Origin of the sequence: Candidatus Erwinia haradaeae, from assembly GCF_900698985.1 — a bacterium.
GTDB lineage: Bacteria > Pseudomonadota > Gammaproteobacteria > Enterobacterales > Enterobacteriaceae > Erwinia_E > Erwinia_E haradaeae_B.
Genome location: NZ_LR217730.1, coordinates 1 through 922,746 on the forward strand (window position 1 = coordinate 1; position 922,746 = coordinate 922,746).

The following is a 922,746-nucleotide window of genomic DNA, read 5'->3' on the forward strand; positions in this document are numbered from 1 at the left end:
TTATATACAAAAATAGAATTATATTCTAAATAAATTTTTATTTTATTAATATAAAGGCTACTAGTCATTTAATAAAGTTAGTAATGTTATTAACATACTAAATTTAATCATAATATTGGTAACTATTTAGCATGAATATATAAGTAATGTACTGATAACCTATCATTACAATATAAAGACCAGAGCATATAATTCTAAAGAAATCAGATTAAGTTTTTATGAACCATTTACCTTTTAGATAAATATTTTACTATATGGGATACAAGGATGCATATACATGCAAAACTGATAAAACCTATCTATATGTTCGCTATAAACTACGAGATATAATATTATGTTTTATCCAGATCTTTTTGACATTATCGTTATTGGTGGAGGCCATGCCGGAACTGAAGCTTCTATGGCTGCTGCTCGTATAGGAAAACGAACATTATTGCTCACTCATAATATCGAGACATTAGGTCAATTATCATGTAATCCTGCAATTGGCGGAATTGGAAAAGGTCATTTAGTAAAAGAGATAGATGCATTAGGAGGTCTAATGGCGAAAGCTATTGACAGAGCCGGCATTCAATTTAGAATTCTAAATGCTAGCAAAGGGCCTGCAGTGCGCGCCACTCGAGCTCAGGCTGATCGCCTATTATATCGTCAGGTCATTCATTCTGCATTAAAAAATCAACCTAATTTATTGGTTCTACAACAAGCTGTAGAAAATTTATTAATTAAAAATAATCACGTGATTGGTGTACTGACAGAAATAGGAATGAAATTTCGAGCTAAAGCTGTAGTTCTAACTACTGGTACCTTTTTAGATGCTAAGATACACATAGGTAAAAAAAGTTATAAAGGAGGGCGCGCAGGAGACCCCTCTTCTAACGCATTAGCATGTCATTTGCGAGAATTGGCACTACGTATTAGTCGCCTTAAAACAGGAACACCGCCTCGTATTGATGCAAAAAGTATCAACGTTAATATCATGCAACCGCAATACGGTCATGTTCCTTTACCTGTTTTTTCATTTTTAGGAAAAATATCTCAACATCCTCAACAAATCCCTTGTTATATTACGCATACTAATGAGAAAACTCACGACATTATTCGCCGTAATCTTCATCGCAGCCCGATATATAATGGCTCTATTGAAAGCATTGGACCACGCTACTGCCCCTCCATAGAAGATAAAATTATACGTTTTTCTGATCGTCATTCACATCAGATCTTTTTAGAACCAGAAGGTTTAAACAGTAATGAAATTTATCCCAATGGTATTTCTACTAGTCTACCCTTTGATGTTCAAATTGATATGATTCGCTCTATAGAGGGCATGGATAATGCAGTAATCACCCGACCTGGTTATGCTGTTGAGTATGATTTTTTCAATCCATGTGATCTTAAAAAAACTCTAGAAAGTAAATATATTCACGGACTATTTTTAGCTGGTCAAATTAATGGCACAACTGGTTATGAAGAGGCCGCAGCACAAGGACTTCTCGCTGGTCTCAATGCAGGACAGTTTTTAGACGGTCGCAATGGTTGGGCACCAAGGCGTGATCAAGCTTATTTAGGAGTTCTAGTAGATGACTTATGCACTAGAGGAACTACTGAACCTTATCGTATGTTTACAGCCCGCGCCGAATATCGCCTGATGTTACGAGAAGATAATGCTGATTTAAGACTAACCGCCATTGGGCGTAAACTTGGTTTAGTTGACGATATTCGTTGGTCGCATTTAAATAAAAAAATAGAAAACATTGAAAAAGAACGCCAGAGACTAAGAGAAACACGAGTATTTCCTAACGCAAAAGATATATCTCAAATTAATGCTATCATGAACGGAGATCTCATAAAAGAAACTAATTGCGAGGAATTATTACGACGTCCAGAAGTTACATATCAAAAACTTATGCAATTAAATAAACTTGGTCCTTTTTTATCCGACACTCAGGCTACTGAACAAATAGAAATTCAAATAAAATATGAAGGCTATATCTTTCGTCAACAACAAGAAATCAATAAGCACATAAAAAACGAAAATACCCCAATTCCAATTCATATAGATTATAATCAAATAAAGGGATTATCTAACGAAGCGCTAGTGAAACTTACATACCACAGACCAGAATCAATTGGTCAAGCGTCACGTATATCTGGGATTACTCCAGCCATCATTTCTATTTTGCTTATTTTTTTGAAAAAAAAAGGTCTATTGAAGCCTATTGAATAAAAAAAAACTTTTAAGAAATCTGTAATTAAAACAAACTAATTACCGAAAGAAGACAATGATTAATAATTACTTGCAGCGATATCAAAGATGTCTATTATACTTCTTATTTTAAATAAACTGTTTCTTTTATTGATATTTATAACATAAGTGATTAAAAAAAAATCAATCAAAAAATTTTTAAATATCATAAGTGCAAAACTTAAATAATACAATAATACAATTTAGATTCAAACACGTGTATTACTTAGAGTATATATATAATAATTTTATATATTTTTTATTTATTTTGCAAAATTACTATTTTTAATAACCTTCTAGTAAGATTTATAAAAATAAATTAATCATATTAAAAAAATTGCGATATAATTTAATAATTTTATATTGAAATACTAATTATAAAATTATTTTATATCTGTCTAAAATCTTACATAATTCATCAAGGATATATTTCTTATATACTAAAGTAGTATATTCACATACTAATTTAATACTTTAGTATTTTTACTATAAATATCTTCATAATTTTATTAATAAAGCTAATGCTTTACTCAAGACATAATTACTTCTAAAGTAGATACTATAAAAACACATTCTTTAAAAAAATAAAATCTATTACATAATTCACTTTATCTGTATAAAACTCAGCTGTGCTCTCAAATATCATTCATGCATTGTATATACTCATTTTATAAAGTGTTTCTATAGAACAATTGTACATGTTATATCCTTACAAATTATAGAAACATTTTTCTTATGTAATTATTCTAAGAATACACAACGATCATTGCGTGCCATCATATACGATAAAAACATTTCAATCCCAAAACTACATACTATATTATAGTAACATATAAATTAGATGTATCATAATAATATATCAGTAACATAAATATGTTACAAGAAGGATAAAAAAATCTAAGTATTCATCAGATGAATCTTTAATGATTGATGTAATAACTAAGTATGAGCTTCTATTTATATTACTAGCACATGCGATAGTGTGATACACTAATATACATTATATGATATAAATCATCTGCAGAATCTTATGTATTTTTTATCTTCCACCAACCATAATTATTACCATAATGGCAGTATTTAAGTAGTATCGTTATTAGCAATAATGATTTTACGTAGATTGTATTAACTATACATTGTCTTATTTTCACATTAAAAGACTTGATATACAATAACGCCAAACCTAGAAAGCAATTCTAAGAATGCCAATAGTTTTATAAGTACTTTTAATCTTGTCTAGATATAAATCTTATTATGATTCTCAGGTTAAGGTTAAGCATGACAACAAATTATATATTTATCACTGGCGGAGTAGTTTCTTCTCTAGGTAAAGGTATTGTCGCAGGTTCTTTAGCTTCTATTTTAGAAGCACGTGGTTTACCCGTAACCATTATAAAGCTAGATCCATATATTAACGTTGATCCAGGAACAATAAGCCCAACGCAGCATGGCGAAGTATTTGTAACTGGTGATGGCGCTGAAACTGATCTAGATCTTGGGCACTACGAGCGTTTTATTAGAACCCGCATGGGTCGTCGAAATAACTGCACTACTGGTCGCATTTATGCAGATGTTCTACATAAAGAACGACGTGGAGATTATCAAGGAGCTACTGTTCAAGTAATCCCGCATATTACTAATGCCATTAAAGAAAAGATCATTCAAGGAGGCCTTGGTTATGGTGTGGTCTTGGTAGAAATTGGAGGCACTGTTGGTGATATTGAATCATTACCATTCTTAGAAGCGATTCGCCAAATGGCAGTTGATGTTGACCGCATACATACTATGTATATCCACCTAACACTAGTTCCATATTTAGCAGTAGCAGGTGAGGTAAAGACTAAACCAACACAACATTCAGTCAAAGAGCTACTATCAATTGGTATTCAGCCAGATGTACTTATTTGTAGATCTACTTTTAGTGTACCAATAAATGAATGCAAAAAGATTGCAAGATTTTGTAATGTCTCTGAAAAAGCAGTTATATCTCTTAAAGATGTTGATTCCATTTATAAGATCCCGGGCATGTTAAAATCACAAGGACTAGATGATTACATCTGTAAGCGTTTTAATCTAAATGTGCCAGAAGCGGATTTGGAAGAGTGGGAAAAAGTTGTGTATCAAGAGGCCAACCCTTGTGGTGAACTACATATAGGAATGGTAGGAAAATATGTAGCACTTCCAGATGCGTACAAATCAGTTATTGAAGCTCTAAAGCATGCTGGATTAAAAAGTCGCGTAACAGTAAATATTGATCTCATTGATTCACAAGATATTGAATCTCGTGGCATGGGTCGCTTAAAAAATGCAGACGCTATCTTAATTCCTGGTGGTTTTGGTTGTCGAGGCATAGATGGTAAACTACTCACAGTGCAGTATGCTCGTGAAAATAAAATACCTTATCTAGGAATCTGCCTAGGGATGCAAGTAGCAGTAATTGAATTTGCTCGGAATGTAATACACATGGCAGATGCAAACTCAACGGAATTTGCACCGGAGTGTCAACATCCAGTAATTGCCTTGATCACCGAATGGCGCAACTCACAAGGAAATATCACGCAGCACACCGAAAAAAGCAACCTAGGTGGTACTATGAGACTAGGCAGTCAACAATGCCAATTAACCTATAATAGTTTAGCGCATAGCTTGTACGGCTCTGAAATTATTATTGAACGTCATCGTCATCGCTATGAGGTAAATAAGATTTTTTTAAAACAACTTGAAAACGCCGGTTTACATATAACTGGTCATTCCGGAGATAACGAATTAGTTGAAATTATTGAAATTCCAAGCCATCCCTGGTTTTTAGCATGTCAATTCCACCCAGAATTTACCTCTACACCAAGAGATGGTCATCCATTATTTATAGGTTTTATACAAGCTGCTATTCGATATAAAAAAAATTTTAAAAAATAAAACTAATGAAAAGCAAACTTACGCTTAGTTTACTATACTATAAATGTAATCCATAGAGATCATATAAATAATTAGCATGTTGTTCATATTTAAAATCATAACCACACTAATTCTTTATTTATAATCAATTATTTATCACAGCAATACTAAATATTAATAAGGAACTCCAGCATGTCTAAGATTATTAAATTACTAGCTAGAGAAATTATTGACTCTCGCGGAAACCCAACAGTAGAAGTAGAAGCTCACCTAGCAGGAGGCTTCGTTGGTCTCGCAGCTGTACCCTCTGGAGCCTCTACTGGTTCTCATGAAGCACTAGAGCTACGTGATGGTGATCCATTACGTTTTGCTGGAAAAGGTGTAAGAAAAGCTGTAAATGCGATTAATGGTGTAATTGCTGCAGCTACCAAAGGTCAAGATGCTAAAGATCAGGCTAATATAGATCAGATAATGATTAATCTAGATGGCACAGAGAATAAATCTCAGTTTGGCGCTAACGCAATTTTAGCTGTTTCCTTGGCTACTGCCAAAGCCGCAGCTGCCTCTAAGGGGATCCCTTTATATGAACATATATCAGATCTGAATGGTACTTTAGGAAAATTCTCTATGCCTTTACCCATGATAAATATCATTAATGGCGGTAAACATGCTAATAATAATTTAGACATACAGGAATTTATGATTCAACCCGTTCGTGCAAAAACATTAAAAGAAGCGGTTCGTATCGGCTCTGAAATTTTTCACACACTTGGAGACATATTGTGTTCAAAAAATATGAGCACCACAGTTGGCGATGAAGGTGGCTATGCTCCTAATATCCAAACTACATTGGATGCATTAAATTTGATCACTGAAGCGGTTCAAAAAGCAGGTTATAAATTAGGTCAAGACATCACTTTAGCGTTAGATTGTGCTGCTTCTGAGTTATATCAGGATGGTAAATATATCTTAGCTGGAGAAAATAATTCAATGTTTTCTGCAGCAGAATTTACACACTTTTTAACTGACCTTACTAGACAATATCCTATTCTTTCTATTGAAGACGGTCTAGATGAATCGGATTGGTCTGGATTTATCTATCAGACACAAGTATTGGGCGATAAAATTCAACTCGTAGGTGATGACTTATTTGCGACTAATACTACAAGATTAAAAAAAGGTATTAACCAAGGAATTGCAAACTCGATCCTTATAAAATTAAATCAGATTGGTTCATTAACCGAAACGTTATCAGCTATCAAGATGGCTCAAGATGCAGGATATAGTACAATCATTTCTCATCGGTCTGGTGAAACTGAAGATGTAACTATTGCAGATCTTGCAGTTGGTACTTCTGCAGGTCAAATTAAAACTGGTTCCATGAGTCGATCCGATCGTGTGGCTAAATATAATCAACTCATCCGCATTGAAGAAGCCTTAGGTAATCGTGCGCCATTTTATGGCCTAAAAGAAATAAAAAATCAATAATAATTAGCCCTATATTTTATATAAAATCTATTTACCTATAGGTAATATCAACTAAATATTAAAATAATATTCATTTATTACCTTACTTTACAAGACAAATTTTATTTAAAGAGATAGTTTACACTATATGACTTTTATAGATATTATATCTATGTCATAAATGTTTAATAACATAAAATGTTTACTGATTTTTGTTAAATTTGTCATAAAATATATTTTTATAGTGTATTGTGATATAAAAAAATAAAGCACACTTACTATAAAGATGTTTATTATTACTAGGTTATGTAACTTACACTATCATACATAATATGCATCATATCTAATGTTACTTATGTATTATAATTGAGTAAAATATTTTTAAAACTTACAGGATAGCTAAAATGATTCATTTAACTGATGAAAATTTTGACAGTATTATTTTAAATACAGAGGGTTTAATATTAGTTGACTTCTGGGCAGAATGGTGCGGTCCCTGTAAAATGATTGCACCTATACTGGATGAAATAGATGTAGAATATAAAGAAAAACTAATAGTTGCAAAATTTAATGTTGATCAGAACTCTAACACTACACCAAAATACGGTATTCGCAGCATTCCAACTTTATTGCTTTTTAAAAATGGTCTTTTACTTGATACTAAAGTAGGGGTATTGTCTAAGAGTAACCTTAGCGAATTTTTAAATCAACACTGTGGCTAAAATGTAAATTTTTCTCTTACCGCTAGACGGTCAGAGCGAAGCGTGGTATGGTTAATCATGTAATTTAATTATACTCTTATCCTTATTCCACGTATAGGATACGCTTCAGTTTTAGCAAACATCCATCTAAGTTTTCACTAACATTCAGAAGATTGTCAGTTAGGGTTTATTAGGTTTTTGTTTTCTGACCGTTGCCTCATTTTATATATGTACTTTTCTACATTCCATCTTTGGGCGAACTTTAAATCTAGGCACTCATATAATACAGGAATAGATTTTTAATCCTTATGTTGCTTTATTATTAATTATTCGATATCTACCCCAAGATTAAGAACTAAGAACCAACAATTATGAATCTTACCAACTTAAAGAACACTCTGGTTTCCGATCTCATCATTCTCGGTGAGAATATAGGTCTTGAAAACCTAGCCCGCATGCGTAAACAAGATATTATTTTTTCTATACTTAAGCAACATGCAAAAAGTGGCGAAGATATCTTCGGAAACGGAGTCCTTGAAATATTGCAGGATGGATTCGGTTTTTTACGTTCTAGCGACAGCTCTTATCTTGCTGGTCCCGATGATATCTATGTTTCCCCTAGTCAAATTAGACGTTTTAATCTTCGCACTGGTGATACAATTTCTGGCAAGATTCGACCACCAAAAGAAGGAGAACGCTACTTTGCGTTATTAAAAGTAAATGAAGTGAATTATGAAAAACCAGAAAATGCACGTAATAAAATTTTATTTGAGAATTTAACGCCATTACATGCCAATTCTCGTTTGCGAATGGAGCGAGGCAATGGATCTACTGAAGACTTAACTGCTCGTGTACTAGACTTAGCTGCTCCCATCGGTCGCGGACAGCGTGGTCTAATTGTTGCTCCACCTAAAGCTGGTAAAACAATATTGCTCCAAAATATTGCACAAAGTATTGCTTATAATCACCCTGAATGTGTTCTGATGGTTCTACTCATTGATGAACGCCCAGAAGAAGTAACTGAAATGCAACGCTTAGTAAAAGGTGAAGTGATAGCATCTACTTTTGATGAGCCTGCATCACGTCATGTGCAAGTGTCAGAAATGGTCACTGAAAAAGCAAAACGTTTAGTAGAACACAAAAAAGATGTTATAATTTTACTTGATTCGATTACACGACTAGCGCGTGCTTATAATACTATAGTTCCTGCCTCGGGTAAAGTTTTAACTGGAGGTGTAGATGCTAATGCCCTGCATCGACCAAAACGTTTTTTTGGCGCTGCGCGTAATGTAGAAGAAGGTGGAAGTCTGACTATTATTGCAACCGCTTTAGTAGATACTGGTTCTAAAATGGATGAAGTTATCTATGAAGAATTTAAAGGTACTGGTAATATGGAATTACATTTAGCACGTAAGATTGCCGAAAAACGTGTCTTTCCAGCTATTGATTATAATCGCTCCGGAACAAGAAAGGAAGAATTACTCACGGTTGCGGAAGAGTTACAGAAAATGTGGATATTACGTAAAATTATTCACCCGATGGGTGAAATTGATGCTATGGAGTTTCTTATGAATAAACTGGCCATGAGTAAAACTAATGATGAATTTTTTGATATGATGAAGCGTTCATAATATATCGATACTTTAAATTCTACACAATAATATATAAAATATATATTTTACTCGATATACTTTACAGGTTAAACAGCTATCTCTAGCATTTATTCATAAAAAAACACTGTATAATAAGTAAGATAATACATGATCAATCATTATTCTTCTTAATTGGTCATGTATTTGTTATAATAAAAAAGATTTTTAATAAAAAAATATCACATTATAAATGTGTCACTCTATAAAATAATATCCATTTATCTTTAATAAATATTAGATTTAACTTTAAATTATATCATATATACAATAATAAAGATTATAAATTCTTCTTGTATTAAATGGTGAAATTATTTGCAGTGTGACTAAATAAAAAATATATAAATTATATAAATTAATGTAATTAGACCTTTCTCTCACTGATTTTTGTTTCCTTATTCAAGGCCATGAAATACTCTATATATAAATCATATTAAAATAAAACCCTCAACCTATTTAATAGTATAGATTATAATATACAAAAATTATTATCATCACTAAAAACAATACAATATTTTAGTTCTATAAAAATTATAATACTTAAAAAGATTTTTTAATTATATCATTTTCTAGGCACGTCTGTTGAAATATAATCAACAGTTTTAATTAGTTCTATTGAACCATGCCCTATATATACACTATCTTAGATTAGTTATCTTAAAAAATTAATTAAAATTATTTTATATATACAATGTTATATGATATATAAAAAAACTCGCTTTAATTCCGTTATAGAAATATCTCCTTGCCTATAAAGGCATAATGCTTTATCTGATTATCTTCAATAAGCAGATCTTATTATATGAACAAGAGATACCTGTAAAAACTCTTCTAAAATTAAAGGTCTAATTATTTAAAGCCAAGAGCGGGTTGTACGAATATCTTTTTATCCTCCCAACGCAACATCGTTAGACATCCCCCCCAACAACAGCCAGTATCTAATGCAATAATACCTTTAGGTACCCATTTACCCGCTAATGCTGCCCAGTGTCCAAATATAATAGTATATTCACTTGAAATATTTCTTGGAATTCTAAACCATGGCTGTAAAGAAGGAGTTACCTGGTCAGGTAATTCTTTTGAAGTCATATCTAATTCACCACTAGGTAAGCAATATCTCATGCGTGTTAAGGCATTAGTGCTAAAACGTAAGCGCGCAAGTCCAGTTAACTGTGGTGACCAATAACTTGGAAAATCCCCGTACATTGCATCAAGAAATAGCTGGTAACTATTAGAACTAAGCATTAATTCAATTTCATTTGCACACATTCTAACTGTTTGAATATCCCACTGAGGCGTAATGCCTGCGTGAGACATTATAATCTTACGTACCTCATCAATCTGAACTAAAGGCTGACATCGTAACCAATCAATAAGTGATTGAATCTTATTCGATGCTAGCAATTTATTAAGAAGATCCTTTGGTTTATTACGACGTTTTCCCGCATAAATCGCTAAAAGATGTAAATCATGGTTTCCTAACACTAGTTTGACGCATTTTCCTAATTTTTGTAAAAAACACAACACTTCAAGAGAGCAAGGACCGCGAGCAACTAAATCGCCAGTTAACCATAACTGATCGGTATTAGGATTGAATTTTACTTGAGATAGCAATAGCTGTAATTCATTATAACAGCCATGAATATCACCAATGAAGTAAGTGCTCATACATGAACCAGAAGAGTAAAGACGTATGTAAACGAAGAGATTATGAATTTTATATTAACATAATACATGAAAAATATTACTAGAGGTTATATTAATATCAACTTATTCCTCTAATTTTATACCATAAACATAATATGTTTGAATTTTATCGTCCATAAAAACTTTAAAAAACACTCCATTATTGTTATATTAAAATATTTTTTTTAAAAGACTTACTATAATAGTATATTTTTAATTTTTAAAAATAAAAAATTTTAGTATTATATCTAGAGTTGTAGTGATTTATGACTTCCCCTAAAAAAATAATATCTACAATCTCTCCTTTTCTTAAAGAGAGTCAAGCTATTTAAAACTACTCATGCATTGATTAATGAATAACATTAATGTATATTTTACGATAAATAATAGCTAATAATATTATTATACTACAATAAAACTATTAGTATTTAAAAAACACATTCTTAAGTAAGACATTTAACTTTAACAATATCAGATAGCACTACATATTGATGTATCTATAATACAGATATCATCAAAAAAACAATAGCCAATTATTCTTTATATAAAAAACACTACTTGCCGATAATTACATGCAATTCTTATTAGCATGGTTTTGCTCTAATAAAGACAACAACTTATATTGTATATTATCTAAATATTAAGTCTTGATACTAGCCAAAGTGATAGAAAAAGCATCATAATTATCTTTTAGATCTGTTATTCATCATTTATTTCTAGATTTTTAATTCTAAAATATATCAGATTATAGCGCTTTTAAGTAATACAAAGCACACAAATATATTCAAGATCTGATAATACAAAATCCTTCTTATCTCTAAGAAAAAGAATTTCTAATTAAACGTTTATTGCACTTAAATTTTATTTTACAAATCACATAAAATCAATAAATCTTATGCACATACTTCATACTAATAAACTAAAATCAAAAAAATAACAATTTTTATTAATTAACTCAAACGTTCCTTAATTCGTGCCGCCTTGCCAGTACGATTACGAAGATAATATAATTTGGCCTTACGCACAGAACCACGACGTTTAATGATAATGCTATCAATCATAGAAGAATGAGTTTGAAAAACCCGCTCTACACCTTCTCCATGAGCTATCTTACGTACTGTAAATGCAGAATTCAGTCCACGATTACGAATAGCAATTACGACGCCTTCAAAAGCTTGTAAGCGTTTTTTTATGCCCTCAAACACCCATACCATTACTTCAACAGAATCACCAGAACGGAAGGAAGGTATATTTTTTTTAAGTTGTTCTTTTTCAATCTGCTCAAGAATATTACTCATTATGTCACCATAATTATATGTTAGTTAATAGTTTTAAAACAGTAAGTTTTTATACTATATTTTTGATTTTAAATACTCATCCTGGAACTCAGTAAGCAAAAACGCTTGCTCTTGAGTCAATTCTAAATTGACCAGCAACTCAGGTCTTCGAAGCCAAGTCCGAGCTATTGACTGTTTCATCCGCCAGCGCTTAATAGTAGCATGATCTCCTGATAATAAAACAGACGGGACTTGCATCCCTTCTGATATTTTTGGTCTAGTATAATGTGGGTAGTCTAATAGACCATTAACAAAAGAATCCTGTGTAACTGAAGATTTGCTACCTAATACACCAGGTAATAAGCGAGAAATTGCATCAATAAGTATCATAGCTGGCAGCTCTCCTCCGCTAAGAACGTAATCTCCAATCGACCATTCCTCATCAATATCACTTTGAATAACACGCTCATCAATCCCTTCATATCGACCACAAACTAAAATTAATTTTTGATATTTTGCTAATTTCAAAACCCCTTGCTGGTCCAGCTTTCGCCCCTGAGGTGATAAATAAATTACCTGTGCGCCCGAACCTGCTGCTATTTTAGCAGTGCGAATAGCATCTCTTAATGGCTGTACTATCATTAACATGCCTGGACCACCACCATAAACACGTTTATCTACAGTACAACGCCTGTCACATGTAAAATCACGTGGATTCCAGCTGCAAAATCTAATAATACCATTTTTAATTGCTCGTCCAGTTACCCCATGATCGGTGATAGCTCGAAACATTGCAGGAAAAAGACTAATCACACTAATCCACATATTCTTCTCTAGAGCTCAATCTTGTATAAAAGGACACGAATCATATTATTAAAACTCTGTACTCCAATCTACAAAAATTATACGAGCGATAATATTAACACTCTTAATTACTATTTTCTCAATAAATGGAATCAATATTTCTCTTGTATGGTTTTTATCTTCTAAATTTGGATGAACAATAAGTACATCATTTGCACCAGTTGCAATAATCTGTACAACCTTACCTAAAATACAATGTGCTATATTGATTACTTGACAACCTACAAGATCTTTCCAATAAAAATCACCATTCTCAAGTACTGGTAAATGTTTTGAATCTACAATCACCTCATAGTCAGTCAGGTTCTCTTTTACATTATTACGACTATCAATCCCTTTTATTTTAATAATTAATTGGTTTTTATATCTCTTCCATTTTTCTAGCTCTAGAAGATACCATTGATCTCCTTTCTGAATAAACCAGGGCTGATAATAAATAATATTTGTAACTTCTTCAGCATAGGAAAAAACTTTTAACCAGCCATAAATACCATAAGCAGAGCCCATGAGCCCCATACTTAATGGGTCCACAGGATACTTGGCACTTATAAGTACTCTCATTTTGTATGCTCTGCGAGATCATTCTGTTTTTTTATTTTTTTTATTAGTTTATGCACCCTATTAGATAATGATGCACCTTGATTAACCCAGAGATTAATACGCTCTAAATTTAAATTTAAAGACTGAGCATGACCTGATGCAATAGGATTAAAAAAACCAACACGCTCAATAAAGCGACCATCACGTGCATTACGATTATCCGTAACAATAACTTGATAAAATGGACGCTTCTTGGCCCCATGACGTGCTAAACGAATTGTTACCATAAAATTCTCCATACTGAAACAACAAAGCTGCGTATTATTATAATACATAGAACTATATGCTACTCATGTAAATTTTTATATAATTGGTGCACTATATTTCATCTGATCTTACAAAAAATCCCTATTTATTTTTCATGAAAAGCAGTATTATTTAGTCGTCATACAAGACTAGACAATACTTGTATATACAAGATATATTTCATAAAATCTATTATTCTACAATTCATCGAAAGAAATATTTCACATATGTAATTTACTCAACCTAACTGTTTTCGAGCATTACGGAAAACTCGCATCCAAGGTCCATCAACCCCCCATTCTTTTGGGTACCAAGAATGAGTAATGCTACGGTACACACGCTCTGGATGTGGCATCATAATCGTAACGCAACCACTTTCATTAGTTACCGCAGTGATTCCGTTTGGTGAACCATTTGGATTAGCTGGATATTTCTCTGTTATATTACCAAAATTATCAATAAAACGCAGCGTCACCAACCTTTTGTTTTCTAAATTTTTTAGATGCATAGCATCGCGCATCTCTGCATAACCTTCAGCATGCGCTACTACAATTGGAATGCGCGAACCAATCATGCCATCTAATATAAGTGATGCAGTGCTCATAACCTCTACTAAACTTAATCGACTTTCAAAGCGTTCTGATTGATTACGCACAAAACGAGGCCAGTCTGCACTACCAGGTATAAGCTCACGAAGATTAGAAAGCATTTGGCAACCATTACATACACCTAGCGTTAATGTTTGTTTACGCTGAAAGAATTCCGTAAATTCATCTCTCAAACAATTATTAAATAAAATAGACTTAGCCCATCCTTCACCTGCACCTAACACATCGCCATATGAAAAACCTCCACACGCGACTAAAACATGAAAATCCTTTAAACTATAATGACCTGATAAAAGATCACTCATATGGACATCAATTGCTTCAAAACCAGCTTCATAAAAAGCAGCAGCCATCTCAACATGAGCATTAACACCTTGCTCACGTAAAACTGCTACTTTCGGTTTAACCCCAATAATAATAAACGGAGAAATAATATCTTCTTGTGGATCAAAAGTAAGTAAAACATTTAATCCTGGGTCGTGACTATTAAGTTTACTTAAATGTTCCTCATCAGCACAGCTTGGGTTATCACGAAGTCGCTGAATTTTCCAAGTAGTTTCTGCCCACCAGGCGCGTAAAATAGTACGGCTATAATCATAAAGTATTGATGAACCTCGAGAAATTCTAAAACAATCACCACTTATGGCCTTACCTAGTAAATGCACGGAAGAGCTCAACTGATACTCATCTAAAATTTTTCTCACAGAACATATATCAGCAGCAGCGATCTGAATTACCGCACCAAGCTCTTCATTAAATAAAACTGCTAAATCATCATGACTGAAGCTTACAAGATCAACTTCGACCCCACAGTGTCCAGCAAAAGTCATTTCTGCAAGCGTAATTAACAGCCCACCGTCTGATCGGTCATGATAGGCAAGAAGATACCCTTTAAGAAGAAGCATCTGGATAGCAGACCAAAAATTCGCTAATTGTGCTACATTTCGTATATCTGCAGTTTGATCTCCTAACTGACGGTAAACTTGTGATAAAGCTGTAGCGCCCAGGGCATTATGACCATTTCCTAGATCAATGAATAATAGCATGTTATCACAAGTCTTTAATTCTGGTGTTACCGTTTTTCGTATATCCTCTACACGAGCAAAAGCAGTAATGACCAAGGATAAAGGAGCAGTAACCTCATATTCTATACTATCTTGATTCCAGTGAGTCTTCATAAACATTGAATCTTTACCTACTGGAATAGTAATTCCCAACTCTGGACATAATTTTTCACTAATTTCTTGTACTGCAGAGTAAAGACCCGATTCTTCACCTGGATGACCGGCCGCAACCATCCAGTTCGCTGATAGTTTTATACGAGCCATAGAGCCAATGCATGTTGTCACAATATTAGTGAGCGCTTCACCCACGGCTAACCTAGCAGAGGCTAAAAAGTTCAATAAAGCAACTGGGGCGCGTTCACCAATTGCCATTGCTTCGCCATAATAACAATCTCGTGACAAGCTAGCGCTCGTTACCGCACAATTGGCCACTGGAATCTGCCATGGCCCAATCATTTGATCACGAACCACCATACCACCAATAGAACGATCACAAATTGTAATCAAAAAAGTCTTTTCTGCTACTGCAGGTAGATGCAATATACGATATACTGCGTCGGGAATAGATATATGATCTCGAATGAGTTTTTTTCCTATTGGTTGCAAACTACACACACTACGCATCATCGTTGGTGTATGACCTAATAAAAGATCAAGAGGCATATCAATAACAGTAGCACCAAAATGACTGTCAAACAGTGATATATGCTTATCCTTTATTGTCTCCCCAATCACTGCATATGGTGCACGTTCACGCTGACATATGGCGTCAAAAAATGAGATGCTTTTAGCATCAATAGCTATCAGATAACGTTCTTGTGACTCATTGCACCAGATTTCTAATGGACTCATACCTGGTTCATTATTCAAGATTGCGCGTAAATTAAATTTTCCGCCACATCGACCATCACGCATCATTTCTGGCACAGCATTAGAGAGGCCGCCAGCTCCTACATCATGAATAGATAAAATTGGATTTTGTAATCCTAACTGCCAGCAACGATCAATAACTTCTTGACATCGACGCCCCATTTCAGGATTTGCACGCTGCACAGAGGAAAAGTCATGATCTGCATTAGATTGTCCAGCGGTCACTGAAGAAGTTGTACCGCCACCTAATCCAATATTCATCGCTGGCCCACCCAAAACGATAATCTTAGCACCCGTCTTGATTGTATATTTTTTGACATGATCTTCACGAATATTTCCCATGCCCCCTGCCAACATAATTGGCTTGTGATAACCACGTACCTCATTGCCATTATGGCTATCAACCCTTTCCTCATAAGTTCGAAAGTAACCATTAAGCACAGGTCGACCAAATTCATTATTAAAACCTGCTCCGCCCAATGGAGCTTCAATCATAATATCTAGTGCACTAGAAATAGTATTTGGTTTACCAAAATTTTCCTCCCATGGCTGCTCAAACCCTGGAATTCTTAAATTAGATACTGAAAACCCTAAAAGTCCAGATTTAGGTTTTGCCCCGCGCCCAGTAGCACCTTCATCACGAATCTCACCACCGGATCCAGTTGCAGCACCTGACCATGGAGAAATTGCCGTAGGATGATTATGTGTTTCTACTTTTATTACAATATGTGTGCATTCGTGATGAAAACGATATATACCCTCTAGATCAGCATAAAATTGAGTAATATTATATCCCTGCATAACTGCTGCATTATCGTTATAAGCAGATATAACATAATCTGGAGTTTTCTTAAAAGTATGTTTTATCATTTGAAATAATGATTTAGCCTGTTTTTTACCATTAATAATCCAGTCTGCATTAAAGATCTTATGACGACAGTGCTCAGAATTAGCTTGTGAAAACATATATAGCTCAATATCTGTTGGGTTTCTCCCAAGTTTAGAAAACGAAGCCATTAAATAATTAATTTCACTGTTTGATAAAGCCAAACCAAGCTCAGTGTTAATCTTAACTAATTCATCTCTCCCTGCATTAAGTATGTCGATAATTTGCACAGAGGTTTCAGTAGGTTGTGAAAATAAAACTTCAGCTTGATTAAGATCATTCAAAACAGTTTCTGTCATGCGATCATGCAATAATATTTTTAGCTCTTCCTTCTGATATTTTGCCAATTCAGGAGAATTTATATAAAAAACCTTACCGCGCTCTAAACGTATAATCTGAGTTAACGAGCAATTTTTAATAAGATCAGTAGCTTTTGAAGACCACGCTGAGATAGTTCCTAAGCGCGGAGTAACTACAAACATATATCCTTCTGGAGTGCCCTGAGTTACAGAAGGTCCATAACATAAAAGACGCTGAAGAAGTTTTTTTTGATCTATAGTAAGTAACTCGCGTATATAGATAAAATGAATATATTCAACATGAATTTCTTTAATCGGGAAGTTAGCTTTTTGACAGTCCCGGAGTAATTTCTTGGCCTCGCTTACCGATAGAGCCGGAGGACCACGTAGAATTTCCATCATAGTAAACGCTCTCTTTTATCACAGATCTGTTTAGTGTCTATTTGGCTGTTATAGAGCAAAAAAAAACATGCGATATTATAGATTTTTTAGCTAATTTTAAAGGTATTTTTTGCTACTGCATGCATCCCTAAGACTATATATATGAAAACTATAAAAATATTTTTAATTATCTTTTACCGCATAATTTTCAGTAGTGATAAGTTGAATTAACTTTTTAAGATTTTTTATTCTCTAATATTTTTCTATTGTATAAAATTATATATATCATATTAATGATATTGTTATGATGGTTTGCAATAATTTAAGAGTAGCATAATCTAATCAATTATTGTACAATTCTTGTAACGTCAAATACATTAATCTTCTAATGAATATTAGTAACTAAATAATATTAATAATGTCAAAATCTTTATCATAAAGCCTATATTGGAATGCGTCACAAGATAACTATGACTAAATTTTTATTAAATTAATATGAAAATATTATCTCAGAAAAACATATCACATCAATCAAGATAAAATTGTTATCCTATCCTGAAGGTTTTAACTTTATGATATGCCAAATAATCATCACCTACTACCTTCTGGTAATTTTATAAATTTTTTAAAATAATTACCACTTAATATAGTAATTATAGATATAACGGAGGGAATAATTGGGTATGGTATAAGTATGCAAGATCGCATAATATTTGAATTAAAAAAGAAAATAACAGTAATATTCTTATATAATTTTACCGTATAACTTTTATTACATTATTAATGAAAACAATAAAACCCCTAAATATTTTTCATCTATAATACAAATTATATCTATATATATAGATTATTTTTTAGTATTAATGTAGTCACGATCTGTAAAAATTTTTATAGTTAATATAAAAAATTTTTAGTATATCATTATGAATGATGCACTAAAACACTAAAAAACAACCTCAGATTAAAAATCCACGAATACTCTTTTAATGAACATTTTTCACACAATATGTTTTATTTAAAGTCATTAAAAATGACAACTGAAAACACACATATCTATAAATTAAATATATGAATTAATATTATGATAATTAAATAAATACTCACCTCTCATACTCGTAAAAATACTTTATTAGATATACTATTATAGTATAGTAAAAATTACACTTAAAATATTGTTCTTTTATAATATCTTAATGAAAAAATTAAATTAATACTGGTGAATGTCTTCATGTAAGCTCTCTATAGAAAAATAATTAATATATCCTAATATTTAGATCAATGCATTATATTGTCATACTATCTTAACAATTAGAACACCGATCCTCTAGAAAATATTCTTTATTATTCTATGTATTTTACCTATCTATTAAAATCTAAAGAGTTTTTAAAACTACTTAGTATTTTTATTTCTTAAATTTTTTCCTACTCTTTTTGTATGAAAAAAATCATTCAGAATACTTGAACATTGCTCTGATAATATGCCAGAAGTAATTTGAAAATAATGATTAACTCCAGGATATGAAAAAAAATTCAGACAAAAACCAGATGAGCCCATTTTTGTATCATAAGCTCCATATACTAATCGGCTAATTCGACTACAAGCTATCGCACCAAGACACATAAGACAGGGCTCAAGAGTGACATATAGGGTTGATTTTAAAAGTCGATAGTTTTGTAAGGTTTGACCTCCGTGTCGTAATGCAATTATTTCAGCATGCGCGGTAGGATCATTACATCCAATAGATTGATTATACCCCTCACCTATCACCCGATCATAGAAAACTAGTACAGCACCAACTGGAACTTCACCTTGACACTTAGCTTCAGTCGCCAGAAAAATAGCACGTTTCATCCAATACTCATCAGGATAATTAGTCAACTCTAATTCTCCAAAAATTTCTATATAATCTAATGAATAAATACCTATTATCTAAATAAAGAACTTGTAATACAACTGCATTCAATGTGTGTATTCTTTTTTTTGACATTGCACTCCTAAATTTTAACAATTCTACGTAACTATACATAACAGAATATACACTATTTTATTTTATCATATTAGTTCTATAAAAATGTTGAATACACCTAAATAATTCTATCATTTTTATAAACAATAAAAGTATCTATACAACCATAAAATAATGCCATGAAAGTAATTCATAGCAAATAAAAACTCCTTAGTGCATACTTAGTAAGATTATAAAATATAAAGTTAACCAAAAATAATTTTTTCACCAGGAATCTTATATAGAAATTATATAATAGTTAAGCGATCTCTATTATAAACGCATCAAAAATAAAATTAATAACAGTGAACTATTATCTCAGATAATAACTATATACAAAAACTAAATAATAAATAAAACCACTTAGAAATAATCAATACTTCTTTAATATTATAAAATAATATACCATAAATTCTCTAAAATTATCTGTATCTACACAAATAACTGAATATACAAAAAAGTGGTGATTTCATAAAAATATTCTCATATTTATTTATCATAAAAAATAAAACATTTAATTTAACCATATAGTACATCACTTAATAGATATATAATAATTTCTCTTATTATCATCAGGGATGATCATAAATTATTAGAAACAAATAAAAACCGAAACGATTTTTTTATATCATTCATCAACCCATATGACATTATATATTCCACCTCATTAGTGAGTGTTTTTTCTAGTTTTCTATCGTATTATATACTTTTCTGTCCTTTCATATTTTTAAAAAAAATACAACACTCATCTTTTAAAGTTTTAAAGATATTTTTTACACTAGAACCTTTAACCTTCATGGATCATACTTAATATGCAATATATAGTGATAAATTCAAATATAATTAGATTAAAATATCTCAGATTCAACCCTATAAAATATGTATAGAAAAATCTATAAATGTAATACCAATGTGGGATATATATGACACATATCTAACTTACGTTAAAAATATAGTGTTATCTTCTCTGATCTATATAGTTACATACTGTAATTATATAGCATATTAGTTAATTTCTATTGGCAACACTTTAAATTGTACAACGTTCCTTTCATTAAAACAAAAAAACAATACACACGTGTAGCAGCAGAAATGAGACATCTATACCATGGTGCATGATGAACTAAAAAAAACTGCTAGCTGGGCTGCGCTAAAATACATTAGGTCCGGAACTATTATTGGTGTAGGCACTGGCTCAACGACTTCATATTTTATTGATGCTTTAGCATCTATCAAAAATCAGATTGCTGGTACAGTATCTAGTTCAGAAACTTCAAGCGCTAAACTCAAAGCATACGGCATCCCTGTTTTTGATCTTAATGATGTTAGTCTACTACCCCTATATGTTGATGGTGCAGATGAAATTAATGATCAGTTACAAATGATTAAAGGAGGTGGAGCGGCATTAACACGAGAGAAGATTATTGCAGCTGTTGCTGACTGTTTTATTTGTGTTGTAGATTCTTCGAAAAAAGTGGAGATACTTGGTCACGCTCCTCTTCCAATAGAAGTAATTCCAATGGCACGCTCTTATGTATCCCGTCAATTAATCAAACTTGGGGGGTGGCCAAAGCACCGACAGAACGTCATAACTGATAATGGTAATATCATTCTTGATGTATATCATTTAAACATGAGAAACCCAATTCAGTTAGAAGAAATAATCAATTCCTTAACGGGTGTAGTTACAGTCGGATTATTTGCTAAACGTGGAGCTGATATAGCCATCATCGGTACTAAACACGGAGCACGAATACTCCAAAAAGATTATCGTACGGAATTCTAAAAACTTATGTAATTTTACAATGAGATCAAAAAACACAATCCTACAAGTTTAAATACGACCTTTTAAGCATCTATAGTTAAATATAAATATATATACTAAATAATATTTTAGTTTATCATTAATAATTATTCAAAGTATTCTATATTCTTATAATAATAAATTATTAAAAATAATGCATGGTTGGTAGTATAAAAGAAGTAAAAAGTTATAAAACAAATTTATAAAACAACTATTTTAGTAATTAAAAATGAATCACTCTTATTTTATTTTTCCTAATATCGATCCAATTATTGTTTCACTTGGACCAGTGTCACTTCACTGGTATGGACTTATGTATTTAATAAGTTTTATATTAATTCGGTGGATAGCAGTACATAGAGCTAGTCAATGCAAAAATTTTTTATTTAAAAAAAATATAGACGATCTTCTATCCATTGGCTTTTTAGGGGTATTCATTGGAGGTCGCCTTGGGTATATGCTATTCTATAATCTTCCTGTGCTACTAAGTGATCCTTTATCTATTTTTAAAATATGGAATGGAGGAATGTCGTTTCATGGAGGTTTAATAGGAGTTATTATAGGAATGTGGGTGTTTTCTCATCAGATACAACGTCACTTTTTTCAAGTATCTGATTTCATAGCCCCTCTCATTCCCATTGGACTAGGCGCAGGTCGCCTTGGGAACTACATCAATGGTGAATTATGGGGAAGAGTTAACACTCACTTACCATGGGCTACACTATTTCCTGGATCTTATAGTGAAGATATTAAAATAGCTGCTATTCATCCAGAATGGCAACAACTACTCCTAAATTATGGAGTACTTCCACGTCACCCTTCTCAGTTATACGAAGCCATTTTAGAAGGTTTTGTTTTATTTATTATTTTAAATTTATTTGTTTTTAATCGAAATCGTCCTCTAGGCGCTATGTCTGGATTATTTTTAGTTAGCTATAGCATTTCTAGAATCACTGTAGAACTGTTTCGACAACCTGATCCACAAATTGGTTTATTTTATGGTATTAGTATGGGGCAAATTCTATCTATCCCAATGATGATTTCAGGGGTCCTAATTATAATTTGGGCTTATTATAACCATCGCATAAATAAAGATAATCACTGATTATCCACTAAACTAATATTGTGTTATATTTAATATAGTAAAATTAAATATATGCACCTCTATTGTTTTTGTTCAAAAACTACAAAAATATAAAAATTTTTTAATATATAATTAATATTTATTTTTATATCTCATTCTTAAAGTTGATGATAACATAAATCTTGTTTTGATTATTTATAAATCTGTCTATACTAGATGGCATCTACTATTTTAAACATATACACACTTAAAATTTTCATATCATATAAAACTTCTCTCTAAGGTGTTAATTAGTTTTAACTATAACAATACTTTTATCTTGTAAAGACTATGGGTATATAAAAGTCTATTTCTTTAATCTGAAATTAAAAACTATTTAATTGCATTTAAAACGAAAAATATATTTCATATTATAATTTCCTAAAACGTATTTTTAATACAAATATAAGCTAATAAATAAACTAAAAAACTATTAGTTATATGACCTATTCTCTTATAAATTATGAGGTCACACTTAAACTTGTTCGATAAAGATATCTCTTTTATTTTCAAATAAGTTCTATGCTATTATGATTATTAACATAAAAATATTATACAATATAATATTTAAGTTACACGCATATTACAACACCTTATAAGAATATATAAAAATCGTGAATAACTTATTTTATCTTGAACATAACTATAAAACTATAGAATTATATATTTCATATTATGCTATAATTTTATTAATTATAAATAATGCACTTATTTTTAAGAAAATATCTAAAAATTAATACTTTAAAAAATAAAATATATCTTTTATCACATAAAAAATTCAGTATATACTAACCTCACTGAAAATAAGAGATAAGTATTACGCATATTGAATACATAAAAGAATCTATTGTCACCAATAAAACACCAATAATACTTTACAACCAATTCTAATTTCTTGGTATAGCATGATCGATATCCAATTAAACGCTCTGAATAACGTGAGTATTATTTATGGCTAATTTTTTAGACAATTCCCTTATTCTAGTTGATGCCTTTTCATATTTGTATCGTGCTTATTATGCTTGTCCTCGTCTAAGTACGTCGTATGGTTTTCCAACCGGTGCGATCTACGGTATGTTAAATATGCTCCGTGCTTTAATATGTAAATATCAACCTACTTATATTGCTATTATATTTGATGTAAAAGGAAAAACATTTCGCGATGATATTTTTACACAATATAAAAGTCATCGTCCATTAATGCCAGATGATCTTTGTGTTCAATTAGAGCCTTTAAATGAAATTATTAGCGCTATGGGTTTACCAATACTAGCTATTCCTGGCGTTGAGGCAGATGATGTAATAGGTACTTTAGCATTAGAGGCAGAAACATTAGGTAACACCGTATTAATTAGCACAAGTGATAAAGATATGGCTCAATTAGTAACACACAAAATTCATTTAATGAATACAATGAATAATACCATTCTTGGACCAGAAGAGATAATAAAAAAATATGGTGTCCCACCTATGCTAATAATCGACTTGCTTGCCCTCATGGGTGATGCATCTGATAATATTCCAGGAGTCCAAGGAATTGGTCACAAAACTGCTATTGCGTTACTGCAAAAATTTAATGGTATTAAAGCTATTTATAAAAATTTAGAAACGACATCATCTCTTGCTATTTATAACTCTCAAAATATAATAAAAAAATTAAAAAAATATAAAAATGAGGCTTTCCTGTCTTATCAGCTAGCTATGATTAATACTAATGTAACACTTAATATTACCAGCAATCAGTTAATTCCAAAAAATCCAAATATAGATAATCTTTTATCATTATTTAAAAAATTTGAATTAAATAAATGGATAACTCATTTAGATAATAAAAAATTATGGTGCTCACATAAAAAATGAACTTACGAAAACCAAAGGCCATTACCTCCAAAAATCCTATAATAAGATCAGAGATATACAATCCAGAAATTTCAAATACCTATTTTACTATTCTAGATCCAGTCACTTTTTCTTTCTGGTTAAGTAGATTAAAACACAGTAAATGTTTTGCATTAAATTTAGAAACAAATTCAGTAGACACTCTAACAGCTAGTATTATTGGATGCTCTTTTTCAATGATACCAGGTGAAGCAGCCTATGTACCAATATTACATGATTATCCAAATGCTCCTGCTCAATTAGCTTACCAAGATGTCCTTTTGGCCCTAAAACCTCTTTTAGAAAATACAAAAATTGCAAAAATTGGAAAAAATCTTAAATTTGATCGCGGAATTTTAAAAAGACACAATATTGAATTAAAAGGTATGTGCTTTGATACAAAACTGGAATCTTATGCATTAAATAGTATAAACAATGGACATGATATATATACATTAGCACAAAGATGGTTAGGCTATGATTTAACATTACTTAATAAAATTACTCAAGAGGGTAAAAATCAACTAACGTTTAGTAAGTTATCTCTTACAGAAGCAACTCATTATGCAGCAAGCCGTGCAGATATTACATTACAGTTACATTACAAAATGTGGAAAGAACTAGAAAAAAAACAAGGTCCTAAGCATATATTTGAACAAATTGAAATGCCACTGATTCCTGTTTTATCACGCATAGAACAACATGGAGTCTTAATTAATCAGCATTTATTATCTGAGTGCTCCCAAGAAATTGGTGATCGTCTAATTAAGTTAGAATTAAAAGCACACAAACTAGCCGGAGAATCATTTAATCTAGACTCACCAAAACAATTAAAAAATATTTTATTTTATAAGAATGGTCTAAAATCACTTAAAAAAACGGCTAATGGTAATTTATCTACCAGTGAAGAAGTACTTTCTAAGCTAGCAATAGAACATCCACTGCCCCAAGTAATCTTAGAATATCGTAGTCTGTCTAAAATTAAATCCACTTACACAGATAAACTGCCCCGTATGATTCACCCAGAGACTCAACGAATACATACATCTTATCACCAAGCGGTTACAGTAACCGGACGTCTTTCTTCTAGTAATCCAAACCTACAAAGCATCCCAGCTCGAAGCAGTGAAGGACGTCGCATTAGACAAGCATTTACAGCTGCTCAAGGAAACTGTCTTATAGCTGCGGATTATTCACAAATCGAATTACGTATTATGGCACATTTCTCACAAGATATAGGTCTTCTATCAGCATTTTCTAAAGAACAAGATATTCATTGCGCTACAGCTTCAGAAGTATTCGGAATTGCTTTTGCAAAAGTTAGCAAAGAACAAAGACAACGAGCTAAAACAATTAATTTTGGTTTAATATATGGCATGAGTCCTTTTGGTTTAGCACGTCAACTACATATTAGTGTCAAAGAAGCCAAAATATATGTAGATTGTTATTTTGAACGATATCCTGGAGTTTTCCAATATATGAAAAATACTCGTGAACAAGCTTTAGAAAATGGTTATGTTTCAACACTATATGGTCGCCGCTTATATTTACCAAATATTCAAGATAAAAACATTATGCGTCGCAAAGCAGCAGAACGCGCAGCTATTAATGCGCCAATGCAAGGAACGGCAGCCGATATAATTAAACGCACTATGATTAATATTGATAAATGGCTCTTACAACAAAAAAAACCAGCGTTCAAGATGATTATGCAGGTGCATGACGAATTAGTTTTTGAAGCACAAACAGATACTGTAAAAGAAGCTTCTATAAAGATTTGCTCCATAATGGAAAATAGTGAAAATCTTGATGTACCACTACGTGTAGATATTGGAGTGGGAAAAAATTGGGACCAAGCTCATTAAAATTATCATTAGTAAAACTTAAAATGAATATAACTAACTGATCATCTAATATAAATCTTTATATATATCCTTACAGTAATATTTTTATATATACACTATTAAGAATATCTTTTTTCTTAATATAAACTAAACTATAAACTTGATAAAATAAAAAAAATAAATAAATGACTATACTTTAAAAAATATAATCAGCAAATAACACAAACGAGCATTACTATAATAAAAAACATACAATTATGCTAATTTTGTATTAAATTAAAAAATCTATTGCATATCTAGAACGAGGAAAAAGCTGTTATGAATAAAGATTCACTTAACTATAAAGATTCAGGGGTAGACATCCATAAAAGCAATACCTTTGTAAAACACCTCAAAGAAATTGCAAAAAAAACCTCTCGCGCAGAAGTAATACAAGGACCAGGTGGTTTTGCAGCTTTATGTGCTATACCAAAAAAATATCGCGAACCAATCTTAGTATCTAGTACAGACGGAGTAGGTACTAAAATGAAATTAGCCATGCAATTTCAACTTTATGAGACAATTGGTATTGATGTAGTAGCTATGTGTGTAAATGATATAATCGTATTAGGTGCAGAGCCACTCTTTTTCTTAGATTACTATGCAACTAGTCATATTAAAATTGACACCATTACTTCTATCATAAATGGTATTACTAAAGGTTGCCTAAAATCAGGTTGCTCTCTAATTGGCGGTGAAACAGCTGAAATGCCAGGGATATATAATGGTGAAGATTATGATATAGCAGGTTTTTGTGTTGGAATAGTAGAAAAGGAAAAAATTATTAATGGAAAAAAAATAACAGATGGTGATATATTAATTGCACTTAGCTCCAGTGGTCCACATGCAAATGGATACTCTCTGATTCATAAAATTATCAATAATAATAATATTGATATACAAAAAACCTGCATAAAAGGTAAACCTCTAATAAATGAGTTACTAAAACCAACTCGAATTTATGTAAAAAATATCCTAACCTTACTCGAAAAAATGGAACTACATGCTATTATTCATCTCACTGGAGGCGGATTCTGGGATAATATCCCCCGAGTACTACCAGATCATACTCAAGCGATCCTAAATGAATCTACCTGGGAATGGCCAGAAATATTTAAGTGGATTCAAAAATCGGGAAATATTAGTCGTTTTGATATGTATCATACCTTTAACTGTGGTGTTGGCATGATAATTGCATTGCATCCTTCATTAGCAGATAAAGCATTAAAAAAAATGACTGATTATGGCGAAATAGCTTGGAAAATCGGCGTAATTAAAAACTCAAACTCTAATACTCGTGTAGTAATGAACCCATGAAACACATAGTCATACTAGTATCTGGAAATGGTACTAACTTGCAAGCTATATTAAATGCCCATCATACTACAAAAATCACTAGCAAGATAATAGCTGTTATTAGTAATAACTCTAACGCTTTTGCTATCAAACGGGCACAGCTAGCTCAAATTACTACTCATATAGTATCAGATAAACAATACAAAAAATTAGAATTATTCAATAAAATATTAATAAAAACAGTAAAAATTTATAATCCAGACTTAATAGTACTAGCTGGTTATATGCGTATCTTAAATATAGAATTTGTTACACACTATGCCGGAAAAATACTTAATATTCATCCTTCCTTATTACCAAAATATCCAGGTCTTAACACACATCAACGTGCAATAGAAAATGGTGAAAAACAACATGGAACCTCTATACATTTTGTTACTGAACAATTAGATAGTGGACCAATTATTTTACAAGTAGCAGTCCCAATATTCTATACTGATACTAAACATACCCTAAAAATGCGAGTAAAATATCAAGAAAATATCATCTATCCGCGTGTCATACAATGGTTTATTGATGGTCGTTTAGAAATGCGTGAAAATTCAGCTTGGTTAGATGGAAAAAAACTACCTAATACAGGTTATAAAAAAAATTAAATTAATAAAAATAAAAAAATAAAAAACTATAAAAATTAAACGATTACAAAATAAAAATTATAATTCTATATGATCTAATCAATACAAAAAATATCATATATACACTAGAATTGATTTTTTATTAATTACATATTAAAAAATAAATTTTATACTAATTATATATATTCATTCATTCTGTATAGTAACAATTAACTTAAAATTTTTAAGAAATATTATTTAAAGAATATTTTTTATTTTTAAATAACGATATATAAATAATTTATTATAGTAAATTATTTCAACATAACTAATAATTATATTAACATAATTATAAATAACAATATAAAATATTGAATACAAAATTAACAATAATCTTATATAACATAATAATTTTTATAAAAAAATTATTTAAGAAAAGTTTTTTTTGAGAAATAAAAATATTTACAATTATAATACATAAAATAATACATTTAAATATCAATTTTTACAATACTTATATATTAATTAATTTAATAAAAAAATTATTCTTTTATGTCTTTTTCTATCCTTCTTTCACACAAAATATCAAAATATATAATTTTATATCTGAAGAAAAAAATTTTTTATTAAAATTATTTGTTAATGTTTTGATATATATTTATAATATATTATAAAACAAAAATCACTGTTACCGATCATCATCTCTAACAAAAAATAAAATATCTTAAACAATAAAAATTAATTTATAACACACAATTTATTATATTTACCTATAATAAAAAACAATTCTTTTAAAGAATATTATAAATTTTAAAAAAATATCCTAAAAGTACTATACAAAATTATTTTTAAATCTTTTTTAAATATGTTTATTATTCATTAGCTAAAAGATATTCTATTAATTCATATTAACACATAACTTAATAAATTCATAAAATCTAATAATAAAACTTTGTCATTAAAGTATCTTATATCATTATAAATGATAAATATTAGATACTATTTTTAAAATCTGAAAATATAATATTTTCTATAATTAATCTAAAATAAAAAAAAATACTATGAATTTTTATATATAAAATATTAATTAAAAATTTTAGCTCCTAAATACATGTTTTAAATAAACACCTTTAGTATCCACTATTAAATTAAACAAAATTTATTTAATTATATAGATTTTTATTAATTTAAGATTAATAATCCACACAATATACATAATAATCAAAAATAAAAAATTCACACAAAATTCTATCGAAAATTATAATTAAAATATCAAAGACTTATATTATATATATATACTTAAAAGATAAAAAATAAATTTAATCAATAGTGATCATAAAAAAATCAGTATATATACATATAAAATATAACCTAAAAATAAATAATAAAATATGTCCTTTATTCTTTATAAGAAAATAATAAAAAATATTATATATTTTTAATATCTATATGAACTTTAATAAGCAATATATAATGCAAATTATATATTGCTTTTATAAAAAATAAATGCTAAAATATACCTAGCTTGTCTAGGACAATAGAATAAATAAATATTATTTAGTAACTTCTGAGTTCTTTAATTAAAAGAATTATAATGTAATTTAAGGTAATTCAGGGTATGTAATTTCTTCAATTAAAATTTGTATATTATAATTTTTATTTAATGTGTATATTATTACATGTTACGGGGTTATTATATGGTTTATATTGCTCTTAATATTTTTTTATTTGTTTAAAATTTTTCTTGTAATTTAGTAGGTCATATTATTAAATAATTTTATTTTATAGCGCGTAAGTTAATTTTTTTATTTTTTATATATAAAAAATATTTTATAGATTTATTTTTAGTTATGTAATTTTGATTAATTATTAGTTTGTTTTTTTTTAATTTAGTATATTTATTTTTTTATTTTTTTAAATTTTTTAATGAAGGAGATTTATAAAAATTTTAGATAATTTTGTATTAGAAATTTTATGTATACACTTCATTATAATATATTTATTTACATAAAGATTTTATATTTTTGTATTTTTTTTATTTTGATTTGAAATTATTTAAAATTTAATAATACTAATTATATATATTTTATATTAAAGATAGATTTTAATTTATGTAAAATTTTTTTATTAAGTTTTTTATCGTTAAAATATAGGTTAGTTTTTTATAGAAAAATTGTATATAAAAATTTTATTTATATAGAGGATTTTTAAATATTTATTAAAATAATAATATTAATAAATGATATATTATATGTTAATATATCATTAAAAGATAAAATTTATGAGAGATTTATGAAAAATTGTGAGTTTATTAGTTTATTATAAGAAAAATTCTTATATAAAGTTTTAAATTTCTGAATGTTTAATTTTATTTTTATAATTTTTTAATTTATATTAAATAAAATATAAATTATTCTTAAATATTATTCATATAATAAAATAATATTTTTATGGCGAGAGTCAGATATAAATTAATGACCTTCGTTTTATGATTGAAACAAGTTATTAAACTTTTTCATTTTTGTATGTATAATGTGATATTATATATTAAATAATTTTTATTTTAATTATTTTATTATATAGTTAGATAAAGATTAAAAAATCTTATTTATTTAATAATATTAATAAACTGATTATATATAAAAAATTTTAAAATGATTATTAAATTACATTAAATTTACTTATATTAATTTATATTGATTAAATTTTTTTCTGATTGTATTATTTTAAGTTAAATAATTTTATATTTTGTCATTTTTAGTACATAATTATATAAAATTTTTGATTTTTATTAGGAATTTATTATATTATAGGAGTTTTTTAATTTAATAAAAATTTTAGTTATATCCATATAGAGTATTATGTCTATGTAAGTTATATCAGACTTGTATATATTTTTATGGTAGATTCGCAAATTATTATATTATTTTTTTAGTTGAATTTTATCAATTAAGATATTTTTAGTTTTTTTTATCTTATTTATTTTTTTAATAGGATTTACTTTTAAAAAGATTACCATGGCTAGATACTAAGTAGTGGTATAGTACTTATTTTAATTTAAATTTTTTTTTAAAATACTTTTCTTTATATAAAGATATTCACTATTTATGACAAGTTAGATAAGATTATTTTGTATAATATACTATTAATTTGAGACATTAGACTTTACTCAATTTAGAGCTCGGATTTTATGTATTATATTACTTATGGAGAATCTATGTACGTATTATGGCAAGTTATTACTACAGTTTTGCACGGTACATGGCGAACATTAACTTTTATTCGTCAATTTATTTTAAATATTATGTTTATTTTGTTAGTTTCTATTTGTATTGGCGTTTGGCTTCAAAATGAACGAGTTCATACTGGAGGCGAGAGACATAAGGGAGCTTTAATTGTTAACTTACAAGGAATTGTAGTAGATAAGCCTGCTATTAATGATCATTTTTTGATGAAAATATATCATCAAATATTAGGTCATCATGGAGATTATATAAAGGAAACATCTTTATTTCAGATTGTTAATTCTATACGGCAAGCCAAAGATGATCCTCAAATTACCGGAATGGTATTGGATTTAGATAATTTTGTAAGTGCAAATCAATCGTCTTTAGAATATATTGGCAAAGCGTTAAGTGAGTTTCGTAAGAGCGGTAAGCCGATTTTTGCATTTGGATTAAATTATACTCAAACACAATATTATTTAGCTAGTTTTGCTAATAAAATTTATCTTTCTCCATATGGATCTGTAGATATTCGAGGATTTTCATTCAATAATATTTATTATAAAAGTTTTTTGCAAAAACTAAAGGTACACTCTCATGTATTTCGTGTTGGTGCTTATAAGTCTGCTGTAGAACCTTTATTACGAGATAATATGTCACCAGAAGCTTGTGAAGCGAATCATCTTTGGGTTACAGAGTTATGGAATAATTATTTAAATACGTTAGCTGAAAATCGAAAAGTTAAGATTACACAGATTTTTCCTAGTGTTAAGAAAACTATAGAAAAATTAGAGGCATTACATGGAGATTCTGCACAATACGCTAAAGAAAATGGGTTAGTTGATATATTATCTTCTTCAGCTTTAGTGGAAAAAGAGTTAGTTAATGTTTTTGGATGGGATGTAAATACTAAGAATTATTATGGTGTTAATATTTATGATTATCCGTTAAAAAATACGAATAATAATTCAGGAAATATAGCGGTGATTACGGTTAGTGGGTCTCTTGTAAATGATCAGTTGACTCCTGGTAGATCATTTATTGATTCTACAATTGCAGACATTCGATCTGCTCGTCTTGATCCTGCAATTAAAGCTATTATTCTTCGTATTAATAGTCCCGGAGGTAGTTTAAGTGCTTCTGAAACTATTCGTTCAGAACTAGAGGCTGTTCGAGCTTCAGGAAAACCTATAGTGGTTTCTATGGGAGGTATGGCAGCATCAGGTGCTTATTGGATTTCAACACCAGCAAATTATATTATTGCTAATCGAAATACTTTAACAGGTTCAATTGGTATATTTAATATAATTAATACCATAGAAGATTCTCTAGATATGATTGGTATTCATTCTGATGGTATCAAGAGTTCTAAGTTAGCTGGAACCTCTCATATTCAGGCACTTTCAGAAGATATGCAGAAAATAATTCAATTAAATATTAATCATAGTTATCAAGATTTTATTAATTTAGTAGCTAGTGCGCGTCATAAGACTAGAGATGAGATTGATAAGGTAGCTCAAGGACGTGTATGGACTGGTCTTGATGCTAAGAAATATGATTTAGTAGATGCTTTAGGTGATTTTGATGATGCATTAGCGAAAGCTATGGAATTAGGACATATTAAAAAGATACAGCTTAAATGGTATGATCATGAACCTTATTTTTTAGATCTTTTATATAATCAAACAACTAGTTCTATGCATATTGCTTTATTACAAATGATTTCTCAGGGATTTTTACCAAAATCTATATTGAATACAATAATAGATATAAAAAAACAGCCAGGTTTAGGGCTAACTATGAATGATCCTCAGAATCTTTATGCATTATGTTTTAGTTGTGGTGATATTTTATAATTTAAATTTATGTAATATATACTATATAGCCGTGTTTTTAGGTGCGGTTATATAGTTATTAAACTTAGTCTAGAGTTTATTGACTATAATTGTGTTGTATATTATTTTGAGTTTGTCAATGCAAAAAAAATCTATTTATGTTGCGTATACTGGTGGGACAATTGGAATGCAAAGATCCTGTAATGGTTTTATCCCTATTTCAGGTTATTTACAGAATCAGTTAGCTACTATATTAGAATTTCATAGAGAAGAAATGCCTAATTTTACTCTTTATGAATATAAACCACTTATTGATTCTGCGGATATGACACCAGATGATTGGCAAATCATCGCAGATGATATTGGAAAAAATTATGATTTCTATGATGGTTTTGTGATTTTACATGGCACAGATACTATGGCATTTACTGCTTCAGCTCTTTCTTTTATGTTAGAAAATTTAGCAAAGCCTGTTATTGTGACAGGATCACAAATTCCATTAGAACAGATGCGTTCAGATGGTCAGCAAAATTTATTAAATGCACTTTTTATTGCAGCTCAGTATCCAATTAATGAAGTTACTTTATTTTTTAATAATATATTATATCGTGGTAATCGTGCTACAAAAGTTCACGCAAATGGATTAAATGCATTTGCTTCACCGAATTTAGCCCCTTTGTTAGAAGTAGGAACGGATATTCGATGCTTAAATACACAATCAGCGCCTATTGGAGACGGCGGACGTTTAATAGTTCACCATCTTACTCCTCAGTGTATAGGATTAGTAACGATTTATCCAGGTATTTCAGCTAAAATTTTGCATAATTTTATTCAAAATCCTGTGAAAGCTCTTATTCTTCGTTCTTATGGAGTGGGAAATGCTCCACAGAATCAAAATTTTTTAAAAGAGATTAAATTGGCTATACAACAAGATATTATAGTAATTAATTTAACGCAATGTATGTTTGGTAAGGTAAATATGGGTGGTTACACCACTGGTCATGCATTAGAAGATGCAGGTGTAATTAGTGGATCAGATCTTAGTGTTGAGGCAGCTCTAACTAAATTATATTATTTGTTAAGTCAGAATTTTAGTACTAAAGATGTATGTTATTTTATGCAACAAAATTTACGTGGTGAATTAACTATTGATGAAGAAAGTTAATTTTTACTGATTAGGTTCTATATAATTTAATTATATAGAATATTTAAGTTTTTTTAAAAAATTATCTTAAATAATTAATATTATTATTTAAGATAAAATAAAATATTCAGTTTTTATTAATCTTTTATAAAATTTTTATATTTTTACAATAGAATAAATTTTTATTGTGTTTTCTGAAATTTTTAAATATTTTTGTATTTTTTAGTTTTACGATAATAATTATAGTGTAAAATATATATTATATGATGTTAGTTATTAGAAATTTCTATATATTGATATGTTAAAAAAAATTGAAAAATTAAATATTTTGCAGATACAGAGGTTACTTCAATTTTTTATTTTTATTTAGTAAGCTTTTTTTAAAAATTAAAATATGAAAAAATTATTTTATTAGAAAAATGTATTTTTGTTATAACACTTTACTTAGTAAAGATTTTTTTATTTATGTTTGTTAATTGTGTATTGATTTATATTTCTATTCTTTTATAAGTTCATATTAGTACAGGTAAGCATGACTCTATTTTAAATAGTATTATTTTTATTTTAATTATTTGTAAAAAATATACTTTAATGATAAGTATCATAAATATATAGTACACTTTGTGTATTAAAATTAATTAACTGTTTTTTGAGCGCTTTTTTAAAAAATTAAAAATCATTTACTAAAATTTAGATTGATATCTTATTAGGTCAAGTAATATATCTATATAAGAGATTTTTATTAATTAAATAGATGAGTTAAGATAGGCAATTTTACTAAAATTTTATATATTTAATGCATGATGTATTTATCTTAAAGAAAAAATTTTTTAAAAGACACATTTTTATTATATTTTTTTAAAATTATTTTGTATTTTATTAAAATTTTTAAGATTTTACTAAAATAAGTAATATTCTCTATGTTAGAGCAAGATTTGTATATTTTTTAAAATTTTAAAATTAGAAGAAGTGATTCTTGATAGTAATCTTTAAGATATATTAAGGTTATTTTAAAAAAAATTAATCTTCAGGTCGATATTTACCATAGATGAAATAAATATGATAGAGGGAGACCGATCGTTACTTTATATACTATTAACTTTAGGGGTCACTATTTGTTTTATTTTAGTATTTATATTTTTAAATGTTTTATTAGTTGTATATTACATATAATAAAGATATAAAATTAATGATATTTTTAAGTTAAATATTTTATTTGTACTACAGAAAGAATGATTAGTTTTTATGATATCTTTATGTGTTTTTATTTATTCATATTTTTTATTATTTTAATATCAAGATTATTTATTTTATACCTCATAAAAAATTATATACTGAATAATTTTTTATGAGGTATTGTATTATTGATTGTTAAATTATAATAAAATTTTTTAATATTATTAATATTATACATATAATACATAGATAGTTAAATTTATTTGTAAGGGATTTTATGATTTTTTAAGGGTAAAAATATAATTTTTAAAAAATATATATATGAAAAATATTTTTTTATTATGTGTTTTGTTTGAATATTTTTTTATATTCTGACTTTTATATCATTTGGAGATAGAAAATATATTTTCTATTTATTATTTTTTATAAAACCTAATTAATATAACATATTATATATATCTCTTATAAAGCAAATTATATTAGAGTAATAATCTAGTTTATTTTTTTAAAAAATAGATATTTAAATACAGCGTAATAAATAGTAAAATATCGTTCCATTTAAGCTTATTAATTTATTTTATATTATGTAATGTATCTTTCATATGTAGTTTTTTTATAAACTGTATTTATATCTATAAATACAGTTTTGTATTCTAAATAATTATCAAATTTTAAAAAAATAAAATAAATGTATTTTATAATTTATTTTTAATAAATTATAAATAATTTGACATTATAGTCTAGTGTCCTTTATAGGATAATAGTATTTAGATTTTTTTAAGATTTTTATGCAATATTATATATTTTACATAATAAGAGAACATTAAAGTAGTATAAAAATACTACTTTAATGTTCTCTTATTATGTATTGATAATTTTGATAAAGTGTATGTTTCTTAGTTTTGTTTTTATATTTTAAAAAAATTAGCATTGTATATTAAAAGTTTTTTTTAATATGTTATATATGTGATATATTTTAGTATATACTACTTTTAGTATAGATATTATCTATGATAATAACAGTTATTTTACAGTCATCTATAATAATATTATATATTTATTTTTATAAAAATATTCAATATTTTAAAAATTTTATTATATTAATATTAAAATATAATTAGAGGTAATATAAGATTTTATTTTGTATTTCGTATTAATTCAATAACACGTAATTTAGCAAGCACTTCTTTTAATTCTGTAGATGATTGTATAAAATCTATTGTATTTTTTTTTCTGTTCATCCGTTCTAGAATTGTATTCTTTGCTTGCAAAATACGTTTTTCATCAAGATCTTTACCACGAATTGCAGTGTCAGCTAAAATAGAAACCAATAAAGGTTGTACTTCTAGTATACCACCAGAAAGATAAATAATTTCATTTTTATTATTTGTTTTTAATATATGCACCATACCAGGTTTGATAGTAGTTAAAAGGGGTGTATGATGTGGATAAATTCCTAAGTCCCCTTCATTACCTGATACTTGAATACTTTTTACGTTTCCAGAGAATATTGTAAGTTCAGAACTAACAACATTTAAGTGAAAAGTCATAGTATAGTTACCTTTTTTACAGATTGACACTGTATGATCTTATTAGTTACTGTATTTATCTTTGCTTTTTTATTTCAGTTGTTTAGATTTTTCTATTACCTCTTCAATAGAACCAACCATGTAGAAAGCTTGTTCTGGAATTTTGTCAAATTCACCATCAATTATTCCTTTAAAACCGCGGATAGTATCAGTTAATGGTACGTATTTTCCAGGAGATCCTGTAAATACCTCTGCGACAAAAAATGGTTGAGAAAGAAAACGTTGTATTTTACGAGCTCGAGTAACAACTAGTTTATCCTCTTCTGCTAATTCATCTATACCAAGAATAGCAATGATATCTTTTAGTTCTTGATAACGTTGTAGGGTAGATTGCACTGCTCTTGCTGTATTATAATGGAGTTGACCAACTACAACTGGATCTAATTGACGGCTTGTGGATGCTAATGGATCTACTGCAGGATAAATACCAAGAGCAGCAATATGACGACTAAGTACGATAGTTGCATCTAAGTGAGCAAAAGTAGTTGCTGGAGATGGATCAGATAAGTCATCGGCAGGGACATATACAGCTTGTACAGAAGTAATAGATCCTTTTTTTGTAGAAGTGATTCGTTCTTGTAACGCACCCATCTCTTCTGCAAGAGTTGGTTGGTATCCTACTGCAGAAGGCATGCGGCCCAAAAGAGCTGACACTTCTGTTCCTGCTAGGGTATAACGATAAATATTGTCAATAAATAATAAAACTTCTCGTCCTTCATCACGAAATTTTTCAGCTATTGTAAGACCAGTTAATGCAACACGTAAACGATTTCCAGGTGGTTCATTCATCTGTCCATATACTAAGGCAACTTTATCAATAACATTTGATTCGATCATCTCATGGTACAAATCATTACCTTCGCGAGTACGCTCACCTACGCCAGAAAAAACTGAAAAACCAGAATGTTCAGCAGCAATATTACGAATAAGTTCCATCATATTAACGGTTTTACCTACACCAGCTCCGCCAAATAAACCAATTTTACCTCCTTTAGAAAAAGGACAGATAAGGTCTATAACTTTAATACCTGTTTCTAGTAATTCTTTGGAGTTTGATTGTTCCTCGTAAGAAGGAGCAGGACGATGAATTACCCAACGTTCTTTTTCGCCAATTGCACCTTTCATGTCAATTGGATCACCTAAAACATTCATCATTCGGCCAAGTGTTTCAAGACCTACTGGCACTGTAATAGGACTTTGCAAATTATGTACTGTTAAACCACGCTTTAAACCATCTGAAGATCCCATTGCAATAGTACGTACTACACCACCACCTATCTGCTGTTGCACCTCTAGTATGAGATTTATATTTTGATTGTTTACCTCAAGAGCATGATAAATTTTTGGTACAGCATTCTGAGGGAATTCAACATCAATAACAGCGCCAATAATTTGAATAATTTTTCCAGTAGTCATTTTTACTCCTCTATTGCCATCTAAGATTTTTTAACAAAAAATCTTTTAATGATGTATATTTACTCAGTGTTATTTTATAATAATTAACTTTCTTAAAATTTATTTTTTATGTTGGTATGTGTTATGTGAAATCAATTGCTATTGCATATTGAAAATAATTACACTGCAGATGCACCTGCTACTATTTCAGTTAATTCTCTAGTAATCCCAGCCTGTCGAGCTTTATTATATGCTAATTGAAGTTCCGTAATTAAATTACCGGCATTATCAGTAGCCATTTTCATTGCTAACATGCGAGCAGCTTGTTCACTTGCTAAGTTTTCTATAACACTTTGGTATACTTGAGTTTCGATATAACGTTTTAATACTAAGTCTAAAATTGTTTTTGGATCTGGTTCATATAAGTAATCCCACTTATGGAGTATAGTAGCCTTTGAATGATCATTTTTAGGCACAAAAGGCAATAATTGTTTAATTGTAGGACATTGAGACATAGTATTAATAAACTTATTATTAGCAACATATAATTTGTTGATGCGATGTTCATCATATGCCTGCAACATTACTTGAACGGGCCCTATTAGGTCAGATAAAATTGGTTGATTTTTAATACCATATATTTGTGTTATTACATGGCTTTTAATAGAATTAAAAAATAAAATACCCTGATATCCTATAATGCCTAAATTAATGTTAATCCCTGATGCAGACCAGATTTGCATATTTTTTAAAACTTTTCTAAATAAATTAAAATTTAAACCTCCACATAGTCCCCGATCAGTTGAGATTATTAGACATCCAATATTATGTACAGGACGCTGATTTAAATAAGGATGTTTGTATTCTAAATTAGCTAGAGCCATATGATTAATTACTTGGCGCAGTGTTTCTATATATGGTTGACTCACTGTGATGCGATCTTGAGATTTTCGTAACTTAGAAGCAGATACCATTTCCATCGCTTTAGTGATTTTCTGCGTATTATTTATGCAGAGAATTTTTCTACGTATCCCTTTTTCATTAGTCATGAACTTCTCCATAAAATCATATCTCTTAATAGCTGAATAGCTATTAATACAGCAATATTACCAAGATTGTGTAGCTTTAAATGTTTCTAAGAGTTCTTTAAGTTGTTGTTCAATTTCATTATTATAATCTCCAGAATGGTTAATTATAGTTAGAAGTGGTAAATAATTATGATTAGCATAATCTAATAGTGTGGATTCAAAAGCGTTGATATTAATTAGTTCAATATCATTTAAAAATCCATTTTCAGCGGCAAATAACATAATACTTTGTTCTGCAATAGACATTGGTTGGTTTTGTTTTTGTTTGAGGATTTCAGTAATTTTTGCACCGTAATTTAATTGTTTCCGTGTGGTTTCATCTAAGTCAGAAGAAAATTGAGCAAAGGCTTCTAATTCACGATATTGAGCTAAGGCAGTACGGAGTCCACTGGATAATTTTTTAATAATTTTTGTTTGAGCTGCGCTTCCTACTCGAGATACAGAAATTCCTGGATTTACCGCTGGTCGAATGCCAGAATTAAATAGATTGGTCTCTAAAAAAATTTGGCCATCAGTAATTGAGATAACATTGGTTGGGACAAATGCAGAAACATCACCTGCTTGAGTTTCGATAATTGGTAGTACCGTAAGTGAACCGCTTTTTCCTTTTACTTGTCCGTTTGTACTGCGTTCTACATAGTTCTTATTTACGCGAGAGGCACGTTCTAATAGTCTGGAATGTAGATAAAAAACATCACCAGGAAACGCCTCTCGACCTGGTGGTCGGCGTAATAATAAAGAAACTTGTCGATATGCCACAGCTTGTTTAGATAAATCATCGTATACAATTAACGCATCCTCTCCATGATCTCGGAAATATTCGCCCATTGTGCATCCAGCATAAGGCGCCAGGTACTGCAGAGCTGCTGGCTCAGAGGCGGTAGCAACAACTACAATAGTATTCAGTAGTGCATTGTGCTCTTCTAGTTTTGAAACAACATTAGCGACAGTAGATGCTTTTTGTCCAATGGCTACATATATACATTTAATACCAGAATTTTTTTGATTAATAATAGTATCTATTGCTAGAGTTGTTTTCCCGGTTTGACGATCGCCAATAATTAATTCACGCTGCCCTCGACCAATAGGAATCATTGCGTCGATAGATTTATAACCTGTTTGGATAGGTTGATTTACTGATTCTCGGTCAATAACGCCTGGTGCAATTACTTCAATAGGTGAGAAGCTTTCATAACTTATTATACCCTTACCATCAATTGGGGAGCCTAAAGTATTTACTACGCGACCTAGTAAAGACTGACCAACTGGAACCTCAAGAATGCGACCGGTACATTTTACTGTTGTTCCCTCTGTAAGATCTGTATATGGACCCATTACGACTGCGCTAACAGAGTCACGTTCTAGATTCAGTGCCATAGCATAACGGTTATCAGGTAAGGAAATCATCTCACCTTGCATAACATCAGATAATCCATATATTCGAAGGATACCATCACTTACAGAAATAATAGTACCTTGATTATCAGTTGTGTAACTTATATCAAATTGAGAAATGCGTTGCTTAATGATTTCGCTAATTTCAGTGGAATTTAGTTGCATAATCACTTTGATCCTTAAGATAATATGGCACTGGTTAGTTGTTTAATTCTGCTTCGTATACTTCCATCAATGATTATATCGTCTGTTTTAAGAATAACACCTGCTATTATAGATGGATCAATTTTACAATGAAGCTTAATATGGCATGATAGGTGATTTTCTATAGCGATTCTAATTCTAGAAAGCTGATTCTGATTTAGTACTATCGAAGAAATTACCTCTACTTTTTTTACATTATCATGCATAGAACATAGTTGGATAAATTGATCTAGAATAATGGGTAATATAGATAAACGCTTATTGTAAACTATTATTTTAATAAAGTTTCTTGTGTGATAATCAAGTTGAGCGTCAAATATTATCATCAATCTTTCAAAAAGCAATGTGGGTGAAAGAGGTCTTGTGATTAAATGTTTTATTTGTGCATCACATACTACTAAAGTAGTAACTGTTAACATTTTTTTCCAATGGTCTATACTTTGTTGTTCAATGGCAAAATTAAAAGCTGCTCGCGCATAGGGACGCGCGATGGTTTTAGCTGTAAACATTAGACTATGCCTTTCGAGAGTTTAGTGATCAATGTATTGATTACATTTCTATGGTCATCTTCATTGATAGAGCGCTCAAGAATTTTTTCAGCACCTTCTATAGTTAGCAACGCTAAATGTTGATATAATTCTTCTGTTACTTTTTGACGTTCAATATTGATACGTGCAATAGCTTGAGTTACTATTTTCTTGCGTTCTTTTTCGGCCTCAATTGTTGCTTTTTCTAGGATTTGAGAGTAACGAGTATTCGCTATCTCGATAATAGCTTGAGCATCTTTTTTTGCTTCTTGTAAAATAGTGTTTGCATTAGATTTTGTGATTTCACTTTCTTTACGGGCGTTTTTTGCAAAAACAAGGCTATCTGTAATTTCTTTCTGACGATCTTCAATGGCGGTCATTAGTGGTGGCCATATGTAATGCATACAAAACCAAACAAAAATAATAAAGGCAATAGCTTGTCCAAGAATGGTTGCATTAATGTTCATAATACGATACCTCATTATGATACAACGTTCATTACTCTTACTTATATAGATAAAAATATAGATACTATTTTATCTCATTTTGTAAGTTTTTATAAATAACCAGTTAGTAATTATTTATAATGCAACGGCAAACATAAGATAAAGACCTAACCCGACAGCAATCATAGGGATAGCATCAATAAGACCCATTACAACAAAGAACTGTGTCCTTAAAAGAGGTACTAGATCTGGCTGACGAGCAGCACCTTCTAGGAATTTTCCTCCTAAAATACCAATTCCAATTGCTGCACCAATCGCCGCTAACCCCATCATTATGGCGGCAGACATGTATAGTATATCCATATTTAGATGTTCCATTATTACCTCCGTTTTAAAAAAGTATAAAAGCATAAATAAAAGTTATTAAAGAACAATCATAAGAAATTTTAATGTTTTTCAGATGCCATGGATAAATAAACAATTGTTAATATCATAAAAATAAATGCCTGTAGAGAGATAATTAAGATATGAAAAATCGCCCAAGGAACACTGAGCATCCATTGTGACCACCATGGTAATAGACCAGCAATAAGGATAAAAATTAACTCGCCTGCATACATATTTCCAAATAATCTTAGACCAAGAGAAATTGGTTTAGATAACAGGTTAACACTTTCTAGAATAAAATTAATGGGAATAAATATAGGATTATTAAATGGTTTTAGTATAAGTTCTTTGCTAAATACGCTTATACCTTTCATTTTTATACTATAAAAAAGTATTAAAAAAAATACCCCCAGAGACAGAGATAGTGTGATGTTCACATCAGTAGACGGGACGACTCTTAATGATGGTAGTTTAAATAAATAATGTTCTCCAAGATATGGAAAAAAATCAATAGGAAGAATATCCATTAGATTCATTAGAAAAACCCATACAAAAATTGTCAAGGATAAAGGAGCAATGATTTTACTATTCCCATGATACATATCACGAATATTGTTATCTACTAATTGAATCACTAATTCAATGGCAGTCTGTAATTTTCCAGGTGTGCCGTAAGCTGTTGATTGTGCAACTAAGCGAAATAATATTAAAAATGTAAAACCTAATACGATAGAAAAAAATATAGAGTCAATATTTAAAATCCAAAATGTTTCTGGGTGGTTGTTTGGACTTACTAACTTAAGAGTTCTTAGATCAATCTGCAGATTATGCAGATGATGAGAAATATACTCTTGTAGTGTCGATGTCTCTCCTATGGCCATAGTATATACTACCCTTAATATATTAAAAATCATAAAATAACAGGTATATAATTGATGCGCGCACTATGTTAATAATGATCATACGCTATTTAATAATTATAGGAATTATAAAATTCTAATATTATAGAAAAAAAATTATAGTAAATTACTACTATCAAAAGCATGATTAAATCACAACAAACAAGAAATATGTAATTAAATTACCCTTTAATTTTCTTTTAGGATGTCTGACAGATAAAAATAATATGTTTTTATTTTAGTATCTTTTATTTTTTATTTAGTAATAACTTAAATCTAATAATATCTGTTATATTGGTTTCATAGAAAAAATAATGCAAAAAAAACTTTCTAATATTATGTAATTTTATTACATATATTATATTATTTATATATTTTATATATTAATATTATTTTAAGTCTTGTTACGGTATTTAGCCATTATGTAATTATATCTTTCGTAATTAAAAATTTTATTAGTTTTAGTTTAATGTTATTTTACTTTAATTTAATATTTTTTTTAAAAGATCTTTTTTAATTCAGTTAAATAATATTGTATTTGATTATAGTTAAACATTGTAGAATATTAAACAATACTCTTTTATCTTTAATAAAGATTTAAATAATTATATTGATTCTATCAAAGAATATTACACAATTCTATAATATCTTTAAATATCTCTTTATAATATTAAAACAAAATCTTGATATTTAAATTATTGTAAAAATTTTTAAAATTTTAAGTTTTAAGGTAGTAAAAGAATGTTAAATTTGATTTGATTGAATAGTAGTGTAATATTTTAAATTAATCTTAAATTAATTGATTATTATAAATTATAAAATATAAACTCTATCTTAATTTAAATTAAATTTTCTTTGATCTTAAAATAGATTTTTTATTATTTTTGTTTTGAATTATTATTTAGAATAAAGAATATAATGAAACTTAAGTATAGATTAATAATAATATTTTATTTAAGATACATTAAAATATATATTTAAAATTTATTATGTAATAAATGATATTTATATTAATAAAATTATTAAATTAATATATAAAATATAAATATATTATATACGATGGTGCTAAAAGAATCTAGTAATTTTTAAAAAAGCAATACATTATAACAAATTTGTTTATTTTAAATGATGTAATTTTATTATTATATGGTAAATATAGTTATATTAATACTTAAATAGTTTAATTTGTCAATAAATTTTAATTTATCAATGACAGTATATTTCAAAAAGTTTTTATCAGTGCTGGATAATTTATAAAACCACTATGCAAAGTCTTAAATTTTAGGGTTATATGATTAAGAATGAGACCTGTTAAGAGTTTTTTATATGAAATAATTGTTTTTTGTAAAGATTTCTATTGTTAAGTTTTTGAAAAATCATAATATACTAGACTGCTTGAGTATATTGATAAATTTGTTGCACCCTTTTTTAATATTTTGATTCTAAACTTTTTTTTCTAAAAATTTCTAATGATTGCAAAAAAGATATTGAAGTAGTTTGACTTCTTACAATATATAAAGTTTATCAAGTATAAGATATTTGTATTTTGTATATTTTTTTAAATTGTCAGCCTTTAGTAATTTTTTTAAGATTAAAATAATATCTATAAAAAATAAGGTATTATTTTAAGATAATATTAGTTTTATTTTAAAAAGAAAATTTCTAACATGAATAACCATATAACACAAGAGATAATAGTAAGCAATTTATTTATACAATGTTATTTTGGACCATTACAAGTATAATGATTTTTACTATAATTGCATTTTTCAGAGTTATAAAACTGTGGGTTTCTAATCTATGATGGAGTAAAAATGATGAATTACTCTGTTCCTTTTTACCATGTGTTTGTATTTATGGGTGTATCCGGTAGCGGTAAATCTACTATTGCTAATGCAGCGGCATATCATTTACATGCTGCTGTTTTAGACGGAGATTTTTTACATCCACGTGATAATATTAAAAAAATGTCATCTGGGCATGCATTAAGTGATAGTGATCGTTATCCGTGGCTAAAAGCTATTAATGATGCGATATTTGCTATGCAGAGTACTAATAAATTGTCACTCATTGTATGTTCTGCGCTTAAAAAGAGTTATCGAAATATATTGCGCATGGATCATTCTAATCTATCATTTATTTATCTTAAAGGGGATTTTAAGACTATACAAGAACGTCTTCAGGCGCGTAAAGGACATTTTTTTCAGTCTCAAATGTTGATAACACAATTTGCGACTTTAGAAGATCCAGGTAATGATGAAAAAGATGTGTGGTTAGTGAATGTTAATCAATCATTGCAGTGTGTTATAAATGCCACTATCAAAATCATTGAAGATGTTATTCGATCTCACATAGAGGAATCTTCATGAATACAATAACAATGACATTAACAGCAGTTGGTTCGGTATTTCTTTTGTTGTTTTTAGTTATGAAAGAACGCATGCATGCTTTTATAGCGCTAATTTTAATTTCTATCTTTGTGGGTATCGCCTCTGGCATGCCGCTAGAACAGATTACTTCTACTATGCAAAAGGGAATGGGCGGGACACTCGGATTTCTTGCTATTGTTGTGGCGCTTGGAGCGATGTTTGGTAAAATACTTCAGGAAGTTGGTATAGTAAATCAGATTGCTTTTTTTATATTAAAAATCTTTAGTGAGCGTAGTGCTTCTTATGCGCTGGGTGTTGCAGGATTGATTTGTGCCTTACCTTTATTTTTTGAGGTGGCAGTAGTTCTATTGATTGGTATTGCTTTTGCAGTTGGATTTCGTACTGGAGAAAATTTAGTAAAGTTACTTTTATCTTTATTTTCTGGGATGGCGGCTGCGTCTGCTTTTTTATTACCTGGTCCGGCGCCTATGCTGTTAGCTTTGCAAATGCATGCAGATTTTGGGTGGATGATATTATTAGGAATTTGTGCAGCTATTCCAGGAATGTTAATTGCAGGTCCTATATTTGGTGGCTTTATTAGTCAATACGTTCAATTCCAGAAGATTCATGAAGATACTGTGACTCAGTTGAAGATTAATCATCTGCCATCTCTTCCTGTAAGTTTGTTATTGATTTTATGTCCGCTAATCTTGGTATGTCTTAAAGTAATTGGAGAGTGCTTTACTTCTCCAGATACAAGTATGTATAATTTTTTAGAGTTAATTGGTCATCCATTTATTTCTATTCTTATTGCATGTTTACTAGTTATTTATGGTATAGCGCGTCCCTATGGTATCGATAAAGATAAAATTATGCAGATCTGTGCGTCATCACTTCATCCTGCAGGTATTATTCTTCTAGTTATTGGTGCTGGTGGCGTATTTAAGCAAGTTTTAGTAGATTCCGGTATTGGGGCAACTTTGGGTCGTGTCTTAATAGGATCAGATTTACCAATTGCGGTGGCATGTTTTGTGTTGGCTGGTGTGGTACGGATCATTCAAGGATCAGCTACTATTGCTTGTTTAACAGTGGTCAGTTTAGTAACACCTATTATTGATCCTTTGCATTATTCTGGGGCACAGTTAGCAGCATTATCCATGTGTATTTCTGGTGGTTCTATCATTTTAAGCCATGTGAATGATGCGGGTTTTTGGTTATTTAGTCGTTTTACTTCTGCTACAGAATCTCAAACATTAAGGACATGGACACTAATGGAGACTATTTTAGGAAGTATAGGAGGGGTAATCGGGATTATAGCTTTTAATTTATTATCATAATTTTTTAAATAGATAATGGTAAATTATTATAGGAGAAAATTTCATTCTATAAGCTTGAGAATACATTTTTAGATGACTATAACTAGTGATGCTTTTTGATATTTTGGCCTGTGGTAATTTTATGTTTTAGATTTTTTTATTTATCTATTTGATTGTCAGAGGTACAGGAAAAAATTATTGCTATAAAGCAGTAATTAGAATGATGTTAAAATGTTTTAATTAGATATCCATGTATTAGAAATAGTTATAGATATGTCTATGTATATAGTTTTGCATCTAGAGTATTCGCAAAAAAAAGTATACGATTACGATTAGGATTGTTCAAATCTTTATCATAAAAATATGAATACTATTAATTATATTTATAGTATAGTCGTTCTATTTTATGTATGTGTTATTAAATAAGATTTAAGAATTTTGCTGACTATTGTATAAGTTTTTATTTGTGATTTTCTAAAAAATCTCCATGCTATGATACTTATCATAGTAACTTTTGATTATTTTTTATATGGACAATATTTTTTATAAAAATAACATTAATACCATGCAGTTTATATAAAAAATTTTTAATATTTTTAATATGAGAGATATATAATATATGTCTTTGCATAGTATAGAAAATTTTTTTATTTATTTAATTATCAGCGCTATTATATAAAGATTTTGATTTATTTAGTACGTTATGGTTTAATTTTTATTAGCAATTGATTATGCAGTTAGTATGTATTAATAATAGTGAGTTTTTTTGACTAAAATTGAACATTCTAGCTTTTTATAGTGTATGATTTATTTTTCTATACATTAGATGAACATTTTTAATGATTATTGATGAAAAATTTTTATTGATTTTATTCTTCAATATTTTTATTACATTTTTTAAGATGAGACATTGTCTTTGGTAAAGTTTGAATGTATAAGGTACTATGTTTTACTGCATTTACTACTGCTCTTGGAGTAATTGTTGCACCGGTAAATTGATCAAAATCTCCTCCATCTTTTTTTACTGCAAAGTTAGCCTGATGATGTTTATTTACTGTTTTATAATAAAAACTATTGATCCAATTAGAAAAGCGTAATTCAATTTTATCACCTAGTCCCGGTGTCTCGTGATGTTCGAGCACTCGAGCTCCGTAAATTAGACCATTAAAATTAGCTCCTACGATTATTTTAATATTACCAGAATAACCACCAGATGCAGTAGTCTCTAGCGCTACTGCTACAGGTTTTTCGTCTTTTTTTGCTATATACAATCGATGATCTCTGTTATCACCTAGTTCTGGATTGCAGACGATATAACATGATGATTGAAGATTATTATTATATAGTTTTAATGGGAGAACTTGATCTAATAGATTTTGCCGTATTAAAGTTCTTTGGGCTTGAATTTTAGGTTTTGTTATCTCATGAATGATTGCTGTGAAGCCTGTAGTGATGGCAGCAAATATAGCAAGGATTATCCCATTTTTTCGCATAATGTTTAACATTATAGTATCCTCTTCGTATAATGTCCGTAAACACGTGGTTTTGTATAATAGTCAATTATAGGTACACACATATTGGCTAATAATACTGCGAATGCTAAACCATCCGGATAACCACCATAACTTCGGATGAGCCATGTTAAAAATCCAATAAGCGCAGCATAAACTAAGCGCCCTTGATTAGTAGTTGCCGAAGTAACAGGATCTGTAGAAATAAAAAATGCACCTAGCATGGTAGAGCCAGAAAATAAGTGAGCTAAAGGTGGTAGTAAGTGATCAGAAGAGAAAAACCAACCTATACTTGAACAGATTGCTAGAGAGGTTAAAAATGCTAGAGGTATGTGCCAACGAATTACACGTGTAATTAATAAGAATATTCCTCCAAGTAAAAAACTAGCATTAATGCATTGCCAACTTGGGCTATATATTAGCATATTATTATATATCGGTTGCGAAAGAATTTGGTTGGTTCTAAACCCTTCATGTAGGCTGGTTTTAAAGTGATCTAGCGGGGTAGCTTGCGTGATAGAATCGATATCTAGTAGTTTTTTTTTTGTTTGGTTTAAGTTGGTCTGCGTTTTTGGATGGATAATTATCTCTAGAGTACTCGCGAAACTAGGTTGAATATTTTTCACTCCATGAAGAGAGTACCATGTAGTCATTTGTACTGGAAAAGAAATTAGTAGCATTATATAGGCAGCCATAGCTGGATTAAATGGGTTATTTCCGAGTCCTCCATATAATTGTTTAGCGATTATTATCGCAAATAATGTACCAATTGTTATTACCCACCAAGGAGATAGCGCTGGTATGCTAACACCTAGCAATACGGCAGTTAGTAGCGCTGAGTTATCTTGTAGAGTTTTTAATATGGGGTAGTGACGCAGATATAAAATTATAGCTTCAGCGATAAGAGCTACGTTGATAGAAATAAAAATTTGTATTAGATTTCCCCAACCACATGAGTAATATTGTGCAATTAAACCTGGTATAGTTGCAATCAAGACTAAAAGCATAATTCGGTTGGTGTTGCGATTGTTGTTTAACCCATAGTAAGTGGTCATGCAAGTAGTCATATAACCGATTACTCCAGTATTTTAGATATAAAATATATTTTCTAATTTTGATGTATGAAATATACATGTTTGAATTAATACGATAGATAAGTGATATAAATAAAGAAGTTTCATTATTTTTATAGCATGATTATGAATTTGAGCGCATAATTGTATATATCGGTGTTGAATATATTTTGTATAATACATTAGGTGAAATAACTTTTCCATTACCCTATTCTTAAGTTTTAGAAAGTCTAATAAAAATTAACCTTATATTAGTCCACTATGGATACTGCAGGGAACAGTAATAATATTTATTATTTCTTGGATAATTACTATTATTTATAGATATTTGCGTCTTGCGTAACCTGAGTCACTATTGCTAATAGTAATAAAAATAAAATTTTATGTTGATGATTTTATAGTTAAATTGGATTATTTTTGATTTTGTTTATGCTTCTTTTGTAGCAATCTTTTTTGTCGTTCTTTAAAACGAGTTTTAGCAATAATAGAGCGTTTATTCTCCGCATCTAGGGTCCGAATAATTTCTTTTTCTTTTCGATAGTATTGCACGAGTGGAATATTGCTTGGACAAACGTATGAACATGCGCCACATTCAATACAGTCAATAAGATTGTGTTTGCGAGCTTTTTCATGATCACCGCCTCGAATGAACCAATATAGTTGTTGTGGTAATAAAGAAACTGGGCAAACATCAGAACATATACCACAACGAATGCAGTTTTGTTCTGTTTTATTTATTCTGATTTCTTCAGAATCTGGAGCTAAAATACAATTAGTAATTTTAACTACTGGGATAACGTCTATTGGTAAAGGAAGCCCCATTAAGGCGCCACCCATTAGTATAATCTGCTGATCTTTAGGATTAAAACCAGCATGCTTTAGCAGATAATTAATTGGAGTACCTAATCTTGCCCATAGATTTCCAGGACGGCTTAGAGATGAACCAGTTAATGTAACGACGCGCTCAATAAGCGGCTCTCCATTAATAATAGCGCGTTTTACTGCAAAGGCAGTGCTAACATTCTGAATAAAGATACCCATTTCAGAAGAATGTTTATCATATGGAATCTCTTTACCTGTTAATATTTTTATCAAGTGTCTAGCATTACCAGAAGGATATTTGGTAGGGATAACACGAATAGAGAGAGGTAGATGAATGTCATGTTGTAGCGCTTTTTTTAATGCGAAAATGGCTTGGGGTTTGTTATCTTCAATGCCTATGAGAATTTGATGTGCTTGGAGAATCCAAGCTAAAATACGAACACCTTCTAGAATTTCTACAGGATAGTCTTGCATTAATCGATCGTCGGATGTGATGTATGGTTCACATTCAACAGCATTAATAATTAATGTATTTATTCTTTTTAATCCAGATTTTAGTTTGATTGCAGTTGGAAAGCCAGCGCCGCCTAATCCAGCTATTCCAGAATTATGAATAATTTTTAATATTTGAGAGCGTTCCATATTCTGGTAATCATTAAAGTTTTTTTTATGGAAGTATGTATCCTTTCCATCTGGAGTAATAAATATACATGTTTCTAATAAAGAGGTATAAGCTGTTTCATGTAGTGTAATTTTTGTTATTATACCAGAAGTAGGTGCGTGCACTGGTAGCATGTCGCCATTACCATGTGTGAGCGCCTGACCACGTAAGACCGTATCACCTACTTTTACATTAACTTCACCTGCAGGTCCGATATGTTGTCGCAGAGGCAAAATGAATTGTGGTGGTAAAGGTATTTTTTGTATTGGAGTATTACTGGATTGACTTTTCATATCTAATGGATGAATTCCACCGTGAAAATCCCAGATTTTGTTTTTTGTAATTTTCTTCTTAAATATTCGTAACATGATTGTGTACCAAAATGGTTTGTTCAACGACAGTGTTATGTTGATTCCACTGAGATGCGTTAGGGGCCTCACATGCTATATGCATATCAATGCAGTGTGTTGGACATGCGGCAAGACATAAATTGCAGCCTGTACAGATCTCATTTAACACTGTGTGCATAGTTTTTTTTGCTCCAATTATGGCATCAACCGGACAAACGTGAATGCATTTAGTACAACCGATGCAGCTATCTTCATTAATCCATGCAATTGTACGTTCGGGTTTGATCATGGTTGGATTATCTAAGAGTTGCAGATCAATATCAATTATTTTAGCTATTTTTAACATAACGTATTCCCCACCAGGAATACATTTATTTATTATTTCATTTTGTTTTGCGATAGCATTTGCATAAGGTAAGCATCCAGGGTAACCGCATTGTCCGCATTGGCTTTGTGGTAAAATTTCATCAATTTGGCTAATAATGATATCTTTTGTTATGGCACAACGGTAAGATGTGTATCCTAATAAGGAACCGCAAATAAAACTAATTGTACTTAAAATAGCGATTGATATACAGAGGGAAGTGATCACGTTTTGATTAGTCCAGTAAAACCCATAAATGCCATAGCCATTAATCCCGCGGTAATTAAAGTAATAGATGATCCTTGAAATGGCAGCGGTGTGTCTGCTAGAGCTAAGCGTTCTCGTACACCAGAAAATAAAATCATCACTAGTGAAAATCCAATAGAGGCGCTAAATCCATATAGAGCAGCTTGCATAAAATTATGATGAAGATGTATGCTTAGAAGAGGCACACCAAGAACAGTGCAGTTTGTGGTAATTAATGGGAGAAAAATACCTAAAAGTTGATATAGGTATGGGCTTGTTTTACGCATTACCATTTCGGTAAACTGAACAACAACTGCAATGATAAGAATATATGTCATGGTCCGTAAATAAATTAAATCTAGTGGTAGTAAGACCAGAAGGTTTACCGCCCAGGATATAATTGAAGCCAGGGTTATGACAAATGTTGTAGCAAGACCCATGCTAATTGCAGTTTCTATTTGTTTAGAAACTCCCATAAAAGGACACAAACCAAGAAATTTTACTAACACAAAGTTATTAACTAAAATTGTACTAATAAAAAGTAATAAATAGTCAGTCATGAGATATTCTTTACTCTCAATTCAAATCAAATAGATAAATAATATTTTTTCTAAAGTAATTTATCTACGCTAACCATTATTTTGTATTTTACTAGAAAGGTTAATAGTAGATATAGAAAGAGATTATATTTGCACCTTTGACATTAATATTCAAAAAATATTCATTAGGATGAATTCTCTATATTTATCCTTCTTTCTGAGAAACCCTTCAATGTAAATAAATTTATTATGAAAAATAAAAACTAAATGTACAGTATTCTTAAAGATGATATAAAAATATTTTATATTATTATTCAAGCTACTAATTAATTATGCTGAACTTCTTATTATGCAGATATTTGATAAGTGAGTACTATATTTAGTCGTGTATTTTTAAATTAATTCTTTTTTTCTTGTATCTATATATTAGGTATTAAATTTATTTAATTATATTTTGTATACCCTTTAGTTTGCATGAAACATTTTGTTAAATTTTATATATTATAATAAAACATATATAAAAAAATATCTATTTAATTTTATATATTTTTAATATCTTAAGGTAGTTGAGCTCTGCTGAATCTTTTCATAATAATAATTATTATTAGGATATTTAAGAATTGATCTGTATTTATCATTTATCAAAGAATAAAATAAAATTATTAGATCTATAATAATGCATACAATGATAACTTTAATTAAGGTTGAGCAATAGTAATATTATGCACTATGGTTTTATATTTGTTAAAATAAATTTTGGTGAACATACCTTTTGAATTGGTTGGAAATAGCTATGATTGATGAGATCAACAAATTGTTGTGTATATTAGGTATGTTCATGTAGATTGTAATTTATCATTCATAGTACTCTAAGGGTTAATTTTTTAATTTTTTATTATACGATGTGTATGACATTAGTTTATCTTGGTAAAATTAATTTTACTTATATTTTAACATCATCACTGACATTAATTATTATTAATATTCTATATATGATCAGGTTAATGATATAAATTAGTGTATCATATTTGATGGAGGAGTATATGGAAAAATACATGCTTGATGAAGCAGCTAATGATCTGCGAACGATTGGTGATATGTTGCGATGGTCCGTTAGTTGTTTTTCTTCTGCTGATTTACATTATGGTCATGGTACTGATAATCCTTGGGATGAAGCGATCCAGCTAATTTTTCCTACGCTTCGTTTACCCTTAGAAAGTTCAGATACCGTATTTTCCGCTAGACTGACGTATAGCGAAAGACAAAGTATTATTGATCGTGTAGAGTGTCGTATTAATGATTATACTCCTGTTTCTTATTTAACAAATAAAGCTTGGTTTGGTGGTTATGAGTTTTATGTTGATGAACGCGTACTGATTCCACGCTCTCCCATTGCTGAACTAATTACTCAGAAATTTTTCGGAATTATTCAGAAGGAGCCTCAATGTGTTCTGGATATGTGTACTGGTAGTGGCTGCATAGCTATTGCTTGTGCTTTGGTATTTCCGGATGCAAAAATTGATGCGGTAGATATTTCTAGAGATGCATTAGCTGTAGCTGATAAAAATATTGATATGTATGATTTAAAGAAACGTGTAACATCTATTTATTCTGATTTATTTGATGAGTTACCTATAAAAAAATATGATTTAATTGTGACTAATCCACCATATGTGGACGTTGATACTATAAAAGACTTACCTAAGGAATATCATCATGAACCTGTGCTTGGTTTGTTTGGTGGTATTAATGGATTAACATTATTGTTTCGTATTTTACATAATGTAGCGCAGTATTTAAATATAAATGGAGTTCTTGTTTGTGAAGTTGGTAATAGCATGCATGCTCTTATTACTAGTAACCCAGAGATACCTTTTACCTGGATTAAGTTAGATAATGGTGGTGATGGGGTATTTTTTCTTACGAGAAACCAAATAATTAAAATTAAGAATAAAGAAACAATTATAAAAGATTAGTATAGTTATACTAATGATAGTATTTTGTTATTTTGTTGATCAATCCCTAAGGATTAACTGGTACTATATAAATTAAGCTAGGTTTGTATGTCACTCATTGTAGTAATAAATTTCATATAAAATAGTCAGTACATGATGCGATATATAACATATTTATACTAAAAGATTGTTTGTGGAGTATTTTGTGGAGTATATAATTAAGATTTTTCTATGAGTTGCAGGTGCGTGATTGATATAATCTACATATTTACTGAATGAGGATGAATTGGATTGTATAGATCGTTCATTATTATTCATGAGAATTAAAAATTACTATTTTTTTTTAGTTTTTTTGTAATAATAAAAATCAGAATTCCAGGTATATAGAGTATCATTGACAACAGTAAGTTGAAAATTCCTGATGCATATATCAACCAGGCTCCGTAGGCTCCTGAGCCAATTGATATAAGAGTTATAGAGGGTTTCTGCAACTCACATGAAACTTTAAAAAGATAAGCACTAACTAATAAATATGGTATTAATATCATTTCTGATGCGATAGTTAGCAATATGTTATAATTACAATGCGTTACGCAAATTAAGATTAAAGCAAATTGTACGCATATATTTGTTAAAAATAAAGAAATTTTCGATGTTTTAGGAGAGTTTTGAATCGTTAGTGCGCGAACTGGACACAAATCATTCTGCGCAGCAATCACAGGAACTTCTGAAGACATGATAGTCCAGCTAAGGTATGCGCCACATACTGAGAGGATCAGACCAGCGATAATAATAATACTACCCCAGTGCCCTAATAAATGATTCATGATTCCAGCCATAGCAGGATTTTGCATTTTTGCTAATTCTTCTCTTGGGATAATACCTAAAGATAGTAGACTGATTAGCAAATAAATTACCAATGCTATAAGTACAGCAAACATTGTAGCGCGTCCAATGTCATTTTTGTTGCGCGCATGAGATGACATAACTACTGCCCCCTCGATTCCAATAAAGACCCATAAAGTAATTAGCATGGTATCTTTTACTTGCTGAGACAGTGATTTTTGTAGCGATAAACCAGTAAAGTCAAAACAAAAACGATGATATTCAAAAGCATTGATGGCTAGAATAATAAATAACCCAAGAGGTATGAGTTTAGCTAATGTTGCAACAAGATTAATACTAGCCGCTGTTCTAATGCCTTGTAAAACCAATAGATGAATTAGCCATAATAAAAAGGAGGCTGTTAATATGGCTTGCCATGTATTACCGTTTCCAAAGATAATATGATTTGGGGAGTCAATAAAAAAACTTATAGCAGAACAGACCATGACTAAATAAGAGGCGTTTGCAATTACTGCACATAACCAGTATCCCCAGGCAGAGCAGAACCCGATAAATTTCCCGAACCCTGCTTGAGCATATATAAAGATACCGCCGTCTAAATGAGGTTTTAGTCTATTTAGTAAAAGTAAGGTTAATGCTAGTAGCATTACACCGCACCCAGTAATACCCCATGCTATAAGTAACGCAGCAGGGCTAGCAATTTCTGCCATATTTTGTGGTAAGCTAAAAATACCAGCCCCTAACATTGAACTGAGAACAAGTGCAGTGAGAGCACTTAAACTTAGATTTTTACCCAAAAAGATACCTCAAATTTAGAATATAATATTAATTAATTGTTACTTATAATGCTTTAATACCATCACTAAAGTGTGATATAAAAATTAATATATGTCTATTATATTGAGTTTTAGTTAAGGTTTTTATTTAAAACCTTACTTATCACAATCAAAACTATAATATATTTATATTATAGTTTTGATTGTGATAAGTAGCAAACCATTTGTGTAAGCTCGCAACTTGGTGATATAAAAACTAACTCATTAATATAGTTATTACAAGTATTCAATAATAAAATAATCCTCGAAAAATGTGATTTAATATTTAATTGAGTCATCATTTTACTGCTAAATAATATAATATATATTTAAGATAATATTATTTTTGTAATAATATACTATATTAGTAAGATTTACTATTTTAATAAATCTGTAGAATATTGTTAGAATATTAGCTGTCAGGATACTATATCTTAAATTTTTTATAGCCTCTTGTAAAATTTTTTTTGTTTTGCTACCTATAGTGATAATGATTGATATGTGATTCTTAATATTATGATTGAAATTTTTAAATTTTAGTTATGTATTTGTAGAGATACACAGAAGCTTTTTTAAAAATTAAACTACCTATTGGTGCTTGTTGTATCTTAAATCTGATTAAATGAAATTTTTTATTACGATCACACATTTAGATGGTATCGCAATGATTACGATGAAATAATTTATTTTATGTATAGAGAATAATGAGCTGATATTATTTGGGCTTTTACAATAAAAACTGAAAATCAGTGAATATTATATAGACTTATTTGTAAGTGATAGAACGTATATTTTTACTATTAGTGGATATGTAGATATCGTTATTTTTGTCTATAATCTTCTATAACTAAAAAGACATTGCAATAAGACAAGTGTTTATAATTTACACATTTCTCTTTAATTCAGTACATTTAATATAATAAAATATTGCCTTTCATATTTTATTATATTAAAAATAGTTAATTACATTAATGAACATCATGTAAGACGATGATACATTGTAAGAGAACTCAGTAAAAAGATGTTAATGATATTGATGTAGTATAAATAATTTGTATTATAGCCAATATTAAGAGTATATAAAGGATAATTTTACAAAATAATAATATTTGATACACAAATAAATAAAAGGTAAATAATTTTTATTATGATTAAAGATATTCTTGAATCTCATATCATTGCTAAAACTAAGCAATCTTTCTATTTTTTTATTCTTTAGAGTAATGGAGTTTTATCTTATTATGATAGAGTAGATGCGTTAGACATATGATCTATAGCATCTCTTTAACAAGAAGACAAAAAATAATTGATAGAGTAAGATGGATCGGGTTATTTATAAAATTTTTTTTATCTTCTTGTTTTACCTAAGATTTTGTATACTATTAAGTGTATTATAAATGTTTATTATTGAAATAATTTACTCTTAAATATGAGGAAAAATTATAGTAATGCTTGAAAAATATCTTTGTAGATGTATGTAAGACATACTACATATTAAGCGATATTTACCATAAAACTTTTGTGCTAATAAAGAGTGGTTTTGTGATTTATTTTACCTTCTCTATCTAAATTATTCGGTTATGTGATGCTATAAATACATATAATATTTTTCTATTAGTTTTCTTAGAGTGATAGTAGATCACTGAATAATTTTTACTTTTAATGCTGTTATCATAAGATACTTATTATTGAGGTTATTATGGTTAACAGAAGATCTTTAGACATTATAAGATCAGAATAAAAACTATAGTATATCGATCATTGATTATTAAAAGATAATAAAAAGTACAATATCAATTCATATTGATGCTGTCATTATTTTTTTAGTTGTTATAAAATTTTATGCTGCGTAGTTCAATGTTAATATTAGTTTTTTTTAAATGTCGAGTTATTTATTCATTTATAATGAATCATGAAAATATTAATGAATGTATTGTGCATATGTTAATCTGTCTTATGAAATAAACAATTAGTTAAAGAGATTCCATGCTTAAGGAAAACTCGATGTCTTTTGTATAGTTTAATAATGCTTGAAGCTGCGCTTGTTTAGCTGGATCAGTGTGATATTTTATATAAAGTAATTCAATTTTATTTTTATATTCTTGTATATATATTGGATTTAGTATTGTACGTCGATGCTTTAGCCATGTCATTTTTTCTACAGGAGTTAATGTATCTGGAAAATTTCTCGCACGAAATCGAAAAAATAATTGTTCAATACGTTTATCATAAAATGTGAGATTTAAGGTTGATAGGTTCTCTACAGAAGTGTGGCATATGGTGCTTATTTTAGAGCGATCAGCATAGCTAAAGAAACCATTATAAATTTGTGTATCTATATCCCCTAATTGGATATGTTTTGTTTTTGTTCTGTATAGTTGTGTAACTTTTTCTTGTATTTTTTTATATTGAAGTAATTGAGTTAGATTATTAGCATAGTACTCTAGGTTTATCCCGATACGCAGAGCATCTGATTCTCGTAAGACAGTAGCAGGTGCAATAATAGGGCATTTATTTATATGAATGAGTTGTAATGGAAGGTTAAAGCTATTATTGGTCAGATTGTAATCATTACTAGAAAATTGAAATGATGTATCAGCATTAAGAGTCGTAAGCGGGGAAATATCTTTACCAAGATCGCATGCTATGAGAGTATTTTTATTATTTGGGTGCCATGCTAGTGGAGTAACACAAGTAATATTGCTCTTTTCTGTTCCAAATCTACTAGAAACAAATACAAAACTTCGAATTCGCGAAAAATTGATTAATGTACGGAGAGTATGCTTTTGTCGATGAGTATATAAAAAATTATATAATTTCGGTTGCTTTTTCTTAATTAGTTTTGCAAGAGAAATTGTTGCATATACATCAGATAATGCGTCATGTGCACTGTGATGAATTATTTGATTTTCCTGGGTAATTTTCTCCAAGCGAAAGGTAGGAAGGCCTTGATGATTTTTTGGCCAATGAATACCATGCGGGCGTAAGGCATAACATGCTCTGGCTACATCTAATAGATCCCATCGACTATTAGAATGCTTCCAGCTCCAATCATAAGGATCGTAAAAATTTCGGTAAAACAAATTTCTGCTGATTTCATCATCAAAACAAATATTATTGTAACCTACAATGCAAGTATTAGGTACGCAAAATTTTTTATGAATACGTTGAGTAAATCTTGCTTCATTTATGCCGCGTAACTGGGCAATTTGTGGTGTAATGCCTGTTATAAGTACCGCTTCTGGTTGTGGTAAATAATCATTGGCTAGGCAGCAATAAATAGTTTCAGGTTCTTCTATAATATTGAAATCCATATCAGTACGTATGGCAGCAAATTGTGCCGGTCTGTCTAATGATGGGCTTATCCCAAAAGTTTCGTAGTCATAAAATAGAAAAGTAGGTTGCATAAATATAATATCAGTGTATAGCTTGCCTATAATCAAGTATATAATTTTTTGTAAGTTAGGTATAGTACTTGATGCTGATGAAGTATGTATTATTAGCTGTGATGTCAGTTTGTGGCATTATAAAATAATGATTATAAAATAAATTAATAAAATTATAGAGTATATTATATCGTAATTTACAGTATTTTGAGATACTCACGAATACCTTTTATTAAACATTTATCAGATCACTTGATACTAACTATATATAGCAAAAATTAATACATACAATATGAGATAATAGTCAAGACCAAATAATAGGTTTTAAAAGTAAAATATAAGGTATTTTTATATTGTGAAAAATTATGTATGAGTTCCTATTTTTTAGATAACACAAGACTTATTATTATATTTGTCTGTCTATACACATTCTGTGGTAAAAAATTAATCATATTTATTTTTATGGAAACTCGATACCTAATAGTGAACACATTGTGTATAAGCGAAAAATTTCATCATTATGTAGAATGATATTAAAAATTTATTTTTTTAAAAAATACTATCTTTTAACTATTGATTTTAATTTATAGCTACTAATGCTTATTTTATATCATAAAGATATATAGTTAAGAGATATTAATATATGTGTATATAGAACTATTCGCGTATCTATGTCAATGTGATTTTTGCTCTACTAGTGAGAATGTTTGGATTAAATAAAGAATTAACGTAAGTTAAATGTTATATTAAGAGATTTATAATTTATATGTAACAGGTGAGTTATAGATAGGTAGTATTACATCTCAATTTGTCTTCTCTGTTATGGATATAAATATGTGTCTAATGATATGAACTAACCAAGATCTTATTAGTATTTTTAGGGTATTTTTATTTAGGTATGACATCAACACCTAATATAATGTATATTCACAAATATCTTTAGTATTCTATAGTTATTAATGATAAAATTTATTTTGAAAAATAAAAAAAAGAGAGCGATCTTTTATGACTCATTCAAACTACCTTTGAATTAATGCTTCTTTTAATTATGTCTAATAGAATATTGATAACTTTATTGGAATAAAAATAATAAATATTAAGATATTTTAAATAAAGTGTAACTTTCAAGAAACAATAAGCATAATAGAAATTTTCTATATAGTTTTATTGAATTACATATAGATGTTGTTAATTTTTAGTTGATTAGTTTTATTATTTATTTTTATTGTACATTATGTCTTGTTTACTAAGATGCGCTATATTTTTAAAAATAGAATTTTATTTGATAATATATCATTTATATTCTTTTCATAAAATGATTTTATAATAACCTAACTTTATACATATAAAAAGCATATTTTTATTAAGCTTTGTATTGGCATATAGAAAGATATAATTTCTTTCAGAATAATATAGAACATTATAAAATATGCTCGCATATCAAGTAGATCTTTTAGTTAATACAATGTCTAGGTTTTTCTAGTGAGAAGAATAATATATAGTATAAGTCAATAGGATGGTGAGTGTTATTATTTCGATCGACTGTTATCATAATATGTAAGTATAAAATAATATTTATAAAACTATCTTTGCTCTTATATTGATAATATATGATAAGATTAAGATATATTATTCACTCAATTGAACTATAACTGTTGTTGCCAATGAAGAAATAACATCCTTATAGAGTTCAGTGTACGTGGTATGCAATAATTCAACCATTTGTATTATAATGAAGCTACTACTACAATAGTAGTCTGCTGATAAAACGTAATGTTAGATTAGTTATTCGATATATTGTATTTAAATTAGCTCATATTTACGTAATTCAGCTTTAAGGTAGGCATAATAGATTGGAGCTGCAATCACCCCAGTAATACCAAAAATAGCTTCAAATACTAACATAGCTAATAGAATTTCCCAGGTTTTGGCATGGATTCGACCACTAAAAATATGTGCATTAATAAAATATTCTAACTTATGAACAATGATAAGATAAGTTAGAGAAATAAGACTAGCTTCCAGTGATATAGAAAGCCCAATCAAAAAAATAACTGTATTAGAAATTAAATTCCCAATAATTGGCAACAATCCCGTGAAAAAAGTTAGTACCACTATAGTTTTAGAAAACGGAAAATGCAGCTCGAAAAGAGGTAGTATGCCGAATAGAAAACAACTCGTTAATAATGTGTTAAATAGTGATACATGAATTTGGGCAAAAATTACACTGTGAAAAGCTTCTGAAAGTATTGTTAGACGGTCCAGGATGGCATCTTGTAAAGGTGTGTTACATCTTTTTTTATTATTATTTTGCAGAGAAATCATTACGCCTAAGACTGCTCCAATGAGCATAGTAGCAATGGTATGCACTGCGTTACGACTAATAGTCTGCATAACTAAATTTTCATGTAACCAGTTTATTACCTGATTTTTTAACTCATCTATATTTAATGGTAAATAACGTGTGATCACTGGAGAGAGAGTGTTTTGTGCATCTCTGAGGAGATTGCTGGCACTAGTTTGAAAACTAGAGAAATCTTGAAAATCGTGTAAAAGAAATCCGATGAGTTTAGTAGCTCCAGAAACGATTAATAGGATGAGTAGAGCACTAAGAAACATAATGCTTACCCAGCGTGCTATTGGAGCTTTTACTAGATACCCCACAAGAATAGTGAGCCCTAAGATAATTTCATACATAATAAACCCTGCTAAAAAACACGGCAGTAAGTGTAAAGGAAACAGGGCAAGCAGTGCAATAGAAACCAGAAAAAAACTAGCAGCTCTGCAAAGAGTTAGACATTTTGTATCTCGTGTATGCATAATTTATCCTAAATATTTAAGATATGTATATATTAATAATGTAACAGTATATTAGTTATATAGTGCTTTGTAGTAGCATGATTATCATCAGTCCAGAGAGTTATGTTATTTTGATAAATCTATCATGGTACCTAACCAGGTTATGTCGTATATATAGTAGTCGCTCTGAAAATAGTCTAATAAGAATAGGTCTTTCTTTGCTTCTTCCTTATTAACGGAATAAACTTGAGAGCAATCTCTAAGTTTGCTCTTTTAAAGTCTAGCTCTTTGTTTTTTACATATAAGATTTTTATTTATGTTGTATACATACAGTACCGTATCGAAGGAGATACAGATAATAACTGGAATGAATTATCATGTATGTAATACATTTACAGACAAGTTCTGCTGATATGTGCATGGTGATTTTGTTATATATTTTTTATATATAGGCGCTATGCATATTTATATCTTTTTAATAGTGTTGCGCTATATAGATAATTTATGAAACGTTTATACTAGTACGTTCAGTGTTGTGTATATTAATTTGTATGTAATACACAATGAATAATAGGTATGAAGTTAATTATAGTGGTGTCTTAAGTGCAGATAACGAACGTTATCTATTGTGTCTTGTTATCCTAGATTATAAAATAATACCTTTTATCTTGATACAAAAAATCCAATTATTTATGTATTCTTTTAACATATAAAATAAATAATTTGAATTTTAGTGGGTTAGCGTTAATTATTGCTAGTATTTTTAATATTTCTAGAAGTCTAATGTTAATGTTTTTATTTTATTTATTGTATGTATGCAAAATACGGTGATTTATATAGTGTTAATTTTATATCTGATGTATTTTTAGCTATGCTGATAAGGTCAGATTTATAGTTGCGATATATCTTCAAATCTCAGAATGTATAATAAAAGATCATAATTATCCTGCAATATATAGGATATTAGAGCATAAGATGCATTAATATCAATAATTCTAAAAAATAATTTTTATATTTTTTGAGATTGGTTTTAGTCCATTCTGGACAACAGATGAGATTATGATGTCGCAATATACTACATATAACTGCATTATTCATGTAACCAGGTTTTATTTCTAAACTAAATATTTTTCGGTCGATTATTTTTTAACGGTTTACCCTGTAGTTTTTTTATATCTGAATAATTAAAATGTATACATAATTATATAAATATTTGATCTTCAATAAAGGAAATGTCTATTGGAATCTAGTGCGATTTACGGTCTTTTTATTATCGGTTCAATATTGGTTGCTACAAGTATTTTGCTTAGCTCTTTTTCATCACGGTTAGGCATTCCTATTCTAGTTATTTTTCTTGCTATTGGTATGTTAGCTGGAGTTGATGGTATTGGTGGAATCGCTTTTGATAATTATCCCGCTGCTTACTTGATCAGTAATCTTGCTTTAGCTGTCATTCTTCTTGATGGTGGCATGCGTACTCAGGCAAGTTCTTTTAGGGTAGCGTTAGGTCCAGCATTATCATTAGCTACAGTTGGAGTGTTAATTACAGCTAGTTTAACTGGTTTAGCTGCTGCATGGTTATTTGGTCTTAGTTTACCTAATGGCTTTCTTATCGGCTCAATTATTGGTTCTACTGATGCTGCAGCAGTTTTTTCACTTTTAGGTGGAAAAGGACTAAATGAACGTGTTAGTGCTACCTTAGAAATTGAATCTGGAAGTAATGATCCAATGGCTGTTTTTTTAACTGTTACTTTAATTAAAATGATCCAGAATGAACAAATGGGAATTAACTGGATATTTATTTTTCAGATAATACAGCAATTTGGGTTGGGCATTCTTCTAGGTTTAGGCGGGGGGTTGGCATTATTACAAATTATTAATCGTGTTTCATTAGCTAGCGGTTTGTATCCATTATTGGCAGTCAGTGGAGGAATTCTAGTGTTTTCCGTAACGTCGATGCTAGAGGGAAGTGGTATCCTTGCGGTGTATTTGTGTGGTTTTATTCTTGGTAATCGTCCAATTCGCAATCGTCATGGTATTTTGCAAATTTTCGATGGCCTAGCTTGGCTAAGTCAAATTGGTATGTTTTTAGTATTAGGATTATTAGTTAATCCCGTGGATCTCTGGTCTATAGCACTTCCGGCTACATTACTATCTATCTGTCTTATTCTTATTGCTCGTCCATTTTCAATTTTGATTGGTTTATTACCATTTCGTGGATTCAATATTCGAGAGCGTATGTTTATAAGTTGGGTTGGTCTCCGTGGAGCTTTACCTATTATACTTGCTGTTTTCCCTATGATGGCGAGATTGCCTCAGGCGTCTCTTTTTTTTAATATTGCATTTTTTGTAGTTTTAGTATCACTTACGATTCAGGGCACTTCACTAAGTTGGGCGGCACGTAAAGCTCGTGTAGTTATACCGCCGTTAGCATCACCAATTTCTCGTATTGGTCTGGATATTCATCCTGAGAACCCATGGGAGCAATTTATTTATCAATTGAACGAAGATAAGTGGTGTATTGGGGCTGCGTTACGTGATTTACGCATGCCTTCTCAAACACGAATTGCTGCATTATTTCGTAAAAATCAATTGTTGCATCCATCTGGGAGTACTCGACTAAAAGAAAATGATGTTTTATGTGTCATTGGTCGTGAACGAGACCTATCTGCTTTAGGGAAGTTATTTAGTCAATCTCCGCCTGTATCGGATCAGAGATTTTTTGGTGATTTTATTTTACAAGCAAGCGTTTCTTTACAAAATGTTGCTTATATTTACGGGATTGAACTTGATGACGAGACAAATAATCAACAAACATTGGGCGAGATGGTTGCAGATATTATAGGAGCGGTGCCTGTAGTTGGAGATCAAATTGAATGGAAAAATATATTATGGACGGTCGCAGAAAAATCAGATCACGGAATTGTTAAGATTGGCGTGAGAGTTCAGGAACAATAATTATTTTTTAATAAAAATATATCATATTCTAAAAAATATTTTATCTAAGTCTTATTTATGTATTGTAGTTACTGTGATATTTTATTATGTTTTTAAACATTAAGATCTATATTAATAAGATATCGATTTTTCTTAATTTTTAGCAAAAAATACAATGAGTATCTATTAAAGATCTTACGATAGGATATTCTATATAGAAATCAATAATTATTAATTTAATGCTTTTGGATACTCTATAGTATATTTTTATATAAATAAATAGTATCAGATATATAAAAAATATATAATCTATTATAACTTATGGTTATTATATGAATAACTATAGGTTAATTATTATACTGATTTTAATGCTATTATAAAGAGATAGATAATATTTAATATATTATGTGATTATTTTGATATGTCCAAGCGGAGAATAAAAATTCTTATTTAAATAGTATCTAAATAAAATATTATACACTTAAATATATTAATTAATAATTGTTAATTGAACAATTATTGTTCATATTATGTGATAGATATTTAAAGTCAAGATTTTTTATATTTATATCATGATAAATGATACTTTCATAAAAGTAATATTATTGATATTTAGATGAAAACTTCTGTAGATATTTTATTTAGATTATTTTTATCTCTAAAATATATTTTTATAAATAAAAATCTCATAATAAAACTCATGAGAATAACTGCAATTATATTATAAAATTATCTTCATTCGTGCAAAAATTATTGACGCCCGGTGTGCCCAAAACCACCTGAACCTCGTTGAGTATCAGTGAAGCTATTAACTAGGTTGAACTCCACTTGTATAATAGGCAAAAAGATTATTTGTGCAACACGTTCACCAGCTGTGATCATAAATGGATGCTTCTTGCGATTCCAGAGTGAGATCATAATTTGACCGTAATAATCAGAGTCGATTAAACCTACACTATTTCCAAGTACGATACCATTGGTGTGACCGAGGCCAGAGCGTGGGAGTATGATCGCTGTAATCTGAGGGTCAGCAATATGCAAAGCTATACCTGTTCCTATTAAATGTGTCTCTCCGGGATACAAAATTAGTGTGCTCTCTATACAGGCCCGTAAATCTATACCGGCAGAGCCAAGAGTAGCATAACTTGGCATTGGAAAAGAAGTACCAATTCTTCTATCTAGAATTTTAATGTCAATTTTTTTTCTCATATGACGAGCTAAAACGTGAGACTTATTAGGTATTGTATTTTATTTTTACTTTAAATATATTAAATATACTATAATAGTACATATATTTTTAATATAGTTTTTTTTGTAAAGTATCTATTTTTACAAAAATATATAACTAAAGGCAATTTATAGAATGTTTGTAAGGTATATACTCTAAGAAATATAGAGTTTATGTGGATATTTTTACATGTTTAATTCTCTTATTTTTAGAAGTTACCAAATTCTAATAATGATCAATTTATTGATCTACAAGTAAACTTGGATAGATTGGCATAGTGTGCATAATATTTTTGATTTTACATAGCGCATATTAATTTCTTTTTCTCTATTAATTTCGCTATTTTTAATTCACAGTCTCTTAGGCGTCTTTTTTCTTTGATCACGATTGCTTCTGGTGCTAGTTTAATAAAGTTTTTATTATCTAATTTACCATGAATTTGTTTGATTATTGTTTCTAAGTTGACAATATCAGATTGTATATGATTTAGCTCGATATTCTTATCTACTAAATCTTCTAATGGTAATAGTAAGTCTGCATCTTCTATTGACTGATTATAGGCTAATGAATGATTAGCATCTTCAGATACAATTTGTATTGTTTTTAGATTGGCAAGAGTTTTTATTAGATAATAGTTTTTATTTATTCTATGAGTTACGTTATTACTGTTTGTACGTAAAAGAAGATCTAAGGGGTGCGTTGGAGGGATGTTGTTTTTATTGCGCATATTGCGTATTGCAATAATGACTTGTTTAATCCATTCGATATCTTTTATAGATTCATCATGAATACGAGTTGTAGAAAAGATTGGTACAGGTTGGAACATGATAGTTTCATCTGTGATATGCTTTATTACTTTTACTCTTTGCCAAATTGTTTCAGTAATAAATGGAATCAGCGGATGAGCCAGGCAAAGTAAATCTGCTAATACGTTTACTAGTGTATTACGTGTACCCTTTAATTGAGATTGAGTGCCGTTATGCAGGATTGGTTTAGTTAATTCTAGGTACCAATCACAGAACTGATTCCATGTAAACTCGTATAAAATATGAGCGGCAAGATCAAAACGGTAGCGATTTAAGGCTTCGTGCCAAGCTTGTGCTGTATAGTTAAATTTTGCAATGATCCAGCGATCAGGTACAGAGAGTTCTAATTCACCGCCAAAAAAACCACAATCATATTTTTCAGTATTCATAAGGACAAACCGACTACCATTCCAGAGCTTATTACAGAAATGACGGTAACCTTTAAGACGTTTCATGTCCCAGTGAACATCACGTCCAGTGGATGCTAAAGATGCTAAAGTGAATCTCAGTGCATCCGTGCCATGCGCTTCTATGCCACATGGAAATTGCTTTTTAGTACGTTGACGGATTATTTCTGATAATTGAGGTTTTATCATATTTTTAGTACGCTTCTCAATTAATTTTTCCAGTGAAATTCCATCGATCATATCTAATGGATCGATGATATTTCCTTTGGATTTTGACATTTTTTGACCTTCATCATCTCGAATTAAACCAGTTAAATAAACAGTTTTAAAGGGTACTTGAATTTTACCACTATCATCTTTTACAAAGTGCATAGTCAGCATAATCATACGGGCAATCCAGAAAAATATAATATCAAAACCGCTAACTAAAACATGAGTAGGGTGAAAAGTTTTTAATTCTTTAGTGTTTTTTGGCCATCCTAGACTTACAAAAGTCCAAAGAGCGGAAGAAAACCATGTATCTAATACATCTGTCTCTTGAATAAGAGGTAGATGAACGTTTAGGTTGTTCTCTATGCGAGCTTCTTGTTCACTATGCGCAACATAGATATTTCCAGATGGATCGTACCAAGCTGGAATGCGATGACCCCACCATAGTTGGCGTGAAATACACCAATCTTCGATGTTTTTCATCCAAGAAAAATACATATTGGCGTATTGTTTTGGTACAAATTGAATATCTCCTGACTTTACTGCTTTTATAGCTACTTCAGCTAATGGCGTCATACGGATATACCATTGCGTATTTAGCATAGCTTCTATGACAGCACCACTACGTTCACCATGTGGAACCATGAGATGATGTGTCTGGATATCTTCCAATAAACCTATTTTTTGAATCTCTTCAATAATCATTGCACGTGCTTCAAAGCGATCTAATCCACGAAAAGCTAAAGGTATTATTGAATCACAGTTATTCGATTCTTGACCGCAAGCATCATAAATTTGGGCATAATTGCGAATATTTGCGGTGTATGTAAAAATATTAATCATTGGCAATTGATGACGACAGCCTACATCATAGTCATTAAAATCATGAGCGGGGGTAATTTTCATACAGCCAGTGCCTTTTGATATTTCTACATATTTATCACCAATTATGGGAATTAAGCGATTAGTTAATGGCAATACTAAAAATTTACCAATAAGATCTTGATAGCGTGTATCTGAAGGGTTGACAGCTACTCCCGTATCGCCTAATATAGTTTCTGGGCGTGTAGTCGCAATTATTATATATGTTTTACCCTCAGAAGTTTTTACACCATTTGCGAGATAGTAACGAATATACCACATGAATCCTTTTTGCTCGAGGTTTTCTACTTCTAAATCAGAGATAGCAGTGCATAGTTTAGGGTCCCAGTTAACTAAGCTCTTTTTGCGATAGATCAGTTTTTCTTTATATAGAAGAATGAATATTTTTTTTACTGCATCTGAAAAACCATGATCCATGGTAAAGCGTTCACGTGTCCAGTCAACAGAGCTGCCCAAGCGACGTATTTGATGAGAAATTATACTATTAAATTTATTTTTCCATTGCCAAGTTTTTTTAATTAAGGCATCAGCGTCATAGTCTTGATTGGTTTTATTTTCTTCTTCATTAATTTTTCTTGTAATCAACAACTGAGTAGCAATACCTGCATGATCAGTTCCTGTTTGCCATAGGGTATTTTTTCCTTTCATGCGATTATATCGGATCATGATATCTATGATAGTTTGTTGAAAAGCATGGCCAAGATGTAAGCTACCAGTGATATTAGGTGGTGGCATCATAATACAAAAATTTTCTTGAGATGCATCACCATTTGGTTTAAAATAACCCTTTTTCTCCCAATTTTGATAGAGTATTGTTTCGATGTGTTGTGGATTATACCTTTTTTCCATATGCGCTATGTCTCAAATATTATAGATAGTATTACTGTATTTTAGTATATGTAATATAATTACGTGTTTTAACTTTAATATAAATAATTTGAGTTAATAAACATGATATTACGGAGAGGTATCATATAAACTTCTTATATTAACATCATTAAATATTACTAAATATCATTAAAATATCATCAGAATTTTATATGATGGTGCCGAAGGCCGGAATTGAACCGGCATGCCTTTTGGCGGTTGATTTTGAGTCAACTGCGTCTACCAGTTTCGCCACTTCGGCTATTTTAGAGAATTTTTTAAAATAATAAAATTATATTACATTGTTTTTTTCTATTTATGCAACTGGATTTATGATGCTATATATAAAATGCTAGATCTGTATGCATAAACTGTTTAGCTTGCAAACTATAAAATATGATTTTTATATAAAACATAACATGCATCCTACAAAAATACTAAAAATCTTAATTTAAATTTATATAATAATTGGATTAATGGTTGAAGCGTAAAGTGACATATTCTATAATTTTTATATTTAACTAATAAATAATTAATAACTTAATATAAAATTATTTATTAGTTTTGGTGTTTTCTCAGAGATGAAAATGCAGATTCCTTAAAAAATACAGAATACAATTACATAATTAATTAAACTAGTTTAACTAATTATGTAACAAGAATAATACTACTAAGTAGTATTAAAAATTAAATTTATTCTAGAAAAGACGGATCTGTAAATTGTATACTTTACTAATAAAATATCAACTTTTCTTTTTACATTATATCATAATCATTTTTGAATCGCTACATGACTCTCTGAATATCATCATGATTTTGACCACGTATGCTAATAAAAATTAACGTATGAGATTTTTTATAATTATTCATCTGATCAATATGAATATAATTATGTTATAAATCATATGCGATGTGATCTAGATTTTTTCTATGCTTGGTGCGTTGTGAGTGTAATGCTACGATACCTTTAATAGGTTTTTTTAAAATATTTTTAATTATGTTAACATGATTAATTTACTGTAATTTTTACAAGTGTTTGTTTATAAATAATTTTACATAAAATATACAATTCTGATATGTATATTTATGAGCTAAAAGATTACATAAGAGCTATTGTTATTTGGTTGAGAGTAAGGTTTAAAAGATTAGCAATTTTGGTATAAAAATATAAAGATTCTTTATATATTTTATGGAATATTTTATAAAATTATCCAATATTTTATGAATATTAGCATAACTATAATAAATAGTACCTAATGTTTTATTTTTTTTGAGGATGTAATTGAGAATATTTAAATTTTTTTATTTATAGAATGGTAAGTTTTAGACTAAAAAACTAAAGTTACTATAAAATGTTTATGTATTTTATTGGAATGATCATATGGTTAATTGTTTATTGATTGCAAGTATTTATATATTCCATAGGAATTGTTTTATATCGTAAGTTAGGTTTTGTCGTATAGACTTAAGAATTATGCTTTTTAAGCATGATATAGCTTAATAAAATATATATTAATAAAATTAATGAGCTTTAATTTTTGAACACATATTAATATTATTAATATGTGTTTTATTAATACGTATTATTAAGATATTAATATGTATCATTCATTACTTTCCAAGTGCTGATAAGTAACAAAATCTTTTTAAATATAGCATTCATAAAAATACATAGCATTCTTATGTGACTTGTTCAAATATTATCAATATTAAAAATTATTTAGAAATTCATTTTTTGAATGATTGCAATTACTAGAAGTAAGATTAATTTTAATTGTCAGGTTAGTTAATAACTGTAGTTTAATTTTTATAAATAATACTTTATTTGGTGAAATATAAAAATATAGAGCAATGTAGTTAATAATTCCTCTGAGTAATATTTTTACAATTTTAATGATGTTTTACACAGTGATAACTACATATCGAATATAAATAAAGTTTATGCTTGCATTAGTAAAATTAGTAAAATTAGTTAAAAGTAACTCATATTAAAAACATAAAAAAACTAGAGATAATATTGGTATTTTGTATATTCGATCGATTCAGATTATCAAGATTTGCATAATGTAGAAGCTATATCTCTAATTGTTATTCTAAATAATGAGTTAAGAGATAATCAAAAACTTTTTATGTTTTATGGAGCGTAGTGATCGTATTTCTGGGAGATTTGATAATGATTCAATATATATACAATATCAATATATATAAATATATATATTGATATTGTAATTTTTGAATATTGTAATTTGTATATTTAATATATTATGAGTTTTTTAAAGATTTTTAATTATCTGTCAAAAGCATGTAGCAATAAGATCGATCTCATCGATGGTCTATAGGATTATATAGTATTCTTTTGGTCTATCTCTCTCATATACTATAGATGAGGTCTTAGACTGTTAGTATAACTAACTGATTATACCTGGTGGATAGCCGCGATGAATATGCAATATACACAGCAAGTTTTTATGGCGGCTATGGCAGCAATAGTGCTTGCGTTTCTTTTATTAATCATGAAATGTTTTGCTTGGTGGTATACGGGCTCAGTTAGTGTTCTAGCAGCACTAATAGATTCGTTAGTGGACATTGCTGCTTCATTGACAAATCTATTAGTTATACGTTATGCAATGCAACCAGCTGATTCTAAACATGCATTTGGTCATGGAAAAGCTGAGTCTTTAGCAGTATTAGTACAAAGTGTGTTTATCTGTGGCTCCGCTCTCTTTCTTTTTTTTACTGGCTTTAAAAATATTTCCGCCCCTCAGGAACTCAAGGAGCCTCTAGTATTAGTTATAGTGACTTTTATAGCTTTATTTTCAACACTAATTTTAGTTACCTTTCAGCGTTGGGTAGTGCAAAACACTCAAAGTCAGGCTATACGTGCAGATATGTTACATTATCAATCAGATATAATAATAAATAGTGCAATTTTATTAGCTTTAGTTTTAAGTTGGTTCGGTTGTTATTGGGCTGATGCATTATGTGCTCTTAATATTGGTATATGGATTTTATATTCTGCATGGCGTATGGCATATGATGCTGTTCAGGTATTACTGGATCGTGCCTTACCTGTGACAGAGTATCAAGCAATTTTAAAAATTGTTACCACATGGCCTGGTATATGTGGAGTACATGGTATTCGCACACGTCAGGCTGGCCCAACACGCTTTATTCAACTACATTTAGAAATGGAGGATCACTTACCTTTATGTGAGGCACATAGCATATCTCATCATATTGAGAAGGCGTTGATTATGCGATTTCCAGGTTCTGATGTGATTATTCATCAGGATCCATGTTCTGCAGTATCTCAAGAACATCAAGGTACGTTTGGATCATAAAAAGACTTTGAGGGTACCGTCTAATATTGAATGTATGAGAATTTATATCAAATTATTACAGAAGTTATTAGAAGTATGGTGAGTATCTAAATCTAAGTAAACAGAGTTATGCAGAATGGCTGTACATACTATCAGTAAAGATTACTCAATGATTTTAATTTTACGTATCAAGTATGATTGAAAAAGAAAACTCTTGTTTTTAGTCCATTATGTTTTTTAAATATTTTAGTTTTTAGGTTTATCCATTCTTCATTATTCTCTTTTAATCTGTGTGTGCCATAACGCTTTTAGTTAGAAAATGATATATGTGATTGTCCTTGTAGTGCATCATATATAACCTATATCATTATCTTGAGAGGTTTTTATGATGAATAAAATCGGTATACTCACCAGTGGTGGTGATGCACCAGGCATGAATGCAGCAATCCGTGGTGTTGTTCGTACAGGTATCAGTGAAGGTTTGGAGATTTTTGGAATTTATGATGGTTATTTAGGGTTGTATGAAAATAGAATGATAGCCCTTAGTCGTTACAGTGTATCAGATATAATTAATCGCGGTGGTACATTTTTAGGTTCTGCTCGTTTTCCTGAATTTTGTTCAAAAGAAGTACGTAGTATAGCTATCAAAAATATGATAACACGTGGAATTGATGCTTTAGTTGTAATTGGTGGTGATGGTTCTTACATGGGTGCTAAATCTGTAACAGAAATGGGGTTTCCTTGTATCAGTTTGCCGGGGACCATTGATAACGATGTAGCTGGTACAGATTATACTATTGGGTATTTTACTGCACTTGAAACAGTGGTAGAAGCCATAGATCGCTTACGTGATACCTCTTCTTCACATCAACGTGTTTCTATTGTAGAGGTGATGGGGCGATATTGTGGAGATTTGACTTTAGCGGCTGCAATTGCTGGGGGTTGTGAGTTTATTGTTTTACCGGAAACCCCTGAAACTCGTGAAAAGTTAATTGATGAGATCAGGGATGGATTTTCTAAAGGTAAGAAGCATGCCATTGTAGCTATTACTGAGCATATTTGTGATATTAATGCATTAGCACGATATATTGAAAAAGAAACTAAAAGAGATACACGTGTCACTGTATTGGGGCATATTCAGCGGGGTGGAGCTCCAGTGGCCTATGATCGGATTTTAGCCTCACGTATGGGTGCTTATGCTACTAAACTATTATTAGAGGGCTCTTACGGATGTTGCATAGGCATTCAAAATGAAGAGATAGTACATCATAATATTGTTGATGCTATTCAAAATATGAAACGTCCGTTTAAATATGATTGGTTAGATGTTGCTAAGAAGCTATATTGATCCTCTAACTTAGGTATTAAGGTATTAAAGATCGATAGCGCTATCAGCTTTAAGCTTTATATTATTGGGAAGATCAAAACTACAAAACAGAATATTATCATGTAATATTTCATATACATCATATATATTATAATTAATTTTTTTAGTAATTTTTATGATCTAATCTGCATACTATGTGTTATAATTAAATAATTTCTTTAATAATTTTTATATTTTAATATATAGATAAGTGCACAGATAGCTCTATTAATTATTTTAAGTATTTTATGTATCTTTTTTGATATTTTACTGATCATAAAATAAATACTCAAAAAATTATATTTATCAAGATTTCTTTATAAATAACACTGGTTTTTGTAATTTTTTACTGATTTTTCGTCATGATTAAGGTACTATTATGACAATTATGCATAATTTTAGTATATGCTAAGTTAGTTATTTAAGAGAATCAGATTTTTATAGTCTAATATTCTACATTATAAAAATGATAGAAATGATTATATAGAGCTTATAAAATGAGTTTATTTTTTATATTTTTTTGAATTTTTTTATTCAGCATGCAAAATAAAATTTTTTATCTATATAAATAAACTTGATGTTTATCGTAAAACGTAACATATAAGATATAAGGCGCTAAAATTCTATATTAAGATTGTTTTTTTATTTTAGAGCTAAAGAATAGTTATTACACGATAATAGCGTCCAGGATTATTCTATCTTAAATAAATAGATTTTTATAAATATCATTGAGGTATAGTTATAGTATTTTTATCATTATGTAATATTTATTAAATGCGATTTAGGAGATGAGCGTATCATTAAACTAAAACTTATGATAAGTACCATAAATGATTATAATTTGTAGCTTAAGTTGTGCGTCTACATTAGATTGTATGCGCAAAAATAAAAGTTTTTCTAACTCAAGACGATGATAATAGATTTATTGAGTTATTTTTGCAATAGTAAGAGCTATAATTTTGACTTGAGTTAAAAATAAAATCATTTTAGTTATTAAGATTTTTTAGTGATGAATTTCAAAAATCTTAATAGTCTAGATTTTTGTTATATTTTTAAATAGATACAGCTATAACAATATAAGACATTATGAATAGACAAAACTGATACAGAATATAATATTTATTATGTATTTTTATTTTTAAAATGTAAAACAATCTGTATAATAAATATTAGTATTTAATTATGTTAAGTTATAATGACATGTTGTCAATGAAGGTTTATTAGATTCCATCGCCATATTCAAAACCTGGAAATATTGTTATAGGGTATTGATTGATATGAATCGATGATATATCATTTTTGTGTTTGTTTTTGACAATATTAGCCGGAACGCCAACAACAGTGGTATAAGCAGGGACAGGATGTAGAACTACGGATCCAGCTCCAACTTTTGCCCAGCATCCTATTTCAATGTTTCCAAGAATTTTAGCTCCTGCTCCAATAATAACCCCTTCCTGAATTTTTGGGTGTCTATCCCCATTATCTTTTCCAGTGCTGCCAAGTGTCACTGCTTGCAGAATTGATACATTATCTGCAATAACTGTAGTTTCACCTATTACAATTCCAGTTGCATGATCTAGTAAGATACCCTGACCTAGTCGTGCGGCAGGGTGAATATCAACTGCAAATAAAACAGAACTTTCATGTTGCATATATAGGGCAAGAGCGTGACGACCTGTATTCCATAAAAAATGGTAAAGGCGATATACTTGTAGAGCATGGAAGCCCTTTAAATATAATATTACTGTAGAGTATTTATCAACGGTTGGATCACGATGACGTGCTGCATAGATATCATAAGCGGCGGAAATAATAATGGCTGGATACTGTCGGTAAATATCCTGAATAATCTCAGATAAATCTGTTTTTGATATAATATGATTAGCTAGTTTATTGGCGAGAATACAGCTTAAAGCAGTTTCCAAATCGTTATATTGTAATAGAGCAGAGTGATAAAAGCTGGCTAGCATAGGCTCACATTGAGTGAGTTGATAAGCTTCTTTTTTGATATCATGCCAAATTTGTTTAGGATCTATATATAGCATCATTCGCTCTCCAATAAAATATTGCCTCCTCCGCAGTAAAATTAAGTCGCATAATTTAGCTGCTATTATTTTCCTCTTTACTGGAACGATTGAGCAGGCTCTCTGCGGCATCTATAACATTTTTTCCACAATATAATACTTGGTAAATTTCCTCAGTAATTGGCATGTCAACATTATAGCGCATAGCTAGCATTTTAATTTCTTTTGTATTATACCAACCTTCAATAACCTGCCCTATTAATTTTTTTGCATGGTGAATATTATAACCTTCGCCTATTAAAACACCAAAGCGTCGATTGCGAGACCTGTTATCTGTGCAAGTTAGAACTAAATCCCCTAAGCCGGACATTCCTGTAAATGTAGCAGGATTAGCATTTAAAGCTGTACCTAACCGACTTATTTCAGCTAACCCTCTAGTGATGAGTGCAGCTCGAGTATTGGCGCCAAAACCTATACCATCAGATATACCGACCCCAATAGCAATTATATTTTTTGCTACTCCACCCAATTGAACGCCAATCATATCAGGATTGTTATACACTCGGAGTTTTGTTTTGTGATGAAATAGTTGTTGTAATTCTATTGCAAGTTCTTTATTTGTTGCCGCTAAGGTAATTGCAGTTGGTGTACCTATTGCCACTTCGTTAGCAAAGGTTGGTCCTGATATAACAGATAGAGGGATATGCCTACCAAGTATTTCGGATGCAACCTCTTGGAGTAATCGCCCAGTATGATTTTCTAGACCTTTTGTTGCCCAGATCAAACGTGAATCAGTGCGAAGATGCGGTTTAATGCGGTATAGCATGTCGCCAAATACATAACTCGGAACTACTAATAGTAAATTGCGACTAGCTGATATTGTTTTAGCAAGATTGGTTTGTATAATTAAAGTGTCAGGAAAAGGTACTTTTGGAAGAATGTTCTGATGATATCGGCGTGCCTGTAGTTGTGCCTGATGATAATGATCATGCCCCCATAATATGACTTGACGGCCACCACGAGATAACATAATGGCTAACGCGGTTCCGTATGAACCAGCTCCAATAATGCTCATAATCGCATCAGAGTTTTTCATTTATGTATCCGGAGTATGTTCTGTGTGTTTTGATTTTTGAAGGTACTTCATAAATAGTGTGTCAAAGTTAACCGGCTCAAGATGTAATGGCGGAAAAGTGCTATGCCATATTAAGTTAGCAATGCATTCACGTGCATATGGAAAGAGAAGATTTGGACAGTATGAACCCAAGCTGTGCTCTAGTTTGTTTTTTTCTGTTTCTTTAATAGAAAAGACCCCGGCTTGTTCTACTTCACACAGAAAAATAGTGTTCTTAGCAAGGCTTGTAATAACAGTGACGCGTAGTATTACCTCGTACATTTTATCTATTAAATGAGTAGAACTAGTGCCTAGATTGAGTGTCACCTGAGGGTCCCAAGGTTTTTGAAATACTTGTGGCGCTTGGGGTGATTCAAAAGAGATATTTTTAGTGTAAATACGATTGATTTGAGGCGATTTATCACTATTATATTTTTCTAACATAGAAATTTTGTAATCCTATTTGTCAGTAAGATATGATTATATCCAAGAATATAAAATGGTTCGTAATTTTTTCTAGCCTACCCTTGATGATTATGAAAGGGATGCATGATGTTTTATAAAATCACTAGAATTTAGAGTCATTAAAATTCGGTAATTTTATTGTGAACCGTTGTAGATGCAGCTTGATATTTTTCAATATCTTCAAGGGGCATCTGCAAATAATTTTTAAATTTTTATTTATATATCATATATATTTTAAATTATATACATTCATTATACTAAGAAAGATAAGTAGGTAATTATTTAGATAATTATTTTTATTTTTATTGATATCAGTGATATAGATCAAAAAATTAATATTTTTGTAAAAATATTAATTTTTTGTTGTTATGCGCAAGCATGAATCTGATTCCTAATAAGGATCTTATGATTATCTTATATCTTTCTATTTCTATAAGATACTATATTAATTAAAAACATATCTACAATTTAGATAAAAATGTTAAATCAAAATAACTGAATGTATCGCTTGTCTTTAAAATTTTAAAAAATTAAATGTCTTAAATAAGATTATACATTGTAATATATATGATTTTTTCATGTAACAATAAAACAGAAAATTACCCTTACCTGATGTATTTACAGGCGATTATGTTTTTTGTGTAGATAGTTGTATTTATTAATATTATGCCTTGTAATTAGTAGGTATAATTATACATAACAAAAGATATTTTATAGTGTTTGATCTTCTTAAAGTTCATTAGTTTAATAAAAATTAATGAATGTACTCTGTCAAAGTATATAATATATGATTACAGAGTATATGATATATTATTACAGAATATATCATATATTATCAGTGCGTAATTTTAAAATTATTTTTATTACATGTTGTCATAAGTAAAATTTTTTAAAAAATCATAATAAAAACATTTATATACTACGATAAAATATAGAATATACTTAGATAGTATTTTATTTATTTTTAAAATATATATTATATAGTTAATCTGTTTATTATTTAGAGCGTTAAATTTTTAAATAAAAATATATAATAAACCCCCTGAAGAGAAAAACCGTCTTTTGTTTTTAAAAAAATCACTATATGAACTTTATAATGTACTGAATACCATTCAGTATTGTGAATATTGTTTCATATAGAACTAAGATGAAGTAGAGTTAAGGTTAATAAGTAAGTCAGAATTTTTTTAGAGCTATTTGATTTAGAAAAGTTTCATGTAAGATTAATAGTAATTTTAATTGTATTTTATTTTAAAGGATATTCATTACTGGTATTAAAGATGGTAAAATTTTTATGTATAATGTTATGTGTAGTGCGCGTGCTGAATTTTATAAGAATAGGTTAATTTAGGCTGAACGTATTTAAAGATTAGTTAGTTTTTAGAGATTTTATGTGCAACGTATGATTTATCTTAGGTTTTTCGTAGGGTTTTTGATGTCTCTGGAGTTCTTTTAATAGTAAACATGTGATATTAACGATAATATTAATTATCTTAATCGGTATAATATGTTCTTTAATTATATATTTTTTCTAAAATTGTATACGATTAGAGAGCACGTGTCATTGAGGTGAATGTATTTTCATTGTATCTGCATGTTTGTATGTGTACTTTTATTTAAAGAGTAGTGTTATTTAAAAATAACAAAAATACTATGATTATAGTAATAAACGTTATTTTTTAAATATGAAGAAATTTGTAATAATTTTTACTGAATGTGTCTATATAATATTTGACTGATTTTCATGATATATACTAATTTAGTAAGGGGGTCTTGTGTATTTTTATTATTATAAATATTAGTTAATCGTTTTAATCTAAAATAATCTTTATATTATTTTTTTATTAAAGTTACAATAGTATGTATTTTAGTGTGATTATCATTTATATCTCCTAATACATGCGAGTATATCATATGTAAAACATATTGAATATTTTTCATTAAATCGATTTTATCGCATTTTAATTGTGGTTTTATTTACTGAATAATTTTTTACAGATTCTGTACATTAATAGCAGTCTGCAATATTAATTAAATTACTTTTATGATATTTTACTATAAAACATCATATAATTGTAGGGTGATAGTAGATACAATACATTGGGTGTATATCACTGAGTGTGTTGAAAGGTTATGTTAATTGCAAAATGATATGTAACTTAGTGTTTTTATACTTTTCCTAATAAAATAAAAATTGTAGTTTTACGAAATAGCGCGTGTATTATATTTTGTCTCATTTGAGTATGTAGTTTAGGTCTCAGAATTTTGATGAGATAATTATTTTTATTTGAAATTTTAACTATAACTTCATAGAAATCTTAAAGTAATAATATCTTATATAGATATTCAGTTTAGATCAAAGAGATTTATATCATTATTATGAAATTATTTTTTAATATATTTTAATGTAATTGCATCATGGGAGTTTTACTTGAATTTTTTTTAATTAATTATTTTTATTTTTATTAAAAAAGTAGTATGTATTATTTAGTATTTTACTTATAAAAAATTACTAATTAAATAAAATTTAAAGGTATATTGTGACTTAGATAGTTAGTCATCTATTTTCTTGTATATTATATATTTAATAAAATATTTAATATTGAGTTACATATCTATCAAATTATAATATATTTCTTATAATATATTCTAACACTTTAAGATTTAGAAAAATATATTTTAAAATTTAGTATAATATTTTATTAAGAAAATTCTTTAAGATTTAGTATAGAAATATTAAATATTATATATTTTATAGTGTTCAGATAATCTATAATAATTATTAAGAATTGCATAAAGTAACATATATCAGGTAAAAGATACAAGATATATGATGTTTTTTTTAATAGGGTTGTTTTAAATAAATTTATCACTACTTACTTTTATATTATATATGTAAAAGATCTAGTATATAAAAATTATTTTTAAGTGAGATAAATATTAGAACTTGCTAGTTTTTATATATTTTTTATTTTACTGAGTTCGGTCAGTAAATTTTATTTTTGGTGTAAATATTTATCTTTTTGTTACCTTTTTACGGTAAATTAATTTAATTGAACAATTTTTAATACTAAAATAACATAAGAGTTATTTTATAAGGATTAAGTTCTTACATGTCTAATTTTCTGATCAATCAAAGATCATAAAGTTAATGATAGAAGTTCCTGTGATTATACGTGTCAATGAATTAACCTTATGAATAATATAGAAATAAAATGAATAAAATTATTTAAAAGTTGATTTTTTATTTAAGTACATAATAAAGCGCATGATTATTAACATATTATAATTATAAAAGTAACTCTATTTTAAATATCAGATTTTTTTAGAAGGTATTGATATGGTAGAGAATCAATTGATTGTAAAATTAAAGTGTGATTCATAAAACGACAAAAATTAGGAACGTCATATACGGTGGCTGGATCATCAGAAAGAATGAGTAAGGTCTCACCATGATTAATATAACGCATAGTTTTTCGTATTAACATCAGGGGCTCAGGACAGCGTAGTCCCTGGGTATCCAGAGTATGTTGAGATGTCATGATTAGTTTTATCATTAGTTTAAAATAATTTATTTAATATATCTAAAACAATAGAAAAATAGATACTAAAATAATACATAATTTTTTATGCATCAATACTATATATTATTTTCATAATATTAAAGCAGAGATTCTAAGAAATGAGAAGTTTGAAATATATGAATATATTAGTGTAAATATTACTTTTTTTACCTTTAATCCATGAATAAGTATAATACATAATAAAATTATACATATTTCTTATTTTTATTATGTATTTTATAAAAATGATATTCTGAGTAAATAGTTCATATCAGAGCGTCGAGCTTTGATTATATATACAATATAATAACGGTTTTTAACTAGTACCTATAATAATTATTATAGCTGATAAGGAATATTATTATGATAAGCTATAAAATTTTAACTATAACCTGGATTGCTTTAATGGTTAGCAATGGTTGTTCTATTGCGGATAAATTAGTTTATCATCCGGATCTAATTCAAGGCAATTATATATCACACTATCATTTAGTAAAAATTCATATTGGTATGACACAGGAACAAGTTAGACATATCCTGGGAACACCTCAGATTAGTGATCCATTTAGTAACGATACCTGGTATTATATCTGTCGTCAAAAAATTAGGCGTCAACCTCTTCAGCAGCAAACGTTAAAGTTAAGTTTTAACAATCAAGGAATCTTGACTGATATAGATAATAAAAAGATTGAATTTATTCATTGAAGAAGTTAGATAATAAATCTTAAGCTAATTGTCGCATCAAATTTATTAGTGTTCTGCTAGTAATTTTTATTGATATCATGTTTTTTATATAAACAGCTTTATATAAATTTTTAGAAAGAAACAAGTTTTTTTAGTGAGGTCTCAATGTTTAGTGACTTTAAAATAAAAAAACAGATGTATTATAGACAAACATATATTATTTTGCATTCTTGACTTATTTGCATTGTATTGGATAGCATGACTATTCCTTATCCTGAATATAATATTATAAAATTTTAAGTCATAAAATAAAAAAACAGAGCCAGCTATAAATTATATTTTAATTGAATCTATTTATTACTATTTCCCATAGTGAGCGTATAAAAAGCTTACAGATGTTAAGTTTTTCATAGTAATAAGTGAAAGATATTTTTTGAGGCAATAATCATTCAGGGATATGATAAAATTAGAAAATCCATTATCATGTTAAGTATTTCTTTATGTTGTTGGTCTAAAATCTAATTGTTATTAATTTACCTATGATATCACTATTACTAATGTTTAGTAAAAATTGTAAAGTAATATTTCTATATAGCAATATTACTTTACAAATAATCACTATATAAATAATTAAGATATATAAATAGTTAGGATTTATAAATGTATAAATAGTGATATGTACGAATATTACAGTATTAGGGGCGATTATTAAAAAATAACTGTCTTAAACTTTTTTTCTAACAAGGAAGGATAATGTTTAAAGGAAGTATTGTGGCGCTAATCACACCAATGAATAAGAAAGGTGAGGTATGTGTTAGTAGTTTTAAAAATCTTATTAATTATCATGTGAAAAGCGGCACTGCAGCGATAGTTGTTTTAGGTACAACAGGAGAATCGGCTACTTTAACTTATGCAGAACGTAGTCATGTGACTGAGTTAATATTGAAGTTTTCCAAAGGGCGTATTCCTATCATAGTTGGTACTGGCGCGAATAGTACTGCAGAAGCTGTTTCTATTACTCAATCTTTTGAAAACTCTGGTGTAGCTGCATGCTTAAGTGTGACTCCTTACTATAATTGCCCAACACAAGAAGGACTGTATCGACATTTCAGAACGATCGCTGAAAACACTAATCTTCCACAGATACTATATAATGTGCCTTTACGTACCGGTGTAGACTTATTACCAATTACCGTTCAGCGTCTTTCTAATATTAAAAATATTATTGGAATTAAAGAGGCAACTGGGGATTTGTTACGTATAACTGAAATTCGAAAATTAGTTCAAGAAGATTTTATCTTACTTAGTGGTGACGATTCTACTGCATTAAATTTTATGGAACTAGGTGGATGTGGTGTTGTATCTGTAACAGCCAATATTGCTGCTTATCAGATGGTAAAGTTATGTGACTTAGTCCAAAGAGGCAAAATAGAGCGGGCTCGCCTTTTAAATCAGAAGCTGATGAATCTTCATCAAAAATTATTCATTGAGCCTAATCCTATTCCTATTAAATGGGCGGCAAAACAATTGGAATTAATAGAGAGTGACATGCTGCGTTTACCAATGACGTCATTAACTGAAATTAATTGTTCTATTGTCCAACAGGCGCTTAAAGATGCTGATTGTTTTTTAACTCAGGGAGTATGTACATGTCTAACTTGAGACATCGTCCCATGATAGTGATGGTTTTAGGACTATTATCAGTATCGTTTTTGTCCGCATGCTCTAGTAAGGTATACAATAGACATCAAGCGATGAGCTATGCATCTACTTTAAAAATAGATAACTCTAAAGAGTTAAAATCTCTCGCTGGAATGCCTTTGCCAACACAAAATCAGTATTTTCATGTTCCTTTTATGGGCATAAGGAGTCAGAATGATACCCGGGTAGATCTTATGCCGCCTACTCAAGTTTTGATGAATGAACAAAGTCTACATGCTCAAATATCTGGGAATGTAGGAATATTAGTTATTAAGGGTTCATCTAATTTAATTTTTTCACAAATAATTAATATTTTACAGAAAAATAAATTTGCAACTTTCTATCGTCAAGATAGATGTAAAAATTTATTTACTAATTGGGTTCGGTGGTATGATCCTAGTGATGACAAAGAGAATTTTTATTCCGGACGCTATCAAATTAGTATGAAGGAAAAGGGAAGTTATCAAACAATAAAAGTAATCTTAATTGGTCTACGACAAAAAGATAAGGAGGTGACTTCTTCTTTTCAAATTCAGAATTACACTGCAAGGATGTGTAGCTATTTAGCTCAAAACTTAAATATGATGATGTGTCATAATGAAATAGCTCCAGTGATATCTAAAAATTATGAACAGAATATTCATGCATACACTAGTACTAATGATAGTGGTTTATCAAATATAATTTTATGCGCTTCTTTTGATCATGTTTGGTTTTGGTTGCCGGGTATTCTAAAAATGTTGAATATGGAATTAAAAGAGAGCAATTATTCACATGGAAGCTTAAAGGTAAAATATACTTCGTTGAGCAGAAAAACTATTAATAAATTAGGTGTCATGGATATGAATTTTAAAAATGGTTACTATAAACTTCAGGTTGGCGAGCTAGGATCTTATAGTAGTTTGCAATTTTTTGACCCAGCAGGTCATCTAGTAAATCGATTGCAATATGAAAAAATCTTATCTATTTTTAAGTTAATTATAATAAAAAATAAGCGAACATGAAGATAATAAACTGATAAATGCTCTATTTAGAATGAAAGTTTTAATTATAATATCATTATTTTGTGCCATAAAAATCATCTAACACTAGGTGGTGCAAGTTAAGGTCTTATAAAAGAGTATGTGCACTACCATTATATGCAATATGTTAGTTTTTAGCATATTTTATGTTATTTTTTTAAGATATATAAAATGTATGTATATATTTTTATTTGGATAATCTTTAGACTTTAAATAGAGAATGAGATGGCTTAGAAGTATCTATATGTATATAAATCATATTGTATTAACTTTAATTTATAACTGATAATTTATGATCTATAATGATATTTTTTTTCTAAAAATATTGAGGCATCAATCATTAGGATTTAAGATTAAGATAAAAAGCAGCTTATTAAAAATAAGTGTAACAGCGTTTATAATAGAAGAGTTAACTATTTATTGTGAGAGCTTGATTAATTTAGTTTAATATTAATTAAATTAATCAAGATAGGATTTTAATTTTATTCATAATAATATTTCTGATCTCATGAAATAATTAAAAGGAAATTGTGGTATAAATAATGTATTATTATAATATATAATGAAATATTAGATTTATAATAATGGTTAGTGAGTTACTATAGATATTTTAATGGATGATTTAAGTTTATATAATTAAGCATATTATTAATGTTATATGATAATACGTTTTTATTAAAATAATGTGATCATAATTAGAAATATTAAAGCCTTACGTAGAAAATGTATGATGATTATATTATTTAAAGTTGAGTAAATGCGATGCGTAAGATGATGGAGTTATATCGTGGTAAAACAAAAACCTTATATAGTACGGATGAGCCGGATTTATTAGTGTTAGAATTCCGCGATGATATTTCTGCCCTAGATGGTAAGCGTGTTGATCAGTTTTATCGCAAAGGGTTAATTAATAATAAGTTAAATTATTTTATAATGTCCAAGTTACAGAAGGCCGGTATACCAACTCAGATCAAGGAATTATATTCTCATAATGCAACATTAGTGAAAAATCTAAAAATGGTGCCATTGGAATTTGTATTACGTAATCGTGCTGCAGGATCCTTAGTAAAACGCTTAGGGATTAAGGAGGGCACTGTTCTTTGCCCTCCAGTTTTTGATTTATTTTTTAAAAATGATGGAAAGCATGACCCTATGGTTAATTCATCTTATTGTAAAACATTTGGGTGGGTAAGCCAGCATCATTTGTTATGCATGCGAAAAATAATTTTTCAGAGCAATGACATTTTAAATACACTTTTTTCTGAAATAGGTGTGATTTTAGTAGATTTTAAATTAGAGTTCGGGATATGGAAGGATAAAGTAGTTTTGGGTGATGAATTTTCTCCTGATAGTGCTCGCTTATGGGATAAAAAGACTCTTAATAAAATGGATAAAGATCTCTACCGACAGGCTCAAGTGGGTTTAATAGAGGCTTATGAAGAAGTTGCAAATCGTTTAGGAGTAAAACTAGATTAATTTATTTTTATAAAATAGCTCTATAAAATATCAAATATCAAAGACTATTCGTAGATTATTAGTTCGTATGATGACATAGATTCAAATAAAAAGTTTTTATCCTTCAATTTTATATTAGATAAAAGAATGTATTTTATTTCTTGCGTGAGTATAAAAAAACCCTATAAAACAACTTTAGTTAATTAATAGTATTATAAGAATATTATAAATATCTTTGCTATCATAAGAATACAAAATAGAGTCATAATACACAGTACGTTACATATTATGTGATATTAAGTATAATGTGATTTATCAATTAGCAATTAATATATATTTAACAGCGTTAGAGAACACGAAGATGCTTTTATAGCTAAGATGACAATGGGTGGACACAAAGGATAAGTGTAATAATCCAGGTGGCTCATTATAGAGAAAAAATATAAAAGAGAATATTAGAAAAATTCAGGACAAAGGTTACAATTTTCATTGTATTTATATACACAGTTTATTTTTTTATATTTTTATTGGGATTTAATTTATATTCGATAAATACAATTTTTTATTTTTAAAAAATTTTTTTATAGTCTGACTCTCTAGTTTTAAATTATTTTTACCTTTTTATTATACTAAATAATAATACTACTCTTAGTGGTTGTTGATGAAGTACATTATGAAGTATATTACATCTTTTTTACATAATAAAATCTTTTTTTACATAATAAACAAATATTTAATATTTGCTATTTAGTTGTTTATAATTAAGAAAAATAATCTCAATAAATATTATTTGAATATATCATTCGTGTGTATATTAGTATGATATTTGCATATTTTTTATATGAGAAGATTTATCGAATTTTTTACTATGAATAGTTATCTAATGGTTATACTGTAATGAGTTTCTGTAATTTATGTAAGAATTTATAATTTTGGTTTAAAGAATTACAAGAGAATATTTTTATATTAGATAGCACCCTTATATAAAGAATAGTGCTCAGTATTCTTAATTTGAGACATTGTTTATAAGTTTAATATATCCAGTTAGCATATTACTAAAGGATTTTAAAAGAACCAAAACTAGCATTTCAAAAATCTATTAAAGAGTAGGGTAATTTCTTATGATTTTGACAGTGTAATGGTTTAGGTAATTTATGTTTTAATAAAAATATGCCTATATTATTGGCATACTCTGTATTAAGCTAATGTGATTCACCTTAACACCAGTTTGGCTCTCGTTATGTCTCACAATCTTATTGTAGCGAAATTTGGCGGTAGTAGCATGGCTGATTATATATCTATGCAGCACAGTGCTGATATAGTTTTAAAAAAACCTGCTATACGCTTAGTGGTATTATCAGCATCTGCAGGGATCACGAATCAACTATTTTTGTTAGCTGAAGGTCAGTGCAAAAAACAACAGATTGCTATCCTATCTAAAATTTTCCACATGCAAGAGGCTATTATTGAACGGTTGATTTATCAACAGGTCATTCGTAATAAAATAACTCACATACTTAATAATATTCAGGCTCTTTCTAGAATTGCAGAGTTTTCAAAATCTTCTGAACTAACTGACGAGTTAGTTAGTTATGGTGAGTTAATGTCTAGTTTGCTTTTTGTTGAAATTCTTCGTGAGCGTAAAGTGGAAGTAGAATGGTTTGATGTACGTAAAGTAATGCGGACTGACGCGTGTTTTGGCTCTGCAGAGCCAAAAATTAGCATACTTAAGGAGCTTGTCCAACATCAATTAAAGCCTTTAATTTTAGAAATATTAATTGTGACACAAGGGTTTATCGGTCAAGAAGAAAAAGGACGAACTACCACTTTAGGTCGCGGAGGTAGCGACTATACTGCCGCAATGCTTGGAGAAGCGCTAAATGTTAAAAGGATTGACATCTGGACCGATGTGTCCGGAATTTATACTGCAGATCCACGATTAGTTCCATCTGCTAAGCGTATTGATAAGATCACCGTCAAAGAAGCATTTATGATGGCAACTTGTGGTGCAAAGATATTACATCCAGAAACTTTATTACCTGTAGTACGTAGTGATATGTCAATATTTATTGGCTCTAGTAAGCATCCAGGAGCTGGTGGTACTATTGTATGTCATGAGATTCATACTTTACCTTTGTTTCGGGCTCTTGCTCTACGTTCTCATCAGACGTTACTAACATTACACAATGTTTATTTATCAGATACATTTTGTTTTCTTGAAGCGGTGTTCAAATTATTAATACGTCATGGTATTCATCTTGATTTGATAATGCGATCTGAAGTAAAATTAGCAGTAACATTAGATACAAGTTGGTCTTTTGTAATGACTAGTAATCTTTTAAATCCAGCATTGCTTACCGAATTAACTAATTTTTGTAAATTAGAGGTAGAAGAGAATTTAGCATTAGTGTCAATTATTGGTAATAAGCTTTCTAAGTTTGATAGTTCTGAAAAAAACTTTTTAAGTGTACTAGACTTATGTAATATACGTATGGTTTTTAATAGTTATCCTCAATTTACACTCTGTTTTTTAGCACCTGCTGATAATGCTGAGAGGATAATACAACTTCTACACTATAAGATATTTGAATAGTGAAGATATTTGAATAATTTATTATTAAAGAAGATTTTGTTATAGTTGATTCGTTTTATTTGTAGAAAGTATTATTTACAGTAATTGTTAACATTTTTAACATGCTGTCTGAAACAAAAAGTACTATATATTTATTAATTTAAAGAATATTAAAAAATTTATATACTACTTTTATTGGCAAGGTGATCCTAATAAAAATACAGATTGTTTGGTAGCACTAGAAGTTTCTTGTTATTCATTTAAAATATATATCAATACATATAAACTGTGATCTTGTGATAAGTAGCAGAATTAATGAATTTTATTATCTTCATATATTTTTTATATCTATCTAATAATTCTTATTAGGCTATTAATTTAGTATTTATGTTTTTTGTAAAACTATATAGAATATACCGTGATATTTTTTAAAAAGATTCTTTATTATGAACGTTTCTGCCTTGCTTAATAATAATGTTTCACCTAAAGCTTTTAGGTATCTACATAATTAAGAGCGCATAATGATATGATAAAAAATGTATAAAAATATGTATTTTTTATTATTTATAAATAACTTCACATAATGAATGATGAATAGTACGATTATTTTATTTAATATTAGCTTTTTTCTTATAGGTTCATGATATAATAAAAATGTTGGTATTTGGATCGATATATTAATATCACTTAGTTGTTCCCTTATCGGGAATATACAGTGATATAATGATCTATAATATATTATTTATAGATTCGTTAAGTTAAGGTCATATACATAGATAAGGTACTAATATTATATAAAATTTCACTTCTTTGAGTAAAATTAATATGCCTACAACTATAAAAATGCTTGCTCATCAATGGGGTTTTATTCTTTTTTTGGTTGTCGCAATATGTTTTTGTTTATTAATGTTATTAGTTTCATGGTTTCTGGGTAGTAAAACTCACGGAAGATATACTAATACACCATTTGAGTCAGGTATTGCTTCTGTTGGAAGCGCCAGGTTGCGATTATCGATTAAATTTTATTTAATAGCTATGTTTTTTGTTATTTTCGATGTTGAGTCTTTATATCTCTATGCGTGGGCAGTCTCAATTCGTGAAGTTGGTTGGATTGGGTTCATTGAAGCTATGCTTTTTATTGTTATTTTGCTTGTAAGTTTATTTTACCTAGCTCGTATTAGGGCTCTGGACTGGTCTCCTATCTATTGTAAATCTCATGTTTATAAAACTACTAATATACATAATATTTTAGGTACTAAGTATCCTCATTGATATGTTTAGTTATCTATTAATAAAAATAGAGAAAATATATGGATTATACTTTAACTCGCCCTAATCAAAATAGTGATAATGATGTTTACCCTTTACATAAAAAAGAACAGGTAGATGACCCTTTAAAAAATCATATACATCAAAATATTTATCTTGGAAAATTAGAGCTTCTCTTACATAAGATGGTAAATTGGGGTCGAAAGAATTCACTTTGGCCATTGAACTTTGGGTTGTCTTGTTGTTATGTAGAGATGACTACTGCATTTACTGCAGTACATGATGTGGCTCGTTTTGGATCAGAGGTTATTCGCTCGTCGCCACGACAAGCAGATTTGATGGTAATAGCTGGTACTTGTTTTGTTAAGATGGCTCCGGTAATTCAGCGTTTGTATGATCAAATGTTAGAACCTAAGTGGGTAATTTCTATGGGATCATGTGCTAATTCTGGTGGTATGTATGATATATATTCAGTAGTGCAAGGTGTGGATAAATTCTTGCCAGTAGACGTATATATCCCGGGTTGTCCGCCAAGGCCAGAGGCGTATATGCAGGCATTATTATTATTACAAAAATCCATTGGAAAAGAGCGTCGACCATTATCATCGGTTATGCATGATCAAAATGTATATCGTGCTAAGATGCCATCTGAAAGAGATAGAAAAAACGCAGAGCGCATTTCTGCTACATATGTATGCGCGCCAGACGAAATTTAATTTTTAGAAGTAATTAAAGATAGCTCGATAATTAAGATAGCAATAATACCAGAAATAATACCATTGAAATAAGTACTGTATATTCGTTACGTGGTTAGAATAGTGAAATAATTTATGATAGATTTACCTAGGAAAGATGTTGCGCAAACAGCAGAGAAAATTTTAGATCAATGCGATGATCCAATTATTTCCAAGCTGTATCATCATTTTGGTCCTCACGCTTTTAGTTTGCAAGCCACATGTACTGGTATGGCTGTAGCTTGGGTGAAGCGTGAACAGATATTAGAAATTGTGACTTTTCTTTATGATTTTTTCAAACCATATGTGATGTTATATGATTTACATGGCGTAGATGAACGCCAGAGAATATATCGAATTGGTTTACCAAAAGCAGATTTTTCTATTTTTTATCATTTTATCTTTATTAAAGAAAATCGCGATCTGATGCTAAAATTAGCGCTATCAGAGCGGAATTTGCAGGTTCCAACTATTAGTCATATTTTTCAAAATGCCAATTGGTATGAGCGTGAAACTTGGGAGATGTTTGGAATCAATGTCACTGGGCACCCTCATCTCACTCGTATCATGATGCCACGAAATTGGAAGGGTCATCCACTTAGAAAGGATTACCCAGCACGCGCTACTGAATTTAAACCTTTTGAATTTACTAAACAAGCAGAAGATATTGCTATGGAGTCTCTACTTTTTCGGCCAGAAGAGTGGGGAATGAAAAGATCAAGTGCTCATGAAGATTTTATGTTTTTAAATCTTGGCCCTAATCACCCGTCCGTGCATGGAGTATTTCGTATTATTCTTCAGCTTGATGGAGAAGAGATTATTGATTGTGTGCCAGATATCGGTTATCACCATCGTGGTGCAGAAAAGATGGGGGAGAGACAGTCATGGCATAGCTATATTCCATATACTGATCGTATTGAATATTTGGGTGGTTGCATTAATGAGTTACCTTATGTTTTGGCTGTAGAAAAACTAGCTGGCATTACAGTTCCAGAGCGTGCTGAGGTGATTCGAATAATGTTATCGGAGCTGTTTCGTATTAATAGTCATTTATTATATATTTCTACATTTATACAGGATGTTGGTGCTATGTCACCGGTTTTTTTAGCTTTTACTGATCGTCAAAAGATTTATAATATTATAGAGGCTATTACTGGTTTTCGAATGCATCCAGCCTGGTTCCGGATAGGTGGCGTGGCTAATGATCTTCCAAAAGGATGGGAGCGTCTACTTTGTGAGTTTCTTCATTGGTTACCGAAGCGTCTTAAATTATATGAACAGGCTGCGTTAAAAAACTCTATTTTTATTGCGCGGACTAAGGGTGTAGCTTCTTACAACATGGAAGAAGCATTATCTTGGGGGGTAACAGGGGCAGGGTTACGTGCAACTGGTTTGGATTTTGATGTACGTAAATGGAGGCCTTGTTCTGGGTATGAGAATTTTGATTTTGAAATACCTATTGGCCATGGCATTAGTTGTGCTTATACGCGAGTTATGCTTAAAATGGAAGAAATGCGCCAAAGTATGCGTATTTTAGAGCAATGCTTGCACAATATGCCAATGGGTTTATTTAAAGCTAATCATCCACTTACTACACCGCCGCCTAAAGAGTATACTTTACAACATATTGAAACTTTAATTACTCATTTTTTGCAAGTTTCATGGGGCCCAGTGATGCCAGCGAATGAATCTTTTCAAATGATAGAGGCCACCAAGGGAGTTAATAGTTACTATCTTATTAGTGATGGAAATACAATGAGCTATCGTACGCGAGTACGAACGCCTAGTTTTCCACATTTGCAGCAGATTCCTTCGGTGATTAACGGCAGTTTAATATCAGATTTAATCGTCTATCTTGGTAGTATTGATTTTGTGATGTCAGACGTGGACCGATAAATATGCATGAGAACAAGATTTTAATAAAAATCAGAAATGAGTCTAATGATACCACACTAAGTTCTTTAGAACGCGCTGCTATAGCTAAAGAGAGGATTTTTTATGAGGAGCCTCATGCTGTTATAATTGAAGCGCTGCATATTATTCAAAAATATCGAGGATGGGTATCTGATAGTTTAATCAAGGGTATTGCTGATATTTTAGAAATTCCAACTAGTGATGTAGAAGAGGTAGCTACTTTTTATAGTCAGATTTATCGCATGCCAGTGGGTCGTCATATTATTAAGTATTGCGATAGCGTAGTGTGTTATATCTTAGGTTACCAAATAATCCAACAAAGGTTAGAAGAACACTTGAATATTAAGCCAGGACAAACTACAGAAGATAAGCGTTTTACATTACTTCCAACCTGTTGTCTTGGTAATTGCGATAAGGGTCCAGCATTAATGATTAATGAGCACACTTACGGTAATGTAACCCCACAAGATATAATTAAATTATTGGAACGGTATCCATGAGACAGATTAAGCGTACATCTGATATGCACCCTCTCACTTGGCGAATGCGAAAAGATCAGAAACCAGTATTTTTAAAGGAATATAAAAATACCAATGGATATGTCAGTGCAGAGAAAACTCTTAAAAGCATGACATCAGATCAAGTTGTCATGCTAGTGCAGGAGTCTGGTCTACGGGGGCGAGGTGGGGCTGGTTTTCCAACTGGTGTAAAGTGGAGTTTAATGCCAAAAGATTTATCAAGAAGTACTCGTTATTTATTATGTAATGCAGATGAAATGGAGCCTGGAACCTATAAAGATCGTTTATTAATGGAACAGATGCCGCATCAATTAATAGAAGGTATGTTAATTAGTGCTTATGCTTTAAGAGTATCCCGAGCGTATATTTTTCTGCGAGGTGAATATATTGAGGCAGCGATAAATTTACGCTGTGCGATTTTAGAAGCGAAAGAAGCAGGCTTTCTAGGAAAAAATATTTTTGGTACTAACTTTAGTCTAGACCTGATAGTGCATACTGGCGCGGGTCGTTATATTTGCGGGGAAGAGACAGCTTTAATGAATTCGTTGGAAGGGCGTCGAGCTAATCCAAGATCAAAACCACCTTTTCCGTCATCAATAGGGTTATGGGGTCAGCCAACTTGTGTGAATAATGTTGAAACTCTTTCAAATATTCCTGCGATTTTTGCTAATGGGATTAAATGGTATAAAGATATTTCAAAAAGTGTGGATACAGGAACTAAAATGATGGGCTTTTCTGGTCAAGTCAAGAATCCGGGTGTTTGGGAGCTTCCTTTTGGCATTACTGCGCGAGAACTCCTTGACGAGTATGCTGGCGGTATGAAGAGCGGATTACAATTAAAGGCTTGGCAACCGGGTGGTGCTAGTACTGAGTTTTTAATTGAGAAGCATCTTGATATACCTATGGATTTTTCCAGTATTAGTAAGGCCGGGAGTCGTTTAGGAACGGCATTATCTATTGCAGTGGATCATACGATAAATATGGTATCTCTGGTTAGTAATATAGAAGCATTTTTTTCTCGCGAATCATGTGGTTGGTGTACACCTTGCCGTGAAGGATTGCCTTGGACATTAAAAATCTTGCGATCCCTAGAGTGTCACCAAGGGCACGCGGGTGATCTTGAGGTTTTGTTGAATCTGTGTCGGAATTTAGGCCCCGGAAAAACTTTTTGTGCTCATGCACCAGGAGCAGTGGCGCCGCTTCAAAGTGCTATTACATATTTTCGTGAAGAATTTGAGGCGGGTATTCAATTTTCTAATATGTATGAAGACTCGCGTGTAATTTTTAGTATTTAGCGACATTTATTTTATCTTGAACGTACAGCGACTTAACACAGTATAACGCTTATGATAGCATGAGCCTCATGGAAGCATATATATTATGCCTGCAATTATATATATAGACGGTACAGAATATCAGGTTAATGATACAGATAATTTACTGCATGTTTGTATATCTTTAGGGTTGGATGTTCCGTATTTTTGTTGGCACCCAGCATTGGGGAGTGTTGGCGCGTGTCGTCAATGTGCAGTAAAACAATATCAGAACAAGACAGATGATTATGGACGTCTCGTGATGTCTTGTATGACGCCAGTTAATAATGGTATGTTGATTTCAATTAAAGATCATGAAGCACAAGAGTTTAGAAAAAGTGTTTCAGAGTGGTTGATGATTAACCACCCACATGATTGTCCAGTATGTGAAGAGGGTGGACACTGTCATTTACAAGATATGACCGTAATGAATGGTCATATTTCACGTCGTTATCGTTTTACTAAGCGAACTCATTTGAATCAGTATCTTGGTCCATTTATTTCTCATGAAATGAATCGTTGCATTGCTTGTTATCGCTGCATAAGATTCTATAAAAATTATTCAGATGGAACAGATCTTGGTGTATATGGAGCGAGTGACAATGTGTACTTTGGTCGTACTGAGGATGGCGCATTAGAAAATGAGTTTTCAGGGAATCTAGTAGAAATTTGCCCAACTGGAGTGTTTACTGATAAAACGCATTCTGCGCGCTATAATCGTAAATGGGATATGCAGTTTGCTCCAAGTATTTGTCAGCAGTGTAGTCTTGGTTGTAATATTAGCCTCGGTGAACGCTATGGGGAGTTACGTCGTATTGAAAATAGATATAATGGTATGATAAATCGTTATTTTCTCTGTGACCGGGGCCGGTTTGGCTATGGCTATGTGAACTTGGAAAACCGCCCACGTCAACCCATGCAGCGTCATGGAACAAATTGGAAATTATTAAATACTAATCAAGCAATAGATATATTATCAAGAAATCTTCGTCAAGCAAAAAAGATTATTGGTATTGGTTCGTCACGTGCTAGTGTAGAGAGTAATTTTTCTTTGTTATCAATAGTAGGAGCTACTAACTTTTCTACTGGTATGCCATTAGCTGAACAAGCGTGTATAAATTTAATTATTCAAATATTGCAAAATAGTGGAATATATACTCCTTCGCTGTTTGAAATTGAAAATTACGATGCAATATTAATTCTTGGGGAAGATATAACCCAGACAGGGGCGCGAATGGCACTTGCAGTACGTCAGGCCCTTAAGGGAAAAACTCGCGTAATGGCAGAAATACAAAAAGTGGCTCCTTGGAATAGTTCTGCAATCCTTAACATGAGTCGCAATTCCAAATATCCTTTATTTGTAACCAATGTAGATAAAACTAGATTAGATGATGTTGCCACTTGGAGTTACTATGCTCCAATAGAAGATCAAGCGAGACTAGGATTTGCTATAGCCCACCAACTAGATAAAAGTGCTCCAAAAGTAAGCGATTTAGATCAAGAATTAATCAATCACATTACTATCATTGCACAAGCGTTAAATAGCGCTAAAAAACCACTTATTATTTCAGGATCTAATTCTGGAAACGAGGCAATTATTCAGGCGGCAGCAAATATTGCAAAATCGTTAATAGGGCATAACAAAGAAGTAGGAATTAGCTTTGTTACTCCGGAAGTAAATAGTATGGGCGTTGGTTTAATTGGTGGTTTTTCACTAAATAGGGCACTGGATGCATTAGCCAGTAGTGAGGCAGATTCGGTAATTATTTTAGAAAATGATCTTTATCGTCATATGTCTAGGGAGGTGGTAAATTTTTCCTTAAGACATACGAAAAATATCATCGTGCTTGATCATCAAAATACTGAGACAACTAAGAGAGCTAATTTGGTTTTATCTAGCGCAAGTTTTGCAGAAAGTCACGGTACTGTTGTTAGTCAGGAAAGTCGCGCTCAGAGATTTTTTCAGGTTCACGATCCGGCTTTTTATAATAAAAAAGATCAAGTGTTTTCTAGTTGGCGTTGGTTGAATATGACAAAACAAGCGATTCATGGTCAAAAAGTAGACTGCGATTCACTAGATGATGTGATTAACGCTTGCATTAAAGAGATTCCACTGTTGGCTGGTATACAGAAAGCGTCGCCAGGTTCTAGTTTTCGAATTCATGGTCAGAAAATAGCGCGCTCGCCACATCGTTTTAGTGGGCGTACTGCAATGTTGGCTAATCTGAGTGTTCATGAACAACAACAACCACGAGATCAAGATAGTATGTTTTCTTTTTCTATGGAGGGCGGTAATCCACTACCTGATCATCATGCACAGATTCCTTTTTCTTGGGCTCCAGGATGGAATTCTTCACAATCGTTTAATAAAGTTGAAAGTATAGTGAATCAACAGTTATCTAATGATTCTTCAGGTGTACGATTGATTTCGTCAGATAAAGTAAAACTCAGTTGGTTTGAGGATATTCCTTCTGCCTTTATAAGGCAATATCATTATTGGCGTATTACACCTTATTTTCATATTTTTGGTAGTGAGGAGATGAGTCAACGCTCACAAGTTATTCAGGAGCGTATGCCAGCACCATATATAATTATGAATCGTCAGGATTCTATACAACTTAAGATACAAGAAGGTGCTACTTTGTTTTTTAGTTGCCAAGGGGAGGATTTTGTATTGCCAGTATATTTTTCAAATAACTTACAGTCTGGACAAATAGGGTTACCTCTTGGGTTTCCTGGCTTTGGTTTCTTTTTGCGCGGGAAAGGTGTGAATAATTTTCAGATAGTGATTAAATCATGACTTGGCTAACAGACGCGAAGCTCGCTATCATTATCGCTATTATAAAATCTTTAGTGATACTCTGCGTTGTAGTGATCTGCGGAGCTTTGATGAGTTTTGTTGAAAGACGTCTTTTGGGTTTATTTCAGAACCGTTATGGTCCAAATCGTGTAGGTTGGGGAGGGTCATTACAGCTAGCAGCGGATATGATAAAGATTTTTTTCAAAGAAGATTGGATTCCGCCTTTTTCAGATCAAATAATCTTTACATTAGCACCGATCATTGCATTTACATCTTTGTTAATGGCGATGGCGATAGTTCCTATTACGCCTAGTTGGATGGGATCTGATCTCAATATTGGTATATTATTTTTTTTAATTATGGCAGGGTTGGGGGGTTATTCAGTGCTTTTGGCAGGGTGGTCTAGTAATAATAAATACTCCCTTTTAGGTGCTATACGTGCGTCTGCGCAGACCTTAAGTTATGAGGTTTTTCTTGGGTTATCTTTGATGGGTGTAGTGGCGCAGGCAGGATCTTTTAACTTGCTCGTTATTGTTAGTAGTCAAAAATATATTTGGAATGTTGTTCCGCAGTTTTTTGGTCTTGTAACCTTTTTAATAGCCAGCCTAGCGGTATGTCATCGACATCCATTTGATCAACCGGAATCTGAACAAGAACTAGCTGATGGGTATCATATTGAATATTCTGGTATGAAATTTGGATTGTTTTTTATTGGAGAGTATATTGGTATTATTGCTGTTTCTTCATTAATTGTCACGTTATTTTTTGGTGGATGGCATGGTCCATATTTTTTTCCTATAGTTTGGTTTGTATTAAAAACTATGTTCTTTATAGTCATGTTTATTTTAATTCGTGCTGCATTACCACGACCTCGGTACGATCAGGTCATGCGGTTCGGTTGGACGGTTTGTTTACCGTTAACGCTTATAAATCTACTTGTAACTGCTGCGGTTATCTTATATAGGGCATCGCCAATAGGATATTAACAATGACATTGAAGAATATTGTCATCGGACTGAGTACAATTCTGCGTAGCATTTTTCTAATTGGTAAAAATGTATTTGCTAAGCGAGAGACTTTGATGTATCCTGAAGAACCTTTGGTTCTTTCCTCTCGTTACCGTGGGCGTATTATTTTAACACGCGATCCAGACGGCCTCGAGCGTTGTGTAGCTTGTAATCTTTGCGCAGTATCTTGTCCGGTCGGGTGTATTGCATTACAGAAGTCTGAAATGGAAGACGGGCGTTGGTATCCAGAATTTTTTCGTATCAATTTTTCGCGATGTATTTTTTGCGGGTTATGCGAAGAAGCTTGTCCAACTACTGCTATTCAATTAATTCCAGATATTGAATTAAGTGAGTTTAAGCGTCAAGATTTAATATATGAAAAAGAACACTTATTAATTTCTGGTCCTGGAAAGTATCCACAATATAACTTTTATAGGATTTCAGGTATGGAAATTGCAGGCAAGGGTAAAGGTTTTTCCAAACAAGAGACGCAGCCTATTAATGTTAAGAGCTTATTACCTTAATGAAGGATGCGGGTATGGAATGTTTATTTTATATTTGTGGATTAATAGCTGTTCTGACAACTATGTGTGTTATTTGGCATAAAAGACCTATACATGCATTATTATACTTAATTATGTCATTTTTAGCCGTATCTGGTGTCTTGTTTTCAGTGGGCGCCTATTTTGCTGCTGCACTTGAAATTATTATCTATGCTGGGGCGATAGTAGTATTGTTTATGTTTTCAGTAATGATGTTAAATCTGAGCGAAAGTGTTATCAAAAAGAAAACAACCTGGCTTCCACCACGAGCGTGGATTGGCCCAGGATTCTTATCTCTTTTATTGTTTTTTATTATTTCATATTCCGTTATATTAAAAAATAACTCCAGAATTTATTGTATTATGATTGATGGAAAGCAAGTCGGTATGAAGCTATTTGGTCCTTATGTGCTAGCGGTTGAATTAATCTCCATGCTTCTTTTATCTGGGCTTATTGTAGGGTGTCATATTGGACAGGATTCACGACAAACAGGTGTGATATTACAGAAGAAACGCTTATCTACTCCACACAAAAATATTTTTAAAAGTCAATTGGAGAAGTAGTTTTGATTCCTTTACATCATGGACTGATTCTAGCGACATTTTTATTTTGTCTGGGATTAACTGGTGTTATGATTCGTCGTAATTTGCTATTTATGTTAATCAGTCTAGAAATTATGCTTAATGCTGCAGCATTGGCGCTAGTAGTAGCAGGTAGTTATTGGAATCAAGCAGATGGGCAGATTATGTTTATTTTTGCTATTAGTTTGTCAGCAGCTGAAACTAGTGTTGGCCTTGCTTTGTTACTGCAGCTCTATTATCGTACTAAAAATCTTGATATTGATACAGTAAGCGGGATGCGTGAATGAATCTTCTTTATTTTACCATACTGTGCCCATTAATGGGGTTTTTATGTCTTGCTTGTTCTTCTGGTCGTATATCAGAAACTTTGAGTTCTGTTATTAGTTTTATATCAATTGGTTTAACAATACTGATAACAGGTTATATTGGTTATGATTTTTTAAGAAGCAATCAAGAGGTATTTAATCAAACTTTGTGGACATGGATTGACATAGAGATTCTTAGGGTAGATGTGGGGTTAATGCTAGATGGACTGTCATTGACTTTACTTGCTATAGTGACTGGAGTTGGATTTTTAATTAATATGTTTGCATCTTGGTATATGAGAGGTGCAGAGGGTTATTCACGATTTTTTGCTTATATTAATCTTTTCATTGCCAGTATGCTTGTGCTAATTTTAGCGGATAATCTAGCTTTAATGTATCTTGGGTGGGAAGGCGTGGGTCTTTGTTCGTATTTATTAATAGGTTTTTATTATACTAATCCAGAATATGGCGCAGCAGCTATAAAAGCTTTTATTATAACTCGTGTTGGGGATGTATGTTTTTTTATTGCGCTTTTAATGCTTTATAGTGTGACACATACTTTAAATTTTCATAATATCGGAGAGTTAGTTGCAGAAGACGCCTATTTTAAGCATTTGCACATACTACCATGGATTACCTTAATGTTATTAGTTGGAGCGGTTGGAAAATCTGCTCAATTACCATTACAGACTTGGTTGGCAGATGCTATGGTTGGTCCAACTCCAGTTTCTGCATTAATTCATGCTGCAACTATGGTAACAGCCGGTGTATATTTAATTGCTCGTACGCATGTCCTTTTTTTGCTAACACCAAGCATTCTTTATTTAGTGGGTGTCATTGGGGCAATGACTATACTTTTAGCTGGGCTTTCTGCTTTAGTGCAAACTGATATTAAACGTGTATTAGCTTATTCAACCATGAGTCAACTAGGATATATGTTTTTGGCACTAGGCGTTCAAGCTTGGCAGCCAGCTATTTTTCATTTAATGACGCATGCATTTTTTAAAGCATTATTGTTTCTTTCTGCTGCATCGCTTATCATCGCTTGTAATCATGAGCAGAACATGTTTAAGATGGGTGGGTTGCGCTTAAGGATCCCTTTAATTTATTCTTGTTTTATTATTGGCGGCGCTTCCTTAATGGCCTTTCCTATAATTACATCAGGTTTTTTTAGCAAGGAAAGCATCTTAGTGGCAGCATTAGATCATGGATATATCATGTTGATGCTTGCAGGATTAATCGGGTCATTGATCACATCACTTTATACATGTCGAATGATTTTTCTAATATTTCATGGTAGATTAAAAAATCTATATGCACAAATATCACCGAATTTCATGTATTATATACCTTTAATTATTTTATCGCTACTGTCAAGTGTAGTAGGATCTTTATTTTTTCCGCCGCTACAAGGAGTATTCCCAGAAAGCAGCCTATTGATAAATGATCATTTATTTTTCCTGAAAATCACCTCAAGCGTAATAGTAATGATAGGTTGTGTGATATCGGCTGTATTATGGTTAGGCCCTTCCGCATATTTAGAGAATATCGCATGCAGTAAATTAGGACGTTTTTTAAGAATATGGTGGTTATCTGGGTGGGGTTTTGATTGGTTATATCATAAAGTTTTTATTCAGACGTATTTAAAAGTTGCTAAGGTATTATCAAGTGACCCATTGGCCATGGCGATCAATAGTTTAGCTTATGTAGTGCATAGTAGCAGCAAGGGATTAATGATTAGTGAAAGCAGTTATGTACGTTGGCATGTAGCTGTAATGAGTTACGGCGCTGTTTTTTTACTCGCATTGATAATGGTAAGATAAAATATAGAAAATCAAGATTGTATTTTTATCTTATGAGCTTGTATTACATTTTATCATCAAATTTTATGATATACGCTAAGATTTGCATTTAATTTGTAAAAGTATGTATTATTTACTTTCTCAAAGGCTATTTTTTAAACATTTTTTGTAAATATAAAAATACATAAACTCAATTCAGGTTATATCTAGATTAAAACAGATATAGCCAGGTTGTGTAAAATAAAGAAGAACTATTATAATGTTATTACCTTGGCTTGTCACATTACCTTTTATTGGTGGTTTAATTTCTTGTTTTTCGGAACATTTTGGTACTAAAAAGCCTCGCTGGATAGCTTTAATCACTATGGGGCTCACGCTAGTTCTTTCATTGATATGCGGGATGTATGGTGAACATGAGTTATCGCAGATACACAGTGGTTTGCAGTGGCAAAGTCAGTTTTCTGTTCCTTGGATTCCTCGATTTGGTATTACTTTTTCCTTAGCTGTTGATGGTTTATCATTATTAATGGTGATTCTCACGAGTTTATTGGGTTTTTTAGCAATTTTATCTTCATGGAGAGAGATCAATAAGTGTCACGGTTTGTTTCACCTAAATTTGCTCTGGTTATTAGGAGGAGTGATTGGTGTATTTCTTGCTATTGATTTATTTTTATTTTTCTTTTTTTGGGAAATGATGCTGGTGCCCATGTATTTTTTAATTTCGCTATGGGGTAATAAATCTGCAGATGGAAAGGATCGTATTTCTGCTGCTACCAAGTTTTTTATATACACACAGGTGAGCGGGTTATTAATGCTTATGGCTATTATAGGCCTAGTTTTTGTTCATTTTATATCGACAGGAGATCTAACTTTTCATTATGAGAGTTTATTACAGACTCCTATGTCACTTAGAGTCGAACAAGTGTTAATGATGGGCTTTTTTATTGCATTTGCAGTAAAAATACCAGTTGTTCCTCTACATGGCTGGCTACAAGACGTACATAATTGCTCTCCTACTGCTGGTTCAGTTGAATTGGCAGGTATTGTATTAAAAACTGCTACGTATGGTTTATTACGTTTTGCTTTGCCATTATTTCCTCATGCCTCTGCTATTTTTGCTCCAACTGCTATGTGGTTAGGAATTATTGGTATATTTTATGGAGCCTGGATGGCTTTTTCTCAAAATGACATCAGGCGCTTACTTGCTTGTACCTCAATTTCTCATATGGGTTTTTTACTTATTGCAATATATACAGGAAACTTAATAGCATATCAAGGAGTTGTTATTCACATGATTTCACATGGTTTGTCTGCTGCTGCGCTATTTATTATTGCCGGACAACTTTATGAACGTTTACATACTTGCGATATGCGATATATGGGTGGTTTATGGTCACGAATTAAATGGCTTCCTGGGTTATCTTTATTTTTTGCTGTGGCAAATCTTGGACTGCCTGGTACAGGTAATTTTATTGGTGAATTTATGATTTTTATTGGCGGTTTTGATATAGCGCCATGGATTATTATAATTGCTACATCTAGTTTAGTATTCTCTGCTATATACTCTTTAATTATGATGCAAAAAACTTACTATGGAAAGTCGAAATCAGAAGTTCCATTATATGAGATGTCATCTCGTGAGCTGACTATTATTTTGGTGCTATTATTTTTATTAATTTTTTTAGGTTTGTACCCCCAGCCGATCCTGGATACCTCTTATGTTGCTATGGGGAATATTCAGAAATTATTCAATACTACTATACTCACAATAAGACCGTAAGTTATCATGACAGTCATTAATCAACAATTCATTCTGATGATACCGTTATTAATCCTTAGTTTAACAGTAGTGATTATTATGCTAGGTATTGGCTTAAAGCGCAATCATCGTTTTTGTGCTGCTATTTCTTTTTCTAGTCTTAGTTTGGTATTACTTTCTTTATATTTTGTAGTGCAGGTAAAAGAAGGGGATGTTACCCCACTACTTCGCATAGATAGATATTCTGTTTTTTATACTATTTTAGTGGTTTTTTCTAGTTTATCTGCTTGCATTTTCTCTTACCCATGGATAAGAGAGTATCCAAAGAACCGTGAAGAATTTTACTTACTTATTATACTTTCTACACTTGGCGGTGTTGTTTTGGTTAGCGCTAATCATTTTTCATCATTATTTATTGGTATTGAATTACTGTCTTTACCGTTAGTTGGTTTAGTAGGTTATGGGGTAAATATTGGTTGTTCTTTAGAGGCAACTTTAAAATACGCTATATTATCTATTGCTGCCTCTGCGTTCCTGCTGTTTGGTATAGCGCTAGTTTATGCACATACAGGAAGTCTTGGTTTTGAGGAGTGTATTTATTCGAAAAGCAATAGTTTGAGTTCGGAAGCATTAATGATAGCAGGTTTTTCTTTAATGATTGTAAGTTTTGGATTTAAGCTTTCATTAGTACCTTTTCATCTTTGGACGCCTGATGTGTACCAAGGAGCGCCTTCTTCAGTAGGGACCTTTTTAGCCAGTGCTAGCAAAATAGCAGTATTTAGTGTTTTAATGCGTTTATTGATCTATACATCTATAAAAAATTTTGAATGTATAAATTTTGCATTGAGTATACTAGCAATAGCGTCTATATTATTTGGGAATCTGATGGCGCTTAGGCAAAAAAATATTAAACGTATTTTAGGTTATTCATCTATAGCACATTTTGGGTATTTATTAATTACTTTAATTGCAGTGCGATATTCTGATCTATCATTAGAAGCTTCTTCTGTTTATCTCGTAAGTTATCTTTTTAGCACTTTGGGAGTTTTTGGTGTAGTTAGTCTTATGCCGAACACAAGAAATAATGTTTCTGAAGAGTTATCTTATTATCGGGGCCTATTTTGGCGTAATCCTGCTTTAGCAATTGCTTTGACGGTAACAATTTTTTCATTTGCTGGTGTCCCTATGACTCTTGGTTTTATAGGTAAGTTTTTCTTGATATCTCTAGGAGTTTATGCTCACTTATGGGTTCTAACAATAGCAATGGTTCTCGGAAGTGCTATTGGATTATACTATTATTTGCGTGTTATTATTGGTTTATACTTGGCACCTAACAAATCTATAAAACATTTACCGCTACATCGTCATTCGGCGTTACATTCGACTGATATGACGGTTATCTTATTTGCCGCTCTTTCTATAATATTGGGGATTTACCCACAACCTATTATTGAGTTAGTTCATCTTATAAGACTCTAAAAATGGACATTATAGTAAATAATTTTATTATTATAGTAAGAGATAACTATATTTTATATAGAATAGGAGCGCCAATGGTTTAGTAAGGATACTGCATAGTATAGTATTGATTTATATTAAGCCTTACTATAAAAATCTGATTTTTTTAAATTATTTTTTATTATGACAATATAACAATTTGTTATAATCAATAATACATATAAACTTATACCATATATATGGAAATTTAATTAAAACATTAACAGATATCTCATTTCTGAGAAGTTTATATAATAGCTATAGAATTTTAGTTGAATGTTGATGATTCTAGCACCTGCTATCAATGATTCATTTTATTTATTAAATCAACCGCGTAACGAATTTCTTCTTGAGTGGTAAAGCGTCCTAAAGAAAATCTAATAGAATGAAGCGCGACCTCTGGGTTGATACCAAGAGCTGTCAGAACATAAGAAGGTTCGATGCTGCTAGAAAGGCAAGCAGATCCAGTAGAAATAGCTAGATCTTTTAGTGATATCAGTAATTCAGTTTTACTAATATTGTAAAAACTAATATTTAAAATATGCCCTGCCCCCTGACTCCAAGATCCATTAAGAGATACTGTTTTAAGATGTTTAATGCCTTTCCAAAGTTGTGTGCGTAGTTTACAAATGCACAACATCTCTTTTTTCATTGTATCTTGAGCAATCGCTAATGCCTCACCCATGCCAACAATTTGATGTACTGGAAGCGTGCCGGACCTCATGCCGCGCTCATGCCCGCCGCCGTGGATTTGCGGGGATAGATAAATACGTGGATGGTTTCTAACAAAAAGAGCACCAATACCTTTTGGTCCGTATATTTTATGTGCTGAAAATGACATAAGGTCAATTTTTAGGTTCTTGAGGTTAATAGGTAGTTTTCCAATACTTTGTGTAGCATCAACATGGAAGATTACGCCATGTTCTCGACATATTTCTCCTATAGCAGTAATGTCTTGTATAATACCAATTTCATTATTAACATGCATAATAGAAACGAGTATAGTGTCAGGACGTAATGATTGTTTTAGCTGCTCTAATGAAACAATACCATTGCGTGATGGATTAAGATAAGTAATGCTGAAACCTTCAGATTCTAGATAAGAGCAAGTATCTAGTACTGTTTTATGTTCAGTTTTTGTGGTAATAAGATGCAAACCTTTTTTACGATAAAAAGTTGCCGCGCCTTTAATAGCCAAATTATTAGACTCAGTCGCGCCAGAGGTAAAAATAATTTCTCTTGAGTCAGCCCCAATCAGCTCTGCGATCTGATTTCTGGCAATATCTACTGCTTCTTCTGCTCGCCAACCAAATTGGTGAGATTTAGAAGATGGATTGCCAAAATTACCATCTAGAGTAAAATATTGTAGCATTTTTTTCATTACACGCGGATCAGTGGGTGTGGTGGCGGCATAATCGAGATAAATTGGTAATTTCATTCTCTTAAGATATTCTCAGATCAAGTTCTTGTTCTATCTAGCATCATAGACGAGTTTAATGATGTTGTTTTTGAGGCTATAAGTAAAGATTTCAAAAAAAATAAAAAATATCAAAATGCATAAAATATATACAATTTAGTTAATATTAGATATTTATTTTATTTTTATTATGATTTCTCTATATCTCTAAAATTATTATTATCTTTGTATTTTGTTACTTAGAATAACAAAATAGATTCATTTTAAATGAATATTATTCAGCATGATTTAATAATAAGAGTATAATAATCTATATAATATATATTACTATAAATATATCTCAAATGGCCACTATATTTTCCATTTTAATAATTAGATGATATCTAATCATTTGTTTTTAGTAGTCATTATAGCATTGATTATAAAGCTGAAAATATCTTAAAAAGATAAACTATCTATATAATTTTCACTAATTAGTATGTAATATCTATATATAGATTTATAAAAAGGTTTCCTAGATAGGTTAGATTAATTATGAATAAAAAATTCAGGTTGTTTTTTGAAGAATAACAACGGATTATTGTGAGTATAAAATTATAATTTTGAGATATAAGTCTAATAATGCATTTTTATATTAAATAATAGCCCTAAACTAAGAAATATAATATCTAATTTTAGATAGATATTATATTTCTATGAATTTTATTATATTTACAATATAGTCTATTAAGTATTTTTACTTATAATATTTTTTGAGTTTTGTTATGTTGATATATCTTTAATTTTTATAGAGTAATATATGCATGCAAAAAATAGCATTTAACTAAAAATTTCTCTATCTGAAATGTATATATTTTTATATATTTTTGGAGATAAAATTATATTTAATTTTTTATCTTAAGATTGATATAATTTGATTTTAACATATAGTCTAAATTAAAAGTCGTTGGTCAATCGATTAAAAACAGCATTAGATAATATGTATTTATATAATATATTTTTAAATCTCGCAATTAACTTTATTAATGTACAAATATTCTGCAGATATCATGAGTCGATTATTAATAATAATTAAATAAATATTTATAGAATATAGTAGAGTTTTTGTTTTCTGAAAAATATATAAGTTATTGGGTGTATATAGGTAGGTACTAAAATTTTTATCAACTAGAAACGTTGTGAATTTTTTATTAGGTACAAAACATTAGTTAAATTACCTCTTTAAAGAAGAGATAATTCTATTAGTGTTTTTTAATTTTGTTATTTTGTAACTTATAGTTACAAGGAGATATTCTTCTTTAATATAAAAATTTATATAACTGGCTAAATAATATATTTTATTTTTATGATAGTTAACTTTTAATTTCTATAAGAAAAGTATTTTACGTAAGAGGTCTTCTTGCTAATAATCAGAGCTGTTGCATACATCATAAATAATTTTTTATTTAACGTTAACGTCTCAAAAGAAAAATAGTAAATTGATATTTAAATATCCCTGATCTTATTTACAAAGAGATACCAATGGCTCATTGCATTATAAATAGATTATTAGCTAGATAAGGAGATATTAAATTTATGTCCTATATTGTAGCCTTAACAGGTGGTATTGGTAGCGGAAAAAGCACTATTGCAAATATGTTTGCCAAATTAGGTGTTGATATTGTAGACTCTGATGTTATTTCACGCCAGATTCTCGTGGAAAATCGGGAAGTTTTAATGGCAATATATAAATATTTTGGTAAAAAAATCTTTATAAAAGACTGGATTGTAAATCGTTCTTTGTTACGAAGAAAAATTTTTAACTCTTTAGAAGATAGACTGTGGATTAATAATTTATTACATCCTTTTATTTATCGGGATTCTTTTTCTCAGTTAGCATCCTCACGATCTTCATGGTGTTTGTGGGTGGTTCCGCTTTTAATAGAAAATAATTTACAATATTATGCTAATCGCGTTTTATTAACAGATGTTGATCTTAAATTACAAATCACAAGAACTGCAAAACGTGATCGTATTACTTATCATGAAGTTAATAAAATTATTCGCGCTCAAGCAACATCTGTATCACGCGCTGCTATTGCAGATGATGTTATAGACAACAGAGGTTCGTTATACTTGCTTAATCAGCAAGTAATTTCATTAAATCAGCATTATTTATATTTCTCAAAACATGTATAATTTAGTAAATGCATACTAAATTCAACATCATATTATAGATATCGATCTAAATGCATTTCTGTTAAAGACAATTAAAAAGATTTTTTTTACATGAAATAGTGATTGATATGTGTTAATACAATTTTTAATTTTTTAATTTTTTGTTTTTTTTCGATGATACACCCATATCATCCCTTGTCTCTTATTTTATTATATCTGCTTTAAAAAGCATATTTATCTATGTTATATACTACTATAAGTATCTTAATGTAGTTTTTCTTATAAAGAAACATACTAGAATGTTTATTCTATTATAATAGACAATTAGATTTTATGTATATTGAGGTGATCAAAAGAAATATATTTTTACATTTATAATTGTTTTACATATAGATATGGGTTGTTTTAAAATTTTCTCTAACAACTTTCTATTCTAGATTAATTAAATTTTGATGAATCTGATAACCAGTAGATTATAGGCAAATTTTTATTATGAACAGATCTAGATTTTACATTAAAAGAATATATTTTGTCATTGTTATACCTAGTATTGCTTCGATCTTATTTCTATAAAAAAATAGAAAGATTCAGGTCTTACTACATGTAGGCATGCACTGAAAGTATCCTTAATCTCTAAATTATATAATATAGATTTTAGTCTTATAATGATAAAATTATAATTTCTATGTTAAAGTATACAGAAAAACTTATAAAGATGAAAATTAAAAAGATTGTAGCTATTATCCATATGTATCTAAATTATTTAAAGTCTGCAAAATGATATTAATGAATCAAATACGGAACTTTTCTATTATTGCTCATATTGATCACGGAAAATCAACGATTGCTGATCGTTTGATTCAGATGTGTGGCGGTTTAACAGAACGCAAAATTACGGAGCAGGTGCTGGACTCAATGGATCTAGAACGTGAACGTGGTATTACTATTAAGGCGCAAAGTGTTACTCTTACTTATCATGCACAAGATAGTAAAATATATCAACTGAATTTCATTGATACGCCAGGGCATGTCGACTTTTCATATGAGGTTTCTCGTTCTCTTGGAGCATGTGAAGGTGCAATTCTTGTAGTAGATGCTGCACAGGGGGTAGAAGCACAAACTGTAGCTAATTTTTACAGTGCAATAGAAATGAATTTAATAGTTATTCCTGTATTAAATAAAATAGATTTAATTACAGCAAATCCAGTAAGAGTGTTTCAGGAGATTGAAGAAATAATAGGGCTTGATACTACTGATGCTGTAGTCTGTTCAGCTAAAACTGGTGATGGGATATCTGATATGTTAGAGCGTTTGATACGGGACATCCCACCACCCACAGGAGATCCGAAAGGACCACTGCAAGCATTAATAATTGATTCTTGGTTTGATAATTACCTTGGTGTTATCTCTCTGACACGTATTAAAAATGGTATTTTACGTGAAGGTGCAAAAATTAAAGTAATGAGTACTGATCAAGTTTACACAATAGATCGTGTGGGTATTTTTACTCCGAAACGCAAAGATACCGGTGTTTTATTTTGTGGTGAAGTGGGTTGGGTCGTGTGTGGGGTAAAAGATATTTTTGGTATTCCAGTGGGGGATACGCTAACTTTAGCTAATAATATGGCTACCAATGCATTACCTGGCTTTAAAAAAGTTAAACCACAAGTTTATGCTGGTTTATTTCCAATTAGATCTAATGATTATGAATTGTTAAGGAATTCTTTAGGAAAATTACGTTTAAATGATGCTTCATTGTTTTATGAGACAGAAGATTCCACAGCTTTAGGGTTTGGTTTTCGTTGTGGATTTTTGGGTCTGTTACATATGGAAATTATTAAAGAGCGTCTCGAGCGTGAATATAACCTTGAGCTTATGATTACCGCCCCTACTGTCGTGTATGAAATAAAAACAGTTCATGGAAATCTAATTTATGTAGATAATCCTACTAAGTTACCATTAGATAACGACATAGCAGAGTTACGCGAACCCATTGCTGAGTGTCAAATATTAGTACCACAAGAGTATCTTGGTAATGTGATTATGTTATGTATTAAAAAGCGTGGCATCCAAACTAGTATAGTTTATTATGAAAGACAGGTTACATTAATTTATGAAATACCCATGTCTGAAGTAATTCGTGACTTTTTTGGTCATCTTAAGTCTACGACACGTGGTTATGCTTCGTTGGAATATCACTTTAAAAAATTTTCTGTGGCCGATATGGTTCGTGTTGATATTATAATTAATAGCGAGCGAATCGATGCGTTATCATTAATTACGCATCGTAAGCATGCACAATTTTATGGGCGTGAGCTTGTGAATAAACTTACACAGATCATTCCTCGACAACAATTTGAAATTATTATACAAGCGACTATTGGGAGGAATATTTTTGCTCGTAACACGGTAAAACAATTGCGTAAAAATGTTCTCGCTAAATGTTATGGCGGCGATATTAGTCGTAAGAAAAAATTACTTCAGAAACAAAAAGATGGAAAAAAGCGTATGAAAAATATAGGAAAAATTGCACTACCGCAGGAAGCGTTTTTTACAATAATGAATATTTCTATAGAAAATAAATAAGATTTACAGCATCTTATTGAAGAGGTTTTCGGTATGGCTCATACATTTATAATAGTTTTAGTAATTTCAACGTCTATTAGTGGTCTATTATGGTGTATTATGGTAGCTAAAAGAATAGTAAATAAAAATAAAGAACATATAATACAGAAACCTATTAATAACACACTTACTATATCGTACAAATTGCAATCCTGGATGAAAAGTATAGCGTCAATTTTTCCAGTGCTCTTCTTAGTATTTTTGATTCGTGCATTTTGTTACGAACCCTTTCAGATCCCCTCCGGATCTATGATGCCAACTTTATTAGCTGGTGATTTTATTTTAGTAAAAAAATATGCATATGGTCTGAGGAATCCCCTTACGCAACATACTTTTATACATACTGGACATCCACATCGCGGTGATATTGTTGTATTTAAATATCCAAAAGATACAAACCAAGATTATATTAAACGTGTGATTGGATTACCCGGTGATTTAGTTAGTTACGACCTTCTCAGAAAAACATTATCAATCCAGCCAGATTTTATGAATGTTACAAATTCTAAACATTTATTAGAAGTAACTTATGCTCATGTCAATACGGATGATCAAAAATTTATACATTCTAGTAAAAATGAATTAAATTATAATATTAACCAAAAACGTATTGAAGCATTAGAACCTGAAGGTTATCGCTCGGTAACTCGTATAGAAATATTCGATAACGTGAAACATCTTATTTTATTGTTAAACGGAGAGCAGAAAGATGTTGAGCTAAATACTCAGAATGGAATCGTTCATCAAAATATGAGCTGGTTAGTTCCAAAAAATATGTACTTCATGATGGGGGATAACCGTGATAATAGTTCTGATAGTCGTTATTGGGGGTTTGTTCCAGAAAACAATTTAGTTGGTAAAGCAACTGCTATATGGATGAGTTTTGATAAAAAAGAAGGTAAATTTCCAACTGGCCTGCGCCTTGATCGTATTGGTGTAATTCATTAAAAATGATTGTAAATAGATTATTTTCATTGATAATTTTTATTGCTTGAGTGATAGTATTATGCAGTATATATAATATATATTGTGTTTGTGTTGTAATTAAGTATGCTCCTTCTACAGAAGGAAAATTATTGCATATCGTCAGCGGTAAATCATAGATACGGTAATCATGAACCAGCTACAGAGAAAAATAGGTTATTTTTTTAAAAAAATAGAATTACTACAACAGGCATTAACACATCGTAGTTCTAGTCGTCAAAATAATGAGAGATTTGAGTTTCTTGGAGATTCCATCTTAAATTGTGTAATTTCTTATGCAATTTATCGGAGTTTTCCTTGTATTGATGAAGGCGATTTGAGTCGTATGCGTTCTACATTAGTACGTGGCTATACCTTGGCAGAAATAGCACGAGAATTTAATTTAGGTTCGCACTTAACTCTTAGCCGGGGAGAATGGAAAAGTGGTGGCTACAAGCGTCAATCTATTTTATCCAATGCTATGGAGGCTTTAATTGGTGGTATATTCTTAGATAGTAATATGCAGACAATAGAAAGGTTGATTCTTAACTGGTACGATTCTCGTTTGCATACTATTGAACCAGGAGATGAACAAAAAGATCCAAAAACACGTCTGCAAGAATTTCTACAAGGAAATCATCTTCCGTTGCCATCTTATTTTGTATTACAGGTGCAAGGTTCAGAGCATCATCAATTATTTACAATTCAATGCATAGTCACTGGAATAGAAGAACCAGTGGTGGCAACTGGTTTGAGTCGTCGCCAGGCTGAGCAAAAAACTGCTCAAAAAGCCCTAATGACACTAGGCATTGAATGAGAGAGCATATCACCTATTGCGGGTTCATTGCTATCGTCGGGCGTCCGAATGTAGGGAAATCAACTGTATTAAATCAATTAATAGAACAGAAGATTTCTATTACTTCACGTAAGCCGCACACCACTCGTCATGAGATTATAGGAGTTCAGAGCGAAGGTATATATCAATCTATCTATATTGATACACCTGGTCTATGTATAGAAGAAAAAAATACTATTCATCGTTTTATGAATCGTGCAATAAAAAACTCGATTACTAAAGCTAGGTTGGTTATTTTTATAATAGAGGGTATAAATTGGACTGTTGCTGACAAAATGATTATGCATTATCTAAAAGAAAAATCATTAGTTCTTTTAGTGCTTAATAAGATTGACATTATTTCTAATAAAAGTCTTTTGTTGCCGCATCTTCAGCGATTAAGTCAAAAGAGGCGCTTTGTGGATATAGTACCTATTTCTGCTAAGTTAGGAACGAATATTAATGTTATTAGTAATATTGTCCATAAATATCTTCTAAAGTCAGAGCACTATTTCCCAGAGACATGTATTACAAATCGTTCTCAAAAATTTATGGCATCAGAAATAATTCGTGAAAAAATTATACGATATCTTGGAGGTGAGCTTCCATATTCAGTGATGGTGGAGATAGAGCAATTTTTTATTAATAAGAATGGTATGTTAATTATTTATGGGATAATTTTAGTACATAGTGCGAGTCATAAAAAAATAGTAATTGGCCATAATGGAGCTAAGATTAAAAGCATTGGTATTGCAGCGCGTCACAATATGGAGACAATTTTTGGACATAAAGTCCATCTTGAGTTATGGGTAAAAATGACATCTGGTGAAAGAGATTATCAGGATACAGTATCAGATATAGAATATAAAAATATTATACCATTAAAGAAAAATTTAGATTAGTGTCTAATGGCACAATAGAATATTTTAGTATTTATTAATTTTAGAGATAGTGTTTGCTTATAGGATACACTATTATTGTTAATAAGATTAACATTAGTATGATATTAATCATGTATGATTGGAAGAAATACTGAATTTCAGTGGAGATCATATATAATTTAATCTTGATGAGTTCTATATATAATATATATGTTTTTGGTTTTTTTTCTTAAAATAATATTCATTTTTGGATAATGTATCTGATGTTAAAATTTGGTGTGTACAGTTTTTTTACTATGCATTTTTATGTTACTTAAGTACTATACAAGATAATTTCCATTATTCTATAATTACCACACTAAAAGGGAAAAGTAATATACTTATCCATGATTTTTTGTTAACCAATCTGCTAATTGATAATATTGCAATACACTGATATTTTCTGCACGTAAGTCTGGAGAAATATTCATTTTCATTAATCCTTCAATAGAGACTAAATATTGAAGACTATTTTGTATTTTTTTACGACGTTGATTAAAGGCTGCTTTGGTTATTCGATGTAATGCGTGGATATGGATGGGTGATTGTACTGTAGTTTTTATGGGAATAAAGCGTACTACCGTAGAATTAACCTTTGGGATTGGAGTAAGGGCGCTTGCTGGAACTGAAATAACTGGAAACATCTGGCAATAATATTGGGACATAACTGATAAGCGACTGTAATTTTTATTTCCTGGCTCCGCTAATAGACGATCGGCCACCTCTTGTTGCAGCATAAAATGCATATCATGAATAGCGTTAATATGATTAAAAAGATGAAATATTAACGGTGTGGAAATATTATAAGGTAAGTTACCAAAGATGCGTAATAATTGGTTTTTTTTGTTTGAAAAATCTGAAAAATTAAATATTAAAGCATCTTGTTGAAAGATATTAATCTTGTGTTTTAACCGTGAATGATTTTTCAGGCGTAATGTTAAATCTCGATCAATTTCAATTACTGTGAGCTTGTTGATCAGTGGTTCTATTTTGTGTGTTAATGCACCAAGTCCCGGCCCAATCTCAAGCATTGCTTGCCCATACTGGGGATAAATAGCATTAATAATAGCATCAATAATGTATTGGTCATGTAAAAAATGTTGTCCAAAACGTTTTTTTGCATGATATCTATGGTATGGTTGGTTGATCATTAGTTTTTTAATTTAAGTATATCAAGGAATATATTTATTGTGATATTTGAGCAATGATATGTATAAAACATAATATTTAGAGTATATGTAATGAAGTTATAAATTAATCTATTAGTTGTAGACGTTTCTTAAATTGGGTTGGTAGTTTTACAAAATTAGTTTTTGTATTTTTTTCAGATATTTAAATTTTTTTATAAAAATATAATAAGCGCAAGATTTTAAAAGTCTATATAATTTAATTTTTAAGTATTTTTGTGAATGGTTTGTCATTTTCAAAGCATCATGTAGTGTATTCTACACAATATGATTATTTGTTTGAATTTTTTATTTTCTCTTAAAAAGCGTATTATAAAAAATTATTACAGTAATTAAGGTTCATGTAAACTTTTATAAAATAATCACGCTCAAGTATAAATTAATATTTTTATATTAAGTTTTTTATCTATAATAAATTTATTATTTCTCACAAGATTTACTAGCAAATTTTTGATTGCATGCTCATCAAATAAGTTATAAAAATTTTTTATATTCTGTATTAATGTCATCAAGCTTAATGCTTAATATGAAATTATTAGTTTTTAAAATTTTTGTAAGAATTGAAATTCTTGCTGTATTACAAAAAGCCTGTACTATGGATATAAGTATAAAAATTATAATAATTAAAATTACCTAATTTAAAGATTACGATAGTAATCATGCTATAATAATACAAAATATAGTTAAATGTTAAATGTATTGATTAAAGTGTCCTTATGAATTGCATCTATATTGGAGTTATGTGGTGCGCCCTACAGGATTCGAACCTGTGACCTACGGCTTAGAAGGCCGGTGCTCTATCCAGCTAAGCTAAGGGCGCATTATAATCTATTATATATTATGTATGCGGTGAGTCAACTATTTTACTTTTATTAGATCTATTATACTTCTTCGTATCAAGAGTTTTTTATTGAATCAAGTTGTATTATAAATAGTGCTTTGACTAAACAGCGTGTTGATTGTATTATTTTTAATATGAATTTAGATTTAATTATCAGTCATGAGATACTTGGAGTATCACTAAAAAATTTTATAGATTTCCTCTTACCTTTAGAGTTTTAGAAACTTTTATATATTAAATGTTGCTATGATATGTCATACAATAATAAAATTTCATGTGCTTTTGTGTCTATAATAAAACTTCAAAAAATAAGATATTAGCTTGTTATTAACTCTAAAAATTTTACATAATTATTAATTATCATCAGGTTTTTAAATTACATACTTTTGGTTATTTACCGATATAATACCTATTCATTTTTTGATATTGTTAGTGTGCATCTCTTAAATCGATTTCATCTAAAAAATTACTGTTGTGTTTTATTCTAAAATATTAAAATGATTCTATTTTTAAAATATTACAATGTGTTGTGTTTGTCTTATAAAAGACAAGGTAAATAAATTTATTATAGAGATGTAGTACATTAGGATATATGTCCTATAATTAAGTATAGATATTACATAATATTATTAGTATAGAGTGATATAATTTGTTATGGCATTAGTTCTGGATGCGTTGATGTAGATTGCATGTAAGAATGGCTCTCATGAAGATGTAATGTTTATCTATTGATAGATGATGGACCTTTAATTGCTACGTCAATACTGATCAGTTATTTTATATTTTTATTAATCTCTCAGGTTTATAAAAATGTAATAATTGATATATATCTTCCGAAGTTTAATATCTGCAAGTTATTTTGTAGAGTGTGTAAAATTTACAGAGTTTTTGTATTGAAAAGAAGAATTTTTTATTTTTAGGTTAAGTTATATAGGTGTTTATTTTTATAAGTATTAGTAACAATTTTTACCGAGGTGATGCTTATATATGCTGAAAAAACCAAAATAAATGAGAAACTTTTTTAATGTATATTGATGATAATTGATTTGTAAAATAATTGATTTTTTTCTGTATTTGTTTACGATAACTGACATATATAATGAGATTTTTTTAAAAATAACATCATGATGTGCTATAGATATAGTTGTGCAATCATATAGGTAAGTCATTAAGTTAGTTTTTAATTAATTAAAAATATTAACAATTTAAAAGAAGTACAATAAAGAACTTTAAAATGGTTAGATATGTAGCTTTTAATCTTAAGCTGATAACTAGATAGAAGCGTATAATTTCTTTTAAAAAATTTTAATAAAGATCCACTATACTGGTATAGTTTTAAGATTATTTATTTTTTACTATGTTTAAAGCAGTATTGCACATGCTATATAGATCTTGTTTATGATGTTGGATATTATATATGATATAATAAATGATAGAAGTTTTAGAAAAATTTACAATAATTATTATTTATCATATAATATATAATATATTGATTATATTTTGAGTTTAATTTATTAAAAAGTTATAGATTATATAAAATATAAATAATTTTGATAGTCATTGTAAATAACTTGCATGCAATTAATGATAAAGATATAAAAGCAATAAAAAATACAATATAATTTTTAGTGTGATAATCATCAGAATGACAAAATAATAATCATGTTATAAAATAAAGTATTATTATATTGAATTTTTTTAAGTATCTTAACTGAATATTTTATATATATGTTTTTGATTTATTTAGTTTATATATAAAAATATTTTAGAAAAATATGATCAGCGCCATCAAAGTAACATATATAAAAATATATAGGTAAATTCTTTTAATGGGATGCGACTATCAACTTTTGTATAATTAAACACTGGTGCGCTTTACAATTATCAAACATAATTCAGAAGGACGCATCATTTAATGCCTGCAAAAATTATTAATGGTGAGATAATTGCGCGCCAGATACGTAAAGATATTGCTAGGAGCATACAAATACGTTTATCTGAAGGTAAGCGCATCCCAGGTCTAGCAGTAGTATTAGTAGGTTCAGACCCGGCCTCGCGGATTTATGTAACTCGAAAGCGTTCCGTTTGTGAAGAAGTTGGATTTTTTTCATATTTATATGATTTATCAATTAATACTACTCAAGTTCAGCTTCTGGACCTAATTCAGAAACTTAATCAGGATGCGACTATTGATGGAATTTTAGTACAGTTACCTCTTCCATCAGACATAGATCCAATGTTAATAACAGAAAGTATATCTCCTATTAAGGACGTAGATGGTTTTAATTCTTATAATATTGGTCGTTTGTGTAAGCGTTCACCCAGTGTTTTACGACCGTGTACGTCTCGTGGTATAATAACTTTATTAGAACGTTATCATATTAATATTTGTAGCCTTCATGCAGTAATTGTTGGGGCCTCTAATATTGTTGGAAGACCGATGAGTATGGAGTTACTTCTTTCTGGTTGTACTACAACTATTACACATCGTTTTACAAAAAATCTAGAGTGTTTTGTATCACAAGCTGATCTTCTTATTGTGGCGGTTGGAAAACCTAGATTTATTCCAGGTTATTGGATTAAATACGGCGCTATAGTGGTTGATGTTGGTATTAATCGTTTAACAAATGGTAAGATAGTTGGTGATGTTGATTTTGATCAAGCTTTTTATCGGGCATCCTGGATTACGCCAGTTCCAGGAGGAGTGGGGCCAATGACTATTGCTACACTTATGCAAAATACATTATATGCGTGTGAAATAAACGAAAAGATTACTTTGTAGCATGGTGTATTTTTTTGATAAAGAATACTTTATCAAAAGTTGTAGTTTATACAAATATTTTAAAATTCTCAGAAGTGTGAATGTTTAGATTAAAAATCTTCAATAGTATTTTATTTGTTATTGATTTTTGTATAAAGGAACACGCTTTATGATAAGTTTTGTTTTTATAAAAAAATAAAATAATTCTGTCGTTATGTCTAGAAAACTATATTTTATATTTAATTAAGCAGTATTTTATATTTTTTATTGTATGAATCAGATTCACTTACTAGTATATGCTAAAAACCACTTTTAATGTTATGTGATAAACTATAGAATATTATATAATAAATATATATTGTATAGTTAAGAGGTAATCTTCTTTAAGTTGATATTAATTAGCAGAAAATTATTTTATTTTAATAGTCTTTTTTTATATTAATATTCAATATTAATACTGACATTATTTTAATGTAATTATTATTAGGTAATTAATGTTTTGGAATTAACAATTTATTGTTTTTTTGTGCATCAGATGTATAAAAGTACAGTTTTGGAAATTTTTTATAATTTAGAACATTATGATATTAGGAGTAAAATTTTTCTACGTTTTTACAAAAATAAGAGATATAATCTATTAATCAGCTTAGATTTTTCATAATGGTATATATATAATATATAGTCATTTGTTAATGTTAAAAATAATATGCTTTTAAAAAATGACCATATGTTAGTTATTTGTTATTTTACTCAAATTCATATTAATTTACACTAGGACTGGTTATTTATAGATAAACATATGTTAGCTTCATGACGGGTAGTGGTTTGATATAAAAATTCCATTATTTTTTTAGTAATAAAAATGATGATGTATGTTATTAATTTTTTTAGAATGATAAAAAAATTTACATATAAAATTAATGATATTCTTAGTATTTTTTGGTATTTTAAGTATAAATTACAATTTATAGAGTGTGTTTTGTTATATATATTGATATATACTTCATAAAAGATATTATATTAGTCAAACCTTTACAGCTCCTATCTTTATTAAAATTTTTATATATAGATTATTTTTTACTTATTTTTATATTACTTAAGTTGCACTGGAACTCGTGGAGATAGCGCACACATAAGTTCATATCCAACGGTCTGAGATGCTGAGGCAACATCATCAATTTTAACATTTTTTCCCCATAACTCTACCTTACTGCCAATGTAAGCTTGTGGACACATTGTTAAATCTATTGCCATCATATCCATGGAGACAGTTCCAATAGTTTTTGTTATATGCTCTAATATTTTTACTGGCGTTCCAGAAGGAGCATGGCGTGGGTAACCATCAGCATAACCACAGGCAACTATTCCAATACGTTGCTTACAGTTAGCACGATAGCTATTATTATATCCAACTGTTGATCCAAAAGCAATTTCTTGAATAGCAATAATTTCACTATTGAGTGTCATGACAGGTTCAAAGCCATTATTTGACATGATACTTTGATTCCCATCTCTCTTTGGACAAGAGCCGTATAATATAATCCCAGGACGAACCCAATTACAATGAGTTTGGGGGTGCCAAAGGATAGCAGCAGAATTAGCTAGTGACATTTGACAATTCAGCTTCCTTAAAACTTGATAGATTTTCTGCATTGGCTTGGTCACACCTGTTGTATACTCCGCGTTCGCAAAGTGCGCCATAAGTGTTAACGTACCTACATTTTTTATTTCCTTTAGTTGTTGCCAAACAGAATGGATATCATCTGGTTGAAAACCAAGACGATTCATACCACAATTCATTTTTAGATAAATATCCAATGGAGCTAGTAATTTAGCTTTCGCTAATGCTTGAATTTGCCATTGACTATGTACAACTGTAGTTAAATTGTACTGTGCTAGGATTGTTATATCGTTTGGATGGAAAAAACCTTCTAATAATAAAATAGGTTTTTGCCATCCGCTGTCTCGGAGCAATAAGGCCTCATGGATACTCAGTAAGGCAAAACCATCTGCTTGACATAGGCTTTTCCAAATTCTCTTAATACCATGACCATAGGCATTAGCTTTTACTACAGCCCAAATTCGTGCACTAGAAATCATCTGACGTACTATAGAGAGATTATTTTTTAATGCCTGTTGATTGATTGTTGCCACAATTGGACGAGACATAATATTTCCTTAATATCTATAGATACCATGGTCTATATCATAGAATATCAATATATTATCTAAAATGCATTTGTTAAGATTATTGAGTGCTCTGGTTTCTCTATAATAAAAACAATAGATTATCTTTAGTTTATATCAGTATACAATAGAATGAACATATTATCTTTACCTTAATAATGTCGATTGCACATTATCTGATATCGCGAGAGAGCAAGATATTATAGAAAAAAATACATATAGAATTACGACGATTTCTAGACAGTCAATTTTGATAGATATGATTTAGTATGCATTGGTTACTATACCCTTCATGTTTTCCGTATAATTATATATGTTTTTATGTTTAAAAGTAATGGAAAAATGCTATTTATTAAGAGCAAATATCTTTTCTAAATTTTACATTATATTCATCTATTATAAAAAATTATAAACAATAGTTAATAATTACAAAAATTATTATTCATACATGAATTTTGTAAAAATATAATCATTAGGAGAAGGTTATTCTTTTTGTAAAATTTTGTCATATTTTACAAAAAATCATATAATTTATTATTTTATTTTTGGTGTTTTTTTTGATTTTTTAAGTGGGGCCCGCCGTGTCACTTACACTTTGGCAACAGTGTCTTGCCTGTTTAAAGGATGAATTACCTAAGACCGAGTTCAGAATCTGGATACGACCCTTACAAGCTGAAATAAATAATAATACGTTAGCTTTATACGCACCCAATCGTTTTGTGCTAGACTGGGTGAGGGTTAAATATATTCATCATATTAACACTCTCTTGAAAAATTTTGGTGGTGTTAACGTTCCTTTGCTTCTTTTCAAGGTAGGTAAAAAGTCTAGCTATCATGTAGTCAATGAACCTGATATAACTAGTATCCATACAATCACAAGTCAGATTCGTAGCTCATCATTCATGGATTCGAGGCGATGGCGTCATGTGACGACGTTTTCAGATGCTGTTTATCAATCTAATGTAAATGCTAGATATAAATTTGAAAACTTTGTTGATGGTCAGTCAAATCAATTGGCACACATAGTAGCGCAGCAAGTAGCAGATCATCCTGGCGAGACGTATAATCCTCTTTTTCTTTATGGAGGGACAGGGCTAGGAAAAACACATTTATTACATGCAGTAGGGAATGGGATTTTAGCAAAAAAATCTAATGAAACTGTAGTATATATGCGCTCTGATCGTTTTGTAAAGGATATGGTTAAAGCATTACAAAGCAATGCAATTGAAAAGTTTAAATGTTATTATCGTTCAGTAAAAGCGCTACTAATTGATGATATTCAATTTTTTGCTAATAAAGAATACCCCCAAGAAGAGTTTTTTCATACTTTCAATGCGCTTCTAGAAGGCAATCAGCAGATTATTTTGACTTCTGATCGTTATCCAAGAGAAATTAATGGCGTAGAAGATAGGCTAAGATCGCGATTTGGGTGGGGATTAACAGTTGCTATTAATCCGCCAGAGCTTGAAACGCGTGTAGCTATTTTAAGAAAAAAAGCTTATGAAAATAATATTCTCTTACCGGGAGAAGTAGCATGTTTTATTGCCACAAGATTACGCTCTAATATAGGAGAATTAGAAGGCGCTCTAAATCGTATAATAGTTAATTCAAGATTTACTGGTCGTTCAATTACAATTGATTTTGTTCGAGAAGTGCTTCGTGATTTACTAGTATTGCAGAATCAACTCATAACGATTCATTTTATTCAAAAAACAGTAGCTAAATATTATAAAATTCAAGTCGTTGATTTGTTATCAAAACGGAGATCTCGTTCAGTTACCCGTCCAAGGCAGATGGCAATGGCAATCACTAAAAAATTAACTCATCATAGTTTACCAGAAATCGGTGATGCTTTCGGAGGGCGTGATCATACTACGGTTTTGCATGCTTGCCGAAAAATTGAACAGTTGCATGAAGAGAGTGAAGATATTCAAGAAGATTTTTCTACTCTTATTAAAATTTTATCCTCTTAAGTTGATCATACGCCAGGTTTTTTTATATTATGAAATTTAGTATAGAGCGTGAACATTTGTTAAAACCATTGCAACACCTAAGTGCTACATTAAGTAGCCGTCCTATATTGCCTATTCTTTGTAATCTTTTGTTAGAGGTGAAAAATAGGGCTTTGTTTTTGATTGGTACTGATTTAGAAATGCAAATAGCAGTACGTATCTCGTTAACTAAAGAGTATCAACTAGGAATGGCTACTATTCCTGCACGTAAATTTTTTGAGATTTGTCGTGGATTATCAGCAGGTTCTGAAATTTTCGTGTCTCTTGAAGGAGATAGGGTTTTAGTGCAAGCTCATCGCAGTCGTTTTTCCCTCGTTACGTTGCCAGCTAGTGATTTTCCTAATCTAGATCACTCGACGAGTGAAGTTGCTTTTGTGGTGAACCAAAGAACTATAAAGAACCTAATTGAAGCTACACAGTTTTCTATGGCGAATCAGGATGTGCGATATTATCTAAATGGTATGTTATTTGAGACAGTGGGAACAACATTGTATACAGTTGCTACGGATGGACATCGATTATCCATAGGTTCTATGTCAGTAGACCAGTTATTGACGAGTTATTCTGTGATTGTTCCACGTAAAGGCGTAACAGAGCTTGCTCGTTTATTAGGTGATAGTGATATACCATTGGAAATAGAGCTTGGAAAAAATAATATTCGTATTTCTATTGGTGCTTGTGTTTTTACTTCGAAGTTAGTTGATGGTCGGTTTCCAGACTACCGCCGTGCTATATCGTCACCACCTATTAAAACTATAGAGGTGAACCGTGAGGCATTAAAAAAAGCTCTTATGCGGGCGTCTATTTTGTCTAATTCTAAATGTCGTAGTATTTGCCTGAATGTTAGTGAGAATCAGCTTAAAATTACAGCGCGAAATCAAGAAAAGGAAGAGGCAGAAGAAATTTTAGATGTAATTTATAGTGGCAGTCAGATAGAAATTGGTTTAAATGTTAGTTACATTTTAGATGTATTAAATACATTAAAGTGTAGCAACGTTCATATATTGTTAACTAATTCTACATCAAGTTTGCATATCAAGGATGCAATAACGCCATTTGCAAGTTATATTATCATGCCAATTCGTTTATAATACGCACATAGTAGGTTTTTTCAGGTAGTGTAGAAATAATAGTATAATAGTATTTTTATCTAAAAATTATAATTAATGAGAAAGATTGATGCCAAACATGTATGATTCCTCGAGTATTAAAGTGTTAAAAGGGCTTGATGCAGTACGAAAACGTCCTGGTATGTATATTGGTAATACAGATGACGGAACTGGTTTACATCACATGGTTTTTGAGGTAGTGGATAATGCGATTGATGAAACACTTGCGGGTTATTGTTCCCATATTAGTGTAACGATTTATCCTGATCACTCTGTGTCCATACAAGATAATGGACGTGGTATTCCTACTGGAATACATACAGAAGAGGGAGTTTCTGCTGCTGAAGTCATTATGACGATTTTACATGCTGGTGGAAAATTCGATGATAATTCATATAAAGTGTCTGGAGGTCTTCATGGCGTCGGTATATCTGTAGTAAATGCATTATCAGAAAAATTGGAGTTGACTATTTTTCGTGAAGGAAAAGAATATTCTCAAATTTATATTCATGGCGTAGCACAAGCTCCACTTAATATCATAGGTGAGACTAACTTAACAGGAACATTAATTCGTTTTTGGCCTAGTCACAATACTTTTAAAAATATTATAGATTTTGAATATTCAGTTTTAGAAAAACGTTTACGGGAGTTATCTTTTCTTAATTCTGGGGTCTCCATAGTTTTAGAAGACAAACGCCATGATAAACAAGATTATTACCATTATACAGGTGGGCTACAAGCATTCATCAAATATCTAAACAAAAATAAGACACCGATTCACCCTAATATTTTTTATTACATTACCCAGAAAGATAATATTGGTATAGAAGTTGCCTTACAGTGGAATGATGGCTTTCAGGAAACTATATATTGTTTTACTAATAATATCCCACAACGTGATGGTGGAACCCATCTTGTAGGTTTTCGATCTTCTATGACTCGTACTTTAAATACTTATATGGATAGAGAGGGGTATACCAAGAAAGCTAAGGTTTCTACTATTGGTGATGATGCGCGCGAAGGATTGATTGCTGTCATATCAATTAAATCCTCAGATCCAAAATTTTCTTCACAAACTAAAGATAAACTAGTTTCATCTGAGGTAAAAACGGTAGTTGAACAAACAATGAATGAGTTGCTTTACGCCTATCTATTAGAACACCCAGGTGATGCAAAAATAATAGTTGGAAAGATTATTGATGCAGCTCGTGCTCGGGAAGCGTCTCGGCGTGCACGAGAAATAACTCGCCGCAAGGGTGCATTAGATTTATCTAGCTTACCTGGAAAGTTAGCTGATTGCCAAGAAAAAAATCCAGCTCTCTCTGAGCTTTATTTAGTGGAGGGTGACTCAGCTGGTGGGTCTGCAAAACAGGGGCGAAATCGTAAAAATCAAGCCATTTTACCATTAAAAGGAAAAATTCTTAATGTAGAAAAAGCGCGTTTTGATAAAATGCTCGCCTCTCAGGAGGTGACAACTTTGATTACTGCTTTAGGTTGTGGTATTGGTTGTGATGAGTATAATCCAGATAAGTTACGTTACCATAACATTATTATTATGACTGATGCAGATGTTGATGGATCACATATTCGCACATTACTTTTAACGTTTTTCTATCGTCAAATGCCAGAAATTATCGAGCGAGGACATCTCTATATTGCACAACCACCACTATATAAGGTTAAGAGAGGTAAGCAGGAAAAATATATTAAAGATGATGATGCGATGGATCAATATCAAATGTCCAGTGCTCTTGATACAGCTGTGTTACATGTTGGTGATCACATGCTGGATTTAAATGGAACACAGCTTGAAAGATTAGTAAATACATTTCAATGTACACACAAAATGATTAAAAAATTAGAGCGTTGTTATCCAATAGAATTATTAAATGCGCTCATTTATCACAAAATCTTAAGTGATTTAACAATAGAGACAGTAGTAGAAGAGTGGTTACAGGGTTTATTGAATAACTTAAATGACAATAATGTAAATGGTGGGTACTATGACGGAGTTGTTCAAAAAAACTATGAATTAAACTTATTTGAGCCAATCCTGCACGGACATATATATGGCGAAAAGACAGAGTATTTATTAGGTAATGCTTTTATATGTAGTGACACGTATCAAAGAATCTCTGTATTAGGTAGAGAATTACGTGATCTCATTAAACAAGACGCGTATGTAGCGCGCGGAGATCGTCGTCAATCGGTATCCAGTTTTGAGCAGGCAGTTAATTGGTTGATTGCAGAATCACGTCGTGGTTTATCAGTGCAGAGATATAAAGGTTTAGGTGAAATGAATCCGGAGCAATTATGGGAGACTACAATGAATCCAAAGAGTCGGCGTATGTTTTTAGTAACCATTCAAGATGCTTGTAAAACTGATCAGTTGTTTAGTACCTTAATGGGGGATACAGTAGAACCTCGTCGCGCTTTTATTGAAACCAATGCTTTACGTGCTGCTCATATCGATATTTAATGTTTAGTAAAATTTTCACATAATCAAGAAATATAGTCTTACTACTATACACTTTATAGCCGTTCAGTACTATTCTACAGGTTAGGTATAGAAAAATTTTCTTCCAGACAAATTACATTATAGCAGGATAATTGTTTTTAGTTTTTTTTCACTCTATGTTATAAATTTTTTCTGTATGATGCTAGAGTAAGAAGATATAGTAATATTCTGAGGATAGTATGACGATCAAATTAATTGCAATTGATATAGATGGCACATTACTTAACCCGAGGAATGAGTTAACACCACAAGTAAAAAAAGTTATCAAGAGAGTTAACAATACGGGGGTTAAAGTTGTCCTAGCTACTGGAAGACCATTTGTTGGTGTTGAGTCTTATCTTAATGAGCTGGACTTACAGAAGGATGATGAATATTGCATTACCAATAATGGTTCATTAATTCAAAAAACAATAAGTGGAGAATGTCTTTTTGAGGTGTTACTAAGTTTTGATGATTATCTTTATTTTGAGAAATTATCACGAATATTAGGGGTTCATTTTCAGGCCTTAACTAAAACAGAAATGTTTACATCGAATAGAAATATTAGCAAATATACTGTTCATGAAGCTTGGATGACTGGAATTCCTTTACGTTATTGCTCTGTGGGTAATATGGATCGTGCTTTAACTTTCCCTAAAGTGATGATGCTAGATCCTCCAGATCGACTAGATGCTGCCATCGCTCGTATTCCAGAAAAGGTGTTTCAGAAGTATACTATTATGAAAAGTTCACCATACTATCTAGAAATTCTTGATAAACGAGCCAATAAAGGCGCAGCTGTACGATTTATAGCAGAGATTTTAGGATATTCAAGGAGTGAGATTATGGCGATTGGCGATCAAGAAAATGATTTAGCTATGTTAGAGTATGCAGGTACAAGTATAGCTATGGGTAATAGTATCTCCCGGGTAAAGTCAGTAGCAAAATTTCTCACAAAAAGTAATGAAGAAGATGGTGTAGCATTAGCAATTGAAAGCTTTACTTAAAGAAGGAAAATTTGTAAGAATTCTCATGTATCTTGCATTTTTTATATATATGTATTATGATTTAATTATTTAAAATAATTAATTAGTATGAAATACTAAATATTTTTATATTGTTTTTCTATAGATGAGTGATAATTATATATACTATAAAGATTCTATAATATTAATATGTATGTTAACTCAGGTATGTATTGAATGCTTAAATATTTTAAAAGTTTTTTTATTTATTTTTTTAGTTATTGTGATGTTCTTATTTATATAAGATTAAAATTATAGAGGATTTTATTAATATAATTATTATTTGGATTTATGAACAGCGGAACCTCATTTTAATTATTCAATAATAATGGTATTGATTCAAATTATTATAAATTTTTTATCAGGTTATCAAATTAGTTGAAATATAATAAAATAAGTTTTATCTAACTAGTAGATTATTATAGGATTTTCTAAAACTCATATGAGTATAAAAAATAAACAATTTAAATATTGTTATAGTTTGTATTATTATTTTGTATTATAATATTTTATATTTATAATTGTTTTATTATTTTACTTAAACTTTACAAGTAGTATTATGCAAAGTAAGTCCGGTATAGGTGCACACATAGTTGTATGTAATATGTTTGATGTGTGCTAGATAATACATTTTAGTTAGCATTTAGGAAAAAGGTATGAAGCGTACTTTCCAACCTTCTGTGATTAAACGTAACCGCACTCATGGTTTTCGTTCTCGCATGAAAAGCAAAAACGGTCGAAAAATTTTATCTCATAGACGAGCTAAAGGCCGAGTACGTTTAACTGTTTCAAGTAATAAGTACTAATTTTTTTGAATCATATATGATGGAATATTTATTTACAAAGAAGTTACGCTTATTAAATTCCGCGCATTTTAATTTTGTTTTCCAGAGACCGCAACGAGTTAGTATAACTTATATTACGATTCTTGGGCGTTTTAATACACTAGGGCACCCAAGGATTGGTTGTTCTCTTTCTAAAAAAAATCTTAAACATTCGCACGAACGTAATAGAGTTAAACGATTAATACGGGAAAGTTTTCGTCACAATCAACACAAACTCCCAGGGATGGATTTTGTGGTTATAGTAAGACGCGGGATTATGTCTCTTGATAATTATGCTCTTGCAATAGTATTGGAGAAATTATGGCATCGTCATTATCTCTTAGTGCGCAGATTTTAATTTTTATGGTAAGAATGTATCGATATGTTATAAGTCCATTAACAGGACCGTGTTGTCGTTTTCAGCCAACCTGCTCGCAATATAGTATTGAGGTATTGCAAAGATTTGGTGCGATTAAAGGTGGGTGGCTGTCCATAAAGCGTATATTACAATGTCATCCTTTTAGTTCTTGTAGTAAGCATCCAGTGCCGCCACGTAAATATTGATTTCAGAGAGTCTGAATAATGCATTCTAAAAGTAAATTCTTGGTCATTGCTTGTCTATTTTTATCTTTTGTTATGTGGCAGATTTTTTACATGGAAAAAACTATTCAGCCAAAATCATATCAGACGACAGAGAAGACTGTGAATCCAGAGAGTCATAATATAAAGCAGGATACATTAAAGGGTAACTTAGACACAACGATCACAGTCAAAACTGATGTTTTATCTTTATGTATCAATACTCGTGGAGGTGATATTGATCAGGTTGCATTATTATCCTATTCAGATAAATTAGGTTCTAAGCATCCTTTTTTACTTTTAGAGTCTAGCCCAGATTTTGTATATCAAGCCAAAAGTGGATTAATGGGTCATGATGGACCAGATGATATAGCTCATGATATACGACCGGTTTATTTTAGTAAGCAAAATCATTTTGAGCTATTAAAGAATCAAAATGAATTACGTATTCCATTAACTTTTGTTTCAAAAAATAATATCACTTATATTAAAACTTTTGTTTTGCATCGCGGTAATTATGCTATTGATGTCTCTTATCAGATTCATAATCAATCTATGAATCCTATAGAGGTCGCAATGTGCGGTCAGCTTAGGCAGACTAGTGAGTTACCAGAAAATCGTAATACGAATAGTAAAAATTTTGCTTTACGCACTTTTCGTGGTGCAGCTTACTCTAGTAGTCAGAGCAAATATTCCAAGTATGATTTTGATACTATTAAAAAAAATAAGCACTTAAATGTAATAACTACGAATGGTTGGATAGCGATGTTACAGCAGTATTTTGCTTCTATATGGATTCCAAAAACAAGAGGTAATAATATATTATATACAGATAATTTATATAATAACATAGTTTCCATTAGTTGTCAATCGGATCCGGTAGTCATTACATCAGGCTCTCAAAAGACTCTAGAAGCCACATTATGGGTTGGACCAGAAGTACAAGAGCGCATGAGCACGGTCGCACCATATGTGGAACTAACGGTAGATTATGGTTGGTTGTGGTTTATTTCTCAGCCTTTATTTAAATTACTGCAGTTTATTAATCACTTTATCAATAATTGGGGTTTTTCAATTGTTCTTATTACGTTAATCGTGCGTAGTATTACATATCCACTCAGTAAAGCCCAGTATACTTCTATGGCTCGCATGCGTATTCTTCAGCCAAAAATTCAATCGATGCGTGAGCGATGTGGAGAAGATAAGCAGCGCATGAGTCAGGAAATGATGGCATTATATAAAAGAGAAAAAGTTAATCCATTGGGAGGATGCCTGCCTTTAATAATTCAAATGCCTATATTTTTAGGGTTGTATTATATGTTAATTGGATCAGTAGAACTTAGACATGCATCGTTTATTTTTTGGATTAAAGATTTATCTGCACAGGATCCATATTATATTCTTCCACTCTTAATGGGTGCTACGATGTTTTTTATTCAGAAGTTATCACCAACAACAGCAACAGATCCCTTACAGCAAAAAATCATTACTTTTATGCCAGTTATTTTTACTGCTTTTTTCTTATGTTTTCCCTCAGGTTTAGTTCTATACTATATTGTTAGCAATCTGGTAACTTTATTACAACAGCATATGATTTATCAAGATTTAGAAAAATGTGGCTTGTATTTTCGAGATAAACACTCAGAATAACATAGAAACTTTTTATTGCATGAGTGGATTTTATTATATCTAGGAAACAGGCAGAGTATAAATCTATAATCTAAATTATCAATCAAGAATCAGTAGTAGTTTATTCTAGATCATATTTCAGTCTAGTATTAATAATTTTTAGTTATTTGTTTTTGTGATGCTTAGGTCATTGATAGCATCAATGATTTTTATTTTAATAGATTTTGATAAGATCGTATATATATAGTGAGACCTATCATTGAATTTTTGAATATTTTATGAAGGTGCAATATAAAGAAATTGTGTTATCTAGAACTAGCATGTTTGACCATAGGGGGTTAGTTCCACCAATGGAGGTAGCATTAATATTTATTATTAAGCATGGCATGAATAGTACTTTAGAGAGGTTCTATTATTACATCGCATTATCAAGAGAGGGCGCGAATGATTAAAGAAATACAAACTCTCACTGTTTCTTCTTTAGGAAACTTAGATGCATATATTCGGGCAGTAAATTCTTGGCCAATGTTAACAGCAGACGAGGAAAAAAGATTGGCTGAGCGGTTATATTATCATGGTGATCTAGTAGCAGCTAAAACATTAATTTTATCTCATTTACGTTTTGTGGTGCATGTTGCATGCAATTATTCTGGTTATGGATTACTTAAAGCAGATTTAATCCAAGAAGGTAATATTGGTCTCATGAAGGCAGTACGCCGTTTTAATCCGGAAATCGGTGTACGTTTAGTTTCTTTTGCTGTGCACTGGATTAAAGCAGAAATTCATGAATATGTATTACGTAATTGGCGTATTGTTAAGGTTGCTACTACAAAAGCACAGAGAAAGCTGTTCTTTAATTTGCGGAAAACTAAAAAGCGTTTAGGGTGGTTTAATCAAGATGAGGTTGACATGGTTGCTCGAGAGCTTGGAGTTAGCAGCAAAGATGTTCGTGAAATGGAATCACGGATGTCCGCTCAAGATTTAATTTTTGATCCTCAGCCAGATGATAATATAGAACATGAGGCGCTAACCCCAATGTTTTATTTACAAGATTTATCATCTAATTTTTCCACTGGTATCGAAGAGGACAATTGGGGGGACTACGCTTCCGATAAGCTTAGTGTAGCACTTCAAGCTCTTGATAATCGGAGTCAGCATATTATTAAAGCACGATGGTTAGATGAGAAGAATAAAACTACTCTGCAACAATTAGCGAATCATTATGGTGTTTCTGCTGAACGTATCCGACAGTTAGAGAAAAATGCTATGCAAAAATTACGTAGAGCCATCTTAGTTTAAGATATACTATATTCTAATATATTGTGGTATTTATGATTCTAATATGGTAAATCACTAAATTAGTGTGTCGACAATGTTTATTGTTAATAAAACAGAGATTGTTTTATTTTTTATTAAAATAATTAAAAATAATATTTAATATGAATCTTTAATATATATTAAATAAGTTTGCGTATGTATTTGAGTGAGATACTTGATAAGTTCTTAAATAGCACTTATAGGTATGTAATACATAAAAATCCAGAGTTATAATAGATCTATAATATAGAATTATTTATTATGTACAATAACACTTTTTCGAAAAATATTTTTATAATAGCCCCAGAGTTTGCAGAACAACGTATAGATAATTTTTTGCACAATAAATTAAAAGGAGTTCCACGTAGCATGATTTATCGGATCTTGCGTACGGGGGCGGTTCGAATTAATAAAAAACGTATTAAACCATGGTATAAACTCCAAACTGGAGATGAAATATATGTTCCATTAATTCGTATAATGCGGCCACAAGATATGAATATATCTAAAAAAATGGCTATAGTAACTGCATTAGAAGATTCCATTCTCTATGAAGATGAATATATAATAGGTCTTAATAAACCTTCTGGGATAGCAGTACATGGTGGTAGTGGTTTACAATATGGAGTAATTGAAGCATTACGTTCATTGCGCCCAGCTACAGACTTTCTTGAGTTAGTGCACCGTCTTGATCGAGATACATCAGGTGTGCTATTGTTAGCTAAAAAACGATCTTCATTACGCATGCTCCATGAGCAATTACGTGAAAATAGCATGGAGAAGAATTATTTAGCCCTGGTTCAAGGACGGTGGCCGATGCATGTGAAAATAGTGGATGTTCCATTATTGAAAACCATCCAATTGAATCATCACTCTACAGTAAAAGTCCATCAAGATGGAAAACCATCGCGAACATTATTTCAAATAAAAGAGCACTATTCTCACATTGCAACTTTAGTTAAAGCATCTCTTGTAACTGGGCGTATGCATCAAATTCGTGCACATGCTTTACATATAGGTCATCCTATTATTTTAGATAATCGTTACGGAAATTCTGATTTTAGTAAGCATTTTAAAGGTATTGGACTGCAACGTCTTTTTTTACATGCAGCTACATTATCTTTTACACATCCACATACGAAAAAAATTACACTGATTAGTGCACCGCTAGATAAGCAACTAAAAAATTGTTTACAAAGATTACGTTTTAGTGCAACTCCTCTAAAATGAAATCAATTTAACTGCTTTTTCTAAAGTAAATAAATTGTCGATTAAAGAAATTAATATATATTTTTTATAACTGGTCATTGATTAGTAATCGTTTGTATATAATTAGAATAGATTCAATAATATACTATTATTTATCAGATTTTTCTATAGGCAGATAAGATAGATATAAAATTTTAATGAGAAAAATAGATTTTTAAGTAGAAAATAAAAATTTTTAATTATTGATAAAAATATTTAAGAACTAATTAGTGGATAGTATTAATAAATATTACATGGATTGTATTAAATTAACTAAAAGTATGTTTACTATTAAATTAAATTAAATTTAGTTTAATGATATAGATAGTAATCTAATAGGATGTTATTTATTTTTTTATAGTATTAAAGTTTTTATTATTAAGTTTTTATAGCGATAAATGAAAAAACATTATCTTAATACACAAATAATACAGGATTAATGATATGAGTGAGACTATTATAGATACTAATAGTTAGAATTATTTATAATAAGTTTATTAAGAGTATTACAACTATAATGGTATAATTATACTACAGTGTTATCCTTGTTTCTATTGATATCAATTAAGAGGTCTTATAACAGGTAGATAAAAAAACTTGTTATTTATTTAAATGTAGAATGTTATTATCAATTTTAGTAGGATTTTGATCCGCTTTGTTTTTAGTCTTAGTAGGCTATTTTATGTATAAGTGATAGCTTTAAAAGCTGATATTTTTTATATAATAAAGAAATTTAAAATATAGCCTTTAATTTTTTCTCATTAACTGAGCTATCTGTATATTATATTAATAGAATGATTGGTAGCGCATTACAGTTGTCAATATATGTTTTATCAATATTGATTGGTAAAGTATTTATATTAAATAGAAAATGTAAATAACGGCAAGGATAGTAATATCAAATCAATATATTATACAAAATTTAAAATAACTTTAGGGTAAAAAGTCTCTAAATCTCTTATTTTAAAGATTGCGGTTAATCTTGATAAATTATAAAAATTTATACTAAAAATATAGGAAATAATAAAAATATATTAGTCAGGTTAGTATGTTTTTTTTAAAATATTAGAGACGATTGCTTATCTAGTAAAATCTATGTTTTATTTTGTTTTTAAGGTTGCGCGTTCTCATGAAATTATTAAATGCTTTGTAAGAATTATATCAAAATTTTCTTTTTTAATGGATATGGTTAGAAGAAGCTCTATTCTGCTGTTATACGCTGAATTGATGGATTAATTAGCATGTTGCACCGCTATATAGTCGCAATACTATTATCCAGATAAAATTTTATTTTAGATGCTGTAAGGGGTTAGTGTTCTTGATGATGCAATTAGAAGTTTCTTTTTAGGCTCGATTGGATTATATAGTTTATACTTATGTTAGATGTGGCAAGCCATGAGTTATAGATTTTCTTTAAATATTCAGAGTCAATATTTTTTATAATATATTACTATGTAATAGTCATTAAATAATTAGTAGATTATTAATAATAAAAGTAACTGCAGTGATGAGTCTGGATTGTTTTTAGGTCAGTATATAACCAGTAGCGGTGTATGCAGAAACTGAATGTTACACTAAATTAAAAGTAAGATATTAAGAATTAATGCTATCAAATAATATTTTCTAACGTATTCCATGATAATACATCATATTATATGGGTAATACATGATGTTTGATTTTTTTTTATTTTAGAGTGTTTATTTTAAGCACGTTGAATTGATACAAGTTTTAAAAGATATTATATAGGTTGATAAAGCTATATTAAGAACATTACTTGAAATATATATAAATTTTTCCTTTCAGAAAGGTGGCACTAATAATGAATGATAAAAAAAATTTTAGTATAGAAGAAAAAAAAAATATTTTTTGATTTAATGAGTGGCACTCGTCAGTTAGTTCAAGATACTATAGTGCACAAGCCAGTACGAAAAAGTTTAAATCATAGGACATTTGATCGTGCTTCATCAATACAAAGAGATAATAGTTACTATTTTTCCGATGAGTTTCAACCACTTATAACTAATGAAGGAATGTTACGTTATATACGTCATGGCGTAAATCATTATGAGTTAAAAAAACTATATCGTGGTGATTATACCCCAGAAATTGTTCTTGATTTACATGGTCTAACTCAAATACAGGCTAAAAAAGAATTAGGTGCGCTGATTGCTACTTGTCGACAAAATCATTTGTATTGTACTAGAATTTTGCATGGGCATGGTAAAAATATTCTTAAGAAAAGAATGCCTTTTTGGTTAGCTCAACATCCATTAGTTTTGGCTTTTCATCAAGCCCCCAGGCAGTTTGGAGGGGATGCTGCATTACTAGTATTAATTGAACTGATCGATTAATTCATATGAATGAAAATTCATATTATATAGGTAGAGTATTATATTTAGTTTTTCTTCTGGTAATATTTTTCTTGCAGTGATCTTCAGAGAGTACAATACATAACGTAAGCTTTATTTATTAGATACCAAGAGTTAATGATTAAAATATTAAAGTTTCTTTTTGATTATTTTTATATACACGGCATATGTACAAAAGGTTAAATATTTATTTGTTATATAACGTAAGAGTTCCTATAAGAATAAGTATTACATTAAAACATTAAACTAAAATAAAATAAAATATTAATTATTAATATTTTATGCTTAGAAGGCAATCTATAGATAGTGACGATTGTAGGTTAAAAATCATGGATTATTAGGAATCTCTGCAGGAGAGATTGTCCATTGTAACTTATTTAATAAGGAACAAAAATGTAGATCAATGCAAACAATAGATGAGGGTGTCAATATTCTGTTGTTTTCATTTAAAAAAATCTCTGTTAAAAGAGCATTAATAAAAGGAAGATGTGAAATAATTATCACTGACTGAGTAATCTTATTGTCTAGTAGTCGTAAATAAGATAAGACTTGATTAGATTTTCCATTCGGTCTAAGTTCATACAGTGTATTTATTTGATTAGTTATTAAAGGGAACACCTCACAAATGACGCTTAGAGTCTGTTGTGCACGCAGATAGGGACTGACTAATGCTTGTTGAATATTAATATTTTTTGTACGAAGCCAATTGGCAATTGCCCGAGACTCGCTGTATCCACAAGCAGTTAAAGGTCTAGAAAAATCATTGTGCGTTTGTAAGTCAGCCTCACCATGACGCATTAAAAAAAGTTTCATTAGCTACCAAAAGAAAAATAAATATTTTAAAAGAAATATAAAGCATAATATATTTTTTGTTATAAATAAATAAATAAAGAAAAATTGTGATTATCAAATAATTTTATTTATTAAATAAACATATGATTACCACTAAGATATACACTAATATTATTATTTATTGCGTTAGAATATTATTAGAACAAATGATTAATTAGTGATATGACTATCTTTTATTCTTTTAAGGTTTTGATTAAAAGAAAATTCAGGCTATTAAAGTATGTTTAGTAATTTAAAAACATTAAAATTTAACTTTAGTAAATAATATATATGTTATATAGATCGCTATAAAAGGGTCTTTTTGTTAGGCACTTGAAATACAAAGAAAAGGTTTATTTTAAAACTTATTATAATATTGCTATTTCTTTTTATTAATATCTTAGAATTATTATAACTCACCTTATCTTATAGTCAGAATGTTGTGATACCACTCATCTAATTGTTGACAAAGTGTATCTATACCTATTTTCTTTTTTGCAGAAAAGATCTGAACTTTTATTATACTGGGAAACATTTTTGTTACTTGACGCACTGAATGTAGTTGTATGATGCACTTTCTGTAATTTAGCTTATCTGCCTTCGTTAAAAGCACTAATACTTCTATATTATATTCTAGAGCTGATATAATCATGTTTTGATCTAGTTCCTTTAATGGGTTTCGGATATCCATAAGAATCAATAATCCTTTGAGGGATTGTCGATTTTTTAGATAATCCATTAGAATAGTGTTTCTTTTTTTTTAATCACTTCTGGGGCATTTGAATAGCCATAACCAGGTAAATCCACTAAGCGATAACCTTCAGAAATTTGGAATAGATTAATGAATTGTGTGCATCCTGGCATTTTGCTTGTACGAGCTAAGTTTTTTTGATTTGCGCATGCGTTTAATGCGCTAGATTTACCGGCGTTTGAGCGACCAATAAACGCAACTTCAATACCACTATCAGTTGGTAAATGATGTGAACTAGGAGCACTGGCAATAAATTTCGTCAGGTGATAATTAAAAATAGACATGAACTACACTCCGTATTTATAAAAGAGCAATGAGGGTTATATTTAGAAATAAAGCATCTAACCTATATAATAGAATTTATTCATCTACTAATTCGGTAAACTTTATCTTATGTATGATCCGTTGCATACAGTTTTAAAAAAAATATTGGTATAATGTTTGAATTAGATAGGCTGAGATGTTGTATCTGCATTTTTTATTTAATATATTAACTGTATATATAAAAATAGATATTTGATTGTGTTTTTTACAAATTGTAAAGAATAATTTTTTTATTAATTACTATAAGATTTTTTAGTGGTTTTAGATATTAGTGTATTTATCCATATAAGAATTGTGATGTTCACTATTAAGACTAATCTTTAATGTTTTATAGTAACCTATAAGAATAAGGCGTTTTGGATAATTTGTTATTAATTTTCTTAACAGATAATACAATTTTTGCATCATTTATTATTGAGCATAATAATTTAAAATATTTTGATCAAAATACTTTAATAAAAAAGAGGAAAAAAGTGTAATGTATAAAATGTTTAAAAATTCATTTTTTCTTTTAGATCTGTAATATTGATTATCCTATATTGGGTTACGAATTCACTGATTGAACATTTATGTTATATTCAATTAATCACTTAAATAAAATTCTCTATGCATCTTACATCTATTATGTTTTTATAGTTTCGTTTTAATGTTGAGAATATTTCTGATGTATTATATAAGCAAATTATAGCAGTAGGTAATATAATGCTTTAGAATTTTTTAGTTTTTAAAATAAAATATAGAACTGAGTAAAAATAATTTTCCTATCCTTCTCTTTATGTAGAGAATATATAGAAGTTATATTTTTGTTTAATAATTATATAATAATATTATAAAAATGTTCTATATTAGAGAGCAGTCGCTGTATAACAATATAGTTTTACATTATATTATGAATTTTTATTAGTTATAGAGGTGACAAAAAAACAATGGATAGTTAGATTTTCTTTGCTGTAGTGTTTGTTATAATAGCACTGGTCATAATGCAATAGATTTAATAAAAGATTTTGAAATACTAAATTTTTATTTAATTATATCATGTCGTTTTTTGTGCAGGTATTAGATATAAAAGTATCTTTATTAAAGATAAAACTTGTAATTCTAGTATAGGTTTTTAGATATATAGCAATTTCTAATTATTAATACACCTTAGTATAAATAAATATTAAGACACTAAAATATATAATGTTTAGAGATGCCACATGATCAAGTAGATAAATATAAGGATATATTACATTATAATACATATTAAGAGTTATACTTTAATTGTGGAATCATGAGGAGTGATACTACTAGAGATGATAATTGTTAGATGTAAGATAAAAAACTGATAGGCTGGCATTAGACGTATTATAGTATAGTGCTTATAATTTTTATGTTAATTATTAATCGAATTAAATATAAAGTTAAGATGTCAATAAGGATTGATATATGATATTTTTAATAAATAGTGTTATATCTTCACATATAAGAATTAATATACAATGATTTGATTTGCTAAAAATTCTTATATAAATAAATTTATTTTAACAAGTAAAGATTTATATAAGATTTAGAATTGTAGGTAATTTAAAATTTTTCTAAATTTTACTCATTGATTATAGATATCAATGAATTTATTTTTAGAAAAATATCCATTATTTTAATATTAGAAATACTAGATTGAATTATCAGATAATAGATTCGTATAATATCTTTTAAGTGTATATAATTTTTTTTCTTTATACATTTTTTAGTGAGTCTCTCACTCTCTATCAGAAGATATGTTTTATTAGAAAATTATAAAAACATTTATAAAATTTTTTCTTGAAGAGAAGAGCTTAATCTTATTATATTTATTGTGTTAAGTTATTTTAAATGTTATCTAGTTTTTTCAATTAACTGAACACAAAAGAATAACTATATTATAAGTATAAGCATTTAATAGAATGTTTTTTAGGTAATATGTATCATTGTATAAAAAGCTATACTAAAAAAACATTTATTTTTATCGTTAAAAGTTTAGAAATATTTTTTAATTGCATGATCTTAATATATGGATGCATATATATAGGATTTTAGGTGTATTTTTCATATTTAATAAAATTATATAATTGAATTGATTGTTATCTTATTTAAGTACCAGTATAATTAAAAAGGATAGTGTAATTGGGTATACATAAATATGTAATTAACTAGATTTTTTTACATTTTCGATATATTATTAAATCTTCGATCGTTACTATTGGCATCTGGTGCTGATAGGAAAATGCAATAACTTCTGAGGTTCTTGCCATCGAGCCATCATCGTTAGTTAGTTCACATAAAACACCTGCTGGTTTATAACCGGCTAATGTAACTAAGTCCATTGTAGCTTCAGTATGACCACTACGTGCTAATACGCCTCCAGCGTGAGCTTTCAAAGGAAAAACATGACCAGGACGGTTTAAATCACTAGGTTTTGCATTATCAGCGATAGCAGTTCGTATGGTCGTTAGACGATCAGCAGCAGAAACCCCCGTAGTGATACCTTTCACTGCTTCAATAGTAATAGTAAAGGCAGTACCATAAGTGCTTGTATTATGATGAACCATCATAGGCAGATTAAGTGTATTTAAGCGTTCCTCATTGAGGGATAAGCAAATGATTCCACTTCCGTAACGAATACTTAGCGCCATTTGTTCTAATGTCATTTTTTCTGCAGCAAAAACCATGTCCCCTTCATTTTCACGATTTTCATCGTCTAACACCATGACTCCAGAGCCTGATTGTAAAGCCTTAACAGCTCTAAGTACGCGCTCTTCAGGCGCTCCAAACTGAGAAAGTATTAACTGATGCATTGTCAATCAACCTTAATAAATATTTTTATTATCAAAACTAAAGTGTGGTCAGGATTTTAATAAAATAAAAAGCGATTATCCTTAATAATTATATATCTTTTAAGAATAGCTATTTTTTTATTGAAATTACTTTTGTTGTTTTTAAAATAATATTGGATTTTTTGATTGTCTACGTACAGGTATCCTTGATATAAAGTCACTCAGAGAGTGTACAGTATAAAAATATATCATTATATTTTTTTAAAAATTTTATAATATTATTAATCATAGCGCTGAATAAGTAATAGTGCAAGTAATGAAAATTACTATTATTACTTTATATTAATACTCTTAAGTCGATTAGTTCTTAATAAAGAATAGGTATATTTTTATAGTGTGGCTTTACTTTGAGATATGCGTGTATTGTTTATTATAATATTTTTGTTTATTTTTTTGGTAATTAATTGTAAAATAATATATGTTTTTGACTAAATAAGTAGAGATTTTTTATAGATATATTAAAATTACTCAACGAGAGATCATGTTGTTATTTTTTTAAATAATTTTCACTTAGTAAATGATATCTTTATATTCCACTGTAGGGTTTTTATACTTAATACATATTAATATTTATTATGTGTATATGTTACCAACATACTGAAAAATATTTCTTTAGATGTGATTTTTTGGATATTATATAGTACAAGATGAGAATGTATGATAGTTCTTTTGAAAAATGTAACATTATAGGTTATCGATAACATAAGTTGAGAGTTAGAGTAAAAATATTTGTAATCAAAAAGATAAAATAATTACCAGGTACTGCTACTTTCCTGTTTACATAAAAAAATCGACAAGTTATAGTTTAAATATAATTTTTATTATAAAAAAATTAGTGTTTTTAGTGTTTTTTATATCTTATGGATTTTTCTAAAAAAGTTTAATTTATAAGAGTAATTTATAGATAGTACATTCTATAAGAAAAATTAGAAGAGAAAAGCATGGAGGAGTGGCCGAGTGGCTGAAGGCACCGGTCTTGAAAACCGGCGACGGGAAACCGTTCCAGAGTTCGAATCTCTGCTCCTCCGCCAGGATATTACTAGTAGATCTTAAAATTTTTTTTCTATTAAGGCATGTTGACTACAGAAATATAAGCTATCCATAATACATAAGTTTTATTCAGTTTATAGAACTAGTAATAATGTACGATTGAACTATCTCATAAAACTGAGTTGTGGCGCTTTATATAACTATACTTCTAAAACTCATAAGAAAGAGTTAATAATTAAAATTGTAATATTAAGTAGAATTTTATGATTCAATAAAATTATATTTGTTTTAATAGTGGGCCAATTTAATATATTATTCATGATCGTTAGGTAGAAAATTAAAATCTTATATTTCTTAATACTAAGAATAAAAGCTATGTCTGTTCTAAAGGTATTGCATTTTCCTAACGAGCGTTTACGCATAATCGCTCAACCTGTGTTAAAAATAGATATTCGCACTCAAAGTATTATTGATGATATGTTTGATACGATGTATTCTGAGGAAGGTATCGGATTAGCAGCGACACAAGTTGATATTCATCAATGTATTATTGTTATAGATATTTCAAAAACTCAGAATACAGGTTTGGTATTAATTAATCCTATTATATTAAATAAGAGTGACAATATAATAACAGAAGAGGGGTGCTTATCTATTCCTAAACAGAGAGCATTAGTTCCTCGTGCAGAGAAGGTGAAGGTAAAAGCGATAGATCGTCATGGTGTGTACTATGAACTGGAATCAGATGGTCTTTTATCTATTTGCATTCAACATGAAATAGACCATCTTTTTGGAAAACTTTTTATTGATTATCTGTCACCAATGAAGCGACAACGTATCCGTCAGAAATTGCAAAAATTTTATCGTCAGCAATATCATTATTAACTGAGAGGTATTAAGGTGAGTATGTGTCTCATTCTTTAAAGATTATTTTTGCTGGTACTTCAGAGTTTGCCAAATATCATTTAAACGCGTTGCTTTTGTCTCATTATAAAGTAGTATCAGTTATAACTCAACCAGATCGGCCGGCTGGTAGAGGCCAGAAAAATAGCGCGAGCCCAGTTAAAAAATTAGCTGAAGAAAGTCGAATACCTATCCTTCAGCCAGAATCATTAAATTCTCAAGCTGAGCAGGATATAATATCGGAATTCAATGCTGATATTATAATAGTTGTTGCGTATGGATTAATGTTTCCTCAAGAAATTTTAAAAATTCCACGCCTTGGTTGTATTAATGTACACGCTTCTTTATTACCCAGATGGCGAGGAGCAGCGCCAATTCAGCGTGCTTTATGTGCCGGAGATTCTGAGACTGGGGTGAGCATTATCAAGATGGATTCTAGATTAGATACTGGGGATATTTTGCATAGAGAATCATGTCCTATTCACTTTTCTGACACAACTGCCACATTATACAATAAATTAGCTAATCTTGGTTCAGTGAGTTTATTGACTACTCTTACAAAGTTGGAGAATAATACATATAACCTACAAACACAAGGTAAAACACAAGATAGCTATGCATATAAACTTACTAAAACAGAAGCTCGTCTTAATTGGTCGTTATCTGCTGTACAATTAGAGCGTTATATTCGTGCTTTTAATCCTTGGCCTGTAAGTTATTTTATGATTGATGATCAATGTATTAAAGTTTGGAAAGCGTCTGTGCTACCTAGTGTGAATGATAGAAGACCTGGAGAAATTATAAAAGCAGAAAAAGAAGGTATTCAGATTTTTACCGCAGATGGTATCCTCAATATACAGGAATTACAACTTGCTGGGAAAAATAAAATAACAGCGCAAGCGCTGCTTAATTCTAATCCTTCGTGGTGCACCATAGGGAAGCTTCTTTCTTGAAGGTGCTTATTTTATTTTTTTTATTAATATTTTTAAAAAAATTATGGTACTTTTAAATTGCTTTTTTTAATGTTTAATAATTTTTATATTATATTTTATAGAATAAAACAGAAAACCAATAGCATCACCATCCTCGAAGAATGTATAGTATTATGGAATAGATATTTCTCATCTTATCTCTGTTTTTGTCTTTGAAATTAGGATGATACGCATTATATATACAGACTTGTGAGAAAAAATATGGATATGTCGTATATATTGTTAGTTAGTATTGCAACTTAATTTGTGAGTTCTTTTGTGATTTTTTTTGGTTTTGTATGATATACAACATCAAAATTATACAGATCGTATGTTTTTGGTAAGTAAGGAAGTAATGACAAACTCTGTAAATTGCTTCTGAGCTATCTTTTATTAGTTTCATGTATTCATGTGTTTATTACTGAGAACGTTTAGTGTAGATTATATAAAATTTGGCATTATTCTATCTTTAGTAAAGTTTATCGAAAATAACTAAAAGCACTTAAACAAGACAGTAATATTCTTATATTGATTTTATAATTTAAATTTTATTACATAATATATGTATGTTATGTAAGAATATATATAAAAATTATGCATGAGAGCTTATTCGTGCTAACAAGGTCCTCTAATCATCTTAGTGATCTGGTTTTGGAAAACTCATCTCACTGTATTTTACAAAATGACTTTTATATTTTATTTTAAATCCCATCCATAAACACAGGAATAAAGGAATTCCTATGTAGGTTGCTATTACCTCGTTCCAGTTAAAAAAATCAGCAAAAAATGCTTGATAGTTTTGCCCAAGCGTTATAACTAAACAGATAATAAAAGCAAATATAGGTCCAATTGGGAAATATTTAGCACGATACGGTAATTTATCTAGATTATGACCTTGTGATATATATCCTTTTCGAAAACGGTAATGGCTAATTGCAATACCTAGCCAAGCGATTAATCCTGTAACCCCCGAGGCATTTAACAACCATAGATAGATGCTAGTTTTACTGTATACTACAGTCAAAAAACAAAGTCCTGCGACCAAAGTAGTAGCATATAATGCAGCACGAGGTATTCCTTTCTTAGATGTATTTGCAAAAATTCGTGGTGCTTTCCCATCAACCGCCAAAGAAAATAACATACGTGTAGCTGAGTACATGCCTGAGTTACCTGATGATAATACTGCAGTTAAGATTACAACATTCATCAAGGTGGCTGCTGATAAAAGCCCAGCATGTTGAAAAACTAGTGTAAATGGACTAATACTAACATCTTGAACGCTAGTTCTCAGAAGATTGGGATCAGTATACGGAATTATAATGCTAATAACAACTATTGCAAGAACATAGAATAATAAAATGCGCCAAAATACCTGACGTACTGCTTTTGGAATACTTTTTTGAGGATTGACTGATTCACCAGCGGCGATACCGATAAGCTCAGTTCCTTGAAATGAAAAACCTACAATCATTGCCACACTAATAATTGAAGAAAAACCACCTACAAAAGGGGCATCACCAATCGTCCAATTTTTCCATACTGTATTAGAAGAATAATATAGCATATAAAAAGTTATTAAAATCCCGATGATTACGAATATAATAACTGTAATTACCTTAATAAGTGATAACCAGTATTCAGCTGTGCTAAAATTTTTTACTGAAATATTATTAAGCAGAAAAATAACCCCTAAAAATAGAGCACTCCAAACCCATCCAGGTGTATCCGGAAACCACCAGCTCATGATGAGTTGTGCTGCCACCAGATCTACTGCTATAGTTATAGCCCAATTATACCAATAGTTCCATCCTAGCGCAAACCCAAAACCTTCTTCAACATACCTAGAGCCATAGGTAGAGAAGGATCCAGAAACTGGCATAAAGGAAGCTAATTCACCAAGACTAGTCATTAAAAAATAAACCATAAGACCGATGAGTGCGTATGCAATTAGAGCTCCGCCTGGGCCAGCTTTAGCAACGGTCGCTCCAGAAGCGACAAACAGACCGGTGCCAATGGAGCCACCTATAGCCATCATCATTAAATTACGCGTTTTGAGTTCTCTTCTTAAACCAGTGTGGTGTATTTTTTTCATGGTATTATATTTTAATAATTTATAATGGTAGGGCAATAAATAAACATTAGATAAAAGCTGTCATTAGAAAAATGCTTAATAAATTATATTTTCAGTATAATTTATATTATATAGTATAATTAATAAAAGCTGAACATGACGATAGCATTCTTTTATACTTTAATCAGTACGTAATTTTACAAATGTAATAAATTTTAAAAATTTTTTATTTAGTTTAGGGAAAAATTTATATTTATGTGATTATTATGAGAATCTAAGCAATCTATGGATATAGATTGTATTTATAACATTCTCATTCTAGCAGTTATGCAACTATAAATACATAATAATTACTGCGTATACAGCGTTTACTAAATGATTTTTGTTATCTACTAAAACCTTACAAAAGACACAGGATTGGTTAAGAGATAATATCTTATGACTGTATAACTTTAAGGGTAATTCATGATCTATAAGGTTGGTTCTAGTGATTAATAAAAAAAGCTTCTTTAAAAATATTACTCTTTTCTAATAAGTGGCGTGATTTTTATTTCATGCATAATAATATTAATTAGGATATATAAAGCATATTTATATATAGATGCAGTATTGAGTATGTAAAAAGAGCAATATTAGCGTGAATTGTATACTAATAAAGTAAAGAAATATTTTTTATAAAAACCATTAATAAACGGAGCTATTGCCCCGTTTATTACTATGCGTTTAAATAATAAATAGTAGATAATAGAAAGTGGCAAGGGATAAAAATTAAAACTTGTATATTAACCCAAGGCCAATAGTATTTTTAGTGGAGATACCTGCGTTACCAGTGAAATAATTTTTTTCTAATAGGTTAATTTTATAATCAATATAAGTCAACAAGTTAGTATTAAACTTATAATAAGTTCCTACATCAACATATTTATAGAGCTCTTTATGGTTAAAATGAGTAATTTGTTTACCTATTGACTGTATATACGATAAAGACGGGCGAAGACCAAAATCAAACTGATATTGAGCCACTGCTTCAAATTTCTGTTCTTTATTGACTACACCTTCGACTGATTTTGCCTCAACGTTGTTTTTAATATAAGTATTATTATGAGTTTCACCATACATTGTTGCTAAGTAAATATTATTTGCATCATATTTAATTGCAGCAGCCCAGGTTTCAGCAATATTATGCCCTGAACCTAAGTAAGCGCTTTTTTGGTTGTCCGTGCGATTTGCAGCAGTGTAGGCTGCAGATATACCTATACCCATTGGTGTAGTATAGCTCACTGAACTACCGACGCCTCTTCCGTTTTCTGTCTTAATATCTTTTGTAGTTTTGTCTGTGTTATTTTTTCCTTGGTATTGAAGTGCAAAATCAAATCCATCAAGTAAACCAAATAGATTGCTATTTCGATACGTTACCAAATCATTAGAGCGGCCAATCATTCCATTATTAGATTGGGGTGAGTCATTTCTACCCATTGGTAGAAAATTAGTCCATGCTAACGGGTCATGCCCTACTCCATAGTTTCTACCATAGTCTAAGGTTCCATAATCAGAAAATTTAAAACCAGCAAACCCAACATGAGGTTGAGAACCGGAATTGCTTTCTTTTTCAGATATATTATCTTGAACGTTATATTCTAACTGACCATAGCCGCTTAAAAGATCACTAATTTGTGTTTCACCTTTAAAACCAATGCGTATATAGGATTTATCACCATCATCATCAGTATTCTTGGAGCATTGATGTTTTAAATTAATTGTACCGTATAAATCAACTTTGTTACCATCTTTATTGTATATCTCTGCAGAATTAACATATCCAGAACTTAGAAGAGCTGGTATCATTACTGCAAGAATTTTGCGATGTATCATTGTATGATCCTCATTGAAGTGATTATCCGGAAATTCATCACCTAAATTTTCCGACAATAATTTTTGTGTAACCTCTCAGAGAGTTTTTGTTTTTTATACTCTTTAGAGATTTTATCATTGCTAGTTAAATTAATCTAGCTTAAAAATATTACTAATCTTTTATTACTAAAATAATTGGTGTGGTCTAATAACAGTAGCTAAAAATCTAAGTTCTCATTATAATTCAGCGTAAGTAACAAATCTTATAGAATATATAAAAGATTGTTGTATAATAATCATTATATCATAATTTTGTTATACCTAAGCTGAATACATATGAAGTATACATATATTATGCGTATGAAGTATATAGACACCACAATAAATACTCAGAAAGATACATTACGTGGTGTTCGTGGGAAAGCAATAAGATCTCTTACATTTTTTACTCCTGTAATATAGGAAGTCAATCGCTCTAAACCTAATCCAAACCCTGCGTGTGGTACCGTTCCATAGCGACGTAAATCACGATACCACCAATAATCTTCTATCGATATACCTTTTTCTATGAGACGCATGTCTAATATTTCAACACGCTCTTCTCTTTGTGATCCACCAATTATTTCCCCAATGCCTGGCGCTAAAATATCCATAGCGGCCACTGTTTTGCCGTCGTTATTTAAGCGCATATAAAATGCTTTAATATCTTTTGGGTAGTTTTTTACTACTACTGGAGCTTTAAAGTGTTTATCTGTTAAATAACGTTCATGTTCTGATGAGAGATCCAGCCCCCATTGTACTGGATGATCAAATTTTTGTTTAGATGATAACAAGATATTAATAGCATCAGAATAATCGATTTTGGCAAACTGAGTTAAGATACAGCTCTGCAATCGTATAATTATATTTGAATCTATTCGGCGAGAAAAGAAATCCATGTCATCAGAACGCTCTATTAGAACTTCTTGAAAAACATACTTAAGCATAGATTCTGCAAGAATAGACACCCCTTCTAAATCAGAAAATGCTATTTCTGGTTCTATCATCCAAAACTCTGATAGATGACGGCTAGTATTAGATTGTTCTGCGCGAAAAGTAGGACCAAAGGTGTAAATTTTTGATATAGCACTAGCATAGGTCTCCCCATGTAACTGACCGGAAACAGTAAGAAAAGTTTTTTTACCAAAAAAATCCATATCGTAATTCACTTTTCCTGATTCTGTGCGAGGCAGGTTTTCTGTATCCAATGTGGAGACGCGGAACATGTCTCCAGTGCCTTCAGTATTAGATGCAGTGAGTATTGGTGTTGCAATCCAGTAAAACCCCTCTTTGTTAAAAAAACGATGTAAAGCCTGTGCTATGGAATGACGAACACGTGTCACAGCTCCAATTATATTAGTACGTGGCCTAAGGTGAGCCACCTCACGAAGATATTCCAGGCTATGATTTTTTGCTGATATTGGATAGGTATTAGGGTTATCTACCCAGCCTACGACTTTTATATTAGCGGCCTGCATTTCAAAAGTTTGACCATTGCCTGGTGATTCTATAATTTTTCCGGTTACTGATAATGAGCAACCAGTTGTGAGACGTAATACATCCGAGTGTTCTTTTTCTGCTATTACTTGAAGAGAGTGAAAGCAAGAACCGTCATATACAGAGATAAAGGAAATACCAACTTTTGAGTCTCTACGAGTCCGAACCCATCCGCATACGGTGACTGTACTGCCTGTAGTTATACATCCTTTCAGGATGTCTGCTATAGAAACTATGTGCATATCAGTCTCCTGGTATTTATTGATATAACATGGAAAATTTTATGTATATTAAATTGCTATGTTCTATAGGTATTTTACCTGATATAATTAGTTAACACTTTAGTTAATTATTGCATGCTACTGATCTGCCAATTGTATTTAAGACTTTAATGTTTGATATAGATTACAGAGGTATGCTAATAATCAATAATTATTTTTAATATAAATATAATGTGTTTTCGTATAATTTTTTATTAATATACTTTTATGTATATAAAAGTATATAAGAGATAGTGGAAATGTTTTTAAATTTTCTTAATAGAATTGCTCAGGATCAAAAAAGAGAATAATAATATATTTTATTGGATTGTATGATCTTATTATATACTAATATTACCTTTATTTTATTACTTTATTTTATCTGTATATACAGTATTATTACAATATATAAAAAGATGCATGATTAGAAGATCTATAATATATATTATCGAGTAAAAAATATATGTTAATTTAAATAATTATTTGATTATATGATAAAAAATCACGCTGAAAAATTCATGGAATCAATAGTATTGATTATGATAGATTTTTCGTAATACTAATTGCTAATTATTGATATAGATTATATTTTAGACATATATCTTAATATTTAATTAAAAGATAAAAAATACATCGATATAGGATAACATAGAGCGATTACCTTTTTTTATCTATCATGACCTAATGATCTAATTACGGTTTAACTTAATAGTTTTTTATATAAAAACTAAAATAATTACTAAAAGTTTTCTATTTTATTAATTTACATATAGATTCTATAGAAAAAATACTATTATATTATAATAATAAATTTTTAAATTATACTTGCGTAATATGCTGTCTCTTAAAATAGTTTAAAAAATTTTTTTATGTTTAATATAATTATGTTTGACAATGATCAATCTGCATTTAAATTATAGGCAATTATCTATATAACTTATATCATTTCAACCTCTTATGTATAACTTTTACTTTTTATGTAGGTTTTTATGAAAATCGATATATTAAAAATTTTTTATATTATAATACAATTTAACACGCAATTTAATTATTTTTTCTATTACTGTGTTTAACACAAGCTTCTCTGGCGCACTACTTCATATAAACAAATACCGGTAGCTACTGAAACATTAAGAGAAGAAACGCCTCCCATCATAGGAATGTGTACTAGTTCATTGCAGCTCTCATGTGTGAGACGCCGTATACCTTTTTCTTCTGAGCCCATCACCAAAGATAATGGACCTGTTAAATTACTTTGATAAAGAGTTTGGTGAGTTTTATCAGTCGTACCAATAATCCAAATATTTTCTCGTTTTAATAAACGCATAACCCGTGCTAAATTAGTAACATGAATGAGGGGTATATTTTCTGTAGAACCACTAGCGACTTTGCTTACTGTAGAGTTTAGTCGTGCAGAGCGATTTTTTGGTATGATTACAGCGTGCACGCCAGCTGCATCTGCGCTGCGAATGCAGGCACCAAGATTATGAGGATCTGTAATACTATCAAGAATTAAAAAAAATGGATTATTGATTTTAGCTAATAAGGCTAATAAATCATTTTCTTGATATAAAGGCTTGCATCGCACAAAAGCAACAACACCTTGATGTACACCGCCTTCCGACTTCTGATCCATTCTGTTTCGAGTTTTTTTATGAATGATAATGTTATGCATCTCTAGCAATTGCATTAGCGTTTCTAAACGATTATCTTTGCGCCCTTGAAGAATCCAAACTTCTTTTAAGCGATGCGGAGCGCTATTAAGTATTGCTTGTACAGCATAAATACCAAAAACTATTTCATTCATATTTTAGATGCTTTAAATTACAATAATGTGTCATGTCTCTAATATATTATATATTATCTTATTTTGTTATTCTACGTATAGTATTCTTGATACCAGAGAAGTGTTATTAAAAAACTTTACTATTAAGAAATTCTTAATGTTTTTAAATATTTTTTGATTAATTATTTATTCATCATGTTTCTTTAGTATAATAATAATTATTATCTTATTCTTATCATCCATTAGGGGAATACTTGGTTTTAATTATCTTTAGAATGTTTTATTATAGTGAATATTATATAATATTATAAGTCAGTATATATATTTATAAATTTTTTTATATAAATTATTTTAAAATTATTTTTATTTCCTTTGTTTTTTTTGAGTATAAATTTTCTTTTTTAAGGTGCTATTTATATGAAATAATGTGCTTGTATGACTTATTAGTGCTAAAATAATTTTACGTTCTTCTAGATGAACGGAATCTAACCGTACCGTTACAGTATCACCTAAACGATAAGTAGGATTTACACGGTCTCCGATTAAGCGTTGCCTTATAGAATCAAAATGGTAACAGTTTTTTTCTAATGTAGATATATGAACTAACCCATCAATAAAAAAATCATCAAGACGTACAAAAAAACCAAAACTGGTGACACTAGAAATAGTACCGTTAAAGATTTCTCCAATTTTATTTTTAATAAAATCGCATTTTAACCAGTCAGTTACATCACGTGTAGCTTCATCGGCGCGGCGTTCTGTCATAGAACAGTGCTGGCCGAGCTGTAGCATTTGAGCTGTGGTATAATGATATCCTCCAGTGCTAGTGAGTTTGCAATTTTTTTCTAGATATTTTTGGTTTTTTGCTACAATATATTTAATAGTACGGTGTAGTATTAGGTCAGGATAGCGGCGAATTGGTGAGGTAAAATGCGCATAAGATGGAAGAGCTAAGCCAAAATGTCCACGATTTTCTGGATCGTAAACTGCTTGTTTCATTGAGCGTAATAGCATACTTTGTATCATGTCTTTATCTGAGCGTCCATGAATTTTTTTTAAAAGAGCTGAGTAATCTAGTGGACCTGGTTGTTCTCCGCCACATAGAGTCAGGCCTAGTTCGCTTAGGACGACACGAAAGCTTTTAATGTTATCGTCTACCGGGCGATCATGGTCCCGAAATAATGCTGGTGCACCATGTTCTTCAACAAAACATGCTGATGCAACATTTGCAAGAATCATGCATTCTTCGATAATTTTATGCGCATCGTTACGTACCATTTTTTCTACGCGTTCAATACGATTCTGTATATTAAAAATAAATTTAGCCTCAGCAATATCAAATACAATCCCTCCGCGTTGTTTGCGAGATTTTTTTAATGCTACATACATGCTGTGTAGTTCCTCTAGATTTTTTACTAAAGGTAAGTGTTGTTTTCGTAATTTTTTGTCTCCCTGTAAGATATTCCAAACTGTATTATAAGTTAGTTGCGCAGAGGAGTTCATAATCGCTTCATAATGTTTATAGCTAGTTAATTCTCCACTGGAAGAGACTGTCATTTCACACACCATGCATAAACGATCTACATCTGCATTTAACGAACATAGTTTAGTGGAGAGTACCTCGGGGAGCATTGGAATAACCCGTGATGGAAAATATACAGAGGTTCCACGATGTATAGCTTCATCATCTAACAAGGTACTAGGTTTTACATAGTAACTAACATCAGCAACCGCAACCCAAAGACGCCATCCACTATCTTTTTCGCGTATACAAAACACGGCATCATCGAGATCACAAGCATCGTCTCCATCAATAGTTATTAATGGTAATTCACGAAGATCAATGCGGTTATGTTTAGTATCTTCTGGTATCTCCACATTTACTTGTGAAATAAGTTTCTCTAGTCCTTTTGGCCATTGATGAGGAATATTGTGGGTGTGCAAGGCAATATTTACTGCCAGACTTGTGTCTATTGTCTTGCCAAGTATTTTGATAATTTTACCAATTGCTTGATTTTTTAATGTTGGGCGTTGTACTAGATCTGCTACTACAATAAAACCTAAATATTCGGTAAGTAGATTGTTGTCAGATATAAAGATCTCAAATTTTAAGCGATGATCATCTGGAATTACATAACCCCCTGTAGAATTACGTAGATAACGACCCACAATACGAGTATTCCGTGGCTCAATTACACGAATAACGCGTGCTTCTCGGCGACTTTTACGATCGGAGCTGATCTTTTGTGCAAGCACTATATCTCCATGTAGACACATTTTCATCTGTGTTATTGAGAGATAAAGGTCATCTTTGTTACCAGAGACGCGTAAAAAACCAAATCCATCACGATGCCCAATGACTTTTCCCTGTAATAGGTTAATTTTTTTAAGCACCGAGTAACCTTGCCGGCGAGTAAATCCTAGCTGTCCATCGCGTTCCATAGCTCGTAGCCTTCTTCGCAGGGCTTCGAGTTTTTCTTTTTCATAAATAAGTAGCTCTTTCGCTAATTCATTACGATGAATTGGATTTTTATATTTTTCTATATGATATAGGATAGATTCTCGACTAGGAATGGGGTTATCGTATTTTTGAGCTTCTCGTTCCTTAAATAGGTCGTATAACATTAAGGTTTCTCCATTCTGATCTGTCAAGTAACGTATTGATTGATGATGATGCAGTATAGTAGATACTGGCCTACAACTAGAATATTTAAGAAATATTGAGTTATATTATGAATAATATAGTATATATATTGTCATTTTGGATAGTGACGTGAGTCGTGAAATTATTACTGACCTTGATAGTATGAAATATATTTATTATTAACAATTACTTTATTATTCAGATAGCTACTTTATTACTCATCGAGTGATTGTAGAGAAGCATATTATAGATATTCTAACTAAAATCATATTATAATAGATGATGATTTTTTCTCTAGAGCGTTTGCAGTTGTAAAGATTGTAAGTGTGATGACTTTATAGGTCTATATAGCTCGTGAGGAAGAAAATCAAATAGTGATATTCAAAGAAGGGTAGTAAACCATTATGGTAATATTGATCAGCGCTCTAATATTAAAGGGGTATCTTTAGTATAAAAGTTTATAAAGTACAAGGATTACGTAATACAATGGTTTCACTACGATCGGGTCCGGTGGAAATAATATCAATGAGAACACCTGTTACTTCTTCAATACGTTTAATATAATTTAGCGCCTCGGGCGGTAAAAGTTCTAAATTTTTTATTCCAAACGTGCTGTGACTCCACCCTGGTAAGACCTCATAGATTGGTTCAGCCTCTTCCCAATGTTCATTAGTTAGAGGTGTAACGGTAATGTGGCTGTTATCTTTCATGCGGTAAGCTACACAGATTTTAACCTCTTTAAGGCCGTCCAATACATCTAATTTAGTAATACAAAAACCTGAAATGGAGTTTACTTGAACGGCTCTACGCACAGCTACAGCGTCTAACCATCCCGTGCGACGACGGCGACCAGTGGTTGCGCCAAACTCGTTGCCTCGTTTGCAAAGAAATTCACCAGTGTGATCACGCAACTCAGTTGGAAAGGGACCTGATCCAACGCGAGTAGAATAGGCTTTTAGAACGCCTAAAACATAACCTATACAACATGGACCAAGCCCGGTACCAGGTGATACACCTCCGGCAGTGGTAGTTGATGATGTTACATATGGATACGTACCATGATCGATGTCTAATAGTGTTCCTTGAGCCCCTTCAAAAATAATTAAATCACCGCGTTTTTGGGCAGCTTCTAGTAACCCAGAGACGTCAATGGCCATCCGCGTTAAGTTGTCAGAGATTTTCATGATATTTTTAAGCACTGTATAGTAATTTACTGCGCTGGTTTTATAGTAATGAACAAGCTGAAAATTATGATATTCCATCGTTTTCTTAAGTTTTTCTGCAAAAGTTTTTTTATTTAGTAAATCACCTAACCTGAGTCCTCGTCTAGCGATTTTATCTTCATATGCAGGACCAATACCACGACCAGTGGTTCCAATTGCCTGACGGCCTCGCTCTTTTTCACGTGCAATATCTAGAGAAACATGATATTCTAATAATAGTGGACACGCTGTAGAGATTAAGAGCGATTCTCCTACAGATTGCCCCCGAGATTCTAACTCTTGTACTTCTTCCATAAGAGCAGCGGGAGAGATGACTACACCATGTCCGATAATACTAACAACATGTGGATGCATGATCCCTGATGGAATTAAATGGAGGATTGTCTTTTCACCGTTAATAACTAGTGTGTGACCTGCATTGTGGCCACCTTGATAACGTACTACATATTGAGCCCATTCAGTAAGAAGATCAACGATCTTTCCCTTTCCTTCATCACCCCACTGGGTGCCAAGTACTACGACGTTTTTTTTCATTTTACAGAATTACCGATTTCTTTAAAAATAACGGAATATCATCATGAGTTAATGATAACAGATTACTACTAGTATACTGATCTGTTATGTATATATACAGGTTTACTATCAATTCAATTAACATTAAGCGAAGTAAATGGCTTTCAGTAGATTGCAGTATTTAGTATATCATTAATGTAAGATAGTATAATTTTTTATATCAAAAACAATATTATTCATAAGATACTCCTTAAATACTTATTCCGATTTAGGTGAAGCAGAAACAAATATAGTAATATCACTAGATGATTGAGTTTCGGAGATTTTTATTAATAATATTTAAAAAGCATCCTATATGTTATGGAGGTTGACTGTTTTTCAATTAAAAATAAAGAAATATATTATATAAAAATTTTTATCTTAATATATTTTAATGACATATATAGCGATAAATTAATATGTTATTAACTACATGTTAAGATATACTATTGCTTTTCAGTGATCACTATCGTTAGTTTTTAGAGTACATGATTAATAGCTGCGCATAATGGAAAAAGATTTTTTAGAGTAATACCTGCTATATTCATTCGACCTGATTGCAGTATATACACTCCAAATTCATTACGTAAACGCTCGATCTGTTTAGGTGATAGCCCGATTAAGGAAAACATACCAGTCTGTGATGTGATAAAGCTAAAATTAGTTGTTTTTATTTTTGTTTTTAGTGTGTCTACCAGTAATTGGCGCATTAGTGTAATACGTTCTCTCATGATAGATAATTCATTTTCCCATTGAAGACGTAAAGCTTGATTACTCAAAATAGTTAAAACGACTGCTGCGCCATGCGATGGCGGGCTAGAATAGTTAGAACGAATAGTTGATTTTATCTGACTAAAAGCCGTATCAACAATAGTAGATTGACTGGCGACAATACTTAAGGAGCCAACGCGTTCATTATATAAGCTAAAATTTTTTGAATAAGAGCTACATACAATAAGTTCCTTGTTCATCGTAGAAAAAATACTTAAACCGATAGAATCTTGAGCCAGTCCTTTAGAGAATCCTTGGTAAGCATAGTCAAATAATGGTATCCAACCTTTCTCGAGAGACATTTTAGACAGATATTTCCATTGTGCGTGAGATGGGTCCACTCCGGTTGGATTATGACAACAACCTTGAAAAACTACCACATCACCAGGACGAACAGAATTTAGGCTGTGTTTCATGGCGCTAAAATCTAGTGTATGGTTAATTGGATCGTAATAATTATACATATAGATTTTTAGTCCTGCTGCAGAAAAAATATTTTTATAATTTTGCCAACCAGGATTGCTAATCCAGATATTTTTTGCATTAGTTTGATTCGCAATAAAATCTGCTATAATACGTAATGCACCTGTGCCACCAGGTGTCTGCGCAGTACGTATGCGTTTCTGCTTGATTAGTGGATTGTTTTGCCCAAACAGTAACTCTTGAGTGTAATATCCAAAATCAGGAAGACCATCAATTTGTAGATAATTTTTAGTGACTTCTCGTTCTAAAAGAAATTTCTCTGCTTTTTTTACGCTAGAAAGTATAGATGTATTTCCGGTGTGATCTGTATATACTCCAATGCCTAAGTTAATTTTTTCTATATTTTGATCTGCATGGAATTCAGTATTTAAACCTAGAATAGGGTCCGGTGGTGATTCTTTAATTAGTTCAAACATTCTTTATATGTCCATTTTAATGTACGTTTTTTTAAATTGAGAAAAAAGTTTATACATAGATTATTAATTATGTGAGTGATAGACTGTTCACTTAAATTTTTGAGTTATCTCAATCACATTGAATATGTCAAACATGGAATGTGGTAAAAATTTATTTTTATAATATTGATAGAATAGTATTTAAAAATTTGTAGTTTAATAGTTATGATTAATAGTTATAAATAGTGATTTTTATTTTAGGATTTATTAAACATATTTTTATATCAGAATAATAATTCTTAATTTGTAAATAAAATAAAAATTAGTGAGCAAATGAGAGTAAAATTTAATCTAATTATATAATATTTAATGTATTATTAGTATTCTATCATCATAGAACTTACTTAAGAATTTTTAAAAATCTAGGTATTTAGAAATAAACTTCATAATAGTATGACACTAGTAAATTCAAATAATATTAAAAATAAAGATATTTATTGTATAATTACAAATATATACTTATTTTAAAATAATCTAAATTATTAAATAATTTAGATTAAAAGTCAAATAATAGATATGTGGTCTTTTAGTTAACTATATATCCTTGGTAGATTCACTCAAATTAAAATCACAGTGTTTTTCTAGTTCATAACAATAATTAACATTTAATATTTAGTTAAAATACTTAGTTTTTAGTAGTGTGGTATCTTAAAAAATATACTTATTGAATGATATATATCATATTTTTAATTATTTTTTCCTTATTTTGTAATTCCATTTTTTATAAATTTCATACATAAATTTTATTAATTTTATGAATTATAAGTTGATGCTTTGTATTATATTGTAGTGAATTATTATATATATTAAGATAGTAATTTTAATTTCATATTATTTACGATGAATAATTACTAATTTAATAAGATAAAAATCTTTATACTTTTAGAAAGATTCAAATTAAGTATTTACTAGAATACAATTATTACTTTATACATTAGATATGAAATATATTTCAATAATGATTCTGATAAAAACATGATATTATATCTAGATTTTTCTTGAGAATTTATATTTTTTTATAAGATATTAATGTTCTTGAATGATTAATAATAGCATTGTTAGGGGGTTGAATGAAAAGTCCAGTATGTATTCCAGTAGAAGGTCAGAAAATTACGTATTATCAAGGGAAACTTGATATACCAGTAAATCCAATTATCCCCTTTATCCAAGGAGATGGAATCGGGAGAGATATTTCTCCTGTCATGAGGAAGGTTGTTGATGCTGCTGTAAAGAAAGCATATACTGGTGAACGTAAAGTAAGTTGGATGGAGATATATACTGGTGAAAAAGCAGTACAGTTATATGGTCCGGGTATTTGGCTACCAGAAGAAACTCTGTCTTTTCTTAAAAAATATCATATTGCTATTAAAGGTCCATTAACTACTCCAGTAGGAGGTGGTATTCGCTCTTTAAATGTAGCTTTACGTCAGTTATTAGATCTATATATTTGTTTACGTCCAATACGTTATTATACTGGAACACCTAGTCCAGTGAAACATCCAGAAGTTATTGATGTAGTGATTTTTCGCGAGAACTCTGAGGATATATATGCAGGTATTGAATGGGCAGCTGGCACTAAAGAAGCAAATCAAATAATAAAATTTCTACGTCAGGAAATGAATGTTAAGAATATTCGTTTCCCAGAGCAATGTGGTATCGGTATTAAACCTTGCTCAGAAGCTGGGACAAAACGTTTAGTACGTGCTGCAATTGAGTATGCGATTACTAATAACCGTGATTCTGTTACCCTTGTTCATAAAGGGAATATTATGAAATTCACTGAAGGCGCTTTTAAGGATTGGGGTTATCAGGTAGCCATAGAGGAATTCAGTGGAGTCTCAAGCGATCATAGCGCGCAAGTTTTGATACAGAACCCCCATAATCAAAAAGATATTGTAATTAAAGATGTTATTGCTGATGCTTTCTTGCAACAAATTTTGTTGCGCCCAGCTGAATATGACGTGATTGCTTGTATGAATCTTAATGGTGACTATATTTCAGATGCAATAGCAGCACAAGTAGGTGGTATTGGAATTTCTCCAGGCGCTAACATTGGTAAAACCTGTGCATTGTTTGAGGCTACTCACGGTACTGCACCGAAATATGCCGGTCAAGATAAAGTTAATCCTGGTTCTATAATTTTGTCTGCTGAAATGATGCTACGCTATATGGGCTGGGTGGAATCAGCGAATCTTATTATTAGAGCAATGGAAAAGACCATTTCTGCTAAAACTGTAACCTATGATTTTGAGCGTATGATGCTCGGCGCGACATTATTAACATGTTCTGAGTTCGGTGAAGCTGTGATAAAAAATATGTAATCTGTGTTGGTTTTTTTAAATGATTTTTTCATTGATGTAATTAATTAAGATAAATCAATAGACGTAGTTAGATGATTGGTTCAAATTTAAAATTACTCAAATCTAATAATAATATTGAATAGTTATGCATATGCAAGCAAGCGTATGCATAACAATCTTTGTATTTCTATATTGGCTGATTATTAAGTAATATATTTGGGCGACAGGTTTATATTAGTTTAATAGATTATAGGGCTCGTGAGATCTAAGATATATTTTTTGAAACATTACAAAATAAAGACTTGTAAAAAAATCAATCCTACCTGAAATTATTCTTAAATATATAGACGCAGGATATGCATATATTATGTCATTATTATATAATACAACTCCTAATAAGGAGTTAAAAAGTCGCTTGCTATCAGAAGCTCCAAATCGTATAACTGTCTCTTTCTATAAATATTTCACTATTACTAACCCTTATGAGTTTCGAGATGCTCTTTATCTAGCTCTTATGAATTTAAAAGTCTTTGGTCGTATTTATGTAGCTAAAGAAGGCATAAACGCGCAGGTTAGTGTACCATGTGATTTATATTCAAAAATGGAAAAGATGCTACATACATTTGATCCTCATATGTCTTCTATGCATATGAATATAGCGCTAGATGATAATGGACGATCTTTTTGGGTATTACGTTTGAAAGTGCGTCCACGTCTTGTTGCAGATGGTATTACTGATGTAAATTTTAACTCTAATGATGTGGGTGCGTACATAAACGCAGAGACTGTAAATTTATTACAGGATGATTGTGAGACTGTATTTGTAGATGTTCGAAATTACTATGAGTATCAAGTAGGACATTTTAATAAAGCATTATCTATTCCAGGAGATACTTTCCGTCAGCAGTTATCAATTATCGTAGATATGCTAAAAAAATATAAAAGACAGCAAATAGTATTGTATTGTACAGGAGGGATTCGCTGTGAAAAAGCTAGCGCTTGGATGCATTACCACGGGTATAAAAAAGTTTACCAAATTCAGGGTGGGGTAATTAATTATGTTCGTCAGGCACGTATGCAAGGTTTACCGGTGCATTTTATAGGAAAAAACTTTGTATTTGATGAACGGATGTCAGAGCGTATCTCTCAAGATATTTTAGCATATTGTAATCAATGTGGTAATAGTTGTGATAGTTATCATAACTGTAGAAATACCCACTGTCATAAACTCTTTATTCAATGCCCAAAATGTGCTTATCAGTTTAATTATTGCTGTAGTATATTCTGTATGCAGCAACTCTTTGTTTCGTGATAAAATAATGTTATTTAGTAGTATAAAAATATACATACATGGGTTATCTAAAAATACTGTGGTATAATTAATTTTTTGAAAGGGAAGAATATATAACCAAAATGCATGTAATATTATTCATTATAATTTATTAATATGTGGTATATACTATTTTTTTTTGTAAAAATAAAGACTAAAAATATTTTGTATAGATTTAGTATAGCACTTTAAATCAGAAGGTGCGAGTTATATGATGAGTAAATGAGTATTATTTATATATCTACTTTAAGTTCAATTATTACCAGTCTGGTAGATTATTAAATTAAAATGTTCTATTGTTAGTTTGTAATGTATAATATTAAATCATAAAAAATTTATTTAATTTAAAAAAATAAAAAGATTCCCTTTATCTCTTTAGTAAATTCAGAATGTATTGCTAAACCTGAATAAATATCATTTTTGTGGACATTTAATAAAAATTATCTGCAAGTATGCTCTTTAATAAGTATGATTTAAAAATATATTATCAATTAACTTCCTAATATAGCTAATTCTAAATATATTTAGTTTATGTTTTTCAGCTATCAATAAAATGCTATATTTGTTTATCTTTTAGGAGATTTTTTATTAGATTGTTTTGTGTCTATAGTTGTTATAATTTAAGAAAATTATATTTTAATCAGTTGATTATCTATCTACTATATTAGCCTAGAATATATGAAATTTGATCAATTAATTATTTTAATAAGCATTTTGGCTTTACAGTGATTTGGTTTTTATTTCTCACTACTTATTATAAGGTTTATAGGAGAGAATAGGAAAAAATTTCCATAAAGATTTTATATTTTATTAAGATATATGCACAATATATAGGATAATATCTATGCATGATAAGGTATGGAAATATTGATCACAAGTCACAGTATTTATATTAGGTAGGGGTACTATAGATACATATTTTTAGAGATGAACCATAACTGAGGTCAAATAATCAATCAGATATATTTTTATATTTAGATTAGGATACTCATCTACACTAGATAATTTATTTTTTGATAAAGTCTATTTGTTTATTGATAGCGTAAATAGATGTTTTATGCATTTTTTATATATCTATGGCTTATAATATATCTTTAGATATTGAAAGTTATAACGGAAAAGTCTTAATATGTATATTTAAAATTGAAAGACTTGATGTAGCTTCATGTAACAAGATATTAATAATAAAATATTTTCTTTTTATGAGAAGATCAGACAACTTAAACAATCTATGATGCCTGTGAATGCTTCTGACCTGTTATTGCATTTAAATAATCAACAACGTATAGCTGTATCTGCACCACGTGAAAATTTTTTAGTATTAGCGGGAGCTGGTAGCGGAAAAACTCGTGTATTATCTTATCGCATTGCTTGGTTGATAGAAAAAGAAAAATTCTCTCCTCAATCAATTATTGCAGTTACATTTACCAATAAAGCAGCTAAGGAGCTTCGTGAGAGAGTAAGAGAATTAATTGGAACTCAGCAGAGTGATATGTGGATTGGTACTTTCCATGCTCTATCTCATCGTTTTTTATATTCTAACCATATACATGCTAACTTACCAAAAGATTTTCAGATCCTAGATTCTGATGATCAATTGCGTTTACTAACGTGTTTAATGAAGGGTATGAATATTGATCAAAAAAAGTGGGAACCTCGTCAAGGTGTCTGGTATATTAATGATAAGAAAGAAAAGGGCTTGCGCCCAGGTCAGTTAAAAAAATCTTTTTACCAGGTTGATCAGATATGGTTACGTATTTATGAGGTTTACCAGGAGGCTTGTGATCGTTCTGGGTTAGTAGATTTTGCTGAATTATTATTACGCGTTTGTGAATTGTGGCAGTGTAAAGCAGAAATTTTAAATAATTACCATAGACAGTTTACTAATATTTTAGTAGATGAGTTTCAAGATACTAATGCCCTTCAATATTCTTGGATTCGTGCGCTTTCTGGAGAAAAGAGTAAAGTAGTGATTGTTGGTGATGATGATCAATCAATTTATGGATGGCGAGGCGCACAAACAAAAAATATGCAGCAATTTTTTAAAGATTTTCCGTTAGCAAGTACCATACGTCTGGAGAGAAATTATCGCTCAACTTTAAATATTCTTAAAGCTGCAAATGCTTTAATATCTAATAATAATGACCGTTTAGGTAAAGAACTTTGGACAAAGGCTTCTGATGGGGAGCCAATTCTGCTTTACTGCGCTTTAAATGCATTTGACGAAGCGCGTTTCGTAGTTAATTGTATTCAATCATGGGCAAAAGACAGAAAGTCTTTGCGTGATTGTGCTATATTATATCGTAATAATTCGCAGTCGCGAGAGGTAGAAGAGGCGTTAGTACAAAGAAATATTGCATATCAGATTTATAGTGGTATTCGGTTTTTTCAGAGAAAGGAAATAAAAGATTCTATCGCTTACTTACGCTTAATCGCTAATCGAAATGATGATGTCGCTTTTGAACGTATTGTAAATACTCCTCGCCGAGGCATTGGCTTGCATACCCTTGAGATTCTTCGTCAAATATCATGTCAGCGTCAAATAACATTATGGATGGCCTCTCTAGAATTATTAAACAATGAAGAATTGTCTGCTCATGTAGCTGCTTCTTCTTTAAAGCGTTTTATTCAATTAGTTGATTCTCTAGAAGCATTAACGACTCATATGCCATTGCATATGCAAACGGAGCGCATTCTTCAGGATTCTGGTCTGTGGCTTATGTATTCAAAAGAGAAAAACGAAAAAGGTCAAACACGTATTGAGAATTTAGAAGAATTAATAAATACCACCAGGCAGTATCACAGTCAGCACAATAAGGATACTGATCTTGTTTCTCTTAAGTCGTTTTTAGCTCAATCTGCACTAGATATAAATATAGAAGAGGACATTCAGAGTCAGGATTCTGTGCAGTTAATGACTATACATGCATCTAAAGGTCTTGAATTTACTCAGGTTTTTATTGTTGGAATGGAAGAGGGTATATTTCCTAGCCAGTTTGCTTTACAAGAAAGCCATAGGTTAGAGGAAGAGCGTCGGCTTGCTTATGTCGGTGTTACCCGTGCAATGAAAAGACTTATATTGAGTTATGCAAAAAACCGACGCATTTATGGTAAGGAAGTATCTTATCCGCTTTCGCGTTTTGTAAAAGAAATACCAGATTTATGTATTAAAAAATTATATCATAATTCACAAGAAAAACAACTTCTAGAATATAAGAATAAGACAGCTAGAGGTGTTATGCATGACAGTGGGTTTTCGATTGCTCAGAGGGTTCGACATGTAAAATTTGGTGAAGGAGTTATTATGCATATTACAGGTTACGGTGAACAGACGCGCTTGCAGATTGATTTTCGGAAGGAAGGGGTTAAATGGTTAGTTGCTATATATGCTATGCTAGAAATTAGGTAATTTGAAAGAGAGCGCCCGTTAATAATAGTTATTTAATTTTTTTGTGATTATTAACAAAAAATTACTTTGAAGATAGTTATTGGATAATATTATGTGATATATATAATATAAATATATTTTTTCTTAAAATCTTGAATATGGGTCTCATTCGTATGATATACATAAAAAGGCTAAATATAGAAAAAAATTAAGAATAAGACATCAATTTTTATATTAAAACTATTTATATTAATTAAGAGAAACGGCAGAAAAATATCTTTACTCCTAATAAATACTATTATAGATAGCGATTGCATATAATAATTAATAAATAATATTTTTTTATTATCGCTATAGAGACGAGTGATTATTAATGATTTTAATATATTATCTTTTCTATAATAATAAAAATATTTACTTAGTTTAGATGTTATATTTCAGTGTTTCATTATATGTTAATAAGCATATATGACTCTTACATTAGTTGATTGTTTTGGAGATTAGTGTGTTTATTTTGATTTTATAATGCTATATATATTTAATAGTTATATTTTTAGTTCATTAGATATTATAAAATATCTAACAATTATATTACATACAATATAATTGAGATTATTGAATAAAAAATAAAGTATTGCCTGTGTTTTTAAGGGATTTTTGTATTAAGTGTTATGTGAGTTTGTTCTTATAGATTGTGGGTAAGAGTTATAAAAATTCATTAATTAGATATTGATTGATCTATAAGAAATAAATAGCAGTAGAATTTATATTATTTGGATCAGTCTAATATGTTTTAGTTATCAAAGTAATACTATACCCTTTGTATATGGCACTATTGGCACGGTGCTCTGTTCGTGTAGATTATATGACAAAACTTATAGGTTGCCATATCTTTAATATTTTTCTATTGTTTATCAATTATTAAATATGAAAAATATATCACAGAAATGCAGTGTCGTCAGATTTATTATTTATTCGATCTAATTACATTATATTGAACGGGTTTTAGGATATAAATAATTATTGAGGTAAGATATTTTTACTAAGTATGTTTAATAGCCCATCTAATTTATAATGGAAGAATGCTCTATATCTAAAATAATTAATATGGATGTTATCTATAGTTTTTTAAGAGTATTGAAGGGATAGACTATGTACAAGATAGAGACAGTTCATGTATTTGAAGATTGAAGTATTATAATTGCTATATATAGCAAATGCTCAGCATATTAAAATAGATAGGGACCCTAAGTGAGTTTTTTCTAAGAAAAAAAAATAACTTAGAAAACATTCCTGTATTAACATTAGAAAAAAATGAAGATTGAGGTTAATTGTTTTATGGAACTAACGTAAAAGGAATTTTATAATAACAATCTTTTTTATAATTTTCTAATAGTATTTTCATATAGGTGTAATAAAGAATATATACTAGGTTTATTTTTTTATACTACAATGGATTATTAATATTTTAGAGTAGTTATTACATGACTCTTTTTATAATTCATAATAGGTGGAAGAATAGTTATGCTAGATCATGAATATCCTCACAAAAAGAAAAGCTTGACAAAGATCAAATTCTATAATCGCTTAAAGTTTAGCTTAAAGCAGACACGTAGTTACTTGGTCGATGGGGTAATGAATTTATTGCGAGGAAAACCCATTGACAGTAATTTACTCACAACATTAGAGGATCAGTTGTTAATGGCTGATCTTGGTGTCGATACTACTCATCGCGTTATCAGTATTTTAAAAACTCAAATAGATAACAAGAAGATTCACGATACAGAATCATTTTATTGCCAATTAAAAGCTAATTTATCTGAGATTTTATATAAAGTTGAGGTGCCTCTTGATATTTCAGGAAGGCTTCCATTTATTATTTTGATGATTGGTGTGAATGGTGTGGGGAAAACGACCACTATTGGGAAGTTAGCAAGAAAGTTTCGGAATGAAGGGAGGTCAGTGATGTTAGCTGCAGGGGACACCTTTCGTGCTGGAGCCATTGAGCAGTTGGAAGTGTGGGGAATACGTAATAATATTCCAGTCATAGCACAATCAACTGGTTCAGATCCTGCTGCAGTAATTTTTGATGCAATACAATCTGCGAAGTCACGTCATATAGATGTCTTGATAGCAGATACTGCTGGACGGTTACAAAATAAAGCATATCTTATGGCTGAGATCAAAAAAATCATTCGCGTTATGAAAAAATTAGACTGTAGTGCTCCTCATGAGGTTTTATTAATCATTGATGCTAGCACTGGACAGAATGCTATAAGTCAGACTAAATTTTTTCATGAAGCTATTGGCCTAACTGGAATTGCTTTAACTAAGTTAGATACAACAGCAAAAGGCGGTGTAATATTTTCAATAGCTGATAAATTTAATATTCCAATTCGGTATATTTCTTCTGGTGAAAATTTAGAAGATTTGCGTGTTTTTCAAGTAAGTTCTTTTATAGATGCGATGTTTTCTCAAGAATAGACTTCATTCTGGATGAGGGGTTAGGAGTGATTGTTTTAGATTAATTATTATTTAGGAACCCCTATAGTGATATTTGTTCGGCTTTAATGCACGTTGTTACTAGAACTAATCTTTGTGTGTGAACATATATACAGTTTTTTTTCTAGAATAAACTGCATGTTTTTAAAAAACGTGTTTTGAAAAAATTCTTCTTTGTGTTCTTTTAATGTTTTGTGTTTTTTTAAAGAAATTTATTGTAATATAAAATAGTTATTAATTTTGTAAAACTAGCTTTCTAATTTAGAAAAACTATATATATTAGATTATGTTATTTACATATATTAGGTTATATATATGTAATAGAGTAACAAAGATAGTTTATATGTAGATATAGCTGGATTTTATGATCTGAATGAGTTCTATGCAAAAAATTATCTTAAATAGTACTTTAAGGTAATATTAAGAATAAAAAATGTATTATATCTATATTGTTTCTACAGAGAGAGTATATTAATACCTAATCGCATGAACTTTACCACCTTTCGATTGAATGATTAATAGCGGAGAGTCATTAGTAACTAGCGGTCTAGTCTGAAATCCTGTTTTGTCTAATTTTTGTTGAGATATAATACTGCCATTTATAGGATTTATCCAGTGAAGATAACCTTTATCATCACCTACAACTAGATATTTATGGTATAGTATTGGTGGAGTAAGATGACGATATAGAAGGTTGCTTTGTTTCCAAATTTTAGCGCCATCTTTTTTATTCAGAGCTAATAAGCAATCATCTTGGTCGACTAAAAATATACGATTACCGTCAATGATCATATCATGCACAGAACCAATATGATGATGCCACAGAATGCGGCCAGATTTTACATCTAGTGCTGCCAGATCACCATTATATGCTAAAGCATATACTATTCCGTTTACAATTAAAGGGGTCATATCAACATCAGATAATTGCTGCACTCCAGTTATTTTTCTATGATAAGCAATACGCTCTTGCCAGATAACTTGACCTTGATTCAGTAGAATTGCGCTTATGACGCCATCATCCCCCCCTATAATTGCTGCGCCGCATGTAGTGGCTGGAGAAGATTGGCCACGTAAACTCAATGTAGGAACCTCAAGGTGAACTGACCATTGTACTATACCATTAAACTGATCTAGCGCTTGCAGCATGCCGTTAGTAGTGTGTATTAGAACAAGATTATCACTTACTACTGGAGCAGACAACACTTCACCCATTACAGAAGTCTTCCAGGCAATTGACCCATCGTTACAATTTAGAGCAAATACTATAGCACGCTCGCTTCCAATATAGACATAATTACCATGAAGTGTCACCCCACCAGCCAGCAATGCTGGCTGTTTTTTAGAGAAAAAGTGCGGATGATCTGCAAGATTGATTCTCCACTTTTCTTTGCCGTTACTTGCATAAATAGCTTTTACTATACCATTGCGATCAGCAGCATAAAAAATGTTATCAGAATATCCTGGACGTAGACTAGAATAAAAGTGATTACTATTATTACTGATACTAATGCTCCAGACTCTATTCGGATTAAACTGGTTGTGTATTTTTGGTAACACTGACATTTCTGCAGAATTATCTAAACCACCAAACCATGAGCACCCACTCAGTAAGGTGAGCAATATACAGTTTCTTACCAATAACTTAATAAATATCATTACATTCCTTATTTTTTAGATACATTGGTGCTTTTTTAAAAAAGAAATTTTTCTTACATTTTATTGATATCTTTCTGCGTTGAAAGAGATTTTTTTCTATTATATATCAAATAAGATTATGAACTTTATTGGAGAAATGTATACAAACAGATTGCTGAAAGATAATCTGATTAACGAAAATATTACTTAATATCACTAGAGTTGATAGTTTGCTCTTTTATGTTATGAATATGTTATGTTTCAGTAATATATTACTAGAATATTATATAATTCTTTCATAAATCATAGACATCTCACATTTTGGTAGAGTTTAACATATTATACAGATTTTAAAAAATTTATGGATACTTGATCCCAGTTGACTATATTCCAGAATGCCTTAACATAATTTATTCGTTGGTTCTGATACTGCAGATAGTAAGCATGCTCCCAGACATCTAAGCCAAGGATTGGAGTTCCAGATGCACCGGAGATTAATTCTCCCATAAGGGGGTTATCTTGATTAGCAGTAGATACAACTAATAGTTTATTGTTTTTATTGACCAACCATACCCAACCAGAGCCAAAATGGGAAGCTGCAGACTTTTCAAAGGTCTCTTTAAAATCATCGATGTTTCCGAAATCATTTTCGATAGCTTGTTTTAGGTTTCCTTTTAAATATGTATTAGGTTTTAAGATTTTCCAGAAAAAGCTATGATTAGCATGCCCTCCGGCGTTATTTCGTAATATATTCCTTATATTATCAGGTAGTTGATCTAATGTAGAAATTAAATCTTCAACTGGCATATCTGAAAACTCAGTATCTATTAAAGCGGCATTAGCGTTATTAATATAAGTTTGATGATGTTTGGTATGATGGATGATCATGGTATTTTGATCAAAATAAGGTTCTAGCGCGTTATATGCATAAGGTAGATGTGGTAGTGTGTAATTCATTTTAATATCTCCAGTTTATTTGGTGAAACATATTATAGCAGTAATTTTGACTAATATTTTAGTGATCGTCAGAAAAAACTTATATTTGATATTTATGCTAAAAAAGTAACACATTAAGAAAGTAATATTAAAGAAATATACATACAACACTAGTTCTAGCGTTTTACTCAATAAAAATAAAGTAAACAAAGTCTGTTATTAATTACTGCTATTATGAGTGATTTGTGTTTTAATTTGGTTTTTATTTAGAGAAGTATGCATGAATCAATCTGTTATTAGTACTAAAAACAGTATAGTAAACTATATAATGAATAATGTAAAAAAAATGAAGCAGCTTTTTATTATTTGAGAAAATTTAAGTTAAGAATAGTACAAAATAATAATAATTAGACTACTTTGTGGTTCTGATCTGCATAATACACAAAATCTGCGTAATGACTAAAACGATCAATGATCAATGTAATTGATTAAATTATTAAAAGTCATAGGTTTTTATTATTTTAACTCTTAATTGTGGACTTAGTGTTTAGCTCACTATTATTATATCCTTAAATAATGTCTATAATATATTTATATACATTGGATTTTAATATTCATATAACTATAATTGGGCTATATATGTTTTTTAATAATGGCTCTATAAAAATCTCTAAGTAAATAAATTATAGCATAAATGAAATAAGTTTGGCAACTAGTTGGATTAGAAGCACGAGATGGTTCTAGTTTATCTTAAAGGCTTTTTGTTATACTACGTATACAGATCTAAAGGGGAGATTTTGAGTTTTTAGCGATTGATTAAAAATATTATTGATTATCATGTAGTTTTTTTATATATCTTGCTTATTTAATGATCGTACTGATTAATGTATTGATTAGCTTAATCACATGAAGGAATCGTCATGAGTATAAAAAATGTGCCAGATGGTTATAATTTACCTGATGACATTTATGTCATTACGGAGATTCCAGCTTATTCATATCCTATAAAATATGAAGTTGATAAATTGACTGGGGTTTTGTTTGTAGATAGATTTGTAGCAACTACCATGTTTTATCCATGTAATTATGGTTATATAAATTACACTTTATCTGAAGATGGAGATCCAGTAGATGTATTAGTACCAACACCTTATCCACTTCATATAGGTTCAGTTATCCGTTGTCGTCCTGTGGGCATGCTGCAAATGACTGATGAATCAGGCCCAGATTCTAAAATAATTGCAGTTCCCGTGCAGCAGTTAAGCACAGAGTATGGACATATTCAGGATGTGTGTGATTTATCAGAGCTATTACGTAATCAAATTCAACATTTCTTTGAACAGTACAAAGTTTTAGAAAGAGAAAAATGGGTTAAAGTAAATAGCTGGAAAAATGTTACAGCTGCCAAGGATGAAATTCTTTCTTCTAGCAGGAGATTTCATGAAAAACATAAGTTAAGTGCTATTAATAATCTGTAGAGTTATTCAGGCGTGGGTAATTTATTTCTATAATATTGTTAATGATATTTATCATACTGATGATGTACCTCGAGCCTTTAAAAATGATCCTTTTCTATATATTTAAATAATTTATATTTGAGTGATATTATTTATAACACAGTTTTTTATATGAAACATATATTGTTAAGCAAATATATTCTTTTAAATATTAAAAAGATCAATCTCATGATCACTTATTTTATAATTTATTGTTTTTTTATAACATACTCTTTTAGTTTTAATTAATATTTTTTATTATTTTATTGTTTTGTATATTTTTTTATATTTTTTATCTTTTTTCTGAATTGTATCTTAAATTGTATATTAATATGTTAGTTAAAAAAACTCTATTTTAATATTATTATTTTAGTATATTGTGAAGTAATTTTTATTACTTTCTAATTTTTTCTGGGTTTTTAGATTTAATTAAAAATGGAATGTTTATTATGGTCACAACAAATACTATTTTTAGTAAAATTATAAAACATGAAATAATAGCAGATATTATTTATCAGGATGCTTTGATTACAGCGTTTCGTGATACTTCTCCTTGTGCTCCAATACATATTTTAATCGTACCAAATATTTTAATTCCAACACTTAATGATGTAGTTGATGACCATGCAGTTATGTTGGGGAGAATGATTATTTTAGCTTCTAAAATCGCTAAAGATGAGGGGATTGCAGAAGATGGGTATCGTGTAATTATTAATTGCAATAAACATGGAAGACAAGAGATATATCATCTGCACTTACATCTGATTGGAGGTTGTCTATTAGGGCCTATGTTAGTTTATAGAGATGTTAAGTAATAATTAAAAATAGGGTTTTATTTTATCTTTAATTGATGGAGATCATATAGTATAAATATATAATTATTTATAATGAGAGTACCTAGTATGTATACAAAATAAGCGATTTTGATTTATAAATTATTTTTTTGTAAAATGATAAGAACTTTTCCATGAAAGATCTGTTATTTAAAAAGTGTATATGTGTATGTTACAATTGATTTGCACCAAATGGCAAAGATAACAACCTAAATCATAATATTACAGAGAAACACTTAATATGTTATTTTAATAAAAATACCGGTTGAATTATGTTGAATTAAAATAATTAGATCACTGTGATTTTTTATATTTTGTGTATCCTAAGATTCTGAGTTTAATATGATATTGATTATATATATGTCTTATTTATTAGGTTTAAATCACCTTAAATAGTAAATTTTATAAAATTTAGATATATAAAATGCTTGATTGTCAGTTGAGTTTTTTGTAAAGGTGTTTTTAATATATTATATTAATAGGACTGTGATGCTTGAACAACTGTGAGGGCAATTGTGTACAAAATATCCTCCACTAAAGCACTACGCGATAGGTCATTTACTGGTTTACCTAAACCTTGTAACATTGGTCCAATAGTATTAATATTTGCTGCGTGTTGTACTGCTTTATAAGTAGTATTTCCAGTATTGAGATCCGGAAAAATAAATATAGTAGCTTGACCGGCGACTACTGAGTTAGGAGCTTTAGATTGTGCTATATTAGGAATAATAGCGGCATCATATTGTAAAGGGCCATCGATCAGTAAATCCGGTCGTTTTTTTTGAACAATATGCGTGGCTTCCATTACTTTTTTTACGCTATCCCCGGATCCTGAGTCACCAGTAGAATAAGAAATCATAGCTATACGTGGCTCAATTCCAAATGCTATTGCGGAATGTGCAGATTGTATAGCAATTTCGGCAAGTTCTTCTGGATTAGGATTGCGGTTAATAGCGCAATCACCATACACTAATACTTGTTTAGGTAAAAGCATAAAAAATACAGAAGATACTAGTAGATTATTGGTTTCTTTTTTTATTAGTTGTAATGCAGGTCGAATAGTATTAGCGGTAGTATTTATTGACCCTGATACTAAACCATCTACTTCATCCCGTTCAAGCATCATGGTTCCAAGTATGACATTATCTTTTAGCTGATTATGTGCAAATAGTTTAGTCATACCTTGTATTTTTCGAAGCTCTACAAGACGATCTACATATTGTTCACGTATTATCTCTGGGTTTATGATTTGGATGCGTGCACTAAATTTAATGCCTAACTGAGATGCTATATATTTAATCTTTTTTGGATCGCCTAATAGTATACAGTCCGAAATGTTTCGCTCAACAAACATAGTAGCAGCCTGAATAATGCGAGGCTCTTCCCCTTCTGGGAGAATTATTCGTTTCTTGATTTTATGAGATAGCTGAATTAGCTGATACTTGAATTCTGCTGCAGACACATGATATCTATTTATGATAGGTTTATTTAAGATAGACTGATGTAAAGAGTTAATCCATTTCGTAGATACATGACGGGCTACATATGTCTGTATGCGCTCAATATTTTTAATATCATTACTGGATACTTTTAGTATAAATTTGTTCAAATCAAAGGTCGTTTGCTGAATATTCCTTGCAACCTGGAATACTGCTAATTCAGTTTGAAATGCTATTCTACACAATTTCCATGTGGCTTTATTTATAGAATAACTGTCGGTTAATAGGATACCCGAGATGTATATATTATTTAATGCGGCTAAACAGGTTGTTAATAGCATATCTAATCGATGAGAGGGTATCACGAGTAATGCGCCTGGTTTAAAAATCTTAAGCATATTTTCTAAAGGATCTATGCAAAAAATTATTGATGTGACGCGTCTAATTTTGCCTTTATTAATAGGTGAGGCATGCAAATAATGAAAGAGATCGCTAGATCGAGGGGCAATGACTCTTAAGCTCCATGGTATATATCCTAGCAATGGAAGTAAGTTTTCATCGACTAGATTTGATGTATTAAGAGTAAACAGGCAAGGCTCACAAGCATCATTAACTGGTGTTGATTTTTTAGAAGATGAATTGTTAATACTTATTGTGTTATTATCAATTTTATTTAAAATAATGCCTATAATATTTTTATTTTTATTACTGTTAAAGCTATTTGATATCAACGTTACACGTTCTTTTAGTTGCGGGAAATAATTATTATTTTCTGTGCCTACTAAGATAATTTCAGCATTTAGTATTTGAGCAATTTGAGTGTTTAGCATATAAATATATGGGTTTATATGGGATGGCATCAGGCCTTGTACTAAAATAACATCATATTTATCTATATTTTTTTTATAGTTGATAAATATTTCTTCCATCAACATATCAACTTGACTTGATAGAATGCGCTTAATAGCATGGTGTAAAGATATAGAAGAATCTGCTAGATCGATGCTTGATGGATTAGTATTTATACTAATCTTAGTAGTAGTTGGATTTTTGTTATCATATGTTTGCACAATAGGTATAAAAAGACCGCTATGTATTTTTGAATGTTTTATAGCCAATAAAACACCTCCAAGAATGTTACTAACATCCATGTATGTATCTATAGGAATAAACATAATAGTACGTGCCATAACGATTTCTCCTGTAGTTTTTTGATAACGTAACAATATGTAGTGATTAATATTGTCATATAGTTTATGACTAGAGAGCATTCTTTTGATTGACTGCTATTAAAAATAGGCTGTGACTCAAAATGATTATTATTTTTATATTTTGTGTATGAGATCCCTAAGTTTGTTATTTTTTAATGTATAATAACAACGCATTCTATCTGATATGATGAAGGCATATTATTTCATTTTCATAATTTAATATATTAACTTTAAAATCTTAATGCTAAAATTATGTCGTTAATAATATTGCATCTCTGGCAATCATTAATTCTTCTTTGGTTGGCAAAACAAGCACCAAAAGACTATCGTCTTTATTAATAAATCCAGACCGACCAAAACGAGTGATTAAATTACGATCATGGTCTATCTTAATACCTAATAAATGTAATTTATTTAGTGTTAATTCACGAACCATATAAGAATTTTCTCCGATACCTCCAGTGAAAACAATTGCATCTAAGCGTCCATCCATCACCGCGGTGTAGGATGCAATATATTTTGCCAGTCTATGACAGTAAACATCCATTGCACGTTTTGCATCTGTTTTAGATGAATAGTTATCCTCTAGATAACGACAATCATTAGTAACTTCGGTAAGACCTAACAAGCCAGATTTATGGGTTAGCATGTGATTGATGTTATCTATGCTCATACCTAACTTTTCATATAAAAAAAAGATGATAGCGGGGTCAATATCACCACTACGACTCCCCATGACTAGACCTTCAAGTGGGGTTAGGCCCATAGAAGTATCCACGCATTGACCTTTAAGAATAGCTGCAATTGAGCTACCATTACCTAGGTGACACGTAATAATATGTAGTTCTTTTACTGATTTTTTTAGAATTTTAGCTGTTTCTTGCATTACATAATTATGACTAGTACCATGCGCTCCATAACGACGTATACCGTATTTTTTATATAACTTATAAGGCAATGCATAAAGATAAGATGATTCTGGCATTGTTTGATGGAATGCAGTATCAAATACAGCAACATTTTTATGAGATAATCTTGGGAAGTTTTTTAGCGTTTCTGTAATACCAAGTATGTTTGCGGGGTTATGTAGTGGTGCAAATGATGATAATTTCTGAAGTTCTTGAAGAAATGGTTCATCAATAATGACGGAACGTGTAAATTTTGGGCCACCGTGCACAACACGGTGCCCGATAGTAAAAATTTGCTCTAAGAGTTGTGGTTGTGATTTTAAAATAGTATTGATTATAAAGTACAAAACCTCCTTGTGTTCCTTTCTATCTCCTAGATATTGTGTATTTTTTATTTTATTTAATGTCCAGTGAATACATGTACCAGACAGATATAAACATTCAGCTAAACCATATAAATACTTATCGCCATTTTTAGGGTCAATAATAGAAAATTTTAAGGAAGAACTCCCGCAGTTAAGAACTAGAACTAATTTTTTAGGCATACTGAAGCCTTTGTGATTATAAGTAATATGATTTAAAGAAAGTACTATATTTTGTTATAAATTGATATATTTATTTACTTTGAATATAAAGATTATAGACTGTATGGTTTAGGTTGGGTGATGCCATGGTAATGTTATTTATTAGTCGATTTTACATGTTATTTATAGAGACATTAGAGACAGATATGAGAAGGAATAGAAATTAATTATTTCTGAAGGATGTATATAGTAATACATGGTATGTTATCGTGAACGTTTTTATTTCTGAGGAAAATTAAGATATTGATATTTTATACTTCCAGGAGAGCGCATGAGACAGGTTCTTACTCCTCCTTAATAAAAAACATAGAATAGCTATAGAAGATTCTGTAGATCGTTATTACTTTTATGACCTTTAGTGTCGCCTGACTACTTTTTAAAAAAGATAGAAACAAGTTATGTGATATATATTACTTTTATAAACTATTATAAGCTATTAGAAGGAATATATTTTTTGGGATAAGATCAATACAATTGATGATTATTAGCTATTAAAAAATATATTTAGATAATAATTGATAATTTATAGAAGCCAAAATACATGTAAATTTTATGAGGAGTGCAATCTCTAATATAAGACTTTTCAGGGTTAAGTAGTGATATTGAAAATAAAAATATTAATAATAAAATTATTGAAATCTGTAGAAAATTATTTTTACTCGTATCTTAACTGTGTTGTTTATTGTATGTAAAAAATATTAAATATTGCTATAGATATATACTTATAGTTAAGCCTACTGGAGGGTGTTGTCTAATTAAATAAGATTGAGCTTACACCGTAAAGCATAATATTTTAATATTTATACTTACTACGTGTAGGTTGTTATTAATATTGATATATTTATATAGTGATATACTTATATCGGTATTCAGTCTTACTTAATATGAAATGCGATAGATATAATGATGCAGGCATCGTTTTTTGCACAGCGAGTTTTAAATTGGTATCATGATTACGGTCGTCATAATTTACCATGGCAGATAGATATAACGCCTTATACAGTTTGGTTGTCTGAGGTTATGTTACAACAGACTCCGGTAGTTACGGTTATACCTTATTTTAAACGTTTTAGGATGCGATTTCCCACCATAAACGATTTAGCACAGGGATCATTAGATGAGGTTTTATACTTGTGGGCTGGTCTTGGCTATTATGCGCGTGCGCGTAATTTATATAAAACAGCGATAATAATAGCTGAAAAGTACGCTGGTATTTTTCCAACCACTATTGTAGAGATCATGCTATTACCTGGTATTGGACGTTCTACTGCTGGCGCTATTCTTTCACTAGCATTAGGACAGCGCGCTTGTATTTTAGATGGAAATGTTAAGAGAGTTTTCTATCGTTATTACGGTATACCGGGTTGGTCTGCAAAAGTAAAATTAGATAAATATCTGTGGCGTATAAGTGAAATAGTTACCCCAGCGCAAGGTTGTGGGCAATTTAATCAAGGCATGATGGATCTTGGGGCAGTGATTTGTACTCCATCTAAGCCAAAATGTATAATTTGTCCCTTGCATGTTGATTGTTATTCTAAAAAATATAATAGTTTGGAGCTTATTCCGGACAAGACATTTAGAAAGATCATTACTAAACGCACTAATTGGTTATTACTTATACAACAAGGGGAAGATATATGGTTGGATAAGAGGCCAATACGTGGTCTATGGGGTGGATTGTTTTCATTCCCTCAGTATGATTCTATAGCTGAGCTTAATCTGGCTCTTATTTGTAAGAAGCTAGATATGTATCCAATACACCAGATGGATATAATTCAACATACTTTTAGTCATTTTTATCTTGATGCCATACCGATGTGGCTTAAATTGTCTTCTTCTTATACGCAAGTAAATTATGGAAAAGGTTGCTGGTATAATTTATATAAGCCTCCTTTTGTTGGTATTCCCTCATTGGTGGGTCGGTTACTAGATAAATTGCGTTCGATACAGAACCTATAAAATAGCATGAAGATTATAAGTGAGGATCAATTATGAGTCGAATGATTTTCTGTACTTTTTTGCAACGTAACGCCTTGGGTCAGGATTATCAGTTGTATCCTGGTAATATAGGTCAGCGTATTTTTAATGAGATATCTGCAGAAGCATGGAGGCAATGGATGATCAGGCAGACTATAATTATTAATGAAAGAAAATTGAGCATGCTAGACATACAGCACCGACAAGCAATAGAAAAAGAGATGATTGAGTTTCTATTTAAAATGCGAAAGATGAATATTGCTACAGAGTATGACTTTCGAGCAGAAGAATCGTAGGCGCTTCATGCGAAAAGCGTGTTATCTATGGACAGATTCTTACATAATAAAAAAATTTTTCTCTATCTGGGTGCTTATTTCATTATGTATATTATTGATATCTTGTTCGCAGAACACACATGAGGCTTTATGCAGGGGGGTGATCAAGGATACTAATAGCTTCAATATTTTAATGGAACAATTTTCCAATAATATTGAAATCCTTTGGGGCAGAAATGAAGTTCTTATTCCTGGGCCAAAGGATTATATAAAGTACAGTGATCAGTATCATACTCGCACTCACATTAATTTTGAAGCTGGTCAAATTACTCTATCAACTATTGTGCACCGTAACCCTATCTCTTGTTTACGGAAGGCCATTGTTACTCTTCTTCTCATGAGTAAAGATTCTTTTGATGCTCATCTGTCTTTTGTAAAAAATAGAGCAAAAGAACATCAAGAGCCACTTCTGTATGGACAGGTTTTAGATAATACCGGAAAACCAATTAATCACCAAAAGACAGCAACAATGTATGCTGATTATTTGATACAAACTAAACGAGAGTATCGATATTCTAACTCGCATGTGATTTGGTCGGTAACTATTCCTATGGCATCCAATCATATCGATCAGCGGGCACATAAATATTTACCTATGGTGCAAAAAATAGCACAACGTTATGGCGTGTCTAAGTCTCTAATTTTAGCTATTATCAACATTGAATCTAGTTTTAATCCATATGCTGTTAGTCATTCTAATGCATTAGGTTTAATGCAAATTGTACAAAATACAGCAGGACTTGATGTTTTTAGAATGCACGGAAAAATTGGTCAACCGAGTCGGAGATATTTATTAGATCCAGAAAATAATATCGATACTGGAGTGGCTTATCTGTCTTTATTGCAGAGAAATTATCTATCTGCTATTAAAAATCCCATCTCAAGATTGTATGCAGTAATCACTGCATACCACAGTGGTTCTGGTAGTGTTTTACGAGTGTTTGCTAGTAACAAAAATCGTGCAATCTATATTATAAATGCATTATCTCCGGCCGAGGTGTATAATATACTTATCAGTAAACATCCTACAGCTGAATCACGACGATATTTACATAAGGTGTATCATGCACAAAAATCTTATCATCTTTATTAATTATAGTTGTTTAATTATTATTATGAATATATAATTTAAATGATTAATATTATTATATATGTTAATTTATAGTATTAACTACGTATTTTTTTTTGATATTTATTTCAAGATAGATACATATATTGAATATCTATTTAATTTTTTTCATTTTAATAGACATAATTTTTTAATATTTTAAGTTTTCTAATAAATATCTTTTTTATGTAATTTGCGGATTTTATTAGAGTCGTGGTTATTATATTATAACAATAGATTATTGAATCTAATGTTATTTATTATTAATAATTCTATATTAGAAATAATTTTATTTATTTATTTTTTTATAAATAAAATTTAAAAAATTATTACTTATATTTTTATTAAGTAATAAATATCTAGAATTAGTCTTCTTTATATATATCTTATAAAGATTACGTGTTATTTTTTTTCTAAATAATACATATATTTTATATAGATAAAATAAATACTTATTATATGCGCTGATAATATAAACAATATTACGTAACATAAAAACATATTTTATTTTACCTATATCAGGTAACAAGGTAGTCTTGATCTGCGAATAAAAAATTATTTATAACAAATATCCATGTTACTGTAATTTCTAGGTAAGTTTAATAGAATTTATTAGATAAGATTTTTAATAATCACAAATCATAAAAAGTATTTACATTGTACTTTTAGATAATGTATCTTTATAATTAGTTTTAAATTAAGTCTGGTTTGTAATATTAAATGATGGGTTTATTTTTTACTGGAATCTAGTAGAAATTTAATTTACTGAAAAAATTTTGATAATATGAATATGTGCATAGATTTACCTAAATTTATTATAGATTTTATTATGTAGCATGTTAAGATTTTTTTAATTTATTTTATTAGGATAAATAAAAGTGTATAAGTTATAATAGTGGTATAATCCATTACTATAAAAATAGAACTGGAGATTTACTAAGTGCTTAATATAGATTAAGACTATGATTAATAAATGACTAGTAAATGACTAATAAATTAAGAGTGTTATTAGAGTTAGATATCTTGTATTTACATTGATATCCAAGATTAATCTATAATTGTTTTTAACTTTATTAGATTGTGAGGTTTGTTATAATCAATATTGACTTGTTTTATGTATGTTTTAGATATTATTTACTGGATATAATGTAACAGAATTAATGTAATAATCTATTTATTAGACTACATCTATCAAAAGTACCGTATAACTATGAAGTATCATAAGATTATTTATTATAATTAAAAAAATTAATGATTATTGCTATTTTTTAGTGAAACATATTTTAATGCAAATAATGGCTTTAATATTTTTATTATAATCATAATGAATCATTTAGTATATTATCACAATAAACTTATAGGGTTAGCGTAATAAACCAAAAACTAGATACTAGATATAATCTATATTATTGAATTTCTATTAGACAAAGCATTAATTTAAGCTGTATACAATATAGCGAGATAAAATAGTAAAGCTTTTTTATAATTCTTACTGATTTTTCGTAAATGAGATATCTAATGCATGACTCAAATGCGCCAAATTCCATGTTAAGCAGTCGTTTCCGTGGTTTTTATCCAGTAGTTATTGATGTAGAGACTGCAGGTTTTGACCCTAGAAATAACGCTTTATTGGAAATCGCTGTGATTACACTTAAAATGGATAACTATGGCTGGCTTGGAAAGGATGATATATTGCATTTTCATGTTAAACCATTTCCAGGGTTAACGATTCGCCCTGAAGCATTGGTTTTTAATGGTATTGACCCAGAAAACCCTCTACGTGGTGCAGTTCCTGAATCAGAGGCGTTGCATGCTATTTTTAAATTAGTTCGAAAGGGGATGAAAAAGAGTGGGTGCAATCGAGCTGTAATTGTGGCTCATAATGCTATATTTGATTTAAATTTTATAAATGCTGCAATTGAACGCGCTAGTTTAAAACGAAATCCTTTTCATCCTTTTGTAACCTTTGATACCGCAGCTCTAAGTGGATTAGTTCTTGGTCAAACTGTTCTAGCGAAAGCGTGTAACGTAGCCGGCATACCATTTGATAATTCGGAAGCACATTCAGCGTTATATGATACGATGCAGACTGCAAATTTATTTTGTGAGCTTGTCAATCGCTGGAAGCGTCTTGGTGGTTGGCCGATCACATCAGTGATAGCAGTATAAATCTTAATTGATAATTCTTATTGTTCTCTGGAGTATTTAATATAGAGCTGCTATTGTTATTCATCTCCCTCTAAGTAATTATGTTTTTAAAAAAATTTTTACAAGAGTAAAGCATATATTGTTCATAGTCTATTATTATAATATTTGTTGCGTATGATAGAGATAAGTAAGAAGAATTTTAAAATAAATTATAAAATTTTTTGTTAAAATAATCGTATATCTAGTTAAGATATACGCTATTATATAATTACATGTATTTGTAAAATTTTTATTTTTAGAAGTGTGATTTTTTTATAAAAGTGTTCTCCTAGTTGATCAAAGATAATTTTATTTTTTATGCTGAGTATTAAGAAATTATTATATTTTATAGATAATTATATATTAAATATATTATATAATAATATATCATGTGATGTTTATTAGTTACATAGCAGTGTTAATATTTTTTACTAAAATTATTATTACATATATGATCTTTGTATATATCACTAAAACATGGTTGATAAAATTTTATATTTATCTTTTATCTTTTTGATAAGTCAGTTGATTTTATAAAAATATTCATGATAGGGTAATGTTTTGATGTTTTGATAATCTAAGAAAATAATATTTTCTATAGTTTAATATTATGATTCTGTATCATTTACAGGATCGATTTATGAGCGCTTAGAAGTTTAATTTTTAAATTTAATTGAATCTGATAAATTATAAAAAGTATTCTAATTATATAATTAGATTATAGATGAATGATATATGGAAAATAGCAGACAATATAAATATTACATATTATTTATGCTAAAGAATAATCCTTAAGTGATTATTTTTTATTAGTCTTAAAATTATTAAACAGGTTTAATTGATACTGAGAAAATATGTTTTTTTAATATATAGAATGTTGATTATTCTTCAAATTTTGCTTGGTTCTACTATAGCTAGGTTAGTACCATTTAATTTAAAAATTTGTCAAGAGTTCTATTTTCTTAAATGTTTATAATGCTTGAATATTATTATAAATTTTTATTTAATATAAGGAAGACAGTATCTTATTATGAGAATAATTAATATTAATATATTAACTCTATAATGATAAATTGTTTATTGATATTAATACGGTAATGCTATATAATTATGTAAAATTAAGGTTAAAATCGTTGAAATTTCATGTTCAAGTAGTTATTGTTAGTTAAATTTATTTTTATGCTATTTTAAATATTATATAGAAAATTTTAAATATTTTACAAATAATATATTTTTTATTATAAATAAGAATATAATTACTTCTGTTAAGAAATAAAAAATCTCTTTTAACTAGAATACGGACTGTTATAATATTAATTATTTTTTATGATGGTTAATACAAGATTGAGTCTTATTAAAATATTATTTTTAACATTTTTAAAAAATCTTTCTAAAAAATTATGAACCTAGAAAAATTTTTATATTAATAGGTTTTCTTTTTATTCTGCAATATTCTTATAATTTCTATTGATGTCGAAAAAAATATCGCAAAATATATATAATTTTTTTCAAAATAAATTTCAAATCCTTCTAATATTAATGAAATGCCAATTAGAATTAGAGCACTAAGTGCTAAAATTTTTATTGAGGGATTATTTTGAATATACTGACTAATAATCTTGGAAAAAAATATCATTATTATAGCAGAAATCATTACAGCTATCATCATTATTATCAGGTCATTAGATAAACCAATTGCAGTTATAATTGAATCTAAGCTAAAAATCATATCTAGTAGGATAATTTGTATTATCGTCCATGCGAAGTGAGATGCATAAGTTTTTTTTGATAATATTAAATTTTTCATATTTTTGTATAGTTCCACACTAGAGTTAAAGACTAAAAAAAACCCTCCGAGTAATAATATTACATTATGTATTGAAAAATGATGATTCATTATGGTACATGCTTGATTAGTTAGGTGCATGGTCCAAGTCATAGACGCTAGTAGTACGAGTCTTATCAGCATAGCTATAGACATGCCTATACAACGAGCGGTGTGTTGCTGATTTTTAGGTAATTTTTCAACTATTAGCAATAAGAAAAAAATGTTGTCAATCCCAAGAATAATTTCAAGGAGCGTTAACGTACCAAGAGTTAACCATGTGTTTGGATCAGTAATCCATGCATACATTATTTATGTTTCCTAAAACTAGGGCATTAAATTTTACATATATGTGATAGAGAGTGGTTTTATAATAATAAAAGTAAAAACATACCCTATATAATGCACATAAATTATATAAGCGTAACAAAATTATACGATATATAAAGACGATCTTATATAATTAATGATTTAAATTTCGATAATAAATAAAAGAGTGGATAAAATTTTAATTAAATTGGTTCTACCTTTATAGAGCGACGCTAGAGTATCTATCTGATAAAACATAAATAGTTTTAGAATACAAAAGATCTTGAGGTAAGCCTAACAATAGTGTGTTTTATTTTTACGAAAACTTTTTATAAAAATGTCACCTATAAAAGCATTTTAGAAAAAGAATTCTTAGATAGTGCATTCATGGCATAAATGTGTCAATATATAATATTTCAGTTAATAATATTTCTTACTTTAGGTTTTTAAGCTGAGATAAAAATATATTATAGGTATAATATATCGTTAAGGTACATTATATGTAATATTTTTTGATAGAATAATGTTTGGTTTTTGAACATTATTATTTTTATCAGGTTTTTTAGGTATCTTGAATGTCATGAGTTTTTAATATGATATCTAAAATATGTAATATAGATTTGGATTATAACTTGATGCTATATTATAAGATAGTTAAATATTGTAGATGGATGCTTGTGTTCTCTAATTGACCTTATAGTTTATACTTAGAGTAAAGATTATGACGAATCATTTTATTTCACAAGATCACTATAAAAGATATTATCCTATGCATCGGGTACTTAGTTTTGCTAATAGAAGTAGGCATTGCACTAAGGGGCAAAAACTAGCTTTAGAGAAATTATGGCCACAAATAGGAATTGAGTATCAGTTAAAACCAATTAAATTTTACGATATATTTGGCTGTGATGCACCAGTAGTATTGGAGATTGGTTTTGGCATGGGCTCATCTTTGGTAGATATGGCTAGAAATAACTCCGAAAAAAATTTTTTTGGTATTGAGGTTTATAAACCAGGTGTGGGAGCGTGCTTAATAAGAGCTCGTGAGGAACGTATTACCAATCTTCGCTTAATATGTCACGATGCAGTAGCGGTTTTAGAGACTATGGTGTCCTCAAATACTCTGGATGCGGTACAGCTTTTTTTTCCAGACCCATGGCAAAAAAGACGTCATAATAAGCGGCGTATTGTGCAGATTCCTTTTGCTCAATTAGTGTTAAAAAAGTTGAAATTGGGGGGTATATTTCACATGGCAACTGACTGTAAATCCTATGCTGATCATATGTTGATGGTTATGAATAGTGTATATGGTTATAAAAATCAGTCTGATAATGGTGATTGGATGCAGCGCCCAGCATGTAGGCCATATACTAAATTTGAGAACAAGGGGAAGCAATTAGGACATCAGGTATGGGACTTAATATTTGCACGAGTAATTTAACGATTACACTATAGATTATATTATTTTTTAGTTTTTAGAGAATAAAGATGGTCTTTTAGAATTCTAGAGATGCACGGAAGATTAGAGAGATTAAGATATAATGTAGTAATTGAGTTTTCATAGTAGAGCGGTATTATCTAATCTATAAGATTACCTTAGGATATAGATGAAGCTACTAAAAGATCACGAGTTTGGTCATGTAAAATTATGTATTTTATTCTCATTAAGATATAGATTAATAAAATTTGTCGCATTGTATTTATTTTTTATTAGTGAAAATAATACATTTGTTCAGTATAATCATTCACTGGCGATAATACTTAACAGCTGTGATTTGTGATATTGCAATCAATAGTTATATTATGATTCAATAAGGATGTTTCATGCCTTTTATTACTATTTCTAACGGAAGAAAAAATCTATTTAATAAGCCTGTTAGATTAATAGATATCATCGAGGCTACGCACCCAGAGTTAGCCAAAGAATGTATTGCTGGACGTGTCAATAATAACATTACTGACATATCTGATTATGTTGCATCAGATGCAACAATAACTATTATTACGAAAAAAGATCAGGATGGTCTTAACATTATCCGTCACTCTTGTGCGCATTTATTAGGGCATGCTCTGAAACAACTTTGGCCGAGAGCTCAAATGGCTATTGGCCCAGTTATTGAAAATGGCTTTTATTACGATGTAGATGTTGATCACCGATTGACAGAGAAAGACATAAGGTGTCTTGAAGAGCGTATGCATCAGTTAGCTGAAACGAATTATGATGTAATAAAGCAAAATGTTTGTTGGCAAGATGCGTATCATATTTTTAGTCAACGTGGTGAAAGCTATAAAATGTCTATTTTAGACGAGAATATTAGTCAAGAAGCTCATTTGAATTTATATCATCACCAGGAATATGTTGATATGTGTCGTGGCCCACATGTTCCTAATATGCGCTTTTGTCATCATTTTGCGTTACAGAAAATTTCTGGTGCATACTGGAGAAGCAATAGCAACAATAAAATGTTGCAACGTATTTATGGTACTGCATGGGCTAATAGAACACAACTAACAACTTATCTTATTTTTTTAAAAGATGCAGAGAAGCGAGATCATCGTAAAATTGGCAAACAACTGAATTTATATCACATTCAAGAAGAGTCGCCAGGCATGGTGTTTTGGCATCATGACGGTTGGATGATATTTCGTGAGTTAGAAAATTTTGTACGAAGTAGGTTAAAAAAATACGATTATCAAGAAGTGAAAGGTCCTGTGGTAATGGATCGGGATTTATGGGAAAAAACGGGTCATTGGGATAATTATAGAGACTTAATGTTTACTACGTCTTCTGAGAATCGTGAATATTGCATTAAACCAATGAATTGCCCTGGGCATGTTCAGATCTTTAAGCAGGGTTTAAAATCTTATCGAGATCTTCCTTTACGTATGGCCGAATTTGGCAGTTGTCATCGTAATGAACCATCTGGTTCTTTACATGGATTAATGCGAGTCCGTGGTTTTACGCAGGATGATGCTCATATTTTTTGCATGGAGGAACAGGTTCGTAGTGAGGTTAGTGATTGCATTGAGATGTTATATGATATGTATAGTATTTTTGGTTTTAAAAAAATTTCAGTCAAGCTATCAACACGACCAGAAAAATTAATTGGTAGCTGCTCTTTATGGGATCAGTCAGAGTGTGATTTAGTATCTGTATTAAAAGAGAAAAAAATTGCATTTGAGTATCAACCAGGAGAAGGTGCTTTTTATGGCCCTAAAATTGAATTTACATTACATGATTCTCTAGACAGGTCATGGCAGTGTGGTACTATTCAATTAGATTTTGCATTACCAGCACGTCTTAATGCATCATATGTAGGAAGGAATAATGAACGCCGGGCCCCAGTCATGATTCATCGTGCAATATTAGGGTCTATAGAGAGATTTATAGGCATATTAACTGAAGAATATTCTGGGTTTTTTCCTGTATGGCTAGCGCCATTACAAGTTGTAATTATGAGTATTACTCAAAATCAATCTCAATATGTCACAGAACTAACATGCAGATTGCAAGATATTGATATTCGAGTAAAATCAGACTTAAGAAATGAGAAAATTGGTTTAAAAATTCGTGAACACACCTTGCGTCGTGTCCCTTATCTTTTAATTTGTGGTGATCAAGAGGTAGAAGAAGGAACGATATCTGTTCGTACTCGACGTGGAAAAAACTTAGGTCGTATAGATTTTAATAGTTGGGTGTTACAACTAAAAGATGATATTTGCAGACAAAATAATCTGCATTAAAATTGGAGGAGCATAGTATTAAAGGTGGAAAACGCGTTCAACCAGTGCGCCCGAATCGTATTAACTGGGATATTCGTGCTACTTCAGTCCGGCTAACAGGCATTGATGGTGAGCAGATTGGTATCATTAGTTTAAGTGAAGCTTTAGAAAAAGCGCAATTAGCTGGTGTAGATCTTGTTGAAATTAGTCCAAATGCTGAGCCTCCAGTCTGTCGTATTATGAACTATGGAAAGTTTCTTTATGAAAAGAACAAATCGTATAAGGAACAGAAAAAAAAACAAAAAGCTATTCAAATCAAGGAAATTAAATTCCGTCCTGGTACTGATGATGGAGATTATCAAGTTAAATTACGTAGTTTAATTCGCTTTTTAGAAGATGGAAATAAAACTAAAATTACCCTTTGTTTTCGTGGTCGTGAAATGGCGCATCAGCAACTTGGAATGGCAATTATTCATCGTGTTCGAAAAGATTTGTGTGAAGATATCAGTATAGCCACTGTTGAATCTTTTCCTGTAAAGATTGAGGGTAGACAAATGATTATGGTACTTTCTCCCAAAAAAAAATAATAGCAAGATAAGAGTTTACATGAAGTAACTTATGTATATTTTTCTTAGTGCTCTATTTAATTATTTGGGAGAATTAAATGAAAATGGAAATTGCAGATGCCTAAGATAAAAACGATACGTAGCGCAGCTAAGCGCTTTAAAAAGACTGCCTCTGGTAGATTTAAACATAAACATGCTAACTTGCGTCATATTTTGACTAAAAAATCAACTAAGCGTAAGCGTCACTTACGCCCCATAACAATGGTTTCGAGAAATGATCTTAACTTAATTATTGCTTGCTTGCCGTATGCTTAAATTTTTCAATAACTTTTAGATTATTTTTCTTAATTATTTTATGTGCAGGAGAGCGGAATAAAAATAAATAGATATTTCACAGGAGAGCTAAATGGCTCGTGTAAAACGTGGTGTAATTTCTCGTGCGCGTCACAAGAAAATCTTACATCAAGCTAAAGGCTATTATGGTGCGCGTTCACGGGTTTATCGTGTTGCATGCCAAGCTGTTATTAAATCTGGGCAATATGCTTACCGTGATCGTCGTCAACGTAAGCGTCAGTTTCGTCGATTATGGATTGCACGTATTAATGCTGCAGCTCGTATCAATGGTATATCGTATAGTTTTTTTATTCAGGGCTTAAAAAAGGCTTCAGTTTCTATTGATCGGAAGATGTTAGCTGATATAGCTGTATTTGACAGAATAGTATTCTCGCAATTAGTAGAAAAAGCAAAAGAATCCATAGCGTTATCTTAAGAGTAGGGTGAAAAAATATATTATAAAGCGTTCACAGTCTTATTTGAAGAAACTTAATCATTAAAAGATAATGTGTAATATGATCAAAGTTGTTTTAAAAGGCAAGTAGTATTTGAGCGCGCACGACCTATATATATTTTGTTTAAAATATATATGAGGCGATACACATATAAAGTTTTATCCGATATTTTTAATTATATTTTCAAGAGACTTTGATATGAAATGCATAATTTTTAATATATCAAAGTCCAGAAATATTTTTATATCTAATATATTTTATATTACAGCTGGGCAGTGCTTGTTTTGATGGTATCACATAGAGTAAATAGATTCACAGGCTATACTCGAATAATCGCGTAAGGCGATCTCTCTTAAATATACAGAATATGCAATTATAATAGGCTCTTAATGTCATTATGATTTTATGCAGAACTATTATTGACTATAACTCTTCTTTCTTATTTTTTTTATTCCTTTATTAATACTTAATTATTAATTTTTACTATACATGAAAGATTTCTAATACACTATGTATAACACAAGGAGGATTTAAATGTTTTTCTTTAATTTACAGGTATTGTGTAACTTATTTGAATTGATAGAGTAGCTTTATATACTTATCTTTATTTTGTGTTTATATTGCTTTTATATTGAGTAGTATGCAGGAGGTATAGAAAATTTTTTTGATCTATATTCGCATCATTCTTTAAAACAGTCTAGACTATATATATACATTAAGCCTTGATATATAAAAATTTTCTCAAAATTGGTTTGTGGTATTTTATTTTGAACTAAATAGCCTACTTTTTTTATTTTTTTGGAAAAATGAAATATTTCGATAAAAGATAAGAAAATAACAATTATTATTGTAAGCTAGGATAGCTTAAATAACAATGATATATTATTGGTGTTCTGCTATAAGTGTAATTAATATATTATTACTTATTAGAATATTGTGGTGTTTTTATATTTCAGGATGTTATCTAGAAAACTTTATAATTAGATTAGTTCGAACTATACATAATCAGGTATCCTATGTGAGTCATTGTTATTGTTATTCTTTTCTTAATTATCCAGATATATCTGCATAATATCAGAGGTATATTAGTGATTTTTTACCATAATAAATGCATAAAAATAACATATTTGATCAGTGATACTTTAAAAGTAGAAAATTAATTTTTTAGTGTAGAATATCTATGATAACAAATTTAGAGAGGTGGCATGACATATATTTCAGATCTAGTGACAAAGGCAAAAATGGAAATAAGCAATGCTCAAGATTTTTCTTCTTTAGATAATGTACGAGTTCAATATTTAGGTAGGCATGGATATCTTACGCTTAAAGCAGCAACTTTGCGTGAACTTCTCATGGAAGAGCGTTTATCATTAGGTCTCGAAATAAATAATGCCAAACAGTGTATACAGCATGCATTGAGTATCCGAAAAAAAACTTTAGAATCTCAAATGCTTAATGCGCGTCTAACAAAAGAAATTATTGATATTTCATTACCTGGTCGCAGAAGAGAGCAGGGCGGTTTGCATCCTATTATGCGTACTATAGATCTTGTGGAAGATTTTTTTTGTGATATGGGGTTTTCAGTGGTTACAGGGCCAGAAATTGAAGATGATTATCATAATTTCGATGCATTGAATATACCCAAGTATCATCCGGCACGAAATGATCATGATACTTTTTGGTTTGATGCGACACGATTATTGCGTACTCAGACCTCTGTAGTGCAAGTTCGGGCTATGAAAAATCAACAACCACCAGTGCGTATCATCGCATCGGGTCGCGTATATCGTAATGATCATGATCAAACTCACTCTCCCATGTTTCATCAGATGGAAGGTTTTCTTATTGATTGTGATATTAGTTTTGCTAATCTCAAAGGAATGTTATTAGATTTTCTAAAAAGTTTTTTTCAATATGATATACAAATACGTTTTCGTCCATCTTATTTTCCTTTTACAGAACCATCTGCTGAAATTGACGTGATGACTAAAAATGGAGAATGGCTAGAAGTTTTAGGATGCGGAATGATCCATCCTCATGTGATGATCACGATGGGTGTGGACCCTCTCATTTACTCTGGATTTGCTTTTGGTATAGGAATCGAGCGTTTAGCTATGTTGTGTTACAATATCAATGATATTCGTGTTTTTTTTGAAAATGACCTGCGTTTTCTTAAACAATTTAAATAAAGTGAGAACAAGGAATGAAAATTAGCGAGCTCTGGTTGAGAGAGTGGGTAAATCCTACCATAAATAGCCTAGAACTTTGCAATAAAATGGCTATGGCTGGCTTAGAGGTAAATAATATAGAGCCAGTTGCTCCTAATTTTCATAATGTTCTAATCGGTGAGGTGGTTGCATGCATACAGCATCCACGCTCTAACGAATTATATATAATAACAGTAAATATAGGTACTGGGAGTTTATTAAGAATTATTTGTAGTTCAGGTAACTGTTGTCAAGGATTAAAGGTCGTAGTTGCACCCGCAGGTGCAATTTTACCTGGTAATAATATTATTAAAAAAACTACATTAAAAGGAGAGATATCAGAAGGTATATTATGCTCCTTTGCTAATTTAGGTATACCTATCAAAAAAGAGGGTATTATAGAGTTACCTATAAATGCCTCTATTGGAACAGATTTACGTCAGTATTTTCAATTAGAAGATAATATTATTGATATTGGCATTCCACCGAATCGTGCAGATTGTTTGAGTATCATTGGGATCGCACGTGATATTTCTGTTGCCAGCAGAGCTCCATTACATAAATTAAAGGTTACGCCAACATTTTCTGCTCTTGCGGATATGATTTCAATTCAGGTTGATACACCTGAGGATTGTCCGCGCTATCTTTCCAGGATAATAAAAAAAGTGAATATCCAGGCTAACACGCCTCTATGGATGCAGGAAAAGCTACGTCGCTGTGGTATGAATTCTTTAAATCCAGTTCTTGATATTACTAATTATGTACTATTAGAACTTGGTCAACCAATAAATGTTTTTGATCTGCAAGCAGTTTATGGTGGTCTCAGTGTTCGTTATGCCAAAGCAGGGGAGTGTTTAGTCTCTCTTGAAAAGAGCAAGGTTAGGTTAGATAGCAATACTTTGGTTATAGCAGATGAAGAGAAGATACTAGCTATGGCAGGTATTACTATTAGTAAAGATGCTAGTGTTACAACAAAAACAAAGAGTATTATGCTTGAATCTGCGTTTTTTAGACCATCATCTATCGTTGGGCGCGCACGTCGTTATGGATTACATAGTGATGCTTCCTGTCGTTTTGAGCGAGGTGTGGATTTTCATCTGCAATATCAAGCTATTGAACGCGCAACAAGTTTACTACTAACGATCTGTGGTGGCTCTGCTGGTCCAGTAATTAATATTACTAATTATGTTGCATTACCGTCATCTAAAATTATTACGTTATATCGTAAAAATTTAGATCGCTTAATTGGTTATTGTATATCTCATGAAATAGTTACTGATATTTTAGAGCGTTTAGGATTTACAATATTAACTAAAAAAGATCCTAGTCAGTGGAAAGTTATTGTGCCAAGTTGGCGTTTTGATATTAGTATCGAGGTTGATTTAGTAAGAGAAGTTATACGCATCTATGGTTATAATCAAATCCCTAATATACCAGTTCAAGCAAATTTAATGATTGATAAGTGTTACAAAAAAGATTTTCCGTTACAACGAGTGAAGGCGTTACTTATTGATAAGGGTTATCAAGAAGCGATTACTTATAGTTTTGTTGATCCAAAGATTCAGTCTATACTTTATCCACAACAAGAAGGTTTAAGATTGCTCCGGCCAGTATCACGAGACATGTCAGTAATGCGATTATCATTATTGAGTGGTTTATTGGGAGCAGTATTGTATAATCAGAATCGTCAACAGTTACGTATTAGGCTTTTTGAAAGTGGTCTTTGTTTTGTTCCGGATATAAGAGCACCATATGGTATTCGTCAAGAGTTAATGTTGTCAGCTGTTATTAGTGGTGATCGATATAGTGCACACTGGGATTTAGCGCGATCTGAGGTTGATTTTTATGATTTAAAGGGAGATTTAGAGTCTATTTTTGATATGCTGTATAAGCTACATCAGGTAAAATTTATCAGAGAATCTTATTCTGCATTTCATCCTGGTCAATGTGCAGCGATGTATATTAATACAGATTATATTGGATGCATCGGAGCTTTGCATCCAGAAATAGAGCGCCATCTGGGTATTAAAGGTCGAACAATAGGCTTTGAGTTGATATGGAATAAAGTTTCAGATTATATTGTACCGTACGTTTTGCCTGTATCTCGTTTTCCAGCTAATCGTCGAGATATTTCTATAATTGTAGAAGAATATATACTAGCAGGAGATGTGTTGGAAGAATGTAAAAAAGTTAGAGATAAATATATAACAGGTGTCTATTTATGTGATATATATCGTGGCAACAAGGTTGCTTCAGGTTTTAAAAGTTTTACAATTAGTATTACTGTGCAGGCACGCACACGAACTCTTGAAGATTATGAGATTTCTAATACTATTAAAAAATGTATAGCAGCTTTAAAAAATCGATTTGGTGCAAAATTAAGAGTATAATATTATAGTTAATCAAAAAATTATAATCTAGTGTTATTGGTTTTTATTGATGTAAGTGGCAATAAAAAAAGATGATAGCATGTGATTTTTTTTAAAAAATTCTACAATGGTGTATTACGTGAAAGATAGGTTAATTGGGTTATCTTAAGAATTTTTATATTATTTATTAATATTAGCAGGGTAGAAATATAAAGTTATATAAAGATAAAGGTTATATAAAAATCTATACAGATAACTAATATCGTATAAAAGAGCATAATGAAATAACTTATTACTTATTGTATAATTTTTATTATATGTTTGGTGATCTAAATAGTGTTTTATTATCTTTTAAAGATAAAAGAGTATTTTTTTAGTAAACGCTTCTCAAGCGTTTTAATGTGTAGGTTATATCTAATGATATTTATAATAGCGATGTTATAGTTTAGAATATAGCAAATAAAAAATAACTTAGAGATGATGTGGTATCTATCACAGTTAGAATTTATTAAGAACATAAAATATATTAATATTATTAATTATTAGCGCATTTTACTTGCATAGATAATAGTAAATGCTACATTTTTTATAAATAAAAATAATATTGTTATAGAATCAGTGAAGATTTTTATGAACATATTTTATAAAGGGTTATGACTCTTGATGTATTCTAATGCTGCATCAATACGTGATACACAGCGTTTTTGACCAATAGTATAAAGAGTAATATCTAATGTAGGAGACTTTGATGATCCAGTGATTGCAATACGCACTGGCATTCCTACAGTACGTATACCACCAATTAGTTTATTAGACGCTCTATGAATAGCATTTGTTACTTCTATTTGAGTCCAATGGATTATTGAAGCTAATTCGATCCGCATAACTTCTAGTGATTGTTGAGAGGTGCTTGCTTGATTATGAAAATATTTCTGAGCTGCACTTGTATTATATTCTTTTAATTCTTCATAAAAATAGCGACAAGTAGATGCCATTTCTTGTAGGGTATTACAACGATTACCCAATAATGTCACTATATCTTCTAGTTTCGGGCCGTGTTCGGTATTAATATTTTCAGATTGCATCTGCCATTGAAGATGAGTTGTGATGTATTTTCTAGGGAGATGATTAATGTAGTGCTGATTGAGCCACTGTAATTTTGTAATATTCATAGTACTAGGAGATTTGCTTAATCCTTCCAATGTAAATAACTCTTTCATTTCCTTTAGGTTTAATATTTCACGGTTACCGAAAGACCATCCAAGGCGGACTAAATAATTCAGTAATGCTTCAGGTAAATAGCCTTCATTACGATATTGTGTTATTTTTAAAGCTCCTTTTCTTTTAGATAATTTTTTACCATTAGCATCTAATATCATAGATACATGTGCATAAACAGGAATAGTAGCCCCAATGGCTTTAAAGATGTTTATTTGACGTGGTGTGTTATTTATATGATCTACCCCACGAATAACATGGGTGATATTCATATCTACATCATCAATTACTACACAAAAATTATAAGTTGGAGAGCCATCACTGCGACGAATAATAAGATCATCTAGCTCTTGATTTTTGAATTCGATACGACCATGAATTCTATCATCAAAGATTACGGAACCTTCTTTGGGGTTTTTAAAACGTACTACATATTTTTTATGATCTATAGGTTTTTTATTATCAGCGCGACAGTAACCGTCGTATTGTGGTTTTTTCCCAATAGCCATTTGATTTTCACGTAGTGCATCTAGTCGTTCTTTTGAGCAATAGCATTTATAGGCAGTATTGTCTTTTAACATTTGATCAATAATTGTATTATAACGATTTAAGCGTTTTGTCTGATAATATGGCCCCTCATCCCAATCAAGATTAAGCCAGCGCAAATCTTCCATGATAGCAGTACTGCTATTTTTATTAGATCGCTGTACATCAGTATCTTCTATACGTAATACAAATTTACCATTATGGTAACGAGCAAACAACCATGAGTATAGAGCAGTACGAGCACCACCAAGGTGTAGGTCTCCTGTAGGGCTAGGAGAAAATCGAGTTTTAATTTTCACGTAATCAGTACCTACTATGATTAAAATATATTTTAAATGAAATAGAATCTGTAAAGAGATGCTACCATATCTTTGTATAGGTGCTCATATAATTTTAGTTTAATATAGTTAATTTTATTTTAAATTTTGATATTTAAGGTTGATTGTCTATATTTATTGGGATTAAAATTTTTCTGCATAATGTATTATATACTAATAAATCTTATTATTTATTAGTATGATGCTGATTATTCGTCTATACCTAATGTGATATACTACACTATCTTTTCATAAGGAATTAACATAGAAAGGAAAGTTTGTCCATGAATGACTTTGCCCGTGAAATTAGATTAGTTAATATCGCAGAAGAATTAAAAAACTCTTATTTAGATTATGCTATGTCAGTTATTATTGGTCGTGCCTTACCAGATGTACGTGATGGTTTAAAACCAGTGCACCGTCGTGTTTTATACGCTATGCATATTCTTGGCAATGATTGGAATAAGGCTTATAAAAAATCTGCACGTATTGTTGGTGATGTGATTGGTAAATATCATCCACATGGTGATACTGCTGTATATGATGCAATTGTCCGTATGGCTCAATCTTTTTCGTTACGATATATTTTGATTGATGGTCAAGGTAATTTTGGTTCTATTGATGGGGATCCAGCCGCAGCGATGCGCTATACAGAAGTGCGTATGTCTAAAATAGCGCATGAAATCTTAGCAGATCTTGAAAAAGAAACTGTAAATTTTATGCCAAATTATGACAGTACAGAAGAAATACCAGAAGTAATGCCAACTCGCATTCCGAACTTATTAGTCAATGGTTCTTCAGGAATTGCAGTTGGTATGGCGACAAATATTCCACCGCATAATCTAACTGAGGTAATTAATGGTTGTCTTGCATATCTCGACTCTGAGAATATTACTGTTGAAACTTTAATGAAGTATATTCCTGGCCCAGATTTTCCCACTTCTGCTATTATTTATGGACAGAAGGGGATCCATGAAGCTTATCATACAGGACGTGGAAAGATTCATATACGGGCTCGTACTAGAATTGAAAATAATACTAAAAGTAAGCGGGAAACTATTATTATATATGAACTCCCATATCAAGTAAATAAGGCACATCTTATTGAAAGAATTGCTGAATTAGTTAAAGAAAAACGCCTAGAAGGGGTAAGTGCTTTACGTGATGAATCCGACCAAGAAGGTATGCGTATTGTAATAGAGGTAAAACGTGATGCATTGAGTGAGGTAGTGTTAAATAATTTATATTCGCTAACGCAGATGCAAACCTCTTTCTGTATTAATATGGTTGCGTTACACCAAGGTCAACCAAAGCTTATGTCACTAAAGGATATCGTAGGAGCCTTTGTATCTCATCGTCGAGAGGTCATCACGCGTCGTACTGTTTTTGAGTTACGAAAAGCACGTCATCGTGCTCACATTCTTGAAGCTTTAGCGCTAGCCTTAGGGAATATTGAGTCTATGATTCAGTTGATTCGTAGCTCCATTACACCAGAAGAAGCAAAAGACAAGCTTATGGCTAACACTTGGAATATTGGACATGTTTCTCAAATGTTAGAATCTGTAGATACTACTACAAATTGTTCAGAATGGCGAGAAAAGAAGAAATATCTTTCTTCTGGAAGATATGCATTAAGTGCTGATCAAGTTCAGGCGATTTTAGACTTACGACTTCAAAAAATAACCAGTTTAGAGCATAAAAAATTATTTGAGGAGTACATTAGTTTATCAGATCAGATTAATAAATTAATGTGTATTCTGAAGAATCCAAGAAGATTGATAACAGTCATTCGCGAGGAGCTAGAATTCATTCGAGATAAATTTGGAGATCAACGTCGTACTGAAATTGCTATATATAGTGCTAGTATAAATCTTGAAGATCTCATCCATCAGGAAGATGTAGTGGTAACTTTATCATATCAGGGGTACATTAAGTATCAGCCACTAGCTTCTTATGAAGCTCAGCGCCGAGGTGGCAAAGGAAAGTCAGCGGTTTGCATCAAAGAGGAAGATTTTATTGATCGTCTTTTAGTGGCCAATACACATGATACTATCTTGTGTTTTTCTAGTCGGGGGCGCTTGTATTGGATAAGAGTTTATCAATTGCCAGAAGCTAGTCGTGGTGCGCGCGGTCGCCCAATTGTTAACTTATTACCTTTGGCAGTAAATGAACGTATTACTGCTCTTTTACCTATACATACGTATACTCAAGAATGGAATATATTTATGGCAACTGCGAGTGGAACTGTAAAAAAATCAGCATTGACTGAATTTAGCCGGCCTCGTAGTGCAGGTATTTTTGCTGTAAATCTTCGTGATGATGATGAACTTATTGGTGTGTCGCTTACCAATGGTCATGATGAGGTTATGTTATTCTCCTCTGGAGGAAAGGTAGTTCGTTTTTCTGAAACTGAAGTTCGTACTATGGGGAGAGCTGCTTCTGGGGTGAGAGGTATTAAGCTAATTGATGAAGATAGGGTAGTATCCTTAATTATTCCGCGAGATAATGGTGCAATTATGACTGTCACTCAACATGGTTATGGGAAACGCACAAGAAATATTCAATACCCTATTAAGTCACGCGCCACACAAGGGGTTATATCTATTAAGGTGTCTAAAAGAAATGGGTTAGTGATTGGTGCCGTGCAAGTAATGGATGGAGATCAGATAATGATGATTACTGATGCAGGTACCCTAGTGCGTACACGAGTATCCGAGGTGAGCTTGATTGGTCGAAATACTCAAGGTGTAATTTTAATTCGTACCGCTGTAGATGAAAACGTAGTAGCTTTGCAACGGGTGGCTGAAACAGTTATAACAGAATCATTATCTATCCTTGAGGATAGATCTTTATCAGGTGCTAATTCTGTATTACCTATAATATAAATTCATACAAAAGATTACACTCATGATAGAGATTAAAAAGAAATTGGAGATTGTATTATGTGTTAAGTAATATTTTATTCAAAGTGTATAATTGTAGTAGAACTATGCTATATTTTATATTTTGAATTTAAAAATCTTTTTATAATGTTTTGATTGTTAGTTTTTGAAAAAAAATAATAATGATATTGTAATTAGTCTAATAAAAAAATAGAGATATTGATATATGATAAAATTACTCTTATTTAGTATATGGATTACTTTAAAAATATCAGAGATTTCGCATATATAGATTTTTAAATCTTCTTTGCAGTTTGTTTAAATTCATAAATTACATTCTTTTTAAGAACTTATTATATATTAGACACTACTAAATACACTAAATAGTGTATCACAGACTAGAGGTGTATTAATTTACGAATCATGTAGTTTATAAATGATTTTGTAGATTAGAAAAAGAGAATATTGTGAATAATGACATTGTATAAGCTATACATTATATAAGCTATAGAGTATATATGAAAAATATTAGCATTATAATAGTATTTGATTTTTTTATGTTAAAATATATTGATAGATTGATTGAAAAAGATAGCAATAAATTTTAGATACTATATTGTATATTGTATATTGTATATTGTATATTGCTATGTGTATTTCTATTATAGATAATAGGATTTATTTTTGAGTAGATTTAATCTTGTATTTGCGTGGTGCGTGAAAACTGGATGAAAATAGGAGTATCGGCCGAAAGAGAATACGTAACTTTTAACTTGCTTTAGTATGCTATACTAAATATAAAACTTATATTACAACTCTATGATATATATGAGTTTTTTTAGACTATTAATTAATATGGGCACTGTGTGCCAAGCATTTTTGAGTATTCTGTTAATATTCTATAATGTATAGGTTTTTATTTAGGATTTTATTCCCATTCGATTGTTGCAGGTGGTTTACTAGAGATATCATAAACAACGCGGGAGATGCTGTGAATTTCATTTATAATACGATTAGAGACGACACTAAGAAACTCATATGTTAGATTTGCCCACTGAGCGGTCATAAAATCAGTTGTTTCAACAGCTCTAATAGCTATTACCCAATCGTATTTTCGATTATCACCTATAACACTAACAGAGCGAATTGGAAGAAACACAGTAAATGCTTGGCTTACTTTATGATACAAATCAGCCTTATGTAGCTCCTCAATTAATATGGCGTCAGCAGATCTTAAAAGGTTACAGTATTCTTTTTTTACTTCACCTAATATGCGGATACTCAAACCAGGACCTGGAAATGGGTGTCGATATAAGATTGATCTCGATAATCCTAATTTTAGTCCGATTTTTCGTACTTCGTCCTTAAATAGTGTTTTTAAAGGCTCGAGTAATTTTAGTCTCATGTTTTTTGGTAATCCTCCAACGTTATGATGTGACTTGATGACGTGTGCTGGAGAAGCTGAAGTTATACCAGATTCAATGACATCAGAATAGATAGTTCCTTGTGCTAGCCATTGCACATTGCCAAGTTTAACGGCTTCTTCTTCAAATATCTCAACAAATATACGACCAATAATTTTACGTTTGTCTTCTGGTTCCTGAATGCCAACTAAAGCATCTAGAAATCGTTTTTCTGCTTCTATATGAATAATATCTAAGCCAAAGAAATTAGAAAACATAGTTATTATTTGATTAGCTTCACCTAAGCGAAGAAGTCCATTATCAATAAAGACGCATATTAAACGATGACCAATAGCACGGTGTAACAATAATGCCGTTACTAAAGAGTCTACGCCTCCAGAAAGTCCCAGCATAACTCTTTCATTTGCTATTTGATTTTTTATGTGTTGAATAATATCATCGATAATGTTTTCCTCAGTCCATAATGCTTTGCATTGACAAATAACTTGCACAAATTGTTTTATTAAACTTAGTCCTTGTGGTGTATGTGTTACTTCTGGATGGAATTGTACACCGTAGAAATGTTTTTTTTCATTTGTCATAATTACAACTGGACACGTTTCAGTTTTAGCTATAGCAATAAAATTAGATGGGATCTGACTAACATGATCGGAGTGACTCATCCAGACATCCATCACTATTTTTTCATCTATTTTTGTCTCATGTATAATTGGAGGTAGTAATTGGCTATTCCCTGTTACTATTATCTGTGCATAACCGAACTCGCGTTGGCTAGAGCTTTGCACTACACCACCTAATTGAACAGCCATTACTTGCATACCGTAGCATATACCAAGAATGGGGACTCCAGCATGAAATATATAATTTACTGCACGTGGGCTATCATGACTAATGCTGCTTTCTGGTCCTCCTGAGAGGATTATACCATTCGGATTAAATGCTCTAATTTCGTTCTCTGATGCATGCCATGCTAATAATTTACAATATACCCCAATACTCCTTATGCGTTTAGCGAGCAGTTGGGTATATTGTGAACCAAAATCAAGTATAAGAATACGACTGCTGTAAATATTTTGTAGTAGCATGAAGAGAATTCCAGAGAAAATAATATTGTCAATTATAAGTCACATAATACATTATTGTCATTAAAGTTCAGAGGATAGTTACATTATAGTAATAGATCATTATTTACTTGTATTAGGAAACATTCTAGATACGAGACTAAGAATCTATGTAGTAATTTGGAGGTTCTTTTGTCATAGAGATATTATGTGCATGACTTTCTGAGATACCTGCTTTACTAATGCGGACAAAAACAGCTTTAGTACGTAATTGTTCGATAGTAGCACAACCAGTAAGACCCATACAAGATCTCAAGCCTCCCATTTGCTGATAGATGATTTCCTTAAGTCGACCTCTGTATGCCACGCGCCCCTCTATGCCTTCCGGTACTAACTTGTTTCCTGTATTATTCATTTGAAAATAACGATCAGCAGACCCTTGAGTCATGGCTCCGAGTGAACCCATTCCACGGTAAGATTTAAATGAACGCCCCTGGTATAATTCAATCTCACCTGGTGACTCCTCGCTACCTGCTAGCATGGACCCTAGCATAACTACTGCTGCCCCAGCAGCAATAGCTTTAGCAATATCCCCAGAGAAGCGAATACCTCCATCAGCAATAATTGGAATACCAGAACCTTCCAGGGCAGTTGCAGCATCTGAAACTGCTGTGATTTGAGGTATGCCTACACCGGTGACAATACGGGTGGTACAAATTGACCCAGGACCAAGACCAACTTTAACTGCATTAACGCCTGCCTTAGCTAACGCTAGTGCACCAGAAGCAGTTACTATATTACCGCCGATAATTTGAAGATCAGGATATTTTTCACGTGTTTTTCTAATACATTGTAAAACATTTTCAGAGTGGCCGTGCGAAGAGTCAATTAATAACACATCGACACCAGCAGATACTAAAGCGTCAATTCGTTCTACGTTACCTAAGTTAGCACCTACAGCTGCCCCCACACGCAGTCGGCCATGTTGATCCTTGCAAGCATAAGGTTTGCGTTCTGCTTTTTGAAAGTCCTTAACAGTGATCATTCCTTTTAATTGAAAGTATTTATCTACTACTAATGCTTTTTCTACACGTTTTTCATGCATTTTTTGTAGTATAACCATGCGAGATTCGCCTTCTTTCACGGTGACTAGGCGTTCTTTAGGAGTCATAACTGCAGAAACAGGTAAATCAAGATCAGTAACAAATCGTACATCCCGTCCTGTAATAATACCGTCTAATTGATTTTGACTATTTACTACGGGATAACCTGCAAATCCATTACGTTTGGTTAAGGTTTGTACCATTCTTAATGATGTACTAGGTAATACGGTTTGCGGATTAACTACTATGCCGCTTTCGTATTTTTTAACTTTACGGACTTCTATCGCTTGATTTTCAATGGACATACTTTTATGAATAAACCCTAAGCCACCTTCTTGTGCTATAGCAATTGCTAGGTTAGACTCAGTTACAGTGTCCATGGCAGCAGATATCACAGGAATGTTTAAATGGATAGTTTTAGTAAGTGAAGTACGCAGGCTAGCTGTTTCTGGGAGAACGGAAGAGTGAGCTGGAACAATAAGAACATCGTCAAATGTCAGGGTTTCTTTAGCGATTCTGAGCATGGCAATATCTCAATCTAAAAGTTAATAAAACGTATATAATATTGCTATAAAATTCTTACAGGCTATCGTCTATCTGTTTCAATATTTTACATAAAACGCTAGATTTTTTGAAGAGACATTAATGATGCATGTAGTTCTGTCAAATTTTACTTGTAATATATATTCAACTATAAAGCTTAGCTATAGAGTTTAGAATAACAATATTTACTCTAATAGTATAGATGTAGAATACATAGTTTAGCATCGATATTATAGTTTTTCGGAATATTTAATTACATACGATTATTTTGAATTCATATAATGACTATTTGATCTTGAGGGTCTACTGTATGATTTTAAATTATAATTTAATAATTCTCGATATTATTAATAATAACATCATTACAAAAAATATCATACTTTATCTGTAAGTATGTCTTATTAAGCTTTTTAGTTTATTCCTATTATTACTCTTTAGTGTTGATCGCGCAGTATTAGTTGAACATTTTTTTAAAAAATATATTCAGAATATCATTATTAATAATAACATATCTTTAATGCTAATATAGATAAAATATAAACAATATATCTTACATGTGATATGTATAGTTTTTTAGATTACTTTAATTTAACTAGCAAAAATTAGTAAAGTATATTTTTATTTTGCTCAGTTATTTTTACTTAAAATAAAAACTTATTATACATTATAAAAAATATAAGTTAATTTTTTATTTTTATAAAATTTAGTATTTTGGCTAATTATATCTATATTTAATGTATATCTTTAGTATTTTAATAATAATTAAATGTTTTAACAAAAATTAAGAGTCGCGCTATAATGTTCAGCTAAAAAATAAGTATATTTTATGTTTCAGTTAGGTAGGATTATATCCTATATGCCTTTAATAAAGAAAGCTTTTTTATGATACTAACCTACAGCAAAGATTTTTATAAGGCCACAAAAATAAAATATATATTGAATTGTTTTATGCATTATAAAGAGTTATCGTAATACGATATAGTGATTAAATATATTTTATAATATCACATTAAATGAATAATGTGAATTTGTCTTCTTGTTTTATTTGTGGCTCACATGTTCAGCATTACTTTATGTTCTATGTTTTTGTTTTTTAATTTTTTTTATTTTTTTTACAAAAAACAAAAATAATGCTCTTTAAGGGTGTATAATTAATTTTATTTAGGCGGAATGATATTTTGATCGATAATACATTATTATTAATCTTTCCGTTTGGGTATGATTAAAGATTCTATTTTTGATGCTGAGGTATAAGTGTTGAAATTTTTAGATATTTAGATAATAAACATAAATCGTATCATAGATACAGCATAGATAAGAATAATTATAATTATATATTATAATTATTTAAGGATTGAAGAAGAAATTTTTTATATGGTAATAGTTTTATAGAATTTTTTTTATTTTAGCGCACCATATATTTAAAGAATCTCATCATGAATTGTTATATGTGCCTATGTTATCTAATCAATCTATATAAGGTATGATACCTTACTATATATATTAAGATCATTATGGTGTATATAATGGCTATTTTTTGTCAATTGATGTAGAAATAGACAGGTCACATTTTATGATATTTTTAATGATATTAATTTTTTAATAGAATTTTATCTAAAATATTGTAGATTTATTGTTATTTTATGCATTCATGAAAGCTTCATATTATAATTGACTTAGAAAATTGATAGTTTTAATTTGATTAGAGGAACAATATCTTACTATAAGATAAATATAAAATAGTATATAATCATATTGATATTGATCAAATAGTAGAATAGTGATTGTATGTAATAGTAAAAGTGTTTAAAGAATCTGTGAGTAAAATATGTCTGAATGAAGTTTAAGTATGCTCTGCATACCTAGTAGATTTTTATTAAAATAACTATTTTGCTTCAAGAGCACTAAATAATATCAATTGTATAATTATGTTATATTCTTTGATTTTTTTTTCAATCATTCTTGATGATAGCATCATTAGAGATGATTTTAATTTTTTTTATATTAGATTAAGTATATATAATACATGATATGAAAAATTATTGCGCAAGTATTGAGATGAATGATATTTTGTCTAAACATATCAAATATTCTATAAACTCGATTAGTGTCTCTTTTAAAGATGTTATATCGTATGATTTAAAAATATCTTAGTCGTTCACTTCAGCTGAATGTATTTAGCCGAATGAATGCTAAATAGTATTCACACTCTACAATAGATGATTAAGGTTTTATGAGCTATCAAGTGTTGGCACGAAAATGGCGCCCACAAGTATTTACTGATGTTGTTGGTCAAGAGCATGTATTAATTGTATTAAAAAATTCATTATCTCTGGAGCGCATACATCATGCTTATTTATTTTCAGGTGCGAGTGGTATTGGTAAGACCACGATTGCTCGGTTATTAGCTAAGAGTTTAAATTGTGAGTCTGGTATTACATCTAATCCTTGTAGAGTATGTGAGCAGTGCCGTGATATTGCTGAAGGTTTTTGTTTAGATCTTATTGAAATCGACGCTGCTTCACGTACAAAGGTCGAAGATATTAGAGATCTGTTAGAAAATGTTCAGTATACTCCATCCCGGAGTCGCTTTAAGATTTATTTAATTGATGAAGTGCACATGCTGTCGCGTCATAGTTTTAATGCTTTATTGAAAACTCTAGAAGAACCACCATCACATGTAAAGTTTATCTTAGCTACAACAGATCCGCAAAAATTACCACTAACCATATTATCACGTTGTTTACACTTGCATTTAACAGTATTAAATTCAGATCAGATTTGCATGCAATTAAAGCATGTATTGCAAACTGAAAATATTTATGCAGAGCCTGGAGCAATAAAAATGCTAGCGCAAGCGGCGCATGGTAGTATGCGTAACTCACTAAGTCTAGCTGATCAGGCTATTGTTATGGGTAAGGGGTCGGTTACTATTGATTCTGTTAGTAATATGCTTAGCATATTAGATGATCAATACGCAATGTCTCTTATTGAGCGTATGGTCCATTCTGATGGTGTAGAAGTAATGGAGCTGTTAGAGAAAGTGGCCATGTATGGTGGTGATTGGGATGGTTTATTAATAGTAATGCTTGGGTTTTTGCATCGTATTGCAATTATACAACTCTTGCCTGATGCGATTAGCAAAGATCGCACAACTATTGATTATCGATTGCAGGCATTAGCGAGAACACTACCTCCAACTGATTTGCAATTATATTATCAGATTCTTTTAGTAGGGCGCAAAGAGTTAAAATTTGCACCTAATCAACGCATGGGGGTGGAAATGACTTTATTGCGCGCATTGGCGTTCCAACCAGAAGACTTTAAAGAAGAAGAAAGAACGCATAATCTGGTTGTGCAGGATCGGTCATCCTCTGAACGGCCTATTGAAAAACTTGTTCATGCGTCGGTTGATTTAGAAAAAAAAAATATAAAAAAAACAGTCTTTAAAGACTTTCAGGGCAATAATAATAATTTATATAGTAGTAAAAACTCTATCAGTCATCAGCAAAGCATGCAGGTCCCTAAGAATCACAACTTATTGATAAAAAGTGCTCCGTTAGTAAATATAGAGAGAGATTCAAAGAGAAAAGACTGTAAATATATCACTAAGTCTCACCAAGAGACTGTACCTATAGCTGATTTAAAAAAAAAACACTATTACCTCCATCGCATGATTTTACAAACGATATAGATCAGTATATGAGTAATCCAGAGTGTGAGATAAAAATAATCAAAGAATCATGGAATCGGGATTCTTGGTCATTTGATTTAGATAAATTAAATATATCAAAGGCAGGCTATCAACTAGCTTTACATTCTTGGAGGGAGTTTACTAAGAAAGGATTGTGTTTGCATATTCGTTCTATCTATAGTTATTTAAATACACCCGAAGCATACCAAGAATTATATAATAGTTTTATAAAGGTTAAGACAGAGCCTTTACAGTTAATAATTTTAGAAGATGATGATGATTCTGTGTTAACCCCTTTAGAGTGGCGACATAAAATTTATCAAGAAAAAATAGTAGCAGCACGAAAATCTGTTTTGAGTGATAGCAATATTCAAATTTTTTGCCATATTTTTGATGCTGTAGTACAAGATAAAAGTATTTATCCTATTTGATTATAAACTAAATTAGTATATTTGATGATTTTTACGATTACTAATTAATAATGATATTTTTATAAAAAAATTAAAATTTTCACCATTAGAATACAAAAAAGAATATAATTAAAAAACTAAATTTTTATAGAAAAGCTATAAAAGAACAGTTATTATAGATAAAAATAGTAAAGTTAAAGAACTACTTTAGTGAGAGTGTATATCTAAATTACGTAAAAACTAACAGTGAGTTTTATCTAATAATTTTTACATTATATTCATTATAAATCCAGTTTTTAAGGTTGATATTTGTTTAATTATTACTTGATCAGTAGTTATTTTTGAGGATTATATTAAGAATATTGAGCAGGTTTATCTCTAGAAAAAATATAAATCAATCGTCAATAGATAGTTGAAGTTTTTTTGTGTTCCGTGATAGTAATTCATACTAAAAAGCGCTCTCATTTAACCTAATATTGTAGATGTGGATGGTCACTTAATTACAGAAAGTACGGTTTTAACGATATGAATCGATATAGGGAATATGTTTAGTTTTATTTGATATAATATAAAAGGGTAAAATAATTTTCAAGTGATATGCGATTTACAGAATTTCTAAAAAAAAGTAATTTTTTAGGAGGTTTTTTTGAATAATATGTAGTAAAAACTCTCTTAAATAAAATATTATAATTTATATACTAGTATGTTACTATGTCAATGTGTTATTCTATAATAGAATTACTAATATAATTTATTTCGATATCATGTAGATTTGGTATTGGCATATATAGTTTAGTGAGTGATTTTTTAGATTATTATAGTAGTAGCCTTTTATATTTTAAAGCGTCTAAAAGTTTTTTATTTATTTTTATGACAAGTACGCACTATATATGCAGTGCGTACTTGTGTTTTGTAAAATGCTTTTATATGAGAGTTATTATGTCTATTGGTCTCTATTTATTTACAATAATCGTATTTTCTATTGATTCACTAGATTTCAAAAGCATACGATTAATTCTCTGGATAAACTGATTGGGATCTTCTAGTGTACCCGTTGCAGCAAATAGGGCTTGTGCCAAAAATAATTCAATCCACTCTACAAAATTTGCTTCATTTTTCGTCTCAGCGGCCCGCTTTACTAATTCATGCTCAGGGTTCATCTCAAATAGATATTTTACCGTTGGGGTTTCTTGACCTGTAGAGGAAAGTAGCTTTGCCATCTGAGTAGATATATCATTGACGTCTGTTGTTACAATTGCTGGTGTATCAAATAGGCGATGTGTTAGGCTAACGCCTTTAACGCGATCACCAAGTAAGTTTTTGACCCGAGTAATAAACGGTTCTAACGATTGCTCGGTTTGTTTTTGCACTTCACTTGTTACATCGGCTAGCTTGTTTAATTCAGCGTCAGCCGTGCTGACTGATTGGAATTTCTTCCCTTCAAATTCAGTAAGATGATTCATCATCCACTCATCAATGCGGTCAAAAAGTAGAAGAACTTCAATGGATTTTTTATGGAACATCTCAAGATAAGGGCTATTTTTTGCTGCAAGATAACTATCGGCGGCAATAAAATAAATTTTTTCCTGCTCTTTTTTCATTCGAGTAACATAATCATCTAATGATACAGTTTGCACTGAACTTGGATAGGAAGTGGAAGAAAAACGTAGTAGTTTAGAAATGTTTACTGCATTACTTCTGTCTTCTGCTGGCCCTTCTTTAAGAACTCGTCCAAATTGTTGCCAAAATGTTTGATATTTTTCTTTATGATTTTTTGCCATAGCACCTAGCATTTGTAGAGAGCGTTTAATTAGGGCTAAACGTAAAGTCTGCGTAATATGATTGCTTTGTAAGATTTCGCGCGAAATATTTAATGGTAGATCATTAGAATCAATTATCCCTTTTATAAAACGTAAGTAGTTTGGCATAAACTGTTCGGCATCATCCATAATAAATACACGCTGTACGTATAGTTTTAGGCCATGCTTATGATCACGATTCCACATATCCCATGGAGCTTGAGTTGGTACATATAAAAGGCTAGTGTATTCTTGTTTTCCTTCTACTCTATTATGACTCCAGATTAAAGGGTCACTATTGTCATGAGATAAATTTTTATAAAATTCTTTATATTCTTCCTCTGTGATATCAGACTTATTTCGTGTCCATAATGCTTGAGCTTTATTAATCTTTTCCCAGACGACAGCATCGTCATCTTCATGACTTGTTTGAATTTCTACTGGTAAGGAAATATGCTCGGAATATTTATTAATAATGCCGCGAAGATGCCATACATCTAAAAATATATCTTCTTTTTCACGTAGATGAAGGATGATTTCAGTGCCTCGGTCAATTTTTTCAATATTAGAAATAGTATAATCACCTTCTCCAGAAGATTCCCATAATACCCCCATATTTTCGGGAGACTCTTCAGAGCGGGTGCGTACTGATACTTTATCTGCTACAATAAATGCAGAATAAAAACCAACACCAAACTGACCAATTAACTGATTATTTTTGGTGTTATCTGATCCAAGTGATGCTATAAATGATTTGGTACCTGATTTTGCAATAGTACCTAAATTTTCAACAACTTCCTCTCGTTTCATACCAATACCGTTATCACTAATTATAAGAACTCGTTTGTCCTTATTAATTTCTATTCTTACGCGAAGATTACTACAATTCAGATCTGGGTTGGATAATGCCTTAAAGCGCAATTTTTCAGCAGCATCAGAAGCATTAGATATTAATTCACGTAAAAAAATTTCTTTATTTGAATACATGGAATGTATCATTAATTTTAATAATTGTTTGACTTCTGACTGGAAGTTGAGAGTTTCTTGTTCGTGCATAATTCTTTCCACCTTATAGCAGTGATAATTTCTTTCGAGTATTATTTTTTTAATTACAACACTTATTAGATGCTCTAAAGCTATCTTTCAAGATAATAAAAAGTTAATAGTATTTTTATTAGAAAGGAACTTGACTCTAAATATTTTAGAAGACATATAAAGAATCGCATTATTAAGTGATTGAGTTTTAAGTGCTCCTTTCTAGTTTTATTATTTATTTTTAATTTATCATTAACATGAATTTTTTCATTATATTAATTCATAGTAATATGGAAAAATAATAATTTTTTTAATCTTTGAATTGAGTATATTTCTGTTGTTAAGTGACCTCAAGCATGCACAAACAAATTACTATTATGAATATATTAATTTATCGTATAATTTAAACATAATAAAACATATCAAATCAATAATGATTATTAAACTATAAAGTTATTGAGTATCATAGATTATGTATTATATTATACATATTTTCTATTTTATAATATATTATTATTTACTTTAAGAGTGAGCGTGATGAATTTATTTTTTTTGGATGCAATATATTTAAAATTAATATGAGATTATTTACCTTATTTATTTTTCAGTAACTGATATTATAGATATTGTTTTATAAATTCAGTGACTATATTTAATCTGAGTTTATGGTATATTTAGTATGACTTTAATTTTAACAATGTCTGCAGATAATGTTATAGAAATTTTTAGTAATTTTGGTTTTATCATTATAATATTTGATAGATAGATATAAATAATAAGATTAAAATACTTGCAATATAATAATGATAAAAAATTTTTCTTAACAAATATTGCTAGTAGATTATAAATATTGAATGTGCTAACTGTTTACGATTGTGCTTCTTTGCTGCAATCATCAATATTAATCAACACAATACTGTGCTGTGTCATTTTATTTATTTCAGAAAGGAATATATTATATTTTTATAAGATTTTTTCTGTTATTTTTTATGTTTTTTTTAAAACTTTTGTTGATGAAATGTCTAACGCCTCAAAGTAATGTTTGCGGCATACAGAAATATATTTTTCATTTCCTCCTATTTGTATTTGATTTCCTAGAATAACAGGTTTTCCAACAGAATCAATACGTAAGACCATTCCCGCCTTTCTTCCGCAGTGACACACTGTTTTTAATTCAATCAACTTATCTGACCATGCCAATAAATATTGACTACCAGAAAATAACTCGCCACGGAAATCGGTACGTAGGCCATAACAGAGTACCGGGATCTCTAATTTATCTACAACCTCAGACAAGTCTTTAACCTGTCTGCGTGTTAAGAATTGACTTTCATCAACTAAAACACAGTGTACTGTTTTATGATCTTTTTCTATTTGAATTTCTTGGAAGAACTTCGTTTTAATATGAAATAATATAGCAGAAGATGAAATGCCAATGCGTGAGTTTACTTTGGCGACATGAAAACGGTTATCAATTTTTGCAGTATAGATTAAGGTTCTCATTCCTCTTTCATTATAATTATAAGAGGATTGCAACAATGCTGTTGATTTTCCAGCATTCATTGCTGAGTAATAAAAATAGAGTTGTGCCATCCGCTTTTCTCCTAGGTATAATAATCTCCTAGTGATAATAAAGATTATTGAGTGGAATAGCATCATTAAAGTTTTCATATATACATTTTTGATTAAAATTAAAATTTATAGTGCATGAGAATTTATTAAAATAAGATAAAAATTTCATATGCTTGTCTTAATATCTTCCAGTGTGATTATATTAAGACATAAAATGTTATCTTACCCATATAAAAAATTTAATTTATAATTATCATAATTTTTTTATACATAAATGTATTTTACACTAAAGATTTTCAGAAATTTATAACTCTTGAAGAGCATGATATGTTAATAATTTTAAATTAAATACAGTTTATTTAACTAACTGTATAGATAAATTATAGGCTTTGAAAAACTTAAATAGTTATACTATATTAAGAATAATTATTCAGGCAGCAATTTAATCACAACATTACAAAAAAAATAAAATTTTATTTTAGTTTTAACAGTTTACCGTATTTAACGATTATAAAATAAAATTTATACATAGCTATTTAATAAATTCCGCTAAATTTTTTTAAATCTCGATTTAGCAGTGAAGATATGATGAGATGAATATATAATTATTAACTTGTATCTGTAGTTTGAGCTAGTGTATATGTATATTACTTTTATTTTAAATTTTAATTAAAGTTTACATTAGTTTCATGGTATAGATTAAAAATCTAGATAACTTTTACAAATAAACTTTTAAAATACATATTAATATTTTCAGTATTTTTTAAAAAAATCTTTAGATGTTAAACTTAGCATCTAAATCTTATTCGTAAAACGATATCAAAAATTCATGAGTTAATAAATTTTCTAGTATCAATGTGTGCATATTATATTTGGTAGTATGTATCTATAACCTTGAATAAATTAAAGATAATGAAAGTTATGAGAATACCTTGTAGTGTATATTGCTTATGTATATATGTTCATAGGGCGTTGAGTCTATATTAGTTAAGCGAATTATAAAGTGTACTGATTTTATTATAATTAATCTGATTATACTGATGATGCTGATTATTATTGAATTCTATTTTCTTGAGAGAGTATTAGTTTAATGGTATTCATACTATTTAATATAAAGTGATTATTAATAGTATATCAGGCGTGAGTTATTGCTTTTAGTTTTTATATTTTGCATTTTTGAAGAATATAATATATAAATTATTTATCATTTAATATATTGGTGAGTAGTTATTATAGGCCTACTCATATAATTTGCGGATGAATATTTTGTATATATTACATTATGCATAGTCTAAAAGATGCGGAGTAATATACTTATTAAGTGGGTTTTGAAGAGAATTTTCAGATATATTTTTAAAATAGCTCTATTGCTATAGTATTATTATTTATGTGAAGTGAATAACATAAAATAAAAAATCTTAAGAGCGATCTCAAAAGAAAATCATTGTATAGAGAAAAATTAAATAGTTTTTCTTGTAAATATTTTCTCATTATTATTTTAATAAACCATATTAATTTAATTATCAATACATCATTTAAGATAGAATTAAGATATAGGTATTTTTTATAATCAACTAGTATTTTACCATTTGATACTTACGTATAGGATATCTACTGCAGCACTAATATTATAATAGGTGTAGTTCAGATAGTCATGTAGATTGTGATATTTTGAGATTGCAAATTATCAATAAAACATCTGATATAAATTCTTTTTATTTTTAAAACTAGATTTTATAAACTAGGTCGAAGTATTTTTGTCTATAGAAAAATAATATATTTATTGTCTATCTATTTAGAATATTTGATCTTTCATTAACTTTTTAGATTTAAATATATTTAAGAAATTAACTATTGCAGTTCTTGATAAGCATCATTATTATTATGTTATGCAGTATTAGCCTAATAAATATAATTTAGAGAATTCAAACTATGAATGCGGCCCTTAAAATTCTGAATAATATTCGCACGTTACGTGCACAAGCAAGAGAATGTAATGTAGATCTTCTAGAAGAGATGCTAATTAAATTTGAGACTGTAGTAAATGAGCGCCGTACAGAAGAAAAACAGGCGCAAGAAGAAGTAGAAGCACGGTTTCGTAAACTTCAGAAGTACCGTGATATGCTTATAACTGACGGTATTGATCCTAATGAATTATTAATAGCGTCTATTAAAATAAAATCAACAGCTCAATCCAAACGTTTAGCGCGTCCTGCAAAATATGTTTATATCAATAAGAATGGAGAAAATAAAACATGGACTGGGCAAGGGAGAACTCCAGCAGTTATTAGAATGGCTATAGATGGACAAAATAAAAAATTAGAAGATTTTTTACTTTAAGTGTACTGAATGAAAGTTATAATAAGTAACAGTTTTGAAATTTTTAGAGAGTTTTTTTAAAATTAAATGCGATTAATAGTCACTATTATGTATAATAATACAAGTCAATTGATTATAAAAGTCTTTATAAAATAATGATGTAATAATTTTATTTTTATATTTAAGAAGTAAAAAAGATGTTTTTTTTATCTGTTAGGTGACTTATTTTATGAGTCATTTGTATAGTTTATTTATAATTCGTAGCTAGATTAGAATCTTGGTAGCTAGATGAGAATCTAGCTGCATCTTTTTTCTAATAGTATATTATAATGATAGATTATATACGTGGTTCATTATAGAAGCATTTTGATCAACAAATGCAAAATTATTTTTAGTATCGCATGGTTATAGCTACAAGCATTGCATGATCGAACATTATCACTAATAGTGATAAAAATATATTATAATAATAAATTCAGTAGTAAGTTTATTTTTTGCCATTTTTTAAATGATTTTTATTTTAATAAGAGAATCTGTAGTTAATATTCCATTGTTCTGTATTGTATAGTGCTTATTAGATAAGATTTAATTAGAAGTTATAGAATTTTAAGGTATCATTATTAAACATCATGAGTATATGAATAAACTTTTTAGTTTATTTCTGAATAGATGTTATATTTTTATATCGTATCACGTTTATGATTACAGAAGATCTCGTAAATATAACGAAAGAAATATATACATATATAAGCATTAGATATAATAATAATTATACCCTATATATAAAAATATATTTTGTTTTAAATAGAAGTTATTAGCATTCTAGGTATTTAAAATTCCTCAAGAGATTTATCAGATATTCAGAAATGATATAGTGATCTTAGTAAGATGCCACTTTATTTTTTAAATTAACATTTTCTTGTATTCGTGTGTAGATTTGAATCCCTTAATTCGCTTTATCCTCGATCTGTAATGATACTATACAGAATATACATCCCATCCATATGCAATATAAGTATTCAATACTATTGATCGATCAGTATCAGTTTGTACTAGAAATACAATTTCATGTAATAATATCAATTTCAAGATTATAGATTTAATTTAAAGGAGTGACATAAGTATTAACCTAATCTGAGTATTTCGGTATTGCCCTTTATGAGGGATGCACTAGGTGTTAGTAACATATAAAATATTATACCTACATACAAAATTATGTAGAAATAATATAAATTATATGGAAATTATATATAATAAAATCTCATGAACATATATAACATTTAAGGTAAACATAATGTTTTTTTATGTGATTGTTTATATGTTTTATTTAAAGATTGTTTTAGATGTTCAAAAGACCGCTTCAGCTACAGTGTTTTGATCATGTTTATCACTTATCAGAAGATTAGAGATAGTATACTAACAAAATAGGTTAAGGTTTACTGTATACAGTTATAGATCGGCATAATAATCTTACAAACTAAAATATAATACCTTATTATAGGTAAATTAAAGTGATTTTTATCGGTTATTTGGAAATTTTATATTATAAATATACAAATGACTGAAATATTAAAGTGTCAATGTATTATTTTATGTAGAAACGTGCTGTCCTAAGAAATTACAAGATATGTAGATTAATATAGAATCAATATTAAATATGAACGATTAACATTGGTTAGAAAATTGAATGGCTGCCTTACACTGAGAACAGTATGATAAGGTACGATGAGTCCTTAAGGAAATATGAATTTACTGATGAATTCAGAGATTACAGGTAGATTATACAAAAATTACAGATAGATGATGTATTTAAGATTGGTTAAGCTATTCGAGCGTTTGTGTCTAAGGCTCACTTCTCTATGTATCATACTAATAGGTCACTGAATATTATTAATCCCTCCGCTGGCGACATCCATCAGATTAATAGTTAAATAAAACTGGGTTATCTGTATCCTTATTTAAAGTAAGATTCTATTTGTCGCTGTATTAATCATGTAATAATAATGAGTAAGTTATGATGAAAAGAATGCTGATAAACGCCACGCAGCAAGAAGAGTTGCGTGTTGCACTTGTCGATGGACAGTGCCTATATGATCTAGATATTGAGACCCCAGGGTATGAACAAAAAAAGGCTAATATCTATAAAGGTAAGATTACTCGTGTTGAACCTAGCCTGGAGGCTGCATTTGTTGATTATGGGGCAGATAAACACGGTTTTTTATCTCTTAAGGAGATTTCTTGTGAATATTTTTTAGAAAACGATAATATCCGCGGTCGTCCTAATATCAAAGATGTATTACGTGAAGGACAAGAAGTTATTGTTCAAATTGATAAAGAAGAACGTGGTAATAAAGGAGCAGCCCTTACTACTTTTATTAGTTTAGCCGGAACATATTTAGTATTAATGCCTAACAATCCTCGTGCTGGTGGTATTTCTCGACGTATTGAAGGTGATGATAGAATCGAGCTGAAGGCTACTTTATCTTTACTGAAGCTTCCAGATGGTATGGGTTTAATTGCACGTACTGCTGGGGTTGGTAAATCTGTTGAAGCATTACAATGGGATCTAGGTTTTCGGATTAAACATTGGGAAGCAATTAAGAAGATAGCAAGTAGTCGACCAGCACCATTTTTAATTCACCAGGAAAGCAATGTTATTGTACGTGCTTTCCGTGATTATTTACGACAAGATATCGGTGAAATTTTAATAGACAACCCTCAGGTATTAGATTTAGCTCGTCAGCATATCGCGGCACTTGGTCGCCCAGATTTTACTAGCAAAATTAAATTATATACAGGTGAAATTCCATTATTTAGTCACTACCAAATTGAGTCACAGATTGAATCAGCTTTTCAGCGTGAAGTTCGTCTACCATCTGGTGGCTCGATTGTTATTGATAGCACTGAAGCGCTTACTGCCATAGATATCAATTCTGCTCGGGCAACTCGAGGTATTGATATTGAGGAAACGGCATTTAATACAAACCTAGAAGCAGCAAATGAGATTGCTCGTCAGCTACGGCTACGTGATCTAGGGGGTCTAATTGTAATCGATTTTATTGATATGGGGCCAGTACGTCACCAAAGGGCTGTAGAACATCGACTTCGCGAAGAGGTTCGACAAGATCGCGCTCGTATTCAAATTAGTCATATTTCACGTTTTGGGTTATTAGAAATGTCACGTCAGCGTCTGAGTTCGTCACTTGGTGAATCCAGCCATCACGTATGTCCTCGTTGTAGCGGTACAGGGACTATTCGTGATAATGAGTCATTGTCATTATCTATTTTAAGATTAATAGAAGAGGAAGTATTAAAAGAAAATACAAAAGAAGTGCACGCTATTGTTCCAGTGCAAGTTGCTTCATATTTATTGAATGAAAAACGTGATGCTGTCAGCGCTATTGAAAAGCGTCCCGGTGGTGTACGTGCAATTATTGTTCCAAATGATAATATGCAGACCCCTCACTATTCTGTGTTGCGTGTACGTAGCGGAGAAGAAACGCAAACTTTGAGTTATCATCTTTCAAAATTACATCAAGATGAGATGGGGGTTCTTATAGATCCTACGCAGATCGAGCGCAAGCGTCCAGAGACGCCAGCCATTACTACTGTTGTCATTCCAGGTTCCTCACTGACATCACATAGACTCGATAATTCAATGAGAGAATCTAATATTTCTGTTGAAACATCTGAATATTCTTTAATAAAGCAACCGAGCTTAGTGAGTCGTCTTATAACAGAATGTAAAAATTTATTTTGTTCAACAGAGCGACTTAATAAACAATCAGAAGATACTGTGACCTCTGAAAAAATCATCAAACCATCTTCGCTTGCCACTAGTCTTCAACAGGATCCTGGTCAAAATTATGATTTTGTTGATCATTCTGATAAGAACATTAATTCTAATAATCATCGATGTAATAATCGTAATTACAGTTTAAATCGAAATGAACGTGATATTCGGGATACTCGCAGCGATCATCGCAATCGTCGTCATATGCATCCGATGTCTCATCATAATAAGCCAATTTCTTCAGAAGAGTCTGAAATCAGAGTACAAAGTCAATCGCGACAATTTCGTTATCGTCGTCGTTCAGATTCTAAACAGTTAGAGCATGCTTTAATGGAGCGACATGAGCAACGAGCTGAGCCGATCATCCCAGTGACTAATAAGATAGAAAAACAGACTCATGGTTCCTCAGGGTTATTAAGTCATCATGCCTTATATGAACTAGAAAAAACAAAAAAGGATTCTAAAAGTCCTGATGGGATAATGGATACCATTAGTCAATCAAAAGAAACTAACTTATCTGCAATAGTTCCTATCTTAGAACCTAACAAAACTGCATTGGATTTATCTGAAAATGATACTAGAGGTAATTGCACTGCCGTGCGTCGACCACGTAAATCGACGCGCAATTCGCGTTCTAGTGGTTCTCGTCGTCGTCGTTACTCGGATGAATATGATGGAAGACATTCATCAATGCCTTTAATGCATGCCATGGCATCACCTGAGCTGGCATTAGGTAAGATTTGGATTTTACATCCAACTATACCACTTAAAAGTTGTAAATTAAACCATCGCAATATACCTTCTAGTACCGTGGTAGCAAGCAATGCGCAAAGTAAGTTAGTATGCGAAGGTAAATTTGACTCTACTTCAACAAACAAAGATGCTGAAGGTGCCTTAGAAAATAATAACAATGGTTTTGCTGTGGTATCTCCATTAGATATAAGCCATGATGTTACAATAACTTCAACAATTGAACCAAGAAGTATGATAAATAACGCTGTACATTATCCATCTGTTAGTAGTAATTCGATTAGTACTTTAACTCAGAAAAAAAATACTTTTAACGACTGTGCTCCAAATCAAGATCAGAATAACATTATTCATCAGTCTAATATTTTGATAGCACCTGGTCGTTATATAAATCACTCTTATGCGCCAGTAACAAAAATTGCTATTACACAAGATTCAATATCAGATGATTGAATATCACTACGCTTTGATCGTAATAAAATAGATATAGATTACAATCCTATAAATAAAAACGTGTAGTAGATTTAGAGTGCAATTCAATTATCAGTAAAGGGTGTGAGATAATAATTTGTAGGGGTTTAGTCACTGTGATTTTAAAATTTTATTTTAGAGAAATACTCCGTTAATATTATGTAAATCTTAATAAAAATGAAATAAATTTTACTTATAAAGTAATTTTTTATATGAATAGTATTTTAGATTTTGTTTATCTATAATAACACATATGTTATTACATATGTGTTATTATCTATATTTATTTTATGTAGTAATAAAATAAATTATCAATTTTATTGGAATGTTAATGATGATTTTTATCATAATAGATCAGAGGGCACAAGTATCTATTACTGAAAAAACTCTACAAAAATAAATTTACTGTATGCTATAAAATGGTAATATATCTTTTTTTTCAATACATCTCGTATGCTTTTTATTGTTTTTAGAAACTAAAATAGTTTTATATAATATCATTTACGAGAATATATTATATAATATACAATAATAAATTAGATAATATATTTGCATATTTTGATTTGCAGAAGTTTTTATTTTAGTAAGGTGGGCAAGATAAATTCTTAAATAATAAAAAATATTATATTTGATGTTGTATAAATTTAATGTTATCGATAGTTTTTGATAGTAAGTTAGTAATAGTGATATATACCGAATATCTAAGAACATCAGGTTATTACTATGATAGTAATATAAAAATATTATTAGTACTTTATTTATATAATATATATGGAGATATATGTTACAAACTAAAGAACTATATATATGATTTTATCATACTATATGATAAGGTATGATTTTTAAGGAAAATAAATAGATTATATATAGTAAGATGTTGTTAATTTCTGCAGTAGATTATTCAATAAGCTGTTATTTGTGTCATTTTAATCTGAGTATTTTTTTATATTTTTTTTATTTTAATGTATATTTTGATAAATTTATTAAGTATAAAAGGTTTTTATCGGATCCGGGTATAAAATAATAAAATCCAGCAGAAACAAAATACAGGAAGTTAAAGATTTTATCTGTTATTCTAATTCAGAATGAAATTTTTTGATTTTTTTAAAAAATTTTCCACTGTATATGCTGTGAATGCATATGTACTGTATATTAATAAATAATGGAACTTTTATTAAGATTATATTTTGGATACGTCATCAAATATTTCCTTGAAAGACTTTAGTAATAGATGTTAGTGCATATAAGCAGTAAAAATTATTTTAATATCTTAATTAACATATTAATGGAGTCCGTTAGTATTAGGTTAAAAAGAAAATATTAAAGTAATCTTTAAACTTATAATCTAATGATTCTTTATATAGATAATAAAATTTTTAGTAATATGTGACTGATGCATTGAGATTATTTATCTAGTATTATTGATTTTATTGTGTGTGCTTGTTTGATATATAGAATATGGTAGACAACTCACTGCATCATGCCGATATGAGGTTGAGACTGTATATTTTTTTTGATTATCATATTTTCTATAATATCTAAAGTTGTTGGCAGTATTATAAAATACGATATAATAGTGACTATTAAAGTATAAATTAAATTATTGAGACAATGAAGCTTATTAGTTTTTAAAATGGCTTAGCATCTTTACTACGAATAGAGATTTTAATTATTATCACTGATTTCTTGAATATAAACCTTTATAAGGCACAGTTATTAACATTGAATAATATTAATATATGAGTATGTAATTTTATAAGAGTAATTATGATTAACCAGAAGTTAATCATAATTATTAATATTTTAATTAAAATCCTAATATGAATAAAAATAATACGTTTGGTGATATATATGACTATTAAAGTTGGCATTAATGGTTTTGGGCGCATTGGTCGAGTGATTTTTCGTGCTGCTGCGAATCGACCTGATATAGAAATTGTAGCTATCAATGATTTATTAAATGCAGAGTATATGGCTTACATGCTCCAGTATGATTCAACTCATGGACGATTTCATGGGGAAATTAAAGTTAACGCTGATGGTAATCTTGTTGTTAACGATAAAATTATTTTTGTTAGTGCTGAGAGAAATCCTGTTAATTTACCATGGGCAGAAGTACATGCTTCGGTTATAGTTGAATCTAGCGGTCATTTTTTAACAGATAAAGCTGCGCGTTCACATATTACTGCCGGTGCAAAGAAAGTTGTCTTAACCGGACCATCTAAAGATTCCACTCCGATGTTTGTAATGGGAGTTAATCATCAGTCTTATCAAGGACAGGATATTATTTCTAATGCATCTTGTACAACTAATTGTCTAGCTCCATTAGCCAAAGTGATTAATGACCACTTTGGTATTGTGGAGGCGCTCATGACAACTATTCATGCTACTACAGCAACTCAGAAAACTGTTGATGGTGTGTCTTCTAAAGATTGGAGAAGTGGTCGAGGTGCAATACAGAATATTATACCTGCCGCAACTGGTGCGGCAAAAGCAGTAGGTCAGGTTATTCCTGAGCTTTGTGGCAAGATTACAGGTATGTCATTTCGTGTTGCAACCCCTAACGTTTCTGTAGTGGACTTAACTGCTCGTTTAGAAAAACCTGCTTCTTATGAAGAAATATGTAAAACGATAAAAGCAGCATCTGAAGGTGAGATGAAAGGAATTATTGGTTTTACTTCAGATCAGGTAGTCTCTACTGATTTTAATGGTGAAACCATGACTTCTATTTTTGATTCTTGCGCGGGTATGTCGCTTAATGATAATTTTGTTAAGTTAATATCTTGGTATGATAACGAAACAGGATATTCCAGTAAAGTGCTTGACTTGATTAGTCATATTATGAAATGAAGAAGATTCGTAACTATTGGATATTAATAGCTGATCATATAGTAATATGTTATAAAGAATTAGTAGAAAAACTTTTAGGATAGAAGATATATCTACTTTACGATCAGCTTCGTATATTCTTAACATATATTTCATATAAAGTATATGTAGTAAGTTTTTATAAAAAATGCTCAAGCAGTATATAATTTTTCTCGAAATACAATTCTTTTATGCTGAATAAAAAAGATGGAGTAAACTTAACTAATCAAGTCTCTTAAGTATAAAAAATCTAGGTACATTTTATTATGTCCAGTCTTTCAATAAAGCTTAATTTATTTTTTTATAATATTAAATATTTGAAAAAATCTAAGATTCTCAGATTAACATATAAAGATATATAGTTTACTATATTCTCAGTTATTTTAAATTATCAATAATAATTGAGTTTTTTTGTTACTAGATTCCTAATTATTGGCATTATATTACTATTTATTACTATTATATATAAACTTGAAAGGTGTAGCTATGCAGTAAGATAGGGGATGAATAGTTTAAGTAGTACTTAGTTAATAATTACATTTTTTATTTCATTATGCGATTTCTGGTATTAGATACCTATGAAAGATAAAAAAACTACCAATAAATCCTATATAAACTATGAACGATATGATCATCAGATAGAAGGATTAAAGTTGCCTCCGCGTTCTATAGAAGCAGAACAATCAGTACTAGGTGGCTTAATGCTAGATAATAATCGCTGGGAACATATTGCAGACCGTGTGTTTGTTAAAGATTTTTTTAGCCGACCTCATCGGATGATCTTTTTAGCAATGCAAGATTTATTAAATCAAGAAAAACCAATTGATTTAATTACTCTTTCTGAATTGATGGAGACACAGGGAAAATTAAATATAGTGGGTGGCTTTGCCTATTTAGCAGAATTATCAAAAAATACACCCAGTACGGCTAATATTAACGCGTATGCAGATATAGTGCATGAACGTGCAGTGGTGCGAGAGATGATTGCTGCGGCACAGGAGATTGCTGATTCTGGATATAATCCACAGGGTCGTAGCAGTGAAGATCTTCTTGATCTTGCTGAATCACGTATATTTCAAATTGCAGAACATCGGGCAAATCAGGATTCAGGACCTAGAGGTATTGATCAAATTCTCGAAGGCACCATGGCGCGTATTGAATCTTTATATCAGAATCCGAATGATGGTATCACTGGAGTAGATACTGGATACCAGGACCTTAATAAAAAAACTGCAGGTTTTCAGCGATCTGATCTTATTATCATAGCTGCCCGTCCTTCAATGGGAAAGACTACTTTTGCAATGAACCTATGTGAAAATGTAGCTATGTTACAGGATAAACCAGTATTAATTTTTAGTCTTGAGATGCCCGGTGAGCAAATTATGATAAGAATGCTGGCATCTTTATCACGTGTTGATCAGGCTCGTATTCGTACTGGACAGCTCGATGATGATGATTGGGCGCGAATTTCCAGTACAATGGGGATTCTTTTAAAGAAAAAAAATATGTTTATTGATGATTCTTCTGGTTTAACCCCTACAGAAGTGCGTTCACGTGCGCGTCGCATATTTCGAGAGCATGGTGGGCTGAACTTAATAATGATCGACTATTTACAATTGATGCGTGTCCCTTCTCTATCCGATAATCGTACTTTAGAAATTGCCGAGATTTCTCGCTCACTTAAAGCGTTAGCGAAAGAGCTTAAAGTACCTGTGATAGCACTTTCTCAGCTTAATCGCTCTTTAGAGCAGCGGGCTGATAAAAGACCAATTAATTCTGATTTACGTGAGTCTGGTGCTATTGAGCAAGATGCTGATGTGATTATGTTTATCTATCGAGATGAAGTCTATCATGAGCAGAGCGCTCTTAAAGGTGTTGCAGAAATTATTTTTGGTAAACAGCGTAATGGTCCAATTGGTACTATCAGATTAACCTTTAATGGTCAGTGGTCGCGTTTTGATAATTACGCTTGGCCGCAGACATATGACGATACATAAATTTTATTTTAGTTATTATATATTGTGATTGTTTCATTCATTGTGCATCATGATGGAAATATATTACATAAAAATATTTTTATATTATTTGGTAGGATTGGATATTAGAATTTTATAATCAAAAATATACATGTATAGATAGTTCATTAGTATGTCTAACTTTATATATTATATAATACGGGTTTTCTACTTTTACTTTTATAATGAAAATATTATGCGATTTAAGTTATATTGAAGTGCATGCATTTAAGTAAGATGGTAGGATTACGTGTTGACACTTTATATTTTATATTATGTATAAATATCTTCTATATTATAATGATATAATAGTCATATATAACATATATTATTTTTAATAAAGTGTTTTATTTGTTATAATAGGAATTGTTTTCTAAAAAAATATTAATTTAATTAAATGATTCTTGTTATGTAAAGTGTATATTTTTTATTAAGTATATAGTTAGATTTGTTTGTATTACATAACATAAGTTATGACATTGTGTATAATATCTATAAGATATACAGGTATATTTCTAAATCAGTGATGATGATTTATTTATATTATCTTTTTATAAAACATTCCTATAAAAAAATAACTACTTATATTAAAAGGATTTAATTAAATTTTTACGGTTTTATATATATTTTTTCATAAAAAAATAACTAAAAGTAGTTATTTGTACAGATATTTTATGTATGCTAATATAAACGCATTGATATTGATCATAAAGTCTTTAAGATTATCTAAATATATAAGTGTAATATTCAACATTAGTGGAAAAAAATAATTATAAAACTAAAGATTTAAAATTTATTTTTATAATAAATGAGGTGTTAAGATACAGGCATTTGGCAATATATATAGTTTTTATGTCTAGTAATTTTATATAGATACGAATGTCTTAAAAAATTATAATAGTACATTATTATATCTTTGTAAATTCAATTTACTAGGTTATGAAGCATTTTTTAATTATATGGATTATTTTTAAAAATATATAATAATTTATTGAATATAGCAGAACACTGCGGTGCTTAATATGTGTTATACCTATAACTCTTCTCATTACTTTAGATTGTAACCTTATGCGTAATATGGTAAGATGTATTTTAATTACAAAATTTAATGTGGAAACATTAGTTTATATTTATTATACGTATGTATTTCTATTAGATTTTAATATATTATGATTTTGGTAAATAAAGTAATGGATTAATAGATTTTCCTTTATAGCGAATTTCAAAATGTAATCTAACGGAGATTGTTCCACTTTTTCCCATTGTAGAAATTTTTTGACCTAATTGAACTTCTTGATTTTCCTTTACAAGGATGTTTGCATTATGCGCATAAGCGCTTAGATAATTATTTTTATGCTTAATAATAATTAAATTACCATAACCACGTAATGCATTTCCAGTATAAACCACTCTTCCCTGTGCTGCAGCTACTATAGAATGGCCATAATTACCCTCAATATCAATTCCTTTATTTCCTCTTTCAGAATTAGAAAAATAATTAATAATTTTGCCATTACTGGGCCAGCACCAATTTTGTATGGGATTGCTTCTATTAAAAATATGATCAATTTTATTTTTACTGATAAGTTTTTTTATCTTTATTGTTTCAACATCCGCTGGAAATTGATCATTATTATGTATTGAGTAAAATATGCTAGAATGTGTTTTACTTATTTTGTGGATAGATTGTGCAGTGTGTATTTTATTATTAACAATCAGATCATTAGAAGAGTTATTATTTATTTTACCATGAACCCCTGTTATATTTTGCATAGTAAACAATGAAAGAGTTGACTGAGAAACTTTTAGTTTTTGACCTACTGTAAGAAGATATGGTTTAGTAATATGGTTGAGTTTTATGAGATTATCGATTGGATTGTCAGAAATCCAAGCAATGTAAAAGAGTGTATCCCCTTTTTGAACTATATATGTTTTGCGTTTATAGCTATTTTTAGAAGAGTTATCATAAGAATGTAGGTGAAATATAGAGTTATTCTGTGTAATCAAGTGTTTGATTTTATGTTGTGCTTGAATATTTTCTTCTGGAGATGATGGATCAATGGGCTTAACATGGATCGTGTAATCCATATATATATTTTTTATCTTTCTAATATAATGTGAATTTGATATTATTTTTTTTGAAATGTGATTATTTATTATGCTCACAGGTGCTTTTGTGTAGTTATTATTAGAGCAAGATATAATAGAAAAAACTCCTAGTGCGAGAGTCGCGATGCAACGTAGCTTCAAAACCAATATTCCTCTTTCATTCAGTCCTGATTATAGTTTTTAAATAGGCTCATCAACTGATCATTTAAATAGCATTAATGTTATAGGGTTTTTATTTCATTTTGTTATATTTTAGTATATATCTTTTATGTTGTGTGATTAGGATCATGTACTTATTAGCATGGCACAAGCTTACATATTATGGCAATAATAGAAGATCTAACAGGTAGCAATGTAATTGGGATATACCTCATAATACAAATTATCTATATGAAATATTTCAATGATCTTTATTTATAATGTTTATGTTGTAATTTTCTTGTAACGTTTATTATTTTACTATATTTTATAAATTTATTTATCTGCATTTACATGCTGAATTGTAAAAGATTAAATAGATCGCCTAATATTTCATGGTAGTTTTTTTTATTCAAGTATATATATAGTTTTTTAAAAGAATACTTAAAAATTAATAGAGAGTAGCGTTTCTGTTAGAATATAGCTCTATAGCACAAATAATTATTAGTAGTATATATTTTAATATTATATTAAATAATTTTATAATTGTTGTGTAGGTAATTTTTTATATATTAAAGTATAATATTTTTTATAAACGCATTAAATACAGGTTTTTGTTATGGCTGTTAGGTATTTTTAAGTAATTTCTATTGAAAAATAATTAAGTGATTTAACTAACTATGCTAATAAATATTTTATTCTATCTGTCGTAGACTTGTTATGTATTGTTATAAAAATTTTTTAAAAACTGTTCACAATGTGATTATTAGATTAAGTATCGAAAATTATACTGCTCACAACAGTATTATTAAAGGTCTTACTGGAATTGATATGTTTTATATTAATCATGATTAATAATTTATATTAAGATATACATCTTCAGCCTTAGGGTGGGTTGGTTGATTAAGTTAGATAAGTAATGACTGCTATAGATAGTAGTGTATTTAAAAGTTGAGAATAGCAATATTTTATGTATTATGTCATTTTACTTATAATACATATAGAATAGAATCATTAATAATGTAGTATTATATACTATAAAGATAGTGATAATATCTTTTAATAATTCATAATTCATACAGAGTATTATTAGGTAATGTTTCTTATATTAACGTGTATTATTATTCTATGAATTTTTATGTGATCTATTCACAATAATTGCGTTTATTTATATATAAAAATAAGTTTTGTATATATTTATAATAAATATATATTTTATATATAATATAAGATTTCTTATGATGTTAATATTGAGGTATTTTCTGTGATCAAGTAGTGAGAGATATGCGAAAATATTCAAAATTTAATAAACATATTATTATTTACATTTAACATTGATAAAAGATAAATTGATTCGTGTTTTTTTATTTAGCAAGCACAATATATATCTAGAATATAAAAAATAAGCAACATTCGATATAGTATTAAAGTAATCTTTAAGGTTATCCTTGTTTTGTATATAAAAACATCATTATTTATAGTAGATTTTTTATACATTCTAAATATAGTTGATACTTTTTATAAGATTTTATAAGTAAATATGCAATTATATTGCATATTTACTCAGCTTTATATGTAACAAGATTATCGAAAATTATATGAGTATCAGATTATATATATTGTAAGATGAGATAGAAATAGGTTTTCTAGGTAAGTTAGAGAGGTATCTAAAGATGTTGCTATTCTTTGAGAATCGCTCATGTTTTATTGTTAACATGTTTCTTTATATTTAATAAGTAGTATTTAGAACAAACAGAAGAATGATAAAGTATTATTTCTTAATTTTCATATCGTAAGGAGAGATGCATTATTTAGTATTATACCTGATTTTTCAAAAATCATTTGGTAATGTTATTTTGTAGATTTTTATAAGATTTCAATATAAAATTATAGAATTAGATGTTAAAAAATGTTCTAAAATAGCTAAAAATATACTATTTATGCAGTTAGCCATCTTATATCTTATGTAAGATTAGGTAGTTATGTGGATTATAGAATCTAAAAAATATTTTTTATTTATTTAAGCGATAATACAAGCGAGAAGCGACTTGACCAGACAGAATTTCACGATCTAGATGCCAATTATTTGGAGTTACTGGTCGTCCATGTTCTACTTCGCTTTCTACATAAATTAAAGAGTTATCTTTTAGCCAAGCATGTTCTTCTAATAATACAAGAGTTTTTTCCACGAGCCCTGTGCGAAAAGGTGGATCAACAAAGACAAGATTATAACTATTACCTTCTTGAGAGAGAAATTTTAATGTGTTTGTATGAATGATAGTTCCATTTTGTGCTTTTAGTGTAAAAAGAGTACGTTTCAAATGTTCTTTAACAGATCTTTGTATTTCTAGAAAAGTTACGCTAGAAGCGTAGCGAGATAACGCTTCAAGTCCTAGAGCGCCACTACCAGAAAAACAATCAAGACATGTAGATTTTATAACAGTTTCTGCAATCCAATTAAACAGTGTTTCTCGGGTTCGATTAGTTGTAGGACGTAATGTTGCATTATCAGGAACTGATATATAATGTCCACGCCATTGGCCAGAAATAATACGTATTCGTCTAATTTTTGAAGATTTTTTTTTGTACATTGTTACTACTATGTAGTATGTGTCTTAATTTAGCAAGGCATATTAAATAAAGTATCAATATAGGCTGAGCATACGTATAGGTGAAATAACTAAAATGTATACTTAAGTAAATAAAATTTTTTCAAAGTTATGCAGATAACTTCATATCTTAAATAGACGATAGTATGCTTAGTTATCTTAATTTTTAAGCGCTATCAGGATATTCTTAATATTATATATCTTCTGATAAATGAGTTTTTTAAGAAAAAATATTAATTCATTCGATTTTTCTAATTTATATATATTAATATCATTATAATGATAAATAGAATGATATTAAAAATAAAACCAAAAAAAATTATATAATTTATGGAAAAAAATAGCAAGAGATCTTTAAAAGAGTATTTATTGGAAACAAAATAAATAAAAAGAGCTGTATGATAATGATATCTATCAGATTTATTGCTGTAGATAGAATTTTAGATATTATATTATTTATTAATATTAAATCAGTAAAGTTTATTTAGGTTATTTCTAGGTGATATATTATATAAATAATAATTTTATATATATAAAATATGAAAGAGGGTGGTTATTATTTATAATAATTAGAGAATTGTCAAAGTAATTGGATTATTGTTGCTGAATCTAGTGTTTTAATATAACTTATAAAAATATAGATTGTTTAAGAGTCTAAAGTAAAAAGACATAGCATTCTTAAAAAAGATTTTATCTCACTTAGAAAAATGTTATTGAATTATCTAAAGCTCTATTATATTAGGGTATTATATATGCATCGATATATAGGGCTTGAATTAATAAATTCTTGATAATTAGGAATATCTATAATTAAGTTTGATCGCGGTCAATATATTTATGATTTGTAATAGTAGATATAAGTAACTATCCTGGATTATTTATGAGATTTGTAGTATTTAAATATTTTATGATCTGTTATTTATATATTATAAAAACAATTAATGTTTATATGTACTTGATAATAAAAATTATTATGCTCTACTTGGTGATATTGATTTCTAAATTTTATAGTATCAAGAAAATATTTTTTATTATGTAAAGATGATAAATTTATAATATTATAATTTCATATATACAATTAGAAGTTTTTAAAAAATAATTTTCGCATATAATTCTTTTTTAAAATTTGTTACTGCCTTATTTAGGTCTTTAATAGATTAGAAGGAGAGTTTGCTAAAGATAATCAATTGTTTTAAAAAATTAAATTTATAATTTGTTAATATCTTTTTTTAAAATAGATTTGATACTTTTTTAAAGTTAAGACTAAAGCTATTAAATTAAGAAGATCATCGATATGTTTCAAATATAAATATTAGCTTTATAATAAGGTAATAGTGTCTTCTCTAATAGAGAAGCAGTATGATTTCATGTTTGTATTGATAATATTATAAGTTTTCATATGATAATTTTATCAATTAAGATTATTCTTTTTTGTGATCTACTTTTATATTCTATATAAAATTTTTTATATTTATATTTATGTTTATTGTTTTGGTGTGTTGTTTCCTAATCAAAAAAATTATTAAAAGTTTTAAAGATATTTTTTTAATAAGTATAAATTAACAATGATAGACAAGATATATAAGCATTCATATTTATGATATAAAGAAAAAATATACATACATTAGTGATATCTCAGCCTAAAATATACAGTGAACTTTTTTGTAATGTAATTATTTATTAATAACATTTGCATTGGATTATTTAAAAATAGTTTTCAGTGTCAAGGGTTATAGTAAATATTAATTAAAAGCTAATTTTTATTAATAGTGTTAATCAGTATTTAATCGAGGTTATTAGAATTTTTTTATGATATATAAGAGTTCGAATATAGATCTATATAGTTTTTAAAAATATAAAAAATTATATAATTTTTTATATTTAACATACCTAATAATATTAGTTGAGATCAATATGATTAACATAACTATGTTAGATGACAGTAATACAAACGGTAAAAATAAAAAAAAGATCTAAGGTTTTATATTTATAGATAAAATACAGGAGAAGAATCTGGCAAATTTTTATAAAAGAAACATGGCGCTTATATTAGTTTGCTAATTTTATGTAATTATTCACATTACGTTCATATTTATATCTAGTAATTCATTATGTTTTGATATAGCTTTTAAGATGTATTGTTAATTTTTGATTCTAAATAATAGAAAAATATCATGAAAATGGCACTTTTGCAATATATGATCAGTACATGGAAAGTTTTTCGACTCTAGTTGCAATTTTTTTTAATTATGATTATTTAAGGCAAGTAAGATCAAATTTTTGTATTTTTTCAAGTAGCTTATTAAGACGCTCCTGCCAAATTTGTTGATCAGCTGTTAGTTTCTGATTTTTATATTCTAATGTTTCATTATTTTTGGAGAGTTCTTGTATTTTATGGCCTAGGGTATCATTTTTTTCTTTTAATTCTTCAATTTCCATTTGTAATAATGCTATTGTATCGATAGCTTGATGTACTTTAGTTTCTAATTCTTCAAAAATTGGCACTAACATTTTACTAACCTTTTTTAATTATAGGAAACGGATGTTGTAAATTTTACTATATGTCTAATATTAATTAGGATGACGTTGATTGTTTTATAGTAAGATGTATTATCATACAATCCATTGTTCGATCACATCAAATATTATCATATACGTAGTTCTTGATGTTAAATGATATTAAAGTGTAATTTTTAGAGATTTTTCATATCATTTCTATAGAACATATCATTTATGAAGTGCATCTTATATGTCTATTAGTATGAGCAATTTTAATTGTTTATAAATAATCAATTTAATATAATAATAATTCCTCACATCTATTATAGTAACATTTACTATTGATAATTCATTAGCAGTAAAAAATAATCATATATAAAAAATTAATATTATACTTATGTTTTTCTCTAATGTCTATAAAATCATTTAAATAAGAAATTTAGAAAATAATCTAAAAATATACTTAATTTATATAAATATACCAGAAAATATCATGTATATAAAAATATTAATTAAAAATTCTATTACTGTAGAATCAATTCCTTTGTAAGGATTTCATAAAATATGAATGTTCCTATAGGTAAATATGTAATATATAGCATTATAATCATATTATAGTTTTATATATAAATATAGAGTACTCTTTATGTATTTCTTATTGTTATGGTGATTATTATGTATAGTATTTTCTATTTATAATATATAGAGCGTAAAAACGCTTTAAGGATACACTGAATTATAGAATAGTATTTAAGATTTTTAAGAAAATAGTAATATTTTGAGATATTTTTTTCAATAATCAACTTATATATGTTTATATTAGTTTGAATAAAGATGGCATATCAAGTAGTTTTTTTGAATGAAAATATGATACTAAAAAATTCTAGAATGATTGTTTAAGATGTAATTAAGCTTATATAAAAAATGGTGCAATATTTATACATTTATTATCTATAACTTAGTTATAGATAGATTGCATGCCATAAAATATTACATATACATAAATAGTTTAAAGATAGATTGCGCACAACTTTTAGGTGTAATAATATTAATTATTATTTCTGATTAATCATTATAAAAATTTTAATTAGAGTCTACGATAACATCATAAAGAATATTATACTACAATATTCTCAGATAGATAATTTTTTCTTTCTTTATTTATAACCAGATTATTAAGAGATCTCTTCTTTTAGAAGAGATAATATGTAATTATTAGAGCGCTCTTGTAAAAACAATATTAAATTAAATAAATGTTACGATAATACTAAATTTTAGCTTACTCTAATAAAGAGAGATCAGCGATCTGTAAAAATAAATTTTTTAACTGATTTAATAAAGTCAGGCGGTTAATACGTAATTCTTTTATTTTTGTATTCACAAGAACCTTAGAAAAAAATTCTTCAATGTCTTTATGAAGTGGCGTTAGAGCAATCAATGCATCCTGATAGCGCTCTTCAAGTAAGAATAAGTCTAGACTAGTTTTGATAGTTTTAATACGAGTTGCTAACTGAATTTCTTCTTTTTCATATAATAGAGAATAATGTACGTTATGATTCAACATTTTTTCAGATTGATTGAGAATACTAGAAATACGTTTGTGAGCTGCCGATAGTCTCGTAGAATGCTTCATAGCACAGAAGTATGTTACAGCTTCTATGCGTGTATGAAAATTTATTGGTTTAGTAGGGCGACATACAAGAACTGCTTTAATGGCGTCGGTTTTATAACCTATTTCTTGATACCAGGAACTTAAACGACCAAAGAAAAAATTTATTATATCTTCTACCACATTAGTATTTGACAGTTTTTTATCATATAGTTTTATAGATTCTTCAGTTAGAGACTGTAAATCTATAGGTAGTTTTTTTTCAAGAATAATACGTAAGATGCCAAGTGCAGAACGACGTAACGCAAACGGATCTTTGTCCCCTGTAGGGTGTTGAGAAATTCCAAATATTCCTACTATTGTATCTATTTTATCAGCTATTGCTAGCGCATAGGATGTAGGGTTAGAAGGAATAGAGTCACCGGAAAAACGTGGTTTATATTGTTCCATTAGAGCAATAGCGACTTCTTCTGATTCACCTTGACGCCGAGCATAGTGCATACCCATAATTCCTTGGGTTTCTGTAAGCTCACGTACCATGTGGGTCATTAGATCACATTTAGAGAGCAATCCAGCGCGTTTTGCGTTCTGAACATTACTATTTATTTTTTCTGCCACCCATTCCGATAATTTCTTAATACGATAAGTTTTATCAAGTAGGTTACCTAGACTTTTCTGAAATAATACGTTTTGGAGACGTGGAAGATAATCATCTAGAAGATGCTGGCAGTCTTTGTGAAAAAAAAAGGCAGCGTCTTCTAATCGAGCTTGGATGACTTTTTCATTACCTGATATAATCTTCTGGGGATCGCTGGACTCAATGTTACTCACAAAGATAAAATAAGGCAATAATGCTCCTTTTTGATTATAAATTGGAAAATATTTTTGATGATCCACCATAGTATGTACTAATGCTTCAGTGGGTATTGTAAGAAATTTTTTATCAAATTTAGCCATTAAAATCACTGGCCATTCTACTAAAGCGGTGACTTCTTCTAGTAGTTTTTCTTGTAGGTCAACCAAGCCACCAATGCGCGCTGCTGTATCAGTGGCGTTAGTAGTAATTATTTTTTTACGCAAGAAATAATCTACTTGGACTTTTCCTTTTTTTAATAGAACTTGAAGATAATGATCAGCATGATCAATAGTAAGGCTCGATTGCCCCATAAAGCGATGACCTTGAATAATACGGGAAGAGGAAATACCAAAAATATTAATAGGGATTAATGTATCGCCCAAGATAAGCATTACAGTATGCACGGGGCGTATAAAATAAAAATTAGATTGCCCCCATCGCATGTGCTTAAGATTTGTGAGTTTTTTAATAGATGTAGAAATAATTTCTGGCAGTAGGTATGCAGTCTTTTGTCCGCTCTGTTTAGTGCAAAACATAAGCCGCTGACCTTTTTTAGTTTCCACGTAATTAGCGTGCTCAATATCAATGTCACAACTATGAGCCCAGCTTACAGCAGCTTGCGTGGGGGTTCCGTTTTTATTAAAAGCTGTTTTTATTGTTGGTCCGTATTTGATTATTTTTCGATCAGGTTGCATTAGGGAGAGTTCGTGAACAAATAAAGCTAGACGCCGAGGCGTTGCAAACCAGCGTATTTCTTGATAAGTCAAAGACGCAGCTTTTAATTCAGAAATAACATTTTTTGCAAACGTTTCAGCTAAGTAACGTAATATTTTTGGAGGCAATTCCTCCGTGCCAATTTCTACTAGAAAATTTTCTTTAGTCATTTGTATCGCATGGATGTGTTTGACAGCGTGGAAATCCCAGTATCTCTCTAGAGTTTAGATAGGCCTGGGCTATATTTTTAGTGAGCGCCCGAATGCGTAACATACAACTTTGACGCTCAGTAGTCGACATGGCTTTACGTGCATCCAATAGATTAAAACTGTGTACTGCTTTTAAAATACGCTCATATGCTGGGATTGGCAGAGGTTGGTCAAGCGTTAAAAGATATTTAACTTCTTCTTCATGCTGCTGTAAGCAAGTCATAAGAAATTTTATGTCAGCGTGTTCAAAGTTATATATGGATTGCTCTACTTCATTTTGGTGAAATATATCACCATAAGTGATTGTTTTTTTTGGGCCTTTATTCCAGACTAAATTATAAATGCTATCTGCATCCTGCAGGTGCATAGCTAGTCGCTCTAAGCCGTAAGTGATCTCTCCGCTAACTGGTTTACACTCTAATCCACAAATTTGTTGAAAGTAAGTGAATTGTGTTATTTCCATACCATTAAGCCATACTTCCCAGCCTAGGCCCCATGCACCTAGAGTTGGATTTTCCCAGTTATCTTCGACGAATCGAATATCGTGCATCTTTAAGTCTATATCTAATGCTTTCAAAGATTCTAAATAAAGCATTTGTATATTAGGTGGGGATGGTTTGATAAGGACTTGAAATTGATAATAATGTTGTAAACGATTAGGGTTGTTACCATAACGACCATCACTGGGTCGCCGTGATGGTTGGACATAAGCTATAGAAATTGGTTCTGGACCAATAGCACATAAACAAGTCATCGGGTGAGATGTCCCGGCACCAACTTCTAGATCCAAGGGTTGTATAATACTACAACCCTTTTTTGACCAGTAAGTCTGTAAATTAAAAATTAACCCCTGAAAGGTTTTAGAATCAAATTCTGTCATATCACTCTATTGATATTATCAGGTACAAGCTATGGTTTGTAAGTTACGTCGGCTTGTTTAGTAACTTTTATTTTATAATATTAGTGTATATTGTATGCTGTCATAAAAAGTATAATCTAAAATAATTATAAGTGTTAAATGATAACACATCATATAGATAAAATGCATTAAATCTACTTTGTTAATATGAAATATATTATTTCTAATATAAGACAGAGATGTATGTATAATTGTTATTTTATTTACTAAAGATAATCTTAGTTAATTTTTGGATTTTTATAGAATATCTAATTATTTTAGTAGTAGGTGCAGTAATAATCTATATATGTTACACATTAATTATTATTTTTGTAATTAATTGTGATTAACTCTTCATAATGTGCATGTATACGTATTTATTTCATATCTTCATGCATTAAAATAATAATAACATGAATATAAAAATAAATTATATAAAGACGTACATTTCACTGTCAACTTTTATATTAAATAGTAGAAAAATATCTTATTGAACAAGGTGTAAGCCTAAATAATTCTTATCTTCTGTAGATTTTTTTTTATTATCTTGATCCGGGATTTTATTTAGTGTGTTATATTGATTTTTGTCATCATTCTTAATTATAGATAGCATCGTACTGTTTTTAATTGGCGTTGTGTAGTTATCTAGAGCAGGGGATCTGTCTATCGTGTCCTCTATGCCTTGCTCAAATATCATCCCCTCGCCATTTTCGCGAGCATAAATCGCTATTACAGATATCGGAGGTATTGAGATTTCCTTTAAAATACCACTAAAACAGGTCGTAAAAAGGATTTTATCATTACGCAATTCGAGATTATTTACTGCATTTGGTGAAATATTGAGAATAATTTGACCATTCCATGAATTTTCTACAGGAACTAAGACATTAGGTACATGTATATTAATCACTAAATGTGGCGTGAGGTGATTATCAATTAACCATTCATAAAATGCACGTATTAGATAAGGACGACAAGAAGTAAATTGAGAATCTGTCATTGTATGCAGCTCCATATTTTTATTATTATTTTAAAGTTTTATTTTATTAGAGTATCAAAAAAGAATAATATTACGACATGTTAGTTATATAGTTTTAGTTTTTAATAAATTCTGTCAGATAAGTTTTTATTGGAGTAGACTCCAGAGTAAGGGAACTGAATAAAAATATACTAAGTGCATTTTTTACTCAAAAAATAGTTTTTATTTACAAAAGTAATTCTAAGAACGTCTATAACTCTTTGTACGTTTTTTATCTTAAAGCGTTTGTTTTAACGATTTATTGTGGTTTTGTTTATCTGACATATCAGCTTCCACTAGTCTTTAGTATAAAAAATCATAATACATAATAAAAGTAGTAGGTAGTTTGATATTAGATGATAGATGAAAATAATACTCATCTATATATTATATTAATATGAGACTGATGTGGTGTCAACTTTCCATGAATTAAGAATATTTATACTGTCCTTCGGTTCAATATTCATGAAGTTTTGGTAGATAAGTGATCTAATTTTTTATATAGCAATATTTATATATTCCAGTTTTAATATATGTGTATTGCATGACTTAAAAATAAGTTAAGTAAAAATGGTAGCTTTAAAGAAAAGAATTTTAAGTGATAGGAATTAGCACGTGTACTGTGAGATTAGATAAAAAATGATAATAGTTTTAGATTTTGTTTATTTTTTTATTTTGCTTGAGTTGGCAGATTAGCAGATTACCAAATCTATATATTATTAAACATGCATAATCAATATATTAATGTATATATATCAATATATTCAAAAATAAACACCTATTATTAAGTTAGATCTTATGATTTACACTAAAATATGTAATTATAGAACAAAACATGCAATTATAATTCCGTCAAATTTTATGTTATCAAAAACCCAGCGTTTAGCACTGGGTAAGATGTTGTAGTAGTTTTATAAATTATCGCTTGGAGAACTGCGGACGACGACGAGCCTTACGAAAACCAACTTTCTTACGTTCCACCTGGCGAGCATCTCGCGTTACAAATCCTGCTTTACGTAATTCGCTGCGTAATGATTCATTGTATTTTATTAAAGCTCGTGTAATACCGTGACGGATTGCGCCCGCTTGTCCTGAGATACCTCCGCCTTTCACGGTAATATATAAATCAAATGTATTTACCATATCTAATAATTCTAGTGGCTGACAAACTACCATGCAAGCAGTTTTGCGACTAAAGTATTCTTTTAAAGAACGCTGGTTAATAGTAATACTACCACTACCTGTCTTAAGAAAGACACGTGCAGAGGCGCTTTTTCGGCGACCAGTTCCATAGTTTGTCTTCTCAACCATTTTCTAACATCCTAATTATATGTCAAGAACTTGTGGTTTTTGTGCCGCATGCTCATGTCTATCACCGGCATATACTTTGAGTTTTTTGTACATCTGACGACCTAATGGACCTTTTGGTAGCATACCTTTGACTGCGATTTCAATTACTTTTTCGGGGTAACGATTAATCATCTCTGAAAAAGTTAATGCTTTGATGCCACCAATATGTCCAGTATAATGATAATACATTTTATCATTAGGCTTATTGCCAGTTATAGCTATTTTTTTGGCATTGAGGACGATAATATAATCACCTGTATCCACATGTGGAGTATACTCCGCTTTATGTTTTCCGCGCAATCGAAGAGCTAATCCTGTTGCCAAGCGACCTAAGGTTTTACATGCTGCATCAACAACATACCAATTATGCTGGACCGATTCTGCCTTAGCTGTAAAAGTTCTCATCTAAATACGTATCCATGTTAAATTGTATATTGATAAAATCTAAGATTTAATAAAAAATTTTAGATTTTATCAATCTATATATATTAATCACTTCACCTCTGTCTCTCTTGGACGTATAGGTCATTGAGTATAGAAGATCTTCATTATAAGCTTAATAAACTTATTATGATACTTAATATATAAGATTATAAAGAAGTAATTTATAAAAATCGAATGTTTTTTGCAAGAAATTGATTAGATTTAAATTAATAGATAATTCTCGTCTATTTATATTTGCAAATAACACCTTAAGTAAGCATAGCGTTATTTTTATTCGTAAGGTGAAAATCTATACTGAGAGAGTAGTTACTTAAGTACATATTCGTTCATCCCTTGTGTTATTTTTTGTTATACCTTATATGATTCAACATATTTCTTTAGAGTATTAAGTGAATATTTCATATACGAAATATATTATAGAAGAAACATATAAAGCGAATCATATACTTAGAGATTAATCATTATAAATAATAGTTTAACATAAAATAATCTTTAAACATGTACACGTATGATAATTTAGTTCAAAATAATTATATTTCATTTTTTAGGTATAATCACTAATGCTGTAATTTTTTAATATTTTACTATCAGTAGTGTTAGTATTAAATAATTTTAAGTGCATCTTAAGCGTTTCATTAATCTGAGTAAAGCTTATAGTATTCTGCTAATTTTTTTTAGAATATATATATCATTATGAGGTAATATTTTTATTCATAGATTTTATTATGGTGTGTTTTTATTAAAAAAAATTTATAATAAATCTTATATTTGATTGCTTAAGTAACTTTATGGGTAGAGTTAAAAAAAATTCGGGCATGTCTTACATATTGGGTAGAGACTAATAATACTTTATTACTATTTTAAAGCTAATTAATTATTATAGGGGGTTTTTAATGATTATTCTACAATAACGCATAAGGCACTTAAGGTACGTAAAATTATAATTATAGAGCTACATGTAATTAAGACGTGTATTATTTTAGTTAAGTATATATTAATAATGGCACATATATTAATTTAGCACTATTTTTCTTCTTAGCATCTTAGCATTTAGTAAAATATATACTACTAAAATATATAATATAATTCTTATAGCTATCTATGATGTTTGGCTGATATAGCTGACATGATTTTTATATATTACATTACATATTATTGTTTATATGGTACTAGTAATTAAATTTGATGTTGCCCGCATTATCAGTTGATAAAAATTTTTCTATTTATTGGTTTTATTAAAAATTTTTGAATTTATTAGCGAGCTATATCTTCAATAGAGTATTCTATTATACGTATTGCGTCACAAGCTATAATAATTTATATCTTCATAGAACTATAAACCTTATAAGCACGAAATAATCACTATAGTTATTGTAATTCTCGGTTCTTTTTTTGAATATAGATAATAAAATATACTAAACATGATTGATTATTATAAGGTTGACAGGTTAATAAGCTCAAGGATCGTAGATGTTGATATAAAGTGTTTTTACCATTAGTTTTAGAATTACTATTTCATATGTAGAAGATAATGATGATTTTTTTTTGTTTAATATTTGAATAATTTTTTGATTATATAATATGAATATCTAATTAATTTATGAATTAGTATCTTAAAATACTATTTTAGTTAAAAATAGATAATTGGAATATTTTTTAAAATATTAGGATATCACTTTAACTAGTGTGATGGTAAATATGTTTTATGACTGCTTTTTATATATTATATTATATTTGTATACTTTAGTTAATTTTTAGAATAAGTGATTTGTGTCTTATTACTATAATTAGTATTTTTTTCTTTAAACCCGCAAAAAAAATATAGAAAAATTTTACTAAATGTGAGTTTGTAAGTTATAAATTTTTATCATTAGAACTTAGATCTGTGGTCATTCTTTTAAAAGAGCAGAGAGCTAATTTAATATTAAAAAAGTGGAATTCTATTGTGTTTAATATATTTCATCTAATAATCACTGCATTTTATGTATTTACTAGTCTTTGAGTTTTTAGTGCATATATAATATGCTTTTATGTTTATAAAATTATACTCACATGAATCAAAACTAGCTCCGTACATAGGTTCTTTGATCAAGTTTCTAAAATTGGTTGTATTAAAAAAGAATACTAAAGATCTGTATAGGTTTATTATCTATTTTAGGATATAAATCTGTTTATATTAGATTTCTCTATACGTTTTTCAAAAATTATATAGTAAATAGATATAGCAATAGATATTTTATAATAAAGTATGATTTTATTATGTCAGTACTTTTTATAATAAAGTATAGATTACTGCTTCACTTATTAATACTATAAAAACATGTCTAATGTTTATTTATGGTCTATTAGTATTGAATTGATTATAGAGACTTAGTGCTTACTATTAATTAGACCGGATGATTAATGAGAACGATTTATATTAATAATAATCTAGGATTATTAGTGATAATTAATATTATGGTATTATGATTAATATATACATTATCCTCGGCGTTATTTTTGTTTATAAGATACAAAAACTATTATATTTAATATTTAGACCTATAAAAATTGTATCAGCAGTTCGATAGATGTCGATAATTATTTAATATTCAATTATGAACGAGGTAGGATAATATATTTATTGATGACAATGCGCATACCATGTTAGAGAGCAAGCGCTAGATATAATTTTTTCTAGAATAGAAAAAAGCAGTTGTAAGAATTATCGCTCTAAGTAATATTATAAATAAAAAATAAGAATAAGATCAATGCATAATAATATGCAAGAGATCTAGATGAAATTATTTTTTTTATTTGGTACTAGTAATATGCCTCTGTGGTAGTTTGATGTTAGACCTTTAATAGGTCAAATTTATTTTTTTTGAACATGTGTAATACAAATATTTATTTAAGTATTTTATTTAAATGATTCAGGGAACAGAAGAGGTCAAGCTAGTCATCAGAAGTTCTATTAGAATACAAATGAATACAATAATCAGATGATATCCGATTAGCAAGTGAATTTTAAAAATGTTGAGTCATTTAAGCACAAAACCTACAGAGAAGCATATAATTAAGTGTGAAAATCTTTATTAGGCGTTTAATAATCTAATATATTGCTATCTATATCTAAGAGATATCATAGAAGTTCTGCATGTTATACGACAAAAGAAAACACAAACCTATCTAGTAAAATTATCACTAATTTTAATACGCTAAAATATTTATTTATTATTTTACAGTAATCTGTGTTTCTAGCTGATGTGATAGAATTGATATAATTGCTCTTCTTTTTTTGGCTCTATACTATCTATACGATGACTATATCTTGTTTATTAGTTAACTAAAATAGGTTTTTTATGAAAAATAATCTCACATTAATATGGTGATATTAAAAAGATCTTTTTTTTGAAATTTTTATTTAGTAATTTTATATTTTAATATCCCATCTATTTATTTATGGAAAATAAATTTCAACATTGTTAAATCCCTTTTCACGTAAAAAAAGCGCTTGTAATCGACTCATTAATCCATTATTGCAATATAGAAGATAAGATTTTTTTTGATCTAAGGCACTAAATTGGCTATCTAGATAATAGAATGGTAAAGTTTTTACTAGAAAATTAGAAAGTTTTAAAGGTCGGTCTTCTTGTTCATTTTGTGAGCGAATATCTAAAACAATATATTTCTGATCATATTTAACAACCTGATTTATTTGGTTAAGATTCTGGTCGCTCTGAATGATAGTTTTACAGGCAGATATCATCTAATTCTCCTATTGAGACCTATAATTTTCTTAAGATCTATAAAAACGAGATCTGCATATTTTTTTGATAACGATATTGTAATAGTTTTTAAGTTTAGTCACTATATATACTAATTCTTTAAATATTATAGCTTAAAATTATCATCATAATTCCATATTAATGTCTTTTTATAAAGTTTAATTAACACTAACGAGGATGAAAAGTAGTTCTCGTAAAGTGAAAGTTTTAAAATTTTTAAATAAAAAACCCATTATATTATGATTGTTATTCGATATCAAGAGAGTTCATAAAAGTGATTGATGATATCAACTTTATATAATGCTTTTAATGTAAAAAATCAATTAAAAATTAAATAAATTATTATTATATTGACATATAAACATCTCACATAAAAAAGAATTCATGCATACGTTTTATATATTAATCAGATCTTTATTAACAATAATTACTGATGAGGTATGGCAATTTCAATGTCACTACATACGTGACATATACAGGGAAGGATTTCACCGGGCTGGATAAAAGTAATAGGCTGTGTTCTATATTTCACTACACCCTGTAATAAGTGTATACGGCATAAGCCACAATATCCTGCACGGCACTGGTATTCAGAATAGATATTATGTAACTCTAAAGTGGTTAGAAGGTTATGGTGCAGATCACACCATATTAATTTCATACCAGAAGGGTTGAGTGTAATAATAGTTTTTTTCATGAGGAATTATAGCCGATAATCAATAAAATCATCTACATTAACTTCAGAATCAATTTGGCCTACTAGATACGAGCTTACTTCTACTTCTTGAGGAGCTGCTTGTACATTATCTGAGATTAACCATGAGTTAATCCATGGAATTGGATTATAATGGGCTTGAAAAGGTGGATCTAGACCAACAGCATGCATACGAATATTAGTGATATATTCAATATATTGACATAAAATGGTTTTGTTGAGACCAATCATCGATCCGTTTCTGAATAGATATTCAGCCCATTCTTTTTCTTGTTTCGCTGCTAGCAGAAATAAATCATAACATTGCTGTTGACATTCTTTAGCTATTTCTGCTGCCTCTGGATCGTCATCACCATTGCGAAGTAAGTTTAGAATATACTGAGTGCCAGTAACATGAAGTGCTTCATCACGAGCAATCATCTTGATAATTTTAGCATTACCTTCCATTAGCTCACGTTCAGCAAAAGCGAACGAACAAGCAAAGCTCACATAGAAGCGGATAGCTTCTAGGGCATTCACACTCATTAAACAAAGATATAATTGCTTTTTTAGTATATGTATGTTGACGTTTATAGTTGTGCAATGATTAATTTGATGCACACCTTCACCTAAGAGATTCCACGCATTTGTCATGAGAATGAGATCATCATAATATTTAGAAATATCCTTAGCACGCGATAAAATTTGTTTGTGTGTCACTATATCATCAAAGATGAGTGCGGGTTCATTAACAATATTTCGAATAATGTGAGTATATGAGCGTGAGTGAATTGTTTCAAAAAAAGCCCATGTTTCTACCCATGTTTCTAGCTCTGGAATTGAAATTATTGGTAATAGTGCGATATTTGGACTTCTTCCCTGAATAGAGTCTAATAGTGTTTGATATTTTAAGTTACTAATAAAGATATGTTTTTCGTGCTCAGGCAGGGATTGATAATCGATACGGTCACGTGAGACATCAATTTCTTCGGGTCGCCAGAAGAATGATAGCTGTTTTTCTATGAGTTTTTCAAATATTCGATATTTTTGCTGATCAAATCGTGAAATATTCACTGGTTGACCGAAAAACATTGGCTCCAATAGTTGATTATTTTTATGTTGAGAAAAGATTGTATAAGTCATTTTGTATTCCAAAACATTGAGCCAGTAGTTGTGATTTTTTCCGAAATTTACCTTATAATAGTAGTTACATTTTGCAAGCACCACTTTCGCAATCTTCATCCGGCGTAGAAGATAAAAAGTCATCTGTTAAGTCTTCTGTTCCATCACGGGTATTTTGATAATAAAGCGTTTTAATACCAAATTTATACGCCGTTAGTAAGTCTTTTAAAAGCTGTTTCATAGGCACTTTACCATTTATGAATCGCATCGGATCATAATGTGTATTCGATGAAATTGCTTGATCAATGAATTTTTGCATTACGCCAACGAGCTGCAGATATCCATCATTATTTGGTATATCCCATAGTAGCTCATAATAATCTTTAAGGCGCTCATACTCTGGTATAACTTGCCGAAGCACTCCATCTTTTGAGACTTTTATGCTGATATGACCTCGAGGTGGCTCAATGCCATTGGAGGCATTAGAAATTTGTGAAGATGTTTCTGTTGGCATGACCGCTGAAAGTGTTGAGTTGCGAAGACCATAAGTTTTTACTGATTTACGTAAACCTTCCCAGTCAAGTAATAAAGGGGTGTTGCAGATAGTATCTAGATCCTTTTTGTAGGTATCAATTGGCATAATGCCTTGAGCGTAAGTTGTTTCTGCAAACCATGGGCAAGCACCTTGTTCAATAGCAAGCTCATTAGACGCTTTTAATAGCCAATATTGAATTGCTTCAAATGCTTGGTGTGTTAACACATTGGCGCTACTATCAGAATAACGCACTCTGTGTTTTGCTAAGTAGTATGCATAATTTATCACGCCAATACCAAGAGTGCGTCGCCCCATAGCGCCACGTTTGGCTGCGGGAATAGGGTAATTCTGATAGTCTAGTAATGCATCAAGTGCTCGTACTGCTAGCGTTGCTAGTTCTTGTAGATCATCGAGATTATCAATTACACCAAGGTTAAACGCAGATAGAGTGCATAATGCAATTTCTCCATTTTCATCATTTATATTTTGAAGTGGTTTGGTTGGAAGAGTAATCTCAAGACATAGATTTGATTGACGTACTGGTGCAATAGTGGGATTAAAGGGACTATGAGTGTTACAGTGATCAACGTTTTGAATATAGATTCGACCAGTAGAGGCGCGCTCTTGCATCATTAACGAAAAAAGCTGAACTGCTTTAATGCGCTGTTTTCTAATGTTTTTATCTTTTTCGTATTGGGTATAGAGTCTTTCAAATTCATCTTGATTAGCAAAGAACGCATCATAGAGCCCTGGGACATCTGATGTACTAAATAAGGTGATATCCTCACCTTGAAGCAATCGTTGATACATTAATTTATTTAGTTGTATTCCATAATCAATATGACGCACTCGGTTATCTTCTACACCACGGTTATTTTTTAGAACTAAAAGACTTTCTACTTCTTGATGCCACATAGGGTAAAATAGAGTAGCAGCACCGCCACGCACACCTCCTTGAGAGCAGGATTTTACGGCGCTTTGAAAATGTTTATAAAATGGGATACATCCAGTATGAAATGCTTCTCCTCCACGTATAGGGCTACCTAAAGCACGAATACGACCAGCATTGATACCAATTCCAGCTCGTTGGGATACATACTTAACAATGGCACTAGCAGTGGCATTAATCGAATCTAGACTATCATCGCACTCAATAAGCACACAAGAGCTAAATTGTCGTGTTGGGGTGCGCACTCCAGACATAATTGGTGTGGGTAATGAAATCTTAAAAGTTGAGATAGCATCATAAAAACGTTTAATATAATCTAGACGAGTGCTATTTGGATAACTAGAAAATAAGCACGCGGATACTAAGATATATAAAAACTGAGCGCTCTCATAGATATCACCATTAATACGGTTTTGAACCAGGTATTTCCCTTCTAATTGTTTTACTGCAGCATAGGAAAAGCTCATATCACGCCAGTGATCAATAAAGCTATCCATTTTTTCAAATTCATCTAAACTGTAGTCTGTTAAAAGATGGGCGTCATATTTTCCCATAGATACCATACGTGTCACTTGGTCAATTAGCTTAGGTGGTTCGAATTGACCATATGCTTTTTTTCTCAAATGAAAAATAGCTAGACGTGCGGCCATGTATTGGTAATCAGGTGCGTCTGCTGAGATAAGATCCGCAGCTGATTTAATGATGGTTTCATGAATATCAAATGTACGGATACCTGGGTAAAATTGGATACGAGAGCACAATTCCACCTGAGATACAGAGACATTATGTAGATTTTCTGCTGCCCAGTTGAGTACGCGGTGTATTTTTTCTAGATCGATACGCTCAGTTCGGCCATCGCGTTTAGTTACAAAAAGACTGTGATTCATGTTGGGCTTTACCTATCCTTAACAAATAATTCCTATAGTCATATACAGATAGATCTTTGTAGTTACCTTTTTGATCAATGTTACATTATAGGATGGGAGTGGTGGCAGTTTTAACCACAACGAATAATCATATATAATAAAATATATAATTATATACTATAATAATGAGTATGCTCATAGCTCTAGCTTGCTGAACGAGGCTGGATCTCTAAATAAACTGAAATGTGTGTAAATTTTATTTTTTACCTCCTGACAGTTTTTATATTTAGGGGTTATTATAAGATAACGTATGTTTTATTATCGGGCCTCATATTAGCTATTACTGTAGAGATATAATTAGAAGTATTGATACATATTGTAGTACTAATATGAGTGATTTATTCAACCATTAGGCGGATATGCGTATGTAGTTAAGGTATTACGTAACTATTGTATTCTCGCCAGTTATAGAATTTAATAATTAATCTGCAGCTCTTGACAACTGCTTTAGTTGAGATAAGTAGTCGAGCTCAGATTAAGACCAGATATCTTCATAGTACATGTGTGCCCTAAGATGTAGCATTACTACGTATTATTAGTTTTCTAATTTTTAGAAGTAAATAACTTTGATTATTTACCTGGTTTTAGAGGGATGTTATTCGCATAACATAATAGTCTAATTAATACATGATTATCTTATGTACATAATAATATGCACTATATAAAAATTACTTGCTTAGCTAAATATGGTTATTGTTTGCATATATTATAAGGCTTTGTTTAAAATTATTTTTATATTTTTATTATTATTTTCCTTATCATGGTGAAACCCACTGATATTGTCTTGGTGAGACTTAGAAAGTTAGTTAATACGCATAATATTATTATCTATGCTTCTGATTTAAGTAATCAAACTATGTTGCATGTTACATTCATGCATAAATTAACTAAATGTCTTATCTTAATATCCTAAGTATATATGCATAGCATAATGTAAAAAGAGGAGAGATATCTTTCAAAAACCATAGATTATCATGATTTTTGTTCTTTTTGTGTGCATTTTCTTATATGTTATGGTTTTATAAGTAGTTTATGAATAGTAAGATAAAATAGCTGATTGTTATGTCATATTGTTAGTGCTAATAGCTTTTACCTGTATGCATCTAATGCATACATGTTTATTATTAAAGTATATACTATGCTAGTACATCAGTATGACAGTAGGATAAAATATTTATTTTTTATATTAATTTTATTTTATCTATACTTTTCACTAGGATAGATTGAGAATGACTATTCTTAAGTGATGCGCTGATTATTTTTTTTATTTATAGGATTAAATTATTTTCAGCTTTAGAAAAAAATTTTATCAGTTTTATTGTTTTTTCCACTCATGCATTATGAGTGAGAAGTCGTTTATTGTGAAAGGACTCTATAATCGATGAAATAAAGATTAGCAGGTGATAGCATATTTTTCTTAATTGTTTGAGACTAGAAAAATAACATTATTTTTATTTTTATATATTTTATGGTGACAGCCGCATCTTGCATACACATGGACATTTTAAGTAGATATAAACTATCAATACATATTGATCAGATTTTGTATCTATTCAATTATTTATCATATTTAACGTTTTTATAGCTTCTTGTATGCAAAAAATATAGTGCAAATCGCATGATTTATGATGTAAGAAAAAATTATTTTTGCCGAAGTTCAGTTATTATTAGTACATATTAATTGCATACGGTAAAGTATAATATAAAGTATTGTTTTATTATTAATGTTATATAATAATTCAATGTAAAAATAATATCTATTCTATCCTCAGACGTTTTGTTAGAAAGCTCTGAGGATTATTTATCTGATATGAATCATATTACCCATTCTGTATGAAAGATGCCATGTTTATCTATCCGTTTATAAGTATGAGCACCAAAGTAATCGCGTTGTGCTTGAATTAGATTAGCAGGTAATTTTTCTGTACGATAACTATCATAATAAGCAATAGCAGCAGAAAAGGTGGGTGTTGGTATGCCGTTTAAAACTGAATAAGTTACTACATCACGTAGTGATTGTTGGTATTTATTTGCAATATCTCTAAAGTAAGGAGCTAAAATTAGGTTGGAAATATTGGAATTTTCTTCATAAGCATCAGTAATTTTTTGCAGAAGTTGTGCGCGAATAATACAACCTGCGCGGAATATTTTTGCGATTTCACCACATTTTAGCTGCCAGTTATGTTGTATAGATGCAGTTTTTAGTTGGGAAAATCCCTGAGCATAAGAAATAATTTTTCCAAGATAAAGTGCTTTACGTACTGTTTCAATATATTCTTCTTTATTTACACTTATAGTTTGCAGTTTAGGTCCAGATAGCGCTGTGGACGCTTCTATGCGTTGATCTTTTAATAAAGAAAGATAACGAGCGAATACTGATGCAGTAATTAATGATACTGGCTCATTGAGGTCTAATGCGCTTTGACTAGTCCACTGTCCTGTACCTTTGTGATCTGCTTGATCTAAGATAAAATCTAGAATGTAATTCCCATCTTCATCTTTTTTCGTCAGGATATCTTTAGTAATATCAATTAGGTAGCTGCTTAACTCTCCTTTGTTCCAAGTGCTAAATATTTGAGCTAAAGTTTCATTATTTAAATTTAGCGGACCCTTTAGGAGAGAATACGCTTCTGAAATAAGTTGCATATCACCATATTCAATACCATTATGCACCATTTTTACATAATGACCAGAACCATCTGGTCCTATATAAGAAACACAGGCTTTACCTTCAGATATAGCTGAAATCTTAGTTAATATTGGTTCTATAATTGTGTACGCTTCTTTATGGCCTCCTGGCATAAAAGATGGCCCAATTAAGGCTCCTTTTTCACCACCAGACACTCCAGTGCCAATTAAATACAAGCCTTTCTTAAAGAGTTCCTTTTGGCGTCTTATTGTATCTTTATAAAATGCGTTACCGCCATCGATGAGAATATCACCTGGATTCAGATAGGGAATTAATGATGCAATAGTGGCGTCAGTGGCTTCTCCAGCTTTTATCATTAACATAATGCATCGCGGTTTATCTAACGAGCGAACAAATTCTTGTATTGTATAATACGGTACCAGCATATTGGTTTGATTCTTTTCAAAAAATGTATTGGTTATTGAATCAGATCGATTAAACACAGAAACTGAGTAACCTTGATTTCCAAGATTAAGGGCTAAATTACGCCCCATGACTGCCATACCTATCACGCCAATCTGTTGTTTTGACATGGCATCCTCCTAATTATAAGTTGTTTTTGAGAAGCTTTGATTTAAATTTTTATATTTCATCATAATAGCTAATTTTGTAATTTGTAGTAAATAAATGTATGATTACAAAAAGTATATGCAGGAAAAAATATACAATAATTAATATACATTAATACCTTATGTAAATATATATTTTATCATGAATAGACAGTGAATATGTATTATATTAGTAAGGGAATTTAGTAAATAGCAATGGAATGCAATGAGAGAATTTTGATCAGATAAAAAAATAAATTATCGTAAAGTTGATATCTATTTATAATTTATAAATGTATATTTCCAGTTTAATGGATTGTAAATGGCATTTGTTAAGTAATACATTTAGGTAGATATAGGATGTTATGGTAATTTAAATATTTAATTTTTTGAAAATAAAAATAACTTTTGATAGAGAATTAAGGTTATCAATTAAAAATTTTTTATATTATAGTATAATTAACGCAATGATAAAAAATTATTATAATCTATTTTTAGGTCAATGTCTATGCTTTTATTATGAGTAACACCTGAAAAGACTAAAAGATTAAATATATTTAATGTGTATACGTATGAGTGAGCCTAATTAAGTAGTATAATTTTTAGTTAATTTTTTTAAGCAACTATCATAAATTATGACAGTACTTTAATAAAATTATTACTCATGATATTATATAAAAATTATAGTATAATAAAGATAATTAATTATATAATAATATTATAAAAAATAATAAAAGATATGCATGTATAATAGTTTTCGAGTTTTTACAGCACATAGTACAAATAATACATGGAAATTCATGTATTCATGGAAATACATTGAATGTAATGTTATATTTTTTTATAAGTACATATACCTTCAATATTTATTACTATAAACTTAGTGATTCTGAACTAAGGTTGATTTATAAAAGTTTATTAATTAAAAATATTTAATAATACTATCAACGATTTTATAGTAGATGTTATAGCTTATATTTTATTTGTTGTGAATGATAAAAACATAGTTATTATAAAATAATGATGAATTCTATTACATTATATATATGTTATATGTGTAGGTAAAAATATCAATACTAAAAACTGTTTATTATAGTACTAATCGTAAGTACAGATTGTCATTGAAATGTAATTAATAGTTTTTAATAATTCATTGTACAATATTAATTTTTATGTTTTATTTTTGAGATGAGATATGGATTTTTAAGTAAATTATAAATAGGATGCGCACTATTCATTAAAACACAACTTGATTCTGTCATTAAAGTTATATACAGAATATATTTTTTAGTTTTTTTTTATATCACTTGTATTGATAGAAAGTTTTTTATTATAGTTGAGACGCCTTTGTGTGATGATGTGATTTTAACTGTTAATAGTTCTTATTAATAAATATGTTGTTCTATAACAATGATGATTTGGTTATGATTATCTACAGTGTTATAATAAGAGTTATATTATAATAATAACTATTAGTGACGAATTATCTGTTTTTGTGTATTATATTCTGGGAAGAGGTTTTTATCTACAAGATATATGTTAGATATGATATATCTTTTCATTAGGATAAAATATTTTTTTTGGTAATATTTTTCAGAAAATAAAGATACTGGTTAGACTAAATATTTTATGATATCATTTTAAGAAGATTAACAAGGAGGGTTTTTTTTAGGACTTACGCGATATTCTTAACAGTCTGTATTCATGAGAAAACGTAGTTTAAATGCTTGATATACTGGAGTTGGTAAAAGTTTTTGTACATTAGCACCATGTTGAGCCACCTCTTTAATTAATGATGAAGAAAGATAAGTATATTGTGTTGTTGTCATAAAAAAAACACTTTCTATATCAGGAGCTAATAAATGGTTTATGGCAGCTATTTTTTTTTCATATTCTAAATCAGATACTGTTCTTAATCCGCGAATAAGTATGTGAACTTTTTGTTCTTTAGCGAAATTTACTAATAAATTGCTATATTTTATTACTGATATATTTGGAAGATGTTTGACTGTTTCTTGTGCTAAGTGTTCTCTTTCTTGAAGAGAAAACATCGTATTTTTTTTTGGATTATCTGCAATCGCGAGAATGATCTGTTCAAATATTCTTGCTGCTCGTGTAATTATATCAAGATGACCATTGGTTATTGGATCAAATGTTCCAGGATAGATAGCTTTCCGTTTCATTAATTTTTATCCCTAGAGATATAATTAAGAGCCCATAGGGCGGTATATTTATTAAAAGTATATTGAAAAATAACTATTGCTAGTAACCAACCCTGGGTTCCATCTAAAAAGCTTCGACGGATTAATAATGTCCTAATAAATGACCAAAAACTATGGTAAATAATTTTTATTATACCATAATGTTTACCTTGTTGATAGTGTTGTCTAGCCCAGGCCTTGGCGTAGGTACACTGCTTAAACTGAAAATCGCAAAAATCTCTACTGGTTACATGCAATAAATCGCCATATAGTGATCGAATAGGTATTTTAGGTACATCTAAAGATTCATGCACTAAATTGTCATTATAGATACAAAAGGATGGATATAAACGGATTACACGATCTGGGTACCATCCGCCATATCGCATAGCCTTTCCAAGAAATAGATTGCGACGGGCTATACTGTATACAATATTTTCTGGTGGCTTTTGTAGTATTCGATTAATTGATTTTTGCAACTCTGGCGTGACGCGTTCATCGCTGTCAATCATTAAAATCATTTCATAATTGGCATAGTTTTGTGCAATTTGTCGCTGTTTACCATAGCCATACCATATGTTAGAGTGATAAACTATAGCTCCATATTTAACAGCAATATCTAGAGTTTTATCACTACTTTTAAAATCCAAAAGAATAATTTCATCTGCCCAATTTACTGATGCTAGGCATTTATCTAGTACTTCTTCTGAATTATGAGTGATAATCACTACTGAAAGTTTTTGTGTTTGTTGCATTTAATTACCTTCTTGCAAGAGGTAAGGTTTAATTAATTTTAGTAAATTCTTTAATGCACCTTTATGCTTGCGCAGGACATTAAATGCATATAGTCCAGTATTCAGACGATAGCTTGTATTAGTGAGTAATACGGTAATTTCATCATTGAGTGACTCAGCATCACTAACAGTAATTAAAGCATTGTTCTGTTGCAAGAGTTTACAAATCTCTTTAAAATTAAAGGTATGTGGACCCATTAATATTGGGATAGTATGTGCTGCAGGTTCTAATGGGTTGTGACCGCCATGTTTAACTAAACTCCCGCCAACAAATGCTAGATCTGAAATAGCATATAATAACATTAATTCACCCATAGTATCTCCAATTACTACTTGTGTGCTATCAGAAGGTGCTTGACCATTGCTACGTGAAATATAATTAAAATGGTGTTTTTGAGTTAGCCAACGCACGCTGGAAAAACGTTCTGGATGTCTGGGTACTAAAATTAATAAAAGGTCTGGAAAACGCTTTAGAAGTTTGGAGTGTGCATTTAAGATGATCTGTTCTTCGCCATGATGGGTGCTTGCGGCAATCCATATAGATCTCTTTTTAAGTATCCAGTGCTTTCGTAACTGTATAGCTTTCTCAGTTAGCTCTGGCATAATAGTAACATCAAATTTTAAATTTCCTGTAATCACTATATGAGACTGTTTTACGCCTAGATTAACAAAGCGCTGGCTATCTTCTTTGCTCTGGGCAGCGACTAGAGTAATGCGTTGAAACAGGGATTTTGTAAAGGCGCTAAATATTTTATACATGTTAGCTGAGCGTTCTGATAAACGAGCATTGGCTACGATGAGGGGAATGCGACGAGTATATAATAACGTGATCATATTTGGCCAAAGTTCGGTTTCCATGATGATCACTAATTTAGGGTGAATCACATCAAAAAAACGGTTCATTGCCTTAGGTAGGTCATACGGTAAGTATACATGAGAAATCATTTTTCCAAGAGAAGAAACAGCAAGATCTGATCCAGTTGGTGTCATGGTGGTGATAACAATAGGTAGATTTGGATAATGACGATTGAGTTCTCGTATAAGTGGAATTGCAGCGAATGTTTCACCAACGGATACCGCATGAAGCAAGATGCCTTGAGCTTTAACTTTTCCTGCACAGAATCCGTATCTTTCTCCCCACCTTTGGCGATAAGAGGCAGAGTTTCGTCCACGGAACCAGAGACGGATCCAGATAATAGGTTGAAGCAAATATAGAAAAGCTGTATAAATAATAAGCATATTATAATTTATCTTGTCAGGGCAATCAGGGTTGTATGTTAATTAGGATATATTGATTAAATTTTAGAAATAAAAAACAAATAATAGACCACAGAGGCTATATTAATAGCCTCTGTGTAATGAATTCCGTGATCTATTTTAGAGTTGTAAAAAGAAATTATATGTATAGTGGTACACTTTATTCTTTTATTGTCAATTAATATAAAAATATACTAGTCAATATAAATAAAATATTAAATATCTATTTAGATAGATTTTGTACATTAAGCAGTAATTGTACATTAATCAGTAATTTAATCGAATAATTAACTTTATATTCATAATAAGATTAAGGTTATTAACATGACTATGCATATTATATAATAATGGAAAACAAAAATATAGCGCAATTTATTATTATTTTTATATAATATATTGCTTGAGAGCTTATATTTCTGTAAGCTATATTTAAATCAGAAATTTAGAAAATAATTAAATAATTAACAGACATTTTATAAATAATCGGATTATATGAATAGCAAGATATTATTTATAATAAATTTATGTATTATGAACGAATTATTTTTATATATAAAATTGATTAATTTTTTATTATATTGTTATCTAGTATAGATAATTTATATAAAATTGCCTATATACATGTATATATTTATGCATAGTCTAATAATATAGTATTTTATAATATGGGATAAAATTTTATTTTATAATTTCAGTTATCATGTGTTTTTTAATATGGGTATAAAATTTTTAGTTGTCATTTCATGATTATGATTTTCACTCTTAATTATGGATATTAATAAGATGAAAAATAAACAATATTTTATCAATATGAATATAATATTATATGAGATTATTTGCTTAATAAATAATAATTAGAGTGACAAAAAGTATTCTAAAATTTAAAATGTATTAATAATAGTATATATAGTAAATAGTAAAAAAATTTAAATATTAAATTTTTTAATTTTCAATATTTGTATGAATTATCTCAAATGAGTTAATCAAACTAATTAAGTAGATATAGATTAAAATATTCAGATAAAATTATAATTTTTATATTTTGTCTAGTTTTAAAAAAAATTTTATTTTTTAATAATATTTAAAAAAATGTATCAGATTATTAGTAAGTTTGAAATTAAGAAATAAAAATTATAATTTTTCAATATATATAAAATATCATAATTAAATTTAAAGTATTAAGTCATCAAAATATTAATTAATACTAATAACATTAATAATATAATAATTAGAGAACATTTTATAATTTTAGAACATTTATAAATATTTATAATTAATCTTTAAAAATTATATGAATATTTTGGTCGGCACGAGAGGATTTGAACCTCCGACCCCCGCCACCCCATGACGATGCGCTGCCAGCCTGCGCTACGTGCCGAATATTTATTAAATATTATATATTATATAATCATATTAATTGAATAAGATCTAATATCTGCAAGTATTTTATGCTTATGCTAATTACATTACAAGTTATTTAAGATAATTTCCAAAAGTTATTTATAAATATGATGCATACAATTAATATGTAATATCTTTAATTATTTTAATTTATTCTTATGATAAAAAATCATACATGATACAGCGCAATGAAGGAATACATTTATCATAAAGTTTCATTATTTTAACTTTATTTTTTAACTTGACATATTTTATATAAAGTTAAAATTTTTAATAAAAAAGTAAAAATTATAGATATCAAAATTAAATTTAATAACTATTTAATTATGAAATTAAACCTATTTTATAACAATACTATTTTATAACAATAACAATAAAATTGTATATGATTATATATAATATTTTTTTTAAAAAAACTTGAGAATATTTATAGTTTACACTCTTATATTTTATATAACATACCTCTCTCATATCTACTACTTTTATTCCTATATTTTCAATTCTATAAAACCATATCACATGCAAAAATTAGGACTAATTTTATATAATAATTAAATAAATTTTAATATTTTAAAAATCTAGAAGTCAGAATTTCGTCTTGATTAGTATAAAATCAGTATTATACAAAATATTTTTAAAGTTAAATTTTGATTTAAATATTAAGATTTACACTAAAATTTAGAGCTAAAATAATATTATATTAGAATTTATAATGTAAGATTATATTATATTAAAATCCTCAAGACATAGATAGGTATAATATTATTTTATGATCAAAATAAGATAATTAAAATTAGAATACATAAATTAATATTTATTAGTATACTATATATATAGTTATTATATTAATATAGAATAATATAGTAGAATAATATTATTTACAGTTTTTTATTAATTTCATTTTGTGTATATATATTAAAATAATATATAAAAAATTTATAAAGTTAAAATAATATGTTTTTAATAATATTATTAAATAAGTATTTTTAGAATTTCTAGATATATTTATTATTTATTATTTTTAATTTATTAAAAATCTTTTTTTATTAAAGTTTAATAATTAATATTGAGTTTTGTTTATATAATTTTAATTTTATATATAAAGATCATTTACGGATAATTCTAGATTACGGTGTTATATATAAGATGTTTATTTTTAATTTTATTTTATTATAGATAGAGATGTTAATAGCAAGATAAAGTTTTTTTTAAAATTGATAAGTATGTAATTTCGTAGTATCGATAATCTAAAATTGTGTTAGATCAAATAATAATGATTTTTGGGTATCAATAATACTTTGCGCGCTAGACGATACCTAAGAAAAACATTAGATAAGCAGTTGAAATTATAACATATGCCCGCATTTAAGTGTTACAGAATAATATAATTATACATACGTCTAATAACGATCAGAATATTAGTGGGAGATATTTCTATGGGTAAGATTATTGGAATTGACCTTGGTACAACAAATTCATGCATTGCTATTATGGATGGTGGAAAGGCACGCGTGCTAGAAAATGCAGAAGGTGATAGAACTACGCCTTCTATTATTGCTTATACTCAAGATGGTGAAACGTTAGTTGGTCAGCCTGCTAAGCGTCAGGCGATTACTAATCCACAAAATACTTTGTTTGCCATTAAACGTCTTATTGGTCGCCGTTTTCATGATAAAGAGGTGCAGTGCGATATAAAAATCATGCCATTTAAAATTGTTAATGCCGATAATGGTGATGCTTGGCTTGATGTTAAGGGTAAACGTATTGCGCCACCACAGATTTCTGCAGAAGTCTTAAAAAAAATGAAGAAAACTGCAGAGGATTACTTAGGGGAGGAGGTCAGCGAAGCAGTTATAACAGTACCGGCATATTTTAACGATGCACAACGACAAGCCACTAAAGATGCTGGACGTATTGCAGGTTTAGATGTAAAACGTATTATTAATGAGCCTACTGCCGCTGCTTTAGCTTATGGTCTAGATAAGAGTCAAGGTAATCGTACAATTGCGGTATATGATTTAGGTGGTGGTACTTTTGATATTTCGATTATTGAAATTGATGAGGTAGATGGTGAAAAAACCTTTGAAGTATTAGCAACTAATGGTGATACTCATTTAGGTGGTGAAGATTTCGATAGCCGTATGATTAATTATCTTGTGTCTGAATTTAAGAAAGATCAGGGAGTTGATTTACATAATGACCCTCTAGCTATGCAGCGTTTAAAAGAAGCTGCTGAAAAAGCTAAGATTGAGCTTTCTTCTGCTCAGCAAACTGATGTTAATTTACCGTATATCACAGCAGATGCTAATGGTCCAAAACATTTAAATATTAAAGTGACACGTGCAAAGCTAGAATCGTTGGTTGAAGATTTGATTATCCGTTCAATTGAGCCATTGAAAATGGCTTTAAAAGATGCAAATTTGTCTATATCTGATATTAATGATGTCATTCTTGTGGGTGGTCAAACCCGTATGCCTATGGTGCAAGTGAAAGTGGCTGATTTTTTTAGTAAGGAGCCGCGAAAGGATGTTAACCCAGATGAAGCAGTAGCTGTTGGTGCTGCAGTGCAAGGTGGTGTTCTAGCTGGTGAAGTAAAAGATGTCTTATTGCTGGATGTAACGCCCCTTTCTTTGGGTATTGAAACTATGGGGGGTGTCATGACTTCACTAATTAGTAAAAATACTACAATTCCCACTAAGCATAGTCAGATATTTTCCACAGCAGAGGACAATCAATCTGCAGTGACTATTCATGTAGTGCAAGGTGAACGAAAACGCGCAGTTGACAATAAGTCTCTTGGGCAGTTTAATCTGGATGGTATTCAGAATGCTCCGCGTGGAATGCCGCAAATTGAGGTTACCTTTGACATTGATGCTGATGGAATTTTACATGTATCTGCAAAAGACAAGAATACCGGTAAAGAGCAAAAGATAACTATTAAAGCTTCTTCAGGTTTAAATGATAGAGAAATTGAAAAAATGGTACATGATGCAGAAGCTAATGCTGAGTTAGATCGTAAATTTGCAGAGTTGGTCCAAATAAGAAATCAAGGCGATCAGATTGTACATAGTACGCGTAAGCAATTAAGTGAAATAGGTAATAAATTAACAGAAAGTGATAGAGCAACTATAGAATCTGCGCTAAATGTATTAAATACAGCACTGAAAGGTGAAGATAAATCGGAAATTGAAGCAAAGATACAGATTTTGATGGAATCTTCTTCTAAACTTATAGAATGTGCTACACAACAGGCGGAGTCTGCTAGGGGTTCCACAAACACTACCAAAAATGCTAAAAAAGATAATGACGCTGTCGATGCTGAATTTGAAGAAGTGAGTGACAGTAAAAAATAATTATTTTAAAATAGTAAGGTGTCTCATCGAAAGTACCGATTATAACCGCATGGATGTGGATATCATCCACATCCATGCGTATTGGTTAATGTCAGGATAAAGAGAAATGGTGAAAAGAGACTATTACGAAATTTTAGGTATAACTAAGTCAGCAGATGAGCGTGAAATAAAAAAGGCTTATAAACGTCTAGCAATGAAATTTCATCCTGATCGCAATTCTGGGGATAAGGGGTCTGAGGCTAGATTCAAAGAGATCAAAGAAGCTTATGAGGTTCTCACGAACACACAGAATCGTAAAGCTTATGACCAATATGGTCATGCTGCTTTTGAGCATGGTGGTTCAGGTGGAGGCGGGCAAGGTAGTTTTAATAGTGGTAATGCTGATTTTAGTGATATCTTTGGTGATGTATTTGGCGATATATTTGGAGGAGGGCGACGCCAGCAACGTGCTACACGTGGCTCTGATTTCCAATATAATCTAGAGCTATCATTAGAAGAAGCAGTACGTGGTGTATCCAAAGAGATTCATATTCCAACTATGGAAGATTGTGCTAAATGTCATGGAAATGGTGCTAGAGCAGGAACTAAACCGAAAGCTTGCTCAACTTGTCAAGGTGCAGGTCAAGTTCAAATTCGACAAGGTTTTTTCACTGTTCAGCAGGTTTGTTCGCATTGTCGAGGGAGAGGGGTAATAATTAAAGATCCATGTAAGGCTTGTGATGCAACGGGTCGGGTTTCTAAATCTAAAACGTTGTCAGTTAAAATCCCAGCAGGAGTCGATACCGGTGATCGTATTCGCTTGAGTGGAGAAGGTGAGCCTGGTGAAAAAGGATCTCGATCAGGTGATTTATATGTTGAGATTCAAATGCGGAAACATCATATTTTTGAGCGTGAAGAAAACAATTTATACTGTGAGGTTCCAATTAATTTCATAATGGCAGCATTAGGTGGAGAAATTGAAGTACCTACTTTAGATGGGCGTGTAAGTTTAAAGGTTCCACCTGAAACACAAACTGGAAAACTATTTCGTATGCGAGGAAAAGGTGTCAGATCAGTGCGTGGTGGTGTTGCAGGTGATTTGCTTTGTAGGATAGTAGTTGAAACGCCTGTGAATTTGAATGAAGATCAAAAAATGATATTACGTACATTAGACGATAGCTTTGTTAGATCTTCCGAGGGGCGGCATGGTCCGCGTTCTAAAACGTTTTTTGATGGTGTCAAGCAGTTTTTTGATGACTTAACGCGTTACTGATATGAATAATGGAATAACTAATACTTAATAATGTAGTTAAGTGTATCTATTAGAAAGAAAATGTATCTGACCTATTTTTGATGATATTTTTTTAGGTTCATATAAACTTTTCGAAGGAGTTTTCTTTTTAGAATAAAAAGTAATATATCAGTGTTATATTATAATTATTCAATTATATTTAAATAAAAATAAAAGCAGAGTTGTTAAGAACAAAAATATACTTTCGAATGCGCTTTATAAGATATTATTTATGATAATATGTAGAAAGTTAGTGTATTTAAGTGTTTTTTAATTTACTAATATGTATTAGTAATATGTGAATATTTATTATAATGACTGGATTATAAATTATTACTGTGTTTATATAAAATATAAGTATTATTTTATGATAAAACGTATTTGATTTTCTATGAGATATTTTATTTATAAGATTTAATCAGTAGGATAACTAAAAAACGATCGTAATTGCTATAATTGTCGCTTAACAATTATAATGATCATAATGAAGAAAATTGCCTGATTTTCATCATATAATTATTTTTAGGTATTTCTGAAATTAGTTATTTTTTTAATTAAAAAAATAATAGCAGTAAAATATTGCTTATTTTATGATGTATGCAATTAGATATTTTATTATAATTTTATAATTAAAATGTAATAGATATGATAGAGTTACAGAAAGTGTCTAAATAAACAATAATATTCATCGTTTAACAATAGCATAAAATATAGTATGGATAAAGTCATTAGGATAGTTAAAGCTATATATTATTATATGTATACTAATAATAAAAGGATGTTTAAATTTTTAGCTTCTTCTGGAGTAATTTAAGAGGTGACTCGAGAGCATCTAGTAGGTTTACAGAATATTGATAATCATGAGATTATGAAATTTTCACGTTTGGCTTCATCTTGGTGGGATGTAAAAGGTCCATTTCAGCCTCTTCATAGTATAAATTTAATGCGTCTAGAGTGGATTATAAAACATACGAATGGTTTATTCGGTAAAAATATTCTAGATGTTGGTTGTGGCGGGGGCATTCTAGCGGAAAGTATGGCTCGAGAAGGGGCAAATGTTACTGGTTTAGATATGAGCGAAGAACTATTACAAGCCGCACGTTTACATGCTCTGGAGAATGATATAAAGATATATTATATTAAAAAAACAGTAGAAGCTTATGCTGAGCAATTTTCTGGTCAGTATGAGGTCGTTACTTGTATGGAAATGTTGGAGCATGTTCCAGATCCGTATTCAATTATTTATGCCTGTGCCAGGCTTGTTAAACCATGTGGAAGTGTTTTTTTTTCCACATTAAATCGTACTAAAAAATCTTGGTTAATAGCAATTTTAGGTGCAGAGTATATTTTGAAAATTTTGCCCCGTGGAACGCATAATATAAAAAAATTAATTCGCCCTAATGAGTTATTAGAATGGATAGATAAAACGCCTCTGTGTGTATATGATATGGTTGGGTTATGTTATAATCCTTTTAGTAATTATTGTAAATTAACCTCTAATGTTGATGTAAACTACATGGTTTATGCACAATATGATATTAATTATAAAGTGATTTAGAGATATTTAGTCAAGTTATTATTTTTATATTATTTGTTATATTTTGGTTTTTAGAAACATATATGTTTTTATTTTTACCTTGATTGTATGAGATTGCAGACAAACTTTAATGTTCTTGTAAATTTATAAAAATTTTTCTCGATCAATCGGATAATGCAACTTAATGATTACATCTGACATATATCCATAATAAGTATTATTGCACTATCAATTATAAAAAGTAACTAGCAAGATTTGACACTTTAGAGTTTATCAGTTAAAATTTAATTTTTATTCTTAGTAATCCTCTGTAGTTCAGTTGGTAGAACGGCGGACTGTTAATCCGTATGTCACTGGTTCGAATCCAGTCAGAGGAGCCACAATGAAATGAGATATATATATTTTATCGGTCTCAGTCAAGAAATCTTAATAAAGAACATACATTTTTTATAATAAAAGTCATTATATAAAGATAAAATTATTAAATTTTTAAATCATTTTAATTAATAGTATCATATTTAAATATATCTATTGTAAAATAAAATTTATAATAATTCATTTTTATAAATTCATATATCGAAAATATATAGACTCAGGATTTATAATATATTTATTGATCTTTTTTAAAATTAGACCAATATTTCAATATAATTAATATTATCTTATGTAAGGTTATTTTTTATTAACTTTTATTTTGGTTGTTTTAAATTTTTGGTATTTAAAAAATTATTTTTCTTTATTAATTATTATTAATAGCTTATTTATTTAAATATTTTTTTATTTTTTATATTGAAAATGCTATTTATTGGTAATATTGGTAACAAGGATATAATTTTAAAAAAAATAAATTATGAAAAGTCTTATTTTTTTATCTTTATCTTTATAGATATACTGGGCGAAACATAAGAAAAATATTTATCTTTCTCCTTACTCATGCTGTATATTTAATATTGTTATTTATTTAGAAGTTATAATTTTATAGTTTTAAAAAAATTATAAAATAAAGTATTGTATTTTCAATACAAATTGAGTGTTATCATATTAAAGATATTAAGTTATGCGTTGCATCGAAATATGCACTAATGCTTCTAATGCATGACGCCATGGTGATTCAGGAAGTATTTTTAATGCTGTAAGAGCTTTATCGGCTTTTTTCTGAGCGGTTTTTTTTGTACATTCTATAGAACCGCATTCCTTCATTGTTGATCGAATAACATCAAAAAAGTGGTGCCCTTTTCCTGTACTAATTACTGAGCGAATTAGATTTGCTTGTTCAAGAGTTCCATGATGCATTGCGTGTAATAAAGGGAGGGTTAGTTTGCCTTCTTTAAGATCAGAACCTGTATTTTTTCCTAATATTTTATTATTGGAGCTGTAATCTAATACATCATCAATAAGTTGAAATGCAATACCAAAATAACGTCCATAAGCTTGTAAAGCTTGCTCTTGAGCTAAACTGGATCCAGCTAAGATAGCAGAAGTTTGTGCTGCAGCTTCAAAAAGACGTGCTGTTTTATTATAGATAATATGCATATATTGTTCTTCAGTGAGATCTGGATTGTTGCAATTTAGTAACTGCAGCACTTCGCCTTCAGAAATGACATTAACAGCTTCTGAGATTATCCCTAGAATTTTCAATGATCCAAGATTAGTCATCATTTGAAATGCACGAGTATATATAAAGTCACCCACTAATACACTAGCTGCATTCCCAAAAGTAATGTTAGCGGTAGTTTGTCCTCTGCGAGCTTCTGCTTGATCAACGACATCATCATGTAGTAAAGTTGCAGTATGGATGAATTCAATAAGCGCCGCCATGGTAATATGTTGTTTTCCTGAGTAGCCGTGAACAGCCCGTGCTGCTAATAATGTAATAATTGGGCGAATACGTTTTCCTCCGCTGTTAATGATGTAGTAACTAAGTTGATTAATCAGAGGAATGTTTGAGTGCAGCTGTTTGTTTATGGTGGTATTGACATCTTCCATATCATTTTTAATAAGTATGTTTATTTCTTTTAAATTCATGATTTTTTAGTTATTACCTAGTTTTTGTTACGATGGGAGTTATAGATGCACACATACATTATGTATGTATATAATAAATTATACAGTATATTATATCGAACTATGTATTGAGAAATATTTACTTTTTTGTATGGTGTTTTATTTTGTATTAATAATAAATGCTTGTTTTTAGCAAAGAGTTTTGTATAATTATATTTTTCATAAAACTTATAGTGCAGTATTATATTTATCAGGAAGGCGCAGAAATGGAGTTGGCTATGTATGCGGTTTTTCAAAGTGGCGGAAAGCAACACCGAGTTAGTGAAGGTCAGGTGGTGCGATTAGAAAAGATAGACAGTGCAATTAGTAAAGTGGTGATATTTAATCATGTTCTCATGATAGTCAATAATGAACATATTAATATAGGTTCACCTTTTTTATTAGGTGGAAGAATATCTGCAGAAATTATCGCTCATGGTCGCAGTAAAAAAATAAACATTATTAAATTTCGCGCTCGTAAGCATTATCGAAAACATCAAGGTCATCGTCAGTATTTTACTGACGTTAAGATTATTACTATTAGAGATTCAGTTAGAGTTTCAGGGGATTATTTAATAAATGGCACATAAAAAAGCAGGCGGGTCCACACGTAATGGTCGAGATTCTCATGCAAAACGACTGGGAGTAAAACGTTTTGGAGGAGAAACTGTATTAGCAGGTAGTATTATTGTGCGGCAGAGAGGAACTCATTTTTATCCCGGTGAGAATGTAGGGTGTGGTCGTGACCATACGCTATTTGCGACTGCTAATGGTCAAGTAAAATTCGAAATTAAAGGGGCAGAAAGAAGAAAATATATTAGCATAGTTCCGAATTGTATCGATTAGTACCATAGTATTATGGTATATATTTTTGTAATTTATTTTTTTAAAAAAATTTAAAGAATAAGATTAAGAATTTAAAAATAGAGATTTTTTATGAATTTAATACAAAATGAATTTATAATAATATAAAAAAATATTATGTCTTACTATTATTAGAGAGAGACCCTGATAGACGAGAATATACCTTAAAAATGTTATTGATTTTAATTACAGCCAAATTAGTTTTTATGTTGTAGTTTAAATAATATATAGGTATTATTAACTATGGTAGATATTTATCATGAACATGATATTGATTTATTAATGCACTTTTTTTATAAAAATATAATATGTCCTAATGACATGCAAAATTTATACACTTCAAGCTAATATTTCAGTTATTTTTCTAATTTGACACCCTGTTAATTATAAATAAAAATTATACGATTTTCGCTTAGAACCTGATTTAAACATGTGATGTTATCAATTAGAGTTACTTATTGAGATCTTATCATTATGTAATATCCCATCTTTTAATTATATGAATATTCTATTAGGAACGGTACTTATTACATGTTGTTACTGGTAATAGTTAAAAGATTTTTATCTATTTTTATAGATAAGTGATTTTTTAATTAAGTTTGGTTGTGATGGCATGTTTATTGTAGGTGAGTTTTCTTCATAGTTCATAGTTCTGTGTATTGAGCAGTTGGCTCATCTGTAAAGATTGATATAGGTTATGCGATTTAAAAAAGGGTCACATGGTCTATTTTATCTATACTTTATAGTATTAAGATAAAATATATGTTTATTAAAACACCATATTACCTAAGAGTGTCAGCAGGGTGCATTATCAAAATATCAATTTTTTATACATGGCATAAAAAATTGAGGTTGTTATCAAGAGACCAATTGAGTTGCTTAGATAGCTATTTTAGCTTAAAAGAAAAGACTAAGTAATGATATTGTTTAATTATTTTTATAAAATTAAAATATAATATTATTTATTTTTCTCACTAAAAAAGATAGATTTGTGTATTAAGGTAAGCGCATATTACTCTGAGTAGTAGTAATGAATAAGTTTTTATTCCTTAAAAATTGGCGTATTGCTTTTTAGTATGCGGAGTTTTAATTAGGCATTAAGAATTTTATGTTTTATGGTAAATATTTATTTCAGGTAATGCGCCTGCTATCTTTTGATATTATCCATCCCAGAAGATACATTTTGTATCTATAGTGGAGTAGTTAAATGCAGTTTGTGGATGAAGCAAAGATTTTAGTGATTGCTGGCCATGGGGGCAATGGTTGCGTGAGTTTTCGCCGTGAAAAGTATATCCCCCGTGGCGGTCCTGATGGCGGTGATGGCGGTGATGGTGGTGATGTATATATACAAGCTAATGAGAATTTGAATACATTACTTAAGTTTCATTTGAGAAAAACTTTTTGTGCTAATAATGGTCAAAATGGTCAGAGTGGTGATTGCAAAGGGAAGCGAGGAAAGGATTTAGTGATTCAGGTTCCTGTGGGGACGAGAATCATGGATTGCGACACAACTCAGGTACTAGGAGATATGACTTGTCATCTTCAGAAAATGATTCTTGCAAAAGGGGGTTGGCATGGCATGGGTAATACGCGGTTTAAATCATCAATTAATCGTACTCCACGTCAAAAAACTATGGGTACATTAGGTGAAAAACGTAATGTACAGCTAGAAATGATGTTATTAGCAGATGTTGGTATGTTAGGGTTGCCGAATGCAGGTAAATCAACTTTTACTTGTACAGTATCTGCCGCTAAATCAAAAATAGCTGATTATCCCTTTACAACGTTAGCTCCTAGTCTTGGTGTGGTACGATTAGATGATAATAATAGTTTTGTGATTGCGGATTTACCCGGTTTAATTCATGGAGCCTCTAATGGTTCAGGGTTAGGTATTCGCTTTTTAAAGCATCTTGAACGTTGTAATCTATTGCTACATATTATTGATATAGGATCAATAAATGAAAGAGATTTAGTGAAGAATATCTCTATTATTTTATATGAGCTAGAAAGATATAGCATTAATCTTTTTCAAAAACCGCGGTGGTTAGTTTTTAATAAGATAGATCTTTTAGATTATCAAGAAGCACAGTTACGCGTAGCTTCTGTTGTGAAAGCTCTTCAATGGACTGATAAGTATTATCTAGTTTCTTCATTAAATAATACAGGTATACAGGGATTGTGTTTGGATGTTACTTTTTTTCTCAAGAATACAAAAACACAAACCAATCAAAAACTTGATAAGGTAGAAATAGTATAGAATTCTAAGGAAAGCTCTAAAAAAGCGAGCAAGAGAAGTACAATGCTTAGTATAATAGTTATTATATTAAAAGTAGATTATTTATATATTAGCGATAATTGTTTATTCTTGTAATATATAATATTGTATTGTTAATAATAGTATATACAGATAATAGTATGCTGTGAAAAAAAAGAGATTGCTCATAATCAGTTGGATTATAATAGTCTAGAAATTTTATAAAAACTGTGTTTTGATAGAGTTAAAATCATCTATATTATTATATAATTGAGATAATGAGTATTAATATGGTGACTAATAGTTATTACTTTTTTTATATTAAGAAATTAAGAAAAAAATAATTTTTTTACATATAAGAATACAGGAATTCAGCTCCAAGATGTACTATTATTATATTTTCTTTATTAGTAAAATGATTATTTTGGTATTTTTTTTAGCCTCATCTAATGCTTTAATAAACGCTACTCATAACTCATCCATGCAAGTATTGCTAATGCTGTCCCGTGTTTTTTTCCGGAGCTGTCCATGTCATTTCTTTTAGATCCTTCAGTTCTTGCGGGTCTTTTGACTCTTATTCTTCTTGAAATTGTCCTGGGTATTGATAATTTAGTATTTATTGCGATTTTGTCAGATAAGCTCTTGCCAAAACAGCGTGATAAAGCTCGTCTAACTGGTCTATTGCTAGCCATGGTGATGCGATTGGGTCTTTTATCTTTCATGTCATGGATGTCTACTATGAGTCGCCCACTGTTTAGTATAGGTGATCTTAGCTTTTCTGGCCGTGAGTTAATGTTACTTATGGGAGGTGTTTTTCTGTTATTTAAGGCTACGACAGAATTGCACGAACGTTTAGAGAATCGAGACATTCATGACCTAAATCATAAAGGATATGCTAGTTTTTGGTCAGTTGTGGTACAAGTAGTTGTCTTAGATGCAGTGTTTTCTCTTGATGCAGTGATTACTGCAGTGGGTATGGTAAATAATTTATCACTTATGATGCTTGCGGTAATTATGGCGATGAGTGTGATGCTTATCGCCTCTAAACCGTTAACTAACTTTGTAAATACACATCCAACCGTAGTAGTCTTATGCTTAAGTTTCTTACTGATGATCGGTTTTAGTCTTTTAGCTGAAGGTTTACACTTTAACATACCAAAAGGTTATTTATATGCAGCAATCAGTTTTTCGATTATAATTGAATTATTTAACCAAATGGCACGGCGTAATTTTATGCGTCATCAAGAAAGACGCCCTATGCGCGAGAGAACTGCAGAAGCGATTCAGCGTCTAATGGGGGGCCATAGGCAACACGTTAGTCATAGCATAGAAGATGGCACTGTAACAACACTATCCCCAAAGGAAGCATTTAAAGATGAAGAGCGCTATATGATGAATGGAGTACTAACTCTTGCTGCTCGCTCAGTGCGTAGTATAATGACACCACGGAGGGAAATTTCCTGGGTTGATTTAACTGGCTCATTAGATGAAGTACGTATGCAGTTGCTAGATACACCGCACAGTTTATTTCCGGTATGCAGTGGAGAACTAGATTCTATAATAGGTGTGGTGCGAGCTAAAGAATTATTAGTAGCTTTGGATCATGGTGTTGATGTTTTTGCTTTTGCAAGTTCCACCCCGCCTATTATTATACCAGATACCTTAAATCCATTGAATCTTCTTGGCGTACTGCGCCGAGCAAAAGGTAGTTTTGTTGTTGTAACTGGCGAGTTTGGCGCGGTTCAAGGACTGATTACGCCATTAGATGTATTAGAAGCTATTGCCGGTGAATTTCCTGATGAAGATGAGACACCAGATATCGTTATCGATGGAGAGGGCTGGCTGGTAAAAGGTGGAGCCGATTTGCATTCATTGCAGCATTTGTTCAATAATAAGGACTTAATTAAACCGGAAGATCACCATGCATCTTTAGCTGGGCTAATTATTGAGCACATAGGGAGAGTACCTAAAGTTGGTGATATTATTAATATTTATCCTCTGAGATTTCAAATTATAGAGGCAACTGATTACCGTATTGATTTAATACGAGTTACGAAACAAGATAATCAAAGAAATAATTGTTAATTCTTAATTCAGGGATAATTCTATATTAATTAAGTACCATATGAAATAGAATAAAATCTTTTTATTTTTAATTTTTATAAGGTGTACGAAACAAAGACTTTTTATTAAAGAAAGGCGTCGGATTTATTGATTTTAATGATTATAAATGTATGTATTATGGAATAATGCTATAATTACTATTATATATTTTATATAGCTTAACTTGTATGTATTTTGAGCGTGGTAGGTATATCAATAAAGATTACAGAGATTATAAGACAGATCAGGGCCCCTAGAGCTATTCCATTATGACTTTATAGTTAGTGTAATTTTTAAATATATATATTTTCTAAAAATAACGGTTATTACAGAAAATTAGAGGAATGAGATATTACTTTGATAGTTAGGAGTATAAGCTAATTGTCATATAGTTATCTTTTAGATTAGATGGCATAAAAATTAATTAAGATATCTTATTAACAGATTTTATTATTTAGGATTATTATGGATATCTCGCATATTCATTTATATTAGAAATTAATATTTAAGCGTTATAGTGTTTTTATTTAAAATAACTCTCATGGTCTACAATAAATTTTTTTAATATTATAGCGGCTTCAGTTTATCTTGTGATAGTTATCACTAATGCAGTTCTTAGTATATTAATAGGCTAGATTATTTAAATGCTGAAAGTAGGACATACATGAATCTTTTAAAATCACTAGCAGCAGTTAGTCTTGTGACTTTGTGTTCACGGATTTTAGGTTTTTCGCGCGATTCTCTTATAGCTTATATTTTTGGTTCAGGTATGGTAACTGATGCTTTTTTTGTTGCTTTTAAGTTACCTAATCTATTGCGTCGTGTATTTGCTGAAGGTGCTTTTTCTCAGGCTTTTATTCCGATGCTAATTGAGCATAAGAACCAAAAAAATATAGAGTCTACAAAAGTATTTATACAACATGCATCTGGTCTTCTTATATTAATGTTATCATTAGTGAGCTTATTGGGAATTTTTATAGCGCCTTGGGTTATTATTGTCACTGCACCTGGTTTTTCTGATGCTACAGAGCAGTATCTTATGACATTATCACTTATTCGTATTATATTTTCTTATATATTATTTATTTCCTTGGCCTCATTCGCTGGATCCATCCTTAACACATGGAATTCTTTTATAGTACCCGCCTTATCGCCTATATTTCTTAATTTGAGTATGATTATTTTTTTATTGTTTGCAACTTCGTATTTTCATCCACCCATTATGGCACTTGCGTGGGCAGTACTGATTGGTGGAATTCTTCAATTTTTGTATCAGCTACCTGCTTTAAAAAAATTAGGATTATTGGTTTTACCACGTTTTGATGTACACAATCACGCCATGCGTCGGCTTTTTTGTCAAATAACATCAGGCATTATTGGTGTCTCGGTTAGTCAGTTATCTTTAATGATTAATACGATTTTGGCTTCTTTTTTAGAAATAGGTTCTGTATCATGGATATATTATGCTGACCGATTAATGGAGTTCCCTATCGGAGTGCTTGGTGTTGCATTAGGAACAATTCTTTTACCAGCTTTATCAAAAAGTATTATGCGGGGTCAGAAAGAATTATATTCACAGATAATGGATTGGGGACTGCGTCTCTGTTTTCTTTTGGCTGTACCGGGCTCTGTCGCGCTTTGTATTTTAGCTAAACCGCTTACTATCGTTTTATTTCAATATGGTAAGTTTACATCTTTTGATGTAATCATGACGCAGCGTTCTTTAGTGGCCTATTCAGTAGGTTTAATAGGGTTAATTGTCATGAAAGTGTTAGCACCAGGTTTTTATGCTAGGCAGGATATGCATACTCCATTTAAGATTGCCATATTAACGCTTCTAGTAACGCAAATTATGAATTTAGCTTTTATTGGCCCTCTAAAGCATGCTGGTTTATCACTATCCATTGGATTATCTGCTTGCCTTAATACTGGACTTCTTTATTGGCAGTTACTTAAAAAACGATTTTTCGTACCCAATCCAGGCTGGATGAAGTTTTTTATACGTTTGTTTATTTCTGTGCTTGCTATGGCTATAGTCTTATTTGAAGCATCTAATATGGTTCAAGACTGGACAATAGGAAACATGCCGGAGAGATTATTTCGACTAGCAGTTGTATGTTGTACTGGTGTTAGTGTTTATTGTTCGATGTTATTAATAGTGGGTTTTCGTAAACGTGATTTTTTTCCATATAACGTAGACTTATTATAAAAAGACTATAGTATGGTTTTAAAAAAAAATCAGATAAACCTTTACTGATAATTTTGAGAGAATGCATATATTTGATGTGTTTAGTACATTAACAGATGGAGGACTTTATGCAAAAAATAATTTAGTAATGTTTTGAAAAAGAGCGTTTTTGATAGTAGATGGGATGATGATGAATTTTTATCCGAATCAAGAGAGAAGCATATAGTGACTATTAATAGTTATTTATAAAATCAAGTAACAACACTAGGTAATTCTTCCCTTCATCCTGCGGTCTTCTTTCTACATATAAAAATATATATTGATATTTTTTTGAGTGAGTTTATTTGATAGAGTAGTAAATTTTAGCTATTTATAAGATCTTTTGTCAGCATAAGATAATTGATAATATTTAAAATTATGTAAAACCGTAAGAATTATCTGTAAATAATGAGCCTCTTCTTAAATGAATTGTGTTTTAAATGGTTTTTATGTAATTATTAATATTTTTAATTTAATATTTAATAAAGAGTACAATAAAATGTTTAATATCAAAAGGATCATGTCTTGCAGTGGTATATGTATTAAGAGTTATAATTTTATTAAGAAAAGCTAAAAAATGATCAATAAAATATTGATTTTTATCTGTTTATTAGTAATACCTAGTTTTTCTAATAGTGTTCAATGTGATACGGCCACTATTCTACAAAAGCGTCTTGAGAAAATTGACAGCTTTCAGGCTGAGTTTCATCAAAAAGTAATTGATACAAAGAATACTTTAATTCAAGAAGGTTCCGGTTATATATGGCTACATCGACCGAATCAGATACATTGGAAGATGATTTACCCTGACGAGAGTGATTTCATATCTGATGGGAATACATTGTGGTTTTATAGTCCATCTATAAAACAGGTTAGCATTTATTGTATGAAAAATATTATTCACAATACTCCGTTAATGTTAGTGATACATAATCAGTCCCATGACTGGAAACAATATCATTTACTACAGCAAGGTGATAAATTTATTTTTACTCCTAAAAAATTATATAGTAATATTATAAAATTTATTATAGATGTTTCAAAGAATGGTAATATTACTCAGCTTAGCATTTTTGAAAAGAGCGGAGTATGCATTTATTATATTTTATCCAAACCGAATTCTGCTTTTATTGATCCTAAAAAATTTCAATTTAGTATACCTCCGGAGTTTACAATAGACGATCATCGAAAATAGATTTTAGAGGTCAGAATGTGATGCATTCACTGGTTATCATATTAACAATATATCTTTTTAGATAGTAATAGTTATTTTAAGATAGATCTAATGATTGGTTTATGCAGAAACGATAGATGAGTGATTTTGTGAGTAAAAGTTATGTTGCTCAATTAATAGTTATTAGCTATTAAACATTCTGAATGGAGTATGTTATATTTTATTTCTTTTATGATGGTTATGACACTTAAAAAATAATTTTCTGAGAGATATATAAGTTAGAGTGTATATATGTAATATTATCAAGTTTTTTTTAAATTTAAACGATATTTATATACTAAGAGTAATAGTAAAAATTTTTTTATGTATGCAAGAAGTTTAAAGTAGTTTTTTATTTCACGCAGTATAATAGTATATAAAAATGTAGTTTATGTTGTATATATCATATAAATATTAATATCTTGATATTTTATAAGATTATTAATTTTAATTAACAGTTTGTATAAATTAAGATGTGCTATTGACTGCGTGATTTAAATTAAAATATTGTTATTTTAACATAGCAGTAATGTATAGTGTTAAAGGTGATATAGATGATATAATTATTATTATATTGAATGGAAAAATTGATATGTTTACACAAAAATACTCCTTTATGATATTTACATAAATATAATAAATAATATTTTATCATTTCTCTATTATACATAATATTAGTTTTACTAGTGCTATAGCCGATTAACTTACGTGAACCCATAAATTTATGCGTACTACTCAATATATTCTTGCTACTCTAAAAGAAAAACCTTCTAGTGCTGAGACAATAAGTCATCAACTGATGCTACGTGCTGGAATGATACGTCAATTAGCATCAGGACTATATACTTGGCTACCGACTGGGTTGAGGGTGATGCAAAAAGTAAAAGCTCTTGTACGAGCAGAAATGCAACGTATTGGTTTTTTTGAAATATCCATGCCAGTTGTGCAACCAGCTAGTTTATGGCAGGAAAGTGGACGCTGGGAGCAGTATGGCTCTGAATTGCTTAAATTAGCTGATCGAAATCATCGTTCTTTTGTGATTGGTCCCACACATGAAGAAGTGATTACTGATTTTATTCGCAACGAAATTACTTCTTATAAGCAATTGCCTATAAAACTTTTCCAGATTCAAACAAAATTTCGTGATGAAGTACGGCCACGGTTTGGTGTTATACGTTCTAGAGAATTCCTTATGAAAGATGGCTATTCTTTTCATGAAACACAAGAATCGTTACAGGAAACTTATTCTGTTATGTATAGAGCGTATAGTAATATTTTAAAAAAGATGGATTTAAATTTCTGCATTGTAGAAGCAGACACTGGATCTATCGGTGGTTATATTTCTCATGAATTTCAAGTTTTAGCGCCAAGTGGAGATAATGTTATTGCATATTCTACAGAATCTACATATGCAGCAAATTTGGAAATAGCTGAGGCATTACCGCCAAAAGATGTACGCCAACCCGGTATACAAAAAAAAACACAATTTTCGACACAAAATATCACTACTATTCAGGATTTGTCTAAAAACCTTCATATTCCAATAAAAAAAATAGTGCAAACATTGGTAGTAAAAGCAAAGACAGACAGTTCTAATGGGTTAGTTGCTCTTTTAGTGAGAGGAGATCATGTACTTAATAAAATTAAAGCTGAAAAGATTGACATCATAGCCTCTCCACTGCACTTTATGAGTGATCAAGAAATTCGTCAATATTATCAAACTGGACTTGAATCACTAGGACCAATTGGTCTTAACATACCTATTATAGCTGATCGAAGTGTTGCTGCTATGAGTGATTTTATTATTGGTGCTAATATTGATGGTCAATATTTTAGGGGTATTAATTGGGGGCGTGACCTACCACTTCCACGCATTGAAGACATTCGCAATGTAGTAGAAGGTGATGTGAGTTCTGATGGTAAAGGTACATTATTAATTAAACGTGGAATCGAGGTTGGTCATATTTTCCAGCTAGGTACAAAATATTCTAAAGCGCTAAAAGCCATTGTACAAACCTCAAGCGGATGTAGTAAAATTATTAGGATGGGTTGTTATGGTATTGGTATTAGCCGTATTATTGCCGCCGCAATTGAACAGAATCATGATGAGCGTGGTATCATATGGTCATCAGTATTAGCGCCATTTCAAGTGGCCATATTACCAATTAATATAAAACAGTCATCCCATGTAAGATGTTCAGCTGAAAATCTTTATTTGCGGTTATTAGCTGAAGGTATTGATGTGATTTTAGATGATAGAACAGAAAGACTAGGTGTAATGTTTTCAGATATGGAGCTTATTGGAGTGCCGCATATTCTAGTAATTAGTGACCATAATCTCAAAAATAAAGAAATTGAATATAAATCTAGAGCGTTGAATCAAAAACGAATATTTAAAATTAGCGAAATTATTTTCTATCTCAAGTCAGAACTTCATGGTTCTATATTTAATTTTAATTCATAAGCAATTTTTTAGACTAGTTATCATAGATAGATAAAAACGTGATAAAATTAAAATTTAATGGATTAATTTGGTGCGCTTTAAAAAGGATAATGTATATATAGGACATAAGTATTATGCCTGTTTTATTTTTTGAGTATAAGAATTTCATAAGATAAATTAGAGTATCTTATTTTTTTAAGGGTTTTTTTGTTGATATGTGAAGGAAATTTTTTAATGATTTTTAAATATGTATAATATCATTATGAGCGTATATTAATACGATACAATAGTGTGATTTTTTATAGTATTAAGATAAAATTTTATAAAAGCTTTATACTTTTATTAAAGTAAGAACTATAAGTGAGTGGTCTTATTTTTTCGATAAGTTTTTTTACATAAGAAGTATAGTGTACTGACCAAACCAAATAGCATGAGACCTATTGGTAGTAATATTAGGCATAGCATCAATTGAGGTTCGTAATAAATAAAAATTGGTGTTTTACCAAATAAAAAACCTACCATAATTAATATTAGCACCCAAAGAAAAGCACTAGTCCAATTAAATAATTGAAATTTTACATTATCTAAACTAGATAGTCCTGCAATAGTTGGCAATAACGTACGAACAAAAGCAATAAAACGACTAATCAGTAATGCCGACATGCCATATTGGTGAAACAATTTTTCTGCTTTTTTATGATAATGTAATGGAAGATATAATAACCATCTTTGCACGATTAGTGTGTTTCCTAACCACTTACCTTGTGCATAGCTTACCCAGCAACCAAGAGCAGCAGCGATTGTTAAAACGCATAATATAAGTATACCATTAATTACTCCCTTAGCTACTAAGATACCGACTAGTACTAAAAGACTATCCCCTGGTAAAAAAGATGTTGGCAGTAAGGCGTTTTCTAAAAATAAAATTAAAAAAAATATACAATACAGTGATAAGACAAGAGATGGATCTGTAAGTGCAGTATAGTTATGTTGCCACAAGGCTTGAGATAGAAATTTTAAAATATCCATTATTGTAGTATCTCAGATATGATCTAATAGTTATTTCTGTATTTACCCTGCATATTTAGATTAGATATTCTCTTATAAAGATCTTTGATGAGGAAAAAATCTTAAGTAATTGCCTGGCCCTATTATATAATTTTTTAGTGTTTCTAATGTATTTTATCATCATTTTTCTAGAATAAACTTTTTTATTGGGATAAAAGTTTATAAAAACAATCATATTTAATTCTTTTGAGAACATAAGATCTTGCATGTGTAATTGTTCAGGTATATAAGATATCTCTTGTATCATGCGACCTATGTGATATGGATAGATATCATGTTATTCTATTAAAAACCTGATTAGAATGTATTTCTTCGAGTTTTCTTTTAGAAGGAGGAAAGAATAGATATACTCAGGGTTTTAATTGATCATAGAGTAATATTTGTCTTTAGTTTGGGAGATTACATATATACCAATTTACTTATGAAGGTTAGAGATATATATAAAAAAAACCTTTTGAATACTAGTATTTTTAATACTATTATATAGTATAGACTAATGTAGTCTATCGATGATATTTTTATTATCAAGCTATATGGGTACATCGGTTTATCAGTTTTTAATATATCGAATTCATTACTATAATGTTTATATAAGTTTTAAGTGTTAGTAGAATCCCATCACAAACAAAATGTTTCTCATTAAGCGGTATTTAATTATACTTTTAAGCTTAAGATAATTTTATAAGTCATTTTTATTCATTTAGTATTTCAATTAACTTTTATCATTCTCAAGAATATAATGAGATGCACTTGAATTCTCTAGGAGTAATGAAGGGCTTTCTGTTAATAAGTTATCTGATTTTTTTATCGGTTCTTCTGGTTTATAGGTCTTTATTGGTTCACTTTCTCCAGTAATTACAGATTTGTTAATAATAACTTTTTGGATGTTATGTATGGAGGGTAAATCATACATAGTATTTAATAGCATACTTTCTATGATAGAGCGTAATCCTCGAGCGCCAAGTTTGCGTCGTATTGCCTGACATGCAATTTCTTGTAATGCTTCCTTCTTAAATTCTAGCTCTACCCCTTCTAAACTAAATAAAGCTTGATATTGTTTTGTGAGTGCATTTTTTGGTTCATGTAAAATTTGAATTAACTCTATCTCATCTAGCTCACTAAGTGTTGCGAGTACTGGCAAGCGTCCAATGAATTCAGGAATCAATCCAAATTTAATTAAATCTTCTGGTTCAACTTGAGATAAAATATTATTTTTTTCTGTTTTTCTTGACTGGCTTGTCAGTAATGCACTAAAACCAATTCCAACTCCATTGTCCACTCGTTGATAAATAATTTTATCAAGCCCAGAAAATGCTCCTCCGCAAATAAACAGAATTTTGGAAGTATCTACTTGGAGAAATTCTTGCTGTGGATGTTTTCGTCCACCTTGAGGCGGCACTGAAGCTACCGTGCCTTCAATAAGCTTAAGTAAAGCTTGCTGCACACCTTCACCAGAGACATCCCTAGTAATAGACGGATTATCTGATTTACGTGAGATTTTATCGATTTCATCAATATAGACAATACCCCGTTGAGCTTTTTGTATATTATAATCACACTTTTGCAGAAGTTTTTGAATAATATTTTCTACATCCTCACCAACGTATCCTGCTTCAGTGAGAGTTGTAGCATCTGCCATGGTGCATGGAACATCCAGGAGGCGAGCCATAGTTTCAGCTAAAAGGGTTTTTCCGCTTCCCGTTGGTCCAATTAATAAAATATTACTCTTCCCTAGCTCAATGACATTACCAGCATCGCTGTTATGTAAGCGTTTATAATGGTTATAAACAGCTACTGATAGAACTTTTTTAGCTTGGCTTTGCCCTATCACATATTCGTCTAGATGAGCTCGAATCTCTTGTGGAGTTGGTAGAGAGCTACAATTAAGAGGAGGTGTTACTTTCTGACTCTCCTTGCGAATGATATCGTTACATAAATTCACGCATTCATCACAGATACATACTGATGGTCCGGCAATTAATTTGCGAACTTTATACTGGCTTTTACCGCAAAAAGAGCAGTAGAGGATCTGCCCTGAACCGTCTTTGTGCTGATCTGTCATGTACTTCCCTCTCATTCTTATAATGATATTGACTGTTCCCAATAGAGGAAATGAAATCAAACTTCTACTTTTATTATCACATATATGGATATAGTCTGACATTAAATAAAATTATTTTTTGTTGATTTTTTGGTTATGAGATAAAATAGTTAATTAACTACGTTTAAAGAAAATAGCATCTACTAAACCATATTCTACAGATTCTATTGCCGATAAAAAACGATCTCGATTAGTATCTCGCTCAATAGTCTCAATGGTTTGACCAGTATGATTAGCCATAAGTTGATTCATAATTTGTTTAGTTTTAATAATTTCACGTGCATGAATATCGATATCAGAAGCTTGACCTTGGAATCCACCTAGAGGTTGATGGATCATTATGCGTGCCTGAGCTAAACAATAGCGCTTACCCTTTGCTCCTGCAGCTAAAAGAAATGCCCCCATAGAACACGCTTGCCCCATGCAAATTGTATTAATATCTGGCTTAACAAACTGCATAGTGTCATAAATAGACATGCCAGCAGTAATTATTCCACCAGGGGAATTAATATAAAGATGAATATCTTTTTCTGGGTTGTCAGCTTCTAAAAATAAGATCTGAGCTACAATTAAATTAGCCATATGATCTTCAATTGGTCCAGTTAAAAAAATAATACGCTCTTTAAGCAGGCGTGAATAAATGTCATATGAACGCTCTCCTCGTGAGGTATGTTCAATTACCATAGGAACTAATGTCATATGCGATTGATTTCTCTTTTTGTTGTTACCATATACCATTTTTATCTCCTAGTAAAATGCTTGTTCTATAACGAGGTTACTTAAGAGTATTTTAGTATATTTTAGTTTTTATTGAGATTTTTGTGTTTGGTGTACGTTATCTCAGTATATTCGATATATATTATATGCGATATATATCGAATATACTCTCTATGTATAATTATTAATTATATAGAGCTTACCCCCTAGTAGCGGCAAGTAGAAACTTATTGTAACAAATATCTTAATATACTAATAAACGATATACTTAACTACAAAGAATAATTTCCTGAAATTTAGGTATCATAAAATGTAATGCACTGGTTAATTTTGTAATGTCATTATTATTACCTAATAAGAGGTTAATCTAAAGATTTGTTCTAATATTAAGGATTGGCATAACTTAGTGATTTTATTTTGTAAAATTTAAACTACTTTACCATCGGATGTAGCTTTATTTAGAGATAACCGTTAAGTAAAAGCTTTATCATACTAACACCTGCATTCTGCAGAGTCTAGTTAGTTACAGACTTGACAGTATCTGATAATATTAACGGTCTCTTTTTCAGAAATTAAAACTTTATATTAGAGATTAAGAATAATTTATTTTACAATATAAGTCATAAGTCATTTATGCTAGTTTTATAATATCAAATTATTATAAGTTTCTGATATTTTGTGGCAATTGAAAATTGTACTATAAATAATATTATAAAATATTTACTTTTTATAACTTAATTTTATAGTACAAAACAATTAGTGTGATAACTATATTTACGAGTAAGTGATTAAGAGTTAGTGTTTGTATTGTAAATATTATAACTCTCTTCAGGGGTAGTTAATAATGATAATATTGTCATAAAAAATACGTTACAAAAAAATTATTATAATTGTAAATATAATTTATATTATGTATATATTATATATAAGTTATTTTAACTAAAATAATAATAAATAAAATATTAAATTTTAAAACATATTAATCAACAATATTTAATAATATCATATATAGTGTATTGTGTCTATTATTTTTTTAGTTTTTAGAGTTCTCAACCAACTCTAAAATAATAACCAATAAGAGCAGCTTTTAAAAGTATATCAATATATATTGATTTTATTTGAATATTGCATTATTACTGTTTGTAAGTTTTTTATTTATCTTTTGATAAAGAATTCCACAGGAGACTATCATATGCGTGACATATTACCAGTGCGTAACCTGGTAATCTATTGTCAGATAATGCGTATTCACCAACCTGGTGGTTTTTTTTTGCTATTATGGCCTACTTTGTGGGCATTATGGCTATCAGGTATGTCAGTTCCATCAGTTAAAGTTTTATTTGTATTTACGCTTGGGGTTTTTTGTATGCGCTCGGCAGGTTGCGTAATTAATGATATCGTTGATCGAAACATTGACGTCTATATTCAACGTACAAAAAATCGACCATTACCTAGTAGAAACATTTCTGTGCGGAAGGCAAAACTATTGCATTTAAGTTTATTGCTCATTTCTTGTATGCTTGTGTTAACTATGCGCATGACAACAATCTTATTTTCCATATTAGGATTGGCTTTAACCTGGGTTTATCCATTTATGAAACGATATACTTATTTTCCACAAGTCTTTTTGGGTATTTCGTTTAGTCTATCCATTCCGATGGCCTGGTTGGAAATAAGTAATAGGCTACCTATTGCTTGTTGGTTGTTATTTTTTGGAAATTTTTTTTGGGTGGTTTCTTACGATACACAATATGCAATGGTCGATCGTTCAGATGACTTAAAAATAGGTGTTAAATCTACTGCAATTTTATTTCATAAATATGATACACTCATTATTGCTTTTCTACAATTATTATCATTAATGTTTTTAACATTAGTTGGTTGGAAGTTGGCGTTACATTCAATTTTTTATTTTGCAATTTTAGGAGCATTTATATTATTTGTTTATCAACATTTTTTGATTACGAATCGTCAGGAAGATCGCTGTTTTAAGGCATTTTCAAAAAATAATTGGGTTGGTTTGATTATATTTGTCGGTATAGCGCTTAGTACATCGTCTTTTTTATAGAAGTGAGTTTAATATTTTATATATTGGTGGAAAATTTATATATTAGTAGAAAAAATATAAAAATATATCGAAAATAGTTAATTTCTTTAATAATATTAATACTGTGTTATCGAATAAAAAGTGATCATATTATAGTAAATATATCACGGTTTTAACTGTAAAGGTTGATGCAGGAAATATATAATTTTGACGTGATTGAGCTATTTTGCTGATTACATTGTGTAATATATCTTTTAAGGGGGATTGTATTTTATAGTGGTACTATGATGCATATAAAATACAAATTTATTATTTTTTGTTTTTCATATCGATAAAAATGCTTACGTATAATTAGGTATAATTGTTTATATTATTATGTTTTTCTTTTCTTCTTAATCAATTATTATATATCAAAAATAAATGATTAAAAGTGTCATGTAATATTTATTACAAAAATAATTATTTACTTAATCGCACATCATCATATATTTATAGTTTTTTAATAGTGTTCTGCAAGTCTTAAATATTGTTGACAGATATTTTTACAATCATAAATTTGTAAGTATTTTTGATCAATTGGATCAGGTGGAAAATTATAGACTTTTTTCATTTTTTCTGCTAGAGCATCACTGTTTAAATCTGTTAGAGCATCTTCTATGCCAGCGGTTTCTAGAATTTCAACAGGGCCTCCTGGACAGCGCGTACTCACTACTGGTGTTCCACAGAGTAAGGCTTCTATTAGAACATTACCGAAACCTTCGCTATCTGAACTAAGAATCAACATTCTTGCGTGTTTTATCAGCGGATAGGGGTTTCTCTGAAAACCTATAAAAATCAATCGTTCTATAATCTTTAATTTTTCCGCTAGTTTTTTTATTATATTAATTTGCTGTACGGTTCCGGAGCCTACTAGCACTAATTGAGCTTTAATGCCTGATTTTGCATAGGCCAAGAGCAGGCGATCGTGACGCTTATGAGCATGAAAACGACCTACATGGATGAGGTATGGTGTTTTTGGTAAATTAAATTTTTCAGCTGCTTGTGTAAGAATGTGTTGAATCTGAAAGGGATTATTAATAACAACTAATTTACTAGGCTGGACAGAAAGATCGACTGTTAAATCTTTTGCGACAGCATTAGATACAGATACAATATTTTTATTAGTATAGATTTTAGTGATTGCTCTTTTTTTTCGCCATAGATCCAGAGTATGACGATTTTCAAGATGAGAAATGGATAACATCCCGTGAATGCAAAACCATATTTTTTCTACAGAGTCCACATGAGTCTGAGAGACAATACGGTCAGTATTATGCAAATGGGAAAAAATTAGATCATATTTACCGTGTTTTTTTTCATTCATCTTAATGACTTGACTGAGCATATTAGAATAGTAAGAGCGCTCTATGAATTTTTTACAAAATAATGTATAATTTAATTTATTAAGTACCTGATAATTCATTCCATTAGGTAGTGGATATTGGCAGATATTACGTAATGATAATAGTTGTATTTGGTGTCCTAGTTGATGCATCTCTTGACAAAGAGTAAGTACAACTTTTTCGGCCCCTCCGCCAGGTAGCCCATCAATAATCATTAATATACGCATGCTTTGATCAATTTAATTAAGAATTTTTTTATAAAGAGATAGAAGCTGTTGAGATAAGTATTGAGAGGATAAAGGCATCACTTGTGAACGCGCGTATTTACTAGCTGAGCTATTAAAGGTCCATGGAGGTAGTGCCATAATAGCATCTACTATCGATGTAACATCTAGTGCATCGCAAATATAGCCATTTTTACCTGGTAAGATAAATTCGCTCCCTCCACAAGTAGCAGAGGTAATAATTGGTAAACCACAAGCCATTGCTTCTAAAATAACATTAGGACATGGATCATATAAAGTCGGAAGAAGCAATCCATCCGCAGCTTGATACCATAAACACATATTGACTTGAACACCGACAAAAAGGATGCGATTAGAACAGGCAAGGTCTTTAGATATATTATGGTATTTTGTTTCTGATTTGTCTCGTCCTACTACTATAAGGTAGTAGTGAGTTTTAGATATCGCGTAAATAGCTGACTTAAGCCCTTTGCGTTCAAAACCAGAGCCAACATAGATTAGAATCGATGCTTTTAATGGTAAAGAGAATAGTTTTCTGATCTTCAGACGCTGTAATTCATTAGCTGGGAAAAATTCTTTTGTATTAATTATATTATAGATAACATGAATTTTATTTTTATGTAAACCAAATTGGTCTATAATTTCTTTTTGAACCATACGTGAATTACATATAACTGCTTTGAGTTCTGGAGCTTGATACATTAGTTGTTCGGCTTTGATTACATAACGATGGTAGGGGCTTAGGAATAGTAGTTTTTGATGCCATTTTGGAAGAATGCGACTGCGTTGTTCTAGCCAGATTTGGTGCACACCATCTCCTGCGCGATATATATCGCATCCCGCAATACGTTCATGACTCTGCACAATATTAAAATTTTCTCGTTTCCAAAGTGCACGCGCAGTATTAGCGAATCCACGTTCACGACTAATTCTGTCCAATTGTAGAGGATTACATTTATGTAGAGTCAAACGTTCTTTTTGTTTATATTGCCACTTACGGGCAATAATATTTAGCTCGATGCTTTCCGATGTTTCTAGAGCTTCTAGCGTGTAAGCAATAAATTTTTCTGCCCCTCCATCTGGACGATATTTTTGTCGAACGATTGCAAATCGTATAGTATCCATGATAGTAGATCCTACGTATTTGTGATATTTAATATAATGAGAGCAATATTAATCTAATAATATATCTGTATCTATATTTATTGATGTAATTTTTATAAATTGAAATATATAATAATAACAAGATTAAATTTTATTTATTTAATTATTAATATAAAAGAATATTAAATATTAATTTAATAATTAATATTATGTAATCAATGTGATTGTAAGACCTTAGTACCTCAATATATTAAAAAATATATTAATATAGAGTTATTTTAATATGAATTTTAGTTTACACGATACATAATATAATAAAGTGTGCGAGAGACATAGCATGATTAAAATAGTTGTATTAGATAATAATGCAGGTGAATTTTACTAAAAAGTCTGTATCTTGAGAGCTAAAAACAGAATGCATAAAGCATATTTAACTAACAGGATTATATACCAGAATATATATAATATAACTGATTATTAATTGTGTCATTAAATTTTTAGTCTTTTTTTTTCTTAAATTTACTTTGTATTGAGATTTATTAGATATTCAAAATATTATAATTTTCTATGTGACATTATTTACTATATAATGCTAGTTAGTAACCACGAGATAGATCACAGATATTTTAACAGACAATTATAATAACTAAGGTGATTATAGACTAATGCAGGCAGTTTTATATCTTATTAGGTAAAAATAGTAATAGTCTTAAAGTAAGGGATGTATAATATTATATTATATAAATTGATAGGTCTTAAAACTGAGATTTGTTAATATATCTCTCATAGAGAATTTCTCTGAGAATTTATTTTGGTTTTTTTTGAGGGATTTTAATATAGATACGTGCTCATTACATATTGTATTTGCGTACTTTATATCTGCAGTTTTAATAATATAGCTATATTGATTATTTTTGGTGTAATATTTTTTTATATTGAAAATTATATTTTTATATGTATCTTTTAAAATAAAACCATCTTTAATTATGACTATATAATTATATATAATCAATAGATATTAAATTATTTTTATATATACCATTTTATATCGGTGATTTGATGTATTGTATTTTCATAAATGAATTACTGCATTATAATACATCATTGAGAAATCTTTTTTAAAGATATGTTACTTATAATTATTATTTATTGACGCTTCTTGAGTAGATATGAATAAAACGTTACTGTACATAATATAAAAATTTTTAAAATTAAAGGAGGGTTAGTTTAACTTTCCGTGATTTTAATTTAAAAATTTAGATTATCGTTTTTAGTATAAGGTTTATAAAAATATATAAAAGAAATAATTTATTCTCGTTTAGGAGATATAGCTGTAAAATAAATGATTTTTTAATTATTAATTAGAAAGGTTTTTATTCTTTTAAGAGGCTAATGTAGTTATCGGATACGTTAAGGTTACAGATACAATAGACTATTATGGAATGGTTTTTGTTTAGATAAAGTTAGATATATTTGTACATGCAATTTTTAGTTTAATGTTACTGTAGTACATGGATCATTATTTAGCATTTATATTTAAGGGAGGTAATTTTTATGCGGTATCACTCCAGGGCTGGAAAACCTGCCCAGCAGAGTGATTTGGTTAATGTGGCACGATTGACTTCTCAGTATTATGTGCTGAGCCCAAAGAAAGGTCATATTGAGCATGAAGTGAAGTTTGGTACTTCAGGGCATCGTGGTAGTTCTATGCGCTATAGTTTTAATGAAACACATGTTTTAGCGATCACACAAGCTATTGCAGAAGAACGAGAAAAAAATGGTGTAACTGGTCCATCATTTGTAGGGAAAGATACTCATGCATTATCAGAACCAGCAATGTTATCTGTATTAGAGGTTTTTTCTGCGAATAGAATACCGGTGATTATTCAAAAAGAGAATGGTTATACACCTACACCTGCAATTTCTCATGCTATTATTGAATATAATAAACACGGTGGTCCAAAAGCAGATGGTATTGTCATTACAGCTTCTCACAATCCACCGGAAGATGGTGGGATTAAGTATAATTTACCTAATGGTGGTCCAGCAAATAATAATTGCACTAAAATTTTGGAAGCTCGCGCTAATGCGTTAATTCGTAGCGAGCTGAAAGGAGTAAAACAAATGACATTAGACGATGCATGGTCTAGTGGTTATTTAACAGAGCAAGATATCATACAGAGATATGTTGAGGATTTGTTTTATATTATAGATATTCCAGCAATACAGAAGGCTAAATTAAAAATAGGTATTGACCCTTTAGGTGGTGCAGGTATTGCATATTGGGAGCGTATTGCAGATGTTTATCAGCTAGATCTTACTATTGTGAATGATTCTGTGGATCAAACCTTTCGTTTTATGCATCTTGATCACGATGGAAAAATTCGCATGGATTGTTCATCGCAATCTGTGATGGCTGGTCTGCTAGCATTACGTGATAAATTTGATCTAGTTTTTGCTAACGATCCAGATAATGATCGTCATGGTATTATCACTCCTGCAGGCTTGATGCATCCTAATCATTATTTAGCAGTGGCCATTCATTATCTATTTAAAAATAGACCAAAATGGGGAGATCAGGTTGCGGTAGGAAAGACATTAGTTTCTAGTGCTATTATAGATCGCATAGTACATGATCTTAGGCGTCCACTAATAGAAGTACCAGTTGGTTTTAAATGGTTTGCGGATGGTTTGTTTGATGGAAGTTTGGGCTTTGGAGGTGAAGAAAGCGCAGGCGCTTCATTTCTTCGTTTTGATGGAACACCGTGGTCTACTGATAAAGATGGGATTATTATGTGTTTATTAGCGGCAGAAATTACTGCAGTTACTGGAAAAAATCCACAAGAACACTACAACGAACTTAGTAAACGTTTTGGCAAGTCTAGTTATACTCGTGTTCAGGCCCCCGCTACGCCTAGGCAAAAACTGGCTTTATCAAAAGTATCCCTGAGCAGAATTAAGAGTGATGTTTTAGCAGGAGAGGCTATTATTTCTTGCCAAACAGATTCTCTATTCCACGGGGAATCTTCTGGGGGTATAAAGATTATAACAAAAAATGGTTGGTTTGTTTTACGTCCATCTGGTACAGAAGATTCATATAAACTATATTGTGAAAGTCTTATCGGTATAGAACATTGCAAGATAATAGAGAAAGAGGCTATGCAGTTTGTTCATTCCATCTTTAAAGATATTGTATAAAAAATTTAAAAGTTATTATAATGTGCGATAGTCTCTATGGATTAAAATTAAGACAAACAACTGCTCTAGTACAGTATCATTTTATGTCTTTTTAGATATAAAAAGACGCGACTAATAGAAATAATCATAGTACATAAGGTTTTATATCTGAAATAATTTTATACGCAAAAATATTTTTTAGATAAATTACATTTATACATAGATCATAAGTAAAAATTTTTATGTAATTTATTAATATGATTATACATATTATATAATGAATAAGACCAAAATAATATCACAATATATAATTGAATGCTCGATGTTTTATTTTATCATATGCGTTTTTTAACAGCTAAGCTGATTTTTTATAGAGGGTTAGATGACTGAAAAGTTACAAAAAATTTTAGCGAGAGCTGGATATGGCTCTCGACGTGCAATCGAAGGTATGATCATTGAGGGACGCGTGAGGATTAATCATAAATTGGCTATATTGGGGGATCGAGTAGAGCCGCACCATGTACCGCACATACGTATAGATAATCATGTAGTATCAAATATTACTTCATCTCTTACAGTAGCATGCCGGGTAATAGCTTATTATAAGCTAGATGGGGAGCTATGTACTCGTTGTGACCAAACAGAGCGTCAAACTATTTTTGATCGCTTACCAAAATTAAAAGGTAGTCGATGGGTGTCGGTTGGGCGTTTAGATATTAATACTGTAGGCTTATTGTTATTTACTACTGATGGTGAATTAGCTCATCGTTTGATGCATCCTAAGTACGCAGTAGAGCGTGAGTATATGGTGCGGGTTTTTGGGGAAATTAATGATAAAAAATTGAAGTTAGCATGCTCTAGTTTTAATCTAAGAGATGCATCCGTAAAATATAAATCCTTAGCGTTTATTAGCGGGAAGGGTATTAACCTTTGGTATAAGATGATTTTAGCAGAAGGGCGAAATCGTGAGATACGTCGTTTTTGGGAAGCATTAGGTGCACAGGTGAGTCGCTTAATACGTATACGTTACGGTAATATTATTTTACCTAGAAATTTATTACGAGGAGATTGGAGAGAGTTAGATTTATTTTCTGTCAACTCTTTACGTAATTTGGTTGGGCTTTAAGAAGGTAAAACACTATAGGTACATGATATTAGATAAACATTGAAAGATTTGAAATTTAGTTAAATTTAGCGAATACTAACAGCCTCTTCTCAAAAACTAACAAAATTCATAAGATAAAAATAATATAAACAAGTAGGAAAGTTTTTAGTACACACTCCATAAATAGATCTATAAATATATTAATGGTTAAGATCATCTAAAGCTTTTTTTATCCAAATTTTAAAATCATTACCGAGTTTTTTATGATGCATGGCATACGTAACAAAAGCTTTAATGTAGCCAAATTTATTACCACAGTCATAACTTTTACCTTTTAAGCAATAAGCTTGTACTGCTTCTTTTTCTATTAGTAAAGATAGAGCATCAGTTAGTTGTATTTCTTTATCAGTTTTTGGATATATTTGAGTTAGCAAAGGCCAGATTTTTTCAGAGAGAACATAACGACCTACTACTGCAAGATTTGATGGTGCTTGATTAATATTAGGCTTTTCTATTATACTAGTTATGATTTTACTATCACCAGGAGTCAATGTTTCCCCGAAGCAATCCACAATACCATAAGTGGTAACATCAATTACTGGTTTTACCATAATTTGACTACATCTCGTTCTATGAAATCTTTTAATCATTTCTGCGAGATTATCGCGTGATAGATCTGATTTTCGCTGATCTAGAATAACATCAGGTAACATTATAGCGATCGGATGATTACCAATCAGTGGCCGCGCACACATTATCGCATGACCAAGTCCCCTAGGTATTCCTTGACGAACTTCCATGATATTAATAGATGGTGGACATATAGACTGGATTTCTTTCAGAAAATTCTGCTTAGAGTGTCTTTCTAACATAGTTTCTAACTCACAGTTAGTATCGAAGTGATTTGCTATTGAGCTTTTAGAGGCATGTGTTACTAGTATAATATTATTAATTCCAGACATAATACATTCATTCACAACGTATTGAATCAATGGTTTATCTACTAATGGCAACATCTCTTTTGGGATAGCTTTTGTAGCAGGCAACATTCGCGTTCCCCAGCCAGCGACTGGGATTACTGCTTGTTTTATTTTTAAGTGACCAGTAGACATTAAGTTTTTTCCAAATCTTTCATACCTTAATAATGATTAAATACACATATCAGAGAAAGGTTACATGTAATCTTAGTATAGTAATACTAGCTGTCTTATTCGTCTAGTGTCTAATACTTTGAAGTTTGTATAGAATATGATTGTCAAGTATAATCTCATTCATACTGTTTTTTTGTATTTTATCTAGAAGATAATATTGTAATTATGATTAAGATCTAATTATATAATTACTTATAGATTTGTTTATGGTAAAATATAATGAAGCATTATTTGAATATAAAAGAGATTTTTAGATATTAAATCTACTGTTAATAAATCCAGTATGTAGTGTAACTTAAAGGCAAAACTTATGAGTGTATTGGAAAAGATTCAACGTCAAATTATAGAAAACCCTATTATACTATATATGAAAGGTTCTCCTGAGTCACCTAGTTGTGGTTTTTCAGCTCAGGCCGTACAGGCTATTACGGCTTGCGGTGAGCGTTTTGCTTACATAGATATATTAAAGAATCCAGAGATCCGTTCTGAAATGCCAAAATATGCCAATTGGCCAACCTTTCCACAATTGTGGATTGATGGTGATTTATGCGGTGGGTGTGATATTATCCTTGAGATGTTTCAAAAAGGTGAATTGCAAAAGTTAATTAAAAAAACTGCAAAAAAATATAATAGTTCTATTAAAGATTAATCCAGATGCATCTAATGTTTAGTAAACATTTTGTAATATTTATTGCTATGCATTTTGAATATAAGTAGTATGTTTTTTATTTATAAAAGAGAATATAAAAACATATATTTTTTATATAAATAATTTACTTATGACCTATATTAATACAGTAAATATTAACTATCTGTTTTATTTTAGGTGGAAGATTTTAATTGATTTTTATAAAATGATAGTAATATATTATTTTAATAATTATCAGTATACGTATTTTGTAATGTATAATATTATTTTTTTATTTTGAAAAATGATCTGCCTAATTTATTTTATTCAAAAGATTCTAAAAAGATTTTTTTTGCAGAGTATTTTAATTACTTAAAAATTCTTTCTTTTTGAAGAGTTGTTTTTATAAAACCCTCATAGGTTTCATATAGTTTTGGGATAAAGTTTGTGATAACCTTCCATGGAAGACGTATAATATTTTTTGACCTTGATGGTACACTACATCAAGAGGATATTTTTCGTTCTTTTATATATTGGTTGCTATGGCGGAATTTATTAAATATTCTCCCATTTTTAATAGTACTGCCATTAATTGGGTTAGGGCTAATAATATATGGTCGTACCTCTTGTTGGCCAATGAGTTTGCTTTTATGGTCAATAACTGTCGGACGTAGTGAATCTTTACTGTTACAACGAGAAGAAGAGTTTACTAATTGGTTTTTGCAGCGACAAACACCTTTTTTAAAAATACATCAGCGACTTGTTGAGTATATTAGCTGTAAAGACACTGATGTGTGGTTAATTACTGGCTCACCTCAAGTATTAGTAGAGCGAATATATTGCAATGTTGATTTTTTTCCACACATTCAATTAATTGCTAGTCAGATGGTTCGGGCTTATGGAGGAAGAGTGTTATCAATGCGATGTGTTGGGCGTGAAAAAGTAGCTCAATTAACTGAGAGAATTGGTCAGCCTTTAAAACTTGAGAGTGGTTATAGCGATAGTACATTAGATGACCCATTGTTATTATTTTGTCATAATCGCTTTCGTGTTACTCCATCGGGGAATTTTTATAAGATTTTATCTTAAAAGTAATCAAAAGGTTTTTTAGAGATAAAAATTTATTAATATAATTGTTATAAAATTGGCACAATGTATATAAGTGTGATTTTTAGTAGTGATCTTCTCTTAAAGATTATATTTTATAGTTGATATAAAATATAATTTCATTAAGAGAATTTTAGTTTAGATATTTTAATGTTTTATAAATTTTGCAAGTATAAGCTTTACTTGATTACTTTTAAATAAATTAGCGTTCCTCTTTTAGAAAAACATCAGAGTATTTTATTTTTTTACAAATATTTTATTTATTTGTATATTCAGACAAATCCATTTAACTTTATAAGTATTCTCAATAAAGAAACGTTTTATAAAAGATAATGATTACTGCATCTTTTTATTATTATAAATAACAATAGGTAATCAAATATATATAGTATTATCATGGTAATAATAATATAAATTTTTATTTTAAAATATATATAAAATTTAAAAAAATCTTTTTTAATAAGAGCTTTTTGAATAAATATTTTATCTTATTTATTTATATATTATTATAAAAATAACATATAGTATAAATATTAGTGATATTTTATTCAGTTAATGTACTATCACTGCGAGTGCTCAATATAACATTAATATTTTTTATATTTATTTTATGTTTATGTATGGAATAAAATGTATTATATAACGTTAAATGTTTATCTTTATATAAAAGATATTTTGATCTTAATGATAATACATTATGAAATTTATTCTTAAAGTCTATCGTTATCTGGAGTGTATTGTTAAGTTAATCGGTACTTAATTGGTAGTAAAGAATTTCTTATAAGTCTATTAGTTTGCTTACTCTGTTTTTTATAAAAAATAAATTATTTTATGTACTCATGACATAATTCCTAGTTTATTTTTATTAGTCAATTACTGTAATATATATTTTGTTTTTTTTCTTATTATGTATTGTCTTATTAAGGTGCGTATCTAGTTAACTAATTTGGTTAGTATTTATAATACTCAATAAATGTAATTCTTATATAATGATATTGAGAAGAGAGATTTATTAATTTAGTGAGGTTTATACAGTAAAATTATGTAGACTGTATATTTATTGTTTTTGTTTAGACTAAAATAAAACTCAGATATTTTATATCTTTTCTTAAGACATAACTGAATTTAGTTAGAAAATATTACAAATTTTTTATTTTTTTCTATTTTAAGATATTATCTTGTGATTATTCTATTTTTTTATTTCTTATTTAAATATTCATTTAAATTTTATAAATTTAGACTATTTATATGAGTATGAAACTGATTATTTAATTTCTATTCAACTTGTTATGCAACGATTAGAATGATAATATATTTTATATATTATATTTATAGATATAAAATTTTCTATTTATGAAATATAAAGAAATGGAGCTTTTTTAGGAGATCGTTTAAGAAAAGATAGCAATATTTAATTACATACATAATAAACTTACATAATTACCGTTTAATTCTAATAATAATTGCCTTCAGATGACTTAAATAATAAGCAATATTTTTAAAACTATTGATTGATTAAGATGTATAATTATCGTAATCTAGATATTTTGAAAAAGAAAAAGTTTAGTAAAATAATATTATGAAGAGGATTTTTTAATATTGTTAAGATATCTAAAAAGCTACAAAAAGATCTTGATAGATGAATTATAGTAGTATTTATAATAAATGATATTCTGTATATTGTGCATTAGGGTAATGTAGTCATACCTTTAAGAAAAAAAAATAACATTTTTTAAGTTTTAGTGGATTATTCTATAATACTCACTTTATAGAATAAATTATAAATGCAGTATAGTATGGTACATTGACTTTATTTGGTATTTTTAAAGCAATCTATATCAGATTATAATATAGTTATCATTTTGAAATAAACTTTCGAAAATAATACTCAGATCGATATAATATTAATTTTTATTGGAAAGAGGTATTCGTACAAAAAAATAGCATATTTTCTACTACTGTTCTTACTTAATTAGTAGCAACATTTTATAGTATATTATAATCTATATTCTAAATAAGAAGTTTATATATTATTCTTAAGTAACAGTATCATATTAGTATAAAATTAATAATATAATTATAAGCTCTCTTTAATTTTAATAATTTTATAATGGTAGCAATGTTTATAATGACTGATCATAAGGCGTTATAGATTATAATGCATTTTTTTATTCTATGTTAGCAGATAAACTGACTTGGTTTTTTTTACAAGAAATAATTATCGTATTGAGAGATTACATCAGATAGCATATGCACTAACTACAATACGATACATTAACTTTAATAATATGAAAGATAATTCAGTTATTATAGAGTTTATGGATTAGATATGGGACTAAAGTATTAACATAAAAATATTAGTTGTGTAGTATCGCATTTACTCGCTCAAAACGTTTTGGTTGGATCTATGTTGATTGGTGGTATAATAGATAATTGTTTATTGAAGATTCTTATTAAAATATTTGTTCAAAGTCGGATTATTTCAGCTAATTTAAAATCTATCTTAAATTTTGATAAAAAAAATAATATCATATATATCCTTCCTAATAAATCAAAACTTGACCTAATAACATTACAAAATTATTGTCGAAAAGTAGGTCTATCTGATCCATTATCACCGATAAAGATTGCTGGTAATCCATTTCCTCATTACGTATTTCTTCAGGATAGTGTCAATTTTCGCTCTGCAATGATGTATAATTTAAAGTTGGTAGAATTACTGGAGTTTATATTAGAATTGCATCAGCGTGATTCTAAGTTAAATGTGCACATTGTTCTTGTATCAATAATTTTTGGACGGCCTCTTGGTAAGAATCGTTATGATAAAAATAAAATAATAAATTATAAGTGGTTTAGTAAAATTAATAAATTATTAAAAGTATTTTTTTTTGGTCGTGACAGTTTTATATATTTTTCATCGATGATATCAATACGTGATATACACGCTCAATACAGATTTAATAAGAAATTTTCTGCAAAGCTTATTCGTGCAGCGCGCATACATTTTATTCGTCAGTGTCTTGTGGCAATTGGTTTACAAATGTCAACATCTAGTAACTTATTAGTAACACTGTTGCAGTCTCAAGTTATTAAAAAAGCAATAGCAGAAGAAGCAAGCAGTAAACGTATTTCTCATCAGCAAGCACAAAAAAATACTATTGCGTTAATAAAAGAAATTTCTGCGAACTTTTCTTATGTAGCGATTTATCTTACGGATCGCATTATGAGGTGGAGTTTAGGTAAACTTTATCAAGATATCAATGTCAGAGGAGGTCGGCGTATACTAGATATAGCTTATAAAGAGCACGCAATTGTATATTTACCTTGTCATAGAAGTCATATGGATTATTTGTTAATTTCATATATCCTTTATCATCAGGGGCTAACTTTACCTTATATTGCTGCTGGTATTAACTTAAATTTTTGGCCTATTGGAAAAATATTTCGTTATTTGGGTGCCTTTTTTATTCGTAGAACCTTTAATGGTAATAAACTATATTCGACAGTTGTTCGTGAATACGTAAGTGAGTTATTTTCTCATGGTTATCCGGTAGAATATTTTATTGAAGGCGGACGTTCACGTACCGGATATCTGAGACCTCCAAAAACTGGTATTCTTTTAATGACTTTACAAGCAATGTTACGTGAAAATCAACGTGTTATTACTATTATACCAATTTATATTGGTTACGAACATGTCATAGAAGTTGAATCTTATTCAAATGAATTAGCGGGGGCTATTAAAGAAAAAGAAGGATTGTTTTCTATATTACGTGGATTAAAAAATTTACGTAATCTTGGTCAAAGTTATGTTAACTTTGGAGAGCCTTTTTCTTTAACAAAGTATCTAGATAAGAGAATACCAGAATGGCGGAAGTCTATTGACCCAATCAAAACAAAGCATCCAGTCTGGTTAACTTCAGCTGCGCATGATATTGCAAAACATATCATGATAAGAATTAATAATGCCGCAGCAATAAATGCTACTAATCTCTGTGTAATGGCTTTAATAGGTTCAGATCAATATGCTCTTCCGCGTAAACAACTTATTCAACAGATTGATTGTTATTTGCAACTTTTACGCAACGTACCATATTCTCCTGATGCGACAGTGCCTAACATGGCCGCTGAAAAGCTTTTAGAACATGCATTAAGTATGAATCAGTTTGAGGTCAATCAGAATTCCATTGATGATATTGTTACCTTACCAAAAAATAAGATAAAATCTTTACTTTATTATCGTAATAACATTCATCATATGTTCATAATACCAGCATTAATTTCTACTGTCTTAATTAAGAACCGTAAAGTAGATTTTATTGAGTTGCATTATCAAGTTAGCATGATTTATCCGATCCTTGAACATGAGTTGTTCTTACATTGGTCACAGGATGAGTTGTCTGGATTGCTAGATTCATTAGTATCTGAGATGGAACGTCAAGGACTATTAAAAAAAGAAAAAAACTACATTTCTCTAAAGGAAGATTTTTTTTATATACTGCAACTTTTAGCGGCAGGTGCACAAGAAGCACTACAACGTTATACTATTATTTTTGCAATCTTGATTGCTAATCCAACAATTACTCGAAAAATGATCTCAGACAAAAGTTATATTATAGCACAGCGTTTATCTGTTTTATATGGAACTCATGTTTTAGAGTTTTTTGATAAGACAATGTTAAATACTTTAATCTTTACGATACGTAATAAAGGTTATATGCAAGAGTCTAAGGATCTTCAGTATGCGCAGGATATATACTTTAAGAATATCTATAAAATTCTCTCGAACTTAGTACCTCAAGATATACGCATAACTATTGAGCGTTTTGTTGTAGATAGATAATTAATATAAGAATTTTCTTCTTATTAAAAATCTACTTTTAAAAGTTTAAAAATTTTTTATAAAAAATTGTAAATTTTTAATAATGTAATAGTAATAGAGGCAGTATTGCACAATGTATTAAATTTTATTTATGAGAGAACAATTAGAATAGTTATGAGGATATCATGACTTCTAGAGTATCTTTTTAAATTTATATTTAGGAGGATGATGTGAAATTTTTAGTTACTGGCGTAGCAGGATTTATTGGTTTTCATGTAGCGCAGAGTCTTCTTAAGGCTGGTCATGAGGTGATTGGGTTAGATAATTTAAATAATTATCATCAAGATATAAATTTAAAAATAGCCCGTTTAAAAATTAACGCTGATTATATGAGTTTTTCTTTTCGCAAAGTGGATATTTCTGATTATGCAGAAGTAATTGATGTATTCCAATCTAACGCTGTGCAGCGTGTCATACATTTAGCTGCTCAGACGGGAGTACGTTATTCTGTGAAAAATCCTATCGCTTATGCTAATTCAAATCTTGTTGGTCATTTAAATATTTTAGAATGCTGTCGTCACAATAACGTAGAGCATTTTTTATATGCGTCTTCTAGTTCAGTATATGGTTTAAATCGTAAGATGCCATTTTCTGTAGATGATGATACAACTCATCCAGTTTCTATCTATGCTGCTACTAAAAAATCTAATGAGCTAATGTCTCACACTTATTCTCATTTATACGGGATTCCAACTACTGGTTTACGTTTTTTTACTGCATATGGACCCTGGGGTCGTCAAGATATGGCATTATTTAAATTTACACGAGCTATTTTATCTGGTCAATCTATTAATATATATAATTATGGGAAAATGCAACGCGATTTTACTTATATTGATGATATAGTTCAAGCTATTATGGTGTTACATAATATTATTCCTACGGTTAATTCAGATTGGACAGCAGAAGGAGGTAATATTGCTAGTAGCTCAGCAGCGTATCAACTTTTTAATATTGGTAATAATCGTCCACATGCATTGATGACCTATATTAAGGCATTAGAAGACGAATTAGGTATAGTAGCAAAAAAAAATATGTTACCTGTACAGCCTGGTGACATGATTTCCACTAGTGCCGATATTAGTGACTTAGTTAAAATAATTGGGTATCAACCGTATACTGAAATACAAGAGGGTGTATGTCGCTTTGTAAAATGGTATAAGGAGTTTTATAAAATAACATAAATATTATGAGTATTTTACTTTGCATGTTGGGCATAAAGTATAATGAGGAGCGAATTTTTATGGTAATCATTATAGAGTAAAGAAACGAGTCTTAAGAGTATGTGTTTAAATTTCTATATTAAACATGTATATAGCATAGTATTTTTTAAATTTTACTAGCATAATAAAAACATTTTTTCTATTAGATTTAATAGATATATAATTTTTATAAAATTTTTCTAAAGTGTTTAATTTGTGATTGCTTCATATAGAAAAGAAAGTTTGATTATATGATTTAGATTTTTTGATAACACATTCTGCCTATTTTAACGTTTTATTTTTTTCATATAATATGCAAATATAATTAACTTATTTCTATTGCAACACATATTAATTAGATAATTATTTTATTTAAAATACTCTCTATGCATAGAGAGTATTTTGATATTTATTTTTCAGTATTTAGATTATATCTAGTGTTATGAATATCTGATATTTTTATCATGCTTAAAATTTTATTTTAGTATGACAAGATAAAGCACTGATAGAAATTTTTACACATAATATATGATATATATAATATATTAAAAATTAATTAACAAAATATAGTAAAATATTACATATAATATCTACTGACTGTTTAGAGGTGTTTATAAAAACATATAATAATATTAGCTATAATCAATAGATATATTATACATGCTAGAATGTTTTCTATGGTTAATGAAATTATTATTTGAAGCTATTATAGTTATATGAACTAATAGGCTGTATAAAAAACATTTTCAATTATTAGTTGAGAACAGTACATATTTATATTTATTTTACTTTAGATGCAATTGCCTTTTTTATTTATTTAAAGATAGATTAAATATTTTTAATCTAAGAATAAATATGTAATATTTAATTGTTTTTACATAATTATTAGTATTTAATTAGTAATCACTATTAATTATACTTGTCTATTTATTAAAGTATAGGTGATGGTTCTTATCTTATGGAATTTTATAAGCTTTATATTTAATATAAATATATTAAATATAAATTTTATATATTTACAAGATATATTATTTTAGTTGTTAGTTGCAATATTTATCTGTTCTATGATTTATTTATTTTAATGATGTAATTATTAAGAAGTAATTATACTGAGATAATATTTAATAGTGTTGAATGAACCTTTTAATATATAAAAATTATTTCATGATGGTATCTTATTGATTCAATAAATTCAGAATACTAACAGATAGATTTTAGAGTGAGATCTATTATTTTTTATAAACAATGATATTTTTGTTATATTGATATAAAAATTATTCTAAAAAATTATAGTGATATAGTAGATAAGTATTATTGAAATTACTAGAGATAAATACTAGAAATATATCAGCTTTTTTATTGTCAAAGGTGGTTAAGTTTTTTCAATGTTACTAAAGATTAATCAACTTCTATTTACTGAGATGGTTTTTAGTATTTATTTTTGTAAAAAGGCTCGCTCTTTATATTATGTTATGTATTAATGGAATCGTGATTAGTTATAAATTAGATTAAACAAGTAAATAATATTAGTTATTTAATTTAACAGAATTTTTATATTAATTAAGTATATATCTTATCAGTAATGCAATGTTAGTTTTAGGATGTGTAAAATGAGCAATCAATTTTATATGGCTCGCGCGCTAGAATTGGCCTATCGCGGTCGGTTTACTACTTCTCCTAATCCTAACGTTGGATGCGTACTGGTGCGTGATGGTCATATTGTAGGTGAAGGTTATCATTTAAGAGCTGGCGAATCACATGCAGAAATTTGTGCATTACGCATGGCAGGTGAGAAATCACGAGGATCTACTGCTTATATTACATTAGAACCGTGCAGTTATTATGGGCGAACACCACCGTGTTGTGATGCACTGATTGCTGCTGGGGTTAGGTATGTTTTTATAGCTATGAAAGATCCTAATCCTCAAGTGGCTGGTCGTGGGGTAGAGTGTTTAAAAAAAGCAGGAATTGAGGTTAACCATGGATTAATGATGTCTGCATCAGAAGCACTAAATTGCGGTTTTCTGAAGCGCATGCGTAGTGGTTTGCCCTGGATACAGTTGAAGATAGGTTCTTCTTTAGATGGAAAAACGGCTATGCCTAATGGAGAAAGTCAGTGGATTACTTCTATAGAGGCAAGAAGAGACGTGCAAAGACTACGGGCACAAAGTTCAGCTATTCTTAGCACTAGCGCAACCATACTAGCAGATAATCCATCTTTAACCGTGCGTTATAATCAGTTAGATGATTCTATTAAGGAGATATATCCAGAAGATCTTTTGAGGCAGCCTATACGTATAATTATAGATAGCCAAAATCGTATTACCCCAACGCATAAAGTAATTAATCAGCCTGGTGAAATTTGGTTAATGAGATATACATGTGACAGAAATCAATGGCCAGATAATGTACAGCAATTCAACATACCTTATCAGAATGGTCATCTTGATTTAGCCTCTATGTTGGTCTTGTTTGGACAAAAAGAAATTAATTCCATTTTAGTAGAAGCAGGCTCACAGTTTTCTGGTGCCTTGTTAAAAGCAAAAGTAGTTGATGAATTAATTATTTATTTTGCGCCTAAATTAATAGGACATACTGGTCGTGGATTATGTCAGATATCAGGAATAGAAACATTGAATGATATTTTTGTTTTAACTTTTACTGATATTATGTCAATAGGTCCAGATGTTAGGCTTACTTTACAACCACCTAATATTATTTATACGTAAAATAAAGCGGTTTTTTTATAAGTGTGCTATTATTTTTTCCTATTAGTGTGTCACATAACTTGGAAGAAATATTATGAACTTGATTGAAGCTACTACTACTGCTCCAGATTCGCGTGTTGTCTTAGTTGTGGCACGTTTTAATAACTTTATTAGTGAATGCTTGCTCAGTGGGGCGATTGATGTACTGAAACGTATTGGTCAAGTGAAAGATGATAATATTACAGTTATATGGGTTCCGGGTGCTTATGAGCTTCCATTAGTGGTCAAATTATTAGCAAAAACTGAAAAATATGATGCAGTTATAGCCTTAGGAGCCGTAATTCAAGGTAGCACTCCTCATTTTGGGATTATAGCAGGAGAGGCTAGTTCTGGTTTGGCCAATATCTCTATGCATAGCAATATCCCAGTATCTTTTGGTGTTTTAACGACGAAAAATATTGAGCAAGCAATCAATCGAGCTGGAGTAAAAAGGGGTAATAAAGGGGCTGAAGCTGCTCTTACCGCTTTAGAAATGATTAATATCTTAAAAGTTATTAGAGAATAGCCCCCATGTAGAGGTTCCTTCATGAATTCTTCTTCTCGTCGTCGCGCTCGAGAGTGTGCGGTACAGGCATTGTATGCTTGGCAAATTTCTAAAAACAATATTGTAGATATTGTTAACTACTTTATACTAGAACAAGATACTCATAATGTTGACATTAGTTATTTTCGAGAAATTCTTAGTGGGATTGCTATATATGTCGGCTATCTTGATAAATTAATGGAACCATATCTTTCCCGTCATATTAAAGATCTCGGTCATATAGAAAAGGCTATCTTACGTATCGCTCTATTTGAATTAAAGGAGCGTTTAGATGTGCCCTATAAAGTAGCAATCAATGAGGGAATAGAGTTAGCAAAAGTATTTGGCTCTAAAGATAGTCATAAGTTTATTAATGGTGTCTTGGATAAAATTGCTTTACAGATTCGACCGAACCGTAAATAATCTTTATGGATTATAATAATTATAGTGATTGAAGTTTTGGGATATAACTATGGCATGTGGTGAATTTGAACTGATCTCACGTTATTTTGGTCGTGGATTATGCTCTCGACATGATGTAGAAAAAGGTATTGGTGATGATTGTGCGTTAGTGAATATGTCTGACAAAACAACATTAGCTATTAGCACTGATACTTTAGTGGAAGGTGTGCATTTTTTACGTGATACTCATCCAGCTGATCTTGCTTATAAAGCGTTAGCTGTAAATCTTAGTGATTTGGCTGCAATAGGCGCAGATCCTGCATGGTTAACACTGTCCTTAACATTACCAAAAGTTAACAATCATTGGTTACAAGCTTTCAGTGATAGTTTGTTTAATCTTTTAGATTACTATCAGATGCAGCTTATTGGTGGGGATATAACTCGCGGACCGCTAAGCATGACATTAGGTATTCATGGAACAGTTCCGCAAGGTTTAGCACTAAAACGAAGTGGTGCGTGTGTTGGTGACTGGATTTATGTAACTGGTACTTTAGGTGATAGTATCGCGGGTTTTCAATTGCTGCGACATAAAATAAATATTCATGATCAGGTATCTCGTGAAGCGCTAATTCAGCGCCATTTAAGGCCTATACCTAGAGTTCCTCAGGGAAAATCATTACGCGATGTAGCTAGTTCTGCTATTGACCTATCAGACGGCTTGATTGCAGATTTAGGTCATATTTTAAATGCTAGCTCCTGTGGCGCTCAACTTAATCTTGATGCATTACCAATATCTTCAGTAATTAGACAAAACTTTTCAGCACAACAGGCTTTACGCTGGGCATTAAGTAGTGGAGAAGATTATGAGTTATGCTTTACTGTTCCAGAGATTAATCGTGCTAGCTTAGAAATTGCACTAGGACCTCACGGAGTGTCATATACCTGCATTGGAAAAGTGTTTCCAAAAGAACATGGGTTTACTTTTTTAAAAAATAAAAAACTAGTTAAGATATGTCTTAAAGGATTTGATCACTTTAATATGCATGAAGGGTACACTGAGCCATTTGTTCATGATAATCACACTGGTGTCTAGATCTAACTGGGTGTATCATTAGATCAGTTGACAGCTATAAAAAAAATAAAAAACTTAAATCATGTGAAGTTCAATAAAGACTTTATTTTATTTATAAGATTTTAATACTTACAGTTTAATGTTAATCCTAACAAAATTACATAGATATATAATTATCTATAATATACCAATTTAGATAAGTATGTAGTTAATAAATCTTCTTATCTTAAAGTGTAGTAAGTTTTAAGAAGGCATGTGATCATCTTTATTACAAAAGCAGTCATTAATATTATCGCACTCTATTGTATGCGGTGCTAATTATGATATTATATTAATAATATAAAAATATAGAAAATAAGATTTTAATTTATTCATTATACTAATTTCGTTTATATAATACTATTATGAGTTTGTAAATGAGATTTTCTATTAAAATTTTTGTTTGTCATGATGATTGCTACCATTAGGTAATAATACAATTTTTTGTTTTATCCTATTACAGATGTGCCATGCATGTATGGTCTTAACACTTCTGGGACTGTAATACGGCCATCAGCTTGTTGATAATTTTCAAGAACTGCTATAAGAGTTCGGCCTACGGCTAATCCAGAACCATTTAGTGTATGAACAAAATGAGTTTTTTTACTACCTGCAGGGCGCCAGCGTGCTTTCATGCGACGAGCCTGAAAATCTCCCATATTTGAGCAAGAGGATATTTCTCGATAATTGTGTTGAGCAGGTAACCAGACTTCTAGATCATAAGCTTTTTGTGCGCTAAAACTCATATCACCAGTACATAGTAACATAGTGCGATATGGTATATCTAAAAGCTGTAGAACTGTTTCAGCATGCTGGATTATTTCTTCTAAAGCATTTTTAGAATCTTGTGGACGAGTGATCTGTACTATTTCAACTTTATCAAATTGGTGCATGCGTATTAGTCCTCGTGCATCACGACCATACGTTCCAGCTTCAGATCTAAAACAAGGTGTGTGTGATGTTAGCTTTAATGGAAGAGCGGTTTCCTCGAGAATTTCATCGCGTATAAGGTTAGTTAGTGATACCTCGGCTGTTGGAATCAGAGCGTAATGTTTATTAGAAAACACAGAATCTAAAGAATCGACATAAAATAGTTCTTGAGTAAATTTTGGTAACTGACCAGTACTGTATAAACTAATATTATTCACTATATATGGTACATATACTTCCTGGTACCCATGCTGTTGTGTATGAACATTGAGCATAAACTGACTAAGTGCGCGATGCATTAGCGCTATTTGACCTTTCATTACGACAAAACGAGAACCTGTGAGTTTGGCTCCAGCCCTAAAATCTAATCCTGCAGAACGTTCACCTAACTCAACATGATCACGTATGTTAAAAGTAAACTCTCTAGGTTGTTTCCATCGGCTTATTTCCTGATTATTACTTTCATTTTTCCCAATAGGTACATCTTCATCGGGGATATTTGGAATGGATGCTAACATAGTATTTATTTTAGTATAGATTAAATCTAATTCTTCTTTAAGTTGGTTAATTTGTTTAGAGAGTAGTTTAACCGCTTCACATAACCATTTAATTTCTTCTCCTTGTTCTTTAGCTTGCCCGATAGATTTGGAATATACATTACGTTTTGCTTGTAAGTTTTCTTTTGAAATTTGTAGTGATTTCCGCTGCTCCTCATATGTCTGTAGTTTTTTTATATCTAAACTATAACCTCGTCTTGATAGTTTTTTAGCAATGAAGTCTGGTTCTTGGCGGAGTAGGTTGAGATCAAGCATACTAACCTTATTAGTAGTTATGAATTAAAACAGAAATCGTCTAGTTTTAAATATTCATTAGGTGTACAGATTTAAACTTTACCTTTATAATGCAAAGAATATTACTATCAATGACCTGAGTTTCTTTGTCACACAAATGGATCATTAAAGTTATTAATATTGATAGCTTTAGTTAATATGACTCTAGATACCATAAGACAATAATCTTAAGTAAGATGATTGTGTATACGAAATCTATCTTTAAGTTTACAAATCACTTGGTTTAATAGCACTACATAGTTAAATATGTTTTTTCTATAATTTAGAACGAAAAGAATTCTATGATACATAAATACTATTATATTAGGTGGTTAATTCATAAAATCATCAATTAAATCTTTTTTAATTGGCGTGTTTTTTGTATAGATTTGTGCATCACCTATAAATTCAAACCCTTAACCGTTGAATATCATCAATAATTATGTGGAAGGTTTTTATGTGTCTAATGTAATAAATATTAGCTAGTCTAATCTGCTATATGTACTCTTTAAATAAAGCCAATCTTTAATATTATATCAATAATATAATATATTTATATTTATCGAAACATAAAAGTCTTATTATATTGTCTGCATAAAAATAAAAATTATTAATAATAAGACAAAATTATCTTTAATTCTTTAGCTTAGTAGTAAACGAAGCATGCGGCGTAGTGGTTCAGCTGCACCCCATAATAGTTGATCACCAACAGTAAAGGCAGAGATATATTTTGGTCCTATATTTAGTTTACGTAATCGACCAATAGGGATATCTAATGTACCTGATACCATAACGGGTGTTAATTGACGCAGAGTCATCTCTCGATCATTTGGTATTATTTTAACCCATGAGTTATGCTCTAGTATATATTGTTCAATATCTAATAAGGGGATATTTTTTTTTAATTTTAGAGTTAGCGCTTGACTATGACAGCGTAATGCGCCAATTCTTACGCATATACCGTCTATTGGAATAATATGGGTAGTTTTTAAAATCTTATTTGTCTCGGCTTGCCCCTTCCATTCCTCAAGTGTTTGACCGTTATACAAATGCTGATCAATGCATGGGATTAAATTGCCTGCGAGTGGTACGGTAAAGCTATCTGTAGGGAGGCCACTTTTTGTTATTCCAGTAACTTTACGCTCAATGTCTAAAATACTAGATGCTGGGTTTTTTAGTTCTTTCTTGACATGATGATGGATTATACCCATCTGAGTCAATAGTTCACGCATATGACGTGAGCCACCACCAGAGGCCGCTTGATAGGTCGCTACAGAGACCCATTCCACTAAATCATTAGTAAATAAACCACCTAGCGACATTAACATTAAGCTTACAGTACAATTACTGCCTACAAAAGTTTTTATCCCTTTGCTTAAACCATCATAAATAACCTGAGAATTTACTGGATCAAGAATTATTATTGCATCATCCTTCATACGCAAGGTAGATGACGCGTCAATCCAATAACCAGGCCAACCTGTATTACGAAGTTTATGATATATACATTTAGTATATTCTACACCTTGGCAAGTTATGATGATATCAAGATCCTGTAATGCGTTAATATCAAATGCATTTTGCAAAATTCCCATTGGTTTTCCATGTAATATCGGTGCAATTTGACCATATCTGGAAGTGGAAAAAAAAATAGGATGTACTATATTAAAATCACCTTCTTCATCCATTCTCTGCATTAATACAGAACCTACCATACCTCTCCATCCAATTAATCCTAAGGTTTTCATTTATAATCAGCTTAGTTAAATAATAAAAACTTTTATATGATCATCTCATTAGGTGATCTTTAATATTTGTATAATATTGTTCATTAATAACTTGGTATGAAATTGGATATCTAACTTCTGTTAATTCCATAGAAAATCTCTAAAAGAATATAACAAGTAAGGTGGCACCTAGATTCATTTCCAGTCCATATACAATAAATCATATTACCTATGATGGCTGTATTTAAATAGTATTCAATACCATTATAGTCCTTCTAAAATAGGTGTTTATTTGCTATATGTGATACATGTTAAATATTGAGATAGGTGGGACACTTTAATCTAATTTCGGGTCCCTATTTAGTATCAGAGTAATTTATGTGTGATTCTTATTTTATGTATATTTCCCCTTTAAATGTGTTTTTTATTTAAAGTAGACTTTTTAATATAAATATATAAAGCGATTGTATAGTGAGAAGATTTATGTAATATTAATAATTTTTTATAAATGGTATAAAGAATTATTAATATGTTATCATAACTTATAATCTATAATGGATATTAATTTTTAGATATTTTACTTAATTACTGCTCAGTATTATTAGTGAGAAATATCAATTTTTAATATTAAAAGATTCTTGTCATTTATAATTAATGGTCGGTTCCAATATTAATTCTTCTTCATTAAGTCAATCCATCCTCATATCTTTTTTTATTTAAGAATAAGATGTTTATTTAGAATTATCCAGTTAATTTTAGAATATTTTTAAATAGAATATAAATCAGCTATAATTAATAGAGATATACTTGACTGTATTATATGCAATCAAAAAAGAAGACTTACTTCAGTGTCCATAAGAATTATATTTATATAAATACGTATTCGTTTACTAAGGTAATTTATTTATAGAAGTACGTGTTTGTTTTTTTATTTCACTTGAATTTACAGGTATGTGCGATTTTTTTTTAAAACATGCTCCTGGATGGTATAAAAAATATACTACTAGTTTATATATGGTATATAGGTGATTTGAAGTTTAAAATTATACATTAGATATGTTGAAAAGTTAATGATAACAGCAGGTTGTCAAGTAATACTTAATCTATTATGATAGAATTTTAGTATTATATAGCATAAATAAATTAATCATAATTCAAGCTTTCTGGATATATTTTGGTAAGTCTTTGAGACTATCTAATACCCAATCAGCGCTATCTGTATATGAAGATTCAAGTCGTCTACCGCTACGTACGAGTATTTTGTTTCCAACACCTGCTGATTTTGCTGCTTGCATATCTTCAATTGTATCACCAATCATATAGGAAGCTGACATGTTAATATTGAACTCTTTTTGGGCAGAAAGCAACATACCTGGTTTTGGCTTACGGCAGTTACACAACTGACGCCATAAGTGCATTAAGCTCGAGGGATAATGAGGGCAAAAATAGATACCATGCAATCTGACATTTCTATCTGCAAGAAATCTCTCCATCCATTTAGTTAGGGCGATGAATTGACTTATGTTAAAAAGACCGCGTGCAATACCGGATTGATTTGTAATTAATATTAGAGCAAACCCCATATTCATTAGTTCGCTCATTGCATCGATGACGCCATCGATAAATGTAAAAGTCTCGATTGTGGAGACATATCCATAATCTAGATTAATAGTACCATCTCTATCTAAAAAAATTGCAGAAATGCGATTACGACACATTGATCCTCCTACCCTACATATCTATGATTATTGGTTGTGTGGATATATTGAGAAAAATATAAGAAAATATTAGATGCGCATATAGATTCTGGTTATATTTTTTTGTTCTCCAATTTTTTCTAGTTTAGCTATAAGCATATATTTATCTAGGATTTGTACGAAATATAATTATGATAAATAATATACATATTAAACATGACTCTATTAGTGGATACTTGTAGATTATTTATGTGCATATTATACATACTACATATATTAATATTGACAGATTCCTTAAAGTATCAAAATAAAAATAGAATATGTTTATTATTTATTGTAATTATGAATTGTTATTTAAATTAGAGTAAGAGTGGCTATATAGTGAGAGGTTGATGTATATGTTGTGCATGTTGATTGCTGTAGCTCACGATCATTTTTGGTAAGTATTGGATAGTTGATATTATTTTCGATTATTTTATAAAATTAATAATCATTAGATCATTAATTTTATCACTATACTATAGATATAGTGCTTTTTAATGATCTATTATGTAAGATTTATACTGTATAGGTTTCTATTATCTGATCTACTTAACAAAAAAAGTTTATGTGTCTAAAAGTATCTAATATTAAAATACAGAATAAATCTTAACGTAAATTCATATACTATTTTGATAAATAAGAATAATAATATCAAATACAATATGAACTGAGACTAAAATCACATCTCAGTTAAATTATTAACAAAAGTATAGTATATTGCATCTTCTATTTAATTAAGTAAGAGGTAGCAATATTTATTACTATTATGAATAATATCTATTTAATTAATGCCATGTATTATATAGTATTTTTTTAAAAGTTACTCTATTTTATTGTTATGAATTGCGTCTAAGTATTAATAATAAAAATATTTCTATATTTATGATATTATATAAAAATATAGGCACTTTATAGTAAATGGATAGAATTAACATTCTATTTTTCATTGTGACACCATACTATAATATTTTATCTGGTCTTAGACAAGTTATTGCTTTAATTGAAAACACATAATAATTGATTTATTGATATTACCACATTGTAGAGTAACTTTATCACTTATTAGAATATATATAGTATCAGTATTATTGATAATAGATATTTATTCTAAGAGTTATGTATCATATAATAAATTAGATGACTTATTTAGTCAGGATCGTTAATAATTGTCTTGATTCTAATTTGTATAGTAAATTATTTTCATATACATGAAAATAATTTTTTTTGATACGTAACATATTAGAAAAAAATGATTATATATTGTATTTACCATAAAAATAATATTCATTGTAAAATTATGGTAGAAAAGATTCTATAATAGAAAATCTAATATATACTTATCTCTATTATATATAAAATAGTTAAAGATTTATAATATAGGTTTATATATAGGGTTAAGAAACTTATTATAATTAGGTGTAGATTTTTTATGTTTCTTTCTGATATAAGAAATTAGATTGATTGATAACTGAAATATGACCGATATATTTTGATGAATGAGTAACATTTTTATATTTATTTTAGATTTTAGCGTAGTATATAAATATTTATTTTGGTTTTGTGGTATTCAGAATCTATAGTATTTATTTAAGAGAGAATCTTGATGGATAATATTTTTGATAACATTTTAGATAAAAGATTAAGTCTAGAGTGAGAAGGTTATAAAAAAAAACACATACAGACAGATAAAGAGATCGTATGTAATCTATTATCGGTATAATTTTTGTAGATTAATAAGTAATTTAAGATTGTACATGACGCCAAAGATATGCTATGTTGGTGTATGGTGATTTGAGTACTATTGTATTAACTAATGGTATTAATAAATCACTATCTCTTGTATGAATCAAGGTATTACGCCAGTTACTCTTTATCTGAGAAGAAAAATTATACAATTAATTATAGAAGATCACTATTCAATTAGATGATAACTATATGGCTTTTAGTAGAAAAATACTTAATGGTTCATGGTTTAAGATTTGGTGGTACTCTGCTGATATCGAATGTAGACAACAGACTCCATAGTGTTGTACAAACTAAAATGGTTACTAAAGAGTTCTAAGACAGCTTTAATGTTTCTCATTTATTAATTATAATAATCTAAAAAACTTAAAATCAGAAAAGTGTTCTTGTTGATAATTGGCAGAGAATAATTGAGTTATTTTGAATAAAGTTATAAGCTTAAAATATTATATTAAAGCACACTATGTAATGTATAGTAATATCATAAGGAGATGGAATTTTTTTAAAAAGCAATCTGATTATTAATAAAAGTCAGCAATATTCTTTAGTCAGGTACAGCGAATTTAATTTCATTAAAATTTTCTAATGCTATTTAATAAAAAAAAATCATTTATTCTGATTAACCATTTTATATTCTATATTATTTTTTAAAATAGCTCTATATAGATTAATATATAATATTTTGATGTTAGTTTAATCTTATTATTTAATATTACTAGTAAAGATAAAATATATTCAATTTTTTTAAATTTTACTAGTAATACAAAATTCTACTTTAAAATTCTAAATCTATTATAGAAGCATGATAAATACTTTGTGCTCTATCCATATAGGTATTATATTATATAAGTATATAATTATATTTTTATAATTTTGGTACTTATTTTTCATGGATATATTATTTTGTATAATAAAAATTATATTATAAAAATTGTAACATTATAACTTATTAAGTATTTCAATATATTACATTAAGATGTAATGACATCTAGGATGTTAACTTAACTGGTTATTATGTTTTTCTAGAATTATCAGTTAGCTTTTAATTAATAGAGATTTCTCTATTCATGTGTCAATATTTGAGGGATTATTTCATTTTTACGTAGTGTAAGCACTTCACATCCGTTATTTGTTATTACAACAGTATGCTCATATTGAGCAGATAAACTGGAGTCTTGAGTTTTAACTGTCCATCCATCTTTTAAAGTGTAGACACCGCACTTTCCAGCATTAATCATGGGTTCAATAGTAAATGTCATGCCCTTTTTTAATACTATACCGCCATCATCAGCATCGTAATGAAGAATTTGGGGTTCTTCATGAAACCCTTTTCCAATACCGTGTCCACAGTATTCTCGTACTACAGAATAGTTTTGTTTTTCAATAAATTTTTGAATTTCTATTCCGATAGTTCTTAGGCGAATCCCAGGTTTGATAAGTTGTATAGCAAGATAGAGGCTATTTTGTGTAATACGACATAGTTTCTCACCTTGAACGGTTGGTTGACCTACAAAAAACATAGCAGAAGTATCACCATGATAGTTATTTTTTAGTACTGTGACATCAATATTAACAATATCACCATCTTTTAGAATATCATTCTGACTTGGAATACCGTGACACACCACGTCATTAATAGAGATACATACGGATTTTGGGTATCCCCGATAACCTAGACATGCAGATATAGCATTTTGTTTTTTAGTAATATAATGATGACATAAGCGATCTAGTGTGTCTGTGTTCACATTAGGAACAACATGTTTCTTGATCATTTCAAGAACTTCCGCAGCCAAGCGACCAGCTTCTCTCATTTTAGTGATCTCTTTACTAGATTTAATTGAAATAGCCATAAATATATCCGTATTAAGTAAGAAAGGAAGACACTTTCTCATAAGAAGATGAAATGTAATATAGTATTGCTGATGCAAGATGGTATTATAATATTATGTAGTAGTATCTTTTTAACTTAGTAGTTTAAAATTAGAGATCTTTTTAGTTTTTTATAATTAATCATAAATATACGAAAATGAATATTAATATATTTTATAAATTAAAACATCTGTTTTATATCATCTTCTTTAATTTTAAAACACATAATAGTTTAGAGTGAGGTGATTATTATTAATTTATTAGTCTTTTTATTTGATATCTTGTATGATTAAAAAATCATGGTTAGTATCAATATACATTCGAGTATAATGTTTTGTAATATTATTAGTTTAGTGGCATGTTCTGAATATTTTGGTTAGAGCAGTTAATTCATCTATATTGTCTAAGATGTACATTATTTTATCTAAGAGATATATAGATTCTAAGAGATAAATATATTAAGATATAATGATTTCTTGTACTGTTTATTTTTTACTGTAAAATATGTCTAACTATTATTTTTAATTCTAAAGAAACTTTTAGTGGTAATTAGATTACATTTGATTATAAACACTTTTAATATGTGTTGTGTTTTATATATAATTATATCATGGTTATGCACAGAATTGTGTATACAATGGTTATGTTAAATAATAGTTATACTAATAGTCACTCCTCTTACTATAAAAAGAATTTATATTGTACTGTATAAATTGTTCTATGTGAATCGTAAGATCTGAACTTATTTCTTAATTCTTTAAATATGTTATGTTTTTATTTAGGCGATGAATGGTTTATGATGAAAATCATCTAGATTAATATAATAGACGTTAATGCAATCGAATAATATCCTCATAACTAATCTTTAAAGTAAGCAGTTATTAATTATTGTGGAACTACAGATAACAACATCTTAATTACTATATTTTATTCGATAATGATCAGAGTTTCATGGTGTCAGCATATAGTGAAAATATCAAAAAACAGTATACTCACCCTATATTGGAGTAATGAGTAAAAACTTTATAGTAGATTACACTATATGTACAAGACATTATCTATCCTTCGTGATAATTATGTAATAATGAGAGCTACGCATAAAGAACACTCTGTGTTCTCGAAGATATTTATTAATGACATTCTGAAGAGCCTATTTAGTTTAAAACTAATAGGTTTTTTTATTGGACATGTATAATTTTAACTACAAAATAATATACTTAGTATTATATATTCTATAGGGGTAATTATGGAAACTATTTCTATGCATGAAATGCTTCAAGCAGGCGTACACTTTGGTCACCAGACTCGATATTGGAATCCAAAAATGAAACCGTTTATTTTTGGGTCCCGCAATAAGGTTCATATTATTAATCTTGAAAAAACTGTCCTTATGTTTAATGAAGCTTTATCTGAAATTACAAAGATCTCTGCCCGTAAAGGTAAAATCCTGTTTGTTGGTACTAAGCGTTCGGCAAATTTAGCTATTAAAAAGCACGCTTTGAGTTGTGATCAATTTTTTGTTAATCACCGTTGGTTGGGTGGTATGCTGACTAATTGGAAAACAGTGCGTCAGTCTATTAAGCGCTTAAAAGAGTTAGAAATTCAGTCTCAGGATGGCACCTTTGAGAAATTGACTAAAAAAGAAGCTTTGATTCGTATTGGTCAGTTAGCTAAGCTAGAAAATAGTTTGGGTGGGATTAAGGATATGGGTGGCCTGCCAGATGCACTATTTGTTGTTGATGCTCATCATGAGCATATTGCGATTAAAGAAGCAAATAATTTAGGTATTCTAGTATTTTCTATTGTAGATACCAATTCTGATCCAGCTGGTGTTGATTTTATTATTCCCGGAAATGATGATGCTATTCGTGCTATCAATTTATATCTAACAATCGTAGAGGCTACTATTCGTGATGGGTTATCCAAAGTATAATTTAGATTAAATAATAGCATGTAAAAAATTATTGAATTATTATTTCAGATGTACCAGGTATATTTTATTTTTTGTTAGTAAATAGTTATTACGAGATAATGATTTGGATAGATTGTGAGATTTTGACTTTTTCGGGTAGTTATTATATGATTTATTTTTAAAAGAAATTGGTATTTTGTTTAAAGAAATACAATTGTGTATTACATACATGTATGCATTTTAAACATCATGCGAGTCAATTTAGGAGAAAAGAATGGTTCAGATTACCGCTGCTCTAGTAAAAGATTTACGAGAACGCACCGGTGCAGGTATCATGGATTGTAAAAAAGTGCTCACTGATGCGCATGGTAATATTGATTTGGCCATAAAATATATGCGTCAAACTGGTATAATTAAAGGAGCAAAAAAAGCGAAAAATATAGCTGCAGAAGGTTTGATTAGATGTAAAATTATAGAAAATTATGGTGTTCTGTTAGAGATTAACTGTCAGACAGATTTTGTGGTGAAGGATGTTAGGTTTCAATTATTTGCTGATAAAGTACTTGATGCGGCTATTGTTGATAATGTAATAGATGCAAAAAAACTAGAAGATAAGTTTGAAGAAGAGCGTATGTTTTTAATTTCTCATTTTGGTGAGAATATTAATATTCGACGTATAGTGTCTCTACAAGGTGAAGTCTTGGGGCAGTATTTGCATGATCAGCGTATTGGTGTGCTAGTTTCTTTGACAAGATCAAACGTCAACTTTGCTAAAAAAATTGCTATGCATATTGCAGCGAGCAAACCTGAATTTATTGCACCAAAAGATATATCATCTGAAATTTTAGAAAAAGAATATCAAGTTCAGTTAGAAATTGCAATGCAATCTGGTAAAGCAAAAGAGATTGCTGAAAAAATAGTAATAGGTAGAATGCAGAAATTTATTCGAGAAATATCTCTAATTAGTCAGCCATTTATTTTAGATTTGAATAAAGATGTTGGTCAATGTCTTGTAGAAGAGAATGCTATTGTTAATAATTTTGTAAGATTTGAGGTAGGTGAAGGGATTAAGAGAAAAGGATGAAATTTTGCAAAAGAAGTTTCAGTATTAGCTTAAGTCACGAAGTAGTTTTTATGAGATCGCCATCTAGATAGTTGTTTTTGAAATCTAACTATTCAATAACAATCTCATTTTTATTATATATCATTTTCTGACATATTAAAGATAATTCTGGTAAAACTATAATTCTAGTGAAAATTAGAATTCCTGATTACAGACATCGTCTAGGACATGACTATGGCGACTTATATAAAACCTGTATATCAACGTATCCTGCTAAAGTTGAGCGGTGAAGCATTCCAAGGTTCTGAAGGTTTTGGAATCAATCCTAGCGCATTAAAGCGTTTGGCAAAAGAAATTAAAGAGTTAGTAGCATTAGGTGTTCAGGTAGGCATAGTTATCGGTGGTGGTAATTTATTTCGTGGGTCAGGTTTAGAACAGGCTGGTATGAATCGTGTAGTAGGGGATCATATGGGAATGTTAGCAACAGTAATGAACGGTTTAGCCATGCGAGACGCCATGTATCGTGCGAACATGAAGGTGATGCTTATGTCTGCTATCCCTTTAAATGGTGTTTGTGATACTTATTGCTGGGATAGGGCTAATAATCTTCTACAGAAAAATAACGTAGTGATTTTTGCGGCAGGTATTGGTAATCCATTTTTTACTACTGACTCTGCAGCCTGTTTGCGTGGTATTGAAATTCAGGCCAATGCAGTATTGAAAGCTACTAAAGTAGATGGTGTTTATTCTGCGGATCCGGCGCGCTATCCAAAGGCAGTGCTATATGAAAAACTCACTTACTCAGAAGTACTAAGTAGCGCTCTAAAAATCATGGACTTAGCAGCTTTTACTTTAGCACGCGATCATGGGCTACCTATTCGTGTATTTAATATGCATAAGTCAGGCGCTTTACGTCGTATACTTATGGGTAAAAAAGAAGGTACTCTAATCACAAATTAATTTTTATTTAGTATAAATAATATAAAGAAAATCAAGGTAGGCGCTACCAATCTAATGAGGGCGATATTTCATTAACAGATTGTGTTTTAGTTCCTGAGCATAGTGATAATATCAATAGTATTTAAGGCTGTTCAGAGTGATAAATGATATTCAGAATGACACTGAAATACGTATGACAAAATGCGTGGAAGTGTTGATACAAAACATTAGAAAAATTCATACCGGACGTGCATCGATATCTATACTTGACGGTATTGTTGTTGATTGTTATGGATCGTCTTCTCCTTTATCTCAGTTAGCTAATATTACTGTAGAAAACTTCTGTACATTAAAGATTAACGTATTTGATAGATCTATAATTTCCCTAGTTGAAAAAGCAATTATAACTTCAGGTTTGGGTTTTAATCCGCAGACAGTAGGTGTAGATATTCGTGTTCGGTTGCCAGTATTAACCGAAGAGCGTCGACATAAATTGATTAAATTGGTACGTAGTGAATCCGAACAGGGGAAAATTTCAGTTCGCAATATACGTCGTGATGCTAATGATCATATTAAGCTGCTTTTAAAACAAAAAAAAATTAGCTCAGAAGAAGATCGGCGTGGACAAGAATTTGTACAGAAAACCACTGATATTTTCGTTAAGAAGATAGATAGCATTCTACGAGATAAAGAGAAGGACATATTAGATTTTTAAAAATTTCACCACAGTAGTTATGTGTTGGTATTATATACAATGTTCTAAATGAGAATAGCTGTTCGATTTTTTACAGTGACGACTGTATTTTATTATTCTGAGTACATGTATGAAGCAATTAACGATCCTCGGCTCAACTGGTTCTATCGGTAGTAGTACGCTATCTGTAGTTCGAGAGAATCGTAAGCTATTTGCTGTCAAAGCTTTAGTGGCAAGACGCAATGTTGAACGGATGATGTGGCAATGCTTAGAGTTTCGTCCAGATTTTGCTGTTATGCTAGATGAGAAAGCCGCGCGTGAATTACGATTTCGATTACATTCTTTTCATATTTCTACTGAAGTCTTAAATGGTCAACAGGCAATCTGTGACATGGCTGCGCTAGATGATGTGGATCAGGTAGTTTCGGCAATTGCAGGGGTAGCAGCCTTGCTTCCTACTTTATCTGCTATTCAAGCTGGTAAACAAGTTTTGCTAGCTAATAAAGAATCATTAGTAACATGTGGACGTCTTTTTCTAGAAGCAGTTATCTCCTCTCAGGCTCAGATTGTGCCTATTGATAGTGAACATAATGCTATTTTTCAAAGCTTGCCTGTATCGCTACAGACTCAGTTAGGTTTTGCTGTTTTAGAAAGCCATGGTATTGAGAGTATTATTTTGACAGGGTCAGGAGGTCCGTTTCGTGAGATCCCGTTATCAAAACTGTGTGACATGACACCAGATCAAGCATGTTTGCATCCAAATTGGATAATGGGACGTAAGATATCTGTTGATTCGGCCACTATGATGAATAAAGGTTTAGAATATATTGAGGCAAAATGGCTTTTTAATGCCTCGGATAAGCAGATAGAAGTGATTATTCATCCACAGTCTGTTATACATTCTATGGTTCGCTATTTGGATGGTGGTATTATGGCACAGCTGAGCTTTCCGGATATGCGATCGCCAATTGCTTATGGTATGAGCTGGCCTCAGAGAGTCAATTCAGGAGCTCCAAAACTTAATTTTAAAAAACTTTCAACAATGACTTTTTCGGAGCCTGACTATGTACGTTATCCTTGCCTAAGGTTGGCTATTCAGGCTAGTCAAGCGGGACAGGCAGCTACCACGATACTGAACGCCTCTAATGAGATTGCAGTAGCAGCATTTTTAGCGTCAAGAATAGCTTTTACTGATATTGTTTCACTTAATACTGCCGTTTTAGAGAGTTTGTCCTGCTGTGAGCCAGATAGCGTTGATGCGGTGCTTGCTATGGACTTTGAAGCAAGATCTATAGCATGGAAGTTAGTATCACAATTTATTAGAAAATGATCTATTATGATTTAGTTTATAATCATTAATTATAAAGTTTTATTTTGAAGTTAGATTTTATCAACAGTGTTAATAAAATCGCTAATTATATTATGCTAGCTTAGTTTTAATAAAATAAGATTCTCAGAAGTTATTAAATTCTGAACTAGGGGAATCATGACGCGCAATGTCGCCCGAAGATCAATTGCAATATAAGAACCAACAGATGATTAAGCCCCGTCATGTAGCAATTATTATGGATGGTAATGGTCGATGGGCAACAAAACAAGGAAAATTACGCATGTCTGGTCATCAGGCGGGCGTAGAATCTGTTCGGCGCGCTATTAGTGTTGCAGTAAATTACCGATTAGATGCACTGACATTATATACTTTTAGTAGGGACAATTGGAGTCGCCCTGATCAGGAAGTGATAGCCTTATTGGAGTTATTTGTCTTAGTTCTTGATACAGAAGTTAAAAATTTACATAAACATAATATTCGCTTAAACATTATTGGTGATATCACTCGTTTTAGTCATCGTTTACAAGACTGTATCCGATGTGCTGAAGAAAAAACTCAAAATAATCAAGGTCTAATACTTAATATTGCTGCAAATTATGGGGGGCGTTGGGATATTATTCATGGAGTGCGAGCATTAGCAGAACAGGTGCGAGATGGGATTCTTCGTCCAGATGAAATTGAAGAAAAAACATTAAGCGCGCATTTATGTTTGAGTACAATAGTACCCGTTGATCTTGTAATAAGGACTGGAGGAGAATATCGTATTAGTAACTTCCTGTTATGGCAAGCGGCTTATGCAGAGTTTTGGTTTACAGACATTCTATGGCCTGATTTTGATGAAGACGTTTTTAAAGGTGCGCTAAATGCATTTGCAAAACGAGAGCGTAGATTTGGTGGTGTCACTCTTTAAAATTTATAGGAACGTAAAATGTTTATAGGAACTTAGGAAGTTTGATGTTACGAATGCGATGCATCACCTCATTGATATTAATTCCAATTATTATTGGAGCATTATTTTATTTACCTATGTTGGTATTTAGTATTATTATTTTTTTAATAAGTATGTTAGCTGCATGGGAATGGTGTCCTTTAGCAAATTTATCTTCTTACTGTCATCGGGTGTTCTTTATATTATTATGTGGGTTGATTTTATTAATTAGTATGTTTGATCTACTATCCGATAATTCTCTGGAGTGGATACATTGGTTAAGAATTCCTGATATGCTATGGGTTGCAATATGGTGGTGGATATTAGTAATACCTCTAGTATTCTTTTATCCTTCTTCAGCCTTATTGTGGAGAACTTCACGTATTTTGAGTATTTTATTTGGTTTATTAACTATTTGGTCTTTTTTTTGTGGTATGCTGGTGGTTCGTCAATATAACTATCACTTAGATCACACTGTTGGCGCGTGGCGTCTTTTATATTTATTAATATTAGTCTGGGGGATGGATTCTGGTGCTTATTTCTTTGGAAAAGTTTTTGGCAAACATCAGTTAGTGCCAAAAATTTCATCAGGAAAAACATGGGAAGGTTTGTTGGGTGGTCTATTTAGTTCGTGTATAATTTTTTGTATATTTAATCAGCTGACGGTATTGAGTATAGCACCAAAAAGTTTATTATTATGTTCTATATTTACCGTGTTTTTTTCTATTTTAGGTGATTTAAGCGAAAGTATTTTTAAACGTGCAGTTGGCATAAAAGATAGCGGTAAAATAATTCCTGGACATGGTGGTATATTAGATCGTATTGATAGTCTGACTGCTGCAGCCCCAATTTTTGCTAGTTTACAGTTTATGATTGCAGAAGTCATCTAAGGGGGTATTCTACTCAGTAGTATTTTTGGAATACTGTGCTTAGAATTTATATAGAAAATTCTTGACATCACTATACATGAGTATTTGTATTTTTGATGGTATTATTACTATAAAACAAAAAATAATGTAATATTTTATTTCTTTTTAGCATTCAATAGGTTGGTTTCATAATATTGATAGGTTCTTATAATTTTAATGCTCAATAAGGACGTGACCACTCTGAATCTTATATATCTTTATAAAATGACTTCATGATCAAAATTTATTAATAGGTGTATGGTAAAAATAAGATTTATATTCATTGTAAGTTTTTTAATCTTAAATTTATCCGACAGACTTCATCTGATAAATTTTTAAATGTGTTTATTCGTAAATTATTTTATTCGTTTTTTGATTGTAATGGAATACATATTTCTTTAGGTATGCTAGTGCTATAATAAATGGTATTCAAATAAAATTTATTGATACAATCAAAAGGCTAGGTTGGAATAATTTATTAAGAATTTTAGTAGAATGATTAGCAAAAATATTTTAATACAGTACTATATATTTTAACTATATTTTTTAATGATACATAGAGCACTAAAAATATCTATGTTTATTAACTGAAGGTGCAATGTAGATGACTTTTTATTTTGCGCCCCATTTATATAGTAATCATCTAACTCTATTTAGATGAAAGATACTGGAGGTATAAAAATTCTCCAATAGAGAGCCGATAAGATGAAACAATAAAATGTTTTTCTAATAAAAAATTATCATCGTTCTTAGAGTCTTTCGGTGTTTTACAGTGCAATGATTTTAATAGATGTATTTTATTAGAAGTTTAGTGAGCAGATTAATACGATAGGGCTTTTTTAGATGAAAAAAATGATATTCTATAAAAATTTCAAGAAAATTACAGGTTCTTTCCTTGTATGAGTGGTATGCCTCCTTAGTATAGAATAGTTTTTTAGTATGAGCTGTGGGTTGTTATGTGCAAGTATATTTTTATATCTAAAAATATACTTAATTTTAATGTTAAAAATATTCAAAATGAATAATAAATGAGAGACAATTCTATAATCTTAATTAATGTTTTTATTTGTTCAAAAACGTTTTTTTGTTATAGATTAATATAATATTACTGCATTTGCTGCATTATTCTTTTGGCGCTTTTTAAGCGTTAATTTTTGGACAATTAATCCATGTTCACTGTTAGTTTAGATAGTTATAACCTACATTTCCTATAGTATTGAAGATAATCGGTAGTTCTATGCCTGAATAAATTCATAAACTTTCTTATCATTTTTATTTCATCGGTCCAGTATTTTTTAAAGGGTTAGTGTTTATAATGATTTATCACACTTTGAATTGCTTTAAATTATATAATTTTATGCTATGTAATAAAGTTTATAATAAAAGCCGGGATGTATTTATCAAAGGATGCCGATGAACAATTTTCTCATAGCATCACTTCTTTTGAGCAGTGCTACTGTATGTAGTGCAGATAGTTTTGTAGTCAAAAATATTTATTTTGATGGATTGAAAAGAGTCTCCGTTGAGTCTGTATTACGAAGTATACCTATTCATGTTTCAGATGTAACTTCTCAGAAAGATATCAGAAGGATTATCCATGCCTTATTTGCGACTGGAAAATTCGATGATGTACAGCTCATGCGTGATGGTGGTTCTTTAATTGTAAAACTCAAGGAGCGCCCAGTAATTGCTTGTATCACTTTTTCAGGAAACAAAATTCTTAAAGAAGAGTTATTAAAAAAGAATTTAAATTCTTTTGGTGTATGCATCGGAGAGGTGTTAGATCGTTCTTCTCTTGCTTCTATTGAGCAAGAATTAGAGGATTTTTACTATAGTATTGGTCATTATCGGTCAAGTGTGCATGCTATTTCAACCGCATTGCCAGGTAATCGTGTTGATTTAAATTTTATTATTACTGAGGGTAGACCTGCAAAAATTAAACAAATTAATATAATTGGTAATAAAATATTCAGAACAGATGAACTTATCTCTCATTTAAAATTAAGAGATAATAATTCTTGGTTACATATATTGAGTGATAGTAAATATCAGACACAAAAAGTCAATGAAGATTTAAACATTTTGCGAAGCTTCTATTTTAATCGTGGTTATGCACGTTTTAATATCAATTCTACTCAGATTAATTTAACGCCAGATAAAACAGGTATTTATATTACCATTAATATCACTGAAGGTGATCAATATCAATTGTCTGATGTTAATATTAATAGCAATATAAAACTCGATTTAAAAGAGATCCGGACTTTAAAATCAGAACAGATTGGTAATGTATATAATAGAGCGAATGCTTTGCGTATAGAAGAAGTTATTAAAAAAATATTAGGACATCAAGGGTATATATATCCGGAGATTCAGACTAAGCTAAATATTAATGATACTAAAAAAACCGTAAAGTTAAGCTTTATTATTAATTCAGGTATTCGATATTATGTACGTCAAGTACGTTTTGAAGGCAATCATGTATCCAAAGATTCTGTTATGCGCCGTGAGGTTCGGCAAGCAGAGGGTACGTGGTTACAAAGTGATCTTGTACAACAAGGAAAAGAGCGTTTAAATCGTCTCGGTTATTTTATTTCAGTGAGCTCTAAAGTTCAACGAGTGCCTGAGTCCTTAGATCAAGTAGATGTAATTTATAGAGTACAAGAGCGGAACACTGGAACGATTAACTTAGGTGTAGGTTATGGTACGGAAAATGGTGTGAATTTTCAGATTGGACTTACTCAGGATAATTGGTTAGGAACCGGAAATGCTGTTGGTATCAATAGTACAAAAAATGATTACATGACGTATGCTGAACTGTCTCTGACTGATCCTTATTTTACTACTTTTGGCGTGAGTCTCGGTGGACGTTTCATTTATAATGATTTTAAGGCTCATGCTGCGGATCTGTCAGATTATACTAATAAATATTATGGAGGGGAGAGTACACTTGGTTTTCCATTGAATGAAGCTAATACCCTCCATGTTGGTTTTGGTTATCTTCACCATAGTATTTCTAATATGAAGCCACAGATTGCGATGTGGCGTTATTTGCGTAATCATGGTGAGAACCCCTCGGTTTCTACTACTGAAGAGTTCTCTACAGACGATCTTACTTTAAATTATGGCTGGACTTATAATACATTAGACCGTAGCTTTTTTCCTACTAGGGGGCATCATACAAATCTTAATGGTAAAGTAACTATACCTGGTTCAAAAAATACTTTTTATAGAGTCATGATGAGTGTGCAGCAATATTTTCCATTAAATGTCAAGCGAGACTGGATTTTCTTATGTCGTGGTCGCCTAGGTTATGGAGATGGTCTTGATGGTCATGAGTTGCCGTTTTATGAAAACTTTTATGCTGGTGGTTTAACCACAGTACGAGGTTTACGTACTAACACCATTGGCCCAAAGGCTGTATATTATAATAATTCTTTATCTAAGTGTAGTAGTAGTTCTTTGAGTAGTATATGTCAGTCTGAAGATTCGGTTGGTGGTAACGCTCTGGTAGTATTAAGTACTGAGTTAATTACACCAACGCCTTTTCTTAATGAAAAATATGTTAATTTAATACGTACTTCTCTATTTGTAGATGCTGGTATGTTATGGGATACGCGCTGGGAAGAAACCAAGGAGATGATGCTTCTGCATATTCCAGATTATAGTAAACCTAAAAATATTCGCATTTCGGCAGGGGCTGCATTACAATGGATGTCACCTATTGGGCCATTAGTGTTTTCATATGCTTGTCCTTTTCAGAGGTATCATGGTGATAAATCTGAACCATTTCAATTTTATATAGGAAAAACTTGGTAATACAATATAAAAGTAGAATCAAACAATAAGGTATAATCTGTATTAGAATAGATTAGTTAGTATGATAAGATATTGTGGTGATGTGTTCTGTCTACTGTAATGATAATAAATAATTTAAAAGTATTAAGGAGCTCAAGAGTGAAACAGGTTTTGCGTATTATAAGTCTAAGTTTTGTTTTAATTTTTTCTGTATCTGCTGCAGCCTCTGATAAAATTGCAGTAGTAAATATTTCTGATATTTTTCAGCAATTACCAGAACTTATTATTGTCACGCATAAGTTAGAAAAAGAGTTTAAGGACCGAACAATTGTCTTGCAGAATATGGAACATGATCTGCAAACTAAAATACAGAATATGCAGCGTAATAGGTCAACCATGAAAGTAAGTGATCAGCTTCAAATGGAAAAAGAGATTATCAAAAAGCGCGAAGAATTTAACACTACCGTTCGAGTTTTTGACCAGGATAATCGTCGTCGTCAAATAGAAGAGCGGGATAAAATTATATATAAAATTCAGAATGCTGTGCAGAAAGTTGCTAAAATTAAAAATTATGATTTAGTTCTGGATCGAGGTGCGGTCGCTTACGTTTCCTCAGTGAAAGATATTACTGCTGATGTTTTGAAGCAGGTAAAATAATCTATGTTTTTTATTCGACTGGCTGATTTGGCTAAGGAGTTGAATGCAGAATTGCATGGTGATGGAGAAATTTCTATCTCTGGTATCGCATCCATGCAGTCTGCTCAAAGAGGTCAGATAACTTTTCTTTCTAATAGACGTTATGGTAAAAAGCTTTTAGTTTGCCAAGCTTCAGCTGTAGTATTGAAACGAGCGGATCTTGAGTTTTTTTGTGGTCCTGCATTGATAGTGAGTGATCCGTATCTAGCATATGCTCGTATAGCTCAATTATTTGATAGAACACCTAAACCAGCGATCAGAACTGCCCAAAGTGCGGTAATTGATCGTACAGCTTGTCTTGGTAAACGTGTGGTAATTGGCGCTAATGCAGTAATTGAGTCTGATGTTGTATTAGGTGATGATGTAATAATTGGCGCTGGATGTTTTATTGGAAAAAAAACTCATATTGGTTCTAGAAGTCGATTGTGGGCAAATGTTTCAATTTATCATGAAGTAGAAATTGGACAGGATTGTTTAATTCAATCCGGAACAGTTATTGGTTCTGACGGTTTCGGTTACGTTCGGGGCTCTGGTAATTGGGTTAAGATTCCTCAGTTAGGTACGGTAATTATTGGACATCGTGTCGAGATTGGTGCTTGCACTACAATTGATCGTGGCTCCCTTGATAATACGCAAATTGGTAATGATGTTATTGTGGATAATCAATGCCAGATTGCACATAATGTTATTATTGGAAATAATACTGCAGTAGCGGGTGGTGTTATTATGGCTGGAAGTTTGAATATTGGAAAATATTGTATGATTGGTGGCGCAAGTGTTATTAATGGGCATATAGATATTTGTGATAATGTTACTGTTACTGGGATGAGTATGGTTATGCGCTCTATTATAGAACCTGGTATATATTCTTCAGGAATCCCAATTCAACCCAATAGAACTTGGCGTAAAACGGTAACATTAGTAATGCATATTGATGATATTAGAAAACGCTTGAAAAATATTGAACATAAATTCAAAAATATTGAAGAATAAGTAAAACTACCACATAACTTATATATAATGTATATCAAATAATATGCGAACAAGAATAAGCATAGGGTCGCAAAAATGATTTTTAGTTTGTGGAAAAATTATGGATTTTTTATAAGTCTTATTACTGATGCTATTAGCTTTTAGGACGGGAAGAGTATTTTGACTATTCACATGCATACCCTAAAAATTGAAGAGATCATTAATCTTTTACCGCATCGCTACCCATTTCTATTAGTTGATCGAGTTATTGAATTTGAAAAAAACAAATATTTGCGAGCAGTGAAGAATGTTTCAGTAAATGAACCATTTTTTCAAGGTCATTTTCCTGGAAAGCTTATTTTTCCAGGAGTTTTAATCTTAGAAGCTATGGCTCAAGCTACTGGTATTCTTGCATTTAAAAGTATGGGTAAATTAGAATCGGGTGAGCTTTACTATTTTGCAGGTATTGATGAAGCACGTTTTAAACGTCCAGTAGTTCCAGGTGATCAAATGATTATGGAAGTCAACTTTGAAAAAACCCGTCGTGGTTTAACACGTTTTAAAGGCGATGCGACCGTTGATGGTAAAATTGTTTGTGAAGCAAAAATGATGTGTGCCCGTAGCCGGGAGGTGTAATTGGTGATTGATGCTACCGCCGTTATTCACCCTAGTTCCATTGTTGAAGAAGGCGCTGTGATCGGTGCTGGTGTCCAAATTAATCCATTTTGTGTTGTGGGTTCTAATGTTAGAATTGGCGCTGGTACAGTTCTAAAATCACATGTGGTAGTCCATGGTCATACTTCTATCGGAACAAACAATACTCTCTGGCCATTTGCTTCAGTTGGTGATGTAAATCAGGATCGAAAATATTCTGGTGAGCCAACACGAGTTGAGATTGGAGATCGTAATCACATACGTGAAAGTGTAACTATTCATCGTGGAACCGTGCAAGCAGAAGGAATTACACGTATTGGTAATGATAATTTATTAATGGTAAATGCACACATTGCTCATGATTGTATTATTGGGAGCAATTGTATTTTATCTAATAATGCTACATTAGCTGGGCATGTTAATGTTGATGATTTTGCAATTATTGGTGGCATGACCGCGGTACATCAATTTTGCATTATTGGTTCTTATGTTATGGTAGGTGGATGCTCTGGTGTGACGCAAGATGTACCTCCTTATATTATTGCGCAGGGAAATCATGCAAGGCCCTTTGGGATTAATGTCGTAGGTTTGCAACGTCATGGATTTAGCAAAGAGGCATTAAGTGCAATCCGTGCTGTTTATAAGATGCTGTATCGTAGTGGAAAAACACTTGACAAAGTAAAACTAGAAATCGCGAGCATTGCAAATTCACATCCAGAGGTGCAATTGTTTTATGATTTTTTTGCTCGATCTACTAGAGGGATTATTCGTTAATTTATGTCTACACAAGCTTTAACCATTGCTTTAGTTGCTGGAGAGGCTTCTGGTGATATACTTGGCGCTGGGCTTATTCATGCAATAAAAAAAAAGCATCCAAATGCTTATTTTGTAGGGATCGCTGGACCACTAATGCAGTTTGAGGGGTGTGTGGCATGGTATAATCTTTCAGAGCTTTCTGTCATGGGGTTGTCTGAAGTTTTTTTTTGTATACGACGTCTATGGTGTATTCGTCGCGTTTTAACTCGTCGATTAATTGCTTTAAAACCAGATGTTTTTATTGGTATTGATTCTCCGGATTTTAACTTGACACTAGAAAAAAACCTTAGGCGTGCAGGTATTCGAACTATTCATTATGTAAGCCCAGCATTATGGGCGTGGCGAAAAAATCGTATATATACAATCAGACGCGCAGTGGATCTTGTATTATTACTTTTTCCATTTGAAAAAGAATTTTATGATCATTTTAACATTCCTTGTCGTTTTATTGGTCACGCTTTGGCAGATCTTATGCCCATAGTACCAAATAAATCATTTGTACGTTGTGAACTGGGCATTTCAGAAAAAGCTTTATGCCTGGCTTTGCTGCCAGGAAGCCGTAGCGCTGAAATAAATATGTTAAGTGCAGATTTTTTGAAAACAGCAATAATTTTGCGAGAAAAATATCCAGAATTAGAGATTCTAGTACCATTAGTTAATGATAAACATCAAGCGCAATTTAAAGCGATTCAATCCCGCGTCTCACCGGATTTACCAGTTCGTTATTTAGATGGAAAAAGTAGGCAGGTCATGCAAGCGAGTGACGTTACCTTGCTTGCATCTGGTACAGCCACACTAGAGTGTATGTTAGCGAGGTGTCCTATGGTTGTTACTTATCGTGTAAAACCGGTAACTTTTTGGTTAGCTAGACGATTAGTGCGTACAGAGTATATATCATTACCTAATCTTCTGGCAGGTTTTAAACTCGTGCCTGAATTTTTACAGGATAGCTGCCAACCATCACGGCTTGCTTCCGAATTAGATTTATTTTTAGGTCAAGAAAAAAGTTGCCATGCGTTATTTGATATTTTTTCTAATTTACACAGGCAATTGCGCCGGAACGCAAATGAACAGGCTGCAGAGGCAGTATTGGAGGTTTGTAAATAAATTATTAAGTATAATTATATAATGCTAAGATCATAATAGTGATTTCTATAGAAATATGACGTTTATTTTTAAATTAAAACATTTTATAATAATAAACGATAGCATTTTTAATGTCCTGTAGAATTTTGGTGAATATTATTTTTAGTTTTTTAGAAAATCTCTATATTTACAAAAGATTAGAATTAAAAAGTTATTTTATAATGTATAAAAATTTGATTCTCATGTCTCAGCAAGTTATAGAGAATATATAATATTGATGTATATATCTTTATATCTTGATTTATATGTATTTCATATATTTCATTATTTTAATAAAAATCATATTTATACCTTATTACTAAATGTATTTTTATGTACTGTTATATGGTGATTCTATTTATGATTAAGATCATTACAGATTAAGCAGTCTACATTGACTATATAGTTAATAAATTTGAAAAAACGTCATTTTAGGTTGGATTTATTATTGTAATTTTTCTACAAAATATTCTTATTGGGCTTCACAAGTCTTATAATCGTTCCCCCCTTTCTTTATTATTCTCCAACTCGTGCATAGGAATTCAGATGCCAGAGCCTCGTTTTATTCACTTACATGTGCGTAGTGACTACTCGATAATAGATGGTTTAACAAAAATAGCTGCATTAGTAATGCATGCAGCAAATATGGGAATGCCGGCCATTGCTATTACAGATTTTACTAATCTATTCGGTCTCATTAAATTTTATCAAATAGCACATAACTATGGTTTAAAACCAATTATCGGCGCTGATTTTAGAATCAATTGCTGCATTCTAGGTAATGAGCTACCTCATGTTACTATACTAGCAGCTAATAATGAAGGTTATAAGAATCTAACGCTTTTAATTTCACGTGCCTATTTGCGTGGTTATGGATCGCATGGTCCAATGATAGAGCGTAATTGGTTACTAGAATATCAGGAAGGTCTCATATTGCTTTCTGGCGGACATAAAGGGGACGTTGGTAAAATGTTATTACGTGGTAATCAAATACAAGCGCAAAAGTTCTTGGATTTTTATCAGAAACATTTTCCTAACCGATACTATCTCACATTAAGCAGGACTGGTAGACTTAATGAAGAGATATATTTAAATGCAGCGCTAGAGTTAGCAGAGTTTTACGCTATTCCTGTTGTTGCCACTAATAATGTATGTTTTCTTTCTAAATCAGACTTTGAGGCGCATGAAATTCGTGTAGCAATACAAAATGGCTATACTTTAGGGGATCCTAAACGTCCTAATTCCTATAGCGCACAGCAATATTTACGCAGTGAAGAGGAAATGTGCACACTTTTTTCAGATATTCCTGAAGCGTTAGAGAATAGTATAGAGATTGCTCGTCGTTGTAATGTAACTATTCAGCTTGGTGAGTATTTTTTACCACAGTTTTCTACTGGTAGCATATCTACAGAATGTTATTTAATTCAAAAATCTCAGAAGGGTCTAGAGGTTCGTTTAGCGCATATTTTCCCAGATAGAAATATGCGTCTTCTACATTATGAGCGTTATCAACAGCGATTAAACAAAGAGTTACAGGTTATCAATCAAATGGGTTTTCCTGGTTATTTTTTAATCGTAATGGAATTTATTCAATGGGCTAAAGAGCAAGATATTCCAGTAGGTCCTGGTCGTGGCTCTGGGGCTGGTTCATTAGTAGCTTATGTTCTAAAAATTACAGATATAGACCCATTAGAGTTTAATCTATTATTCGAGCGTTTTTTAAATCCAGAGCGTATATCCATGCCCGATTTTGATATTGATTTTTGCATGGAAAAGCGTGACTTAGTAATTGAGCACGTAGCAAATATATATGGTCGTCATGCAGTTTCACAAATTATTACTTTTGGTACCATGGCGGCCAAAGCTGTAATACGTGATGTAGGGCGTGTATTAGGGCACCCTTATATTTTTGTTGATCGCATTGCTAAGGCAGTACCATCAGATTTAGGTATGACACTAGAAAAAGCATTGCATTGTTCTTCTAGTTTAATGGAGTTATATAACACCGATGAAGAAGTAAAATCTCTTATTGATATGGCGCGTAAGCTAGAAGGTGTTACACGAAATGCTGGTAAACATGCTGGAGGTGTGGTGATTGCGCCAACAAAAATTACTGATTTTTCACCATTATATTGTGACGAAAATGGTCACAATCCAGTGACTCAGTTTGATAAAAACGATGTCGAGTATACTGGTTTAGTTAAATTTGATTTTCTTGGATTGCGTACGTTAACTATTCTAGACTGGGCATTAGAAATGATTAACGCTCATCGTAAAAGAAAGGGGCTTCAATTAATTCAGATTTCTGAGATTTCGCTTTCAGATCCAAAAAGTTTTCAGATATTAAAAAATGCTGAAACTACTGCAGTATTTCAGTTGGAATCACGCGGTATGAAAGATTTAATTAAGAGATTAAAACCGGATTGTTTTGAAGACATTATTGCTTTAGTTGCACTATTTCGCCCTGGACCATTGCAATCTGGTATGGTAGATAACTTTATTAATCGTAAGCAAGGAAGAGAGAAAATATCGTATCCAGATATACAGTGGGAGCATAAGTTGCTTCGACCGGTTCTTGAGTCAACTTACGGTATAATTTTGTATCAAGAGCAGGTTATGCAAATTGCTCAGGTTCTAGCTGGTTATAGTCTAGGCGGCGCAGACATGTTACGTCGGGCAATGGGAAAAAAAAATCTTATAGAAATGGCTAAACAACGAAGTATTTTTGAAAAAGGAGCTAAAGAAAAAGGTATAAATGGTGTTTTAGCAATGAAAATTTTTGATTTAGTTGAAAAATTTGCTGGTTATGGTTTTAATAAATCACACTCAGCTGCTTATGCATTGGTGTCCTATCAGACGTTATGGTTAAAAGCTCACTATCCAGCTGAATTTATGGCCGCAGTGATGAATGCTGATATGGATAATACAGATAAAATAGTTATTTTGGTAGATGAATGTTGGCGAATAGGTTTAACAGTCTTACCGCCAAATATCAATTCCGGTTTGCATCACTTTTATGTTAATGATAAAGGAGAAATTGTTTATGGTCTTGGCGCTATTAAAGGGGTAGGTTTGAATCCAATTTTAGAAATTATTCAATCAAGAAATAAAGGTGGTTGTTTTTATGAAATTTTTTCATTTTGCACACGCATTAATATTAAAAAAATTAACCGTCGAGTTTTAGAAAAATTAATTATATCTGGTGCTTTAGATTGTTTTGGGCAACATCGGGCCGCATTAATAAGTGCACTTCCTGATGCTATAAAATCTTCTACCCAATACAGCAAGGCAGGAGAGATGGGGCAATCTGATATTTTTGGAGCATTATTAGGGTCACAGAATGTAGTGCAGCAAACACATTTTAATGTACAACCTTGGCCTGAAAATGTGCGATTAGAGAGAGAAAAAGAAACGTTAGGTTTTTACCTTACTGGGCATCCTATTAATCCATATTTAGAAGAAATTTCACATTATATTAGCGGTCATCGCTTAAAAGATATACGCCCAACTAAAAAAGGAGAGATGACTACTATTGCTGGCATAGTGATTGCATCTCGGATTATAGAAACAAAAAAAGGTCACCGTATGGGTGTATGCACATTAGATGATCGTTCGGGTAAAATTGAAGTAAAATTATTTACAGATCGACTTGATCAATTTAAAACTTTTTTAGATAAAAATCGCATTTTAATTGTCACTGGTCAAGTGAGTATAGATAAATTTAATGATAACATGCAAATAATAGCTCATAAGATTATTGATATCAACATGGCTCGCGAAAAACATACGCGTTATCTCTCTCTTTTTATATCAAATAATAACATAGATATAAAGTTTATACAGCGCTTACGTGATGTATTGACACCATATCGTTCAGGAACTTCTTCTATTCAATTACACTATCAAGGCAGTAATTATCGAGTTACATTGTGTTTTGGTGAATCATGGCGGGTTTCATTACATGACAGTTTATTAAATGAGTTAAGGTTCTTACTAGGATTAGATAAAGTAAAACTAGAATTTTATTAAAATAGGATGACTATGAGTCTCAATTATTTAGATTTTGAGCAACCTCTTATGGAGATTGAAGAAAAAATTAATTCCCTAAAGGCAATTCAACTTCAAGCAGCGCCTGAGCAGATTAATATTGATAAGGAGATTCACCGATTGCGTGATAAGTGCACTTACATGACACGTAAGATTTTTTCTAACTTAAGCGCTTGGCAAATTGCACAATTAGCTAGACATCCTTTACGTCCTCACACGTTAGACTATATTAGTACTATATTTACTGATTTTGATGAGTTGGCAGGCGATCGCGCGTATGCAGATGATAAGGCCATTGTTGGTGGTATTGCACGAATTTCTGGACGTCCTGTAATGATTATTGGACACCAAAAAGGTAGGGAAACTAAAGAAAAGATTCGCCGAAACTTTGGCATGCCAGCACCTGAAGGTTATCGCAAGGCATTACGTCTAATGGATTTAGCGCAGCGTTTTAATATGCCAATTATTACACTGATTGACACACCAGGTGCCTATCCTGGTGTTGGGGCTGAAGAGCGTGGGCAAGCAGAAGCTATTGCCTGTAACTTGCGGGAGATGTCTAGACTTTCGGTACCAATAATTTGCACTGTGATTGGTGAGGGGGGCTCTGGGGGGGCATTGGCTATTGGTGTTGGTGATAAGGTTAATATGTTACAATATAGTATATATGCAGTGATTTCTCCAGAAGGGTGCGCCTCTATTTTATGGAAGAGTATAGATAAAGCTTCTGTGGCCGCTGAGGCTATGGCTATCATTGCTACTCGCTTAAAAGCATTAAAATTGATTGATAGTGTTATACCTGAGCCATTAGGTGGGGCGCATCGTGATTTATTGACAATTAGTAAAACAATGAAACGGCAATTTTTAGTAGATTTAGCGGATTTAGATACTCTACGCAAAGAAGAATTATTGGATCGTCGTTATCAACGATTAATGAATTATAGTTCTATTACTATATTTTAACTAAATATTGAATATTATTAGCACTCTATATATTTCAAGTGAGTTTTTATATTTATATATATCTTTATTACGTGTTAATGTTTATAAAATTTATAGTAAATTAATATTGAAAATAGTAAAACATTTCAATTAAGGGAAGAATCTTGGTAGTTAGTAACAGTCACATTATCCATATATGTCTATAAAGCGATCATTGATGTTATATATGTTATATATATTAGATAAATTATAAATTTCGAAATACGTTAGATTGTAGGATTTATTCATATAGGAATAATCTTTATAAGATTAACATTTCAATGTTATTACTTGTTGTATTTTTGGTGGTAATATTATTATTTTTAGGTTTATTATATTAAGTGGATATTTATGAACATGACCTTAATAAGTGAGAAGCTTTTAACTGAAAATAATTTAAATCATAGAGATCTGTCTGCAATTTTAGATTTTTTGTCTGAGAGGAACATTACTTATGGTGATCTTTATTTTCAGCATGTTTATTATGAATCATGGACATTGGAAGATAAAATTATCAAAGATGTCTATTGCAATACTAATCATGGCGTAGGAGTTCGCGCTGTTGTTGGTGAAAAAACTGGTTTTTCCTATTCTAACGACATTACATTAGAGACTTTACGTCAGAGCTCTATCGCTGCGCGAAGCATTGTGTCCGAGAAAGGTAATGAAAAAATTAGTTGTTTTAAGAAAGATATGCCTCTTAAAAAATATTCACATCAAGATCCTTGTAATGCTTTCACATCTGAAGATAAAATTGCATTACTCCATAAAATTGATCAGGAAGCGCGCATCACTGATAAGCGTGTCCAGGATGTTTCAGTCCATTTAACTACTTCATATGAACAGGTATTAGTTGCGGCAACTGATGGAACTTTAGGCGCTGATACTCGTCCTCTGATTGGATTGTCAATTAATGTACAAGTAGAGGATCATGGTAAACTGGAAAAAGCTATAAGTGGTGGTGGTGGTCGTTTTGGTTATCAGTTTTTCTTGGATACAGTAGCCGGTGAAGTGCGAGCAGAATCATGGGCTCGTGATGCTGTTCGTATGGCTTTAGTGAATTTATATGCCATGCCTACTCCTGCGGGATCTATTCCTGTTGTTTTAGGTTCTGGATGGCCAGGTGTTCTCTTACATGAGGCAGTCGGTCATGGCCTAGAAGGTGACGCTAATCGACGTGAAAACTCTATATTTAGCGGCCGGATAGGTAAGAAAGTGGCTTCTGAACTATGTACTATAGTAGATGATGGTACAATATATGGCTTGTCTGGTTCTCTTTCTATAGATGATGAAGGTGTGCCAGGTCAATACAATGTATTAATCGAGAAAGGTATTGTAAAGAGTTATTTACAGGATAAATTAAATGCTCGACTTATGGGTGTGCACTCTACTGGCAATGGCCGCCGTGAGTCCTATGCACATTTGCCAATGCCGCGTATGACTAATACCTACATGTTATCAGGATTATCAACGCCACTAGAAATTATTGAAAGTGTTGATTATGGATTGTATATAAAAAAATTAAGTAGTGGACAGGTAGATATTATATCGGGAACATTTGCTTTTTCTGCTTCAGAGGCTTATTTAATAAAAAATGGTGCCATCAGCACCCCTGTGAAAGGAGTAACGCTCATTGGGTCTAGTATTGAGGCTATGCAGAATATTTCAATGGTAGGAGATGATCTTGCATTAGATACGGGGGGTTCATTTTGTAGCAAGGAAGGACAGACTATTCCAGTTAGTGTTGGACAACCTACTATAAAACTTGATAAGTTAATTGTAGGTGGAACTGATTAAGTGCTATATTTTTAATATATTTATTACTGAGGTATTTTTTATTTATTAATATGAGTTATGATTTAGTTTTTTTTTCATCATTAAAAAACACGATGCTGTGATAAAAATTAATTATTATTTTTTATTTAATGCATGATTATATATCAGGAATAATTTTATTAATATGGATCTTCGTTTGTATAGTTATTATAATAGAAACTACAGTTTAGATGATATCTCTGTAGCGATTAGTTATTTATATCGTCATCTAACATAGTATTGAATGATTTTTGAATGGACTCTCCGCGGCCGATAGCATAATAAATAAATCCGCGTTGTTTCATTTGTTTAGGATCATATAAGTTACGTCCGTCAAAAATTACTGGTTTTTTTAATATATTTTTTATTAGATTAAAATCTGGTATTCGAAAAGTTTTCCATTCTGTACATATGATAAGAGCATCTGCATGTCTTAACGCTAATTCTTTGCTGGTTATAAGTTTGAGATCTTTGCGACAACCATAAACACGTCTTGTCTCTTCTATTGCCTCTGGATCATAAGCTTGTATAGTGGCGCCAAAGTTCCATAATGTTTCCATTATAACTCTGCTAGAAGCTTCACGTATGTCGTTGGTATTAGGTTTAAAAGAGAGACCCCATAAGGCAAAGGTTTTGCCTTGTAAGGCATCTTTATAATGATTTTTAATTAAGGTTAATAGTTTATGTTTTTGTATTTCATTAATATCTTCTACTGCTTTTAACAAATATGAGTGATATCCAATTTTTTCAGCAATGCGTATTAAGGCACGTATATCTTTTGGTAAGCAAGATCCGCCATAACCACAGCCAGGATAAATAAATGAGTTTCCAATGCGTGAATCGGAGCCGATTCCTTGTCGTACTTTTTCGATATCAGCACCAAGGAGTTCTGCCAGATTAGCTATTTCATTCATAAAGCTAATTTTAGTAGCAAGCATGCAATTTGCAGCATATTTAGTGAGCTCAGCACTGCGAATATCCATTAGGAGAATGCGGTTATCATGTTGGTTAAATGGCTTATAAAGTTCATATAAAAGTTTAATAGCATTTGTGTTACTAGCCCCAATAATAATTCGGTCTGGATTCATGCAGTCGGTAACTGCTGTACCTTCTTTTAGAAATTCAGGATTAAAAATTACATCATATCTTAATTGTATGCCACGTTGTTTTAAAGTTTTTTTAATTAAACAGCTAATATGCTCTGTGGTTCCAACGGGAACTGTTGATTTGTTTAGAATTACTTTGTAGTGATTCATGTACTTAGAAATTACATGAGCCACAGAGAGAACGTTTTTACAGTCAGACACACCATCATAATCTGATGGTGTGTCAACAGTAATAATTTGTATTAATCCATGATGCACTCCTTCCTCTGCATGAATGGAGAATTGTAAGCGTCCAGCCTCATAGTTTTTGATAATTAGCGGAGCAAGACCAGGTTCAAAAATAGGAATTTTGCCTTGTTTTAAACGCTGAATCTTTATAGCATCTACGTCAATACAAAGTACATCATGTCCGACTTCAGCTAAAATGGCAGCCTGAACTAAACCGACATAACCAATACCAAATACTGTAATTTTCATGGATTTTCCTAGTTAACAACGATATTTCATCCTTAATGACATATTAAGTGTATTATATTTTTAGTCATTAGGTGAGTTTTATGGCATTAGACGTTGATCTTAATAGATATTTTATTCATTTGTATCCTACATAAGCCTATCGAGTGCATCCTTTATAGTGTTAATTCTATTCCTGTAGAATCTTATATTTTAACATTGTTATATTATCAATATAATAATTAATATTGCTTGACCATTAAAATATTCAAAATTTTAAATAAAATATAGTTATTTGCATCAATTATTAATCCATTTTATATGAAAAGCTTTATTTTGCGTATCTTGTTGGTGTGCGAGTCTTCAAGAACAAGTCTGCGTTTCCACCATGATTTGTATTGAATTATTTAAGATAGTAATCATATGTTTAATATGATATATGCTATAAGAATAATTTTTTGGATCTTTTTGAGATTTTTTTTTATAATTAGTAATTCAATATGTTCTTTTAGACAATATTATACCATGAGTTTTTTATAAATAGATTAAAAATATCATGATGATATCTATTATTGCAGAGATTTTCTGAGAGATTAGTTTTTAAGTAGCTAGCCGTTGATTTAGTATTTGTTATTTTTTAGAATAATAGCCACTTGAAATAAAAACGCCTTATGTATAGATTTTTTCTATAGATCATTCTAAAAATAATATAGTAATTACTAATGGTTTCACTGTTATTAGAAATATTTATGAGTATGATGCTAGATTTTTCTTAATTAATCATGAGTTTTAATAAATACTTTTTTTTAAGAGTGTATTCATATATAATAAAATATTATTATTTATTTTGTAATCAAATCTAAATATAAAGAATTTGATTATATTTTTTAAAAAAATATTATTTTATCTTACCTGAAGCTTTCATATTCAAGTGTATTGTATTAGCATTTTGAGTAGGTATAAGATTAGGGTGTATGTAGCATTTGGAATGCATTAGTTCTTTGTTATGTGATATTTTAATTATAATTACTGATTGTTTAATAGGTTATAAAAAAGATACAGCAAGTTAATGTAGAGATAAAGATAGGTTCTCAAGTAATTCGATAATACTTATTATTATTAATTTATTATTATATTGGTATTCGTTAATTAAATGATTTTTCAATAACTGACTTGTGCTTTTCTTAATTAAAAAATATCATTTGATTTTATTTATTTTTTTATTAGAAATATTTAAAGGGAAGACCCTAACCATTCAATATACCAACTGATAATCTAGTATGCTTTTTACTAATTAATGATACAGATCTGATATTGATATTGTTCTGGCAATAAAGGTTTATGTAAAATATACATTTTGTATGAACTAATAGTATTAGTAGATATTTAAATTCTTATTTGACTATTAGTAAAAAATAATTTAAGCATATAGTTTTATATTTAAAGTAATTAGATATTCTATTTGAGAAGTATTTGGTTTGTTTTTTTACGTTCTAGCTAATATATTAAATTTTAATATTAATATATTGTCTAATTAGATTAGAAGACTTGTGTTTAATTTATCGGTATATCTCGATCAAGGGTTTTGAATATTAAGATATAATAATTTAAGAAAATTATAGAATTAATAGAAAAAATTAAATCAAATTATTTTGGCAGAAATAATAGAGATGTAGAATTATTTAATAAAAATTTTTATTTATGATACGCTGTAAAAATAAAAAAATTTCTATGCAAACTATTTTAAAACATATACCAGTGTTAGTCAATGAAGCAGTGAATGGGCTTAATATAAAACCGAATGGTATATATATTGATGGTACTTTTGGATGTGGTGGGCATTCACATGTAATTTTATCGCATCTCGGAACGGAGGGACGTTTATATGCTATGGATTGTGATCCACGGGCAATTTCTGTGGCATCTGAAATTACTGATCCTCGTTTTACTATTGTCCACAGTCCTTTTTCTGAGATGGTTCAATATGTTTCAGCGCATCAATTGATGAGAAAAATTGATGGTATCATTTTAGATTTTGGTGTTTCCTCGCCACAAATAGATGACGCTCAACGTGGTTTTTCTTTTATGAAAGATGGACCGTTAGACATGCGCATGGATCCCACTCGTGGTAGATCAGCGGCTAAATGGTTGCAGAATACAGAAGAAAAAGATATCGCTTTTGTGTTGCAGGCTTTCGGTCAAGAACGTTTTGCGAAACGTATTGCTCGTGCGATTGTAACAAGAAATCGTAAGAATCCAATAACACGAACTAAAGATTTAGCTGATATAATTTATACTGCTATTCCATTTAGGGAAAAATATAAACATCCTGCAACGCGTAGCTTTCAAGCAATTCGTATAGTAGTTAATAATGAAATAGAAGAGATTAAAAAGGTACTTGTAGGCACACTACAAATTTTAAAATCAGGTGGTCGTCTTTCAGTGATTGCTTTTCATTCTTTGGAAGACCGTCTAGTAAAAAATTTTATCAAAGAGCATAGTAATAGACCACAGGTACCATCTGGTTTACCAATATCTGAAGCTCAAATTGATTACTTAGAGAGGCGCCATTTAAAATCTTTGTATAAGATTATGCCAAATATAACTGAAATATTTTATAATCCACGAGCTAGAAGTGCAATTTTGCGTATTGCAGAGCGTATATAGATTATGAAAAATAAGCGATATAGTTTACCACAGATCATTTTTATAGATTTAATGCATAATAGTAAGATAGAGATATCACTTTTAGTGATGATATTAATTTCTGCGATCTCTGTTGTGTGCATTACATATCAAACACGATTATGCGTTGCTCAACGTGAACAATTATTTTTACAGCGTAATGCGTTAGATATTGAGTGGCGTAATTTAATTCTTGAAGAAAATTCTCTAGTAACTAATGATGGAACAAGGAAGATGAATTAACAAGGCGTACAGATAAAAATATTATATATTGGCGATTAATATGTGTTTATTATATAGATATCTTGAATTTCATCACAAGAATTTACAATTCAACCCAAATGGATGTTTTAGAATTTATCTATACAAAACAAAAAAATATTCTCATGTAAGGAAATATTTATTTACACTTATGTAATCTATGTAATTTATTTAATCTATGTAATTTATATCATATCATTTACTTATATTTGTGTAATTCAATGTACATCAATTAATTAATCTAATTAAAAACAGAATATATAGTATAATATTAATAGGTAATATTGGATTTTAAAAATATTATGATTTAGTTTTTCAATAAAATTCAGTATAGAAAAATTGTCTAAAAGTAGACTTCTTCATAATGCCTTATCAGTTAGTTAAGGCGGAATATATAACTTATTAATATAAAATATTCTGAGAAACTTAGATATTATGATGTATATTGAGAATATGGTACACGAGGTTTTGGGTTAAAGTTAATAAAGGTGACTATAAATTTCGAGAATATATATCTGTATATCTAATCGATCAATATCAAGTAACTTGGAATAACATATAAGAAAAATTTTTATATAAATAATACTTTTCAATTTTGATGCGATTATAAAGAAGACATAATAAGCATTAAGACATAATAAGCATTATGTTGATTGATTAATTATATTGATAATATCATAAAATTTTATTTATTATATATTGTTAATGATATATATAAAATATAAAAATGTATTTTTACTAACTTACCTGAGGTAAGTACCTCACCGAAACAATTGATGATTTTACGTAGAAACATATAACTGATTATGCCAGAACTCTATTGTTATGACCTGCCATGTAGAGCAGGTGATCAGCGTCATCTAGGGCAGCTAACTGGTGCAGCCTATTCTATTGAATGTTCTGAAATAGCTGAACGTCATAACGGTCCAGTAATGATTGTTACACAGGATATAAAGAATGCACGACTTTTATTTGAGGAAATTAAAAATTTTACTAACCAAATAGTCATGCAGTTTTCTGATTGGGGGACTCTACCGTTTGATAGTTTTTCTCCAGATAAAGCGATTATATCTTCTCGTTTATCTATGCTATATGACTTACCTACATTAAAGAATGGCATTATTATTGTATCCATCAATACTTTAATGCAACGAGTTTGTCCGTATAATTTTCTAGTAAATACTGCGTGTGTAATAAAAATAAATCAAATATTAACCCATGATCAACTGCTAACTCAACTGAAACAAATAGGGTATCGTGGTGTGTATCGTGTCATGGAGCATGGCGAATTTTCTAATGATGGGGAATTTTGGTACATTTACCCCATGGGTAGTAGCAAGATTTGTCGTGTGAGCTTATTTAATAATCAGATTAATAGGTTGCATCTGTTTGAGAGTGAAAATCAACTTTTTTCGGAAGAAATTACGAAAATTAATTTGCTACCATCGCATGAATTTCCTGTTAATGATGATGTTCTTGAACTTTTTATCAAGAAATGGTTTAAAAATTTTAACATTAATAAAGAGTCTAATTATATTTATGAACAGGTTAAAAAAGGTATTTTACCTGCAGGTGTTGAATATTGGCAGCCATTATTTTTTGAAAAACAGTTACCGGGACTTTTTAGTTACTTACCAACGAATACGTTAATATTAATTACTGCTGATATAGAGATTTCTTCACAACGCTTTTGGAAAGATCTACAGCATCGTTATAGGGCTTGTTATACTAATGTAATGCGACCACCATTAGCTCCCAAGTTTTTATGGTTTAGTAGCGATGAATTTTTACGAGAGTTTAAACACTGGCCATCTATACAACTTAATGCTAAGAGATTAAAAGAAAATTTTTATAATACTAACTTAGAGTATTCCTCTTTGCCAGGTTTTAAGATCGATGTAACCTCTAAAAAACCGTTAGATAGATTACGGCAATTTTTAAGTTCTTTTCGAGGACAGGTGGTATTTTCAGTACAAAGCGAAGGGCGTCGGGAAGTCCTGCAAGAGCGTCTAGCTGGTATTTCAGTAAGGTTAACAATCATTAATTCCTTAGCGCAAGCACGAGAGTCTGGTAAATATTTATTAATTTCTTCTAGTGAGGTAGGTTTTATTGATCATAGGAGAAAACGTGCTTTTATCTGCGAAAGAGATCTTTTAAATGATAACGTTGTTGCCCCGTACTGTCAAAAGGCTCCTTATAATATTGATTCTAATATCTTTCTTCAGAATTTATCAGAGATGTATCTAGGTCAGCCTGTTGTGCATATTGAGCATGGCATTGGGCGATACATGGGGTTAATTGTTTTAGAAACTAATGGAATTTCAGTTGAATACCTTATTCTTATGTATGCTGAAGATGCTAAGCTGTATGTACCTATATCATCATTACATTTAATTAGTCGTTATATGGGGGGTTCTGGGTCAGAAGCTCCGTTGCATAAGCTAGGTAGGGATACTTGGTCTCGGGTTCGGCAAAAAGCCGTTGAACAAGTACGAGATGTAGCGGTAGAGCTTCTGGATATTTATGCGCACCGTGCAGCCAAGATTGGCTTTGCGTTTAAAAAAGATTTAGAGCAGTATCAATTATTTTGTGAAAGTTTTCCATTTGTTGCCACTATTGATCAAGCAGAAGCGATTAATGAAGTATTGAGAGATATGTGTCAACCTGTATCTATGGATCGTCTAATTTGTGGAGATGTGGGTTTTGGTAAAACAGAAGTTGCTATGCGTGCTGCGTTTTTAGCGGTTATAAATCATAAACAAGTAGCTGTACTGGTGCCCACGACTCTTTTAGCTCAGCAGCATTATGATAATTTTTTGGATCGTTTTGCTAGCTGGCCAGTCTCTATTAAGATGTTATCAAGGTTTCGTACGGATAAAGAACAATCTCAGATCTTAACAGATGTATTGATAGGTCAAGTAGATATTCTTATAGGAACTCATAAATTATTACAAAATAAAATTAAATGGCATGATCTTGGTTTATTAATTATTGATGAAGAGCACCGTTTCGGCGTCCGTCATAAAGAACGTATAAAATTAATACGGGCTAATGTTGATGTTCTTACATTAACTGCTACTCCAATTCCACGTACTTTAAATATGGCAATGCATGGTATCCGTAATTTGTCAATAATCTCTACTCCTCCAGCTCGTCGCTTACCAGTAAAGACTTTTGTGCATGAATATGACAAGAGAATAGTATATGAAGCAATTTTACGTGAAGTGCTTCGTGGTGGTCAAGCATATTATCTTTATAATGATGTTGAGAATATTGAAAAAGTTACACGACAATTATCGGAATTAGTTCCGCAAGCTCGTATTGCATTAGGTCATGGGAAGATGCGTGAGCGTGAATTGGAAAAAGTCATGCATGATTTTTACCATCAGCGTTTCAATGTATTAGTATGTACTACTATTATTGAAACAGGTATAGATATACCAAGTGCTAATACAATTATAATTGAGCGCGCAGATCGCTTCGGTCTTGCACAACTATATCAGCTACGTGGACGTGTTGGTCGCTCTCATCATCAGGCTTATGCATGGTTGCTTACCCCGAATCAAAAAGAAATGACTAGTAATGCACATAAACGCCTAGAAGCTATTCTCGCTATAGAAGACCTAGGGGCAGGTCTTTCTCTTGCGACGCATGACCTTGAAATTCGAGGAGCAGGAGAATTACTTGGTGAAGGGCAAAGTGGTCAAATAGAAGGGATTGGGTTTTCCTTGTATACTGAACTCTTAGAAAATACTGTAAACGCTTTGCAAATAGGGCGCGAACCATCCTTAGCAGATCTAATTAATACTCAAACTGACATTGAACTTAGGATACCTGCACTAATTCCAAGTAATTTTATTTCTAATGTAAACACTCGCCTGTTATTCTATCAGCGTATTGCTAGTGCTAAAGAGTTAGATGTGATAAAAAATATTAAAATAGAATTGATTAATCGTTTTGGATTACTACCAGACAGTACTCGTACACTGCTAGATATCTCAGCTTTGAGAATACTAGCTAAACAATTTGGCATACGAAAAGTTGAGGTCAATGAAAAAGGAGGGTGGATTGAATTAGATAAAAATAATAGAGTTAATACTAAATGGTTTTTAGATCTTTTAAAAAAAGAACCATACTCTTGGTTTTTAGATAGCCCAATACGTATTAGGTTTATTTATAATTTGTCTGATCCTAAAATACGTCTACAATGGATTACCGCATTAATTCATAAAATATGCGATTATAACACCGCTCAATAGTGGTTATCTATTGGGCTTAAAGTAAAATACTTTTTTAAAAAAATTTTTAGAAAAAATCAATAAATAGCTATAAAGAGCAATAACGTATTTTTTATTTATAAAAATAAAGATAGTTTCTTATCTTGTAATGTATAGTATATTTAAGATTTCAGGTAGAGAAGTTCCTTTTATAATTGCAATAAATAGAAATTAAAGATTTTTATCATAATAAAAATTTTATTTTTACCATGACCAGGATAAATTTTTATTTTGGATATCTTAAAGCATGAGAACATAAATTGTATAGATATACTAATTGAATAATTACGGTCTTGTGCTTTCAATAATTAATTTCGCATAGCTGATTATATAATAATATAATTATATATTAAATTAGGTAATTAAGTTATATTTAAAAGTTATTAATTTTATATCTAAAAATATAATTAATAAATTTTTTGTAATTCATACATGTATAACAATGTATATCATTTAAATTATTTTTTTTGTAAATTTTATTTCTAGTTTTCTATATATAAAGTGCAATGTAGAATCTACAGGTAATTTTACTATATAAATAAAGAACATAATATATTATCATATTTATTTTTAATAGAGTATACAGAAATAGGTTTTTGTTACATTATTATTAATTATTATATATAATTGTAGTTTTCGATCACATTAGGTACAAATATCGCATATAATAAAATATAATAAAAATATAAATATCTTATACAATGGATGCGAATGATAGTAATAGTAAAAATTACGTGAATATTGATCGTATTAAGAAGTTCTATTTAATACGTTTTGTTAATTATAAAGAGTTTTTAATTTTTCATCATGATTGAATAATTAATTTTTAAAATAATATTAGATAATATATTTTAGAAAAATACAAAATAAAAGTTTACTATCAACCATGGGAGAGATTATACGTAAAATATTGTGTAAAATAAATGATTTCTTGATTTTAGCACAAGTTATCTCTAATATTATAGGATTCTTTATGTGGTTGGTATAATAAATTTTGGTGAGATGTCTGAGCGGCCTAAGGAGCATGCCTGGAAAGCGTGTATATGGAAACGTATCGAGGGTTCGAATCCCTCTCTCACCACCAATAATTTAAGTATGTTATATATGATATAATCATCTATATTATTTATTATCTTAAAGATAATATTTAATATTATTATATTTCGAGTTGTTTGTGTAAGAATTTTATTAGTATAACAAGTTATATAAATATGTCGGATTATGCTGCTATTGAGATGTTATTTTTTTCTTTTTATTATTTTAATATCGGATTTAGAGATTCATTTCATGTGGCATTTTAAGGTTAAAAAGATAACTTGTTGGATACTGTTGTGAATTTGAAATAATATTTAGAGTATATATGAAACATATTATGTAATATTAATTATTATTTTTAATATAACCTTTGATTAATCTTAATGATAATATAATATATATTAGTTATTTTAATAATACTTGAATTTTTAAACTACTACTAGATTATATATCTATGATATTTATCATGTTTATGACTTTATTAAAATTTATTTTATTTTAGTTATTATCATGTATTATGTTTTAATAGATGTTTGTAATTCACTAAGTTTAAAATATGATGATAGAGAGAGATTTTTGTATCCGGAACCTTTATTTCTGCAATAAAAAAATATTCTTTTAGTCATCGTTAAAACTTTTAGAATCAATTTATTTATCATACATTATGTACTTGAATATTGTTGATGTGATATCTTTGTAGATAAAAATACTTGTCTTTCTTTTAATATAAGAATCTTATCATAAGATTTTTTATATTAATTTCTACAGTTTTTTTGGAAACCAGCCCTCTTGATTTAAATGAAATAGTAAAGATTTTGTGGTTGATCTTACTGAAAAAAATCTCATCACTATTAACGTTTCTGCGTGATATATATATCATCTATAAAAGTAATTATAGAATAAAATATTTTGTATTAATTACTTTAATAATTTTACCTTGTGTTTTTTAAGTATATCAGGATTGATGCATACTTTGCAGTGTTTATAGATAATGATCAAAGATACATAAGAATCTTTTGTATTATCTATAGTTAATTTATTAATCTTAAAATTTTTTAGTAAATTTTTTAATCCTCTTAAGTCTCTTTAATAATATGTAATTTTTTCATGAGTAAGTTATGCATAAAAACATGTTAATGTTAATATAGCACTAATAGTGGATATAGTCATAAAATTCTAAAAATTTTTATCTATCAGAATAATTAAAAATTTGCTCAAAAATTTATTTTAAAAATTTTCCGTTTGTTTGTATAAGGTATTTTTAATATGAAAATTTTTTCACTTTTTAAGATGAAAAATTCAGTAAGATAGTCCATGCTGTTAAAATTTTTCTAAATTTTTTCTCATACTGAAGAGGTAAGCGTTTCTAGCATATGCAATTACTAGAAAAATATCTTGTGCATTAAGCATTTTTTATCTACCCTAATATAGGTTGTTGATTTTTAATTTAAAACAATGCATGAATCTATAAATTCACATGTAAATCTTTTTTTATTTGATATGTGTAAATGTATATTACGTATTTTCTAAAGATCTAAAAAATTATATTAGTATGCATCATGAGATTCTCTTACTTAAATATTTTTAAAGTACATATTCAATTTTTTTAGATGTTAAACCTATTAATATAAAAATAATTTTTATTTTTTTAATCTATATCACTACAAAAAATAAAATAATATAATATTATATTATATTTAATATTATTAAATAATTGGTTTTGTAGGTTTTATTAAAATACGAAGGTAATTGGGTTAATATGATCATTTGATTTAAAAAATTAGAGGGTTGCAGATAAAACACGAAAAGGTGTTCTTTAGTAGCATGAATAAAAAGAATAAAATGAGCTAAAATATTTATGAAACAGTTACAAAAAATTATTAATGATGCCTTTGATAACTTGCATATTGGTAACACCAAGAGCGCTGATCAGTATACTTGTGAAGCAGTTTATGATGTTATGGCTCTTTTAGATAATGGAAGTTTGCGTGTCGCTGAAAAAATTAAAAGTCAGTGGATAATTCATGAATGGGTAAAAAAAGCGATATTACTTTTTTTTTATATTAGAAATAACCAAATCATGGGTAGTTTAGATAATCCTTGTTATGATAAAATACCTATGAAATTTGCACGATATGATGTTAATTGTTTTAAAAAAGCAGGACTGCGCGTTGTTCCACCAGCATCAGTGCGGTATGGTTCATATATTGCTCGTAACACTGTCTTAATGCCTTCTTATGTTAATATCGGTGCATATATTGATGAAGGTACATTAATTGATACTTGGGCAACTGTTGGTTCATGCGCGCAGATTGGTAAAAATGTACATTTGTCTGGTGGTGTTGGTATCGGCGGAGTTTTAGAGCCATTGCAAAAAAAACCAACTATTATTGAGGATAATTGTTTTATTGGAGCACGTTCAGAAATTGTTGAAGGAGTTATTGTAGAAACCGGTTCAGTAATATCTATGGGAGTATATATCGGGCAAAGCACAAAAATCTATGCACGTGATACTGAGCAGATATATTATGGACGTGTCCCAGCAGGTTCTGTTGTAGTTCCGGGTAGTCTGCCATCTAAAAATAAACAATATAACCTTTATTGTGCGGTTATTGTTAAGACAGTAGATGCTCAGACTCTTTTAAAAACAAGTATCAACCAGTTATTACGTAGCAGTGAATAATTTTTATTTATATGTTTATCAATGATATATAAAAATATATCAGTATTACTGTAAATATTATAGTATTGTTTGTTAATAGGGTTAGCGTTAAAAATGGTTTGTATTATATATATCATCAAGTATAGATTAATATATAAAAATAGGTTTCTATTTTATAATTATGTATTGATCTGAATATTATATGGTTTATTGAGAATATAAAAAGATAGAGAGCCCTAACTAAAATTGGAATGTTGTTTGACGATCTGTTTTTCTGTTATGTATAACATTATAGGGTCTATTAATTCATTTTTAAAAATCATTAAATTTTATTTTATATAGATAAAATCTAATCTTTATAACTGCATAATGAATGATCCATGTAGTTTCTGTATTAAGAATAACCAACTAGTTTTTGATAACATTCTTATAAACGTATATTTTTCGCCTAGTTACAGTAAAAATTATATTTATAATTAATATATTATATGAATACATATGTAACACAAATTGCATCATTGTCGTAATTCTATATTTTTATTTTATTTTTTTTTATATTTAGCTGTTATGTTTTAAAGATTTTACTAAAACTTATCTACAGTAAATCAATTATTAAATGGATATTTACCAAAAATATTCTATATTAGAAGCAAGTATTATAAAGGTTCATATTTAAAATAACCATGATAAGAATTTATATTATATAGATAAACGTATTAATTTAGACAACATTAACACCATAACTAAAATTATACAGTATAGGTAATTATAAGATAGGTTAATGCAAAGTTTATTATTAGTAATATCTTGAGAAAACTTAAATTGATAACACCTTTTAATTAAACTTAAACATCAAATATTTTATTTAGAGCATATAATTTTTACAAAAATATACTAAATGAATATTTTCAGAAATGGTATGATAGATACTAATAAAATAATTGGTATGAAAAATCAGTATCCTGAGGTTTTTGTTATTTTTTTGCTAATGGCAAAATTAATAGTTTTATATCTGATAATACTTCTGAAGTACACTCAATTTTGACTTTTAATGCGCTGAATGTTTGCTCCTAATGCAATTAATTTCTTTTCAATAAGTTCATAGCCACGATCTATATGATAGATACAATCTACTAAGGTAATTCCGTCAGCAATGCAGCCTGCTAATACAAGACTAGCGGAAACACGTAAATCGGTAGCTATGACTGGCGCTGCAGATAATTTTTTGACACCATGGCAAATAAGGGTATTCCTATTTTCAATTGAAACTTTTGCTCCCATGCGCAAAAGTTCTGGAACATGCATAAAGCGATTTTCAAAAATAGTTTCAGTAATTTGTGCAGACCCATCAGAAATTAAATTTAGAAGACTAAATTGAGCCTGCATATCAGTTGGAAAACCCGGATAAGGAGCGGTGGAAATGTTAACTGCTTTTGGTCGTCTTCCATGCATATCTATACTAATCCAATTTTTTCCTTCTTGGATGTCTGCTCCAGCTTCGCGTAGTTTTTCAGATACGTTACATAAAGTATTAGGTTGCGAAGCTCGACACATCACTTTACCGCCAGAGATAGCGCCTGCGATTAAGAAGGTTCCAGTTTCAATACGATCAGGTAAAATGCGATAAATACCACCACCTAGTCTCTTTACACCTATAATCGTTATACAGTCACTACCTGTTCCAGTAATATTTGCTCCTAGCGTATTCAAGAAATTAGCGGTATCAACAATTTCTGGCTCTCGTGCAGCATTATCAATAATAGTGGTACCCTTTGCGAGTGTAGCTGCAATCATGATAGTGACTGTAGCACCAACACTAATTTTATCCATTACAATATGAGCACCTCTTAGACGATGTTGTGTAAAAGCATTAATATAACCACCTTTGAATTTAATATGAGCGCCTAGTTGCTTGAGACCAGTAATATGTAAATCAATTGGGCGATCACCAATAGCGCAACCTCCCGGTAATGATACTTGGCCTTGTCCAAAACGCGCCACTAATGGTCCTAAAACCCAAATTGAAGCTCGCATAGTTCTTACTAAATCATAAGGAGCGCAATATACACTAACTTTACTGGAATCTAAATATACTGCATTCTCGTGTTTAGCTTTTACACCTAGCTTTCTTAGTAATTTTATGGCAGTCTCTATATCTCTTAACCTCGGAACGTTATATATCTTTACTGGATCTTCAGCAAGCAAAGCGGCAAATAAAATAGGTAATGCAGCATTTTTAGCTCCAGAAATAGTAACCTCACCACTTAACCGGGTTGGACCTTTTATACGAAATTTATCCATTATCACTACTCGAAATTTCTAGAAATGCTTACCAGTAAGTTCTGTAAAATATTTTATATGGTCACACAAGAATTATATATTAATCATAGTATGATTTAATGATTGTTTAATTGCGAATCACGATTCCATTCTTCCGGGGTGAATGTTTTAATGGAAATAGCGTGTATATGATTATCGGTAATATAGGATACTAGAGGGGCATATACTATTTTTTGTTTTTGAACGCGACTCAGTCCATTAAATATTTGACCAATCGCAATAATCTGTAAATGACTGCTATCACCAGTAACATATACTTTTTGTAATGGTAATATTTTTAGTAGAGCAGACTTAATAATACTATTATCAACCATTTTCTGAATCTCACTATATCATAAATAAGCAAACATCTTATAAGAAGATAAAAAATTTTAAAAAAATACTTCTATCTTAGAATTGTTCATAATTACGTGATTCTGCAATAAAGTTAAAAGAATATTCTATGGATCACTTAACTTTATCATTATATTAATCTAATCATTACTTTAATGAGCTATTGGTAATCTAACAAAGTTTTATTAAATGTAAATTATATTATTCTTATAATTATTTTCTATGGTTCTTTTAAGAAAGGTAGGTTAAAAAAATTTTAAATTCTCTGAGTAACATAAATTGGTAATATTTGAGTAGATTTCTATATACAATTGTACAGGTATGATTCCTCATATAAGATTTGGATAATTATCTGTTATTGTTAGAAATTTTAATTTTTAAAATCATTAAGCAGGATATTAAAATAATCTTTTAGAGAGAGATCTTGTTTATATTTTATGTGATATATTATCACTTGGGTTGAAAACATTTTATATATCATCGTCATGTTATATTCTGTTAAGATCAGTCTCGTCATTAGTTATTTTTACTTTAAGTAAAAATAACTAGTTATTATACATGTTCATGACGTAGCACATAATATGGATCTCTTAGTATAATTATAAAAGTTACTAAACTATATATATAGTATATAATACTATTAGTATATATAGGTGTGTGTTTTTTTAAATTCCATGCAGAAAATTTTATTTATCTTAATAACTCAAAGAGATATGTATAAATAATATTTATAAATATATTTCTTACTTAGATTTAATTAACAACAAATCTAGAGCATATTCATATATATTGGTTATATACTGAGTTGTATAGACGATGATAGTAGAGCGAGTAAGGGTTGTTAACTAAAACCTTATATATAAATTAGCAATTATAAAAATGTTTAGGGTTTCTATATAGTAGACATTAACTATACAATAAGATATTAAGGTAATTTTTTTAATTAAGATTAAGTTTGACCTTTCTAAAATGACGCTTTGTAAAATGATATGCGTTCAGGTAAGCTGTTAGTGTTATCAACAGGATTGATTAGAGTTGATAAAGTAGCATAATTTTTATAGATTGATTACACATCATCTATAATATATGTATTCTTTATAATACTATTATTTTATATAATACCAGATGTAAATGTAATGAGAAAATTTTCTTAAAAGATTGTCTGAGTTATCAGATGGTCTTGTAGTGTATTTTGAGTATCAGCGACCTTATCCCTTAGTGCTTATTGTTAATAATTTTTTGCAGGTTATAGAGTGTGATTAGAGAATTGATTTTACTCGTGACTCCAGAAATAGAAATACGTAATTGTTTTTGATGATCTATATTCTTCATTTGTAAGTGAATGAGTAAAGCTAGACCACCTGTATCGACTTGTGTTAATGCACAGATATCTATGTTCTCTATGCATTTCATTACTGAATGACGTTGCTTCCATAAAGGTAGTAATGTTTTATGTACTAATGCACCTGTAAGATAGAGATTTTTTTTCTCTATTGTCCACTTTAGCTGGTTATTCATTTTTGTTGTTTATTGGATATGATTGGTTAATGGGTATAGGATTGTAGTTTTTTTGTTAAACCATTTATACCTTGTTGGCGTAAAATATAACTCCACTCGTTTTGTTTAGTCATAATGATGCTCACACCTTCTACGATAATATCGTAGGCTTGCCAATGACCCGTGATACTGTTTTTGCGCCATTGAAAGTCTAATCGTGTTCTTGGTCCGCCAGTAGGATCTATAATAGTTATGCGAATAGGAACTATCGTTTCGGTATGAATGGGTTTTTCCGGTGTAATATAAAAAGACTCTCCTTGATACATTGTTAACATTTGAGTAGTAATACGAGAGACATATACTCTAAAAGCTTTGTAATAGTTATTGCGTTGAGCTCTAGTTGAGCCTTTGTAATAAGGCCCTAATACTGACGCGGCTGCATATTTTATATGTATATAGGGCAAGAGCTCTTCCTCTATAATTTTTTGAAGATAAGATGGATTGTGATTAATAATTATCTGTTCATTTTTAATGCGATCAAAAGTATGCATGGCAACTATTGCCATAATTTTATAAGGATTGCTTTGTACATTTTCTGCTGTTTTTGCTTGTGAAGAAAATAGTATTATGAGAATAAGTATAAATTTAAACATATTGACCTCTATCATGGATTATTAATTGCTAGCCGAGGTTTTTGATTTTTCTGGGTTTGCAATGTCAGCTATAGAAAATCGATGTTTATTGTTAGCATTATCATTTTTATATAGAAATTGACCAATTATATCCTCGAGTATGATTGTAGATTTTGTGTCCTGGATAGTTTCACCGTCTTTTAATATATTAGTACCTAGATCTGGGTCACTAAAACCAATGTTAAGTGCTAAATATTGCTCACCTAATAGACCGGAGGTTCGTATTGCAAGTGAACTTGTATTCGGGATATTATTATACTGATTTTCAATTTCCATTTGAACTTTTGGCGCGTAATTATTTGGATCTAGTGTAATATTAGTCACGCGACCTATTACTACACCTCCAGTTTTAACTGGTGAACCTGTTTTTAGGTTACCTACATTATCAAAAGTGGCATATAGCTTCCATCTTGGTGTAGTAAGTGATGGACCGAGACCACTTACTTTAAGACATAAAAAAAGAATCGCGCTTAGCGAAACAAGCAAGAACGTACCTACTAAAATTTCATTTTTTTTTGTTTGCATTGTGTATTAGTGCCCTGACATTAGCGTTGTCAAAATAAGATCTAGACCGAGTACTGCTAGTGAGGCGTGCACTACGGTTTTTGTGGTGGCTTGACATATTCCTTCAGATGTTGGAGTAGTATCATAGCCATTAAATAGCGCTATCCATATCACAGTTACAGAAAATATTAAACTTTTAATTGCACAATTTATAATATCTTGTTTTAAGTGTACTCCATCACGAATAGCATTCCAAAAAAAACCAGAATCAATACCATTCCAACTTATACCTACTACTGCACCACCAAGAATTCCAACTGAGACAAAGATAAAAGTTAGCAAAGGCATACTAATAAAGCCGGCCCAAAATCTAGGAGGAATAATACGTTTTAATGGATCAACAGCCATCATTTCCATACTTGCAAGTTGCTCAGTAGCTTTCATAAGACCTATTTCTGCAGTAACAGCTGATCCAGCGCGTCCGGTAAATAAGAGCGCCGTAACTACTGGCCCTAGGTCGCGTAGAAGTGATATGGTCACTATCATCCCAAGATCGCTTTCAGCACCATAAGTTTTTAATACTTGGTATCCCTGTATGCTTAAAACCATTCCAATAAATAACCCAGAAATCATAACGATTAATAGTGATAAAAACCCGATATTATATAGTTGTTTTACTAATAACGATATATGCAAACGATAACGTGGAAGGCCAAATAGTGCATGGAATAGTATTAATCCAGCGCGCCCTAAAGAAGCGACAAAGGTGATTACTTTATGACCCAGTACAGTCAATAATTTTAGATACATTATTGTATGCCTTTTCTTGATCCAATTAAATCTTGTAGATAATCCTTAGAAGGAAAGAAGCATGGCATATGTTCATCAGCAATACCGTGGATAAATTGACGGGCTCGGATGTTATGATGTTTACGCAGTTCTACTGTGGTGCCTTGCGCCAATACTGTCTTATCCGCTATAATATATGTATAGTCAGCAAAATTTAGAACTTTAAAAACATCATGAGATACGATAATAAAAGTTATATTTAAAGAATGTTGAAGATTTTGAATTAGTTTAATTAAAGCACTCATAGTAACAGGGTCTTGCCCAACAAAAGGCTCGTCCAACATAATTAAATCTGGCTCTAGAGCAATAGCGCGTGCCAATGCCACTCTTCTCATCATGCCACCTGATAACTCAGAAGGTTTTAAGTGCGCAGCTCCCCGCAATCCGACAGATTCTAATTTCATCATTACTACGCTCTCTAGTAATGGTCTGGGTAAATACGAATGCTCTCGAAGCGGCCAAGCAACATTATCAAAGACATTAAGATCTGTGAATAGAGCGCCAGTTTGAAATAACATACTCATCTTTTTTCGCGCTTGATATAAACATGAATGAGAAAGAGCAGGAATATTTTTATCGTTAAACCATATTTCTCCGCGTTGCGGATAGAGTTGTCCTCCAATTAATCGCAATAATGTACTTTTTCCGATGCCGGATGGTCCTATAATAGCTGTTATTTTTCCTCTAGGAACAGAAATAGAAATATTATCGAAAATCAATAAATTATTATAAGAAAAATTTAGGTTTTTAATTTCTACTATGTTTTGTTTCATATGATCTTTAAATATCTCTACTAGTATTGTTATTATGAGATAATGATTGTATGCTAGTTAGATTTTCTGAGCATCCTAAGATATCATTCTGGCATATTATTTTTAGATATATAAAATATATTATGCATTTATATCATGCATTTAATATATGTGAGTATTATTAATAAAATATTATATTGAATATTGCTTTGATCCATTAAGATTCGATTATTGCTTGCCACCTCAAATAGTAAATAGATCTTCTAGTGATTATATAATTTATTTATGATGAATGTGGTTAAAAATATTTTTTTTAGAGTTTTTTTGTGCAAGTGTTATTAATATTTTGGTATATCTGAATTTATTAGGACATAGTAGCTCCTATAAGCGTTATTCGGCTTTGATCAGGAAAAATTAAAAATTTCTAAAATATTGCTACATAGTTAAATGATATAACAATCACGATTTTTCAAAATATATACTAATATTAGGTCATAATTATAACTGTAATGCTATTTTCTGAAAATTTATATAAAATCATAGATTTTTTAGTATTTATAGCGTCATAGTGTTAATACTATATAAGTAAACGCGGGAATCTACACATTTATGTTTTAAATTGAATATAATGCGTTAGTAATTTTTTTTTAATTAAAATCTTTGACTTATTATATGGATTATTGAGACTTAATATAGATTTTTTATGTTAGATAGTTTTCTTGTAATAATACTACTTATTCTGATTAGTTCATTTTTTTCAATTTCAGAGATTTTCTTAGCGGGAGCTCGAAAAATTAAGCTTAAGATCTTAGCTGATGATGGTAATATTAATGCTCATCATGTTCTTAACATACAAGAAAATTCTGGTATGTTTTTTACTGTAATATAAATTGGTGTAAATGCAGTAGCAATTTTGGGTGGAATCGTTGGTGATACAGCTTTTTCTCTAGATTTTTTACGATTTTTGTGCATATAGTTCATGCTGATGTCGCAGAGCATCTTAGTTTTATATGTTCATTTATGCTGACTACTAATCTCTTTATATTATTTGCTGACTTATTTCCTAAGCGTTTAGGAATAAACGCTCCAGAAAAATGTCATTTAAAATTATTAATTTCCTGCGTGTGTGTCTATTTATTTGTCGTCCGCTTGTGTGATTTTTTAATGGCAGCGTTATTATTATATTTCGAATTTTTAAAATTCCAATGGTGCGTCAGGATAAAATTACATCTGATGACATATACGCTATAGTTGAAGCAGGAGCGTTAGTTGGTGTGTTGCGAAAATAAGAACATGAATTGATTGAGAATGTATTTGAACTAGAGTCACAGACAGTGATTTCTTTAATGACCCCACGTGAACACGTAGTTTGGTTTTAACCTCGATGAAGATGGATGTAGTTTAAAACAGAAGATTACACGCCATCCGAATTCAAAATTCCTAGCTTGTGATAATGATATTGATCATATTATTGGTTATATAGATTCAAAAGAGCTTCTAATACGCGTTCTTAGTCACCAGACCTTATCGTTAAATAGCAACATACAGATCTGTTCTGTACTTATTGTACCAGATCCCCTTCGGTTATCTGAAGCTTTAGAGAGTTTTAAACCTGTCGGAGAGGATTTTGCAGTCATTATAAATGAGCATGCACTAGTAGCGGGCATTATTACTCTTAACGATGTCATGATAACCTTAACAGATGATTTAGCCGGGAAGGGATTAGAAGATCAGATTATTGTGCATGATGACAGTTCATGATTAATTGAAGGCAGTATTCCAATTGACGATGTTATGCGTGTATTGAAAATTGACTCTTTTCCGGGGGTAGAAAATTATGAAACTATTAGTGGTTTTATGATGTTTATGTTAAAAAAATCCCTAAACGTACTGATTTTATAAAATTAAAAAGATATAAATTTGAGGTAGTTGATATTAATAGTTATCGGATTTATCCGCTTCTCGTGACGCGTGTTGATTTTACGCATATGACACCATCTTCAGTAAAACTATAAAATAGACTATATAGTCTATACAGTATATTGTGTACATAAATTATATTTCATTTATTATAAAATACAATATCATAATCTTTATAATATTAATATCTTAAGACATGTCAATCTTCATGTGTAAATATTTTATATTTAAAGACATAATGTGATTCAGAATAAAGTATTTTAGATTATCTTCAATATAAAGAGATACAGTAGTGATTAATTACAACATAGTTTTTCGTCATATTATAAGTGATTCGCTCTTTCATAAGAGTATGTATATATCATTTTACTTAGGGATTAATTATAGTAGAAAACTATGCTCAATGATATGATGTTAAAGCAGTGCATCTAATTAAACTCTAACTGTTTCTATTATGGTGATCAGATCGGGTAGATAAAAATTTTAATTATCTGATAGAAGCTGTTTATCTAATGAGTAATTAGGGGATCATTTTTTATTATATAAAAAGTTTATTTTTGGATTAAGAATTTTTATCTTAGAAAAGTATAAATTTTGCATTGCTGTACCTAGTATAATCTGTTATTACTAATCATGTGAAAGATAAAGATATAGAAGTTTACAAATGTGTTAACTAATCAATCATAGATGCCACGGTCATTGTTAATTTTAGACGATATATATTAGAGTATATAAAATATAATATAATATAATATTAAAAATATAATTAAGTATGTATATTACAGAGTAATAATCCATCTTAGATGAATAGATCTAATAACATTGTATAAAATACATAAAATACGAATTTGATAAAAAATTTGAGTACTGAAAATATAAAATTATAATGTATTTTACTGATACAGTATATATTTATATTATAAATTAGATATGAATATGTATCTTATGATAATATTAAGTATGGCTTAGCTTGATTGAATTATTAGATATTAATAAATGTTTTATCTTTAATATAAAATTTTTTTACAATAGTCAACATTATTGATTACAATGGCTTATTAGATTGAGAGTGTAATGTTTCTCAAGAAATATAATATTATGCTTTATTCATACATAAGAAATGTCAGTACTGAAAACATGAAGGAGATTGATAGGAGAAATAATAAGGATGATTAAGCTGGGTGTGGTAATGGATCCAATTACCTCAATTAATTTAAAAAAAGATTCTAGTATAGCTATGTTAATAGAGGCAAAGTTTCGTGGCTATGAAGTGTATTATATGGAAATGTCTGATTTATACCTATATCAGAGCGAGGGACGCGCTCGTACGCGATTAATTAATATAATTATACAGAATAATAGTTCTCCTTCTTTTTCTTTTCAAAATGAACAAGATATAGCGTTATCTAGTCTAGATGTAATACTTATGCGTAAAAATCCTCCGTTGGATACTGAGTTTTTGTATTCTACTTATATTTTAGAGCTTGCTGAGGAGCAAGGTGTTCTTGTTATTAATAAACCGCAGAGTTTACGCGATTGTAATGAAAAATTATTTACTTTATGGTTTTCTGATCTTATACCAGAGACATTAGTGACCAGAGATATTATAAAAATTCGTAAATTTTGGCAACGACATCATGATATTATAGTTAAGCCATTAGATGGAATGGGAGGTTTTTCGGTTTTTCGTATTAAGCAGGATGATTTAAATATATCAGTGATTCTTGAAACTATGACTAGATATGGAAGTGTATACTGTATGTCACAAGAATATTTACCGTCAATTTTAGATGGTGATAAGCGTGTACTGGTTATAGATGGTCAAGCTGTACCATATTGCTTAGCTCGTATACCGAAAGCAGGTGAAATACGGGGTAATCTTGCAGCTGGTGGCTATGGAGAAGTACGCATGTTATCTGAAAGTGATAGAGAAATTGTAGATCGTGTATCTCTAACATTGCAAAAAAAGGGTCTTATTTTTGTTGGATTAGATATTATAGGTAATAGATTAACTGAAATTAATGTTACAAGTCCAACTTGTATTTGTGAGATTGAGACCGCTTTATCAATATCGATTAGTGGGTTATTGATGGATGCCATCGAAAAACGTTTAACTAAATGCTTTCCATAGTAGATTATTATCCTCTATTATAGAGAGATTTCTTTTGATAATACCTAACATAATAGGTATTTAATAGATGCAGAATATTTAGTATGAATTTACAAAATCATTTTTTAATTGCTATGCCAACTTTAAAAACTCCGTTATTTAAGCGAGCAGTGGTCTATATTTTTGAACATAATGCTGATGGAGCTATGGGATTAATTGTTAACAAACCTATGGATAACCTTATGGTTTCAGGGATGTTGCAAAAATTAAAGATTGTTCACTCTTCCAAAGTAGCTAAGATTAAGTTAAATAAACCAGTTTTTGCTGGAGGTCCGTTAGCAGAAGATCGAGGTTTTATTTTACACTCAGCACAGCAAACTTTTTCTTCTAGTATGCGTGTTTCAGATGATACGATTATGACCACATCTCGCGATGTCCTGGAAACTTTAGGTACTGATGAGCAACCTGATGATGTACTAGTTGCCTTAGGTTGCTGTGCGTGGGGACAGGGTCCGTTAGAACAAGAGCTAATGGAGAATGCTTGGTTAACTACTACTGCAAATAGTAATGTGTTATTTCGTACACCTATAGCATCACGATGGAACGCTGCCGCTAAAAATCTTGGTATTGATATGTATAATATTGTTAGCGAAGCGGGCCATGCATGACTTTTTATCAAACATTTTTATCATTTGATTTTGGTATGAAAAGCATTGGAGTGGCTACTGGTCAGCGCATTACTCGTACTGCATATCCGTTAAAAGCATTAAAAGCACAATTAGGTACACCCGATTGGAAGCAAATAGATTGTCTTTTTCAAGAGTGGAAGCCAACTCATATTGTGGTAGGTTTGCCACTTAACATGGACGGAAGCAAGCAACCTTTTACAGAAAAAACATCTTTTTTTGCACAGTGTCTTAATACACGTTATAAAATAATAGTTGAGTTACATGACGAGCGCTTAAGCACAGTCGAAGCGCGGGCGGAAATATTTAAACGAAGAGGATTTTCCGCTTTACTTCAGAAAGATCTTATTGATTCAATTTCTGCTGCAATTATTTTAGAAAGTTGGTTAGAGTACTCGCATTATCAGATTTAAACATTAGTGAGAGTTATTTTAGCACACTAGAGTTTTTATTTTTGCGACATTAACATTAAGAGATTTACATTAGGTTATGTTTATTATTATAGGCTATCTCTCTAATAGAGAGATTTATTTATATTTATATAATTGACTTTAAAATATATATAATACATCAAAAATTAGAAATTATTATTTTGCATGTGATTTTCAATTTTATTTAAAGCTTCAATGCGTCTATCAAGTGACGGATGTGACATAAAAAGTTCACTTATCCATTTAGATTTACCATGAATACAAAATGCCATTAGATTACCAGGCTCTTCTGGTTCGTAACTAGTTTTTAAGCGTTTCAAGGCAGCAATCATTTTTTTACATCCAACTAAGCGAGCCGCGTCTGCATCAGCATAGAACTCGCGGTGACGTGAAAACCACATGGTAATAATACTAGCAAGCACACCAAAAACAAGCTCAAGTGCTGTAGAAACAAGAAAATAAATCATTGGATGACCATTGGTTTTCTCTTCTTCATGATCATCTGCATCTGAGGTAACACCTGAGACTAGTTGAGCTATAATTCGTGATATAAAAATTACAAAGGTATTTACCACTCCTTGGATTAAGGTCATAGTAACCATATCTCCATTAGCGATATGGCTAATTTCATGTGCTACAACCGCTTCAGATTCATCACGGCTCATGTTTTGTAGTAGGCCAGAAGATACTGCAATTAATGAGGAATTACGGCGTGCGCCAGTAGCGAAAGCATTAATGTCTAGTGCATGATAGATAGCAATTTGTGGCGTGGTGATACCGACTTTTTTTGATTGTAGGGTGATAGTTTCTATCAGCCAGCGTTCAGTTTCATTACGAGCATTCTTAATAATTTCACCGTTAACCGAACGCAAGGCCATCCACTTTGACATCAATAACGAAACAAGAGCTCCACCAAAACCAAATAAGCCGGACATAATTATAAGCCCAGTCAAACTATTCGATCTTACTCCTGTTAAGCTCAGAATCAATCCAAACACTAACATAACGGCAAGGTTAGTTAAGAGGAATAGAGCAATACGTATCATAACATGAATCTCCTTGATTAGTTATTTATTAATATGTTCTATGTTTTTTTAATGTAGCTTATACTTACATTATTAAGATCTATAAACTACTTGTATATTTATTTGATCAGTTTTTATTTGATATACCTTGCAAGAGAAATATCATATGAAGTATACATCTAATTATTATTAGATGAAAGAGATAGTATAAGTTAGTCAAAAAAATTTAAATTAATACACTTATAAGTGAATATCCTATATTTATACAAGGTGCTCAATATGTAAGGATATTATTTATTGAAAATTCATAATATATAAAACATTAAAATATTTTATTAACTGAATAATTTCAATATATTGATAGGTTTCTTATAAACTCTTAATATAAGAGTATTAACGTAGCATGAGCAATCCTTATCCTTTTTGTTAATTGATTTAATTATGTATTGGTAAATTATGCAGTATCTTATAAAGTACGTAATTAGTAGTTGTGAGATAGTTTATATAAAATCTAGTACTAATATATTAACCTAAAGTGATTTTTATTATAAATTGAGATTAAAATTTATATTTCTCATGGAAATGTTTTACTCGATCTATAATTCTGCATAGGAATATCTTTTATATTTTGCGATTTTTATATAAACTTTCGTTAGTTACTGTCTGGAAGAAATTTTAAGTTTATGCATAATTTTATATCTCTATTTATATATGGAGTATTTAATGTATAAAAAAATTTAGCGGTGATTTTGTTAGAGTAGTGTATATAACATGCAATGCTCAGAATGGGTATTCGGCTACGACGTACTAGAAAATATAGCTCAAATGATTTCTATAATATTATATATGAATATGATATAATAAATCATTTAAAAATAATACTACTTGAATGATATTCATTAAAATATTATATATATAGTTAAGAACTAGTTAATGAAATAAAAGTTATATATAAAAAAACAAGCTTTAATATATAACATTAGTATATATTTTAGATTAGTTAGATAATAATATAATTAGGTACCAAAGTAGGTGCTAATTTCATAGTTAGATAGTTCACGATGATTCTTAAAAAGATCGATGATATAATTAATAACTTTTCATCATATCTTTTGTTATATTATTTGTTATGTAAAATGTAATTAATTAGATTAAATAATTAGTTAGATAAAATCTCAGTTCTTATTAAGTAAAAAATGAAATAATGATGAAATATATCATCTGATTGTACCTATTAATTTTATTCATATTTATCAATTTAAGATATGGTATCTAGAATTAAGATTAAAATATTTATTTATTATTTTATTATATTATCAATAATTAATAATTAATTAAAGAACAATTATTTTGCTTTATGTTTAAGATGTTTTTAAATTAATGATTCTTATATATAAATAAAAGATTTCTATATAATATATATTAAGTTTTTGTATTATTTATTATTAATCAGTAAGGTATACTATGCATGTATAATGCAGGTACATTATTTTATATTATTTAATTAATTTATTAATTAAATAATTAACTAATTTATATCGCTTTTTATTTCACAAAAGTTTTTAGTTTAACTTGAGGGTTTATTTATTATGAATATAATAAATAGATTTCAATGGTACATGTGATTATTTATAATTCTTATAAAACTTTATATATGATGAAACCTGAAACTAATAAATATTAGTATACTAACTAATATTAACTGATCAAGTACTTTGAACGCTCCCATTAGATACAATACAAACAATGAAATAACATCTTGTCTTTAAGATACGGTATCTAAAAGTTATAAACTTTACGCTATGTAACAAACAAAACAATAGATATTTTTAAATTATTAGCAATTATATAAAAATTTTATAGGTATAAAGAGTTGTTTATTAAATCTATTTTACATGTCTAATAAGATGAACGTTTGTTTTATAATGATGATAAATCTTTATTTTAGATTTTTTTATCTGTATAGTGTCATTTTTAATATAATATATAAAAATATTTATTCAATACTCTACTCCATATTAAAGTGATAGCTACAGTAATTGTAGATATATTCATTATAGATATATGCTACTGTAGTATTTTATAAATTGCTACATATAATGATATTTTAAGGTTTTGGTGGTATTATATCTAATACGATTAGTGTATGGATCTATAGATCCAGTTCTCGTAGTATTGAATAAACATTTCTAGTTATTACTTAGATAAATACATGTCATTAAATTACAATTAATTATAAATGATATTTTTATACTATTTGTTAAAAATACTTCACAGACATTATTTTTACTAAAAATAAAAAAATTATTATTTCTTGTTAAGTAATATAAATCTTTGCACTTATCCTAGATCCTTCAAGAGATGCTTGAAATAAAAATTAATATATGCAATATATTGCATAAAATTTTTAGAATTTTTTGTTGTGTTTTTATTTTTATTTTAATTTAATATGGATTACTAAAAAATTTTATATAAATCGTTTGAGTATATTTCAATAAGATAATTAAAATTTTATATTTATCTTATCGTTGGTTAGTATTAAATAACAATATTTCGATATTAATAAATATTAAATTTTAACAATACATAGAAAATAGTATCTATAAAAATATCTATCATGATGATTGCATGTGAAATTTAATCTAAAACAGTAGAGGTATTTTTGACTGTTTACTTATATTGTCACGATAGTGAGTAACTTGTATCGGATACTTAATTTTTCTCACAAGGGATAAAAGATATAGCAGAGGGAATAAATGAAAATCATCGAGAGAGAGTTGACCATTGGCTGCATCAGGCTTAGCAATAAGTATCGCGAGTTGTTGTAAATCGTTATTAATATTATTAATTAATTTTGCAAAATCTTTAGTCAAGCTGTCAAAATTACCATAAGATTTTTCTTTTTTTATCTTAAAATATCTACGCGCTTCCGGAGTAGAGAGTTCAAGAAATGGTGCTATAGCTATGTGTGGTATAAGTAAATGGTATATGTATTTATTAACATGATTTAACCAGTGATGTATGGCAGGATTGGTTGGACCCATTAGCACAGAAGGATGGTTTAAAGTATCAATATATTTAATGATATCAAGACTTTCTGCCATATATTTATTATCTTTTCTCATTAAAATTGGTACCATTTTTTTATTAATCATTTTTTTAGGTGTTACTTCATCATCATTCATTAGCACGATAAGATTCACTGCAATATTTTTTAAACCAAAAATCATACGTGTTTTAATGCAAAATGGGCAATGAGTATATATATATAATTCCATATTGTTTTTATTTTACTTTGTTTATGTATCAGAAGTATGGATTATATTCATCCATATTTTAATAAGTTTCAAGTATTATTGAATAATATGGATTATATAAAATTGAGAAGATATGTAATAGCATCTATACTGGTAACTTTGGAAATATTTTTATACTGAATGATACTTAAAAATACTTAAGATATCCAAAAAAGTACGGGGATGAATATGCAAATCTAAACATGTTTGTAATCTATGATTCTAAAGTAATTCAAATGACTACTTTTTTTAAAAAATAACCATGTAATAAAGATAAACTATAGAAATTATAATCTTTATGAAAAATTTTTTAGTTTGACTTAACTAATATTAGTTAAGCACATAATGATATTTATTGAAATAATATAATGATTATTAATGATATATATTATAACATTTTCACACAAACAGTAATCATTCTAGAAAATATCATATATATAATATATTTGAGTAATATTCTTTCATTGGCAATGATACCATTTTATCTGATGTAATCATATCAAAAATTTTTAATCCAAAACTGTATAATCTGATTAATCTTTTTATGATATTTTTAAATTAAGCTCATGAGAAATCTGTTCTACCCATCGATTTACCCGATCGTTAGTTAGTTCCGGTTGCCTATCTTCGTCAATGGCAAGGCCAAGAAAATGAGTGTCATCTAACATTCCCTTAGATGTTTCAAAGGCATAACCCTGAGAGGACCATTTACCGATGATCCTTGCAGACTTTAATAGAATGATATCTCTGATGGCTCCCATTGCATCACAGAAATAATCAGAATAATCTACCTGGTCACCACAGCCAAATAAGGCTACTGATTTACCTGAAAAGTCTATTTCTGATAAAATGGGAAAAAAATCATCCCAATCACATTGAGCTTCTCCATAATACCAGGTAGGAATACCTAATAATAGAATATCAAAGCTCTCAAGATCTTCTTTACTGCTATTAGCAATATCAAACAATTTCGCGATATTATGACCAAGTTTATTTTGAATCATTTTTGCAATTTTTTCAGTGTTACCTGTGTCGCTACCAAAAAAAATACCAACAAGTGCCATACGTATAATAACCTCTAAAAATTTGTCTTTAGTGTAATTAAAAATATATGAAAAAACAATTAATGATCATCAACTGGTGATCTTATAATACATAACAAAAATAATATGCAAAATTTTGACATTGATGTAATCTGTGTATAAGTGATATTTTTATATTTTATCTATTATTATAATATAAGTTATAGAGCTCACTTAGAGAGTACATATATTATATATATTTAACTATTCAATATATAAAATATTAAAGAATCATGCTTATGTAAATTTTATAATAACAGCATGGCTTTATCTATTACTCTTTCTAGAAATTTATACTAGTTTATACTAACCACAGATATTCTATATTAACACATTTGGCAGTTTTTTATAGTATATGTTAATATATAATATTATGCATAAATAATAATATTCTTTGTGATAAATGATCATTTTTTTGATAAAAATCATTTGTTATAAAATTAACAACTATAGACTCATATTATCGACTGCGAAAAATAATTCGGCCCTTACTTAAGTCATATGGGGTGATTTCTACTGTAACTTTGTCACCAGTTAAAATACGAATATAATTTTTGCGCATTTTTCCAGATATATGCGCTATTACCGTATGACCATTATCTAATTCAATGCGAAATGTTGTATTGGGTAGTGTTTCTAGTACTGTTCCCTGCATCTCAATATTATCTTCTTTAGCCATAAAAGCCTCTGGGTGAATATTTTCACTAGTAATAAAATTTTTAACTTTACTTATGCAAATGAATTGATCCATTTTACTTATTCTGTAGATGTCACTTCTCAAAAAGTAAAAAATCGGTAAAATGATTAATCATTGGGCTAAATAATATGAATCAATGATTTAGGGTTAATCAAAAATACTATTATTTTGCTACTAAAAGTGTTTTTTAAATTTTTTAAATTACTGTATATGCAAATCTAGATGATGTTTAATCTTCATATCTTTCATTATCCTGTATTATATTCTAATTTTATATTTTAAGAAAAAAAATTTCAAATAATAATAGCAGTATCTGTTAAATTTGTCAGTAATTTTTTATATAATAAGATCTCTCAGCAATCATAATGAAATATTAGTATGTCGGAGGAATCCATTGTGAGTAATATGATTTTATATTGTAATCATATTGATGTATGAATGCAGCCTGAATATGGAGTGAAGTCTGTCTGTCCTGTATTTTTTAATAAAAGTGTTCGAGTATTTTTTTTTAATAAATACTAACTTGATTTTAAAATTATGCAAAACGTCAATATACTAAAATTTTTTTTTATTTCATTATAACACTATAACAGTGTTTTATATTTTTTTAAATCTTCGGGTGATTATAGAATTTTAAGTGTTTAGGTTAGCATTGTTTAGATAATACACACAGATTTATTTACTTTTTAATATAAATAAAAATAATAATATTATATTGATTGTAGTATAATATAAGTTATTCGTTGATAGTAGCGTATTATGTTAAAAAATTTAGCTTTGATGAAAAATTTCATAGACTATAAAACTATAATGAGAATTACGTGCTTATATTTACTGATAGAGTGAAATAATAAAAGTAAAATTATTGAATATTTTTAAGATTTCTAAATAATTATTATATACTTAATTATATAAGTATTATTAATAAATAATATTAATATATATATTAAAATAAGATCTATAAAATTATTTATATTTATTTTTATTGTTTCAATGAATGTTTATTAAATAACACTAAAAGTATTTTATATTTATAAGTTATCTATTGATAGATAGCATTAATTGAAAATAAATCTATAACTATAGATATAATATAATTGATTATAATAAATGAAGTATATTTTAGTATATAAAACAATTAGAGTTATTTGAGAATAAAAATTATATCTAATGATTAGTATTTTTGTAAAAATTTTAAATAATATATTACAATATATAAGAAATGTAACAAGACTCTCAACGATTATAGATGTAAATTATATGTATATCTATTTTATATTGTCAGAGTTTGTAATATTAGTGGTTGTCTATTAATCTACATAATTGTATTTATAGAGATATTTAAACATTTCATATAATCATTTTATTATAGTAATAAAAATACTAGTAAAAGAATTTATTAATAATTTTTACTAATCAGTGTTATTTTTGAAAAATCTTTCCTATATAAATTAAAAAGTTTATCAGATCTATATTAGTATATATAATACTAAATATTTAATGTTAATTTTATATTTTCAGTGCTATAACTACTATTCATATATCATAGAAGTGTACTCTTAGTAGAGCTTTTTTAGGATGAAGAATAATGTATCAAAAATTTCACATAAACATCTTATCGTAGATGATATACCTTTGAAAGCTTATGCACCGATTCAACCAACTCATGTGCATGCTCTGGTAATACATCAGGATAAATTCCATGACCTAGGTTAAAAATATGCCCGCTACCATGACCATAATCTTCAAGTATTGTTGACACTTCCTGTCTGATACGAGAAGGAGAGGCATATAATATTGATGGGTCCATATTACCTTGGATAGCCACTTTGTTACCAACGCGTCGTCTAGCATCCCCAATATCTGTGGTCCAGTCTATTCCAAGTGCATCACATCCTATCTCAGCCATTGCTTCAAGCCACTGTCCTCCACCTTTTGTAAATAATGTCACTGGCACGCGTTGCCAGTCATGTTCATGGAATATACCATCAATAATTTTATGTATATACTGAAGTGAAAATTCTTGGTAACTGCGTCGTGTTAGAATTCCTCCCCATGTATCAAATATCATGATGGATTGAGCTCCAGCAAGTATTTGTGCATTCAGGTATAATATAACACTATCTGCCAATTTATTGAGCATAAGATGAAGGGTATTCGGGTCTGTGTACATCATTTTTTTTAATTTAGAACATATTTTACTAGTACCACCTTCAACCATATAAGTTGCTAAAGTCCATGGACTACCAGAAAAACCAACTACTGGTACCTGGCCGTTTAAGTTTTTACGAATAGCACGCACTGTGTTCATAACGTAACCAAGCTGTTGCTCTGGATCCGGAATGGATAATTTTTCAACATCAGCACGACAAGTAATGGGGTAGGCAAAACGTGGACCGTCTCCATCTGAAAAAGAAAGCTCTAAGCCCATAGCATCAGGAATGGTAAGAATATCAGAAAACAGAATCGCTGCATCCAGGGCATAGCGTCGTAATGGTTGTAGTGTAACCTCACAAGCTAACTCTGGATTTTTACATAATAACATAAAACTTCCTGCAATAGCACGAGTCGCTTTATATTCTGGTAAGTAACGTCCGGCCTGACGCATCATCCAGACAGGAGTACTATCTACTGGTTTACGTAATAAGGCGCGTAAGTAACGATCGTTTTTTAGTGTACTCATTTCTCAATTATGTCTCTTAAATGAAATTCATGCATAAGATTCATTAACAACATTACTACCGAAGTACATAAAATTTTCTTATAACTGTCATAAAAAGGAAACTACTTAAAATCTTTAGGAATGAAGAAATACGTATATTATCTAAATGCCAAGACATATTTGTTTCTTTATTTCATCTTGATATACTTCCAATAAGTATGTTTAGTCTTAATTATGTATCATTTTAATGTAGATTGGTCATAAAGTATTACTATGATACATCTATTTTTGTTACTACTGTAAATGAATCGCATAACTAATTTTAATATACAGTTCTATTAGTCCAATAATACATATATAATATGATGTAAAATTTTAGAGAGAGCGGACAGCTTCTTTTAAAGAAATCTCTATTGAGAGATCATAGTAAATATATTTTTTAGAAACTAGCATAGATGTACTCTCTGGTATATAAAAAATCATTGGTTAAGTAGAGATATTTTATTAAGAAATTTCTATTATACAGATAAGAATAAGTTGGTTATAAGTTACACTTGATTGAGATATCTACTGATATTTAGGATAGATGTAGATATTTTTGAAAAAGTCTTATATTTATACAGGTCTCTTGTCAATAAATAATATTTATTGACTATGCAATGTCGATAAGTTTAGTAGAAAATATTATAAATAATTTCATGTTGTAAGTCGATTAAAGCGTTTTAGATATTAACTAGTTTTTACCTAGTAATATCATTCATGCTGTAATATAGTATATTGAAAATTAAAGTGTAATAGAAAATGAAGTAAAACTTTTTTAGTTACGATAAGTTCACTAGAGATTAGAAAAATGATTATTAATATAGTGGGATATTACAAAAATAAGGTCAAAAACGTATTCAATATGTTCAACCTACGATTAGACATTACACAAAAAATAAAAAAATAACATACTTTTATATTAAAGCATAGCGTTAAATATTATTAGGTAATAACTAGTTAGTAATATAAGATTATTATACAATCAGTGTTATGATAAGTGTTATGGAAAATTTTTAGGTATTTTGTATTAGTTTTTTAAAATATATTCAAATCTTGTTTAAAATCACTAAAAATTGTTTCTGCTTGTATTGTGCAGTGTAGGGTAGTCTTTTTATGTTTTTTTTCTTTTGATACTAATTACTAAAATTCAAATTGATAGAGCACATCAATAGCTTGATCAAGACCATATATCGCCTCTAAATATAGCTTTGGCATCAGTTGATAGCGGAGGGTGAGCGTCTCTAGGGTATCAAAGATACCAAAACCATATTTTATTTGTAGACTAGGTAGGATATAGGCGCTAACTTGTACTTTCTGTTTATCACCTGCTCCTATAGTGGCCATAGAAAGATTTTTGACTCTAACAATTTTACCAATCTTATTAATAATACTCTCACTGCGTGCAAGGCCTAAGCTTATTAGTGTCGACGTTAATGCATAACCATCATCACTAGCAGAAGTTAATTTTTGACCCCGAAGAAGATAGGATAAAGCTGATTCTTGTGTTTGTTCTGGATCAGAAAACACTTCAAATTTAGGGTCATTTGCTAAGCCAGTAATTCTTACCCCAGCCACTACATCATCTGTAGTCGATTCTGGATTACGAATTGCTTCAATATTTAGATATGGTTGATCGAGTAATCCAGAAAATTGTAGTTCTCCTTTACGTATAGTAAGATCCTGCGCATAGGCATGGAAGCGACCAGCTAATATTTTCATTTGCCCATATAAGCCCAGGCCGTGTTTATCTTGTGTGATTTTTAAATTACCGCGTAGTTTTCCTTGTAGGCCGAATGCCTTTAGAATAACGTCATTACCGACATGAAGAGTAAGATGACTACTGATAGGTATTGTCATAGATCGTGGTGCTATAGGTTTTAGATCTGAATCCAGAAGAGTTTCATCAGAAGAAACTTTGCTGATAGTTAATGGGGTTGTTTGTAATAAGAATCGTGCCCATGGTATATATATATCTCCTATCAGAGTCAATGATTTTGGCGTGGCTTCAAATATTAGATCTGGTATGATATCTATCTTTAGTATAGGAGGTATTGTATATCGTATCCTGTCTCCTGTTACTGAGATACGTGTATACCAATTATTTAGTTGACGCCAATCAGTCATTCCATGAAAAACGATTGTTCCTTGTTTAGTTTTAATGACTCCTACGAGATTTGAGCTAACACCGTTAAATAATATATCTACTTTTGCAGTGGTGAGTTTCATAGGAACGAGGGTACTATCAAAACTAGCATTACTTAATAACATATTGCCGAATATCTGCGGTTTTTTTAAGCTACCTCCAAGGCGTAAATGTGTATTTACTATTCCAGAAACTTTTTCGCCTGGCATCAAAATTGCATTGAGGAGCCCTATAGAAAGAGAGTCGATATTAAGATCTCCGATTAACATACGTTGTCCATTAAGATCAGAAACCTGGATGCTACCATATAATACGCCATTATGAAGAATACTAGTTCGCCATTGAAACTGTATGCAATTATTTTTAAATGCTAAATATAGTTGAAAACTATCGAATATTATGGGTATGTTGTGCCCAGTAATATTATGATTAATTGCAATATTATTGCCTACTACAGATAGAGTTCCGTCGAAAAGTGAGGTGTGACGATTGAATATGATGTGCGCATATCCAGTATTTAGTGTTCCTGACAATTGAGTTGTAACTGGCATAAACATATTAAACATAGCTAGATTTATATGATTTAAAGAAATTTTAAGATGACCAAATGTATCAGGTTTGATTGTTTTTGGTGTGAATGTTTCTATTTCTGGATTTTTTAAGTTAACAGGCCCCATATAGAACATTTGTTTCTCGTAAAAATAATCAAGAGTAATGTTATTGCTTGAGCGCCATTGCCCTGAAGCGTTTGAAAAGTAGATATTAGGACATGTACCACTCCATCGGCCTACTATTGGATCAAGAGATCCCTGAATAGTAATGTGACTTACGGTTCGATTTCCTTGTAGCTTAATTTTGAGTATGTGTTTTTTGACAGTGCCCATAGCATGTAAATTCAAAAAGTTTATTAGCATTTTTTTTTGTTTAAGTTTTTCTGCGTATAGGTTGATTTTACTCTGTATTCTATTATTAGTAATAATAGATCCGTTTAGTTGTATGTGAGCGATTCGCATTTCATGCCATTTTAAGTGATTAGCGTTGAGATTCATTAAAAGACGCAGCTCTGTAAGATCACCTTGAACGTGAATATTCCCATTTACACTGCCGGATAACTCTGGAATAAAATTTTCTAAATGTTTAGCATGAATACTTATATATAAATTGACCTGTTTATTAAAAATACCTTTAATGGTGATGCTATTACTACCTAAATTTAATTTAACAATTGGAATGTAGCACTGACCTGAATTGTAAACAGATAAGGAACCATGGATCTTTAATGGGTTATGCAATAGATTGCCTCTTACTTGAAACCACATCCCTAAATCTTTTGTTTGCCATATTTTATTTTTAAATATTTGGTTTTTTTTAGTATATAGACTATCGTAGGTAATTAGTTCTTTTTTGAGAGGATACGTTTTAACAGGATTCTTATTTTTATGAGTTATATCAAAAAACCTGAGCTCTCCACACCAGTTAAGTAATTTTTTCCAGGTAATTTTTCCCTTAAATTCGGTTATATTTTTTAACGACTTTAACTGAAGTGTCTTAATAATTAGTTTATCTGAATGACCTTCACCATTGGCAATGAGCATGAGAGATGGTATATATTGTCCGGCAAAATTTGCCCTCAAGGATACAGCATAGTTACTTAGATCACCTCTAAAGATAAAATGAATATTATTAGCTTGGAACGGTATTGCTCCATAAAGTGGCCAGAATAATTTAGAACTTTGTAATTGTATATATATTGGCTTTCCTGAAGAAGCTAATTGGGTATTGAGACTTACCAGTGCTTGTATTGATCCAGATAATTTACATTTTAATTTTAAATGACCATATAAGTCGCCATTAAGATTTGCTTCTATTTTTTCAGGTTGTAGTTCACCTAAATGAACGATACTATGTAATATAAAGTTTAGCGGCCATGTTCCATGGAATGTTATATAACCGTGAGATTGTACCATCCCTCCTGGAAAGTTCACTACTAGATTTTTTAGATATAACTTTTGATTCTTAATGGTAGCTTTAATTAAAATTTTATAAATAGAGATATCATTATCCCCTATAAAATGTAAATTTTCACAAAAAAGCGTCATTAACGTTATATGAATTGGAAAATGAAATATTGGTAGATCTTGAATTAGTGTCTTTTTCTGTAGCATTTTAATTATTTTTTCTATATCAATATAGGATGAGTATATAGGTTTTTTGTCTATATTATACGTTGATCCTTGTATGTTTAGTTTTTTGGTTGTAGTTTTAGGTAGTATAATTGTGAGTCCCTGCATATGAGAGGATGTTAATGTGAGCTCACGTGGTTGCCATTTAGCGCCACCGATAAAAGATGCGAGATATATTTTAGTTTTTTTTATTTTTATATTTATTTTATAAAGAGCTAATTTTTTGAGTATTACGGGATAATAGAAAATATGATATTTATCATTTTTTTGTTCTATTAAATGAGCGATTTGTGATGATTGCCAATTATTATTAATAAATACATTAACTTTTTTTAGCATTAATTCATCTACATAGAGCTTTCTATGCATTAAACACTTATAACTTAGTTTAAAGTGAACTTTGTTTATATTTATTTTAATACCTGGTGTATTATAAAGGACTCCTGTTAAGATACCATTATGTAGAGTCCCATGGATCGTTTTAATATGGAGAGCAGAGATAGATTTTGTTGCTGTATGTAATACTAGCTTCATGCCAGTCGTAGTACTTACTAAAAACATAATAAAACATAATATCAATGTACTTAAGATAAAGAGAAAAGCCAGACCCTTTTTAAACCATCTCATAGTTCCGGTCCAAGGCCAATATACAATTGTATATTATGTGTATGTTTGTTACCTATTGGGCGCGCAACATCGAGTTTTAGCGGACCTAGAAGAGATTGCCAGCGTATTCCAAAACCAATACCAGTATTGATAAAATTTTTTTGAAGATCCTGAAGAACCGAACCTGAGTCAATAAATATTGCTCCCCACCACTTCCCAGTCATATGATATTGATATTCTATTGATCCTATTGCTAACTTTGAGGCGCCGGTCAGTTTTCCTTGATTATCATGTGGAGATAGTCCTTTATATTTATAACCTCGTACACTGTGATCACCACCAGCAAAAAAACGTAGATTTGGTGGAATTTTTGAGAAGTTTTTAGTATTAATCCAGCCTAGATTGATGCGCTCAATAAGTCGAGATCTTTCTTGTATAGTCTGAACCCATACATTTTTTGCTTGTATTACGATAAAATCGATATATGACCCCCATAGGGAATTTGATATATCAATAGAATAATGCTGAGAATTACCCGAAGTTGGCATCATGAGTGAACCATAAGAATGGGTTTGGTCAAGAGTAATTCCTGGATAAATTAACATCGTAGTATTAGTATTGCTACCTTGAGTAAAATGGTCTAGTATCCAATGTATGTGAGCGGCCCACTTCCAGCTGTTGGATCGTTCCCAATATTGTGATACAGAGAGAGTGGAAGAATCGGACTTAGTGTCATTTAAGTGAGTACGTTTCACGCCACCTTGTAACAGGTAATACCGCTCCAGTGGGTTTTCTAAAAGTGGTATTTTATATGTCCACTCGATGTTTTTCTCAGGCGCTGAGATTTTCATCATAGTATGAAAGCTATGCCCTCGGTTATTAACGCAGCTTTTTTTCCATCGTGCTTTCAGATGTGGTCCAATATCCGTTGAAGATCCAAAACCAGTTTCAATAGTATTATGAGCACGTGTTGTAACAATTCCTTTGAGTTGTACTCTTTTATCTATGTTTTTTTTATCAAAACTTGGAATAATAGTTACTGAATTAAACCAGCCAGTTTCTGATAAACGCCGCGTTAGTTCTGCTATATTACTAGCAGAATAGACATCGCCTGTGTGAAATGGCACCATATTTTGTAAATATGCTTCACGGATATCTGTACCTACAAAATGAACTGCGCCAAAACAATAACGTTCTCCACTATCGTAGTCGATATCCCAGAATGCTATATGACGAGAGACGGCCACTTGTAATTGGTTTTTGAGATAAGCGGCATCAAAGTAACCTTTGCGTAATGCTATTTTGTCTAAAGAATTTTTAAAATTTTCGTATTTTCTGTGATTAAGGATGCTACCTTTTAGAGGCTTTTCTTTTGAAATTATTGCAAAATAATCTTCATCTCTGCATGCACCCCCCCTTAATATCACTTTGGCTTGAGAAATTGTAATTGGTTTGCCTGGTATGATTTTTACGATAAGTAAGGGCTTGTTATTGGGTCTATGAGGTTGCATAAGATGAAAAGTAATCTGTGGTTCATAATATCCTAATGCTTTAAGGGCCTCTCTAGCCATTGCGTTAATATGAGAGCGACAGCGGATATCTGTAAAAATTTCTTGATTAGTGAGTGCAGATAAATGTGCTTGCACATTAGTTTTCAAATCTTGCGGTAACCCGATAATTTTTAAATTAGCCTGACCTGCCTTAGCGATAGCAGAGTAGACACTAATAATAAATAAAGCCGATAGAAGATAGATATAAATTTTCGGCAAAAGAACTCCTTTTTATGATTATTATCTATAATGTGATTACTGTGTAATGCTATATAATGGTATATAATCTCTTATAGTTATATTTACTAAGTTTTCTTTGTTTAATAGTTTTGACTATGTATAATAGTTAAGATATAAAAATATACTCAATGATATAGTACAGTGCTATTCTGAAAGGAATATATTATAAAAATATCTCTCAATAGCATAATTACGTACACAATGTTGAGCCTCATAATTTTTATGTTTTTATGAGAATAATACATAATAATTCATGATTTTAATGGTTTTTTGTAAAACACTATCCTTTATATATCTAGTGGTTTCTATTTTTTATCTTAGTCACATATATTACTATTCATGTATAAATAATATTTTTATTATGGCTATAATTATAAAAAGTTATGGTTCTTCTTAAGCTTCTTTTAGTATATTACATCTATTTAGTTAATATTTTTATCTTATATATCATGCATTAAATAATAATATTGCATTTTTGTTTATGCTTTAATTGATGTGAGTAAAATCTAGTTCTTTATATAGGTCAAGGTTTAGTGGATTTTGATATAATCTTCTTGCGTTACTATGTAGTAATATCTATCTAGTAATAACTTTTTGTGAAATCGTATGCAAAGAAAATTAATATCTGTAGATAAAAGTTATTACATAAAAAATAATTTTTATATCCGTTATACTAATAAAATTATTGTATTAAAGATCATGAACAACGTTAAGAATATTGTATGTTTTTTATTTTGATATTTTTTTCGTTCATTCTATATTGAGAGAAATACTCGTATGGTTGATAGTAGAAATCAGTTATTTGTGTTTTTTAAAATCCTTGCGTTATGGAATATATTTGCATAAGAATAATTGAATTAATTAAGTTTTTTTTAAATCGTAATATATTTTTCTATATGAAAAAAATAGAAGATCAATTAGGGTCACTATTTATACAATACACATCTGCACTACACGCAGAGCTCTTGTGTAGATTATCGTCTACACGAAGATTGTACTATTAGTAAATAGGATTTTTAGTATTCAAGGAGGATATATTACTAATTATATTAAGATTATATTTTTTATAAAAATTATTATATTTTAAATTTTTACTTTTTAATTAACAGATATAAAATCTGAGATAATATATTTAAATTGTAAAATAAGAAAATAGTCATTATAAACTTTTATATTAATAATGAAAATTATTGAATAACTTAAAATTAACAGTGAGTTAAAGTATCTTGTAGAGAAGTACTATTCTCATGATAATGTGATCTTTTATAGTAGTTATAGAGAGCAATATAGTATGAGTTTTTAATAACAAAGCTCTGAAACTATATCTATTACTTTTCTGTTCATCTCCTTTAATATAATAAATAAGTGCACGCTAAATGTTAATTTATAATATAATATTCAATTAGATGAAGATTTATTGCCATTCTCTTGTTTTGTAATATACAAAACAATATAAAATCAGGTGAAGCTACCTCAATAATGAAATAGTTATTAGTAAGTAATCGCATAATATTTATACTGAACATATATGATTATAGAAGGCTATGCTTTATTATTTTTGAAGATTATTGGTATGTTTATGATACATCCTTATATTATGAAGAATGATTTCGATGTTAGAAAAATTTATCAGATTTTACAATTCACACTATAAATTTAGAGAATTTTTAACTACGCATGAAGATGTTCTGGTGTAAATATATAATTTAAGAATGTTTCTTGGAGATATTAAGGTTTATTTGGGACAATATTTTTATATTGTATAGGTATTTTTATTGATAATTGCAAGGCGAGTGTATTGCATTAAATTGTAACTATTTATTTTCTAAATCACCAGCATATTGATTTTATCGAATATGTCATAGAATGCAAAATATGAGAAGAGCTAGCTAACTATTAGTACTGTAATATAAATTCATGTTTTTAGTATACTTTTTTGATAGATAACATCACACGGAGTCTTATAATGAATAATTTATATTATAATATAAAAATATTCATTATATTAGTTGATTGGATAGTAAGTGTTAAAGTGTCGAATGAAATTAAAAGATAACTCCTTTCATGATTATGGTGCTAAAAAAAAACTATTTGTTTATCGTATATGTATTGCTTTTGTAGGTATTTTGTTGCTTGTTTCAATATTACTCATGAATCTCTATTTTTTACAAATCATCCATTATAAAGATTATAGTACACGTTCCAATGAAAATCGCATTAAATTAATACCAATTCCTCCTAGCAGAGGTCTTATTTGTGATAGAAATGGCATACTTTTAGCACTAAATAGAACTATATATCAGCTAAAAATTATACCAGAAAAAGTTGAGAACTTACCATTAATTTTGCAGGAACTCACGCCTATTGTCAATCTGACAACTAAAGAATTGAATGCTTTTGAAAAAGAGAGACGGCGGGCAAATCGCTTCACTTCTATCGTTCTCAAAACCAGTTTAAGCAATGTTCAAATGGCTAGATTTTTAGTTAATCAGTATCGCTTTCAAGGAGTAGTTATAGAAGATTATCAGCAGCGATTATATCCTTATGGATCAGTTCTTACTCATGTGATTGGATATGTGTCAAAAATTAATTATCAAGATATACAACTTTTAGAAACAAATGGTAGCTGGTCTAATTATACAGAGACCCGTAATATTGGCAAATTAGGTATTGAGCGTTATTATGAAAGTTTATTACATGGTAACACTGGATATACAGAAGTTGAGGTTAATAACCATGGGCAAGTTATTCGTCAACTTGATAAAAGGGCGCCTCAGGCGGGTGGAGATATTTATCTGAGTATTGATCTGAAACTACAACAATATATCGCGACTCTCTTAAAGGGTAGTCGCGCTGCTGTTGTTGTAACTGACCCACGTAGTGGAGAGGTGTTAGCAATGGTGTCTATGCCTAGTTATAATCCAAATCTATTTGTAGGTGGTATTTCAGAAGACCAGTATAAGCTCTTGCTAAATAATAGTAATTGTCCATTAATTAACCGTGCTGTCCAAGGGACTTATCCACCAGCTTCTACAGTTAAACCGTATATTGCTATTGCTGCATTAGTATCTGGGATAGTAACAAATCATACTACTTTTTTTGACCCTGGATGGTGGCAATTGCCAAAGTCTGCCAAACGCTTTCACGACTGGAAGCGATCTGGTCATGGTCATCTAGATATAATCAAAGCACTAGAAGAGTCTTCTGACACATTTTTTTATCAAATTGCATATGACATAGGTATTGATCGTTTAAGTAACTGGATGAAGCGGTTTGGTTATGGGTGTCTGACTGGGATTGATTTAGTAGGAGAAAATTCTGGTATTATGCCAACTCGTGCATGGAAAATGAATCGATTTAAAAACCATTGGTATCAAGGAGATACTATTCCAGTTGGTATTGGACAAGGTTACTGGACTGCCACCCCATTACAGATGAACAAGGCCCTTATGGTTCTGATTAATAATGGGACTATTAAAACGCCACATTTTTTTCTTTATGTTACAGAAGGGAATCATAAGGTACCATGGAATGAGATAAAGGCCGCTCCTATTTATCAGGTCAATAGAGAATATTGGGAGATCGCCAAAAGAGGAATGTATGGTGTAGCTAATCATATCAACGGAACTGCTAGAAAAAGTTTTGCAGATGCACCATATAAAATTGCTGCGAAGTCAGGTACAGCGCAGGTCTTTGGTTTAAAAGATAAAGAAGTCTATAATGCTAATGCACTTAATGAACGCTTACGTGATCATAAAATAATGATTGCGTATGCACCATATAATCATCCACGTATTGCAGTTACTATAATTCTTGAGAATGGCGGAGATGGTATATCTGTTGGAAAAATTACACGTCAAATTTTAGATTATTATATGATGTCTACACATCATTATTAGAACAATTTTAGCGTATTATTTTGTTGTCTTATTCATTGAGGATAACTAACCAATAATAATTGATTATGAGGGTAGAAGTATTTAGAGTTGTATGCATATAGATCCATTCTTTTTTGATTATGGCTGTATTATTAGTTGTGAGTCCATTAATAATATGGAGCGCTACTAGGAATAATATTGGTATGATGGTACATAAGATGATTCTGGTTAGTCTAGGTATAGGTATGATGATACTTATGACACAGATGCCACCGCGTCTTGATGAGATATTGTTCTTTTAATTTGTCTGCATATTTATTATTTTACTCATTTTAGTTGACGTATCGGAACAAATACATAAAGGAGCTCAATGCTGGTTAGGTCTTGGTGTGATACTTTGTTAGCTATCAGAAATAGCAAAAATATCTATACCTTTAATGGCAGATCGATGTATGAATCGTGAGATGTACCGGCCAATCATGAGTAATACTATTACTACATTAATTTTACTATTAATCCCAAATTTTTTAGTTGCGGTTTAGCCTAATCTTAGCACCTCAATACTTATTGCTATTTCTGGTTTTTTTGTGTTGTTTTTATTAGATATAAATTGGATTCGGATTATCACAGAAATATTTGTTATTGCGTCGTTTACACTTATATTATAATTTATATAGTTTTATTGCATGCATGATTATCAGAGTAATTGCATTAGTATTTGACTTTCTCCTGACAGTGATCCGCTTGGATCAGATTATCATATTATTCAGTTAAGAATTGTCATTGGCTCTGGCGGTATTCTAGGTAAAGGTTGGCTGTATAGAACTCAATCTCATTTGTAGTTTTTTTCTTGAGAAATACACAGACTTTATCTTTTCTATTTTGACTGAGGAGCTATCATTAGTGGGAGTGGTATTTTTTATGCCCTATAGTATTACTTGTCATACATGGATTATTAATAGCGGTTCATGTAAGGAACACTTTTGGTAGGGTTGTTCAGGTGGATGCATATTAATTTTTTTGATTTATGTATTTATCAACATCGGTATAGTAAGCGGCTTTCTGCCAGTGATAGGAGTGGTTTTTTTATTATTATTTATGGTGAGTCGGCACTGATAATTCTTATGGTTGGATTTAGTATTATTATGTCTATTCATATATATAAAAAATGCTATATTAAGAGTCTTAAAGAGACTTTATAGTTGCATTTATTTATATTTACTTGGATGTGATTTCATTTGATCAGTAGATTATTCTATTATTAATAGCTATGTCAGATTAGAAAATGTCATTTTAACGATGAGTAAATTTGAAAATTATTCTAGGCATTGAAATTAAGTAATAGATTTATAAAGTTATTCATTGCGGATAAGTTAATAAATATATTAAAAATCAAAAGAAAAAATTAGGCTAGATGTTCTTATTCTACTGTGAGAACCAAAAGAAATGAACGTCTTATTTAAAGAAGGCAGGTTAGCATTCAATATTTTCAATTTAGTATGTATATGCATATCGAACTAGATTTAATTATATATTAAATTTTAATCTACTCTTTATTGATCGTTTAATCAGGTGGTTATGTGGAGAAGCGTGTTGAAAAAAGTCATTTTAATAGATAATTTTACTAAATTAATATAAAGTATTTAAAAATATTACTTTCATGAGTTATCAATTTTTATTGATATTAATTTTTATGCATGGTATTAAAAAAATTTAGGCTATAATTAAATTTTCGTAATTCTATTTTGAATAAAAAATTTTTTTATTATTTAACTGACATATATTTTATACTAAATAAATAAGAAAACAAGTAAGCCATAAGGTTTAGACATGCTCAATTATTGTTAAAATGTTAGTATTTGTAGAGTATGTTCTTGCATCAAGAATAGTGCTCCTAAAGATGATTTTTATTATTTTCAAAGAATCTATTTCGTATCATATTTTAATAAATAATGGGGTTATGTGTCAGGACTTTTGTAATTTTAATTAATCTGCATAGAGAATGAATCTTGAAGTATGCATTTTTTATTGATAGTAACTCTATTAATCAAGAGATAGTTTTATACCATTAAGTCACAATAGTTTTTGTTATGTGAATTTTATGTCTTTTTATAGATACATCAACTTTGGTCAACATAAAATATATTTTATAAGTTTTTGTAGTCATATGTTATGAGATGCTAGTGTTTCATTGATTTTTTTAAAGAAGATTTTTGGTGGTGCTTTAGATTAAATGATCTAATGCGTTACTCGAATAATCATGGATAGAATTTCACTTGGATTTGTAGTGTAGCACATCAGTTAAGATGGCTTTGTCAGGTTTATAGGCGGAGAAGTTAAAATTTTTATTATTAGAATATGATATAAGGTGCAGCAATGGGTTTAAAATGCGGAATTATTGGGATGCCAAATATTGGAAAATCTACTTTATTTAATGCATTAACTGGTGCAAATGTACAAGCTGAAAATTTTCCATTTTGTACTATAAAACCTCATAGTAAGATTTTAGCGATTCATGATGTACGCTTAGAAAAATTAACCAAGATTGTAAAACCCCAGAGGGTCATACCTGCTACTATAGAGTTTGTAGATATTGCAGGTCTTATTAAGGGCGCGTCTCAAGGTGAAGGGTTAGGAAGCCAATTTTTAACCCATATTCGAGAAACGGAAGCTATCATCCATGTTGTTCGCTGCTTTGAAGATAATAATATTATACATGTTAATAATAAAGTAAATCCTTTGGATGATATTAGCACTGTTAAGGGTGAATTAATTTTATCTGATTTAGAAATTTGTGATCGCACTCTGCAGCGTATTATAAAAAAACAAGGATCCTACAAGGATGGAGATTTTAAAATTGAACGGGGTATTTATGAACAGTGTTTAGCACACCTAGAAAACTTTTCTATGCTTTCTACTTTAAATTTAAGTGTTCAAGATCGTTATTTAATTCGTGATTCAAATTTTCTAACATTGAAGCCCAGTATGTATGTAGCTAATGTGCATGAAGATAGTTATAAAAATCACACTTATCTTGATCAACTATATCATCTTGCCGCTATAGAATCTGCAAAAGTAGTAACAGTTTGCGCACCGATGGAATTAGAACTTTCGAAGTTAGAAAATGTTACACGTAAGGAATTTATGAGCGCATTAGGCATTCCAAGAACCAGTTTGCAGCATATCATTCAAATTGGGTATGATCTATTACGTTTAGAAACTTACTTTACCGTAGGTATAAAAGAAGTACGCGCATGGACGATTCCTATTGGTACAATAGCGTTGGAAGCGGCTGGTAAAATTCATAGTGATTTTAAGAAAGGCTTTATCCGCTCACAAACTATTTCTTTTGATGATTTTATAAATTACAACGGAGAAAAAGGGGCAAAAGAAGCTGGAAAAATACGATCAGAAGGAAAAGAGTATATTGTACAAGATGGTGATATTATGCATTTTCTTTTTAATGTATAGAGTTAGAGACAGAGATAAAATAAATACTCATATATTATGTTGACATATTTGTATTTTAAAATAATGTTATTTATTTTAAAAATATATATAATATATGATAAGTGTTATATTTTTAATATAATTTAATATAAATAATAGAAATATTTAATTTTTAGAATCTTTCTATTATTTATATTAAAATCTACAATTATATTGTATTATATAGTAATCACTTTTATTTATGATAAGAATCTAAATAAATATTCATGATATTATAAAAATAAATAATATATTATTAATGGTGAGCATTACATTATGATGTCCGCTCAATTTTAAAAAAAAGATAAAATACTCAATTGGAGTCAGTCATTATTAGTCTAATCAATAATTGTATATTCTTATAATTATTGAAATTTATTAAAACTATTTTATAGTAAAAGTTAAATAATTTAAAAATTATCTTTAAGAATTTTATTATTTTCTTAATATATTATGATTTTATATATACATATAGGATATATAATATAAAATAGTATAGATAATATGTATAGATTTACATTAGAAGATGAACTATCTAGTATAAAGATTAGATTAATAATTTCACCTTTTTGATACATAGATTGATAAAATTATTTTTTATTATATCATTCATAATAGTTCATTAAGTAGTCTACTAAGTACTGGATACTGACTATAGAAATAAATAGTTTTTTTTAATAAAGTTAGATAAAAATATTAATTTTGGTTTTATAGAATATATTATACTTAATATAAAACTAAGAAAAATGAATGTACATATTTTTGATAGTGCAGGTGCAAGAATTAAAATGTATTTTAATATTTAAAAATTTATTATTTTTAAATATTATATAGGAAATAACTATGTAGTCAGTCGTTACAGAAAGGGATGACTAACTCTTTCATCATGTTAATGTGTGCTTCATCAGCATTGAGTGCTCGAATATACTCAAAATGTGTACCACCGGCACGAAAAAATACTTCTCTATTTTGTATGTTAATTTCCTCTAAAGTCTCAAGACAATCAGCTGAAAACCCAGGGCTAATGACATGAACATTTTTTATTCCTTTATTTGGTAATATTTCTAAGGTACTTTGAGTATATGGAGTTAGCCAAGGTTCATGTCCAAAGCGAGACTGAAAGGTTAGCATTGCTGTATTTAAATTCATACTTAAGGCTTTTATAAGTAATTTAAAAGTTGCATAACAGCGCTGAGGGTAGTCATCCCCTTCATAAACAAAACGCTGCGGAACACCATGAAATGAAACAATTAAAAGATCTGGTTTACCATATTTTTTAAATGAATAATTCACTGAGGCTGCTAATGCAGCAATATAAGTCGGATTTTGCGCATAGTCACGTATAAAACAGACTGATGGTATGCTTCGGTAGTCAGAAAATACTTTATGTATTCCATCCCATACTGCTCCTGCGGTTGCACAAGAGAACTGAGGAAATAGAGGAAGAACAATTAGTTTCTTAATTTTTTGTTTTTTTATCAGTATGTCCAGAGCACTTTTTAAGCTAGGGTTTCCATAGTTCATACCAAGCGCTACAGGGATATCTAATTTTGTAGATAATTTATAACATTGCCTTTGACTGTATACCATCAAAGGAGACCCTTCATTCATCCATATTGAGATGTACAATTGCACTAAACGTCGCGATCGAGTAGGTAATATGATGAGGTGTAATAGTGGCCACCATATCCATCGTGGTACATCGACGATTCTTTGATCGCTCAAAAATTGCTTAAGATATTTTTTTATGGCCTCTTTAGTAGGGGCTTCAGGTGTTCCAATATTTACTAGAAGAACTCCAGATCTATTTTGTGGCATATATTGATCCTTCAATATTTCAATTAAACGTTAGAAATCAGTATGATGATTTTATTAAATTATATTTTATTTATTTATAGTTCTTTTTTCTGTAACTATATTATATATGATTTTCACTTTCTCAGTGACTGTATTCAAAATTATTCTGTGGGGTGATTGTGGGTTTAATTGTATAGCTACTTCTATTAGTTTTTAAAAGTAGCTTGCGCTGTTGAATACTGGATGATTGAATCATAGGTCAATTACTTCATGACGTTTTATTTATCTATCTATAATATATCAGTAATATTTCCATTAATAACATAGAGTAAATATTATCTATTAAAATTAAATTATATCTAGTTTATTAAAATTCTAATAAAACCGTGTCATAATTTTACTAATGTAGTTTTTAATACTATTCTTATTTAATTTTAATAAGTAGAATAAATAAGACATTAAAATTTCTTCTTATCATAGGTGTCATTTTATACCATGATATAAAACAATATGCTGTAATATTTTATTAGTATGATACAGCTTTTTCTAGAGTTCTATGCATTTCATAAATACTTTAAATAAGATATTTCATAGTTTATTTTTAGGTGGTTTCTTTTATTAATTACATCATATCAATTTTATTGTTCATTTTTTATTATATCATTATAGTGGTGCGCAATGATATGGTTAAATTATTAGAGTATTTCTATAGAATATCATACTGATAATCATCATTTAGGTAACTGTTAGGTTGTTGGTAAACTATGTGTTATCAACTTGTCTAGTGCGTTCTTAATTAAGAGTAAATTTCATGAAAAATTTTAACCCAACATATACTGTTGCTTGGCGGGCTCTAAAAGATCATTTTAAAAAAATGAAAAATGTAAAAATTAGTGACCTTTTTGCTAATGATGCACAACGATTTTCTAATTTTTCTATATTTTTTCAGAACCAGATGCTTGTAGATTTTTCTAAAAATATTATTACTAACGAGACATTAGATAAGTTACAGGAATTAGCAAGAGAAACTCATTTACATAGTGCCATCAGATCTATGTTTTCTAGTGAAAAAATTAATTGCACTGAAGATCGCTCAGTGCTTCATATTGCTTTACGTAATCGTGAAAACACCCCGATCATTATGGATGGACATGATGTTATGCCTCAGGTTAATGCAGTATTACAAAAAATGAAGGTGTTCACTCAGGAAGTAATTCAGGGCCAATGGAGGGGTTTTACCGGGAAAGCTATTACTGACGTGGTAAATATTGGAATTGGTGGCTCAGATCTTGGACCATATATGGTTACAGAGGCGCTAAAACTATATAAGAATCATCTTAGAATGCATTTTGTTTCTAATATTGATTATAAGCATCTTTCTGAAGTATTAAGCATTGTAACTCCAGATACTACACTATTCTTGATTGCATCAAAAACATTTACTACTCAAGAAACCATAACGAACGCACGTAGCGCACGTACATGGTTTTTAGCGTCAGGAAGACAGGTTGATATATCTAAGCATTTTATTGCTTTATCTGGTAATCGAGAAGCGGCTAGTGATTTTGGGATCAATATCAATAATATTTTTGAGCTCTGGGATTGGGTTGGGGGGCGTTATTCGGTATGGTCCTCTATTGGTTTATCCATTGCGCTTTCTATTGGTTTTGAAAACTTTGAAAAACTTCTGAGTGGAGCATATGCTATGGATCGTCATTTTTATGAAGCTCCATCAGAAGGGAATTTACCAATACTACTAGCTTTGATTAGCATCTGGTACAGTAATTTTTTTCATTCAGAAACAGAAGCAATTTTACCATATGATCAATCTATGCATCGTTTTGTTTCTTATATTCAACAATGTAATATGGAGTCTAATGGAAAAGGTATCGATCGCAATGGGAAATTAATATCTTATCAGACTAGTCCGATTATTTGGGGAGAAGTAGGCACTAATGGGCAGCATTCTTTTTATCAGCTATTACATCAAGGAACTAAGTTAATACCATGCGATTTTATTGCATCTGCAGTATCTGGAAATACGTTATATGATCATCATATCAAGTTGATATCTGATTTTTTTGCTCAAACAGAAGTTCTAGCTTTTGGTAAAACAGGTGAACAAATACAAAAAGAATATGCTTATAATCAGCATGATGTTATATTAGATCAAAAGGCGCTTACTTATAAAGTATTGAAGGGGAATCGTCCAACTAATTCGATTTTTTTGCGTTACATCACTCCATACACTCTTGGGTCCTTAATGGCCCTTTATGAGCATAAAATTTTTACACAAGGGGTTATTCTTAATATTTTTAGTTTTGATCAATGGGGTGTTGAAATGGGAAAAAAAGCAGCAAACCGTATTCTTTTTGATATCTCTTGCCCAGAAGATATCAATTGTCATGATAGTTCTACTAATGGGCTTATTAATTGTTATAAATTATGGCGTAAATTATAGATATATTTTTCATATATAACAAGTTTTTCTCTATAATAAATAGTTATTCAATATTAGTGTATAAATTTTTGCATAGATTATTTATTTGAAGAAAAAACATTAGTTGCTTATTTTTTTTGAGGATTTGCAAGTATTAGTAATAAATATATATCACATATTATATAATGTACATTACATTTAAACATTTTTTATGAAGCAGAAATTCTATGTAATATAGTGGGATGGATTTTTAATATGGAGTATGTAATTTGTATAAATATAATTGATGTAAAAATAGTAGCCACTCTTATATTTTTGGAGAGAAAAAGATTTTATAGTTGGGGATTTGCGTGATGGGTAAGTAGCTTTTTTGCATAATATTCTGATAATTTCATGCTAATTGTGTGTATACGTAGATATTCAAATAATTGCTCTAAGTCATCATATAACCCTTCTATTTCATTTTTAGTTTTGAATGTTGGGCTACCTCCTGGCATTAATTCAGAAGAATGTAACATAAATTCTACATAATCTTTACCGCTAGCCAAAGTATTTGTTGCTAATTTCATCATTTGTTTTACATTTCCTCTTTTTGGTCGAAGCCAATGTACTGAAGGATAATGTCGTTTACCATGTAGCCTATGTAAAACATTTTGCACCTTATTTATTAAGAAACCATGTTTATATTGAGTGGTTACCGGTACTTCAAGCAGTGTTGAGCGGCCTGGTTTCGACACATCTTGTTCATCAATAAAATAGGCCTGATCAAGAAAATTCTGATAATTAACGCCACCAGAACCTTTTGGGTCCCCAATAGAGCGCTCCCAATTGATTTTTGGGGTCACTGAGCAGTCTACTTTATAACCTTGTTCAATTAATAATTGAGCATAAAATGTGTTAAATGCCCACCGACCTGCCCTATGGGAATGCATTTTGACTTGTAGCGTATCTTCTAATAAATGCGTCAAGTAAATAATTTTTTCCTTAATCTGCTTCTTTGGATATTCGATTAAGTAAGGTTTATAACGTAAATCATTCCCAGTCAAATTATATATTGGAGGGCTGTTGTAGGCGTGCAAATGAGTACCTATTTCACCACTTTTATTAGCAATGACGTGTTTGGCAAATTCAATATATGAAGGGTCGATAATCATTTCATAATTCGTTAGCCAAGTTGTCTTGAATTGATATGTTTCGCACAATTCTTGAAAACGTGGTAAAAAATAAGCATTTTTTGTTGTAATTTGATTGCAGTTATTCCAAAGATCATCACCTTCAGTATCAATAGTAATAATAAATACGGGTTTGTTCATTTTTTACTCTAAATAATACGATAAATGATGATTAGTGTGCATAATGATATTTAGATCATTCGAAATTCTATAAATTGATATTATTTCATATAGCCACGCTTAAGTCTACAGAATAATTTTTACTTATTGTGTAAGGTATATAATCTTCTGTTTGTATTTTGTATTATAATAAATTTATTGTTTATTGATATTGCACTTCGTTTAATGTAGATAGACAGAGTGCAAGATTGCAAAGTATAGTTAGTGCATATAAAATATAATATATAGATTATAGATATAAGCTAATGCAGAGGCATAATAGTACAGTGAAGATATCATCTCAAGCTGTCTTGAGAACGGAAAACGTAATGAGTTTTAATGTGTCACTAAATAGTTATTTTAATCGTATAAATGTAGTGTTAACAGACTACCTTTCTAAGTTGCCTTTAAAGAGAACCCCTTTAGTTCAAGCTATGGAATATAGTGTATTGTTAGGCGGGAAACGTTTACGTCCTTTGCTAGTGTATGCAACAGGTAATATGTTACATGTGAAAGATGTATCTCTTGATGCCCCAGCAGCAGCGATTGAATGTATGCATGCGTATTCTCTTATTCATGATGATTTGCCTGCGATAGATAATGATGTTCTACGTCGTGATCAAGCTACTTGTCATTATAAATTTGGAGAGGATATTGCTATCTTGGCTGGAGATGCGTTACAGACACTTTCTTTTTCTATATTAATCAACTCTAAGATTCCTGGAGTTGTACTAGAAAATCGTATTTCTATGCTTTCTGAATTGGCTCATGCTAGTGGTGTAACAGGGATGTGTGGTGGTCAGATTCTAGATTTAATTTCGGAAGGGCAGCAGATTAGTATAGATAACTTAGAAAGAATCCATCAACACAAGACAGGGGCATTAATACGATCAGCAGTTCGTTTAGGTGCATTAACAGCTGGGGATATTGGTGTAGATTTAATCCCAGATCTTGACAAATTTTCTAACGCAATTGGTTTAGCTTTTCAAGTAAAAGATGATATTCTAGATGTTACTAAGGACAATAATAGTCTACCACAACGAACAAGGCCTGGTAGTCGTTGGAGAAAAAGTACTTATCCTGAACTGATCGGATTAGATAATTCTCGAGCAAAAATAAAAGATCTCTATAATAAATCTTTAAGTATATTAGAAATTCTTTCTAAACAAAAATATAATACAACTATGCTACAAGCTCTGGCAAGTTTTATCATTACACGCGATCAATAACATTACATGAGACGCTAATGAGTTTTGAATCTAAAAAGTATCCTACTCTTGCCTGGGTGCGCACAGTACAAGAATTGCGTTTGCAACCAAAAGAGAGCCTATCATTGCTTTGTAGTGAACTAAGACAGTACTTACTTTCTAGTGTTAGTTGTTCTAGTGGTCACTTAGCTTCTGGATTAGGTGTTGTCGAACTCACTGTAGCATTGCATTATGTCTATAATACACCATTTGATTATTTGGTATGGGATGTTGGTCATCAGGCATACCCACATAAAATATTGACAGGCCGCCGTGATCAAATAGGCACTATTCGTCAGAAGAATGGGCTGCATCCATTTCCGTGGCGTGAAGAAAGTGAATTTGATGTTCTGAGTGTTGGTCATTCATCTACCTCAATTAGTGCTGGCTTAGGAATGGCTGTTGCAGCTGCAAAGGAGAAAAAAGGTCGTCAAACGGTGTGTGTAATTGGTGATGGCGCCATGACTGCTGGTATGGCATTTGAAGCAATGAACCATGCGGGAGATATCAAGGCTAATTTATTAGTTGTGCTTAATGATAATGAAATGTCAATTTCTGAAAATGTAGGTGCGTTAAATAATCGCCTTAATCAAATTTTACCTAGTCAAGCTTGTGCTCGTATTTGTGAAACTAGTAAAGATATTCTTCATGGGTTTTTATCTTTAAAAGAGATCTTTAAAAAAATTAATAACAATTGTAAAGTTGTTCCCGTTTCGGGTACATTATTTGAGGAATTTGGGTTTCATTATATCGGTCCGGTAGATGGGCATGATGTTCGAGCGTTAATCCTTACGTTGCGCAATATACGTACATTAGACGGCCCTCAATTTTTGCATGTGATTACAAAAAAAGGAAAAGGTTATGCGCCGGCAGAAGAAGATCCTATAAGTTGGCATGCTGTTCCTAGGTTCGATCCGGATATCGGTTTATTACCTCGAAATACTGAAAAATTACCTAGCTACTCAGAAATTTTTGGGCAATGGCTCAGTGAGGTCGCAGAAAATGATGATAAGCTCATGGCGGTAACGCCAGCTATGCGTGAGGGTTCTGGTATGTTGAGCTTTTCACGTGAGTATCCTAAGCAATATTTTGATGTTGCCATTGCTGAGCAACATGCAGTGACTTTTGCTGCTGGATTAGCAATTGGTGGTTATCGCCCTGTAGTTGCAATTTATTCTACTTTTTTACAAAGAGCTTATGATCAGGTGATTCATGATGTTGCACTTCAAAAATTATCAGTATTGTTTGCGATTGATCGTGGAGGAGTGGTAGGTGCTGATGGGCATACTCATCAAGGAGCATTTGACATCTCTTTTTTACGTTGTATCCCTAATATTATTATTATGACGCCTAGCGATGAGAATGAATGTCGTCAGATGCTATATACTGGGTACCATCATCAAGGAGGACCTAGTGCTGTACGTTACCCGCGAGGTTATGGAATTGGGGCGCCTATTAAACCGCTATCACTTCTCCCTATTGGGAGAGGTGTCATAAAACGAAAAGGAGAAAAATTAGCGATTTTAAATTTTGGGGCACTTCTTCAGCAAGCGGCAATAGTAGCAGAAAAAATCAATAGTACACTAATCGATATGCGTTTCGTAAAACCTTTAGATGAGTCTTTAGTATTAAGTTTATTGGAGAATCACGACTCAGTAGTTACTATTGAAGAGGGTGCGATAAAAGGTGGTGCTGGTAGTGGAATTAATGAACTTTTTATGGCTAAACGTAAATTCATGCCAGTTTTAAATATTGGTTTTCCGGATGAGTTTATTCCTCAAGGCACTCAAGACGAAATACGTATTGATTATCAGTTGGATTGGATTGGCATTCAAAAACAAATAGAAAATTGGTTAGCACAATAAAATACTATCTTAATTAAATGTAAATGTTATATATAACATATTTTATTATTATATCCTGTTATCTTAATGTATTAAAATAATTGCTACATATAATTATTTATATAGTAAAAATATTCGGTTTGATATCAGGCATATCGCTTGAGATAGATAAGTTTTTCAGTAATAATAACGATTAAATTTTATATTACTAACCATAATGGTCAGTATGCATCATAACATACCTAATAAGAAGGATGAATTAAGAGGATGGCATGTCACGAAATATTTCTCAAATCATTCTAAAATTTTTTAAGTATAGCCTAGAAAGACTTAGTAGTGAGTATATTGACAGTTGTTAAAAATAAGAATTTTCTTTAGTCAATCTACCTGCACTCGATAAATAAAATAGCTAAATGCATTTAAATATTTTAAAAATATTACTTATTAGCGTATGTTTATTACAGACATAATATAGATTATAGAAGTATAATAAGAAATAAAAATATATAATATTTTATATTAAAATTATCTATAGTACCAATGAATAATTTTTTGTTTAATTAATATTAAGAATAATAATTAGCGCTCAGCATTGAGCGAGGGGTTAATGTTGTATTATAATAAACAAGGAATGATCCATATATGAATTATAAAAAGTTTTTGTATAACGTGGTAATATAATTAAGCGATATAATTACTCTAATGGTGAGATTAGATATTTGCATGGTATGTAATTTTAAAGCATTAATATATATTTATATTATTATAGCATGTATTCGTTTAAAAATATTTCTATCTAGAGGGTGTATTTCATACAAATGTAAATGCTATCTATAGAACTGATTGTTTTTTTTGATAGAATTAAGTATATACGATAATCTATTCTTAAGAGATTTTTAGGTAAACGACAATGATTGATTTAAAAAAAATTGAAAGTCTAGCTCGTCAGGTTCATAGCGCAATGCCGATAAGTGTAAGAGATGTTGGGTATGATATGGAAAAGAAAATTCGGCAGATCCTTCAGTCACAATTAATGCAACTAGATTTAGTTAGCCGTACAGAGTTTGATGTTCAAGTTCAAGCTTTATTGCGCATGAGAGAAAAACTCTCTGCTCTAGAACAGCGTTTAGTAATACTGGAAAAACAGTTATCATAATATCATTGAAGTTTTATGGTAATTGTTTTAATGTTTTTTATCTTTAGTTCTATCAAGAAAAAAAGTATACGGCACGATAAACGAATCTCATTTATAAGAATAAACTATTCAAGTTGCGTAGTTTTAATAAGAGATGTATAGATAACTTTTTTCTTACTATAATGTAAGTTACAAAATAATACTATTGTTATGATTACTGTTAATGGTTTGGATTGATTAAAGATATCTAATACTAAAATCTTATCTCATTCTATATTATATGTGAATAAAACAGAGGTAATATGATGTAATAAAAGGATTCTAAAGTTATGCTAAAACACTAACTTAAGAATTAATAGTGGTTATTTATAGTTAAGATCGTGGGTATTTCTTTTTAGTATCATATTGTGATAATGTTACTATTAAATAAATATTGTTATATTGTATTATATTTTCAACGTAAACAGTATAATTTTAAGATAAAAATACTGATATCTTATCAATTACAAATAATAATGGAAGTCTGTAATGATCTGGATAGATTATATTATATTAGCGATTATTTCTTGTTCAGCTTTTGTAAGTTTGAGGCGTGGTTTCATTAAAGAAGTGCTATCTCTCGTAATCTGGGTTCTGGCATTATTTATTGCTTATTATTATTATAATTTCTTATCTAATTGGTTAACGATAGTAGGATTACATAATACTTTAGTTTGTAACGGAATAGCTATAACATCTTTATTTGTTGGGGCGCTAACAGTAGGAGCTATTGCAAGTTCTATTATGGGGCGCTTAGTATTAGAAACTGGATTCTCAGGTACAGATCAAGTTCTCGGAATATGCTTTGGAGGATTACGGGGTATTATAATTGTTTCATTAATGCTTTTTTTCTTAGACACATTTACTGATTTGAATACAATGCTAGATTGGGAAAAATCTCAACTTGCTCCAAAGTTTATATGTCTAATGCATTGGATTTTAAGTTATTTCAAAGACACATCAATTTTTATGCCACGGTAAGCCTGTTATTGTTCAGCTTATGAGGAACGATTAATATGTGCGGTATTGTTGGGATTGCAGGTTTTATGCCAGTAAACCAATCTATTTATGATGCATTAACAGTGTTACAACATCGCGGACAAGATGCTGCCGGTATTGTGACTCTTGATGACTTAAACTGTTTTCATATGAGAAAAGCAAATGGATTAGTAAGCGCTGTATTTAATCTTCGTCATATGCGACGTATGCAAGGTAATATGGGTATCGGGCATGTCCGTTACCCTACAGCTGGTAGCTGTAGTGCGTCTGAGGCGCAGCCTTTTTACGTAAATTCTCCATATGGCATTACTCTTGCTCATAATGGAAATATTACAAATTCGCATATATTGCGTAAAGAGTTGTTTGAAGATAGTCATCGTCATGTAAATACCACTTCGGATTCAGAAATTTTACTTAATATTTTTGCGCAAGAAATAAATCGTTTTGAAGTGCACAGGCTTTCTTCAGAAAATATTTTTTCAGCCGTTTCTAAACTGCATCAGAAAGTTCGTGGCGCTTATGCATGTGTGGCGATGATTATTGGTCATGGGTTAGTTGCATTTCGTGATCCTAATGGAATCCGTCTATTGGTAATTGGTGAACGTCAAAGAGCTGATGGTCGTGTTGAACATATAGTAGCTTCTGAAAGCGTTGCATTAGATATGCTAGGTTTTAAAATTTTACGTGATGTAGAACCTGGAGAAGCGGTGTACATTACAGTTAGCGGTCAATTATTTAGCCAGCAGTGTTCTGAGAATCCACAGTGCAATCCGTGTTTATTTGAGTATGTTTATTTTGCGCGTCCAGACTCATTTCTTGATAAGATTTCTGTATATAGCGCTAGAGTACGTATGGGCACTAAACTTGGTCTTAAAATTTCTAGAGAATGGAAAAATTACACTATTGATGTAGTTATTCCAATTCCTGAAACATCTTGCGATATAGCATTAGAGATGGCGCGTATTCTTAACAAACCGTATAGACAAGGATTTGTCAAAAATCGTTATGTAGGTCGCACCTTTATTATGCCAGGGCAGCACTTGCGTCGTGGTGCCGTAAGGCGTAAATTAAACGCTAATCGCGCTGAATTCTGTGGTAAAAATGTACTGTTAGTAGATGATTCTATTGTGCGTGGAACTACTTCAGAACAAATCATTGAAATGGCACGTGAAGCGGGGGCAAATCAGGTTTACCTAGCTTCAGCAGCCCCGGAAATTCGCTTTCCCAATGTTTATGGTATTGATATACCAAATGCCCAAGAACTTATTGCTCATGGAAGAAATATAGAAGAAATTCGTCAGTTAATAGGTGCTGATGCATTAATCTTTCAAGACTTAACAGATTTAATCGAAGCTGTTCGAGAAGATAATCTTAAAATTAAACGATTTGAATGCTCTGTATTTGATGGTATTTACATTACTCAAGATATTGATAAGGAATATCTTGAGTATTTGCAATTATTACGTAATGATGATGCTAAAAAATTACAGCGTCAAAATGACATGGAAAGTTTGGAAATATATAATGAAACATAAAAGAGAATTATTGTAACTATAGTGTAGTAATGTTATAAATTATATTTTTATAGTTAGTAATGGAGCATTGGTTAAGTTTTATGGAAGTTTCATGTTGTTTATAGTGAATATTTTCAGATAACAAAATTATTATTTTTAATATTTTTGCTGCAGATCTACCCGATATCGCTATACGAGATTATAAAACAAAATTTTATTTTTTATTCATAGTTAATTCAATATTACAGCCGTATTTTATAAAAATAATACTATTATATTATATTATAAATATGTAAAATGATAGAAACCTACAATAGTTATTTATTAAATATAAATTTTTAATATATTATGAGATTTCATTATTACACGAAATAGATATATTTTTTCTAAAATATTTATTGTTTTAGTGTTTTATGTACATAATGAATCTAAAATTAGTTTTTATAAAAATAGTCTGATCATCAAAATAGTATCTATAACGTAGGTTTTTGATTGTTTGGTTTTTACAAGCAATCAGGGATTAATCTATATTATAGATAAACTCTTTAAAAGTATATTCCAATAAGTATTTTCAGATAAAAATTATTTAATTTAAGTATTGTAGTTTTTAGGAGCTCTTATATTTTTTAAAAGATATATTACGATTAATAAAGAATTCATTTGGTACACTTAATACACGGGTTGATTGATAAGGCATTATTATATTAGATGCCTTGTATTATTAGTCATGCTGTATAGGAGAACACGATATGAAAAGACTCATTCTTGGAATTTCTGGTGCCAGTGGAGTGATTTATGGTGTACGCGTTTTACAAGTTTTACAGAAGGTGCATGATATTGAAACACATATTATAATAACTAAGGCAGCATCTAAAACTCTCCTTTTAGAGAGTGATTACTCGGTACAGGATATATATAAAATGGCTGATGTAGTGCATGATGTCAGTGATATCACAGCTAGTATTTCTTCTGGTTCTTTTAAAACAATGGGTATGATAGTTTTACCATGCTCTATAAAAACTTTATCTGGTATTGTCTATAGCTCTCAGGATGGGTTGCTGATCCGTGCTGCTGATGTAGTATTAAAAGAAAAGCGTCGATTGGTGTTAGGTGTTCGCGAAACCCCCTTGCATCTTGGCCATTTGCGTATGATGACTGTGGCAGCCGAAATGGGAGCGATTATTATGCCTCCAGTGCCAGCATTTTATCATCGCCCTAATAATTTAATGCATATTATTAATCAAACGGTAAACCGCATATTAGATCAATTTGATATTCAATTAGAAAATGATCTTTTTATGCGCTGGAAGTAAGTTTGGTATCTGTGTGATATATTTTATAATATAAATATTATAAAAAAGTGTTATATGAAATCTAAAGTTGATTTAATAGGATACAATTCTTTATTCTTAGAAGAGTTTGAGATTTGTCATCTAGGTTTTTATTTTTTTATTTTGCAATATATTATATTTTATATAATATATCTAATATTATTTAATTTAGATAAAAGTTAATATTATGGTATATACATTAATGTATATTATAGTGTTATCTTAAGTATTATATAGAAATTATTTATACTAACCCTAGTATAAGTTATTCGTCCATAAGACATATAATATTAATATATTAGTTAAAAATCTGATTTATATAGAGTAATATTAATAAAATATATTAATGATATTAACTTTCTTGCAGGTTTAGTAATTAAAATCCACTACGGATTATAAAATAATTTGTAAAAATATACTTCTCGTAAGAGAGTATATAAAATATTTTTTCTCCTATAATTTTAAAAGAAGATATACGAATCACCATAATTCATCATCTAATAATGGGCATGCAGAATGTATATACATATTTAGTGCGGCCTTTATAATCTTCACTATCTATATGACAATAATCAGTTATTGATTAACATTTATTATAAATATCAATTATTAGTGCTCTGTGGAAGTATTTTTAGTGATTTAAATGATTTTTATGAATGACTTATATAGATGCATAGATCATAGAATTTATAGATTTATTATTAATGATAATAAAATTATCATGTCATATTATTTTAATACTGATTATTTATATATTTCTCGGATATTTAAAGAGATCTAAATTTATTTTATATACTTGTAATATATTCATTGCATAAAGTTATTAGAGTTTCTAATAGAATGATATAAAGAGACATCTTTGATGAGAGTATTTTATAATATAAATTTATTCTACCATTCTATCAGCTATTTTCATTAATAACATTTTAATAATTTTTTTATGTGATGTTTTTATATATAAAAATAGTTATCAGATAGTAAAATTATGCTACTGATATAGTATAATACAGTATTTACGCATGATAGTATAATTAAAAATAGTTTTTACTTTATATCTCTGATTGATAATGGATTTAATAATAAAATTATTAAAGGAGAAGAGAGAGTGTGCAATGAAAAATATTCTATTACTATTATTAGTTACTATATTAACTTTTAATGCAAGCGCTTCTCTATTAATAAACAGTAAAAAGTATACCAGTCTCGATCAACCTATTATTAGCGTTCCTCATGTCCTTGAATTTTTTTCATTTTATTGTCCTCATTGTTATGAGTTTGAAAAAGAATGGTGTTCTAATCAGACTGTTCAGAAAAATTTTCCGAGACATAGTAAACTAATTAAGTATCATATTGTTAATTTTGGCGGGGAGATGGGTCATACCTTAACCCGAGCATGGGCTATTGCCATGGTAATGGGGGTAGAAGAGAAGGTAATTTTGCCTATTTTTGAAGGAGTTCTTATTACAAAGAGCATTATTGATCAAGCTTCCTTAAAAAAAGTGTTTATTCGATCAACTGGAATACAGGAAGAACAATATGATACTATATGGAGTAGTCCAGTAATCGATAAATTATATGAACAACAAGGTAGAGTGGCGTGCAATATTCATCTTAAAGGAGTACCGACAATTATTATACACGGAAAATATATGGTTAATGGTGATGAACTTGATACGAGCTCTATAGCTACTTATGTTCAGGAATACGCTAATGTAGTTCAATTTTTACTGAATAAGAAGTAATATATTGTTGATACGAAGAGAATATAATAATTGTTATATTAATAATAAATATAACAATATTGATTATGTGCAGTAGAGTGTACTAAATATTTTTAATATTTAATTAATAAAAATGATGATTTTTAATATATTTTACCCTTCTTATTATATTTTTAGAAAAAACACAATCTAATAAGATGATCTTTAGAAGGGATTGAATATGAGTCTTTTTCTTGAGGATAGATATAGATTTTTAATAAATCAAGTATTAATTTTTTTGCAATAAGCATCAGAAGTTTATATTTCTTATTTTATAAGAAAGATGATGTTCTTGATTTTATATATAAAATAAGATTTTTTTTAAAAAATACATAAAAAGATCGCATTTATACATCAATGATATAAGAATTTAGTTTAAGTATATACACATAAGCTTCAAAGTTAGCAGAGTCTGATCAGTATATTATATATTTAGCTATCATATGTGTATGCTACTCATTATCAGAGCTATGTATGTTTGATTTTTTCTGATCTTTATAGATCAATATTTTTTATTTTCTTAGAAAAATTAAATGATAGCATCATTTACAGATTCAGGGTATTTAATAATCATTAAATGATACATTTTTACTCTTACATGCAGGTAGATACTTATTAGTGATATTATTATAAATATAGACTCTTGTGTGGACTCATGCTTGGAGTTTGAATTTAGTTTATAAAATATTAAATTTTTCTGATATCTTGGATTGCATTACAAGATAGATTACTTAGGATGGCTGATAATTTTTGGCCATTTGGTAAACAAATTTTTGGAGCAATCTCAAGAAGAGGTATGAGCATAAAAGCACGATTATGCATATCATAGTGTGGTATTGTTAATTCAGGTGTTTTAAGTGTTATATTATTGAATAGCATAATATCAATATCTATTATACGAGCCCCCCATCGAAGCTCCGATCGAATACGTCCTTGTTTTATTTCAATATCTTTGGTGCTATTTAGTAGTTCTTCAGGATCTAGATATGTATCAAGAGCTACTGCTATATTATAGAAATGAGGTTGATTTGTTAGACCATAAGATGGAGTTTCATAGAATAGAGATGTAGAAACAATGTTAGATTTTTGAATAGATGCTACTTTATTCAGAGCATTCTTAATCTGTTGTAGTGGGTGGGAAAGATTGCTGCCTAATGAAAGATATACGCGATGCATTTTAATAATCACTATTTTTAGTTATTTTTGTATGATATAAATCAGTGAGTGAATATGCACATATTGGCTGCTTTTTATATGAATTAACTAGATGACACTCGAGTATTTGAAGCATTATCTTTTGTTCTGGCAGTTCAGATACCTGGAACTTAAGCCACCATGCGCTTAGATTCTGCAAATCATGATTTTTTTCTATTTGAGCTCTCATTTTGAGAAGATGGTATGCAGCTCGAAATGTTGGATGTGCCATAATCGTGAATGCTCGTTTCCCTTGTCGGCGAGTTAAACGAAACTGTAGTTGCCAGATTTCTCGTACTAATGTAGTAATGCGCTTTGGTATGGCTAAAGCTTGATTTGCTTTTTCTAAGATATTATTCATAGATAATATAAAAGCATCGTAATAGTTAAGGTTTTTTTCTTTAGCAAGTGTGGTGGATATTATTAGTTGTGGATACCAGTACATGGCAGCAAATAAAAATGCTGGATTAACGCGCATGTGATTATGGATGCGTATGTCAGTATTCGTGAATACTAGAAGGATCATTTGTTCCATATGACTATTGCCACTTTTAGTAAAGTATTGTGTAATGATCGGAAACAGAGGTTGGAATAATTGATATCTGCATAGCTCAAGATATGTATTATAGCCATAGCCAGTCTGAAAAAGTTTTAATATTTCTTCAAAAAGACGTGCAGGAGGAATATCATATAATAGCGTAGCTAGACGCGGGATTGGTTCTTGAGTTTCATGGGCAATATCCATTCCTAATTTAGCGGAAAATCTCACAACCCGTAGCATACGCACTGGATCTTCGCGATAACGAGTTTCTGCATTACCAATTATACGAATAATTCCTGTCTTAAGATCATTTAGTCCACCCATATAGTCACGGACTGTATAATCAGAGATATTATAATATAGACTATTAATTGTAAGATCACGACGCTGAGCGTCATCTTCAATAGAGCCGAAAATATTATCACGTAATAGCATACCATTTTGAGCACATTGCGCATGATGACGATGATTGGTGTTTTTTGATTCTATTTTGTGATGTCCGCGAAAGGTGGCTACTTCAATAATTTCATCTCCAAACATGATATGGGCGAGGCGGAATCTGCGACCAACTAAACGACAGTTGCGAAATAATTTACGCATTTGGTCCGGTGTGGCATTAGTAGTTATATCGAAATCTTTAGGTTGTTTACCAAGCAATAAATCACGCACTCCACCACCTACGAGGTAAGCTTCGTATCCAAATTTATGAAGACGATGTAATACTTTAAGAGCATTATCGCTAATGTTCTTATGTGAAATATTGTGATGATTTCTGGTAACAATAGCCACTTGGTAGTTTTTTGCTATTTTAGTTGCTATTACCTCTTCGCAACCACGGACTTTTCGACAAAAATTAGCCACTCTGGTAAAAATAGGGCACCTCTATACTAAAATTATCTGATCTATTGCAAGTTAACTATAGCTCAGATGCAAGCCATCAATCATATTAAAAATCCTGGCTGCTGCATGTTGATACATTTTATGTATGATAGTTACAAAAACTTTATATACTTATTTATAGTCTTTATATTGAAATATGATTTTTCATAATATAGTGAAGCCACTAGGATTATTTATTCAATTCTATGAGTACCTATGGCAAACTCTCTGTAAGAGTGTATCCAGACATTGTAGGATCTAGTGAGATAATGTTAAGATAAAAAATAGATATGTGAAATCAATATTAAATTTTTCTATACAGTTATCTTTTATATTATTATACAATAGATAATATCAATTACATAGTTGATATCTTTTATATTTTTATATGAGCGAGTAATATTGCGCATTTTTATATCTATATTGCAGATGATTGATAATATATGTAGATATTTTATAAGTATGCTTTGTATTACCTATGGTAGGACTTGAATGCTATCCTATATAAATTTTATGTGTAAGTATATTATTTATTATTAGTTTTTTGCGAATATATATAAAGAATTTTGAGATTAGTGATAACTAAAAAATAATAGATTAATTCATTATGTATAGGTTTTTGGTATTTCTGTTTATTATTTTATTAATTATCGTATCACTACAAGTGATGTATTCTATGTATTAAAAATAAACAATTTTATTGTAGAGCACAATAGTATTACAGTACTTTTTAATTCTTAAAAAGAATAATTACACTCTCATATTGTTCTAAACCGTTCTAAGGGTGAGAAAAGCTATGTTAGCAGCTCTGAGAAAATAAAGAAATTAAGGTAGCTTAAATTTTTTATATAATTTTATATTTTTTATTGTATATACAAATAGAAGAGATTTAATTATTTTGTTTTTAAGTAAGTTATAGATATATAGTGAGCGTTTTTTACAAAGCTTCTGTAATAAGATTAAGTATGTGTAATGCATAGTGAGATACTAAATTGTACCTAAAATAATTTAAGATATATAACTAGACATCATGCATACATCTTTCTTTTTAAGAGGGTTTTATTTTACAGAAAAAGTGATTAATGTAGTTAGGATTCAGTAAGGTATGTAAAGTTATATCTGAGGATGGTATAAAATTTTTCTCTGAAAAAGTCTATTAGTAATATTCAGAAATATATTTAAGGATCATTGAGTAAGATTATAAAGTTACTTTTATTTTATTAGTTCAATTTTTAATGTGTATTGTTGAGATATGATGTATCGATGTATAATATTAATTATGTATTAATTTGTTTTTATAAAAACACACAGATTACATATAATGTATAGCAATATTATATATAAGGATTTTATTTTGTAGTAAATCATCTAGATTTTTTTGAGATTATTAATGTTTAATGATTTATATAATTAATTTTTTATTAGGATAAGTTAGTTACTGTGAAAAATTCAATAAGAGCGCTATCATTAAGTTTATATATTTTCATTTTTTAAATATTTTTTAAATAATAGTTCGAATAACTTAAAATTATCAAAAATATAATATAAAAATTTTTTTATAAATTAAATTTTATAAATAACATACATATGTTATTAGGATAGCTCATCGGTAGGATAATGGTTATTTTGGTATAGACACTGGTTTATAAATAATTTGCGAAATATGTATTATAATGTGCTATAATAATTTTATTACTTTTAACTTTTTGCTTAAAAATGGTATCTATAATTTATTATATTCAATTATTTTTAGTAAATAAATAAAAGATAATATTCTAAAAATTTTATAATATGTAATTTTATATTTAAAGATAAAGTTAAATTAATCTTAAGTATATTAAAATAATATTTTACTTAATATTAATTTTAGATAATTTTACTACTATATTTTATTATATTACATATATATCAATATGTATTGTTTAGTTTATATGAAATTTTCAAATATATTTTTATATTTTTTATATATATGAAACTTTACAGATTTTATTATAATTTTAATTATTATTTAGTTTGTTTAGATACTTTCAATATCTATCATAATAAATGATAAGTTATCAATATATTTAGATATTTTTCATAAATATATGAGAGATAGCGCATAACTATAAAACAACAGTTAATTAAAGATTAGTTATGGATTTTTAATGGTAATTAGTAAAATACTAATAATGTAAGATAATATTTTAATTATTATATTTTATATATTTACTTAAAATTTTAAAATAAAAGAATGACGTTATATTAATATGTAATGAAAATATTTATGTAATATTTTTATTAAAAATTGTAAAATCTATATATATTTATTATATATTAAATATGTTTATTTAACATATTTTATAAAATTTTAACTATTAAAAATATTTCTTTCATTTAATTAATTTATCATATTAATAATAATATATTCAGTTTAAATAAATTTTTAAATATTATTTACCAAATAATTGATTTAGTTTTATTTTATCGTTAGATTATAATTTGTTATTTAGTCAATTGTAAAATAAAAATAATTATAGTGTTTTTTAATTGAACTACATGTGCTATATATTTTGTATTATAACTAACTATAAAAAAATCATAAATTTTACATCACATCATTATACTTTTAGAGTTATATTCTGATTTGATGTATATAATCAATTCTTAATTAGATAAATATTATCGATAATGCTTTTATTGATTATTTTTTTATTGAATAATTATATTAATTTGTTGATTTTATAATTATTGATTTTAAGGTATTTTTTGTTTGATTAATTTTTTTATATTCTTGATTTTCTCTAACTACGATAGAGATTGGCCTGATTATTTAAATGTAAGCAATATATAGTGCTTTGATTATTTCACTAAAAAAATTCTAAGAATATTAGAGATCGTCATCTTATTAGTGTTTATAGTGATGATGGTGTTTTTTTCATATTTCAAGACTTTTATATATAAAATAAGATAGCTATTATATAAAAAAAGACCTAAAAATGTCGATTATAAAGTATTTCTATATATTTTATAATATACATATTGCAATATAAAGACAATTTTTATCTTTTGTTTTGACTAAATGATTAGTGATATTCTTTATCATATATTTAATAAGTGTTATGTACAGACCATTTATAACTGATGGTTTTTTGCTTTTTTTACAATAAAAATCATCCACTTGTTTTTATTATTAATTTAACTATCTATATATAAGATCAAAATCAAACTAGTCAAGTGTCTTATCTAGTTAGTGATTATATTATCAAATATGTTGGAGTATAATACTAATAAAATACTAGAAATATTACAGAATGTATCATAAAATGTAAATGTATCATAAAATGTATATGAATTTTTAAGATTTTAGTTAGTTTGTTTTTAAAAATAGATAGTGAATGAAATCTATATTTTGTCAGAATAGTTTTGTATATTTTATCTTTGTGAGATATTAAGATATGATCTTTTAAATGATAATTAGAAGATTTATTAATAACTCACAAGCCTTATATCTCAGTAAGATATATAAAGTAAGATTAATAAAAGCAGATGATATATATCTCAGTAGTTTAGATATGTTTTTTATTATATTATGAAAAATAATTTATTTTATTGATTTTTATTCAGATCAAAATAAAATTTTAAGTAATGTATTATTTCTAAATAGTTTATATTTTTAAAAAATGTTATTTTTTTTATTTTTGAGCGAGTTTTTGATATTTCTTTTTAGTTTTTAAAATTTCTAAAGAATATATTATATATGTAATTTAATGAGAGTATAGTGGTAAAATTAGATAGTGCAATCAGTTATTGTTATCTGTACTGTATGTTACTGAGGATATGAAAAAATTAAAAGATAAAATCTTTTGTGTTTACTATAGAATCTCTTTCTTTATAATTTTTCTAATTCTAGACTAGTTAAAAATATTTATGACTTTAACTTTATTATAGATTATAAATATAACTTATAAAAATATTTATTATCGTATATATACATAGATATTAGATATATTAATTTTTTAGCAGATTGCTTTAATAAATATGAATGCTAGGTACAATATAAAAAATTATTCAATAGATGTCTGGATTGTTTAGACTATCAGAGAGATTAAACTCATTTAATAATAATGAAACGATATTTTTTGAAAGAGTTTTTAATTGAAAATAAGTGAAGTTTATTTATATATATGAACTTTAATATATTATAATATTTAATTATCACTCGAATAATACATTGACAAAGCGAGTCATTTTGATTTATTTAATAGTAGATAATATTCTTATTTAAGAATATTTTATATGTGCATTGAATATCTTAGTGACCGGTGTGTTTTGAATATTAGCATCGTCCTTTGCATAATTGAGGTAAAATATAATGTTAATCATAGCGAATATTCACTAATTTGATAATATCAAAGTGACATCCAACGTAACATGTCCTTTAACAATCTTCCCTAAATTAGGTATTGTATGATTTTTTTTAAATATTTGTAGAAATATAGAATTTAAAATGTTTAAGGGATCTTTCATAATAGAAAGATATACTGGCATAATAAAGATCAAATTATTCTAATATATTAAAAGAATAATCAATATTTAAAGCCATAGATTTGGCTGACTTTATTTATAATTTGTACTTTTCTTTGTTTAAAATAATTTTACACAATGTAAATTTTGTTTAAGCTTACTTTATTAAAATATTTTCTATTTAAAGAAAATCTATTTATAGTAATTAAAATAAAGATCTCTTTCTTATCTAAAGTATGGCTTATTTTTGTAGTATTAGATCTTAAAAAGAATTAAAGTTAAGGATAAAATTTTTTATTTTTTCTAGGATTATAAAATATAAATTGTATAATATAGTATGGATTATTGTTAACAAGTCTAATTATGAACGAACGTTAAATATATCAATGAGTGATTAATGTGATAACCTAAGATTAAGACAATCTTTGATATAATATTTTTTTATTCTTATATATGATAAATACGCTTTATGATCTCTAATCTAATTAGCATTATAGATATTTATAATAAAAATATCACTATTTGTGCTAAGTATATTAACAGCATTTTTATGAAAAAAATCTTATCTATATGAAGCTTTTTAATAAAAAAATATAATAATTAATGATTAGTCGATAAAATAATATGTGATAAGATAGTCATCTCGTATGCACTATGTCATAGTGTTAAAAACAAAATTTTGATCTATAGTTTATAATAAATATTAATATAAAAATAATTACTGTAATCTGCTGTAATTTTAATGATAAAATATTTCTTCTATTATATTATCTAAAAATTTATATGAGCATCTTATTATTCTTATTCATTAACATTTTTTAATTATGAAGCATAGTAAATATATATAGAAAATAAAATAATGATATTATAATATAATTATAACCTTATTTTGAATTTAACGCGTCAATTATGTAATGATTTTATATCAAATTAATAAATTAGTGATTTTTAATAAAAAAAATATATCAAGAATTTATTATAATTTAAATATTATTTTATAATTACAAAATAAATTAGATAGAAATTATTATTTTTTAAAAATTTTTATCTTATATTTTTGTTTTATATCCTATAATGAATCGTGTGATATAATTTTAATCTATAAGATAAATATCTCATCATATATTTAATACAATTAAATCTATCAACAATATCAAAAATAATAATAATCTAAATTTTTTAGAGAATTTTTTTGTATCAGCACTTCTAGCTTATAATAATTTTTAAAAAGCTTAAAATCATTGCTTTATAAATATAAAATAGTGATATAGAGGGGGTCATTATTTTTGATAGATTCTAAATTTTAATAAATATATTTTTACCTTAGAGATGATCCTGATACTTAGGTTGAGTTTCAAAGTGATAATTTTTTAAAATTTTTCTTATATTTTTATTCTCTAGGTGAATATTATGCTCTTAATATATGTGTAAAAATTATTAATTTTAGTTTTATGTCTCATCTTATAATGATAAATAATTATAATTAAATTTATTATATTTGCAATAATCATTAATAAATTAGTTTAAAAAGTATCATAAGATTAAGTACTAATGTATTATAAAATGTTATTTACTAATATCTTTAATTATTAATCTAAAAGATAGAAATATTAATGTGTTGTTATTATTTATTGTATAATAAGATTATGTCATTTTATTAATTATGGCATTCAGTCTAGTGTAATTTTTAATTTAAAAAGTAAATATTTTTTCATAATTCTAAAAATATCATTTGGTTAAAATATAGGTAAAATTATTACTCTTTTTAGTGAATTATTCTGGAGTGCTAATATCTGGTAGATTATAATGAGTGTAAGATCCAAATAAGAGAAAGAATCTATCAATGTAGACCTATATGTGTTATATCTTTTGCATAGAGATAAAATGGATTATTTATATATCGTTAGAGAGTATAATATATATGATGTTACCATTAGGTTATAAAACTTAAAAGATAACTTATCAGTATAGAATGATGTCTTCTTAATATTTTCGTTTCTAATGGAATATTGTATGAGTCAAATTAGTATTTAGATAGAATTCCTCACTTAGATTTTCTAGAAAGTAGCATAGATCACATGAACAGATCTTTATTATTTCAGGTTACAACTACAATTAAGTAATATTTTTAAGTGATATTTTTTATAACTTAAAGTATAATAATAATTTTGTGTTTTTAATATATAAAATGATTTAAATATCTAACTTAATATGATTATGATAATTTAATTTAAAAATCTAAAAAAACTAAAAGGTTTTTAATTACTATTAGTTATATAATCTTAATATGTATTTCTATTGTCTTTGTTATTAAGAAATAACTACATATATTTTGATTTATTACTCTCTAATATAGCATGCAGATATTTTTATTTTCTGTGATAGATTGAATATGGTATGAGGTACGGCATCAAGCATTCGAGCGTTAGGGAGATAAAAAGATCGTAAATTAGCAAAGATAAGACATTTAAGATGATTCAATTAGATGATACCGCATGAAGGGAGTACTGTAGTGTAATCTACACTATGATAATGTAGTTATTTAGCATAATGTATGAGAGTATGATAATGCTTTTTCTACATCTAAATAATAAGTATTTTTTTATAATGGCATTTTATTTCTTAACATATAAGTTTTATATGCCCATTCGTAGAGTAAATATAGTTTAGCCTCATATCAAGTCTTAACCGTTGCCTCGTTGCCACGTTGAATAAATAATTAGCCGAGATATTTATGTTCGACCATTCTATAAGCGTAGTAATTCTTGCTGCTGGCAAAGGTACTCGCATGCACTCTCAGATACCAAAAGTGCTGCATTTGCTTGCAGGTAAACCTATTGTTCAGTACGTTATAGATAGTGCTAAAGCAATTAATGCAAGAAACATTCATCTAGTTTACGGCTATGGCGGTGATCTTCTAAAAACCACTCTCAAAGATGAATCTTTAAATTGGATTTTTCAAGAAGAACAACTTGGTACGGGTCACGCCATGCAGAAATCTTCATCATATTTTGATGATAATGAAGATATTTTAATGTTATATGGTGATGTTCCTTTAATTTCAAGTGCAACATTATGCCGTCTTCAGATGGCAAAGATAGAAGGTGGTATCGCTTTACTTACGCGAAAATTGGATAACCCAACTGGTTATGGTCGCATTCTCCGTAAAAAGGGGAGAGTAGTTGGAATTATCGAACAACAAGACGCCACACCAGAACAACTACAAATCAATGAGATCAATACAGGTATTCTTTTGGCCGGTGGTGCAGATTTAAAGCGTTGGTTAAGTCAGCTTACCAGCCACAAAGCAATTGGTGAATATTATATCACTGATATTATTGCAATAGCTCACAAGCAAGGCTGTCCTATTATTTCGGTGCATCCTGTAAGCAATATTGAGGCAGGTGGTGTAAACACCCACCTTCAGCTTGCTCAGTTAGAGCGTCTCTATCAAATTGAACAGGCAAAACAATTGCTTTTAGAAGGTGTTACGTTGCAAGACCTTAATCGTTTCGATTTACGTGGTATCTTAAAACATGGTTGTGATATGGTTATTGATTCTAATGTAATCATTGAAGGGAATGTAGTTGTTGGCAACGGAGTTACTATTGGTACTGGATGTTTAATTAAAAATAGTATTATATCTGATAATAGCGTGATTTATCCTTATAGTGTTATTGAAGATTCTTACTTAGGGCCGAGGTCTGTCATTGGGCCATTTGCTCATTTACGTCCAGGGAGTAAATTAGAAGAGGGTTCTTATGTTGGTAATTTTGTAGAATTGAAAAATTCACATCTCGGGATAGGTTCAAAAGCAGGGCATCTAAGTTATATTGGTGACGCAGAGATCGGGAAAAATGTTAATATTGGAGCAGGAACCATTACTTGTAACTATGATGGCGTAAAAAAATCAAAGACTATAATCGGTGATGATGTTTTTATTGGTTCCGGGGCTCATTTTATAGCTCCGGTTCAAGTATCATCTGGTGTTACTATTGCTGCTGGTACTACTATTATAAGAGATATTCCTGATATTGGGTTGGTGTATGATCAAAAAAAACAGATCTTTAATTCTAATTGGAATCGGTTGAAGAAAAAAGAAGAATAATTTTAAAATTGCGCGTTTTATATTTAGAGAATCTCTGCTAAATATATTAAAATCACAATCATCTATTATAATATTGAGGGCGCAATTATATTTTCTGAGAATATCAGGTTAAAAGTATCTGATTACTTCATAATACTATCAGGAATTCATAACTATGTGTGGAATTATTGGTGCCGTTTCCCAGCGAGATATTGCAAAAATTCTTCTTGAAGGGCTTCGTTATCTTGAATATCGTGGTTATGATTCTGCTGGTCTCATGGTAGTTAATTCTACCGGAAAAGCAAACCGTTTGCGCTGTGTTGGAAAAGTGAACAATCTAGTCTGTGCAGCAGAACACGCTGTACTTTTAGGGGAAACTGGTATTGCGCATACACGCTGGGCTACGCATGGAAAACCAGAAGAAAGTAATGCTCACCCACATATCTCGACTAATATTGCAGTAGTGCATAATGGCATTATTGAGAATTATGAGCTATTACGTGACCAATTACGGAATCGGGGTTATACTTTTTTTTCAGAGACGGACACGGAAGTAGTAGCTCATTTAGTACACTGGGAGCAACAAAGGGGAGGTTCATTACTTACAGTAGTACAGCGTATTATCCCAGATCTTTGTGGTACTTATGGGATGGTAATATTGGATACTTACTCTCCTGATAGATTAATTGCTGTTCGTTCTGGCAGTCCTTTAGTGATTGGTTGCGGTATCGATGAAAATTTTATTGTTTCGGACCCTATGGCATTACTATCAGTGACACGTCGCTTTATATATCTAGAAGAAGGAGATATTGCGCAAATTAGCTCTTATGGTATTGAGATTATGGATCGCTGTAATAATATTGTACAGCGTTGCGAAATAGAATTAGATACACATTATGATGCAGGAAATAAAGGTTTATATAGTCATTATATGCAAAAAGAGATTTATGAACAACCTTTGGTGCTGATAAATACGCTCAGTGGTCGTTATAATAATAGTTTAGTTGAGCTTTCGGAGTTTAATGACCAGACTTATTCTCTTTTAAAACAAGTCGAGCATATACAGATTGTAGCATGCGGTACCTCTTATCACGCTGGCATGGTTGCTCGTTATTGGTTTGAGTCGCTAGCTAATATGCCTTGTGATGTTGAAATTGCTTCTGAATTTCGTTATCGAAGATCAGTAGTACGCAAAAATAGTCTATTTATTACTTTATCTCAGTCTGGGGAGACGGCTGATACGTTAGCGGCATTACGTTTATCTAAGAATTTAGGATATCTAGGATCTCTATCTATCTGCAATGTCTCTTCTTCTTCTTTAATACGTGAATCTGATTTTTCGCTCATGACGAAAGCGGGAATAGAAGTTGGGGTAGCATCCACTAAATCTTTTACTACTCAATTAGCTGTTTTGTTGATTTTAGTGGCAAAAATTAGTAGTCTAAAAGGTACGACTTCAAAAGTAGAGAAAGAGATTGTTAATGCTCTACAGATACTACCAGGTTGCATTGAAGAGGTATTATTGCAAGATAAACTCATTTCTAAATTAGCGCAGAATTTTTCTAATAAAAATCATGCTTTATTTCTTGGGCGAGGAGAGCAGTATCCAATAGCTATGGAGGGGGCTCTAAAACTAAAAGAAATCTCTTATATTCATGCTGAAGCTTATGCCGCCGGTGAATTAAAACACGGGCCATTGGCATTAATTGATTCTGAGATGCCTGTAATTGTAGTGGCGCCACAGAATTCACTATTAGATAAATTAAAATCTAATATTGAAGAGGTGCGTGCTAGAGGCGGTCTTCTGTATATTTTTACCAATTCTATCTCTAGTTTTTCAGGTAGCCATAACATACATATTATTCCTTTACCTCATATTCCAGTAGTACTTGAACCTATTGTCTATATTGTACCATTACAGTTGTTAAGTTATTATATTGCTCTCATGCGAGGCACTGATTTAGATAAGCCGCGTAACTTAGCAAAATCAGTAACGGTAGAATAATGTTTTCTCTTTTTTAAACATCAAAACAACATAATAGTATCAAGAGATCATAAGTCGATGCTCATAAGTTAAAATAGTGAGCTTGTGTATCATTTTAAGTATTTTAATTTATTTTCTGTATAGATATAATATAGTTATATTGATGATAGTTATTCTAAATACCTATCATTTTTTCAGGTTTAACCCAGGTATCAAATTGAGCTTCTGTTACAAAGCCAAGTTGTACTGCAGATTCTTTTAGTGTTAACCCTTCTTTATTAGCTTTTTGAGCAATTTTAGCTGATTTATCATAACCGATATGCGAACTAAGAGCTGTGACGAGCATTAATGACTCATCAAGTAATTTACTAATGCGATGATGATTGGGTTGGATACCTAATGCGCAATGCCGATTTAAACTATTTATTCCATCAGATAATATGCGTAAGGACTGTAAAAGATTATATATTACCATAGGTCTATACACATTTAATTCAAAGTTACCGGATGCTCCACCTATGTTAATTGCTACGTCATTTCCTATTACTTGGCAGCATATCATGGTTACCGCTTCACATTGAGTAGGATTTGTCTTACCTGGCATAATGGAGCTTCCAGGTTCATTTCCAGGAATATTAATCTCACCAATACCACATCTTGGACCAGAAGATAACCATCGAATATCGTTAGAAATTTTCATTAGAGCAGCTGATAGACTTTTTAGGGCGCCATGAGCATGGACTATAGCATCACAAGTTGCTAATGCCTCAAACTTATTCGGCGCTGTAACAAATTTTGTTTTGGTTAGCGCGACAATTTCATTGACCATACGGCAGGCATATTCAGGATGAGCATTTAGACCGTTACCTACAGCTGTGCCTCCTATCGCCAGTTCTGATAAATGTGGTATGCTTTTTTGAATATGGACCAGATTGTGTTGAAGCATTGATGTCCAACCTGAGATCTCTTGCCCAAGAGTTAATGGGGTGGCATCTTGTAAATGAGTACGACCAATTTTTACAATATCTTTAAAGGCTTTAGATTTATGATATAGTGTCGTATGGAGCGCTTTTATGGCTGGTATTAGATTTTTTTTTATTGCTAAGACCGCTGAAATATGCATGGCGGTCGGAAAGACATCATTAGAGCTCTGACTGTGATTGACTTCATCATTTGGATGAATCAATCGAGACATTCCACGCTCTCCTCCAAGAAGTTCACTGGCACGATTAGCAAGTACTTCATTCATGTTCATATTTGTTTGCGTGCCAGATCCGGTTTGCCAAACAGAGAGTGGGAACTCCTGATAATGTTTTTTGGCTAGTACTTCATCAGCTGCTAATATAATAGCTGCGGCGTGAGTAGACTTTATTAAACCGAGCTCTTGATTAACTTTTGCGGCTGCACGTTTAGTGAGTGCTATTGCATATACAAGCTCTTCTGGCATTGTTTCTGTGGAAATACAAAAATATTTTAAAGAACGCTGTGTTTGTGCACCCCAGAGCTGATTTATAGGAACCTCAATAGTACCCATAGAGTCCTGTTCAATGCGGGTTGTATACATTTTGATCCTCTATAGGAAAAATATAGTGATTGCGGTAGATAATTGGAAGTATATACATGATACGCTCACTAGATATTTATTACTTAGAATTAGTCTATTAGCATAATTAACATAATTAGCATAATTAACATGCTATGCTATATATTTATATATATGCTATGATCTAAAAATGATATATATCTTATGATACTTGTATTGTGTTCCTCTTTTTAGATAAGTATCAATTTATAGTAATTGCAATAAATACTAAGATGTATCTATATATTTATTATTTATTAGCTAATATTAATTCTTGTTGTTATGAAGAATTCATTTTTATAAAAATTTTATTTAATTATAAATATATTATTATAGATTATCAATACAATAGAGATAGATTATATTAAAGATAATAAGCTTTAGTTTTTATTAATAATATTTAAATATATTATTATAACGTTTAATCTAAACAATATAAATATTATAGAGGTTCTTATTAAAATATTTTCGATAGATTGTTATTTTTTAGTTCTGTCTAAATTGTTTATAATCTTCTATTCAAGATGGTAAGATTAGTGCATTATTTTTATGAATTAGCTGCATTTCTTTTAGTTTTTACTTTTGAACTGTATTTAAGGAAAGATCGATCTATTCTTCTTGATTTTGTTTAGATAACATTTTTAAGAGCGCAAAATCACTAAAAATTTTATTAAAATATAAACCAATAACTAGCTGAATTCAAGTGGAATGATATAAACAGTCTAAGGAGAAATATTATCTAGCAGAATACGTTTTAAACATGATAAGCTGAGTAAAATTTTATATTGACAGTTTTGGATAACTATACGTATACATAGTATGTAATATTAAATATATTCTATTTATTAATATAATTTGTTAGCTAAGTGTAGATATTAAAGTCTAGGATCCATACATAATTTATCATGATATGATGATTATATGTCGTTAGGTAATTTCTTTTAAATAGATTTATTGATTGCTAACTGTAAGAGATCTATATGATTATTTTTATGATTTATAAATATAATATCTCAAATTTAGATCATATATAAGATATATGGAAGATATATTGTATTATAATATGAATATTTATTTTGTATTATAAAGTTTTCATGTTGCTTAAATGTTTTATTTACACTTTTTTAGATATAATTAATTGTGTTTGAATGTGTATTTTTTAGAGAACAATTGTTTTTGAGTAAGAGGCATGAAAAAAATAGTTGATGTGTGTTATTGGAAATTCTATCTTAAAGTGGTGTACTTACATTCAACGTACTATAGAATATTGGAATAACTATTGTAAAAATTGTTCTATAATAATCTATGTTTTATAATAATTATTTATGATGAAGTACTACACATTAAGTACTAGGCATAAGAATTAGACATTTATATTATATACTAAATATTAAATGAAGCTATGAGTGTAGTTCTGATTAAAATTAGTATGATATGGTTAATACTTTTCATTTTAATTGATTAATTTTAACTGATGAGGTGCATAACGTATAATTAGTAGAATTAACACTGCTTATAAAGATTACTGTAACTGTTAATTAGATATTTTACCTTTGAGTGATCACAATTTTCTTTAGGAGTTGATTATGATTTTAGTAACACATCCAGCCCCTGATTTTACTGCTGCTGCTGTTTTAGGAAACGGTAATATTATAGAAAGATTTAATTTTATCGAATACATTAATGGAAAAATGTGTGTACTTTTCTTTTGGCCAATGGATTTTACGTTTGTATGTCCATCTGAGCTTATTGCATTTAATAAAAGATATTCAGAATTTCAGAAACGTGATGTAGAGGTTGTTGGTGTATCTTCTGACTCACACTTTGTTCATAGCGCATGGCGTAAAACACCAATTAATCGTGGCGGAGTTGGTGATATTCAGTATATTATGGTTTCTGATATCAAACGTGAAATCCAAAAATCTTGGGGTATTGAGCATCCTAAAATCGGTGTAGCATTACGCGCCTCTTTCTTAATTGACCAGGTTGGTATAGTTCGACATCAAGTGGTCAATGATCTACCATTAGGTCGTAATATTAATGAAATGTTACGTATGGTTGATGCACTTCATTTTCATGAAAAGTATGGAGAAGTATGCCCAGCGCAATGGGAAAAAGGTAAAGAGGGTATTATAGCTTCACCTGATGGAATTTCTCAATATTTAACTAAAAATATAGATCAATTATAATGAATGTATAAGCTTGTAAATAAAGCGACACAAATACTGATATATTCATAATTATAGTATTTTTTTCTGATAGAAAGTTAATTTTTAGGTGAAACTTGAGCATTGGGAGTGTTTTATTGCTAATTCTTAATACTTATAGCTGATGATTTTCTATTTTTTATTATGTAATCCTGAAAGTTACTAGCCTTAGTGTTAATAAAAGCTAGTAACTTATTTGATATTTTTTAATTAATTTAAATTTCATTTTACCTAAAAAGATCATAAAATAAAAATTTTTATCTTGTTTGAGGTTAGCAATAAGATAATAGTCTGTTAGGTTTCTATAAAATGATCACTCTCTCTCTTTTTCTGCATTATTTGAGATAATTATGCGGTTGATACGTGGTATACATAATTTAAGGGCAGGAGATCGTGGTTGTGCATTAACTATTGGTAACTTTGATGGTGTACATCGAGGACATCAGGCGTTACTGGCGCAGTTGTGTAGAAAAGGGCGTCAATGTAATGTTCCAGTAATGGTTATGTTGTTTGAGCCTCATCCATTAGAAAGATTGTCTCTGGAGTCAGCACCTCCGCGTTTAACTAGATTACATGAAAAGTTGTATTATCTGAAACATTCTGGAGTAAACTTAGTATTATGTGCTCGTTTTAGTCGTGATTTTGCTTTACAAAGTGCGCATAATTTTATTATTGATTTATTAATAAATAAGTTAGGTATAACATTGCTAGCAGTAGGGGATGATTTTCGCTTTGGGTCAGGTAGAAGTGGTGATTTTTTTTTATTGCAAAATGCTTCTATACGTTATGGTTTTCAAATTCTTGGCGCCAAAACGTTATTAAATAATGAACAACGGATAAGTAGTACTGCAATACGTCAGGCATTAGCTACTAATAACTTATCTTTAGCTACAATATTACTAGGGCGCCCATTTAGTATATGTGGAAGAGTGGTACGTGGAGATGCATTTGGTCGTATCCTTGGGTTTCCTACTGCTAATATACCATTATTGCATACTGTAGCACCGATAACGGGAGTGTATATTGTATGTGTCAAAACATTGAACCATCAAGTTTTTCATGGTGTAGCAAATATTGGAAGGCGCCCAACATTAGCGCGACCGTATACACAATTAGAAGTGCATATATTAGATGCATCTATTGATCTGTATAGTCAATATATTGAGGTAATTTTTCTTTATAAAATAAGAGATGAAAAGCGTTTTAATTCTTTGTCTGCGTTAAAAAAACAAATTAAAAATGATGTAATAGTTGCTAGAAACTTTTTTGATTAGAAGTGGCTTATATTTATCATAATCGCGTTATATAGAATTTTTTATATAATCATCATGAATAAAGTAATCATTACTTACCTAAAAACGAGATCTTTATTAGTAAGATTTATAAGAATTGAGAAGCCTTTAGAAGGTTTGTGATACGGAATATATTTTTATATATAAAGCTATATAAAGCTATATAAATTATTAATTTATATAATTATCTAATAAAATTATTTATATATATAATATAGATAAATATATATCTAGAACTTGTTTAACAAGTAGAAAGTCATGCGTACTTTAAATAAAATCTTATTGAATTTTAGTGTTAATGTGATCTTTGAATTAAATAATATTAATCTTTTCCGTGAGTAGATTAAAAGCGGAATATAACTTTTTTAGTAAATTGTAGAATAAGGATTTGTAATATTTATCTGACTAGTAATCGTACAATATCATTAAAAATTATTATATAATAATATTATCATTCTGAGAACATTAAAAAGGTTACTTCTATTTTAGACTATTACATTCTAGTAACCCTGAATCATATCTTAATAATATAAAGTTTATAGAAAAGATTGATATGCATTATTAATGAAGATGTAATATTAAAAAATATTTTTATAAAGCTTTCAGTAAATAAAAATATTTTCAATAATTAAATGTTATATGTTAAAAACTAAATAGTGATTTAGAATTTATTCTATTTAATTTATGATAGTAATCATACTATAGCATTTTTAAAATAGTGTAAAATATTTTTTAGTATTGCATATTAAGATATGATTTAGTTAATTTTAAAAAATATATTTTTATAGACACTTAGTAAAGAAGTGTTATTTAGATTTTATCTAAAGATGAAAAGTTGGTATGTGTATTGATTTAAAATTTATAAACGTCTCTGGTCTGTAATAGACCTTGAGTATTTTAGATATGTACATAGAGTTTATGTGTTCCCACAAAGGATTCATTATGCGTTTTTGCCTCATGGTTACAGGACCAGCTTATGGAACTCAAAATGCTAGTAGTGCTTGGTTATTTGCTAACGCAATTATAGCTAACAAGCATACTCTTGATAGTATTTTTTTTTATCGTGAAGGTGTTATGAATGGAAATGCATTACATTCGCCTGCTAGCGACGAAGTTAACTTGACTAATTGTTGGCAAAAATTACATCAGAAACATGGTGTCATACTGAATATTTGTGTTTCTGCAGCACTACGACGTGGCATTTGTAATCAAAAAGAATCATTAGCGCTGGACTTAGGAGCAGATAATCTAGCTATAGGTTTTCGGTTTACTGGTTTAACCTCATTAGCAGAAGCAGTACTTACCTCTGACCGAGTAGTAAAATTTTAATGAATGATATTGCTTTTCTTTTTACACAGTGTCCGCATGGTTCTAGTTCCGGACGTGAAGGTTTGGATGCAGTTTTAGCAACATTAACGCTAACTAAAAAAATTGGCTTATTTTTTGTTAGTGATGGTGTTGTACAATTATTACCAGGACAAAATAGTGATCTTATTTTGGCACGTAATTATAGTGTCACATTCGGTATTCTTCCTTTATATGATATAATACAATTTTATGTTTGTGCAGCAGCGCTAGAAGAGCGTGGTATACCAGCTAAGAACCAGTTTCTTATAAAAGTAAATGTATTGCTTCCAAGAGATCTACGTATTATGTTAAATCACTATGATCAAGTGATTACTTTCTAGGATTATTATGCTACATACTATCTCTCGATCACCTTTTTATTGTGATTTCCCAGCTATTTTGCGTCTTATTTCAGAAGGGGATGATGTCTTGTTATTAGAGGATGGTGTTCTTGCTGGAACGCAGGGGTCTAATATTCTTGAAGGGCTTTTAAGCGCAAGGATAACCTTATATATTTTAAGGGAGGATCTTGTCGCTCGTGGTCTGCTAATATATATCTCCTCACAGGTACAAGTTATCAGTTATGATGGATTTATAAAACTAAGAATAAAAAATCTTCAGCAAATAGCATGGTAAATTACATATGATGGTTCTTTTGTTATTTCTTGACTTTTGATAGTATTAAGTTTAAAATTTTAACTTAGTATTATTTTCCAGTCACAAGGAAAAATTACTGGCATAAGAAAAATCCAGGGGTCTAGGAGTGAGTTATGGCAACAGTTAACCAGTTAGTGCGAAAACCACGTGTACGAAAAGTTGTAAAAAGCAATGTACCTGCGTTAGAGGGGTGTCCTCAAAAACGTGGCGTATGTACGCGCGTTTACACGACCACCCCTAAAAAGCCAAATTCAGCTTTGCGTAAAGTATGTCGTGTTCGTTTAACTAACGGGTTTGAAGTTACCTCTTATATTGGAGGAGAAGGTCATAATCTTCAAGAACATTCTGTTATCTTAATTCGTGGTGGTCGTGTAAAAGATTTACCAGGTGTACGGTATCATACCGTACGTGGTTCATTAGATTGCTCTGGTGTTAAAGATTGTAAGCAAGCACGCTCTAAATATGGTGTAAAAAAATCAAAATCTTAAATTTTTAAATGATTGTATGTGAGAGTTCAGAAAGTCTAAATTGTACTAACTAAGATGAAGTATTATTTGATTTATATAGTTTTAAAAGATTATATAGTTTTAAAAGAACCTAAAAGTTTTTAAGTGTTATGAATGAATAATGGAGCATCTTATGCCACGTCGTCGCATTATAGGTCAGCGTAAAATTTTACCTGATCCAAAATTTGGCTCTGAGCTGCTAGCTAAGTTTGTCAATATTCTTATGGTTAATGGTAAAAAATCTATTGCTGAAACTATTGTCTATCGTGCGATAGAAACTGTGATCCAGCGTTCTGGCAGGCAGGGGCTAGAAATATTTGAAGATGCTTTAGATCATGTGCGTCCGATCGTAGAGGTAAAATCTAGACGTGTTGGTGGGTCTACATATCAAGTACCCGTAGAAGTTCGTCCAGTACGTCGGAATGCGCTTGCAATGCGTTGGATTGTTGAGGCGGCTCGTAAACGTAGTGATAAATCTATGGCGTTACGTTTAGCAAATGAACTGGCTGATGCTGCAGACAATAAAGGGAATGCAGTAAAAAAACGTGAAGACGTTCATCGTATGGCTGAAGCTAATAAGGCATTTGCTCATTATCGTTGGTAAAATTATATCAACATGATTCATCATCATACAGAGATTGAATAATTGAATATATTAATATAAATAGCTAATTTGCTTACCGTATTGACTAAAACACCAGAGACTCAGAGGAATCATATGGCTCGTAATACACCTATAATGTGTTACCGTAATATCGGTATTAGTGCACACATCGATGCAGGTAAAACGACAACCACTGAACGTATTTTGTTCTACACTGGTGTAAACCATAAAATTGGTGAAGTTCATGACGGTGCAGCCACTATGGATTGGATGGCGCAGGAGCAGGAACGCGGTATTACTATCACCTCTGCAGCTACAACTGCTTTTTGGTCTGGTATGGCTAAGCAATTCTCGTCTCATCGCATTAATATTATTGACACTCCAGGGCATGTAGATTTTACTATTGAAGTAGAACGTTCAATGCGTGTTTTAGATGGTGCAGTTATGATTTATTGTGCGGTAGGGGGTGTGCAACCACAATCTGAAACAGTTTGGCGTCAAGCTAATAAATATATAGTGCCACGTATTGCCTTTATTAATAAAATGGATCGAATGGGTGCGAATTTTTTAAAAGTTGTCAATCAAATTAAAGTGCGGCTTTCAGCAAATCCAGTACCAATTCAGTTAGCTATTGGTGTAGAAGAAACATTTATTGGTGTTGTTGACTTGGTAAAAATGAAAGCTATTCATTGGAACGATGCTGATCAAGGTGTGACTTTTACATACGAGACAATTCCTCCTGATATGAAAGAATTAGCGGAAGAGTGGCATCAAAAATTACTTGAGTCTGCAGCTGAAGCTTCTGAAGAATTAATGGATAAATATCTAAGTGGTCAAAAATTGACTGAAAAAGAAATTAAGGGTGCTCTGCGTCAACGTGTTCTTAACAATGAAGTAATTCTGGTAACATGCGGTTCAGCTTTTAAAAATAAAGGTGTTCAGGCAATGTTAGATGCTGTTGTTGAGTATCTTCCAGCGCCAACTAATGTGCCTGCGATAAAAGGTGTTTTAGATGATGGAAAAAACACTTTAGTAGAGCGTTGTTCAGATGATAATGAGCCATTTTCGGCACTGGCTTTTAAAATTGCTACAGATCCATTTGTAGGTAATTTAACTTTTTTTCGTGTATATTCTGGTGTTGTTAGGTCTGGTGATACGGTAATGAATCCAGTAAAATCACAGCGTGAACGTTTAGGTCGTATTGTCCAAATGCATGCCAATAAGCGCGAAGAGGTAAAAGAAGTATATGCGGGTGATATTGCTGCCGCTATCGGTTTGAAAGATGTTACGACCGGTGATACTTTATGTGATGTAAATAATGTTATTATTTTAGAGCGTATGGAGTTTCCTGATCCAGTTATTTCTGTAGCAGTGGAACCAAAAACTAAAGCTGACCAGGAAAAAATGGGTATAGCTTTAGGTCGTTTAGCAAAAGAAGACCCTTCATTTCGTGTATGGACCGATGAAGAATCATCTCAAACTATTATTGCTGGTATGGGAGAGTTGCATTTAGAGATATTAGTTGATCGGATGAAGCGTGAATTTAATGTTTCGGCTAACATCGGTAAACCTCAAGTAGCTTATCGTGAAACTATTTGTCAAAAAGTGACTGATATCGAAAGTAAATATATTAAGCAGTCAGGTGGTCGTGGTCAATTTGCACATATCGTAATTGATATGGGCCCTTTAGAAGAGGGTGGTTTGGGTTATGAGTTTGTGAATGATATTGTTGGTGGCTCTATCCCTAAAGAATTCATCCCAGCTGTAGATAAGGGTATTCAAGAACAACTAAAATCTGGTCCATTAGCTGGATACCCGGTAGTGAATATTAAAGTACGCCTCCATTATGGCTCCTATCATGATGTTGATTCTTCTGAGCTAGCTTTTAAATTAGCAGCTTCTTTAGCTTTTAAGTCTGCATTTAATCAAGCAAAACCTGTTTTATTAGAGCCCGTAATGAGAGTGGAAGTAGAAACTCCAGTAGAATATATGGGTGATGTTATTGGTGATTTAAATCGTCGACGAGGTCTTATTGAGGGCATGGAAGATACTACTACTGGTAAGACTATTCGTGCTCAGGTACCCTTATCTGTAATGTTTGGTTATGCAACCGATTTACGCTCACAAACTCAAGGGCGTGCTTCGTATTCTATGGAGTTTTTAAAGTACTCTGAAGCCCCAAATTATGTTGCTCAAGCTGTTATCGAAGCTCGTGGTAAATAAATTTCTGGGTTTAGCTTATTGAATATTATTTAATTATCCCCACCAAGTATCGTGATGGTACAGAAAGTAAGGAATATTGTTGTGGCTAAAGAAAAATTTGAACGATCTAAACCGCATGTCAATGTTGGAACTATTGGTCATGTTGATCACGGTAAAACCACCTTAACTGCAGCCATTACAACTGTATTAGCTAAAACGTATGGTGGTACTGCGCGTGCATTTGATCAAATAGATAATGCGCCCGAAGAAAAAGCACGTGGTATTACTATCAATACCTCGCATGTGGAATATGATACTACAAAAAGACATTATGCACATGTTGATTGCCCTGGGCACGCTGATTATATTAAAAATATGATTACCGGCGCTGCGCAGATGGATGGAGCAATTTTAGTAGTTGCCGCAACAGATGGCCCAATGCCTCAAACTCGTGAACATATTCTGCTTGGGCGTCAGGTAGGGGTACCATATATTATTGTTTTTCTTAATAAATGTGATATGGTTGATGATGAGGAATTGTTAGAGCTTGTGGAAATGGAAGTTCGGGATCTTTTATCTCAGTATGATTTTCCTGGTGATGTTACCCCAATTATTTATGGTTCTGCGTTAAAAGCCTTAGAAGGTGATGCTGTATGGGAAGCGAAAATTATTGAATTAGCCAATCATTTAGATAATTACATTCCACAACCTCAGCGTGCGATTGATCAAGATTTTTTACTTCCAATTGAAGATGTTTTCTCTATTTCTGGTCGTGGTACGGTAGTAACTGGTCGCGTAGAACGTGGGGTTATTAAAGTTGGCGATGAAGTAGAGATTGTTGGTATTAAAGATACTGTAAAATCGATTTGCACTGGTGTAGAAATGTTTCGTAAGCTTTTAGATGAAGGTCGGGCAGGAGAGAATTGCGGTATTTTATTGCGTGGTATTAAGAGAGAAGACATTCAGAGAGGGCAGGTTTTGGCTAAGCCTGGAACTATTAAACCTCATACTCAATTTGAATCAGAAGTTTATGTTTTATCTAAGGAAGAGGGTGGACGTCATACTCCGTTTTTCCAAGGTTATCGACCGCAGTTTTATTTTAGAACAACTGATGTAACAGGTACTATAGATCTTCCAGATGGTGTTGAAATGGTTATGCCAGGTGATAATATTAAGATAAAAGCAACCTTAATTCATCCAATTGCTATGGATGAAGGATTGCGTTTTGCTATCCGTGAAGGGGGTCGTACTGTAGGAGCTGGAATTGTTTCTAAAGTAATTTGTTAAAGTTTTACCTCTAAATTATCTTTAAATTTAATCAGAGATCTATAGAGAATAGATATCGTCTTTTGATCTCTGATGTGGTTTTATTAAATAAGAGCAAATATATAGATAAGAAACATTGCAGTTGCTTTGTGTATATACATAATATAATATGTTAATATTAAGAATATTGTACTGATTAATACTAACAGTATGATGTTAAAAGAAATATGTTATCACTAATACATATCACTCATAACTTGTATTTTTTTTTATAACTAAAGATTATACGTGTATACTAATTTACAAAAAGATTAGTTATAGTATTTTTTTATAAAATAATTGGAGTTCTGGTATAATGCAGAACCAAAGAATTCGTATCCGTCTGAAAGCTTTTGATCATCGTTTAATAGATCGATCTACCTTAGAGATCGTAGAGACAGCTAAAAGAACCGGCGCACAAGTACATGGTCCTATTCCATTACCAACACGCAAGGAGCGTTTTACTGTCCTAATTTCTCCTCATGTTAATAAAGATGCAAGAGATCAGTATGAGATTCGCACACATAAGCGTTTAGTTGATATCGTCGAGCCTACTGAAAAAACAGTAGATGCATTGATGAGACTAGATCTAGCTGCCGGTGTAGATGTGCAGATTAGTCTAGGTTAGTTTGCATATTCAGCAGGAAGAGGGTCAAAATGATTGGTTTTGTTGGAAAAAAAGTTGGAATGACCCGAATCTTTACAGAAGAAGGTTTTTCTATACCTATTACTGTAATTCAGTTAGAAGAAAATCGTGTCACTCAAGTAAAAAAAGTTAACACAGATGGTTACACTGCTATTCAAGTAACTACCGGTATAAAAAAAATAAATCGTATTACTAAACCTGAAGCGGGTCATTTTGCGAAATCTGGTATTTTAGCTGGGCGTGGTTTATGGGAGTTTAAAACTTCTAAAGTTGAATCATTTAATATAGGACAAAATATTAATATTCAGATTCTTTCTAATTCTGGTGTAAAAAAAGTTGATGTCTCTGGTTTTTCTAAAGGTAGAGGTTTTGCTGGTACCGTTAAGCGTTGGAATTTTCGCACACAGGATGCAACGCATGGTAATTCATTATCTCATCGAGTTCCTGGATCTATAGGGCAAAATCAAACTCCAGGAAAAGTATTTAAAGGAAAAAAAATGGCAGGCCATATGGGAAATCAACGTGTAACTATTCAAAGCTTGCAAGTGATGCGTATTGACGTTGATCGAAATCTTCTTTTAGTGAAGGGAGCAGTTCCTGGTGCCACTGGCGGTAATCTAATCATTAAACCAGCTGTAAAGGGGTAAAGAGGTATAGAAATGGAATTAGTATTAAAAGATGCACAAGGGGTGCCAACTGTTTCTGATACTGTCTTTAATTGTAATTTTAACGAAGCCTTAGTGCACCAGGTAGTTGTTGCATATGCAGCGGGTTCCCGTCAGGGTACTCGTGCACAGAAAACTCGAGCCGAGGTAACTGGATCAGGTAAAAAACCATGGCGTCAGAAAGGAACGGGTCGTGCGCGTGCTGGTTCCGTTAAAAGTCCGATTTGGCGCTCTGGTGGTATAACTTTTGCTGCTAAATCCAAAGATTATAGTCAAAAAATTAATAAAAAGATGTATCGTGGCGCAATGAAAAGTATCTTTTCCGAGCTTATACGTCAAGATCGTTTACTTATTGTTAAGACATTTTTAATAGAAGAACCTAAAACTAGACTGTTGATAGATAAGCTTCAAAAGATGGGTTTAAATAATGTATTAATTATTCTCTGTTCTATAGAGGTAAATTTACTTCTTGCTTCACGTAATTTATATACAGTTAAGGTATGTCAGGCGGCAGGTATTGATCCAATTAGCTTAATTTCTTATAAAAAAGTTATAATTACCGCTGATGCTATGAAGCAGATAGAGGAGATGTTTATATGAACTTGGAAGAACGCTTACTAAAAATATTGCGTAGTCCTCATATTTCTGAAAAAGCTTCTACTTCAATGGAAAAAAATAACACTATTGTTCTTAAAGTTTCTATAGATTCTAGTAAATTAGAAATTAAAGAGGCTATACAGAAGATTTTTTCAGTAGAAGTGGAATGCGTAAATACATTGTTAGTAAAGGGTAAATCTAAGCGTTATAAACAACGTATCGGTCATCGTAAGAGCTGGAAAAAGGCTTATATCACTATTAAATCAGGTCAAAATGTAGCCTTGGTGGGCGGAACTGAATAAAGAAGGAGTGGTAGAATAATAATGACAATTGTGCAATGTAAACCGACATCTCCTGGTCGTCGTCATATGGTTAAGGTAATCAACTCGGAGCTACATAAAGGAAAACCATTTGCCTCTCTTGTAAAAAAACATACTAAAACTGGTGGTCGTAATAATACCGGTCGTATTACCACCAGACATATTGGTGGGGGGCACAAGAAGGCGTATCGCGTGATTGATTTTAAACGGAATAAAGATGGAATCCCAGCACTTGTTGAGCGTCTTGAATATGATCCAAACCGGTCTTCTAACATTGCGTTAGTGCTTTACCAAGATGGTGTACGTCGTTATATTTTAGCACCTAAAGGGGTAAAATCTGGTGATCAAATACAATCTGGTATTGGAGCTATTATTAAAGTTGGTAACACATTACCTATGCGTTATATTCCAGTTGGATCTACTGTACATAATGTAGAAATGAAACCAGGGAAAGGCGGGCAGATTGCGCGATCAGCTGGGTCTTATGTACAAATCGTTGCTCGTGAAGGTTCTTATGTTACATTACGCTTGCGTTCTGGTGAAATGCGCAAAGTGGAGATAGATTGTCGTGCCACTTTAGGTGAAGTCGGTAATTCTGAGCACATGTTGCGTGTTTTAGGTAAATCAGGTGCTGCTAGGTGGCGAGGTATTCGCCCTACTGTTCGTGGTACAGCCATGAATCCTGTTGATCATCCGCATGGTGGAGGTGAAGGCCGTAACTTTGGCAAGCATCCCGTTTCTCCTTGGGGTTTGCAAACTAAGGGTAAAAAGACTAGAAGAAACAAACGTACTGATAAATTTATCATACGTTGTCGTAGTAAATAAATTTAAAGGATAAACCATGCCGCGTTCTCTTAAGAAGGGTCCATTTATTGACCTACATTTACTAAAGAAGGTAGAAAAAGCTTTAGTAACCGGAGAAAGAAAGCCTGTGCGCACTTGGTCACGTCGTTCGACAATTTTTCCAAAGATGATTGGTTTAACCATTGCAATTCATAATGGTCGTCAACATATTCCTGTATTTGTGTCTGATGAGATGGTTGGTCACAAATTAGGTGAGTTTTCTCCTACTCGTACCTATCGCGGTCACATTGCTGATAAAAAAGTTAAAAAACGATAAAACAGGAGGATAAAGATGGAAATTATTGCGCAACAACGACATGCTCGATCTTCTGCGCAAAAGATTCGTTTAATTGCTGATATCATACGAGGTAAAAAAGTCTCAAAAGCTTTGGAGTTTTTAACCTATACAAATAAAAAGGCTGCGATTTTAGTTAAGAAAGTTTTGGAATCTGCTATTGCTAATGCTGAGCATAACGAAGGTGTTGATATTGATAATTTAATTATTACAAAAATATTTATTAATGAAGGCCCTAGTATGAAACGCATTATGCCTCGTGCAAAAGGTCGTGCGGATCGCATTTTAAAGCGAACTAGCCATATTACTTTGGCCGTATCCGATCGATAAGACTCTGGAGAGTAGGAAATGGGTCAAAAAGTACATCCTCATGGTATGCGATTGGGTATCGTGAAGTCTTGGAATTCTACTTGGTTCGCCAATACTAAGGAATTTGCTGATAATTTAGACAGTGACTTTAAAGTTCGTCAATTTCTTATGAAAGAACTAGTTAAAGCATCAGTTTCTCGTGTCGTCATTGAGCGACCGACTAAAAGTATCCGTGTTACTATTCATACCGCCCGTCCTGGTATTGTTATAGGAAAAAAAGGTGAAGATGTAGAAAAAATTCGCCAAGTTATTGCAAATATTGCTGGTGTTCCTGCACAGATTAATATTTCTGAAGTGCGCAAGCCAGAATTAGATGCTAAGTTAGTTTCTGATAATATTGCGGCACAACTAGAACGTCGTGTAATATTTCGTCGCGCTATGAAACGAGCTGTGCAGAACGCAATGCGTTTAGGTGCAAAAGGGATCAAAGTTAAGGTAAGTGGTCGTTTAGGTGGTGCTGAAATTGCACGTACTGAGTGGTATCGTGAAGGTCGCGTACCATTGCATACTCTACGGGCAGATATTGATTATAATACCTCCGAGGCTCACACTACTTATGGTGTTATTGGGGTTAAAGTATGGATCTTTAAGGGTGAGATTCTAGGTGGTATGACCGCGATTGAACAACCGGAACAAGCTGCTCCGCCTAAAAAGAAACAGCGTAAAAGCCGTAAGTAAGGAGAATCGCCGATGTTACAACCAAGGCGCACAAAATTCCGTAAGATGCAAAAAGGTCGAAATCGTGGTTTAGCGCAAGGTAGAGATATTAGCTTCGGTGTTTTTGGTCTAAAAGCCGTTGATCGTGGTCGTTTAACTGCCCGTCAGATCGAAGCAGCACGTCGCGCCATGACTCGTGCTATGAAGCGTCAGGGAAAAATTTGGATTCGTATTTTTCCGGATAAACCAATTACTGAAAAGCCATTAGAAGTTCGTATGGGAAAAGGTAAAGGTAATGTAGAATATTGGGTAGCGCTAATTCAACCAGGCAAGGTTCTATATGAAATGAGCGGTGTTTCAGAAGAACTTGCTCGTGAGGCTTTTAAATTAGCAGCATCAAAACTATCTATTAAGACCACCTTTGTAACTAAAACGGTGATGTAATGAAAGCTATAGATCTATGTGAAAAAAGCATTGAAGATCTGCACACCCAACTTGTGATCCTTTTACGTCGACAGTTTAATCTACGTATGCAATCAGGATCCGGTCAGTTTAAAAAAACTCATGTTTTTAAGCAGGTTCGTCGCGATATTGCACGCGTAAAGACTGTGCTGACTCACAAGGCTAAAGTATCATGACTGAAAAAATTCGTACCTTACAAGGTAGAGTAACGAGTAATAAAATGGAAAAATCGATTGTCGTGGTTATTGAGCGGTTTGTAAAGCACCCGATATATGGTAAATTTATAAAGCGTACAACTAAATTACATGTACATGATGAGCGCAATGAATGTGAGATTGGCGATGTTGTGAGTGTTCGTGAGTGTCGTCCTTTATCTAAAACCAAGTCATGGACTCTTGTTCGTGTTGTAGAGAAAGCAATTATATAATAGGATGCCACAACCTCATATTTAAAGAGAAACGGCTCCGATAGAGAGCCGTTTATTATTTCTATATATATAATAGAAGCGGTGTTATACTACTTTAGTATTTTATAGAAAGCTTAATAAAATCTGAGTTCGGTGGGTATGTAAGTATGTAGTTGAAAATTAGCGGAGTACTAAAATGATCCAAGAACAGACTATGTTGCACGTTGCTGATAATTCTGGCGCGCGTCGTGTAATGTGCATCAAGGTTCTGGGTGGTTCGCGCCGACGTTATGCAGATATAGGCGATATTATTAAAATTACCATTAAAGAAGCTATTCCTCGTGGTAAGGTTAAGAAAGGTGACGTTCTAAAAGCAGTAGTTGTTCGCACCAAAAAAGGTGTGCGCCGCCCAGACGGTTCTATCATTCGATTCGATGGAAATGCATGTGTGATCTTAAATAATCACAATGAACAACCAGTTGGGACGCGAATCTTTGGACCCGTAACTCGTGAATTACGCAGTGAAAAATTCATGAAGATTATCTCTTTGGCACCAGAGGTGCTCTAAGGAACCAAAAATGGCCTCTAAGATTCGGCGTAATGATGAAGTAATTGTGTTAAGTGGTAAGGATAAAGGAAAGCGTGGTAAAGTAAAAAATGTATTAGTTTGTGGTAAAATTCTGGTCGAGGGTATCAATTTAGTTACCAAGCATCAAAAACCGATTCCAGCCATGAATCATCCAGGTGGTATTGTTAAAAAAGAAGCTGCAATACAAATATCTAATGTTGCACTTTTTAACTCAGATACTGGTAAAGCTGACCGAGTAGGCTTTAGATTTGAGGGAGGTAAAAAGGTTCGCTTTTTTAAATCTAACAGCAAAACCATAAGTAATATGGAGTAGTGCAATGGCAAGATTATACGCTGTTTACAAAAAGGAAGTAGTGAAAAAACTTATGACTGATTTGGGGTATCACTCTGTCATGCGTGTACCACGAATTGAAAAAATTACTCTAAATATGGGTGTAGGTCAAGCAAGTTCAGATAAAAAATTATTAGATCATGCAGTGACTAATTTGGCAGCTATTTCTGGCCAAAAACCTTTTATTACTAAAGCACGTAAGTCTATTGCTAGTTTTAAAATTCGTCAGGGTTATCCTATTGGTTGTAAAGTGACTCTGCGTGGCGAACGTATGTGGGAATTTTTTGAACGTCTAGTTTCTATTGCTATTCCACGTATTCGTGATTTTAGAGGTTTATCAACTAAATCTTTCGACGGTAATGGAAATTACAATATAGGTATTCGCGAGCAGATTATTTTTCCAGAAATTAACTATGATCAAATTGATCGAATTCGTGGTATGGATATCAGTATTACTACTACTGCACAATCTGATGCTGAAGGGGAAGCGCTTTTATCTGCATTTGATTTTCCATTTCGCAAGTAATAAGGGGCGCTCTTGTGGCTAAAAAAGCATTAAAAGCACGTGAAGTTGTTCGTGTAAAAATGGCCAAAAAATATCGCTCTAAACGTAAAACACTAAAAGATATTATTTCTAGTGTTAATGCATCTGCAGAAGAACGTTGGGAAGCGATGTTAAAATTACAAAATATACCTCGTGATTCCAGTCCTTCTCGTCAGCGTAATCGTTGTCGTCAGACTGGTCGACCTCATGGTTATGTTGGTAAATTTGGTTTAAGTCGTATAAAATTGCGCGAGGCTGCTATGCGCGGTGAAGTGCCTGGTTTAAAAAAGGCTAGCTGGTAAGTACCGGTTATATACTAGGAGTAAAAAATATGAGCATGCAGGATCCAATTGCAGATATGTTAACTCGTATCCGTAACGGCCAGGCAGCGAATAAAATTTCGGTTAGAATGCCTTCTTCTAAATTAAAATTAGCTATTGCTGGTGTCCTAAAAGAGGAAGGATATATTTTAACATATTCCATCATAAATGGCATCAAGGTAGAGCTAGAGTTAACTTTAAAGTATTTTCAAGGAAAGTCTGTTATTGAAAGTATTCAGCGCGTGAGTCGCCCAGGATTAAGGATTTACAAACGTAAACATGAATTGCCAAAAGTTATGGCAGGATTGGGTATTTCTATTGTTTCTACCTCTCAAGGGGTCATGACAGATCGCCTCGCTCGTCAATCAGGCCTTGGCGGTGAAATTGTCTGCTACATAGCATAACTGCGTGTAGTTTAAGCTTAATTGGAGGGGCTGAAAATGTCTCGTGTTGCTAAAGCACCTGTGAGTATTCCTATCCATGTACAGGTCAAACTGGACGGTCAGGTCATTATTGTTACAGGAAAAAACGATGAGTTAATGCATACGTTAAATAAAGCTGTATTAGTAAGAGAGGTTAACAACACCCTGATTTTTTCGCCACAGCCAGGTTTTATTGGTGGCTGGACTCAAGCAGGTACAGCTCGTGCTTTAGTAAATGCGATGATCATAGGTGTGACCCAAGGTTTTACTAAAAAGCTACAACTCGTTGGTGTGGGTTATCGTGCTACCTTAAAAGGGAACCGATTAAGTTTATCGTTAGGTTTATCTCATTCCATCGATCATGTGCTCCCAAAGGGTATTGTTGCTACATGTATTAGTCAAACTGATCTTATACTACAAAGCGCAAATAAACAGCTACTTGGTCAGGTTGCCGCCGATTTACGTGCTTATCGCCCTCCTGAGCCTTATAAGGGTAAGGGAATTCGTTACACTCATGAGGTTGTGCGTCGTAAAGAGGCTAAGAAGAAATAAGGTAATAGTATGGATAAAAAATCTTCTCGTCTTCGACGAGCAGCTCGTGTACGTTATCAGTTAAAAAGGCTCAGTATTACTCGCTTGGTGGTACATCGTACTCCGCGTCATATTTATGCACAAGTTATTTCTCCCAATGGTTCTGAAATTTTAGTAGCAGCTTCTACAGTAGAAAAATCTATTGGTAAAAAATTAAAATACACTGGAAATAAGGATGCGGCAATTACTATTGGCACACTAGTTGCCGAGCGTGCAATTAAGAAGGGTATAACACGTGTAGCTTTTGATCGTTCTGGTTTTCAATATCATGGTCGCGTGCAGGCGTTAGCAGATGCTGCTCGTGAAGCTGGTCTACAGTTCTAAGACATAAGGTATAAGATGGCACATATCGAAAAACAATCTGGCGAACTACAGGAAAAGCTAATCTCAGTAAATCGTGTTTCTAAAACTGTTCAGGGTGGGCGTATTTTTTCTTTTACGGCTCTTACTGTCGTTGGAGATGGCAATGGACGCATGGGATTTGGTTATGGTAAGGCGCGTGAAGTGCCGGCTGCAATTCAAAAAGCAATGGAAAAAGCTCGACGAAACATGAGTTATTTTGCCTTATGCCACGGTACGTTACAGCATCCTGTTAAAGGTTCTCATACAGGGTCTCGTGTATTTATGAAGCCAGCATCAGAAGGAACGGGTATTATCGCTGGCGGTGCAATGCGTGCTGTTCTGGAGGTGGCTGGTATTCATAATGTGTTAGCTAAAGCTTATGGTTCTACAAATCCAATCAATGTAGTACGCGCTACTTTAGATGGTTTGATGAGAATGAGGTCTCCAGAAATAGTTGCCGCTAAACGTGGTAAATCTATTAAAAATATCCTTGGAGATAGTTCTCATGGCGGTTAAGATGATTAAAATTACTCAAATGCGTAGCGCAATTGGCTGTTTACCCAAACATAAAGCTACTTTGTTTGGTTTAGGTCTTCGGAGAATTCGTCATACTGTATATCGTGAAGATACGGTAGCTATTCGAGGTATGATTCGAGTTATTTCCTATATGATTGAAGTGGTAGAGGGGGTATAGATGTATTTAAATACTTTATCACCAGCTCAAGGTTCTAAACATGTAGCAAAACGTTTAGGGCGAGGCATTGGATCTGGGTTTGGAAAAACTGCTGGACGAGGCCATAAGGGGCAAAAATCACGCGCTGGTAGTGGTGCGCATCGTGGATTTGAGGGTGGTCAGACTCCTTTATATCGGCGTTTGCCAAAATTTGGTTTTATATCTCGTAAAGCTAGATTTACCGCACAAGTGCGTCTATCTGATTTAAATAGGATTCAAAGTGCTATTATTGATCTTCATACTTTAAAAGAAGCGCGTTTAATTAGTATGCAAACTAAATTTGCAAAAGTGATACTTTTTGGTGGTATTGAGACGGCTATTACAATTCGTGGGTTACGTGTAACCCAGGGTGCTCGTTCTTTAATTTTTGCTGCTGGCGGAACAATTGAGGCATAACTTATCGATGGTTAAGCAATCGCGACTTGGTTTTAAAAGCACTAAAGGTGGCCTGAGTGAGCTAAAGATTAGATTAGCGTTTCTTATAAGTGCGCTGACTATTTTTCGTATTGGTTCTTTTATTCCTATTCCAGGAATTGATGTGACTATTATCTCGAATCTTCTTGAGAGGCAGCGTGGAACCATTATTGATATGTTTAATATGTTTTCTGGAGGTTCGTTAAGTCGGGCTTCTATATTTGCTTTAGGGATTATGCCATATATCTCTGCATCAATCATTGTTCAGATATTAACAATGGTCAATCCTACTTTGTCTGAGTTAAAAAAAGAAGGAGAGGTTGGCCGTCGAAAAATTAGTCAGTATACTCGTTATGCTACTCTAGTACTAGGTATACTTCAATCAATTGGCGTTGCTATAGGTTTACCGAATATGCCAGGAATGCACGGTTTAGTATTACATCCAGGACTTGGGTTTTGTATTACTGCTGTGATTAGTTTAGTAACTGGAACTATGTTTCTTATGTGGTTAGGTGAGCAAATTACAGAGAGAGGCATGGGTAATGGTATTTCTATGATAATTTTTGCAGGTATTGTAGCTGGTTTACCATCTGCGATTGGGCATACTCTTGAAGAGGCTAGGCAAGGCGAGTTACATATCCTTGGTTTAATATTATTGGTAGTTTTAGTATTTTCTATTACTTTATTTGTTGTATTTATTGAGCGTGGTCAACGACGCATTGTTGTACATTATGCGCAGCGTCAGCAAGGTCGAAAAACTTACGCTGCACATAACACGCACTTGCCCTTAAAAGTTAATATGTCTGGGGTTATTCCTGCGATATTTGCCTCTAGCCTGATTTTGCTTCCAGCAACGTTGATATCATGGTTTGGTGATGGTATTGGTTCTGGTTTATTGATGAAAATTTCACTTTTTTTACAGCCTGGAGAGCCGCTTTATGTGTTACTTTATGCAACAGCAATTATTTTTTTCTCTTTTTTTTATACAGAGTTAGTTTTTAATCCACGTGAAACAGCAGATAATTTAAAAAAATGTGGTGCATTTGTTTTAGGGATTCGCCCAGGAGAGCATACTGGAAAGTATATTCAAAAGGTTATGAGTCGATTAACATTAATTGGTTCCTTATATATTACATTTATTTGTCTGATTCCAGAGTTTTTGCGTAACTCGATGAAAGTTCCATTTTATTTTGGTGGTACGTCTTTATTGATTGTAGTAGTTGTCATTATGGATTTTATGGTACAAGTACAAACTCTGTTAATGTCCAGTCGATACGAGTCTGTATTAAAAAAAGCAAACTTAAAAGGTTATAGTCGTTAAGGGGGCAAAATGAAAGTATGTGCTTCTGTTAGAAAATTATGTCGTGATTGTAAGATTATTCGTCGTCATGGAGTGGTCCGTGTGATTTGTAGCACCGAGCCTAAACATAAACAACGACAAGGCTAATCAATTCTTATATGTTTTAATTGGATTAAACCAATTTAGATACTTCTGTATTGACTATATGTTCTAATAGAAGTATTCTAAAAATGGGCTTTTGGATAAAAGATACACTAGTTCATAATACATAGGAGTGCATAGTGGCCCGTATAGCAGGGATTAACATTCCTGATCAAAAACATACCGTAATTGCATTAACTGCGATATTTGGAATTGGCAAAAACCGTTCACAGTTTATTTGCAGATCAACGGGTATTGCCGAACATGTTAAGATCAGTGATCTGCCCGAAGAGAAACTTGACATGCTTCGTGATGCAGTAGCAAAATTTATTGTTGAAGGCGATCTGCGTCGAGAAGTTACCATCAGCATTAAGCGTCTTATGGATCTTGGGTGTTATCGTGGATTGCGTCATCGTCGTGGTCTTCCAGTTCGTGGTCAACGCACCAAGACTAACGCCAGGACACGAAAAGGTCCGCGTAAACCGATCAAGAAATAATCTGGATAATTAAATAATGACTAAGGTACCAATTCGTTCACGTAAGCGAGTAAAAAAACAACTCTCTGATGGTGTGGCTCATATTCATGCCTCATTCAACAATACTATTGTTACTATTACAGATCGTCAGGGTAATGCACTAGGTTGGGCAACAGCTGGTGGGTCTGGTTTTCGCGGTTCTCGTAAATCTACGCCATTTGCTGCACAAGTTGCTGCAGAACACTGTGCAGAATCTGTGAAAGATTATGGTATTAAAAATTTAGAGGTAATGGTTAAAGGCCCTGGTCCAGGTCGCGAGTCAACTATTCGCGCTTTGAATGCCGCTGGTTTCCGTATTACAAATATTACCGATGTGACCCCAATCCCACATAACGGCTGTCGTCCGCCCAAGAAACGTCGAGTATAAAATTTCTTTTTAAGAAAGATTGGAGAAAGAAAATGGCAAGATATTTGGGTCCGACACTAAAGATTAGTCGTCGTGAGGGCACAGACTTATTTCTCAAGTCTGGTGTGCGCGCAATTGATACAAAATGTAATTTAGAGAAAGCCCCAGGTCAGCATGGGGCCCATAAAACACGTCTATCGGACTATGGGATTCAATTGCGTGAAAAACAAAAAGTTCGTCGTATGTATGGGATATTAGAACGTCAATTTCATAATTATTATAAAGAAGCAGCTCGATTACGAGGTAATACTGGAGATAATTTATTATCTCTTTTAGAAGGTCGCCTAGATAATATAGTGTATCGTATGGGTTTTGGCGCTACACGCTCTGAAGCGCGACAATTAGTTAGCCATAAAGCTATTATGGTGAATCATCGAGTAGTGAATATTTCTTCTTATCAGGTATCATTAAATGATGTTATTAGTATTCGAGATAAAGCAAAAAAACAATCTCGTATCAAAGCTTCGCTAGAGCTAGCAAATCAGCGTGAACAGCCAACGTGGTTAGCGGTTGATATTACAAAAATGGAAGGGGTATTTAAACATGTTCCGGAACGTACTGATCTTACTGCAGATATCAATGAACACCTTATTGTAGAGCTTTACTCTAAGTAAGGTAGTATTTAAGAGAGGACATAATGCAGGGTTCTGTAACTAAATTTTTAAAACCGCGACTAGTAGATATTGAGCAAGTTAGCTTAACACATGCTAAAGTAACCCTTGAACCATTAGAGCGTGGTTTTGGTCATACATTAGGTAACGCACTTCGCCGTATTTTATTATCATCAATGCCTGGTTGTGCGGTTACCGAGGTTGAAATTGACGGTGTATTGCATGAATATAGCACGAAAGAGGGTGTTAAAGAGGATATTCTCGAGATTCTTCTAAATTTGAAAGAACTAGCAATTATAGTATATGGAAAAGATGAGGTTATTCTTACGTTGTGTAAGTCTGGCATTGGTCCGGTTACGGCAGCTGATATCACTAATCATGAAGATTTCAAAATTGTGCAATTAACACACTTAATTTGTAATTTAACGCATGAGAACGCTAGTATTAATATGCGCATAAAAGTACAACGTGGTCGTGGTTATGTTCCTGCTTCTTCTCGTATAAATGTCGAAGAAAATGGACATACATTTGGTAGGCTATTAGTTGACGCTTGTTATAGTCCAGTGGATCGTATAGCCTATAATGTTGAATCAGCGCGTGTAGAGCAGAGAACTGATTTAGATAAATTAGTAATAGATATTGAAACAAATGGAACTATTGATCCAGAAGAAGCTATTCGACGAGCAGCTACTATCTTATCAGAACAACTAGAAGCTTTCATTGATTTACATGACGTACGTCATCCTGAAATTAAAGAAGAAAAACCAGAATTTGATCCAATTTTATTAAGGCCAGTTGACGATTTAGAGTTAACGGTTCGTTCAGCTAATTGCCTAAAGGCAGAAGCTATTCATTATATTGGTGATTTAGTACAGCGTACAGAGGTAGAGCTTTTAAAGACGCCTAATCTTGGCAAAAAGTCTCTGACTGAGATTAAAGATGTATTAGCGACTCGTAATCTATCATTAGGAATGCGATTAGAAAACTGGCCTCCAGAATTAATAACAAATAATCTAATTAAAAATTAAGCTCTTATTGAGAAGGAGAAGTTATGCGACATCGTAAGAGCGGTCGTCAACTGAATCGTAACAGCAGCCATCGTAAGGCTATGTTTCGAAATATTGCTATCTCTTTGATACATCATGAGTTTATTAAAACAACTGTTCCAAAAGCAAAAGAACTTCGTCGTATGCTTGAACCTCTGATCACTATCTCTAAGAAAGATAGTGTTTCAAATCGTCGTTTAGTATTTTCTCGTATTCGAAATCACGAGACAGTTGCAAAAGTATTCACTAAACTTGGTCCACGTTTTATAAACAGACCCGGCGGATACATAAGAATTTTAAAGTGCGGTTTTCGATTAGGTGATAATGCTTCAATGGCATATATTGAGTTTCTGGATCGTCCTAAAAATATAGACTGAATTATTTTTCATGTTATGGCTATTTTTAAGATAGCAGTTTTTTTGATATATCGTGGCTCTAATTTTAGCAAGTAGTATAAAATAAACTATCGATGTAAATAGTTGAGCATTTACTATGAAACATAGTCAGCTAAAAAATACTAGTATAAAAGTCGCTCGTGATGAATACGGCTACTTAATATCTTTGGAAGACTGGAATAAAGATCTTGCAAAAGAGTTAGCAAAAGAGGAAAGGATTGAGCTTAGCTCTGCGCATTGGGAGGTTATTTATTTTGTACATAGATTTTATTTAGAATTTAATATATCTCCAACAGTACGTATGTTAGTGCAAGCTTTAACTAAACAGTGTGGACAAGAATACGGAAATAGTCGTTATCTTTTTCGGTTATTTCCAAAAGGCCCCGCAAAGCAAGCCACTAAAATCGCTGGACTTCCTAAACCTGTAAGATGTCTATAATGATTGGTTAGTTTTCTGAGGATTGAAGGGTCATTATGTTTTAATAGAAAAAAGAATATGAGATACTTTTATATTTTTAGTTGGTGTAAAAAATTAATAATATTTTTTTTATTTTAATCAATTAAAAATTTTAAAATAAATATTAGAATCAATAGTAATTAGACTTTAGTCTGACAGATGAATTGTGATTAATAGAATTATATAATATATATACAATTATTTTTCTAAAGATCGTGATTTTTTTATTTTTATGTATTCGTTAAGTTAATAGATTGATGAGATGTTTAATTTTTCCTAATTATTCTATATAGAGAATAAGTGATCTCAAGCATAAAATATATAAAACGAGTTAATTATTTATTAATATAGTGGTTCAGTGTATTAATATAGATTTTTTTTTGAGAATAATATCTACTAGCTTGTGTAAATTATCTTAGCACTTTAGCCGAAGAAATTATTAGGTGTTTCTGAATTTTAACGTTCCAGTATAGATTAATAATTTGAACAATGCTTTAGTAAACCATTAAATTACGCTTATGCTTCTTGATAATTATAAGATAGGTATAAAGTTGATATGCTTCATATAGTTTTAATTTATATAGTGTTATTAGACACAATAATGCAATTATTTGTATGTGTATAAAGGTTTACTCTCAATATAATTAATGTCGTGATAAATTTAATTTTATTGTGTTCTTATGAGTAGACGCAAAACTAGCATGGTTTTAATTTTTTAGTATCTTGAATGCATATTATATTATATGAGATATTTAGATTTTTTCAGAATACTAAAAACGAATAGAATTATAAATTTTAGAGCTGTACGAGATATATACTTTTTTTGTATTTAGAGAATTATTAATCTAGAGCTTAAAATTTTGTTCTATTATCTTAATAATAGTGTTATTTATTGTATTTTATCCTTAAGTTTTATCAGGGTAAATGATTAATAGGTGATGGTTTGAGTAGTGCCCATCTTCGATAGGTCATAGTTATATTTTGCATGTCGCGCTGAAAGCGCTTAGTTAGCTAATACTTACTATGTTTATGGAGACGCAATCAATCGGAATCTAGCGTGGAGTTTCTAAATGAAAAATACTCTGCTTGACTTGAATAATTCAAGCATATTAGTCGTTGGGGATGTAATGTTAGATCGTTATTGGTATGGTTCAACTTATCGAATTTCTCCCGAAGCACCGGTTCCAGTAGTACAAGTTAGTAACGTGAAAGAGTTCCCAGGTGGTGCTGCAAATGTTGCTATGAATATAGCAACTCTTGGCGCTAAATCTTATCTTATCGGATTAATTGGAGAAGATCATGCGGCTCAAGTCCTTATAGAATCCTTAGTGAATAACAATGTATATTGCAATCTAATCGCTAATGCCAATTATCCTACGATGATTAAGTTACGTATACTGTCACGTAATCAGCAGTTAATTCGTATAGACTTTGAAGAAGCATGCAAAGAAATTAATGATTCTCTTATTCATGATCGAATTAAGGTTTTATTACCACAGGTAAATGTATTAGTTTTATCTGACTATGCCAAAGGGGCGCTGACTAATGTAAAAAGTATTATTAGTCTGGCACGTCAATCAAATATTCTCATCTTAGTAGATCCTAAAGGTAAAGATTTTTCTTGTTATTATGGCGCTACCCTTCTTACACCTACTTTGCATGAATTTGAGCAAGTAGCTGGAAAGTGCTCAAGTGAAAGTGATATTATCAAACGAGGTATGGCATTATTAAAACAGTATTCTATCTCTGCATTATTAATTACTCGTTCAGAACATGGCATGACCTTATTGCAACCTGAAAAATCACCTTGCTATATGTCAACTAAAGCACAGGAAGTTTTTGATGTAACTGGAGCCGGGGATACGGTTATTGCTGTTATAGCAAGTGCTTTATCGGCTGGCAGAACTCTTGAAGAGAGTTGTTTTCTTGCTAATGAGGCCGCAGGCGTGGTAGTCGGTAAAATTGGTACATCAACGGTTTCTCCAGAAGAGCTTAACAGGTCAATAGTTAATAGATCCAAAAAGGGTTGTAGAGTGGTGAATGAAGCACAGTTGATTATTGCAGTGAATCAAGCTAGGCAATGTGGTGAAAAAATAGTAATGACTAATGGTGTTTTTGATATTTTACATGCTGGGCATATTTCTTATCTTGTTAGTGCAAAAAAGTTAGGCAATCGACTCATTGTGGCGGTTAATAGTGATGCATCAACGAGACGTCTTAAAGGAGCATCTCGACCAGTGAATACATTAATGAATAGAATGAGTGTTTTAAGTGCTCTTGAAATGGTAGATTGGGTTGTTAGTTTTGAAGAGGATACTCCGCGGAGCATTATTAAAAAAATATTACCTGATTTTTTAGTTAAAGGTGGAGATTACCAACACAAACTGAAAGATATTGCAGGTAGTCAAGAGGTTTTGGCTAATGGCGGAGACGTGCGAATTCTCAATTTAAAAGAAGGTATTACAACAAGTAATATTATTAAAAAAATTATCTCACAATCTATATAATAGATATAGTATTTTTTTTAAAAAAATCTTATCAATTAGAATTTTTCTACAATCCTAATATATTGTGTAGAGTTTTAGTATGCAGAGTATATAGATTATATTTAAGTAAGTCAGCGTGTTGCTCTTAATCTATAAGAATTAGTGTTATAGTTATATAACATTGTTATATTTATCAGTTATATAAGCTAAACTATCAAAAAGTTTATTAATAGATTGTGGTCCTGTATTGTTTTTTAATATTCAAAATAAAAAAATATTTTTTATTGATATGATATATAGAAATATTTACTATTTATATGTAGTATTTTAATATTATCATATACACTATATTGGTTTAATTTAAGTATTTTGGTTACATATGAGATATGTGTCTTTCTATAATTTATTTTACTATTGATAATAGATTAATAGATTGATCGTCTAAATGTCAAATAGGGTATTACATATTTATATAGAGGTATGGATACGCTAAAGTAATCTAAATTTTTTGAATATAAAAATTTATACTATATATTAAAATGTTCACAGACAAAAAATATTTAAATATTATAAAAAGTGTTTTAAAAGATAATGTATTATTGTTATATATTTCACACAAAAATCTATACTAGTATTGATATAGCGCTTTTTAATTTTATCTGCAGAGATCTTATTGAGCGCATTCGTTAAATGTTTATTTGATGAAGTCAGGATATATATAACTTACAGTAAAAATTATACAAATCATGTGTGTAGACGAATAAGAACAAAAGTATACTTAAAATAGATATATTCTAAAGTATATTTATCTATAATTTTTCTATCATATATTATATTTTCCTTGAAATATGTGATTAAAAGAGATTGTTGATTAGGAATCATACCAGATAATAAGGTTTAAGAAATGTCAATAAAAATATATAATATTAGGTGATATAGCTATTAATATATATTAAGCTCTTAGGGGTTCTTATTGATAAAAGTAAAATTTATTTACATCAATTTCATGCAGTAGATTATGTATAAAAATTAATAGATTAATATTTATGCAATGACTATGAATAGTAGTATAAAATGTTGTATTTTTGTAAAATAATGAAAATTATGTATAGTATGTGTATAGTAGTGGAATTTTAAAAATATCATTTTAAAAGTTATAGTTACAACTTCTATCTGAATAATATCAATGATATTATTATGATTATGTATTATTGTGTAATGAATTATTTTCTTAACATTAAGGCTGTGTAATGACTAATCCTTTGCTTACTGCTTTTGTTCTTCCTCCTTTTGGTTCTATTAAGACGGAACATATAATTCCAGCTATCAAGCATGTTTTACATCAGTGTCGAGAAGTGGTAGAAAAAATAGTAGATCAATGTGGTCCATACGATTGGGATAATTTAGTGCAGCCTTTAATAGAAGCAGATGATTATCTCAGTCGTGTATTTTCTCCTATTAGTCATTTAAATTTAGTAAAAAATGATCCAAAATTACGTTTAGTTTATGAAAAAATTCTATGCATGTTATCTGAATATAATTCTTGGGTTGGTCAAAATGAAGCATTATATACAGCATATTGCAAACTGAAAGATAATATTGCTATTTATCAATCGTTAGATATCGCACAAAAAAAATTTATAGATAATACTCTTCGAGATTTTCAGCTTTCTGGAATAGGTTTGTCTAAAGCTCAAAAGAGTCATTATAAAGAAATCTCTGCGCGTTTGTCGGTTCTTTCTGCGACATACAGTAACAATGTGCTCGATGCTACTATGGGGTGGAGCAAAATAATTATAGATAAGAATGAGCTTGCCGGTATACCAGACAGTATCTTAGAGACCATGAAGTGCAAAGAAAAAGATATAAACCAACATGGATGGCGTTTAACATTAGATGCAACTAGCTATGTGCCCGTGATAACTTACTGTAATAATAGAGCGGTGCGTAAAGAGATTTATTGTGCTTATTTAACTCGTGCTTCTGATCAAGGTCCACATGCCGGGAAGTGGGATAATACAGCAATTATGTATGAAACATTAGCTTTGCGTCATCAATTGTCTAAAATACTTGGATTTACTTCTTATGCTGAGAAGTCATTAGTTACCAAAATGGCAGAAAAATCAGATCAGGTTATTCTTTTTCTTAATGATTTAGCAAAATGTGTACGTTCACAAGCAGATCAAGAATTGGAGCAATTACGAATATTTTCAAAAAAAGAATATAACATTAACGATTTACAACCATGGGATATAGCTTTTTTAAGTGAAAAACAAAAGCAGAGTTTGTATAATATTTCTGATGAAGAATTGCGCCCTTATTTTCCAGAGAATTTAGTTCTTAATGGACTCTTTAAAATAGTTGAGAATGTCTATGGTATTACGACTATAGAGCGTTATGATATTGAAGTATATCATAGAGATGTTCGATTCTTTGAGCTATTTGATGAAAATAAAATTATGCGTGGTAGTTTTTTTCTTGATCTGTATGTACGGGATCATAAATGTAGTGGAGCATGGATGGATGATTGTGTTAGTCAGATGCGTAAATTAGATGGTACACTACAAAAACCAATAGCTTATATCACTTGTAATTTTAATCGTCCATATGACGGAGAAGTGGCACTTTTTACTCATCAGGAAGTTATTACGTTATTTCATGAATATGGGCATGGTTTGCATCATATGTTAACACGAATTGAGACACCTGGTGTTTCTGGTATTCATGGCGTACCATGGGATGCAGTTGAAATGCCCAGTCAATTAATGGAAAATTGGTGCTGGCAACCAGAATCTTTAGCGTTAATTTCTGGTCATTATAGAACTGGTGAAGCATTACCACAAATATTTTTGAATAAATTATTAGCAATAAAAAACTATCAAATAGCATTATTTGTGCAAAAACAAATAGTATTTTCTTTATTTGACTTTCATTTACATATGCACCCTGATGTAGATAAAGGTATAAAAATTATCGAGTTATTTCGAGATATAAAATACCAGATATCGGGCGTATTAGAACCAAAATGGAGTCGTTTTCCTAATGCATTCAATCATATCTTTTCTGGTAGTTATGCGGCAGGTTACTATAGTTATTTATGGGCTAATGTCTTAGCATCAGATGCTTGGTCGCGTTTTGAGATAGAGGGTGTTTTTAATCGCGAGACCGGGCAGTCACTGTTAGATAATATTTTAACACGTGGCGGGTCTGAAGATCCTATGACTTTATTTTATCGTTTTCGTGGTCGTCAACCAATAATAGATGAAATGTTAAAGCAATATGGAATAGCATCTATAAATAGAACAATATAAGTTATTTATGCGTATTTGCTTATTAGATGAATCAGGTGTAATAAATAAAAATAATCTGTCTGTCTTAGCCGCTCGATGGAATTTAGAACATGATAATAATACACTAATGGCTTTAGTAATGAAACCATCTCATCTTGAATTGCGAAAGCGCAATGAACCTTTACTTGGTGGTGTATTAGTAAATTTTTCCTCTAAAACACGGTCATATAGACGTAATTTTGGTGGAGGAGTGAAAGAGGCGATATCGAAATCTGTAGGTATAAAGAGAGATTATTATCCAAGCATATTAGATGCTACCGCAGGATTGGCTCGTGATGCTTTTGTGCTAGCAGCTTGTGGCTGTCAAGTAAAGATGCTAGAGCGTAATCCAGTGATTTCACTGCTCTTAGAAGACGGCTTAAGACGTGGCTATGCTGATCTAGAGATTGGATCATGGTTGCGCGAGCGTTTAATTTTATTAAATTCTTCTAGTTTATTAGTTTCTAGCAATATTTCTCCAAAACCAGATGTAGTGTATCTTGATCCAATGTATCCTAAAAAAAAGAAAAGCGCTCTAGTAAAAAAAGAAATGCGCATATTGCAATACCTAGTAGGTTTAGATGAAGATTCCGATGAGCTACTAAAACCTGCGCGTGCTCTTGCAAAAAATCGTGTAGTAGTTAAGCGTCCACATTATGCGCAATCATTAGCAGGAACGATAAGCGATAAATCTATAAAAACTAAAAAACATCGTTTTGATATTTATTTTTCTAACAGCTAATAAACCCCAGCAGTTGATAAGTTAATTGTTTTATATTCGTTAGTATATTCATCATAGAGTAGCGTTTTTATTCCAGATCAATCTTACTCTATATATGCATATATTTTGATGTATATATCTAATATAATTATATAATTGTTTCTGATAACTTTTTTCCTTGATAGGAACCATCTTAGTGTAATAGTGTATCTATTGATTTCTTGAGTAATGATTAAAAAGATACATCTTGACCTTATAGATTAAGATGCGTCTCTTTTGTAATATAAGAATATTTATAAAAGATAGATTACCGAAATATTTTTAAAAATATATGAAATATAATAAGCTATTTTATAAGATATTATCGAATAATTAAAAGTGTATTATTTAATAGTATTGCATCTATATTCTGTATATTTCTGGTATTCAATTTTTTTAATAGTATATATATAATCATAGTAGATATTCTAATGAGTAGGAAATTTTTTCTCCATAAGGAGTTCTATAGTTCTAGTATAATTAAAGAATTTTTTCTGAAATAAAGTGATCTATATAAAGCAACCAATTGTTAGATTATGATTTATTTCTCTCAATCTTGAACATTTTTAGGCGATAGTCGTATATAATCTATTTATAGTATTATGACTAATAAATATAACTTTTAAAAAAAAATAGATATATTACTTATTTAAGTAATTAATATGATTTATAAGAGTGCTTATAATTTTGAATATTAATAATCTAATATGGATTGATTTAGAAATGACTGGTTTGAATCCAGACAGAGATCGGATTCTTGAAATTGCCATACTTGTAACAAACTCGAACCTACAAGTTCTTTCTGAAGGACCGGTTTATGCGATATATCAATCGATAGAGTGTCTTAGCTTAATGGATGAATGGAATACAAAAACGCACACTGCGAATGGTTTAATTTCTAGGGTTCAGAATAGCCGAGAAAGTGAACGTTCTGCTGAAATTGCAATTTTAAAGTTTTTAAAAACATTAATTCCAGCTAAATGCTCACCTATGTGTGGTAATAGTATAGCTCAGGATCGTCGTTTCTTATTTAAATACATGCCAGATTTAGAGAATTATTTTCATTATCGTTACCTGGATGTAAGTACTCTTAAAGAATTAGCACGTCTTTGGAAACCAGAGATTCTCTTAGAATTTAAAAAACAAGGTGCGCATCGAGCATTAGATGATATTTATGACTCTATTGCAGAATTGATCTACTATCGTGAAAATTTTATACGACTCTAAAAATCCTATCCTTGGAATACTTTTAATAAAGATATCTGATTGGTAATAGTAGATTTTTAGATTTTTTAATATAGCTTAAAAATTTGATTCGTTCGAAATGGGATGCATTAAAATATAAAATCGCTGGTGCTCTATAAAATGCCAATATAAAAACGAAAATCATTATATCGAATATTTTAGATAAAATCTAGTATTGCGTGGCATGATTAACTTAAAACAGTTAATTATAATACTAATAGAAAGTTAATTGAGCACCATAAATCTTATTGAGGCTATATATAGTAAGATCATTTAAAGTAATAGTTTTTATTAGTTTTAGATTAAATATATTTATATTAAAAAGAATTTTTTAAGTAAAAGAAATGTTAATAATATTAATATTCATAAAAGTGATTGCACAATTATCGTCTTAAAAATCTTTCTAAGATCTGAATTATGCCACGGTATATACTATGATTAAAACGGTCTAGAATTCCTTTTTGTTGAGTATAACAAAGATTTATGATGTTATATTCTGAAATTTTATCCATGATCCAATCATCGCTAGTAGTAATTTGATCTACCAACCCTTTTTCTAATGCTTGGCTACCATACCAGTACTCTCCAGTGGATACGGTATCTATATTTAATTGTGGCCGCATTTGATGTACAAACTGTTTGAACAGTAAATGTGTTTGATTTAAATTATCACAGAATTTTTCTCGTCCTTCTTTGCTGTTTTCACCAAATAACGTTAAAGTACGCTTATGCTCTCCAGCGGTATGGAGTTCCATGTCGATTTTATTTCTTTTTAAAAAACGGTGAAAATTAGGGATCTGTGCTACTACACCAATCGATCCAATTAATGCAAACGGCGCGGCAATGATATGGTTAGCTACACATGCCATCATGTAACCTCCACTAGTAGCAATTTTATCTACAGAAATTGTTAGTGGAATAGATTTCTGTCGTAACCGTTGAAGTTGTGATGCGGCTAGACCATAACCATGCACTACTCCGCCAGGACTTTCAAGACGCAGTAATACTTCATCGCCTGTCTCAATAACAGATATGATTGCAGAGATTTCTTGTCGTAACGACGATACCTCTTTAGCATTGATGCTACCTATAAAATCAAGTATATATAACGTTGGTTTTTTTTTGCTTACAATACGCCCTATCTTATTTTTTTGTTTTAGTTCTTTCTGTTTCTTTTTTTCCTTTTTTTTATATTCTTTTTTCCATAATTTTTTTTCTAAAGGTATCATTTTTTCTAAATTTATTCTATTTTGTATTTCAAAAAAATATGTATCTAATCGAGTTAATATTAGTTTTCCAGCTCTAGTATTACCACGCTTAATAAGATTAGGAATCATGACTGATAATATTATTAATGTTATCACTATAGTAATAATTTTAGCAAGAAAGAGCCCATAAAAAGAGAGTAAATCCACTTGATCCGCCTTAAAATAAGATGTGAAAGGTCTATCGAGTTTATTGTATATTTGATAGTAAGTTGTTTTTTTATAGTTACTTTAAAAAGATATAAAATATTCTAGATTATAGTCCGCATAACATAACAGGTATTTAGATATCTAATTTTTTGTTTAAATCTTTATTTAATAACATAATTATCTACCATATTTAATGAATAGTTTTTTAATTATAGACACCTATATTATAGGAAATGTTTTAAAATTTTTATATTTAGGTCTATTTTTGTGTTTAGAATAATAGTTAATATATTAAATATTAGTTATATGACGATAGTTTGAGTTATAAGTCAATAAGTTTTAGATTTTGTATTTTATCACGTAAGGGATATGGATGTTAATATAAAATTTAATAAGAGTATAGTTTTTTATATACAGATGCTTTTTGTTAGATTTTTGTAAAATAATTCAGTAACCTAGTTACCTATATTAAGTAGATTATATTTTATTTATAAATAATATATATTTGCATGTGTTATGAATGATTTATGGTAATTATAGTCTGTATATTAAAAAGTTAAAATAACTAATTATATGACATGAGTAGTTATTTTATAGATCGATGGTAAAATTTTTTTACAGATCTTTTCTGCGTCTAGACCTGACTATCAAAGATTATATTATAATTTGATTCAAAAATAAAATTTTTAAAAAAACTATTATATAACCGGCTATAAATAAATTATTTATACCAGCACTATCATGGGTAGTAGCTTATTAAGTATTTAACAGTTACTCAGCATTGATTAAATATGTGTAATTTTGATTTTGGTATTGGATATATCATAGAGATACAAACAAATTCAAGAGGTATAAAAGTGGATAGTGTAATAAGATTCTTATGATTTTTTATTTTAGATATAGTTTTTATAAGATTGTTTATATGATAATTTCAGAAATTTCAGCTTATATATAAAATATAAATCACTGACTTCTCTTTTAAATTTTTTATTTTGTAAAAGAAAAATTCTGCATGTTAATTAAACTAATAACGGTCTTATTACTTTAATTAAGTTATTCTATAAATAATTGGTTTTATTCTTTCTTGGGGTAGGAGAATGGAAATATACCTAGTTGGTGGCGCTATTCGTGATGAACTATTAGATTTACCAGTGAAGGATAAAGATTGGGTAGTGGTAGGAGGCTCTCCTGAGCAAATGCTCCAATTGGGCTATAAAAAAGTTGGCCGTCATTTTCCAGTTTTTTTACATCCAATTAGTCGCGAAGAATATGCATTAGCTCGTACTGAAAAAAAAACAGGGAAAGGACATATCGGGTTTGTTTGTTATTCTAAACCTGATGTTACTCTTAAGGAAGATTTAGCTCGTCGTGATCTGACGATTAATGCTATTGCACGGGATAAATATGGTATATATTATGATCCGTATGGTGGACGTATTGATCTTAAAAAGCGCAAAATACGTCATGTTTCTTCCGCTTTCTGTGAAGATCCATTACGTGTATTACGTGTAGCTCGTTTTTCTGCATATTTTTCTAATTTACATTTTAAAATCGCTCAAAAGACATGGACTTTAATGAAGAAGGTGGTACATAGTGGAGAGTTGTCTTCTCTTTCTCGAGAACGCATATGGAGAGAGATAGCTCTTGCCTTGAATACGCATCATCCTCAGGTTTTTTTGCAGGTTTTAAAGGATTGCGGTGCTCTAAATGAACTATTCCCTGAATTAAATTCTATATATTATTCTTTTGCTTCTAAAAAAAAACAAGGTTCTTTAATTACTATTAATAAAAAAAATGCTTTCATAACATTATCTAAAGTGGCAAAATATCATTCAGAAGTCGACATTCGCTTTGCTGCATTGTGCTATGATTTAAAAAAATCCATAATAATACAAAATAATGCATCTAATGATAGAAAGGATGATCAGATAGATACTAGGATAATTTCAATTTTTTGTAAACGTCTGCATCTTCCAAAAGAATATCGTGATCTTGCATTATTAGTATCTGAATTTTATTGTGTATTAAATAAAATTCATCTTTGCTCTCCTGAGCAATTGATAATATTGTTTAATCATATAGATGCTTGGAGAAAACCATATCGCGTGAAAAAGATTGCAGTCATTATTGATGCTGATTCTAGTAAATATAGCACATGCTTAAATAATCTCTCTTCTAAAGGGGAATACTTTTATAATGCTTGGCAAGTTGTACAGAGTGTATCCACGCAAGCAGTAATTTCTGCAGGATTTATAGGACAAAAAGTATACGAGGAGCTTTGTAGACGTCGTCTTTCTGCTTTAAATATTTGGCAAAACTCTTAGAAAAGTATTTAAGAAGACTTTATGATATTCAGTAATACATAATGATAAATAGCATATAATTATAATTCGTAAGTTATGGATATATATTTTTAAAAGATAATTTAAGCTCTTTGATAATTATTTTTGAATGAATACAATATAAACATCTGAGAGGTAATATTTTATGTTATTGAGTGTTTTTACACTAACATTTTTATTTTTTGATTACTCACATAGGGTCGATAAGTCTAGCATCATACAAATTGGATCAATCACTGATGATAATTTAAAAATTATATCAAGATTATACTCTAAAATAGTAAACAGAATTTCAAAAGATTAGAATAAAAATGTAATGTTTTATATTTATGTTTGTTTGTAATGGATTTTTATTTGGTCTAAATTAAACAAAATGTTTGTTGTGCTTATTATGTTTTTTTGCAGAAGAGCTATTGATATTAAATATATTTAATGATTTGTATGAAATGTGACATCTAATGTAGTAAATATGTTTCCTTACTTTAGTGAGTAAGTATAGTACTGAAACTAGAGTAATTCTTAAAATTTTACTAACCTAAAAGATGATCGAAGTGTTTATATATAATATATGCATGTTTTTATACAAGAGAACTCTTTACAATTTGATACAGATCGCGCCTCTATTAGATTGTTTTATTAGTTATTCAAATATATTATATTTTCATATATCATATATATGATATATGAAAATATAATATATTAACTTCTAATGTATGTTTATTTAATATACTGAAATATATTATATAGTTTTTCATATATTTTATGCGTAATCTCTAATAAAATGATTCAAATCATATCATGTATATATTGTATAAATATATATCTTCATAGAAGATCTTCAGAGAATATTTACTTGAAGTGGGAAGTGTGCTTATAGCTTAGTATATACAGGTATTTTATAATTTTTAAAATTATAATTGAATCATTATTTTAAAATGTACTCAATGGTTACTATACGTCTTTATCTTAACTTTTAGGAATTTCATAGTTATTTATATTTTTAGATAGTTAAAATTAGATAGGTTATATCGTATATTTTTATATATCATAGATATATATAATATACTAATGATATGAAAAGATATTTTTAATTTTATTAATTTAATATTATTTATGATAATTAAAAATAATCTATTTTATGTGTAAAGCTATCACTGTTTTATATAATAAAATATTTGAGGAACCTCATAAGATTAGAGGTAGATAATATAGAATGTAATAATATAGATTATTGAGTTTTATAATAAAGCTACAATTTTTAGTTCTTTAAAAAATCTGGTCACTGATAATAGTTTAAGTCTTATTTTAATAGTAAATAATGAACATTAAATAATTATATTAGATGTAAATTTTTTGTCTACACTAAAACTATCATTGTAATTAATGTTTTTAAAAATATAATCTTCTGAAGATTGGCTATTTTGTCTAGATTAATCTGTGAAAATCAGGTATTTGGCTTAAGTGATTGAATTATTTTTTTATAGCACTATAAACTTTAAAATATTTATTACATATAATTACTGTATGATGACCGAATACTTTATTCAACATATGCTGATAAGGAAGAAAAGAGTTAGCGACAATTCTTAATTCACCTCCTTTATATAAAAAATTAGGCGCATCTGTAATTAATGTTCGTGCAATATCTAAAGTTATTTTTGATCCATCATGGAACGGTGGATTAGCCACAATCATATGGAAGTATCCTGTAATTTTAGAATAAATATTACTAGCTACGACAGTTCCTTTTAGGTTGTTACATAATAGTGTAGCCTTGCTGGCAACAAGAGCCGCTGCATTTACATCAGTTAAGATAATATCTGCTAATGGTGATCGGTTGGCTATCATAGCAGAAATCACACCTGTGCCGCAGCCAATATCTAGAATTTTTCCTTTTATAGCTTCGCTAAAAGTTGATAATAAAAGTTTAGTTCCATTATCGAGACCATTATACCCGAATACCCCTGGTAAACTTTTCAGCGTTATTCCTTCTGTTAAATGTTCATGCCAGAATTCACATGGATTAAAATATGACCTTTTTGTAAGAGATCCATAATATAGACCACAACGATGAGCACTATCAATCTTTATCAGATTAACCCAATTTTCGACCATACTATGAGCGCTGCGTATACCGCTAGAATACTCTCCAACTATAAAAATATCACTTCCACATGTTAGTAAAGATAATAGATTTTGTAACTGAAATTGTGCTTTTTTTTTATTATTTGGCCAATAATAAATCAGAGTATCACAATTATCTAAGATGCTTGGTATGGGTAATAGGCTGAAATAAACATTGGTTTGTAGTATTTGATTGAGAGTTTCCCATTGATGATATTGTTGGGTATGTATATAACTATTCTCGGTTTCTAGTTGAACAGATAATGTGTCTTGTAAGTTACCAGAAAACACTATATGTCGTTTAGTAAATTTATTATGATGTCGTAAGAGCATCGTGCTAGCTGGGCTGAAAATGGACATGAATACATCCTAGTGCATCATAGCTGTAATTTTATATTTTACAGACTAGTTAATAGATTGGTTTCTATTATATACATGATATTATATATAATATAAAATTATATTAAAATATAAAAAAATATTTTAGTATTCTCTAATATTAAGTTTGATTTATGACTTTACTAATAATTACTACAAGTCAGGTGATTGTTTAGAGGAAGGTATGATATGTATATTATATTTTTAAAGTTTTAAAAAAGTGTTATAAATACAACTTTTTTTCCTTATTCATCGTATATATTTATTAGTGAATAGCGTCAGGATTTAGTTATTAGATAGGTAATCAGTATGTCCATAAGACGTCGCGATCAGTTGCTAAAAAAAATAGGTATTACTCAGTATAAATTGAAGCGTCTTTATGTTCTAGCAGGAGATATTGTGATTAAGCTACCTGTGGAAACTCGTCTAGTTATCGTTTCAGATAGACTGCCGGTTTTAACAGATTCACTAGTAGTCGATGTGTTACGAACTTTACATTTAAAATTAATGCAAGTTCAGGTTTTAACTACAAATCAGCTATCATTATTACAGCAAGATGCTCATCATTATAGATGGCTTATAGGTGTAAAATCTTCTAAACTTTTTACCGGGATTCAACTTACGTCACCTATATTATCAGAGCTGCATTATAATCCAAGAGCTAAACGAGCGCTTTGGAAGCAAATATATCAATATCAGTTAGATCTCTAGAATTCTATTAAAAAATAATACATATAAAATCATACCATTATATAGATAAACTATAGCATGAGTTGTTTACTGAAGTATAAAAATAAGAGTAACTACTAGTGAAAAATAAAAACTTCTACTGTTTATTGTTATATGCCGATAGGGTATTAGGTATTCTAATGTGGGACACATTACAGAGAAGAGCGCTTATTTATTAATACATATCTTTTTGTAAGATTATATACATTTGATAGATTTTTATATTATTTAATTTGGGTATCTTCAAATGGTTTTTTATAATAAATACAAAAATGTTTGTATTACTATCATGAATCTCTGTTCTACATATAGACGTGATATCACTGATGGTTCCTAGATATAGTATCTAGTCTATTACTAGACTAGTAGTGCTTATATGATTATATAAATATATACATACTGATTTAATGATTTTCAATATTAGTAAATTATTCTTGTTTATCGCCTGATATCATTAGATAATATATAGTTACACGCATAATGCTGATCTACTTTATAGTAATAAATGACTTATTTGAAAGTATCTTTAAAATATTATTAATTGGATTTTTCTATGTCTAAAGAATTGTAGTGGTATAGAAATAACTAGTATTAAATGCGAATCATGGGATTGCATTTCATAGATAAAACTCATATAGCAATATATTTCTTCATTTTTATTATTGGTACGTTTAGATGCATAAAATATTGTATATATTATAAATACTATTTACTGTGATAATTTTACCAAAATACAAACATTGTATAAATCTTTTCATAAAAAAATATTTTTTCTAAATAATTTGTAAATTGTTTTATTCATATTTTATAGATAGTCAATATCAATTTGATTACATTGAAGCTATAGATCTCTTATCCTTATTGATTATTTTTTAGATTGTGTAACTGTTTTTATAGATAACATAGGTCTTTTATCTGTTTACTTATATGGATAAAATTTATAGTAGGTTATATAGTAAAGCTGTAATAGTGCAATATAAAAAGATGAACTTAAACCAATATTATATACAATTATATCGTATAAATAAAATTATATTACATATTTTTTTGTATATAAAATTACAGTAAGAAAGTCTTTAATATATTTTCTTATATAGTATATTTAAGTAGAATATTTAAGATTCTTATCATTTAGGTTGTTATAACTGATATTTTAGCCTGATGCTTAAGGAACAGGAGAGATTAGAACAACTATAATGTCCCTGCTATACCAGAGGTATAGATATGCTGATTATATAGCAAAGTGTATGCATGAACATTAAGAATTAAATTTAATGGTTGAAAGTTATTCCATGTGATAAAGATATTCTTAAAATAGATTATTTAACTTTATACAATGGTATACATAATTTTTATAAGGCTATCATTGGGCGCAAATGACTATGAGTAAAGCTTTAGTAATAGTTGAGTCTCCGGCAAAAGCAAAAACGATTAATCAATATCTTGGCGGGGACTACATAGTGAAGCCCAGTGTGGGGCACATTCGTGATTTACCTACTAGTGGCTCGTCATTTTATAAAAGTACTAATTTCACAACTGGTAGCAATCATGCAAAGATAAAAAAAAATGAAACAACGTCGTTAGTTAGCCGTATGGGTATAAATCCTTTTAATAATTGGGAGGCTAATTATCACATTTTGCCAGGTAAAGAGAAGGTTATATCAGAACTTAAAGAAATTGCTAAAAAAGTAGATCATATTTATCTTGCAACTGACTTGGATCGTGAAGGGGAAGCTATTGCATGGCATCTGCAAGAAGTTATTGGCGGTGAAAAATCACGTTATAGTCGTGTGGTATTTAATGAAATAACCCAATCTGCCATCTCTGAAGCTTTTAGTCAGCCAGGTGTTATAAACATGTGTCGTGTGAACGCGCAGCAGGCGCGTCGTTTTATGGATCGCGTGGTGGGTTATATGATATCACCGATTCTTTGGAAAAAAATTGCACGAGGATTGTCTGCTGGTCGTGTTCAGTCAGTAGCAGTGCGTTTAGTTGTTGAGCGTGAACGTGAGATTAAAGCTTTTATTCCTACAGTATATTGGACGCTGCATGCCTTTTTGAGAACCTCCGATAATATTGTTTTTCAAATGAAGGTAACGCAATATTTAAAAAAATCTTTTTCTCCCATAAGTCCCTCTGAGATTCATGGTGCTAGTACTCTATTAGCTACATCTAGTTTTATTGTTAAAGATTATATAGAGAAAATGATCACCGTGAAACCAGGAGCTCCATTTACTACTTCTACCTTACAACAGACTGCTAGTACGCGTCTTGGTTTTAGTGTAAAACGCACAATGATGATGGCGCAAACATTATATGAGGCAGGGTATATTACATACATCCGAACTGATTCGACTAATCTCAGTCAGGATGCAGTTGTGATGGCCCGTAGTTATATTAAAGAAAAATTTGGTATAAAATATCTTCCAAAAACAGAGGTAGTATACCGCATTCAAAGGAATGAGGATGAAGCCCATGAAGCTATTCGCCCATCAGATGTCAAAGTGCTCAGTATTCAACTACAGAATATGTCAGCTGATGCAAAAAAGTTATATCAGCTCATCTGGCGTCAGTTTGTTACTTGTCAAATGGTCTCTGCGCAATATAATTCCCGAACTTTAATCGTAGAGGCGCAAGGTTTTAAATTGAGTGTCAAGGGGCGCGCTCTGTTCTTTGATGGTTGGATGAAAGTAATACCTTCTCTGAAAAAAAATCATGAAGAGACGATTGTCCCGAAATTGGTAGTTGGCAGTGAATTAAGTTTAAAGAAACTTTCGCCTAATCAGCATTTTACGCAGTCTCCTGCTCGATTCAATGAAGCGTTACTTGTGCGTGAACTAGAAAAACGTGGTATTGGTCGTCCTTCAACTTATGCATCTATCATTGCCACCATTCAGGATCGTGGGTATGTCAAACTTGATTCTCGTCGTTTTTATGCTAAGAAAATAGGTGAGATAGTCACTGATCGGTTAACGGAAAATTTTCCTGACTTAATGAATTATAACTTTACTGCGCACATGGAAGACAACTTAGATCAGATAGCAAATAATATAGCAGAATGGAAGATGGTTTTGGATGATTTTTTTATAAAATTTAGAGAGCAGTTAACAACAGCAGAAAGAGAGCCTGCGCAGGGTGGGATGAGGCCCAATAAAATAGTCAAGACTTCTATTGAATGCCCTTCATGCAGACAACAGATGAATATTCGTACCGCTAAAACTGGCGTCTTTCTTGGATGTTGTGCATATACTTTAAAACCAAAATTACGCTGTAAACAGACTATTCATCTTATTCAGGATAACTCTACACTACTGAATATATCAAATGACAATAATAACAACACAGATATATTATGTGTAAGGCGTCGTTGCAAGTTATGCGGTGTAGCTATGGATGTATATTTTATAGATCATGAGCGTAAACTTCATATTTGTGGAGGAAATCCTGAATGCGATGGTTATGAAATTGAATACGGTAAATTTAATATAAAAAGTTATGCTAAATCTGTTATGAAATGTGAGAAATGTAGCGCTGAGATGTTTATAAAGCTAGGTCGTTTTGGGGAATATGTTGCTTGTGTTAACCATAATTGCAAAAATACACGAAAAATAATGCGTAATGGTGATATCGCTCCACCAAAAACAGATCCAGTGCCTTTACCAGAGTTAATGTGTACAAAGTCAGATGCTTTTTTTGTTTTACGTGATGGTGCTTCTGGCATGTTCTTAGCAGCTAATACGTTTCCTAAATCACGTGAGACTAGAGCTCCCCAAGTAGTAGAGCTTCAACGTTATCGTGATATTTTACCAGAAAAATGGTTATATTTAACCTATGCACCTATGGTGGATACAGATGGTAATATAGCGACAATACATTTTAGTAGAAAAACTAAAAAACAGTATGTCAGTACTAAAAAAGATGGTAAAAGTACTGGTTGGTTTGCATATTTTATCAATGGTAAATGGGAGGAGTTTCAAAGGTAATTATGTATTTTGTGTGGATTTTATTTATTACCAGAAACACTTTTAGTATGTTTTTAATAATCATTTTATTCCATAACAGAATAGTATTAGATTTAATTAAATTTTATAAATTTAAACGATTAGATTACTACTTAGTGGATATTTTTATAGATTTACTAAGTGTTATGTTAGGTAATGTATAATTAACTGAATAATCTATAATGATTGACAGTACTTTGTATATAAGTTATGAGCTTTTCAGTAGATAATAGCTTTAAAATTAAGAATTTTTTTATAGAATATAATGTTTTAATAGTTTGTCACATTAGAGATGTTTTTTAGTATACTTACCTATAGATATTAGATTAATATATCAGTAAATAATATAAGTTATGTATACACTAACTTTATCATAAATAGTCATTAATCTTATATTTATTAATGGATATAGGATTAATTTTTTTATGTTATATTAACTTTATCATATAATTTTTATAAAAAATATAATATATAATAAGTATAATCAGAAAACTGATATAAGTACATAAATAACGTATTAAGCATAATAAAATCATAGAGTGATTATAGATGAGAAACCTGACGATAGTTATGATATAATATTGCACTAGATATGATGTTGATAATAAAAATAACAAACTCCCCAGTAAGGTATTGGATCAAGATAGATAGATAACGATTTTTAAAATCTCAATATCTAAAATCTAATCAATGCATGGATAGATATATAATGAGTGTCCTCGTTGAGATTTTAATGAAGCAATAATATTTTTATCAAATACTTTTTTGATATTAGCCCAGAATAATATTGCATATATATTGCATATATATTGCATATATATTTAAATTTTACTAGATGATATCTTTTTTTTTGAATAGATAAGATCTACCTTATATATATTATATTTAGTAGAAATATAATCAGTGATTATAATAAAAACATCTAAGACAATAAATTTGAGGATTGGCCTTACATTATTTAGCTAGTTCTTATATTGATAGTAGATTAATATTAATCATTTATTATATAGAAAAATTAATTTTTACAAAAAAGTTTAAAAAAATAAAATTTTTTAATATTTAAATTATATTAATAAAGTATGTATTGGTAAAGACTTTTTATAATATTGTTATATACCTAGATGATACATGTAGATTGATATTATAATTATAGATTTTTTTAATGATGTTATTATACAGTAATGATACATATACTAAGTATTCTTTACTATGACAAGTATACCTACCATTCAGATCTCTGTATATTCTTTTAAATGAGATTGAAAAATAAAATAAAATATTATAAATTACTTTATATTATAAAAACAAAAAATTATAATTTTAATATTTCTAAAATTGTAGAAAATCTATATGCTTCTTTTTCTAAGATAATAAAAATGTTTACATTCTAGAAGATAAATCTGCTATCTACAGAGCAGATTTACTATAAAAATACTTAACTTTTTATTACTATAGTGGAGATGAATGTAATTTATATAATAGTGATTTTTTTTTAAAAATCTACGCTAATGAAATTAATAGATAATAAATATATATTACAATTTTGATGTAATTTTATTAGATATAGTTATAATGTATATTTAAAAAGTACATATTATTAATCATTATTAAAAACTTTCTAGATAAATATTTTGGTGCGTTTTTATATATTTATCAGGGATTTGAAACCATAATAGTTGAATTTATTTTAAAATTATATTTTTCTTACTATAGTTACTTGAGCTTTGTATCAGTACAATAACTGAATTATGATGTTCTACTACCCCTAGAATCGCATATTGATTATTATTTTAAACCTTTTTTCTAACAATCTATTCATAAATATTGTAGAAGCAGTGAGCTGTCTATGATAGTAATTGATATTTTCTAGTTTATAGTGTATTGAATATTTGATATGAGTAATTATTTTTTGTTTAATTATAATCTAAAATATTTTATTTATCACTACTTATATCGATATATTTCAGATCTATATGAGAGTAGTAATAACTATTAAAGTGATTAATAGAATGATAATAAATAATTTTTTTGAATATGCGCGTAATCAGTATCTCACTAAAAAATATCTGGACTGCAAATATTACTGAAATGTGTTGTTCGAGTCAGAATTCTGATATTACTATTAGTGTCATTGTATGTGGAATTTTTCTCTGTATTTTGGCGAGGTTATGTTGATGAATCCGCATCTTTGCGATCTGATCAGGGTATTGATATTTTTTTTTAAAAATTATTATCTACCTGAAAGGAAATAGAGTGTAGATTGATCAAGTATTTTTTTATTCTTTTAATGGATATATTTTTTAAAATATAGGATATAGTTTAAATTTTTCAAAATTATAGGTAAGCATAAATTAGTATATTATACTAATAGAATATCAAAAAGATGCATTAAATAGTTCGATAGCGATCTATTTCAATGATTTTTTCAATAAAATATAAATATATTTTATTTTTGTAAAATCTTGTTTTATTATTTATTCTTGTCTTTTGATTGATTATGCATCTTCTTTTACACTATCCGTTGATTATTATTTTAGAGTTAGTGCATGGACAACAAAAAACAAAGTCACGCTCAGTTTATTCCTATTTTTCATAAATCGTTTTTATTACCAAGATACTGGGGTATTTGGTTAGGTATCGCTGCGTTATCTATTTCAACTTTAATACCAGTATGTTTGCGTGATCCAATTTTAGGTGCATTAGGGCGTATAATAGGCAGGTTAGCTCTAGGTGCTAGACGTCGAGCATTAATTAATCTGTTATATTGTCTTCCGGAAAAATCTGAATCAGAACGTGAAAAAATTGTAGATTCCATGTTTTCTACTATGTCACAGGCAATGGCTATGATGGCTGAATTGGCGCTGAGACCAAATTTAGCAAAATCTCGTATTCATTGGCATAGAAGGGATATTATTGATGATTTACGTCAAAGTGGACAAAATGTTATATTATTAGCACCTCATAGCTGGGCAGTGGATTTACCAGCGATGTTATTGGCAGCTGAAGGTCAAAGAATAGCAGCTATGTTTCATCATCAGAGTAATGTAGTTATTGATTATATCTGGAATTTAGTGCGATGTAGATGTGGTGCGCGTATGCATGCTCGTAATGATGGGATACGACCTTTTGTGAATTCTATTCGTCAGGGGTACTGGGGTTACTATCTGCCAGATCAGGATCATGGAGAAGCACAGAGTGAATTTGTAGATTTTTTTGCAACATATAAAGCCACTTTGCCTATTGTTGGTCGAATGATGAAAGTGTGTCACGCGACAATTGTACCACTTTTCCCAGTATATGATAGTAAGACTCATTCTTTAGACATTTATCTAAGAGCGCCTTTCATAAAAGATTTTCTTGTTATTGATAACATCGAACAAGCTCGGCGATTAAATGCAGAAGTTGAAGTATTAGTACGCCCTAATCCCGAGCAATATACCTGGATATTAAAACTATTAAAAACACGTAAACCAGGCGATCAAGAACCATATAAACGTCCAGATCTATATCCTAAGAAATAAATTTTAATTTTTTAGATATAGAGAACTACATCAGTGATGGTATTTTTATTTCTATTTCTCTAATTCTAAATGAGATCTGGCTTTAGAAATGGATTAAGTATAAACGTGATTATTTAGGTATTATATTACTTAATACAGAGAGATTATATTAATAATTACAAATATAGTTTTTAAAAGATAAGTATTAAAGATATATCTAGTAGATACCTACAAATACTCTATTTTAATGTATTCTAGCAGATGATTTATGATTAAGCATTTTTAATTTTGGAGGGTCTTTTTTTAGTAAAATATCTATATAGTTTATGTTAGGAAAAACGAATATATATAAAATATGATTAGATAATAATTAAGAATTTTTTCTAAATATTATGAGTGGCGCATTAGGAGATAACTTGTATTATTTTTTATATGATGCAGTATATTTTAAACTTCTTTATATATACATAATGCATTTATATGTTAAAGTTTTAGATAAATTAACTAGTTAAGTTATTATGTAGGTGTTTATATATGATTAGTTGTCCAATTATTGAGCTAACAAAACGATTAATCTGCTGTCCATCTATCAGTCCGAATGATGCTGGTTGTCAGGAAATTTTAATTTCTCGTCTCAAGAGGATAGGTTTTACAATTGAATCAATGAATATTGGGGATACAAAAAATTTTTGGGCATGGCATGGTCATGGGAAATGTTTAGCTTTCGCAGGTCATACTGATGTAGTATCAACTGGTGATTTACAATATTGGACGCACCCTCCATTTGAGCTTACTATGCAAAATGGTATTTTATTTGGTCGTGGCGTGGCTGACATGAAGGGTGCTCTATCAGCTATGATTATCGCAGCTGAACGTTTTGTAACGATAAACCCAAGGCACAAGGGGCGGTTAGCATTTTTAATTACCTCAGATGAAGAAGACAGCGGCAGCAATGGTACAGTAAAGGTAGTTGAAAAATTAATAGCGCGTCATGAAACTTTAGATTATTGTTTGCTTGGGGAGCCAACTAGTACTCAAAGAGTAGGGGATGTAATAAAAAATGGTCGTCGTGGATCAATTACTGCCAATCTTCATATCCAAGGTCTTCAAGGGCACATTGCTTATCCAGATCTTGCTGATAACCCAATACATCATGCAATCCCAATTCTTCATGAGTTGCTCGTTACTCAATGGGACACAGGAAGTGAATTTTTTCCACCGACTTGCATGCAAATTTCAAATATACAGGCTGGAGCTGGTGAAAGTAATATTATTCCAGGAGATTGCTTTATTAAATTAAATTTTCGATTTAGCCCGCAACTTACAGAACTATCAATTAAACGACGTGTTCAGGAGTTGTGTAATCGATATGATTTCCGTTATAATATTACCTGGAAGGCTATGCGGAAACCATTTTTAACCCTCAGTGGTGATCTAATAGATGTAGTTGTTAATACAGTTAAGCAGTATACCAACCGTGCTCCAAAAATATTAACGACTGGTGGCACTTCTGATGGGTATTTTTTTAAAAAAATGGGAGCTCAGGTTGTAGAGTTAGGGTTAGTAAATGCCACTATTCATCAAAGTAATGAATGTATTGAAGCATCAGACTTGCAAGTGTTAAGTCAAATGTATCAGCGTATCATGGAGCAGCTTATGATTTAATAAAGTAGCATGATGATATTAATAAAATAATATAGGTAACTTTAGGGGTGCTATTAATGATTGGATTTTTGTTTATGATTTAAACAGACCTGAAAAGACTGAACCTAAAAAAATATTAACAGTGCTAGATTTATTCTTCTATAGATTATTTATTGTTTAGGATTACTCTTTTAGAATAATTCATTTTTATGAAAAATACTATTTAATATAATATATTAAGTTTTTTTATTATCTTCTTCTTTTTGATTAAAGATTATTTTTAGCACATTTACGTTAATTGTACCATGTATTACTAATTGTTCTTCGAACATTGATAAATATATAAAAAAATAGTATAGAAAAAACAAAAATAAAGTAATTAATAAAATTACTATGTATATACTAATAATTAATCTTTTTAAATTGTTTACTAGATAGATTTGCAAAACTTAAATGATGATACATTCTTTCTATGTATAATGAATATATGTATTATAAATTTTGTGTTCGGAGCTAAATTATATTTTTGTCATGACTATCGTATGTTTCTTAAAAATACAAAGATCTATACATCAATTCATAGCTGATTAACAGATTATCTTAAATGAAGTATTAGGATAAATATTGGGTAATTTTATTGTTTATATTATCTTAATACTAATCACAATGTTAAACTGGGTGTATTATTTTTCTCAAAAGTAGTTAATTGAGTTTAATGTTTTGATTTTTCGTAAATTTTATTTTACTTAGTAAATATTTTTCTCTGTTATCTTTTTTGTTATACTTTTTAAGTAGCATCTTTTATAAAAAAGAGTCACTTATTATTTAATGATTATAATGAGCTTATATTAATATTTAGCGGGTAACATAATCCACATAATACCATTGTTAACACTTCTATTTCTAACCATACTGATTGGTTAAAATTTTTTTTTAATTTTAGTTCTATGTTACGCATGAGATGAAATACATATAGAAAATTTATATTTGACAGGCGTTGGGTGGCAAGAGTTAAATAAGTACGGCGTTGTTGATATATTCGATGCTGATTTAATATAATATGTAGTGGAGTATATGTTATTTTTCTTTTTATAATGAGAAGTAATGTTAGATCACGCTGTAATATACGTAGCAGAATCATTGGTTCAGTATTTTCCGAACTTATTTTATGCAAGATGTGAATTGCTCGTTTACCATCTCCTGCCAGCACGGAATTTAACCAGTTAAATATAGTAAAATGCGCTGAATTATGAATGATTTGTTTAATATGTCCTGCAGTGACTTTCGTATTAGGCCATAATATTAAGGCTTGTTCTAGTACTTTTGATAATTCTAGCAAATTACCTTCATAAGAATAGCATAAAAGTTGGTGTACTTCGTCATTTATTTCTAAATTTAATTGTTTTGCTCTATCTGATATCCAAATAGATAACTTTTTGAATTCCATTGTATGACATGAAACTTCTACTGCATTTACAGATAGGTTATTATACCATTTAGTATTTTTTTGTTTTTTAGAGAATGAGGAAGCTTGAAGTATTAGCAAGATATCAGGATGAATGAAGGTAGACAGTTGCATAAGTTGTGTGTTTATAAAAGACCCGGGATCGCAATCTGGAAATATAAGTAAAAATATTTGACGGGTATTGAATAAACTAAATGATTGACAAATTATAAAAATATTCTGCCAATCTGTTTTTTTATTTAATTCAATCTTTAAGTATTCTGTAAAGCCCTGTTTTTGAGCAGCGGCGCGAATAATATTTTTCGCTTCTTCTAACAAAAAAAGTTCATTACCAACTAACATATAGCACGTTTTTAAGCCTTTGGTAAGTTGAGCATCAAGCTGTTCAGGATAAATTTTTTGCATAGGTTGTATTTTTCTATGTTAATGATACCCACGAGGGATAACATAAATATGTTCTAATGATTAATTATTACGCAAGTGAATGGTAGTGCGATTTGTCGTATAATAAGTTTGTGAAAATTGATGTATTAAGTTTTCCACTGCCTGCATCCTCATGTCATTAATGATAATACTTTGTTCAGTGTCTTTTGCTAAAGGAGCATATGGGTGATCAAAAAATGAACGAGATATTGTTGATGTTATTGGATATATTCCTTTATTAGGAATGATCACTTGTATAAAAATAGTCATAATAATTGAATATTCGGATGTTTTTCCATCTGAAAAAATAGAAAGTGTATTACGACTAATCTCCTCTTTTTGTAATCGTATAGAGGCTCTTTTTATATTTTTTCTTTCTCTTTTAATCACATGTATACCATGTAGTTGAAGTGCCTCATATAATGTCATAGCCAGCGGACCGTATGGATCTTCTGTGTCTAGAGTAAGCGTTTTCATTTCGAATGGTATTTCAGTAGCGTGATATGGATGATATCCACATCCATTGATACTCCATATAAAGATACTAAAAAATAAAGAAACCAATAGTTTTTGCAAAATGCCCTTCTAATTTAAGTAAGTACAAAATTAAGTATTTTTCCTGGTACATAAATAATTTTTTTAATTCGAGTACCGTGAAGATATTTTAAAACTATAGGATCTTTTTTAGCACGTTTCTGTATTTCTTCCTGTTTTAAGTTTTTTTCTAATATAATTTTACTACGAATCTTACCATTAATTTGAATCACTACTAATTGATTTTCTTCAATCGTTGCAATTTTATCTTCTTGAGGCCATGGAGCGTAATCTATAGCTTCTTTTCTTCCAAGGGCTTGCCATAGTATAAAGGTAATATGAGGGGTAAATGGATGTAGCATACGGACTATAGCGACAAGAGCTTCTTGCATTAACATACGATCGGTTTCTGTTTTTTGTGGTGCAATTATTAGTTTTTTTGTTATTGTCATAATAGCAGAAATAGCTGTATTAAATGCTTGACGCTGTCCTATATCTCTAGATACTTTTCTAATCGTTTGATGCAAATGACGACGTAAGACTTTCTGTTCATAATAATATATAGGATGCTCAAGAATTTTTGGAATACCTAGCATAGTATGTTGCCAAACTAATTTCCATAGCCGTTTTAAAAATCGCTGCATTCCTTCAACCCCTGTGATTTTCCATTCTAAGCTCATATCTATCGGTGCTGCAAACATAATAAATAATCGAATAGTATCAGCGCCGTAACGGTTTACCATTGTTGTTACGTCAATGCCGTTTTTTTTAGATTTTGACATTTTAGTCATACCGGCATAAACTAATTTATTACCATCTCTATCTACAGCATGTAGGATTTTTCCGTTATGATCACGTTCAATGATGAGATTAGAGGCTGATACCCAACTACGCTCTCCTCGGTTACTGGTAAAATAAAAAGCATCAGATAAAACCATACCTTGACAGAGAAGACGTTTTACAGGCTCATTAGAATTTACTAGTCCGGCATCACGTAGAAGTTTATGAAAAAAACGAAAATAAAGAAGGTGCATAGTAGCATGTTCAATTCCTCCTATATAGCAATCTACCGGTAACCAGTAGTTAGCAGAGGATAGGTCTAACATTCCATTTTTATAGTTAGCAGAGGTATAACGCGCATAGTACCAAGAGGATTCCATAAAGGTGTCAAAAGTATCAGTCTCACGAAAGGCTTTTTGACCATTTACGATGGTTTGAGCCCATGTTTCATCAATTTTTATAGCATTCGTAACATCATTAGAGAGATTGTTTTTTGGCAACATAATTGGCAATTGATTATTTGCAACAGGTAAAATTTCACCATTTTCTAGAGTAATCATTGGGATTGGTACGCCCCAATATCTTTGACGTGATACACTCCAATCTTTTAGGCGGTAGTTTATTTTTCGTCTTCCTATACCTTTTTTAATTACTTTATCAACTATCATAATAAAGGCTTTTTCACATGACAAACCATTAAATTCACCAGAATTAAATAGCGTGCCTTTTTTTGTCATTGCACATCGAGCAAGATTTAGAATGCTATGATCAGTAGAGAGAATAACAGATTTAATAGGTATATGATATTTTTGAGCAAACTCCCAGTCATTTTGACTATGACCTGGTACTCCCATGATAGCACCTGTGCCATATTCCATTATGACATAATTTGATATCCATACCGGCAATAAGTCTCCTGTCAGAGGGTGTTTCGCTACCAGTTTGGTCAGTATTCCTGTCTTGTTAATTTTTACACTATCCGCTTTAGATGCTCTGATTTTATAATATTTATTAATAAAGTTTACTACAGATGGATCATGAATAGCAGCTATATTAGCTATTGAGTGATTTGCTGCTACTGCAATATATGTTACTCCCATTAAAGTATCTGGTCGCGTAGTATATATCTTGATTATTTCAGTGCTATCTAAAACTTTAAAATCAATCTCCACCCCTTCAGAGCGCCCAATCCAATTTTTTTGCATAGTTTTGACATTTTCAGGCCATTCCTTTAAAGTCTCGAGATCATTTAGTAATTCCTCAGCATAATTTGTTATTCTCATAAACCACTGCGGGACATTTTTATTCTCCACAAGAGAATGACAACGCCAACAACAACCATTAATAACTTGTTCGTTAGCCAATACTGTCATATGGCGAGGGCACCAATTAACTGGTTCAGTTTTTTTATAAACTAAACCTTTTTTATAAAGTTGAATAAAAAACCATTGCTCCCATTGGTAATAATCTGGTTGACAAGTGGTAATCTCACGACTCCAATCATAACTCAAGCCAAGTGATTTTAATTGATGTTTCATATGATTAATATTGGCATAAGTCCAAGATGATGGTGGTGTATTATTCTCAAGCGCTGCAGATTCGGCTGGAAGTCCAAAAGCATCCCACCCAATGGGGTGTAATACATTTTTACCCAGCATACGATGATAGCGGGATAAAACATCACCAATAGTATAATTGCGTACGTGCCCCATGTGTAAAGAACCAGAAGGATAAGGAATCATGGAGAGACAGTAATATTTTTCTTTATTTTTAATTTCGGTTGCCTTAAATGTTTCATGTTGATTCCAGTATTTTTGAACATAAGCCTCTATTGCTTGAGGGTGATATTGTTCTTTCATGGAGCTAGTGATCCTTTGTGATGAAAACAATTGTTAGTACTCGATTTATAGATACTAAATCCTATTGATCTAAAAATTATCATGACTGATGTGTGTCAGTTCTTAAAAGTAATATTTTTGATGCGGTATAGCATCAGTAGATAAAGGTTACCTGAGTGTATCAGAGCTTAATGAATATTTTTAGTGTTTAGAGAAGGATTTATGGTTATTGTTAAAGCTTTTTTTATGAGTTTCTTTTTATATTTCTTGTATCTTAGTTTTACAATTATCTGTGTGAAAAAAATAAAATATCCATATTAGAACTTTTAATATTTCAAAAATTTATTATAGTATGACTCATTAATACAATAATTCAAGTACATTAAAATACCATTCAAATTATCTTGTTTTCTTTTATGTGATGTTTATAAAACAAAATGATATCATATGATATTTAACATCTGACATTGACCAATGAGTTATTAGTTTTGTGTTTATAAAGTACATAAATTGGATAATAGAATAATGATGTATGTTATAATATATTTATATAAACATTTAAGATTTTAGGTATATGACATATAATACATATTATCATGATATAGTTATATATTATCTAGTATAGGTGATCATGATATCTTAATTAGGTATGACATAGTGGTTAAGTTATGGCATAATAAAATATATAATATAATCTTCGTATAATAAATAATTATCAGATTGTATTATTAGTATAAGTGTTTCTCTTATTCTCTTTTATCATATGAAAGGGTATTTTTAGTAGTGTGCTATTTTATGGAATCTGTGCAAAAAACTATTACTTATCTTAAAACTCTTCTTAGAAACTATCAATATCAGTATTATGTAATAAATGAACCAGGTATACCTGATGTAGAATATGATCGTTTGATGGAGACCCTTCGTCAATTAGAGATCGAAAATCCTAATCTTCTTACACAGGATTCCCCAACTCAATGTGTAGGTGGATCTTCTATAAGTAGCATTTTTAAACCAGTTCATCACAAAATTCCGATGTTATCTTTAGATACTGTGTCAGATGAGAGTAGTTATCTTGTTTTTCATCAGCGGTTAAAAAAAAGATTAAACATTAGCAAGGGTATCACATTATGTTGTGAGCTTAAGCTAGATGGTTTAGCAGTTAGTTTATTATATATCAATGGTAGATTGGTTCGGGCATCTACTCGCGGTGATGGGCTGGTTGGAGAAGATATCACTGCTAATGTTAGAACTATTAGCATTGTTCCAGAATATCTCACAGGCAATAAGATTCCAGATTATCTAGAAGTGCGCGGAGAGGTATTTATGTCACACGCAGGATTTAAAAAAATAAATCAAACAGCTTATAGAGAGGGACATAAGATTTTCTCTAATCCGCGTAATGCTGCTTCTGGTTCTTTACGTAATTTAGATCCTTGTATTACAGCCAAGCGTCCTCTGACCTTTATATGTTACGGGTTGGGATTTTTTAAAGGTAGATCAATGCCGCGTAGTCATATAGCTTGTTTGCAATATTTTAAGGCTTGGGGATTACCGGTAAATGATAATACGCGTCTTTGTTATTCTTCTGGAGAAGTAATTAAATTTTATCATAATGCAGAAATGAAGCGTCCATTTTTTGGTTTTGATATTGATGGGGTAGTAATTAAGGTAGATGATCTAGAATTACAAAAGAAGATAGGTTCTTCTTCGCGTGCTCCAAGATGGGCGGTAGCTTTTAAGTTTGCAGCACAAGAAGCTATCACAAAATTGAATAATGTAGAATTTCGAGTTGGTCGCACCGGAGTAATTACGCCAGTTGCACAATTATCACCTATTCGGATTGCAGGAGTTCTTATAAGTAGAGCAACATTACATAACGTACATGAAATTAATCGACTTGGATTAAAAATTGGAAATAATGTTGTCATTCGTAGGGCTGGTGACGTTATCCCGCAAATAATTAGCGTTGCGAAGCCAGATGTTGATAGTAATATAATTGTAAAAAACATTACTATTCCAAAACAATGTCCAGGATGTGGTTCTAAGATACGGTTTATATCAGGTGAATTAGCTTTACGCTGTACAGGTGGATTATCTTGCGCCGCGCAACGTAAAAGCGTTATAAGGCATTTTACCTCTCGTAAAGCATTAAATATCAATGGTATGGGTAAAGCAATAATTAATCAGTTGGTGGATAAAGGGTATATAAATAATCCAGCCGATCTTTTTATGCTTACAATAGATCAACTTATCAGTTTAGAACGTGTTGGCCAAAAATCAGCACAGAATATAATAGATGCACTTATTATCTCAAAAAAAACTACTTTTGCGCGTTTTATATACGCTTTGGGGATCAGTAAAATTGGATTAGTGGCAGCAGAAAATCTTGCATCTCATTTTGTTACATTAAATTTTCTTCTTGCAGCTGATCTAAATGCATTAAGTTCAGTGTATGGTATTGGTCAAACAGCTGCAAGTTATTTAAAAGAATTTCTGGATGATGCAAATAATCGTGAAGTTATTCGGATGTTGGTAGTAGAAGTTGGTATTTACTGGTAATAATTATATATAAAATACAAAAAAATACAAAAAATAATTTAAAATTTTTTGTAAAAGTATGATAGTTAGTGTATTGTTTATGATTTTTTTTAGAATATATTTACTTATTGTATAAAAGTATGCGTAGCTATATTTAGTCATTTATTTTCTACAAGAGCTTATCTAGTTATTTTTAAAGAAGCATCATAAGATCTTATTATATAATTTATCAGTGTCTTAAAAAAGAATTTAAAAGATCATCAAGTAACAAGTCTAGTGATTTAGCATCTATTTCTGATCTGTAATTATTGATTAATATTTAATGAATGATCAAAATTATAACTATATATATCATTATATATGAAATCTAGTTATTTACTATAGTTAAATTTTATTTGAATATTATATGTTGAAGTAAAATTTGTATTTTACAAAAACCAGCATGCATAAAAATATACTGTGTACGTATATATATCGAGATATATACTTATTTAATAACAAATCTATCAATAAAACTAAAATATTAAAGCTACTTGATAGTAGATATTTTTTTAAAAATAAAGTATAGCTTCAGTATATATCAACAGTACCTTAGCTAATTATCTTATTTAACAATATTATATTTTCGCTATAGGTGCTATGCATAAGAATAATATGAGCAATATGTAATACTTTGCTGTGCATCTTTTAAGCCTCCAACAGTTCTTAGATCCTAATAAGAAGTTTTGATTTGTAATTTTATCATTTTAAGAGATATGATATTTACCATAGTGTAGATTTTATTTTCAAAACCTCAGAGGATTATTTTAGTATTTTTATCAATTCATGCCATTTTAAGAAATATAAGTAAAATAAGTGTATATAAAGTAATATTATTAATTAAAATCACTAAAGTATTGACATTAATACTTTTATATATTTAAAAATATTATTTTTAACTATAATATTAAAGAAATAAAACAAATTTAATCGAGATATGTTTAGTGTTATTAACATACTTTATTAATAATTTTAATTATAATGCGGTTTTATTCTGATTAACAGATATCAATAATCTTTATTAATCTTAATTATGATTAATGATAAGAATATAATATAATTAATTATATAATAAGTTTTCGTTAATATGCCAATAGAATTATGTTTGTGGTGCATTAATGATATGTGATCTTTCGGTTATGTATTGTTTGTTTTTTAGTTAGAAACATTATAGAGGATTATCCAAGGTTAAGAATAAACTAGTGATTTCACACTAAAAAATTACAATATAAACTTTTAAAAAGATCATGATATTGATAAAAATTATAGTCTTTGGTAAGAGGATAACTACTTTATTTTCTAAAAAATCGTATAATTTTTATATAAATAAATTTTAATATTATATTTTGTAAATCAATATCAAAGGATTTAGTCTGCTTTAAATTATTTTTCTAAATAATTTTAAATTAGTATAGATTTTGAATATGTCAGTAATTTTATTAGCTTGATGTTTTTTTTTAAAAACTTGTCTTATGTACAAGTTATTATACGCAGCACAATAAGGCACATTAGCCTGGAGAATTACTTTTTTTAAAATTTTCATTTTAATACTTAAGGATTCAGACTTTCTAGTCCCATATATTTTATGCAATACATGCACATACCATTGTTCTATATTTTAGGGGTAGATATTTATTTTTCTTCTAAAAAGGTCGCATAGACTATTTTATATGTATCAATAGAATTACATGTATACTTTATATCACTTAATAGCGCAGCATCATCATTGAATAGCGTAAGCTATTAGTTAGTGTTTTATATAAAAACCTATAAAGTAAACAATGATATAAAATGACTACTTGATCTCTAATTATATATCTCATTGTATTAAAAAAGTTTTCCATGTTGACTATAATTGAATAAGTTTAGAGTTTGCATTCTTTAGTAAGAAACAGGAACAACTATACATGCGATAGAAATATCGTCTCTGGACTTTTCTCAAGATAAAATATTATTTCCAATTTGTTTTTTGTAATGTATTTTGATGATATATGTTATTGTAGTTTATATTATGATGTATAATAATAAAATTATCATTTTATAAAATGTAGACATATTCTATCAGATTTTATAATGCATAGATTGTACGGAAGTAACATGTATAGAAAGAGATAGTCTATGCATAATATTCACATCAGATTTGTATTACTAAAATTCAAACAATTTTCTTAATTATTTATTTTATACAAAAATTTAATTTTATAAACAATACCTGTATGATGACTTGTAAATGACTTTTTAAATATTATTTTTTTTATATAAAGATTACGGTATGTATTTATTTTGATATAAATATTTATTTATATATTATTTAAGTTTTATTGTCTTAAGTAATTTACTATTTTATTTCACAATATCTATTGAAAATTATGAGGCCTGATTTACTTTGGCCAAAATGAAAATAAGAGAGAGCTTTATGAATCCTGAGTGTTCTGAATTCATCGAAATCCCTGTCTTACCGTTGCGAGATGCAGTGGTTTATCCCCATATGGTCATTCCCTTATTTGTAGGACGCGAAAAAGCCATCTGCTGTATAGAAACCGCTATTAATCATGACAAAAAGATTATTCTCGTTGCTCAAAAAGAATCTGTAACGGATGAACCTAGCATTCAGGATCTTTTTTTAGTTGGAACCGTTTCCTCTATTTTACAGATTCTAAAATTACCAGACGGTACTGTAAAAGTCTTAGTTGAGGGGTTGCAGCGTGTTCAAATTACTACTTTATGTGATCACGGTGATCATTTTACAGCTACAGCTAAGTATTTAGTCTCTCCGGTAATGGAAGCGAAAGAGCAAGAAGCGCTAGTGCGTTCCGCAATTAATCAATTTGCAGGGTACATCAAACTTAATAAAAAAATCCCACTTGAAGTGTTGACGTCACTTAATAATATTGATGATGCTGCGCGTCTTTCTGATACTGTTGCAGCTCATATGACATTAAAGCTCTCTGAAAAACAGTCTATTCTTGAGATGTCAGACGTTAGTAAACGTCTAGAGTATTTAATGGCTATGATGGAATCAGGGATGGAATTACTACAAGTTGAAAAACGTATTCGTGCTCGTGTTAAAAAACAAATGGAAAAAAGCCAGCGAGAATATTATTTAAATGAACAGATAAAGGCTATTCAAAAAGAACTTGGTGATATAGAAGATACACCTGATGAAAATGAAGCTTGGAGACGCAAGATTGACCGAGCGAGGATGCCACAAGAAGCGCGAGAAAAAACTGAAGCTGAGCTGAATAAGTTAAAAATGATGTCACCTATGTCAGCAGAATCCACTGTCGTTCGTAGCTATATTGACTGGATGATACAAGTTCCATGGTATAATCGTAGTAAGATGAAAAAAGATTTGCAAAAAGCACAGGAAACACTAGATATTGATCATTTTGGGTTAACTGTTGTAAAAGATAGAATACTAGAGTATCTAGCTGTTCAGAGTCGGGTTAGTAAAATAAAAGGACCAATCCTTTGTTTAGTTGGTCCTCCGGGAGTAGGTAAAACTTCTTTGGGTCAGTCTGTTGCTAAAGCAACAGGAAGAAAATATGTACGTATGGCATTAGGTGGGATGCGTGATGAAGCAGAAATTCGTGGTCATCGCCGTACTTATATTGGCTCTATGCCTGGAAAAATTATTCAAAAGATCACTAAAACAGGAGTAAAAAATCCATTATTTTTATTAGATGAGATTGATAAAATGTCATCTGATATGCGTGGTGATCCGTCTTCAGCTCTTCTCGAAGTACTAGATCCAGAACAAAATGTTGCTTTTAATGATCATTATCTAGAGGTTGATTATGATCTCTCGGATGTCATGTTTCTCGCAACCTCTAATTCAACGAATATCCCAGCAGCACTATTAGATCGCATGGAAGTCATTTGGTTGTCTGGTTATACAGAAGATGAAAAACTTAATATTGCTAGACGGCATTTGTTGTCTAAACAATTCGAGAGAAATGCATTAAAAAAAGATGAATTAATTATTGACGAAAGCGCACTGGTTAGTATTATTCGGTACTATACACGTGAAGCTGGTGTGCGAAATCTAGAGCGAGAACTATCAAAATTATGTCGTAAGGCAGTTAAGACACTGCTTATAGATAAAACTATCAAAAAAATGTTAATCAATTCTGATAATTTAAAAGATTATCTTGGTGTCCAGCGTTATGATTATACTCGTGTTGATTCTCATAATCGTATAGGTCAGGTGACAGGGTTAGCATGGACTACATTTGGCGGTGGTGACCTACTAACGATTGAGGCAGCTTGTGTTCCAGGTAAAGGAAAGCTTACTTATACAGGATCCTTAGGTGAAGTTATGCAAGAGTCGATTCAGGCTGCATTAACAGTAGTGCGTGCTCGGGCATCAAAATTAGGTATTAAAAATAATTTTTATGAAACAAAAGATATTCATGTACATGTTCCAACTGGAGCAACACCTAAAGATGGTCCTAGCGCAGGTATTGCAATGTGTACTTCTCTTGTTTCATGTCTGACTGGTAATCCAGTGAGATCTGATGTGGCTATGACCGGTGAGATCACCTTGCGTGGTCAAGTATTACCTATTGGTGGTTTAAAAGACAAATTATTAGCCGCCCGTCGCGGTGGTATTACGACAGTTTTAATACCAGAGGAAAATAGACGTGATCTTGAGGAAATTCCAGATAATATTGTTTCTAATTTAGCCATTCATCCTGTCACTTGTATTGAAGAAGTATTAGATTTATCATTGCAGTTTAAAATACCTATTCCTGCATCTATATAATAGATATGGTATTTTTTTATTTTAATATATCTTTTTTAACGACTTTGTAGTTTACAATGTAGTAATAGATTATATTTTATACTTAATATATCAATCTGTTAGGAATGATCTCTAGTTTTTTTATAAAACTAGAATTAGGATTTTTTATATTGTCCTAATTCTAGTTTTCTTATAAAATTATTAAAAAATATAAATAAAATTATATACAATATATGTCATTCTAAAATTATTTTTATATATATAAATTTTTACTCTAGATGATAACATCATATTATATATATTATAGTCAAGAGACCATAAATTTAATCGTCTAAAAAGCTTTTTAAAACTTCTGACCGACTGGGATGACGTAACTTACGTAATGCTTTTGCTTCAATTTGACGAATGCGTTCTCGCGTTACGTCAAATTGTTTTCCAACTTCTTCTAATGTGTGATCAGTATTCATATCGATTCCAAAACGCATTCGTAAAACTTTTGCCTCACGTGCAGTAAGCCCTTCTAACACATCATATGTTGCAGCGCGCAGACTTTCAGAAGTTGCGGAATCTAAGGGAAGCTCTAAAGCTGTGTCTTCAATAAAATCACCAAGATGTGAGTCTTCATCATCTCCAACTGGGGTTTCCATAGATATTGGTTCTTTAGCAATTTTCATCACTTTACGGATTTTATCTTCCGGTATAAGCATTCGCTCAGCTAATTCTTCCGGTGTTGGTTCACGACCTATTTCTTGTAGCATCTGTCGTGAAATACGGTTTAATTTATTAATGGTCTCAATCATATGCACTGGAATACGAATTGTACGCGCCTGATCGGCGATAGATCTAGTAATAGCCTGACGAATCCACCACGTAGCATAGGTTGAAAATTTATAACCGCGACGATATTCAAATTTGTCCACTGCTTTCATTAAACCAATATTACCCTCTTGAATCAGGTCTAAAAATTGTAGACCACGATTAGTATATTTTTTAGCGATAGAAATGACTAGCCTTAAATTTGCTTCCACCATCTCCTTTTTAGCTCGCCGCGCTTTTAATTCACCAATAGACATTCGACGGTTAATATCTTTTACTTGCTCAATAGTTAAGCCAGTTTCCTTTTCAATTGCTTGCAGTTTTTTAAGGCTGTATAATACGTCATCTGAAACATCTTTGAGTTTTTCTGACCATCGTTTATTCATAGTGATTGCAGTTTGTAGCCAATTATCATTTGTTTCATTACCAGTAAATAGAGTAATAAAGCTTTTTTTAGGCATTTTACACCATTCTACACATAGTTTCATAATGAGACGTTCTTGTGTTCGTACGCGTTCCATCATGATACGCATATTATTTACTAGTAATTCAAATTGTTTTGGAACTAATCGGAACTGTTGAAATACATCAGAGAGATTTTTTATTTCTTCAAGAGCATTAATATGACTACGGCTCCTAGATTTGATAACAGTACGAGTGATTTCATATTGAGCTCTTAGAGCACTAAATTTTTCATGTGCTAATTCAGTATCAATGTTATGTTCATCATCTGAAGTTTCATCATCAGAGTCATCATCTTCATTTTCACTGACCTCTTCTGAAGGGAGATCTGTGCCAATATGAGTAGAAGTAGGTGGTATATCTATCTCTGCATTGGGGTCAACAAACCCAGTAATTAAGTCCGAGAGACGGGCTTCGTCTAATCGAACTTTTTCATACTGTTCTAAAAGATATGTAATTGCTTCTGGGTATTCAGCAACAGAACACTGCACTTGGTTAATTCCATCTTCAATTCGTTTGGCAATATCAATCTCACCCTCACGTGTTAGTAGTTCAACTGTGCCCATTTCACGCATGTACATGCGCACCGGATCAGTTGTACGTCCAATTTCAGACTCAACACTAGATAGAACTTGAGCAGCTGCTTCCACAGCATCTTCGTCAGTATCGTTGCTATTTTCGTTTAGTATTAATTCATCGACATCAGGTGCTTCTTCTACAACTTGAATTCCCATGTTATTAATCATTTGAATGATGTCTTCGAGCTGATCGGAGTCTACGATATCATCAGGAAGATGATCATTGATCTCAGAATAGGTTAGATATCCTTGCTCTTTACCACGTGTAACAAGTAATTTAAGCTGCGACTGTGGGTTTTGCTCCATAAGGCTGTATCCATACTTCTAAAAATTAGATTGATCTTGGACGACGATATGCCAAGAGTAATAGTATTAGGGTTTTAAGATGACAGTAATACCCTTTTAAAAAGATTGTATATTTTTAATTCAATTGATAAAAATACTAACGTTTTATGTTGGTAATGGCTAAAGTATTATCTGCATTATCAACAGAATGCATATTAAGTAGTATAATTATCAATCACTCATAGAATGTTTCTTTTCTTTTATTATAGAAAAGTATTCAACAACTTGGCTATGTAGTATGTTTAATAGCTTGACTTAATGCCCATAATGAACGACGCTCTTGACTGTTTAAGCCACTGACACGATCAAGAGCAATGAGATTTTCCAGTTTCAGTTGCTGAGATCTCTGGTAAAGATTATAAAAAGCATCTAAAAACATATTTTTTATTTGTTCATCAACAATCATGTGGTTCCAGATAGCTAGTCTTTCAAGGTGTTTGCTAAATTTTGTATCACGGTATAGTTCTAATAGTTGCCCCGTTGTTAAGGAAGGAAAACTACGGCAAGTGCTTAATAGGTGAAGAAAAAGCTTTAAACCTGGTATTTTTGCTTTTTCTAGTCCATCTAGTGGTGGTGTGATATTAGATAGAGTAGGATTTTGTACTAATAAGCCGATTAATATACGCATAGTAGTGTTTTTTTCGAAAAATGAGTATGTAAAAATAGGTTGTGTATTATTTATTTTTTTTAATAAAAATTTATTTAACTGACCTTCATCAATTATTCCTAACTTATTACCTAGCTCTTGTAGTAGATATATGCGTAACAGCTCTCCTGGTATCATTTGAATGAGAGGTAACACAAGAGTACCAAGTCGTGCTCGTCCTTCTGGATCAGATAGATTGACTTGTGAGATTAGTGTGGTAAAAATTAATGTTGACATAGGAATGGAGTTTTTAATGCGCATTTCAAATAATTTTTTACCTTCTTGACGTATGACCGTATCAGGGTCTTCTTTTTCCGGCAAAAACATAAACCGTAGTTGATAACCGTCGTGCATATAAGGTAGTGCAATTTGTAGCATGCGCCATGCGGCATTACGTCCAGCATTATCTCCATCATAGCAACAGATTACTGTATGTGTTACACGAAATAGTGACTGAATATGTTTATCTGTAATAGAAGTGCCTAAGGATGCTATCGCATAATCTATTCCAAACTGAGATAATGCCACAACATCCATATATCCTTCTACAAGTAATAACTTAGAAGGTTGAGAGTTTTTCTTTAGTGTTTCGTATAAACCATATAATTGATTGCCTTTATGAAAAATCATAGTTTCTGGTGAATTGAGGTATTTTGGTGTTCCATTGTTAAGAGCTCTTCCCCCAAAACCAATTACCCGACCTAGTTTGTCATGAATAGGAAACATAATGCGTTCGCGAAATCGATCATAAGAATGTCCTTCAAGATTTTTAATAAGCATGCCAGTATCAAGTAATAATTGACGATGTAAGGCATTATTTCCAAAATATTTTAATAAATTATTCCATCCAGATGGGGCGTATCCAATAGAAAAACGTTGAATAACTATCTGATTAACTTCTCGTACTTCAAGGTAATTTTTCGCTACTGATGATGACGTTCGTTCTAAAATTTTTTGATAAAAAAGACATAGATCATGCATTATTTTATATAAATTCTTTTGGTGAGTATATGAAAAAACTTTTACATTATTTTGTTTATTATATGGTATTGGTAGATTACAGCTAGCTGCTAGTTCTTCAATGCTTTCAATAAATGCTAAATGATCATATTTCATGAGAAAATCAATGATATTTCCATGTGCACCACAACCGAAACAATGATAGAATTGTTTTTCTTCATTGACAGTAAAAGAAGGGTTTTTTTCTTTATGAAATGGACAGTGCGTATGGTAATTCTTACCTTGTTTTTTTAATGTCAGACGAGTATTGATAAGATCAACAATATCTGTTCGTCCTAGAAGGTCCCTTATGAATTCAGGTGGAATACGTTGTAACATAATATCCTATTAATGTTTATGATGTTCTCATATGAATTATAACATTAGTTGTAATTTTATGAGTATAAAATCAATAAAAACAAGCCGTGTTCTCCTATTAGAAACACGGCTCAATTAATAAGTAACTATTTTATCTAGCTAGTACAATCATTTTAGGTATCAATAAAGACGAGTGTGACGTGCATTTTCTCGTATTAATTTCTTTGCATGACGTTTAACAGCAGATGCTTTAGCACGTTTTCTTTCAGTGGTCGGTTTTTCATAAAATTCACGACGACGAACTTCAGCTAAAACCCCTGCTTTCTCACAGGAACGTTTAAAACGACGAAGTGCTACGTCAAACGGCTCATTTTCACGTACTTTTATTACTGGCATGCAACCCTCACGTTAAAGCATGTAGTGTTTTCTATTGGTTTTTTTTACCAACGAAAATATGTTTTATATTAAAATATTTAAATTTACCTTAGTGTTACCTGTATTGTAAAGCAATATAGCATAAAATGAATAATAAATAGATTGGGTTTGAATTCAACAGTTAAGTGAAATTCTATACTATTCATTAATTTTTAGCGATAACAGGTTACAGGCTCTGAGATATTTTTTAATATGATTAATCATTAATTAATATTAATAATATTATACAGTAGCATACTTTTAAAGTATTAGCAGTGTACTCTAACTAACATTATGTCTATAGGAAAATAATTTTTATTATATTATATATTGTAAGTATAAGGTGGAATTAATGCGTGTGCTTGGTATTGAAACATCCTGTGATGAAACTGGGGTTGCTATTTATGACTCTCATGCAGGTTTAATAGCAAATCAATTAAATACTCAATCGAAGATTCATGATAAGTATGGTGGCGTGGTTCCTGAGCTGGCTGCTCGTCATCATCTTCAACAAATTGTGCCACTCATAAAGGCTGCGCTACAAGAGTCTCAATTAACAGTAAAGGATCTCGACGCAGTCGCTTATACTGCAGGCCCCGGTTTAGTTGGCGCATTACTAATAGGGGCATGCATTGGGCGATCGCTAGCATTTTCTTTAAATATTCCTTCTATTGCTATTAATCACATGGAAGGACACCTTCTTTCGCCGATGTTGGAAAAGAATCCCCCAGATTTTCCGTTTATTGCTTTATTAGTATCTGGTGGTCATACGCAGTTGATTAGTGTCACTGCAATGGGTTGCTATACATTACTAGGGGAGTCGCTCGATGACGCAGCAGGTGAGGCATTCGATAAAGTCGCTAAATTATTAGGATTAGGTTATCCTGGTGGTCGTGAACTATCTAAAATTTCTAAACATGGTGTACGTGGACGTTTTATGTTTCCAAGACCGATGACTAATCGACCCGGACTAGATTTTAGTTTTTCTGGTCTAAAAACCTTTGCAGCTCAGACTATCTATAATAATTCTAATACACAGCAAGTTCGCGCTGATATTGCTTGTGCTTTTGAAGATGCAGTAGTTGATACATTACTGGTTAAATGTCGCCGCGCTTTGGATCGAAGTGGTTTTAAAAGATTAGTGATTGCTGGAGGGGTCAGCGCTAACTGTCTATTGCGAAGCAAACTAGCAGATATGATGGAAAGACGTAACGGAGAGGTCTTTTATCCTCGTCCTGAATTTTGTACAGATAATGGAGCTATGATTGCATATGCTGGTTCTATTCGTCTTAAAAAAAATAAAAATCATTCACTTGATATTGCTGTGTATCCTCGTTGGCCATTATCTGAATTATCATAATATATGACGAAATTTTTTTAGAGGTTCTTTTTATTTTGATAATATTGTACGAGAGTAATCTGTTTGATAAGTTTTTATTAAAGATCGCTTAGTTTTACTATTATATAGTATAGTAGTAAGTAAAAAGCTTAGGTTATTTTATGATCTTGTTAATCATTTTTAAGTAATTATAGATTAATTATTATATCATAGAATTAGATATAATCTTAAAAATCAGGTGTTTTTAAAATTAACTTTTTGAAATTAATCAAGATATTAAGAAACAATAGTTGTCATAAATAGATAAGATTTTATATCTAATACATTAAAATAATATATTTTATAAGAATATAGTAAAAATAGGTGATTTAAATATTTAAGCTGTGAATAGTTTGATTTGATCTTTAATTACAAAATGTAAGATCTTTATTCGAAGAAAATGATAGTATGTAATATATTATTTTGTATAGAGCGATATATTATTGCTAATAGAAATATATGTTTATTTTTTTGAGAATTTTAGCGATCCTTATGGTATGCAGCTGCATTCTAATATTATGTAACGTCTTACAGTTATTTGCATTCTTATATATTAAAATGTATTACAGTGACATATAGTAGTGTTTTTATATTTATGCATACCATGTTTGAATATATACTAAGCCTTATATAATTGGCCAGTATGCAATTAAAGAGAAATATTATGGATATAATATTTATTGATAAACTCAGTGTAATCACCACTATTGGTATTTATGATTGGGAAAAAATTGTTCCACAAAAATTGCTACTTGATCTTCAAATAGGGTCAGACGCTAGTAAAGCGGGTACTAGTGATAACATAAAAGATTGCCTAAATTATACCAATATAGCAGAGACTATCGTAACTTTTGTGAGTAATGAACAATTTTTGTTAATTGAGCGCGTAGCAGAAGAAGTAGCAGCCTTATTACTTAATACATTTTCGTCTTTATGGGTTCGTGTTAAAGTTAGTAAACCAAGTGCAATAGAACAGGCAGAACAAGTTGGCGTTGTTATTGAGCGCGGGGTCATTATAGAGTCAACTTTATGTATGCATTGCGGTTATAAAAAATTTAATGTAGGTACATGATGATAAATGAATAATTGATATTATCTATCTTATAGAATGAAACAGATTACCATATGAGATTATATCTTCGAAGAGATTAGAAATGCGAATTATAGATACTTGGTCGTAAGAATCAGAGACTGAATATAGTATTCTTTTCATAAAATCTGATTATGACATATACTTATTTAATAAGCACGCTAGCTTATTAATAGACTTATATTAAATTACAATAAAATTGACTATAATTTTTAATGAAGTTATTTCTTTACATATGCTCTACAGTTTTAATACCTAAAAGAGTTAATCCTTGTTTTAAAGTTTTGGCTGTTAACTGCGCTAGTTTTAAATAGCTTTGTTTAATTTTTCTATCTTTTTCTTCAAGAATTTGGCAAGTTTCATAAAATTGTGAAAATTTAGAAGATAAATTATATAAGTAAGCACACATTAGGTGAGGCATTCCATCACAAGCAACTTTTTTTACTGTCTCGTCAAATCGTAATAGATCGAGAGCTAATTCTACTGAATGATTTCTTGAAAGATATATAGATCCATTTAATCTTTTTTTTAGGTCTATATTTGCTTTACGAAATATTGATAACACTCTAATATAAGCATATTGTATATAGGGAGCGGTATTACCTTTTAAAGAGAGCATATTATCCCAATCAAAAATATAATTTGTAGTACGATTTTTTGCTAAATCGGCATATTTCATTGAGCCAATACCAATAATTTCCGCTATATTTTTTAATTCTTTTTTTGGTATATCTGGGTTTTTATCTAATACTAACTTAGTAGCGCGATTTATGGCTTCATCTAATAAATAAGATAATTTTATAGTATTACCGGTTCTAGTTTTAAAAGGTTTTCCGTTTTTACTTAACATCATCCCAAACATATGGTGTTCTACTTGAACATTTTCTGGAATATAACCAGCTTGTCGCGCAATCTGCCATGCTTGAGTCAAATGTTGCTTTTGACGTGAATCAATATAATAAAGGACGCGATCTGCGTGTAGAGTTTGGCAACGATATTTAATGCAAGCAATATCAGTTGTAGTATATAAATAAGCGCCATCTTTTTTTTGAATAATTACCCCTGTAAGTTCACTAGACTTGTTGTGTTCTTTATTCAGAAAGACTACTACTGCATCTTGGCTTTTTACTGCAAGTTTTTTAGACCTGAGATCAGATACAATATCTGGCATCATATTTTGATATAAACTTTCTCCCATTATATTTTTAGATGTTAGTGTTACATTCATCCTCTCATAGAGGGCCTGATTTTGTGTCATGGTTATATGTACTAATTGTTGCCATAGTTTTCGGCAATGATTATCGCCATTTTGTAGTTTTACAACATACTCGCGAGCACGTTCAGCAAATTTTATATCCTCATCATATGCATCTTTGGCTTTACGGTACAGATTTTCTAAATCATTTAAAGTAATTTTTTCATAATTTTTAATTTTTTTTTCTTCTAGGAAGGCAATTAACATACCAAAATGAGTACCCCAATCTCCAATATGATTGGCACGTATCACATGATGCCCAAGAAACTCCAGTGTACGCACCATGGCATCACCAATGATAGTGGAACGCAAGTGACCAACATGCATTTCTTTAGCTACATTTGGTGAGGAATAATCTACAACAATAGTCTGTTGTGTAATGGGTGTAATACCCAGTTTATCTTTTTCTAATGCATTATCAATTTGTAAAGCTAACCATTTTGGTTCAAGAAAAATATTTATAAACCCTGGATTCATGATTTCAACTTTTTGAGCGATCCCATGAAGATCTAACTTTTCCAACACTTGTTTTGCTAGTTTTATTGGTGATACGTGTAACTTTTTAGCTAATGCCATTATGCTATTTACTTGATAATGACCAAACTGTGCTTGTTCTGATTGATAAATCTGAGGTTTAGAATTATCCGATAAACCTGATAAAATCATAGCCTGACTAACTTTTTGTGAAAGAAAGTTCTGAATGTTCACTATTTTACCTTAAGATATTGATCGGTTATAGTAGTTTTAATGTTTTATTATAAATAGAGGCTGTAAAAAAATATCACTGTATGCCCCCTGTTGTCGGTCGTGTTTATAAAATATATATTTTTAAAAAAAAGTCATTATATCAAAAGATCTATAAGGAAAATTATACAAGAGTTTCTATATAAATAATAAAAATCCCTTGTATAGTCGTCATTATATGAGTCTGTATATGTAACATACCTATAGTTAGGGCTCTTTTTTAAAACGCGTCATAATATGTTGCATATCTTGTTTTTAGTGTGTCTCAGAGTTAAGAATCATTATTTAGACATTTCAAGTTTAGCTGATGTGAATTACTAGAAAAATAAGTCTTGACAGTTATTTTCTATGCATGTTTTTATATCGATTATAAATAATATCTTTATAGGTTGTACCTCATTAAGATAAAAAATAATATGATTTATCATTATTATTTTTTTTAATATATATAATATAATATATGTATATTAGTCACTAATGTAAAATAAAAATAGTTTAGGGAAGCTAGTGGTTATATTTTTCTAATAAATTAAAGAATCTTTATACATTATAAAGAGATGTTCGACTTCAAAATCTTTACACTTTGATCACTTAATTAGTTCTATGTTATCGCGTCTAAATAACGTTCGGCGTCACGTGCTGCCATACATCCACTGCTTGCTGCGGTAATAGCTTGTCTATAAATATGATCGACTACATCACCAGCAGCAAATACACCAGGTACACTACTTTGTGTAGCATTACCACACATACCTGATTGCACTTGAATATAACCGTTGCGTAAGGAAAGTTGATTATGAAATATCTTGGTATTTGGGGTATGACCGATAGCAATAAATACACCGGAGATTATTAAATTTTTTGTTAAAGCATTTTCCGTTGAGCGTAATCGTAATGAATTTACGCCGTGTTGATCACCTGATACTAAGTCTAATGTATAATTAGTATGCAGAATAATATTTTTTTGATTGATCTTTTTATGGAGGCGGTCCACAAGAATTTTTTCTGCACGAAAAGTGTTTCGACGATGAATAAGATGCACTTCAGAGGCAATATTGGTCAAATATAATGCTTCTTCTATCGCGGTATTGCCGCCACCAATGACTGCAACCTTTTTATTACGATAAAAAAAACCATCACAAACGGCGCAAGCGGATACACCACGTCCTTTAAATGCTTCTTCTGAAGGTATCCCGAGATAACGAGCTGAAGCACCAGTCGCAATAATTAGTGCATTAGTACTATACTGATTTTTTTCACCATGTAACAAAAAAGGTTTTTCTTGGAGGTTGACGCTTATAATTTGGTCATTAATTATCTGAGTATTAAATTTAAGTGCATGCTCATTCATTCTATCCATTAAGGCTGGCCCCGTTAAATCATAGGGATTACCTGGCCAGTTTTCGACATCGGTTGTAGTGGTTAATTGACCACCTTTTTCTACACCTGTAATTAATACTGGATGTAAGTTAGCACGTGCAGCATATATAGCCGCAGTATAGCCAGCTGGACCTGAGCCTAAAATTAACAATTGACTATGCGTGAGATCACTCATATTACTTATCCTTGTTATGTCATCAATGCAAGACTGGGGTTTATGAACACCCCTTTTAAGTATAAATATTCTGGAAACTTGATATATTATTCAGTTGAAGATAGCATAAAAAATATGGAATTTTTTTTAAGAAAATTATGCTATATAAAGATTTTACTGGTATTATAAATTCATAATGATAATAGTTTGCTACTTTAGTGTAATAAATTAATATTTTGTACTGCATTTCAGATTTAGGATATCAGTGATGCTACCCTCAAATACTTGTGCTGCTAAACCAATTGACTCATGCAGAGTGGGATGCGCATGAATAGTTAATGCGATATCTGCTACGTCGCATCCCATTTCGATAGCCAACCCAATTTCACCTAAGAGTTCACCGCCATTACTTCCAATAATTGCACCACCAATAACACGATGTGTTTTTTTATCAAATATTAGTTTAGTGATACCATTTGTACAGTTAGATGCAAGAGCACGACCTGAGGCAGACCAGGGAAAAGTTGAGACTTCATAACATATGTTTTTTTCTTTGGCATCTTTTTCAGTGACACCAACCCAAGCTATTTCTGGATCAGTATAGGCAATACATGGAATAACTTTTGGATCAAAATAATATTTTTTTCCAAAAATTACTTCGGCTGCAATATGACCTTCATGCATTCCTTTATGTGCTAGCATTGGTTGTCCAACGACATCGCCAACAGAAAAAATATGTGAAACATTGGTGCGCATTTGATTATTGACAGGAATAAAACCGGCTTTGTCTACTTGAACTCCAGCTTTTTCTGCTCTACAGTTACCACCATTCGGTGAGCGACCAATTGCTATTAAAACTGCATCATAACGCTGTACGTCTACAGGTGCTTGTTTGCCTGTCATTGTCACATATATACCATCTTTTTCTGCTGTGACAGATGTTACTTTGCTTTCTAATATAATCTTAAATCGTTTAGAAATATATCGAGTAAAGAGCTGTATGATATCTGTATCTACAGAAGGAATTAATTGTGTAGACATCTCAATAATTTCAATTTGTGAGCCGAGAGAATAATAGATTGAAGCAATTTCAAGACCTATAATTCCGCCACCTATTATAAGAAGTTTCTCTGGTACTACATTTAATTTAAGTGCAGAAGTAGAGTCCCAAATCCTTTCATCATGATATGGAACCCCTGATATTTTAATAGGCGATGAACCTGTCGCGATGATTGCATGATTAAAAGTAATAGTGGTATATGAACCATCTTGTGCAATAACTTCTAGTGTATTAGCGCTACTAAAGTTACCAGTACCCTGTATTATAGGTACTTTGCGATTGATTGCAATACTAGATAAGCCTCTACTTAATTTGTAGATAACTTTCTGCTTCCAGTTACGTATTGCCTCAAGATTTATTTGTGGATCACTAAGAACTATATTATTATTTTTTAGTTCTTTCATTTCCTCGAGTATTTTTGCAACATGCAGTAAAGCTTTAGAAGGAATGCAACCTACATTTAGACAAACTCCACCTAAATTTTGTTGATGTTCTACTATAGTTGTTTGCAACCCTAAATCTGCTGCGCGAAATGCTGCAGAATAACCTGCAGGACCGCCTCCGATAACAACAACTTGAGTTTGAATGTGATCAGTCATTATAACCTCCTAATATTCATGGATAATTTAATTATGATGTTATTATAAGTAATTATGTTTTGTGTTTTATTCTTCTTAAGAATTCTAAATTGTTATCTAGTGATTATAAAATATAGTGCACAAGTAATGTATTTTAATAATCAATACATATCTAACTATAGATTTACATTATTAGATGGCGAATATCAGATATTGTCCTATTGAGTATACTAATAAATCGTGCACCATCGGCCCCATCAATCACACGGTGATCAAAGGACAAAGAAATTGGCATCATTACACGTGGTATAAATTCACTTCCATTCCAGACAGGTTCTGTTGCGAATTTAGAGATGCCAAGGATAGCTACTTCTGGTGCATTAATAATGGGGGTAAAATGAGTTGTTCCTAAACGTCCAATACTAGAAATAGTAAAACAACCCCCTTGCATTTCTCTTGCAGTTAACTGATTATTACGTGCTTTTGTGGAAATATTAAGCAACTCATGAGATAATTCGATAATACCTTTTTTATCTACATCTTTAAGGACTGGAACTACTAAGCCATCTATGGTATCGATAGCTATGCTTATATTGGTATATTCTTTTAGGATCAGTTTCTGTTCATCTAAAGATAGTGAGCTATTAAAGCGTGGCATTGTTTTTAGCGCCATCGCAACAGCTTTTATGATAAATACTAGAGGGGTGAGTTTTATATCTAGATTTTCTTTAAGTGCTATACTGTTTTGTTTTTTCCGAAATTTTTCTAAATTAGTGATATCTACTTTGTCAAAATGGGTAACATGTGGAATCATTAGCCAATTTCTTTTTAGGTTTGCGCCGGATTTTTTTTGAATACGACTAATGCATACTTCGTTAGTTTTACCAAACGTTGTATAATCAATTATAGGCCATGGCGCTATATCTGGCGCTATATTATTAGCTGTAATGATTTTATTAGCATTTAAAATATTATTTGTTGTATGTTGTATATGTTGCATTAAGTCTTCTTGTAAAATTCGTGATTTATATCCAGTGCCTGTTATATTATCAAGATTAACATTAAATAGTCTTGCTAGACGTCGAATAAAAGGCGTGGCATGAATATATGCTTGATTTTCGATAAAGGTGGATTGATGTATAGGGTGAGTTAATATGTTTTCTGATGAACAATTCTCTTCTATACTTTTAATATGAACCATCATCATAAGCACACCAATGGAAATTATCTCCCCATTTTTGATTTTTATCTCGTGTATTTTTCCTGAAATAGGGGATTGGATTTCTATTAAATCTTTTTGCTTGTTCTCTACAAGTAGGATTGATTCTTTTATACTAACGTTATGACCGACAGTAACTAAGATTTTAATAACTTTAACTGCATCATTATGTAGTTCTGGTAAATGAAGACCCGTATAGGAACTTATCGTTGGTAAGAGCTTCGCTTTTGTGCAATCATTTGTTAACAATCCCTTAGCGCCAGCTTCTTCTGCGACCTCAAAGATCATTATGATCTTTCCAGTATGTATTTTATCTCCTAGGCTGACTTGGATCTCTTTTACTATACCAGATTGTGGAGAGGGTATTTCCATGGAAGCTTTTTCGCCTTCAATAACTAATAGCGGTTGCTCATATTCAATTATATCACCAATCTTTACTAAGATATCCGTAACTTCAACTAAATCAGCCCCAATATCAGGAACAGAAATTGCAACAGTCATTTTGTATTACCTCTTAAATTAAAGCAAATATGGATTCCTTTTATCAGCGTCAATATTGAACCTTGTAATAGCTATTGATACTTCTTTTCTATCAATGGTATTATTTTTAGCTAATGCAGTTAATGCAGCAATTACTATATAAGCACTATCAATTTCAAAATGATAGCGTAAGTTCTGACGACTATCTGATAAACCAAACCCATCGGTACCCAGTACTCGATAATTATTAGTTGGAATAAAATTTCGAACTTGTTCGGCAAATAACTTCATATAGTCAGTTGATGCTATGGCAGGTGTATTATTCATGATTTTAGTGATATATGGAATTTGTGGTGTTTTAGATGGATGCAACATATTCCATCGTTCACAACGCTGACCATCACGAGCCAGTTCGGTAAATGAAGTAACACTATAGACATCAGATCCTATATTATAGTCTTTTTTAAGAATTTCCGCTGCTTGACGTACGTATCGTAATATAGCGCCTGATCCTAATAACTGTACTTTTCCTACAGAGCCTTCTGTGGTGTTTAGTTTATATATACCTTTACAGATGCCATATTCAACTTTTGATGGCATGCTAGGCATATAATAATTTTCATTTAGAGTAGTAATATAGTAGTAAATGTTTTCCTGTGCGCTACCATACATACGCATTAAACCATGATGAATTATCACCGCTACTTCATAAGCATATGCTGGATCCCAAGATATACAGTTCGGAATGGTCAGAGCATGAATATGACTATGACCGTCTGCATGTTGTAATCCTTCACCATTGAGAGTGGTACGACCTGAAGTGCCACCAATCAGAAATCCACGAGCTTGCTGGTCACCTGCTGCCCACAATAAGTCTCCAATACGCTGAAATCCAAACATAGAATAATAGATATAGAAGGGGATCATAGGCATATTATTTGTACTATAAGATGTTGCTGCTGCTAACCATGAGCAAGCTGCACCCATTTCGTTAATTCCCTCTTGAAGGATTTGTCCTTTTTTGTCTTCTCTGTAATAAGCTATTTGTTCGCGATCTGATGGATTATACTGTTGTCCATGTGGGCTATAGATTCCAATTTTTCGAAACAAGCCTTCCATTCCAAAAGTACGCGCTTCATCCGCAATAATAGGCACTATTTGTTCTTTTACACTTGCATTCTTCAATAAAAGATTCAAGATACGTACAAATGCTATAGTAGTTGATATTTCTTTATTTTGTTCAATAAATAAAGAGTGAAATTCTTCTAATGGTGGTATCTTTAGTTCTTTATAAGTAGCTGCTTGACGCATAGGTAGGTATCCACCTAGTTTTTTGCGTTGTTCATGGAGGTATTTATATTCATCAGAGTCGTTTTTAAAAGTTATATAAGATAAATTTTTAATGTTTTCGTCATCTACTGGAATCTGGAAACGATCTCGAATATAATATAATCGGTCTAGGCTAATTTTTTTTATTTGATGGGCAATATTTTTTCCTTCAGCTGTTTCACCCATCCCATAGCCTTTTACTGTATGAGCAAGGATAACAACTGGCCGATCTTTGTTGTCTTGTGCTTTTTTTAGTGCTGCATAAATTTTTTTCGGATCATGACCACCTCGGCTAAGATTCCAGATCTCATCATCGGTCATATCTTCTACAAGTCTTTTTGTTTCAGGATATTTTCCGAAGAAATGTTTACGTATATAAGAACCATTTTTAGATTTTAAGGTTTGATAATCACCATCAATAGTTTCATTCATCAAATGGACTAATATACCACTACTATCCTTATGCAATAGTCGATCCCAGCCTCCCCCCCAAATAACTTTAATAACTTCCCAGCCAGCTCCAGCAAAAATTCCTTCAAGTTCATTAATTATTTTGCCGTTTCCTGTTACTGGTCCATCTAAGCGCTGTAAGTTACAATTGATAATAAATACTAGGTTATTTAACCTTTCCCGGCTTGCAATGGTAATAGCACCTTTAGATTCAGGTTCATCCATCTCACCGTCTCCTAGGAATGCATAAACAGTTTGAGAGGATGTATCCTTCAGGTGACGGTGTTGAAGATATTTTAAAAATTTAGCCTGATATATCGCTGCCACAGGACCGAGACCCATTGAAACGGTCGGGAATTGCCAAAAATTTGGCATAAGTTTAGGGTGGGGATAAGATGGTAACCCCTCTCCGTTAACTTCTTGCCGGAAGTTATCCATTTGTTTTTCAGTAATCCGACCTTCTAAAAAAGCACGGGCATATATTCCGGGAGATATGTGACCTTGAAAATAAACTAAATCACCTCCATCTTTTGTGTTGCACGCACGAAAGAAATGATTAAAACATACCTCATATATAGTAGCGGCAGATTGGAAAGACGAAATGTGACCACCTAATTCTAGGTTTTTTTTTGACGCGCGTAGCACGGTTATGATTGCGTTCCAACGAATAGCAGCACAAATACGATCTTCTAAAATCGTATCACCTGGGTATTTTGGTTCATCCTCTAAAGCAATAGAATTAATGTAATTCCTTGAATATGTATGAGCATTAGTTTGAACTCCACTCTTGCTTGCAGCCTGCAGTACTTCATTGATTAGGTATTTAGCACGTTCTGTGCCTTCTTCATGAATCACTGACTCAATTGAATCTATCCATTCTTGAGTTTCAATTGGATCTAAATCATAATTGAAATTTTTTGACATAGATGTATTTCCTTGTGTACCTCATGTATTAAATAGTTAAACATCATAGTTTGATTGTAATGAAGATTAACGCATGAAGATAGGATGGATTCTGTATGATGATATTTAAAAAATTTTATTTTTTAGAAAAATAGACAGCAATAATATTGCTAGCGCTACTCTTTCCATAATTTATTGTTATTTTTAGTAAGATTGAACTGAAAATGGAATTATCTTTATTTAATTTCATACAGAGCTCTTTGGTATTTATATGGTGTTTATATATGTTTTAATAGACATGCCCTGAAATATATAGTTTATTTCATGATGTTTATCGTCTTTATTCTTTAGCATATTGACGTAACATGACAGAATTACGAATAAGATTATAGAATCGTGCAAAAATTTCTCTATCTAAAAATATTAGCTAATGACTCATCCTTGATGTATGTAAATAAATAATTTTATTCACATGAATATTTATTGATTCTCTTAATTTATCATGCATTCAAATATTTATTTGACTTCATACTATATATTCTTAATAGCTTAGTAGAAATGGATGGTATTTAAAAGCATAAAAATTTCTTACTGTTTGAAACAAAGAATGATAGTAATAGCATTAATAAAAAAATATTTATAGATTTCTTCAGGTTATATAAGATTTTTTATATTAATATTCTAATGTATCATTATACTTATAGTTGCGTACTTGATGAAGATATTAGTGATACAATTTACTATTGATCTTGCATATGCTTTTTAAGCATCTTTTTAATGTATTGCTTATATGCCTATATAGGTGAAGGGTGGATGTCCTTTCTGAGTATAAATAGTATAATATATATTTATTTATATTTTATTAATTCTAGTTTAGTATTTTGCACTTAAGTTGTCACATAAACTATATATTCTTACTCAATAGTTTTTCCTATATGTTATAATTAAAACTTAGTAATGCAGATTATATCAGTTTATATGTATTACATCCTATATTAAATTTTTGTGCTCTATACTAGATATTTTTATGTTTTATATTTGTATTAAAGAACGATGCTCTTTAAATGAAATCCTTTAGATGATAGTAGTTCTATAATTAGAAAAAATTTTATTTAAATTTTTTAAATTACTTACCTATTTTTGATTATGTAAGATTTAAAAGATATATTTGTATATTAAGAAGGTTTAGTATAATTTTAAATTATTATCTATTTTTAATTTATTATTTTATGATTTATGGGTTGGGATACGTTTATTATAATTATTTTGTTACTTATAATAACAATTATAACATGGGTTGTTTTTAAAAAACTAGTATTATGGTGCTTTATCATTAATAAGCAATCTATGATATCTAGAAAGTAGTTTATAAAAGATTATAGTTTTTTCAAATTAACAATGTACTATTATAAGATCATAGATGTATAAGTATCTAATAAATTTGAGCATATACTGATGTATAAAATTTCTTAAAGGACGGAATTCTTAATTACTTTTAATATAAAAATTTTATAGATTTTTATAAATAACTGATCTGTTTTTTAGTGGATGTTTTAATTTGTCACTGTTTAGCAAGTAGTTACTTTATTGGAAGATTATGAAATATAAAGATTTAAGGAGTTTTCTTTCTCTACTGGAAGAACGTGGAGATTTAAGACGTATTCAACAAGAAGTTGATCCGAACCTAGAAATGACTGCGATTTCTGACCGTACCTTACGTATTCGTGGTCCGGCGTTACTTTTTGAAAATCCGAAAGGATACACAATGCCAGTGCTGTGCAATTTATTTGGGACATTGGATCGTGTGGCGTTGGGCATGGGGAAAGCTGATCAGCATTCTTTACGTGATATTGGAAAGCTTATGGCTTTTCTCAGAGAACCGGAGCCACCACAAGGGTTAGGTGATTTTTTAAAACACATACCACAGTGGAAACAAGTTCTGAATATGCCCACTAAGCGAGTTCAGAATGCACTTTGTCAACAGCAGATTTGGCAAAATGAAGAAGTTGATTTAAGGTGTCTTCCCATTATGCGATGTTGGCCGAATGATATCGCACCATTAGTGACTTGGGGGTTAACGGTAACGCGTGGTCCACATAAAACAAGACAAAATTTAGCTATTTATCGTCAACAAGTTCTTGAAAGAAATAAGTTAATTATGCGATGGTTACCACATCGTAGCGGTGCATTAGACTTTCAAGCATGGTGTCATATGTATGCTAAAAAACGCTTTCCAGTATCTGTAGTATTAGGCGCTGATCCGGCAACAATGCTAGGCGCTGTCACTCCAGTACCTGATAAGTTATCAGAATATGCTTTTGCTGGCTTGCTGCGTGGTACTAAAACTGAAGTTGTAAAGTGTATTTCAAATGATTTAGAAGTTCCAGCCAGATCAGAAATTATATTAGAAGGATACATTCAACCAGGGGAGGTCGCTTTAGAAGGGCCTCATGGAGATCACACTGGATACTACAATGAAGCGGATAGTTTTCCAGTATTTACTGTGACCCATGTAACGCAACGTTATAAAGCCATTTATCATTCTACTTACACTGGTCGTCCTCCGGATGAGCCTGCTATTTTAGCTATAGCTTTTAATGAGATATTTATACCGCTTCTTCAGCAACAGTTCCCAGAAATTATTGATTTTTATATGCCATCAGAAGGATGTTCTTATAGATTAGCCGTAGTAACTATTAAAAAACAGTATCCTGGACATGCAAAGTTTGTAATGATGGGCATTTGGTCATGTCTGCGTCAATTTATATATACTAAATGTATTATTGTATGTGATAATGATATTAACCCTCGGGATTGGAATGATGTTATTTGGGCAATAACTACTCGTATGGATCCAGTTCGTGATGTAGTTATTATAAAAAATACACCAATGGATTATCTTGATTTTTCCTCGCCTGTATCCGGTCTTGGATCCAAAATAGGAATAGATGCCACTAATAAATTAACGGGGGAAACGCAACGTAAATGGGGGGTTCCTATTAAACAAGACCCTTCTGTAACTTCTCGTATTGATGCACTTTGGGATGAGCTAAGTATATTAAAAAACACTAATCTCTATTAAAATCAATAGTCATAATACTGTAATTTCTTGATCAAAGAGGATTTAGTGCCAACTTTAAGTTGTAAGATTACCTCAGTAGAGGCTATAACTAACACTATATATCGTGTTCGATTAACTCCAGAGTCTTCTGTTATTTTTCGTGCAGGTCAGTATTTAACACTAAAAATAAGGGATCATCTTCACTTATCATTCTCTATTGCTTCAACACCAATGGAAAAAGATATCATTGAATTGCATATTGGGGGGTCTGAGTTTAACTCTTCTACTATATCAGTGATAGAGTATATACAGAATAATAAAGATATTATTGTTGATATGCCCCATGGTCTTGCTTGGTTGAGAGAGGACAATGATTTACCATTGCTATTGATTGCAGGTGGAACAGGTTTTTCTTATATTCGCTCTATTTTATTTACAGCACTTTCACAAAAGTCGGATAGATATATTTCTGTGTATTGGGGCGGACGGGAGATACAGCACCTTTATGAGCTAAATAGTCTCAATAGATTGATGCATGAGAATGCTCATTTAAAGATCTTTCCTGTCCTTGAGAAACCTAAACATGGATTTTGTGGTCGAGAGGGTACTGTGATAAGTGCTATCATGAAGGATTATAGTTGTTTATATGGACATGCTATATATATTGCGGGGCCCATTAATATGGTGAGAAAAGCGCGTATATGCTTGTGTACAGAACGAGGAGCAAATTCATCGTTTATTTTTGGAGATGCTTTGACATTTATTTAATGCGTAGAATAAAAACTCTATATTTTCAGTTAACCTATTAAATAGGTGCATTATATATATACTATAATGAATGATATATATTGTTATATAAAGAAAATTCTCCTATATTTAGAAAATACTCGATTTATAAATAGATATATAGCTTATATAAAAAAATAAGAATTATTCATAAGGTTACGTTATATGTTATTTTTAATATTGTATGTAAAATATTTTAATAAGTATCTTAAGTATGTCATATGTATATAAAAATAAGATAATGTTGGCAATAAAATTAGATTAATTAAAAGAAAGTACTAAATAAATTTATTCTCACTAGAGATCGTAAGAATGTATTGCTCTTGACTAATAAGAATTGATTTATGTATTTCTAGGAGATGGTCTTTATAAGACACTAAAAACTTGTTCTGCATGTCAAGAGTTTTGGTTTTAGCGATGCATTAATAATATATTTACTGCCTATACAGATTATAACTCTATATAAGTAGTATGAAATTTTCTTGCTGATTATCTAAAAGTTTATTCAGACCTATATTGCGTAGATAATTTTTAAATATAAAAATATGATATATTTGTAAATTTTATGTTCTGTAAATTGTTATTATATATAATAACTCTAATTTTTGGTTTTTTGAATTAGAATTACCGTTCTAAGCTTAGGAGGGGTATGTTATATATTTTGTGTATCGAGTAATAAAAATTACTTTCAAGACTCGTTATAAGATATAATTTTAATAAAATATTACTTCATTTAGTGTTAAATTAATTAGCTATATTTTATAAGATGATATACTTCAGTTTAGTTAGATTTAGTAAACTAAAATAGTGATATATAGCTGCATAGATATCAGTAGACTTTGTATTGTTACCTATTGTAAAAAAAATTAGTGAGTATACTAATAAACAGTGAAAAAGACTGTTCTGTTTTAATAATTTTTTATGACAGTATAATTTTATATGTACAAAGGTAGGTTGAACTTAGTGCAATAATAGCAACGTTAATATTAGTTTTGTTAATAAATGTCTGCACACATTGAAGGTATTAGATAAAAAATATTTAACATACTATCTGTGCTCTATCTTAAAGAAAAAAAATATAGAGATAATAGGTATACCAGTACATACTGCAGGTAATATTTAACTAAAGGCATATAATAAGAAGCTATTATATACGGATCATCTGAAAGTTATCTAAATAATAATTAGCATGTTAGCTAAAAATGTTGTTTTTTATCAAAACTAATATTTAATACATATTAAGAACCAATTAATTATGGAAAAATAGTAATGATGGGCTATTATGGAGAAAAAGAATAGCGATGAAAAGATATATATAAACAATAAAATACAGTACACTATTAAATTTATAGTTTTGTATATTAATTTTCTAATGAATGTATTTTTAGAGTAATCATTTCTAATGAGTCCTAATGTAAAAATATATAAATAATTTTTGTTATTATTAATATAAAATGTAGTTTTAGCATACAAGTAAAAGTTGTGATATTATTAAAAGATTATGCATAGAAGTTCTTAGATGGAGATATTGACTGGATAATAGTTAAGATCTATTTAGATTTATAGTAATATTGTTAATAATACTAACTAAGAGATAATACCATTCTATTATGCTAATAATTTTAAATTAGTTAAGTTAAGATTATACGCTTATACAGCATCTATAGTCAAAAAATTTTAGTGAGAGCTGAACATACTAGAGAAAAATAAATGGATGAATTACAGTTTATTTAAGTATTATATTGAATACGTTTAGAGTTAAGTAGTTTGAATTAGAAATATAATGAAAAAGAATACCTAGTATTCATGAGAGCATAACTAAATTTTCTGAACTTTTTATTTTTTCACTATTCATTCTAATAGATTTATATCTTATAGAGAAAAAGTATTAGAATAAGGTATTACGCGAAGATTATATGAGAACCATCAGACTTGTTAAATTGGCATACCATTTAAAAAATTTACATTTTTTCACCGTACTTGAGGTAATTAGGTTAATTTAACAATTTTCTCATATTTATTTTGAAGGATTATGTTTTTTTATAGTGTCTTAATTTCTCAATTCTTTTTTTTAAAAATTTATAGAATATTTTAAGCAGATTTAATCTTATAATTGTATTATAGATATATTAATTTTGGTTGATTAATGCTTAATAATTAGGTAAGTGTCTAAGATAAACAGGATGATTCTTGAGAAGAAATGCTCGAAAACTTATTATAATCAAGTCTTATTATATGTTAATAATATACAGTTTGTTTTTTAAGAAATGCACATAAGCATGTAATATATTAAAAATAATTTATCTATTTAAATTAAAGACTGTAATGAGTGCAGTATGGTATTATTGATTACAATATATTTAATTTTAATATTTATTATTACTAATATTAATAGAATTACTAAGATTGACTTTTTCTCCATATATATTTTTTATTGATTATATATTTTTATATTTATGGTAAAATAATTAATAAATAAGATTATGTTAATATAGAATATTAATCTATATGTAGATATTTTATGTATAGATAAATGAACGGTTAAAACAAATAAGGATCTTATAAATGAAAAGAATATTACTAAAAGAATATAAATAATTTTTTTCAATATGATATCTTATAGTTCTACAGGAGTAATAAGTGATCTTCATATTAAAAATTTTATTGAGCTATACTATGGGATAATTTAATGTAAATGACTTATTTTTGAATATGCATTTGGTAATTTTAAGGTTTTTTATTTAGTAATTTTGTAATTATCAATTATATTCTATTAAATAGAAATTACTTTTAATGAGACACTGTTACGGTACAAAGTCAGTATGTGTACGTGAATATAAATAGAAATATGCAGTATTTTCACATATATATTAGATATCACATGCATCAAGTAACATTAATTCGATAGGGTTAACCAAGAAAAAGTAAAGAAATGAATGTATCGATAATAGTAATATTAAATGGTTTAAATATTAAATTATTGCCACAATTTCAACATAGTATCTGTATTTTAAAGTTGACATAATAATTGCATTGTGGGATTTTTAATAAATTTTTAAAGTAGTTATAATTAGCCTTTTAAATAAGATATATTGTAATTGCAGTGATGTATAAATGTGTTATTTAGTATAAATACATAACATCATAAGTTTTTTTATAAAAATATTTAGAAATTTTTCAAACTTTTCATAGGCATTCAGTAAGTATAAGTTAAAATAAAGTTTAATAATGTATTGTTATCTGAGCCATTAGAAACATAAACATCGTTCCATCCAAGCATCTTAGCTAAAATTTTTAAACGTTCACTGACTACTATGAGTCGACATTTTAGTAACCATTCTTTTCGATCTGTGTCTGTAAATAAACAGTGCAATTGCATTAACATTTCACCACTAGTCACTATTATTGTATCTACTCCCTTTTGACGCCAACGCTTGCCCTCTTTTTCACCATAATAAAATTTTTCACAACGTTGGTAGCACTCAATGAGTTCTACTTGCGCACCATAGCTTAGTAAAGTGTCTCGGAGTAAATTTCTTCCGCCATTACCACGTAAAATTAAAATATTTTTACCTTTTATAGCTTGTGTAGATAAAGCTTGAATAAGTGTTTCGCTAGTTTCTTGTTGATTCGGGCAGAAAATTTTATATCCCGTGGCAGCGTGAAAGGCTATGGCAGTACTGCGTCCAATGGCATAATATTTTAACATTTGAGGCCATAATATATCTTCACTTGTTAAAATAAGTTTAGCATAATGAATGGCATTGCGAGAGAGAATCAAGACTAGATCTCCTTTGCCTAATTTTTGAAGTCGCGTCGGAAGTATTCTTAGCTGAGATCCAGGAAAAAATTCTATAAGTGGGAACGCCCAAGCTTTTTTTCCTAGCTTTCTAAGATATCCAACTAACTCATTTGCTGATGGTGTTGGGCGAGTAACTAAGATATTCATGCTAATAAAGTTTCCCGAGTTATAGAATGAAGGATTTCACGAGCACCACTATTCAATAAATGCTCTGCTAATAACGTACCTATTTTTTCAGCATCTATTCGGGATCCTCGATATTCTCCGCGTACTATCTGTGTACCGTCTAGTGAACTTACCAGTCCACGTAACCAGAGGGTGTCACCTTCTAATACAGCATAACTACCTATAGGTACATGACAGCCGCCTGCTAGACGAGCATTCATGGCTCTCTCTGCTCTTATGCGATCTTCTGTATCAGGATGATTTAAAGCGGTCAGTAAATTTATTGTACTCAAATCATCTAGGCGGCATTCGATTCCTATTGCCCCCTGACCAACGGCAGGTAGAGACTCTTCTACTGGTATGGATTGTCGAATACGGTGAGTTAAGTTTAGTCTTTTTAATCCAGCTACAGCTAAAATAATAGCATCATATTGGCCAGAATCTAGTTTGCTCAGGCGGGTGCCTACATTCCCCCGTGCTATTTGCATTAATAGATCTGGGCGTCGCGAATGCAGTTGGCACTGACGCCTTAAACTTGATGTGCCGATAATTGCATTGGGTGGTAGTAAATTTATAGATGAATATTTATTTGATACAAATGCATCGTTTGGTGACTCACGCTCACAGATGGTAACTAAGCCTAATCCTTCTGGAAAGCTCATTGGGATATCTTTAATTGAGTGTACAGCTATATCAGCATGGCCTAATAATATAGCACGTTCTAATTCTTTTACGAATATTGCTTTACCACCAATCCTAGTAAGTGCAGTTTCAAGCATAAGATCCCCGCGTGTCATAACTGGAACCTGTTCTACGCACAGACCGGGATGATGTAAAAGTAAATTCTCTTGAACATATTGCGCTTGCCATAAGGCTAACGGACTCTGTCTTGTAATAATTTTAAAAATTTTATCTGACATGTTTGATACCATTAAAATCCAATACTTATGACATCACCAATTTTTAACAGGACTATTAGTTGATAATAGAATAGAATGCATGTATTCAATAAATCTGAAAGTTTCGATATTTAGCGGACAAAATATATTGCATAGATAGTATATGTATTCTTAAATAACTTTATATTAATATGAAAAGTTCAATCAACTATTACAGTCACATTAAAAATCTAGAGTAAAAGAGAGGTAAAATAATCTAAATCAATAGAGATTAGCTTGTTATTTTTAAAATCAATTAAATTAGCTTAAGTTTGATTTTTTTCATTTATAACATATAGAATTTTTATAAAAATAGCAAAGGATCTAATTTATCTAATCTTATGTTAATAAAAATTATAGTCATTATAAATTATAATGTAGGTATATAGTATTCTTCATGTATTACACTTTTTTTATCGTTAGATAAAATTATGACGATTAGATATGCATTCATTGAGTACCTCATTTATTATTTTATTTGGTATAATATTATTAGTTTACCCTCATATGTTTATGTAATATTTTTCTGAATTAACAATATCATTAATATGTTTTTAAGAATAAGGTAAACATAATAGTAAGCATTATTATACTGAATACGATTGATTATCTCTCAAGATTATTTATCTTTTGATTATAGTACACAAATATTGATTAAAAATTTTACTCAGTAGATGCGTTTTAAATGTGCTATATTAAGAAGAGGTAATGTATAATTTTGTGTTAGATTTTTTAATGTTTTATAAATTAACGCTAAAATAGTCACTCAAGGCTGTATAACCTATTTATATTAAAAATATAATATTTTCTAGATTTTTGCAGAAGATTTATCACAGGTAATATTTGATATTTTAGAATATCATCCTATCCTATATATAGGATAGGATGATATTCACTATTCTAAAACAATACATTATAAAATAAAAAATTATTATTTTATAATATTTAATGATTTAACAATTATTATTAGTTATATGTTCTTCAATAATATCATCAATTACTTTTATAAGTTAATAAGTTATTTGAATTTGAATTCTTATTTTGTACGGTTAATAATAATTAGATTTTATATTTAAATACAGATCATAATGTGAGTATATGAAATATATATGTATAGCATACTTGAAGTTAAACTAAAAGATTTACAACGCGTTAAATATTAATATTGTAATTTGTATTATTTAATTAGAGAAAGCTCATCTATAGTTCATAGAGCACGAATAGGATATAATATGTTTTTTAAGTTTTTTGATATTTAAGTCAACTATAATGTTATATATCGTGTATATGAGTGAAGCGTTTATACTAGAAATAATAATAACTATTTAGTATAGATAAATTTATATTAAACTTAATGTTTCATATTTTTTTATGTTATAAAAAATTTTTCTAAATATGCGTTTAGGAGTAATGGCAGTATTACAAACCTTTAGGGTGAGCTGTTGTATTTGATAACGTATTAGATGTATTAACTCAGCGATCTTTTTTATATCATTATCACTATATCTAGTATAACTACTAGAGGTGTAATTCATCTTGATATTTTAGTTATATATTATATACTGCATAATAAGTTATTTATATATACTAAAATTTTCATTATTTCTCATAATAAAAAAATTAATTTTATTAAAATTACATTCACATGCTAAAATACTATCAATGTTTTTTGTATTTTTTTGAAAAAAATACGCATAATATTTATTCATATTAGTTTCTTCGGAGAAGAATTTTTACAGAGTGATGTAAAATATATTTTTCTAAAATTTTTTATATTGTATATTTCATGATCATATATACACTGAATTTTTTTTGTCACAAGATTTATTATTAATTTTATTAAGTTTTGAGCATAAGTTAAGAGTATTCTAATAATCTAAATATTAGACAGAGGAACATACATTAGATTATGGCAATAAAAATAATTAAAATATTAGTTTTTTTTATTATGATTACCAGTTTGACTGGGTGCGGTCTTAAAGGTTCACCTGATATTTCCCGTAAACTTATAAAAAACTATTTTCATAATTCCATAAATTATTTTAATTTATGCAAGACTATCAGTGATAGTGTGATTTTGACTACTCTAATTAAGAAAGACTTAGTACTCACTGAGTAAATAATGCAGCCTTGAGTATATCAAAAGTTTATTTTTTAAAAATGCATAGCATTGGCAATGATTTTATGGTCGTTTCAACAATTAGGCTAAATATTTATTTTTCAGATTTATTGTGTCGCTTATATAATCGTTACGCCGGAATAGAGTTTAATTGATTACTAATTATCAATCCGTCCGTCGATCCTAATATGGAGATTTATGAATGTATATTAAATAATAATAGTAAAGTAATGAAATGTGATAATAAATTTCGTTATTTTGTTAGCTTTATGAGATTTCACGGTCTGACAAATAAATATAATATTTGTGTTAGCAAGCAGATAGGTTGCATGTTATGATATATTATTTTTGATGAAATAATATCTGTGTGTATGATAGGGGTAAATTGTTCGTTAAAAAATATCTCCTTTCATAGTCAAGGAAGAAAAATACATATATTGTTTTTATTTCTGAGACTAGTGTTTTGTGTGAGGTAATCTTGCTTAGTAACCTATATTGTATGCTTTTTGTTAATAATATAAAAATAACTTTTATGAAGTAGTAAAAAGGAATTCAATTGCGAGCCTTTAGTGTTTTTTCGACATAAACACATGCTAGTCTCTATGACATTGATCCTACTCTAAGTATATTTTTTGGCATATTTTTAGCATGTTTTTGAGCATAGATACATAAAACCTTATAATGTTGTAATGAAGTTTGTGTAGAAGTTTTTGTTGGCATTTAACAAGAAATTTTATAAAGACATAGTGCGAATAAGTTTGCCTACTAGATTATTAATAATTTTTTAGAAAACAAGAAGAAATATCTTTTATATATAATAGGGTCTGTCACGAATCTGTATAATAGATATATTTTTATCCAAAAAAGAAGCATATTCTAGAAGATATAGAAAAATTTTAATATATATCTTAGGATAAAAATATATTTTGAATCTCAAGTGATTCATTCAGGGTCTAGATCACATGATTGAGTGTTTTTTATTTATACATTTACATTTTAAAATATGATTGATGGAACTCTAGCTTATATTTATATTTTTTTTTATTAACATACGTAATAAATTCATATAATTTTGCTGATTTTAATATCTCCCTAGGTGATTGCTAAGTTATATCGATATCTCACTAGTCGTATAATACAAGATATGATAAAAGTTATTTACAAAAAATAAAATACAAATAAAAACCTGGATGTATTTTAGCATTTCTTTTTTTAGACAATATTTATGATGAACATTATGGTTAATTGAAGTTTAATCATGCATCAAATACATATAATAAAGTTAATTTTTAATATTTAAATACTATTTTATAGATAAATTTTGTTTTTCAAGGTATTCTTAGTATATATATTACTAAATGTAATTATGTGTAAAATAGTTTCACCGTGTTATAATAAAAATTGTAATAATGAACCCAGATTAATTATAGTTTATTAAAGATGTAAATTGATAATATTTAATATTATATAATAGTATATATATTTAATATACTAAATTAGTGGAATTTTATTTTAAAAATAAGCAGAAAAATGATTTTAATATAATATCTATTTCTAATAGATAGTTTCATATTGTTACTATCAGGTGTGGTAATTTATAATTGTTATTAAAGATTGAAGGATAAAAATTTTAATACTTTTTTATTATCTGATCGTAAAATATATTATATGAAGATATGTGATATACTCAGTATTTTAAAATGAACATTGGTATTATTTAAAGTGTTTTTATTTTTATATGTTTAGAGTTTTATTACAATAATAACGATAATACTGTATTTTGATGATCATTCATGGCATATTTAATTAGATGTGTAAAATCAAGATTGTGGAATATAAACTAAAAATAATTCTCTATTTTGAATATTAAGAATATAAAAAAGTTTTATTTTTTATTTAAGTAGCATGATTTTTTCTCCATATATTATAGTAATAGTATATGTTTACGTAACTAACTTATATGTAGAATATTGATGGAATCTGAATAAATGTAGTATGAGTGATATATAGTGTACTGTTTGTAGAAGTTTTACATTAATCATAGACGTTTGAAAGATTTTTATAAATAAAACCATGATTGCTATCTAATTTATAAATATAACTTGATTATATTACAAACATTATCTTGTAGTCAAAAACTTAGGGTAATATGAATTCATCTAATATTTTAGATACAGTTAATTTTTTATACGTATATATTTATATGCGTTCATTTTGTTACATGCTTTTAATGAAACATTATGACTTCATGATATAGAAATATATACGCACTTTTTTCTTAATAATTAACTTATAGTACATTAATAGAATTCACATCTTTAAATGTTTGTTCTAGTCTACTTACTACAGAAGATTGCGAAGCGCGTAACCATTTTCGTGGATCATAAAATTTTTTATTCGGTTGATCATTTCCTTCAGGATTGCCAAGTTGTTTTTGTAAGTAGTATTGATGATTAGTATAATACTGAAGAATACCTTGCCAAGAAGCCCATTGTGCATCTGTGTCGATATTGATTTTTACTACTCCAAATCGGATAGATTCCTGAATATCAGCAATAGACGATCCAGAACCACCGTGAAATACAAAATTTAGTGGATTATGTTGTAAATTATATTTTTTCTGAATGAATTCCTGGGAATCACGAAGAATCAGTGGTTTTAATTTTACATTACCAGGTTTATAAACACCATGGGTGTTTCCAAAAGAAGCTGCTATGGTAAAATTTGTACTAATTTTTCTGAGTGTATTATAGGCATACTCAACATCTTCTGGGTGTGTATATAGTGTAGAGTTGTCTATATAAGTATGATCAACCCCATCTTCTTCACCTCCAGTACATCCTAGTTCAATTTCTAAGGTCATAGAAATTTTTGACATACGTTCTAAATATTTACTAGAAATATCAATATTTTTTTCTAAATCTTCTTCAGATAAATCAATCATATGAGAAGAAAACAAGGGCTTTCCAGTGCGATTAAAATGGCTCTCACCCGCTTCTAAGAGTCCATCTACCCATGGTAATAATTTTTTAGCACAATGGTCAGTATGTAAAATAACTGGTATACCATAATGTTGAGCCATTAAATGTACATGATTTGCACCTGAAATAGCACCTAAAATAGCTGCACTATGCGAGTTGTTTGATAAAAAACCTTTTCCTGAGATAAATTTTGCACCATTATAAGAAAATTGAATGATTACGGGAGCTTTTACTTTTGCAGCTGTTTCTAGAACTGCATTAATAGAGCACGTATCTATACAGTTAACAGCAGGCAATGCAAAGTTATTTTGTTTTGCTATCTGAAAAATTGTTTGTACGTCCTGACCATTAAGAACACCTGGTTTTACAAAATCTAAGATTTTATACATATTCATTTCTCCTAATGCATGTCTTTTTTTAGGCATTAATAATACATTGTTACCACAATGAGGATGACAATAGATTGTCAAGTATATGCACTACCCATGAGAGAGATTAATTGCACGTTCTTTTAAGATAGAAACCGCAGGAAGCTCTTTACCGGCCACAACTTGTAAAAATGCACCACCACCAGTTGATATGTATGAAATTTTATCTTGAATTTTAAATAAATCAATCGCTGCTAATGTATCACCTCCACCTGCAATAGAAAACGCATTACTATTTGCAATAGCATGCGCAATTTTTTCTGTTCCGTGGCGAAAATCAGGATGTTCAAATAAACCGACAGGACCATTCCAGAGAATAGTTTTTGCGCTTTTTAATAATTGAACCATTAAGAGCTCGGTTTGGCTTCCAAAATCTAAAATCTCTTCGTTTTTTGTCACTTCAGAGATTTTTTTTACGATAGGTACAGAAGTTTTAGAGGATCCTTCTTTAACACGAACGTCTATAGGTATTGATATAGAAAAATTATCACGTAGTGTTCTGGCAATAGGAAGATAATCTGGTTCATAGAGTGATTTTCCTACCTGATTATCTATAGCAATAAAAGTATTAGCTATACCTCCACCAACAATGATAGTGTCTGAGATTTTCGCTAGTGTACGTAATATATCAAACTTAGTAGATATTTTAGAGCCACCAATCACAGCTACCATCGGACGTGCAGGATTTGTAAGGGCTCTTTCTAAAGCTTCTAGTTCTGCTAATAATAGTGGTCCTGCGCAAGACGTAGCTGCAAATTGACTAACTCCATGTGTTGATGCTTCTGTTCGGTGCGCTGTACCGAAAGCATCCATCACAAATATATCGCATAGCGCAGCATATTTACGTGAAAGATGCGGGTCATTATTTTTTTCTCCTTTATTAAATCGAACATTTTCTAGTACAATAATAGTTCCTTTTTCTGAGTGAATGCCATTTAAATAGTTTGCGTTAAAGGTGACCTGAGCTTTTCCAAATTCTGACTTTAGGTAGTTTACTACTGGCAGTAGAGAAAAATTTTTATTATACTCCCCTTCAGTAGGACGACCAAGATGAGAGGCAATTATAACGCTAGCGCCTTTTTTTAATGCCAGTTGAATCGTTGGCAGTACTGCACGAATACGCGCGGTAGATGTTATAATGCCTGACTTGATTGGTACATTTAAGTCAGCACGTATTAAAACGCGTTTACCCATCAAATTTAGCTCATTCATGGTAATAATGGACATAAAAACCTCTTTGTAATTTTCATTACATTATTATATATAACTATATTTGATAAAAAATCACTATAACTATTATGCACCATTATATAATAAGAAATATGTTTAATCATTGTGTGACTTAGTGATAAAAAATGAGATATAGAAAGACTAGACTATTTTTTCAATATAATACTTACTTTTTGTATTTTTACTATTTTTACTTAAATCTATATTTTAGTTAGCAAGGGGTTATGTGAGTATACTATTTTGCAGTAAATACTATAAAATTTTTTAAAAATAACTTCTTATCAATCAGTATTAAAACTATTTTTTATAATGTTAGTTAATAAAATATTACATTAATATAATTTCAGCCTTAACTATGATAATAATAAAATATTAATGCATAATATAATTTATATGTTGTACGATCAAACTAACTGCTAATTTTTATTCTATAAAGAGTTTATTATGACAAGTTATCTATATATAGCACATCTAGTACATTGATAAAATTAAGATATTGATTAGATTCGTTGATATATTACAGCAGCTTACTAAAAAACATTTATAAAAAAAAGATGATCGATATCATTGACTATTTTTTTTAAAAGGGGCATTTAATTTTTCTATTGTTGATAGAATTAAACTATTAATATTTATTAATATAAATATATAAATGTATAGATACATAGATATGGAAATTTAAAAATTCTAATATATCTACAAAGATATCGATCTCTTTTTAAGTATATATATTTTATAGAGAAGATTTAGAGCATCTTGAATTTATAAGAGTATTTTTTTTAAAAAACATAAGAATACTATTCACATTTTTAGTATATAAAACATTATAGATTAGCTATAATGTAAAAATATTTATTATATGTGTTTTTGATTATAATAGCGATATTTTTATTTTAAATATACTAAAAGAAAATACTATTAATATTTATTAAATTTTCGCTATAGGATAAGACTGTATTAAGTAAGATTGGTATAACTTATCATTTTGTGAAAAATAAGTTATAAAATTTTATAAAATAGTTTATCATATATTTTAAATTTTATTGTTTTGAAAATATTAGTTTTTTGTTATACATTTATTGAAAATAAAATAGAAAAAATCAAGATCATTTATATTTTAAAGATTATTTTAGATTGAAAGTATTCTGATTTATTTTATGATTAAGAGAATGACAATAATTCTTTGGTTTTTGTAAGTATATTTTGAATAGTAAAACCAAATAATGAAAATAATTTTACGGCTGGTCCTGATATACCAAATGTAGTCATAGCAATAATTATACCATTAAGTCCAGTGTATTTTGACCAAAAACCTTCAATGCCTGCTTCAATTGCTATACGTGCTGTAATATGTTTTGGTAATACCAGTTCGCGATAATCAGATGCTTGCATATCAAAGGTGTCAGTAGATGGCATAGATACGACGCGTGCTTTATATCCTTCCTCTGTAAGTTGTTTATATGCAATTACCGCTAACTCTACCTCAGATCCAGTAGCGATAAAAATTATTTGTGGAGAACCGATACAATCTTTTAGGATATAACCACCGCGAAAAACATTAGATAACTGTGAAGTTGTGCGCGCTTGCTGTGGTAGATTTTGACGTGATAAAATTAATGCTGTCGGTCCATTATTGCGTTCCACGGCATGTTTCCATGCAATTGCACATTCTACTTGATCACAAGGGCGCCAGGTGCTCAGATTTGGTGTTAAGCGTAAGCTTGCCAATTGTTCAATAGGTTGGTGCGTTGGGCCATCCTCACCTACTCCAATAGAGTCATGAGTGTAAATCATGATATGTCGGATTTTCATTAATGCCGCCATACGTACAGCATTGCGAGCGTATTCAACAAACATAAGAAAAGTAGCAGTATATGGTAAAAATCCACCATGTAAAGAAATTCCGTTAGCAATAGCAGTCATGCCAAATTCACGTACTCCAAAATGAATATAATTACCTGTTATATCTTCATTAATAGATTTTGATCCAGACCACATTGTGAGGTTACTAGGTGTGAGATCAGCGGAGCCGCCGAGATATTCTGGTAATAATGTTCCAAAAACTTCAATAGTTTTTTGAGAAGCTTCACGACCAGAAATATTTCTTGGGTTATTTTGTAAGTTTTTAATGAATGCTTGTGATTTACAATTCCAATTTAGTGGTAACTCTTTATTTACTCGTCTTTGAAATTCTTTCGCTAATTTAGGAAAAACATTTGAATAATCTAAGAATGTTTTATTCCATGCGCTCTCTTTTTTTTGACCAGACTCTTTTGCATCCCAACATTTATATATATATTGTGGTATTTTAAATGGTTCGTATTGCCAATTTAATTTTTTACGAGTAAGCGCGATTTCTTTTTCTCCGAGCGGAGATCCATGAATATAATGTGTATCACTTTTATTTGGAGAACCAAACCCAATAATAGTTTTACACATTAAAAGAGAAGGTCGATCATCAGTTTCTTTAGCCTCTCTGATTGCTTGATGAATGATATTAGTATCGTGACCATCTATATTAGGCAGCACATGCCAACCATAAGCTTTAAAGCGTTTCTCTGTATCATCAGTAAACCAACCTGTTATTTTCCCATCAATGGAAATATTATTTTGGTCATAAATAACTATTAACTTTCCTAGTTTTAAAGTGCCTGCTAATGAACAAGATTCATGAGAAATACCTTCCATCATGCAACCATCACCCATAAAAACATAAGTGTAATGGTCTACTATATTATAACCAGGACGATTAAATTGAGCTCTAAGTGTATGTTCTGCAATTGCCATACCTATAGCGTTAGCTATCCCTTGTCCGAGAGGACCAGTAGTGGTTTCTACGCCTATAGTGCATCCATATTCAGGATGACCAGGAGTTTTTGAATGTACTTGACGAAAATTAACTATCTCGCTCATTGGTAAATTATAGCCAGTAAGATGCAATAAACTATAGAGTAACATAGAAGCATGCCCGTTGGAAAGAATAAAGCGATCACGATTAATCCAAGACGGGTTCATAGGATTATGGTTTAAAAAATCATGCCATAGAACTGTTGCAATGTCAGCCATACCCATCGGTGCACCTGGATGACCAGATTGAGCTTTTTGTATTGCATCTATACTTAATATACGAATAGTATTGGCCATTTCTTTACGAGAACACATTCTTACTCCAGATTACATAAAATGTTACTTAGCATGTAAATTGATTGCGCACATTGCATAGATTAAAGGAAATCAATAAATATTATAATTTAATAAAGAAACATATAAAATATTAATTTTACAACAGATTAAGTTATATTACAATCTGATAGTAATGGTATTACTAGAATCTTGCTACATAAAGGAACTTATCGTGTCTATTTATCTATCATATATCGGCTTATCTACATATATTCACATATTTTAAATATATATAAATCTTTTAAATTAAAAATAAAGATCTATCTTATCTTCAAGATTAATTACTAAATGATATTTATGTTGTCTTAAAATAGGTTTTTTTTAATTTATTTATTTAGACTCTTTAATACTATTTTTTATTTTGTAAAATAGTCTAAGACAAAAATAGATATTTTTTAGCAACACGTGTATATCTACTTCTGGTATAAAATAATTATTTTTTGTTAACATTCTGGTTTTAATTATTATAAGATAGCACAATTATAAGCTAGAGTTTTTTTGTATCATAATGTTTTCTTAAAATAATTAATAATAACTTACATGTTACGCAGTGATAATATTTTTTGTATATAAAATATTTGAAAATTTTATATATTTATTTTTGTTTGCATGTATACATATATATGTATGTGTATATTTGAAATGCAGATACTTTAATACATAAGCAGAACTTTTATTAATTAATCCTTATATTATCAGTAATATTATATACAGCATATTATGAATACAGTAATATTACCAATATATTGTTATAAATTAATCATTTTAACAGGAATAGCATGTCACTTGTATTTTAAAAGCGCATTTTTATTAGTTTAATTACAGAAAGGTTTAGCATGTCTTTTCAAAGAGCTTCACTGAAACCTTGGAATACATTCGGTATTGATGTTTATGCTAATAACGTAACTATTATACATAATGTAGATTCTCTCTTTTATAAAAGTTTGGACAAGAGCGTCAGACGAAGTGAACCTATATTGTTTTTAGGTGAAGGGAGTAATGTACTTTTTTTACAGGATTTTCAAGGAAAAGTTTTCATTAATCGTATAAAAGGTATTAGTTTTACAGAAACAACTCACACATGGTTGCTACATGTAGGGGCTGGAGAAAACTGGCATCAATTAGTTAAAACAACGTTATATAAAGGTCTAGCTGGGCTAGAAAATTTAGCACTAATTCCAGGTTGTGTAGGTTCAGCCCCGATTCAAAATATCGGTGCTTATGGTGTTGAATTAAAACAAGTTTGTGAGTATGTAGATATTCTTTTTTTAAATGATGGATCACATCAACGACTTAAAGTTGATGAATGCTGTTTTGGATATCGTGATAGTGTTTTTAAGCATCGTTATAAAAATCATTATGTTATTATTGCTGTAGGTTTTAAATTAATAAAAAAGTGGCAGCCTGTATTAAGTTATGGTGTATTAAAAATGCTTAACCCGCAAACAGTTACACCGATGCAGGTTTTTCATGCTGTTTGTAAAATACGCCGTAGTAAGATACCTAATCCAAAATACATTGGTAATGCTGGTAGTTTTTTTAAAAATCCTTTAGTGACATCACCGACCGCTTTTGATTTATTAACACTGCATCCAAAAATACCATATCGCCTAAAAAATAATGGTGATGTTATTCTATCAGCTGCTGGATTAATTGATCAATGCGAACTCAAAGGATATCGGGTTGGTGGTGCAGCTGTTCATAATCAACAGGCGCTGGTTCTCATTAACACCGGCGCTGCCAGTAGTCAAGATATCATAAACTTAGCTCGTATTATTCGTCGACGTGTAGGGGAGAAATTTAATATTTGGTTGGAGCCAGAGGTTTGTTTTATCGCTGCTCAAGGAAAAATAGATTCTGTAGAGGTAATTACATGAAAGATTGCACTTTACGAATTAAGCTGATTAAAATTTTATCAGATGGTAAAGTGTATTCAAAAATCCAGCTTGCCTATTATATGGGTATAAGCTGTTCGGAGGTTTTATATCTTATAGCAATGTTAAGAGAGTGGAATATTCATATTTGTATATTAGATAATGAATATTATAGATTTGCATGTTCGATGCAACTTTTAAATGAACAAAAAATTAATAAAGAGTTACTAGGTGGTCGCCTAGCGGTCATACCGGTTATTAACTCAACTAATCAATATTTATTAGATACTGTATCTTATTTAAAATCAGGTGATACTTGTGCAGCTGAATACCAAAAGAATGGTCGCGGAAAACATGGAGCGCAATGGTTCTCACCTTTTGGGTCTAATTTATATTTTTCCATGTACTGGCGTTTAGATCAGAGTTTAATAGTGCCAGCAATAGGCCTAAGTCGATTGATTAGTATTGTTATCGCAAAAATTCTTCAGAAAGAAGGTGTTTCAGATATTAGGGTAAAATGGCCTAATGATATTTATTTGCATGATCGTAAATTAGCTGGGATTTTAGTAGAAATTAAAACGAAAACTGAAAATGTATTAGATGTAGTAATCGGTGCTGGTATTAATCTGTCAATGAAAAAACTAGCAAATAGCATTTTGATTAAAAACAGTTGGATAGACTTAGAAGAAACAGGAATGTGTATAGATAAAAACTCTTTATTAGTGAGTATTCTTAATACAATGTATATAGCATTAACAAAATTTGAACAATACGGGATGACTATGGGTTATGAATCCACTATGTATATAGATAATTACATTAATGATTTTCTAGCACACATTAAAAGTGATCACAAACCGCAGAGTATTGTTGACCTAATTGAATAGAATAAGTTAGATATAAAAATTGTGATTTAACCTTTAATGGTAAGTAATTAAGGGTTTTAACTTTAAAGACGAATTTTTAATGAACACTGGATTCATAAATTTAAAACGTTCTGAATGAGCATTATATTTAATGTTTTAGAGTGCTCAAAAAAAGATATGTGTTGGTGTATATTAATAATAATTAGGATACAAGATCCTATGATGATATATGGATTTACTGCATCAGAAGAACCAGGAGAATGTTTTATTAAAAGTTGATTGTTATAATTATATTTTGTTTTCTTGAAACCCAGAGAATAGACTTAATACTTTTGTATTATAGGGTTAGTTCAATAGTCTAAATTTCTGGCAATTTTAAGTTATTAAGAAATACTCCATATTGATATTTTTTTTACGGACTTTCCATTTGACGACATAGAGTTCTAAATACTACCAATATTAAGGAGTTTTTAGTGACACACCTATAATCATGCATAGTTCAGCGAATCTATATTAGTAAATTGATATTCACTAAATAAGTCTTCGCTATAAACATTAATTATTTTTAAAGCTTTTTTTGTTGTTATGCGTTACACAAAATTAGCGGATCTTCTGCAATTACCATTGGAATTCCAGTTGTTTTTATTAATAAGTGATCAAGGTTTTGCAATAGAGCTTCTCTATCAGATAAGATCATGCCTCGTTTAAAAATATCAGATTCTTAGTTCAGGTGGGAATTGTTCTAAAGAATCCATGATGGCGCTAATAATACCAATTCATGATTCTTTTATGGCTTCTAAAATCTCTTGAAAGTTTCAAGTAACACTACGTGGAATACTTTCAACTAAAGTGCATGTTCGTGCTGCAATTTCTAGTGTATCATCTTCTGGATAGGCAGGACCAAGGCAATACTTAATGCGCCCTGTAGTGGCTTAGCTAATCAAGGAACCATGATTATGCCTAAAATAGTTAATGATCACTTCATCAAATCGATCATCACCAATACGAACAGAAGAAAAATGTACTACATTATTTAATAACATTACTTCAGCTTTAGCAGGCCTTTTATTAATATCAATTACCACTCAACCAGTTACTCTAAAAACTGGCACTCTTGTGACAATAGAAAATTGCATAAACTTCTCCATCAAGAGCACTTTATGTGCACCAGTACCTTGGATAGATCATAAATTGCACAATGCTCTACTTATTTGTCTCCTGCTAGAATGTAGATAGCTATTTTTAGATTGGGGCGTCAAAAACTGTTATTGTGCATTTGTTTAATAAAGTGTCAGAGTATTGTTTTGGTAGCAAAAGAATCAGCCCTTACCTCATCTTTCATGGATAGAATCATAAAAATATTGCTAGGAGTGCGACCTAAGATATTTTTTATGTTATTACCAACTACTTCTATGCTTTTAGATGATCCAGTGCAATTATAACGGATAGAAAAAACAGAAGGTTGATTAAGTATAATTCCTTATTCTTTTGTCTATAGTAGAGCACTAATAGTAACCAAGTCAATGAACGCATCATTAGAAAACATGCTATAAAATTTTTTCAAATATACGATAAGGATTCTTCTTTAAACTAAAAATGATATTTAATACAATATTGTATTAATCTACTTTTTTAAATAAGCTTATAATTGGCGTAAATTAATATTTACGACAAGGTTCTACTCATATTAAAAGTAAATTATATTTTATCATAGGTGGAGATTTATTTAAAAATTTACACTTTAATAGTAGTATTAGTTGATTAATTAAAATTATGGTAGAAAATTTTATTTATTAAATATTATTGAGTGAGTAATCGTGTTAGTAATTCTGATTCAATAATAATCGCATAGAATATAACTACTGTATTTATAGATATATAGATATTATATCATGTGCGTTTAGTGTTATTAGATGGGTTGTATTGTGATAGCATTGAATAAAAGAATATTAGCATTATGTAATAAGATTTTTTACAAAATGCAAAGTTCAGAATAACTATGAAGGTCCATGTTTTATATATGATATTGAAAATTTTAGTTTAAGATATCGCGAGATAGGTAGTATGTAATATTGTATGTTAATATAATTTATATTACTTAAATATCATTAGAATAGATGAGCTTTATCTTTTAAGATAATTTAAGATATATTTAAGGATTGATGCCTTGTGTAGATATATTGTTTTCTATTCAGTTTTAGAGTTTTATATGATTAAGATTTTTTAAAATTTTTCTATACAAGTGATTCATACAAGTGAGTAATAATTAATCATACAGTTTTACTGTAATTAAAAATATGTATGTGGTGTTTTTAATTAAAAATTATATTTTCATGAAATTTTCTTTTAATCATATTATGGAGATACCTATTTTTATCTTAATTTTTTATTATTTTATTAGGAATAAGGTTTTTATTATAGTAATATTATTTAATAATATAATTAATGTTAGTAACTTGCTATATTAAGATTGATTATATTTTAAAAAATTTTAATTATCTTTAGTGTTTAGGCACAGATTCTATTCAATTCTACATATAGAACAAGATATTAATTTAGCATAAAGAAGTAAAAGAAGCGCTTTAAGCGTATAATTTATTTTGTAGCTTATTATTATTTAACAATAATCAGACATATTTTTATAAGAATATATTTATAGTAAGGTAGACATTGTAGTATGATATTAGATATCATTCTTAAAATTAACATGTAACTAATGTTATTATTAAAATCTTTTAAATATTTAGTTTTTATTTAATGCGTCCGTAGCTCAGTTGGTTAGAGCACCACCTTGACATGGTGGGGGTCAGTGGTTCGAGTCTGCTCGGACGCACCAAAATTATTATATTAATATGGTACATATATCACTAATTTATATGATAAAATTGTGTTTTTTATAATTAATAATAAAATTTAATAGGTATCTTTAAAAGATAACAGGTGTGACTGAAATATAAGTCATTTTATTTTTTTTATATACCACTAGGAGCGGTTTGTTTGATGTATAGTTAAAATGAATTATTATGTGCAAACAAACACGAAATATTTTAGGTTTAATAAGGTTTTTGATTTTTGTTTTTGATAATATTTCTTCCGTAGTAGAAGAATATTGAGTATTCATTCAAAAAAAATTACTATAACAATTATCAATAAATCATCTTAAGATATATTTTTATAAAGGTTGAATTTTATAAAATATTAATCCTTCATAAAACGATAGTGCATAACAGTTTAGAAAAGATTTTCTATAATAATATTATCTGTAATTATATCAACAGAATGCAAAAATACATTATATATAAAATATATTCTGTAAATATATAATTATGAATAATTACTATAACTGTAATATTATAATTTATAAAAATATCGATTCAAAGTGATTTACTGATTATTTTTAAAAAATAAAATTAAATTATAATATCTCTAATATTTGATGAGAGATTAAATAATGCATGGGCATTACAAGTCGTTTGATGAGATAAATTTACAATATTATCTTCGCGTAATATAGCAACTTTTTGCATAATATGGGGTAAAAAACTAGGTTCATTTCGTCTAGAGGATGGCATAGGAAAAATATCCTTTGGTATTAACCAAGGTGAATCTGTTTCTATCACTAAACGATTAGATGGGATTAAAGGTATTAATTTACACAAGTCTGCTCCTCTTTTTGTATCGCATATCCAACCTGTAATACCAATATAAAAATCATTCTCTAAATAAACCTCCAATTCTGATTGCGTTCCTGTAAAGCAATGTACTAAAACTGCTTTTAGAGTAGGAATCCAAGGTGAAAGAATCGACATAAAATCTTTATGAGCATTACGACAGTGCAAAAAAACTGGCATGTGAAGCTCTATTGCTAGCTCAATCTGAGCTTGGAATGCATACATTTGTTCTTTTTTTGTAGAAAAATTACGATAAAAATCTAGACCACATTCTCCTACGGCTACAATACAAGGATGGATTACTAATTTACGCATTTCAGAGTTAATTTTTTTTGACCATGTGCTAGCATAATGAGGATGAATACCAATCGTAGACCATAAATACTTCACATCTTTTTCGGCCAGTATGATTGCTTGACGACTATTTAACATAGTTGTGCCAATAATAATCATCCCAGTTACTCCGGCTTCATGTGCACGCTGTACTACTTTATCATAATCCCTAATAAATTCCTGACTTGTTAAATTCACTCCAATATCAAACATTATTATATCCTATTTCTAAATATCAAATACAAAAACTGGTGATAGTGAATACATATATTAATAGCATTAATAATCATTTAACAACATGTTAATATTCTATATTTATATAGAATATAGGATACATAAGTAAATTATACATTTGATGCAGAAATGTAATAAAAGAAAAGTGTTAGGAAGAGCTAAAAATTCATATTAACTAATCTTATATTTTTTCATTATATAGTGAATCAGTTCATTATGGAATAGCATGAATTACAATCTTAAAATAATTTTTATAGATCTTTATATAAAAAATTACTTTATAATTATGGGAAATAATGATAGATAGTAAATTTACTATTCTGTATTATATAAGATAAGTTAATATATTTTTAGCCACTAATGAGGATTTTTGCGCGGCTTCATTTAAAAAAGTATGAAAGTTGTTAGGTGATCTACTGTTGGCAAAATCAGAAATAGAACGTATGATAATAAAAGGAATATTACATTGATAGCATACATGACCAATAGCAGCAGCTTCCATATCGACTGCAATGGCTTCAGGAAAAGAATATCGAATGCGTTGAAGTGATTCATTTCCTTGAATAAAGGAATCTCCGGTAACTATAATTCCTTGAATCGCAAAAAGATTTAGCTTTTGAATACAAGATTCCGCGATAGTCATTAAATGATGATCAGCGTAAAACAAAAAAGGACAATTTGGAACTTGTCCTAATTGACCACCATAAGCTGTGACATCTACATCATGATAATGGACTGCACTGGCAATAACAATATCTCCTATTTTGAATTTAGGATGCAGGCTTCCTGCTGAACCAATATTAATAAGTATATTAATTTTATATAGGCTAATTAATAATGTACAACTTAATGCTGCTAAAACTTTACCGATACCTGATTTTATAAGAAAAATTTCTACTCCACCTAATATCCCGCTATCAATTTCAGCACCAGATAAATATATCTTTTTTCTTTTTTTTATTTGATGACGAAGTATATTTACTTCTTCTTCCATGGCTCCAATTATTCCAACTTTCATAGCGATACTTTGCTCCGGTTTATTATTATAATATGAAGATGTCATGAAGATTTTTATATTTTATTTTAATATCAACGCTGATAGTGGTTCTTTTTATCTCTTATCTTTTCTTTCCGTGAGACTTTTTTGAAAATTATTCAATGTAATATTATAAGTTATTTTCATTATAAAAATTTTAATTTTTTATTTCTATAAATATAAACTATATATTAATAAACATATTTTATTAACAAATTTATCAATTGGTCGGCGAGAGAGGATTTGAACCTCCGACCCACTGGTCCCAAACCAGTTGCGCTACCAAGCTGCGCTACTCGCCGTATATTGTTCTAAAATAAGTCATCATTAGAGGATGAAATATTATTTCATTGAGGTGGTGCGAAGAGAGGGACTTGAACCCTCACGTCTTTTAAGGACACTAACACCTGAAGCTAGCGCGTCTACCAATTTCGCCACCTTCGCATAAAATATAAATCTGGGGTGGCTAATGGGGCTCGAACCCATGACAACTGGAATCACAATCCAGGACTCTACCAACTGAGCTATAGCCACCATAATAACTATATTATTTTTTTAGCCTTACCAGTACAAGATGGTCATCTTAAGTACTGCAGAATAATTTTGATGGTGCGCCCGACAGGATTTGAACCTGTAACCTTTGCCTCCGGAGGGCAGCGCTCTATCCAATTGAGCTACGAGTGCAAAATATACAAAATAATATTCTACTTGGCAGAATTTATCTTGTCTACTTTTTTTATAAAATTTCGTAGTATAGATTTTTGATAGATCATAAAATATTCTCTATTATAAAACATATATATTCTTCTTTAAGTATAATGAAGATCAAAATTTTAATAGCAGGTCTAAACATAAGAAATCGTAACTAAAGATTTTTTTTTGTATCTGTTTCAGGAAATGTAATATTCAACTCAAGAATGGAGATATCTTCATATTTTTGATCTAACTTCACATTTAACATATGCGGATTAATTATGAAGTATTTATCAATTACTTTTAATAAATCTATTTTTAATTGAGGTAAATAATGTGGTTCGCTCTCTCCTTTTCTTCTCTCTGCTACAATAATTTGTAAACGCTGCTTCGCTATGCTAGCTGTATTTTTTTTACGGGATATAAAATAATTGAGAAAGGCCATGGTTTACCCTCCAAACCAGCGCTGCAGAAAGTTTTTTCTTTCTTCTGTAATAAATCGAAATGGACGTGATTCTCCAAGTAAGCGAGCGACAGTATCAGTATATGCTTGACCTGCATTAGATTTAGGATCAAGTATCACTGACTTACCCTGATTCGAGGCACGTAGTACTGATTTGTCTTCAGGAATTACTCCAGTTAGCGGAATACGTAGGATATCTAGAACATCTTCTATACTGAGCATATCACCACAGTTAACCCGTCTTGGGTTGTAGCGTGTTATCAGTAGATGTTCTTTAATTGGTTCTATATTATTTTCTGCTCGCCTAGATTTAGACGAGAGAATGCCGAGGATTCGATCAGAATCACGCACAGAAGATACTTCTGGGTTGGTGGTAATAATAGCCTCATCAGCAAAGTACAGCGCCATTAGAGCACCAGTTTCAATGCCAGCTGGTGAGTCACAGATGATAAAATCAAAGGCCATATTGTGTAGATCCTCTAGAACTTTTTCGACACCAGAGCGACTTAGCACATCTTTATCACGGGTTTGTGAGGCAGGCAAAATAAAAAGATTTTTAGTATTTTTATCTTTAATTAAAGCTTGATTTAGAGAGATATCACCATGTATAACGTTTATAAAGTCGTATACCACACGGCGCTCGCACCCCATGATTACATCAAGGTTACGCAAACCAATATCAAAATCAATGACTATAATTTTTTTACCTTTCTTTGCTAAACCGGTTGCAATAGCAGCACTGGATGTGGTTTTGCCTACACCGCCCTTGCCAGACGTAACAACAATTATGCGTGACATATATAAGTTTTCCTTACAATCTTAAAAAGACAAGGTAACTAAGAGATGCTTAGTTGAGTTTTTGAATAGTCAAGATACCATCTTGTAGATATAGGCGTGAGGCGCAACCAATAGAATCATTGGGTATTTGTTCCATTATCCAGTAATGACCGGAAATAGATACTAATTCTGCAAATAGACTGGTACAAAAAATTTGACAACTGTCGTCTCCACTTGCCCCAGCCAATGCACGACCGCGCATTACTCCATAAACATGAATATTACCATCTGCAAGTACCTCCGCTCCCTCGCTGACACTATTAATGATAACTAAATCGGCATTTGCAGCATATACTTGTTGACCGGAGCGAATTGGAGAGAAAATGATTCGAGTTTTTGTAAATAACTTAGCAGGAGTCACGCTCTCTTTAATAGATGTATGCACTTGAGAAGAATTTAATACAGGAAGGCCAGAGCGTATAATAATGTCTTTTAATTGTTCATCTTGACAACCGCTAATACCAACAATAAAAATACCAGTTGATAAAATGGCTTTTTTTATTTGATACCAATTTACTTCTTTCGTCAAGATTGAAACATTTACTATCACCGCTGCATTATTAAAAAAATTAGGAGCGCGACTAATTTTTTCCTTGAGCGCTTTTTGTATAATAGAAGGGTCAGTATGACGTAAATGCAGTACAGGTAATGTAAAACTACTACCTTTTAAATCAATTGGTAATTGCGACATCAGAACTCTTGCTCTCATCATGATTATAATATAATAATCTTTAATATAAAAGAAGTGGTAAATCTATTGTATTGCGTCCACTTATGATAGCTCGTATTTATTGTGATACCTAACATTATATAGATACAAATCAGGATGATAGAAAAAAATTTTATAAAACTTAATTCTTCTTAGTGTAGTTGAGTTAAATATTTTTTCTTTAATTTGTCTACATTTTATTAAAAATTATTCATTTTTCTTGGTTAACTTGTATTGTTTTGTAATCGTTAAAAAATATATGTAATATAATTATATTAATAATAAAAATTTTATATTTTTTTTGTTAATATTTTATTATAATTTTAATTAGAATTTTTTAAGCTAATCGCATGAGGCAATTAAGACCTCTTAGTGTATTTTAAGCTCAAATAGTTATTTTTATCCTTTATCAAGACAGACTGCATGGAGTAATATAATCATATTTTATATCATGTTAATAAATTATTAGTGATTGCAGTTCATTTGAATTATAATGTTATCTAATAACAAGCGGTGATTCTTTAGTTCAAGTATCTTTATTTTATAAGTTTTTATTTTTTACTATACTACAATATTTATCGTGTTAATGTACTTATTATAGCGTAATGAAATATTTATTATATTGTATCCTGATTATAAGATACCGCTATCTAATCAGTAGCATGGATAGCTGTAGATAAAAATTTTATACGACCATATAATATGGCATACTAATATTAGCTTGAATCATGAATTCAGATGTTAAAAGAAGAACCACAACTACAGGTAGTTTTTGCATTTGGATTTCTTACTACAAAGCGGGATCCTTCTAGATTCTCTGTATAATCTACTAAACCTCCAATTAGATATTGTAGGCTCATAGGATCAACTATCAACATTACTCCAGATTTTTCTACTGTGATATCATTATTATGAACCTGGTCATCTAGAGTAAATCCATATTGAAATCCACTGCATCCACCTCCAGTAATATACACGCGTAGTTTTAAATTTGAATTATCTTGATGAAGAAGTAGATCTTTCACTTTACTTGCTGCGGCATCAGTAAAATATAAAGGTATGATTTGATCATTTATCATTGTTAAATCCAATATTAACTGAGATCTGTGAGATTAAAGATAATGATTTTTGTTATAATGACTTAACCTCTAGAATGGTAAGATATGAGAGTACTTCTTTGCTAGTTGATATAAACTTAATTATTCCATCAAAATATACATAATAAGGACTAGATGCTTCTTATTATGCAATAATTTTTCATATTTTTATTAATTATACATGTATAGATAAGATCTATATTATTTTATATTTTTAAGATATTTAATATAATATTATCAATTTCAATGATTTTTGTCCATGTTACATATACTTATATATCAAGAACACTCGATATTATTTGGTTGCTGGTAAACTATTAATATATCTTATCAGGAATATATTAATTATGTTTCTTAGATTTTCTATTTTATTGATATTAAGATTGTTATATTTATCAGTAATAACTTAGAAGTAAGGCTTTTATCTTTTCATCAGTCATATTTAAGATATTGTAGCGTAGAGTAATAATATCAGCCTTGACATAATATTAGTTTTATAGTCTTTTAAAATAATTTAACGCTATAATAGGTATTATTTTTTAATTAAATTTACTAGAAATATTGTTCTAACACAAAAAATATCTATTAATACTTATTTATAACTTTTATCCTAAGTTAGGTGTCTCAATATTCTAGTGAAACATTAAATTTTTATATTATTAGTTTTTGATATATTTTTTGCATATTTATTTTGAAGTAATTATAGATCTTTTTTAATTTATAGATGTATGTATATTACATGTAAACATAGACGTCTTCTATGGTATTATAATAAAATATTAAGATATTTGATCGAATACTAAAAGATTTTATTTATTATAAAAACTCACTTTAATTAGTTAGAATTCAGAGTTATGATTATCTCATAAACAATTAGAAAATTGATTAGCAAATGAAGAGATATGCATAAGTATCAAGCTATATTAGTGTTAACATTGATTTTTTTGATTGACATATTATAATGTATCTATCTATATACTAGATAGTATCATGTGCGATATATTAAGTATTGATTTTGTGTTTTTTTAGTAAAAATTTATTTTTTTATTTTTGTATTTCCAGTGAGCTTTTGATATAATAATTATATTATATAATATATTAAGAATTTGTCAGGAATAGAACCAAATGATTGTGTAAATATTTACTAATATTATATATGAAATTTTAAAATAAAATGTCTAAGCAAGAGTAGACGCTAATAATAAAATGCTTATAAGCATAACATATAAGTGTTCCTTAATATAGATTGTTTTAAACATAGATCTATTTTTGAAATAGTGTATTTTTTACCCACATAATATAGTCGGCATATTCTATCGGCAAGGTTGGTAGAAGAGAATTGAGTATTTGGTTAAGTACAACAGGATTAACATCTACTAGATTAATATGACCGACCTTACGGCCATGATAAACAGTTTTGTTATACCAATGTAAATGTAGTCGTGGTTCAGCAAGCCACGATATACGAGAATTAATGCCAATAAGATTCAGCATCACGGCCGGCATATATATTACTGGTGTAGGTAAAGGAAGATCAAGAATAGCTCTTAAATGTAATTCAAATTGATTAATGGAAGCAGCATCTTGTGTCCAGTGTCCACTATTATGAACACGTGCCGATAATTCATTAATTAGTAAACCTTTTGATGTCATAAAGCATTCCATAGTCATAACGCCAATGTAATTTAATTTATGCATTATCATAGATAACATATGTTCAGCTATATTTTGTTGCGTATTGTCATTTATTAGTACTACACTTGCGCGTAAAATACCGTTCTGATGAAAGTTATAAGTAAGAGGGTAAAATACTGTATCTCCATTACGACCTCTAGCACCAATAAGAGATAATTCATTAGAAAAGTTAATTTTTTTTTCTACGATACATTTGCCATACATAGTTTCTGGTACCGTTTCGGTGTTATCAAGACATAAATGCCATTGACCATGTCCATTATAACCACCATTACGACATTTAACGATAACTTGTTGACCAAGAGTAGAAAATATTTGAGGCCATTGCGTTTTACAAGATAGGAGTTCCCATGGTGCTGTTGCTAGATTAAGATCGTTTAGTAGTTTTTTTTGGCTCAGACGATCAGTTAATACTGGAAAGATATCGCGATTTACAAAAGAGGTGCTTTTAGATAACTTTTGAGTTAACACTGTATTTGGCCAGTATTCTATTTCCGTAGTAATAACACTATTAGTAACTGAAAACATTTGGAGATCGCTATTTAATGCAATAAGATGAACGGTTACTCCAAGTGGTTCACCAGCTTGACGCAACATATGACCTAATTGACCATCTCCTAAGACATAAACCAGTTTCATCTTTAATTCCTCGGATCCGGATTCTTGAGCACTTCATCTGTCTTATGTTGCCTCCATCTTTCTATCCTTATAGCTAATTGTTGATCGTTTAACGCAAGAACCTGCATAGCTAAAATAGCTGCATTAGTAGCTCCAGCGATCCCAATAGCTAATGTTCCAACTGGAATACCAGACGGCATCTGAAGAATAGAATATAAGCTATCCATCCCTCCTAATATAGAACTATGTATTGGTACGCCAAATACTGGTATTAGTGTTTTAGCTGCTAACATCCCTGGTAGGTGTGCAGCACCACCTGCACCGGCAATAATAATTTGATAACCGTTATCTTTAGCGTTTTCTGCAAAGCTAAACAGCTTTTCTGGTGTTCGGTGGGCTGATATTACTTCGCAATGAAATGGAACGTCGAATTGAGTTAGGATATCGGCAGAGTGTTTCATAGTAGACCAGTCACTTTTAGAACCCATAATAATTGCAATACAGTTTATATTAGATATTTGTGGCATATATGATCATTCTCATGATTTTAAAATATTACTATTAGTAACCAACCTAATAGGTTGCATAATGCGAGAGAAGACAAGAGAGTCTCATAAGTAATAAGAGTTAAGGGGTGTATTTCTATAGCTAAGATGCGACTGCGTGCATGAGATTATTTTCCTTATAAAGCGAAAGTAACAAGTTGTATATCATCATGACTTACTTTAACCATGGATCCTTGTTGATGCCAATTTCCTAATACTAAACGCTGAGCAGGTTGTCCATATATTTCTAATTGATGAACTGCTGGCCGATGAGTATGACCATGTATAAGTATTGATACCCGATATGCACGCATTATATCAGTAACTAATTGAGGATGCACGTCCATGATTTCTATCTTTTTTTTATTATTGATTTGCTTACTACAAGCCCTAATGATTGATGCAATATGTTTTCGGGTATATATTGGTATAGTAAGAAATAAATTTTTCATCCACCGACATTGTACTATTTTCCGATATAATTGATAAAATATATCGTTAGTACACAATGTATCACCATGCATAATTAGCAATCTTTGACCATATATTTCAAGAACGTATTCATTAGGTATCAAATTCATCCCTGCTCTGCACGCAAAACGTTTACCTAATAAAAAGTCACGATTGCCATGAAGAAAGTGACATGGAATAGATAACTGACGAAGAAAGCAAGCCAGATCATCATACAATGGATTCGGGTCATCGTCACCAATCCAGTAATCAAATAAATCACCTAAAATATATAACGCATCCACGTATCGAGCTTCATAATTTAAGAATTTTAAAAAACCAGAAGTAACATTTGGCGATCGGTTGGATAAATGTAAATCAGAAATAAAAAGCGTATTTTGCATAATTAGTAAATAATTAACAGTATATTATATAATGTATAAGTAACTATCTTCTCTTAGAATCTAAAAGTAGACAATACTATGCAGTAAAATGAGTAATAATGGAGCTAAGATTTTATATTGATATTACAATGCTCTAATAATAATTATATATCATATAAAATTGCATAATACGATTTATTATTTTGATATAGAACATAGGATTACAAGGTTAGATATAAAAACAAATGTATGATAGTAAGCCATCTGGTTAGTCTGGATTTCTGAAGATATCTACATATAATGTAGCGATAGAACAAAAGAATTGATTACTATCACTCAGAATTTTATAAAATTTTAATCAGTTTAAGTACTATTTTAATAATCACTTCCCATTAGTTTAACTTTATTTAGATTATAGATATTTTGAGTAGAACAAAGAATTTAATTAGATACCATAGGATTTGTATTGAATAATTAGTATGCCTTTTTGATAAAAATATATATTAAAATAAATAAAGTATTACTGACAGATATGTACTTGTATATATTTTTGATAATGTTTTCTCTGTATATTGTATAATATATCTATTCATATACTACTCTATTTTATCATGGAATATTACTATGCTAAAAATTTTTAATACCTTAAGTCGAACTAAAGAGGAGTTCCAACCTATTCATAGTAGTATGATTGGTATGTATGTTTGTGGGATGACTGTGTATGATCTCTGTCATATTGGCCATGGAAGGACCTTTGCGGCTTTTGATGTGATTGCGCGTTATCTACGATATCTTGGTTATAACCTGAATTATGTGCGTAATATTACTGATATTGATGATAAAATCATTAAACGTGCTAATCATGAAGGAAGATCGATTACATGCCTGACTCAATCTATGATTCATGAGATGCATCAGGATTTATCAGCACTAAATATTTTACTACCAAATTATGAGCCACATGCTACCAATTATATTGCAGAAATGATTTTACTAATAGAAAAACTCATAATGCGAAAATATGCCTATATCGCTCATAATGGCGATATAATATTCTCTGTTGATAAAAGTCCGAGGTATGGATTTCTTTCACGGCAAAACTTGATTAACTTAAATGTTGGTGTCAGAGTGACTTCTTTTATTAATATAAAAAAGAATCCCTTGGATTTTGTTTTATGGAAAAAATCAAAAATAGACGAGCCATTTTGGAATTCTCCGTGGGGTCCTGGTCGTCCAGGTTGGCATATTGAATGTTCTGCAATGAATTATAAACACTTAGGTCATCACTTTGATATTCATGGTGGTGGATTAGATCTTATGTTTCCGCATCATGAAAATGAAATTGCTCAGTCTACTTGCGCTCACAACACTCCATACGTCAACTACTGGATGCATTCTGGTATGGTTATGATTAATTGTGAGAAAATGTCCAAATCTCTCAATAATTTTTTAACTATACGTGAAATATTAAAGCATCATGATGGAGAGACTGTACGTTATTTTTTAATATCAAGTCACTATCGCAGTCAAATACATTACAATACAAATAACTTAATGCAAGCACGTTTTGCACTTGAGCGTCTTTATATGGCTTTGCAGAATACAGAGCACAACACAAACATATGCTCAGGTGAAGAATTTGAAAAGCGTTTTTGTAAAGCAATGAATGATGATTTTAATACCCCAGTAGCTTGCGCTGTTCTTTTTGATTTAGCGCGAGAAATTAATCGTAAAAAAATAACTGATAAGAGGTTAGCAAATAGCTTAGCGATGCGTCTACGTTTTCTTGGTAGTGTTCTTGGTTTGCTAGAGCAAGATCCAGATCAGTTTTTAAAAAAAAATCATTTTTATTGTAAAGATTATCAACTTTCAACAATTGAAAATTTTATCCAGATGCGTATTGACGCTCGAAAAAATAAAAACTGGAGGAAAGCTGACTTTATACGAAATTATCTTGATAGGTATATGGGTATTATTTTAGAAGATAGTATAGATGGTACTCAGTGGCGCAAGAAATAGCCACAGTAACACTTGACGATCTTGTGATGTTGATGAGTTATTGTAATAAAGTTTTATACTTTATATATACTTATACCGATGAACGCTTCTAAAAGTTCAATAAAATTCATTTGATATACCTCAATGTAGTTTGATATGATCATGTTATTAATATGATTTTGTATCATTTTTATATTTTTAATATTAGTTATACGTTTCACTTGGATATGACTTCTGTTTAGATGGCTATGTATGTTGTATAGTGTAAAAACTTAAGTATACGTTCGTATCAACGAGCGATGATTTGATGATCGAGTTTTTTTTATATTTAAACATAGAGATACACTCTCAGTATTAATACTAGACTGTTTTAATAAAAAGTAAAACATCTCATATATTTTAAACTATAATTTTTAATTAGATTATTTTATGTAATTATTTTGATCTGTATAAAATGTGGCATTATTTTCATCAGGCGGTCCTTAGCAAGGTACACTATTTATTGACAGATGTACTAATGATGTAACAATTTTTTATTAAAAATTTTTGTCTTCATCTCTGCTTTTTCAATATTAATTTTGTAGTATTTTTTAAGTTTTAATCCCTAATTCCATTAATAAAAATGGATGAGCAGTATAAGGAGCATTTGTCATTGGACAAATAGCAGAAGTAGTTTTAGGAAACGCAATAACATCACGTATGTTATCTGAGTTAGTTAACAGCATGACCAGACGATCAAGGCCAAAAGCTAAACCAGCATGTGGAGGGGCGCCAAATTTTAATGCTTCAAGAAAAAAGCCAAACTTTTGATTTTGTTCGTCTTCAGAAATACCCAAAAGATCAAATACTGTTTTTTGCATTACCCACTCATTTATGCGTACGGATCCACCACAAACTTCATAACCATTAATTACCATGTCATATGCATTAGCGATTGCGTTCTCTGGTGCTCGTTTTAGTTTTTCCACTGACATTGCCTTAGGGGCGGTAAAAGGATGATGCATTGATGTTAGATTACCCTTTTCATCTGCTTCAAACATTGGAAAGTCTACTATCCATAGTGGCTCCCAAGCAGAGTTATTGTTAATATTTAGCTCATGACCTAGTTTTGTGCGTAAAGCGCCTAGTGCATTAGTGACTGGATCTGTGAGGTCTGCAGCGAAAAAAATCATATCCCCATCAATCGCTTTAGTGCGATCTAATAGCTTTTCTATTATTTCTATATTTAGATATTTTACTAAAGGCCCTCTGATGCCAGAAAGACCATTATTTTGATGATATATTTTAACCCAAGATATTCTGTTTAAACCATAGTTTTTGCAAAATTGTACATAGGACTCAATTTGTTTTCGCGTGAGTTTAGCTCCACCTGGGACACATAATGCTGTTATCCGATCTATCGCATGATTTAATGGTTTGGAAAAACCTAAAAATTCAATATTTTGTATAAAATCAGCTATATCTATTAACTCCATCGGGTTTCGTAAGTCTGGTTTATCTGAACCATAGCGGCGCTTTGATTCGGCAAAGGTCATCACTGGAAAACTATGTAATGATACAGATTTTATCTTTAACCATAAGGTATGTACTAAACTCTCCATGATTGCCATTACCTCTTTAGCATTCATAAATGAGGTTTCGACATCAATTTGCGTAAACTCTGGTTGACGATCAGCGCGCAGATCTTCATCACGAAAACATTTTGCGATTTGATAATAACGATCAAATCCTGAGATCATTAACAACTGTTTAAATAATTGTGGTGATTGTGGCAGTGAATAGAACTTACCGATATGACAGCGACTAGGGACTAAATAGTTGCGAGCACCTTCTGGTGTAATCTTAGTTAGCATTGGTGTCTCTATATCAATAAAACCTGCATTTTCCATAAATTGCCGTACTATACTGGTAATGGTGGAGCGAACTTTTAGTCGATTAGCCATTTCTGGACGTCTTAAATCTAGATAGCGATACTTTAAACGTGCTTCTTCACTATTATTTTTACTGAAATCTAGAGGAACTGATTCGGAGCGATTAATGATAGATAGATTTGTTGCGCATACTTCAATATCACCAGTTAACATAGATTTATTTTTATTTTTTTCAGTACGAACACAGACTTTACCAATAATCTGAATACAGAATTCATTACGTAGTTCACCAGCAAGACAAAAAGTTTGATAATAATCTGGGCTAAAAAAAACCTGTACAATACCTTCACGGTCGCGCATATCAATAAAGATAAGGCTGCCTAAGTTACGATAACGGTGCACCCATCCACATAGCGTGATTTTTTGATCTATGTAGGTTTGATTGAGTTGTCCGCAATATGCAGTACGCATAATCATGCCTCTTATTTTAATGCTGTTATCTAATTCTATTAAATAGTGCTGTATAATATACATTAATAGCTAATAAAAAGTTTCTACGTGCTGTAGATGATCTAATAGATGCACTAATTATAGATAATATATCTAGTTTTACAGATCTAATTATTAATTTTTAACACTATGATTAGTTTTATTCATTATAGCTTGTCATAGAGTTTGGAATGTATTCATGTCTTATTTTAAGACAGCCTGGCAATAGGTATATTAAATAATATAAACAAAATTTAATATATAATAATGTTATATAAATTCACTGTATAGAGTTAATTTGTTTCTTCTAAATGAAGAATTTTTTATAATTTCTTACAATTGAGTCACTATTATAGAAGTTCTGATGTATTAATTAACTTAATTCTTTGTGTAGCATAACTAGCGATACGGTAAATTGCTATTATTACTAAATAAATTAATTAATAGAATTTATCTCTAGTATTAATATAGATAAAGATTTTGAGATGAATATCATTTAATTAGGATTACAGTAATTTTATCTGAATATTTTAATTTACAAACACTTATTAACTTATTGAATCTTTTTTTATATATATAGTTTGAGTAACTATTCTGTATTTCTATTGCTAATAGCAATTATTTTACAATAATATTCATGTGATATCTGTTCTGTTAAAACAGACAATAATTAATCATAAGGACATAGACTAAATGCTAAAGAGCATCTTAAAATACAGATTTCGCGTATCGTTTTGATGACATGGGTTCCACAGAATATGTAATTATTACCAAACTAATAGTGTACCAAAGAGTAATGTTGTCACCATATTTTTTAACTTTTAATATTAAACATTGAATTTTATATAAAACATGTAATGTTACTAACTAGACTAGTTATTTAAGAATTCTATTTAATTAGCTAGGTTATGTATATAATGAATAACAAAAACCTTTAGTTCTTTATAAGATTTTATTATTAGTGATATGTAAAAATAATCATCTTTTGATTGATTTTAATAAGGTTTTTCAATGACCAGAATGAATGACGTAATAGGTTAAGCATATGACAATGGACGTAGTGCTGTTTTACCATGATAAAGACGCGCATTTTGTAAACCTATAAATAAACATTGAGCGCGTTTCGGTATGATATTTCCGTTTACTAGTACTACATTAAGAGAATCATTTTTCCATCCGGTAGGTTGCAAAACTAGTTGCCAATAATGCCCGCGAGGAATCACTTCTAATATTGTTGTAGGAAAAGGTGTTTTAAGACTAGCTTGAAGATTGATGTCTATCTCCCATGGACGAAGAAATAATTCAACAGCCCCTTGATATGAGGTTGTATTGGTGAGAATCCAGTTGTAATCTCCTACTTGTAGGCGAGAATTGTTAATCCAGCCGTTTATACAATTTACTTCTCCAAGAAATTCTAAAACAAATCTGGTTTTTGGAAAGCGCCACACTTCATCTGGCGTACCAATTTGCTCTATATTACCATGGTTCATAACCACCACTCGTCCGGCAACCTCCATAGCTTCATCTTGATCATGTGTAACAAAAACACTAGTGAATTTTAATTCTGCATGCAGTTGTCTAACCCATAGGCGTAATTCTTTTCGGACTTGAGCATCGAGAGCACCAAAAGGTTCATCTAACAATAAAATTTGAGGTTCAACTGCTAGCGCACGCGCTAAAGCAACACGTTGTTTTTGTCCGCCGGATAGCTGAGCTGGAAAACGTTTTGCTAAGTGTCCTAATTGTACCATGTCTAGAAGAGATCTAACTTTTTGATGGATTTCACTGACAGGAGGGCGCTTATACTTTGGCAAGACCTGTAAACCAAAGGCAACGTTATTAAATACTGTCATATGTCGAAATAGTGCATAATGTTGAAATACAAAACCTACTCGGCGATCTCGTGCGTGTATTTGACTAACATCGCGGCCATGAAAACTGAGGTGACCACTGTTTTGAGTTTCTAGTCCAGCAATAATTCTAAGAAGTGTTGTTTTTCCAGAACCAGAAGGTCCTAATAATGCAACAAGTTCTCCGGAAGAGACATTAAGAAAAATATCGTTTAAAACTTGTATATTCCCAAAAAATTTATTGATATTCACAATCTCAATACTCATAATGCTTCTCCTTTCGCCTGCGCTGCTGAGTTCGATTCTCTAATCGCCACTGCAGGGCGCTTTTTAGCAACAGCATCAATATAGCCATCATAGTCAACAAGGTAGCAGCAGTAAATGCGCCTACATCATTGCAATCCTGATGTAAGACTTCAACTTGTAATGGTAAGGTATAAGTTTCACCACGTATAGCTCCGGATACTACTGAAACTGCACCAAATTCACCAATTGCTCTTGCATTGGTCAGAACCATACCATATAAAATTGCCCAACGGATATTTGGTAAGGTCACACGAAAAAACATTTTCCATCCGCACGCCCCTAAAAGTACTGCGGCTTCATCTTCTTGTCTACCTTGACTTAGCATTACTGGTACTAGTTCACGTACAACAAAAGGACAAGTAATAAAAGTCGTGACCAAAGCCATACCTTGCCATGAAAACATAAGTTGAATATTATGTGTATTTAGCCAGCTTCCAATTGGAGTATTTACACCCCAAAAGAGTAGATACATTAATCCTGCTACTACAGGTGACACGGCAAATGGAATATCAAACAAAGTTAAAAGAAGTTGCCTACCAGGAAAAGTAAAGCGAGTTACTAGCCAGGCTAATAAAGTACCAAATATTAAATTAATCGGTACTACAATTAAGGTAATTAATACAGTTAGTTTAATGGCATGAAGCATGTTATCATCGCGCAAATTTCTGAAAAATGACCATGGTCCTTCAGAAAAGGCAGTGCTAAAAATGGCTATTAAGGGCATTACTAATAATAATAGAGAAATAATTACCCCTATACTAATTAAGGTTCTCTGCCTCCATTGGTTCATGCATGAATAGTTCATGCTGTGAGCTTTGCGCGCTTCAGGCATTATTGTCCTCCAATTCTTTGGCCAAAGCGATTTTGTAATATATTGATTGTAAATAATAAAAAAAGTGAAGCTATTAAAATTACTGAAGCAATCGCAGTAGCCGCTGGATAATCATATTCTTGTAAACGAACAAAAATCATTAGAGACGTTACCTCAGTTTTCCATGCAATATTTCCAGCGATGAAAATTACCGCACCAAATTCACCTAAGCTACGGGTGAATGATAACACTGTACCTGCTAGCAACGAAGGTCCTACCTCTGGCAGTACAACACGAATGAAGCTCTGAAATTTAGATGCTCCAAGTGTTTCTGCAGCTTCTTCATATTCCGGTCCTAGCTCTTCTAATACTGGTTGTACTGTTCGTATCACAAAAGGGGCGCTAGTAAAAGCCATCGCAATCGCAATTCCTAGCCAAGTATAAGAAATTTTAATATCAAAACAGGATAACCACTGCCCATACCAACCATTAATAGAAAATAACTTTGTTAAGGTAAGACCTGCAACGGCTGTAGGAAGAGCAAATGGTAGATCTATAAGGCTATTTAAGAGTAGACGTCCAGTAAAATTATAGCGTGTTAAGATCCATGCCATGAGCATCCCAAAGAATGTATTAAAAAGAGATGCGGCTCCAGCAGAAAGCAGAGTAACTTTATATGCAGTAATTACTTGTGGATTAGTAATAACCTCCCAATATTGCGATAAGGTCATTTGTGATAACTGCATTAATAAGGCGCTCATAGGGAGTAGTAAAATAATACAGGTAAAAAATAAGCTACTTCCTAAGCTAAGAGCAAAGCCTGGTAGAACATTTTTACTTTGTGTATCAAACATGATTACTCATGCCTCATCGCTAAGAGCTTATCTAGTTCACCACCGCTAGCAAAATGCATTTGATTGATGCGATCCCAGCCACCAAAATCTTTTTCTATTGTCAAGAATTTTGTATATGGAAAACGATCTTGATTTTTTTTCATTAATTGCACGTTATTGACACGATAGTAAAAATTAGTAATAATTTTTTGGGCAGGTGGTGTAAAAAGGTAACGAAGATATTCTTTCGCTACTTTTTCAGTATGGTTTTGAGTTAGGTTTTTATCAATCCATGTTACCGGAAATTTTGCCATAATATTATTTCTCGGAACAATTACTTCGTAACCTTGCTGTAAGTATCGATTGCAAATAGTATTGACTTCGGATTCAAAACTAATTAATACGTCACCTATCTTATGGCTAACAAAGGTTGTGGTAGCGCCTCGACTGCCTATATCAAATACTTCTACATTATTTAGTAATTTTTTCATAAACTGCTCAGTTTTTAATATATTTTTACCATTGATGCGTTGAGCGATACCCCATGCAGCTAACCAAGTATAGCGTCCGTTTCCTGAGGTTTTTGGATTAGAAAAAATCAATTTTACATCTGAACGTATAAGATCGCTCCAATCTTGGATATGTTTCGGATTACCCTTTCGTACTAAAAATGCCATTGTAGAATAAAATGGTGAACTACTGTTAGGTAAACGATTTTGCCAATCGGGAGGGATAAGATGACCCTTGTCGTGCAAAATCTGAATATCAGTAACTTGATTATAGGTCACTACATCTGCTTTTAATCCTTGCAAAATAGATAATGCTTGTTTAGATGAACCTGCGTGAGATTGTTTAATAGTTAACACATCATTAGGATGTGTTTGTACCCATTGTTTTTCAAATGCAGAATTCAAAGCTAAAAATAATTCACGTGACACATCATAAGAACTGTTAAGTAACACAGTAGCCTGTGCACTAGTACCCAGCACCAACGAACATATACAAGCTATTATTTTTTTTATCGTCGGTAATGTCATTACATCTCCTAAAAATCAATTACCTGATCATAGAGAAATTGGTTAAATGTATTAGTCAATCTAGTAAAATATAGCGGCTTTATATATCATTTTTTGTGTCTGAATAAAAACAAATCTAAGTACATGAAAAAATTGATTTATAAAGTCATTACCTAGTAAAATATACTAAATTTTCTCTAAAAGTTTTTTTTATAAAGCATAAAACGTTCAGTGAAATATCGCCAAATATTTTTACTATGATATGCGCTCTTGTCTCAATGATATCGTTTGATAAATAATTGCTAACAATCTTATATATTACTATAATTCTACACAACCTTTTTTCTGTTACTTGTTATTATTAGTATTCTAAATAATGTAGTATGCTATCTCTTAACTTGTATACGATCACTTATTATTTTATTGTGTCAGTAAATTATTATTCTATTCTTAGAATAAGTCTGACTTTTATTTACAAAATCACTTTGGTAGTAACAAAAATCTCTTAGAGCCAGAAGGTCACTGAAATACTTTGATATAAAATAGACAGAACTATACATTTTGTTAATTAATACTTGAGTCTAGCAGCGTGCATTTTCCATTATTTAATAGATATATGATAGACGGAATATTTCTGGCACTATTTAGTTTTAATAAAATTCTATTATCTACTATAAACTGCAATATGTCCCATCAATACTTATCTTAATAAATATTATATCTCTGGTAATATGATAAGCAATATAGTCTCTTAGTATATATAGTTATATTTTAAGAGGTCTTAAAAGTAATAACTTAGTATATTTCATCCTCTATCTTTAATTAGTATTTAGTGTATTTTAGCTATTTCTATAAAATTAATGTACCTTATTTAGTAGAGAATGTGGCATAGTAATAATACTAAGTAATATTAAGTAATACTAAGTGATACTATAGTGTGTAATAAAGTTTGGTAGATTACCATACCCTTCATGTGGTATTATACTAACTACATCTTACATTAGAATCTTGTATTAGATGTATTACTATTGATGAATTTTTATAATACTTCCTGTGTTTTTCTCCGAAGAACATTTTAAATCTGGTTTGACCAGTTTGTGAAATATAGATATCTATAGTGTATGTTAATGATTTAGAGATTTTAGAAAGTTATTCAGTTATGTATAAGAAAGTTATCTTTTTTCTATATCATAACTATAAATCTTATCTGAAAGGGTGACAAAATAGTTATAGCCATGTATTTTGTGTAATACCTGAATAATCTTAGATAATAGAGAAATAATTATCAATAAATTTTGTATAATTATAGAAATGGCTAACATTAATCTCCTAAATATGTATGATAAGATATAAAAAAGTTGACCTCATTGAGAGGTTTTGTGATATATCTAACGTTACCGCATCACTGAGCTTACTAAAATATCTCCAAGAAACCCCGGTTTAATCTAGATATAGTGTTTCTGCACATTTTAATTTAGATAATGAGATTATAGACATAATAATAAATGATACGTCATTAAGTTTATAAGAAAAATACTACATTTAAAAAATGTACATAATATTTAGCACTTTAGTAGTGAAGATTCATGTATTTCTGTAAACATTAAGGCTTACCAGCCTATATTTGATATCCAATATATATTAACTCGTCTCTAATAATGAGATCTGTATACTGATTATTAACAGATACTCCTAACTTAATCAAGCGTATTAAAACGCTGCCACCTTCTAATTATACTAAGTACGGAATAACATTTATGGATATTCGTAAACTTAAAAAATTAATTACATTAGTTGAAGTATCCGGCATTGCTGAATTGGAGGTCTCTGAAGGCGAAGAGTCAGTGCGTATTATTCGCACGGTAAATCACACCGGTCATTCTGTTTTACATAACACTCATGCAGCGCAGACAACCCAGAAATCCGTTACAAGCACTGAACTGCCATCAATGATTACACCAATTCAGAAAAGATCTTATTTATCTGAAGTAGGAAGTTACATAGTTCGATCTCCTATGGTTGGGACTGTTTATCTTACTCCTAGTGCTAATGCATCAGCATTTGTAAAAGTTGGCCAGAAAGTTCATTCTGGTGATACTTTATGTATTGTAGAAGCAATGAAAATGATGAATCATATTGAAGCGGAGCAATCCGGTATTGTAAAAGCGATTTTAGTTGAAAATGGTCAACCTGTTGAATTTGATGAACCACTGCTCGTCATTGACTAACGAGGGCAACTATGCTGGATAAAATTATTATTGCTAACCGTGGTGAAATTGCACTACGTATTTTGCGTGCTTGTAAAGAGCTTGGCATTAAAACTGTAGCAGTCCACTCTACAGTGGATCGAGACTTAAAACATGTTCTGCTTGCTGATGAAACTGTCTGTATTGGCCCTCCTCCGTCAGTAAAAAGTTACTTAAATATTCCAGCTTTAATTTCAGCTGCAGAAATTACTGGTGCTGTTGGGGTTCATCCTGGATATGGTTTTCTTTCTGAAAATGCTGATTTTGCTGAGCAAATGGAACGTTCAGGATTTATCTTTATTGGGCCGAAATCTGATACTATTCGTCTTATGGGTGATAAGGTATCAGCAATTGCTATCATGAAGAAAGCAGGTATTCCTACAGTGCCTGGTTCTGATGGGCCTTTAACAAAGGATATGGGTAAAAATAGAGAATTTGCGAATCGTATTGGTTATCCAGTGATGATTAAAGCCTCTGGAGGCGGCGGTGGTCGAGGCATGCATGTTGTAAGGAGTGATCGAGATTTAGAACAATTAATATATATGACTCAAACAGAAGCACAGGCAGCTTTTAATAACAACATAGTTTATATGGAGAAGTATCTAGAAAATCCACGTCACATTGAGATCCAGGTTTTAGCTGATGGACATGGTAATGCTATCTACCTTGCTGAGAGGGACTGCTCAATGCAGCGTCGACACCAGAAGGTAGTAGAAGAAGCGCCGGCTCCTGGTATTACTGATAAAATGCGGCGATATATAGGAGATTGTTGCTCTAAAGCATGCATCGATATCGGATATCGTGGTGCAGGGACCTTTGAGTTTTTATATGAAGATGGTGAATTTTATTTTATTGAGATGAACACACGGATTCAAGTCGAGCACACTGTTACTGAGATGATTACAGGTATTGATTTAATTAAAGAACAATTACGTATTGCAGCCGGACATCCATTATCAGTTAAAGAAGGAGAAGTTGTAATTCGTGGACATTCGGTAGAATGTCGTATTAACGCTGAAGATTCTCATACTTTTGTTCCTAGTCCAGGAAAAATTACTCGTTTTCATGCTCCTGGTGGGTTTGGTGTACGCTGGGAGTCACATGTATATGCTGGCTATAGCGTGCCATTATATTATGATTCAATGATTGGTAAGCTCATAACATTTGGAGAAAACCGTGATGTAGCTATTGCCCGTATGAAAAATGCATTAACCGAGTTAATTATTGATGGAATAAAGACTAATATTAAACTTCAGATGGACATTATGTCAGATGTTAACTTTCAGTTGGGTGGAGCTAACATCCATTATCTAGAAAAAAAACTCGGCCTAATGGAAACATAACAATTATTATTTATTTTTAATAGATTAATCGAAGTATTTTTAATTAAATTTTAGAAATAGATAATTATATTTAGTCGTTTAATATGTGATCAGAAGCTATAGATAATTGATTATTTATGATTAATTTATCGTATAAGATCTAAAATATTACTTATTAAATATCTGGACCGTCACTACTATGCAAAACTAGTAGGTAATTGATCTAATATGTTATGTACTTTATCATTAATGATAGTGTGTCTATATAGGCATATAGGTGTTAATATATATTCTATATAACATATAACATAAGATATAGAATAAGATTCTAAACAATTAATGTTAATATTGTTGAAATGCATTTTCATTTATGTATTTATAAGAGATTGCTTATGCTAAAATAAGATTGATGTTACGCCATAATAGCGATGACAAGCAGATGTTTATAAGAGTTATGTTTTATTTTTAATAATAACGACTCACTTAAGTTATTATTAGTAGTTTTATGTAAATAAAAATAACTAATACAGTTATAATGCTTAATATAATACACTATATAATAGTGAGAATACTCACTGAACTCACTGCATGATAGTTAAAACTAGGTAGTAATTATTACTATAAGAACCTTGCGTAAATAGATATCTTCTACTTTGTATAAAAGTAAAAAAATAATTTCACGCAAGACTAAATAACTTAAGAAATGTTAAAATAGTACTAAACTGGTCTCTGTATATACATTTAAATTAAAAAAAAATACTTTACATTATTAATCTCTTAATGCTTTAAAGAATTAGATAATGTGATATTTGGGATCTAGTATCTATAAGATCTATTGAGCGTTATATAGTGTAAAGTATAAGTATTACCTGTTAGAATAAGAATAATTATTAGTCCAATCATTCTCCAGCAATATTTTAAAACTTAGTAAATTTTATATTAACATTATTTACAATGAATAAATTACAAGAAAATGCAAAAAAATCATTATAGTATTTTTTATGAAAATCTATTTATATTATTATGCAAGTTATAATGATGTGGTATTTTAATAAAAACAAAAATTTATATATTTTATATATATGATTGTTATCAATTTTATTATAATCACGGTTTATTAATATAATAGATTTGTTGTATATTTTTCTTTTGACGTAATTGTTGTATTATCAATCTTATTTGGCTGGGGTGCAGGGATTCGAACCCCGGAATACTGGTATCAGAAACCAGCGCCTTACCGCTTGGCTACACCCCAGTATAATTGGTGGCTACTACGGGAATCGAACCTGTGACCCCAGCGTTATGAGTGCTGTGCTCTGACCGTCTGAGCTAAGTAGCCAAAAATTTATTTTATATTGTTATAAGTTGTAATAATTAATATTATTAATGACTGGGGTACCTGGATTCGAACCAGGGAATGCCGGTATCAAAAACCGGTGCCTTACCGCTTGGCTATACCCCATTTGGCTTTGACTATTTAGTAAAATGGTGCGGAAGGCGAGACTTGAACTCGCAAACCTTTCGGCGCCAGAACCTAAATCTGGTGCGTTTACCATTTCGCCACTTCCGCTAACATAAAATTATTATAATATAAATATAAATTGTAATTTATGAAATTTAGTCTCAATTTATAAAAGATTAATATTTCATTTTATATTATGATAATTTATCCTTTCTGCGTCAACTAATTTTTAGTACCGATAGGGATTAAATATAATCTAAATACCCAGTAACTAGTAATATAGTTATATAACTAGTTGTATGCGGATTTTTTTTGATAAAATTTTTATTTTTTTATTATTAATAGATGGTCATCATAATCTAATTAATACTATTTATGTATCTAATGTTATCAAGACAGGGTAATATACTCAGATTTATCCTAAATCTACTGAACTTTTAGAGGATTTTTATTTCAATTAGGATTTTACAATGATTTATCTAATAAATCCTGCAGCTCTCTTAAACATGTAATCTGCCAGTCTGGGTTAATTCCATGCGGTGTTTTGCGACCATCATGATTCAACCAACAAGTTGAAAAGCCAGCATTGATACCGCCAACAATGTCAGATTCTAGAGTATCGCCAACCATAAGAACCCTATGAGGTATAGGGTTAGACATTTTATTTAGTGCAAAATTAAAAATTTCAGGATGTGGTTTAGCATAACCAACTTGTTCAGACGCTATAAGAAGATTAAAGTATTTTGACAAACAGTTACGTGTTATACGGGCTTCTTGTAATGCGGCAAAACCATTTGTAATAATACCAATTTTTACCTTTCCATACAGGTTACTTAGTAGGTCTCTTGCACCAGGCAGCGGAGTGCAAACTTCTCCCATTGCTTTTAGAAAACCGTTATTTAGCTCATCAGTAGTAACACCTAACTTATTAGCCCATTCTGCAAAGCGATCATGTTGTAATTTTGAGAGACTAATAGAACTTTTTTGATAGTCTATCCATAGTGTTTTATTAACAGATTGATATTTATTGTAATCATCACGAGTAAAGTAGATTTCATATTTCTTAAAAAGCATTCTCAAACCAGAAAAGGAATCAAAATAAAATAGTGTATCATCGGCATCAAATAATATCCACTCCCATTTTATTAACATAAAATTGCTCCCTGTGATATTGTAAGAGCCATAATAATAGCATCTTCTTTTCCATTAGCTATTGGGTAATAATTTGCGCGAATAGTAACCTCATTAAAATCAAGACATCTGTATAGCATGATTGCAGGATAGTTTGAGCACCTTACCTCGAGTCATAATGTTTTAATGTTACGCGCTTTAAGCTGATCTATTAAATGTTGTAATAACATTTTCCCTAAACCACGTCTTTTAAAGTTAGGATCTACAGCTATATTAAATAGATTTGCTTCATCTATTACGAGCTGAGTAATAGAAAAAGCAGCCATAACACCGTCAACCATAAGACAGAAATTCAAATACCGAGCCCCTTGATTTTTAAAAAATGTTTTTTTTATTGATGGATGGGTGTGGCTTCTCTGCTCAATAATAAATGCAGCATTAAAGTGATACGGATAAAGCAAGGAAATCTGATTCATGTAAATTATCTATTAATTATAGGATGCATACTATTGCATATTGTAAGTGTATTGTTGTTTTTTTATTTTTAATTAGTAAAAATATATAGTTAAGTGTAATCCTCTAAATATTACTCTGTATTTTTTATACATGTCTAAATAAAAACCTGTTATTCAGAATTTAAAAACACCTAGAGACTAACAATTGAACTATCTTGTATCTAATTTTTTTACATTTATAGATTATTTAGAAATATTAAAATTTATATACCTTAATTGTCAAAATCATTATTTCTCTTCTTTTGCTATATAACTAATAATCAAAATCTTCAAAAAGATCTTCATTTAGTTAAAATTCAATAAAAACTATAAATTAACTTACTTATTTCAAGTGTAATTTATAAAACAAAGTATAAAATAACATATCTTACACAATAAACAAGAGATTGCATTTAACTGATATACAATGCTAATCTTCTTAATATATTCATAAAAATATTTTATCTAAGTATTTTAGATTTTTTCTATTGATAAGTTTTTGTTATATAGAAAAAATTATTAACTATATTTATAGATGACTTTATTTCGTAAAATATAAAAATAAATTTTTATATTCCTGGATAAAATGCATATATAAATATATATTTTAGAGCTTTTATATTTTTTATTTATTATGTAATATTTATTGTTTAACATGATTAAAATATTCTTTTAAATTGAAAATTTAAAAGAATAAAAAATAAATTATAATATTTCAATATTAAGTAATGAGTATATTTAATCATGTTTATTTATTTATTGATTGATCATATTATATATAATATTTGATTATATAAATATCTATATTTATTATAAATAAATTACTATATAATTTATTTATAATTTAAATTATAACATTTAAAAGATTTTTTATGATTAATCTTTACTAAACATTTACTTAAGATGTTTTTTGATATTACATATCTAATTAAGTTTTCTATGAGAATTTTCTCTTAATATAAAAACCTAGTTAAGAAATAAATATATATGATACATTATATTTTTTTACTTTTCAATAAGTACTAATAGAGAATGTTTTTTCTTAATTGAGATATCATCTTATATGATAAGGACTCACATCAGGAATTACCACTATTATTATAATTCAAATAATTGCGTATATATTACGATTTGGTCTTATTTAGAGAAGATATTACTCATAAAATAAATTTATAGCAGTGTTATATATTTAATCCTTTTATTTGCATATCAGCATGGTAAGATGATCTGACTAAGGGCCCACAAGAAACATGTAAAAACCCCATAGCAATGGCTATTGCCTTTATATTATTAAATTCAGATGGATTGACATATCTTTTTACTGGTAAGTGCCGATGACTTGGTTGTAAGTATTGTCCAATAGTTAGCATGGTAACTCCATTACATCTAAGATCATGCATAACCTCTTCCACTTCGGAGTTAGTTTCGCCTAGACCAACCATTAATCCAGATTTAGTAGGAATGTCTGAGTGATATGTTTTAAAGGTTTTAAGTAACTTGAGTGAATTTTTATAATTTGCACCAGGACGTACCAAATGGTAAATGCGTGGGACGCTCTCTAAATTATGGTTGAACACATTCGGGGGTGTGATACTAAGGATCTTGAGCGCGCGGGTCACGCACCCCCGAAAATCAGGAACTAGAATTTCAATTTTTATAGAGGGATTTATTTCACGAATAACACTGATACAGTTAGAAAAATGTTGGGCACCTCCGTCATGTAAGTCGTCACGATTTACTGAAGTTATTACTACGTGTTGTAAGTTCATTTCGTAGAGGCATTTTGCTATATTATTTGGTTCATTAATATTTGGCGGCATAGGGCGACCGTGTGTAACATCACAAAATGGACAACGGCGAGTACAGGTTGTACCTAGAATCATAAAAGTAGCTGTTCCATTACTGAAACATTCAGATAAATTAGGGCAGGAAGCTTCTTCACAAACAGAATAAAGATTGTGTTTACGTATGATGGACCGCACACTTTGAACACGACTAGAGTCAGTTGGCAATGTAATTTTAATCCATTTTGGTTTACGTAAGATATTGACATGATTAGCTTTATTTGTACTAAGTGGCGCTGTATTTAATGTACTGACAGTGTGATATTTTGGGTTATTTGTAATCATAAGTGAAAGTTCACAATTAATTAACTAGATTATAGACTCAGGTCTATCGTTTGAATGGTTGTAGTGTGAGATTCTATTGTAAAAAATTTATTCAGTTTTTTTAATTAATATCATCAATAATAAGTATATCATATTAGGTATGATAACTAAGTGGTATTATTCTCAAAATGTTAAATATATTTATTTGTTGATTTTTAGATAATTTTATAATTTGATGATACATCTGCGCTAATTCCAAGTTTGTATTGTATCTTTAAAATAAAAAGAGAATCTTTTTTAGAAGAAGATAGAAACAATAAGTATTATTTCCCTCGAAGATTGAGAAACATTTATTATAATAAATATCTACTCATAAAAGTACATGAGTATAAAAAAACATTAATATATAATATGTTTTTAATGAACAGCGCGTAATTTTTCTTTTGTAAGTATTATATCAGTATATTTAATTTACATAGAATATTTATATAATTTAAGATCACAGTTATTATATAATTAACATGATATTTTAAGAAGCGTAAACTTTACTTGAGCAAAATAGTTAACATAATTGTGCTAATCTATGTTTTTTACAGATTTTACTGCATGCAAACTAAAGAATACACCATATATTGTGTTTAATCTAATGAATTATATTCAGATAAAGTACCACTCCTATCCCAATAACTCTTGTTAATGGCTAACTGATTCATTAAGCTATGTATTAATATTGGCTGAACCTCTAAGAGGGTTATCTCGGGTTTCTTTTGTTTTAACTGGGTCATTTCAAGCAAAGGATCTCCGCAAGGGTCAATATATAGAAAAGGGGTTAAATCCATATTAATGTTAAACGCTAAACCATGATATGAGCAATTATTTCGCACACGCAACCCTAATGAACATATTTTTTTGCCATCTACATATACACCTGGTGCCCCAGGTTTTCTATATGCCTTGACAGAGAATATAGCTAAAGTCTCGATTGCTGTTTGCTCAAGGGCAACTACTAGTTGATGAACCCCAATGCATCGCCGTTTTAGGTTTATCATTATATATAACATTTGCTGACCTGGACCGTGATAAGTAATTTGCCCACCTCGATCACTCTTCATAATAGGAATATCTGTAGGTAATAGAAGATGTTTTTTTTTGCTTGCCTGACCTTCTGTAAATACTGGAAAGTGCTCTACCAGCCAGATTTCATCTGGTGTCATATGATCTCTCTGATTGGTAAATTTTCGCATAGCACACGAAACAGATAGCCAGTTATGCAAACCAAGTGGTCGAATAATAAGCGTGTCTGGAGACAAAATATGCATTCCTGTTCCTATAGGTCATACTAGGTTTTTTTTAATCTTCAATAAACTTTACTACTAGTTAGAGATAATCCATATATAATGACTTTATTCTCTTAAGAAAAAATATCTCCACAGATATTTTTGTATTAAGTTGTTATAAAACCATAAAAACTTTTTCAATATTACTTAATTTATCATATAGTGTATCTACTTGTTGAATATGAGTTACAGTAATGGTGATAGAAATTGAGGAATATTTTCCTTTTCGGCTAGTTTTTAGTGCTGGAGTATACTCACCAGGAGCATATATTTGTACTACTTGAATGATTGTCTCGACTAAACTAGGACATGAGAGAGCTATAATTTTATAAGTAAATAATGTAGGAAACTTAAGAAATTTTATAAGATTACTTTTCATTGATACCTCTATGCTATCAGTTTAGGTTTGGGAATAAATAATAAATGACTTACATTTTAATTATATACATTTTAATTATATAGATTATTTAATAAAATATATCAGGAATAATGATAGTAATCCGCAAAAATCTATTCATATTATATTATAATTGAGTATAAAATAATGTATCGCATTATAGCTAATTAGCTATACGTATTTTTATTAAATATTGACAAATATATCCATCGTTAGATAATTATAAAATCTACATCAGTTGTTATTGGGGTATAATTTTCTATTATATTATTACATATTATATGCACCATGATTAAGATATAGCTTATCAGGTGTATCAATCTATGATTTCTATAGAATAAATTAGTAATGAGCAACTATATATATCTGATGATTACTAATAATAATTTTAAATATTATTTAATGATGCTTCTTGATAAGTTTAGTAGAGAATGAATAACTCTGTATTTTATATCTAATTAGTATTTTATATTGTCTATGAATTTTAGTTATAGTATTATTTTGATTTTATTTTAGGGGCATTTAATCTCATATGGATAATTTACTAAGAGAATATCATAAAGAAAATGGACATAGATTGAATCTATGAAATAATTTAATATTATTTTGTAGTATGTAATGTGACGCATTCTCTTTTTGATATATATTCTTCAATAAGAAATATCCATAAAATTATTAAATAATCATATAAGTGACCACGTGTTTTTGTGGAGTCTTTTTATTAGAAGTGATTATATTATATAATTCATATTATGAAACAGTATCATGAAAATTATTCAATAGACAGAGTGTTGATCTCTATCGCATTAATAAAAAGTTACCACCTAAAACATAACATAATAATATATTATAATTAATATAAGCTTTTTGTATTAGTGTATTCACTAATGGTGGTTTAATGGACTACTGCTACATATTATTTAGATTGTGAGCTCTTATCTAAATAAGAAGCTTTATTTAAATATCTAACATAAAATATGTACAAAAGTTCTTTAATAATCCAAAATTTTATATTGTCAATTTCTCAAAATTATGCGTTAATTTTCACCCAAGTATTCCGCAAACCCACAATACGATTAAATACTAAATTAGTTGAAGAAGAATGCACATTATCGGCACAAAAATATCCCTCCCTTTCGAATTGGTAGGGGAGTGAGGGTTTTGCATTATGCATACTGGGCTCAATGAAGCCATGTTTAATAACTAGTGAATTTGGATTTAATTCTTTGATAAAATTATCTGTTGTTAATGGATTAGATGAATTAAATAACCTCTCATATAAACGAAATTCTGCAACAAGCGCATATTTTGCTGATACCCAATGAATTACTCCTTTTATCTTACGACCATCACTTGGATTTTTCTTCATGGTACTCATATCACAGGAGCAGCACAAGAAAATGATATTACCTTGGGCATCTCTTTCCACACTTTCTGCCTTCATTACATAGGCGTAACGTAAACGCACCTCTCCTCCTAAGCTTAGGCGTTTATAATCTTTTTGCTCTTCTTCTTGAAAATCAGCACTATCAATATAAATTTCTTGTGTAAATGGAACTGAACGTGTTCCAAGTTCATTTTTTTTTGGGTAATATGGTATATTAAGTATCTCTTCGTAATTTGATGGAAGATTCTTAATAAGAACTTTAATTGGGTTAATGATAGCCATCACTCTTGGTGCGTGAGCGTTTAACTCTTCACGAATGCAGCTTTCAAGCGTTTCCATATTAATTATATTTTCTTTTTTTGTAACACCAATACGACGGCAAAATTCACGTATAGATGTTGCCGTATAGCCTCGTCTACGCATACCTGCAATAGTAAGTATTCTTGGATCATCCCATCCTTCTACAATATTTTCAGTAACTAGACGGTTGAGATGTCTTTTAGAGATGATAGTGTATTGAAGATTAAGACGTGAAAATTCATACTGTTGTGGATGTGCAGAAATATTGATATTATTTAAAATCCAATTATATAGACGACGATTATCTTGAAATTCTAGTGTGCATAAAGAGTGAGTGATCCCCTCTAGTGCGTCGGAAATACAATGGGCAAAATCATACATTGGATATATACACCATTTTTTTCCGGTTTGGTGATGTTCTTCAAATTTTATACGATATAGTACTGGGTCACGTAGAATGATAAAAGGTGATGTCATGTTAATTTTAGCACGTAAACAGGCATCACCTTCAGAGATTTCACCATTACGCATTTGAGAAAATAATTTTAAATTATCGCGTATACTACGATTGCGATACGGGCTGTTTTTTCCAGGTGCGGTTAAAGTGCCACGATATTCGCGTATTAGATGCGACGATAACTCATCAACATATGCTAAGTTTTTCTGAATGAGTTCAATAGCATATTGATATTGTTTTTCAAAATAATCCGAAGAATATCGAACTTTACCATCCCACTGAAATCCTAACCAAGTGATGTCACGCTTAATGGATTCAATAAATTCTGTATTTTCTTTTGTTGGATTTGTATCATCAAATCGTAGGTGACATTTTCCTTTATACTCCTGAGCTATGCTAAAGTTTAGACAAATGGATTTCGCATGACCAATATGCAGGTAACCATTAGGCTCTGGTGGAAAGCGAGTACGCACTATTTTATGCACGCCCTCTGCTAGATCTTTATTGATAATTTGCCGAATAAAGTTAGTTGGGTAGCTTGAGATCTTACTCATTTTAATGTCCTCAGTAAAACTGATGAAATTTTATTTAAAAATATTTAAAGCATAATATTTTTATAGTAAATAGTTACTCTTTATGCATCAGATATTATTTATTACTACATTAGTAGAAGTAAGCAGTGCATCTCATTATTAAACTTATTAAAATACAGTATAAAGAGATTTTATTAATAGTGCATCACTTGTTTTTGCATTATTTAGATGTGCTATCTCTACGAGATCAGAGCTGATCTATAGAGGTAATGAAATCTAAATTTAGAAGAGTATTATAAATAGTATTATGATTTTCTAAATGATTCACGCCGCGTAAAAAAAGATAGATTACGCCACCAAAGTGTTTCTGATAATTATAATCTATTAAGCGATGACGTAAATATCGATGCAGTGCCAATGTGTATAATTGGTACTGTAAATCATAACGATGCTCTCGTATGGCCTGAATGATTCTATCCTGGGTATAATAATTTCTACTTTCACCGAACCAATGAGATTTATAATCTAATAAGTAGTATTTATTTTTCCAGAGAAATACTAGATCAATTGAACCTTCCAGCATACCTTGAATTTTATCAAATTTAAGTGGAGGAAGGCTCGCCGATAATGGATCTTTTTTCATAATCTTGTTTAGTTTTTCTTCTGTAAGTGATTGTGAAAATGGTAAACTAAATTTTAGTTCTACCTGCTTATCCTTTATAGGTATATTGTATAGATTGGCACCAGTTGCATTTAAAGTAGTATGAAGAATATTCTGAATCCATTCATGTATCACTGGTACCCACTCTTGGCTGAACCCATGATAGATAATCTGCTTCTCCAACCAAGTAATACTCAATGGTAAACTGAAATCTAGACTTGATAATAATCTATGAAGGAAAATCCCTGATTTAGCACCTCTTGGAAAAGTATGTTGTGTATATTGTGTATTTTTCACTATTCTACTGCTTGATTGGTTTACGGCTAAATGAATGCCAAAGCTTTTGGGCGATAATCTATCTATACTATTAATATTGCTAGTATTAGTAGTATTATGTTTTTTTAAAAGATCTGAATAACTTGTGATTGTCCAATGTTCTTTGAGAGGGTATGGTAATTTTTGGATATTAATTTTTTGAATATCCATAGCATTACGATCGATATCCTGCCATTGTTGTCCCTTTTGTCCTAATGCCATAGTAAAGGTAATAATTTCTCCATTAAGCACTTGCAGTGCAGATTCCAAACCACGGGCGTGCATTGCTTGTCCTTTTTGAATTAAATAACCTAATGCACTACGATGTACGTGGCTTTTACCAGTTTTTTTGCGAAAACCGATAGATAGTGGTGCAATACCAACACTACAGTGAAATATAGAGCGTGTAAGTGCCACATATAACAAGCGTAGATCTTCTGACAATCTCTCCTGGTCAGCTAAGATCATATTTTTAGTGTTTTGTTCTAAATCAAGCACAGTGGTAAAGGTTTTATTATCATAAAAAATTGCATTTTTTGCTTCACGAAAAGTAGCAGCAAATGGTATCCATACCAACGGATATTGTAATCCTTTAGATTTGTGGATTGTGATAATTTGTACTAAATTATGATCACTTTCCAGGCGAATACGGTGATCAGGTTTGCAGGTATTGGGTTGCTGAATATTTTTTGTTAGCCAGTTGATTAAAATTTGTTCATTTGCACATCCAAAAGAGGCTTCTTGTAACACTTCACCTAAGTGTATCAGATTGGTTAAACAACGTTTTACATGTAAAGGTGATAATATATTCTCAGTGATTTTTTCCTGAAGCATGAGTTTACGGATCATAGATAATATACCATATTTTTTCCAACATTTTTGATAATCAATGAATCTGTTTACTAAAGAATTCCAAGCTATTTCCTGACTTTGTATTGAATAAACAGTTACTGTATCTATGCCTAAAAATTTCGTTGATAGACTGCTTCGTAAAATAAATTTTTTTTCTGGTTTTAATATTGCCTGTAAAAGATAGAGCATCTCTTGCGCTTCTAATGTAGAAAAGATACTATCTTGATTAGAAAGGTATACTGATGATATATTTAATGCATGTAGAGCTTTTTTTACTATTTCTGCTTCGCTTCGCCTGCGTACTAATATGGTAATATCTGAAGCTTTCACTTGTTTTTGATTGTTCATATAACCGAAAAAAGCTTTACCATTTTTACTTTGATGCAACCAATGACTAATTTCTGCAGCACATTCCTGTGCCATAAATTCCTGATAATCACTGATATTAACAATATTACCTGGCTGTAGATAAAATTTTAGAGCAGGTTGTATTTTTTCGTTTACAGTAAAATGCAAGTGATGATTAGGTGTGGCTGATTGAATTGCTATAAAGGGTATTTCTTGAAAAACAAATGGATTATAATGATTTAAAAATAAAAGATTCACAGCATTAACCATGTTTTTTGATGAGCGCCAATTTGTTTCTAATGTATAGCGCTCCACAATGTCAGAGCGTGCACGCATATAGGTAAAAACATCTGCACCTCGAAATGCATAAATTGCTTGTTTAGGATCACCTATTAATAATAGTGCACTATAAGATGTGTCATGATATATAGCATGAAAAATATGATATTGTTGTATATCGGTATCTTGAAATTCATCGATTAACGCTACTGGATAATTCTTTTGAATAGTTTTAGCCAATATTTTACCATTTGGTGCATGTAATGATGAATTAAGTAGAGTTAAGAGATCATGAAATCCAATTTTTGCACGTAAAGATTTTTCTTGTTTGATAGAGTATCGAACCTGTTGCAGTGCTAGAGCTATAACACAATCATAAAGGGAGAGGGGATGCAAAAGGAAACTTTCAATCTCCCGAAAGATTGGGTGATGTGGTGGTTCTCCATTTGTGCTTTTATTTAGTAATGCACTTTGACTAAAATTTATTAGATATTTTATTACAAAGTAGTCTACTGTTTCAGTTTTTGCCCATTTTGTAATATTATCCAGCCAGTATGGTAGATTTTTTCTATTGTAACTGCGGCGATCAATGTTAGATTTTTCAATTAATTCCTGTATATTTTGTGCATTTAGCCACGATTTTTTAATATTTTTAATACGTTCTATGATTTTAGTATGCTGTTGTTCGATGTTTTTATAGGTTGTGTTGGTTGTTTTTAAAAAAATCTCTTCCCTATATAGCCATGGCAATAATGTTTTTAGTAATTGCTCTGGCCCAGCCCAAAGTTTTTGGACAATACGAGCAATTTGGTTTGGTAACGGATAACAATAGCGCCTCCAGAAGTCAAATATTGCTTGACGTTGCAATGGGGTTTCATCTATAAGCAACTCCTGCTTGAAAAGCACACCAGACTCAATAGGGTGCATATATAAAATACGTTGACAAAACCCATGTATAGTAAAAATAGCGGCTACATGCATGTGACGTTCGGCTATTGATAAATACAAGATAGCTTGAGATAAATTTATTATTTGAGAGATTAGCTGTTTGAAGATTGGGTTGGAAGTTTTTCCACGAATACAAGCAATACGTAATTCATGTATATTATTACGAATCCTTATACGTAATTCAGCCGCAGAAGCTTCAGTAAAGGTGACTACTAAAATTTCCTCGACTGATAATCGTCGTATAAAATCTGATTTTCCCCCTAAACCCAGTAGAAGACGTAAGTAGATCAAGCCAATTGTAAAGGTTTTTCCAGTCCCTGCAGAAGCCTCAATGATTACTTCACCTTTTAGAGGCAGAGTGAAAGGCTCTAATCTAGAATAACCTTGTTGCATAATAAATAAATCCTGGCTAATTAATAGAATATCTCAAGGATATATCTATCTTATTGGTATTATTTTCTTGTATATATTTAAAATATATACCAGCGCCATGTATAATTTCAGTACTCTAATTATAAATATTTATTGGATTTTAATTTTTTTAGATAGATTCATAATTTACCATTTCAATATATAAATATGTTTAAATATTTTTCTATTTTTATAAAAATAAATGCTTATCTATTAATAAAATTTAAACTATAAAAATATTATTATTAAATTGATACGAATATAATTTTTTATTGCTATCATTCTATTTTATTTTGTATAGAAAAAAATTCTTAAAAATTTGTAAATTTTATATAATAATATATTTTATATACTTTATAGATATATAGATATAAAAATAGATTATAAATATAAAAATTAAAGCACTTATTTATCATTTTATTATTATATTTTATGATTTTTGATCATTAATAAATAAATAAACAAATAGAAAAAATTTATTTATTTATTTAGAATAATATTCTAATTTTATTTAAAATTACTTTTTTATGTATAGAGTTAAACTTACCATAAAAAATGGATATTTTTATAGAATTATGAGACAATTAATCAAACATAATATAATTATGTTGTATATAAATATTACTATGATAACATATAGTATGTTAGATGATAATTTTAATTAAAAACATAAACAGTAAAATACTACTTTTATAGTATCCTTTAGTAAAAAGGTACCATTTTTGTTTGGAGTTTATATTTAAAATAAAAATATTAAGATAAAAATATATAATTAAAGGTTATTTTGATCAAACTGCATTTGATATATATTAATTGTAAAAATATGATAATTTTTATAAATTTGATTTAATTTTAATTAAATATGATTTAAGTAATAAAAATAGAGATTTTTTTATATCTAAAAAAACAAAGATTTATCAAAATAATATTTTGTCTCATAGATGTAATAACTAATAGTATTTTAAATGTTATTCTAAAATTTTTATATTCTCTGACTATTATTAATAGTATGTCTGCACTATGAATAGGCTATAAAATATATTAATATAATAATATTAGAGAAATATAATTATAGCTATTTGCTTTTTTATTGATTGCAATATATTTTATTGTTCTCATCAGAACAAGATATAAAAGCGTGTATATTATTATTTATAGCAATGTTAATATCTTCTTTGTTAATTAATATGTTAATTTTACAAGTAAGTTGATATCTTATATACATATTATAGAAATATGAATATATGGATTACACTAAAATACAAGAAGATTGATAAATTTTTTGAAAGCAAGACCTTTATAATTATATTAAAAGTAGTGAGGTAATTCAATAACTTTATTAAGTTAATATACTACATCATAGTTCATTTTTTCAGATATTATTGAAATTTAGGTAAACTTTTAATTAATATAGGTTAGTATAAGCGTTATTTTTATTTAAGAGGATTTATGAATAATATCTGTAACACAATAGAAGATAAGTTATTTACAGCGTTTGCTCCGGAGCATCTCAAGGTATATGATGAGAGTCGATATCATTCGATGTATATAGGTTTAGAAAGTCATTTTAAAGTATTAATAGTAAGCAAAATGTTTCATGCCCAAGAAGTGATTAAAAGACATCGCGCAATTTATAAAGTACTAGCTAGAGAAATATCAAGTAGTGTGCATTCATTATCCTTAAAAACTTATTCTTGTTCAGAGTGGGCTACAATTCAACATATTACTGACTTAAATGTTAGGTTAGGATCTCCACGTTGTTTACGGTGTAATAACAAATAATTAGTGTATCTATTATTATATTAGATTTCTCCCAAAGAATTATCTTCAAAAATAGGGGTTTTTATAAACAGATTTTAATAATCATATTTCTTAGAGTGCTATTATCATTGGTAAAAATTCTAAAAATATTAGAATTATTTACTGATTTTTATAATAATAGAATCATATTCAGTAATCAATTATAGCTTCTAGAAGAAATGTATAATAATATAAATGTGTGTGTTTATATATTCTTTATATTCTCATTCTAGAAGAGGCATAAATATCATTAAGTTAGTAAATCTAGTATTAACTGCTTTTATTTATGTAAATAAAAGCATTCTATCAAAATGTTAGTTAAAGATTTTATGAATAATATTTTTATTACATATTTTCTATATATAATTATTGCTCAATCCTTGTTACCAGGTAAAACATATAAAAAATTTTACATCTTAGTAGTTTAATTCTTAAGATATAAGGCTTACTTAGTGCAATACAAGTTAACAAAAGATTGTGTAAGCGATCAATATAAGTATACTGAAACGATATCATATATATAAAATTTTTTAAATCATAGTTAGTTAAGTAGTATGTTACTCTCATTTAGAATGATATGGTGACTTTGAAAAACGACCCATTAGAATGGAATGCTTTGCAGACTTCTGTAGAACGATTTCAGCATCTATTCTTAGAGCATCCAATAGTTCATACGGATTATTTTCGTATCGTACAAGCACGCCTTTATAACGGGCTGGATCTATTGTCAAAAACTATGGCGCTAGAGCCGATAATGTTAATTAAAAGTCCAGAAAGTAGTATATATTTTACATTTTTACAAAAAACTCTTTTGGAGATGAAGGAAAGAACAAAAAATAAAACAAAAATACTGTATGGTGGTCATTATAAAATTATGAAGCATACAGTAGACTGGTATCCAGCAAGAACTATACAGGATAATTTTGCTACCTATGGTGGTGTACATCAAGCAGATTGGATCGAGCACAATAATCTTTTTGGTTGTGTGCGTACATATAAAAATCAAGTCTCTTTGTCACCAGGTTTAGTACACCATGCTAATGGTGGTTTTTTGATATTGTCTCTTCGCGCTGTATTAGAACAGCCATTAATGTGGTTTCGTTTAAAAAAAATACTCACTTGCAAAAAGTATGAATGGTACTCCAGTGATCAATCTAAACCCCTTCCATTAGATATTCCATCAATGCCAATGTCTTTTCGTCTTCTTCTTATGGGAGAACGAGAGGCCCTAGAAGATTTTAAAAATCTAGAGTTTGAATTAACTAACATGTCCTTATATGGTGAATTTGAGGATACAATTAAATTATCAGATGATATATCGTTTATGAATTGGCGAATGTGGGTGCAAAGTGTTTTAGATGCTATGGGGTGTCCTCCTACTGATTATAATTTCTGGCCAGCGTTAATTCACGAAGGTATACGCTGGACTGGGGATCAAGAGTTGCTTCCGTTAAATTTAGATTGGATCAGATATCAGTTGCAGGAAACTTTATTGTATTGTGCAGATGGTTTGATGAATGGAGATAATCTCAGGAAGGCCATTAAAATGCGTGCATGGCGAGAAGGATTGATATTAGAAAAACTTCTAAATAATATTGAGCAGAAGCAGATACAAATTGATACCAAAGGTGAGGTGATAGGGCAAGTTAATGCTCTATCAGTAATAGAGTTTCCTGGTCATCCAGGATTTTTTGGCACTCCTGTTCGTATAAGTTGTGCTGTGCATATTGGTGACGGTGAGTTCATTGATGTAGAACGTAAAGTAGATCTTGGCGGTAGTATTCATTCTAAAGGTTTAATGATTATGCAATCATGGCTCATGTCAACCTTAAAATTAGAGCAGAATATTCCATTTTCTGCATCATTAGTTTTTGAGCAATCATATTCAGAACTTGATGGTGATAGTGCTTCTTTAGCTGCGTTATGTGCATTAATTAGCGCATTAGCGTTAAAACCAATTAATCAAAAGATTGCAGTCACAGGTTCTATAGATCAGCTAGGTAATGTGCAATCCATAGGTGGAATCAATGAAAAAATTGAAGGATTTTTTCAGATTTGTAAGCAACGGATTCTTGATGGTTACCAAGGGGTTATTATACCGTCTACAAATATTCGTCATCTTGCATTGCATGAAGATGTCATGAAGGCCATAAAAAATGGTACATTCTATCTGTGGGCGGTATCTAATGTTGATGAAGCCTTATTATTATTAACTGGTATACCCTGGGAAGACGGATCAGGGTCTTCTCTTTTGTTTTTTATTAAAGAACGCATTGCAAAGATTAATTCACAAGATATTCGACGACGTCCAGGACCGCTACGTTGGTTAAACTGGATAAGCTCAATTTAATTTATTATGCACTACGTGCTGTATCTGGTTTATTTAGTTCAAATGATAACTATAATTATTATTAGATTTTTAAATACACAATGATATCATCATCCTTAATGAGCTTATGTTGTGTAAATCAATATTAAATTAAGTAGTCTATACTAATTATTTAGTATAGAGGATATATTATTTGATTGCCTCAGGACATTACATATCTACTGTTTTATTAATACTCTCTTGATATATATTTTAATTATTAATATTATTAATAATTCAGGTTGTTAACAGAACTGAGTGTAAGTTTTTTGTTTAAACTTATAAGTTTCATCTTACTAGTATGAGCATAAATGATAACTTTTTATCATAATAAGTTTTCTTTTAAATAAAAAATACATATATCAACATCTGGTTAAAAGATCGTATTTCTTAAGAAAATTTTATAAGATGATCATACAATATATATTACTGTATATATTGAAGATACTGTTATGATATCACATAATAAGAATATAAAAAATATAGAATATATTAGAAATTTTATATAAAAACTATACTTATACTGCGTCAGTTCTAAACATGTATATTAATAATTAATATATTGCATGAATATTAATAAAACTTCCTAAAACTACTTATTTTTAATTCTTAAAAATTAAAATAAACTATGCTGATATTATTTATACCTTAATATTATATTTTTAGAGAAATTTTATGGTAAAAAAAATAATTAATTAGGATATATAATTATGTGAAAGACGAAATTACCTTTCATTAAAAGAATAATTTAAATTTATAGCATGAACTATAATAGTTCTTTTATTGACTTTTAGAACATGCATTATAAAGAAGGATTATTAAATAGAGACAAGGTATATTATATTTGATCTAAAAATATTACATATATTTCATTCTATCTAGTGTTCATAGAAATTCTATCATTATGAGTACTATTGAGTGCAGCACGAACTGTATACCTTCGGACTTTCACATATAATTAGCCAATATAAGGTTTATGGAATATGCTAAATCAATCTATTTTTTATACAAAAGAAGATCTAATTGCCTCTGGACGTGCTGAACTTTTTGGTCTAGATGGTCCTCCATTACCATCTGGTAACATGTTAATGATGGATCGTATAGTGCATATTACAGAAACTAATGGAAAGTATCATAAAGGTTTTGTTTTAGCAGAACTAGATATTCATCCAGATTTATGGTTCTTTTCGTGCCATTTTATTGGTGATCCAGTGATGCCAGGTTGTTTAGGATTAGATGCTATGTGGCAATTAGTTGGTTTTTACCTTGGCTGGCTAGGAGGAAAAGGTAAAGGTCGCGCGCTAGGTGTTGGTTCAGTGAAATTTTCCGGACAGATTTTACCAAGTGCTAGAAAAGTATCTTATCTTGTTCATATTAAACGCATTATTAAACGTAAACTTATTATGGGTGTAGCAGATGGTGAAGTTATAGTAGATGATCAAATTATTTATACTGCTACTGATTTAAAAGTCGGTCTCTTTAAAGATTCCTCTTCCTTTTAATTAGGTGTAAAATCAATATATAAATCGATATATATCATTTATAGATTACTTAATTAAAAAAAATTGAGTTAAAAACACCATACGATTCTTAAATTTTTTCTAAAATAAATCTATTTATTTATAAGGTTATTATATCATATAGTAATAATTTTTTATTTAAATATTATTTAAATCGATGTATATTCGTTATAGATGTTAAATTTAGTCTTTTTTTAATTTTATTAAAATTACGATTATTTATTATTATAACTGATGTTGAATATTGATCCGATGATTATTTAAAAATTTTTCATAAAAATACAATAATAATTATATTCATATCATTATATTTTATAATAAATAGATAAATAAAAACTACATGAATTTTTTTAATTAGAAATTTTTATATAAAATACTTTTAATATTTCATATAGTAATAACTAGATAAATTAGGAAAACTAATAGACAATCTATAATATTTTAGGATAGAAAAACTTTATTCATTTCTTTGTAAAATATATATATTATATAAAAATACTAAATCAACATGCTATATGCTTATTATAATAATACAACATAAAATAAGATATATGTCACTTAGTATCTGTATGTAAAATCTTTATATTATATTTTATGCAATCACACTATGACAATATTAGTATATAAAAGTTATAGATACTATCTATATACTTTTATATATCACAGAAATCTTAATAATAAATTATTGCTATATAATAGATAACATCAAACATAACAATATGATTTATTATTCTGTATTGTTATTTAGTGAACTGCCTATACGCATAGTAATTATGCAATAAATATCTATGGAATTTAAATATAGTATCCTACGAAGATAACTAGGAAAATCTCATACATAAACAGAACATTGAAGAATAAATAAGTATTCTTAAATTTATTATTCAATCTATTATAGAAAGTTGACCTATATTTATTAAATATAGCTTAATTATTATGAAATGGTTCGCGCTAGAAATTGATAAAATTTAGTATATACCTGCGTAAAATAAATAGTGTATCACGCTATTAGAATTAAAGTAATACAATTTTATTGTCATAATTATGACTATTTGATAATTTCTTATTGAGGCTTACCAGTAAATATCTTTTTGTGATATTATTCTCTTCTAGCATAGAATAATACCTATGGTGTCAGCTTTGTTATAGTAGATTCCTTTTATTTAACCTACTAATACATTATTAAAAATCTTCTTTTTTGGTATAAATAACTTTTATTACATATAAATAGAAATATATATCATATGATTCATTATTTTTAATGATTTTTAAGATATGCACCACTCTATAAAAATTATATTATAATAATATTATATTCATGTATATAGTACCTATGTTATTATAATTTTCACTAGTATACTTTAGTAACTTTCAATAAATATTAAATTTAATTAATGATTAGTCCTTTTATTGTTGAAATTTCTCTGTATCAGTCTGTATTGCATTAATCAATTCTACCATATCTCTGGGTAGTTCAGTATGCCATTCCATAGCTATACCAGATATAGGATGACTCATGCGTAACATAGTAGCATGTAGTGCCTGACGATTAAAAGCACATAAAGTAGCTAAAAAAGTCTCTGAAGACCCTTTTTGTAGATAAGGATGATGAGAGTATATAGGGTCACCAACTATTGGATGTGTGATGTGCGACATATGAACACGGATCTGATGTGTGCGACCGGTTTCTAGTTGTAATCTAAGCCAGGTATGATTGCGAAAATTCTTTATAATACGATAATGCGTTATCGCGGATTTTCCCATAGAATTTACTGCCATATGGGTACGTTTCCTAATATGACGACCTATTGGTGCATCAACTTTGCCACTAGTAATTATTCGACCAGTGACTATTGCTTCATATTCACGAATAATTTTTCTTTTTCGTAAGTCCTTTAAAAGATTATTGTGCGCAGAAATAGTTTTTGCTATTACCATAAGGCCAGTTGTGTCTTTGTCTAAACGATGTACAATTCCTGCTCTGGGAATACAAGCGCTCTCTGGAAAATAATACAGAATGGCGTTCATAATAGTATCGTTATCATGACCTGGTCCAGGATGCACTACTAATTGACTAGGTTTATTAATAATAAGAATTGCATCATCTTCATAAACAATATTTAATGGAATCTCTTTGGGTTCCCACAAGATTCTTTCTTTGATTTTGGCATAAATACTAATTAGTGCACCACCGGATATCTTTTTTTTAGCTTTATCAACAATAATTCCGTTAACAGAAACATATCGATTAAGAATCCATGCTTTTAAACAAGAACGTGAATAGTTTGGAAATAATTCTTTTAATGTCTGATCTAAACGTTGACCAAGTTGTAATGTAGATACTTTTGCATTAAGTTTTATTTTTTTTTGCATAAACAAGAATATTATGATTTTACGTTAGACTATCATGTAGTATTAATTTCGGCTACTATTTAGCTAAAACTAAACTATTATTAAATACTGAGTGAGATACTTCTCGCATAAACCCCAAGGATACAACAATCTTCATGATGCATATAAAATATTTTTTAATTACCGTACTATGCAGCTTTTTGCTATATGCATGTACTAGCTCTAATGGTATAGCACCCCACCAATCACCTGGCGTGATTTTAGCACATGCTGAGAAGGAACTGCAGCGTGGAGATTTTAAAGAAGCTATTTTACAGCTCTCAGCTTTTAACGCTAACTATCCATTAAGCCCATATTGTCAACAGGTGCAATTAGACCTTGTCTATGCGTATTATAAGAATAATAATTTTCCTTTAGCATTAGAAACCATTGATCATTTTTTGCGACTATATCCAGATCACTCAAATCTTGATTATATTATGTACATGCGTGGTTTAATATATATGGAAAAAGACAACAACCCGATACAAACTTTTTTTGGTATTGATCGCTCAGATAGAGATCCAATTCATAGATTATCTGCATTTAATAGTTTCTCAAAAATGTTGCAAAATTATCCAAATAGTCGATATTCTATTGATGCACGTAAACGTCTTATTTTTCTAAAAGAATGTCAAGCAAAATATGAGCTGTCCGTAGCTGAATTTTATGAGAAACATAGAGCCTATATAGCAGTAGTTAATCGTGTAGACAAAATGCTGATAGATTATCCAGACGCGAAGGCAACTCAGAAAGCCTTACAGTTAATGGAAGATGCATACCGTCAGTTACACTTAAATGCACAAGCGGATCGTATCGCAAAAATCATTGTTAAAAATCCAGTTTAAAGAATGTGTAATTTTTATTTTTTAGTAAAAGCTATATATTATATAAATAAAATTAGATTATAGATAGAATTTATGATGTATCACTAAGGGATCAATAATTCAATGTAGTATAAATACATTAAGTTTACAATTAATTTTCAATTAATAGCGTGTATTGAAGCGCTCTAATTATTTTTTATTTAAGAAGGATATTAAAAAATCCACGTGATCTCATTTAAAAGGCATATTGCAAAAATAATAATAGAACTAACATTGTTTTTCTCTATATCTTAATATATCTTAATATTTTTAATAAAAGAACTCTACTGTTAGATTTATACAGTGGAGTAAAAGGGAGTTTGTGTGATATATAAAGCTAATAAGTATTAACTTTTATAATTTATAAGTATTTTAGATTAAATTAAATTATCTAAAGAATAAGAATAGATAAATAAATAATTTGATGTTGATATGGTACGAATAATATAAATTATATCCGTTATATTAGATATACGTAGATTGATTTCGGCTATTATCTTGATTATTTTTTTCTTAATAGTATTTAATATCTTATTAACATTAAGTATAAAATATCTAAAATGGTAGATTATCTAGAATAATACAACTATTCGTTAGTCAACGATAGATGAATTTCAACTTGAAAGCATACAGTTATAGCTTGATGCATGATATCTAGAATCTTATATATTGATATTGATTGAGTTTGTTAAATCCATTGAGCATTTGACTATAAGCTTAATAGAGAAATTTAGTAATTATTTCTATATTACTTCTACAAAAATACATATGTTCTATATGTTTTTATAGAATGCTTAAATTAAAATGAGGTATATATTTAAGGTTATTACCTTAAAAGTAAAAATATATTTACTGAAACTGAGTGTTGGTCTAAAAAATTGCTATAATTTTAATTATAATAAAATGTATTATTTTTTTATTTTAATTATAATAAATAAAACTATCTATGAATAACTAGTTATTGACGATTTTTGTAAGAAAGTAGAAAATCATCTATAAAAATAAAGATTCTAAAAACAAAAAAAAGACTAAAATACTTTACATACATTTAATATATGGTATCTATTAAATTTATCAGGAATAATATGTTTAGGTCATTACATATCTTATTTTTGTTTAAAAGCTTTAAGAGTCATTACATAGCATTCGGCTAATTTATTTTTAATAAGATACGTAATACTTAGGGACCTATTATGTCCATGTCTGCTTATATTAATCAAAATATTTTATCAGAACAGTTTCTTGGAAAACCCACAAAATATTATGATATTTATCAACCTATGCTTCTGCGAGCTATACCGCGTAGTCTTAATAGAGAATTGATAAATTTTGATCTAAATCAAATAGGACTAACTGGAGAAGATATTTGGACATTATATGAAATATCTTGGCTAAATCAGAAAGGGTTGCCACAGGTCGCAATGGGAGAGTTGGCGTTAGATATGCGAAGTGTTAACCTGATCGAATCTAAAAGTTTGAAATTATACTTAAATAGTTTTAATCAAACTCGATTTTTAAGTTTAGAGGCAGTGCGTCAAACTATAGAATATGATCTGAGTAATTGTGCCATAGGGCGTGTCACGGTTACTTTATTCCGACTTCAAGATGCATGCAAGATAGCTATTGGTCATTTAAATGGTGTATGTATCGATGAGCAAGATATTAGCATTAATAATTACGAATTGAATTCTCATTATCTGCATAATAGCACCACCCCAGATATTGTTGAAGAGCAATTGGTGAGTCATCTTTTTAAATCTAACTGTTTAATTACTAGACAACCAGATTGGGCGACAATACAAATTCACTATTATGGCCTACGAATTCATCATGAACCTTTACTACGTTACCTAATTTCTTATAGAAAACATTATGCATTTCACGAACAATGCGCTGAAAGAGTTTTTCATGATATTTTAATGTATTGCAAGCCAAATAAATTGAGCGTGTATATTCGTTATACACGGCGAGGTGGAATAGATATTAATCCTTGGCGCAGTAATGCTGAATATATACCATATCACACTCGCCTAATAAGGCAGTAATATGATTTATCTTAAGAAAAATTTTTTATTTTTATTTTTTTAAAAACGAATTTTTTAAAATAAAAATAATTTATAGTTTTATGGATATTTTAAACTATTCATGCAGTATTAATGCTGATAAAAAAATAGTATCCAACTTAATATTTTTTTAAATATCGTCCCATTAGTTATATGTATCACTGATTATAAAATAATAGGTGCGTTATTATTTTACTTATTCAAAAGGATATAAAATTTTTAAAAGTATTCCTGAAATATTTATACGTGCATATAAATAATTTTATCAACCATAATGCAGAAAAATAAAGTCATTATTGTGTTTTTTAATTTTTATTGTAAAATATAAACACTAGATGCTCATTTATATAAAAACCTTATAAAATTTAATGGAACTTGTATAGATTTGTATTATTTTAATAACTCATAAAAAATTTTATATTATAGCTAGAATTTACTAATAACTCCTATTTATTATACATAAAACCTGATTATTTCTAATTTATTGGGATTACATAAAATTTAATGATAGACAGAAATAATTTAAATATCTAATAATTTTGTATTATAAGATATCATAGCATATTCATATTATACACATATCCTTAATAAAAAACTCTTTATCGGACGAAAAGATTATATAGAGATTATTTGTATATTGAAGAAAAACTTAAGTTAAAAAAATATTTTAAATAATAAAATTTATATGATATTTTATCATAAATGTATCGTAAACGCATATATAATCATATGTATAGGTAATGAATATATTAAATAAATAAGCTCGCAATAAACTTTTAGCCAAACCTGTGAAGATGAATTTTATTTCATAGTATAATATTACTATAGTATCAATATAAAACTTCAAGCGTACAATACAAAAAATAAAAAATATTATCGAATAATCGACATTACATTTTTTTATATTTACGTTTTTCTTTAAACATATATTATATTTTATTTATTATAGAAAATTTTAAAATTTTTTAAAATTTATGGTTAATAATTTTCTTTTATATTAGCGTTTTAAAAATTACGGTATTTCTTTTATTGGAATATTCTTTTATTTCATTAAAATTTAAATAGCGATAAGTGTCTATAGAAGTGGAATTAATTTCTTTCATAAACATATAATATTCAGATAAAGTGGGTAATTTTCCTAAAATTGCTGAGATAGTAGCAAGCTCAACAGAAGAAAGAAAAACCTTTGTGTTATTACCAAGTCGGTTTGGAAAATTTCTTGTAGAAGTAGACACCACTGTAGTGCCATCAGATACACGAGCTTGGTTACCCATGCATAGTGAACAACCCGGCATTTCAATGCGTGCACCACTGTTCTTAAAAATATTATAATAACCTTCTTGGATTAGTTGTATTGCATCCATTTTTGTGGGGGGAGCTATCCATAAACGGGATTTTAGAGAGCTTTTTTGTTTACTTTTTAGTAATTTCCCAGCTGCGCGAAAATGACTAATATTAGTCATGCAGGACCCAATAAATACTTCGTTCACAGGAGTCCCTGAAACATCAGACAAAATGCAGGCATCATCTGGATCATTTGGAGCGCATAGAATCGGTTCTGTAATATTAGATAGATCAATATTTAGAGTTTCTCTATATGATGCATCTACATCTCTCTCTAAGAGATGAGGTGACTTTAGCCATTCTTCCATGCGACTGATGCGACGCTTAATAGTACATGCATTTCCATAACCTTCATGAACCATCCATTTTAATAGTATAACATTAGAACTTAAATACTCTATGACCGAATCTTTACTTAGTTGAACAACGCACCCTGCTGAAGAACGTTCAGCAGATGCATCTGATAACTCAAATGCTTGTTCTACTTTAAGGTTCGGTAGTCCTTCAATTTCCATGATTCGACCAGAGAATATATTTTTTTTATTTGGTATTTTAACAGTCAAAAGGCCTGCTTTAATAGCATAGAATGGAATAGAATGGACGACATCACGTAGGGTAATATTCGGTTGCATTTCTCCCGTGAAGCGTATCAATACTGATTCTGGCATATCTAGTGGAATCTTGCCAGTGGTAGCGGCAAACGCAACCAAACCAGAACCAGCTGGGAAAGAAAGGCCAATAGGAAAGCGGGTATGCGAATCACCACCAGTACCAACAGTATCCGGTAATAACATACGATTAAGCCAGCTATGAATAATCCCATCTCCAGGGCGTAGAGAAACACCACCACGGTCCATCATAAAACTTGGTAACGTATCATGTGTTAATAAGTCTATAGGCTTAGGGTAAGCTGAGGTATGACAAAACGACTGCATCACTAAATCTGCAGAGAAGCTTAAACAGGCAAGATCTTGCAGTTCATCTTTAGTCATTGGCCCAGTTGTATCTTGCGAGCCAACCGAAGTTATTTTTGGTTCACAATATGTACCTGGATAAACTCCTTTAAGGCCACAGGCATGACCTACTATCTTTTGTGCTAAAGAAAAATGTGATGTATTATTCGCAAGAGTCTTTACTGTTAAAAATATATTCGAAGGTGGCAGTGATAATGCGGCTCGAGCTTTTTCAGTTAAAGAACGCCCAATAATAAGTGCAATACGACCTCCGGCACGCACCTCATCTAATAAAACTTTGGTTTTAAGCGAGAACTTAGCTAATATCTTATTAGTGTGATGGCTGCGAATCTCACCTTGATATGGGTAGATATCAATTATATCCCCCATTGTAAGACGCTCCACATTGACTTCAATAGGTAGCGCTCCTGCATCTTCCATGGTATTAAAAAAAATAGGAGCTATACTGCCACCAAGACATACTCCACCACTTTTCTTGTTTGGAACATATGGGATATTCTCTCCTATAAACCACAGAACTGAGTTCGTAGCTGATTTACGTGATGAGCCTGTACCCACAATATCACCTACATAAACTAAAGGAAAACCTTTCTTTCTTAAATCCTCTATTTGTTTTATTGGACCAATGACACCTTCTTGATCTGGTTGTATATCTTTGCGAGGGTATTTTAACATTGTTAGTGCATGTAGCGGAATATCAGGTCGAGACCATGCATCCGTAGCAGGAGATAAATCATCAGTATTACTTTCACCTGCTACTTTAAATACTGTTAATGTAATTTTTTTAGCTAATATCGGGCGCGTAAGAAACCATTCAGCATTAGCCCATGAATGCAAAACTTTTTTAGCATATATATTGCCTTTTTTTGCTCTTTCTGCTACATCATTAAAATGATCAAAGATTAGTAATGTATGAGATAGACAATCAGCGGCAAGCATAGATAATCTATTATTGTCAAGTGTTTTGAGAAGGATATTAATATTATAACCTCCTCGCATAGTACCTAGTAGTTTTACTGCTTTTTCTGGAGTAACAAGAGGGCAAGTTGCATGACCCGTTATGATGGAATCTAAGAATAATGCTTTGATATACGATGATTCATCAACACCCGGTGGCACTCGATATATTAATAAATCAAGTAGAAATTCTTTTTCTTCTGAAAGAGGATCTTGTAATAACTTAACTAATTGAGTTACTTGATGCGCATTCAAGGCTTTGGGTAGAATTCCTTGAATTTTACGTTCAGCAACATGCTTATGGTATTCTGCTAACACGATGTGCTCCTTTATAGTTAGCATATTATAAGTAAGGATACTTTACAGTACATATTGTTTTATAATATCATATCAGTATTGAGTAAAAATTTTATTTATTCTAAAGAGAATATTGTTAAATATCATGTTAATGATCTCGGGTGCACGAGATAGTAAGATTGTAATTAAATTTTGAGAATATAATTTATGAGTAATGAAAAATTATTAATATGCTTTATTTTAGATATTGCATAGACTGTATATCTTTAGATACCATAAAAATTAGTAGTATGATCATAATACTTTTTATCATAACATTTTAAATTAAAAAATATCTTAAAATCTTTTATTATATAAATATATCAATTATTACAATATTAATTAATTGCAATTTATTTCAATCTTAAACATCATATAAGATAGTATAGGAAAAATATATTTTCTATCCTTGAACAGATATCATATTACTCATGTCAGGAATCTCTAAAATATACAGAAATTATTATAAGGTAATTACAGAGTTTTTTCTTGTCATTTCTTTTTCAATTAATAATATAAGAATATGAATAATTTTAATATGAATTTCTTGGATACGATCAGAGTAACCAATATGAGGAACACGGATAACTACATCTGCCATGTCATTAATTTTACTGACCGTACAACCTGTTAGCATAATAATTTTCATACCCTGTAAATAAGCACATTGAACTGCTTTTATTATATTTTTTGAAGTACCTGAAGTTGATATTCCCATTAAAATATCCCCAGGTTTACCTACAGCTTCAATATAGCGAGAAAAAACATAATCGTAACCAAAATCATTGCTTACGCAAGAAAAATGACCCACATCAGAAATAGAAATAGCTGGATATCCTGGGCGATTTTCGCGGTAACGACCAGTTAACTCTTCTGCAAAGTGCATTGCATCGCAATGCGATCCTCCATTACCACAAGATAAGACTTTACCTCCAGATTTAAAAGTATCAGCTAATAATATACCTGCCAACTGAATTGCTTGAAGATTTTCCTTATGATCAAGAAATGCATTTAATATTTTTAATGCTTGCTGCAGTTCATCACGAATCATATCTTGATACATTTAACCTCCCTTCCATTAGAAATAAATTCAGTAATATCAACCTATAATCACAGATATGATAATTATATTTTAATTATGCATAGGAAATTCAATGTATATTTAGGAGTTTTATAATTAGTGATCTTACCTTTAAGGTAATTATAAAAATTATGGCATTTAGAAAAAGCTATATCAAATATATAAAAATTATACAGATTACTGCCAGGTAATATCTAGTCTATACCTTAAGGTTGCGTTTTTATATCTTATAAAGATCATTTTCTGATATGAAATGATCATCTGTAAAAATAAGAGACACTTGTATAATGTTCGGATATTATAGATAGTAAGATTATAAAAGAATTTTTTCTTCAAGTAGGTATTTAGAGTAATTTTTTCTATATTGAAGGTAATGTTCAGCTTATTGTTCAATATCTCAAATATTCTTAATTAGGTTAATTTAAGTTTTGTTCTATTGATCTTTAAATCTGGAATATTAATGATTATAGCATTCTCTTTTATTAAAGAGTATTAATGAATTGTTTAATGCGTATATTTATAGAAAAAGTTATCTAGAATACCATACTTCAATTACATTACGGTCTTATTAAAATATACTTTATGAGATTTTAGTATTAGTATGATATACAAGAATTAAGGTTTTTTTATTTAATTTGTTTTATAGTTTTACAAAAATATATTATTTGAATAATGATTTGTGAAAGTCTTAGTATTTAGAATACTAATTAATACAAGTATCTATAACTTCATTAAATTAATTCAGGTAGATATTCATCTAAATCATAATATGATATTGTATGTTATGTTATGTTATAATTATTCATTTTTAACTACATACGATAAATTCTATTTATATAGATAGATTTTATTCAGAAAAAATCATATAAAAAGTAACAGGTCATTTATGAGCTGGATTGAGCGAATTTTTTCTACAAGGAGACTCACCCCGTCGCGTAAAGCGCATATCCCCGAAGGAGTATGGACAAAATGTCATAGCTGTAGTCAGGTTTTGTATCGTGCTGAATTGGAACGTAATCTTAATGTTTGTCCAAAATGCGATTATCATATGCGCATGCGTGCTCGAGATCGTCTACATAGTCTATTAGATCCAGGTTCATTATGTGAGCTAGCGATAGAGCTAGAACCTAAAGATATCCTAAAATTTAGAGATTCTAAAAAATATAAAGATCGCCTGATCTCTGCTCAGAAAGCCACTAGAGAAAAGGATGCATTAATACTCATGAAGGGCACTATACACAGTATACCAGTTATTGCCGTAGCGTTTGAGTTTTTATTTATGGGTGGATCGATGGGTTCTGTGGTTGGTGAACGTTTTGTGCGTGGAGTAGAGCAAGCTATAAAAGATCATTGTCCTATGATTTGTTTTTCCGCCTCTGGTGGAGCCAGAATGCAGGAGGCGCTCATATCTCTTATGCAGATGGCTAAAACTAGCGCAGCTCTTGCAAAATTACAAGAGAATGGTCTACCATATATTTCAGTTTTAACGGATCCGACCATGGGTGGAGTATCCGCTAGTCTGGCAATGCTTGGAGATCTTAATATTGCTGAACCAAAAGCATTAATTGGTTTTGCAGGTCCTCGTGTTATTGAACAGACACTTCGTGAGACATTACCATCTGGATTTCAAAGAAGCGAGTTTTTACTTGAGAAAGGTGCAATTGATATGATATTGCGTCGCCCAATAATGCGCTTTAAATTAGCGTGTATTCTTGCGAAGATGATGCATCTTCCAGCACCAGAGGCTGAGAGTAAGAATACTAGTGTGGCTGAAAGAATGAAGTAATGCATCTGACAGTGCAAAATCTATGTAATATTATGAAGATAATGAAATTATTAAATTTACAAAAATATCAATGGATACTTTTTGAAAACTAAATTAAAATTGAATGAATGGTTACATTATATTCAGAGCTTACATACTCAGCAAATTGATCTAGGGCTTGAACGCGTTAGAAATGTTGCTATTGCTCTAAATCTTCTTACTCCTGCTTCTATTATATTTACTGTTGCTGGTACTAATGGAAAAGGTACTACTTGTCGAGCTATAGAACTGATTTTATTAGCCTCAGGTTATCAGGTAGGAGTCTATAATTCTCCGCATCTAATGCATCATGTTGAACGCATACGCATTTGTGGGAAGGAAGTAACAGAAGAAGAACTGATTACATCATTTTCAGTAGTTGAAATGGGACGTAAAAATATTTCATTAACTTATTTTGAGTTTGGAACGCTGTCTGCTCTTTGGTTATTTAGAGAAGCAAAATTAGATATTGTTATCCTAGAGGTTGGTCTTGGTGGTCGATTAGATGCTACAAATATTATTGATACAGATATAGCTATCATTACAAGTATTGCACTAGATCATACGACATGGTTAGGGTCAGATCGTGAAAGCATTGGTCGAGAGAAAGCCGGTATATTTCGCACTGGTAAGCCGGCGGTAGTTGGTGAGCCAGATATGCCTAATTCCATTCAAATGGTAGCGCAATATACAGGAGCCGAGCTACACCAAATAAATCGTGATTGGTCTTATAGTGTCACCGATAATAGTTGGGCATTTGAAGATATGAATGGTAAAATTAGATGTATTCCGTTACCAAAAATACCTATAGATAATGCTGCCACTGCTATTGCAGCGTTACGTATATCACCAATAAAAGTTCATGATGCGATTATTTGTAATGTTTTATACCAAGCTGCTCTTCCAGGTCGATTTCAAATAGTATCTGAGTCCCCTCGGGTTATTTTTGATGTAGCGCATAATCCTCATGCAGCACATTATTTATCTAAGCAAATTAAAAAAATAAAACAACATGCAAAAGTGCATGCAATAGTAGGTATGCGCCAAGATAAAGACATTTCTAATACTTTGAATTGTTTGGTATCACAGGTAGATTACTGGTATTGCGCATCGCTAATACAACCATACGGAAGTAGTGCTTCTCACATTATGTCCTATCTTAAAAAAGCAATCTGCTTTAAATCAGTCTCTAGTGCATGGTGTTATGCATTAAACAAAGCTAATACACGAGATATTATCATTGTTTTTGGATCTTTCTATACTGTCTCCGAGGTAATGACTGCCCGTCTTACTACATATAACTAAATATTTTGAATAAAATAAAAATCAAATATATACGTAACGTATCACATTAAAGCGTTAATAATGAGTAATTTTTATATTATCAGTATTAAAATAAATACATTATATTATCTCATATCATATTTACTTATTGTGTGAATTTTCTAGTTCAAAATCTTATAATGATAAATTAAAAAACTTGTAATTCTGTCATATCCAATTAAGTGCTTGATAATAAGTATCCCGTCTGAATAAATAATAGCAATTAATGTGAATTATGAATTCAAGTGCTATGTAAAATTAAATATAATATGTATAAAATAAATTTTTTCTAAAAAAATTTAGACACGATAATGTATTAGAGTAAAATATAATATTGACATTTATTACTGTAATATAGATTGTAACAATGTTAAAGATAAAAAGCATAACTTAATTTTCAGTTATGTATATATTCAGTCACGTATATTTTATTATCTAATCATTTAATCAAAGTATCAGATATTGATTTTATGGCATATAAAAACAATAAAGGATTTATTTTATATATATACTATATTAAGTTCTTGGTAGAATGAAAATTTACTGCATCTTTGATTTAAAACATAAAATTTTATTTTTACATTACATTCATATTTGTTAAATATTTTTATTAAAACAAAAAACCGTAGCAATTGATTACTTTTAGTAAATAAATAACAAGAAGAACTATCAGTAAATAATTATTTATATCCAATATACTATTATAATATATAATTAGTTCAGGTTATTAATATTGTAAGCTATCTTGGTAGTATCCACTAAAATAAATTATTTCAGAATCCTTTATTTTTGGTTATGATACTTGAGATAGTATATTTTTAATGTATTGTAATAAAAGATTCATATACTCATTCATAAGGAGAGTATTAAAATGCGTATTATTTTACTTGGGCCACCTGGATCAGGCAAGGGAACTCAGGCTAATTTTATTGCAGATCAATACAGTATTCCAACTATCTCTACGGGTGAGATATTGCGTACTGCTGTAAAATGTAACTCAAAGCTTGGAAATCAGATTAAGAAAATTATGGACGCCGGAAAGCTGGTTACTGAAGAAATTGTTATTTCCTTAGTAAAGAGACGCCTATCTCAAGCAGATTGTTATACAGGTTTTTTATTAGATGGTTTTCCTCGTACTATTTTTCAAGCGCATGCTATGAAAGTATTAGATATTAAAGTTGATCATATTTTAGAATTTCAAGTGCCAGATAAATTAATTATTGCAAGACTTTCCGGTCGTCAGATACATGAAAGATCAGGTCGAATTTATCATACACAATTTTATCCGCCAAAAACTCCAGGGCAAGATGATATCACTGGTGAGCCATTAGTTATGCGAAACGATGATCACAAGGAAACAGTGTACCAACGATTAACTGAATATCATAAAAGAACGGCGCCTTTGATAAAGTACTATGCTGCAGAAACTTTAATGAATAATACGAAATATCATCAACTGGATGGTACACTTCACATGACTATACTCAAAAAAATAATTTCAAATCTTCTTGGTTAACCCATTCAAGTAAAATAATCCAGCAATTTTTTGTATTATTTTTATTATTATCTAATATCATCATTGTATTTAAAAATATAAATTTTTCTAAAATATTTATTTTAACTTATAAATAATTTATTTTTACTGATTATATTTTATAATCAAGTTTTATTATTTTTTGATAGAACAATTAAAATATATTATTTATAATTATTTTAATATATATACTATATACAATAGTATTGTTTATTATTTTTTTACAGTAACTTATATCATTTCCTATATAAGTTAATTGATAAAGTTTTTTATTAAAAAATATAAATTAATCATACCATTTTATATTACTTATCAAGTATGAGTATGTCTCTAACTTGAATAAAATCCTAATCTAGTAAATTTATTAAGTGAGCATTTAAATAATTAAGCACGATTATTATTTTATGGTTAACAACAAGTATGTAGATAGTATTATTAAACTATTTCTACCATTATATATAATAGACACTTAGTTATTTATATTTTCTTTGATTATGAAATAGAAATAGTATCACGTATAATTATACATCTCACTTAATTATCATAAATCACTTATGTTTTTCATTGAATATTTCATTTACCTTGATTTTTATGTACCCTCATAGGGCATATCATAGAGTAGGAGGTAAGTTTTAATTAACATAAGATATATAAGAATAGTGATCTATTATTGATTATTTTTTAAGATAGGGTTAATACTAAGGTTGCATTACTATCAGTTTCATAATGAAAGATTATAATTACAAGTTATAATGAATATTATATATAGCTAATATATCAGATATTAGTCATACATTTTTATGTATAGATGGACTATTATTGATAATTGATGTTTTTTATAAAAATATCTGTATATTTAAATATAATAATAAAAATATTTAATAATGGAATATATTTTATGATTGACATAAATTTTTATCGAGTAATAATACTCTTTAATATATTTCAATAAATATTGAATTATTTTATATAAAAATTTTCAATGATGATCGATTGTATTAATTACAATACATAATTATTATATGTTAAATAAAAAATAAAATTTTTATTTTTTATTTTTTTTAGAACAAAATTATTTATTTTAAATGCTATACTGTAGGAAAGTCAATAAAGGTACATTACATAATAGATAATTTTATCAGTTTTTACTGTCATCGTTTTGTTTTAAAGAAAGAAAAAAAAGAAAATGCTTTATAATATATAAAATCATTTTAATGCTAATTATTTGTATTTTCATTAGCTTTATTAAGACGTTCATTTATTTTTAATATAAATATATTTTGTTACTTCTGCAAGTAAAATGGGTATCTCTTAAGAGTTACAACAGTATAAATATAATCTAATGACTTAAATTATGCATTAAAATAAATTAGAAATATTCTATATATGGTATATGCAAAATTTATATGATAGTTATTGGATTTTGGTAGCAAAAAATATTGATCAATCATAGAAATTTTAAAAGTCACGATAGATGTGCATTTATTGTTTGTATTAGTTGATATAAAATAAAATATATTTTTATCAATTTTATTGATAGTTACATAATATAATCTTATTTTTTTAGTTTGATGTTTTATTAGTGACACAATTCATGTATGTTAAAATTAAAATTTATATATATTATGTTTTTATAAAAAAATTTATTTATTTTAAATAAATATAAAGTTATCTAAGAAATCGTAGTAATCGTATTTTTTTTTAAAAAAAATTTTATTCTGTATTCTGAATAATTTATCATTATTATTTTATAAGGTTATTTAATATAATATAATTAATAGCCATTAGGACTGGTGCTCAGTTGCTAAGCTATTGGGTAAAATTGTTTAAATTTCTACTAGTAGCACACATGAGAACAAAAATTCTATGCGAACCATACCTTATTGGTACTTTAATCGCACCCAATGGGCGGGATTACCTGATGAAGTTCCAGGAACCCTTGAAAATAACGAGCTCATTCGTTTAAAAAAAGTAAATGCAAACCTTTCAATGCAAGAGGTAATAGAGATTTATTTACCACTTGCTCGGTTAATACATTGCTATATAACTTCTAATTTAAAACGTGAAATGGTGCTCAAAAAATTCTTTGGAACGAGTAGTAAAAAAGTGCCTTATATTATTGGCATCGCTGGCGGCATTTCAGTAGGAAAGAGTACTACAGCACGTATATTGCAAGTACTATTAAGTCGTTGGCCGATGTATCAATATGTTGAATTGATTGCAACTGATGGATTTTTATACCCGAATTCTATTTTAACTGAACGCGGGTTAATGCAAGAAAAAGGTTTTCCCTCTTCTTATGATATAAATCGTTTAGTAAAATTTGTTGCAGATTTAAAATCAGGTGTTTCACAGGTTCAAGCGCCAGTGTATTCTCATTTTATATATGATATTGTTCCATCCTATTATAAAACTGTCCGATACCCGGATATTCTTATATTAGAAGGTTTAAATATTTTACAACGTGACAAGGATTATTCTTCCAATCATGAAAAGATTTTTATATCAGATTTTGTAGATTTTTCAATTTATATTGATGCGCCAAATGAGCTACTTAAAAACTGGTATACTAGTCGTTTTCTTAAGTTTTGTGAAAACTCTTATATTAATCCATCCTCTTACTTTCATGATTATGCAAAATTATCCTCTCAGGAAGCTATGTTAATTTCTAGTCATATCTGGAATGAAATTAACTATAGAAATTTACGAGAAAATATTTTACCGACACGAAAATATGCTAATTTAATTATGACAAAAACTTATAATCATGCCATCTCTTTAGTAAGATTAAAAAAAGAACAAAACTAAGAAGATTAACTTATATGTTGGTAGATATTTTCTAAGAGAGTCGAGATCAAAAATCTATTTTTAAGTATAATATATAAAGTATGTTATCTTAATTAAGATAAAATAACATAAAAATAATTTTAGAATATTAACTAATAATGAGATATATTCGTGTTTACTGTATATATAAATTTCTATCTTAGCTAAATATTACTAAGTAAATGCTGTGTAGTATATTATACGGTTAATAATAAGTGAATATAATCTACATTATCATCATTAAGGTTAATGATTAATAAATAATCTTATTTTTTAAATAATATATATCAAGATTAGTATCTGATGGTTTGATGCAATATATTGGTTCTTTAGAGTAACAATTAATTTCAATTACAGTCACTAGTTAACGAAGGGTGCGTCACTTAATATTTAGAGTGTTTATCTATTTATATTCGTTAACCTTCAAATTATAAAAATTATATATGATTTTAAAAATCAGACTGATTTTTCAATAAGAGAGCTTATAGTTCCTGGAGTTTTTTAAACTAAAATATATCAATGTTATTAATATAGCTACATAAGATTCTGTTAATAAGACTGAGAATATTTTTATATTATACATGTTTTTTTAACTAATATATGTCAGTGAAAGGGTTATATAAAAAAATAAAAAAATTTATTATTATAATAATAATATAGATTTTTTATAATAATATACTCTTTTTATAAAATAATTATTATTTTGTTCAGTATTAAATATTGAAAATAGATTAACCATCATTAACTGAAGATTTTGTCTGTTTAGTAAATTTTATTAATAAATAATACATCTAATGCCACTCTTAAAGAATGGTTCCGGTAAAAAGAAGTATTTATCTATTACTATTACTTGAGGTGCACGATGAAGATTCATAATGAAGCTTATAATATATCTTTATTAGATTCTATAACGCAGGAATTTCCATCTTATACACAACAGATAAACAATCAACTTAAAGATATTCATGGCATACAGGAGTACATTCAGACATGTAATCAAATAATAGATCAGAAAACAGACATATGTGTTAATAAATATGCTATAGATTACGCTAATCGTTTACGAAAAAATATTAAAAAACTAGATAAATGGGCGGAACTACAGGGTATTGAATGTTATCGCATTTATGATCGAGACTTACCAGATTACAAAATTGCTGTTGATCGTTATGGTGATTGGATTGTGATTCATGAGTACGCATCACCGATAACTATTAATACATGCAAAACGCTTCAGCGTTTTCTAAATATTATCTTTACTACCTTAGAGGTACTTAAACAACCAGTAGATAGAGTAGTATTAAAAACTCGAATTAAACAAAAAGGAAAGGATCAGCAGTATCAAAAACTAAACCAGAATGACAATTATCTTGTAGTGACTGAATTTAATGCAAGATTACTAGTTAATTTAACTGATTATATTGATACTGGACTTTTTTTAGATCATCGTATTATACGGACAATGCTAGGTCATCTGAGTAAGGGAAAAGATTTTCTAAATTTATTCGCATATACTGGTAGCGCTAGTGTACATGCTGGGTTAGGGGGCGCCTTGAGCACAACAAGTATTGATATGTCTCGCACGTATCTTTCATGGGCCAAACGGAATATGTGCCTTAATGGCCTCTCTGGAAATAGACATCACTTTTTTAGAGCTAACTGCTTTCGCTGGCTTCGTCATGCTAAAGACAAGTTCGATATAATTTTTATTAATCCTCCTACCTTTTCTAATTCAAAAAAAATGAGCAGAAGTTTTGATATACAACGCGATCATCTGGAATTACTTTGGTATTTAAAATGCTTATTACGCATACATGGGAAAATATTATTTTCTAATAATAAACATGGTTTTAAAATACACTTATCTGGCTTAGAATCTATAGGGATGATGGCCACCGAGATCACTGCTAAAACCCAACCTAAAGATTTCACTCACGCTCACTCTGTAATAAAATCTTGGATTATTACTCATTCTAATAAAGGTTCAAGCATTTATAATTAATAATATTAATTATTTACAGGTAACTATATTTAAAGATAATCAATCATCATAAATGACATTAGTTTTATGGTAATTTTTAACATAAAAAAGAATAAATAATAAAATAATTTTAAACTATATTATTATTTCTGTATACTACAAAGTATACACTATAGAGATATTTTATAATAGATATCTTAGAAAGCTAATAAGTTATATATAGACGTATTTTCATTAATAAGTATTGTTGTACAAAATCATGCATTTTGAAAAAATTTTTTATACTTTTAGGGTAAGAAGAAATTAAACACTATAGTTTTTAGAAAAATATATTTATTGTTGATCTGCGTTAAAGATGATCATTTTATTAATATTTAGATAATTTCAGATTATTATAATCATCAAAAATTATTTTTATAAAAAAGTAACTATTATTGCAATATATACAATTAAATTTTATAAAATATTAAACATTATAACGTATTTTGGATTTTGAATTCTTTTAAAGAGTGATAAATTTAAATAAAAAAATATATCTTAATTATTAATTACCATCACATCAATAGCTTATTTTTAAGTATATCATTAATATATCTTATGTGATACTAAAAAAATATTATGATCTATATATCCTTAATAGCGCTGAAATGTTTATTTAAAATCTGTGTTATTTTATGCAAAGATGGTATTTTAATAAAATTACGAAGAATTGATTTCATGTGATATTAGGATATACATAAATCACAATATACATAGTTTATAACTAATAAACTAATACAGCTTCTATTTATAGAATAACTATTTTTTTTGGTGACATATATAATTTTATTAATAATTATAAATTATTAGAATAAATAATGATATTATTTTTTTATAGATTTTTTATTAGCTTGATATGCTTGAGATTCTTGATACTAAAGACATCATGAGATGTGATCTCAAATAATACAATGACACCAAAGAAGATATAACATGTTTTTAATCCAGAAAGTTAAAAAGTAATGTATTATACATTATCAAATAATATTCATTATTTATTGATATTTTTACAAAACACTATTAATTATTATAAAATAAAATAAGTATCACGAAATTATATTTCATTCGTTAAATTTTAAAATATTCCTGTAAAAAACTATCGCAATCGATTTTTAGTTAGATGCTATTGGATAGCACTATTTTATAGTGTCAAACGAAACAAATACTCTGCATGTTTTTTCTAGGTCATTCAAATATTGCTATTGGTAATGGTAATTGCAAATATAATGACATCCATTTTTCTTTCTCATCTCACAATCTAAGTAGTCTATTAGAATTCCTAGATTGTGAGATGAGAAGGGAGTTATTCAGAACTATTCATGTCGGTATAATGAGATAATATATTTATTGACAAAATGATTCATATAATGCCACTTTTAAATAATTACATCAATCTTATAGGGATAGTCTACTCTATTCTAAAAATTCACCAATTCTAGATTAAAACGCTATTTCTCTTTAATTATAAAAATATAATATAAAGGACTAACTATATACTCATTAAGATATAACAACAATCTTGTAATATAAAATAAGATTGTGATAATTTTTTTATATTATCAACCAGGTTATATAGAAATAATATTTTTATATTGTATTCGTTTGTTTGGTATCTTATACCTATAATAATCTGTGCATGTATAGTGAAATAATTCTACTCATCAAATAGTATATCTATACTAAATTTATTATTTAATGAGTATACATCTTAATAATAAAATTTATATTTCATTAGGGATACATACAGAAGATAGTTTTAACTATGAATTTTAGAATTTTTAAAAATATTAATTGCATCATTTAATCATTTAGATATGCAAAAAACACACAATAACCAAATAAGAGAAAATAATAATGTAAAACCCCATACCCAAAAGTGTCCAAATCGTGCATAAGGTGTTAATCCAGAAGTTGGTGTTGTCTGTGCCATTAAAACCTTTGATTCAAATTGTGGAATTATATTAGAAATTTTACCGTTAGCATTAATAATAGCTGTTACGCCATTATTTGTAGCATACAATAGGGGTCTTCCTAGTTCTAGCGCACGCATTTGTGCCATTTGTAGATGTTGCCATGGGCAAGTCGAACTCCCAAACCATGCATCGTTTGATATAGTTAGTAAAAAATCAGTATCTGTGTGCATATTGTCGCGCATTTTTTGTCCTAATATTACTTCATAGCATAGAGCTGGGGTAATATGGTAACCTGCTACTTGTAACTGAGGTTGAATATATCTACCTTGATTAAACTCAGAGGGCGAAAAATCAAAAAACGGTATAAAAAATCGTAAAATAATTTTTAAAGGAAGGTATTCACCAAAAGGTACTAAATGGTTTTTTTGATAACGATTTGTACTCCAGTAGTGATAAGGAGTATTGTCACCTACTACAATGATTGTATTATAAGTAGAATACCTGTTTTTCTCAAAACGAGAATCTATAATTCCAGTGACTAAAGTAGTTCCAGACATTCGTAGACTTTTATCACTAGATTGCAAAAAAAATTGCTGATTAGATTCAAAATCTGGTAGAGCGGATTCAGGCCAGATAATAATTGATACTTTTCCAACATAGGGCTTACTGAGTCGTATATAAGTTGAGAGAATATTTTCTATCTGATCAGGAGACCAAATCACTGATGGAGAGATATTTCCTTGAACTAAAGCAACATTAACCATACGCTTCTGTATTGGTAAGTACCAGGTTATTTTACCTAATATCGAAGTAATAACAAATATTAATGGAATTAAGGCTAAAACAATAAAACGATTTTTAAAAATTGCATACACAATTAATCCAGAAATCATCATCAAGAAAAAAGTTATTGATTCCACTCCCATTAGTGGAGCTAGACTTTTGAGTGGACCATTGATCTGACTGTAGCCAAATTGTAACCATGGAAAGCCAGTTAAAACCCAACTACGAAAAAATTCAGTAATCTGCCAAATTATTGGGGCCACTATTATAAGGCGAAGAAATAACTTTGTGCTACATAGTTTGTCTAGTAGCACAATAAATAAAAGAGGGTATAAAGCTAAATAAGAAGATAGTAAAAATAAAATAGAAACGCTAAATACACAAGAAATTCCATAAAAAGTGTTAATACTGATATAAACCCAATGCAGTCCGCTACCAAAGAGACCTAAGCCCCATATAAATGAAATTGCGCTAGCCTGACGAATAGTCCGATGCAGTGTTAAGCTCTGCAATCCACATAGTGATGCAATTGCAGCTTGCCAAAAGTCATATGGAGAAAAACTGAGCGTACCAAGAGCACCTGTAAAAAATGCTGCACATAAACGTAAATACTGATTATAAGAGTTACTTAAGGGTTCCATTTGAGAAATATATATTATGTTGGCTTATCATGATATTGATCTAGTGAATAGGTTCAGTGAATTGCTTCACTATTATTTTTTTAATGTCATTGTGATTTTAATTGGTTTTTAGATATACACAAAAAGATGTTTCAATATTAATTTTTATAAAATAGGATATTTTAAACAAAATAAATATAATGGCTAATAAAAGATTTTACTAAATTATATAAAATAATAATGATTAATAAGAAATTATCATATAAGTTTTTAACTATTATTAAAACAGTTATGTATAGAATTGATATATGATTTTAAATATTTAAATTTATATAATAAAATAAATCTTTTTTGTATAATGATTTTTACTATCATTTGTATATAGCTATATTATAGTATATGTAATATGTGATATATTTATTAATATTTGTAATTATGTATATCGACTTTATGTTTTTAAAATTTAAAATATCAAGAATAATAAATATTATAAAATTTATTAAAATATTTTAGTTTTTATTATTTATATTAATATTAAAATTTGTCATTAAATTAAAGCAGAAAACGTAGAGTGCTTTTATTAGTTAGTCATTCGTTAATTTTTGTTAGTGAGATATATAAATATTTAAACTATTAATTATATACTATAACTTGTATTAGAGAATCTTGTGATAACTTCGAAATATATGTTTACATAATAATTAATATTGTATTTTTTTAAAAAATTAGAATATTTATTCTAAATAACTTATTTATAAAATATAAAAAATTTCTTTAAAAATGTCTTATTAATTAAATTGAAATATATACTTTTTGCTTCTTTTAGGAGTAAGGAATGAATAATTGATTTATATATTTAATTTAAAACGTTTAACGCATTGTTATTTATAATAATAAAAATTATTACTTATTAAATTAGTCATTATTTAAAATATTTTATAAGATAAAAACAGTAATACATAATTACCCATCAATGATCTACCTATTAGTTACTAATATAATATTAAAAATTATATATATTTAAATAATTTTTAGCACTATTAACTGAGTGAATTATAATAGCAATATCTTATTTATAAAGAATAATTAATTTATCAAAATAAAATCAAAAAATTAGATTAGTAGAATAATAATCAGAATTTTTCATTTTTATCACTATGTTAATAAACAGATTGATCTATATTGTCTATGTAGGGATCTGTATAGCCAAGTAATATTATGATTTTAGTCTCTAATTTTTCCATTTCTTCTGCGGTATATTGAGAAGAATGATCATAACCTAATAAATGCAAGCTTCCATGAATGGTCATATGTGCCCAATGTGCTTCAAGTGGTTTATTCTGTGACAACGCTTCTAGCTCGACAATTTGACGACAAATTACTAAATCACCTAATAAAGGTGTTTTTATATAAGAAGGCGCTGTAAAGGGAAAAGAAAGAATATTAGTTGGTTGATTTTTTTTACAAAACATCCAATTTAATGCACGGCTCTCTTTTTCATCAACTAGACGAATAGTAATCTCCTTTTTTTGATTACATTTTGGTAGCACTGCCGATACCCATCTTAAAAAATTAGATTTTTTCGGTAAACCCTGTGGCATGCTACAGGCAATCTGAAGATCTAAAATTATAAAACTCATTAATTCTCCTAAAAATATATAAATATATTTAAATAAGTTGCAAGTTATTATCTATATAAAAATAATATCTTAAAAGAGTTATATATGTATCACACTACAGACGTTTTTATGTTATCCGTGTCTTGTATTTATATCATACAATAATTAGATTATGACTTTATGTAGAAATTGCTTATGTATTAACCTTAGTGAAAGTGATTTATTAGGACTTTTTTACAATTATTATTAGAAATATAAATATATATAATGGTTAGATGTAATAATTAAACATAGGATCAATTATTTATATAAATCGCATTGGTTTAATATTATTAAATTAATATTTTTAGTAACTGATGATTAGTGCAGCACTAGTATTGAGTATAAATAAAATAATTACAAGAAATATAGTAATTAGAAGATTGTTACTAGTTTTTATCATTTCTTATGATTAAACTATAAAATGTATTCAATACATATGAATATATACTATTTATCATTAGGAAACTGCAATAATAAAAATATGCTCTTTATAGAAACGTACTGTTTGTGATAATGCTATTAATTGTAAAATTAGTAACATATAAAATTTATTATTATCATGACAATTATTTGAGGTAGACACTATATTTTAACGACACTTTAATTTTTTTTAATATTTTTTTTATGCTTATATTATTCATATTCTTAGTCACTATTAATTACATTATATTATAATTTGTTATATGTATTAGTTCATAGTTATGAGATTATATTAATGTAATTTTGTACCTTATTAAGAAATTATAAAAATTTGTTATTTCTATATTTGATAAGTTTATAAAATAGATATAATTATACTAATGTGTGTATATATAAATTATTAGTGACTATTTAGTATACTAAATAATCTTAGTAAAAATTAAAAATTTACTATATTCTAGGATCCAACTTTTCTTTATAAAAGTTGATATACCACATAATACACAGATATGTAATCAAGTCATGGATAGTAACAGTATTAATCATGAGTTTCTTTCATTAATAATTAACATTAATTAAATTTATTTAAATTTTTTAATGCGTTTTTATATTACTTTTCATATCTCTTGTCATTAATAGATGATTATATCAATATACTGAATTCGATCTGAATATTATTTACGAACATACATAATAAAAAGAATATTTAATTTTTTAGATCCTAAGATCGATGTGATATATACATATCATTTTTACTATTTAGCTATAAATCTTTATAGATTAAAAATCTAATATAATACTAAGTATTAGATTACTTTATCTTTTTAAATTTAATAAATAAAAAAATATTAAATAAAAATTCAATTTTTACACTATTTATAATAAAAAACTATAAAAAAATAAAGATTTTCATCCCTAATATTAGACCTATAACCTTTTATGACTGTATGTTTCAAAAAAGGAGATAATATTAAAAAGCAACACAAAATAATCTAAGAGTAATGATTGTTGCTCTTTTTTTTTAAAAAATGTATGCTCTTATATACATCTAATGATAAATAATTAAAGCATATCATACCAATTCTTAAAAAAGTCTTTTGAGAAACGTCACATAAAAGACTAATATTTAAATATTTTTAAATTTAGAAAAAGTTTTTGTTGTAAAGTTTTTACAAGTCTAAAAATTTATTAGCAAAAGAACTTACCTGTGTCCAATCAGTATATTCTATCAATGGCTTGCTGCTATCAGTCTCACCTTTTGTGATATGCATAATAAGTTTGATCATAAAACGGTTCCAGAAGTTATAATCAGAATAACGCAATGCGCCAGAAAATACCGCACAACAATCAGGTTTCCAGAGCGATTGTAACAAGAATTTATGAGTATATGGATTTGTTTCTGGTGTGCATTTTTCTGGTTTACGTGCAACAAGATTTACGGAAAAAAAACCACTAATAACTTGATTTAATACATTTACATTTTTTTTTATAAATTGTTCGAATAATGGGTGAAAATGACCGTAGTAAACTGACGCACCAATCAGAATGCGATCATATTTCAAGCAATTAATATCACGAACACTTTCTATATTTTGAGTATAGCACTCTACTTTTTGTTCTAAAATACGAGAAATATAATATGAAATTTTTCTCGTCTGACCGTGACGACTAGAAAATAAGATAAGAATTTTCATTTTATTTTACTTTGACTGTTTATGGATATTAACACAAATTGCTTAAATATTATTTTATGAATATAATTAGTTAGAATTACTATCAGGTCTTCTTATATTTATAAAAAATTTTTTAAAATTTCATGGAATGGGGTACTTAATAGTATGTCATCAATCTCTTATGTTGGTGTTCTTCGATAGAAGCATTTCTGTTAAATTGAATACACATGGCATGTTTTACGATATAAGATTAGAAATTATTTTTTTGCACTGCATTATATTCATTATACAGTATGTTACTGATAGTTATAAAAAATAATTATGCATTATGAGTGCATGTCATAATAGTTTTGATTAATTTTGAAATTAATTTTTTATTCATTATGTTACACTAAATAAATTATTTGAGAACAATAAGTACGATTGATAATCATCATGCTTTAATTTATATTGAGTTTTTTAAAAAGTAATAATTGATTTTTAACTTTATTTGATTTTATGTAATATCTTTTATTAAGAATCTATCAATCATCAGAAGATGCGTTTTTATTCTAAAATTCTTTTGATAATTCTTTCAGAGTTATAAACTATTTCATAATCCATAGATTATTTCATAGCACTGAAAACGCAAGGTGATATTTAATGAGGCATATAAATTTTTATCATGTTTTTAAAACATTTATAATAACATTAATAGTTGAGGTTGTTTTATTTATATAATTAAATCAATCTTATTTTATGAGGTATGAGATGATATTTTGTAATTTTTTTCAATAAATACCAGTAAACATTTGGCATGATAATGCTCATTCGATGATGAATGATCGCATTCTTACAGAAGATTCATAAAAAAATTTAAAATATTATCATTATATTAATGAACTTAATGATTCTTAATATCATGCTAATTTCATTAATAATTAAAGATACTGATCAATCTTCATATTATAATACTTGCGTTATGTTATCTCAAAAAAGTAAGATAGTAACAAGGAAGACCAGACAAAATGATTTATATTTCGCAACAGGGAGAGCTATGTTGCAGCTAGCACTTAACGCTATTACGCCAGGAGCATGGGCGAGCGACAAAAAAGATGCAATTCGTCAAGTTTCCATTGCTTTAGCTGCAGCTGGAAACGTTAGCGGTGACTATTTAGAGGCAATGCTAGAACGTGAAAAACAAACGTCTACTTATTTAGGTAACGGAATCGCTATTCCACATGGAACGATTCATTCTCGTCATTTGGTACTACAAACTGGTATACAGGTGTTTCAATTTCCACATGGAGTAGATTGGGGAGAGCAGCAGATTGCGTATATAGTAATTGGTATTGCTGCTAAATCTGATGAACACCTTGAGTTGCTTCGACAGATAACTCATGCATTAAATGATGAAAGTTTAGCCCAAAAACTTAAAAACACCGATTCAGCTAAAACTTTACGTAGTATATTAATTGGAGAGAAAGATTCTACATCATTTTCCTTAGATGCTTCATTAATTACTACTGACATAGCAAGTTGTAATTTGATTACGTTACAAGCAATAAATGCAGGTTTACTTAAACAGGCTGGCTTAGTAGATAATTTGTTTCTTTCACAGATCTTGTCAGATCCACCTCTGAATCTTGGACAAGGAATTTGGCTTAGTGAAAGTTCTCAAGGAAATTTAATTAATGGTATTGCAATTAGTCGCGCAATGCGACCGTTTGATGTTCAAGGTGACAAAGTTTCATTATTGATAACTATATCTATAATTGATGAAAAACCATTAGTGGTGCTCAGTTGTTTGAGTCGTCTTCTAATAAATAATGAGTGTGATCAGTTATTTCATGGAGACGCTTATTATATTATTGAATTATTAACTAATGAAACTTTAGATTCGCAAGAGTTGGTAGTAACAAAAGAGTTTATAATCAATAATCAACATGGGCTACATGCACGTCCAGGTGCTGTGTTAGTTAATTTAATTAAAGGATTTAATTGTAAAGTTAGTGTTATCAATCTTAATGGTAATGGGCAACCTGCTAATGGCAGAAGTTTAATGAAGATGGTCGCACTTGGTGTAAAAAGGGGGCATCGTTTAAGATTTATTGCTAGAGGTGAAGAAGCTCAAAAAATGATGTTGGCAGTTACAGAAGCGATTGCTAATGGTTTAGGTGAAAATAAAAATGAGTAAACGCGTAGCTACTGTTACTTTTAATCCGGCCTATGATTTAGAGGGGTATGTTCCATATCTTGAGCATGGAGAGTTAAACTTAATTAATACAATTAGCATGCATGCTGCTGGTAAAGGGATTAATGTCGCCAAGATACTCAGAGACTTGAATATTGATGTAACAGTTTTTGGTTTCTTAGGAAACAAAAACCAGGACGGATTTCTTTGTCTTTTTAAAAAAAAAGGCATTATTAATCGTTTTCACTTAGTGAATGGATACACCCGCACAAACATCAAGATAACTGAATGTAATGGAGAACTTACAGAAATTAATTTTTCCGGATTCAAGGTCACCACTCAAGAATGGGAGAGTTTCTTTACTAAGTCTCGTATTATTTTTAACCAGTTTGACATACTTTGTATTAGTGGCAGTCTACCAGCTGGTATTGATTTCTCTGCTTTTGCATATTGGATGAAACAAGTACGTAAATATTGTCCATGTATCGTATTTGATAGTAGTCATGAGACATTCATTGCAGGTCTTACTGCAAAACCTTATCTTATTAAACCTAATCTCCGAGAGTTAGAGACGTATATAGGATACCCTTTACCAACTAAAGAAGACGTAATTAATACTGCACAAATTCTTCGTGGTAAAGGTATTGAACATGTAGTTATCTCAATGGGGGCTAAAGGAGCAATACTAGTTAATGCCGATGGAGTGTGGATATCACAACCTCCATCTTGTGATGTTATTAGTACCGTAGGAGCAGGAGATTCTATGGTTGGTGGTTTAATCTATGGACTACTTATGCATGAATCCAGTGAACATATTCTACGTCTTGCTACTGCTATTTCTGCACTTTCTGTTAACAAAAGCAGCGTTGGTATCACTGACCATGCACAATTATCTACAATGATGAAGCGTGTTGATCTATATCCTTATTCAACACTATCCTCTGGAGATATATTATAATGAAAACCTTACTGATAATGGACTCTTCTCTCGGACGATGTGCACAGCATATCGTTCAACGCATCACCACTGAAGTAGCAAAGTCTATTGGTGTAACATTAACGAAAAATATAGAAGAAGCTCATTTAATAATTGCTTTAGGTAATACGCAACCAGTAGACAATCGGTTTATTGGCAAATCTATTTACTTGATAGATATCAAGCACTTTATGCGTGCTCCAAAGAAATTTTTAATACAAGCCCTAACAGATTCCAAACTATATAGTATGCCAATTTCTCAGTCAAATTTTATCCTAGAGTCAAAAATACCATGCAAGAGAGTGCTAGCAATAACTGCATGTCCTACAGGCGTAGCGCATACTTTTATGGCTGCTGAAGCGCTTAGTATTGAGGCAAAAAAACGAGGTTGGTGGATAAAAGTAGAAACCCGAGGCTCCATAGGTACACAAAATATTATCACTACTGATGAAATTGCTTTAGCAGATTTTGTAATTGTTGCCACTGATATTGAAGTAGATTTAATAAAGTTTAGCGGTAAAAAAATCTACAGAACTTCAACGTGCTTAGCACTGAAAAATACAAAACAGGAGTTAGATAATGCTGTTCTTAAATCTACACCATATCATCCACTGAGTAATCATGATAAGAAAAAAGAACAGCATAATCAAGAGAAGACTGGTTCTTATCGTCACTTAATGACTGGTATTTCCTATATGTTGCCAATGGTTATTTCTGGTGGCCTTATTACTGCCCTTGCTTTTGCAGTTGGCAATACTATATGTAATGATTCAGATTTTTTTATTACAGCACTTACGCAGATTGGAACTGGCGCTGCACTTATGCTCATAATACCAATCTTATCAGGATTTATTGCTTTTTCTATTTCTGATCGACCTGGGTTAACGCCAGGTTTTATTGGTGGTATGTTGGCAACAAACATAAATTCAGGTTTTATTGGTGGTATAATTGCTGGTTTTATAGCTGGTTATACTGTTAAGTATCTTAACTCCTATATCCATATACCAAGTAGTATGGAATCGTTAAAACCACTCTTAATTCTTCCTGTGATGTCCAGTCTTTTAACTGGTCTTATGATGATCTACATAGTTGGTAAACCAGTTTCTGAGGCAATGTCTAGCCTTACTAGTATTTTGGGTAATCTTGGTACTACCAATGCTATCCTTTTAGGAAGTATTTTAGGTAGTATGATGTGTATTGATATGGGTGGACCACTTAATAAAGTAGCATACGCTTTTGGAATAGGGCTTCTTAGTTCTAAAACCTACGCACCAATGGCAGCCATTATGGCAGCTGGCATGGTCCCTCCACTCGCAATGGGGATAGCAACATTAATTGTTCGTAAAAAATTTACTAAAAAACAAAGAATTTTAGGTAAAACAGCCTTAGTGTTAGGCATGTGTTTTATATCTGAAGGCGCTATTCCGTTTGCCGCTCGAGACCCTATACGCGTACTATCTTGTTGTGTTATTGGTGGTGCAGTAACAGGCGCTATTTCCATGGCTATTGGCGCTCAATTGATGGTACCACACGGTGGTTTATTTGTTCTTTTTCTTCCCGGGGTTGTTACTCCAGTAATTGGTTATCTTTTTGCGATTATTACAGGTACTTTATTAGCAAGTATATCTTATGCAAAGGTAAAACTACCAGAGAAAGAACTTTCTGAATTCTAATCAAATTCATAATTTTAGTAATATTTAAGAATAGATGTTAATTTTATTTTTCATAGATAAAAATAGATTACGATCTGTTTTTATCTTGTTCAGATTTTAACCAAGCAATTTCTTCTTTCCAGTAATGTTGATTAACCGTTTCTAAAATTATTGGAATACGATTAAATCTTTTATTTTTCATTATCCAACTAAATACTATGCGCCCCATTGTTCCCTTGCCTAGATTATGGTGACGATCTACTCGACTATTAAATTGACTTTTAGAATCATTAAGATGTAATCCACATAAATATTTAAATCCTACAATTCTGTCAAAGTCAGCAAATGTTTTAATACAAGCATCTTGAGTACGTAGCTCATATCCACTAGCAAAGGCATGACAAGTATCTATACATACACCAATACGAGACTTATCTTCCACATTATGAATAATAGTGGATAAATGTTCAAATAAAAACCCCATATTACTTCCTTGTCCCGCAGTATTTTCAAGAACAATAGTCACTCCTTTCGTTTTACTAAGAACAATATTAATTGATTCAGAGATACGTTTTAGACATTGATCCTCTGTTATCATTTTTAAATGACTACCTGGGTGTATATTTAGCAATGTTAAGTTCAATTGCTGACATCGGTTAACTTCATCCAGCAAAGCAAAACGAGATTTTTCTAATTTATCCGATATGGGGTGACCGAGGTTAATCAGATAGCTACCGTGGGGAATGATTTGTTCTGATGTATATTGATACATCGCGCACGCACGATGAAAGGCAAAAATTTTTTCAGGAGTAAGAGAAGTTGCGTACCACTGGCGTTGATTTTTAGTAAAAAAAGAAAAAGCTGTAGCTTGTAATTCTGCGGCACGTTCAGCTGCTTTCTCTAAACCACCAGCTATGCTAACATGGGCACCAATATATTTCATTGAGCTCATCCTAATAGATTAATAAACTTTCTAATAATGGAACCCTACTATGTTGCGAAAATCGAAATAAAAATCGGAGTATCAAATAGTTCTCTAGCTATGCGAGCATTGACACTTAATCATCATTAAAAATATTTATTTTTTAAACATATTACTTTAAGATATACAAAATAGTATCTATTCATTATAGCTATAATAAAAAATTTATTTAATTAAATTAACATAAAAAATTTTATTGTCATGAAATTAAAATTTCACATATCATATTATAATGAATAATATTATATATCGTTTGATAGCAATATAACTATAAAGAATTTTTTTATATTAGAAAATCCATATAATAATCTATAGTATATATACTAGCTGATATATATTAAAGCGTAAATACTAACAATAGAAAATTATTAAGGTATCGATAATGCATAACATAGATTGGTGATCTTATGCCTCAATGTCGGTTAGATTATTGTTGTATTAATTAATTAAAATTATATAAAATAACTCTCTTAAGTTTTAAATAAATAATTACTTGTCTGATAATTGCAGTGTACTACATACTATTATATATTTTTATATGGATCCTATTTTACTTAAAATAGATTTGTATTGTAATTTATTTACAAAAATAATAGCATATATTATTTATACTTACATGGTATGCAGTATATTTTTTCATTAGTAACGATTATATCGTTCATGAATTTTTAACATATCAATGCAATATGTCTTAATATTATCTTTTATGTAACTGAAGTATTATCTTTTTTGCTTTATCTAAATAATTACGTCGATTCGTTCCAGTTAATTTCTCCATGCAGGGTAATCTAGCGGTAAGAGGATTTACAGCTTGATTGTTTACCCAAATCTCGAAATGAACATGTGGCCCCGTAGAGCGCCCAGTATTTCCAGAAAGTGCAATATGTTCACCACGCTTTACTTTCTGACCGACTTTTACTAGTAAGGTATTCAAATGCATATAACGCGTCATATATTGATGTCCATGTCGTATAGCTACATATTTTCCAGCTGTGCTGCTAAATTTAGAGATAATAATTTCCCCATCGCCTATTGCTAATACAGGCGTTCCGATAGGCACTGCGAAATCGACACCTTTATGTGGTATAATTTTACCAGTGATTGGATTAGGTCGCCTTAGATTAAACGGAGAAGAAATGCGATATTTTTTTACGGTAGGAAAACGCATAAAACCACTTGTTAAGTCAGACCCATTACGATCATAGAACTTACCATTAGCCGCTCGAATTGCATAGTAATCCTTACCAGTATTATGTAACCTAATTCCTAATAATTCACTTTTTTGTTTTTTACCATTCAACATTGCATACATTGTTAATATTTCAAAACGATCACCATCACGAAGCTTACGAAAATCGATTTTCCATTGCAAAGATTTAATTACTGCTTGGATTTCTTTAGTGCTTAACCCTGCTAATCTAGCGCTATTAATAAAGCTAGTATTAACTACCACTGTTGTAATTTTTCGTTGAAAAGAATTAATTTTAAGTGATAAAGATACTTTGAAGCCTTTTTTAGTCCGTTCATAGTATCTTATTTCACCATGTGAACGCTCCCATGTTAAGTGTTGAAGTTGATGTTTATTATTTAGTGTCCATGATAGTTTCTGACCAATACGTAAATTATACAATCTTCTATCACATCTGATTAATTGAATAATATCTAGTAACTCCACGTCATACTGGTTTATTATGCTACTGAGTGTATCTCCGTAAGTAACGATATAATCATGGACATTCGTCTCATTAGAGATAGCATTATCCATTTCATCTTTAAGTAACTCATCTTCAATAGATGTGCTTTCTTCATCAAGCGGTTCACTATATTCTGGAAGAGCAGCGCTAGTCTGATGATTTTTAGATTGATCACGGTCAAGCAATAAACTAGCGCTACTAGCATAGCCAATATATAGTTTTGCGCTAAAAATAGAAATAATTGATGGAACCACCGTAAATGCGCTCAATACAATAGGGTGAAGACAAAATAAACCATAAAACGCTAAACTTATAGCGTTGAGTTTTTTCTGCACATACACTCCCTTAATTTAATCCTCCTGTAAACAGCGGCTATACTGAGTAGATAATTTCATAAGAAATTGTACGTAGCTATCTTTACCTATAGATATTTCCGTGCCAAGAGGATCTAATGTACCAAAACGAACATTGGTTCCCCTAGAGATAGCTTGCACTATGGTTGGTTGGAACTGTGGTTCAGTAAAAACGCATTGTGATTTTTTTGAAAGAAGTTGCATCTGTATGTAATGTAAACGCTGGGCACCTGGTTGAATTTCTGGGTTAATAGTGAAATAACCAGTAGGACTTAGATTATAATACTTTTCAAAATAGGTGTAGGCATCATGAAAAACAAAATAGCCATGATCCTTTAATGGTGCAAGTTGTTGATTAATTGCTGTATTCATCGTTAAGATGGAAGCCTTAAAATACTGCAAATTTGCATTTAGTTGATCTTGATTTTCTGGCATGTACCCTAATAACGTAGAATGAATAGCAATCGCTATTTGAATAGCAACATCTGGTGACATCCAGAGATGCATGTTATATTTACTATGATAATGGTCATGTTCATGATTTGTGAATTGTATTTTATGCTTGACATTTAGTGATTTATCAACATATCTGCATTCCTTACGTAATTTATCGCGCAGTAATAATGATTGCACTCCAGGCAATTTACTTATCTCAATAGTATTTTGTATTAGTAATTTTTCTAAAGGTTTTTTCATAAATGATTCCATATCAGGACCAACCCAAACTACTAAATCTGCCTCTCGAAGACGCTTCATATCTGATGGGCGTAGTGCATAGTGATGCACGGAGGCACCTTCTGGAAGAAGAATCTTTACTAGAGTAATACCGTCAGCAATAGATGCGGCAATAAAACCTATTGGTTTTATGGATGCAATAATAGTAGCTCTAGTTGAAAATGACAGAAATACTATAAATATGCTGAAAACTAGAATGAAAATTCTTCGTAAATTTTTCCACAAAATCATGATTCATTCCATTTTAATAGGCTATATATCATATGCCAATATGTAAAATATTATATCAATTACAATGAATATATCTACCTTAATATCTATAAAACAACTTACAGTAAAACTTGGTCAATGTTTAGTATTAACCAATGTCTCACTGAATCTAGAATCAGGACGTATATTAACGTTAGTAGGCCCCAATGGAGCTGGTAAATCAACATTAGTACGCGTAGTTCTTGGGTTAATTCGTCCTACTTTTGGTACTGTGTATCGCCTTGCAAAATTGTCTGTTGGTTATGTTCCTCAAAAAATGTTATTAGATGTTACACTGCCTTTAAGTGTGGGTCGATTTATGCGGCTGCGACCCAATGTTAAGTATATAGACATTGTACCTGCTTTAGAACGTGTTCAGGCAGAACACTTAATAGATTTTCCTCTACAGAAATTATCCGGAGGTGAAATGCAAAGAGTGTTATTAGCACGCGCATTGCTCAACCAACCAAAACTACTAGTTCTCGATGAACCGACTCAAGGTATCGATATTAATAGCCAAATTGCACTTTATGATCTGATCGATCAATTAAGATACGACCTTAATTGTGGTGTTTTAATGGTTTCACATGACCTACATTTTGTTATGGCTACAACTGATGAAGTTTTATGTTTGAATCGTCGTATCTGTTGTTCTGGCACTTCTGAATCGGTATCGCAACATCCAGAGTTTATCTCGATGTTCGGTCCTATTCGGGCGAAAAAATTAGCTATTTACCGACACAAAAATCATAAGAATAATTATGATCTTTCATAATATAGCCTTATACGTAGGAGATTCATCAGTTCATGATTGAACTATTGTTCCCAAGCTGGTTGACGGGGATATTACTAGCATTAGTAGCTGGTCCATTGGGCTCATTTATTATCTGGCGACGGATGTCCTATTTTGGTGATACTCTCGCGCATACCTCATTACTTGGGGTTGCACTGGGATTATTACTTAATATTAATCCCTGTTATACAGTAATCATTGTTACATTATTTTTATCAGTAATATTAGTTTGGCTTGAGCGTTACCCTCATTTGGGACTTGACACTTTATTAGGTATTCTAGCACATAGCGCATTATCATTGGGATTGATTTTGGTAAGTTTAATGTCCAATATTCGCATTGACTTAATGGCATATCTATTTGGTGATCTTCTATCGGTTATGTCTAGTGATCTATGGGTTATTTCAATTGGGGTCATACTTATTTTGTTTGTTATGATCTGGAATTGGCGAAAATTTCTTTCTTTAACAGTGCATCCAGAATTAGCGCAAGTTGATGGAATTAATATTCAGAGTACTAAAATGATTTTAATGATCATTACAGCACTGACGATTGGAATATCTATGAAGTTTGTTGGTGCATTGATTATCACTTCATTGTTAGTTATGCCAGCAGCTATTGCACGTCGATTTGTGAAATCTCCAGAAGAAATGGCCATATTCGCTGTATTAATTGGTGTATTAGCAGTAACATCTGGGCTTATCTTCTCAGCATGTTATGATACTCCAGCAGGACCTTCTGTAGTGTTAGTGTTAACTTTTTTGTTTATTTTAAGTACTATTAAAAAATCAGGTATATAAAATGCTATTACTAAAAGATCTATTATGTTAATAATATAATTTGAGTAGAAAGAAAACTCATCTTATGAAGCGCTTATGGAAGATTCATTCTACGTACCAAAGTATAATCAGATAAAACTTAAAACTATATAATGATAATGATAGTGGTATTAAGGTAAATACACCTCACTTTATTATGATAATATTCCAAAATCTCTTTAGGAAAGTTAAGTATTTTATAGAACAGATTGATTATTTTTTGTGTATTAGTTTTCAAGAACATCAAAGAATTGATATTTTTTTGTATATCAATATAATATGATTAGTAAAGTTTTATCCTAATAAACTGAAACAGTTTTATCTATTTAGATAGATACAAAATACATATATAATTTATAGATAAGATCTAACGTAATTTTTTATCTAAGATGATATTTTTTATAAAATACTAAAGTATGTCTCACGCCAGAAGAATGATTCGATATCTTTAATAATATAATGAGAGACAATTATATTATTTATTTTATTTATTGAGTTATACATAATAGTTTAGATTAGCTTCTAACTGTCATTTTATCTATCCCATCAAAAGAAATATATCCATTTTTAAATGATTATATATTTCTATACTTTATAATATGTATATTTTTTATATATATGCACTAATTAGTTTTTGAATAAATTTTTTAAATAAATTTTACTAAATATGATTGTTAAAGTATTATTTATTGCTATTAACTCTATGATTCATATAAGTGACAAACAATTAATCTAACTACTAAAAATTTCTAATAATCTTAGTATAAGTATACTATTTTTTATACTAAAAACATGGAATGATGTTTATATGAAGTTCTATTTTTTTAAAAAAAAATATAAAAATGATTTTTTTTACAATATTATAAGTCTTTTTCTAGGCAATCTAGTAAATAACTAGTATTGCATGATTATCTTTTATCTAGAATAAAATAGTATTACTTTATATGTAATCATTGAGCTATGTGTTTTTTTCATTTAATGAATGTTCAGTATCATTGCGGTAATGAGATTTCTACTCAGGGATCTGTTTATTAGATACTGAAGAAATTTCCTCAATGTACATTATTTTGTAAATTAAGTATAAAACTAGATTAATCACTCTAAGATATCAGTCTATATCCAGAAAAGATCTGCTATGTTGTTATATTCTAACAGCTAACGTTATTTTAATATCGAATATATAAGAAGGTTTAATACTGAAAGTATTATAACTATTAATTATACTTATAACATATATTGAAAAATTTATTGTAAATAATATTTTGCTCTAAAATTTTTAAAAATTTATTTTTATACACGAACCTCTCGTTGCTCTTGGTCATCAAGAGGTTATAGCTTATCATATGACCTTTGAATGGCTAGTTTATATTTTTATGCTGCATGGATTAATGTTGATATATATGGTCTGTTTGTAACAGAATTTTTAGTTGAGAAGCGATTACCTTCTAAGATCAACATTATGTGCATATCACAAGTCTTTATTGTTCATGATCAAAATTTAAATAAATTTTTCTATTTATTAAAAATGTAGCATTTTGTCTACTAAAATTATATATAAATGCATCTCTGGTATAATAAACCAAAATAATGAAAAAAAAACTTCTATAATTATATATTATTAATCTATAATAATAGAATTAAATGTCAGTATGCATTAACAATATTTTTCTATTTAATATAATTAAATTTAATTAAATAATTATCTTTAAAAGTAAAATACTGTTATTTTTCTATATCAAATAAGTAGAAATGTGTAGTACATTAATAACAAAAATATTGTAAAATATAGTGACATAAGGATTTGTGCATGATGCAATGACTAGATTAATTAAATAGTTTAGATATTATTAATATTGACCCTTGATAGAAAAAAATTACAATATTATTATAATCATAACTATAAGATTTCATTTTAAATAATAAATCAGTAGTATACTTTATGAAAATATATGAATATAGTGTTTTAGTAGAATACTAAATATCCTAATTTTTGCATTATTATATTTGTTTAATAATACAAGAGTATATAAATATAAATGTAGTCTGTTTTTGAAGAAATATTAATTGTAACTAATACACGAGCGCATATTATTATTATAATAATATATATTTCTATGTAGATACATTGCTATGTAAATACATTGAATTGCTGAGGATACTGAATGCATATATTTCCAAAAATAATAAGAACCTTAAGCGTTTATCTAAAAACAGCGCTATAAGTATAACAGAACATACGCACACTATTCAGTGTATTCCATTTCTAACACTCCAATCCCATTATAATTATTTTATGAATGCATAATATAGTTTAATGAATCACCACAACATGTCTCTTCATGACACTCCAAACGTTTATGTACTATAAAACTAAAATGCTCTATTTAATAATAGCTCAAAACGATTGTTCTCATAATGTAGAGAAGTGGTTAACGAAATATATATTAGACCTTCTAAAAAACTCAACATAAGGAGAGTCTATATAGCACTTAGACTACATATTTAACAGAAATCTCTAATTTTATTAGAATCAACTTAATGTATACGCAAATGAATTATATCATTACTGTAAGCAGGATATAACATAATTATATGTGTTTAGAAAATGATAGTTTTCAGTAAAGGCAAAGTGTACGGGATGAGAAGAGTAAAAAATATATACAATCAGAGATTAAAAAACAGAGGACCACAGAGTAGTTTTTGTTACTGGCGTTTTACTTTGTTATGTAGTTTTATTTTTTTTGGAATGATTGGTTTACTCTTTCGTTTAGCTTGGTTGCAAGTGATCTTCCCTGAGAGATTAGTGCATGAAGGTGATATGCGCTCACTACGTGTACAAGTCATTCCGACGGCGCGTGGCATTATTACAGATCGCAAGGGTCGCCCTTTAGCAGTTAGTGTACCTGTTTATTCTATTTTAGCTGATTCTAAGGAACTGCATAAGCAGGGTGGCATTATTCTAGACGATCACTGGAAAGCATTAGCTAATATATTATCAATTCCAATAAATAAGCTCATGGAACGGGTGAACGCTCGACCATCTAGTCAATTTATTTATCTGGCACGTCAGGTGGACCCAGAAATTAGTGAGTATATTAAACAACTAAAGTTGCCAGGTATATTTCTACGGAATGAATCTCGTCGCTATTATCCTGCTGGGAAAGTTACCTCACATCTAATTGGTATCACTAATATTGATGGGGAAGGTATTGAGGGTATTGAGAAAAGCTTTAATAAATGGCTTACGGGACAACCTGGTTCTCGTATAGTCCGTCAAGACCGTCTTGGTCAGGTTATTGAAGACATTCCTTTAGTTGATCGTCAGGAATCTAATAACCTTACTTTAAGTATTGATGTACGTCTTCAAACGCAAGTGTATCATGAGCTCCATAAAGCGGTATCTTTTCATAGAGCTGAATCCGGTACAGCAGTTCTTCTAGATATTCATACAGGAGAGGTTCTAGCAATGGTGAATAGTCCATCCTATAATCCAAACAACTTAGATGGAGCTAATCAAGGTGCGATGCGTAATCGTGCGATTACTGATATGTTTGAACCAGGGTCAACGGTAAAACCTATGGTAATTTTAAGCGCACTCCAGAGTAGAGTCGTCAATGAGAATAGTATATTAAACACCGAACCTTTACGAATTAATGGGCATGTAGTTCACGATGTAACATTGTATCATGAACTAACGCTTACTGGAGTTCTACAAAAATCATCTAATGTTGGCGTTACTCGTCTAGCATTATCTATGCCATCGCATGTATTAGTCGATACTTACTCGAGTTTTGGGTTAGGAAAGACAACTAGCCTTGGTTTGATTGGGGAAAGTAGAGGGTTCTTTCCTCAAAAAAAACGTTGGTCTGATATAGAAAGGGCGGCATTTTCTTTTGGCTATGGCCTTATGGTAACGCCGTTACAATTAGCACGAGTCTATGCAACATTCGGTAGTTATGGTATTTATCGTCCATTATCCATTATGAAAGTTTCTACTCCAATAGAAGGGAAGAGAATCTTCCCTGCTCAAACAGTACGTACAGTACTGCATATGATGGAAAGCGTATCTCTCCCAGGTGGTTGTGGCGTTAAAGCTGCTGTTAAAGATTATCGCATTGCTATTAAAACAGGTACCGTGAAAAAAGTAGGTAAAAATGGCAAATTTATTAACCGATATATTGCTTACACTGCTGGAATAGCACCTGCTAGTAAGCCTCGTTTTGCGCTAGTTGTTGTAGTTAATGATCCGCAATCTGGACAATATTATGGTGGGGCTGTTTCAGCTCCTGTTTTTAGTAGTATTATGACTGAAGTTCTCCATATTATGAAAATTAAACCTGATACATTATCTAGCTTTAGTTCACAAAAAACCCATAATCCATAAAAATGAGAAACGAAAAGTGCTATATCGCAATCTGAGAACCTTGCTAGAACCATGGGTATCTAATGCACCAAATTGTCTTTTGCGGGGGATTACTTTAGATAGTCGTAAAGTAATGTCAGGAGATCTTTTTGTTGCTATTAACGGGCATAAAATCGATGGACGTAATTTTATTGCACAAGCTATTTCTAAAGGCGCGGTAGCAGTTGTTGCTGAAGCTAAAGGTTATACTCAGCATGGAGAAATTCAATATTTTTGCAATATTCCAGTGACTTATATTGAAAACCTCACTCAGTCTCTTTCGAAGATTGCAGGGTTTTTTTATCAGAATCCGGGTTTACAATTAAAGCTCATTGGTGTAACTGGTACTAATGGTAAAACTACTGTGACGCATCTATTAGCTCAATGGGTTCAATTATTAGGTAGTGTGAGTGCTATCATGGGTACACTTGGCAATGGTTTATATGGGTGCTTAGCTCTAACAGATAATACAACTGATTCTGCAATAGATATACAAAATACGTTGTTTACTTTAGTAAAGAAGGGTGTAAGTTTAGTAGGTATGGAGGTTTCCTCTCACGCTCTTGCTCAAGGTCGCGTAGCGGCTTTACCTTTTTCAGCGGCGGTGTTTACTAATCTCAGTCGTGATCATCTGGATTATCATCGCAACATGAATCATTATGAAAATAGCAAATGGCAGCTATTTTGTAAATATCAAATAAAAAAAATCATCATTAATGGTGATGATGAAGTAGGTCGAAAATGGTTGAAAAAACTACCAAACGCAGTCTACGTCAGTATGGATCATACTAATCACTATAATCGGCAACAACAATGGTTGATAGCTAAAAAAGTTTCTTATAGCAATAATGGTACTAGTATAGGCTTTGCTTCTAGCTGGGGATCGGGATATATCGAGACTCATTTAATAGGTTCGTTTAATGTTAGTAACCTTTTGCTTTGTTTAGCAACCCTACTATCGTTACAATATCCCTTAGAGGTCTTAACACGTACCGCAACACAGCTAAAACCTGTTACTGGTCGCATGGAGATGTTTCGGGTCACTCACAAACCCGAGGTAGTAATAGATTATGCTCACACCCCTTGTGCATTAGAGCAAGCATTAATAGAAACGCGCCGGTATTGTAAGGGTAAATTGTGGTGTATTTTTGGTTGTGGCGGTGATCGTGATTCAGGTAAGCGTCCTATGATGGGCAAGCTTGCTGAACGTCTTTCTGATTTTTTAATTGTTACTAATGATAATCCTCGCAGTGAAGATCCTGTAGCTATTATCAGAGATATATTAAGTGGATTGGTCTATCCACAAACTGCTTATGTAATCATTAATCGAGTCCAAGCAATAACGTATGCAATAAAACAAGCAAAAATCAATGATGTTGTACTCATTGCTGGTAAAGGTAGTGAAAATTATCAAATCTTCGAAAAAGACAATATAAACTACTCTGATAAAAATATAGTTTTAACTCTCTTAAGGTAGTTAACATGATTCCTATAACTTTACAACAAGTAGCAGAAATTACTGGTGGGATTCTTTATGGGACTGATATAACTATATCTGATATTAGTACTGATACACGTCAATTGCGAACAGGGAGTTTTTTTATAGCCTTACAAGGGAAACATTATGATGCTCATGATTTCATTGCATTTGCTATAAATGCAGGATGTTCTGGCCTTTTGGTCAGTAAATATTCGCACTTTAAAACTCCATGCGTGGTAGTAAAGAATACGCGTATTGCGCTAGGTAAGTTAGCTGCATGGGTACGTCAACAATCTGATGCTAGAGTTGTGGCAATTACAGGATCTTCAGGAAAAACATCTGTTAAAGACATGACCACTACTATTTTACGTCACTGTGATCAAACATTATCTACTGTTGGCACTCTTAATAATGATATTGGAGTACCAATGACACTTCTAGGTCTACATGCAAAGCATCGGTATGTTGTTGTAGAGCTCGGCGCTAGTCATATAGGAGAGCTTGCTTATACTGTTCAGTTGGCTAAGCCAGAAAGCGTACTTATTAATAATCTCTCAGCGGCCCATCTAGAAGGTTTTGGTTCTTTATCTGGTTTAGCTAAAGCTAAAGGAGAGATTTTCAATCATTTACCAATACACGGTACTGCTATTATTAATAACGATAGTCATGATTTAGCGCATTGGGGGCATGTTCTTAAAGAAAGAGCTGTTTGGCGTTTTTCAATACATAAAAAAAGAACAAGTGATTTTTATGCATCTGATATTTCTTATAGTGCATCTGGTACTTTATTTAACTTACATTCTCCTCAAGGTTCTATAGAAATTTCTTTGCCATTGCATGGGGATCATCAAGTTGCTAATGCGCTTGCAGCTAGCGCATTAGCGCTCTCTATTGGCGCACCATTACATGCAATACCAAGGGGCTTACGTCACATAAAAGAAATACCAGGGCGTTTGTTTTCGATATATTTTACCAAAAATAAGTTACTAATAGATGATAGCTATAACTCTAATATGGGCTCTATGATTGCTGCAATAAAAATCCTATCTGCAAGACCTGGTTATCGCGTTATGATCGTTGGTGATATGGCAGAAATGGGGAAATATGCAATTAAATATCATTCTCAGATAGGTGATTTAATTTATAGTTCAGGCATTAATAAAGTATTAAGTACAGGATCATTAGGAATGCTTATCGCGCGCAAAAGCGCTATAGGTGAATACTTTAAAGAGCATACAGAATTAGGAAAAAGGGCGCATGAATTGTTAATGAAACATCAATATATTACTTTGTTAGTAAAAGGTTCGCGTAGTTCATGTATGGAAAAAATAGTAAATATTTTACAGGAGAAAGGTGTATGTTAGTCTTTCTAGAAGAATATTTAGTTATGTTTTATTCTGGTTTTACTGCTCTTTCTGATATAATTTTTCGTTTTATTTGTAGTTTTTTTACTTCTCTTTGTGTATCTTTGTGGATCGGTCGTCGTATGATTTTTTATCTTAAAAAACTATCATGTCGTCAAATTATACGCATGGATGGCCCAAAGACCCATTTTAATAAAAACGGTACACCAACAATGGGTGGTATTATAATCTTAGTAGCTATTAGTATGTCAGTATTTTTTTGGGCTGATCTATGTAACATATATATCTGGTTGGTGATGTTTGTTTTGTTGAGTTATGGTATTATTGGTTTTATAGATGATTATAAAAAAATAGTACATAAAAATACTGTGGGATTACCAGCACGCTGGAAATACATTTGGCAATCGGTGATTGCTTTATTAGTTTCTATAGTGATGTATATAATAGGTAGAGAAACATACACTACTTTTTTAGTTTTACCATTTGTTAAAAGTATTATACACCAATTAGGTGTATTCTATTTTTTAATAACGTATCTTGTCATCGTAGGAACCAGCAATGCCGTTAACATCACTGATGGATTGGATGGTTTAGCAATTATCCCTACTGTATTTATCGCGATAGGACTAGCTATAGTAGCTTTTGCAACAGGGACTGAAAAATATGCTTCTTATCTACATATTCCTTATATAGCAAATATTAGTGAGTTAGCCATTATTTGTGCTGCAATTTTTGGAGCTGGCTTAGGTTTTTTATGGTTTAATACCTACCCTGCGCAAATATTTATGGGTGATATTGGCTCTCTTGCTTTAGGTTCCACGCTTGGTGTTATAGCAATATTATTGCGCCAGGAGTGTCTACTTCTTATAATGGGTGGAGTTTTTTGGATAGAAACAGCATCGGTAATACTACAGGTTGGCTATTTTAAATGGTGTGGTCAGCGTATTTTTCGTATGGCCCCTATACATCATCATTATGAGTTAAATGGCTATCCAGAGCCTCGTATTATTGTTCGGTGTTGGATTATTTCACTCATTTTACTTTTAATTAGTTTAGTGACCCTTAAGATAAGATGAGCGTGAATAATTATACAGGCATAAAAGTCGTTATTATTGGTTTTGGTCTTACGGGTACCTCATGTGTGGATTTTTTTCTGACACGTGGCGTGATGCCGCGTGTCATAGATACGCGCATTACACCTCCATTATTAAATCTTTTACCAAAAAATATTGAATATTGTCTAGGTGAGATCAATAATGTTTGGTTACTAAATGCTGATCTGATTATCATTAGTCCTGGTGTTTCTCCTTTACAGCCATCTCTTATAGCAGCTGCACAGGCAGGCATTAAAATTATTAGTGATATCGAGTTGTTTTGTCGTGAAACACAGATTCCAATTGTTGCTATCACCGGATCTAATGGTAAAAGCACTGTTACATCTTGGGTAGGTAAAATCGCTCAATCTATGGGATGGACAGTTGGAATAGGTGGTAATATTGGTGTTCCTGCCCTTAGGTTGCTACAGAAACCCGCACAATTATATATTTTAGAATTATCTAGTTTTCAACTTGAAAGAACCTATAGCCTGCAGGCACTAGCAGCAACTATCTTGAATGTAACTGAAGATCATATGGATCGATATCCATTGGGTATACAGCAATATTGTTCTGCTAAACTGCGTATTTATAAAAACGCTTCGATTTGTCTAGTGAATGCTGATGACGCAAAAACTATACCAGTACGTCATTCTCATTCATGTCATCGTAGTTTTGGGGAAAACACTGGCGATTATCATTTTCAGAATCAGAATAACAGTACCTGGTTGCATGCTTTAGGAGAAAACGTATTGAATATTAATGAAATGCGCATTATTGGTAAGCATAATTTTACTAATGCACTAGCTACGCTAGCCTTAGCAGATGCACTAAATATCCCGAGAAGTATCAGCTTATCTTCACTGACTAGCTTCAAAGGTCTAGAGCATCGATTTCAGATTGTACATCAAAATAATGGTGTTCAGTGGATTAATGACTCTAAATCTACCAATGTTGGCAGTACATCTGCAGCACTAAATAGCGTAGAACCTGATGGGACCTTATGGTTATTGCTAGGCGGAGACAGTAAGTCATCTAATTTAAAACCACTCAGAAAGCCCCTTCAGAAAAAAAACCTTCGTATTTACTGTTTTGGTCGTGATAGGGTTAAATTAGCACAATTACGTCCAGATATTACAGTACAGACTGAAACTATGCCTGAAGCTATGATCGAAATCGCCTTAAAAGTACAACCTGGAGATATAGTGCTATTAGCGCCAGCCTGTTCTAGCTTCGATCAGTTTACTAATTTTGAAGAACGTGGTGCCTTATTTACTAAAATAGCACAAACAGTTGGCTAATGCTTATAGCGTGTATTAGATTAGTTCGTTTTGTAATTTTTTATGCATAACTTAGACAATCAGCCTCAGGAATTATAAAATGAATATACTGTTGCTATATGACCGTACTTTACTATGGTTAACATTTGGTTTAACAGTCATAGGGTTAATAATGGTAACATCAGCCTCAATGGCAATCAGTCAGCGCCTAGTAGAAGACCCTCTACTTTTTGCTAAGCGTGATGCATTGTATTTGTTATTATCTCTTGGGTTTTCTAGAATTACGTTATGCATTCCTATGAGTTTCTGGCAGCGATTTAGTGGTATTATGTTACTCATGGCAATAGTACTACTACTTTTAGTTCTGGTAACAGGTAATTCAGTTAATGGTGCAATTCGCTGGCTTTCACTAGGGCCTGTTAGTATACAACCTGCAGAATTATCTAAATTATCGTTATTCTGTTATCTATCTAACTATTTGGCACGAAAATCTCATGAGGTTCGGAATCATTTTTGGGGGTTTTTTAAACCTATGGGTGTTATGCTAATACTGGCGGTGTTGTTATTAGCGCAACCAGATTTAGGGACTGTAGTAGTCCTTTTTATTACTACACTTTCTATATTATTTTTAGGAGGCGCAAAAGTATGGCAATTTTTAGCGATTATTAGCTCTGGTATTGCTGCTATTAGCATTTTAATTGTGACAGAACCATATCGCATACGACGAATAATTTCTGTCTGGAACCCATGGGGTGATCCGTTTGGAAGCGGTTATCAACTTACTCAATCTTTAATGGCATTTGGCCGAGGCGAATTATTAGGACAGGGGCTAGGTAACTCAATACAAAAGTTGGAGTATCTTCCAGAAGCTCATACAGATTTTATATTTTCCATTATTGGCGAAGAATTGGGTTATATTGGTGCTTTTGCAGGATTAACCATGCTGTTTCTTGTCTCATTTCGTGCAATGTTTATTGGTCGAGACGCATTAAAGGTTAATCAATGTTTTTCTGGTTTTCTTGCATGTGCGATTGGCATTTGGTTTAGTTTTCAAACGCTGGTAAATGTTGGAGCTACAGCCGGCATGTTGCCAACTAAAGGTTTAACGCTGCCATTGATTAGTTATGGTGGGTCAAGCTTGCTCATTATGTCAACAGCTATTGTGTTTTTATTACGAATCGATTATGAAATACGTTTAACAAAAACTCAGGCCTTTAAACGAGGATAATGAATGACTAACAAAAAACTCATGGTAATGGCTGGTGGTACCGGTGGGCATATTTTTCCGGGTTTAGCTGTGGCTAATTATCTCATAAAATTGGAATGGAAAATTCTTTGGTTAGGTACCGCTGAAAGAATGGAGTCATATTTAGTTCCTAAACATGGTATTGATATTGAGTTTATACGGATTCGGGGGCTACGCAATCAAAAAATTTTAAGCTTACTATCATCATCAGTGAGAATCTTGTATGCTTGGCATCAAGCACGAAAAATTATTCAAGCATGGAAGCCAGATGTGGTATTGGGGATGGGAGGTTATGTATCCGGTCCAGGTGCCTTAGCAGCTTGGAGTTGTGGTGTGCCTCTAATACTTCATGAACAAAATGGTATTGCTGGGTTAACTAATCAGTGGTTATCTAAATTACCAGTAAAGTCATACAAGCGTTTCCAGGAGCGCTTGATTCTGCAGAAGTTGTAGGAAACCCAATACGTGAAGATCTTTTAGCGCTACCTGAACCGTCTGTACGTTTTTCGGGGCGTAAAGGTGCAATCCGCGTACTAATTCTGGGAGGCAGTCAAGGCGCAAGCATATTAAATCAGATTATGCCTCAAGTAGCCGCGGAGATGGGTGAAAAGATTAAGCTATGGCATCAAGTTGGAAAGGACTCTCTAAATATAGTAAACAAAGATTATGCTAAACTGAATTGTTTACCTTATATAGTATCAGAATTTATTGACGATATAGCAGCTGCCTATTCTTGGGCAGATGTAGTAATCTGTAGATCGGGTGCTATGACTGTTAGTGAAATTTCTGCTGTAGGTCTTCCAGCAATCTTTGTTCCTTTTCAACATAAGGATCGTCAGCAATACTGGAATGCATTACAATTAGCGAGAATTGGTGGTGCGATTATTTATGAACAGAAGGAATTTACTGCTGATATAGTATCACAGACCTTAGCAGCATGGGATCGTAATAAGCTTTTGATAATGGCTGAGAAATCTCGCTCTATAGCTATATTAGATGCAACCACGCGCGTGTCCTCTGTAATAAGAAATGCAGTACGTCAATATCCTTAAATTATATATAATATATACATTTATATAAAATATGTTTATCTAAAAATCTCAACACAAAAGATGACTGGCGGTACAAAATGACGAATGCTAAACCAGTGAGTGTATTGCGTGCCATTACATCTAAAATGCGTTACTTTCAGCATATTCATTTTGTTGGTATTGGTGGTTCTGGGATGAGCGGAATTGCTACAATTTTAGCACAAGAAGGTTATACAATCAGTGGTTCAGAATTAATGCCCAACGTGATCACACAATACTTAAAGACGATTGGAGTGACAATATTCTGTCATCATTACTCAGAAAATATAAAAAATTCTAATCTAGTAGTGATATCAAGCGCCATATCAGAGGATAACCCAGAGGTAGTGGCTGCACATAGAGCAAATATTCCGGTCATTCGACGTGCAGAAATGCTATCAGAGTTAATGCGATTCCGATATGGAATTACCATTTCAGGTACACATGGAAAAACAACCACTACTGCTATGATTGCATGCATATATGAAGAAGGTGGTTTAGACCCTACATTAATTAATGGAGGGGTAGTAAAAGCAATTGGCACTAACGCTCGTCTTGGAAAAAGTTGCTATTTGATTGCTGAAGCAGATGAGAGTGATGCGTCATTGCTTTGTTTACAACCAATCTTAGCTGTGATTACAAATATTGAAGCTGATCATCTAGATACTTATCAGGGTAGTTTTTACAAACTTAAACAGACTTTTATCAAATTTTTACATAATCTTCCGTTTTATGGAAGGGCTATTTTATGTATTGATGATGAAGTTATTCGTAGTATTATACCGCATATAAAACGTAAAATTATAACCTACGGATATAGCAAAGATGCTGATATACAAGTTCTAAACTATCAATATGATAAAGGAAAAAGTTACTTTACCTTGATACGTCAGAATAAACCAGTAATGGAAATTACCTTAAATATTCCTGGATTGCATCATGCTCTTAATGCAGCTGCTGCTGTAGCAGTAGCAGCTGAAGATGGAATTTCCGATGCAGATATTATTTGTGCCTTGCAGAATTTTCAAGGGGTTAGTCGACGTTTTGATATACTAGGTGAGTATTCATTAGATCAAGTAAATGGTTGTACAGGTACAGTTATACTTATTGATGATTATGGCCATCATCCAACAGAAATAAATGTTACTATTAAAACTATACGGTCTATGTGGCCGGATAGAAACTTGATTATGATTTTTCAGCCACATCGTTATACCCGTACTCGTGATTTACATTTTGATTTTACTAATGTTTTATCTCAGGTGGATGAGTTGATAATGCTAGAGGTATATTCTGCTGGTGAGTCTCCAATCAGTGGAGCAGATAGTAATTCATTATGCTGTTCTATTCGTGACTATAAAAAATTAAATCCAATTTTAATATCTAATCATAACCAAGTGCTAAAAAATCTTCTTCCGCGATTAACGGGAAACAATCTTGTTTTAGTGCAAGGTGCTGGAGATATAGAGACTATTGCCTATGAGATTTCTAGAGCGCTATCATAAAGGTTAATGTTTGATTAATTTTCAAAGGAGATTATGATGGTTGGAAAAGTAGCAGTTTTAATGGGAGGCTGCTCTTCAGAACGAGAGATCTCTCTATTATCAGGGCAGGAAGTTTTAAATGGCCTAAGAGACATCGGATTCGATGCTCATCCTATAGATACAAGCAATTTTCCAATTTGTCAATTAAAACAAGAGGGATTTATTAAAGCTTTTATTGCATTGCATGGACGAGGTGGTGAAGACGGTACAATTCAGGCCGTATTGGAATATCTTAAAATTCCTTATACTGGAAGCGGGGTATTGGCTTCATCTTTAAGTATAGATAAAATACAGAGTAAATATTTATGGAAAGGTTATGGTTTGTCAACATGTCCTTTTATTTCATTAAATCAATCACAAATGAATGGAAATTTATCTGACCAAGTAAGAAAAAATCTCAGTCATCTAGGGCTACCTGTGTTTGTAAAACCTAATCGTGCAGGATCTAGTCTAGGTGTCTCACGTGTTAACTGCATGTCAGATTTAGAGCCAGCATTAATAAAAGCTTTTCATTATGATGAAGAAATATTAATAGAGGCATTTTTAAACGGTGATGAATATACTATCGGCGTTATTGGTCAAACAGTTCTACCATCACTGCGTATTCAATGTTCTAGAGAGTTTTATAGTTATCATGCGAAATACATTGCGAATGATACTAAATATTTCTGTCCATCAGGTCTAAGTATTGAACAAGAAGAGGATTTAAAATCCCTAAGTCTTGCAGCATGGAATGCACTTGGCTGTATAGGCTGTGGTCGTGTTGATGTGATGACAGACGCCGCTGGTCGTTTTTATTTGCTAGAGGTGAACACTTCTCCGGGAATGAGTAATCGCAGTTTAGTACCGATAGCAGCTAGAAAAGCAGGGATAAGTTTTTTAGAACTCATAGGGCGCATCCTGGATTTAGCGAATTAACATGATAGATAAAATTTTAAGATTAACCTATAAAATACATTGATATACATTAATATTTAATTTAGTAATTATTAAACACTTCACGAAACCTAATGATACTATGTATCATCATCAGGATAATACAAATAGTACACAAAGGAATTATATAATTAAACCCCTAATTAATTAAAAGCTAACACTTAATGGATATTAAAATATAACATATTTATTATTTCTGTAAAATAAAAAAATAAATATCTAAAGATGAAGCCTTGCTTATAATAAATCTGTGTAATATAACACTTATCGTTTTGTGTGAACTCAATGCACAATTTTTCTAAAGAGCATGAATATTTTATGAATGAATTAGATTCTTTATGTATAGAATAAATCGATCTATATATATGTATATTTTTATTAAAAAGTAATACATACGAATAAAAATTTATTATAACTGTAGACCGATGCATCATAGTAATACTTGCTTTCTGAACTGAAAAAAAATAAGTAATTCATAGTCTTTATTAAATTATTTTTACTATTTTAAACAACGTACAGAGCAGAAAAAGTTTTGTATTGATTTTCTAATCACATTAGTCTTGTGGCGTCAAAGAAATATTTAATAAAGAGTATAATAATTTAGAAATAAAGCATGATTTTCATACGTAATGACATAATTATTGATTAGGAATGGGCATTTCATATAATAACATTATAACTCTATAAGAATATTAAGGTGTTGTCTTTAAATATATCTATTTCAGGTAGCACAGAAAGGCATAGTACATACATATGTTATTTATGCAAGCTCTGGTGCTATTATTCTCCCCAGAAGTGAATTGCCTTATGGTTCTCATGATTAGGTCACTCAGTAGTTTTTATCATATAGTGATGCATAGGTTAAAGAGCAATGATCAAATTAATAGATAAAAAACTGTTAGTAGGTTTAGAGATAGGTACTACAAAAATTGTAACAATAGTAGGGGAAGTTTTACCTGATGGTATGATAAATGTCATTGGAATCGGGGAATCTTTATCTCGTGGCATGGATAAAGGTGGTGTCAATAATCTTGAGTTAGTAGTGCAGTGTGTAAAAAAAGCAATCAATCAAGCTGAATTAATGGCAGACTGTCAGATTGAATCTGTTTATCTAGCTTTATCAGGACAACACATTAGCTGTCAAAATGAGATAGGAATTGTGCCTATTTCTGAGGAAGAGGTTACGCAGGAAGACGTAGATACTGTTGTGCATACCGCCCAATCTGTTCGCATGCGTGATGAGCACCGTATCCTTCATGTCATTCCACAGGAATATGCTATCGATTATCAGGAGGGAATTAAAAATCCAGTTGGCCTGTCTGGTGTGCGTATGCAAGCTAAGGTACACCTCATCACATGCCATAATGATATGGCAAAAAATATTGTTAAAGTGGTATCCCGCTGTGGGTTAAAGGTAGATCAATTAATTTTTGCTGGTCTAGCATCTAGCTTAGCAGTATTAACTGAAGATGAGAGAGAATTAGGAGTTTGTATAGTAGATATTGGCGGTGGAACTATGGATATAGCTATATATACCAATGGCGCCTTACGTTACAGTAAAGTGATCCCATATGCAGGGTATATTGTCACTAGCGATATTGCTTATGCTTTCGGAACCCCTCCCGCTGATGCAGAAGCTATTAAATTAAGTAAGGGGTGCGTAGTAGAATCTCTTACTGTTGAAGATGAAATTGTTGAAGTGCCAAGTGTAGGAGGACGTTTACCCCAAAATCTTCAACTTAAAACACTTACGGAAATTGTTGAGTTACGTTATACAGAATTACTTAACTTAGTCAATGATGAAATTTTACAATTCCAAAATAGTTTATCTAAAAACAATGTAAAGTATCATCTTGCAGCAGGTATTGTTCTCACTGGTGGGGCTTCGCAAATCAACGGTCTAGCGGCATGTGCGCAGGGTGTGTTTCATGCGAAAGTGCGTATTGGGCACCCGATTTATATTTCTGATTCAATAAAAACTATACAAGGATCATCTTATTCAACAGTAGTGGGTTTATTGCATTACGGCAAAGAATATCGAATGAATAATCAAAAATCCATGAAGCAAAGATCTTCAGTAAACATATGGCTAAAAAAAATTAATCGATGGTTAAAAAAAGAGTTTTAATCGTTTAAATAGGAATTATTTTTATCTTTTTAGTAACCTTAAAAGAATAGCATGTAATGGAGCGATATTATGTTTGAACCCTTAGAGTTAACCAATGACGCTATAATTAAAGTCATTGGTGTGGGCGGAGGTGGCGGGAACGCTGTTGAACATATGATCCGGGAGAGTATTGCAGGTGTGGAGTTTTTTGCGGTAAATACAGATGCACAAGCATTACGTAAAACAACTATTAACCAAACTATCCAGATTGGTAATGCCATTACTAAGGGTCTTGGAGCTGGCGCAAATCCGGAGATAGGAAGAAATGCAGCAGAAGAAGATCGTGAGGTATTGCGTCAAATACTGACAGATACAGATATGGTTTTTATTGCCGCAGGCATGGGTGGTGGCACAGGTACTGGCGCAGCACCAGTAGTTGCAGAAGTGGCTAAAGAATTTGGCATCCTGACTGTTTCTGTAGTGACAAAACCGTTTAATTTTGAAGGCAAAAAACGAATGTCATTCGCGGAGCAAGGTATTGCGGAGCTTTCTAAGTATGTTGATTCATTAATTACCATTCCTAACGATAAATTATTAAAAGTACTAGGCCGTGGTGTTTCTTTGCTCGATGCATTTGGTGCAGCCAATGATGTCTTAAAGGGGTCGGTACAAGGTATTGCCGAATTAATTACTAGACCAGGGCTTATTAATGTTGATTTTGCTGATGTGCGCACTGTAATGTCTGAGATGGGTTATGCAATGATGGGGTCTGGTATTGCATGCGGTGAAGATCGCGCTGAAGAAGCGTCTGAAATGGCGGTTTCTAGTCCATTACTTGAGGATATTGATCTTTCTGGTGCACGCGGTGTCTTAGTAAATATTACCGCTGGTTTTGATTTGCGTTTAGATGAGTTTGAAACTATCGGTAACACTATTCGGGCGTTTGCTTCTGATAGTGCGACAGTAGTTATCGGTACTTCTTTAGATCCTGAAATGCATGATACATTGCGTGTGACAGTCGTAGCTACTGGTATTGGCGCGAGCAGATGCCAAGATATAACATCAGTTACTAATAAACAATCCATGCATCATTCTATGAGAGATAATCGCTATCAACAACGCGGACTACCTGCGATGACGCTAGAATCAGAACCTATTGTAAGGACCGCACATGAACGAGAAGCAAAGTTAAGTCAACCCTCTAACTATCTAGATATCCCAGCATTTTTACGAAAAAAGGCAGAATCAAAAGAATAAAACATAATTAAATGTCAGATCGGGTCTTTTGTAAATCAAACATATTAGTATTTTTTTATTCAGTGTGTATTTAAGATAAGACCCCTCATGTTTGAGATCATAAAATGATTAAACAACGGACATTAAAACGTACTGTGCAGACAACTGGTGTTGGTCTACATACTGGGAAAAGAATTACTTTGACCTTACGTTGTGCTTTGGCTAATACTGGAGTAATTTATCGTCGTACTGACTTGAATCCTCCTGTGGATATTCCGGCTAAAGCGCAATTAGTACGAGATACCATGTTATGCACGTGCTTAGTGAATGAGCATAAAGTCAGAATTTCCACAGTAGAGCATATTAATGCCGCTCTTGCAGGGTTGGGTGTAGATAACATTATTGTAGAAGTGAACGCACCTGAGATCCCAATTATGGATGGTAGTGCAGCGCCATTTATTTATTTACTAATGGATGCTGGTATTGTAGAATTAAATAGTGCTAAAACATTTGTACGTATTAAACAATCAGTACGAGTGGAAGAAGGTGAAAAATGGGCAGAATTTTCACCATATCATGGTTTTTCATTAGATTTTACAATTGACTTTAACCATCCAGCGATTGATGAGAGCACTCAGCGTTATTATATGGACTTTTCTACTGAAACCTTTACATCCCAAATTAGCCGAGCACGTACTTTTGGGTTTATACATGATATAGAAAACCTACAGTGCCGAGGTCTATGTCTTGGAGGGAGTTTTGATTGTGCTATAGTAGTGGATAAATATCGTGTGTTGAATACAGAGGGTTTACGCTTTAAAGATGAATTTGTACGTCATAAAATACTCGATGCCATCGGTGATTTATATATGTGTGGTCATAGTATATTAGGTGCTTTTACTGCCTATAAATCAGGTCATTCATTAAATAATAAACTATTACAAACAATGTTATCTCAAAAAGAAGCATGGGAACTAGCAACTTTTGAACATGCAGATTTATTACCAATCACATTTATATAACCAAACCTATTTTTTTTGCATAATTTAAAAACTATTAGTTATTTTTAATAAATATATCTTTACATATAGATAAGACAATTAACTTCTCTAAGGTATTTTTGAATTCTTCTAGGTATTCTTGTGAAATATTTAGAGAGATATTGTTGCTCTACTTACCAAAGTATCTTAATGGTTTTTTGTTTCTAATCTATATCAAACAGATTATAACGCTCTTGTATAGTTTTTTTGAGCTTGTATTATTATCGCGGGGTTGATCCTGATATGAATAGATGTCAATGATGGTAATATTTTGTCTTGTAGTATTTTAAGTAAATTAGTTTTCTCATAATGTAGGCACATTAAATAATTAGCATTTGCTGCATGCAGTATTAGAGTGTCTTGATGTATATTAGCTATATTATACCAAGGATGCAGTGATTCAGGTATCACTTTACGAGTCAAAAGACCGACTTCATGCAAGAGCGTAATTCGCTGATAAATATATTGTAGTACACTTTTTTTTTGAGCTTTCTCTAGAAAACTCTGAACTAATTGCGGCTGGTGATTACGCATTAATAGACTCCAAAAAATAATACATTTGAGATATACTCTAAAGATTTATATGTGTAATGCGCTTAAATGTTAAGCTACTAAATAATGTGCATTATATTATACGATATCTATCGTACTTAAATATATAGATATTATATAATATATTGAGTATGTCATAATCTACATTTTTTATAATATTTTATATGTTTTAGAATTATTTTAATTTTTTCTTTAGAAATTTCATAAAAATTATGATTCAGAATTCTTAGTGTGAATTAAGTACATTACATATTACTATGATAAACTGAAAAAGTATATTTTATATATAGTAAGACATCTGTAATTAGTTCAAAATACTAGTATTTTTTACCAATCCTAAAATTATACCTCCTTAATACGTATACTGATATATTACAATAAAATATGAAGCACGTATTGTCTTAAAAAGACACTTTGAGAGCTTATTTACTATGTTTAGCAAACTCTTAACTAAATTTTTTGGTAGTAGTAATGATCGTACCTTACGGCGTATATATAAAATCGTAGATCACATTAATCAAATGGAGCCAGATTTTGTTAAGTTAACTGATAGACAGCTCAGAAAAAAAACAATTGAATTTCGTGAAAGAATCAAGGGTGGTGAGGCATTAGATAGTCTTCTGCCGGAATCCTTTGCTACTGTTCGTGAAGCAAGTAAACGCGTTTGTGGTCTTCGGCATTTTGATGTTCAGTTGCTTGGTGGAATAGTTCTGAATAGTCGATGTATTGCTGAGATGAGAACTGGAGAAGGAAAAACACTGACAGCCACGCTACCTGCATACTTAAACGCTCTGTCCGGACATGGAGTACATATAGTTACAGTAAATGATTATTTAGCAAAGAGGGATGCAGAGCATAACAGATTAACATTTGAATTTCTCGGTCTTAGTGTAGGAATTAATCTGCCAGGCATGTCTCATTCATCTAAGTATGCAGCTTATTCAGCTGATATTACTTATGGAACGAATCATGAGTATGGATTCGATTATTTACGTGATAATATGGTCTTCAATATAGAAGATCGAGTGCAACGTAAATTGCATTATGCTCTTGTTGATGAAGTGGATTCCATTCTTATTGATGAGGCGCGCACTCCTCTTATTATTTCTGGCCCTACTGAGGATAACTCAGACTTATATATTAAAATTAATAAAATCATCCCACATCTTATCCGTCAGGAAAAAGAAGATTCTGAAAAATTTCAGGGATCAGGTCATTTCTCGGTAGATGAAAAATCTCGTCAGGTACATCTGACTGAGCGTGGCCTCGTGATTGTAGAGCAATTACTTGTTACTGCAGGAATACTAGCACATGGTGATTCTCTGTATTCACAAAGTAATATCATTATCATGCATCATGTTATCGCTGCTTTACGTGCTCATTCTTTATTTATTTGTAATGTTGATTACATTGTAAAAAATAATGAAGTACTTATTGTAGACGAGCATACCGGACGGACCATGCAAGGACGTCGATGGTCAGATGGTTTACACCAAGCTATCGAGGCTAAAGAGTGCGTAGATATTCAGAATGAAAACCAAACCTTAGCATCAATTACTTTTCAAAATTATTTTCGATTATATGAGAAATTATCTGGAATGACTGGAACAGCTGACACTGAAGCTTTTGAGTTTCATTCTATTTATAATTTAGATACTGTTGTTATACCAACTAATTGCCCCATGATCCGTCAAGATTTGCCTGATCTGGTCTATATGACCGAGAAAGAAAAAATTAAAGCGATTATTGACGATATTCATAAATGTAAAGCTAATGGTCAGCCAGTCCTAGTAGGAACTATTTCTATTGAAAAATCTGAAATGGTCTCTTATGCATTAACTAATGCTGGTATCCAACATACTGTACTGAATGCAAAGTTTCACGCCCATGAAGCTGATATTATATCACAAGCAGGTCAAGCAGGCTCTGTAACAATCGCTACTAATATGGCTGGACGCGGAACAGATATTTCACTTGGCGGAAACTGGTATACTGAACTTACTACTGCTTCAGAAAAAGATCATAAGCAGATTCAAAAAATTAAAACAGACTGGAAAAAGCGTCATAATTTAGTGTTAAAATCAGGAGGTTTGCATATTATTGGGACAGAACGTCATGAATCCCGTAGAATCGATAATCAGCTTAGAGGTCGTTCAGGGCGTCAAGGTGATCCTGGTTCTTCTCGTTTTTATTTATCTATGGAAGATACACTAATGCGAATTTTTACATCAGATCGTATGATCAATTTGATGCGAAAATTAGGCATGAAATCAGGTGAAGCAATCCAGCATCCGTGGGTAACGCAAGCCATCGCTAATGCACAACGCAAAGTGGAAAGTCGTAACTTTGATATACGAAAACAATTACTAGAATATGATGATGTAGCTAATGACCAAAGGCACGCAATCTATGCTCAACGTAATAAATTACTAGATGCATCTGAAATCTCAGATGTTATTTCTAATATGCAGGAAGATGTTTACAGAATGATCATTAATCGTTACATTCCACAACAGTCCATGGAGGACACTTGGGATATTTCTGGTCTACAGGTATATTTTAAAAAAAAATTTGAACTTACCATTCCTATTACTGAGTGGTTGGCTGAAATGCCAGATATAGAAGATGAAATGCTTCATAAGCGCATAATAGATACAGCAAAATCTCAATATCAGAGAAAAAGAGATCTAGTGAATCCTGAGGTGATTTGTAACTTAGAAAAAAACATAATATTGCAAACTATAGACACATTATGGATAGAACATCTTTCTGCGATGGACTGCTTACGACAAGGAATTCATTTACGTGGTTATGCCCAAAAAGATCCGAAACAGGAATACAAACGAGAATCTTTCATGATGTTTTCTCAAATGCTAGAATTACTTAAATATGAAGCTATTAAAACTCTTAATAAAGTTGATCAAGTATATATTTTAGAAGAATATGGAAATAAAAAAACTGAGTTTTATATTAAACAGACACTAAAAATTATACCGGAGCAAAATTTTGTTCATCAGGTGCATGTTGATACTGCAATAGAACAACCCCCCTCTTCAAAGCAGACTCAATACCTGATCGGACGTAACTACTCTTGTCCATGTGGTTCAGAAAAAAAATATAAGAATTGCTGCGGTCGTATAGTATAAAACGTTTTTAAGTGATTTAGTGAAGCATACAATATATTATTGTTTTATAAAAATTTTTTTATGTATTAGTTTATCAATGCTTTATGATTTATTTTGGTAAAAATCTATATCTAGTTGATTTTTAGCTACGCTTAAAGTATTTAGATAACTTATTAATTCATTTCTATTTCATACTTTGAATATTTTTAATAAAAGATAATATATTATTATAGCAATTTTTAGATATGCAAAAACTATTACATAATAAATCATTCTATAATAAAATTATACAACATATTAATCTAATAATTAAATTTTGATAAATAATCTGACATTATATAGTGATTGATATTAAAGACATAATTTTCTTAATTCTTTATTTTTATATCTAAAATAGCATTTTTATATGCTTTATTATAGTATTTATTAATATGACATAGTTTTTTGAGAAATAAAATATTTATATATCAATGTAAGTTGCTTTTATTAAACAAGTTATGATTCTTATCACGCATTTATTCTAATTCTCTCGATCAGTAAAATATATGAGATAAAAACTAATATATTAATAAAACTTTAAAATATATATACTTAGGTATATAATTTTTCTGTGATGTTTTATGATAAAAATATAAAAAAAGTCCTATAATATAAACGTTAGGTAATATCTAATGACCCTTCTACTGATCCCTCTGGGAATTTATAAATACCTTTATTAAAACTATGCTCCTCATTTTCGTGATTATTCATAGTATTATTAGATTGTTGCATAAAATCTTTGATTAATTTTTAGGTAACAGATGTTTTTATCTATCATAAATTCGTTCTTCTTAAGATTTTATAATCTAATATACTTACGAGTAAGGTATAATAATTATTATTAATGCATTAATAATACATAAATTAGATAATTCTTGAGATATCAAAAATTGACATATAACAGATTATAAATCTATTCTTAATAGTAGATTATATTTTTTATCTTAATATATATTTAAATCTATTGGTGTTTTACTTAATTTTCCAGGAATTTCTCGCACTAATTTTGGAACCATATAACCTGACACTCTCGTTATAAAATCACGGAAAATGATACGTGCACGATCATCGTTAACATAAAAATGCGCTGCACCTTGTACTTTATCTAACAAGTGTAAATAATATGGGAGAATGCCAGCATCAAACAGCGCATTACTTAAGGCTGCAAGTGTAACTGCATTATCATTAACATTACGTAACAGAACGCTTTGATTAAGACAAGTCACACCTGATCGTGTTAACATTAAGATACCATGGCAAAGCTGATCATTAATCTCCTGTTTATGATTAATATGAGTCACTATTAATACTTTTAGTCGTGATTTTTCTATACGCTGGCAAAATGTTGTAGTAATGCGCTGTGGAATAATCACTATAAGACGAGTATGTATTCGTATACGCTTCAGATGTGGAATCTGTTCAAGTTGCGTAAAAAGCCAGCTTAATTCATCATCTGTTGCTATCAGCGGGTCACCTCCAGATAAAATAATCTCATCTAGATCATTTTGTTTTTGGATGTACTGTAAAGATTTTTGCCAATTAACCTTATTCCCCTTGTGATCTTTGTAGGGAAAATAACGCCGAAAACAATAACGACAATGCACCGCACAGTGACCTTTTACTAAAAATAATGCACGATTATGATATTTATGCAATACGCCAGAGAAAATATAGTTGCTCTCATTTAACGGATCTACATTATAACCAAATGTGTTAATTAACTCGTTTTGTGAGGTAGCCACTTGCAAAAGTAAAGGATCCTTGGGATCTCCTTTACGCATTCTCGCTACAAAAGAGCGCGGAACTCGTAAAGAGAAAGAGTCTTTTATAGTTTTTTGCGTCACGAAATCAGCATGATTAGACAATCCTAATAATTCTAATAACTCACTAAAATCAGTAATGACATTAGTGAGTTGCGATATCCAATCTTCTTGAATAAGAGTTTGAGTATGTAAGAATGGTTTCATATTTTGGGATACATTTAAAAATCATTTAGCTTAATGCTAATTATTAATTATAGAGGACCGATTATGCCTACTTATTCTGTTAATAATTTTCGTCCTGGCTTGAAAATTATATTTGACGGTGAACCATGTACTATTGAATCTAGTGAGTTTGTTAAACCAGGAAAAGGGCAAGCTTTTGCACGAATTAAAATGCGCCGGTTATTAACAGGGGGGCGACTAGAAAAAACATTTAAAGCCACGGAGACACTCTGTAGAGCAGATATAGAAGATATAAGCTTACATTATTTGTATAATGATGGTATATTTTTTTATTTTATGCATCCAAAAAGTTTTGAACAATATGAAATTGAGGCAATTATTGTAGGTAATACAGATAAATGGTTATTTCGTAATGCTGAATGTCTTATAACGTTGTGGAATAATAGACCTATACAAGTTTTGCCACCAAATTTCGTAGAGCTGGAAATTGTTAATACCAATCCAGGTTTAAAAGGTGATACTAGCAGTACAAGTACTAAACCCGCTCTTCTTTCTACTGGCGCTACAGTAAAAGTACCACTATTCATTAAAATTGGGGAAATTATTAAAATAGACACTCGATCAGGCGAATATGTTTCACGAGTAAAATATAATATATCTTATGATACTATATAATATATTAAAAATGAACATAAGTTTTTCTAGACTTTATGGAATATGTCTTGTTTCATATAAAAATGTAAATTTATGTTTACTAGAAGAAAAAATAATTAATGTATATTGTTCTAGCTATTTTAACTAAAACCTGAAAAGTACCACGAAAATACTTCTACATGTACTTATATACTATAATCTACAATTAAAAAATAAGAATATAAATATCTTAATTAGTTAACTAATTTAAAGTATACCTATGTATTTGTATGTTACGTAGAAAACTTTTTATGTAGCTCAAATCTCCACTTTAAGTATAGATGTAGTATTGTATTTTTTATATGCATTTTATAGAGCCTATCCATAACAAAACAAAAGAAGGCTTAACTTGAGTGAGTTTATTTTTATAGCTGTACGGCATTGCGTATTGAAACTAAAAAATCATCTTGTATCATTTTTAATGATAGAGTAATTATAGAGATATTAAGTTTAATATATTTCAGTATTTAATATATTGCCTCTATAGATCTAACTTTACATCCTATCTATATAGATTAAGTGTTACTTACATTGAAGATATATGTCGTACTTAAAAATAAAATTAAAAAAAGATCACAAATCATTATGATTTATTTTTATTTAATTATCATTATACAAAAAATGATTTATTTAAAGTGCTGATTTTTATACACCTTAGCACTACGCAGTTTTTATTAAATCATTAAGTTGAAATAAATATATAAAAATTTTTATCTTTAAGGAATGATTTAGTAAATAAAGTAATAGATATCGTTAGAATAGTTCTAATCTGTTGTCTACTTTTTAATTTTAAAAATTAATAGTATCATAAAATATTTTATTAGTTATAAGGTCTAGCTTTATGCATGATATTTTTACGTAGCTCTTGTTAAATAATTATATTTATTTTTCTCTCAGTATTAATATTGTTTTATAAAGGCTTCAAAAAATACGTAGTATAAGAATTTTTTTTACAGAATATTTATTAATAACTTATTGCATAGTATTTAGAGAAGATCGACCACGAAATAAGAAAATTATGATTATGTCGCTATCGATGGTAGTATCCTATTTTTGATTTATTAAAAAATCATTCGAACATCTTCTACATACATCTTTGTTGGAGTGGTTTATGAGAAAAGCGAGTGACATTATAAAAGACGGGTTATGGAAAAATAATTCAGCACTAGTTCAGCTATTGGGGCTTTGCCCATTACTAGCCGTTACCTCTAATGCTACTAATGCCCTTGGTCTTGGTATAGTAACCACAATAGTATTATTTCTTACTAATAGCGTCATTTCCCTATCACGACATTGGATTCCTTATGAAATTCGTATTCCAATTTATGTAATAATTATTGCAGCGGTAGTGAGCTGTATGGAAATGCTCATAAATGCTTATGCTTATGATTTATATCAATCATTAGGTATTTTTATTCCGCTTATTGTGACTAACTGCATAGTGGTGGGTCGCGCAGAAGTGATAGCATCAAAAAATAATGTCTTTCTGTCAGCATTAGATGGAATAGTAATTGGATTAGGCGCTACTAGCGTAATGCTATTCTTAGGATCAATACGGGAAATTATTGGTAATGGAACTATTTTTAATGGTGCGGACCATTTATTAGGTTTATGGGCTAAATCAATTAAAATAGAGGTTATACATTTTGATTGGCCTCTATTGTTAGCAATTTTACCACCCGGTGCCTTTATTGGTCTAGGATTAAGTTTGGCCTTAAAACATTTTATTGAGAAAAAATTAAAAAATCACAGAAACATTTAACATAGGAAAATTTTATTATTTTTATATGATATTATAAGAGGTGTAATTTGAATCATACAAAACGTAAAAAAATTCTAATGCGACTACAGGCAAGTACACTAAAACCCATGACAGAATTAAATTATACCTCTCATTTTGAGCTATTAATTGCTACTGTACTTTCTGCACAAACTACTGATATTAGCGTTAATAAAATTACTGAAAAATTATATCCGATTGCAAATACTGCTGCATCGATTTTAGAACTTGGGATAGATAAAGTAAAGGAATACATCCGAACTATTGGCTTATGGAAGACTAAGGCTAATAATATTATAAATCTCTGTCGTATATTAGTGGAATCTTATAATGGAAGTGTGCCGAGTAACAGAAAGGCACTAGAATCTTTACCTGGCGTTGGTCGAAAAACTGCTAATATAGTTCTAAATACCGCTTTTGGTTTGCCAACAATTGCTGTTGATAGACATGTTTTTCGTGTTTGTAACCGAACTAATTTTGCAGTAGGTCAAAATGTTAAGGCAGTAGAAAATAATCTATTAAAATTTGTACCTAAAAAACTTCACATACATTGTCATTATTGGTTTATCTTGCATGGTCGTTATACATGTGTAGCACGTAAACCTAAATGTTTTGTATGTAAAATAAAAGATTTATGTGAATTCAAGGAAAAAATTAATCTTTGAATCCTACATACAAAATTAGATTTATAGATCTAATTAGTTATATATATGAAATATCATTTCATATGTCTCTTAAAATAGTAAATATATTAAACACTATTTATTTATCATTTATAGTGATTACTGTCTATAAAAATCATTGCAGTCACAAGAGAAGATATAACTAAATAGGATCTTTTATTAAAAATAATATTCACGAGATTCCTATATAATACAAGTCAGTGATATTTTATAGATATTTTAAGAAGTACTAAAATAGCAGATTACAATTAAATGTAAAAAGTAAGAGTTTTTAAGCGATTTTATCTCAATTAAAAATATTTTAAAAACTTATTAAATGAACATAATAATACATTTTTGCACTCAGTAATCAAACATCATGAATCATCCTAGGATTATGCATTGTTCAAAAAATTAGGATATTACTAATCATTAAATTTAAGATATATAAAATATTATTTTTATTTTTTTTATTTAAGAATAAATTCTAGATCTTATATTTTTTTGTAGAAGCTAATTTGATAATATCTATAAAAGAATCGAGAATTAAAGAAGCGCTACCCACTAAAACTCCGTCAACATCAGGTTGAGAAAATATTTCAGCTGCATTATTTTTTGTTACAGACCCACCATATTGTATAATTAGCTGATCAGCTACTTTAGGATCTTTTTGTGCGATATGATCACGGATAAATGTATGTATAGTTTGAATTTGTTCAGCGGTGGCGGCACATCCCGTTCCAATGGCCCAAATTGGCTCGTATGCAATAACTGTATTCTGAAATACTTCTGCGCCATGTAGTTTTAGAATAACGTCAATCTGACGGGCGCATATTGTTTTAGTTTGACCTGCCATTTTTTCAGCAGCTGTCTCACCAATACATAGTACTGGAATAAGATCTTTATTTTTTAATACAAGAAATTTCTTTGCAATAACTTGATCATCTTCTGAATGTAAAGACCGACGCTCAGAATGACCAATAATAATATATCGTGCACCAATATCTTTTAACATACTAGCAGAGACTTCACCAGTAAAAGCGCCTGAAAGATTTATATCAACATTTTGAGCTCCAAGCAGTAATTTAGTATTACATATCACTTGCTTAACCTGATCAAGATATACCATTGGGGGCGCAATTACCACTTTACAACCTTCTATTCCATGAAACTTACGACATAAACCAACAATAAATGTATCTATAAATTTTTTACTTCCATTAAGTTTCCAATTTCCAATAATTAGTGGATAACGCATATTATTTATTCTCCATAATGAAATTTATAGTCATGAGTAAACTTACTAAGATATTTAGAAAAATAGACTTTAGATTAATCAATCTTTGATAGAGATAACCTTTTGTTTTAAAATGAATATCATTATTAATGACTGACTTTTACTATATGTGCAATATATAAAAATAATAACCAAGCGCTTTTATTGAAGGAAGGTGTTATTTTATTACATAAGATTTCTGATAGTATGACTAACACTATTCAAGCTCTCTATATAATACAAAACGTCTGAACATGATGATTACCTATTTATACAAAAACACAACAATAAGTTCTATGATAACTTTTCTAGATTTTCATTTTCTTAGGCATCACATCTATTTTATAGATAGCTCGCTATTAATAAGAAGAGATGATATATAATAATCTGTATTGTAGACAATGTATCGTTTTTAGTGTATTTGTAAAATACACATTGTATATCTATATTTATATCTTACAATGTACTGATTATTATATAGTTTATGTATAAAAAGACATATGATAAGAATGTTACACACAAGGTCGGCTTTAACTTGTAATGAAATAAGATATGTATTTTTATCAATTATTTTATTATTTAGTGTTAATTATTGTTTTAATTATTGAACGTCTTTTGATATAAAATTAATTGTCAGAAAAAAAATTTGCTAAGAAATTCCTCATTGGTAATCAATAGTAAGATTTTTTAAATAAAAACTTAAATACTAAATCTAGTTATCTTTTCATTGTGAAAAACTATCTTTATCAATATGATAGTAATCATTATAATGTATAGAATGACAACTCTATTGAATGCACCATTTAGTCAGGGATTAACTGCTGAATTCATATAATTTTGTTTATTATACCAGCATTTATCTTGGTTATTATTCATGGTATTATAAATAATGATTTATCTGAGTTATCTGTAGATATAATATATTTAAAGAAACATTTAATGACAGGCTGCTCTCTCTAAATAAAAGTTTTTTTAAATTGATCCCATAAATAGATATACTAATCATATTAATAATTTTCATTACTATTAGTAGAATACTAATATGTACATATTTAACATTATGCCAATAATGTGTATATATCTAAAATCGTGCATACTTTTATTCAAAAATAGCATAATATTTTTAGAAATATTTACTTATTTAATAAGATTTTAATATTATGTTTGATCTAAATCTAGTTAATCATCGCATGCAGGACCTTATTCAGCGTTACGCGGCGTTAAAAGATATCTTATGTTATAGCGTAAAAATAGAACGTCTTCAAGAGATACACGCAGAATTAGAAAAGTCCAGTCTTTGGAGTATACCTAATCGCGCTCAAGCGCTCGGTAAAGAGCGCTCTACATTAGAAGAATGTATTAAATCACTACATAATATGCAAAAAGAATTAGAAGAAGCCTCTAGCTTATGTGAGTTGGCAAAAGAAATTTCTGATGAAGTAATATATGAAGAAATCCTAATTGAACTCAATATTCTAGAAAAAAAACTTACTTCGCTAGAATTTCAAAAAATGTTTCAAGGAGAACATATTAATTCTGACTGCTATATGGATATTCAAGCTGGATCTGGAGGTACTGAAGCTCAAGATTGGGCTAGAATGTTACTGCGCATGTACTTACGTTGGGCTGAAACAAAAGGTTTTAAGACTAAAATAATAGAAGAATCTTATGGTGATATTGCTGGTACTAAATCTGCAACACTGAAAATTAGCGGAAATTACGCATATGGATGGTGTCGGACTGAAACTGGTATTCATCGACTTGTTCGCAAAAGTCCTTTTGACTCTGGAGGACGACGTCATACATCATTTAGTTCTGTATTTATTTATCCAGAAGTTGACGATAAAATTGACTTAATAATTAATTCTGCAGATTTACGCATAGATGTATATCGTGCTTCTGGTGCAGGTGGTCAGCATGTTAACAAAACTGAATCAGCAGTTCGTATTACTCACTTACCAACTAATATTGTTGTACAGTGTCAAAGTGATCGCTCACAACATAAAAACAAAGATCAAGCATTTCAGCAGCTACGAGCAAAGCTATATGAATATACCATGCAACAAAAAAAAATAAATCAAAAAACGATGGAAGAAAATAAATCCAGCATTACTTGGGGTAGTCAAATTCGTTCTTATATTTTAGATGATTCACGTATCAAAGATTTACGAACTAATATAGAAACACGAAATATTCAGGAGGTGCTAGACGGTAATATTGATTTTTTTATTGAGGCCAGTTTAAAAGCGGGTTTATAATTAGGAGAATACATGCCACAAAAAGAGCCACAAACTAATGAAAAAGAGTTTCATCAAAATAAAGAAATACAACAACGACGTGCAAAACTAACTGCTATACGTACAGTAGGTCAGGCATTTCCTAATAATTTTCGCCAAAAACATATTTCTGATCAGCTTCATAGACAATATGATACAATGGATACAAAAGAACTAGAATCATTGAACTTAATTGTAACAGTTGCCGGTCGCATTATAACACGACGCGTTATGGGAAAAGCTTCTTTTATAACGTTACAAGATACAGGTGGTCGCATTCAACTATATATCTCTCATAATATATTATTAGATAACCCAAAGCAGGAAAACTTTAAAACATGGGATCTAGGCGATATTATTGGTGCACAAGGAAAATTATTTAAAACACAAACTTATGAACTTTCAATTTATTGTAGTGAGCTGCGTTTATTAACTAAATCTTTGCGTCCATTACCAAATAAATTTCACGGACTTGTTGATCAAGAAACTTGCTACAGGCAGCGTTATCTAGATCTTATTACTAATCCGGCCTCGCGAAGGATCTTTCAAATTCGCTCACAACTGATAGCAAGTATAAGAAAATTTATGGTAGAGCGTGATTTTTTAGAAGTAGAAACTCCAATGATGCAAGTTATTCCAGGAGGAGCATCAGCTCGTCCATTTATCACTCATCATAATGCTTTTAATATTGACATGTACCTACGAATTGCACCAGAACTATATCTAAAGCGCCTTCTGGTAGGAGGGTTTGAGCGTATATTTGAAATTAATAGAAATTTTCGTAATGAAGGTGTATCTCCACGACATAACCCAGAATTTACTATGATGGAAATATATGCAGCATATTGTGATTATAAAGATTTAATGAAATTAATCCAAGCTTTATTTTACACACTAGCAGAAGATATTCTAGGTAATCCTATTGTACCATATGGTAAGCATTGTTTTAACTTTGAAAAAACCTTTGAAGAAATTACAATGAAAGAAGCAATCGCCAGGCATCATCCGCAAATTAATATGTTAGCACTTAATAATTTTAATGCCTCATTAAAAATCGCCAATTCTTTCAATATACACATTGAAAGAAATTGGGGATTGGGTCGCTTAGTGACAGAAATATTTGAAAAAACAGTAGCGGAATCTCTCATTCAGCCAACTTTTATCACAGAATATCCAGCGGAAGTGTCTCCACTAGCACGTTGTAATGATACTCATCCAGATATCACTGACCGTTTTGAGTTGTTTATTTGTGGTCGTGAAATTGGTAATGGTTTTTCAGAACTCAATGACCCGGAAGACCAAGAAAAACGTCTTCTTAAGCAAGCTCATGCAAAAAACATGTTAGGTGATTGCGAAGCAATGTTCTACGATAAAGATTATATTACTGCATTAGAGTATGGATTGCCTCCATGTGCTGGATTAGGCCTTGGAATTGACCGTATGGTTATGCTTTTTACAAATAGCCAATCTATTCGTGATGTAATCCTATTTCCACTGCTTCGTCCATATAATAGATCAAGCACAGATCTCAAAAAATCATTCTAATATAAGATTTCACTCTTTAAACTATTATAGTGTACAATTTAACTTGTATCGATCAAAACTGATTAATTCTTATTGCATTTGACATTCAGGATTTTAGAGATTAATTTAAACATTTTCATCACGTATGCAATAAAAATACGAATATTATTCGTAATATTAATCAAAATATATCAAAGAAATCACTATTTCTAAAAATCATTCAGAATAAATAATATATAACTATAATAAATTTATTATTGTAGTTTTTATTTAATGGCTGGTATCTATATCATCAAAACTTTTGACTAAATCATCAATGGCCTTTAGTTGTACTAACAAAGGTTCTAACTGATTAAGTGGTAAAGCAGATGCCCCATCACATTTTGCTTGCGATGGGCATGGATGAGCTTCAATAAAAAGACCTGCAATTCCTACTGCAAGTCCAGCTCGAGCTAATTCACATACTTGAGATCGCCTTCCGTTAGAGATTGTACTCATTGGGGAACGATATTGTAAGGAATGTGTAACATCAAATATAACTGGATGATTTTTAGATGCTTGTTTCATAATGTTAAAACCTAACATATCAACTACAAGATTATCATAACCAAAGCTTACGCCACGATCACATAAAATAACTTTTTCATTTCCCCCTTGAGAGAATTTATGAACAATATTTCCTACTTGATCCGGGCTAATAAATTGTGGTTTTTTAACGTTTATAACTAAGTTAGTTTTTGCCATTGCACTAATCAAGTCAGTTTGACGTGCCAGGAAGGCAGGTAACTGAAGAACATCTACTATACTAGAAACTATTTTAACTTGATCTATTTCATGTACGTCCGTCATAATTTCAACGCCAAAACTATTCTTAATATCTTGGAAAATTGTCATACTTTCTTCAAAACCTAAACCACGATATGAAGAAATAGAAGAGCGATTAGCTTTATCAAAAGATGCTTTGAATACATATGAGATGCCAAGTTTTTCTGTTACTCTAAGATAATGTTCACAAACATACATCGCTAAATCGCGCGATTCTAGAATGTTCATTCCACCAAACAATACACTTGGTAAGTCATTTGCGACCTTAATATTGCCAATATTCACTATTTTGTGTTTCATCGTACCACCTATTATATTCAGTGGGGAGCGAGCAATCATAATGTTAATTTAATGTAATTATATAAAACTAAAGTAATTGTATGATAATATACTACATCTAAATATATGTATTTATAAAAGCATGTATGTATCTCATACCATTATTTGTTTTGATAGAGTTAAAATTTTATAATTTATTGTATAATAATCTATTGATGTAATCAGTACTATAAGTTTCAATTGAATCATCTACTTTACATAAGATGACATTCTAAATAATGAGGTTAAGGTATTTTTAAATAATTACATATATCGTTCGTTCAATAATAATAATTAGTATTAAATACTTTTATTTAGAAAACAACACAATTCACAGTGTTATTTAATGTATAAAGCACTATACTTCGTGCTAATTTATTAGTAACCTAAATATTTTTATTTATAATCAAGCGGTCATCTGTATGTGATTTTAAAATTATAGATGGCTATATTATTAAATTAATATTCACTATTAATTTAATATGATCTGAATATTAAATAAATTAGTATAAAAATTCCTTAATTAATAAAACAATTAGAACACTCATGCACTATTTTTATACATTCTATAGTGAATTTTTTAAAAAAGTTACACTGCTTAAAGCTAAAGCGTTACATTATAGTACTTTTAAAGATGCATATGTAATAGTAAGATTTTTAAATTAGACCTGAGCATTACAGAGCACAAATGTGAATCCGCTTATATTATTTAGAATAACCATCGCTACCAGTAAACTATACTATATATTCCTTTTTCTATAAGGGATTTGATATTTGTATTCATTGAATGTGTGTTATAGAAAAACAAGATACAAGAAGTATTTATCTTGTATAAATCAAACAGGTCGAATATAGATTATTAAATGGAGTCAAAAATGCCTAGCAGTAATCTAATACAACAACTAGAAGAAAGGGGCCTGATTCACCAGATCACTGATAAAAACGGCTTACAAAAACAATTAGAACAAAAAACAGTAACACTCTATTGCGGTTTAGATCCTACTGCTGATAGTTTACATGTTGGACATTTAGTGCCATTATTATTTTTAAAAAAATTTCAAAATATAGGTCATAAGCCTATCATATTACTAGGGGGCGCTACTGGTCTAATTGGAGATCCGAGTTTTAAAACAGATGAGCGCGTGTTATGTAATGTACTAGATATAGCACGATGGACAGAAGTCATCCATCTTCAACTTGCTCATTTTTTAGATTTTCATGGTAAAAATAATAATGCTATTGTGGTAAATAATTATGAATGGTTTCACACCATGAGCATGATAAAATTTTTACGTAATATTGGAAAATACTTTTCTATTAACCAAATGATTAACAAGGAGGCAGTAAAAAAACGATTACATCGAAATCACCAAGGTATTTCTTTCACTGAATTTTCCTATAATCTGTTACAGGCGTATGACTTTACTTACTTAAATAAAAATTATAATGTAACCCTACAAATTGGTGGGTCAGATCAATGGGGAAATATTATTTCAGGTGTTGATCTTACTAGACGAATCAATCAAACACAAGTTTTTGGAATAACACTTCCGCTGCTTATAAAATCTGATGGAACCAAGTTTGGTAAAACTGAAGATGAGACTATATGGTTAGATGCAAAAAAAACTAGTCCATACAAGTTTTATCAGTTCTGGATGAGTACTGCAGATTCTGATGTGTATCGTTTTTTAAAAATTTTTACCTCGATGAGTATTCATGATATAAACGAATTACAGAATGAAGATAAAAGTCGAAATAATTCCCCATTTGCTCAAAAAATACTAGCTGAACTAGTAACTGAATTGGTACATGGATATAAAGGTCTCTCTGCAGCGCGCAGAATTACACAAAGTTTATTTTCTAGACACATAAAGGAATTAACAGAAGAGGATATCAAAAAAATATTAGAAGATGGTGTAGAAAATATTATCTTTAAGGAATCTAAAGATTTACAACAAGCATTAGTAAACTCTTTACTAGCAACTTCCAGAGGTCATGCGAGAAAGTTAATTGCCTCGAAATCTATTAATGTTAATGGTAATTTACAAACTAATAGTGAACATATCTTCTGTCAATCAGATAAACTGTTTGATAAATATACTTTCTTATGTCGGGGAAAGAAGCATTATGTTATCATTATTTGGTTAAAATAAAATAGTAACGGCATTAAGAACCCTAAATACTCTTAATTATTATCAGAAGATTCTTTAGTAAAATAAAATACTTACATAAATTTCAAACCATGATCTATATTTAGCTATTCAATATTATTACATCTCTTAAGGAAAGCTTATCCTTTTGAGAAAAAATTGAGTAATTATTCTGTGTAAAATTATATGAACTAATAATAAAGATCATGATATTGATTATCACATACCCACAGAGCGTATCTTCAATAAAATCTTTTTGTTTTCTTTATTTAAGAAAAAAAGAACTAATCATTATATACTGTGCATGCTTTATTTAGTGCGTTTTTAATACTGTGAACATTAAAGATGCAGCTTATTTTTAAGAAAATTATTCTTATCTAGATAATACTAATTGTATTAAAAGATAGAATTATTCATATTTAAAAGCATTTTGAATATCAAAATATATTTTTATTTTTATAGAAGGGTAAAAATAAGTTTTACATGAAAAAGTCCTTTAGGCTAAAACAAGTAGTCATTATAGAATATACATTAATTTGATAGATATAATTGATTCTATGTTTACTGAACATCTATAATGCATCTTATGTACATTATAAGATTATTACTTGTATCAGTAAAATCTTTTAGATAGAGATGATTTTTATAAAAAAATATACAATAACATGTATTTTATAATTTTAAAAAATATTGACCAGAGCATAAATAAAATTCTATGGATGATATATATCATTTTAAATTTAAAGACTACAGTGTATAAAAACTTGGTGGATATATTTCAAAAGAAAGACTACATAATTATTATATCATTTAGTCTGTATACATCCATCAATAAAATCAGATACTAATGATATTACGAATCAATCTCATTTATGATATTCAGCATAACTGATTCATCTAGATGGTCTTCAGAAGCTAAATTAATATCTTTAGCTAGAAAATCATGATACTGAAAATAAGATTCTCTTACAAACACATAAGGATCTTTTGTGCCTTTTATAATATCCTCATAATCTAAAAGTTGAGCACGAGTTTCAATGCCTTCTAAAAACCACTTTCCAGCAGACATCCACCATGCGAACCAATTATATGGCAGGTAAAGATAATCCACCAGTCCACCTAGATCTTCCCGAGGTGTAAAACTGCCGTAAATAGGCATGACAATATAAATTCCATAGCAAATTTTATAATGACCTAATATACTACCAAATGCTCGATGTTCTTCTTGTTCTAATGTTAGATTGGCCATACTTGCAACATCAATCAAACCACCCATACCTAATAAGGTATTTAAAAGTAATCTATTTAAATGTAAGCCTGCCTTATAGGGATGACCTTCAAGTAAGTAGTTGACTATTGAGCTAGGCTCACTAAGATTTCTAGTAAAATTTCTTAAACCATGACGAATAGGAATAGGTAAGGCATCTCGCCATAATAACGCCAATGGGCGTATGATATAAGGATCTAAAATATTATAATTCCAATTAAAGATAGTTCGATTAACACTCTCTAGAGGGTCTTTATGTTTCATAGGAATCTCACTCTTTACAGGTAAACTGATGCAACCTGTCATGAGAATACCTGCAAATATTAATTTTGTGATCTGACGGCTCACAGAGTATCTTCCTTTGCTAAAGTAATTAGTTTCGATGAATCATCTAAAACTAATGATTCTAGATTATGCATGCTGAAACCTATCCACACTAATCTTTATAATAATTTTATCTATAAAAAATGTACTATTCTCTCTATCTCATAACATATCTTGTACACTTATATAGATCTAAAATTAAATAATGATTGTAGGTCTTAAAAACTTAATATGTAACTCTAAAACTAGTTGCTATAATATATAAATATCTTTTTATAATTAAGAAAATTCTATTTTATAAAAAAACTAATAATTTTTTATAGTATCTATCACTTGGAGTATATAATGTAGTCATAACAAAACCACGTAAGATTTTTAAATTATAATTTATATCACATAAGTTTTTCTATGCATAGCTAATCCTGTATTTTGACTTCAGGGGGTTATTGGTATGATATGATTAGAATGTATGCTATATTGAAAATTTGTAAAATAAAATAAATTAGTAACTATTTTTATTAGGCTATATTGTCTGTATAGATTAATGATCATTGATCATTTAAAAATTAATAAATTCTTTGAGCACAACTAATACAATCATTCGTATTAGTAGTTAGTATACTATCTATAATCAATAATATAAAAAATTTTAAAAACAATACTAATTAAATTATCTGGTGTGCTCTACTTAACAATAATCTGATTGTAATCAGATAGATTTTTATTCTATTAATTATGGTTTTGTTATGTTTTGTATCAAATTATGGTTTAGATTATTGATATAGATAAAATAAATCTGTATTAAATTAAATATTAATTTAAGTAATTTATAAAAATAATTTTAGTAATCACTAATTTATACGTAACTTATTATATATAAATATTCTAAATATTGTTCTGATATACTAAATAATACGGAAAAATAAAGAATATTGATTTGAGGTAATACGTAAATTTTAAATAGCAATCTTAATGATATGTATAATATCAATATATATGAGGTTTTTATTATTTATAGAAACACAACATCTCAATGAGAATAAAAGCCTACTTAAAAAATAAAACCCTATAGAAGATTGCTCATTTTTTAAATAAGATCAAAAGAACCATGCAAGATAGAATAAATAATATTGTATTATCTCCGATTAGAGTAGTTAAAATTAATTCAGATATCATCAAAATTTTGCATTAAAGAGAGCTTAATTTTTATTTTTTACGATAACTATAAAATTTATCTAAGGTTTGAAATATTAAAATATAGACTTGTATTAAAGCTATGTATAAAAGCCTATAGTACTAAGTGCTTCTCTAAGAGGATTCACTAAATTCTACTCTATGTAAGTAGATTTGAGTTAAGTTATTTATCATGGTATTTTGTGTAGAATAATAGGCTATTTATGGCATAATTATTTTATATAAATCTATATAACATATCGGACAGTGATGATATAATATATACAGAAATACATCAGAAAATCTATATAAAACGAAAAATACTATATATGTACTATGAACGGCCTCATGTAAGTATATTAAAAACATGTACTGACTCAAAATTATAATTCATTGTTCACTTAGTGATAAACAAGACTCTCTTAATACTCAAACATGGCTGAAATTGATTCCTCATTACTAATACGACGAATTGCTTCAGCTAACATACCTGATAATGTAAGAGTACGTACAGTGGGTAGTGCGCGAATCTCTTTAGGTAATGGAATCGTATCACACACCACTACTTCATCAATCATTGAATTACGTAAATTATTCACCGCATTACCTGAAAAAATTGGATGCGTAGTATATGCAAAAACACGTTTTGCTCCTCGATATTTAAGAGCCTCCGCCGCTTTACATAAAGTACTACCAGTGTCAATCATATCATCTACTAATACACAATCACGCTCCGCTACATCACCAATGATATTCATTACCTGTGATACATTAGCACGTGGACGACGTTTATCAATAATTGCCATATCTGTATCATTAAGTAATTTAGCCATTGCGCGTGCTCTAACTACTCCACCTATATCTGGAGAAACTACGATAGGATTTTCTAAACCAATTTGTAACATATCTTCTAGAAGGATAGGACTTCCAAAGACATTATCCACTGGTACATCGAAAAACCCTTGAATCTGTTCAGCATGTAAATCTACAGTTAATACGCGATCCACCCCAACACTAGACAAAAAGTCAGCGATCACTTTTGCAGTAATAGGGACGCGTGAGGAACGAACACGACGATCTTGGCGTGCATAACCAAAATATGGAATGACTGCAGTAATGCGTCCGGCGGAAGCTCGACGTAGGGCATCAACCATAACTACTAACTCCATTAAATTATCATTGGTGGGGGCGCAAGTAGATTGGATAATAAAAATATCATCACCACGTACATTCTCATTGATTTGCACGCTTACTTCACCATCGCTAAAACGACCTACAGCAGCCTTACATAGTCCACTCTGAAGGCGATCCGCAATGCGTTGTGCTAATTCTGGAGTGGCATTACCAGCAAAAAGCTTCATATTAGGCAAAAGAATAACCTCAGGTTTGACATCTAGTAAAGAGACTAATCCAAGTAGAAAACTTGTTTTTAATTATTTATATTTTAGATATACGTAGATAATAAATATTATGTAAACGATCAAGGTATTCTCTTTCTTAATTGTGTCCTTATTTTATCTATTTTTTCTGAATATAATAAAGAATCAATAATCAGTATTTATTACTTATCACGGGTTCTTTTTCTGTCAATGAAAAATAGGTAGTTATTATGCCATTAGGATGATGATTAAGCTTTAACGTAATAATTATCATTTAACTTTTTTCTCAAAACGCGGCATAGTAATATTGTATAATGGAGAGAGGTTAATTCCTCGAGCAACAAATCCTGCCCATCTTTTAGGAACCAAACTTAATGTCTGGAGAGCTAACACTTTAGTAGGAAATTCTGCAAACACGCATGACCCTGTGCCAGTTAAATGAGGATGGGCGTGCAGCCCTACCCAGTTAATAAGTTGTTCAAGTTCATTACAATAATGTCTAGCAATAGACTCACAGTCATTATGAGATTCACCTAATAATAAATCTCTAAGCTGACGATAGGGTGTACTCCTAGTAAGAAAAGGATCATTAAAAATTTGAAAGGTATTGATACTGACATTAGGGTAAATAACTATATACCATTTGTTAGGAAGTACTATTGGGGTTAGCAATTCACCAATCCCCTCAGCAAAGGAAGATAAACCGTAAATAAAAACTGGTACATCAGCACCCAATTTTAAACCTAAAGCTGCTAGCTGCTCTACACTAAAATTTATATCCCATAAATAATTCAGTGCTACTAAAACAGTCGCTGCATTTGACGAGCCGCCGCCTACGCCGCCACCAATTGGTAATCTTTTTTCTATTTTTAAAGTGGCCCCAACACGATCAGGTAATTTACTGCATAATTTTGCCTGATCACGTAATAATTTTGCTGCACGAACAATAATATTTTTTTCGTCTACGACACCAGATAAAGATTTTAATAATATAATTTCACCACTTCGATCGTTTTCTACTAAGAGAGTATCCCCGTAATCGAGCAATTGAAATAAAGTTTGAAGATTATGATAACCATCAGAGCGGCGACCAATAATATGAAGAAATAAATTTAACTTTCCTGGCGAAGGCCATTTAGTTATCATGATAATTTCCTATTTATCCAGCTTTAACTGAATGCGTTGATTAGCTTGATGTAGCTCAATACGAGAAGGCATTTCTGGTCTGCCGGGTGCTTTTCGATATCCTAAGTAAGAAATATGCAGTTGAGCGCGTGATTTACCAAAGCTTAATTCACGTAAATGAGACTCTACATCAAGACTAAAATTAGTAGAATCTCCGGGTAGTCCCATGATCCACTGACTAACATTTTTTAGTGAAAGCATTATTCCAGTTAATTTATATATTATCTGTTCTGCATTCTTCTCATTAACAACACATTCATCGCCTCTATTGTAGATATAGACTAATTTATCTTCTTTTTCTACTTTTAACTCTGTCATACCTAATAAATTGGTTAACAAAAATTTATAGTGATGAGGTGAAATTTGTTTCCAGTAAAAACGAGCCAATAGTTTTTGATTATTAGAGTAAAAAAATAATGTACCATAAGCTTGATACTGAGTAAGCGCTTTAACTAACTTTTGGTGATGATTCCATTTTGAATTAATATTAATTACACTGATAACTTCTGTTGTTAAGCAATGATCTTGGCTACAAGCTGCTAAGAATATAAACAAAATATAAATCAATTGCTTCAAACGAAAAAAGGAAAATAATAATAACATTATAGACTAGGATCCTTAAAAGAACCAGTTTAGTGATAATAATACGTCTAGTCTTAATGCTGATGGAACGCACTAATCTATAAAGAAATAAATATTTTTCTTAATAAATTTCTTATTATATCAGCTACGTTCATTGTATTAAGTGATCTAGTTTTTATTCATTAATTATGGTAATTTCATTCAGTTTTAAAGATATATGAGAGAATTTATCATTCTAGTCATCATAAATATATACACACTCATTTTACATAAACTTTTTAAACATTAAAACTCTTATATTTTGGTTTTATAAATATAAAAACATTATCTAGCTTACACCTAGGTATATTATATTTTAAAGTATTCTAGGAAAATAATTAAAATACCTTCTTCAGGTATCTTGATGGGCCTAGATTATCTAAAAAGATATTTATCAACTAATACTAATATCATAAAAACGATCGAAGTTACTTTATAAAATGCACATAGCTAGAATATTAGATGTATAATATTAAATCAGATAGATTGTAGCTGACTAAAAAGTCAGAATGAATTTGAAAGATAAAAATATCATTTACAATGATATGCAATATAAATTGCAGAAATGATTTTTTATAAAAAATATATATCAAAATTAAAAAATGTACGAATATTATAACATGTTTAATCTCTATGCCATAATAAGTCATATCTATATATCTGTATATTTACAGGATCATACTATCTTACTATATAAACCATCATCTTAATCAAAAAAGATAAGACTAATCATATGATGTCTTATAATCTATCTGACCATCTATTAAATATAAAAGATAGTATACAACTGCTATTAAGTTTTATCTACAGCTAATAATTTAGAAGATTATTATTATACATATGTAAAAATATTTAAAGTAAACTAGTGTAGTTAATGATAAAATTAATAGTATTATTATACTATACTAGATACAAATAATAGTTTTTATGATTGAAAATCTAATAAAAACTAGCACAAATTGCTTACAGAAATGAATAAAATAATAATTATTTATCCAATCATGCTAATAATATCTTCTTACTTGAAAATAATAATTTTATTATAATAAGTTTTTTTATATTTTTCTTAAATTGATATAAAAATAACTATTTGTACCAGTAAAATTTTTACAGATTTTTTTATATAAAATGATAATATTTATTTGTTAATATGTGATAATTAATAATTAATATTTAATAAATATACGCTAGTTAATTTATAAAATTAGTTATTTTTATTCAACCCTCCAATATATCCATTCCTAAATAATGGCTAATTATAGAGAAAAACAGATCTGAAATTTTCAGATCAAACCTTACTCTGAAGAAATGTTTAGAGTATATTAAATATCAAGTATAATAAAAAATTCCTCAAAAAACATTATCCTTTAGGAACTAAAGGATAATGTTCTCTAATACTATAAAGAACTTAACGATGAGACTCTTACTCTGTTAGGTATCGCTCAAGTGATGATTATTAATAAGATTTTTATGCTCAATAAATATTTAATTTTCATTAAATATTCTTTTCTACTAGCAAGTGCGCTATATAATGAAAAAGCTTTAAAAGAACAGATATAAGTCTTAGAAAATGGTAGTGCGTGTTGTTTATTTTTGATATATATATTATTCTAATATGATCTGTTACCTTAATAAGATCAATCAGATTGATAAGGTATTATTATACATATGAAGCCTTCCATAATATCTAAATTAGAGTCCTTAAAAGAGCGTCATATAGAGCTTGAAATAATGCTAAGCGATTCTAGTGTAATTTTTGATCAAGAACGTTTTCGAATGCTATCCCGTGAATATTCACAGTTAATAAATGTTAGTCAATATTTTGATAAATGGAAAAAAAACCAAGAAGACATTAAAAATTCTGAAGACATGATGACTGATGATGAAATGCGCGACATAGCACATGAAGAGTTACAAGCATTATATAAAATTAATAACTATTTAGAAAAACAGTTACATTTGTTTCTTTTACCTAAAGATGATAATGATCAACATAATTGCTATTTAGAAGTACGTGCTGGTACAGGCGGTAATGAAGCAGCAATCTTTGCTGGTGATCTATTTCGCATGTACAGCCGCTATGCCGATTCTCAGTATTGGAAAGTTGACATTATAAGTGCTCATGAAGGCGAAATTGGTGGCTATAAGGAAATTATTACTAAGGTGATCGGCAAGGGTGCTTACGGACGTCTTAAGTTTGAATCCGGAGGTCATCGTGTACAACGTGTGCCAGATACTGAATCTCAAGGTCGTATTCACACTTCATCATGCACCGTAGCAGTGATGCCTGAACTTCCAGAAATTGAGCTTTCAGTAATTAATACTAATCAATTAAAAATTGATACTTTTCGTTCTTCTGGAGCCGGAGGGCAACATGTTAATACGACCGACTCAGCAATTCGCATTACCCATCTTCCAACCGGAATGGTAGTCGAATGTCAAGATGAACGATCGCAACATAAAAATAAAGCAAAAGCTCTTTCAGTTCTCGCTGCACGCATACATAACGCAGAAAGGATTCGTTGTCAGCAGATTACAGCATCTACACGCCGAAATTTACTAGGTAGCGGTGATCGATCGGATCGTCATCGTACCTATAATTTTCCACAAGGGAGAATTACTGATCATCGTATCCAGCTAACTATATATCGTTTAGATGAAGTAATGGAAGGAAAATTAGACACTCTTATTGAACCTATTATTCAAGAATATCAGGCAGATCAGCTAGCGGCTCTTTCTTCTGGGTAAGATAAATGAAGATACGTGACTGGATGAAGATTGCAATAAAACAACTGCAATACAATGAAAATCCACGTCGAGATGCAGAAATTTTATTAGGGTTTGTAACAGGTAAAGATAGAAGTTGGTTAATTGGCTTTGATGATAGTGTTCTCTCATCCTGCATTCTCGTAAAACTTGAAAAATTATTAGCACGACGCTCTTTTGGAGAGCCAATCGCATATCTTATAAAAAAACGTGAATTTTGGTCTCTTGTATTACATCTTACATCTGATGTAATGATCCCTCGCCCAGATAGTGAGATATTAGTGGAACAAGCATTAGCTCATCTTCCAATAAAAAGTTGTCACATACTAGATTTAGGTACTGGTAGTGGTGCTATAGCACTAGCTATAGCTAGTGAGCGTACAGATTGTTCAGTTTTAGGAGTTGACTGTATCTCCTCTATTGTAAGATTAGCTAAATATAATGCCAGAAGATTAGGTTTAAAAAATGCTACTTTTATCTTCGGTAGATGGTTCTCTACTATAAAAGATCGGAAGTTTAGTATAATTGTTAGCAATCCACCTTATATGGATATCACTGATCAGCACCTCCTGGAAGGAGATCTTCGTTTTGAACCAAAACATGCGTTAGTTTCGGGTGATAGCGGTCTTGCTGATATTAAATTGATTATAACAGAATCAGGAAAATATTTAATACCCGGCGGATGGCTCTTACTAGAACATGGCTGGAAACAAGCTAACATAATTCGACGTATTATGAGTGAGAACCAATTCTGTGAAATATCAACCTTTCAAGATTATGGTGGAAATGATCGCGTTACTTTAGGACGCTCTTTGTGAGATAAAAATATTGATATAAAAAAAATTTAACATCATTATTCTATTACCTGATCTTTTCTATTACCGATTAAGTGATCTCGTTGCATACCTAACTGTAATGCTAAAGCAGAAGATGTATAAATAGAAGAAATTGTACCAACAATGATACCAATGAACATAGTTAAGGAAAACCCCCTTAGCATAGCCCCACCAAAAACAAATAAAATGAATACCATCATTAAGGTTATTATTGAGGTAATGATTGTCCGCTGAACTGTTTGTGTTATAGAAAGATTAATAATATAAGACGAAGAAAAAGTAGTGGTAGAGATTTTTCGACAATTTTCACGAATACGATCTGAAACTACAATTTTATCATTTAAGGAATAACCTATTACTGATAGTAAAGATGCAATAATAGTAAAATCTATCTCTATTTGAAATAGAGATAGAGCGCCTATAGTAATAATTATATCGTGTGTTAAAGCTAACACTGTTCCTAAAGCTAGTCTCCATTCAAAACGGATAGCAATATATAAAAAAATCGCTATTAACGCTGACAGTAAAGCTACACCTCCTATTATTAATAGTTCGCTGCCAACACGAGGACCTACGCATTCAATACGTTTCACGATAATTTTTTCTTGAACTATATCTTGAATACTTTTGAGAATTTGACCTCCTGAATCAGTATTTGGATGTTTTTCTTGTAAAGGTATATGTATTATAAAATCATGACTGCTACCAAAATTTTGTATTTGTATTTTAGTAAAACCAACTTCTTTTAATCTGCTACGTATGTGATCTAAATTATCTGGTTTTTGAAGAAAAACTTCGATGACCGCGCCACCAGTAAAATCAAGGCCCCAATAAAAACCACGCACACTAATTATTATTAGTGCTAACATTAATAAAAATGCTGAAATAGAGAAAGCGATTGTCTTCCAATGCATAAATTGCACTATGTTTTTTCTATAATTAATATCTTTACTACCATTTTGTTCCAACATATTACTCTCATATAGATAATTTATGTATACGTTTCCCGCCATATATTAAATTAATTATGGCACGCGTGCCTATCAGTGAAGTTAACATAGAAGTAGCTATACCAATTCCAGTAGTAATTGCAAAACCTTTAATTGAACCAGAACCAACTACATATAAAATAATTACTTTGATTAGCGTTGTTATATTAGCATCTAAAATGCTTGAAAATGCTGCTTTATAACCGATATGAATAGCTTTTTGTATAGAATGTTGATTGTATAGTTCTTCTTTAATGCGTTCGTTAATTAACACATTAGCATCCACAGCTACTACTAGAGTTAAAACAATACCCGCAATACCTGGCATGGTAAGTGTGGCACCCGGCAATATTGACATGCTTGCTACAATGAGTATTAAATTAGCCAGAAGTGCACAAGTAGCCGCTAATCCAAATATTTTATATCGCACGATCATAAAAGTAATAGATGCAAAAAGACCACATATACAGGCCTCTATACCTTGTTTAATATTTTGTGATGCTAGACTTGGACCAATAATACGCTCTTCTACAATTTGTATTGGTGCAATTAAAGCACCGGCTCGCAAAAGTAACGAAAGTTGACGTGCTTCTTTTGGGTAATTTATTCCGCTAATTCGGAAATAATTACCAAATGAAGACTGAATATGTGCGAGATTAATAATCTCATCATGTTTTTCTAAAGAAAAATGAGTATTCATGTTACTTGTACCGCGCTCTCTATATTCAATAAAGAGAGTCGCTATTAATTTACCTATGTGATTCTTGGTAAAGCTAGACATTATATTACCACCTTCATTATCTAGTGAAATATTAACCTCTGGCTCATTATATTCATTAGTACTATAAGTAGAATCTATAATATGATTTCCAGTTAAAATAACTTTTTTATATAAAACTACTACTTGTCCATCACGTGTTTTTTTTAATTCTGAGTTATTCGGTATAACTCCATGAGAATTGGTCAGGGGGTTAACTAAACGAAATTCTAACGTTGCTGTAGCGCCAAGAATTTCTTTAGCGCGCGCAGTATCTTGAATACCTGGCAGCTCTACTATGATACTCTCATCCCCTTGTCTTTGCACGAGAGTATCAGCTAAACCTAATTGAGTAACTCGATTTCGTAAAATATGTATATTTTGCTGTAATGCATATTCGCGAGCAGTTTGTATGTTCTGATCGCTTGCCCTAATTATTAAGAAAGAATCAGAATGTTTTCGAAAAACCATATCAGAAGGAAAAGAAAGCAAATATTTAGTAAATTTATCACAATCTAGCTTATCACGGAAATGCACTGCAACCTCACAGTGATTCATTTTTTGGAGATTGATGTAATGAATACCCTGTGTAGTTAGCCTTTGCCTTAGTGTGTCTAGGGTGTTTTCTTGTAATTTATTTACAACAGCATCCATATCCACTTTCATAAGAAAATGAACGCCACCACGTAAATCTAGACCAAGTTTCATTGGGTTTGCAGATAACATAGCCAACCATTTAGGTGTTGCCGGTGCAAGATTTAGAGCCACTATGTAATTTTTTCCAAGCAGTCTAGAAATGACTTCTTGTGCCTTCAACTGCAGATCGGTGTTTATAAAACGTATTAAAATATCTTCAGAGCCAAAGATAAAAGATTTACTTTGAATATTGTTTTGTTTTAGAATATCTTGAATGTTAGTCAGAACGTTTTTATTTACAATATTTTTACTTGTACTAGTAATTTGAATAGCTGGATCTTCTCCATATAGGTTTGGTAATGCATATAACAAGCCAATGAGTAATATAACAATTAGAATCAGATACTTCCATAAAGGATAACGATTTAACATGGACGCGTCCTTAAGGAAAGGTAATTACAATATTGTGATGACCTTTAAAATAAAATAAAATAAAATAAAGTTGTATTTTACACAGTTTATATGATAATTAAAGATTCATTATATATAATATATTTATATTGCTTATTTTCTTAATTAGACTATCACATCTTAATGTATATATAATTTATATAAAGATACATAAAATATTTTTTATGCTACTTCTTATATTTTTTTCGTTGTCTTTTTAAAAAAATAAAGGGTTTTTTAGAAAAACTTTTTATAAATATATTCCTACAGAGCTATTTAATACCTATCTTTTGAATAGAACACTTTTAATTATTAAATCTAATTTATTTTTTAAAAAAATACATTTTATTTTTTTATATTTTTATATATATTATTTACAATAACAATTAATATTTTTCATTGTAAATTACTACATTCTACAGCTTACATGCCTAATTAAGTATTATTTTCTTTTTTTTATTTACACTTGTTTTCTATTCATTTGTGTTTCTTGTGCTTATTTTACGATATACTATTATAAGATGTGTTGCGATGATATTTGAATTATTCTTCATCTATAATAATTATATTTTATTTCTATACATAGACTTTATTAATCCATGATTATACTGAGTATTAATATTATTGAATCACAATTACTACTTTATTAATAATTTTTTCATCTTACTAGGCAAATCGTTGATCTATTTTCTAGAGAGATTAATATAAGTTCTGTATGTCACAAACCATAATTATTTATTAAATAATTAAGTTAATACTGTAGTTATACTATGTAGCGTAACCAGTCTTATCATAAAACTGATTAATAAATTTTTTAAATGTACCTTCTGAAATCGCTTTTCGTATATTTAACATTAGATCCTGATAATAATGCAAGTTATGAAGTGTATTTAAGCGCGCACCCAAAATATCATGACAACGATCAAGATGATATAAATAAGAACGACTATAATTTTTACAAGTATAGCAGTTACATTCAGGATCAAGTACTGAGGTATCATCTTTATATCTTGCGTTACGGATATTCACTATTCCATTAGAAACAAACAGACATCCATTACGGGCATGACGGGTAGGAACCACACAGTCAAACATATCCACACCATAAGATACAGCCCGTACAATATCTTGAGGCTTTCCAACACCCATTAGATAACGAGGTTTTTCCTGAGGTAATATTGAGCAGGCATGTTGAAGAATACGGTGCATTTCCTTCTTTGGTTCTCCCACCGCTAAACCACCTATAGCATACCCGTCAAATCCAATATCTAATAAACCTTTCATGGATATCTCTCGTAAATCTTCGTACATTCCTCCTTGAGTAATACCAAATAATGCATTAGAATTACCTAAAAAATTAAAGTAAGTTCGGCTTCGTTGTGCCCAGCGAAGTGACATTTCCATAGAGTTTTTACTATAGCTCCAAGAGGATGGATACGGAATGCATTCATCAAAAATCATAGCAATGTCAGAATTTAGTATATATTGTATTTCCATTGAAGTCTCTGGATCAAGAAAAACAGGGTCACCATTGATTGGATTGCGGAAGTAAACCCCTGCCTCACTAATTGTATTAAGCCCTCTCAAACTAAATACTTGAAACCCTCCCGAGTCAGTAAGAATCGGGCCCTTCCAATGCATAAAGTTATGTAAATCGCCATTCATCTTAATAATTCTTAATCCAGGGCGTAGCCATAAATGAAACGCATTGCTAAGAATTATATGAGTACCTGTCTCTTGAAGATCTTCTGACGTTATTCCTTTGATAGCTCCATAGGTTCCAACCGGCATGAATGCTGGTGTATTTACTACATTATGTTGAAAAATTATTTGACCACGACGAGAATATCCATCAATATTATCTAACTTAAATTGCACCTGTCCCCCATTAAATTTTACTTATAAGTGAATTTTAATATATTTTTAATATATTTTATAAGAAGTTAATGCGCATATTATTAGTATTATATTTTTTCAATTTAACTATGAATAATAAGTGTTACAATGCTAAATTTATATTTATGAAATATGAATTTATTAGAATACAAATATATATTTAAATCAATCTATAGTGTGCAAATTTTTAAAATATACATATTGAAAGTTTGCTCTATAACAATTATTAAATACAAAAAATAAAATTAAAAAAATACTCTCTTAATATTTATATCTTTGATTGAGTATTTAATTTAATGTGTTTATTATTTTAAATAAAAAATTATTTTATATTCAAGATTAATATTATATATTATATAATAAAATTTTACTTAAGTACTTATAATTATGGCTTTGAATGCAACACATTCAAAAAAATAGAGATCTATTAAATATCGTCTTCTTAATTTGTATTTATCTCTCTTATTTAGCATGATGTGGTTATGGGTCCTAACAACCATTTGTTATTAGTTTTACTTAGGATAGCCTTATATTTATTACCACTGGATCCCTTTTTCTTAAAATTCAGCATATATTATGGAATGTAAGATTACTCGCTATTTCAGTTATGACCTTAATTCTAATTTTAGTTGTTATAATTTCTATTATTCTATTGATTCACAGTATCATTGAAAATAACATTTTTCTGGATAATTTGATCAAATACTAGTGATTTTAAAAGTCCTTAGTTCTTTTTGTTAAATACTATATCAATAGTGGGGTAAAGATTTTATTTATATTATCATAATCTTGTTGATACTAGCGGGAAAAGACTAATCTCATAGTTATAATCATGTCTTGGTCGTACCACCAATTTTATTTTTAGTTAAGATAAGCCTTTAGGTCATTTTATGATACATTTAGGGCTTTTGCTAAATTTTAGTAGATTTTTTACTGATTGAGTGATAAATTAAAAATTAAATCTGATGTTTTTTATTAGGATTATATCATATTATGGTAAGACTATAATATTACTCGGAATGCAGACGATAAAAACTGTAGTTTATAAAATAGTTGCTACGAAATATATGTAAAAATTACTGGGTAGTACTGAGTTAAGAATATAAAGCGTATTTTTTAACTATTTTAATTGTGGTAATTGTTTTTTCATATTTAGTTCAATTAGGATCTCTGATTATATTAATAATAGCAATTACGTGGTTATACTAGATAGATGATAATATTAAAGAAACCGTATGATTACTCTAGGGTGTTTTAATAGGCGCTCCAGAGACTGTTTTTTTTATTTTTACTTAAAAAGGAATAGATTTGCCTATAATATTAATTTTTATTAATATTATTAAAGGTTTACTTTTTAGTATGATTTGATTCTTTATAAATTTTGTAGTTTTAGCGGTATTTTATTAATAAACTTCAGATTAGATAAAAAAATACCTATATTAATATTATATTATAGCAATATTAATCTGATAAATCAAAATAAGATTAAAAAATACACTATTATTCAATTAATTTAACAAGCATTTGATGACGCTAACCTACTGTAAAAAAAATAAAAAATCAGTTAAGGAATTAATTGCTAATTTTATTTATAAAAAATGAAATAAAATATAATTATTATATTGTATTTAAAAAAATAAATATTTTAGTATCTTAATAGAATACGCTAACTTTTATAATCAAAAAACAAAAAAATCAGATAACTAGGTAACAATTAGAGATCGCCTGTTATTTACCTATTGTGTCTTTTTTATTAATATTTCTCAGTAGTAAAGCTTGCACATGATGTAATAAAAAAATTGCTAGAGTAACTATTAACCAACTAAGTATGGTAGCAGCTAATAAATCCTTTGGCCAGTGCATGCCTAACAAAAGTCGACTACCCATGACAGATATAGCCCAAGTTAGTAGAAGTAAGATAGAAAAATAGCAATGACGTGACCAAAGAAGACCAGCTCCTAATAACGCCCAAGTAGTAACAAATAGTGTATGTCCAGAAGGAAAAGAAAATTTACTTTCAGAAAACCAATGATGCATTAAACGAGGTGATATATTTTTGTTATGAGATAAAATGTTATATAATTCTTCCTGCGATTCTACATACTGTTGGTTAGGATACTTATGTATTGTTGCAGAATAGTTCTTAGAAAGCCATGCGTCATAAGGACGAAGCGACTGAATTTGATTCTTTAATAGATTCTTTATGCTCTGTCCAATTAATAAAATCAAAGTTAAAAAAACTGATAGTAATAATATCGAGTATAAGCGAGATTTTAAAAGATAAGAAAAATAACCGCAAAGAAAAATATTAGTTAAGATAACCCAAGGATAGGTAGCAGATTCAGTAATCCAGAGCGCTAATCTAATGTTAGAATTCATATTGACAGGTTCCCATTGCCAGCCAGATAGAGCCACTATTATTGGCATGAATAGTAATATCAATGTAGTAATACTAATGTATTTTAGAGTTTTTATCATAGAGACCTTGTTTTATATAAATTTAGGTGGTGGTATCTCAATTATTTGGGAATTTTTAAAACTACATACAAAGTATCAATTTTAAATAGTCCATATATAATGAAACATTTGCTAGATAAATATAATAATATTATTTAAAATATGAGATGTATGTATGATTGTATTATAATATTTTATTATCTTATATCTATGCATCACGTTTATCAGAATATGTCATCAGTCTTGTTCTTAATGACATAAACTATCATCTTCTCTTGAAGTTACTGGCGCAAAAAATATTCTTCTTACTTTAATATTTTATCTTTTAATTACAAAAACAACATCTAAAAATAAAAAAAAGAAGATCAATATTTTTTTTAATTTCCTAATACACGATGTCTTTTTAATATTTCTCAGAAATATGTAGTAAAATTAAAATTAACTAGATTTTTTAGTTATGTAATTAAAATCTAGTTATAAAAATACACAATAATAATTCTTCTTATTTTAAATAAATAATTAAAATATAAAACTATATTTAATAGAAATAAATTCTATATTAAATAATATGATTTATAAAAATATAATTTCATGGATTGCATAATAACAATGAAAAGATAAGTCAAAGTTTAAATATAATGATACTTTATCTATAATAATATTTTGGGTAAAAGATAATATCATATGTTATTTGATAAAGTTGTAAAAAAAAGAATATAACAACTTCACCTACTCAAGTTGTTAATAGATAAAGATATAAGGTCAATATTAAAATAATTAATTTATGCTTATTTATTACCCTCTATCAATATATGGCATTAAGAAATACTATATTTAAAAAATTAAATAAATTACTCTTCTTTATTTTGTAAACTAAAAAGTAAGATAATTGTTTAGACTTGTATTATTAATTTAATTATTCTTAAATTACTCATAATATGAGATAATTCATTCGAAATCTAAAAATATTCTTAATATTAATAGTAATATACAATATTTTATAATTTGTTTTACTATATTATAAGTGTATATCACTATATTTCTATTACTATAGTAGATATACTGATACTTATATAAAAGTAATTTTTAATTGACTTGATAAAAGTTCTCCATTATCAACATAATATAATATTAATATTGCATAACACTAGTAATTTTAAAGCAGAACGTGGTCGATTTATTATTGTGTATCGTTTTATTATTATTTTATATACAATCAATCCACGTAACATTAAGATTTTATGGGGATTTATATGCAACTTAAACAAGTAGCAGAAGCTAATCTCCCTACACCTTTTGGAGATTTTATTATAATTGGTTTCGAGGAACTCACCACTAGAAGGGACCATATCGCTTTAGTATTTGGTGATATATCTACTACCAGGTCTGTTCTAGCACGTGTTCACTCAGAATGTCTGACAGGCGATTCATTATTTAGTCTCCGTTGTGATTGTGGCTTCCAACTAAAGGAAGCAATTAAGCAGATTGCTGCACAGAAAAGTGGTGTTTTACTTTATCACCGCCAGGAAGGGCGTAATATTGGACTATTAAACAAAATACGCGCCTATACTCTTCAAGATAAAGGATACGATACAGTAGAGGCAAACCATCAATTAGGTTTTGCAGCTGATGAGCGTGATTTTACTATATGTGCGGATATGTTTAAACTACTAGGAGTACACAATATTCGACTGTTAACTAATAATCCACATAAAGTTAAAAAGCTTATGGACGCTGGTATAAAAATCATTGAACGTGTACCTTTAATTGTTGGACGAAATCCTAATAATACTCATTACTTAGATACTAAGGCGATTAAGTTAGGGCATCTTTTTACATAATACACAGGTATTTCTGCTAAGAGAAAGATAATTATATTTTTTATAAGCTATAAAATATATATACTTATTTTGTTTTTTATGTAATTTATTGCGTATTTTTAATAAAATAATCTTAGTATGCAAGTGACATATTATTATCGACAATTTGATTATTAATAGATTAATATTAACTTAGATCTCAGTCCTGTAAAAATAAAAAATAATATTTAATCATATAGAGAATATAAAGTCTTTTCGTAGTATTCGACTCTCACTATCCAATGGGATATCAATCAGATTATGATGCTTTTGTATAGCTATATATTTAAATAAAAAATTTTCTAAAAAATATTAAAATTATCTATCAACAGATAATAAAAAACTATTTTTTTTATTCTTAAATTAACTAAATTTATCCAAGCATTTTATAAAAAATCATTTTATGCTTAATAAAGATTAACTAAATCTATAACTATTTAAATAGAATAAAAACTTATTAAGTATCATCTGTACTATAGGTTCATTTATGATGCTAAATATATTATAAGAATAACTATTAGCTTTTATAAAAATATTGATTATGTTCTGAATTGTGTAAATCTTTAGCAGGAGTTTTAAACTTACATTAAGCACATGTTCCAGTAAGAAATAATTTTGAGCATATACTATATAGTATATTACTCTCTATCAAACGTTTTATATACCTTTTTATTAGCAATCTTGAATAACACTAACAAGATATCATGAATAGTAAAATAAAGTTTACATATGATTGAATCAACTACTTGGTTTTTACAAGCTAGAGATTAGTACACCACATTACGTTTGTGTTTTTATAAAAAAAATTATAATTTATCATAGAAATAATCTAAAATGCAATATTGTATTATACTAATATCAGTAATAGATTATCTGTTAAATTAACACATTAAAAAAAACATCATAATAAAAGTTTAGTTACTACTGAGCACAATAAGAGTTTACGTCATATATGACTTCTGCTGAGTTATTATAATAACTTGGAGTCTCAAAGGCTAATGCTTCTATAAATGTGTATATTACACTAGATAATAAGCATTATCTAAATCAAGTAATCTGAATAAAAATATAAAAACAGTGCAGTATATTTCTAGTAGGAAGGAGTTGAGAAACTAGGGTATATAAAAACTCTTGAATCAATCTATCTGAATATATTCACAATTATTATTTATCATCATATAATCTCATGATATGTTCATAGTGATTTTTTGTATATTTTTACATGTATATTTAAAATAAATCCATAAGTTATGTTTGATAATAAACGATAAGATCAAATCTTATGAGTTAAGTAGTTTTATTTTTATAAAAATTTTATTAATACCATAACGGTAATTAACTATCTTTATATTTGAATGCTTAAAATCGGATTAGATTAACTTTAGAAATATTTTTATATCACTACTGTAATTATACAATACTTTTATCCCAATGAAGTAAAAAGATATAATCCAACACAGATATTCAATAGCATTGAATAAAACTATAAACAGCAAAATTATTCTAGTATTAACAGTTTATACCTAATTTTATTGTTTTACATTTCTGCATACATTTAGTGTAGATAAAAAATTATTTTATAAGGGTTCTTGTTTTTATGTAGAGATTAAAGATGAGCTTCCAATATTTAGCAAATTATCTCTGTGTACAAATATATGGTCATCTACATATTTACATATATACAAGAGAAAGTGATTTTATAATATAATGTGAAATACAGAACGCATTGTACCTAAAATACTCAAAAATATAAAAAATACTATATGAATTATTTTAAAAGATAATAAGTATATACTATATATACCTTAGGATCATTAACTGCTCTAAGAGAACATGAAAGGATTATATACTTATCGTATAGAAGATAAAAAACCTGAGAAATAAAAAATAAACTAAAATAATTACAGATTTAAGCGAATCAAATAAAATACATAGGAAAAGTATGATATGCAATAAAAAAATAGAACATCCTGTGCTTACAATAAATATTTCATGAAAATCATTATAAAATATTTATTTATGGGTTTTCTTATAATCATAGTATATGGTTTTTGGCTAGATTATAAAATACAGTGTCGTATTAATGGAAAGATCTGGCGACTTCCGGCTGCAGTATATAGTCGCATAGTGACTCTTAAGCCCAATATTCCATACACTCAGCAAAATATGATTGCCCTACTAGAAGGAGCGCAATATCGCAAAGTGACACATACTTTGCATCTTGGTGAATTTACTGTAAAGAAAGATAGTATTGAAATGATTCGTCGCCCTTTTGCTTTTCCCAAAAATCCAGAAGAAGCAAGGCGGATTTGCCTTACTTTTAGTAATAATTTTTTACATAAAATACAGGACCTTGATAGTGGTCATAATTTAAGTTTGTTCCGTCTTGATCCTCGTTTAATTACCTTTTTAAATGCTCCAAATAGAGAACAACGCCTCTTTTTAGAGCGATCTAGTTTTCCAGATTTTTTAGTTAAAACACTGCTTATTACTGAGGATCGTCACTTTTACCATCATGCTGGTATTAGTTTGCATGCTATTGCTCGAGCTTTTTTAAAGAATATTATTGCTGGACATACTATACAAGGTGGCAGCACTCTAACTCAGCAGTTAGTTAAAAATCTATTTCTTACTAACCAGCGCTCGCTATTACGTAAAATTAATGAAGCCTATATGGCTATAATTATGGACGCACGATACAATAAAGATCGAATTCTTGAACTATATTTAAATGAAGTCTATCTTGGACAGGTTGGGAACAATCAAATCCATGGATTTCCTTTAGCAAGCCTTTATTATTTTGGACGTCCAGTGAATGAGCTTACTTTAGATCAACAAGCATTATTAGTGGCTATGGTAAAAGGTGCCTCATTTTATAATCCATGGCGTAATCCAAGCATAACATTAGAGCGTCGTAATTTACTTTTACGACTTGTACGACAGCAGAATATAATAGATTTAGAATGTTATATAAAATTAAGAGCTCGATCTTTAGGGGTTAATCATGAAAGTAATCTAATGACTACACAAGCATCCTTTATGCAATTGGTTGATCATGAGTTACAGGCTAACTTAGGCAATAAAATTCAAGATTATTCTGGGATAAAAATCTTTACTACACTCGATCCATTATCACAAGATTCAGCTGAAAAATCAGTAAGAGAAGGTGTCGAAATCCTACGAAAAGAAAAAAGCCTTAATGATTTAGAAAGCGCAATGGTAATAGTGGACCGCTTTACTGGGGAAATACGTGCAATGGTGGGTGGTAGTAATCCAAAGTTTTTAGGGTACAATCGTGCATTATGTGTACATCGACCTATTGGTTCTTTAGCGCAACCTGCAATTTATTTAACCGCATTTGGTAAACCGGACTCCTATCGTTTAAATACTTGGATATCTAATAATCCTATCCCGTTAAGACAGTTAAATGACAAAACATGGAGATCAATAAATCATTCTCGATCATTGAACGGTCAAGTTATGTTAATAGATGCACTGACTTATTCAATAAATGTTCCCACAGTTAACCTTGGGATTACCTTAGGGCTCCATTCAATACTGGAGACATGGAGTCGACTTGGTGCACCAAAAGATCAATTGAAACCTTTACCTACAATATTACTAGGGGCTTTACATCTAACTCCGGTCGAAGTAGCTCAAGTATTTCAAACAATTGCAAGTGGTGGTAACTATTCAAAATTATCAACGCTATGTTCTGTTCTTTCTGAGAATGGTATAGTACTTTATGAGCGGTTTCCCCAAACAATTCGTAGTTTTTCACCTCAAGCAGCATATCTTACATTATATGCTATGCAGCAAGTAATTGACCATGGTACCGAAAGCACGCTTGGAGCTTTACATCCTGCAGCTCATTTAGCAGGCCAAGCGGGTACAACTAATTATTTAATAGATAATTGGTTTTCGGGTATTGATGGAAAAGAAGTAACCATTACTTGGGTTGGTCGTGATAATAATCAGAAAATCCAATTATGCAGTAAAAATGAAGCTATGCAGATTTATAAACGTTACCTCACAAAACATACCCCATGGCCATTAATACTTACCCCACCGGAAGATATCGTACTAATGCCAATAAATCCTTCTGGTAGCTTCTCCTGCAATAATGATGCAATCAGTCAATACTTTCCGATATGGACAACTATGAATTTATATGGACTTTGTCAGAATAGTGAAAAACCTCAGAAAAAATATCGAAATAAAATTACTGTTCAAATTAAGAGCATATTTCACCGTTTCATGACAGGTATGCATTAATACTGTTTATAAAAATTTCACAATATATATTGTGTTATATATGCGATATATAGCAATGTCATTGCTTATTTATATAGGGCCCTCACATTAGAATATAGTAATAATTTTTATATAGATATACGATATTATGTTAATATGTTTTCTTTACATACATTTATTATAAAAGATATAATAATTACGCTTTACTTATGATGATAAAATACTGATAATTAAAAAATTAGAGAGATAAATTAATTAAGAAATATTTTCCTCTCTTAATAATTAGAAAAATTATGTTCTAATTTATCTTAATAAGTGTCGATTGCAGTAATTAGAGAGAAATATTATTAAAATGTTTAATATATTATAAAAAATCTAAATTTACTATACCGATCTAGATTACAATAATAATCTTGTTTTAGAGGGTTCTTGTAATAGCCTTGAAGTATATTACTATATTAGATTAATAAGGTAGTTATCTGAATTTTCACAAAAAGCGCTCACTATACAAAATCTAATTTTTTACTCAATAGGTGATCAGTCTATAATCTATGTTATTTTATAAATATAAACTCTTCAAAACAATAAGAATGATAAAATTCATAACAATATAAGAACATAACAATATAAGAATATAACAATATAAACTTATTCATAATTATAAGATTTTTAATATTCTATATTAATAAACTCTTCTTACTATATAGCGTATAATCTACATTATCTATTAACAAAAGATATAAAGCTTAGTATACATTATATACTGTGTTCAATGATTATTATGTAATCTTTTTACTAAATATAGTATGATTTTAAAAATCTATAACACTGTTTTAATTATAATATACAAGAAGTAGATGCTGTTCTGTCACATTTATCTATCTCACTTTGTCACTAGATCCATTAGTAATTGATTATTGATGCTTCACATTTATTAACATGATTTTAATTATCTAAAACGTTCTTTATTTTAGTATAGTAAATATACTAATGCTTATCCTATATTTTTGAAGATAAAATTATAAAAACCATATTATTTAGTCAACACACTTACTCTTTACACATACTAAAATATATATTAGGGTGTGATTAATTTATGCTAAATACTAACCATATTTAGAAAAACCTTGTTTTTATGTCTAAACTAAACTACCCCATGATAGATAATTACCTAATCAAAATTAATATATATCAAAAATTTTTCAAAATTAAGGTGATATTATGCAATAAATAATAAAAAATAACTCATAAAAAACTGCAATATTTATTTATTTTATTTATATTTTTATTTTGTATAGATTCTTAATCTACTTGTGCAAAAGATTTTATATATCTATAAATCGCTATTTGAGAGCGAATCTTACGTCGTCTGCCTTGTGGTACATAACGATTACTTAAGTTTTTATCAATAAAACGAGCTTTTAAATTATCATTTATTAAGATCTTCATAATATTTATAATCTGTTGCTTAAGAACAGGATTGAGTATAGCTACTCCGACTTCTATGCGATCATCAATATTGCGTGTCATCCAATCTGCTGAAGATAGGAATACTTTTGTCTCTAATCCATGACGAAAAATATAAACACGATCGTGTTCCAAATAACGATCAACAATACTGATCGCACGAATATTTTCACTAATTCCTCTTAGTTTTGGTATGAGAGTACACATACCTCTAATTACTAGATCAATTCTTACACCACAACTAGAAGCAGTATATAAACGATCTACCAACCCTTTATCAACCAGATTATTTAATTTTAGGGTGATTGCAGCAGATACACCTTGTTTTGCATGAGTGATTTCATTATCGATTAATTGATAAAGACTATATCTCGCATTTTGCGGTGAAACTATAAGGTGTTTGAAGTTTACTGGGCGATATGGATTAGCAATAAAATGAAATACTTGTCGCACTTCATTAGTAATACGTGCATCAGCGGTTAGGAGAGAGTAATCCGTATACAATCTTGCAGTCTTTTCATTAAAGTTTCCAGTGCCAATGTGCGCATAGCGGTTAATTTCTCCATTTTCAAATCTTGAAATTAAAAATAATTTAGCGTGAATCTTCAAACCTGGTGCTGAGAAAATAACATGAACCCCAGCTTCAGTCAACCGCTTAGCCCAATGAATATTAGCCTCTTCATTAAATCTAGCCTGCAACTCAACTACAACTGTAACTTTTTTACCATTATATGCGGCATGAATCATTGCATTAATAATACGCGAATCTTCAGCAACACGATAAATATTAATTTTAATTTCTAATACAACGGGATCAAAAGATGCCTGATGAAGAAGATCTAGCACATGCTCAAATGTATGATATGGGTAATACAAAAGAATATCCCCAGTACGAATAGCATCGAATCCATTTAAAAAACGATCAAATCGTAAATGTCGTAACTGTGCTAAAGGTTTATGAAATAAATGAGATTTACCAACATTTGGAAAATTGATAAAATCTTTAAAATTATGATAGCGCCCACCTGGTAAAATAGAGTCATACTTAGATAGATTTAGTTTATTACGCAAAATATTAACCATGACATCTGGCATGTCACGTTGATAAATAAAGCGCACTGGCTTAGCAGTTAATCTTTGTTTTAGACTAGAGGACATTAATTCTAATAAGCTGGATTCCATTTCAGTCACTAAGTCGTACTCTGCATCACGCGTCATTTTGATGGCATAAGCATTAATTATATCATATTTAAATAATCCATAAAAAATGTCCTCTAAGCAATAACGCAAAACATTATCTAATAAAATCATTGGTTTTCGACGACAAGGTAGCGCTGAAGGTAAATGTATAAAACGTGGCACTTTATCAGAGGGAATCTCAATTAAAGCATATTTTATCTCTGCACCATATATAATTTCAACAGATAAATAAGTATAATTATCCTTTAAGAACCTCATTAAATCACTATCATGATTAATTAAAATGGGAGTTATATGTTGTCGCAATTTATACTTAAAATAATTTCTTAACCAAGTTTTTTGATTCTCAGCTAACTGACGTTCATTAATTAAAAAAATTTCATTACGTGCCATTTCCAATAATAAATCATTATATAAAATATTTAATTCTTGATCAAATATTAAAACTCGTTTCTGAATTTTTTTTAGTAAATTATATGAAGCGCCTGGAAGGTCTTGTTCTTTACTAATTAGTATACGCCGCTTCAGATCTGAAAATTTAACTTTATAAAACTCTTCTAAATTACTAGAATAAATACCAAGAAAACGCATACGTTCAATCAATGGATTGGTCTTATCAGAAGCTTCTTGTAATACTCTTTCGTTAAAAGATAACCAACTTAATTCTTTTTCTATATATCGATGATCTTGATCCGTTGTCACTCTATTCCTCTCTGTGGGGTTCAGGTATCTGTTGTTCTTTAATGGCTAGAACCCAACATGTTAGTACTGTCTAACGTATAATCTGAGTAATATAAATTATGCTAATTAATAATTATTGATTAATTCACAATAATCTGTTTATAAAAAGTATAAATCATATTTACAATAAAAAAGACTCTTAAAAACCAACTCACTGTGCAAGATCTAATATTCTTAATCATATATAATAAAAAAAATAAAATGGATATTAATAGATAACTTTCGCATTCTAATATTTAGCCAACTTCTTTAATTTACTTAATTTTTTCTTAATCACTATTAGCTATTTCATTTTCATAAATATATCTATATTTTTATACCATAATATATATTATAAAAAAATATTAAGATCTTTCGTCTAAAAGTTAAAGATTGCAAAGTTATTGCATCATCCTGTGTGATTTTATCACTATTAAAAATAGAAATATCTTATTGTTTTATCGAGAGCATAGCATTAAAAACTAATGCATAATCACAAAAACATACAATAATATTGTAAATTGATATAAGTATTCTTTTAAGTAAAAATGACATTTTATTAACATATTAAGCTATTTGTATAGTATGTACTTTATTAAATAATGTACTATCTATAATAAAAGTCTATATTCCTATCGAAATTTTTATAAAGGATATAAATAATCGAAACTAGTGTACTAGAAAAGGAAAAATATGGATATTTACTATCCAACATTCCACATTAGACCTACAAAATAAATGAATGATTTTAAGATCTGTTGATTATTAAATAATAATATACATAAAATACATTACTAAATAAAAAAATCATCTTATGATACTGGAAAAAATTGTAAATTCTATGAGTACAATTATATTGTTTTAACAGTGCATTCAAAATATATAGTTTACGATCGATTAAATTTAGTTATTTCTTATAGTAAAAAAATAATGTAATCGCTCTATCACTAACGCCGCATTTCCTGCGATAAAACATTACAAGAAGTAATGATAATACAAACTAAATTGTATAAAAACCTCCAAGATAAGAGGTTCTTAATCACATGAATACTATTCAGATTGCAAAAATTGACATATATAAAAAAATAAAAAAAGTATTTAATAATACACAAAACTCAGGATCTAGCAAAGTATAATATAATACTAAATTAAATGGTTTACATATAAGCTGTATACGCTGTAATTAATCACAGGCCATGTATGTATAGACTGAATTAAGAAAAGTATGGAAATATCTTGCATTCATGAATATTTTTATTTTCTTAAAAATAAATAAAACAACATAAATAAATATTTCATATTATTTATTTTTAAAATTTCTGTGCTATTTTACCATTATATTTTATATTTAATATTTTATCAGTATTTGACTCTTAATAAATTTTAAAATTTTAATACATATCTTTAAACTAAAAACTTTAAAATATAACCTTAAAGCGAGATCTTGATAGTATCGAAAATAACTCGCAGATCACAGAAAATACAGGTATATTTTTTTAAATTAAAAATCATATATACTCTATATCAAAATATAATACATATCACTTTATTGTTTATATTGATTAAACCATAAGACTTTTATATCATGTAATTTATATTATCAATATAGTAAAAAGATTATTATCAGTAAAAGATGATTAAGTGATACTCAATTACTAAACTTATAGACCGTTATCATATAAAAATAGCCACGCTTTGCAAAATTAGAATAAGATCTTCTAAATTTCCACTATTAAGATATTGTAACGTTAAGATTCATTTTTTTTGATTCTCCTGTATTAACTTATCAAGAATAGAAATATTATTGGTTATTAAGAGCTCTTTGAGTAAAGTCTTTTGAAAGGTAATAATTTTTACTATAATTTGTATAATAAAAATTAAGAATAATATGATTTATAATGAATATTTAAAACTAATCATATCATTAGAAATGATATAATGTACTATCCATGCTAAATCAAAATATAATCTTAATCAACAGTATGATATATATTGGAATATTTTATAGAAAAACAAATAGTGTGATCAATACTACAACGTTTAAAACAATAGATAATTTAGAATTTTAAATAAAACATGATATACGTCACAATATAAGTATATTTAATAGAATCTAAAAAAAATATGTATTTATATCTCAAATAATGTTACGTATTTTTATTAATAGTAAAATAATATTTTAATATTACTCTATGATTTTGTCAAACATATAATATAAGTGTATATAAATTAATAGTAGAGCCTTTCTCTCGCGTTGTCTTTATCGGCACTCTATCATATTAAATTATGTGCATGTTTATCAAATTTATTAACATAGATATACATCATATTAAAGATATTAGTATTCAAAGTCTACATTAGAATATATTTTTTATAATCCCTAATAGGAAATATATTTTTTAAATAAAAATTTAGAAATACTAAAGCATTTGATCCATACCCTAATACTGTTATATTTTAGTCTGCTAAGCACAAAAAAAATCGCCTGAACTATTTAGTAAAAAATAAACATAATACGTAGTGTATTTATTTTTAATGATATTCTTAGTATTAATTGCTGATTTTAAAATCAAAGCAGGAACTGAAAGTTTCCTGTGGAGATATATTAATAAAAAAAATAGAAAAATTCTCGTATTAGCCTAAGTAAAATCACTAAATATCTTATCAAATCTCTCTTGAATATTTATTATTAAAAATAAAAAACTATATTTGAAACAGTATTATATTTTAGTATCTAAATATCGATTTTTTATAAAAATTTTTTAAAAATATCATAAATAAATGTCCTTGTATATCTTATCTTTATCAACCTTCTGCATAAATAACACTGTCTTAACTAAGATCTCAAAAACATAAACTGATGTATCATAGGAAAATCTTTCATTCAAAAAAATAAAAACCAATCTACTTCAATATAATATTCAATATTAATACTCAAGTAGCAATAATATTGAATTTTCTTAATATGTTTAATCAAAATTATTAGTTTAATACCTTGATACCATAAAAATCTAGCATAAGTATTCAAAAAGTTAATTAACGCTCATGAATAGGAATAGATAAAAATATATTTTATCTTGCTATATATTATGTATTTAATACATGAGAAAGAGTTTTATGCATAGATAATCTTAATGAAGGTTTAATTACCATTAGACCATTATATCCGATATATAGTTATAGTTTATATTTCAAATATACATACTTTTTTTATGTTACATGATTTTATGCATAACTTCCAGTATAACAATTTGATTATATCCTAAAAAGATAAGACTTACCATTGATCTTATTTATAAAACCAGGAAAAAAATAAAGTCAAGAGATAATAATAAAAATATATAGTAATTAAGATATAAATCAAAAAATATATTTTAATATATCTATATATATAAAATAAATATCAGAGTATCTAGGTTTTGATAATACGGTAATAGATGGAATAACGTTGTCACAAATCTAAACATCAGTCTTAAAATAAGACTGTGTTATCTAAACACTAATTAAGATTAAAATTTAATCTCTTACTTCATTATATTTATTAATATTTTTACAAACTGAATCGTATCGCAAGGAACACCGATTTTTACTAAAGATAATAAAAAAAATAAAATGGCTTAAACTATAAATGTATAGACTACTCAAAGAGTTTAGCATTAGTTTTAGAAACTATCCTATAATAAAAAAAACTTAACATTAAATTATTTCTATAAAATTAATTATATTACTGATAAGTACTATTTATTTATTATATATATTCTATTGAATGTACCATATTCAATTTATAACGAACTTATAGAATCATATAATTATAATTATATATACAATCAGATATAAAATATATACAAAATTAATAACTGGAATAATTTATCTCTTTTATCAGTTGTTTATAAAAACATATATGAATAACAATTAAAAACATAAAGGTGTTATAATCATTATTAATTCTATACTCAATGTTTAATTGACGCTAAAAGTAGAATAAAAACATTATCATTAAGTTTGCAGATAAGAAAAATATTAATTTTATTTACTATCCAATTAAATTCATATTATATCATATATAAAATTATATATATTAATATTGACCAGCGCATGCAACTGTATTTTTTAACTTGATATGGTTTTAATTAACCCCCTTTCGTAATAATCAGTATTACACCAAAAATTCAATATAGAACAATCAAGAGCATGTTTCTATTATTCAAAAAATTGATTAATTTTTGCTTTTAAAATATCAATCGCAATACGATTCTTCCCTCCACGCGGTACAATAATATCAGCATATTGCTTACAAGGTTCAATAAATTGCAAAAACATAGGACGTACTGTCTTCTGATATTGATCCATAACAGAATCTATAGAGCGCCCTCTCTCGTTTACATCACGCTTCATGCGCCGCATCAGACAAATGTCGAGAGAAGTATCCACAAAAATAGAAAAATTCATCTCCTGACGTAATTTTGCGTTTGTTAGCAACAAAATACCTTCTAAGATAATTACCTTTTTTGGTTTTAAATGTAGTGTTTTTTTTGTACGTGTATGCTCAACATAACTATAAACTGGTAAATCAATTGAATATCCTGATTTTAACATTTGCAGGTGTTGCAAAAGTAGATTATGATCCATAGCATTTGGATGGTCATAATTCGTTTTTACTCTTTCGGACATAGTTAAATGTCCCTGGTCTCTATAATAAGCGTCTTCAGGAATCACGCCAATATTATCATCACCAAAACGATCTCTAACTTCATGATACAACGTACTAGCAATCAGACTTTTACCTGAGGCGGATGCGCCTGAGATACCTACAATAACACACTGATGATGAGACGAATTGTCAACCATATTTAAACGACCTGCACTGAAAACAGCATAAAAAGGCACTATGAATATTTATAGATTGTCCGATGCAGAAAATATCCATAAACCAGTCTAGGTGTAAAAACCTAAGCGCAATTTGTCGCTATATTATAATAATGTATAGTAGTAATATACTACTCATAGCGTTAGTTTTTCATAGTTATATCGCTATTATCTAATAGGATTTATAGAGTAGAACCTATACGGACCAGATAGTGACATATATTCTAAGAATTTTATTTTTCTAATTTTAAATCTGCTAGCCTACAATAGGCACATAGTAATATAGAAATTAAGATTCTATTTAGTGAGTATAATCTAATTGAGGTGCATTATAGTACTTGCTTATACATATTGATATAGTATTAAAAAATACTTGTTAGTATACGATCACTGCATTGATCATCAAAAATAATTGTTAATACTTATGTTTATCAATTTTAATCGTGGGTACATATATTTTTTATATTCTAAACATTTTTATTTGGTGGGTAATCTATCAGAAAATTATGCATAACAATCAGAGTAAATATTACTAATAGAGTTTTAAGCATCAGTAAATTGATAAATTCAAATCTCTGTTAATACTCAATTGATATTTTGTCTTTGATCATTAATAAATAATAGAACTTTCTTGTTTTTTTTCGATGATCCAAAATAGTAGAGTCTTAAAAATAAGATCTTAAAATCTCACTACCTTCTTTTTTTAAAAGAATCTTTATTTTTGTAGTATGTATTTAAAACTTATTTACAATGTTTTTTTATATCATGATGATTAATATCATTATTAGTTTTATACTAATACAACTACTAGTAAATACGCCTGACTCTAAAAAATTACACTATTAGGATAATAATAATCTAAAGCAAAAGTATACATATACGATATTTTATATACTAGTTTTAAGATACAAATCTGTCCAAAGTAAACAGCTTCTTGATTGTATCTTAAATATTATAATATCCCATTTTAACCAACCATATCATTTTACCACAACCTTAACTATACTGAAACTAAAGATATCCACTAAGTACTGCATGGAATAATATAAATATTATTTGCGAGATGATTGATATCATTCATAGATAAAAATATCTATTAAATGAATTGCGGATATCTCGAAGATTTGTGATAAAAACTTAGCAAAACATTATTCATAGTTACAGAACTATGAGAGAACTGTACAATCCCTGATAATAGATATTAAGATAAAATTATTCGATTTTATTTTTGTGCCTCAATAGGCTTCATTAGACTAAAACGCAATACAGCTCATATTCTCAATTATCTTCGAAATCTTTTAATAAATCATTCTGTTTTTTTACTGAAAATAATGTGAGAAATAATAAAACTTATGCTGAATTATAAAAATACGATATGAACTCTATTATTATAATATACATAAATTTTATTGATACATTCTTAAACTTTTATAAACGTCGTGCCGATAGAGTCCTAATAATTTAATTTTTATTATATAGTATTTAGATAATTTTATAAAATATAAAATCTCTAGAAGAGATATTCTGATATAAATTCTTTAATGTATTTTATTTCTGTTGATTTATATCATATAATAAAAATATATTTTTATTCTAAAGTTAACTTCCTTTCTTTAAGAAAATCATTGACTATATTTACTATTGCATCAGAAGTCGGTTCAATTAACGCTTGTTGCGCTAATTTCTTGGTGTCTTCAAAATGCACACTACGAATAATTTTCTTTATACGTGGAATAGAAATAGCGCTCATGCTAAATTCATCCAGCCCCATACCTAATAATAATAGAGTTGCTCGTGGATCTCCTGCTAACTCACCACACATACCTGTCCACTTACCTTCATAATGAGAAGCGTCAATGACTTTTTTAATTAACATCAAAACAGAAGGACACATGGGATTATATAAGTGAGATATAAGATCATTTCCACGATCTACCGCTAAAGTATACTGTGTTAGGTCGTTTGTTCCAATACTAAAAAAATCCACTTCTTTTGCTAAGTGACACGCAATTATTGCAGAGGCAGGAGTTTCTATCATAATGCCAATCTCAATCTTGTTATTGAATTGGATAGATTCTCTATATAGTTGCTCTTTTAAGCTTTGAAGCTCTTTTTTTAAAAAACGCACTTCTTCAACAGAAATGACCATAGGAAACATAATACGCAATTCACCAAAAATAGAAGCACGCAACATAGCACGTAATTGTGCATGAAGCATATCAGTACGGTCCATCGAAATACGAATAGCCCGCCAACCAAGAAAAGGGTTAGTCTCTTTTGGTAGATTCATATATGGTAAATCTTTATCACCACCAATATCCATAGTTCGTATTATTACACCACGAGCACCCACAGCTTCTACCACAGCTTTATAGACCTGAAACTGCTCTTCTTCGCTAGGTAATGAATTACGATCCATGAATAAACATTCAGTACGATACAATCCTACACCTTCTGCACCATAACGTTTTGCCCCTGCAATATCATGTATCGTTCCAATATTGGCAGCAACCTGTACTTGATGATTATCAAGAGTGATTGCCGGTAATGCTTTTAGTTTTAATAATTCGTTTTTTTTGATATTATGTTGATCGGCTAATTTTTTCAGCTCTTTAATTTTCTCTGGGGCTGGATTAACATATATTTGGTTATTTATGCCATCTAGAATTAAAAAATCGCCATCTTTAACTCGACGAGTAATATCTCCAGTACCAACAATAGCTGGTAACTCTAATGAACGAGCCATGATTGAAGTATGCGAAGTTTGCCCTCCAAGATCAGTAATAAAACCCAACACCTTTTTTAAGTTAATCTGGGCAATATCTGAGGGTGTTAAATCTTTAGCGATAAGTATAGCTTCTTCATTAATAGCACTAAGATCGGTAATCTGTAATCCTAAAATATTTTTTAATAGACGCTGACCTATATCTAGTACGTCAGATGCGCGTTCTCTCAGATAAGCATCCTCGAGGTCCTCTAAGGCTTTGGCTTGAGCATTAATAACAGTATATACAGCAAAATCAGCAGTAACTAACTCATCTTTAATAAAAGAAGTGATTTCCTGTTCAAGCTCCTCATCCTCTAGAAGCATAACATGTCCTTCAAAAATCTCTGTTTTTCCTGATCCATGCACTTTATTAGCTTTCATTTTAATTACTGCAAGTTGCTCGTAAGATTTTTGGCGACCATAAATAAAGCGCTGAATTTCACTGTTAATTTGGTCTAATGAGATAGTTTTTCTGTTGATAACAATCTCTTCTTCTTTAAGGAGAACAGCTTTTCCAAATGCTATCATTGGTGACGCAATAATACCTGAAATCATAACTCTACCTTGAATTTATAAAACTTTATAAAAGAAGTTACTATATTAGTCATGCTGATTTTTTAAAAAATACAGCAAGACAATCAATTAAAAAATATTTAAAGATATCGTTTTTATTGATACTAAGCAGAAAGCAAAAATATTTATACTTAATAAGTATATAGCAAAGTATATGGAAGATTTTTAAATATTAATTTTATTTTAAAACTATTATCAGAAAGATAATGACCTGTAATCCATCGTGGATGATTTTATCCTAATTAACCAACAGACATAATACTCACATCGTAAAAAATCATTATTCTAATAAATACATATATGATTTTTTTCAGAATAAAATTATACGCTCATGTGAAATAAAATCTGAACTCTAAAAAATTGTTACATGTTGATAAAAAAATATAGAACATATCTATACTATCATTATGCAAAGATTAAATACAATCTACCTCAATATAATCGCCTGACTAAACACATTATGACCAAAGTCTGCGATGTTAGCTATATTTTTCGTACGCATTGCCAACCGACGCCATTAATATTAGGAGAGCTGAGCATTAAACTCAAATCATTTTTCTGAAATTAAGAGTATATTAACTATACTTTAATAACTTTAAAGCCTGATTATAACAGTAAAAAGATAGATCTAACCTGAATTAAAGGATATCAAATAAGAGTAATGCCAAGTAATCATCATTTAAGAGGTTATTTAAGGAATCTATTAAAAAAACTCTATACAAAAATACTCTATTATAATGGCACTGTATTGCGTCTTACATGATTATAAATTATATAGATGTCATAATAATTTATTTATAGATCAACTATTTTTGATTTCTAGAGTAAGTATTATATCATCTCTTGAATATGTAAATTAATCTAAATTGTGCATAAGTATAAAAAAACATTATCCAAGATTTTTTATAATCTAGCTCTAATATTGCCATCAATGATGATAATTATCATACAGATATACATAGCATTATAAATTATATTTATCGATAAAGTATATTATATATAATATACTTTGATTAAATCTATTTTATACTTTTTTAAAAAATTGATATAATTCATAATTTATGCCTATTATTTTATTTAAATTACCCTTGTGTATCTACTAGAATTAAGAGCATCCAGCAGGACATTAGTTCTTTAAAACCAGTACAGGCAATATATAAATTTGATTTAGTATATTACTACAGTAAGTTTCTTTATTTTTTTCTTTCTTTATTGTCTAATTTTATATATAAATTAGTTTATCAATATATTATTTATAGGTCTAAAATTGACACTGAAATATAAATAAATTATATCTACAATTTATTTTCAATCCAGGAGACGTTGGATTTATAAAGCGATTAATTCATTATATTAGATAACGATATTAGATAAAAATTTGACGAACTGCTAATAAAGGAGCATTATTAAAATTCCTTCTTTAACTACAATATTCGTCTATAACTATAAATACAGAAATAATCCTAATTTTATGCACTGATAATTCTTTTATCTGCAAGGGACCGGTACTAAAAATAATATTGAAAATATTCTATATTTTATGAGTTCAATATTAATTAAGTATTTTTATTTATGAAATGGTAAACTTATTTATGAATGATAGTATAGAAGATGCTCCAAAAAAAAAGAAGAAAATAGAGATTTATAAGTGGTTAGGTGTAACACTATTAATAGTGACTGCTATTATTGGAAATGTTATATATCATGATATATTATTTCCAGTTCGTGTACTTGTAATTATGTTATTAATGATAGCAGCAATTATCCTTGCACTATTTACTATACAAGGCAAAACAGCATTAAATTTTACATACCAAGCTCATAATGAGCTTCGTAAAATTATCTGGCCTACTCGTCAGGAAACGTTCCATACTACATTTATTGTTAGTGCGGTAACTGCTATAATGTCATTCATTTTATGGGGACTGGATAGTATCCTAGTCCGCCTGGTATCATTTATTACTGGCCTGAGGTTTTAAGATGTCGGAAGCCCCACAAAAACGTTGGTATGTCATACAGGCGTTTTCCGGTTTTGAAAGTCGCGTAGCTCAATCATTGCGCGAGCATATTAAGTTGAATAATATGGAAAAATTATTTGGCGATATTATGGTACCCACCGAAGAAGTAGTTGAGATCCGTCGAGGCCAGCGTCGAAAAAGTGAGCGTAAGTTTTTCCCAGGATACGTGTTAGTTCAAATGATTATGCATGACGCTAGCTGGCATCTTGTGCGAAAAATACCACGAGTAATGGGGTTTATCGGTGGAACGTCTGATCATCCAGCACCAATTAGTAACAAAGAAGTAAAAGCTATCGCCACTCTTTTGCAAAAAATTGGAGATAAACCACGCCCTAAAACACTATTTGAACCCGGTGAGATTGTGCGTGTCAATGACGGGCCATTTTCTGATTTTAATGGCGTAGTAGAAGAAGTTGATTACGAAAAAAGTCGTTTAAAAGTATCCGTTTCTATATTTGGCCGCGCAACACCAGTAGAGTTAGATTTTGCTCAAGTAGAAAAAGGGTAAGAATTACAATAACCTATATGAATTATAATAACCTATATAATCTGATATATATATTTAATGCGTTATCTGAAAAACTCAACTGTTAATTTTATCCCATATGATGAGTATATCAACATTGCGAGAGTCATGTAATTACTATTACATCAGTATATTTTTAAAGACTACTACATATATATTATATAGCTATATATAATGTGCTATTATATATTCATTTTTATATATTATATATCTGTAGAATAGTTATAGAAAGTTTACTAGATTAAAAAAATTATCACTCTATTCGAGGCATTACAATGGCTAAGAAAGTACAAGCCTACATTAAGCTGCAAGTTGCAGCTGGCATGGCAAACCCGAGTCCTCCAGTAGGTCCGGCTCTCGGTCAGAAAGGGGTAAATATTATGGAATTCTGTAAAGCATTTAATGCTAAAACAGAATCAATGGAAAAAGGGGTTCCGATTCCAGTCGTAATTACTGTTTACTCTGATCGCTCTTTTATTTTTATTACTAAAACACCTCCTTCAGCAGTCTTGTTAAAGAAAGCAGCTGGTATAAAATCCGGATCTAGTCAATCAAAAAAAGATAAAGTTGGCACTTTATCACATGCTCAAATACGTAATATAGCAGAAATTAAAGCAGCAGATATGACTGGAGCTAATATTGAAGCAATCAGCCGTTCAATTTTAGGAACTGCTTACTCTATGGGGTTAGTAGTAGAGGAATAATAAAATGATCAAGCTAACTAAACGTATGCGTATAATTCGTGAACGCATCCATTCTGCTCAATTATATGATATTAATCAAGCGCTGATTTTAATAAAAGAACTAGCCAGCGCGCGCTTTATCGAGAGTGTTGATGTAGCGGTAAACTTAGGGATTGATGCACGAAGATCTGATCAAAACATACGAGGATATGTTATACTTCCACATGGCACTGGTCGTTTTGTTCGAGTAGCAGTATTTGCCCATAGAGATGATGCTGTAGCTGCTAAAGCCTCTGGAGCTGAACTTATTGGAATGGAAGATCTAGCAGAAAAGATCAAAAAAGGTGAATTAAACTTTGATGTTGTGATTGCATCTCCAGATGCAATGCATATCGTTAGTCAAGTAGGTCAGATCCTTGGACCACGCGGTTTAATGCCAAATCCAAAAATAGGTACAGTTACACCTAATATTGGAGAAGCAGTCAAAAACGCTAAATCTGGTCAAGTTTGTTATCGTAATGACAAAAACGGCATAATACATCTTACTATTGGTAAAGTAAGTTTTAGTTCAGAGCAATTAATTGATAACTTAGAATCTTTTCTTTTTTCGATAAAAAAATCCAGACCTCCTCAGGTAAAAGGACTTTTTATTAAAAAAATTAGTCTTTCTAGTACCATGGGCGCAAGTTTAACAATAAATCCAGTAAGTCTTAAATCCTGTATAACTTAATATTTACATTCTCACATATCTTAATTATTTTAATCTTAAATGTTACAACTTGTATTTGAATTGCGTCCATATGAAAATATAATTTTCAAAAAAAAATCACTTGTGTAGTGATTATTTTACATTTTAACCTACAGAAAGGAAATAGTCATTGCATTATATAATAGTTGATTATTAGGTACTTTAGGTACGATAACTTGAAAAATATCGACCGTATCAAGCTCTCACTGATTTAAAGGATTGCGCAGTTTTAAACACATTAATCTTAATTCATGAAACCACATTAGAGTGTTTATTAAAACATAGGCGTCTCAATCATATATTTTGTATTTAAAACCGAATGATATTGATACGAAATATTTTATACCATAATTTTTTGTGCAATCGGTGATAAAAGCAAAAATAATTTTAACATATATTCTTAACTTTAAATTCTGCTTATCATAATGCTTTATAATCAATGTGTTCTGGCATGAATGAGTTAAGTAAAATATGAGTTTTTAGGTGATCTCAGTTATCACCCAGGAGAACATACTAATGCCCTTGAATCTTCAAGACAAAAAAGCAATTGTTTCTGAAGTTACTAAAATAACGAAAAGCGCATTATCTGCGGTAGTGGCAAATTCCCGTGGTGTAAATGTAGACAAAATGACTGAACTGCGCAAATCAGGCCGAGAAGCGGGGGTGCATATGTGTGTCATCCGTAATACTTTATTACATCGCGCCATCATAGGAACAAAATTTGAGTGTCTAAAAAATATTTTGACTGGGCCAACTTTAATTGCTTACTCTATGGATCATCCAGGGGCTGCAGCCCGTCTATTTAAAGATTTTTCTAAGAAAAATGTTAACTTCAAAATCAAAGCTGCAGCTTTTGATGGGGCGCTAATTAGTTCAGATCACATTGATCGACTCGCGACTTTGCCAACTTACAATGAGTCCATTCAGCAGCTTATGGCAACCATCCGAGAAGCAGCTGCCGGAAAACTAGTCCGAACTTTAGTTGCCGTTTATGACCAAAAAAAAGCAACTGTGACAGTTTAGTAAAAATATCTTAATGAGACTTTCGCAGTTTTACACATTATATAATAAATTATTTTTAAATCTAGGAATATGAGATGTCACTCACTAAAGAGCAAATTATTGAAGGCATTGCAGATTTATCTGTAATGGAAATTATTGATTTAATCTCTTCTATGGAAGAAAAATTTGGGGTATCAGCAGCTTCGTATACCGTTTCAGGGCCTGTTGACGAGGCGGAAGATATAGAAGAAAAAACTGAATTTGATGTAATACTTAAATCTATGGGTAGTAATAAAATTGCTGTCATAAAAGCAGTTAGAAGTGCCACTGGATTAGGCCTAAAAGAAGCTAAGGATTTGGTGGAATCTGCACCGACTACATTAAAAGAAGGCATCAGCAAAGAAGATTCAGAATCTTTACAAAAAATACTAGAATCAGCGGGTGCACTAGTAGAAGTTAGATAAATACTATTATAGATTATAAGACAATACAGTTTGGTCACTAGTTGTTCCTAAAGTATCAAATATTTTGATAGATACAGTATAATGTTTATTATATTTTACATTTTAATCTAAAATTAAATTAATAGCTTGTGCTGATTAATAACTAGAGATTAGAGATTCTGTTTATGATTATAATCTCTAAAGTGGATAGACGGAAATACTATCAAAAGATTATCTACTATCTGAATCATTCAACAGCATTAAAGAACTGTCCCCATGGACGGAGAAAAAGGTTCTATTTTTCAGCGAGCTGAGGAACCCCATGGTTTACTCTTATACCGAAAAAAAACGTATTCGTAAGGATTTTGGTAAGCGTCCACAAGTTTTGGACATTCCTTATCTCCTTTCTATCCAACTTAACTCGTTTCAGAAATTCATCGAGAAAGATCCAAAAGGTCAATACGGTCTAGAGGCAGCATTTCGTTCCGTATTTCCAATTCAAAGCTATAGTGCTCATTCTGAACTACAGTACGTTAGTTACTGTTTAGGCGAACCTATCTTTGATGTAAAAGAATGTCAAATTCGTGGCATTACTTTTTGTGCTCCACTACGCGTAAAGTTACGACTGGTCATCTATGAACGAGAAGCGCCATCAGGTACCGTAAAAGACATAAAAGAGCAAGAGGTATACATGGGTGAAATTCCACTTATGACTGCTAATGGTACTTTTATTATTAATGGTACAGAACGAGTAATTGTATCTCAGCTCCATCGTAGCCCAGGTGTATTTTTCGATAGCGATAAAGGAAAAACGCACTCTTCAGGTAAAGTATTGTACAACGCACGTATTATTCCATATCGTGGCTCTTGGCTAGATTTTGAATTTGATCCAAAAGATCATTTATTTGTTCGAATTGATCGACGTCGCAAGCTTCCTGTAACTACTATTTTGAGAGCGCTGAATTATACTTCTGAGCAGATTTTAGATTTATTTTTTGAAAAAGTAGTATATCACATTCATGATAATAAATTACGGATGGAGTTAATTCCCGAGCGACTACGTGGTGAAACAGCAACTTTCGATATCAAATCACATGATACTGTATACGTCGAAAAAGGACGACGCATTACTGCACGTCATATTCGTCATCTGGAAAAAGACGGAATAACTGATATTCAGGTACCACTTGATTATATTAATAATAAAGTTATTGCACAAGACTATATTGATAAAAATACTGGTGAAATCCTGATTACAGCAAATATGCCCTTATCAATAGATTTGTTGACAAAACTAAGAAAATCAGGGCATAACACCATTAAAACTATTTTTACTAATGATCTTGATCACGGTCCATATATTTCCGAAGTTATGCGCATTGACCCAACAATTGATCGTTTAAGTGCTTTACTAGAGATATATCGCATGATGCGCCCTGGTGAGCCACCAACTCATGAAGCAGCAGAAAATTTATTCGAGAATTTATTTTTTTCAGAAGAACGCTACGACCTATCTAAAGTAGGTCGTATGAAATTCAATCGCTCCCTCAATCGTAAAAATGTAGAGGGTCCCGGGGTCCTAAATAAAGAAGACATCATTCAAGTCATGCAGAAACTTATTGGGATCCGTAACGGCATGGGTGAGGTAGACGATATCGATCATCTCGGTAATCGTCGTATTCGCTCTGTTGGAGAAATGGCTGAAAATCAATTTCGTGTTGGTCTGATTCGTGTAGAGAGAGCAGTAAAAGAACGCCTATCTTTAGGTGATCTCGATACGCTGATGCCTCAGGACATGATCAACGCAAAACCTATTTCTGCATCAGTAAAAGAGTTTTTTGGATCTAGTCAGCTATCTCAGTTTATGGATCAAAATAATCCTTTATCTGAAATTACACATAAACGTCGTATTTCTGCCTTAGGACCTGGAGGTTTAACACGTGAACGTGCAGGATTTGAAGTAAGAGATGTTCATCCAACTCATTACGGGCGTGTATGTCCTATTGAGACCCCAGAGGGGCCTAATATTGGCTTAATTAACTCTTTATCTGTATATGCACAGACAAACGAATACGGTTTTTTAGAAACTCCATACCGACGAGTTCATAATGGAGCTGTGACAAATGACATTCATTATCTCTCAGCTATAGAGGAAGGTAACTACATTATTGCACAGGCTAACACAAACCTTAATAAATCAGGTGAAATTATTGATGATCTAGTCACTTGCCGTAATAATGGAGAATCAAGTTTATTTAGTTCTGATCAGATTAATTATATGGATGTTTCCACTCAACAAATTGTCTCTGTTGGTGCCTCGCTCATACCATTTCTAGAGCACGATGACGCAAATCGTGCATTAATGGGGGCAAATATGCAGCGTCAAGCAGTTCCTACTTTACGCGCTGAAAAACCACTAATAGGTACTGGCATGGAACGCGCTGTCGCTGTCGATTCTGGTGTAACTGCTGTAGCAAAACGTGGTGGTCTTGTTCAATATGTAGATGCTTCACGTATTGTTATTAAAGTTAATGACAATGCAATTCATTCAGATGAAGCTGGCATAGATATTTATAATCTTACCAAATATACGCGATCTAATCAAAACACTTGTATTAATCAAATGCCATGTGTAAATCTTGGTGATATCATTGAACGCGGTGATGTCCTTGCTGATGGTCCTGCAACTGATCTTGGTGAGTTAGCTCTTGGTCAAAACATGCGCGTAGCTTTTATGCCATGGAATGGCTATAATTTCGAAGACTCTATATTAATCTCTGAACGCGTACTGCAGGATGATTGTTTTACTAGTATCCATATCCAAGAGTTATCCTGTATATCACGTGATACAAAACTAGGAGCAGAAGAAATCAGTGCTGATATTCCAAATGTAGGTGAAGCTGCACTGTCTAAACTAGATGAATCTGGTATTGTGTACATTGGCGCTGAAGTTACCGGGGGTGATATTTTAGTTGGAAAAGTTACACCAAAAGGTGAAACTCAATTAACACCTGAAGAAAAGCTACTCCGTGCTATTTTTGGTGAAAAAGCATCTGATGTTAAAGACTCATCCCTTAGAGTGCCTAATGGTGTATCAGGTACAGTAATTGACGTTCAAATTTTTACACGTGACGGAATAGAAAAAGATGAACGCACCTTAGATATTGAAGAAATACAAGTAAAACATGTAAAGAAAGATTTAGCTGAAAAATTAAAGATCCTTGAAAAAAACTTATTTAATCGCATTCAAGCTCTTCTTCTTGCTAATGGTGTAGAAGCAGACAAACTTAATAGCCTTCCTCGAACAAGATGGTTAGAAATTAATTTATCTGATAAAGATAGCAAGAGCCAATTAATAAATCTCACTGACCAGTATCATGAGTTAAAAAATGAGTTTGAAAAAAGACTTAATGAAAAACGCCGAAAAATCACACAAGGGGATGATTTAGCGCCCGGAATATTAAAAATAGTTAAAGTGTACTTAGCTGTAAAGCGTCAAATTCAACCTGGTGATAAAATGGCTGGCCGCCATGGAAATAAAGGTGTTATCTCAAAAATTAATCCAATTGAAGATATGCCTTATGATGAACATGGTATTCCAGTAGATATTGTCTTAAATCCATTGGGTGTACCATCACGTATGAATATTGGTCAAATTCTCGAAACTCATCTTGGCATGGCTGCAAAAGGCATTGGAGAAAAAATCAATAAACTTCTAGAAAAAAAATCAGAAATCTCTGAATTACGTGAGTTTATGCAGATAGCCTACAATCTAGGTACCAATATACGCCAAAAAGTCAACTTAAATAATTTTACAGATAACGAAATATTATCTTTAGCTAAAAATTTAAAAGCAGGTATGCCAATTGCTACCCCGGTGTTCGATGGCGCGCAAGAGAGTGAAATCAAGGATCTATTACAACTCGGTGGACTACCATCTTCCGGTCAGATTACTTTATTTGATGGTCGTACTGGTGAAAAATTTGAACGTAAGGTTACTGTAGGGTATATGTATATGCTTAAACTTAACCATTTAGTAGATGATAAAATGCACGCACGTTCAACTGGATCATACAGTCTTGTAACACAACAACCCTTAGGTGGTAAAGCGCAATTTGGTGGTCAACGCTTCGGTGAGATGGAAGTGTGGGCATTAGAAGCATATGGTGCAGCGTATACCTTACAGGAAATGTTAACTGTAAAATCTGACGATGTAAATGGTCGAACCAAAATGTATAGAAATATTGTCGATGGTAACCATCAGATGGAACCGGGTATGCCAGAATCATTCAATGTCCTCTTACAAGAAATCCGATCTTTAGGTATTAATATTGACCTAGAAGATGAATAATTAACTGGCATCTGCTGTACTGTTTACAGTGCGCTCAAGGTTCTTAAAGTACCTCTGAGCAGTCCTATCCGACCGGAGCTAATGCGTGAAAGACTTAATAAAATTATTAAAAACACAACATCATGCTGAAGAATTTGATGCAATTAAGATTGCTCTGGCATCGCCAGATACGATTCGTTTATGGTCTTTTGGTGAAGTAAAAAAACCAGAGACTATTAATTACCGGACCTTCAAGCCTGAACGTGACGGACTTTTTTGCGCACGAATCTTTGGCCCTGTCAAAGACTATGAGTGTTTATGTGGTAAATATAAGCGCCTGAAGCATCGCGGTGTTATATGTGAGAAATGCGGTGTAGAAGTGACACAAACTAAGGTACGTCGTGAAAGAATGGGGCATATTGAACTCGCGTCTCCTATTGCACATATTTGGTTCCTTAAATCACTACCATCACGTATTGGGTTACTATTAGATATGCCGTTGCGTGATATTGAAAGAGTGCTATATTTCGAATCTTATATTGTTATCGAGAGTGGGATGACTAGTCTTGAGAAATATCAACTCCTAACGGAAGAGCAATATCTTGATGCCCTGGAAGAGTTTGGTGATGAATTTGAGGCAACAATAGGAGCTGCAGCTATTCAAACTCTTTTTAAAAATATTAACCTCGATAAAGAGTGCGAACAGTTACGTGTTGAATTAAATGAATCTAACTCTGAGACTAAACGTAAAAAATTAACAAAACGTATAAAATTACTTGAAGCATTTATGCAATCTGGTAATAAACCAGAATGGATGATCCTTAATGTTCTTCCGGTATTACCGCCTGATTTGCGACCTCTTGTGCCATTAGATGGTGGTCGTTTTGCAACATCTGACTTAAATGATTTATATCGTCGTGTGATTAATCGTAATAATCGTTTAAAGCGCTTACTAGATCTAGCGGCGCCAGATATTATCGTGCGTAATGAAAAGCGCATGTTACAAGAAGCAGTGGATGCTCTCTTAGATAACGGACGTCGCGGTCGTGCAATTACTGGTTCTAATAAACGCCCTTTGAAATCTTTAGCAGATATGATAAAAGGTAAGCAAGGTCGATTCCGTCAAAACCTTTTAGGTAAACGCGTTGATTATTCTGGTCGATCAGTTATTACAGTAGGACCATGCCTACACTTACATCAGTGTGGTCTACCGAAAAAAATGGCATTAGAACTCTTCAAGCCATTTATTTACGGAACTCTAGAACTTCGTGGTCTTGCGACGACGATTAAAGCAGCAAAAAAAATGGTTGAAAGAGAAGAATCAGTAGTCTGGGACATATTAGAGGAGGTTATCCGTGAACATCCAGTACTGCTAAATCGCGCTCCAACTCTACATCGTTTAGGTATCCAGGCTTTCGAACCGGTTCTGATTGAAGGAAAAGCAATACAATTACATCCATTAGTCTGTGCAGCATATAATGCTGACTTTGATGGTGATCAAATGGCTGTTCATGTTCCTCTAACTATGGAAGCTCAACTAGAGGCGCGTGTTCTCATGATGTCAACTAATAATATCTTATCACCGGCAAATGGTGAGCCAATTATTGTTCCATCTCAAGACGTAGTACTAGGTCTATATTACATGACTCGAGATTGCGTTAATGCCAAAGGTGAAGGAATGATATTAGGTAGCGCAAAAGAAGCTGAACGAATGTATCGCGCTGGCCTTGCTTCACTGCATGCTCGCGTTAAAGTACGTATTACAGAATACACAAAAAACGAAAAGGAGCAATGGAACTCTAATACTCATATTATTAATACTACCATCGGTCGATCTGTACTATGGATGATCGTACCAAAAGGTTTGCCTTTTTCAATAGTAAATCAAACATTAGGTAAACAAGCTATTTCGCAAATGCTAAATACTTGTTATCGTATTTTAGGACTAAAAGAAACTGTGATTTTTGCTGATCAAACTATGTATACTGGCTTTACATATGCAGCGCGTTCTGGTACGTCTGTAGGTATTGATGACATGGTTATTCCTCAGAAAAAAATAGATATCATTCGAGAGGCAGAGGCAGAAGTCACGGAAATACAAAAACAATTTCAGTCTGGCCTGGTAACAGTTGGAGAAAGATATAATAAAGTGATTGATATCTGGGCAGCAGCAAATGAACGCGTTGCTCAAGCTATGATGGAAAACCTATCTACAGAAGTTGTAGTTAATTCTAGAGGTGTCTCAGAACGTCAAATTTCTTTCAATAACATTTTTATGATGGCTGACTCTGGTGCTAGAGGCTCTGCAGCGCAAATCCGTCAACTAGCAGGCATGAGAGGGTTGATGGCAAAACCAGATGGGTCCATTATTGAAACACCTATTACCGCAAATTTTCGTGAAGGGTTAAACGTTCTTCAATATTTTATTTCAACACATGGTGCACGCAAGGGGCTTGCGGATACTGCGTTAAAAACTGCTAACTCAGGTTATCTAACACGTAGACTGGTGGATGTAGCACAGGATCTCATAGTTACTGAAGATGACTGCGGTACACACGAAGGTATTTTAATGACACCTTTAATCGAAGGTGGAGATGTGAAAGAGCCACTACGAGAACGTGTACTAGGTCGCGTAACATCAGAAGATGTCCTAAATCCAGGAACTCTTTCAATACTATTACTACGCAATACACTCCTACATGAGCAGGAGTGTGACATATTAGAAGCACATTCGGTAGACAGCTTAAAGGTAAGATCAGTAGTAAGCTGTGAAACTGACTTTGGCGTTTGCGCTCATTGTTATGGTCGAGATCTTGCACGGGGTCATATCATCAATAAAGGTGAGGCAATTGGAGTTATTGCTGCTCAGTCTATAGGGGAGCCGGGTACGCAATTAACAATGCGTACCTTTCATATTGGTGGAGCAGCATCACGCGCAGCAGCTGAATCTAGCATTCAGGTCCAGAATAAAGGAACAGTAAAATTAATAAACGCAAAATCAGTTACTAATTCTGAAGGGAAGCTGGTAATTACATCACGTAACACTGAACTAAAAATAATAGATGAATTTGGGCGTACCAAAGAAAGCTATAAAATTCCCTATGGAACTACGATGCTAAAAAGCACACAAGAAAATGTCTCCGCTGGGGAGACGGTTGCTTACTGGGATCCGCATACTATGCCGGTAGTTACTGAAGTTAGCGGATTTATTCGGTTTACAGATATCATTGATGGTTTAACTATAACTCGCCAGACTGATGAGTTAACTGGTCTATCTTCTCTTGTGGTCCTTGATAGCGCTGAAAGAACTACTGTTGGGAAGGATCTGCGTCCAGCCCTTAAAATACTAGATAGCAATAATCAAGACATTATGAATCCAGGCTCTGAGATGCCTGTACAGTATTTTCTTCCAGGAAAAGCTATTGTACAACTGGAAGATGGCGCAAAAATTAGTGCTGGTGATACACTAGCTCGTGTCCCACAAGAGTCTGTCGGTACTAAAGATATTACTGGTGGTCTTCCTCGCGTTGCTGATCTTTTTGAAGCTCGTCGCCCTAAAGAGCCGGCTATTTTAGCTGAAATTAGTGGTATTATTTCCTTCGGTAAAGAAACAAAAGGTAAACGTAGGCTTCTCATTACACCCGTTAATGGTAATGATGCATATGAAGAAATGATTCCAAAGTGGAGACAGTTAAATGTATTTGAAGGTGAACACGTAGAGCGGGGGGACGTTGTCTCTGATGGTCCTGAGTCACCACATGACATTCTTCGCTTACGCGGTGTACATGCCGTTACTCGTTATATTACTAATGAAGTCCAAGAAGTGTATCGCTTACAAGGTGTAAAGATTAATGATAAACATATTGAGGTTATTATTCGTCAAATGCTACGTAAAGTCACCATTCAAAACGCGGGAGATTCTGATTTTCTGACTGGGGAGCAAGCTGAATTCTCTCGTGTAAGGATAACTAACCGTAACTTAGAAGAGAACGGTAAAATTGAAGCAACTTTTGTTCGTAATCTTCTAGGTATTACAAAAGCCTCTCTAGCAACCGAATCGTTTATTTCTGCTGCTTCTTTTCAAGAAACAACCCGTGTTCTCACTGAAGCTGCAGTTGCAGGTAAGTATGATAAACTACGTGGCTTAAAAGAAAATGTTATTGTTGGTCGATTAATCCCAGCGGGTACTGGTTATTCATACCATAAAGATCGTATTCGCCAAAATAAATCAGATGAAAAATCTACTTTACATAATATTACTGCTGATTCCGCTGCCGCGAGCTTAACGGAGTTACTCAATTCTGGTTTTGATAAATTCACATCAGATTCATGATTTTATCATTACTCATAATTATTTATATAACACATGAGTGTAACTATCATGAATAATATAGTTCGTATTGGTATTGTTGGTTCCGATGGACGAATGGGAAGGCAATTAATAAAATCTATCATACAGACTCCTGGGGTTCTTTTAGGAGCTGTAGTAGTAAACACTTGCTCATGGCTGATAGGACATGATGCAGGGACATTAGTTAATCATTCAGTATTAGGTATTCCTATTACTGATAAGCTTGATGCAGTAATTAATAATTTTGATATTCTGATTGATTTCACTAGTCCACAAGGAACCTTAACCTATCTACCATTTTGCAAAAAACATCATAAAAGCATGGTAATTGGTACGACTGGATTTAATGATGTAGAGATAATGCTGATCAAAAATTCTTCTCAGGAAATACCAATTGTTTATTCTTCTAACTTCAGTATCGGAGCTACTTTAATACTGAAGGTAGTAGAAAAAATAGCAACAGTTATGGGGGAACGCGCGGATATTGAAATAATGGAAGCGCATCATCGAAAAAAAGTCGACTCACCATCTGGAACTGCATTAGCTATGGGAGAAGCTATCGCTAAAGTACTGAAATGGGACTTTAGTCGACATGCGGTCTATTCTAAAGATAGAGTTACCGGACCACGCTTAGAAAAAACTATTGGTTTCACAAGCATACGATGTGGAAATATCATCGGAGAACATAAGGCTCTATTTGCAGATATTGATGAACATATTGAGATTAGCCACAAATCTTTAGATCGTTCTGTCTTTGCAAAGGGCGCGATTACAGCAGCTTTATGGTTGCATACTAAAAAAACAGGTTTTTTTAGTATGATTGATGTATTAGAATTACAAGATATATAATATATAATTATATTATATATCTTGTATATTCAAACGATAATAATTTTTTTATTTTAGCGTTGTAAAACATCAGGACGCTTCATAAAGCGAAAAAAGTCAGTTTCTGGGCTCAAGATTAAAATGTCCTGATGGCTGCTAAAACTATTTTTATAAGCACGTAAGCTACGTAAAAAGGCATAAAAATCAGGATCTTTGCTAAATGCATCAGAAAAGAGTTTTGCAGACTCTGCGTCCCCTTCTCCTTTAGTAATTAAAGCTTGACGACGTGCCTCTGCAAGAGTGCGCTCAACCGCATAATCTGCTTGTGCTCTAACTATTGCTGCTTCCTCGGCGCCTTGTGCACGTTGGCTGCGCGCAACAGATTCTCTCTCAGCACGCATACGTGCGTAGATGGCATCAGAAACTTCAGTTGGAAGATTAATTTGCTTAATGCGTACATCAATAACCTTAATGCCTAGTGCTTCCATGCTGTTTTGATTAACAGGCAAAGTTACAGAATTTTCATTATGATGGTGCAATACATCCAGAGCATTATCCTGGCTTGAGCTACCAGTATTTAATGCGTCACGTACATCAGTAGTGAGTCTACCATGAGAATCAGTTACAATATCCTGAACATCTAGCCGGCCGATTTCAGAACGTAAACGATCACTAAATTTACGCTTCAGCAATACTTCAGCCTGCGAAATATCACCACCATCAGTAGCAAGATAATAACGACTAAAATCACTCACGCGCCATTTGATATATGAATCTACAATCAAATCTTTCTGTTCTTTAGTAACAAATCGATCTGCTTGATTATCCATAGTTTGGATGCGGGCATCAAGTAACTTTACTGATTCTAGTCCAGGAATTTTAAGATGTATACCAGGCATATATACTAATGGTTGATTCTCAGAATTACGTAACACCTTACCAAATCGCATAACAATCCCACGTTCACCTTCCTGAACGATACAAATTGACATACATATTATTCCTAGAACAACCAATACGAAAATAAATGGTTTACGCATCGTTACTCTCTCCCTTGGTTCATGGTGTTAGTGCGTTTAGCATTTATTCGTCTTGCTTCTATAATATCATTTGAGTTAAATATAGTAACATTTTGATGGGTTTTTTCTTTACTATTAACAGTTGATAAAGGGGCAAGATTTTGTAGTTTTTTGACATTATATTGAGGTGTTTTATCAATCTTAGTAGTCTGATGAGAAATAAATTGCTCTATAGGTAACATTATTAAATGATTAGCTTTGTCATTAACTAAAACTTTTCTTGCATAACCTAAAACATGTTCCATAGTCTCGATATATAAACGCTCACGAGTAATTTTTGGTGCAGCTTTATACTCAGGTAAAATACGTGAAAAACTATCTACCTCACCTTGTGCTTCTAAAATAACGCGTGTTTTATACGCACGCGCTTGCTCTAAAATACCTTGTGCGTCACCACGAGCGCGTGGTAATCGATCATTAGCATAAGCCTCGGCTTCACGAACTACTTGTTCTCGATTTTCACGGGCAGCTATTGCATCGTCAAAAGCTGCTTTTACATCTTCTGGTGGACGTGCCGCCTGAAGATTCACATCTAATAATGTAATACCCATATCATATAAGCTAATTGTTTCCTCTAACTCACTCTGTGTCTTGCTGCGAACTACTGTGCGCCCTTCAGTTAAAATACGATCCATTGTTAAATGCCCAATAACACCACGCAAGGCACTGTCAGTTGCCTGTCTCAAGCTATCATCTGCACTATTGACAGAAAATAAATAACGTTCTGGATTAGTAACACGATATTGTACATTCATTTCTACTCGCACAACATTTTCATCAGAAGTCAGCATAGTTCCGGAAGCTGATAATTCACGTACTGCCTCAACATTTACTGCTTGTACCTGATCAATAAAAGTTGGCTTCCAATTTAAACCTGGGTACACTATATGACTAAATTTTCCAAATCTAGTAATTACACCTCTTTCAGCCTCCTTTATAGTATATAGCCCGCTAATACCCCAAACAAAAACTATAGAAGCAATAATAATATACACAAACCGTTCATTAGCACCAGTAACATGAGGAGGTTCACTATGACTATTTTTTTTAGCACTACCTAATCCAAAAAACTGACGAATAAGCTGACTAAACACATTGCTCCAGTTAGTTTCTCTAGTGTTGCATGTTCCTTTATTAGTATTACCTGTAGAATTATCACCCGCATTATGGCTACCGCCCCACGGGTTATTATCCTGTCCATGATTTCCAGGGTGATTCCACGCCATATTTGTGCTCCATTAATAATTTTATGTTGTTATCCGGACAGGTATGACATATCAGGAAATTTATAGAAACAGTGATATCATACAGGTCATAAATCTGTTTCTATTGGTGATTGATTGCACCATATACTAATCAATAATTATTACTACTATTAATATAGATGTCATTTCTTTCACAACACGAACATAATTAAGTTGTGTAGATTGGATACTATATGATCATATTTTTATAAATAACATTCAGGATAAATACAATTTATCTACACATTAATAAAAATTGAGTATGTTAGATATGTGTTATATACCATGATATGTACTATAATAGCGATATATCACACTATATTTATTGCTATATAATATATTTTTAAATAATTATAAAAGTAACATACCTTATTCATAAGTTACCATATTTAGAAAAAACTCATAACGAATTAACAAAAACTCTTTTTAAACTAGGTTATACAAGACAATGTTTATAATATAAAATTTTATAACCATACGACTATACTATTGATTAGTATATCTGTAATGGCTTGCAGACTAACCTCTAAAATCTATCTTAGTAGATTAACAATCTCTAATATCTAATATTTTAGTTACTGCATGTTATTCAAAAACCTAAAATTTTTCAATAAATGGATTGCTTAAACTCAGTATTTTTTATATGTCCAAAAAAAATATTATAACACGATCTCCTAAATTCTAATGCCAGCCCAAATGATACTACTCTAAATATAATGCACTTATAAAGCTATTTGAGTGATGATAGTTATCATCATTAGCACTGAATATAATGATCAAATCTGATCATAGTATTTATACTTTTTTATATAATGAATAAAAAATAAAAAAATACTTACATATCATTACTTAATAAAATTCGTTTTTTACAATAGATTCTGTAATTAGTGCGATTTAATTATTTTATTATTTAAATAAATTTTCTTAAGTGATTTTTTTGTTAAAAAATCTCTAAAATTACATCAATGTAACATCTTATATAAAAAGATTTATTATTCTTAATCCTGCATCAAAATAATCTGCAAGATTTTATTATAAGCATCATCAAATTGGTCACTATCCAGCCAATATACACTGTCCGGCCAACTACGAAGCCAGGTCATTTGGTTTTTCGCTAATCGTCGAGTTGCATAGATAGTTTGACATACCATATTCTGGTAATTTATTTTACCAGATAGATAAGACCACATTTGTCGATATCCTACGCATCGCATAGACGACATGCCAGCATGTAAGTCGCCTCGCTCAAAAAATTTTTTTACCTCATATTCAAACCCTAACTTCAGCATATCATGCACACGTTTTTCAATTCTCTGATTCATTAGATCCCGACTTATAGGCGCAATTGCAAATGTACAAATATTATATGCTAAAGATTGTCCGGATCTTTTAGTTAAGTCAGTAAAGGTTTGACCAGAAATCAAAAAAACCTCTAATGCACGCGATAATCTTTGAGTATCATTAATATGAATATATTTTGCTGCAGTAGGATCGATATAATATAGCTGACGATATACAGTATTCCAACCTTTTGTATGTGCTATATCTTGTATGTATTGACGCACTTCTGGACTTGATGGAGGAAGAGGTGACAATCCATCTTTGAGAGCCTTATAATAAAACATAGTCCCTCCGACTAATAGCGGAATACGTCCACTTTTAGTGATACTGTCCATTTCAATTAATGCATCACGACAAAACTCAGCTGCAGAGTAAGTTTCGGATGGATCTCGAATATTTAATAAACGATGCGGTGAAACAAGAAGCTCTTCTAAAGAAGGCTTAGCAGTACCAATATCCATACCTCTGTAAATTAATGCTGAATCTACACTGATTAGATCTACTAATAACGATTTTTGTAGAGCAAGAGCTAAATTAGTTTTACCTGATGCTGTAGGTCCCATTAAAAAAATGGCCCGCGGATAGTTAATATTTAGTTGTTTACTCATCCTACAATACATTAATCTCTATATGAGTCTATATTTTTTTGAATCTACATCTATTCAGAAAATTAGTGTAATACTCATTTTTTCACACCAAATCAATTTTTAATTTTTTTCCAGAAAAAATTTTAGTCTAGAACATTATATCATTAATACTTTTCCAGAACATAACATGTCCATACTTAGTAATTTGCATTTATTCTATAAATATTCATCTATAGAATATAAAAAAAATCATTTTAAATACAATGCTATTTGCGCCTAGTGATAATCAATAATTTTATTGATATAATTTACTTTTTGATTGTAACTAATTTAGTTAAGCTTTAATTGTAATTTACAAGATCTAGGTTTTTATTTAGCATAAATACCATCTCTAAATTCATATCATCACAGGTAAGCAATGTATTATGATCAATATATTATACTTTTCTATGCTAATAATGTATATTAATTTCTTTAACATTAATTATCTAAACTAAAAGTTTTAATTATAGCTAGAAATAACATCTAATAATATTCCATTATATCATAATCCATTAGTCTCTTAATAATTTTATGCGCTTATAGACAAAAAGTAATATTATTTTCATTTAAAAAAAAATTATATAATAGAAAATTGAATTCATCTTAAATGTTAAAATATAACTTAATTAGAAAAAATTACTATTTAAAAAATTTTATCCTTATGGGTAAACTTATAATTTTACAAGAATAATTGTTAAGTACGTTCTGACTTGATGGTGTGATTAATCGTCATTATCTAACTTTTTCTTTTGCTTTAAGTATATCTTAATAATTATCTCTTTAATTAAGAGACGCCACATTTATTATTCGTATTATTATCAATTTTTTATCATAGTAGAGCTAATAACACTTATAATGAAAAATATCAATATATCATTTAAATTATTTCAATAAAAATATATAATCTATGCTAGATGAAAAAAACCTCAGATCAAATAATAATTGAATAAAATCTATATGATATTATTACACGAAAGTATGACCAATAATTATATTTATATATATAACACAAAAGATATAATTTAAGTAGTACGTTTATTTTAAGCTGCTAATAAAAACAAGAAGCTTACAAAGCAAAAAATTAAATTTATATATGTTACAACCTTATATAGATAAAAAATAGTAATTAATTATATTATATGTTTAAATTAATCAAATAAAACTCTCTAAAAAAGTTAGATTTTTATTGTTACTTCTAGCTTCTAAAGATTAGATATATGTTATAAAATATCTTGATAATAATTAAATAAAATTTAGTATTCATTAATGAAACTAATAGTATAAATTAAGTAAATATTTAAAATATTAGAATAAATCGCTCATGATTAACCTCTCTATCATATCTTATTATATTATATAATATTTTATTCAGCTTAGCTAGAATTGTGCATTTAATTTTGCAATGTTATACCTTAAAAAATATATAGACTTTTCTAATCCCATATTGCTATATATAGATATTTAAGATAAGAATTTTCTCTTTAATGATAGAACTTTTATAAAACATCTAATCAATTAATGCTTCCACCTTCTTGTGATTATAATCTCATCTCAACTAATTTAGCTCTACTAATGAAAACCAAAAAGCTAGTTATTATTCGGCGATACGGATTATTCATTTCTATAGACCACTAAATAATAATAATTATATATATTTTATTCTATCTAATATAAAGCACATGAATCTATATTGTTTATCTTTTGCAATAATATTTTTGATATGATAAGTCTATGGTAAAAATAAATTTTTATTTTATTTTACTTTTTAACATGCATACTTCTTTTAATTTTAACAGAATTGATCCTGTTGGAATCAATTCTGGACATTAATGTTATTTTTGAATTTTACTATACCACACTTAATAATTTTAGAAGGCTACGCATGGTAATACCACAGAAGCTATATTATCTTTTTAATTATATATATTATGATAAAAATACAAAAACAAAATCACACTTTTGAATGAATTTGCGATTTTTTTATATTAAACTATTAGTGTAAATAATATTTATTAAGCTTTCTTCGTAGATATATATTATGGTAAATGCAATGCAAAATAGTTATGCAGGCCTTGATATAATGACTTGCTAAGTCTTTTTTGGTAAAAATGATTAGAAAGAAGTCTTTCTTCTCTGGTATTACTGATAAAACCGATTTCAATTAACAAAGAAGGAATATAAGGTGAACGCAAAACACCAAAGCTTGCATATGCCGGTTTAGACTTATGCAAAGCGCTAACATGCTTTAACTGACATAATACTTTAGTAGCTATCTCGTAACCTACTCGCTGAGCATAAATAAACTGAAGATCCAATAGGGCTTGTCTAACATACCGATCAGTGTAATTACCATCAAGTAAGCTATTTTTATTTTTACGCAAAATGTTAAATTGACCATCTTTTTTTCTCAATCGATTTACTAATTCACGACTAGCACGGCGATTAGATAAAACCCACGCTGAAGCTCCATATGCTCTACGATTATATGCCGAATCTACATGAATAGATATCAGTATACTAGCTTTTTTCTTGTAAGCTATTAATGAGCGCTCTGCAACAGAAATAAAGTGATCGCTATTACGAATCATTACCCCATGAAACATAGGATCGGAATTTAACCATGCCTGAAGTTGACGCGCGATAATAAGAGTTATGTTTTTTTCTTTTAAGCCATATTTGCTAATAGCACCAGGATCTTGTCCACCATGCCCAGCATCAATCGCAACTATAATCTTATTTTTAATATTAGTAGCACTAAGAGTTGCACACCCCTTGGTATTTTTTTTAGTTTGACCAGCGGTATGGGAATATTTTGAGATACTGAGGACAGGTGAAAATATTAGTTTTTTCTTAAACTTACAAGGATGAGCAAAACGGTTTAAACCAATCTTCTTATTGCGAATTATAGTAAATAGAAGATTATAACGAACACCAGTATGATTCATGATAGCTCTTATTTTTCCACAATTTGCTAATTGAAATACTAAACGTAAATTGTGAGAATTATTTACCCTCACTCGAATAAATTGTACGATGCCATCAGAATTAAAGTCCCGTGGTAATCCATTTAGAATAGTACTATCACGAACATTTAAAATTATACGATCAGGATGATGTAAAAAAAAGAAAACATATACTGGCTTATTAGAAAAACTCAGCATAATATTTTCTGAGTTTTGGGTGTTAGAAATATTAATCTCTAATAAAGTAGATGCCTGAACAGAAAAAAAAAAGAATAATGGCATGAAAAATAGCCAATGTTTCATATTTGGTATCATGCTAGAATTTTTGATGCATTATCCACTATAAAATATTTAAATCATTAAAAATAACAAGATATACCTAATTTTAATATATTACAAAATCATTAGATCTGAAGTATAATTTCACATTTGATATATCTACAGCATATTAGATGCGCTATTTAGTTTCTTATTTTGCATGGCTCTGTTTGGTCAAAAGTAATAAAAACATGTATTCTCCTCATTTTAGTTCAGATCATCTATATTATTTAAATAATAATCATATCAAAAAATTAAGCAATTAAACAACTTTTACTGTAATATCAGCATGATTTATGGTCTTTTATTACAATCTGTCATATATATTCTATGTTTTTTAAAAAATAAAATTTTAGATTGCACTTAATAAGTTATTATATGTATAATAAATTAAAATATGCATAAATAGCAGCACTAATATCCTAAAGAATCGAACACTTATGCTACGCTTAAGATAAAATTCTTAAGGTATTTTAATTAAAGAAGCTGATATATACACATTATGAGCAGGAACATAACAAAAATCTAATAACATTAAATATTTTTCATGTATCATAAGCGATTCATAGAATTTATGATCACATTATAGATAGCTAAGAAATAATTAATATTATTCACCTTTAGTAATACTATACCTTTAAATTTTTTATATTCCCTGAAATAATTAGATAATTATATTAATATGACTTAGAACCTTGCACATATTATAACTATATACAAACAATGTAGCTAAATGAAAGCTACTATTAATCATCATAAGAATACATAGATCAAATAAAGAGGTGCAGCTCTTGATAATGTATAAATATATGATATTCCTAGAAATTATTTAAAAAATCCCGAAACATTCAGTTATAGAAAATTAATGCAATATAATTATTGCTCTAGCTAAAAACCAGAGCATTAATTATTCTTGACAAAAAATAATACACGCATCTTCTGTTACTACCAATAAAAATAATATCATCCTTAATGATAGAATAAGAATTATTATAAACTCTATAAAATAACTATCACAAAAAAAGCACAGAGCTCGCAATATTTATAAAATATATGAACGATAATCATATCAATACTACACAAGTCAATAATAAAACAAACGATTATGTGTGTATTGTTAAACGCTCAATATTACATGCTAAATTATTCAGACACTTTGAGACTAACTAATATAAGAAGTTTTTATAAATGATGCATTATTTTACAGTCAAGTGACTTATAGCTATATTTTTTCTAAAATAACTAATATAAATTTACATTTTATCATAAAAATAGATAACTATCTCCTACTAAAGTATCAATCTGTAAAAAATAGATTAACATAAACGCACAGCTGTTTTTAAGAAAAAATAAGAAAGTGAGGTTTATAAAAGATCAATTATCTATTACAATGCAATATCATAGGTTTTTATAATCTATCAATACCTAAAAGATAATCAAAACTACATAAAATGATTAGGCGCATAAAATGAACACTATAAATAAATGGCGTCCAAGTGCGTCACTTGTTAATTTATTTCACCGTGCAAAAATTATCGCTAAAATAAGACGCTTTTTTTACGACCGAGCAATACTAGAAGTGGAAACGCCAGCTATGAGCCAGGCTACGGTAACTGACATAAATATTTCCTCATTTGAGACTTTCTTTTTAAAACCTGAAGACCTACAACATATATCTGGTCTTAAGCTCTGGTTAATAACTAGCCCTGAATATCACATGAAACGTTTACTAGCAGCGGGTAGTGGTCCTATTTATCAGTTATGCCGTAGTTTTCGAAACCAAGAATATGGGCGTTATCATAATCCAGAATTTACAATATTAGAATGGTATCAGCCACACTATAATATGCATCGTTTAATGACTGAAGTTAATGAATTATTACAGGCTATATTATACTGTCCAACAGCAGAAACTTGTTCATATCAGACAGCATTTTTACGCTACTTAGATCTTGACCCATTATCTGCAGATAATTCTCAACTACGCATAGCTGCAGAAAAACTTGGCCTCAATAATCTTACTCAAAACGAAAAAAATCGAGACACAATTTTACAACTTCTCTTTATCAATGGCATAGAGAAGAAAATTAGCACAGAAAGACCCGTATTTATTTATAATTTCCCTGCAACTCAGGCTGCGCTTGCTGTTCTTAGTAAAGAAGATAATCGTGTAGCTGAGCGTTTTGAGGTTTATTTCAAAGGGATTGAGCTTGCAAATGGGTTTTGTGAACTAACAGACGCCGATGAACAACGTCAACGCTTTGAAAGAGATAATTATGAACGCAAGGCTGCAGGTCTATCACAAAAACCTATTGATACTTATTTTTTAGGTGCGTTAATCCAGGGTATGCCAGAGAGCTCTGGCGTTGCATTAGGTGTTGATCGTTTAATTATGCTAGCTCTAAAGGCAGAAAAGTTGAGCGACGTTATTGCCTTTCCAGTAGATCGTTGTTAATTATATATTATCACACTATAATCATTCTAAAAATTACTTACTCTAGCTCTTAATCATCTTTTTAATCCTATGATAATTCTCTGTAGAATTAGTATGAAAAAATTACATAGATTAACCTATAATATTAGATTATACATCCTACCAATTTTTGGTAATATTTATCTCTTACACTGACTGGATTGAGATACAGATAAATCCATGCGTATCTGAAACGTTGGACATGGAATTTCTAGACCACTTGCTTTAAAACCTAGTAAGACTAACTGATGAAGATCATGACGTAATGGCATGCGATCTTCCATTTCAGCAGCATGAACACGTAATTCAAATAACTGTATACCTTGTTTAACATTTACTATAAAAGCTTCTGGAGGTGGAATTTTTAAGACAAAACGACAATGTTGTGCAGCATCAAGCAAAACTTTTGTCACCTTCTCGCTATTAGCGGTTAATGAAACAGGAATACTTAGCACCACACGCGTAACAGAATCTGATAGTGACCAGTTAATCAACTGCTCAGTAATAAAGGATCGATTAGGTACAATGATCTCTTTTCGATCCCAATCAGTTATTGTTGTGGCGCGGGTGTTAATACGCGTAATAGTACCGGTAAGGTCACGAATCGTTACAGTATCACCTATGCGAATTGGTTTTTCAAATAAAATAATTAATCCAGAAATAAAATTAGCAAAGATTTCCTGTAAACCAAAACCTAACCCTAAACTTAATCCAGCAACTAGCCATTGCAATTTAGACCAATCTATACCAATTAAAGAAAAAGCCGTCAAGCTACCAAATACTATAATTAAATATTTAGTAGAAGTGATAATAGCATAACCCGTGCCAGGCGTGAGACTAAGATGCTGCAATAGAGCTAGCTCTAATAAAGCCGGCATATTCCTTACTAATTGAGTGGTTACAATTAAAACTAGTATAGCATTCATTACTGATCCAAGCGTTATTGCTCGTATAGTATCAACCCCTTTAATGGTAGTGCTTACATCCCAAAGACGTATATTTGCTAAAAAACTAAAAGCAGCATGAATTTCTGACCATAAGGCAATCATAGAGAGCAAAGCGATCCATGTAAGAAGTGATCGCGCTAGTTGTAAGGATTGCGCACTAATAGCATCTAAATTAATAGTTGTATCTTCTGTATCTATATTATCAGTGATATGCTGATAAGATGTTAGTTTTTCTCCAGTACGAATACGTTGAGAAAGGATTTCTGCACGTCGAGTACGCGCCCGATCAAAAGCAATTCGACGTCTCTGAATTAACATCCATCGACGAATAACATGATAGATTACTAGACAAAGAAAACCGATCGCTAATGAGGTTTCAAGTCTAGCTAATAAAGCTTGAGATGTTTCCAAATAACCAATGCAAGCAGCTAAAGATGCTATTACAGGGATGATAATCATTATATTCCATAAAATTTTATTAATGACAGTTGAGTAATTTTCTTTATTATCAATATATAATGAAATCCCTGCACGTTTCAAACTGACTGTTACTAGGCTTAATACACCACAAATACAAATAAAACATAAGCGACCAAGAGTGGGATAAAATTTACGATCTGAAAGAGTAGCAAAGGCTATTGACATCATAATTAATGGTACTACTACTCCGATACATAATGTATAAAAACGCATAGCAAGATCTACTCGATATTTTGGCCAGCGAAAATGCACAATAAATAAGCCTTTTTGACAAGCAAAGACATTGCAAATCATAAATCCCCATAATAAGGGTACGCTGGCACTGACGCCATCACCAATCGCCACTGCAATCGAATAAGGCCAAGCATGCTGCAGGCCATACCCTAAAGCTTCCCATAATACCGGTAATGGCATTGCGACCAGAATAGACCAAAAAACAGTTCGTATAGTTAGATTGAACTTGTCTTGTGTAACTTTTCCAACTTTACTGGCGGATCTATTAAGAAAAGCGCGAAAATGATGACGAGAGCTAACAGTAAAAGCAACGAATATGGTAGCCAAAAAAATTGGTAGAAATGTATCACGGCTAGTCACCATCATTACCATTGCTCTACTTAATTGACCTAGTGTATCTAATGATAAAAACTGCTGTAGATCCTTTAATAATTCAACTGGGTAAGTGATATGCAATGCGCTAACATCAGCTGTCCAAAATAGATAACGATGAGTGGCATCTTTTACTTCATTTAATGCATCTACTAATTGACTATTGCTGACATTTAATTTGGTTAACTCAAGGGTTAAAGCATCGCAACCAGATAATAATGAGGTTAAAAGTTTATATTGATTTTGAAATTGTGCAGTAAGTAAATGCTCGTAATCCTTGTTAAGAAAATGATGGTTAGTATGTATTGCTAATGCTGTTTGTTCTAGTAGATCTGCATAATACAAGCGTTTTGCACGTAGCTCAGCCATTTCGCTACCTAATTGCTGTGGTTTTGGAATCTTAGGAAGACGAGCAACTAATGCACGAAGCGCCTCACCTAAAGCATTTGAAGCTCCTAACCATTGAGATTGCTCACAAATAGTGCTTAATGCCTGACGAATTTGCATTGTTTGGATAATAGCCGTTCTCTGTTGAGAAGCCACTAAATCCATGCGAAAAGCTTGCCGTTTTAGTTCTAATGATAATTCACGATTAATATGAAATTGTTCAGTAATGCTATTTGGGATCTTACTATGAAATCTTACTAATTTCTCATTAATTTCTAAAGCGCGCTCTATAGAATTCTGCTGCTGACTGTGTAATTGATTCCGTAATCTTTGCAATCTCTGAGTTAGCGCCGCAGCTGTACGTTGATGTATTTCAGCCTGCATATGTGCGAGCTTTTGTCGATTATTTGCCGATAACTGCTCTAAAATAAGTTCATTTAATTTAGCCTTGTGTGCAGAAAGCTCTGCCTGATATTGTATTTGTTTTAACTGCTCTATAGTAGTAGTTTGGGAGGGTGAAACATATAGTTGACGCGATAAATTATGTAAAGAGTGACGCAATACAGACTGCCTATCTGGTAAAAAAGACAGAGAATCATTAATGTCTTGAGCGCGATCATTCTCTATTTTAGATTGATGGTATTCCTTTACGATTTGTTTACTAAGTTTTTGAATCTCTTTTTCAAGTTCAGCAATACTCATGTTAGTTAATACTGATTGAAACGAAAGTATCTGCCGATTCATTTCTTGACGAAACTCACGAGACTTCTTAGGAAAATTATCAATACTCTTCTGATAATCTTGAGCGCGATTGAAAGATTTTTGATATTCTTTCAGCCAATATAGAGACGTGGAAAGTATAGAATGATTATTCGTTTCTTGATAAATTGTATTTTTTTCAGTCTCTGGCTCCTCATATTTTTTAATAATTTGCAATGTACTTTGTACATTAGAACCATAGACTGGCTGGAAATAAATCCAACCTATAACAATAGTAAGTAAATATAACATGGCTATCTCGTAATCAGTTGATGATAACCACCTGTAGTTTATCCTAGCTACTGCACGATAGCAATCGGATCACCAAGACGAATGTAGTTTTCTGCTGCAAGATTGTGATTTAAGGTAACTGCATTAGGAGAAAATAAATTAATCACTGTTGAGCCAAGCTTAAATCGACCCATCTCCTCCCCTTGCATTAAAGAAATAATATTTTCTTCTGTTGTGTTATTAACAGACCAATTCCAACACCTGATAATTCCTTTACGTGGTGGAGTAATGGTTCCTAACCAAGTAGTTTCAATGCTTCCAACAATAGTAGCACCAACTAAAATTTGTGCCATAGATCCAAAATCAGTATCAAAACGACAAATCACACGCTCATTTCGTGCAAATATATTAGGAATATGTCGCGCTATAAATGGAGTCACCGCATAAAGCTGACCAGGTATATACATCATTTCACGTAAAATACCATTACATGGCATATGAACACGATGATAATCTCTTGGTGATAAGTAGGTCGTAATAAAACTACCATTTTGGTATAAATTAGTCATAGCATAATTTCCAGCTAATAGCGATAAGAGAGAATAAGAATACCCTTTAGCCTGAAAGATCTGATCACCTTGAATAGTTCCTATTTGACTAATTTTTCCACTGACAGAAGAGATCAACAATTCTGGTTTATTTGTTATAGGATAAAGATCCTCACGTAGAGAGCGCGTAAAAAAATCATTAAAAGTATGGTAGCTCGCTGTGTCGACAATCTTAGCTTCCTGCATATCTACTTTATAATACCAAACAAAAGTATCAATTGCAGCCTTAGTAATCCATCTAATATGTTTACTTGCTCCCCAGCCAAGAAGTTCAGTTATAACTGTTTTAGGAACAACTTGATGTAAGGCGAGTTTTATGCAATCTAACATATCAACCTCATGAGCTCAAAAAACTGTAAATTTAATAGACTAAATGCTATTAGATAGAAATATATAACACTATTAATGATAATTAATACACTATAATGATATTATGTATGATAAGTATATTAAAAATAACCCATTAACTCTTTAATGATTCATTTATAATTTTAGATTTATCTGTAATCGATAACACATCCAATACAGGAGATCTTAAAATAAGAGATAAATATCTAATATATATACTAAAAACTATATGCAAAAAATAAAAATATGCCATATTATTATATTTAATTTCTCAAGTATTTTATTATTATTTTATATTATCTTTTGTAAATCATTAAAGATAATTTAATAATCTATTAATATCTTATTTGATTACTTGTAAATATTGTAATGTATTTTTTATATTATTCACATATTTAGAGTAGGATATTCTTTAAATATTTCTTATAAATATACGTTAAAAAAACTTTATTAATAATTTTGATAAACTTAACAACTAATATCCCTTTACATCAATGCATATAAAGGACTTTATCTTTATAATCATTTTAATAGGCCCCATGAAAGTAAACGGATCAATTACAAAAGACAATTAAGATCTTATTTGTGTAGTGTATTACTGAGTAAAAACATCACTTTTTTTTAATTAGTTTTTAATCTTACATTAACTTAACTATATACTAATGAGTATAAACAACAATTTATTGTATTATATCACATTAAGCATATTCATACTTAACATATCATAAAATATAGATCAATACTCAGCTCTACTAATCATGCATCTCTTTAAATTATATGACATGTACATATACACTCACAGGTCCTATAAAACAAAAAATACAACTTTGTAATCTTATGAACATATAAAATATATATTCAACAGTATATTTTAAAGGGAGCATTAGAAAAACTTGACATCGATCATATTTCATCCCACTCTTAGATAGCAGTATCAATGTTGGTGATATATCAATAATAAAAATTAAAAAATCAATAACGAATTTATAAATACTAAAATGATGAAGGTAGGTGTATTCTTCTAGAATACTGCCTCTACATCCAGAAGCGTGGACAATTAACTAAATATGCTGTTATTATATACTTTTGTATCATATAGCATGATTGCTAATATGAAATATTCAGAATAATATCTAGATGTGAATCTTTAATCACTAATTAATAGAATATAATTCTATATTTTAGTTTTTACTAACTAAAGTTAGTATTTGATGTATATTAGTTTATAATTAAACAATAATACATTATTAAATACTAATATTCAAATCTCTGGCTATAATTATGACAATATTCCTAAACAAGCATTCTAATCTTCCTAGATGTATTAGTCATTTTAAATAATCGATTATTAATTAAAGATATTGATATTTATCGTAAGATGTGTGATTTATTATATATTCTGTTCTATATATAGTCATATTAATATATATTTCACACTACACAGAAATCATTATACTAATGATCATATCGTATCTGCAATGAAATAATTTAAACATAAAATATAAAAATGTATTTTTTCTACATGATAGTGTATGTGGATACACTAACTATTTAAAAGCTAAATCTTGATATAGTTATGGATAAATTATGAGCAAAATATATTCAGATAACTCTTTTACAATTGGTCATACTCCATTAATCCGATTGAATCGTATTGGCAATAAACGAATTCTTGTAAAGGTTGAATCACGAAATCCCAGTTTTAGCGTTAAATGTCGTATTGGTTCTAGTATGATTTGGGACGCAGAGGAACGTGGTATTCTTAAAAAAAATATTCAATTAGTTGAGCCAACTAGCGGAAATACTGGAATCGCCTTAGCATATGTAGCAGCAGCACGAGGATATCGCTTAACACTTACTATGCCTGAAACGATGAGTATAGAACGTCGAAAATTATTACAAGCATTAGGAGCTCATGTAGTTCTGACTGAAGGTTTACAGGGTATGAAGGGAGCCATTAAAAAATCAGAAGAAATTGTCGCTACCAATCCAGATAAATACCTTTTGCTACAGCAGTTTAATAACCCTGCTAACCCCGCGATTCATGAAAGTACAACTGGACCAGAAATTTGGAAAGATTGTGATGGTAATGTGGATGTATTTATCGCTGGCGTTGGTACCGGAGGGACCTTTACAGGAGTAAGTCGGTATCTAAAAAAGACTCAAGGACTGAAGAATCTCATTTCAATTGCAGTAGAGCCAAGTGATTCTGCTGTTATCTCGCAAGTTCTTAATGGTAAGAAAGTTACCCCGGGTCCACATAAAATTCAAGGTATTGGCGCCGGTTTTATTCCAAATAATCTTGATATTAGTCTGATAGATCGTGTAATAGCTATTACAAATGAAGAAGCGATCTCCACTGCACGTCTTTTAATGCTACAAGAAGGTATTTTAGCTGGGATTTCTTCTGGAGCGGCTTTAGCTGCGGCAATAAAATTACAAAAAGAGGAATCATTTCTAGAAAAAAATATGGTAGTAATCTTACCCTCTTCTGGAGAACGTTATTTATCCACTACCTTATTTGCTGATCTTTAACTTTTTAATTTCACACAATATATTTTGGATTTGTGAAAAACTTCATTTTAGGTTATATATCTATTAAATATATGTGGCATGCTTATTTTTATTAAATTATTAAGATGATGTCTCTTTAATTCCTCTCGCAATTTTAGCAGTCAAAATATTTTAAGATATACTTATCTTAAAATTTACTATCATCTTAATAATTGCAAGGCTTCTTATTACAATACCAAAATAAAACTTATAATTTATGTACGAAAATATCGTGTATTCTATTTAATTTAGTAAAAATCTTTATTTAGATAATTTACTCTAAATGATATGAGTTAGAGATGCTTTTTTATTTTTTTAGTATAGTAAAATTTTTAGATCTTTAGAAAAGTTATAAAAAATACCCATATATAACAAAACTTATAGCTTTAGTTATAATATTGCATAGTTCATTTAAAATATTTAAAACAGATATTTAAAACAGCGAACATCTTTCATGGTGCTGATACCCAGATTCGGACTGGGGACCTCATCCTTACCAAGGATGTGCTCTACCGACTGAGCTATATCAGCATATTTGGAGCGGAAAACGGGAATCGAACCCGTATCATCAGCTTGGAAGGCTGAGGTAATCCCATTATACGATATCCGCTACTTAAATGGTTTATTGTATCCAGAAGATATTTTTAATGTATATTCTGTCACTCTACATAATTAGCGTTCTTTATACTTTAATAGAAAAATATTGATCAGTGTTATCTTCTAGAGCAATGGTGGTGGGAGAAGGATTCGAACCTTCGAAGTCGATGACGACAGATTTACAGTCTGCTCCCTTTGGCCACTCGGGAATCCCACCAATACTTTTTAAATGGTGCCGGCTACCGGAATCGAACTGGTGACCTACTGATTACAAGTCAGTCGCTCTACCAACTGAGCTAAACCGGCATTAAATAACTATTAGTTTAAAAAGACCAGATAAGATATGCAACAAAAATTTACATATTTATTTAAAAAAAAGACATACATACACAAATAATCAAATTAATTATATCATAATAAAAGAAAATTCCATAATTTATAATTACTAAAATCTAGTATATTTAAAAATACAACGCTCTTATTAAAGAATATTTAGTATATATATCATAATCCTAACATATAAGCTAATACATCGTGTTTGGTTGCCCCTGCGTGATTAGCTACTACCAATCCTACATTACGTACAATCTTTACTGATAGACACTGATTACTAAAGATGCGGTATAATAAATCAATCCCATTTTGCATAAGACGATTATCTTTTTGACGCTGATATTGGTAGCGTTGTAAGACATTTACTGACCACCAGTTATCCGATTGATAGCGAGCATCTTTTAGGATTGTAATCAAAGCCAATACGTCACGATAACCTAAATTAACACCTTGTCCTGTGAGTGGATGAACGGTATGTGCTGCATCACCAACTAATACTAATCCTGGTAATATATAATTCATAGCATGACTGCGATTTAGTGCGAATGAACCAGCCATTATCGGGGTGATTTTTCCAATGCGAGCCGGAAAATGTAACTGAATCTCACGTTGGAGTTGTAACATAGTCATGAATTGTAGTTTTTTAATATAATCAGGCTCCCCATACCATACCAACGACGCCCAATATCCAAATAATGGTAAAAAAGCACGAGGACCTTTAGGAGTTAATTTCTGCCAAGTAATATTCCCAGGATGATTAAAACAACGGACGCTGATAAGCATACAAGACTGCGTGTATTGCCAACCATGGGTTCTAATATTGGCTAATTTTCTTACCTGTGAGTGTGATCCATCTGCACCCACAATAAGATATGCTCGCAAAATTTTACCATTATCTAAAGAAATCTGCCAAATTCCATTTATTCTTTGTAAGTTCTTTAAGCATGTTTTATATAGTACAAATACATTTTGATGATATAATCGTTTCGATAATGCATATTTTAATACATCATTTTCAACTATATATCCCAGATTAGTTAAACCCAGAGATCTAGCATCTAGTCTGACTCGTGCCATAGGATGTTCCCAGATCTCCTGCACACAATACGGAGCACAACGCATAAGAAGAACCTGCGGCCAAACTTCTAACTGCTGTAATAAGTTAACTGAAGCATTGCTGATAGCCGAGACTCGAAGACCTGGATTAGATAATGGATTAAAACGAGGCGTATCTTCCTGTTCAATTACCGCAACATCAAAACCATATTTTGTTAAACCACTAGCTAATGCTGCCCCTGTCAACCCGCCCCCAATGATCACAACCTCCACAGTCTGTTGCATCTGCAATATAATTCCTTTATTCAAGTCTATTTAATCTATCATAATACTATACCTAATAAAATTAGTTATTTTATATACAAATGATAGATCTTAAATAACTATTGATCTATTAATATGTAGTAAATTAGATTTTCAATTAAAAACTTTCTGAAATATTTCTTCAGAAACTATTATAGATAATTATTTTATATTAAAAATTATCTTTACAAAAGTATTTCTATATACACTAAAGTTATAAAGATTTAAATTAAAATACATTGACAAAATCCATGCAAAGTTTTATTTTTCTTTATCAAGATAGTAGTTTTATTTATTAATATAGTAGACTATAAAATTTTTTAAATACTAAATTAATTATCTCAAAATAATTTTATTATGACATATAATGTAACATAACCTCTAGTACATGGATACTACATAAAAAAACTTATAGCTTAAATATAAAAATAAGTATGATAATCTCTGAATTGCATTATGACAGATGATCTGAAATAATTCTGACAAATATAGCTAGAACAGAGGTTAGAATAAAAACAGAAATTTACTTGAAAGGTATAACTTAAGAGTTTTTATGAAAAACATATTAGTAAAGAAAGTTAGTCAAAAAAATTACATATATTTTTACTAAAAAATTAATAATTTTATTATTTTAAATAAATAAAATATATTATATACCATAAACTTATCTAAAGATTGTCGCATATAAAATTATAAATAATTGAGTATAGATAAAAATAATAATTTACAATATCTTATGTAATTTTTTGTGTAAACATAAATCCTTAGATTCTAATAAATTTTTAGACACTTATTAATTATCATACAACTTTTCAAAGCCTCACCGACAGAGACCAAATGAATAGTAAATTTATTGCCATTGAGGGATTAGAGGGGGCAGGCAAAACAACATCATCCCTTGTAGTAGCTACTATACTACATGAATACGGTATTCATAATATTATCCATACACGCGAACCAGGTGGCACACCACTATCAGAGAAGTTACGTCAATTACTTAAGAACGATACGTACCATAAAGAGAAAATAACACATTACGCTGAGCTATTTGTCGTATCTGCAGCACGTGTCCAATTAGTAGAAAATGTGATAAAACCAGCATTAGCTCGAGGAACATGGGTGATAGGAGATCGTCATGAACTATCTTCACAAGCATATCAGGGGGGAGGGCGTGAGATTAGTCATGATTTTATTCGTTGCTTAAGAAAAGAGACTCTTGGTAATTTTACACCAGATCTGACGTTATATTTAGATATTTCTCCTGAAATTAGCTTACAACGGGTAACAGAACGTGGACAATTAGACCGGATTGAGAAAGAACCATTACATTTTTTTACTAAAATTCGCAACAAATATTTAGCCATAGCTAAATCCGATATGACAATCTACACTATTGATGCGAATCGCTCAAAGGAAAAGGTTAAAACTGATATAGAAAACATTATTAATCCATGGTTGCGAACGATTCCTTAAATCTATAAACTATATTATATTAGATAATATAAGATAGTTAAATTTTTTAGATATATCAAAATATTTAAGCATATAATGATATTATCGCATATCTTTTAGAAAAAATAAATAAAAGTATTAAGAAGTCATATTTTAGAACAAATTTATAAATTATGAAGCATATATGTTAAACGATCATTAACATATGATGTTATTTAATATTAATGACAAGAGTCTAAAGTGATTTAAATTATAACCTTATTAAAATATCAAAATAATGGAAATTTTGCAATTAAAAAAAATAATGTATAAAAATTACTTAATAGAAAAATTGACATGTTTCTAAGTAAAATAATTTTTTATTGTATCAAACACCATATAAAATAATTTTTAGCGGTACGGGTAAAATAAAATTTAACATATAGATAGCATGTTATGACGCAAATCAATTACCAACATACCATCAATTAATATTTTTATATTTCTTTATGAAGTAGAGATACATTGTAAAATACAATACACTACATAGAGTATTACATAATATGAGTGATCTTAAATTAATAGTTGGACTTGCCAATCCTGGAGAGAAATACACCAAAACTCGACATAATGCCGGAGCATGGTATATTAATAAGCTAGCTAAACGTTATAATCAGATCTTACAAAAAAAGAATTTTTTTGGTTATACAGCACATTTACAGATAGGGAATAAAAAAATATGGTTATTGATCCCCACAACTTTCATGAATGATAGTGGTAGATCAGTGGCTGCTATCTCACTATATTATAAAATTCCTGTGAGAAATATTCTCATAGTACACGATGAATTATATCTCCCACCAGGTATTGCAAAATTTAAACAAAATGGCACTCACGGAGGGCATAATGGCCTAAAAAACATTATCCAAAATTTAGGCAATGATACAACGTTTCATCGCCTACGTATTGGCGTTGGATGTCCAGAAGATCGTGATAAATTAGTAGAATTTGTCTTAGGTACGCCAAAAATAACAGAACAAAAACTCATTGACAATGCAATTAATGAAGCAATTTTTTGTACTGAGATTTGGTTAAAAGAAAATCGAATAAAAGCAATTAGCCGTCTGCATTGTTTTCGAGCGATTTAATCTTTAATCTTATTTATTATAAAAAAAAAGCCTTCAATAATTTTAGATAACTAAAATCCTTATTCAAAGCTCATCCCTTCTTAAATATTTTATATTTATCGCATCATTAACTAGAATTGATTGAGTGACATACACGATTATCATAATCTTTACTTAAAAATGTTAAAGTCTATATTATATATAATAAATATTATATATAATATATGAGACCTAAATAGGCCAATAGCTACACTTTTAAAATTAAAATATAATATTTATTATATAATATATTGTTATATTGTATAATAAATTTATATTAATAGAGTAACGATATATTATTTCATACTTGTATAAAAAATTTATGAGTATCTTTAATTAACCTCTTTGCGAATATCAAAGAAATATCATTGCAAAAAATACGTTAACAACTCCCATTTTTCTATTTATAATAAATGTTTACATCTGTAAAAATCACACTAAATACTTTACATGATGCATGTTTAATACATTTTCCGATCATATATAAGATAAAGAGAGCGACAGGTTCTATCAAAAAAATAAATAATTATACTGCTGATGACATGATCTATATATGTATATAAGAATATAATGCAGAAAAAATAATAATTTTAAATTATATAATTATGGTAATAATTGTTTAGCTATATCTGAGGTACACAACATTTATGCACACAATTAATATAAAAGTAATGCTCTTGGGTGTAGTTGCTTAATAAATAAATAGATCCAGTTTGGTTCTTTTTATCGAGAATATGATCACAACCTGACATACATTCTAAAATAAAAAGCAATTCTAAAAATCCAAAAAACTCTAAAATAGGAGATATCCTTACTTATATCCATATACCATTAATCTTCAATACATAAAAAAATTTTATGGGAGATGTAAGATATTTGTATGACTACTATATCTAGTTATGATATGAGGTATGTGCTTTAATAACTTAGATCTGAGGATAAAATGAAGTAAAAACCCTATTTATTTATTTAATATACCACTTATTACCTAAGTACATAACATTTAAAATGATAATTAGAGTATTATATACTTTATATGTGTTATAAATAGATAAAAGAATCTCAAATTTAATTACTATCACTTGTGACAACAATTTTAGTCCAAAACCTTTTTTAAATAGAGCTGTACACTGTATATTAATTTTTTAGCAGTATATTTTTTACGCCACAATTATTATATTACTAATATCATATAATAAATGCTTGAAAGAATTAGCGAATGAAATACAAAGAACTTATATAGAAAATAATTTTATTATTTTACTATACTTATACGCACTAAAATTACTATAATTATAGATATAATTTGTCTTACCAAGATTATTGGACGCTTATCAAAAATTCTATAAACATTAATATAAATAACTCATCCACTATTTTTCTCCTGATGAAGGATTATTAATCATTGATCGTACAAGATTATTATCTTGCTAAGTTCCTGAGTTACCTTAGAAAAAATCATTCTCATAAATTCTTACAAAACTCAATTTGTATATAAAATTTAATAGTGATAAAAAGTATTATATTTGTATTATCTTGTTATAATATCAAGAAAATTTAATATAATATTAAACTGTTTTTCTATAAAAAATTTATCCCTTACATACAAAGTTTAGCAAAAAACAAAGTGCTCTTTTATTTAATACCAATTTTATATATTGATGCTAAAATAAATTTTCGTATCAGATTTGAGTGCAAATAAATACTATCTCAATTATAAAATAATATTAACATCCCTATATTTTTAATAACTACAATTTAATTATTGAATTAATATTAGTTAAACTAAGATAAAGGCTTACTAAAATACAAAATTTTAATAAAAATGCAGTAATTGCAAAATAAGTTATAAATATAATCCGACATATATTTAAGAAAGAGTTTTTTTATACTATAAAAAAAATTAATCTTCAAGAATCACCATAGCGCAAGCGTATTTCTTTTCATCAGATAACGTAACATGAATGCGTGTCAGACATAAAGTCTGTGCTATTACTTTGGCATGTTTTAAAAGACATAAATAAGGCCTGCCTAAATTGTCATGGAACGTTTCTACTTGGTTAAATGCTAAACCACCTCTCATACCAATGCCAAACGCTTTAACGGTTGCTTCTTTTACTGCAAAACGTTTAGCAAGAAAAAGCTCTGGTTTGATATTTTTCTTATATTGACCGAACTCAGTATCACTTAGTATACGCTCTGCGAATCGATCACCTACCTTCGCGATTACTGTATGTATTCTAATAATCTCTACAATGTCAATTCCTATACCACAAATAGACATTATAAAATAACACCAAATAGTTGTTTCATATTTTATTTGACCCTATATAACCAATACATATAAAATCATCTCTTTTTTTGTTATTTTTTTAAAACTACAGAAAAAAATATATCAATCCTCATTGATCTATCCACTATTAAGATAAAATGTAATAAAATGATCTACTCTAAATATTATTAGTGTAGCTGAATAAAAATAAAATCTCTATTCAAGAATATTTAAGTTTTTCTAATAATTTTTTATGATCAAAATTACCCGATGATACAAATTGATAACACGTATTTTTTAGGCGCGGCAACTAAAAAGTAAGCACCTCTAACACAATATTATATATTGAGTTAAGTATAATACTGATTATATTATAAAAAGATTTTTTTTAAATCATATCTTAAAAATTTAAATTATTTTACTGTATGATAACTACTAAATAAGTTCCATGCATTATAAATAACCAGTGAGTTTTCCTAAATCTCTTACATTACTTCCAGTTAACTTATGCTATGAGTAATAAATACAAAATTATAACACTGAGTTATTATTTACGAATTACAAATTATTAGCAAAAATACGCTATTTACTTAATATTTATTTAATCTAACCGCAATAAATCTTTACTTAATCTTAACTGTTTCTAAAAATTATAATCATAATTATTATCGTAAAAATACATTCTATATTTTAAGAAAAATCACTTCTTATTTTATGAATTATTAGATCTTATATACAGTAGATATAGAATTTTTTGCATTAATTCTCATCTAGCTTGCAATCTTAAAGAGTACCTTAGTAGATACCGCTCAAAAACCAACTATAACTTTTGATTAAATAGAGTCCTAGATTTACCGTGATCATAAATTACATACAGAAATAATTTGATTCAGATGAAAATGTAACATTTTATCTATACACAAGATCTTATAACACATCGATAATGTATATATAACAATGCAATCTATTTTTTAAATATAGTAAAAATTTATTATAAAATATATCTTTACACAGATAAAAATTCATAACTAATCAATATTGGTAGTGTACAATATAATTGAAAACTTAAATTTGTTCTAATCGATTAATGTATCTTTCATTAATCAGGCATTAAATAATCATTTATTTCTATATATATTATATATGCACTTTAAATTATGGCTTATGCTAAACAATATTTAAAATATCGTTAATGTTAATATATTGATCTTAAGCCATCAGGCCGTGTTTTAAATCGACGATGCAACCACATATATTGATTTGGAGCTCGCATAATTTCACGTTCAATAATTTGATTTATATATCTAGCCGCTTGCATTTTATTGTCTATTGGATAATCTTGAAGTTCTTCGTTTATAATTAACTCATAACCACTGCAATTATTTTTGCGAATTAATACCACAGGCATGAGTATAGGTTTTGCTAAGCGTGTAAGCACCCAAGTCCCACTAGTTGTGGCTACCTCAGGAACAGAAAACCACTGAACGAAAACGCTACCATTTGGACCATAATCTTGATCTGGTGCAAACCAAACAGTATCACCCTCTTTTAGTGCATGCACTATACCACGTAAGTTGCGTCGGTCTATCATTGCCTTATTAGAACGCATTCTACCTCTAGTCTGAACCCATTCTATTACTTTATTATTATGTGGACGATAAATAGCCGTCATTGGATGACACAAACCCATAGTTCGACCACCCATCTCAAGCGATAAAAAATGTACACCAATCATAAGAATTCCGCGACCAGTTTCTTGTGCGGCGCGCAAATGATTAAGACCTTTAACATTAAACCAATGCTTGATTCGTCGATCAGACCAAAACCAAGCCATACCTGTTTCTAATAATCCCATTCCTAGAGATTCAAAATTACTACTGATGAGATCCTCTAATTCATCTCTAGCCATGTCCGGAAAGCAAAGCTCTAAATTACGACGTACAATATACATACGACGCTGCATAAAACGCATAGATAAACGACCCATCCAAGTGCCTAGCCGATATAATAGAGGATATGGAAGCCGAACTAAAAGAAACAAAATACTAATACCAAACCAAGTTAGCCAATAACGAGGACGTATGAAGTCTCTATGAAAATTTGATGCCTGATGCATATATACTCATATACATATTAATTGGTTAACTTTAGAACCTTTTAAAAATTAGTAGAGTGTTTTTTTGAATTAGAATATATACAATACATAATATAATTATATTCAAAAAATAAATTCTTATTATATCTGTTATAGATAATACTTATCGTCATCTATACTAGGGATATCATGCTTGCTAATAGAAGAGTCCTACTTAAATTATCTAAAAGAAATGCAAAATAAGTATTTATTGATGATCTTTAGAAAAAATTACCTTATAACCTATTATTATAGCATAGTAAGTTGCTATCATAAGTATTTATATACATGGACTATTTTTAAAAATATAACATTACTTAACTATATAAAGTATGTAAAATTATTAGAGAACGTTCATCCCATGAGTGATGCTCAGAAATATTTACACTCTTAACTATTTTTATCATGTACAGCTCAATAAAATCAGATGATGTCGTTTTGTAAATATTGCCTTAATTGAATATCTAGAAAAATTTCATGTATATAATATATCTGATATTTTTATGCAGACACACAACTATCATAACTTTGTTGATCAATTAATGAGACAAAATAATAAAATAAAAAAGATATTTTATATATTGCTTATTAAAAATAAAAATAATCCTAACAATCAATTAATATGATTAATCTTACAATTATATTAATTTAGAATATATATACTCTTGATCTTAAAAAATTCAGCACTATCTAAGCCTGATATTTTTCGATTAATTAGATATTAAATGTTAGATAAACTATAGATATTTTTAATATCTTCTGATACATCTATAATGCAGCATACTTTATTAAATATAAAAAAAATAAAACTATTAACTCTAATAGTTCAAAAAATACTATTTTTATTTAAGTCAAAATAATAAAAATCTTCCACCATGTCTCTCGATTTTTATTAGGTAAAATTTAGATCGATCTATATTATTACTATAATGTAGAAATATTATTATAATTTATATTATAAATCATTCTTAATAGTATAAAATGAGACAAGAACACAAAAATAATCAAACACTATGCACCATGCAGTGTATGATCATATTATAAAAATTATAATATACGTGACGCCTCTTGCAACATAAAAATTTAAATATAAATTAGTTTAATTTCAATCTATAAAAACATTTTATATAAAAATTAATTAATAAATCTCTATAAATTTTTACATATAATCGCATTACCAGATAATATTTTATTACAAAATATACCAATAATTTTCCTGATCTTCTGAGTATTCATAAATTTTATATAACTATTTTAGGTAGGTAGCTTCTTTTTGGATATTTAAAAAGAGCATAAAAAATGATAGAATTTTATATACTTGTAATATTTTTCTAACATCTTTATATTTTAAACTATATCAAATATAACCTAACCATAAAAGATCAGGATAACTTAATTATTTATACAAATATATCTACATTAATAAAATTATATAACTACAGCCTGAAAATTTTTTTATAATTGTTTATAATATATAAATATTCTACATAATTAGTCACGATGCCCATTTTCTGAATTAATATATACTAAATTATGCTAATAAATATAATGTCATTTTTTGATAGAGAGATTTTTTCTGTCAAAAAGCCTAACTTCTCTCTTGATGCTCCAGTAAATCTACATCAGATGATCTTATACTTTATTAATATTGAAAATAATTAAAATTTTCATCATCATGATACTTCCAAATTATCCCACATAAACTATAAAATAACATTTATTTATATCACAATAAAATCTAAAAGAATCTGCCTTTATAGTAATCCTATCTATTATAGTACAGAGTACTAATTACCGATCTGACTCACTTATAAAAATAATTATATGATATGTGATAAAAATATAACCAAACTACACAAGTAGTAAATAATTTAATAAACACGAATCTAATTTTTATTAATATTTTTTTTAATAATGGTTTTTTTAATGTTTCGTATTATTACATCTATTTAACTCCAGTTACACTATAAACTCAAATACTCTTATAACAAGCCTATTGATCTAGAAAAGTCAAAAAAATATAAGTTATTCAATAAATACTGAATACTTTATATCTACTTTAATAGATCATTTCTGATGTAGATAAATGCATAAAAATTGAGCCTATTTTTATAATAGAATATAGCATTTATTACAGATCTTCAAAATATAAAATATTATTTTCATCATTTTAGAGATATTTCAATTTTATCAGATTATTTTACAAAATATTTATAATCATAGATATCATATAATAATATCTTTTATAATTTTAAATTATAAAATTATTCAACTAAAAAATATTAAATAATCTTAAATAAAATAAAAGATTTCCTCAGAGGGGTTAACATAAAATAGTCAAATATAAATATTTTAAAATATATATATGAATATTTATGCAATCTATATTTATTAGAAAGAATAAATCATTACTTATATTAACTAAGTATTAATATATTTAGTTAAACAAATAATTTTTATTATAGTATGAAAATAGATCTATATAACAGTCTTATCTAAGACTAATAAGAGATACTTTAAACAAATTTCTGCATATAAAATAATTTTTTACAACCACTTTATAATTAAGTTAGTATTTTTATTTGAAACTTCTATAGTAGAGGGTATATTCATAATTTTATTAAAATTATATATAATTAAAAAAATTCTCTAATATATTCTATCATTCTATTCTTAACATCTAACATAGATAGTGTTAATTTTATAGAAAATATAGTATATTTCTTATTTTTATTCTATAAAGATTTAATGACCTATGACAGTATAACGCATTAAACCTATTTTACTAAAAAATGTATTATTTATATCTTAATAGATACTATAAATAAATTATTTTATTAGGTATTTTAGTAAAAAATAAAAACTATATTTTATATCTAAAGTAGATCTTAGAATTTAAAAATAACATCAATATTATATTCATCATAATCTAATCTAAAATTAGATAATTAAATAGGTAATAATTCATAATGTTTTTGAAGATACAGACATAATATGTGTATATCATATGAAAAAGTACTATCTTCAATTATCATTTCTTACCAAACAAAATCTCAAAAATTAAGATTAATTACTATATAATGATCACTATATAAATTACACATAACTTAAATTAATATATGTTTGTGATATATAATCCTTGATTAAATATTGTTATATACCATCAACTGACTTCTATTGGATGACTATAAGTTGAAAGTATTTACTACAAATAATTCAAATAAAAATCACACACTAAACAATTATTTCTACTAATTATAGTATATTGTATAGTACAAATTAACTGCTAATTGAAAACTTTTAATACTTTTTCTAAATAATATTGTAATCTAAATAGAAAAATATACATACATAAAGAGCTTTATGTTAATAACATTACTATTAGTTTTTTATTTTCATAAATAGAATTCTTCTCTGAAGTAAGTTAAAAACTTATATATTACTATCATTAAATGTAACAATAATTTCTGCTATTTTTCACGAACTCTTTAATTATTCCCTTACAAATATTTATAATTATTAACCAAATTATTCAGTTTTCTAAAATCCTGTGCTTCAGTGATAAAATGTGACAAATAAATAATAATATAAGTAAAATTCTAAAACCATACCATGAGTGTTTTTACCCAATAATTTTATATACTTTAGAATTTTTATGAATGAAGTCACTATAATGTTTTTTAGGAGCTATTAATATTATCACTATGAATGTTCTTTTTTATACTATTGAAACTCTGGTCATCCGTAGTACTACTAATAAATGATCATAAAAAATCTACGGGTTCTTTCTTGTCAGTTATAGCTGTATTATTCATCTAAAAATTTAATTTATTTCTCTATATCCATATAAGATAAACCTGTATCTAAATTTATAGTGTTAATATTAAACAAATAATTACGTTTGATCCTTGCAATCAATAAACATTAATGCATTAATTTTTGTATTCCTTTCTGTTAACATAAATCTATTTAATACATGTTATAATTTCTTCATATACTAAAATTAAAAACATTGAATTTAATATTTTATCATTTTCCAAATAAAAAAATAACCATTTATTCTCATCAAATTTTAGAAATATTAACAAAATATAGCATATTACTATATCTATAGTAATATAAAAAATAATAGAAGAGTGCTTACGCTATAAAATAAACATACTAATAATATTATTTGGCGGTTTTAAGTGCATATATAGATTATATAGACTTATATAAAACTTAGAGATACTTTAAAAAATTTACTCTATATCAAAAAAAAGACTTAATATCTATGTAAAAGACAAAATCTAACTCATGATCCAAATATATTTTTCATTAACTTTCACTCAAGATCTCTACTCTCACAAATAAAAATATTATAAATGCAATGAAAGAAAATATAATGAAATGTATCCAGACTTGTTCTACACTCTTCCAAAAATTAACTGCATTAGTCACTCTGAAAAAATTTGTAAAAATAACAATAGTAGATAATACAAATAAAACACACTGAAAAAATTTTTTGTATTTGTGGGCTACATTAATGATAGAAATTGCGGTTTTCTAATATTTGTCTATTGACAAACTAAAGATAGTCCAGTTATCTATTTTTTATGAATTATCGTCTGAAAGTTCTTATACTAATCATAGTATAATTATAATATAAAAAATAAAAAAATATAATTTTAAATTATATTAAGATTTCTTTGGTATGATTAAACAATTACTAGATCATTTCTAGAATGCCATGATAAATAATATTAACTATCTATTTTTAGATTACACTAAAAATGTACTATATAATACCTAGATTTAAATACCTATATAATTTTGTAACTTACATCCATAAAATATAGATTAATTAAAAAATATCTTAAAAATATAAAATATTCAAAGCGAAATGCACAATAATTTATAAAATTCAAACATTAAAAATTTTGCTTATTTTGTCTCTTGTTTATTAAATAGGCGCTCAATTTTTAAAATTTTAAAAAATAATGTACTTTATATCAACTCTGATTGAACCATCTAAATTAAATAAACCTAAAACTTTTAAACCTGCTAATTGTAAACAATATATTCATATATATAGATTTTTTAATATGTATAAAAATATTATCACTAGATAGATATCCTACCCTCGGATTATTTTTGCCTATAAAAATATTTTTATATAAAATAGTTACAAAAAACCACATAAAACCTTTAAAAGGATAACAATTTTCATATAACAATATATTACACATTGTACAAAATTATAAAATATCTATAATAATTCTATGCTTTATGCTATCTTAACTAAAATTTTTCATGTATTGGAATTTTTAGAGCATGAACAAATAAGATCCTTGATTAATATAAAGATTATACAAGTTATATCTTAATTGATTTTAAAAACTGTTTTTAAAAAAAATCTCCTCTAAATCTAGATAAACAGGGTTTTATCTAGATATATCTAAATATTTTTATAAAGGTTAATCAATAATTAATTGATAATAAAATTATTGAATCTCCGTAGGAATCTACCTAATATTTTGATACTCTTTTTATTATAGTGTAAACTATATATAATCAACGTATTAAAAATCTAGTGTTCTATGTATATATTATTTTTTATATGACGCTATATTATGATTAATTGTAAAATGCACAATAAATACGTTTATTATATTTAAAATCTACTGAACAGTGCTAAGTTTTAGTTATAATAAATGCGGATTCACCTCTAATTTATTAAAGACTAATAAAAGTACTAATCTTATAGATCCAAGTAAATTGTTTTTTATTATAATATAAACCAGCACACTATTGAGCACTAGTCATGATTATAATTACACAATCTGCCCAAAAACACTTTTCTAAACTTCTATCCACACAACCTTATGGTACTCAAATTCGTGTATTTGTGCTCAATCCAGGAACCCCTACTGCTGAATGTGGGGTTTCTTATTGCGCAATAGATGAGATCAGTGAACATGATGTCGAGTTAAAATTTGATAAATTATCAGCATTTATTGATAATAACAGTGTTGCTTATCTTAAAGATGCTGAAATTGACTATATCGTAAATAAAATGGATGCTCAATTAACACTAAAAGCGCCTTATGCTAGGATAGGAAAAATTAGCGATGACGCTTCACTTTTTGATCGTGTAGAATGGGTTTTACAAACACAGATTAATCCACAATTAGCAAGACATGGAGGAAAAGTGATTTTAGTTGATATTAATAGTGAAGGATATGTTATCCTAAAATTTAGCGGAGGTTGCAATGGTTGTGCAATGATTAACATGACTATTAAAGATAGTATTGAAAGGGAACTATTAAATCAATTTTTAGAATTAAAAGGTGTAAAAGACCTCACTGAACATCAGCATGGCAATCATTCATTCTATTAATTATATTAAACATTATGGTTAAGAGAAAATTATAAACACCATAAAAATATATCAGTTTATAAATTAATTTAACTAGTAATATTTTATTATACAAGCATATGATATTATATATAATAGACTAAAAGTCTAATACTTCAACTATGTCTTACTAAATATTTTTTATATACTATTATTCTAGTTAAAAATAATATTTATTAATTATCTACATTTTAATATAAAATTTATAAAAAAAAATAAAAACTTAAATATTTATAATCAAATAATATTATTATATAATAAGAATAATTATAATAAATTTTATTGATTTACTAAAAATTAATATCTTGATTGATTAATAATAGAATTAAAATTATTAAAATATTATTTTGTATTATTTTATGTTAAAAAGCAACCTATTTAATGAAATAACAAGTTACTCTATACGAATAAAATCAATATGTTGCAGTTTGTCCTTAAATGGATGACGTTGTATAGCGTGTACTTTAACTTGAATAGCTGTACCTTCTATCATAATAGTTAAGGTGTCCTTATAAAAATCAATCCTTAACTGCATATTCATAATTAATTCTTGATTTAGTATGATAGGAGAAGGAGTTGTATGTTTACCGTAGATAATTGCAGGTAATTTATCCGCTTTGCGCAAACGACGACTTGAACCTGTGCCATATGTTTTACGGTTTTCAGCATGAATAATAAACATATAAATTCTCTTTAAGTAATATAACTGTTGTATTGACAGCTTAAAATGTAGGTGGTTTTTATGCAAGTTTTATAGTCTTATTGGGAATAATCACTTCGTATTAAGTTAGCAATAAATATACTATTTTATTTATTTACTGATATTTATTTTATTATAATATAATAAATAATTTTTTATTTATTATTAAACTAACTGGTCAGATTAAAACATGCAGGATATTAAAATTAAAATATATTCTCTATATACCATATATAATTATTTTTTATTTATTTATTTAAAATAATATGGATATAATATGATATATAAAAATATTTTTTATCATTTTCGTATTACAGTTTTATTAACTAATTTTATTCACTATAATATATTCATAGTAAAAACAATATAATATTTTTTATAAAATTTAAATATTACAATTACTAAAAACATAATATACTTAATGATCTCTTCTAAAAGCATTATCAATTCTCGAAGACATTCTTTAATGCAGAAAATCTTTTAATGATGCCCGAACTTGGAATCGAACCAAGGACACGGGGATTTTCAGTCCCCTGCTCTACCGACTGAGCTATCCGGGCTATAAAATTTATTACATCCTAAACACTTATAAAAGTATCGATGATTTTATTATGTAGAATTCCCATATAACTTTGATTTTAATATCACCAAATTAACCTTAGTTAATAAGAAGATCATAGCTATGATCTAACATCTCATAAAGATTCTAATATATACATATATATACATATATATAAATACATACATAATCTACTACCGATAATTAATCATGTTTTTTATTATCTATCTAAAAAATGTAAACTACTTAATCCTTTACCTGCAGATCATTATAAAAAATTATCTATTATATTATAATAATTCTAACATACCTATAGTTAGATCTAATCTAATATAAAGTCTATGCTATAATTTTATATATACTTCTATAATCTCTCTATAGCTATACTAGTAGTATGAAAACTCGATGAGTATAATACTAATAAAATATTAGATATCTGTTAAAAAACTCTTTGCATTTTATAATAATTCAAATAAAGAACAAGAAATTTTTCTGATAGAATATTAGTGAGCATTAAACACCTAACATATGTTAATTAAATTGTTTTTAACAATATATCAATTTTATTGAATATTAACCATATATATTTAAATTTAAATTATATTCTTATATTTCTATAAACTAATGTTATAGTATTAATAATACTAATTGTTATTATTTCCTATTAATGACATGTTATATTTTATTTTAAATATAAAATAATATAATATATTAGGTAATGCCTTATTAAAGTTTTGATAAGAAATAAAAAATTAAATCCAAAAGATTCACATAAATATAAATATTGAATATAAAATATCATATACTTTGTTTATACACTAATTATCGATATATCATTACTTAATAGCTAATCTATTGGCTAAATATCACTCACTAAGTATTATTAAAAAATTTCTGATATTATCTGTCTTATGTATAATATCTCTTATCCTCTAATCTATAAAATTACAGTGCTATAAAACTATATTAGTTTTACTATATATTGATTATTCTTTTATAAAAATTTTATATTTCTATTTTTTTAGTGCATATATAATAATATGTAATATTATACATTTATTAGTAATATATATCAAAATCAAAAATATAAAAATTATATGATAATATTTATTTTTAATCTTCTTTTTGCTAAAAAGAGACTAATCACTTACCTAATAAAATATATTAAAAAAATATTCTATATAGCTGATATAATTTTCAGTTTTACTAAAAATGGTGCCCGGAGCGGGACTTGAACCCGCATAGCTATAAAGCTGAGGGATTTTAAGTCCCTTGTGTATACCAATTTCACCACCCGGGCTAAATATAAAAGTGGAGGCGCATCTCGGAGTCGAACCGAGGTGGACGGATTTGCAGTCCGTAGCATAACCACTCTGCCAACGCGCCTTGATATCAATCGTTATAATATAACTTTTTGAACATTTTTATTGTGTTATTAACATAAAAATAGATTTTTTAATTTTAGATAAATTCTAACTCCTGCTACATTACTATTTAATTCAATGTACTCCATTTCTAATACTTAGAAAAAAATATTTTTTTATTTTTATTTAACATATGCAATTCTTTTAAAGATTCTAACTAAATCAGTACTCTTTCCTTTATTAAAATAATAATACATTAAAAATATAAAATCAATAAATAACATTTACTAGCATGTAAACACAAGTCAATTAAATTTCCTTTAATTATTATCTAATATCCTTTTTAGGCAACCCTTCTTATTCTTTTCTAAGCCAGTAATATCGTGACATATAAAAATATTGCAACATAGACCACAATGTTAGAATCGCTGCAATGTATAATGCCATAATACCTACTATTTTAACGATACTATTGGGATACCAAAGCAATACAAATAAAGCAAGCATTTGTACAGTTGTTTTCGCCTTGCCAGTCCATGATACTGCCACACTATCACGTCTTCCTATTTCCGCCATCCATTCACGCAAAGCAGAAATAACAATTTCACGAGAAATCATAATAGATACTGGTAATGTAATCCACCAAGAATGATAACACTCAGCTATCAATATTAATGCCATCACAACCATGATTTTATCTGCCACTGGATCAAGAAAAGCACCTAATTGTGTTGTCTGTTTCCATCGACGTGCAAGAAAACCATCAAACCAATCTGTAACTGCTGCACAAATAAAGATTAAAGCACAAACTAAATGAGCCCATTTAAATGGCAAGTAAAAAACTAATACAAAAAAGGGTATTAAGACTATACGCAATAAAGTTATCAAGATTGGAATATTTAGTAACATAGATATACTAATTGGCTCTATTAAGTCAATTATCTGTAGGTATTATTCTGAAAATAATATGCATTATATACAAAAAAAATATAATCTTAACATCTATACTACTAGGTAGCACTTTTAAGAATTGCAATTATAATCATTCCTGCATCAATTTATATTAAATATACATACATAAATACTTTCTTTTAAACAAAGATTGATAAGTTGAATTATTTATTAATTATTAATATAATGCTCTAATAGACTTAATATATCGTCATCATATAATACTAACTGACATTGTACTAACACACATAACATCTTAACTGTACATTTATTTTACTTTCCCCTATTAATTTTAAAGCTATATGGTCATGCAGTTATTCTATTTTTTAAAAAAACAAAAAATACTGAATATTATACATAGTATAATAGATAAGATTTTAAGTAATATTATTTCTTATTTATTGTATACTGATTAATCCTTCTTCATGATTAAACAAATAAATTTTTAAAGATCTTTTCTACAGGCTACTTCGAACTTTATCATATCTCGGCTATTTTTTATTATTATCTGTAAAAACAAAATATATATCTAAAGTATTGTATATGTTCTCTGGTATTACATTTTATATTTAGCTAATTATTGTATAATAATTTTTAAATTATTGTATTAATTAAGTCGTTAAAAAATTTTTAATTTTCTATAATAATTCTTATTTATTGCATATTACAAATAAATAAATTATTTATTCACCATCATCATACAAATGATGTTAAAATACTTAATAACAATCAATAACCTGCAATTATATAACTAATATTAATTTTTCATACTCTTACAATATGTAACAAAATATCACAATATATATAAAACTTATATAAAAACTATATTTTTTTTTATAAATTGCACCTAATTGTAGTTAGTTACTTTTAAATATTTTTGAATAATGACGCATCTATTAATAATTTTTGTGAAAAATAATTACTATTTTCATCCTTATATAAAAGGATATCAAATTAATAATAGTAATAGAAGGTCAATTATAATTTATGTTATCTTATATGTAAAACTATCCTATATGAATCTAAATAATTTTAGACTAATTAATAACAGTAAATATTATTTTAAATCACTATAATTATCTGTATATTATTAATTAATAATATATTAATTATTTTATAATACAAATAAAATTAATATAAAACTCCTCTATATATATTTCTTTATCAAAAATAAACAGAGTTTTTAATAAAAAGAAAACCTGATTTAATTTTACCAATGAGCAGCTAATTAAATAAAAACTAAAAATTTTTTATTATTTCAACCAATAATTGTAACACCTAGAAATGCGTCCTAATTTTAAAAAATTTATATAAAAAATACAAAAAATTCTTTCTTCTTCAGTAACCAATTGCAGTGAAAAACTTAAATAATAAATAGTAATTATCTGGATAACAAAAACAAAGATATAACTAATTTTAGTAAAAAATCATGGTATCTCTTACTGCACCAGAGATATTTTTAAAAAAAATACTATTTTCTTGCTCTATAAAAATTATAAAAAATTTAAATTTTTAACCTTATCATATTTATTTTAAATTATTATAGTCACTCATTATAGTCACTTATAAAGATAAAAAATAAAAAAATTTAATCATAAAAAAATTAATACATAATGATATTATATGTTTATTTCATATTGATATTACTTTCTAGCAATGTTTATCTTGATGATAAAAGTGATTTTTTTTGTTTTTATAATTCAAACATTGAAGAGGTACAACTAAAAACTAGTAAATTATTTTTACTATTAATTAATCTTCTAAAATTATTCAATTAAAATCAACCACTCTTATATCAAAATATTAAAATTATATAAATAACATGTTGTCTAATAATTTATTTAAAAGAAAGATTTTGCATCAAATAAAATTTATTTTTAATATATCTACAATATTGCTACAGACTCAAGATAATATACTTTGTAGTGTTCCTATCAATTCCTTAGTTATATTATTTTTTTTAAATATTAAAATAATATAACTATATTAAGGTGCTCTATTGATTAATATTAAGATTTAATAATAAGTGAAAAGTATATATAATATCATATACCAAATGATAACATTTTAATATATTATAAATATACGATAATTTATTATAAGAACAGAATATAATTTACGATATAATTTATTATGCAATATCGATTGCAAGCTTATAAATTTATAGTATCTATATAGATTATATTTTATCACTATTGTTTTATTAATAAATATCTAATGTTTAAATAAAATAATATAAAAATACTTTTTTGATCTTTGATAAATAAAATTGTACTATTATGAATTTTCATTCACATGATTATGAATATTTTTATAAAATATAGAATTCATAACAAATTATTATCTTTAAAACATGTATGTACACCGCCATCAACATATAGCCATATATATAAAATGTTATAGATATTATAAACAAACATTTACAACGATACTAATGTGCTTGTAAAACATAAATAAAAACAAAAAATCACACATATAATATCAAAATATTATATTATATATGAATCATGGTTATATTTTTATTAACTTACATCTAATATCTAATGATAATAAAAATATAAATTTTAGTATTTATATTCCTATTTTTTAAGAATTTTTAAATAAAATAAAAAATTTAACAACCTATGGTTCACTATAAAATAAAATAATACTTTTAAAATATGCATTTACCATTGTGTTTATTGATAAAGAATGAGATTCTAATAGAAAATTATGGAACTAGTAAAATATCCGTACCTCTAAATAACATAATAAAAATTGCGTAAATTCTCCTTTACTTTATCGTGCATCCTTCTTATGCGAAAGAATAAGATTCTATATAATAAAAGTCTTCTAAATCATATATATTGCAAATCTTTGTTTAGATCATTTTGTATGATAATTTAGTCTAAACTATATTATAGAGCATATACATAAAAAAACTTTATATGATTAAACCATGATTTTATATTTTTATAATCTTGAAAAATCTCTTGTTTTATTACTTTCTTGGATGATACTAATTATTCTTTTAAAATGAGCATCTTTTGGTTGTTCGTGATTCATCAACCAATTAAATAAGTCAGGATCATCATTCTCTAATAGATCAGAAAAAAGTTTTTTATCTTTTTCATTGAGTGAATCAAAATTATCTTTAAAAAATGGCATGATTAATAAATCTAGCTCTCGCATACCTCGATAGCATGCCCAATGAATACGTAATTTATTGTTACTATTGATTTTCATTTTGATTTGTATACTTATTAATTATTGTTAATTTATTTTATTCTTACTGAGGAATAACACATATTCTTCTTGTCTAATATAACATAAATCTACTTGTATCTGTCCTTCAAATTTTTTCTAAAATAGTTCAAAAACAATCAACATTAAGTGACTAAGCGCAGAAAATGATACTTCCTCATCTATTTTTATTAAGAATTATAAGCTTGATCATATTTAAAATGTTTCCAGTATCAAAGGTTATGGCTTATTATATGAATGTAGTAGACTATATTTGTTTTGTATATACAGTACGCTTTACGATACAACAAAAAGGAGTAACCTCGTATATAATAATTAAATTATCTGAAACGTTTGTTTTTACTACATTGTTCCCTAAATAAATCATTACCTCATTTAAGATACACGATATTTATTCTCAAAAAAAATACATTGCTACTCTGCAGGGAGATAATATATGGACATGCATGCATGGAGTCCGGAAGCTAAGCGCATTCATAAGGCATTACTAGACTGCGGTCTTGAAACTGCGTTTCAGTTACCTCAAAAAGAAATAAATAATAATAAACGAAAACAACTAATCGCGCAGCATATAGCTTCAATTATGCAACTCTTAGATCTCAACTTAAACGATCCTAGTCTTTCACAAACACCGCAACGTATTGCTAAAATGTATGTTGATGAGATATTTTCTGGTTTAAATTATGCTAATTTTCCTCAAATTACTTTAATTGATAATATAGTAAAAACTGATGAAATTATAATTGTACGAAACATTAACTTAACCAGTATCTGCGAGCATCATTTTTTAATGATTGATGGCAAAGCTACAGTTGCATATATTCCACAAAATAAGGTCATTGGTTTGTCCAAAATAAATCGTATTGTTCAATTTTTTTCACATCGCCCTCAGGTACAGGAAAGACTTATTCAGCAAATTTTTATAGCATTACAAATACTACTCCATACTACTCATGTAGCCGTCTCCATTGAGGCAACCCACTATTGCGTTAAGGGCCGAGGTGTTCGTGATGTGACCAGCTCTACAATAACCACTTCTCTTGGCGGACTATTTAAATCTAGTGATAATACCAGAAAGGAATTTTTACAATCAATAAAGCATACTTAATAGATCAACCATAATGATCAAAAAGATATAGACCAGTTTTTACTATATATCAATTAATATCTATTATAGCACTATATGATAGAGAATCGTGAAACAAATAGTCTCCGGATTGTCTTAGTGATAATATAAAAGCATTAATATTATTAATCTTATTATTTTTTAGTTAAATTTAAAATAAAAATAGAGGATATATACTATAAAACATGATATATATTACATAAAATTAATAATAATATACATATATTATGCATTCAATACTACATAGAAATAGTTTTTATGTCGTAAAAGTAATCATTAATAATATTCATTAAATATCACCTGTAAAAAAAATCTCGTATACTGTTAATGTAGTTTTATTCTTAAAATTAAAACCGCTTTTAAAACTATTTACAGTAGATTTATATAAATTCGATTATTATATTCTTAATACCTACAGCAATAATTTTTACTATTATAATATATAAACAATACAGTCCGTATAATGCTCTATAAAGCAGATGAAACACTATGAATATTATGGTATCATTTTTTTATAAAAATATTTAATTAAAAATATAAATATATCAATTATCTCTCATTTATTAGGAGAAATAATTAATGATATGGAAAACAAATACTTTCTTTTATGTTTTTATGCGCACAGCAACTACTCATTATATAACTTATAACTTTACTATAACTTATAATTTATCTGTATTCTAATCATAAGAAAAATATTAATTGTCTTAACAATACAACACAATAAAAGATAATTTGTGGCACTTTGAGCAATATAAGCACCACATTATATATTGTATATAACAATCATAAATAGAAGATTTTCTTCTACTGTAAAAATACAGAAAAAGTTAATAATAATATCAAAAAACATAAATAAATATATTTATACATATCTTAATTATTACAGAATGGTAAAGGCAGTTGTAACATGCTTGACACCATGAACCTTCCGTGCAATTTCTACTGCAGTAATCGCTTCTATATTCGTTACGGTACCTAAAAGAAATACTTCACTATTTTCAGTGTGCACTTTGATATGTGAAGATTTGATCTGATTATTATAGAGCAATTGAGAAAGAACTTTAGTAGTGATCCAAATATCAGAAGACATAGTATTCGCGTCTACCTGATTTGTGAGACGAATCTCGTTGTATACTTCGCGGGTACCATCGAGAGCCATAGCAATTTTTTGCGCATACTGTGATAAAGTAATATCTGAAGTTTGACCGGTTAGTAACACTCTACCCTGATAAACGGTAGAAACAATATGAGAACATCGTTGAATTTGTTCGTTTTGATGTAATTTATGCATTATACGAAATTCTAAAGTCGCGTCATCAATCTGAGTTCCTAAGGTCCTTGGATCACTGATCGCTTTAGTTGCTACCGCGGCGCTAACAATGATACCAGCCATACAACCTTGCAATATCAATACCATAATAATAATTATACATTTAGATAGTACTTGCACTTAGACTCCTTAATATATTGTAACGTGTACTAAATATTTTTTATAAAAGAGACAAAGATAATAGACGTCCTATATTTATTATCTCTGTCTCTTGCTTTACAATTTTTAGATCTTTACACTAACACCTACCGAACTTAAAACTTCATAATATTAATGCATGCTATATTGAAAAATAATAATAATACTATATATTAATTAATTTTTAAAAATTTTAATCATATCATAAAAATAATCACTATATGATACAAAAAATTATTTTTTGCATTTTATTGAATATACTTAATGTATATAAATCTATCAACCTATTTATTAGTTAATGTCTTTCATAAGACACGCTCTAACAACTCATGCATGAGGACGAGCATTAAAAATGACTAAATTCTCTATAAAAAATTTACACATGCAATTAAAATCTTTCTTAAAAAATCATATAGGACATGATCACTTGTTTATATTATTCATTAATAATTTTATCACTTAGAAAGACATTTTATTGAAGTAAAAATACAAATAATAAAAAATTACATATACTTGTTCATACTAGTAATATTCTATATGATTTAAATATACTCTTATATTTTTAATATTCTAATGTAATACTAATTAATTATTGTACAGTTTATATAGAATTAAGAAGAGACCTTAATAAAATGCACTAAAATTAAAATAAATCTTGTATTAAATAATTATATTGTATATATCTATATTATTATAGATATATATAATATATGCACAGTACTTTTTCCTTATATCATAAGATATAGTAATATTTATAATATATAAAAAATATTTTTACTAAAATGTAATATTTAAAAAAATTTTTATAAAGTTATGTAAAAAGACCAAAAAAAATATTATTCTTAATATATATTATATTAAGTTATCGAATATTATAATTAGTGAACATGTATAATAATTTAGTAATTCAATAAGAAATTTTATATCAATTAAAAATAAAAAAATATTTTAACAATACACCTTAATCTTATATAAAATAATAAATGATACTTCGATTAAGATAGTGATAATTTCACATATCACCAATTATAAGATTAGTTATATAAAATATATAGTTTATAAATACGCTACCTTCTTAAGATATAAACAATTAACATTATGCTTTTTTAAAAAAACAGATCTAACCAAAAGATCAAAAATATAATTTTAGAATCACAGAAACATAATGATAGTCATTTAATGTCATCAAGGCTATAACATTAATACACTTACTAGAATTTTCCATAACTATGTTACTAATATTATTTTTATAAAACAAGATTGATGTATCTAAATAAGTATTAGATGTTTTTAAGTAATTAACTCAAACAAATAATAATTAAAAAAACTAAAAAATGCTATTGTTTAAATTAAAAATAATTTAACATATCCTTAAATTTCTAAAAAATTATAATATATTTTATTATTAATTTTTATAGCAGTTATTATAATTTTAATATATTTGATCTTAATATAATATATGTAACATATTTATACAGAACATAATCAGACCAAACAAATCACTCATGTAATCTGCCAAATCATATATAATTATTTTTAAAGTAATGAACGATTATATCTTATCTTTATAACCTTTTATATTACATCTATAAATAATTTATAATTTACTAATTTAACCTATATAGGATGAGCGATCCTTACTTAAGTAATTATAGTTATATTTAGGTTATATAAATTTCAAAGAGCAAAAATTTTCGACATATAAATCCAATAATTATTTATAAAAGACGAAGAAGTAGTTGATCTATATGCATTCTCCGTAAGAGACGAATGCATTTACGTACTGGTTTAGGATAATCAGATATACTTTCTAAATCCTGATAGTTTTTTATGCACACAGTATGTTGACGGATAATATTTAATTCATTAAAACGCTGTTGCGCTAATTGTTGTAATGGGTCATGTACTAAAATAGCATTTTCTAAATCTAGACGCCATGAACGTGGATTTAAGTTACTTCCTGTCAGCATCATCCATTCATCATCAACCCATAATCCCTTAAGGTGATAGCTATTTTTACCGTGCATCCATACACGAACTATTAACTGTCCCATGTTGATATAATTTTGTAATCGGCTAAGAAAAGAACGTAAATTAATCTCATATAAGTAAGGTAATACGCCAATCATAGTAAAGGGCTGATCTTCTGGAATATAGAAATCATTAGCGGTTTTATCGCCAACAATAATCTCTATAATCTTTCCCTGTCGTAATAAAAATAAAATATTTTTTGCCAAGATTGCTGGCAAATTAAAATAAGGAGTGCAAATCATTAGAGCATACTGAGCAGACAACATAAAATGATGAATTGCTTTATTAAGAACGTTATGTTTTCCTAATCCTAATAAAGGGATTATAGAAAGAGCTTCATATTGCTCATTCGACTGAAATTGGTAATAACATTGACGTAAGGATCGACGAAACTTTCGAGTGCAATTTTTTATATCTGAACGGCTAGAACGATTTCCTTGATCTATTCTATGAGCGGCTTTATCTTCTAATAGGTTTTTTTGAATCCATTGTAACATAGTATCCGCTAATACACGATTATTCAGGCATTGATAGCGATCATAGCGATAAGTATCTTTCTGGTGTAAATAAGCATTATTAAAGCTTGCGCCACTGTATAGTACAGTATCATCAATAATAGATCCTTTTAGATGAAGCACACCCCATGCTTCCCTAGTATTTACAGGAATCCCGTAAACAGGAACAAAATCATTTGGGTTTTGATTAGCCATTAAGTAGTACCAATCAGCATTAGTCATTCCAACATGAATGCCAATACGGCAACGTTGCGCACGATGCCAATCTACTAATACACAAATATCTAAATTTGGTTTTTGTTTTTTAGCAGCGTAGAGTGCAGAAAGAATTTTTTGACCTCCTTCATCATTCTCTAAATAGAGCGCAATAATATAAATTCTGTACATAGCAGAAGAAATTTTTTCTAATAAAAAAGATCTAAAGTCTAGTGGTGAAAATAATGTACTAAAACCGACCACTGATTGTGAAATTTTAGGTAATTGTATAAGGTATTGTTGATGCCTATTACGTTGAGATTTGAACAACATTACAGCGCGCTTCTTTCCTATTGAAATAATTAATGAAAAATTGGCAAACTGATATGCCTAATTATGAATAATCTTGTATTATATGCAGTGCGGTTCATTAAAAGCATCAAACTATAAAAATAGTCCGAATAAGAAGTTATTTTCTTATTGCATGAATATATATCTGAAGTATTCTCGAGAAAATTAATGATATTTTAACATAAATTATTTAGCCTCAATAACACAATCTATATCATAGAACCATAATGTACTAAAATTTTAATCAATATAAATATAAATATTTAGATATATTTTAGTAAAAATTCACTGCAAAATTGCTCTTTTCTATATACGATCATTATATATTCTATATTAATATGCTATAAAATAACTATCTCACTAACATGCGGAACATATTTTTCTACGATGTTTTTAACCTATAAGAATACATCTAAATTATACACTAAAATTAATAAAATCTCGTGATATCTTATATTGATCAAATTTTAGAAGATTATTAGAGATACATATACTGCTATGCTCAAATCGAGTATACATGGTATGTTCTGAGACAAATATACTCTAGCATACATAGAGAGTTCATGTCATACATTGCATCTTTTTATAGTAGATATATTTTACTAGTATGTGTTGTATAACTATTGAATCTATCATATCTACCTAAAGGTCTACGATTCTATCTTTCGTAAGAGATATCTAAATAAAAAAGCATGTATATTTAAATAAATATTTATACATTATTTAATAATAGAACAATTGAAAAAAAATTTCCGTTACGAATAATATAACTAATAGTAGACTCTATAGATTTAAGTGCAGAAAGAATTAAAAGAGGTATTTATAGATAAAAATCTAAACAAATATAACGATCATATCTGCATACAATTAAAGAAAATTAGTGTATTTTATCTCTTGTTAAAGTTATCTGCACTAATATTTATGTTGTTATAACCTAAAAAATATGCTTCAAGCATTATCTAATCTGTAAGTTATTTATTGAAAGACGGTACCCATTTAATTTTGATCATTAGCTATAGACGCTATAAATTTAGCCATCAAAAAATATAATATATTTATCCTATAATATAAGATTATTACCACAATATATTACATGATCACATAAAACATACTCAGCGAGTGCATATCATTTATAGTAAAGATTGCTCATTTTAAATATTAGATAAGTTGTATTTTCTAAAAATATTCAAATCACATTACCTCGGCGCATGAAATGCATCATGCTTTATTATAAAAATTTCTCTTAGTAGGAGGTCAATTTTGATCCCTGATGTATCACAAGCTCTTTCTTGGTTAGAGTCTCATCCCGATTCTATTAAAGGGATAAGAAGAGGTATTGAGCGAGAAACTCTACGTGTAAATCCTGATGGATTACTTGCTACCACTCCACACCCTAAATGTTTTGGATCACCACTAACTCATAAATGGATTACTACAGACTTTGCAGAAGCACTTTTGGAATTCATTACGCCAGTTGATGATGATATTGATCATCTATTAGCATTTCTCAGTGATCTTCACCGTTATACGTATAAAAATCTAGGAAAAGAGCTTATGTGGCCGATGAGCATGCCATGCAAAATACATAAAAACCAAAAAATACAACTTGCGCAATACGGATCTTCATCTCTCGGACAAATGAAGACACAATATCGTGAAGGATTAAAAAATCGCTATGGCGCTTTAATGCAAATTATTGCAGGGGTACATTATAATTTTTCACTACCATTATCTTTTTGGAAATCATGGGCAAATGTATGTAACGAGAAAAATGAAAAAGAGATAATTTCCGCAGGTTATTTACAAATGATCCGTAACTATTATCGCCTTGGTTGGGTAATCCCTTATCTTTTTGGTGCGTCTCCAGCTATTTGCTCTTCGTTTATGCAAGGTCAAACTAGCGCGCTACCATTTGAGTATAGTGAAAGCGGGATGCTTTTCTTACCTCACGCAACCTCATTGCGCCTAAGTGAAATAGGTTATCTTAATAGATCTCAAAATGGCTTAGATATTACCTTCAATAATCTTGAAGATTATATTTTTAGCTTAAAAAAAGCCATACGAACCCCTTCAGAGAAGTTTATCACAATGGGGACAAAAGATAAAAATGAGAATTGGATACAATTAAACACAAATATTCTACAAATTGAAGATGAACTTTATATACCTATACGACCTAAGCGAATAACAAAATACGGAGAAGCTCAATCTGATGCATTAAAACACAGGGGAATTGAATATGTAGAGGTCCGTGCATTAGATATTAATCCATTTTCACCTATTGGCATTTCATCTGAACAAATACGTTTTTTAGATATGTTTTTAATCTGGTGCACAATTGCTAATGCTCCTGAGATAGATAGTTTAGGGCTACTGAATACACGTAAAAATTGGGATTTAATTATTACTGAAGGCCGCAAATGTGGACAAACTATCAATATTGATTGTCAAGAGACTCAGTATTTAGTCTCTGAAGTAGGAAAAAATCTCTTTTATGATTTAAACCGCATAGGAAAAATATTAGATAATTTTAATAAATATCCTGATTATCAAAAAGTCTGTCAAAATCTACAAAGATTTTTTGAAAACCCTGATTTAACTTATTCTGGTCGTTTATTACCACTATTACAGTCTAATGGACTTAAAAATACTGGTCTTTCTTTGGCTTGGCAATATAAAGAAAAGTTCAACCATGAATCACTAAAAGTACTTAACACTCGTTGTTTTATTAATGAAGCAAGACAATCTAAACTTAACCAAGAAAAACTTGAAGCTTCTGATGTGTAAATGTAACAATTTGATACCATCAATACTATACATGATTAATAATATGTTTAAATTCACATATTATTTTTTTCTAATACCCATATTTTTAATAAAGTTAATTATATTTTAATCTATATATTATTATATATGAGCAAAATAACTCGATGAAAAGTAAATCTTTCTTTAATATTCGTAATGCCTTTCTGGATTAATAGACAGAACAGATAGTTACATCACTATTCAAGATAACAATTAATGTTAGAAAAAATTAATTCTTATACTTCTTATTCTAATAAAAAAAATAGATGATTTTATGTGTTTTAATATAATAAAATTGCAATTTTAATTCTATTTGCTTTCTTATTATACAGTAAGAATACTATAATATAACTTATAGAAACATTACTTATTATGATAGTCATAAACAAACTTTATAAAAAAATAATAAAATTATTCAAGATATCTTTTTAAATACAATCTTAAAAATGTTAAAAATATAAAAATAAAATATCACATAAAAAAATCTAATAAGGTAACCTCTTACTATAGGTACATATAGTTATGGTACTACTTTATAAAATTTTTAATTAAGTATCTTTCTATGGATTTTTTAATTTATAAGAATCGATTTTATTTAAATATTATTGAAAATAAATCTATAATCATATTATATAATCAATCAACAAAAATAATAAAGATATCACAAATATATTTTATATAAAACAAAAAAAACAAATATTAACTAAAAATAATTTTTTATTAATCACATTTGAATATAACATTTCATATCCAATCTCATGGATATATAATATACTATATTAAAAATCATGATTATAAATATAAATAATAAACTAAATTGGTGGGAACCATGCTAGCTGTATTCAACACATGTATTATCTGTTACGGCTGCTTCCTTCCGAACCTGACCGAGTTGGCAAATTAACATTGCAGATGACTAGCAAGGTCCCCTTAGTAAAATACTCATTATATATTATAAAACATTATCTATTATTTTTATGAAAAATACAAGCATTATATTAACATGTAGCGTATTTTTTATAATAAAACATGATGATTTAATTTTTTCTGATAGTATGATCTATACTAAACATTTTCATTGCCGTATATAATATATATTAGAAAGACTCTCTTAACTAAAATCATAAGTGTATTTATTATTAAAGTATATCTTATAAAGTTTTTGTAACAACTACAAAGAGAACAAAGATATATTACTCTATTAAAGAGAATCTCAGTATAATATGCTTTATGTCATGACATATTAATTATAATTAAGATTAATTAAATAAACTAGAGATGTTAAAAGAATTAATAGTTTTATTATTTCTTACTAATATATTACATATAATACAATTCTATTAAATTAATTATGCAGGTGTGGACGAAAAATTTAATATTTAGTATCCTGTGCTTCACTCCAATTTTAAGCGTGCAGATTAAAATAATATCATTCAATACATTAATTTTTCTAAAATTTTCTAAAATATAAAAGATTAGGATTATTAATCCTTTCTAGAGGTTGTTATTGATCAATAAAAACAGATATTACTATAATATTAGTTGGAATACAGTCACAGAACTCTCTAAAGTATTAAGTTATTAATAAATAGAATTCTTACATAATTATGATCACTCTTACCTATGAACCTTTTAGAAAAAAATAATTTTAAATCTATTTTAATACAATGTATTTTTAATAAAACGTATTGGAATTATAATATATAATAAATAAAATTGAATTTTTTTATATAAACTTAAATTTATTAATAATAATATCGCATAAAAATTACTATTAGTGCGCTCATAATAGAAAAAGATTATGCTTTTTATAAAGTTTGTACTATGTAGGTATAATAAAATATCTAAAATCTAATATTATTACATTTTAGATTCTGATGATACGTCCTGTATACCAGGTTATTCTCAAATTTAAAACACCATTGTTCTAAATAACATCTATATACTCTATACAAAATAAATATAACTGGCCACTGATGTTCTTGATGAAACACTATTTCAAATACAATCGAAATACATTGAAAATTACACTCAAAAATAAATTTTATAACAGATAATAACTAAAAAAAAAGGTTATTCTAATTTGATGTATTGCAAAAAAAACTAAATGCACTACAACTGATGGTTCATACGTAAAAATCCCTTATCTATTAGATCATCATCAATCATTTTATTTTATATAAAAATATATTTTCTATGTTATTATTGAAATAATAAAAAAATTATATTTTAGAACATTTATTAAAATCAAAATGAAATATTTCCTAGTTCATCGTAAAGCAGTATATATAAAGTTAATAATTCTAATGAAGATACAATTTAACTACTACACAAGTATCTAATATGAGATGATATTAAAAATAATCAATTTACTTCTCTGTTTACTATTAATACTGTTAATAAGAATTCGAAAAAATCTAATATTTTATATATCAACTCTTAATCTTTTTGCATTATATATTATAATGTCCATATTATATATTAAAACTAGACTTTCCCTATGTAAAAATAAGAAATAATTATTATCTTTTTAGATATTGTTATAGTTATAAGACTGTTATAATATAAAAATATTTATTGCTCTGTTTTAATCTGTAACTACCTCTTGCTAATAATTCTAATAAAAAGTAAACTATGTAATTATCATTTTAAGTAGACAGAATCTAAAATGGATTGATTTTTATCATATCAGTGGATTTTGCCAAGTTTTTATTTTTTATTGAATCAACCAGTATCTTTATAATAAGTTAATACAAGATACTTATCTTTTGATAAGTATCTTGTATATTTATATACTCAATTATAATAACCTATATTTATTTAATAATTACTTATGTTTTAATTTATAAAAAATCTAAACACATATCATTAAAACTAGATATGTCAAAAAGTGCTGTATACACATTATATTATTTAATATTCTACAAATAAAAAACTGTCTTGACTATCCAAACTATAATAATGATACGGTCATTATTGATGATCTCTAAAATATTGACCAATTTTATTCCTATAAATATATTTGTCATTCAGTACGTTTTGAATTATATCTAGTTTTTTTATCTTTTGATCCTTTAAACTGACATAATAATAATTAATAATCATTAGATATAAGTATCTAGTATTACCCATGCTTTTATATCATATTTTTTGTAAACTAATTCCATTGTAATTTTTTAAGTAATAAACCCTGTAAAAATTTTATGCTACGTAAAGCTTTAACTAATAAAACATAAACATACAATTAATACACTCCTAAAATAACACAACTAACTAAAAATTTTCAAAAAAAAACACACTAAGACTAATTCAAGTAACAATATAAAAAATTGCATACCCTATTAAGTAATTAAAATTTATTACTAAATCGTTATAAAATCCGATAATCATATATATAATAAAAATTATAAAAATAACTCCAAACATAATAATTTTTTATAAAAAACCGTCCTGTTATTTAAAAAATCAGGTAAATTTGAAAAAAAATTAACATAATACTTACATTTTATGATCTTTTATCTAAAACAAATAGCCAGTATTCTACTATCCACAGAATAAGCGAATAATATTTTAGAGCTATAATACATGCCCTTATAACCTTAATCTTAAGCTATATTATGTTATTTTATAATATTATTCACCTATCAAGATTTTATATATAACATATTAAAATAATAGAATAGATAGAATTAATCCTACCATTAATGTTTTTTACATGTAGCGCAATATACTGAACGTTTATATAGAATTCTAGTCTATAGGAACTATTAAGCTATAATAATAAATCGTAAATAACAGGTCTCTGCTAGATTAGAAAACATAAGTTCTTTAATATACGAAATGTTAGTTCTGTAAAAAAATAGCTAGATTCTATCTAATAGCACGATATTATGCATATAGGCATATTTCTGGTGCTGCAGAAGATAAAAAATCTTTCTAATATGTAATTCTAGATATTTTGATAGCTGAATATCATAGAAATTTTATATTTTAACCTATTCTAGTTAGGAGATATTCTTTTAACTTCTATAGCTTTTATTGTAATACCTAAAATAAAAGTATAGCTCACTATTTATTCTAGAACGATTTCTTTAACGGTATATCAATACGGATCACCACTACTATCAAACCAAAGTATTACAATACAATCATCAATTATAGTAAAAACTAATAGAGCAATACATATTCAAAAGATATAAGCTTATTACTACTTTTATACCTCGTCGTAAGATATGTAACTATTCATGTAGTGACTTTAATAAAGTGCTTATAATCTATATTATTATGTACATAAAAACTTAATAGATTAAAAAGATTGCAGTACAAAATCTTTAATATACATGAACTATTACATGAGATAATTTTAAGAAACTTCAGTCAGTATTTATCAGACACTATAATTATCCCCTGCTAAGAGTTTCCTTTTCTTATCAGGTCCAGATTTCTATAACAAGTTAAATATGCATCTGTAAATAGGATGATTAATGTGATTACAACTTTTTATACTACAATCAGTTGGTTACTAATATTGGGCTACTGGTTGTTAATAGCCGGTATCACTTGTCGCATTTTAATTAAACGCCGATCAGTGCCCTCTGCGATGACTTGGTTATTAATTATTTATATTTTACCTCTTCTAGGAATTATTGCCTATCTTTCTCTAGGAGAATTACATTTAGGTCAGCGCCGAGCTCAACGAGCGCGTAGAATGTGGCCTTTCATGGCTGTCTGGTTTAAAACCTTACAATCTCTTCCGAGCCTTTATCCTATAAAGAATAGTGATGTCGCTCAACCACTATTTCAACTTTGTGAGAACCGACAGGGAATTTCTGGAATCAAAGGAAATCAACTTCAGTTGATAACTAGTAGTTATGATACATTACGCGCATTAATTCACGATGTACGCAAGGCATCTCATAATATTGAAATGGTATTTTATATTTGGCACCCTGGTGGACAGGCTGATGAAGTTGCAGAAGCACTCATCTCCTCTGCACGACGCGGTGTATACTGCCGTCTTTTACTTGATTCTGCTGGTAGTGTAGAATTTTTTCGAACGGTTTGGCCAAATCGAATGCGCAACGCTGGAATAGATGTAGTAGAGGCATTACCAGTTAGCTTACTCCGAATTTTTTTTAGACGCATGGATTTGCGGCAACACCGTAAAATGGTTCTTATTGATAATTATATTGCTTATACTGGTAGTATGAATTTAGTAGACCCACGCTTTTTTAAAAAAAATACGCGCGTTGGTCAATGGATAGATTTAATGGCACGTATGGAAGGCCCCATCGCCACTATTATGGGGGTTATTTATTCTGGTGATTGGGAAATTGAAACTGGAAAACGAATTTTACCACTAAAACCAGATAATAATGTTATGTTTTTTGAGAAAAAAAATGATCATACTATTTTAGTGATTGCATCAGGTCCGGGTTTTCCAGAAAATATGATTCATCAAGCGATATTAACCGCGGTTTTTTCAGCGCGTAAAAAATTAATCATTACCACTCCCTATTTAATTCCAAGTGATGATTTATTACATGCTATCTGCATCGCTTCCTACCGTGGTGTTGATGTCAGTATTATTATTCCACTTCATAGTGATTCATTATTAGTACGTTGGGCTAGTAGAGCATTTTTTAGTGAATTACTTGAATCTGGAGTAAAAATATATCAATTCAAGGGTGGACTTTTACACAGTAAAAGCATTTTGGTTGATGAACAACTCAGTCTGATTGGTACAGTAAATCTCGATATGCGCAGTTTATGGTTAAATTTTGAGATCACCTTGGTCATTGATAATCATCAGTTTGGAAGAGACCTAGCGCGTGTCCAAGAAAATTATATCTCTCAATCTTGCTTAATAGATATAAACTATTGGGTTCAGCGCTCTTACTGGAAACGTATTTTAGAGCGATTATTCTACTTCTTTAGTCCATTATTATAAATAAATAATTTTAGTAGTATAAAATTATTTATTTATCAGAGATTAGAATAATTTTCTAATAATATTATTAATATTAATCAAGCAGTATACTCTAGATAAAAATACTACTTACTGATATCTTTAGATATACTTTTCTGCTAAAATTTCAAAAATATTATCACTACTATTAGTAGATAATACTATCTGCTTTTTTTCTAACTCAGTAAATTTTACTAAAAACTTCAATAAACTAATAAAAATCTAAAAATAGTATAATATTCATAATACATTACATGAATTTAGAAAATTTAAATATCAAAGATACAATCGACTACATTGACAATGTAGTGTGTCTTATTATATAGCTTCTATATTAAAACTATTAACAAAAACAGTATCAATGCTTAATAAGTCACTAATTAAAACTGTTACAAATTGATTATTGAAATGTATAAACTTGATAGAAACTAACTGTATATCACTCAATCTTAAACTGTTATACATATTATACTACTTATTAAAGTAGATAAATTAAAATCAGTGATTATCATCATAAATATAATATATATTAATAAATACGTTATATATGTATATTACAAGTGATGAATTTATTTTTTATTATATACAATAATTGAATGATACATCTAATAACATATTAAATAAGATGTATGTCAATTGGGTTATAACTTATCAAAAAAACTATCTAATTCTGGACTTCATATTAGAAATATATATAAATAATTTCTATAATCTCAATCTGATTACTTTTTTCTCTAGCATATTCTATGCAATAAATACCAATCTATTATACATAAAACATTACAATTTACATGTAAATTTTACATGCCAAGTTAGTATCTAAATAAAAAAATCTAATTTTACCTGAGGGCCCTAATCTATAGAATATATAAATAAAGCATGTTTACTTAAAAAGGAATGTCATCTTCAAAATCAACTACCGATTCAGCATGAGATGAGGTATTATCTAACTGGGAAGACTTTTGCATGGAACGAGAGAGCTGCACTTCATTACTTAATGAATGATTTCCCTGTATACGCCCACCAAGCATCTGCATAGTTCCACCTATATTTACTACTACTTCCGTAGTGTATTTCTCGATTCCAGCTTGATCAGTCCATTTTCGTGTTTGAAGAGACCCTTCAATATATATTTGGGAGCCTTTACGCAGATATTCACAAGCTACTTCAGCAAGCTTGCCAAAAAGAACTACACGGTGCCATTCGGTTTTTTCTTTTGTTTCTCCAGTCTGTTTGTCACGCCAACTTTCAGAAGTAGCTATAGCTATATTAGTAACAGCACTACCGTTAGGTATGTATCGTATTTCTGGATCCCGCCCTAAATTTCCAACTAAAATGACTTTATTAACACCTCTGCTAGCCATACTATTCTCTCCAATAAATAATAATTTAAATAACTAAGTTAGATATTGCGCATAAACTTTAAATCTTTTCAACTATATTTCTTAGTATTTTTTGATAAAATTAAAATAAAAGTTTTATAAAAATACATATTATATATAACTTATATTCTTACATCTCCTATTTACATCTAATGACTAAATGTATCCTTTAGTCATTATGCACAGTAAAGGCACACTAAATACCGTAGATAGAGTCTATATTTTAAAAACCTGCAGCATAAAAGTACTAATTCTCATTATACGCAACTTATTCGAGCTAACTAGTCAGAGCCATATACTCTGTATATTGATAGCTAAATATAATAGTGAATTGTATGATGTATTGACTAACTCAATTTTTTATTGCATTAAAATATTTATTACTATATCACTATAAACTAATATACTAACAGTATAGTTTTTTTAACTATTATTAAAATAACTAAATATTTTTAAAAAATATTTGTGTCTAAAGACATATATTAATAAAATAATTAATCAATAGAATAATAAAATAATCCTCTTCAAACGTTTGTTTATTGATGATATATTATATATGATATATCAAATTACTTAATTTTTAAAAAAATTCATTTAATCTTTTCATCCCAAAAACAAGCTATTCACTTATACTGTATATTTAAGACACTTGCAGTCTAGAAAAAAGTTGTTCTTAAAAAAAATCAGATGCCCTATTTAAAACCAAGATGTTTTTTACGTATTTTAAACTAAGAGATTTACCTCAATATTATACCTTATATAATAAGTATATTCCCATATAGATCTTAACTACAGAGGTATTAAATTATGTTTGTAAAGAGATCACATAATAAAAATCACAGTAAAAGCATATTATATATACGGTCTAACTATAAAATACTTATATCTTTAATGAAGAATGCTAAAAGCTTACTCTTAGAAAGAGTAATATAATGCTTATATATCTAAAAATTATCTTTTATGATCACGTAATAATAAAACTTCATAACAAACCTACTATCACTATACTGATAGTATGCAAAAATTCCTTGAATACTTCTCCTTAATCGACACTATCTAGTTTTAAAATTTTAAGAGTTTTCTGTGAGCTTGTTTTCGATCATTCTCTTTTAGATAACGCTTACGAATGCGAACCGACTGAGGAGTAACTTCAACTAACTCATCTTCATCAATAAACTCTAAAGCTTGCTCTAAAGACATTTTCATAGCTGGTACTAAAGTAGGTGCCTCATCAGTACCGGAAGCTCGCATATTAGTTAGTTTTTTCCCCGTTAAGCAATTTACTGTCAGATCATTGGCCCGTGAGTGTAAACCTATAATCTGCCCTTCATATACTTCAGCGCCATGTCCAAGAAATAATTTTCCTCTTTCTTGAAGAGAAAAAAGAGCAAAAGCAACTGCTTTACCTTGACCATTAGAAATCAGAACTCCATTTTGACGCTGTCCAATTGTACCTGGACGGATATTATCATAGTGACTAAAAGTTGCATATAATAATCCTGTTCCAGCAGTTAATGTCATAAACTCAGTACGAAAACCAATTAAACCACGAGAGGGGAGAAGATAATCAAGACGCACACGACCCTTACCGTCAGGGACCATATCTTTTATATCCCCTTTACGTTCACCAAGGGCCTTCATTACACTACCTTGATGCTGTACTTCAATATCTATAGCAACATTCTCGAAAGGCTCTTGAGTATGCCCATTAATTTTTCGATAAATCACTTCAGGACGAGATACTGACAACTCAAAGCCTTCTCGCCGCATAGTCTCAATAAGAACGGATAAGTGTAATTCTCCTCGTCCTGATACTCGAAATGTATCAGTATCCTCTGTTTCTTCAACCTGTAATGCAACATTATGTACTAACTCTTTATTCAAACGATTTAAAATTTGACGTGAAGTTAAAAACTTACCTTCTTTGCCGCAAAAAGGAGATGTGTTAACGTTAAAAAACATAGTTACAGTAGGTTTATCAACATTTAGTGCTGGTAGTGCCACTATATTTTGTGGATCACAAAGAGTATCAGAAATATTAAGTTCACCTAATCCAGTAACTGCGATAATCTCACCTGCCTCAGATTTACTAGTTTCTATACGCTCCAAACCTAGATGAGTTAAGACTTTGATCACTTTAGCATTACGTATTTTTCCGTATCTATTAATAATAGAAATATTCTGATTTGGCTTGATTACGCCACGAGCAATACGACCAATACCAATAACACCAACATAATTATTGTAATCCAACTGAGAGATTTGCATTTGAAATGGCTCACTAACCTGCACTTGTGGTGCAGGAACATGTTTAATAATTGCTTCATACAAAGGGGTCATATCATTTGCCATATTTTGATAATCTAGCGCTGCAGTACCATTTAAAGCAGAGGCATAAATAACTGGAAAATCAAGTTGCTCATCATGCGCGTTCAAGTTAACAAATAAATCAAATACTTGATCAACAACCCAGTCAGGGCGAGCACCAGGGCGATCAATTTTATTAATTATTACGATAGGTTTTAGGCCATTTTCAAAAGCTTTTTTAGTGACAAAACGTGTTTGCGGCATCGGACCATCTATTGCATCAACCACTAGAAGGACCGAATCAACCATTGACATAACACGCTCAACTTCACCCCCAAAATCAGAATGCCCAGGAGTATCAACAATATTGATGCGATATCCATTCCATTGAATAGCAGTATTTTTAGCAAGAATGGTAATCCCACGTTCTTTTTCTAAAAAATTAGAATCCATGATGCGCTCAGAAAGCTCAGTTCGTACATCCAAAGTACCGGATTGTAGAAGTAACTTATCGACCAAAGTAGTTTTTCCATGGTCAACATGAGCAATAATGGCAATATTACGCAAATTCTCAATCACAAATTATCCTCAAGTATCATAAGTATAACACTATCATAATACTTAGATTCGTGCAGTAGTCAAAATAGCTTATACCATTTAATATTAGTTACTCAATGTTACCGCTTAATAAATATTAACCTTCTGTGTAAGGATATATGAATAATAATGTAACTTCTAGTTTTTGGATTCAAAGAGAAAATAATATATTAATATATTACTTGCTTATTTGATTATATAATAAATTTATTAAATTAAATATTAAATCAATCCTTTTTTCGCGTAGCTGTCACTCTTTTCAAAAATAGACCTTAAATCAAAACATTACAACTTTTAACCACGCGATCAAAAGTATATTATCCTATAATCTAAATAATAGAAGATAACAAATTATATTCTTTATTATTTGATGTTCTTTGATGCTTGATAGATAAGTAAGTTAGAGTAAAAATCAACAAAATAATCATACATCACATGACGCTATTGAGTAATTATACATAATATCTATGCACTATTACTCAAACGTAAGTACTGTTACAATTCTATAAGGATAAATTATCCTATAAGCATTAAAATACTGCTCAGAACTCATAATCTAAAAAACACTAGCAATACTATATTCCGGTAAAGATGTAACATTGCATGCTTCATTCATAATGATATAAATAAAAAAAGATAGGTTTATATATACATATATATAATCATACTATATAAAAACATACAGAGAAATGTAGTAATTTTCTCCTCTAGTAAAATAAAAATAATTACTAAAAGAAAAAAGTATTATAATTATAACGCATACTCCTACTAAACAGTATATAAAGAATTTTTATCGCCAATAAATCTATACAATATGGTATAGAAAAACAATATACTAATCATTATTTTTTCTTATATTGCAAGTATATTTACTTAAAAATCAAACCATAAGGCATTTTTACATAATATATATTATACTGAATTCTCATAAGATAATCTTCATGATAGATTCCTCTTTAATATGTACTAATCAAGCCTAATCATACACATCCTCTAAAGCAACCTGCTACAATCTACTTTTGTAGGCTGGTAGCACAATAATAGGGATACTGAAAAATCAAACAAAAAAATATTGAAATCAATTGTTAAAAATATTTATAGACCTATTCTTTCACGAAAGTATCTATTTATTACTTATTATGATAACACAAACACATAAAAAAATCACAATTTTCAATGTTATAGTAATGACTACGCCTAGGAGATGTTAAATATGTCAGCTGAATATGTTCTGTCAATGATTCATGATAATCAAGTGAAATTTGTTGATTTACGTTTCACCGATACTAAAGGTAAAGAACAACATATGACTATCCCTGCTCACCAGGTAAATCAAAATTTTTTAAAAGAAGGTAAAATGTTTGATGGCTCTTCTATTAATGGTTGGAAAGATATCCATGAATCCGATATGCTTTTAATGCCCGATACTATTACTGCTGTCCTTGACCCCTTTTTTGTAGATACAACACTTCTTTTGCGTTGTGACGTTTTAGAACCGGATACTATGAGAGGATATGATCGCGATCCGCGTTCTATAGCTAAACGAGCAGAAGATTTTTTACACAAATCTGGCATTGCAGATAATGTATTTTTTGGGCCAGAACCAGAATTTTTTATGTTTGACGATATTCGCTTTGGACACAGCACTTCCGGATCACATGTTTTTATCGATGATATTGAGGCTCATTGGAATACTAGTAAAGAATATCAAGGCGGTAATAAAGGTCACCGACCAAAAATTAAAGGAGGATATTTACCAGTACCCCCAGTTGATTCTTCACATGATATTCGAACTAAGATGTGCTTGATGATGGAAAAGATGGGTATCACTATTGAGGCACATCATCATGAAGTCGCTACCGCGGGTCAAAATGAAATTGCTACTCATTGTAATACTATAATAAAAAAAGCTGATGAAGTTCAGATTTATAAATATGTAGTACATAATGTTGCGCATACTTATGGTAAAACCGCTACTTTTATGCCTAAGCCAATTTATGGTGATAATGGATCTGGTATGCATTGTCATATATCTTTATCTAAAATGAATATTAATTTATTTTCAGGTGATCAATACAGTGGATTATCTAAACTTGCGTTATTTTATATAGGAGGAATAATTCAACATGCAAAAGCACTTAATGCATTAACAAATCCTACTACAAACTCATATAAACGCTTAGTGCCAGGCTATGAAGCACCAGTCATACTCGCTTACTCCTCTCGTAATCGTTCAGCTGCTATCAGAATTCCAATAGCTTCCAATCCCAAAAAATGCCGCATTGAAGTCCGTTTTCCTGATCCGTCGGCTAATCCTTACCTATGTTTTTCTGCAATGCTAATGGCTGGCTTAGATGGTATTATTAATAAAACCAACCCAGGTGAAGCAAGAGATAAAAACTTATACAAGTTATCAAATTTAGAAAAGAGCTCTACACCAAAAGTCGCAAGCTCTTTAGAGGAGGCTTTATCGGCCTTAGATCGGGACCGTGATTTCTTAACCAAAGGTAATGTATTTACTGACCATGCCATCGATGCATATATTGCATTACATAGAGAAGAGATAGAACATCTTCGACAGATTCCCCATCCTGTCGAGTTTGAACTTTATTACAGTGTTTAGCGTTATATATTCAATATTTTTTTATCCTATTTTACTTATTAAGTTAAAAACATAAAATATTACCTATAAATAAATAGTAGCTAGAGCGCATTGAAAGATATGCTCTAGCTCTAAAGCTAATATAGTTAAATTGTTTTATGATGAAGTACATATAAATCATAGAATACTTTTAAAACACTTATACAAATTTTTAATTTTTATCAAGCAGCGCTATGTGCTTACTACTTCAGGTATTTAATTAATATTAATTATCTCATTCGCAATAGTTAAATACATATAATATAAAGCAGATCCTTATTTATCCTACTTGATGAGACCGTATTACTGGAAGAAGCCAAGTCTCTGCTGCTAATATCATAGTCTGCATCTCTGAGGTGTCTAAATAAGGCAGTAATCGCTGTAAAAAATAATCATGCTTTTCCCCGTGCATATAATCAGATCCATTCCAGCGCTCTAAAAGTTTTTTGTATGCTTTGTTCTGCGTTACCCCATCATAACAAATTATATCTAAATTTTTATCAAAACATTCTTGTAGCCAAGCACCTCCAGAATGTGTCAATACTAAAGGATTAGACATACCTAAGAAATACCCATTCATGTAGTACTCTAAATGCTGTTTTGCTTTTTCTACTGATATTGGTAAAAAACGCCAAATACTATTCTGGAGTCCTAACATAAGACTAATACCTTGACCACCTATTGCACAATATATTAAATGCTCTAACCATAATATGAATCCATCCCGAACATTAAGAACACCAGGGCGCCATCGTAATAACCCATCAGTTTGGATTTGATCAAGAACGCCACTCAATGTCATATCTTGAATATTTAATAGTATTTCTTTGTTTTCTGTAGACGAACGAAATCGCAAAATCTGTTCAGAAAGACCATGCAGTACTCTTTTTCTCTCCTGCCAAAACAATTCCCCCCATACTCCATGAGCTAACTGTCCTGAAGATCTATAATATTTATAAAGTCGTTCGGAATCACTCTGATTTATTAGCTCTTTTAATAAATTTTGATCCAGCTGATAACGAGTAAGGCTATTTAAAACAAATGGCTCTGCATCCAATAATAGTGCGTGCTCTACCTGAAAGGAAATACCAAGTCTACATTTAAAAAAATAGCGCACTGGATGTCGCCAAAATTGCAGAAATTGATATAAAGTAAAATGTTTTTTATCTTCATGAGGTGATTCTTGAGGAATAGGTGATAAAACAAAACCTTGATGATAAATAATAGGCGACAATTCTATTATACCATTAATAGATTTAGTTTTTGATATAACAGACTCCTGAAAAAAGGGGGGCATACAGGTATGCACATGCTGCAGATGTTGTACAATAGATTGAGCACTAGTATCCACGTCTTTATCTCTATCTCTAGCCAAACAAAAACTTTGGCTAATATATTGTGTTAACTCGCTGACTAGAATAGAGGGATAACGTGTAGTATTATCTTGAATTGACTGGGAAATATAGCTAATATAAAATTTTTTTTGGGCAGCATTTAAAGCTTCTAAAAAAAGGTAACTATCATTATAGTTAATATTATCCTTTTTGGTTGTTTGATTAATTAAGTTCAAACTTGATGGCATTTTAATACATGGAAATACTCCTTCATTCATTCCTAATAAACACACTACTTTTATTGGAGTGAACATCATTGGCATTAAAGTACAGAAATTTATAGATCCGGGTAAATAATAATCTCTTGAACATGTTTCTTTCAGATGCAATAATAGATCCTCTCTAAGAATAAAAAACGGAACAGTCTGATGATAAGAGGCTTGCATGCCATGGTATAATATATTATACCAACGCTCTTCAATCAGCGCTAACTCTGTTTGATTATCTGCAGTTCTGAGAAAAAAATCATCAAGCATCAGACGACACATTGGCACCCAACTTTCTAAGTCATGCGGTTTACGTATACATTCTCTCCATCGATTAAGGGTAAGCATAAATTCAGATAGATACCCTGTTAATTCTGCAATTAACCCGTGAGACTCGTCAAAAGGTAATACTCCTTTCCACTCACCTGCTGTACTATGCATTGCATAACCTAACAACATACGATTTAAACCAAAACGCCAAGTATTCTGATTAGTCATGGGCAAATCAAGGTCTCGTATATTATCATCATCTAGGCCCCATCTTATACCGGATTCTACTATCCAGCGACGTAACACAATTAACCCTTGCTCATCAATAGAAAAACGGCTAGCAACTACAGGAACCTCTAAAATAGACCAGACTTCTTCTGCGATAAATCGACCATCCAGCAGATTTAATAATGCAGAAAAAGTTTTAATAAAGATATTTTTCTTAGAAATACGACTATCAGAAATAGAAAATGGTATATATCGACTAGGCAGAGCATTACTGAAAACAGCTTGAATAAATGGTGTGTAAATATCAATATCTACCGCTGTTACAATAATCTCATGAGCAGACAGCGCTGGATCTGCGGCCATCATATCAAGTAACTGATTTTGCAAAACCTCAATTTCACGCTGTATACTATGACATAAATGGATCTCTATGGATCGATCATTTACTTCTAAAATACGCTTTCCTAAACTATTATTCCATTCACTATTACTGAGACCTATTACTGAGTAATCTTCTAATTCTAATATATCCTTCTGTAATGTACATAAAAGATTGATAGGTACAATATCAACAAACGCACATATTTCTTTTGGTGCGCTCTGCGCCAAAAGAAATAAATTCTCTCTCTCTGAGTGTCCCCACGAATCTAAGAGCGGATTAGTAAGCTGTTGTTTTTTACAAGATGAATTAAATAATAAAGAATCATCTCTAGAATCACGAAATTGTGGCAGACAGCTGTCTTCTTTATAGTGATAACGGTGACAAATTGATAATTCCTTTAAAGAGGAATCACTCCAGATATCTCCCCAATAATACCGACATGGATTAGTAAAAAAAATGTGTATATCTATGTATTTTTCTAAAGCCTGAATATAGTAGTTAGGTAACGCTGAAAGACCAAAAATAAATACACGCTCTGGAACAGTAGATAAACGCTTATCGATATTTTTTAGAGTCAACAGAAGACGCTGAAAAAGAGCAGAAAAACTCCATACCGGTTCTCCTAAATATTTAGTATATTCTACTAATGCTAACCATAGAGGTCCTTGCCATAACTGAAAATCGCCACACTCTTTTATTATGCGACCCTCTTCCCAAGCATGAATCCAGTGCGGACAATGAAAAATATACTGTTCAAAAACATTTGCGATATGTTCTGTTAATTGGAATAGCTTATGATTATCACTATCATCACGCAGATAATAACGCAGCATACTGAACGTATCATCTAGAAGTAACTTTGGAATCACCACTCTAAGTTTCCAACACATACTTGATTTACTAAATATTTTTTTTTTAAAAGAACCTTGAAAATCTAGAGTTAGAAAATTCCAAATAAAATCAGAAGATGATAAAAAGTTAATATTAGCAGCAATACCAAACTCTAAAGAAAAAGAAAGTTTTAACCATTGAACCATATTAGGGCTATTGACTAACATAACTTCCGGAGATAATGGATGACGCAGGGGCTGTTTATTTATCTCTCGACAAATTAACATTTTAAGCATTTCCAATTGATTAGAATGGTAAACAGTAATCATGCATATATATCCTATGGATCACACAAAATTATTTGATAAATTACTCGGTATAATTGCTTGGTCGCATAGAAAAGACTGTCAAGAAGGTTATCCAGAATATAATTATTGCATAATGAAAGTTACTATCATATAATAATTAATTATATTTTTATAAATTAGCGGGAATAGCTCAGTTGGTAGAGCACGACCTTGCCAAGGTCGGGGTCGCGAGTTCAAGTCTCGTTTCCCGCTCCACATAAAACATACATTAAGTCTTTAGATTTTATCTCTTACAGAGTCCTAATTTTTATGGATAACACTTGAATGTAAGATATATAAATAATTATATTATATAATATAGAGATATATAATTAATATGTATTATATACATTTAATTACATTTAAAGTGCATCTTTTAATATCTTTTTGCTAATTTTTTAAAGAAGTATGAGGTAACTGCTTCATATAGTTATTTTTTTTCAATAAAATACACAAACTAATAGTAACACTTACACTATGAAACAAAAATTACATATACTACATAATAGTAAGATAAAAAGATTCAAAAAAAAACATTAAAATGCCTATTTAATAGGTATTTTAATGTTTAGTAGCGTAGCAAATCTTTAAAAGATATCTTAAAAAGAAGATAACAATCTTTTATATTTATAAATTTATAATATGAATTATTAAATATCTTTTAGTTCTTCTTTTACAATTAAATAAAAACATTAAATTCATTATTTAAAAATTTTCAATAATATAAATTATGATACTGTCTAATTTTTAGATACATATACGTATGATATAAAATCATTAAACTATTTCAGAAGCATACTACTTAAGCAATTGATTACAGAAAAAACAGCACGCGATAATATTAACATAAGTATGGTTCTTAATTAATTATAAAATCTATTATCTGTACTAAGCGAACCACAGAAAATTGAATAAAAATATCTTATAAAATTATAAATAATATTAAATTAAAGAGTCAATGTTGCATATTATCTTAAATACTAAAAATTGTGACTATCTTATTAAAACATAAAACATAACAAAAAAACTATTGAATTATTACATTAACTAGACAGATTAGTCTTTATAAATATAATCTAATGTTTTTTATTAAAAATAATCTGATTATTATTAATACTTGTTACTATTACGTTCCATCTATATCTGTAACACACCCAAAAGAGAAACATTATGAACTATATAACTATAGTGGCATGTCCTATTTGTAGTAAAAAAATAATATGGAGCAAGTTCAATAAATGGCGTCCATTTTGCAGTAAACGTTGTCAATTAATTGACCTAGGAGGATGGTTACATGAAGAAAAAAATTAGTCAATTGCTAATATTTAATAAAAATAAAAAATAAGACTTATATAGTTATATTTTTGATAGTTCTTTTAATAAGTTATTTTATTATCTGATAATAGTATTTTGATTATTTATTTTGCATGTCTATTTTTTTAAATTTTTACAGTAAACTTATTATAATAAATAAAAATAACAATTTACGTCTTATAAATTTTATAAATATTTTTATTTAAAGTATTATTTAAAAAATATTTATTTGTATTGAATATAAATATAAATTTAAGCTTAATTCTTTTTGTATACATTTTAATAAAAATTAGTTTAAATGTTATAAAAATTTTTATTTATCAGAATGGTTTACTCAATCATCCCCTTAAAGAAGCCTAGAATAGGCTCTCTGAAGTTAAAAAAAATATATAAAGTTATATTAAATTATCTTCTTTAAATCTTTCTATATCTAAATTCTGGCTACATTTTATAAATTTATAATTATATAAATTTTATAAAATTTATATGAAAATTTATATAAAAAAATAATTCATATAAAAAGATAATATCCATTATACTTGTTATTTTAAGCATTATTAAAAAGTATTAACTTTATACACATTAATAGTATTATATTTTTATATTTAAAATAATAAAATTATATTAATAATATTATCTGTGTGTATTTTATTTTAGGATTTTCTTATATCTTATTTTTGGATAAAATATTTCAGAACATAAAAAATCTTAGATTTTTAGTACAAACGATCTCTTGTCCATATCATTATCTTTTCTTTAAATTCATATTATATAAATATACCTATTCTAGATTAGATTCTATACTGGATCGATTATTACTGGCTTTACATTCAGGCATCAGCTTAATCTTTGAAATAAGATTAGATTTATAACGTGCAGCCTTGTTTTTGTGAATTAAGCCTTTAGAAGCTTGCCGATCTACTAGTGGTTGCATAACACTAAATGCATTTAGTGCGATAATCTTATCACCAGTTGCAATAGCTACATGTACTTTTTTAATAAAAGTACGTATCATAGATCTGCAACTTGCATTATGTTTACGACGTCTTTCAGATGTTATAATCCGTTTCTTAGCTGATTGAATATTAGCCAAAATTTTACCCCTAAACCAAATAGTGTTTTTAACGTTTCTATCTAAACTTTTATAAAGTATTATCTGTGCTCCAACAATTGTCAATAAGTTTTGTTAGACAAAAATAAAATAAATATCATGAAAATAGATATCTTTAATATATCCAGAACATAAATAACCTATAAATAAATCTATTAATTGACCTAATAGATAGTCACAAGACTTCAATAATTACACTTGATATTGCAACAACCTACATTAAAATGTTAATAAACTCAGTAAATGTTTTTTAATTTCTAACTATTTTAGTATAGTATTTTTTTAAAAAGTAGTGTTGTTCTTTTTATGTCCATACTATTATGATAATAAGTAAAAATATCGGATTTTATTTACAAAATAATACACAAAATTTATATTTTATCACTAGCGCTATATGCTTTGCATATAATGCATATTAAATTATGGTTATATTTACAAAAGCGCGCAAAAACATTATAAACCATTATAGAATATATATAGAGCAACAAGTTTAATAAAAATAAAATATTTTATTTTTTTAATTAATTGAACCTTATTAAAATTAAATTAATAACTGATATTATAACTTATCACTATATAAAAGTAATCTGACTATATAAATCATCGGTTATCTTTAATTTGCTATTAGCACTTAAAAGAATTGAACAAGAACTAAGAAAATAAAAAAATGTTATATAAAATATATTTTAACATATGATAAATACCTTACATTAACTATGACATTACAAGGTGTGATCCATATTAGTTAATATTTATTATTAATACAACCGACAGAGATAAAATCGAGAATCTTAATGATTGACTATAAAACTACCTTAAATTTACCAATGACAAATTTTCCAATGAGAGGTCATTTAGCGAAAAAAGAACCACATATCCTACAACGTTGGCATAATGATAAGCTATACAATATAATCCGAAAAGCAAAAATAGGACGAAAGATATTTTTGTTACACGATGGGCCACCTTATGCTAATGGTAACATTCATATTGGTCATGCAGTTAATAAAATTTTAAAAGATATTGTTATTAAATCAAAAAGCTTATCAGGTTATGATGCACCTTATGTTCCTGGTTGGGATTGTCATGGTCTACCAATTGAACATCAGGTTGAGAAGCTCCTCGGCAAGCCTGGTGAAAAAATTAGCCCAGCAGAATTTCGGATAGCTTGCAGAAAATATGCTAATAAACAAGTTAATGAGCAAAAATCTGATTTTATGCGTCTTGGCGTATTAGGAGACTGGGATAACCCCTATCAGACTATGAATTTTCAAACGGAAGCTAACATTATCCGAACATTGAGAAAAATCATTAAAAATGGTCATGTATATCAAGGCATTAAACCGGTGCAATGGTGCTTGGATTGTCAATCTGCTATGGCGGATGCTGAAATTGAATATCTAAATAAAAGGTCTCCGTCTATAACTGTTCTATTTAATGCTGTAGATAAAAAAGAGGTACAGAGAAGATTTATCACTACTTGTGTTCAAGGTCCAATTTCTATACTAATATGGACAACAACTCCATGGACTTTGCCTGCAAATCGCGCTATTGCAGTAAACCCAAAATTCAGCTATCAGTTGATACAAATCATGGGTAGAGCGATTATACTTGCCGAAGATATGATTGATGTAGTTATGGCTCGTATTGGAATAAATCACTGGACTGTACTAGGATCCTTGAAAGGACAATTTTTAGAAATGATAGAATTTCAACATCCATTTCTATCTTATATTGCTCCTGTCATTCTTGGTGAGCATATTGCGCTAGACACGGGTACTGGTGCAGTACATACCGCCCCTGACCATGGCTTAGATGACTATACCGTCAGTCAAAAATATTCTATTCAAACTATTAATCCAGTAGGACCAGATGGTTGCTATCTGCCAGGAATTTGGTCGAAACTAGATGGTGTAAACATTTTTCGAGCTAACGACATTATTCTGGACTCATTAGATAAAAAAGGTGCCTTACTGCACATGGAAATTATTGAGCATAGCTATCCACACTGCTGGCGTCATAAAACCCCTATTATCTTTCGCGCTACTCCACAATGGTTTATTAGTATGGATCAAAGGGGATTGCGTACACAATCTTTAAAAAACATTAAATCAGTATCTTGGACACCAAGTTGGGGCGAAACGAGAATTCATAGTATGTTATCTCATCGCCCAGATTGGTGTATCTCCCGTCAGAGAACCTGGGGTGTCCCTATACCTCTCTTTATACATAAAGAGAGCAATCAAATACATCCTAATTCTCTAGAGATAATGGAGAAAGTTGCCAAACGAGTAGAAAAGATTGGTATTCAAGCTTGGTGGGATTTAAATAGCTACGAGATTCTCGATGTTGATGCAGAAAATTATAGTAAAATATCTGATACATTAGATGTTTGGTTCGATTCAGGATCTACCATCCATTCAGTGATTAAAAACTATCCTGAATATTACGGTAATACGCCAGATATGTATCTAGAAGGTTCAGATCAGCACCGTGGATGGTTTATGTCTTCTCTATTAATATCAACAGCCACAAAAGGAGTGGCACCATATCGACAAGTAATAACTCATGGATTTACCGTAGATGGTGAAGGTCGAAAAATGTCAAAATCTCAGGGCAACTCTATCAGGCCACTAGATATTATTAATAGACTTGGCGCAGACATTCTTCGTCTTTGGACAGCATCAACGAATTATTCAGGAGAAATTGCCTTTTCTGATCAAATTCTGCAAGGATCTTCCGATAGCTATCGTCGAATCCGTAATACCGCGCGTTTTCTAATAGCTAATCTAACAGGATTTTCTCCAGTAAAAGATAAAGTAAATAAAGAGAAGATGTTAATATTAGATCAGTGGGCAGTAGGTCGTGCTTTAGAAGCACAAAATGCTATTATTGCCTCATACGAAACCTATCAATTTCATGAGGTGGTACAACGTATAGTACATTTTTGCTCTATTGAAATGGGAGCTTTTTATCTAGATGTGATCAAAGATCGTCAGTATACCACTAAAGTTGATAGTGTAGCCCGGCGTAGTTGTCAAACAGCATTATGGTATATTTCTGAAGCTTTAGTGCGTTGGATAGCACCTATTCTTTCCTTTACTGCAGATGAGATATGGCAATACTTACCTGGTAATAGGGCAAAATATGTCTTCACTGAAGAATGGTATAACAATTTATTCAGCTTATCTGATCATGAAATAATGAATAATATGTATTGGGATCAGATCCTCAAAGTACGTGGAGCAGTCAACAAGATTATCGAGCAAGCTCGCATTGATCAACTCATCAGAAATTCACTAGAAGTTAACATAATACTCTACGCAGATTCGGAGTTATCAAATAAATTACTGCGTCTAGATGAAGAATTGCGTTTTGTTTTACTTACATCTAAAGTGATAGTTTTAGATATAAACCATGCACCTACTCACGCCCATCAGAGTACACTCCTAAAAAATCTTAAAATCGTGCTGCATAAATCTAACGATAAAAAATGCTTAAGATGCTGGCATCACACAGATGATATTGGTCAAAATATAATATATCCAGACATTTGTAATCGTTGCATTACTAATATTATTGGTGACGGTGAAGAGCGAAAATTTGCATGATTAATTTGAATTTACGCTGCCATAGCTTGCGCTGGATATGGATAGCCATTATTGTAGCAATTATCGATATAAGTAGTAAAGAATGGATTATTCAGCATCTTATTCTACATGAATCCATATCAATTATACCACTTTTTAACTTTTATTATACCCGTAATTTTGGTGCAGCATTCAGTTTTTTGTCTAATCAAGACGGGTGGCATCGTTGGTTATTATCTAGTATTACTGGGATGCTAATTATGGTCTTATTAGTTAAAATATACTTTTATTATACTAATGATAAATATAATAGTCTTTTCTATACTTTAATAATAGGTGGCGCATTGGGTAATCTTTACGATCGTATTTACCGTGGTTTTGTTATTGATTTTATTGACTTTTATATTGGAAAGTGGCATTTTGCGACATTTAATATTGCAGATAGTGCAATCTGTATGGGGTCTATTTTGCTTATACTAAGAAAAATAATAAAACATAAAAATAAAAAAAGCTAATATTATATTCTAATAAGGTATTTAAAAATAACCTCTATAACCAGATCACTCAATACTTTTAGAAAGTAATCTAAAGCTTGAGTGCGCAAAATAAAACTTATAATCAGTTTTATATTATTACTTAGTAATTAGCAATTAATATACCTTCTATCATAACGTTAAAATTATTCACTATTATACAAAAAGTATAATTAAATTATAATTAAATTATAATTAAAGAGGAAACCTTCAAAATCATCGAATCCTTAATGAGTTATATATAGAATTATATTATAAATGAATAATTTAATGACCTATTTTGTAATATATGCAAAATACTTAATAAAAAAAATTTTAATATATATTATATATAACTGAATAAAGTTGTAATTTTGAAAATCACACAAGAACCAATGTCTATTAGTAGAAGATCATGCTAACAAATCAATAATATTTTTTTTATAGAACTTCCCTAATAAAACATAACAAGATAACATATATTTATTTATAAATTACATAAAATAAATTATAAATATATCTATTTATTGCTCTTATCTTAGTTATAGAGTCGATGTTGAGATTAAAATATCCATAATTAATAATGCTATATATGTTGCTATCAGATATTTTATTTTTGATAAAAAAGAAAAATTAAAAACTGCTATCATACATTAATATATATAAACACTCCCAGAATCAGATTATTTTTTAATATAATAAACACAAATTTCATAAAAGTTTCTTAATGCGGTTAAACATCTTTTAAAAAATCTATTATTTTCCTATTCCATGTTCTCAATATTAGAAATATATCATAGGTTAATGTTAATTACTGTCATCTGATCGTAATTGGAGATCAGTTATGAAAATCTTACTAGCTAATCCACGCGGGTTTTGTGCTGGCGTTGATCGAGCGATTAGTATTGTTGAGCGCGTTTTAGATATATATGGCGCACCAATTTACGTGCGTCATGAAATAGTACATAATCGCTATGTCGTAAATAATTTGAAAAATCGAGGAGTTATTTTTATTGAAGACATCGGTCAGATACCAGATAGATCTATTGTGATCTTCTCTGCTCATGGTGTCTCTAAATTAGTTTATGATAAAACAATAGAACGGGATTTTTTAATAGTATATGATGCTACCTGCCCATTGGTAAAAAAGGTTCACCTGGAAGTATTACGCGCTAGCCAACAAGGTATAGAGGCTATTTTTATTGGCCATAAAGGTCATCCAGAGGTAGAAGGCACTATGGGACAATACACCAACCCACATGGTGGAATGTATTTAGTTAGCACATTAAGTGATGTATTTAAGTTGCAGATAAAAGATAAAGAGAATCTACGATTTATGATGCAAACAACTTTATCAATTGACGACAGTCAACAAATTATTAATGCTTTGTATTCTCGTTTTCCCAAAATTATCGGATCACGTAAAAATGATATCTGTTATGCCACAGCCAATCGACAGCAAGCAGTTAAAAATCTTGCGCATTGTTCTGAGCTAATATTAGTAGTTGGTTCAAAAAATTCCTCTAATTCTAACCGTTTAGTAGAACTTTCTAGACAATTAGGATGTCAAACGTATTTAATTGACTCTGAGGAGGACATTCAGGAAGAATGGCTACAAAATATAAACTGTATTGGTATCACCGCTGGAGCATCAGCACCAGATATTCTTGTAAGGCGGGTTATTAGAAAACTCATGGAACTTGGTGCCACGCACAGCGTAGAGTTTCTTGGTCATGCAGAAAATATAATATTTCAAATACCAAAAGAATTACGAATAAAAACTAAAAATTCTTATTAATTACTTGATTAAGGTTTACCATCACATGGGATAAAAATATAAAAAAAATATTTTTTAGTATTTGAAAAATCTAAAAGGCATTATAATTATATTATTATCATAATCTATTAATAGATATAAACCTAATTAAGAAAAATTCGAATAAAGTCTTATGATCTCCATAGCTCCTAAAAATATAAAAAAAATAAATTTATAGCCACTTTTTTCGTTTGAAATAAGCATAAGGAGCCAGACCTGCTAATATCATCAGCAATATTGCTGATGGATATCCTAAGCTCCATCTCAGCTCTGGCATAAATGAAAAATTCATCCCGTAGCTAGATGCTACCAAAGTTGGAGGTAAAAAAACTACTGATACTACCGAAAAAATTTTAATAATACGACTTTGTTCAATATTAATAAAACCCATTGCTGCTTGCATTAAAAAATTTACCTTCTGAAAAAGTGATTCAGTATGTGGTAATAACGATTCAACATCACGCAAAATTTCACGCGCTTGTGCTAACTGATTGCCAGGTAGTCGAGTCTTTCGTACTAAAAAATTTAACGCTCTCTGAGTATCCATTAGACAAAGGCGCACTTTCCATCCTATATCCTCTTGACCTGCCAAAGCTAAAAGAGCATTATCAAATTCATCTCCCTGTTGACCTTCCATAATTACTCTACTAAATTTTTCTAAATTACTAGAGATATTTTCTATTTCATCAGCTAACTGTTCAATTTTTGTTTCAAAAAGATCAAGTAAAATCTCATAGGCATTACCATCAATTAATACTTGATTCCGTGCTCGCATACGATATAAGCGGAAGGCTGGAAGCTCTCTTTCACGCAAGGTATACAAACGACCCCCACGGATAGTAAATGCTACAGTTGAATTTCCTGCATGATCATCTATGTCCTCATATAGAAAAAAAGAATGGATATGTAAACCATCTTTATCTTCGAAAAAGCGAGCTGAAGCCTCTATATCTTCTAATTCTGGACTTGTAGCTAAAACTTGACCTAGTACGCTGTGCACACGAGCACGTTGTGTTTCTTCTGGCCCAATGAGATCCACCCAAATTGATTCACTAAGATTATCGCTACTATTGGGCCCCCCCAATATAAGTCGACGCAGACGACTTCTTTCTAGTTTAAATGCGTTCAACATAACTTTTTCTCAAGTTAAGATGGTAAATTAGGTAAAGAGCTGAATACAGTTTAACTTAATTAAAGTAGGATTTATTATACAATTCATTATGTATCATCTTCTGCTACTCAAAGTTTATTTTAAGTATCTACTATTTAAGATGGTAATAGTAAAATATAGAATAAATTCTATATAATCCCCTGAATTTTAACTAGAATTACTATACTTTTTTTAGCCTACTGGTATTTTAATACAAACAAATCTCTCTAAGGTATTTAATTTATATAAATCTACATAAGAACTTAACATTTTTAGTCAAATTATTTTTATTTATAGTCACACGTTATTAGTATCCTTTAATTGTAATTAATATTTGAGATACACAACATATTCCCCTATATATACATTTATATACTCTATGAGATTAACTAACTAAATATCTGATCTAATATAAAAAACTAATTCAGCATATTATTTGCTAATAACATTTTTAAAAATATACAAACTCTTCATTTATCATTTCACATCCCAAGATGACCTTTTTTATCACAAACATACATCATATATTATGTCTATTATGACTACTTAACTCTTATGAACTCTTGTTCATATACTAAAACTACCCGACAATATCTTTTTTTAATCTTATTCCATTCTATACAATACTACAGCGAGAATTTAATATTTTTATTAACAATGTTAAATCGACTTTACCTCTGAAGTATAACCTAATCTGTATCATTGTTATCATTATAATATTCTATATATTTTACGCATGTAGTCTATTTATATCAGTACTATAACATTTATATTAGTTTTTTTATTTATTACTCACGCTAGAAAAATCATAGTTTTTATGCAGTATAATACAGTATTATGCTGTATTATGAGATATTTGAGCTATTCAATTGCCCTAGATAATACTTAAAACATATATAACACCAGAAAACCTGGTCTTCATAGAACTATATATGCTATACATACTATTTGTGTACTTTAATTTTACGGAAATATTATAGTTATCTATACAGATCTAGAAAAACTTATTTGCTATACTCTTAAAAATTTTACTCAATTTAGACTAGATTATATTATAATCATTATGGATTTCTTATTCACTCACCTGGAGATAAGCGTATAGTGCAGAATATATAACTACTAAAACCATATATAATATGGTACATGAACTAAAAAATGTTTTGTGAGATATTTACTATATTACGCAGAATGACTGTAAAAATTATTAATACTACATAGAACGCTTTGCTGTTCTAGTTTGTAATCACAAAATATTAAATATTACAATCTATGAGCCTAAATTAATATACTAAAGTAGCATATTATTATCTCATACCCATTCCTCAAACACAGAGGCTTTGTTATAGTTTATATTTCTGCTTATTATTATATCAGGGTATGCGACAACATACTTGTAAGTTTTGTAGTACGTTGTAGACTTTAGTGCATTAAGGAACCAAGTTCTTCTAGAATTATGGTAGAAAGATAAATAACCTGAATCACTTGGCAAAGAGATGAACCGAAAGAGCTAACTTATGCTCATTGCTTATTTAAAATGATAACGAGGCATAAAAAATGAAAAAAACAGCTATCGCAATTGCAGTGGCATTGGCTAGTTTTGCTACAGTAGCGCGAGCTACTCCTAAGGATAACACTTGGTATAGTGGTGTTAAATTGGGCTGGTCTCATTACGATGATACCGGTTACTCTAATATCCCACACCAACAAAATGATGGCCCTAACCATCGGAGCCAACTAGGTTCTGGTATGTTTTTTGGTTATCAAGCAAATCCGCACTTAAGTTTTGATTTAGGATATGACTGGTTTGGTCGCATGCCAAATAAAGGCAAGACCATTCATGGTGCCTTTAAAGCACAAGGAGTCCAACTAGCAGCAAAAATTAACTATCCAATTTCTAATAATCTTGATGCATATACCCGTTTAGGTAGCATGATGTGGCATGCCAATACAGTGCAGACTAATCCGACCAATATTAACCTGCGCTCTAAAGATAGCGGTGTGTCACCACTTATAGCATTGGGAATGGAATATACTATCAATAAAAATTGGTCCACACGATTAGACTACCAATGGGTAAATAATATCGGAAATGCTAGAACTATTGGTGCACGCCCTAACAATGGTTTACTCAATATCGGTGTTTCTTATCATTTTGGTAAAGATGAAGAAGAGAGTGTTATTCCTTTATCACCTTCCGCTCCAGAAAATAATCATTTCACTTTAAAATCTGATGTACTATTTGCGTTTAATCAAGCTAATCTAAATGCAGATGGTCAAAAGATATTAGATCAATTGTATACTAAAGTTAATAGTCTAGACACTAAAAACGCTTCTATAGTAGTAGTAGGTTATAGTGACCGCATTGGTTCGGAGCAATATAATCAAAAACTATCTGAAAAACGAACTCAAGCAGTTGTGGACTATTTAATAGATAAGGGTGTACCAAATACCCAGATTTCCTCACATAGTGAAGGAAGCACTAACCCAGCTTCTACACATACATGTGATGCAGTGCAAAATCAACAAGAATTGATTGTCTGTTTAGCACCAGATCGACGTGTGGAAATTGAAGTTAAAGATATGCAAGATATTGAAAACCAGTAATTTAATAAAGTATGATGTCTATATATACCTCTGATTATAGGGGTATATATAGTTTATATATAGTTAATTATTGCATAACATTATATTACTTAAAAGAAAACTGTTTATTTAAGAAATAACAAATACATTAATGCTATTTATAGCATGGTAACTAATAGCAAAAAATTGTTAATAACATATATATTTTGCAAAATACAGCATAAATATTTTCAATATTATTTGATAATAACACCGTATCTGACATCAATGTAAAGGTAAATAACTATACATGCTTATTATTTTATAATAACTAATACTTTCAAGTGTTTCTAATAAAGCAGGTAAAATTAGATAAGTATCTATAAGATACTACTTTTCATGTGTCAATATTCAATTACTAATTATAGTATAATATTATATATATGATATTATGTCTTTTGATGTCTGTCTTATTTATAATTAAGATATACATGTATTACTAATACATAAAAAAACTATAAAAAATTAGTGTCATGTACTAGTAAAATATCTGAGCTATTTTATATTGCAGAATATTTGATAAATTTCGAGTATTATCTATTTACGTTTAATTATAAACATACTTATTTAAATAATATGACAAAATAGTAGATATTAATAGAAAAACATGATGATTTATAATTACTATGAAAAAAACTAGTAATATATTCTTTATATATAAAAAAATTATTATGTGGTAAAAATATTATAAAGAAAAAAATTTTTAATTTCTTATATTATCAATAATTATCTATTAAAATCGTATTTTATCCTCACATTGTATAACTATCCTATCATGAAGCTCAACTCATGCAAAAAAAACTAAAATAATATAATCTTATTATCGATAAACTTTATCACGAACTTTTCAAGATAAAACGATATGACTGTGATTGATTGTAATATAATTAATTCTCTCCAATTAAGAGACTTTATAAGTAAGGAGTGAATGCAGTATCTAGTTAATCGAATTATACTCTTAAAATAAAAATGTTTTCTCAAAAACAAACGAAATAGGTCATTCGGAGATAAAAATGAAAGCTTTAACAAATAATACACAAGATTTTAATAAGTGTATAACACTAACTATTGAAAAAATAGTGATTGAAGACACAGTGAAAAAAAAACTAGCACAAATAGCAAAAAAATCAAAAATAGATGGCTTTCGTCCAGGAAAAGCTCCGCTTCATATTATAGAACAATATCACGGTCACTCTATCCGACAAGACGTGATCAACGAATTAATGCAGCGTTACTTTATGGATATGATGATAAAAAATCAACTTCACCCGTCTAGCAACCCAGTATACATTATACTGGAAAGCGCAGATGATAAAGATATCACCTTCTCTGTAAAATTTGATGTGTATCCAGCTATTGAGATAAAGGGAATTCAAAACATACAAATTGAAAAACCAATTATAACAGTTACTGAATCCGATGTTGATTCAATGATACAAATACTTCGTCAACAAAAAGCTATCTGGAAGGAGACTTATGCTCCTATTAGGATAAAAGATCGTGTTACAATAAAATTTAGCGGCTTCAAAAACAACGATGCATTACCAAATCTTAAAGAATCAAATCTTGTATTGATCATCGGAGATGGACAGATGACCTCTGTTTTTGAAGAAGGTATTATTGGGCATAAAACAGGTGAACACTTTACCAGTGAAATATGTTTTCCGAAAAATCACAATAATTTAGCGTTACAAGGGCAAACGATAAAATTTGATATTTTAGTAAAAAAAGTAGAAACATACACTCTTCCAGAAATTGATACAGATTTTATTAAAAAATTCGGTGTTAAAGAAGGCTCTCTTAAAACGCTACATGCAGAAGTGCGCCAAAACATGCAGCGTGAACTCAATAATGCAGTCCGTCATTTTATAAAATCACAGGTTATTATCGGATTAGTACAAACAAACTACATAGAGATTCCAGATACGTTAGTGGATAGTAAGATGGCTCTTTTGGAAAAACAGAAAAATAATAATTATCATAATACAACGAAAAAAAAAGTGAATTCTTCTAAAATGATCTCTTTTGAGGAAACCAAGCATAGTATACTAGTGAATTTGCTTCTTACTCAAGTTATTTATAATTATAATATTACAACCAATAAAGAGCGTGTTAGAGCATTAATAGAAGAAATAGCTTCTGCTTATGACGATCCAAAAGCGGTTATAGCTCAATATCAATCGAATACTGAACTCATGAAAAACATATATAATACTGATCTAGAAGAACAAGCAGTAGAAGCTATTCTTAGAAAGGCACAGATAATTGAAAAATGCACAACCTTCCAGGAGTTTATGTATCCACCCATTAAACACTAAACTAAACCCTTCTCGCAAATAAGCTACCTATATTGTATATGACATAAAATAAGTTTCTGCTTCACTAAAAATAAATCAATGCTACTTCTCTATGAGAAACCATAAAGAGCATAATATAGATTAATTTTTAAAAAAATTTTTTTGACCATCCAAGTTTAGAATTCAGTATACTAAAATAATTATAATTTTTAGGATGAATTAAATTAAGAGAATAATTAGTGCGACGAATTAAGATATTTCCATTATTTTGAACAGGCATGGCTATTTGTCCATCAAAACTAATCTTTAGATCAGTGTAAATAGATGAGAAACGTAAACAAATACTACTATTGTTACTAATTACTAGTGGGCGTGCTGATAATGTATGCGGAAACATTGGGACAAGAGCTATAACATCTAATGATGGCGTTAAAATGGGTCCCCCAGCCGAGAGTGCATAAGCCGTAGAACCTGTAGGTGTAGAAACAATCAGACCATCAGAGCGCTCCGAAAAAGCAAACATTTCATCTATATATACTTCAAATTCAATCATATGTGCTACTGTATCCGGATGAAGAACCACTTCATTCATGGCAGTACCAATATAAGGCGATCCTAATTGATTCAATACATGCGCTTCAAGTAAAAAACGTCTTTCAATATCATAATGTCCTTCTAAAACTTCTGAGAGCTGTTTTTGTGAATGATCTGGATCAAGGTCGGCTAAAAATCCAAGCTTTCCACGATTAATACCTATCACTTTAATGTCATATCGTGCTAGGTCGCGCGCGGCCCCTAACATGCTACCATCACCACCTACTACTATCGCAAGGTCAGCAGCGCAACCAATCTCTGATAAAGTACCTATGGCTATTCTTTCGAAAATCTTTAATTCATTCGCAATCTTGTTCTCAATGATAACCTGATAACCTGCGTCGATTAACCAACGATACAGCATACTACAAGTACCAAGCATAGCGGGATAACGCGGATATCCAACGATCCCAATACAACTAAAGGGCTGATTCATTTTATTAATATCCCTTGAAAAGTAAATTTCTCTAATAATGACACTTCTCTTGAAACTGTGATACAAACCCCCATAATAAAACAAAGCAGCGCAATGAATATGCACAAACGCGGAGAAATTTATGAGTAGTCAAGAACATAATATTCCTAATATACCAGTCTCAGAGACCATTGAGAGCGAAGAAACAGAAATAAAGATCAAAGAGAAGGCTAGAGAAGTAATAGAGGAGCGCGATAAACGTCTTACCGAATTAGAGGTGCAGTTAGCTGAATCTCAAAATAGTGCGCGTGATATACAACTTCGCGCTCAAGCTGAAATTGAAAATATTCGACGCCGAACGAAATTAGAGATAGAAAAAATACATAAGTTCACTTTAGAAAGATTTACTAGTGAACTTTTACCTGTAATTGACAATCTTGAAAGAGCACTCGAAATAGCAGATAAAGATAATTCTAAATTAATAGTGATGATTGAAGGTATTGAGCTAACCATGAAATCGTTGCTAAATGCAGTTAAAAAATTTGGAGTGGAAGTTATTAGTACGACTAACATACCATTTAACCCAGAAATTCACCAAGCCATGACGATGATAGATTCTACAGACATCGCACCAAACCATGTAGTCATGGTAATGCAAAAAGGTTATACGCTCAATAATCGTCTTCTTCGTCCTGCCATGGTAGCTGTTTCTAAAAGCAAAATCGTTCATACTGATTAGAGTTTAGATAACAAGATTTATATAAAATACACAATTTATAAAAACAGTAGCTGCATTACATAGCTACTGTTTTTATAGGATTTATGTCTTACATACTCTCTAGTAGACATTTTACTATACATGTTATTTTATAATCTTGTCATGATCTTTAATAATCATGCATAATGAATATTAAAATATAGAATATATATTATTGATAATCATCATGAAACTTAATGAATAGATATTTTTCCTATATTATTTAGCTATCAGTTGCTTTTAGAGAAGTGCACGCAGCCAAAAATCTACAATACGCAAAAAATACAAAAGGATGTGATTTAAGTCATATATAATGACGTCTATTAGTAATTAAACTAAATTTTTTAAGTATCAGAACCCCCACAAGACAAAAGACTATTTTTCACAGTATTAATTGGATAATAGCAATTACTTGATTGATAAAAAATCTCAGACAAGATGGACATAAGAGTGGGATTTTCCAGATTCTACGATTAAAACACCATTCAGTAATAACACCTCTCATCTGCCTAGCTTTTTGGAAATCCGTAAGGTGACATTGAAAATCCTGGAACATGACTAAAAAATTCTTTCTATATATTTATCAGAGACCGGGAGATTATAATATCAGAAAAAACAAAAAACTAACCCATGAGCCTGATTAGGTTCAGGATATAGATCTTAACCGAGAATAATTATGTTGACCTTCTATAGTTCTGTTACATAAAAACATTAAATCTAACATAATAAGGAGGATAGATGATCTTACTAACTATTCGTCGACGAGATATCATATTTATGATATATCTAAAATAGAATTTTTTTTCACTTAGCACAATAATACGCTAGGTCGTTTTAGAAAATAATTTTCTTACTCTTTAATCTTTATATAAAAAATATTATTTGTCAAATAATATCTAAACGATGAATTCAGTTATGATCTATAGTAAAAGATTATTATTATGATAATCATTAATATATATTAATATAAGAATACATTATATAAAGATATCCATGCACTAATATAATATACAGCCTTATAAATACATAGTTTATTAAACATAAAAGCGAAAATTCTTTGAAAAAGCAATGACTATATCTTTTAATTTTATAAAAATATAAAAAAAAATATAATAAATACATGATTCATACATAGTTTTATAAACTATAATTCCAAACCTGTATGGGTTCAATGCGTAACATATTAAAATATTGAATATTCTTTTACTTAAAAATGATATATAATAAAAATTATCAAATGTATGTTTTTAAATTATAGATTAGATAGATAATTCAAAAAGCATTAATTTATATTCTACTATCTTCCTTAATAAGACATACATCTCCATATAATTATTATAGGTATAATTCAATATTATCAATTATATTATTAAATAATTAATTATATTATAAAGAATCATCTTTTAATATAAACAGTTATTTATTTTTTAGATAATCCGCAAATAATTATACAAAAGATATCTTCTAAGCGTACAGTGTAACATTTTAATGAGTTATGTTTTATTGAGCATTGTTACTAGAAAAAAGAAATAGATTTTAAAATTTAAGAAAATTACTAGTAGTTAATAACTAATATGTTATCTTCCAATATATAGAAAATATTAAATATTATTTTGATAATCTTTAATAATGATTGATTGATCATAAAATAAATAATTTTAATTATATAAAAAATAGATATAAATAGCATTTAAATACCGTATAATACCATCTAATATATCTTAATAATCTATTAGTATTAATAATCACTCATATTATTTTAAAGGCTTATTTTTAGTAAAAAATTTATATTATTCTAGATATTTTAAAATAAAATTAAAAAATATAGCTAATATATCTATGAAATTAGATCAAATAGTTAATCTATTCTTTTTATAGGATTTTTTACATACACATACCATATATAAGAAAAATTAATGCATCAACGCTCTTTTAAATCATATAAAAAAGATAAAAATCATATTTATTTTACATGAAAAATTATAATTGTTCTACTTTGTTTTGATCTGTGTGAGATGTATTACTCTCCAGATATCTGCATGTTAGATAGCAATACAGACCCACACTGAATATTGCTACGTTTTTCGATATCATTGCCCATAGAAATTATATTATACCACATATGTTTGAGGTTTCCAGCAATAGTAATCTTATTAACTGGGTATTGTACTATACCGTTTTCTACCCAAAAGCCTGATGCGCCACGTGAATAATCTCCTGTCATCTGGTTCACACTTTGACCTATTAATTGATTAACCAAAAGACCTGTGCCCATTTGTTGTAACATATCATTAAAATCAATTTTATGACCAAGCACAAGCCAATTATGGATTCCATCTGCATGCCCAGTACTTTGTAAACCTAATCTCCGTGCTGAATAACTACTAAGAAGCCAACTCTTTAATACGCCATTCTTAACAATATCACGTTGCTTAGTTCTAACACCTTCACTATCGAATGGAGATGAGCCTAGTCCTTTTAATAAATGCGGATGCTCTTCAATGCTTAACCACTTAGGTAAAATTTGTCGACCCATGCTATTTAATAAAAATGTAGATTTACGATAGATCTGCCTACCACTGATAGCTATAGCTAATAACGCAAAAAGACCTGTAGCAACTTCTGCAGAAAAGATAACGGGTGATTGCATGGTAGACAATCTCCGCGGAGATAAACGTGATAAGGTTCGAAGAGCGCATTTTTGACCAATATCTTCTGGTAATTGCAGATCTTCTATCGCTCGACTGACAGTATAAGCATAATCTTGTTCCATACTGCCATTCTCTTCTGCTATAACATGACTAGCTAATGAGTACCAGCTATTACAATAACTCTGTAGCATGCCATATGTATTACCAAAAACTGTAATACCAATGCGACCATCAAAATGACCACCTTCAGTTCTAATAATGCGTCGATCCCATTGCAGTGCCGCCATTTCTGCCCGAGATGCTAAATTCACAAAATGATCTGTATTTAGCACTGTCGGATGGTATAAATCTAAATCAAGACTATTCAAGGCTAATAACTCACGATCTGCTAAACCGTGATGTGGATCTTTTGAGGTATAGCGCGCTATATTAAAAGCAGAATTTACCGCCTTTTTAATGGCGCCTAAAGTGAAATCAGTAGAGGAAACCGTTCCCGTACAATATTTATAATAAATAGTAACATAAAATTCAGAATTATTATTGAATTGAATATTTTCTATAGCTCCATAATTCGTCCTAATACTAATGCCACTCGTTTGAAGGACTGTAATCTCCATACCATCACAATTAGGTGTAGTTAACTGCAATGCGCGCCTTACTGTTTCTTCCAAAAAATATCGTTGTTCAGTAATGTTGTTTTGTTCTGTCATATGGAATGATTCTTTCATTGATTCTGCCATATAATAATAAAAAAATAATGTTCAGGATTAGCATCCTAACCAAAAAAATAAAATATACTATTCTAGTATATATAAAATTTATTTTACCTATAATAAGATATTTGATATTAGATAGAATCTAATGACAATATGTAGATATTTGTTTATATTAGTCATTGTTTTGTATATTGATCATCTTAAAAAAAATTTCAAATCCTGTAGAGTATTTTAAATTTAACACAAAGAAAATATAAATTCGCATACTACAAGTATTTATATATAGAAGCGATCACTAAATAAATTCCTTCTATACTGATACAAATATAAGTTTATCATTTATTATAATATTTGTTTACTATCACATCTTATCTAAATATTGTTATTATAGAGTGTTATTTAACTTAATGTCAGATCTAAAAAATAAAAACTATAAATTTCAACAATCTTTTGATATTATGCATAAAATAATTAGCATGTGTTTATTAACGCCCCAAAGGACTCTGTTTCTAATAAAACACATCCATAATATTATCTTTTCTCTTTAGGTGCATCTAAAAGGTTTGCATATTAGATAGATAAAATGGATTATCATTAACCTACGAAATAGGCAACCTCTTGTATCTTATATTTATATGTTATACACAATCTATTTGATCTATCTGTCGATTCGTCTCTATTTTTATATACATCTTTAATTTAAACTTTATAAGTAATCATATTACTAAATGTAACTTAGTAAGAAAAATAGATCTTTATAGGTGACAAATAATTATTGATCTAATCAAAACCATACACTAATCGTATCCAAAAAAAATGAAATAACATGGATTGTTATCTTTTTTGAAAATCTTATAATAAATCTCAAAATAAATAGATAAAATATAAATGTATCATATATAAATAAAACAACCTGTTAACCTGACGCTATTTTTATACAAATATCTTACTTTATAATTAATATATATTATGCATATTTTTTATAGAGTAAACTATTGCATAATTCTAGGATAATAATCCATCATGTAACACTTTTTTTATTTATACTTTATATGTAATAAAAAAACGTAAAATACAAAAATCAATCTCAGAAAATTCAGTGAAAGAGGTCCATGATCATTTTAAATATCCATTAATGCATCCATCTATCGATACAGAATTTTAACTTAATAAATCTAAAATAAGCCTTAACACCACTTATTTTTGTATATAAATTTTAGAAGCATGATAAAATAAGTTATCTATTAAAATACTAAAAATTCCTAATTAGCACAATAAGATCACTATAATCTATAAAAAACATGTTTGAAAAGGAATTATTTTTGTATAGAAATCGAGTAATACAATTTTAAATCAAACTTAAAAAGCAAATCATAATGATTACCCATAGAGTCAGATCCAATGGCCAACAACATTCTATCTATCTGTAATAAAAATTTTATTCAACCTCTTTTTTATATAAAATCTATAATCATTATATATATATCTCTTAAACTGAATATAATAACAGGAGCGGTTACTAAAAATAAATATGCTGTTTATAAAAACCCCCTTTCATTTTAACTAATAATGCAATAAATAGCCTCTACTTGTGACTCTAAATAATCTTAAAATTAACAACAAAATCTATTTAAAATAAATACAACTATATAATTATAGAATCTAAAAAAATTATATATATTCTTACCTTTAATTATCAATCGATTGTAATATAACTTTAAATAATAAGTGCTATAAAAGAATCCTCGGCAGGATCAATTTAATATAATATATATTATTAATATTTTTTCTAAAACCTACAGAATGCCCTATAAGCTTACAATAATTTATTGGTTTTAATTAACTTAAAGAATAAAATTCTGCTTATCTTTTAATAAAGATCGTGAGTGACCATTATAGTCCACTGCAACATATATAAATACCGCTTCAGTCGCACAATAATTCTGACCAATGGGCTCTGATGATACTTTTTTTATCCATAATTCTACTTGAACGGTGATAGAACTTTTACCAGTTCTAACACAGTTTGCATAACAAGTGACAACATCACCCACCGTAACTGGCATCAAAAAAATCATACCATCAACACGGACAGTAACTACACGTCCCCCCGCGATTTCTTTGGCTAAAATTGCACCACCCATATCCATTTGTGACATAAGCCACCCACCAAAAATATCCCCATTGGCATTAGTGTCTGCTGGCATAGCAAGGGTTTTTAAAACGATTTTACCTAATGGTTGTCGCAAATCTTTATTCATGGTATACTCTTAATTAATTTTTTAATAACTATGAGTAGCGCACAGATAAATTTAAAAAAAATTTCAAACTAAATATATTTATCATGCTACTAATTATTTTCTCTAGAAATAAAACGAAATACATAAAATCCACTTAGTAGTGCAAATAGTAATGTTAAACCGCCCAATCCAAAGACTTTAAAATCTACCCAAGCATCTTGGGAGAAATAAAATATCCCATAGATATTAGCTACACCACAGAATAAAAAGAAAAGCCCCCATGCAAGATCTAAACGACGCCAAATAATTTCTGGTAGGTGCATCTGTGTGTTTAGCATTTTTTGCATAAGAGATTTTGACATAAAAAAGTAACTAGATAGTAAAGCAATAGAAAAAATACTATCAATAATAGTAACCTTCCATTTGATAAAATCGGGATTATGAAAAATAATAGTAAGGCCGCCTAACATGGCAACTAAAAAAAAAGTTAATAATGATATTTTATCTAATGTGCGATACAAAAGCCACTTTAATAATAAAATAACTACTGATACAGCAATTAATGCACTAGATGCAATAAAAATATTATATATCTTATAAATTATAAAAAAAACCAAAAGTGGCAAAAAATCGAGAAATTGCTTCATGATAGTGATCCAGATAATAGTCAAAATCAATAATTATTACTACAGATTTATTTTATGACTTTAATAGCATGTATAAACGAGATAAATAAATAATAAGTACAGAAGAAAAGAAATTACTCAGTATATCTAAAAACACTATAGCTACATCTGGAGGCAGCATAGAAAGTTTTGAAGCTATTAAAAGAACTAAGAGTTTTCCAAGAATCCAAAAACTAACAATCGGCGCTATCAACTTAATGTTCGTCCAACCAAGTTGGCCACTAGTATATATCGCACTTATAAGTCCGACCTTCTCCGTAGTGATAACCATGGGTGATAAGGCTAAAGTAATAGCTAAAAGAACTCCTGGTATAACCAAAGACATAAATCCAATTTGTATGCTAAGCATCATCAAAAAAGTAAGAGACAATAAACGTAAAAGATTAGAAGATGATGCACCAACTGCGTGTAATGCCGTAACTGGTCTTCCAGATGAAGCAATAGAAATTAAGCTTAGCATTCCAGCTAACAACAATGTATGACCAATTAAAGAAGACAAAGTCCCAGCTACTGAGAGTCGTAACAGCACCTTCTGTTGATCCGGTGACATGTTTTGTACCATCTCTATCAAGCTTCTTGTAGCGCCTGATAAAGCATCTTCACCAAGAAGCTGAATCTCCTCAAGAGATGGCATAAAAATTTTACTAATAACTGCCATCACGCATGACGTAAAAAATACTATTAACAAAATATTAACCAACTGATGGCGTAAAAAATTTCCCGTGTCACGGTATAGAGTGCTTGCCGTGATTAACATGTATACTCCTTGTAAGAAATCTTTAAAAACCTGAGACTCATCATGCACTGCATTATCAGCTCTCCCTGCTTAAGCTTCTGGAATATATATTTATTTCTAGCAAAAGCAATCTTTCTTCTATATTAAGAAGAATTTTTTTAGAAAATTAAAACTATCTCAATAACTAATGTTCTTAATAACATTCTAAAAACATTAATAAAGTTAATGATTTTTCAAATAATTATCATATGTATAACTTATAAGATAAATGAACTGATCAGATCTTTAACAGATAATTATATTTAGAATCCTTGAACATCTTTTCGCATCTATTAATCCTTTTGGATTTTTTCGTATTTTATGACTCCTTATGCATAAGTTTATATAATTAGATATGTATTACAAAACATTCTACTATTTGGTGTGAAATTTCACCATGCTAATGTAAAGTATATTTTTAGAGTACGCGATCTTATCCCTAAGTTCATGAATTACAAATCAACTACTACTACCTAAAGAAACATATCATTACAACACGAATAAATTATTGATTTTTTGAAAAATATCACTTTTATCTAAAAAAATAAATAGTTCTCTTGAATATTTCTAATCAGGCTATCCATTAGAATAACTATATATTAATATTTTCCATAAATTAAATATATTTAAATGATCAGTATTTATTAAATACGATAATATTAAATTTTATATTACTTTATTTTACAGTAAATAAAAAATATGTACTATGCACCATCCTAAAATAAAACTGATTTTCTTTTTTATCAAAAACTCATAAAAGGTAATATCATTTATTAATTTAGTGATTTTTACAAGAATATGCTTTTCATCTATTTAATTTTATTCTGTGTGTAACCCTTAATTAAGTAGATCTTAAAGATAAAATCGCACTACATTCGATTGTATTGATAAATTTTATTATAAAATATCACACAATATCATTATTATCATAACGATAATCACTTAGATTTTTTATGCATCCCAATTTTAGCTGTAATAAATTCTAATACTTTTAAATACCTGAGTATTCTTTTAGAGGAATATACTGTTATAATAACTAATATGTTATTATAACTAAATAATAATTAAAAATAATTGGTAACTTTATAGTATTATGTTGGTAGAATAGTTGGGAATTTATAATGAATAATAAGATGGTCAACATGATACCTATCATTGCATTAATCGGGAGACCTAATGTAGGAAAATCTACCCTTTTTAACCGTTTAACACGGAAAAGAGATGCTCTAGTAGCCAATTTTCCTGGGGTTACTCGGGATCGCCAATATGGTTATTCTCATATCTCAGGGTGCACATTTATTTGTGTTGATACAAGTGGCATCGATGATAAAAACGAAGACATTTCAAGTCAGATGTTACAACAATCAAAAATAGCCATTATAGAAGCGCATATAATACTTTTTTTAGTTGATGCCCGCGCTGGGTTAATGCCAGAAGATGTGATTGTTGCTCAGTATTTACGTCTCAGTCAAAAATCAACTTTTGTTGTTGCTAACAAGATAGCGGGTCTTGACGTGCCCTCGGCGATAGCAGAATTCTGGTCACTTGGACTCGGAGAGGTATATCCTATTGATGCCTCTCATGGAGAAGGAGTCACAAGTCTTATCACACTAGCCCTTTTGCCTTATATGGATATAATGGAGCAAAAATTAAAAGACGAGCCACATAACAGAACGATAAAACACAACTTAGTAACAATACCTAATTTTAAACAATATAAAAATAACAATTATAGATATCCTTTAGCTACACAATCAGCATACACTAATTCCAATCCCAGCAACCTACCTATTAAAATAGCAATCGTCGGCAGACCTAATGTAGGTAAATCAACATTAACTAATGCCCTGTTAGGTGAGAAACGAGTGATCGTTGGGAATCTTCCGGGCACCACCCGTGATAGTGTGCATATTCCAATGGAATATAAAAACCGTCAGTACATCTTAATTGATACGGCTGGAGTGCGACAACGCAAAAAATTAACAGAAGCCATAGAAAAATTTTCTGTTATTAAAACGCTGCAAGCAATTGAGAATGCTAACGTAGCACTTCTTGTGCTTGATGCAAAAGAATGTGTATCAGATCAGGACCTTTCAATTCTAAGGTTTATTCTTGATAGCGGAAGGTCTTTAGTTATCATAGTTAATAAGTGGGATACTCTATCCAATGCTTTTCGCAATGAAATAAAAACTATGATAGGTTCTCGTATAAGCTTTATTGATAATGCAAGAATTCACTTTATTTCCGCGATAACTGGCAGTGGCCTATTACCTCTATTTAACTCTATTACTGAAGCTTATGCTTGTGCAACACGACAAATTCATACATCTGCACTTACTCGCATTATGCAGCAAGCAACTAAAGAGCACCAACCACCGCTAGTTACTACTCGACGAGCTAAGCTAAAATATGCTCATATTGGTGGGTATAGTCCTCCTGTTGTTGTAATACACGGCAATCAGGTTCAAAACCTACCAGAATCTTATAAACGATACTTAATCAACTATTTTAGGCGCTCCTTAAATATAAAAGGCACACCTATTCGTATGCAATTTAAAGAAGCAAAAAATCCATATGCAGAAAAATCAAAAACTTCATGTTATCGTAAATATCGAAAACAATAAAAATATAATCTTTAAAAATCATAAAAATTTTTAATGTTATACACAGTTTATATAATTGTATAATACAGTATGCTTACCCTTCTCAAAATATTTTTCATAAAATTTAAAACTTATAATACATATAAAAATATAATAATAAATAAAAGTATTTATACTATTTATTTATTATTAAATTAATATTAGCGATATTGCCTTTTAGGAGCCCTAAATTGATGTTTACAATAACAATATGTTTCTCTAATTTTTCATTTTTATATAAAAAAAACACTAAAGATTGCCATACATCAAGACGGTCTTTACAATAAAATAATCCTATTATCGCTATAAAATAGACATAAAATGTATTATTAAGTGATTTAGTTTATCGAAAATGTCGTTCTCGTTATATGAAAATATCAATATATAATTATTGAACATAATATTCTCTATCTTATTTTTATTGTTTATTTTATAGGAAGTTTTATCTTAACATTGTACACGTATAGTACCGTGTACACATCATATGTTGTAATATATCTTCAATTTGATTAATTTTTATTAATCTAATCTGTATAGCAATATAACACGGAAAAGAGATGCTAGATAAAATACCTCTAAACTGCTTCAATCTCTTAAAGATAATAAAAATAGTTATTTTAAAATAATATTTATTATTAAACCATCGATACTTGAATGCATAAATAAACTAGAAATATTTCTATAAAATAAAAATAAAAATCTAAGAATAATTTATTTTAGTGAAAATTATTATATCATAGAATTAATAATTAAAAAATCAAACAGAATTACATGTTTTTAGTATTGAATGCTAGATTTTATTTTTTATGTCAATAGTATTTGAATATCAATGATTACAAACATATATTAAAATTTAAAAGATTAAATATCACCTACTAAAAATTATTATCCAAGAATTTAATCGCTTCAAAGAAAATTATAATAGTTAATATAAGACATCTTAATTTTATCTGAAATATTGCAAAAACAAACCTTTGTTTTATATAAAATATAAGAGACAATATTTTTTCTAAAATTCATATTTAAGTGTATTAAAAACATCAGATAACTACAGTATATTAAGATTTTGTATACATATCAAATTTGTTATTAATTATATATTATATATAGTTAACATTTACGATATCTTTACTTAAAAATAGATAACCAAATGCAACATCACAAGGTTGATTAATTTACACCACTTATAAGTTTTCTTAAAAATTATATAAATGACTCATGAATATTATTCACGCCTCATTGTCAGAAAAAAGTAATATTATTTCATTCCCTGTTATTTTAATAACATATTATATTGCAAATAAAATTTTGCAATAGCACTTATTTTAACTAACTATAATGTATAAATATTACACATAAGTAATATAAGAAAATATAGGGTAACATGAATTAACAAGGACCTAAATAATGCTAAGTATTCCTTTTTTGCCTCAACCACTATTAGCTTCAAAAACACTTCCACTTACTGTGATGTCGTTAGAACAATGGGTTGTAATAAATGTTATTGGTGATGATCGCATCAACTATTTACAAAGTCAGCTAACATTAGATGTTGCCTCCCTACATCCAAACCAACATCGCTATGCCGCTCATTGTAGTCCTGATGGAAAAACATGGAGTAATTTATGCTTGTTCCACCGCGGCAGTCAATTAACATATATTGTGCGTCGTAGCTTATATGATCAACAATTAAATGAATTAAAAAAATATGCAATATTCTCAAAAATCATGTTGGTTGCAGATGATCAAGCTATACTTTTAGGTATAGCTGGTATCCAGGCTAAGAAGGCATTAGATAGTTTTTTTTATACCCTTCCAGATATTTTATCACCAGTCATTCAGCAAGACAGTAGTACGCTATTATGGTTTAAAAGACCAGAAGAACGATTTATCCTAGTAACAACAATAGAAAAAGCAGATATGTTTGTTAAACATATCAAAAACAAGGCATACTTCAATAATAGTCCACAATGGTTAGCTCTAGATATTGAGGCGGGCATACCTATTATTGAAAGCAGTACAACTGGAAAATTTATTCCTCAAGCTCTTAATTTACATGAATTAGATGCTATCAGTTTTAAAAAGGGGTGCTATATAGGACAAGAAGTAGTAGCACGCACTACATTTCGCAATTCTAATCAACGTGCATTATATTGGCTAGCCGGAATCTCTGATAAAATTTTAGAACCTAATGACAAACTAGAAATAAAAATCGGTAATCACTGGAGACGTTCTGGAATCATTCTTAGTGCATGCCGACTCAAAAACAATATCATTTGGGTGCAAGCAGTTTTAAATAAAAACCTAAAAAATAGCACTCTATTACGTGCTTATAACGACGAAAACAGTCACTTTAAAATCAATCAGATATCATATAAAATTTAACATGCATACCTTTTTAATTTGATAAATACAATAGGTTAATCTTAATTGTATTGTGTAATACAATTTCATTAAAAATATGTAATTGAATTGACATTGTATGAAATAAGTCGCACAAGCATAAATCAAGTTATTAATAATATATATATTATATATGAAAAACACTGAAATTATTATTGTATATACAATCTATCACTCTATTTAAAAAAGACCCCTAGTAAAGATATTGGCTAGTATATAATCACTTAGACATTAGCTAATCTCATAATCTAAAATGAACTCTATTCATCTAGAGTCTTGTTATATATACAGAATGAAAAAAATCATGCATAACATATTTCAATTATATTCAGAAAGCTCTAGATATTGAAAATATATCTACCCTTTTATTAAAAATTACATAGTATATTATATATTATATCTATAATACTATTTGAAATATTTCGTACCTTGCAGTATTGCATGTTTTATAAGAGCGATCTCTGTAGATCAATGAATTTTTGATATGTGTTTTTTCTAATATAATTATAATATATAATTAATACATAATTTTAGATAAAAAAAGGAATATAGCTACACTTCATATAAATATATATTTTAATGTATTTTTAAATTAATAAAAAGCTTTTATTTTAATTCATAACTTCTTGAAAAACATTGACAAGATAAAATGTAATATATGAATATCAAAGGAAATATTTTTATTAAAAATACCATATGTACCTATTAATCTAATACAATCTTAAAATAAAGCGAAAAAATTTTACCTTAATTCTGCATAATATTTTGATATTATAATTATTGAAAGTCTGTATATATAAAAAGAATATAAATCAATGATATAATTAAATGATATCAGTCATTCTATAGAAAATAGAACCAAAAAAATTATCCGTTAATGATAAATAAAAAGATACAATTCTTTGAACCAATATACAAATTTCAGATGTTTTTCTTTAGGAGTTTTCCGTTGCAATCAATATAGCGCGCTGCGGAACAGGATATTCTTCTACTATTTTTTTGTCTGATCTTTCGGAGCAAAAAAGCCTGATAAGGCTACGCTAATCATCCAGTTAGTGCTCTTTTTTCCTCAGTGCTTATTATAATATTAGAAATAATACATACATTAAAAAAACCAAATTTTTCTATCCACCACTTCAGTACTTAACTTAATGGAATAAAATATACATTATGCATCCGAACGTAACGTTTATAAGGTTCTAGAATCCTTCAATTATTACTCTCTAATAATCAATGTTATTAACACTAGCTTCTCCACTTTTATTAACTATAATTTCAATTAAAGTAAATCATCCAATGGAGCAAGACAATGATGGAGTTCTCTTATAGAGAATACGTATCAAGTTCTTTAAAAAGAGACATCTTTTTTTATGTCTAAAGATATTAACTGCGTTTTTTCTCATTACCTAATAATTTTTGTATTGCTTCAAATGAATACAAAAAATAGGCATTAGATCCATTCGCACCACTAGATACGTATCGCACCCGAGCATACGCCATATATAATAACCAGTAACACAGCCTGTATCTAGCACAAAACAACCAGACAAAGAGGAAACATGAGAAGAGAACTTATCCCACTTAAAAATCTGATCGCCATTCACTATCAATATGCATCTTATATAATGTACAAGGACCTTTACGCCATGGTATAAAATTTTGCAATAACTTGTTAATTCTTATACGCTAATGCTCTATTATCTGATCTTTGCCCGCTAAAACACCATACAATCAGTTTAAAACTTCTAGTTTTCCATTAGGTAAATATTTTATCGACCGCTCTCAAAACTTTAAATGATTATGTAGTAATTCACGTTACCAGGAATAAGTAATTATAAGTCAGGTGTTTAACTAATACTTCAAAGGAATTTTAGAGATAATATAATAAAAATTATAAACATTTTATTATCAATAGAACCTAATTTTAATGCAAGTATTGAACCAAAATTAAAATACTGAAACCAGAGTGTATAATGCTGAAAACCAGTATTCTTTAGTCGCTGAATGTAAGTTGCAAAGGTCTTTGTCAATATAACCTTATCTAACATATAACGTTTTGATAAATGTCTAAATCACTACAGCCATTGATACGATTAAAATCATAGTACATATCTAACAAGATATGATCAATCATTATATCAGAAAAAGTAAACTTTTCAGATAAAACTAATATACCATATGTATTAAGCCCACTTCATATCACATTTAGTAAGTTTGGACGCTCTCCTGTTTAATCAAACTGCAAAATAAAATTCAATACCGCTAATAAGGCATTATAAATTTCAATATTCTGCAGATCATCCTTAATTATTTTAATTGTTGTCTCAGCGATACAGAAAGACTATATGTCAATACAGAAACGTTTGATCATTTCGTCCAAATTATCTACAGCAATAATTTTACAACTTCTGCCATAAATATTTTTCTCATGTTCAATAGTAACTGCACCTGTAGAGCAATCAAGATCATAAACCTGGGTACTGCTTTTCACGTAACGTTTAGCTAAGTATCCAATCATTGATAGAAAATTGTGATTATCTGGGACAGAAAGTTTAATGATATCAGAAAATGCTTCAGGGAAATAATCATTAAATATCTACCGATCTAAATCTACAATAGGTTTTGATAGTAAAGTATCGCGTTTATATTAATTAATCATTCTAAATAAGAATCTCTCTATAGCTTCAAATTTATCAACCTTATTTAAGAATTGGATATTTTTATATATATTAATATACATATTTTTAATATAATGTATATGATATTAATAAGCTATTTGAATATTAAGTGTACAATTTTTAAGTATATAAAATAACAGCAATTTTATTAATTTAAGTCCTTTAGCAAAACATCATAATATAAAATATAAATTTAAACGCATATCTTAACTAGAATTTAAAAACTCAAACCACTACCTTTATCTGAACATGATGCCCTTCAATCCTTACTTTGGTATTACATAAAACAATATAATTAAAAATCCGTGTAAAAATTAAACTATATCAAACATCTCACAGAAACATTCTTATCTAACATATTTTAAGTAAAAATATAGATTGCTTTTAATTCATAAAAAAAGATAAAACACCTATACTGAGTGAATATATATGACATCAAAACATGCATGCTAATCTTAAATTATTATTAAGGAGATAGTTTATTTTACATAAAATAATCTTGATTTATTTAAGATTAGGCTATTTTTTACTAGAAAAAAAAATTATTTAGGTATTAGTCTAACTTATACAAGTTTTGTGATTTGGATAAAAAATTTATGCCCTCTTTTTGTAAGCTCGGTAATAGCGTTACTTATGCTCTCAATATAAATAAATAAAAAAATTTTATTTTTCTATCTTAGTCATAGTAAATGATTACGTATCCATAATGATAATACCATATTAACCGAATACTATATGTCTTCTTGAAACTGATCTTTTTTGTAACGCAATAGTTTAAATATCTGACTCTCATTTAAACACGATCCATTTATAGTAATTTTTTTTTGCAACTCTATATCTTTAGTTCTAAGAAAAATATTGATTTTTCTCTCATGTGCTAGTGTTGTTGGTAAAGTTCTGATATTCTTGGTACGTAATTCCTTAACGTGATAATAATACCCTCTTATATCAGAATCTTCTGGATAAAGTGCATGAGCAAAAGTCAAATTTGATAAAGTGTATTCATGTGAGCCACATATTAATGTATCCTCGGGCAACCTATTTAAATTCTTCAAAGACTCAAACATCTGCTGTGATGTCCCTTCGAATATTTTTCCGCAACCTGCAGAAAATAATGTATCTCCACAAAATAAATAAGGATAGGAAAAATAAGAAACATGCCCTAAAGTATGCCCTGGTGTACCAATTACTCTAAAATTCATATCTAAGATATTGATATTATCTCCATGTTGGATAAGTATATTTGCCCCATAATAACTGGTCTCCGGGGGCCCAAACACAATAAGATCAGGATAAATAGTTAGTAGTGTTAATACACCACCTATATGATCATAGTGATGATGTGTTAATAAAATTGCTTTAAGCTTCCAGCGTTTTTTCGCTATCAAGTCTAAAACGGGAATAGCATCACTTGGATCGACCATTAAACATTGATCATTATCATTATTTAAAACCCAAATATAATTATCCTGAAGGGCGATGATGCTTGTTAAGGTTATCTTTTGTGAATCCATACTCACACCATGAAAAATTATAGTATATTATTATGATAATATCTAAAATATAATCCATAAACTAATCTTTACAAGATTACAAATATCTTTAAAAAAACAATTCCAGTTTATTTATTAATGTCTTATATTCTAATTTCATACAATATCATTATTATCACTTATCTAAAAAAATCATTTACTGCAGCTTTTCTTGTAGAAGAAATAATTCTTTTTATATAATACATTACTTAAAAAGTTATCATAAGTATAATAAGAATTATACTCATAATATAAACAATCGCATATTTTAAGAATGTGAGTATAAATATTTTTATATTCTCGTAAAATATATAATCATTTAAGTAAAATATTCTATTAGATAAAACCTTGAATAACTATTGTTCAATAAAAGAAAATTTTTACAATAAGTGTGTAACTATCATTCACTATTAGGTCTAAATTAATCAATATTATTAGTGCAAAACTATGCAATCATAGAATTTATAGTTACATAATAGTGTCCATTTATTAAAAGACTCCATTCATTCACAAAGTAAAATCTAAATTATTCCTTGTTTTTACTATAAGCTCTGTATCTTAGCTTAAAATTATGTAACGTTTAACATATAGCCATTCATTATTGATGAATGGATTTTTTCTTATAATCAAATGATTTAGCACTAGCATTTAATGTAAAATATCATTAAATGTTGTATATCATTTTTACGATATATTATGTATACTGTATATATTGTGCATAAATATTATTATTTTGTTAATAAAAAAACTTAATAAAGACTTATACAGTATCACTATCTATTCTAATACCTAATGCAGAAGATTGAGATTGCAACTGATAGCCAAAATCATATAAAGTTGGATTTCCTGCTGCAGTTTTAGCTATTTCGTCACAACGCTCATTATCTATATTACCCATGTGTCCTTTTACCCATTTCCAGGTCATATGATGCTTAATTATAGCTCTTTCTAAGCGTTGCCAGAGATCAATATTTTTTACTTTTTGATTATCAACAGTTTTCCACCCCCGTTTTTTCCAATTATCTATCCAAAGAGTAATACCCTGTCTTACATATTGACTATCCGTACTAAGAACGACTACACAAGGTTTAGTCAATGCTTCTAACCCAGCTATTGCTGCCATAATTTCCATACGATTATTGGTTGTTAGATAGAAGCCAGCGCTAAAGGTTTTTTCATATCTCCCATAACGCATGATCGCGCAATAACCCCCTTGACCTGGATTACCCAAGCATGAACCATCAGTAAACACTTCTACCTTTTTAAGCATTGATCAAAGACTCCATTATAGTATAATACAAAAAACCTAATATAAATGAGCCCAAATAAGAGAGAACAGATTCCATGCGTCAAATTATACTTGATACTGAAACTACTGGAATGAATATCATTGGTCCCCCGCATGAAGGGCATCGTATTATTGAGATCGGAGCCGTAGAGGTAATTAATCGACGTCTAACTGGAAATAATTTTCATTTTTATATAAACCCAAATCGTTTAGTAGAACCAGAGGCGTTCCGTATACACGGGATTTCTGATGATTTTTTAAAAGATAAGCCAACTTTTTCACAGATTGCTGATGATTTTTTAGCTTATATTAAAGGTGGAGAGCTAGTTATCCATAATGCTTCATTCGATATTGGTTTTATTGATTATGAATTTTCTAGATTGCATCGAGGAATCGCAAAAACTGACACTTTCTGCAAAATAACAGATAGTTTATCCATAGCTCGTAAGCTATTCCCCGGTAAACGAAATAACCTCAATGCACTCTGTACACGTTATAAGATAGACAATAGTAAACGCACGCTGCATGGTGCATTACTGGATGCAGAAATTTTAGCAGAAATTTTTCTAATGATGACTGGAGGACAAATTACGCTACCTTTATTCACGCAAATATCATGTGATTCAATCATAAATAATAAAAATAATCATCAAACATCTCATGCTTCTACAAAACTTTGCGTAATTCACGCAACTGAAGATGAATTGACAGCTCATACAGAACGCTTAAATTTAATAAAAGAAAAAAATGGAATCTGTTTGTGGGATCCTCATCCCGCGCTAAAAAAATGATAATATGCTAATACTTTCCTATATAAAATTATTGACGAATATTCTAATCCCATCTATGATATATAAAAGTTTTAGTAAATACATAAAATTAAATAGTATGGAGCGGTAGTTCAGTTGGTTAGAATACCTGCCTGTCACGCAGGGGGTCGCGGGTTCGAGTCCCGTCCGTTCCGCCATATATATTCATATATCATAACAGTCTGTCTTATAGAAGATATTTATCTGAAAATATCATTATTTTATATATAATTATAAATGGAACATCAAATTTTGACCTTTTTTATATTATAGGCGGTTAAAATCTAATGTTCCATTTATAAAAAAATTCTAACATGAAAGTTCATATTCTATAATTAAAAATCTTTTCTTAAAAACATATTTTACAAATATGTATTATATTACATAATTTATATAACCTCTGATACTAAAAATACACTATTAATTAAATTTTGTTTATGTTAAACAATCTTTTATTTATATTTAAAAGAGAATCTTATTAGAAGACATTCTTTTATGAGATGATCTGAAACTTTAATACAAAAGAATAGTAAATACATTAAAGTTTTTGATAAAATTAAAATAATCTTTAATTCTTTAAGTCTTAGGGATTATATTAATAATAAGTTGAGCCAATACTTCAGTATGAACCTGAAAGTTTACTACGTGTTCACCGATGGTTCTCAATACACCATGCGGTAAACGAACTTCACTTTTGATCACTTCTACGCCAGCCCTAGTCACAGCTTCTGCGATATCGCGAATACCAATAGATCCAAACAATTTACCCTCGTTACCTGCTTTAGACAGAAGTGTGACCATTTTTAATTCATTGATTTTCTTAGCACGCTGATGAGCTATAAGAAGAATCTTATTAACTTTAGCTTCTAACTCTACACGCTGAATTTCAAAAAATTCAATATTTTTTTTTGTAGCAGGAACAGCCTTACCATGTGGAATTAAAAAGTTACGAGCATACCCTGACTTCACATTGATATGCTCCCCCAAACTACCTAAATTCACTATTTTATCAAGTAAAATCACTTGCATAACTTATAGCCTCTTTGAGTACTGAATAAATAGTTCCATTATTTACTGATGGTGGTCAGTATATGGCAGCAAGGATAAATAACGAGCTCGCTTTACTGCACGAGCTAGCTGACGTTGATATTTTGCTCGTGTACCAGTAATACGGCTTGGTACAAGCTTACCACTTTCTGTAATATAATTTTTTAACACAGCAATATCCTTATAATCAATCTCTTGAATCCCTTCAGCAGTGAAACGGCAAAACTTACGACGACGAAAATAACGTGCCATATAGCTAGTCTCCAGACTCTATAAGTTCAATCTTTTTAGCATGCAATGCAATTTTATACAATCCATGACGCCCTTTATAAGAACAAAGAAAACCTTGAATATTCAACGATATCCCCATTACTATACATTGAGCTATACTTGGCTCAACTTGACCATTAATAACTATCGGTAACCAACACCAAACTCTCCGATAAAAACCGGCTTCTATATGCCTTGAACGGTGCTCAAGAATAAATTGACAATGCGGTATCCCTGAGGGGCTCACTGATCTCCTGGGCTCCTTATACACAGTGCCAGAAAAAATCACCAAATTATCTCTACCTGCCATAATTATCCTTCAGTAGTTCTAGTCTCCAAATCATGAGATATGTCATTTGAAACGTCTTCTCGGTGCTCCCGCCGGTCATCTTTAGCTCTAACCATATGAGATGCTTCAGTGACTGCTTTTTTCATACGTATAACCATGGCGCGAATGATACAATCATTAAATCTAAATTGATTTTCTAACTGATTAACAACCTCCTGTGTTGCTTCTATGTTCATTAAAACATAATGAGCTTTTTGTAATTTATAGATTGGATAAGCTAATTGACGACGCCCCCAATCTTCTAATCGATGTACAGTACCTTTAACGGCACTAATAATAGCAGAACATCGCTCAATTATGCTAGGAACCTGTTCGCTTTGATCAGGATGCACCATAAAAACAATTTCATAATGACGCATAAATGCTCCTTATAGATTTTTTAGCTTTGCGAGATTATACTTAACCTACATTAAAGAAACAAGCAACAGTGTTATTAACATTACTATATATAATATTTGTCGCATTAATCTATAATTATGTCTATTTTATATAGATAAATATAATAAGAATAAGTACAAATAATATTATAGATTATATCTCATATTAATGAAGTGCAAGATAATTAATAGAAAGCTCTAGTTTCTAATAACAAGTTATTTTGCATTAATTTAATTAATATTTATAAAAAACATATTATAAAGACTCTTTCTTAATATAATTATAACATATATTATAAAAAATAATCTTCAAACTTTAGTCTATATTTTTAGTAAATAAAAATTACATTTCATTAATTAATAATTATTCTTTAAAAATAGGAACCAATATGAAATTTATTATATATGGTTATAAACCAAGAGACTAACTTGCAGACAATTCAGAAAAAATCCATTCCCTACTATATTAGAATACAAATAAAATAGATGATGCTTTCTAAATAAAAATTTAAGATTTTTATTTTACTTTTAGCTTTGTTAATTAAGTTTGAATGCCTTAAATTTCCGTCTACCTCCTACATATATTGCTCTAATTTTTATCTATATTCATATTATCATCAGTCAAGTCGTCAATTTCTATTATTAATAATATCATAGTATAGTCTATTAATACTACTCAAAAACAGTAACATCAATTATTAATAACTTTACTTCTCTGCATAACCTAAAAATCTTTTTTAATGAAGACATTCAATAACATTGCAAAATATAAAAATTTCTAATTATATAGTTTTTATTGGGCAAAACGATATAATATTTAAAAAAATTTACATAGTAAACATAAGTTTTATATAGTATACTTATTAATATATTTATATATAAAATATATATACTTAATTGATTATTCCGACAACATTTTATCTGATAATATACAAGATACAGCTATTTTTGAGAGGATGATTAAAAAAAATTAAAAAAACATACACAAGGAATACATATAAGTATTAAGTTCTCTATTTTAAAGAAAAATATATCCTTGAATTGAAACAGTAATAAAAATATATAAAAGATTTTCAATAATTTAAGAGAATCATTCAATTAAAAATATATTTAAAAAGAGTGCACGTATAATATACAAATTTATAAACATGATAACTAATTACATAAAATTACCTCTCTAAAAATAAGAAAGGATTTTTGGACTTTTATTAAAGATAGAATATTTCTATCTTTTAAAAATATAAAAATTTATAAAAAATTTAATCTCATTTTAAAATAAGGCATTCTTCATTATATATGTATTGAATGTATACATTTGTTTATTAAGTTTATATCTTAATTTAAAAAGGATCTCATTTTATGCTAGCTTATTTTATTGTAAAAACCTATAAGATCTGTTTAAATCATGCTACAAGATAATCCATTATTAACGCAGCTAAAAGAAACCCTCCGATCAAAAATTAGATACGTAGAGGGTATAGTAAAAAGCACCGAAAAAGATTTTGGCTTTCTAGAAATAAGTCAACAAAAAAGTTATTTTATTCCACCACTATTTATGAAAAAAGTTATGAATGGTGACCGTATAATAGCAAGTATTAAACATGAAAAAGATCGTCTTATTGCGTATCCAGAAAAACTTATACAACCTTTTCTAAAACGTTTTGTTGGGCGAATAGAAAAAAAAAATAACCAGCTATTTGTCATACCAGAGCGTTCTTTACCAAAGCAAGCTATCCAATGTAAACCAAATATACATTTCATGAGATATTCTTTACAAGAAGGTGACTGGACAATAGCAGAAATGCTCCATCATCCACTTACAGGAAGCCAATTCTTTTTTGCTGAAATTATTGAATTTATAACCAATGAAAAAAATGATTTAGCTCCATGGTGGGTCACTTTAGCACGTTATAATCTGGAGCGTGAATCACCAAATATAGAATCTCCAACAGAAATGTTAGATGAAGCTCTAGACCGTGCAGATCTCACTAAAATGCCTTTTATTACTATCGATAGTGCTAACACTGAGGATATCGATGATGCATTATACATAGAAGACATCGGGCATGGCAACCTAAAACTTATTGTTGCTATTGCTGATCCGACTGCTTATATATCTTCTGGAAGCGTAATTGATACTGTAGCTGCCGAGAGATTATTTACCAACTACTTACCTGGTTTGAATATTGCCATGCTACCACGACATTTATCACACAATGTCTGCTCGTTACTCCCAAACAAACGAAGACCAGTTCTTGCTTGTCGAGTGATAATTTCTTCTAATGGAACCCCTGATAGTGATGTCCAATTCTTTGCTGCTTGGATTACTTCCAAAGCTCAACTTATTTATAATAATGTTTCTGATTGGTTAGAGGACCCTCAAAATAGTAATTGGAAACCAAAAAATGCAATAATTTCTCAACAAATAAATCTACTAAATCAGCTACGCTTATCACGCCACCAATGGCGACAAAAACATGCGCTTTTATTTCAAGATCGTCCAGATTTTCGTTTTTTATTAAATAAAAAAGGAGAAGTTCTAGATATTATTGCTGAACATCGACGCATTGCAAACCGTATTGTTGAAGAATCTATGATCCTTGTAAATATTTGTGCCGCTAACTTACTACGCGATCGATTTGGTTTTGGTATATATAATGTTCATCTTGGATTTGACCCCATGCATAGAGAACAAGCAGCCACAATGCTAACCAATCATGGCATCAACACTCATCCAATAGAGATAGCAACATTAGACGGATTTCGTATACTACGCCGACAACTAGACGCTCAACCAAATAATTTTCTCAATACTCGTATTCGACGCTTTCAGTTAGTGTCTGAAATTAAAACTACCCCTGGTCCGCACTTTGGTCTAGGCCTAGAAGTATATGCAACCTGGACATCTCCTATTCGAAAGTATGGAGATATGGTAAATCATCGCTTAATAAAAGCTATCATTAAAGGTGAAAATGGTATACGCCCTAGTGATGCTCTAACAACAAAAATGTCTGAACGTCGTCGACAAAATCGTATGGCTGAAAGAGATATAAATGATTTATTATACTCACGTTTTTTAAAAAAATCAATTAGTAGTGCTAAAAAATTTAGCGCCGAAGTAATTGATATATCAAAAAATGGTATGCGCGTTCGATTGCAGGACAATGGTGCAATAGCATTTATTCCTGCTTCTTTTATCGAAGAAGAACGTAATGATCTCGTATTTAGTCATATTTATGGCCATGTAAAAAATAAAAACGGGATACTTTACCGTGTAACCGATATCGTAGAGGTAGTAATTATAACAGTGAGGATGAAAACGCACAGCATTATTGCTCGTCTAGCAAAAAATTATTAATCATTATTGATTATTCAAAATAATGTACCTGTGTCAGTATTTTCTGTACAAAAGAGTATTCGTCACGATAAATCTAATTTCTTTCTTAACATATTTTTAAATAAGAATAAGATATATCCAGATACTATCTATAACTTTATAGTTAATTTTTCTCTTGTAGAATATTTTACTATCATTGAAAAACCTATCTCCTTTTTAAATTCTTAAGAACAAAAGATCAATATAGATATTTAAAAAAATATGTACTCTTGATTCTTCTATACAAACCAATATATTTTTTAGGGTTTGTTTAAAAAACATTATCATTTACTGAATGAATAATATTCACGATACGCTTTGTATCACTCAAGAGCTACTTGTTATATCGTTTAATCATATACAAATACTCTGTATCTTAAGGAATAATATAACTACTATAAAAGTGTAGTATTCTAGATTATTAGATGCTTATATTTTTTGTATCTAAAATAGATAACTCTCTATTTTTTTAAAATATTTATATAACTACTATTTTCGTTTTTTAACTGATTTTTTTTAAAAAATAAAAATATATACAATATATATCATTTATCAATGCTTCTACAAATATATAACGGTAGTTTATCATATCTTCATACTATTATAGTAATAAAAGCTTCTAACCATCTACACCATTATAGATCAAGCTTTGCTATACATATATAATAAAAAAATAAAAAAGAGTTATCGTGAGAAATAGCTTCTGTTTTTTAAAATTATGATAAAAAATTTTATAAAAACTATAATACTAGAAAAGTATTCTACATTAGAATAATTACACTATAGTATAGTAAGAATTATATCTTTATGAAGACACAGGAATGAACCTCAAAAGCAAATTAATATTATATAATGCAAAAATTTTCTAGAAACTCATGATTTTGTATAGTGCATATTTATTAATTTTATCTATAGTTATACATAGTTACTTAATACATACTACTATCTAATAATAGAAGGGAACCTGTTTATGGATTTTAATAATACATGGCGCGAAACACTTTATTCTGGCATAGGACAGCATTTTTCTATTGATAAAATCCTCTATCATGAAAAAACTCATTATCAAGATTTGATGATTTTTGAAAATATGACCCTAGGGCGTATTATGGTACTCAATGGTATAGTTCAAACTACTGAATATGATGAATTCATATATCATGAAATGATGTCACATGTCCCTTTGCTAGCGCATAGCGCACCACGTCATGTATTAATTATTGGCGGCGGGGATGGCGCTATACTGCGTGAGATCAGTCGCTATAAAAACATCCAAAAAATTACAATGGTTGAAATAGATCACAGTGTAGTAGAACTATGTAAACAGTACCTACCAAAACATAATGCTGGCGCCTATAAGGATCGTCGATTAAAACTAATTATTGATGATGGAGCTCATTTTATTCAAACAACCCATGAAAAATTTGATATAATTATTTCTGACTCTACCGATCCTATCGGACCAGGGACAAGCCTATATACTACAGATTTTTACCAAGGATGCCGAAACCACTTAAATGATGGTGGTATTTTTGTAGCACAAAATGGCGTCTGTTTTTTACAACATGAAACAGCAATTGAGAGCTATAAGAAACTCAAAAATTATTTTAGTGATGTTAGTTTCTATCAGGCTACTATACCAACTTATTATGGTGGTATCATGATCTTTTCTTGGGCAAGTAATAATTCTTTGCTTCGTAAGATAAATATGAATACGTTAACAAATCGCTATAAACAATCGGGTATCCAGTGCCGATATTATAATCCAGAAATTCATGCTAATAGTTTTGCTCTTCCACAATATTTATTAAATATGCTCTAATACTAGTTAGTATTTTAAGGAAAGTCACTTGCAAAAGCTAAAACTACATGGTTTTAATAACCTAACAAAAAGCCTAAGTTTTTGTATCTATGATATTTGTTATGCTAATACTGACGCAGAACGTGACGGGTATATTTCATATATTGATGAACAATACAATGCTAATCGATTAACCGAAATTCTCAGTAAAACTTGCTCAATTATTGGTGCTAGTATACTAAATATTGCACGTCAAGATTATGAACCACAAGGTGCTAGCGTTACCATGCTAGTAAGTGAAGAACTTATTGACCTACGTGATATTGACACATCTGAGCATCCTGGTCCCTTGCCAAGCTCAGTAATTGCACATCTCGATACAAGTCACATATGCGTTCACACTTACCCGGAAAGTCATCCGGCAGGAGATTTATGTACTTTTCGTGCTGATATTGAAGTATCTACCTGCGGGGTAATCTCACCATTAAAAGCCTTAAACTATTTAATTCACCAACTTGAATCTGATATTGTTACTATAGATTATCGGGTACGTGGTTTTACTCGTGATATAAATGGGATTAAGCACTTTATGGATCATGAAATTAATTCAATACAAAATTTTATATCAGAAGATATAAAAGCGATGCATGATATGCTGGATGTAAATGTTTACCAAGAAAATATATTCCACACAAAGATGCTTTTAAAAAAATTTGATCTTAGACATTATCTTTTTAATTCCAAACTAGAAGACTTAGGTACACAAGAGCATAAACGGATTACTAATCTACTCTGGAAAGAAATGAGAGAAATCTATTATGGTCAAAATATTCCTTCTATTGGTTAGAATACCTTAATTTTTTAATTATAAATTAATTGAAATAAATACACGTTTTCGCATTGAAAAAACTTTTTATTTATCATATTATCTTTTTATTTGGATGTTATATTCATAATAAGATTAATCAATAAATTGATAATAATCAATAAATTGATTCACTAATTAATAATCTATTCAAACTGATATATAATATAATTATATGATAGACATCATTGAGATGTCATCTTAATAATGCATCGAGCATATAAATACCATTACTACATAGTAAACAATTATAATTTTTAATCTGACACTTTTTTTATAAGTTAATTTAATGTTAAAATTTTAAGAAAATTTTTTAGTAATTATTTTTTATCTAGATTGCTAAATTCAAAAATTATTATATGACACAATTAACTCCACAAAGATCAGAATTAATTTTATTAAAATATGCATCGCTGAAATCTTATTTTATAAGTAACATATATATGGTAATTTTAATCTAATCATTAACACTATTTTAGATTTATTTCAAATATTAAAAGATAACCTTATAATTTACATATAATATCCAGAGTATTTTATAATTTCCACTATCAACTCAAAACAATACGATTATCATACCTACGTACAATAACAGTGGCATACTATTTTTATAATTATAATATATCCGATACTCACGATGTTTCTTTATTATTGTTGTTTTATATACTATTAAATCAGTAATCTTCTAATATAATTACTTTATTACTATTTTATAGCTTTTTACAAAACTCTTAAAATAAAATAAAAATAAAAAATTTTACTATAATCTATCTTTAGCGCCAAAATTATTTAATTAATTTCATTAGTTTTGTTACATATCACCTACAAAACTCATGTAACTATAACTACTATTTTAACAGAACCACTTGAGTATTTATTTTATATCAATTACACAGAAATTCAATAACCAGCCCTTTTTAGTACTGTAAAGAATTTTATACATAAAGACTAGACTAAACATACTAAATGTAGTAAAAATACTTCTTTAAGTTAAAATCAATTTCGAAAAAATTTATTAAATAAAAAAATAAAGCCATATATTCCTAATTTATGTATATGTAAATTATTTAAAGTATAGCATTATTTTTTATACTTAAATTCAAAACATAACTAAACCATCATTTTAAGTAAATTAAATAACTTAAAATAATATTCTATATTTAAGAGACTTAATTCAATATAGCAGTAATAATTTAGTGTATCTTATGATATAAAACACTCAAACGATCGATCTTATTAAAATCATAAATCATTTATTCATTCCAAGTACATATTGCTATCTTAATTATATAATAACATTTAGGAGATATAAAATATATAATATCTAATATTTTTAATTAAGTCTCTCATTTCTATATAAAAATATTATTTTTCTTTCATATGCTTAAAATTATTAAAATTATTCTATAATAGCTAAAATTACTGAATATTTCTTGTATAATTTACTGATAACAAGTAATACTGAAAATTATACAATTACTAATTTTGTAAATATATATAAAAATACTTCCTTATTTTTAACACAGTTTTTGTAAAAAAATAACTGCGTTCTGCGTTTAAGTGTTATATTAACTAATTTAATCCAATATATATTAATATGTTATAAAAAAATTTCAAACAATTATGCGTTAATTAGGATCTATTAACTGTCACAGTTGCCTGCTATGTTTTATAATTAACAATAACAAGACTCCTTCTCTTTATCGAGGAATATTATATTTTTTATTAAAAGACAATAAAACTATTTTTTTGAAAAAAAGCTAATAAATAAAGAAAACAAGATATTATAAAGAAAACTACCTATTGTTTATTTTTATAATGGCTTCTCCAGAACTTAATTAGCAATATCTGTACGAAAAAATTTATCCTTCCAGGAAATTAAACTAGATACTTGATAAACATGATTCTTGGCTTCAGACATATTTTCTCCCAATGCGGTTACGCATAACACACGACCACCATCAGTAATTATTGCATCATCCTGGAATACAGTACCAGCATGAAAAACTTTACACCCTAATATTTCCGAGACAGGCAACCCATTGATCTTGTAACCTTTAACATATTTTTCAGGATAACCCCTAGAAGCAAGGACTAGCCCAACTGCCGGACGAGGGTCCCAAATAATCGATCGCTGGTCTAATTCTCTATTTATTGCTGCAAGACACAAATCCACTAAATCAGATTTTAAACGCAACATCATAGGTTGACTTTCTGGATCACCTAAACGACAATTAAATTCAATAACTTTAATCTGGTTATAACGATCAATCATTAAACCTGCATATAAAAATCCTGTATAAGGAGACCCTTCTGACATCATTCCATGCACAGTAGGATAAATTATCTCGGTCATAATACGTTGATGCATTTCATTCGTCACGAACGTTACTGGAGAATAGGCCCCCATACCACCAGTGTTTAATCCCGTATTGTTATCACCTACTCGCTTATAATCTCGACTGGTTGCCATTGGCAAAATATTATTACCATCTACCATAACAATAAAACTAATTTCTTCTCCTTCAAGAAACTCTTCTATTATGATACGGTTACCTGCTGAACCAAATGCATTCTCACATAAAATACCTTTTATCACTAATTCTGCATCTTGCAGTGTATCAGCAATAATTACTCCTTTTCCAGCAGCTAACCCATTTGCTTTAATTACAATAGGAGTGCCTTTTTCACGTACATACTGAACAGCTGGTGCAACCTCAGTAAAGTCATTATATTCAGCTGTTGGAATACCATGACGTACTAAAAAGTTTTTAGAAAATATCTTTGATCCTTCTAATACAGCTGCTGCCTGAGTAGGGCCAAATATTTTAATACCAGCCTTACGAAATACATCTACTATACCCAGCAATAAAGGTGCTTCAGGACCAACAATTGCCAAGTCGATCTCTTCAGCAATTGCAAAAGATAATAATTTTTGAAGATTAGTAGACTGAATAGGTATATTCTTTAGCATAGGCTCTAATGAGGTTCCCGCATTACCTGGTGCAACAAATATTTTGGTTACTAATTTTGATTGCGATATTTTCCATGCCAATGCATGCTCACGAGCACCATTACCGATTACTAGAATTTTCATCTTAAACTCATTCTAATATAACAAACGTAAAATTAATTTAATGATTTCAGTTACTAAAAATGATTATTTTTTATAAAAATTTACAAGATATAAGAATATGATTCTTATCTATTTAATTTGCACTGCAAATAATCACATTATTTAACATATACTTGTATTTTTCTTGTGAAATTGAAATTAAATATAATGCAAATAATATGTATATTATATAATATAACATACATATCATATAATATAAAATATATGATATAAGTTTATTGATTTATCTTGTCTAAAACGCTATTTTAATCTCTTAATAATAATAATAACTTTAATTTTATAAAAAGATTTTAGTCATTCTATACAGTTAAAACGCTAAATATTATAAAAAAAACCTAATTAAAAATATTAAAATTAACAATTTTACCTATCAAAACTCTATAGTTCAAAAGTTATTAACATAATATCTAAAATAAGAATATATCGCTATACATATCTAATTTATTAAAGCATGAAAAGATAATTATATATGAAACATTTTTGAAAATACTAAATAATTAATATTAAGTATATCTTTTATATCTTAATAATTATTTTAGTATCTAATCTTTAAAAATTTTTTTATTCGTACAATAATTATTTTTTAATATACTACTTTATAACGTTTAAATAAAATAATATTTTTACATGCAAATCATGATGTAATTTTTACAATAATCAAATAATTAAATTATCAATGCACAATATAGTTGACACAATCAATTATCGATACTCTCACTAAACACAGTGATTATTAATGACAAAAATGACGCATATCAGTAAATATCATAACCATCTCATGTTCATCAGCTGCAGCTATGATTTTATCATCATGTATAGAACCTCCTGGCTGAATGATACAAGTTACACCCTGATCAGAAGCAATATCAATACTATCACGAAACGGGAAAAACCCGTCAGATGCCATCACCGATCCTTTTATGCTTAAACCTACCTCAGCAGCCTTCATCGCAGCAATTTTTACTGAATATACACGACTGGTTTGACCAGATCCTATACCGATAGTCCTGTGATTACATGCATAGACAATAGCATTAGACTTTACAAACTTTACTACCTTCCAGCAAAATAGTGCATCACTTAATTCCTTTTGGCTAGCTGCACGCTGACTCACAATGCGTAATTGATGTTTATTAATTAATGCAATATCATGATCTTGAACTAATAAACCACCACGTACACTTTTTAAATCTAGACTTGTTTGTTGAGTATGCTGTTGCCCACAAATTAAAACACGAAGATTTTTTTTAGTAGCAGTGATTCTTAAAGCATCGTCGCTAGCAAATGGAACAATAATAACTTCTACAAATTGTCGATTAATAATTTCCTGCGCGGTAATAGCATCTAAAGCGCGATTAAAGGCAATCACCCCACCGAAGGCAGAATCTGGATCGGTTTGATAAGCGCGTATATATGCATCAAAAATATTATCACTTAATGCCGCACCACAAGGATTAGCATGTTTAATAATGACACAAGCCGGTTCCTTAAACCCTTTTACACACTCCAAGGCAGCATTGGCATCGCTAATATTGTTATATGAAAGTATCTTGCCTTGCACTTGCTGTGCAGTAGACACTGACGGTACTATACTTGTATTATTTATATAAAAAGCTGCTAATTGATGCCTGTTTTCACCATAGCGAATATCCTGTTTTTTAATAAAATTTAAGTGTAAAATATTTGGAAAAGAATCAGGTAAATGACTTGTATTACTATGACATTCCAGAGTTAAGTTTTTAAAATAATTAGAAATTTTACTATCATACTCTGCAGTGTATTCAAATGCTTTTATTGCTAAATGAAACCTAGTATCCTTCGTAAGTGCATTATTGTTTATATCTAATTCTCTTAGAATATTCCTATATTCACTGCTTTCTATCACAATAGCCACATCTTTATAATTTTTAGCAGCAGAACGCACCATCGCTACACCACCGATATCAATATTTTCAATAGCAGAATCTAATGCGCCACCATGAGATATTACCTCCTGAAATGGATATAAATTTACAACTACCATATCGATAGGTACAATTCCGCATGAAGTCATAAAATCATTGTCTTGATCACGACGACCTAAAATGCCACCATGAACTTTAGGATGAAGCGTTTTTAAACGTCCACCCATCATTTCTGGTACTCCAGTATAATCGGATACTTCAGTAACAGATAAACCAGCATTAGATAAAAAACGAGCGGTTCCTCCAGTAGAAAATATCTCGATCTCTCTTTGACATAATGCTTGAGCAAACTCCAGAATTCCTACTTTATCAAACACACTAATCAATGCTCGACGTATAGGGCGATATTCTATCATATCATTTACAGTCCTTATCATATTATAAGTATATGTGAGATATTACCATGATAGTAAGATCTGTTTTATCATTAATATATAATTATATTTCTTAATATAAAACTTATTTAAACGTTAAATACATAACTCAATTTACACTGTAGTCAAAATTATGTAAAATATCTTTATAAAACTTAAATAAAATATTAATTTCTAATACTTAACTAAGTATTAAAATAATGAAAGTACCGCATCATGCATAAAAGTTATAATGCTAGAATCCGTGCTAGCAGATATTAAGATTTTGACATGATACTATTTAATAATATATTTTTATTATAATATAATTTATCTGCTACACTTCTGTATTAAATAGCTCTACTATTATTAATAGTTATTATATTTTTATTTTAATTAAATTATTAATCTATTCTATCTATTTTAAGTTAATATAATAAAAACCTATAAATTCAAAAATAGGAGCATTCAAGTAAACTCTATAGCATTTTTTTAATATTAAATTTAATATTAAAATATATTTAATTAAGATAAATTGTTTTTTTTGAAAAATAAATATAACAGTTAGGTCTCCGTATTCTACTAAAACAATAAATAATGAATTTATCTAGATTCAAATAATAACTAAATAATATTCATAATACTATTATATATAAACAATATATTTATACAAAATATAATGAATTTATCGACATTTTATATTTAAAATTAACTCAACCACAATTAATGATCAAAAAATAACTATCACTATCACAAAATTCTCTTTGATATTGAGATCAAAAATTTATTTTCGATGATACCAATATCATAATTATAAATTCAGATTATCAAAAAATAAAATATAAAAATATAATGAAATACATATAATAAAATTATTAAAATATTTATAACATTGTATGATTAATTTAGTACGGATTTTGTTTATAATCTTTTAGATATATTAAAAATAAACATCATTATTATTTTCTATAAAAGACTTACACTATAATAAATTATCTTTTATATTTTATTGTTAATTAATCATGCAAATAAAAATTTTTATTATTTGTTATGAAATCTATTCTGTAGTTTTATCAATACAGAATAAGAATTCTTTTTTATTTTTAATTAATTAATATATTCAATACTTCTAAGTAATAAATAGAGAAAAATTCACTAACATTTTGATTTTCCTGTGAATAAAACTCAGTAAAATTTAATAAAAAATACTTAATAATTTTAACGTTTTAGAACTTAAATAAATCTTATCTATATTATTTTAATAAAAACTTATATTTATTTTTATATAATAAAATTAAAAATAGTTTTTCTATATGTTAGGGTTTTTTATAAGATAAATATAGTGCAGTACTACAATGTAAAATTTTCTAACTCTTTAAAAAACAAGATAATAATAGTTATTATTAACATAATCACGTAATCATATTATTTAACATGATTGTAATAAAAATATAGAATTACTATTCTGCTGTTTTTATGTAACATATATTAGATACTTTATAAGATCAATATAATATCAATCTATACTGGATGTACTAATAGATTATTAGATGAAACAATATTTTAACAGATGCTAAATTATTCTGCACGAGTACTTCATAAGACCAATTGCAATAAAAACTATATAGAAGAAAAACTATTCTATTTATATATCAAAAAACAATTTAATGAGACAAAAAATTTATCTAATATTTAAATATACCTAACCTAGTTTAAAAATTATATCTAATAAGTGTTCTTCATAAGATTAATAATCTAATATAGTTTGCCCATGAACATTGAATAAAAAATTTAAAAAAAGTATTTATTTTTCTTAAAACAATTCTTAGTATATTTATATATTAACAACTTTTATCACTTAATCACTGATAATAAACTATTAAAAATTTTTAAAAGACTTAGATATATATTAATCAGTTTTTTATAAACCACTTGACTTTAAAACTGAAATACAAAAGATCTCTAGTACCTAAAAACTAAAACATTAAAAATAACCAAATAACACAATATATTTTATGAGTACATGAAAATATTACTAACTTAAAAGACTGATGATCAGCTACAAAATATTAATTCATAAAATATAGAAACCTACTTTCTGTTGTATACATAATTAAGGTCATACGAATTTATAATAAAAACTCTTTTTTTGAGATATTTATCACATTTCTATTACCTATAAGTACAATATAAATTTATTTCCAATAAAATTTAGTGTAATATTATAAAATATACACTGTATCTTTCAGTTATTTAATATAAAAAATTATATATAATATTTTGCTAAAATTAAACATGTCTATTCTAGTCAATGAGTAATAACATATCATTTTTAATAATAATTCACAGAGCTTATATTTATCTTATAACAATAAAATTGTTATAAGAGAGAATCAATATCATACTTAAGATTCAATACATACTTAATATAGGACCTATAATCTACATATAAAAAGTGACTCCATAAAGTTCTTAATAAACTATCTTAGACAATAGAACTGTTTTAGTAGTAAGAGACTAATATTTTTAGTCAAAATATCTTACTTATAAAAATATTAATAACATTACTTAAATTACGTCATACTTATCATAAATTTTGTAAATTAACAATTTATCTAAGCAACTTATTAAAATTAAGAAAGATAATTTTCATTAATCATAAAACATTATATGTAATTTTTTAAAATCACTAAATATTCAGAAATATGATTGTTCAATGGTAAATTAGCTACACAAAAAAAATCAAAAGATTATATAGCGAAATTTCTTTTAAGAAAAAAGTAATACAAACATAATTGCTTCACACGATACCGTAATGATTACTAATACTTATTAATATATATCCAGAATATATATTTTATTTTTCTAAAACTTTTAGAAAAAATTTTTTATTGGCTAAGAAAAATTTTTCAGATACCGGGATATATGATAAATTGTGATATAAAATTTAATAAAGAATTATTTAACACAAAATAAATAAAATTAGTCAATATATGTATTTTTTTGAAACTATCTTCTTTCATATCAACTTCAGCATTCAATTCATCTAGCTTACGAAGCATTAAGTTACGACAATAATGAGCTAGTTTTCGCACAGATTGATTAGTATACTGACGCGTATCAATGGGGGTAAGCATTTCAATGATCGAAAAACCATTACTAAGTCGATTTAGTTTAATTTTTTGGTGAGTATTAGATACCACTACTGGAATAATAGGTATACCAGCCTCTATAGCAATATAAAATGCACCAATTTTAAAAGGTAATAGACCGCGACCATAACTACGTGTACCTTCTGGAAAAATCCAAAAAGAAATTTTCTTTGTTTTACACTGAGACACTAAGTCTATTATTGTCTTATATGCCTTAATACCATTTTTTCTATCGATTAAAAAATTACCGCTTAACCAATAGAGAAGACCAAAGAACGGTATCCATAAAATGCTAGTTTTACCAACTGTCACAGTAGTTGACTGTAGCATGTTAGCTGCAGTGATCATGTCAAAGTTATTTTGATGATTACATATATAAATTGCATTTGGATAATGTTCAGCCCCTTTGGGTTTTCGTAATTGCACCTTAAGGCCAAATACTGGGGCAAGTCGTCCAAATAAACGACTAAAAATAGCTACGTGTCGTGGATCTCTTGGATGAGGCGCGCAATAAATACAACCAAAAACACAAACACATATCGAATATACTACCACTATAAAGGTACGCAGTATAGCAAGCATCGGATCTTAGTCCTTTAAGGTAATAACCCCATTATTGAAATATAAAGATTCTTTGAAATTATGCTTTAAAAAATAGGAATGATTATTACTAGGATCTTCCTGCCAATAAAACAAATAATATGAATGAAATTTTTAAATCTATATTTTTTTATTCTAAAATTTAAATTTTTATACAAATTAATTAATTATATGACCGATTCATAAAAATTATTATTAATATAGAGCATTTAAATTAACAAAAGATATATGATTACGGTGTTTTAACAGTATACAAAAATATATCTTTTGAATCTTACCAGCAATATCCACTATTTTTTGTATGCGCATATATTGTAAACCCCATGACAGAGCTCTTGATTATTATAAATTTTTACAGCATAATAATTCTTCTTGTAGTATAAAATATATGCGGATGTTTATTCTAGAATAGGTATGTAATTAATAAATTATTCATACCTGTTATATTAAAATTATTAATTTTTTAAATTTAATTAGTATAAACCTATCTCACTTGTCTTACTTATCTAATTATTCAAGCATTCACTATATTCAAGTTAACCCTTCAGTCAATCACTATTAGAAATATAAAATAGTATTTTATATACATAAACAATGTCATGCTAATATCTATATGACATAAAACTGTAATATTAATAGATCATATTATCTTAATGATTCCATAAAAATGCACAATTAGTATTCTCTTTTGAGATCTCATCAGCACCAAAAAGCTAAATTGGTTACAAAATACAATTAATCATACAATAACTAATCATCTATAATTATCTGTTTAAATAAAATATAATTAAAAATTAATAATCGTGTGACTAAAAAGTGGTTATGCTAACAATAGCAATATAAATAGTACCTACTCTACAGTTTCTTTATCAGAATAAATAAAAATTGACTCAGTAATAAACACCTAAAAACATTGAAGGCTATCTATACATATTTATAATAAATCAGGATTGCATTATATAGAGTAGGCTTAAATCTAAAAAATTATTATCAGTCCACTAATGCCTTTAATTAAAGGATCATATATATTTTAAATATAATCAATACCATATCATACCATTTTACTGAATAATAAATCTGACCAGAGTCTTTAAAATAATTATTCAATGTATAAGATATTATACACAATCTATAATTCTTATGGTCCTATATGAATAAAATTTACTGAATTTTAATTTTTTCATATAATCAATTTAAATACAAAGATCTAGCTTACTCATTACCAGTGTAGCGTTAGTACCTCCAAAACCAAAACTATTAGACATTACCGTCTTAAGTACTTTCTCTGAATAAGAAGTGATAATATTAAAACCCTTAGCTTCTGGATCTAGTTTATCAATGTTAATGCTTGGAGCTATAAAACTATGTTCCATCATTAATAATGCATAAATAGCCTCTTGTACGCCTGCTGCACCAAGTGAATGACCAGTCATTGCCTTTGTTGCTGAAATTGCCGGTTGATAGTCAGAAAACACAGTACGAATAGCACCTAATTCTTTTAAATCACCAATTAATGTTGAAGTGCCATGCGTATTTAAATAATCAATAGGTCTATGAACACCTTTCATAGCCATTCGCATGCAGCGCATAGCACCCTCTCCAGATGGAGCTACCATATCCAAACCATCAGACGTCGCACCATACCCTACGATCTCAGCATAGATGTGTGCATTTCGAATTATAGCATGATTCAATTCTTCAACCACCACCATACCTCCACCACCGGCAATAACAAAACCATCACGACCTATATCATAAGTACGTGATGCTTTTTCTGGTATATGATTATATTTAGTCGATAACGCTCCCATCGCATCAAACTCACAAGACATTTCCCAGCACAGCTCTTCTCCACCACCTGCAAATACGATATCTTGTTTACCTAACTGAATCTGCTCAAAAGCATGACCAATACAATGCGCAGATGTAGCGCAAGCAGAACTTATAGAATAATTTACACCATAAATCTTAAATGGGGTTGCTAAGCATGCTGACACACCTGAAGCCATTGCCTTTGTCACCATATATGGACCAACCCCTCTGAGACCTTTAGCTCGCATGCCGTCTACACTAGCAACTTGATAAAATGGAGAACCCCCTCCTGATCCAGCTACTAACCCAACACGTGCGTTATTCTGATACTGTTCTTTAGTTAAACCGGAATCTTGAATTGCTTCCTGCATGGAAATAAAAGCATATACAGACGCATCACTCATAAATCGTAGTGTCTTTCGCTCAATACGTGATGCTATATCTTTTTTAGATAATTTTATATTCCCCCACACATGACTACGCATACCGGAATTTTTTAATTCCTGTGAGAAGGTGATTCCGGAGCGCCCTGCACGCAAAGATACTAAAACTTCGTCTTGATTGTTTCCAATACTTGAAACAACTCCAAGACCAGTAATCACAGCCCGCTTCATTCTATACCTCTTTCGTCACTGTCTGCTGTTAGAGTTTAAGTGGCGCCTTCTCGTACCTCTGTACATTGAAAAAATCCAATAAATATACTACTCTACATGTAATATACTTATATTATATAAAATATATTAAAATATAAAATATAATACTTGAAAATCAATACATATATGATGATATGCTTACTTTTAATATAACTGTTAATAAAATTATTTTCTCATATAATTTTACTTATATTCTCTGTGAACTCATATTGAAAAAAATGAAATTTTATACGATTATATGAATTATTTAATTATATACTATATCTAAAGCCGTGTCATAGCTATACCAGAAAACATGAATTTTTTAATGAATATAAATTCATCATATATCATATATAATAACTTTATATAATCTATCTTAAAAAGCTTCAGATATCAGATATCTAAATTTATATGTTAATTTTATTTTATTCTATAATATAATAATAAAAATATGGATATAACTTAATTAGGTATAATAAATTCTCAAGAGATATGATCTTACTAATTCTGTCTATGTATTTAAATATATATGTATTTTATATATAATTAAATTTTTGAATAAATAAATAATAAGTCATAATTAAAAAATATTAGATTATACCTAATTATTAATTAATAGGTTTTTCTTTTTCTAGCATTTCTTTATAAATCTAATATATAAAATATTCTCTTTTTATTATAAATTATAAATTCAATACTATCATGTTTTTTAATAAAAGATAGCAAAAATAGACCTAGGTCATTTATACTTATAATAATTTCATTATAATTATTTTATGTATTGATATATTTAATTATTTGAATATCTTTATTATAGATCGTATCATAAATAATATATTTATATTATTTATATCTACTAATAATTATATATTTTAAAATACTATTTATATTCTATACTATATCAATATACAAGATCAAAATATGAACCAGAAATAACCATAATATATAATCGGATTATTACCAAATAATAAAATACTTTATACTTTTACTTTATGTAAAATTTTTGAGATTATTTTATTTTTAATAATTTTATGCTATAAATTTATCTTTAGCAAACATTGAGTATAAATTATTAAAGTTATTTTTTAAAATCTGTACTCTAAACTAATTTTAGACACATGATCTAATTTGCTACTCTTCGTAATAAAAATATAACTCTTTGATAGTTCTTCATAATTACTGATAGCATGCTATGCTACGTAGAATCTAACTATATATTCATATATATATTAAATACTAACTTTTATATTCAGCTTTGCAATATATTTTTAACATTAAAAATTGATCCTGGCAATCACAAAAAGTGTATTTAACTAAGATCAAAATTATTAGTCAAAATTCATCATAAATTTGGCTAATCTCACTTAGAGTAATCACAAAATCTAAGATTTTTCTATAGACAAAAAGAAAGTATTGATTAGGCTGAGCTAAATATAAATATTTTTCTTAAGTAAAATATAAAATAGGATACTTTTTATCATTATAAAAATGTTATTTACATAATTATCCAACATTCAAAAGACGGTAGTACCACTATAATAATTATATTTATGAAATATTATTTACTGGATATTATTAATTATGACACACATTTCTTTTTAGAAATAAGATGTTTCTCAGTAAAACAAGATGCTTTACTGAGAAATCTTCACTGAAGACCTAATTTATCGTAATACATATTTAATTAAATATATATATGATGCATATAACATACTAGGTAGTATTTATAACAAATATCTTTCATATGATGAAAATCATATAATGTTAATAGATGTGTCTAAATTTAATCACTCTAGATATATACTAAAATTAATCATGAATCAAAATATAATTGAAATTTTTAAGGAATAATATATTTAATGCTTATTAAATTATACAATCAATAAGTACTTCTATTAATTTTACAATTTTATTACATGCAAGAGTGATTGCAAAATTGATATACGATTGTATCGCAGTAAATGTTAATGATCTTTTTTCGATATATTTTTAAATAAGAATAAAAATATAATAAATCACTCACCATCACTCACCATCACTAATCCAAAAATTAGGAATAATCAGTGACAAACATCTATAAACTTGTCATACTCCTTATTGAAGCTGACTAAACAGTCGCTGCCTGACTAATCTATTTTTAATCAGCATGGAAAATTCAGGGAGAGGAAAGTCCGGGCTCCATAGGGTATGGTACCAGGTAACACCTGGGGAGCGTAAGCTAACGACTAGTGCAACAGAAAAAAAACCGCCTATGACCAATTAAAACAGGTTAGGCAAGGGTGAAATGGTGCGGTAAGAGCGCACCACACAGCTGGTAACAGCAAGTGGTATGGTAAACTCTACCCGGAGAAAGGCCAAATAGGAGCTCATTAAATGCGACCCGTATAGAGCTCGGGTGGGCTGCTTGAGCCAGTAAGTGATTACTGGCCTAGATGAATGACTGTTCACGACAGAACCCGGCTTATCGGTCAGCTTCTTTTAAAATAAAAATAAATTTTAAAAATAAAAGACATTTTATAAAATTATTTTATAATCATAAGATCTTTATTCGGTGCTATTATTTAGTAAGTACGGATTTATATGATTATAGCAAATAAATAAAGATTTTATATTATATTGTATATATTGTTCATTACATGTATTGTGAAATATATTTTATAGATTAAGACATGAAACATACTAAAGAGTATTTTAATTATTATATAAAAAATATAAAATTATTAATAAAAATAAATTAAAATAGGTATTATTGACTGTTACATATATCTTAAAAATACCTTTCCATATGTATGGATATTAGTCTTGATATTATAAGTTCACAAATAAACATTTGATGATTATTAAATAATAACTATATATAATTTTATAAAATTATTAAAAATATTAAATATTCATTTACATGGTAAACACTGAAATATCATTTTTATACAATAGATTATACCTCTTAGAAGTAATTGCAATTTAACACAACATACCTCATTTACTCTACTATATCTAAAATATTATAAGGGACACGAAGAATAAACATAAGAACAACTCGTGAAGTTTAAAACACACTCAAAATTATTTCATGCAACGCACGGCCTTTCGAGTATAATAACCAAAAAAAGTGTAATTATGTGACCTAAATTCCAGTAACTCATTGTGATACCAAAATAGTACATCGTGCTCTAGATGAATCGTCTACATAAAACTATAAAAAGCACAATAAAACTATTTCATATATTTATAATTGAGGTAAGTAATGATTATTCAACCACGAATTCGTGGATTTATATGTGTAACATCTCACCCTGAAGGTTGCAAATATAATGTAAAGCAACAAATAAAGTATGTTTTGTCTCATGGCTCTATTGATTCCGGACCTAAAAAAGCATTAATCATTGGCTCTTCAACAGGGTATGGATTAGCCGCTCGGATTGTTTCCGCTTTTACCTACTCGGCAAGCACATTAGGGGTCTTCTTAGAGCGCCCAGGTACACAAAATAAACCAGGGAGCGCTGGTTGGTATAATACCGCTGCTTTTGAAGAATTAGCAAATACGGAGGGGTTGTACTCAAAAAGTATTAATGGCGATGCATATTCAGATCTTATGAGACAAAAAACTATTAAGCTTATTAAAAAAGATTTGGGACAAGTCGATCTAGTAGTATACAGCCTAGCTAGTTCTCGCTGTGTAGATCCAAAAACTGGTAAAGTTTATTACGCTACATTAAAACCAATCGGTAAAGTATTCAAAACAAGAGGATTAAATACTGACACAGAAACTGTTATTGATATCTCTTTAGATCCTGCTTCACAGAAAGAAATTGATAGCACAATAGTTGTAATGGGTGGAAAAAATTGGCAAATGTGGATTCAAGCATTGATAGAAGCAGATGTACTCGCAAAAGGTGCAAAAACTATCGCATTTACTTATTTAGGTGAAAAAATTACGCGCGATATCTACTGGAATGGATCAATCGGTGCAGCAAAAAAAGATCTAGATCAATATAGTACCAAAATTCGTCAGATGTTAATAACGCATTGCAATGGTGATGCTCGCGTTGCAGTACTAAGAGCAGTAGTAACTCAAGCAAGCTCTGCAATTCCAGTTATGCCTCTTTATTTATCTCTACTCTTAAAATTATCAAAAGAACAAGGTACACATGAAGGTTGCATTGAACAAATATATGGATTATATAAAAATAGCTTATACAATAATTTACCTATATTAGATGCTATTGGACGTCTAAGAGCGGATTATACAGAGGTTCATCCTGATATTCAAGAAAAAATTATTCAACTTTGGTTTACGGTGAACAATGAAAATTTGCATGCTATAACTGATTTGATTGGATATAAAAAAGAATTTATGCGCCTATTTGGCTTTGGTTGTAAAAACGTAGATTATAAAGAAATGATCAATCCCGTTGTAAATATTAAGAACCTTATTCAGATATAGTTGACTGGGCAAATAAATTAGTTATAATTATTATAAAAATTATCTAACATAATAAAAGATTTTTGTTAGATTTGAGAAATTCAGGTATTCATATTTTATAAACTAAATCTAAAATTGCTTAAAATTGAAAATATATAAGAAATATATTAATATTATTAAATTACATTATATATAAATATATAATAAAAATATTTAGAATATTTATAACAAAAATATTTAAAATATTTTATTATTTTAATGTAAAAAATAAACAATTTCAAAAAGTACTAATATACAGATATTTAAGATTTTTTTATTATTAAATAGAGGCAGCGCACGCTAGAATAATAATGCAGTAATAGTGTTTCTATACTATAAATATCTTTGTAAAAAAACAATTAAGTACAATTTTTATAAAAATAAAATCATAATTTTGTATTTATTGATTATCTATAAAAATTAATTTTAAATTTTTTTATAGATAATTTATTCTTTACTAGAATAAAAAAAATCTCTTGGGCCATTTTCATCAACTAGAGAATCACATGACTATTGAACGTACTTTATCGATTATAAAACCACATGCAGTAGCAAAAAATATTATTGGTAAAATTTTCTATCGATTAGAATGTGCTAAACTTTTAATTATTGGTTGTAAAATGTTACAATTGACTCCAACTCAAGCAAGAGAATTTTATATAGCACACCAAGAAAAAATTTTTTTTAAAAATCTTATTCAGTGTATGACTTCAGGTCCATCCATGATTTCTGTTCTTGAAGGGGAGAATGCTATTTACTCTTATCGTCAGTTAATGGGTGCAACAAACCCGATACATGCCCTTTCTGGTACTATACGAGCAGATTATGCAGATAGCTTGACTGAGAATGCAATTCATGGTTCTGATTCATCTATATCTGCAGAACGTGAAATCGATTTTTTCTTTAATGTTCATGAGCTGTTTTCAAAATAATATTCACCATAAAATAGTAAAAAATTAAAAAGTATTGAGTAAAAATATATAGATATGATCTACTCTAAACTTTCTCTCCAATTTTTGGCATAAATTTTTTTCATAATATGTAATTAGATCACATATTATATATATATAAGTTTTATTTATTTTTGAACAATTTATACTGATTAATTAAAATGTCTTCTAAAGAGGCTTAATATAATCTGATATCTAATAATTTTATCTTATGAAAATAACGCAAAGACTAAATTACTGAAATTGTTTTAGATAACTACTAATAATATAAATTTTTTATGCGTTTATTTAGTTGGTTCCTTAAAAAAATTTCACATAATCTTGCTTTTATTATTAGAAAGAACCTCTGCGATAAATGGAATAGCTTATAAATTCTGTATCTTATCATTTTATGTGGCGCACCACTCTAACGAATTAACAGAAGGTCAAACACTATTCATGCACACACTAATGGTCAGCCCATTATCTACATTACCTATTAATCTAATAAAAAAACAGACAAAAATAAATCTATTAGACTTAAATCGTCAACAAATACGTCAATTTTTTATTAGTATAGATGCACCACCATTCTATACTGAGCAAATTATGAGATGGATTTATCGATACTATTGTTCTGATTTTTCTCAAATGACGGATATAAAAAAAATACTTCGCATTAAACTCCAAACTATCGCCGAGATCCGAGCACCCGAAATAACAAAGGAGCAAAAATCATCAGATGGCACAATTAAGTGGGCTATGCAGGTCGGTAATCAAAATATTGAAACAGTGTACATTCCTGAAAAAGATCGCGGTACATTATGTATATCTTCACAAGTTGGATGTGCATTAGCATGCACATTCTGCTCAACAGCACAACAAGGCTTTAATCGAAACTTACTAGTATCTGAAATTATTGGTCAAGTATGGCGAGCTGCACAAAGACTCAGCATGAATACTAGCATGCGTCAGCGTCCTTTTACCAATGTGGTCATGATGGGCATGGGAGAGCCACTTTTAAATCTTACTAACGTTATATCAGCGATCGAGCTTATGTTAGATGACTCTGGTTTTTGCCTATCTAAAAGACGAGTGACTATCTCGACTTCAGGGATAACTCCAGCGATAGACAAGTTATGTAAAAAATTAGATGTTGCATTAGCAATTTCTCTACATGCAGCAGAAAATAAGCTACGTAATCAAATTATGCCTATTAATAAAAAGTATAATCTTGAAGATTTACTCACATCAGTGCGGCGTTATATTAGTAGATCTAAAGCTAATCAGGGGAGGGTTACTATTGAATATGTCATGTTAGATAAAATTAATGATAAAATAAATCATGCATATGAACTAGCCACCCTTCTTAAAAATACTCCATGTAAAATTAATTTAATTCCATGGAATCCTTTTCCTGGAGCATCATATAGTCGTAGCTCAAATAGCTGCATTGATCGTTTTTCTAAGATTTTAATGGCGCATGGTTTTACCACTATTGTGCGAAAAACTCGTGGACAAGATATTAATGCAGCTTGCGGGCAATTAACTGGAAATGTTTTAAACCATACTAAATGTATATTAAAGAATAATATACAAGCTCATAAAATGGTATGATGAATACTAATATCGCTTTCTATAAATCTAAGCTCCATCTTCAAGTGAGCTTAGAATATATAAATACTAGTACTAAATTTTTCCAATACAATAAACTTAAAATTAACATTTTATATTTATATATAAACACTACTCTAGTGAAAGATAGTTATTTCTTGAATCACTAATAGCTTAAAGACTTTATTAAGAACATTCAGTTACATTTAACCTCTAGTTTAAGAGACGAAACAAATAAAAAGTATTCTCATATAATCTAAATTATTCGTATCTAATCTAGTATAAAATGGATTCCTAATAATTTTATAGAAAAAGAATTAATATAAAAAAATTTACTATAGCACAATTTTACTATTACTATTATAAAGTATATATCTTCCTCACTTCAGCATACATTTACTACATATTTAAAATATATCACATCGATCTAAAACTTAACAATCATAAACAGCACTTCTCTGTATCAGAGAAAACACAATGCACTTAAACAGTTACTGACTGTATAAACATCTTGACAAATCTTATTAAAATAAGTCACCCCGGTGCAATATATATCTCTAATAATATTTAGACCTTTAAAAAAAACTACACGTACTTATTCATTATAAAAGGATAAAAATATATTATACTATAAAGTACAACATGCATTTTTATCCAAATTATATATATTTACGCTAACCCAAAACGTCAAGTTAATTCATGTATAAATACTAAAGGATCCTTTATTATTGATGTATAAAATCTATAGCAATATTAATCTTTTATTTTAGTAAAAAAAATAAGAGATCACAGATTGTATCTGATGCGCAAACTGACGTAATTTTTTTATTATCAACATAATAGCAGAATGCTTAACTCATGAAGACCAACAACACTCATAATATATAAACAATCATTTTAATAAAAGAGCATCTACGTAGTGCCTGTGAAAACCTAGAATTTACTTAACAACATATTTCTGAACGTTTTTGCTTAAAAATATATGTAATTCGAGAAATTTAAGATAATAATATACTTGTCTCACTAGTACTAATTTTTTATCCAGGTTATATTAGATCCTGTGTTCGCCTAGTTCGCTTCCCTGAAAAGGAATGGATGTCTGTAATAGACCAGCGATCTTCAATAAAAAATTCACATATTTCAGTAACGAAAAACTATTATGCAGATAAGGATATTAAAGAAAGAAAAAATTATTAATAATTTATACATGACTAACAATGTCTTGTGTTATAGCAACAATTATTATTTTTTTAAAAAAAATCACATAAATTTTTAAGATAATCTGCTCTTCAATAAATAATCGACGTGCAGAAATTGCAGTCAATAATTATTAAGTGAAAAACTATGGATCAACCTGAAGTAGATTAATGTAACCTCTAATGATATTATATGTAGATATAGAGATAAATTCTAAAATCCTTATCTCTCTGTTGTTAGAAATTAATGATCTTCCATATATCATAGTTAAATGTTATATCAATTATAAAAAATAATACTTGATTATTTATATGCTATATCATAAGTACTTTTTCTATACAGCATAACCGAAAAGAAGTAGCAATTCTAATCTATAGGCTGTAATTTTTCTAGAAAACACAACTTGATTTTCATTAATGATAAATCAAATTACAAACCATGCCTCATGTATCTTTGTTATCACTACATACAGATAAAAGGCTTTCCATCTGATAATATATATAACTATCTAAAGAAAAATTTAGAATTTAATAAAAATATACTCTGCATATATATTAATACAGTACTGGTTAAGAATTATATATTAAATTTTCAGCAAAAATTAGCATGAAAATTATTAAGTATAGTATATATACTACTATATAAAACAATGTATCGGTTTAATCTTTATTAAATTCATATACATCTTTCTCACGTGATAAGTAACTGTGGAAAAACCATGTCCCATGTCAAACACATTACACGGCGTCAGTCAACACGCATTTATGTTGGTAAAGTCCCCGTGGGTAACAATGCGCCAATTACTATTCAATCTATGACAAATACCTGTACAACTAATATTCCAGCAACTGTTAATCAAATAAAAGCCCTAGAACGTATCGGTGTTGATATTGTGAGAATCTCAGTGCCTACAATAGAGTCTGCAGAAGCCATTCGTTTAATAAAAAAACAAGTTAATGTTCCAATAGTTGCAGATATTCATTTTGACTATCGAATTGCTTTAAAAGTTGCTGAATATGGTGCAGATTGCCTACGTATTAATCCAGGTAATATTGGAAATCAATCACGTATTCGTTCTGTTGTGGAATGCGCTCGATATCATAATATTCCTATTAGAATTGGAATAAACAGTGGATCACTAGAAAAAAATTTACAAAAAAAATATAAAGAACCCACTCCGCAAGCATTACTAGAATCCGCTTTACGTCAAATTGAATATTTAGATAAATTAAGCTTTAATTTATTTAAAGTTAGTGTAAAATCATCTGATGTTTTTATTGCTATAGAATCATATCGTCTCTTAGCAAAACAGATTCAGCAACCTATTCATGTAGGTATTACAGAATCTGGTGGCGCACGGGCTGGCGCAGTAAAATCAGCCATTGCTATTGGATCTCTTTTACTAGAAGGTATTGGGGATACGCTACGTATCTCTCTAGCAGCTGATCCTCTAGAAGAAGTTAAAGTTGGATTTGATATACTAAGGTCCTTACGTATTCGTCCACGTGGCATTAATTTTATTGCATGTCCAACTTGTTCACGACAAGAATTTGATGTAATTAGCATAATCAATACCTTAGAAGAGCGCTTGTCAGATATTCTAACGCCAATGGATGTCGCTATTATAGGGTGTATGGTAAATGGCCCTGGTGAAGCTAAATTCGCAACTATAGCGGTATCTGGTAGAAAAAAAAGTAGCAGCCTATATGAGGATGGTATTCAATTACATGAGCGTTTGGATAATCAAACGATCGTCGACCAACTTGAGAAACATATTCGACGTAAAGCGCATAAAATTAATACTACTCATCATATTGATATAAAAACAATTACGAATCTATAAAATAAAACAATTTTTACTGTTACTAAACATAAAAATAACACAAGATAAAAAAGAAATAACTGAAAAAATAAATAATAAAATTAAAGACTCATCTTCAATAGATGATCTTAATTAAATAAACTGATATCATTTAAAGTTTATATTTTAAGAGAATATATGTAGTGACAAAAATAATACAAGCAATTCGTGGTATGAACGATTTATTACCCGATGACGTTTCTCTCTATCAACATGTAGAAGCAGTTCTTATTAAAATATTTTTAAATTATGGTTTTAGTGAAATTCGAACTCCAATTATCGAATGTACACCTTTATTTAAACGTGCCATTGGCGAAGGTACTGACATTATTAATAAAGAAATGTACAACTTTCATGATCGTCATAGTAAAGAAATAACATTACGCCCAGAAGGAACTGCTGGCTGTGTGCGCGCAGGAATTGAGCATGGTCTTTTGTATAATCAAGAGCAACGGTTATGGTATATGGGTCCTATGTTTCGCTATGAACGTCCACAAAAAGGTCGATACAGACAATTTTACCAAATCGGCTCTGAAGTGTTTGGATTAAAAGGCCCAGATATTGACGCAGAAATTATCATCATGACCGCTCGATGTTGGCGATTGCTAGGTATAGATAATCATGTTCGATTAGAACTAAATTCTATAGGCTCAATAGAAACGCGAAAAAATTATCACCATACACTAGTAAAGATGCTGAAAAAAAATATTAACATACTAGATAACGACTCAAAACGTCGCATATATTCTAATCCAATGCGAATACTGGATAGCAAAAATCCCTCTATACAAGCATTACTTGACAATATACCACCACTTGTAGATTATCTAGATGATGCATCACGCGAACACTTTAGTGAGCTATGTCATTTATTAGATCTTGCAGATATTTCTTATCATGTCAATCAGCGTCTTGTACGTGGTCTAGACTACTATAATAACACGGTTTTTGAGTGGATTACGAATAGCCTTGGTTCTCAAGGTACGATATGTTCTGGTGGACGATATGATTGTTTAGTTAAACTATTAGGTGGGCCTGATATTCCCGCTGTTGGTTGTGCTATTGGGCTAGAGCGCTTAATATTACTTGTTGGGTCAGTTTACCCTCTATTAAAAACCAAAAAAATTGTTGATATCTATCTTATATCTTCAGGTCAAGGCACAAAACATTCTATGTTGACTTTTTCTGAACATCTCCGAGATCAACTACCAGAATTTAAAATAATGAATCATTTTGGTGGCGGAAACTTTAGCGCCCAATTTTCTAAAGCAAATAAATTATCTGCACGCTTTGTTGTAGCTTTAGGTGAAAATGAAATTGCACATCATCAATGCATTATTAAAGATTTATGTAATGGAATTCAAAAAACAATATCTCAATGTCATGCCGCTGATACACTGCGAGCACTGTTAACTAATACACTAGAAGAAAAATATAAGATTTAAGGTAAATCCAGTTTAAAATAGACTATTATTGTAATCAATATCATAGGAAAAAACAATTTTTATAAAATTATTAGTTAATTTTTTCATCTAACCTGACAAATATATCATATATATGATAAGATTTGTTCATCTGCACCTAAAAATATTTATATATTATAATATTCAAAGTGTTATATAGAAAATTTATAAATACTACTAAAATAATTAACTTATCTATTGTATATATAACAATCTATTAATGCTCAGGATAAATGTAATATTCAAAGAAAAATCATTATAGCACTTTAAAAAATCATTATCTTTTTATGTGTTATAAAATCATCGCATATAAAATCTAACCTTATACACTCTAAGTATCTTACTGAATCATATTGTGCATAGCGATATTAGATAGTATTGATATTTGTAAAATACTTGTAATATTTTTAATATCACATAAAAACTATCTATTAGTAAATCTTAAAATATATACAATCATAATCTTCTATAATTTTTTCGTACTATATATTAACTTATCTAAATTATTTTGTGTATTCTGATTTTAAACTCTAGTTTATCTTACCTATATTTATAATCTATGATGAAATTATTTTGAGGTTCTTTTTTTTCACAACAAAATTATGTTAGAGTTAAAAATCTAATATAATTTGGTTGTGAACCGTTTATTTAAGATAAAAAAATCTTTAAAAAATATAATACTTTATCAAAAAAATATGCATATACTATATGCATAAAATGCATTTTATACACTCATTAATAATAATAGTCGCTTCAATCAAAAGATTATCATTGATTCAAACAAGTACACTATATATAATATTTAAAAGCATCTTAATAAATAGTATACTTAATAAACATAAAAAATCAATAAATGCACATAACACATCTTCTCTTGTAATCTACACAATAGTTATGCTCTAAAAATAATTAGTAAAAGAAATTGATATATAGTGATCTTATAACTTAAATATGTAAAATGTTTTATATATATGTTATAATTAAAATTTAATTCATAAACTATTCTACAATAATTATAATATAGTAACAGATAATCACAACCATACTTATGCGTAAAGATAAATATGATTAAAGTATAATAATGGTATATTTAAGAACATTATATATAAAGTTTTACGCATTAATTTTTATGTCAGATAAAAAACAGATAGCAGCATTGATAGTTAAAAGATAATATCTTTATCAAATATTATTAATAATCTTAATATATAAAGATTATGTTATTTTAACAACACATGATAATTCTTATTATTTATTATATTATTATAATAAATTAAATATTTTAAACTGCTTAGTAAATTTATAAAAAAAATTACTAAAAAATTTATAGAATATCTCTGATAATCATAAAAAGATACAATATACTCTACTAATATATTAAAGATTAGCCTATGATAGATAAAATTCTTTAACTCTAAGCATAACAACATGAACATTAATATCTTCTCGATACATCAAAAATCATTCATTCACTTGAGGGGAACCTCACAGGAATCACTAAAACACAAATGATACTGGCCTATTAAGATAATCAAAGTAAGTTATTATTTTATACATTAAATTTTAAGCAAAACTTAGTATATAAATTAACCAGTTACTGATCGTGCGAAAAGTCCTTTAAAATTCCAAAATTACATTACTAAAGGCAACTGACATATTACGTTTATTTTTCGTTCTACTTTAACGTTAATGATGAGTAATACATAAAAGACTCAACCTGATAAATTTTATATTCTTCCTTCTATCGGTTAAAAACAAAATATCAGTAATTACGTAATAAAAATTTTACTTATTCAAGTCCTATATTTAACTTCAGAAAAAAATATCAAAAAAAATATATGCATAAAAATATTATACTGTTCAGACTCTAAAACAACAGACTGCACAACAAACTTATTATATAATATATATTTACGTTTATATTACAAGGAGAAACATTGATGGCCGTACAACAAAATAAACCTACACGTTCTAAAAGAGGCATGCGTCGTTCTCATGATACCTTAACTGAGCCTAAACTTTCCATAGATAAACTATCCAAAGAAACACATCGTCGCCATCATGTCACTTTTGATGGTTATTACTGCGGAAAAAAAATTATCTTTAAGTAATTCTACTTTTTAAAATATATTGAAAAATTTAACTTTACGGATAAACACCATGGGTGAAAATTATGATCCTGTATTACGTCACCCTTATTAATAAAAAAAACCTTAGTATCTAATCTAGATTTATACATTCTTTTTGGTTGATAAATCTAATTTAATTTTATAATTATTTTCAATATAGATGCTTTTTTAATAAAGAATACATAAAAAAATTATTACTGATCAATTAGGTGATTAGAGAAACACTTATCCTATGTAAAATTACTAAAATATATAGACATTATTTTCTATGACTAATATGATAACGAATCAAAAAAAGGGATATCATCCGCATATTTAAGTGCTAAAAATACTAACAAAAGCGCTAAGTTGATCAAGTTGTTATTTAAACCACTTAACCTTATTAATAAAATAATGTGAATGAGTATTCAGCCACAAAAAAAGGAATAATGTAGTCCTAACTATAAACGTGTTATTAATTAACATACTATTTTTGAGTACAGTTTATCATCATAGTTTTATTAATCATAAAAGAAATCTAGATATTTATAGTCTTTATATCAGTCTAACAAATATTGACATAAAAAAATAAAAAATGACAATCTATTTAAGATGTTTCATTTATATTATTCAAAAATCTACAAAAATTCATTTTTATTAGATATATATGGGCTACTGAGCTCCTTACTGATAAAATAAATATGCTCATGTATAATGGTTTTTCAAAATGACTTATTATAAACACTATAAAAACGTTACTCAAAGGATATTGCTATTGAAAATAAAAATACTAAAATATAGCATAAAAACGCTATATCAGTTCTTGCTCAAAAAGTTATATAATAAACATTTAGTAAGATAATTCGGACATAAAAATCCTGATTATTATAACAGCGTTTGTTTTTGATATTTTTAGAATGTAATAACAAAAACCCCCTAGTTCTACAAATTAAAAATACATTGATCTCAGCTATTTAAAAAAAATAGTAAGCTATACAGAAGAAAGCCTTTAAAAAAAATATTTTATACACATCTACAAGCTATCTCATTACCAAAGAGCGACTAAAGTACATGTATACAAAGATTATTGGTACAGGTAGCTATTTACCAAAGCAGATACGAACAAATGCCGATCTAGAGAAAATGGTAGATACGTCAGACGAATGGATTAGGTCTCGCACTGGTATTTGTGAGAGACGCATTGCGCACCGGAAAGAAAACGTAGCGACAATGGGTTTTCAAGCAGCGCTTCAAGCCTTGGAAATGGCTGGTATTGAAAAAACTGATATTAATCTAATTATAGTAGCTACTACATCTTCCAGTCATGCTTTTCCAAGTTCTGCTTGTATGATTCAAAAAATGCTAGAAATTAATGATGCAGCATCTTTTGATCTATCTGCAGCTTGCTCTGGGTTTACTTATGCACTAAGTGTAGCGGATCAGTATATTAAGAACCATTCCATAAAATATGCATTAGTAATTGGATCTGATGTTTTATCCCGTATGTTAGATCCTCATGATCGTGGAACGCTAATTTTATTTGGGGATGGCGCTGGCGCAGTGGTTCTGGGCGCCAGCAAAGAAGAAGGAATTATTTCAACACATCTTCATGCGGATGGACAATACGGTCCTTTATTGACTTTACTTCAACAGGATCATGAAAAACTACAGCGTCCTTCTTATATTAATATGGCTGGGCATGAAGTTTTTAAAATAGCTGTAACTAAATTAGCACATATCGTTGAGGAAACCCTAAAAATAAACAACCTTGTCTGTTCTGATATAGACTGGCTAGTTCCACATCAAGCGAACCTGCGCATTATTAATGCCACCGCTCGAAAATTAGGCTTAGATATGGCTAAAATTATTATTACTCTTTACCGTCATGGTAATACTTCTGCAGCCTCTGTACCTTCAGCTCTTGATACAGCAGTACGTGATAACCGTATTCAGCGCGGCCAATTACTACTTCTAGAAGCTTTTGGAAGTGGATTTACTTGGGGGTCGGCTTTAGTGCGTTTCTAATTATTAAACTATAAATCAAATAGGAACAATTATGAAATTTGCAATGCTTTTCCCAGGACAAGGAGCGCAAAAAAAAGGTATGTTAACCGATTTATTTACAGCCTATAATAGAGTAGAACAGACTTTTACAGAAGCTTCAGATGTTCTTGGGTACGATCTTTGGCAATTAGTGCAAAAAGGTCCGAGCGAAGAATTAAATAAAACCCGGAGAACCCAAGCAGCTATATTAACAGCATCTGTTGCCATTTTTCGTATTTGGAAAGACAAAAGTAAAAATATGCCAACAATACTCGCCGGGCATAGCTTAGGTGAATATAGTGCTTTAGTTTGTTCGGAAGTACTATCATTTACTGAAGCCATTAAATTAGTAGATTTACGTGGAAAATTCATGCAAGAAGCTGTACCCTGAAAATGCAGGCGCGATGCAGGTAATTATTGGTCTAGAAACTGAAATAATAGCTAGAGCTTGTCGAGAATCAGCACATAGTCAAACTGTATCCATAGTGAACTACAATTCACCCAATCAAGTAGTGATTGCTGGTCATAAAGCTGCAGTAGAACGTGCAGGTATTGTTTGTAAACTTGCTGGAGCTAAAATTATACTCACTCTTCCAATTAGTGTACCATCGCACTGCTCTCTCATGAGGTCAGCAGCAGAAAAACTGGCAGTAGTACTTGAACAGATACATTTTCATACACCGATTTATCGAGTAATAAATAATGTTGATGTGATGATTCACACCTCCCCAAATGCAATAAAAACAGCTTTAATCCGTCAATTATACAACCCAGTACGCTGGATGGAAAATATAGAATTTATTGCACAACAAGGTCTAACTTTATTGCTAGAGATTGGTCCAGGTAAAACTCTTAGCGGCCTAACAAAGCGCATCATTCCAACTTTAACATCGATATCAATTAATGACCCAGATAGCCTCATCGTAGCGTTACAAAAGTCACAAGGAAAATAATATGAATTTCGCAGGCAAAATTGCAATGGTTACTGGTGCTAGTCGAGGCATCGGACGTGCTATTACAGAAACACTAGCTGCGCATGGCGCTAAAGTTCTTGGCACAGCAACTAGTCAAAATGGTGCGGATGCCATCAGCAACTACTTAGGTGATCAAGGTAAGGGTATTCTATTAAATGTAAAAATTATATCTTCCATTGAACATGTTTTAGAAGAAATTCATAGTGATTTTGGTGAAATTGATATATTAGTGAATAACGCAGGAATTATACGTGATAATCTCATTATGCGAATGAAAGATGATGAATGGCATGATGTCTTAAACACCAATCTCACCTCTATATTCCGCTTATCAAGAGCAGTTATTAGAGGTATGATTAAGAAACGCACAGGCCGAATTATTACTATTGGTTCTATAGTGGGCACTATGGGCAATATCGGTCAAGCAAATTATGCAGCGGCAAAAGCAGGGATAATTGGATTCAGCAAATCTTTAGCTAGAGAAATAGCCTCTCGCGGTATTACGGTTAATGTTGTATCTCCAGGTTTTATTGATACCGAAATGACACGCTCTTTAAGTGCAAAAAGACGAGAAGATATGATCTTGAAAGTTCCCGTGGGTCGTTTTGGACTTACACAGGAAATTGCTCATGCCGTTGCATTTTTAGCTTCTGAAGAAGCTGCGTATATTACTGGAGAAACATTACACGTTAATGGTGGAATGTTAATGATCTAACCTTGTGATCATGATAATATATCATAATTATATATAATAAGATAAAATTATTAGGTAACTTATCGAAATTTAGTTGCATCTTTTTGAGCATTTTATACACTACAACAACCATCGCGCAAGCGAGTTGTGATAGGAAATAACACTATATGAGCACTATAGAAGAACGCGTTAAAAAAATTATTAGCGAGCAGCTCGGAGTCAAACAGGAAGAAGTTATTAACATTGCTTCTTTTGTAGAAGATTTAGGTGCGGATTCTCTAGATACTGTAGAATTAGTCATGGCTCTAGAAGAAGAATTTGATACTGAAATCCCAGATGAAGCAGCTGAAAAAATTACTACTGTTCAAGCTGCTATTGATTATATTAACTCTCGCTAGAAATTTGATGTACCTACTAGATATACCTTTCAGGCGATGAAGTTATTATCGCCTGAGTATGTTAGTTTTAGTAAATCATTTATACATCGCGACGACGCAATATATGCTTCCCATCATTAGAATTACCAAAACGACGTTCATGTTTTCTCTCAGCAGTATAACGATTTCCTCCTCTATCAGAGGACACACTTAATCCAATACCCGACGAAACAGTACCAACATTGCGCTCACTGAAACGATCCCGATTGCGATTTATATAACGAGGTTGTATATCACCGATTAATTTTATATTAATTGGTTTATTGAGAATATGCGTTTTGACAAGATTCTGTAAAATCGTATGTGAGATATCTTTTGGTAGTTCAATCGTTGCATATGTACTAAAAAGTTTAATATGTCCAATATCACGACTACTAATGTTTCCTTCATTCACTATGGCGCCAACAATATGACGCACTTCTATGCCATTATCGCGACCCAAGTCAATACGATATAATTGTATATTACTGTTTTCTTTACGGAAACGACTTGTATGCTCTAAAGTACGAGAACCACGCTCTAAACGATCATTTCGTCGATTATTATTAACGTCTCGATACTCCCGACGTATACGTTGTTGCGGTGGATCTATAGGAACAATAAGTGGACGTTCACCTTGTGCCATTTTTAACAATGCTGCAGCTAGGATTTCAATATCTATTGCATCTATAGGTTGTATTTTACATAACAAAGCGCGATATTCTTCTAGATCACCACCATCTAATTGTTTTTTTACTTTTTTGGAAAAATTAGCTAAACGACGCTGCGACAAAATTTGAGTATTCGGAAGCTCAACTTCAGGGATATGCAGCTTCATATTACGCTCAATATTACGTAATAAACGCCGTTCTCGATACTCTACAAAAAGAAGAGCTCGACCTCTACGACCTGCACGACCAGTACGTCCAATACGATGCACATAGGACTCTACGTCCATTGGGATATCATAGTTAATCACAAAGCTAATACGTTCAACATCCAAACCACGTGCAGCAACATCAGTTGCAATCAGAATATCTAATCGACCATCCTTTAAGCGTTCTAATGTTTGTTCACGTAGCGCTTGATTCATATCACCATTTAGTGCGGCACTATTATAACCACTGCGCTCAAGCGCCTCAGAAACCTCTAGTGTCGCACTTTTAGTACGTACAAAAATAATCACAGCATCAAAATCTTCTACTTCTAAAAAACGAGTAAGCGCATCTGTTTTTCGACCATAGACAGTCCAATAACTCTGATTAATATCTGGTCTCGTAGTAATACTCGATTGAATACGTATTTCTTGTGGATCTTTCATGAAGCGCTTAGTAATGCGACGAATCGCCTCTGGCATCGTAGCAGAAAACAATGCAGTCTGATGAGAATCTGGAATCTGGGACATAATCGTTTCTACATCTTCAATAAAACCCATGCGAAGCATTTCATCAGCCTCATCTAATACCAAGCCACGTAAATGAGATAAACTCAATGTACCGCGTTTCAGATGGTCCAGTAAACGACCTGGTGTTCCCACTACAACTTGTGGACCCTGGCGAAGAGCACGTAACTGAATATCATAACGCTGCCCCCCATACAGTGCTACAGTATGAATACCTCTCATATGTTTAGAAAATTCTGCTATAGCTTCAGAAACTTGCATCGCTAACTCACGGGTAGGTGTCAATACTAATATTTGAGGCGCCTTCATAGTTTCATTAATATTGTGAATCAGTGGTAATGCGAATGCTGCAGTTTTTCCACTACCAGTCTGCGCCATGCCTAATACATCTCTGCCGGATAAGAGATGAGGAATGCATTCAGCTTGAATGGGAGATGGCTTAATATAACCCATACTATTCAAAGACTTTAAGAGGTCATCTTTTAGACCCAGGGAAGAAAACGTGGTATAGATATTCGTCATGTAGTACGTATGCCTCTTAGATTTCATCGGCCAGTCTACATAACTTATCGTGAAAATTATTGGTTATTTTCAGTAAAAAGTGTGAACCGGCTTAAGTTAATGATTTAGGTAAACTACAAACCTCATTTATAAAATACTGGTTATTCAAAATTTAAAGACATGAATAACATAACAGAAGATTACTTTCCTATCATGATCTGATAAATATCTCCTATTTCTCTCGAATACAGGATCTACTAAATCAATTTATGTCCGTAATTAAGAAAATATTAATCTCATAGTTAGATTTTTAAGATAAATATTGTTTCCTCACAATCCTTCTATTTATTTAATTAAGGTAACGCATTTTATTTCAATACAGTGCGGTATAATTGAGATATTTAGAATACTAGATATAATTTTTTATTCTTATGTAAATTGATTTCTATTCTATTATTAGCAAGATAAACTTCATAATAATAAAAGATTTTGAAATCGGTCTCCATTGATATATAATAATATTTTTTTTGGTGCTTATCTTTCAAATCTTATAGAAAAGATGAAAGTTTTTCTGCTTACTCAAAATAAATGAATATATTAATGATATGCAAAAAATGTCTAGAAAAACCTTCTGTTGTTTTTTCTAAAAATACCATAATGTGATTCAATTATATGCCCCTCTATATAATATCTGAGCTTAATACAACATACAATATCAGTACAATTTTTTACTGTCTCTATATAGATATGATCACTCTGAGTACAATTAAGCCCCTAATTTCGTTCGGGGCCCTGAGCTCTATGCCCTCCCCATCCTCTATATCAATATTATCATCTAATATTATGAAAAAAGATCCTGCAAATATCCATAATTTGTCCAAAAAACAAATAAAGATACTACATTATATGTTATCGATATAATCATAAAGTAAACGACTAGCATAACACTATCATAATCAATAAATTTTATTTATAACATAACTTACAATACTGTAGTACAATCTATAACAATTATTATTGTATAGCGTCTTTTATACTTAGACGAACACGACCTTGTCTATCAACTTCTAATACTTTTACTGGAATCTCCTGACCAACTTTTACATAGTCATTAACTTTTTCAATGCGTTTATCAGCAATCTGAGAAATATGTACTAAACCCTCTTTGCTACCACTAATTGCAACAAAAGCACCAAAATCCACAATGCGTGTAACCTTACCATTATAAATACGACCTACTATAATTTCTGCAGTAATTTCTTCAATACGACGAATAGCATATTTCGCTTTATCATCATTATTAGCCGCAATTTTTATCGCACCATCATCTTTAATTTCAATACTAGTTCCTGTTTCTTCGGTTAGCGCCCGAATTACTGAACCCCCTTTACCAATTAAATCTTTGATTTTATCAATACTAATCTGAATAGTATGCATGCGAGGAGCAAACTGGGATAGGTTATCACGAGGTTTGCTAAGCGCCTGATCCATCACGCTAAGAATATGTAAACGTGCACCCTTGGCCTGAGCAAGCGCGACCTTCATGATTTCACGCGTGATCCCTTCAATTTTTATGTCCATCTGAAGCGCAGTGATACCTTCTCTACTACCTGCTACTTTGAAATCCATGTCACCTAAATAATCTTCATCACCTAAAATATCAGAGAGAACGACAAAATTCATATCATCTTTTACTAAACCCATAGCGATACCAGCCACTGCAGACTGAATAGGGACACCAGCATCCATTAATGCTAAAGATGCACCACAAACGGACGCCATAGAAGATGAACCATTAGATTCAGTGATCTCAGAGACTACACGTACTGTATATGGAAAAGAATCTCCTTTTGGCATCACAGACAAAATACCTCTTTTAGCTAAACGACCATGACCAACTTCACGTCGTTTAGGTGAACTCACAGCGCCAATTTCACCAACAGAATATGGAGGAAAATTATAGTGGAACAGGAAATTATCACTACGCTCTCCCATTAACTCATCAAGATTCTGTGCATCACGAGCAGTACCAAGTGTAGCGGTAACCAATGCTTGGGTTTCACCACGAGTAAATAACGCTGATCCATGCGTACGTGGCAATATACCCGTACGTATATCTAAAGCACGAATCATGTCTTTTTCACGACCATCAATACGTGGCTCACCACGCAAAATACGATTACGTACAATCTTTCTTTCTAAAGAGTGCAAATAATCATTAATTCCATAAAGATCTAATTCTGGATTTTCTGATAATATTTCTGCGCTTACTTCAGATTTAATGCGGTTCACCTGTACATACCGCTCTTGCTTCTGAGTAATATGGTAAGCCTCACTTAAACGAGATTGAGCTAAATTATCTATCCAAATACGCAGTTTATCACTGAGAATTTCTGGATGCCAGTCCCATTTTGGTTTACCTGCTAAAGCAACTAAAGAATTAATATTCTCAATCACAATCTGTTGTTGTTCATGCCCAAATACTATAGCATCTAAAACATGATCTTCATTTAATAACGAAGCTTCAGATTCAACCATCAAAACTGCTCTTTGAGTCCCAGAAACTACTAAATCTAGCGTACTTTTTTTTAACTCATCACTAGTTGGGTTTAAAACGTACTGGTTGTTAATATAACCAACACGTGCAGCACCAACAGGTCCATTAAATGGCAAACCAGATAATGCTAAAGCAGCAGATGAACCAATCATAGCAACAATATCTGGATTGACTTGAGGATTAACAGAAACTACGGTAGCAATCACCTGCACTTCGTTAAAAAATCCTGCTGGAAATAACGGTCGCATTGGACGATCGATCAAACGTGAGGTTAACATTTCATTTTCACTTGGACGTCCCTCGCGTCTAAAAAAACTACCGGGTATGCGACCAGCAGAATAAGCGCGCTCCTGATAGTGCACGGTCAAAGGAAAGAAATTTTGACCTGATTTTGCTGTTTTTTCTCCAACTACAGTGACAAATACCGTAGTATCGTCCATGCTAATCATAACAGCTGCAGTAGCTTGACGCGCCATCATTCCAGTTTCAATGGACATCATATTTTGGCCATATTGAAATTTTTGTATAATCGGAATAAGCAAAATTAGTTCCTTAATATTAAGTCTTGAGTATAGTAACTACTATAACTGGATCTACTTAGATAGATCATCATGTCACTTGTTGATATAAACACATTAGCAACTGACTACAGTCATTAGATTATGAAATTCCTTGTCATTGTCATCAATCACGTATTCAATAAAAACTGCGCTGAATTATATAAAATAATACCTACCTCTAACTTTTATCACATACAAAATAGTCAATGATCCCTCTGAGGCAAGCATGAAAGACATCAATCATATAATCAAAAAAGACCTTTTACTAGCGTCTCAAGTTCAAGAGATCAATCAAGCGAGTATAACGAGAAATCTTTTGACGTTTAAGATAATCTAGTAACTTACGACGCTTTGATACCATACGAAGCAATCCTCGCCGACTATGATGATCTTTTTTATGCTGAGAAAAATGACCTTGTAAATGATTAATCTGTGCAGTAAGAAGTGCAACTTGCACTTCTGTCACACCACTATCATAAGAATTACGACCAAAATCAGAGATAATTTGTGCTTTTATTCTGGTGTTTAGAGACATAAGATAACTCCAATTTTCTAAAATCTATACAAGAATTCTAACTGATAACTCCAATACTCTATACATCCTCTAGATAAAGTATTTGATAGTATGTAGTCTTATAAAAGAGAAATGTGCAAGCATTCAAGTTTTTTTAGAATATTTGTAGCATAAGATAACCATTTTTCTTTAAGCTAAAACTAACAAGTCTAATGATAAAAATAACAATAAACTACATAGATAAAAAAAATAAACTTTAATGATAACCTTTATAAAATGTGCATTTTTAATGCAACACTTCTGCTTTTCTATTAATCTTAAATGTGCTATCCAAAAAATATTTAGATACAAGCCTACGTGGTACTAATAGACTGTTATTAATAATTTCTCCTATTCCAAGAAAATTAGACTCTAGACCTTCAGTAACACGCACTAACCCATTGGCTGGTGAATTCAACAATGATACTGAGCAACCATTTTTTAAATGTTGCGCCATGATACTTGATAAATTAATCAAGGGATAATTAGAAACCGGACTATCCATGGGCATCAATAGAATATCAAGAAAGTTCTGTGACGCGAGACCGATATCTTTTGCATGATTAATAATTTTCTGAAGAGATTGCATTGTAATCATCTGAGTCATAAGATAATGAGAAACTTGTAAGCGACGCAAATAACTTACATGTGCACCACAACCTAGCTTTTCACCAAGATCATCGATAATAGTTCGAATATATGTTCCTTTTGATACACGAAGATCTAGCTCTATTTCGTTTCCTTCACAGCGTATACATTGTAACATATTTACTACAATCTTACGTGATTTACATGGCACATGCACTCCTGAACGGGCATATTCATATAATTTACGTCCCTTATATTTAATCGCTGAATACATTGAAGGAGTTTGCTGTGTTTCACCACGAAAACTATCTAGAGCCTCCTTAAGCACTTTAGTAGTAAACATCACTGGGCGCTCGCTCAATAAAATACCACTAGAGTCTGATGTATCAGTTTTTTGTCCAAGTCTGGCAATGACACGATAATGTTTATCTGAATTTAATAAATACTGCGCGAACTTAGTGGACTCACCTAAGCAAATAGGTAACATACCTGTTGCTATCGGATCCAGTGACCCAGTATGACCCGCCTTCCTCGCATGATATATGCGCTTTACTTGTTGCAACGCCTGATTGGAAGAAACCCCGTAAGGTTTATCTAAAAGTAAAACTCCATGAACATTGCGCCGAAGGTCATAGATATTTTTCATAACTGCACTGAATCTAGTGCCAATGATTGTTTTAATGCAATCTCACCTTCTTGATAACTTGGAGTAATATTAGAAACTAATTTAGAAATACGCATACCTATCAAGAAAGAATTGTCATGGTAAAAACTAAGCTTAGGCGTCATTCTGATATTCATTGTTTGACTCAATAAAGTACGTATATAACCCGAAGCCCTAGATAAAATTTGTAAATTAAATGCTATCTCTACTTCATTTTTATCCTGAAGAAATGTCACAAATACCTTTGCGTATGCTAAATCACGGGACACAGAGACACTAGATACGGTAATCATACCATCTAACCGTGGATCTCTTATTTTACACTGTAAAATGATTGCAATCTCTTTTTTTATTTCTTGAGCAATACGTTTCAGTCGACCAAATTCTTTTGCCATCTTTTAAATCTCCATGTACTGTACTTAGTCATACACAATTCCTTTCGTGCGTTACATTAATAAAAAACTAATCTTATATTGTGATAAATACTAATATTTTACATACTATCTATACTTGATTAGTAATTAACCAAGAGTACGTTGAATTTCAAAAATTTCAAATACTTCAATCATATCCCCGATATGTACATCATTATAGTTTTTAACACCAATGCCACATTCAATACCATTACGCACTTCGTTAACATCTTCTTTAAAACGACGTAAAGATTCTAATTCACCTTCATAAATTACTATATTATTGCGCAAAACTCGGATAGGATTATGACGTTTAATAATTCCTTCAGTGACCATACAACCAGCAATAGCGCTAAATCGAGGAGACTTAAATACATTGCGCACCTCTGCTAAACCTATAATTTGTTGTTTATACTCAGGACTTAACATACCACTCATAGCTAGTTTTACTTCATCAATAAGATTATAGATCACAGAATAGTAACGCAGATCTAAATTCTCTTCATCAATTATTCTCCGTGCTGTGGCATCAGCTCGGACATTAAAACCTATTATAATAGCACTAGATGCAGCTGCTAGTGTAGCATCAGTTTCAGTAATTCCGCCTACACCAGAGCCAATGATCTTTACTTGTACTTCGTTACTGGATAATTTTACTAAAGATTCTGAAATTGCTTCGACTGAACCTTGCACATCAGCCTTTAATACAATATTCATTTCAGATATCTTACCTTCTTCGATGTTAGCAAACATTTTTTCCAGCTGCACTTTTTGTTGTCGCGCTAATTTTACTTCACGGAATTTACCCTGTCGATACAGCGAAACTTCGCGTGCTTTCTTTTCGTCACGTACTACTGTGGCTATATCACCGGAAACCGGTACACCAGACATACCAAGAATTGTAACTGGAATCGATGGCCCTGCTGTTAACACTTCGCAACCATTTTCATCTCTCATGCCACGAATACGTCCATACTCCAAACCACATAATACAATATCACCTTTTTTAAGTGTACCTTCTCTTACCAGAATAGTCGCTATTGGACCTCTTCCTTTATCTAAAAAAGACTCAATAACTATCCCACCTGCCATACCTTGATGTGCCGCAGTAAGCTCCATAATCTCAGCTTGCAGCAAAATAGCTTTTAAAAGGTCATCAATACCAGTACCGATTTTAGCAGAAACGTTGATAAAAATATTATCACCTCCCCAATCCTCTGGAATAATTCCATACTGTGTTAATTCCTTTTTAACGCGCTCTGGATCAGCGTCCGCTTTATCACATTTATTTACTGCGACTAAAACAGGTACGCTTGCTGCTTTTGCATGCTGAATCGCTTCTACAGTTTGAGGCATAACACCGTCATCTGCAGCTATCACTAGAATTACAATATCTGTAATTTCTGCACCACGTGCCCTCATGGCAGTAAAAGCTGCATGACCTGGTGTATCCAAAAAGGTTATCATGCCATTGACAGTTTCTACGTGATATGCACCGATATGCTGAGTAATACCACCTGCTTCACCTCGAGCTACTTTAGTAGAACGAATATAATCTAACAATGAAGTCTTACCATGATCTACATGACCCATGATAGTTACAACTGGCGCCCTAGATTCAAGGATAACATTAGTATCTCGATCACTCATAAGCGCAGCTTCTAGCGCATTTTCACAACGTAACGTCACTTTATGACCCATGTCCTCTGCCACTAACTGTGCAGTATCCTGATCAATGATTTGATTAATTGTTGCCATAGCACCTAATTTCATCATAGCTTTAATTACTTGGGAGCTCTTAACAGCCATCTTATTAGCTAACTCTGCCACGGTAATAGTTTCACCAATAATCACATCTCGATTAATAAACTGAACCGGTTTATTAAAACTCTGATGTAACAAGCTGGGTTTACGCTTGCCAAACTTTCCACCACGTATCTGGGCGCGCGCTTCTTCGCGATCAGTTTTGGCCTCTGCGTGCTTGTTGCCCTTTTTTCGAACATGAACCTTGCTTGTTCTAATAGCACGACTACGTCGATCACCCTCCACTTGAGCATCGTTTTCATCCTCTGCTTCTCGCGCATGTGTTGAAGTAGTCAGATGATAATCTGTGGCATCTTCAATATCTTTCGTTACTGACGTCCATTCTTCACCTTTTTCTTCTGCCATTTGACGTGCCGCCGCCGCGACTTGCTTAGCAGCTTGTTCGATCTTACGATGCACTTCTTCTTCAGACTTGCGTTTCAATTCAGCAGACTGCGCTTCACGACGGGCCTTCTCGGACTGAAAAATACGTAATGCATCAGAAGTCTCTTTTTTGTTACCTTGTGATTCATCTATTACTTGATATTTAGATACATTAGCTTTTTCAGATTTGAATGCACTACTATGTGAATGTTGTACACTATTTGGAAATTTAGAATGCGCTTTCATTTTAGGATTGTTATTACTTGACTCTATTATGACACGTTTTTCTTGTGCTAGCGCATCTTCCTGTTTAGTGCGCACTATGGATTCTTCTCGTACAAAAGAAGATAAAACGCTCTTTGTATATGTTCTTTTTTTACGTACTTCAATGTGAACCGACTTGCTTTTGCCTCCGGTTCCAAGAATACTTAAAGTACTTCGCGTCTTACGCTGTAAGGTTAATTTACCAGATCTAGCATCATCATTGTGATTAAGATAAGCAAGTAGCATCTCTTTTTCATGCTGACTTACAGAGTCATGTACAGACTTTTTTATCCCTGCATCAGAAAACTTCTGCACTAGACGTTCTATTGGCATTTGAATCTCTGCGGCTAATAATTTTATAGTTACATCTGTTGTCATACTATCCCTTCCTGCTACAGTGGATTACGCATCAGAGCCGAACCAACATATATTGCGTGCAGCCATAATTAGTTCACCAGCGCGAAATGTATCGGTTAGTCCATCAATATCTGAGAGATCATCTACACCCTGTTCGGCAAGATCTTCCAAACTACATACCCCTTTTTCTGCTAGCTTAAAGGCCGTTTCCCGATCTAAACCAGTGAGATTAAGTAAGTCCTGAGAGGGTTGTGCTATCGCACAAGCTTCTGTTTTAGCAAGCGCAAGAGTAGTTAATACGTCTTTAGCTCGGCTTTGCAACTCTTCTACACAACCTGCATTTAAACCATTAACCGCTAGGATCTCATGAATTGGTACATAAGCTAATTCTTCTAAAGAAGAAAATCCTTCCTCCACCAAAGCAGTAGCAAAAGTTGTATCAATATTGAGATACCTAGTAAAAACATCAATAGCAGCATGCTCTTCGGCTTGATGTTTAGCTTGTAAGTCTTCCATTTTCATAACGTTAAGACTCCATCCGCTAAGCTGTGAAGCTAGACGTACATTTTGCCCATTCCGACCAATAGCTTGGGCTAAATTTCCAGATTCTACAGCAATATCCATAGTGTGACTATCTTCATCTACAACAATGGAAGAGACATCTGCAGGCGCCATGGCATTAATCACAAACTGTGCAGGATTATCATCCCAGAGTATGATATCAATACGCTCACCACCTAGTTCACTAGACACTGCTTGAACACGTGCGCCACGCATACCTACACAAGCTCCCACAGGATCAATACGCCTATCATTAGTTTTTACAGCAATTTTAGCACGCGAACCAGGATCTCTAACAGCAGCTTTAATTTCTAATACTTCTTCAGCGATCTCTGGTACTTCAATACGAAATAGTTCAATAAGCATCTCAGGTCGAGATCTACTAATAAATAATTGAGTACCACGAACCTCAGGGCGAATGGCATACAAAACCCCACGAATACGGTCGCCAACGCGAAAATTTTCTCGAGGTAACATGTCTTCACGAAGCACTAATGCTTCGGCAACAGTGTTCGATCCATGGTTTAAACGAACCTCTAGTGAGATATGATCACGAGTAACTTTTTTGACCGTGCTCGTAATAATTTTACCTTCTTTTTTCCGAAATTTATCAATAATCATTGCACGTTCAGCTTCACGCACTTTTTGAACAATAACCTGTTTTGCAGTCTGAGTTGTAATGCGATCAAAAGTAACAGATGCGATTTGTTCTTCAATAAATTCACCTATAGAAAGAAGCGAATCATCATAGCGTGCCGCTTCTAGTGTAATTTCACAGGTAGGCTGTATAACTTTTTCGACAATTAGCCAGCGACGGAATGTTTGAAAAGATCCAGTTTTTCTATCGATACTGACGCGTACATCAATATCTTTTTCATATTTTTTTTTAGTAGCTGTTGCGAGCGCACTCTCTAGCGCTTCGAAAATCTTCTCACGTGGAAGCGACTTCTCATTAGAGACAGCTTCTACAACAGCTAAGATTTCTTTGTTCATCCTAGTATGCCTCAATCTGGACTTTAAAAGGTGGACAACCACGTTCTTTTCTAGATATTACTCAACTCGCATACTGTCTTTTACTGTATATATAGTAACAGTTACCATATTTTTTGTAGCAACTGCATGACATCTCTCCAATCTCGAGGTATTATAAACCTCTTCTAAATAACACTCATACGCAATCTTATCTTTTACAATATACACAACCTTTTAAAAAATCTCAAAAATAGACCATTTATCAAAAAAATCAACCATATTATATATAAGAATAGTTGCATCTTTCTTTAAAGGAATATATATCCCCTACTAGTAATATAACGCTTAAAATAGGCTAATTTTTTTGTAACAGTCTAATTCTATACGTGAAGATATTGGAATTTTTGACTACTATACTTGAGATCTGTCGGAAAAATTAGGAAATAATATTATTTTTCTATTGATATATTACGAGGCAAAGTTATATTTTTCATATAACATAAGCTTATAGATACAAAAAAAGGGCACCTAGCCCAATTATTCTTCTTTTTAATAAAAAAACCCCGAAATTTTTCGGGGTTGATTACAACTAGACATTTGTAACCCGTTAACAATATATCTGCGCCGCCAATGGCTTTATTATAAGTAAGACTGATATATTCAAATCCAATATATATCAGATTCTATCTTTCAAGGCACTGATGTAAAAAAATGGTTGCGGGAGTCGGATTTGAACCGACGACCTTCGGGTTATGAGCCCGACGAGCTACCAAACTGCTCCACCCCGCTGTTTATTATAAACATTTTCTAAGAAAATTAGCAAGTAAAATTTCACTTGGTACCGAGGACGGGACTTGAACCCGTAAGCTCATACGAGCACTACCACCTCAAGGTAGCGTGTCTACCAATTCCACCACCACGGCAATTTATTGATTGATATCACTTAAATAAAATTTATATTTAAAATAAACTGCATCTACATATATTAAAAACAGAATACCGATCCTGATCTTTAATTTTTCACGACACTCTTTTTTATCGCTAAAGGTGCTAATGCAGCGGTTTTGGATTGAGAAAAACCTATAAATTCATCTATATTTTGAGTCTTTCGACTGTTAATATTTCCAAAAATCAAACTAAGAAAAAAAAATAATATTGCTAGAATCGGAATGATTCTACGAGTAATAAAATTATCTGATCCATGAGAGCCAAATAGAGTATTTGATGCGCCGGCTCCAAATGATGACCACATAGAATACCCATTATTATTCTGTATTAATATTAAGCTCACTAAACTAATAGCAATAAATAAATAAATTATTAAAAGAGCTTCGTACATAATAAGCCTTTTTTTATCTTATATTCAGATTATTTATACATAAATTCAAATATATTTTTATTATTCTGTTATCAAACTCTTAAAAATATATTGAATACTTTTAGACATTTCACGCTAAAAAAACAGAAGCAAAACTCTACTAATAATATCAATATATATTATTATCAAATGCAATAAAATTAAAATAATCGCTATTATCTGCAATAATAATATATAAATACATTATCAGCTAATATTTCAATATAAAGCCCCCAAAAGTCTACTCTTGTTGTCACTAAAATCTTTATGCCAATACCCGGCACCCCTAAAGATCTATAAATTTATAATGGAATTTTATATATTCATTTCTACAGCTCATAACAACTGACAGCTAAACCATAAAAACACCAAATTTTATAAATATTATTATATAAAATTTTTACCTGTACTATTTACTCAATAATAATAAAAATTACTCAAAAATATCACATAGCACTCTTAAATACTGAATATAACATTAATCTTTAATAAGAATTAATAAACATTAAAAAATCCACTAATATTATATATATTAACTACACTAAGAAATAATTACATAAAAAATTGTATTATATTTTAAACATATTAATAAGTATGATATGAATATTATCTTTATATAAAAATATAATTAAAAAATTTCTAAACACATATTATAGAGCACCTATTAACATAATTACTAAGAGAATTCTATACAATATCTTTAATTATAAAATAAACTTATGATTATAATCATATACTTTTTTAAAAAACGCAATATATATTCTATATAATGTAAGTAAAAATTTCTATTATATTTACAATTTTTACAAAATGAAATTCTAAGTAATAAACAACCTTTGGTTCTCTAAAAAAACTCTCTAGTATACATTATATCTTCATGTAATATTAACTTAATAAAAATATACAATCTACTCTTATTACTAAAATTCACATACATCACTATAAGTTTTTATGCTTCTTATAACCTCTTGCACTTCATGAGCAATATAATTAGAAACCAAACCTACCTGAACCTCGTCTTCACCCTCAACCATAATACGTATTAATGGCTCGGTACCAGATACACGCAAAATAATACGTCCTTTTTCTTGTAATTCTGCTTTAGCTTTAGCTGTTACTAATTTAATGTGAACATTATCTAATAGATTTTGATGACCAATAAACGGAATATTTACTAATTTTTGTGGAAATAAAGTAATATCTCTACACAAATCATGCAAACTTTTACTAGAATATAACATAATAGCTAGTACTTGCAAACCAGCTATAATTCCATCGCCTGTTGTTGTCTGATCTAACAAAATAATATGACCAGAATTTTCTCCTCCTATCCGCCAACCCTTTATATTCAACATTTCTAACACATGTCGATCACCAACTTTTGTGCGAAAAAATGGAATGCGTAACTCTTTAAGAGCTAACTCTAGCCCCTGATTACTCATAAGGGTACCAACAACTCCACCTATGAGCAAGTTCTTCCGTAACTGTTCTCGAGCAATTAAATATAAAATTTGATCACCATCTACTGCACATCCCATGTGATCAACCATAATAACGCGATCACCGTCTCCATCATAGGCGATTCCAACATCGGCATGCTCTGCCACTACACGTTTTTGTAATAAACAAAGATCAGTTGAACCACAATGTTTATTAATATTTATACCATTAGGTTCTACACCGATAGAAATTATAGTTGCCCCAAGTTCCTCTAAAACATTAGGTGCAATATGAAATGTTGCGCCATGCGCACAATCGACTACAATCTTTAATCTATCAAGAGTAAGCTGACTGGGAAAAGTTCTTTTACAAAATTCAATATATTGACAAGCTGCGTCAAGAATATAACCGGAACGTCCTAATACATCTGACTCTACACAAATCAATGATTTTTCCATTTCATATTCAATCGCATTTTCTTCTTTATCCGAGAACTTACCCCCATTAGTTGAAAAAAATTTAATTCCATTATCATAAAAAGGATTATGAGAGGCAGAGATAACAACCCCTGCTGCAGCACGAAAAATACGCGTAAAATATGCAATAGCTGGTGTTGGCATCGGCCCAGTAAAGGATGAAGATAAACCTGCCGCTGAAAGACCTGCTGCTAAAGATAATTCTAACATATCACCAGATATACGTGTATCTTTACCAATAATAATTTTTCTAGATCCAGATTGAGACAACACCTTACCTACAGAAAAACCTAACTTTAAAAAAAAATCTGGAGTTATAAGTAAATTGCCTGCTTTACCGCGAATACCATCTGTACCAAAATATTTACATATTCTCATTATATTATTGATCCCTAGCAGAACGCACCGCAGAAACAATCCGTAGCGCCTCTACGGTTTCTCTAACATCATGCACGCGTAGAATATGAGCACCCTGTATAGTTGCAATGATAGCGCCAGTAAGACTACCAATTAAACATTGTGTCGAATTTGTATGCAAAATCTGGCTAATCATACTTTTACGAGACAAACCTACTAATAATGGTAAATGAAACTGATGAAAATCCGATAAATACGCTAACAATTTATAATTATGTATAATACTTTTACCAAAGCCAAAACCAGGATCTAATAATAACTGTGATCTTTTAATGCCCTGTTTCTCGCAACGAGAAATGTGTTTTATAAAAAAGTTTTTTATATCACATAGTACATCATCATAATAAGGTAAATACTGCATATTATATGGCTGACCTTGCATATGCATAAGACAGATTGGTAGATCTAATTCTTCTGCTGTACATAACGCGCCAGGCAATTGCAAAGAATAAATATCATTAATCATATGAACGCCAGCGCGAGCAGCTTCCTTCATCACTTCTGGTTTAGATGTGTCTACTGAAATCCAAATATCAAAACATTTTACAAGTGATTCAATAATTGGTATTACACGTGCGAGCTCTTGATCCACGCTCACTGATAAAGCACCAGGACGAGTTGATTCGCCTCCAATATCAATAATTGTGGCACCAGCATTAATCATCTCCTCCACATGCGCACACGCCTGATCAAGATTATAATATGTACCACCATCAAAAAAAGAATCGGGAGTGACGTTTAATACGCCCATAACATGGGGATGCGACAAATCAAGCACGGCATCTCTGGCGTATAACTTCATTATAAAGCGCACCTCCTCGTAATTAAGATAAATATAATCATGGTATATTCAAGTATAGATAAAAGTTAAACAGTTAAAATAACAATATAATGTATTATTTCTCACTAAATTGTTCTAATATAGTATTATCTAAATCTGATATATTAGTCTGATCAACTACAGATGCAGCTTTTGGTGTTTTATTGTTCTTAGAATTATCTATGTCACTAGCATCCTCCCAGCCTGCCGGAGGCCGTACCGTACGTCGTGACATTAAATCATCAATTTGTAGTGCATCAATAGTTTCATATTTCATTAATGCATCTTTCATTGCATGCAATATATCTATATTTTTATATAGCAGTGTACGTGCGCGCTGATAGTTAATTTCAATTAGAGATTTAACTTCCTGATCAATAATACGTGACGTTTCATCAGACATATGTTTAGTTTTTGCAACAGAACGACCCAGAAAAATCTCACCCTCCTCTTCTACGTACAATAGAGGACCAAGTTTTTCTGAAAATCCCCACTGCGTTACCATATTTCTAGCAATAGATGTAGCCATCTTTATATCATTAGAAGCACCAGTAGAAACATACTTCATGCCATAAATAATTTCTTCTGCTAGACGACCACCATATAAAGTTGATATCTGACTTTCTAGCTTTTGTCGACTAACGCTAATCACATCACCCTCGGGCAAGAAAAAAGTTACACCTAACGCGCGGCCACGAGGAATAATAGTTACTTTATGTACTGGATCATGCTCTGGGACTAAACGACCAATAATTGCATGACCCGCTTCATGATATGCGGTAGACTCTTTTTGGTTGTCTGTCATAACCATTGATCGCCGTTCTACGCCCATCATAATTTTATCTTTAGCTTTTTCAAATTCAATCATAGAAACAACATGCTTATCGCTACGCGCAGCAAAAAGAGCTGCTTCATTTACTAAATTCGCTAAATCTGCACCAGAAAAACCAGGCGTACCTCTCGCAATAATAGCCATGTTAATATCATCTGATAAGGGAACACAACGCATATGCACTTTCAGAATCTGCTCACGACCCCGTACATCGGGTAATCCAACAACAACTTGTCGATCAAAACGACCAGGGCGAAGTAAAGCGGGGTCCAGTACATCAGGACGATTAGTTGCTGCAATTACAATAATACCTTCATTACCCTCAAAACCATCCATTTCCACGAGCATCTGATTAAGTGTCTGCTCACGCTCATCGTGACCGCCACCTAAGCCAGCACCTCTTTGACGACCTACTGCATCAATCTCATCGATAAATATAATACAAGGTGAAGATTTCTTAGCCTGTTCGAACATGTCACGAACACGAGAAGCACCTACACCAACAAACATTTCTACAAAATCAGATCCAGAGATTGTAAAAAATGGAACTTTAGCTTCACCGGCAATTGCTTTTGCTAGCAATGTTTTACCAGTACCTGGAGGACCGACCATTAGCAAGCCTTTGGGAATTTTACCACCAAGTTTTTGAAATCGACTCGGTTCACGCAGATAATCTACCAGTTCGCTAACTTCTTCTTTTGCTTCGTCGCAACCAGCAATATCAGCAAAAGTAGTTTTTATTTGATCTTCAATTAACATACGTGCCTTGCTCTTTCCAAAAGACATCGCACCTTTGCCGCCGCCAACCTGGACTTGACGCATAAAAAAAACCCAAATACCAACGAGTAAAAGCATGGGAAACCATGAAATAAAAATCGATCCTAGAAAGCTGTGCTCTTCTAGTGGTTCCCCGACTACCTTCACATTTTTACTTAATAAATTATCAAGCAGCTTTGGGTCATTGATGGGGATATAAGTAATATATCGATGATTGTTTCTTTTGATAACATTAATCTCACGCCCATTGATACGCGCTTCACGAACTTGATCCTGATTAACTTCCGACAAAAAGGTTGAATAATCAACCCTACGGCCATTTGACTCACTGGGTCCAAAGCTCTGAAAGACAGACATTAGAACAACTGCAATAACTAGCCAGAGAATTAAGTTTTTTGCCATATCACTCAAGTGCTTAACCTCATATTACAATGGTATTAATAAATAGCGTTAGGCTCTAACTACCAACTATGAATCCTTTATACTTGAAATGACCGAAGTACTAATAGGCATTCCATCTATTCTGGTTATAGTTTTCGACCTGTAGCTACAATGTACACTTCACGTGAACGGACGCGCGAAGATTCCGGTTTACGAATTCTCACTTGCTTAAATTGACTGCGAATTTCTTTGAGATACTCTTCGAATCCCTCTCCATGAAAAACCTTTACTAAAAAACACCCGCCACGATCTAATACTTTTTTACACATCTCTAACGCAAGTTCACATAAATGCATTGATCTTGCAATATCAACTAGCGGATGACCAGTCATCTGTGGAGCCATATCAGACATTACTATGTGAACTTTATGATGCCCTACACACCGCAGTATATCCATTATAACCGATGGTTTTCGAAAATCCCCCTGAAGAAACTCCACACCAGAAATAGGACGCATACTCAAGATATCACACGCAATAATATGACTAGTAGGGCCAATTTTCATAGAAACATACTGTGACCAACCTCCAGGTGCTGCTCCTAAATCAATGACAGTCATCCCATCTTTGAACAATTTATCACTTCTCTGTATAGAATCTAGTTTAAACCAAGATCGAGAACGCAATCCTTGTTTTTGCGCTTGACAAACATATTGATCAGTGAAATGTTCCTTCAACCATCTTTTAGAACTAGAAGATCGTTTTTTACTAGTCATGTCTTTTTCGGTTGCCGCATAATGAAAGAACTGAAATATAATAAATCATGGTCAATACTATGAATACGATGAAATCACACAGATATATTAATGACTCGTGATATAACATATATCATATCTATAACTAGCATATATAGTCACATTATCTTAAAATTTTTAAAGCTTTAGATTATCTCCCTTTTTAAGTACTCACTCTATTTCTGGTCTCAATAACATATAAGCAATCAACACTTAAAAACATATGACAAATACTAAACCACTCATCACCAATAAAAACAGGTTCTTGATATCACCATCTACTTCCTGAATACTCTGATATGTTGTAATCTTTTATCATAAGGTGATAACTTTCAATAACTCTGCTTTCATATAAAAAATTAATGACACACTACCTAACCTAATATCTACAAATAAACACTCTCTATACATTCAGCCTAATTTATAGTTTATAAAGATTACTTAATATAAAATACTAAAGCCCCTTGCCATCACAATATCAAGCGATTCTACACTCAAACTATTATACTACTAATCTGGTATATTTATATAATTAAAAATTATTACTTATCTTAAGATTAGTCTAATTGAGAAAAATATATCCAAAATATTTGTTATTAAAAAAATGATTATTGCAAATAGCGCAATACGCGATAAGTGTACTCGAAAAAATATTTAGATACCTTAGTATACATAGCTCTAACAATAAATAAGTATTTATTGTACTAATAATATACTTAAGGAATAAAATAATAATGAACATCTATAAGTATTAGAATGCACACTAGTACTATCTATAATTTTATCAAGCACAACCGGAGTACATCAACAAAAACTATCAGATGTACTCTACTTTTATAATGTCATACTCAACATTACCACCAGGAGTACATATCACTGTCACATCACCTGCAATTTTTCCTATTAAACCACGAGCCATGGGAGAATTGATAGATATTAAGTTATTTTTAAAATCGGCTTCATCATCACCCACAATACAATATGTAAATTCTTTATGAATCTCTCTATGAAAAACAGTAACAGTGGATCCAAAAATAACTCGACCATGAGCATTTCCAGACATTTTAACTACATCAATTATATTAGCATGTGATAATTTAGATTCTAACTCCTGAATTCGACCTTCACAAAAACTTTGCTCTTCACGAGCTGCATGGTACTCTGCATTTTCTTTCAGATCCCCATGTTCACGCGCAGAAGCAATAGCAGAGATCATAACAGGTCTTTTAATGGTTTTAAGTTCTTCCAGCTCTTTTCGTAGTTTATTCGCACCCCTTGATGTCATTGGAATCTGATTCATTAATATACCTCGCAACACAGGACCAAGCCTAAATAGATAATTTTGACATGCTTTATGCTAGCATACAAAAAAGTATTCTATAAACATCTGAGCGTCATTTTTCGCAAAAATACATGTTTTTTATTTTTTAAAATGTTCATGTTGTTGTTTTTACTTTTTTAATATTTAATTATAATAACCCATAGTAACACTATTATTGCACGTTCTGACCACAATAGTATTTATTAGAGTGTTTTTATAAAAAAAACAAATAAGATTGTTATTCTATTTAATATTATATTATTTACGTAGATTAGTAATTTACAAAAATTATTATAAAACTACTTTTCTACTTGACCTATGACTTAATGGCATCTCCTACATGATATGTATATATGTACTTTTTTATAAAGTACACTGAATCAGTGGTAAAATATTTATTATCAGTCCTACTTTCCTATACAAAAAGTAGAAAAAATAGATCCTAACAAATCGCTAGAACTGAACTCACCAGTGATCTCACCTAACGCTTTATGCGCTAAACGCAAATCTTCTGCCAGAAGCTCTCCAACTAATTTTGCTCGCAAGTGATTCTGACAATCTTGAAGATGTATCGAGGCTAACTCAAGAGCCTGTATATGGCGACGACGCGCAAAAAACCTACCTTCTATAGCTTCAGACCCGATCATGCTAACCTTTAAATGATTAAGTAAATTTTTAATCCCTACCCCGGTACGCGCTGATAAGCAGATTAATGAGCCTCCATGAATTTGTACTACTTCTTGTGATTCACCCGTGATATCTGCTTTATTGCGTATGATAGTAAACGGTGGAACTCGATCTAACTGAATACTAAGATCTGGCCAAATTGCAAAAAGATCTATAGAATTTGTAGTGGTTCCATCTACTACAAACAGTATGTGATCAGCTTTCTTAATTTCATGCCATGCACGCTCAATCCCAATACGCTCTATTTTATCTTTAGTATCACGAAGTCCTGCAGTATCAACAATATGAAATGGCATGCCGTCAATATAAATATATTCATGCAATGTGTCACGTGTGGTACCCTCAATATCAGTAACGATAGCAGATTGTCGTCCAGACAATCTATTGAGTAAACTAGATTTTCCGGCGTTAGGTTGACCAGCAATAACTACCTTTCTCCCTTCACGCAGTAAATTTCCAAGATGAGCTTCTTTATAAACACAATCTAACTGAGAAATTAACTGGTATAATTGAGATTCTATCTTACTATCTATGATAGGGTTAATTTCTTCATCTGGAAAATTAATCCTTGTTTCTACTTCTACTCGAAGACAAGTAAGTATATCTGAAAGATCCTTAATATACTCAGAAAATACCCCTTGTAATGAACAGGCAGCTGAACGAGCTGCTTGCTCTGAATCAGCACTAATTAAGTCAGAAATTGCCTCTGCTTGTATTAGGTCTAACTTATTATTTAAAAATGCACGTTCTGAAAATTCACCAGGATTAGCAATTCGTAATCCTGGTACTAACAGAATATTCTTCAGAAGAAGATCTAAAGTTATAGGACCACCATGACCCTGTAGTTCTAAGACGTCCTCACCAGTAAAAGAATATGGCGCGGGAAACCATAATGCGATTCCCTTATCGAGAACACGATCATCTTGATCGTAAAATATAAGGTATTCAGCATGACGCGCTTTAGGTAACTTTTTTAACAATTTCCAGGCAACACTAGCAGACTGATCACCAGAAATTCGCAAAATACCAACGCTACCACGCCCTGATGGTGTCGCCTCAGCGACAATAGTATTACTATGCTTCATATAAAAATACTCGCTAATCAGATATACTAAAATATCTTATGGCAAATAAAATCATTACTTTAGTGATAAACTAATCAAGCCTTTAGTAAAAAAATATCTTATTAACCTCAAAACAATCACTACATTAAGTACCCTATTCATTATTATACTATACACAAAATAATATTTCATATAGAGCATGCTCACAGAAACATGATGATTCTCACATAATATGTTTATATTTAGTCACTGTATCATCTTTCAAAAATACATATATAATATGCTGTTTAATTTTATCATAGAGGCGCTACCAGTAGAGACCTTGAGTAGAAAATCAAGTATCAGTACAATACTGTACTTTATCTACTCAAAGGTACGCATAATACAAGTAATTTCATTTATAAAAAGATTATACAAATTATGCTAATACTGTATTCTTGAGCATATAATGTATATTATATTAGTTTTCTAGTTTTCGTGATCCATGCTATAGTAAATTTACTAATGTATCTCAATGACCTTAAATGGCTATCTCTAATCAACATTATGCTACATATAGAATAAAACTATGCTAAAGAATATCTTAGAAAAACATCTACTGTTTTCAATGAAAAATGACCATCTAAAATATCATGGATTTATATTTAACGTTTAATTATGTTATTTTATCTTTTACTAAAAAACATTCGATACATCATACTAAATTAACATCATAAAAATATTTTCTTAAATATCAATATATTTTTTAGATATCTTTTTGTAAAAAATAATCTTCAGATTTTTCTGATTTTTTTATAAAAAAAATTATAATATATAAATGTTAGTATCTATATTAATAACATTTTACTATATGGTTTTTCTTAAACTATTAAAAAATCATTACGCACCTTGAATAAAAATACTTTCTAATGTTTTTTATTACATTATTATGTTTAAATTTAGTCTGCATCTTAATAGTAATCACATGCTGTTGTTGATATTAATTAATTCTGACTGATAAGGTCATCTTATCAATAAAGATCAATCTCTTATGCTAAAAAAAATTCAAAAAATTATAAATAATATATTTTCTTATGTAATTGAGCTAACTAACATAGAAGCAAGACAATAAATCTATTTTTATTCTAATCTAATCTAATCAGGTCAATCTAACATTGATAACAATATAATTAGAGATTGTTTCTAAAAAACCTTATAAAAATAATTAAAATATCATAACGAACGATAAAAAACTAATAGGTATAAAATTACACTTTGTAAAATGTTACGCAATTATTAACAACATTGTTAATATGCAGGAAAGGTTATTTCTATCCTACAAATGACTTAAAAAACTATGGAATGATTAAAAAGAAAATAACTTAATTATATCGTCGATCAAAAACCAATTTTATATATAAATATAAATAATAGTATCTAAAAAAATAAATATGAGTCAATTGAATAAGTGAGTGATTGGTAATCGCTATTAATTGAATTTTTTTGTCAACTCTTGCATATTCTAATTTATGTTACTATGTATAGTGTTTTACGTGTTACGCTATACAGTCTTATTTCTCATAAAGAGTCATCAAAAGTAACGTACTATACTCAGTTGCAATAAGTATATTTGTAGTAAAATATATGTCTTGTTAGGAAACACTATCCAGAACTACCCAGAATACTCAAATAACCTATCATTATTATCATATACAAACTAATATATAATATTATATATAATATATAAAGGATCCTATCGATTCTATCGAGTAATGACCGAGCCCTAGATTGATGTAATAAATAAACATATAGTAATTTACTTTTCATGCTGCTCTGCTTTACTGCTATACAAGACAAAAATAAGTATTTTGTATAAATTATACGGTTATATCTTATTTATTTTAGATACCTAAAATTATGGAGATCAAATGTTTGAGCAAACAATGAATATTGCTAATTATGATCCTACTTTATGGCACGCCATGAGCAAGGAAAAACAACGCCAAGAAGAACATATTGAGTTGATTGCTTCCGAAAATTACACTAGCCCGCGTGTCATGGAAGCACAAGGATCTCACTTAACAAATAAATATGCTGAAGGATACCCTGGAAAACGCTATTATGGTGGATGCCAGTACATAGATATTATTGAGCAACTAGCTATTGATCGCGCTAAAAAACTATTTGGAGCTGATTATGCTAATGTACAACCCCATTCAGGTTCACAAGCAAATTTTGCTGTTTACTCTGCATTATTAAATTATGGTGATACTGTCCTAAGCATGCACTTAACTCATGGGGGGCACCTTAGCCATGGGTCCCCAGTAAATCTTTCAGGTAAACTCTACAATATAATTTCATATGGAACTGATAATACCGGTCAAATCAATTACAACCAAATAAACGAACTTGCTAAAAAATATCAACCAAAAATGATTATTGGTGGCTTTTCTGCCTATTCTGGCTTATGTGATTGGAAGATCATGCGTGAAATTGCTGACCGTGTTGGTGCATATCTTTTTATTGACATGGCCCATGTTGCTGGATTAATTGCTGCTAATCTTTATCCAAATCCATTACCTTATGCACATATTGTAACTTCAACCACCCATAAAACACTAGCTGGTCCTCGTGGGGGTATTATATTAGCATCAGGTGGAAATAATGAATTCTATAAAAAAATCAATGCTGCTGTCTTTCCTGGCGGACAAGGAGGGCCATTGCTGCATGTTATTGCGGGCAAAGCTGTAGCCTTTAAGGAAGCAATGGAACCTGAATTTAAAATCTATCAAAAAAATGTAACTAAAAACTCCAAAGCAATGGTATCAGTCTTTTTAAATCGAGGGTATAATGTAGTTTCTGGTGGTACGCATAATCACCTTTTTCTTTTAAATTTAATAAATAACAACCTTACTGGACAAATAGCAGAAAATACTTTGGGTCATGCGAATATTACTATTAATAAAAATAGCATTCCTAATGATCCTCAAAACCCATTTATTACATCTGGGATCCGTATTGGATCCGCAGCTGTAACACGTCGTGGCTTGAAAGAAGATGACGTGTGCTTAGTAGCAAACTGGATTAGTGATATTCTTGAAAACATAAACAATCAAGAAATTCGTTGGAACGTAAAAAAACAAGTAATAGACCTATGTTCCAAATTTCCTGTTTATGAATAAATAATTATATAACGCGACGATTGTTAGCTTCAGTAAAATTTTATATTTTTTACAGTATATCTGTATCTTGAATGATAAAATAAATGTATAACTCTTCTTAATTAATATGGAAAACTATAAGTATTGCTCTTTATATCTGAACAGATTACTTTAAAATAAATATATATTAGCATTCTAATACTTTAATTAATGTTTTTATAAGATTCAATAAGATTGATATCTTATAGAATTCTCTAGAAATAGTAATTATTTGATGTATACTCCTTTATCATAAACATGATACTTTGCTTTATATTTATAAAAATTAAAAAAAATAATATTGATTATGTACTATAAGTCTATCCGTTATACTATAGATAATAAACATACTTAGTTGGACGAAACAAATCATTATATTTGTAGTATGCATATAAAAAAGAATAAATAATACATTGAATTTTTAATGATTTATAAAGCATTGTGATTGTTTATGAATAACACAAATCATAGCTCCAAGACCATTCGAACGAGATGGTGTTAATTGTTGTATAAGATTAAGGTTTAATAACCACGATCGTACGTTAAAATATATAATATCTTGTGGTGTCATGCGTTGATAGCAACAAAAAATAATGGCCAATAACCCCTTAACAAGTGCTGAATCACTATCTCCATCTAAAATTACTAAACCTTCTTTATCAGTATTGACTGTAATCCATACTTGACTTTGGCAACCAGGAACAATATTTTTTGGATGATATAAAGTTTTAGATGGTATCGGAAGAGCGGAGCCTAACTCAATAATATATAAATATTTTTCTTCCTGGTTAATGCAACGATGAAAATTATAAACTAGTATATCTCTATCCAAAAAAACAGACATGCTTCCTCGCTTGAGTAGTTATATTAGTAATTTTCTATATAGATAATATTTTAGTACATATAGCCTCTAATATGCATCATAGACATGATACTAATGACCATCTTAATCTCAACAAAAATCATATAAACAAATTATAGTAAAGAAATAATCAAAAATAAATTACAAAATAAGTGATTTTTATTATCACATCAATTGAAGGAGATCCTATTTTAAAAAAAACTTTCAATCACCAGACTACTTAAGCATATCGAAATCAACTGATTCATTTTCATATCGTATACGTCAAACAAAAGCACTCGTTACTGTATACTGTGCTATAATATATTTTATAGATCTATTGAGTAATATATGATAGAAAAATAAATCACATCTATTACTAATTTAATATATTTATTTTTCATATAATTGCAGAATACATCTAGCATAAGCGCTGACTCTATACAATACCTCCTATCGTAATGATATTTTTAAAATAAATAAAAAACTACTAATTAAATCTATATAATAAGTAAATACATATTATATAGATTATTTAGTTTTCTTAAAAATTTACATCGATTATTAACATTACAATAGATAATCGGCATCATCAAGAAACATTAAACAGTAATTATGACAATAATATATCGCTTAATATATTTTTAAAAAAGGTCTACATAATATATTTAATACTTTATTTTAAATTTTATATATAATTTAATAACTATAATAAAAACATACTTTTTTTATAGTATCTTCTAATATATAAATTAAAAAATAATTTAACTTAATAAATGATGAATACGAATTAAACCAGATACCAGGCGATCTACTTCATCTTCAGTATTATAGAGAACCAGAGAAGCACGACACATCGACGAAACACCATAATGCTTCATTAACGGCATAGCACAATGGTGGCCAGTACGAATAGCTATGCCATATTGATCTAAAAAACTACCTACATCAAACGCATGATAAGATCCCAAATTAAAAGCTAGCACTCCGATAGCTTGAGATGGGCTATAAATGATTATATCTGGCACATCTAATAATTTATTTAACGCATAATTCATTAATTTCTTTTCATGCTGAAAAATACTATCCATCCCTAGCTCACTTACCCATTGTAACGCAGCTCCCAAGCCAATGATTGACCCAATGTTTGGTGAGCCTGCTTCAAACACCCAAGGAGCTGTAGTATATGTCGTCCCCTTACTAAGACTAACAGTAGAAATCATTGATCCTCCACCCTCCCATGGTGGCATTAATTCTAAAATTTTTTTACGACCATATAAAATACCAATACCGGAAGGTCCGTAAATTTTATGACCAGAAAAAACATAAAAATCACAATCTAAATCCTGAACATCTACCGTATCATGCATGATTGCTTGAGCGCCATCGATTAATGTTACTATCCCAGATGCTTTAGCCTGAGAAATAATTTTTTTTACCGAATTTATAGTACCCAATACATTAGAAACATGAGTTAATGCTAATAAGCGCGTACGAGAATCTATTAAGGATGATAAATACCTTACATCTAATGTCCCAGAACATGTCAAAGGAATATAACGTAATTCAGCATTGATACGCTTCACAAGCATCTGCCAAGGCACAATATTCGCGTGATGTTCCATTTCTGTGATAATGATATTATCACCAGGCTTTAATTGACTACCCCCCCAGCTATGTGCTACTAAATTAATTGCTTCTGTTGCCCCTTTAACAAATACTATCTCTTCTGCGCTCGCCGCGTGTAAGAAATTGGCAACTTGTGTACGAATGTTCTCCATCCTAGTGGTAGCATTAGAACTTAAGGTATGAATTCCACGATGCACCGCTGCATGTTCATGCTGATAGAAATAAGATTCAGCATTAAGAACAAATTGTGGTTTTTGCGCAGTAGCTGCACTATCTAAATAAGCCAATGGATATCCATTTACTTCTTCGGCTAATAATGGAAATTCTAAACGAATACTAGTAATATCAAAACTCACTACACCTATCCTCCAATACGATCAGTAATGCGTTTTTGCACAGCTTCTTTAAGTAGAGAATTAGATAAGAACTCTGTAACTTCAGAACAAAATGCATCTATAATCATGCGCTGTGCAATAGATTTTTTGATTCCACGCGTCCCTAAATAAAAAATCTGCTCTTCGTTAATACATGAAATTGTTGCTCCATGCCCACATTGAACATCATCATTATAAATTTCCAACTGAGGTCGCGTATAAACTTCCCCTGTAGAACCTAACAGCAAGTTGTTATTACTCATCTGTGCGCAAGTTTTTGGTGCATGTAAGGATACTTTAAGTGTGCCATTAAATACCGCTTTTCCGCAGTCGTATATAATATTTTTATGTAACTGCTGGCTATTACAAGAAGCATTGGTATGCTCTAACCAAGTTCGATTTTCAAATACTTCTGTACCGATCGGTATCATTAAACTATTTAATATCAACCTGGAGCTATCTCCATAAAGTTTAACACTAGTCTGATGACGTGTTAACCTGGATCCTAATAAAAAATTATGACTTTCTGCGTGGGTATTAGACCCTACGTTTAAATCGTTATGAGAAAAGTGATAACCACTAGAATCTTCAAAAGAAAAATAATAATGCTTAAACTTAGAATTATTACCAATATTTGCAGTAAATCGTGCCATATTCAAGTAAGATGAGCTATTTACAGTAATAAAGTGCTCAATAACTACGACCTCACTAGAAGAATCTTGTTGTAGATGACAACGATATCCTGAAGTATATAATTTATTAGAAGCACTACAATGACTATAACCACTACCAGTAGTAACATGTAATAGATACAATGGACGCATTGCTTTTTTACCAGAAGCAAGGTGAATAAACGTAACTTGATCAACAAGACTTTCTGTCAAATGCAAAAAAAATTCAGGATAAATAGGAGTCTTAAACGCCTCCTTTTGAGATGCACTAGGAATTATATGAATAGTAAAAGGATCATGCTCAGCATCACTTAATTCAGATGAAAAACGTCCATCTACAAAAACCAATCGTAATGCATCAATCGGAAGAGCATATTCTATAACAATATTTAAACTTAAAATAACAGGATTTGGCAAAACAAACTTCTGATTTAGTAACCAATCTAATGGTATACATCTCCAATCTTCTTGCGTCTTCTCAGGAAAACCCAACCGTAATGCCTCATTCCAATGTTTACGCGCCTGCAAACTATCAATATTATCTCGTGTTTCTAACAAATTTTTCCATTTTCGTAATATATCATCATTCTTGGTCAACAAGCCAGGCATAGCCGTTTTCCTCCAGTTTCTGTACCAACCAAAAACCTCCTGATTTTACAATCCGTCCATGAGATAACACATGCACAAAAGATGGTTTTATATAATCTAATATACGCTGATAATGCGTAATAATAATAAACGAGCGTTTATTATTACGGAGACTATTAACACCATGAGAAATAATTCTTAACGCATCAATATCCAGTCCAGAATCAGTTTCATCTAAAATACATAAAACCGGCTCTAAAAGGGACATCTGTAATATATCATTACGTTTTTTTTCCCCTCCAGAAAATCCAACATTCATAGAACGAGTCATAAGCTCCTCAGAAATTTCTAATAAGCTCATTTTTTCTTTAATCATATCTTGAAGATCAAATCTATCGAGGGCATCCTGCTGACGATATTTACGTATAGAATTAACTGCTGTTCGTAAAAACAGATTGTTATTTACTCCAGGAATCTCCACTGGATACTGAAAAGCCACAAAAATCCCTTCCCCTGCGCGCTCCTCTGGACCTAACTCTAACAAATTCTTACCTTTTAATGTCACACTACCTTGGTCTACTTCATAATCTTTATGCCCCGCTAAGGTAGCAGCGAGGGTGCTTTTTCCTGAACCATTAGGACCCATAATGGCATGCACTTCACCTGGTTTTACCTTAAGATTTAAACCGTTAAGGATTTTGTGATCACCAACACTAACATGTAAATCTTGAATTCTTAACATACAAGTCCTTATGAGCTATGTTTGTAATATACAATACTAACCCACACTATGTGAAAGACTAATAGCAAGCAATTTCTGCGCTTCAACTGCAAATTCTAAAGGAAGTTCCGAAAAAACATCTTTACAAAAACCATTCACGATCATTGAAATCGCATCATCCTCATTAATTCCGCGTTGTAAACAATAAAATAACTGATCTTCACTGATACGCGATGTTGTTGCCTCATGCTCCAAATTAGCAGTATTGTTTTTTACTTCAATATAGGGAAAGGTATGCGCGCCACATTGGGAGCCAATTAGCATTGAATCACATTGCGTATAATTTCGTGCATACATAGCGCTTGGCATAACCTTCACTAAGCCACGATAAGTATTTTGACTGTTACCAGCAGCAATACCCTTAGAAATAATAGTTGAACTTGTGTTTTTGCCAATATGAATCATTTTAGTACCTGTATCAGCTTGTTGAGTTCCACTGGTTAATGCTACAGAAAAAAACTCACCAATAGAATTATCACCACGCAGAATAACACTTGGATATTTCCAAGTAATAGCCGAACCAGTTTCTAACTGAGTCCAAGACATTTTACTTCTTGTTCCAACACATAGAGCACGTTTTGTGACAAAATTTAGAATTCCACCTGAAGTATCTCTACCAGAAAACCAATTTTGTACTGTTGAATATTTAACCGTAGCGCTTTGGTGTAAGATAACTTCCACTACGGCTGCATGCAGTTGTTGAGTCTCACGTATAGGCGCAGAGCAACCTTCCAGGTAACTAACAGAACTCCCTGTATCAGCAATAAGGAGCGTTCGCTCAAACTGACCAGTTTTTTCTGCATTAATTCGAAAATAAGTTGAGAGCTCCATTGGACAATGGACACCCTTTGAAACATAAATAAAAGTTCCATCAGAAGCTACAGCGGCATTTAAAGCAGCAAAAAAATTATCGTTGGCAGGAACTACGCTACCAAGATACTTCTGAACTAAATCAGGATAATTATGAATTGCTTCACTAAAAGAACAAAATATAATACCTTCTTTTTTTAACTTATCACGGTAAGTGGTAGCTACAGATATTGAATCAAAAATCGCATCAACCGCTACCTCACCCTCTTCTCTCACAGGTATTCCAAGTTTCTTAAAAGTATCTTCAACTTCCTGCGTAAGATAATTAGTCGCTTGTCTACCTGTGGAGTCTATACTATCTTCTGATGGAGTATAAGTCTCACTACAACCTTGACAAGACGGCACAGAGTAATAACAGTAATCTTGATAATTCAATGCTTGATAATGAGCTTTAAGCCAGTGAGGTTCTTCCATAGTCAACCAGGCTGCGTATGCTTTGAGACGAAATGCTAGCATCCATTCAGGTTCGTTACGTTTGGATGAAATTGCACGAACAATTTCTTCATTGATACCATCTGCAAACTTTTCAGTTTTAAGCTGAGTAGAAAAACCCTCTGTATATTTTGAATAAGCATCCGCTATATTCTGATCATTATTAAATCTATTATTATCATGCAGCATTAGACTTTACTCAACACTAAAACTCTCACCACAGCCGCAGGCTTGGTTAGCTAAAGGATTATTAAATTTAAACACCTGATTCAAACCTATATGTACATAGTCTACTTCTGTACCATCAATATATGGCATAGCCTTCAATGGGACAAATACACATGCACCATTACAGCTAAACATTAGGGCATCCTTAGATATCTCTGTTACTAAATTCATGGTATAACTTAATCCAGCGCATCCAGAAGTTTTTACATTTAACTGAACCCCCTTAATATTCGGCTCTTTTAATGAAAGATAGCTAATTTGCTCTGCTGCTCTATGCGTTAACGTCAATCCTTTCCAGACAGGTGCGCCTGAATGTGAAGTAATTAATTTTTCTGATGGCATAATCAACCTCATAATACATTATCCAGACAGGGTGATAATTTCTTCTTAAAATAACCTATACTACTATAAAACTTTACTAGATACTTTACTAGCATATCTATAATAATCGTGCATGAGCTAGAAATATTCCTTAACTTCTTTTGAATGATAACTCAACACTACAAATATTGATAAAACTTAAATAATTGTCCGTAATATTATAGACAATCTTTAAGATACCTCTAATATATTGATATATTGGATATCATAATTACCTATAATAAAATATTATTAGATATAATTAAGATATAATTAAGATATAATTAAGATATAATTAAGATATAATTAAGATATAATTAAGATATAATTAAGATATAATTAAGATATAATTAAGATATAATAAGATTATATATTTTTAAAAAAAATTTTCAGATTTTTCTATAATCAGATTTTTAAAAACAAAAAATAATAAATACCTTAAATACATATTACAGAAAAACTTAAATTTTAGATGACCTAAAATAAATCATCACTAAGATAGTGTTATACTTTTACCATAAAAATGAACATACATATTCAATTGAATTATTACTAATCTATTTTTTATTTTATATGTCATTCTTAACATTATAGACATTTACTATTTTCTTTATATATAAAAATGAAGAATAAACTTAATTTTATAAAACATACACTATCAAATACTAAGCACATGTGCTTTTAAATCTAGCTACTAAAAACTATAATCAATAGTATAAATAATTACTTAATAACATCGAATAAAATATGATATAATAATTTTATCTAAACAAATCTAAACAAAAATAAAGAGCAAAAAAATCTAATAATTTATACCTAATGCAAACCTTTGTACTATATTTACATATATTAATAAGTTGTTTATTATATACTCTTTATGTTGCAAACTAGAAAACACCAGTTATTAAAAATATCTGCCTGTCCTATTGAGAACTCAGTGCTTGTGCAGGGCAAAGACGACTAGCTTTTCTGGCTGGGTACCAACTAGCAAACAAGCTAAGTACGATAGATGTAACGAATATAATTACCACATCAGAAATCTGCACCTCTGAAGGAAGAAAGTCAATAAAATAAACATCTCTAGAGAGAAAATGACAACCTGTTAATTTTTCGATAATCTCAACAATAGATGTTAATTTAAGAGCTACTAAACTCCCAATAACGATACCAACTAAACTACCTAACACACCACCTAATAGCAAGCCATACCAAATAAAAATAGATCGAATTAAAGAATTATTTGCACCCAAAGTACGTAAAATAGCAATCTGACGACGTTTATCGTGTACTGCTATCATCAATGTGGAAGAAATGTTAAAACAAGCAATACCAATTACTAGTACTATTGATAAATATATTATAGTACGAATCATCTGAATATCGTGATACATATAACCATAAGTTCCAATCCAACTATGTAAATATACATATAAATTCATTGCTTCTCCCACTTGACGGACAAGTAGGTCAGCCTCAAAAGGATGTTTTGCTTTAATCGCAATACCAGTAATATTATTACCGATACACAATAGTTTTTGAGCATCTTCTATTGGAATGTATGCAAGATTGTGATCAAGAACGCCATTCAGGTTAAGAATCCCAGCCAACTGTAAACGCACGTACTTTGGCTGTAATATTTGATCTTCCATATGACAACTTGGGATCATCATAGTTATCCAATCACCAATTTTTAAACTTAAGCTATTAATTATACCTTGCCCAACTAAAATCTGATGCTTATTTGGTAAAAAATTCTTCCAAGTGTCTTCTGTCACATAAGACGATAGAGCACTCATACAGCTTTCTAATTTAGGATCAATTCCTTTTATCTGTAGCGCCAATACCTTACTGTCGCATTCAATCAAACCGGTAAATCGAATATAAGGTGCCGCTGCTACTACACCGGCTACTTTTTCTATTTTTGATAATACAGAGACCCACGCAGTGAAGTCTCGATTAACCGGTTCAAATTCACCATGCGGCACCACTGAGAGAATACGTTGATTAAGTTCACGTTCAAAACCATTCATAGCACTCAGACTAATTATTAGCACAGCAATACTAAGCGCAATACCAAAAGTAGATATTACTGCAACAAGAGAGGAAATACCACCTTGACTCTTGCCGTAACTAAACCGAAAACCAATAAAATAAGCAAGACTACTAATCATAGGCCATTGCCTAAAACACTTTTTTCAAATAAATGACCATGATGTATCTCAAAATTTCGCGGTAAATTTTTTGCTAAATACAAATCATGAGTAACTACTAAAAAAGTGGTGCCATGTTTTTGATTAATATGAGTTAATAATCTTAAGAGAAGATCAGTATTTCGTTCATCAAGATTACCTGTAGGTTCATCAGCTAATACTATATATGGATCATTTACTAACGCACGCGCAATAGCTACTCTTTGCCTTTCCCCACCAGAGAGTCGTGAAGGGCGGCAGGAAGCTTTATCCTCTAAACCAAGTAATTTTAACATTTCGACTGCTTTAATCTTAGCTTTTTTTGTCGCAACCTTCGCAATAAGAAGCGGCATACTTACATTTTCCAAGACACTAAAATCTGGTAAAAGATGATGAAACTGATAAATAAATCCTAGATCTCTATTGCGCAATACAGATTTTTCTGTAGATGACATGGCATTTAAAGATCTCCCTTTCAAAAAAACATCACCAGAAGTTGGAAAATCTAAACCACCTAATAAATGCATTAAGGTACTTTTTCCTGACCCAGAACTACCAATTACCGCTATCATATCACCTTCTTGCACTTGAAATGAAATATTTTGCAAAACATCAGTTTTTATATTATCTCCCTGATAGCTTTTACATAAATTCTCACATTTCAATAAAATCTTTTTAGTCATAGCGTAAAGCCTCAGCTGGCTTAACAGAAGCAGCACGATAGGATGGGTACAGAACTGATAAAAATGCTATAATAATAGCAAAAAAAACAATCATAGTGATTTGCGCAACAGATATCAATATGGGCAATGACAACCCTGGACCAAATATACCTGCTCGTACGATAATATCAGGTAATTGTTTAGCTAAAAATATCCCTAAAATAGAGCCAATTATAGACCCAATCGCTCCAACCATCACCCCTTGTAAAATAAATATAATTAAAATTTGCCCACGCTTCAAGCCTTGGGTTTTTAAAATAGCCACTTCCCATTTTTTCTCTGCAATAAGTAGACAGAGTGATGTAAAAATATTAAACACAGCTATCAAAATAATCAAACCAAACAATAGTCTCATAATATTTTTTTCTATTTTTACTGCGTGAAACAAAGCTCCTTTTGTCTCACGCCAGTCACGCCATACTAAACCATTTGGTAGTTCTCCTTGTTGCATATCATGTATCTGCAGCGGATTATTCAGCCATAGTCGCCAGCCAGTAATATATCCCTTTTGATATCGCATGAGATGCGACGCATCTTCCTGATTCAAAAGAATCTCGTAACTGTCAGCATCACTATTAGACAAAAATATACCAATTACATTAAATAATTTTTGACTTGGCATGCGTCCTAATGGTGTCCACCAGCTGCTACTTGGTACAAGAAGGCGCACTTTTGAGTTCAACCTTAAACCTAAATGATTTGCTAACGCCGCACCAATAATTACATTGTATTTTCCAGCCTGAAGTTGTTTCTGCTTAACGTTTAAGAAAAAAGGTACTAAAGGGTCATCTTGATTAGGGTCAACACCTAATATTACACCAATAGCAATATTATGAGTACCATGTAAAATTACTTCACCTGTAGTAAGAGATGCAATTCGGCGCACACCTGAAACATGTAATTTACTAGAAGATATCTGTTGCGGATTAATGGAACCGGCTTTGCTGGTAACTAACGCCTGCGGCATAAAGCCAAGAATTTTATGCTCCAGCTGCTCTTCTAATCCATTCATTACTGATGATATAGTTACAAGAACCATGACACCTAAGATTAATCCAATTACTGAAAGCCAAGATAACACACACCCAAAACGATTTAATTTAAAATCACGACCCTTCATATAACGTACGGCAATAAATAAAAGGACAGGTTGATACATAATATTTGTCTTTAATGTAACTGTAATCAGTACTAATTATTAGTAGCGATAGTAGTTATCCTATATTATAAAATAACTTAATTTTAATAAAAAATACTGAGATGTAAGTAAACGGAATCCATACTATTGTCTACTGTCAGTATAACCTGCGCTCAAGACATTCAAATTGCATGATCTAAAAAATTCTTAAGGCGCAGCCTCTCTCAAATACTATTAGCATTTTAAATATAATTAATATTCTCTTTCATAATTATCTAATACCCGTTCTTTAATAATTAACTAAACACATATTTTAACTATCATTAAATTATTATCTACATTCTGAAATATTCAATCAATAATCTAAAAAGAACTTATGAAGCTACTATACTTATAATAAATAAGATATTTTTAATTAATGTGTTTAAGATCGTAAGATCCAAGTAATATAACATATACATTTTTATGCATTTTAAAAATTTAAAACTTGTCAATAATTTTTGAGCCTAATATAAATCTCCTGTTAAATTAAGTTAGACGCCTATTCACGTATGATTTTTGTAGATCTTCATTAAATAATATTAGAAAGTTCTTATTTATTGTGATAAAAATAATACTAGCTCTTAGATTAGAGATAAATTTATCATTTTTGCTAGCTAATCACTATCTGTCTGTTTTATAAGATATATATTAAATAATAAGCTATCTATATCTTTAATTACGCTGTATCTTTAATTAAACACTATTAATAATTCAAAAAAAGGCTTTATTGTAAAAAGAAGTAAAGTTATAAAATAAAGTTATATAATGAGGTAGAATCAACCGTGCATTTACCATCATTATACAAAAACTTTAGTTTATTACAGTCTTTAAATTTATATTTAATATAATAACAGATTAATTAAAATTACATAATATATCTGCTAATAAAAAATATTCAGTAAAATCCAAGCGTTCAGAAAAATATAAGAAATATATGATAAAAAAAACAGTAAAAATAATCATTAAATTATAACTAAAGTTAAAATTTTACTTAGTAATTATTAAAAATTAACGCTAATTTCATAATCTTTGAAAATATATAAAAATGTAATATACTAATTATAATTAGGATGATCCTTAATATAACATAAAATCAATTGTCTCATTAAATAACAGCATAGTGTTTACTTAAACATATTATAATTATTGATATATATTAGCTAATCTAGCCACATTTTGTTATCAAAAAAACTGTCTAAATTAAGACAATAATTTAATGTTTAATTTTATTTAAGAATCAATATCTTTATAACATTTATAGAAAGAAGTGATCTATAAAGCATGATGTTATCGAGATATCCCAAAATTGATATGAGACTAAAAATAACTATCCATGATATTTACTGACGTATATTTACTTTAATTAGATGACCCAGAGGCATTGAAAAATAGGTTTCTAAAAAATTAGAGTAAAATTACTGCTAAATATTTTTATTCATTACTCATGCTCGTAGAGTGTTAATGAGTGCATATCAAGTATGCATATCAAATAAATTTTAAAAATATAAATATTTTTATATTATAACATACAAATAACATACAATACACGTAAAAGATTATACAACGATTATCAAAAAGTGATATTATTGTCATAATGTATCGAAACGATCTCCCTTGGTAAGGGGTATTACATATATAAATAGCTATAATAGTGTACTTAAATCATAATATTTTTAATATATTTTAGTTTCAATTAGAACTGGAATACCTGTATATGATGTAATATATTACTTGCTGTTTAAGAGTAAAAGTATCTCTCAGTACCTTAACGTATCAGATACATTATTTAGGAGATAATCCTAGCTGCATGAAAAATGACTTGCGATTAATGAACGGATATGTGATAAATATCCTAGTAAAACGAGATACAGCTCTGTGTGTGAGTAGCATCTTTCAGTAAAGAAGATCTGAGTAAAGACGTTGACGTTGCATACCGCTTCCTTGCCGAGCTTTAATTAATGCCTCATGCAGTAATGTTTCTAGTTTTTCTGAACGTAAAGCCCACGGGCGAATCATCTCTCTAAGGAATTTGTAAAATGGCAAAGATTAAAGGTCAGGTAAAGTGGTTTAACGAGTCTAAAGGGTTTGGTTTTATTACTCCTGCTGATGGCAGTAAAGATGTTTTTGTGCATTTTTCTGCTATTCAGGGTAATGGATTTAAGACTCTTGCTGAAGGTCAAGGCGTGGAATTTGAAATCCAAGATGGACAAAAAGGCCCCGCTGCCGTGAACGTTAGTGCGATCTGATATTGATTAAAGTTTATTATTGATTTTGTTAGAGTAATCTAAACGAAAATCTTGATATGACCTTAATACCACATTTAGCTCCGTCAGAAATGACGGGGCTTTTATAAAATTATTTGCTAATTATTATATAATATTATTATATAATAATAGAATTATAATATAGTTTATTTTATTTTCATTAACTTTTTCATTAATTAAACACTTTTTCAAAAAGGGTTATGTTTTTTATTAATAAACCTGTAAAACATACGTTATTTTTATTTTCTAAAAAAAAAATATATATTTCTACTCCTATAGATAATTATCGATTATATTTTACGATTTTCTGTTATGTTTACATACCTACTATTTAGAATTCACTTAATATATTTATTTTGTAAAAAATTATCATACCTTACAGGTATGAGAAATAAATTAAATATTTAGAAGTAATCTTCTTCTAATTTCTTAAAAATTTTTTTAATATCTCTATATCATTTAACCACAACAAAAGTACATCAGTAAGTATCTATAAATATTTACTGTTAGTCTTGTATCACTCTCTTGCTAATATTAATAATGATTATCATCATTACGATTTCTATGGAATTTTTTGACAATGTTGATATAATATACATCTGTATGTAATAAAAGAATTTTTCTATTTACAAAAAATCTTTACTTTATACGTTAACAGGCAATTAACCTAATCACATATATATTTATAATATTAACATATCTAAAGAAAACGTACCAATCTGAATACATCTAAAAATCCGATGATCGCACCTTATAAAATTGACAGTATTGAACATCTTAAACATATTATGCGCAGATTAATTTATTTCTAATTCAGAAAAAACAATATCATTTTTTGTAAAAACTCGTATATAATAAAAATTATTTTACCAAAAACTTAAAAAATATTTATATTTATATATTCTATATATTAATCATTTTGTTTTAATGTTTAATTATAATGTCAATCTTTTATAGAATCATCACGGATTCAAATATTAAGTGTTTTAATAAATTTTTAGACTTTCTGTATACAATTACAGAACAAAAATATTAGCAGAATTTTTACTTATCTCAGCTATACGTAGAAGCTAATTACATTATATGCATTATCAAGGGATACCTTCTAAAAAGGTAGCATATTATATCTTTTTCCGAAATGAGGAAGCTTAAAAATATACAGCGGACAAAATATTTTAATATTTTGTTACAAGAATGCACTAAAAATAAATAATATAAGACTAAAAGCCTGAAAAATCCATTGAGAATGTGTATGCTAGTACCAATTTTGTGAATACTGTATTATATTACAATATTAACATTATATCGTATGTATTAGTAGGACACCATTATGGACACGCCGGATATCACTCTAGTGAAAAAATTCTTGCTTAATCTTCAAGAAAATATTTGTCAAAAACTAGAAAAAGTAGACCGCACTGGTATTTTCCTTAAAGATACCTGGAGATTACCAGGAAAAGGAACAGGATGTAGCTGCATTCTCAAAAATGGAACAATATTTGAACAAATAGGCGTTAATTTTTCACATATTTATGGCAATTCAATGCCTGTCTTTGCTACAGCAAACCGTCCTGATCTTGCTGGCTGTAAATTCGAAGCAGTAGGTATCTCAGTGGTAATTCATCCTAATAATCCTTATGTTCCTAGTAGCCATGCTAATATACGTTTCTTTATAGCAAAAAGACCAAAAAATACTCACCCTATTTGGTGGTTTGGTGGTGGATTTGATTTAACACCATGTTATGGTTTTTATGAAGATGTTATTTTTTGGCATAAAACCGCCTATAATCTTTGTCAGCCATTTGGTGAGGGTTTATATATGCGCTATAAAAAATGGTGCGATGACTATTTTTATCTTCGACATAGAAATGAGCAGCGTGGTGTTGGAGGGTTATTCTTTGATGATCTTTATGTTAATGGCTTCAATCATAGCTTTCAGTTTGCGCAAGCTGTAGGTCGTAGTTTTTGTGATGCCTATATACCAATTCTTGAAAAACGAAAAGCATTAAAATGGGGTCATCGAGAACGTAATTTTCAGCTTTACCGCCGCGGCCGCTATATTGAATTTAATCTTGTATATGATCGCGGTACATTATTTGGCCTTCATTCTGGAGGGCGTATAGAGTCAATTTTTATATCTATGCCGCCTCTTGCTCGCTGGGAGTATGACTATAAACCTCAAAAAGGAAGTCCAGAAGCAACGCTGTATCGTGATTTTCTAATAGTTAAAGATTGGCTTCAGTAGATAAACATAACATCGAACATATCTGTATTTTATAATATTATATTATAATAATATACTATAATTTCTAAAATAGTTTGATGGTATTTAAAAAATAATTAAAAGTTCTAAAAACGTATTATTTAGTAGTATCTGAGTACAATCAAGATTGCTATATAATCCAAGCTTATTATGCAAATAATTACACCATGCACGATAACTTAAAAATATAAACATGAAAAAAGTATATATCAAAATCTATAGATACCATGACACAATTAAATATGGAACATATAGATATATTTAAATATCTTAAACAGTTCCAGATTTTTTAATGTCTAGATATTATCAATCTTCATCATTTCAATGATTCTACAATGATGATATAGACACTAATTATATGGGATATCTAATTCTCTTATCTTAAGTAACTTGATCTTGCTATTTTAATTTTTTCTAATATTCTTTAATATATATTCAATGGTTGTACTTTTATTAGTAAAATAGAATTTTTATTGTTTTATGATAAACGTTTAATACAATATTTTATTATATACTATACTAATTTGTAATATTTAAAATTCATGTAAAGTTCAGAACTATAAGTGATATTATACATAGAGCATCGGCTAATATGAAAACTATAATGAATATATTTTTGCAATAGAGCTCTCGTAAGAAAATATTAAATCTATCAACGATAGCGAATAGTTCTTATCTATTTCAATAAAGACACGGATTAAATGATATAATAACATCTTTTAAACTTACCTTTACCTATGAAATAATTTTCAGGTAATCCACTGAACCATTGCTCCATGCCTTCTGCTGTATGCTTTTATTAGTATATAATATTGGCATATCAATATAAGAGTAAACAGCACCTTCAAAGTGATCTAGAATAATGAAAAAAGAGTATAATAGGCGTATAAAATTAAGCTTAATAACGCAAATTATGATTGGATTGGTATGCGGCATTGCTTTTGCTTGGTTATCAAAAAGTCATGCAGTCGTAGCAGGCATACTCGGAGAATTATTTATAAATGCATTAAAAGCAATCGCTCCTATATTAGTCTTAATGCTGATTCTTACCTCTATCTCTAATTACCATAATAGAAAAAATAGTAACATTCGTCATATTATAATACTGTATCTAATGAGTACATTTACTGCTTCAATAGTAGCTTTAATCGCTAGCTATTTAGTTCCACAAAACTTAATATTAAAAACCTCTACTACTGATATCGTAACACCCCCCGTTAGTATTTTAGAGATTTTACATGGTTTTTTGCTCAGTATGATCACAAATCTCGTTGAAGCATTAGTGACTGCTAATTATATTAGTATTCTTATCTGGGGAATAGGATTAGGATTCGCATTTCGAAATAGCAGTAATAATACACACATTTTTCTGAATGATATCTCAAAAGCAATTACAAAATTAGTCTGCATTATTATGAAATTTGCACCAATTGGTATATTTGGCCTAATATCATCCAGTCTAGCTTCTACTGGGTTTCATGTAGTATGGCAATATGCACATCTGATTAGCTTACTGATTGGATGCATGCTTGTGATTGCATTACTGCTCAACCCTATACTTGTATGGTGGTATATTCGTCGTAATCCTTATCCATTAGTCTTTACCTGTCTTCGCGAAAGTGGACTCACTGCTTTCTTTACTCGTAGCTCAGTCGCCAATATTCCAGTAAATATGGCTCTTGCAAAAAAATTAGGCTTAAACCAAAATACCTATACAGCATCTATTCCAATTGGAGCAAATATTAGTATGGCTGGTGCATCTATCACAATTACCGTAATGACATTAGCAACTCTACATACTTTACATATGAGCTTGCATATCTCTAGTGCCATTCTGCTCAGTATTGTAGCTTCTATATGTGCATGTGGGGCATCTGCTATAGCAGGAGGCTCACTTCTTCTTATACCACTAGTTTGTCATATGTTTGGAATTCCCCATGAGGTGGCAATGCAAGTCATTGGGATTGGTTTTATTATTAGTGTTTTGCAAGATTCAGCAGAAACTGCATTAAATTCATCAGCAGGTATTTTATTTACCGCCGCTGTTTGTATAGCTGAAAACAATCAACGTGAAAAACAAATCCAATTTTCTACTACAATGTCACCTTTTTTAGATAAACAAAATATTCATAAGACAAAAAATCATTGATGATCTATATACATAGATAACATTATCAGATATGTTAGATTATATTAAGATAATATATTTATACTAAAATATGCTTAGATAGCTACTAAAATAATACATTTGATATTTTCAGATAATCGTCTCTTGATTGTTATATAATATAATAATACTTAACTATAAGGATTACTTAATGATATATTAGTTGAACGATATTAGTAAATAAGAACTAAAAACACTCTATATGCGTCTTAATAATTAATAGAATAAAATTCTCACAAAATAGCAATTTATTTATTCTAATTAAAATCCTAATATATATTAAGGATTTTTATGCATAAAATATATATTTTATTTACAAGCTTTATTATAATCACACTATAGTTACAAGTATTTATTTTGATCCCATGTAATATACATTATACACATAACTTTTATGATTCTGTGAATAAAGCTTTATGCTGATAGATATTTTATCCAGAAAAATTAAATATATTCAGCGACACTGAATATATGTTACAATATTATCATGTAAATTAATATTTTCTATCTTTGCTCTATAAACTCTAGTATTAGGTAAGTCTCACATTTTAGAAAAAACTAGCATAAATATAATTACACTTTATATTACAAATAATTCAATTAACACGCTTCGATTAGTATGTTGAAAAAAAGATTTTACAACAATTATTACCTATACAAAGATAAAAACATCATACATGTATTATCGCATACTCTGTTAATGTAACTAAATAAATATGCACAAAAAAACTCTGGTTACGTAATTTATATACTTGGCTAATATTTCTAAATCAATCTACCTTTTTCGAAGAATCTTGCTATGCATAACACCTTTTACGTGATTGCGCACTCTACACTAACTAACTGCAAGCGATACATTTGCCAATATCTACCTCGCATTGCTAGTAATGCTTGATGGTTACCTTTCTCAACCACCCGACCCCGATGTAATACAAGAATAGTATCTGCTTCGGTAATCGTTGAAAGTCGATGAGCAATCACTACTAATGTAGTATGCTGTCGAACCAAGCATAATGCTTTTTGAATCGCTTGTTCTGTTCCAGAATCAATATTAGCAGTAGCTTCATCTAAAATCAGTATCTGTGGGATAATAACTAATACCCTTGCTATAGCTAATAATTGCTTTTGCCCAATAGATAAGCAATTACCTTGCTCTCCTAGTTCTGTAAAAATACCTTGAGGCATAGAGCGTGCCAAGTCATCTAATTGCACCGCACTTAATACATCCCATACTGCCTGCTCAGTAATATCTCTACCTAAGGTCACATTAGAAAAGAAAGTATCCGCTAGAACCACTGGATCCTGCTGAACCATTGCTATACTATTTCTTAATACAGCATGGCTTAACGAAGAAATCAATCTACTATCAAGATATATCTCACCGTCACTTAGAGGGTAATACCCCATTAACAAATTAGCTAGTGTGCTTTTGCCGCTCCCAGTCTGTCCAACTAATGCCACAAAATGACGCTCTGGTATTGATATGTTAATGTTTTTTAACACAGGATAACCAGAACGATAGCTAAATGTAAGATTAAAAATATCAATTTTTCCACCGCTTAATGGCTGAATATCTTTACCATAAGACTGACGGGGTGAATCTATTAGCTCAAAAATTCTCTCACCTGCTACAGCAGCCTGTTGCAAAATCGACTGCTGCGTAGTAATTTCAATCAGTGGCTCATTAAGACGAGAAAGGTAATTAATAAAAGCATATAAAATACCAACTTCTATTGTGTTATCTGACGAACAGCCATATAACATCATTAATCCACATAATATTAGCGCAGAAAAAAGACTAAGAAGAGGTCTTAATAAAAAACCTTCCAGTCGGATAATGTCCATGCGCGCCCTATAATGCAAACGGCTGGCTTTACCCATGCGTTTACCAAAACGCTCCTGTTGACGAAATTGCTGGATAATACTCATGCCATTAATAACTTCATTAAAACCATTATTAATATCAGCTAAACAACTCCGTAATCGTCGAACGATTGGTGTACTATGACGTTGATATATTAACATAACTGTTAAAACTGCTGGAAAAATAGTGATTGCCACTAAAGCCATACGCCAATTGAGAGTAAACATTGCTATGAGCATAGATCCAACCAGAGCGGCACTACGCAGGGCGGTCGAAACCACGGTTACATACAAATCCCTAACTACTTCAGTATCATTAGTAACCCTAGAGATAATTTGACCGACAGGTTGCGTATCAAAAGCACTTAATGGCTGACGCAAGGCTGCATCCATAACATTAGTGCGCAAATGTTGCACAACGCCTACGGCAACCTGATTAAACCATAATGCCTGCCAATAATATAGTAATGCTGCAAATACCTGAAGAAAGAGATAACTTATAATAATTAAACCAGAAAAAAAATTAAAAGGCATGTGACGTTCATCAATTTGATCAATAAAATAGCTAATTAAAACTGATCCTAACACTTCAGATCCAGCAGCAATCCATAACATCACTACTGCCCAGAAAAGTGATTTTTTCCATGGGGCACCATAAGACAAAAGGCGTTTAATGGTTGGCCAGAGCCGAATAGAATTACCCATGAGGCACTCTACATGTGATATTATCTTGATCTAGTGTCTCTTCTAGCTGCTGATAGCGATACATTTCTCGATACCAACCTTTTCTAGAAATTAACTGTTGATGATTCCCGCGCTGTATTACTGTGCCATTCTGTAATACTAAAATTTCACTCGCCTCAGATAAAACAGATAGACGGTGAGCTGTAATAATTACTGTACGTTTTTCTCCCCAATGTCGTAAGTTGTGCATAATTTTATGCTCAGTTCGGCCATCTACAGCAGAAAGAGCATCATCTAATATAAGAATTTCAGCATTTAATAATAATGCTCTAGCAATAGCAATCCGTTGCTTTTGTCCGCCAGACAGCATTATTCCACGCTCACCAACTTCTGTATCATACCCCTGAGGTAGATGTAATATATCTTCATGAACATGAGCAAGACGAGCTACATACTCAATGTCATACTGTGTAGCTCTAGGACTTCCTAAGGCAATATTCTGTGCCACACTATCAGAAAATAAAAATGGGGTCTGACTTGCTACTGCCAATCTACTACGCCAAATATCTAAACATAACTCAGATAAGGGGATATCATGAAACTGAATGTCACCAGAATCAATATCGAAATGACGTTGAATTAAACTCAAAAAAGTGCTTTTTCCAGATCCAGTTGGCCCGCACAAGCCAAGCATTTGTCCTGGCTGAATAGTGATATTTAAATCAAATAATGCAATTTGCTTAGCGTTAGGATAACAAAATTTCTGAATAGAAATTTTTAAAAGACCACGTTCCTTCGGTAATGTTTTATTACCATCAGGCACTACTGGCGCCTCTGCCAATAAAGCATCAATCCGACTCCAGGCTGCACTACCGCGTTCTACAATATTAAACATCCATGCAAATGCTAACATTGGCCAAATCATTAAACCAAGGTACATTATAAAACTAGTTAGCTGCCCAAGAGTCATCAATCCATGCCATACCATCCAGCTACCCCCAACGACCGCCAGAAGACTTGAGATTGCCACAAAAAGATAAATTGTTGGATCAAAACGCGCATCAATACGGGCTGCGCGTAGATTTTGATCTCCTGTATCTTTTGCAATAATAGCAAATTTATCTGATTGATGACCTTCTAGACCAAACGCTTTAATCATTCGGATACTGCTTAAACTTTCTTGAGTTTGATCGTTTAGTGACGAAAAAGCAGCTTGCACCTTTTTAAAACGATTATGTAATTGCTGTCCGTAACATTTAATTACTAACGCCATGATGGGCATCGGAATTAAAGCTATCAAAGTAAGGCTCAAACTAATTTGATTAATCATAACTACTAAAACTGTGAACCCCATAACTACAGAGTCCACCAAAGTTAAAAATCCCTCTCCAGCAGCAAAAACCACACAATCTACATCATTAGTAGCCCGAGCGATCAAATCACCAGTTCGATGACGTAAGTAAAAGGCAGGATTCTGGCGACTAAGCTTCTGATAAAAACCGTCACGGAGTTCTACCGCGAGATAATAGGAAGCTCCAAATAATAATATACGCCATATATAATGGAGAAAATATACAATAATCGCTGTAAGTAACATTACAACAATCCACTTTATGAGTTGGTAATTGCTAAAACCCCCTTGCTTAACACCATCTACAATTTTACCGACAATGTGCGGTGGAAAAAGCTTAAGTACAGCAATTATAAGCAAAAGCAAAACAGCACCAAGATAACGACGCCATTCTCGCAAAAAATACCAACTTAATTGGCTAAACAATTGCACTAGAAAAAATCCTGATTATCAACTGAATTAGCAAAAATTAAAATCACCACTTAAATAGAGACCGGTAAAGCAGTAGTATATTTTATTTCTTCCATCGCGAAACTTGAAGTCACATCAAACAAAGCAGGAACTCCATTAAGCAGTTTTTTATAAAAAGTGTCATAACTTTTTATATTAGCTACTTGCACTCTCAAGAAATAATCGTACTCCCCAGCCATACGATACAAACCCATAACTTCTGGCATGGCTTTTACTACACTAACAAACTGATAAAACCAGTCCCGACTATGCTGATTAGTTTTAATTAAAACAAAAACAGTAACATCAAGACCTAGCTTCTTAGTATCTAGAAGTGCGACTCGTGCCCGAATATAACCTTCATCCTCTAATCTTTTCAAACGTTTCCAGCAAGGGGTTGTCGTAAGACAAATTTTCTCTGCTAATACCTGTAAAGATAAAGTACAATCCCGTTGTAAAAAGTTTAATAATAAACGATCTTTTTTATCCAACATTATCGGTAGCAAAATATTCTCCTTTTACTCATTCTAGAAGTAGGATTTTAGCAACCTTTTCTCCTAGTATCTCGTTAGTCTGACCTATATACTAAACTTACTACACAGATCGGAGAAAGGATGAAAAGAAAAATTTATCATAACCTTTTAATAATAGGTTTATTTACAATTGTTTGTCTTACCTGGGGCACAACATGGGTGGCTATGAAGATTACCGTCTCTACAGTGCCACCTATTTTTGCTACCGGACTACGATTCCTGTGTGCAGCTCCATTGTTATTACTTCTAGCTCGCTACAAAAAAGCCCCATTATTATTTCCATCTGGTCAATTCGGTTTTCAATTATGCGTGACACTGTTCTACTTTGCCATCCCTTTTACTTTAATGCTTTATGGTGAACGTTATACATCTTCTAGTTTAGCATCAATTATTTTTGCTACAATGCCGGCTGCTGTTTTAACATTATCTTTAATCATACTACGAGAGCGTGCAACTGTACGACAAATACTCGGCTTAGCTATCAGCATTGCAACCTTAAGTATTATTTTATGGTATGAAGGTCATTCCGGCATAAAAAATCAACTATGTGGCATAGTAGCACTATTAATGGCAGTACTAATGCATGCTATCATGTACGTCCAATGCAAAAAACGTTGCATCGGCATTTCTGTTCTTAGTTATAATGCCTTACCTTCTTTAGGTGCTGGTGTACTGCTAACAACGCTTGGGTTAACTGAATCACCTAATTTTTCTACATTTACTTCTCAATCACTTTTATCAATAAGTTACCTAGGTATTGTTGCTGGTGTTGGAGGAGTTCTCGCATATTTTTCTTTACAAAAGATTACTCAACCATTTAAAGCATCTTTAGTTTTTATGATTTTTCCAATAATTTCAATAATATTGGATAACATAATTAACGGAAGTAGCATTAGCTATCAATCCGTAATCTTGCTGATACCTTTTTTATTTGGAATAATCCTTATATTATATCGCTATCCTGCAAGACCTAATGCTTCCTAAGCTCAGCATGTCTAGAAAAATATTTTTTAACTTAACATAATTCATCATCCCTAAGTGCCTCTAACAGAAAATAATTATACTACGCAGATAGTTTATAATCTGTCTGCTTTAATCTTACCAGGCTAACGTGTAAAATTTTATAGTTATAGTATATAAAATTACCTATAATTCTTTATTATTCCACTTGTTTTAGATGTACGTAAAGAATTAACCATTACATAAAAATTATTGATTATTTTGTGAGAACACTTAATCTAAAATACTACCTCTATTATCTAATGCTTTATGCGATTTCCTCTTTAAGTTAACTTAATAGAAATATAGAGTAAATAATATTACTCTTTAAGATAGAACAAAGCATTCTTTAAATAGGTATTGTGATTGCATTTATTATATTATATTATAAATAACATTATAGAAAGGACAGTAACCTTTGACTTATCTTCTAATTATATTACAAAAAACAACCAAAACAACAATAATATGATCTAAAATAGATCAGTTGGTATTAATCCAGACAATAAAAAGATTTCAATAAAAACAGTGTAAAAAGAAAATTAGAAAAACGTATGCACAATACTTAAAAATACCCATTATAAAACAATTGAAAAGTTAAGACTCTTAAAAAACGCAAAAATACATCAGCTAATCTCTGCAATCAAATTAGATAAGTAATGATAATCAGTATAAAAACAACCAGATTCCATATGCCGCTAAAGATATGACGAACATGTTTTCTTTATTTAAAATAATGTTCTGTTCGTTTTGTGATGCCAAATATTCAAACTAGCATTATAATACTTGTCAAGAACTAAAATATATTTTTGATTAATCAGAACTAACCATGATAATAAGAAATTATTAGCATCATTAATAATAATTTTTCGCCTCTTGAGAGCATTGAAAAAGGAAAAATTTAATCATAAGCGCATTAAAAAAAATAAAAGAACTACTCAAAAAAAAACCCATTTAAAAATGCAACGGGGTTTTATACTTACTAGTAGCACCCTAAGTTACTACATCATAAATGATTTGCAATATTATTGCAGACTCACAGAATAAGTTACTAACTAATAACACTAAACATAGAACAATATTATCCAATAATTTTTTGATAGAAAAATATTATAATTATGACTAAAATATATTCAAACCACTAGAGATAACCAAAATTATTCATGAGTCATTATTAAAGGCATCCCTCGTCTTAAATGAAATCAAAAAAATGGAATACATCTATAACAAAGACGATCATTATATAAAAAATTTTTCTTATTCTAATCTTACAAGATTTTACCTAATTTTAAAAAAGCCTGCGATTTTACTGCTCTTCTAACGACCAGTCATGCATTCTTAATGACAATATTAAAAGATGTAAAATTTATACTACCGTATCATGCTAACGAAAATTATCAAACTCAATGCTTACTATTTGTTTTCTTTATCTTAATGCAAATCAATAACTTTGATTGAACATCTATCCTACAAAATTATAAAATACTAGTGCATACTAAATAATCTTTACAAAAAATATCATTAAAGATTTTAGAAGTCTTCTTTTTAAATGTATGAATTTCAGAAAGTTCTACAATAACAATAACAATAACAATAACAACAACAATAACAATAAAAAAAAATACTTATGTAGGATGCATTATTTTATTGTATTAATTTTATCATCTAGAAATGAAATAATTGTAATACGTTTTTCTAGTATATAATTGACGTAATTTATAGTAAAATTTTTTATCTAATATTATAATATATTTACATTAAATAGTATGGTATATATATTATATATTATTACTATTTTTAGTTTTTATTAATAAATAATTTAATTTTTATAAAAATATCTTATCATTACATATTACTGTGTTGGATATGATTATCCAAATACTTGTTTTGTTCCGATGATAATGTATAACATTTAGTTTATATCAGCTTATATAAATACTTTATAATTTAAAGAAATATACATATTATTAATTTTAATTACATATAATTATGATAAAGAAAAAGCAATCATTATATAACTTATTTAGAAAAAAATATATATACAGCATTAAATTAATCTAATTATATAATATTATATATATAGTTAATGTAAACTAAATCTATTTATTACACTAAATCTTCTTTTTAAGTGATCCAAAAAAATTTATAAAAATTTTTTCCAATATTGAGAGAAACTATAAAAACTTGATTTTAAAAAAACTTAATATATTCATCAATTACCATAATAATCGGAATATATTCTACGAATCTACGAATATTTACATTATAATAGAAATGATATGAAAGGTCTGATATAATTTTCCTAAATATATTGCATAAAGAAAAACTTAATAAAAATTAATTTTAAAATAACAAAATAATCATAAATATTCTATATTTTTTTAAAAATGAAATATCAGAATTATTAAAATTTTTATAAAAACAACAACTTATAATTAATTATATTATCTAGAAATCGATAGAATACATACAGATGTTATTACACTGAGTAGTCAAAAAGAACCATACAATGTATACTTATGAAATATACTTTTAAATCAGTAAAAAATACTTGTTATCATTATATTTTACATTGTGAGAAAGTTTAAAAATTTATATAATTTATCATAGTTCATTGATAACATTATACACAATCACGTTTATCGATTCTCTATAATGGATATGTTAAAAATTAGATAAAAACCTTTCAGAACTAAAGTCTTCTAAAAACCACTTTTAAAAAAATTAAAATATAGCTATTATTATCAAGGTTATTAAATGAAACTTAGTATATACACTAAAAAGATAAAAATTATATCACTAACGACAATGATATTAATTTTTTTGTTATCTAGTGGTTGTGATATTACACTACTAAATCCTAAAGGACAAATAGCCATAGAACAACGCTCGTTAATTATCACAGCTTTTTGTGTAATGATGATAGTTGTTATCCCAGCGATTGTCTTATCTATAGTGTTCGCTTATAGGTATCGCGAATCTAATGCAAACGCAATATACAATCCAGACTGGGAGCATTCTAATACAATAGAGGCTATAGTGTGGATTGTACCTATTTTAATAATTATATTCCTTGGTATTTTGACATGGAAGTCTACTCACTTACTAGAGCCACGTAATTCATTAAAATCACACGTTAACCCTATTACTATTGAAGTAGCTGCACTCGATTGGAAATGGTTATTTATTTATCCTGAACAAGGCATTGCCACTATTAATGAAATAGTTTTTCCAGTGAACTGTCCCATACATTTCAAGATTACATCAGATACCGTCATGAACTCTTTTTTTATTCCCACTCTTGGTAGTCAAATGTATGCAATGCCTGGAATGCAAACACAGTTAAATTTAATTGCTAATGAAGCAGGTAAATTTAGCGGAATCTCTTCTAATTATAGCGGTAGTGGATTCTCTAAAATGAAATTTCAAGCTATTGCTGTTAATAATGTTACTGAATTCAACCAATGGGTGTCAAGAGCCAAGCAATCCTCGAAAACTTTAATGAATATGAGTGATTTTAAATATTTATGTTCATTAAAAAATGACAATTCCGTTCAATTCTTTTCAGATGTCAAACCAGAACTATTTAAACATATTATTCATCAATTCGATGCAAAAAATAAAGAAAAAAATAAAGAAGATATGACAATACCTCCTAAAATAAATGTCAATCCTATTAGAACTAAAATATATAATATAAATCCTACTTAAAGCTTAAAATCAAATTTATTTAGTAATACACTGTAAATAATATTTATTCTACACTGCACGAAATAATGAGGAAACACACGATGTTAGGCAAGTTAACCCTAGATGCCATTCCATTCCATGAACCAATTATCATGATTACAGTTTTCGCTATCATGCTTACTGGTATTATTATATCTGGGGTTATTACGTATTTTAAAAAATGGACATATCTCTGGTCCGAATGGTTTACCTCGGTAGATCATAAAAAGATTGGTATAATGTATATCATTATGGGATTTGTAATGTTGCTGCGAGGTTTTGCTGATGCTCTCATGATGCGCACTCAACAGGTTATTGCTTCCTCTGGAAAAGAGGGCTTTCTGTCAGCTCACCACTATGATCAAATCTTTACCGCACATGGTGTGATTATGATCTTTTTTGTAGCCATGCCATTTGTAGTAGGTTTAATAAATATTATAGTACCACTACAGATTGGTGCAAGAGACGTAGCATTTCCATTCCTAAACAATCTGAGCTTTTGGTTGACAGCCGCAGGTGTCATTTTAATTAACCTATCACTAGGTCTCGGTGAATTTGCACAAACGGGTTGGTTATCTTACCCACCGCTATCTGGCCCTGAATATAGTCCAGGAGTTGGTGTTGATTATTGGATATGGAGCTTACAAATTTCTGGCATTGCTACAACACTCACAGGAATAAACTTTATCGTCACCATTCTAAAAATGCGCACAACAGGAATGACTATGTTTAAAATGCCAGTATTTACCTGGACATCTCTATGCACTAGCGTTCTGATTGTGGCTGCATTCCCAGTGCTAACCATAACACTTACATTGCTCACTTTAGATCGTTACCTAGACTTCCATTTCTTTAGCAATGAACTGGGCGGAAATATGATGATGTATGTTAATCTCATCTGGATTTGGGGTCATCCAGAAGTATATATCCTAGTTTTACCAGTCTTTGGGATATTTTCTGAAGTAGTAGCTACTTTTTCTCATAAAAGATTATTTGGTTACACATCACTGGTTTGGGCGACAATCGTCATTACAATTTTGTCTTTTATTGTCTGGTTACACCATTTTTTCACAATGGGCGCAGGGGCAAATGTTAACGCCTTTTTTGGAATTATGACAATGATTATCGCTATTCCTACTGGTGTAAAAATATTTAACTGGTTATTCACAATGTATCAAGGTCGCATTACGCTACATCCCGCAATGCTATGGACTATCGGTTTTTTAGTGACTTTCTCTTTAGGAGGTATGGCAGGCGTTCTATTAGCTATTCCTGGGGCAGATTTTGTTCTACATAATAGTTTATTTTTAGTGGCTCATTTTCATAATGTAATTATCGGTGGTGTAGTATTTGGTTGCTTTGCGGGTATAACCTACTGGTTTCCAAAAGCATTTGGATTTATTTTAAACGAGACCTGGGGGGTTCGCGCATTTTGGTTTTGGATTGTAGGCTTCTTTTTTGCTTTTATGCCACTTTATGTCTTGGGTTTTATGGGAATGACTCGTCGCCTTAGTCAAGATATCAATCCACAGTTTCATCCGATGTTAGTTATTGCTGCTAGTGGTGCCGCCTTAATTAGCTGCGGCGTTATTTGTCAAATTATTCAATTCTATGTTACGATACGTGATCGTTCCAAAAACCGCGACGTTACCGGTGATCCATGGAATGGACGTACTTTAGAGTGGTCCACCTCATCGCCAGCTCCATTTTATAATTTTGCTATTTTACCTAAAGTAAATACACGTGACGCTTTTTGGGTTCTAAAAGAAAAAATGAACAGACAGAGCCAAAATGAGACTTTTTCTACAACAATTAATTATACAGAAATTCACATGCCAAAAAATAGCAGCGCTGGGGTCATAATCGCATTTTTTAGTCTCATTTTTGGTTTTTCTATGATCTGGCATATTTGGTGGCTTGTTATTACATCTTTATTGATAATTCTCCTCTTGTGGTGTACAAAAAGTTTTTATGATGACGTAAATTACTTAGTACCTATTGAAGAGATTTTAGCAACTGAAAATCATCATTTCGAGGAAAAAAAAGCAAAATAGGATTAAAAATGTTAACTAAAACCCCAAGTAAATACCAAAATATAGAAACACAAAAAATATTCGGGTTCTGGCTGTATTTAATGAGTGACTGCGTAATGTTTGCAACACTCTTTGCTACATATGGCGTCATCGTAAATAATATCGCTAATGGACCAACAGGTAAGGATTTTTTTAACCTACAATGTATATTGCTTGAAACTATTTTGCTTTTATTAAGCTCTTTAATGCATGGTTTAGCTATTATTCAAATGAATCTAGGACGTAAAAATTCAGTAATCGTCTATCTAGTACTAACTTTTTTATTTTCTTTTGGATTTATTAGTATAGAAGGTTTTGAATTTCTGGATCTTTTTTCCAGAGGCATCACTCCTAATCTTAGTGGGTTCTTATCTGGCTTTTTTACTCTAGTTGGTACTCATGGTTTGCATGTGATTTTTGGTATGCTCTGGATGATTTTATTAATATTTCAAATAATCACCAAAGGTCTAACTGAAACCAATCGTATACGTCTTACATGTCTAAGCCTTTTTTGGCACTTCCTAGATATTGTATGGATCTGTGTGTTCACTATTGTATATCTTATAGGAGAATTTTAATGAGATATTCTACACAAAAAAATAGTGATACCTGTGCTAACCTTAAAACTTATCTGAAAGGTTTTATTATTTCTGTTATTTTAACTGTCATTCCATTTTGGATGGTTATAACACAAGCTGGGTCAAAAAACACAATCTTATCTCTGGTGGTAATCTGTGCAATTATTCAAGTTTTTGTACATTTAATATACTTTTTACATCTAAACAGAAAATCAGAAGAAGGATGGAACTTAATTGCTATTCTGTTTGCAGCATTGATTATTCTCATTATCATTATTGGCTCACTATGGATTATGTGGAATCTCAATTGTAATATGATGGATTCTTAGTTTGAAATTGAAATACTTTGAAATTATAAATCACTTAATTACTCGATATATACAAGTAACCAAGCCAGGCATTATTTTTGGAAATTTAATTTCTGTAATTGGAGGCTTTTTACTTGCCGCTCAAGGTGATATTAATTACAAGTTATTTTTTTTTACTGTTTTAGGTGTCGGGCTAGTGATTGCATCTAGCTGTGTATACAATAACTATATAGATCGTGACATTGATAAAAAAACCACTCGAACTAAAAATCGAGTATTAGCTCAAGGATTGATCTCTGCAAAATTCAGTCTGATTTATGCCACTATATTAGGAATAATTGGTTTTGCTATATTATATATAGCAGTAAATTTTCTTGCCATGTTGATTGCTGTTATAGGCATGATAATCTATGTTGGCGTTTACAGTTTATATATGAAACGTAATTCTCCTCATAGTATATTAGTTGGCAGCCTGTCTGGTGCAGCACCACCCATTATTGGGTATTGTGCGATCTCTGGCCAACTACAACCAGGCGCACTGATACTATTCATGATCTTTAGTTTGTGGCAGATCCCACATTCTTACGCTATAACTATCTATCAACTTCGCGATTATCAATTAGCTAATATTCCTATTTTACCAGTAGTTAAAAGTATAATTTTAACAAAAAATTATATCACTTTGTGTATTATATTATTTATTGTGGCAACTCTAATGCTAAAGATTTTTGGTTACACTGGATATAAATATCTAGTAGTGGTTTCTACAGTAAATACTTGGTGGTTGATGACAGCTATATCAGGTTATTGGACAAAAAATAATTTTATATGGGCACGTAAACTATTTCTTATTTCCATTATAGTCATTACAACTTTAAGTATCATGATGTCTATCGATGTAATAGAATTAAATACAAAATCTTTATCAATATGTTGAAATTAAAATTTGGAAGTATTTTTCTTACATGTAATACAAAACAGTAATATGTTATTATTTTATTTTTGATCCTGTTATAATACAACTAATCATATCAGCACGTGATCACTATAGAGATCAAAGCAATCATGGCTAACAATCAAATGACTTCAATTGAAAAAAATGCAAGCTGGGGTCTTGGAGCAGTTTTTTCATTAAGAATGTTAGGGCTTTTTATGGCTCTACCGATTCTTACAACTTATGGATATACCTTAGATGGAGCTAATGAAACATTGACAGGGTTAGCGGTTGGTATATACGGTATTACTCAAGCTTTTTTTCAAATTCCTTTTGGTTTACTTTCCGACCGCTTTGGCCGAAAACCATTAATTATTAGCGGGCTATCTATCTTTACCATTGGTAGCATCATTTCCGCTATGACACACTCTATATGGGGTATAATTTTTGGGCGTGCTTTGCAGGGGGCTGGTGCAATAGCTGGAACCATTATGGCGCTTTTATCTGATCTCCTGAGTGAAGAACACTATACCAAGGTAATAACTTTTCTTGGGATTAGTTTTGGGATCACCTTCTCTCTTGCTATAGTACTTGGACCTATTATTACGCAGACGCTTGGCCTTCAAGAGCTCTTCTGGATAATTGCGATACTAACCATCATTAGTATAATACTTATACTGCTTATTGTACCATCACCCTCAAAACGCATATTAAATCGTGAATCTTCACTAGTAACAAGCAGTATTCATCATGTCATTAGTAATGTTCATCTTATGAAGCTCAATCTTAGTGTTTTCTTTTTGCATGCTCTCCTCATGTCAAGCTTCCTTGGGGTGCCTAAAAAATTTATAAAAGCAGGGTTATCTGCTGGCGAACACTGGCCGATATACCTATTTACAATGTCAATAGCCTTAGCTATTACAGCACCGTTACTAATCTATTCTGAAAAAAAACGTCAAATGAAAAAAGTTTTTATCTTGGCGATAGGATGCATATTAGGAGCTGAGAGCATTTTTTGGATAATAGATTACCCAATATGGCCGCTAATCGCTAGTCTACAGATATTCTTTATTAGTTTTACTCTGATGGAAGCCATTTTACCTTCATTTATCAGCAAACAATCCCCTGCTGGGTATAAAGGAACAGCAATGGGAGTTTACACTACTAGTCAGTGCATGGGTGTAGCAACTGGAGGTTTTGTAAGCGGCTGGATATTAGATCATATGGGTAATAATATCCTATTCTTATTTAACATGTTAATTGCATTATCTTGGTTTGCATTAAGCCTGAATCTAAGTGAACCTCGTTATCTTATTACCTTACGTTTTCATCTTAAAATTAAAGATTGCACACAAGATCCAATGCAATTGCAACAATTTCTACAAAAACAAGATGGTATATTTGATGCTTGGATATTACCTCAAGAAGAAAGCGCTTATGTAAAAATTGATAGCAAAATAACCAATCGTAACGAAATAAAAAAAATAATTTCAAAATTGCAAAGCACAAAAATATAATATATGATCCTAGTAAATTTTCAACCTCAAACACTCTAGATAAAAAAATTATTTAGTATTAGATAAAAATTATTTTATTTTAAATTTACAGCCTATAATAATAATTAAGTCTCAATCCTAATTGTATGCATTTGGAGATATTAATTAATAATCGCAATATCCAATAATCATCTTAACTGATAGAAACCTAAGAGAAACATATAAGAGGCAATACAATAATTTATGTCTTATAATATTTAATGTTTTATAAAATTATAATATTTGAAATGATTAAATAATTTTCTATCACTTTTAATAAAAATAAGAACTATTAGTAATAATACCATGTAGATTCATAATCAGAAGCTTTCATGTATTATAAATTTTTACATTTATGATATATATCATTATTGAATCTACAAAAGAGATAGCGTATAATAATATTATGCTAAAAATATAATCTTTCAATTTTGAGTGATGCCATCAAAACTGAAATAACACTTCACAAACAACTTGTTTCTCTCAATTTTGTGGATAATTTTATTAAAAGTATTTTAAATAATAATAAATATTACTTTATTATTCAGAAAATTACTCACTCTAGATTAATCTGATGATAACATAATATAACTCACACAATTTAAATTTTAAATAAATTAAGGGGTTTGAAATGAAAGTGACAATTCTTGGTGCAGCAGGAGGTATTGGCCAAGCTTTATCTTTATTGCTCAAGACACGTCTGCCAGAAGGGTCTCATTTATCTTTATATGACATTTCACCAATTACCCCGGGGATTGCAGTTGACTTAAGTCATATACCTACTTCTGTTGAAATGACAGGGTTCACAGGAGATGATATTACTCTAGCGCTAAAAGACGCTAAGATAGTACTAGTTGCAGCTGGATTTGCGCGAAAACCTGGTATGGATCGATCTGATCTTCTGCACTTAAATGCAGGGATTATTAAAAATCTAATATCTCAAATATCTATTACTAGTCCACATGCTATGATAGGAGTCATAACTAACCCAATTAATACTATTGTTCCTATAGCTGCCAAAGTACTAAAAAAAATTGGAGTTTATAATAGAACAAAACTATTCGGTATTACTACTTTAGACATTATTCGCGCTAATACTTTTCTTGCTTTGTTTACTGGTAAAAAACCAGAAGCATTCAATACCCCAGTTATTGGAGGTCATTCAGGTTCCACAATTCTACCGCTCTTATCTCAAACTAACTATAACGTTCAATTAACTGAAAAAGACATTTATAATCTTACAAAACGAATACAAAATGCAGGTACAGAAGTGCTTGAGTCCAAGTCTGGTGGTGGATCTGCTACTCTCTCAATGGCATATGCAGCAACAAATTTTTGTCTTTCACTCGTGCGCGCTTTGAAAGGGGAAAGTAACGTAATAGAATTTGCATATGTTGAAGGACAAGGGGAATACGCTAAATTCTTTTCACAGCCCCTTGTTTTAGGTAAGAATGGAATTATTAAGTATTGCTTAATTGAAAACCTTAGTAAATTTGAAGAGTGTGCACTTATCAAGATGCTGGATCAACTTAAGCATGATATTCAACTAGGGGAAAGTCTTGTGCAATAACCTTCGAGATACTGCAGACTATCAATTGATATTTATGGTAGATACTGAGAGTAAAATATATTATTTTAGATAATATAAAGACCCAAATCAAGACCTATGAATTAACTAGAGAAGAAAACTCTTTAAGAGCATGTACGATATTACCAAGTATCGTTCTAAAATTATATATATGTATAAATTAAATATATCATATCATTTTATGGAATATTATGGATCCTAATTTTTTAAATGTGCTTGCTTGCCCTCATTGTTATCAAAAATTAGAGCTATATAATAATCAAAATCGCTTAGAACTTGTCTGTCATGTAGACCAATTAATCTATCCGATCCAAGATGGAATTCCAGTTTTACTAGCGGAAACCGCTCGCCATTTAAACTTAAAAGAGGAAAATTCATGAATTTTATAGCTATCATTCCGGCGCGTTTTTCTTCTAACCGCATGCCGGGAAAACCACTATTAAAATTACATGGAAAACCAATAATTCTACATGTTGTAGAGAAAGCACTGAAGTCTGGCGCACAAAAAGTTATTGTTGCAACTGATCATTCTGATATAGCTAACGTAGTGAGTTCTGCTAATATCGATGTTTTGATAACAAAAAAAAATCATCAGTCTGGAACGGAACGTCTATCTGAAGTAATTGAACACTATCAATTCCCTGATGAAACGGTAATCGTCAATGTTCAAGGTGATGAGCCTATGATCCCCCCAATTTTTATACAAAAGATAGCACAAAATCTATCTTATTATAGCGTCAATATAGCTACGTTAGCAACACCAATACATTCTTTGCAAGAAGCACAAAATTCGAACTTAGTGAAGGTAGTCCTAGATATCCATGGTTATGCGCTGTATTTTTCTCGTGCCATGATCCCCTGGAGTGATGTAGACAATGCAATTACAAAAAATAATATCTACAATTCACTTCTTCGTCATATCGGCATCTACAGTTATTACGCTGGCTTTATTCGTCGCTATGTTAGTTGGCAATCTACTCTTTTAGAAAAAAGAGAACTTTTAGAACAACTTCGTGTATTATGGTATGGTGAAAAAATACACGTTGATATTACAAATGCGCATCTTCAAAATAGTATAGATACACCAGAAGATCTGGTAAAACTTAACAAAGTAATAAAGTAATTTATTAAGTATCATAATATCGATCTATCAGATATTTTAAATATTATTTTAAAAAACAATTAATATTCTCATGATATATATTAAAAACCTAATAGATCTTAATGTATAAAAAATCTAGTAACAGACACCTTAAAATAGAAACAAAAGCTAAAGACTAAGGATCTATTTTATAGTCTGAGATTAATGATCGACACAATATCTCTGTTAAAATAACAATAATATATTATTTTAAAAAATTAAATATCAGAGATAACATGTAAATGTATATTATAGAATTTATATTTTATACACACCTCTTTATGATCATTTTATCTGTTTCAACAGATTTCATTATAAAATAGATCTCCCTTCTATCCATATATATTATTATAATCTTTATTATTGATATTGCCTGCCTAATCGTTGCTTCATTTCTCTCTGATATTTATTATAGTCATCTCCGCACTCCGCTGAACAAAATGCTGTTCCTACAACAACATTTTCATCTTTGCACCAAATGCATTTTCCATCAGGACTTTGCAAGCTTTTTTCTCGGGATGATAGTGCTGCATTAATAATATCTTGCTCACGCTTTTGAGCTAAATCTGCTTCATCCATTATCAACTCCTACATAAGTTTTACATTTTTGGATTGTTCCGGCTCTCTTTGAAACCAATGGATTATGCACATTATTTCCTATATTTAAAAATAATACCTATATATATTAAATATAGTTAAATAACTTTTACTAAAAATATACTCTTTAATACTTAATTCTTATAAAAACGTCCAATCCAGTCGAGTAAAAATCCTAAATATCTATTAATAAATAATTAGTATACTAAATATTTATAATTATAATATATAGCTATAAAAGATATAGATTTTTATTAAAAAAACCAGGACAATTAAATACTCAGACTCCTAAAGGGTATCTCTTTTTATATTACAGGTCACCCTTAATAGAAGAATGAATGCTATATGGTGCTTAATTCGATCAAATCTACATATTAATCATAAGATATTCACTAGTAAACTTTACCATGCTACTGCATACCATTTATTAGTTTAAGAACTAATATATAAATTTTATCACTGTTAAAACAAAGCGGCCTGACAATTTTAAAAGGTGATTATCTCACCTTATGTTATAAGCTTCTGTCAAACGCATCAATTTTATTTTATTATTTAATAATTATAGAGATTATAACACTTATGAATCCAATGCTCAACATTGCTATCCGAGCTTCGCGACAAGCCGGGAATATCATTACAAAATACTATGAAACAGCAGATTCCACTGAATTTAAGCAAAAAAGTAATTATGACCTAACTAATTTTGTTGAAAGGAAAGCGAAACGCCAAATAATTGATATTATCTTCAAGTCTTATCCAGACCATATTATTATTACAGAAAATGATAGTCAAATATATCAAAAGACTGAAAAAGTACAATGGATAATTAATGCGTTAGATGACAATGTTAATTATATTAAAAGACTTCCACATTTTAGTGTTTCTATTGCGGCTCGCGTAAAAGGACGTAGTGAAATTGCTGTAGTATATGATCCGATGCGTAATGAATTATTTTACGCTTGGAGAGGTCACGGGACACAATTAAATGGTTACAGATTAAGGGGAAGCTCTTTACGATATCTAAGTGAAGCACTTTTATCAACTAATACTATATTAACAAAACATAAAAGTAATACTTATGACATGAATGCTTGTGACAAACTCCTTTATAAATGCGCTAACTTTCGTTGTAGTGGTTCAGTTGCTTTAGATCTAGCTTATGTAGCTTCCGGTCGACTTGATGGATATTATGCAATGAACCTAAAACCACGTGATTTTACTGCCGGAGATTTATTAATAAGAGAAGCTGGTGGGCTAGTTACTGATTTTAGCGGTGATAATAATTATTTTTTTTCCGGAAATATTATAGCAGGTAATGCACGTATTGTACAATCAATGCTAACTCAGATACGTCCAAGACAGTGAAAAATGATAGCATAGATTTTCTTTATAATATTTATTATTATAAAATATTTACACTATTTAACTTATTTATTTTCATTTCATTTATGTCAATAAAGATGAAATGAACTACTTCAAGGAAAAAAGTAAACACTATAAAAAAAATAAAAATTTGACCATGATATACCTGATAAGTAAACGATAAACATTTCACAATATATAAAAAAGTACAATCTATCATAGACTTCTCAGATACTTCAATTATTATCAGTAATTACTTATTTAAGGTATATCCAATACTTCAATATATCCACTAAAATTATCTATCAGTATATACTTTAGCATCTCATACTTTAAATACTTACATCAGGCCTTACATCAGGCCTTACATCAGTTGTATGTAAAGTTTTCTTATTATATAAACTATTTTTTACAGCATTTTTATTACTCAAGTATTCCCTAAGACCTTTATTGCGTAAATGACAAGCATTACATTGTCCGCACCCATCACTCTTAATGCCATTATAACATGTTATAGTCTCATTCATTACAAAATGTAACACACCTAATGTATCTGCTAATGCCCATATTTCAGATTTCGTAAGCCACATTAATGGAGTTTTGAAAATTAATTGTCTTGATATACCTAATGATATCGCGGCATTTAAAGCTATAATGAATTCATTTCTGCAATCAGGGTACCCTGAATAATCTGTTTCACAGACTCCTGTAATCAATGTTTCTGCCTTTAACTGATAAGCATATACTGAAGCTAATATTAAGAAAATAATATTACGCCCAGGTACAAAAGTATCAGGTAAGTCCATATCGTGTTGTTTGCTAAAATTAGAAATAAACAAATTTTTTCTCGTTAAGCTACAAGAAATCAAATCATTTAAAATAGAAACATTAATAAATTTATGTGAACTTACCCCTAACTTCTTGGCAATATCCCGTGCTACATCTATCTCATAGCTATGACGCTGACCATAATCAAAGGTGACACAATGAACGAATTCATATTCGCGCACAGCCTGTATTAAACATATAGTGGAATCTTGACCACCACTAAAAAGCACCACAGTAGTGTTTTGCATTACTTTATCCTTAATGCATAGCCTCTTGAATAACGCATAAGATAATTCCCACTAAAAAATTATCAGTAATCTTTTGCAATAAATCCATGTAGATTATAAAGGAACTTTAATAATACTATTTTGTGCTCTACTCTACTATTAGTAAAAATCACTAAAGGATTAACTTAAAAAATTTTATAATCATCTTTCTCTGATATAAAACACTAATAAAAATAAATCATATTAACATATATTAGACTAATACTTAACTTTAAAAAAATTGTTAATATGTATCGATAATCAATATCATTATTAATATAAAATAAATAAATTAATCTGCGATTTATATATTTTAAAAATAAGAATAATTTTGCTTGCTCTTTAAAGAAGAGTTTTCAATATCATTACTTATTCAATAATAATGCAACTCTTAAATAAATATAAAATTTTCATAAGGTATTAATTCTTTAGCTTACACAGCCTGCTCTATAAGTCCACTAAATTTATTATCGATTAAAAATTAATATTTTCAGCGACGATATCCCTACTAGTGATATTATCACATTGCATATTGCGTATTTAGTCTGCTAATTTCAAAATAGAATACAATAAAATTACAACACCATAAAAAATTATTTAAGTTCATAGTCTTTCGTTAACATATTAGTTTTTACTTGATGTATATCAAGAGTAATGTAAAAATACTTAAAAATAATATCCACTTTATTAAGAAATTTTTAAAACACTTGATCATCACCAGGCCCGTAAAAAATACTCCATTCTTTATAATCTTAGAAAGATTACCTACATCAGCATATATTACTGAATATAATATTATACATGTCATTGTTTTATTAAGACTGCACATATGAGTAATGTTATTTGTAAAACAAAAAATACTATGTAGTTTGTTACAGCTTGAAAAACTAAAACAAAAATATTGTTAACAATTCTATTTGTTCGTATGATTAAATATTGAAAACTATAATGATACCAAAATAGACATATAGTACTTATTTATACTAAAATTAAAAAGTTTTATAAAATTTCTTTAGTAGCATACTTTTAGATAATACTGACTATTTTTAACTATATATCATACATAAATAGTATGAATATATTTATGCATATCATGTTATCATATTCATTTATCATAAATATTAAATATCTGATAAATAATGAACCTCATTACTACCAAATAGAATCACTAGAGAATGATCATGATGAAGAAAAAGATATTATTATTACATATATTAATTTTAGGTCTTAATTTAACTCTACCAATTCTAGTAGAAGCCGATAATGTTAAAAATACCTGTCATCCCGTCAATACTGTGCAATTAACAAGCCTGGCTCCTATGCTAGAAAAAGTTATGCCATCAGTTGTAAGCGTCAATGTTGAAGGAACAATGACACGTAAGGCAGAATCTATGCAGCCATTTCAACCTTTCTTTGGTGGACCTTCACCTTTATGTCAAGAAGGATCTCCATTTTTTGGCTCCCCACTGTGCCAAGGAAACAGCTCTAATGATAATTATGGCATAGAAGTTCCACAGCAAAAATTTCGATCTTTAGGCTCCGGAGTTGTTATTGACTCTGTAAAAGGCTACATCGTTACTAATAATCATGTCCTAGAAAATGCCACAAAAATTCAAGTACAACTTAGTGATGGGGAAAAGTATGACGCTAAAGTAATCGGTACAGATCCTCGTTCTGATCTTGCTTTAATTCAGATTCAAAAAGCTAAAAATTTAACAGCAATTATAATGTCAGACTCTGATAATTTACGCGTTGGAGATTATACTGTCGCCATTGGAAATCCATATGGTCTTGGTGAAACCGTAACCTCAGGGATTATTTCTGCCCTAGGTCGCAGTGGATTAAATACTGAAAACTATGAAAATTTTATTCAAACCGATGCTGCAATTAATCGTGGCAACTCAGGTGGCGCACTTATAAGTCTAAATGGCGAACTAATCGGAATTAATACCGCTATTCTGGCTCCAGACGGTGGAAATATCGGTATTGGATTTGCTATTCCATCCAATATGGTAAAAAATCTATGCAATCAAATGATTACTTATGGAAAAGTAAAAAGAGGGGAATTAGGCATTATCGGAACTGAGCTAAATTCAGAGCTAGCTAAAGCAATGAAAGTAAATATTCAGAGAGGTGCATTTGTTAGCCAAGTCTTACCTCAATCTTCTGCAGATAGAGCTGGCATTCATGCAGGGGATGTAATTATATTAATCAATAATAAGACAATCTCTAGCTTTGCGGCTTTACGTGCCCAAATTGGATCTCTTCCAGTAGGGACTACTATAGAGCTTGGATTAATACGTAATGGAAAACTAATAAAAAAAGACCTATCTTTACAAGAAAGCAATACAGAAAGAGCCTCTTCCGGTAGTATTTATGATGGCATTGAAGGAGCAAATCTTAGAAATTATAACACAAAAGATATTAAGGGAGTACAAATTGAGACCCTGACAACAGGGTCGGCTGCAGCACAAATAGGACTTAAAAGAGATGACATCATTCTTGGAGTAAACCAACAACCTATTAGCAACTTAACTGAACTAAAAAAAGTACTCGATAGTAAACCTACAGTGGTTGCGTTAAGTATTAAACGTGGTGAAAATTTAATTTACCTACTGATGCAATAAACTTGTAAACTAAAAATTTTATTTTACAACTCTAATGAAAATTATTTTTTTATTAGAATCGTTTTTATGGTTGACTCAATAGTTTTATTGCCATTATTTTGCTCTCCGAATTATTTTTAGTAAAATAATATAATGCTATTAACAGAACAATAAATACTACACAAAACTCTACCTTGAATCATAAATTTAGAAAAATTATACAACAATCATAAAAATAAAAAATTATTTAATGCCATGCTAAAATACGTAAGGTAAAAATAATGATAATTGTTACAGGCGGCGCAGGATTTATTGGAAGTAATATTATTGATATCTTAAACCGTCAGGGGCACACTGATATTTTAGCCGTAGATAATCTAAAAAATGGTGCTAAATTTTTAAATTTATCAGATCTTGATATTTCTGATTATATTGATAAAATCGATTTTCGAATCGCTATTGCAAAAAACACTAATTATTTTCTGAATATAGAAGCCGTATTCCATGAAGGTGCATGCTCTTCTACCACTGAGTGGGATGGTAAATACATGATGGATAATAACTATCAATACTCAAAAGAACTCCTAAATTGGTGTCTGAAAAAAAATATCCCATTTTTATATGCTTCTTCTGCTGCAATCTACGGTCAGAGTACGTGCAACTTTCTTGAAGAACGCCAACATGAGAGACCACTTAATATATACGGATATTCAAAAATGCTTTTTGACAACTATGTTCGCAAACTTCTACCACAAACATCATCACAGATATGTGGCTTACGCTATTTTAATGTTTATGGAGAGCGCGAAACACATAAAGGAGATATGGCCAGTATAATACTACATCTTCATCAACAGTTAAAAAATAATAAAAACGCTCAATTATTTGCAGGAAGTAATGATTTTAAGCGAGATTTTGTTTATGTTAAAGATGTAGCATCAGTAAATCTATGGTGTTTAGAAAACTCCGTGTCAGGTATTTTTAATTGTGGATCAGGTCAAGCAGTATCTTTCCAAGAAGTGGCGCATTTTATGTTAAGATTTTATGAAAATAGTGTAATTGAGCATATCCCCTTTCCAGAAAAACTTAGAGGATTCTATCAAGTTTTTACACAAGCTAATCTTAAGAAACTAAGGGAAATAGGTTATGAAAAACCATTTCAAACCTTTTTTAAAGGTGTAAAAAATTACATAAAATGGCTGAAATATCAAGAATGATCTATTCTCAAAAGATTAAAATTTTAGTAATAGGCCCTTCTTGGATTGGTGATATGATGATGTCACAAAGTCTTTATCGCACTCTAAAAAGCCAAAATCCTAACATTATAATCGATGTGATAGCTCCTGCGTGGTGTCATCCTTTGCTCTCGAGAATGCCAGAAGTTAATGAAGCGTTGCTTTTACCTTTAGGGCACGATGTAATAGGACTATCCATACGTTGGCGTTTAGGTCAGATACTTCATCAAAAACATTATGATCAAGCCTTTGTCCTACCAGGCTCTCTTAAATCTGCACTGATTCCTTTTTTTGCTAAAATCCCACATCGTATAGGATGGAGAGGCGAAATGCGCTATGGGTTACTTAATGACATACGTGTATTAAATAGTGCTGACTTTCCACTTATGGTTCAACGCTACATAGCACTATGTTATCCTAGATCACATATAAATAGTAGCAGAGATCTTCCTCAACCACTTTGTATGCCGACCCTTAAAGTACAAAATAAAGAAAAAAAAATTACTCTTTACGCTTTTAAAATATATTCCAAACGACCTATTATTGGATTTTGCCCCGGAGCTGAATCTAATCCTCTTAAAAAATGGCCACATTATCATTATTCACAACTAGCAGAGTTTTTAATTAAAAAGGGATATCAAGTCCTGTTGCTTGGCTCCACTAAAGATCGTATCACTGGAGAACGTATTCTACTCAATCTCTCTCAAGAAATAAAAAAATATTATTGCAATCTGGCCGGTAAAACTGATCTACAACAAGCTATAGCTCTACTATCCTGCTGTCATACTGTAATTAGTAATGATTCCGGTCTTATGCATATTGCTGCTGCACTAGATCGCCCATTAATTGCATTATATGGACCAAGCAATCCTAATTTTACTCCTCCTTTATCAAAAAAATCTAAAATAATTTCTTTAGTTAGTGGTTGTTATTCAGCACAAAAAAGAAAAACCGATGAAGAATATCATCCGAGCCTAATTCAGATTACACCAGAAAAAGTCATGATGGAATTAAAACTTTTACACTACACTTGTAGGAGTATAAATGCTAGTTTTAATGATTAAGACTTCTTCTATGGGAGATGTGATCCATTCACTACCTGCACTAACTGACGCTAGGTTAGCTTTTCCTAATATGTATTGTGAATGGGTCATAGAAGAGAACTTTTCTGAGATTCCTACCTGGCATCCAGCAGTTTCTCACGTTATTCCAGTAGCAATGCGTCGCTGGCGAAAAAATTGGTTTCAAAACTTAATACGAAAAGAACGTATTAATTTTAAAAATGCCATACAACATCGTTCTTACGATGCGGTGATTGATGCTCAGGGCTTAATAAAAAGCGCTGCCTTAATAAGTCGCCTTGCTACAGGTGTGAAACACGGAGGTAATATTTATAGCATAAAAGAACCCATTGCTAGCTGGTGGTATGACAAGCGTTATACCATTAATAAAAATCAACATGCTGTGCAACGAATACGGAGCCTCTTTGCAAAAAGTCTGAACTATGCGCTACCAACAACAATGGGTGATTATGGAATTCTACAACACTTCACAAAAAATCAACCAATAAAAACTAGTGACTATCTAGTCTTTTTGCACGCAACTGCGAAAGATAAAAAACAATGGCCAGAAACCCATTGGAAGACGCTCATTAACTCTTTAAAATCTGAAAGAATAACTATTAAACTACCCTGGGGGACGCATCATGAATTCTTACGCGCTCAAAGGCTAGCGCAAGGTTTAAGTTATGTAGAAGTCTTACCTAAACTAATGCTCAAGGAGATAGCCCATATACTTATGGGAGCTAAAGCGATAATTTCTGTAGATACAGGCTTAAGTCAGCTCGCTGCTGCTCTCAACTGTCCGAATATTACTTTGTATGGACCAACTAACGTAGATTTAATTGGTGGGTATGGTCATAATCAATTTTCAGTGCATTCTCTACGAAAAAACATGGCAGAAATTAGCCCTAAAAAAATTAAATTAATCCTAAAACGGCTTTTCATATGAAACAAGTTCATCTGATTGATCTAGAACAAATGGGTGGCGTTGAGCGATTATTATTACAATATGTCAACTATTCTTCTGATCAACAAAATATAATTTTATGCATAAGCAATAATATTGCCACTGAGATTCAATGTCATATTATAAAGAAAAAAGTATATTTTCCTAACCGATTATTTAATAATCTGCCTATACGTTGTCCAAAATTTTTAAGAAAATATTGGCTATCATGGAAAATTTCTAAAATATCTGCTGATTTTATTATTGTTTGGGATTTTATTCCTGAATTTTCCATAAAACCAAAAAATACTCAGCTTCTATATTATGATCATGGCTCTTCATGGCGATATACAATAAATACTAAAATAATGCGTTTTTTTGGTATGCTAGATGGTATTATTTCAGTTTCTAAAGCATCAAAAAGGGTTATGGAGTTACGCTTTAATCTTTCTTGTGCTCACCTTGTAGTTCTAAATCGTCTTACAAATCCTATTGGTATTAATTATATCACAAAATCCCTTAGTCAACCAGTACGACTTGGGACAGCATCACGTTTAGTAAGTCTTAAAGGTATTAGCGTCTCTCTATTGACACTGCATGAATTAATTATTCGCGGACATAATATAATTCTAGAAATCGCTGGAAAAGGCCCAGAAAGAACAGCACTAGAGCTCTTAACGAATAAACTAAAATTAAATAATCACGTAATATTTAGTGGTTTTCAAAAAGATATGTCTATTTTTTTTAATCGGATTGACATTTATATGAGCACACCTATTAGTGAATCTTTCGGATTATCTTGCATGGAAGCATTATATTATGGAATTCCAGTAATTTTCCCAATCATAGATGGTCAACCAGAAGTAATATGTAATGGTATATGCGGAATTGGAATTTACCCAACAGTATCTATAAAAAATCACCAAAACCTATCAGGAATAAAAATTAATTTTCCTTATCATGTGTATGATCCTGTTTCTGATGTGTTAGTTCAACCAAAACTTTTATCACATATTAAATGTGCTGATGCAGTAGAAGAGCTGATAATACCAAAAAACTATCATCAATTTAGCCATAATGCAAAATTATATACTATAAATAACTTTAGTTATGACTCATTTCAAAAAAAATTTCAAAAAGCACTGAATGCTGTTCATGATAAAAAACAATAAAATATATAAATTTTTATATAACTATTTAGTATTACACTACCATTGTTATTATTTAAAACTCTCAAACAAAATTAAATCAATGTAAACTAAAGACTTTATAAAAATTTATTAAATACTACTGTTTTAACTAGTGACTATTTATTAAATATGCATTTTTAAAAATAATAAAAAATATTAATTTTATTAAACACTGTAATAAATATATATTATCTATATATTCAAATCTTACTAAATAAATAATATATCAATTCTCTCAGCAATATTTTACTATTTATTCAAAAGATTTTAAATATAATTTTTATCTAATTTTTCTTTAGATATATTATGATGGGTCGTGCAGGACTTGAACCTGCGACCAATTGATTAAAAGTCAACTGCTCTACCAACTGAGCTAACGACCCGACCTGGTGGGTAATGACGGACTCGAACCGCCGACCCCCTCCGTGTAAAGGAGGTGCTCTACCAACTGAGCTAATCACCCATATTATATTAATAATATAATTATTATATATCATATATTGACTAAGTCAATAATTTTACGATACCTATCTTTCCTTTAATGAAATTTTTTTAAAAATCTTATAAAATACATTTCGTATAATATACTATATATTGATTGTAATAAAATACACAATTATACTCATATGAATTACACAAATATCTCTACCTAAAAAGTGAATCATGTATAATTATGCACCAACATAATCAATAAGTCATACCTCTTAAATTTATTATATATAGTACAAATTTATAGTCTAACCAAAACAATAATATTTCTATTATACTATTATAACAAAATAGTACGATTACCGTTTAAAAAGACCCGATGCGTCAAAATTTGATTCAATGCTCGACTAAGTACATTTTTTTCTACATCATGACCAGCTCGCATCATGTCTTCTGCTGAATAGGTGTGATCAATATGAATAGCATCTTGCATGATAATCGGACCAGCATCTAACTGATTAGTTACATAATGTGCAGTAGCACCGATAATTTTTACACCCCGAGCATAAGCCTGATGATATGGACGTGAACCGACAAAGGCGGGAAGTAAAGAATGATGAATATTAATAATCTTATTAGGATAACGACGCAAAAAGTCTGGTGTAAGTATACGCATATATTTAGCAAGTACTATATAATCAGGTTGATAAAGATCAATACTACCAATAATATTATTTTCTTGTTCTAAACACGTCAAGCCCTCATGTTTAAAAAAAATAAATGGCACATTAAAACCATGCACTAATTGACTTAATCTCTTGTGATTACTGATTACTGCAGAAATCTCAACATCTAATTCACCATAAGCGCTTTTTATTAATAACTCCCCTAAACAATGAACTTCATGACTAACCAAAATCACAATCTTCCGACGCTCAGTATCTTTTAGGGAATACCGTGAACCAACTGGAAGTAAGATATTGAGATCTTTTAGAAAATTGTCTTGATAATAAAAACAACCGGCCAATTCAGAACGCATAAAAAAACAAGAAGTTTTATCATCAATAAATTCATTATTTTTTAAAATATTAAATTTATACTGATAGCATATAGCAGTAATTTTTGCGATTAACCCTGCCGCATCAGGACATACAATTTTTAAAATTTTTTTTTGTTGTATGCTATCTTGCATTATTCTTGGGATCCTTATATATACAATAATACCCTGATTAATCTTAATGATAATATTATTATAATCTATAGTAGAATTAAAAGTTTTATACTATGCATGTTCTGCTTAAAAAAATAATCGCTATGATTCACTTCGTGTATTTATTAGTAGAAGATATTGCTTTTAATAAATAACTATTAATAACATTTTAAAAAAGTTTTTCTCATTCTTTAATTACACAGTTAACTAGTATTCTGATATTGATCCGAAAGATATTTATAGAGCAATATATTATGCATTTTAAAAATTTAGCACTATAAAAAGTATATATTAAATAGTATGAACTTTACTTAATAAAATAAGTAATCATTAACAATGATCACAATTAGTACAGTTTTCTTAATATTAAAAAATGAATAATTATATTATTATATGACATATATAAATAAAATATGTTGATATTGACCATAATAAAAAAAATGTTACGATAAGATCTGCTTTTATATGCCCTCAAGTTTTACTGTTAATTAATATACATGCATAGTACTAAATCTATGTTTTAATTTATTGTAAGTATAACACACAGAACATCATTTCATTATAATCTATAAAATCTATTACTATAGTATTACTATAATGTAATATGAAATACTAAAAGATCTAACTCTTACAACTGATCATTTTTTTTAAATTATTTTCCATATTTTAGTAATTCTTTTTCAGATTTATAGTAATTAGTACATGATATATAATACGTTAATTCTTTAATTATATATTTAAAACATTCGCTAAAGCAAAAAAATAAATTTCATGATGACTATAAATATACCATGTTATACATATATATTTCCTAATCTTAAAACTCTTTTACTATGTTTTAACCTTGCGATAGTAAAACTGAATAAAATTTTACATGCTACAATATTTAATATCCAAGTATAGGTTAATCATAGGAATGCAATTATAAATAACGGATAATATAAGCTAAAGAATATAAAGATATAAAATTGTTTAATCTATTTACGATCTATTTTATATAGGTTTAAACAGAGTAAATATTTTTGCAGGTGATTAATATTGTTAAATATATCGTGGTGGAGCTGGCGGGAGTTGAACCCGCGTCCAGAATTGCTCTGCTGTCAGAACTACATGCTTAGTCTAGTTATTTTTTTCATTAAATAGTCGCGAACTAACACGCTACTAAAAACTAGCTTAATTTTATTTAACACATTTACCAAAAGCAGAGTCTATGTGCGATCTCTTTATTAGTGTGACCTCCCTTGATCCCGTCCTAAAGAGAATAGGCTAGGAGAGAGGACGCCTTTAGTTTATTAGACTAATCAAGCTGCTAAAGCAGCAGGCGAAAAACTATCGTCATTTGCAACTATTTTTTTACGGCTTTTAACGAGGCAAACCGCCCCTCGGCATGCTCCTAAAGTTTTGCATATTCTGTCGAATCCATAATCAGCCCCGATAAAATAATATACTATATATAATATATCTATTTTGTTTATATTGCACTATTTAGTTAGAAATTTATTTTTTATCATACGTATCTTCTCTAACTTCCAATTGCGTTCTTTAATTGTTTCTCGCTTATCATATTGCTTTTTACCTTTTCCAACGCCAATCTTCAATTTAACCCATGCATTCTTCCAATACATGGATAATGAGATCACGCTACATCCATGATCCTGCACTATATTAGATAACACACTTAACTCTTGCTTACTAAGAAGTAACTTGCGAGCACGTCTGGCGTCACACTGCATATCTGATGATACTAAATGAAGAGCTGAAATAGTTGAGCCAATTAAAAAGGCTTCTTTACTATCTAAAAGTATATAACTGTCTCTAATATTTACTTGACCAGCACGAAGAGCTTTCACCTCCCACCCTTTTAGTAGTAATCCGGCCTCAAATTCTTTTTCAATAAAATATGAATAATAAGCATATTTATTCATAGCAATTGAAATACAAACAGGTTGAGTGAATTTGTTCATAACGATAGAAGCACTAGTGATACCCATAGTTAATTTATAAAAATTAAGAGGCTAACAGAAAAAACAAAAAAATATATTATATTTACTTACTATAATTATGTTAAATATAGCATCTATGATAAAATTACAAATAAAAATATTTTACATTCTACTAAAATATATCCAAACTTTAGCTATTTATCTATTTATTTGATTATTTTAAGAAGTATGCATTATCTTGTCAATCATCACTATACTATAAAAAAACAATAATTATTTTAATTTTTATCTATTTACACTTAATTAATAGATATTACTTAATTCGAAAATAACATAAAACTTATATTAAAATCATATACAAAATTAAATTAAAAAAATATAATGAAAAAAATATTAACATAGTGCTAATTTAAAAAGATTGAAAGTTATATGAACATTCTATAAAATATAATCATTAATCTATTCTGTATCCAAAAAAAATTAACATGAGACCCTCTTGATACAAATATAAGTAAAATTGTCTTTAATTAAATACAAAAAAGTTATTCTATACTTTTATGAAATTAAAAATAATTATTTCAAATTAATTATAGTATGTAAAACATTAACCTTACTATTAAATACAGTCCACATACTGTTACACTAAAAACAGCATATAGAAGGTGACGAGACTCTCTGAGGACATCTAATAAAAATAATATTGATTATACAAAATCAAGTCATTTTTTGAGATAATTAATAAAATATTTTTTGAAAGCAATAAAAAATAACAAAAATGTATAATAATCTAAATCATTACTTATAAGCTTGTACATTTATAAACAAATATTATAAGATATTATTGGAATAAGTATGGCCCAGGTAAACTGTTCTTTATTCATGCCATTTAGTGTTACAAAAATGTATTCTTTAGTAAATGATATAGAAAGTTATCCAGAATTTTTATCGGGATGCGTTAGTAGTCAAATTCTGGATTCAAACCCGACTGTAATTATTGCTTCCATGGACATTCTTATCACAGGTATTATGCATCAAACCTTGGTAACGCATAATACATTAACCAATAATCATAGCATTCACATACAATTGATTCAAGGACCATTTCGACAACTCAATGGTATATGGCGTTTCAACTCCCAAGATATAGAGGCTTGCCACATAACATTTAATTTACATGTAGAGTTTAATCATATATTTATGGAACTAGCCTTTAATAAGATATGTCAACAACTAAGCAAAAAATTTCTAGAGATATTTTATCAGCGAGCAAGAGAGGTTTACTGTGTCTAATATTTTAGTAGATGTTGTTTATGCTTTACCAAAAAAGCAATATATTTATCACGTTGAATTAATTTTAGATAGCAGTGTAGAACAAGCTATTATGGCCTCTGGTATCTTAGAATTATACCCAGAAATTAATTTACAAAAAAATAAAGTGGGTATTTTTAATCAACTCGTTAAATTAAACGATAAAGTTTATAATGGTGATCGTATTGAAATATATCGTCCCATAACGGCACTAAAAAGATCTTCTTCAGCATTACTAAATAATAATATAGATGAGTAATCTATACACTCTGACATTTTAAATATGTATACTTAATTTTATTCATAATCATATCTATTATTATTAACATTTTTTATTAACACTTTATGATCCACCTATTATAGGTAACATGCATTCTATTTTACATATAAAATAATTTATTATACATTTTTAAAATAAAAAGCTGCATATAACATATAGTTTCTATTTTAAAAAATATTTTAAAATCTACGCTACAAAAAAACTATCCTGTTAATTTATATAATAAGATAGCAAGATAAAATAACAACTACGCATAATTACTCCAACCTTATCATTTTACGTATACAATACTCTAAATTTAATTTTAAATAGCTGATGATAATAAAAAAGATCTACTAATCTTTGTAAAATCATACATATTCAATCTTAATATCAAGCAGTGAATAATATAGATCAATTTTTAATAAAAAATAATAGGTAATTAAAAATTACTATAAGGTTTCCTCCTTAATAGAAAATAATTATTTATAAAAGTTAATTTTCACTAATATAATTCATATCTCATGTTACATTATCATTTAAAAGCTCACTGCTATCTTCTATAGAATTAATCTTTACTATCAAGATGATTATATATTAAACATTATCTACATCAAGCTCTCTGTAATACGCTATCTAAAAATATTAATTAAAAATTACTAGCATAGTATTCACTATATTTATTAAAATTACTTATTTAAGTAACATCATCTACACAAAACTTATTGAGTCACTTCCAAAAAAAGCAATTTTAATATACTACCTTGATTACCTTGTAGTTAGATAAAAATCTACTAATCTCTAAAAAAACTAAAAATACTTCAAGGAGAATTTCTCTTTGAAGTATTTTTAGTTTTTTTATCCTTACTTATCTATAATAGTAGATAAAATAGTATATTAATATTTATCTGAATCAAATTAAAGAATAAAAAAATTAAAAAAATAACACAAATAGACCACATAATATTAAGTTACATTCAATATAATACATATTATGCTATACTTAATAACATACAAAATAGTATATAATATAAAATTCTACAGTTATAATAATCGAGCTAAATATAAATTAAATAATTATTTAATTTATATTTATGAATTATAAACATATACATTAGTAAATAAATTACTAAGGATTATTGAAATTTTTATGCTATTATTATAATAAGCATTGATATATTAATATATAATCATTTTTGATCATAATAAAATAATAACTTTATTCCAATAAATATCTTTCTTATGATAGTTTTAAATAATATTTAATACTGATTATTATAGATAATTTATATTTATGTTATTATATACAACTGTAAAATATAATTATAATTTTTATAAAACATTAGCATTACGAGATGCATTTAACAGTCCATACCACTATATAAAATAAAACGTATTCCTTCTAATGTTCACGAGTCTGCAAGAAGATAACTTCTGGATAACGTTCTTGAGTCATCTGCAATTTTACCATGCTGGTAGCGAGATAAGTTAAGTTACCAGAACCATCAATAGCCAAATTACTTTCATTGCAATACCGGAATTGTGTAAATTTTTTATTGTTATCACACACGACCCATCTTGCAGTGATGATATTTATAATTTTATACACTGCATTGACATTATATTCAATTTTGAGGCGTGAAGCAACTACATCAAATTGTAGCGCACCTATTGCTCCAACAATCAAATCATTATTATATACCGGTCGAAATATTTGTACAGCACCTTCTTCTGATAGTTGTATTAAACCCTTTATAAGTTGTTTCTGCTTCATAGGATCGCGAAGAGAGATGCAACGAAACAATTCTGGAGCAAAATTTGGAATACCAGTAAACTCTATTTTCTCACCTTCCGTAAAAGTGTCCCCGATATGAATCGTACCATGATTATGTAATCCAATTATATCGCCTGGATATGCTTCAGTAGCCTGTAAACGGTCACCAGCCATAAAAGTTATCGCATAAGAAATCATCAGATCTTTTCCAGTTCTCACTTGATATAATTTCATTCCTTTTTTGTATTTTCCAGAGACCACTCGCATAAAAGCTACTCGATCACGATGTTTTGGATCCATATTAGCTTGGATCTTAAATACAAAACCGCTAAATTTTTTATCATTTGCGGTTACAGTACGTAAATTTGTACGACGAGGCATCGGAGATGGCGCCCATTTAATAATTCCATCCAGCATATGATCAACTCCAAAATTACCTAATGCAGTACCAAAAAAAACTGGAGTTAGTTCGCCGCTTCTGAATGTCTTACAATTAAATGCATATGATGCGCCATAAATTAATTCTAGATCGCTTCTCAGCTGATCTGCAAAATCCTCACCAATTGCAATATCTACATCTGGATTATATAAACCTTGAATTTTATTTACTTTCTGAATAACATGCCCTTGACCAGATCGATAGAGGTATATGGTATCTCTATATAAATGATAGACTCCTTTAAATAATTTTCCACAGCCTATCGGCCAAGTTATCGGAGCACAAGTAATTTTAAGGTTACTTTCTACTTCATCTAAAACTTCTATAGGATCACGAATATCACGATCTACTTTATTCATAAAAGTAATAATCGGTGTATTTCGCAACCGAGTGACATCCATAAGCTGACGGGTTCGATCTTCTACACCTTTAGCAGAATCTATCAACATGAGGCAACAGTCTACTGCCGTCAGAGTGCGATAAGTATCTTCAGAAAAATCTTCATGTCCCGGAGTATCCAGAAGATTAATTAAATTACCTTGATAAAAAAACTGCATTACAGATGTGGTCACAGAAATGCCACGTTGCTTTTCTATAGTCATCCAATCAGATCTACTGTATTTATTAGAACCACAACCTTTAACTGTAGCAGCAATTTGTAAAACTTTTCCGAATAATAGAACCTTTTCAGTAATAGTGGTCTTACCAGCATCCGGATGAGCAATAATAGCAAACGTGCGTCGACGCAAGACCTCTTGCATATAAGATAGATTTAGCATAAAACTCTTCTAATTTAACACAGAGACACTGTGCAATACTGGATTGAAATGTAAAAATTATTACTGATTATATTAAACTGCAAGTATTCTGTTTATATCCAAAGGCATCATATTATTTTAGACACGCTTAATGAAGGTTTGTAAATCATGGAATGTGTCAGCACAAATGAAGTGATAAGGTAAAAGATTACCAACTAATTCAGAATATTCACACACAGCATAATACATCTTGTAATATCAATAAAGTCAAAGAAACTAAGCCAAACTATTTACTATTATCTAAGATAAATGCATAATATAAGTACTTTGGTCAATGTCTAAATTAAAAGCCCTAATCAACAAAAAACTATAAATTTAAAACAGAAAATTCAAATAATTTTTCAACACATCCCTTTAAACAAACACTATTTAAATACTTACAAATAATTTGCAGTAAATTACAAGGAAAATATTATTAATAAACCAATTACATACAAAGTCGTAACTGTAAATAAGTATATAATATCTTGCAGTTCTTTAATCCTATTTTTCCGACGGTTATTATTATAATCAGTAACCTTATCAAATCTCTAGAGATGATCGCATCCATAATATATAATACCTAAAATTATGCATTATTTCTAGTCTAATGCATACTAGGTTATATAATAAGATCTAACCAAAGATACTTATCTCTATAATATTGTATATTATAAACACTATAAATATTTAAAACCTGCGCTATCGCACTTTTAGTATCACTACATGATAGTATCATCAAGATTTTATTAGGTCTTTCTCCAACAACAGAGCGCTATATGTCTACATTTTACCATTGGATCTAGCGAATTCATAAAAATATCTAACATACTCAGCTTGATGTCGCATATAGATCAATTTTATAACTCTTATATTACATTTATTTTATATTTTTAAAATACCCATTAAATTTTTTAAATATGATTTCTATCATATTTAAATTTAGTAAAAATAATATTATTTTTAATGTTGTACTTCTTTTTTTATTAAAAAGATATTTATTTATGACACATGGTTAATCAATAAATTATATGCTATAATTAAACTATTATATTCACTCATATCGTTGGAATTATGCATTAATTTATTAATTATACATAAGATATACTTAAATAAAACTAGTGCTTTAACCATTCTTAAGAAATGTTCTTGTATCTATACATATAAAATATAATACATAGATATAATCTATTGTAGAGATTTTTTTATATATCTTATGCTATTATATCTAAATATAGATATATTATTTAATTCATTGCATACTTAATTAAAAATATTATTTTATGTTTGATATACAGTAACGATCTGTTGTTTCTTAAATACATGTATCTATTTTTTTAAAAAAAAATTTAAAAATTTTATATAACACATATAGACTTTTAAAACACATATGCATTCATCTTATATAATGTATCTACTACTTTAAACCTTGTAATGCTCTGATTAAATATTCGATATAACTTAAGTCACAAGGTTTCATTTTGCATCATATTTTTATTATTATAAAATACACAATACATTTCGCAATATGCATTAATATCATCTGGAATAAATATGAGTAAAAGCACTGCACAGATTCGTCAAGAATTTCTTAATTTTTTCCATAGTAAGGGACATCAGATTATGACTGGTAGTCCATTAATATTACCTAATGACACAACACTATTATTTACTAATGCTGGCATGAATCAGTTCAAAAGTATTTTTCTTGGACAAGAAACACCAAAATATACTCGCGTCACTACTGCTCAACGTTGTTTGAGAGTCGGTGGTAAACATAATGACCTGGAAAAGGTAGGCTACACTGCACGTCATCATACATTTTTTGAAATGCTTGGAAACTTTAGCTTTGGTGATTATTTTAAACAAGAGGCAATATCATTTGCTTGGGAATTACTCACTAGCCCAAAATGGTTCGGACTACCAAAGCATAAACTATTAGTCACGGTATACGCAGAGGATAATGAAACTTTTAAAATTTGGGAAAAAAACATTGGGCTACCGTTTGAGCGTATTATTCGAATCGGTAACAATAAAGGCGGTCCCTATGCCTCAGATAACTTTTGGCAAATGAGCGAAACGGGCCCTTGTGGTCCATGCTCTGAAATATTCTTCGATCATGGTGATCATATTCCAGGAGGGCTACCAGGTAGCACAGAAGAAGATGGAGATCGTTATATTGAAATATGGAATCTTGTGTTTATGCAGTTTAATCGTAAGTCTGATGGTACCATGATACCTCTACCAATGCCAGCAGTTGATACAGGAATGGGACTAGAACGTATTGCAGCAGTTATTCAAAATGTTCACTCAAATTATAATATTGATCTTTTTAAAACATTAATTAAATCCATTATGCAAATTACAGGCACTACTAAAATTCATGATCAGTCATTACATGTTATTGCAGATCACATTAGGTCATGTGCATTTCTTATTGCAGATGGTGTGTTACCATCAAATGAGAACCGCTCTTATGTATTACGTCGTCTAATTCGCCGAGCTGTACGTCATGGATACACGTTAGGCGCACAAAAAGGGTTCTTTTTTAAACTAGTATCTCCATTAATTCATGTTATGCATGAAGCTGCAGAGATTCTTAAGACAAATCGAGATAAAATAGAAGAAGTTTTAAAAACTGAAGAAGAAAAATGTGCAAAAACACTAAAAAGAGGGCTTTTTCTACTAAATCAAGAATTGAAACAAATATCAGGTAATATACTTAATGGTGAGGCGGTTTTTCGCTTATACGATACCTTTGGGTTTCCTGTAAAATTAATTGAAGATATATGCAGCGAGCGTCATATAACCATAGACAAAATAGGTTTTACGCTTGCCATGCAAGAACAACGCCAGAGAGCAAGAAAGGCAAGCGGTTTTAATACTAATTCTAATAATATACTCTATATCACTCATAAATCAAAATTTAAAGGTTATGATTTCTTACAGCTACATGCGATGATTTCTATGATTATTGTTAATGAAGAAATAGTAGATACTATCTATTCTGGGCAAGATGGAATTATAATTCTTAATTATACACCATTCTATCCTGAAGGTGGTGGACAAATTGGCGATATCGGTACTCTCAAGTCGCATAATGATACTCATTTTATAATCAAAAATACAAAAAAATACTCTCAAGCTATCGGCCATATCGGTACGCTCACTCATGGAAAACTCAGTAAGGGTGAGACTGTTCTAGCGCAAGTTGATGAAAAAAATCAAAAAAGTATTCGCCTCAACCATTCGGCGACTCATCTATTGCAAGCTGCCTTACGCCTCATTCTGGGGCCAAAAGTCACACAAAAAGGATCGCTAATTACTGCACAAAATTTACGTTTTGATTTTTCACATGATCAACCAATGACACAGCAAGAAACTCGTCAAGTAGAGATAATAATTAATAAACAAATCCGTCGAAACTTACTTATTGAAGCACACGTAATGGAACTAAATAAAGCCATAAATCTTGGAGCTATGGCTTTATTTAATGAAAAATACGATCAATATGTTCGAGTTCTAAAAATAGATGACTTTTCTCTAGAGCTCTGTGGGGGGACGCATGCTCATCGTACAGGCGATATCGGACTTTTTCATATAACTTCTGAATCAGGAAGTGCATCAGGGGTGCGACGCATTGAAGCCGTCACTGGAGAAGAAGCATTATTACATAAACACTATTCATATGATATATTATCAAAAATTTCTCAACTAGTAAAATCTAATCACTGTAATCTATATAAAAAAGTTAGCTCTCTTGTAGAATATACACATATTTTAGAAAAACAATTACAAAAACTACAACACCAACAAGTAATACAAGAAAGCTTGTTGTTGAGAAAGCAATCTATAAAAATAAAAAATACTCAAATAATAATTAACCATATAAAAACTTTAGAACCTAAAATGCTCCGTATCCTTGTCGATAATCTCAAATATCACTTAGAGTCAACGATTATTGTATTAGCGACTATTTCGAATGGCAAGATCTCTCTAATTACTGGTGTAACTAAAGATCTTATACATCATATTACGGCCACTCATCTCTTGGAATATCTAGCAAACCAGGTTAACGGAAAAGGCGGTGGTAGCCCGTATCTAGCACAAGCCACTGGTATAAATATACAAGCTTTACCTACAGCTTTAGCTAACGTAAAATCATGGATATCAGATAGATTGAAATAATCTTATGAGGGTTTTATTTGTACATCAACTAAAGAAGTATGCTTATTTTTTTGTTTCAATAACCCTGGTTAATTATCATAAAATTTTCTCTTACTTAGAATGTAATGTTATCTAAAAAATACTATGTTATGTAAAATGCATGAATCAGATTGTTATAAGGCGCACGATATATTCAGTAAAATAGAAAATGAACCTAGAGAATATACTGTATAATAAATATGTTATTATACAAAAACCTATCACGACACTCAGAAAAACATGCTTTAAATCATCCTAAGAAACTTAAGATCATAATATCTATGGTTAAGAGTATAATATAGATTATTATCTATATTTAATGTTAAGAATATAAAAGAAAGTAGTATAGTATACATTTAAGACTATAGTGTCTCAATTAGCATATAACATAGTATTCTAATATTTTCCTAGAACTCTCGAACCCAGTACGACCACTATATTAATCTATTTAGGAGACAACAATGCTTATTCTAACTCGTCGAGTTGGTGAAACCCTAATGATCGGTGATGAAGTAACTGTTACTGTATTAGGAGTCAAAGGTAATCAAATACGTATTGGTGTTAACGCTCCTCAAAAAATTTCAGTGCATCGTGAAGAAATTTATCAGCGTATACAAGCAGAAAAAGCACAACAGACAATTTATTAATATATTTTTTATTCAGTATCAGCATGATCTGAAAAAAATAGTATTTGTTATACAACTATTTTTCTTGATATATATCATATGATTTATTAAATTTATATGATATATATCATAATTTTGTTAGAATAATGTAAAAAAAATTAAAATAAAAATAATTTACAATAAGTATTCAATGACAGTAAAATAAAAAGATTATAAAAATATAATTTACTATTTATTAAATTATTTTTATTAAAAAATCTTAGTTATATAGCTATAACAATATCATTTTATAATTAAAACTTTATATATTCACCATAAAATATACTATACTATAGTATACTATTAGCTATAGTATATGATAAGATTATTTATCTTAATTTTAATAAATTATATAATTGTATATATACATATACTCTTCTTCATAATATATAAATTTCATAAATTAGAGATTTATTTAATAAGGGGTATTCCTAATAAAATAAAGCATTGTATGATCTATATCATATCATACTAAAAAATCTAAACCAATAGCTGATATTATACTACTTATGCACTAAAATGCTAAGATAATTAAAAATTATAATATCCACTATAATTATATATAATATAATATTATATCTTATATGAACTTAAAAATTCTATTTTTCATATAAAAACATAGTTAAAAATATATATTAATTAAAATTCAGATCTTACGATCTTAAAATAAAGTCACTAAAAAGAATAGTTTTTATTAAATTATAGAAATTTAATAAAAATATTTTTTATACAGGGCATGTACTAAGCTATAACTCCTTACTTATAATAACATGCTTGGTATGATTAAAATCATACATAACTGCGATTCTGCTCCATTATACGATAATAATACCGATAATTTTGAGCAAAATTTATCACTGTCCTGGTCTTTTGTAATCTTAAAAATGTTTATGTTACGCAGTTAATAGATGCTCGTACTAATATTTTTATTAAGACCATTATCTAAATATCTAACAAATTTATTAAAAATTATACCTTATGACGACACATAACATTCTATAATTTTATTCTAAAATAAGAGGTGCACAAAAATATATAAAATGACACTAAAATTTTTTTTAATAAAAACCATTTTTTATAAGCATTGTTCGCGTGATTATTGTTAGATACTTAGTTAGGGAGATACTAAAAACCCAAATAACTATTTTATTTATTCTGTTCTTAGTTTTCTTTTGTCAGAAATTAGTCAAAATACTAGGATCTGCAGTAGAAAATGATATTCCAATTAATATAGTCATTACAGGATTGGCTCTTGGTATACCAATCATGGCACAGTTAATCCTACCGTTAAGTTTAGTTTTAGCTATTTTAATCACACTAGGTAGGCTATACACTGATAACGAGATCATCGTTATGCATGCTTGTGGTCTAAAGAAGCGCGTGCTAATACAAGCTTCCATGGGAATCATACTTATAAATATGTTAATAGCATCTATTAACAGTGGTTGGATAGGGCCCTGGTCTGCACGATATCAATATACGATCATACAAAACGCAAAAATGACTCTTAGCGCGAGATCATTAATTCCAGGGCAGTTTCAAAAATCAGCTGACGGAAACATAGTATTCTTTGTTCAGAAGATCAAAAATAATATTTTTAAAAAAATTTTTCTTATACAATTACAACAAACAAAACACAATCGCCCTTACATTATCACTGCAGAATACGGACAAATTAATCGCAGGAAAGATGGTGCTCAAATAATCACACTAAATAACGGGGCACAATTTGAGGGCACTGCGTTACTTTCTGATTTTCGCATTACATATTTTAAAAATTATCAAGCAATAATTTACCCGCCACATATTAACCAAACAATTTGCAATGCCGAACAAATGAGCTTTCCTATTCTATGGCACTCTAATATAAAAAAACCTGACTACCATAGTGAATTGCACTGGCGCTTGACACTTGTATTTTCAGTTTTTGTTATGGGATTAATTGTTATTCCGCTTAGCAGAGTCAATTCAAAACATGGACGTTTACTATCAATGTTACCAGCAGTTCTTTTATATCTCATCTTCTTTTTGCTACAAAGCTTAATGCAGTCTAGTGGTAAAAAAGGTTTTCTAAATCCTGCGATCTCGATGTGGTTAATTAATCTTATCTATTTAAGTATAGGTATAACATTAAATGTGTGGGATACTATGCTGATCCGTCGATTTCGTGCACAATTTATCCGAAAAGATAGAATTCTAAATGTTTAGTATTCTTGATAAGTATATTTCTAAAACAATATTTTATAATATTCTTGCAACACTATTTGTATTGGTATCTCTTTCTGGTGTAATTAAGTTTGTCGATCAATTACGAAAAATAGGACAAGGAACATACACTGCATCTGGTGCTCTTATATATACAATTCTTAGCATACCTAAAGATATCGAGTTATTTTTTCCAATGGGGGCACTACTAGGAGCGTTAATAGGTTTAGGCGCTCTTATGCAAAACAGAGAACTAATTGCAATGCAAGCATTAGGTTTTACTCGCATAAAAATTGCAAAATCAGTAATGACAATCACTATTCCTCTTATATTTATTATGATGATTGTCAGTGAATTCATTTCCCCCCTAGGAGAGCAAATAGCACATAACTATCGAGATAACAAGCTAATAAATACAACACTGCATCTTAATCATATCGGAGTATGGGCCAAAGATAATGAAAATTTTGTGTTTATTAAAAATATTTATAGACCTAATTATATTTTTGGCATTACTATTTACTGTTTTGGTAAAAGTTATGACACAAACAGACCTCTGCAAATTATACAACATGCAAAATCTGCTAAATATAACACAAATAAAAAATTATGGATATTAGAGCAAGTTGATCAATCTGATTTTAGCAATATAAGACAAATTAAACATACTTATACACTGCGTCAAAATTGGCATACTTCTCTTATACCTAAAAAACTACAAGTTCTTGCTCTTAATCCAGAGACATTATCTATTAGAGGACTATATAGTTATACAAAATATTTTCAACAAACCGGCCAAATAAGTATACGTTATAAATTTAATCTATGGAGAAAAATTTTTGATCCATTATCTTTAATAGTAATGATGCTAATGGCAATATCATTCCTTTTTGGCCCATTGCAATATGCAGCAATGAACATCAGAATAGTGGTAGGTGTTATTTTAGGTTTTTTATTTTATGTTCTAAATCAAATTTTTGGATTGCTTAGTTTAATCTGTCACACCCCCCCTATCTTGGGTGCTTTACTTCCTAGTATAATATTTTTTACTATTAGTCTTGTCATGTTAGTGACATGGAAATCGTAGAAAAGATATTAAACATAATAAAACACCCCTTCTCTGATCTTGCTAAAATAGGTTGACATAAAAAATATAACCTTATATAGGACCTTTAATATAAAAAACTAAAACTGATTAATTCTATTATATAATCATCATAATCGAATAGTGTTATAAAGTGCTACCAAATGCTTCTCATGTAAATATAGTTTACTATATATCATTCTGCATATATCAAAAAAATACTATTTATATTTTATGTAGTAATAAAATTTACCTATCAATTTTTCATATTAATATTATTTTTTTTGATTTTACTGACCGTAATAGCCCAAAGTGACATACTGGCTATATAAATTGCTCTAATTGCTAAAAATTGCTACAATAATATTTACTGATCGTATCAGATAAAAATTCTTTATAAATCAAACTTAATCATGATAATTATTATTTATAGTGGTATGGATCTAATAAAAATATATACTCTAAGAAATATTCTAATGTTAAATTAAGCTAATTATCATCACACAAGACTTATATAATATTTCCTTTATAAAAATAAATATAATCTATCTATACAAAAAATATTTCTTATTTATTGCACTGAATTAAAGCATTATTAAAAATTTCTTTATATATAATTCTTGCTATATCATTTTCTTTAGTTGATATATTACACAATATATCTTTATATAATTGAAGTCATTAATATTTATTATAAGCAATATCAGATTCCCACTGCAGTAATTGCTCTGTTAACAATAACTCACAGTTTATTCCTAAAATTGTTGATAACCTATATCGACAAATTATCCATTGGTGCATACTATCATTAAGTATATTTATTGGTAACCATTTTGAAATATCAATCACTAATGATGTCTGATCCACGTTTCTAATAAACTGTTTTGCACCTTGAGCCCACTTTGCTGCATCAAGCAATAGAGAACACAACCATTCGATGCATCTAATTGCATTACTCTGATTTAATATTGGTAATAAACTTAAAAGATCACCGTCAATGGCTTTAAAGAAAGCATTGCACATCTGTAAACGATGCTGCCAGCATGGCTCTGATAATAATTCTAACGCTTTAACTGGTGCTCCGAAAGATAAACGAAGTGCTAGACTATATTTTTGAATATCAGCAGGATAATGACGGTGTAACCACATTAGACTTAACTCTTTATCAGGAGCAGTTAATTTCCATACAATACAGCGACTACGTAATGTCTCTAACAGATGCTCAGAGTCACGCAGATAAAGCAAAAACCAAGTATTAGCAGGTGGCTCTTCTATAACTTTTAATAATGCATTAGCCGAAAAGTCCGTTAATTGATGCGCCTCTAATAAGCAACATACCTTAGCGCCCCCTAAACTAGCATGATTATATAATTTTTCTTTGATATAGCGTATACTATCAATACCAATAGTATTCTGATCTTTTTGAGATTCTAGATGATATGAATCAGGATGATTCCCAGAAAGCATTAACCTGCAGGAACGGCATTTTCCGCAACTTTTTATTTCTTTTGGTTGATGGCACATCAACCATCTTTCTATTGCTCCAATTAAGGATTTGGAGCCTATTCCAGGTACAGATTGAATCAATAGTGCATGATGCCCACGATTTAATATATATTGCGTAAGTATTTGACGATAACTATAATTTAACCAAGGGTACCAGTACATTACTATTCCTATCTTTAACTAATTGATTTTTATATTTTATAAATGTAATTACATTATACTGATCCATAACTATAATAAAAATAGTATATTCATTACGTGGACTAAAATGATGATAATTGGAGAATACTAAGCTCATCTCTACTGGTCAAACATCTAGTACTGAAAACTATGTAACTTCTTTCTAAATTAGTATAATATTATACTCACATCATCACTTTAAAAACTTTAACAAAGACCTAGAATACACCATCTATATAAAACATTAGATCTTTACTGAATTATTGCTATCTTGAAGTCTTGTAGCTTCTAGTGATCACTTATCACTTTTTTTATACACACAACAATCTTATAACCTTTGGCTGATTAGTAATTGCTATAATCGTTATGTAGATAAATTATGCGCGGATCATACATAATATAATTATGTAATTATGAAGAATTTTTCACTATCTTTATTGAATTTTTAATAATTTAATTATATCTTTTTATCTCATTAAAAATGAAGCCTTAAATAAAGAATAAAGCTTCATATATGATGAATATAAATTTATTAAAATAATATATACTATAATTTATAATAAGGATTTTCTTTGAAAATTTAGTTCAAGTCAAACAGCTAATGTTATCTTAATCAGAGCTAAATCCAATCGGAGATACATATCCTCCTAAAGTGCTATACCTAAAATATTAGTCAGATTGCCATCTAACATCAGATTATCCAATCATATTAAATACTCTAACCTATAATTTTATATTAACAAATCATCCCCACAAACCTAAAATTTTTTGTTGATTAAATTCACTATAGTGCCTCAATGACACTCTATATATGGTATTATCATATAAAAATATACATATATGTTTGTATATAAAAAAACATAAAAACTGACATAATAATTTTAGACATGAAATATATTATCTATATACTTGATAAAGTCCGCTAATCTTTTATTAAGGGCTATTAAATAATGATAAATTATGATTAATTCATTATTTAATTTTAGCCTCTTTATAAATCACATGCTGACGTGCTATTGGATCAAATTTTTTTAATTCTAATTTTTCAGTCTTATTACGTTTATTCTTTGTAGTTGTATAAAAGTGACCTGTATCGGCAGATGAAATCATCTTAATTATCTCGCGAATACCTTTTGCCATATTGACAACCCCTCTATTAATGCTTATGACCGTATCGTCTCAAATCAGACAAAACTGTTTCGATACCATTTTTATCGATAATACGAATACCTTTTGCAGATAAACGTAACTTAATAAAACGTTTTTCATTTTCAACCCAAAAGCGATGCAAGTGCAGATTTGGTAGAAAACGACGCTTCGTTGCATTCATTGCATGTGAACGATTATGTCCAGTCATAGGACGCTTTCCAGTAACTTGGCAGACATGTGACATATTGATATCTCCAGAGCTCTAAATAAAACTTAATATAGATTAATAAATCTATATTAAGTTTTAAACATTTTACTATCCTCACTCGCAGGATCTATAATGTACTACTTCTTTAAAAGATTTTTGATTACAACATCTTTAGAAAAAGCTATTTATAATAAAAAAACTTTTAAGATATTATAATACAACAAAAAAGAAAAACTAAAATTGATTCAGTGTTAATTGTAATAAATTTATGATTTGTATCATATTGATCTGTATTTATTAACAATAAATTCTGAATCTATAATTAATATTAATAAAATTAAACTTTCATATTTGTATAAAATAAATTTTATTTAATATAAAAGATCATATAATAAAAAAGCAAAACAATAATAAAAATATTATTTTTTATAATACATTCATCTACAATGATACTCTCTAGAATAATTACTATATAGTATATAGTAATAGTATTCTACAATTATAATACATGTATATAATCACATGACAAAATTAATATAAATGATATTATATTAAAAGTGTAATAATAAAATGAATACTTTACACTTTTAATAGCCTTAATAAGATACTTACAATGACTAAATGTTTCCATGAACATAAAATACATAATATTCTTGATATATAGTCAAAAATTTAAAATTTTTATAGCAGATAATCATATTGATTAATAAAAAATTAATTTGAACGATCTTAATTAAAATCGATTAGATTAATTAAAATAAAAACTTTAACTAGACGAAATCTTGAATATTTCACCTGCGCTTTAGAACTATTCAGTCTTACTGCACTTTATATAGAAACTGGAAAACTATCAATATTAAAAAATCTATCAATACTAAACTAGTTATAGATTAATATTTTATTATATAACCTATCAAGAAGAAAAAAACGCTATTTAATATATTCTTTCTAGGAATGTAGAAAGTAAATTACTAGTACAAACTATTTTCTAACTTAACACTGCCGACTATCTATTCAAAACATAATAATAAACTTTTTATATCTATCATTATAGATATAATATCATTTAATAATTTAATTATCATTAAATGACATTTCACTCATGTAAAATAATATATTATATAATAAAATCTTAGAATAATCTATATAAAAACAATAATCAAAATAATAAGATTTATTAATCTTATCAAATTGTACTATAATGTTGGATATTATCGCACAATAAACATAAGCAATAAACTCAGACATGTCTCATCAGTATATCCTTTAGGTCACTTATTTTAAAAAACTTGATTTTATCAAACATATAATTTACTGCTTAATAATTATTTTAGATATACATCTTAATTTACTAAAAAAAAATAACTATCACATAATCAAAAAAACACAGAATTTTCACAAAAATCAAAAAAATCATTTAAAATTCGGTAATTAAACCAATACTATGATACACTTTTTGTAATGTTATTTGAGCCTCACTGCGCGCTATTTGCGCCCCTTTTTGAATCACCTGTAAAAGAAAATCTTCATGTTTGCGATAATCATAATATAATGCCTGAAATTTAATAAGTATATTAGAAACCATTTCTGCTGTTACAGCTTTAAGATCACTATATTGCTTATCATGGAACATGATCTCTAATTCTGTGATAGGAGTGTTACTTATAACTGATAAAATACTCAATAAGTTTGAAACACCTGGCTTATTCTGAAGGTCATATCGGACTATTGGAGGATAGTCGTTATCAGTAATGGCGCGTTTAATTTTTTTGATAACTGATTGAGGGGATTCTAAAAGCGTAATAATATTACCTAGAGTATGATCAGTTTTAGACATTTTTTTTGATGGCTCTAATAGTGACATAACGCGCCCACCAAGCTGTGGAAATATTGGTTCAGGTATTTGAAAAATATCACCATATAACCTATTAAAACGCTTAGCTACATGACGACTTAGTTCTAAGTGTTGTTTTTGATCTGCCCCAATCGGTACTTTTGAGGCTTGATATAAAAGAATATCAGCTACCATGAGAACTGGATAATTAAATAAACCAGCATTAATGTTCTCTTGATAGCTCACTAATTTATCTTTAAATTGCGTCATTCTTCTTAACTCACCCAAAGAAGTATAACAATTTAGAATCCAGCTAAGCTGAGCGTGCTCCGATACATGTGACTGAACAAAGATAATACTTTTTTTTGGGTCAATACCGCACGCTAAATACAGTGCTACTGTATCTAAGATAGAATGACGTAACAATTTTGGGTCTTGTCGTACAGTAAGTGCGTGCAAATCAACTACACAATACATACAATGATACTTCTCCTGCATCTGAACCCACTGACGTAGTGCGCCAATGTAATTTCCGAGAGTTAACTGACCGGACGGTTTTGCACCGCTAAATACAATAGGTTTTTTCATATAATTGCCTAATATTTACTTATTCATTACTAGTATTTTAAGTATAAAAGACTACTTATTCTTAATAATCACATGATTCTTCCAGAAAACACATAAAAATATACTTATATCATACTATTCAGAATCTCTTTTATTAGTTTGAGATTCCGTTTAACCTACATTTCTAATAACTAATATTACATAATGGATAATGCTAATTAAGATTTCCAAAAAAATAGCTAACCCTAATATGTACTAAATAACCTTTAGATCTTAATCTATAATAGTCATTATATATTTACGAGTCACTTAACTATAGTATTGTTCGTCATAAAAATTCTTAATTTACATACACTTAACGTATCAATAAACATAACATATAATCTTTCAGTAAAAATATTTTAGTAAAACTACTGGAAACAAAAATTCTCTAATAATTTATTATGCCCTGATTAGATGCATTAATCCTTAAAAAAATCACAACATTTTAACATAACTTACTATCAGTATAGTTACTGCATGCATATTTTACTGTAATATGATCAGACGCTATAATTTAAAATCTGTGATGTATAGCTATCTCTTGCATTCTTTTTAAATGCATCATAGGATCCATATATTATTCTTATAAATATCATGTAAGCTCTGTATATGTTACTAAACTTTTATAAAATATGATTATCCCGATTACAATCATTGAATGCTGTACAAACAAGCTGTATAAATAAGCTGTATAAATAAGCTGTATAAATAAGCTGTATAATTGCATTATAATAAGACAATTTAAAAACATATCTACTTATGTCAGGATTATGATGTACGTAGTACAATACAACTAATTAGTATTGAACCTCCTATCTATATTTTTAAAGTGGATAAAATTTTTACTATGACTACAGTTACAAAGGATATATTAGTAACATGTGCTTTGCCGTATGCCAATGGCTCCATCCACCTAGGTCATATGTTCGAACATATACAAGCAGATATTTGGGTGCGCTATCAAAGGCTACGAGGTAAAAACGTATATTTTATCTGTGCTGATGATGCACATGGTACGCCAGTTATGCTAAAAGCTAAAGCATTAGGAATTCCAACAGAAGAGATGATTGCGCATATACATCATGAACATCAAACAGATTTCTCGAATTTTGAAATTAGCCATGACAATTACTACTCTACTCACAGTCAAGAAAATTATGATTTTTCTAAATATATCTATACGCGTTTAAAAGATAGCGGGTTTATAAAAACTCGAGTGATCTCTCAACTATATGATAACGAAATAGGTATGTTTCTGCCTGATCGTTTTGTTCAAGGGACCTGTCCTTGCTGTCAATCATTAGATCAATATGGTGATCATTGCGCAGTCTGTTCTGCAACATATAGCTCTTCTGAATTAATTAATGCAAAATCTGTATTATCTGGTACTATACCTATTTTACGTAATTCAGAGCACTTTTTTTTTGATCTACCGCAATTTAGTAATTTTTTACAACAGTGGATTCATTCAGGAGTTTTACAAGAACAAGTTATCCGTAAACTACAAGAATGGTTTCACGCCGGTCTTAAGCAGTGGGATATTTCACGCGATGCACCATATTTCGGTTTTGAAATTCCAAATGCACCAGGTAAGTACTTTTATGTTTGGTTAGATGCACCTATTGGCTATATAGCTGCATTTAAAAACTTATGCCAAAAACGTACAGATATTGACTTTGAGTCTTTTTGGAAAACCGATTCCAAAGCCAACCTTTACCACTTTATCGGTAAAGATATCATTTATTTTCATGGTCTATTTTGGCCAGCTATACTTTCTGCCAGCCAACTACGTACTCCAACGAATCTCTTTGTACATGGGCATGTCACAGTTAATGGCACTAAAATGTCCAAATCACGAGGCACGCTTATTACAGCTAAAACATGGCTAAAATACTTTGATTCTGATAGTCTGAGATATTACTATGCATCAAAGATATCATCAAATATTGAGGATGTGGATCTAAATATTGAAAATATGATGCATCGTGTAAATAGCGATATTGTTAACAAAGTAGTTAATTTAGCTTCACGCACAGCATCTTTTATAAACAAACAATTTTCGGGACAGTTATCTTCTACTATTCCTGATCCTAATCTTTATACAACATTCGTGAACGCATCTACTGACATTGGTGATGCTTTTGATAAACGTGAATTTAATCGTGCTATACGTAGCATCATAGCATTTACTGATATTGCAAATCGTTATATTGATGAAAAAGCACCATGGTATTTAGCAAAACAAAAAGGTAGAGAGTCTGACTTACAATCTGTTTGTTCAATGGGTATTAATCTATTCTACGTACTCATGAACTGGCTCAAACCAGTCATGCCTGCGCTTGCAAGACGATCCGAGAATTTTTTAAACTATTCACTAAACTGGAATAAGATCAATCAACCCTTATTAAATCATCATATTAATACATTTAAAACTTTATATTCTCGCATCGAGACCCAACAAATCCATAACCTGAATGCTACTTTAAAAAAAGGAGAAAAATATAACTTATAACATACAGTGTGAATACCTTAATTTTTAATAAAATTAAATATATGATATATTTTATTTTAAAGTAAATTAGTATATATCATATATACTATATATGATAAATCATATATTAATATAGTGTTATTTTTATAATAAAAGTATAACTAGTATTATATTATGAGGTATATTTTTACTAAAATTTTTTATAAAATAATCCCTATAATATGTTTAAAGATATCAAATTGAATAAAAAAGATTACCAAAACAATCTTACAAAGTATAAATATTTTATACATTATTCTAAGACACTAAGAAATATAACTTGATACTTCTACTATAAGATAGGATACAGTCACTAACTGACAAAATCCAATAATCTTCAAGTAAAACAATATTCTGATATCTATAAATAGCTGAACTATAGTTAATTATCATTTTATAAAAAATGCATTAGATTTAAAGTCTAATACATTTTTTATAAAAAAGTAATCAATACTTTTTTTATGCAATATGACATCATATTCAGAAAAAATCTTCTTTTTATAACTTCGCAACTTACGATATATGTAAAAAATATATTAAAATAATATACAAAATCTATTTTATCCATTAAAGATATCAATGGAATTTACTCGCCTAGATAATACCTACTATTCATAGAAATTTAATATTTGCTTTTTATTTTTAATAATAAAAATCTTAATTACAACCACTTATAAAATATAAACTTATGCTTATTCACCAATTACTCACTTTTGTTAAAAACGGATGAGCTATCTCAATACTATTCATCTTAAACTATAAATTTACGCAGCACCTTCTATCTTTACGGGCGTACAGATGATCACTCTTAATATATTAAACAATATATAATTTGAACAAAGAATAAACCACAGTGATTCAATTTTATTTATCACTGTGCTATTTAAGCACCCATTGTTTATTTTTAATTTGTAATTTAAATAACTAACGTGTAATTAAAAATATTTTTCGCTAAAGATAAAAAAATAGATCTTTATAATCACCTTTAATATTATTTTTCAATAACCATTAATATTTGTAAACACTATGTGTTTAACACCATCTACAAAGATCATGTTATCTCCTAGAGTAACATAAGAACACATCATTTTACTCTAATTAATAAATGTTCATAAAAAATAAAATATTTATGAATATATTTGATTCACCAAAACATTAATTATATAAAAGCCTTATAAAATACTAATTTTAGTATAAATATCCTGTATAATATTTAAAGCACGCAAGATTTATAAAAATATTTTAAATACATTATTGCGAACAAGATTAACACAAAGTAAATAACTTATATATATTATATATCATTTTAATATTATCATCTCATAAGCATACTCACTTAAATTTAAGGTAATCAAAAATATTATAAACGAACTAAGATCTCAAAAAATAAATTATATTGATTATATTGATTAGCGTGATAATTTTTACTAAAAATTTGATACCATTTTTTATCATTATATTGCGGAAAATACGAATCACCTCTTATTACTGTATGAATATGAGTGAGATATAATCGATTAGCTAGTAATATAAAATGATTATAAATATCTGACCCGCCAATCACCATAACTTCTTTTGCTCCTTTTGCCGCTCTGAGTGCATCTTCGATACTAGTGACCCACCTAACTGTAGAACTTTTTCGAAAATGACGACTCATAATAATATTTAAACGCCCTGGCAAAGGCGCACGAATAGTCTCCCATGTATAGCGTCCCATAATAACAGGTTTACTTAATGTATGTTTCTTGAACCACTCCAAATCAGCTGGTAAATGCCATGGTATAGAATTATTTTTACCAATCACATGATTCAGTGAAAAAGCTGCAATTAAACTAATAATCATTCTCTCAAAACCTAACGAAATTTTCACTAAGAACAATAAATATAACTTAATAACCATAGGATTCAGCTATGAATACAATAAATTTTTAAATATCTTTATTTTAAAATCACCCAAAGAATACTAAAATAAAAACTATTTGTATTTTATTATAAAATCTTTTACCCCCTTATAAAATTAATCACATCAAATAGTAAACATATATTAAAAATAAGCTTAATTAATTTTTAAACGTCTTAAAATCATACTCTAGATACACGAGGCAAGCCTTAAAACTAAAAACTATTATTTTTATCACATTGACCTATCAATAAATATTAAACTTTAGTAGAATTTATAGCTAAATAACATATTAATCCTACAGCTTATACCTTAATATTCTATTATATTAATATGCGTAAAATATTAAAGTAATACTAATTATATTGACTATTAATTTAAACAAAATAATTATGAACATGCTAAAAATATAATCTATCTTATATTTTTATATGTCAGAATACTAAAGTATAGTATGTTACTTTTATGGTAAAATTTTATATAAAGAAATATATAATTTATAATTAATATAAGTTATTGCAAAAATACAATGTTTTATTTAATATTTTCTTAATGAGAACATTAAATATATATAATTGTTTCTATAAAATTTTTATCATTATATCATATACTATATTAGTATTACTAACTATGCTATTAAAAGAAAAGTGACTAATCAAATAAAGACATTAGAATTCTTTGATCTTTATCATGCATATTCTCACTGTATATTAATAGCCTGAGTTATGTTTTGGCACCTATGAATCTTAAGATATTTATAGGTCCCAAAATTATTAACTAAACACAAACAGACCAGGTTTCTAAAACAAAGAGCATCCATCTGCGTTATATGAAAAAAATGCAACGACAGAGTGCTATATCGTGATAAATTTTTAACTATTCATCTGATGATCGAATGTCACATATCATCTTGGTTAAAATAAGGATTATGATTTATTTTTAAGACTAAATTCTAGTCTACAATAAAATATTTACTAGGACCTTTTAAAAATAACCTATATTTTTATTATAATTTTTGTATATTGTGTTATCTTAAGATACGATTGTATTATCTTAAGATACGAAGTTTAATAAGTAATTATAAATACTGTAAAATATTAACTTTATATAATATTTGTAAAAATAGAACTTCCATATATAAAATATACCAAAATGCAATACTTAAATTGAGCAATTTTACTTGATTTTTTTCTAAAATTTACTCTAAAAATGTTCACGCAAAGTTTTTTTACTAGTACAATTGCATCTCATGTTAAGTATCATGATTCATTTTTGAATAAAAAATTTATAAAATCAATAATGCTTAATATTTAATATGTGCGTAAGATCCACTCACTTAAACATCAGAAATAATAAATAAAAATTACACTATATAATATTGTTTTTAATAATATACAGATATGATTATAAAAAATTTTATGCATTATGGATCAGAAAAATCACTCTTCTAACAGGATTTATCTTTAATAACAATTTTATTTTTAAATTTTATATTTTTCATATGCTAATATAATATTTCTTTTTTATATGCTTCATAAATAAAGGGGATATAGCTCAGTTGGGAGAGCGCTTGCATGGCATGCAAGAGGTCAGCGGTTCAATCCCGCTTATCTCCACCACTTTCACTTAATGAATTCTCGTCTAAAATTATATTTTGCTATCTTAAAATTAGTAAAAATAATATAAAAAATAGAAGGTTATCAATATCTAAAATAAAAAAAAATAACAAAATTAATTGTTCTAGTTATCTAATGCAATTCTCTGACTGTCATAAAAAATACTATAAAATATAATATTATGGTAAATATACCACATTAAAAAACACAAAATTTTTTAAAAATCAATACAAATAATATCATTATGGCTATTTTTATTTAACTTACCAACAAATGTATCACTTAGTTACATTTAGTTATTAAAACTAAAACATCATAGAAAATTCAAAAAATAAATTATACGCAACACATTTTGACAATTATTTTTTTTGAAAATTAATATCCCTAAGTGCTTTTAATTAAAAAAACGCTTATTTTCTCAAAAAAATATAATGATTCAATGCATCAAAAATATTATTAATATGTCTTAGTTCTCTTACGATAAGAGTACAATAAGAATCTCCCAAAACTGAATTTTATTAAAAATATCAATCATAAGCTATTGTGTTATTTTACTTATTTAAGTATGCTATTATTTAATTTATATCTAATAGAAATATAATAAAAATTATATTTACTTTCTAAGTATTTTTTTCTTATCTATTACGATATAGTTTATTTTTATATAATAAATTTAAGTACAGCTCTCTTAAATAAATTATTTTATATTAAAAATAGATATTTAGGCAATTTTTAAGATTTGATTATAAACGTATCGACAACAACATAGTAATATAGTTTATTTAACGTTTAAAATTTTTTTACATTATGATATAATAAGTATTAAATATTAGTATATTTAATTTCTGTTATAGATATAATAATTATGATACAGATGGAATAACTCTAAAAATAATAGCGAGTAATTGTTTAGTCGCTACACTAGATAGAGCGGCATCTACTGGAAGATACCACCAATGCGCCTCAGAAAAACTACGAACTTTTACCGCATCTTTCTCGGTCATAAGAAGTATTTGTCCGTAGGAAGTCAATTCATTCAAACTAAGTGAATCATAACTCTGATGATCAGAAAATGATATTGTTTTGAGCGGCTTCACTCCATGTTTATGAAGAGTATTAAAAAAACGCTCCGGATTTCCAATGCCTGCTATCGCAATTATGTTATCTAATTCTTTTACAGGTTTTCTTTGCCCGGATTTTAGGTTTACTGCTAAACCTGGCATTAAATGCATCGTTAATTCACCAGGTAAAGACCGTCCTCCATTGGCAATAATTACCGTTACATTATCCAAACGACTCTTAAGTTCGCGCATAGGACCAACGGGCAGCCACCAACCATTTCCGAACCGCCGCTCACCATCAATAACTATAATTTCTATATCACGCGCTAATGCATAATGTTGTAACCCATCATCAGTAATAATAATATCTACTGCAGAATGACTTAGAACTGCTTCTATTGCTTTTTTTCTTAAAGGCGCTACTCCAACTACAGCTTTAGTTCGTTGATAAATTAATACTGCTTCATCACCTGCTTGATGAGCTTGAGTATCCCTAGTTACTAAAAATGGATACGTTCCTCCCTTTCCTTTATAACCACGTAAAACCACACCAATCTGAAGACCATAACGCTGTAAAGCTAATACAAGCCAGATAACCAGAGGAGTTTTACCATTGCCACCCACAGTAATATTACCAATTACCACTACCGGAACAGGAGCTCGCCATACTTTTCTGAAGCCAAGAAGATAACTTAGTCGTACAAGATTACTTATAAGGCCATATACTAAACCAAATGGAAATAATAAATAGCGAAAATAACTTTTACTCCAAACATTTTTCATCATTATCCAAATTGCATTTTATAAAGTTGAGCATAAACACCTCGTGCAGCCAGCAATACCTTGTGAGACCCTCTCTCTACAATCTGTCCATCCTCAACTACAATAATTTCATCTACGTTCTCAATGCTAGATAAACGATGTGCGATAACTAAAGAAGTTCGGTTTTTCTGTAACTCATCTAACGCAGCTTGTATTGAACGTTCAGACTCCGTGTCCAGTGCAGATGTGGCTTCATCTAAAATTAAAATCGGGCAATCACGTAGCATTGCGCGTGCAATAGCAATACGTTGTCTTTGACCCCCAGAAAGAAATATACCATTTTCACCAATAATTGTATCTAAACCCTTCTCCATCTTACTAATAAAATCCATTGCATGCGCTATTATAGCAACCTTTTCAATATCTTTCCGGCTATATTTTTCATGACAAGCGTAAGCAATATTATTTGCTATAGTATCATTAAATAAATGCACATTCTGAGATACTAAAGCCACTTGATGTCGAAGAGAGCTCAGCTTATATTCACGTAAATCATAATCATCTATAAAAATATTACCATGTTGAATATCATAAAACCGAGTTAACAAACTAGCAATAGTAGATTTTCCTGATCCAGATCGCCCAACAAGCGCTACAGTTTTTCCAGATGGAATACTCAGATTAATACTTTTTAGAGCAGGCATATCCCGGCCTGGATAACTAAAAGTTACATCACGAAACTCAATATTTCCGATAGCACGTTTTACAATATATCTACCACGATCTATCTCTTGTTCGCTATCTAAAATAGAAAATAACGTTTGACATGCTGCCATACCGCGCTGAAATTGTGTGTTAACATTTGTGAGCGATTTGAGCGGCCGCATTAATCCTATCATACATGAAAAGACTACTGTGATAATACCAGCAGTTAATGCTTCCATTACACTAGGAAGACTTGCAGCAAATAAAACAAGCGCTAATGCTAGCGAAGCAATTAATTGAATTATAGGATCAGAAATAGATGATGCTGACACCATTTTCATGGCTTGTTGGCGCATGCAATTACTTACACGATGAAAAGATTCATTTTCAATACTCTGACCCCCAAAAATCAAAACCTCTTTATGACCTTTAAGCATTTCCTCTGCGCTGGCGGTTACTTCCCCCATAGTATTTTGCATATTCTTACTAATAATACGAAAACGTTTAGATACAGTCCTAATAGATAACGATACTAAGGGAGATAATACAATTAAAATTAAAGATAATTGCCAGCTATAATAAAACATGAGCATAAACAAACCAATAATAGATGCACCTTCTCGCACTATAGTTACTAAAGCACCAGAACATGAAGAAGCAACAAGTTCGACGTCATAGGTTATACGAGATAATAACACTCCAGTAGAGTGTTGATCAAAAAAAGCTACCGGCATCCCCATCATGTGATTAAACAAATTACGTCGTATTTTCATTACAACGTTACCAGAAACCCATGAAATACAGTAACTTGAAGCATAACTAGTCACGCCTCGTAACAACATTAGGGCAATAATTACTGCAGGCATCCACAATAACACTGAACGACCGGATTTACCAAAACCATCATCGAGCAAAGGCTTTAGTAAAGATAACATTACAGCATCTCCCACTGCATTTAAAATCAGTGCAATAGTAGCTACAATCAACCCTATTTTATAAGGCGTAACAATTGGCCAAAGTCTATGAAATGTTTTCCATGTAGAGATATCTTGATCGAAATGCATGGCTTAACCAATATTAATTATAATACGATTATTAATCCTGACTGGAGTTATTAAAAACACTCAATGGTTAATCGCATTCTATCTTGTTACGTTTTATATTATATATCTTATTATATATCTGTAATTTTAAAATATAGAATCTACCATAAAATATTAGCTAGGATAATATCCTTTATAAGAAAAATATGCATGAATGAAATAAAATTAAATTATATAGAGAATTACAATTCTTTTAAACTTATTCTGGTATATAGATTAATATCTTAACCTTATTTAATCCGTCTAATTACCTTTGAACCTTTATGGCTTAAAATATATTGTAATACGTAAATGTTATACTATTATCTGTATAATATACAAAACAGAAGATATATAAAAATATAAGAATATCTTATACACATCAGAATCGTTTAATGATTGGTTTTTTTTGTTAAGTGAAGTATTATATAAAAAAGATTATATAAATATATTTTAATATCATACCCTCCTAAATTAATATAATTTAAAGAATATTTAAAATTAAACAAATCAAAAAATAAATTGCATTTTGGTCATAAAAATTTTATCTTTACGTTGAGACGACTAATTAATGAAGATATTAGCCTTTAATACAAGCACAGAATATTGCTCTGTGGCATTACAGCAGGCGCATAAAAAACTATCTTATGTAAAACTATGCACTCATAAACATACTCAGTATATTTTGCCATTAATACAAAAAATTTTACAAAAAAGTAATATTTCATTACACGAACTCGATGTATTAGCCGTTAGTCGTGGTCCTGGAAGTTTTGTTGGAGTGCGCGTAGGAATCGCTATCGCACAAGGTTTAGCACTAGGTTCTGATATCCCATTGGTAGGCATCTCTAGTTTTCAAATACTAGCGCAAGCTGCCTGGAGCAAACTACTTTCATCACGCGTTCTTATTGCTATGAATACAAATATAGGTCATATATACTGGTCTGAATATCAACGTAATTATCTTGGTAACTGGCAACACCAATACCATGAAACTATTATGAAACCTATAGACATACTTGAGCGAATGAAAACACTAACAGGTAAGTGGACCTGTGTCGGTACAGGGTGGAAATCCTATCCAGAGTTAACAGAAAAAACCAATCTTGATCTTTTAATCTCTGGTATAGAACTACCTCATGCAGAAGATATGTTACCTTTAGCAAAACACATGCTTCTTGCAGGATCTACATCCTTACCTGAAAATATAGAACCAAAATACTTAAGTAATACATTTTTTAGTTAACTATTATATGCATTTTCAATATAACAAAAATAACATTAATCTTAAAATAACTCATACAAGATTAACAAATAAATGTTCTATCTCAAAGTTATAACCTTTGTAACGCTGAGGACACATTAACCTACAGTGCTTTATTCGTTTGCTTAAAAATATACCTATTTACTATATATCAAATTAGTATTATGGCAGGGGCGGAGAGAGTCGAACTCACAACTTCCGGTTTTGGAGACCGGTGCTCTACCAATTGAACTACGCCCCTAGATGTCTTATTTTCATACATAATCTCTATTGCAGAGATTATGTATCAAAACTTTTAACAGATCTATAAAAATATAAAAAACTGATATGTCCCAGTATCACGGCATTTCCAATCCTGACAAAAATTCTTTATTAAGAAGCGTTTTGTGCTTACATAACTCATAAAAACTCATAAAGTTTTTAAAATTATATAATAATTTAAGAAAATTTTATATATTAATGTTATCTAATTTTAAATTGTTTCTTTTAAAGTAATTAATTTTAATTTTTAATTAAGCGTTTCTATTTGAAAATATTATTTTTTATATCTGTAAAATAATAATGCTAAACAATAAAAAAACACTTAAAAAATAAAAAAACAATTTCTATAGCTAAACTATAAATATCTTGTTATATTATTATAAATAATATAAAATTTATAATTTATTAATGTATAATTTGTTTTGATATTCATTATCATTATATATTTCTTCAATATATTATCGTATATATTATGTTTTTTAAAAAAAAAAGTACCTAAAATTTACAAAAATAAAATCTTTAAAATAAATTTTCTTAATATTAAATATTATCTAATAATATATTATATAATTTTGATATTTTTATTAAAATTATAATAAAATAAAAAATATTTATATATTTATATTAATATACATATAATTATATTACTTTTAAAATTTTTATTAAACTGTAAATTATAAAAATTGCACTGTAAGTTATAAAAAAGAGCTTAAACTGAATTTTTAATATGATATACATCATCTCTGATTTTTATTCTATTTTTATTCTAATAAAATACAATGACTATATAACTTTTCATTTCTTATAAAAAATCATAATTTTATTATAAAAAACATAAAAAATATACATATATCAAAAGATATTAATATGTATTAAATATTTTAATATTACTAAAATAAAATTTATCTATAAAATATATTTAAAAATAAATATAAATACTATTTTAGCAAGAGATATTTAGAAAAAAAATAAACAACGAATACTAGAATCATATAATTTAAAATTAAAAAAACATAATATGAATACTAAATGCTTAAAAGAGAAAGACATTATTAAACACAATCTTCTTAATTATAGCAGTGTTATTATTAAAATATCTCTTTAATTATATATTAAACATGTTATTTCGAGTTTATCTATTATTAAGCATAATGATATTTTTATTCAGGATAAACGTAACTACGCTCTAGTAAATGTTTGTCATATTTGTACTATTTGATGTAATATATATTATATAAACATATAAATATTTAACGCTATATAATACATTTAATACTATATGATATATGGTACATATTAACTCTTATTATACAGTATCATCAGTAAAAACAGTTTGATTTGGTGTCCCCAAGGGGATTCGAACCCCTGTTACTGCCGTGAAAGGGCAGTGTCCTAGACCTCTAGACGATGGGGACCAAGATAATACTTGAATCAATAAGACTATTTTTATCTAAAAAATATTCCTAAAAAAATTCTTTAAGAGACATCCATTATTAGTATCTTTGATTTTACAATAATCTGAAATTAATAATACAAGTAATTTAAATTTTATATAAAATTTAATAAAAAATTATTACTCTATATGCTTCTTATTTTTATTTCTTTATTGCAATATATTCTGTATCTAATATCAATTGTGTAACAAAACTACAATTAGTTCTAGTATTTAAAAAATATTTTGAATCAATATAGCATCTCCCTATACATTTAATAAATAATCTTTACATCATTTATTTATAATACAATATACTCACTCTTCTAATATTTTAATATTTATAAATTTTATGAGACTTTATTCTTTAATCTTGAAAACATTTTCATAATTTTTATCAATCAAAACTATAAGTCATATATAAAAATTATTATATACAATCACTATTTTCAAGTTTAAACAGTAATATTGAAATGAAATATTAAAAATAATCTATTGCTCTCTATTAATAATCAATTTTTCATTTTATTATAATACCATATAAAAATTATACTGAATAGCTATTTTGGATTATACCTTAAAGATACTTTCTATTACTAATTATCACTAAGTCATAGTAAACCAAAAAATAAAAAAAATAAATAATAAAATTATTATCTTTCAGATGACATCTTAGTTAACTTAATACTAAACACCTAATCAATACTATTGCTATATTTAACACTACATTTAATCTATCATGCACCTCGTAATTATCTCGCAGCTTATATACAGCATGTACTTTATATGAATTTTCTACTACACTTTAAGATCCCGTTAACTATCATAGTAACTTTACTCTTATAGAACAAAAACTAAATAACAAAGCTTTGTATGCTTTGATCATTCTTTTCTATATTTTATAATTTTAACTCCTGAAGCGTTAAAAAACCATAATATTTGAGAGCAGGCACTAACTGAAGGGCTTTCTGGTTCACATCCATACATAACGCTATATTATGAGTCTTTGGACCTATTGCATGTAATGTATTACCCAGCAAACATTCTATACGGCGTGCTATAGCTTCACCTGAATCAATTAACTTTGTCCCCTTAGGTAGTGCATTTTTTAGTTCTTCACGAATTAAAGGAAAATGAGTACATCCCAAGACTACTGTATCAGGAGGCGCGGACATAGTTAACCATGGTCGCAATATGCGTTTAATAGTTTTACTAGGTACTATATTGCCACGCAGTTTACTTTCAGTTAACTCTACTAATTCCTTAGAACCTAACATAGTAATTGAGCATGCTCCAGCAAAACGAGAAAGGAGCTCATTCGTATAAGAACGCCTCACTGTTCCACGCGTTGCTAAAATACCTAATACACCATTACGCGTTAATTTAGCCGCCGGCTTAATTGCTGGAACTACTCCAACTATAGGAAACACAAAACGAGACCGAAGCGCTGGTAAACTAACAATACTAGCAGAATTACAAGCAATCACTACTAAAGATAGCTGATAAAAACGACTTACCGCCGTAATAATAGATACTACGCGCTGAATAGTTTTTTTTTCTGATTGTTCACCATAAGGGAAAACAACATTATCAAACACATAAAGATAATGTAAATTTGGTAAGATTTTATAAATCTCGTGATAAATAGATAATCCACCTACACCAGAGTCAAATATCACAACTTTAGAAGAAACAACAGAAGGACTAGAGATTAATGACGTCATAGTAGTATGTGATACATACTCCATCATACAATACTCCATAAGATGTTAGCTATTATTTTACATTACCACAACTATTTGGGTCATTATTTCTCTTTAAGCATTTTATGCTTATATCATTAAAATAATATATTTATTGATATATATCATTATGATTAATAAAATTTTTTTAAAATACGTATACAATATTTAAGAATATACTATATATGTGCTTCTCTAATACAAAAGTCAATCATATAAAAACATACCAATACTACTAATAGTATCCTAATTCAAAAAGACTCAAACAACACTACTTCTAACATTGACGATAATTTTTTAGTATATATATCAGGTTATCACTTAAAAAACGTTATACGAAAAAATCTCCCCTTTATGGAATTCATAAATCATAACTATAATATTTTATAAATAACTAGTTCTCTAACAACATAAAAATAATACATATTATACGTATAAATAAAAATTATCTATGTCAACTAGACTACTCTATATAAATAAAACTATCCTTATATGATAAATATATACACATCAATATTATTGATGCATCTAATTAAAAATTTTTCTTAAAATCAATGCAATATTAATAAATGAATAAAAATAATAAAATAAAACTAATTTAATATAAAAATAATAAATAAATTCTAACATGAACGCTGAAAATATAATATATAAAACTTTTCAAGGTTCAGTCTATTGAATTTTAATAAACAATTTAAAATAAAATACAAACAAAAATCAACATGCTCTGATGTAGCGTTACATAATAATAAAATATATTATTTTTATTATTGTTTTTGTTTACTCTTTTGTAATAGATACTTCTTATTTCCCATAAACCCTGTCACATCACTATAAAATAAATAAATAATATTACAAATATCATGGTGCATCCAGGAGGATTCGAACCTCCGACCGCTCGGTTCGTAGCCGAGTACTCTATCCAACTGAGCTATGGATGCGTCGTGGCGGTGAGACGGGGATTCGAACCCCGGATACAGATTTTTTCCGTATACTCCCTTAGCAGGGGAGCGCCTTCAACCTCTCGGCCATCTCACCAATAAAAAATAACCTCAATTTATTCTCAAGAATTTGTACGGAAAATATTCTCTATTAAGATCTTGCAATTATTTTTTATATTTTACTATTTACCTATTGAAAGTCAAATTATTTCTCTTTCAAAAAGAGTTTATATATGGTCTATTATTTTTCACTATAGGAATAATGACAACACTATTAAACAATATAACATTTAAAATATACTATACTTTATTCATTTTACCTTTTAAAAAACTCTATATAAATAATTTTATTATAAGAAAATAGTTATCAAAGTAAATTGCTATTAAACTTATTCATGCACATACCAAGATTAATTGATCAACTGAAAATATGAATTTTCTAAAAAATAATTTGTTATTTGATTTTTGTAATTTTTTCTATACGATTATAGTTTGCTTTTATAATTTTTTGTCCTACTATATATATCTGAAACTATAGGATTATCTCCACGCAATGGTAAATTAGCAGTTTCCTGCATCTTAATACCTGTTAACACACCAATACCTCCTGCAATCATTAAATAATAAGCTGGGATATACAGGTTTTTAGTCTCCTCTACTAACCATTCAGTTATTGTTGGGGTTAAACTAGCAATAAGAATAGAAATATTAAACGCAGTAGCCAAGATACTACATCGGATATGTGCTGGAAACATCGCTGGTAAACTCGATGCCATCACACCGGTAAAGCTATTAAGAATAAACGCTAATATAAACAAACCTAAAAATATAAGTCCTGTTACATGAGCATTAATTAATAAAAAACATGGGATAGAAAAAAACAACAAAGCAAAACTACCTGTAATTACCAATGGGCGACAACCGAACTTATCACTAATAAAACCTATAATAGGTTGCAAAAAAAGCATACCTATCATAATAGGTATTATAACCATAACCCCATTATCCTCTGAAAAATGTAAATTCTTCGATAAATAGGTAGGCATATACACCAGCAACATATAATATGTAACATTAGTTGTCATAACTAGACCCATGCAAACAAGTAAACTTCTCCGGTACCGAGTGATTAGTTTTATATATGAACCTCTCTTTTCTGAAAGGACAGCGCCATTATCACTAATTATCAATTTCTTAAGGTTCCCTTGAAATACAGGGCTTTCCTCTAACATATAACGTAAATATAACCCAATAGAGCCAAGTGGTAGTGCCATAAAAAATAAAATACGCCACCCCCAGCTTAAAAAACACTCCGCATCAGTAAAAAAAGAAACAATCAAAACTAGGATAGCTCCCAGTAAAAAACCAGCAATTGAACCAAAATCTAACCAACTTCCCATTAATCCACGTTTAGAATCTGGTGCATGTTCGGCTATAAAAATAGCAGAACCGATATATTCCCCCCCTACCGAAAATCCCTGTATTATTTTACAGATCAAAAGTAACACTGGGGACCAGATTCCTATAGCGATATAGGAGGGGATACAACTGATACAAGAAGTACTTATTGACATCATCATAATAGTAATAGAAAGTATTTTTTTTCGACCATACTTATCCCCTAAAACCCCAAAAAAAACACCTCCTAATGGTCGAATTAAAAAAGGTAAAGAAAATATTGCCAGAACAGCAATCCTTTGCATTCTGAGATCAATTCCTGAAAAAAAAACTTGTCCTAATTCACAGGCCATAAACCCGTATATACTAAAATCAAACCATTCTATCGTATTTCCTAATACAGTTGCTACAATAACCTTTCGTAATCTAACCTCATCAATAATTGTCACATCCTGCAATCCAAAAAGCCTTGCGTGTGTTTTTTTTAATGGCATATACAGTATCCTAATGCAATCTATTGACTCATTACAATCTAAGCTAGATTATCTTATTTTCTGTAATCCATAATAATCTTTTATCTTTAATTAAATTTTCTAAATAATAATTAATATCTTACTATATATAGATCATTGCATAATTTTGCTGAATACGTAACAAAAGAAATCGCTCTTTAAGCGTATATCTATACTCTCTAATAATAGTAACTAAATCGGCCCAGATAATAATAGAAGTTAGATATCAACTATTATTTTTGTGAACACTAATAAGCGTAAAATAAGCTTGATAGTATGAACTTAACAAAACCCAATCGCTTTATTCTTGAATGCACAAAAAAATAGTCATTACCTAAATTATATGTCTATAAAATGACTTTATATATAAAAATTAATTATACTAAGCAAAACTTTTGAATAACCTAATCTGTAGTCTACTATGTATCTTAACAAAAAGAGTTCTTTCTAAAATATCCTATAAAATTATACCCCACTTACGTTCATTCAAAAAACACATGCTTACGTCATCCCCTAGTATACAATCTTATTTAATTTTATAATAAAAATCTGCATTAAAATATTCATAAATCAATAACACTTTAAAATAATCATTGATATGAATATATTCTTAGAACTTATGTTATTTATTTATCTGTTATATCTAATAAGCAACTATTATCTAAATCCCAAAAATAAGCATCATACCGATAAGTCAATTTAACCTTAATTATATAATCCCTCAAGAAATCTCTCAGCATCAAGAAAGGCTCTCTCTCTAAATAATCAGTTACAAAACATATACTAAACACTATAAAACTATTTAAGAAGACCATATTATTTTTGCACGAAGCTATCGTTTGTTGTATAAACTTTAGATATACTCTTTCTCTTTAATATTATTAAAAATAATATCTCAATAAGACTACTTAAAAAAATAAAAATCATTAAACTACCAAAGAGCTAAGGTTAACAAATAACAAATTTTTTCAGATCTCTCTATAATAACACTGTCATATATGATATATATAAATTTTATATAATAATGTTAATAACATGAATAATTCTCATATAATAGCTTTATGCATACTGTCTAGCTCATTAACATGATTAATAATAGAAAGGTAGCATAAAAAAGCTAATAAAACAGTAATCCATTCTATTACTAGATAAACCTATATTTATGACCCTTAATCATGGAGTAGAACTCCATATGGTAAGTACTCATTACTTTCATAAAATATATTAAACTGT

The 922,746-nt window shown here is 30.0% G+C and carries 528 protein-coding genes, 33 tRNA genes, 3 other RNA genes and 19 pseudogenes; 314 read left to right on the forward strand and 269 right to left on the reverse strand.

Features of this window, described 5'->3' with window-relative positions; all coding sequences use genetic code 11:
* Nucleotides 1–334: 334 nt before the first annotated feature.
* The 5 genes from mnmG to rho all read left to right on the forward strand — a co-directional run bounded on the left by mnmG (nt 335) and on the right by rho (nt 8,936).
* The gene (gene mnmG / locus ERCIPSPA2889_RS00005) at nt 335–2,224 is read left to right on the forward strand and encodes a tRNA uridine-5-carboxymethylaminomethyl(34) synthesis enzyme MnmG (RefSeq protein WP_157988845.1); all 1,890 of its coding nucleotides are present in this window, start codon (nt 335–337) and stop codon (nt 2,222–2,224) included.
* A 1,296-nt stretch (nt 2,225–3,520) separates the two neighbouring features.
* Nucleotides 3,521–5,158 (forward strand): CTP synthase, encoded by a 1,638-nt coding sequence (locus ERCIPSPA2889_RS00010; RefSeq protein ID WP_157988846.1) that lies wholly within the window; start codon nt 3,521–3,523, stop codon nt 5,156–5,158.
* Between the two features lie 171 nt (nt 5,159–5,329).
* Nucleotides 5,330–6,625 carry a phosphopyruvate hydratase gene (eno, locus tag ERCIPSPA2889_RS00015; protein WP_157988847.1) on the forward strand — a complete coding sequence of 432 codons (1,296 nt, stop codon included), beginning with the start codon at nt 5,330–5,332 and terminating at the stop codon, nt 6,623–6,625.
* A gap of 383 nt (nt 6,626–7,008) precedes the next feature.
* Nucleotides 7,009–7,326 carry a thioredoxin TrxA gene (gene trxA / locus ERCIPSPA2889_RS00020; RefSeq protein WP_157988848.1) on the forward strand — a complete coding sequence of 106 codons (318 nt, stop codon included), beginning with the start codon at nt 7,009–7,011 and terminating at the stop codon, nt 7,324–7,326.
* A 350-nt stretch (nt 7,327–7,676) separates the two neighbouring features.
* Nucleotides 7,677–8,936 (forward strand): transcription termination factor Rho, encoded by a 1,260-nt coding sequence (gene rho, locus ERCIPSPA2889_RS00025; protein WP_157988849.1) that lies wholly within the window; start codon nt 7,677–7,679, stop codon nt 8,934–8,936.
* An 867-nt stretch (nt 8,937–9,803) separates the two neighbouring features.
* On the opposite strand, the gene apaH is transcribed toward rho, so the two are convergent.
* The 7 genes from apaH to tadA all read right to left on the reverse strand — a co-directional run bounded on the left by apaH (nt 9,804) and on the right by tadA (nt 19,614).
* The gene (gene apaH, locus ERCIPSPA2889_RS00030; protein ID WP_157988850.1) at nt 9,804–10,622 is read right to left on the reverse strand and encodes a bis(5'-nucleosyl)-tetraphosphatase (symmetrical) ApaH; all 819 of its coding nucleotides are present in this window, start codon (nt 10,620–10,622) and stop codon (nt 9,804–9,806) included.
* A 968-nt stretch (nt 10,623–11,590) separates the two neighbouring features.
* Nucleotides 11,591–11,938, reverse strand: a complete 348-nt coding sequence (rplS, locus tag ERCIPSPA2889_RS00035; RefSeq protein WP_157988851.1) for a 50S ribosomal protein L19 — start codon at nt 11,936–11,938, stop codon at nt 11,591–11,593.
* A gap of 54 nt (nt 11,939–11,992) precedes the next feature.
* Complete coding sequence (gene trmD / locus ERCIPSPA2889_RS00040) at nt 11,993–12,742, reverse strand: tRNA (guanosine(37)-N1)-methyltransferase TrmD (protein WP_157988852.1); 750 nt, start codon at nt 12,740–12,742, stop codon at nt 11,993–11,995.
* A gap of 48 nt (nt 12,743–12,790) precedes the next feature.
* Nucleotides 12,791–13,342 (reverse strand): ribosome maturation factor RimM, encoded by a 552-nt coding sequence (gene rimM / locus ERCIPSPA2889_RS00045; protein ID WP_157988853.1) that lies wholly within the window; start codon nt 13,340–13,342, stop codon nt 12,791–12,793.
* The gene (rpsP, locus tag ERCIPSPA2889_RS00050; RefSeq protein WP_157988854.1) at nt 13,339–13,608 is read right to left on the reverse strand and encodes a 30S ribosomal protein S16; all 270 of its coding nucleotides are present in this window, start codon (nt 13,606–13,608) and stop codon (nt 13,339–13,341) included. Before rpsP ends, rimM begins: the two co-directional genes overlap by 4 nt.
* Nucleotides 13,609–13,865: 257 nt before the next feature.
* A complete protein-coding gene (gene purL, locus ERCIPSPA2889_RS00055; protein WP_157988855.1) occupies nt 13,866–17,756 on the reverse strand; it encodes a phosphoribosylformylglycinamidine synthase in 3,891 nt (1,296 codons plus the stop codon).
* Between the two features lie 1,369 nt (nt 17,757–19,125).
* Nucleotides 19,126–19,614, reverse strand: coding sequence for a tRNA adenosine(34) deaminase TadA (gene tadA / locus ERCIPSPA2889_RS00060; protein ID WP_157988856.1), 489 nt, complete (start codon nt 19,612–19,614; stop codon nt 19,126–19,128).
* 1,235 nt (nt 19,615–20,849) lie between these two features.
* On the opposite strand from tadA, the gene rpiA reads away from it, so the two are divergent.
* The 7 genes and pseudogenes from rpiA to ansA all read left to right on the forward strand — a co-directional run bounded on the left by rpiA (nt 20,850) and on the right by ansA (nt 34,563).
* Nucleotides 20,850–21,527 carry a ribose-5-phosphate isomerase RpiA gene (rpiA, locus tag ERCIPSPA2889_RS00065; RefSeq protein ID WP_157988857.1) on the forward strand — a complete coding sequence of 226 codons (678 nt, stop codon included), beginning with the start codon at nt 20,850–20,852 and terminating at the stop codon, nt 21,525–21,527.
* Between the two features lie 247 nt (nt 21,528–21,774).
* Nucleotides 21,775–22,650, forward strand: coding sequence for a prolipoprotein diacylglyceryl transferase (gene lgt, locus ERCIPSPA2889_RS00070; RefSeq protein WP_157988858.1), 876 nt, complete (start codon nt 21,775–21,777; stop codon nt 22,648–22,650).
* A gap of 969 nt (nt 22,651–23,619) precedes the next feature.
* Nucleotides 23,620–26,411 (forward strand): annotated as a pseudogene (gene polA, locus ERCIPSPA2889_RS00075) (DNA polymerase I).
* A gap of 297 nt (nt 26,412–26,708) precedes the next feature.
* Nucleotides 26,709–27,746 (forward strand): phosphoribosylformylglycinamidine cyclo-ligase, encoded by a 1,038-nt coding sequence (gene purM / locus ERCIPSPA2889_RS00080; RefSeq protein ID WP_157988859.1) that lies wholly within the window; start codon nt 26,709–26,711, stop codon nt 27,744–27,746.
* Nucleotides 27,743–28,381, forward strand: coding sequence for a phosphoribosylglycinamide formyltransferase (gene purN / locus ERCIPSPA2889_RS00085; protein ID WP_157988860.1), 639 nt, complete (start codon nt 27,743–27,745; stop codon nt 28,379–28,381). Before purM ends, purN begins: the two co-directional genes overlap by 4 nt.
* A 3,175-nt stretch (nt 28,382–31,556) precedes the next feature.
* Nucleotides 31,557–33,419 carry a signal peptide peptidase SppA gene (sppA, locus tag ERCIPSPA2889_RS00090; protein ID WP_157988861.1) on the forward strand — a complete coding sequence of 621 codons (1,863 nt, stop codon included), beginning with the start codon at nt 31,557–31,559 and terminating at the stop codon, nt 33,417–33,419.
* A gap of 118 nt (nt 33,420–33,537) precedes the next feature.
* Nucleotides 33,538–34,563, forward strand: coding sequence for an asparaginase (gene ansA / locus ERCIPSPA2889_RS00095; protein WP_157988862.1), 1,026 nt, complete (start codon nt 33,538–33,540; stop codon nt 34,561–34,563).
* Nucleotides 34,564–36,854: 2,291 nt separating this feature from the next.
* On the opposite strand, the gene ERCIPSPA2889_RS00100 is transcribed toward ansA, so the two are convergent.
* From ERCIPSPA2889_RS00100 to atpB, 8 genes are all read right to left on the reverse strand, one after another.
* Nucleotides 36,855–37,268, reverse strand: coding sequence for a F0F1 ATP synthase subunit epsilon (locus ERCIPSPA2889_RS00100; RefSeq protein WP_157988863.1), 414 nt, complete (start codon nt 37,266–37,268; stop codon nt 36,855–36,857).
* A 69-nt stretch (nt 37,269–37,337) separates the two neighbouring features.
* A complete protein-coding gene (gene atpD, locus ERCIPSPA2889_RS00105; protein WP_157988864.1) occupies nt 37,338–38,723 on the reverse strand; it encodes a F0F1 ATP synthase subunit beta in 1,386 nt (461 codons plus the stop codon).
* 158 nt (nt 38,724–38,881) lie between these two features.
* Nucleotides 38,882–39,751, reverse strand: coding sequence for a F0F1 ATP synthase subunit gamma (atpG, locus tag ERCIPSPA2889_RS00110; protein WP_157988865.1), 870 nt, complete (start codon nt 39,749–39,751; stop codon nt 38,882–38,884).
* A gap of 57 nt (nt 39,752–39,808) precedes the next feature.
* Nucleotides 39,809–41,350: a F0F1 ATP synthase subunit alpha gene (gene atpA, locus ERCIPSPA2889_RS00115; protein ID WP_157988866.1), complete on the reverse strand. Its 1,542-nt coding sequence runs from the start codon at nt 41,348–41,350 to the stop codon at nt 39,809–39,811.
* 14 nt (nt 41,351–41,364) lie between these two features.
* Nucleotides 41,365–41,898: a F0F1 ATP synthase subunit delta gene (locus ERCIPSPA2889_RS00120; protein WP_157988867.1), complete on the reverse strand. Its 534-nt coding sequence runs from the start codon at nt 41,896–41,898 to the stop codon at nt 41,365–41,367.
* The gene (atpF, locus tag ERCIPSPA2889_RS00125) at nt 41,898–42,383 is read right to left on the reverse strand and encodes a F0F1 ATP synthase subunit B (protein WP_157988868.1); all 486 of its coding nucleotides are present in this window, start codon (nt 42,381–42,383) and stop codon (nt 41,898–41,900) included. Before atpF ends, ERCIPSPA2889_RS00120 begins: the two co-directional genes overlap by 1 nt.
* Nucleotides 42,384–42,497: 114 nt before the next feature.
* Nucleotides 42,498–42,740, reverse strand: coding sequence for a F0F1 ATP synthase subunit C (gene atpE, locus ERCIPSPA2889_RS00130; RefSeq protein WP_157988869.1), 243 nt, complete (start codon nt 42,738–42,740; stop codon nt 42,498–42,500).
* Between the two features lie 68 nt (nt 42,741–42,808).
* A complete protein-coding gene (gene atpB, locus ERCIPSPA2889_RS00135) occupies nt 42,809–43,630 on the reverse strand; it encodes a F0F1 ATP synthase subunit A (RefSeq protein ID WP_157988870.1) in 822 nt (273 codons plus the stop codon).
* 1,835 nt (nt 43,631–45,465) lie between these two features.
* Between atpB and gntK the strand changes: the two genes are divergently transcribed.
* Nucleotides 45,466–46,017, forward strand: a complete 552-nt coding sequence (gene gntK, locus ERCIPSPA2889_RS00140) for a gluconokinase (RefSeq protein ID WP_157989399.1) — start codon at nt 45,466–45,468, stop codon at nt 46,015–46,017.
* Entirely contained in the window at nt 46,014–47,354 is a 1,341-nt protein-coding gene (gene gntU, locus ERCIPSPA2889_RS00145; RefSeq protein ID WP_157988871.1) for a gluconate transporter, read from the forward strand. Before gntK ends, gntU begins: the two co-directional genes overlap by 4 nt.
* A gap of 848 nt (nt 47,355–48,202) precedes the next feature.
* Here gntU and rsxG read toward each other — a convergent pair.
* The 5 genes and pseudogenes from rsxG to rsxA form a co-directional block, all read right to left on the reverse strand.
* Entirely contained in the window at nt 48,203–48,838 is a 636-nt protein-coding gene (gene rsxG / locus ERCIPSPA2889_RS00150) for an electron transport complex subunit RsxG (protein WP_157988872.1), read from the reverse strand.
* On the reverse strand, nt 48,838–49,911 hold the full coding sequence (gene rsxD, locus ERCIPSPA2889_RS00155) for an electron transport complex subunit RsxD (protein WP_157988873.1): 1,074 nt from the start codon (nt 49,909–49,911) through the stop codon (nt 48,838–48,840). The genes rsxG and rsxD overlap by 1 nt, the downstream gene beginning before the upstream one ends.
* Nucleotides 49,912–50,331: 420 nt before the next feature.
* A pseudogene (gene rsxC / locus ERCIPSPA2889_RS00160) lies at nt 50,332–51,768 on the reverse strand (electron transport complex subunit RsxC); the annotation flags it as partial.
* Complete coding sequence (gene rsxB, locus ERCIPSPA2889_RS00165; protein WP_157989400.1) at nt 51,752–52,339, reverse strand: electron transport complex subunit RsxB; 588 nt, start codon at nt 52,337–52,339, stop codon at nt 51,752–51,754. The pseudogene rsxC and the gene rsxB, both read right to left, overlap by 17 nt.
* On the reverse strand, nt 52,339–52,920 hold the full coding sequence (gene rsxA, locus ERCIPSPA2889_RS00170; RefSeq protein WP_157988875.1) for an electron transport complex subunit RsxA: 582 nt from the start codon (nt 52,918–52,920) through the stop codon (nt 52,339–52,341). Before rsxA ends, rsxB begins: the two co-directional genes overlap by 1 nt.
* A 1,022-nt stretch (nt 52,921–53,942) precedes the next feature.
* Between rsxA and prmB the strand changes: the two genes are divergently transcribed.
* Entirely contained in the window at nt 53,943–54,875 is a 933-nt protein-coding gene (prmB, locus tag ERCIPSPA2889_RS00175; protein ID WP_157988876.1) for a 50S ribosomal protein L3 N(5)-glutamine methyltransferase, read from the forward strand.
* 302 nt (nt 54,876–55,177) lie between these two features.
* Here prmB and ERCIPSPA2889_RS00180 read toward each other — a convergent pair whose 3' ends face one another.
* The 3 genes from ERCIPSPA2889_RS00180 to ERCIPSPA2889_RS00190 form a co-directional block, all read right to left on the reverse strand.
* Nucleotides 55,178–56,497, reverse strand: coding sequence for a basic amino acid/polyamine antiporter (locus ERCIPSPA2889_RS00180; protein ID WP_157988877.1), 1,320 nt, complete (start codon nt 56,495–56,497; stop codon nt 55,178–55,180).
* A gap of 1,991 nt (nt 56,498–58,488) precedes the next feature.
* Entirely contained in the window at nt 58,489–59,922 is a 1,434-nt protein-coding gene (sbcB, locus tag ERCIPSPA2889_RS00185) for an exodeoxyribonuclease I (protein WP_157988878.1), read from the reverse strand.
* Nucleotides 59,923–61,704: 1,782 nt separating this feature from the next.
* Nucleotides 61,705–62,721: an AI-2E family transporter gene (locus ERCIPSPA2889_RS00190; RefSeq protein ID WP_157988879.1), complete on the reverse strand. Its 1,017-nt coding sequence runs from the start codon at nt 62,719–62,721 to the stop codon at nt 61,705–61,707.
* A gap of 1,218 nt (nt 62,722–63,939) precedes the next feature.
* On the opposite strand from ERCIPSPA2889_RS00190, the gene ERCIPSPA2889_RS00195 reads away from it, so the two are divergent.
* Nucleotides 63,940–65,658 (forward strand): potassium/proton antiporter, encoded by a 1,719-nt coding sequence (locus ERCIPSPA2889_RS00195; protein ID WP_157988880.1) that lies wholly within the window; start codon nt 63,940–63,942, stop codon nt 65,656–65,658.
* Nucleotides 65,659–66,387: 729 nt separating this feature from the next.
* On the opposite strand, the gene dut is transcribed toward ERCIPSPA2889_RS00195, so the two are convergent.
* The 3 genes from dut to ERCIPSPA2889_RS00210 all read right to left on the reverse strand — a co-directional run bounded on the left by dut (nt 66,388) and on the right by ERCIPSPA2889_RS00210 (nt 70,299).
* Nucleotides 66,388–66,846, reverse strand: a complete 459-nt coding sequence (gene dut, locus ERCIPSPA2889_RS00200) for a dUTP diphosphatase (RefSeq protein ID WP_157988881.1) — start codon at nt 66,844–66,846, stop codon at nt 66,388–66,390.
* Between the two features lie 317 nt (nt 66,847–67,163).
* Nucleotides 67,164–70,019 carry a valine--tRNA ligase gene (locus tag ERCIPSPA2889_RS00205; RefSeq protein WP_157988882.1) on the reverse strand — a complete coding sequence of 952 codons (2,856 nt, stop codon included), beginning with the start codon at nt 70,017–70,019 and terminating at the stop codon, nt 67,164–67,166.
* A gap of 195 nt (nt 70,020–70,214) precedes the next feature.
* Nucleotides 70,215–70,299 (reverse strand) — tRNA-Leu (locus ERCIPSPA2889_RS00210).
* Between the two features lie 2,176 nt (nt 70,300–72,475).
* Here ERCIPSPA2889_RS00210 and fieF point away from each other — a divergent pair.
* Nucleotides 72,476–73,378, forward strand: coding sequence for a CDF family cation-efflux transporter FieF (fieF, locus tag ERCIPSPA2889_RS00215; RefSeq protein WP_157988883.1), 903 nt, complete (start codon nt 72,476–72,478; stop codon nt 73,376–73,378).
* A 364-nt stretch (nt 73,379–73,742) separates the two neighbouring features.
* Complete coding sequence (pfkA, locus tag ERCIPSPA2889_RS00220) at nt 73,743–74,705, forward strand: 6-phosphofructokinase (RefSeq protein ID WP_157988884.1); 963 nt, start codon at nt 73,743–73,745, stop codon at nt 74,703–74,705.
* A 1,238-nt stretch (nt 74,706–75,943) separates the two neighbouring features.
* On the opposite strand, the gene cysE is transcribed toward pfkA, so the two are convergent.
* The 4 genes from cysE to tusA all read right to left on the reverse strand — a co-directional run bounded on the left by cysE (nt 75,944) and on the right by tusA (nt 81,883).
* Nucleotides 75,944–76,768 (reverse strand): serine O-acetyltransferase, encoded by an 825-nt coding sequence (gene cysE / locus ERCIPSPA2889_RS00225; RefSeq protein WP_157989401.1) that lies wholly within the window; start codon nt 76,766–76,768, stop codon nt 75,944–75,946.
* Between the two features lie 55 nt (nt 76,769–76,823).
* Nucleotides 76,824–77,843 carry an NAD(P)H-dependent glycerol-3-phosphate dehydrogenase gene (gene gpsA, locus ERCIPSPA2889_RS00230; RefSeq protein ID WP_157988885.1) on the reverse strand — a complete coding sequence of 340 codons (1,020 nt, stop codon included), beginning with the start codon at nt 77,841–77,843 and terminating at the stop codon, nt 76,824–76,826.
* Nucleotides 77,844–78,305, reverse strand: coding sequence for a protein-export chaperone SecB (gene secB / locus ERCIPSPA2889_RS00235; protein WP_157988886.1), 462 nt, complete (start codon nt 78,303–78,305; stop codon nt 77,844–77,846).
* 3,329 nt (nt 78,306–81,634) lie between these two features.
* Complete coding sequence (gene tusA / locus ERCIPSPA2889_RS00240; protein WP_157988887.1) at nt 81,635–81,883, reverse strand: sulfurtransferase TusA; 249 nt, start codon at nt 81,881–81,883, stop codon at nt 81,635–81,637.
* A gap of 369 nt (nt 81,884–82,252) precedes the next feature.
* On the opposite strand from tusA, the gene bamE reads away from it, so the two are divergent.
* The 18 genes from bamE (at nt 82,253) to nuoN (ending at nt 105,346) form a co-directional block, all read left to right on the forward strand.
* Nucleotides 82,253–82,594 (forward strand): outer membrane protein assembly factor BamE, encoded by a 342-nt coding sequence (bamE, locus tag ERCIPSPA2889_RS00245; protein WP_157988888.1) that lies wholly within the window; start codon nt 82,253–82,255, stop codon nt 82,592–82,594.
* A gap of 732 nt (nt 82,595–83,326) precedes the next feature.
* Nucleotides 83,327–84,235, forward strand: a complete 909-nt coding sequence (gene dapA, locus ERCIPSPA2889_RS00250; protein WP_157988889.1) for a 4-hydroxy-tetrahydrodipicolinate synthase — start codon at nt 83,327–83,329, stop codon at nt 84,233–84,235.
* A complete protein-coding gene (gene bamC, locus ERCIPSPA2889_RS00255) occupies nt 84,223–85,278 on the forward strand; it encodes an outer membrane protein assembly factor BamC (RefSeq protein WP_157988890.1) in 1,056 nt (351 codons plus the stop codon). The genes dapA and bamC overlap by 13 nt, the downstream gene beginning before the upstream one ends.
* 780 nt (nt 85,279–86,058) lie before the next feature.
* Nucleotides 86,059–86,772, forward strand: a complete 714-nt coding sequence (gene purC / locus ERCIPSPA2889_RS00260; protein ID WP_157988891.1) for a phosphoribosylaminoimidazolesuccinocarboxamide synthase — start codon at nt 86,059–86,061, stop codon at nt 86,770–86,772.
* Between the two features lie 1,219 nt (nt 86,773–87,991).
* Nucleotides 87,992–89,344, forward strand: a complete 1,353-nt coding sequence (gene lysC, locus ERCIPSPA2889_RS00265) for a lysine-sensitive aspartokinase 3 (protein WP_157988892.1) — start codon at nt 87,992–87,994, stop codon at nt 89,342–89,344.
* 804 nt (nt 89,345–90,148) lie between these two features.
* On the forward strand, nt 90,149–90,595 hold the full coding sequence (locus tag ERCIPSPA2889_RS00270) for an NADH-quinone oxidoreductase subunit A (protein ID WP_157988893.1): 447 nt from the start codon (nt 90,149–90,151) through the stop codon (nt 90,593–90,595).
* Between the two features lie 38 nt (nt 90,596–90,633).
* Nucleotides 90,634–91,308 (forward strand): NuoB/complex I 20 kDa subunit family protein, encoded by a 675-nt coding sequence (locus ERCIPSPA2889_RS00275; RefSeq protein WP_157988894.1) that lies wholly within the window; start codon nt 90,634–90,636, stop codon nt 91,306–91,308.
* A 114-nt stretch (nt 91,309–91,422) separates the two neighbouring features.
* Nucleotides 91,423–93,222 carry an NADH-quinone oxidoreductase subunit C/D gene (gene nuoC, locus ERCIPSPA2889_RS00280; protein ID WP_157988895.1) on the forward strand — a complete coding sequence of 600 codons (1,800 nt, stop codon included), beginning with the start codon at nt 91,423–91,425 and terminating at the stop codon, nt 93,220–93,222.
* Nucleotides 93,223–93,224: 2 nt separating this feature from the next.
* Entirely contained in the window at nt 93,225–93,740 is a 516-nt protein-coding gene (gene nuoE, locus ERCIPSPA2889_RS00285) for an NADH-quinone oxidoreductase subunit NuoE (RefSeq protein ID WP_157988896.1), read from the forward strand.
* The gene (gene nuoF, locus ERCIPSPA2889_RS00290; RefSeq protein WP_157988897.1) at nt 93,737–95,053 is read left to right on the forward strand and encodes an NADH-quinone oxidoreductase subunit NuoF; all 1,317 of its coding nucleotides are present in this window, start codon (nt 93,737–93,739) and stop codon (nt 95,051–95,053) included. Before nuoE ends, nuoF begins: the two co-directional genes overlap by 4 nt.
* Nucleotides 95,054–95,138: 85 nt before the next feature.
* Nucleotides 95,139–97,871, forward strand: coding sequence for an NADH-quinone oxidoreductase subunit NuoG (gene nuoG, locus ERCIPSPA2889_RS00295; protein ID WP_157988898.1), 2,733 nt, complete (start codon nt 95,139–95,141; stop codon nt 97,869–97,871).
* Entirely contained in the window at nt 97,868–98,857 is a 990-nt protein-coding gene (gene nuoH, locus ERCIPSPA2889_RS00300; RefSeq protein WP_157988899.1) for an NADH-quinone oxidoreductase subunit NuoH, read from the forward strand. The genes nuoG and nuoH overlap by 4 nt, the downstream gene beginning before the upstream one ends.
* A 2-nt stretch (nt 98,858–98,859) precedes the next feature.
* Nucleotides 98,860–99,402, forward strand: a complete 543-nt coding sequence (nuoI, locus tag ERCIPSPA2889_RS00305) for an NADH-quinone oxidoreductase subunit NuoI (RefSeq protein WP_157988900.1) — start codon at nt 98,860–98,862, stop codon at nt 99,400–99,402.
* Between the two features lie 14 nt (nt 99,403–99,416).
* Complete coding sequence (nuoJ, locus tag ERCIPSPA2889_RS00310; protein WP_157989402.1) at nt 99,417–99,983, forward strand: NADH-quinone oxidoreductase subunit J; 567 nt, start codon at nt 99,417–99,419, stop codon at nt 99,981–99,983.
* A gap of 2 nt (nt 99,984–99,985) precedes the next feature.
* Nucleotides 99,986–100,288, forward strand: coding sequence for an NADH-quinone oxidoreductase subunit NuoK (gene nuoK / locus ERCIPSPA2889_RS00315; RefSeq protein WP_157988901.1), 303 nt, complete (start codon nt 99,986–99,988; stop codon nt 100,286–100,288).
* A complete protein-coding gene (gene nuoL, locus ERCIPSPA2889_RS00320; protein WP_157988902.1) occupies nt 100,285–102,129 on the forward strand; it encodes an NADH-quinone oxidoreductase subunit L in 1,845 nt (614 codons plus the stop codon). Before nuoK ends, nuoL begins: the two co-directional genes overlap by 4 nt.
* 238 nt (nt 102,130–102,367) lie before the next feature.
* Entirely contained in the window at nt 102,368–103,888 is a 1,521-nt protein-coding gene (nuoM, locus tag ERCIPSPA2889_RS00325; protein ID WP_157988903.1) for an NADH-quinone oxidoreductase subunit M, read from the forward strand.
* A gap of 6 nt (nt 103,889–103,894) precedes the next feature.
* Nucleotides 103,895–105,346: an NADH-quinone oxidoreductase subunit NuoN gene (gene nuoN, locus ERCIPSPA2889_RS00330; RefSeq protein ID WP_157988904.1), complete on the forward strand. Its 1,452-nt coding sequence runs from the start codon at nt 103,895–103,897 to the stop codon at nt 105,344–105,346.
* 331 nt (nt 105,347–105,677) lie between these two features.
* Here the strand turns inward: nuoN and ERCIPSPA2889_RS00335 are convergent.
* A pseudogene (locus ERCIPSPA2889_RS00335) lies at nt 105,678–106,802 on the reverse strand (IscS subfamily cysteine desulfurase); the annotation flags it as partial.
* 1,554 nt (nt 106,803–108,356) lie between these two features.
* Here ERCIPSPA2889_RS00335 and coaE point away from each other — a divergent pair.
* The 5 genes from coaE to era all read left to right on the forward strand — a co-directional run bounded on the left by coaE (nt 108,357) and on the right by era (nt 114,263).
* Nucleotides 108,357–108,959, forward strand: a complete 603-nt coding sequence (coaE, locus tag ERCIPSPA2889_RS00340; RefSeq protein ID WP_157988906.1) for a dephospho-CoA kinase — start codon at nt 108,357–108,359, stop codon at nt 108,957–108,959.
* Nucleotides 108,960–109,724: 765 nt separating this feature from the next.
* Complete coding sequence (lepA, locus tag ERCIPSPA2889_RS00345) at nt 109,725–111,524, forward strand: translation elongation factor 4 (RefSeq protein ID WP_157988907.1); 1,800 nt, start codon at nt 109,725–109,727, stop codon at nt 111,522–111,524.
* A gap of 33 nt (nt 111,525–111,557) precedes the next feature.
* Nucleotides 111,558–112,511, forward strand: a complete 954-nt coding sequence (gene lepB, locus ERCIPSPA2889_RS00350; RefSeq protein ID WP_157988908.1) for a signal peptidase I — start codon at nt 111,558–111,560, stop codon at nt 112,509–112,511.
* Between the two features lie 166 nt (nt 112,512–112,677).
* Complete coding sequence (rnc, locus tag ERCIPSPA2889_RS00355; protein WP_414973873.1) at nt 112,678–113,343, forward strand: ribonuclease III; 666 nt, start codon at nt 112,678–112,680, stop codon at nt 113,341–113,343.
* Complete coding sequence (era, locus tag ERCIPSPA2889_RS00360; protein WP_157988909.1) at nt 113,340–114,263, forward strand: GTPase Era; 924 nt, start codon at nt 113,340–113,342, stop codon at nt 114,261–114,263. Before rnc ends, era begins: the two co-directional genes overlap by 4 nt.
* Nucleotides 114,264–114,622: 359 nt before the next feature.
* Here era and rsmA read toward each other — a convergent pair whose 3' ends face one another.
* Together rsmA and ERCIPSPA2889_RS00370 are read right to left on the reverse strand one after the other, a co-directional pair.
* On the reverse strand, nt 114,623–115,429 hold the full coding sequence (rsmA, locus tag ERCIPSPA2889_RS00365) for a 16S rRNA (adenine(1518)-N(6)/adenine(1519)-N(6))-dimethyltransferase RsmA (protein WP_174232570.1): 807 nt from the start codon (nt 115,427–115,429) through the stop codon (nt 114,623–114,625).
* A 782-nt stretch (nt 115,430–116,211) separates the two neighbouring features.
* Nucleotides 116,212–116,288: transfer RNA gene (locus tag ERCIPSPA2889_RS00370), tRNA-Arg, on the reverse strand.
* Nucleotides 116,289–118,224: 1,936 nt separating this feature from the next.
* Here ERCIPSPA2889_RS00370 and folD point away from each other — a divergent pair.
* Complete coding sequence (gene folD, locus ERCIPSPA2889_RS00375) at nt 118,225–119,091, forward strand: bifunctional methylenetetrahydrofolate dehydrogenase/methenyltetrahydrofolate cyclohydrolase FolD (protein WP_157988911.1); 867 nt, start codon at nt 118,225–118,227, stop codon at nt 119,089–119,091.
* 1,071 nt (nt 119,092–120,162) lie between these two features.
* Here the strand turns inward: folD and alr are convergent.
* Nucleotides 120,163–121,239 (reverse strand): alanine racemase, encoded by a 1,077-nt coding sequence (alr, locus tag ERCIPSPA2889_RS00380; RefSeq protein WP_157988912.1) that lies wholly within the window; start codon nt 121,237–121,239, stop codon nt 120,163–120,165.
* 599 nt (nt 121,240–121,838) lie between these two features.
* Between alr and dnaA the strand changes: the two genes are divergently transcribed.
* The 12 genes from dnaA (at nt 121,839) to smrB (ending at nt 135,849) form a co-directional block, all read left to right on the forward strand.
* The gene (gene dnaA / locus ERCIPSPA2889_RS00385) at nt 121,839–123,230 is read left to right on the forward strand and encodes a chromosomal replication initiator protein DnaA (RefSeq protein ID WP_162298018.1); all 1,392 of its coding nucleotides are present in this window, start codon (nt 121,839–121,841) and stop codon (nt 123,228–123,230) included.
* A 29-nt stretch (nt 123,231–123,259) separates the two neighbouring features.
* Nucleotides 123,260–124,360 (forward strand): DNA polymerase III subunit beta, encoded by a 1,101-nt coding sequence (gene dnaN / locus ERCIPSPA2889_RS00390; RefSeq protein ID WP_157988914.1) that lies wholly within the window; start codon nt 123,260–123,262, stop codon nt 124,358–124,360.
* Nucleotides 124,361–124,448: 88 nt separating this feature from the next.
* On the forward strand, nt 124,449–126,857 hold the full coding sequence (gene gyrB, locus ERCIPSPA2889_RS00395; RefSeq protein WP_157988915.1) for a DNA topoisomerase (ATP-hydrolyzing) subunit B: 2,409 nt from the start codon (nt 124,449–124,451) through the stop codon (nt 126,855–126,857).
* Nucleotides 126,858–127,075: 218 nt separating this feature from the next.
* Entirely contained in the window at nt 127,076–127,882 is an 807-nt protein-coding gene (gene yidA, locus ERCIPSPA2889_RS00400) for a sugar-phosphatase (protein ID WP_157988916.1), read from the forward strand.
* A gap of 674 nt (nt 127,883–128,556) precedes the next feature.
* On the forward strand, nt 128,557–128,706 hold the full coding sequence (rpmH, locus tag ERCIPSPA2889_RS00405) for a 50S ribosomal protein L34 (protein WP_157988917.1): 150 nt from the start codon (nt 128,557–128,559) through the stop codon (nt 128,704–128,706).
* Between the two features lie 16 nt (nt 128,707–128,722).
* Complete coding sequence (rnpA, locus tag ERCIPSPA2889_RS00410) at nt 128,723–129,082, forward strand: ribonuclease P protein component (RefSeq protein ID WP_157988918.1); 360 nt, start codon at nt 128,723–128,725, stop codon at nt 129,080–129,082.
* Complete coding sequence (gene yidD, locus ERCIPSPA2889_RS00415; RefSeq protein WP_157988919.1) at nt 129,046–129,288, forward strand: membrane protein insertion efficiency factor YidD; 243 nt, start codon at nt 129,046–129,048, stop codon at nt 129,286–129,288. The genes rnpA and yidD overlap by 37 nt, the downstream gene beginning before the upstream one ends.
* 18 nt (nt 129,289–129,306) lie before the next feature.
* On the forward strand, nt 129,307–130,953 hold the full coding sequence (gene yidC / locus ERCIPSPA2889_RS00420) for a membrane protein insertase YidC (RefSeq protein ID WP_157988920.1): 1,647 nt from the start codon (nt 129,307–129,309) through the stop codon (nt 130,951–130,953).
* 257 nt (nt 130,954–131,210) lie between these two features.
* Nucleotides 131,211–131,384, forward strand: coding sequence for a hypothetical protein (locus ERCIPSPA2889_RS00425; RefSeq protein ID WP_157988921.1), 174 nt, complete (start codon nt 131,211–131,213; stop codon nt 131,382–131,384).
* Nucleotides 131,377–132,231: an RNA polymerase sigma factor RpoH gene (gene rpoH, locus ERCIPSPA2889_RS00430; protein WP_157988922.1), complete on the forward strand. Its 855-nt coding sequence runs from the start codon at nt 131,377–131,379 to the stop codon at nt 132,229–132,231. The genes ERCIPSPA2889_RS00425 and rpoH overlap by 8 nt, the downstream gene beginning before the upstream one ends.
* Nucleotides 132,232–132,510: 279 nt before the next feature.
* Nucleotides 132,511–133,479: a 23S rRNA pseudouridine(955/2504/2580) synthase RluC gene (gene rluC / locus ERCIPSPA2889_RS00435; RefSeq protein WP_157988923.1), complete on the forward strand. Its 969-nt coding sequence runs from the start codon at nt 132,511–132,513 to the stop codon at nt 133,477–133,479.
* Nucleotides 133,480–135,372: 1,893 nt separating this feature from the next.
* Nucleotides 135,373–135,849, forward strand: a complete 477-nt coding sequence (gene smrB, locus ERCIPSPA2889_RS00440) for an endonuclease SmrB (RefSeq protein ID WP_232037604.1) — start codon at nt 135,373–135,375, stop codon at nt 135,847–135,849.
* Nucleotides 135,850–136,194: 345 nt separating this feature from the next.
* Here smrB and sixA read toward each other — a convergent pair whose 3' ends face one another.
* The 3 genes and pseudogenes from sixA to ribB all read right to left on the reverse strand — a co-directional run bounded on the left by sixA (nt 136,195) and on the right by ribB (nt 140,589).
* A complete protein-coding gene (gene sixA, locus ERCIPSPA2889_RS00445; RefSeq protein WP_157988924.1) occupies nt 136,195–136,680 on the reverse strand; it encodes a phosphohistidine phosphatase SixA in 486 nt (161 codons plus the stop codon).
* Between the two features lie 439 nt (nt 136,681–137,119).
* A pseudogene (gene yihA / locus ERCIPSPA2889_RS00450) lies at nt 137,120–137,733 on the reverse strand (ribosome biogenesis GTP-binding protein YihA/YsxC).
* 2,211 nt (nt 137,734–139,944) lie between these two features.
* Nucleotides 139,945–140,589 carry a 3,4-dihydroxy-2-butanone-4-phosphate synthase gene (ribB, locus tag ERCIPSPA2889_RS00455; RefSeq protein ID WP_157988925.1) on the reverse strand — a complete coding sequence of 215 codons (645 nt, stop codon included), beginning with the start codon at nt 140,587–140,589 and terminating at the stop codon, nt 139,945–139,947.
* Between the two features lie 982 nt (nt 140,590–141,571).
* Here ribB and ERCIPSPA2889_RS00460 point away from each other — a divergent pair.
* The 3 genes from ERCIPSPA2889_RS00460 to fmt all read left to right on the forward strand — a co-directional run bounded on the left by ERCIPSPA2889_RS00460 (nt 141,572) and on the right by fmt (nt 143,474).
* Nucleotides 141,572–141,659 (forward strand) — tRNA-Ser (locus tag ERCIPSPA2889_RS00460).
* Nucleotides 141,660–141,993: 334 nt separating this feature from the next.
* Nucleotides 141,994–142,503, forward strand: a complete 510-nt coding sequence (gene def / locus ERCIPSPA2889_RS00465) for a peptide deformylase (RefSeq protein WP_157988926.1) — start codon at nt 141,994–141,996, stop codon at nt 142,501–142,503.
* Between the two features lie 23 nt (nt 142,504–142,526).
* On the forward strand, nt 142,527–143,474 hold the full coding sequence (gene fmt / locus ERCIPSPA2889_RS00470) for a methionyl-tRNA formyltransferase (RefSeq protein WP_157988927.1): 948 nt from the start codon (nt 142,527–142,529) through the stop codon (nt 143,472–143,474).
* A gap of 655 nt (nt 143,475–144,129) precedes the next feature.
* On the opposite strand, the gene ERCIPSPA2889_RS00475 is transcribed toward fmt, so the two are convergent.
* The 7 genes from ERCIPSPA2889_RS00475 to ERCIPSPA2889_RS00505 all read right to left on the reverse strand — a co-directional run bounded on the left by ERCIPSPA2889_RS00475 (nt 144,130) and on the right by ERCIPSPA2889_RS00505 (nt 157,085).
* Nucleotides 144,130–145,584: an amino acid permease gene (locus ERCIPSPA2889_RS00475; protein WP_157988928.1), complete on the reverse strand. Its 1,455-nt coding sequence runs from the start codon at nt 145,582–145,584 to the stop codon at nt 144,130–144,132.
* A gap of 747 nt (nt 145,585–146,331) precedes the next feature.
* Nucleotides 146,332–147,435 (reverse strand): porin, encoded by a 1,104-nt coding sequence (locus tag ERCIPSPA2889_RS00480; protein ID WP_269472404.1) that lies wholly within the window; start codon nt 147,433–147,435, stop codon nt 146,332–146,334.
* A gap of 368 nt (nt 147,436–147,803) precedes the next feature.
* Nucleotides 147,804–149,192: an asparagine--tRNA ligase gene (gene asnS / locus ERCIPSPA2889_RS00485; RefSeq protein WP_157988929.1), complete on the reverse strand. Its 1,389-nt coding sequence runs from the start codon at nt 149,190–149,192 to the stop codon at nt 147,804–147,806.
* A gap of 1,087 nt (nt 149,193–150,279) precedes the next feature.
* Complete coding sequence (gene rlmB / locus ERCIPSPA2889_RS00490) at nt 150,280–151,017, reverse strand: 23S rRNA (guanosine(2251)-2'-O)-methyltransferase RlmB (protein ID WP_157988930.1); 738 nt, start codon at nt 151,015–151,017, stop codon at nt 150,280–150,282.
* 342 nt (nt 151,018–151,359) lie between these two features.
* On the reverse strand, nt 151,360–153,621 hold the full coding sequence (rnr, locus tag ERCIPSPA2889_RS00495) for a ribonuclease R (protein WP_157988931.1): 2,262 nt from the start codon (nt 153,619–153,621) through the stop codon (nt 151,360–151,362).
* A gap of 477 nt (nt 153,622–154,098) precedes the next feature.
* Nucleotides 154,099–155,397, reverse strand: coding sequence for an adenylosuccinate synthase (locus ERCIPSPA2889_RS00500; protein ID WP_157988932.1), 1,299 nt, complete (start codon nt 155,395–155,397; stop codon nt 154,099–154,101).
* A gap of 497 nt (nt 155,398–155,894) precedes the next feature.
* Nucleotides 155,895–157,085, reverse strand: a complete 1,191-nt coding sequence (locus ERCIPSPA2889_RS00505) for an amino acid aminotransferase (RefSeq protein ID WP_157988933.1) — start codon at nt 157,083–157,085, stop codon at nt 155,895–155,897.
* A 1,109-nt stretch (nt 157,086–158,194) separates the two neighbouring features.
* Here ERCIPSPA2889_RS00505 and icd point away from each other — a divergent pair.
* From icd to ftsY, 4 genes and pseudogenes are all read left to right on the forward strand, one after another.
* The gene (gene icd / locus ERCIPSPA2889_RS00510; RefSeq protein ID WP_157988934.1) at nt 158,195–159,445 is read left to right on the forward strand and encodes an NADP-dependent isocitrate dehydrogenase; all 1,251 of its coding nucleotides are present in this window, start codon (nt 158,195–158,197) and stop codon (nt 159,443–159,445) included.
* A gap of 346 nt (nt 159,446–159,791) precedes the next feature.
* Nucleotides 159,792–160,736, forward strand: a complete 945-nt coding sequence (gene trhO, locus ERCIPSPA2889_RS00515) for an oxygen-dependent tRNA uridine(34) hydroxylase TrhO (protein WP_157988935.1) — start codon at nt 159,792–159,794, stop codon at nt 160,734–160,736.
* 1,258 nt (nt 160,737–161,994) lie between these two features.
* Entirely contained in the window at nt 161,995–164,163 is a 2,169-nt protein-coding gene (gene uvrD / locus ERCIPSPA2889_RS00520; protein WP_162298019.1) for a DNA helicase II, read from the forward strand.
* A gap of 1,554 nt (nt 164,164–165,717) precedes the next feature.
* Nucleotides 165,718–166,626: pseudogene (gene ftsY / locus ERCIPSPA2889_RS00525) on the forward strand (signal recognition particle-docking protein FtsY); the annotation flags it as partial.
* A 489-nt stretch (nt 166,627–167,115) separates the two neighbouring features.
* Here ftsY and bamB read toward each other — a convergent pair.
* Together bamB and ERCIPSPA2889_RS00535 are read right to left on the reverse strand one after the other, a co-directional pair.
* The gene (gene bamB / locus ERCIPSPA2889_RS00530; RefSeq protein WP_157988938.1) at nt 167,116–168,303 is read right to left on the reverse strand and encodes an outer membrane protein assembly factor BamB; all 1,188 of its coding nucleotides are present in this window, start codon (nt 168,301–168,303) and stop codon (nt 167,116–167,118) included.
* A 318-nt stretch (nt 168,304–168,621) separates the two neighbouring features.
* Complete coding sequence (locus tag ERCIPSPA2889_RS00535; protein ID WP_157988939.1) at nt 168,622–169,239, reverse strand: Fe-Mn family superoxide dismutase; 618 nt, start codon at nt 169,237–169,239, stop codon at nt 168,622–168,624.
* Nucleotides 169,240–170,138: 899 nt separating this feature from the next.
* Between ERCIPSPA2889_RS00535 and ppa the strand changes: the two genes are divergently transcribed.
* Nucleotides 170,139–170,696, forward strand: coding sequence for an inorganic diphosphatase (gene ppa, locus ERCIPSPA2889_RS00540; protein ID WP_157988940.1), 558 nt, complete (start codon nt 170,139–170,141; stop codon nt 170,694–170,696).
* 467 nt (nt 170,697–171,163) lie between these two features.
* The gene (locus ERCIPSPA2889_RS00545; protein WP_157988941.1) at nt 171,164–171,529 is read left to right on the forward strand and encodes an HIT domain-containing protein; all 366 of its coding nucleotides are present in this window, start codon (nt 171,164–171,166) and stop codon (nt 171,527–171,529) included.
* A gap of 493 nt (nt 171,530–172,022) precedes the next feature.
* On the opposite strand, the gene pta is transcribed toward ERCIPSPA2889_RS00545, so the two are convergent.
* Together pta and ERCIPSPA2889_RS00555 are read right to left on the reverse strand one after the other, a co-directional pair.
* On the reverse strand, nt 172,023–174,176 hold the full coding sequence (pta, locus tag ERCIPSPA2889_RS00550) for a phosphate acetyltransferase (RefSeq protein ID WP_157988942.1): 2,154 nt from the start codon (nt 174,174–174,176) through the stop codon (nt 172,023–172,025).
* A 271-nt stretch (nt 174,177–174,447) separates the two neighbouring features.
* On the reverse strand, nt 174,448–175,650 hold the full coding sequence (locus ERCIPSPA2889_RS00555; protein ID WP_157988943.1) for an acetate kinase: 1,203 nt from the start codon (nt 175,648–175,650) through the stop codon (nt 174,448–174,450).
* 945 nt (nt 175,651–176,595) lie between these two features.
* Between ERCIPSPA2889_RS00555 and mutY the strand changes: the two genes are divergently transcribed.
* The 4 genes from mutY (at nt 176,596) to rnt (ending at nt 181,278) form a co-directional block, all read left to right on the forward strand.
* A complete protein-coding gene (gene mutY, locus ERCIPSPA2889_RS00560) occupies nt 176,596–177,648 on the forward strand; it encodes an A/G-specific adenine glycosylase (RefSeq protein WP_157989405.1) in 1,053 nt (350 codons plus the stop codon).
* A gap of 32 nt (nt 177,649–177,680) precedes the next feature.
* The gene (locus tag ERCIPSPA2889_RS00565; RefSeq protein ID WP_157988944.1) at nt 177,681–177,962 is read left to right on the forward strand and encodes an oxidative damage protection protein; all 282 of its coding nucleotides are present in this window, start codon (nt 177,681–177,683) and stop codon (nt 177,960–177,962) included.
* Nucleotides 177,963–178,008: 46 nt separating this feature from the next.
* Entirely contained in the window at nt 178,009–179,094 is a 1,086-nt protein-coding gene (mltC, locus tag ERCIPSPA2889_RS00570) for a membrane-bound lytic murein transglycosylase MltC (RefSeq protein ID WP_232037613.1), read from the forward strand.
* Nucleotides 179,095–180,627: 1,533 nt separating this feature from the next.
* Entirely contained in the window at nt 180,628–181,278 is a 651-nt protein-coding gene (gene rnt / locus ERCIPSPA2889_RS00575) for a ribonuclease T (protein WP_157988945.1), read from the forward strand.
* A 1,441-nt stretch (nt 181,279–182,719) separates the two neighbouring features.
* Here the strand turns inward: rnt and ERCIPSPA2889_RS00580 are convergent.
* Nucleotides 182,720–183,430 carry a TerC family protein gene (locus tag ERCIPSPA2889_RS00580; RefSeq protein WP_157988946.1) on the reverse strand — a complete coding sequence of 237 codons (711 nt, stop codon included), beginning with the start codon at nt 183,428–183,430 and terminating at the stop codon, nt 182,720–182,722.
* A gap of 721 nt (nt 183,431–184,151) precedes the next feature.
* Between ERCIPSPA2889_RS00580 and trmB the strand changes: the two genes are divergently transcribed.
* The 7 genes from trmB to pheT all read left to right on the forward strand — a co-directional run bounded on the left by trmB (nt 184,152) and on the right by pheT (nt 193,104).
* Nucleotides 184,152–184,871 carry a tRNA (guanosine(46)-N7)-methyltransferase TrmB gene (gene trmB / locus ERCIPSPA2889_RS00585; RefSeq protein ID WP_157988947.1) on the forward strand — a complete coding sequence of 240 codons (720 nt, stop codon included), beginning with the start codon at nt 184,152–184,154 and terminating at the stop codon, nt 184,869–184,871.
* Nucleotides 184,872–185,254: 383 nt separating this feature from the next.
* Nucleotides 185,255–187,174, forward strand: coding sequence for a threonine--tRNA ligase (gene thrS / locus ERCIPSPA2889_RS00590; RefSeq protein ID WP_157988948.1), 1,920 nt, complete (start codon nt 185,255–185,257; stop codon nt 187,172–187,174).
* A gap of 17 nt (nt 187,175–187,191) precedes the next feature.
* On the forward strand, nt 187,192–187,740 hold the full coding sequence (gene infC, locus ERCIPSPA2889_RS00595; RefSeq protein ID WP_157989407.1) for a translation initiation factor IF-3: 549 nt from the start codon (nt 187,192–187,194) through the stop codon (nt 187,738–187,740).
* 96 nt (nt 187,741–187,836) lie between these two features.
* Entirely contained in the window at nt 187,837–188,034 is a 198-nt protein-coding gene (gene rpmI, locus ERCIPSPA2889_RS00600) for a 50S ribosomal protein L35 (RefSeq protein WP_157988949.1), read from the forward strand.
* A gap of 91 nt (nt 188,035–188,125) precedes the next feature.
* A complete protein-coding gene (gene rplT, locus ERCIPSPA2889_RS00605) occupies nt 188,126–188,488 on the forward strand; it encodes a 50S ribosomal protein L20 (RefSeq protein ID WP_157988950.1) in 363 nt (120 codons plus the stop codon).
* 1,224 nt (nt 188,489–189,712) lie between these two features.
* Nucleotides 189,713–190,696, forward strand: a complete 984-nt coding sequence (gene pheS, locus ERCIPSPA2889_RS00610) for a phenylalanine--tRNA ligase subunit alpha (protein ID WP_157988951.1) — start codon at nt 189,713–189,715, stop codon at nt 190,694–190,696.
* A gap of 14 nt (nt 190,697–190,710) precedes the next feature.
* A complete protein-coding gene (pheT, locus tag ERCIPSPA2889_RS00615; protein WP_157988952.1) occupies nt 190,711–193,104 on the forward strand; it encodes a phenylalanine--tRNA ligase subunit beta in 2,394 nt (797 codons plus the stop codon).
* 620 nt (nt 193,105–193,724) lie between these two features.
* Here pheT and gltX read toward each other — a convergent pair.
* On the reverse strand, nt 193,725–195,146 hold the full coding sequence (gltX, locus tag ERCIPSPA2889_RS00620; RefSeq protein WP_157988953.1) for a glutamate--tRNA ligase: 1,422 nt from the start codon (nt 195,144–195,146) through the stop codon (nt 193,725–193,727).
* 302 nt (nt 195,147–195,448) lie between these two features.
* Between gltX and gyrA the strand changes: the two genes are divergently transcribed.
* Entirely contained in the window at nt 195,449–198,049 is a 2,601-nt protein-coding gene (gyrA, locus tag ERCIPSPA2889_RS00625; RefSeq protein ID WP_157988954.1) for a DNA topoisomerase (ATP-hydrolyzing) subunit A, read from the forward strand.
* A 925-nt stretch (nt 198,050–198,974) separates the two neighbouring features.
* Here gyrA and guaA read toward each other — a convergent pair.
* The gene (gene guaA / locus ERCIPSPA2889_RS00630; protein ID WP_157988955.1) at nt 198,975–200,555 is read right to left on the reverse strand and encodes a glutamine-hydrolyzing GMP synthase; all 1,581 of its coding nucleotides are present in this window, start codon (nt 200,553–200,555) and stop codon (nt 198,975–198,977) included.
* Nucleotides 200,556–200,691: 136 nt separating this feature from the next.
* Entirely contained in the window at nt 200,692–202,158 is a 1,467-nt protein-coding gene (gene guaB / locus ERCIPSPA2889_RS00635) for an IMP dehydrogenase (protein ID WP_157988956.1), read from the reverse strand.
* Between the two features lie 2,252 nt (nt 202,159–204,410).
* Here guaB and dnaX point away from each other — a divergent pair.
* Both dnaX and ERCIPSPA2889_RS00645 read left to right on the forward strand, forming a co-directional pair.
* Complete coding sequence (gene dnaX, locus ERCIPSPA2889_RS00640; protein WP_157988957.1) at nt 204,411–205,871, forward strand: DNA polymerase III subunit gamma/tau; 1,461 nt, start codon at nt 204,411–204,413, stop codon at nt 205,869–205,871.
* 8 nt (nt 205,872–205,879) lie between these two features.
* Nucleotides 205,880–206,302 (forward strand): DNA polymerase III subunit gamma/tau C-terminal domain-containing protein, encoded by a 423-nt coding sequence (locus tag ERCIPSPA2889_RS00645; protein ID WP_157988958.1) that lies wholly within the window; start codon nt 205,880–205,882, stop codon nt 206,300–206,302.
* A gap of 932 nt (nt 206,303–207,234) precedes the next feature.
* On the opposite strand, the gene htpG is transcribed toward ERCIPSPA2889_RS00645, so the two are convergent.
* Together htpG and ERCIPSPA2889_RS00655 are read right to left on the reverse strand one after the other, a co-directional pair.
* On the reverse strand, nt 207,235–209,136 hold the full coding sequence (gene htpG, locus ERCIPSPA2889_RS00650) for a molecular chaperone HtpG (protein ID WP_157988959.1): 1,902 nt from the start codon (nt 209,134–209,136) through the stop codon (nt 207,235–207,237).
* Between the two features lie 966 nt (nt 209,137–210,102).
* A complete protein-coding gene (locus ERCIPSPA2889_RS00655; RefSeq protein ID WP_157988960.1) occupies nt 210,103–210,708 on the reverse strand; it encodes a thymidine kinase in 606 nt (201 codons plus the stop codon).
* Nucleotides 210,709–212,619: 1,911 nt separating this feature from the next.
* On the opposite strand from ERCIPSPA2889_RS00655, the gene hns reads away from it, so the two are divergent.
* The 4 genes from hns to dnaB all read left to right on the forward strand — a co-directional run bounded on the left by hns (nt 212,620) and on the right by dnaB (nt 222,885).
* Complete coding sequence (gene hns / locus ERCIPSPA2889_RS00660) at nt 212,620–213,027, forward strand: histone-like nucleoid-structuring protein H-NS (RefSeq protein ID WP_157988961.1); 408 nt, start codon at nt 212,620–212,622, stop codon at nt 213,025–213,027.
* Between the two features lie 1,996 nt (nt 213,028–215,023).
* On the forward strand, nt 215,024–218,002 hold the full coding sequence (rne, locus tag ERCIPSPA2889_RS00665; RefSeq protein ID WP_157989408.1) for a ribonuclease E: 2,979 nt from the start codon (nt 215,024–215,026) through the stop codon (nt 218,000–218,002).
* Between the two features lie 1,869 nt (nt 218,003–219,871).
* Complete coding sequence (gene gap / locus ERCIPSPA2889_RS00670) at nt 219,872–220,870, forward strand: type I glyceraldehyde-3-phosphate dehydrogenase (protein ID WP_157988962.1); 999 nt, start codon at nt 219,872–219,874, stop codon at nt 220,868–220,870.
* Nucleotides 220,871–221,466: 596 nt separating this feature from the next.
* The gene (gene dnaB / locus ERCIPSPA2889_RS00675; protein ID WP_157988963.1) at nt 221,467–222,885 is read left to right on the forward strand and encodes a replicative DNA helicase; all 1,419 of its coding nucleotides are present in this window, start codon (nt 221,467–221,469) and stop codon (nt 222,883–222,885) included.
* Between the two features lie 1,185 nt (nt 222,886–224,070).
* On the opposite strand, the gene nlpD is transcribed toward dnaB, so the two are convergent.
* From nlpD to ERCIPSPA2889_RS00760, 17 genes are all read right to left on the reverse strand, one after another.
* The gene (gene nlpD, locus ERCIPSPA2889_RS00680; protein ID WP_157988964.1) at nt 224,071–225,159 is read right to left on the reverse strand and encodes a murein hydrolase activator NlpD; all 1,089 of its coding nucleotides are present in this window, start codon (nt 225,157–225,159) and stop codon (nt 224,071–224,073) included.
* Between the two features lie 2,003 nt (nt 225,160–227,162).
* Nucleotides 227,163–227,741: a 16S rRNA (guanine(966)-N(2))-methyltransferase RsmD gene (gene rsmD, locus ERCIPSPA2889_RS00685; RefSeq protein WP_157988965.1), complete on the reverse strand. Its 579-nt coding sequence runs from the start codon at nt 227,739–227,741 to the stop codon at nt 227,163–227,165.
* Between the two features lie 2,271 nt (nt 227,742–230,012).
* Complete coding sequence (gene zapB / locus ERCIPSPA2889_RS00690; protein WP_157988966.1) at nt 230,013–230,270, reverse strand: cell division protein ZapB; 258 nt, start codon at nt 230,268–230,270, stop codon at nt 230,013–230,015.
* Nucleotides 230,271–231,537: 1,267 nt separating this feature from the next.
* On the reverse strand, nt 231,538–233,607 hold the full coding sequence (gene glyS, locus ERCIPSPA2889_RS00695; protein ID WP_157988967.1) for a glycine--tRNA ligase subunit beta: 2,070 nt from the start codon (nt 233,605–233,607) through the stop codon (nt 231,538–231,540).
* Complete coding sequence (gene glyQ, locus ERCIPSPA2889_RS00700; protein WP_157988968.1) at nt 233,600–234,526, reverse strand: glycine--tRNA ligase subunit alpha; 927 nt, start codon at nt 234,524–234,526, stop codon at nt 233,600–233,602. Before glyQ ends, glyS begins: the two co-directional genes overlap by 8 nt.
* A 505-nt stretch (nt 234,527–235,031) precedes the next feature.
* Nucleotides 235,032–235,544, reverse strand: coding sequence for a ClpXP protease specificity-enhancing factor (locus ERCIPSPA2889_RS00705; RefSeq protein WP_157988969.1), 513 nt, complete (start codon nt 235,542–235,544; stop codon nt 235,032–235,034).
* 936 nt (nt 235,545–236,480) lie between these two features.
* On the reverse strand, nt 236,481–236,873 hold the full coding sequence (gene rpsI, locus ERCIPSPA2889_RS00710) for a 30S ribosomal protein S9 (RefSeq protein WP_157988970.1): 393 nt from the start codon (nt 236,871–236,873) through the stop codon (nt 236,481–236,483).
* Between the two features lie 15 nt (nt 236,874–236,888).
* On the reverse strand, nt 236,889–237,317 hold the full coding sequence (gene rplM / locus ERCIPSPA2889_RS00715; RefSeq protein WP_157988971.1) for a 50S ribosomal protein L13: 429 nt from the start codon (nt 237,315–237,317) through the stop codon (nt 236,889–236,891).
* A gap of 3,478 nt (nt 237,318–240,795) precedes the next feature.
* Complete coding sequence (thiI, locus tag ERCIPSPA2889_RS00720) at nt 240,796–241,104, reverse strand: thiazole biosynthesis protein (RefSeq protein ID WP_157988972.1); 309 nt, start codon at nt 241,102–241,104, stop codon at nt 240,796–240,798.
* A gap of 446 nt (nt 241,105–241,550) precedes the next feature.
* Nucleotides 241,551–241,820, reverse strand: coding sequence for a class I ribonucleotide reductase maintenance protein YfaE (gene yfaE, locus ERCIPSPA2889_RS00725; RefSeq protein WP_157988973.1), 270 nt, complete (start codon nt 241,818–241,820; stop codon nt 241,551–241,553).
* A 6-nt stretch (nt 241,821–241,826) separates the two neighbouring features.
* Nucleotides 241,827–242,960 (reverse strand): class Ia ribonucleoside-diphosphate reductase subunit beta, encoded by a 1,134-nt coding sequence (gene nrdB, locus ERCIPSPA2889_RS00730; protein ID WP_157989409.1) that lies wholly within the window; start codon nt 242,958–242,960, stop codon nt 241,827–241,829.
* A gap of 64 nt (nt 242,961–243,024) precedes the next feature.
* Complete coding sequence (gene nrdA, locus ERCIPSPA2889_RS00735) at nt 243,025–245,310, reverse strand: class 1a ribonucleoside-diphosphate reductase subunit alpha (protein ID WP_157988974.1); 2,286 nt, start codon at nt 245,308–245,310, stop codon at nt 243,025–243,027.
* A 1,854-nt stretch (nt 245,311–247,164) separates the two neighbouring features.
* Nucleotides 247,165–248,571, reverse strand: a complete 1,407-nt coding sequence (gene gndA, locus ERCIPSPA2889_RS00740; protein ID WP_157988975.1) for an NADP-dependent phosphogluconate dehydrogenase — start codon at nt 248,569–248,571, stop codon at nt 247,165–247,167.
* Nucleotides 248,572–250,274: 1,703 nt separating this feature from the next.
* The gene (coaD, locus tag ERCIPSPA2889_RS00745) at nt 250,275–250,769 is read right to left on the reverse strand and encodes a pantetheine-phosphate adenylyltransferase (protein WP_157988976.1); all 495 of its coding nucleotides are present in this window, start codon (nt 250,767–250,769) and stop codon (nt 250,275–250,277) included.
* Nucleotides 250,769–251,542 carry a glycosyltransferase family 2 protein gene (locus ERCIPSPA2889_RS00750; protein WP_157988977.1) on the reverse strand — a complete coding sequence of 258 codons (774 nt, stop codon included), beginning with the start codon at nt 251,540–251,542 and terminating at the stop codon, nt 250,769–250,771. Before ERCIPSPA2889_RS00750 ends, coaD begins: the two co-directional genes overlap by 1 nt.
* Nucleotides 251,543–252,820, reverse strand: a complete 1,278-nt coding sequence (waaA, locus tag ERCIPSPA2889_RS00755) for a lipid IV(A) 3-deoxy-D-manno-octulosonic acid transferase (RefSeq protein ID WP_157988978.1) — start codon at nt 252,818–252,820, stop codon at nt 251,543–251,545.
* A 1,319-nt stretch (nt 252,821–254,139) separates the two neighbouring features.
* Nucleotides 254,140–254,216: transfer RNA gene (locus tag ERCIPSPA2889_RS00760), tRNA-Pro, on the reverse strand.
* A 1,459-nt stretch (nt 254,217–255,675) separates the two neighbouring features.
* Between ERCIPSPA2889_RS00760 and dnaK the strand changes: the two genes are divergently transcribed.
* The 4 genes from dnaK to ERCIPSPA2889_RS00780 all read left to right on the forward strand — a co-directional run bounded on the left by dnaK (nt 255,676) and on the right by ERCIPSPA2889_RS00780 (nt 260,779).
* Nucleotides 255,676–257,592, forward strand: coding sequence for a molecular chaperone DnaK (gene dnaK / locus ERCIPSPA2889_RS00765; RefSeq protein WP_157988979.1), 1,917 nt, complete (start codon nt 255,676–255,678; stop codon nt 257,590–257,592).
* A 106-nt stretch (nt 257,593–257,698) separates the two neighbouring features.
* The gene (dnaJ, locus tag ERCIPSPA2889_RS00770; RefSeq protein ID WP_157988980.1) at nt 257,699–258,844 is read left to right on the forward strand and encodes a molecular chaperone DnaJ; all 1,146 of its coding nucleotides are present in this window, start codon (nt 257,699–257,701) and stop codon (nt 258,842–258,844) included.
* Nucleotides 258,845–259,679: 835 nt separating this feature from the next.
* The gene (ubiG, locus tag ERCIPSPA2889_RS00775) at nt 259,680–260,420 is read left to right on the forward strand and encodes a bifunctional 2-polyprenyl-6-hydroxyphenol methylase/3-demethylubiquinol 3-O-methyltransferase UbiG (RefSeq protein ID WP_269472399.1); all 741 of its coding nucleotides are present in this window, start codon (nt 259,680–259,682) and stop codon (nt 260,418–260,420) included.
* Between the two features lie 283 nt (nt 260,421–260,703).
* A tRNA-Asn gene (locus ERCIPSPA2889_RS00780) sits at nt 260,704–260,779 on the forward strand.
* A gap of 670 nt (nt 260,780–261,449) precedes the next feature.
* Here the strand turns inward: ERCIPSPA2889_RS00780 and ispB are convergent.
* Complete coding sequence (ispB, locus tag ERCIPSPA2889_RS00785; protein WP_157988981.1) at nt 261,450–262,424, reverse strand: octaprenyl diphosphate synthase; 975 nt, start codon at nt 262,422–262,424, stop codon at nt 261,450–261,452.
* A gap of 257 nt (nt 262,425–262,681) precedes the next feature.
* Between ispB and rplU the strand changes: the two genes are divergently transcribed.
* From rplU to ERCIPSPA2889_RS00820, 7 genes and pseudogenes are all read left to right on the forward strand, one after another.
* Nucleotides 262,682–263,032 carry a 50S ribosomal protein L21 gene (gene rplU, locus ERCIPSPA2889_RS00790; RefSeq protein WP_157989411.1) on the forward strand — a complete coding sequence of 117 codons (351 nt, stop codon included), beginning with the start codon at nt 262,682–262,684 and terminating at the stop codon, nt 263,030–263,032.
* Nucleotides 263,022–263,288 carry a 50S ribosomal protein L27 gene (rpmA, locus tag ERCIPSPA2889_RS00795; RefSeq protein ID WP_157988982.1) on the forward strand — a complete coding sequence of 89 codons (267 nt, stop codon included), beginning with the start codon at nt 263,022–263,024 and terminating at the stop codon, nt 263,286–263,288. Before rplU ends, rpmA begins: the two co-directional genes overlap by 11 nt.
* A gap of 1,225 nt (nt 263,289–264,513) precedes the next feature.
* Nucleotides 264,514–265,560 (forward strand): annotated as a pseudogene (gene cgtA / locus ERCIPSPA2889_RS00800) (Obg family GTPase CgtA); the annotation flags it as partial.
* 528 nt (nt 265,561–266,088) lie between these two features.
* Nucleotides 266,089–267,645, forward strand: a complete 1,557-nt coding sequence (locus tag ERCIPSPA2889_RS00805; RefSeq protein WP_157988984.1) for a TerC family protein — start codon at nt 266,089–266,091, stop codon at nt 267,643–267,645.
* 682 nt (nt 267,646–268,327) lie between these two features.
* A complete protein-coding gene (gene murJ, locus ERCIPSPA2889_RS00810) occupies nt 268,328–269,872 on the forward strand; it encodes a murein biosynthesis integral membrane protein MurJ (protein WP_157988985.1) in 1,545 nt (514 codons plus the stop codon).
* A gap of 595 nt (nt 269,873–270,467) precedes the next feature.
* Nucleotides 270,468–271,085, forward strand: a complete 618-nt coding sequence (gene lolA, locus ERCIPSPA2889_RS00815) for an outer membrane lipoprotein periplasmic chaperone LolA (RefSeq protein WP_157988986.1) — start codon at nt 270,468–270,470, stop codon at nt 271,083–271,085.
* 742 nt (nt 271,086–271,827) lie between these two features.
* Nucleotides 271,828–273,567 (forward strand): proline--tRNA ligase, encoded by a 1,740-nt coding sequence (locus ERCIPSPA2889_RS00820; RefSeq protein WP_157988987.1) that lies wholly within the window; start codon nt 271,828–271,830, stop codon nt 273,565–273,567.
* Between the two features lie 333 nt (nt 273,568–273,900).
* On the opposite strand, the gene ERCIPSPA2889_RS00825 is transcribed toward ERCIPSPA2889_RS00820, so the two are convergent.
* The 3 genes and pseudogenes from ERCIPSPA2889_RS00825 to clpP all read right to left on the reverse strand — a co-directional run bounded on the left by ERCIPSPA2889_RS00825 (nt 273,901) and on the right by clpP (nt 277,453).
* Entirely contained in the window at nt 273,901–274,575 is a 675-nt protein-coding gene (locus tag ERCIPSPA2889_RS00825; RefSeq protein ID WP_157988988.1) for a DedA family protein, read from the reverse strand.
* A gap of 853 nt (nt 274,576–275,428) precedes the next feature.
* Nucleotides 275,429–276,676, reverse strand: a pseudogene (gene clpX / locus ERCIPSPA2889_RS00830) (ATP-dependent protease ATP-binding subunit ClpX); the annotation flags it as partial.
* Between the two features lie 153 nt (nt 276,677–276,829).
* Nucleotides 276,830–277,453: an ATP-dependent Clp endopeptidase proteolytic subunit ClpP gene (clpP, locus tag ERCIPSPA2889_RS00835; RefSeq protein WP_157988990.1), complete on the reverse strand. Its 624-nt coding sequence runs from the start codon at nt 277,451–277,453 to the stop codon at nt 276,830–276,832.
* A gap of 1,171 nt (nt 277,454–278,624) precedes the next feature.
* On the opposite strand from clpP, the gene ubiA reads away from it, so the two are divergent.
* A complete protein-coding gene (gene ubiA / locus ERCIPSPA2889_RS00840; protein ID WP_157988991.1) occupies nt 278,625–279,500 on the forward strand; it encodes a 4-hydroxybenzoate octaprenyltransferase in 876 nt (291 codons plus the stop codon).
* A 478-nt stretch (nt 279,501–279,978) separates the two neighbouring features.
* On the opposite strand, the gene ERCIPSPA2889_RS00845 is transcribed toward ubiA, so the two are convergent.
* Together ERCIPSPA2889_RS00845 and ERCIPSPA2889_RS00850 are read right to left on the reverse strand one after the other, a co-directional pair.
* Nucleotides 279,979–281,088 (reverse strand): glycosyltransferase, encoded by a 1,110-nt coding sequence (locus ERCIPSPA2889_RS00845; protein WP_157988992.1) that lies wholly within the window; start codon nt 281,086–281,088, stop codon nt 279,979–279,981.
* Nucleotides 281,089–281,100: 12 nt separating this feature from the next.
* Nucleotides 281,101–282,231, reverse strand: coding sequence for a glycosyltransferase family 4 protein (locus ERCIPSPA2889_RS00850; RefSeq protein ID WP_157988993.1), 1,131 nt, complete (start codon nt 282,229–282,231; stop codon nt 281,101–281,103).
* Nucleotides 282,232–283,764: 1,533 nt separating this feature from the next.
* On the opposite strand from ERCIPSPA2889_RS00850, the gene pgm reads away from it, so the two are divergent.
* Together pgm and rluB are read left to right on the forward strand one after the other, a co-directional pair.
* Complete coding sequence (gene pgm / locus ERCIPSPA2889_RS00855; protein ID WP_157988994.1) at nt 283,765–285,408, forward strand: phosphoglucomutase (alpha-D-glucose-1,6-bisphosphate-dependent); 1,644 nt, start codon at nt 283,765–283,767, stop codon at nt 285,406–285,408.
* 361 nt (nt 285,409–285,769) lie between these two features.
* Nucleotides 285,770–286,510: pseudogene (gene rluB, locus ERCIPSPA2889_RS00860) on the forward strand (23S rRNA pseudouridine(2605) synthase RluB); the annotation flags it as partial.
* Between the two features lie 182 nt (nt 286,511–286,692).
* On the opposite strand, the gene galU reads toward rluB, so the two are convergent.
* A complete protein-coding gene (gene galU, locus ERCIPSPA2889_RS00865) occupies nt 286,693–287,604 on the reverse strand; it encodes a UTP--glucose-1-phosphate uridylyltransferase GalU (RefSeq protein WP_157988996.1) in 912 nt (303 codons plus the stop codon).
* A 349-nt stretch (nt 287,605–287,953) separates the two neighbouring features.
* On the opposite strand from galU, the gene ERCIPSPA2889_RS00870 reads away from it, so the two are divergent.
* The 8 genes from ERCIPSPA2889_RS00870 (at nt 287,954) to thiL (ending at nt 300,248) form a co-directional block, all read left to right on the forward strand.
* Nucleotides 287,954–288,292, forward strand: a complete 339-nt coding sequence (locus ERCIPSPA2889_RS00870) for a Grx4 family monothiol glutaredoxin (RefSeq protein ID WP_157988997.1) — start codon at nt 287,954–287,956, stop codon at nt 288,290–288,292.
* Nucleotides 288,293–288,718: 426 nt separating this feature from the next.
* Nucleotides 288,719–289,360 carry a phosphatidylglycerophosphatase C gene (yfhb, locus tag ERCIPSPA2889_RS00875; RefSeq protein ID WP_232037605.1) on the forward strand — a complete coding sequence of 214 codons (642 nt, stop codon included), beginning with the start codon at nt 288,719–288,721 and terminating at the stop codon, nt 289,358–289,360.
* A 2,425-nt stretch (nt 289,361–291,785) separates the two neighbouring features.
* Entirely contained in the window at nt 291,786–294,221 is a 2,436-nt protein-coding gene (plsB, locus tag ERCIPSPA2889_RS00880) for a glycerol-3-phosphate 1-O-acyltransferase PlsB (protein WP_157988998.1), read from the forward strand.
* 209 nt (nt 294,222–294,430) lie between these two features.
* Nucleotides 294,431–295,444 (forward strand): NAD-dependent epimerase, encoded by a 1,014-nt coding sequence (locus tag ERCIPSPA2889_RS00885; protein WP_157988999.1) that lies wholly within the window; start codon nt 294,431–294,433, stop codon nt 295,442–295,444.
* 1,628 nt (nt 295,445–297,072) lie between these two features.
* A complete protein-coding gene (gene ribD, locus ERCIPSPA2889_RS00890) occupies nt 297,073–298,191 on the forward strand; it encodes a bifunctional diaminohydroxyphosphoribosylaminopyrimidine deaminase/5-amino-6-(5-phosphoribosylamino)uracil reductase RibD (protein WP_157989000.1) in 1,119 nt (372 codons plus the stop codon).
* A gap of 73 nt (nt 298,192–298,264) precedes the next feature.
* Nucleotides 298,265–298,735, forward strand: coding sequence for a 6,7-dimethyl-8-ribityllumazine synthase (gene ribH, locus ERCIPSPA2889_RS00895; RefSeq protein WP_157989001.1), 471 nt, complete (start codon nt 298,265–298,267; stop codon nt 298,733–298,735).
* A gap of 21 nt (nt 298,736–298,756) precedes the next feature.
* Nucleotides 298,757–299,176: a transcription antitermination factor NusB gene (nusB, locus tag ERCIPSPA2889_RS00900; RefSeq protein WP_157989002.1), complete on the forward strand. Its 420-nt coding sequence runs from the start codon at nt 298,757–298,759 to the stop codon at nt 299,174–299,176.
* Between the two features lie 49 nt (nt 299,177–299,225).
* The gene (gene thiL, locus ERCIPSPA2889_RS00905; RefSeq protein WP_157989003.1) at nt 299,226–300,248 is read left to right on the forward strand and encodes a thiamine-phosphate kinase; all 1,023 of its coding nucleotides are present in this window, start codon (nt 299,226–299,228) and stop codon (nt 300,246–300,248) included.
* A gap of 467 nt (nt 300,249–300,715) precedes the next feature.
* Here thiL and serS read toward each other — a convergent pair whose 3' ends face one another.
* The 4 genes from serS to map all read right to left on the reverse strand — a co-directional run bounded on the left by serS (nt 300,716) and on the right by map (nt 309,088).
* Nucleotides 300,716–302,008, reverse strand: a complete 1,293-nt coding sequence (gene serS / locus ERCIPSPA2889_RS00910) for a serine--tRNA ligase (protein WP_157989004.1) — start codon at nt 302,006–302,008, stop codon at nt 300,716–300,718.
* Between the two features lie 659 nt (nt 302,009–302,667).
* Nucleotides 302,668–303,774: an aspartate-semialdehyde dehydrogenase gene (gene asd / locus ERCIPSPA2889_RS00915; protein ID WP_157989005.1), complete on the reverse strand. Its 1,107-nt coding sequence runs from the start codon at nt 303,772–303,774 to the stop codon at nt 302,668–302,670.
* A 1,133-nt stretch (nt 303,775–304,907) separates the two neighbouring features.
* The gene (gene gmhB, locus ERCIPSPA2889_RS00920) at nt 304,908–305,471 is read right to left on the reverse strand and encodes a D-glycero-beta-D-manno-heptose 1,7-bisphosphate 7-phosphatase (protein WP_157989006.1); all 564 of its coding nucleotides are present in this window, start codon (nt 305,469–305,471) and stop codon (nt 304,908–304,910) included.
* A 2,825-nt stretch (nt 305,472–308,296) separates the two neighbouring features.
* Nucleotides 308,297–309,088 carry a type I methionyl aminopeptidase gene (gene map, locus ERCIPSPA2889_RS00925; RefSeq protein ID WP_157989007.1) on the reverse strand — a complete coding sequence of 264 codons (792 nt, stop codon included), beginning with the start codon at nt 309,086–309,088 and terminating at the stop codon, nt 308,297–308,299.
* Between the two features lie 1,265 nt (nt 309,089–310,353).
* Here map and rpsB point away from each other — a divergent pair.
* The 16 genes from rpsB to tldD all read left to right on the forward strand — a co-directional run bounded on the left by rpsB (nt 310,354) and on the right by tldD (nt 331,767).
* Nucleotides 310,354–311,040 (forward strand): 30S ribosomal protein S2, encoded by a 687-nt coding sequence (gene rpsB, locus ERCIPSPA2889_RS00930; RefSeq protein ID WP_157989008.1) that lies wholly within the window; start codon nt 310,354–310,356, stop codon nt 311,038–311,040.
* 253 nt (nt 311,041–311,293) lie between these two features.
* A complete protein-coding gene (tsf, locus tag ERCIPSPA2889_RS00935) occupies nt 311,294–312,103 on the forward strand; it encodes a translation elongation factor Ts (RefSeq protein WP_157989009.1) in 810 nt (269 codons plus the stop codon).
* A 213-nt stretch (nt 312,104–312,316) separates the two neighbouring features.
* A complete protein-coding gene (pyrH, locus tag ERCIPSPA2889_RS00940; protein ID WP_157989010.1) occupies nt 312,317–313,042 on the forward strand; it encodes a UMP kinase in 726 nt (241 codons plus the stop codon).
* Between the two features lie 136 nt (nt 313,043–313,178).
* The gene (gene frr / locus ERCIPSPA2889_RS00945) at nt 313,179–313,736 is read left to right on the forward strand and encodes a ribosome recycling factor (RefSeq protein WP_157989011.1); all 558 of its coding nucleotides are present in this window, start codon (nt 313,179–313,181) and stop codon (nt 313,734–313,736) included.
* Between the two features lie 109 nt (nt 313,737–313,845).
* Nucleotides 313,846–315,045, forward strand: coding sequence for a 1-deoxy-D-xylulose-5-phosphate reductoisomerase (ispC, locus tag ERCIPSPA2889_RS00950; protein ID WP_157989012.1), 1,200 nt, complete (start codon nt 313,846–313,848; stop codon nt 315,043–315,045).
* Nucleotides 315,046–315,211: 166 nt separating this feature from the next.
* Nucleotides 315,212–315,955 (forward strand): polyprenyl diphosphate synthase, encoded by a 744-nt coding sequence (uppS, locus tag ERCIPSPA2889_RS00955; RefSeq protein ID WP_157989013.1) that lies wholly within the window; start codon nt 315,212–315,214, stop codon nt 315,953–315,955.
* 44 nt (nt 315,956–315,999) lie between these two features.
* A complete protein-coding gene (locus ERCIPSPA2889_RS00960) occupies nt 316,000–316,863 on the forward strand; it encodes a phosphatidate cytidylyltransferase (RefSeq protein WP_157989014.1) in 864 nt (287 codons plus the stop codon).
* Between the two features lie 1,425 nt (nt 316,864–318,288).
* Nucleotides 318,289–320,700 (forward strand): outer membrane protein assembly factor BamA, encoded by a 2,412-nt coding sequence (gene bamA / locus ERCIPSPA2889_RS00965; RefSeq protein WP_157989015.1) that lies wholly within the window; start codon nt 318,289–318,291, stop codon nt 320,698–320,700.
* A gap of 138 nt (nt 320,701–320,838) precedes the next feature.
* A complete protein-coding gene (locus ERCIPSPA2889_RS00970) occupies nt 320,839–321,336 on the forward strand; it encodes an OmpH family outer membrane protein (RefSeq protein WP_232037607.1) in 498 nt (165 codons plus the stop codon).
* A 3-nt stretch (nt 321,337–321,339) separates the two neighbouring features.
* The gene (gene lpxD / locus ERCIPSPA2889_RS00975) at nt 321,340–322,368 is read left to right on the forward strand and encodes a UDP-3-O-(3-hydroxymyristoyl)glucosamine N-acyltransferase (RefSeq protein WP_157989017.1); all 1,029 of its coding nucleotides are present in this window, start codon (nt 321,340–321,342) and stop codon (nt 322,366–322,368) included.
* A 159-nt stretch (nt 322,369–322,527) separates the two neighbouring features.
* The gene (fabZ, locus tag ERCIPSPA2889_RS00980) at nt 322,528–322,983 is read left to right on the forward strand and encodes a 3-hydroxyacyl-ACP dehydratase FabZ (RefSeq protein WP_157989018.1); all 456 of its coding nucleotides are present in this window, start codon (nt 322,528–322,530) and stop codon (nt 322,981–322,983) included.
* Nucleotides 322,984–322,986: 3 nt separating this feature from the next.
* The gene (lpxA, locus tag ERCIPSPA2889_RS00985) at nt 322,987–323,775 is read left to right on the forward strand and encodes an acyl-ACP--UDP-N-acetylglucosamine O-acyltransferase (protein ID WP_157989413.1); all 789 of its coding nucleotides are present in this window, start codon (nt 322,987–322,989) and stop codon (nt 323,773–323,775) included.
* Between the two features lie 3 nt (nt 323,776–323,778).
* Complete coding sequence (gene lpxB, locus ERCIPSPA2889_RS00990) at nt 323,779–324,924, forward strand: lipid-A-disaccharide synthase (RefSeq protein WP_157989019.1); 1,146 nt, start codon at nt 323,779–323,781, stop codon at nt 324,922–324,924.
* Nucleotides 324,925–325,488: 564 nt separating this feature from the next.
* Nucleotides 325,489–328,971, forward strand: a complete 3,483-nt coding sequence (gene dnaE / locus ERCIPSPA2889_RS00995; RefSeq protein ID WP_157989020.1) for a DNA polymerase III subunit alpha — start codon at nt 325,489–325,491, stop codon at nt 328,969–328,971.
* A 12-nt stretch (nt 328,972–328,983) separates the two neighbouring features.
* Nucleotides 328,984–329,952, forward strand: coding sequence for an acetyl-CoA carboxylase carboxyl transferase subunit alpha (gene accA, locus ERCIPSPA2889_RS01000; RefSeq protein WP_157989021.1), 969 nt, complete (start codon nt 328,984–328,986; stop codon nt 329,950–329,952).
* A gap of 369 nt (nt 329,953–330,321) precedes the next feature.
* Nucleotides 330,322–331,767 (forward strand): metalloprotease TldD, encoded by a 1,446-nt coding sequence (gene tldD, locus ERCIPSPA2889_RS01005; RefSeq protein WP_157989022.1) that lies wholly within the window; start codon nt 330,322–330,324, stop codon nt 331,765–331,767.
* A gap of 227 nt (nt 331,768–331,994) precedes the next feature.
* Here tldD and ERCIPSPA2889_RS01010 read toward each other — a convergent pair whose 3' ends face one another.
* Nucleotides 331,995–333,368, reverse strand: coding sequence for a UDP-glucose dehydrogenase family protein (locus ERCIPSPA2889_RS01010; RefSeq protein ID WP_157989023.1), 1,374 nt, complete (start codon nt 333,366–333,368; stop codon nt 331,995–331,997).
* Nucleotides 333,369–335,075: 1,707 nt separating this feature from the next.
* Here ERCIPSPA2889_RS01010 and rsmH point away from each other — a divergent pair.
* The 5 genes from rsmH to dapD all read left to right on the forward strand — a co-directional run bounded on the left by rsmH (nt 335,076) and on the right by dapD (nt 344,285).
* Nucleotides 335,076–336,011, forward strand: a complete 936-nt coding sequence (rsmH, locus tag ERCIPSPA2889_RS01015) for a 16S rRNA (cytosine(1402)-N(4))-methyltransferase RsmH (RefSeq protein ID WP_157989024.1) — start codon at nt 335,076–335,078, stop codon at nt 336,009–336,011.
* Nucleotides 336,012–336,014: 3 nt separating this feature from the next.
* Nucleotides 336,015–336,272, forward strand: coding sequence for a cell division protein FtsL (gene ftsL, locus ERCIPSPA2889_RS01020; protein ID WP_232037608.1), 258 nt, complete (start codon nt 336,015–336,017; stop codon nt 336,270–336,272).
* An 824-nt stretch (nt 336,273–337,096) separates the two neighbouring features.
* The gene (gene mfd, locus ERCIPSPA2889_RS01025) at nt 337,097–340,549 is read left to right on the forward strand and encodes a transcription-repair coupling factor (protein ID WP_157989025.1); all 3,453 of its coding nucleotides are present in this window, start codon (nt 337,097–337,099) and stop codon (nt 340,547–340,549) included.
* A gap of 1,014 nt (nt 340,550–341,563) precedes the next feature.
* A tRNA-Ser gene (locus ERCIPSPA2889_RS01030) sits at nt 341,564–341,651 on the forward strand.
* A 1,809-nt stretch (nt 341,652–343,460) separates the two neighbouring features.
* On the forward strand, nt 343,461–344,285 hold the full coding sequence (gene dapD / locus ERCIPSPA2889_RS01035) for a 2,3,4,5-tetrahydropyridine-2,6-dicarboxylate N-succinyltransferase (RefSeq protein WP_157989026.1): 825 nt from the start codon (nt 343,461–343,463) through the stop codon (nt 344,283–344,285).
* Nucleotides 344,286–345,299: 1,014 nt separating this feature from the next.
* On the opposite strand, the gene murA is transcribed toward dapD, so the two are convergent.
* From murA to ERCIPSPA2889_RS01070, 7 genes are all read right to left on the reverse strand, one after another.
* Nucleotides 345,300–346,565, reverse strand: a complete 1,266-nt coding sequence (murA, locus tag ERCIPSPA2889_RS01040) for a UDP-N-acetylglucosamine 1-carboxyvinyltransferase (RefSeq protein WP_157989027.1) — start codon at nt 346,563–346,565, stop codon at nt 345,300–345,302.
* Nucleotides 346,566–346,660: 95 nt separating this feature from the next.
* Nucleotides 346,661–346,918, reverse strand: coding sequence for a BolA family protein (locus ERCIPSPA2889_RS01045; RefSeq protein WP_157989028.1), 258 nt, complete (start codon nt 346,916–346,918; stop codon nt 346,661–346,663).
* Between the two features lie 1,234 nt (nt 346,919–348,152).
* Nucleotides 348,153–348,455: a lipid asymmetry maintenance protein MlaB gene (gene mlaB / locus ERCIPSPA2889_RS01050; RefSeq protein WP_157989029.1), complete on the reverse strand. Its 303-nt coding sequence runs from the start codon at nt 348,453–348,455 to the stop codon at nt 348,153–348,155.
* A 26-nt stretch (nt 348,456–348,481) separates the two neighbouring features.
* A complete protein-coding gene (gene mlaC, locus ERCIPSPA2889_RS01055) occupies nt 348,482–349,087 on the reverse strand; it encodes a phospholipid-binding protein MlaC (protein WP_157989030.1) in 606 nt (201 codons plus the stop codon).
* Between the two features lie 21 nt (nt 349,088–349,108).
* Entirely contained in the window at nt 349,109–349,651 is a 543-nt protein-coding gene (gene mlaD, locus ERCIPSPA2889_RS01060; RefSeq protein ID WP_157989031.1) for an outer membrane lipid asymmetry maintenance protein MlaD, read from the reverse strand.
* Nucleotides 349,652–349,657: 6 nt separating this feature from the next.
* Entirely contained in the window at nt 349,658–350,440 is a 783-nt protein-coding gene (mlaE, locus tag ERCIPSPA2889_RS01065) for a lipid asymmetry maintenance ABC transporter permease subunit MlaE (protein WP_157989032.1), read from the reverse strand.
* Nucleotides 350,440–351,252, reverse strand: a complete 813-nt coding sequence (locus tag ERCIPSPA2889_RS01070; protein ID WP_157989033.1) for an ATP-binding cassette domain-containing protein — start codon at nt 351,250–351,252, stop codon at nt 350,440–350,442. Before ERCIPSPA2889_RS01070 ends, mlaE begins: the two co-directional genes overlap by 1 nt.
* A gap of 682 nt (nt 351,253–351,934) precedes the next feature.
* Between ERCIPSPA2889_RS01070 and paeA the strand changes: the two are divergent.
* The 4 genes and pseudogenes from paeA to ruvX all read left to right on the forward strand — a co-directional run bounded on the left by paeA (nt 351,935) and on the right by ruvX (nt 356,360).
* Nucleotides 351,935–353,246 (forward strand): annotated as a pseudogene (paeA, locus tag ERCIPSPA2889_RS01075) (polyamine export protein PaeA).
* Nucleotides 353,247–354,319: 1,073 nt separating this feature from the next.
* On the forward strand, nt 354,320–355,282 hold the full coding sequence (gene gshB, locus ERCIPSPA2889_RS01080; protein WP_157989034.1) for a glutathione synthase: 963 nt from the start codon (nt 354,320–354,322) through the stop codon (nt 355,280–355,282).
* An 83-nt stretch (nt 355,283–355,365) separates the two neighbouring features.
* Nucleotides 355,366–355,929: a YqgE/AlgH family protein gene (locus ERCIPSPA2889_RS01085; RefSeq protein ID WP_157989035.1), complete on the forward strand. Its 564-nt coding sequence runs from the start codon at nt 355,366–355,368 to the stop codon at nt 355,927–355,929.
* Entirely contained in the window at nt 355,926–356,360 is a 435-nt protein-coding gene (gene ruvX / locus ERCIPSPA2889_RS01090; protein WP_157989036.1) for a Holliday junction resolvase RuvX, read from the forward strand. Before ERCIPSPA2889_RS01085 ends, ruvX begins: the two co-directional genes overlap by 4 nt.
* A gap of 164 nt (nt 356,361–356,524) precedes the next feature.
* Here ruvX and htpX read toward each other — a convergent pair whose 3' ends face one another.
* The 7 genes from htpX to tamA form a co-directional block, all read right to left on the reverse strand.
* Nucleotides 356,525–357,424 (reverse strand): protease HtpX, encoded by a 900-nt coding sequence (gene htpX / locus ERCIPSPA2889_RS01095; RefSeq protein ID WP_157989037.1) that lies wholly within the window; start codon nt 357,422–357,424, stop codon nt 356,525–356,527.
* A 2,621-nt stretch (nt 357,425–360,045) separates the two neighbouring features.
* On the reverse strand, nt 360,046–360,681 hold the full coding sequence (grxB, locus tag ERCIPSPA2889_RS01100) for a glutaredoxin 2 (RefSeq protein WP_157989038.1): 636 nt from the start codon (nt 360,679–360,681) through the stop codon (nt 360,046–360,048).
* 560 nt (nt 360,682–361,241) lie between these two features.
* A complete protein-coding gene (fldA, locus tag ERCIPSPA2889_RS01105; RefSeq protein ID WP_157989039.1) occupies nt 361,242–361,763 on the reverse strand; it encodes a flavodoxin FldA in 522 nt (173 codons plus the stop codon).
* 478 nt (nt 361,764–362,241) lie between these two features.
* Nucleotides 362,242–362,460 (reverse strand): translation initiation factor IF-1, encoded by a 219-nt coding sequence (infA, locus tag ERCIPSPA2889_RS01110; protein WP_072666130.1) that lies wholly within the window; start codon nt 362,458–362,460, stop codon nt 362,242–362,244.
* A 1,633-nt stretch (nt 362,461–364,093) separates the two neighbouring features.
* Nucleotides 364,094–365,161: a uroporphyrinogen decarboxylase gene (hemE, locus tag ERCIPSPA2889_RS01115; RefSeq protein ID WP_157989040.1), complete on the reverse strand. Its 1,068-nt coding sequence runs from the start codon at nt 365,159–365,161 to the stop codon at nt 364,094–364,096.
* 1,161 nt (nt 365,162–366,322) lie between these two features.
* Nucleotides 366,323–370,135, reverse strand: coding sequence for an autotransporter assembly complex protein TamB (gene tamB / locus ERCIPSPA2889_RS01120; RefSeq protein WP_462804020.1), 3,813 nt, complete (start codon nt 370,133–370,135; stop codon nt 366,323–366,325).
* On the reverse strand, nt 370,132–371,883 hold the full coding sequence (tamA, locus tag ERCIPSPA2889_RS01125; RefSeq protein WP_157989042.1) for an autotransporter assembly complex protein TamA: 1,752 nt from the start codon (nt 371,881–371,883) through the stop codon (nt 370,132–370,134). Before tamA ends, tamB begins: the two co-directional genes overlap by 4 nt.
* 2,060 nt (nt 371,884–373,943) lie before the next feature.
* On the opposite strand from tamA, the gene mrdA reads away from it, so the two are divergent.
* The 3 genes and pseudogenes from mrdA (at nt 373,944) to ychF (ending at nt 379,253) form a co-directional block, all read left to right on the forward strand.
* A complete protein-coding gene (gene mrdA / locus ERCIPSPA2889_RS01130; protein ID WP_157989415.1) occupies nt 373,944–375,803 on the forward strand; it encodes a peptidoglycan DD-transpeptidase MrdA in 1,860 nt (619 codons plus the stop codon).
* Between the two features lie 91 nt (nt 375,804–375,894).
* Nucleotides 375,895–376,984, forward strand: a pseudogene (locus ERCIPSPA2889_RS01135) (FtsW/RodA/SpoVE family cell cycle protein).
* A 1,174-nt stretch (nt 376,985–378,158) separates the two neighbouring features.
* Nucleotides 378,159–379,253 (forward strand): redox-regulated ATPase YchF, encoded by a 1,095-nt coding sequence (gene ychF, locus ERCIPSPA2889_RS01140; protein WP_157989043.1) that lies wholly within the window; start codon nt 378,159–378,161, stop codon nt 379,251–379,253.
* A gap of 867 nt (nt 379,254–380,120) precedes the next feature.
* Here the strand turns inward: ychF and hemH are convergent.
* A complete protein-coding gene (gene hemH / locus ERCIPSPA2889_RS01145) occupies nt 380,121–381,089 on the reverse strand; it encodes a ferrochelatase (protein ID WP_157989044.1) in 969 nt (322 codons plus the stop codon).
* Nucleotides 381,090–381,879: 790 nt separating this feature from the next.
* On the opposite strand from hemH, the gene pgi reads away from it, so the two are divergent.
* On the forward strand, nt 381,880–383,529 hold the full coding sequence (pgi, locus tag ERCIPSPA2889_RS01150; RefSeq protein WP_157989045.1) for a glucose-6-phosphate isomerase: 1,650 nt from the start codon (nt 381,880–381,882) through the stop codon (nt 383,527–383,529).
* 311 nt (nt 383,530–383,840) lie between these two features.
* Here the strand turns inward: pgi and ERCIPSPA2889_RS01155 are convergent, their stop codons facing one another.
* A complete protein-coding gene (locus ERCIPSPA2889_RS01155) occupies nt 383,841–384,821 on the reverse strand; it encodes a polysaccharide deacetylase family protein (RefSeq protein WP_157989046.1) in 981 nt (326 codons plus the stop codon).
* Between the two features lie 347 nt (nt 384,822–385,168).
* Here ERCIPSPA2889_RS01155 and ispA point away from each other — a divergent pair, with 347 nt between their 5' ends.
* From ispA to ERCIPSPA2889_RS01190, 7 genes and pseudogenes are all read left to right on the forward strand, one after another.
* Nucleotides 385,169–386,068: a (2E,6E)-farnesyl diphosphate synthase gene (ispA, locus tag ERCIPSPA2889_RS01160; protein ID WP_157989047.1), complete on the forward strand. Its 900-nt coding sequence runs from the start codon at nt 385,169–385,171 to the stop codon at nt 386,066–386,068.
* A 17-nt stretch (nt 386,069–386,085) separates the two neighbouring features.
* Nucleotides 386,086–387,951, forward strand: coding sequence for a 1-deoxy-D-xylulose-5-phosphate synthase (gene dxs, locus ERCIPSPA2889_RS01165; protein WP_157989048.1), 1,866 nt, complete (start codon nt 386,086–386,088; stop codon nt 387,949–387,951).
* A gap of 889 nt (nt 387,952–388,840) precedes the next feature.
* Nucleotides 388,841–389,077, forward strand: a pseudogene (ubiK, locus tag ERCIPSPA2889_RS01170) (ubiquinone biosynthesis accessory factor UbiK); the annotation flags it as partial.
* 516 nt (nt 389,078–389,593) lie between these two features.
* Nucleotides 389,594–390,085, forward strand: a complete 492-nt coding sequence (locus ERCIPSPA2889_RS01175) for a CvpA family protein (protein ID WP_157989050.1) — start codon at nt 389,594–389,596, stop codon at nt 390,083–390,085.
* A 35-nt stretch (nt 390,086–390,120) separates the two neighbouring features.
* Entirely contained in the window at nt 390,121–391,638 is a 1,518-nt protein-coding gene (purF, locus tag ERCIPSPA2889_RS01180) for an amidophosphoribosyltransferase (protein ID WP_157989051.1), read from the forward strand.
* A 728-nt stretch (nt 391,639–392,366) separates the two neighbouring features.
* Nucleotides 392,367–392,930, forward strand: coding sequence for a UbiX family flavin prenyltransferase (locus ERCIPSPA2889_RS01185; protein WP_157989052.1), 564 nt, complete (start codon nt 392,367–392,369; stop codon nt 392,928–392,930).
* A 1,130-nt stretch (nt 392,931–394,060) separates the two neighbouring features.
* Nucleotides 394,061–394,690 (forward strand): DsbA family protein, encoded by a 630-nt coding sequence (locus tag ERCIPSPA2889_RS01190; protein ID WP_157989053.1) that lies wholly within the window; start codon nt 394,061–394,063, stop codon nt 394,688–394,690.
* 705 nt (nt 394,691–395,395) lie between these two features.
* Here ERCIPSPA2889_RS01190 and folK read toward each other — a convergent pair.
* Together folK and pcnB are read right to left on the reverse strand one after the other, a co-directional pair.
* A complete protein-coding gene (gene folK / locus ERCIPSPA2889_RS01195) occupies nt 395,396–395,884 on the reverse strand; it encodes a 2-amino-4-hydroxy-6-hydroxymethyldihydropteridine diphosphokinase (RefSeq protein ID WP_157989054.1) in 489 nt (162 codons plus the stop codon).
* A 1-nt stretch (nt 395,885) separates the two neighbouring features.
* The gene (gene pcnB / locus ERCIPSPA2889_RS01200; RefSeq protein WP_157989416.1) at nt 395,886–397,316 is read right to left on the reverse strand and encodes a polynucleotide adenylyltransferase PcnB; all 1,431 of its coding nucleotides are present in this window, start codon (nt 397,314–397,316) and stop codon (nt 395,886–395,888) included.
* Nucleotides 397,317–404,562: 7,246 nt separating this feature from the next.
* On the opposite strand from pcnB, the gene glmU reads away from it, so the two are divergent.
* Both glmU and glmS read left to right on the forward strand, forming a co-directional pair.
* The gene (glmU, locus tag ERCIPSPA2889_RS01205) at nt 404,563–405,936 is read left to right on the forward strand and encodes a bifunctional UDP-N-acetylglucosamine diphosphorylase/glucosamine-1-phosphate N-acetyltransferase GlmU (protein ID WP_157989055.1); all 1,374 of its coding nucleotides are present in this window, start codon (nt 404,563–404,565) and stop codon (nt 405,934–405,936) included.
* Between the two features lie 154 nt (nt 405,937–406,090).
* Nucleotides 406,091–407,920 carry a glutamine--fructose-6-phosphate transaminase (isomerizing) gene (gene glmS, locus ERCIPSPA2889_RS01210; RefSeq protein WP_157989056.1) on the forward strand — a complete coding sequence of 610 codons (1,830 nt, stop codon included), beginning with the start codon at nt 406,091–406,093 and terminating at the stop codon, nt 407,918–407,920.
* A gap of 154 nt (nt 407,921–408,074) precedes the next feature.
* On the opposite strand, the gene fumC is transcribed toward glmS, so the two are convergent.
* Complete coding sequence (gene fumC, locus ERCIPSPA2889_RS01215) at nt 408,075–409,463, reverse strand: class II fumarate hydratase (RefSeq protein WP_157989057.1); 1,389 nt, start codon at nt 409,461–409,463, stop codon at nt 408,075–408,077.
* 1,604 nt (nt 409,464–411,067) lie between these two features.
* Here fumC and ERCIPSPA2889_RS01220 point away from each other — a divergent pair.
* The 42 genes from ERCIPSPA2889_RS01220 to orn all read left to right on the forward strand — a co-directional run bounded on the left by ERCIPSPA2889_RS01220 (nt 411,068) and on the right by orn (nt 441,841).
* Nucleotides 411,068–411,670 carry a peroxiredoxin C gene (locus tag ERCIPSPA2889_RS01220; protein ID WP_157989058.1) on the forward strand — a complete coding sequence of 201 codons (603 nt, stop codon included), beginning with the start codon at nt 411,068–411,070 and terminating at the stop codon, nt 411,668–411,670.
* Nucleotides 411,671–412,038: 368 nt separating this feature from the next.
* Nucleotides 412,039–412,962 carry a bifunctional riboflavin kinase/FAD synthetase gene (ribF, locus tag ERCIPSPA2889_RS01225; protein ID WP_157989059.1) on the forward strand — a complete coding sequence of 308 codons (924 nt, stop codon included), beginning with the start codon at nt 412,039–412,041 and terminating at the stop codon, nt 412,960–412,962.
* 960 nt (nt 412,963–413,922) lie between these two features.
* Nucleotides 413,923–414,309, forward strand: a complete 387-nt coding sequence (tusD, locus tag ERCIPSPA2889_RS01230) for a sulfurtransferase complex subunit TusD (protein ID WP_157989060.1) — start codon at nt 413,923–413,925, stop codon at nt 414,307–414,309.
* A complete protein-coding gene (tusC, locus tag ERCIPSPA2889_RS01235) occupies nt 414,309–414,668 on the forward strand; it encodes a sulfurtransferase complex subunit TusC (protein WP_157989061.1) in 360 nt (119 codons plus the stop codon). Before tusD ends, tusC begins: the two co-directional genes overlap by 1 nt.
* Before the next feature lie 7 nt (nt 414,669–414,675).
* Entirely contained in the window at nt 414,676–414,963 is a 288-nt protein-coding gene (tusB, locus tag ERCIPSPA2889_RS01240) for a sulfurtransferase complex subunit TusB (protein WP_157989062.1), read from the forward strand.
* Nucleotides 414,964–415,097: 134 nt separating this feature from the next.
* Entirely contained in the window at nt 415,098–415,472 is a 375-nt protein-coding gene (gene rpsL, locus ERCIPSPA2889_RS01245; RefSeq protein WP_157989063.1) for a 30S ribosomal protein S12, read from the forward strand.
* A gap of 151 nt (nt 415,473–415,623) precedes the next feature.
* Nucleotides 415,624–416,094, forward strand: a complete 471-nt coding sequence (rpsG, locus tag ERCIPSPA2889_RS01250; RefSeq protein WP_157989064.1) for a 30S ribosomal protein S7 — start codon at nt 415,624–415,626, stop codon at nt 416,092–416,094.
* Between the two features lie 114 nt (nt 416,095–416,208).
* Nucleotides 416,209–418,317: an elongation factor G gene (gene fusA / locus ERCIPSPA2889_RS01255; RefSeq protein ID WP_157989417.1), complete on the forward strand. Its 2,109-nt coding sequence runs from the start codon at nt 416,209–416,211 to the stop codon at nt 418,315–418,317.
* A gap of 81 nt (nt 418,318–418,398) precedes the next feature.
* Nucleotides 418,399–419,583: an elongation factor Tu gene (gene tuf / locus ERCIPSPA2889_RS01260; protein ID WP_157989065.1), complete on the forward strand. Its 1,185-nt coding sequence runs from the start codon at nt 418,399–418,401 to the stop codon at nt 419,581–419,583.
* 334 nt (nt 419,584–419,917) lie between these two features.
* On the forward strand, nt 419,918–420,229 hold the full coding sequence (gene rpsJ / locus ERCIPSPA2889_RS01265; protein WP_072666160.1) for a 30S ribosomal protein S10: 312 nt from the start codon (nt 419,918–419,920) through the stop codon (nt 420,227–420,229).
* A 29-nt stretch (nt 420,230–420,258) separates the two neighbouring features.
* Entirely contained in the window at nt 420,259–420,894 is a 636-nt protein-coding gene (gene rplC, locus ERCIPSPA2889_RS01270; protein ID WP_157989066.1) for a 50S ribosomal protein L3, read from the forward strand.
* Between the two features lie 12 nt (nt 420,895–420,906).
* A complete protein-coding gene (gene rplD / locus ERCIPSPA2889_RS01275; RefSeq protein ID WP_157989067.1) occupies nt 420,907–421,512 on the forward strand; it encodes a 50S ribosomal protein L4 in 606 nt (201 codons plus the stop codon).
* Nucleotides 421,509–421,811: a 50S ribosomal protein L23 gene (gene rplW, locus ERCIPSPA2889_RS01280; RefSeq protein WP_157989068.1), complete on the forward strand. Its 303-nt coding sequence runs from the start codon at nt 421,509–421,511 to the stop codon at nt 421,809–421,811. Before rplD ends, rplW begins: the two co-directional genes overlap by 4 nt.
* 21 nt (nt 421,812–421,832) lie before the next feature.
* Nucleotides 421,833–422,654, forward strand: a complete 822-nt coding sequence (rplB, locus tag ERCIPSPA2889_RS01285; protein ID WP_157989069.1) for a 50S ribosomal protein L2 — start codon at nt 421,833–421,835, stop codon at nt 422,652–422,654.
* Nucleotides 422,655–422,670: 16 nt separating this feature from the next.
* Nucleotides 422,671–422,949, forward strand: coding sequence for a 30S ribosomal protein S19 (gene rpsS, locus ERCIPSPA2889_RS01290; protein WP_157989070.1), 279 nt, complete (start codon nt 422,671–422,673; stop codon nt 422,947–422,949).
* A 15-nt stretch (nt 422,950–422,964) separates the two neighbouring features.
* A complete protein-coding gene (rplV, locus tag ERCIPSPA2889_RS01295) occupies nt 422,965–423,297 on the forward strand; it encodes a 50S ribosomal protein L22 (protein ID WP_157989071.1) in 333 nt (110 codons plus the stop codon).
* An 18-nt stretch (nt 423,298–423,315) separates the two neighbouring features.
* Nucleotides 423,316–424,014: a 30S ribosomal protein S3 gene (gene rpsC, locus ERCIPSPA2889_RS01300; RefSeq protein ID WP_157989072.1), complete on the forward strand. Its 699-nt coding sequence runs from the start codon at nt 423,316–423,318 to the stop codon at nt 424,012–424,014.
* Nucleotides 424,015–424,026: 12 nt separating this feature from the next.
* Nucleotides 424,027–424,437 carry a 50S ribosomal protein L16 gene (gene rplP / locus ERCIPSPA2889_RS01305; RefSeq protein ID WP_157989073.1) on the forward strand — a complete coding sequence of 137 codons (411 nt, stop codon included), beginning with the start codon at nt 424,027–424,029 and terminating at the stop codon, nt 424,435–424,437.
* Nucleotides 424,437–424,631, forward strand: coding sequence for a 50S ribosomal protein L29 (gene rpmC, locus ERCIPSPA2889_RS01310; RefSeq protein WP_157989074.1), 195 nt, complete (start codon nt 424,437–424,439; stop codon nt 424,629–424,631). Before rplP ends, rpmC begins: the two co-directional genes overlap by 1 nt.
* The gene (gene rpsQ, locus ERCIPSPA2889_RS01315) at nt 424,628–424,882 is read left to right on the forward strand and encodes a 30S ribosomal protein S17 (protein ID WP_157989075.1); all 255 of its coding nucleotides are present in this window, start codon (nt 424,628–424,630) and stop codon (nt 424,880–424,882) included. The genes rpmC and rpsQ overlap by 4 nt, the downstream gene beginning before the upstream one ends.
* Before the next feature lie 175 nt (nt 424,883–425,057).
* Complete coding sequence (gene rplN, locus ERCIPSPA2889_RS01320) at nt 425,058–425,429, forward strand: 50S ribosomal protein L14 (protein ID WP_157989076.1); 372 nt, start codon at nt 425,058–425,060, stop codon at nt 425,427–425,429.
* Between the two features lie 10 nt (nt 425,430–425,439).
* Nucleotides 425,440–425,763 carry a 50S ribosomal protein L24 gene (rplX, locus tag ERCIPSPA2889_RS01325; protein WP_157989077.1) on the forward strand — a complete coding sequence of 108 codons (324 nt, stop codon included), beginning with the start codon at nt 425,440–425,442 and terminating at the stop codon, nt 425,761–425,763.
* Between the two features lie 4 nt (nt 425,764–425,767).
* On the forward strand, nt 425,768–426,307 hold the full coding sequence (gene rplE / locus ERCIPSPA2889_RS01330) for a 50S ribosomal protein L5 (RefSeq protein WP_157989078.1): 540 nt from the start codon (nt 425,768–425,770) through the stop codon (nt 426,305–426,307).
* 14 nt (nt 426,308–426,321) lie between these two features.
* Nucleotides 426,322–426,627 carry a 30S ribosomal protein S14 gene (gene rpsN / locus ERCIPSPA2889_RS01335; protein ID WP_157989079.1) on the forward strand — a complete coding sequence of 102 codons (306 nt, stop codon included), beginning with the start codon at nt 426,322–426,324 and terminating at the stop codon, nt 426,625–426,627.
* 29 nt (nt 426,628–426,656) lie between these two features.
* Nucleotides 426,657–427,049, forward strand: a complete 393-nt coding sequence (rpsH, locus tag ERCIPSPA2889_RS01340; protein WP_157989080.1) for a 30S ribosomal protein S8 — start codon at nt 426,657–426,659, stop codon at nt 427,047–427,049.
* A 36-nt stretch (nt 427,050–427,085) separates the two neighbouring features.
* Nucleotides 427,086–427,619 (forward strand): 50S ribosomal protein L6, encoded by a 534-nt coding sequence (gene rplF / locus ERCIPSPA2889_RS01345; protein ID WP_157989081.1) that lies wholly within the window; start codon nt 427,086–427,088, stop codon nt 427,617–427,619.
* 9 nt (nt 427,620–427,628) lie between these two features.
* Complete coding sequence (gene rplR / locus ERCIPSPA2889_RS01350; RefSeq protein ID WP_157989082.1) at nt 427,629–427,982, forward strand: 50S ribosomal protein L18; 354 nt, start codon at nt 427,629–427,631, stop codon at nt 427,980–427,982.
* Nucleotides 427,983–427,997: 15 nt separating this feature from the next.
* Nucleotides 427,998–428,516 (forward strand): 30S ribosomal protein S5, encoded by a 519-nt coding sequence (gene rpsE, locus ERCIPSPA2889_RS01355; RefSeq protein ID WP_157989083.1) that lies wholly within the window; start codon nt 427,998–428,000, stop codon nt 428,514–428,516.
* Nucleotides 428,506–428,694, forward strand: coding sequence for a 50S ribosomal protein L30 (gene rpmD, locus ERCIPSPA2889_RS01360; RefSeq protein WP_157989084.1), 189 nt, complete (start codon nt 428,506–428,508; stop codon nt 428,692–428,694). The genes rpsE and rpmD overlap by 11 nt, the downstream gene beginning before the upstream one ends.
* The gene (gene rplO / locus ERCIPSPA2889_RS01365; RefSeq protein WP_157989085.1) at nt 428,695–429,129 is read left to right on the forward strand and encodes a 50S ribosomal protein L15; all 435 of its coding nucleotides are present in this window, start codon (nt 428,695–428,697) and stop codon (nt 429,127–429,129) included.
* A gap of 7 nt (nt 429,130–429,136) precedes the next feature.
* Nucleotides 429,137–430,468: a preprotein translocase subunit SecY gene (gene secY / locus ERCIPSPA2889_RS01370; RefSeq protein WP_157989086.1), complete on the forward strand. Its 1,332-nt coding sequence runs from the start codon at nt 429,137–429,139 to the stop codon at nt 430,466–430,468.
* Between the two features lie 9 nt (nt 430,469–430,477).
* Entirely contained in the window at nt 430,478–430,594 is a 117-nt protein-coding gene (rpmJ, locus tag ERCIPSPA2889_RS01375) for a 50S ribosomal protein L36 (protein WP_157989087.1), read from the forward strand.
* A gap of 134 nt (nt 430,595–430,728) precedes the next feature.
* Nucleotides 430,729–431,085 (forward strand): 30S ribosomal protein S13, encoded by a 357-nt coding sequence (gene rpsM / locus ERCIPSPA2889_RS01380; protein WP_157989088.1) that lies wholly within the window; start codon nt 430,729–430,731, stop codon nt 431,083–431,085.
* 16 nt (nt 431,086–431,101) lie between these two features.
* The gene (gene rpsK / locus ERCIPSPA2889_RS01385) at nt 431,102–431,491 is read left to right on the forward strand and encodes a 30S ribosomal protein S11 (RefSeq protein ID WP_157989089.1); all 390 of its coding nucleotides are present in this window, start codon (nt 431,102–431,104) and stop codon (nt 431,489–431,491) included.
* Between the two features lie 32 nt (nt 431,492–431,523).
* Nucleotides 431,524–432,144, forward strand: coding sequence for a 30S ribosomal protein S4 (gene rpsD / locus ERCIPSPA2889_RS01390; RefSeq protein ID WP_157989090.1), 621 nt, complete (start codon nt 431,524–431,526; stop codon nt 432,142–432,144).
* A 23-nt stretch (nt 432,145–432,167) separates the two neighbouring features.
* Nucleotides 432,168–433,169 (forward strand): DNA-directed RNA polymerase subunit alpha, encoded by a 1,002-nt coding sequence (locus tag ERCIPSPA2889_RS01395; RefSeq protein ID WP_157989091.1) that lies wholly within the window; start codon nt 432,168–432,170, stop codon nt 433,167–433,169.
* A gap of 23 nt (nt 433,170–433,192) precedes the next feature.
* A complete protein-coding gene (rplQ, locus tag ERCIPSPA2889_RS01400) occupies nt 433,193–433,564 on the forward strand; it encodes a 50S ribosomal protein L17 (RefSeq protein WP_157989092.1) in 372 nt (123 codons plus the stop codon).
* Nucleotides 433,565–433,679: 115 nt separating this feature from the next.
* On the forward strand, nt 433,680–434,021 hold the full coding sequence (locus ERCIPSPA2889_RS01405; RefSeq protein WP_157989093.1) for a TusE/DsrC/DsvC family sulfur relay protein: 342 nt from the start codon (nt 433,680–433,682) through the stop codon (nt 434,019–434,021).
* Between the two features lie 1,088 nt (nt 434,022–435,109).
* Nucleotides 435,110–436,546 carry a bifunctional D-glycero-beta-D-manno-heptose-7-phosphate kinase/D-glycero-beta-D-manno-heptose 1-phosphate adenylyltransferase HldE gene (hldE, locus tag ERCIPSPA2889_RS01410; protein ID WP_157989094.1) on the forward strand — a complete coding sequence of 479 codons (1,437 nt, stop codon included), beginning with the start codon at nt 435,110–435,112 and terminating at the stop codon, nt 436,544–436,546.
* Between the two features lie 1,229 nt (nt 436,547–437,775).
* On the forward strand, nt 437,776–439,836 hold the full coding sequence (prlC, locus tag ERCIPSPA2889_RS01415) for an oligopeptidase A (RefSeq protein WP_157989095.1): 2,061 nt from the start codon (nt 437,776–437,778) through the stop codon (nt 439,834–439,836).
* 7 nt (nt 439,837–439,843) lie between these two features.
* Entirely contained in the window at nt 439,844–440,596 is a 753-nt protein-coding gene (locus tag ERCIPSPA2889_RS01420) for a class I SAM-dependent methyltransferase (protein WP_157989096.1), read from the forward strand.
* A 699-nt stretch (nt 440,597–441,295) separates the two neighbouring features.
* Complete coding sequence (gene orn / locus ERCIPSPA2889_RS01425) at nt 441,296–441,841, forward strand: oligoribonuclease (protein WP_157989418.1); 546 nt, start codon at nt 441,296–441,298, stop codon at nt 441,839–441,841.
* A gap of 401 nt (nt 441,842–442,242) precedes the next feature.
* Here the strand turns inward: orn and sohB are convergent, their stop codons facing one another.
* On the reverse strand, nt 442,243–443,274 hold the full coding sequence (gene sohB / locus ERCIPSPA2889_RS01430) for a protease SohB (RefSeq protein WP_157989097.1): 1,032 nt from the start codon (nt 443,272–443,274) through the stop codon (nt 442,243–442,245).
* Nucleotides 443,275–444,371: 1,097 nt separating this feature from the next.
* On the opposite strand from sohB, the gene ERCIPSPA2889_RS01435 reads away from it, so the two are divergent.
* The gene (locus ERCIPSPA2889_RS01435; protein WP_157989098.1) at nt 444,372–445,598 is read left to right on the forward strand and encodes a multifunctional CCA addition/repair protein; all 1,227 of its coding nucleotides are present in this window, start codon (nt 444,372–444,374) and stop codon (nt 445,596–445,598) included.
* Nucleotides 445,599–447,086: 1,488 nt separating this feature from the next.
* Here the strand turns inward: ERCIPSPA2889_RS01435 and rsmC are convergent.
* Nucleotides 447,087–448,100: a 16S rRNA (guanine(1207)-N(2))-methyltransferase RsmC gene (gene rsmC / locus ERCIPSPA2889_RS01440; RefSeq protein WP_157989099.1), complete on the reverse strand. Its 1,014-nt coding sequence runs from the start codon at nt 448,098–448,100 to the stop codon at nt 447,087–447,089.
* 327 nt (nt 448,101–448,427) lie between these two features.
* Between rsmC and ERCIPSPA2889_RS01445 the strand changes: the two genes are divergently transcribed.
* The 4 genes from ERCIPSPA2889_RS01445 (at nt 448,428) to dapE (ending at nt 458,013) form a co-directional block, all read left to right on the forward strand.
* A complete protein-coding gene (locus ERCIPSPA2889_RS01445) occupies nt 448,428–448,829 on the forward strand; it encodes a DNA polymerase III subunit psi (protein ID WP_157989100.1) in 402 nt (133 codons plus the stop codon).
* Nucleotides 448,830–450,229: 1,400 nt separating this feature from the next.
* A complete protein-coding gene (gene topA / locus ERCIPSPA2889_RS01450; RefSeq protein ID WP_157989101.1) occupies nt 450,230–452,830 on the forward strand; it encodes a type I DNA topoisomerase in 2,601 nt (866 codons plus the stop codon).
* A gap of 2,564 nt (nt 452,831–455,394) precedes the next feature.
* A complete protein-coding gene (gene lpxM, locus ERCIPSPA2889_RS01455; protein ID WP_157989102.1) occupies nt 455,395–456,369 on the forward strand; it encodes a lauroyl-Kdo(2)-lipid IV(A) myristoyltransferase in 975 nt (324 codons plus the stop codon).
* Nucleotides 456,370–456,885: 516 nt separating this feature from the next.
* Complete coding sequence (gene dapE / locus ERCIPSPA2889_RS01460; protein ID WP_157989419.1) at nt 456,886–458,013, forward strand: succinyl-diaminopimelate desuccinylase; 1,128 nt, start codon at nt 456,886–456,888, stop codon at nt 458,011–458,013.
* A gap of 811 nt (nt 458,014–458,824) precedes the next feature.
* Here the strand turns inward: dapE and holA are convergent.
* From holA to leuS, 3 genes are read right to left on the reverse strand one after another with little or no spacing between them, the layout of a single operon-like run.
* Nucleotides 458,825–459,862 carry a DNA polymerase III subunit delta gene (holA, locus tag ERCIPSPA2889_RS01465; protein WP_157989103.1) on the reverse strand — a complete coding sequence of 346 codons (1,038 nt, stop codon included), beginning with the start codon at nt 459,860–459,862 and terminating at the stop codon, nt 458,825–458,827.
* A 60-nt stretch (nt 459,863–459,922) separates the two neighbouring features.
* Entirely contained in the window at nt 459,923–460,456 is a 534-nt protein-coding gene (lptE, locus tag ERCIPSPA2889_RS01470; RefSeq protein ID WP_157989104.1) for an LPS assembly lipoprotein LptE, read from the reverse strand.
* A gap of 14 nt (nt 460,457–460,470) precedes the next feature.
* Nucleotides 460,471–463,053 (reverse strand): leucine--tRNA ligase, encoded by a 2,583-nt coding sequence (leuS, locus tag ERCIPSPA2889_RS01475; RefSeq protein ID WP_157989105.1) that lies wholly within the window; start codon nt 463,051–463,053, stop codon nt 460,471–460,473.
* 774 nt (nt 463,054–463,827) lie between these two features.
* On the opposite strand from leuS, the gene ligA reads away from it, so the two are divergent.
* The gene (gene ligA, locus ERCIPSPA2889_RS01480) at nt 463,828–465,591 is read left to right on the forward strand and encodes an NAD-dependent DNA ligase LigA (RefSeq protein ID WP_157989106.1); all 1,764 of its coding nucleotides are present in this window, start codon (nt 463,828–463,830) and stop codon (nt 465,589–465,591) included.
* A 2,434-nt stretch (nt 465,592–468,025) separates the two neighbouring features.
* Nucleotides 468,026–470,374: an endopeptidase La gene (lon, locus tag ERCIPSPA2889_RS01485; protein ID WP_157989107.1), complete on the forward strand. Its 2,349-nt coding sequence runs from the start codon at nt 468,026–468,028 to the stop codon at nt 470,372–470,374.
* Between the two features lie 302 nt (nt 470,375–470,676).
* Here lon and rpoD read toward each other — a convergent pair whose 3' ends face one another.
* The 3 genes from rpoD to rpsU form a co-directional block, all read right to left on the reverse strand.
* Nucleotides 470,677–472,515, reverse strand: a complete 1,839-nt coding sequence (rpoD, locus tag ERCIPSPA2889_RS01490) for an RNA polymerase sigma factor RpoD (RefSeq protein ID WP_157989108.1) — start codon at nt 472,513–472,515, stop codon at nt 470,677–470,679.
* Between the two features lie 268 nt (nt 472,516–472,783).
* Complete coding sequence (dnaG, locus tag ERCIPSPA2889_RS01495; protein WP_157989109.1) at nt 472,784–474,538, reverse strand: DNA primase; 1,755 nt, start codon at nt 474,536–474,538, stop codon at nt 472,784–472,786.
* Between the two features lie 159 nt (nt 474,539–474,697).
* Nucleotides 474,698–474,913 carry a 30S ribosomal protein S21 gene (rpsU, locus tag ERCIPSPA2889_RS01500; RefSeq protein ID WP_157989110.1) on the reverse strand — a complete coding sequence of 72 codons (216 nt, stop codon included), beginning with the start codon at nt 474,911–474,913 and terminating at the stop codon, nt 474,698–474,700.
* Between the two features lie 370 nt (nt 474,914–475,283).
* Between rpsU and tsaD the strand changes: the two genes are divergently transcribed.
* Both tsaD and folB read left to right on the forward strand, forming a co-directional pair.
* Nucleotides 475,284–476,291 (forward strand): tRNA (adenosine(37)-N6)-threonylcarbamoyltransferase complex transferase subunit TsaD, encoded by a 1,008-nt coding sequence (tsaD, locus tag ERCIPSPA2889_RS01505; protein ID WP_157989111.1) that lies wholly within the window; start codon nt 475,284–475,286, stop codon nt 476,289–476,291.
* A 682-nt stretch (nt 476,292–476,973) separates the two neighbouring features.
* Nucleotides 476,974–477,381 carry a dihydroneopterin aldolase gene (gene folB, locus ERCIPSPA2889_RS01510; RefSeq protein ID WP_157989112.1) on the forward strand — a complete coding sequence of 136 codons (408 nt, stop codon included), beginning with the start codon at nt 476,974–476,976 and terminating at the stop codon, nt 477,379–477,381.
* A 247-nt stretch (nt 477,382–477,628) separates the two neighbouring features.
* Here folB and argS read toward each other — a convergent pair whose 3' ends face one another.
* From argS to aceE, 5 genes are all read right to left on the reverse strand, one after another.
* Nucleotides 477,629–479,362, reverse strand: coding sequence for an arginine--tRNA ligase (argS, locus tag ERCIPSPA2889_RS01515; protein ID WP_157989113.1), 1,734 nt, complete (start codon nt 479,360–479,362; stop codon nt 477,629–477,631).
* 637 nt (nt 479,363–479,999) lie between these two features.
* Nucleotides 480,000–480,953, reverse strand: a complete 954-nt coding sequence (gene trxB / locus ERCIPSPA2889_RS01520; RefSeq protein WP_157989114.1) for a thioredoxin-disulfide reductase — start codon at nt 480,951–480,953, stop codon at nt 480,000–480,002.
* Between the two features lie 207 nt (nt 480,954–481,160).
* The gene (lpdA, locus tag ERCIPSPA2889_RS01525; RefSeq protein ID WP_232037615.1) at nt 481,161–482,594 is read right to left on the reverse strand and encodes a dihydrolipoyl dehydrogenase; all 1,434 of its coding nucleotides are present in this window, start codon (nt 482,592–482,594) and stop codon (nt 481,161–481,163) included.
* 160 nt (nt 482,595–482,754) lie between these two features.
* Nucleotides 482,755–484,290, reverse strand: a complete 1,536-nt coding sequence (locus ERCIPSPA2889_RS01530; RefSeq protein WP_157989116.1) for a 2-oxo acid dehydrogenase subunit E2 — start codon at nt 484,288–484,290, stop codon at nt 482,755–482,757.
* A gap of 18 nt (nt 484,291–484,308) precedes the next feature.
* Nucleotides 484,309–486,972 (reverse strand): pyruvate dehydrogenase (acetyl-transferring), homodimeric type, encoded by a 2,664-nt coding sequence (gene aceE / locus ERCIPSPA2889_RS01535; protein ID WP_157989117.1) that lies wholly within the window; start codon nt 486,970–486,972, stop codon nt 484,309–484,311.
* Between the two features lie 1,576 nt (nt 486,973–488,548).
* On the opposite strand from aceE, the gene ubiD reads away from it, so the two are divergent.
* Both ubiD and fre read left to right on the forward strand, forming a co-directional pair.
* Nucleotides 488,549–490,033, forward strand: a complete 1,485-nt coding sequence (gene ubiD / locus ERCIPSPA2889_RS01540; RefSeq protein WP_157989118.1) for a 4-hydroxy-3-polyprenylbenzoate decarboxylase — start codon at nt 488,549–488,551, stop codon at nt 490,031–490,033.
* Between the two features lie 45 nt (nt 490,034–490,078).
* Nucleotides 490,079–490,780, forward strand: a complete 702-nt coding sequence (fre, locus tag ERCIPSPA2889_RS01545) for an NAD(P)H-flavin reductase (protein ID WP_157989119.1) — start codon at nt 490,079–490,081, stop codon at nt 490,778–490,780.
* A gap of 3,214 nt (nt 490,781–493,994) precedes the next feature.
* Here the strand turns inward: fre and hemD are convergent.
* Nucleotides 493,995–494,747: a uroporphyrinogen-III synthase gene (gene hemD / locus ERCIPSPA2889_RS01550; RefSeq protein WP_157989120.1), complete on the reverse strand. Its 753-nt coding sequence runs from the start codon at nt 494,745–494,747 to the stop codon at nt 493,995–493,997.
* Nucleotides 494,744–495,685, reverse strand: coding sequence for a hydroxymethylbilane synthase (gene hemC, locus ERCIPSPA2889_RS01555; RefSeq protein ID WP_157989121.1), 942 nt, complete (start codon nt 495,683–495,685; stop codon nt 494,744–494,746). Before hemC ends, hemD begins: the two co-directional genes overlap by 4 nt.
* 1,927 nt (nt 495,686–497,612) lie before the next feature.
* Here hemC and ERCIPSPA2889_RS01560 point away from each other — a divergent pair.
* A complete protein-coding gene (locus tag ERCIPSPA2889_RS01560) occupies nt 497,613–497,822 on the forward strand; it encodes a lipoprotein (RefSeq protein WP_157989122.1) in 210 nt (69 codons plus the stop codon).
* Between the two features lie 2,290 nt (nt 497,823–500,112).
* Here the strand turns inward: ERCIPSPA2889_RS01560 and fbaA are convergent.
* The 3 genes from fbaA to tkt all read right to left on the reverse strand — a co-directional run bounded on the left by fbaA (nt 500,113) and on the right by tkt (nt 505,623).
* On the reverse strand, nt 500,113–501,192 hold the full coding sequence (gene fbaA, locus ERCIPSPA2889_RS01565) for a class II fructose-bisphosphate aldolase (protein WP_157989123.1): 1,080 nt from the start codon (nt 501,190–501,192) through the stop codon (nt 500,113–500,115).
* 90 nt (nt 501,193–501,282) lie between these two features.
* A complete protein-coding gene (locus ERCIPSPA2889_RS01570; protein ID WP_157989124.1) occupies nt 501,283–502,458 on the reverse strand; it encodes a phosphoglycerate kinase in 1,176 nt (391 codons plus the stop codon).
* A 1,164-nt stretch (nt 502,459–503,622) separates the two neighbouring features.
* A complete protein-coding gene (tkt, locus tag ERCIPSPA2889_RS01575) occupies nt 503,623–505,623 on the reverse strand; it encodes a transketolase (RefSeq protein WP_157989125.1) in 2,001 nt (666 codons plus the stop codon).
* 857 nt (nt 505,624–506,480) lie between these two features.
* Between tkt and murB the strand changes: the two genes are divergently transcribed.
* Together murB and ERCIPSPA2889_RS01585 are read left to right on the forward strand one after the other, a co-directional pair.
* Nucleotides 506,481–507,521: a UDP-N-acetylmuramate dehydrogenase gene (murB, locus tag ERCIPSPA2889_RS01580; RefSeq protein WP_157989126.1), complete on the forward strand. Its 1,041-nt coding sequence runs from the start codon at nt 506,481–506,483 to the stop codon at nt 507,519–507,521.
* Nucleotides 507,518–508,405, forward strand: a complete 888-nt coding sequence (locus ERCIPSPA2889_RS01585) for a biotin--[acetyl-CoA-carboxylase] ligase (protein ID WP_157989127.1) — start codon at nt 507,518–507,520, stop codon at nt 508,403–508,405. Before murB ends, ERCIPSPA2889_RS01585 begins: the two co-directional genes overlap by 4 nt.
* A gap of 467 nt (nt 508,406–508,872) precedes the next feature.
* Here the strand turns inward: ERCIPSPA2889_RS01585 and ERCIPSPA2889_RS01590 are convergent.
* Nucleotides 508,873–509,831: pseudogene (locus ERCIPSPA2889_RS01590) on the reverse strand (rod shape-determining protein).
* Between the two features lie 1,312 nt (nt 509,832–511,143).
* On the opposite strand from ERCIPSPA2889_RS01590, the gene ERCIPSPA2889_RS01595 reads away from it, so the two are divergent.
* Nucleotides 511,144–511,220 (forward strand) — tRNA-Val (locus ERCIPSPA2889_RS01595).
* A gap of 574 nt (nt 511,221–511,794) precedes the next feature.
* Here the strand turns inward: ERCIPSPA2889_RS01595 and ERCIPSPA2889_RS01600 are convergent.
* The 13 genes from ERCIPSPA2889_RS01600 to ERCIPSPA2889_RS01660 all read right to left on the reverse strand — a co-directional run bounded on the left by ERCIPSPA2889_RS01600 (nt 511,795) and on the right by ERCIPSPA2889_RS01660 (nt 521,169).
* On the reverse strand, nt 511,795–512,601 hold the full coding sequence (locus ERCIPSPA2889_RS01600; RefSeq protein WP_157989128.1) for a TatD family hydrolase: 807 nt from the start codon (nt 512,599–512,601) through the stop codon (nt 511,795–511,797).
* Nucleotides 512,602–512,947: 346 nt separating this feature from the next.
* Nucleotides 512,948–513,640, reverse strand: a complete 693-nt coding sequence (mtnN, locus tag ERCIPSPA2889_RS01605) for a 5'-methylthioadenosine/S-adenosylhomocysteine nucleosidase (protein WP_157989420.1) — start codon at nt 513,638–513,640, stop codon at nt 512,948–512,950.
* A 243-nt stretch (nt 513,641–513,883) separates the two neighbouring features.
* Nucleotides 513,884–513,960: transfer RNA gene (locus ERCIPSPA2889_RS01610), tRNA-Pro, on the reverse strand.
* A gap of 54 nt (nt 513,961–514,014) precedes the next feature.
* Nucleotides 514,015–514,102: transfer RNA gene (locus ERCIPSPA2889_RS01615), tRNA-Leu, on the reverse strand.
* A gap of 14 nt (nt 514,103–514,116) precedes the next feature.
* A tRNA-His gene (locus ERCIPSPA2889_RS01620) sits at nt 514,117–514,192 on the reverse strand.
* Between the two features lie 73 nt (nt 514,193–514,265).
* Nucleotides 514,266–514,342: transfer RNA gene (locus ERCIPSPA2889_RS01625), tRNA-Arg, on the reverse strand.
* 181 nt (nt 514,343–514,523) lie between these two features.
* Nucleotides 514,524–514,796, reverse strand: coding sequence for a cell division topological specificity factor MinE (gene minE / locus ERCIPSPA2889_RS01630; RefSeq protein WP_157989129.1), 273 nt, complete (start codon nt 514,794–514,796; stop codon nt 514,524–514,526).
* Nucleotides 514,797–514,799: 3 nt separating this feature from the next.
* Complete coding sequence (minD, locus tag ERCIPSPA2889_RS01635; RefSeq protein ID WP_157989130.1) at nt 514,800–515,612, reverse strand: septum site-determining protein MinD; 813 nt, start codon at nt 515,610–515,612, stop codon at nt 514,800–514,802.
* 49 nt (nt 515,613–515,661) lie between these two features.
* Nucleotides 515,662–516,342, reverse strand: a complete 681-nt coding sequence (gene minC / locus ERCIPSPA2889_RS01640; protein WP_157989131.1) for a septum site-determining protein MinC — start codon at nt 516,340–516,342, stop codon at nt 515,662–515,664.
* A gap of 752 nt (nt 516,343–517,094) precedes the next feature.
* Nucleotides 517,095–517,439 (reverse strand): iron-sulfur cluster insertion protein ErpA, encoded by a 345-nt coding sequence (erpA, locus tag ERCIPSPA2889_RS01645; protein ID WP_157989132.1) that lies wholly within the window; start codon nt 517,437–517,439, stop codon nt 517,095–517,097.
* A 1,281-nt stretch (nt 517,440–518,720) separates the two neighbouring features.
* Entirely contained in the window at nt 518,721–519,791 is a 1,071-nt protein-coding gene (purK, locus tag ERCIPSPA2889_RS01650) for a 5-(carboxyamino)imidazole ribonucleotide synthase (protein ID WP_157989133.1), read from the reverse strand.
* 2 nt (nt 519,792–519,793) lie between these two features.
* Nucleotides 519,794–520,297 (reverse strand): 5-(carboxyamino)imidazole ribonucleotide mutase, encoded by a 504-nt coding sequence (gene purE / locus ERCIPSPA2889_RS01655; protein WP_157989134.1) that lies wholly within the window; start codon nt 520,295–520,297, stop codon nt 519,794–519,796.
* 155 nt (nt 520,298–520,452) lie between these two features.
* Nucleotides 520,453–521,169 carry a UDP-2,3-diacylglucosamine diphosphatase gene (locus tag ERCIPSPA2889_RS01660; RefSeq protein WP_157989135.1) on the reverse strand — a complete coding sequence of 239 codons (717 nt, stop codon included), beginning with the start codon at nt 521,167–521,169 and terminating at the stop codon, nt 520,453–520,455.
* 603 nt (nt 521,170–521,772) lie between these two features.
* Between ERCIPSPA2889_RS01660 and cysS the strand changes: the two genes are divergently transcribed.
* Nucleotides 521,773–523,167 (forward strand): cysteine--tRNA ligase, encoded by a 1,395-nt coding sequence (gene cysS / locus ERCIPSPA2889_RS01665; RefSeq protein WP_157989136.1) that lies wholly within the window; start codon nt 521,773–521,775, stop codon nt 523,165–523,167.
* A 569-nt stretch (nt 523,168–523,736) separates the two neighbouring features.
* Here the strand turns inward: cysS and aspS are convergent.
* The 5 genes from aspS to cysP all read right to left on the reverse strand — a co-directional run bounded on the left by aspS (nt 523,737) and on the right by cysP (nt 530,343).
* Nucleotides 523,737–525,488 (reverse strand): aspartate--tRNA ligase, encoded by a 1,752-nt coding sequence (gene aspS, locus ERCIPSPA2889_RS01670; protein ID WP_157989137.1) that lies wholly within the window; start codon nt 525,486–525,488, stop codon nt 523,737–523,739.
* A gap of 1,055 nt (nt 525,489–526,543) precedes the next feature.
* A complete protein-coding gene (gene cysA / locus ERCIPSPA2889_RS01675) occupies nt 526,544–527,623 on the reverse strand; it encodes a sulfate/thiosulfate ABC transporter ATP-binding protein CysA (RefSeq protein WP_157989138.1) in 1,080 nt (359 codons plus the stop codon).
* Complete coding sequence (gene cysW, locus ERCIPSPA2889_RS01680) at nt 527,613–528,467, reverse strand: sulfate/thiosulfate ABC transporter permease CysW (RefSeq protein ID WP_232037616.1); 855 nt, start codon at nt 528,465–528,467, stop codon at nt 527,613–527,615. The genes cysA and cysW overlap by 11 nt, the downstream gene beginning before the upstream one ends.
* A gap of 26 nt (nt 528,468–528,493) precedes the next feature.
* Complete coding sequence (gene cysT / locus ERCIPSPA2889_RS01685) at nt 528,494–529,327, reverse strand: sulfate/thiosulfate ABC transporter permease CysT (RefSeq protein WP_157989140.1); 834 nt, start codon at nt 529,325–529,327, stop codon at nt 528,494–528,496.
* A 2-nt stretch (nt 529,328–529,329) separates the two neighbouring features.
* Entirely contained in the window at nt 529,330–530,343 is a 1,014-nt protein-coding gene (gene cysP, locus ERCIPSPA2889_RS01690) for a thiosulfate ABC transporter substrate-binding protein CysP (protein WP_157989141.1), read from the reverse strand.
* 1,736 nt (nt 530,344–532,079) lie between these two features.
* Here cysP and accB point away from each other — a divergent pair.
* Together accB and accC are read left to right on the forward strand one after the other, a co-directional pair.
* Complete coding sequence (gene accB / locus ERCIPSPA2889_RS01695) at nt 532,080–532,550, forward strand: acetyl-CoA carboxylase biotin carboxyl carrier protein (RefSeq protein ID WP_157989142.1); 471 nt, start codon at nt 532,080–532,082, stop codon at nt 532,548–532,550.
* 11 nt (nt 532,551–532,561) lie between these two features.
* Nucleotides 532,562–533,911 (forward strand): acetyl-CoA carboxylase biotin carboxylase subunit, encoded by a 1,350-nt coding sequence (gene accC / locus ERCIPSPA2889_RS01700; protein WP_157989143.1) that lies wholly within the window; start codon nt 532,562–532,564, stop codon nt 533,909–533,911.
* Between the two features lie 1,159 nt (nt 533,912–535,070).
* Here accC and ERCIPSPA2889_RS01705 read toward each other — a convergent pair.
* The 11 genes and pseudogenes from ERCIPSPA2889_RS01705 to recB form a co-directional block, all read right to left on the reverse strand.
* Nucleotides 535,071–535,145: transfer RNA gene (locus ERCIPSPA2889_RS01705), tRNA-Gln, on the reverse strand.
* Nucleotides 535,146–535,152: 7 nt separating this feature from the next.
* A tRNA-Met gene (locus tag ERCIPSPA2889_RS01710) sits at nt 535,153–535,229 on the reverse strand.
* Between the two features lie 51 nt (nt 535,230–535,280).
* Nucleotides 535,281–535,352: transfer RNA gene (locus ERCIPSPA2889_RS01715), tRNA-Gln, on the reverse strand.
* A gap of 24 nt (nt 535,353–535,376) precedes the next feature.
* Nucleotides 535,377–535,460 (reverse strand) — tRNA-Leu (locus ERCIPSPA2889_RS01720).
* Between the two features lie 357 nt (nt 535,461–535,817).
* Nucleotides 535,818–536,504 (reverse strand): pyrimidine 5'-nucleotidase, encoded by a 687-nt coding sequence (yjjG, locus tag ERCIPSPA2889_RS01725; RefSeq protein WP_157989144.1) that lies wholly within the window; start codon nt 536,502–536,504, stop codon nt 535,818–535,820.
* Nucleotides 536,498–536,959, reverse strand: a pseudogene (gene rimI, locus ERCIPSPA2889_RS01730) (ribosomal protein S18-alanine N-acetyltransferase). The gene yjjG and the pseudogene rimI overlap by 7 nt, the downstream one beginning before the upstream one ends.
* A gap of 1,199 nt (nt 536,960–538,158) precedes the next feature.
* Nucleotides 538,159–539,106 carry a lipoyl synthase gene (gene lipA, locus ERCIPSPA2889_RS01735; protein WP_157989145.1) on the reverse strand — a complete coding sequence of 316 codons (948 nt, stop codon included), beginning with the start codon at nt 539,104–539,106 and terminating at the stop codon, nt 538,159–538,161.
* A 617-nt stretch (nt 539,107–539,723) separates the two neighbouring features.
* Complete coding sequence (lipB, locus tag ERCIPSPA2889_RS01740) at nt 539,724–540,395, reverse strand: lipoyl(octanoyl) transferase LipB (protein ID WP_174232571.1); 672 nt, start codon at nt 540,393–540,395, stop codon at nt 539,724–539,726.
* A gap of 142 nt (nt 540,396–540,537) precedes the next feature.
* Nucleotides 540,538–540,801 (reverse strand): DUF493 family protein YbeD, encoded by a 264-nt coding sequence (ybeD, locus tag ERCIPSPA2889_RS01745; protein ID WP_157989147.1) that lies wholly within the window; start codon nt 540,799–540,801, stop codon nt 540,538–540,540.
* Between the two features lie 1,048 nt (nt 540,802–541,849).
* Nucleotides 541,850–543,517 carry a glutamine--tRNA ligase gene (glnS, locus tag ERCIPSPA2889_RS01750; RefSeq protein ID WP_157989148.1) on the reverse strand — a complete coding sequence of 556 codons (1,668 nt, stop codon included), beginning with the start codon at nt 543,515–543,517 and terminating at the stop codon, nt 541,850–541,852.
* 226 nt (nt 543,518–543,743) lie between these two features.
* Nucleotides 543,744–547,292, reverse strand: coding sequence for an exodeoxyribonuclease V subunit beta (gene recB, locus ERCIPSPA2889_RS01755; RefSeq protein ID WP_157989149.1), 3,549 nt, complete (start codon nt 547,290–547,292; stop codon nt 543,744–543,746).
* A gap of 1,467 nt (nt 547,293–548,759) precedes the next feature.
* On the opposite strand from recB, the gene ERCIPSPA2889_RS01760 reads away from it, so the two are divergent.
* The 3 genes from ERCIPSPA2889_RS01760 (at nt 548,760) to fabA (ending at nt 552,980) form a co-directional block, all read left to right on the forward strand.
* Complete coding sequence (locus ERCIPSPA2889_RS01760; protein WP_157989150.1) at nt 548,760–549,092, forward strand: BolA/IbaG family iron-sulfur metabolism protein; 333 nt, start codon at nt 548,760–548,762, stop codon at nt 549,090–549,092.
* 595 nt (nt 549,093–549,687) lie between these two features.
* Nucleotides 549,688–551,460 (forward strand): AAA family ATPase, encoded by a 1,773-nt coding sequence (locus ERCIPSPA2889_RS01765; protein WP_232037609.1) that lies wholly within the window; start codon nt 549,688–549,690, stop codon nt 551,458–551,460.
* 1,001 nt (nt 551,461–552,461) lie between these two features.
* A complete protein-coding gene (fabA, locus tag ERCIPSPA2889_RS01770) occupies nt 552,462–552,980 on the forward strand; it encodes a bifunctional 3-hydroxydecanoyl-ACP dehydratase/trans-2-decenoyl-ACP isomerase (protein ID WP_157989151.1) in 519 nt (172 codons plus the stop codon).
* Between the two features lie 1,425 nt (nt 552,981–554,405).
* Here the strand turns inward: fabA and rluD are convergent.
* Nucleotides 554,406–555,371, reverse strand: coding sequence for a 23S rRNA pseudouridine(1911/1915/1917) synthase RluD (gene rluD, locus ERCIPSPA2889_RS01775; RefSeq protein WP_157989152.1), 966 nt, complete (start codon nt 555,369–555,371; stop codon nt 554,406–554,408).
* 134 nt (nt 555,372–555,505) lie between these two features.
* On the opposite strand from rluD, the gene bamD reads away from it, so the two are divergent.
* A complete protein-coding gene (gene bamD / locus ERCIPSPA2889_RS01780; RefSeq protein WP_157989153.1) occupies nt 555,506–556,237 on the forward strand; it encodes an outer membrane protein assembly factor BamD in 732 nt (243 codons plus the stop codon).
* A gap of 1,217 nt (nt 556,238–557,454) precedes the next feature.
* Nucleotides 557,455–558,300 carry an NADPH-dependent 7-cyano-7-deazaguanine reductase QueF gene (gene queF, locus ERCIPSPA2889_RS01785; protein WP_157989154.1) on the forward strand — a complete coding sequence of 282 codons (846 nt, stop codon included), beginning with the start codon at nt 557,455–557,457 and terminating at the stop codon, nt 558,298–558,300.
* 1,010 nt (nt 558,301–559,310) lie between these two features.
* Here the strand turns inward: queF and acnB are convergent.
* Together acnB and lpcA are read right to left on the reverse strand one after the other, a co-directional pair.
* Nucleotides 559,311–561,911: a bifunctional aconitate hydratase 2/2-methylisocitrate dehydratase gene (gene acnB / locus ERCIPSPA2889_RS01790; RefSeq protein WP_174232569.1), complete on the reverse strand. Its 2,601-nt coding sequence runs from the start codon at nt 561,909–561,911 to the stop codon at nt 559,311–559,313.
* A gap of 481 nt (nt 561,912–562,392) precedes the next feature.
* Entirely contained in the window at nt 562,393–562,992 is a 600-nt protein-coding gene (lpcA, locus tag ERCIPSPA2889_RS01795; RefSeq protein ID WP_157989156.1) for a D-sedoheptulose 7-phosphate isomerase, read from the reverse strand.
* Between the two features lie 904 nt (nt 562,993–563,896).
* On the opposite strand from lpcA, the gene accD reads away from it, so the two are divergent.
* The 5 genes from accD (at nt 563,897) to rlmKL (ending at nt 572,499) form a co-directional block, all read left to right on the forward strand.
* Nucleotides 563,897–564,796: an acetyl-CoA carboxylase, carboxyltransferase subunit beta gene (accD, locus tag ERCIPSPA2889_RS01800; RefSeq protein ID WP_157989157.1), complete on the forward strand. Its 900-nt coding sequence runs from the start codon at nt 563,897–563,899 to the stop codon at nt 564,794–564,796.
* A gap of 81 nt (nt 564,797–564,877) precedes the next feature.
* Nucleotides 564,878–566,119, forward strand: coding sequence for a bifunctional tetrahydrofolate synthase/dihydrofolate synthase (gene folC, locus ERCIPSPA2889_RS01805; protein WP_232037610.1), 1,242 nt, complete (start codon nt 564,878–564,880; stop codon nt 566,117–566,119).
* Between the two features lie 889 nt (nt 566,120–567,008).
* Nucleotides 567,009–567,653 (forward strand): adenylate kinase, encoded by a 645-nt coding sequence (adk, locus tag ERCIPSPA2889_RS01810; RefSeq protein WP_157989158.1) that lies wholly within the window; start codon nt 567,009–567,011, stop codon nt 567,651–567,653.
* A gap of 1,884 nt (nt 567,654–569,537) precedes the next feature.
* Nucleotides 569,538–570,479, forward strand: a complete 942-nt coding sequence (gene coaA / locus ERCIPSPA2889_RS01815) for a type I pantothenate kinase (protein ID WP_157989159.1) — start codon at nt 569,538–569,540, stop codon at nt 570,477–570,479.
* An 868-nt stretch (nt 570,480–571,347) separates the two neighbouring features.
* Complete coding sequence (gene rlmKL, locus ERCIPSPA2889_RS01820) at nt 571,348–572,499, forward strand: bifunctional 23S rRNA (guanine(2069)-N(7))-methyltransferase RlmK/23S rRNA (guanine(2445)-N(2))-methyltransferase RlmL (protein WP_269472400.1); 1,152 nt, start codon at nt 571,348–571,350, stop codon at nt 572,497–572,499.
* A gap of 1,822 nt (nt 572,500–574,321) precedes the next feature.
* Here rlmKL and lnt read toward each other — a convergent pair.
* From lnt to hemG, 3 genes are all read right to left on the reverse strand, one after another.
* The gene (lnt, locus tag ERCIPSPA2889_RS01825; protein WP_157989161.1) at nt 574,322–575,854 is read right to left on the reverse strand and encodes an apolipoprotein N-acyltransferase; all 1,533 of its coding nucleotides are present in this window, start codon (nt 575,852–575,854) and stop codon (nt 574,322–574,324) included.
* Between the two features lie 1,139 nt (nt 575,855–576,993).
* The gene (gene ybeY / locus ERCIPSPA2889_RS01830) at nt 576,994–577,473 is read right to left on the reverse strand and encodes an rRNA maturation RNase YbeY (protein ID WP_157989162.1); all 480 of its coding nucleotides are present in this window, start codon (nt 577,471–577,473) and stop codon (nt 576,994–576,996) included.
* Between the two features lie 1,610 nt (nt 577,474–579,083).
* Entirely contained in the window at nt 579,084–579,608 is a 525-nt protein-coding gene (hemG, locus tag ERCIPSPA2889_RS01835; protein ID WP_157989163.1) for a menaquinone-dependent protoporphyrinogen IX dehydrogenase, read from the reverse strand.
* A 1,015-nt stretch (nt 579,609–580,623) separates the two neighbouring features.
* Between hemG and fruB the strand changes: the two genes are divergently transcribed.
* From fruB to fruA, 3 genes are read left to right on the forward strand one after another with little or no spacing between them, the layout of a single operon-like run.
* Nucleotides 580,624–581,763 (forward strand): fused PTS fructose transporter subunit IIA/HPr protein, encoded by a 1,140-nt coding sequence (gene fruB, locus ERCIPSPA2889_RS01840; RefSeq protein WP_157989423.1) that lies wholly within the window; start codon nt 580,624–580,626, stop codon nt 581,761–581,763.
* Nucleotides 581,756–582,718, forward strand: a complete 963-nt coding sequence (fruK, locus tag ERCIPSPA2889_RS01845) for a 1-phosphofructokinase (RefSeq protein ID WP_157989164.1) — start codon at nt 581,756–581,758, stop codon at nt 582,716–582,718. The genes fruB and fruK overlap by 8 nt, the downstream gene beginning before the upstream one ends.
* The gene (gene fruA, locus ERCIPSPA2889_RS01850) at nt 582,718–584,409 is read left to right on the forward strand and encodes a PTS fructose transporter subunit IIBC (protein ID WP_157989165.1); all 1,692 of its coding nucleotides are present in this window, start codon (nt 582,718–582,720) and stop codon (nt 584,407–584,409) included. The genes fruK and fruA overlap by 1 nt, the downstream gene beginning before the upstream one ends.
* A 67-nt stretch (nt 584,410–584,476) precedes the next feature.
* Here the strand turns inward: fruA and nfo are convergent, their stop codons facing one another.
* The 3 genes from nfo to znuA form a co-directional block, all read right to left on the reverse strand.
* Nucleotides 584,477–585,331, reverse strand: a complete 855-nt coding sequence (gene nfo / locus ERCIPSPA2889_RS01855; protein WP_157989166.1) for a deoxyribonuclease IV — start codon at nt 585,329–585,331, stop codon at nt 584,477–584,479.
* Between the two features lie 736 nt (nt 585,332–586,067).
* On the reverse strand, nt 586,068–587,399 hold the full coding sequence (gene mepM / locus ERCIPSPA2889_RS01860; RefSeq protein WP_157989167.1) for a murein DD-endopeptidase MepM: 1,332 nt from the start codon (nt 587,397–587,399) through the stop codon (nt 586,068–586,070).
* A gap of 15 nt (nt 587,400–587,414) precedes the next feature.
* Nucleotides 587,415–588,383 carry a zinc ABC transporter substrate-binding protein ZnuA gene (gene znuA, locus ERCIPSPA2889_RS01865; protein WP_157989168.1) on the reverse strand — a complete coding sequence of 323 codons (969 nt, stop codon included), beginning with the start codon at nt 588,381–588,383 and terminating at the stop codon, nt 587,415–587,417.
* Between the two features lie 64 nt (nt 588,384–588,447).
* On the opposite strand from znuA, the gene znuC reads away from it, so the two are divergent.
* From znuC to lpxC, 14 genes and pseudogenes are all read left to right on the forward strand, one after another.
* Nucleotides 588,448–589,176, forward strand: coding sequence for a zinc ABC transporter ATP-binding protein ZnuC (znuC, locus tag ERCIPSPA2889_RS01870; RefSeq protein WP_414973874.1), 729 nt, complete (start codon nt 588,448–588,450; stop codon nt 589,174–589,176).
* A 32-nt stretch (nt 589,177–589,208) separates the two neighbouring features.
* A complete protein-coding gene (gene znuB / locus ERCIPSPA2889_RS01875; protein WP_157989169.1) occupies nt 589,209–589,994 on the forward strand; it encodes a zinc ABC transporter permease subunit ZnuB in 786 nt (261 codons plus the stop codon).
* A gap of 2,656 nt (nt 589,995–592,650) precedes the next feature.
* On the forward strand, nt 592,651–594,396 hold the full coding sequence (gene ftsI, locus ERCIPSPA2889_RS01880; protein ID WP_157989170.1) for a peptidoglycan glycosyltransferase FtsI: 1,746 nt from the start codon (nt 592,651–592,653) through the stop codon (nt 594,394–594,396).
* Nucleotides 594,397–594,412: 16 nt separating this feature from the next.
* Nucleotides 594,413–595,891, forward strand: a complete 1,479-nt coding sequence (murE, locus tag ERCIPSPA2889_RS01885; protein ID WP_157989171.1) for a UDP-N-acetylmuramoyl-L-alanyl-D-glutamate--2,6-diaminopimelate ligase — start codon at nt 594,413–594,415, stop codon at nt 595,889–595,891.
* 5 nt (nt 595,892–595,896) lie between these two features.
* On the forward strand, nt 595,897–597,258 hold the full coding sequence (gene murF, locus ERCIPSPA2889_RS01890) for a UDP-N-acetylmuramoyl-tripeptide--D-alanyl-D-alanine ligase (RefSeq protein ID WP_157989172.1): 1,362 nt from the start codon (nt 595,897–595,899) through the stop codon (nt 597,256–597,258).
* Nucleotides 597,252–598,334 (forward strand): phospho-N-acetylmuramoyl-pentapeptide-transferase, encoded by a 1,083-nt coding sequence (gene mraY / locus ERCIPSPA2889_RS01895; RefSeq protein ID WP_157989173.1) that lies wholly within the window; start codon nt 597,252–597,254, stop codon nt 598,332–598,334. Before murF ends, mraY begins: the two co-directional genes overlap by 7 nt.
* A gap of 2 nt (nt 598,335–598,336) precedes the next feature.
* Nucleotides 598,337–599,653, forward strand: a complete 1,317-nt coding sequence (gene murD, locus ERCIPSPA2889_RS01900) for a UDP-N-acetylmuramoyl-L-alanine--D-glutamate ligase (protein ID WP_157989174.1) — start codon at nt 598,337–598,339, stop codon at nt 599,651–599,653.
* 79 nt (nt 599,654–599,732) lie between these two features.
* Nucleotides 599,733–600,860: a cell division protein FtsW gene (ftsW, locus tag ERCIPSPA2889_RS01905; RefSeq protein WP_157989175.1), complete on the forward strand. Its 1,128-nt coding sequence runs from the start codon at nt 599,733–599,735 to the stop codon at nt 600,858–600,860.
* Nucleotides 600,861–600,863: 3 nt separating this feature from the next.
* Nucleotides 600,864–601,930, forward strand: a pseudogene (gene murG / locus ERCIPSPA2889_RS01910) (undecaprenyldiphospho-muramoylpentapeptide beta-N-acetylglucosaminyltransferase).
* Between the two features lie 77 nt (nt 601,931–602,007).
* Complete coding sequence (gene murC / locus ERCIPSPA2889_RS01915) at nt 602,008–603,453, forward strand: UDP-N-acetylmuramate--L-alanine ligase (protein ID WP_157989176.1); 1,446 nt, start codon at nt 602,008–602,010, stop codon at nt 603,451–603,453.
* A 36-nt stretch (nt 603,454–603,489) separates the two neighbouring features.
* Nucleotides 603,490–604,410 carry a D-alanine--D-alanine ligase gene (locus ERCIPSPA2889_RS01920; protein WP_157989425.1) on the forward strand — a complete coding sequence of 307 codons (921 nt, stop codon included), beginning with the start codon at nt 603,490–603,492 and terminating at the stop codon, nt 604,408–604,410.
* An 889-nt stretch (nt 604,411–605,299) separates the two neighbouring features.
* On the forward strand, nt 605,300–606,556 hold the full coding sequence (ftsA, locus tag ERCIPSPA2889_RS01925; RefSeq protein WP_157989177.1) for a cell division protein FtsA: 1,257 nt from the start codon (nt 605,300–605,302) through the stop codon (nt 606,554–606,556).
* 69 nt (nt 606,557–606,625) lie between these two features.
* Nucleotides 606,626–607,661: pseudogene (gene ftsZ, locus ERCIPSPA2889_RS01930) on the forward strand (cell division protein FtsZ); the annotation flags it as partial.
* Nucleotides 607,662–607,896: 235 nt separating this feature from the next.
* On the forward strand, nt 607,897–608,793 hold the full coding sequence (gene lpxC, locus ERCIPSPA2889_RS01935; protein WP_157989179.1) for a UDP-3-O-acyl-N-acetylglucosamine deacetylase: 897 nt from the start codon (nt 607,897–607,899) through the stop codon (nt 608,791–608,793).
* A 201-nt stretch (nt 608,794–608,994) separates the two neighbouring features.
* On the opposite strand, the gene ERCIPSPA2889_RS01940 is transcribed toward lpxC, so the two are convergent.
* Entirely contained in the window at nt 608,995–609,345 is a 351-nt protein-coding gene (locus ERCIPSPA2889_RS01940) for a DciA family protein (protein ID WP_157989180.1), read from the reverse strand.
* Between the two features lie 449 nt (nt 609,346–609,794).
* Here ERCIPSPA2889_RS01940 and secA point away from each other — a divergent pair, with 449 nt between their 5' ends.
* On the forward strand, nt 609,795–612,509 hold the full coding sequence (secA, locus tag ERCIPSPA2889_RS01945) for a preprotein translocase subunit SecA (protein WP_157989181.1): 2,715 nt from the start codon (nt 609,795–609,797) through the stop codon (nt 612,507–612,509).
* A gap of 962 nt (nt 612,510–613,471) precedes the next feature.
* Here the strand turns inward: secA and epmB are convergent.
* On the reverse strand, nt 613,472–614,494 hold the full coding sequence (epmB, locus tag ERCIPSPA2889_RS01950) for an EF-P beta-lysylation protein EpmB (RefSeq protein ID WP_157989182.1): 1,023 nt from the start codon (nt 614,492–614,494) through the stop codon (nt 613,472–613,474).
* Between the two features lie 63 nt (nt 614,495–614,557).
* On the opposite strand from epmB, the gene efp reads away from it, so the two are divergent.
* The 3 genes from efp to nth all read left to right on the forward strand — a co-directional run bounded on the left by efp (nt 614,558) and on the right by nth (nt 617,611).
* Nucleotides 614,558–615,148, forward strand: a complete 591-nt coding sequence (gene efp / locus ERCIPSPA2889_RS01955; protein WP_157989183.1) for an elongation factor P — start codon at nt 614,558–614,560, stop codon at nt 615,146–615,148.
* 1,129 nt (nt 615,149–616,277) lie between these two features.
* Nucleotides 616,278–616,928: an electron transport complex subunit E gene (locus ERCIPSPA2889_RS01960; protein ID WP_157989184.1), complete on the forward strand. Its 651-nt coding sequence runs from the start codon at nt 616,278–616,280 to the stop codon at nt 616,926–616,928.
* A 47-nt stretch (nt 616,929–616,975) separates the two neighbouring features.
* Nucleotides 616,976–617,611 carry an endonuclease III gene (gene nth / locus ERCIPSPA2889_RS01965; protein ID WP_157989185.1) on the forward strand — a complete coding sequence of 212 codons (636 nt, stop codon included), beginning with the start codon at nt 616,976–616,978 and terminating at the stop codon, nt 617,609–617,611.
* Between the two features lie 484 nt (nt 617,612–618,095).
* Here nth and tpiA read toward each other — a convergent pair whose 3' ends face one another.
* Complete coding sequence (gene tpiA, locus ERCIPSPA2889_RS01970; protein WP_157989186.1) at nt 618,096–618,866, reverse strand: triose-phosphate isomerase; 771 nt, start codon at nt 618,864–618,866, stop codon at nt 618,096–618,098.
* 1,178 nt (nt 618,867–620,044) lie between these two features.
* Here tpiA and prfB point away from each other — a divergent pair.
* On the forward strand, nt 620,045–621,142 hold the full coding sequence (gene prfB, locus ERCIPSPA2889_RS01975; protein ID WP_157989187.1) for a peptide chain release factor 2: 1,098 nt from the start codon (nt 620,045–620,047) through the stop codon (nt 621,140–621,142).
* 12 nt (nt 621,143–621,154) lie between these two features.
* A complete protein-coding gene (gene lysS / locus ERCIPSPA2889_RS01980; RefSeq protein WP_157989188.1) occupies nt 621,155–622,705 on the forward strand; it encodes a lysine--tRNA ligase in 1,551 nt (516 codons plus the stop codon).
* Between the two features lie 249 nt (nt 622,706–622,954).
* Here lysS and kdsA read toward each other — a convergent pair whose 3' ends face one another.
* Nucleotides 622,955–623,809 carry a 3-deoxy-8-phosphooctulonate synthase gene (kdsA, locus tag ERCIPSPA2889_RS01985; protein ID WP_157989189.1) on the reverse strand — a complete coding sequence of 285 codons (855 nt, stop codon included), beginning with the start codon at nt 623,807–623,809 and terminating at the stop codon, nt 622,955–622,957.
* Nucleotides 623,810–624,702: 893 nt separating this feature from the next.
* On the opposite strand from kdsA, the gene tyrS reads away from it, so the two are divergent.
* A complete protein-coding gene (gene tyrS / locus ERCIPSPA2889_RS01990; protein WP_157989190.1) occupies nt 624,703–625,980 on the forward strand; it encodes a tyrosine--tRNA ligase in 1,278 nt (425 codons plus the stop codon).
* Nucleotides 625,981–626,830: 850 nt separating this feature from the next.
* Here the strand turns inward: tyrS and ERCIPSPA2889_RS01995 are convergent.
* The 4 genes from ERCIPSPA2889_RS01995 to lolB form a co-directional block, all read right to left on the reverse strand.
* The gene (locus ERCIPSPA2889_RS01995; RefSeq protein WP_157989191.1) at nt 626,831–627,592 is read right to left on the reverse strand and encodes an MlaA family lipoprotein; all 762 of its coding nucleotides are present in this window, start codon (nt 627,590–627,592) and stop codon (nt 626,831–626,833) included.
* Nucleotides 627,593–629,163: 1,571 nt separating this feature from the next.
* On the reverse strand, nt 629,164–630,111 hold the full coding sequence (locus tag ERCIPSPA2889_RS02000) for a ribose-phosphate pyrophosphokinase (protein ID WP_157989192.1): 948 nt from the start codon (nt 630,109–630,111) through the stop codon (nt 629,164–629,166).
* A gap of 279 nt (nt 630,112–630,390) precedes the next feature.
* Nucleotides 630,391–631,266: a 4-(cytidine 5'-diphospho)-2-C-methyl-D-erythritol kinase gene (ispE, locus tag ERCIPSPA2889_RS02005; protein WP_157989193.1), complete on the reverse strand. Its 876-nt coding sequence runs from the start codon at nt 631,264–631,266 to the stop codon at nt 630,391–630,393.
* A 9-nt stretch (nt 631,267–631,275) separates the two neighbouring features.
* The gene (gene lolB, locus ERCIPSPA2889_RS02010) at nt 631,276–631,908 is read right to left on the reverse strand and encodes a lipoprotein insertase outer membrane protein LolB (RefSeq protein WP_157989194.1); all 633 of its coding nucleotides are present in this window, start codon (nt 631,906–631,908) and stop codon (nt 631,276–631,278) included.
* A gap of 1,686 nt (nt 631,909–633,594) precedes the next feature.
* On the opposite strand from lolB, the gene prfA reads away from it, so the two are divergent.
* Nucleotides 633,595–634,674, forward strand: a complete 1,080-nt coding sequence (gene prfA / locus ERCIPSPA2889_RS02015; RefSeq protein WP_157989195.1) for a peptide chain release factor 1 — start codon at nt 633,595–633,597, stop codon at nt 634,672–634,674.
* A gap of 5 nt (nt 634,675–634,679) precedes the next feature.
* Entirely contained in the window at nt 634,680–635,510 is an 831-nt protein-coding gene (gene prmC, locus ERCIPSPA2889_RS02020; protein WP_157989196.1) for a peptide chain release factor N(5)-glutamine methyltransferase, read from the forward strand.
* Between the two features lie 35 nt (nt 635,511–635,545).
* Here prmC and secF read toward each other — a convergent pair whose 3' ends face one another.
* The 4 genes from secF to ERCIPSPA2889_RS02040 all read right to left on the reverse strand — a co-directional run bounded on the left by secF (nt 635,546) and on the right by ERCIPSPA2889_RS02040 (nt 642,683).
* Nucleotides 635,546–636,499 (reverse strand): protein translocase subunit SecF, encoded by a 954-nt coding sequence (gene secF, locus ERCIPSPA2889_RS02025; RefSeq protein ID WP_157989197.1) that lies wholly within the window; start codon nt 636,497–636,499, stop codon nt 635,546–635,548.
* Nucleotides 636,500–636,506: 7 nt separating this feature from the next.
* Nucleotides 636,507–638,342 carry a protein translocase subunit SecD gene (secD, locus tag ERCIPSPA2889_RS02030; protein ID WP_157989198.1) on the reverse strand — a complete coding sequence of 612 codons (1,836 nt, stop codon included), beginning with the start codon at nt 638,340–638,342 and terminating at the stop codon, nt 636,507–636,509.
* A 786-nt stretch (nt 638,343–639,128) separates the two neighbouring features.
* Nucleotides 639,129–640,238, reverse strand: coding sequence for a tRNA guanosine(34) transglycosylase Tgt (tgt, locus tag ERCIPSPA2889_RS02035; RefSeq protein WP_157989199.1), 1,110 nt, complete (start codon nt 640,236–640,238; stop codon nt 639,129–639,131).
* Nucleotides 640,239–641,984: 1,746 nt separating this feature from the next.
* Nucleotides 641,985–642,683, reverse strand: a complete 699-nt coding sequence (locus tag ERCIPSPA2889_RS02040; RefSeq protein WP_157989200.1) for a phosphatase PAP2 family protein — start codon at nt 642,681–642,683, stop codon at nt 641,985–641,987.
* Nucleotides 642,684–643,966: 1,283 nt separating this feature from the next.
* On the opposite strand from ERCIPSPA2889_RS02040, the gene ribA reads away from it, so the two are divergent.
* A complete protein-coding gene (gene ribA / locus ERCIPSPA2889_RS02045; protein ID WP_157989201.1) occupies nt 643,967–644,554 on the forward strand; it encodes a GTP cyclohydrolase II in 588 nt (195 codons plus the stop codon).
* 2,007 nt (nt 644,555–646,561) lie between these two features.
* Nucleotides 646,562–648,847, forward strand: a pseudogene (gene mrcB, locus ERCIPSPA2889_RS02050) (bifunctional glycosyl transferase/transpeptidase); the annotation flags it as partial.
* Between the two features lie 1,281 nt (nt 648,848–650,128).
* Here mrcB and ppk1 read toward each other — a convergent pair.
* The 3 genes from ppk1 to ptsI form a co-directional block, all read right to left on the reverse strand.
* Nucleotides 650,129–652,195, reverse strand: a complete 2,067-nt coding sequence (gene ppk1 / locus ERCIPSPA2889_RS02055; RefSeq protein ID WP_157989203.1) for a polyphosphate kinase 1 — start codon at nt 652,193–652,195, stop codon at nt 650,129–650,131.
* 4,218 nt (nt 652,196–656,413) lie between these two features.
* Complete coding sequence (gene udk / locus ERCIPSPA2889_RS02060; RefSeq protein WP_157989204.1) at nt 656,414–657,061, reverse strand: uridine kinase; 648 nt, start codon at nt 657,059–657,061, stop codon at nt 656,414–656,416.
* 1,606 nt (nt 657,062–658,667) lie between these two features.
* A complete protein-coding gene (gene ptsI, locus ERCIPSPA2889_RS02065) occupies nt 658,668–660,401 on the reverse strand; it encodes a phosphoenolpyruvate-protein phosphotransferase PtsI (RefSeq protein WP_157989205.1) in 1,734 nt (577 codons plus the stop codon).
* 1,610 nt (nt 660,402–662,011) lie between these two features.
* Between ptsI and secE the strand changes: the two genes are divergently transcribed.
* From secE to dapB, 9 genes are all read left to right on the forward strand, one after another.
* Nucleotides 662,012–662,398, forward strand: a complete 387-nt coding sequence (secE, locus tag ERCIPSPA2889_RS02070) for a preprotein translocase subunit SecE (protein WP_157989206.1) — start codon at nt 662,012–662,014, stop codon at nt 662,396–662,398.
* A gap of 1 nt (nt 662,399) precedes the next feature.
* The gene (nusG, locus tag ERCIPSPA2889_RS02075) at nt 662,400–662,945 is read left to right on the forward strand and encodes a transcription termination/antitermination protein NusG (protein WP_157989207.1); all 546 of its coding nucleotides are present in this window, start codon (nt 662,400–662,402) and stop codon (nt 662,943–662,945) included.
* Between the two features lie 293 nt (nt 662,946–663,238).
* Entirely contained in the window at nt 663,239–663,667 is a 429-nt protein-coding gene (gene rplK, locus ERCIPSPA2889_RS02080; protein WP_157989208.1) for a 50S ribosomal protein L11, read from the forward strand.
* Between the two features lie 4 nt (nt 663,668–663,671).
* Complete coding sequence (gene rplA / locus ERCIPSPA2889_RS02085) at nt 663,672–664,376, forward strand: 50S ribosomal protein L1 (RefSeq protein WP_157989209.1); 705 nt, start codon at nt 663,672–663,674, stop codon at nt 664,374–664,376.
* Between the two features lie 534 nt (nt 664,377–664,910).
* Nucleotides 664,911–665,417, forward strand: coding sequence for a 50S ribosomal protein L10 (rplJ, locus tag ERCIPSPA2889_RS02090; RefSeq protein ID WP_157989210.1), 507 nt, complete (start codon nt 664,911–664,913; stop codon nt 665,415–665,417).
* A 74-nt stretch (nt 665,418–665,491) separates the two neighbouring features.
* Nucleotides 665,492–665,860: a 50S ribosomal protein L7/L12 gene (rplL, locus tag ERCIPSPA2889_RS02095; protein ID WP_157989211.1), complete on the forward strand. Its 369-nt coding sequence runs from the start codon at nt 665,492–665,494 to the stop codon at nt 665,858–665,860.
* A gap of 301 nt (nt 665,861–666,161) precedes the next feature.
* A complete protein-coding gene (gene rpoB, locus ERCIPSPA2889_RS02100; RefSeq protein ID WP_157989212.1) occupies nt 666,162–670,190 on the forward strand; it encodes a DNA-directed RNA polymerase subunit beta in 4,029 nt (1,342 codons plus the stop codon).
* Between the two features lie 85 nt (nt 670,191–670,275).
* Nucleotides 670,276–674,502, forward strand: coding sequence for a DNA-directed RNA polymerase subunit beta' (gene rpoC / locus ERCIPSPA2889_RS02105; protein WP_157989213.1), 4,227 nt, complete (start codon nt 670,276–670,278; stop codon nt 674,500–674,502).
* Nucleotides 674,503–674,547: 45 nt separating this feature from the next.
* Nucleotides 674,548–675,369, forward strand: coding sequence for a 4-hydroxy-tetrahydrodipicolinate reductase (dapB, locus tag ERCIPSPA2889_RS02110; protein WP_157989426.1), 822 nt, complete (start codon nt 674,548–674,550; stop codon nt 675,367–675,369).
* A gap of 53 nt (nt 675,370–675,422) precedes the next feature.
* Here the strand turns inward: dapB and hflC are convergent, their stop codons facing one another.
* The 4 genes from hflC to ERCIPSPA2889_RS02130 form a co-directional block, all read right to left on the reverse strand.
* Nucleotides 675,423–676,388, reverse strand: coding sequence for a protease modulator HflC (gene hflC / locus ERCIPSPA2889_RS02115; RefSeq protein ID WP_157989214.1), 966 nt, complete (start codon nt 676,386–676,388; stop codon nt 675,423–675,425).
* Nucleotides 676,389–676,390: 2 nt separating this feature from the next.
* The gene (gene hflK / locus ERCIPSPA2889_RS02120) at nt 676,391–677,653 is read right to left on the reverse strand and encodes an FtsH protease activity modulator HflK (RefSeq protein WP_157989215.1); all 1,263 of its coding nucleotides are present in this window, start codon (nt 677,651–677,653) and stop codon (nt 676,391–676,393) included.
* A 1,016-nt stretch (nt 677,654–678,669) separates the two neighbouring features.
* Entirely contained in the window at nt 678,670–679,620 is a 951-nt protein-coding gene (miaA, locus tag ERCIPSPA2889_RS02125; RefSeq protein ID WP_157989216.1) for a tRNA (adenosine(37)-N6)-dimethylallyltransferase MiaA, read from the reverse strand.
* 2,057 nt (nt 679,621–681,677) lie between these two features.
* Entirely contained in the window at nt 681,678–682,886 is a 1,209-nt protein-coding gene (locus ERCIPSPA2889_RS02130) for an N-acetylmuramoyl-L-alanine amidase (protein ID WP_232037611.1), read from the reverse strand.
* A gap of 1,504 nt (nt 682,887–684,390) precedes the next feature.
* On the opposite strand from ERCIPSPA2889_RS02130, the gene epmA reads away from it, so the two are divergent.
* A complete protein-coding gene (epmA, locus tag ERCIPSPA2889_RS02135; RefSeq protein ID WP_157989218.1) occupies nt 684,391–685,377 on the forward strand; it encodes an elongation factor P--(R)-beta-lysine ligase in 987 nt (328 codons plus the stop codon).
* A gap of 158 nt (nt 685,378–685,535) precedes the next feature.
* On the opposite strand, the gene mscM is transcribed toward epmA, so the two are convergent.
* Together mscM and asd (ERCIPSPA2889_RS02145) are read right to left on the reverse strand one after the other, a co-directional pair.
* Nucleotides 685,536–688,826 (reverse strand): miniconductance mechanosensitive channel MscM, encoded by a 3,291-nt coding sequence (gene mscM, locus ERCIPSPA2889_RS02140; RefSeq protein ID WP_157989219.1) that lies wholly within the window; start codon nt 688,824–688,826, stop codon nt 685,536–685,538.
* A gap of 47 nt (nt 688,827–688,873) precedes the next feature.
* Nucleotides 688,874–689,743: an archaetidylserine decarboxylase gene (gene asd / locus ERCIPSPA2889_RS02145; protein WP_157989220.1), complete on the reverse strand. Its 870-nt coding sequence runs from the start codon at nt 689,741–689,743 to the stop codon at nt 688,874–688,876.
* Between the two features lie 1,605 nt (nt 689,744–691,348).
* Here asd (ERCIPSPA2889_RS02145) and cysK point away from each other — a divergent pair.
* Complete coding sequence (gene cysK / locus ERCIPSPA2889_RS02150; protein ID WP_157989221.1) at nt 691,349–692,296, forward strand: cysteine synthase A; 948 nt, start codon at nt 691,349–691,351, stop codon at nt 692,294–692,296.
* Nucleotides 692,297–692,769: 473 nt separating this feature from the next.
* On the opposite strand, the gene ERCIPSPA2889_RS02155 is transcribed toward cysK, so the two are convergent.
* From ERCIPSPA2889_RS02155 to ERCIPSPA2889_RS02175, 5 genes are all read right to left on the reverse strand, one after another.
* Nucleotides 692,770–692,845: transfer RNA gene (locus tag ERCIPSPA2889_RS02155), tRNA-Thr, on the reverse strand.
* Between the two features lie 5 nt (nt 692,846–692,850).
* Nucleotides 692,851–692,924, reverse strand: a tRNA-Gly gene (locus tag ERCIPSPA2889_RS02160).
* Nucleotides 692,925–693,043: 119 nt separating this feature from the next.
* A tRNA-Tyr gene (locus ERCIPSPA2889_RS02165) sits at nt 693,044–693,128 on the reverse strand.
* 13 nt (nt 693,129–693,141) lie between these two features.
* A tRNA-Thr gene (locus tag ERCIPSPA2889_RS02170) sits at nt 693,142–693,217 on the reverse strand.
* A gap of 198 nt (nt 693,218–693,415) precedes the next feature.
* Nucleotides 693,416–694,585, reverse strand: a complete 1,170-nt coding sequence (locus ERCIPSPA2889_RS02175; RefSeq protein ID WP_157989222.1) for an FAD-dependent monooxygenase — start codon at nt 694,583–694,585, stop codon at nt 693,416–693,418.
* Nucleotides 694,586–695,440: 855 nt separating this feature from the next.
* Here ERCIPSPA2889_RS02175 and tmk point away from each other — a divergent pair.
* Nucleotides 695,441–696,076 carry a dTMP kinase gene (tmk, locus tag ERCIPSPA2889_RS02180; RefSeq protein ID WP_157989223.1) on the forward strand — a complete coding sequence of 212 codons (636 nt, stop codon included), beginning with the start codon at nt 695,441–695,443 and terminating at the stop codon, nt 696,074–696,076.
* 521 nt (nt 696,077–696,597) lie between these two features.
* Nucleotides 696,598–697,182, forward strand: a complete 585-nt coding sequence (pth, locus tag ERCIPSPA2889_RS02185; protein ID WP_157989224.1) for an aminoacyl-tRNA hydrolase — start codon at nt 696,598–696,600, stop codon at nt 697,180–697,182.
* A 1,921-nt stretch (nt 697,183–699,103) separates the two neighbouring features.
* Here pth and acpS read toward each other — a convergent pair.
* Nucleotides 699,104–699,484 (reverse strand): holo-ACP synthase, encoded by a 381-nt coding sequence (gene acpS, locus ERCIPSPA2889_RS02190; protein WP_157989225.1) that lies wholly within the window; start codon nt 699,482–699,484, stop codon nt 699,104–699,106.
* 1,183 nt (nt 699,485–700,667) lie between these two features.
* Entirely contained in the window at nt 700,668–701,588 is a 921-nt protein-coding gene (gene lpxP / locus ERCIPSPA2889_RS02195) for a kdo(2)-lipid IV(A) palmitoleoyltransferase (protein ID WP_157989226.1), read from the reverse strand.
* 5,821 nt (nt 701,589–707,409) lie between these two features.
* Here lpxP and nfuA point away from each other — a divergent pair.
* Nucleotides 707,410–707,985 (forward strand): Fe-S biogenesis protein NfuA, encoded by a 576-nt coding sequence (gene nfuA, locus ERCIPSPA2889_RS02200; protein WP_157989227.1) that lies wholly within the window; start codon nt 707,410–707,412, stop codon nt 707,983–707,985.
* Nucleotides 707,986–708,397: 412 nt separating this feature from the next.
* On the opposite strand, the gene rplY is transcribed toward nfuA, so the two are convergent.
* The 6 genes from rplY to sdhE form a co-directional block, all read right to left on the reverse strand.
* The gene (gene rplY / locus ERCIPSPA2889_RS02205) at nt 708,398–708,685 is read right to left on the reverse strand and encodes a 50S ribosomal protein L25 (protein WP_157989228.1); all 288 of its coding nucleotides are present in this window, start codon (nt 708,683–708,685) and stop codon (nt 708,398–708,400) included.
* A 505-nt stretch (nt 708,686–709,190) separates the two neighbouring features.
* A tRNA-Phe gene (locus ERCIPSPA2889_RS02210) sits at nt 709,191–709,263 on the reverse strand.
* 1,212 nt (nt 709,264–710,475) lie between these two features.
* Nucleotides 710,476–710,562: transfer RNA gene (locus tag ERCIPSPA2889_RS02215), tRNA-Leu, on the reverse strand.
* A gap of 12 nt (nt 710,563–710,574) precedes the next feature.
* Nucleotides 710,575–710,648, reverse strand: a tRNA-Cys gene (locus ERCIPSPA2889_RS02220).
* A 335-nt stretch (nt 710,649–710,983) separates the two neighbouring features.
* Nucleotides 710,984–711,535: a CDP-diacylglycerol--glycerol-3-phosphate 3-phosphatidyltransferase gene (pgsA, locus tag ERCIPSPA2889_RS02225; RefSeq protein WP_157989229.1), complete on the reverse strand. Its 552-nt coding sequence runs from the start codon at nt 711,533–711,535 to the stop codon at nt 710,984–710,986.
* Nucleotides 711,536–714,529: 2,994 nt separating this feature from the next.
* Nucleotides 714,530–714,802: an FAD assembly factor SdhE gene (sdhE, locus tag ERCIPSPA2889_RS02230; protein WP_414973875.1), complete on the reverse strand. Its 273-nt coding sequence runs from the start codon at nt 714,800–714,802 to the stop codon at nt 714,530–714,532.
* 460 nt (nt 714,803–715,262) lie between these two features.
* Between sdhE and folE the strand changes: the two genes are divergently transcribed.
* Nucleotides 715,263–715,928, forward strand: a complete 666-nt coding sequence (gene folE / locus ERCIPSPA2889_RS02235; protein WP_157989428.1) for a GTP cyclohydrolase I FolE — start codon at nt 715,263–715,265, stop codon at nt 715,926–715,928.
* Nucleotides 715,929–716,829: 901 nt separating this feature from the next.
* Here the strand turns inward: folE and dolP are convergent.
* Nucleotides 716,830–717,399 (reverse strand): division/outer membrane stress-associated lipid-binding lipoprotein, encoded by a 570-nt coding sequence (dolP, locus tag ERCIPSPA2889_RS02240; protein WP_157989230.1) that lies wholly within the window; start codon nt 717,397–717,399, stop codon nt 716,830–716,832.
* 1,736 nt (nt 717,400–719,135) lie between these two features.
* The gene (gene pssA, locus ERCIPSPA2889_RS02245) at nt 719,136–720,491 is read right to left on the reverse strand and encodes a CDP-diacylglycerol--serine O-phosphatidyltransferase (protein WP_157989231.1); all 1,356 of its coding nucleotides are present in this window, start codon (nt 720,489–720,491) and stop codon (nt 719,136–719,138) included.
* A 1,278-nt stretch (nt 720,492–721,769) separates the two neighbouring features.
* Between pssA and gshA the strand changes: the two genes are divergently transcribed.
* Entirely contained in the window at nt 721,770–723,296 is a 1,527-nt protein-coding gene (gene gshA / locus ERCIPSPA2889_RS02250) for a glutamate--cysteine ligase (RefSeq protein WP_157989232.1), read from the forward strand.
* 844 nt (nt 723,297–724,140) lie between these two features.
* Here the strand turns inward: gshA and ffs are convergent.
* Nucleotides 724,141–724,237, reverse strand: an RNA gene (ffs, locus tag ERCIPSPA2889_RS02255) — signal recognition particle sRNA small type.
* 3,566 nt (nt 724,238–727,803) lie between these two features.
* Here ffs and cls point away from each other — a divergent pair.
* The gene (gene cls, locus ERCIPSPA2889_RS02260; protein WP_157989429.1) at nt 727,804–729,264 is read left to right on the forward strand and encodes a cardiolipin synthase; all 1,461 of its coding nucleotides are present in this window, start codon (nt 727,804–727,806) and stop codon (nt 729,262–729,264) included.
* Nucleotides 729,265–730,169: 905 nt separating this feature from the next.
* On the opposite strand, the gene ERCIPSPA2889_RS02265 is transcribed toward cls, so the two are convergent.
* Together ERCIPSPA2889_RS02265 and typA are read right to left on the reverse strand one after the other, a co-directional pair.
* A complete protein-coding gene (locus ERCIPSPA2889_RS02265) occupies nt 730,170–730,646 on the reverse strand; it encodes a single-stranded DNA-binding protein (protein ID WP_157989233.1) in 477 nt (158 codons plus the stop codon).
* A gap of 1,080 nt (nt 730,647–731,726) precedes the next feature.
* Nucleotides 731,727–733,550: a translational GTPase TypA gene (gene typA, locus ERCIPSPA2889_RS02270; protein WP_157989234.1), complete on the reverse strand. Its 1,824-nt coding sequence runs from the start codon at nt 733,548–733,550 to the stop codon at nt 731,727–731,729.
* 1,231 nt (nt 733,551–734,781) lie between these two features.
* On the opposite strand from typA, the gene glnA reads away from it, so the two are divergent.
* On the forward strand, nt 734,782–736,191 hold the full coding sequence (gene glnA / locus ERCIPSPA2889_RS02275; protein ID WP_157989235.1) for a glutamate--ammonia ligase: 1,410 nt from the start codon (nt 734,782–734,784) through the stop codon (nt 736,189–736,191).
* A 298-nt stretch (nt 736,192–736,489) separates the two neighbouring features.
* On the opposite strand, the gene recC is transcribed toward glnA, so the two are convergent.
* Nucleotides 736,490–739,849: an exodeoxyribonuclease V subunit gamma gene (gene recC, locus ERCIPSPA2889_RS02280; RefSeq protein WP_157989236.1), complete on the reverse strand. Its 3,360-nt coding sequence runs from the start codon at nt 739,847–739,849 to the stop codon at nt 736,490–736,492.
* Here recC and ERCIPSPA2889_RS03390 point away from each other — a divergent pair.
* From ERCIPSPA2889_RS03390 to ERCIPSPA2889_RS02290, 3 genes are all read left to right on the forward strand, one after another.
* Nucleotides 739,848–739,982, forward strand: a complete 135-nt coding sequence (locus tag ERCIPSPA2889_RS03390; RefSeq protein ID WP_269472401.1) for a hypothetical protein — start codon at nt 739,848–739,850, stop codon at nt 739,980–739,982. The genes recC and ERCIPSPA2889_RS03390 overlap by 2 nt on opposite strands.
* A 25-nt stretch (nt 739,983–740,007) precedes the next feature.
* Nucleotides 740,008–740,083 (forward strand) — tRNA-Gly (locus ERCIPSPA2889_RS02285).
* Nucleotides 740,084–741,037: 954 nt separating this feature from the next.
* Entirely contained in the window at nt 741,038–741,178 is a 141-nt protein-coding gene (locus ERCIPSPA2889_RS02290) for a DNA gyrase inhibitor YacG (protein WP_157989237.1), read from the forward strand.
* Between the two features lie 784 nt (nt 741,179–741,962).
* Here the strand turns inward: ERCIPSPA2889_RS02290 and rpsT are convergent.
* Nucleotides 741,963–742,274, reverse strand: coding sequence for a 30S ribosomal protein S20 (gene rpsT / locus ERCIPSPA2889_RS02295; RefSeq protein WP_157989238.1), 312 nt, complete (start codon nt 742,272–742,274; stop codon nt 741,963–741,965).
* An 812-nt stretch (nt 742,275–743,086) separates the two neighbouring features.
* On the opposite strand from rpsT, the gene ileS reads away from it, so the two are divergent.
* From ileS to ispH, 3 genes are all read left to right on the forward strand, one after another.
* On the forward strand, nt 743,087–745,903 hold the full coding sequence (gene ileS / locus ERCIPSPA2889_RS02300) for an isoleucine--tRNA ligase (protein ID WP_157989239.1): 2,817 nt from the start codon (nt 743,087–743,089) through the stop codon (nt 745,901–745,903).
* The gene (lspA, locus tag ERCIPSPA2889_RS02305) at nt 745,900–746,397 is read left to right on the forward strand and encodes a signal peptidase II (RefSeq protein WP_157989240.1); all 498 of its coding nucleotides are present in this window, start codon (nt 745,900–745,902) and stop codon (nt 746,395–746,397) included. Before ileS ends, lspA begins: the two co-directional genes overlap by 4 nt.
* A gap of 841 nt (nt 746,398–747,238) precedes the next feature.
* Nucleotides 747,239–748,192, forward strand: a complete 954-nt coding sequence (gene ispH / locus ERCIPSPA2889_RS02310; RefSeq protein WP_157989241.1) for a 4-hydroxy-3-methylbut-2-enyl diphosphate reductase — start codon at nt 747,239–747,241, stop codon at nt 748,190–748,192.
* Between the two features lie 190 nt (nt 748,193–748,382).
* On the opposite strand, the gene corA is transcribed toward ispH, so the two are convergent.
* The gene (gene corA / locus ERCIPSPA2889_RS02315) at nt 748,383–749,342 is read right to left on the reverse strand and encodes a magnesium/cobalt transporter CorA (RefSeq protein WP_157989242.1); all 960 of its coding nucleotides are present in this window, start codon (nt 749,340–749,342) and stop codon (nt 748,383–748,385) included.
* Between the two features lie 1,572 nt (nt 749,343–750,914).
* On the opposite strand from corA, the gene ompA reads away from it, so the two are divergent.
* Together ompA and tig are read left to right on the forward strand one after the other, a co-directional pair.
* Nucleotides 750,915–751,964 (forward strand): porin OmpA, encoded by a 1,050-nt coding sequence (ompA, locus tag ERCIPSPA2889_RS02320; protein WP_157989243.1) that lies wholly within the window; start codon nt 750,915–750,917, stop codon nt 751,962–751,964.
* A 1,031-nt stretch (nt 751,965–752,995) separates the two neighbouring features.
* A complete protein-coding gene (gene tig / locus ERCIPSPA2889_RS02325) occupies nt 752,996–754,300 on the forward strand; it encodes a trigger factor (protein WP_157989244.1) in 1,305 nt (434 codons plus the stop codon).
* Nucleotides 754,301–754,427: 127 nt separating this feature from the next.
* On the opposite strand, the gene nadK is transcribed toward tig, so the two are convergent.
* Nucleotides 754,428–755,309 (reverse strand): NAD(+) kinase, encoded by an 882-nt coding sequence (gene nadK, locus ERCIPSPA2889_RS02330; RefSeq protein WP_157989245.1) that lies wholly within the window; start codon nt 755,307–755,309, stop codon nt 754,428–754,430.
* Nucleotides 755,310–755,430: 121 nt separating this feature from the next.
* Here nadK and grpE point away from each other — a divergent pair, with 121 nt between their 5' ends.
* Nucleotides 755,431–756,027, forward strand: a complete 597-nt coding sequence (gene grpE, locus ERCIPSPA2889_RS02335; protein WP_157989246.1) for a nucleotide exchange factor GrpE — start codon at nt 755,431–755,433, stop codon at nt 756,025–756,027.
* Between the two features lie 400 nt (nt 756,028–756,427).
* Here the strand turns inward: grpE and ERCIPSPA2889_RS02340 are convergent, their stop codons facing one another.
* The 5 genes from ERCIPSPA2889_RS02340 to ERCIPSPA2889_RS02360 form a co-directional block, all read right to left on the reverse strand.
* On the reverse strand, nt 756,428–756,601 hold the full coding sequence (locus tag ERCIPSPA2889_RS02340; protein WP_157989247.1) for a hypothetical protein: 174 nt from the start codon (nt 756,599–756,601) through the stop codon (nt 756,428–756,430).
* A 1,464-nt stretch (nt 756,602–758,065) separates the two neighbouring features.
* Entirely contained in the window at nt 758,066–759,406 is a 1,341-nt protein-coding gene (pmbA, locus tag ERCIPSPA2889_RS02345) for a metalloprotease PmbA (RefSeq protein ID WP_157989430.1), read from the reverse strand.
* Nucleotides 759,407–761,256: 1,850 nt separating this feature from the next.
* The gene (yciA, locus tag ERCIPSPA2889_RS02350) at nt 761,257–761,673 is read right to left on the reverse strand and encodes an acyl-CoA thioester hydrolase YciA (protein ID WP_157989248.1); all 417 of its coding nucleotides are present in this window, start codon (nt 761,671–761,673) and stop codon (nt 761,257–761,259) included.
* A gap of 89 nt (nt 761,674–761,762) precedes the next feature.
* The gene (locus tag ERCIPSPA2889_RS02355; protein WP_157989249.1) at nt 761,763–762,299 is read right to left on the reverse strand and encodes a septation protein A; all 537 of its coding nucleotides are present in this window, start codon (nt 762,297–762,299) and stop codon (nt 761,763–761,765) included.
* 52 nt (nt 762,300–762,351) lie between these two features.
* Nucleotides 762,352–763,095 carry a YciC family protein gene (locus tag ERCIPSPA2889_RS02360; protein ID WP_157989431.1) on the reverse strand — a complete coding sequence of 248 codons (744 nt, stop codon included), beginning with the start codon at nt 763,093–763,095 and terminating at the stop codon, nt 762,352–762,354.
* A gap of 1,160 nt (nt 763,096–764,255) precedes the next feature.
* Here ERCIPSPA2889_RS02360 and der point away from each other — a divergent pair.
* Nucleotides 764,256–765,737 (forward strand): ribosome biogenesis GTPase Der, encoded by a 1,482-nt coding sequence (der, locus tag ERCIPSPA2889_RS02365; protein ID WP_157989432.1) that lies wholly within the window; start codon nt 764,256–764,258, stop codon nt 765,735–765,737.
* A gap of 1,425 nt (nt 765,738–767,162) precedes the next feature.
* Nucleotides 767,163–768,140 (forward strand): tRNA-modifying protein YgfZ, encoded by a 978-nt coding sequence (gene ygfZ, locus ERCIPSPA2889_RS02370; protein ID WP_157989250.1) that lies wholly within the window; start codon nt 767,163–767,165, stop codon nt 768,138–768,140.
* Nucleotides 768,141–769,564: 1,424 nt separating this feature from the next.
* On the opposite strand, the gene ERCIPSPA2889_RS02375 is transcribed toward ygfZ, so the two are convergent.
* The 5 genes from ERCIPSPA2889_RS02375 to rnhA form a co-directional block, all read right to left on the reverse strand.
* Nucleotides 769,565–769,762: a DUF1698 domain-containing protein gene (locus tag ERCIPSPA2889_RS02375; protein ID WP_157989251.1), complete on the reverse strand. Its 198-nt coding sequence runs from the start codon at nt 769,760–769,762 to the stop codon at nt 769,565–769,567.
* Entirely contained in the window at nt 769,740–769,823 is an 84-nt protein-coding gene (locus tag ERCIPSPA2889_RS03395) for a DUF1698 domain-containing protein (RefSeq protein WP_414973877.1), read from the reverse strand. Before ERCIPSPA2889_RS03395 ends, ERCIPSPA2889_RS02375 begins: the two co-directional genes overlap by 23 nt.
* A 676-nt stretch (nt 769,824–770,499) precedes the next feature.
* Nucleotides 770,500–770,649, reverse strand: coding sequence for a hypothetical protein (locus tag ERCIPSPA2889_RS02385; RefSeq protein WP_157989252.1), 150 nt, complete (start codon nt 770,647–770,649; stop codon nt 770,500–770,502).
* Nucleotides 770,650–771,567: 918 nt separating this feature from the next.
* Nucleotides 771,568–772,335, reverse strand: coding sequence for a hydroxyacylglutathione hydrolase (gene gloB / locus ERCIPSPA2889_RS02390; RefSeq protein WP_157989434.1), 768 nt, complete (start codon nt 772,333–772,335; stop codon nt 771,568–771,570).
* Nucleotides 772,336–773,128: 793 nt separating this feature from the next.
* On the reverse strand, nt 773,129–773,638 hold the full coding sequence (gene rnhA / locus ERCIPSPA2889_RS02395; RefSeq protein WP_157989253.1) for a ribonuclease HI: 510 nt from the start codon (nt 773,636–773,638) through the stop codon (nt 773,129–773,131).
* Nucleotides 773,639–773,712: 74 nt separating this feature from the next.
* On the opposite strand from rnhA, the gene dnaQ reads away from it, so the two are divergent.
* A complete protein-coding gene (gene dnaQ / locus ERCIPSPA2889_RS02400) occupies nt 773,713–774,447 on the forward strand; it encodes a DNA polymerase III subunit epsilon (protein ID WP_157989254.1) in 735 nt (244 codons plus the stop codon).
* Nucleotides 774,448–774,546: 99 nt separating this feature from the next.
* Nucleotides 774,547–774,623, forward strand: a tRNA-Asp gene (locus tag ERCIPSPA2889_RS02405).
* Nucleotides 774,624–775,041: 418 nt separating this feature from the next.
* Here the strand turns inward: ERCIPSPA2889_RS02405 and rplI are convergent.
* The 4 genes from rplI to rpsF are packed head-to-tail and all read right to left on the reverse strand — an operon-like array spanning nt 775,042 to nt 776,490.
* Nucleotides 775,042–775,494 carry a 50S ribosomal protein L9 gene (rplI, locus tag ERCIPSPA2889_RS02410; RefSeq protein ID WP_157989255.1) on the reverse strand — a complete coding sequence of 151 codons (453 nt, stop codon included), beginning with the start codon at nt 775,492–775,494 and terminating at the stop codon, nt 775,042–775,044.
* 42 nt (nt 775,495–775,536) lie between these two features.
* Nucleotides 775,537–775,764, reverse strand: a complete 228-nt coding sequence (gene rpsR / locus ERCIPSPA2889_RS02415) for a 30S ribosomal protein S18 (RefSeq protein ID WP_157989256.1) — start codon at nt 775,762–775,764, stop codon at nt 775,537–775,539.
* 4 nt (nt 775,765–775,768) lie between these two features.
* A complete protein-coding gene (gene priB, locus ERCIPSPA2889_RS02420; protein WP_157989257.1) occupies nt 775,769–776,092 on the reverse strand; it encodes a primosomal replication protein N in 324 nt (107 codons plus the stop codon).
* 2 nt (nt 776,093–776,094) lie between these two features.
* Complete coding sequence (gene rpsF / locus ERCIPSPA2889_RS02425) at nt 776,095–776,490, reverse strand: 30S ribosomal protein S6 (protein WP_157989258.1); 396 nt, start codon at nt 776,488–776,490, stop codon at nt 776,095–776,097.
* 1,423 nt (nt 776,491–777,913) lie between these two features.
* On the opposite strand from rpsF, the gene ERCIPSPA2889_RS02430 reads away from it, so the two are divergent.
* The 3 genes from ERCIPSPA2889_RS02430 (at nt 777,914) to speD (ending at nt 782,532) form a co-directional block, all read left to right on the forward strand.
* On the forward strand, nt 777,914–779,866 hold the full coding sequence (locus ERCIPSPA2889_RS02430; protein ID WP_157989259.1) for an exoribonuclease II: 1,953 nt from the start codon (nt 777,914–777,916) through the stop codon (nt 779,864–779,866).
* Between the two features lie 988 nt (nt 779,867–780,854).
* On the forward strand, nt 780,855–781,706 hold the full coding sequence (speE, locus tag ERCIPSPA2889_RS02435) for a polyamine aminopropyltransferase (protein WP_157989260.1): 852 nt from the start codon (nt 780,855–780,857) through the stop codon (nt 781,704–781,706).
* A 28-nt stretch (nt 781,707–781,734) separates the two neighbouring features.
* Entirely contained in the window at nt 781,735–782,532 is a 798-nt protein-coding gene (speD, locus tag ERCIPSPA2889_RS02440) for an adenosylmethionine decarboxylase (protein ID WP_157989261.1), read from the forward strand.
* 1,852 nt (nt 782,533–784,384) lie between these two features.
* On the opposite strand, the gene purD is transcribed toward speD, so the two are convergent.
* The 4 genes from purD to fabB form a co-directional block, all read right to left on the reverse strand.
* Nucleotides 784,385–785,647, reverse strand: a complete 1,263-nt coding sequence (gene purD, locus ERCIPSPA2889_RS02445; RefSeq protein WP_157989262.1) for a phosphoribosylamine--glycine ligase — start codon at nt 785,645–785,647, stop codon at nt 784,385–784,387.
* Nucleotides 785,648–786,419: 772 nt separating this feature from the next.
* The gene (purH, locus tag ERCIPSPA2889_RS02450; protein WP_157989263.1) at nt 786,420–788,006 is read right to left on the reverse strand and encodes a bifunctional phosphoribosylaminoimidazolecarboxamide formyltransferase/IMP cyclohydrolase; all 1,587 of its coding nucleotides are present in this window, start codon (nt 788,004–788,006) and stop codon (nt 786,420–786,422) included.
* A gap of 2,906 nt (nt 788,007–790,912) precedes the next feature.
* Nucleotides 790,913–791,737, reverse strand: a complete 825-nt coding sequence (locus tag ERCIPSPA2889_RS02455) for a 1-acylglycerol-3-phosphate O-acyltransferase (RefSeq protein WP_157989264.1) — start codon at nt 791,735–791,737, stop codon at nt 790,913–790,915.
* A 1,211-nt stretch (nt 791,738–792,948) separates the two neighbouring features.
* Nucleotides 792,949–794,181, reverse strand: coding sequence for a beta-ketoacyl-ACP synthase I (gene fabB, locus ERCIPSPA2889_RS02460; protein ID WP_157989265.1), 1,233 nt, complete (start codon nt 794,179–794,181; stop codon nt 792,949–792,951).
* A 2,120-nt stretch (nt 794,182–796,301) separates the two neighbouring features.
* On the opposite strand from fabB, the gene rnpB reads away from it, so the two are divergent.
* The 11 genes and pseudogenes from rnpB to acpP all read left to right on the forward strand — a co-directional run bounded on the left by rnpB (nt 796,302) and on the right by acpP (nt 811,945).
* Nucleotides 796,302–796,682, forward strand: an RNA gene (gene rnpB, locus ERCIPSPA2889_RS02465) — RNase P RNA component class A.
* Between the two features lie 764 nt (nt 796,683–797,446).
* Nucleotides 797,447–798,646, forward strand: coding sequence for an enoyl-ACP reductase FabV (gene fabV / locus ERCIPSPA2889_RS02470; RefSeq protein ID WP_157989266.1), 1,200 nt, complete (start codon nt 797,447–797,449; stop codon nt 798,644–798,646).
* A 524-nt stretch (nt 798,647–799,170) separates the two neighbouring features.
* On the forward strand, nt 799,171–799,596 hold the full coding sequence (ndk, locus tag ERCIPSPA2889_RS02475) for a nucleoside-diphosphate kinase (RefSeq protein ID WP_157989267.1): 426 nt from the start codon (nt 799,171–799,173) through the stop codon (nt 799,594–799,596).
* A 456-nt stretch (nt 799,597–800,052) separates the two neighbouring features.
* Nucleotides 800,053–801,210: a dual-specificity RNA methyltransferase RlmN gene (rlmN, locus tag ERCIPSPA2889_RS02480; protein ID WP_157989435.1), complete on the forward strand. Its 1,158-nt coding sequence runs from the start codon at nt 800,053–800,055 to the stop codon at nt 801,208–801,210.
* 1,912 nt (nt 801,211–803,122) lie between these two features.
* Entirely contained in the window at nt 803,123–804,247 is a 1,125-nt protein-coding gene (gene ispG, locus ERCIPSPA2889_RS02485) for a flavodoxin-dependent (E)-4-hydroxy-3-methylbut-2-enyl-diphosphate synthase (protein ID WP_157989268.1), read from the forward strand.
* A gap of 161 nt (nt 804,248–804,408) precedes the next feature.
* Nucleotides 804,409–805,710: a histidine--tRNA ligase gene (gene hisS, locus ERCIPSPA2889_RS02490; protein WP_157989269.1), complete on the forward strand. Its 1,302-nt coding sequence runs from the start codon at nt 804,409–804,411 to the stop codon at nt 805,708–805,710.
* A gap of 1,958 nt (nt 805,711–807,668) precedes the next feature.
* Nucleotides 807,669–807,839, forward strand: coding sequence for a 50S ribosomal protein L32 (gene rpmF, locus ERCIPSPA2889_RS02495; protein ID WP_157989270.1), 171 nt, complete (start codon nt 807,669–807,671; stop codon nt 807,837–807,839).
* Nucleotides 807,840–808,907: 1,068 nt separating this feature from the next.
* Nucleotides 808,908–809,861 carry a beta-ketoacyl-ACP synthase III gene (locus ERCIPSPA2889_RS02500; RefSeq protein ID WP_157989271.1) on the forward strand — a complete coding sequence of 318 codons (954 nt, stop codon included), beginning with the start codon at nt 808,908–808,910 and terminating at the stop codon, nt 809,859–809,861.
* Nucleotides 809,862–809,889: 28 nt separating this feature from the next.
* Nucleotides 809,890–810,832, forward strand: a pseudogene (gene fabD / locus ERCIPSPA2889_RS02505) (ACP S-malonyltransferase).
* 1 nt (nt 810,833) lies between these two features.
* Entirely contained in the window at nt 810,834–811,568 is a 735-nt protein-coding gene (fabG, locus tag ERCIPSPA2889_RS02510) for a 3-oxoacyl-ACP reductase FabG (protein WP_157989272.1), read from the forward strand.
* A 146-nt stretch (nt 811,569–811,714) separates the two neighbouring features.
* The gene (gene acpP / locus ERCIPSPA2889_RS02515) at nt 811,715–811,945 is read left to right on the forward strand and encodes an acyl carrier protein (protein ID WP_157989273.1); all 231 of its coding nucleotides are present in this window, start codon (nt 811,715–811,717) and stop codon (nt 811,943–811,945) included.
* Between the two features lie 79 nt (nt 811,946–812,024).
* Here acpP and ERCIPSPA2889_RS02520 read toward each other — a convergent pair whose 3' ends face one another.
* The 16 genes from ERCIPSPA2889_RS02520 to mnmE all read right to left on the reverse strand — a co-directional run bounded on the left by ERCIPSPA2889_RS02520 (nt 812,025) and on the right by mnmE (nt 833,929).
* The gene (locus ERCIPSPA2889_RS02520; RefSeq protein ID WP_157989274.1) at nt 812,025–813,887 is read right to left on the reverse strand and encodes a DEAD/DEAH family ATP-dependent RNA helicase; all 1,863 of its coding nucleotides are present in this window, start codon (nt 813,885–813,887) and stop codon (nt 812,025–812,027) included.
* A gap of 993 nt (nt 813,888–814,880) precedes the next feature.
* Nucleotides 814,881–816,965: a polyribonucleotide nucleotidyltransferase gene (gene pnp / locus ERCIPSPA2889_RS02525; protein ID WP_157989275.1), complete on the reverse strand. Its 2,085-nt coding sequence runs from the start codon at nt 816,963–816,965 to the stop codon at nt 814,881–814,883.
* A gap of 283 nt (nt 816,966–817,248) precedes the next feature.
* Complete coding sequence (gene rpsO / locus ERCIPSPA2889_RS02530; protein ID WP_157989276.1) at nt 817,249–817,518, reverse strand: 30S ribosomal protein S15; 270 nt, start codon at nt 817,516–817,518, stop codon at nt 817,249–817,251.
* A gap of 265 nt (nt 817,519–817,783) precedes the next feature.
* Nucleotides 817,784–818,770 carry a tRNA pseudouridine(55) synthase TruB gene (gene truB / locus ERCIPSPA2889_RS02535; protein ID WP_157989277.1) on the reverse strand — a complete coding sequence of 329 codons (987 nt, stop codon included), beginning with the start codon at nt 818,768–818,770 and terminating at the stop codon, nt 817,784–817,786.
* Nucleotides 818,767–819,183, reverse strand: coding sequence for a 30S ribosome-binding factor RbfA (gene rbfA, locus ERCIPSPA2889_RS02540; protein ID WP_157989278.1), 417 nt, complete (start codon nt 819,181–819,183; stop codon nt 818,767–818,769). Before rbfA ends, truB begins: the two co-directional genes overlap by 4 nt.
* A gap of 126 nt (nt 819,184–819,309) precedes the next feature.
* A complete protein-coding gene (infB, locus tag ERCIPSPA2889_RS02545; RefSeq protein WP_157989279.1) occupies nt 819,310–822,030 on the reverse strand; it encodes a translation initiation factor IF-2 in 2,721 nt (906 codons plus the stop codon).
* Nucleotides 822,031–822,054: 24 nt separating this feature from the next.
* Nucleotides 822,055–823,563, reverse strand: coding sequence for a transcription termination factor NusA (gene nusA, locus ERCIPSPA2889_RS02550; RefSeq protein WP_157989280.1), 1,509 nt, complete (start codon nt 823,561–823,563; stop codon nt 822,055–822,057).
* Nucleotides 823,564–824,254: 691 nt separating this feature from the next.
* Nucleotides 824,255–824,331, reverse strand: a tRNA-Met gene (locus tag ERCIPSPA2889_RS02555).
* Between the two features lie 47 nt (nt 824,332–824,378).
* Nucleotides 824,379–824,465: transfer RNA gene (locus tag ERCIPSPA2889_RS02560), tRNA-Leu, on the reverse strand.
* Between the two features lie 89 nt (nt 824,466–824,554).
* Nucleotides 824,555–824,881, reverse strand: a complete 327-nt coding sequence (gene secG, locus ERCIPSPA2889_RS02565) for a preprotein translocase subunit SecG (protein ID WP_157989281.1) — start codon at nt 824,879–824,881, stop codon at nt 824,555–824,557.
* Between the two features lie 938 nt (nt 824,882–825,819).
* Complete coding sequence (gene glmM / locus ERCIPSPA2889_RS02570) at nt 825,820–827,193, reverse strand: phosphoglucosamine mutase (RefSeq protein ID WP_157989282.1); 1,374 nt, start codon at nt 827,191–827,193, stop codon at nt 825,820–825,822.
* A 4-nt stretch (nt 827,194–827,197) separates the two neighbouring features.
* The gene (folP, locus tag ERCIPSPA2889_RS02575) at nt 827,198–828,034 is read right to left on the reverse strand and encodes a dihydropteroate synthase (protein WP_157989283.1); all 837 of its coding nucleotides are present in this window, start codon (nt 828,032–828,034) and stop codon (nt 827,198–827,200) included.
* A 94-nt stretch (nt 828,035–828,128) separates the two neighbouring features.
* The gene (gene ftsH / locus ERCIPSPA2889_RS02580) at nt 828,129–830,063 is read right to left on the reverse strand and encodes an ATP-dependent zinc metalloprotease FtsH (protein ID WP_157989284.1); all 1,935 of its coding nucleotides are present in this window, start codon (nt 830,061–830,063) and stop codon (nt 828,129–828,131) included.
* A gap of 125 nt (nt 830,064–830,188) precedes the next feature.
* Entirely contained in the window at nt 830,189–830,818 is a 630-nt protein-coding gene (gene rlmE, locus ERCIPSPA2889_RS02585; RefSeq protein ID WP_157989285.1) for a 23S rRNA (uridine(2552)-2'-O)-methyltransferase RlmE, read from the reverse strand.
* Between the two features lie 835 nt (nt 830,819–831,653).
* The gene (gene greA, locus ERCIPSPA2889_RS02590; RefSeq protein WP_157989286.1) at nt 831,654–832,136 is read right to left on the reverse strand and encodes a transcription elongation factor GreA; all 483 of its coding nucleotides are present in this window, start codon (nt 832,134–832,136) and stop codon (nt 831,654–831,656) included.
* 428 nt (nt 832,137–832,564) lie between these two features.
* Nucleotides 832,565–833,929, reverse strand: coding sequence for a tRNA uridine-5-carboxymethylaminomethyl(34) synthesis GTPase MnmE (gene mnmE, locus ERCIPSPA2889_RS02595; protein ID WP_157989287.1), 1,365 nt, complete (start codon nt 833,927–833,929; stop codon nt 832,565–832,567).
* A 1,886-nt stretch (nt 833,930–835,815) separates the two neighbouring features.
* Here mnmE and glyA point away from each other — a divergent pair.
* Nucleotides 835,816–837,069: a serine hydroxymethyltransferase gene (glyA, locus tag ERCIPSPA2889_RS02600; RefSeq protein WP_157989288.1), complete on the forward strand. Its 1,254-nt coding sequence runs from the start codon at nt 835,816–835,818 to the stop codon at nt 837,067–837,069.
* A gap of 439 nt (nt 837,070–837,508) precedes the next feature.
* Here the strand turns inward: glyA and sufE are convergent, their stop codons facing one another.
* The 9 genes from sufE to lolC form a co-directional block, all read right to left on the reverse strand.
* Nucleotides 837,509–837,931, reverse strand: a complete 423-nt coding sequence (gene sufE / locus ERCIPSPA2889_RS02605) for a cysteine desulfuration protein SufE (protein ID WP_157989289.1) — start codon at nt 837,929–837,931, stop codon at nt 837,509–837,511.
* A gap of 761 nt (nt 837,932–838,692) precedes the next feature.
* On the reverse strand, nt 838,693–839,913 hold the full coding sequence (sufS, locus tag ERCIPSPA2889_RS02610; protein ID WP_157989290.1) for a cysteine desulfurase SufS: 1,221 nt from the start codon (nt 839,911–839,913) through the stop codon (nt 838,693–838,695).
* Nucleotides 839,914–839,918: 5 nt separating this feature from the next.
* Nucleotides 839,919–841,211 (reverse strand): Fe-S cluster assembly protein SufD, encoded by a 1,293-nt coding sequence (gene sufD / locus ERCIPSPA2889_RS02615; RefSeq protein WP_157989291.1) that lies wholly within the window; start codon nt 841,209–841,211, stop codon nt 839,919–839,921.
* Nucleotides 841,186–841,932: a Fe-S cluster assembly ATPase SufC gene (gene sufC, locus ERCIPSPA2889_RS02620; protein WP_157989292.1), complete on the reverse strand. Its 747-nt coding sequence runs from the start codon at nt 841,930–841,932 to the stop codon at nt 841,186–841,188. The genes sufD and sufC overlap by 26 nt, the downstream gene beginning before the upstream one ends.
* 36 nt (nt 841,933–841,968) lie before the next feature.
* Nucleotides 841,969–843,462, reverse strand: a complete 1,494-nt coding sequence (gene sufB, locus ERCIPSPA2889_RS02625) for a Fe-S cluster assembly protein SufB (RefSeq protein ID WP_157989293.1) — start codon at nt 843,460–843,462, stop codon at nt 841,969–841,971.
* A 6-nt stretch (nt 843,463–843,468) separates the two neighbouring features.
* A complete protein-coding gene (gene sufA / locus ERCIPSPA2889_RS02630) occupies nt 843,469–843,855 on the reverse strand; it encodes a Fe-S cluster assembly scaffold SufA (protein ID WP_232037612.1) in 387 nt (128 codons plus the stop codon).
* 929 nt (nt 843,856–844,784) lie between these two features.
* Nucleotides 844,785–846,032: a lipoprotein-releasing ABC transporter permease subunit LolE gene (lolE, locus tag ERCIPSPA2889_RS02635; RefSeq protein WP_157989294.1), complete on the reverse strand. Its 1,248-nt coding sequence runs from the start codon at nt 846,030–846,032 to the stop codon at nt 844,785–844,787.
* Complete coding sequence (lolD, locus tag ERCIPSPA2889_RS02640) at nt 846,029–846,733, reverse strand: lipoprotein-releasing ABC transporter ATP-binding protein LolD (protein WP_157989295.1); 705 nt, start codon at nt 846,731–846,733, stop codon at nt 846,029–846,031. The genes lolE and lolD overlap by 4 nt, the downstream gene beginning before the upstream one ends.
* Nucleotides 846,726–847,931, reverse strand: a complete 1,206-nt coding sequence (lolC, locus tag ERCIPSPA2889_RS02645; RefSeq protein WP_157989296.1) for a lipoprotein-releasing ABC transporter permease subunit LolC — start codon at nt 847,929–847,931, stop codon at nt 846,726–846,728. The genes lolD and lolC overlap by 8 nt, the downstream gene beginning before the upstream one ends.
* A gap of 1,928 nt (nt 847,932–849,859) precedes the next feature.
* On the opposite strand from lolC, the gene ERCIPSPA2889_RS03375 reads away from it, so the two are divergent.
* From ERCIPSPA2889_RS03375 to sstT, 4 genes are all read left to right on the forward strand, one after another.
* Entirely contained in the window at nt 849,860–849,907 is a 48-nt protein-coding gene (locus ERCIPSPA2889_RS03375; RefSeq protein ID WP_232037618.1) for a hypothetical protein, read from the forward strand.
* Between the two features lie 81 nt (nt 849,908–849,988).
* Complete coding sequence (gene cspE, locus ERCIPSPA2889_RS02655) at nt 849,989–850,198, forward strand: transcription antiterminator/RNA stability regulator CspE (RefSeq protein WP_072666400.1); 210 nt, start codon at nt 849,989–849,991, stop codon at nt 850,196–850,198.
* Between the two features lie 1,348 nt (nt 850,199–851,546).
* Nucleotides 851,547–852,461, forward strand: coding sequence for an oxygen-dependent coproporphyrinogen oxidase (gene hemF / locus ERCIPSPA2889_RS02660; protein WP_157989297.1), 915 nt, complete (start codon nt 851,547–851,549; stop codon nt 852,459–852,461).
* Nucleotides 852,462–853,341: 880 nt separating this feature from the next.
* Nucleotides 853,342–854,628, forward strand: coding sequence for a serine/threonine transporter SstT (sstT, locus tag ERCIPSPA2889_RS02665; RefSeq protein ID WP_157989298.1), 1,287 nt, complete (start codon nt 853,342–853,344; stop codon nt 854,626–854,628).
* A gap of 831 nt (nt 854,629–855,459) precedes the next feature.
* Here the strand turns inward: sstT and ERCIPSPA2889_RS02670 are convergent.
* From ERCIPSPA2889_RS02670 to ERCIPSPA2889_RS02680, 3 genes are read right to left on the reverse strand one after another with little or no spacing between them, the layout of a single operon-like run.
* The gene (locus ERCIPSPA2889_RS02670; protein ID WP_157989299.1) at nt 855,460–857,214 is read right to left on the reverse strand and encodes a SmdB family multidrug efflux ABC transporter permease/ATP-binding protein; all 1,755 of its coding nucleotides are present in this window, start codon (nt 857,212–857,214) and stop codon (nt 855,460–855,462) included.
* Nucleotides 857,207–858,976, reverse strand: coding sequence for a SmdA family multidrug ABC transporter permease/ATP-binding protein (locus tag ERCIPSPA2889_RS02675; protein WP_157989300.1), 1,770 nt, complete (start codon nt 858,974–858,976; stop codon nt 857,207–857,209). Before ERCIPSPA2889_RS02675 ends, ERCIPSPA2889_RS02670 begins: the two co-directional genes overlap by 8 nt.
* 50 nt (nt 858,977–859,026) lie before the next feature.
* Nucleotides 859,027–859,488, reverse strand: coding sequence for an Lrp/AsnC family transcriptional regulator (locus ERCIPSPA2889_RS02680; protein WP_157989437.1), 462 nt, complete (start codon nt 859,486–859,488; stop codon nt 859,027–859,029).
* Nucleotides 859,489–859,608: 120 nt separating this feature from the next.
* Between ERCIPSPA2889_RS02680 and ERCIPSPA2889_RS02685 the strand changes: the two genes are divergently transcribed.
* The 10 genes from ERCIPSPA2889_RS02685 (at nt 859,609) to kdsB (ending at nt 872,393) form a co-directional block, all read left to right on the forward strand.
* Nucleotides 859,609–860,511, forward strand: a complete 903-nt coding sequence (locus tag ERCIPSPA2889_RS02685) for a DMT family transporter (protein WP_157989301.1) — start codon at nt 859,609–859,611, stop codon at nt 860,509–860,511.
* 2,772 nt (nt 860,512–863,283) lie between these two features.
* Nucleotides 863,284–864,237 carry a ubiquinol oxidase subunit II gene (cyoA, locus tag ERCIPSPA2889_RS02690; protein ID WP_157989302.1) on the forward strand — a complete coding sequence of 318 codons (954 nt, stop codon included), beginning with the start codon at nt 863,284–863,286 and terminating at the stop codon, nt 864,235–864,237.
* Nucleotides 864,238–864,317: 80 nt separating this feature from the next.
* Nucleotides 864,318–866,309: a cytochrome o ubiquinol oxidase subunit I gene (gene cyoB / locus ERCIPSPA2889_RS02695; protein ID WP_157989303.1), complete on the forward strand. Its 1,992-nt coding sequence runs from the start codon at nt 864,318–864,320 to the stop codon at nt 866,307–866,309.
* An 8-nt stretch (nt 866,310–866,317) separates the two neighbouring features.
* Nucleotides 866,318–866,905: a cytochrome o ubiquinol oxidase subunit III gene (cyoC, locus tag ERCIPSPA2889_RS02700; protein WP_157989304.1), complete on the forward strand. Its 588-nt coding sequence runs from the start codon at nt 866,318–866,320 to the stop codon at nt 866,903–866,905.
* Nucleotides 866,905–867,234 (forward strand): cytochrome o ubiquinol oxidase subunit IV, encoded by a 330-nt coding sequence (locus tag ERCIPSPA2889_RS02705; protein ID WP_157989305.1) that lies wholly within the window; start codon nt 866,905–866,907, stop codon nt 867,232–867,234. Before cyoC ends, ERCIPSPA2889_RS02705 begins: the two co-directional genes overlap by 1 nt.
* Before the next feature lie 25 nt (nt 867,235–867,259).
* On the forward strand, nt 867,260–868,150 hold the full coding sequence (gene cyoE / locus ERCIPSPA2889_RS02710) for a heme o synthase (protein WP_157989438.1): 891 nt from the start codon (nt 867,260–867,262) through the stop codon (nt 868,148–868,150).
* 128 nt (nt 868,151–868,278) lie between these two features.
* Nucleotides 868,279–869,664, forward strand: a complete 1,386-nt coding sequence (locus ERCIPSPA2889_RS02715) for an MFS transporter (protein WP_157989306.1) — start codon at nt 868,279–868,281, stop codon at nt 869,662–869,664.
* Between the two features lie 649 nt (nt 869,665–870,313).
* Entirely contained in the window at nt 870,314–871,252 is a 939-nt protein-coding gene (mdh, locus tag ERCIPSPA2889_RS02720) for a malate dehydrogenase (protein ID WP_157989307.1), read from the forward strand.
* Nucleotides 871,253–871,461: 209 nt separating this feature from the next.
* Complete coding sequence (locus tag ERCIPSPA2889_RS02725) at nt 871,462–871,650, forward strand: Trm112 family protein (RefSeq protein WP_157989308.1); 189 nt, start codon at nt 871,462–871,464, stop codon at nt 871,648–871,650.
* Entirely contained in the window at nt 871,647–872,393 is a 747-nt protein-coding gene (gene kdsB, locus ERCIPSPA2889_RS02730; RefSeq protein ID WP_157989309.1) for a 3-deoxy-manno-octulosonate cytidylyltransferase, read from the forward strand. The genes ERCIPSPA2889_RS02725 and kdsB overlap by 4 nt, the downstream gene beginning before the upstream one ends.
* Before the next feature lie 378 nt (nt 872,394–872,771).
* On the opposite strand, the gene ERCIPSPA2889_RS02735 is transcribed toward kdsB, so the two are convergent.
* Nucleotides 872,772–872,990, reverse strand: a complete 219-nt coding sequence (locus tag ERCIPSPA2889_RS02735; RefSeq protein WP_157989310.1) for a hypothetical protein — start codon at nt 872,988–872,990, stop codon at nt 872,772–872,774.
* Between the two features lie 597 nt (nt 872,991–873,587).
* Here ERCIPSPA2889_RS02735 and suhB point away from each other — a divergent pair.
* Entirely contained in the window at nt 873,588–874,373 is a 786-nt protein-coding gene (gene suhB, locus ERCIPSPA2889_RS02740) for an inositol-1-monophosphatase (RefSeq protein ID WP_157989311.1), read from the forward strand.
* A gap of 329 nt (nt 874,374–874,702) precedes the next feature.
* Here the strand turns inward: suhB and queC are convergent, their stop codons facing one another.
* On the reverse strand, nt 874,703–875,446 hold the full coding sequence (gene queC / locus ERCIPSPA2889_RS02745; protein ID WP_157989312.1) for a 7-cyano-7-deazaguanine synthase QueC: 744 nt from the start codon (nt 875,444–875,446) through the stop codon (nt 874,703–874,705).
* Between the two features lie 1,202 nt (nt 875,447–876,648).
* Between queC and degP the strand changes: the two genes are divergently transcribed.
* The 5 genes from degP to ERCIPSPA2889_RS02770 all read left to right on the forward strand — a co-directional run bounded on the left by degP (nt 876,649) and on the right by ERCIPSPA2889_RS02770 (nt 882,484).
* Entirely contained in the window at nt 876,649–878,091 is a 1,443-nt protein-coding gene (gene degP / locus ERCIPSPA2889_RS02750) for a serine endoprotease DegP (protein WP_157989439.1), read from the forward strand.
* A 260-nt stretch (nt 878,092–878,351) separates the two neighbouring features.
* The gene (rfaD, locus tag ERCIPSPA2889_RS02755; protein WP_157989313.1) at nt 878,352–879,287 is read left to right on the forward strand and encodes an ADP-glyceromanno-heptose 6-epimerase; all 936 of its coding nucleotides are present in this window, start codon (nt 878,352–878,354) and stop codon (nt 879,285–879,287) included.
* A gap of 14 nt (nt 879,288–879,301) precedes the next feature.
* On the forward strand, nt 879,302–880,369 hold the full coding sequence (gene waaF, locus ERCIPSPA2889_RS02760; RefSeq protein ID WP_157989440.1) for a lipopolysaccharide heptosyltransferase II: 1,068 nt from the start codon (nt 879,302–879,304) through the stop codon (nt 880,367–880,369).
* A complete protein-coding gene (gene rfaC / locus ERCIPSPA2889_RS02765) occupies nt 880,350–881,315 on the forward strand; it encodes a lipopolysaccharide heptosyltransferase RfaC (protein ID WP_157989314.1) in 966 nt (321 codons plus the stop codon). The genes waaF and rfaC overlap by 20 nt, the downstream gene beginning before the upstream one ends.
* Entirely contained in the window at nt 881,312–882,484 is a 1,173-nt protein-coding gene (locus ERCIPSPA2889_RS02770; RefSeq protein WP_157989315.1) for a glycosyltransferase, read from the forward strand. Before rfaC ends, ERCIPSPA2889_RS02770 begins: the two co-directional genes overlap by 4 nt.
* A 328-nt stretch (nt 882,485–882,812) precedes the next feature.
* On the opposite strand, the gene ERCIPSPA2889_RS02775 is transcribed toward ERCIPSPA2889_RS02770, so the two are convergent.
* The 5 genes from ERCIPSPA2889_RS02775 to smpB form a co-directional block, all read right to left on the reverse strand.
* Nucleotides 882,813–882,885: transfer RNA gene (locus tag ERCIPSPA2889_RS02775), tRNA-Lys, on the reverse strand.
* A gap of 4 nt (nt 882,886–882,889) precedes the next feature.
* Nucleotides 882,890–882,965, reverse strand: a tRNA-Val gene (locus ERCIPSPA2889_RS02780).
* A gap of 306 nt (nt 882,966–883,271) precedes the next feature.
* Nucleotides 883,272–884,123 carry a formyltetrahydrofolate deformylase gene (gene purU, locus ERCIPSPA2889_RS02785; protein WP_157989316.1) on the reverse strand — a complete coding sequence of 284 codons (852 nt, stop codon included), beginning with the start codon at nt 884,121–884,123 and terminating at the stop codon, nt 883,272–883,274.
* A gap of 1,071 nt (nt 884,124–885,194) precedes the next feature.
* Nucleotides 885,195–885,574: a transfer-messenger RNA gene (ssrA, locus tag ERCIPSPA2889_RS02790) on the reverse strand.
* A 48-nt stretch (nt 885,575–885,622) separates the two neighbouring features.
* Nucleotides 885,623–886,105, reverse strand: coding sequence for an SsrA-binding protein SmpB (gene smpB / locus ERCIPSPA2889_RS02795; protein WP_157989317.1), 483 nt, complete (start codon nt 886,103–886,105; stop codon nt 885,623–885,625).
* Nucleotides 886,106–886,936: 831 nt separating this feature from the next.
* On the opposite strand from smpB, the gene ERCIPSPA2889_RS02800 reads away from it, so the two are divergent.
* Both ERCIPSPA2889_RS02800 and ERCIPSPA2889_RS02805 read left to right on the forward strand, forming a co-directional pair.
* On the forward strand, nt 886,937–887,374 hold the full coding sequence (locus ERCIPSPA2889_RS02800; RefSeq protein ID WP_157989318.1) for an SRPBCC family protein: 438 nt from the start codon (nt 886,937–886,939) through the stop codon (nt 887,372–887,374).
* Nucleotides 887,367–887,651: an RnfH family protein gene (locus ERCIPSPA2889_RS02805; protein WP_157989319.1), complete on the forward strand. Its 285-nt coding sequence runs from the start codon at nt 887,367–887,369 to the stop codon at nt 887,649–887,651. The genes ERCIPSPA2889_RS02800 and ERCIPSPA2889_RS02805 overlap by 8 nt, the downstream gene beginning before the upstream one ends.
* 1,402 nt (nt 887,652–889,053) lie before the next feature.
* On the opposite strand, the gene prfC is transcribed toward ERCIPSPA2889_RS02805, so the two are convergent.
* Nucleotides 889,054–890,643: a peptide chain release factor 3 gene (gene prfC, locus ERCIPSPA2889_RS02810; RefSeq protein ID WP_157989320.1), complete on the reverse strand. Its 1,590-nt coding sequence runs from the start codon at nt 890,641–890,643 to the stop codon at nt 889,054–889,056.
* Nucleotides 890,644–892,215: 1,572 nt separating this feature from the next.
* On the opposite strand from prfC, the gene alaS reads away from it, so the two are divergent.
* The 4 genes from alaS to lptG all read left to right on the forward strand — a co-directional run bounded on the left by alaS (nt 892,216) and on the right by lptG (nt 898,824).
* The gene (gene alaS, locus ERCIPSPA2889_RS02815; protein WP_157989321.1) at nt 892,216–894,849 is read left to right on the forward strand and encodes an alanine--tRNA ligase; all 2,634 of its coding nucleotides are present in this window, start codon (nt 892,216–892,218) and stop codon (nt 894,847–894,849) included.
* Between the two features lie 479 nt (nt 894,850–895,328).
* The gene (gene csrA / locus ERCIPSPA2889_RS02820; protein WP_157989322.1) at nt 895,329–895,514 is read left to right on the forward strand and encodes a carbon storage regulator CsrA; all 186 of its coding nucleotides are present in this window, start codon (nt 895,329–895,331) and stop codon (nt 895,512–895,514) included.
* A 1,110-nt stretch (nt 895,515–896,624) separates the two neighbouring features.
* The gene (lptF, locus tag ERCIPSPA2889_RS02825; protein ID WP_157989323.1) at nt 896,625–897,740 is read left to right on the forward strand and encodes an LPS export ABC transporter permease LptF; all 1,116 of its coding nucleotides are present in this window, start codon (nt 896,625–896,627) and stop codon (nt 897,738–897,740) included.
* Nucleotides 897,733–898,824, forward strand: coding sequence for an LPS export ABC transporter permease LptG (gene lptG / locus ERCIPSPA2889_RS02830; RefSeq protein WP_157989324.1), 1,092 nt, complete (start codon nt 897,733–897,735; stop codon nt 898,822–898,824). The genes lptF and lptG overlap by 8 nt, the downstream gene beginning before the upstream one ends.
* A gap of 678 nt (nt 898,825–899,502) precedes the next feature.
* On the opposite strand, the gene ERCIPSPA2889_RS02835 is transcribed toward lptG, so the two are convergent.
* From ERCIPSPA2889_RS02835 to trpS, 4 genes are all read right to left on the reverse strand, one after another.
* Nucleotides 899,503–900,489, reverse strand: a complete 987-nt coding sequence (locus ERCIPSPA2889_RS02835) for a DNA polymerase III subunit delta' C-terminal domain-containing protein (protein WP_157989325.1) — start codon at nt 900,487–900,489, stop codon at nt 899,503–899,505.
* 990 nt (nt 900,490–901,479) lie between these two features.
* Nucleotides 901,480–901,647, reverse strand: coding sequence for a 50S ribosomal protein L33 (gene rpmG / locus ERCIPSPA2889_RS02840; RefSeq protein WP_157989326.1), 168 nt, complete (start codon nt 901,645–901,647; stop codon nt 901,480–901,482).
* Nucleotides 901,648–901,663: 16 nt separating this feature from the next.
* Nucleotides 901,664–901,900: a 50S ribosomal protein L28 gene (gene rpmB, locus ERCIPSPA2889_RS02845; RefSeq protein WP_157989327.1), complete on the reverse strand. Its 237-nt coding sequence runs from the start codon at nt 901,898–901,900 to the stop codon at nt 901,664–901,666.
* 1,381 nt (nt 901,901–903,281) lie between these two features.
* Nucleotides 903,282–904,286 carry a tryptophan--tRNA ligase gene (gene trpS / locus ERCIPSPA2889_RS02850; protein WP_157989328.1) on the reverse strand — a complete coding sequence of 335 codons (1,005 nt, stop codon included), beginning with the start codon at nt 904,284–904,286 and terminating at the stop codon, nt 903,282–903,284.
* Between the two features lie 868 nt (nt 904,287–905,154).
* On the opposite strand from trpS, the pseudogene metG reads away from it, so the two are divergent.
* Nucleotides 905,155–906,807, forward strand: a pseudogene (gene metG / locus ERCIPSPA2889_RS02855) (methionine--tRNA ligase); the annotation flags it as partial.
* A gap of 1,390 nt (nt 906,808–908,197) precedes the next feature.
* Here the strand turns inward: metG and folA are convergent.
* Nucleotides 908,198–908,680, reverse strand: coding sequence for a type 3 dihydrofolate reductase (folA, locus tag ERCIPSPA2889_RS02860; protein WP_157989441.1), 483 nt, complete (start codon nt 908,678–908,680; stop codon nt 908,198–908,200).
* Between the two features lie 1,600 nt (nt 908,681–910,280).
* Here folA and ERCIPSPA2889_RS02865 point away from each other — a divergent pair.
* A tRNA-Ala gene (locus ERCIPSPA2889_RS02865) sits at nt 910,281–910,356 on the forward strand.
* An 860-nt stretch (nt 910,357–911,216) separates the two neighbouring features.
* On the opposite strand, the gene lpxK is transcribed toward ERCIPSPA2889_RS02865, so the two are convergent.
* Nucleotides 911,217–912,200, reverse strand: a complete 984-nt coding sequence (gene lpxK, locus ERCIPSPA2889_RS02870) for a tetraacyldisaccharide 4'-kinase (protein WP_157989330.1) — start codon at nt 912,198–912,200, stop codon at nt 911,217–911,219.
* Entirely contained in the window at nt 912,200–913,945 is a 1,746-nt protein-coding gene (msbA, locus tag ERCIPSPA2889_RS02875; RefSeq protein WP_157989331.1) for a lipid A ABC transporter ATP-binding protein/permease MsbA, read from the reverse strand. Before msbA ends, lpxK begins: the two co-directional genes overlap by 1 nt.
* A 589-nt stretch (nt 913,946–914,534) precedes the next feature.
* Here msbA and tsaB point away from each other — a divergent pair.
* Complete coding sequence (tsaB, locus tag ERCIPSPA2889_RS02880; RefSeq protein WP_157989332.1) at nt 914,535–915,209, forward strand: tRNA (adenosine(37)-N6)-threonylcarbamoyltransferase complex dimerization subunit type 1 TsaB; 675 nt, start codon at nt 914,535–914,537, stop codon at nt 915,207–915,209.
* Nucleotides 915,210–915,392: 183 nt separating this feature from the next.
* On the opposite strand, the gene ERCIPSPA2889_RS02885 is transcribed toward tsaB, so the two are convergent.
* The 6 genes and pseudogenes from ERCIPSPA2889_RS02885 to proP form a co-directional block, all read right to left on the reverse strand.
* A tRNA-Trp gene (locus tag ERCIPSPA2889_RS02885) sits at nt 915,393–915,468 on the reverse strand.
* A gap of 1,359 nt (nt 915,469–916,827) precedes the next feature.
* Nucleotides 916,828–916,903, reverse strand: a tRNA-Glu gene (locus ERCIPSPA2889_RS02890).
* 916 nt (nt 916,904–917,819) lie between these two features.
* A complete protein-coding gene (murI, locus tag ERCIPSPA2889_RS02895) occupies nt 917,820–918,671 on the reverse strand; it encodes a glutamate racemase (RefSeq protein ID WP_157989333.1) in 852 nt (283 codons plus the stop codon).
* 855 nt (nt 918,672–919,526) lie between these two features.
* Nucleotides 919,527–919,603, reverse strand: a tRNA-Arg gene (locus ERCIPSPA2889_RS02900).
* Between the two features lie 4 nt (nt 919,604–919,607).
* Nucleotides 919,608–919,700: transfer RNA gene (locus tag ERCIPSPA2889_RS02905), tRNA-Ser, on the reverse strand.
* 424 nt (nt 919,701–920,124) lie between these two features.
* A pseudogene (gene proP / locus ERCIPSPA2889_RS02910) lies at nt 920,125–921,495 on the reverse strand (glycine betaine/L-proline transporter ProP); the annotation flags it as partial.
* Between the last annotated feature and the right edge of the window lie 1,251 nt (nt 921,496–922,746).

What these genes read in the sequence shown, in the direction of transcription:
- ERCIPSPA2889_RS00100 (WP_157988863.1), bottom strand. Translation starts at nt 37,268, where the DNA reads ATGACTTTTCACTTAAATGTTGTTAGTTCTGAACTTACAATATTCTCT.
- truB (WP_157989277.1), bottom strand. Translation starts at nt 818,770, where the DNA reads ATGAAAAATATCTATGACCTTCGGCGCAATGTTCATGGAGTTTTACTT.
- priB (WP_157989257.1), bottom strand. Translation starts at nt 776,092, where the DNA reads ATGGCAGGTAGAGATAATTTGGTGATTTTTTCTGGCACTGTGTATAAG.
- mscM (WP_157989219.1), bottom strand. Translation starts at nt 688,826, where the DNA reads ATGTTATATTTACTTACTATTGTTATAGGTTGGATTTATTTCCAGCCA.
- alr (WP_157988912.1), bottom strand. Translation starts at nt 121,239, where the DNA reads ATGTCTCGTCCAATTGTGGCAACAATCAATCAACAGGCATTAAAAAAT.
- rbfA (WP_157989278.1), bottom strand. Translation starts at nt 819,183, where the DNA reads ATGGCAAAAGAATTTGGTCGACTGAAACGTATTGCTCAAGAAATAAAA.
- glnA (WP_157989235.1), top strand. Translation starts at nt 734,782, where the DNA reads ATGTCAGCTGAATATGTTCTGTCAATGATTCATGATAATCAAGTGAAA.
- gap (WP_157988962.1), top strand. Translation starts at nt 219,872, where the DNA reads ATGACTATTAAAGTTGGCATTAATGGTTTTGGGCGCATTGGTCGAGTG.
- gntU (WP_157988871.1), top strand. Translation starts at nt 46,014, where the DNA reads ATGAATACAATAACAATGACATTAACAGCAGTTGGTTCGGTATTTCTT.
- ERCIPSPA2889_RS00120 (WP_157988867.1), bottom strand. Translation starts at nt 41,898, where the DNA reads ATGTTTACAGCTAAAACCATCGCGCGTCCCTATGCGCGAGCAGCTTTT.
- ribD (WP_157989000.1), top strand. Translation starts at nt 297,073, where the DNA reads ATGAGCAATCAATTTTATATGGCTCGCGCGCTAGAATTGGCCTATCGC.
- rpsC (WP_157989072.1), top strand. Translation starts at nt 423,316, where the DNA reads ATGGGTCAAAAAGTACATCCTCATGGTATGCGATTGGGTATCGTGAAG.
- fldA (WP_157989039.1), bottom strand. Translation starts at nt 361,763, where the DNA reads ATGGCACTTGTTGGTATTTTTTTTGGTAGCGACACAGGTAACACTGAA.
- pgi (WP_157989045.1), top strand. Translation starts at nt 381,880, where the DNA reads ATGAAAAATTTTAACCCAACATATACTGTTGCTTGGCGGGCTCTAAAA.
- sbcB (WP_157988878.1), bottom strand. Translation starts at nt 59,922, where the DNA reads ATGCAACCTACTTTTCTATTTTATGACTACGAAACTTTTGGGATAAGC.
- rsxA (WP_157988875.1), bottom strand. Translation starts at nt 52,920, where the DNA reads ATGACTGACTATTTATTACTTTTTATTAGTACAATTTTAGTTAATAAC.
- glmM (WP_157989282.1), bottom strand. Translation starts at nt 827,193, where the DNA reads ATGAGAATATGTAAATATTTTGGTACAGATGGTATTCGCGGTAAAGCA.
- nrdB (WP_157989409.1), bottom strand. Translation starts at nt 242,960, where the DNA reads ATGACTTATACAATCTTTTCTCAACATAAAAATAATCAACTATTGGAG.
- rpsS (WP_157989070.1), top strand. Translation starts at nt 422,671, where the DNA reads ATGCCGCGTTCTCTTAAGAAGGGTCCATTTATTGACCTACATTTACTA.
- lolA (WP_157988986.1), top strand. Translation starts at nt 270,468, where the DNA reads ATGATCAATAAAATATTGATTTTTATCTGTTTATTAGTAATACCTAGT.
- rluD (WP_157989152.1), bottom strand. Translation starts at nt 555,371, where the DNA reads ATGCAAAAAAAAATAAAACTTAATGCAAAAGTATCTACATTACAACTT.
- rplY (WP_157989228.1), bottom strand. Translation starts at nt 708,685, where the DNA reads ATGTTTATTATTCATGCTGAAAACCGTAAAACATATGGCACAGGTTCA.
- purF (WP_157989051.1), top strand. Translation starts at nt 390,121, where the DNA reads ATGTGCGGTATTGTTGGGATTGCAGGTTTTATGCCAGTAAACCAATCT.
- fruK (WP_157989164.1), top strand. Translation starts at nt 581,756, where the DNA reads ATGAGTAAACGCGTAGCTACTGTTACTTTTAATCCGGCCTATGATTTA.
- glyA (WP_157989288.1), top strand. Translation starts at nt 835,816, where the DNA reads ATGTTTGAGCAAACAATGAATATTGCTAATTATGATCCTACTTTATGG.
- rfaC (WP_157989314.1), top strand. Translation starts at nt 880,350, where the DNA reads ATGCTAGTTTTAATGATTAAGACTTCTTCTATGGGAGATGTGATCCAT.
- dapD (WP_157989026.1), top strand. Translation starts at nt 343,461, where the DNA reads ATGAAACAGTTACAAAAAATTATTAATGATGCCTTTGATAACTTGCAT.
- ERCIPSPA2889_RS01070 (WP_157989033.1), bottom strand. Translation starts at nt 351,252, where the DNA reads ATGAAACAAAACATAGTAGAAATTAAAAACCTAAATTTTTCTTATAAT.
- sufC (WP_157989292.1), bottom strand. Translation starts at nt 841,932, where the DNA reads ATGTTAAGAATTCAAGATTTACATGTTAGTGTTGGTGATCACAAAATC.
- ispG (WP_157989268.1), top strand. Translation starts at nt 803,123, where the DNA reads ATGTCCCATGTCAAACACATTACACGGCGTCAGTCAACACGCATTTAT.
- mlaB (WP_157989029.1), bottom strand. Translation starts at nt 348,455, where the DNA reads ATGAATAACCAGCTAAAGTGGACAATAGAGAAAAAAAATCTCTATCTT.
- htpG (WP_157988959.1), bottom strand. Translation starts at nt 209,136, where the DNA reads ATGCACGAACAAGAAACTCTCAACTTCCAGTCAGAAGTCAAACAATTA.
- suhB (WP_157989311.1), top strand. Translation starts at nt 873,588, where the DNA reads ATGAATCCAATGCTCAACATTGCTATCCGAGCTTCGCGACAAGCCGGG.
- rplQ (WP_157989092.1), top strand. Translation starts at nt 433,193, where the DNA reads ATGCGACATCGTAAGAGCGGTCGTCAACTGAATCGTAACAGCAGCCAT.
- atpB (WP_157988870.1), bottom strand. Translation starts at nt 43,630, where the DNA reads ATGGCCATAGGAGAGACATCGACACTACAAGAGTATATTTCTCATCAT.
- ERCIPSPA2889_RS03390 (WP_269472401.1), top strand. Translation starts at nt 739,848, where the DNA reads ATGCATATATATCCTATGGATCACACAAAATTATTTGATAAATTACTC.
- ERCIPSPA2889_RS01660 (WP_157989135.1), bottom strand. Translation starts at nt 521,169, where the DNA reads ATGCAAAATACGCTTTTTATTTCTGATTTACATTTATCCAACCGATCG.
- htpX (WP_157989037.1), bottom strand. Translation starts at nt 357,424, where the DNA reads ATGATACGTATTGCTCTATTCCTCTTAACTAACCTTGCCGTTATGTTA.
- fabG (WP_157989272.1), top strand. Translation starts at nt 810,834, where the DNA reads ATGAATTTCGCAGGCAAAATTGCAATGGTTACTGGTGCTAGTCGAGGC.
- rplK (WP_157989208.1), top strand. Translation starts at nt 663,239, where the DNA reads ATGGCTAAGAAAGTACAAGCCTACATTAAGCTGCAAGTTGCAGCTGGC.
- hemC (WP_157989121.1), bottom strand. Translation starts at nt 495,685, where the DNA reads ATGTCAGATAAAATTTTTAAAATTATTACAAGACAGAGTCCGTTAGCC.
- lpxM (WP_157989102.1), top strand. Translation starts at nt 455,395, where the DNA reads ATGGACAACAAAAAACAAAGTCACGCTCAGTTTATTCCTATTTTTCAT.
- ERCIPSPA2889_RS02770 (WP_157989315.1), top strand. Translation starts at nt 881,312, where the DNA reads ATGAAACAAGTTCATCTGATTGATCTAGAACAAATGGGTGGCGTTGAG.
- ERCIPSPA2889_RS01190 (WP_157989053.1), top strand. Translation starts at nt 394,061, where the DNA reads ATGAAAAATATTCTATTACTATTATTAGTTACTATATTAACTTTTAAT.
- nusB (WP_157989002.1), top strand. Translation starts at nt 298,757, where the DNA reads ATGAATTCTTCTTCTCGTCGTCGCGCTCGAGAGTGTGCGGTACAGGCA.
- znuA (WP_157989168.1), bottom strand. Translation starts at nt 588,383, where the DNA reads ATGATTTTGTGGAAAAATTTACGAAGAATTTTCATTCTAGTTTTCAGC.
- tyrS (WP_157989190.1), top strand. Translation starts at nt 624,703, where the DNA reads ATGCCTAGCAGTAATCTAATACAACAACTAGAAGAAAGGGGCCTGATT.
- ERCIPSPA2889_RS01445 (WP_157989100.1), top strand. Translation starts at nt 448,428, where the DNA reads ATGTCCATAAGACGTCGCGATCAGTTGCTAAAAAAAATAGGTATTACT.
- ubiD (WP_157989118.1), top strand. Translation starts at nt 488,549, where the DNA reads ATGAAATATAAAGATTTAAGGAGTTTTCTTTCTCTACTGGAAGAACGT.
- ftsW (WP_157989175.1), top strand. Translation starts at nt 599,733, where the DNA reads ATGAATATACTGTTGCTATATGACCGTACTTTACTATGGTTAACATTT.
- lipA (WP_157989145.1), bottom strand. Translation starts at nt 539,106, where the DNA reads ATGATTACAAATAACCCAAAATATCACACTGTCAGTACATTAAATACA.
- tmk (WP_157989223.1), top strand. Translation starts at nt 695,441, where the DNA reads ATGAATAGTAAATTTATTGCCATTGAGGGATTAGAGGGGGCAGGCAAA.
- rne (WP_157989408.1), top strand. Translation starts at nt 215,024, where the DNA reads ATGAAAAGAATGCTGATAAACGCCACGCAGCAAGAAGAGTTGCGTGTT.
- nuoE (WP_157988896.1), top strand. Translation starts at nt 93,225, where the DNA reads ATGCATGAGAACAAGATTTTAATAAAAATCAGAAATGAGTCTAATGAT.
- coaD (WP_157988976.1), bottom strand. Translation starts at nt 250,769, where the DNA reads ATGAAACGGAAAGCTATCTATCCTGGAACATTTGATCCAATAACCAAT.
- cspE (WP_072666400.1), top strand. Translation starts at nt 849,989, where the DNA reads ATGGCAAAGATTAAAGGTCAGGTAAAGTGGTTTAACGAGTCTAAAGGG.
- asnS (WP_157988929.1), bottom strand. Translation starts at nt 149,192, where the DNA reads ATGCACATAGTTTCTATAGCAGACATCCTGAAAGGATGTATAACTACA.
- ispA (WP_157989047.1), top strand. Translation starts at nt 385,169, where the DNA reads ATGAGTTTTAATGTGTCACTAAATAGTTATTTTAATCGTATAAATGTA.
- rplD (WP_157989067.1), top strand. Translation starts at nt 420,907, where the DNA reads ATGGAATTAGTATTAAAAGATGCACAAGGGGTGCCAACTGTTTCTGAT.
- gyrB (WP_157988915.1), top strand. Translation starts at nt 124,449, where the DNA reads ATGCCAAACATGTATGATTCCTCGAGTATTAAAGTGTTAAAAGGGCTT.
- ERCIPSPA2889_RS02265 (WP_157989233.1), bottom strand. Translation starts at nt 730,646, where the DNA reads ATGGCTAGCAGAGGTGTTAATAAAGTCATTTTAGTTGGAAATTTAGGG.
- hemD (WP_157989120.1), bottom strand. Translation starts at nt 494,747, where the DNA reads ATGAATATCTTAGTTACTCGCCCAACACCATCAGCAAATGAGTTAGTT.
- ansA (WP_157988862.1), top strand. Translation starts at nt 33,538, where the DNA reads ATGCAAAAAAAATCTATTTATGTTGCGTATACTGGTGGGACAATTGGA.
- rlmB (WP_157988930.1), bottom strand. Translation starts at nt 151,017, where the DNA reads ATGAATGAAATAGTTTTTGGTATTTATGCTGTACAAGCAATACTTAAT.
- ERCIPSPA2889_RS02290 (WP_157989237.1), top strand. Translation starts at nt 741,038, where the DNA reads ATGAACTATATAACTATAGTGGCATGTCCTATTTGTAGTAAAAAAATA.
- rnr (WP_157988931.1), bottom strand. Translation starts at nt 153,621, where the DNA reads ATGTTATACGACCTATTTAAGGAACGAGAAGCTCAAAAATACGATAAC.
- nuoL (WP_157988902.1), top strand. Translation starts at nt 100,285, where the DNA reads ATGAATCTTCTTTATTTTACCATACTGTGCCCATTAATGGGGTTTTTA.
- trpS (WP_157989328.1), bottom strand. Translation starts at nt 904,286, where the DNA reads ATGAAAAAACCTATTGTATTTAGCGGTGCAAAACCGTCCGGTCAGTTA.
- ERCIPSPA2889_RS02130 (WP_232037611.1), bottom strand. Translation starts at nt 682,886, where the DNA reads ATGCCATTATTCTTTTTTTTTTCTGTTCAGGCATCTACTTTATTAGAG.
- tamB (WP_462804020.1), bottom strand. Translation starts at nt 370,135, where the DNA reads ATGAGATGGTTTAAAAAGGGTCTGGCTTTTCTCTTTATCTTAAGTACA.
- fruB (WP_157989423.1), top strand. Translation starts at nt 580,624, where the DNA reads ATGTTGCAGCTAGCACTTAACGCTATTACGCCAGGAGCATGGGCGAGC.
- rpsB (WP_157989008.1), top strand. Translation starts at nt 310,354, where the DNA reads ATGGAAACTATTTCTATGCATGAAATGCTTCAAGCAGGCGTACACTTT.
- ERCIPSPA2889_RS02430 (WP_157989259.1), top strand. Translation starts at nt 777,914, where the DNA reads ATGCTACAAGATAATCCATTATTAACGCAGCTAAAAGAAACCCTCCGA.
- fabB (WP_157989265.1), bottom strand. Translation starts at nt 794,181, where the DNA reads ATGAAGCGGGCTGTGATTACTGGTCTTGGAGTTGTTTCAAGTATTGGA.
- prfC (WP_157989320.1), bottom strand. Translation starts at nt 890,643, where the DNA reads ATGCTAAATCTATCTTATATGCAAGAGGTCTTGCGTCGACGCACGTTT.
- ERCIPSPA2889_RS01920 (WP_157989425.1), top strand. Translation starts at nt 603,490, where the DNA reads ATGGTTGGAAAAGTAGCAGTTTTAATGGGAGGCTGCTCTTCAGAACGA.
- rpsR (WP_157989256.1), bottom strand. Translation starts at nt 775,764, where the DNA reads ATGGCACGTTATTTTCGTCGTCGTAAGTTTTGCCGTTTCACTGCTGAA.
- sufA (WP_232037612.1), bottom strand. Translation starts at nt 843,855, where the DNA reads ATGAGGTTGATTATGCCATCAGAAAAATTAATTACTTCACATTCAGGC.
- nadK (WP_157989245.1), bottom strand. Translation starts at nt 755,309, where the DNA reads ATGAATCAGCCCTTTAGTTGTATTGGGATCGTTGGATATCCGCGTTAT.
- pssA (WP_157989231.1), bottom strand. Translation starts at nt 720,491, where the DNA reads ATGTTGTTCAAATCTCAACGTAATAGGCATCAACAATACCTTATACAA.
- ERCIPSPA2889_RS02715 (WP_157989306.1), top strand. Translation starts at nt 868,279, where the DNA reads ATGGCTAACAATCAAATGACTTCAATTGAAAAAAATGCAAGCTGGGGT.
- cyoC (WP_157989304.1), top strand. Translation starts at nt 866,318, where the DNA reads ATGTTAACTAAAACCCCAAGTAAATACCAAAATATAGAAACACAAAAA.
- rnhA (WP_157989253.1), bottom strand. Translation starts at nt 773,638, where the DNA reads ATGCTTAAAAAGGTAGAAGTGTTTACTGATGGTTCATGCTTGGGTAAT.
- dnaQ (WP_157989254.1), top strand. Translation starts at nt 773,713, where the DNA reads ATGCGTCAAATTATACTTGATACTGAAACTACTGGAATGAATATCATT.
- atpF (WP_157988868.1), bottom strand. Translation starts at nt 42,383, where the DNA reads ATGAACATTAATGCAACCATTCTTGGACAAGCTATTGCCTTTATTATT.
- nrdA (WP_157988974.1), bottom strand. Translation starts at nt 245,310, where the DNA reads ATGAATCACAGTCTTTTTGTAACTAAACGCGATGGCCGAACTGAGCGT.
- rplW (WP_157989068.1), top strand. Translation starts at nt 421,509, where the DNA reads ATGAACTTGGAAGAACGCTTACTAAAAATATTGCGTAGTCCTCATATT.
- prfB (WP_157989187.1), top strand. Translation starts at nt 620,045, where the DNA reads ATGTTTGATCTAAATCTAGTTAATCATCGCATGCAGGACCTTATTCAG.
- ERCIPSPA2889_RS01940 (WP_157989180.1), bottom strand. Translation starts at nt 609,345, where the DNA reads ATGCGTAATCACCAGCCGCAATTAGTTCAGAGTTTTCTAGAGAAAGCT.
- rplV (WP_157989071.1), top strand. Translation starts at nt 422,965, where the DNA reads ATGGAAATTATTGCGCAACAACGACATGCTCGATCTTCTGCGCAAAAG.
- acpP (WP_157989273.1), top strand. Translation starts at nt 811,715, where the DNA reads ATGAGCACTATAGAAGAACGCGTTAAAAAAATTATTAGCGAGCAGCTC.
- accD (WP_157989157.1), top strand. Translation starts at nt 563,897, where the DNA reads ATGAGCTGGATTGAGCGAATTTTTTCTACAAGGAGACTCACCCCGTCG.
- ispC (WP_157989012.1), top strand. Translation starts at nt 313,846, where the DNA reads ATGAAGCAATTAACGATCCTCGGCTCAACTGGTTCTATCGGTAGTAGT.
- rsxG (WP_157988872.1), bottom strand. Translation starts at nt 48,838, where the DNA reads ATGTTAAACATTATGCGAAAAAATGGGATAATCCTTGCTATATTTGCT.
- pheS (WP_157988951.1), top strand. Translation starts at nt 189,713, where the DNA reads ATGACATATATTTCAGATCTAGTGACAAAGGCAAAAATGGAAATAAGC.
- sstT (WP_157989298.1), top strand. Translation starts at nt 853,342, where the DNA reads ATGAAAAAAGAGTATAATAGGCGTATAAAATTAAGCTTAATAACGCAA.
- lysS (WP_157989188.1), top strand. Translation starts at nt 621,155, where the DNA reads ATGCCACAAAAAGAGCCACAAACTAATGAAAAAGAGTTTCATCAAAAT.
- leuS (WP_157989105.1), bottom strand. Translation starts at nt 463,053, where the DNA reads ATGAAAGAACAATATCACCCTCAAGCAATAGAGGCTTATGTTCAAAAA.
- mlaE (WP_157989032.1), bottom strand. Translation starts at nt 350,440, where the DNA reads ATGTATCTAAAATTATTGACTGTACTGGGTCATAAAGTAATCACCTTT.
- galU (WP_157988996.1), bottom strand. Translation starts at nt 287,604, where the DNA reads ATGTCTACTGGTCACTTAAAAATAAAACAAGCAGTAATCCCAGTCGCT.
- corA (WP_157989242.1), bottom strand. Translation starts at nt 749,342, where the DNA reads ATGTTGAACGCATTTAAACTAGAAAGAAGTCGTCTGCGTCGACTTATA.
- hns (WP_157988961.1), top strand. Translation starts at nt 212,620, where the DNA reads ATGAATGCGGCCCTTAAAATTCTGAATAATATTCGCACGTTACGTGCA.
- dnaK (WP_157988979.1), top strand. Translation starts at nt 255,676, where the DNA reads ATGGGTAAGATTATTGGAATTGACCTTGGTACAACAAATTCATGCATT.
- zapB (WP_157988966.1), bottom strand. Translation starts at nt 230,270, where the DNA reads ATGTTAGTGCCAATTTTTGAAGAATTAGAAACTAAAGTACATCAAGCT.
- dnaG (WP_157989109.1), bottom strand. Translation starts at nt 474,538, where the DNA reads ATGTTACAACGTATTCCACCTGAATTCATAAGGGACCTTCTAGGACGA.
- folP (WP_157989283.1), bottom strand. Translation starts at nt 828,034, where the DNA reads ATGAAGTTATACGCCAGAGATGCCGTGCTTGATTTGTCGCATCCCCAT.
- ndk (WP_157989267.1), top strand. Translation starts at nt 799,171, where the DNA reads ATGACTATTGAACGTACTTTATCGATTATAAAACCACATGCAGTAGCA.
- nuoM (WP_157988903.1), top strand. Translation starts at nt 102,368, where the DNA reads ATGTTATTACCTTGGCTTGTCACATTACCTTTTATTGGTGGTTTAATT.
- sufE (WP_157989289.1), bottom strand. Translation starts at nt 837,931, where the DNA reads ATGTCTGTTTTTTTGGATAGAGATATACTAGTTTATAATTTTCATCGT.
- dut (WP_157988881.1), bottom strand. Translation starts at nt 66,846, where the DNA reads ATGAGAAAAAAAATTGACATTAAAATTCTAGATAGAAGAATTGGTACT.
- pgm (WP_157988994.1), top strand. Translation starts at nt 283,765, where the DNA reads ATGCGGTATCACTCCAGGGCTGGAAAACCTGCCCAGCAGAGTGATTTG.
- fusA (WP_157989417.1), top strand. Translation starts at nt 416,209, where the DNA reads ATGGCTCGTAATACACCTATAATGTGTTACCGTAATATCGGTATTAGT.
- def (WP_157988926.1), top strand. Translation starts at nt 141,994, where the DNA reads ATGTCTGTTCTAAAGGTATTGCATTTTCCTAACGAGCGTTTACGCATA.
- bamB (WP_157988938.1), bottom strand. Translation starts at nt 168,303, where the DNA reads ATGATATTTATTAAGTTATTGGTAAGAAACTGTATATTGCTCACCTTA.
- ERCIPSPA2889_RS01585 (WP_157989127.1), top strand. Translation starts at nt 507,518, where the DNA reads ATGAAAGATTGCACTTTACGAATTAAGCTGATTAAAATTTTATCAGAT.
- rpsE (WP_157989083.1), top strand. Translation starts at nt 427,998, where the DNA reads ATGGCACATATCGAAAAACAATCTGGCGAACTACAGGAAAAGCTAATC.
- tkt (WP_157989125.1), bottom strand. Translation starts at nt 505,623, where the DNA reads ATGTGTTCTCGTAAAGAAATGGCCAATACTATTCGTATATTAAGTATA.
- epmB (WP_157989182.1), bottom strand. Translation starts at nt 614,494, where the DNA reads ATGAAACCATTCTTACATACTCAAACTCTTATTCAAGAAGATTGGATA.
- ERCIPSPA2889_RS01185 (WP_157989052.1), top strand. Translation starts at nt 392,367, where the DNA reads ATGAAAAGACTCATTCTTGGAATTTCTGGTGCCAGTGGAGTGATTTAT.
- ERCIPSPA2889_RS02175 (WP_157989222.1), bottom strand. Translation starts at nt 694,585, where the DNA reads ATGCAACAGACTGTGGAGGTTGTGATCATTGGGGGCGGGTTGACAGGG.
- rpmG (WP_157989326.1), bottom strand. Translation starts at nt 901,647, where the DNA reads ATGGCAAAAGGTATTCGCGAGATAATTAAGATGATTTCATCTGCCGAT.
- secD (WP_157989198.1), bottom strand. Translation starts at nt 638,342, where the DNA reads ATGTTAAATCGTTATCCTTTATGGAAGTATCTGATTCTAATTGTTATA.
- lnt (WP_157989161.1), bottom strand. Translation starts at nt 575,854, where the DNA reads ATGGAACCCTTAAGTAACTCTTATAATCAGTATTTACGTTTATGTGCA.
- hemE (WP_157989040.1), bottom strand. Translation starts at nt 365,161, where the DNA reads ATGAGTACACTAAAAAACGATCGTTACTTACGCGCCTTATTACGTAAA.
- holA (WP_157989103.1), bottom strand. Translation starts at nt 459,862, where the DNA reads ATGCAAAAAATTTATCCTGAACAGCTTGATGCTCAACTTACCAAAGGC.
- ERCIPSPA2889_RS00505 (WP_157988933.1), bottom strand. Translation starts at nt 157,085, where the DNA reads ATGTTTGAACTAATTAAAGAATCACCACCGGACCCTATTCTAGGTTTA.
- purH (WP_157989263.1), bottom strand. Translation starts at nt 788,006, where the DNA reads ATGATAGAATATCGCCCTATACGTCGAGCATTGATTAGTGTGTTTGAT.
- purN (WP_157988860.1), top strand. Translation starts at nt 27,743, where the DNA reads ATGAAACACATAGTCATACTAGTATCTGGAAATGGTACTAACTTGCAA.
- acpS (WP_157989225.1), bottom strand. Translation starts at nt 699,484, where the DNA reads ATGTCTATTTGTGGTATAGGAATTGACATTGTAGAGATTATTAGAATA.
- coaE (WP_157988906.1), top strand. Translation starts at nt 108,357, where the DNA reads ATGTCCTATATTGTAGCCTTAACAGGTGGTATTGGTAGCGGAAAAAGC.
- rplR (WP_157989082.1), top strand. Translation starts at nt 427,629, where the DNA reads ATGGATAAAAAATCTTCTCGTCTTCGACGAGCAGCTCGTGTACGTTAT.
- cysS (WP_157989136.1), top strand. Translation starts at nt 521,773, where the DNA reads ATGCTAAAAATTTTTAATACCTTAAGTCGAACTAAAGAGGAGTTCCAA.
- ERCIPSPA2889_RS00270 (WP_157988893.1), top strand. Translation starts at nt 90,149, where the DNA reads ATGCCTACAACTATAAAAATGCTTGCTCATCAATGGGGTTTTATTCTT.
- rpmB (WP_157989327.1), bottom strand. Translation starts at nt 901,900, where the DNA reads ATGTCACATGTCTGCCAAGTTACTGGAAAGCGTCCTATGACTGGACAT.
- purE (WP_157989134.1), bottom strand. Translation starts at nt 520,297, where the DNA reads ATGCCACAAATATCTAATATAAACTGTATTGCAATTATTATGGGTTCT.
- gndA (WP_157988975.1), bottom strand. Translation starts at nt 248,571, where the DNA reads ATGTCAAAACAACAGATTGGCGTGATAGGTATGGCAGTCATGGGGCGT.
- ispE (WP_157989193.1), bottom strand. Translation starts at nt 631,266, where the DNA reads ATGATAACTAAATGGCCTTCGCCAGGAAAGTTAAATTTATTTCTTCAT.
- thiI (WP_157988972.1), bottom strand. Translation starts at nt 241,104, where the DNA reads ATGATATCTGCCTGTAAAACTATCATTCAGAGCGACCAGAATCTTAAC.
- tusA (WP_157988887.1), bottom strand. Translation starts at nt 81,883, where the DNA reads ATGATAAAACTAATCATGACATCTCAACATACTCTGGATACCCAGGGA.
- serS (WP_157989004.1), bottom strand. Translation starts at nt 302,008, where the DNA reads ATGCTTGATCTCAACCTACTCCGCCAAGAACCAGACTTCATTGCTAAA.
- rplA (WP_157989209.1), top strand. Translation starts at nt 663,672, where the DNA reads ATGATCAAGCTAACTAAACGTATGCGTATAATTCGTGAACGCATCCAT.
- lolE (WP_157989294.1), bottom strand. Translation starts at nt 846,032, where the DNA reads ATGATTAGTAGTCTTGCTTATTTTATTGGTTTTCGGTTTAGTTACGGC.
- guaA (WP_157988955.1), bottom strand. Translation starts at nt 200,555, where the DNA reads ATGCTACTACAAAATATTTACAGCAGTCGTATTCTTATACTTGATTTT.
- dnaE (WP_157989020.1), top strand. Translation starts at nt 325,489, where the DNA reads ATGCCAGAGCCTCGTTTTATTCACTTACATGTGCGTAGTGACTACTCG.
- atpE (WP_157988869.1), bottom strand. Translation starts at nt 42,740, where the DNA reads ATGGAACATCTAAATATGGATATACTATACATGTCTGCCGCCATAATG.
- era (WP_157988909.1), top strand. Translation starts at nt 113,340, where the DNA reads ATGAGAGAGCATATCACCTATTGCGGGTTCATTGCTATCGTCGGGCGT.
- nfuA (WP_157989227.1), top strand. Translation starts at nt 707,410, where the DNA reads ATGATTATAATTACACAATCTGCCCAAAAACACTTTTCTAAACTTCTA.
- rpmF (WP_157989270.1), top strand. Translation starts at nt 807,669, where the DNA reads ATGGCCGTACAACAAAATAAACCTACACGTTCTAAAAGAGGCATGCGT.
- greA (WP_157989286.1), bottom strand. Translation starts at nt 832,136, where the DNA reads ATGAATCAGATTCCAATGACATCAAGGGGTGCGAATAAACTACGAAAA.
- aceE (WP_157989117.1), bottom strand. Translation starts at nt 486,972, where the DNA reads ATGTCAAAAAATTTCAATTATGATTTAGATCCAATTGAAACTCAAGAA.
- ERCIPSPA2889_RS02735 (WP_157989310.1), bottom strand. Translation starts at nt 872,990, where the DNA reads ATGGATGAAGCAGATTTAGCTCAAAAGCGTGAGCAAGATATTATTAAT.
- mraY (WP_157989173.1), top strand. Translation starts at nt 597,252, where the DNA reads ATGTTAGTCTTTCTAGAAGAATATTTAGTTATGTTTTATTCTGGTTTT.
- rpsI (WP_157988970.1), bottom strand. Translation starts at nt 236,873, where the DNA reads ATGGTTGAGAAGACAAACTATGGAACTGGTCGCCGAAAAAGCGCCTCT.
- gmhB (WP_157989006.1), bottom strand. Translation starts at nt 305,471, where the DNA reads ATGTGTCGTAATCGCATTTCTGCAATTTTTTTAGATAGAGATGGTACT.
- hemH (WP_157989044.1), bottom strand. Translation starts at nt 381,089, where the DNA reads ATGCCACAAAATAGATCTGGAGTTCTTCTAGTAAATATTGGAACACCT.
- ERCIPSPA2889_RS01560 (WP_157989122.1), top strand. Translation starts at nt 497,613, where the DNA reads ATGGCAATAAAAATAATTAAAATATTAGTTTTTTTTATTATGATTACC.
- eno (WP_157988847.1), top strand. Translation starts at nt 5,330, where the DNA reads ATGTCTAAGATTATTAAATTACTAGCTAGAGAAATTATTGACTCTCGC.
- ybeD (WP_157989147.1), bottom strand. Translation starts at nt 540,801, where the DNA reads ATGAAAAGTAATCTTATAAAATTTCTTAAGTTTCCTACATTATTTACT.
- ERCIPSPA2889_RS00555 (WP_157988943.1), bottom strand. Translation starts at nt 175,650, where the DNA reads ATGCCTAAAAAATTAGTTCTAGTTCTTAACTGCGGGAGTTCTTCCTTA.
- lepA (WP_157988907.1), top strand. Translation starts at nt 109,725, where the DNA reads ATGAATCAAATACGGAACTTTTCTATTATTGCTCATATTGATCACGGA.
- folD (WP_157988911.1), top strand. Translation starts at nt 118,225, where the DNA reads ATGCCTGCAAAAATTATTAATGGTGAGATAATTGCGCGCCAGATACGT.
- purL (WP_157988855.1), bottom strand. Translation starts at nt 17,756, where the DNA reads ATGATGGAAATTCTACGTGGTCCTCCGGCTCTATCGGTAAGCGAGGCC.
- kdsB (WP_157989309.1), top strand. Translation starts at nt 871,647, where the DNA reads ATGAATTTTATAGCTATCATTCCGGCGCGTTTTTCTTCTAACCGCATG.
- nusA (WP_157989280.1), bottom strand. Translation starts at nt 823,563, where the DNA reads ATGAACAAAGAAATCTTAGCTGTTGTAGAAGCTGTCTCTAATGAGAAG.
- rpoD (WP_157989108.1), bottom strand. Translation starts at nt 472,515, where the DNA reads ATGGAGCAAAACCCACAGTCGCAGCTTAAATTACTTGTTACACGTGGT.
- rplL (WP_157989211.1), top strand. Translation starts at nt 665,492, where the DNA reads ATGTCACTCACTAAAGAGCAAATTATTGAAGGCATTGCAGATTTATCT.
- ERCIPSPA2889_RS00475 (WP_157988928.1), bottom strand. Translation starts at nt 145,584, where the DNA reads ATGAAAAAAATACACCACACTGGTTTAAGAAGAGAACTCAAAACGCGT.
- purC (WP_157988891.1), top strand. Translation starts at nt 86,059, where the DNA reads ATGCGTAAGATGATGGAGTTATATCGTGGTAAAACAAAAACCTTATAT.
- rsmH (WP_157989024.1), top strand. Translation starts at nt 335,076, where the DNA reads ATGCAAACTATTTTAAAACATATACCAGTGTTAGTCAATGAAGCAGTG.
- rpoH (WP_157988922.1), top strand. Translation starts at nt 131,377, where the DNA reads ATGATTAAAGAAATACAAACTCTCACTGTTTCTTCTTTAGGAAACTTA.
- tsaD (WP_157989111.1), top strand. Translation starts at nt 475,284, where the DNA reads ATGCGTGTGCTTGGTATTGAAACATCCTGTGATGAAACTGGGGTTGCT.
- cysK (WP_157989221.1), top strand. Translation starts at nt 691,349, where the DNA reads ATGAGCAAAATATATTCAGATAACTCTTTTACAATTGGTCATACTCCA.
- ruvX (WP_157989036.1), top strand. Translation starts at nt 355,926, where the DNA reads ATGACTTTTTATCAAACATTTTTATCATTTGATTTTGGTATGAAAAGC.
- sdhE (WP_414973875.1), bottom strand. Translation starts at nt 714,802, where the DNA reads ATGAAAATCAATAGTAACAATAAATTACGTATTCATTGGGCATGCTAT.
- murA (WP_157989027.1), bottom strand. Translation starts at nt 346,565, where the DNA reads ATGGATAAATTTCGTATAAAAGGTCCAACCCGGTTAAGTGGTGAGGTT.
- rpmI (WP_157988949.1), top strand. Translation starts at nt 187,837, where the DNA reads ATGCCTAAGATAAAAACGATACGTAGCGCAGCTAAGCGCTTTAAAAAG.
- pheT (WP_157988952.1), top strand. Translation starts at nt 190,711, where the DNA reads ATGAAAATTAGCGAGCTCTGGTTGAGAGAGTGGGTAAATCCTACCATA.
- apaH (WP_157988850.1), bottom strand. Translation starts at nt 10,622, where the DNA reads ATGAGCACTTACTTCATTGGTGATATTCATGGCTGTTATAATGAATTA.
- ERCIPSPA2889_RS02520 (WP_157989274.1), bottom strand. Translation starts at nt 813,887, where the DNA reads ATGACGAATATCTATACCACGTTTTCTTCCCTGGGTCTAAAAGATGAC.
- glnS (WP_157989148.1), bottom strand. Translation starts at nt 543,517, where the DNA reads ATGAGTAAGATCTCAAGCTACCCAACTAACTTTATTCGGCAAATTATC.
- lptG (WP_157989324.1), top strand. Translation starts at nt 897,733, where the DNA reads ATGTTTAGTATTCTTGATAAGTATATTTCTAAAACAATATTTTATAAT.
- lysC (WP_157988892.1), top strand. Translation starts at nt 87,992, where the DNA reads ATGTCTCACAATCTTATTGTAGCGAAATTTGGCGGTAGTAGCATGGCT.
- rnc (WP_414973873.1), top strand. Translation starts at nt 112,678, where the DNA reads ATGAACCAGCTACAGAGAAAAATAGGTTATTTTTTTAAAAAAATAGAA.
- lon (WP_157989107.1), top strand. Translation starts at nt 468,026, where the DNA reads ATGAATCCTGAGTGTTCTGAATTCATCGAAATCCCTGTCTTACCGTTG.
- prmC (WP_157989196.1), top strand. Translation starts at nt 634,680, where the DNA reads ATGAAGATACGTGACTGGATGAAGATTGCAATAAAACAACTGCAATAC.
- lolD (WP_157989295.1), bottom strand. Translation starts at nt 846,733, where the DNA reads ATGACTAAAAAGATTTTATTGAAATGTGAGAATTTATGTAAAAGCTAT.
- murF (WP_157989172.1), top strand. Translation starts at nt 595,897, where the DNA reads ATGATTCCTATAACTTTACAACAAGTAGCAGAAATTACTGGTGGGATT.
- secF (WP_157989197.1), bottom strand. Translation starts at nt 636,499, where the DNA reads ATGTTGGAACAAAATGGTAGTAAAGATATTAATTATAGAAAAAACATA.
- rpmC (WP_157989074.1), top strand. Translation starts at nt 424,437, where the DNA reads ATGAAAGCTATAGATCTATGTGAAAAAAGCATTGAAGATCTGCACACC.
- rpmD (WP_157989084.1), top strand. Translation starts at nt 428,506, where the DNA reads ATGGCGGTTAAGATGATTAAAATTACTCAAATGCGTAGCGCAATTGGC.
- ygfZ (WP_157989250.1), top strand. Translation starts at nt 767,163, where the DNA reads ATGCTAAGTATTCCTTTTTTGCCTCAACCACTATTAGCTTCAAAAACA.
- gyrA (WP_157988954.1), top strand. Translation starts at nt 195,449, where the DNA reads ATGAATGACTTTGCCCGTGAAATTAGATTAGTTAATATCGCAGAAGAA.
- mlaC (WP_157989030.1), bottom strand. Translation starts at nt 349,087, where the DNA reads ATGTTTAAATTTATACTTATTCTCATAATACTATTTTCTTCACAAGCA.
- fabA (WP_157989151.1), top strand. Translation starts at nt 552,462, where the DNA reads ATGCTAAATCAATCTATTTTTTATACAAAAGAAGATCTAATTGCCTCT.
- adk (WP_157989158.1), top strand. Translation starts at nt 567,009, where the DNA reads ATGCGTATTATTTTACTTGGGCCACCTGGATCAGGCAAGGGAACTCAG.
- infB (WP_157989279.1), bottom strand. Translation starts at nt 822,030, where the DNA reads ATGACAACAGATGTAACTATAAAATTATTAGCCGCAGAGATTCAAATG.
- ERCIPSPA2889_RS01760 (WP_157989150.1), top strand. Translation starts at nt 548,760, where the DNA reads ATGAATAATATCTGTAACACAATAGAAGATAAGTTATTTACAGCGTTT.
- znuC (WP_414973874.1), top strand. Translation starts at nt 588,448, where the DNA reads ATGAATATATCTACCTTAATATCTATAAAACAACTTACAGTAAAACTT.
- ERCIPSPA2889_RS02680 (WP_157989437.1), bottom strand. Translation starts at nt 859,488, where the DNA reads ATGTTGGATAAAAAAGATCGTTTATTATTAAACTTTTTACAACGGGAT.
- lpxP (WP_157989226.1), bottom strand. Translation starts at nt 701,588, where the DNA reads ATGCATCAGGCATCAAATTTTCATAGAGACTTCATACGTCCTCGTTAT.
- ERCIPSPA2889_RS01175 (WP_157989050.1), top strand. Translation starts at nt 389,594, where the DNA reads ATGATCTGGATAGATTATATTATATTAGCGATTATTTCTTGTTCAGCT.
- ERCIPSPA2889_RS02455 (WP_157989264.1), bottom strand. Translation starts at nt 791,737, where the DNA reads ATGCTTGCTATACTGCGTACCTTTATAGTGGTAGTATATTCGATATGT.
- guaB (WP_157988956.1), bottom strand. Translation starts at nt 202,158, where the DNA reads ATGCTCAGAATCGCTAAAGAAACCCTGACATTTGACGATGTTCTTATT.
- epmA (WP_157989218.1), top strand. Translation starts at nt 684,391, where the DNA reads ATGAACACTATAAATAAATGGCGTCCAAGTGCGTCACTTGTTAATTTA.
- ileS (WP_157989239.1), top strand. Translation starts at nt 743,087, where the DNA reads ATGATTGACTATAAAACTACCTTAAATTTACCAATGACAAATTTTCCA.
- pfkA (WP_157988884.1), top strand. Translation starts at nt 73,743, where the DNA reads ATGATGAATAAAATCGGTATACTCACCAGTGGTGGTGATGCACCAGGC.
- pyrH (WP_157989010.1), top strand. Translation starts at nt 312,317, where the DNA reads ATGGCGACTTATATAAAACCTGTATATCAACGTATCCTGCTAAAGTTG.
- rplC (WP_157989066.1), top strand. Translation starts at nt 420,259, where the DNA reads ATGATTGGTTTTGTTGGAAAAAAAGTTGGAATGACCCGAATCTTTACA.
- coaA (WP_157989159.1), top strand. Translation starts at nt 569,538, where the DNA reads ATGCGAACCATACCTTATTGGTACTTTAATCGCACCCAATGGGCGGGA.
- trmB (WP_157988947.1), top strand. Translation starts at nt 184,152, where the DNA reads ATGACGAATCATTTTATTTCACAAGATCACTATAAAAGATATTATCCT.
- cysA (WP_157989138.1), bottom strand. Translation starts at nt 527,623, where the DNA reads ATGAGTATTGAGATTGTGAATATCAATAAATTTTTTGGGAATATACAA.
- glyS (WP_157988967.1), bottom strand. Translation starts at nt 233,607, where the DNA reads ATGACTAAAGAAAATTTTCTAGTAGAAATTGGCACGGAGGAATTGCCT.
- znuB (WP_157989169.1), top strand. Translation starts at nt 589,209, where the DNA reads ATGATTGAACTATTGTTCCCAAGCTGGTTGACGGGGATATTACTAGCA.
- ERCIPSPA2889_RS02725 (WP_157989308.1), top strand. Translation starts at nt 871,462, where the DNA reads ATGGATCCTAATTTTTTAAATGTGCTTGCTTGCCCTCATTGTTATCAA.
- accC (WP_157989143.1), top strand. Translation starts at nt 532,562, where the DNA reads ATGCTGGATAAAATTATTATTGCTAACCGTGGTGAAATTGCACTACGT.
- mlaD (WP_157989031.1), bottom strand. Translation starts at nt 349,651, where the DNA reads ATGCAAACAAAAAAAAATGAAATTTTAGTAGGTACGTTCTTGCTTGTT.
- rsxD (WP_157988873.1), bottom strand. Translation starts at nt 49,911, where the DNA reads ATGACTACTTGCATGACCACTTACTATGGGTTAAACAACAATCGCAAC.
- lpxC (WP_157989179.1), top strand. Translation starts at nt 607,897, where the DNA reads ATGATTAAACAACGGACATTAAAACGTACTGTGCAGACAACTGGTGTT.
- ERCIPSPA2889_RS00850 (WP_157988993.1), bottom strand. Translation starts at nt 282,231, where the DNA reads ATGGATACTATACGATTTGCAATCGTTCGACAAAAATATCGTCCAGAT.
- lpxB (WP_157989019.1), top strand. Translation starts at nt 323,779, where the DNA reads ATGTCTACACAAGCTTTAACCATTGCTTTAGTTGCTGGAGAGGCTTCT.
- tig (WP_157989244.1), top strand. Translation starts at nt 752,996, where the DNA reads ATGAAAGCTTTAACAAATAATACACAAGATTTTAATAAGTGTATAACA.
- prmB (WP_157988876.1), top strand. Translation starts at nt 53,943, where the DNA reads ATGGAAAAATACATGCTTGATGAAGCAGCTAATGATCTGCGAACGATT.
- sufB (WP_157989293.1), bottom strand. Translation starts at nt 843,462, where the DNA reads ATGCTGCATGATAATAATAGATTTAATAATGATCAGAATATAGCGGAT.
- ribA (WP_157989201.1), top strand. Translation starts at nt 643,967, where the DNA reads ATGCAACTTAAACAAGTAGCAGAAGCTAATCTCCCTACACCTTTTGGA.
- ERCIPSPA2889_RS00425 (WP_157988921.1), top strand. Translation starts at nt 131,211, where the DNA reads ATGAAGGTGCAATATAAAGAAATTGTGTTATCTAGAACTAGCATGTTT.
- ERCIPSPA2889_RS00275 (WP_157988894.1), top strand. Translation starts at nt 90,634, where the DNA reads ATGGATTATACTTTAACTCGCCCTAATCAAAATAGTGATAATGATGTT.
- csrA (WP_157989322.1), top strand. Translation starts at nt 895,329, where the DNA reads ATGCTTATTCTAACTCGTCGAGTTGGTGAAACCCTAATGATCGGTGAT.
- rplP (WP_157989073.1), top strand. Translation starts at nt 424,027, where the DNA reads ATGTTACAACCAAGGCGCACAAAATTCCGTAAGATGCAAAAAGGTCGA.
- nuoC (WP_157988895.1), top strand. Translation starts at nt 91,423, where the DNA reads ATGATAGATTTACCTAGGAAAGATGTTGCGCAAACAGCAGAGAAAATT.
- ERCIPSPA2889_RS00870 (WP_157988997.1), top strand. Translation starts at nt 287,954, where the DNA reads ATGAGTGTATTGGAAAAGATTCAACGTCAAATTATAGAAAACCCTATT.
- cyoB (WP_157989303.1), top strand. Translation starts at nt 864,318, where the DNA reads ATGTTAGGCAAGTTAACCCTAGATGCCATTCCATTCCATGAACCAATT.
- nfo (WP_157989166.1), bottom strand. Translation starts at nt 585,331, where the DNA reads ATGAAATATATTGGTGCCCATGTTAGCATAGCTGGTGGTTTAGAGAAA.
- ERCIPSPA2889_RS01395 (WP_157989091.1), top strand. Translation starts at nt 432,168, where the DNA reads ATGCAGGGTTCTGTAACTAAATTTTTAAAACCGCGACTAGTAGATATT.
- ERCIPSPA2889_RS00705 (WP_157988969.1), bottom strand. Translation starts at nt 235,544, where the DNA reads ATGACAGATTCTCAATTTACTTCTTGTCGTCCTTATCTAATACGTGCA.
- ERCIPSPA2889_RS01010 (WP_157989023.1), bottom strand. Translation starts at nt 333,368, where the DNA reads ATGAAAATTACAGTATTTGGTATTGGTTATGTCGGTTTAGTTCAGGCT.
- prlC (WP_157989095.1), top strand. Translation starts at nt 437,776, where the DNA reads ATGACTAATCCTTTGCTTACTGCTTTTGTTCTTCCTCCTTTTGGTTCT.
- ERCIPSPA2889_RS02835 (WP_157989325.1), bottom strand. Translation starts at nt 900,489, where the DNA reads ATGTACTGGTACCCTTGGTTAAATTATAGTTATCGTCAAATACTTACG.
- ERCIPSPA2889_RS00500 (WP_157988932.1), bottom strand. Translation starts at nt 155,397, where the DNA reads ATGAAAAAAAACGTCGTAGTACTTGGCACCCAGTGGGGTGATGAAGGA.
- secB (WP_157988886.1), bottom strand. Translation starts at nt 78,305, where the DNA reads ATGTTAGAAAAATATAATAGTGATAAATCGCCTCAAATCAATCGTATT.
- purM (WP_157988859.1), top strand. Translation starts at nt 26,709, where the DNA reads ATGAATAAAGATTCACTTAACTATAAAGATTCAGGGGTAGACATCCAT.
- cysW (WP_232037616.1), bottom strand. Translation starts at nt 528,467, where the DNA reads ATGAACTATTCATGCATGAACCAATGGAGGCAGAGAACCTTAATTAGT.
- yjjG (WP_157989144.1), bottom strand. Translation starts at nt 536,504, where the DNA reads ATGTTAATAAAATGGGAGTGGATATTATTTGATGCCGATGATACACTA.
- rpsJ (WP_072666160.1), top strand. Translation starts at nt 419,918, where the DNA reads ATGCAGAACCAAAGAATTCGTATCCGTCTGAAAGCTTTTGATCATCGT.
- aspS (WP_157989137.1), bottom strand. Translation starts at nt 525,488, where the DNA reads ATGCGTACTGCATATTGCGGACAACTCAATCAAACCTACATAGATCAA.
- minE (WP_157989129.1), bottom strand. Translation starts at nt 514,796, where the DNA reads ATGGCCTTTCTCAATTATTTTATATCCCGTAAAAAAAATACAGCTAGC.
- ligA (WP_157989106.1), top strand. Translation starts at nt 463,828, where the DNA reads ATGGAATCTGTGCAAAAAACTATTACTTATCTTAAAACTCTTCTTAGA.
- lolB (WP_157989194.1), bottom strand. Translation starts at nt 631,908, where the DNA reads ATGTTATTATTATTTTCCTTTTTTCGTTTGAAGCAATTGATTTATATT.
- ERCIPSPA2889_RS01530 (WP_157989116.1), bottom strand. Translation starts at nt 484,290, where the DNA reads ATGACTGTTGCAATTTCTGTTCCTGATATTGGGGCTGATTTAGTTGAA.
- thiL (WP_157989003.1), top strand. Translation starts at nt 299,226, where the DNA reads ATGGCATGTGGTGAATTTGAACTGATCTCACGTTATTTTGGTCGTGGA.
- accA (WP_157989021.1), top strand. Translation starts at nt 328,984, where the DNA reads ATGAGTCTCAATTATTTAGATTTTGAGCAACCTCTTATGGAGATTGAA.
- rpsD (WP_157989090.1), top strand. Translation starts at nt 431,524, where the DNA reads ATGGCAAGATATTTGGGTCCGACACTAAAGATTAGTCGTCGTGAGGGC.
- msbA (WP_157989331.1), bottom strand. Translation starts at nt 913,945, where the DNA reads ATGCATTTCGATCAAGATATCTCTACATGGAAAACATTTCATAGACTT.
- ybeY (WP_157989162.1), bottom strand. Translation starts at nt 577,473, where the DNA reads ATGAGTTTTATAATTTTAGATCTTCAGATTGCCTGTAGCATGCCACAG.
- atpA (WP_157988866.1), bottom strand. Translation starts at nt 41,350, where the DNA reads ATGCAACTAAATTCCACTGAAATTAGCGAAATCATTAAGCAACGCATT.
- rlmE (WP_157989285.1), bottom strand. Translation starts at nt 830,818, where the DNA reads ATGACTAGTAAAAAACGATCTTCTAGTTCTAAAAGATGGTTGAAGGAA.
- tusC (WP_157989061.1), top strand. Translation starts at nt 414,309, where the DNA reads ATGAATGATATTGCTTTTCTTTTTACACAGTGTCCGCATGGTTCTAGT.
- rho (WP_157988849.1), top strand. Translation starts at nt 7,677, where the DNA reads ATGAATCTTACCAACTTAAAGAACACTCTGGTTTCCGATCTCATCATT.
- ERCIPSPA2889_RS00545 (WP_157988941.1), top strand. Translation starts at nt 171,164, where the DNA reads ATGGTCACAACAAATACTATTTTTAGTAAAATTATAAAACATGAAATA.
- gpsA (WP_157988885.1), bottom strand. Translation starts at nt 77,843, where the DNA reads ATGAAAAACTCTGATGCGATTATGAGCATTATTGGAGCTGGTTCATAC.
- gshB (WP_157989034.1), top strand. Translation starts at nt 354,320, where the DNA reads ATGATTAAGCTGGGTGTGGTAATGGATCCAATTACCTCAATTAATTTA.
- map (WP_157989007.1), bottom strand. Translation starts at nt 309,088, where the DNA reads ATGGCTATTTCAATTAAATCTAGTAAAGAGATCACTAAAATGAGAGAA.
- mnmG (WP_157988845.1), top strand. Translation starts at nt 335, where the DNA reads ATGTTTTATCCAGATCTTTTTGACATTATCGTTATTGGTGGAGGCCAT.
- ERCIPSPA2889_RS02705 (WP_157989305.1), top strand. Translation starts at nt 866,905, where the DNA reads ATGAGATATTCTACACAAAAAAATAGTGATACCTGTGCTAACCTTAAA.
- thrS (WP_157988948.1), top strand. Translation starts at nt 185,255, where the DNA reads ATGCCTTTTATTACTATTTCTAACGGAAGAAAAAATCTATTTAATAAG.
- rplM (WP_157988971.1), bottom strand. Translation starts at nt 237,317, where the DNA reads ATGAGAACTTTTACAGCTAAGGCAGAATCGGTCCAGCATAATTGGTAT.
- cysE (WP_157989401.1), bottom strand. Translation starts at nt 76,768, where the DNA reads ATGCTATATATAGATCCTAAACAAATTTGGCATGATATCAAAAAAGAA.
- purK (WP_157989133.1), bottom strand. Translation starts at nt 519,791, where the DNA reads ATGAAACTGGTTTATGTCTTAGGAGATGGTCAATTAGGTCATATGTTG.
- rnpA (WP_157988918.1), top strand. Translation starts at nt 128,723, where the DNA reads ATGATGGAATATTTATTTACAAAGAAGTTACGCTTATTAAATTCCGCG.
- nuoN (WP_157988904.1), top strand. Translation starts at nt 103,895, where the DNA reads ATGACAGTCATTAATCAACAATTCATTCTGATGATACCGTTATTAATC.
- der (WP_157989432.1), top strand. Translation starts at nt 764,256, where the DNA reads ATGATACCTATCATTGCATTAATCGGGAGACCTAATGTAGGAAAATCT.
- fumC (WP_157989057.1), bottom strand. Translation starts at nt 409,463, where the DNA reads ATGTATACAACCCGCATTGAACAGGACTCTATGGGTACTATTGAGGTT.
- ERCIPSPA2889_RS01435 (WP_157989098.1), top strand. Translation starts at nt 444,372, where the DNA reads ATGGAAATATACCTAGTTGGTGGCGCTATTCGTGATGAACTATTAGAT.
- ERCIPSPA2889_RS01765 (WP_232037609.1), top strand. Translation starts at nt 549,688, where the DNA reads ATGGTGACTTTGAAAAACGACCCATTAGAATGGAATGCTTTGCAGACT.
- efp (WP_157989183.1), top strand. Translation starts at nt 614,558, where the DNA reads ATGCCTACTTATTCTGTTAATAATTTTCGTCCTGGCTTGAAAATTATA.
- rplN (WP_157989076.1), top strand. Translation starts at nt 425,058, where the DNA reads ATGATCCAAGAACAGACTATGTTGCACGTTGCTGATAATTCTGGCGCG.
- lspA (WP_157989240.1), top strand. Translation starts at nt 745,900, where the DNA reads ATGATTAATTTGAATTTACGCTGCCATAGCTTGCGCTGGATATGGATA.
- tldD (WP_157989022.1), top strand. Translation starts at nt 330,322, where the DNA reads ATGAACATGACCTTAATAAGTGAGAAGCTTTTAACTGAAAATAATTTA.
- queF (WP_157989154.1), top strand. Translation starts at nt 557,455, where the DNA reads ATGTCTGCTTATATTAATCAAAATATTTTATCAGAACAGTTTCTTGGA.
- purU (WP_157989316.1), bottom strand. Translation starts at nt 884,123, where the DNA reads ATGCAAGATAGCATACAACAAAAAAAAATTTTAAAAATTGTATGTCCT.
- trmD (WP_157988852.1), bottom strand. Translation starts at nt 12,742, where the DNA reads ATGTGGATTAGTGTGATTAGTCTTTTTCCTGCAATGTTTCGAGCTATC.
- rpsU (WP_157989110.1), bottom strand. Translation starts at nt 474,913, where the DNA reads ATGCCAGTAATAAAAGTACGTGAAAATGAGCCGTTTGACGTAGCACTT.
- mtnN (WP_157989420.1), bottom strand. Translation starts at nt 513,640, where the DNA reads ATGAAAGTTGGAATAATTGGAGCCATGGAAGAAGAAGTAAATATACTT.
- clpP (WP_157988990.1), bottom strand. Translation starts at nt 277,453, where the DNA reads ATGGTATATGGTAACAACAAAAAGAGAAATCAATCGCATATGACATTA.
- murC (WP_157989176.1), top strand. Translation starts at nt 602,008, where the DNA reads ATGACGAATGCTAAACCAGTGAGTGTATTGCGTGCCATTACATCTAAA.
- grxB (WP_157989038.1), bottom strand. Translation starts at nt 360,681, where the DNA reads ATGGAATTATATATATATACTCATTGCCCATTTTGCATTAAAACACGT.
- rsmC (WP_157989099.1), bottom strand. Translation starts at nt 448,100, where the DNA reads ATGTCCATTTTCAGCCCAGCTAGCACGATGCTCTTACGACATCATAAT.
- rpsF (WP_157989258.1), bottom strand. Translation starts at nt 776,490, where the DNA reads ATGCGTCATTATGAAATTGTTTTTATGGTGCATCCTGATCAAAGCGAA.
- hldE (WP_157989094.1), top strand. Translation starts at nt 435,110, where the DNA reads ATGAAAAATACTCTGCTTGACTTGAATAATTCAAGCATATTAGTCGTT.
- ERCIPSPA2889_RS00565 (WP_157988944.1), top strand. Translation starts at nt 177,681, where the DNA reads ATGAGTCGAATGATTTTCTGTACTTTTTTGCAACGTAACGCCTTGGGT.
- ERCIPSPA2889_RS01405 (WP_157989093.1), top strand. Translation starts at nt 433,680, where the DNA reads ATGAAACATAGTCAGCTAAAAAATACTAGTATAAAAGTCGCTCGTGAT.
- rplT (WP_157988950.1), top strand. Translation starts at nt 188,126, where the DNA reads ATGGCTCGTGTAAAACGTGGTGTAATTTCTCGTGCGCGTCACAAGAAA.
- trhO (WP_157988935.1), top strand. Translation starts at nt 159,792, where the DNA reads ATGTCATTATTATATAATACAACTCCTAATAAGGAGTTAAAAAGTCGC.
- smrB (WP_232037604.1), top strand. Translation starts at nt 135,373, where the DNA reads ATGAGTGGCACTCGTCAGTTAGTTCAAGATACTATAGTGCACAAGCCA.
- nuoH (WP_157988899.1), top strand. Translation starts at nt 97,868, where the DNA reads ATGACTTGGCTAACAGACGCGAAGCTCGCTATCATTATCGCTATTATA.
- rpmJ (WP_157989087.1), top strand. Translation starts at nt 430,478, where the DNA reads ATGAAAGTATGTGCTTCTGTTAGAAAATTATGTCGTGATTGTAAGATT.
- lepB (WP_157988908.1), top strand. Translation starts at nt 111,558, where the DNA reads ATGGCTCATACATTTATAATAGTTTTAGTAATTTCAACGTCTATTAGT.
- sixA (WP_157988924.1), bottom strand. Translation starts at nt 136,680, where the DNA reads ATGAAACTTTTTTTAATGCGTCATGGTGAGGCTGACTTACAAACGCAC.
- ERCIPSPA2889_RS00845 (WP_157988992.1), bottom strand. Translation starts at nt 281,088, where the DNA reads ATGCGTATATTAATGATTATTGATGGGCTACCTGGCGGAGGGGCCGAA.
- ribB (WP_157988925.1), bottom strand. Translation starts at nt 140,589, where the DNA reads ATGCATCAGTTAATACTTTCTCAGTTTGGAGCGCCTGAAGAGCGCGTA.
- rplO (WP_157989085.1), top strand. Translation starts at nt 428,695, where the DNA reads ATGTATTTAAATACTTTATCACCAGCTCAAGGTTCTAAACATGTAGCA.
- ERCIPSPA2889_RS02340 (WP_157989247.1), bottom strand. Translation starts at nt 756,601, where the DNA reads ATGTTCCAGGATTTTCAATGTCACCTTACGGATTTCCAAAAAGCTAGG.
- dnaB (WP_157988963.1), top strand. Translation starts at nt 221,467, where the DNA reads ATGAAAGATAAAAAAACTACCAATAAATCCTATATAAACTATGAACGA.
- ppa (WP_157988940.1), top strand. Translation starts at nt 170,139, where the DNA reads ATGAGTATAAAAAATGTGCCAGATGGTTATAATTTACCTGATGACATT.
- folB (WP_157989112.1), top strand. Translation starts at nt 476,974, where the DNA reads ATGGATATAATATTTATTGATAAACTCAGTGTAATCACCACTATTGGT.
- ispB (WP_157988981.1), bottom strand. Translation starts at nt 262,424, where the DNA reads ATGAATTTAAAAGAAATAAACATACTTATTAAAAATGATATGGAAGAT.
- rsmD (WP_157988965.1), bottom strand. Translation starts at nt 227,741, where the DNA reads ATGTACAAAAAAAAATCTTCAAAAATTAGACGAATACGTATTATTTCT.
- recB (WP_157989149.1), bottom strand. Translation starts at nt 547,292, where the DNA reads ATGCAACAAGGTTATTCTAGATTAGAGCCTTTCACTCTGCCTCTAAAA.
- fabV (WP_157989266.1), top strand. Translation starts at nt 797,447, where the DNA reads ATGATTATTCAACCACGAATTCGTGGATTTATATGTGTAACATCTCAC.
- tusB (WP_157989062.1), top strand. Translation starts at nt 414,676, where the DNA reads ATGCTACATACTATCTCTCGATCACCTTTTTATTGTGATTTCCCAGCT.
- hflK (WP_157989215.1), bottom strand. Translation starts at nt 677,653, where the DNA reads ATGGCGTGGAATCACCCTGGAAATCATGGACAGGATAATAACCCGTGG.
- pgsA (WP_157989229.1), bottom strand. Translation starts at nt 711,535, where the DNA reads ATGTTACTAAATATTCCAATCTTGATAACTTTATTGCGTATAGTCTTA.
- ispH (WP_157989241.1), top strand. Translation starts at nt 747,239, where the DNA reads ATGAAAATCTTACTAGCTAATCCACGCGGGTTTTGTGCTGGCGTTGAT.
- udk (WP_157989204.1), bottom strand. Translation starts at nt 657,061, where the DNA reads ATGGTTGACAATTCGTCTCATCATCAGTGTGTTATTGTAGGTATCTCA.
- lpcA (WP_157989156.1), bottom strand. Translation starts at nt 562,992, where the DNA reads ATGTATCAAGATATGATTCGTGATGAACTGCAGCAAGCATTAAAAATA.
- queC (WP_157989312.1), bottom strand. Translation starts at nt 875,446, where the DNA reads ATGCAAAACACTACTGTGGTGCTTTTTAGTGGTGGTCAAGATTCCACT.
- dxs (WP_157989048.1), top strand. Translation starts at nt 386,086, where the DNA reads ATGAGTTTTGAATCTAAAAAGTATCCTACTCTTGCCTGGGTGCGCACA.
- alaS (WP_157989321.1), top strand. Translation starts at nt 892,216, where the DNA reads ATGAGTAAAAGCACTGCACAGATTCGTCAAGAATTTCTTAATTTTTTC.
- pmbA (WP_157989430.1), bottom strand. Translation starts at nt 759,406, where the DNA reads ATGACAGAACAAAACAACATTACTGAACAACGATATTTTTTGGAAGAA.
- ERCIPSPA2889_RS00750 (WP_157988977.1), bottom strand. Translation starts at nt 251,542, where the DNA reads ATGCAACAAACACAAAAACTTTCAGTAGTGATTATCACTCATAATTCA.
- lpxD (WP_157989017.1), top strand. Translation starts at nt 321,340, where the DNA reads ATGTTTTTTATTCGACTGGCTGATTTGGCTAAGGAGTTGAATGCAGAA.
- ERCIPSPA2889_RS02360 (WP_157989431.1), bottom strand. Translation starts at nt 763,095, where the DNA reads ATGTTAATCACGGCAAGCACTCTATACCGTGACACGGGAAATTTTTTA.
- nuoG (WP_157988898.1), top strand. Translation starts at nt 95,139, where the DNA reads ATGCCTGCAATTATATATATAGACGGTACAGAATATCAGGTTAATGAT.
- tsf (WP_157989009.1), top strand. Translation starts at nt 311,294, where the DNA reads ATGGTTCAGATTACCGCTGCTCTAGTAAAAGATTTACGAGAACGCACC.
- rpsL (WP_157989063.1), top strand. Translation starts at nt 415,098, where the DNA reads ATGGCAACAGTTAACCAGTTAGTGCGAAAACCACGTGTACGAAAAGTT.
- ERCIPSPA2889_RS01600 (WP_157989128.1), bottom strand. Translation starts at nt 512,601, where the DNA reads ATGTTTGATATTGGAGTGAATTTAACAAGTCAGGAATTTATTAGGGAT.
- nuoI (WP_157988900.1), top strand. Translation starts at nt 98,860, where the DNA reads ATGACATTGAAGAATATTGTCATCGGACTGAGTACAATTCTGCGTAGC.
- hemG (WP_157989163.1), bottom strand. Translation starts at nt 579,608, where the DNA reads ATGAAAATTCTTATCTTATTTTCTAGTCGTCACGGTCAGACGAGAAAA.
- cysT (WP_157989140.1), bottom strand. Translation starts at nt 529,327, where the DNA reads ATGTTTGATACACAAAGTAAAAATGTTCTACCAGGCTTTGCTCTTAGC.
- yfaE (WP_157988973.1), bottom strand. Translation starts at nt 241,820, where the DNA reads ATGAAAAAAACTATTATTACACTCAACCCTTCTGGTATGAAATTAATA.
- yidC (WP_157988920.1), top strand. Translation starts at nt 129,307, where the DNA reads ATGCATTCTAAAAGTAAATTCTTGGTCATTGCTTGTCTATTTTTATCT.
- ERCIPSPA2889_RS00580 (WP_157988946.1), bottom strand. Translation starts at nt 183,430, where the DNA reads ATGTATGCATGGATTACTGATCCAAACACATGGTTAACTCTTGGTACG.
- rplF (WP_157989081.1), top strand. Translation starts at nt 427,086, where the DNA reads ATGTCTCGTGTTGCTAAAGCACCTGTGAGTATTCCTATCCATGTACAG.
- ompA (WP_157989243.1), top strand. Translation starts at nt 750,915, where the DNA reads ATGAAAAAAACAGCTATCGCAATTGCAGTGGCATTGGCTAGTTTTGCT.
- folE (WP_157989428.1), top strand. Translation starts at nt 715,263, where the DNA reads ATGCATGCATGGAGTCCGGAAGCTAAGCGCATTCATAAGGCATTACTA.
- cysP (WP_157989141.1), bottom strand. Translation starts at nt 530,343, where the DNA reads ATGACATTACCGACGATAAAAAAAATAATAGCTTGTATATGTTCGTTG.
- rpsP (WP_157988854.1), bottom strand. Translation starts at nt 13,608, where the DNA reads ATGGTAACAATTCGTTTAGCACGTCATGGGGCCAAGAAGCGTCCATTT.
- nuoF (WP_157988897.1), top strand. Translation starts at nt 93,737, where the DNA reads ATGAGACAGATTAAGCGTACATCTGATATGCACCCTCTCACTTGGCGA.
- trxB (WP_157989114.1), bottom strand. Translation starts at nt 480,953, where the DNA reads ATGAGTGATCTCACGCATAGTCAATTGTTAATTTTAGGCTCAGGTCCA.
- yidA (WP_157988916.1), top strand. Translation starts at nt 127,076, where the DNA reads ATGACGATCAAATTAATTGCAATTGATATAGATGGCACATTACTTAAC.
- pth (WP_157989224.1), top strand. Translation starts at nt 696,598, where the DNA reads ATGAGTGATCTTAAATTAATAGTTGGACTTGCCAATCCTGGAGAGAAA.
- rpoB (WP_157989212.1), top strand. Translation starts at nt 666,162, where the DNA reads ATGGTTTACTCTTATACCGAAAAAAAACGTATTCGTAAGGATTTTGGT.
- ERCIPSPA2889_RS01570 (WP_157989124.1), bottom strand. Translation starts at nt 502,458, where the DNA reads ATGTCCATTATTACCATGAATGAGCTAAATTTGATGGGTAAACGCGTT.
- kdsA (WP_157989189.1), bottom strand. Translation starts at nt 623,809, where the DNA reads ATGAAACACAAAATAGTGAATATTGGCAATATTAAGGTCGCAAATGAC.
- rpmA (WP_157988982.1), top strand. Translation starts at nt 263,022, where the DNA reads ATGGCACATAAAAAAGCAGGCGGGTCCACACGTAATGGTCGAGATTCT.
- ftsH (WP_157989284.1), bottom strand. Translation starts at nt 830,063, where the DNA reads ATGGCAAAAAACTTAATTCTCTGGCTAGTTATTGCAGTTGTTCTAATG.
- fieF (WP_157988883.1), top strand. Translation starts at nt 72,476, where the DNA reads ATGAATATGCAATATACACAGCAAGTTTTTATGGCGGCTATGGCAGCA.
- glmU (WP_157989055.1), top strand. Translation starts at nt 404,563, where the DNA reads ATGTTCGACCATTCTATAAGCGTAGTAATTCTTGCTGCTGGCAAAGGT.
- ERCIPSPA2889_RS00805 (WP_157988984.1), top strand. Translation starts at nt 266,089, where the DNA reads ATGTCATTTCTTTTAGATCCTTCAGTTCTTGCGGGTCTTTTGACTCTT.
- hemF (WP_157989297.1), top strand. Translation starts at nt 851,547, where the DNA reads ATGGACACGCCGGATATCACTCTAGTGAAAAAATTCTTGCTTAATCTT.
- rplI (WP_157989255.1), bottom strand. Translation starts at nt 775,494, where the DNA reads ATGCAAGTGATTTTACTTGATAAAATAGTGAATTTAGGTAGTTTGGGG.
- speE (WP_157989260.1), top strand. Translation starts at nt 780,855, where the DNA reads ATGGATTTTAATAATACATGGCGCGAAACACTTTATTCTGGCATAGGA.
- ERCIPSPA2889_RS02355 (WP_157989249.1), bottom strand. Translation starts at nt 762,299, where the DNA reads ATGAAGCAATTTCTCGATTTTTTGCCACTTTTGGTTTTTTTTATAATT.
- ERCIPSPA2889_RS01960 (WP_157989184.1), top strand. Translation starts at nt 616,278, where the DNA reads ATGAGAAAAGCGAGTGACATTATAAAAGACGGGTTATGGAAAAATAAT.
- prfA (WP_157989195.1), top strand. Translation starts at nt 633,595, where the DNA reads ATGAAGCCTTCCATAATATCTAAATTAGAGTCCTTAAAAGAGCGTCAT.
- trxA (WP_157988848.1), top strand. Translation starts at nt 7,009, where the DNA reads ATGATTCATTTAACTGATGAAAATTTTGACAGTATTATTTTAAATACA.
- rpsH (WP_157989080.1), top strand. Translation starts at nt 426,657, where the DNA reads ATGAGCATGCAGGATCCAATTGCAGATATGTTAACTCGTATCCGTAAC.
- uppS (WP_157989013.1), top strand. Translation starts at nt 315,212, where the DNA reads ATGTCGCCCGAAGATCAATTGCAATATAAGAACCAACAGATGATTAAG.
- ERCIPSPA2889_RS02500 (WP_157989271.1), top strand. Translation starts at nt 808,908, where the DNA reads ATGTATACAAAGATTATTGGTACAGGTAGCTATTTACCAAAGCAGATA.
- ERCIPSPA2889_RS00960 (WP_157989014.1), top strand. Translation starts at nt 316,000, where the DNA reads ATGTTACGAATGCGATGCATCACCTCATTGATATTAATTCCAATTATT.
- murJ (WP_157988985.1), top strand. Translation starts at nt 268,328, where the DNA reads ATGAATCTTTTAAAATCACTAGCAGCAGTTAGTCTTGTGACTTTGTGT.
- ERCIPSPA2889_RS00480 (WP_269472404.1), bottom strand. Translation starts at nt 147,435, where the DNA reads ATGATACATCGCAAAATTCTTGCAGTAATGATACCAGCTCTTCTAAGT.
- mrdA (WP_157989415.1), top strand. Translation starts at nt 373,944, where the DNA reads ATGAAATTAAAAGATAACTCCTTTCATGATTATGGTGCTAAAAAAAAA.
- bamD (WP_157989153.1), top strand. Translation starts at nt 555,506, where the DNA reads ATGATGCATATAAAATATTTTTTAATTACCGTACTATGCAGCTTTTTG.
- mfd (WP_157989025.1), top strand. Translation starts at nt 337,097, where the DNA reads ATGCCAGAACTCTATTGTTATGACCTGCCATGTAGAGCAGGTGATCAG.
- ERCIPSPA2889_RS00825 (WP_157988988.1), bottom strand. Translation starts at nt 274,575, where the DNA reads ATGGATATTTTAAAATTTCTATCTCAAGCCTTGTGGCAACATAACTAT.
- rimM (WP_157988853.1), bottom strand. Translation starts at nt 13,342, where the DNA reads ATGAGAGTACTTATAAGTGCCAAGTATCCTGTGGACCCATTAAGTATG.
- bamA (WP_157989015.1), top strand. Translation starts at nt 318,289, where the DNA reads ATGCCGATGAACAATTTTCTCATAGCATCACTTCTTTTGAGCAGTGCT.
- atpD (WP_157988864.1), bottom strand. Translation starts at nt 38,723, where the DNA reads ATGACTACTGGAAAAATTATTCAAATTATTGGCGCTGTTATTGATGTT.
- dapA (WP_157988889.1), top strand. Translation starts at nt 83,327, where the DNA reads ATGTTTAAAGGAAGTATTGTGGCGCTAATCACACCAATGAATAAGAAA.
- plsB (WP_157988998.1), top strand. Translation starts at nt 291,786, where the DNA reads ATGTTGATTGGTGGTATAATAGATAATTGTTTATTGAAGATTCTTATT.
- infA (WP_072666130.1), bottom strand. Translation starts at nt 362,460, where the DNA reads ATGGCTAAAGAAGATAATATTGAGATGCAGGGAACAGTACTAGAAACA.
- yidD (WP_157988919.1), top strand. Translation starts at nt 129,046, where the DNA reads ATGGCATCGTCATTATCTCTTAGTGCGCAGATTTTAATTTTTATGGTA.
- rpiA (WP_157988857.1), top strand. Translation starts at nt 20,850, where the DNA reads ATGGTGCATGATGAACTAAAAAAAACTGCTAGCTGGGCTGCGCTAAAA.
- murI (WP_157989333.1), bottom strand. Translation starts at nt 918,671, where the DNA reads ATGATGGAGTATGTATCACATACTACTATGACGTCATTAATCTCTAGT.
- mnmE (WP_157989287.1), bottom strand. Translation starts at nt 833,929, where the DNA reads ATGAAGCATAGTAATACTATTGTCGCTGAGGCGACACCATCAGGGCGT.
- dnaN (WP_157988914.1), top strand. Translation starts at nt 123,260, where the DNA reads ATGAAATTTAGTATAGAGCGTGAACATTTGTTAAAACCATTGCAACAC.
- accB (WP_157989142.1), top strand. Translation starts at nt 532,080, where the DNA reads ATGGATATTCGTAAACTTAAAAAATTAATTACATTAGTTGAAGTATCC.
- nuoJ (WP_157989402.1), top strand. Translation starts at nt 99,417, where the DNA reads ATGGAATGTTTATTTTATATTTGTGGATTAATAGCTGTTCTGACAACT.
- ERCIPSPA2889_RS01155 (WP_157989046.1), bottom strand. Translation starts at nt 384,821, where the DNA reads ATGAACAAACCCGTATTTATTATTACTATTGATACTGAAGGTGATGAT.
- rplB (WP_157989069.1), top strand. Translation starts at nt 421,833, where the DNA reads ATGACAATTGTGCAATGTAAACCGACATCTCCTGGTCGTCGTCATATG.
- ERCIPSPA2889_RS00205 (WP_157988882.1), bottom strand. Translation starts at nt 70,019, where the DNA reads ATGGAAAAAAGGTATAATCCACAACACATCGAAACAATACTCTATCAA.
- rpsO (WP_157989276.1), bottom strand. Translation starts at nt 817,518, where the DNA reads ATGTCTCTAAACACCAGAATAAAAGCACAAATTATCTCTGATTTTGGT.
- rplE (WP_157989078.1), top strand. Translation starts at nt 425,768, where the DNA reads ATGGCAAGATTATACGCTGTTTACAAAAAGGAAGTAGTGAAAAAACTT.
- ERCIPSPA2889_RS01045 (WP_157989028.1), bottom strand. Translation starts at nt 346,918, where the DNA reads ATGGTTGATAATAGTATTATTAAGTCTGCTCTACTAAAAATATTACCA.
- bamC (WP_157988890.1), top strand. Translation starts at nt 84,223, where the DNA reads ATGTCTAACTTGAGACATCGTCCCATGATAGTGATGGTTTTAGGACTA.
- mdh (WP_157989307.1), top strand. Translation starts at nt 870,314, where the DNA reads ATGAAAGTGACAATTCTTGGTGCAGCAGGAGGTATTGGCCAAGCTTTA.
- purD (WP_157989262.1), bottom strand. Translation starts at nt 785,647, where the DNA reads ATGAAAATTCTAGTAATCGGTAATGGTGCTCGTGAGCATGCATTGGCA.
- erpA (WP_157989132.1), bottom strand. Translation starts at nt 517,439, where the DNA reads ATGATAAATGATCAAATCATACCTTTATATTTTACTGATGCCGCAGCA.
- ptsI (WP_157989205.1), bottom strand. Translation starts at nt 660,401, where the DNA reads ATGATTTCAGGTATTATTGCGTCACCAATGATAGCATTTGGAAAAGCT.
- lolC (WP_157989296.1), bottom strand. Translation starts at nt 847,931, where the DNA reads ATGTATCAACCTGTCCTTTTATTTATTGCCGTACGTTATATGAAGGGT.
- recC (WP_157989236.1), bottom strand. Translation starts at nt 739,849, where the DNA reads ATGATTACTGTTTACCATTCTAATCAATTGGAAATGCTTAAAATGTTA.
- tsaB (WP_157989332.1), top strand. Translation starts at nt 914,535, where the DNA reads ATGAAGATATTAGCCTTTAATACAAGCACAGAATATTGCTCTGTGGCA.
- asd (WP_157989005.1), bottom strand. Translation starts at nt 303,774, where the DNA reads ATGAAAACCTTAGGATTAATTGGATGGAGAGGTATGGTAGGTTCTGTA.
- ERCIPSPA2889_RS02800 (WP_157989318.1), top strand. Translation starts at nt 886,937, where the DNA reads ATGGCCCAGGTAAACTGTTCTTTATTCATGCCATTTAGTGTTACAAAA.
- waaA (WP_157988978.1), bottom strand. Translation starts at nt 252,820, where the DNA reads ATGCTTATTATTTATACAGCTTTTCTATATTTGCTTCAACCTATTATC.
- rpsQ (WP_157989075.1), top strand. Translation starts at nt 424,628, where the DNA reads ATGACTGAAAAAATTCGTACCTTACAAGGTAGAGTAACGAGTAATAAA.
- dnaJ (WP_157988980.1), top strand. Translation starts at nt 257,699, where the DNA reads ATGGTGAAAAGAGACTATTACGAAATTTTAGGTATAACTAAGTCAGCA.
- rpsK (WP_157989089.1), top strand. Translation starts at nt 431,102, where the DNA reads ATGACTAAGGTACCAATTCGTTCACGTAAGCGAGTAAAAAAACAACTC.
- ftsL (WP_232037608.1), top strand. Translation starts at nt 336,015, where the DNA reads ATGAAAAATAAGCGATATAGTTTACCACAGATCATTTTTATAGATTTA.
- fbaA (WP_157989123.1), bottom strand. Translation starts at nt 501,192, where the DNA reads ATGTATAAAATCTTAGATTTTGTAAAACCAGGTGTTCTTAATGGTCAG.
- ERCIPSPA2889_RS00820 (WP_157988987.1), top strand. Translation starts at nt 271,828, where the DNA reads ATGCGTACTACTCAATATATTCTTGCTACTCTAAAAGAAAAACCTTCT.
- glmS (WP_157989056.1), top strand. Translation starts at nt 406,091, where the DNA reads ATGTGTGGAATTATTGGTGCCGTTTCCCAGCGAGATATTGCAAAAATT.
- pta (WP_157988942.1), bottom strand. Translation starts at nt 174,176, where the DNA reads ATGGCACGTACTATTATGTTTATTCCTATAGATACATACATGGATGTT.
- icd (WP_157988934.1), top strand. Translation starts at nt 158,195, where the DNA reads ATGAAAAGTCCAGTATGTATTCCAGTAGAAGGTCAGAAAATTACGTAT.
- rplJ (WP_157989210.1), top strand. Translation starts at nt 664,911, where the DNA reads ATGCCCTTGAATCTTCAAGACAAAAAAGCAATTGTTTCTGAAGTTACT.
- nusG (WP_157989207.1), top strand. Translation starts at nt 662,400, where the DNA reads ATGTCGGAAGCCCCACAAAAACGTTGGTATGTCATACAGGCGTTTTCC.
- fruA (WP_157989165.1), top strand. Translation starts at nt 582,718, where the DNA reads ATGAAAACCTTACTGATAATGGACTCTTCTCTCGGACGATGTGCACAG.
- ERCIPSPA2889_RS02670 (WP_157989299.1), bottom strand. Translation starts at nt 857,214, where the DNA reads ATGGGTAATTCTATTCGGCTCTGGCCAACCATTAAACGCCTTTTGTCT.
- folA (WP_157989441.1), bottom strand. Translation starts at nt 908,680, where the DNA reads ATGATTATTAGTTTAATTGCAGCTTTTTCACTGAATCATGTGATTGGT.
- ftsI (WP_157989170.1), top strand. Translation starts at nt 592,651, where the DNA reads ATGAGAAGAGTAAAAAATATATACAATCAGAGATTAAAAAACAGAGGA.
- rpmH (WP_157988917.1), top strand. Translation starts at nt 128,557, where the DNA reads ATGAAGCGTACTTTCCAACCTTCTGTGATTAAACGTAACCGCACTCAT.
- minD (WP_157989130.1), bottom strand. Translation starts at nt 515,612, where the DNA reads ATGTCACGCATAATTGTTGTTACGTCTGGCAAGGGCGGTGTAGGCAAA.
- bamE (WP_157988888.1), top strand. Translation starts at nt 82,253, where the DNA reads ATGATAAGCTATAAAATTTTAACTATAACCTGGATTGCTTTAATGGTT.
- glyQ (WP_157988968.1), bottom strand. Translation starts at nt 234,526, where the DNA reads ATGACAGAATTTGATTCTAAAACCTTTCAGGGGTTAATTTTTAATTTA.
- rplS (WP_157988851.1), bottom strand. Translation starts at nt 11,938, where the DNA reads ATGAGTAATATTCTTGAGCAGATTGAAAAAGAACAACTTAAAAAAAAT.
- rpsG (WP_157989064.1), top strand. Translation starts at nt 415,624, where the DNA reads ATGCCACGTCGTCGCATTATAGGTCAGCGTAAAATTTTACCTGATCCA.
- ERCIPSPA2889_RS02685 (WP_157989301.1), top strand. Translation starts at nt 859,609, where the DNA reads ATGAAAAGAAAAATTTATCATAACCTTTTAATAATAGGTTTATTTACA.
- sppA (WP_157988861.1), top strand. Translation starts at nt 31,557, where the DNA reads ATGTACGTATTATGGCAAGTTATTACTACAGTTTTGCACGGTACATGG.
- ERCIPSPA2889_RS01085 (WP_157989035.1), top strand. Translation starts at nt 355,366, where the DNA reads ATGAATTTACAAAATCATTTTTTAATTGCTATGCCAACTTTAAAAACT.
- secG (WP_157989281.1), bottom strand. Translation starts at nt 824,881, where the DNA reads ATGTACGAAGCTCTTTTAATAATTTATTTATTTATTGCTATTAGTTTA.
- smpB (WP_157989317.1), bottom strand. Translation starts at nt 886,105, where the DNA reads ATGAACAAATTCACTCAACCTGTTTGTATTTCAATTGCTATGAATAAA.
- gntK (WP_157989399.1), top strand. Translation starts at nt 45,466, where the DNA reads ATGAATTACTCTGTTCCTTTTTACCATGTGTTTGTATTTATGGGTGTA.
- mutY (WP_157989405.1), top strand. Translation starts at nt 176,596, where the DNA reads ATGCAGGCATCGTTTTTTGCACAGCGAGTTTTAAATTGGTATCATGAT.
- topA (WP_157989101.1), top strand. Translation starts at nt 450,230, where the DNA reads ATGAGTAAAGCTTTAGTAATAGTTGAGTCTCCGGCAAAAGCAAAAACG.
- rluC (WP_157988923.1), top strand. Translation starts at nt 132,511, where the DNA reads ATGTACAATAACACTTTTTCGAAAAATATTTTTATAATAGCCCCAGAG.
- atpG (WP_157988865.1), bottom strand. Translation starts at nt 39,751, where the DNA reads ATGACTAATGAAAAAGGGATACGTAGAAAAATTCTCTGCATAAATAAT.
- tpiA (WP_157989186.1), bottom strand. Translation starts at nt 618,866, where the DNA reads ATGCGTTATCCACTAATTATTGGAAATTGGAAACTTAATGGAAGTAAA.
- ERCIPSPA2889_RS00645 (WP_157988958.1), top strand. Translation starts at nt 205,880, where the DNA reads ATGAGTAATCCAGAGTGTGAGATAAAAATAATCAAAGAATCATGGAAT.
- yciA (WP_157989248.1), bottom strand. Translation starts at nt 761,673, where the DNA reads ATGAATAAAGATTTGCGACAACCATTAGGTAAAATCGTTTTAAAAACC.
- ubiA (WP_157988991.1), top strand. Translation starts at nt 278,625, where the DNA reads ATGCGTGACATATTACCAGTGCGTAACCTGGTAATCTATTGTCAGATA.
- lgt (WP_157988858.1), top strand. Translation starts at nt 21,775, where the DNA reads ATGAATCACTCTTATTTTATTTTTCCTAATATCGATCCAATTATTGTT.
- ychF (WP_157989043.1), top strand. Translation starts at nt 378,159, where the DNA reads ATGGGTTTAAAATGCGGAATTATTGGGATGCCAAATATTGGAAAATCT.
- ERCIPSPA2889_RS01220 (WP_157989058.1), top strand. Translation starts at nt 411,068, where the DNA reads ATGATTTTAGTAACACATCCAGCCCCTGATTTTACTGCTGCTGCTGTT.
- miaA (WP_157989216.1), bottom strand. Translation starts at nt 679,620, where the DNA reads ATGAGTAAACAACTAAATATTAACTATCCGCGGGCCATTTTTTTAATG.
- cyoA (WP_157989302.1), top strand. Translation starts at nt 863,284, where the DNA reads ATGAAACTTAGTATATACACTAAAAAGATAAAAATTATATCACTAACG.
- ERCIPSPA2889_RS00190 (WP_157988879.1), bottom strand. Translation starts at nt 62,721, where the DNA reads ATGCATACACGAGATACAAAATGTCTAACTCTTTGCAGAGCTGCTAGT.
- ERCIPSPA2889_RS00535 (WP_157988939.1), bottom strand. Translation starts at nt 169,239, where the DNA reads ATGAATTACACACTACCACATCTACCTTATGCATATAACGCGCTAGAA.
- rlmN (WP_157989435.1), top strand. Translation starts at nt 800,053, where the DNA reads ATGCACACACTAATGGTCAGCCCATTATCTACATTACCTATTAATCTA.
- rnt (WP_157988945.1), top strand. Translation starts at nt 180,628, where the DNA reads ATGCATGACTCAAATGCGCCAAATTCCATGTTAAGCAGTCGTTTCCGT.
- minC (WP_157989131.1), bottom strand. Translation starts at nt 516,342, where the DNA reads ATGTCGCAATTACCAATTGATTTAAAAGGTAGTAGTTTTACATTACCT.
- degP (WP_157989439.1), top strand. Translation starts at nt 876,649, where the DNA reads ATGAAGAAAAAGATATTATTATTACATATATTAATTTTAGGTCTTAAT.
- rplX (WP_157989077.1), top strand. Translation starts at nt 425,440, where the DNA reads ATGGCCTCTAAGATTCGGCGTAATGATGAAGTAATTGTGTTAAGTGGT.
- folK (WP_157989054.1), bottom strand. Translation starts at nt 395,884, where the DNA reads ATGCATCGCGTATATCTTTCATTAGGCAGCAATCTTTCCCACCCACTA.
- secY (WP_157989086.1), top strand. Translation starts at nt 429,137, where the DNA reads ATGGTTAAGCAATCGCGACTTGGTTTTAAAAGCACTAAAGGTGGCCTG.
- secA (WP_157989181.1), top strand. Translation starts at nt 609,795, where the DNA reads ATGTTTAGCAAACTCTTAACTAAATTTTTTGGTAGTAGTAATGATCGT.
- sufD (WP_157989291.1), bottom strand. Translation starts at nt 841,211, where the DNA reads ATGCCTGGCTTGTTGACCAAGAATGATGATATATTACGAAAATGGAAA.
- dnaX (WP_157988957.1), top strand. Translation starts at nt 204,411, where the DNA reads ATGAGCTATCAAGTGTTGGCACGAAAATGGCGCCCACAAGTATTTACT.
- ftsA (WP_157989177.1), top strand. Translation starts at nt 605,300, where the DNA reads ATGATCAAATTAATAGATAAAAAACTGTTAGTAGGTTTAGAGATAGGT.
- hflC (WP_157989214.1), bottom strand. Translation starts at nt 676,388, where the DNA reads ATGCGTAAACCATTTATTTTCGTATTGGTTGTTCTAGGAATAATATGT.
- asd (WP_157989220.1), bottom strand. Translation starts at nt 689,743, where the DNA reads ATGTTAGATTGCATAAAACTCGCCTTACATCAAGTTGTTCCTAAAACA.
- secE (WP_157989206.1), top strand. Translation starts at nt 662,012, where the DNA reads ATGAATGATAGTATAGAAGATGCTCCAAAAAAAAAGAAGAAAATAGAG.
- tusD (WP_157989060.1), top strand. Translation starts at nt 413,923, where the DNA reads ATGCGTTTTTGCCTCATGGTTACAGGACCAGCTTATGGAACTCAAAAT.
- rfaD (WP_157989313.1), top strand. Translation starts at nt 878,352, where the DNA reads ATGATAATTGTTACAGGCGGCGCAGGATTTATTGGAAGTAATATTATT.
- ERCIPSPA2889_RS01420 (WP_157989096.1), top strand. Translation starts at nt 439,844, where the DNA reads ATGCGTATTTGCTTATTAGATGAATCAGGTGTAATAAATAAAAATAAT.
- ERCIPSPA2889_RS00655 (WP_157988960.1), bottom strand. Translation starts at nt 210,708, where the DNA reads ATGGCACAACTCTATTTTTATTACTCAGCAATGAATGCTGGAAAATCA.
- ERCIPSPA2889_RS00010 (WP_157988846.1), top strand. Translation starts at nt 3,521, where the DNA reads ATGACAACAAATTATATATTTATCACTGGCGGAGTAGTTTCTTCTCTA.
- ERCIPSPA2889_RS02040 (WP_157989200.1), bottom strand. Translation starts at nt 642,683, where the DNA reads ATGCCAATAATAGTGGCTCTATCTGGCTGGCAATGGGAACCTGTCAAT.
- ribF (WP_157989059.1), top strand. Translation starts at nt 412,039, where the DNA reads ATGCGGTTGATACGTGGTATACATAATTTAAGGGCAGGAGATCGTGGT.
- grpE (WP_157989246.1), top strand. Translation starts at nt 755,431, where the DNA reads ATGAGTAGTCAAGAACATAATATTCCTAATATACCAGTCTCAGAGACC.
- lpxK (WP_157989330.1), bottom strand. Translation starts at nt 912,200, where the DNA reads ATGATGAAAAATGTTTGGAGTAAAAGTTATTTTCGCTATTTATTATTT.
- rplU (WP_157989411.1), top strand. Translation starts at nt 262,682, where the DNA reads ATGTATGCGGTTTTTCAAAGTGGCGGAAAGCAACACCGAGTTAGTGAA.
- murB (WP_157989126.1), top strand. Translation starts at nt 506,481, where the DNA reads ATGTCTTTTCAAAGAGCTTCACTGAAACCTTGGAATACATTCGGTATT.
- ribH (WP_157989001.1), top strand. Translation starts at nt 298,265, where the DNA reads ATGAACTTGATTGAAGCTACTACTACTGCTCCAGATTCGCGTGTTGTC.